Source organism: Micromonospora sp. Utrum1 (assembly GCF_057197805.1).
This window is the reverse complement of sequence record NZ_CM170071.1, coordinates 55,601-943,930: the sequence shown is the minus strand read 5'-3', so window position 1 is coordinate 943,930 and position 888,330 is coordinate 55,601. Positions and strand designations below refer to the sequence as shown.

878 protein-coding genes, 13 tRNA genes, 18 pseudogenes and 4 riboswitches (2 of these 913 only partly in view) are annotated in these 888,330 nt (G+C 73.1%); of the genes and pseudogenes, 389 read left to right on the top strand and 520 right to left on the bottom strand.

Annotated elements, in window-relative coordinates; genetic code table 11:
- A protein-coding gene (locus AC0OLQ_RS04805; protein WP_484530341.1) for a VOC family protein crosses the window boundary here: on the top strand, nucleotides 1–102 show its end. It extends 261 nt beyond the left edge of the window; 102 of the gene's 363 nt are visible here — the last part of the coding sequence; its start codon lies beyond the left edge, outside the window; its stop codon occupies nucleotides 100–102.
- 3 nt (nucleotides 103–105) lie between these two features.
- On the opposite strand, the gene AC0OLQ_RS04800 is transcribed toward AC0OLQ_RS04805, so the two are convergent.
- The 6 genes from AC0OLQ_RS04800 to AC0OLQ_RS04775 form a co-directional block, all read right to left on the bottom strand.
- The gene (locus tag AC0OLQ_RS04800) at nucleotides 106–543 is read right to left on the bottom strand and encodes a hypothetical protein (protein WP_357334960.1); all 438 of its coding nucleotides are present in this window, start codon (nucleotides 541–543) and stop codon (nucleotides 106–108) included.
- A gap of 74 nt (nucleotides 544–617) precedes the next feature.
- Entirely contained in the window at nucleotides 618–992 is a 375-nt protein-coding gene (locus AC0OLQ_RS04795; RefSeq protein WP_484530340.1) for a GntR family transcriptional regulator, read from the bottom strand.
- The gene (locus AC0OLQ_RS04790; RefSeq protein WP_484530339.1) at nucleotides 989–1,921 is read right to left on the bottom strand and encodes a YihY/virulence factor BrkB family protein; all 933 of its coding nucleotides are present in this window, start codon (nucleotides 1,919–1,921) and stop codon (nucleotides 989–991) included. The genes AC0OLQ_RS04795 and AC0OLQ_RS04790 overlap by 4 nt, the downstream gene beginning before the upstream one ends.
- A 57-nt stretch (nucleotides 1,922–1,978) precedes the next feature.
- On the bottom strand, nucleotides 1,979–2,560 hold the full coding sequence (locus AC0OLQ_RS04785; protein WP_357334951.1) for a 2'-5' RNA ligase family protein: 582 nt from the start codon (nucleotides 2,558–2,560) through the stop codon (nucleotides 1,979–1,981).
- Between the two features lie 23 nt (nucleotides 2,561–2,583).
- On the bottom strand, nucleotides 2,584–3,609 hold the full coding sequence (gene trpS / locus AC0OLQ_RS04780) for a tryptophan--tRNA ligase (RefSeq protein WP_484530338.1): 1,026 nt from the start codon (nucleotides 3,607–3,609) through the stop codon (nucleotides 2,584–2,586).
- Nucleotides 3,610–3,642: 33 nt separating this feature from the next.
- Nucleotides 3,643–4,668 carry a hemolysin family protein gene (locus AC0OLQ_RS04775; protein WP_484530337.1) on the bottom strand — a complete coding sequence of 342 codons (1,026 nt, stop codon included), beginning with the start codon at nucleotides 4,666–4,668 and terminating at the stop codon, nucleotides 3,643–3,645.
- Nucleotides 4,669–4,898: 230 nt separating this feature from the next.
- On the opposite strand from AC0OLQ_RS04775, the gene galE reads away from it, so the two are divergent.
- Together galE and galK are read left to right on the top strand one after the other, a co-directional pair.
- The gene (gene galE / locus AC0OLQ_RS04770; protein ID WP_484532271.1) at nucleotides 4,899–5,828 is read left to right on the top strand and encodes a UDP-glucose 4-epimerase GalE; all 930 of its coding nucleotides are present in this window, start codon (nucleotides 4,899–4,901) and stop codon (nucleotides 5,826–5,828) included.
- A gap of 55 nt (nucleotides 5,829–5,883) precedes the next feature.
- Nucleotides 5,884–7,041, top strand: coding sequence for a galactokinase (galK, locus tag AC0OLQ_RS04765; RefSeq protein ID WP_484530336.1), 1,158 nt, complete (start codon nucleotides 5,884–5,886; stop codon nucleotides 7,039–7,041).
- Nucleotides 7,042–7,099: 58 nt separating this feature from the next.
- Here the strand turns inward: galK and cysN are convergent, their stop codons facing one another.
- From cysN to AC0OLQ_RS04720, 9 genes and pseudogenes are all read right to left on the bottom strand, one after another.
- Nucleotides 7,100–8,404 (bottom strand): sulfate adenylyltransferase subunit CysN, encoded by a 1,305-nt coding sequence (gene cysN / locus AC0OLQ_RS04760; RefSeq protein WP_357334938.1) that lies wholly within the window; start codon nucleotides 8,402–8,404, stop codon nucleotides 7,100–7,102.
- Complete coding sequence (gene cysD, locus AC0OLQ_RS04755; RefSeq protein ID WP_357334936.1) at nucleotides 8,404–9,315, bottom strand: sulfate adenylyltransferase subunit CysD; 912 nt, start codon at nucleotides 9,313–9,315, stop codon at nucleotides 8,404–8,406. Before cysD ends, cysN begins: the two co-directional genes overlap by 1 nt.
- Before the next feature lie 80 nt (nucleotides 9,316–9,395).
- A complete protein-coding gene (locus tag AC0OLQ_RS04750; RefSeq protein WP_484530335.1) occupies nucleotides 9,396–10,229 on the bottom strand; it encodes an inositol monophosphatase family protein in 834 nt (277 codons plus the stop codon).
- Between the two features lie 94 nt (nucleotides 10,230–10,323).
- The gene (gene pth, locus AC0OLQ_RS04745; protein ID WP_484530334.1) at nucleotides 10,324–10,914 is read right to left on the bottom strand and encodes an aminoacyl-tRNA hydrolase; all 591 of its coding nucleotides are present in this window, start codon (nucleotides 10,912–10,914) and stop codon (nucleotides 10,324–10,326) included.
- Nucleotides 10,915–11,010: 96 nt separating this feature from the next.
- Nucleotides 11,011–11,703 (bottom strand): 50S ribosomal protein L25/general stress protein Ctc, encoded by a 693-nt coding sequence (locus tag AC0OLQ_RS04740; protein WP_357334925.1) that lies wholly within the window; start codon nucleotides 11,701–11,703, stop codon nucleotides 11,011–11,013.
- Between the two features lie 295 nt (nucleotides 11,704–11,998).
- Nucleotides 11,999–12,979 (bottom strand): ribose-phosphate diphosphokinase, encoded by a 981-nt coding sequence (locus tag AC0OLQ_RS04735; RefSeq protein WP_357334922.1) that lies wholly within the window; start codon nucleotides 12,977–12,979, stop codon nucleotides 11,999–12,001.
- A 52-nt stretch (nucleotides 12,980–13,031) separates the two neighbouring features.
- A pseudogene (gene glmU / locus AC0OLQ_RS04730) lies at nucleotides 13,032–14,558 on the bottom strand (bifunctional UDP-N-acetylglucosamine diphosphorylase/glucosamine-1-phosphate N-acetyltransferase GlmU).
- A gap of 114 nt (nucleotides 14,559–14,672) precedes the next feature.
- Nucleotides 14,673–14,744, bottom strand: a tRNA-Gln gene (locus tag AC0OLQ_RS04725).
- Between the two features lie 15 nt (nucleotides 14,745–14,759).
- Nucleotides 14,760–15,620, bottom strand: a complete 861-nt coding sequence (locus tag AC0OLQ_RS04720; protein ID WP_484530333.1) for a helix-turn-helix domain-containing protein — start codon at nucleotides 15,618–15,620, stop codon at nucleotides 14,760–14,762.
- 120 nt (nucleotides 15,621–15,740) lie between these two features.
- On the opposite strand from AC0OLQ_RS04720, the gene AC0OLQ_RS04715 reads away from it, so the two are divergent.
- Both AC0OLQ_RS04715 and AC0OLQ_RS04710 read left to right on the top strand, forming a co-directional pair.
- Nucleotides 15,741–16,712 (top strand): acyl-CoA desaturase, encoded by a 972-nt coding sequence (locus AC0OLQ_RS04715; protein WP_484530332.1) that lies wholly within the window; start codon nucleotides 15,741–15,743, stop codon nucleotides 16,710–16,712.
- Between the two features lie 41 nt (nucleotides 16,713–16,753).
- Entirely contained in the window at nucleotides 16,754–17,437 is a 684-nt protein-coding gene (locus AC0OLQ_RS04710) for a TetR family transcriptional regulator (RefSeq protein WP_484530331.1), read from the top strand.
- A 3-nt stretch (nucleotides 17,438–17,440) separates the two neighbouring features.
- On the opposite strand, the gene AC0OLQ_RS04705 is transcribed toward AC0OLQ_RS04710, so the two are convergent.
- From AC0OLQ_RS04705 to AC0OLQ_RS04680, 6 genes are all read right to left on the bottom strand, one after another.
- Nucleotides 17,441–17,914 carry a DUF4383 domain-containing protein gene (locus AC0OLQ_RS04705; RefSeq protein WP_484530330.1) on the bottom strand — a complete coding sequence of 158 codons (474 nt, stop codon included), beginning with the start codon at nucleotides 17,912–17,914 and terminating at the stop codon, nucleotides 17,441–17,443.
- A gap of 115 nt (nucleotides 17,915–18,029) precedes the next feature.
- The gene (locus tag AC0OLQ_RS04700) at nucleotides 18,030–18,485 is read right to left on the bottom strand and encodes a DUF4383 domain-containing protein (RefSeq protein ID WP_357334911.1); all 456 of its coding nucleotides are present in this window, start codon (nucleotides 18,483–18,485) and stop codon (nucleotides 18,030–18,032) included.
- 93 nt (nucleotides 18,486–18,578) lie between these two features.
- Nucleotides 18,579–20,378: an ABC-F family ATP-binding cassette domain-containing protein gene (locus AC0OLQ_RS04695; protein WP_484530329.1), complete on the bottom strand. Its 1,800-nt coding sequence runs from the start codon at nucleotides 20,376–20,378 to the stop codon at nucleotides 18,579–18,581.
- Between the two features lie 119 nt (nucleotides 20,379–20,497).
- Nucleotides 20,498–21,451: a 4-(cytidine 5'-diphospho)-2-C-methyl-D-erythritol kinase gene (locus AC0OLQ_RS04690; protein WP_484530328.1), complete on the bottom strand. Its 954-nt coding sequence runs from the start codon at nucleotides 21,449–21,451 to the stop codon at nucleotides 20,498–20,500.
- Between the two features lie 83 nt (nucleotides 21,452–21,534).
- Entirely contained in the window at nucleotides 21,535–22,404 is an 870-nt protein-coding gene (gene rsmA / locus AC0OLQ_RS04685) for a 16S rRNA (adenine(1518)-N(6)/adenine(1519)-N(6))-dimethyltransferase RsmA (RefSeq protein WP_484530327.1), read from the bottom strand.
- A 13-nt stretch (nucleotides 22,405–22,417) separates the two neighbouring features.
- Nucleotides 22,418–23,314, bottom strand: coding sequence for a TatD family hydrolase (locus tag AC0OLQ_RS04680; protein WP_484530326.1), 897 nt, complete (start codon nucleotides 23,312–23,314; stop codon nucleotides 22,418–22,420).
- Between the two features lie 82 nt (nucleotides 23,315–23,396).
- On the opposite strand from AC0OLQ_RS04680, the gene AC0OLQ_RS04675 reads away from it, so the two are divergent.
- Both AC0OLQ_RS04675 and AC0OLQ_RS04670 read left to right on the top strand, forming a co-directional pair.
- Nucleotides 23,397–24,635, top strand: coding sequence for a hypothetical protein (locus AC0OLQ_RS04675; RefSeq protein WP_484530325.1), 1,239 nt, complete (start codon nucleotides 23,397–23,399; stop codon nucleotides 24,633–24,635).
- A gap of 56 nt (nucleotides 24,636–24,691) precedes the next feature.
- Nucleotides 24,692–25,543, top strand: coding sequence for an alpha/beta fold hydrolase (locus AC0OLQ_RS04670; protein WP_484530324.1), 852 nt, complete (start codon nucleotides 24,692–24,694; stop codon nucleotides 25,541–25,543).
- A 60-nt stretch (nucleotides 25,544–25,603) separates the two neighbouring features.
- On the opposite strand, the gene metG is transcribed toward AC0OLQ_RS04670, so the two are convergent.
- Nucleotides 25,604–27,406, bottom strand: a complete 1,803-nt coding sequence (gene metG, locus AC0OLQ_RS04665; RefSeq protein WP_484530323.1) for a methionine--tRNA ligase — start codon at nucleotides 27,404–27,406, stop codon at nucleotides 25,604–25,606.
- A 147-nt stretch (nucleotides 27,407–27,553) separates the two neighbouring features.
- On the opposite strand from metG, the gene AC0OLQ_RS04660 reads away from it, so the two are divergent.
- Nucleotides 27,554–28,408, top strand: a complete 855-nt coding sequence (locus AC0OLQ_RS04660) for a hypothetical protein (RefSeq protein WP_484530322.1) — start codon at nucleotides 27,554–27,556, stop codon at nucleotides 28,406–28,408.
- A 6-nt stretch (nucleotides 28,409–28,414) separates the two neighbouring features.
- On the opposite strand, the gene rsmI is transcribed toward AC0OLQ_RS04660, so the two are convergent.
- Complete coding sequence (gene rsmI, locus AC0OLQ_RS04655; RefSeq protein ID WP_484532270.1) at nucleotides 28,415–29,254, bottom strand: 16S rRNA (cytidine(1402)-2'-O)-methyltransferase; 840 nt, start codon at nucleotides 29,252–29,254, stop codon at nucleotides 28,415–28,417.
- 92 nt (nucleotides 29,255–29,346) lie between these two features.
- Between rsmI and AC0OLQ_RS04650 the strand changes: the two genes are divergently transcribed.
- From AC0OLQ_RS04650 to AC0OLQ_RS04640, 3 genes are all read left to right on the top strand, one after another.
- A complete protein-coding gene (locus AC0OLQ_RS04650) occupies nucleotides 29,347–31,044 on the top strand; it encodes a dolichyl-phosphate-mannose--protein mannosyltransferase (RefSeq protein WP_484530321.1) in 1,698 nt (565 codons plus the stop codon).
- A gap of 390 nt (nucleotides 31,045–31,434) precedes the next feature.
- Complete coding sequence (locus AC0OLQ_RS04645) at nucleotides 31,435–32,715, top strand: VWA domain-containing protein (protein ID WP_484530320.1); 1,281 nt, start codon at nucleotides 31,435–31,437, stop codon at nucleotides 32,713–32,715.
- A gap of 2 nt (nucleotides 32,716–32,717) precedes the next feature.
- Nucleotides 32,718–33,491 (top strand): peptidase, encoded by a 774-nt coding sequence (locus AC0OLQ_RS04640; protein ID WP_484530319.1) that lies wholly within the window; start codon nucleotides 32,718–32,720, stop codon nucleotides 33,489–33,491.
- A gap of 55 nt (nucleotides 33,492–33,546) precedes the next feature.
- Here AC0OLQ_RS04640 and AC0OLQ_RS04635 read toward each other — a convergent pair whose 3' ends face one another.
- On the bottom strand, nucleotides 33,547–33,765 hold the full coding sequence (locus AC0OLQ_RS04635; RefSeq protein WP_357334882.1) for a hypothetical protein: 219 nt from the start codon (nucleotides 33,763–33,765) through the stop codon (nucleotides 33,547–33,549).
- A gap of 211 nt (nucleotides 33,766–33,976) precedes the next feature.
- Between AC0OLQ_RS04635 and AC0OLQ_RS04630 the strand changes: the two are divergent.
- The 3 genes and pseudogenes from AC0OLQ_RS04630 to AC0OLQ_RS04620 all read left to right on the top strand — a co-directional run.
- Nucleotides 33,977–34,356, top strand: a pseudogene (locus AC0OLQ_RS04630) (4'-phosphopantetheinyl transferase superfamily protein); the annotation flags it as partial.
- A gap of 67 nt (nucleotides 34,357–34,423) precedes the next feature.
- Nucleotides 34,424–35,434, top strand: a complete 1,011-nt coding sequence (locus AC0OLQ_RS04625) for a DUF4352 domain-containing protein (RefSeq protein ID WP_484530318.1) — start codon at nucleotides 34,424–34,426, stop codon at nucleotides 35,432–35,434.
- A 151-nt stretch (nucleotides 35,435–35,585) separates the two neighbouring features.
- Nucleotides 35,586–35,777, top strand: coding sequence for a general stress protein CsbD (locus AC0OLQ_RS04620; protein WP_484530317.1), 192 nt, complete (start codon nucleotides 35,586–35,588; stop codon nucleotides 35,775–35,777).
- 125 nt (nucleotides 35,778–35,902) lie between these two features.
- Here the strand turns inward: AC0OLQ_RS04620 and AC0OLQ_RS04615 are convergent, their stop codons facing one another.
- Nucleotides 35,903–37,081, bottom strand: coding sequence for a low temperature requirement protein A (locus AC0OLQ_RS04615; protein ID WP_484530316.1), 1,179 nt, complete (start codon nucleotides 37,079–37,081; stop codon nucleotides 35,903–35,905).
- 363 nt (nucleotides 37,082–37,444) lie between these two features.
- Between AC0OLQ_RS04615 and AC0OLQ_RS04610 the strand changes: the two genes are divergently transcribed.
- Complete coding sequence (locus AC0OLQ_RS04610; RefSeq protein WP_484530315.1) at nucleotides 37,445–38,380, top strand: phosphotransferase enzyme family protein; 936 nt, start codon at nucleotides 37,445–37,447, stop codon at nucleotides 38,378–38,380.
- 74 nt (nucleotides 38,381–38,454) lie between these two features.
- Here the strand turns inward: AC0OLQ_RS04610 and AC0OLQ_RS04605 are convergent, their stop codons facing one another.
- On the bottom strand, nucleotides 38,455–39,369 hold the full coding sequence (locus tag AC0OLQ_RS04605) for an IS982 family transposase (RefSeq protein WP_484530314.1): 915 nt from the start codon (nucleotides 39,367–39,369) through the stop codon (nucleotides 38,455–38,457).
- Between the two features lie 123 nt (nucleotides 39,370–39,492).
- Here AC0OLQ_RS04605 and AC0OLQ_RS04600 point away from each other — a divergent pair, with 123 nt between their 5' ends.
- The 4 genes and pseudogenes from AC0OLQ_RS04600 to AC0OLQ_RS04585 all read left to right on the top strand — a co-directional run bounded on the left by AC0OLQ_RS04600 (nucleotide 39,493) and on the right by AC0OLQ_RS04585 (nucleotide 43,218).
- Entirely contained in the window at nucleotides 39,493–40,500 is a 1,008-nt protein-coding gene (locus tag AC0OLQ_RS04600) for a hypothetical protein (RefSeq protein WP_484530313.1), read from the top strand.
- Nucleotides 40,501–40,584: 84 nt separating this feature from the next.
- Nucleotides 40,585–40,776, top strand: a pseudogene (locus tag AC0OLQ_RS04595) (site-specific integrase); the annotation flags it as partial.
- A 46-nt stretch (nucleotides 40,777–40,822) separates the two neighbouring features.
- Complete coding sequence (locus AC0OLQ_RS04590; RefSeq protein ID WP_484530312.1) at nucleotides 40,823–41,266, top strand: hypothetical protein; 444 nt, start codon at nucleotides 40,823–40,825, stop codon at nucleotides 41,264–41,266.
- Between the two features lie 1,601 nt (nucleotides 41,267–42,867).
- On the top strand, nucleotides 42,868–43,218 hold the full coding sequence (locus AC0OLQ_RS04585; protein WP_484530311.1) for a hypothetical protein: 351 nt from the start codon (nucleotides 42,868–42,870) through the stop codon (nucleotides 43,216–43,218).
- Between the two features lie 608 nt (nucleotides 43,219–43,826).
- On the opposite strand, the gene AC0OLQ_RS04580 is transcribed toward AC0OLQ_RS04585, so the two are convergent.
- The 8 genes from AC0OLQ_RS04580 to AC0OLQ_RS04545 all read right to left on the bottom strand — a co-directional run bounded on the left by AC0OLQ_RS04580 (nucleotide 43,827) and on the right by AC0OLQ_RS04545 (nucleotide 51,624).
- Nucleotides 43,827–44,282 (bottom strand): Rv0361 family membrane protein, encoded by a 456-nt coding sequence (locus tag AC0OLQ_RS04580; RefSeq protein ID WP_484530310.1) that lies wholly within the window; start codon nucleotides 44,280–44,282, stop codon nucleotides 43,827–43,829.
- 293 nt (nucleotides 44,283–44,575) lie between these two features.
- Nucleotides 44,576–44,652: transfer RNA gene (locus AC0OLQ_RS04575), tRNA-Ala, on the bottom strand.
- Between the two features lie 167 nt (nucleotides 44,653–44,819).
- Nucleotides 44,820–45,371, bottom strand: coding sequence for a dihydrofolate reductase family protein (locus AC0OLQ_RS04570; protein WP_484530309.1), 552 nt, complete (start codon nucleotides 45,369–45,371; stop codon nucleotides 44,820–44,822).
- A gap of 92 nt (nucleotides 45,372–45,463) precedes the next feature.
- Entirely contained in the window at nucleotides 45,464–46,249 is a 786-nt protein-coding gene (gene sepX / locus AC0OLQ_RS04565) for a divisome protein SepX/GlpR (protein ID WP_484530308.1), read from the bottom strand.
- Between the two features lie 179 nt (nucleotides 46,250–46,428).
- A complete protein-coding gene (locus tag AC0OLQ_RS04560; RefSeq protein WP_357335363.1) occupies nucleotides 46,429–47,031 on the bottom strand; it encodes a GNAT family N-acetyltransferase in 603 nt (200 codons plus the stop codon).
- Between the two features lie 94 nt (nucleotides 47,032–47,125).
- On the bottom strand, nucleotides 47,126–48,439 hold the full coding sequence (locus tag AC0OLQ_RS04555; RefSeq protein WP_484530307.1) for a molybdopterin molybdotransferase MoeA: 1,314 nt from the start codon (nucleotides 48,437–48,439) through the stop codon (nucleotides 47,126–47,128).
- Nucleotides 48,436–49,431 carry a UTP--glucose-1-phosphate uridylyltransferase gene (locus AC0OLQ_RS04550; RefSeq protein ID WP_484530306.1) on the bottom strand — a complete coding sequence of 332 codons (996 nt, stop codon included), beginning with the start codon at nucleotides 49,429–49,431 and terminating at the stop codon, nucleotides 48,436–48,438. Before AC0OLQ_RS04550 ends, AC0OLQ_RS04555 begins: the two co-directional genes overlap by 4 nt.
- A gap of 9 nt (nucleotides 49,432–49,440) precedes the next feature.
- A complete protein-coding gene (locus AC0OLQ_RS04545) occupies nucleotides 49,441–51,624 on the bottom strand; it encodes a GGDEF domain-containing protein (RefSeq protein ID WP_484530305.1) in 2,184 nt (727 codons plus the stop codon).
- Between the two features lie 83 nt (nucleotides 51,625–51,707).
- On the opposite strand from AC0OLQ_RS04545, the gene AC0OLQ_RS04540 reads away from it, so the two are divergent.
- From AC0OLQ_RS04540 to AC0OLQ_RS04530, 3 genes are all read left to right on the top strand, one after another.
- A complete protein-coding gene (locus AC0OLQ_RS04540) occupies nucleotides 51,708–52,355 on the top strand; it encodes a 5-formyltetrahydrofolate cyclo-ligase (protein ID WP_484530304.1) in 648 nt (215 codons plus the stop codon).
- Nucleotides 52,356–52,416: 61 nt separating this feature from the next.
- Nucleotides 52,417–52,770 carry an FmdB family zinc ribbon protein gene (locus AC0OLQ_RS04535; protein WP_484530303.1) on the top strand — a complete coding sequence of 118 codons (354 nt, stop codon included), beginning with the start codon at nucleotides 52,417–52,419 and terminating at the stop codon, nucleotides 52,768–52,770.
- A gap of 191 nt (nucleotides 52,771–52,961) precedes the next feature.
- The gene (locus AC0OLQ_RS04530) at nucleotides 52,962–53,450 is read left to right on the top strand and encodes a flagellar biosynthesis protein FlgA (protein ID WP_484530302.1); all 489 of its coding nucleotides are present in this window, start codon (nucleotides 52,962–52,964) and stop codon (nucleotides 53,448–53,450) included.
- 13 nt (nucleotides 53,451–53,463) lie between these two features.
- Here AC0OLQ_RS04530 and AC0OLQ_RS04525 read toward each other — a convergent pair whose 3' ends face one another.
- Nucleotides 53,464–53,649: a hypothetical protein gene (locus AC0OLQ_RS04525; protein WP_151465544.1), complete on the bottom strand. Its 186-nt coding sequence runs from the start codon at nucleotides 53,647–53,649 to the stop codon at nucleotides 53,464–53,466.
- Nucleotides 53,650–53,752: 103 nt separating this feature from the next.
- On the opposite strand from AC0OLQ_RS04525, the gene AC0OLQ_RS04520 reads away from it, so the two are divergent.
- Nucleotides 53,753–54,436 carry a hypothetical protein gene (locus AC0OLQ_RS04520; RefSeq protein WP_484530301.1) on the top strand — a complete coding sequence of 228 codons (684 nt, stop codon included), beginning with the start codon at nucleotides 53,753–53,755 and terminating at the stop codon, nucleotides 54,434–54,436.
- A 24-nt stretch (nucleotides 54,437–54,460) separates the two neighbouring features.
- Here the strand turns inward: AC0OLQ_RS04520 and AC0OLQ_RS04515 are convergent, their stop codons facing one another.
- Nucleotides 54,461–54,943, bottom strand: coding sequence for a DUF2231 domain-containing protein (locus AC0OLQ_RS04515; protein ID WP_357343070.1), 483 nt, complete (start codon nucleotides 54,941–54,943; stop codon nucleotides 54,461–54,463).
- A gap of 174 nt (nucleotides 54,944–55,117) precedes the next feature.
- Here AC0OLQ_RS04515 and AC0OLQ_RS04510 point away from each other — a divergent pair, with 174 nt between their 5' ends.
- Together AC0OLQ_RS04510 and AC0OLQ_RS04505 are read left to right on the top strand one after the other, a co-directional pair.
- On the top strand, nucleotides 55,118–55,546 hold the full coding sequence (locus tag AC0OLQ_RS04510; RefSeq protein ID WP_484530300.1) for a Fur family transcriptional regulator: 429 nt from the start codon (nucleotides 55,118–55,120) through the stop codon (nucleotides 55,544–55,546).
- Nucleotides 55,547–55,610: 64 nt separating this feature from the next.
- Complete coding sequence (locus tag AC0OLQ_RS04505) at nucleotides 55,611–56,462, top strand: oxygenase MpaB family protein (protein WP_484530299.1); 852 nt, start codon at nucleotides 55,611–55,613, stop codon at nucleotides 56,460–56,462.
- A 7-nt stretch (nucleotides 56,463–56,469) separates the two neighbouring features.
- Here AC0OLQ_RS04505 and AC0OLQ_RS04500 read toward each other — a convergent pair whose 3' ends face one another.
- The 11 genes from AC0OLQ_RS04500 to AC0OLQ_RS04450 all read right to left on the bottom strand — a co-directional run bounded on the left by AC0OLQ_RS04500 (nucleotide 56,470) and on the right by AC0OLQ_RS04450 (nucleotide 64,732).
- Entirely contained in the window at nucleotides 56,470–57,318 is an 849-nt protein-coding gene (locus tag AC0OLQ_RS04500) for a RecB family exonuclease (protein WP_484532269.1), read from the bottom strand.
- Nucleotides 57,319–57,450: 132 nt separating this feature from the next.
- Complete coding sequence (locus tag AC0OLQ_RS04495) at nucleotides 57,451–58,065, bottom strand: MarC family protein (RefSeq protein WP_357343076.1); 615 nt, start codon at nucleotides 58,063–58,065, stop codon at nucleotides 57,451–57,453.
- Between the two features lie 31 nt (nucleotides 58,066–58,096).
- Nucleotides 58,097–58,963, bottom strand: a complete 867-nt coding sequence (locus AC0OLQ_RS04490; protein ID WP_484530298.1) for a PHP domain-containing protein — start codon at nucleotides 58,961–58,963, stop codon at nucleotides 58,097–58,099.
- A gap of 30 nt (nucleotides 58,964–58,993) precedes the next feature.
- Nucleotides 58,994–60,259 (bottom strand): TolB-like translocation protein, encoded by a 1,266-nt coding sequence (locus AC0OLQ_RS04485; protein WP_484530297.1) that lies wholly within the window; start codon nucleotides 60,257–60,259, stop codon nucleotides 58,994–58,996.
- Nucleotides 60,256–60,942 (bottom strand): SigE family RNA polymerase sigma factor, encoded by a 687-nt coding sequence (locus AC0OLQ_RS04480; RefSeq protein WP_484530296.1) that lies wholly within the window; start codon nucleotides 60,940–60,942, stop codon nucleotides 60,256–60,258. The genes AC0OLQ_RS04485 and AC0OLQ_RS04480 overlap by 4 nt, the downstream gene beginning before the upstream one ends.
- 102 nt (nucleotides 60,943–61,044) lie before the next feature.
- Nucleotides 61,045–61,920 carry a PH domain-containing protein gene (locus AC0OLQ_RS04475; RefSeq protein ID WP_484530295.1) on the bottom strand — a complete coding sequence of 292 codons (876 nt, stop codon included), beginning with the start codon at nucleotides 61,918–61,920 and terminating at the stop codon, nucleotides 61,045–61,047.
- Between the two features lie 6 nt (nucleotides 61,921–61,926).
- Entirely contained in the window at nucleotides 61,927–62,085 is a 159-nt protein-coding gene (locus AC0OLQ_RS04470) for a hypothetical protein (protein ID WP_167544553.1), read from the bottom strand.
- Between the two features lie 118 nt (nucleotides 62,086–62,203).
- Nucleotides 62,204–62,890 (bottom strand): DUF6758 family protein, encoded by a 687-nt coding sequence (locus AC0OLQ_RS04465; protein WP_484532268.1) that lies wholly within the window; start codon nucleotides 62,888–62,890, stop codon nucleotides 62,204–62,206.
- A 65-nt stretch (nucleotides 62,891–62,955) separates the two neighbouring features.
- On the bottom strand, nucleotides 62,956–63,579 hold the full coding sequence (locus AC0OLQ_RS04460; RefSeq protein WP_357343087.1) for a TrmH family RNA methyltransferase: 624 nt from the start codon (nucleotides 63,577–63,579) through the stop codon (nucleotides 62,956–62,958).
- A 53-nt stretch (nucleotides 63,580–63,632) separates the two neighbouring features.
- Nucleotides 63,633–64,124 carry a hypothetical protein gene (locus AC0OLQ_RS04455; RefSeq protein WP_484530294.1) on the bottom strand — a complete coding sequence of 164 codons (492 nt, stop codon included), beginning with the start codon at nucleotides 64,122–64,124 and terminating at the stop codon, nucleotides 63,633–63,635.
- Nucleotides 64,125–64,216: 92 nt separating this feature from the next.
- Nucleotides 64,217–64,732, bottom strand: coding sequence for a MaoC family dehydratase (locus tag AC0OLQ_RS04450; protein WP_484530293.1), 516 nt, complete (start codon nucleotides 64,730–64,732; stop codon nucleotides 64,217–64,219).
- A 546-nt stretch (nucleotides 64,733–65,278) separates the two neighbouring features.
- On the opposite strand from AC0OLQ_RS04450, the gene trxA (AC0OLQ_RS04445) reads away from it, so the two are divergent.
- The 3 genes from trxA (AC0OLQ_RS04445) to AC0OLQ_RS04435 all read left to right on the top strand — a co-directional run bounded on the left by trxA (AC0OLQ_RS04445) (nucleotide 65,279) and on the right by AC0OLQ_RS04435 (nucleotide 67,166).
- The gene (gene trxA, locus AC0OLQ_RS04445) at nucleotides 65,279–65,647 is read left to right on the top strand and encodes a thioredoxin (RefSeq protein ID WP_262286952.1); all 369 of its coding nucleotides are present in this window, start codon (nucleotides 65,279–65,281) and stop codon (nucleotides 65,645–65,647) included.
- A 179-nt stretch (nucleotides 65,648–65,826) separates the two neighbouring features.
- A complete protein-coding gene (locus AC0OLQ_RS04440; RefSeq protein ID WP_484530292.1) occupies nucleotides 65,827–66,267 on the top strand; it encodes a hypothetical protein in 441 nt (146 codons plus the stop codon).
- Nucleotides 66,264–67,166: an MFS transporter permease gene (locus AC0OLQ_RS04435; protein ID WP_484530291.1), complete on the top strand. Its 903-nt coding sequence runs from the start codon at nucleotides 66,264–66,266 to the stop codon at nucleotides 67,164–67,166. The genes AC0OLQ_RS04440 and AC0OLQ_RS04435 overlap by 4 nt, the downstream gene beginning before the upstream one ends.
- Here the strand turns inward: AC0OLQ_RS04435 and AC0OLQ_RS04430 are convergent.
- The 3 genes from AC0OLQ_RS04430 to AC0OLQ_RS04420 form a co-directional block, all read right to left on the bottom strand.
- Nucleotides 67,080–68,546, bottom strand: a complete 1,467-nt coding sequence (locus AC0OLQ_RS04430) for a dynamin family protein (protein WP_484530290.1) — start codon at nucleotides 68,544–68,546, stop codon at nucleotides 67,080–67,082. The two genes, AC0OLQ_RS04435 and AC0OLQ_RS04430, sit on opposite strands and share 87 nt — an antisense overlap.
- A complete protein-coding gene (locus tag AC0OLQ_RS04425) occupies nucleotides 68,543–70,399 on the bottom strand; it encodes a dynamin family protein (RefSeq protein ID WP_484530289.1) in 1,857 nt (618 codons plus the stop codon). Before AC0OLQ_RS04425 ends, AC0OLQ_RS04430 begins: the two co-directional genes overlap by 4 nt.
- A gap of 101 nt (nucleotides 70,400–70,500) precedes the next feature.
- On the bottom strand, nucleotides 70,501–71,427 hold the full coding sequence (locus AC0OLQ_RS04420) for an IniB N-terminal domain-containing protein (protein WP_357343102.1): 927 nt from the start codon (nucleotides 71,425–71,427) through the stop codon (nucleotides 70,501–70,503).
- 289 nt (nucleotides 71,428–71,716) lie between these two features.
- Here AC0OLQ_RS04420 and AC0OLQ_RS04415 point away from each other — a divergent pair, with 289 nt between their 5' ends.
- The 6 genes from AC0OLQ_RS04415 to AC0OLQ_RS04390 all read left to right on the top strand — a co-directional run bounded on the left by AC0OLQ_RS04415 (nucleotide 71,717) and on the right by AC0OLQ_RS04390 (nucleotide 79,037).
- Nucleotides 71,717–72,976, top strand: coding sequence for an Hsp70 family protein (locus AC0OLQ_RS04415; protein ID WP_484530288.1), 1,260 nt, complete (start codon nucleotides 71,717–71,719; stop codon nucleotides 72,974–72,976).
- A 5-nt stretch (nucleotides 72,977–72,981) separates the two neighbouring features.
- Complete coding sequence (locus AC0OLQ_RS04410) at nucleotides 72,982–75,555, top strand: helix-turn-helix transcriptional regulator (protein WP_484530287.1); 2,574 nt, start codon at nucleotides 72,982–72,984, stop codon at nucleotides 75,553–75,555.
- Nucleotides 75,552–77,414, top strand: a complete 1,863-nt coding sequence (locus tag AC0OLQ_RS04405; RefSeq protein ID WP_484530286.1) for a sensor histidine kinase — start codon at nucleotides 75,552–75,554, stop codon at nucleotides 77,412–77,414. Before AC0OLQ_RS04410 ends, AC0OLQ_RS04405 begins: the two co-directional genes overlap by 4 nt.
- Entirely contained in the window at nucleotides 77,415–77,861 is a 447-nt protein-coding gene (locus tag AC0OLQ_RS04400; protein ID WP_484530285.1) for a roadblock/LC7 domain-containing protein, read from the top strand.
- Nucleotides 77,839–78,219, top strand: a complete 381-nt coding sequence (locus AC0OLQ_RS04395) for a DUF742 domain-containing protein (protein WP_484530284.1) — start codon at nucleotides 77,839–77,841, stop codon at nucleotides 78,217–78,219. The genes AC0OLQ_RS04400 and AC0OLQ_RS04395 overlap by 23 nt, the downstream gene beginning before the upstream one ends.
- Nucleotides 78,220–78,290: 71 nt before the next feature.
- The gene (locus AC0OLQ_RS04390) at nucleotides 78,291–79,037 is read left to right on the top strand and encodes a cellulose binding domain-containing protein (protein ID WP_484530283.1); all 747 of its coding nucleotides are present in this window, start codon (nucleotides 78,291–78,293) and stop codon (nucleotides 79,035–79,037) included.
- 21 nt (nucleotides 79,038–79,058) lie between these two features.
- On the opposite strand, the gene AC0OLQ_RS04385 is transcribed toward AC0OLQ_RS04390, so the two are convergent.
- Complete coding sequence (locus AC0OLQ_RS04385; RefSeq protein WP_484530282.1) at nucleotides 79,059–79,439, bottom strand: thiol-disulfide oxidoreductase DCC family protein; 381 nt, start codon at nucleotides 79,437–79,439, stop codon at nucleotides 79,059–79,061.
- Between the two features lie 83 nt (nucleotides 79,440–79,522).
- Between AC0OLQ_RS04385 and AC0OLQ_RS04380 the strand changes: the two genes are divergently transcribed.
- Nucleotides 79,523–81,568: an intein-containing Rv2578c family radical SAM protein gene (locus AC0OLQ_RS04380; protein WP_484530281.1), complete on the top strand. Its 2,046-nt coding sequence runs from the start codon at nucleotides 79,523–79,525 to the stop codon at nucleotides 81,566–81,568.
- Between the two features lie 13 nt (nucleotides 81,569–81,581).
- Here AC0OLQ_RS04380 and AC0OLQ_RS04375 read toward each other — a convergent pair whose 3' ends face one another.
- On the bottom strand, nucleotides 81,582–82,445 hold the full coding sequence (locus tag AC0OLQ_RS04375; RefSeq protein WP_484532267.1) for an IS5 family transposase: 864 nt from the start codon (nucleotides 82,443–82,445) through the stop codon (nucleotides 81,582–81,584).
- 136 nt (nucleotides 82,446–82,581) lie between these two features.
- On the opposite strand from AC0OLQ_RS04375, the pseudogene AC0OLQ_RS04370 reads away from it, so the two are divergent.
- Nucleotides 82,582–82,989: pseudogene (locus tag AC0OLQ_RS04370) on the top strand (CoA-binding protein).
- A gap of 13 nt (nucleotides 82,990–83,002) precedes the next feature.
- Here AC0OLQ_RS04370 and AC0OLQ_RS04365 read toward each other — a convergent pair.
- Nucleotides 83,003–83,611, bottom strand: a complete 609-nt coding sequence (locus tag AC0OLQ_RS04365; protein ID WP_484530280.1) for a TetR/AcrR family transcriptional regulator — start codon at nucleotides 83,609–83,611, stop codon at nucleotides 83,003–83,005.
- 89 nt (nucleotides 83,612–83,700) lie between these two features.
- Between AC0OLQ_RS04365 and AC0OLQ_RS04360 the strand changes: the two genes are divergently transcribed.
- Nucleotides 83,701–84,351 carry a PH domain-containing protein gene (locus AC0OLQ_RS04360; RefSeq protein WP_484530279.1) on the top strand — a complete coding sequence of 217 codons (651 nt, stop codon included), beginning with the start codon at nucleotides 83,701–83,703 and terminating at the stop codon, nucleotides 84,349–84,351.
- Between the two features lie 40 nt (nucleotides 84,352–84,391).
- On the opposite strand, the gene AC0OLQ_RS04355 is transcribed toward AC0OLQ_RS04360, so the two are convergent.
- Nucleotides 84,392–85,588, bottom strand: a complete 1,197-nt coding sequence (locus AC0OLQ_RS04355; protein ID WP_154229816.1) for an acyl-CoA dehydrogenase family protein — start codon at nucleotides 85,586–85,588, stop codon at nucleotides 84,392–84,394.
- Between the two features lie 180 nt (nucleotides 85,589–85,768).
- Between AC0OLQ_RS04355 and AC0OLQ_RS04350 the strand changes: the two genes are divergently transcribed.
- The gene (locus AC0OLQ_RS04350; protein WP_484530278.1) at nucleotides 85,769–86,203 is read left to right on the top strand and encodes a DUF4190 domain-containing protein; all 435 of its coding nucleotides are present in this window, start codon (nucleotides 85,769–85,771) and stop codon (nucleotides 86,201–86,203) included.
- Between the two features lie 3 nt (nucleotides 86,204–86,206).
- Here the strand turns inward: AC0OLQ_RS04350 and AC0OLQ_RS04345 are convergent, their stop codons facing one another.
- On the bottom strand, nucleotides 86,207–87,097 hold the full coding sequence (locus AC0OLQ_RS04345; RefSeq protein ID WP_484530277.1) for an SDR family NAD(P)-dependent oxidoreductase: 891 nt from the start codon (nucleotides 87,095–87,097) through the stop codon (nucleotides 86,207–86,209).
- A 114-nt stretch (nucleotides 87,098–87,211) separates the two neighbouring features.
- Here AC0OLQ_RS04345 and AC0OLQ_RS04340 point away from each other — a divergent pair, with 114 nt between their 5' ends.
- Nucleotides 87,212–87,811: a DUF4190 domain-containing protein gene (locus tag AC0OLQ_RS04340; protein WP_484530276.1), complete on the top strand. Its 600-nt coding sequence runs from the start codon at nucleotides 87,212–87,214 to the stop codon at nucleotides 87,809–87,811.
- A gap of 56 nt (nucleotides 87,812–87,867) precedes the next feature.
- Here the strand turns inward: AC0OLQ_RS04340 and AC0OLQ_RS04335 are convergent, their stop codons facing one another.
- Nucleotides 87,868–88,824, bottom strand: coding sequence for an HpcH/HpaI aldolase/citrate lyase family protein (locus tag AC0OLQ_RS04335; protein WP_357343133.1), 957 nt, complete (start codon nucleotides 88,822–88,824; stop codon nucleotides 87,868–87,870).
- A gap of 126 nt (nucleotides 88,825–88,950) precedes the next feature.
- On the opposite strand from AC0OLQ_RS04335, the gene AC0OLQ_RS04330 reads away from it, so the two are divergent.
- Both AC0OLQ_RS04330 and AC0OLQ_RS04325 read left to right on the top strand, forming a co-directional pair.
- Nucleotides 88,951–89,775, top strand: a complete 825-nt coding sequence (locus AC0OLQ_RS04330) for an SDR family NAD(P)-dependent oxidoreductase (RefSeq protein WP_484530275.1) — start codon at nucleotides 88,951–88,953, stop codon at nucleotides 89,773–89,775.
- Nucleotides 89,776–89,824: 49 nt separating this feature from the next.
- Entirely contained in the window at nucleotides 89,825–90,445 is a 621-nt protein-coding gene (locus AC0OLQ_RS04325) for a GNAT family N-acetyltransferase (RefSeq protein ID WP_484530274.1), read from the top strand.
- 99 nt (nucleotides 90,446–90,544) lie between these two features.
- Here the strand turns inward: AC0OLQ_RS04325 and AC0OLQ_RS04320 are convergent, their stop codons facing one another.
- Nucleotides 90,545–92,698 (bottom strand): APC family permease, encoded by a 2,154-nt coding sequence (locus AC0OLQ_RS04320; RefSeq protein WP_484530273.1) that lies wholly within the window; start codon nucleotides 92,696–92,698, stop codon nucleotides 90,545–90,547.
- A gap of 72 nt (nucleotides 92,699–92,770) precedes the next feature.
- Nucleotides 92,771–93,727: a DMT family transporter gene (locus AC0OLQ_RS04315; RefSeq protein WP_484530272.1), complete on the bottom strand. Its 957-nt coding sequence runs from the start codon at nucleotides 93,725–93,727 to the stop codon at nucleotides 92,771–92,773.
- 104 nt (nucleotides 93,728–93,831) lie between these two features.
- Between AC0OLQ_RS04315 and AC0OLQ_RS04310 the strand changes: the two genes are divergently transcribed.
- Nucleotides 93,832–94,527: an HAD family hydrolase gene (locus AC0OLQ_RS04310; RefSeq protein ID WP_484530271.1), complete on the top strand. Its 696-nt coding sequence runs from the start codon at nucleotides 93,832–93,834 to the stop codon at nucleotides 94,525–94,527.
- Nucleotides 94,528–94,554: 27 nt separating this feature from the next.
- Here AC0OLQ_RS04310 and AC0OLQ_RS04305 read toward each other — a convergent pair whose 3' ends face one another.
- Nucleotides 94,555–95,070, bottom strand: a complete 516-nt coding sequence (locus tag AC0OLQ_RS04305) for a hypothetical protein (protein WP_484530270.1) — start codon at nucleotides 95,068–95,070, stop codon at nucleotides 94,555–94,557.
- Nucleotides 95,071–95,139: 69 nt separating this feature from the next.
- Nucleotides 95,140–96,009: a PhzF family phenazine biosynthesis protein gene (locus AC0OLQ_RS04300; RefSeq protein WP_357343147.1), complete on the bottom strand. Its 870-nt coding sequence runs from the start codon at nucleotides 96,007–96,009 to the stop codon at nucleotides 95,140–95,142.
- Nucleotides 96,010–96,042: 33 nt separating this feature from the next.
- Here AC0OLQ_RS04300 and AC0OLQ_RS04295 point away from each other — a divergent pair, with 33 nt between their 5' ends.
- From AC0OLQ_RS04295 to AC0OLQ_RS04285, 3 genes are all read left to right on the top strand, one after another.
- Nucleotides 96,043–97,329: a magnesium transporter MgtE N-terminal domain-containing protein gene (locus AC0OLQ_RS04295; RefSeq protein ID WP_484530269.1), complete on the top strand. Its 1,287-nt coding sequence runs from the start codon at nucleotides 96,043–96,045 to the stop codon at nucleotides 97,327–97,329.
- Nucleotides 97,322–97,930, top strand: coding sequence for a DUF1003 domain-containing protein (locus AC0OLQ_RS04290; protein ID WP_484530268.1), 609 nt, complete (start codon nucleotides 97,322–97,324; stop codon nucleotides 97,928–97,930). The genes AC0OLQ_RS04295 and AC0OLQ_RS04290 overlap by 8 nt, the downstream gene beginning before the upstream one ends.
- 175 nt (nucleotides 97,931–98,105) lie before the next feature.
- On the top strand, nucleotides 98,106–99,254 hold the full coding sequence (locus AC0OLQ_RS04285) for an Mrp/NBP35 family ATP-binding protein (protein WP_484530267.1): 1,149 nt from the start codon (nucleotides 98,106–98,108) through the stop codon (nucleotides 99,252–99,254).
- Between the two features lie 68 nt (nucleotides 99,255–99,322).
- Here the strand turns inward: AC0OLQ_RS04285 and AC0OLQ_RS04280 are convergent, their stop codons facing one another.
- The gene (locus AC0OLQ_RS04280) at nucleotides 99,323–99,745 is read right to left on the bottom strand and encodes a twin-arginine translocase TatA/TatE family subunit (protein ID WP_357343155.1); all 423 of its coding nucleotides are present in this window, start codon (nucleotides 99,743–99,745) and stop codon (nucleotides 99,323–99,325) included.
- Between the two features lie 70 nt (nucleotides 99,746–99,815).
- Entirely contained in the window at nucleotides 99,816–101,126 is a 1,311-nt protein-coding gene (locus tag AC0OLQ_RS04275; RefSeq protein WP_484532266.1) for a S1C family serine protease, read from the bottom strand.
- A gap of 167 nt (nucleotides 101,127–101,293) precedes the next feature.
- Between AC0OLQ_RS04275 and AC0OLQ_RS04270 the strand changes: the two genes are divergently transcribed.
- Nucleotides 101,294–101,986, top strand: coding sequence for an O-methyltransferase (locus tag AC0OLQ_RS04270; RefSeq protein ID WP_484530266.1), 693 nt, complete (start codon nucleotides 101,294–101,296; stop codon nucleotides 101,984–101,986).
- A 9-nt stretch (nucleotides 101,987–101,995) separates the two neighbouring features.
- Here the strand turns inward: AC0OLQ_RS04270 and AC0OLQ_RS04265 are convergent, their stop codons facing one another.
- Nucleotides 101,996–103,453 (bottom strand): leucyl aminopeptidase family protein, encoded by a 1,458-nt coding sequence (locus AC0OLQ_RS04265; protein WP_484530265.1) that lies wholly within the window; start codon nucleotides 103,451–103,453, stop codon nucleotides 101,996–101,998.
- A 144-nt stretch (nucleotides 103,454–103,597) separates the two neighbouring features.
- Nucleotides 103,598–103,765 (bottom strand): DUF3117 domain-containing protein, encoded by a 168-nt coding sequence (locus tag AC0OLQ_RS04260; protein WP_013283866.1) that lies wholly within the window; start codon nucleotides 103,763–103,765, stop codon nucleotides 103,598–103,600.
- Nucleotides 103,766–103,955: 190 nt separating this feature from the next.
- Between AC0OLQ_RS04260 and AC0OLQ_RS04255 the strand changes: the two genes are divergently transcribed.
- Both AC0OLQ_RS04255 and AC0OLQ_RS04250 read left to right on the top strand, forming a co-directional pair.
- Nucleotides 103,956–104,774 (top strand): PaaX family transcriptional regulator, encoded by an 819-nt coding sequence (locus AC0OLQ_RS04255; protein ID WP_484530264.1) that lies wholly within the window; start codon nucleotides 103,956–103,958, stop codon nucleotides 104,772–104,774.
- A 4-nt stretch (nucleotides 104,775–104,778) separates the two neighbouring features.
- The gene (locus AC0OLQ_RS04250; protein ID WP_484530263.1) at nucleotides 104,779–105,570 is read left to right on the top strand and encodes an enoyl-CoA hydratase-related protein; all 792 of its coding nucleotides are present in this window, start codon (nucleotides 104,779–104,781) and stop codon (nucleotides 105,568–105,570) included.
- Between the two features lie 11 nt (nucleotides 105,571–105,581).
- On the opposite strand, the gene AC0OLQ_RS04245 is transcribed toward AC0OLQ_RS04250, so the two are convergent.
- The 4 genes from AC0OLQ_RS04245 to AC0OLQ_RS04230 are packed head-to-tail and all read right to left on the bottom strand — an operon-like array spanning nucleotide 105,582 to nucleotide 108,081.
- On the bottom strand, nucleotides 105,582–106,205 hold the full coding sequence (locus tag AC0OLQ_RS04245) for a hypothetical protein (protein WP_484530262.1): 624 nt from the start codon (nucleotides 106,203–106,205) through the stop codon (nucleotides 105,582–105,584).
- A 12-nt stretch (nucleotides 106,206–106,217) separates the two neighbouring features.
- A complete protein-coding gene (locus tag AC0OLQ_RS04240; protein WP_484530261.1) occupies nucleotides 106,218–106,844 on the bottom strand; it encodes a DNA-3-methyladenine glycosylase I in 627 nt (208 codons plus the stop codon).
- A 47-nt stretch (nucleotides 106,845–106,891) separates the two neighbouring features.
- Nucleotides 106,892–107,386 (bottom strand): SRPBCC family protein, encoded by a 495-nt coding sequence (locus AC0OLQ_RS04235; RefSeq protein WP_357343167.1) that lies wholly within the window; start codon nucleotides 107,384–107,386, stop codon nucleotides 106,892–106,894.
- Nucleotides 107,383–108,081, bottom strand: coding sequence for a DivIVA domain-containing protein (locus AC0OLQ_RS04230; RefSeq protein WP_484530260.1), 699 nt, complete (start codon nucleotides 108,079–108,081; stop codon nucleotides 107,383–107,385). Before AC0OLQ_RS04230 ends, AC0OLQ_RS04235 begins: the two co-directional genes overlap by 4 nt.
- 118 nt (nucleotides 108,082–108,199) lie before the next feature.
- Here AC0OLQ_RS04230 and folP point away from each other — a divergent pair, with 118 nt between their 5' ends.
- Nucleotides 108,200–109,069: a dihydropteroate synthase gene (folP, locus tag AC0OLQ_RS04225; protein WP_357343170.1), complete on the top strand. Its 870-nt coding sequence runs from the start codon at nucleotides 108,200–108,202 to the stop codon at nucleotides 109,067–109,069.
- A gap of 5 nt (nucleotides 109,070–109,074) precedes the next feature.
- Here the strand turns inward: folP and ndhC are convergent, their stop codons facing one another.
- Complete coding sequence (gene ndhC / locus AC0OLQ_RS04220) at nucleotides 109,075–109,452, bottom strand: NADH-quinone oxidoreductase subunit A (RefSeq protein WP_357343172.1); 378 nt, start codon at nucleotides 109,450–109,452, stop codon at nucleotides 109,075–109,077.
- Nucleotides 109,453–109,581: 129 nt separating this feature from the next.
- Between ndhC and AC0OLQ_RS04215 the strand changes: the two genes are divergently transcribed.
- The 3 genes from AC0OLQ_RS04215 (at nucleotide 109,582) to AC0OLQ_RS04205 (ending at nucleotide 114,188) form a co-directional block, all read left to right on the top strand.
- Entirely contained in the window at nucleotides 109,582–111,027 is a 1,446-nt protein-coding gene (locus AC0OLQ_RS04215; RefSeq protein ID WP_484530259.1) for a hypothetical protein, read from the top strand.
- 286 nt (nucleotides 111,028–111,313) lie between these two features.
- Nucleotides 111,314–113,161: a 2-oxoacid:acceptor oxidoreductase subunit alpha gene (locus tag AC0OLQ_RS04210; RefSeq protein ID WP_484530258.1), complete on the top strand. Its 1,848-nt coding sequence runs from the start codon at nucleotides 111,314–111,316 to the stop codon at nucleotides 113,159–113,161.
- Entirely contained in the window at nucleotides 113,154–114,188 is a 1,035-nt protein-coding gene (locus AC0OLQ_RS04205; protein ID WP_357343178.1) for a 2-oxoacid:ferredoxin oxidoreductase subunit beta, read from the top strand. Before AC0OLQ_RS04210 ends, AC0OLQ_RS04205 begins: the two co-directional genes overlap by 8 nt.
- A 66-nt stretch (nucleotides 114,189–114,254) precedes the next feature.
- Here AC0OLQ_RS04205 and AC0OLQ_RS04200 read toward each other — a convergent pair whose 3' ends face one another.
- Nucleotides 114,255–114,902 (bottom strand): FMN-dependent NADH-azoreductase, encoded by a 648-nt coding sequence (locus AC0OLQ_RS04200; RefSeq protein ID WP_484530257.1) that lies wholly within the window; start codon nucleotides 114,900–114,902, stop codon nucleotides 114,255–114,257.
- An 84-nt stretch (nucleotides 114,903–114,986) separates the two neighbouring features.
- Between AC0OLQ_RS04200 and AC0OLQ_RS04195 the strand changes: the two genes are divergently transcribed.
- From AC0OLQ_RS04195 to AC0OLQ_RS04185, 3 genes are all read left to right on the top strand, one after another.
- Complete coding sequence (locus AC0OLQ_RS04195) at nucleotides 114,987–115,472, top strand: MarR family winged helix-turn-helix transcriptional regulator (RefSeq protein WP_357343181.1); 486 nt, start codon at nucleotides 114,987–114,989, stop codon at nucleotides 115,470–115,472.
- Between the two features lie 109 nt (nucleotides 115,473–115,581).
- The gene (locus AC0OLQ_RS04190; RefSeq protein WP_357343183.1) at nucleotides 115,582–115,989 is read left to right on the top strand and encodes a YciI family protein; all 408 of its coding nucleotides are present in this window, start codon (nucleotides 115,582–115,584) and stop codon (nucleotides 115,987–115,989) included.
- Nucleotides 115,990–115,997: 8 nt separating this feature from the next.
- Entirely contained in the window at nucleotides 115,998–117,143 is a 1,146-nt protein-coding gene (locus AC0OLQ_RS04185) for an RNA polymerase sigma factor (RefSeq protein WP_484532265.1), read from the top strand.
- A 63-nt stretch (nucleotides 117,144–117,206) separates the two neighbouring features.
- On the opposite strand, the gene AC0OLQ_RS04180 is transcribed toward AC0OLQ_RS04185, so the two are convergent.
- Nucleotides 117,207–118,220 (bottom strand): potassium channel family protein, encoded by a 1,014-nt coding sequence (locus tag AC0OLQ_RS04180; RefSeq protein ID WP_357343185.1) that lies wholly within the window; start codon nucleotides 118,218–118,220, stop codon nucleotides 117,207–117,209.
- Between the two features lie 163 nt (nucleotides 118,221–118,383).
- Here AC0OLQ_RS04180 and AC0OLQ_RS04175 point away from each other — a divergent pair, with 163 nt between their 5' ends.
- Nucleotides 118,384–118,956 (top strand): helix-turn-helix domain-containing protein, encoded by a 573-nt coding sequence (locus tag AC0OLQ_RS04175; protein WP_484530256.1) that lies wholly within the window; start codon nucleotides 118,384–118,386, stop codon nucleotides 118,954–118,956.
- Nucleotides 118,957–118,975: 19 nt separating this feature from the next.
- Here the strand turns inward: AC0OLQ_RS04175 and AC0OLQ_RS04170 are convergent, their stop codons facing one another.
- Nucleotides 118,976–119,872 carry an IS982 family transposase gene (locus tag AC0OLQ_RS04170; protein ID WP_484532264.1) on the bottom strand — a complete coding sequence of 299 codons (897 nt, stop codon included), beginning with the start codon at nucleotides 119,870–119,872 and terminating at the stop codon, nucleotides 118,976–118,978.
- A 217-nt stretch (nucleotides 119,873–120,089) separates the two neighbouring features.
- Between AC0OLQ_RS04170 and AC0OLQ_RS04165 the strand changes: the two genes are divergently transcribed.
- Nucleotides 120,090–120,683 (top strand): ClpP family protease, encoded by a 594-nt coding sequence (locus AC0OLQ_RS04165; RefSeq protein ID WP_357343189.1) that lies wholly within the window; start codon nucleotides 120,090–120,092, stop codon nucleotides 120,681–120,683.
- A gap of 65 nt (nucleotides 120,684–120,748) precedes the next feature.
- Here AC0OLQ_RS04165 and AC0OLQ_RS04160 read toward each other — a convergent pair whose 3' ends face one another.
- From AC0OLQ_RS04160 to AC0OLQ_RS04150, 3 genes are all read right to left on the bottom strand, one after another.
- The gene (locus AC0OLQ_RS04160; RefSeq protein ID WP_357343191.1) at nucleotides 120,749–121,627 is read right to left on the bottom strand and encodes a trypsin-like serine protease; all 879 of its coding nucleotides are present in this window, start codon (nucleotides 121,625–121,627) and stop codon (nucleotides 120,749–120,751) included.
- A gap of 254 nt (nucleotides 121,628–121,881) precedes the next feature.
- The gene (locus AC0OLQ_RS04155; RefSeq protein WP_484530255.1) at nucleotides 121,882–123,675 is read right to left on the bottom strand and encodes an adenylyl cyclase; all 1,794 of its coding nucleotides are present in this window, start codon (nucleotides 123,673–123,675) and stop codon (nucleotides 121,882–121,884) included.
- A gap of 93 nt (nucleotides 123,676–123,768) precedes the next feature.
- A complete protein-coding gene (locus AC0OLQ_RS04150; RefSeq protein ID WP_484530254.1) occupies nucleotides 123,769–124,125 on the bottom strand; it encodes a winged helix-turn-helix transcriptional regulator in 357 nt (118 codons plus the stop codon).
- A 122-nt stretch (nucleotides 124,126–124,247) separates the two neighbouring features.
- Here AC0OLQ_RS04150 and AC0OLQ_RS04145 point away from each other — a divergent pair, with 122 nt between their 5' ends.
- Nucleotides 124,248–125,093 (top strand): NmrA family NAD(P)-binding protein, encoded by an 846-nt coding sequence (locus tag AC0OLQ_RS04145; protein ID WP_484530253.1) that lies wholly within the window; start codon nucleotides 124,248–124,250, stop codon nucleotides 125,091–125,093.
- A 43-nt stretch (nucleotides 125,094–125,136) separates the two neighbouring features.
- Here AC0OLQ_RS04145 and AC0OLQ_RS04140 read toward each other — a convergent pair whose 3' ends face one another.
- Nucleotides 125,137–125,913, bottom strand: coding sequence for an HAD-IIB family hydrolase (locus AC0OLQ_RS04140; RefSeq protein ID WP_357343198.1), 777 nt, complete (start codon nucleotides 125,911–125,913; stop codon nucleotides 125,137–125,139).
- A gap of 220 nt (nucleotides 125,914–126,133) precedes the next feature.
- Between AC0OLQ_RS04140 and AC0OLQ_RS04135 the strand changes: the two genes are divergently transcribed.
- Nucleotides 126,134–126,871, top strand: coding sequence for a class I SAM-dependent methyltransferase (locus AC0OLQ_RS04135; RefSeq protein ID WP_484530252.1), 738 nt, complete (start codon nucleotides 126,134–126,136; stop codon nucleotides 126,869–126,871).
- Here the strand turns inward: AC0OLQ_RS04135 and AC0OLQ_RS04130 are convergent.
- Nucleotides 126,822–127,322, bottom strand: a complete 501-nt coding sequence (locus AC0OLQ_RS04130; RefSeq protein WP_484530251.1) for an SRPBCC family protein — start codon at nucleotides 127,320–127,322, stop codon at nucleotides 126,822–126,824. The two genes, AC0OLQ_RS04135 and AC0OLQ_RS04130, sit on opposite strands and share 50 nt — an antisense overlap.
- A 283-nt stretch (nucleotides 127,323–127,605) precedes the next feature.
- On the opposite strand from AC0OLQ_RS04130, the pseudogene AC0OLQ_RS04125 reads away from it, so the two are divergent.
- Nucleotides 127,606–127,776 (top strand): annotated as a pseudogene (locus AC0OLQ_RS04125) (cell division protein DivIVA); the annotation flags it as partial.
- 123 nt (nucleotides 127,777–127,899) lie between these two features.
- Here AC0OLQ_RS04125 and AC0OLQ_RS04120 read toward each other — a convergent pair.
- Together AC0OLQ_RS04120 and AC0OLQ_RS04115 are read right to left on the bottom strand one after the other, a co-directional pair.
- The gene (locus AC0OLQ_RS04120; protein ID WP_357343206.1) at nucleotides 127,900–128,199 is read right to left on the bottom strand and encodes a hypothetical protein; all 300 of its coding nucleotides are present in this window, start codon (nucleotides 128,197–128,199) and stop codon (nucleotides 127,900–127,902) included.
- A gap of 232 nt (nucleotides 128,200–128,431) precedes the next feature.
- Nucleotides 128,432–128,740 (bottom strand): hypothetical protein, encoded by a 309-nt coding sequence (locus tag AC0OLQ_RS04115; RefSeq protein WP_484530250.1) that lies wholly within the window; start codon nucleotides 128,738–128,740, stop codon nucleotides 128,432–128,434.
- A gap of 205 nt (nucleotides 128,741–128,945) precedes the next feature.
- On the opposite strand from AC0OLQ_RS04115, the gene AC0OLQ_RS04110 reads away from it, so the two are divergent.
- The 3 genes from AC0OLQ_RS04110 to AC0OLQ_RS04100 all read left to right on the top strand — a co-directional run bounded on the left by AC0OLQ_RS04110 (nucleotide 128,946) and on the right by AC0OLQ_RS04100 (nucleotide 131,291).
- Nucleotides 128,946–129,275: a YciI family protein gene (locus tag AC0OLQ_RS04110; RefSeq protein WP_357343210.1), complete on the top strand. Its 330-nt coding sequence runs from the start codon at nucleotides 128,946–128,948 to the stop codon at nucleotides 129,273–129,275.
- Complete coding sequence (locus AC0OLQ_RS04105; protein WP_484530249.1) at nucleotides 129,275–130,495, top strand: RNA polymerase sigma factor; 1,221 nt, start codon at nucleotides 129,275–129,277, stop codon at nucleotides 130,493–130,495. The genes AC0OLQ_RS04110 and AC0OLQ_RS04105 overlap by 1 nt, the downstream gene beginning before the upstream one ends.
- Before the next feature lie 184 nt (nucleotides 130,496–130,679).
- Nucleotides 130,680–131,291, top strand: coding sequence for a class I SAM-dependent methyltransferase (locus AC0OLQ_RS04100; protein ID WP_484530248.1), 612 nt, complete (start codon nucleotides 130,680–130,682; stop codon nucleotides 131,289–131,291).
- A gap of 93 nt (nucleotides 131,292–131,384) precedes the next feature.
- Here AC0OLQ_RS04100 and AC0OLQ_RS04095 read toward each other — a convergent pair.
- The 4 genes from AC0OLQ_RS04095 to AC0OLQ_RS04080 all read right to left on the bottom strand — a co-directional run bounded on the left by AC0OLQ_RS04095 (nucleotide 131,385) and on the right by AC0OLQ_RS04080 (nucleotide 133,440).
- Nucleotides 131,385–131,460, bottom strand: a tRNA-Arg gene (locus tag AC0OLQ_RS04095).
- Nucleotides 131,461–131,589: 129 nt separating this feature from the next.
- Entirely contained in the window at nucleotides 131,590–131,760 is a 171-nt protein-coding gene (locus AC0OLQ_RS04090; protein WP_484530247.1) for a hypothetical protein, read from the bottom strand.
- Between the two features lie 64 nt (nucleotides 131,761–131,824).
- The gene (locus AC0OLQ_RS04085; RefSeq protein WP_484530246.1) at nucleotides 131,825–132,697 is read right to left on the bottom strand and encodes an alpha/beta fold hydrolase; all 873 of its coding nucleotides are present in this window, start codon (nucleotides 132,695–132,697) and stop codon (nucleotides 131,825–131,827) included.
- A 422-nt stretch (nucleotides 132,698–133,119) separates the two neighbouring features.
- Complete coding sequence (locus AC0OLQ_RS04080; RefSeq protein ID WP_357332843.1) at nucleotides 133,120–133,440, bottom strand: helix-turn-helix domain-containing protein; 321 nt, start codon at nucleotides 133,438–133,440, stop codon at nucleotides 133,120–133,122.
- Nucleotides 133,441–134,516: 1,076 nt separating this feature from the next.
- Here AC0OLQ_RS04080 and AC0OLQ_RS04075 point away from each other — a divergent pair.
- The 4 genes and pseudogenes from AC0OLQ_RS04075 to AC0OLQ_RS04060 all read left to right on the top strand — a co-directional run bounded on the left by AC0OLQ_RS04075 (nucleotide 134,517) and on the right by AC0OLQ_RS04060 (nucleotide 137,551).
- Nucleotides 134,517–135,437 carry a hypothetical protein gene (locus tag AC0OLQ_RS04075; RefSeq protein WP_484530245.1) on the top strand — a complete coding sequence of 307 codons (921 nt, stop codon included), beginning with the start codon at nucleotides 134,517–134,519 and terminating at the stop codon, nucleotides 135,435–135,437.
- 199 nt (nucleotides 135,438–135,636) lie between these two features.
- Entirely contained in the window at nucleotides 135,637–136,287 is a 651-nt protein-coding gene (locus AC0OLQ_RS04070) for a hypothetical protein (RefSeq protein WP_484530244.1), read from the top strand.
- Between the two features lie 154 nt (nucleotides 136,288–136,441).
- A complete protein-coding gene (locus AC0OLQ_RS04065) occupies nucleotides 136,442–136,615 on the top strand; it encodes a hypothetical protein (protein ID WP_484530243.1) in 174 nt (57 codons plus the stop codon).
- Between the two features lie 37 nt (nucleotides 136,616–136,652).
- A pseudogene (locus AC0OLQ_RS04060) lies at nucleotides 136,653–137,551 on the top strand (SDR family oxidoreductase).
- Between the two features lie 59 nt (nucleotides 137,552–137,610).
- Here the strand turns inward: AC0OLQ_RS04060 and AC0OLQ_RS04055 are convergent.
- From AC0OLQ_RS04055 to AC0OLQ_RS04035, 5 genes are all read right to left on the bottom strand, one after another.
- Nucleotides 137,611–138,225 carry a hypothetical protein gene (locus AC0OLQ_RS04055; protein ID WP_484530242.1) on the bottom strand — a complete coding sequence of 205 codons (615 nt, stop codon included), beginning with the start codon at nucleotides 138,223–138,225 and terminating at the stop codon, nucleotides 137,611–137,613.
- Nucleotides 138,226–138,411: 186 nt separating this feature from the next.
- Nucleotides 138,412–139,278: a MauE/DoxX family redox-associated membrane protein gene (locus AC0OLQ_RS04050; protein ID WP_484530241.1), complete on the bottom strand. Its 867-nt coding sequence runs from the start codon at nucleotides 139,276–139,278 to the stop codon at nucleotides 138,412–138,414.
- Nucleotides 139,279–139,353: 75 nt separating this feature from the next.
- Nucleotides 139,354–139,950 carry a cell wall protein gene (locus tag AC0OLQ_RS04045; RefSeq protein WP_484530240.1) on the bottom strand — a complete coding sequence of 199 codons (597 nt, stop codon included), beginning with the start codon at nucleotides 139,948–139,950 and terminating at the stop codon, nucleotides 139,354–139,356.
- A 16-nt stretch (nucleotides 139,951–139,966) separates the two neighbouring features.
- Nucleotides 139,967–140,377, bottom strand: a complete 411-nt coding sequence (locus AC0OLQ_RS04040; protein WP_357332837.1) for an RlpA-like double-psi beta-barrel domain-containing protein — start codon at nucleotides 140,375–140,377, stop codon at nucleotides 139,967–139,969.
- 128 nt (nucleotides 140,378–140,505) lie between these two features.
- The gene (locus AC0OLQ_RS04035; protein ID WP_484530239.1) at nucleotides 140,506–141,534 is read right to left on the bottom strand and encodes a DUF4331 family protein; all 1,029 of its coding nucleotides are present in this window, start codon (nucleotides 141,532–141,534) and stop codon (nucleotides 140,506–140,508) included.
- A gap of 277 nt (nucleotides 141,535–141,811) precedes the next feature.
- Between AC0OLQ_RS04035 and AC0OLQ_RS04030 the strand changes: the two genes are divergently transcribed.
- The 3 genes from AC0OLQ_RS04030 to AC0OLQ_RS04020 all read left to right on the top strand — a co-directional run bounded on the left by AC0OLQ_RS04030 (nucleotide 141,812) and on the right by AC0OLQ_RS04020 (nucleotide 144,859).
- Complete coding sequence (locus AC0OLQ_RS04030) at nucleotides 141,812–143,029, top strand: MFS transporter (RefSeq protein ID WP_484530238.1); 1,218 nt, start codon at nucleotides 141,812–141,814, stop codon at nucleotides 143,027–143,029.
- Nucleotides 143,026–144,177 (top strand): low temperature requirement protein A, encoded by a 1,152-nt coding sequence (locus AC0OLQ_RS04025; protein ID WP_484530237.1) that lies wholly within the window; start codon nucleotides 143,026–143,028, stop codon nucleotides 144,175–144,177. Before AC0OLQ_RS04030 ends, AC0OLQ_RS04025 begins: the two co-directional genes overlap by 4 nt.
- Before the next feature lie 178 nt (nucleotides 144,178–144,355).
- Entirely contained in the window at nucleotides 144,356–144,859 is a 504-nt protein-coding gene (locus tag AC0OLQ_RS04020; protein ID WP_484530236.1) for an STAS domain-containing protein, read from the top strand.
- Here AC0OLQ_RS04020 and AC0OLQ_RS04015 read toward each other — a convergent pair.
- Nucleotides 144,787–145,218, bottom strand: a complete 432-nt coding sequence (locus AC0OLQ_RS04015; RefSeq protein ID WP_357332832.1) for an ATP-binding protein — start codon at nucleotides 145,216–145,218, stop codon at nucleotides 144,787–144,789. The two genes, AC0OLQ_RS04020 and AC0OLQ_RS04015, sit on opposite strands and share 73 nt — an antisense overlap.
- Before the next feature lie 137 nt (nucleotides 145,219–145,355).
- Between AC0OLQ_RS04015 and AC0OLQ_RS04010 the strand changes: the two genes are divergently transcribed.
- On the top strand, nucleotides 145,356–145,493 hold the full coding sequence (locus AC0OLQ_RS04010; RefSeq protein WP_484530235.1) for an ANTAR domain-containing protein: 138 nt from the start codon (nucleotides 145,356–145,358) through the stop codon (nucleotides 145,491–145,493).
- 14 nt (nucleotides 145,494–145,507) lie between these two features.
- Here AC0OLQ_RS04010 and AC0OLQ_RS04005 read toward each other — a convergent pair whose 3' ends face one another.
- Nucleotides 145,508–145,723 carry a hypothetical protein gene (locus AC0OLQ_RS04005; RefSeq protein ID WP_357332895.1) on the bottom strand — a complete coding sequence of 72 codons (216 nt, stop codon included), beginning with the start codon at nucleotides 145,721–145,723 and terminating at the stop codon, nucleotides 145,508–145,510.
- A gap of 65 nt (nucleotides 145,724–145,788) precedes the next feature.
- A complete protein-coding gene (locus AC0OLQ_RS04000) occupies nucleotides 145,789–146,823 on the bottom strand; it encodes an extracellular catalytic domain type 2 short-chain-length polyhydroxyalkanoate depolymerase (protein WP_484530234.1) in 1,035 nt (344 codons plus the stop codon).
- Between the two features lie 161 nt (nucleotides 146,824–146,984).
- Here AC0OLQ_RS04000 and AC0OLQ_RS03995 point away from each other — a divergent pair, with 161 nt between their 5' ends.
- From AC0OLQ_RS03995 to AC0OLQ_RS03975, 5 genes are all read left to right on the top strand, one after another.
- Nucleotides 146,985–147,734, top strand: a complete 750-nt coding sequence (locus AC0OLQ_RS03995; protein ID WP_484530233.1) for a DNA-formamidopyrimidine glycosylase family protein — start codon at nucleotides 146,985–146,987, stop codon at nucleotides 147,732–147,734.
- A gap of 130 nt (nucleotides 147,735–147,864) precedes the next feature.
- The gene (locus tag AC0OLQ_RS03990; RefSeq protein WP_357332829.1) at nucleotides 147,865–148,620 is read left to right on the top strand and encodes an SAM-dependent methyltransferase; all 756 of its coding nucleotides are present in this window, start codon (nucleotides 147,865–147,867) and stop codon (nucleotides 148,618–148,620) included.
- 82 nt (nucleotides 148,621–148,702) lie between these two features.
- A complete protein-coding gene (locus tag AC0OLQ_RS03985) occupies nucleotides 148,703–149,128 on the top strand; it encodes an ATP-binding protein (RefSeq protein WP_484530232.1) in 426 nt (141 codons plus the stop codon).
- Nucleotides 149,129–149,301: 173 nt separating this feature from the next.
- Nucleotides 149,302–149,703, top strand: a complete 402-nt coding sequence (locus AC0OLQ_RS03980; protein ID WP_484530231.1) for a hypothetical protein — start codon at nucleotides 149,302–149,304, stop codon at nucleotides 149,701–149,703.
- A gap of 142 nt (nucleotides 149,704–149,845) precedes the next feature.
- Nucleotides 149,846–150,283: a hypothetical protein gene (locus AC0OLQ_RS03975; protein ID WP_484530230.1), complete on the top strand. Its 438-nt coding sequence runs from the start codon at nucleotides 149,846–149,848 to the stop codon at nucleotides 150,281–150,283.
- A gap of 73 nt (nucleotides 150,284–150,356) precedes the next feature.
- Here the strand turns inward: AC0OLQ_RS03975 and AC0OLQ_RS03970 are convergent, their stop codons facing one another.
- Both AC0OLQ_RS03970 and AC0OLQ_RS03965 read right to left on the bottom strand, forming a co-directional pair.
- Entirely contained in the window at nucleotides 150,357–150,629 is a 273-nt protein-coding gene (locus tag AC0OLQ_RS03970; protein WP_484530229.1) for a hypothetical protein, read from the bottom strand.
- A gap of 557 nt (nucleotides 150,630–151,186) precedes the next feature.
- The gene (locus tag AC0OLQ_RS03965) at nucleotides 151,187–152,017 is read right to left on the bottom strand and encodes a DUF3152 domain-containing protein (RefSeq protein ID WP_484530228.1); all 831 of its coding nucleotides are present in this window, start codon (nucleotides 152,015–152,017) and stop codon (nucleotides 151,187–151,189) included.
- 164 nt (nucleotides 152,018–152,181) lie between these two features.
- Here AC0OLQ_RS03965 and AC0OLQ_RS03960 point away from each other — a divergent pair, with 164 nt between their 5' ends.
- The 4 genes from AC0OLQ_RS03960 (at nucleotide 152,182) to AC0OLQ_RS03945 (ending at nucleotide 155,745) form a co-directional block, all read left to right on the top strand.
- Nucleotides 152,182–153,375 (top strand): DUF2786 domain-containing protein, encoded by a 1,194-nt coding sequence (locus AC0OLQ_RS03960; RefSeq protein ID WP_484530227.1) that lies wholly within the window; start codon nucleotides 152,182–152,184, stop codon nucleotides 153,373–153,375.
- 104 nt (nucleotides 153,376–153,479) lie between these two features.
- The gene (locus AC0OLQ_RS03955) at nucleotides 153,480–153,839 is read left to right on the top strand and encodes a YciI family protein (protein ID WP_357332894.1); all 360 of its coding nucleotides are present in this window, start codon (nucleotides 153,480–153,482) and stop codon (nucleotides 153,837–153,839) included.
- On the top strand, nucleotides 153,836–155,080 hold the full coding sequence (locus AC0OLQ_RS03950; RefSeq protein WP_484530226.1) for an RNA polymerase sigma factor: 1,245 nt from the start codon (nucleotides 153,836–153,838) through the stop codon (nucleotides 155,078–155,080). The genes AC0OLQ_RS03955 and AC0OLQ_RS03950 overlap by 4 nt, the downstream gene beginning before the upstream one ends.
- Nucleotides 155,081–155,109: 29 nt before the next feature.
- The gene (locus AC0OLQ_RS03945) at nucleotides 155,110–155,745 is read left to right on the top strand and encodes a dihydrofolate reductase family protein (protein ID WP_484530225.1); all 636 of its coding nucleotides are present in this window, start codon (nucleotides 155,110–155,112) and stop codon (nucleotides 155,743–155,745) included.
- A gap of 48 nt (nucleotides 155,746–155,793) precedes the next feature.
- On the opposite strand, the gene AC0OLQ_RS03940 is transcribed toward AC0OLQ_RS03945, so the two are convergent.
- The 10 genes from AC0OLQ_RS03940 to AC0OLQ_RS03895 all read right to left on the bottom strand — a co-directional run bounded on the left by AC0OLQ_RS03940 (nucleotide 155,794) and on the right by AC0OLQ_RS03895 (nucleotide 162,558).
- Nucleotides 155,794–156,234, bottom strand: coding sequence for a hypothetical protein (locus tag AC0OLQ_RS03940; protein ID WP_357332819.1), 441 nt, complete (start codon nucleotides 156,232–156,234; stop codon nucleotides 155,794–155,796).
- Between the two features lie 17 nt (nucleotides 156,235–156,251).
- The gene (locus AC0OLQ_RS03935; protein WP_484530224.1) at nucleotides 156,252–156,722 is read right to left on the bottom strand and encodes an EndoU domain-containing protein; all 471 of its coding nucleotides are present in this window, start codon (nucleotides 156,720–156,722) and stop codon (nucleotides 156,252–156,254) included.
- A 43-nt stretch (nucleotides 156,723–156,765) separates the two neighbouring features.
- A complete protein-coding gene (locus AC0OLQ_RS03930; RefSeq protein WP_357332817.1) occupies nucleotides 156,766–157,260 on the bottom strand; it encodes a WXG100-like domain-containing protein in 495 nt (164 codons plus the stop codon).
- 2 nt (nucleotides 157,261–157,262) lie between these two features.
- Complete coding sequence (locus AC0OLQ_RS03925) at nucleotides 157,263–157,586, bottom strand: hypothetical protein (protein ID WP_484530223.1); 324 nt, start codon at nucleotides 157,584–157,586, stop codon at nucleotides 157,263–157,265.
- Entirely contained in the window at nucleotides 157,586–158,011 is a 426-nt protein-coding gene (locus AC0OLQ_RS03920) for a YbaB/EbfC family nucleoid-associated protein (protein WP_484530222.1), read from the bottom strand. The genes AC0OLQ_RS03925 and AC0OLQ_RS03920 overlap by 1 nt, the downstream gene beginning before the upstream one ends.
- A gap of 109 nt (nucleotides 158,012–158,120) precedes the next feature.
- Nucleotides 158,121–158,624, bottom strand: coding sequence for a hypothetical protein (locus AC0OLQ_RS03915; protein ID WP_484530221.1), 504 nt, complete (start codon nucleotides 158,622–158,624; stop codon nucleotides 158,121–158,123).
- A 134-nt stretch (nucleotides 158,625–158,758) separates the two neighbouring features.
- Nucleotides 158,759–158,932, bottom strand: coding sequence for a CsbD family protein (locus AC0OLQ_RS03910; protein ID WP_357332813.1), 174 nt, complete (start codon nucleotides 158,930–158,932; stop codon nucleotides 158,759–158,761).
- A 130-nt stretch (nucleotides 158,933–159,062) separates the two neighbouring features.
- The gene (locus tag AC0OLQ_RS03905; protein ID WP_484530220.1) at nucleotides 159,063–161,318 is read right to left on the bottom strand and encodes a heavy metal translocating P-type ATPase; all 2,256 of its coding nucleotides are present in this window, start codon (nucleotides 161,316–161,318) and stop codon (nucleotides 159,063–159,065) included.
- Nucleotides 161,319–161,332: 14 nt separating this feature from the next.
- A complete protein-coding gene (locus tag AC0OLQ_RS03900; RefSeq protein ID WP_484530219.1) occupies nucleotides 161,333–162,313 on the bottom strand; it encodes a hypothetical protein in 981 nt (326 codons plus the stop codon).
- Between the two features lie 35 nt (nucleotides 162,314–162,348).
- A complete protein-coding gene (locus AC0OLQ_RS03895; RefSeq protein ID WP_484530218.1) occupies nucleotides 162,349–162,558 on the bottom strand; it encodes a heavy-metal-associated domain-containing protein in 210 nt (69 codons plus the stop codon).
- A gap of 154 nt (nucleotides 162,559–162,712) precedes the next feature.
- Here AC0OLQ_RS03895 and AC0OLQ_RS03890 point away from each other — a divergent pair, with 154 nt between their 5' ends.
- From AC0OLQ_RS03890 to AC0OLQ_RS03880, 3 genes are all read left to right on the top strand, one after another.
- A complete protein-coding gene (locus AC0OLQ_RS03890) occupies nucleotides 162,713–163,012 on the top strand; it encodes a metal-sensitive transcriptional regulator (protein WP_030504325.1) in 300 nt (99 codons plus the stop codon).
- Between the two features lie 66 nt (nucleotides 163,013–163,078).
- A complete protein-coding gene (locus tag AC0OLQ_RS03885; protein ID WP_484530217.1) occupies nucleotides 163,079–164,401 on the top strand; it encodes a YibE/F family protein in 1,323 nt (440 codons plus the stop codon).
- A gap of 154 nt (nucleotides 164,402–164,555) precedes the next feature.
- Nucleotides 164,556–164,686: riboswitch (cyclic di-AMP (ydaO/yuaA leader) on the top strand.
- A 4-nt stretch (nucleotides 164,687–164,690) separates the two neighbouring features.
- Entirely contained in the window at nucleotides 164,691–165,710 is a 1,020-nt protein-coding gene (locus AC0OLQ_RS03880) for a coiled-coil domain-containing protein (RefSeq protein WP_484530216.1), read from the top strand.
- Nucleotides 165,711–165,775: 65 nt separating this feature from the next.
- Here AC0OLQ_RS03880 and AC0OLQ_RS03875 read toward each other — a convergent pair whose 3' ends face one another.
- Nucleotides 165,776–166,444 carry a carbonic anhydrase gene (locus AC0OLQ_RS03875; RefSeq protein WP_357332807.1) on the bottom strand — a complete coding sequence of 223 codons (669 nt, stop codon included), beginning with the start codon at nucleotides 166,442–166,444 and terminating at the stop codon, nucleotides 165,776–165,778.
- A 229-nt stretch (nucleotides 166,445–166,673) separates the two neighbouring features.
- Between AC0OLQ_RS03875 and AC0OLQ_RS03870 the strand changes: the two genes are divergently transcribed.
- Both AC0OLQ_RS03870 and mycP (AC0OLQ_RS03865) read left to right on the top strand, forming a co-directional pair.
- Entirely contained in the window at nucleotides 166,674–167,015 is a 342-nt protein-coding gene (locus AC0OLQ_RS03870) for a helix-turn-helix transcriptional regulator (protein WP_357332806.1), read from the top strand.
- Between the two features lie 58 nt (nucleotides 167,016–167,073).
- Nucleotides 167,074–168,315: a type VII secretion-associated serine protease mycosin gene (gene mycP, locus AC0OLQ_RS03865; protein ID WP_484530215.1), complete on the top strand. Its 1,242-nt coding sequence runs from the start codon at nucleotides 167,074–167,076 to the stop codon at nucleotides 168,313–168,315.
- Nucleotides 168,316–168,390: 75 nt separating this feature from the next.
- Here mycP (AC0OLQ_RS03865) and AC0OLQ_RS03860 read toward each other — a convergent pair whose 3' ends face one another.
- From AC0OLQ_RS03860 to eccCa, 7 genes are all read right to left on the bottom strand, one after another.
- Nucleotides 168,391–168,669 (bottom strand): WXG100 family type VII secretion target, encoded by a 279-nt coding sequence (locus AC0OLQ_RS03860; protein ID WP_046568947.1) that lies wholly within the window; start codon nucleotides 168,667–168,669, stop codon nucleotides 168,391–168,393.
- A gap of 28 nt (nucleotides 168,670–168,697) precedes the next feature.
- Nucleotides 168,698–169,006, bottom strand: coding sequence for a WXG100 family type VII secretion target (locus AC0OLQ_RS03855; RefSeq protein WP_151462501.1), 309 nt, complete (start codon nucleotides 169,004–169,006; stop codon nucleotides 168,698–168,700).
- Between the two features lie 204 nt (nucleotides 169,007–169,210).
- Nucleotides 169,211–169,471, bottom strand: coding sequence for a hypothetical protein (locus AC0OLQ_RS03850; RefSeq protein ID WP_484530214.1), 261 nt, complete (start codon nucleotides 169,469–169,471; stop codon nucleotides 169,211–169,213).
- Between the two features lie 16 nt (nucleotides 169,472–169,487).
- Nucleotides 169,488–170,213 (bottom strand): hypothetical protein, encoded by a 726-nt coding sequence (locus AC0OLQ_RS03845; RefSeq protein WP_484530213.1) that lies wholly within the window; start codon nucleotides 170,211–170,213, stop codon nucleotides 169,488–169,490.
- Nucleotides 170,214–170,241: 28 nt separating this feature from the next.
- Entirely contained in the window at nucleotides 170,242–170,535 is a 294-nt protein-coding gene (locus AC0OLQ_RS03840; protein WP_357332801.1) for a hypothetical protein, read from the bottom strand.
- 16 nt (nucleotides 170,536–170,551) lie between these two features.
- Nucleotides 170,552–170,971 carry a YbaB/EbfC family nucleoid-associated protein gene (locus AC0OLQ_RS03835; RefSeq protein WP_357332800.1) on the bottom strand — a complete coding sequence of 140 codons (420 nt, stop codon included), beginning with the start codon at nucleotides 170,969–170,971 and terminating at the stop codon, nucleotides 170,552–170,554.
- 68 nt (nucleotides 170,972–171,039) lie between these two features.
- Nucleotides 171,040–175,002 (bottom strand): type VII secretion protein EccCa, encoded by a 3,963-nt coding sequence (gene eccCa, locus AC0OLQ_RS03830; RefSeq protein ID WP_484530212.1) that lies wholly within the window; start codon nucleotides 175,000–175,002, stop codon nucleotides 171,040–171,042.
- Between the two features lie 355 nt (nucleotides 175,003–175,357).
- On the opposite strand from eccCa, the gene AC0OLQ_RS03825 reads away from it, so the two are divergent.
- Together AC0OLQ_RS03825 and eccD are read left to right on the top strand one after the other, a co-directional pair.
- Nucleotides 175,358–176,767, top strand: coding sequence for an RNA-guided endonuclease TnpB family protein (locus AC0OLQ_RS03825; protein WP_484532263.1), 1,410 nt, complete (start codon nucleotides 175,358–175,360; stop codon nucleotides 176,765–176,767).
- A 16-nt stretch (nucleotides 176,768–176,783) separates the two neighbouring features.
- Complete coding sequence (eccD, locus tag AC0OLQ_RS03820) at nucleotides 176,784–178,181, top strand: type VII secretion integral membrane protein EccD (RefSeq protein WP_484530211.1); 1,398 nt, start codon at nucleotides 176,784–176,786, stop codon at nucleotides 178,179–178,181.
- On the opposite strand, the gene AC0OLQ_RS03815 is transcribed toward eccD, so the two are convergent.
- On the bottom strand, nucleotides 178,165–179,337 hold the full coding sequence (locus tag AC0OLQ_RS03815; RefSeq protein WP_484530210.1) for a type VII secretion protein EccE: 1,173 nt from the start codon (nucleotides 179,335–179,337) through the stop codon (nucleotides 178,165–178,167). The genes eccD and AC0OLQ_RS03815 overlap by 17 nt on opposite strands.
- Before the next feature lie 161 nt (nucleotides 179,338–179,498).
- Here AC0OLQ_RS03815 and eccB point away from each other — a divergent pair, with 161 nt between their 5' ends.
- The 9 genes from eccB (at nucleotide 179,499) to AC0OLQ_RS03770 (ending at nucleotide 186,817) form a co-directional block, all read left to right on the top strand.
- On the top strand, nucleotides 179,499–180,959 hold the full coding sequence (gene eccB, locus AC0OLQ_RS03810; protein ID WP_357332796.1) for a type VII secretion protein EccB: 1,461 nt from the start codon (nucleotides 179,499–179,501) through the stop codon (nucleotides 180,957–180,959).
- Between the two features lie 117 nt (nucleotides 180,960–181,076).
- The gene (locus AC0OLQ_RS03805; protein WP_484530209.1) at nucleotides 181,077–181,448 is read left to right on the top strand and encodes a hypothetical protein; all 372 of its coding nucleotides are present in this window, start codon (nucleotides 181,077–181,079) and stop codon (nucleotides 181,446–181,448) included.
- Nucleotides 181,441–182,697 (top strand): WXG100 family type VII secretion target, encoded by a 1,257-nt coding sequence (locus AC0OLQ_RS03800; RefSeq protein WP_484530208.1) that lies wholly within the window; start codon nucleotides 181,441–181,443, stop codon nucleotides 182,695–182,697. The genes AC0OLQ_RS03805 and AC0OLQ_RS03800 overlap by 8 nt, the downstream gene beginning before the upstream one ends.
- Before the next feature lie 197 nt (nucleotides 182,698–182,894).
- On the top strand, nucleotides 182,895–183,320 hold the full coding sequence (locus AC0OLQ_RS03795; protein ID WP_484530207.1) for a hypothetical protein: 426 nt from the start codon (nucleotides 182,895–182,897) through the stop codon (nucleotides 183,318–183,320).
- A gap of 130 nt (nucleotides 183,321–183,450) precedes the next feature.
- Nucleotides 183,451–184,290 carry a hypothetical protein gene (locus AC0OLQ_RS03790; protein ID WP_484530206.1) on the top strand — a complete coding sequence of 280 codons (840 nt, stop codon included), beginning with the start codon at nucleotides 183,451–183,453 and terminating at the stop codon, nucleotides 184,288–184,290.
- A 41-nt stretch (nucleotides 184,291–184,331) separates the two neighbouring features.
- Nucleotides 184,332–184,673 carry a YkvA family protein gene (locus AC0OLQ_RS03785; RefSeq protein ID WP_484530205.1) on the top strand — a complete coding sequence of 114 codons (342 nt, stop codon included), beginning with the start codon at nucleotides 184,332–184,334 and terminating at the stop codon, nucleotides 184,671–184,673.
- Nucleotides 184,674–184,722: 49 nt separating this feature from the next.
- Nucleotides 184,723–185,142 (top strand): pyridoxamine 5'-phosphate oxidase family protein, encoded by a 420-nt coding sequence (locus AC0OLQ_RS03780; protein ID WP_484530204.1) that lies wholly within the window; start codon nucleotides 184,723–184,725, stop codon nucleotides 185,140–185,142.
- 265 nt (nucleotides 185,143–185,407) lie between these two features.
- Complete coding sequence (locus AC0OLQ_RS03775) at nucleotides 185,408–186,058, top strand: C39 family peptidase (protein ID WP_484530203.1); 651 nt, start codon at nucleotides 185,408–185,410, stop codon at nucleotides 186,056–186,058.
- Nucleotides 186,059–186,145: 87 nt separating this feature from the next.
- A complete protein-coding gene (locus AC0OLQ_RS03770) occupies nucleotides 186,146–186,817 on the top strand; it encodes an HAD family hydrolase (protein WP_484530202.1) in 672 nt (223 codons plus the stop codon).
- Between the two features lie 50 nt (nucleotides 186,818–186,867).
- Here AC0OLQ_RS03770 and AC0OLQ_RS03765 read toward each other — a convergent pair whose 3' ends face one another.
- On the bottom strand, nucleotides 186,868–188,130 hold the full coding sequence (locus AC0OLQ_RS03765) for an alkaline phosphatase (protein WP_484530201.1): 1,263 nt from the start codon (nucleotides 188,128–188,130) through the stop codon (nucleotides 186,868–186,870).
- A gap of 207 nt (nucleotides 188,131–188,337) precedes the next feature.
- Between AC0OLQ_RS03765 and AC0OLQ_RS03760 the strand changes: the two genes are divergently transcribed.
- A complete protein-coding gene (locus AC0OLQ_RS03760; protein WP_484530200.1) occupies nucleotides 188,338–188,931 on the top strand; it encodes a hemerythrin domain-containing protein in 594 nt (197 codons plus the stop codon).
- Between the two features lie 55 nt (nucleotides 188,932–188,986).
- Here AC0OLQ_RS03760 and AC0OLQ_RS03755 read toward each other — a convergent pair whose 3' ends face one another.
- Nucleotides 188,987–189,442, bottom strand: coding sequence for an Lrp/AsnC family transcriptional regulator (locus AC0OLQ_RS03755; RefSeq protein WP_484530199.1), 456 nt, complete (start codon nucleotides 189,440–189,442; stop codon nucleotides 188,987–188,989).
- Between the two features lie 96 nt (nucleotides 189,443–189,538).
- Here AC0OLQ_RS03755 and AC0OLQ_RS03750 point away from each other — a divergent pair, with 96 nt between their 5' ends.
- Nucleotides 189,539–190,441 (top strand): SMP-30/gluconolactonase/LRE family protein, encoded by a 903-nt coding sequence (locus AC0OLQ_RS03750; protein ID WP_484530198.1) that lies wholly within the window; start codon nucleotides 189,539–189,541, stop codon nucleotides 190,439–190,441.
- Here AC0OLQ_RS03750 and AC0OLQ_RS03745 read toward each other — a convergent pair whose 3' ends face one another.
- The 3 genes from AC0OLQ_RS03745 to AC0OLQ_RS03735 form a co-directional block, all read right to left on the bottom strand.
- Nucleotides 190,442–190,675 (bottom strand): ferredoxin, encoded by a 234-nt coding sequence (locus AC0OLQ_RS03745; protein WP_484530197.1) that lies wholly within the window; start codon nucleotides 190,673–190,675, stop codon nucleotides 190,442–190,444.
- Nucleotides 190,676–190,700: 25 nt separating this feature from the next.
- Complete coding sequence (locus AC0OLQ_RS03740; RefSeq protein ID WP_484530196.1) at nucleotides 190,701–191,906, bottom strand: cytochrome P450; 1,206 nt, start codon at nucleotides 191,904–191,906, stop codon at nucleotides 190,701–190,703.
- Between the two features lie 184 nt (nucleotides 191,907–192,090).
- Entirely contained in the window at nucleotides 192,091–192,273 is a 183-nt protein-coding gene (locus AC0OLQ_RS03735; RefSeq protein ID WP_484530195.1) for an antitoxin, read from the bottom strand.
- 129 nt (nucleotides 192,274–192,402) lie between these two features.
- Between AC0OLQ_RS03735 and AC0OLQ_RS03730 the strand changes: the two genes are divergently transcribed.
- Nucleotides 192,403–193,506: an AI-2E family transporter gene (locus AC0OLQ_RS03730; protein WP_484530194.1), complete on the top strand. Its 1,104-nt coding sequence runs from the start codon at nucleotides 192,403–192,405 to the stop codon at nucleotides 193,504–193,506.
- Between the two features lie 12 nt (nucleotides 193,507–193,518).
- On the opposite strand, the gene AC0OLQ_RS03725 is transcribed toward AC0OLQ_RS03730, so the two are convergent.
- The gene (locus AC0OLQ_RS03725; protein ID WP_484530193.1) at nucleotides 193,519–194,181 is read right to left on the bottom strand and encodes a dienelactone hydrolase family protein; all 663 of its coding nucleotides are present in this window, start codon (nucleotides 194,179–194,181) and stop codon (nucleotides 193,519–193,521) included.
- A 179-nt stretch (nucleotides 194,182–194,360) separates the two neighbouring features.
- Here AC0OLQ_RS03725 and AC0OLQ_RS03720 point away from each other — a divergent pair, with 179 nt between their 5' ends.
- From AC0OLQ_RS03720 to AC0OLQ_RS03710, 3 genes are all read left to right on the top strand, one after another.
- Entirely contained in the window at nucleotides 194,361–194,753 is a 393-nt protein-coding gene (locus tag AC0OLQ_RS03720) for a MerR family transcriptional regulator (RefSeq protein ID WP_091260961.1), read from the top strand.
- Nucleotides 194,723–195,070: a thioredoxin gene (trxA, locus tag AC0OLQ_RS03715; RefSeq protein WP_357332769.1), complete on the top strand. Its 348-nt coding sequence runs from the start codon at nucleotides 194,723–194,725 to the stop codon at nucleotides 195,068–195,070. The genes AC0OLQ_RS03720 and trxA (AC0OLQ_RS03715) overlap by 31 nt, the downstream gene beginning before the upstream one ends.
- 61 nt (nucleotides 195,071–195,131) lie before the next feature.
- Nucleotides 195,132–195,311 (top strand): hypothetical protein, encoded by a 180-nt coding sequence (locus AC0OLQ_RS03710; protein WP_357332767.1) that lies wholly within the window; start codon nucleotides 195,132–195,134, stop codon nucleotides 195,309–195,311.
- Between the two features lie 48 nt (nucleotides 195,312–195,359).
- Here AC0OLQ_RS03710 and AC0OLQ_RS03705 read toward each other — a convergent pair whose 3' ends face one another.
- The 11 genes and pseudogenes from AC0OLQ_RS03705 to AC0OLQ_RS03655 form a co-directional block, all read right to left on the bottom strand.
- A complete protein-coding gene (locus AC0OLQ_RS03705) occupies nucleotides 195,360–197,732 on the bottom strand; it encodes a glycoside hydrolase family 65 protein (RefSeq protein ID WP_484530192.1) in 2,373 nt (790 codons plus the stop codon).
- Nucleotides 197,729–198,478 (bottom strand): beta-phosphoglucomutase family hydrolase, encoded by a 750-nt coding sequence (locus AC0OLQ_RS03700; RefSeq protein WP_484530191.1) that lies wholly within the window; start codon nucleotides 198,476–198,478, stop codon nucleotides 197,729–197,731. The genes AC0OLQ_RS03705 and AC0OLQ_RS03700 overlap by 4 nt, the downstream gene beginning before the upstream one ends.
- A 47-nt stretch (nucleotides 198,479–198,525) precedes the next feature.
- Nucleotides 198,526–198,993 carry a DUF4442 domain-containing protein gene (locus AC0OLQ_RS03695; protein WP_484530190.1) on the bottom strand — a complete coding sequence of 156 codons (468 nt, stop codon included), beginning with the start codon at nucleotides 198,991–198,993 and terminating at the stop codon, nucleotides 198,526–198,528.
- A gap of 9 nt (nucleotides 198,994–199,002) precedes the next feature.
- Nucleotides 199,003–199,434: a VOC family protein gene (locus tag AC0OLQ_RS03690; protein ID WP_484530189.1), complete on the bottom strand. Its 432-nt coding sequence runs from the start codon at nucleotides 199,432–199,434 to the stop codon at nucleotides 199,003–199,005.
- Nucleotides 199,435–199,477: 43 nt separating this feature from the next.
- A pseudogene (locus tag AC0OLQ_RS03685) lies at nucleotides 199,478–199,534 on the bottom strand (DUF397 domain-containing protein); the annotation flags it as partial.
- Between the two features lie 134 nt (nucleotides 199,535–199,668).
- Nucleotides 199,669–200,976 (bottom strand): ABC transporter ATP-binding protein, encoded by a 1,308-nt coding sequence (locus tag AC0OLQ_RS03680; RefSeq protein WP_357332757.1) that lies wholly within the window; start codon nucleotides 200,974–200,976, stop codon nucleotides 199,669–199,671.
- A gap of 104 nt (nucleotides 200,977–201,080) precedes the next feature.
- Nucleotides 201,081–203,318, bottom strand: a complete 2,238-nt coding sequence (locus tag AC0OLQ_RS03675) for a bifunctional glycosyltransferase/CDP-glycerol:glycerophosphate glycerophosphotransferase (protein ID WP_484530188.1) — start codon at nucleotides 203,316–203,318, stop codon at nucleotides 201,081–201,083.
- Nucleotides 203,319–203,334: 16 nt separating this feature from the next.
- The gene (locus AC0OLQ_RS03670; RefSeq protein ID WP_484530187.1) at nucleotides 203,335–205,269 is read right to left on the bottom strand and encodes a DUF5941 domain-containing protein; all 1,935 of its coding nucleotides are present in this window, start codon (nucleotides 205,267–205,269) and stop codon (nucleotides 203,335–203,337) included.
- Nucleotides 205,266–206,009: an ABC transporter ATP-binding protein gene (locus AC0OLQ_RS03665; RefSeq protein WP_357332753.1), complete on the bottom strand. Its 744-nt coding sequence runs from the start codon at nucleotides 206,007–206,009 to the stop codon at nucleotides 205,266–205,268. The genes AC0OLQ_RS03670 and AC0OLQ_RS03665 overlap by 4 nt, the downstream gene beginning before the upstream one ends.
- Complete coding sequence (locus AC0OLQ_RS03660) at nucleotides 206,010–206,837, bottom strand: ABC transporter permease (protein WP_484530186.1); 828 nt, start codon at nucleotides 206,835–206,837, stop codon at nucleotides 206,010–206,012.
- A gap of 66 nt (nucleotides 206,838–206,903) precedes the next feature.
- A complete protein-coding gene (locus AC0OLQ_RS03655) occupies nucleotides 206,904–208,274 on the bottom strand; it encodes an L-serine ammonia-lyase (RefSeq protein WP_357332749.1) in 1,371 nt (456 codons plus the stop codon).
- A gap of 345 nt (nucleotides 208,275–208,619) precedes the next feature.
- Here AC0OLQ_RS03655 and AC0OLQ_RS03650 point away from each other — a divergent pair, with 345 nt between their 5' ends.
- On the top strand, nucleotides 208,620–208,829 hold the full coding sequence (locus tag AC0OLQ_RS03650; RefSeq protein ID WP_484530185.1) for a PspC domain-containing protein: 210 nt from the start codon (nucleotides 208,620–208,622) through the stop codon (nucleotides 208,827–208,829).
- A 45-nt stretch (nucleotides 208,830–208,874) separates the two neighbouring features.
- Here AC0OLQ_RS03650 and AC0OLQ_RS03645 read toward each other — a convergent pair whose 3' ends face one another.
- The 7 genes from AC0OLQ_RS03645 to pdxH all read right to left on the bottom strand — a co-directional run bounded on the left by AC0OLQ_RS03645 (nucleotide 208,875) and on the right by pdxH (nucleotide 214,927).
- Nucleotides 208,875–209,639, bottom strand: coding sequence for a DUF4230 domain-containing protein (locus AC0OLQ_RS03645; protein ID WP_484530184.1), 765 nt, complete (start codon nucleotides 209,637–209,639; stop codon nucleotides 208,875–208,877).
- A gap of 100 nt (nucleotides 209,640–209,739) precedes the next feature.
- The gene (locus AC0OLQ_RS03640) at nucleotides 209,740–210,900 is read right to left on the bottom strand and encodes an acyl-CoA dehydrogenase family protein (protein ID WP_484530183.1); all 1,161 of its coding nucleotides are present in this window, start codon (nucleotides 210,898–210,900) and stop codon (nucleotides 209,740–209,742) included.
- A 31-nt stretch (nucleotides 210,901–210,931) separates the two neighbouring features.
- On the bottom strand, nucleotides 210,932–211,237 hold the full coding sequence (locus tag AC0OLQ_RS03635; RefSeq protein ID WP_073839113.1) for a type II toxin-antitoxin system VapB family antitoxin: 306 nt from the start codon (nucleotides 211,235–211,237) through the stop codon (nucleotides 210,932–210,934).
- A gap of 130 nt (nucleotides 211,238–211,367) precedes the next feature.
- The gene (locus AC0OLQ_RS03630; protein ID WP_484530182.1) at nucleotides 211,368–211,970 is read right to left on the bottom strand and encodes a nitroreductase family protein; all 603 of its coding nucleotides are present in this window, start codon (nucleotides 211,968–211,970) and stop codon (nucleotides 211,368–211,370) included.
- 2 nt (nucleotides 211,971–211,972) lie between these two features.
- Nucleotides 211,973–212,902: an aldose 1-epimerase family protein gene (locus tag AC0OLQ_RS03625; RefSeq protein WP_484530181.1), complete on the bottom strand. Its 930-nt coding sequence runs from the start codon at nucleotides 212,900–212,902 to the stop codon at nucleotides 211,973–211,975.
- A 106-nt stretch (nucleotides 212,903–213,008) separates the two neighbouring features.
- A complete protein-coding gene (locus tag AC0OLQ_RS03620; protein ID WP_484530180.1) occupies nucleotides 213,009–214,304 on the bottom strand; it encodes an MFS transporter in 1,296 nt (431 codons plus the stop codon).
- On the bottom strand, nucleotides 214,301–214,927 hold the full coding sequence (gene pdxH / locus AC0OLQ_RS03615; RefSeq protein ID WP_484532262.1) for a pyridoxamine 5'-phosphate oxidase: 627 nt from the start codon (nucleotides 214,925–214,927) through the stop codon (nucleotides 214,301–214,303). Before pdxH ends, AC0OLQ_RS03620 begins: the two co-directional genes overlap by 4 nt.
- Nucleotides 214,928–215,200: 273 nt before the next feature.
- On the opposite strand from pdxH, the gene AC0OLQ_RS03610 reads away from it, so the two are divergent.
- From AC0OLQ_RS03610 to AC0OLQ_RS03595, 4 genes are all read left to right on the top strand, one after another.
- Nucleotides 215,201–216,307 carry a citrate synthase 2 gene (locus AC0OLQ_RS03610; RefSeq protein WP_357332734.1) on the top strand — a complete coding sequence of 369 codons (1,107 nt, stop codon included), beginning with the start codon at nucleotides 215,201–215,203 and terminating at the stop codon, nucleotides 216,305–216,307.
- Between the two features lie 240 nt (nucleotides 216,308–216,547).
- The gene (gene serC, locus AC0OLQ_RS03605; protein ID WP_484530179.1) at nucleotides 216,548–217,675 is read left to right on the top strand and encodes a phosphoserine transaminase; all 1,128 of its coding nucleotides are present in this window, start codon (nucleotides 216,548–216,550) and stop codon (nucleotides 217,673–217,675) included.
- A gap of 189 nt (nucleotides 217,676–217,864) precedes the next feature.
- Nucleotides 217,865–218,953, top strand: coding sequence for a septation protein SepH (gene sepH / locus AC0OLQ_RS03600; protein WP_484530178.1), 1,089 nt, complete (start codon nucleotides 217,865–217,867; stop codon nucleotides 218,951–218,953).
- A 61-nt stretch (nucleotides 218,954–219,014) separates the two neighbouring features.
- Nucleotides 219,015–220,001, top strand: a complete 987-nt coding sequence (locus AC0OLQ_RS03595; protein ID WP_484530177.1) for an aldo/keto reductase — start codon at nucleotides 219,015–219,017, stop codon at nucleotides 219,999–220,001.
- A 128-nt stretch (nucleotides 220,002–220,129) separates the two neighbouring features.
- On the opposite strand, the gene thpR is transcribed toward AC0OLQ_RS03595, so the two are convergent.
- The 5 genes from thpR to AC0OLQ_RS03570 form a co-directional block, all read right to left on the bottom strand.
- Complete coding sequence (gene thpR / locus AC0OLQ_RS03590; RefSeq protein WP_484530176.1) at nucleotides 220,130–220,708, bottom strand: RNA 2',3'-cyclic phosphodiesterase; 579 nt, start codon at nucleotides 220,706–220,708, stop codon at nucleotides 220,130–220,132.
- Nucleotides 220,709–220,711: 3 nt separating this feature from the next.
- Nucleotides 220,712–221,221 carry a hypothetical protein gene (locus tag AC0OLQ_RS03585; RefSeq protein ID WP_357332724.1) on the bottom strand — a complete coding sequence of 170 codons (510 nt, stop codon included), beginning with the start codon at nucleotides 221,219–221,221 and terminating at the stop codon, nucleotides 220,712–220,714.
- Between the two features lie 119 nt (nucleotides 221,222–221,340).
- A complete protein-coding gene (locus tag AC0OLQ_RS03580; RefSeq protein ID WP_484530175.1) occupies nucleotides 221,341–222,627 on the bottom strand; it encodes an MFS transporter in 1,287 nt (428 codons plus the stop codon).
- A 76-nt stretch (nucleotides 222,628–222,703) separates the two neighbouring features.
- A complete protein-coding gene (locus AC0OLQ_RS03575) occupies nucleotides 222,704–223,153 on the bottom strand; it encodes a MarR family winged helix-turn-helix transcriptional regulator (protein ID WP_357332720.1) in 450 nt (149 codons plus the stop codon).
- 64 nt (nucleotides 223,154–223,217) lie between these two features.
- The gene (locus AC0OLQ_RS03570) at nucleotides 223,218–224,699 is read right to left on the bottom strand and encodes an NCS2 family permease (protein ID WP_484530174.1); all 1,482 of its coding nucleotides are present in this window, start codon (nucleotides 224,697–224,699) and stop codon (nucleotides 223,218–223,220) included.
- An 89-nt stretch (nucleotides 224,700–224,788) separates the two neighbouring features.
- On the opposite strand from AC0OLQ_RS03570, the gene AC0OLQ_RS03565 reads away from it, so the two are divergent.
- A complete protein-coding gene (locus AC0OLQ_RS03565; protein WP_357332716.1) occupies nucleotides 224,789–225,049 on the top strand; it encodes a DUF2530 domain-containing protein in 261 nt (86 codons plus the stop codon).
- Between the two features lie 4 nt (nucleotides 225,050–225,053).
- Here the strand turns inward: AC0OLQ_RS03565 and AC0OLQ_RS03560 are convergent, their stop codons facing one another.
- Nucleotides 225,054–225,893 (bottom strand): DUF3027 domain-containing protein, encoded by an 840-nt coding sequence (locus tag AC0OLQ_RS03560; protein ID WP_357332714.1) that lies wholly within the window; start codon nucleotides 225,891–225,893, stop codon nucleotides 225,054–225,056.
- 87 nt (nucleotides 225,894–225,980) lie between these two features.
- On the opposite strand from AC0OLQ_RS03560, the gene AC0OLQ_RS03555 reads away from it, so the two are divergent.
- The gene (locus tag AC0OLQ_RS03555; RefSeq protein WP_484530173.1) at nucleotides 225,981–227,579 is read left to right on the top strand and encodes an MFS transporter; all 1,599 of its coding nucleotides are present in this window, start codon (nucleotides 225,981–225,983) and stop codon (nucleotides 227,577–227,579) included.
- Nucleotides 227,576–228,226, top strand: coding sequence for a futalosine hydrolase (locus AC0OLQ_RS03550; RefSeq protein ID WP_484530172.1), 651 nt, complete (start codon nucleotides 227,576–227,578; stop codon nucleotides 228,224–228,226). The genes AC0OLQ_RS03555 and AC0OLQ_RS03550 overlap by 4 nt, the downstream gene beginning before the upstream one ends.
- A 2-nt stretch (nucleotides 228,227–228,228) precedes the next feature.
- Here AC0OLQ_RS03550 and AC0OLQ_RS03545 read toward each other — a convergent pair whose 3' ends face one another.
- On the bottom strand, nucleotides 228,229–228,897 hold the full coding sequence (locus tag AC0OLQ_RS03545) for a response regulator (protein WP_484530171.1): 669 nt from the start codon (nucleotides 228,895–228,897) through the stop codon (nucleotides 228,229–228,231).
- The gene (locus AC0OLQ_RS03540; protein ID WP_484530170.1) at nucleotides 228,894–230,069 is read right to left on the bottom strand and encodes a sensor histidine kinase; all 1,176 of its coding nucleotides are present in this window, start codon (nucleotides 230,067–230,069) and stop codon (nucleotides 228,894–228,896) included. The genes AC0OLQ_RS03545 and AC0OLQ_RS03540 overlap by 4 nt, the downstream gene beginning before the upstream one ends.
- 202 nt (nucleotides 230,070–230,271) lie before the next feature.
- Here AC0OLQ_RS03540 and AC0OLQ_RS03535 point away from each other — a divergent pair, with 202 nt between their 5' ends.
- The gene (locus AC0OLQ_RS03535) at nucleotides 230,272–230,829 is read left to right on the top strand and encodes a hypothetical protein (protein WP_484530169.1); all 558 of its coding nucleotides are present in this window, start codon (nucleotides 230,272–230,274) and stop codon (nucleotides 230,827–230,829) included.
- Between the two features lie 9 nt (nucleotides 230,830–230,838).
- Here the strand turns inward: AC0OLQ_RS03535 and AC0OLQ_RS03530 are convergent, their stop codons facing one another.
- The 3 genes and pseudogenes from AC0OLQ_RS03530 to AC0OLQ_RS03520 all read right to left on the bottom strand — a co-directional run bounded on the left by AC0OLQ_RS03530 (nucleotide 230,839) and on the right by AC0OLQ_RS03520 (nucleotide 231,917).
- Entirely contained in the window at nucleotides 230,839–231,075 is a 237-nt protein-coding gene (locus AC0OLQ_RS03530; RefSeq protein ID WP_484532537.1) for a hypothetical protein, read from the bottom strand.
- 79 nt (nucleotides 231,076–231,154) lie between these two features.
- Nucleotides 231,155–231,289 (bottom strand): annotated as a pseudogene (locus AC0OLQ_RS03525) (class I SAM-dependent methyltransferase); the annotation flags it as partial.
- On the bottom strand, nucleotides 231,279–231,917 hold the full coding sequence (locus AC0OLQ_RS03520; protein WP_484530168.1) for a GNAT family N-acetyltransferase: 639 nt from the start codon (nucleotides 231,915–231,917) through the stop codon (nucleotides 231,279–231,281). The pseudogene AC0OLQ_RS03525 and the gene AC0OLQ_RS03520, both read right to left, overlap by 11 nt.
- A gap of 110 nt (nucleotides 231,918–232,027) precedes the next feature.
- On the opposite strand from AC0OLQ_RS03520, the gene AC0OLQ_RS03515 reads away from it, so the two are divergent.
- Entirely contained in the window at nucleotides 232,028–232,858 is an 831-nt protein-coding gene (locus AC0OLQ_RS03515) for a 1,4-dihydroxy-6-naphtoate synthase (RefSeq protein ID WP_484530167.1), read from the top strand.
- Here AC0OLQ_RS03515 and AC0OLQ_RS03510 read toward each other — a convergent pair.
- Nucleotides 232,819–233,205 (bottom strand): cold-shock protein, encoded by a 387-nt coding sequence (locus AC0OLQ_RS03510; protein ID WP_357332703.1) that lies wholly within the window; start codon nucleotides 233,203–233,205, stop codon nucleotides 232,819–232,821. The two genes, AC0OLQ_RS03515 and AC0OLQ_RS03510, sit on opposite strands and share 40 nt — an antisense overlap.
- A gap of 28 nt (nucleotides 233,206–233,233) precedes the next feature.
- Complete coding sequence (locus AC0OLQ_RS03505) at nucleotides 233,234–233,857, bottom strand: HAD family hydrolase (RefSeq protein ID WP_484530166.1); 624 nt, start codon at nucleotides 233,855–233,857, stop codon at nucleotides 233,234–233,236.
- Nucleotides 233,858–233,941: 84 nt separating this feature from the next.
- On the opposite strand from AC0OLQ_RS03505, the gene AC0OLQ_RS03500 reads away from it, so the two are divergent.
- Nucleotides 233,942–236,413, top strand: a complete 2,472-nt coding sequence (locus tag AC0OLQ_RS03500) for a helicase-associated domain-containing protein (protein WP_484530165.1) — start codon at nucleotides 233,942–233,944, stop codon at nucleotides 236,411–236,413.
- A 7-nt stretch (nucleotides 236,414–236,420) separates the two neighbouring features.
- Here the strand turns inward: AC0OLQ_RS03500 and AC0OLQ_RS03495 are convergent, their stop codons facing one another.
- Nucleotides 236,421–236,657, bottom strand: coding sequence for a hypothetical protein (locus tag AC0OLQ_RS03495; RefSeq protein ID WP_357332890.1), 237 nt, complete (start codon nucleotides 236,655–236,657; stop codon nucleotides 236,421–236,423).
- 124 nt (nucleotides 236,658–236,781) lie between these two features.
- Complete coding sequence (locus AC0OLQ_RS03490) at nucleotides 236,782–237,648, bottom strand: L,D-transpeptidase family protein (RefSeq protein WP_484530164.1); 867 nt, start codon at nucleotides 237,646–237,648, stop codon at nucleotides 236,782–236,784.
- Nucleotides 237,649–237,823: 175 nt separating this feature from the next.
- Here AC0OLQ_RS03490 and AC0OLQ_RS03485 point away from each other — a divergent pair, with 175 nt between their 5' ends.
- Nucleotides 237,824–239,503, top strand: coding sequence for a DNA repair helicase XPB (locus tag AC0OLQ_RS03485; RefSeq protein WP_484530163.1), 1,680 nt, complete (start codon nucleotides 237,824–237,826; stop codon nucleotides 239,501–239,503).
- A gap of 703 nt (nucleotides 239,504–240,206) precedes the next feature.
- Here AC0OLQ_RS03485 and AC0OLQ_RS03480 read toward each other — a convergent pair.
- Nucleotides 240,207–240,434 (bottom strand): winged helix-turn-helix domain-containing protein, encoded by a 228-nt coding sequence (locus tag AC0OLQ_RS03480; RefSeq protein ID WP_357824211.1) that lies wholly within the window; start codon nucleotides 240,432–240,434, stop codon nucleotides 240,207–240,209.
- A 357-nt stretch (nucleotides 240,435–240,791) separates the two neighbouring features.
- Here AC0OLQ_RS03480 and AC0OLQ_RS03475 point away from each other — a divergent pair, with 357 nt between their 5' ends.
- Together AC0OLQ_RS03475 and AC0OLQ_RS03470 are read left to right on the top strand one after the other, a co-directional pair.
- Nucleotides 240,792–241,079, top strand: a complete 288-nt coding sequence (locus AC0OLQ_RS03475; protein ID WP_484530162.1) for a DivIVA domain-containing protein — start codon at nucleotides 240,792–240,794, stop codon at nucleotides 241,077–241,079.
- On the top strand, nucleotides 241,076–241,342 hold the full coding sequence (locus tag AC0OLQ_RS03470; RefSeq protein WP_484530161.1) for a hypothetical protein: 267 nt from the start codon (nucleotides 241,076–241,078) through the stop codon (nucleotides 241,340–241,342). Before AC0OLQ_RS03475 ends, AC0OLQ_RS03470 begins: the two co-directional genes overlap by 4 nt.
- Before the next feature lie 363 nt (nucleotides 241,343–241,705).
- On the opposite strand, the gene AC0OLQ_RS03465 is transcribed toward AC0OLQ_RS03470, so the two are convergent.
- The 5 genes from AC0OLQ_RS03465 to AC0OLQ_RS03445 all read right to left on the bottom strand — a co-directional run bounded on the left by AC0OLQ_RS03465 (nucleotide 241,706) and on the right by AC0OLQ_RS03445 (nucleotide 246,008).
- A complete protein-coding gene (locus tag AC0OLQ_RS03465) occupies nucleotides 241,706–242,560 on the bottom strand; it encodes a GNAT family N-acetyltransferase (RefSeq protein ID WP_484530160.1) in 855 nt (284 codons plus the stop codon).
- Nucleotides 242,561–242,685: 125 nt separating this feature from the next.
- The gene (locus AC0OLQ_RS03460) at nucleotides 242,686–243,531 is read right to left on the bottom strand and encodes a patatin-like phospholipase family protein (protein ID WP_484530159.1); all 846 of its coding nucleotides are present in this window, start codon (nucleotides 243,529–243,531) and stop codon (nucleotides 242,686–242,688) included.
- Between the two features lie 74 nt (nucleotides 243,532–243,605).
- A complete protein-coding gene (locus AC0OLQ_RS03455; protein WP_484530158.1) occupies nucleotides 243,606–244,523 on the bottom strand; it encodes an alpha/beta fold hydrolase in 918 nt (305 codons plus the stop codon).
- A 141-nt stretch (nucleotides 244,524–244,664) separates the two neighbouring features.
- Nucleotides 244,665–245,402 carry a TIGR03089 family protein gene (locus AC0OLQ_RS03450; RefSeq protein WP_484530157.1) on the bottom strand — a complete coding sequence of 246 codons (738 nt, stop codon included), beginning with the start codon at nucleotides 245,400–245,402 and terminating at the stop codon, nucleotides 244,665–244,667.
- Nucleotides 245,403–245,429: 27 nt separating this feature from the next.
- The gene (locus AC0OLQ_RS03445; RefSeq protein ID WP_484530156.1) at nucleotides 245,430–246,008 is read right to left on the bottom strand and encodes a TetR/AcrR family transcriptional regulator; all 579 of its coding nucleotides are present in this window, start codon (nucleotides 246,006–246,008) and stop codon (nucleotides 245,430–245,432) included.
- 88 nt (nucleotides 246,009–246,096) lie between these two features.
- Between AC0OLQ_RS03445 and AC0OLQ_RS03440 the strand changes: the two genes are divergently transcribed.
- Nucleotides 246,097–246,465 carry a DUF4267 domain-containing protein gene (locus AC0OLQ_RS03440; RefSeq protein WP_393200665.1) on the top strand — a complete coding sequence of 123 codons (369 nt, stop codon included), beginning with the start codon at nucleotides 246,097–246,099 and terminating at the stop codon, nucleotides 246,463–246,465.
- Between the two features lie 28 nt (nucleotides 246,466–246,493).
- Nucleotides 246,494–246,988, top strand: coding sequence for a cupin domain-containing protein (locus AC0OLQ_RS03435; RefSeq protein ID WP_484530155.1), 495 nt, complete (start codon nucleotides 246,494–246,496; stop codon nucleotides 246,986–246,988).
- Between the two features lie 138 nt (nucleotides 246,989–247,126).
- Here the strand turns inward: AC0OLQ_RS03435 and AC0OLQ_RS03430 are convergent, their stop codons facing one another.
- Nucleotides 247,127–248,014, bottom strand: a complete 888-nt coding sequence (locus tag AC0OLQ_RS03430; RefSeq protein WP_484530154.1) for a hypothetical protein — start codon at nucleotides 248,012–248,014, stop codon at nucleotides 247,127–247,129.
- Between the two features lie 6 nt (nucleotides 248,015–248,020).
- The gene (locus AC0OLQ_RS03425) at nucleotides 248,021–248,539 is read right to left on the bottom strand and encodes a SigE family RNA polymerase sigma factor (RefSeq protein WP_484530153.1); all 519 of its coding nucleotides are present in this window, start codon (nucleotides 248,537–248,539) and stop codon (nucleotides 248,021–248,023) included.
- Nucleotides 248,540–248,697: 158 nt separating this feature from the next.
- On the opposite strand from AC0OLQ_RS03425, the gene AC0OLQ_RS03420 reads away from it, so the two are divergent.
- Nucleotides 248,698–250,989: an esterase-like activity of phytase family protein gene (locus tag AC0OLQ_RS03420; RefSeq protein WP_484530152.1), complete on the top strand. Its 2,292-nt coding sequence runs from the start codon at nucleotides 248,698–248,700 to the stop codon at nucleotides 250,987–250,989.
- A 47-nt stretch (nucleotides 250,990–251,036) separates the two neighbouring features.
- Here the strand turns inward: AC0OLQ_RS03420 and ligD (AC0OLQ_RS03415) are convergent, their stop codons facing one another.
- Nucleotides 251,037–251,951, bottom strand: a complete 915-nt coding sequence (ligD, locus tag AC0OLQ_RS03415; protein WP_357332668.1) for a non-homologous end-joining DNA ligase — start codon at nucleotides 251,949–251,951, stop codon at nucleotides 251,037–251,039.
- Nucleotides 251,941–252,879 carry a non-homologous end-joining DNA ligase gene (ligD, locus tag AC0OLQ_RS03410; protein WP_484530151.1) on the bottom strand — a complete coding sequence of 313 codons (939 nt, stop codon included), beginning with the start codon at nucleotides 252,877–252,879 and terminating at the stop codon, nucleotides 251,941–251,943. Before ligD (AC0OLQ_RS03410) ends, ligD (AC0OLQ_RS03415) begins: the two co-directional genes overlap by 11 nt.
- Nucleotides 252,880–252,964: 85 nt before the next feature.
- On the opposite strand from ligD (AC0OLQ_RS03410), the gene ku reads away from it, so the two are divergent.
- Nucleotides 252,965–253,993: a non-homologous end joining protein Ku gene (gene ku, locus AC0OLQ_RS03405; RefSeq protein ID WP_484530150.1), complete on the top strand. Its 1,029-nt coding sequence runs from the start codon at nucleotides 252,965–252,967 to the stop codon at nucleotides 253,991–253,993.
- A 95-nt stretch (nucleotides 253,994–254,088) separates the two neighbouring features.
- On the opposite strand, the gene AC0OLQ_RS03400 is transcribed toward ku, so the two are convergent.
- Entirely contained in the window at nucleotides 254,089–254,481 is a 393-nt protein-coding gene (locus tag AC0OLQ_RS03400) for a PPOX class F420-dependent oxidoreductase (protein WP_484530149.1), read from the bottom strand.
- A gap of 181 nt (nucleotides 254,482–254,662) precedes the next feature.
- On the opposite strand from AC0OLQ_RS03400, the gene AC0OLQ_RS03395 reads away from it, so the two are divergent.
- The 6 genes from AC0OLQ_RS03395 (at nucleotide 254,663) to AC0OLQ_RS03370 (ending at nucleotide 259,310) form a co-directional block, all read left to right on the top strand.
- Nucleotides 254,663–255,322: an FKBP-type peptidyl-prolyl cis-trans isomerase gene (locus AC0OLQ_RS03395; RefSeq protein WP_484530148.1), complete on the top strand. Its 660-nt coding sequence runs from the start codon at nucleotides 254,663–254,665 to the stop codon at nucleotides 255,320–255,322.
- A 139-nt stretch (nucleotides 255,323–255,461) separates the two neighbouring features.
- On the top strand, nucleotides 255,462–256,319 hold the full coding sequence (locus AC0OLQ_RS03390) for an SCO6745 family protein (RefSeq protein ID WP_484532261.1): 858 nt from the start codon (nucleotides 255,462–255,464) through the stop codon (nucleotides 256,317–256,319).
- 26 nt (nucleotides 256,320–256,345) lie between these two features.
- Nucleotides 256,346–256,606, top strand: coding sequence for a YciI family protein (locus AC0OLQ_RS03385; protein ID WP_357332658.1), 261 nt, complete (start codon nucleotides 256,346–256,348; stop codon nucleotides 256,604–256,606).
- 41 nt (nucleotides 256,607–256,647) lie between these two features.
- Complete coding sequence (locus tag AC0OLQ_RS03380) at nucleotides 256,648–257,307, top strand: HAD family hydrolase (RefSeq protein WP_484532260.1); 660 nt, start codon at nucleotides 256,648–256,650, stop codon at nucleotides 257,305–257,307.
- A gap of 66 nt (nucleotides 257,308–257,373) precedes the next feature.
- On the top strand, nucleotides 257,374–258,123 hold the full coding sequence (locus AC0OLQ_RS03375) for a MerR family transcriptional regulator (RefSeq protein ID WP_484530147.1): 750 nt from the start codon (nucleotides 257,374–257,376) through the stop codon (nucleotides 258,121–258,123).
- A gap of 173 nt (nucleotides 258,124–258,296) precedes the next feature.
- On the top strand, nucleotides 258,297–259,310 hold the full coding sequence (locus tag AC0OLQ_RS03370) for an NADPH:quinone reductase (protein ID WP_484530146.1): 1,014 nt from the start codon (nucleotides 258,297–258,299) through the stop codon (nucleotides 259,308–259,310).
- A 184-nt stretch (nucleotides 259,311–259,494) separates the two neighbouring features.
- Here the strand turns inward: AC0OLQ_RS03370 and AC0OLQ_RS03365 are convergent, their stop codons facing one another.
- Nucleotides 259,495–261,144, bottom strand: coding sequence for a fatty acid--CoA ligase (locus AC0OLQ_RS03365; protein WP_484530145.1), 1,650 nt, complete (start codon nucleotides 261,142–261,144; stop codon nucleotides 259,495–259,497).
- Between the two features lie 86 nt (nucleotides 261,145–261,230).
- On the opposite strand from AC0OLQ_RS03365, the gene AC0OLQ_RS03360 reads away from it, so the two are divergent.
- Nucleotides 261,231–261,722 (top strand): NUDIX domain-containing protein, encoded by a 492-nt coding sequence (locus tag AC0OLQ_RS03360; RefSeq protein WP_357332648.1) that lies wholly within the window; start codon nucleotides 261,231–261,233, stop codon nucleotides 261,720–261,722.
- Here AC0OLQ_RS03360 and AC0OLQ_RS03355 read toward each other — a convergent pair.
- On the bottom strand, nucleotides 261,715–262,608 hold the full coding sequence (locus tag AC0OLQ_RS03355) for an EamA family transporter (RefSeq protein WP_484530144.1): 894 nt from the start codon (nucleotides 262,606–262,608) through the stop codon (nucleotides 261,715–261,717). The two genes, AC0OLQ_RS03360 and AC0OLQ_RS03355, sit on opposite strands and share 8 nt — an antisense overlap.
- 84 nt (nucleotides 262,609–262,692) lie before the next feature.
- On the opposite strand from AC0OLQ_RS03355, the gene AC0OLQ_RS03350 reads away from it, so the two are divergent.
- Nucleotides 262,693–263,577, top strand: a complete 885-nt coding sequence (locus tag AC0OLQ_RS03350; RefSeq protein WP_484530143.1) for a LysR family transcriptional regulator — start codon at nucleotides 262,693–262,695, stop codon at nucleotides 263,575–263,577.
- A 33-nt stretch (nucleotides 263,578–263,610) separates the two neighbouring features.
- On the opposite strand, the gene AC0OLQ_RS03345 is transcribed toward AC0OLQ_RS03350, so the two are convergent.
- Nucleotides 263,611–265,284: an MDR family MFS transporter gene (locus AC0OLQ_RS03345; protein WP_484530142.1), complete on the bottom strand. Its 1,674-nt coding sequence runs from the start codon at nucleotides 265,282–265,284 to the stop codon at nucleotides 263,611–263,613.
- A 51-nt stretch (nucleotides 265,285–265,335) separates the two neighbouring features.
- On the bottom strand, nucleotides 265,336–265,884 hold the full coding sequence (locus tag AC0OLQ_RS03340; protein WP_484530141.1) for a type 1 glutamine amidotransferase domain-containing protein: 549 nt from the start codon (nucleotides 265,882–265,884) through the stop codon (nucleotides 265,336–265,338).
- 121 nt (nucleotides 265,885–266,005) lie between these two features.
- On the opposite strand from AC0OLQ_RS03340, the gene rfaE2 reads away from it, so the two are divergent.
- Both rfaE2 and AC0OLQ_RS03330 read left to right on the top strand, forming a co-directional pair.
- Nucleotides 266,006–267,853: a D-glycero-beta-D-manno-heptose 1-phosphate adenylyltransferase gene (gene rfaE2 / locus AC0OLQ_RS03335; RefSeq protein WP_484530140.1), complete on the top strand. Its 1,848-nt coding sequence runs from the start codon at nucleotides 266,006–266,008 to the stop codon at nucleotides 267,851–267,853.
- Nucleotides 267,850–268,728 carry a glycosyltransferase family A protein gene (locus AC0OLQ_RS03330; RefSeq protein WP_357332635.1) on the top strand — a complete coding sequence of 293 codons (879 nt, stop codon included), beginning with the start codon at nucleotides 267,850–267,852 and terminating at the stop codon, nucleotides 268,726–268,728. The genes rfaE2 and AC0OLQ_RS03330 overlap by 4 nt, the downstream gene beginning before the upstream one ends.
- 3 nt (nucleotides 268,729–268,731) lie before the next feature.
- On the opposite strand, the gene AC0OLQ_RS03325 is transcribed toward AC0OLQ_RS03330, so the two are convergent.
- From AC0OLQ_RS03325 to AC0OLQ_RS03315, 3 genes are all read right to left on the bottom strand, one after another.
- On the bottom strand, nucleotides 268,732–269,835 hold the full coding sequence (locus AC0OLQ_RS03325) for a glycosyltransferase family 9 protein (RefSeq protein WP_484532259.1): 1,104 nt from the start codon (nucleotides 269,833–269,835) through the stop codon (nucleotides 268,732–268,734).
- A gap of 61 nt (nucleotides 269,836–269,896) precedes the next feature.
- The gene (locus tag AC0OLQ_RS03320; RefSeq protein WP_484530139.1) at nucleotides 269,897–270,433 is read right to left on the bottom strand and encodes an Hsp20/alpha crystallin family protein; all 537 of its coding nucleotides are present in this window, start codon (nucleotides 270,431–270,433) and stop codon (nucleotides 269,897–269,899) included.
- On the bottom strand, nucleotides 270,430–270,936 hold the full coding sequence (locus tag AC0OLQ_RS03315; protein ID WP_484530138.1) for a DUF2231 domain-containing protein: 507 nt from the start codon (nucleotides 270,934–270,936) through the stop codon (nucleotides 270,430–270,432). Before AC0OLQ_RS03315 ends, AC0OLQ_RS03320 begins: the two co-directional genes overlap by 4 nt.
- Before the next feature lie 165 nt (nucleotides 270,937–271,101).
- On the opposite strand from AC0OLQ_RS03315, the gene AC0OLQ_RS03310 reads away from it, so the two are divergent.
- Entirely contained in the window at nucleotides 271,102–271,722 is a 621-nt protein-coding gene (locus tag AC0OLQ_RS03310) for a pyridoxamine 5'-phosphate oxidase family protein (RefSeq protein WP_484530137.1), read from the top strand.
- Between the two features lie 27 nt (nucleotides 271,723–271,749).
- Here AC0OLQ_RS03310 and AC0OLQ_RS03305 read toward each other — a convergent pair whose 3' ends face one another.
- Nucleotides 271,750–273,960 (bottom strand): acyltransferase family protein, encoded by a 2,211-nt coding sequence (locus tag AC0OLQ_RS03305; protein WP_484530136.1) that lies wholly within the window; start codon nucleotides 273,958–273,960, stop codon nucleotides 271,750–271,752.
- 524 nt (nucleotides 273,961–274,484) lie between these two features.
- On the opposite strand from AC0OLQ_RS03305, the gene AC0OLQ_RS03300 reads away from it, so the two are divergent.
- The 4 genes and pseudogenes from AC0OLQ_RS03300 (at nucleotide 274,485) to AC0OLQ_RS03285 (ending at nucleotide 277,412) form a co-directional block, all read left to right on the top strand.
- Nucleotides 274,485–275,162, top strand: coding sequence for an SAP domain-containing protein (locus AC0OLQ_RS03300; RefSeq protein WP_484532258.1), 678 nt, complete (start codon nucleotides 274,485–274,487; stop codon nucleotides 275,160–275,162).
- A 141-nt stretch (nucleotides 275,163–275,303) separates the two neighbouring features.
- Nucleotides 275,304–275,753 (top strand): annotated as a pseudogene (locus AC0OLQ_RS03295) (SRPBCC family protein); the annotation flags it as partial.
- Between the two features lie 367 nt (nucleotides 275,754–276,120).
- Nucleotides 276,121–276,708, top strand: a complete 588-nt coding sequence (locus AC0OLQ_RS03290) for a GNAT family N-acetyltransferase (RefSeq protein WP_484530135.1) — start codon at nucleotides 276,121–276,123, stop codon at nucleotides 276,706–276,708.
- Nucleotides 276,709–276,785: 77 nt separating this feature from the next.
- Nucleotides 276,786–277,412: a hypothetical protein gene (locus AC0OLQ_RS03285; RefSeq protein ID WP_484532257.1), complete on the top strand. Its 627-nt coding sequence runs from the start codon at nucleotides 276,786–276,788 to the stop codon at nucleotides 277,410–277,412.
- On the opposite strand, the gene AC0OLQ_RS03280 is transcribed toward AC0OLQ_RS03285, so the two are convergent.
- Nucleotides 277,384–278,328, bottom strand: coding sequence for an inositol-3-phosphate synthase (locus tag AC0OLQ_RS03280; RefSeq protein WP_484530134.1), 945 nt, complete (start codon nucleotides 278,326–278,328; stop codon nucleotides 277,384–277,386). The two genes, AC0OLQ_RS03285 and AC0OLQ_RS03280, sit on opposite strands and share 29 nt — an antisense overlap.
- A gap of 137 nt (nucleotides 278,329–278,465) precedes the next feature.
- Nucleotides 278,466–278,732: a helix-turn-helix domain-containing protein gene (locus tag AC0OLQ_RS03275; RefSeq protein WP_357332619.1), complete on the bottom strand. Its 267-nt coding sequence runs from the start codon at nucleotides 278,730–278,732 to the stop codon at nucleotides 278,466–278,468.
- Nucleotides 278,733–278,821: 89 nt separating this feature from the next.
- On the opposite strand from AC0OLQ_RS03275, the gene map reads away from it, so the two are divergent.
- Nucleotides 278,822–279,640 carry a type I methionyl aminopeptidase gene (map, locus tag AC0OLQ_RS03270; protein ID WP_484530133.1) on the top strand — a complete coding sequence of 273 codons (819 nt, stop codon included), beginning with the start codon at nucleotides 278,822–278,824 and terminating at the stop codon, nucleotides 279,638–279,640.
- 616 nt (nucleotides 279,641–280,256) lie between these two features.
- On the top strand, nucleotides 280,257–280,643 hold the full coding sequence (locus AC0OLQ_RS03265; protein WP_484530132.1) for a hypothetical protein: 387 nt from the start codon (nucleotides 280,257–280,259) through the stop codon (nucleotides 280,641–280,643).
- Between the two features lie 64 nt (nucleotides 280,644–280,707).
- On the opposite strand, the gene AC0OLQ_RS03260 is transcribed toward AC0OLQ_RS03265, so the two are convergent.
- The 3 genes from AC0OLQ_RS03260 to AC0OLQ_RS03250 all read right to left on the bottom strand — a co-directional run bounded on the left by AC0OLQ_RS03260 (nucleotide 280,708) and on the right by AC0OLQ_RS03250 (nucleotide 282,205).
- Nucleotides 280,708–280,947: a hypothetical protein gene (locus tag AC0OLQ_RS03260; RefSeq protein ID WP_484530131.1), complete on the bottom strand. Its 240-nt coding sequence runs from the start codon at nucleotides 280,945–280,947 to the stop codon at nucleotides 280,708–280,710.
- Nucleotides 280,948–281,498: 551 nt separating this feature from the next.
- The gene (locus AC0OLQ_RS03255; RefSeq protein ID WP_484530130.1) at nucleotides 281,499–281,981 is read right to left on the bottom strand and encodes a hypothetical protein; all 483 of its coding nucleotides are present in this window, start codon (nucleotides 281,979–281,981) and stop codon (nucleotides 281,499–281,501) included.
- Nucleotides 281,978–282,205, bottom strand: a complete 228-nt coding sequence (locus AC0OLQ_RS03250; protein WP_484530129.1) for a hypothetical protein — start codon at nucleotides 282,203–282,205, stop codon at nucleotides 281,978–281,980. Before AC0OLQ_RS03250 ends, AC0OLQ_RS03255 begins: the two co-directional genes overlap by 4 nt.
- Nucleotides 282,206–282,256: 51 nt before the next feature.
- On the opposite strand from AC0OLQ_RS03250, the gene AC0OLQ_RS03245 reads away from it, so the two are divergent.
- Nucleotides 282,257–282,877, top strand: coding sequence for a DUF4240 domain-containing protein (locus AC0OLQ_RS03245; protein WP_484530128.1), 621 nt, complete (start codon nucleotides 282,257–282,259; stop codon nucleotides 282,875–282,877).
- Nucleotides 282,878–283,208: 331 nt separating this feature from the next.
- Here AC0OLQ_RS03245 and AC0OLQ_RS03240 read toward each other — a convergent pair whose 3' ends face one another.
- On the bottom strand, nucleotides 283,209–283,604 hold the full coding sequence (locus tag AC0OLQ_RS03240) for a hypothetical protein (RefSeq protein ID WP_484530127.1): 396 nt from the start codon (nucleotides 283,602–283,604) through the stop codon (nucleotides 283,209–283,211).
- Between the two features lie 171 nt (nucleotides 283,605–283,775).
- Nucleotides 283,776–283,849: transfer RNA gene (locus AC0OLQ_RS03235), tRNA-Thr, on the bottom strand.
- Between the two features lie 133 nt (nucleotides 283,850–283,982).
- On the opposite strand from AC0OLQ_RS03235, the gene AC0OLQ_RS03230 reads away from it, so the two are divergent.
- Nucleotides 283,983–285,719, top strand: a complete 1,737-nt coding sequence (locus AC0OLQ_RS03230; protein ID WP_484530126.1) for a metallophosphoesterase family protein — start codon at nucleotides 283,983–283,985, stop codon at nucleotides 285,717–285,719.
- A gap of 79 nt (nucleotides 285,720–285,798) precedes the next feature.
- Here the strand turns inward: AC0OLQ_RS03230 and AC0OLQ_RS03225 are convergent, their stop codons facing one another.
- The 6 genes from AC0OLQ_RS03225 to tmk all read right to left on the bottom strand — a co-directional run bounded on the left by AC0OLQ_RS03225 (nucleotide 285,799) and on the right by tmk (nucleotide 291,797).
- The gene (locus tag AC0OLQ_RS03225) at nucleotides 285,799–286,635 is read right to left on the bottom strand and encodes a PSP1 domain-containing protein (RefSeq protein ID WP_357332597.1); all 837 of its coding nucleotides are present in this window, start codon (nucleotides 286,633–286,635) and stop codon (nucleotides 285,799–285,801) included.
- 290 nt (nucleotides 286,636–286,925) lie between these two features.
- A complete protein-coding gene (locus AC0OLQ_RS03220; protein ID WP_484530125.1) occupies nucleotides 286,926–287,594 on the bottom strand; it encodes a hypothetical protein in 669 nt (222 codons plus the stop codon).
- A complete protein-coding gene (locus tag AC0OLQ_RS03215) occupies nucleotides 287,594–287,899 on the bottom strand; it encodes a hypothetical protein (protein ID WP_484530124.1) in 306 nt (101 codons plus the stop codon). The genes AC0OLQ_RS03220 and AC0OLQ_RS03215 overlap by 1 nt, the downstream gene beginning before the upstream one ends.
- 1 nt (nucleotide 287,900) lies before the next feature.
- Complete coding sequence (locus AC0OLQ_RS03210) at nucleotides 287,901–288,230, bottom strand: YbaB/EbfC family nucleoid-associated protein (RefSeq protein WP_484530123.1); 330 nt, start codon at nucleotides 288,228–288,230, stop codon at nucleotides 287,901–287,903.
- A 121-nt stretch (nucleotides 288,231–288,351) separates the two neighbouring features.
- A complete protein-coding gene (locus tag AC0OLQ_RS03205; RefSeq protein WP_484530122.1) occupies nucleotides 288,352–289,644 on the bottom strand; it encodes a DNA polymerase III subunit delta' in 1,293 nt (430 codons plus the stop codon).
- Nucleotides 289,641–291,797, bottom strand: coding sequence for a dTMP kinase (gene tmk / locus AC0OLQ_RS03200; RefSeq protein ID WP_357332588.1), 2,157 nt, complete (start codon nucleotides 291,795–291,797; stop codon nucleotides 289,641–289,643). The genes AC0OLQ_RS03205 and tmk overlap by 4 nt, the downstream gene beginning before the upstream one ends.
- Before the next feature lie 218 nt (nucleotides 291,798–292,015).
- Between tmk and AC0OLQ_RS03195 the strand changes: the two genes are divergently transcribed.
- Nucleotides 292,016–293,224, top strand: a complete 1,209-nt coding sequence (locus tag AC0OLQ_RS03195) for an amino acid deaminase/aldolase (RefSeq protein WP_357332586.1) — start codon at nucleotides 292,016–292,018, stop codon at nucleotides 293,222–293,224.
- A gap of 116 nt (nucleotides 293,225–293,340) precedes the next feature.
- Here AC0OLQ_RS03195 and AC0OLQ_RS03190 read toward each other — a convergent pair whose 3' ends face one another.
- Nucleotides 293,341–293,916 (bottom strand): TetR/AcrR family transcriptional regulator, encoded by a 576-nt coding sequence (locus AC0OLQ_RS03190; protein ID WP_357332884.1) that lies wholly within the window; start codon nucleotides 293,914–293,916, stop codon nucleotides 293,341–293,343.
- 225 nt (nucleotides 293,917–294,141) lie between these two features.
- Between AC0OLQ_RS03190 and AC0OLQ_RS03185 the strand changes: the two genes are divergently transcribed.
- On the top strand, nucleotides 294,142–295,449 hold the full coding sequence (locus AC0OLQ_RS03185; RefSeq protein ID WP_484530121.1) for a D-arabinono-1,4-lactone oxidase: 1,308 nt from the start codon (nucleotides 294,142–294,144) through the stop codon (nucleotides 295,447–295,449).
- Nucleotides 295,450–295,467: 18 nt separating this feature from the next.
- Here the strand turns inward: AC0OLQ_RS03185 and topA are convergent, their stop codons facing one another.
- The 6 genes from topA to AC0OLQ_RS03155 all read right to left on the bottom strand — a co-directional run bounded on the left by topA (nucleotide 295,468) and on the right by AC0OLQ_RS03155 (nucleotide 303,316).
- Nucleotides 295,468–298,293 carry a type I DNA topoisomerase gene (gene topA / locus AC0OLQ_RS03180; RefSeq protein ID WP_484530120.1) on the bottom strand — a complete coding sequence of 942 codons (2,826 nt, stop codon included), beginning with the start codon at nucleotides 298,291–298,293 and terminating at the stop codon, nucleotides 295,468–295,470.
- Nucleotides 298,294–298,596: 303 nt separating this feature from the next.
- Nucleotides 298,597–299,208 (bottom strand): hypothetical protein, encoded by a 612-nt coding sequence (locus AC0OLQ_RS03175; RefSeq protein ID WP_484530119.1) that lies wholly within the window; start codon nucleotides 299,206–299,208, stop codon nucleotides 298,597–298,599.
- Nucleotides 299,199–299,738, bottom strand: a complete 540-nt coding sequence (locus AC0OLQ_RS03170) for a hypothetical protein (protein WP_484530118.1) — start codon at nucleotides 299,736–299,738, stop codon at nucleotides 299,199–299,201. The genes AC0OLQ_RS03175 and AC0OLQ_RS03170 overlap by 10 nt, the downstream gene beginning before the upstream one ends.
- 119 nt (nucleotides 299,739–299,857) lie before the next feature.
- On the bottom strand, nucleotides 299,858–302,206 hold the full coding sequence (locus tag AC0OLQ_RS03165; RefSeq protein ID WP_484530117.1) for a sodium-translocating pyrophosphatase: 2,349 nt from the start codon (nucleotides 302,204–302,206) through the stop codon (nucleotides 299,858–299,860).
- A 316-nt stretch (nucleotides 302,207–302,522) separates the two neighbouring features.
- Complete coding sequence (locus AC0OLQ_RS03160; protein WP_357332570.1) at nucleotides 302,523–302,960, bottom strand: ATP-binding protein; 438 nt, start codon at nucleotides 302,958–302,960, stop codon at nucleotides 302,523–302,525.
- Nucleotides 302,960–303,316 carry an STAS domain-containing protein gene (locus tag AC0OLQ_RS03155; protein WP_357271804.1) on the bottom strand — a complete coding sequence of 119 codons (357 nt, stop codon included), beginning with the start codon at nucleotides 303,314–303,316 and terminating at the stop codon, nucleotides 302,960–302,962. The genes AC0OLQ_RS03160 and AC0OLQ_RS03155 overlap by 1 nt, the downstream gene beginning before the upstream one ends.
- A gap of 125 nt (nucleotides 303,317–303,441) precedes the next feature.
- Here AC0OLQ_RS03155 and AC0OLQ_RS03150 point away from each other — a divergent pair, with 125 nt between their 5' ends.
- From AC0OLQ_RS03150 to AC0OLQ_RS03140, 3 genes are all read left to right on the top strand, one after another.
- Nucleotides 303,442–305,916 carry a DEAD/DEAH box helicase gene (locus AC0OLQ_RS03150; protein ID WP_484530116.1) on the top strand — a complete coding sequence of 825 codons (2,475 nt, stop codon included), beginning with the start codon at nucleotides 303,442–303,444 and terminating at the stop codon, nucleotides 305,914–305,916.
- Nucleotides 305,917–306,047: 131 nt separating this feature from the next.
- A complete protein-coding gene (locus tag AC0OLQ_RS03145; protein ID WP_484530115.1) occupies nucleotides 306,048–306,254 on the top strand; it encodes a hypothetical protein in 207 nt (68 codons plus the stop codon).
- Between the two features lie 111 nt (nucleotides 306,255–306,365).
- Nucleotides 306,366–306,944, top strand: a complete 579-nt coding sequence (locus AC0OLQ_RS03140) for an LURP-one-related family protein (protein WP_357332565.1) — start codon at nucleotides 306,366–306,368, stop codon at nucleotides 306,942–306,944.
- A gap of 188 nt (nucleotides 306,945–307,132) precedes the next feature.
- On the opposite strand, the gene AC0OLQ_RS03135 is transcribed toward AC0OLQ_RS03140, so the two are convergent.
- The 13 genes and pseudogenes from AC0OLQ_RS03135 to AC0OLQ_RS03075 all read right to left on the bottom strand — a co-directional run bounded on the left by AC0OLQ_RS03135 (nucleotide 307,133) and on the right by AC0OLQ_RS03075 (nucleotide 317,072).
- Nucleotides 307,133–307,522: a YybH family protein gene (locus AC0OLQ_RS03135; protein WP_484530114.1), complete on the bottom strand. Its 390-nt coding sequence runs from the start codon at nucleotides 307,520–307,522 to the stop codon at nucleotides 307,133–307,135.
- Between the two features lie 101 nt (nucleotides 307,523–307,623).
- Nucleotides 307,624–307,992: an Rv3654c family TadE-like protein gene (locus AC0OLQ_RS03130; RefSeq protein ID WP_484530113.1), complete on the bottom strand. Its 369-nt coding sequence runs from the start codon at nucleotides 307,990–307,992 to the stop codon at nucleotides 307,624–307,626.
- A gap of 23 nt (nucleotides 307,993–308,015) precedes the next feature.
- Complete coding sequence (locus AC0OLQ_RS03125) at nucleotides 308,016–308,333, bottom strand: TadE family type IV pilus minor pilin (RefSeq protein WP_357332882.1); 318 nt, start codon at nucleotides 308,331–308,333, stop codon at nucleotides 308,016–308,018.
- A gap of 203 nt (nucleotides 308,334–308,536) precedes the next feature.
- On the bottom strand, nucleotides 308,537–308,704 hold the full coding sequence (locus AC0OLQ_RS03120; RefSeq protein ID WP_013283643.1) for a DUF4244 domain-containing protein: 168 nt from the start codon (nucleotides 308,702–308,704) through the stop codon (nucleotides 308,537–308,539).
- Nucleotides 308,705–308,727: 23 nt separating this feature from the next.
- The gene (locus tag AC0OLQ_RS03115; protein ID WP_484532256.1) at nucleotides 308,728–309,354 is read right to left on the bottom strand and encodes a type II secretion system F family protein; all 627 of its coding nucleotides are present in this window, start codon (nucleotides 309,352–309,354) and stop codon (nucleotides 308,728–308,730) included.
- A 139-nt stretch (nucleotides 309,355–309,493) separates the two neighbouring features.
- Entirely contained in the window at nucleotides 309,494–310,396 is a 903-nt protein-coding gene (locus AC0OLQ_RS03110) for a type II secretion system F family protein (protein ID WP_484532255.1), read from the bottom strand.
- A 368-nt stretch (nucleotides 310,397–310,764) separates the two neighbouring features.
- Nucleotides 310,765–311,974, bottom strand: a pseudogene (locus AC0OLQ_RS03105) (TadA family conjugal transfer-associated ATPase).
- A complete protein-coding gene (gene ssd / locus AC0OLQ_RS03100; protein WP_484530112.1) occupies nucleotides 311,971–313,074 on the bottom strand; it encodes a septum site-determining protein Ssd in 1,104 nt (367 codons plus the stop codon). Before ssd ends, AC0OLQ_RS03105 begins: the two are co-directional and overlap by 4 nt.
- A 176-nt stretch (nucleotides 313,075–313,250) precedes the next feature.
- Nucleotides 313,251–313,412, bottom strand: coding sequence for a hypothetical protein (locus AC0OLQ_RS03095; protein WP_484530111.1), 162 nt, complete (start codon nucleotides 313,410–313,412; stop codon nucleotides 313,251–313,253).
- Between the two features lie 11 nt (nucleotides 313,413–313,423).
- A complete protein-coding gene (locus AC0OLQ_RS03090) occupies nucleotides 313,424–314,398 on the bottom strand; it encodes a CU044_5270 family protein (RefSeq protein ID WP_484530110.1) in 975 nt (324 codons plus the stop codon).
- Nucleotides 314,395–315,000, bottom strand: coding sequence for an RNA polymerase sigma factor (locus AC0OLQ_RS03085; RefSeq protein ID WP_484530109.1), 606 nt, complete (start codon nucleotides 314,998–315,000; stop codon nucleotides 314,395–314,397). Before AC0OLQ_RS03085 ends, AC0OLQ_RS03090 begins: the two co-directional genes overlap by 4 nt.
- Before the next feature lie 152 nt (nucleotides 315,001–315,152).
- A complete protein-coding gene (locus AC0OLQ_RS03080; RefSeq protein WP_484530108.1) occupies nucleotides 315,153–315,563 on the bottom strand; it encodes a hypothetical protein in 411 nt (136 codons plus the stop codon).
- A 369-nt stretch (nucleotides 315,564–315,932) separates the two neighbouring features.
- Nucleotides 315,933–317,072: a low temperature requirement protein A gene (locus tag AC0OLQ_RS03075; protein WP_484530107.1), complete on the bottom strand. Its 1,140-nt coding sequence runs from the start codon at nucleotides 317,070–317,072 to the stop codon at nucleotides 315,933–315,935.
- 816 nt (nucleotides 317,073–317,888) lie between these two features.
- Here AC0OLQ_RS03075 and AC0OLQ_RS03070 point away from each other — a divergent pair.
- Nucleotides 317,889–318,698 (top strand): HAD family hydrolase, encoded by an 810-nt coding sequence (locus AC0OLQ_RS03070; RefSeq protein ID WP_484530106.1) that lies wholly within the window; start codon nucleotides 317,889–317,891, stop codon nucleotides 318,696–318,698.
- Between the two features lie 58 nt (nucleotides 318,699–318,756).
- Here AC0OLQ_RS03070 and AC0OLQ_RS03065 read toward each other — a convergent pair whose 3' ends face one another.
- A complete protein-coding gene (locus AC0OLQ_RS03065; RefSeq protein ID WP_484530105.1) occupies nucleotides 318,757–319,503 on the bottom strand; it encodes a Fic family protein in 747 nt (248 codons plus the stop codon).
- A gap of 200 nt (nucleotides 319,504–319,703) precedes the next feature.
- Between AC0OLQ_RS03065 and acs the strand changes: the two genes are divergently transcribed.
- The 4 genes from acs (at nucleotide 319,704) to AC0OLQ_RS03045 (ending at nucleotide 328,471) form a co-directional block, all read left to right on the top strand.
- The gene (gene acs / locus AC0OLQ_RS03060; protein WP_484530104.1) at nucleotides 319,704–321,692 is read left to right on the top strand and encodes an acetate--CoA ligase; all 1,989 of its coding nucleotides are present in this window, start codon (nucleotides 319,704–319,706) and stop codon (nucleotides 321,690–321,692) included.
- A gap of 625 nt (nucleotides 321,693–322,317) precedes the next feature.
- Nucleotides 322,318–324,645: an immune inhibitor A domain-containing protein gene (locus AC0OLQ_RS03055; protein WP_484530103.1), complete on the top strand. Its 2,328-nt coding sequence runs from the start codon at nucleotides 322,318–322,320 to the stop codon at nucleotides 324,643–324,645.
- 289 nt (nucleotides 324,646–324,934) lie between these two features.
- Nucleotides 324,935–327,370 carry an immune inhibitor A domain-containing protein gene (locus AC0OLQ_RS03050; protein WP_484532254.1) on the top strand — a complete coding sequence of 812 codons (2,436 nt, stop codon included), beginning with the start codon at nucleotides 324,935–324,937 and terminating at the stop codon, nucleotides 327,368–327,370.
- A 168-nt stretch (nucleotides 327,371–327,538) separates the two neighbouring features.
- Complete coding sequence (locus AC0OLQ_RS03045; RefSeq protein WP_357332544.1) at nucleotides 327,539–328,471, top strand: alpha/beta fold hydrolase; 933 nt, start codon at nucleotides 327,539–327,541, stop codon at nucleotides 328,469–328,471.
- Here the strand turns inward: AC0OLQ_RS03045 and AC0OLQ_RS03040 are convergent, their stop codons facing one another.
- Nucleotides 328,472–328,837, bottom strand: coding sequence for a hypothetical protein (locus AC0OLQ_RS03040; RefSeq protein WP_484530102.1), 366 nt, complete (start codon nucleotides 328,835–328,837; stop codon nucleotides 328,472–328,474). It lies immediately after the preceding gene.
- A complete protein-coding gene (locus tag AC0OLQ_RS03035; protein ID WP_484530101.1) occupies nucleotides 328,834–331,848 on the bottom strand; it encodes an SseB family protein in 3,015 nt (1,004 codons plus the stop codon). Before AC0OLQ_RS03035 ends, AC0OLQ_RS03040 begins: the two co-directional genes overlap by 4 nt.
- 152 nt (nucleotides 331,849–332,000) lie before the next feature.
- Between AC0OLQ_RS03035 and mycP (AC0OLQ_RS03030) the strand changes: the two genes are divergently transcribed.
- Entirely contained in the window at nucleotides 332,001–333,206 is a 1,206-nt protein-coding gene (gene mycP, locus AC0OLQ_RS03030) for a type VII secretion-associated serine protease mycosin (protein ID WP_484530100.1), read from the top strand.
- Nucleotides 333,207–333,288: 82 nt separating this feature from the next.
- Here mycP (AC0OLQ_RS03030) and AC0OLQ_RS03025 read toward each other — a convergent pair whose 3' ends face one another.
- Nucleotides 333,289–333,582, bottom strand: a complete 294-nt coding sequence (locus tag AC0OLQ_RS03025) for a WXG100 family type VII secretion target (RefSeq protein ID WP_154229589.1) — start codon at nucleotides 333,580–333,582, stop codon at nucleotides 333,289–333,291.
- 20 nt (nucleotides 333,583–333,602) lie between these two features.
- Nucleotides 333,603–333,920 carry a WXG100 family type VII secretion target gene (locus tag AC0OLQ_RS03020; RefSeq protein WP_357332536.1) on the bottom strand — a complete coding sequence of 106 codons (318 nt, stop codon included), beginning with the start codon at nucleotides 333,918–333,920 and terminating at the stop codon, nucleotides 333,603–333,605.
- Nucleotides 333,921–334,254: 334 nt separating this feature from the next.
- Between AC0OLQ_RS03020 and eccE the strand changes: the two genes are divergently transcribed.
- From eccE to rarD, 4 genes are all read left to right on the top strand, one after another.
- Nucleotides 334,255–335,970, top strand: coding sequence for a type VII secretion protein EccE (gene eccE / locus AC0OLQ_RS03015; protein WP_484530099.1), 1,716 nt, complete (start codon nucleotides 334,255–334,257; stop codon nucleotides 335,968–335,970).
- A 47-nt stretch (nucleotides 335,971–336,017) separates the two neighbouring features.
- Nucleotides 336,018–336,404, top strand: a complete 387-nt coding sequence (locus tag AC0OLQ_RS03010; RefSeq protein WP_484530098.1) for a phage holin family protein — start codon at nucleotides 336,018–336,020, stop codon at nucleotides 336,402–336,404.
- 94 nt (nucleotides 336,405–336,498) lie between these two features.
- The gene (locus AC0OLQ_RS03005) at nucleotides 336,499–336,987 is read left to right on the top strand and encodes a GNAT family N-acetyltransferase (protein WP_484530097.1); all 489 of its coding nucleotides are present in this window, start codon (nucleotides 336,499–336,501) and stop codon (nucleotides 336,985–336,987) included.
- Entirely contained in the window at nucleotides 336,984–337,904 is a 921-nt protein-coding gene (gene rarD, locus AC0OLQ_RS03000; RefSeq protein ID WP_484530096.1) for an EamA family transporter RarD, read from the top strand. The genes AC0OLQ_RS03005 and rarD overlap by 4 nt, the downstream gene beginning before the upstream one ends.
- Nucleotides 337,905–337,911: 7 nt before the next feature.
- Here rarD and AC0OLQ_RS02995 read toward each other — a convergent pair whose 3' ends face one another.
- The 3 genes from AC0OLQ_RS02995 to AC0OLQ_RS02985 all read right to left on the bottom strand — a co-directional run bounded on the left by AC0OLQ_RS02995 (nucleotide 337,912) and on the right by AC0OLQ_RS02985 (nucleotide 340,195).
- Nucleotides 337,912–338,637, bottom strand: coding sequence for an anti-sigma factor family protein (locus tag AC0OLQ_RS02995; RefSeq protein ID WP_484530095.1), 726 nt, complete (start codon nucleotides 338,635–338,637; stop codon nucleotides 337,912–337,914).
- Nucleotides 338,634–339,203, bottom strand: coding sequence for a sigma-70 family RNA polymerase sigma factor (locus tag AC0OLQ_RS02990; RefSeq protein ID WP_484530094.1), 570 nt, complete (start codon nucleotides 339,201–339,203; stop codon nucleotides 338,634–338,636). The genes AC0OLQ_RS02995 and AC0OLQ_RS02990 overlap by 4 nt, the downstream gene beginning before the upstream one ends.
- A gap of 209 nt (nucleotides 339,204–339,412) precedes the next feature.
- Complete coding sequence (locus AC0OLQ_RS02985) at nucleotides 339,413–340,195, bottom strand: IclR family transcriptional regulator (RefSeq protein WP_357332522.1); 783 nt, start codon at nucleotides 340,193–340,195, stop codon at nucleotides 339,413–339,415.
- Between the two features lie 154 nt (nucleotides 340,196–340,349).
- On the opposite strand from AC0OLQ_RS02985, the gene AC0OLQ_RS02980 reads away from it, so the two are divergent.
- Complete coding sequence (locus AC0OLQ_RS02980; protein WP_484530093.1) at nucleotides 340,350–341,561, top strand: MFS transporter; 1,212 nt, start codon at nucleotides 340,350–340,352, stop codon at nucleotides 341,559–341,561.
- Here the strand turns inward: AC0OLQ_RS02980 and AC0OLQ_RS02975 are convergent.
- The 20 genes and pseudogenes from AC0OLQ_RS02975 to mqnC form a co-directional block, all read right to left on the bottom strand.
- Nucleotides 341,537–342,616, bottom strand: a complete 1,080-nt coding sequence (locus tag AC0OLQ_RS02975; RefSeq protein ID WP_484530092.1) for a polyprenyl synthetase family protein — start codon at nucleotides 342,614–342,616, stop codon at nucleotides 341,537–341,539. The genes AC0OLQ_RS02980 and AC0OLQ_RS02975 overlap by 25 nt on opposite strands.
- 87 nt (nucleotides 342,617–342,703) lie before the next feature.
- Nucleotides 342,704–344,257 carry an NADH-quinone oxidoreductase subunit NuoN gene (gene nuoN / locus AC0OLQ_RS02970; protein WP_484530091.1) on the bottom strand — a complete coding sequence of 518 codons (1,554 nt, stop codon included), beginning with the start codon at nucleotides 344,255–344,257 and terminating at the stop codon, nucleotides 342,704–342,706.
- Complete coding sequence (locus AC0OLQ_RS02965) at nucleotides 344,254–345,786, bottom strand: NADH-quinone oxidoreductase subunit M (protein WP_484530090.1); 1,533 nt, start codon at nucleotides 345,784–345,786, stop codon at nucleotides 344,254–344,256. The genes nuoN and AC0OLQ_RS02965 overlap by 4 nt, the downstream gene beginning before the upstream one ends.
- Before the next feature lie 64 nt (nucleotides 345,787–345,850).
- Nucleotides 345,851–347,776, bottom strand: a complete 1,926-nt coding sequence (gene nuoL, locus AC0OLQ_RS02960; protein WP_357332512.1) for an NADH-quinone oxidoreductase subunit L — start codon at nucleotides 347,774–347,776, stop codon at nucleotides 345,851–345,853.
- A gap of 10 nt (nucleotides 347,777–347,786) precedes the next feature.
- Nucleotides 347,787–348,086: an NADH-quinone oxidoreductase subunit NuoK gene (gene nuoK / locus AC0OLQ_RS02955; protein WP_073834091.1), complete on the bottom strand. Its 300-nt coding sequence runs from the start codon at nucleotides 348,084–348,086 to the stop codon at nucleotides 347,787–347,789.
- A 58-nt stretch (nucleotides 348,087–348,144) separates the two neighbouring features.
- Entirely contained in the window at nucleotides 348,145–348,915 is a 771-nt protein-coding gene (locus tag AC0OLQ_RS02950) for an NADH-quinone oxidoreductase subunit J (protein ID WP_484530089.1), read from the bottom strand.
- Nucleotides 348,912–349,553, bottom strand: coding sequence for an NADH-quinone oxidoreductase subunit NuoI (nuoI, locus tag AC0OLQ_RS02945; RefSeq protein ID WP_466068319.1), 642 nt, complete (start codon nucleotides 349,551–349,553; stop codon nucleotides 348,912–348,914). The genes AC0OLQ_RS02950 and nuoI overlap by 4 nt, the downstream gene beginning before the upstream one ends.
- Before the next feature lies 1 nt (nucleotide 349,554).
- The gene (nuoH, locus tag AC0OLQ_RS02940) at nucleotides 349,555–350,910 is read right to left on the bottom strand and encodes an NADH-quinone oxidoreductase subunit NuoH (protein ID WP_484530088.1); all 1,356 of its coding nucleotides are present in this window, start codon (nucleotides 350,908–350,910) and stop codon (nucleotides 349,555–349,557) included.
- Complete coding sequence (locus AC0OLQ_RS02935) at nucleotides 350,907–353,387, bottom strand: NADH-quinone oxidoreductase subunit G (RefSeq protein ID WP_484530087.1); 2,481 nt, start codon at nucleotides 353,385–353,387, stop codon at nucleotides 350,907–350,909. The genes nuoH and AC0OLQ_RS02935 overlap by 4 nt, the downstream gene beginning before the upstream one ends.
- Complete coding sequence (gene nuoF, locus AC0OLQ_RS02930; RefSeq protein WP_357332503.1) at nucleotides 353,387–354,703, bottom strand: NADH-quinone oxidoreductase subunit NuoF; 1,317 nt, start codon at nucleotides 354,701–354,703, stop codon at nucleotides 353,387–353,389. Before nuoF ends, AC0OLQ_RS02935 begins: the two co-directional genes overlap by 1 nt.
- On the bottom strand, nucleotides 354,700–355,857 hold the full coding sequence (gene nuoE, locus AC0OLQ_RS02925; protein WP_484530086.1) for an NADH-quinone oxidoreductase subunit NuoE: 1,158 nt from the start codon (nucleotides 355,855–355,857) through the stop codon (nucleotides 354,700–354,702). Before nuoE ends, nuoF begins: the two co-directional genes overlap by 4 nt.
- Nucleotides 355,854–357,179: an NADH-quinone oxidoreductase subunit D gene (locus AC0OLQ_RS02920; protein ID WP_091261235.1), complete on the bottom strand. Its 1,326-nt coding sequence runs from the start codon at nucleotides 357,177–357,179 to the stop codon at nucleotides 355,854–355,856. Before AC0OLQ_RS02920 ends, nuoE begins: the two co-directional genes overlap by 4 nt.
- On the bottom strand, nucleotides 357,176–357,913 hold the full coding sequence (locus AC0OLQ_RS02915) for an NADH-quinone oxidoreductase subunit C (RefSeq protein WP_357332499.1): 738 nt from the start codon (nucleotides 357,911–357,913) through the stop codon (nucleotides 357,176–357,178). The genes AC0OLQ_RS02920 and AC0OLQ_RS02915 overlap by 4 nt, the downstream gene beginning before the upstream one ends.
- A 55-nt stretch (nucleotides 357,914–357,968) precedes the next feature.
- Entirely contained in the window at nucleotides 357,969–358,646 is a 678-nt protein-coding gene (locus AC0OLQ_RS02910; RefSeq protein WP_357332497.1) for a NuoB/complex I 20 kDa subunit family protein, read from the bottom strand.
- A gap of 14 nt (nucleotides 358,647–358,660) precedes the next feature.
- Nucleotides 358,661–359,026 (bottom strand): NADH-quinone oxidoreductase subunit A, encoded by a 366-nt coding sequence (locus AC0OLQ_RS02905; protein ID WP_355638086.1) that lies wholly within the window; start codon nucleotides 359,024–359,026, stop codon nucleotides 358,661–358,663.
- Nucleotides 359,027–359,158: 132 nt separating this feature from the next.
- On the bottom strand, nucleotides 359,159–360,433 hold the full coding sequence (locus tag AC0OLQ_RS02900; protein ID WP_484530085.1) for a geranylgeranyl reductase family protein: 1,275 nt from the start codon (nucleotides 360,431–360,433) through the stop codon (nucleotides 359,159–359,161).
- 125 nt (nucleotides 360,434–360,558) lie between these two features.
- A complete protein-coding gene (locus AC0OLQ_RS02895; RefSeq protein ID WP_357332492.1) occupies nucleotides 360,559–360,777 on the bottom strand; it encodes a hypothetical protein in 219 nt (72 codons plus the stop codon).
- A 73-nt stretch (nucleotides 360,778–360,850) separates the two neighbouring features.
- Nucleotides 360,851–361,561 carry a demethylmenaquinone methyltransferase gene (locus tag AC0OLQ_RS02890; protein WP_357332490.1) on the bottom strand — a complete coding sequence of 237 codons (711 nt, stop codon included), beginning with the start codon at nucleotides 361,559–361,561 and terminating at the stop codon, nucleotides 360,851–360,853.
- 94 nt (nucleotides 361,562–361,655) lie between these two features.
- A pseudogene (locus AC0OLQ_RS02885) lies at nucleotides 361,656–361,805 on the bottom strand (LPXTG cell wall anchor domain-containing protein); the annotation flags it as partial.
- A 265-nt stretch (nucleotides 361,806–362,070) separates the two neighbouring features.
- Entirely contained in the window at nucleotides 362,071–363,261 is a 1,191-nt protein-coding gene (gene mqnC, locus AC0OLQ_RS02880) for a cyclic dehypoxanthinyl futalosine synthase (protein WP_484530084.1), read from the bottom strand.
- A gap of 191 nt (nucleotides 363,262–363,452) precedes the next feature.
- Between mqnC and AC0OLQ_RS02875 the strand changes: the two genes are divergently transcribed.
- Nucleotides 363,453–364,130 carry an LppU/SCO3897 family protein gene (locus AC0OLQ_RS02875; RefSeq protein WP_484530083.1) on the top strand — a complete coding sequence of 226 codons (678 nt, stop codon included), beginning with the start codon at nucleotides 363,453–363,455 and terminating at the stop codon, nucleotides 364,128–364,130.
- A 63-nt stretch (nucleotides 364,131–364,193) separates the two neighbouring features.
- On the opposite strand, the gene paaE is transcribed toward AC0OLQ_RS02875, so the two are convergent.
- Genes paaE through paaA form a run of 5 tightly spaced genes read right to left on the bottom strand, consistent with a single transcriptional unit; the run spans nucleotide 364,194 to nucleotide 367,840 of the window.
- Nucleotides 364,194–365,303 carry a 1,2-phenylacetyl-CoA epoxidase subunit PaaE gene (gene paaE / locus AC0OLQ_RS02870; protein WP_484530082.1) on the bottom strand — a complete coding sequence of 370 codons (1,110 nt, stop codon included), beginning with the start codon at nucleotides 365,301–365,303 and terminating at the stop codon, nucleotides 364,194–364,196.
- Nucleotides 365,300–365,773 (bottom strand): 1,2-phenylacetyl-CoA epoxidase subunit PaaD, encoded by a 474-nt coding sequence (gene paaD, locus AC0OLQ_RS02865; RefSeq protein WP_484530081.1) that lies wholly within the window; start codon nucleotides 365,771–365,773, stop codon nucleotides 365,300–365,302. The genes paaE and paaD overlap by 4 nt, the downstream gene beginning before the upstream one ends.
- A complete protein-coding gene (paaC, locus tag AC0OLQ_RS02860; protein WP_484530080.1) occupies nucleotides 365,773–366,498 on the bottom strand; it encodes a 1,2-phenylacetyl-CoA epoxidase subunit PaaC in 726 nt (241 codons plus the stop codon). The genes paaD and paaC overlap by 1 nt, the downstream gene beginning before the upstream one ends.
- A complete protein-coding gene (gene paaB, locus AC0OLQ_RS02855) occupies nucleotides 366,495–366,779 on the bottom strand; it encodes a 1,2-phenylacetyl-CoA epoxidase subunit PaaB (protein WP_357332478.1) in 285 nt (94 codons plus the stop codon). The genes paaC and paaB overlap by 4 nt, the downstream gene beginning before the upstream one ends.
- Nucleotides 366,776–367,840 (bottom strand): 1,2-phenylacetyl-CoA epoxidase subunit PaaA, encoded by a 1,065-nt coding sequence (paaA, locus tag AC0OLQ_RS02850; RefSeq protein ID WP_484530079.1) that lies wholly within the window; start codon nucleotides 367,838–367,840, stop codon nucleotides 366,776–366,778. The genes paaB and paaA overlap by 4 nt, the downstream gene beginning before the upstream one ends.
- A 372-nt stretch (nucleotides 367,841–368,212) precedes the next feature.
- Here paaA and AC0OLQ_RS02845 point away from each other — a divergent pair, with 372 nt between their 5' ends.
- Together AC0OLQ_RS02845 and AC0OLQ_RS02840 are read left to right on the top strand one after the other, a co-directional pair.
- Nucleotides 368,213–369,178, top strand: a complete 966-nt coding sequence (locus AC0OLQ_RS02845) for a hypothetical protein (RefSeq protein WP_357332474.1) — start codon at nucleotides 368,213–368,215, stop codon at nucleotides 369,176–369,178.
- Nucleotides 369,178–370,113: a serine hydrolase gene (locus AC0OLQ_RS02840; RefSeq protein WP_357332472.1), complete on the top strand. Its 936-nt coding sequence runs from the start codon at nucleotides 369,178–369,180 to the stop codon at nucleotides 370,111–370,113. The genes AC0OLQ_RS02845 and AC0OLQ_RS02840 overlap by 1 nt, the downstream gene beginning before the upstream one ends.
- A gap of 73 nt (nucleotides 370,114–370,186) precedes the next feature.
- Here AC0OLQ_RS02840 and AC0OLQ_RS02835 read toward each other — a convergent pair whose 3' ends face one another.
- The 3 genes from AC0OLQ_RS02835 to AC0OLQ_RS02825 are packed head-to-tail and all read right to left on the bottom strand — an operon-like array spanning nucleotide 370,187 to nucleotide 372,975.
- Nucleotides 370,187–371,038 (bottom strand): menaquinone biosynthetic enzyme MqnA/MqnD family protein, encoded by an 852-nt coding sequence (locus tag AC0OLQ_RS02835; protein ID WP_484530078.1) that lies wholly within the window; start codon nucleotides 371,036–371,038, stop codon nucleotides 370,187–370,189.
- Nucleotides 371,039–371,071: 33 nt separating this feature from the next.
- Nucleotides 371,072–372,349 (bottom strand): MFS transporter, encoded by a 1,278-nt coding sequence (locus tag AC0OLQ_RS02830; RefSeq protein WP_484530077.1) that lies wholly within the window; start codon nucleotides 372,347–372,349, stop codon nucleotides 371,072–371,074.
- Nucleotides 372,350–372,393: 44 nt separating this feature from the next.
- Complete coding sequence (locus AC0OLQ_RS02825) at nucleotides 372,394–372,975, bottom strand: ArsR/SmtB family transcription factor (RefSeq protein WP_484530076.1); 582 nt, start codon at nucleotides 372,973–372,975, stop codon at nucleotides 372,394–372,396.
- Between the two features lie 225 nt (nucleotides 372,976–373,200).
- Between AC0OLQ_RS02825 and AC0OLQ_RS02820 the strand changes: the two genes are divergently transcribed.
- Nucleotides 373,201–375,240 carry a HelD family protein gene (locus tag AC0OLQ_RS02820; RefSeq protein WP_484530075.1) on the top strand — a complete coding sequence of 680 codons (2,040 nt, stop codon included), beginning with the start codon at nucleotides 373,201–373,203 and terminating at the stop codon, nucleotides 375,238–375,240.
- A gap of 1 nt (nucleotide 375,241) precedes the next feature.
- On the opposite strand, the gene AC0OLQ_RS02815 is transcribed toward AC0OLQ_RS02820, so the two are convergent.
- The 4 genes from AC0OLQ_RS02815 to AC0OLQ_RS02800 are packed head-to-tail and all read right to left on the bottom strand — an operon-like array spanning nucleotide 375,242 to nucleotide 377,469.
- On the bottom strand, nucleotides 375,242–375,844 hold the full coding sequence (locus AC0OLQ_RS02815) for a hypothetical protein (protein WP_484530074.1): 603 nt from the start codon (nucleotides 375,842–375,844) through the stop codon (nucleotides 375,242–375,244).
- A 4-nt stretch (nucleotides 375,845–375,848) separates the two neighbouring features.
- Complete coding sequence (locus AC0OLQ_RS02810) at nucleotides 375,849–376,202, bottom strand: YbaB/EbfC family nucleoid-associated protein (RefSeq protein WP_484530073.1); 354 nt, start codon at nucleotides 376,200–376,202, stop codon at nucleotides 375,849–375,851.
- Nucleotides 376,203–376,211: 9 nt separating this feature from the next.
- Entirely contained in the window at nucleotides 376,212–377,138 is a 927-nt protein-coding gene (locus AC0OLQ_RS02805; RefSeq protein WP_357332458.1) for a WXG100 family type VII secretion target, read from the bottom strand.
- A 10-nt stretch (nucleotides 377,139–377,148) separates the two neighbouring features.
- Nucleotides 377,149–377,469 (bottom strand): type VII secretion target, encoded by a 321-nt coding sequence (locus tag AC0OLQ_RS02800; RefSeq protein ID WP_357332456.1) that lies wholly within the window; start codon nucleotides 377,467–377,469, stop codon nucleotides 377,149–377,151.
- Between the two features lie 171 nt (nucleotides 377,470–377,640).
- On the opposite strand from AC0OLQ_RS02800, the gene AC0OLQ_RS02795 reads away from it, so the two are divergent.
- The 3 genes from AC0OLQ_RS02795 to AC0OLQ_RS02785 all read left to right on the top strand — a co-directional run bounded on the left by AC0OLQ_RS02795 (nucleotide 377,641) and on the right by AC0OLQ_RS02785 (nucleotide 380,128).
- Entirely contained in the window at nucleotides 377,641–378,528 is an 888-nt protein-coding gene (locus AC0OLQ_RS02795; protein WP_484530072.1) for an ABC transporter ATP-binding protein, read from the top strand.
- Nucleotides 378,529–378,537: 9 nt separating this feature from the next.
- Entirely contained in the window at nucleotides 378,538–379,275 is a 738-nt protein-coding gene (locus AC0OLQ_RS02790) for an ABC transporter permease (protein WP_484530071.1), read from the top strand.
- Between the two features lie 94 nt (nucleotides 379,276–379,369).
- Nucleotides 379,370–380,128, top strand: coding sequence for a VOC family protein (locus AC0OLQ_RS02785; protein ID WP_484530070.1), 759 nt, complete (start codon nucleotides 379,370–379,372; stop codon nucleotides 380,126–380,128).
- 122 nt (nucleotides 380,129–380,250) lie between these two features.
- Here AC0OLQ_RS02785 and AC0OLQ_RS02780 read toward each other — a convergent pair whose 3' ends face one another.
- The 4 genes and pseudogenes from AC0OLQ_RS02780 to AC0OLQ_RS02765 form a co-directional block, all read right to left on the bottom strand.
- Nucleotides 380,251–381,030 carry an ABC transporter ATP-binding protein gene (locus AC0OLQ_RS02780; RefSeq protein WP_484530069.1) on the bottom strand — a complete coding sequence of 260 codons (780 nt, stop codon included), beginning with the start codon at nucleotides 381,028–381,030 and terminating at the stop codon, nucleotides 380,251–380,253.
- The gene (locus tag AC0OLQ_RS02775) at nucleotides 381,027–382,112 is read right to left on the bottom strand and encodes a FecCD family ABC transporter permease (protein ID WP_357332879.1); all 1,086 of its coding nucleotides are present in this window, start codon (nucleotides 382,110–382,112) and stop codon (nucleotides 381,027–381,029) included. The genes AC0OLQ_RS02780 and AC0OLQ_RS02775 overlap by 4 nt, the downstream gene beginning before the upstream one ends.
- A gap of 95 nt (nucleotides 382,113–382,207) precedes the next feature.
- On the bottom strand, nucleotides 382,208–383,146 hold the full coding sequence (locus AC0OLQ_RS02770; protein WP_484530068.1) for an ABC transporter substrate-binding protein: 939 nt from the start codon (nucleotides 383,144–383,146) through the stop codon (nucleotides 382,208–382,210).
- Between the two features lie 112 nt (nucleotides 383,147–383,258).
- Nucleotides 383,259–383,350: riboswitch (cobalamin riboswitch) on the bottom strand.
- Between the two features lie 107 nt (nucleotides 383,351–383,457).
- Nucleotides 383,458–384,762 (bottom strand): annotated as a pseudogene (locus AC0OLQ_RS02765) (M14 family metallopeptidase); the annotation flags it as partial.
- A gap of 206 nt (nucleotides 384,763–384,968) precedes the next feature.
- On the opposite strand from AC0OLQ_RS02765, the gene AC0OLQ_RS02760 reads away from it, so the two are divergent.
- Entirely contained in the window at nucleotides 384,969–386,288 is a 1,320-nt protein-coding gene (locus AC0OLQ_RS02760) for a C39 family peptidase (protein WP_484530067.1), read from the top strand.
- Nucleotides 386,289–386,317: 29 nt separating this feature from the next.
- Nucleotides 386,318–387,658, top strand: a complete 1,341-nt coding sequence (locus AC0OLQ_RS02755) for a C39 family peptidase (protein WP_484530066.1) — start codon at nucleotides 386,318–386,320, stop codon at nucleotides 387,656–387,658.
- Nucleotides 387,659–387,729: 71 nt separating this feature from the next.
- Here the strand turns inward: AC0OLQ_RS02755 and AC0OLQ_RS02750 are convergent, their stop codons facing one another.
- Genes AC0OLQ_RS02750 through mqnE form a run of 4 tightly spaced genes read right to left on the bottom strand, consistent with a single transcriptional unit; the run spans nucleotide 387,730 to nucleotide 390,180 of the window.
- Nucleotides 387,730–388,215 carry a hypothetical protein gene (locus tag AC0OLQ_RS02750; RefSeq protein ID WP_484530065.1) on the bottom strand — a complete coding sequence of 162 codons (486 nt, stop codon included), beginning with the start codon at nucleotides 388,213–388,215 and terminating at the stop codon, nucleotides 387,730–387,732.
- 53 nt (nucleotides 388,216–388,268) lie between these two features.
- Entirely contained in the window at nucleotides 388,269–388,547 is a 279-nt protein-coding gene (locus AC0OLQ_RS02745) for a DUF4229 domain-containing protein (RefSeq protein WP_357332438.1), read from the bottom strand.
- A gap of 24 nt (nucleotides 388,548–388,571) precedes the next feature.
- A complete protein-coding gene (locus AC0OLQ_RS02740) occupies nucleotides 388,572–389,000 on the bottom strand; it encodes a hypothetical protein (RefSeq protein ID WP_484530064.1) in 429 nt (142 codons plus the stop codon).
- Nucleotides 389,001–389,010: 10 nt separating this feature from the next.
- Nucleotides 389,011–390,180, bottom strand: coding sequence for an aminofutalosine synthase MqnE (gene mqnE / locus AC0OLQ_RS02735; protein ID WP_357821200.1), 1,170 nt, complete (start codon nucleotides 390,178–390,180; stop codon nucleotides 389,011–389,013).
- Nucleotides 390,181–390,421: 241 nt separating this feature from the next.
- On the opposite strand from mqnE, the gene AC0OLQ_RS02730 reads away from it, so the two are divergent.
- From AC0OLQ_RS02730 to AC0OLQ_RS02715, 4 genes are all read left to right on the top strand, one after another.
- Nucleotides 390,422–392,023 carry a C40 family peptidase gene (locus AC0OLQ_RS02730; RefSeq protein WP_484530063.1) on the top strand — a complete coding sequence of 534 codons (1,602 nt, stop codon included), beginning with the start codon at nucleotides 390,422–390,424 and terminating at the stop codon, nucleotides 392,021–392,023.
- A gap of 109 nt (nucleotides 392,024–392,132) precedes the next feature.
- Nucleotides 392,133–393,629, top strand: coding sequence for a hypothetical protein (locus AC0OLQ_RS02725; protein ID WP_484530062.1), 1,497 nt, complete (start codon nucleotides 392,133–392,135; stop codon nucleotides 393,627–393,629).
- A gap of 187 nt (nucleotides 393,630–393,816) precedes the next feature.
- Nucleotides 393,817–395,754 (top strand): DEAD/DEAH box helicase, encoded by a 1,938-nt coding sequence (locus AC0OLQ_RS02720; RefSeq protein ID WP_484530061.1) that lies wholly within the window; start codon nucleotides 393,817–393,819, stop codon nucleotides 395,752–395,754.
- Nucleotides 395,755–395,873: 119 nt separating this feature from the next.
- Entirely contained in the window at nucleotides 395,874–396,494 is a 621-nt protein-coding gene (locus tag AC0OLQ_RS02715) for a putative glycolipid-binding domain-containing protein (RefSeq protein WP_357332878.1), read from the top strand.
- A gap of 4 nt (nucleotides 396,495–396,498) precedes the next feature.
- On the opposite strand, the gene cds1 is transcribed toward AC0OLQ_RS02715, so the two are convergent.
- Genes cds1 through AC0OLQ_RS02700 form a run of 3 tightly spaced genes read right to left on the bottom strand, consistent with a single transcriptional unit; the run spans nucleotide 396,499 to nucleotide 398,949 of the window.
- Entirely contained in the window at nucleotides 396,499–397,590 is a 1,092-nt protein-coding gene (cds1, locus tag AC0OLQ_RS02710; protein WP_484530060.1) for an L-cysteine desulfhydrase Cds1, read from the bottom strand.
- A 10-nt stretch (nucleotides 397,591–397,600) separates the two neighbouring features.
- Entirely contained in the window at nucleotides 397,601–398,443 is an 843-nt protein-coding gene (locus tag AC0OLQ_RS02705; protein ID WP_484530059.1) for an SDR family NAD(P)-dependent oxidoreductase, read from the bottom strand.
- A gap of 47 nt (nucleotides 398,444–398,490) precedes the next feature.
- Nucleotides 398,491–398,949: an Lrp/AsnC family transcriptional regulator gene (locus tag AC0OLQ_RS02700; protein WP_357332421.1), complete on the bottom strand. Its 459-nt coding sequence runs from the start codon at nucleotides 398,947–398,949 to the stop codon at nucleotides 398,491–398,493.
- Nucleotides 398,950–399,217: 268 nt separating this feature from the next.
- Between AC0OLQ_RS02700 and AC0OLQ_RS02695 the strand changes: the two genes are divergently transcribed.
- The gene (locus AC0OLQ_RS02695) at nucleotides 399,218–399,484 is read left to right on the top strand and encodes a BldC family transcriptional regulator (protein WP_357332419.1); all 267 of its coding nucleotides are present in this window, start codon (nucleotides 399,218–399,220) and stop codon (nucleotides 399,482–399,484) included.
- Nucleotides 399,485–399,514: 30 nt separating this feature from the next.
- Here AC0OLQ_RS02695 and AC0OLQ_RS02690 read toward each other — a convergent pair whose 3' ends face one another.
- The gene (locus AC0OLQ_RS02690; RefSeq protein WP_484530058.1) at nucleotides 399,515–400,159 is read right to left on the bottom strand and encodes a UbiX family flavin prenyltransferase; all 645 of its coding nucleotides are present in this window, start codon (nucleotides 400,157–400,159) and stop codon (nucleotides 399,515–399,517) included.
- Nucleotides 400,160–400,318: 159 nt separating this feature from the next.
- Here AC0OLQ_RS02690 and AC0OLQ_RS02685 point away from each other — a divergent pair, with 159 nt between their 5' ends.
- Complete coding sequence (locus AC0OLQ_RS02685) at nucleotides 400,319–401,284, top strand: terpene synthase family protein (protein ID WP_484530057.1); 966 nt, start codon at nucleotides 400,319–400,321, stop codon at nucleotides 401,282–401,284.
- Nucleotides 401,285–401,293: 9 nt separating this feature from the next.
- Here the strand turns inward: AC0OLQ_RS02685 and mqnP are convergent, their stop codons facing one another.
- From mqnP to AC0OLQ_RS02670, 3 genes are all read right to left on the bottom strand, one after another.
- Entirely contained in the window at nucleotides 401,294–402,205 is a 912-nt protein-coding gene (gene mqnP / locus AC0OLQ_RS02680) for a menaquinone biosynthesis prenyltransferase MqnP (RefSeq protein WP_484530056.1), read from the bottom strand.
- Nucleotides 402,205–403,665, bottom strand: coding sequence for a menaquinone biosynthesis decarboxylase (locus tag AC0OLQ_RS02675; RefSeq protein WP_484530055.1), 1,461 nt, complete (start codon nucleotides 403,663–403,665; stop codon nucleotides 402,205–402,207). The genes mqnP and AC0OLQ_RS02675 overlap by 1 nt, the downstream gene beginning before the upstream one ends.
- Before the next feature lie 182 nt (nucleotides 403,666–403,847).
- Nucleotides 403,848–404,408, bottom strand: a complete 561-nt coding sequence (locus tag AC0OLQ_RS02670; RefSeq protein ID WP_484530054.1) for a carboxymuconolactone decarboxylase family protein — start codon at nucleotides 404,406–404,408, stop codon at nucleotides 403,848–403,850.
- A 64-nt stretch (nucleotides 404,409–404,472) separates the two neighbouring features.
- On the opposite strand from AC0OLQ_RS02670, the gene AC0OLQ_RS02665 reads away from it, so the two are divergent.
- Nucleotides 404,473–404,943, top strand: coding sequence for a MarR family winged helix-turn-helix transcriptional regulator (locus AC0OLQ_RS02665; protein WP_357332409.1), 471 nt, complete (start codon nucleotides 404,473–404,475; stop codon nucleotides 404,941–404,943).
- Nucleotides 404,944–405,046: 103 nt separating this feature from the next.
- On the opposite strand, the gene AC0OLQ_RS02660 is transcribed toward AC0OLQ_RS02665, so the two are convergent.
- From AC0OLQ_RS02660 to hemL, 7 genes are read right to left on the bottom strand one after another with little or no spacing between them, the layout of a single operon-like run.
- Nucleotides 405,047–405,247: a hypothetical protein gene (locus AC0OLQ_RS02660; RefSeq protein WP_484530053.1), complete on the bottom strand. Its 201-nt coding sequence runs from the start codon at nucleotides 405,245–405,247 to the stop codon at nucleotides 405,047–405,049.
- 39 nt (nucleotides 405,248–405,286) lie between these two features.
- Complete coding sequence (gene ccsB, locus AC0OLQ_RS02655) at nucleotides 405,287–406,261, bottom strand: c-type cytochrome biogenesis protein CcsB (protein ID WP_484530052.1); 975 nt, start codon at nucleotides 406,259–406,261, stop codon at nucleotides 405,287–405,289.
- Nucleotides 406,261–407,883, bottom strand: coding sequence for a cytochrome c biogenesis protein ResB (locus tag AC0OLQ_RS02650; RefSeq protein WP_357332403.1), 1,623 nt, complete (start codon nucleotides 407,881–407,883; stop codon nucleotides 406,261–406,263). The genes ccsB and AC0OLQ_RS02650 overlap by 1 nt, the downstream gene beginning before the upstream one ends.
- Nucleotides 407,883–408,722 carry a cytochrome c biogenesis CcdA family protein gene (locus AC0OLQ_RS02645; RefSeq protein ID WP_357332401.1) on the bottom strand — a complete coding sequence of 280 codons (840 nt, stop codon included), beginning with the start codon at nucleotides 408,720–408,722 and terminating at the stop codon, nucleotides 407,883–407,885. Before AC0OLQ_RS02645 ends, AC0OLQ_RS02650 begins: the two co-directional genes overlap by 1 nt.
- A complete protein-coding gene (locus AC0OLQ_RS02640) occupies nucleotides 408,722–409,288 on the bottom strand; it encodes a TlpA family protein disulfide reductase (protein ID WP_484530051.1) in 567 nt (188 codons plus the stop codon). Before AC0OLQ_RS02640 ends, AC0OLQ_RS02645 begins: the two co-directional genes overlap by 1 nt.
- The gene (locus tag AC0OLQ_RS02635; RefSeq protein ID WP_484530050.1) at nucleotides 409,288–409,935 is read right to left on the bottom strand and encodes a histidine phosphatase family protein; all 648 of its coding nucleotides are present in this window, start codon (nucleotides 409,933–409,935) and stop codon (nucleotides 409,288–409,290) included. Before AC0OLQ_RS02635 ends, AC0OLQ_RS02640 begins: the two co-directional genes overlap by 1 nt.
- 4 nt (nucleotides 409,936–409,939) lie before the next feature.
- Nucleotides 409,940–411,277 carry a glutamate-1-semialdehyde 2,1-aminomutase gene (gene hemL / locus AC0OLQ_RS02630; protein WP_357332395.1) on the bottom strand — a complete coding sequence of 446 codons (1,338 nt, stop codon included), beginning with the start codon at nucleotides 411,275–411,277 and terminating at the stop codon, nucleotides 409,940–409,942.
- Nucleotides 411,278–411,427: 150 nt separating this feature from the next.
- Here hemL and AC0OLQ_RS02625 point away from each other — a divergent pair, with 150 nt between their 5' ends.
- The gene (locus AC0OLQ_RS02625; protein WP_091261368.1) at nucleotides 411,428–411,760 is read left to right on the top strand and encodes an STAS domain-containing protein; all 333 of its coding nucleotides are present in this window, start codon (nucleotides 411,428–411,430) and stop codon (nucleotides 411,758–411,760) included.
- Nucleotides 411,761–411,848: 88 nt separating this feature from the next.
- Here the strand turns inward: AC0OLQ_RS02625 and AC0OLQ_RS02620 are convergent, their stop codons facing one another.
- Entirely contained in the window at nucleotides 411,849–413,441 is a 1,593-nt protein-coding gene (locus AC0OLQ_RS02620; RefSeq protein ID WP_484530049.1) for an ABC transporter permease, read from the bottom strand.
- Nucleotides 413,438–414,340: an ABC transporter ATP-binding protein gene (locus AC0OLQ_RS02615; protein WP_484530048.1), complete on the bottom strand. Its 903-nt coding sequence runs from the start codon at nucleotides 414,338–414,340 to the stop codon at nucleotides 413,438–413,440. The genes AC0OLQ_RS02620 and AC0OLQ_RS02615 overlap by 4 nt, the downstream gene beginning before the upstream one ends.
- A 67-nt stretch (nucleotides 414,341–414,407) precedes the next feature.
- Between AC0OLQ_RS02615 and AC0OLQ_RS02610 the strand changes: the two genes are divergently transcribed.
- Nucleotides 414,408–414,935: a GbsR/MarR family transcriptional regulator gene (locus AC0OLQ_RS02610; RefSeq protein WP_484530047.1), complete on the top strand. Its 528-nt coding sequence runs from the start codon at nucleotides 414,408–414,410 to the stop codon at nucleotides 414,933–414,935.
- A gap of 4 nt (nucleotides 414,936–414,939) precedes the next feature.
- Here the strand turns inward: AC0OLQ_RS02610 and AC0OLQ_RS02605 are convergent, their stop codons facing one another.
- Together AC0OLQ_RS02605 and AC0OLQ_RS02600 are read right to left on the bottom strand one after the other, a co-directional pair.
- Nucleotides 414,940–415,497: a response regulator gene (locus tag AC0OLQ_RS02605; RefSeq protein ID WP_357332386.1), complete on the bottom strand. Its 558-nt coding sequence runs from the start codon at nucleotides 415,495–415,497 to the stop codon at nucleotides 414,940–414,942.
- On the bottom strand, nucleotides 415,494–419,858 hold the full coding sequence (locus tag AC0OLQ_RS02600; RefSeq protein WP_484532253.1) for a hybrid sensor histidine kinase/response regulator: 4,365 nt from the start codon (nucleotides 419,856–419,858) through the stop codon (nucleotides 415,494–415,496). Before AC0OLQ_RS02600 ends, AC0OLQ_RS02605 begins: the two co-directional genes overlap by 4 nt.
- A 180-nt stretch (nucleotides 419,859–420,038) precedes the next feature.
- Between AC0OLQ_RS02600 and AC0OLQ_RS02595 the strand changes: the two genes are divergently transcribed.
- A complete protein-coding gene (locus AC0OLQ_RS02595) occupies nucleotides 420,039–422,111 on the top strand; it encodes a SpoIIE family protein phosphatase (RefSeq protein WP_484530046.1) in 2,073 nt (690 codons plus the stop codon).
- Nucleotides 422,112–422,252: 141 nt separating this feature from the next.
- Here AC0OLQ_RS02595 and AC0OLQ_RS02590 read toward each other — a convergent pair whose 3' ends face one another.
- Entirely contained in the window at nucleotides 422,253–423,728 is a 1,476-nt protein-coding gene (locus tag AC0OLQ_RS02590; protein ID WP_484530045.1) for an FAD-binding oxidoreductase, read from the bottom strand.
- A 101-nt stretch (nucleotides 423,729–423,829) separates the two neighbouring features.
- On the opposite strand from AC0OLQ_RS02590, the gene AC0OLQ_RS02585 reads away from it, so the two are divergent.
- A complete protein-coding gene (locus tag AC0OLQ_RS02585; protein WP_484530044.1) occupies nucleotides 423,830–425,926 on the top strand; it encodes a S9 family peptidase in 2,097 nt (698 codons plus the stop codon).
- A 34-nt stretch (nucleotides 425,927–425,960) separates the two neighbouring features.
- Here the strand turns inward: AC0OLQ_RS02585 and AC0OLQ_RS02580 are convergent, their stop codons facing one another.
- Nucleotides 425,961–426,902, bottom strand: a complete 942-nt coding sequence (locus AC0OLQ_RS02580; RefSeq protein WP_484530043.1) for a threonine ammonia-lyase — start codon at nucleotides 426,900–426,902, stop codon at nucleotides 425,961–425,963.
- A gap of 62 nt (nucleotides 426,903–426,964) precedes the next feature.
- On the opposite strand from AC0OLQ_RS02580, the gene AC0OLQ_RS02575 reads away from it, so the two are divergent.
- Nucleotides 426,965–427,129, top strand: a complete 165-nt coding sequence (locus AC0OLQ_RS02575; RefSeq protein WP_484530042.1) for a hypothetical protein — start codon at nucleotides 426,965–426,967, stop codon at nucleotides 427,127–427,129.
- A gap of 22 nt (nucleotides 427,130–427,151) precedes the next feature.
- On the opposite strand, the gene AC0OLQ_RS02570 is transcribed toward AC0OLQ_RS02575, so the two are convergent.
- The 6 genes from AC0OLQ_RS02570 to AC0OLQ_RS02545 all read right to left on the bottom strand — a co-directional run bounded on the left by AC0OLQ_RS02570 (nucleotide 427,152) and on the right by AC0OLQ_RS02545 (nucleotide 433,193).
- Entirely contained in the window at nucleotides 427,152–429,269 is a 2,118-nt protein-coding gene (locus AC0OLQ_RS02570; RefSeq protein WP_484530041.1) for a bifunctional polysaccharide deacetylase/glycosyltransferase family 2 protein, read from the bottom strand.
- A 2-nt stretch (nucleotides 429,270–429,271) separates the two neighbouring features.
- Entirely contained in the window at nucleotides 429,272–429,688 is a 417-nt protein-coding gene (locus tag AC0OLQ_RS02565; protein WP_484530040.1) for a hypothetical protein, read from the bottom strand.
- A gap of 107 nt (nucleotides 429,689–429,795) precedes the next feature.
- Nucleotides 429,796–431,319: an FtsX-like permease family protein gene (locus AC0OLQ_RS02560; protein ID WP_484530039.1), complete on the bottom strand. Its 1,524-nt coding sequence runs from the start codon at nucleotides 431,317–431,319 to the stop codon at nucleotides 429,796–429,798.
- A complete protein-coding gene (locus AC0OLQ_RS02555; RefSeq protein WP_484530038.1) occupies nucleotides 431,316–432,017 on the bottom strand; it encodes an ABC transporter ATP-binding protein in 702 nt (233 codons plus the stop codon). Before AC0OLQ_RS02555 ends, AC0OLQ_RS02560 begins: the two co-directional genes overlap by 4 nt.
- Complete coding sequence (locus tag AC0OLQ_RS02550; protein ID WP_357332364.1) at nucleotides 432,014–432,550, bottom strand: PadR family transcriptional regulator; 537 nt, start codon at nucleotides 432,548–432,550, stop codon at nucleotides 432,014–432,016. Before AC0OLQ_RS02550 ends, AC0OLQ_RS02555 begins: the two co-directional genes overlap by 4 nt.
- 76 nt (nucleotides 432,551–432,626) lie before the next feature.
- A complete protein-coding gene (locus AC0OLQ_RS02545; RefSeq protein ID WP_484530037.1) occupies nucleotides 432,627–433,193 on the bottom strand; it encodes a TIGR03086 family metal-binding protein in 567 nt (188 codons plus the stop codon).
- Between the two features lie 32 nt (nucleotides 433,194–433,225).
- Between AC0OLQ_RS02545 and AC0OLQ_RS02540 the strand changes: the two genes are divergently transcribed.
- Nucleotides 433,226–434,059, top strand: a complete 834-nt coding sequence (locus AC0OLQ_RS02540) for a DUF6597 domain-containing transcriptional factor (RefSeq protein WP_484530036.1) — start codon at nucleotides 433,226–433,228, stop codon at nucleotides 434,057–434,059.
- Between the two features lie 11 nt (nucleotides 434,060–434,070).
- Here the strand turns inward: AC0OLQ_RS02540 and AC0OLQ_RS02535 are convergent, their stop codons facing one another.
- The 6 genes from AC0OLQ_RS02535 to AC0OLQ_RS02510 are packed head-to-tail and all read right to left on the bottom strand — an operon-like array spanning nucleotide 434,071 to nucleotide 439,666.
- Nucleotides 434,071–435,609, bottom strand: a complete 1,539-nt coding sequence (locus AC0OLQ_RS02535) for a SpoIIE family protein phosphatase (protein ID WP_484530035.1) — start codon at nucleotides 435,607–435,609, stop codon at nucleotides 434,071–434,073.
- Between the two features lie 2 nt (nucleotides 435,610–435,611).
- Complete coding sequence (locus AC0OLQ_RS02530) at nucleotides 435,612–436,940, bottom strand: ATP-binding protein (protein ID WP_484532252.1); 1,329 nt, start codon at nucleotides 436,938–436,940, stop codon at nucleotides 435,612–435,614.
- A 32-nt stretch (nucleotides 436,941–436,972) separates the two neighbouring features.
- Nucleotides 436,973–437,986 carry an ATP-binding SpoIIE family protein phosphatase gene (locus tag AC0OLQ_RS02525; RefSeq protein ID WP_484532251.1) on the bottom strand — a complete coding sequence of 338 codons (1,014 nt, stop codon included), beginning with the start codon at nucleotides 437,984–437,986 and terminating at the stop codon, nucleotides 436,973–436,975.
- The gene (locus AC0OLQ_RS02520) at nucleotides 437,983–438,402 is read right to left on the bottom strand and encodes an ATP-binding protein (RefSeq protein ID WP_484530034.1); all 420 of its coding nucleotides are present in this window, start codon (nucleotides 438,400–438,402) and stop codon (nucleotides 437,983–437,985) included. The genes AC0OLQ_RS02525 and AC0OLQ_RS02520 overlap by 4 nt, the downstream gene beginning before the upstream one ends.
- Nucleotides 438,399–438,809 (bottom strand): STAS domain-containing protein, encoded by a 411-nt coding sequence (locus AC0OLQ_RS02515; protein ID WP_357332354.1) that lies wholly within the window; start codon nucleotides 438,807–438,809, stop codon nucleotides 438,399–438,401. The genes AC0OLQ_RS02520 and AC0OLQ_RS02515 overlap by 4 nt, the downstream gene beginning before the upstream one ends.
- Nucleotides 438,809–439,666, bottom strand: a complete 858-nt coding sequence (locus tag AC0OLQ_RS02510) for an STAS domain-containing protein (protein ID WP_484530033.1) — start codon at nucleotides 439,664–439,666, stop codon at nucleotides 438,809–438,811. The genes AC0OLQ_RS02515 and AC0OLQ_RS02510 overlap by 1 nt, the downstream gene beginning before the upstream one ends.
- A 161-nt stretch (nucleotides 439,667–439,827) precedes the next feature.
- On the opposite strand from AC0OLQ_RS02510, the gene AC0OLQ_RS02505 reads away from it, so the two are divergent.
- Complete coding sequence (locus AC0OLQ_RS02505) at nucleotides 439,828–440,184, top strand: STAS domain-containing protein (RefSeq protein ID WP_091315546.1); 357 nt, start codon at nucleotides 439,828–439,830, stop codon at nucleotides 440,182–440,184.
- 10 nt (nucleotides 440,185–440,194) lie between these two features.
- Here AC0OLQ_RS02505 and AC0OLQ_RS02500 read toward each other — a convergent pair whose 3' ends face one another.
- Nucleotides 440,195–441,487, bottom strand: coding sequence for an MFS transporter (locus AC0OLQ_RS02500; RefSeq protein WP_484530032.1), 1,293 nt, complete (start codon nucleotides 441,485–441,487; stop codon nucleotides 440,195–440,197).
- 49 nt (nucleotides 441,488–441,536) lie between these two features.
- On the opposite strand from AC0OLQ_RS02500, the gene AC0OLQ_RS02495 reads away from it, so the two are divergent.
- The 5 genes from AC0OLQ_RS02495 to AC0OLQ_RS02475 all read left to right on the top strand — a co-directional run bounded on the left by AC0OLQ_RS02495 (nucleotide 441,537) and on the right by AC0OLQ_RS02475 (nucleotide 443,749).
- On the top strand, nucleotides 441,537–442,220 hold the full coding sequence (locus AC0OLQ_RS02495) for a FadR/GntR family transcriptional regulator (protein ID WP_484530031.1): 684 nt from the start codon (nucleotides 441,537–441,539) through the stop codon (nucleotides 442,218–442,220).
- A 39-nt stretch (nucleotides 442,221–442,259) separates the two neighbouring features.
- Complete coding sequence (gene mscL, locus AC0OLQ_RS02490) at nucleotides 442,260–442,730, top strand: large conductance mechanosensitive channel protein MscL (RefSeq protein ID WP_484530030.1); 471 nt, start codon at nucleotides 442,260–442,262, stop codon at nucleotides 442,728–442,730.
- A 77-nt stretch (nucleotides 442,731–442,807) separates the two neighbouring features.
- Entirely contained in the window at nucleotides 442,808–443,056 is a 249-nt protein-coding gene (locus tag AC0OLQ_RS02485; RefSeq protein ID WP_357332344.1) for a hypothetical protein, read from the top strand.
- Nucleotides 443,057–443,085: 29 nt separating this feature from the next.
- Entirely contained in the window at nucleotides 443,086–443,451 is a 366-nt protein-coding gene (locus AC0OLQ_RS02480; protein ID WP_357203170.1) for a hypothetical protein, read from the top strand.
- Nucleotides 443,452–443,473: 22 nt separating this feature from the next.
- A complete protein-coding gene (locus AC0OLQ_RS02475; protein WP_484530029.1) occupies nucleotides 443,474–443,749 on the top strand; it encodes a hypothetical protein in 276 nt (91 codons plus the stop codon).
- Here AC0OLQ_RS02475 and AC0OLQ_RS02470 read toward each other — a convergent pair whose 3' ends face one another.
- Nucleotides 443,750–444,958: a benzoate/H(+) symporter BenE family transporter gene (locus AC0OLQ_RS02470; protein WP_484530028.1), complete on the bottom strand. Its 1,209-nt coding sequence runs from the start codon at nucleotides 444,956–444,958 to the stop codon at nucleotides 443,750–443,752. It abuts the gene before it with no gap.
- A 58-nt stretch (nucleotides 444,959–445,016) separates the two neighbouring features.
- Here AC0OLQ_RS02470 and AC0OLQ_RS02465 point away from each other — a divergent pair, with 58 nt between their 5' ends.
- The 5 genes from AC0OLQ_RS02465 to AC0OLQ_RS02445 all read left to right on the top strand — a co-directional run bounded on the left by AC0OLQ_RS02465 (nucleotide 445,017) and on the right by AC0OLQ_RS02445 (nucleotide 449,732).
- Nucleotides 445,017–445,580, top strand: coding sequence for a helix-turn-helix domain-containing protein (locus AC0OLQ_RS02465; protein WP_484530027.1), 564 nt, complete (start codon nucleotides 445,017–445,019; stop codon nucleotides 445,578–445,580).
- Between the two features lie 93 nt (nucleotides 445,581–445,673).
- A complete protein-coding gene (locus AC0OLQ_RS02460; protein ID WP_484530026.1) occupies nucleotides 445,674–446,393 on the top strand; it encodes a PP2C family protein-serine/threonine phosphatase in 720 nt (239 codons plus the stop codon).
- 50 nt (nucleotides 446,394–446,443) lie between these two features.
- Nucleotides 446,444–447,643 (top strand): GNAT family N-acetyltransferase, encoded by a 1,200-nt coding sequence (locus AC0OLQ_RS02455; RefSeq protein ID WP_484530025.1) that lies wholly within the window; start codon nucleotides 446,444–446,446, stop codon nucleotides 447,641–447,643.
- 39 nt (nucleotides 447,644–447,682) lie between these two features.
- The gene (locus AC0OLQ_RS02450; protein WP_484530024.1) at nucleotides 447,683–448,432 is read left to right on the top strand and encodes a ZIP family metal transporter; all 750 of its coding nucleotides are present in this window, start codon (nucleotides 447,683–447,685) and stop codon (nucleotides 448,430–448,432) included.
- 112 nt (nucleotides 448,433–448,544) lie between these two features.
- Nucleotides 448,545–449,732, top strand: coding sequence for a hypothetical protein (locus AC0OLQ_RS02445; RefSeq protein WP_484530023.1), 1,188 nt, complete (start codon nucleotides 448,545–448,547; stop codon nucleotides 449,730–449,732).
- A 62-nt stretch (nucleotides 449,733–449,794) separates the two neighbouring features.
- On the opposite strand, the gene AC0OLQ_RS02440 is transcribed toward AC0OLQ_RS02445, so the two are convergent.
- A complete protein-coding gene (locus tag AC0OLQ_RS02440; RefSeq protein ID WP_484530022.1) occupies nucleotides 449,795–450,877 on the bottom strand; it encodes an NAD-dependent epimerase/dehydratase family protein in 1,083 nt (360 codons plus the stop codon).
- A gap of 36 nt (nucleotides 450,878–450,913) precedes the next feature.
- The gene (locus tag AC0OLQ_RS02435; protein WP_484530021.1) at nucleotides 450,914–451,213 is read right to left on the bottom strand and encodes a hypothetical protein; all 300 of its coding nucleotides are present in this window, start codon (nucleotides 451,211–451,213) and stop codon (nucleotides 450,914–450,916) included.
- A gap of 181 nt (nucleotides 451,214–451,394) precedes the next feature.
- Here AC0OLQ_RS02435 and AC0OLQ_RS02430 point away from each other — a divergent pair.
- Nucleotides 451,395–451,466 (top strand) — tRNA-Lys (locus AC0OLQ_RS02430).
- Nucleotides 451,467–451,538: 72 nt separating this feature from the next.
- Here the strand turns inward: AC0OLQ_RS02430 and AC0OLQ_RS02425 are convergent.
- Together AC0OLQ_RS02425 and AC0OLQ_RS02420 are read right to left on the bottom strand one after the other, a co-directional pair.
- On the bottom strand, nucleotides 451,539–451,667 hold the full coding sequence (locus AC0OLQ_RS02425) for a hypothetical protein (RefSeq protein WP_484530020.1): 129 nt from the start codon (nucleotides 451,665–451,667) through the stop codon (nucleotides 451,539–451,541).
- Nucleotides 451,668–451,988: 321 nt separating this feature from the next.
- A pseudogene (locus AC0OLQ_RS02420) lies at nucleotides 451,989–452,114 on the bottom strand (DUF4396 domain-containing protein); the annotation flags it as partial.
- 65 nt (nucleotides 452,115–452,179) lie between these two features.
- On the opposite strand from AC0OLQ_RS02420, the gene AC0OLQ_RS02415 reads away from it, so the two are divergent.
- Nucleotides 452,180–452,959: a transposase family protein gene (locus AC0OLQ_RS02415; protein WP_484532250.1), complete on the top strand. Its 780-nt coding sequence runs from the start codon at nucleotides 452,180–452,182 to the stop codon at nucleotides 452,957–452,959.
- A gap of 27 nt (nucleotides 452,960–452,986) precedes the next feature.
- Here AC0OLQ_RS02415 and AC0OLQ_RS02410 read toward each other — a convergent pair whose 3' ends face one another.
- Nucleotides 452,987–453,544, bottom strand: coding sequence for a DUF4396 domain-containing protein (locus tag AC0OLQ_RS02410; RefSeq protein WP_484532249.1), 558 nt, complete (start codon nucleotides 453,542–453,544; stop codon nucleotides 452,987–452,989).
- A 501-nt stretch (nucleotides 453,545–454,045) separates the two neighbouring features.
- On the bottom strand, nucleotides 454,046–454,510 hold the full coding sequence (locus AC0OLQ_RS02405; protein WP_484530019.1) for a hypothetical protein: 465 nt from the start codon (nucleotides 454,508–454,510) through the stop codon (nucleotides 454,046–454,048).
- Nucleotides 454,511–454,553: 43 nt separating this feature from the next.
- Here AC0OLQ_RS02405 and AC0OLQ_RS02400 point away from each other — a divergent pair, with 43 nt between their 5' ends.
- From AC0OLQ_RS02400 to AC0OLQ_RS02375, 6 genes and pseudogenes are all read left to right on the top strand, one after another.
- Nucleotides 454,554–454,907 (top strand): hypothetical protein, encoded by a 354-nt coding sequence (locus tag AC0OLQ_RS02400; RefSeq protein ID WP_484530018.1) that lies wholly within the window; start codon nucleotides 454,554–454,556, stop codon nucleotides 454,905–454,907.
- Nucleotides 454,908–455,139: 232 nt separating this feature from the next.
- On the top strand, nucleotides 455,140–455,568 hold the full coding sequence (locus tag AC0OLQ_RS02395; protein ID WP_357332318.1) for a hypothetical protein: 429 nt from the start codon (nucleotides 455,140–455,142) through the stop codon (nucleotides 455,566–455,568).
- A 229-nt stretch (nucleotides 455,569–455,797) separates the two neighbouring features.
- Nucleotides 455,798–456,262, top strand: a pseudogene (locus AC0OLQ_RS02390) (protein kinase domain-containing protein); the annotation flags it as partial.
- Nucleotides 456,263–456,350: 88 nt separating this feature from the next.
- On the top strand, nucleotides 456,351–457,613 hold the full coding sequence (locus AC0OLQ_RS02385; RefSeq protein ID WP_484530017.1) for a serine/threonine-protein kinase: 1,263 nt from the start codon (nucleotides 456,351–456,353) through the stop codon (nucleotides 457,611–457,613).
- A complete protein-coding gene (locus AC0OLQ_RS02380; protein WP_484532248.1) occupies nucleotides 457,598–458,194 on the top strand; it encodes an FHA domain-containing protein in 597 nt (198 codons plus the stop codon). The genes AC0OLQ_RS02385 and AC0OLQ_RS02380 overlap by 16 nt, the downstream gene beginning before the upstream one ends.
- Before the next feature lie 131 nt (nucleotides 458,195–458,325).
- Nucleotides 458,326–458,808 (top strand): hypothetical protein, encoded by a 483-nt coding sequence (locus tag AC0OLQ_RS02375; protein WP_357332312.1) that lies wholly within the window; start codon nucleotides 458,326–458,328, stop codon nucleotides 458,806–458,808.
- Here the strand turns inward: AC0OLQ_RS02375 and AC0OLQ_RS02370 are convergent.
- Complete coding sequence (locus AC0OLQ_RS02370) at nucleotides 458,781–461,165, bottom strand: glycoside hydrolase family 65 protein (protein ID WP_484530016.1); 2,385 nt, start codon at nucleotides 461,163–461,165, stop codon at nucleotides 458,781–458,783. The two genes, AC0OLQ_RS02375 and AC0OLQ_RS02370, sit on opposite strands and share 28 nt — an antisense overlap.
- Before the next feature lie 136 nt (nucleotides 461,166–461,301).
- Between AC0OLQ_RS02370 and AC0OLQ_RS02365 the strand changes: the two genes are divergently transcribed.
- Nucleotides 461,302–461,931 (top strand): phosphatase PAP2 family protein, encoded by a 630-nt coding sequence (locus tag AC0OLQ_RS02365; protein WP_484530015.1) that lies wholly within the window; start codon nucleotides 461,302–461,304, stop codon nucleotides 461,929–461,931.
- Nucleotides 461,932–461,952: 21 nt separating this feature from the next.
- On the opposite strand, the gene AC0OLQ_RS02360 is transcribed toward AC0OLQ_RS02365, so the two are convergent.
- The gene (locus AC0OLQ_RS02360; protein WP_484532247.1) at nucleotides 461,953–462,627 is read right to left on the bottom strand and encodes a prepilin peptidase; all 675 of its coding nucleotides are present in this window, start codon (nucleotides 462,625–462,627) and stop codon (nucleotides 461,953–461,955) included.
- Between the two features lie 690 nt (nucleotides 462,628–463,317).
- Here AC0OLQ_RS02360 and AC0OLQ_RS02355 point away from each other — a divergent pair.
- From AC0OLQ_RS02355 to AC0OLQ_RS02300, 12 genes are all read left to right on the top strand, one after another.
- A complete protein-coding gene (locus AC0OLQ_RS02355; protein WP_484532246.1) occupies nucleotides 463,318–463,884 on the top strand; it encodes a hypothetical protein in 567 nt (188 codons plus the stop codon).
- On the top strand, nucleotides 463,878–464,846 hold the full coding sequence (locus AC0OLQ_RS02350; RefSeq protein ID WP_484530014.1) for a hypothetical protein: 969 nt from the start codon (nucleotides 463,878–463,880) through the stop codon (nucleotides 464,844–464,846). Before AC0OLQ_RS02355 ends, AC0OLQ_RS02350 begins: the two co-directional genes overlap by 7 nt.
- 55 nt (nucleotides 464,847–464,901) lie before the next feature.
- Nucleotides 464,902–465,564: an SAF domain-containing protein gene (locus AC0OLQ_RS02345; protein WP_484530013.1), complete on the top strand. Its 663-nt coding sequence runs from the start codon at nucleotides 464,902–464,904 to the stop codon at nucleotides 465,562–465,564.
- Complete coding sequence (locus tag AC0OLQ_RS02340; RefSeq protein ID WP_484530012.1) at nucleotides 465,564–466,397, top strand: CpaE/TadZ family protein; 834 nt, start codon at nucleotides 465,564–465,566, stop codon at nucleotides 466,395–466,397. Before AC0OLQ_RS02345 ends, AC0OLQ_RS02340 begins: the two co-directional genes overlap by 1 nt.
- A complete protein-coding gene (locus AC0OLQ_RS02335) occupies nucleotides 466,387–467,916 on the top strand; it encodes a TadA family conjugal transfer-associated ATPase (RefSeq protein ID WP_484530011.1) in 1,530 nt (509 codons plus the stop codon). The genes AC0OLQ_RS02340 and AC0OLQ_RS02335 overlap by 11 nt, the downstream gene beginning before the upstream one ends.
- Before the next feature lie 61 nt (nucleotides 467,917–467,977).
- Nucleotides 467,978–468,877 (top strand): type II secretion system F family protein, encoded by a 900-nt coding sequence (locus tag AC0OLQ_RS02330; RefSeq protein WP_484530010.1) that lies wholly within the window; start codon nucleotides 467,978–467,980, stop codon nucleotides 468,875–468,877.
- Between the two features lie 55 nt (nucleotides 468,878–468,932).
- On the top strand, nucleotides 468,933–469,793 hold the full coding sequence (locus tag AC0OLQ_RS02325) for a type II secretion system F family protein (RefSeq protein WP_484532245.1): 861 nt from the start codon (nucleotides 468,933–468,935) through the stop codon (nucleotides 469,791–469,793).
- A 24-nt stretch (nucleotides 469,794–469,817) separates the two neighbouring features.
- Nucleotides 469,818–470,027 carry a hypothetical protein gene (locus tag AC0OLQ_RS02320; RefSeq protein WP_484530009.1) on the top strand — a complete coding sequence of 70 codons (210 nt, stop codon included), beginning with the start codon at nucleotides 469,818–469,820 and terminating at the stop codon, nucleotides 470,025–470,027.
- Nucleotides 470,027–470,515: a TadE family protein gene (locus AC0OLQ_RS02315; protein ID WP_484530008.1), complete on the top strand. Its 489-nt coding sequence runs from the start codon at nucleotides 470,027–470,029 to the stop codon at nucleotides 470,513–470,515. The genes AC0OLQ_RS02320 and AC0OLQ_RS02315 overlap by 1 nt, the downstream gene beginning before the upstream one ends.
- 5 nt (nucleotides 470,516–470,520) lie before the next feature.
- The gene (locus AC0OLQ_RS02310; RefSeq protein ID WP_484530007.1) at nucleotides 470,521–470,988 is read left to right on the top strand and encodes a TadE/TadG family type IV pilus assembly protein; all 468 of its coding nucleotides are present in this window, start codon (nucleotides 470,521–470,523) and stop codon (nucleotides 470,986–470,988) included.
- A 53-nt stretch (nucleotides 470,989–471,041) separates the two neighbouring features.
- The gene (locus AC0OLQ_RS02305) at nucleotides 471,042–471,416 is read left to right on the top strand and encodes a hypothetical protein (RefSeq protein ID WP_484532244.1); all 375 of its coding nucleotides are present in this window, start codon (nucleotides 471,042–471,044) and stop codon (nucleotides 471,414–471,416) included.
- A 15-nt stretch (nucleotides 471,417–471,431) separates the two neighbouring features.
- Nucleotides 471,432–472,475: a LysM peptidoglycan-binding domain-containing protein gene (locus AC0OLQ_RS02300; protein WP_484530006.1), complete on the top strand. Its 1,044-nt coding sequence runs from the start codon at nucleotides 471,432–471,434 to the stop codon at nucleotides 472,473–472,475.
- A 71-nt stretch (nucleotides 472,476–472,546) separates the two neighbouring features.
- Here the strand turns inward: AC0OLQ_RS02300 and AC0OLQ_RS02295 are convergent, their stop codons facing one another.
- Complete coding sequence (locus tag AC0OLQ_RS02295) at nucleotides 472,547–473,398, bottom strand: Rieske (2Fe-2S) protein (protein WP_484530005.1); 852 nt, start codon at nucleotides 473,396–473,398, stop codon at nucleotides 472,547–472,549.
- Nucleotides 473,399–473,481: 83 nt separating this feature from the next.
- Nucleotides 473,482–474,093 (bottom strand): annotated as a pseudogene (gene bluB, locus AC0OLQ_RS02290) (5,6-dimethylbenzimidazole synthase); the annotation flags it as partial.
- Between the two features lie 35 nt (nucleotides 474,094–474,128).
- Nucleotides 474,129–474,322: riboswitch (cobalamin riboswitch) on the bottom strand.
- A gap of 98 nt (nucleotides 474,323–474,420) precedes the next feature.
- On the opposite strand from bluB, the gene AC0OLQ_RS02285 reads away from it, so the two are divergent.
- Complete coding sequence (locus tag AC0OLQ_RS02285) at nucleotides 474,421–475,185, top strand: crotonase/enoyl-CoA hydratase family protein (RefSeq protein WP_484530004.1); 765 nt, start codon at nucleotides 474,421–474,423, stop codon at nucleotides 475,183–475,185.
- Nucleotides 475,186–475,188: 3 nt separating this feature from the next.
- Here the strand turns inward: AC0OLQ_RS02285 and AC0OLQ_RS02280 are convergent, their stop codons facing one another.
- Nucleotides 475,189–476,670, bottom strand: coding sequence for a dihydrolipoyl dehydrogenase family protein (locus AC0OLQ_RS02280; protein ID WP_484530003.1), 1,482 nt, complete (start codon nucleotides 476,668–476,670; stop codon nucleotides 475,189–475,191).
- Between the two features lie 93 nt (nucleotides 476,671–476,763).
- Here AC0OLQ_RS02280 and AC0OLQ_RS02275 point away from each other — a divergent pair, with 93 nt between their 5' ends.
- Together AC0OLQ_RS02275 and AC0OLQ_RS02270 are read left to right on the top strand one after the other, a co-directional pair.
- Nucleotides 476,764–477,864 (top strand): serine hydrolase domain-containing protein, encoded by a 1,101-nt coding sequence (locus AC0OLQ_RS02275; protein WP_484530002.1) that lies wholly within the window; start codon nucleotides 476,764–476,766, stop codon nucleotides 477,862–477,864.
- On the top strand, nucleotides 477,861–478,031 hold the full coding sequence (locus tag AC0OLQ_RS02270) for a hypothetical protein (protein WP_484530001.1): 171 nt from the start codon (nucleotides 477,861–477,863) through the stop codon (nucleotides 478,029–478,031). The genes AC0OLQ_RS02275 and AC0OLQ_RS02270 overlap by 4 nt, the downstream gene beginning before the upstream one ends.
- Before the next feature lie 51 nt (nucleotides 478,032–478,082).
- On the opposite strand, the gene AC0OLQ_RS02265 is transcribed toward AC0OLQ_RS02270, so the two are convergent.
- Nucleotides 478,083–479,009, bottom strand: a complete 927-nt coding sequence (locus AC0OLQ_RS02265) for a phytoene/squalene synthase family protein (protein WP_484530000.1) — start codon at nucleotides 479,007–479,009, stop codon at nucleotides 478,083–478,085.
- Between the two features lie 63 nt (nucleotides 479,010–479,072).
- Here AC0OLQ_RS02265 and AC0OLQ_RS02260 point away from each other — a divergent pair, with 63 nt between their 5' ends.
- The 8 genes from AC0OLQ_RS02260 to AC0OLQ_RS02225 all read left to right on the top strand — a co-directional run bounded on the left by AC0OLQ_RS02260 (nucleotide 479,073) and on the right by AC0OLQ_RS02225 (nucleotide 484,692).
- Nucleotides 479,073–480,230 (top strand): polyprenyl synthetase family protein, encoded by a 1,158-nt coding sequence (locus tag AC0OLQ_RS02260; protein WP_484529999.1) that lies wholly within the window; start codon nucleotides 479,073–479,075, stop codon nucleotides 480,228–480,230.
- Nucleotides 480,231–480,259: 29 nt separating this feature from the next.
- The gene (crtI, locus tag AC0OLQ_RS02255) at nucleotides 480,260–481,798 is read left to right on the top strand and encodes a phytoene desaturase family protein (RefSeq protein ID WP_484529998.1); all 1,539 of its coding nucleotides are present in this window, start codon (nucleotides 480,260–480,262) and stop codon (nucleotides 481,796–481,798) included.
- Entirely contained in the window at nucleotides 481,795–482,400 is a 606-nt protein-coding gene (gene idi / locus AC0OLQ_RS02250; RefSeq protein ID WP_484529997.1) for an isopentenyl-diphosphate Delta-isomerase, read from the top strand. The genes crtI and idi overlap by 4 nt, the downstream gene beginning before the upstream one ends.
- Nucleotides 482,390–483,337, top strand: a complete 948-nt coding sequence (locus tag AC0OLQ_RS02245) for a MerR family transcriptional regulator (protein ID WP_484529996.1) — start codon at nucleotides 482,390–482,392, stop codon at nucleotides 483,335–483,337. Before idi ends, AC0OLQ_RS02245 begins: the two co-directional genes overlap by 11 nt.
- 76 nt (nucleotides 483,338–483,413) lie before the next feature.
- Nucleotides 483,414–484,208: a polysaccharide deacetylase family protein gene (locus AC0OLQ_RS02240; protein WP_484529995.1), complete on the top strand. Its 795-nt coding sequence runs from the start codon at nucleotides 483,414–483,416 to the stop codon at nucleotides 484,206–484,208.
- A gap of 155 nt (nucleotides 484,209–484,363) precedes the next feature.
- Nucleotides 484,364–484,436: transfer RNA gene (locus tag AC0OLQ_RS02235), tRNA-Glu, on the top strand.
- Between the two features lie 33 nt (nucleotides 484,437–484,469).
- A tRNA-Asp gene (locus tag AC0OLQ_RS02230) sits at nucleotides 484,470–484,543 on the top strand.
- Nucleotides 484,544–484,618: 75 nt separating this feature from the next.
- Nucleotides 484,619–484,692 (top strand) — tRNA-Phe (locus tag AC0OLQ_RS02225).
- Nucleotides 484,693–485,033: 341 nt separating this feature from the next.
- Here the strand turns inward: AC0OLQ_RS02225 and AC0OLQ_RS02220 are convergent.
- Nucleotides 485,034–485,249: a hypothetical protein gene (locus tag AC0OLQ_RS02220; RefSeq protein ID WP_484529994.1), complete on the bottom strand. Its 216-nt coding sequence runs from the start codon at nucleotides 485,247–485,249 to the stop codon at nucleotides 485,034–485,036.
- A gap of 362 nt (nucleotides 485,250–485,611) precedes the next feature.
- Here AC0OLQ_RS02220 and AC0OLQ_RS02215 point away from each other — a divergent pair, with 362 nt between their 5' ends.
- The 3 genes from AC0OLQ_RS02215 (at nucleotide 485,612) to AC0OLQ_RS02205 (ending at nucleotide 488,154) form a co-directional block, all read left to right on the top strand.
- Nucleotides 485,612–486,139, top strand: coding sequence for a TetR/AcrR family transcriptional regulator (locus tag AC0OLQ_RS02215; RefSeq protein ID WP_484529993.1), 528 nt, complete (start codon nucleotides 485,612–485,614; stop codon nucleotides 486,137–486,139).
- Nucleotides 486,140–486,183: 44 nt separating this feature from the next.
- Complete coding sequence (locus AC0OLQ_RS02210; protein ID WP_484529992.1) at nucleotides 486,184–486,978, top strand: SDR family NAD(P)-dependent oxidoreductase; 795 nt, start codon at nucleotides 486,184–486,186, stop codon at nucleotides 486,976–486,978.
- A gap of 276 nt (nucleotides 486,979–487,254) precedes the next feature.
- Entirely contained in the window at nucleotides 487,255–488,154 is a 900-nt protein-coding gene (locus AC0OLQ_RS02205; RefSeq protein ID WP_484529991.1) for a hypothetical protein, read from the top strand.
- 9 nt (nucleotides 488,155–488,163) lie between these two features.
- Here the strand turns inward: AC0OLQ_RS02205 and AC0OLQ_RS02200 are convergent, their stop codons facing one another.
- A complete protein-coding gene (locus AC0OLQ_RS02200; protein WP_484529990.1) occupies nucleotides 488,164–489,366 on the bottom strand; it encodes a hypothetical protein in 1,203 nt (400 codons plus the stop codon).
- Nucleotides 489,367–489,596: 230 nt separating this feature from the next.
- Between AC0OLQ_RS02200 and AC0OLQ_RS02195 the strand changes: the two genes are divergently transcribed.
- Nucleotides 489,597–490,112: an SRPBCC family protein gene (locus AC0OLQ_RS02195; RefSeq protein WP_484529989.1), complete on the top strand. Its 516-nt coding sequence runs from the start codon at nucleotides 489,597–489,599 to the stop codon at nucleotides 490,110–490,112.
- A 10-nt stretch (nucleotides 490,113–490,122) separates the two neighbouring features.
- On the opposite strand, the gene AC0OLQ_RS02190 is transcribed toward AC0OLQ_RS02195, so the two are convergent.
- Together AC0OLQ_RS02190 and AC0OLQ_RS02185 are read right to left on the bottom strand one after the other, a co-directional pair.
- Nucleotides 490,123–490,830 (bottom strand): DUF2786 domain-containing protein, encoded by a 708-nt coding sequence (locus AC0OLQ_RS02190; protein ID WP_484529988.1) that lies wholly within the window; start codon nucleotides 490,828–490,830, stop codon nucleotides 490,123–490,125.
- A 55-nt stretch (nucleotides 490,831–490,885) separates the two neighbouring features.
- Entirely contained in the window at nucleotides 490,886–491,275 is a 390-nt protein-coding gene (locus tag AC0OLQ_RS02185) for a hypothetical protein (protein ID WP_357332238.1), read from the bottom strand.
- A 166-nt stretch (nucleotides 491,276–491,441) separates the two neighbouring features.
- Here AC0OLQ_RS02185 and AC0OLQ_RS02180 point away from each other — a divergent pair, with 166 nt between their 5' ends.
- Entirely contained in the window at nucleotides 491,442–492,791 is a 1,350-nt protein-coding gene (locus AC0OLQ_RS02180) for an ABC transporter substrate-binding protein (RefSeq protein ID WP_484529987.1), read from the top strand.
- Between the two features lie 56 nt (nucleotides 492,792–492,847).
- Here AC0OLQ_RS02180 and AC0OLQ_RS02175 read toward each other — a convergent pair whose 3' ends face one another.
- Both AC0OLQ_RS02175 and AC0OLQ_RS02170 read right to left on the bottom strand, forming a co-directional pair.
- On the bottom strand, nucleotides 492,848–493,591 hold the full coding sequence (locus AC0OLQ_RS02175; protein WP_484529986.1) for an enoyl-CoA hydratase/isomerase family protein: 744 nt from the start codon (nucleotides 493,589–493,591) through the stop codon (nucleotides 492,848–492,850).
- Nucleotides 493,592–493,643: 52 nt separating this feature from the next.
- Nucleotides 493,644–494,501: a 3-hydroxyacyl-CoA dehydrogenase family protein gene (locus tag AC0OLQ_RS02170; protein ID WP_484529985.1), complete on the bottom strand. Its 858-nt coding sequence runs from the start codon at nucleotides 494,499–494,501 to the stop codon at nucleotides 493,644–493,646.
- Between the two features lie 165 nt (nucleotides 494,502–494,666).
- On the opposite strand from AC0OLQ_RS02170, the gene AC0OLQ_RS02165 reads away from it, so the two are divergent.
- Nucleotides 494,667–494,954, top strand: coding sequence for a hypothetical protein (locus AC0OLQ_RS02165; RefSeq protein WP_357332231.1), 288 nt, complete (start codon nucleotides 494,667–494,669; stop codon nucleotides 494,952–494,954).
- Nucleotides 494,955–494,999: 45 nt separating this feature from the next.
- Here the strand turns inward: AC0OLQ_RS02165 and AC0OLQ_RS02160 are convergent, their stop codons facing one another.
- Nucleotides 495,000–495,776 carry a class I SAM-dependent methyltransferase gene (locus tag AC0OLQ_RS02160; RefSeq protein ID WP_484529984.1) on the bottom strand — a complete coding sequence of 259 codons (777 nt, stop codon included), beginning with the start codon at nucleotides 495,774–495,776 and terminating at the stop codon, nucleotides 495,000–495,002.
- Between the two features lie 113 nt (nucleotides 495,777–495,889).
- On the opposite strand from AC0OLQ_RS02160, the gene AC0OLQ_RS02155 reads away from it, so the two are divergent.
- Nucleotides 495,890–496,267: a PPOX class F420-dependent oxidoreductase gene (locus AC0OLQ_RS02155; RefSeq protein WP_357332227.1), complete on the top strand. Its 378-nt coding sequence runs from the start codon at nucleotides 495,890–495,892 to the stop codon at nucleotides 496,265–496,267.
- A 96-nt stretch (nucleotides 496,268–496,363) separates the two neighbouring features.
- Here AC0OLQ_RS02155 and AC0OLQ_RS02150 read toward each other — a convergent pair whose 3' ends face one another.
- Nucleotides 496,364–496,573: a BldC family transcriptional regulator gene (locus tag AC0OLQ_RS02150; RefSeq protein WP_007073996.1), complete on the bottom strand. Its 210-nt coding sequence runs from the start codon at nucleotides 496,571–496,573 to the stop codon at nucleotides 496,364–496,366.
- A 255-nt stretch (nucleotides 496,574–496,828) separates the two neighbouring features.
- The gene (locus tag AC0OLQ_RS02145; protein WP_357332225.1) at nucleotides 496,829–497,668 is read right to left on the bottom strand and encodes a DUF8083 family protein; all 840 of its coding nucleotides are present in this window, start codon (nucleotides 497,666–497,668) and stop codon (nucleotides 496,829–496,831) included.
- A gap of 175 nt (nucleotides 497,669–497,843) precedes the next feature.
- On the opposite strand from AC0OLQ_RS02145, the gene AC0OLQ_RS02140 reads away from it, so the two are divergent.
- Nucleotides 497,844–498,926 (top strand): Glu/Leu/Phe/Val family dehydrogenase, encoded by a 1,083-nt coding sequence (locus AC0OLQ_RS02140; RefSeq protein ID WP_484529983.1) that lies wholly within the window; start codon nucleotides 497,844–497,846, stop codon nucleotides 498,924–498,926.
- Between the two features lie 301 nt (nucleotides 498,927–499,227).
- Nucleotides 499,228–499,446: a DUF3073 domain-containing protein gene (locus tag AC0OLQ_RS02135; RefSeq protein WP_091315761.1), complete on the top strand. Its 219-nt coding sequence runs from the start codon at nucleotides 499,228–499,230 to the stop codon at nucleotides 499,444–499,446.
- Between the two features lie 141 nt (nucleotides 499,447–499,587).
- Here the strand turns inward: AC0OLQ_RS02135 and amcA are convergent, their stop codons facing one another.
- From amcA to AC0OLQ_RS02110, 5 genes are all read right to left on the bottom strand, one after another.
- Entirely contained in the window at nucleotides 499,588–499,824 is a 237-nt protein-coding gene (gene amcA / locus AC0OLQ_RS02130) for a multiple cyclophane-containing RiPP AmcA (protein ID WP_484529982.1), read from the bottom strand.
- Nucleotides 499,793–500,896: a cyclophane-forming radical SAM peptide maturase AmcB gene (gene amcB / locus AC0OLQ_RS02125; RefSeq protein WP_484532243.1), complete on the bottom strand. Its 1,104-nt coding sequence runs from the start codon at nucleotides 500,894–500,896 to the stop codon at nucleotides 499,793–499,795. Before amcB ends, amcA begins: the two co-directional genes overlap by 32 nt.
- 125 nt (nucleotides 500,897–501,021) lie before the next feature.
- Complete coding sequence (purM, locus tag AC0OLQ_RS02120) at nucleotides 501,022–502,176, bottom strand: phosphoribosylformylglycinamidine cyclo-ligase (RefSeq protein WP_484529981.1); 1,155 nt, start codon at nucleotides 502,174–502,176, stop codon at nucleotides 501,022–501,024.
- A 59-nt stretch (nucleotides 502,177–502,235) separates the two neighbouring features.
- Nucleotides 502,236–503,765 (bottom strand): amidophosphoribosyltransferase, encoded by a 1,530-nt coding sequence (purF, locus tag AC0OLQ_RS02115; RefSeq protein ID WP_484529980.1) that lies wholly within the window; start codon nucleotides 503,763–503,765, stop codon nucleotides 502,236–502,238.
- A gap of 169 nt (nucleotides 503,766–503,934) precedes the next feature.
- The gene (locus AC0OLQ_RS02110) at nucleotides 503,935–504,258 is read right to left on the bottom strand and encodes a sterol carrier family protein (RefSeq protein ID WP_357332869.1); all 324 of its coding nucleotides are present in this window, start codon (nucleotides 504,256–504,258) and stop codon (nucleotides 503,935–503,937) included.
- A 187-nt stretch (nucleotides 504,259–504,445) separates the two neighbouring features.
- On the opposite strand from AC0OLQ_RS02110, the gene AC0OLQ_RS02105 reads away from it, so the two are divergent.
- On the top strand, nucleotides 504,446–506,485 hold the full coding sequence (locus AC0OLQ_RS02105) for a carboxypeptidase regulatory-like domain-containing protein (protein WP_484529979.1): 2,040 nt from the start codon (nucleotides 504,446–504,448) through the stop codon (nucleotides 506,483–506,485).
- Nucleotides 506,486–506,611: 126 nt separating this feature from the next.
- Here AC0OLQ_RS02105 and AC0OLQ_RS02100 read toward each other — a convergent pair whose 3' ends face one another.
- From AC0OLQ_RS02100 to purS, 4 genes are all read right to left on the bottom strand, one after another.
- Nucleotides 506,612–507,361: a 2-phosphosulfolactate phosphatase gene (locus AC0OLQ_RS02100; RefSeq protein ID WP_357332868.1), complete on the bottom strand. Its 750-nt coding sequence runs from the start codon at nucleotides 507,359–507,361 to the stop codon at nucleotides 506,612–506,614.
- Nucleotides 507,362–507,371: 10 nt separating this feature from the next.
- Complete coding sequence (purL, locus tag AC0OLQ_RS02095) at nucleotides 507,372–510,077, bottom strand: phosphoribosylformylglycinamidine synthase subunit PurL (protein WP_484529978.1); 2,706 nt, start codon at nucleotides 510,075–510,077, stop codon at nucleotides 507,372–507,374.
- A gap of 67 nt (nucleotides 510,078–510,144) precedes the next feature.
- On the bottom strand, nucleotides 510,145–510,828 hold the full coding sequence (gene purQ / locus AC0OLQ_RS02090; RefSeq protein WP_484529977.1) for a phosphoribosylformylglycinamidine synthase subunit PurQ: 684 nt from the start codon (nucleotides 510,826–510,828) through the stop codon (nucleotides 510,145–510,147).
- Nucleotides 510,825–511,088: a phosphoribosylformylglycinamidine synthase subunit PurS gene (gene purS, locus AC0OLQ_RS02085; RefSeq protein ID WP_484529976.1), complete on the bottom strand. Its 264-nt coding sequence runs from the start codon at nucleotides 511,086–511,088 to the stop codon at nucleotides 510,825–510,827. The genes purQ and purS overlap by 4 nt, the downstream gene beginning before the upstream one ends.
- Nucleotides 511,089–511,558: 470 nt before the next feature.
- On the opposite strand from purS, the gene AC0OLQ_RS02080 reads away from it, so the two are divergent.
- Together AC0OLQ_RS02080 and AC0OLQ_RS02075 are read left to right on the top strand one after the other, a co-directional pair.
- Nucleotides 511,559–512,242: a S1 family peptidase gene (locus AC0OLQ_RS02080; protein ID WP_357332209.1), complete on the top strand. Its 684-nt coding sequence runs from the start codon at nucleotides 511,559–511,561 to the stop codon at nucleotides 512,240–512,242.
- 129 nt (nucleotides 512,243–512,371) lie between these two features.
- The gene (locus AC0OLQ_RS02075) at nucleotides 512,372–512,833 is read left to right on the top strand and encodes a YbjQ family protein (RefSeq protein WP_357332207.1); all 462 of its coding nucleotides are present in this window, start codon (nucleotides 512,372–512,374) and stop codon (nucleotides 512,831–512,833) included.
- A 10-nt stretch (nucleotides 512,834–512,843) separates the two neighbouring features.
- Here the strand turns inward: AC0OLQ_RS02075 and purB are convergent, their stop codons facing one another.
- The 4 genes from purB to AC0OLQ_RS02055 form a co-directional block, all read right to left on the bottom strand.
- Nucleotides 512,844–514,265: an adenylosuccinate lyase gene (purB, locus tag AC0OLQ_RS02070; protein ID WP_484529975.1), complete on the bottom strand. Its 1,422-nt coding sequence runs from the start codon at nucleotides 514,263–514,265 to the stop codon at nucleotides 512,844–512,846.
- A 59-nt stretch (nucleotides 514,266–514,324) separates the two neighbouring features.
- The gene (locus AC0OLQ_RS02065; protein WP_484529974.1) at nucleotides 514,325–515,089 is read right to left on the bottom strand and encodes a hypothetical protein; all 765 of its coding nucleotides are present in this window, start codon (nucleotides 515,087–515,089) and stop codon (nucleotides 514,325–514,327) included.
- Nucleotides 515,086–515,604, bottom strand: coding sequence for a SigE family RNA polymerase sigma factor (locus tag AC0OLQ_RS02060; RefSeq protein WP_355664689.1), 519 nt, complete (start codon nucleotides 515,602–515,604; stop codon nucleotides 515,086–515,088). Before AC0OLQ_RS02060 ends, AC0OLQ_RS02065 begins: the two co-directional genes overlap by 4 nt.
- Nucleotides 515,605–515,665: 61 nt before the next feature.
- Nucleotides 515,666–515,914, bottom strand: coding sequence for a hypothetical protein (locus tag AC0OLQ_RS02055; RefSeq protein WP_484529973.1), 249 nt, complete (start codon nucleotides 515,912–515,914; stop codon nucleotides 515,666–515,668).
- Nucleotides 515,915–516,069: 155 nt separating this feature from the next.
- Here AC0OLQ_RS02055 and AC0OLQ_RS02050 point away from each other — a divergent pair, with 155 nt between their 5' ends.
- Complete coding sequence (locus AC0OLQ_RS02050; protein ID WP_484529972.1) at nucleotides 516,070–518,388, top strand: PKD domain-containing protein; 2,319 nt, start codon at nucleotides 516,070–516,072, stop codon at nucleotides 518,386–518,388.
- Nucleotides 518,389–518,449: 61 nt separating this feature from the next.
- On the opposite strand, the gene AC0OLQ_RS02045 is transcribed toward AC0OLQ_RS02050, so the two are convergent.
- Nucleotides 518,450–519,742, bottom strand: coding sequence for an acetyl-CoA C-acetyltransferase (locus AC0OLQ_RS02045; protein ID WP_484529971.1), 1,293 nt, complete (start codon nucleotides 519,740–519,742; stop codon nucleotides 518,450–518,452).
- A gap of 53 nt (nucleotides 519,743–519,795) precedes the next feature.
- On the opposite strand from AC0OLQ_RS02045, the gene AC0OLQ_RS02040 reads away from it, so the two are divergent.
- The 7 genes from AC0OLQ_RS02040 (at nucleotide 519,796) to AC0OLQ_RS02010 (ending at nucleotide 527,046) form a co-directional block, all read left to right on the top strand.
- Nucleotides 519,796–521,154: a 3-oxoacyl-ACP reductase gene (locus AC0OLQ_RS02040; protein WP_484529970.1), complete on the top strand. Its 1,359-nt coding sequence runs from the start codon at nucleotides 519,796–519,798 to the stop codon at nucleotides 521,152–521,154.
- A gap of 326 nt (nucleotides 521,155–521,480) precedes the next feature.
- Nucleotides 521,481–522,371, top strand: coding sequence for a MaoC/PaaZ C-terminal domain-containing protein (locus AC0OLQ_RS02035; RefSeq protein ID WP_484532242.1), 891 nt, complete (start codon nucleotides 521,481–521,483; stop codon nucleotides 522,369–522,371).
- An 86-nt stretch (nucleotides 522,372–522,457) separates the two neighbouring features.
- Complete coding sequence (locus AC0OLQ_RS02030) at nucleotides 522,458–523,210, top strand: NUDIX hydrolase (protein ID WP_484529969.1); 753 nt, start codon at nucleotides 522,458–522,460, stop codon at nucleotides 523,208–523,210.
- Nucleotides 523,207–524,190: a BUD32 family EKC/KEOPS complex subunit gene (locus tag AC0OLQ_RS02025; RefSeq protein ID WP_484529968.1), complete on the top strand. Its 984-nt coding sequence runs from the start codon at nucleotides 523,207–523,209 to the stop codon at nucleotides 524,188–524,190. Before AC0OLQ_RS02030 ends, AC0OLQ_RS02025 begins: the two co-directional genes overlap by 4 nt.
- Before the next feature lie 10 nt (nucleotides 524,191–524,200).
- Complete coding sequence (locus AC0OLQ_RS02020) at nucleotides 524,201–525,157, top strand: hypothetical protein (RefSeq protein WP_484529967.1); 957 nt, start codon at nucleotides 524,201–524,203, stop codon at nucleotides 525,155–525,157.
- The gene (locus tag AC0OLQ_RS02015) at nucleotides 525,154–526,404 is read left to right on the top strand and encodes an adenylosuccinate synthetase (protein ID WP_484529966.1); all 1,251 of its coding nucleotides are present in this window, start codon (nucleotides 525,154–525,156) and stop codon (nucleotides 526,402–526,404) included. The genes AC0OLQ_RS02020 and AC0OLQ_RS02015 overlap by 4 nt, the downstream gene beginning before the upstream one ends.
- A 24-nt stretch (nucleotides 526,405–526,428) precedes the next feature.
- On the top strand, nucleotides 526,429–527,046 hold the full coding sequence (locus AC0OLQ_RS02010) for a DedA family protein (RefSeq protein WP_484529965.1): 618 nt from the start codon (nucleotides 526,429–526,431) through the stop codon (nucleotides 527,044–527,046).
- A gap of 9 nt (nucleotides 527,047–527,055) precedes the next feature.
- On the opposite strand, the gene AC0OLQ_RS02005 is transcribed toward AC0OLQ_RS02010, so the two are convergent.
- Nucleotides 527,056–527,703, bottom strand: coding sequence for a response regulator (locus AC0OLQ_RS02005; RefSeq protein ID WP_484529964.1), 648 nt, complete (start codon nucleotides 527,701–527,703; stop codon nucleotides 527,056–527,058).
- Nucleotides 527,700–528,854 carry a sensor histidine kinase gene (locus AC0OLQ_RS02000; protein ID WP_484529963.1) on the bottom strand — a complete coding sequence of 385 codons (1,155 nt, stop codon included), beginning with the start codon at nucleotides 528,852–528,854 and terminating at the stop codon, nucleotides 527,700–527,702. Before AC0OLQ_RS02000 ends, AC0OLQ_RS02005 begins: the two co-directional genes overlap by 4 nt.
- Before the next feature lie 159 nt (nucleotides 528,855–529,013).
- On the opposite strand from AC0OLQ_RS02000, the gene AC0OLQ_RS01995 reads away from it, so the two are divergent.
- Complete coding sequence (locus tag AC0OLQ_RS01995; protein WP_484529962.1) at nucleotides 529,014–529,679, top strand: DedA family protein; 666 nt, start codon at nucleotides 529,014–529,016, stop codon at nucleotides 529,677–529,679.
- On the opposite strand, the gene AC0OLQ_RS01990 is transcribed toward AC0OLQ_RS01995, so the two are convergent.
- Nucleotides 529,654–530,292: a TetR/AcrR family transcriptional regulator gene (locus AC0OLQ_RS01990; protein WP_484529961.1), complete on the bottom strand. Its 639-nt coding sequence runs from the start codon at nucleotides 530,290–530,292 to the stop codon at nucleotides 529,654–529,656. The two genes, AC0OLQ_RS01995 and AC0OLQ_RS01990, sit on opposite strands and share 26 nt — an antisense overlap.
- A gap of 77 nt (nucleotides 530,293–530,369) precedes the next feature.
- On the opposite strand from AC0OLQ_RS01990, the gene AC0OLQ_RS01985 reads away from it, so the two are divergent.
- The 4 genes from AC0OLQ_RS01985 (at nucleotide 530,370) to AC0OLQ_RS01970 (ending at nucleotide 535,446) form a co-directional block, all read left to right on the top strand.
- Nucleotides 530,370–530,822, top strand: coding sequence for an SCP2 sterol-binding domain-containing protein (locus AC0OLQ_RS01985; protein ID WP_357332174.1), 453 nt, complete (start codon nucleotides 530,370–530,372; stop codon nucleotides 530,820–530,822).
- A gap of 1 nt (nucleotide 530,823) precedes the next feature.
- Complete coding sequence (locus AC0OLQ_RS01980) at nucleotides 530,824–532,038, top strand: acyl-CoA dehydrogenase family protein (protein WP_357332172.1); 1,215 nt, start codon at nucleotides 530,824–530,826, stop codon at nucleotides 532,036–532,038.
- 183 nt (nucleotides 532,039–532,221) lie between these two features.
- Nucleotides 532,222–533,787: an AMP-binding protein gene (locus tag AC0OLQ_RS01975; RefSeq protein WP_484529960.1), complete on the top strand. Its 1,566-nt coding sequence runs from the start codon at nucleotides 532,222–532,224 to the stop codon at nucleotides 533,785–533,787.
- Nucleotides 533,788–533,883: 96 nt separating this feature from the next.
- The gene (locus AC0OLQ_RS01970) at nucleotides 533,884–535,446 is read left to right on the top strand and encodes a N,N-dimethylformamidase beta subunit family domain-containing protein (protein ID WP_484529959.1); all 1,563 of its coding nucleotides are present in this window, start codon (nucleotides 533,884–533,886) and stop codon (nucleotides 535,444–535,446) included.
- 113 nt (nucleotides 535,447–535,559) lie between these two features.
- On the opposite strand, the gene purD is transcribed toward AC0OLQ_RS01970, so the two are convergent.
- The 4 genes and pseudogenes from purD to AC0OLQ_RS01950 all read right to left on the bottom strand — a co-directional run bounded on the left by purD (nucleotide 535,560) and on the right by AC0OLQ_RS01950 (nucleotide 539,292).
- On the bottom strand, nucleotides 535,560–536,807 hold the full coding sequence (purD, locus tag AC0OLQ_RS01965; RefSeq protein WP_484529958.1) for a phosphoribosylamine--glycine ligase: 1,248 nt from the start codon (nucleotides 536,805–536,807) through the stop codon (nucleotides 535,560–535,562).
- A gap of 38 nt (nucleotides 536,808–536,845) precedes the next feature.
- A complete protein-coding gene (locus AC0OLQ_RS01960) occupies nucleotides 536,846–537,442 on the bottom strand; it encodes a hypothetical protein (protein WP_484532241.1) in 597 nt (198 codons plus the stop codon).
- Nucleotides 537,443–537,676: 234 nt separating this feature from the next.
- A pseudogene (locus tag AC0OLQ_RS01955) lies at nucleotides 537,677–537,793 on the bottom strand (type IV toxin-antitoxin system AbiEi family antitoxin domain-containing protein); the annotation flags it as partial.
- Between the two features lie 209 nt (nucleotides 537,794–538,002).
- Nucleotides 538,003–539,292, bottom strand: coding sequence for an adenylosuccinate synthase (locus tag AC0OLQ_RS01950; RefSeq protein WP_484529957.1), 1,290 nt, complete (start codon nucleotides 539,290–539,292; stop codon nucleotides 538,003–538,005).
- A gap of 122 nt (nucleotides 539,293–539,414) precedes the next feature.
- Between AC0OLQ_RS01950 and AC0OLQ_RS01945 the strand changes: the two genes are divergently transcribed.
- Both AC0OLQ_RS01945 and AC0OLQ_RS01940 read left to right on the top strand, forming a co-directional pair.
- Complete coding sequence (locus AC0OLQ_RS01945) at nucleotides 539,415–540,413, top strand: diacylglycerol kinase family protein (RefSeq protein WP_484529956.1); 999 nt, start codon at nucleotides 539,415–539,417, stop codon at nucleotides 540,411–540,413.
- Between the two features lie 74 nt (nucleotides 540,414–540,487).
- Nucleotides 540,488–542,473: a MinD/ParA family ATP-binding protein gene (locus AC0OLQ_RS01940; protein ID WP_484529955.1), complete on the top strand. Its 1,986-nt coding sequence runs from the start codon at nucleotides 540,488–540,490 to the stop codon at nucleotides 542,471–542,473.
- 48 nt (nucleotides 542,474–542,521) lie between these two features.
- Here the strand turns inward: AC0OLQ_RS01940 and AC0OLQ_RS01935 are convergent, their stop codons facing one another.
- Nucleotides 542,522–542,950: a DUF3151 domain-containing protein gene (locus tag AC0OLQ_RS01935; protein ID WP_484529954.1), complete on the bottom strand. Its 429-nt coding sequence runs from the start codon at nucleotides 542,948–542,950 to the stop codon at nucleotides 542,522–542,524.
- 262 nt (nucleotides 542,951–543,212) lie between these two features.
- Between AC0OLQ_RS01935 and AC0OLQ_RS01930 the strand changes: the two genes are divergently transcribed.
- Entirely contained in the window at nucleotides 543,213–544,427 is a 1,215-nt protein-coding gene (locus tag AC0OLQ_RS01930; RefSeq protein ID WP_484529953.1) for an LOG family protein, read from the top strand.
- A 53-nt stretch (nucleotides 544,428–544,480) separates the two neighbouring features.
- On the opposite strand, the gene fbaA is transcribed toward AC0OLQ_RS01930, so the two are convergent.
- A complete protein-coding gene (gene fbaA, locus AC0OLQ_RS01925; RefSeq protein ID WP_484529952.1) occupies nucleotides 544,481–545,503 on the bottom strand; it encodes a class II fructose-bisphosphate aldolase in 1,023 nt (340 codons plus the stop codon).
- 131 nt (nucleotides 545,504–545,634) lie between these two features.
- Nucleotides 545,635–546,018 (bottom strand): phage holin family protein, encoded by a 384-nt coding sequence (locus tag AC0OLQ_RS01920; protein ID WP_262283517.1) that lies wholly within the window; start codon nucleotides 546,016–546,018, stop codon nucleotides 545,635–545,637.
- A gap of 139 nt (nucleotides 546,019–546,157) precedes the next feature.
- On the opposite strand from AC0OLQ_RS01920, the gene AC0OLQ_RS01915 reads away from it, so the two are divergent.
- Complete coding sequence (locus AC0OLQ_RS01915; protein WP_262283518.1) at nucleotides 546,158–546,370, top strand: hypothetical protein; 213 nt, start codon at nucleotides 546,158–546,160, stop codon at nucleotides 546,368–546,370.
- A 34-nt stretch (nucleotides 546,371–546,404) separates the two neighbouring features.
- Here the strand turns inward: AC0OLQ_RS01915 and AC0OLQ_RS01910 are convergent, their stop codons facing one another.
- Both AC0OLQ_RS01910 and AC0OLQ_RS01905 read right to left on the bottom strand, forming a co-directional pair.
- On the bottom strand, nucleotides 546,405–547,454 hold the full coding sequence (locus AC0OLQ_RS01910) for an LCP family protein (protein WP_484529951.1): 1,050 nt from the start codon (nucleotides 547,452–547,454) through the stop codon (nucleotides 546,405–546,407).
- On the bottom strand, nucleotides 547,454–547,936 hold the full coding sequence (locus tag AC0OLQ_RS01905) for a SigE family RNA polymerase sigma factor (RefSeq protein WP_357332151.1): 483 nt from the start codon (nucleotides 547,934–547,936) through the stop codon (nucleotides 547,454–547,456). Before AC0OLQ_RS01905 ends, AC0OLQ_RS01910 begins: the two co-directional genes overlap by 1 nt.
- 178 nt (nucleotides 547,937–548,114) lie before the next feature.
- Here AC0OLQ_RS01905 and AC0OLQ_RS01900 point away from each other — a divergent pair, with 178 nt between their 5' ends.
- From AC0OLQ_RS01900 to AC0OLQ_RS01885, 4 genes are all read left to right on the top strand, one after another.
- Complete coding sequence (locus AC0OLQ_RS01900; RefSeq protein WP_484529950.1) at nucleotides 548,115–549,704, top strand: LPXTG cell wall anchor domain-containing protein; 1,590 nt, start codon at nucleotides 548,115–548,117, stop codon at nucleotides 549,702–549,704.
- 116 nt (nucleotides 549,705–549,820) lie between these two features.
- Entirely contained in the window at nucleotides 549,821–551,266 is a 1,446-nt protein-coding gene (locus tag AC0OLQ_RS01895) for a 3' terminal RNA ribose 2'-O-methyltransferase Hen1 (RefSeq protein WP_484529949.1), read from the top strand.
- Entirely contained in the window at nucleotides 551,263–553,779 is a 2,517-nt protein-coding gene (locus tag AC0OLQ_RS01890) for a polynucleotide kinase-phosphatase (RefSeq protein WP_484529948.1), read from the top strand. Before AC0OLQ_RS01895 ends, AC0OLQ_RS01890 begins: the two co-directional genes overlap by 4 nt.
- Before the next feature lie 49 nt (nucleotides 553,780–553,828).
- Nucleotides 553,829–554,641 carry a DedA family protein gene (locus AC0OLQ_RS01885; protein ID WP_484529947.1) on the top strand — a complete coding sequence of 271 codons (813 nt, stop codon included), beginning with the start codon at nucleotides 553,829–553,831 and terminating at the stop codon, nucleotides 554,639–554,641.
- 180 nt (nucleotides 554,642–554,821) lie between these two features.
- Here AC0OLQ_RS01885 and AC0OLQ_RS01880 read toward each other — a convergent pair whose 3' ends face one another.
- From AC0OLQ_RS01880 to AC0OLQ_RS01810, 15 genes are all read right to left on the bottom strand, one after another.
- Nucleotides 554,822–555,199, bottom strand: coding sequence for an ArsR/SmtB family transcription factor (locus AC0OLQ_RS01880; protein WP_007073957.1), 378 nt, complete (start codon nucleotides 555,197–555,199; stop codon nucleotides 554,822–554,824).
- A gap of 57 nt (nucleotides 555,200–555,256) precedes the next feature.
- On the bottom strand, nucleotides 555,257–555,796 hold the full coding sequence (gene pyrE / locus AC0OLQ_RS01875; RefSeq protein ID WP_355634566.1) for an orotate phosphoribosyltransferase: 540 nt from the start codon (nucleotides 555,794–555,796) through the stop codon (nucleotides 555,257–555,259).
- A 167-nt stretch (nucleotides 555,797–555,963) separates the two neighbouring features.
- Complete coding sequence (locus AC0OLQ_RS01870) at nucleotides 555,964–556,773, bottom strand: SDR family NAD(P)-dependent oxidoreductase (protein WP_484529946.1); 810 nt, start codon at nucleotides 556,771–556,773, stop codon at nucleotides 555,964–555,966.
- Nucleotides 556,770–557,543 carry a hypothetical protein gene (locus tag AC0OLQ_RS01865; RefSeq protein WP_484529945.1) on the bottom strand — a complete coding sequence of 258 codons (774 nt, stop codon included), beginning with the start codon at nucleotides 557,541–557,543 and terminating at the stop codon, nucleotides 556,770–556,772. The genes AC0OLQ_RS01870 and AC0OLQ_RS01865 overlap by 4 nt, the downstream gene beginning before the upstream one ends.
- Nucleotides 557,544–557,615: 72 nt before the next feature.
- Nucleotides 557,616–558,389: a hypothetical protein gene (locus tag AC0OLQ_RS01860; protein WP_484529944.1), complete on the bottom strand. Its 774-nt coding sequence runs from the start codon at nucleotides 558,387–558,389 to the stop codon at nucleotides 557,616–557,618.
- A gap of 111 nt (nucleotides 558,390–558,500) precedes the next feature.
- Complete coding sequence (locus tag AC0OLQ_RS01855) at nucleotides 558,501–559,514, bottom strand: hypothetical protein (protein WP_484532240.1); 1,014 nt, start codon at nucleotides 559,512–559,514, stop codon at nucleotides 558,501–558,503.
- 69 nt (nucleotides 559,515–559,583) lie between these two features.
- On the bottom strand, nucleotides 559,584–561,152 hold the full coding sequence (locus tag AC0OLQ_RS01850) for a polyamine aminopropyltransferase (protein ID WP_484529943.1): 1,569 nt from the start codon (nucleotides 561,150–561,152) through the stop codon (nucleotides 559,584–559,586).
- Entirely contained in the window at nucleotides 561,149–561,976 is an 828-nt protein-coding gene (locus tag AC0OLQ_RS01845; protein WP_484529942.1) for a hypothetical protein, read from the bottom strand. Before AC0OLQ_RS01845 ends, AC0OLQ_RS01850 begins: the two co-directional genes overlap by 4 nt.
- Entirely contained in the window at nucleotides 561,976–562,398 is a 423-nt protein-coding gene (locus AC0OLQ_RS01840; protein ID WP_484529941.1) for a DUF350 domain-containing protein, read from the bottom strand. Before AC0OLQ_RS01840 ends, AC0OLQ_RS01845 begins: the two co-directional genes overlap by 1 nt.
- A gap of 33 nt (nucleotides 562,399–562,431) precedes the next feature.
- Complete coding sequence (locus AC0OLQ_RS01835; RefSeq protein WP_484529940.1) at nucleotides 562,432–562,857, bottom strand: DUF4247 domain-containing protein; 426 nt, start codon at nucleotides 562,855–562,857, stop codon at nucleotides 562,432–562,434.
- Nucleotides 562,858–562,912: 55 nt separating this feature from the next.
- Nucleotides 562,913–563,404, bottom strand: coding sequence for a DUF2617 family protein (locus tag AC0OLQ_RS01830; RefSeq protein WP_484529939.1), 492 nt, complete (start codon nucleotides 563,402–563,404; stop codon nucleotides 562,913–562,915).
- Nucleotide 563,405: 1 nt separating this feature from the next.
- Nucleotides 563,406–564,023, bottom strand: a complete 618-nt coding sequence (locus AC0OLQ_RS01825; RefSeq protein WP_484529938.1) for a DUF4178 domain-containing protein — start codon at nucleotides 564,021–564,023, stop codon at nucleotides 563,406–563,408.
- 83 nt (nucleotides 564,024–564,106) lie between these two features.
- Nucleotides 564,107–564,493: a hypothetical protein gene (locus AC0OLQ_RS01820; RefSeq protein ID WP_484529937.1), complete on the bottom strand. Its 387-nt coding sequence runs from the start codon at nucleotides 564,491–564,493 to the stop codon at nucleotides 564,107–564,109.
- A gap of 100 nt (nucleotides 564,494–564,593) precedes the next feature.
- A complete protein-coding gene (gene clpB, locus AC0OLQ_RS01815; RefSeq protein WP_484529936.1) occupies nucleotides 564,594–567,185 on the bottom strand; it encodes an ATP-dependent chaperone ClpB in 2,592 nt (863 codons plus the stop codon).
- Nucleotides 567,186–567,294: 109 nt separating this feature from the next.
- The gene (locus AC0OLQ_RS01810) at nucleotides 567,295–568,398 is read right to left on the bottom strand and encodes a beta propeller repeat protein (protein ID WP_484529935.1); all 1,104 of its coding nucleotides are present in this window, start codon (nucleotides 568,396–568,398) and stop codon (nucleotides 567,295–567,297) included.
- A gap of 32 nt (nucleotides 568,399–568,430) precedes the next feature.
- On the opposite strand from AC0OLQ_RS01810, the gene AC0OLQ_RS01805 reads away from it, so the two are divergent.
- From AC0OLQ_RS01805 to AC0OLQ_RS01795, 3 genes are all read left to right on the top strand, one after another.
- Nucleotides 568,431–568,931 (top strand): cation:proton antiporter regulatory subunit, encoded by a 501-nt coding sequence (locus tag AC0OLQ_RS01805; RefSeq protein ID WP_357332118.1) that lies wholly within the window; start codon nucleotides 568,431–568,433, stop codon nucleotides 568,929–568,931.
- A 7-nt stretch (nucleotides 568,932–568,938) separates the two neighbouring features.
- Nucleotides 568,939–570,147, top strand: coding sequence for a cation:proton antiporter (locus AC0OLQ_RS01800; protein WP_484529934.1), 1,209 nt, complete (start codon nucleotides 568,939–568,941; stop codon nucleotides 570,145–570,147).
- A gap of 170 nt (nucleotides 570,148–570,317) precedes the next feature.
- A complete protein-coding gene (locus tag AC0OLQ_RS01795) occupies nucleotides 570,318–570,746 on the top strand; it encodes a hypothetical protein (RefSeq protein WP_151465805.1) in 429 nt (142 codons plus the stop codon).
- A gap of 61 nt (nucleotides 570,747–570,807) precedes the next feature.
- Here AC0OLQ_RS01795 and AC0OLQ_RS01790 read toward each other — a convergent pair whose 3' ends face one another.
- The 5 genes from AC0OLQ_RS01790 to dnaK form a co-directional block, all read right to left on the bottom strand.
- Nucleotides 570,808–571,017, bottom strand: a complete 210-nt coding sequence (locus AC0OLQ_RS01790; RefSeq protein WP_484529933.1) for a hypothetical protein — start codon at nucleotides 571,015–571,017, stop codon at nucleotides 570,808–570,810.
- 180 nt (nucleotides 571,018–571,197) lie between these two features.
- Nucleotides 571,198–571,638, bottom strand: a complete 441-nt coding sequence (locus AC0OLQ_RS01785) for a heat shock protein transcriptional repressor HspR (RefSeq protein ID WP_357332112.1) — start codon at nucleotides 571,636–571,638, stop codon at nucleotides 571,198–571,200.
- A gap of 31 nt (nucleotides 571,639–571,669) precedes the next feature.
- A complete protein-coding gene (dnaJ, locus tag AC0OLQ_RS01780; protein ID WP_357332110.1) occupies nucleotides 571,670–572,851 on the bottom strand; it encodes a molecular chaperone DnaJ in 1,182 nt (393 codons plus the stop codon).
- A gap of 79 nt (nucleotides 572,852–572,930) precedes the next feature.
- Complete coding sequence (gene grpE / locus AC0OLQ_RS01775) at nucleotides 572,931–573,680, bottom strand: nucleotide exchange factor GrpE (protein WP_484529932.1); 750 nt, start codon at nucleotides 573,678–573,680, stop codon at nucleotides 572,931–572,933.
- A 48-nt stretch (nucleotides 573,681–573,728) separates the two neighbouring features.
- Nucleotides 573,729–575,585 carry a molecular chaperone DnaK gene (gene dnaK, locus AC0OLQ_RS01770; RefSeq protein ID WP_484529931.1) on the bottom strand — a complete coding sequence of 619 codons (1,857 nt, stop codon included), beginning with the start codon at nucleotides 575,583–575,585 and terminating at the stop codon, nucleotides 573,729–573,731.
- A 208-nt stretch (nucleotides 575,586–575,793) separates the two neighbouring features.
- On the opposite strand from dnaK, the gene AC0OLQ_RS01765 reads away from it, so the two are divergent.
- The 9 genes from AC0OLQ_RS01765 (at nucleotide 575,794) to AC0OLQ_RS01725 (ending at nucleotide 588,977) form a co-directional block, all read left to right on the top strand.
- Nucleotides 575,794–577,632: an ABC transporter gene (locus AC0OLQ_RS01765; protein ID WP_484529930.1), complete on the top strand. Its 1,839-nt coding sequence runs from the start codon at nucleotides 575,794–575,796 to the stop codon at nucleotides 577,630–577,632.
- A gap of 17 nt (nucleotides 577,633–577,649) precedes the next feature.
- A complete protein-coding gene (locus tag AC0OLQ_RS01760; RefSeq protein ID WP_484532239.1) occupies nucleotides 577,650–579,308 on the top strand; it encodes a GTPase in 1,659 nt (552 codons plus the stop codon).
- A 67-nt stretch (nucleotides 579,309–579,375) separates the two neighbouring features.
- A complete protein-coding gene (locus AC0OLQ_RS01755; RefSeq protein ID WP_484529929.1) occupies nucleotides 579,376–580,596 on the top strand; it encodes a hypothetical protein in 1,221 nt (406 codons plus the stop codon).
- Nucleotides 580,597–580,628: 32 nt separating this feature from the next.
- Nucleotides 580,629–581,270 carry a hypothetical protein gene (locus tag AC0OLQ_RS01750; RefSeq protein WP_484529928.1) on the top strand — a complete coding sequence of 214 codons (642 nt, stop codon included), beginning with the start codon at nucleotides 580,629–580,631 and terminating at the stop codon, nucleotides 581,268–581,270.
- Nucleotides 581,271–581,885: 615 nt separating this feature from the next.
- Nucleotides 581,886–583,064, top strand: coding sequence for a pyruvate dehydrogenase (acetyl-transferring) E1 component subunit alpha (gene pdhA / locus AC0OLQ_RS01745; RefSeq protein WP_484529927.1), 1,179 nt, complete (start codon nucleotides 581,886–581,888; stop codon nucleotides 583,062–583,064).
- Nucleotides 583,064–584,053 carry an alpha-ketoacid dehydrogenase subunit beta gene (locus AC0OLQ_RS01740; protein ID WP_484529926.1) on the top strand — a complete coding sequence of 330 codons (990 nt, stop codon included), beginning with the start codon at nucleotides 583,064–583,066 and terminating at the stop codon, nucleotides 584,051–584,053. The genes pdhA and AC0OLQ_RS01740 overlap by 1 nt, the downstream gene beginning before the upstream one ends.
- A 5-nt stretch (nucleotides 584,054–584,058) precedes the next feature.
- Nucleotides 584,059–585,516, top strand: a complete 1,458-nt coding sequence (locus AC0OLQ_RS01735; protein WP_484532238.1) for a dihydrolipoamide acetyltransferase family protein — start codon at nucleotides 584,059–584,061, stop codon at nucleotides 585,514–585,516.
- 222 nt (nucleotides 585,517–585,738) lie between these two features.
- Entirely contained in the window at nucleotides 585,739–585,876 is a 138-nt protein-coding gene (locus AC0OLQ_RS01730; RefSeq protein ID WP_165823299.1) for a hypothetical protein, read from the top strand.
- Between the two features lie 350 nt (nucleotides 585,877–586,226).
- A complete protein-coding gene (locus AC0OLQ_RS01725; protein WP_484529925.1) occupies nucleotides 586,227–588,977 on the top strand; it encodes an LppU/SCO3897 family protein in 2,751 nt (916 codons plus the stop codon).
- A gap of 50 nt (nucleotides 588,978–589,027) precedes the next feature.
- On the opposite strand, the gene AC0OLQ_RS01720 is transcribed toward AC0OLQ_RS01725, so the two are convergent.
- Nucleotides 589,028–589,603 (bottom strand): TIGR03086 family metal-binding protein, encoded by a 576-nt coding sequence (locus AC0OLQ_RS01720; RefSeq protein ID WP_484529924.1) that lies wholly within the window; start codon nucleotides 589,601–589,603, stop codon nucleotides 589,028–589,030.
- A gap of 87 nt (nucleotides 589,604–589,690) precedes the next feature.
- Here AC0OLQ_RS01720 and AC0OLQ_RS01715 point away from each other — a divergent pair, with 87 nt between their 5' ends.
- Both AC0OLQ_RS01715 and AC0OLQ_RS01710 read left to right on the top strand, forming a co-directional pair.
- Complete coding sequence (locus tag AC0OLQ_RS01715; RefSeq protein WP_484529923.1) at nucleotides 589,691–590,341, top strand: TetR/AcrR family transcriptional regulator; 651 nt, start codon at nucleotides 589,691–589,693, stop codon at nucleotides 590,339–590,341.
- A gap of 71 nt (nucleotides 590,342–590,412) precedes the next feature.
- On the top strand, nucleotides 590,413–592,245 hold the full coding sequence (locus AC0OLQ_RS01710; RefSeq protein ID WP_484529922.1) for an NHL domain-containing thioredoxin family protein: 1,833 nt from the start codon (nucleotides 590,413–590,415) through the stop codon (nucleotides 592,243–592,245).
- Nucleotides 592,246–592,260: 15 nt separating this feature from the next.
- On the opposite strand, the gene AC0OLQ_RS01705 is transcribed toward AC0OLQ_RS01710, so the two are convergent.
- Genes AC0OLQ_RS01705 through AC0OLQ_RS01695 form a run of 3 tightly spaced genes read right to left on the bottom strand, consistent with a single transcriptional unit; the run spans nucleotide 592,261 to nucleotide 594,528 of the window.
- The gene (locus tag AC0OLQ_RS01705) at nucleotides 592,261–593,010 is read right to left on the bottom strand and encodes a LamB/YcsF family protein (RefSeq protein WP_484529921.1); all 750 of its coding nucleotides are present in this window, start codon (nucleotides 593,008–593,010) and stop codon (nucleotides 592,261–592,263) included.
- Nucleotides 592,994–593,920, bottom strand: a complete 927-nt coding sequence (locus tag AC0OLQ_RS01700; protein WP_484529920.1) for a 5-oxoprolinase subunit C family protein — start codon at nucleotides 593,918–593,920, stop codon at nucleotides 592,994–592,996. The genes AC0OLQ_RS01705 and AC0OLQ_RS01700 overlap by 17 nt, the downstream gene beginning before the upstream one ends.
- Complete coding sequence (locus AC0OLQ_RS01695) at nucleotides 593,917–594,528, bottom strand: 5-oxoprolinase subunit B family protein (protein WP_484529919.1); 612 nt, start codon at nucleotides 594,526–594,528, stop codon at nucleotides 593,917–593,919. Before AC0OLQ_RS01695 ends, AC0OLQ_RS01700 begins: the two co-directional genes overlap by 4 nt.
- Nucleotides 594,529–594,604: 76 nt before the next feature.
- On the opposite strand from AC0OLQ_RS01695, the gene trhA reads away from it, so the two are divergent.
- Nucleotides 594,605–595,282: a PAQR family membrane homeostasis protein TrhA gene (gene trhA / locus AC0OLQ_RS01690; protein ID WP_484529918.1), complete on the top strand. Its 678-nt coding sequence runs from the start codon at nucleotides 594,605–594,607 to the stop codon at nucleotides 595,280–595,282.
- 71 nt (nucleotides 595,283–595,353) lie between these two features.
- On the opposite strand, the gene AC0OLQ_RS01685 is transcribed toward trhA, so the two are convergent.
- Nucleotides 595,354–595,644 (bottom strand): DUF6458 family protein, encoded by a 291-nt coding sequence (locus AC0OLQ_RS01685; protein ID WP_357332072.1) that lies wholly within the window; start codon nucleotides 595,642–595,644, stop codon nucleotides 595,354–595,356.
- A gap of 116 nt (nucleotides 595,645–595,760) precedes the next feature.
- Between AC0OLQ_RS01685 and AC0OLQ_RS01680 the strand changes: the two genes are divergently transcribed.
- A complete protein-coding gene (locus AC0OLQ_RS01680) occupies nucleotides 595,761–596,297 on the top strand; it encodes a SixA phosphatase family protein (RefSeq protein WP_484529917.1) in 537 nt (178 codons plus the stop codon).
- Nucleotides 596,298–596,323: 26 nt separating this feature from the next.
- Here the strand turns inward: AC0OLQ_RS01680 and AC0OLQ_RS01675 are convergent, their stop codons facing one another.
- From AC0OLQ_RS01675 to AC0OLQ_RS01660, 4 genes are all read right to left on the bottom strand, one after another.
- Nucleotides 596,324–596,593 (bottom strand): DUF6458 family protein, encoded by a 270-nt coding sequence (locus AC0OLQ_RS01675; RefSeq protein WP_013283345.1) that lies wholly within the window; start codon nucleotides 596,591–596,593, stop codon nucleotides 596,324–596,326.
- Between the two features lie 174 nt (nucleotides 596,594–596,767).
- Entirely contained in the window at nucleotides 596,768–598,624 is a 1,857-nt protein-coding gene (locus AC0OLQ_RS01670; RefSeq protein WP_484529916.1) for an acyl-CoA dehydrogenase, read from the bottom strand.
- A 140-nt stretch (nucleotides 598,625–598,764) separates the two neighbouring features.
- A complete protein-coding gene (locus AC0OLQ_RS01665; RefSeq protein WP_357332066.1) occupies nucleotides 598,765–599,892 on the bottom strand; it encodes a PP2C family protein-serine/threonine phosphatase in 1,128 nt (375 codons plus the stop codon).
- 100 nt (nucleotides 599,893–599,992) lie between these two features.
- Nucleotides 599,993–600,622: a septal ring lytic transglycosylase RlpA family protein gene (locus AC0OLQ_RS01660; RefSeq protein WP_484529915.1), complete on the bottom strand. Its 630-nt coding sequence runs from the start codon at nucleotides 600,620–600,622 to the stop codon at nucleotides 599,993–599,995.
- A gap of 197 nt (nucleotides 600,623–600,819) precedes the next feature.
- Between AC0OLQ_RS01660 and AC0OLQ_RS01655 the strand changes: the two genes are divergently transcribed.
- The 3 genes from AC0OLQ_RS01655 to AC0OLQ_RS01645 all read left to right on the top strand — a co-directional run bounded on the left by AC0OLQ_RS01655 (nucleotide 600,820) and on the right by AC0OLQ_RS01645 (nucleotide 603,019).
- Entirely contained in the window at nucleotides 600,820–601,368 is a 549-nt protein-coding gene (locus AC0OLQ_RS01655) for a phosphoribosyltransferase (protein WP_484529914.1), read from the top strand.
- Nucleotides 601,369–601,408: 40 nt separating this feature from the next.
- A complete protein-coding gene (locus AC0OLQ_RS01650) occupies nucleotides 601,409–602,428 on the top strand; it encodes a questin oxidase family protein (RefSeq protein WP_484529913.1) in 1,020 nt (339 codons plus the stop codon).
- A gap of 156 nt (nucleotides 602,429–602,584) precedes the next feature.
- Nucleotides 602,585–603,019: an ASCH domain-containing protein gene (locus AC0OLQ_RS01645; RefSeq protein ID WP_357332058.1), complete on the top strand. Its 435-nt coding sequence runs from the start codon at nucleotides 602,585–602,587 to the stop codon at nucleotides 603,017–603,019.
- A 4-nt stretch (nucleotides 603,020–603,023) separates the two neighbouring features.
- Here the strand turns inward: AC0OLQ_RS01645 and AC0OLQ_RS01640 are convergent, their stop codons facing one another.
- Nucleotides 603,024–603,902, bottom strand: a complete 879-nt coding sequence (locus AC0OLQ_RS01640) for an LLM class flavin-dependent oxidoreductase (protein ID WP_357332056.1) — start codon at nucleotides 603,900–603,902, stop codon at nucleotides 603,024–603,026.
- A 49-nt stretch (nucleotides 603,903–603,951) separates the two neighbouring features.
- Nucleotides 603,952–605,007 (bottom strand): MerR family transcriptional regulator, encoded by a 1,056-nt coding sequence (locus AC0OLQ_RS01635; RefSeq protein WP_484529912.1) that lies wholly within the window; start codon nucleotides 605,005–605,007, stop codon nucleotides 603,952–603,954.
- A gap of 141 nt (nucleotides 605,008–605,148) precedes the next feature.
- On the opposite strand from AC0OLQ_RS01635, the gene AC0OLQ_RS01630 reads away from it, so the two are divergent.
- Nucleotides 605,149–605,469: a PadR family transcriptional regulator gene (locus tag AC0OLQ_RS01630; RefSeq protein ID WP_484529911.1), complete on the top strand. Its 321-nt coding sequence runs from the start codon at nucleotides 605,149–605,151 to the stop codon at nucleotides 605,467–605,469.
- A gap of 50 nt (nucleotides 605,470–605,519) precedes the next feature.
- Nucleotides 605,520–606,608: a hypothetical protein gene (locus AC0OLQ_RS01625; RefSeq protein WP_484529910.1), complete on the top strand. Its 1,089-nt coding sequence runs from the start codon at nucleotides 605,520–605,522 to the stop codon at nucleotides 606,606–606,608.
- Here AC0OLQ_RS01625 and AC0OLQ_RS01620 read toward each other — a convergent pair.
- Together AC0OLQ_RS01620 and AC0OLQ_RS01615 are read right to left on the bottom strand one after the other, a co-directional pair.
- Nucleotides 606,595–607,155: an NUDIX hydrolase gene (locus tag AC0OLQ_RS01620; protein WP_484529909.1), complete on the bottom strand. Its 561-nt coding sequence runs from the start codon at nucleotides 607,153–607,155 to the stop codon at nucleotides 606,595–606,597. The genes AC0OLQ_RS01625 and AC0OLQ_RS01620 overlap by 14 nt on opposite strands.
- A gap of 31 nt (nucleotides 607,156–607,186) precedes the next feature.
- Nucleotides 607,187–608,077, bottom strand: coding sequence for a LysR family transcriptional regulator (locus tag AC0OLQ_RS01615; RefSeq protein WP_484529908.1), 891 nt, complete (start codon nucleotides 608,075–608,077; stop codon nucleotides 607,187–607,189).
- A gap of 116 nt (nucleotides 608,078–608,193) precedes the next feature.
- Here AC0OLQ_RS01615 and AC0OLQ_RS01610 point away from each other — a divergent pair, with 116 nt between their 5' ends.
- From AC0OLQ_RS01610 to AC0OLQ_RS01570, 9 genes are all read left to right on the top strand, one after another.
- Nucleotides 608,194–608,550 carry a DUF1801 domain-containing protein gene (locus AC0OLQ_RS01610; protein WP_484529907.1) on the top strand — a complete coding sequence of 119 codons (357 nt, stop codon included), beginning with the start codon at nucleotides 608,194–608,196 and terminating at the stop codon, nucleotides 608,548–608,550.
- Complete coding sequence (locus tag AC0OLQ_RS01605; protein ID WP_484529906.1) at nucleotides 608,547–608,933, top strand: VOC family protein; 387 nt, start codon at nucleotides 608,547–608,549, stop codon at nucleotides 608,931–608,933. Before AC0OLQ_RS01610 ends, AC0OLQ_RS01605 begins: the two co-directional genes overlap by 4 nt.
- 78 nt (nucleotides 608,934–609,011) lie before the next feature.
- Nucleotides 609,012–610,010, top strand: a complete 999-nt coding sequence (locus AC0OLQ_RS01600) for an aldo/keto reductase (protein ID WP_484529905.1) — start codon at nucleotides 609,012–609,014, stop codon at nucleotides 610,008–610,010.
- Entirely contained in the window at nucleotides 610,010–610,489 is a 480-nt protein-coding gene (locus AC0OLQ_RS01595) for a GNAT family N-acetyltransferase (RefSeq protein WP_484529904.1), read from the top strand. Before AC0OLQ_RS01600 ends, AC0OLQ_RS01595 begins: the two co-directional genes overlap by 1 nt.
- Before the next feature lie 82 nt (nucleotides 610,490–610,571).
- Nucleotides 610,572–611,297: a DUF899 family protein gene (locus tag AC0OLQ_RS01590; RefSeq protein ID WP_484532237.1), complete on the top strand. Its 726-nt coding sequence runs from the start codon at nucleotides 610,572–610,574 to the stop codon at nucleotides 611,295–611,297.
- Nucleotides 611,298–611,328: 31 nt separating this feature from the next.
- Nucleotides 611,329–612,105 (top strand): nucleotidyltransferase domain-containing protein, encoded by a 777-nt coding sequence (locus AC0OLQ_RS01585; protein ID WP_484529903.1) that lies wholly within the window; start codon nucleotides 611,329–611,331, stop codon nucleotides 612,103–612,105.
- 98 nt (nucleotides 612,106–612,203) lie between these two features.
- The gene (locus AC0OLQ_RS01580; RefSeq protein ID WP_484529902.1) at nucleotides 612,204–612,620 is read left to right on the top strand and encodes a hypothetical protein; all 417 of its coding nucleotides are present in this window, start codon (nucleotides 612,204–612,206) and stop codon (nucleotides 612,618–612,620) included.
- Nucleotides 612,620–613,207 carry a hypothetical protein gene (locus tag AC0OLQ_RS01575; RefSeq protein WP_484529901.1) on the top strand — a complete coding sequence of 196 codons (588 nt, stop codon included), beginning with the start codon at nucleotides 612,620–612,622 and terminating at the stop codon, nucleotides 613,205–613,207. The genes AC0OLQ_RS01580 and AC0OLQ_RS01575 overlap by 1 nt, the downstream gene beginning before the upstream one ends.
- 384 nt (nucleotides 613,208–613,591) lie before the next feature.
- On the top strand, nucleotides 613,592–614,188 hold the full coding sequence (locus AC0OLQ_RS01570) for a Clp protease N-terminal domain-containing protein (protein WP_484529900.1): 597 nt from the start codon (nucleotides 613,592–613,594) through the stop codon (nucleotides 614,186–614,188).
- Between the two features lie 315 nt (nucleotides 614,189–614,503).
- Here AC0OLQ_RS01570 and AC0OLQ_RS01565 read toward each other — a convergent pair whose 3' ends face one another.
- Complete coding sequence (locus AC0OLQ_RS01565) at nucleotides 614,504–615,796, bottom strand: IS110 family RNA-guided transposase (protein ID WP_484529899.1); 1,293 nt, start codon at nucleotides 615,794–615,796, stop codon at nucleotides 614,504–614,506.
- 447 nt (nucleotides 615,797–616,243) lie between these two features.
- Here AC0OLQ_RS01565 and AC0OLQ_RS01560 point away from each other — a divergent pair, with 447 nt between their 5' ends.
- A complete protein-coding gene (locus tag AC0OLQ_RS01560) occupies nucleotides 616,244–617,218 on the top strand; it encodes a hypothetical protein (protein ID WP_484529898.1) in 975 nt (324 codons plus the stop codon).
- Nucleotides 617,219–617,239: 21 nt separating this feature from the next.
- On the top strand, nucleotides 617,240–617,494 hold the full coding sequence (locus AC0OLQ_RS01555; protein WP_484532236.1) for a GNAT family N-acetyltransferase: 255 nt from the start codon (nucleotides 617,240–617,242) through the stop codon (nucleotides 617,492–617,494).
- A 10-nt stretch (nucleotides 617,495–617,504) separates the two neighbouring features.
- Here the strand turns inward: AC0OLQ_RS01555 and AC0OLQ_RS01550 are convergent, their stop codons facing one another.
- Nucleotides 617,505–618,110 carry a hypothetical protein gene (locus AC0OLQ_RS01550; RefSeq protein WP_484529897.1) on the bottom strand — a complete coding sequence of 202 codons (606 nt, stop codon included), beginning with the start codon at nucleotides 618,108–618,110 and terminating at the stop codon, nucleotides 617,505–617,507.
- A gap of 175 nt (nucleotides 618,111–618,285) precedes the next feature.
- Between AC0OLQ_RS01550 and AC0OLQ_RS01545 the strand changes: the two genes are divergently transcribed.
- Together AC0OLQ_RS01545 and AC0OLQ_RS01540 are read left to right on the top strand one after the other, a co-directional pair.
- Nucleotides 618,286–618,801, top strand: a complete 516-nt coding sequence (locus tag AC0OLQ_RS01545) for a hypothetical protein (RefSeq protein ID WP_484529896.1) — start codon at nucleotides 618,286–618,288, stop codon at nucleotides 618,799–618,801.
- Nucleotides 618,802–619,008: 207 nt separating this feature from the next.
- Nucleotides 619,009–619,341, top strand: coding sequence for a tyrosine-type recombinase/integrase (locus tag AC0OLQ_RS01540; RefSeq protein WP_484532235.1), 333 nt, complete (start codon nucleotides 619,009–619,011; stop codon nucleotides 619,339–619,341).
- A gap of 305 nt (nucleotides 619,342–619,646) precedes the next feature.
- Here AC0OLQ_RS01540 and AC0OLQ_RS01535 read toward each other — a convergent pair whose 3' ends face one another.
- The 3 genes from AC0OLQ_RS01535 to AC0OLQ_RS01525 form a co-directional block, all read right to left on the bottom strand.
- Nucleotides 619,647–620,579: a GNAT family N-acetyltransferase gene (locus AC0OLQ_RS01535; protein ID WP_484529895.1), complete on the bottom strand. Its 933-nt coding sequence runs from the start codon at nucleotides 620,577–620,579 to the stop codon at nucleotides 619,647–619,649.
- 166 nt (nucleotides 620,580–620,745) lie between these two features.
- Nucleotides 620,746–621,201 carry a DUF3592 domain-containing protein gene (locus tag AC0OLQ_RS01530; protein WP_484529894.1) on the bottom strand — a complete coding sequence of 152 codons (456 nt, stop codon included), beginning with the start codon at nucleotides 621,199–621,201 and terminating at the stop codon, nucleotides 620,746–620,748.
- Between the two features lie 254 nt (nucleotides 621,202–621,455).
- Nucleotides 621,456–621,529, bottom strand: a tRNA-Gly gene (locus AC0OLQ_RS01525).
- A 243-nt stretch (nucleotides 621,530–621,772) separates the two neighbouring features.
- Here AC0OLQ_RS01525 and AC0OLQ_RS01520 point away from each other — a divergent pair.
- Nucleotides 621,773–622,756, top strand: a complete 984-nt coding sequence (locus AC0OLQ_RS01520; RefSeq protein ID WP_484529893.1) for a zinc metalloprotease — start codon at nucleotides 621,773–621,775, stop codon at nucleotides 622,754–622,756.
- A 70-nt stretch (nucleotides 622,757–622,826) separates the two neighbouring features.
- Here AC0OLQ_RS01520 and AC0OLQ_RS01515 read toward each other — a convergent pair whose 3' ends face one another.
- Entirely contained in the window at nucleotides 622,827–623,372 is a 546-nt protein-coding gene (locus tag AC0OLQ_RS01515) for a pyridoxamine 5'-phosphate oxidase family protein (RefSeq protein WP_484529892.1), read from the bottom strand.
- Between the two features lie 78 nt (nucleotides 623,373–623,450).
- Between AC0OLQ_RS01515 and dcd the strand changes: the two genes are divergently transcribed.
- A complete protein-coding gene (gene dcd, locus AC0OLQ_RS01510) occupies nucleotides 623,451–624,029 on the top strand; it encodes a dCTP deaminase (protein ID WP_355666607.1) in 579 nt (192 codons plus the stop codon).
- Between the two features lie 60 nt (nucleotides 624,030–624,089).
- Here dcd and AC0OLQ_RS01505 read toward each other — a convergent pair whose 3' ends face one another.
- Nucleotides 624,090–625,070: a C40 family peptidase gene (locus tag AC0OLQ_RS01505; protein ID WP_484529891.1), complete on the bottom strand. Its 981-nt coding sequence runs from the start codon at nucleotides 625,068–625,070 to the stop codon at nucleotides 624,090–624,092.
- A 68-nt stretch (nucleotides 625,071–625,138) separates the two neighbouring features.
- Nucleotides 625,139–625,276, bottom strand: a riboswitch (cyclic di-AMP (ydaO/yuaA leader).
- Nucleotides 625,277–625,500: 224 nt separating this feature from the next.
- Between AC0OLQ_RS01505 and AC0OLQ_RS01500 the strand changes: the two genes are divergently transcribed.
- The 3 genes from AC0OLQ_RS01500 (at nucleotide 625,501) to AC0OLQ_RS01490 (ending at nucleotide 632,887) form a co-directional block, all read left to right on the top strand.
- Nucleotides 625,501–627,537, top strand: coding sequence for an N-acetylmuramoyl-L-alanine amidase (locus AC0OLQ_RS01500; RefSeq protein WP_484529890.1), 2,037 nt, complete (start codon nucleotides 625,501–625,503; stop codon nucleotides 627,535–627,537).
- Between the two features lie 286 nt (nucleotides 627,538–627,823).
- Nucleotides 627,824–632,275 carry a hypothetical protein gene (locus AC0OLQ_RS01495; RefSeq protein WP_484529889.1) on the top strand — a complete coding sequence of 1,484 codons (4,452 nt, stop codon included), beginning with the start codon at nucleotides 627,824–627,826 and terminating at the stop codon, nucleotides 632,273–632,275.
- 174 nt (nucleotides 632,276–632,449) lie between these two features.
- Nucleotides 632,450–632,887 (top strand): hypothetical protein, encoded by a 438-nt coding sequence (locus AC0OLQ_RS01490; protein ID WP_484529888.1) that lies wholly within the window; start codon nucleotides 632,450–632,452, stop codon nucleotides 632,885–632,887.
- 69 nt (nucleotides 632,888–632,956) lie between these two features.
- Here the strand turns inward: AC0OLQ_RS01490 and AC0OLQ_RS01485 are convergent, their stop codons facing one another.
- The 5 genes from AC0OLQ_RS01485 to AC0OLQ_RS01465 all read right to left on the bottom strand — a co-directional run bounded on the left by AC0OLQ_RS01485 (nucleotide 632,957) and on the right by AC0OLQ_RS01465 (nucleotide 639,238).
- Nucleotides 632,957–633,958, bottom strand: coding sequence for a C40 family peptidase (locus AC0OLQ_RS01485; protein ID WP_484532525.1), 1,002 nt, complete (start codon nucleotides 633,956–633,958; stop codon nucleotides 632,957–632,959).
- 179 nt (nucleotides 633,959–634,137) lie between these two features.
- Nucleotides 634,138–635,142 carry a hemolysin family protein gene (locus AC0OLQ_RS01480; protein ID WP_484529887.1) on the bottom strand — a complete coding sequence of 335 codons (1,005 nt, stop codon included), beginning with the start codon at nucleotides 635,140–635,142 and terminating at the stop codon, nucleotides 634,138–634,140.
- Nucleotides 635,135–636,442, bottom strand: coding sequence for a hemolysin family protein (locus AC0OLQ_RS01475; protein ID WP_484529886.1), 1,308 nt, complete (start codon nucleotides 636,440–636,442; stop codon nucleotides 635,135–635,137). The genes AC0OLQ_RS01480 and AC0OLQ_RS01475 overlap by 8 nt, the downstream gene beginning before the upstream one ends.
- Before the next feature lie 128 nt (nucleotides 636,443–636,570).
- Complete coding sequence (locus AC0OLQ_RS01470; RefSeq protein WP_484529885.1) at nucleotides 636,571–638,769, bottom strand: (Fe-S)-binding protein; 2,199 nt, start codon at nucleotides 638,767–638,769, stop codon at nucleotides 636,571–636,573.
- A gap of 205 nt (nucleotides 638,770–638,974) precedes the next feature.
- Nucleotides 638,975–639,238 (bottom strand): cell division protein CrgA, encoded by a 264-nt coding sequence (locus tag AC0OLQ_RS01465; RefSeq protein WP_091264673.1) that lies wholly within the window; start codon nucleotides 639,236–639,238, stop codon nucleotides 638,975–638,977.
- Nucleotides 639,239–639,468: 230 nt separating this feature from the next.
- Between AC0OLQ_RS01465 and AC0OLQ_RS01460 the strand changes: the two genes are divergently transcribed.
- From AC0OLQ_RS01460 to AC0OLQ_RS01445, 4 genes are read left to right on the top strand one after another with little or no spacing between them, the layout of a single operon-like run.
- Nucleotides 639,469–640,275: a DUF881 domain-containing protein gene (locus tag AC0OLQ_RS01460; protein WP_357331997.1), complete on the top strand. Its 807-nt coding sequence runs from the start codon at nucleotides 639,469–639,471 to the stop codon at nucleotides 640,273–640,275.
- Entirely contained in the window at nucleotides 640,272–641,915 is a 1,644-nt protein-coding gene (locus AC0OLQ_RS01455; protein WP_484529884.1) for a class E sortase, read from the top strand. Before AC0OLQ_RS01460 ends, AC0OLQ_RS01455 begins: the two co-directional genes overlap by 4 nt.
- Nucleotides 641,916–641,918: 3 nt before the next feature.
- Entirely contained in the window at nucleotides 641,919–642,194 is a 276-nt protein-coding gene (locus tag AC0OLQ_RS01450) for a hypothetical protein (RefSeq protein ID WP_357331993.1), read from the top strand.
- A 5-nt stretch (nucleotides 642,195–642,199) separates the two neighbouring features.
- A complete protein-coding gene (locus AC0OLQ_RS01445; protein ID WP_484529883.1) occupies nucleotides 642,200–642,850 on the top strand; it encodes an aminodeoxychorismate/anthranilate synthase component II in 651 nt (216 codons plus the stop codon).
- A gap of 80 nt (nucleotides 642,851–642,930) precedes the next feature.
- On the opposite strand, the gene pknB is transcribed toward AC0OLQ_RS01445, so the two are convergent.
- The 7 genes from pknB to AC0OLQ_RS01410 form a co-directional block, all read right to left on the bottom strand.
- Nucleotides 642,931–644,748 (bottom strand): Stk1 family PASTA domain-containing Ser/Thr kinase, encoded by a 1,818-nt coding sequence (gene pknB / locus AC0OLQ_RS01440; protein WP_484529882.1) that lies wholly within the window; start codon nucleotides 644,746–644,748, stop codon nucleotides 642,931–642,933.
- Entirely contained in the window at nucleotides 644,745–646,091 is a 1,347-nt protein-coding gene (locus AC0OLQ_RS01435) for a serine/threonine-protein kinase (RefSeq protein WP_484529881.1), read from the bottom strand. Before AC0OLQ_RS01435 ends, pknB begins: the two co-directional genes overlap by 4 nt.
- A 1-nt stretch (nucleotide 646,092) precedes the next feature.
- A complete protein-coding gene (locus tag AC0OLQ_RS01430) occupies nucleotides 646,093–647,595 on the bottom strand; it encodes a peptidoglycan D,D-transpeptidase FtsI family protein (RefSeq protein ID WP_484529880.1) in 1,503 nt (500 codons plus the stop codon).
- The gene (locus AC0OLQ_RS01425) at nucleotides 647,592–649,028 is read right to left on the bottom strand and encodes an FtsW/RodA/SpoVE family cell cycle protein (RefSeq protein WP_484532524.1); all 1,437 of its coding nucleotides are present in this window, start codon (nucleotides 649,026–649,028) and stop codon (nucleotides 647,592–647,594) included. The genes AC0OLQ_RS01430 and AC0OLQ_RS01425 overlap by 4 nt, the downstream gene beginning before the upstream one ends.
- Before the next feature lie 85 nt (nucleotides 649,029–649,113).
- A complete protein-coding gene (locus AC0OLQ_RS01420) occupies nucleotides 649,114–650,559 on the bottom strand; it encodes a PP2C family protein-serine/threonine phosphatase (protein WP_484529879.1) in 1,446 nt (481 codons plus the stop codon).
- Nucleotides 650,556–651,041, bottom strand: coding sequence for an FHA domain-containing protein FhaB/FipA (locus AC0OLQ_RS01415; protein WP_357331981.1), 486 nt, complete (start codon nucleotides 651,039–651,041; stop codon nucleotides 650,556–650,558). The genes AC0OLQ_RS01420 and AC0OLQ_RS01415 overlap by 4 nt, the downstream gene beginning before the upstream one ends.
- 6 nt (nucleotides 651,042–651,047) lie before the next feature.
- Nucleotides 651,048–651,833: an FHA domain-containing protein gene (locus tag AC0OLQ_RS01410; protein ID WP_357332861.1), complete on the bottom strand. Its 786-nt coding sequence runs from the start codon at nucleotides 651,831–651,833 to the stop codon at nucleotides 651,048–651,050.
- A gap of 209 nt (nucleotides 651,834–652,042) precedes the next feature.
- Here AC0OLQ_RS01410 and AC0OLQ_RS01405 point away from each other — a divergent pair.
- The 3 genes from AC0OLQ_RS01405 (at nucleotide 652,043) to AC0OLQ_RS01395 (ending at nucleotide 654,110) form a co-directional block, all read left to right on the top strand.
- A tRNA-Leu gene (locus AC0OLQ_RS01405) sits at nucleotides 652,043–652,128 on the top strand.
- Nucleotides 652,129–652,191: 63 nt separating this feature from the next.
- Complete coding sequence (locus tag AC0OLQ_RS01400; protein ID WP_484529878.1) at nucleotides 652,192–653,307, top strand: NAD-dependent epimerase/dehydratase family protein; 1,116 nt, start codon at nucleotides 652,192–652,194, stop codon at nucleotides 653,305–653,307.
- Nucleotides 653,304–654,110, top strand: a complete 807-nt coding sequence (locus tag AC0OLQ_RS01395; protein ID WP_357331978.1) for a WecB/TagA/CpsF family glycosyltransferase — start codon at nucleotides 653,304–653,306, stop codon at nucleotides 654,108–654,110. The genes AC0OLQ_RS01400 and AC0OLQ_RS01395 overlap by 4 nt, the downstream gene beginning before the upstream one ends.
- A gap of 64 nt (nucleotides 654,111–654,174) precedes the next feature.
- On the opposite strand, the gene AC0OLQ_RS01390 is transcribed toward AC0OLQ_RS01395, so the two are convergent.
- Nucleotides 654,175–656,184 (bottom strand): S8 family peptidase, encoded by a 2,010-nt coding sequence (locus tag AC0OLQ_RS01390; RefSeq protein WP_484529877.1) that lies wholly within the window; start codon nucleotides 656,182–656,184, stop codon nucleotides 654,175–654,177.
- Between the two features lie 220 nt (nucleotides 656,185–656,404).
- Between AC0OLQ_RS01390 and AC0OLQ_RS01385 the strand changes: the two genes are divergently transcribed.
- The gene (locus AC0OLQ_RS01385; RefSeq protein WP_484529876.1) at nucleotides 656,405–657,007 is read left to right on the top strand and encodes a hypothetical protein; all 603 of its coding nucleotides are present in this window, start codon (nucleotides 656,405–656,407) and stop codon (nucleotides 657,005–657,007) included.
- On the opposite strand, the gene AC0OLQ_RS01380 is transcribed toward AC0OLQ_RS01385, so the two are convergent.
- The 3 genes from AC0OLQ_RS01380 to AC0OLQ_RS01370 all read right to left on the bottom strand — a co-directional run bounded on the left by AC0OLQ_RS01380 (nucleotide 656,975) and on the right by AC0OLQ_RS01370 (nucleotide 658,603).
- Nucleotides 656,975–657,376, bottom strand: coding sequence for a hypothetical protein (locus AC0OLQ_RS01380; RefSeq protein WP_484529875.1), 402 nt, complete (start codon nucleotides 657,374–657,376; stop codon nucleotides 656,975–656,977). The two genes, AC0OLQ_RS01385 and AC0OLQ_RS01380, sit on opposite strands and share 33 nt — an antisense overlap.
- Before the next feature lie 154 nt (nucleotides 657,377–657,530).
- Nucleotides 657,531–657,752 carry a DUF397 domain-containing protein gene (locus AC0OLQ_RS01375; protein WP_357331970.1) on the bottom strand — a complete coding sequence of 74 codons (222 nt, stop codon included), beginning with the start codon at nucleotides 657,750–657,752 and terminating at the stop codon, nucleotides 657,531–657,533.
- On the bottom strand, nucleotides 657,722–658,603 hold the full coding sequence (locus AC0OLQ_RS01370; RefSeq protein WP_484529874.1) for a helix-turn-helix domain-containing protein: 882 nt from the start codon (nucleotides 658,601–658,603) through the stop codon (nucleotides 657,722–657,724). Before AC0OLQ_RS01370 ends, AC0OLQ_RS01375 begins: the two co-directional genes overlap by 31 nt.
- Before the next feature lie 629 nt (nucleotides 658,604–659,232).
- Here AC0OLQ_RS01370 and AC0OLQ_RS01365 point away from each other — a divergent pair.
- A complete protein-coding gene (locus AC0OLQ_RS01365; protein ID WP_357331966.1) occupies nucleotides 659,233–659,520 on the top strand; it encodes a hypothetical protein in 288 nt (95 codons plus the stop codon).
- 99 nt (nucleotides 659,521–659,619) lie between these two features.
- Nucleotides 659,620–660,063 carry a hypothetical protein gene (locus tag AC0OLQ_RS01360; RefSeq protein WP_484529873.1) on the top strand — a complete coding sequence of 148 codons (444 nt, stop codon included), beginning with the start codon at nucleotides 659,620–659,622 and terminating at the stop codon, nucleotides 660,061–660,063.
- A gap of 3 nt (nucleotides 660,064–660,066) precedes the next feature.
- Here the strand turns inward: AC0OLQ_RS01360 and AC0OLQ_RS01355 are convergent, their stop codons facing one another.
- Together AC0OLQ_RS01355 and AC0OLQ_RS01350 are read right to left on the bottom strand one after the other, a co-directional pair.
- Entirely contained in the window at nucleotides 660,067–660,879 is an 813-nt protein-coding gene (locus tag AC0OLQ_RS01355; RefSeq protein ID WP_484529872.1) for a PASTA domain-containing protein, read from the bottom strand.
- 101 nt (nucleotides 660,880–660,980) lie between these two features.
- Complete coding sequence (locus AC0OLQ_RS01350) at nucleotides 660,981–661,670, bottom strand: PASTA domain-containing protein (protein ID WP_484529871.1); 690 nt, start codon at nucleotides 661,668–661,670, stop codon at nucleotides 660,981–660,983.
- Between the two features lie 115 nt (nucleotides 661,671–661,785).
- Between AC0OLQ_RS01350 and AC0OLQ_RS01345 the strand changes: the two genes are divergently transcribed.
- Complete coding sequence (locus AC0OLQ_RS01345; RefSeq protein ID WP_484529870.1) at nucleotides 661,786–663,357, top strand: hypothetical protein; 1,572 nt, start codon at nucleotides 661,786–661,788, stop codon at nucleotides 663,355–663,357.
- A gap of 57 nt (nucleotides 663,358–663,414) precedes the next feature.
- Here the strand turns inward: AC0OLQ_RS01345 and AC0OLQ_RS01340 are convergent, their stop codons facing one another.
- A complete protein-coding gene (locus AC0OLQ_RS01340) occupies nucleotides 663,415–664,893 on the bottom strand; it encodes a glutamate-cysteine ligase family protein (protein WP_484529869.1) in 1,479 nt (492 codons plus the stop codon).
- A gap of 253 nt (nucleotides 664,894–665,146) precedes the next feature.
- Complete coding sequence (locus tag AC0OLQ_RS01335) at nucleotides 665,147–665,728, bottom strand: YceI family protein (protein ID WP_357331956.1); 582 nt, start codon at nucleotides 665,726–665,728, stop codon at nucleotides 665,147–665,149.
- A gap of 101 nt (nucleotides 665,729–665,829) precedes the next feature.
- On the opposite strand from AC0OLQ_RS01335, the gene AC0OLQ_RS01330 reads away from it, so the two are divergent.
- Complete coding sequence (locus AC0OLQ_RS01330) at nucleotides 665,830–666,333, top strand: MarR family winged helix-turn-helix transcriptional regulator (protein WP_484529868.1); 504 nt, start codon at nucleotides 665,830–665,832, stop codon at nucleotides 666,331–666,333.
- 226 nt (nucleotides 666,334–666,559) lie between these two features.
- Here AC0OLQ_RS01330 and AC0OLQ_RS01325 read toward each other — a convergent pair whose 3' ends face one another.
- The 6 genes from AC0OLQ_RS01325 to AC0OLQ_RS01300 all read right to left on the bottom strand — a co-directional run bounded on the left by AC0OLQ_RS01325 (nucleotide 666,560) and on the right by AC0OLQ_RS01300 (nucleotide 675,538).
- On the bottom strand, nucleotides 666,560–669,343 hold the full coding sequence (locus AC0OLQ_RS01325) for an ATP-binding protein (protein WP_484529867.1): 2,784 nt from the start codon (nucleotides 669,341–669,343) through the stop codon (nucleotides 666,560–666,562).
- A 124-nt stretch (nucleotides 669,344–669,467) separates the two neighbouring features.
- The gene (locus AC0OLQ_RS01320; RefSeq protein ID WP_484529866.1) at nucleotides 669,468–670,622 is read right to left on the bottom strand and encodes an acyl-CoA dehydrogenase family protein; all 1,155 of its coding nucleotides are present in this window, start codon (nucleotides 670,620–670,622) and stop codon (nucleotides 669,468–669,470) included.
- 82 nt (nucleotides 670,623–670,704) lie between these two features.
- On the bottom strand, nucleotides 670,705–672,237 hold the full coding sequence (locus tag AC0OLQ_RS01315; RefSeq protein WP_484529865.1) for an acyl-CoA carboxylase subunit beta: 1,533 nt from the start codon (nucleotides 672,235–672,237) through the stop codon (nucleotides 670,705–670,707).
- Nucleotides 672,238–672,385: 148 nt separating this feature from the next.
- Nucleotides 672,386–673,306, bottom strand: a complete 921-nt coding sequence (locus AC0OLQ_RS01310; RefSeq protein WP_484529864.1) for a hydroxymethylglutaryl-CoA lyase — start codon at nucleotides 673,304–673,306, stop codon at nucleotides 672,386–672,388.
- Nucleotides 673,307–673,454: 148 nt separating this feature from the next.
- Nucleotides 673,455–674,822: an acetyl-CoA carboxylase biotin carboxylase subunit gene (locus AC0OLQ_RS01305; RefSeq protein WP_484529863.1), complete on the bottom strand. Its 1,368-nt coding sequence runs from the start codon at nucleotides 674,820–674,822 to the stop codon at nucleotides 673,455–673,457.
- Between the two features lie 89 nt (nucleotides 674,823–674,911).
- Nucleotides 674,912–675,538, bottom strand: a complete 627-nt coding sequence (locus tag AC0OLQ_RS01300; protein ID WP_484529862.1) for a TetR/AcrR family transcriptional regulator — start codon at nucleotides 675,536–675,538, stop codon at nucleotides 674,912–674,914.
- 113 nt (nucleotides 675,539–675,651) lie between these two features.
- On the opposite strand from AC0OLQ_RS01300, the pseudogene AC0OLQ_RS01295 reads away from it, so the two are divergent.
- Nucleotides 675,652–676,794: pseudogene (locus tag AC0OLQ_RS01295) on the top strand (MFS transporter); the annotation flags it as partial.
- Between the two features lie 76 nt (nucleotides 676,795–676,870).
- Here the strand turns inward: AC0OLQ_RS01295 and AC0OLQ_RS01290 are convergent.
- The gene (locus AC0OLQ_RS01290) at nucleotides 676,871–678,025 is read right to left on the bottom strand and encodes an FAD-dependent monooxygenase (protein ID WP_484529861.1); all 1,155 of its coding nucleotides are present in this window, start codon (nucleotides 678,023–678,025) and stop codon (nucleotides 676,871–676,873) included.
- Between the two features lie 105 nt (nucleotides 678,026–678,130).
- On the opposite strand from AC0OLQ_RS01290, the gene AC0OLQ_RS01285 reads away from it, so the two are divergent.
- A complete protein-coding gene (locus AC0OLQ_RS01285; protein WP_484529860.1) occupies nucleotides 678,131–678,706 on the top strand; it encodes a TetR/AcrR family transcriptional regulator in 576 nt (191 codons plus the stop codon).
- 75 nt (nucleotides 678,707–678,781) lie between these two features.
- Here the strand turns inward: AC0OLQ_RS01285 and AC0OLQ_RS01280 are convergent, their stop codons facing one another.
- The 3 genes from AC0OLQ_RS01280 to AC0OLQ_RS01270 all read right to left on the bottom strand — a co-directional run bounded on the left by AC0OLQ_RS01280 (nucleotide 678,782) and on the right by AC0OLQ_RS01270 (nucleotide 681,034).
- Entirely contained in the window at nucleotides 678,782–679,684 is a 903-nt protein-coding gene (locus AC0OLQ_RS01280) for a sulfurtransferase (RefSeq protein ID WP_357331934.1), read from the bottom strand.
- 128 nt (nucleotides 679,685–679,812) lie between these two features.
- Nucleotides 679,813–680,259 (bottom strand): hypothetical protein, encoded by a 447-nt coding sequence (locus tag AC0OLQ_RS01275; RefSeq protein ID WP_484529859.1) that lies wholly within the window; start codon nucleotides 680,257–680,259, stop codon nucleotides 679,813–679,815.
- Nucleotides 680,260–680,263: 4 nt separating this feature from the next.
- The gene (locus AC0OLQ_RS01270; protein WP_484529858.1) at nucleotides 680,264–681,034 is read right to left on the bottom strand and encodes an SGNH/GDSL hydrolase family protein; all 771 of its coding nucleotides are present in this window, start codon (nucleotides 681,032–681,034) and stop codon (nucleotides 680,264–680,266) included.
- 262 nt (nucleotides 681,035–681,296) lie between these two features.
- On the opposite strand from AC0OLQ_RS01270, the gene AC0OLQ_RS01265 reads away from it, so the two are divergent.
- Nucleotides 681,297–682,841 carry a hypothetical protein gene (locus AC0OLQ_RS01265; protein WP_484529857.1) on the top strand — a complete coding sequence of 515 codons (1,545 nt, stop codon included), beginning with the start codon at nucleotides 681,297–681,299 and terminating at the stop codon, nucleotides 682,839–682,841.
- A 22-nt stretch (nucleotides 682,842–682,863) separates the two neighbouring features.
- Entirely contained in the window at nucleotides 682,864–684,444 is a 1,581-nt protein-coding gene (locus tag AC0OLQ_RS01260; RefSeq protein ID WP_484529856.1) for a PQQ-binding-like beta-propeller repeat protein, read from the top strand.
- 81 nt (nucleotides 684,445–684,525) lie between these two features.
- Here AC0OLQ_RS01260 and AC0OLQ_RS01255 read toward each other — a convergent pair whose 3' ends face one another.
- Complete coding sequence (locus AC0OLQ_RS01255) at nucleotides 684,526–684,852, bottom strand: hypothetical protein (RefSeq protein WP_484529855.1); 327 nt, start codon at nucleotides 684,850–684,852, stop codon at nucleotides 684,526–684,528.
- A gap of 223 nt (nucleotides 684,853–685,075) precedes the next feature.
- Between AC0OLQ_RS01255 and AC0OLQ_RS01250 the strand changes: the two genes are divergently transcribed.
- Both AC0OLQ_RS01250 and AC0OLQ_RS01245 read left to right on the top strand, forming a co-directional pair.
- On the top strand, nucleotides 685,076–685,879 hold the full coding sequence (locus tag AC0OLQ_RS01250; protein WP_484529854.1) for a helix-turn-helix domain-containing protein: 804 nt from the start codon (nucleotides 685,076–685,078) through the stop codon (nucleotides 685,877–685,879).
- Nucleotides 685,870–686,052, top strand: a complete 183-nt coding sequence (locus AC0OLQ_RS01245) for a DUF397 domain-containing protein (RefSeq protein ID WP_484529853.1) — start codon at nucleotides 685,870–685,872, stop codon at nucleotides 686,050–686,052. Before AC0OLQ_RS01250 ends, AC0OLQ_RS01245 begins: the two co-directional genes overlap by 10 nt.
- Before the next feature lie 22 nt (nucleotides 686,053–686,074).
- Here the strand turns inward: AC0OLQ_RS01245 and AC0OLQ_RS01240 are convergent, their stop codons facing one another.
- Together AC0OLQ_RS01240 and AC0OLQ_RS01235 are read right to left on the bottom strand one after the other, a co-directional pair.
- The gene (locus AC0OLQ_RS01240; protein WP_484529852.1) at nucleotides 686,075–686,842 is read right to left on the bottom strand and encodes a class I SAM-dependent methyltransferase; all 768 of its coding nucleotides are present in this window, start codon (nucleotides 686,840–686,842) and stop codon (nucleotides 686,075–686,077) included.
- Between the two features lie 28 nt (nucleotides 686,843–686,870).
- Nucleotides 686,871–687,245, bottom strand: coding sequence for a VOC family protein (locus tag AC0OLQ_RS01235; RefSeq protein WP_484529851.1), 375 nt, complete (start codon nucleotides 687,243–687,245; stop codon nucleotides 686,871–686,873).
- Nucleotides 687,246–687,372: 127 nt separating this feature from the next.
- On the opposite strand from AC0OLQ_RS01235, the gene AC0OLQ_RS01230 reads away from it, so the two are divergent.
- From AC0OLQ_RS01230 to AC0OLQ_RS01215, 4 genes are all read left to right on the top strand, one after another.
- The gene (locus AC0OLQ_RS01230) at nucleotides 687,373–689,139 is read left to right on the top strand and encodes a proline--tRNA ligase (RefSeq protein ID WP_484529850.1); all 1,767 of its coding nucleotides are present in this window, start codon (nucleotides 687,373–687,375) and stop codon (nucleotides 689,137–689,139) included.
- 56 nt (nucleotides 689,140–689,195) lie between these two features.
- Entirely contained in the window at nucleotides 689,196–689,615 is a 420-nt protein-coding gene (locus AC0OLQ_RS01225) for a CBS domain-containing protein (protein WP_357331915.1), read from the top strand.
- A gap of 69 nt (nucleotides 689,616–689,684) precedes the next feature.
- Complete coding sequence (locus AC0OLQ_RS01220) at nucleotides 689,685–690,110, top strand: SufE family protein (protein ID WP_357331913.1); 426 nt, start codon at nucleotides 689,685–689,687, stop codon at nucleotides 690,108–690,110.
- Between the two features lie 20 nt (nucleotides 690,111–690,130).
- Entirely contained in the window at nucleotides 690,131–690,763 is a 633-nt protein-coding gene (locus AC0OLQ_RS01215; protein WP_484529849.1) for a DsbA family oxidoreductase, read from the top strand.
- A 36-nt stretch (nucleotides 690,764–690,799) separates the two neighbouring features.
- On the opposite strand, the gene AC0OLQ_RS01210 is transcribed toward AC0OLQ_RS01215, so the two are convergent.
- The 5 genes from AC0OLQ_RS01210 to AC0OLQ_RS01190 form a co-directional block, all read right to left on the bottom strand.
- A complete protein-coding gene (locus AC0OLQ_RS01210) occupies nucleotides 690,800–691,348 on the bottom strand; it encodes a YbaK/EbsC family protein (protein ID WP_357332859.1) in 549 nt (182 codons plus the stop codon).
- A gap of 81 nt (nucleotides 691,349–691,429) precedes the next feature.
- The gene (locus AC0OLQ_RS01205) at nucleotides 691,430–691,624 is read right to left on the bottom strand and encodes a hypothetical protein (RefSeq protein WP_357331909.1); all 195 of its coding nucleotides are present in this window, start codon (nucleotides 691,622–691,624) and stop codon (nucleotides 691,430–691,432) included.
- Nucleotides 691,625–691,661: 37 nt separating this feature from the next.
- Nucleotides 691,662–692,441: an SDR family oxidoreductase gene (locus AC0OLQ_RS01200; RefSeq protein ID WP_484529848.1), complete on the bottom strand. Its 780-nt coding sequence runs from the start codon at nucleotides 692,439–692,441 to the stop codon at nucleotides 691,662–691,664.
- Between the two features lie 118 nt (nucleotides 692,442–692,559).
- The gene (locus AC0OLQ_RS01195) at nucleotides 692,560–693,942 is read right to left on the bottom strand and encodes an MFS transporter (RefSeq protein ID WP_357331904.1); all 1,383 of its coding nucleotides are present in this window, start codon (nucleotides 693,940–693,942) and stop codon (nucleotides 692,560–692,562) included.
- 55 nt (nucleotides 693,943–693,997) lie between these two features.
- Nucleotides 693,998–694,258, bottom strand: a complete 261-nt coding sequence (locus tag AC0OLQ_RS01190) for a hypothetical protein (protein WP_357331902.1) — start codon at nucleotides 694,256–694,258, stop codon at nucleotides 693,998–694,000.
- 225 nt (nucleotides 694,259–694,483) lie between these two features.
- Between AC0OLQ_RS01190 and AC0OLQ_RS01185 the strand changes: the two genes are divergently transcribed.
- Together AC0OLQ_RS01185 and AC0OLQ_RS01180 are read left to right on the top strand one after the other, a co-directional pair.
- A complete protein-coding gene (locus tag AC0OLQ_RS01185) occupies nucleotides 694,484–699,046 on the top strand; it encodes a cation-translocating P-type ATPase (RefSeq protein ID WP_484529847.1) in 4,563 nt (1,520 codons plus the stop codon).
- Nucleotides 699,036–699,824 carry an MBL fold metallo-hydrolase gene (locus tag AC0OLQ_RS01180; protein ID WP_484529846.1) on the top strand — a complete coding sequence of 263 codons (789 nt, stop codon included), beginning with the start codon at nucleotides 699,036–699,038 and terminating at the stop codon, nucleotides 699,822–699,824. Before AC0OLQ_RS01185 ends, AC0OLQ_RS01180 begins: the two co-directional genes overlap by 11 nt.
- A 61-nt stretch (nucleotides 699,825–699,885) precedes the next feature.
- Here the strand turns inward: AC0OLQ_RS01180 and AC0OLQ_RS01175 are convergent, their stop codons facing one another.
- Entirely contained in the window at nucleotides 699,886–700,305 is a 420-nt protein-coding gene (locus AC0OLQ_RS01175; RefSeq protein WP_357331895.1) for a CBS domain-containing protein, read from the bottom strand.
- A gap of 119 nt (nucleotides 700,306–700,424) precedes the next feature.
- On the opposite strand from AC0OLQ_RS01175, the gene AC0OLQ_RS01170 reads away from it, so the two are divergent.
- Entirely contained in the window at nucleotides 700,425–700,883 is a 459-nt protein-coding gene (locus tag AC0OLQ_RS01170) for a GNAT family N-acetyltransferase (protein ID WP_484529845.1), read from the top strand.
- A 3-nt stretch (nucleotides 700,884–700,886) separates the two neighbouring features.
- Here AC0OLQ_RS01170 and AC0OLQ_RS01165 read toward each other — a convergent pair whose 3' ends face one another.
- On the bottom strand, nucleotides 700,887–701,834 hold the full coding sequence (locus AC0OLQ_RS01165) for an L-threonylcarbamoyladenylate synthase (protein WP_484532523.1): 948 nt from the start codon (nucleotides 701,832–701,834) through the stop codon (nucleotides 700,887–700,889).
- A 74-nt stretch (nucleotides 701,835–701,908) separates the two neighbouring features.
- Here AC0OLQ_RS01165 and AC0OLQ_RS01160 point away from each other — a divergent pair, with 74 nt between their 5' ends.
- The 3 genes from AC0OLQ_RS01160 (at nucleotide 701,909) to AC0OLQ_RS01150 (ending at nucleotide 703,726) form a co-directional block, all read left to right on the top strand.
- The gene (locus AC0OLQ_RS01160) at nucleotides 701,909–702,457 is read left to right on the top strand and encodes a hypothetical protein (protein WP_484529844.1); all 549 of its coding nucleotides are present in this window, start codon (nucleotides 701,909–701,911) and stop codon (nucleotides 702,455–702,457) included.
- Nucleotides 702,458–702,509: 52 nt separating this feature from the next.
- A complete protein-coding gene (locus tag AC0OLQ_RS01155; protein WP_484532522.1) occupies nucleotides 702,510–703,400 on the top strand; it encodes an aminoglycoside phosphotransferase family protein in 891 nt (296 codons plus the stop codon).
- Nucleotides 703,401–703,468: 68 nt separating this feature from the next.
- Nucleotides 703,469–703,726 carry a DUF7660 family protein gene (locus AC0OLQ_RS01150; RefSeq protein ID WP_484529843.1) on the top strand — a complete coding sequence of 86 codons (258 nt, stop codon included), beginning with the start codon at nucleotides 703,469–703,471 and terminating at the stop codon, nucleotides 703,724–703,726.
- Here AC0OLQ_RS01150 and AC0OLQ_RS01145 read toward each other — a convergent pair.
- Nucleotides 703,720–704,319, bottom strand: a complete 600-nt coding sequence (locus tag AC0OLQ_RS01145) for an ArsR/SmtB family transcription factor (RefSeq protein ID WP_484529842.1) — start codon at nucleotides 704,317–704,319, stop codon at nucleotides 703,720–703,722. The genes AC0OLQ_RS01150 and AC0OLQ_RS01145 overlap by 7 nt on opposite strands.
- Nucleotides 704,320–704,382: 63 nt before the next feature.
- Here AC0OLQ_RS01145 and AC0OLQ_RS01140 point away from each other — a divergent pair, with 63 nt between their 5' ends.
- A complete protein-coding gene (locus AC0OLQ_RS01140; RefSeq protein ID WP_484529841.1) occupies nucleotides 704,383–704,973 on the top strand; it encodes a dienelactone hydrolase family protein in 591 nt (196 codons plus the stop codon).
- A 51-nt stretch (nucleotides 704,974–705,024) separates the two neighbouring features.
- On the opposite strand, the gene AC0OLQ_RS01135 is transcribed toward AC0OLQ_RS01140, so the two are convergent.
- Both AC0OLQ_RS01135 and AC0OLQ_RS01130 read right to left on the bottom strand, forming a co-directional pair.
- Complete coding sequence (locus AC0OLQ_RS01135) at nucleotides 705,025–705,525, bottom strand: DinB family protein (RefSeq protein WP_484529840.1); 501 nt, start codon at nucleotides 705,523–705,525, stop codon at nucleotides 705,025–705,027.
- Nucleotides 705,526–705,586: 61 nt separating this feature from the next.
- Nucleotides 705,587–706,108, bottom strand: a complete 522-nt coding sequence (locus AC0OLQ_RS01130) for a hypothetical protein (RefSeq protein ID WP_484529839.1) — start codon at nucleotides 706,106–706,108, stop codon at nucleotides 705,587–705,589.
- 202 nt (nucleotides 706,109–706,310) lie between these two features.
- On the opposite strand from AC0OLQ_RS01130, the gene AC0OLQ_RS01125 reads away from it, so the two are divergent.
- Together AC0OLQ_RS01125 and AC0OLQ_RS01120 are read left to right on the top strand one after the other, a co-directional pair.
- Nucleotides 706,311–707,492: a low temperature requirement protein A gene (locus AC0OLQ_RS01125; protein ID WP_484529838.1), complete on the top strand. Its 1,182-nt coding sequence runs from the start codon at nucleotides 706,311–706,313 to the stop codon at nucleotides 707,490–707,492.
- Nucleotides 707,493–707,755: 263 nt separating this feature from the next.
- Complete coding sequence (locus tag AC0OLQ_RS01120; protein WP_484529837.1) at nucleotides 707,756–708,931, top strand: low temperature requirement protein A; 1,176 nt, start codon at nucleotides 707,756–707,758, stop codon at nucleotides 708,929–708,931.
- Between the two features lie 325 nt (nucleotides 708,932–709,256).
- On the opposite strand, the gene AC0OLQ_RS01115 is transcribed toward AC0OLQ_RS01120, so the two are convergent.
- From AC0OLQ_RS01115 to gyrB, 6 genes are all read right to left on the bottom strand, one after another.
- Nucleotides 709,257–709,329: transfer RNA gene (locus AC0OLQ_RS01115), tRNA-Ala, on the bottom strand.
- A gap of 45 nt (nucleotides 709,330–709,374) precedes the next feature.
- Nucleotides 709,375–709,503: a DLW-39 family protein gene (locus AC0OLQ_RS01110; RefSeq protein ID WP_357331877.1), complete on the bottom strand. Its 129-nt coding sequence runs from the start codon at nucleotides 709,501–709,503 to the stop codon at nucleotides 709,375–709,377.
- A 43-nt stretch (nucleotides 709,504–709,546) separates the two neighbouring features.
- Nucleotides 709,547–709,620: transfer RNA gene (locus AC0OLQ_RS01105), tRNA-Ile, on the bottom strand.
- 150 nt (nucleotides 709,621–709,770) lie between these two features.
- Nucleotides 709,771–710,679, bottom strand: a complete 909-nt coding sequence (locus AC0OLQ_RS01100; protein ID WP_357331875.1) for a DUF3566 domain-containing protein — start codon at nucleotides 710,677–710,679, stop codon at nucleotides 709,771–709,773.
- Between the two features lie 3 nt (nucleotides 710,680–710,682).
- Nucleotides 710,683–713,208, bottom strand: coding sequence for a DNA gyrase subunit A (gene gyrA, locus AC0OLQ_RS01095; protein ID WP_357331873.1), 2,526 nt, complete (start codon nucleotides 713,206–713,208; stop codon nucleotides 710,683–710,685).
- A gap of 130 nt (nucleotides 713,209–713,338) precedes the next feature.
- Nucleotides 713,339–715,285: a DNA topoisomerase (ATP-hydrolyzing) subunit B gene (gene gyrB / locus AC0OLQ_RS01090; RefSeq protein WP_357331871.1), complete on the bottom strand. Its 1,947-nt coding sequence runs from the start codon at nucleotides 715,283–715,285 to the stop codon at nucleotides 713,339–713,341.
- A 527-nt stretch (nucleotides 715,286–715,812) separates the two neighbouring features.
- On the opposite strand from gyrB, the gene AC0OLQ_RS01085 reads away from it, so the two are divergent.
- A complete protein-coding gene (locus AC0OLQ_RS01085; RefSeq protein WP_484529836.1) occupies nucleotides 715,813–716,367 on the top strand; it encodes a hypothetical protein in 555 nt (184 codons plus the stop codon).
- Here AC0OLQ_RS01085 and AC0OLQ_RS01080 read toward each other — a convergent pair.
- Nucleotides 716,352–716,843: a MarR family winged helix-turn-helix transcriptional regulator gene (locus tag AC0OLQ_RS01080; protein ID WP_484529835.1), complete on the bottom strand. Its 492-nt coding sequence runs from the start codon at nucleotides 716,841–716,843 to the stop codon at nucleotides 716,352–716,354. The two genes, AC0OLQ_RS01085 and AC0OLQ_RS01080, sit on opposite strands and share 16 nt — an antisense overlap.
- 98 nt (nucleotides 716,844–716,941) lie before the next feature.
- Between AC0OLQ_RS01080 and AC0OLQ_RS01075 the strand changes: the two genes are divergently transcribed.
- Nucleotides 716,942–717,169 (top strand): hypothetical protein, encoded by a 228-nt coding sequence (locus tag AC0OLQ_RS01075; protein ID WP_357331865.1) that lies wholly within the window; start codon nucleotides 716,942–716,944, stop codon nucleotides 717,167–717,169.
- Nucleotides 717,170–717,172: 3 nt separating this feature from the next.
- Here the strand turns inward: AC0OLQ_RS01075 and AC0OLQ_RS01070 are convergent, their stop codons facing one another.
- From AC0OLQ_RS01070 to dnaA, 6 genes are all read right to left on the bottom strand, one after another.
- Nucleotides 717,173–717,784 (bottom strand): DciA family protein, encoded by a 612-nt coding sequence (locus tag AC0OLQ_RS01070; protein WP_357331863.1) that lies wholly within the window; start codon nucleotides 717,782–717,784, stop codon nucleotides 717,173–717,175.
- Nucleotides 717,774–718,907: a DNA replication/repair protein RecF gene (gene recF, locus AC0OLQ_RS01065; protein ID WP_484529834.1), complete on the bottom strand. Its 1,134-nt coding sequence runs from the start codon at nucleotides 718,905–718,907 to the stop codon at nucleotides 717,774–717,776. Before recF ends, AC0OLQ_RS01070 begins: the two co-directional genes overlap by 11 nt.
- A 16-nt stretch (nucleotides 718,908–718,923) precedes the next feature.
- Entirely contained in the window at nucleotides 718,924–719,796 is an 873-nt protein-coding gene (gene gnd / locus AC0OLQ_RS01060; RefSeq protein ID WP_357331859.1) for a phosphogluconate dehydrogenase (NAD(+)-dependent, decarboxylating), read from the bottom strand.
- A gap of 40 nt (nucleotides 719,797–719,836) precedes the next feature.
- Nucleotides 719,837–720,970: a DNA polymerase III subunit beta gene (gene dnaN / locus AC0OLQ_RS01055; RefSeq protein ID WP_484529833.1), complete on the bottom strand. Its 1,134-nt coding sequence runs from the start codon at nucleotides 720,968–720,970 to the stop codon at nucleotides 719,837–719,839.
- 211 nt (nucleotides 720,971–721,181) lie between these two features.
- Nucleotides 721,182–721,454, bottom strand: a complete 273-nt coding sequence (locus AC0OLQ_RS01050; RefSeq protein WP_484529832.1) for a hypothetical protein — start codon at nucleotides 721,452–721,454, stop codon at nucleotides 721,182–721,184.
- Between the two features lie 276 nt (nucleotides 721,455–721,730).
- Nucleotides 721,731–723,566, bottom strand: a complete 1,836-nt coding sequence (gene dnaA, locus AC0OLQ_RS01045; RefSeq protein ID WP_484529831.1) for a chromosomal replication initiator protein DnaA — start codon at nucleotides 723,564–723,566, stop codon at nucleotides 721,731–721,733.
- Between the two features lie 573 nt (nucleotides 723,567–724,139).
- Between dnaA and rpmH the strand changes: the two genes are divergently transcribed.
- From rpmH to AC0OLQ_RS01000, 9 genes are all read left to right on the top strand, one after another.
- Nucleotides 724,140–724,277 (top strand): 50S ribosomal protein L34, encoded by a 138-nt coding sequence (rpmH, locus tag AC0OLQ_RS01040; RefSeq protein ID WP_117668129.1) that lies wholly within the window; start codon nucleotides 724,140–724,142, stop codon nucleotides 724,275–724,277.
- 34 nt (nucleotides 724,278–724,311) lie between these two features.
- Nucleotides 724,312–724,725: a ribonuclease P protein component gene (gene rnpA, locus AC0OLQ_RS01035; RefSeq protein ID WP_484529830.1), complete on the top strand. Its 414-nt coding sequence runs from the start codon at nucleotides 724,312–724,314 to the stop codon at nucleotides 724,723–724,725.
- Nucleotides 724,726–724,766: 41 nt separating this feature from the next.
- Nucleotides 724,767–725,006 carry a membrane protein insertion efficiency factor YidD gene (gene yidD, locus AC0OLQ_RS01030; protein ID WP_357332855.1) on the top strand — a complete coding sequence of 80 codons (240 nt, stop codon included), beginning with the start codon at nucleotides 724,767–724,769 and terminating at the stop codon, nucleotides 725,004–725,006.
- Nucleotides 725,007–726,008 carry a membrane protein insertase YidC gene (yidC, locus tag AC0OLQ_RS01025; protein WP_357331849.1) on the top strand — a complete coding sequence of 334 codons (1,002 nt, stop codon included), beginning with the start codon at nucleotides 725,007–725,009 and terminating at the stop codon, nucleotides 726,006–726,008.
- Between the two features lie 216 nt (nucleotides 726,009–726,224).
- Complete coding sequence (locus tag AC0OLQ_RS01020; protein ID WP_357331847.1) at nucleotides 726,225–726,806, top strand: Jag family protein; 582 nt, start codon at nucleotides 726,225–726,227, stop codon at nucleotides 726,804–726,806.
- Between the two features lie 356 nt (nucleotides 726,807–727,162).
- Nucleotides 727,163–727,942, top strand: a complete 780-nt coding sequence (gene rsmG / locus AC0OLQ_RS01015; protein WP_484532521.1) for a 16S rRNA (guanine(527)-N(7))-methyltransferase RsmG — start codon at nucleotides 727,163–727,165, stop codon at nucleotides 727,940–727,942.
- 247 nt (nucleotides 727,943–728,189) lie between these two features.
- Nucleotides 728,190–729,557, top strand: a complete 1,368-nt coding sequence (locus AC0OLQ_RS01010; protein ID WP_484529829.1) for a ParA family protein — start codon at nucleotides 728,190–728,192, stop codon at nucleotides 729,555–729,557.
- A gap of 27 nt (nucleotides 729,558–729,584) precedes the next feature.
- Nucleotides 729,585–730,640 carry a ParB/RepB/Spo0J family partition protein gene (locus AC0OLQ_RS01005; protein ID WP_484529828.1) on the top strand — a complete coding sequence of 352 codons (1,056 nt, stop codon included), beginning with the start codon at nucleotides 729,585–729,587 and terminating at the stop codon, nucleotides 730,638–730,640.
- Nucleotides 730,641–733,321: 2,681 nt separating this feature from the next.
- Complete coding sequence (locus tag AC0OLQ_RS01000) at nucleotides 733,322–734,089, top strand: hypothetical protein (RefSeq protein WP_484529827.1); 768 nt, start codon at nucleotides 733,322–733,324, stop codon at nucleotides 734,087–734,089.
- Nucleotides 734,090–734,091: 2 nt separating this feature from the next.
- On the opposite strand, the gene AC0OLQ_RS00995 is transcribed toward AC0OLQ_RS01000, so the two are convergent.
- Together AC0OLQ_RS00995 and AC0OLQ_RS00990 are read right to left on the bottom strand one after the other, a co-directional pair.
- Nucleotides 734,092–735,090, bottom strand: a complete 999-nt coding sequence (locus AC0OLQ_RS00995) for a D-alanine--D-alanine ligase family protein (protein WP_484529826.1) — start codon at nucleotides 735,088–735,090, stop codon at nucleotides 734,092–734,094.
- A gap of 7 nt (nucleotides 735,091–735,097) precedes the next feature.
- Entirely contained in the window at nucleotides 735,098–736,411 is a 1,314-nt protein-coding gene (locus AC0OLQ_RS00990) for an aminotransferase-like domain-containing protein (protein WP_357331837.1), read from the bottom strand.
- Between the two features lie 290 nt (nucleotides 736,412–736,701).
- On the opposite strand from AC0OLQ_RS00990, the gene AC0OLQ_RS00985 reads away from it, so the two are divergent.
- Nucleotides 736,702–737,367: a GNAT family N-acetyltransferase gene (locus AC0OLQ_RS00985; RefSeq protein ID WP_091265574.1), complete on the top strand. Its 666-nt coding sequence runs from the start codon at nucleotides 736,702–736,704 to the stop codon at nucleotides 737,365–737,367.
- 12 nt (nucleotides 737,368–737,379) lie between these two features.
- Here AC0OLQ_RS00985 and AC0OLQ_RS00980 read toward each other — a convergent pair whose 3' ends face one another.
- The 7 genes from AC0OLQ_RS00980 to murJ form a co-directional block, all read right to left on the bottom strand.
- Nucleotides 737,380–738,540, bottom strand: coding sequence for an N-acetylmuramoyl-L-alanine amidase (locus tag AC0OLQ_RS00980; protein WP_484529825.1), 1,161 nt, complete (start codon nucleotides 738,538–738,540; stop codon nucleotides 737,380–737,382).
- A gap of 182 nt (nucleotides 738,541–738,722) precedes the next feature.
- Nucleotides 738,723–739,046: a thioredoxin gene (trxA, locus tag AC0OLQ_RS00975; protein ID WP_154229253.1), complete on the bottom strand. Its 324-nt coding sequence runs from the start codon at nucleotides 739,044–739,046 to the stop codon at nucleotides 738,723–738,725.
- Between the two features lie 38 nt (nucleotides 739,047–739,084).
- Nucleotides 739,085–740,038: a thioredoxin-disulfide reductase gene (gene trxB, locus AC0OLQ_RS00970; protein WP_484529824.1), complete on the bottom strand. Its 954-nt coding sequence runs from the start codon at nucleotides 740,036–740,038 to the stop codon at nucleotides 739,085–739,087.
- 178 nt (nucleotides 740,039–740,216) lie between these two features.
- Nucleotides 740,217–741,188, bottom strand: a complete 972-nt coding sequence (locus tag AC0OLQ_RS00965; protein WP_484529823.1) for a hypothetical protein — start codon at nucleotides 741,186–741,188, stop codon at nucleotides 740,217–740,219.
- Entirely contained in the window at nucleotides 741,185–741,916 is a 732-nt protein-coding gene (gene sigM, locus AC0OLQ_RS00960; protein ID WP_484529822.1) for an RNA polymerase sigma factor SigM, read from the bottom strand. Before sigM ends, AC0OLQ_RS00965 begins: the two co-directional genes overlap by 4 nt.
- Before the next feature lie 43 nt (nucleotides 741,917–741,959).
- On the bottom strand, nucleotides 741,960–743,573 hold the full coding sequence (locus AC0OLQ_RS00955) for a protein kinase family protein (RefSeq protein WP_484529821.1): 1,614 nt from the start codon (nucleotides 743,571–743,573) through the stop codon (nucleotides 741,960–741,962).
- A 429-nt stretch (nucleotides 743,574–744,002) separates the two neighbouring features.
- Complete coding sequence (murJ, locus tag AC0OLQ_RS00950; RefSeq protein WP_484529820.1) at nucleotides 744,003–745,742, bottom strand: murein biosynthesis integral membrane protein MurJ; 1,740 nt, start codon at nucleotides 745,740–745,742, stop codon at nucleotides 744,003–744,005.
- A gap of 130 nt (nucleotides 745,743–745,872) precedes the next feature.
- On the opposite strand from murJ, the gene AC0OLQ_RS00945 reads away from it, so the two are divergent.
- Together AC0OLQ_RS00945 and AC0OLQ_RS00940 are read left to right on the top strand one after the other, a co-directional pair.
- A complete protein-coding gene (locus tag AC0OLQ_RS00945) occupies nucleotides 745,873–747,333 on the top strand; it encodes a CCA tRNA nucleotidyltransferase (protein ID WP_484529819.1) in 1,461 nt (486 codons plus the stop codon).
- Nucleotides 747,334–747,510: 177 nt separating this feature from the next.
- Nucleotides 747,511–749,553: a S8 family serine peptidase gene (locus tag AC0OLQ_RS00940; protein WP_484529818.1), complete on the top strand. Its 2,043-nt coding sequence runs from the start codon at nucleotides 747,511–747,513 to the stop codon at nucleotides 749,551–749,553.
- A 60-nt stretch (nucleotides 749,554–749,613) separates the two neighbouring features.
- Here AC0OLQ_RS00940 and AC0OLQ_RS00935 read toward each other — a convergent pair whose 3' ends face one another.
- The 4 genes from AC0OLQ_RS00935 to AC0OLQ_RS00920 are packed head-to-tail and all read right to left on the bottom strand — an operon-like array spanning nucleotide 749,614 to nucleotide 753,293.
- Nucleotides 749,614–751,119 (bottom strand): flotillin family protein, encoded by a 1,506-nt coding sequence (locus AC0OLQ_RS00935; protein WP_357331816.1) that lies wholly within the window; start codon nucleotides 751,117–751,119, stop codon nucleotides 749,614–749,616.
- Nucleotides 751,120–751,146: 27 nt separating this feature from the next.
- Complete coding sequence (locus AC0OLQ_RS00930) at nucleotides 751,147–751,689, bottom strand: hypothetical protein (protein WP_484529817.1); 543 nt, start codon at nucleotides 751,687–751,689, stop codon at nucleotides 751,147–751,149.
- An 18-nt stretch (nucleotides 751,690–751,707) separates the two neighbouring features.
- Complete coding sequence (locus AC0OLQ_RS00925) at nucleotides 751,708–752,787, bottom strand: TolB-like translocation protein (protein ID WP_484529816.1); 1,080 nt, start codon at nucleotides 752,785–752,787, stop codon at nucleotides 751,708–751,710.
- Nucleotides 752,784–753,293, bottom strand: a complete 510-nt coding sequence (locus AC0OLQ_RS00920) for a SigE family RNA polymerase sigma factor (protein ID WP_484529815.1) — start codon at nucleotides 753,291–753,293, stop codon at nucleotides 752,784–752,786. Before AC0OLQ_RS00920 ends, AC0OLQ_RS00925 begins: the two co-directional genes overlap by 4 nt.
- A 70-nt stretch (nucleotides 753,294–753,363) precedes the next feature.
- Here AC0OLQ_RS00920 and AC0OLQ_RS00915 point away from each other — a divergent pair, with 70 nt between their 5' ends.
- Nucleotides 753,364–753,843 carry a methylated-DNA--[protein]-cysteine S-methyltransferase gene (locus AC0OLQ_RS00915; protein WP_484529814.1) on the top strand — a complete coding sequence of 160 codons (480 nt, stop codon included), beginning with the start codon at nucleotides 753,364–753,366 and terminating at the stop codon, nucleotides 753,841–753,843.
- 64 nt (nucleotides 753,844–753,907) lie between these two features.
- Here the strand turns inward: AC0OLQ_RS00915 and AC0OLQ_RS00910 are convergent, their stop codons facing one another.
- Nucleotides 753,908–754,987, bottom strand: coding sequence for an inositol-3-phosphate synthase (locus tag AC0OLQ_RS00910; protein WP_357331808.1), 1,080 nt, complete (start codon nucleotides 754,985–754,987; stop codon nucleotides 753,908–753,910).
- 24 nt (nucleotides 754,988–755,011) lie between these two features.
- Nucleotides 755,012–755,650 carry a PadR family transcriptional regulator gene (locus AC0OLQ_RS00905; protein ID WP_357331805.1) on the bottom strand — a complete coding sequence of 213 codons (639 nt, stop codon included), beginning with the start codon at nucleotides 755,648–755,650 and terminating at the stop codon, nucleotides 755,012–755,014.
- 174 nt (nucleotides 755,651–755,824) lie between these two features.
- Between AC0OLQ_RS00905 and AC0OLQ_RS00900 the strand changes: the two genes are divergently transcribed.
- The 3 genes from AC0OLQ_RS00900 (at nucleotide 755,825) to AC0OLQ_RS00890 (ending at nucleotide 760,943) form a co-directional block, all read left to right on the top strand.
- Nucleotides 755,825–756,271 carry a DUF5318 domain-containing protein gene (locus AC0OLQ_RS00900; RefSeq protein WP_357331803.1) on the top strand — a complete coding sequence of 149 codons (447 nt, stop codon included), beginning with the start codon at nucleotides 755,825–755,827 and terminating at the stop codon, nucleotides 756,269–756,271.
- A 194-nt stretch (nucleotides 756,272–756,465) separates the two neighbouring features.
- Nucleotides 756,466–759,291, top strand: coding sequence for a transglycosylase domain-containing protein (locus tag AC0OLQ_RS00895; protein WP_484529813.1), 2,826 nt, complete (start codon nucleotides 756,466–756,468; stop codon nucleotides 759,289–759,291).
- A gap of 119 nt (nucleotides 759,292–759,410) precedes the next feature.
- On the top strand, nucleotides 759,411–760,943 hold the full coding sequence (locus AC0OLQ_RS00890; RefSeq protein ID WP_484529812.1) for a glycosyltransferase family 87 protein: 1,533 nt from the start codon (nucleotides 759,411–759,413) through the stop codon (nucleotides 760,941–760,943).
- Between the two features lie 13 nt (nucleotides 760,944–760,956).
- On the opposite strand, the gene AC0OLQ_RS00885 is transcribed toward AC0OLQ_RS00890, so the two are convergent.
- Nucleotides 760,957–763,107 carry a hypothetical protein gene (locus AC0OLQ_RS00885; protein ID WP_484529811.1) on the bottom strand — a complete coding sequence of 717 codons (2,151 nt, stop codon included), beginning with the start codon at nucleotides 763,105–763,107 and terminating at the stop codon, nucleotides 760,957–760,959.
- A complete protein-coding gene (locus AC0OLQ_RS00880) occupies nucleotides 763,104–763,886 on the bottom strand; it encodes a deoxyribonuclease IV (protein ID WP_484529810.1) in 783 nt (260 codons plus the stop codon). The genes AC0OLQ_RS00885 and AC0OLQ_RS00880 overlap by 4 nt, the downstream gene beginning before the upstream one ends.
- A gap of 645 nt (nucleotides 763,887–764,531) precedes the next feature.
- On the opposite strand from AC0OLQ_RS00880, the gene rpsF reads away from it, so the two are divergent.
- From rpsF to rplI, 4 genes are all read left to right on the top strand, one after another.
- A complete protein-coding gene (rpsF, locus tag AC0OLQ_RS00875) occupies nucleotides 764,532–764,822 on the top strand; it encodes a 30S ribosomal protein S6 (RefSeq protein ID WP_484529809.1) in 291 nt (96 codons plus the stop codon).
- An 80-nt stretch (nucleotides 764,823–764,902) separates the two neighbouring features.
- The gene (locus tag AC0OLQ_RS00870; protein WP_357331792.1) at nucleotides 764,903–765,436 is read left to right on the top strand and encodes a single-stranded DNA-binding protein; all 534 of its coding nucleotides are present in this window, start codon (nucleotides 764,903–764,905) and stop codon (nucleotides 765,434–765,436) included.
- Between the two features lie 41 nt (nucleotides 765,437–765,477).
- Nucleotides 765,478–765,717 (top strand): 30S ribosomal protein S18, encoded by a 240-nt coding sequence (gene rpsR, locus AC0OLQ_RS00865; RefSeq protein ID WP_013289355.1) that lies wholly within the window; start codon nucleotides 765,478–765,480, stop codon nucleotides 765,715–765,717.
- A gap of 14 nt (nucleotides 765,718–765,731) precedes the next feature.
- On the top strand, nucleotides 765,732–766,178 hold the full coding sequence (gene rplI, locus AC0OLQ_RS00860; protein ID WP_357331790.1) for a 50S ribosomal protein L9: 447 nt from the start codon (nucleotides 765,732–765,734) through the stop codon (nucleotides 766,176–766,178).
- 85 nt (nucleotides 766,179–766,263) lie between these two features.
- On the opposite strand, the gene AC0OLQ_RS00855 is transcribed toward rplI, so the two are convergent.
- Nucleotides 766,264–767,808 carry a hypothetical protein gene (locus AC0OLQ_RS00855; protein ID WP_484529808.1) on the bottom strand — a complete coding sequence of 515 codons (1,545 nt, stop codon included), beginning with the start codon at nucleotides 767,806–767,808 and terminating at the stop codon, nucleotides 766,264–766,266.
- A 393-nt stretch (nucleotides 767,809–768,201) separates the two neighbouring features.
- Between AC0OLQ_RS00855 and dnaB the strand changes: the two genes are divergently transcribed.
- Together dnaB and AC0OLQ_RS00845 are read left to right on the top strand one after the other, a co-directional pair.
- Nucleotides 768,202–769,605, top strand: a complete 1,404-nt coding sequence (gene dnaB, locus AC0OLQ_RS00850) for a replicative DNA helicase (protein WP_357331786.1) — start codon at nucleotides 768,202–768,204, stop codon at nucleotides 769,603–769,605.
- On the top strand, nucleotides 769,602–770,540 hold the full coding sequence (locus tag AC0OLQ_RS00845; RefSeq protein ID WP_484529807.1) for a hypothetical protein: 939 nt from the start codon (nucleotides 769,602–769,604) through the stop codon (nucleotides 770,538–770,540). Before dnaB ends, AC0OLQ_RS00845 begins: the two co-directional genes overlap by 4 nt.
- A 17-nt stretch (nucleotides 770,541–770,557) precedes the next feature.
- On the opposite strand, the gene AC0OLQ_RS00840 is transcribed toward AC0OLQ_RS00845, so the two are convergent.
- From AC0OLQ_RS00840 to AC0OLQ_RS00820, 5 genes are all read right to left on the bottom strand, one after another.
- Nucleotides 770,558–771,241 carry a maleylpyruvate isomerase N-terminal domain-containing protein gene (locus tag AC0OLQ_RS00840; RefSeq protein ID WP_484529806.1) on the bottom strand — a complete coding sequence of 228 codons (684 nt, stop codon included), beginning with the start codon at nucleotides 771,239–771,241 and terminating at the stop codon, nucleotides 770,558–770,560.
- An 81-nt stretch (nucleotides 771,242–771,322) separates the two neighbouring features.
- Nucleotides 771,323–771,697, bottom strand: coding sequence for a TFIIB-type zinc ribbon-containing protein (locus AC0OLQ_RS00835; protein WP_357331780.1), 375 nt, complete (start codon nucleotides 771,695–771,697; stop codon nucleotides 771,323–771,325).
- Between the two features lie 23 nt (nucleotides 771,698–771,720).
- Nucleotides 771,721–772,353 (bottom strand): phosphoribosyltransferase, encoded by a 633-nt coding sequence (locus AC0OLQ_RS00830; RefSeq protein ID WP_484529805.1) that lies wholly within the window; start codon nucleotides 772,351–772,353, stop codon nucleotides 771,721–771,723.
- A 55-nt stretch (nucleotides 772,354–772,408) separates the two neighbouring features.
- Nucleotides 772,409–773,704 carry a glycosyltransferase 87 family protein gene (locus AC0OLQ_RS00825; RefSeq protein WP_484529804.1) on the bottom strand — a complete coding sequence of 432 codons (1,296 nt, stop codon included), beginning with the start codon at nucleotides 773,702–773,704 and terminating at the stop codon, nucleotides 772,409–772,411.
- A gap of 62 nt (nucleotides 773,705–773,766) precedes the next feature.
- Nucleotides 773,767–776,289 (bottom strand): putative bifunctional diguanylate cyclase/phosphodiesterase, encoded by a 2,523-nt coding sequence (locus tag AC0OLQ_RS00820; RefSeq protein WP_484529803.1) that lies wholly within the window; start codon nucleotides 776,287–776,289, stop codon nucleotides 773,767–773,769.
- Between the two features lie 566 nt (nucleotides 776,290–776,855).
- Between AC0OLQ_RS00820 and AC0OLQ_RS00815 the strand changes: the two genes are divergently transcribed.
- The 6 genes from AC0OLQ_RS00815 to AC0OLQ_RS00790 all read left to right on the top strand — a co-directional run bounded on the left by AC0OLQ_RS00815 (nucleotide 776,856) and on the right by AC0OLQ_RS00790 (nucleotide 782,835).
- Nucleotides 776,856–777,686, top strand: a complete 831-nt coding sequence (locus AC0OLQ_RS00815; protein WP_484529802.1) for an AfsR/SARP family transcriptional regulator — start codon at nucleotides 776,856–776,858, stop codon at nucleotides 777,684–777,686.
- Nucleotides 777,638–779,842 carry an ATP-binding protein gene (locus AC0OLQ_RS00810; RefSeq protein WP_484529801.1) on the top strand — a complete coding sequence of 735 codons (2,205 nt, stop codon included), beginning with the start codon at nucleotides 777,638–777,640 and terminating at the stop codon, nucleotides 779,840–779,842. The genes AC0OLQ_RS00815 and AC0OLQ_RS00810 overlap by 49 nt, the downstream gene beginning before the upstream one ends.
- A gap of 246 nt (nucleotides 779,843–780,088) precedes the next feature.
- Nucleotides 780,089–780,580 (top strand): cyclic pyranopterin monophosphate synthase MoaC, encoded by a 492-nt coding sequence (moaC, locus tag AC0OLQ_RS00805; protein WP_484529800.1) that lies wholly within the window; start codon nucleotides 780,089–780,091, stop codon nucleotides 780,578–780,580.
- Nucleotides 780,577–781,047 (top strand): MogA/MoaB family molybdenum cofactor biosynthesis protein, encoded by a 471-nt coding sequence (locus AC0OLQ_RS00800; RefSeq protein ID WP_357331770.1) that lies wholly within the window; start codon nucleotides 780,577–780,579, stop codon nucleotides 781,045–781,047. The genes moaC and AC0OLQ_RS00800 overlap by 4 nt, the downstream gene beginning before the upstream one ends.
- A 49-nt stretch (nucleotides 781,048–781,096) precedes the next feature.
- Complete coding sequence (locus tag AC0OLQ_RS00795; protein WP_484529799.1) at nucleotides 781,097–782,359, top strand: molybdopterin molybdotransferase MoeA; 1,263 nt, start codon at nucleotides 781,097–781,099, stop codon at nucleotides 782,357–782,359.
- A gap of 53 nt (nucleotides 782,360–782,412) precedes the next feature.
- Entirely contained in the window at nucleotides 782,413–782,835 is a 423-nt protein-coding gene (locus tag AC0OLQ_RS00790; protein ID WP_484532520.1) for a molybdenum cofactor biosynthesis protein MoaE, read from the top strand.
- A 3-nt stretch (nucleotides 782,836–782,838) separates the two neighbouring features.
- Here AC0OLQ_RS00790 and AC0OLQ_RS00785 read toward each other — a convergent pair whose 3' ends face one another.
- Nucleotides 782,839–784,275 (bottom strand): glycosyltransferase 87 family protein, encoded by a 1,437-nt coding sequence (locus tag AC0OLQ_RS00785; protein WP_484529798.1) that lies wholly within the window; start codon nucleotides 784,273–784,275, stop codon nucleotides 782,839–782,841.
- 204 nt (nucleotides 784,276–784,479) lie between these two features.
- Nucleotides 784,480–785,025 carry a DoxX family protein gene (locus tag AC0OLQ_RS00780; RefSeq protein ID WP_357331762.1) on the bottom strand — a complete coding sequence of 182 codons (546 nt, stop codon included), beginning with the start codon at nucleotides 785,023–785,025 and terminating at the stop codon, nucleotides 784,480–784,482.
- Nucleotides 785,026–785,160: 135 nt separating this feature from the next.
- Between AC0OLQ_RS00780 and AC0OLQ_RS00775 the strand changes: the two genes are divergently transcribed.
- The gene (locus tag AC0OLQ_RS00775) at nucleotides 785,161–785,706 is read left to right on the top strand and encodes a GNAT family N-acetyltransferase (protein ID WP_357331760.1); all 546 of its coding nucleotides are present in this window, start codon (nucleotides 785,161–785,163) and stop codon (nucleotides 785,704–785,706) included.
- A 6-nt stretch (nucleotides 785,707–785,712) separates the two neighbouring features.
- Here the strand turns inward: AC0OLQ_RS00775 and AC0OLQ_RS00770 are convergent, their stop codons facing one another.
- Together AC0OLQ_RS00770 and AC0OLQ_RS00765 are read right to left on the bottom strand one after the other, a co-directional pair.
- The gene (locus AC0OLQ_RS00770; protein ID WP_357331758.1) at nucleotides 785,713–786,948 is read right to left on the bottom strand and encodes an AAA family ATPase; all 1,236 of its coding nucleotides are present in this window, start codon (nucleotides 786,946–786,948) and stop codon (nucleotides 785,713–785,715) included.
- Nucleotides 786,949–787,082: 134 nt separating this feature from the next.
- Nucleotides 787,083–787,907, bottom strand: coding sequence for an LppU/SCO3897 family protein (locus tag AC0OLQ_RS00765; RefSeq protein WP_484529797.1), 825 nt, complete (start codon nucleotides 787,905–787,907; stop codon nucleotides 787,083–787,085).
- 86 nt (nucleotides 787,908–787,993) lie between these two features.
- On the opposite strand from AC0OLQ_RS00765, the gene AC0OLQ_RS00760 reads away from it, so the two are divergent.
- The gene (locus tag AC0OLQ_RS00760; protein WP_484529796.1) at nucleotides 787,994–789,001 is read left to right on the top strand and encodes an EamA family transporter; all 1,008 of its coding nucleotides are present in this window, start codon (nucleotides 787,994–787,996) and stop codon (nucleotides 788,999–789,001) included.
- Nucleotides 788,998–789,720 carry a prepilin peptidase gene (locus tag AC0OLQ_RS00755; protein WP_484529795.1) on the top strand — a complete coding sequence of 241 codons (723 nt, stop codon included), beginning with the start codon at nucleotides 788,998–789,000 and terminating at the stop codon, nucleotides 789,718–789,720. The genes AC0OLQ_RS00760 and AC0OLQ_RS00755 overlap by 4 nt, the downstream gene beginning before the upstream one ends.
- A 35-nt stretch (nucleotides 789,721–789,755) precedes the next feature.
- Here the strand turns inward: AC0OLQ_RS00755 and AC0OLQ_RS00750 are convergent, their stop codons facing one another.
- The 5 genes from AC0OLQ_RS00750 to AC0OLQ_RS00730 form a co-directional block, all read right to left on the bottom strand.
- On the bottom strand, nucleotides 789,756–792,947 hold the full coding sequence (locus AC0OLQ_RS00750) for a UvrD-helicase domain-containing protein (protein WP_484529794.1): 3,192 nt from the start codon (nucleotides 792,945–792,947) through the stop codon (nucleotides 789,756–789,758).
- Nucleotides 792,948–793,041: 94 nt separating this feature from the next.
- A complete protein-coding gene (locus tag AC0OLQ_RS00745; RefSeq protein ID WP_484529793.1) occupies nucleotides 793,042–794,436 on the bottom strand; it encodes a metallophosphoesterase in 1,395 nt (464 codons plus the stop codon).
- Nucleotides 794,437–794,447: 11 nt separating this feature from the next.
- A complete protein-coding gene (locus tag AC0OLQ_RS00740) occupies nucleotides 794,448–794,693 on the bottom strand; it encodes a MoaD/ThiS family protein (RefSeq protein WP_357331746.1) in 246 nt (81 codons plus the stop codon).
- Between the two features lie 3 nt (nucleotides 794,694–794,696).
- Nucleotides 794,697–795,713: a GTP 3',8-cyclase MoaA gene (gene moaA / locus AC0OLQ_RS00735; RefSeq protein WP_484529792.1), complete on the bottom strand. Its 1,017-nt coding sequence runs from the start codon at nucleotides 795,711–795,713 to the stop codon at nucleotides 794,697–794,699.
- The gene (locus tag AC0OLQ_RS00730; protein WP_484529791.1) at nucleotides 795,710–796,624 is read right to left on the bottom strand and encodes a fructosamine kinase family protein; all 915 of its coding nucleotides are present in this window, start codon (nucleotides 796,622–796,624) and stop codon (nucleotides 795,710–795,712) included. The genes moaA and AC0OLQ_RS00730 overlap by 4 nt, the downstream gene beginning before the upstream one ends.
- A 162-nt stretch (nucleotides 796,625–796,786) precedes the next feature.
- On the opposite strand from AC0OLQ_RS00730, the gene AC0OLQ_RS00725 reads away from it, so the two are divergent.
- On the top strand, nucleotides 796,787–797,914 hold the full coding sequence (locus tag AC0OLQ_RS00725) for a DUF4192 domain-containing protein (protein ID WP_484529790.1): 1,128 nt from the start codon (nucleotides 796,787–796,789) through the stop codon (nucleotides 797,912–797,914).
- A gap of 5 nt (nucleotides 797,915–797,919) precedes the next feature.
- On the opposite strand, the gene fdhD is transcribed toward AC0OLQ_RS00725, so the two are convergent.
- Entirely contained in the window at nucleotides 797,920–798,774 is an 855-nt protein-coding gene (fdhD, locus tag AC0OLQ_RS00720) for a formate dehydrogenase accessory sulfurtransferase FdhD (RefSeq protein WP_484529789.1), read from the bottom strand.
- A gap of 65 nt (nucleotides 798,775–798,839) precedes the next feature.
- On the opposite strand from fdhD, the gene mobA reads away from it, so the two are divergent.
- From mobA to AC0OLQ_RS00705, 3 genes are all read left to right on the top strand, one after another.
- Entirely contained in the window at nucleotides 798,840–799,439 is a 600-nt protein-coding gene (gene mobA, locus AC0OLQ_RS00715) for a molybdenum cofactor guanylyltransferase (protein ID WP_484529788.1), read from the top strand.
- Nucleotides 799,436–799,693: a DUF6457 domain-containing protein gene (locus tag AC0OLQ_RS00710; RefSeq protein WP_357331734.1), complete on the top strand. Its 258-nt coding sequence runs from the start codon at nucleotides 799,436–799,438 to the stop codon at nucleotides 799,691–799,693. The genes mobA and AC0OLQ_RS00710 overlap by 4 nt, the downstream gene beginning before the upstream one ends.
- A gap of 88 nt (nucleotides 799,694–799,781) precedes the next feature.
- Nucleotides 799,782–800,882 carry a T3SS (YopN, CesT) and YbjN peptide-binding chaperone 1 gene (locus AC0OLQ_RS00705; RefSeq protein ID WP_484529787.1) on the top strand — a complete coding sequence of 367 codons (1,101 nt, stop codon included), beginning with the start codon at nucleotides 799,782–799,784 and terminating at the stop codon, nucleotides 800,880–800,882.
- Nucleotides 800,883–800,888: 6 nt separating this feature from the next.
- Here AC0OLQ_RS00705 and AC0OLQ_RS00700 read toward each other — a convergent pair whose 3' ends face one another.
- Nucleotides 800,889–801,845 carry a zinc-binding dehydrogenase gene (locus tag AC0OLQ_RS00700; RefSeq protein WP_484529786.1) on the bottom strand — a complete coding sequence of 319 codons (957 nt, stop codon included), beginning with the start codon at nucleotides 801,843–801,845 and terminating at the stop codon, nucleotides 800,889–800,891.
- A gap of 63 nt (nucleotides 801,846–801,908) precedes the next feature.
- Nucleotides 801,909–802,367 carry an Lrp/AsnC family transcriptional regulator gene (locus tag AC0OLQ_RS00695; RefSeq protein WP_357331728.1) on the bottom strand — a complete coding sequence of 153 codons (459 nt, stop codon included), beginning with the start codon at nucleotides 802,365–802,367 and terminating at the stop codon, nucleotides 801,909–801,911.
- Between the two features lie 59 nt (nucleotides 802,368–802,426).
- Here AC0OLQ_RS00695 and ddaH point away from each other — a divergent pair, with 59 nt between their 5' ends.
- On the top strand, nucleotides 802,427–803,260 hold the full coding sequence (gene ddaH, locus AC0OLQ_RS00690; protein WP_357331726.1) for a dimethylargininase: 834 nt from the start codon (nucleotides 802,427–802,429) through the stop codon (nucleotides 803,258–803,260).
- A gap of 60 nt (nucleotides 803,261–803,320) precedes the next feature.
- Here the strand turns inward: ddaH and AC0OLQ_RS00685 are convergent, their stop codons facing one another.
- Together AC0OLQ_RS00685 and AC0OLQ_RS00680 are read right to left on the bottom strand one after the other, a co-directional pair.
- Nucleotides 803,321–804,550, bottom strand: a complete 1,230-nt coding sequence (locus AC0OLQ_RS00685) for an ABC transporter substrate-binding protein (protein WP_484529785.1) — start codon at nucleotides 804,548–804,550, stop codon at nucleotides 803,321–803,323.
- Nucleotides 804,551–804,599: 49 nt separating this feature from the next.
- Complete coding sequence (locus tag AC0OLQ_RS00680) at nucleotides 804,600–805,427, bottom strand: alpha/beta hydrolase family protein (RefSeq protein WP_484529784.1); 828 nt, start codon at nucleotides 805,425–805,427, stop codon at nucleotides 804,600–804,602.
- Nucleotides 805,428–805,511: 84 nt separating this feature from the next.
- On the opposite strand from AC0OLQ_RS00680, the gene AC0OLQ_RS00675 reads away from it, so the two are divergent.
- Nucleotides 805,512–806,114, top strand: a complete 603-nt coding sequence (locus AC0OLQ_RS00675; protein ID WP_357331720.1) for a bacterial proteasome activator family protein — start codon at nucleotides 805,512–805,514, stop codon at nucleotides 806,112–806,114.
- A 52-nt stretch (nucleotides 806,115–806,166) separates the two neighbouring features.
- On the opposite strand, the gene AC0OLQ_RS00670 is transcribed toward AC0OLQ_RS00675, so the two are convergent.
- The 3 genes from AC0OLQ_RS00670 to AC0OLQ_RS00660 form a co-directional block, all read right to left on the bottom strand.
- On the bottom strand, nucleotides 806,167–806,979 hold the full coding sequence (locus tag AC0OLQ_RS00670) for an HAD family hydrolase (protein ID WP_484529783.1): 813 nt from the start codon (nucleotides 806,977–806,979) through the stop codon (nucleotides 806,167–806,169).
- The gene (locus tag AC0OLQ_RS00665; RefSeq protein WP_484529782.1) at nucleotides 806,979–807,800 is read right to left on the bottom strand and encodes an HAD family hydrolase; all 822 of its coding nucleotides are present in this window, start codon (nucleotides 807,798–807,800) and stop codon (nucleotides 806,979–806,981) included. Before AC0OLQ_RS00665 ends, AC0OLQ_RS00670 begins: the two co-directional genes overlap by 1 nt.
- A 234-nt stretch (nucleotides 807,801–808,034) precedes the next feature.
- Entirely contained in the window at nucleotides 808,035–808,778 is a 744-nt protein-coding gene (locus tag AC0OLQ_RS00660) for a hypothetical protein (protein WP_357331712.1), read from the bottom strand.
- Nucleotides 808,779–808,897: 119 nt separating this feature from the next.
- Here AC0OLQ_RS00660 and AC0OLQ_RS00655 point away from each other — a divergent pair, with 119 nt between their 5' ends.
- From AC0OLQ_RS00655 to AC0OLQ_RS00645, 3 genes are all read left to right on the top strand, one after another.
- On the top strand, nucleotides 808,898–809,326 hold the full coding sequence (locus AC0OLQ_RS00655; protein ID WP_484529781.1) for an OsmC family protein: 429 nt from the start codon (nucleotides 808,898–808,900) through the stop codon (nucleotides 809,324–809,326).
- A gap of 88 nt (nucleotides 809,327–809,414) precedes the next feature.
- Nucleotides 809,415–809,759 (top strand): metallopeptidase family protein, encoded by a 345-nt coding sequence (locus AC0OLQ_RS00650; RefSeq protein ID WP_357332852.1) that lies wholly within the window; start codon nucleotides 809,415–809,417, stop codon nucleotides 809,757–809,759.
- A 94-nt stretch (nucleotides 809,760–809,853) separates the two neighbouring features.
- The gene (locus AC0OLQ_RS00645) at nucleotides 809,854–810,573 is read left to right on the top strand and encodes an AIM24 family protein (RefSeq protein WP_484529780.1); all 720 of its coding nucleotides are present in this window, start codon (nucleotides 809,854–809,856) and stop codon (nucleotides 810,571–810,573) included.
- A 43-nt stretch (nucleotides 810,574–810,616) separates the two neighbouring features.
- Here AC0OLQ_RS00645 and pheA read toward each other — a convergent pair whose 3' ends face one another.
- From pheA to AC0OLQ_RS00620, 5 genes are all read right to left on the bottom strand, one after another.
- Complete coding sequence (gene pheA, locus AC0OLQ_RS00640; RefSeq protein WP_484529779.1) at nucleotides 810,617–811,573, bottom strand: prephenate dehydratase; 957 nt, start codon at nucleotides 811,571–811,573, stop codon at nucleotides 810,617–810,619.
- 10 nt (nucleotides 811,574–811,583) lie between these two features.
- Nucleotides 811,584–812,105, bottom strand: coding sequence for a hypothetical protein (locus AC0OLQ_RS00635; RefSeq protein ID WP_484529778.1), 522 nt, complete (start codon nucleotides 812,103–812,105; stop codon nucleotides 811,584–811,586).
- An 82-nt stretch (nucleotides 812,106–812,187) separates the two neighbouring features.
- Nucleotides 812,188–812,577, bottom strand: a complete 390-nt coding sequence (locus tag AC0OLQ_RS00630) for an ACT domain-containing protein (protein WP_484529777.1) — start codon at nucleotides 812,575–812,577, stop codon at nucleotides 812,188–812,190.
- 75 nt (nucleotides 812,578–812,652) lie between these two features.
- Nucleotides 812,653–813,108: a hypothetical protein gene (locus AC0OLQ_RS00625; protein ID WP_484529776.1), complete on the bottom strand. Its 456-nt coding sequence runs from the start codon at nucleotides 813,106–813,108 to the stop codon at nucleotides 812,653–812,655.
- Nucleotides 813,109–813,335: 227 nt separating this feature from the next.
- Entirely contained in the window at nucleotides 813,336–814,073 is a 738-nt protein-coding gene (locus AC0OLQ_RS00620) for a hypothetical protein (RefSeq protein WP_357331692.1), read from the bottom strand.
- A 163-nt stretch (nucleotides 814,074–814,236) separates the two neighbouring features.
- Between AC0OLQ_RS00620 and AC0OLQ_RS00615 the strand changes: the two genes are divergently transcribed.
- Nucleotides 814,237–815,448: an arginine deiminase gene (locus AC0OLQ_RS00615; protein ID WP_484529775.1), complete on the top strand. Its 1,212-nt coding sequence runs from the start codon at nucleotides 814,237–814,239 to the stop codon at nucleotides 815,446–815,448.
- Nucleotides 815,449–815,496: 48 nt separating this feature from the next.
- On the opposite strand, the gene AC0OLQ_RS00610 is transcribed toward AC0OLQ_RS00615, so the two are convergent.
- The 12 genes from AC0OLQ_RS00610 to AC0OLQ_RS00555 form a co-directional block, all read right to left on the bottom strand.
- Nucleotides 815,497–816,381 (bottom strand): DUF5926 family protein, encoded by an 885-nt coding sequence (locus tag AC0OLQ_RS00610; protein ID WP_484529774.1) that lies wholly within the window; start codon nucleotides 816,379–816,381, stop codon nucleotides 815,497–815,499.
- Between the two features lie 141 nt (nucleotides 816,382–816,522).
- Complete coding sequence (locus AC0OLQ_RS00605; protein WP_484532519.1) at nucleotides 816,523–816,939, bottom strand: ATP-binding protein; 417 nt, start codon at nucleotides 816,937–816,939, stop codon at nucleotides 816,523–816,525.
- A 65-nt stretch (nucleotides 816,940–817,004) separates the two neighbouring features.
- The gene (locus tag AC0OLQ_RS00600; protein WP_484529773.1) at nucleotides 817,005–818,459 is read right to left on the bottom strand and encodes a sensor histidine kinase; all 1,455 of its coding nucleotides are present in this window, start codon (nucleotides 818,457–818,459) and stop codon (nucleotides 817,005–817,007) included.
- A gap of 76 nt (nucleotides 818,460–818,535) precedes the next feature.
- Nucleotides 818,536–819,327, bottom strand: coding sequence for a glycerophosphodiester phosphodiesterase (locus tag AC0OLQ_RS00595; protein WP_484529772.1), 792 nt, complete (start codon nucleotides 819,325–819,327; stop codon nucleotides 818,536–818,538).
- A 14-nt stretch (nucleotides 819,328–819,341) separates the two neighbouring features.
- Nucleotides 819,342–819,677: a rhodanese-like domain-containing protein gene (locus AC0OLQ_RS00590; protein ID WP_357331682.1), complete on the bottom strand. Its 336-nt coding sequence runs from the start codon at nucleotides 819,675–819,677 to the stop codon at nucleotides 819,342–819,344.
- 29 nt (nucleotides 819,678–819,706) lie between these two features.
- Nucleotides 819,707–820,624 carry an LCP family protein gene (locus AC0OLQ_RS00585; RefSeq protein ID WP_484529771.1) on the bottom strand — a complete coding sequence of 306 codons (918 nt, stop codon included), beginning with the start codon at nucleotides 820,622–820,624 and terminating at the stop codon, nucleotides 819,707–819,709.
- A 208-nt stretch (nucleotides 820,625–820,832) separates the two neighbouring features.
- The gene (locus AC0OLQ_RS00580; protein ID WP_484529770.1) at nucleotides 820,833–822,041 is read right to left on the bottom strand and encodes an LCP family protein; all 1,209 of its coding nucleotides are present in this window, start codon (nucleotides 822,039–822,041) and stop codon (nucleotides 820,833–820,835) included.
- Between the two features lie 208 nt (nucleotides 822,042–822,249).
- The gene (locus AC0OLQ_RS00575; RefSeq protein ID WP_484529769.1) at nucleotides 822,250–823,485 is read right to left on the bottom strand and encodes an LCP family protein; all 1,236 of its coding nucleotides are present in this window, start codon (nucleotides 823,483–823,485) and stop codon (nucleotides 822,250–822,252) included.
- Between the two features lie 74 nt (nucleotides 823,486–823,559).
- Nucleotides 823,560–824,540: an NAD-dependent epimerase/dehydratase family protein gene (locus AC0OLQ_RS00570; RefSeq protein ID WP_484529768.1), complete on the bottom strand. Its 981-nt coding sequence runs from the start codon at nucleotides 824,538–824,540 to the stop codon at nucleotides 823,560–823,562.
- 72 nt (nucleotides 824,541–824,612) lie between these two features.
- Nucleotides 824,613–826,286 carry a solute symporter family protein gene (locus AC0OLQ_RS00565; protein WP_484529767.1) on the bottom strand — a complete coding sequence of 558 codons (1,674 nt, stop codon included), beginning with the start codon at nucleotides 826,284–826,286 and terminating at the stop codon, nucleotides 824,613–824,615.
- Nucleotides 826,264–826,632 (bottom strand): DUF485 domain-containing protein, encoded by a 369-nt coding sequence (locus AC0OLQ_RS00560; protein ID WP_484529766.1) that lies wholly within the window; start codon nucleotides 826,630–826,632, stop codon nucleotides 826,264–826,266. The genes AC0OLQ_RS00565 and AC0OLQ_RS00560 overlap by 23 nt, the downstream gene beginning before the upstream one ends.
- Nucleotides 826,633–826,791: 159 nt before the next feature.
- Nucleotides 826,792–827,460 (bottom strand): flavin reductase family protein, encoded by a 669-nt coding sequence (locus AC0OLQ_RS00555; RefSeq protein ID WP_484532518.1) that lies wholly within the window; start codon nucleotides 827,458–827,460, stop codon nucleotides 826,792–826,794.
- Between the two features lie 363 nt (nucleotides 827,461–827,823).
- Between AC0OLQ_RS00555 and AC0OLQ_RS00550 the strand changes: the two genes are divergently transcribed.
- Nucleotides 827,824–828,609, top strand: coding sequence for a helix-turn-helix domain-containing protein (locus AC0OLQ_RS00550; RefSeq protein WP_484529765.1), 786 nt, complete (start codon nucleotides 827,824–827,826; stop codon nucleotides 828,607–828,609).
- Nucleotides 828,606–828,812 (top strand): annotated as a pseudogene (locus tag AC0OLQ_RS00545) (DUF397 domain-containing protein). Before AC0OLQ_RS00550 ends, AC0OLQ_RS00545 begins: the two are co-directional and overlap by 4 nt.
- Nucleotides 828,813–828,830: 18 nt before the next feature.
- Here AC0OLQ_RS00545 and AC0OLQ_RS00540 read toward each other — a convergent pair.
- From AC0OLQ_RS00540 to AC0OLQ_RS00495, 10 genes are all read right to left on the bottom strand, one after another.
- The gene (locus tag AC0OLQ_RS00540; protein ID WP_484529764.1) at nucleotides 828,831–829,331 is read right to left on the bottom strand and encodes an SRPBCC family protein; all 501 of its coding nucleotides are present in this window, start codon (nucleotides 829,329–829,331) and stop codon (nucleotides 828,831–828,833) included.
- Entirely contained in the window at nucleotides 829,331–831,028 is a 1,698-nt protein-coding gene (locus AC0OLQ_RS00535) for an ABC transporter permease (RefSeq protein ID WP_484529763.1), read from the bottom strand. The genes AC0OLQ_RS00540 and AC0OLQ_RS00535 overlap by 1 nt, the downstream gene beginning before the upstream one ends.
- Nucleotides 831,013–831,777 (bottom strand): ABC transporter ATP-binding protein, encoded by a 765-nt coding sequence (locus tag AC0OLQ_RS00530; protein WP_484529762.1) that lies wholly within the window; start codon nucleotides 831,775–831,777, stop codon nucleotides 831,013–831,015. Before AC0OLQ_RS00530 ends, AC0OLQ_RS00535 begins: the two co-directional genes overlap by 16 nt.
- 85 nt (nucleotides 831,778–831,862) lie before the next feature.
- Nucleotides 831,863–833,503, bottom strand: a complete 1,641-nt coding sequence (locus AC0OLQ_RS00525; RefSeq protein WP_484529761.1) for a sodium/solute symporter — start codon at nucleotides 833,501–833,503, stop codon at nucleotides 831,863–831,865.
- On the bottom strand, nucleotides 833,503–833,949 hold the full coding sequence (locus AC0OLQ_RS00520; protein ID WP_357331657.1) for a hypothetical protein: 447 nt from the start codon (nucleotides 833,947–833,949) through the stop codon (nucleotides 833,503–833,505). The genes AC0OLQ_RS00525 and AC0OLQ_RS00520 overlap by 1 nt, the downstream gene beginning before the upstream one ends.
- A gap of 225 nt (nucleotides 833,950–834,174) precedes the next feature.
- The gene (locus AC0OLQ_RS00515; RefSeq protein ID WP_484529760.1) at nucleotides 834,175–834,837 is read right to left on the bottom strand and encodes a DUF5701 family protein; all 663 of its coding nucleotides are present in this window, start codon (nucleotides 834,835–834,837) and stop codon (nucleotides 834,175–834,177) included.
- Between the two features lie 81 nt (nucleotides 834,838–834,918).
- Entirely contained in the window at nucleotides 834,919–835,680 is a 762-nt protein-coding gene (locus tag AC0OLQ_RS00510) for a LytR/AlgR family response regulator transcription factor (RefSeq protein ID WP_357331652.1), read from the bottom strand.
- Complete coding sequence (locus AC0OLQ_RS00505) at nucleotides 835,677–836,900, bottom strand: sensor histidine kinase (protein ID WP_484529759.1); 1,224 nt, start codon at nucleotides 836,898–836,900, stop codon at nucleotides 835,677–835,679. Before AC0OLQ_RS00505 ends, AC0OLQ_RS00510 begins: the two co-directional genes overlap by 4 nt.
- Nucleotides 836,901–836,933: 33 nt before the next feature.
- Complete coding sequence (locus AC0OLQ_RS00500) at nucleotides 836,934–838,445, bottom strand: sugar transferase (RefSeq protein WP_357331648.1); 1,512 nt, start codon at nucleotides 838,443–838,445, stop codon at nucleotides 836,934–836,936.
- Nucleotides 838,446–838,770: 325 nt separating this feature from the next.
- A complete protein-coding gene (locus AC0OLQ_RS00495; RefSeq protein WP_484529758.1) occupies nucleotides 838,771–839,631 on the bottom strand; it encodes an Fpg/Nei family DNA glycosylase in 861 nt (286 codons plus the stop codon).
- A gap of 80 nt (nucleotides 839,632–839,711) precedes the next feature.
- Between AC0OLQ_RS00495 and AC0OLQ_RS00490 the strand changes: the two genes are divergently transcribed.
- Nucleotides 839,712–840,977 (top strand): glycosyltransferase, encoded by a 1,266-nt coding sequence (locus AC0OLQ_RS00490; protein WP_484529757.1) that lies wholly within the window; start codon nucleotides 839,712–839,714, stop codon nucleotides 840,975–840,977.
- A 16-nt stretch (nucleotides 840,978–840,993) separates the two neighbouring features.
- On the opposite strand, the gene AC0OLQ_RS00485 is transcribed toward AC0OLQ_RS00490, so the two are convergent.
- The 5 genes from AC0OLQ_RS00485 to AC0OLQ_RS00465 form a co-directional block, all read right to left on the bottom strand.
- The gene (locus AC0OLQ_RS00485) at nucleotides 840,994–841,719 is read right to left on the bottom strand and encodes a CDP-alcohol phosphatidyltransferase family protein (RefSeq protein WP_357331641.1); all 726 of its coding nucleotides are present in this window, start codon (nucleotides 841,717–841,719) and stop codon (nucleotides 840,994–840,996) included.
- Nucleotides 841,694–842,761 (bottom strand): iron-containing alcohol dehydrogenase family protein, encoded by a 1,068-nt coding sequence (locus AC0OLQ_RS00480; RefSeq protein WP_357331639.1) that lies wholly within the window; start codon nucleotides 842,759–842,761, stop codon nucleotides 841,694–841,696. The genes AC0OLQ_RS00485 and AC0OLQ_RS00480 overlap by 26 nt, the downstream gene beginning before the upstream one ends.
- Nucleotides 842,749–843,480: a phosphocholine cytidylyltransferase family protein gene (locus AC0OLQ_RS00475; protein ID WP_357331637.1), complete on the bottom strand. Its 732-nt coding sequence runs from the start codon at nucleotides 843,478–843,480 to the stop codon at nucleotides 842,749–842,751. Before AC0OLQ_RS00475 ends, AC0OLQ_RS00480 begins: the two co-directional genes overlap by 13 nt.
- A gap of 71 nt (nucleotides 843,481–843,551) precedes the next feature.
- The gene (locus AC0OLQ_RS00470) at nucleotides 843,552–844,304 is read right to left on the bottom strand and encodes a hypothetical protein (RefSeq protein ID WP_484529756.1); all 753 of its coding nucleotides are present in this window, start codon (nucleotides 844,302–844,304) and stop codon (nucleotides 843,552–843,554) included.
- Nucleotides 844,301–844,750, bottom strand: coding sequence for an NUDIX domain-containing protein (locus AC0OLQ_RS00465; RefSeq protein ID WP_484529755.1), 450 nt, complete (start codon nucleotides 844,748–844,750; stop codon nucleotides 844,301–844,303). The genes AC0OLQ_RS00470 and AC0OLQ_RS00465 overlap by 4 nt, the downstream gene beginning before the upstream one ends.
- A gap of 114 nt (nucleotides 844,751–844,864) precedes the next feature.
- Here AC0OLQ_RS00465 and AC0OLQ_RS00460 point away from each other — a divergent pair, with 114 nt between their 5' ends.
- Nucleotides 844,865–845,257 carry a CBS domain-containing protein gene (locus AC0OLQ_RS00460; protein WP_148429006.1) on the top strand — a complete coding sequence of 131 codons (393 nt, stop codon included), beginning with the start codon at nucleotides 844,865–844,867 and terminating at the stop codon, nucleotides 845,255–845,257.
- A 66-nt stretch (nucleotides 845,258–845,323) separates the two neighbouring features.
- On the opposite strand, the gene AC0OLQ_RS00455 is transcribed toward AC0OLQ_RS00460, so the two are convergent.
- The 9 genes from AC0OLQ_RS00455 to AC0OLQ_RS00415 form a co-directional block, all read right to left on the bottom strand.
- Nucleotides 845,324–848,398: a malectin domain-containing carbohydrate-binding protein gene (locus AC0OLQ_RS00455; RefSeq protein WP_484529754.1), complete on the bottom strand. Its 3,075-nt coding sequence runs from the start codon at nucleotides 848,396–848,398 to the stop codon at nucleotides 845,324–845,326.
- Between the two features lie 187 nt (nucleotides 848,399–848,585).
- On the bottom strand, nucleotides 848,586–849,638 hold the full coding sequence (locus tag AC0OLQ_RS00450) for a glycoside hydrolase family 26 protein (RefSeq protein WP_484529753.1): 1,053 nt from the start codon (nucleotides 849,636–849,638) through the stop codon (nucleotides 848,586–848,588).
- A 146-nt stretch (nucleotides 849,639–849,784) separates the two neighbouring features.
- Nucleotides 849,785–850,717: a sulfotransferase family protein gene (locus AC0OLQ_RS00445; protein ID WP_484529752.1), complete on the bottom strand. Its 933-nt coding sequence runs from the start codon at nucleotides 850,715–850,717 to the stop codon at nucleotides 849,785–849,787.
- Nucleotides 850,718–850,745: 28 nt separating this feature from the next.
- Complete coding sequence (locus AC0OLQ_RS00440; protein ID WP_484529751.1) at nucleotides 850,746–852,335, bottom strand: oligosaccharide flippase family protein; 1,590 nt, start codon at nucleotides 852,333–852,335, stop codon at nucleotides 850,746–850,748.
- Entirely contained in the window at nucleotides 852,332–853,195 is an 864-nt protein-coding gene (locus AC0OLQ_RS00435) for a sulfotransferase domain-containing protein (RefSeq protein ID WP_484529750.1), read from the bottom strand. The genes AC0OLQ_RS00440 and AC0OLQ_RS00435 overlap by 4 nt, the downstream gene beginning before the upstream one ends.
- A gap of 17 nt (nucleotides 853,196–853,212) precedes the next feature.
- Nucleotides 853,213–854,418, bottom strand: coding sequence for a hypothetical protein (locus AC0OLQ_RS00430; RefSeq protein ID WP_484529749.1), 1,206 nt, complete (start codon nucleotides 854,416–854,418; stop codon nucleotides 853,213–853,215).
- Entirely contained in the window at nucleotides 854,418–855,905 is a 1,488-nt protein-coding gene (locus tag AC0OLQ_RS00425) for an O-antigen ligase family protein (RefSeq protein WP_484529748.1), read from the bottom strand. The genes AC0OLQ_RS00430 and AC0OLQ_RS00425 overlap by 1 nt, the downstream gene beginning before the upstream one ends.
- The gene (locus AC0OLQ_RS00420; protein WP_484529747.1) at nucleotides 855,902–856,903 is read right to left on the bottom strand and encodes a DUF3048 domain-containing protein; all 1,002 of its coding nucleotides are present in this window, start codon (nucleotides 856,901–856,903) and stop codon (nucleotides 855,902–855,904) included. The genes AC0OLQ_RS00425 and AC0OLQ_RS00420 overlap by 4 nt, the downstream gene beginning before the upstream one ends.
- Nucleotides 856,900–858,675, bottom strand: a complete 1,776-nt coding sequence (locus AC0OLQ_RS00415) for a Wzz/FepE/Etk N-terminal domain-containing protein (protein ID WP_484529746.1) — start codon at nucleotides 858,673–858,675, stop codon at nucleotides 856,900–856,902. Before AC0OLQ_RS00415 ends, AC0OLQ_RS00420 begins: the two co-directional genes overlap by 4 nt.
- 497 nt (nucleotides 858,676–859,172) lie before the next feature.
- On the opposite strand from AC0OLQ_RS00415, the gene AC0OLQ_RS00410 reads away from it, so the two are divergent.
- Genes AC0OLQ_RS00410 through AC0OLQ_RS00395 form a run of 4 tightly spaced genes read left to right on the top strand, consistent with a single transcriptional unit; the run spans nucleotide 859,173 to nucleotide 862,171 of the window.
- Complete coding sequence (locus AC0OLQ_RS00410) at nucleotides 859,173–859,649, top strand: glycosyltransferase family protein (protein WP_091265599.1); 477 nt, start codon at nucleotides 859,173–859,175, stop codon at nucleotides 859,647–859,649.
- Between the two features lie 55 nt (nucleotides 859,650–859,704).
- On the top strand, nucleotides 859,705–860,286 hold the full coding sequence (locus AC0OLQ_RS00405) for a glycosyltransferase (RefSeq protein WP_484529745.1): 582 nt from the start codon (nucleotides 859,705–859,707) through the stop codon (nucleotides 860,284–860,286).
- On the top strand, nucleotides 860,283–861,260 hold the full coding sequence (locus AC0OLQ_RS00400; RefSeq protein ID WP_484529744.1) for a sulfotransferase family protein: 978 nt from the start codon (nucleotides 860,283–860,285) through the stop codon (nucleotides 861,258–861,260). The genes AC0OLQ_RS00405 and AC0OLQ_RS00400 overlap by 4 nt, the downstream gene beginning before the upstream one ends.
- Nucleotides 861,257–862,171, top strand: coding sequence for a glycosyltransferase family 2 protein (locus AC0OLQ_RS00395; protein WP_484529743.1), 915 nt, complete (start codon nucleotides 861,257–861,259; stop codon nucleotides 862,169–862,171). Before AC0OLQ_RS00400 ends, AC0OLQ_RS00395 begins: the two co-directional genes overlap by 4 nt.
- 58 nt (nucleotides 862,172–862,229) lie before the next feature.
- Here the strand turns inward: AC0OLQ_RS00395 and AC0OLQ_RS00390 are convergent, their stop codons facing one another.
- On the bottom strand, nucleotides 862,230–863,810 hold the full coding sequence (locus AC0OLQ_RS00390) for a glycoside hydrolase family 26 protein (protein ID WP_484529742.1): 1,581 nt from the start codon (nucleotides 863,808–863,810) through the stop codon (nucleotides 862,230–862,232).
- Nucleotides 863,811–863,913: 103 nt separating this feature from the next.
- A complete protein-coding gene (locus AC0OLQ_RS00385; RefSeq protein WP_484529741.1) occupies nucleotides 863,914–864,792 on the bottom strand; it encodes a 3'(2'),5'-bisphosphate nucleotidase CysQ in 879 nt (292 codons plus the stop codon).
- Nucleotides 864,793–864,991: 199 nt separating this feature from the next.
- Between AC0OLQ_RS00385 and AC0OLQ_RS00380 the strand changes: the two genes are divergently transcribed.
- Together AC0OLQ_RS00380 and corA are read left to right on the top strand one after the other, a co-directional pair.
- Nucleotides 864,992–866,086, top strand: coding sequence for an aminotransferase-like domain-containing protein (locus tag AC0OLQ_RS00380; RefSeq protein ID WP_484529740.1), 1,095 nt, complete (start codon nucleotides 864,992–864,994; stop codon nucleotides 866,084–866,086).
- Nucleotides 866,087–866,458: 372 nt separating this feature from the next.
- Nucleotides 866,459–867,607: a magnesium/cobalt transporter CorA gene (corA, locus tag AC0OLQ_RS00375; RefSeq protein WP_357331596.1), complete on the top strand. Its 1,149-nt coding sequence runs from the start codon at nucleotides 866,459–866,461 to the stop codon at nucleotides 867,605–867,607.
- Nucleotides 867,608–867,676: 69 nt separating this feature from the next.
- On the opposite strand, the gene AC0OLQ_RS00370 is transcribed toward corA, so the two are convergent.
- The gene (locus AC0OLQ_RS00370) at nucleotides 867,677–868,480 is read right to left on the bottom strand and encodes a hypothetical protein (protein WP_484529739.1); all 804 of its coding nucleotides are present in this window, start codon (nucleotides 868,478–868,480) and stop codon (nucleotides 867,677–867,679) included.
- Nucleotides 868,481–868,564: 84 nt separating this feature from the next.
- Between AC0OLQ_RS00370 and AC0OLQ_RS00365 the strand changes: the two genes are divergently transcribed.
- Nucleotides 868,565–869,095: a peptidylprolyl isomerase gene (locus tag AC0OLQ_RS00365; RefSeq protein ID WP_484529738.1), complete on the top strand. Its 531-nt coding sequence runs from the start codon at nucleotides 868,565–868,567 to the stop codon at nucleotides 869,093–869,095.
- Between the two features lie 25 nt (nucleotides 869,096–869,120).
- Entirely contained in the window at nucleotides 869,121–870,068 is a 948-nt protein-coding gene (locus tag AC0OLQ_RS00360) for a rhomboid family intramembrane serine protease (protein ID WP_357331591.1), read from the top strand.
- Between the two features lie 15 nt (nucleotides 870,069–870,083).
- Here AC0OLQ_RS00360 and AC0OLQ_RS00355 read toward each other — a convergent pair whose 3' ends face one another.
- Nucleotides 870,084–870,518, bottom strand: coding sequence for a PH domain-containing protein (locus tag AC0OLQ_RS00355; RefSeq protein WP_484529737.1), 435 nt, complete (start codon nucleotides 870,516–870,518; stop codon nucleotides 870,084–870,086).
- Between the two features lie 100 nt (nucleotides 870,519–870,618).
- Between AC0OLQ_RS00355 and AC0OLQ_RS00350 the strand changes: the two genes are divergently transcribed.
- The 6 genes from AC0OLQ_RS00350 (at nucleotide 870,619) to AC0OLQ_RS00325 (ending at nucleotide 877,270) form a co-directional block, all read left to right on the top strand.
- A complete protein-coding gene (locus AC0OLQ_RS00350; protein WP_484529736.1) occupies nucleotides 870,619–871,791 on the top strand; it encodes a thiolase family protein in 1,173 nt (390 codons plus the stop codon).
- A gap of 221 nt (nucleotides 871,792–872,012) precedes the next feature.
- Nucleotides 872,013–873,752, top strand: a complete 1,740-nt coding sequence (locus AC0OLQ_RS00345; protein ID WP_484529735.1) for a hypothetical protein — start codon at nucleotides 872,013–872,015, stop codon at nucleotides 873,750–873,752.
- Between the two features lie 140 nt (nucleotides 873,753–873,892).
- On the top strand, nucleotides 873,893–874,405 hold the full coding sequence (locus tag AC0OLQ_RS00340) for a hypothetical protein (RefSeq protein WP_484532517.1): 513 nt from the start codon (nucleotides 873,893–873,895) through the stop codon (nucleotides 874,403–874,405).
- A gap of 69 nt (nucleotides 874,406–874,474) precedes the next feature.
- Nucleotides 874,475–875,167 carry a response regulator gene (locus AC0OLQ_RS00335; RefSeq protein WP_357331581.1) on the top strand — a complete coding sequence of 231 codons (693 nt, stop codon included), beginning with the start codon at nucleotides 874,475–874,477 and terminating at the stop codon, nucleotides 875,165–875,167.
- Nucleotides 875,160–876,605, top strand: coding sequence for a sensor histidine kinase (locus tag AC0OLQ_RS00330; protein ID WP_484529734.1), 1,446 nt, complete (start codon nucleotides 875,160–875,162; stop codon nucleotides 876,603–876,605). Before AC0OLQ_RS00335 ends, AC0OLQ_RS00330 begins: the two co-directional genes overlap by 8 nt.
- 56 nt (nucleotides 876,606–876,661) lie before the next feature.
- Nucleotides 876,662–877,270 (top strand): hypothetical protein, encoded by a 609-nt coding sequence (locus tag AC0OLQ_RS00325; protein ID WP_484529733.1) that lies wholly within the window; start codon nucleotides 876,662–876,664, stop codon nucleotides 877,268–877,270.
- Nucleotides 877,271–877,317: 47 nt separating this feature from the next.
- On the opposite strand, the gene AC0OLQ_RS00320 is transcribed toward AC0OLQ_RS00325, so the two are convergent.
- Nucleotides 877,318–878,916: a ricin-type beta-trefoil lectin domain protein gene (locus tag AC0OLQ_RS00320; RefSeq protein WP_484529732.1), complete on the bottom strand. Its 1,599-nt coding sequence runs from the start codon at nucleotides 878,914–878,916 to the stop codon at nucleotides 877,318–877,320.
- A 241-nt stretch (nucleotides 878,917–879,157) separates the two neighbouring features.
- Between AC0OLQ_RS00320 and AC0OLQ_RS00315 the strand changes: the two genes are divergently transcribed.
- A complete protein-coding gene (locus tag AC0OLQ_RS00315; protein WP_357331573.1) occupies nucleotides 879,158–879,865 on the top strand; it encodes a glycosyltransferase family 2 protein in 708 nt (235 codons plus the stop codon).
- Nucleotides 879,866–879,935: 70 nt separating this feature from the next.
- On the opposite strand, the gene AC0OLQ_RS00310 is transcribed toward AC0OLQ_RS00315, so the two are convergent.
- Nucleotides 879,936–880,829 (bottom strand): transketolase family protein, encoded by an 894-nt coding sequence (locus tag AC0OLQ_RS00310; RefSeq protein WP_484532516.1) that lies wholly within the window; start codon nucleotides 880,827–880,829, stop codon nucleotides 879,936–879,938.
- A 14-nt stretch (nucleotides 880,830–880,843) separates the two neighbouring features.
- Nucleotides 880,844–881,536: a transketolase gene (locus AC0OLQ_RS00305; protein ID WP_484529731.1), complete on the bottom strand. Its 693-nt coding sequence runs from the start codon at nucleotides 881,534–881,536 to the stop codon at nucleotides 880,844–880,846.
- 46 nt (nucleotides 881,537–881,582) lie between these two features.
- On the opposite strand from AC0OLQ_RS00305, the gene soxR reads away from it, so the two are divergent.
- Nucleotides 881,583–882,041, top strand: coding sequence for a redox-sensitive transcriptional activator SoxR (gene soxR, locus AC0OLQ_RS00300; protein WP_484529730.1), 459 nt, complete (start codon nucleotides 881,583–881,585; stop codon nucleotides 882,039–882,041).
- 4 nt (nucleotides 882,042–882,045) lie between these two features.
- Here the strand turns inward: soxR and AC0OLQ_RS00295 are convergent, their stop codons facing one another.
- The gene (locus tag AC0OLQ_RS00295; RefSeq protein ID WP_484529729.1) at nucleotides 882,046–883,020 is read right to left on the bottom strand and encodes an NAD(P)H-quinone oxidoreductase; all 975 of its coding nucleotides are present in this window, start codon (nucleotides 883,018–883,020) and stop codon (nucleotides 882,046–882,048) included.
- A gap of 9 nt (nucleotides 883,021–883,029) precedes the next feature.
- Nucleotides 883,030–883,569 (bottom strand): AAA family ATPase, encoded by a 540-nt coding sequence (locus AC0OLQ_RS00290; RefSeq protein ID WP_484529728.1) that lies wholly within the window; start codon nucleotides 883,567–883,569, stop codon nucleotides 883,030–883,032.
- Between the two features lie 96 nt (nucleotides 883,570–883,665).
- Between AC0OLQ_RS00290 and AC0OLQ_RS00285 the strand changes: the two genes are divergently transcribed.
- Nucleotides 883,666–883,754: transfer RNA gene (locus tag AC0OLQ_RS00285), tRNA-Ser, on the top strand.
- Between the two features lie 103 nt (nucleotides 883,755–883,857).
- Here the strand turns inward: AC0OLQ_RS00285 and AC0OLQ_RS00280 are convergent.
- Nucleotides 883,858–884,946, bottom strand: a complete 1,089-nt coding sequence (locus AC0OLQ_RS00280; protein WP_484529727.1) for a glycoside hydrolase family 11 protein — start codon at nucleotides 884,944–884,946, stop codon at nucleotides 883,858–883,860.
- Nucleotides 884,947–885,407: 461 nt separating this feature from the next.
- Between AC0OLQ_RS00280 and AC0OLQ_RS00275 the strand changes: the two genes are divergently transcribed.
- Nucleotides 885,408–885,941, top strand: a complete 534-nt coding sequence (locus AC0OLQ_RS00275) for a YbhB/YbcL family Raf kinase inhibitor-like protein (RefSeq protein ID WP_484529726.1) — start codon at nucleotides 885,408–885,410, stop codon at nucleotides 885,939–885,941.
- A 39-nt stretch (nucleotides 885,942–885,980) separates the two neighbouring features.
- Here the strand turns inward: AC0OLQ_RS00275 and AC0OLQ_RS00270 are convergent, their stop codons facing one another.
- On the bottom strand, nucleotides 885,981–886,691 hold the full coding sequence (locus AC0OLQ_RS00270) for a class I SAM-dependent methyltransferase (RefSeq protein WP_484529725.1): 711 nt from the start codon (nucleotides 886,689–886,691) through the stop codon (nucleotides 885,981–885,983).
- 210 nt (nucleotides 886,692–886,901) lie between these two features.
- Between AC0OLQ_RS00270 and AC0OLQ_RS00265 the strand changes: the two genes are divergently transcribed.
- On the top strand, nucleotides 886,902–888,330 hold the 5' portion of the coding sequence (locus AC0OLQ_RS00265) for a hypothetical protein (protein WP_484529724.1). 383 nt of this gene lie beyond the right edge of the window; only the first 1,429 of its 1,812 coding nucleotides appear in the window; the start codon lies at nucleotides 886,902–886,904; its stop codon lies beyond the right edge, outside the window.

Genomic DNA, 888,330 nt, shown 5'->3' with positions numbered 1-888,330 from the left:
GCCCGGCACGCCGACGTCGGGCAGACCGGCACGGAGGGCTTCGTGGTGCTGGCCGACCCGGAGGACAACGAGTTCTGCGTGCTCGAGAGGCCGCCGAACTGAGCCTCAGGCGCCCCTGGCGGTGAGCAGCTGGGCGATCCGGGCGAGCCCGGCCCGGACCTCGTCCCGGCTGGGCGGCGCCACCGGCTCGGGCTCCCGCTCGGCGGCCAGCTCCAGCTCCTCGTCGATGACGTCCTCGAAGTCGCCGTAGAGGTCCGCCTGGTCGATCCGGGCCGCCTCGTCGTCGGCGGCGATCTGCGCGGCGGCGATCTCGCTGCGGATCTCCTCGGGCGTGAGCGCCGGCAGCAGCGGCTCCACCACCGCCATCAGCTGCTCCTCGGCCACCACCGCCTCGGCCAGGGCGAGCGCGTGGGGCCGCTCGTACGGGCCGCAGACCACCGGCTCCCACTCGTCGTCGTCGCCGAGCGGGCCGAAGGTGATGATCCACGGCAGGCCCAACATCGGCGAGTCGTCCGGCAGGTCCAGTGTCACGAGTGCGCCCACCGGCCCATCATGGTCGGTCGCGGCGCGGACGTGGGCCTCATTCACGCCAACTCCCCCCTCTCCGGCGGTCGCTCTCACCCGTGCGTACCGGCGTCCAGAGCCGCACGGACCAGGGCGACGGCGCGGTCCGGCGGGACGCCCAGGCGGAGCGCCTCGGCGGCGTACTCCGTGGCGGCGCGGTGCAGGCGGTCGGTGGCGTCGTCGCGCCCCGGGGCCACCACGGTGCCGTGCCGGCCGCGGGTCTCCACCAGCCCGGCGGATTCCAGCTCCCGGTACGCCCGGGCCACGGTGTTCACCGCCAGGCCCAGGTCGGCGGCGAGCTGCCGGACCGCGGGCAGCCGGGTGCCGACCGCCAGCCGACCGTCGCCGATCATGCCGGCGAGCTGTCCGCGCACCTGCTCGTACGGGGGCACCGCCGAGTCCTGGTCGATCCGGATCCTGGTGCTCATCCCGCCCCTCCCGGCGTACCCGGGTCGGTCTCCTCGTCAATCTCCACGTCCACGTCCCGTCCGCCGCCGTCGGCCAGGTCCACCACCCGGCCGTAGCGGCTGGTGGCGGCCAGGGCGGCGCCGAAGAGCACCATCTGGTTGAGCAGGTAGAGGTAGAGCAGCAGCCCCACCGCCGTGGCCACCACCGTGTAGGCCGGGTTCCGCTCGGTGCGCACCACGTAGTAGCGCCCGACGGTGTTGAGCAGCGTGATGCCGATGGCGACCGTCAGCACGGCGGGGCGCAGCCGGCGGCGGCTCATCCGCAGCCGCGGCACCGCCACCAGCATCGCGGTGGCCAGCACCGCGTTGACCAGCACGCTGAGCACCGCGCTGACCGTGGTCAGCCCGACCGATCCGGTGCTGCGCAGCAGGAAGCGCAGCAGCGATTCCAGCGCGTCCACGGCGGCCACCGAGACGCCGAGCAGCACGAAGACCGCGACCAGCACCCCCAGGTCGACCAGGCGGCGGACCACCAGGTTGCCGGGCTGCTGGTTGAAGCCGTACATCAGCCGCTGCGAGGAACGGATCGCCTCGACCCAGCCGATGCCGGTGAAGACCAGGATGACCAAGCCGACCACGCCGACGGTGTTGCTGCTCTCGGCGATCTGCTGGGGGTCGAGGAACGGCAGGTTCACCTCCAGGAAGTCGGCCGCCGCCCGGCTGACCTCACGGTTGTCCTGGAGGATCGTGCCGAAGATCCAGTAGCCGACCAGGGCCAGCGCGAACACCGCGAAGAAGCCGTAGTAGGCGATCGCGGCGGCCAGCCGGCCGGCGAGCAGGTCGGCGTAGAGCGTGCCGGCGCGCCACACGTGGTCGAAGGCCGACGACCGGACGCGGACCGCGTCGATGCGGCGGCCCAGCGCGGCCTCGATCCGGCCGATGACGTTCACCCCGCCATCCTCGCCGATCTCCGGGCCCGGCGGTGGCCGGCAGGTCGCCTGCTCAGCTCAGCCGCCGAGGCGGAAGTCGCGGCGGGGCTGCCAGCGGGTCGCCCCGCTGTGCGAGAAGAGGGTGAACGCCTCCACCTCGAAGAGCGCGGAGAAGTCGGCCAGGTCCTCGTACGCCTTGTCGAGCACCTCGGGCGGCACGTCCTGGGCCACCGTGACGTGCGGGTGGTAGGGGAAGCGCGCCTCGCGGTGCAGCTCGGGGGCCGCGTTGATGGCGGCGGCGAGCAGTTCGCACTCGCTGATCCCGGCGGCCACCGCCACGAACACCACCTGGGTCACCGGCCGGAACGTGCCGGTGCCCCGCAGATGCAGGGTGAACGGCAGGTGGGTGGCGGCCACCCGGGCCAGGTGCTCCTCGACGGCGGGCAGCGCGCGCACCGGGATCTCGGTGGGCCCGAGCAGGGTGACGTGCGCCGGAACGGCCTGCGGGTCGCCGGCCTCGATCCGCCGGCGGGTGAGCATCCCGCCCCAGGGCTCAGGGATGTCGACCGCGATCCCGATCTGGATGGTGTCACCGGCGTCCGGCGCCCCGTCCCTGCCATCCACGCTGCGCGCCACCCCTCCGGCCACCGACTGCGTCACCCGTTCCCGCCGTGCCCGGGCCGCTACTCGAACCGAACCGGCGGGAAGAAGCCGATCCGCTCGTACGCGGTGCGCAGCGTCGCGTCGGCGACCGCGCGGGCCTTCTCCGCGCCGTGCGCGAGCAGCTTGTCGAGCTGCGCCGGGTCGTCCAGGTAGGCGCGGGTGCGCTCCTGGATCGGGGTGACGAACTCCCGGACCACCTCGGCGAGGTCCTTCTTCAGGTCGCCGTAGCCCTTGCCGTCGTACGCGGCGACGAGGTCGTCGATGCTCCGGCCGGAGAGCGCCGAGTAGATGGTGAGCAGGTTCGAGATGCCCGGCTTGCCCTCGGCGTCGAAGACGATCTCGCGGCCGGTGTCGGTGACCGCCGAGCGGATCTTCTTGGCCGAGCGGGCCGGCTCCTCCAGCAGGTCGATGATGCCGGCCGGGGAGGAGGACGACTTCGACATCTTGGCCGTCGGGTCCTGCAGGTCGGTGATCTTCGCGGTGTCCTTGACGATGTGCGGGGCGGGCACCGTGAAGGTCGGGCCGAACAGCGAGTTGAACCGCTGGGCCAGGTCGCGGGAGAGCTCCAGGTGCTGCCGCTGGTCCTCGCCGACCGGCACCGCGTGGGCCTGGTAGAGCAGGATGTCGGCGGCCTGGAGGATCGGGTAGGTGAACAGGCCGACGCTGGCCCGCTCGCTGCCCTGCTTCTGCGACTTGTCCTTGAACTGGGTCATCCGGCTGGCCTCGCCGAAGCCGGTGATGCAGCCGAGGACCCAGGCCAGCTGCGGGTGCTCGGGCACCTGCGACTGGACGAAGAGGGTGCTGCGCTCCGGGTCGAGACCGACCGCGAAGAGCTGCGCGGCGGCGATCCGGGTGCGCTGCTTGAGCACCTTCGGGTCGTGCCCGGCCGTGATCGCGTGCAGGTCGACCACGCAGTAGAAGGCGTCGTGGCTCTCCTGCAGGGCCACCCAGTGCCGTACCGCGCCCAGGTAGTTGCCGAGGTGGAACGAGTCGGCCGTCGGCTGGATGCCGGAGAAGACGCGCGGGCGGGCGGGTACGTCGGACATGCCGGCAATTCTGTCAGCAAGCCCCGGCGTCCGTCATGACGGGCCGGTGGGTCGGGTGGGCACGGGCGGGAGCGGGGCGGTGACCTCGCGCCGCGGCTCGGGCAGGCGCGCCGGGGAGACCGCGAGGCGGGACACCCGCCGCCCGTCGAGCGCCACCACCCGCAGCAGCCAGCCGCCGGGCGGGTCGTCCGGGTCGGGTCCGCCGGCGTCCTCCGGGTCGACGGCCACCGGCACCTCGTCGCCGGCGACCGGCAGCCGGCCGAGGGCGGCCATCACGAAGCCGCCGACCGTCTCGTACGGCCCGGCGGGCAGCGGCACCCCGGTGCGCTCGGCGAAGTCGGCCAGGTTGAGCCGGCCGTCGACCACGGCGGGCAGGCCGGCGTGACCCGGGTCGGGCGGGGCGTCGTCCTCGTCGTGGATCTCCCCGACCAGCTCCTCGACCAGGTCCTCGCAGGTGACGATGCCGGCGGTGCCGCCGTACTCGTCGACCACCACGGCCAGGTGGTGGCCCTCCCGGCGCATCTCGGTGAGCGCGGCTAGCACCCGCTTGCTGCCGGGGAGCCGCTTCACCTCGCGGGTCAGCTCGCCGACCGTGGCGCGCGGGTCCCGTTCCGGGCGCAGCAGCACGTCGCGCAGGTGGACGAAGCCGGCCACGTCGTCGTGGGTGCCGTCGACCACCGGGTAGCGGGTGTGCGGCTCGGCCCAGACCAGCCGCTCGGCCTCCGCCAGGGTGAGCCCGGTGGCCAGGAAGACCACCTCGGTACGCGGCACCATCACCTCGCGGACCAGCCGCGCGCCGGCCACCAGCACCTCGTCGATGATCCGCCGTTCGTCCGGGTCGAGCAGCGTGTTGGCCGCGACCAGGTCGCGCAGCTCGGCCTCGCTGATCCGTTCCCGGCCGGCGGTCGGGCTGGCCCCGAGCAGGTCGGTGACCAGGCGGGTGGCGCCGTCGGCGGCCCGTACGACGAGCCGGGCCACGGTCCGGGCCACGGGTCCCGGTTCGCGTCTGGGCCGCCCCGACGAGCGTCGCCGGGGCCCGGGACCACCTCCCTCCCGCATGAGAAGGATGGTAGACAGCGGACGCCGCACGCCTCGGGCGATGTTCGGATCTGTTCAATCATGAAGGATTGTGATGGAATGGCAGGCGGCCCCACTCGCAGCCGCGGCACAGCGCGCGGCCGTAGGGTGATCACGGACGGCCGCCGCGACACGCGGCCAGGCAGAGGAGGACCGACGTGAAACTGCTCGTCACCGGCGGCGCCGGCTACATCGGCAGCGTGGTGACCCGGATGCTGCTGGACCACGGTCACCAGGTGACGGTCCTGGACGACCTGCGCACCGGCCACCGGGAGGCGCTGGCCCCCGAGGCGACCCACGTCGACCTGCCGATCCACGAGGCCGCCCGGGTGCTCACTCCGGACGCCGGCTTCGACGGCGTGCTGCATTTCGCCGCCCTGATCGCCGCCGGCGAGTCGATGGTCAAGCCGGAGCTCTACTGGCAGACCAACACCGTCGGCTCGCTCGCCCTGATCGACGCGGTCCGCGCCGCGCGGGTGCCCCGACTGGTGTTCTCCTCCACCGCCGCCGTCTACGGCAACCCCACCGAGCTGCCCATTCCGGAGAACGCCGTCAAGGCCCCCACCAACACCTACGGGGCCACCAAGCTGGCCGTCGACATGGCGCTGACCTCCGAGGCGGTCGCACACGACCTGGCCGCCGTCTCGCTGCGCTACTTCAACGTGGCCGGGGCCTACCGGCACGACGGACGGGCACTCGGCGAACGGCACGACCCCGAGACCCATCTCATCCCGCTGGCCCTCGAGGTGGCCGCCGGCCGGCGCGACAAGCTCCAGCTCTTCGGCGACGACTACCCCACCGTCGACGGCACCTGCGTCCGCGACTACATCCACGTCGCGGACCTGGCCCGCGCCCACCTGCTGGCCCTCGACGCCGCCACGGCCGGCCGGCACCGGATCTACAACCTGGGCAACGGCAACGGCTTCACCAACCGGCAGGTGATCGAGGTGGTCCGCGAGATCACCGGGCACCCGGTGCCGGTCGAGGTGGCCCCGCGCCGCGAGGGCGACCCGGCCGAGCTGGTCGCCTCCTCGGCGCTGGCCCGCGCCGAGCTGGGCTGGGTGCCGGAGAAGCCCACCCTCCAGGACATGGTCGGCGACGCCTGGGAGTTCTACCGCACGCACATCCTGGGGCAGCAGTGAGCGCGAGGAGTGAGCCGGTTTTGCGAGCCCCGCAGTCGCGAACGAAGGAGGACCGGTGAGCGACGTCGCGGCCCGGGCCACCGCCGGGTTCCGGCAGCGGTACGGCGCGGAGCCCGCGGGCCGCTGGGCGGCGCCCGGCCGGGTCAACCTGATCGGCGAGCACACCGACTACAACGACGGCTTCGTGCTGCCCTTCGCGCTGCCGCTGCGTACCGTCGTCGCCGCGGCGGTCCGGGACGACGGGCGCTGGAGCGTCTGGTCGGAGCTGGACGACGAGCCGGTGGAGTTCGGGCCGGCCGAGGCCGACGAGCCCGGCCGGGTCGACGGCTGGGCCGCCTACGTGGCCGGGGTGGTCTGGGCGCTGCGCGTCGCCGGTCACGCCGTCCCGGGCGCCCGGCTGGCCATCGCCTCCGACGTGCCGGTCGGCTCCGGGCTCTCCTCGTCGGCGGCCATCGAGGCGGCGGTGCTCGCCGCCCTGGTCGACCTGGGCGGGCTGGACCTGCCGGCCGACCGCTGGCCGCGGCTGGCCCAGCGGGCCGAGAACGACTACGTCGGCGCGCCCACCGGGATCATGGACCAGTCCGCGGTGATCCGCGGCCGGTCCGGGCACGCGCTCTTCCTGGACTGCCGCACCGAGGCGGTCGAGCAGATCCCGTTCGACCTGGACGCCGCCGGGCTGGCCGTGCTGGTGATCGACAGCCGCGCACCGCACCGGCACGCCGACGGCGAGTACGCCGCGCGCCGCAAGTCCTGCGAGCGGGCCGCGAAGGCGCTCGGGGTGGCCGCGCTGCGCGACGTCGCCGCCGCCGACCTCGACGCCGCGCTGGCCCGCCTCGACGACTCCGAGACCCGCCGCCGGGTCCGGCACGTGGTCACCGAGGACCAGCGGGTGCTCGACACCGTCGAACTGCTGCGCGCCGGCCGGGTCCGCGACATCGGCGCGCTGCTGACCGCCTCGCACGCCTCGATGCGGGACGACTTCGAGATCACCGTGCCGGAGATCGACACCGCGGTCGAGGCGGCGCTGGCCGCCGGGGCGTACGGGGCACGGATGACCGGCGGCGGGTTCGGCGGCTGCGTGCTCGCCCTGGTCGACGCGGACGCCGCCGACGCCGTGGCGGCCGCCGTGGCCGCCGCCTACGCCGACCGCGGTTTCACCGCGCCCGGCACCGTGACCGTCCGCCCGGCCGACGGCGTGACCCGCCTCGACTGAGTGTGACGAAGGGCCCCTCGTCCAGGGACGAGGGGCCCTTCGCGACGTGCGGACCGGGTCAGCCGGCCTCGACGATCATGCCGGCGCCGACCGTGCGGTTGGTGGTCTCGTCGATGATGACGAAACCGCCCGTGGTGCGGTTGCGGCGGTACTCGTCGGCCAGCAGCGGGACCGTGGTGCGCAGCCGCACCCGGCCGATCTCGTTGAGCTTCAGCTCGCCGGCCGTCTCGTCGCGGTGCAGCGAGTTGATGTCCAGCCGGTAGTGCAGGCCGCGCACGATCGCCCGGGCCGAGCGGGTGGTGTGCTTGATGGCGTACTTGCCGCCGACCTGCAGCGGGCGGGTCTCGTCCATCCAGCAGATCATCGCCTCGATGTCCTGCGCGACGGTCGGGGCGTTGTTCGGCCGGCAGATCATGTCGCCCCGCGAGATGTCGATCTCGTCGGCCAGCCGGACGGTCACCGCCATCGGCGGGAACGCCTCGTCCACCGGGCCGTCAGCGGTCTCCACCGCGGCGATCCGGCTGGTGAAGCCCGACGGCAGCACCATCACCTCGTCGCCGGCCTTGAGCACGCCCGAGGCCACCTGGCCCGCGTAGCCCCGGTAGTCGGTGACGGTGGTGGACTGCGGCCGGATCACGTACTGCACCGGGAAGCGGACGTCGACCAGGTTGCGGTCCGAGGCGATGTGCACCCGCTCCAGGTGGTGCAGCAGCGACGGGCCCTCGTACCAGGGCATGTTCTCCGAGCGGGTGACGATGTTGTCGCCCTGGAGCGCGGAGATCGGCACCACGGTCAGGTCCGGCGCGTCGAGCTTCGCGGCGAACGCGGTGAACTCGTCGGCGATCTGCTCGAACACCTCCTGCGACCAGTCGACCAGGTCCATCTTGTTGACGCAGAGGACCAGGTGCGGCACCCGCAGCAGCGAGCAGAGGAACGCGTGCCGGCGGGACTGCTCCACCAGGCCCTTTCGCGCGTCCACCAGGATCAGCGCCAGGTCGGCGGTGGAGGCCCCGGTGACCATGTTCCGGGTGTACTGGATGTGCCCGGGGGTGTCGGCGATGATGAACTTCCGCCGCGGCGTGGCGAAGTAGCGGTACGCCACGTCGATGGTGATGCCCTGCTCCCGCTCGGCGCGCAGGCCGTCGGTGAGCAGCGCCAGGTTGGTGTACTCGTCGCCCCGGGCCGCGCTGACCGCCTCGACGGCGGCGAGCTGGTCGGTGAAGAGCGACTTCGTGTCGTACAGCAGCCGGCCGATCAGGGTCGACTTGCCGTCGTCGACGCTGCCCGCGGTGGCGAACCGCAGCAGGTCCATCGGCCGGGCCGACGCGTCGGCCTCGGCCGGCGCAACAGTCTCGACGCTCATCAGAAGTAGCCCTCCCGCTTGCGGTCCTCCATGGCGGCCTCGCTGACCCGGTCGTCGCCGCGGGTCGCGCCGCGCTCGGTGATCCGCGTGGCGGCCACCTCCTCGATCACCTTCTCCACCGTGTCGGCGTCCGAGCGGACCGCCGCGGTGCAGGAGGCGTCGCCCACGGTGCGGTACCGCACCTGGGCCTTGAACGGCTGCTCACCGGCGCGGCCCCGGAAGAACTCGTTGACCGCGTAGAGCATGCCGTCGCGCTCGATCACCTCGCGCTCGTGCGCGTAGTAGATCGACGGCAGCGGGATCCGCTCCCGGGCGATGTAGTGCCAGACGTCCAGCTCGGTCCAGTTGGAGAGCGGGAACACCCGGATCGACTCGCCCGGGTGGTGCCGGCCGTTGTAGAGCGCCCACAGCTCGGGGCGCTGGTTCTTCGGGTCCCACTGGCCGAACTCGTCGCGGAAGCTGAACACCCGCTCCTTGGCCCGGGCCTTTTCCTCGTCCCGGCGGGCGCCGCCGAACAACGCGTCGAAGCGGTGCTTCTCCACCGCGTCGAGCAGCACCGGGGTCTGGATCCGGTTGCGCATGCCGTCGGCCGACTCGCGCACCATCCCCTTGGCCAGGGCCTCCGGCACGCTGGCCACGATGAGCTGCAGACCCAGCTCGGCGACGCGCTGGTCCCGGTATTCGAGAACCTCGGGGAAGTTGTGCCCGGTGTCGACGTGCATCACCGGGAAGGGGATGTTGGCCGGGGCGAACGCCTTCTGGGCCAACCGGAGCATCACGATCGAGTCCTTGCCGCCGGAGAAGAGCAGCACGGGGCGCTCCATCTCGGCGACGACCTCGCGCATCACGAAGATGCTCTCCGCTTCGAGCGCGTCCAGGTGGGACACCTGGTACGCCGCGGGGGCCGTCATGACACGAACTCGATTCGCTCGGATCCGCACATCGGGATTCCAGACCTTTCCGGTCGGACTCGTGAAGAAGAACGCTCAGGCTACCCGGAATGCCTCTGCAGCGCTGCAAGCAACCGGCTGGCGAGATCCTTGCGGCAGACCAGCAGATCGGGCAGGCGTGGGTCGGCCTCGTTGTATTTCAGCGCAGATCCGTCGATCCGGGAAGCGTGCAGTCCGGTGGCCGTCGCCACAGCGACCGGAGCGGCCGAATCCCACTCGTACTGACCGCCCGCATGGATGTACGCGTCGACCTCGCCGGTGACCACAGCGGCGATCTTCGCGCCGGCCGAGCCCATCGGAACCAGATGCGCGCCGACGTCCTCTGCCAGATCGGTCAGGAAAACCGGCGGACGGCTACGACTGGCCGCCAACCGGATGGTCCTGGCGCCGCCCGCCGTGGCGGCCTCGAGGGTCATCGGCGGGTACGCCGGCGGGTAGTCCGTGCCCAGCACCCGGTGCTGCGCCGGCAGGCCCACCGCGCCCGCGACCAGACCGTGCGGCGTCGGCGCGCTGCGCGCCCAGAGCGCCACGTGCACCGCCCAGTCCGAGCGGCCCTCCTCGGCGAACTCGCGGGTGCCGTCCAGCGGGTCGACGATCCACACCCGGTCCGCGTTCAGCCGGGACACCGCGTCGCTGCTCACCTCGGCCGTCCAGGCCAGACGGGAACCCTCGTCCTCCTCCGACAGCACCACGTCCGCCGGCCGCCACTTCGCCAGCTCGGTACGGATCAGGTCGTGCGAGACCTTGTCCCCGGCCGATTTCAGCGCCCCCGCGTCGGCGAAGCCCAGCTCCGCGCGCAGGCCCATCAGCGCCTGCCCGGCCCGCGCCGCCAGCCACCGGGCGAACGCGCCGTCGATCATCGGAGGACTGCCCATGGTGTTCCCGCTCCCGTCGCCCGCCTTCGCACCCTCGGAAAGGCGCAGACTACCGGCCCGGACCTGCCCGGACCGGCATGCCCCGCCCGGCGCCTCAGGCCCCGTGGTAGAGGTTCTGCGTCGGCTCCACGCCCTTGACCACCACCGACTCCACCACGTCCGCCGCCCGGTCCACCAGGAACTCCAGCTCCTTGCGCTCGGCGGCGGAGAAGTCCGACAGCACGTAGTCCGCCGGGTCCTGCCGCCCCGGCGGCCGGCCGATGCCGAACCGCACCCGCACGTAGTCCTTGGTGCCCAGGGACTTCGACATCGACCGCAGCCCGTTGTGGCCGCCCTCGCCGCCGCCGCACTTCACCCGCAGCTGGCCGTACGGAATGTCCAGCTCGTCGTGCACCGCGATCACCCGCGCCGGCGGAATCTTGTGGAACTGGGCCAGCGCGACCACCGGGCCGCCGGAGAGGTTCATGTAGGTCAGCGGCTTCACCAGCACCAGCTTCGGCCCGCCGAAACCCAGCCGGCCCTCGGCCACCTCGGCCACCGCCCGCTTGTGCCGGCCGAACCTACCGCCCACCCGACCGGCCAGCAGCTCGGCCACCATGAAGCCGACGTTGTGCCGGTTGCCCGCGTACTCCCGACCGGGGTTGCCCAGGCCGACCACCAGCCACGGCCCCGCCTCGTCCGTCACGCCACGTCCCTTCCGCTCTGCCCCACGACCCGTCCCCCATACGCCGACAGGCGCCCCCGGGAACCGGGGACGCCTGTCGCACAGCCTGCGGGCCGATCAGGCCTCGGTCTTCGGCTCCTCGGCAGCCGGCTCGCCCTCGGCCGGAGCGCCCTCCGGAGCCTCGGCGGTCTCCTCGCCGACCTCGGCCTCGGCCTCCTCCTCGGCAACCTCGACCTCGGGGAGGGTGGCCTCGAGCTGCTCGGCGGTCGGGGCGGCGGTCACCGAGGCGACCGGCATCTCGCCGTCCGCGGCCAGCTCGACGCCGGCCGGCAGCGTCACGTCGGCGGCGGTGATCTGGGTGCCGGCCTCGGCGCCCTCGATCGACGCCTCCAGGTGGTCCGGCACCTTGGTGGCGTCGGCGGTCACCGAGAGGGTGTCGTGGTCGTGCACGATCAGGGTGTCCTTCGCGGCCTCACCGGTCAGCTGGATCGGGACCTCGACGGTGACCTTCTCGCCCCGGCGGACCAGCAGCAGGTCCACGTGCTCGAAGGTGTCCTTGATCGGGTCACGCTGGATCGCCTTCGGCAGCGCCAGCACCTGGGTGCCGTCGCTGACCTCGATCGCGAAGAGCTGGTTCGCACCGCCCTTACGGATCGCTGCGGCGAACTCACGCGCCGGAAGCGCGATGTGCTTGGGCTTCTCGCCGTGGCCGTACAGCACGGCGGGCACCTTGCCGGCCCGGCGGGTACGACGGGCACCACCCTTGCCGAACTCGGTACGGGGCTCGGCGCTGATCTTTACCTCGGACACGGGGAAACTCCTGATGCTTCGCTGCGGCGGCTTGTCGTCTGGCGGTGCTGGGCGAGGGGCTCGCTGGGGCTCAAGGTCATGAACGACCGCCCGGAGCACCGCGTCGATGACGGCGCCTCCGTGCGGTGCTTTTCAGCAGCCCGCCGGGCACCCTCGCCGTGGCAACCGCACCAGTCTACCCGAGCGATTTCGAAGCCAACCGGCAGTCCCCATATCACCGCCGGCCACACCTCGGGGCCGACTTTCCCACCGGCGGCAACCGTCTCTGACGGCCGCCGCCGGCGGGCGGCGGAACTCAGCTCAGGCCACCGAAGAGGGTGGTCACCGAGCCGTCGTCGAAGACCTCCCGGATCGCCCGGGCCAGCAGCGGGGCGATCGACAGCACGGTGAGCTTGTCGAGCTGCTTCTCCGGCGGCAACGGCAGCGTGTTGGTCACCACGACCTCGCTGATCGGGCTGTTCTTCAGCCGCTCGGTCGCCGGGTCGGACAGCAGCGCGTGAGTGGAGGCCACCACAATCTCCGCCGCACCCGACTCCTTCAGGATGTCGGCCGCCTTGGTGATCGTGCCACCGGTGTCGATCATGTCGTCGACGATCAGGCAGACCCGGTCCTCGACCTCGCCGACCACCCGGTTCGCCACCACCTGGTTCGGCTTCAGCGGATCCCGCGTCTTGTGGATGAAGGCCAGCGGGCAGCCACCCAGCCGGTCCGTCCACCGCTCGGCCACCCGCACCCGGCCCGAGTCCGGCGCCACCACCGTCATCGGCCGGCCCGCGTACCGGCGCTCCACGTACTCGGCCAGCACGTCCATGGCGAACAGGTGGTCCACCGGGCCGTCGAAGAAGCCCTGGATCTGCGCGGTGTGCAGGTCCACGGTCAGGATCCGGTTCGCGCCCGCGGTCTTCAGCAGGTCGGCCACCAGCCGGGCCGAGATCGGCTCCCGGCCGCGGTGCTTCTTGTCCTGGCGGGAGTAGGGGTAGAACGGCAGGACCACGGTGATCCGCTTGGCCGAACCGCGCTTCAGCGCGTCGACCATGATCAGGGTCTCCATGACCCAGGTGTTGACCCCGTGCGTCACGGACTGCACCACGAAGGCGTCCGAACCGCGTACCGAGTCCTTGAAGCGTACGAAGATCTCACCGTTGGCGAAGTCGTACGAGTCGGAGGGCGTCGGCGCGACGCCGAGCACCTCACCGATCTCCTTGGCCAGCTCCGGAAAACCCCGTCCGGAGAAGAGCATCAGGCTCTTGCGGTTTTCGGCGACGATGCTGCCCATGGGCCCGTCTGCTCCCGTATGTCGGTGGTTCCCGGCGGCGGTGAGCCGGGGACTATTCGGTTGCAGTATCCCCCGCGTTCACCGGTCCCCCCACCGTCTCCGGCCCCTCGTGGATTCAGTCACCTTCGCTTGCGGCGCCCGCCGGGTCCGACGCACCCTCGCGGGCTCGCTGCGCCGCCTCCGCGGCCGCCGTGCCGGACCGCTTGCGCAGCACCCAGCCCTCGACGTTGCGCTGCTGACCCCGGGCCACCGCCATGGCGCCCGGCGGCACATCCGCGACGATCACCGAGCCGGCCGCGGTGTACGCCCCGTCGCCCACCCGCACCGGCGCCACGAACATGTTGTCCGCCCCGGTACGCGCGTGACTGCCGATCGTGGTGTGGTGCTTCTTCACCCCGTCGTAGTTGACGAACACCGTCGCCGCGCCGATGTTGCTGTGCTCGCCGATCGTCGCGTCCCCCACGTACGACAGGTGCGGCACCTTCGAGCCCTCGCCGATCGCGGCCTTCTTCGTCTCCACGAACGTGCCGACCTTCGCCTTGCGGCCCAGCCGCGACTCCGGCCGCAGGTACGCGTACGGCCCCACGCTGGCCTCCGGGCCCACCTCGGCACCCACCGCGTGACTGCGAACCACGCTGGCGCCCGCGCCGACCGTGGTGTCCACCAGCGTGGTGTCCGGGCCGACCAGCGCGCCCGCGCCAACCACCGTCGCGCCCTGGAGCTGGGTGTTCTGGTCGATCACCGCGTCCCGCTCGACCGTCACCGTCACGTCGATCCAGGTAGTGTGCGGGTCCAGGATGCTCACCCCGGTGCGCATCCAGCCCTCGTTCACCCGGTCCCGCAGCAGCCGGCGCAGCGCGGCCAGCTCGACCCGGTCGTTGCACCCCAGCGTCTCCACGTGGTCGGCGGCGCAGTGCACCGCCACCGGCTCCCCCGCGTCCCGGAGCAGACCGAAGACGTCGGTCAGGTACTCCTCGCCCTGGTCGTTGTTCGTCGAGAGCTTGCCCAGCGCGTCGCGCAGCCGGGCCACGTCGAACGCGTAGATGCCCGCGTTGATCTCCCGCAGCGCGCGCTGCTCGGAGGTGGCGTCACGCTCCTCAACGATCTGCGCCAGCCGCCCCTCGGCGTCCCGCACGATCCGGCCCAGGCCCGTCGGGTCGGGCACCTCGGCGGCCAGCACGGTCGCCGCCGCGCCCGCGCCCTCGTGCGCCTCGACCAGCGCCGCCACCGTCTCCGGCCGCAGCAGCGGCACGTCCCCGTTGATCACCACGACGGTGCCGGCGGCCTCCGGAACCGCGTCCAGCGCGATCCGGACCGCGTGCCCAGTGCCGAGCTGCCGCTCCTGGAGCACCGGGGCGGCCGCCGGGGCGATCTCGGCGAGGTGCGCGCCCACCTGGTCGGCGCCGTGGCCGACCACGACCACCGTGCGGTCCGCGCCGAGCGGCGCGGCCGCGGCCAGCACGTGACCGAGCAGGGTACGACCGAGCAGCGGGTGCAGCACCTTGGGCAGGGCCGACTTCATCCGCTTGCCCTCACCGGCGGCGAGCACGACAACGGTGCGGAGGTGGGGCTGGGGCACGACGTGGCTCCCGTCGGGACGGCGACAGTCTCGCGGCCATGCTAACCACGCGACCGGCTGCAATTCGCATCCGCCCACACAAATGCCGTCATCACGCGCGATCGGACGGGCGAGCTGGGGTGCCTGGATTCGAACCAGGAGCTCAAGGCTCCAAAGGCCTGCGGGTTGCCATTACCCCACACCCCATTGCCGTGTCAAGACCTACGGCCCGTCATTTCGGGTCCGCGTATCGTCCGCGATCCGGAACAGCTCGGCGATCATACCCTCGATCCGCCAGTAGAGCGCACGGCTGCGGGGCACCGTGATCACCAGACAGCCGTGGTAGTCGTCGCCGGTGTTCCGGCGCACCGTGGTCGGGTTGTGCCGCTTGAGCACCGACCGCCGGAACCGGTCCGGGGGCAGCCGGAGCCGTTCCGCCCACCATTGGACCGCGGCCTCCGCGTCGGCCGACTCGTGGATGCTCACCCGATAGGTCGGCACCGTCGGGCCGATGCCGCACACCTCGAGGAAGCGGAGGAACAGCGCCAGCAGGCCCGGGTCGCTGTTGACGAACTGGACCGTCACCGGCCGGCGCCACGGCTTCGACTTCGCACCCTCGCACCAGTAGATCGCCGCGCCCAGCAACAGAAGGTCGCGTTCGTCGAGCGCGCCGACCGCACCGGCGGCCCGTTCGTGTTCGGCCGCCTGGGCCGCGTCCCGCGCCTCCCGGTAGGCACCCCACCGGGCGTCCGTCATCGCCTTCGAATGCGCTCGCCGCCGCTGGGCCGTCGCCTCGTCCGGGTTCAACGGCAGGTGCCGCACCCACTGGTAAGCGGTCGACTTCGCGACGCCGAGCTGCTCTGCGATCTCGTTGACCGACCGCCCGGCCGCCCTCAGCCGCTCAGCCTCGGCGCGCGCCCCGTCGCGGGCCCGGGGCCGCCGGGTCCACTCGGGTGGTGGGATGCCGCGCAGCAGCGCGTACGCCCGGTCTCGGCCGATGCCCAGGCGGGCCCGGATCTGCTGGACGGAGAGCTGTTCCTCGACGCGCAGGCGGCGCGCCTCGGCGGCGAGCGGGTCGGTCACAGGGGCAGGTTAGGACGGGTGTACGACAGGTCGGCCATCGACGAAGCGACGTGTCCGCTGCGATTTAGCCCGCTCCTGGTTACGGTGACGTAGGCGTAGCCCGTACCACTGGGAGGTGCCATGTCGACCACCCTTACCGGCCCGGACAGCGGGCCGAAGCCGCTGACCCAGGGCCACCAGTCCCCGGGCATCCTGATCGCCCTGTGGGCCTTCGTCGTCATTCCGTTCCTCGCCCTGTTGGCCGCCGTGCCGGTGGCCTGGGGCGGCTGGCTGGGCTGGACAGACCTGCTCGTAGCCGCGTTCTGGTACGTGCTGTCCGGCCTGGGTATCACCGTCGGCTACCACCGCTACTTCACCCACGGCTCGTTCAAGGCGAAACCCTGGTTGCGGGCCGCCCTGGCGGTGGCGGGTTCGTTCGCCGTGCAGGGCGAGATCATCCAGTGGGTGGCCGATCACCGGCGGCACCACGCCTTCTCGGACCAGGAGGGCGACCCGCACTCGCCGTGGCGGTTCGGGGAGAGCATCGGCGGGCTGACCAAGGGGCTGTTCCACGCGCACGTCGGCTGGCTGTTCAACCGGGAGTTGTCGAACCGGAAGCGGTTCGCCCCGGACCTGCTGGCCGATCCGATCACCCGCCGCGTCGACCGGCTCTTCCCGCTGCTGGTGGTGGTCTCGGTGCTCGGGCCGGCGGCGATGGGCGGGCTGCTGACGGGGTCGTGGCAGGGCGCGCTGACCGCGTTCTTCTGGGGCGGGCTGGTCCGGATCGCACTGCTGCACCACGTCACCTGGTCGATCAACTCGGTCTGCCACGTCTACGGCGAGCGCCCGTTCGCGGTGCGGCAGGGCGACCGGGCGTCGAACTTCTGGCCGTTGGCGTTGCTGTCGTTCGGGGAGAGCTGGCACAACCTGCACCACGCCGAGCCGACCAGCGCGCGGCACGGGGTGCTGCGCGGGCAGGTCGATCCGTCGGCGCGGGTGATCTGGCTGCTGGAGAAGGCGGGCGCGGCCTGGTCGGTGCGGTGGCCGAAACCGGAGCGGATCACGGCGAAGCTGGTGGACCCGGGGCGGGTGCGCGGCCGGCCGGCGCAGTAACCGGTCGATGGGCGGGGGTCGGGTTTGGCAGGATGGGCCGGGTGACCGACGTTCCCGGCAGCGACGCCAGCCCCGCCCATCGGCGGGCCGTCCCGGCGGCGAAGCCTTCCCGGGTACGGATGTCCGCGACCCAACGACGCGAGCAGTTGATCTCGATCGCCCGGCAGATCTTCGCCGAGCGCGGCTTCGACGCCACCTCGATCGAGGAGGTGGCGGCCCGGGCGAAGGTCTCCAAGCCGGTGGTCTACGAGCACTTCGGCGGCAAGGAGGGGCTCTACGCGGTGGTGGTGGACCGGGAGGTCCGCTCGCTGCTGGACCGGATCACCACGGCGTTGACGGCGGGGCATCCGCGGGAGTTGCTGGAGCAGGCGGCGTTGACCCTGCTGACGTACATCGAGGAGGAGACCAGCGGGTTCCGGGTGCTGGTCCGGGAGTCGCCGCTGATGTCGGCGACGGGCAACTTCAGCAGCGTGATGAACGACGTGGCGCACCAGGTGGAGCACATCCTGGGCGCGGAGTTCTCCAGCCGGGGCTACGACCCGAAGCTGGCGGAGCTCTACTCGCAGGCGTTGGTGGGCATGGTGGCGTTGACCGGGCGCTGGTGGTTGGAGGTGCGCAGGCCGCGGAAGGAGACGGTGGCGGCGCACCTGGTGAACCTGGCCTGGAACGGCCTGTCGCACCTGGAGGCGAAGCCGGGTCTGATCACCGTCCGCAAGCGGGGCTGAGTCTCACCGGTTGGCCTCGGCGACGGGGTGCTTGCGGCGGCGCCGTTCCTCGGCGGCGTGCTCGTCCGTGCCGACCTTGTCGTAGAGGCCGGTGGCGAGCAGGACCAGACCGAAGACCAGCGAGATCAGCACGGTGGACATCGAGAAGTTGAGGAAGTTCGCCGAGGTCTGCAGCACGGCCATCATGAGGATGCCGGTGACCAGGAAGACCGCCCCGGCGGTCAGGTTCATGTAGTGGCCGAGGTTGCCGCGGCGGGACGCGCCGATGATGAGGAAGGCGCCGAAGATCACGGAGACCAGGGCGAACGCCAGGTTGGTGCGGAGGCCGAGAGCCGTGGTGTCTTCCCGGCTGAACAGCCCGTCGCCCCAGGTCTCGAAGACCCCGTAGACGCCGAAGACCAGGATGTAGAGGCCGATGAGGCCGGACAGCACCCGGTAGAGCGGCCGTGCGGGGTGGTTCACCGGGAAGTGCGCCATGGGAGCCTCCGGTCAGCTGACTGGTTTGGCGCAATTGTCCCCCGAGCCGCCCGCTCCCGTCCCCGGAAAACGCCGAAGGCCCGGCGGGCGCCGGGCCTTCGAGGATGACTGCGGGTCAGAGCACCAGCCGGGCCTTCTGCCAGGCCTCGTGCTCCTCGTCGCTGCCGACCTTGCCGTACATGCCGACCATCAGGAGCACCAGCGAGAGGGTGAGCACCACGATGTCGGTCATGATCGAGAAGTTGAAGATGTTGGCGTCGGTCTGGAGGAACGCCAGCTCCGCCAGGCCGAGGGCCATCAGGATGTAGGCCAGCCACTGGTTGATCGCCACGTCGAGGTTGCGGCCGATCACGGTGCCGACCAGGATCACGGCGCCGAGCAGGATGGCGAGCATCGAGAAGCCGAGGTTGGTGCCCTGGCCGAGGATCTTGGTGTCGTCCTGGGCGAGGACGTCGTTGCCGGCGCTGGCGATGAGGCCGAGCACGCCGAAGACGACGAAGTACAGACCAACGAGCCCGCCGATCGCCCGGTAGACAGGCCGCGCGGGGTGGTTGACGGGGGTGTGCGCCATCTGTGCGTCTCCAAGACCGAACGGAAGAGGGGTCGCCTGCGATTGTCCCGTACGCCCGTCAGTGACGCCGCACACCCCCCACCCCGGGCGAGGTCAGCCGGCCGGCAGCTCCTCGGCGAGGGCCAGCCAGGCCTCCTCGGTGCGGTCCCGCTCGGCCCGGACCTCCTTGAGCTGGCCGTCCAGCTCGGCGACCTTGGCGTAGTCGGTGGCGTTCGCGGCGAGCTGCTCGTGCAGCGTCGCCTCCTTCTGCTCGAGCTTGGCGATCTGCCGCTCCAGCCGGCTGAGTTCCTTCTTCGCGGTGCGTACCTCGGCGGCGGACAGGCCCTCGCGGGCCGGGGCGGCCGTGGCCGGGGTGAGGTCGGCGGGCGCCGGGCCGCCTCGCGCGGCGGCGCGGGCCAGGTATTCGTCGACTCCGCCGGGCAGGTGCATCAGCCGGCCGTCGCCGAACATCCCGTACGCGACGTCGGTGACCCGCTCGATCAGGTAGCGGTCGTGGCTGGCCACCACGATCGTGCCGGGCCAGGAGTCGAGCAGGTCCTCCAGTGCGGCGAGGGTGTCGGTGTCCAGGTCGTTGGTGGGCTCGTCGAGGAGGAGCACGTTGGGCTCGCCGGCGAGCAGTCGCAGCATCTGGAGCCGGCGGCGCTCGCCGCCGGAGAGGTCGCTGACCGGGGTCCAGAGCCGCCGGTCGTCGAAGCCGAAGATCTCGGCGAGCTGGGCGGCGCTGATCTCCCGGTCGCCGAACTGCACCCGCCGGGCCACCTCCTCGACGGCTTCGAGGACGCGCAGGTGGCCGGGGAGTTCGGCGAGTTCCTGGGAGAGGAAGGCGGGGCGGACGGTCTGCCCGGCGGCGAAGCGCCCGCCGTCGGGGCGGGTCACCCCGGCGAGCATCCGCAGCAGGGTGGTCTTGCCGGCGCCGTTGCGGCCCAGGATGGCGACCCGGTCGCCGGGGCCGACCTGCCAGGTGACGTCGTGCAGGATCTCCTTCGGGCCGGCGTGCAGGGTGACCTGGTCGAGGTCGTACACCTGCTTGCCGAGCCGGGCGGTGGCGAGCCGTTGCAGCGACGTGGTGTCGCGCGGCTCCGGCACGTCGGCGATGAGCGCGTTGGCGGCGTCGATCCGGAACTTCGGCTTGGAGGTACGGGCCGGGGCGCCCCGGCGCAGCCAGGCGATCTCCTTGCGGAGCAGGTTCTGCCGGCGGGCCTCGGTGGCGGCGGCGACCCGCTGCCGCTCGACCCGGGCCAGGGTCCAGGCGGCGAAGCCACCCTCGTAGGCCCGGACGGTCTGGTCGGCGACCTCCCAGGTGGTGGTGCAGACGGCGTCGAGGAACCAGCGGTCGTGGGTGACCACGACGAGCGCGCCCTTGCGGGTGACGAGGTGCCGGGCCAGCCAGTCGACGCCGCCGACGTCGAGGTGGTTGGTGGGCTCGTCGAGGATGAGCAGGTCGGCTTCGCGGACGAGCAGCGCGGCGAGCGCGACGCGGCGGCGTTCGCCGCCGGACATCGTGCCGACCGGCGCGTCGAGGCCGAGGTGGGGCATGCCGAGGCCGTCGAGGATGGCGCGGACGCCGGCGTCGCCGGCCCACTCGTGCTCGGCGCCCATGCTCTCGCGGAGCCAGGCGGTGCCGAGCACCACGTCCCGGACGGTGGCCTCGGGGGCGAGGTCCAGGGTCTGCGGCAGCGAGGAGACCCGCAGGTCGCGGCGGTGGGTGACCCGGCCGTCGTCGGGCTCCTCCTGCTTGGTGAGCAGGCGGAGCAGGGTGGACTTGCCGGCGCCGTTGAGGCCGACCACACCGACCCGGTCGGTGTCGTCGAGGCCGAGCGAGACGTCGGTGAGCAGCTGCCCGGCGGCGCCGTACCCCTTGGACACCCGGTCCAGGTTGACGATGTTGGCCACTTACCCACCTTTCATGATCAAGGCGCCCCGGTGCCCGGGACGCCCGCCGTCAAGGGTACGCGGCCCGCCCGGCCCGCCACCCGCCCAGCATGATCGACATGTCTGCGGGCCGGCCGGGCTCAGACGATGCGGGCGCCGGCGACCGGGCCGTGCGCGACCCGGGCCTCCCGGCAGACGCCGGCGGCCTCCAGGTCGGCGGCGATCCGCCCGGCGTGCGCCTCGTCGGTGGCGAGGAAGACGCAGGTCGGGCCGGAGCCGGAGACGAGGCCGGCGAGCGCCCCGGCCGCCTCCCCGGCCTTGAGCGTCTCGGCCAGCGACGGGCGCATGGTCAGCGCGGCGTCCTGGAGGTCGTTGCCGAGCGCTGCGGCGAGCACCCGCGGGTCGCGCTGGCGCAGCGCGCCCAGCAGCCCGTCGGTGCTGCCCAGCGGTTCCCCCGCGGTGCCGGCGTCACGGAGCCGGTCCAGCTCCCGGTAGGCGGCCGGGGTGGAGAGGCCGCCGTCGGCGATAGCCACCACCCAGTGCCAGGAGGTGGGGCGGGCCAGCACCGGGCTGACCGCCTCGCCCCGCCCGGTGCCGAGCGCGGTGCCGCCGTGGATCAGGAACGGCACGTCGGAGCCGAGGTCGGCGGCGATCCCGGCCAGCTCGTCGCGGGACAGCCCGGTGCCCCAGAGCGCGTCGCAGGCCCCTAGCGCGGCGGCCGCGTCGGCGCTGCCGCCGGCCAGCCCGCCGGCGAGCGGGATCTGCTTGCGCAGGTGCAGCCGGGCGTGCGGCAGGACGCCCGCGTAGCCGGCGAGGGCGTGGGCGGCCCGGATCACCAGGTTGGAGTCGTCCAGGGCCAGCTCGCCGGCGCCCTCGCCCTCCATGGTGAGGGTCAGCGTGTCGCCCCGGCGGGCGGTCAGCTCGTCGTAGATGGAGATCGCATGGTAGACGGTGTTCAGCTCGTGGTAGCCGTCCCGGCGCAGCGGCCCCACCCCGAGGTGCAGGTTGACCTTGGCCGGCACCCGCACCTTCACCGGGCCGCTGGCCCCGCGCCGCTGCCCGTCCTCGTCGTCCGGTCGCCACGCCTCGGTCACGGGACGATGTCCCGCGGGCGCAGGCGGATGTCGAACGGCTTCTGCACGGTCAGCTCCTCGGCAGGGTCGGCAACGGCGCCAGCCTACTGGGCGGCGGCGGGGGCGGCCGGGGCCGACGCGGCGATGGCGGCGAACTGCTCCACGGTGAGTGCCTCGCCGCGCGCGCCGGGGTCCACGCCGGCGGCGGTGAGCGCTGCGGCGGCCCGGTCCGCGCCGCCGGCCCAGCCCGCGAGGGCGGCGCGCAGCGTCTTGCGGCGCTGCGCGAACGCCGCGTCGACGACCGCGAAGACGGCTTCCCGGGGTACGTCGGCGCGGGGTGGCTCGCGCCGGGTGAAGGCGACCAGGCCGGAGTCGACGTTCGGCACCGGCCAGAACACGTTCGGCGGGACCTTGCCGGCGGCCCGGGACCGGGCGTACCAGGCGAGCTTGACCGACGGGATGCCGTACACCTTGGAGCCGGGACCGGCGACCAGCCGGTCGGCGACCTCCTTCTGCACCATCACCAGGCCGTGGCGCAGGGTGGGCAGCTCGGCGAGCAGGTGCAGCACCACGGGCACGGCCACGTTGTAGGGCAGGTTCGCCACCAGCGCGGTCGGCGCCGGGTCGGCCAGCTCGGCGGCGGTGATCCGCAGCGCGTCGGCGGGGTGCACGGTGAGCCGGGCGGCGTCCGGGCCGGCGAACCGCGTGGCGGTCTCCGGCAGGGCGGCGGCCAGGGCCGGGTCGAGCTCCACGGCGTGCACGTGCGCGGCCACCGGGAGCAGGGCCAGGGTGAGCGAGCCGAGCCCGGGGCCGACCTCCAGCGCCACGTCGTCCGGGGCGAGCCCGGCGGTGGTGACGATCCGGCGCACCGTGTTCGGGTCGTGCACGAAGTTCTGGCCGAGCTTCTTGGTCGGCGTCACGCCGAGCCGCGCGGCGAGCTCCCGGATCTCCGCCGGGCCGAGGAGACCGGTCACGCCGGGCATCCTTTCACCACGGCCCGAAGGCGCGTTCGCCGGTCGCGGAGATCGCCGCGCAGAGCTCGTCGAGGTCGGCTCCGGTGGTCTCGGCCAGGAACCGCACGGTCAGCGGGATCAGGTACGAGGCGTTGGGCCGCCCCCGGTGCGGCATCGGAGTTAGGTACGGCGCGTCGGTCTCCACCAGCATCTGCTCGGGCGGGGTGACCGCGGCGGCCTCCCGGAGCGCCGTCGCGCTGCCGAAGGTGACCGTGCCGGCGAAGCTGAGCAGGTAGCCGCGGCGGACGCACTCGCGGGCGAAGTCGGCGTCGCCGGAGAAGCAGTGCAGCACCACGGTGTCCGGGGCGCCCTCGTCGTCGAGGACGCGCAGCACGTCGGCGTGCGCGTCCCGGTCGTGGATGACCAGCGCCTTGCCGTGCCGCTTGGCGATGGCGATGTGCGCCCGGAAGCTCTCCTCCTGCGCGGCCCGCCCCTCGTCGCCGGTGCGGAAGAAGTCCATCCCGGTCTCGCCGATGCCGCGGACCCGGTTCCGGCCGGCGAGCGCCTCGATCTCGCGCAGCGCCTCGTCCAGGTCGGCCAGGCGGGGGGCCTCGTTGGGGTGCAGCGCCACGGTGGCCAGCACGGCGCCGTAGCGCTCGGCGACGTCGGCGCCCCACCGGGACGAGTCGACGTCGACGCCGACCTGCACCAGCCGGTCCACGCCGACGCCGGCGGCCACCGCAACGGCCGCCGCCACCGGGTCGTCGGCGGGCCCGCCCGGCACCCCGGCCTCGCTGACGGTGATGTCCAGGTGGGTGTGGCTGTCCAGCACGGGCACCGCCAGCGCCTCCGGGGCGGGCGGGAACTCACCGGCCCGGCGGGCGGCACGCTGCTTGCGGGTTTCGGTCTGCTCGCTCATCGCGGCCAGCATCACACACCCCCACCGGCCGGTGTTTCCGGACCGCCATCGACTGTTCACTCGCGCAACATCTGCCGCGCCTACGGTCCGGGGCGTGACCGTCACTCCCCAGGCCAGCGGAGCCGCCCCCGGGCGGACCGGGCTGCGCGTGACGTACGACGGCCGCGTCCACCCGGCGGAGGAGATCGCCCGGGGCGCGGCGTACGAGCTGTTCAGCGCCGAGGAGGCGCCCGGCTTCGAGTGGACGCCGCGGCCCGGGGTGGCCCACCCGTGGCGGAGGTTCGTGCACGTCACCGAGGTGAGCGCGGTGCACGGGGCGGCCGAGCCGAACGAGGACCTGGACCCGCCGCTGCTGATGCCGCTGCACCGGGAGCACGGCTGGGCGTACCTGCACCAGCTCAGCCAGCAGCCGGGGGCGGCCGGGGACCCGACCCTCGCGGCGGTGCGCGGTTCGGCGCTGATCCGGCCGGGCACCCGGATGGTGAAGGTGCTCTCCGCCCGCCAGCTCGCCGGCTACGTGCGGGGCCGGCTGCCGCACGGCTTCTGCCACCGGGAGCACGACGTGGCGCACCTGCGTACCCCGGCGGGGATGGCGGTGCTGCGCGGCGACTCCGAGGGCGGCGACGTGGCGTACGCGCTGCGCTGGCGCGCCACCGACCCGGCCGACTACGACGTTCCGGTCGGCCCGGCGCACCGGGGGCTGACCGCGCTGCCGCCGCGGGACCGGCTCGGGCCGCCGGTGCTGGGCACCGGTTTCGTGCCGAGCAACACCCAGCTGATCCCGGAGTTCGTCACCCGCGACTTCGCCGACCTGCCGATGCCGGCGAACGCCACCCTGCTCGCCTACCCGGCGGAGGGGGTGGAGGTGGTGCTCTACACCTACCAGGCGGAACAGCGGGGCTGGCTGCGCATGGTCGGCCCGCAGTGGCGCCACCTGCTCGCCGCGGTGCCCGGCCTCTCCCCCGACCAGGAGTACGTGCCGACCGGCGACGCGCCCCGCTCCACCCAGCTCGTCGGCGGCTACGGCGGCGCCGAGTACGAGGCGGTGGCCGAGCCGCCCGGCGGGTTCCGGCTGCTGGCGATGACCCGCGCGGCCCGCTACCCGGTGGAGTCGGCGGCCCGCCGGCTGCGCTACGCCGCCTGGCGCGGGGTGCCCTGCCTGGTGCTCCGGGAGGAGGCGGGCTGGCTGCGGCTGCGGCTGTGCCGGCCGGATTCGGACGCGGTGGCCACGACCGGGGCGCAGTGCCACGAGCGGGGCGTCTACGAGACCTGGGCGCCGGGCGCCGAGCTGACCGACGACCGGGTGGTGGACCTGCCGTACCGGACCGCATAACCGGGGCCGGATCGGGAAAGCGCGGGCGTCCACACGCAGGCGAGGAGAGACCCGACATGCCTTTCGTCACCGTCGGTACGGAGAATTCCGCACCCATCGACCTCTACTACGAGGATCACGGCTCCGGCCAGCCGATCGTCCTGATCCACGGCTTCCCGTTCAACGGGGCGACCTGGGAGAAGATGGCCAACCCGCTGCTGGCGGCCGGCTACCGGGTGATCACCTACGACCGGCGGGGATTCGGCAACTCCGCCCAGCCGGCGTTCGGCTACGACTACAACACCTTCGCGGCCGACCTCGACGTGCTGATGACGGAGCTGGACCTGCGCAACGCGATCCTGATCGGGCACTCGATGGGCACCGGCGAGGTGACCCGCTATCTCGGCGCGTACGGGTCGGACCGGGTGGACCGGGCGGTGCTGATGGCCCCGTTGGCGCCGTTCCTGCTGAAGACGGCCGACAATCCGGAAGGGGTCGACAAGAGCCTGTTCGACGGGTTCCAGGCGGCGATCATCCAGGACCGGTTCGCCTACCTGACCCAGTTCTGCGACGCGTTCTTCAACTACAGCGAGAACAAGGGCAAGTGGGTGAGCGAGGAGGCGTACCGGGCGCACTGGCAGATCGGCGCGCACGCGTCGGCGAAGGCGACCCACGACAGCGTCGACGCGTGGCTGACGGACTTCCGGGGCGACCTGCCGAACATCACCGTGCCGGTGCTGATCATCCAGGGCGACAAGGACAACGTGCTGCCGTTCCCGGCGACGGGCCAGCGGTTGCAGAACATGCTGTCCGACTGCCGGCTGATCACGCTGAAGGGAGCGCCGCACGGCACGCCGTGGACGCACCCCACCGAGGTCAACCAGGCGATCATGGAGTTCATCGGCGCGCCGAAGATGGCCCGCGCCTGACCGCCGACGGCGGCGGCCCCGGGGACGACATCCCCGGGGCCGCGTCGCGCGTAGGTCGGCTCAGCCGGCCAGCCGGGCCAGCTCCTCGTCGACGATGGACGGGTCGAGCTTGCGGAACACCGGCTTCGGCGCCGCGAGCGGCCGGCCCGCCTCCAGGGGTACGGACTCCCAGCGCGCCCCGACCGTGTAGTCGCCGGTCAGCACCGGGTACGCCGGACCGCCGTCGAGGTCCTCGACCTCCTCGATCACCGGCATCGGCGCGTGCACCCCGGTGCCGCCGAGCAGCTCGTGGATCTTCTGCGCGGCGTGCGGCAGGAACGGGGTGAGCAGCGTGTTGGCGTCGCTGACCACCTGGAGGGCGACGTGCAGGATGGTGCCCATCCGGGGCTTGTCGTCCTCGCCCTTGAGCTTCCAGGGCGCCTGGTCGGACAGGTACTTGTTGGCCTCGGCGACGACCTTCATGGCCTCGCCGATGGCCTGCTTCTGGCGGTGCCGGGCGATCAGGTCGCCGACGGTGGCGAAGCCCGCCTTCGCGGTGTGCAGCAGGGCCCGGTCGGCCTCGGTGAGCCCGGCCGGGTCGACCGGCGGGATCGCGCCGAAGTTCTTCGCCGCCATCGAGATGGACCGGTTGACCAGGTTGCCCCAGCCGGCGACCAGCTCGTCGTTGTTGCGGCGGAGGAACTCGGCCCAGGTGAAGTCGGTGTCGTTGCTCTCCGGGCCGGCCACCGCGATGAAGTAGCGCAGCGCGTCGGCGTCGTACCGCTCCAGGAAGTCCCGCACGTAGATGACGACCTTGCGGGAGGAGGAGAACTTGCGCCCCTCCATGGTCAGGTACTCGCTGGAGACCACCTCGGTGGGGAGGTTGAGCCGGCCGAGCCGGCCCGGCTCGCCGTCGCGGGAGCCCTCGCCGGAGTAGCCGCCGAGCAGCGCCGGCCAGATCACCGAGTGGAAGACGATGTTGTCCTTGCCCATGAAGTAGTAGCCGCGGGCGTCCTTGCCCTCGCCGTCGGCGGACCACCACTTGCGCCAGGCGTCCGGGTCGCCGGTGCGGCGGGCCCACTCGATGGAGGCGGACAGGTAGCCGATGACCGCGTCGAACCAGACGTAGATCCGCTTGTCGGGGCGGTCGCGCCAGCCGTCGAGCGGGATCGGCACGCCCCACTCCAGGTCCCGGGTGATGGCCCGGGGCTGGAGGTCGTCGAGCAGGTTGCGCGAGAACCGGAGCACGTTGGGGCGCCAGCCCTCCCGGCTGTCCAGCCACTGCCGCAGCGCGTCGGCCAGGGCGGGTAGGTCGAGGAAGAAGTGCTCGGTCTCCACGAACTCCGGCGTCTCGCCGTTGATCTTCGACTTGGGGTTGATCAGGTCGATCGGGTCGAGCTGGTTGCCGCAGTTGTCGCACTGGTCGCCGCGGGCGCTGTCGTAGCCGCAGATCGGGCAGGTGCCCTCGATGTAGCGGTCGGGCAGGGTGCGGCCGGTGGACGGGGAGATCGCCCCGGTGGTGATCTTGGGGACGATGTAGCCGTTGCGGTACAACCCCTCGAACAGTTCCTGCACCACCGCGTAGTGGTTGCGGGTGGTGGTCCGGGTGAACAGGTCGTACGACAGGCCCAGCGCCCGCAGGTCCTCGGCGATCACCCGGTTGTACCGGTCGGCCAGCTCGCGCGGGGTGACCCCCTCGGCGTCGGCCTGCACCTGGATCGGGGTGCCGTGCTCGTCGGTGCCGGAGACCATGAGCACGTCGTGACCGGCCATCCGCATGTACCGGGCGAAGACGTCGGAGGGAACGCCGAATCCGGATACGTGGCCGATGTGGCGCGGGCCGTTGGCGTAGGGCCAGGCGACCGCGGCGAGAACGTGACTCATGAGCGCCAAGCCTAGTGATTGCCGTCGGTCACCCGCGAACCAATAGGGCGGGTCCCACGAACCGGCCCCGGCCGTGCGCCCGATTTGTCGCCGACACGCGGCCTGAGCTGCCCGGCAAGCCCGTCCTGCCGGGGTGAAATGTACGGCGTGACCAGCAGACCAGCGGCGCCCGGGCAGGGCGGACCCTCCTCCGCGCCGGCGGCCGAGGAGCCCACGCGGCGGATCCCGGCGCGGGCGTCGGTCGCTCCCCAGCCCCGGCTGGACCCGGCGGACCCGCCGGTCGAGGTGGAACCGACCACCGGGGCGCCGGTGGACGCCGTCCCGCGCCGGGTGCCGGTCCGGCAGCCGCGCTGGCACCGGCGGTCCGCCCCGGCGGAGGGCGCCGCCTGGGCGCCGATCGAGGAGGTGCACTGGGACGGCACCCCGCTGCGGGAGGAGCCGCCCCGCCGGGTGGCCAGCTGGCCGGGTCGCCGATCGGCGTCCCGGCGCGACCGGGCCCGCCCGGTCCACCCCCCGGACCCGGTCACCGGCCTGTCCGTGCTGCTGTCGTTGAGCCTGCTGGCGGCGTTCTTCGCCTGGGTGAGCGCCGGGCCGTTGTGGCTGGCCGTGGGGCATTCCACGAGCGGCACGGCGGTGATCACCGACTGCACCGGCGGCGGGCTGACCCAGCGCTGTCGGGGGATCTTCCTGGCCGACGGCGAGCGCTTCCTGGTCCACGGGGTCCGGGTCAGCGGGGTGCCGGCCGAGCGCAGCGCCACCGGCTCGGCGCTGCCCGCCCGGATGACCGGGCCGACCGGTCGCACCGCCTACGCGGACGCCGGCGCCGGCCGGCACCTGCGCTGGCTGCTCGGGCTGCTGCTGGTGGCGGGCTGCGCCGCCGGCATCGCCCGCTTTACCGGCGCGACCCGGCTGCCGGACCCCCGGCACCGCCGCTGGGCGGTGGGCGTGGCGCTGGCCGGCCCGCTGCTGATCACCGCCGGGTTCCTGGCCTCGGCCTGGTAGCCGCGGTCAGCTGTGCACGACCGTGTAGACCTCGCGGCGGCGCAGCCCGTACTCGGTGGCGACCTCGGTGATGGCGTCGCGCCGGGACAGCCCGGCCGCCTCCCGCGCGGCCACCGCGGCGCGCAGCGTGTCGTCGTCGGGGCGGACGCCCGCGGCCGGCGGCGCCCCGGCCACGACCAGGGTGATCTCGCCGCGCGGCTCGCCCGCCGCCGCCCACTCGGCCAACTCGCCGAGCGGCCGGCGGACCACCTCCTCGTACGTCTTGGTCAGCTCGCGGCAGACCGCGGCGGGCCGGTCCGGGCCGAACGCCTCGGCCAGGTCGGCCAGCGCCGCGGCGATCCGGTGCGGCGCCTCGAAGAGCACCAGGGTGCGTTCCTCGCCGGCCAGCGCGCGCAGCCGGGAGCGGCGGGCGCCGGGCGTGCGGGGCAGGAAGCCCTCGAAGCAGAACCGGTCGCAGGGCAGGCCGGACAGCGCCAGCGCGGTGGTCACCGCGCTGGGCCCGGGGGCCGCGGTGACCGGGACCCCGGCGTCGAGGGCGGCCCGGACCAGCCGGTAGCCGGGGTCGGAGACGCTGGGCATGCCGCCGTCGGTGACCAGCGCGACGGTGTAGCCGGCGGCGAGCACGTCCACCAGTTCCGGGGTGCGCCGCTCCTCGTTGCCCTCGAAGTAGGAGACGATCCGGCCGGGCACGGTGACCGCCAGGTCGCGGGCCAACCGGGTGAGCCGGCGGGTGTCCTCGGCGGCGACCACGTCGGCGGTGGCGAGCACCTCGCGGAACCGGGCGGACGCGTCGGCCGGGTTGCCCAGCGGCGCGCCGAGCAGCACCAGGCGGCCAACCTCGGACATTTCACCCACGACGTGCGCTCCTTCATCGACGGCCGTACCAATCTCGGAGACGACGGGCGCCACCGGGCACCTTCGCAGCCTACGATCGCCGGGTGACGAGTGCGTCGACAGCACAGAGCGCGAACGCGGGCGGGTCCGCCGTCGAGCCGACCCCCGCCGACCGGGATGCCGAGTCCGCGACGAGCGGCGGCGCCGGGCGGATCCCAGCGATCGTCCGGCGACGGCTCGACACCGTCGACGCCCGCCTCGATCGGGGGCGGGCCTGGCTGGCCACCGCGGTCGTCGTGGCGATCGCGGCCATCCTGCGCTTCGTCGGGCTGAGCGGCCCCAACGGGAAGATCTTCGACGAGATCTACTACGCCCGCGACGCGTACGGGCTGATCGACCGCGGCGTCGAGTGGAACTACAAGGACAACGGTCCGTCGTACGTGGTGCACCCGCCGCTGGGCAAGTGGCTCATCGGCCTCGGCGAGTGGGCCTTCGGCTACCAGGACGCGGAGACCAAGATCTCCGTGCCGGGGCACCTCATGACCACCGCCCCCGAGTTCGGCTGGCGGTTCGCCGCGGCGATCGCCGGCACCCTGTCGGTGCTGCTGCTGGTGCGGATCGGCCGGCGGATGTTCCGCTCCACCACGCTGGGCTGCGCGGCCGGTCTGCTGCTCGCCCTGGACGGCTTCCACTTCGTGCTCTCCCGCACCGCGCTGCTCGACATCTTCCTGCTGCTGTTCGTGCTGGCCGCGTTCGGCGCGCTGGTGCTCGACCGGGACGCGCGGCGGCGGCGCTGGGCCCGGGCGCTGGCGGCGGGGCTCGACCCGACGCAGCCGGGGCGGGCGGGCCGGCCGCCGTCGACCTGGCGGGACTGGCCGTGGTGGCGGCTGGCCGCCGGGGTGCTGCTCGGCTGTGCGTGCGCGGTGAAGTGGAGCGGCCTCTACTTCGTTCCGGCCTTCGCGCTGCTGGTGCTCCTCTGGGAGGTCGGGGTCCGGCGCTCGGCCGGGGTCCGCCGCCCGTGGCGGGACGCCCTGCTCGACGAGCTGCCCTGGCTGCTGGCGGCCGGCGTGCTGATGGTCGTCACCTACGTGGTCACCTGGTCCGGCTGGCTGCTCAGCGACGACGGCTACTACCGTCTGGCCAGCCGCTACCCGAACACCCCGGGGTTGAGCGACACCCCGGCCATCGGGCCGCTGATCAACCTGTGGGAATACCACAAGGCCGCGTACGGCTTCCACACCCAGCTCGACGACCCGCACAAGTACCAGTCCTGGCCGTGGCAGTGGCTGCTGCTCGGCCGGCCGGTCGCCTTCTACTGGTCCGGCGACGGCAACTGCGGCGCGCCGAGCTGCGCCTCGGAGATCCTGCTGCTGGGCACCCCGCTGCTCTGGTGGTCGTTCCTGCCGGCGCTGGCGGCGACGGTCTGGCTCGGTCTGGCCCGCCGGGACTGGCGGGCCGGGGCGATCCTGCTCAGCGTGGCCGCCGGCCTGCTGCCCTGGTTCTGGTTCGCCCTCGAAGGCCGGACGATGTTCTCCTTCTACGCCGCGCCGGCGGTGCCGTTCCTGGTGCTGGCGGTGGTCTACGTGCTGGGCGCGATCGTCACGCCCGCACCGGCCGCCGGCTCGGCGCCACCGAGCGCCGAGGCCGCCTCCGACCGCCGCCTGGTCGGCGGGATCATCGCGGGTGCGTACGTGCTGCTGGTCGCCCTCTGCTTCGGCTACTTCTACCCGATCTTCGTGGGCCGGCTGATGGCCTACGCGGACTGGTCCGCCCGCATGTGGCTGGACGGTCGCTGGATCTGACCGGCACGGCCCGGCGCGGGCGGAAAACCGGTTGCGATCACGGGCCGGTCGCTGCCCGGCGGCTCGGGGCACAAAAAAGCGCGCCCCGATCGCCTGCCACGGGGGAAGCGGGCGATTGGGGCGCGCAAGACAGAGCTTAACCACAGTGCGGCAGTGGCACAACGGGTCGACCCCGGTCAGATTTCCGACGAATGCGCCACCCCACAAAAGGTTTACATCGGGCACCTATACGGTGGGTCACCCTGCGGAAACATCAAGAATTCCTTACCATTCGCCGACGCGGCCGCAGGCCGCCACGCAACTCCTGATCATGCCGCCGATCGCATCGATCGCTCTTGATCGGTCGACCCCGATGATCTTCCTAAGTGGATGTCACTACACTTTCGCCCCGTGATCAACAAGAGACGGTCGACAGTCGTCCTTCTCGGACTGCTGGCAACGACCGCGCTGATCGGTCCGCCGCCCGCCGCGGCCGGCGGCGAGACCGCCGAACCCCCCGCCGAGCCGCCCAAGGTCGAGCTGGTCCTGGACGTCAGCGGCTCGATGCGGGCCCGGGACATCGACGGGCGCAGCCGGATCTCCGTCGCTCAGCAGGCGTTCAACGAGGTGGTCGACGCGCTGCCAGACGAGACCCAGCTCGGCATCCGGGTGCTCGGCGCCACCTACCGGGGCAAGGACAAGAAGCAGGGCTGCCTGGACACCCAGCAGATCGTGCCGGTCGGCCCGGTGGACCGTACGCAGGCCAAAGCCGCCGTCGCCACACTGCGCCCAACCGGTTTCACCCCGGTGGGGCTGGCGCTGCGCTCCGCCGCGCAGGACCTGGGCACCGGCAGCACCGCCCGCCGGATCGTGCTGATCACCGACGGCGAGGACACCTGCGCCCCGCCGGACCCGTGCGAGGTAGCCCGTGAGCTGGCCGCCCAGGGCACCCGGCTGGTCGTCGACACGCTCGGCCTGGCCCCGGACGAGAAGGTCCGCCGGCAGTTGCTCTGCATCGCCGGGGCGACCGGCGGCACCTACACGGCGGCGCAGAGCGCCGACGAGCTGACCGGGCGGATCAAGCAGTTGGTGGACCGGGCCCGGGACACGTACACCGCCACGCCGACAGTGGTGGGCGGGTCCGCCGGGTGCGACGACGCGCCGCTGCTCGCCCCCGGCGTCTACACCGACCGGGAGGCGTTCGCCGAGCACCGCTGGTACCGGGTGCCGGTCCGCCCCGGGCAGGAGCTGCGCGCCTCGGTGAGCGTCGCGCTGGACCGGCCGGTGAACCCGGACTACGGCGTGCTGCTGCGGGCCACCGCACCGGACGGGCGGGAACTCGTCCGGGGCGTCGACGCCGGCAGCGGGCGTACCGACGTGGTGTCGGCCGGGCTGCGCTGGTCGGCCGCCGAGGAGGCGAGCCCGGCGCCGAGCCCCAGCGGGGTGCAGCCGGCCCGGACCGTGTGCCTGGTGGTCAGCAACTCGTTCGCGCCGCGCCCCGGCACCCAGGTCACCCCGGGCATGCCGGTGGAGCTGACCGTGGACGTGGTCGCGGCGTCCCCCGCGCCGGACGGGCCGGACCTGGGCCGCGGCTGGGCGCTGCTGCTCCTGCTCACCCTGGCCGGGCTGGTCACCGGGCTGGTCGCCGGGCTGCTCACCCGCTGGTGGGTGGCCACCTGGAGGGAGAACTGAGGATGCGTACGCTGATCCGCTCCGCGGCGGCGCTGGCCGCCGTCGGACTGACCCTCACCCCGGCGGCCGCCGCCGCGGCGCCGACCCCGTCCCCCGGGGCGACCACCGTCACCAAGGCCGGCACGTCGTTCCTGACCGCCACCACCATCACCTCCGGCCAGCCGGTCCGGGTGGGCGCCTCGACCGGCGACCACCTCTACTGGTCGTTCCGCGCCGAGGCCGGCCAGGTCCACGAGGTCACCGCCACGGTCTCCTTTGCCAAGCCGCGCACCGGCGCGTCCACCTGGACCGTCGACGTCTTCGACGGGCTGCGCCGCCGCCAGGCGTGCACGGCCGGCGCGCAGACCCCGACCGTGGCGGCGGCCGCGACCAGTGTCGCCCTCGGCTGCACGCTGCGCCGGGTCCGGCCCTGGGCGGAGCCGTGGTCCGGCGACCCGCTGCCCGGCACCTACTACCTCCGGCTCTCGGTGACCGACCTGCCCGAGGCCGACCTGGGCCTGCCGGTCGAGGTGGACCTGCTGGTCGGCGCGGACGCCGAGGGCAGCGCATCCGGCGACGACGGAGAGCTGAAGGCGCCGCTCGTGCCGAACACCACGGCCGGCACCGTGCTCACCGCCGAGCCGGCACCCGAGCCGGTCGCCGAGGAGGAGGCCAGCCTCACCGCGTGGCTCCCGGAACCCGGCTCGCGCTGGGTGTGGACCAGCGTGGGCGGCGTGCTCGCCGCCGTGGCGGGCGTGGTGGGCTTCGCGCTCACCCGACGGCCCCGCCGCCCCTGAGCCCGCGACCGGTGGCCGCCCGCGAACCCGACGCGGCGGCCACCGGGCGCGCGGGTCAGAAGGTACGCGGGCCGCGCGGCACCCAGCCGATGAACCGGTCCTGGAGCGAGGAGACCGGGGCGGCGTGCAGGTCCTGGCTGGCGGCGGCCAGGCAGGAGCCGAGATAGACGCTCAACGAGGCACGGTCCACCTGGTACTCGTCCAGCAGTTGCCGACGTTTGGTGGCGCAGGGCCAGTCGTCACCGCAGGAACCACAGGTCCAGTCGGGGGTCACGGGGGCGTGTTCGCCCGATCGTGATTCCGACGCCTTCGCACCAGGCGTCATCGGCCGTTCCTCTCATCGGTGGACTTGTGCTTGTGGACAGTGCCGCCCCCGCAACGACCCAACAGCGTTCGTGAACGCTCCGGCGTTACATGACTGCGGTACGTTTCCCCGTCATGCGTGAGCTTCTGCCGCCCGAGGTCGCCGTGGCGGTGGCCGGCGCCGCGCCGTCGAGATCCGCTCGGTGGGCATGGACGCCGAGCGCCACCGGGAACTGACCCCAGGGGTACGCCGGAAGGTCTGCCTGCCCGAGGAGGAGGCGGACCTGGCCCGGCTGCCCGGCGGGGTGGCCTGGCCGATCGTGCTGTTCAGCGCCAAGGAGACCGTCTACAAGGTCTGGCGCCCGCTCGTCGGGGGCTGGACTTCTCCGACGCCCGGGTCGCGCTCGACCCCGACACGGGCACGTTCACCGCCCGGATCGCGCCGTCCCGGCTCGCCGCCGCCCCGGTGCCCGATCCGCCGCCGTCGATAGCCGGTCGGTTCGCTGTGGACGTCGGTCTGGTGCGCACCGCCGCCGTTCTGGCAGCCACGATGAGGGCCTGACGGCCGCGTTGCCACCGGCTTGTACCGTCGTGCCGACCGACGATCCCGAAGGTGCCCAAGGAGTACGGTGAGCCACCCTCAGCCTCCGTTCGGACCGCAGGACCCGAACCAGCAGCCGCCGGAACCGCCGACCCAGGCGTTCCCCACCGCGCCGATGCCGCCGGTGTCCGGCAGCCCGTACGCGCCGCAGCCGCCGGTCTCGGGGGCGCCGCAGCCGCCGACCTCGGGTGCCCCGTACCCGCCGCCGCCGGTCCCGGGTGGCGGATACCCGCCGGCCCCGGAGTCGCCGTACGCGCCGCCGCCCGCCTCGGGAGCCACGTACCCGCCGCAGCCGCAGTACCCGCCGACGGGGGCGGCGTTCCCTCCGCCGGCCGGGCAGTACCCGCCGCCGCCGGGTGGGGCGTACCCGCAGACCGGGCCGTACCCGCCCGCGCCCGGGCAGTTCGGGCCGCCGGCCAGGAAGTCCAACAAGAACGTCTGGATCACCGTCGGCATCGTGGTGGCGGTGATGCTGCTGCTCTGCTGCGGCGGCGGCATCTTCGCCATCTACCGCGGGGCGGAGAAGACCAAGGACGCGATCGACAACCTGCCCACCCCGGGGGTCACCTACAGCAACCCGGCCGACGACACCCCGACCGGCGGCACCTCGGCGACGCCGGAGCCGGGCCGCACCGACGGCGAGACCTTCAACATGCCGTCCGGCGACAAGCTCATCGTCAACGACGACGACGGCACCGTCGAGATCACGGTCGGCAACTTCCGGACGAAGGACAAGGCCTGCCAGGAGTTCATGCCGGATCCGAAGAACGGTACGTACCTGATCGCCGACGTGACCGCCGAGGTCACCAAGGGCACCGGCTCGATCAACCCGTTCTTCTTCAAGTGGGTGGGCTCCGACGGCAGCGAGGAGAGCGGCGTCGGCGGCGCCTTCTCCGGCTGCGGCAAGCTGATGGGCTCGGGCAACAACCTGCCCAACGGCAGCAAGCGCAGCGGCCAGCTCATCTTCGACGTGAAGAACAAGAACGGCACGCTGGAGTACCAGCACCAGCTGCGTACCGCGGGCTCCTGGAAGCCCTGACCCGCGACGCCCTCGCACGGGGGCCGGTCCCGGTCGGGACCGGCCCCCGTCTACTTCCGCCGGCCGTGGACCAGCTCGGGTTTCAGTCCTCGAGGGCCGGGGACGCCCTGCCGGAGGGGCGCGACGGCGCCACGACGACACGGGAGGCGGCATGAGCGTCGAACGGGCGAAGGACGACCTCGAGGACCTGGCCGGCCCGGCCCGGGCGCGGCTGGGCAACATGAACCGGGACGAACGGTCCGAGGCGGATGAGGTGCGACGCCAGGACGAGATCCGGGGCAAGCGGCCCGGTGAGCACGTCCAGCAGGACGCCCGGGACGCGCGGGACGACTTCACCGGCTGAGGTGCCCCGGTCCCGGCCGGTGCCGGTGGCGGAATCGCATCGAGCCACCACCTTCGAGATCTTCTTCGACCTCGTCCTGGTCTTCGCGCTGACCCGGATCGGTCGCCGGTCGGGCCGGAACCGGGCTAGGGCGGTGGCGAGGGCGCCTCGTCGGGGTTCTGCCGCTCGCGCATCCCGTCCCACACCGCCACCCCGCCCAGGATGACGGTGGCGGCAGCGGCCGCGAGCACCGGCGCGCGGTGCAGCAGCGCCGGCGTCACGGCCGCGAGCGCGACCAGCCCGATCACCCGGGACGGGGAGATCCGGGAGAACACCTCGTACTCCATGCGGGAGCGACCGGCGAGGAAGAGTGCGGGCCCGCCGAGGATGACGGCGAGCCAGAGCGGATCCTGGTGCCCGCGCGGTTCTCGGATGACGAGCGCGTAGCCGACGCCGGCGGCCAGAACGCCCGTGACGATGACCAACTGGGTGTAGTAGCCGGACTTGCCGAGCCGGTCCGGCCGGGGAGCGACCTCGATGGCGGCGGCGAACACCGCCCCCGCCCGGTGAAAGTAGATCCGCCACATCAGCACCGCGGTGGCGAAGGACAACACGGCCGGGGCCACCCGGTCGGGCGTGAACTGGTCGGCGAACGTCGCTCCGGTGAGCAGGATCGTCTCGCCGATCGTGATGACGATGAGCTGCTGGTAGCGCTCCGCGAGGTGCTCGCCTGCCACTCGCCAGTCCTCCGCTCCGGTCCGACCGAGCCCGGGTACGGGCCAGCCGGACACGAGTGCCGTGTAGTCCAGAGCGATCGCCAGGGTCCAGAGCGCACCGCGCGCCGGGCTCTGCGGGAACAGCGCCGCTCCGGCGATCCACGGCACGGCGGACAGGGAGGCCCAGCACAGGTGTCGCAGCGGGCTGTGCCGCCCGACGTCCCGGCGCGCCATCAGGAGGATGATCGGCTTGCCGGTCTGGATGGCGACGTACGTGACCGCGAAGAGCAGCCCTCGCGCGCCGAACGCGTGCGGCAGCGTGACCGCGATGATCATGCTGCCGAACATGGTCCAGACGATCAACAGCTGGGTCACCGGTTGTTGAAGTTCGACCCGGCTGGTGACCCACGCCGCGTGCACCCAGACCATCCACAGCGCCAACAGCAGGAGCACCGTCTGACCGACCTCGGGCAGGACGACCTGACGGTCCGTGGTGAAGTCCTCGATCAGGCGCTGTGAGAACCGGGTCAGCACGAAGACGAAGACCAGGTCGAGGAGCAGTTCTCCCTCCCGGCCCTGCAACAGCCCGCGCCAGCCACCGATTGTCATCTATCGCCCGGGCCCCTGTCCGCTTCGCACCGGTTTCAGGCAGTCGTACCACGGGGGTCGGGGCCTCTGACGCGGATAGGCCAAAGCGCGGCTTCCGGCCGCTGACTATCAGCGCCGACCGGCCCGCGCCGGCTCCCACGAGTTGTCCGCCGAAAGAGGAGGGCGCCGGGCCGCATCCCTGCATCCGAACCCTGGCCGTCGCTAATTCGACGTCGACGCGGGCACCGGAGCCAGCGCCGGTCGCCTCCGGGATGAGCTGGGCGCGTCGCGTACGAGGCTCGGTGCTGGCGAAATCGCCTTGCCGGGCGGGCTGCCGGCTGCCACGCTGCGGCCGTGATCGACAGGCCCGGCGTCGACGAGCGGTTGCTGGCGGCTGAGGTGGCCGCCGCCTGGGCCGTGGACGTCGCCGATCTCGTGTTCATGCCGGTCGGGCTCGACGGGCACGCGTGGGCGTACCGGGTGGATACCTCCGACGGCGAGCGCTACTTCCTGAAGATGCGCCGCGGCGAGTTCACCCGGGCGGCCGTCCTGCTACCCGGCTTTCTCCGAGCGCAAGGCGTCGGGCAGGTCGTAGCGCCGATCGACCTGCCGGACGGCGGAGCCAGTCGCGGGTTCGGGGACTACCAGCTGCTGCTCTACCCGTTTCACGACGGCGGCAGCTTGTGGGGCCGCGGCCTCACCGACCGCCAGTGGATCGAGTACGGCGAGTTCCTGGGTCGGCTGCATGCGGTCACGCCGAGCGCCGACATCGCCGCGGTCCTGCCGGTCGAGACCTGTCGATCGAGCGCGGGCGAGCGGCTACGAGCCCTTGGCGGGCAGGCCGCGGCGAGCGAGGTGCTCGGCGCCTTCTGGGACCGGTACGGCGCTGCGCTGCACCGGCTGTCGGAAACGGTCGACGAACTCGCCTCCCGCGTGACGCAGGGTCGACACGTCATCTGTCACGCCGACATCCATCCCGGCAACCTGATCGCTGACGGCGACGGTCCACTGCACGTGGTGGACTGGGACGCGCCGATCCTCGCGCCGCGCGAGCGGGACCTGATGTTCGTCCACAGCCAGGACTTCGGCGACCACCCCATCGACGCGCACCGCGCCGAACTCTTCCGTCGAGGTTATGGGCCGCTCGAACCGGATCGGACCATGCTGAGCTACTACCGCAGCGAACGGCACCTCGACGACTCAGCCGTGTTTCTCCGTAGCATCCTCGACTCCGGGGCCAGTCCGGAATCTCGAGCCAACGACCTGCACTGGCTGACCCGCATCGCCGAGACCGTCGCCGACCCCGGCTACGCGGCCTGATCCGCACCATCCGGCCGACCGCCGTGGGGTTGGTGCCGAGCGTCGTGGCGTACTAGACGATCTATTCCAAGGGGTCAGTGGTCGTACGCGGTGAGCGAGCGCATGACGGGTTGGCTGGTGGTCCAGTTGTGCCAGATCGTGGCGGTCATCGCGAGGATGCGTTGTAGGACGCGTACGAGTACGCCAGTGCCGGTGCGCCCGCCGTGGCGTTCGAGGTCGAGTTGACCTTTGAGGGTCTGGTTGACGGACTCGATGTTCTGCCGCAGAGCGCGTAGCAGCGTCCGTCCGGGGCGTGGCTTCTCGGTCCGGTAGGCGGGGCGGATCATGGTGACGCCGCGATCGGTCAGCTGTCGCTCGGTGGCGGCGTCGCGGTAGCCCTTGTCCACGATCAGGATCAGCCCGTCGGGGTGGGTCAACAGGCCGGTGTCCAGGTCGAACAGGTCCATGAGTGTTTCACGTTCGTCGGTCTTGGCGGTGGCCAGGGCGAATGCCACCGGCAGTCCGTGCACGGTGGTGATCAGGTGTAGATGCAGTCCCCAGAAGCGGCGCGAATGCGAGGCGCAGTAGCCGTAACTGGCCCAGCCGGCCAGGTCGGAGCGGGTGACGGTGTCGCGGGAGCGTCCGCATTCCACCGGGGTGGAATCGGCGATGCGGACCGGGTGCTGCCACAGGTCGGTGTCCAGGGCCAGGACCCGGATGAGGTGGGTGATCTGCGCGCCGAGTGTCCGTAGCCGCTTGTTGTACCCGGGCTGCTTCGGGATGTAGGGGAACAGGTGGGTCAGGCTCGCGCGAGCGTGACGGATCCAGCGCGCTTCCTTGTGGTAGCCGAGCAGGGCTTGCAGCACCGCGAGGGTGATCAGTTCGGCGTCGGTGATCTTCGGGGCGATCCCGACCGCGGGTCTCCATCGGTTGAGCTGGGGTGACGACTTCAACTCGTCGTCGATCTTCACGTACAGTGCGGTGGCGAGGGTGTCCCGATCGACGTGCACGTGGCCTCCATGGTCATCGTTGCTCAGCAACGTCGATCATGGACGCCCTCGTCTGTGTGCGCTGTCCCCGTATCCCTTGGAATAGATCGTCTAGGGCGAGCAGATTGCGATCTCCGAGAATTTGTGGCCGGCAGCGGCCCCGGCGCGCGGCTCGCGCGGACGGATCTGATCGACCAGAACCTGCGCTTCGTGGTGATCCACATGATCGAGGAGACGGCCCAGGTGATGCACAGTGAGGGCCGGCGGCGAGCTTCAGCTTCGTGGCAGGCTGCTGTGGTGATCATTCGCGCGCGCGAGGTTGCGCGCATCACCGCGGCCGTGCTCGTCTCGATGCTGTGTGGTGCCTGCGGAACAGGTCAGCGAGACGCCGCAGCCGAGCCTCCGCAAGAGGCGACATCGGCCGCGTCGGCGGCACCGCAGCAGGTAAGCCGAAGCCCGATGCCGGATGGACCCGTCGTGCTGCCATGGGTCTCAGCGATCGTTGCTCGCGACGACACCTCGATCACCGTGGCCACCTGCATAGCCAGTGTGGTGCGCGGAGAGCCCACGCGACCAAAGGCCACGATCACCTATCAGGACGACACCCAGGTGGTCATCTCGGTGACTTCGAGCATTTCGCGAGCAGAAGAAGAATCATGCGCCACCAGCAGTTACGCCGCGCCGGCTTTCGTGTCGCTGCAGAAACCCCTTGGTGACAGAGTCCTGCGCGACGCCGCCACCACCCGGCTGCATCCGACCTACTTTGAGCGGGATGTGCCGGACGTCCTCGCGGACAAGCGGTGGAAGCCTGGGGGAAGGGACCTGAGCCCCGGCGAACGGCGGGTCAGCCCGGCGGGGGTGGCGACCGGGCCACCGCCGGGCGGTTGGTTCCAAAACTTCCGCGACCCGGACGGCGCAATGCTGGACCTCGGCGCGCAGCCGATAGCCAGGGTGCACCGGCCCGCCACTGTCGCCACGGTCCCGATCGGCTCACGGCAAGGCATCATCACTACCTACGGCGCACCAGGCTCTTGGACGGTCTGGTGGGAGGCCGGGCAGGTCACCTATTCCCTGTCGCTTATACCGCCCGAGAGCCACGGCTTCACCCTGAAACAGTTCAAGCAGCTACTTGCCGGGTTCAAGTGGAATTGATCGTGCCATGCTGACAGCACCAGGCCTGCTCCTTCGGGGTCGTTCGAGCTTCCTCGACCTCGTGAGCATCGAGGCAAGGCGGGCGTCCGGGAGATCTCCGTGCACAGCACCCGGCGCACCTGCGCCACCCTGCTGGTGGTTCTCGACGTCCACCCCCGGGTCATGATGCGGATCCTCCGGCACAGCCAGATCGCCGTGACCATGAACATCTACGCCCAGATCGCCTCCGAGGCGACCGAGACGGCCCTCACCCGGCTCGGCGACCAGTTCCTGTGAGCTGCTGTACTGTCGCCCGATCTCGATCAACTCAAGGAGTGTCAGGGTGGAGCCGTTGGGGATCCCGCATGACGCCTTCGGTCGGCTTCGCCTCGCCCACTTCGTAGCGGCGGAGCACCTTGAGCAGCTTCGCAGCTGGGAGTACCTGGAGCGTTGTTGGGTCGGGGAGGCGTCGGGCTTCACGGAGTGGCTTCGTCTTGAGTCGGCTCCCGAGGTAACGCGTTCGGTAGCGATCGACCTCGTCGCCCTGCCCGAGCCAACGACTCAGAGCATGATCGACGCACTCCGGCTCCCCCTACGGGCAGGACTGGACCAGCAAGAGATCACCGGCATCTTCGGCGAGCCCACCGGCTCAGAGAGATTCGTGCAGGATCGAGTCACCCTCCTCTTCCGCATCGGCGCTGCCGAGCCCTACGAACTGAGCTGCACAGTTCACGAGGAGCAGGGGCTGATCTACCTCACGATGCACCCCACACCGCTGCCGGATTAGCTCGCGGCAGCCCCATCGCCCCTGCGGTCGACGACCGCTGTACTCCACTGCAGTACAAGATCGCAAAAAGGCCGTCTCCCACACGGGGGAAACGGCCTTGAACTGGGTGGAGCTGAGGGGATTTGAACCCCTTACACCCACGGTAGCGAGAGAACATCATCAATCAGACCGACCGACGCTGCCACCAGGACGGAGCCTGCCGAAGCTTGCCAACGTCTGTCGTCGCTGGTTGCTCTCAGTTGTAGTGGATCTGTACCGGATGATCTTCGACGCCCGCCTCGCCTGGACGGCGGGTACGTGTCACCATCCATACCGTGAATGACGGTATGGGCCTACCCGCATCGAGGGCTCGGGGTGAACGGCATGTCGTCAAGCGTCTTCGTCTACCGCTCCTGACATCTGCCGTGGTCATGATGTTGCTGATAGCTGCCGCTGGTGGCCTGTGGTGGAGCCACCGCGATGCCGCGGTAGCTCCGAACGCTCAGCAGGACGGCAAGATCGGATGTCCGATCTTTGGGGCGGACGCGCACCGCGGCGCGTTCTGCGGCAACCTCGCCCAAGACAGTAGCCGTCGAGCCCTCATCTCCGACGAACAACGCCAGCGGGCCGAGGACGTAGCCGGGTCCGTACGTACCGCCGCTTCTCATGCTGGCTGGTGCACCTCGTCCAACGACCTTACGTGCGCGCGCCGGCCGCCATCGCATCCGCCTACTGAACAGGACGTCAGCACGGCGCGGCTCTGGCTGGGGCGAACCGGGGCGTCGGCGGTCGCCGCGCGATTGGCCCGGGAAGTTGACCCCGCTCCGGTCGGCTCTCTGTTGTACGCGGCACAGTTCGGCACGGCGTGCGTGGTCGGCTACGTGGAGTCGGTGCCCGGAGGTGCCGGCGCCCAGCGGACGGTTGGCCTTCTTTCGAACGGCAACTGTCTATAGCTGCGCGGTTCTCCGGGGCCAGGCGCTACTCGATCAAGGGCTGACTCCTACTTCCAGCGGTATTGATCTAGGGCAAGGGCTTAGTCGATCAAATCGGACGACTGCTCCCTTGAGCTGCTGCTACACCTGGCATGGATGGTCAACGATGGTCGCTGCCGGCTCTCGTTCGACGGCCTGGAACGGCATGATCTTGCTCGTCGCAGCCTCGCGACCGACTCCCGCGACCCACCGGCCTTCCATGCCGTCTGGTCAGACTTCACGTACTAATCTCTCTTCCGGCATGAGGATCATCTGCTTTGGGGTGGATCGGCGGCCCGACCTGGGTGAACTCTTCCGCTGCCTGACAGCGGTTGACAGCCCTTGTCGGTGCCAGTTGTGCCCTGGCTGTGCCCGATGATCTTGACAGCCCATCGCTTGCCGTCCATTTGCCCCGCAGCTCGGAGCCAGTCCCATCGGCCTTCGTCCACACACCGCAGCTACATGGGCCTCTCGGACGAGGCCGGCGGGTGGCAAGCGACTTGGAGCCGCCGGCCGGGTCTTCCCAAGGTACGGATATGACGGGATAGGCAGTAATCGGCTGGAGCGGGCGACAGTGATAAAGTCTGATCCCCAATGCGCCCTGTCCTGAGATCAGGCCGCCCGGACGCGGGTGTGGTATGGGAGGAAGCCGTGGGTTACAAGGAACGACGGGTCAAGCTGATCGCCACGCGGGCGGCGCCGCATTTGGAGCCCGGCGAGCAGATCCAGACGGGCTTCATCACGGTGACCGGTTCGGGGATCTTCACGGTGCCGGCCGAGACGTTCGTCGTCACCGACCGCGCGATCCTCGTCGTGGGCCGCAGCGAGGTGCAGCGTCTCCCGCGCGACTTCTGGTTCGGCAAGCCGACCGGGCTCTACCACAAGTTTGAGCTCGACCGCACGTATAAGGTGCACCGACAGTGGTACCAGGAAGTCATCGCCGCCGACGAGGCGCTGCGCGAAATGCAGACCCACGACGATCCGACTGTCGGCGAGCACTAACAGTAAACCCGGCAGGGCTTCGTGCACCGGCCTCCCCTATCTCGCCGGCCCGGTTACCCCATCTCAGCCTCTCAGCCATCCCGTCGGCCTTCGTCCGCACCCTGTGGAGTGGGTGGAGCCTGCTCGGTCAAGGTGGAGCACACCACCGTCTGAACGACCTTGACCGGGCAGGCCCCATCCGCTCGGCTCTGCCCGGACGGAGGTTGTCGGGATGGCGCCAACCATCCCGGAGTGCCCGAGGACCCCGCCGGAGGCACTGCCTGTGTCTCGACCAAACTGAAGCCCCGGAACTGCCATCGATCATGGCGGCCCGGGGCTTCTTCGTATGCCCGCGCCGCCGGCGGGCTATCACCGACGCGCTGGCGGCCGAAGGCCAGAGGCGCGGCGGCGGGCCATCGGCCCGGCCCAGGTTCGGCGGCGCGAGCGGCCTGCGAAGCGGGCCGCCTTGATCTCGTACAGAAACTTCTCACAGACAGGCCATCCTCACGATGTCCGGTCTCGGGACCTGCGTGACAACTCGGTATCAGGACCTGGGTGACGCGCCGCCGCGCGTTGATGGAGTTGAGTGTGATGGAGCAGCGGTTTCAGGCTGCCCGGTGCATGCGGGCTCAGTACGGCTGGCCGCACACCTTCCAGGCGCCATCCTCCTTCATCAGCGCGAATATGTGCTGGTCGGTAGAGCCGCTGTCCAGCGTCAGGGTCATGTACACCATCGCCACCCCGCGGTCGTTGAAGCTCCTCGCGTTGACAGCGTTGACCTTATGGCCGCGGATCTTCGGCTGCTTGGCGACGCCCTGGACGAACGCGTCCCTCGTGTATGTGCCGCGCGTGTCGCTGCACAACTGCCCGTACGCTGCGTCCGCATCGCCGGCCTCCAGGTGGCTCACGAACGACTCGGCGGCCTGCCGCGCCGGAGCCGCCGCGCCCTTGGCCCCCTTGTACAGGAAGAAGCCGCCGATGCCGGCGCCACCGCAGCACAGCACGACGACCACGCCGACGACGATCAACACGGTTCGCAGCGTCCGCCGCTTCGGCGGTTGGGGCACCTGGTACGGGTGGGTCATAGGAAGGAACGGTAGGGGATGCGAGAAGTCCTCGATGCCCCGTCGAAGTGACCGCGTGCCGACCCCACCGACGTGTAGAATGCGCTGCGGCACTCCAGCCTGCGAATCACCCTGGAGACCTACGTCCACTGGTGGCCGAAGAAGGACCGCCGCCGCAACATCATCAGCAGCGCGCTGCGGGACGCGAGCAGCAAGCGCCAATGCTCCCGGAAGACTCCGGAGCAGCGCTGATGTGTACCGAATCTGTACTACCTGATCTTGCTAGCAGCGTTTCTGCTGCCCAACGATGTTACTGGTGGAGCTGAGGGGATTTGAACCCCTGACCCCCTCGATGCGAACGAGGTGCGCTACCGGTCTGCGCCACAGCCCCTCCGCTGGCGTACCAGCGTCGGTCCCACCCGGCTTGCACCGGGCGGGCCGGCGCCAAGGCTAACAGGTTCGGCACCGCCGACGCGAACCACCCCGCCGCCGGAGCAGATCTTGGAGGGGAAAGGCCCCCAGAGGGGCCCAAACCCTCCAAGATCGCAAAGGGGACCCTCAGGCGGGGGCGTACGTCAGGTTCAGGACGCCGCTCTTGAGGGTCGAGCTGTTCAGCAGGCGCAGGGGGTAGGTCGGCGTGTCCTCGAAGAGCCGCTGGCCGTGTCCCACGGCGATCGGGTGGACCAGCAGCCGCAGCTCGTCCAGCAGCCCGTTGGCCAGCAGCCACCGGACGGTGGTGGCGCCACCCGACATGCTGATCTCCCCGTCGGCCTGCTCCTTGATCTCCCGCAGCCGCGTCGCGACCCGGTCGGAGTCCCCGGAGATCAGGTGCGAGTTCTGCCAGGTCGTCTCGGTGAGGGTGTTGGAGAGCACGTACTTCGGCACCGAGTTGATGAACGACGCGAACTCGATGTCGTCCCCGGTCTGGTCCGGCCAGAACTCCGACCACTCCTGGTACTGCGTGCGCCCCATCAGGAACGCCGTGGTCGCCTCCACCCCGCGGCCGACCACGGCGCCCATCTCGTCGTCGAAGTAGGGGAAGTGCCACTGGTCGGGCCGCTCCACGACACCGTCCAGCGAGATGAAGAAATTCGACACGATCTTGGCCATCGGAAGCTCCCCTGTCGGCGGCCGGCTCCGCACCGGCCTTCACCAACCCGTCGAACGACCCTGGCCGGATTCGACATCACCGGCCAGAATTTTCAGGCGCCCCGCCCGCTCTGGTACGGCCGGCCACGCAGGCCGCCCGCCCGGCGGTAGGAGACCGAACCGCCGCTCGCCGCGGGCGGCAGGTCCGCGGGCCGGTCCAGCCCCATCGCGGTACGCCGGACCGCCTCCCGCTGGGCGGCCAGCCGGCGCTGCGCCTCCCGCCGGGCCGCGGCGCGCCTCGCCTGCTCGCGGCGCACCTCGGCCTGGCGGGCGGCCAGCCACGCCGCCTCCCGGGCCTCCGCGCGCCGCCGCCGGCGCTCCGCCAGCGCCCGCTGCCGCAGGTGTACGACGTACGCCACGAGCAGGGCGCCGGTGACCGAGACGCTGATCCAGAACCCGGGGCTGACCAGCACCACGCCGATCAGTTCGACGAAGTTGAGCAGCAGCAGCGCGGCGAGCACCCGGCGCCGGCGGTAGATCGCCGGGGTGTGCTGCCGCCGCTTCGGCGGGTGCCGTCGGCGGGACTTGGCCGGGGCGGGTGGCACCGACCGAAGCCGACCCGAGCGGCGCCGGGTCGGCGGCGCCGACACCGGCCGGGCGAGACTGCCCGTATCGGCGTCTTCGCTGAGAGTGATGACGAGGGAGCGCGGCGGGTGCACCGGCCGCCGTCCGGGCACGGTGCGACGCCGACGGCGACGCTGGAGCACCCGCGCCGTCGACTGCGCCCGCTCCGCCACCAGCCGCTCGGTGGCGTCGTACCGGCGGACCAGCGCCGGCGCGAAGGCGAGCAGACCGGCGGCGGCGAGGACGGCGAGGAGCACCGAGGTCGGCACCCTCACCCCTCCCGTCACCAAAGTTCGGGGCGAGCGCCACACGACCGCAACTTCTTCCGTCGCCCGTCGTTTACGGCGCAGATCGTGCGGGCAGGCAGCGCTTGCCACAGCTTGCAGTTACTTGAGGTTACGGGCCACCGACCGACTTCACCGTGCGCCGCGCCGGGCGTGGCAGGTGGGAGGCTTCACCCGCGGTTGTCACGTACGCGGTGCCACCGGGCCAGCAGCCCGCCCTCGGCGGCCACTTCCTCACTGGTCATCGCGTATCCGATGTGGTCCCGCCAGGCGCCGTCGATGTGCATGTAGCGCACGTGGTAGGCCTCCTCACGGAAGCCGAGCTTCTCCACCACCCGGCGGGACGGCTGGTTCTCGGGCCGGATGTTGACCTCGATCCGGTGCAGGCCGCCGGGGCCGAACGCGTGGTCCACGGCCAGGGCCACCGCGGTGGGGATGACGCCGCGACCGGCCACTCGGGAGTCCACCCAGTAGCCCACGTATCCGGAGCAGAACGCCCGCCGCACGATGCTGCCCACGTTGATGTGGCCGACCAGCCGCTCCGCGCCGTTCTCGCGCAGGCAGACCGCGAACGGCAGGCCGTCGCCGGTCCGCGCGGACTTCCGCTGGTCGGCGTGGACGAAGCGGAACGCGGACGGCGAGTTCATCTCGTCCCAGCTGCCCGGCAGGTGAGACTCCCAGGGAGCCAGCCAGGCCCGGTTGGCCCGCCGGATCTCCGACCAGGCCATCGCGTCGGAACGCCGGTAGGGCCGCAGCACCACCGGACCGTCCATCAGCACCGCCGGCCAACCTGGCGGCCGTCGGAACCAACTCACCGAGTCAGCCTTCCGTTCGCGACTGCGGGGCTCGCAAGCTCACTCCTCGCGCTCACCGACGCCGGTCCAGCAGCAACACGTCCACCGTGGAACCCGCCGCCGCGGTGGTGACCCGCTCGCCAAGGACGAGCAGACCGTTCGCCTCGGCCAGGCCGGAGAGGGTGAACGGCCCACCGACAAGTGGCTGCACGGTGTAGCCGCCGCCGCGCCGCTCAGCGACGTGGGCCGGGCGGAACTCGCGCAGCCCCACCGGCGACGAGACCGTCTCCAGCAGGTGCGCCCGGACGCTGGGCCGGAACACCGGCTCGGCGCCGGCCAGCAGCTGGATGGCCGGACGGGCCAGCACCTCGAAGCCGATCAGCGCCGCACCGGGCTCACCGGGTAGACACACCACCGGCACCTCCTCGGCGCCGACCGTACCGAATCCGAGGGCCGTTCCGGGATAGAGAGCGACCTCGGTGAAGGTGACCGGCCCGGCCCGGCCACCCTCCCGGCGGGACAGGATCCGGCGGACCATGTCGCCGGGGCCGGTGCCGGTGCCGCCGGTGGTGATGATCAGGTCGGCCCGCAGGGTCTGGTCCTCCAGCAGGCCGCGCAGCGCCTCGGGGTCGTCGTCGCAGATCCCGACCCGGTACGCCAGCGCGCCCGCCTCGGCCGCGGCGGCGGTCAGCGCGTGCGAGTTGGTGTCCACCACCTGCCCGGGCTGGCTGCCCCGGCCGACGTCGACCAGTTCGTCGCCGGTGGCCACGATGACCACCCGCGGGCTGGGCCGCACCACCACGTGCCCGATGCCGGTGGCGGCGAAGACCGCGACCAGGGCGGGCGAGACGTAGGTGCCGGCGCGGGCGAGCAGGGTGCCGGCGGGCAGCTCCTCCCCGGCGCGGCGGACGCCGTAGCCCCGTTTGGGGGCGCGGAAGATCTCCACGGCGGCCATGCCCTGGTCGGTCCACTCCACCGGGACCACCACGTCGGCGCCGATGGGCAGCGGCGCGCCGGCGGCCACCGAGAAGCAGGAGCCGGGGGTCAGCCGGACCGGCCGCCAGCTCGCCGCACCGAGGTCACCGACCACGTTCAGCCGGATGCTGCGGCCACCGGGAATACCGGAGGGGGCCGGGACGTAGCCCGGCCCCCGGCTCCCTCCGGAGATGTCCTCCCAGCGCGCGGCGTACCCGTCCACCGCCGCCTGGTCGAAGGCGGGGTACGAGTGCGGCGCGACCACGTCCTCGGCGAGGACGTTGCCGTACGCCTGGGTGAGGTCGAGGTCGAGCGGAGGCAGCGCGCGTAACCTGCGCAGCACGCTGCCCAGGTAGTCGGCGAGCGGCGTCAACTCGTTCGCGGCCGCCTCGGCGTCGGCCGTCGCGGTCATGTACCGGCACCGCCGGACGCGTCGCGCATCCCGTTCATAATCGCGGCGGTAACCGTCTCGTCGCCGTTGTTGACGAACTCGGTGAGCCACTTGCGGAACTCGGCGCCGAGGTCCTCCCGCTCGACGGCGATCTGCACCACGGTCTGGAGGTAGCCGAGCGGCATGCCGGTGTCGTAGCGGGTGCCCCGGTAGACGATGGCGTGCACCGGCACCCCCTCGTTACGCAGGAGCTCCATGGCGTCGGTCAGCTGGATCTCCCCGCCGCTGCCCGGCTCGGTGCGCCGGATCGCGTCGAAGATCTTCCCCGGGAGCACGTAGCGGCCGAGGACGGCGAGGTTGCTCGGGGCGTCCTCCGGCTTCGGCTTCTCGACCATGCCGGTGACCTTGACGACCTCGGCGAGGTCGCTGAACTCCGACCCGGCCGGCTCGACGGAGGCGATCCCGTAGCGCGAGGTGTCGGCCGGGTCGACCTCGAAGAAGGCCAGCACGACGCCGCCGGTGCGGGCCTGGAGGTCCAGCATGGCCGGCAGCAGCGGCTCGTCCATCTTGACGAACTCGTCGCCGAGCAGCACCGCGAAGGGCGCGTCGCCGACATGGGACTCGGCGTAGCCGACGGCGTGGCCGAGGCCGAGCTGCTCGGGCTGGCGGCAGGTGTAGATCTCGGCCAGCTCCTCGGGGCGGCGTACGGCCTCCAGCACGTCGGGCTTGCTCTCCAGCCGCGCCTCCAGGTCGGGCCGGCGGTCGAAGTGGTCCACCATCGACGTCTTGCCGCGTCCGGTGATCAGCAGCACGTCGGTCAGGCCGGCCTGGGCGGCCTCCTCGACGATGTACTGAAGCACCGGCCGGTCGACGACCGGCAGCAGCTCCTTGGGCACCGCCTTGGTGGCCGGCAGGAACCGGGTGGCCAGGCCGGCGGCCGGGATGACGGCCTTGACCGCGCGGGAGCGACCGGTCGCGGCGGTCGCTGAGGGGTTCGCTGAGTGCTCCGACATGTCGCGAGACTATCGGCCACGGCTCTGCCGCGGCGGGTGAGGACCGGAAGACGCGCCGCCCTGTGCCACCGTCGCGGCGTCCCCGGCGCCGGCCCGGGCCAGTCCGTCGGGCGGGCTGACCGTGGTGACGACCACGGGGATCTCCTGGGTGGGGACCGGGTCGGGGGCCTGGGCCAGCCGGTAGCCGTCCCGGCCGGCCGCCTTCGCCGCGTAGAGCGCGTCGTCGGCGGCGTCGAGCACCTGCTGGCCACCGGCCGCGTGGTCCGGGTAGACGGCGATGCCGATGGAGACGGTCACCCGTACCCGGATCGCCTCCCCGGCGTGCCCGTCCACGGGCACCGCGTGGTCCCGCACCACCGCGCCGAGCCGCTCGGCGACGATCGTGGCGCCCCGGGCGTCGGTCTCCGGCAGCAGCACCACGAACTCCTCGCCGCCCTGCCGGAACGCCAGGTCGACCTCGCGGATCTCGCCGCGTACCCGGCGGGCGAACTCGACCAGCACCGCGTCCCCGGCGGCGTGCCCCCAGGTGTCGTTGACGTCCTTGAACCGGTCCAGGTCGAGGGCGAGCACGCTGAGCATCCGGCCGAAGCGGTTGGCCCGCTCCACCTCGCGCCGGATCGACTCGCGCAGGTAGCGGTAGTTCCACAGCCCGGTGAGCGGGTCGGTCAGGGAGAGCCGCTGCGCCTCCTCGTGCACCCGGACGTTCTCCACCGCCACCGCCGCGTGCCCGGCGAAGGTCCGCAGGGTGACGAGGTCGTCGTCGTCGAACTCGTCCGCGCCGAGCCGGTCGTACAGGGCCAGCACGCCGAGCGCCGCGGAGTCGGACGCCTCGGCCGGGGGATGGCCGGGCCGGTCCGGGTCGCCGCGCGGTTCCGCGCCGCGGGGGGCCGCGAAGGGCACCGCCACGTACGTCTCGCAGGACGGCTCGCCGGTCGGCGCGTCCGCCGGCTCCCACCGGCCGCGCAGCGGCTCCCCGGTGGCGGCCACCGTGCCGACCACCCCGGCGCCGACCGGCACCCGCAGCGTCGCCGGATCGGCCCGGTCCTCGGTCGGCCAGCGCCCGTCCAGCCCCTCGACGCACTGGCCGACCAGCACGTCCTCGCCGTCCAGCAGCAGCACCGCGCCGGCCCGGGCCCCGGTGGCGGCGATCGCGCTGTGCAGGATCACCCGCAGGATGCGTTGCAGGTCGTGGGTGCTGGCCAGGGTGTCGCCAAGCACGGTCAGGTGGCCGCGGAGCTGGTCCCGGCTGCTGGTCAGCGCCGCCACGTAGCTGCCGGTCTCCCGGGTCATCCGGTTGAACGCGCCGGCCAGCCGCCCGATCTCGTCCCGGCTGCGGACCGGCACCCGCGCGGTCAGGTCGCCGTGCGCCACCCGGTCCACCGCGCCGGCCAGCTCGACCAGGGGCCGCGTGGTGACCCGGGCCAGCCGCCAGGCGGCCAGCACGGCCAGCAGGGCGGCCAGCACCACCGCGCCGACCAGGGCGGCGTAGAGGCCGGGCGGCCGCTCCCCCGGCACCGAGAGCACCAGCGGCAGCGGCTGCCCGGGGGACGGGCCGACCCGGCGCACGTACCGGCCGTCGGCGGTCCCGGTCACCCGCTCCCCGTCCGCCTCGCGGGCAGCGGCCAGCACCGCTGCGCGTACCTCCCGGTCCTCGGTCGTGTGGGTGATCCGGCCCGGGTCGTCGAGGAGGGTGACCCCGACGCCGGTCACCGCGGCGAGCCGCGCCACGAAGGCCGGGTCGACGGGCTGCGCGGCGGCAACGGTGCCCAGGTCGGCGCCGGCCGGGTCGCGGAGCCGGACCCGGGCGGCGAGCGCGCGGACCGGGCCGGCGGGCGCGTCGGCGGCGCAGTCCTGCCAGGGGCCGGCCGGGCCGCCGAGGGTGGCGTAGCTGGTCCGGCCGGCGGCGTCGGCGATCTGCACGCCGGCGGCCACGCCCCGGCCGACCACCTGGTCGGCCGCGCGGGACCGGGCGGCCGGGTCGGCGACCAGCGCGACCGCGTCGGCCGCCGCGCGGAGCTGTTGACAGAGGGCGTCGACGGAGGTGCGCACCCCGGCCGCCGCCACGCCCAGCCGCTCGACGGCGCGACCGCGGTCGACGGCGCTCAGGGTGGACCCGACGAAGACCGCGCCGAGCAGGACGGGGCCGAGCACCACCGTGAGGAACGCCGCCGTCAACCGCCCCCGTAGCGTCAAGCTTCCCCCCGGAAGTTCTGCGCCCCTCCCTGCGATGCTGACACAGAGCGACCGTGAGGCAAGCGTTGCGTCAGGAGTGTTGCGTGCCGGAATTTTCTGATGGAGCGGATGTGGCCAAGCGAGACCAGCGGATCGCCCTGCTCGCCCACCGCCGGTCGCTGCCCGCGCCACGCCGGGCGGAGGCGGCGGCGTCCGTCCAGGCCGAGCTGGTCGCTCTGGTACGCCGGCTGCGCCCGGCCCGGATGACCGCGTACGTGCCGGTCGGCTCGGAGCCGGGCGGCAGCGACCTGCCCGCGGCGCTCCGGGCGGCGCTGCCCCCGGAGGCCGAGCTGCTGCTGCCGATGCTCCTCGACGACCTCGACCTGGACTGGGCCGCCTACACCGGCCCGGAGTCGCTGCGGGCCGCCGGCCGGGGCCTGCGCGAGCCGACCGGCCCGCCGCTGGGGAGCGCGGCGGTGGCCGGGGCCGACCTGGTGGTGGTGCCGGCGCTGGCGGTGGACCGGCGCGGTTTCCGGCTCGGCCGGGGCGGCGGCTCCTACGACCGGGCGCTGGCCCGGGTGCCCGCCACGGTCCCCACGGTGGCGCTGCTGCACGACGGGGAGCTGATCGAGGCGGTTCCGGCCCAGCCGCACGACCGGCCGGTACGCTTCGTGATCACGCCGGGAGGCGGGCTGGTGGCGGTGCCGGATGTGGCCCGGGGCGCTTCCGCTGGACGAACCCGGGTTCCATGACGCACCATTGGCACTCGAATCCGTCGAGTGCCAACCGGCCGTGCCAGATCCGGAGGAGAACGTGCCCACGTACCAGTACGCCTGCACCGCGTGCGGCCACCAGCTCGAGGCGGTGCAGTCCTTCTCTGACGCGCCGCTGACCGAGTGCCCGGCGTGTGAGGGGCGGCTGCGCAAGGTCTTCAACTCGGTCGGCGTCGTGTTCAAGGGCTCCGGCTTCTACCGCACGGACTCCCGTTCGTCCGGTTCCGAGAGCGCCACGAGCACCGCGAGCAAGCCGGCGAAGTCCGAGTCGTCGACCAGCAGCTCGTCCGGCGGCTCCTCGACCGGGTCGAGCAACGGCTCGTCCGCCGCGTCGTCCGGCTCGTCCTCGAGTTCGTCGGCCGGCAAGTCGCCGGCCGCCAGCAGTTCCTCCTGACCTCGTCAGGCTCCCGGAAAGTGGTCATCCCGCTAGGATGGCCACTTTTCGCGTTTCCCGGTCGTTTTCCCCGCCGCTTGTCCACAGGCCGGCGGGTTTTCCACAGGTGAGCCGGCTGGGGCGGCGGCGGGGGTCGCGCGCGGCCTAGCCTGCCCGCGTACGGGGTCGGATCCGTGGGCGGGAGGGCACTGGTGGCGGGTGGGGAGGCATCGCTGCGGCCGGTGCGCTGGCGCGGGCTGCCGCGGGGCCGGACGCTGCTCCGGATGGCGCTGGTCGCGGTGCTGCTCGGGCTGGCCGCGGCCGTCCTGCGGACCCCGGCAGGCTGCCCGCCAGGTGCGACCCGCGCCGTGGCATCCACCCCGGGCAGTCCCACCCCGGCCGGCGGTGATCACTCCGCCGCCCTGCCGCTGCCCGCCGGGGCGGTCGGGGTGCCGATCCGGCTCGCCGAGCCGGCCGCGCTGGCGGTGCTCCACCCGGGCGCCCGGGTGGACCTGCTGGTCGTGCCCGTCGGCGGCGCGCCGACCCTGCTCGCCCCGCGGGCGCTGGTGCTCGAGGTGGTGGGGGCGGCCGGGGCGGTCGACGGCTCCTCGGCCCTCTACCTGGCGCTCCGCCCGGAGCAGGCCCACCGCGCGGTCGGCCTGCCCGACGGCAGCCGCTTCGCCGTGGTCGTGCGCGAATGACCGCGGCGGAAGATCAGTCCCAGTGCGGCGGGCGCTCGGCGAGCAGCCAGTCGTCGTTGCCGGACGACCGCTCGCCCCAGCCACGGTCGGTGTCGTCGGTGGTCTGCTCGGGCAGCACCACGAAGTCTTCGCTGAGGTCGACCACGCGGTCGTCGTCGCCGCGCGGGACACGGATGCCGGGATCGCTCACGAGCGGCAAGGATACCGCCGGAAGGGAAACCGCTCGACCTTCCCGGCGTGAACGCCGGTGGCCCGTCGCGTCGGGCGGCCGACCGGCCGGGGCGTTGGTAGCGTCGGACGGCGTGACGACGCCGAGCGGTGGCAGCCCCGAGGACGAGACCTGGCGACGCCCGGACCAGCCGGCCGGCGAGACCCCGGCGGCCGGCCCGGACCAGCCCGGCTCGCCGGACCGGCCGGTCAGCGGGCCGCCCGACCAACGCGACAGCTCGGCGGCCGGAAGCAACCAGCCCGAGGGCTCGGCAACCAGCGGGAACGCGCCCATCGCCGGCGCGGGGACCCGGCCGGACGATGTGGCGCACGGCACCGCGCCGACCGGCGACGCTCCGCCCTCGGAGCCCAGTCCCTGGTCGCGCGACGGCCACGCGGACAGCCCGTGGGCGAGGCCCGGCCAGGGCGCCACCCCGGCCGGCGGCGGGTCCGGTCAGGTCCTGCCGACCGGCGGCTTTTCCGGCCAGGCCGCCCCGGCGGGTGGCTGGCCTCAGCCGGCCGCCTCGGCCTCTGGTTGGGCCCCGGGCGGCGCGCCGGCCGGGTACGCCGGTCCGCCGCCGACCATCCCGCCGCCGCCCGGCTGGCGGCCGCCGGTGCACGTGCAGCCGGCGCCACCGCGGCGACTCCCGCCACAGGACATGGCCGCCATGGACCGGGCCGAGGGGCAGGCCCAGCGGCTCACCTACGGCATCGGCGCCGTCGCCGGCGTCGTGCTGGTGCTGCTCACCTGCCTGCTCTGCTCGCGCGTGCTCTTCTGAGCCGGCCGGCTCGGCACCACCGGGTCAGACGATGCCGCTCCACACCATCTTGGCGCCGCTGTCACCGGTCAGGTAGACGTACAGCAGCGCGAACACGGCGAGCACGACCACCACCCCGGTGAGCACCAGGGGCAGCCAGCGGGGCAGGTTGCGGGTCCGAGCGAAGCCGCTGGTCACCAGCAGCAGCAGGAGCGCCGCCACGGCCAACCCGACGGTGAACCAGAACAGCTTGTCGCCGTACTCGGAGTGCTCGTGGATCTTCTGCAGGCCCTCGGGCGGGTAGCCCCGCTTGCGCAGCACCTCTTCCAGCGCCTCGCCGGACTCCGTCGCCACCCAGGTGACGATCGGGGTGAGCACGGCGAGGATCGCCACCGCCCAGTCCAGCCGGGGCCGCCAACGGGGCAGCACCCCGTACGCGACGGAGAGCAACGCCAGCAGCGGCACCAGCACCACGGCGGCGTGTACGACCAGGACGTGGCCCGGTAGACCGTTGACTTCCCTGAACACCAACACCTCCGGCGAGTGGACGGGATCGCGCGGCCAGCCTACGACGGGATGATCAGCCGTCGCGCTTCCGTACATCGACACACGCACGGGTCGCCAGCGCGGTTCACCTGTGGCCCGGGCCACCCGCGGTCACGCTCGCTTGTCGGCCCGGGGACCCCGTGCTGTCATGGACACATGTCAACCGGTGAGGAGCTGCTCCGGTCAAGGGGCCTGCGGGTCACCCGACCGCGCCTCGCCGTGCTGGACGTGCTCTCCGGCGGCGGTCACCTGGAGGTCGACGAGATCACCCGCCGGGTCCGCGAGCGCCTCGACTCGGTCTCCACCCAGGCCGTCTACGACGTGCTCGGCGCGCTCTCCCGGGCCGGGCTGTCCCGCCGGATCGAGCCGGCCGGCAGTCCCGCCCGCTACGAGGCCCGCGTCGGGGACAACCACCACCACGTGGTGTGCCGGGGTTGCGGCGAGATCGCCGACGTCGACTGCGCCACCGGCGACGCCCCCTGCCTCGACCCGAACGTCGCGCACGGCTTCGAGGTGGACGAGGCGGAAGTGACCTTCTGGGGGGTGTGTCCGGCCTGCCAGGCCCGCCGCTCCGCCGACGACTGAGCGTCCGCGCCGGCTTCGGGCCGGGGAAAGGCCCGGTCCGCCCGGCGCGTGGCACTCTTGGGCGGTGGACTCCGATGACCTCGGCCTGTTCGGTCCGGGATCGGTCACGTGGAAGGTGCACGAGGAGCCGATCCTGATCGTCGCCGGCCTGCGTTCGCTCTACCTCCAGGCGCTGCACCCCCGCGCGATGGCCGGCGTGGCGCAGAACAGCAACTACAAGACGGACGCCTGGGGCCGGCTGGTCCGCACGGCCACCTACGTGGCGACGACGATCTACGGCACCACCGCCGAGGCGGAGGCGGCCGGCCGGCGGCTGCGGACGCTGCACGCCCGGATGCGGGCCACCGACCCGTTCACCGGCGAGCGGTTCCGGATCGACGACCCCGACCTGCTGCGCTGGGTGCACGTTACCGAGGTGGAGTCGTTCGTGAGCACCGCCCGGCGGGCCGGGCTCGCGCTGACCGACGACGAGGTGGACGGCTACTACGCCGAGCAGCGGCGAGCGGCGGCCCTGGTCGGGCTGGACCCGGCCGACGTGCCGGGCAGCGCCGCCGAGGTGGCCGACTACTACCGCCGGATCCGCCCCGAGCTGCGGATGACCAGGGAGGCGGCCGAGACCGCCCTCTTCCTGACCGCTCCGCCGATCCCGTGGAAGCTCAGCCTGCCGGTGAAGCTGGGCCTGCACCTCGGCCCGCCGCGCTGGGCCTACCTGGGGATCGCCGGCACCGCGCTGGCGCTGCTGCCGGCCTGGGCACACCGGCTGTACGGCGGCCTCGGCCTGCCCACCACCGCGCTCTCGGCCGACCTGAGCGTCCGCGCGTTGCGCCTGGCCCTGGCGGCGGTGCCGCGTCGCTATCGGGAGGGCCCGTTGCAGCAGGCCGCCAAGGAGCGCGCCGCCCGCCTGGCCGCGGCCTGACCACCCCTCAGAGCGAGGCGGCTCCGTCCGGGCGGGCAGGGCGCTCCACGGCCGTCCACGGATCCTTGGCCGGGACCTGGGCGCCCGCCGGGCAGGTGCGCCGGTAGTCGCACCAGCCGCAGCGGGGCCCGGGCTCGGTGGGAAACGCCGCGTCGGGGTCGGCGCCGTCGGCGACGGCCCGCTCGGCGGCCATGATGTCCCGCGCGGTGTCCTCGGCCCGGGTGAGCTGCCGCTGCAACGACTCCGGGCTGTGCTCGTGCGCGGCGACCGCGCCGGTGGGCAGGTGGTGCAGCTCGACCCGGCGGCACGGGCGGCGGAACACCCGCTCGGCCGCGTAGGCGTAGAGCGCGAGGGCCTGCGAGCCGCGCGCGTCGTCGCCGTCCAGCCCGGTGCGGCCGGTCTTGTAGTCGACGATGACCAGCTCGGGCCGGCCGTCCGGGCCGGGGCGCGAGTCGATCCGGTCGGTGCGGCCGTTGAAGGCGAGCACCGCGGTCTTCACGGCGACCACCCGCTCGACCCCGATCGGCTCGTCGGCCGGGTCGAGCCCCGCCACGTAGGACTCCAGCCAGGCCAGCGCCCGCCGGAAGGCGTCCCGCTCCTGCTCGTCGTCGCGGTAGCCCTCGCGGACCCAGGTGCCCTTGAGCAGAGTGCCCAGCACCTCGGGGCGGCGGCGGTCGGGGGCCAGCGCGTACCAGTTCTTCAGGGCGGTGTGGACGCTGGCGCCGAGCGAGTTGTGCGCCCACGGCGGACCCTTGGGCGGTGCCGGGCGGTCCACGTACGAGTAGCGGTAGCGGCGGGGGCAGTCGGCGTAGGCGCCGAGCTTGCTGGGGGTGCAGACGAAGAGCCGTTCGGGCATGCCCTCGAAGCCGAGCTGCTCGGCCTGCTCGGCGCGGGGCCGGGGTGGCCGGCCGCCGGTGGGTCGCCCGGTCGGGGAGGGTCGTCGCACGCCTGAGATCCTGCCACCCCGGTACGACAGCGCCGCGCCGGCTCAGGCCATGGTGAGGTACCGCGTGACGAACGCGGCGATCGCGTCGGCGATGAGCTGCACGGCGATGGCGGCCAGCAGCAGGCCGGCGATCCGGGTCAGCACCTCGATGCCGCCCGGCCGGAGGACCTTGACGATGCCGCCGGAGAAGCGCAGCACCACCCAGACCGCCACCATGACCGCGACGATCGCGGCGGCGATGGCGAGGTAGTCGGTGAAGCCACCGGCCCGCTGCACGAAGAGCATGGTGGCGACGATGGCGCCGGGGCCGGCTAGCAGCGGGGTGCCCAGCGGCACCAGCGCGATGTTGGAGGTGGCCTGCTGGTTCGGGTCGTCGGACTTGCCGGTCAGCAGCTCCAGCGCGACGAGGATCAGCAGCAGCCCGCCGGCGGCCTGCAACGCGGGCAGGTCGACGTGCAGGTAGGCCAGGATCGTCTGGCCGGCCACGGCGAACACCACGATCACGCCGAGCGCCAGCGCGACGGCCTGCCAGGCGGCCCGGTTCCGGTCGCGGGCGGCCAGCGGGCCGGTCAGCGCGAGGAAGATGGGCATCATGCCGGGCGGGTCGACGATCACCAGCAGGGTCACGAAGACCTCGCCGAAGAGCTTGAGATCCACCCGGACACGGTAGCCGCGCCGCCGGAACGCTTCAGCCTGAAGCGACCGGGGTCACCCCCCGGGCCAGCTCGACGATCCGCTCGTACGCCTCGACCCCCGTGGTGTACGCGCCGAGCCGGACGGTCTTGTGCGTGCCGTGGAAGTCCGACGCTCCGGTGACCAGCAGCCCCAGCTCGGCGGCGAGCGCGCGGACGTGCTCCCGCTCGGCCGGGCTGTGGTCCTCGTGGTCGGCCTCCAGGCCAGCCAGCCCCGCCGCCGCCAGGTCCACGATCAGCTCGTCGGGCACGATCCGGCCGCGCCGGCTGGCCCGGGGATGGGCGAAGATGGGCACTCCGCCGGCCGCCCGGACGAGCGCCACCGCCCGGAACACGTCGATGTCCTCCTTGGGCAGCCGGTACCGCTCCCCCAGCCACCGTGGCCCGAACGCCTCGTTCGTGGTGGCGACCAGCCCGGCTCGGATCAGCGCCTGGGCGATGTGCGGCCGGCCGACCGTCCCGCCGGCCGCGCCGGCCAGGATCTCGGACCAGCTCACCCGGATCCCGTCGGCCTGGAGCAGCCGCACGATGCGCTCGCCGCGCTCCTCCCGGGCGCGCCGGACCCGGGCCAGCTCGGCGACCAGCTCCGGCTCGGTCGGGTCGAAGAGGTACGCGAGCAGGTGCAGCGGGATCGCCGGCTCGACGCCGAACCAGCGGCAGGAGAGCTCGGCGCCTCGGACCAGGGTGAGCCCGGGCGGCAGGGCCGCGACCGCCGGCTCCCAGCCGGCCGTGGTGTCGTGGTCGGTGAGCGCCACCACGTCGAGACCGGCCGCGGCGGCGGCCCGGACCAGCTCGGCGGGGCCGAGGGTGCCGTCGCTGGCGGTGGAGTGGGTGTGCAGGTCGATCCGGGCGGCCGCGCTCATCCCATCGACGCTACGCCCACCCCGCCCGGGTCAGGAGCGGGTGTCGGCCACCACGACGGGCCGGTCGCCCGGGGCCACTCCGTCCAGCGTCGAGACGGTGGGGCGCTCGCCGGCCAGCACCCGGTCCGGACGCACCCGGACCAGGCCGCCGGTGGCGTCCACGTGCAACGCGGCCCCGCTCCGGGTCCAGGCCACCGCCCCGGCGACGGCCGGGCCGGCCGCGTGGGTCGCGGGGCCGGCGCCGAGGCCGGCCAGGTCGACCAGCAGGGCGTCCCTGCCCGCGGCGTTGAGCAGCAGCCACCGGCCGTCCGCGGAGACCCCGCCGAGGCCGTCGGTGGCCAGCGCCGGGCCGCAGCCGGTGCGGATCGGGGTGAGGCCGCGGGCCGGGTCGAGCAGGGCCACGCAGGGCCGCCGGGGCGTGCCGGCGGAGACCAGGCCGACCACCCGGCCGTCGGGCAGCGTGCCGTAGACGGTGAGCACGTCCCGGTTCGCCCCGCCGGGCACTCCGCCCGCCGCCCGCCGCCACATACTGACCCCGCCCCGGTCGGGCCGGCGGATCAGCACGGCGTCGCCGGCGAAGCCGATCGGCGCCGTGCCCTCCGGCACCGCCGTCCGGCTGCTGGCCAGGAGCTGGCCGCCGACCACGCCGGCGGCGAACAGGTAGGGGCCGTCGCGCCAGGCGACCTGCCGGCCGTCGGTGGCCACCACCACGGCGTCCGCCCCGGCGAGCAGCACCTGCGGCGCGCTGCCGTTGGGCGGCACCCACCAGAGGGTACGGCCGGCCGGGGTGGCCGCCGAGGTGATCAGCCAGCCGCCGTAGTCGGGGACCCGCTGCGCCCGTTCGACGCCGCTCACCCCGGTCAGTTCCCGGCGCTCGCCACCGCTGGTGTCCAGCCACGAGTCGACGATCAGGTCCAGCTCAGCGCGGACGGGACCCTTCGCGGGCGCCGGGCCGGCGGCGGTGGGCAGCGGCGAGGCCGAGAACCCACGCGGGTCACCGAGCACCACGGTCGGCGTGCCGCCGTCCCCGGTCGGCCCGCCGAGCTGCGCCATGCCGGTGGTGACCAGCACGGTCGCCACCCCGGCCAGGGCGAGCCCGGTCAGCGTGCGACGCCGTCCGGTGCGCCGGGCCCGCCGGAGCGCCGCGCCGGCCGGGTCGGCGGCGAGTGGCCGGGGCGTGGCGACGCGCGCGGCCAGCGTCTGCCGCAGCGCCCGCTCCAGCTCGTCCTCGGTCACGGGGAATGGACGCTCCGGGCCGCCCGTCCGGTTGTCGTAGGAGTTCGACGTGCGGCTCATCGGGACTCCACCGGGACGGACGCGGCGGGTCGGGCGGGAGCCGCGCCGCCGGGGATCGCGCTCGGCCGGACCGCCGGCGGCACCGGGGCGGGCGGTGGCGGCGCGGCGGGCTCCCGGAGCACCCGTGGCGGGGTACGCGGCGCGGGCGGCGCGACCTGCTCCGCCGGCTCGGCCGGCAGGCCGAGCGCGGCCTCGGAGCCGAGCCGGCGGCGCAGCGTGTTCAGCGCCCGGGAGGTCTGGCTCTTCACGGTGCCCGGGGAGATCTCCAGCAGGGCGGCGGTCTGCGCCTCGGACATGTCCTCGTAGAAGCGGAGCACCAGCACGGCCCGCTGCCGGGCCGGGAGCGCCTGGAGGTGCCGCCACAGCGCGTCCCGGTCGAGCTGCTGCTCGATCTCGTCGACCCCGGCCCGCTCGGGCAGCACCTCGGTCGGGCGTTCCCCGTGCCACCGGCGGCGCCACCAGCTGGTCGAGGTGTTGATCAGGACCCGGCGGGCGTACGGCTCGATGGCGTCGATCCCGCCGAGCCGCTTCCAGGCCAGGTAGGTCTTGGTCAGCGCGGTCTGGAGCAGGTCCTCGGCTGTCGCCCAGTCACCGGCCAGCAGGTACGCGGTGCGCAGCAGGGCGCCGGAGCGGGCCGCGACGAAGTCGCGGAACTCCTCCTCCAGCGGGTCCCTGCTCGCCACGCTCACCTCCGCGCCCGGTCCTGCCTGGCAGATTGCCACGTCAGAGGGGGACGGGTCGACGGCGAATGGTGCGCAGTTCCTCCGATGTTCGGACGAAAACTTTCAGGCGCCGTCGTCGGCCTTCGCCTCGTCGGCCTCCTTGCCCAACCGCGCCTCGACGGCCTGCGGCTCGTACATCTCTTCCACGACGCGCAGGTAGAGCTCGTTCGGGTTGGGCAGGTTCTTGATCTCGCGGAGCGCCTGCTCCTGGCCGGCCGACTCGAGCACGAAGGTGCCGTAGTTGAGCGCGCGGCCGGTCGGGGTCTGCTCGTATTTCATGTCGGTGACCCGGACCAGCGGCATCATCGCGACCCGGCGGGTGATGATCCCGTTGACCACCATGACCCGCTTGTTGGTGAGGATGAAGCGGTCGTACCACCAGTCGGCGACCCGCCAGGCGACCCAGCCCATCACGGCGAACCAGAGCAGCACCGCGACGGTGGTCAGCGCTCCGACGTCGCGCCCGGCGAGGAAGCCGGAGAGGTAGCCGAGCACGAAGGTCGCCGCGATGCCGACGATGATCGGGGTGGAGAGGTGGATCCAGTGCCGCTTCCACTCGCCGCGGTAACGCTCGGTGGGGAAGAGGTAACGCGCGACCAGCGAGCTGGGCTCGTCCTCCAGCGGCAGCACCCGGCGGGGGGCCATGCCGGCGGCATCGGCGCGCAGGCCGGCCAGCTCGTCCTCGGAGATCTGCGGGTTCTGGTAGGCGGCCTCCGGGTCGCGGATCCAGGCGCGGCCGGACCGCCCCTCCCCGGCGTATCCCGGTCCGTCGCCGAAGGCGGCGTCGTCCGAAAGGGAGGGACCCGCGCCGTAGCCGGAACCGGCGCCGAAGCCGGGGCCGTCGTCGGGGTCGATGCGGGGGATCGGCTCGGTGTCGCGCTCCCGGCGCTCCCGGTCGGGATCGTCGGGGTCGAAGGGTGGACCGGAGGGGCTTCCCATTGGCGGCTAGGCGACCAGGTTGGTGAAGAAGTCGCCGAAGCCCTGCGCGATGTCCATGATGCCGCCACCGAGAGACTTGAACACGTCGGCGGCGGAGTTCGGCCGGTAGGCGATGAAGAAGATCAAGAATGCGAGGCCGGCCCAGGTGAGGACCTTCTTGACCATAGCGGGCCATCCTCTCGCGCGGAGCCGGGTCCGTTTACCGCAGCGGCACCCAGAGTATCAGTATGATGTCGTAGAGTGAATATCTGCGTCTGTTCTCCGACTCGCCGGTGCCGGCCGGTCAGGCCCGCCCGTGCAGGTACGGAGATGGTGCGCCGTACACGAGTTCGGGCGGTGTCCACTCGGTGAGGTCGTGCAGCACGACTTCTTCCGCGAGGAGGTGACCCGCACTCGCCGGCCAGGCTATCGCATGTAGCCACATTCCCCGAGCCTCGCCGGCGTACGCGCTTCGATCGGTCGGCGAATTCACGAGCCACAGTGGAGTGGGGTGGCCGTCCACGCGGATCTTGGCGTGCGGCACCCGCTCGGGGTGACCAGGGCCGGGGTCGGACAGCGCCTCCGCCACCTCGGGGCCCGGATCGGGGCCGGGCAGGCCGGCGAGGCGGGAGCCCAGCCCGACGCCCGGCTCCTCGGCGACGAAGAGCAGGTCGGCCGGTCCACCGTCGAGCGGAGCCGGGCCGGCGCAGGCCACCGCCGTGGCGCGCACGCCGGACCGGTCGTCCCCGGCCCACGCCACCCCGGTCAGCGTCCAGCCGGCGGGCAGCGGCCACGGGCACCAGAGCGGCATCCCCGGCCGTGCGGACGGGTCGGCGTCGGCGGCCACCCGCTCCACCACGCTCGCCATGATCTCGGCGCCGATGTGCTCCGGCACGTGCAGTGGCGGCACCGGGCCGCAGCGCAGGCACCGGTATTCGCCGTGCATCAGGTCCGGCTCCCGGACCGGGCCCGTGCACCTGGGGCAACTCACCGCGACACTCACGTGTTCACCGTCACCCGGGACCGGCGGGGCGTCAAGCGGAGCGGCCGGATCGGTCACTCCGGGGGCGGTCCGGCGTACGCCCGGATCCAGGCGTGCATGGCGATCCCGCTGGCCACGCCCGCGTTGATCGAGCGGGTGGAGCCGTACTGGGCGATCGAGAAGAGCTGGTCGCAGGCGGCCCGGGCGACCTCGGAGAGCCCGGGCCCCTCCTGACCGAAGAGCAGCGCGCAGCGCCGGGGCAGGGTGGCGGTCTCCAGCGGCTTCGAGCCGGGCAGGTTGTCGATGCCGACCACCGTCAGCCGCTCCCCCGCCGCCCAGGCCACGAACTCCTCGATCGTCGGGTGATGGCGGACGTGCTGGTAGCGGTCGGTCACCATGGCGCCCCGCCGGTTCCACCGTCGCCGGCCGACGATGTGCACCTCGGCGGCGAGGAAGGCGTTGGCGTTGCGGACCACCGTGCCGATGTTGAAGTCGTGCTGCCAGTTCTCGACGGCGACGTGGAAGTCGTGCCGGCGCCGGTCCAGGTCGGCCACCACGGCCTCGCGCCGCCAGTAGCGGTAGCGGTCCACCACGTTGCGCCGGTCGCCCTGGGCGAGCAGCTCCGGGTCGTAGCGCGGGTCGTCCGGCGGGTCGCCGGGCCAGGGCCCCACGCCCACGTCGAGCTGGTCGTCGGTCACGGTCTGAAGAGGGTACGGCCAGCCCGGCGGCCCGGCCGCCACGGGCCCGGCGGTCAGCGGAGGTCCAGCGCGCCGGCGAGCCGGTCGAGGAAGCGTCGGTCGGCGGGGCTCGGCGCGGCGTCACCGGCCCGGCAGACCCGGGCGGCCACCGATTCCACCCACTGCCGGTACGCCGCCGAGTCGGCGGGGTCGGCGCGCCGCCGCAGCACCCGTACCGCCGCGCGGGCGGCGGCGAGCAGGTCGACCAGGTCGGTGAGGCGCTCGTCCCGCTCGGCGGCGCCGTCGTGGCGGGCGTAGATGGCGGCGACCACGGCCCGGATCAGGTCGCTGTCGAAGGCCCGGCCGGCCGCCACCGCGTCCAGCCCGGCGAGCCCGGCGGCCACGCCGCGCGGCGGGCGGCCCGGAGCGGGCGAGGCGGCGGCGACGAGGACCCGCCCCGGCAGGTCGGTCAACAGGTCCCACTCCGCCGCGGAGTAGACGGCGGTGGTCAGCGGTGCGGCACGACGGCCGGCAGAGGGCGGCTCTCCGGCGACGGAGTGGCTCATGGGGACCTCCGGCGTCAGCATATGCCCCGGAACGGGAAAAGGGCCCCATCCCCGCAGATCGGGAAAGGGGCCCTTCCGGGCGTACGCGAAGGTCAGCGCGGCTCGGGGAAGCTGGGCCGCTCGGGGTCGACGCCCTGGGGCACGGCGGCGGCCGCGTACTCCTTCTTGGGGACCATGACCTTGCGGCGGAACACGCAGACCAGCGTGCCGTCCTGGTTGTAGCCGCGGGTCTCCACGGCGACGACGCCGCGGTCCGGCTTCGAGGAGGACTCCCGCTTGTCCAGCACCGTCGTCTCGCCGTAGATGGTGTCGCCGTGGAAGGTCGGGGCGACGTGCCGCAGCGACTCGATCTCCAGGTTGGCGATCGCCTTGCCGCTGACGTCCGGCACCGACATGCCGAGCAGCAGCGAGTAGATGTAGTTGCCGACCACCACGTTGCGCTTGAACTGACTCGCCGACTCGGCGAAGTGGGCGTCCATGTGGAGCGGGTGGTGGTTCATGGTGAGCAGGCAGAAGAGGTGGTCGTCGTACTCGGTGACCGTCTTGCCCGGCCAGTGCCGGTAGACCGCGCCGACCTCGAACTCCTCGTAGTAGCGGCCGAACTGCATCCTTGTCCCCTTCGACGGGCGGCGATGGAGTTCGGCACAGCATGCCTTACCGCTTGTTAAGGCGGTGGGCGGGGCGCTGCCGGTGCGGAAAAGTCACACCCGGACCGACCCGGGTGGAGACGCAATGAGCGGCGGGGCCCTCCCCGGCACCCGCCGCCCACGCTCTGATGCGAGAGATTCTGCCGTACGCCGGTACTGTATCGACAGAGACGGGCGTCACATTTATCTTTTCGTAACACTACTCGGCGTGACTCGCGATCACTCCACAAGCGATCTCCGCGGGCCGGATCGCCGCTTGTCAAGCATCAAGTTACCGCTTCGTAGCGCGCACGCTCCGTGATCTCTTTGGAAGCGCTCCCATCACGTCCCGTCACGCAAATGCGGCATGCACTTGCGATCCGCACCACGGGGAAAACAGACTGCGCTCGATACGTCGGAGCGTCACCACCGCGTCGCGCAGCGTTTCGTCGCGCACGTCACGGGAATGCGGAGGCATTCACCCTGGTTCCAAGGGACGTAGGAAACACGCGCTGATCGGAGAGTGCAATGGCAACGGTTGAGCTGACCACGGCCAACTTCGACGAGGTGACCGAACGCGACGGCATCGTCCTGCTCGACTTCTGGGCCGACTGGTGCGGCCCGTGCAAGCGCTTCGCCCCCGTCTACGAGCGCTCGTCCGAGAAGCACTCGGACATCGTCTTCGGCAAGGTCGACACCGAGGCGCAGCAGGAGCTGGGTGCCAAGTTCAACATCAGCTCCATCCCGACGGTGATGGCGATCCGCGACGGCGTGATCGTCTACGCCCAGCCGGGCGCGCTGCCGGAGTCGGCGCTGGAGAACCTGATCGAGCAGGTCCAGCAGCTCGACATGGACGACGTACGCAAGAAGCTCGCCGAGCACGGACACAAGCACTGACCGGCGACGAGCACTGAGCCGGCGACCGGCTCCGACACACCGGCCGGGCCCCCTCGCGGGGGCCCGGCCGGTGTCGTCCGGGCGGCGTCGGACGGCCCGGAAAGAGCGACACGGACAGTCAGGAATGGCCGACAGACCGACGCCTTCCGGACATGTTTCTCCCGTATCGTCACCAGCCGATGGAGACCTTGACCACCCGCGGGCGTGCCGTCCGGCTGGGCGCCACGCTGCTCGGGCTGGCGCTGCTCCTCCTCGGCACCGTGCGCGGCACCGACGACGACTTCCCGTTCGGGCCGTTCCGGATGTACTCCACCTCCGACCCGCCGGACGCGCCCGCCCCCGACACCCGGGTGGAGGGCGTCGACCGCACCGGGGCGGTGGTGCCGCTCGGCCAGGACGCCACCGGCATCCGGCGCGCCGAGATCGAGGGCCAGCAGGACCGGTACGCCGCCGATCCCGGCCTGCTGCGCCGGGTCGCCGAGGCGTACGCCGAGCGCCACCCGGCCGCCCCCGCGCTGGTCGAGGTCCGCATCGTGGTCCGCTGGCACGACATCCAGGGCGGTCGCCCGACCGGTCGCTGGACCGACCGCACCGCCGTACGCTGGGAGACCATCCCGTGACCGGCTGGCTGACCGAGGCGGTTCCGCGCGGCCGGGTGGCCGCCTTCCGCACCCTCGTCTACCTCTTCGTCGCCGCCGACCTGGTGGTCTTCACCCCCTGGGTACGCACCCGGGTCGACGTGCCCGGCGACCTCTACCAGCCGCTGCTGATCGGCCGGCTGCTCCCGCTGCCCACCCCCACCCCGGCCCTGGTCGGCGTGATCTTCTGGGTGCTGGTGGCGGTCTCCCTGCTCGCCGCCACCGGCCGGGCGCCGCGGCTGCTCGGCTGGACGGTCTTCGCGCTCTACTTCCAGTGGATGATCGTCGCGATGAGCTACGGCAAGGTCGACCACGACCGCGTCGGGCTGCTCGTGGCGCTGGCCGTCCTGCCCACCGCCGGGCGGGCCCGGCACGGCGACCCGACCCGCACCGAGGCGGGCGGCTGGGCGCTGCGGGTCACCCAGATCGCGGTCATCTGCACCTACTTCCTGGCCGCCTGGGCCAAGTTCCGCTTCGGCGGCCTGGACTGGGCCACCGGCTCGGTGCTGGCCCGGGCGATCATCCGGCGCGGCACCGACCTGGCCGACGTGATCGCCCAGGTGCCGCACCTGCTGATCGTCGCCCAGTTCGGCATCCTCGCCTTCGAGCTGCTCAGCCCGCTGGTCTTCCTGCTGCCGGAGCGGTGGCGGCTGGCCATGGTCGGCTTCTTCTACTCGTTCCACCTGGTGACCATCGCGACGATCACCATCTCGTTCGCGCCGCACCTGGTGGCGATGACCAGTTTCCTGCCCCTGGAGAAGGTCCGCCCGATCGCGCTGCTCCGCCGGCGCCGCTCACCGGCCCCCCTCGGCCAGCTCGGCGAGCATCCCCTCGCAGCTGCGGACGACGACCTGGGCGCCGCGCCGCTGGGCCAGGCGTAGCAGCGGATCCTCCGCCCGGTTCCGCCACCGCCACTGCGCCTCGGCGGCGACCTCCCAGAGCCGGTGCACCGTCGCGTCGTGCTCCACGCCGAGCCGGGCCGCCAGGCCGACCCCGTCGCCGCCGACCAGCCGGGCAGCCTCCTCGGCCAGCTCGGCGTCGAACCCCAGCCGGCTGGTCCGCAGCGCGGCGAGCAGGCGCAGCTCGCGGAACTCGTGCGCCCCGACGAGGATCTGCTCGACCCGGCCCAGCAGCTCGTCCGCACCCCGGCCGGGCTCGGCCCGCAGCAGCGCCTCGACGGCCGCCAGCGCCGACCGGGCCTTGAGCGTGTCCCGCCGGTCGACCAGGAAGCGGGCCATCGACTCGCGCAGCTCGGTCAGGCCGCTGCGCCGGATCAGCTCGGCGGAGAGCTTCGCCCGGCTGTCGCAGCCGGTACGGATCAGCGTGGTCGCCAGCCGGATCCCGAACAGCCCGAGCCGGGCCAGCAGCCCGGCGCGGACCCCGGCGTCGAGCCGGACGGGCAGGTCGCCGCGGACGAAACGATCGGCCGAGAGCAGGTGCGGCTCCAGCTCCGGGCGGGGCACCCGGGCCAGCGCGGCGAGCACGGCGTAGTCGGACTCGCTGAGGATCCGGCCGGCCAGGCCGAGCAGGCCGCTGCACGGGACGACGTGCACGCTGAGCTCGTTCACCCGGGGGTCCCGGTGCTGCCGCCGGGCGAGCTGGCGGGCGGCGAGCAGGCCGTCGATCCGACCGCCGCCGGTCTCGTCCACCCGTGACAGCACCATGATCACGTGCACCGCGGCGGCCTGCCCGACCGCGCTCTCCCGGCTGGTCTCCAGCACCCGCAGGTCGCTGTCCCGGCCGTCACGGGTCAGGTACAGCACCGCGTCCGCGTCCCGCAGCACCCGCTCCATCACCGGCGCCCGGCCCTGCTCGTCGAGGCCGGTGGCCGGCGTGTCGATCAGCGTCACCTGGCGCAGCGTCCGGGTCGGCCACTGCACCGCGATGTCCCGCAGCTCGCCCGCCCGCCAGCCGACGAGATCCACCCGCATCCCGGTCGCCGACTTGGCGATCGCCAGCTCCTGCGGCGGTTGGCCGGTCGCGTACGCGGTCGCGCGCGGCTGCGGCCCGTCCTCGTACCAGGTGAAGACGCTGCTGCCGTCCACCCCATCGACCGGCGCGACCTCCTCGCCCATGATCGCGTTCAGCAGGGTCGACTTGCCGGACCGCCACGGGCCGGCGATCGCGACCCGCAGCGGTTGCTCCAGCCGGGCCAACTGGTGCCGCAGGTGGTCCGTCGCCCTCGGGTCGTTCCGGTAGTGCTGGAGCGCCTGGTGCAGCAACCCCCACACCGCCTCGTCCAGCCGCAGCCCGACGGTCATGGCCGGGGTTCCAGCGGCGCCGGGCGGGCCGGGCCGGTCAACTGCTGGGCCTGCTCGAAGAGCCCGGCCAGTCGGGTCATCTTCAGCCGGATCTCGCGCTGCCGCTGGTCGCGGACGGCCGCGTCGGTGTCGGCGGCCTGCTTGGCGCTGCGGAACGACCGGATGATGGCCTCCTGGAGTTCCTCGGTCAGCCCGGTGAAGTGGTCCCGCAGCATCCGCTGCACCTGCCGGGCGGCGTCCCGGCGGTCCTTGGTGACCCGGACGAAGAAGTCGTCGACGTGCCGCTGGATCGCCGTCTTGACCACCGCCTGGCGGCGCCGGAGCAGCTGCTTGCTCTCGTCGCGGATGCTCTTGCCGCCGAACAGCGCGCCGACCCCGACCGAGAGCGGGTTGATCATGGGCATCCCGGCCAGCGTCGTCGCCAGCCCGACCATCAACAGGCCGCCGTACGAACCGCGCATGCCGCTGATCAGCTTCTGGCTGGTGGTGAACCGGTCGACGGGAGGCCGTTCCAGCTCCGGCAGGCCGTCACCGAGCTCCGCCGGTGTCGTCATCGACCAGGGTGGCAGCACGTCCCCGCCGTACCGGGAGAAGTTGTCGGCCACCCGGCGAGCGGCCCAGTCGCAGCGCCGGACCAGCCACTCGTGGTTGGCCTCCGCCGCCTCCAGCAGGCTGCGCTCCAGCCACTCCTGGAAGCTGTCCCAGCTGACCAGCGGGTCGGCGCTGTCGAACGCCTCGTCGACCTCGCGCAGGATCCGCCGGGTCCGGTCGCGCAGGTCGTACTCGATGTCGGAGAGCAGGTCGGCCATCTCGTCGGCGAGCGTGTTCTGCCACCTCGTGGAGCAGCGACGCAACTCGTCGACCTCACGTTGCGCCGCGTGCAGCCGCGAGATCGGGCCGGACTGCTCCTCGGCCTGCTGGCTCTCCAGCTCGGCGCGCAGCGGCGCGGCCAGCTGCTCGACCACCGTCCGGGCGGTCACGGCGACCGCGGCCCGGGCCAGGCGGTCGGACTTGCCGGCGAGGTCCCGCTGCAACCGGGCGATCAGCACGGGGAAGCCGGACTCGGCGTTCAGCTCCCGGTCGTCGCCGACCGCCGCGCGCAGCCGCAGGGCCGCCGAGACCGGGATGACCGGCGCCGGCACCCCGGCTTCGGCCAGGTGCTGCCGGTTGCGCTCGGCGACCGCCCGCCAGTCCGGTACGAGATCGGTCTTGGTCTGCACCAGCACCACGTTCGGGTGCGACCGGGCGACGTGCAGCAGCATGGTCAGCTCGCCGGCCGAGAGCTCCCGGGTGGAGTCGGACACCAGCAGCACGGTGTCCGCCCACGCCGGCGACGCGGTCGGGCCGGCGGCGCTCAGGGTGGCCACCTCCTCGGTGCCCGGGGTGTCCACCAGCACCAGCCCGGAGCCGAGCAGCGCGCGCGGCAGTCCGATCTCGACGTACGCCGGGCCGCCGCCGGGCCGACGACCGAACGTGCCGGCCACCCCCGCGGCGACCTGGTCCAGCGGCACCGGAGTCCGCTCGCCGGTCACCGGGAGCACCGGCCCGGCGGGCCGGCCCGGGGCGGGTGGCGGCGCCTGGACCACGGCGACCGACGGCACCTCGGCGTGCTGCACCACGGTCGGCAGCACGGTGGTGCGGCCGTCGCCGACCGGGCAGGCGGGCGCGTTGACGATGGCGTTGATCAGCTGACTCTTGCCCTGCTGCGACTCGCCGATGACCAGCACGCGCAGCCTCGGGTCCAGGAGTTGCACCCGCTTCTGCCGCACCGTCTGGAGCAGATCGCCCCGCCCGTGTGCGCCACACGTACGGGCGATCTCATCGAGCACATCCAGCCAGATCCCCGCGATCACGCACCAAGTGTGCGGATTTCGGCTCAATTATCAAGAGGGCCGCGAACGGGAACAGGAGCGGGAGGCCGGATCGGGCCTCCCGCTCCTGGCTGAGCCCTCGCTCAGAACAGGCCGCCCAGCAGACCGCCGTCGGTCGAGCCGTGCACGTCGCCGTGGACCCCCGCGCCGTCCACCCCGGCGTCGCCGGACACCCCGTCGGTGATCCCGCCGGTCAGGCCGCCGACCGTGCCCGTCACGCCGCTGACCGTGCCGGTGACGCCGGACAGGGTGCTGTCCACCTGGTGCGTCACACCGTCCACGGTGGCCGGCACGTGCACCGGCGGCACCACACCGGAGCCGTCACCCAGGCCGAGCCCGCCCAGGGTCTGGTCGACGCCGAGCGAACCGACGACGCCGTCGACCTGGCCCTGCGTACCGGAGAGGACGCCGAGGTCGCCGCCGAGCACCCCACCGTCGTGCAGCAGGTCGAGGCCGGCCGTGGTGCCGAGCGGGTCGCCGACCGTCCCGGCGACATCCCCGACGACCGGGTCGGCGACCGTGTCCACCGCGCCCACCACGTCCGAGTCGAGGGTGTCCGCCACGTCGTGCACCCCGGTCAGGTCGGTGCCGAGGCCGCCCGGCCCGACGCCGAGGCCGATGCCCGGGACCAGGGCCGCCCCGGCGTACAGGCCGGCCGGGTCGACCGCGATGGCGCCCAGCGCGCCGGCCGACACGTCCACACCGCTGTGGGAGCTGCTGACGCCGACCTGGTACGGCACCGCCTGGAGCTGGCCGACCACGTCGGTGGCGTCGCTGGTCAGCGGGTCGAGCCCGAGCTGCCCGACCACCGGGGCCACCGGCGCGAGCCCCGCCGCGCCGGGGGCGTAGTCGACCACCAGCGGCACGACGTCCTGCACGTCGGCGGCGGTGACGTCGGTGAGCCCCGCGGCCTGCAGCGCACCCTCCGGGTCGAGGTCGAAGGCCGACCGCGCGTCGGGGTCGGTGAGCAGGTTGAGCACGAAGTCGTGCAGGGTCTGGTGCGAATCCATGGGGACTTCTCCTCGAACGTAGCGTCAGCACCGTCGTGCCGCGACAGTGACGCTATGGCCGGGGGCCCGGGGTCGTCATCGGGGCGCGACCCGCAACCCGCCCCGGCCGATTAGGGGGTCGTCGCCCCTCGGGTGTTAGGGGGACAGGGGAGGCCGGGCCGGCCCGAGTTAGGGTACCGGGTCGGAGGCGATCTCTGGTACGAACGTAGGAGCCCACGGGGTTCGCCGGGGGTGGGTCGCCACGGTGCCGACACCGTCGCCAGGGCCACTCGCGGTGGAGGAAAAACGAATGCCGTACGTCCTGGGACTGGACATCGGGAACACCGGCACGGCCGCCACCGTCGCACGGCGACGGGGCGACACCTGGGCCCGCCCCGAGGCGGTGGCGCTGGGCGCCGGCTCGGCCGTCGTCCCGTCCGTGCTGCACCTGGCGCCGGACGGGTCGCTCATGGTCGGCCAGCCGGCCGCCGACGACCACAGCCGCACCACCCGGGACTTCGTCCGCCGGGTCGGCGACGACGTGCCCCTCCTGCTCGGCGGCGAGCCGTGCCCGCCGGAGACGCTGGTCGCCGAACTCGCGACGTGGGTGGTGCACCGTGTCTCCGCCCACGAGGGCGGGTTCGCCGAGGCCGTCGTGCTCAGCCACCCCGCCGGGTGGGGCCCGCACCGGCGCGACCTGCTGCACCGGGCACTGTGGGGCCTCGACCTGCGCAACGTGACGCTGCTCCCCCGCACGGTCACGGTGGCCGAGAGCCACGCGGCGCGCGGGTTCCCGGGCACCACGGCCGCGGTCTACGCCCTGGGCGGCAACACCTTCGAGGCGGCGCTGGTCCGCCGCAACGCGCGGGGCCGGTACGAGACGTTCGGCCTGCCGCAGGGCCTGGAGACGCTCGGCGGCACCGACTTCGACGAGGCGCTCGCCGAACACGTCCGGGCCGCGCTCGGCCGTGAGTTCGCCGGCGCGGAGGCGTACCCGACCCTGCGCGGGCTGCTGGCCGAGTGCGGCCGGGCCAAGCACGAGCTCACCGTCGGCCCGGAGACCGACGTCATGCTGACCCTGCCGAGCGGGCCGGTCCGGGTGCCGGTGACCCGGGCGCAGTTCGAGGACATGATCCGACCCGCGGTACGGGCCACCGTGGACCTGCTGGTGCAGACCGTGCACTCCGCCGGCCTGACGCCGGCGCAGCTCGACGGCGTCCTCCTGGCCGGCGGCTCGGCCCGGATCCCGCTGGTCACCGAACTGCTCGCCGCGGCCCTGCCGGTCCCGGTCGAGGTCGAGCCGGATCCCCAGCTGACCGCCGCCACCGGGGCGGCGCTGGCCGCCTGCCAGGTGGTGTCACCGCGGCCCCGCCGCCCGGCGCCGGCACCCGCCTCCGCGCCGGTCAGTGACGCCGGGCCGGCCCTTCCGGCGTGGCGGCCCGCCGAGCCCGACCGGACCGTCCACGGCGAGCCGCCGGCCCGGCCGCCCGTCCGGATCACCCCGCTGAACCTGCCGAAGGCGTCCCGTCTGGCACTGGCCCGCGGCCGGAGCCGGGACCGCGAAGGATGACCGTCATGATCATGAGCGCCGCCACCGACGCCCGGCTCGTGCTGGGCACGGGACCGACCACCCTGCTCGGGGTGGTCGCGGCGGATCCCCGGCGTCCCCTCGCCGTCGGCGTGACGGGTCCCGGCGGCCACGGAAAGAGCGCCCTGCTCAGGGAGCTGGCGCGGGCCCACCGGGACGCGGGCAACACCGTGCGGGAAGGCGCGCCCAGCGGGTCCGGCCCGGTCGATCCGGAGGCCGTCCTGCTGGTCGACGACGCGCACCTGCTGGACGACGCACGGCTCGAGACCCTGCGCCGGCTGGTGGTCGGCCGCCGGCACCGGCTGCTGGTCGGCTACCGCCCGTGGCCCCGGCGGGCGGCGCTGGCCGCGCTGGCCGACGCGCTGAAACGGGACGGGCAGCAGGTCGTGCTCAGCCCGTTCACCGCCGAGCAGACCCGCGACTACCTCGCCGGCGTACCGGAGCTCGGCCCGAAGAGCGAACTGGTGGCGTTCGTGCACGCGCAGACCGGCGGTGTCCCGCGGGACGTCGACCGGCTGGTCCGGGGCCTGTGCGGGCAGGAGAGCCGGCCCGGTGTTCCGACCGAGCCACCCCGGCCGGCCGTGCTCCAGTTCGGGCCGGACCTGGAGGAGCTGCCACCGGACGTCCGGCGGCTGCTGCTGGCCGTCGCCGCGGGCGTGCCGCTGCCGGTGGACCTGCTCGGGCCGCTGCTCGACCGGGAGCCGGAGGCGGTGGACGAGTTGGTGGCGTACACCAGGGCGGCCGGCCTGCTCGGCGCCGACGGCCGGCTCGCGCCGATCGTGCGGCGCGCGGTCATCACGCTCAGCCCGGCCACCGAACGCACCGCGATCTGGCGCCGCCTCATCGAGGTGCAGCTCGGTCGCGGCGCGGCGGTGCTCCCGCTGGTCCGGGCGCTGCGCGCGGCCGGCGCGCTCGACGACTGCCCGGCCGCGGCGCTGGCGGCCGCGGCCGAGGAGGCGCTCGGCGCCGAGCCGGCGCTCTCGGTGGAACTGTTCGCCGCGGCCGCCGCGAGAGGGCTGCCGGCCGCCGCCCGTCAGGCGGTCGCCGCGGCGCTCGCCGGCGACCTGGAGGCCGCGCTGCGGCTGGCGAACCGGCTGCTCGCGACGGCCCCTTCGGCCGTGCGGGCGGAGGCGGCCACGGTGGCCGGGACGGCGCTGGCGCACCGCGGCCAGGTGGAGCGCAGCGTCGAGCTGTTCCGGTGGTCGGGCCACGCCGCGTCCACCGCGTTCGCCACCGTCGGGGCGCTCGCCCTCGGCCGCCCGGCCACGGGCACGGACCAGCCCGACGACCCGGCCGGCGGGCCGCCGAGCCTGCACACCAGTGCCGCCCGGCTGATGGCCGAGGGGGTACGGGAGAGCATCACCGGCCCGCCGACCAGCGCGCTCTCCCGGCTGGTGCAGGCGACCGCACTGCTGGAGCCGGACGGGCGGCGCGCGCTCCTGCCGGACAGCCCGGCCGCACTCGCCGCGTTGACCGCGATCCACTGTGCCGAGTTGGACATCGCCGAGGGGGTGCTCGACCGGGCCGTGACGACCGGCATCGGTGGGCCGTTGATGGCCCGGCGGCACCGGCTGTTGCAGGCCTGGATCCGGATGGTCCGCGGCCAGACGGCCGGCGCGGCCGACCACCTCGCCGCGCTGACCGCCGACGAGCGACCGCTGGAGTCGCGCGACCTGCTGCTGACCAGCGCGCTCCAACTCGGCATCGCCCGGCGCAACAGCGACCTCGGAGGGCTGCAACGCGGTTGGGGGCCGGCGTTGGAGGCGGTGGTCCGGCACCCGGTGGACCTGTTCACGCTGCTGCCGCTGGGCGAACTCGCGGTGGCCGGCGCCCGGTTGGGCGACCTGGCCCGACTGGAGCCCTACCTGCGGGAGGCCTGGCTCCTGCTGGACCGGCTCGGCAACCCGGCGCTGTGGAGCGCGCCGCTGCACTGGACCGGGCTGCACGCCGCGATCCTCACCGAGCAGCCGGCCGTCGCCGACGCACACGTCGCCGCCCTGCTCGCCGCGGCCGACCACAGCCGGTACGCCGCCGTGGTCGCCGCGGCCGCCACGAGCTGGGTCGAGGTGCTGCGTGGGGTCGTGGACCCGGTCCGGGTGGAGGCCGCCGCCCGCGGGTTGCACGACGCCGGGCTGTGCTGGGACGCCGCCCGCCTCGCCGGACAGGCCGCGATCCGGACCTCGGACCGGCGGGCGATGACCACCCTGCTGGAGTGCGCCCGGGTGCTCCAGGCCCGCCCGCCCGCCCGCACGGGCGGGGCGCCCGCCGGGGCGGACGACGGCTCGGCACCGGCCGCCGACGCCGTCACCGGTCCCACCCGGTACCGGCTCAGCGACCGCGAGCACGAGGTGGCCGAGCTGGTGCTGGCCGGGCTGACCTACCGGGAGATCGGCGACCGGCTCTTCATCTCGGCGAAGACCGTGGAGCACCACGTGGCGCGGATGCGGTCCCGGCTGAACTGCGCCAACCGGGCGGAGCTGCTGGCCCTGCTGCGCACCATCGTCGCCGACCGGTCGAGCGCGGCGGGCCGGCAGCCGTGGCCGGAACGGGACCCGCGGTGAGCCAGGGGGAAGGGCTACGGCTGAAGCTGGGTGCGCTGGCGGCCCTCCTGCTGACCCTGTGGGCGTACTCGGCGGTGCTCACCGGCCGGGACGCCGCGGACCTGGTCCGGGTCCGGGTCCTGGCCGACACCCTGGGCCAGCCCACCGACCTGCTGATCCTCCAACTGCAGCGGGAACGCCGGTTGACCGCCGAGACGATCGCCGGAGCCGGACGGACACGGGCCGCGCTGGCCGAGGCGCGGGACCGGACGGACGGCACGGTCGCCCCGGTGCGCGCGTTCACCGAAGGCCACGACCCGCGGCTGCTCACCGCGGGCGCGGTGCGGGACCGGGCCGATGAGCTGGTCCGCCAGTTGACCGGGCTGGCCACCCTCCGGTCCGAGGTGGACGGCGGGCGACTCGACCGGCCCAGCGCGGTCGCCGGATACGACCGGCTGATCGACGCCGCCTTCGCGGTGTACGGCCCGGAGTGGGGCGGACGCGAGGACGACCTGGCCGGCGAGACCCGTGCGGTCGTCGCGCTGGCCCGGGCCCGCGAGCTGCTCGCCCGGGAGGACACCCTGGTGACCGCGGCCCTGGCCGGCGGCGAGATCGACGACGACGACCGGCGCCGCCTGGCCGAGCTGGTGGCCACCCAGCGGTACGCCCGGGCGACGGCGGCCGTGGGGCTGCCGGCCACCGGACGCGACCAGCACCGGCGGCTGGTGGAGAGCCCCGGATTCGCCGAGCTGCTCCGGCTGGAGGACCGACTGCTCCGCGCGCCGGGTGCCGACGTCCCGACCGGGATCAGCGCGCAGCGCTGGCGGGCGACGGTCGACCCGGCCCTGACCGGACTGCGGGAGCTGGTGATCGTCGCGGCACGCGACAGCGTCGAGCGGGCCGCGCCGGCCGCCGCGCTGGTGGTCACCCGGACCGGCGTGGTGGTGGGGCTGGGGCTCATCGCGGTGCTCGTCGTGCTGGTCGGCTGGTCCCGCACCGTCCGCCGGCTGGCCGACGGAGGGGCCGGTTCCCCGCCGGAGGCGACCTCCACCGGCGAGCTGTTCCTCCGGCTGACCCGACGCAACCAGGCCCTGCTGCGCGACCAGCTCACGCTGCTGGACGCGATGGAGCGACGGGAGCGGGCGGCGGAGGAGACCGCCGACCTGTTCCGGCTCGACCATCTCGCCACCCGTGTCCGGCGCAACGTCGAGAAGCTGGTCATCCTCGCCGGCGGGAGGCCGGCCCGCCGCTGGCGGAGACCGGTGCCGCTGCTCGACGTGGTCCGCGGGGCGGTCGCCGAGGTGCCGGACTACCACCGGGTCCTGGTCGCACCGCACTGGCCGTGGTCGCTCGCCGGGTCCGGCGTCACGGACGTCGTCCACCTGCTGGCCGAGCTGATCGAGAACGCGGTGGCCTGCTCGCCGGAGCACACCACCGTTCGGGTCGCCGGTGAGCCGGGGCCGCAGGGCTGCACCGTGGTGATCCTCGACGACGGGCCCGGCCTGAGCGCCGCCGCGCTGGCCGAGGCGAACGACCTGCTGGACCGGCCGCCCCCGGACGGCCCGCCCGCCGGCGGGACCGGGCTGTACGTCGCCGCCCTGCTCGCCGCCCGCTGCGGCGCCCGGGTCTCGCTGCGGCCCGGCCCGCGCGGCGGAACCGCCGCCGTCGTACTGCTCCCGCCCGGCCTGGTGACCGCGACCGCACCCCACGGCGGCCCGGTCGCCGGCGGCGAGGCCGTGCCGGCCCGGGCCACGCACCCGCCGGCCGGCGGCGGGCTGCCCACGCGGATCCGCCAGTCCGGGGCTGTCCGGCCCGCACCCGGCGCCACCGACCCCGACATCGTCGAGACAACGCTCCGCAACAGCGGCGAGAGGACCTAGATGACTCCTTCAGCGGTCACCACCGACAGCCTGACGGCCGCCCTGGACGGCCTGGTCGACCGGGTCCCCGGGGCCGAGGTCGCCGTGGTCCTCTCCCCCGACGGGCTGCTGCTCGGCCGGTCCCGGAACCTGCCGGACCGCCTCGCGGAGCAGCTCTCCAGCCTGGTCAGCGGCCTGTACGCGCTGGGACAGGCGACCGCCCGGGTGTGCGCCACCGGCGCCCTGCGGCAGGTCATCGTGCAGATGTCACGCGCGTTCGTGTTCATCGCCACCACCCGGGGCGGAGCGATCCTCACCGTCCGGATGGGCGACGACGCCGACGTCGGCGACATGGCGTACGAGGTGGCGCTCTTCGCGGCACAGGCCGAGCGGGCCCTGCCCGTGTACCTCGAGCCGGCCCGCACGGGGACAGGCGGGGACAGCGGTGCGCACCACTGGAGACCATGACGAGGCGTGGTACGACGAGGACGCCGGACCGGTGGCCCGGCCGTACACGCTGACGCGGGGCCGTCTCACCTCCGACCACGGTCGGCTCGACCTGATCTCCCTCGTCGTGGCCCGGCGGGCGGCCCCGGCCTCCGCCCAGCTGTTTCCCGAGCAGGCCCGCATAATCGAGCGGTGCCACCGTCCACTGTCGGTGGCGGAGGTCGCTGCCGAACTGGGGTTGCCGTTGGGTAGCGTCCGGGTACTACTCGGGGACCTGTTGGCGGCGGGGCTGATCGAGACGCACGAGCCGCCGACGCTGTCCGAGGTGCCGTCCAGGGCACTGCTCGAGGCGCTGCTCGACGGGCTCCGCACGCTCTGACCGGCGGGGACCACGGGGACCGGAGGACCGCGGACTCCGGTCCGACGGACGACCTGAAGGGGGAAGGGCCAGTGCCGGCACCACCGTCGCCGCCACGGCGGACCCTGCCGATCGTCCTGTTGGACGGTGTCGTCGCCGTGGCCGCGTCCGCGCGTCGCGCCCTCCTCGGCCGAGGTGACGGCTCGCGGCTCGCGCACGTCGCCATCGTGGCCGCGCTGGGCGTGCTGCTGGCCACCGCCTACTCGATCGTCACGGTGCTGCGCACGCCGGAACGGCTGACCCCGGTGGCCGTCGGGCCGGGCGCGGGCGTGCCGGCGACCGAGCCGGCCGAGACCGGCACGCCGGACGAGCGGCCGGGTGCGATCGTCGCCACCCCCCGGAGCTCCACACCCCCCATGACCCGGGCGGCGCCACCGGCCCCCGGCCCGCCGGCCGCCCCGCGGTCGGCCGGGACGCCGTCGGCGACCACCGCGGCGCCACCCGCACCCGTCGCGCTGCGCGCCGACTTCGCCGTCGAGGAGAGCGCCCTGCTGAGCTACGGCGCCGCGGTGACGATCAACAACCCGGGTACGGCGCCGGCGCCGGACTGGCACCTCGTCATCGTGCTGCCCCGCGAGTCGCTCCAGGTCACCTCGGTGACCGGGGCCCGGACCAGCCGGGACGGCGCGACGTGGACCTTCGTGCCGGAGGGGGACACCGGACGGGTGCCCGGCGGCGGCATGGTGCGGGTGACGTTCCGGGTGAGCGGCGCGGCGATCAGTGCCACCCCCACGGCCTGCACCATCGACGGCACCGCCTGCACCGGCCTGCCCGACTGACCGGCCGGGCCGGGCCGGGGGTCAGTCGCGGCCGGCGGAGGGCACGGCGCAGGCCGCGGTGCCGCCGGGCAGCCGGTGGCGGTTGCGGGCCACCCAGCGGTACGCCGGCCAGGCGGCCGCGCGTACCGGAGGCAGCCGCAGGCCGGCCCCGGCGATCCGCCAGAACGGGTTGCTGTCGCCGAGCAGCCGGGCGATGGCGTCCGGTCCCGCGGCGCGTACGCCGTCCCCGCCGACCCACTGCACCGCCTCCTCGCACTCGGCGGCGGTCAGGCCCAGCGCGTCGAGGTCGGCGAACTGCCAGGGCAGCACCCGGGCCCCGGTCGGGATCCGACGCTCGATGATCTGTGCGCAGCGGGTGCAGAACGCGCAGTCGCCGTCGTAGACGAAGGTCGACGTCTCCATACCCCCATCCTGCACCCCGCCCGCCCCACTCCGGTGACCGGTGTTCGGCGGGTCACTTGCACTTCGTTCGTACGCGTGTTCGAATGAACCACATGCGCTGGGACAACCTCTCCGCTCCCCCGGACGAGGGGACTCCCGACGGGGCAGCGCCAGCGACTCCACCCCTGCCGCTGGCGCTCCCCGGCGCGATCGCCCGCACGTTCGACACCCCCGGCTTCGCCGGCATGACCTTCTACGAGGTGCGGGCCAAGTCGATCATCAATCGGGTGCCGGGCCAGTCCCGCGTCCCGTTCGAGTGGACGATCAACCCCTACCGTGGCTGCAGCCACGCGTGTGTGTACTGCTTGGCGGGTGACACGCCGATCCTGATGGCCGACGGTCGCACCAAGGCGATCAGCGAGCTGGAGGTCGGCGACCGGATCTACGGCACCGAGCGGCGCGGGGCCTACCGGCACTACGTGGTGACCACGGTGCTCGACAAGTGGTCGACGGTGAAGCGGGCCCACCGGGTCACCCTGGAGGACGGCACCACCCTGGTGGCCAGCGGCGACCACCGGTTCCTCACCGAACGCGGCTGGAAGCACGTGACCGGCAGCATGGGGGGTGGCGGCCGCCGGCCCTACCTGACCACCCGCAACCGGCTGCTCGGCACCGGCCGGTTCGCCACCGCCCCGAAGCGCTCCGCCGACTACCGGCGGGGCTACCTCTGCGCCGTGGTGCGCGACGCGGACCATCCGGGCAGCCGCTTCCGGCTGGCCACCGCCGACGAGGAGGCGCTGGAGCGCGCGGAACGGTTCCTCGCCGACGCGGGGATCGGCACGGAGCGGATGTCGGGCCCGCCGGTCCGGGCCGGTCGCCGGTCGACGACCGCGATCCGCACCGCCCGGCCCGGTGACGCCGAGGCGGTCGCCGAGCTGATCCGGCCGGCGGACGAGCCGACGGACGACTGGTGGCTGGGTCTCCTCGCCGGCATCTTCGACGCCGCCGGCAGTTGCCGGCGCGGCGTCTTCCGGATCAGCGTGGGTGACGACGGGAGCCTGGGCCGGGTGGGCGCCGCCCTGGACCGGTTCGGCTTCCGGTGGGTGCTCGACGACCCGGGCAACCTCAACCGGGTGCGCCAGCTCCGGCTGACCGGCGGCCTGCCGGAGCGGCTGCGCTTCTTCCACCTGGCCGACCCGGCGATCACCGGCAAGCGCTCGATCGAGGGCATGGCGCTCAAGTGCCGGGCCCGGCTGCGGGTGACCGGCATCGAGGACCTCGGGCTGGAGCTGCCGCTGTGGGACATCACCACCGGCACCGGCGACTTCATCGCCAACGGGGTGGTCAGCCACAACTGCTTCGCCCGCAACACGCACACCTACCTCGACCTCGATGCCGGGGCGGACTTCGACCGCAAGGTGATCGTCAAGGTCAACGCCGGCGAGCTGGTGCGCCGGGAGCTGGCCGCCCCGAAGTGGCGCGGCGCGCACATCGCCATGGGCACCAACGTGGACTGCTACCAGCGGGCCGAGGGGCGTTACCGGCTGATGCCGCAGATCATCGAGGCGCTGCGCGACTTCGCCAACCCGTTCTCGATCCTGACCAAGGGCACCCTGCTGCTGCGCGACCTGCCGCTGCTGCGGCAGGCCGCCGAGGTGACCCGCGTCGGGCTGTCCTACTCGGTGGGGTTCGTGGACGAGGCGCTGTGGCGGGCGGTCGAGCCGGGCACGCCGAGCCCGCGCCGCCGCCTCGACGCGGTACGCCAGCTCACCGACGCCGGCTTCGCCGTCGGGGTGCTGATGGCGCCGATCCTGCCGGGGCTCAGCGACGACGACGAGTCGATCGACGCCACGGTGGCCGCGATCGCCGCGGCCGGGGCCACCGGCGTCACCCCGCTGCCGCTGCACCTGCGCCCCGGCGCACGCGAGTGGTACGCGCACTGGCTGGCCCGCGAGTTCCCGCACCTGGTCCCCCGCTACCGCCAGCTCTACCAGGCCGGGGCGTACGCGCCGCAGGCGTACCAGCGGGAGGTGACCGCGCGGGTGCGGATGGCGGCCCGCCGGCACGGGCTGCACCGGGGCGAGGTCGGCGAGAACCGCCAACTACCGGCCGCGCCCGCCCCGGCGCCCGAACAGCTGACCCTGCTGTAAGAGGGCATCCCGTTTAGATGTGTAGCGGTGTGTCCGTCTCGGGGTGGTCGTCGCGCCAGGATGGAGTCGTCTCGTGGGTCAATCGCCGGCTCATGTTGTCGATCATGGCCCAGTGGATGTGGGCTCGGGAGTGCTCTGGTGACGTCTCGTAATCGCGGACGAGTCGTCGGTGGAGCATGATCCAGCCGTTGGTGCGTTCGATGGCCCACCGCTTGGGCAAGGGCTGGAAGCCCTTCTGGCCTGGTGTTTTCGGCACGACTTGCACGTCGATGCCGTGGGCGGCGCCGCGGGCGATGGCAGTGGCGCGGTAGCCGGCGTCAACCCACACTGTGCTGATGTGACGGTGGGTCGCGGCGAGGCGGTCGATGACGTCACGGCCGGCGGCGGTGTCGGAGACGCTGGCGGCGGTGACGATCACCACCAGCAGCAGACCGAGGACGTCGGTGGCCAGGTGCCGCTTGCGGCCCTTGATCCTCTTGCCGGCATCGATGCCCTGGCTGGCTTCGGGCACGTTGCTGCTGGTCTTGACGCTCTGCGAGTCGATGATCGCCGCGCTGGGCTCCGGGTCACGGCCGGCTGCCTGCCGGACCTTGCCGCGCAGCAGGTTGTGGATCGTCTCGGTGGTGCCGTCAGCGGCCCAGCGAGTGAAGTACGAGTGCACGGTCTTGTACGGCGGGAAGTCGTGGGGCAAGTACTCCCACGCAATGCCGGTCCGGTTGACGTACAGGATCGCATTCACGATCTCCCGCAGGTCATGCACCGGTTTCTTCAGGCCCAGGCCGCCTTGAGCCGCCCGCCAGCCGGTCATGGTCGGTTCGATCAACGCCCACCTGGCATCAGACAGATCGGTGCGATACGGACGGCGAGGGGTCGTCATCCATCGATCATCACGGCGCAAGATCCTCGACTCCAGCAAGGCAGCAACCAGCGTGTATCAGATCAGATCCACACGAGATGCCCTCTAAGAAAGAGCCAGGCCGGCTGTCGGGCACCGGCGGGGATAGGCTCGGGGAATGCGTTCCGCCCAGCAGATCCTCGCCGACTCCGCCGTGATCGCCGTCGTGGGTGCGTCCCGGGACCCGGGCAAGGCCGCGCACCGCGTGCCGCTGGAGATGCAGGGGCACGGCTGGCGGATCATCCCGGTGAACCCGACGGTGGACGAGCTGTTCGGCGAGAAGGCGTACCCGTCGCTGGCGGACATCCCGCACCCGGTCGACCTGGTCGACGTGTTCCGTCCGGCCCGGGACGCCGTCGAGGTGGTCCGGGAGGCGGTGGCGATCGGCGCGCCGGCGGTCTAGTTGCAGCTCGGGATCGTCTCGGCCGAGGCGCGGCGGATCGCCGAGGAGGCGGGGATCGACTACGTCGAGGACCGCTGCCTCATCATCGAGCGGGCCGCCGGAGGCCTGAGCCGCCGGCGCTGACCTCGGGAGCGGGTCAGGCAGCCGGTTCGGGGCCGAGAAGCAGGTCGAGCTGGGTGTCGAGGGCGGCCAGCGCGGTCTCCGGCGAGTAGTGCCCGCCGAGCAGGTAGATGCCGAGCCCTTCCATGACGGCCAGCAGCCCGACTGCGGCCCGTTCCGCGTCCACTCGGCCCTCTGCGCCGGCCGGTTGCCCGGCACGAATCAGGCCGGCGATGAAGCCCAGCAGGGCGGCCGTCTCGTCGTGCAGCGCGGCGGCGACGGCCGGGCGTACGGCGGTGTAGGCCAGGAACGCCAGCGCCACGCGGCCGTCGGCCCGGCGCTCCTCGTCTAGGGGCAGCAACTCGGCCAGCATGGTCCGCAGCAGCGCGCGCGGCGTCGGCGTCGCGCCGAGCGCCGCGACCGCCCGGGTCACCCGGGCCTCGTTGCGTTCCCGGACCACGGCGAGCGCGAAGGTCATCATCTCGTCCCGGGTGCGGAAGTAGTGCTGCACCATCCCGGAACTGACCCCGGCCGCGGCGGCCACGTGCCGGAGGCTGACCGCCTCCAGTCCCTGCTCGGCCGCGACCCGCATGAGCGCGTCCGCGATGAGCGCCCGGCGCTCCCGGTGATCGACCCGCTTCGGCATCCCCCCATGCTTTCACAATACGACTGCATTGACATAGCCCTGCCGAGCGTTTACGTTGCAACTGCAATGCAAAGGGAGGGTGGGCGGGGATGGGGAAGATCGACGTGGTCAGGCTCGCACGTCGCGCGGTGGAGTACGAGTGGGGCATGTGGCGCAGCCTGGCCCGGTGGTTCCTGCGGCGGCCCTATCGGCTGGCGCCGGGCGCGGAGACGTTCGGCTACGCCGGCGTGGTGCAGCCGATCCTCGGCGTGTTCATCGCGCTGTCGACGATCGAGATCCCGGTCCTCGACCTGATCCTCCGGCACACCGTCGACTGGCCGACGGTCCGGCAGGTGGCCATCGGGCTCGGCGTCTGGGGCGTGCTGTGGATGGTCGGGCTGCTCGCCAGCCTCCGGATCCACCCGCACGTCGTCGACGACACCGGCCTGCGGATCCGCAACGGCGTCTCGCTCGACGTGCTGATCCTGTGGAGCGCCGTCGCCCGGGTGGAGGCCCACTACCGGTCGCTACCGTCCAGCCGGGCCGTGCAGTACGACCCCGAGGACCCGGCGGTGCTGAACCTCGGCGTCGGCAGCCAGACCGCGGTGGACGTCGTGCTGCGGGAGCCGCTGTCGGTGCGCCTGCCGAAGGGGCCGAGCGAGCCGGTGCGGGAGATCCGGCTGTATGCCGACGACCCGAAGGCCCTGGTGACCCGGGCCCGTCGGCACGTACCGGCCGGAGCGTCCCGGGCCGACGGCTGAGGTGTCGCCCCGCCGGAGCGTCCGGCGGGGCGAACGGCCGTCAGAGCTTGTACTCCTTGAGCAGGCCCCGGGAGATGATGGTCTTCTGGATCTCCGAGGTGCCCTCGCCGATGAGCAGGAACGGGGCCTCCCGCATCAGCCGCTCGATCTCGTACTCCTTGGAGTAGCCGTAGCCGCCGTGGATGCGGAACGCCTCCTGGACGACCTCGGCGCAGTATTCGGAGGCGAGCAGCTTGGCCATCCCGGCCTCGACGTCGTTGCGCTGGCCGGCGTCCTTGAGCCGCGCCGCGTTGACCATGAGGGCGTGGGCGGCCTCGATCTTCGTACCCATCTCGGCGAGCTTGAACGCGACGGCCTGGTGCTTGGCGAGGGGCTGACCGAAGGTGCGGCGCTGCTGGGCGTACGCGACGGCCAGTTCAAAGGCGCGGATGGAGATGCCGCAGGCGCGGGCGGCCACGTTGACCCGGCCGACCTCGATGCCGTCCATCATCTGGTAGAAGCCGCGACCGACCTTCTCCTCGCCGCCGAGCACGGCCGAGGCGGGCACCGTGACGCCGTCGAGCACCATCTCGGTGGTCTCGACGCCCTTGTAGCCCATCTTGTCGATCTTGCCGGGAATGGTCAGGCCGGGCGCGGTCTCGCCGAAGCCGGGCTCCTTCTCCAGCAGGAAGGTGCTCATGTTGCCGTAGACCGAGTCGGCCCCGGTGTCGGTCTTGACCAGGGTGGCGACCACCGAGGAGTAGGCGCCGTTGGTCAGCCACATCTTCTGGCCGTTGAGCACGTAGTTGTCGCCGTCGCGGACCGCCTTCGACTTGATCGCCGAGACGTCGGAGCCGCACTCGGGCTCCGACATCGAGAAGGCGCCGCGCACCTCCCCGGTGGCCATCCGGGGCAGCAGCCGGGCCTTCTGGTCGGCCGAGCCGTGCTGGGAGATCAGGTACGCCACGATGAAGTGGGTGTTGACGATGCCGGAGATCGACATCCAGCCCCGGGACAGCTCCTCCACCACGAGGGCGTAGGTCAGCAGGGACTCGCCGAGACCGCCGTACTCCTCGTCGATGGTGAGGCCGAACAGCCCCATCTCGCGCATCCCGTCGAGGATGTCGGTGGGGTACTCGTCGGCGTGCTCCAGCCGCTGGGCGTGCGGAATGATCTCCTTGTCGGCGAACTCCCGGACGGTTTCCAGGATCGACCGCTGCACGTCGGTCAGGCCGGGCGTCTGGGCGAGTCGGGCCATCTCAGCCTCCGGGGGATCGGCGCATTACTCGTGGGTAACTGAACGCTCGGTCAGTATCGGCCCCGGGACCGGCGGAGCCAAGGTGACCAGTCCACACAACCGCTGTGAAAAGGTTCACCGCTGCGGGTAGCGTCCGCAAGGGAGAGGGCCGTCGACCTGCAGCGAGGGGGCGAGGAGGGCGTGAGCCAACCACCCGGTGAGCCGGATCAGCCGCCGTCGCCGTACGAGCCGCCGGCCTACGGCCAGCCGTACGGGGAGCCGCAGCAGCAGCCGCACTGGGGGCACCAGCCGCCCGGGGCCGCCCAGCCGCCCTACGCCCCGCAGCCCCCGTACGGCCAGTACGGGCCGCCCGGCCCGGGTCCGCAGCCACGCGGCGGCGGGCCGAACGTGCTCGCCATCCTGTCACTGGTCTTCGCGTTCGTCTTCGCCCCGGCCGGCATCGTCTGCGGTCACCTGGCCAAGCGGCAGATTCGGCGGACCGGCGAGGAGGGCGACCAGCTCGCCACCTGGGGGCTGATCCTCAGCTACGTCTTCACCGCGATCGGCCTGCTGGTCTGCTGCGGCTGGATCGGCCTGGCCATCTGGGCCAACTCGGACAACGGCGGCAACTACTGACCGTCAGCGGAACTCCGCCTCCCGGACGCTGTTCCCGCCGTCGACCACCAGCATCTGCCCGGTGACGTAGGACGCGGCCGGCGAGCAGAGGAAGGCGATGGCCGCCGCCACCTCGTCCGGCGTGCCGGGGCGGCCGACCGGGGTGCCGAGACCCTGCTTGATCTCGACCATCGTGGACGCCGCGGTGTGGATGATGCCCGGCGCCACCGCGTTCACGGTCACCCCGTCGGCGATCATCTCCATGGCCAGCGCGCGGGTCAGCCCGACCACGCCGGCCTTCGCCGCCGCGTATCCGGCCTCGGTGGGCAGGGCGTTGACCGGCCCGGCGGTGGCCGCCAGGTTGACGATCCGCCCCCAGCCCCGCTCGGCCATCCCGCTGATGAACGCGCGGCTGCACAGGAACGCGGTGGTCAGGTTCCGGTCGATCTCGCCGCGCCACTCGTCGTAGGTCAGCTGGGCCACCGGCCGGAGCACCTCCGGGCTGGCCCGGCTGGCCAGGCCGGCGTTGTTGACCAGCACCTCGACATCGCCGAGCTGCTCGGCCACCGCGTCGGCGAGCGCGCCCACCTCGGACTCGTCGGTGAGGTCGGCGACGAAGCCGGTGACGCCCAGCTCGCCGGCCCGGTCGTGGATCCGCCGGGTGGTGGAGACGATCGCCACCCGGGCGCCCAGGTCGGCCAGGCGGCGCGCGGTCGCGTACCCGATGCCGTCCGGACTGCCCGCGCCGGTGACCAGGGCGACCCGGCCGTCCAGGCGCATGGTGGTCGGCTCTTCGAGCGGTGCCGGCTGGTCCTGGTCGGCCGTGCCGGCCGGGCCGCCGGCACGGGGCCGGCGCACCAGCCCGGGCCGGCTGACGTCCCGTCGTGACCGACCACCGCGCGCGTCAAGTGCCATGCCGCGATCCTGCCCGCTGTGGACGATCCGGGCAACGCGGCACCCGGAAAGGGGGTCCTGCGACTTGCCCGCCGGTGGCTACCCTGACCGCACCACGTCCATGGAGATGATCGAATGAGCTATCCCCCACCGCCCGGTGGTTGGCACGACCCATCGGCGGCCGGGTCGCAGTCGAGCCCGCCGGCCGACCCGACGCTGCCGATGGCCGGCAACCCCATCCCGGCCCAGCCGACCTCGGCGGACCCGTACGCGCCCGCCGACCCGTACGCCGGCATGAAGTCCGGCGACCCGTACGCCGCCCCCGGCTATCCGCCGGCCGGCAACCCGTACGCCGCCCCCGGCTACCCGCCGCCCGGCAACCCGTACGCCGCCCCCGGCTACCCGCCGCCCGGCGACCCGTACGCGGCGGCCGGCTACCCGCCGCCGGGCTACCCCGCGTACGCGCCGCCGTCCAGCAAGACGAACACCCTGGCCATCGTGGCGCTGGTGCTCTCGCTGGTCGGCTTCACCTCCTGCATCACCGCCCCGATCGGCGCGATCATGGGCCACGTCGCCCGGAAGCAGATCCGGGAGACCGGCGAGCAGGGCGAGGGGATGGCCAAGGCGGCCATCATCGTCGGCTGGATCCTCACCGCCCTGCTGGTGCTGCTGATCATCTTCTACATCGTGATGATCGTGATCGCCGTCAACTCGGACAGCTCCAGCAGCTACTGACGCGGACGGGCCGCCCCGGTCGGCCGGGGCGGCCCGTCGCGGTCAGCGGCCCGGCGTCACTCCGACGGCGGGGTGAACGACGAGGTACGGCTCATCCCGGCGGCCCGGCCCTTGGCCGCGATCACCAGCGCCATCTTGCGGGACGCCTCGTCGATCATCTCGTCGCCGAGCATCACCGCGCCGAGCTTCCCGCCCGCCTCGGAGGTGTACCAGTCGTACGCGTCGAGGATCAGCTCGGCGTGGTCGTAGTCGGCCTGGGCCGGCGAGTAGACCTCGTTGGCCGCGTCGATCTGGCCCGGGTGCAGCACCCACTTGCCGTCGAAGCCCAGCGCCGCCGAGCGCTTCGCCACCTCGCGGAACGCGTCGGTGTCCCGGATCTGCAGGAACGGGCCGTCGATGGCCTGCTTGTCGTGCATCCGGGCGGCCATCAGGATCCGCATCAGGATGTAGTGGTAGGGGTCCCCCGGGTAGTCCGGGATGAGCGCGCCGACCACCAGCGACTTCATGTTGATCGAGGCCATGAAGTCGGCCGGGCCGAAGATGATCGTCTCGACCCGGGGCGAGGCGGCCGCGATCGCGTCGACGTTGACCAGGCCGGCGGCGTTCTCGATCTGCGCCTCGATGCCGATCCGGCCGACCTCCAGGCCGAGGGTCTTCTCGATCTGGGTGAGCAGCAGGTCCAGCCAGTGCACCTGCTCGGCGTTCTGCACCTTCGGCAGCATGATGCAGTCCAGGTTGGCCCCCGCGCCCTCGACCACCTCGATGACGTCGCGGTAGGTCCACGGCGTGGTCAGGTCGTTCACCCGGACCACCCGGGTCTTGCCGGCCCAGTCGCCCTCGTTCAGCGCGGCCACGATGTTCTTCCGGGCGTCCGGCTTGGCCAGCGGCGCGACCGCGTCCTCCAGGTCGAGGAAGACCTGGTCGGCGGGGAGGCCCTGGGCCTTGCCGAGCATCTTGACGCTGGAGCCGGGTACCGCGAGGCAGGACCGGCGGGGGCGACCGACTGCGGCCATGGATGCGCTCCTTCCAGCGTCCGGCGGGCACGCCGACGCCACCAGGTGAAAGACGAGAACTTAACGATCCCAAAGGGCGTTGTGACGCCACGGTAACCTCGTGCCGTGACCGGGGTGAATGGACCTGTGGAAGATCTCACTGAGCGTCGGACCGTGGTGGTGACCGGCGCCAGCTCGGGCATCGGCCTGGCCGCCGCGGTCGACCTGGCGCGCCGCGGCGACCGGGTGGTACTGGTCGGCCGGGACCCGGCCCGGCTGCGCGCCGCCGGGGAACGGGTCCGCGAGTGCTGCGGCGACCAGCCCGAGCTGTTCCGCGCCGACTTCGCCGTGCTGGACGACGTGCGCGGCCTCGCCGAGCGGCTGCGCGCCACGTACGACCGGATCGACGTGCTGGCCAACAACGCCGGGGCGATCGTGCTCCAGCCGGTCACCACGGTCGACGGCTTCGAGCTGAGCATGCAGGCCAACCATCTCGCGCCGTTCCTGCTCACCAACCTGTTGCGGAACCGGATCGGCCGGATGGTGGTGACCGCCTCGGGCGCGCACCGCAGCGGGGTGCTCGACCCGGACGACCTCAACGCCACGCTGCGCCGCTACCGGCCGATGCACGCGTACGGCACCAGCAAGCAGGCGAATATCCTGTTCACCGCCGAGGCGGCCCGGCGCTGGCCGGAGGTGCCGGCGTACTCGTTCCACCCCGGCGTGGTGCGGACCCGGTTCGGCAACGAGAGCCGTCTGGTCGCCCTCGGCATGCGGCTGCTGCCGTTCCGCAGCCCCGAGCGGGGCGCGGAGACCCTGGTCTGGCTGGCCAACCAGGACCCGTCCCGGCTGGTCCACGGCGGCTACTACGCCGACCGGCGGCTCCGCCGGCCGCTGCCCAAGGCGGCCCACCCGGCCCTCGCCGCCCGGCTCTGGAGCGCCAGCGCCAAGGCCGTCGGGATCGACGCCTGAGCCGTTTCCCGGGCGACCGGGCGGGCCGACCGCTGCCATACTCCGCCGCATGACCGAGCACGAGGGAGCGGCCCTGCACGTCGGGGGCGCGGACGCCGAGCTGGCCGCCCGGATCGACCGGGAGCTGACCGCCTTCAACAACGCCGCCACCGGCGCCACCGACGAGGCCGACCTGACGGTGCGCGTGGTCGACCCCGACGGCGAGCTGGTGGCCGGGCTGACCGGGTGGACCTGGGGCGGCCGGGCCGGGATCAACACGGTCTGGGTGCGGGCGGACCGCCGCCGCGACGGCTGGGGCGGCCGGCTGCTGCGGGCCGCCGAGGAGGCGGCCCGGCGGCGCGGCTGCACCGAGATCTCGGTGGCCTCGTTCTCCTTCCAGGCGCCCGACTTCTACCGCCGGCACGGCTACACCGACACGGGCATCCGGGACGGCATCCCGGGCGGCCACGTCGACCACCAGTTCTGGAAGCCGCTCGTCGGCGACCCGGCCGGGGTGCTCCGGGTGGCCGCCCTGGTCGATCTGAGCAACGACCCGGAGGCCGGCCGGCGGTACGAGGACGCGGTGCTCGCCCTGCTGGGGCGGCACGGCGGGCGGCTGGAGCGGCGGCTGCGCACCGGGGACGGCCGGACCGAGGTGCACGTGATCCGGTTCGCCGCGCGGGCCGGCTAGGACGCGTTCCTGGTCGACCCGGAACGGGTGGCGCTGCGCGCCGCGGTGGGCGACGCCGCCCCCACCACCCAGGTCCTCGACGTCCACGACGTCTGACGTTCACTCGGCGAGGTGGACCGGGACGCTGGTGACCACCACGCCGGGCAGTGCCCGCAGGGCGGCGCGGAGCCGCTGCTCGGCGCGGCTGTGCAGTGGGCGGTGCCAGCGTCGGCGGAGCACCACCTCCGGCACGATCACGGTGAGGGTCAGCTCCGGCCGGGTGGCGTGCAGCGCCTCCAGGTAGTGCGCGAGCGGCCCGATCACGGCCCGGTACGGCGACACGATCGTCTCCAGCCGCAGGTGGTCGCCCCAGGCCCGCCACTGCTCGCGGAACCGGTCCGCCTCCGCCTCCTCCGGCGCGATGTGCACGGCCAGCGTCGGCTGGCCCAGCGACGCCGCGTACGCCAGGGCCCGCAGCGACGCCCGGTTCAGCCGGGCCACCGGCACGACCACCAGGTGGCGTACCTCCTGGGGCAGTTCCTCGCCCTCGGCGGACCCGGCGGCGTCGGACGGCGCGGGTGGGTGCAGCGCCAAGGCGTGGTGCAGCGTGGTGTAGTGCCGGTGGATCCGCCGGAACAGCAGCACCAGCAGCGGCACGGCGATCACCACCACCCAGGCGCCCTCGGTGAACTTCGACACCGCGGCGGTGAGCAGCACCAGCCCGGACAGGGTGGCGCCGACGGCGTTGACCGCCAGGCGGCGGCGCCAGCCCGACCCGCGGCGGCGCCGCCAGTGCACCACCATGCCGGCCTGGGAGAGGGTGAAGGCGAGGAAGACGCCGACGGCGTAGAGCGGGATCAACGACTGGGTGTGCCCGCCGAAGGCGACGAAGACCACCGCGGCCGCGACCGCCAGCGCCGCCATGCCGTTGCTGAACGCCAGCCGGTCCCCCATGTGCAGGAAACGGCGGGGCGCGTGGCCGGCCCGCGCCATGAAGAAGAGCAACCGGGGGAAACCGTTGAACGCGGTGTTCGCCGCCAGCAACAGGATCAGCGTGGTCGCCACCTGGAGCAGCGGATACCAGGGGCCGGTCGGGAAGGTGAGCCGGCCCAGTTGGGAGAGCATCGTCTCGCCGGGCACCGGGACCAGACCCTCCAGCCGGATCAGCACGGTCAGCCCGGCGAAGAGCAGCACCAGCAGGAACACCATCCAGCCGAGCGTGGTCCGGGCGTTGCGCCACTCCGACGGCTTGAACGCGGGCACCGCGTTCGACACCGCCTCGATGCCGGTCATCGACACCGCGCCGGAGGAGAACGCGCGCAGCACCAGCAGCAGGCCCAGCCCCTCGGCAGCCGGCAGCGACGGGGGCGGCACCGGCGCGAAACCCCGGCCCGCCGCCCGCGCATAGCCGACCACCAGCAGCGCCAGGACGGCCACCACGAAGGCGTACGTGGGCAGCACGAAGATGTTGCCGGCGGTGCGTACGCCGCGCAGGTTGCCCGCGAGCAGGACGGCGATCACCAGCACCCCGAGCGGCGCCGTCGCCGGGGCCAGCCCGGGCAGCGCCGAGGTCACCGCGTTCACCCCGGCCGCCACCGACACCGACACGGTGAGCACGTAGTCGACCATCAGGCCGGCCGCCGCCGAGAGGCCCGCGAGGCTGCCGAGGTTGTCGCCCGCCACCACGTACGAGCCGGCGCCGTGCGGGTAGGCCTGGATCGTCTGCCGGTACGACGCGCCGACCGCGACCATCAGCACCACCAGCACGGCGGCCAGGGGCAGCGAGAGGCCCAGCGCCCCGGTGCCGGCCAGCACCAGCACGGCGAGCATCGCCTCCGGCCCGTACGCCACCGAGCTGAGCAGGTCGGAGGAGAGGACGGGCAGCGCGACCAGCTTGCGCATCCGCTCGTAGAGCACCGCGGCGCTGGACAGCGGCGGCCCGAACAGGGCCCGGCGCAGCCGGGTCAGCGCCCGCCCGAACCGCGAGCCCGGCACGTTGGCCCGCTCGGTGGCGACCAGCTCGTCCGGTTTCTCCACGGTGAACATCTCGAAGGGCGCCAGCCGGCCGAACCGGGTCGGGACCGGCCGGCGGTCGGTGCGGAGCAGGGCCGGGTCGACGGGCAGGTCACCGTCGGCGCGCGGGGCGCGCCACCGCTCCCCGATCCGGCCGAGCGCGGCCCGCTCCGCCGGGTCGAGCGGCGGGAACTCGGCGGAGGGCGTGACCACGGTCCCGTGCTCGGCCTCGTCGTCGTGCCGTTCGCGTCCCGCCTCCACGCTCCGCACTCTGCTGGAAAAGCCGGCCGCGCCGAGGCGGAATGGCCACACTCGGCGGACGGGACGACCGGCTCAGTCGACGAGCGGCGCGGGGTCGGCGGGCATCGCGACCGGCTCGGTGCGGCGGCCGGCCCGGGCCCCGCCGAGGATGACGACGGCGACGCCGGCCAGCAGCAGGGCCAGCCCGGGCAGGGCGAGCGGGCGGGGCAGCTGGCCCAGCCAGACCCAGGCGATCAGCGCCGCGCCGGGCGCCTCCAGCAGGATCAGCACGCTGACCGTCGTGGCGGAGACCCGGTGCAGGGCGTAGTTGAACATCGAGTGACCGAGCAGCTGGGCGCCGGCCACCAGGCCGAGGATGGCCAGCCAGGTGCCGCCGTCGTAGCCGTGCAGGCGTACCCCGCCGACGAGGCAGACCACCAGCAGGATCGCCGCGCAGACGCCGTAGCAGATGGTGGTGTAGCCGGTGGTGCTGATGCTGGCCCGGGCCCGCTCGCCGAAGGCGGTGTAGACCGCCGCGAACATGCCGCCCGCGACGGCCAGCAGGTCACCGGTGAAGGCCCGGCCGGAGACGCTGAAGTCGGCGCCGGTGGCCAGCACCGCGCCGAGCACGGCGATCGCGATGCCGGCCCAGACCGCCGCGGGCAGCCGCCGCCCCTGCCAGCGGGCGATCAACCCCTGCCAGACCGGCTGGGTGGCGCCCAGCGCGGTGGCCGCGGCCACCGACGTGAGCTGCGCGCTCGGCATCCAGGTGGCGAAGTGGGCGGCCAGCGCCACCCCGGAGAGTACGCAGTACAGCCCCTCCCGCCGGCCCGCGCCGACGGTCAGCGCCCGGAACTCCGCCCGCCGCCGGGTCAGCGAGACCGGGCCGAGCACGGCCAGCGAGAGCACGTTGCGCCAGAAGGCGATGGCGAGCGCCGGCGCGGCGGCGAACGCGACCAGCGGCGCGGAGGACGAGACGGCCGTCACGGCCAGCGCGAGCGCGCCGACGGTCAGCGCGTCGAGCGGCGGGCGGTGCGGAGGGTGGGGCACGGGGAGCAATAATCACATGCCTTCCGACACCACTTACCGTCAGCACTCCGTTACGATCATGCGCGTCCCGGCGATCCCCCCTCGACGTCCGGAGGCGTTTTCCCTTGCCCAGATACCAGGCGGTGTTGTTCGACTTCTTCGGCACGCTGACCCGCTGCGTCCAGCGCGGGTCCGCCCACCGGACCATCGCCGAGCTGCTCGGCTGCTCGGCCGACACCCTGATCGAGGTGCTCGACCGCAGCTACTACCAGCGCGCCAGCGGACGGTTCGGCAACGCCGAGGCGACCCTGCGCTGGGTCTGCGGGCAGGCCGGCGTGCACCCGTCCGACGAGGCGGTACGCGCCGCCGTCGCCTCCCGGCACCGGGCGGTGCGCGCCGACACCCGGCTGCGGGCCGAGGCGGTGCCGGTGCTCGCGGCGCTGCGCGGGCAGGGCGTCCGCACCGGCCTGATCAGCGACTGCACGCACGAGCTGCCGGCGTTCCTGCCCCAGCTCGCGGTCGCGCCGCTGCTCGACGTCCGGGTCTTCTCGGTGCAGCTCGGGCGCTGCAAGCCCGATTCGGCGCTCTACCTGGCCGCCTGCCACCGGCTCCACCTCACGCCGGCCGACTGCCTCTACGTCGGCGACGGCGGCAGCCAGGAGCTCACCGGCGCCGAACGGGCCGGCATGACCGCCGTCCGGCTGGCCGCACCGGACCTGGCCGGTCACATGGTGTTCAACGCCGACCACGGCTGGGACGGCCGGGTGCTGACCTCGCTCACCGAGGTGCTCGACCTGCTCGACGTGGTCGCCGTCGGCTGACCGGCCGACCGGCGCGGGCGAGCCGGCTCAGCGCCGGCGGACCTTGTGCAGCCGGAACGGCTTGCGGGTGGCGCGGACCACCGGGGTCTCCCGCGGCTGCTCGGCCAGCGCGTCGGCCGGCAGGTCGGCGCCGGCGACCGCGCTGCCCGCCGGACTCAGCCGGTTCACCGCACAGCCCTCGGACGCCCAGCGGGCCACCAGGTCGGCGGTGGGGCCGGAGGCGTTCAGCCGCTTCGCGGCGACCAGCGGCGCCGCTGTCTCCCACTCCTCGGTGCCCGGCTGCAGCCGGGTGACCCGGGCCGGCCAGGTGACGATCCGGCCGCCGTGATCGCCCCGCAGGGTCACCTCGGCCGCGTCCGCGTCGGCCAGCCCGGGGGCGGACTGCTCGCCCGGGCCGGTCACCACCAGCAGCACGCCGTCGAGCGGCAGGCACCACAACGCGTACGCCGGCCCGCCGGCCACCGACACCCAGGCGACCGCGGCCTTCTTCACCGCCTCGTCCACCAGGGGCGGGGTCAACCGCTCGTCCACCTCGTCGCTCACTCCGGCATCCTCCCACTCCCGCTCGCCGAGCTGGAGTCGATCAAACCCGGCGGCCCGCCCGCCGGGCGCTCAGCCGACGAAGGGCGGGACGGCGATCTCACCTCGGGCCACCGGCATCACGTGGCCGGCGACCGTGGCGCCCACCGCCACCCCGCCGGCCGCGGTCACCGTGCAGGCCAGCGCGGACGGCCGGTTGATCTCGATGCCCTGGCGGACCGCGTACTCGGAGCGGCCCTCCCCGGGCAGCAGGCCGCTGGCCACCAGCCAGACACCGAGGCCCAGGGCGGCCGAGCCGGTCGCCGGGTCCTCCGGCACGCCGAGGCCCGGCACGAAGACGCGGGCGTGCGCGGTTTGCGAGTAGGCGTCCCAGGAGAAGACGCTGACGTGCTCCACGCCGTACCGCTCCGCCGCCGCCGCGTTCACCTTGGCCCGGGCCACCGCGTCGGGGCGTACCGGAAGGTAGGGGAACTCCAGGCCACAGCCGGCGACCCGGGGCGCCGGGCCGGCGTGGTCGGCGGCGCTGAGGCCGGCCATCTCCAGCAGCGGCTCCGGGTCGAGCTCGGGCCCGAGGGTGGGGGTGCCCCCGGTGAGGGTCGCGCCGGTGGGGGTGACCTCGATCGGCAGCACCCCGGCGCCGCACTCCTGGGTGACCCTGCCCACATCGAACATGCCGCGCCGGCTCGCGGTCACCGCGGCGCCCACACTGGGATGCCCGGCGAACGGCAGTTCCTCGGCCGGGGTGAAGATGCGTGCCCGGTAGGTCGCGCCGACCTGCGTCGGCGGCAGCACGAACACCGTCTCCGACAGATTGAACTCCAGCGCGAGCGCCTGCATCTGCTCGGTGGCGAGCCCTTCCGCGCCGAACACCACGGCCAGCGGGTTGCCGGCGAACGGGCGGTCGGTGAAGACGTCCACGATCTCGTAGGCCAAGGTCGACATGTTGATAAACACTAGGCCCTTAGGCTGGTGCCCGTGAGCACGCCGAACCGGGTCTACATCGCTCGACTCGCCGGAGTCGCCGTCTTCGACCCGAACGGCGACCAGGTGGGTCGGATCCGCGACGCCGTCGCGCGGATGCGGCCGACCCAGCGCCCGCCCGAGGTGGTGGGGCTGGTCGCCGAGATGCCGATGCGGCGGCGCATCTTCCTCTCCATCAACCGGATCACCTCCATCGACCCGGACGCCGTGGTGCTCGGCAGCGGCACCCTCAACCTGCGCCGGTTCGAGAAGCGCCCGAACGAGCTGCTGGTGCTCCAGGAGCTGCTGGACCGGCGGGTCCAGCTGGACACCGGGCAGGCCGGCTCGGTGGTCGACGTGGCGATGGAGAGCAGCCGCGGCGGCGAGTGGGCGCTCACCCGGGTCGCCGTCCGCGAGCAGACCGGCCGGCTCGCCCGCCGCGGCCACCTGCACCAGGTGGAGTGGGACCGGGTGCGCGGCCTCGGCAGCCTCGGCGACAACCGGGGTACGGCCAACCTGCTCGCCGTGCTGGAGGACATGCGCCCGGCCGACCTGGCCAACGCCCTCCAGGACCTGCCCGACGCCCGGCGCAACGAGGTGGCCGCCGCCCTGGACGACGAGCGCCTCGCCGACGTGCTCGGCGAACTGCCCGAGCACGACCAGGTGGAGATCCTGGCCGCGCTGGACCGGGAACGCGCCGCGGACGTGCTGGAGGAGATGGACCCGGACGACGCCGCCGACCTGCTCAACGAGCTGCCCCCGCCGGAGCAGGACGTGCTGCTCGACCTGATGGAGCCGGACGAGGCCACCCCGGTCCGCCAGTTGCTGCGCTACGCCTCCGGCACCGCCGGCAGCGTGATGACCTCGGAGCCGGTGATCCTGCCGCCGGACGCCACGGTCGCCGAGGCGCTGGCCCGGATCCGCGAGCCGCAGCTCTCCCCCGCCGTGGCCGCGCAGGTCTTCGTGACCCGCGCCCCGCTCACCACGCCGACCGGGCGCTACCTGGGCATTGTCCACTTCCAGGCGCTGCTCCGCGAGCCCCCGGCCGACCTGCTCGGCGGGGTCGTCGTGAACGACATAGACCCACTGCGGCCGACCACCCCGCTGCCCGAGATCACCCGCCGGATGGCCACCTACGACCTGGTCGCCATGCCGGTGGTGGACCGGGGCATGCGGCTGGTCGGCGCGGTGACCGTGGACGACGTGCTGGACCACTCGCTGCCGCGCGACTGGCGGGACCGGGACGCCATGTCGACCGGGCCCGCCACCGACGACGGGACCCTGGACGGCGGCAATGGCTGACCAGCGACGAGCCGAGCGGCTGGACCAGCCACGGGCGCCCCGGGGCCTCCGGCTGCCCCGGATCGACGCGGAGACCTTCGGCCGCTGGTCCGAGGGGATCGCCCGCGGGATGGGCACCGCGAACTTCATCGTCTACATGACGCTGGTGATCGCGGCCTGGTTCGCCTGGAACACCCTGGCCCCGGCGAACCTGCGCTTCGACCCGTACACCTTCACCTTCCTGACGCTGGTGCTCTCCCTCCAGGCCTCGTACGCGGCCCCGCTGATCCTGCTCGCGCAGAACCGGCAGGCCGACCGGGACCGGATCGCGCTGGAGGAGGACCGGCGGCGGGCCACCATGCAGAAGGCCGACACGGAATACCTGGCCCGGGAGATCGCCGCGCTGCGCATCGCGATGGGCGAGGTGGCGACCCGGGACTTCCTCCGCTCCGAGCTGGCCCGGCTGGCCGAGGAGCTGGACGAGGCGGCGGAGCGGCGGCGGAAGCTGGAGCGCCGCCAGCACAGGCGGGAGGCCCGGCGGCAGTCCGGCGGGGAGCCGCTCGACGAGCCCCGCGACGACCTCGACGGCGACTTCGCCCACGACGGGCGGCTCGAGAGCTGAATCCGCCCGCAACGTATTGAACGCCGCGCGCCTCAAGGGGCCAGGCGAGCGGCGTTCGGCCCGATCGTCCCACTTCCCGGCACGACCCGTCCACCCCTCGGGCGGCCATCGATTCGCTCACACGGGCCCCCCGCCACCGGCGGGCGCCGATGAGCACCGACGTAGCATTGCGGGCATGTCAGCACCCGTCAGCACCGTCTCCGACGCGATCCAGGCCGCGCTGGCCACCGTCAACGACCCGGAGATCCGTCGGCCGATCACCGAGCTCGGCATGGTCCGTTCCGCCGTGATCGGCGACGACGGCGTGGTCCGGGTCGAGCTGCTGCTCACCGTGGCCGGCTGCCCGCTGAAGGACAAGCTGCGTACCGACATCACCACCGCCGTCGCGGCGGTGCCCGGCGTCACCGGCGTCGAGATCGAATTCGGCGTGATGAGCCCCGAGCAGCGTCAGGAGCTCCAGTCGAAGCTGCGCGGCGGCGGGGCCACGGCCGAGCCGGTGATCCCGTTCGCCCAGCCCGGCTCCCGCACCCGGGTCTACGCGGTCGCCAGCGGCAAGGGCGGCGTCGGCAAGTCCAGCGTCACGGTCAACCTGGCCGCCGCGCTGGCCGCCCGCGGCCTCTCGGTCGGCGTGGTGGACGCCGACATCTACGGCCACTCGGTGCCTCGGATGCTCGGCGCCGACGGCGCGCCTACCCGGGTCGAGGACATGATCATGCCCCCGCAGTCGCACGGCGTGAAGGTCATCTCGATCGGCATGTTCACCCCGGGCAACGCGGCCGTCGTCTGGCGCGGCCCGATGCTGCACCGGGCGTTGCAGCAGTTCCTCGCCGACGTCTACTGGGGCGATCTGGACGTCCTCCTGCTGGACCTGCCCCCGGGCACCGGCGACATCGCCATCTCGGTGGCCCAGTTGCTGCCGAACGCGGAGATCCTGGTCGTCACCACCCCGCAGGCGGCCGCCGCCGAGGTGGCCGAGCGGGCCGGCGCCATCGCGCTGCAGACCCACCAGCGGGTGGTCGGCGTGATCGAGAACATGTCCTGGCTGGAGCTGCCCGACGGCTCCCGGATGGAGGTCTTCGGGGCCGGCGGCGGCGAGGCGGTCGCCGAGTCGCTGACCCGGACCATCGGCGCGCAGGTGCCGGTGCTGGGGCAGATCCCGATGGACACCCGGGTCCGCGAGGGCGGCGACGCCGGCAACCCGATCGTGCTGGCCCAGCCGGACGCCCCCGCCGCCCGGGCGCTGGTCCAGGTCGCCGACCGCCTCGCGGTGCGCCGCGAGTCGCTGCTCGGCAAGCCCCTGGGTCTCAAGCCCGCCGGTCGCTGACCTTCCGGACAGCTTCCCCACCGACCCTCTTCGGCCCGCGGCCGAGGGGGGTCGGCGCCGTTACGGGGTCAGGTGGCGTCGTCGTAGGAGGGGCGGGGAGCCGGGGCCGGGGCGCCGCCGGTGGCGGTGGCCGGGCGGGTGCCGGTGGAGCGCACATCGGCCGCCTTGGCCACGTCCTTCAGCTGGTCGTGCACGCCGGTCACGTCCGAGCGCAGGTCGTCGTACATGCTCTGCAGCGGCTTCCGGAGGGCCTGCTCGTCCTCCTCGCTGAGCAGGTGCTTCCGAATGAACGCCTTGGGGTGCAGATCCTCCAGCTGGATGTCCGTGCCCAGCTCGCGGCTCAGGTCACCGGTGGCGTTCCGCGCCATGTTGCGCAGGTTGCGGACCATCCGGAGGCCGTCGTTGATCACCGTGGGCAGCCGGTCCCCGAAGATCAACAGCGCCAGGAGCAGCAGGGCGCCGATCTCCCACCAGTTCAGGTTCTCGAACACTCGGTCTCCTCGTCCGTGTCAGGGCAAGACTACGCACGTCAGGTGGCCGACCGGGAGGGGGTGAGGGTCCTCACTTGGCGTCTGCGGCGAGCGTCACCGAGGCGTTCTGCCGATTCGACCCGCGCCGGTACTCCACCGTGACCACCGAACCCGGGGCGTACTTGCGGACCAGCGCCACCAGGTCGGTCGGGTCGTTCATCGGGTGCCCGTCCAGCCGGAGCACCACGTCCCCGGTACGCAGCCCGGCCGCCGCGGCCGGCCCGGCCGGCTCGACGCCGTTGAGGCGTACGCCGCCGCCGCTCACGCCGGTGCCGCCCACCTGGGCGCCGATCACCGTACGCCGGGCCTTGCCGGTGCCGATGATGTCCTCGGTGACCCGCTTCGCCTGGTTGATCGGGATGGCGAAGGCGAGCCCGATGTTGCCGGCCTCCTGCCCGTCCGCGACCAGCGACTTGATTGTCGAGTTCACCCCGACCACCCGGCCGGCGCCGTCGACCAGCGGGCCGCCGGAGTTGCCGTGGTTGACCGCCGCGTCGGTCTGGATCGCCGCGTAGTAGCGGGTCGGTCCGCCCGGCTCGCCGGCCATCATGGTGCGGTCCAGCGCGCTGACGATGCCGGCCGTGACCGTGTTGGCCAGGGAGAGCGGCGAGCCGATGGCGAGCACCGGGTCGCCGACGGCGAGCGCGTCGGAGTCGCCGAACTCCACCGGCTTCAGCCCCGAGCGGGTCACCTTGATGACCGCGATGTCCGACTCCGGGTCCTGCCCGACCACGGTGCCCGCCGCGGTGCTGCCGTCGTTGAAGACCACCGTGGCCTTGCCGGGACCCCCGGCGACCACGTGGTCGTTGGTGACGATGTGCCCGTCGGCGCTCACCACGAAGCCGGAGCCCTCGCTGGTGCCGCCGAGGCTGGCCACCCGGACGGTGACCACGCTGGGCAGCACCTTCTCGGCGACCCCGGCCAGTGACTCGGGCTTGCGCTGGGCCAGCGCCGGGGCCTGCCCGGCCTGCGCGCCGAGCGTCGGCACGCCCCCGCCGCCGCGCAGGAAGGCGTAGGTCAGGGCGCTGCCGAGCGAGCCGGCGAGCACGGCGGTGATCAGCGAGATCAGCACCACCTGGCGCAGTCCCGGCCGGGTCGGCGCGTCCGGGTCGGTCACCGGCTCCGGCTCGCCGCTGCCGGCGACCGGGGCGGCCGGGACCACCACGGCGGCCGGCGCGTACGGGTCGCGCCAGGGGTCGGCGAGCGCGTCGGACCACCAGGGTGAGGTCGCGCCGCCCTCGGCACCCGGCGGCGGCTGCCCGGGCGCCGGCCCTCCCGCCGGTGCCGGGCTCCCGCCGGGCTGGCGCCAGTCCCAGCCGTCGGTCACGTCGGTGCCTCCCAGTCCGTCCCCCAGGGTCCCGCGCCGGGGGGTCGGCGGAGCCGACCGTGCCGTACGGGACTCCGTCCAGGATTGCACGGATGCCCCGAGTGGAGTCAGGGGTTGCCGCGCGTGATCGTCTGAGGGCCGACTCGCGGCTGCGCCCGTTGAGGCACGCCTCTAGGCTCTCAGTGCCAACCGACCCCTCGCACCACTCCGCCCGGAGGTGTCCCATCGCCACGGTCGCCGGCTCCGGCAACTCGACCGCCCAGGCGCTCCAGTTCGCCGAGTCGTACGTCACCGAGGATCTCGTGCTGCGGACGGCCCGCGCCCTCGCCCATGAGGTGGGCGTGGACGCCGTGACGCCGGGCGCGGGGGCCGCGCTGCGCCTGCTCGCCGCCGCCGGGAACGCGCGCGCGGTGGTGGAGATCGGCACCGGCACCGGGGTCAGCGGCGTCTGGCTGCTGCGCGGCATGCGCCCCGACGGCGTGCTCACCACCATCGACGTGGAGGTCGAGCACCAGCGCATCGCCCGGCGGCTGTTCCAGGAGGCGGGCTTCGCGTCGGGGCGTACCCGGATCATCACCGGCCGCGCCCTGGACGTGCTGCCGCGGCTCGCGGACGGCGCCTACGACCTGGTCTTCGTCGACGCCGAGGCGACCGGCTTCGCCGCCTGCGTGGACGCCGCGCTGCGGCTGCTGCGCCCCGGCGGCGTGCTCGCGCTCAACGGGGCCCTGGCCGGCGGCCGGATCGGCGACCCGGCCGCCCGCGACATGGAGACGGTGACCGTGCGGGAGACCATCAAGGCGATCCGCGAGTCGGAGCACTGGGTGCCGGCGCTGCTGCCCGTCGGGCACGGCCTGCTCGCCGCCGTGAAGGGCTGACCGCCCGGGTCAGCCCAGCGTGGCCAGCCAGCGCAGCAGCCCGCGGACGCCCCAGCCGGTGGCGCCCTTGACCAGTTCGCCGTGCACGTCGTCCGACCAGGAGGGGGCGGACATGTCCAGGTGCGCCCAGCGGTCGCGCAGGTCGCCGGTGAACTCGCGAAGGAAGAGCGCGGCCACCACCGAGCCGGCGCCCCGGTTCGGGGAGCTGTGCAGGTCGGCGATCTCGCTGCCCAGGTACTCGACGTAGTCGTCGGCCAGCGGCATCCGCCAGGCCCGCTCGCCGGCCGCCGCGATCGCGCCCAGCAGGTCGGCGGCGAGGCCGTCGTTCTCGCTGTAGAGGGCGGCATGCCGCTTGCCCAGCGCCACCGCGTTCGCCCCGGTCAGGGTGGCCAGGTCGACCAGCAGGTCGGGCTTGAGCTCCCGGACGGCGTACGCCATGGCGTCGGCGAGCACCAGCCGGCCCTCCGCGTCGGAATTGGTGCTCTCGCTGGTCAGCCCGCCGTAGTGGCGGACGATGTCGCCGGGGCGGAACGCCGAGCCGCTGACCATGTTCTCGGCGAGCGGGGCCAGCGTGGTGACCCGCACCGGCAGGCCCAGCGCGGCGGCGCCCAGGGTGGCGGCGACCACGGCGGCCGCCCCGGCCATGTCCTTGCGCATCAGCTTCATGGCCGGCACCGGCTTGATCGAGATGCCGCCGCTGTCGAAGGTGATCCCCTTGCCGACCAGCACCACGTGGGTACGCGCGCCGGCCGGCCGCCAGTCCAGCTCGACCAGGCGGGGGCCGCTGGCCGAGCCGCCGCCGACGGCCAGGATGCCGCCGAAGCCCTCGGCGACCAGCTCCTCCGGCCCGCGCACCCGCAGGTGCAGGTCGGCGCGGCCGGACGCGGCGGAGGCCACCTGGGCGGCGAACCACTCCGGGTTCTTGGTGGACGAGGGGGTGTTGGTCAGGTCCCGGGCCAGCCGGGTCATCTCGGCCGTGGTCCGGGCGGTGGCCAGGATCGGTGCGAGCGCCTCCGGGTCGCCGACCACGACGTCCACCTCGGCCAGTGCGGGCCTGCCGCCGGCCTCGGTCAGGCGGTAGCGGTAGGAGCCAAGCAGCAGCCCCTCGGCCAGGCCGCGCAGTGCGTCCGGGGCCTCCGGAAGCGAAACCGTGATGTACGTCTCATCCTTGGCGGCCCGGGCCAGCGCCGCGCCGGCCGCCCGCCAGTCGTGCTCGTCGCCTGCGCCGACGCCGAGCAGCCAGAGCCGGGCGGGGGTGCCGCCGGGGCGCAGGTGCTCGCGTACCTCACCGGCGGCGCCGGTGAGCCGGGCAACGGGCAGCAGTGCGACCGCCTCGGCCCGAACGTCGTCGCCGGGCGGGGCGGCGGTGGGGACCAGCGCGGCCGGGGCGTCCGGCCCTTCCGGACGAATGGGCAGGACGAGGGTGTCGGGCCGCGCGGGCCCGCTCACCAGACGAATGGCCAGCACGCTGGACCGTACCTCCGAAACTGCTCGAAGCGGGACACTTTACCGCTCACCGACCGATGAAGGCCCTGAGCCACCGGCCAGGCCGGTGGCTCAGGGCAGGAGGAACCGTTCGCACGACGGACGTCGCGTGAACCTTTCCTCGAATCAGCCGGCGGCCGCCTTCAGCGCGTCACCCAGCGCGGTGGCCTCGTCGGGAGTCATCTCGACGACGAGCCGGCCACCACCCTCCAGCGGGACCCGCATGACGATGCCCCGGCCCTCCTTGGTGACCTCCAGCGGACCGTCGCCCGTCCGCGGCTTCATCGCCGCCATGTTGTCTCCCCTCAGACCTACACCAGGGTCGGTGGGTTGCCCCACAGCCACTTCGTCATGACCACCCGCAACCGTCGCGGGGGCGTCGACCAACGATTTTCCCTGATGAACACCGCCGGACCCAAACCGAAGCAGCATTGATGTAACAGCATCTAGCTTATCTTGGATAGGCCTGTCACAATGTGCGGTCATGCAGGCACGGTCGGCACTCTTCGACCTGTACGGCGACCATCTCCGGGCGAGGGGTGGCCGCGCACCGGTCGCCGCCCTGGTCAAGCTGCTGGCGCCGCTCGGGATCGCCCCACCGGCGGTCCGCACCGCGGTCTCCCGGATGGTCCGCCAGGGCTGGCTCGAACCCCTCCGGCTCGCCTCCGGGCCCGGATATTCGATCACACCAAAGGCGGCCCGTCGGCTGGACGAAGCGGGCGCCCGGATCTACCGCACCGGGCGGCACGCCTGGGACGGCCGGTTCGACCTGCTGGTGCTGGAGGCGCCCGGGTCCCGCCGGGACCGGCAGCGGCTCGCCGCCAACCTGACCTTCCTCGGCTACGGCACGCTGGACGACTGCACCTGGGTCGCGACCCGGCCGGGCGAGGACGTCGACGTCCTGCTCGCCGAGGCCGGGGTGCGCTACGAGCGGTTCACGGCGGCCCACACCGCGGGCACCCCCGGTGCCATGGGCGTGGTCCGCCGCGCCTGGGACCTGGCCGAGATCGGCCGTGCGTACGAGCGGTTCGTCGCCGAGCAGAAGCCGTTGCTCACGGGCGTCACGGTGCGCAGCAGCGACGAGGAGGCGTACGCGGCCCGGTTCCGGCTCGTGCACGCGTGGCGTACGTTCCTGTTCCGGGACCCGCAACTGCCGCCGGCACTGCTCCCCGAGCGCTGGCCGGGCAGCAGCGCGGCCAGCTTCTTCGACCGGCACGCGGCCCGGCTCCGGCCGGCCGCCGACCGGTACGTCGAGCAGTGCCTCGACGCCAGCAACCGCCTCGCCCGACAGAAGGGTCGTTAGAAACGTGACCGAGCCGCTGCTCGTCGACCGCACCGACGCCGTCGTCACCCTGACGCTGAACCGCCCGACGGCGCTGAACTCGCTCGACGTGGCGCTCAAGGAGGCGCTCCGGGACACCCTGGCCGAGCTGGAGGCCGACCGGTCCTGCCGGGCGGTCGTGCTGGCCGGCGCGGGCGGCGCGTTCAGCGCCGGGCAGGACCTGCGGGAGCACGTGCAGACCCTGGAGTCCGCCGACGCCGACCCGCTGGGCACCGTGCGGGCGCACTACAACCCGATCGCCGCGCGGCTGGCCAACCTGCCCAAGCCGGTGATCGCCGCGGTCCGGGGCATGGCCGCCGGGGCGGGTGCCTCGCTGGCGTTCCTCGCCGACTTCCGGATCGGCGGCCCGAAGACCCGGTTCCTGATGGCCTTCGCCGGGGTGGGGCTGGCCGCCGACACCGGCGCCTCCTGGACGCTGCCCCGGCTGGTCGGCCACGCCAAGGCCGTCGAGCTGCTGATGCTCGCCGAGCCGGTGGGCGCCGAGGAAGCCTGCCGGCTGGGCCTGCTCACCCGGCTGGTCGACGACGACGAGCAGGTGCTCCCGGCCGCGCAGGAGCTGGCCGCCCGGCTCGCCGCCGGCCCGACCGTGGCGTACGGGGCGATCAAGCGCCAGCTCTCCATCGCCGACGCCGGCACCCTGGCCGACGCGCTGGCCGCCGAGGCCCAGGCCCAGGCGATCTGCGGCGCCACCGCCGACCACCGGGCCGCGACGATGGCCTTCGTGAACAAGCACAAGCCGGTGTTCGAGGGCCACTGACCCGTCGCGGGTCAGTCGTCCTCTTCGGGATCCTGGTTGGCCTCGGCGCCGAGCACGAACGCCTGCATGGCCAGCTCGTCGCCGGCCGGCGAGACGAAGGCGGGCAGCTCGCGCGGGCCCAGCTCCTGCACGTAGGACCAGAAGAGCCGGACCGCCTCGGCGGGCGAGGCCGCCTCGATCGGCAGGTCGAGGCTGACCAGCCAGGAGCGGCGGGCCGGCGGCGGGCCGATCCGGTCGGCCAGCTCCCGGAAGCGGGCCGGGTCGAGCCCGGTGACCGGCCCGTCGAGGGCCAGGCCGGCGACCGGCACCGGCTCGTCGAGCACCCGCCGGGTGTACGTCACCACGAGCACGCCCGGACCGGCCTCGGACTGCGGGTCGTCCGGGTCTTCCCGGACCTCGCCGGTGGCCGGCGCGACCCGGCCGAGGGCCACCAGCCGCAGCGGCTCGTCGACCAGCACGGCAACCGGGTCACCGGGGCGGGGCCGGACGACCGCGTCCAGCCCGGTCAGCTCCAGCGTGTCGTGGTGCACCAGCCGCTCGGCCTCGTAGCGCTCGGCGGGCAACAGCACCGCCCAGGCGCCCGGCGCGGTGCCGCCCTCGATCGTCCCGCTCGCCCGCGACTCGGTGTCGGTCATGTCCCAATCCCATCACGCCGGACCGTGGTCGCTCCCGGCGCGTCCGCCGTCCGGGTCACGCCCCGGCGGGGTCGCGGGCACGTGACAGTCGGCGAGGTGGTCGTCGACCATGCCGGTGGCCTGCATGAGCGCGTAGGCCGTGGTCGGCCCGACGAAGCGGAAGCCGCTCTTCTTGAGCGCCTTGGCCATCGCGGTGGATTCCGGGGTGAGCGCCGGCACCTCCGCGAACGACCGCGGCCGGGCCGCCCGGGGCGGCGGCGCGTAGGACCAGAGCAGCGCGGAGAGGCCGTCGGGCAGCGCCAGGGCGGCCCGGGCGTTGGCGATGGCCGCCTCGACCTTGGCCCGGTTGCGGACGATCCCCGCGTCGGCCAGCAGCCGGGCCACGTCGGCCTCGCCGTAGCCGGCGACCTTCTCGATCCGGAACTCGTCGAAGGCGAGCCGGAACGCGGGCCGCTTGCGCAGGATGGTCAGCCAGGACAGGCCGGACTGGAACGCCTCCAGGGTCAGCCGCTCGTAGAGCGCGTCGTCGCCGCGCAGCGGCCGGCCCCACTCCTCGTCGTGGTAGACGGCGTAGTCCGGGGTGCTCGCTCCCCAGGCGCAGCGGGGCAGCCCGTCGGCGCCGGTCACCAGGTCAGTCACGTCGTACACGGTAGGTCAGCCCACCGACAACGGCGGCGAGCGGCTGGTCAGGGCAGCCGGCCCTGCTCCACCAGCCGGGCGAACTTCTTCAACGCCTGGGTCAGGCTGAACTTCGAGCCGGGCCAGAGCACCGGCCAGGCCACCCGGCCGGCCGTCCCACCGGGCAGGTGGAACCACTCGTGCCAGACCACCTGGGTCCGGTTCCGCTCCATGGGGGTGCAGCGCAGCACACCGGGGCCGCGCAGCAGCTTGCCGCAGTGCACCACCCCGACCTCGTACGGCGCGTCCACCCGGACCACCCGCATCTCGTCGCGGAGCACGGCCGGGCCGATCGTGGTGACCGCCTCGACCAGGCTCCCCTCGCCGCCGTCCCCCTCGACCACCCGGACGGTGGTGAGCGGGATCCAGTCGGACTGCCGCTCCCAGGCGGTCAGCGCGGCGAAGACCCGCTCGGCGGGCGCTTCGACGATCACCGTCGCGGTGACCTCGGCGGCCCCGGGCTGCGCCGCCTCGGCGAAGCCGGCGCCGCCCGCGCCGGTCACGCGGACTCCGAGCGGACCACCGGTCCGCGCTCCCGATCGGTGTCGTCCTCGGCGGCGGAGTCGTGGTCGGCCGGGGTGGCGGTCGCGTCGGTGGGCGGCCGGAGGCCGACCGCGGGCGGGGTCTGGTCGACCGGGGCCGCCACCGGGGTGATCGGGGCCGGCCGGCCGGTGGCCGCCGCCGGGGTGCCGGCGGCGGACGGCAGCGTGGCCACGTCCTCGACGGCGGCGGCGGCCGGGGCCTCCGCCACGCCGGCCTCGGCGGTGAGCGGCTCGGCGTCGGCGGCGGGCGGGTCGGTGGCCGGCGGCGCGGCGGGGGCCTCCGCCTCCGAACCGGTCGCGGCGGCCTCCGCGCGGGCCCGGCGCAGCGCCTCGGCCTCCTCCGTCCGGCCCTCGCGGAGCGCGGCGTTCTCAGCCTCCAGCACGCCGATCAGCTCGGACTTGTAGCCGATGTCGTACGCGGCCCGGCGCATCGCCGCGTCGACCTGGGCCATCCGGTAGCCGCGCAGCGCGGTGTCGAAGCGCACCTCGGCGACGTCCGACTCGTCCAGCGGGCGGCTGCCCGGCAGGGGCACGGCCCGCCCGTCCGGCTCGGCCGGCGCGAGGCCCGGATCCCGCCCGGAGACCAGCACCGTCACCCCGAACACCACGGCCGCGACGGTCAGCGCGACGACCAAGAGGAGCAGAACCTCACCCATGGGGAGATCGTGGCATGCGGGCGGGGATCGGGCGAGCCCTCCGCCGCCTCCGATCCGAATCGCCGGACCGGATAGCGTCGGGGGCGACCGGCGGGAGATCGGCGATGAGGAGGCGGGCATGACCGGGGCGCTGCGGCTCGGCGGACGGACCTTCTCCCCGGGCGAGCTGGTGGTGATGGCGATCGTCAACCGCACACCGGACTCGTTCTTCGACAAGGGCGCCACCTTCGCGCAGGACAGCGCGCTGCGCGCGGTCGAGCGGGCGGTGACCGAGGGCGCCGAGATCATCGACATCGGCGGGGTGAAGGCCGGCCCGGGCGACGAGGTCGACGTGACCGAGGAGATCCGGCGCACGGTGGACACCATCGCCGCGGTCCGGGCCGCCTTCCCGGACGTGGTCATCTCGATCGACACCTGGCGCGCCGAGGTGGCGGTGGAGGCGGTAGCGGCCGGCGCCGACCTGCTCAACGACACCTGGTCGGGAGCGGATCCCGCACTGGCCCGGGTCGCCGCGGCGACCGGCGCCGGACTGGTCTGCTCGCACGCCGGCGGGCTCCCCCCGCGGACCCGGCCGCACCGGGCCGCGTTCGACGACGTGGTGGCCGACGTGGTCGCCACGGTCACCGGCCTCGCCGAGCGCGCGGTCGGCCTCGGCGTACGCCGGGACGGGATCCTGATCGACCCGGCGCACGACTTCGGCAAGAACACCCGGCACTCGTTGGAGATCACCCGGCGGCTGGGCGAGCTGACCGACACCGGCTGGCCACTGCTGGTGGCCCTGTCGAACAAGGACTTCATCGGCGAGACGCTGGACCTGCCGGTGCCCGACCGGTTGGAGGGCACCCTGGCGGCCACCGCCGTCTCGGCCTGGCTCGGCGCCCGGGTGTTCCGCGCCCACCAGGTCCGCGAGACCCGTCGGGTGCTGGACATGGTGGCCTCGATCCGGGGGGACCGGCCGCCGGCTTTGACCCGCCGCGGGCTGGCCTGAGCCGGTCAGGTCCAGCGCAGGATGTTCCGGCGCCAGGCGTAGAGGATGCCGAGCGCCACCACGGCGACGAAGACGCCCATCTCCACCACGGTGGTCACGCCGTACCCGGGCCGGTCGAAGATCAGCGCCCAGGGGAAGAGGAAGACTGCCTCCACGGCGAAGAGCACGTACAGGTAGGCGTAGACGTAGTAGCGGATCTGCATCTGCGCCCAGTCGCCGCCGACCGGGTCGAGACCGCACTCATAGCTGGCCCGCTTGCCCCAGGGATCGGCCGGACGGCCAGGACGTAACACCCGATTGGCTGAGAACGCCGTAACGAAGAAGAGCACGGCGGCGAGCAGCAGGAGACCGAGCGTGGCGTACGAGCCGAGGTAACCGGTCACGGTCGGGAGCCTACCGGGCCGGCCGTCCCGACACACGAAACACGTTACGTATTTGTTTCCTCTGGGGACTAGTGCCCGAAGGCAACTGTTGCCAAATAATGAAACCTCACTGAGCGTCACGGAGGACCCATGGCCCGCCCCCGCGTACGGCCCGCTCGGCGCGGCCCGCTTCGAGGTGTCCCCAGACTGCTCGTACCCGCGTTGGTCGCCGTGATCGCGGCGGCCGCCGCGGTGTCGCCCGCCTGGGCGACGCCCTCGCCGACCGTGAGCGGGGTGGTCCGGGTGGCCGAGCCGGGCGACCCGGAGGAGCCGGGCGGCGAGCCCGGCGCCGACCCGACCGAGGCCACGCCCACGGTGGACCCCACGGCGACGGAGCCGGCGCCGACCAGTCCGCCGCCGACCGAGGCCCCATCGCCCACGTCGCCGGCGCCGACCACCACCGTGCCGGAGACGCCGACCACCGCGCCCGGTGAACCGGCGCCCACCACCACCGCGCCGACCGCCACCACGCCGCCTCCCCCGCCGGTCGGGCCGCCGCCCGCCGGGCCGCCGCCGGGCCAGCCGGGCCAGCCGGCCGGCACCCCGCTCGGCGTGCGGGTCACCACCGAGGACGTCGTGCTGACCTCGGCCTACTGGAACGCGGACAGCACGGTGACCACGCTGCGGGTGACGGTGACCAACACCGGTGGCCGGACGGAGTCGATCCGCCTCGGCTACACCCTGCCGGCCGGCCTGACCGACGCCGGCACTCCCGGCTGCGCGTCCGCCGGCGGCGGCAGCCACCGCTGCGGCGAGTGGACCGCCGCCCCGGGCGCCCGGTTCCGCACCTCGATCCGGGTCCGGGTCGCCGGCGACGCCTGGCGGTCCATGCCGCTGAGCGGGTCGGTCCAGGTCACCGCCACAGCGCCCGGGGTGGCCGGCGCGGCCGGCGACGACGAGGGCTTCGCGGTCCTCTTCCCGCCCGGGCCGCCGGTGCCCGGCATCTCGCTCCGCGCCGACGAGGTGCTCTTCGACATCAGCGGCGCACCCAGCACCCTGACGGTCCGCCTCGGCAACACCGGCAAGGTCGACGCCGCCGGCCGGGTCGACGTGGTCCTCCCCGCCGGGGTGACCGTCACCGGCCCGCCGGGCGGCTGCGCCCCGGCGGCCCCGGACCGGACCCGGTGCGAGCTGGGCACCGTCGCGGCCGGCCGGACCATCACCCTGAGCCTGCCGGTGACCGCCTCGGCGGAGGCCCAGCGCCGCGCCCCGCTGGCCGGCGCGGTGGTCGGGCGGCTGGACCCGCGCAGCGGTCGGGACCGGCAGGTGCAGATGAGCTTCCGGATCACCGCCGCGGCCGCGCTGGCCACCCCGACGGTCGGGGCACCCGCCCCGACCGGCTCGCAGGGCGTGGTGGCCGCCGCCGCCGCCGGGCAGACCGCCGACGAAGGCAACTCGGTGCACCTGACGGCGGTCACCCTGATCGGGGTCTCCGGGCTGCTGGTGGTGCTCGCGCTGGCCCTGGCCACCACGTCGCTGCGCCGCCGCACAGGAGCCGCGACGACGGACCCGGTCGCCCGCCCCGCGGAGGAATGAGTCGCGGAGGCGCCGGGCCGGTGCGGTGATCTGAATTACGGGCCGCGGTACTAAACGCCGCAAAGCCGGGCATACAGCGGCCCGATCAGGTCCCATACGTCGGACCTCCACCAAGGTTGCCCTAAGGGACCGACGTAGGCTCTGACGTGAGAAATGTAGCGGGCCGGACCAGCGACGGACGGCCGGCGACAGCAGCGCGTCTAGGAGGGCACGTGGCCGGGCAAGGCGGGGTCACCATCACGTTCAGCCGCCCGTGCGACGGCGCTCAGCGAAGCGAGGTACGGGCGTGACCAAGCAGATCCGTCAACTGGACCGGGTGGTCATCCGGTTCGCCGGCGACTCCGGCGACGGCATGCAGCTCACCGGTGACCGGTTCACCTCTGAGACGGCGCAACTGGGCAACGACATCTCCACGTTGCCCAACTTCCCGGCGGAGATCCGCGCCCCCGCCGGCACCCTGCCGGGCGTGTCGAGCTTCCAGGTGCACTTCGCCGACTACGACATCCTGACCCCCGGCGACGCGCCGAACGTGCTGGTGGCGATGAACCCCGCCGCGCTCAAGGCCAACCTGGCCGATCTGCCGCGCGGCGCGGACATCATCGTCAACACCGACGAGTTCACCCGGCGCAACCTGGCCAAGGTGGGCTACGCGACCAGCCCGCTCGAGGACGACTCGCTCGCCGGCTACGTGGTGCACCCGGTCGCGCTGACCTCGATGACGATCGGCGCGCTCGCCGAGCAGGAGGTGTCCAAGAAGGACGCCGAACGGGCCAAGAACATGTTCGCCCTCGGCCTGCTGAGCTGGATGTACTCCCGCCCGTACGAGTCGACGCTGCGCTTCCTGGAGCGCAAGTTCGCGGCCCGCCCCGAGCTGGTCGCGGCGAACGTGGCGGCCTTCCGGGCCGGCTGGAACTTCGGCGAGACCACCGAGGACTTCTCCGTCCGCTACGAGGTCAAGCCGGCGAAGATGCTGCCCGGCACCTACCGGAACATCACCGGCAACGCGGCGCTGTCGCTGGGCCTGGTGGCCGCCGGGGTCCGCTCCGGGCTGCCGGTCTTCCTCGGCGCCTACCCGATCACCCCGGCCTCGGACATCCTGCACGAGCTGAGCAAGCACAAGAAGTTCGGCGTGGTCACCATGCAGGCCGAGGACGAGATCGCCGCGGTCGGCGCGGCGCTGGGCGCCTCGTACGGCGGCTCGCTCGGCATCACCACCACCAGCGGCCCGGGCGTCGCGCTGAAGAGCGAGACCATCTCCCTGGCCGTGGCACTGGAGCTGCCGCTGGTCATCGTCGACGTGCAGCGGGCCGGGCCGTCCACCGGCATGCCCACCAAGACCGAGCAGGCCGACCTCAACCTGGCCCTGTACGGCCGGCACGGCGAGGCCCCGGTCGCGGTGATCGCGCCGAAGTCGCCGTCCGACTGCTTCCACGCGGCCCTGGAGGCGGCCCGGATCGCCCTCACCTACCGCACCCCGGTGCTCCTGCTGTCGGACAACTACGTGGCCAACGGCTCCGAGCCGTGGCTGCTGCCGGACGTGGAGAGCCTGCCCGACCTGCGGGTCGAGTTCGCCAGCCGGCCCAACGGCGAGGACGGCACCACCTTCCTGCCCTACCTGCGGGATCCGGAGACGCTGGCCCGCCCGTGGGCCATCCCGGGCACCCCGGGCCTGGAGCACCGGATCGGCGGCCTGGAGAAGGCCGACAAGACCGGCGACATCTCGTACGACCCGGCGAACCACGACTTCATGGTGCGCACCCGGGCAGCCCGGATCGAGACCATCCCGGTGCCGGACGTCGAGGTGGAGGACCCGGACGGCGACGCCCGGGTGCTGGTGCTCGGCTGGGGCTCGACGTACGGCCCGATCGGCGCCGCCTGCCGGAGCCTGCGGCAGCGCGGGCTCTCGGTCGCCCAGGCGCACCTGCGCCACCTGGCCCCGATGCCGGCCAACCTCGGCGAGGTGCTGCGCGCGTACGACCGGGTGGTCATCCCCGAGATGAACCTCGGCCAGCTCGCCCACGTGATCCGGGCGAAGTACCTGGTCGACGCGATCGGCTACAACCAGGTCCGCGGCCTGCCCTTCACCGCCGCCGAGCTGGAGACGATGCTGGAAGAGGTCCTGAAGAATGTCTGAGCCCGTCGCCCTCAAGCTCACCGCCAAGGACTTCAAGTCCGACCAGGAGGTGCGCTGGTGCCCCGGCTGCGGCGACTACGCCATCCTGGCGGCCGTCCAGGGCTTCATGCCGGAGTTGAACATCCCCCGGGAGAACATCGTCTTCATCTCGGGCATCGGCTGCTCGTCCCGCTTCCCGTACTACATGAACACCTACGGGATGCACTCGATCCACGGCCGCGCCCCGGCGATCGCCACCGGCCTGTCGGTGACCCGGCCGGACCTGTCGGTCTGGGTCGTCACCGGTGACGGCGACGCCCTCTCCATCGGCGGCAACCACCTCATCCACTCGCTGCGCCGCAACGTCAACCTCAAGATCCTGCTGTTCAACAACCGGATCTACGGCCTGACCAAGGGGCAGTACTCGCCGACCTCCGAGATCGGCAAGGTGACCAAGTCGACGCCGGTCGGCTCGGCGGACGCCCCGTTCAACCCGCTGTCGCTGGCGCTCGGCGCGGAGGCCACCTTCGTGGCCCGGACCATCGACTCCGACCGCAAGCACCTTCAGTCGGTGCTGCGGGCCGCCGCCGAGCACCAGGGCTCCGCGTTCGTGGAGATCTACCAGAACTGCAACATCTTCAACGACGGCGCGTTCGACCCGCTCAAGGAGCCGGCCACCCGGGACGACTTCCTGATCCGGCTGGAGCACGGTCAGCCGATCACCTTCGGCAAGGACGGCCAGTTCTGCGTGGTGCACCCGCCGGGCGGCTTCGGGCTGGAGGTCCGGGAGACGGCGGGCACCCCGGCGGAGGAGATCGTGGTGCACGACGCCACGGTCGCCGACCCGGCGTACGCGTTCGCGCTGTCCCGGCTGCCCGGGCTCGACCTGCGGAACACCCCGATCGGCGTGTTCCGCTCGGTCACCCGCTCGTCGTACGACAGCGTGGTGCAGGAGCAGGTCGCCGCGGCGAAGGCCGCCGTCGACCAGACCCCCGAGCAGCAGCTCGCCGGCCTGCTCTCCACCGGCGACACCTGGACGATCCTCTGACGCGTCCCTGACGACAACCGGAAGGGCGGTCCGTTCCCCAGGGAACGGCCCGCCCTCGTCGTCCGGTCAGGCCACGGCCGAGGCCGGCACCCACAGCTCGTCGATGGCCCGCTCGGCCGACGCGAGGCTCTGCTCGTGCAGCGGGATCAGCTCGGCCATGGCCGGGGTGACCGGCGCCAGGGTCAGCTCGGCCGAGATGAAGCGCGGCTCCAGGCCGGTCATCGACAGGCCGTGCGGGAGCCAGGGCTCGGCGTGGTCCCAGCCCTCGCGCGGGGTGCCCGGGCCGTAGCCGCCACCCCGGGTGCCCAGCACGATGAACTCGCGACCGCCGAGCAGGCCGCCCCCGGTGGCCGGGTCGTACGCGATGCCGGGCGCGATGAGGTGGTCGACCCACGTCTTCACGCTGCTCGGCGCGCCGTAGTTGTAGAGCGGAAGGCCGAGCAGGATCGTGTCGGCCCGCTTCACCTCGTCCACCAGCCGCTCGCTCAGCTGCCAGGAGGCGCGCTGCGCCGGGGTGTGCTGCTCCGCCGGCACCATCCGGGCCAGGCCACCGGCCTCGTCCAGGTGCGGCAGCGGCTCCCGGCCGAGATCGCGGTAGGTGACCGTGCCGCCCGGGTGGGCGGCGCGCCACGCGGCGGCGGCGCGGGCGGTGAGCCGCCGGCTGATTGAGTGCTCGCCCCGGATGCTGGAGTCGATGTACAACAGGTGTGCCACTTGGTTAACCCTCCACAGATCGTTTGTGTAGCGCCAACCATTTATAGCAGGCCTATGTTCCGTGCCCTGCGTAAACTGGGTCACATGCCAGCCCTACCGGTCGAGGAGTCGGAGCAGCACCGCTCCGGGCCGCTGCTCGACCACCTGGCCCGGCGGATGCGGCTGCGGTCCGAGTCGGTGCTGGCGCCCCTCGGCCTGCGCCCCCGGCACCTCGTCGCGCTCACCGTGCTGCGCGACTCGGACGGCATCAGCCAGCAGGGGCTGGCCAGCACGCTGCAGATCGACGGCACGAACGTGGTCGGGCTGCTCAACGACCTGGAGGCGGAGGGCCTGGTCGAGCGGCGACGGTCACCCGAGGACCGGCGCCGGCACGTGGTCAGCCTCACCGCGGCGGGCGCGAAGCGGCTCCGCGAGGCGGAGTGCGCCCTGGCCGTGGCCGAGGACGAGGTGCTCGGCGCGTTGGGGCCGGGCGAGCGCGACACGCTCTACGAACTGCTCCGCCGGGCGACCAGCGGCCGCCCCATGAGCTGCGTCGAGGCCTCCGGGGACGAGCCGGACCCCATCTGCTGACCGCCGGGCCGGAAAAAAATCCGGCGGCGATGTCGAGAACCCGTGGCCGGCTCCGTCCCTGGGGTGAACGTGACCAGAACGGGTCGCGTCAGCACCGAGGAGAAACACGATGGCCAAGTACCTGCTGCTGAAGCACTACCGCGGCGCTCCGGCCGCAGTCAACGACGTGCCCATGGACCGGTGGACGCCGGAGGAGATCTCGGCGCATGTCCAGTACATGAACGACTTCGCGGCCCGGCTGGAGACCACCGGCGAGTTCGTCGATGGTCAGGCCCTCGCCCCCGAGGGGACGTTCGTCCGGTACGACGGCGAGGGGCGCCCGCCGGTCACCGACGGCCCGTTTGCGGAGACGAAGGACCTCATCGCCGGCTGGATGGTGATCGACGTCGACAGCTACGAGCGCGCCATCGAGCTGGCCGGGGAGCTGTCGGCCGCCCCCGGGGCGGGCGGGAAGCCGATCCATGAGTGGCTCGAGGTGCGCCCGTTCCTGACCGAGCCGCCCACCATCACGGAGTGACCACCCCGGTGAACGAGGTCCTGCTCCGGAGCCTCACGCCGAGCGTGCTCGGGGTCCTCGTCCGTCGCGGAGCCGACTTCGCGACGGCCGAGGACGCCGTGCAGGACGCGCTGGTCGAGGCGATCCGGGTCTGGCCGGCCGACCCGCCGCGGGACCCGAAGGGCTGGCTGGTCACCGTGGCCTGGCGCCGGTTCCTCGACGCGGCCCGCGCCGACGCCGCCCGCCGCCGGCGTGAGGACCTCGTCGACGAGGAGCCGTCGCCCGGGCCCGTGCCCGCGGTGGACGACACGCTCCAGCTCTACTTCCTGTGCGCCCACCCGTCACTGACACCGTCGTCCGCGGTCGCTCTCACGCTGCGCGCCGTCGGCGGGCTGACCACCCGTCAGATCGCCCAGGCCTACCTGGTGCCCGAGGCGACCATGGCGCAGCGCATCAGCCGGGCCAAGCGCACCGTCTCCGGCGTGCGGTTCGACCAGCCCGGCGACGTGGCCACCGTGCTGCGCGTCCTTTACCTGGTCTTCAACGAGGGCTACTCCGGCGACGTCGACCTCGCCGCCGAGGCCATCCGGCTCACCCGGCAGCTCGCGGCCGCGATCGACCACCCCGAGGTGGCGGGGCTGCTCGCCCTCATGCTGCTCCACCACGCCCGGCGCGCCACCCGGACCGCACCCGACGGCAGTCTGGTTCCGCTGGCCGAGCAGGACCGCCGTCGGTGGGACACCACCTCGATCGCCGAGGGCGTCGAGATCCTCCAGGCGGCCCTCGCCCGGGACCGGCTGGGTGAGTTCCAGGCCCAGGCCGCCATCGCGGCACTCCACGCCGACGCGCCCACCGCCGGGGAGACCGACTGGGTGCAGATCGTCGAGTGGTACGACGAGCTCGCGTGCCTGACCGACAGCCCGGTCGTCCGGCTCAACCGCGCGGTGGCCGTCGGCGAGGCCGACGGACCGCGCGCCGGGCTGGCGGCGCTCGCCGCGCTGGACGACTCACTGCCCCGTTACGCGGCGGTGGCGGCGTACCTGCACGAACGCGACGGCGACCTGACGACGGCGGCACGGCTGTACGTCGAGGCGGCACTGAAGGCCCCCAACCTCGCCGAGCGCGACCACCTGACGCGCCAGGCGGCCCGGCTCAACGCCCGCCGGTCGCGCTGACGGGTCGCGCTCCGCTCTCCCCGCAGCATCTCGCGCGGCTCATCGGGCAAGAGCCGGGAAAGGTCAGACCGTCGCCGCGGACTGGGGACGGTCGTCCCGGACGTGGACCAGCATGTCGCCGGTCTCGATCACCGCGCCGGCCTTGTCGTTCAGCGCCACCACCTTGCCCCGGCGGACCAGGGCGATGACCAGCGCCTCCAACTCCCGGGGCGACCGGCCCACCTCGCTGCGTTCGGCAGAGCGCATGGCCAGCGCCATGCCCTGGCCGGGGGTGAGCAGGTCCTCGACCACGTCGATCAGCGGCGGGGCGGAGGTGGAGAGGCCGAGCAGCCGGCCGGCCGTCGCCGAGGAGACGATCACGTGGTGCGCCCCGCTCTGCTTGAGCAGCGGCGCGTTCTCCGCCTCGCGGACCGCCGCGATGATCCGTACCTGGCCGGCGGTGAGCTGCCGGACGGTCAGCGCCACCAGCACCGACGCGTCGTCGCTGTCGGTCGCGATGATGACCGCCTTGGCGGTGCGGACGTGCGCCTCCTCCAGCACCGAGGAGCGGGTCGCCGAGCCCTCGATGGCGACCAGCCCGGCCGAGGTGGCCTGCCGCAGCGCGGCGCCGGTCCGCTCGACCACCACGATCTTGGCCTTGTCCAGACCGTTCTCCAGCAGCGCGGAGACGGCGCTGCGGCCCTTCGTGCCGTAGCCGCAGATGATGACGTGGTCCTTCACGATTCTCCTCCACCGCGCCAGGCGACGGCCCGTCCGGTACTGCTCGGTCAGGACTTCCAAGGTGGTGCCGACCAGGATGATCAGGAAGAGCACCCGGGCCGGCGTGACGAACAGGACGTTGACCAGGCGCGCCGAGGAGGCGGCCGGGGTGATGTCGCCGTAGCCCGTGGTGGAGAGCGAGACCACCGCGTAGTAGAAGCAGTCGAGGAGGGTGAGGCCGTCCTCGTTGACGTCGCGGTAGCCGTCGCGGTCGATCCAGACCGCCGTCACCACGGCGAGCACCAGGCCCAGGGCGGCGAGTAGGCGCAGACTCAGCGCGCTCAGCGGCCCCCGCCGTTGCGCGGGAAAATGGATCACCGTCGGCCCTGCTCCGCCACCGTCGCCTGCACGCCCACAACATAGCGGGTACGTCCGGTTCCGGCCTGCCGGGGCGAGGTGCGGGCCGAGCCGGGCCGGTCTCCGTCGCCGGGAGGGGGCATGATGGGGACGTCCGGGAGACGACGACCGCGAGGAGGCCCGCATGTCGTTGCTGCGACGGGTGATCGGCGGGGTGCTCCGCCGGGTCCGCCTGCGTCAGGGCCGCACCCTGCGCGAGGTGGCGCTGGCGGCCGGCGTCTCCCTGCCCTACCTCTCCGAGGTGGAACGCGGCCGCAAGGAGGCCTCCTCCGAGGTGCTGGCGGCGATCTGCCGGGCCCTCGGGATCCACCTCTCCGACCTGCTCGAGGAGGCCCGCGACGAGCTGCGCCGGGTCGAGCGGCGGGCGCCGGTCTCCTCCGGGGTGACGCTGGCCCGGCTGGACCGGGTGCCGGCCACCCGGACCGGGCCGCAACTGCGGGTCGGCGGGCCGCGGCTGCACGCGACCCGACGGCCGGTCGCCCCGACCCCGCTGCTCGGCGGGGCGCTGCGGCTGCCGGGCACCGCGCCCGCGCCGATCGGCCCGGACCTCGGGTACGCCTCCCCGACGGCGTTCGGCACCGGCACCCGGATCTGGCTGATCCCCTCCGCGCCGGCCGCCCGCCACCGTCCGCGTACCTCGGTGACGCTGGCCCGGCGACGGGCCCGGGCCGGCCGGCGGCGACTGGCCGCCGCCTAGACGAGTGATTCCGAATTGATCAGTGGTCGTACGCGATCAAGGAACGCTTGACGGGTGCGTTGGTCCGCCAGTTGTGCCAGATCGCTGCGGCCATCGCGAGGAGCCGCTGCGCGACGCGCGCGAACACTCCGGCCGGGGTGCGCCCACCGTGTCCTTCCAGGTTGAGCTGGCCTTTCAGGGTGTCGTTGACCGACTCGATCCACTGCCGGACACCGGCGAGGTTGCCGAAGCGGCGTTGCTCGTCCTTGCGGTCCGGGCGGGCCAGCAGCACCCCGACCTGCTCGGCGGCGTACCGATCGATCTGCTTGCCGGACAGGCCCTTGTCCGCCAACACCACCATGCCGCTGCACAGCGAGCCCAGTTCGCGGGCGTGAGCCAGCAACTCCTCGGCCACCTCCCGCTCTCCGATCTTGGGGTTGGCCAGGCACCACGCCACCGGCATTCCCTCGGCGGTGGTCATCAGGTACAGCTTCAACCCCCAGTACCAGCGCGAATGGGAGGCGCAGTAGCCGTACCCGGCGATCTCTGCCAACGCCGAACGCTGCACGGTGGGCCGAGACGTGCCGCACGGGACCGGGGTGGCATCCAGCAACCGCAGGTCGTCGCGCCACGACGGGCACAGCGTGGCCAGGTACAGCGTGGCCCGGCAGATCAGCGGCGCGGCGGCCTTGACCCGCTTGTGGTATCCGGGTTGTTTGGGCAGGTACGGGAACAGATGCCCGAGCCGGCCGTAGCACAGGCGCAGCCAATGGTGCTCCGAGCGGGCACCCAGCAGCACCTGGGCCACAGCCAGGCATACCAGCTCGGAGTCGGACAGCCGCTTGGGTCGGCCCGGCCCACGTCGGTGCGGCGGGATGACGTGGTCGTCGATCAGGACGTACAGTGCGGTCAAGAGGGTGTCGAGGTCTGTCTTCACAAACAACCATCGATGCCCTCTCTTCTTGTGCTGGTCAACCCGCCACGCCGCCCAACCCAGAGTTGGGAATCACTCGTCTAGAGTGGCCGGTTCTGCCCAGGGCGGATCTGCCCCGGGCAGAAACCCTGGGCTGCGGGGCGCCGCCCGCCGGAGGCTGGAGACCGCCGGTTGCCGGGCGGCCCCTCGCCCACCGGCGCCCACGGAGGGTGGTCAGGTCATGGGATACGGCATCTGGATGCTGGACGAGGGACAGCCGACCCTCGGCGACCGGGTCTTCGAGCGGCTGCTCAAGGAGCGCATCATCTTCCTCGGCACCGAGGTCACCGACGCCTCGGCCAACCAGATCTGCGCGCAGATCCTGCTGCTGGCCGCCGAGGACCCGGAGCGGGACATCTTCCTCTACATCAACTCGCCCGGCGGCTCGGTGAGCGCCGGCATGGCCGTCTACGACACCATGCGGTACGTCAAGAACGACGTGGCGACGCTGGCCCTCGGGATGGCCGGCTCGATGGGGCAGTTCCTGCTCTGCGCCGGCGCGGCCGGGAAGCGGTTCGCGCTGCCGCACTCGCGGGTGATGATGCATCAGCCGTCCGGCGGGATGGGCGGCACGGCCGCCGACATCACCATCCAGGCGGAGAACATGCTGCACGTGAAGCGGACCATGCAGGAGCTGATCGCCCGGCACAGCGGGCACACCCTGGACGAGATCCAGCGCGACTGGGACCGGGACCGCTGGTTCACCGCCGAGCAGGCCCGTGACTACGGCCTGATCGACCAGGTGGTCACCCGCGCCGAGCAGCTTCCCGCCTGAGCGGGACGGCCGACAACGGGGGCGGCCGGCGGGGTGCTCCCGCCGGCCGCCGGTCGTGCGTCGGGTCAGGGCAGGTCGACGAACTCGTCGAGGAAGTCCCGCGCGGTCGGGGCGTCCAGCCGGTACGACACGTTGGTCGCGTAGCAGGGGCCGTCGCCGGTGATGGTGGTGGCGGCGAGCACCCGCTCGCCGTCGAGGGTGACGAAGTTCGGGCCGCCGGAGTCGCCGTAGCAGGCGCCGCCGTAGTCCCGGCTCTCGTTCATCGCCAGCCGCACCCAGGTCTTGTTCAAGGCGTCGAAGCCGACCTCGGCCTTGTTGCGGACGCCGCCACCGGGGTGGGTCTGCCCACCCGGCCCGTTCTGGGCCTCCTGGGTGCCGTAACCGGCGACCACCCAGGTCGCGGCGTCCAGCGCCCGGGAGCCCAGCGCGTCGAGCTGACCGGCGGCGGGCAGCGTCGCCGGGGTGAACGGCCACCGCTTCGCCAGCTCGGCCGCCTGGCCGTCGGAGAACTCGATGACCGCGATGTCGTGCGCGTCGGCGGAGTTGCCGGGGTAGCCCGGGTTGGTGTGCTCGGTGCCCTCGACCCCGACCTTGGCGGCGGTCTGCGCCGGGGTCAGTCCCTCGGCCTTGGCCGCGTCGAGCGCGCCCTGCACGTCCTGGGCCAGCGAGACGTAGAAGCGCACGCCGGGCGACCAGTCGGTCGTGCAGTGCGCGGCGGTGAGGAAGGTGTTCCGGTCGACCATCGTGCCGGAGCAGTACCAGTCGATGGTCTCCGAGACACCGTCGCCGTCGCGGTCCCAGAGGGCCAGCATGGCGCCGACCTCGGTGCGCTCCGGCGCGGGCTGGGCGTTGTAGGTGTTGATGGCCGACGCGGGTGCGGCGCCGGCCAGGACCGCCGCGACCGTCGCGGTGGTCAGGGAGGCGAAGAGTGCGGAACGACGCAAAGAGTCCTCCGGTGCAGGATCTGGTGGCGGGACGGCGACGGCGGCCGGCGTCGGACGCGCCCCCTCGATCGCGTCCGTCACCCCCCTCACGGGTGGCCGCGATGTCGCCGGTCCTCGATGTACGCGAGCCTATGACCGGGGTTCCCGCCGCGCACGGGGTGACGGGTGCAGCGTGTTCCGGCGAATTCTTGTTACATCACCAGGGCCACCCCGGCCGGTCGCGGGCGCGGCCGGCCGGGGTCCCGATCGGCGGATCAGGGGTAGCTGACCACCGGGCTGGTGCCGTACGAGCCGACCACCGGGGTGCCGGCCTCGTTGACGGTGCGCTCGATGCCGCCGCTGCCGTCCAGGAAGACGGTGATCGCGTCGTGGAACCGCACGCCGGCCCGGCGGGGCGCCTCGATGGCCCGGTCGCAGCGGATGTCCACCTTCTGGTTGAAGTACGAGTAGACGCCCAGCCCCCACGCCTCGTGCTCGCGCACGTGGTCGGCGACCTTGTAGGAGGCCCAGCCGTCGCCGGTCGGGCTGCGCCAGGCCGCCTGGCTCGGCGGGTCGTAGGGCAGCTCGCTCTGGTAGAAGACGGTCCGGCCGCGCTCGCCGTTCCAGATGGTCTGCCAACGCTGGTAGTGCTCGACGAAAAGCCCGTACGCGGTCACGTCGTCGCCGTTGACCACCACCCCGGTGGCGGCGGTGTTGACGGTCCAGCCGATGGTGCCCGGCTTGCCGTGGTCGCCGCGCCACGCCCAGATGTTGTCGACCAGGGTGTGCCGGCTGTTCACCACCAGGCTGGTCACCGCCCGGCCCGCGTACGGGCCGCCGATGCGGAAGAAGACGTCCTGGAGCGAGATCGGGTTGCTGTCGTGCGACCGGTGGCTGTGCCGCTTGCCGACCTCGACGAGCACCTCCGACTCGACCGGCCCGGCGTCGACCAGCACCCCGGCGATCCGGACGCCGTCCACGTCCTCGATCCGCAGGGCGGCGTCGCCGGTGGTCGGGGCGAGGCTGGGCATGCCGAGGCCGAGCACGACGGTGTCCGGGTGCTTGACCCGCAGCGCCCGCTCCAGGTGGTAGACGCCCGGGGTGAGCAGCAGGTGCCGGCCCCGGGAGAGTTCCTGGTTGATCCGCTTGGCCGAGTCGGTCGGCTTGGCGATGAAGAAGTCGGACAGCGGCAGCGAGGGCACCGGCGGGGCGCCGGCGCCCCAGGTGGTGCCGGCGGTGTCGCGGCGCAGCCGGGGCACGGCCACCCGCCAGCCGCCCGCGCCGTCCACGAAGAGGTACGGCTTCTCGCGGGTCACCGGGCTGGTCGGCAGGCTGGTGTACGGCGGGTTCGGGAAGCCCTGCGCGGGCGCGCCGACGACGCCGGAGAAGACCTGGTTCCAGACCCCGTTGGTCCAGTCCCCGCCGAGTTCGCTGTCCCGGGTCAGCCACTGCTGCTGGGAGCCGTTGATGGTGATGCCGTCCACCTTGGAGTCGGCGATGTAGCCGCCGCTGGAGTAGCCGCCGTTGCCGGGCTCCAGCCAGAGGATGCCCTTGATGTGCACCCGGCGCATCGGCGACGCCTGGGAGACCGCCCACTGGTTCGACCAGTCGGTCGGGCTGACCGCGAGGTTCTCCACCGAACGCCAGAAGTTGGTCAGCGCGGAGATGCCGGCCTGCGAGTTCGGGTCGGGCTGGCCGATCACCCGCACCGCGCCGTGGATCTCCACGTCGTCGGGGTGCGCGCCGAGGCCGGCCACCGTCGTGTAGTAGCCGAGCCGGGCGTTCACCTCGTACCGGCCGGGCTTGAACAGCACGGCGTACCGGTCGAAGCCCATCTCGTTGTGCTCCTGGGCGGCGAAGATCCGGTCCAGGTTGGACTGGATCTCCTCCACCGGGGTGGCCGGGTCGTACACGAAGACGTTGGGACCGAAGTCGGGCTCGGCGCCGGCGTCCTCGCCGGCCGGGGACGCGGCGGCGGGCACGGCCGGGAGCCCGAGGGCGGTGACCGACGCCGCCGAGGCGGCGGTGAGGGCGAGGAAGCGGCGGCGGGAGGGGTCGAGTGGTCTCATCTGCCTGCCTGTTCGGTGATGGGTACGGAGAGCGCTCTCTGGGCGTTCCTACCGCATCGACACCGATCCCGCCAGCCTTGACCGGTTCCGGAACTAGCCCCGCGCGTCGTAGCGGGCGCGAGCGGCCTCGACCTCGACGAGGTGGGTGGTGGCCCAGGCCTCCAGGCCGGCGACCAGGTCCAGCAGGCTGCGGCCGAGTTCGGTAAGCGCGTAGTCCACCCGGGGCGGCACGCTGGCGTGCACGGTGCGCGTGACGATGCCGTCCCGCTCCAGGCCGCGCAGGGTCTGGGTGAGCATCTTCTGGCTGATTCCGTCGATCCGCTCGGCCAGCTCGCCGTAGCGCTTGTCGCCGTCGGCCAGGGTCAGCACCACCAGCACGCTCCAGCGGTCGCCGATCCGGTCGAGGACCTTCCGGCTGCCGCAGTTCCGGTTGAACGGATCCGCCTGCACGTTGCCACTCTCCTTCAGTGCGTACCGAACTTGAAGGTGCCTACTCTCCAACGGGAAGTAACAGGAAGTTGTTCCCGTTGGCGTGGGAAGACAGTCGATGTCGCAACCAACAGGGAGGGCTCATGTCCATCGTCGTCACCGGCGCCACCGGCCACCTCGGCCGCCTGATCGTCGAAGAGCTGCTCGACCGGGGCGTGCCCGCCGACCAGATCATGGCGCTCGGCCGGGACGTCGACCGGCTCGCCGGCCTCGCCGTGCGGGGCGTGGTCACCCAGCGGGCCGACTACGACGACCCCGGGTCGCTCCAGGCGGCCTTCGCGGGCGCCGAGAAGCTGATGTTCGTCTCCGGCAGCGAGGCCGGCAAGCGGCTGGTGCAGCACGGCAACGTGGTCACCGCCGCCAAGGAGGCCGACGTCGGGCTGGTCGTCTACACCAGCATCGCCAACGCGGACACCTCGAGCCTGGTGCTCGCCGCCGAGCACAAGGCGACCGAGCAGCTGATCAAGGACTCCCGGCTGCCGTACGTCTTCCTGCGCAACAGCTGGTACCTGGAGAACTACACCGGCCAGCTCCCCACGTACCTCCAGCACGGGGTGGCGGGCGCGGCGGGTGACGGGCGGGTCAGCGCCGCCACCCGCGCGGACTACGCCGCGGCCGCCGTCGCGGTGCTCACCGCCGCCGACCGGCCCAGGACGGTGTACGAGCTGGGCGGCTCGCCGTTCACCCTGACCGAACTGGCCGCCGAGATCTCCCGGCAGACCGGCGCCACGGTCAGCTACCTCGACCTGCCCGTGGACAAGTACACCGAGCTGCTGATCGCGGCCGGCCTGCCCGAGGGGTACGCGGCCGTGCTCGCCGACGGCGACCGGGGCCTCGCCCAGGGCGAGCTGGAGGTCGGCGACGACCTGGCCAGGCTGCTCGGGCGCACCCCGACCACGCTCGCCGAGGCGATCCGCGCCGCCCTCTGAGGCCCACCCCTGGCCGCCGCCCCTCGCTCCGGGGCGGCGGCGGTCAGGCCGGCTCGGCCCGCAGCTTCACCAGGTCGTCGACGAGGGCCTCCACGTAGTCGGCAGTCTCCTCCCAGCGGGTGACGGCGACGCAGCGGATGCCCATGTCCTTCACCGGGTAGTCGTTGCCGCCCACGTCGAGCCGGTCACCGACGAAGAGCACGTTGTCGATCTTCAGGTCCAGGCACTCCAGCAGCTTCCGCATGCCGTACGCCTTGTCCACGCCCTTGCGGGTGACGTCGATCGAGGTCGAGCCGCCGCTGCGGACCTCCAGGTCGGGCAGCTTCGCGGCGACCGCCTCGCGGAGCCGCTTCTTCTTGCTGCCGTCCGGGTCCCAGCCGTACTTCTCGGCCGGCGGGGCGGACTGGCCCAGCGCCGAGAAGGTGATCTGGCTGCCCCGGTCCTCGATGATGTCACCCCAGGTCTTCGACTCCCAGAGGTCGAGCGCCTGCGCCGACTCAGTGAGCGCGGCGACGACCCGGGCCTTGTCGGCCTCGCTCAGGTCCTCGGCGTAGACCAGCCGCCAGTCGCCGTCCATCCAGCGGTAGTAGCGGGTGCCGCAGGTCGGCATCAGGTGCAGCCGCCGGCACTGCTCCTCGGTCAGGTCGAGGTGCGCCAGCACCTGCGCCTGGAACTGCTCGAACCGGCCACCGGAGATGATCAGCACATCCACCTCGGTGAGCAGGTGGCCGAGGAGTTCCGCCATCCGACGATCGATCTGGGACTTGGAAACCGCCAGGGTGTCGTCCAGGTCGAACGCCACCACTCGAAGATCGTTCACGAAGTACCACCATGTCGTCGCGGGCAGGCCAGGACTAGCAGGGTACCGACGGTGACCATCCGGCACCCGCGAGCCCCGATCGTCACGCCACGCAGCACTCCGATCGCAGGCTATCGCCTTCTTTCCCGCAGGCCTTCCGGAACGCGCAGGAGGCTCACGGGTCGCGGAACCCGGACGGAAACCGGTGGACAGCGCCGGCATCGACGACGATCGTGGCGCCATGCGCCAGGAGGAGATCTGGGACGCCGAGACGGCCCAACGCTACGACACACCGGGCACGGAGATGTTCGCGCCGGAGGTCCTCGGGCCCACCGTGGACCGCCTCGCCGCGCTCGCCGGCGCCGGACGCGCCCTCGAGTTCGCCGTCGGCACCGGCCGGGTGGCCATCCCGCTCGCCGAACGCGGCGTGCCGGTCACCGGGATCGAGCTGTCCGTACCGATGGTCGAGCAGCTCCGGACGAAGGCCGACGAGACGACGATCCCGGCGGTGGTCGGAGACATGGCGAACGCCACCGCACCCGGCGAATACACCCTCGTCTACCTGGTCTACAACACCATCTCCAACCTGCTCGACCAGGCGGAGCAGGTCGCCTGCTTCCGCAACGCGGCCCGGCACCTCGGGCCAGGCGGACGGTTCGTGATCGAGCTGTGGGTGCCCGAGCTGCGCAAGCTGACGCCGGGCGACCGGGCGACGGTGTGGCGTGCCGATCCCGGCTACATCGGCCTGGACACCTACGACGTGTTGCGCCAGCAGGTCGTGTCCCACCACTTCCACTTCGGCGAGAGCCAGGAGGCCCGGGTGTTCCGCAGCCCGCACCGCTACATCTGGCCGGCCGAGCTGGACCTGATGGGTCAGCTGGCCGGATTCGAGCTGGAGGCCAGGCACGCGGACTGGTCCGGGGCGGAGTTCACGGCGGAGTCCCGTTCCCACGTCTCCGTGTACCGCCTGCCCGGCTGACCAGCGACTCAGCCAGGAAGGCGTTGCGGCGGCTGATCAGCCGGCGCAGGTAGGGCCGCAGGATGACGCCGGCGACCAGGGCGCCGGCCGGTCCCACCGGGGCGTCGAACTCGATGACGTCGCGCATGATCGTGGCCGACGGGTCGGCGGGGTCCGGCGCGAAGAGATGCTCGTGCCGCCAGCGGGCGAACGGCCCGCTGGTCTGCTCGTCCACGAAACGGTGCGGCCGTTCGTGGTCGGTGATCCGGACGGTCATGCGCCACGGCAGGCCGAAGTGCCGCGCCCGCCAGGTGACGACATCGCCGGCCGCGAGGTGGCCGGTCGTGACACCGCCGGTCGCGCGTTCGCCGCTGCTGCCCATCGACGCGGTGTGCAGGTCGACGTCCAGGCAGGCGTCGAAGACGGCCTGCGGGGCGGCACTGACCCTCGTGGTCAGGTCGATGCGCGGCACGCGGGTCACCCTAGGCCAGGCACAGCCGGGGCCGTGCGCGGCTTGACCTGGAGTGCGAAGGTGTTGACGTGTCACCCCCGGGAGTGAGCGGATGAAGAGGCCTGCCAGGTCGCTGTCGACCCTGTTGATCGGCCTCGGTGTCGGTGCGGTGGCGGGTGCCGGTTTCGGCGCGGCCGCCACCTGGCCCGGCGTCGGGCTCGGCGTGCTGGGCGCCGGGCTGGCCCTGTTCGGGTCACGGTCGGCGACGAGCGAAGAGGCGGCGGTCGCGCCCCCGAAAAGGGGCCCCGCGCTCGCGCAGCTGGGTACACGGGTCGAACAGATCCTTCGCCTCGCCGAGGAGCAGGCCGAGAACCACCGCGCGGAGGCCGCGCGCGACGCGGAGCGGACGCTGTCGGAGGCGCGGTCGGCGGCTCAACTCATCGTGGACACGGCACGAGCCGAGGGGGCCGGGTTGACCGAGATGCGGAGGCCCGACCTGGACCGGCGGTCTCCCTGATCTCCTCCCCGGATCACCGTTGGTTGCGGCCCAAGCACGTGGTCCACCCGGTCCAGGGACCTGACGGGGAACTGCCCCGGGTCAGAGGCAGGTGGGCCGGAGGTCCCGCGGGGTGTAGATGATCTGCACGTGGTAGGTCCCCTCGGCCGTGCTGAGTACCTGAAGTCTCCACGTGCAGTTGGTTCCATCCGGCTTCGAGGCGTCGTAGACATGGCCGCCCTGGCCGAGCGCGTGCCAGCCGCTGGAACGGGCGAGCTTTGCGTAGAAGCGGGATACCTCGTCGGCGGCACCGGCGCCGGTGACCTCGCCGTCGAGCATTCCGAGATCAGGAGGCTTGGAATCCTCCCAACCGCAGCTGACGGTCTCCTTGGCCGTCGCCAAGGTTGCACCGGACGGCGCCTGGCTCAACACCGGCTCTTGGCGCAGAGCGGCGACCGTCTTCGGATCCGGGTGGCAATCGCGGGCGGAGCTGTCCCCCGCTATGGCGTCGCCCAACCGACCACAGCCCCCAACGCCCATGCACAATGCGGTTGCCACCGCCGCGCACGTGACAACGCCGACCCGATTCACCGCACACCCCGCACTTCTCGATCTTCGCCTGGCGCGCACAGGTTCACAGCTTCCTGAAGTTCGGCCCCGGATCGTCGCCGGAGATGGACACGAAGCCGTCGGTCCACTCGTCCTGGTCGACGGTGTGGCGACCGATGTAGAAGCAGTCGGGCTCGTCCCGGAAACCAGGCAGGCTCGTGGCTCGCTGCATCCGCGCCTTCGCTTGCCCCTCCGACGAGTACACCCCCAGCATCTTGAGGTCGTCACCGTCCGCCTCGTCCCACACCAGCTCGCCGGCCTCGTCGCGATGCTCTGTCGGCCGCCCATCGAGCCACCGGGCGTGGCGAACATGCCAGAGCAGGAAGACCTCCATGCGCTCGGAGGCTACTCGTTGCATGCTGCCTCAACGGTGGCCGCCGGACGGGATCGAGCCGTCGACCTATCCACCAGGAGATCGCCGGCGTACGAAAATCGTCGAAGAAGTCTCAGCGGAGCGTGTCGGATCGAGGCAGCGGCGTTCGTAGCAGCGGTGAGAGGCGGCCCGAGGGGCGGCCAACCGACGACAGGAGATGATCCCGATGGCGCAGTACCTGATGTCCGTGCTCAACGACACGGACGACCTCGCCACTGCGGAGGAGATGGCCGCGATCGACGCCTTCAACGAACAGCTCCAGGCCGAGGGCCACTGGGTCTTCGCCGGCGGCCTCGCGTCACCCAGCACGGCCACCGTCGTCGACGGCCGGGACGGGGAGCCGGTGTTCACCGACGGGCCCTACGTGGAGTCGAAGGAGCACATCGTCGGCTTCTGGATCATCGAGGCCCCCCACCTCGACGTGGCGCTCCGGCTCGCCGCCCTCGGGTCGAAGCACTGCAACCGGAGGGTCGAACTCCGGCCGTTCCTGGGTTGATGACCGACGTCGGCAAGGTGATCACCCGGGTCCACCGCGAGGAGTGGGCCCGGGTGGTCGCGACCCTGGCCAGGCGCCTCGGGGACCTCGACATCGCCGAGGAGATGGCCGCCGACGCGTTCGCGACCGCCGTCGAGCGCTGGCCGGTCGACGGCGTCCCTCCGAGTCCCGGCGCGTGGCTCACCACCACCGCCCACCGCAAGGCCATCGACCGCATCCGGCGCGAGGCCCGGCGCGAGGAAAAGCAGAGGGAGGCGCTGATGCTGGCCGACACCCCCGAGCCGCTCGGCGCCATCGACGACGACCGGCTCCGTCTCATCTTCACATGCTGCCACCCCGCTCTCGCCATGGAGGCGCGGGTTGCGCTGACCCTGCGGATGGTCGGCGGGCTCACCGTGCCCGAGATCGCCCGCGCGTTCCTGGTCAAGGAGGCCGCCATGGGCCGGCGGATCACCCGCGCGAAGGTGAAGATCAAGGCGGCGAAGATCCCCTACGGCGTGCCGTTCCGTGAGGACCTCCCGGCCCGGGTCACCGGGGTGCTCGCCGTCCTCTACCTGATCTTCAACGAGGGCTACCTGGCCTCGGACCCCGAGAAGGAGGCGGTCCGCAGCGACCTGACGGCCGAGGCGATCCGGCTGGCGCGGCTGGTCCGTGCCCTGATGCCGGCCGACGGCGAGGTCGCCGGGCTCCTGGCGCTGATGCTCCTGACGGAGGCGCGCCGGGCCGCGCGGGTGTCGTTGAGCGGTGAGCTCGTCGCCCTCAACGAGCAGGACCGCGGCGCCTGGGACCGCAAGCTGATCGCCGAGGGCCACGCCCTGGTTCGTGCGCGCCTCGCCTCCGGTCAGGCGCCGGGGCGGTACCAGATCCTCGCCGCGATCAACGCCGTCCACACCGACGCCCGCGACGTCCGCGACACCGCCTGGTCGCAGGTCGTCGCGCTCTACGACCAACTGGTCCGCCTCGACCCCTCGCCGATCGTACGGCTCAACCGGGCGATCGCGGTCGCCGAGCTCGACGGCCCGCAGGTCGCACTGGCGGAGGTGGACGGTCTGCCGCTGGAGGGCTACCACGCCTTCCACGCCACCCGTGCCGATCTGCTGCGCAGGCTGGGCCGGAGCGACGAGTCGCGGGCGGCGTACGACCGGGCCATCGGGCTGGCCGGCAACACCGCCGAGACGGCGTACCTCATCCGTCGCCGCGACCAGCTGGCCGGCCCGTGAGCCGCACCACCCCGAGGCCTTCGTCGTCTCCTACTGGTGATGAGCGCTGCTGCCCTTGGTCATCCGTCTGATCGGGCGAGTATCGGGCACGCACGGAGGCTAGGGTGGGCGCCCAACACGGTGAGGCCCTTCGCGCCGGCTCGAAGCCACGGGTCCAGGGCTTCCCGGAGGCGAGGAGGCGTCCGTGCACGACAACGATCCGGCCGGCTGGTTCGAACAGCTCTACGCCGACGCCGAGCGGGGTGAGGCGGTCGTCCCGTGGGACCTCGACCGGGCGCATTCCCTGCTCAGCGAGTGGACCGACCGGACCCGGCCGGACGGATCCGGTCGGCGCGCCGTGGTCGTCGGGTGCGGCTTCGGCCGCGACGCCGAACATCTGGCCCGCCTCGGCTTCGCCACCGTCGCCTTCGACATCTCTCCCACGGCGGTACGGGCGGCCCGCCGCCGCCACCCGGACTCCCCGGTCCGGTACGAGACCGCGGACCTGTTCGACCCGCCGCACGACTGGCTGGGCGGGTTCGATTTCGTGCTGGAGAGCATGAACGTGCAGGCACTGCCGGCCGAGCTGCGGCAACGGGCGATCCCGACGGTCGGCCGGCTGGTCGCGCCGGACGGAACGCTGCTGGTGATCGCGGCCGGCCGGCGGGACGACGAGGTCGTCGAGGGCCCGCCCTGGCCGCTGACCCGGGCCGAGGTCGACGCCTTCGCGGCCGGCCCGTTGACCCCGGCCCGGGTCGAGGAGATCGTCGTCCCCGACGGCGGAATCCGCTGGCGCGCGGAGTTCCGCCGCGCCTGAGGTTGGTCTTGACAGTCGCTCGCCGGCTCGGGCACACAGCACGCGCGGAAGCCCCGGAAGACGGAACAACGATCAGTGATCAAGGTAGTGATCTGGTGCCCCCGGCAGGATTCGAACCTGCGACACACGGTTTAGGAAACCGATGCTCTATCCCCTGAGCTACGAGGGCGCGACGCCCCAGGGTACCTGCCGGCGGTTAGCCACGAGTGCCCAGGACTGCCCAGCCGCGCCCACCGCCGCGACGCCGCCTCGCCGACAGGCCAGGCGGCGTGCCTCGCGAACGTTCGTGCTCACGGCACTAGAGGGTTTTGACCTGGCCGCCGTCGAGGGTGAATTCGGCGCCGGTGGTGTTCGCGGACCGGGCCGAGGCGAGGAACAGTACGAGGTCGGCGACCTGCGCCGCTTCGCTGATCCGGCCGCTGCTGATTCCCATGCTCTGCGGTACGACCTCGTCGAGCGCCTGCTCCACAACTGTGGCCCGCGCCTCAGCCGCAGTGCATACCGTCCCGCCGCAGTGGGCGACGCCAGCCGGCTCAGCCTCGAAGGAAGCCCTGCAACAGGGCGATGAGCTCGCTCGGCCGCTCCTCGAACAGCCAGTGGCCGCAGTCCTCCACCACCTTGCCGGTGACCGTGTCGGCGTACCCGCGGACTTGGTTGGCCACCTGCTCGCCAAGGCTCGCCCGGGCACCTACGGCCAGAACCGGCATCGACAGCTTCGTCGACCGGTACGCCGCGTTGTCCGCCACATCCTGCCCCAGCGACCGGAAGTAGGCGAAACTGGCCCGTAGGTGATCGGGGTCGCGCAGATGCCGGGCGAATTCCTCGATGTCGTCCGGGCCGATGCTGCCCTTGTTGACCATCTGCGAGTCGGTGAAGCGCTCCACCCAGAGCGCCTCCCGGCCACTGACCAACTGCTCCGGCAGGCCGTTCGTGAGGCTGAAGAAGCCGAAATTCCACACACCCGGCCCAGCGGCCGTCAGGGCCGGAATCGTGTAGATGCTCTCGTCCGGGATCGGCGCCTCGGTGAGGACCAGCCGAGATACCGCCTCGGGGTAGGCGGCGGCGTAGGCGTAGGCGACCATCGTCCCCAGGTCGTGCCCGACCAGCCGGATGTCGTCGGCCACGCCGAGGCCGGTGAGCAAGCCGTGCAGGTCCGCAGCGAGGGTCTTCTTGTCGTACCCGCCCGGCGGGGCGTCGCTGTCGCCGAAGCCGCGCAGGTCCGGCGCGAACACCTCAAAGGAACGGCCCAACTCGGGCAGGACATGCCGCCACATCCGCCAACACTGCGGATAGCCGTGCAGCAACACCAGCACCGGCCCGCTACCACCCCGTACATAATTGAGGCTGACGTCGCCGACGCGCGCCCGCCGCTCGGTGAACCCAACCGAAACCACACCCTCGCCCATCGCCGCTCCCTCCGCCGTGAGACGCCTCGACTACCCGGCGGCGGCAGGGCTACCCGTCAACCGTCGCCGATGACCCGCGCCCGCCATGCACTCACCACCCTGCTGAGCCTCACCGACGCAGCCGAGGAATCCCGTGGCCACCTCGCCGTGCTGATCACCGAGGCGTGCGCCAAGGCGGTGATGCACGACGATCCCGAAGGCACCGTCGACATCACCATCGTCATCGACGGCGATGCCTGCCTGCTCGAGGTCGGCAACCGCGGCAGTACCCCCAACGGCGCGGGACTCGACGCCGAGCTCTCCGGGCGGCCGGGGTGGAAAGGGTCCGACGAGCAGGAGTACGGCTGGCAGGGCCGAGGTGGTTCGCGTTGGCGGGCCAGCGGCTCACCGCCCGCCGGCGACCTCACCCGTCAGTGGTCCGGTCAGTCGCGTTGCCGGGTCCCATCCTGCTGCTTCTGGTTCTGTCGCAGGGCTTCCTCGAGTTGGTCTTCGAGGATGATGATCCGGCAGGCGGCCTCCAGGGCCGTGCCCTGGTCGACCATCTCCCGGGCCCGGGCGGCCAGGCGCAGCTGGTAGCGGGAGTAGCGGCGGTGCCCGCCGGCAGAGCGGTGCGGGTTGATCAATTTCGCCTCGTCCAGGCGGCGCAGGAAGTCCTGCGTGGTGCCGAGCATCTCCGCGGCCTGGCCGATGGTGTAGGCCGGGTAGTTCTCGTCGCCGAACATGTCATCGGGGTTCTGCCCCATGCCACCTCCACGTCGAGGGCCCCGGCGCGTATGCGCCGGGGCCCAGGGTTACGGGTCAGAACACCATCTACCGACAGGAACGTCGGCTTGTCGTATCCGCACCAGCCGCAACCAGCGGCTTCGGGTGCGAGGATCGCATATGCGTGACCGGAGACCACCTCTCGTTCGATGGAAACTGCGGTGTCCGCCCGGCCCGACATGACGGCCGACGGCGGGCGATCCAACGGTGAACGGCCCTCCCTTTCCTCTGCCACTTCTTTCCCTTGCTGACGTACGGTCCGCCGGTGCCGGAGCCCACGCGACTTCATGGCCCCCACACGTACGGCGAACAACAGCTGGAGCCCCACAAGAGCATTGGCCCCACCTGCATCCCGGCTCGTATCACGCCGAGTGACGTGCTCCCACTACTTCTCGGGAGGGAACGATGAAGACTGTTCCTCTCCTCGCCGCCTGTCGTGACCTCACGGCCGGACGGCCCCGTCTGCGTCTTGACGGATCTTTCCTCTCGACTCGAAGAAGAGTATGCCACACCGCAGAGGATGTCTAGCCGTGACTGCCCAGATTTACTGGTCGCCGGCCGTCAGGATGGCTGACCCGTCGCATGGCCGTGACGGGTCTTCCGCCCGCCGGGAATCTGCGTGGAGCCCGAAGCGGCATGGGTGGCGATCAGAGCAGGCCCGCAGGTCCACCTGCTGATCTCTGGCAAGCGGCCACAGCAGTTGGCCGGTGCGATCAACACCAGAACACGGACATCGAGTGGTCGCAGGTAATCGCGCTGCGACGGCACGCATTTGCAGAGAGCGAGCCAGTGGCCCGGGACGCTCCAGCCGTCTCCTGTGGTCAGGTCCTCGGTGTGTTGACGGTGCCGGACCGGTCACGCCAGGCACAATCAAGAACCTTGATGTGAGCAAGAGGTGCTCATTCGGAGGTGCCCGTTGTCGCGGTGTCCAGGCCGACTGGCTCGGTGGGCGCTGCGCGGCGCGCTCCTGTGCGGCGGCTTCGTCGGCGCATGGGGCCTGTGCAGCGCCGTTGCGCCTGACGCCGCTCAGGCTGCCGAACCGACTCGGCCCCGCGTGTTGGACAACCTGCTCGACGATGCCAGGACGATCGTCGGGGAAACCCTGATCCGTCCGCTCCATCTGTCGACGACTTCGACCGCCGGGAGCGATGGCGCACCCGGCATCGGTGGCGGCACGCCAGCGGCGGATACCGACCGGCCGGCTGCGGGCGGGCAACCGGTACGCCGGGCGGTGCCCCCGTCGGACGGGACGGGGATCGCCGAGGCGATCACCCCGGTGACCCGTTCGGTCGGGGACCTGGCGTCTCCGGTCCTGGCGAAGGTCGCCTCGGCACCGCTCGTGGAGCCGGTCGTCGAGGCCGTCCGGCCCGTGGCCGAGCCCATCATCGACCTGCTGCCTCCCGTGCTGGCCCCGGTGCTCGACCTGACCGAGCCGGTCTTCGGCGAGCCCGAGGCGCCTTCCGCTCCTCCCGCCGGGCCGGTCGTCGGCACGCCCGCGCCGGCCGGTGACGCGCCGGCGACCGGCGGCACGTCCCCGGTGACCGCCCGCCCTGCCCCGCCGATCGTCGGGGTCCCCCCGCAGGCCACGTCACCTCGGCTGACGCACCGTGCGGCAGGTCGCGATGTGGTGCCACCAGGGGCCGCCGCATGGCGGAGTCCGTGGCCGGGCGAGCCCGACCACACCTCCGGCGTGACGCCCGCCGCACCTGCCACCACGGCGGGTGCTGGTGCCAGTGCCGGCGCACCCGGCGGCCCCGCCGAGGGTTCTACCGGTTCCTGGGAGCCGGAGCTGCGGGTTCTCGGCTGCCACCGGCTCGCAGCGACGAGCTGGTGGACCGTTCGAGCCGGCCGGACCCCAGACCCGCCTGACACCGCTCGGTCTGATGGGCGAACGGGCGGAACCCCACCGGGAACGGCGAAGACTTCGCCTGCGCCCCCGGCCGATGACCGCGGCGAGGGCCGTCACCCGGCCGGCTGACCCGCCATCGCCGCTGGCTCCCTGACCCGCCACCACGACGCCCACCCTCGGCCTGCGTCCCTTCCCGCGCACCCGGGCATCGCCCAGGGCCGCGGGAGGTCCCGCCGCTGGCGCGATGACGCCACTGCGGGGCCGACCCTGCCAACCCTCGGCACCAGCCGTCCACGAACCAACCGCATCCGTCACCCAGGAGCACTCCGTGAACCACGCCCTGCCTGTCTGCCGTGCGAGATGGCACGACATCGCCGACATCGTCGATCTCGTCGTCGGTCCCTTCGCCGGCAGCGCCACCGGCGCATGGCTCGTGCCCGACGTACGCCGCCGCCGGGACGTCCTCACCGCCGTCATCCGCGTGTGGATCGAGCACGCCCTGCTCTCCGGCGAGGCCTATCTCCTGCAGGATCACTCCGCCGCCGCCGTCTGGCTGCACCAGTACGGCCCCACGCACGCGCCCACCAACTACGGCGAACGCCTCGCGGTCGCCTGCGCCGACTACCTGGAGCGCTTCCTGCACCTCGACGACGTCCTGGCGGCACACCGACCCACCACCCCGCACAACCACCTGGCATTCTTCGCGGTCACCCCGAAGCCCCACCGGATCAGACGCGCCAGTTCCCTGCTCGCCGCCAGCAACGCCCGCATGGGCCAGGCCCTGCTCCCCACCTACACGGAGGTGACCAACACGGCGGATCGAGACCTGTACGCCCGCCACGGCTACGTCACGCATGAGCCCTTCGATCTCCCCGACGGCACCACGACCTACCCGATGTGGCGAAGCCCGGAGCTGCGCCAACCCGGCCGCGTCCCGGCCAGGCCAGCGATCTGCCCGTACGCGGCGATGTCGGCATAGGTGGACGTCTCGCCGGGACGCAGCGCAACGCGCGGGGCGGCGGGCCGCGGTGGAACCGGCGGCGGGGGGAGGTGTACGGCCGGCTCACGGAGGTAGGAATTTCCGCGGGTCAAAAAAGCTGCCGCGCTACGAGTTCCCCCAGCTACGCCAGCACGTGCCGGCCGAGCGGCTGTGGAACGCCGCCGGCGCCGTACGCGCCGCGGAGGCCACCGCGCCGACCCGGCCGCACCCGAGCGCCCAGTCGGCCAAGGGCAACCTGGCGGCCGGTCCCGCGCTCGCGGTCGCCGACCGGGTCCGCGACGCGCTCCGCAAGCCGTCCGCCGGTTGACCGGACCACGCGCTCAGGAACCAGGAAGGACAGGACGTTGAGCGGCGACCAGTACGAGCAGCAGGATCCCCGGGAGCAGTACCGGGGACCGGACGAGCAGGCCGGCGGCCAGCAGTCGGCGCCTGGCAGGACCCGCGAGATGCCCGACGAGCCGGACCACGGCGAGGAGAGCTACCAGGGCAGCGGCCGGCTGACCGGGAAGCGGGCGGTGATCACCGGGGGTGACTCCGGCATCGGCCGGGCGGTGGCGATCGCCTTCGCGCGGGAGGGCGCCGACGTGCTCATCGCGTACCTGCCGGAGGAGGAGGACGACGCGCGGCAGACCGCGCAGCTGGTCGAGAAGGCCGGCCGCAGGGCGGTGACCGTCCCGGGCGACATCCGCGACGAGGCGCACTGCGGCGAAATCATCTCCCGCGTGGTCAGCGAGCTGGGTGGCCTGGACATCCTGGTCAACAACGCGGCGTACCAGATGTCGCAGCCGGGCGGCATCACCGACATCACCACCGAGCAGTTCGACCGGGTCCTCAAGACCAACCTGTACGCGATGTTCTGGCTCTCCCGGGCCGCCGTGCCGCACATGCGGCCCGGCTCCACGATCATCAACACCGCGTCGATCCAGGGCTACCAGCCCTCCCCGACCTGCTCGACGACGCCACCACCAAGGCCGGCATCGTGGCCTTCACGAAGGGCCTCGGCGAGGGCCTGGCCGAGAAGGGCATCCGGGTCAACGCCGTCGCGCCCGGACCGGTCTGGACCCCGCTGATCCCGGCCACCATGCCGGAGGAGAAGGTCGAGTCGTTCGGCAAGGACGTCCCGCTGGGTCGGGCCGGCCAGCCGGCCGAACTCGCCCCGGCCTACGTCTTCTTCGCCTCGCAGGAATCCAGCTACATCACCGGCGAGGTGCTCGGCGTCACCGGCGGCAAGCCGCTGGCCTGACGCTCGCGCCACGATCGGGCCGTCCACGCCTCGGCGTGGGCGGCCCGATCGGTTGCCGGTCAGGAGAGACGGCCGCTCCTGCCCCGACCGCGCAGCCTCCGTGCGACATCCAGAGCCAGGGCGCGGGCCCCGGACACCGTCCGGGCGAGGTGGGTCCGGTTCTGGTGGACGTACGCGGAGATCAACGCGACGAGGAAGCCCAGCCCGGTGAGCCAGGCCAGCCACTCCCCGACCGAGGAGAGGAGCGGAAGGGTCACGAACAGGCAGACGAACCCCGACAGTGGGAAGACCAGTTGCAGCCCGAATTCGTACAGCATGGACCGGGAGCCCTTCTGCTGCGCGTAGAAGTCGTCCCACCGGAAGACCCGATCGTCGCCGGCGCACTCCACGGCGACCGGCCGGAGCACGTCGCGGATGTAGCTGTTCGCCGCATCCCGGTCCCGCCGGCGCCGGAGGATGGTGATCCCGGAGATCGCCGCCAGCACCGGCACCGCGAGCAGCAGGCGGGGGTCGGCCCGGTTTGCGACCACGAACCCCAGGATCACCCCCACCACGGTCAGGTAGGCGCCGACGAGAGCGTGCGACGCCGAGGATTTCTGCGCCATGACGCCTCGAATCGCGTTGTACTCCGCGACGAGCAGGTTCGTGCGGTTGTCGGCGTGAGCGGCCGCCACGGGATGGGTCGGATGCGCCGCTTCGCCGCCCGGTGGAGCACCTCGCTGACGAATCACATCATTCCACGTCACGCATCGATGATGTCAATCCTCCACAACCATCCGCCCGACCCGCCGAGGAGACCTTCGTGCGCGGCGCGGCGTGGCGGGACCACCGGAGCCGGAGCCTGGTGGTCCCGCCGGTCCCTACGCGGGCACCACGTCGAGCCGTGGGCCGGCGGGTTGCCCGGCCCCGGCCAGGGCCAGCAGGGTCTGCCCGGTGGCGTCGTCGACGACGGCGACCCGTACCGCTTCGGGTTCGGCGTCGACCAGCGGAACCGCGAAGACCGCGGTGGCGGGCCGGCCCTGGTAGCGGGCGGCATGGCCGACGAAGCGCCACTCGCCGTCGTCCCAGTGCTCGCGGACGTCGGAGCGGAGCAGCGGCGCCACCCGCCGGTAGGAGTCGCTGAGCTGGACCTGCTGCACGGTGGCGAGCAGCGGCAGCCCGGTCCCGCCGCGCAGCGGGTTGGTCAGCCGGGCACGCAGCCGGCGCAGCGGGAGCAGCCAGGCGGCGTCCAGTTCGGGCGAGAGCACCACCAGGGCCGCCGCCTCGGCCAGCAGCGCGGCGCCGCCGGCGAGCGGGTCGTCGGCGAGCGCGGTGGGCCAGGCGCCGGGCACCAGGGTGGCCAGCCCGGCCGCCGCCACCAGCAGCCCGGCCCGGCCGAGGCTGCGACCGGAGACCGGGGTCGGGCGGCTGCTCAGGCAGCCGCACGAGGAGGTGGGTACGGCCCGGCGGGCGTACGCTAGGTAGCCGAGGAAGCCGACGGCCAGGGCGGTCGCGGCGGCGGTCTCCAGCCGCAGGGCGGGCGGCAGCACGAGGAGCGCGCCGAGGGCCAGCTCGACGCCCCCGAGCAGCCGGTACGCGGGCAGCGCGCGGTGTTCCCCGAGCAGGGGGACGAGCCCGGAGCGCCGGGCGGCCGCCGCGGCGTGCCGATGGAGAAGTTTGACGCGGGCGGACCAGATCAGCACCGCGCCGACGACCAGCGGTTGCAGCGCCGCGATCAGGTCGATCATGGGTTCTCCCCTCGGGTGGGGCCGACGGGTGACGCCCGGGCGGCACGGGTGGCGCGCCGCCCGGGCGTGACCCGGTCAGGCGGCGGCGTAGACGATGGCGATGTCGATCTCGTTGGTGTCGGGGTGCCAGGCGCCGAGCACCTGGACGTGCCGGCCGACCCGGAGCAGGGACAGGTCGCTGATGGCCGGGGTGCCGTTGTAGACCGCGGCGGACCGGCCGGGCACGACGTGGGCGACGATGCGCTGGCCCTTGTGGTCGAGGTGCAGCAGGTTGCGGCCGACGGCGGCGATGTGCGCGTGCAGGTTGACGATGTTGACCCAGACCGAGTCGGCGGCGAGCGTGCCGTCGGGCAGGCGGACGCCGCGGGCGTAGAGCCCGTCGCCGATGGCGACCTGGTCGAAGGTGGTCGGGTGCAGTTTCCAGATGCTCGTGCCGTCGGTGATCCGGATCGAGTGCAGCACGGTGTCGGAGCCGGTGACCAGCAGCAGGTGGCCGGAGATCTTGCTGATCCGGCCCTCGACGAAGTTCGGGTCGGGGGCGCCGGGTTCGACGGTCGCCGGCTCGGCGGCGAAGGCCGCATCGGGGGCGAGCGAGCCGAGTCCGGTGGCGCCCACCACGCCGCCGAGCGCGGCGGTGGCGAGGAGGCGGCGGCGGTCCAGGGTCTGGGGCATGGCGGAACCCTCCCGTTCAGACGGTGTCGACCGAGCAGGGCCGCAGCCCCACGGAGAGACTGCCGATCGCACTGAACGCCGCGGGCGTCAGGTCGATGATCCGGTTGCTGCCGCAGGCCGAGCCGCAGCAGGTGCGCTCGCCGCAGAACAGGTCCGTCTGCGGGCCGCAGTCGGCGATGGTGGTGCCGACCCGGGCGCCGTTGCAGAGGTTGGTGGTGTAGTGCCGGAAGCCGCAGCCCCGCCGGCTCATGCTGAGGCCGCAGGTGTCCGGATGGGTGATGGCCCAGCACGCGTCCGAGGTGTTCGGCCAGGCGTGCTGGTAGTTGCCCGACCTGCAGGTGCCGCAGGCGCCGCCCCCGGCGGTGCCGCACGGTCCCCAGGCGGTGCCGCAGCAGAACCACGACACTTCGCCTCGTATGGCCGCCATGGATACCTCCTTCCCGATCGTTGATCTACAACGATGGACGTCGATATAGATGGCGATTGTTGTGATGAAAACCATCCACGTCAACAGTCGGGCCGAAGATTTCCTACAGACGGAATTCCCTCACCGGGTCAGCGTCCGGCGGGGACCACGTACGGGAAGGAGGTGGCGCGGGCGTCCTTGGTGACGTCGGCGGTGAGGCCGGAGGTCATCCCGGTGTTGAGCACCAGGGAGAACATCACCTCGGGCACGTTGTCGGCCATGGTGCGCCCGTTGCGGGCGGCGAAGCCGTAGTTCGCCGGGGTGCCGACCTGGTAGGACAGCAGGTCCGGGTAGACCTCGCGGGCCACGCTCCAGCCGTACGCCCCCGGGTCCGGCGCGGTGCCGTTGGCCGCCACCACCCGGGCGACCGTCGAGGCGATCTCCTCGCCGTCGGCCCGCAGGTCCTCACAGGGGTGACGGGTGTTGGCGGGGTTGGAGAAGTCGGTGTCGGTGGGCCAGAAGATCGGCCACATCATCGGGTGGCCGGCGCGGTTGATCTGCCGCCATCCCCCGGCGTCGGTGGCCAGTTTGGTGGCCGCCCAGACGCCGATCCGGGCGCCGTCGCCGAACATCGGCTCGTCCCGGGATACCTCGAGCACGATCGAGTCGACGGTGGTGCCGGCGAAGCTGTTCTTCGCGTTCTCGGGCCGCCAGGCGGAGCGGTCCAGCCGGGCGCCGTTCTTGAAGGCGTCGTTGACGGTGGCGAGCTGATCCAGGTCGATGTAGAAGGGGTCGGTGATCCGCCCGGCCCAGACCCGGAGGCTGCCGCCGGCCACCTCCTCACCCGTGCGCCCCTGGGCGACCATCGTCCCGGTGGCGCCGTCGTCGCGGGCCTCGGCGCCGGTGAGGGCGTGCACGGTGAGCTCCTGCCGGCCCTGACCGTCGAGTTCGCCGAAGGCCACCCGGTAGGTCAGCTCCTCCATCTCGCTGCCGTTGACGTGGACCTTGAACTCGTACCGCGCCTCGTGGTGGAAGCCGGGCTTGATGTCGGCCCGGGTCACCGAGCTGTTGACGTCCATCACCAGCACGGTCCCGCGCTCGCCGTCGAAGACGAAGAGGTCGTTGAGGTAGAGCTGGCCGCTCTGGGCGGCGAGCGGGGTGTCAAGGTGGTGCGACATGGCTGTCTCCCGGATCAGCGGCTCGGCACGGCAGGCCCGAGCCTATCCGGGGCAGAACAGCACAAAAGCTCCAATCCGAACTTTCTGTCCGGACCGTCGATGGGTTACCGTCGGCGGGTGACCCCGGTGGAGGCCGCGGCGGCCGCGTACGCCCAGTGGCTCACCCCTGCCCTGCCGCTCTACGGCAACGACCACGAGCGGGCCGACTTCGCTCCCTGAGGCGCCCCGGCACCGGACGCCTCCTTTCCCCGTCACGTCGCACCGGGAGCGATGCCTCATGTCCGTCCACGGTTCCGGGATCCGGGCGGTGCTGCGCGCACCCCAGGTCCTCCGGGTCCTCCTCAGCAGCCAGGTCGGCCGGCTGCCCACCGCTAGCGGGCCGCTGGCCCTGCTCCTCTTCGCCCGCCAGTCGCTGAGCCTGGCCGCCGCCGGGCTGCTGGTCGCCGCGTACACCGCCGGGATGGCGGTGGGCACGCCGCTGCTCGCCCGGGCCGTTGACCGCTGGCGGCAGCCGCCCGTGCTGTGGGGCGCCGCGATCCTCTCCGGCCTCGGGTTCGGAGCGGTGGCGCTGACCGGCGGGCACCTCACCGGCGCCGTGGTCGGCGCGGCCGTGGCCGGACTGGGCACGCCGCCGCTGGAGGCGTGCCTGCGTACCCTCTGGCCCGCCCTGCTCCCGCCCACCACCGTGCCCACGGCCTACACGCTGGACATCGCCGTGCAGGAGGTGATCTTCGTGGTGGGCCCACTGGTCACTCTTCTCGCGGTGACCCTGGCCGGCCCGCCCGCCGGCCTGGTCGCCGCCGGGGTGTTGCAGCTCGCCGGCACCGCGGCGTACGCGCTCAGCCCCGCCGTCCGCGCCTGGCGCGGCGTGCCGGCGGCCCGGCACTGGGCGGGCCCGCTGCGCGTGCCCCGGTTCACCGTGTTGATGGCCGGCGTGGTCGGCGTCGGCGCGGCGGTCGGCAGCATCGCGGTGGCGGTGACCGGCTACGCCGAGACGGCCGGCGACCGGCGGCTCAGCGGGTGGCTGCTCGCGGCGCAGGCGGCCGGCGCGCTGGCCGGGGGCCTGCTCTACACCCGGGCCCGGCCGGGCGGGCCCGGGCGGCTGCCGCTGCTGGCCGCCGGGCTCACGGTCGGCTACCTGCCGTTGCTGCTCGCCCCCGGTCCGGCCCCGATGGCCGGCCTGCTCGTGGTCAGCGGGTTGGCGCTGCCGCCGGTGCTGACCGCCATCTTCCTCACCGCCGAGCGGCTCGCCGAGCCCGGCACGGTGGCCGAGGCGTTCGCCTGGGTGAGCACGGCGTTCGTGGTGGGCAGCGCCGCCGGCTCCGCGCTCGCCGGCCCGCTGGTGTCGACCGACCTCAGGTACGGACTGGCGATCGCCCCGGCCGCCGCGCTGCTCGGCACGGTGGTGCTCTGGGCGGTGTCGCGCGCCGACGAGTCGCGACGGCCGGAGAACGGTCCCGAGCCCGGAGCCGAGGTCTACGCTCGGTCCTCATGAGACCCGCGCGTCCGGGGACCGGCAATCCGGCGCCGGCCGATCGGGTGACCGCCGTCGAGGTCTTCTTCGACCTCGTGTTCGTCTTCACGTTGACCCAGCTCACCCGGGTGCTGGAGGAGGATCTGTCGCCGGACGGGCTGGGCCGCGTGCTGCTGCTCTTCGGCATTCTGTGGTGGATGTTCGACGGCTACGTGTGGCTGGCCAACCACGTGCCGCCCCGGGTGCCCGCGCAGAAGTTGCTGCTTTTCGTGGGGATGGTCGGCTTCCTGCTCGCCGCGGTCGCGGTGCCGGACGCCTTCGACGGCACCGGGCTGCTCTTCGGCGTCGGTTACCTCCTGGTGATCACCGTCCACCTGCTGCTGTTCACCCGGGCCGGCATCGGTCCGGCACTGGCCCGGCTCGCCGGGTACAACCTGGGGTCGGCCCTGCTGGTGGTCGTGGGCGGCTCCGTCGACGGCGTCGCCCGGTACGCGTGCTGGCTCGCCGCGCTCGCGCTCCAGTCGGTCGTCCCGTACCTGGTGCCCCGGTTCTCCTGGGTGCGCGTGCTGCCCGCGTTCCGGCTCCAGCCGGGACACTTCGTCGAGCGGCACGGGCTCCTGGTGATCATCGCGCTGGGCGAATCCGTGGTGGCCATCGGGATGGGCGTGGACACCGACCACCTCGCGGTCGGCTTGGTGGCCGTCATCGCCCTGGCGCTGGCGCTGCCGGCCGCCCTGTGGTGGACGTACTTCACCGACACGCCGGCGGAGGAGGTGCGGTTGACGGCGACCGGCACGGAGCGCGCCCGGCTGGCCCTCCGGCTGGGCTTCGCCCACGTTCCGCTGCTGCTGGGCATCGTGGTGGCCGCGGCCGGCATCCACGCCGCGGTGGCCCACCCGGGGCAGCCGGCCGACCGGGGCTCGGCGCTGGCGCTGGCCGGCGGCGTGGCGCTGTACCTGGCCGGGATCGTGGCCCTGCGCCGCTCGCTGCACGCCGCTGCGGTGCTCAGCCGGCTGGTCACCGGCGCGGCCGTGCTCGCCACCATCCCGGTCGGTACGCGCCTGAACGCCGGCGTGCAGCTCAGCGCAGTGGTGCTGGTGCTGGTCGTGATGCTGGCGGTCGACCGGCGGCGGCACGCCCTGGCGACCGGGGCTCCGCCCGGTCGGTGAAGTGCGGCAGGTCAGGTCGCCGCGCGGCTGATCGCCGGGTCCCCAGCCTCCGCTCCGGCAGGGCTGTGCGTTGTCCGGCTGGTCGGCGTAGTGTCGCTGCCGGGTCAAGACATGCGCCCTCCGCCCGCTCGCGGCACACCCGCCAGGAGCGAACACTGAGTGTCACCACCGGAGCGCCATGTCAGAGAACCTCCCACCATGCGGTCACCACCGCGTCCCCATCGCGGCCGGATCTTCGTGCCCGGACGAGGCCGTCCTGTGGCTGGCCTGCACCGCGTCGGGAGCCGTCACCCGGATCAGCGTCGCCGGTGAGATCGACATGAGCAACGCCCATCTGCTCGTCGAACTCGTGGAGTCCCTCGTCCGCCCGCCGCCGGTCGCGGTGGAGGTGGACCTGTCGGAGGTCACCTTCTTCTGCGCCCACGGCATCAGCGCCCTGCTACGGGCCCGGCGACTGCTGGCCGACCGGGGTGGGCGGTTGACGGTGCGGAACCCGTCGGCGATCGTCCGCCGCGTCCTCGGCATCACCGATGCACTGAGGGAGTTGGAGGTCGTCCCGGCCGTCGTCCGGCCACGGGCGGACGGCCACGCGAGGGCACCCGGCGCGGGTCACGCCATCGGCAGCAGCGGCTCGGCGACCGGCACCTCGCACCACACCACCTTGCCGGGCGGTTCCGGGTAGGAACCCCATTCGACGCTCAGCGTGTCGACCAGCCACAGGCCCCGACCACCGATCGCGGTCAGGCGCGGCCGGGTTAGCAACGGCGGGCGCGGACTCGAGTCGGTCACCTCGAGGCGTACCCGTTCGCGGTGCAGCCGGAGTGCCAGGCGCAGCGGCGGCCGGCCGTGCCGCACCGCGTTCGCGATCAGTTCGCTGGCCACCAACTCCGTGGTGTCCGCGACCTGGAGCCCCACCTCCCACCGCCACAGCTGTTCGCCGACGAAGCGGCGCCCCTCGGCGCAGGCCGTACCGGCGTTGGGCAGGTCGGCGAGGACGGCGACGCGCAGGGCCGGTCCGGACGGCGGCGGGTCTGACGGCAACGTCGGTCCAGAGGCGGAACGTGGCGGTGGGCGGCCTGCCTCGACGGCGCTCAGCGCATTGCCACCAAATGGTGGCCCACCCGGCAAGTGTGGCACGTCGCGGCCGGGCCCGCCGTCGGCCGCCGCTCCGGCGGTCGATGGGTACACCCCGGCACAGGTGCTCGGCGGAGGAGGCGTTCGCCATCCTGGCGCGGGTGTCGCAGGACTCCAACCGGAAGCTACGGGAGGTCGCCGAGTCGCTGGTCGACCGCGCGGTGAACGGGCCGCGGGACTGACCGCGGCACCAGGGTCAGCGCCGCACCTCGCGCCAGCCCGTGCCGCTGCCGCGCCACGCACCGGCCAGGATGCTCGCCGAGCCCCGGCTCGGGCACTCCTGGATCTTCGACCGGCCGGCGGCGCCGCCGATCTGAGCCTGCACTTCCCACCGGTGCCCGTCCGTGCGGATGTAGACGTCACGGCGCCCACGCGGGGCGCTGACCCCGTTCCACCAGTGCTCCTCGACCATCACGTGGTGACGGTATCTCAGCAGCCGACCGGCCCGCATCTGCCGGTACGGGCCGGATTGCCGGCTCAGCCGTCGAGGCGGCGGACCATGTTCATGATCGTCTCGACCTGGGCGCCACCTTTGATCGGATAGTTCGAAGCGCCGAGGTAGCCCCACCAGTCCCAGCAGCCGTTCGGGTTCACCCCGCTGGCGACCGCCTGCGGATAGAGCACGATGAGTCGATTGGTGTCGGCGTACTGGTTGAGGTTGGCCCGGTCGACGAAGGCCGTGCCGACCTTCGCGTACCCCTGAGCGCAGCCGTGCAGGGCGACCAGCAGCCGGCAGGTGGTGCCGGCGGCGCAAGAGCTCGGCACGTACGCGAAGCCGTTGGCGTCCATGCTGAGCCCGTTGGCCCAGCCGTTGGTGGCGAAGGTGTCCTGACCGAACCGGATCAGGGTGCCGCCCAGCGGGCCGGTGTTCGGCGGAGAGACCGAGCCGAACAGCTTGCCGAGGAGGGCGCCCTGCGGGTCCGTGCCGCAGTCGGCGAGGAACGGCGAGGCGGTGGCCGTGCAGCCAACCGTGCCGTACGGGGTGACCCACGAGTGGCCGGCCGCGCCGCCGGAGTCGTAGCGGACGCTCGCCCCGAAGTCCTGGTAGTAGCGGACCAGGTCGTCGGTGACCGACTTCTTCACGGTGCTGTCGTTGTTGCCGTGGTAGACGTACACCGGTTGGCCGGCGAGGTTGCCGGTGCCGTCCACCCAGCCGTAGGACGCCCAGGTGCGGGTGTAGCTCTCCAGCGTGGCCACGTGGGTGGGGTAGAGGTTGTCGCCGCAGCCGTAGAGGGCCTGGGAGACGTTGTTCTGGGCGCAGTAGTAGGGCCCGGCCGCGAAGATCGCGGCGCCCCGGATCCGCGCCGAGTACGCGACCTGGAGCTGGGTGGCCAGGTAACCCCCGGAGGAGACCCCGGCGACGTACACGGCGGAGATCGGGTAGGTGCGCAGCGAGCCGGCGACCGGGGTCCTGGTGTAGGGCGTGCCGGCGGCCCGGGCGGCGACGCCGCCGGGCAGGACCAGGAGGAGGGCCGCGGCGAGGATGGTGGCGGCTTTCCACGGTGTCTTCATGGCGTTCTCCCGTCGGAGCGCCGGCGGGACGGCCGGCATGCCGGCACGTTAACGTGACATAGACCACAGCAGATATCCGGGCGCCCGACACCTCGCGGACGGCGGCGGTGTGGCCGGCCCACGGTCGTTTCCGCCCCCGCTACGTCGGGTACGCGCCGACCATGCCCGAGGGCCACCTCATCCACCGGTACGCGCGGGAGCAGCACGACGCGCTCGCCGGAGCCGACATCACGCTCTCCAGCCCGCAGGGCCGCTTCGACCCGGCCCCCTACGCGGGCCGCCCACTGCGGGCCGTCGAGGCGGACGGCAAGCACCTGCTCTACCACTTCCCCGACGCGCCCGTCCTGCACGTGCACCTCGGCCTGCGCGGACTGTTCCTGCGCTACGACGACCCGACGGTGCCGCCGCGCCCCGGCACCCGGCTGCGGCTGGCCGGCCCGACGGTGGCGTACGACCTCATCGCGCCGATCCGCTGCGAGCCGCTGCCGACGGACGCGGAGCGCGCGCTGCGGGCGTCGCTCGGACCGGACCCACTGCGCGCCGACGCCGACCCGGCCGAGGCGGTCCGCCGGCTGATCGCGACCGGGGCGCCGATGGGCGCCGCGCTGCTCGACCAGGCGGTCTGGGCCGGCATCGGCAACGCCTGGCGGGCCGAACTGCTCTTCCTGGCCGGGCTGGACCCGGACACCCGGTCGATCGGCGCACCGGCGGCGGAGCGGCTGTGGCGGCTCGCCGTCGTTCACCTCGCGCTCGGGCGGGACCTGGGCCGGGTGGTCAGCGACCCGGCCGCGCCGGACGAGCGGTGGGTGTACAAGCGGGAGCGCTGCCGCCGCTGCGGCAGCCCGGTACGGAGCTGGCAACTGGCTGGCCGGACCGCGTACGCCTGCCCGGTTGACCAACCCGCCGGGTAATTCGGTTGGCGGCCGGCGGGCCGGTGGCTAGCCTCGCCGCCAATGTCACTCCGACTGCCTGAAGAGGGTGTTCTGGTGCCCGTGCCGAGCCTCCACCGTCTCGTTCCGACATCCGCACCCTTGTTCTGGAATGACCGCATTGGATCTGCCACGTAGCTTCACCATCCGCGAGGGCGACCTCCGGATCCTCAACCCGTTCGACGACGCCAAGCTCGCCACCCTGGGCCGGGCGATCAAGCTCCGACCCGGCGCGTCGATCCTCGACCTGTGCAGCGGCAAGGGCGAGCTGCTCTGCACCTGGGCCCGGGACCACGGCGTGACCGGCACCGGGGTCGACCTGAGCAGCGCCTTCACCGCCGCCGCCCGGGCGCGCGCCGCCGAACTGGGCGTCGCCGACCGGGTCCGGTTCGTGCACGGCGACGCCGCGACCCACGTACCGGAGCAGCGCTACGACCTGGCCGCCTGCGTCGGGGCAACCTGGATCGGCGGGGGCGTCCCCGGCACCCTGGACATCCTGGAGCGCGGCCTGCGCCCCGGGGGGATGGTCCTGGTCGGTGAGCCGTACTGGCGGCTCGACCCGCCCGACGAGGAGACCGTGGCCGGCTGCCACGCCCGCTCGCGGGAGGAGTTCCAGGACCTGCCGGGCCTGGTCGGGCTCTTCGGTGAGTGCGGCTGGGACCTGGTCGAGATGGTCCTCGCCGACCAGGACAGCTGGGACCGGTACGCCGCCGCGCACTGGCTCAACCTGCGCCGCTGGCTGGACGCGAACCCCGACGACGAGCTGGCCGGGGAGCTGCGCCGGGAACTGACCGAGGACCCGCTGCGGCACGTCCGCTACCAGCGGGAGTATCTGGGCTGGGGCGTCTTCGCCCTGCTCCGCCGCTGACCGGCCGGACCGGCTCCCGCCCCGGGGGCGGGAGCCGGTCCGGATCGGCATAGCGGACGGCTACGCAGGGTAGAGGCAGATCATGGGACAGCTGCGCACGTCGCCGCCACCGCCGCGGGCCGCCGAGCTGGAGCAGTGGGTGCTCGCCACGGCCGAGGAACTGCGCGAGCTGCGGGCCCTGCTGCGCGACGCGCTGACCCGGCACGGCCTGGTCCAGGGCGAGGACCTCGACGAGGTGCCCCACCTGGTGGTGCTCGTCGCCACCGAACTGGCGACAAACGCGCTGCGGCACGGCCAGCCGCCGACCATCGTCACCCTGCTCGCGGCCGACGACTACTTCCTGCTCGGCGTGGCGGACCACGACCTGAGCACGGTCCCCGGGCTGGACGACATCCACCCGCTCGACTCGGGCGGGCGCGGGCTGATGCTGGCCCAGTCGGTCTCGCTCGCGGTCGGCTGGTACGCCACCGAGGAGACCAAGAACATCTGGGCCTCGTTCCCCCGTTGACCGTTCACGAATTGCTTAACAAATTGTTCTCCACCTAATGTGAGCTGCTTTACACCGTCCGCAGTGGACGGGCCGTAGGGTCCTTTTCGAACCGCCCGGGAGAAGACCCTCCCGCCGGTTGTCCCGAAAGACCGCGGGAGATCCCCGCGACTATTCGCAAAGGACCTGAACAGATGCGTAAGCTCACCCGATCCGTCCTGCTGGCCGGCATCGCCGGGGCCGTCCTGGCCCCGTCCACCGCCCACGCCGCGACCCCGGAGCCCACCACCGCGCTGCTGGGCACGTACGGCTTCGGCCGCGCCGCGGTCATCGGCGAGGCTGGCCGGACCGCCGGCACTTGGGAGGCGTTCTCCGTGCGGTCGGGCTTCGCGGGCGACGACCTGATCGTCACCTACCGGCCCCGCACCACGGCATACCCGACGGAGAAGCAGGTCTACACCGCCGCCTTCGACCAGGCGCCCGACGCCCAGGCCGAGTGCCGGCAGGTCGGCGCCGAGGGCGTCGCGCGCCGGGTCTGGGTGTCGTTCCGCTGCCGGACCGGCTTCGCCCCCAGCTACACCCTCTTCGTGCGCTGACGCCGCTGCGTCATTTCCTTCCGTAATTTCGCCTGCCCCCGGCGAATTGCGCCGGGAAATCGTTCCGACAGCCGCCGGCACACCCACCGGCGATGCTTTTCCACCGCCACCACAAAGCCGGTGGCACCATCAGGAGTAGTTGATGAAGCGCATTTTCTCCCGGACCCTCGGTGCCCTGGCGGGCACCGGCATCGCCCTGGTCGTGGCGGCCCCGCCCGCCGCCGCCGCGGACGACACGTTCCGACTGGCCGCCGGCAGCGCCACCGCCTACGGCAGCTACCGGCTCATGATGAGCATCCCCGAACGCCCGGTCCCGCCCGTCGCGGTCGACGGGACCCTCGCGGTCAACCACCGCGGCCGGTGCGCCGTCGTCCAGATCGCCTACAACGGTCCGGCGGACGGCATCGAGTGGCGCACCGTCAATAGCCTCTGCGGCCGCGGCAGGACCACCTTCCAGGGCCGTGCCGACTACCTGCGGGGTGGCTTCCTGCCGAGCCTGCGGCTCTGCGCCGGCCGCACGGTGGCGCGGGCCGAGCGGGGTGACCGCTGCGACGTCCACGCTCCGGCGTCGCAGAGCTGACATCTCAGCCCTCGGGCCGTTCCGCACCGCCGCCACAGGTGCGGAACGGCCCTTGCCGGGAGTGGTTCTCGCCTCAGGCTCGCGCGGAGCCCGACGACGGGCAGTCGAGCCGGCTGCGCAGATCGCTCATCTGGTGGGCGAGCTGACGGCCCGTGGGGGTCTGCGGCGGCGTGGCGCGGTAGGTGTCGTCGAGCGTCACCACCAGATCACACAGGTTCTGCACCGAGTGCCGGGCGACCGCGTTCGCGTACACCATGGACGAGATGGTCGCGACCAAGGCGAAGAGGAACGACACGATCATGACCCGCGTGGTACGGGATCCCAGGTGCCACTGCTGGGCCGTCATGTCACTCCCCCCTTCCGCAGGGCGGCGGCGATGGCGATGGTGGCGGCCGTGAGTCCGGCCAGTGAGATGGTGACGGCGAATCGGTCGTATCGCTGACGCCATTGCGCCGCAGCGACAGGAGCCCAACCCCCGCGGGAATCCCGAGGATGGTCACGTACGTCCCCAGGAGAACGGCGTTGGCCTGACCGGGCGGCACGATCGTCGTCTGATGGACGATTCCGCCGAGCCCCACGAGGATGCAGCCGCCATCGAGGAACATCCTCATGGCTCGCTCTGCTTTCATCTTCCACAGCCCTTAACCCTTCCGTCGCCACCGCTGCCGTACACCCGTCGGCACGAGACGGGACGAACGGCAGCCGGCTCACCGGAGCTGGTACGCCTGGCGCTGTCCCGCTGCCGCTGAGGCCAGCCGGCGACGGTGGACTGTCCCAGGCGACGCACTGCGTCGGGCGCTCCTCAACCGTAGCCACGGCGGCGGGTAAAACCCCAGGTCAGAGGCACTATCTGCAATTTGCGGCCGATGGTGCGGGGACCGTCTGACCGCGATCTCCCCCGGGTCAGTTCTCCGCCGGGATCGGGTCGTCGTACTGGCCGGACGGGCCACTGTGCAGCGTGCCGTCCACCCGGGGCCACGCGTTCGGGGCGCAGCCGTGCAGGCCGAGCGTCTGCTGCTCCATCACCGGCGCCGGGCCGCCGGCCCGGGGGCAGAGTTCGTGGCCCCGGCCGAGCCGGTGCCCCACCTCGTGGTTGAGCAGGTACTGCCGGTAGAGGCCGAGGTCGGGGAAGTCCGGCACGCCGTGCACCCAGCGGGCCACATTGATCACCACCTGGTCGCCGTTGCGGCAGGAGGTGTAGTGGTCGGTCGTGTCGGCGCAGAGCCGGCCCCGGGTCACCGGCGTGGTCAGCAGCACGGTGAAGTCGGCCGGATCGTCGCGCCCCACCCGTTGCAGCCGCCACCGGCCGTCGCCGGTCCAGCCGCGCGGGTCGGCCAGGGTCGCCGCCACCTCCCGGGCGAAGCGTTCCACGTCGACGTTGCCGATGCCCTCCTCGACGGCGACCCGGTAGCGGAGCAGCTCACCACCCCGGCCGGCCACCGCGCCGACCCCGGTGGCGGTGCGGAAGCCGCCCGTACCCCGGGCCGGGTAGCTGATGCCGGGCGACACCCGGCCGGCGGCCGGGACCGGCGGCGCGACGGGCGTGGCCACCGCCGGGCGGGCGGGCCCGGCGGCCGGTGCGCCCGCCCGCACGCCGGCCGCGACCAGCAGGTCCGGATGGCGCCGGGCCGCGTACCCGGCGAGGGCGGCCGCGACCAGCAGCACCACCACGAACAGGGTGCCGGCGCGGGACGCCCGCCGCCGACGGTGCAGACCCGGGTCCCGCCCGCCCACGCCGATCTCCGTCCGTCGCGCCGCCCCGCTCGGTCAGGAGTACGGACGCCGGGCCCAGACGGATGAACGGTGAGCGCGCTCACCGGTCGCGGCAGGGCCCGCGCCGGTACCGTTCGTTCCCGGGTGCGCGACCCGCCACCTGCCGCCAGAGAGGGAGCTCACCCGTGCCCGATGCCGAGCAGGTGCTCGCCGACGCCCTCGCGGCGGCGCGCGGCACCGACGTACGCGCGGCCGAGCGGGCCCTGGACCGACTCGTGGTCGGCGACCCGCCGGCGGTGGACGCGGCGCTGCTCGCCCAGCTGACCCGCGGCGTGGCGCGGCTCTGGTCACGCGGCTGGCAACCCGTCGACCTGGAGCGGATCGCCACCCGCCGGCTGACCCTCCGGGGTGCCCGGCTGCTCCGGGACGTGCTGGCCGCGCAGCGGCGTGCGATGCCCGAGCCGGTCCCGTCCTGGTTCGACGACCAGCTCGCCGAGCTGGGCGCGCGGTGGGACGGCGACCCGGGCTGGCTGGACCGGCGCGCCGAGGGCGACCGGATCAGCGCGCTGCGGGACGCCGTCGACGCGCTCGCCCTGGTGGCGGGGCTCCCGCCCATCGCGGTGCTCCGCCCGCCGCCCGGCGGACCGGCCGCCGCCCCGCGCGCCGCCACCCCGGCCACCGGGTCACGGATGCTCGACCGGGTACGCGCGCTGCTGGCCAAGGCCGAGTCGACCACCTTCCCCGCCGAGGCGGAGGCGCTCACCGGCAAGGCTCAGGAGCTGATGGCCCGGCACAGCATCGACGCCGCCCTGCTCGACGCCGCCGCCGAGCGACCCGACCGGCCCAGCGGCGTGCGGCTCGGCACCGACGCCCCGTACGCGGCGGCGAAGGCGCTGCTCATCCAGGAGGTGGCGGCGGCCAACCGCTGCGAGTCGATCTGGTCCGACGACCTGGGCTTCGCCACCGTGCTCGGCTTCCCGGCCGACCTGGTCGCCGTCGAACTGCTGCACACCTCGTTGCTGGTGCAGGCCACCGCCGCGATGCTGCGCGGCCGGGGCGAGCGCCGCGCGGGCAGCGGCCGACGGACCAAGAGCTTCGACGAGTCCTTCCTCAACGCGTTCGCGCTGCGGATCGGGCAGCGGCTCCGGGCGGCCACCGCGGCGGCGGCCGAGGAACGGGCCGACGACCGGCTGCTCCCGGTGCTCGCCGCCCGCTCCGACGCCGTCCGCGAACGGATCGACGAGCTCTTCCCCGGCGTCACCCGGCACCGGCTCCAGGTCCGCGACGCGGAGGGCTGGACCTCGGGCACCACGGCCGCCGACCGCGCCTCGCTCGACGCCGGCGCGCCGACGCGCCGCCCGCTGCGCGGCGGCCGCTGACATTTTCCTCGGGAAAGATGTCGGATCAGACGAGCCGGCTCCGACCCGTCTGCGAGAGGCGCCACCGCCGGTGGCCCCGACCCGAGGAGTTGACCGTGAAGTACATGCTGCTGATCTGGAACCGGCCCGGCTTCGTGGAGGAGCTGTCCGAGGAGGAGCGGAACGCGATCTTCGGCGAGGTCGACGTGATCATGAAGGAGCTGACCGAGTCGGGCGAGCTGGTCGGCGGGGAGGCGCTGGCCCACCCGTCGCAGACCCGCACCGCCCGGCCCGCCGCCGGGGGCGTCGAGATCACCGACGGGCCGTTCGTGGAGAGCAAGGAGCAGTTCGCCGGCTACCTGACGGTCGACTGCGAGACCCCGGAACGGGCCGCCGAGATCGCCGCGAGCTGGCCGGACGTGCGGCACGGCTTCGGCGTGCTGGAGGTGCGGCCGGTGATGGAGCAGGCCGGGACGGAGATGTGACCGAGCGGGCGGTCGAGGACCTGCTGCGGACGCTCGCGCCGCAGGTCCTCGGCGTGCTCGTGCGCCGGCACGGCCAGTTCTACGCCTGCGAGGACGCCGTCCAGGAGGCACTGCTCGCCGCCGCCACCCAGTGGCCGGCGCAGGGCGTGCCGGACCATCCCCGCGCGTGGCTGGTCACCGTGGCGACCCGCCGCCTCACCGACGAGTGGCGCAGCGAGCGGGCCCGCCGGGACCGCGAGGTCGCGGTGGCGGTCCGGGAACCGGCGTACGCGGCGGTCGCCCCGGCCGCCGACGAGGAGCCGCCGAGCGGGGACGACACGCTGAAGCTGCTCTTCCTCTGCTGCCACCCGGCGCTCACGGTCAGCGCCCAGGTGGCGCTGACCCTGCGGGCGGTGGGCGGGCTGAGCACCGCCGAGATCGCCCGGGCCTACCTGGTGCCGGAGGCCACGATGAGCCAGCGGATCCGCCGGGCCAAGCAGCGGATCGAGGCCGCCGGAGCCCGGTTCGCCATGCCCTCGTCGGCCGACCGCGACGCGCGGCTGCACGCCGTGCTGCACGTCCTCTACCTGGTCTTCAACGAGGGCTACACCGCCTCCAGCGGGGCGGAACTGCACCGCGCCGAGCTGACCCGGGAGGCGATCCGGCTGGCCCGGGAGCTGCGCCGGCTGCTCCCCGACGACGGCGAGGTGGCCGGGCTGCTGGCCCTGATGCTGCTCACCGACGCGCACCGGGCGACGCGCACCGGCCCGGGCGGTGAGCTGATGCCGCTGACCGAGCAGGACCGCACCCGCTGGGACCGGGCCGAGATCGAGGAGGGCGTCGCCCTGGTGACCGAGGCGCTGACCTGGTCGGCGCCCGGGCCCTACCAGGTGCAGGCCGCCATCGCGGCGGTGCACGCCGAGGCGCCCACCGCGGCCGACACCGACTGGCGGCAGATCGTCGCGCTCTACCGGGTGCTGGCCCGGCTCGCCCCGAACCCGATGGTCACGCTCAACCAGGCCGCCGCGGTGGCCATGGTGGACGGCCCCCGGGCCGGGCTCGCGCTGCTGGGGCCGCTGGACGCCGACGAACGCACCGCCGGGCATCACCGGCTCGCCGCGGTCCGCGCCCACCTCCTCGAACTGGCCGGCGACCGCGACGACGCCCGGACCGCCTACCTGGCCGCCGCCCGGGCCACCACCAGCCTGCCCGAACGGCACTACCTGGAGGTACGCGCCGCGCGGCTGGCCACCGACCGATGAGTTACGCCGACCGGAAGGGTCCACCGGACATGGGACAGGTCACCAGTCAACTGTCGGTGTCGCTCGACGGATACGTCGCGGCGCCGGGGCAGAGCCGGCAGGATCCGCTCGGTCGGGGCGGCCTGCGCCTGCACGAGTGGTTCTTCGCCACCGAGAGCTGGCGCGAGCAGCACGGGCTGGCCGGCGGGGAGCGGAACATCGACGCCGAGGTGGTCGACGAGATGACCGCGGGCATCGGGGCGTACGTGATGGGGCGCCGGATGTTCGGCGGCGGCGAGGGCCGCTGGGATCCGGACTGGACCGGCTGGTGGGGCGAGGACCCGCCGTTCCGGGTGCCGGTCTTCGTGCTGACCCACCACCCACGCGAGCCGCTGGTCATGCGGGGCGGTACGGAGTTCCACTTCGTCACCGACGGCATCGAGGCCGCGCTGGCGCGAGCCCGGGCGGCGGCGGGCGACCTCGACGTGGCCGTCGCGGGCGGGGCCGGCGCGGTGCGGCAGTATCTCGCCGCCGGGCTGCTCGACTCGCTCTGGCTGCACGTGGTGCCGATCGTCCTGGGCGGCGGCACGCCACTCTTCGACGGTCCCCTCGACGTGCCCCTGGAACCGGCGAAGGTGGTGGCCGCCCCCACGGTCACCCACATCCGCTACCAGGTCACGCGCTGACCCCTCTCGCTGCTCCGCTCCTCGGCCGGCTGCCGACCGTCCGAGAGCTCAGAACAGCCGCCCGCGATAAGGGTGGGCCCTGCCCCACTTCTCCTCCCAGCGCAGCAGCGCCGCCTGCCACTCCGGCAGGTCCGGCCGGTACTCGCGGACCAGCGGACGCTCGGGAAGAGTCACCAGGAATGACCAGTAGTCCTCCAACGCCTGCTTCACCTCGTCGACCGGGTACTCACCGTGCTCGTGCTCCAGCCAGGAGTTCTGAATCACGATGCCGGATGAGGCGAAGGAGACCTCGTAGTTCTCACTGCTCCACTCCTCGAACGGCGGGCGGCCGTTCGACACGTCGTCAATCATCGCCAAGCCGTCGAGACAGACGAGGAAGTGCCGCGAGACATCCGCGATCAGCCAGGCCCCCAGCGTCTCGTGGCGCTTGTCGTCCACGCGGAACACCGGGAGGTTGAACTGATCGAGCGAGAACGTGATGAAGCTCAAGGTATTCCTTCCGCAGATCAGACGACGGGCCACCCGTGGGTGAACCCACCGGCGCCATCGTAGAAGCCTTCGATGGTCAGGCCGCGGTACGTGCCACGCCACATGTTCCCGCCCGCGGGAACCGCGTTGTTGAAGGCTCCGGGGACCGCTGCGTCCACCTCCGCCGGAGTCCAGTGGTCGGGATAGAAGGAGCTGACACCGTTGTTGCCCGCCTTGGGCTTCCACTCTCCGTGTGGTGGGTTCCGCGTCGGGTCGAAGAACTCGGGTTCCGCCTCGTACGCCCCGGTTCGCGGATCCCGGTTGACGGTGCCGGGCTTGAGCCGGCGGCCCGGGAAGTCCTGGCCGCCCGGCCGGTAGTGATAACCCGAGCCCTTCGGGTGCCCGGGCTTCACGTGCCCGCCGAAGACGTGGTCCCGGAAGTGGGCGTTCATCCGCCCCGGGCGATTGCGCTTGTTGGCGCGCTTCAGGTATTTCAGCGCCGCGCGCATCAGGCGGCCGCTGGCCTTCCCCGATCCCTTGGCCATCAGCCCGTCACCCGTCGAGGAGTTTCCAGATGACCTCTTGGACGAGGTTGCCGACGATGGTCCGGGCCAACTGCTGGAAGATCGGGATCTCCAGGAGCGAGGCGCCGAAGGTGACCGCCGCCGTGGCGATCGCCTGGGCGATCTCGATGGCCAGGATGACCAGTTGCACGATCACGGCGATCTTCAGGGCGAGCACGATCGCGCCGCAGATGATCAGCCCGGTGCCGGTGAGCACCGCGGCGGTCACCCCGTCGCGCAGGCTGTCGGCGGGGCTGTCCTCCCGGTTCCACCAGGACTGGAAGGCGGTGATGTCCTGGCCCGTGTGACTGGACCAGACGGTGGCGGCCCCGGTGTTCGCCTCGGCCACCACACCGGACAGGGTGCCGGAGAAGCGAATCCAGGCGTTGCCCATCTCGAAGAGCTTGACCTCGTCGGCCTCCGGCCAGGTGTAGCCGAGGATGCCGAGCAGCGAGCGCAGCTCGCCGGGTAGTTCGAGCCCCACCGTCAGCCTCCCAGCGCCTGCCGCAGCCCGTCGAAGCCCTGTTTGATGGCGGCCTCGATCTCGGCGTACCGGGCGGCCATGTCGGTGAGGTCGGTGCCGGCGGCGGCGATCTCCTCCAGCGCGCTGTCGAAGCACTCGAAGGCGAACGCGGAGACCTCGTCGTGAGCGGCGCCGATCAGCGAACCGATGTCGTCGGAGCCCCAGGGCCGGCCGAAGGCGGCCAGCTCGGCCTGGAACGCCGTCATGGCCTGGCTGAACCGGGTGGCCACGTCGCCCAGCGCGCGCCCGGAGCCGCCCAGCCCGTCCGGGTCGACCTCGATGGCCATCACCGGCCGCCCTGACGGGACAGCCGGTCCTGGGCCCCGACCAGCGCGTCGGTGAAGGCGGTGAGCTGCCGGCCGGCGTCCTCCTGGATCCGGCGCAGCTGCTCGCCGAGCGAGCCCAGGTCGACCTCGCCGGACACCGCGGCGGTCGCCTTCTCCTGGAGGTCGGCCAGCGCCGCGTTGACCGCCCCGCTGATCTCCTCGGCCAGGGATTCACTCGGCAGCCGCATCACCCGAGGATCGAGGATCAGCCCAGTGATCCGCCCGGGCGGACCGGCGGTCACCCGGACCAGGCCGTCGGCCGCCTCGCCGACCCCCTCAGGGGGCGGCGGCGCCTCGCCGTCGGCGCCGGCCGTGAATCGCCCCAGCGCGGACATGGTCTCGGACAGCACGCGGCCGAGACCGGACGGATCGACGGGGTGGGCCATGCCGAGCTCCTCCGGGGTCGAGGTCGTCTCGCATGCTACGCACTCCGCGCCAACCACGGTGACCCGTAGTGCGCGACTGTGGACAGTGTGATGTGGACGACCCCGGCCGTCAGGCGCGGCACTCCCGGGTGAGCCGCTGCGGGATCTCGACGAACGTGGAGCTGAGCCACTTCACCGGGGTCGACGACTTCGCCCCGGCCTCGATCCGCCGGGCGGCGTCGCCGACCAGCGCCTTGATCTCCGGGTCCTCGGCCCGGGTGGCCTGCCGGCGTACGTCGTCGGCCAGGTCCGCGAGGTCGGCCTTGACCTCGTCGTTGATCTGCTCGGGGGTGAGCTGCCGGCGGGTCGCCGCCGCGGAGTCGGCGGCGATCTCCTTGCTCTTGGCGATGATCAGCTTGTCGATCTCGGCGCAGACGGCGGCGGTGTTCGCCGCGGTGACCGGCGAGGGCGCGGCGGTGGCCGTGGGCGCGGGCGTGGGCACGGCGGTGACGCTGGGCGCGGCGGTCGGCTCGCCGGCCGGCGCCGCGCTCTCCTCCCCGGTGGGCTGGCAGGCCGCGGCGAGCGCGGTCATCGCCACCAGGGCGGCGGTGCGAATCGCGGTGGTACCGGACATCGTTCTCCCGTGCGTTCGGCGGCCGTTGTCCCGGCCTGCTCCGGCGGTGACGGCGCGCGGCGGGGGATCACCGCCACGCGCAGCACGCCGGGCCGGCAGGGCTCTGCCGGCCCGGCGACACGTACGACAGTAGGTCAGCTCTTGAACGCGTCCTTGATCTTTTCGCCGGCCTGCTTGATGTTGGCGGCGGCCTGGTCGTTGCGGCCCTCGGCCTCGAGGCGCTCGTCGTCGGTGGCGCGGCCGACGCCCTCCTTGACCTTGCCGGCGGTGTTCTCGGTCGCGTTGTCGATCTTGTCGTCGATACCCATGGGAACCTCCACTCAGCAGTTTCCTGACCAGGTGGAGGTACCCGGGCCGCCACCCGCTCAACCACACCGCCCGGGTGAACGAACGGCGCCGCCGGCCCCGGGGAGACCGGGACCGGCGGCACGCGACCGGTCAGCCGACCGGACGGAAGCCGCGCAGCCGGAGGCTGTTCGCCACCACGAAGACCGACGAGAAGGCCATCGCGGCACCGGCGATCATCGGGTTGAGCAGGCCGGCGGCGGCCAACGGCAGGGCGGCCACGTTGTAGGCGAAGGCCCAGAACAGGTTGCCCTTGATGATCGCGAGGGTCCGCCGGGAGAGCCGGATGGCGTCCACGGCGGCCATCAGGTCGCCCCGGACCAGGGTCAGGTCGGACGCCTCGATGGCCACGTCGGTGCCGGTGCCCATGGCCAGCCCCAGGTCGGCCCGGGCCAGCGCGGCGGCGTCGTTGATCCCGTCGCCCACCATGGCGACGGTCCGCCCCTCGCCCTGGAGCCGCTCGACCACGGCCACCTTGTCGGCCGGCAGCACCTCGGCGATTACCTCGTCGATGCCGACCTCGGCGGCCACCGCCTTCGCCACCGTGGCGTTGTCGCCGGTGAGCAGCACCGGGGTCAGCCCCAGCTCGCTCAGCCGGGCGACGGCCGCCCCGCTGGTCGGCTTCACCGCGTCGGCCACCGCGAGGACGCCGCGGGCCCGGCCGTCCCAGCCGGCCAGGACCGCCGTCCGGCCGGCGGCCTCCGCGCCGGTCGCCGCCCGCACGACCTCCTCGGGTACGTCGAGACCGCGCTCGCGCAGCAGCCGGAGCCGTCCGACCATCACCTCGCGGCCGTCGACCGTGCCGGTCACGCCGAGGCCCTCGGCGTTGGCGAAGCCGGTGACCGCGGGCAGCGGTCCCGCCTCGGCGGCGCCGTCGGCGACGGCGCGGGCGATCGGGTGCTCGGAGGCGCCCTCCAGCGCGCCGGCCAGCCGGAGCAGCTCGGCGGCGTCCGTACCCTCGGCGGGCAGCACGTCGACCAGGGTCATCTTGCCGGTGGTGACGGTGCCGGTCTTGTCCAGCACCACGGTGTCGACCTGGCGGGTGGACTCCAGCACCTCCGGCCCCTTGATCAGGATGCCGAGCTGGGCGCCCCGCCCGGTGCCGACCAGCAGCGCGGTCGGGGTGGCGAGGCCCAGGGCGCACGGGCAGGCGATGATCAGCACCGCCACCGCGGCGGTGAACGCGGCCGTCGTCCCGGCGCCGCTGCCGAGCCACCAGCCCAACGTGCCGGCGGCCAGGGCGATCACGATCGGCACGAAGACCCCGGAGATCCGGTCGGCGAGCCGCTGCACGGCCGCCTTGCCGGTCTGCGCCTGCTCCACCAGCCTCGCCATCTGGGCGAGCTGGGTGTCCCCGCCCACGCGGGTGGCCCGGACGACGAGCCGGCCGCCGGCGTTGACGGTGGCGCCGACCACGGTGTCGCCCGGCCCCACCTCGACCGGCACGGACTCGCCGGTGAGCATGCTGGCGTCGACCGCCGAGGTGCCCTCCTCGACCAGGCCGTCGGTGGCGACCTTCTCCCCCGGGCGGACCACGAACCGGTCCCCGACGACCAGCTGGTCCACCGGAATCCGGGTCTCCTGCCCGCCGCGCAGCACCGCCACGTCCTTGGCGCCCAGCTCCAGCAGGGCGCGGAGGGCGGCGCCGGCGGTCCGCTTCGACCGGGCCTCGAAGTAGCGGCCGGCGAGGATGAACACCGTCACCCCGGCCGCGGCCTCCAGGTAGATGTTGCCGGCCCCGTCGGTGCGGGTGATGTCGAAGCGGAACGGGTGGGTCATCCCGGGCATCCCGGCGTCGCCGAGGAAGAGCGCCCAGAGCGACCAGCCGAACGCGGCCAGCGTGCCGAGCGAGACCAGGGTGTCCATGGTCGCCGCGCCGTGCCGCAGGTTGATCCAGGCGGCCCGGTGGAACGGCAGCCCGCCGTACGCCACCACCGGGGCGGCCAGGGTCAGCGACAGCCACTGCCAGTAGTCGAACTGCCAGGCCGGCACCATGGCCAGCACGATCACCGGCACGGTCAGCACGACCGACACCCACAGCCGGGTACGCAGCCCGCGCAGCTCGTCCACCGGCTCCGTGGTCGCCTCGGTCGCCGCCTGGCTCGGCGGCGGCGGGACGACGGCCGTGTAGCCGGTCTTCTCCACGGTGGCGATCAGGTCGGCCGGGGCCACCTCGTCGGCGTAGCGGACGGTGGCCTTCTCGGTGGCGTAGTTGACCGTGGCCTCGACGCCGTCCATCCGGTTGAGCTTCTTCTCGATCCGGGCGGCGCAGGAGGCGCAGGTCATGCCGCCGATCGCGAGCTCGATCAGGTTCGGCGCGACCGGCAGGGACTTCGCGGTCGATGTCATCGCGGCACCTCCGGTCAATTGTGCCCGTGCCCCGGGGTGCCGTGGCCGGCGTCCGGGGTCGGGGCGGTCGTGGGAGCCGGCGCGGTGGGAGCCGGCGCGGTCTGGTCCCCGGCCACCACGGTGAACTCCGCGGTGTGCACCGCGTCGCCGTGCCGGAAGTCCAGGTAGAGACGGTACGTGCCGACCGAGGGCACCTCGGCGGCGAAGGTGACCGCCGGCCCGGCCGGGGTCCGCCCGTCGCCGGGCGTGCCCTCCGGGTGCACGTGCAGGTACGCCAGGTCGCCCTGGCGCAGCGCCACCAGGTGCCCGTACGCCCCCAGGTAGGGCTGGAGGTCGGTGACCGGTCGGCCGTTGCGGCTGACGGTCAGGGTGAGCCGGCTGGTCCGGCCGGGCTGGGGCGCGCCGGTGAGGGTGACCGTATAGCCGTCGACCGTGGTGCTGGTCGCCGGCGCGGGCAGCGGCCGGGAGTCCAGCGCGCCGGGGACGGTGACGTCGACCCCGAGGGTGAGCGGCTCGCCGCCGGTCGGGGTGAAGTCGGCGAACGCCCGCCAGACGCCGGGCCCGGCGAGCGGCGAGGCGACCCGCCAGGTGCCGTCGGCGGCCAGCTCCGGGTGGACGTGCCGGAAGCCGGAGAGGTCGCGGCGGGCGACGATCAGGTGCATGCGCTTGTCGTGCGCCACGTCGTAGGAGGTGACGGGCCGGCCGTCCGGGCCGGTGATCCGGAAGGCGAACTCGCCCGCCGGTGCGGTCACCGGCTGGAGCGTGTAGCCGCGCTCGGAGACGAGCAGCCCGCCGGGCAGATGGGGGGTGGCGGTGGCCGCGTGGCCCCCGTCGCCGTGGTCGGATCCGGCGGAGTCGTGGCCGGCGTCGGTGGCGTCGTGGCGGGTCTCGGCGGCCGGGGTGACGGGGCCGGCCAGGTGACCGACCCCGTACGCCGTGCCGAACACCGCCGCGAGCCCGAGGGCGAAGCCGCTCAGCTTCGTCGCCGTGTTCATCGTGGTACCTCGGTTTCTTCGGGTCCGCGGACCCGTCACGCCCCGACGAGGTCGTAACCGGCCTCGTCCACGGCGGCGCGGACGGTGTCCGTGTCCAACGGGCTCTCACTGGTGACGGTGACCCGGCCGGAAGCCAGGTCGAACTGGACGTCGGTGACGCCCGGCAGCGCGCTCACCTCGGTGCTGACCGAGTTGACGCAGTGCCCGCAGGTCATGCCCTGCACCTGGTACGTGGTGGTGACCATCGCGCATCTCCCTTCCCGCACCTCCCATCCTATACCCCCAGGGGGTAGTCGGAGGAGAGACGGCTCCCACTCTGGCGCTACCGTTACCCGGTGGGGGTATCGGCCACAGCGAGGACCGTACCATACCCCCGAGGGGTACGCTATCCTTGGCGTCATGACCGCACCGACGACCCCGACCCGGGGCTACACCGCCAGCAAGGACCAGCTGCTCGCGCGGCTCCGCCGCATCGAGGGCCAGGTCCGCGGCATCGAGAAGATGGTCGAGGACGACCGCTACTGCATCGACGTGCTGACCCAGATCTCCGCCATCCAGGCCGCGCTCGACAAGGTCGGCCTGGGCCTGCTGGACGGGCACGCCCGGCACTGCATGCACGAGGGCGCCGCCGAGGGCCGCGCCGACGAGATGGCCAGCGAGATGATGGCCGCCGTCGGCCGCCTCATGAAGCGCGGCTGACCCGCACCCGCTGAACCGGCCGGCCCGGTGACACGTATCCCGTCGCGAATCGTTGGGAGAGACGCCATGGGCGCCGACCACACCCGTCCCGCTCCGTCCGCCCCGCCGGGGGTACGACGGATTTTGGTCGCGACGGTGGTGCCGCTCTTCGTGATCACCGTGGTCGCCGCGCTGGTGCTCTGGCCCCGGCAGGACCGGGACCCCGCGGACGCGCCCGCCCTGCCCCGCTACCACGGCACCGTGACCCGGGTGGTGACCGAGCCCTGCCCTCCGACCCCGGAGGCGCCGGAGGGCGGTCCGGGTGGCTCCGCCGGGCCGTGCGGGACGGTGACCGTCGCGGCCGAGCAGGGTCCGGACGCCGGCCGGCAGGTCGAGACGCCGCTACCGGCCGGCCCGGGCGCGCCCAGGGTCGAGGTCGGCGACAAGGTGGTCCTGGTCGAGCTGACCGACCCGGCCGACCCGGCGGTCAAGAGCTACAACATCGCCGAGCACCAGCGCGGCACACCGCTGGTCTGGCTGGCGGTGCTCTTCGCCGTGGCGATCGTGGCGTTCGGCCGCTGGCGCGGCCTGGCCGCGCTGGGCGGGCTGGTGGCGAGCTTCGCCATCCTGCTCGGCTTCGTGCTGCCCGGGATCGGCGCCGGCCAGTCGCCGCTGCTGATGGCGATCGTGGGCGCCGCGCTGATCATGTTCGTGGTGCTCTACCTGACCCATGGCGTCACCACGCAGACCTCGGTGGCCGTGCTGGGCACGCTCGGCAGCCTGGTGCTGACCGGGGTGCTCGGCACCCTGGCCACGGCCGCCACCCACCTGACCGGCTTCGGCAGCGAGGACGCCACCACCCTGTCGATGTTCCAGCACGACGTGGACCTGCACGGCCTGCTGCTGGCCGGCATCGTCATCGGCTCGTTGGGCGTGCTGGACGACGTGACGGTCACCCAGGCGGCCACGGTCACCGAGTTGGCCCACGCCAACCCCGCGTTGTCCCGTCGGCAGCTCTACCGGGCGGCCACCCGGGTGGGCCGGGCGCACATCGCCTCCACGGTCAACACCATCGTGCTGGCGTACGCCGGCGCCTCGCTGCCGCTGCTGCTCCTGCTCGTCGCCGACTCCCGACCGGTGAGCGAGATCCTCACCAGCGAGTTCATGGCCCAGGAGATCGTCCGCAGCGCGGTGGCCACGCTCGGCCTGATCGCCGCCGTACCGCTGACCACCGGACTGGCCGCGGTGGTCACCGCCGCCGGGCGGCGCGGGACCACCGCGCGGCCGGCGGATCCGCCCGCGCCGCGGCCGCCGGCCGGGCGGGACGAGGCGCTGGAGGCACTCGGCGGGGCCGGGCCGCGCGACGGACGGTGGCCGGGCGGCGACAGGAGCACGGAGGCCGCATGGTGACACTCCGCAGCGTGACGACGGATCCCAAACGCGATCCTGGTCACGCTGGGCGAGGACGAATTCTCGCTATTGGTCGGCTTCCGGACGTAGAACACCGGGAGGACTCTCGGGTAACCTCGCTGCCGGTCACCGCTGAAGGCGCGCACCGGCGCCAGCGGTGCCGCCGCCCAATCGCCCGCGGGCGAGCCGGGGAACCAGGTACATGGGGTGAATCCGCGCGAGCGGTAGGGGCCACTTCCGTCCCGAACCCGGCAGCTAACCCGGTCGGCGGCCGACGGAAGGGAACACTGTGACGGCACCCCTGCGCCGCTGGCTGACTCCCGTGGTGGCCGTGCTCGCCGCGCTCACCGTGCTGGCCGGGCCGACCCCGGCGACGGCGGCTCCGACCACCCCCACCCCCTCGGGCCATTCCGAGGACGACGACGACCCCCTCATCACCGAGGCCATCGACACCGCCAACCGGGCCTACCTTCAGGCCAAGGCGAAGCTGGACAAGTCGCGCAAGCGCCAGCTCCAGCTCGCCCTCGAGGTGAAGGCGGCGCAGAACGACCTCGACACGCTGAGCCCGCAGGTGACCCAGATCGCGGCGCAGTCCTACCGGACCGGCCGGATGGGCGCCATGGCCATGCTGCTGGAGAGCAACTCGCCGGACTCGTTCGTGCAGCGGGCGTCCGCGCTGGACGAGCTGAACCTGTTCAACGCGCAGCGGCTCGCCGCCATCAACGCCGCGAAGACCCGCGCCGAGCAGGCCAAGATCGCGCTCGACGCCGAGGTGCGCGAGCAGGAGAAGCAGAAGAACGCCATGGCCCGCGAGAAGGCCGAGACCGAGAAGGCGCTGAAGCTGGTCGGTGGGCTCGGCTTCACCGGCGGTCTGGTCGCGGCCACCTCACCGGTCGCCCGGGTCGGCCCCGGCCGGACCGCTGACGGCGACTGGAAGCCGGAGTCGTGCAGCGAGGACGACCCGACCACGTCGGGCTGCATCACTCCGCGCACGCTGCACGCGTACAAGGAGGTGAAGCGGGCCGGCTTCAACCGCTTCGTGGGCTGCTACCGGCCGGGCGGGCCGTGGGAGCATCCCAAGGGCCGGGCCTGCGACTGGTCGCTGCAGAAGAGCGGCTTCTCCTCCTGGCGCACCAAGGACCAGCGGATGTACGGCAACAACGTCGCCGCCTTCCTCATCCGCAACGCCGACCGGCTGGGCATCTACTACGTGATCTGGAACCGGCAGATCTGGTTCCCGGCCACCGGTTGGAAGTCCTACAGCGGACCCTCCGACCACACCGACCACGTGCACATGTCGCTGCTCTGACGACGTGCGCCGAAGAGGGCCGGCCCGCGACGCGCGGGCCGGCCCTCGACGTTTTTCCGAACCGGTCAGCCGGCGAGCGCCGGGTCGGCGGGCGCGGCCGGGGCGGGCACCGGCGCGGCCGACGTGCCGGCCGGGGCCTGCGCCACCGTGCGCACCTCACCGGCACTGAGCCGGTACGACAGGCCGACCACCGTGCACCGCCCGGCGGACACCTCCTCGGCGAGCACGGCGGACCGGGCCAGCAGCGCCTCCACGGTCTGCGCGATGTGGATGTCGACGATGGCGTCGAGGTCCTCGACACCCTCCCGGGTGGCCCGGAGCAGGCTGGGCGCGACGGCGTCCACCACCGCGCCGAGGTGCCCGGGCGGCGAGTTGCCGGTGCGGACCGCCTCGCGAGCGGCCTGGACCGCGCCGCACGAGTCGTGGCCGAGCACCACCACGAGCGGGGTGCCCAGCACGGTCACCGCGTACTCGACGCTGCCGAGCACCTCGGGGCCGGCGGTGTGGCCGGCGGTGCGGACCACGAAGAGGTCACCGAGGCCGCGGTCGAAGATGATCTCGGCGGCGAGCCGGGAGTCGGAGCAGCCGACGATCACCGCGAAGGGATGCTGCCCGTCGGCGACCGCCGCCCGGTGGTCGGCGTCCTGGTTGGGATGACGCGGGACGCCGGTGACGAACCGGCGGTTACCGGCGTAGAGCTCGGCGAGCGCCTGCTCGGGAGTGGTCAGCGGCACTGAGCCTCACCTCGTCCTCGCGCGAAAACGACCTGGTCAGCCGGCCGGCGACGGAGGCGGCCTCGCCACCCACGGTCACACGCAGCCCAACCCACGTCAAGATTTACGTGATACGCATTTCATACGTCACACCACCCTTGACGGCGGCTCCTGCCCCGGCCCCGCGGCGGACGCCCGGCCCTGCGGCGGACGCCCGGCCCCGGGCGGCACCGGGAGGCGGGGCCATACCATGACCACCATGGCGACGACACCGGGCCAGAACGGGAGCGGCCGGAACTGGACGTTCCTCACCAACCACGGGCACGTGCTGCTGGCCATCGCCCGCAACCCCACCGCGCGGTTGCGGGACGTGGCCGACGAGGTGGGGGTGACCGAGCGGGCCGCCCAGGCGATCGTCGCCGACCTGGAGGCCGGTGGCTACCTCCGTCGTACCCGGGTGGGCCGGCGCAACGAGTACACGATCAACCCCAACGGGCACTTCCGGCACCCGGCCGAGGCCGATCAACAGGTGGGTGCCCTCCTCGCCCTCTTCACCGCCGACCAGGTCGCGGAGCCCGCGGCCGAGAGCTGACCGCTCCCCGCGTACGCCCGTCACCGCACGGACGGCGCGGCGACGGTAATCTCACCGCGTGCGCGACAGCTTGCGGCCGGACGGGACGACTGAGCACGTCCGTACCGGGCACCGGATCCGATCCGTCCTCTTCGGAGCGGCGGTGGCCACCCTGCTCGGCGGCACGCTGGCGGTGCCCGCACCCGCCGTGGCGGCCCCGAAGTGCGGCGGCCCGTCCGGCGGCCCCGCTCCGACGGCGGCGCCGTGGGCGCTCAACCGGCTCGACCCGGCCGCGGCCTGGCGGGTCACCAAGGGGCAGGGCGTCACCGTCGCGGTCATCGACTCCGGCGTCTCGCCCGACCACCCGCTGCTGCGCGGCCGGGTGCTCTCCGGCGAGGACTTCAACCAGCTCGCCAAGCGCGACGGGCAGTGCGACCTGGTCGGCCACGGCACCATGATCGCCGGCATCATCGCCGGGCGGGAGGGCACCGGCGCGCCGTACACCGGGATCGCACCGGAGGCCCGGATCCTGCCGGTCCGGGTGCTGGCCGACAACCAGCGGGCCTTCGACGAGTCCATTCCGGCGGAGATCGGCCACGCCATCCGGTGGTCGGTCGACCACGACGCCGACGTGATCAACCTGTCCCTCGTGACGCTCGACGACCCGGCGCTGAAGGAGGCCGTCGACTACGCCCTCGACAAGGGCGTGATCCTGGTGGCCGCCGCCGGCAACCGGCAGGAGAACCAGCAGGACCAGCCGGCCTATCCGGCCGCGTACCCGGGGGTCATCGCGGTCGCCGGAGTGGACGAGAACGGCGGGCACGTCGGCAGTTCGGTCACCGGCGACTACGTGGACATCGCCGCGCCCGGCCTGAACATCGTCGGCCCCGCCCCGCAGGGCGCCGGCTACCGGGCCGAGCCGCAGGGCGGGACCAGCTTCGCCACCGCGTACGTCTCCGGGGTCGCCGCGCTGGTGCGGGCCGCGCACCCGGACATCACCCCGAAGGACGTCGCGTTCCGGCTCACCCGCACCGCCGACAACCCGCCCGACGGGCACAACCCGCTGGTCGGATACGGGGTGGTCAACCCCTATCGGGCGGTGACCAGCCTGCTGGGCACCCGCACCGACCCGCCGCTGGGTGCGATGCCGGCACCGGCACCGCCCGCCGACCCGCTGGCCTGGCAGCGCACCGTGGCGATCTGGGCGGCCGTGGTCGGCGCGTTGCTGGCCGGTGTCCTGCTGGCGCTGCGGCCGATCCTGGTCCGGGGTCGCCGGCGGGGCTGGCGCCCGGGCCGCCGGACCGCGCCGCAGGACGCCTGACCCAGCCGGCCCGGAAAAGCACCACGGCCCCGACCCCGGCGTGAGCCGGAGCGGAGCCGCAGCGGGTCGGTCGGGTCAGCCCCAGACCTTGGAGTTGCTCATCTCGGTGGTCATGTAGTTCTCGCGGGCGATGCCCACGGCCCCACCGATCTCGTTCAGGACCTTGTTGATGTCCCGCACGGCGGCGTCCCACTGAGCCTGGTGCTGCTCGTAGGCGACGCGGTCCTGGCCCTCCCACTCGAGCTTGGTCAGCATCGAGCGCAGCGTGTCAAGCTTCTCGTCGATGGTCCGCGAGATGGCCTGCATCTGCTGGTTGCTGCTTTCGAGGACAGCGTAGTCAACCTTGATGCTCATCGATTCCTCCTCTGCCTGTCTTCGCGGATCACGGGTTGAGAGCAGAGTGGAACTTGTCCAGCATCTGCTGCTGCTCTTCGTCGTTGACCTGGTGCGTCGTGCCCGACTTGTCAAGCAGGTCGGCGATGTTGTCCATCGCCGTCAGCAGCTTGTTCGTGTCCTCGTTCCAACGCAGCATCAGGTTCTGGAAACCCGTGGACGCCCCGCCCTTCCAGGCCATGGCCAGGTCGTCGACGACGTTCCACAGCTTCTTCAGCTCACCGTCGACGTCGCTGCGCGTGGACCGCACGTCACTCGCGGCGGTGTGCAGGCTCGCTGCACTGACCTCGAACGCCATGCTTCACACCCTTCCGTCATCTCTGTGGCGGCGGATCCGCCGCGCCCCTCCCCCGCGGCAAGGCGTCACACCCCACCGACGGACACTTCAACCGAACCGTAGCGGACGACGTCCAATCCGCGCAGCCCTGCTTCCCCATGGCGCACAACGCCGTCCGGCGCACCGGACCGTACGACGTGGACGGTCGCCCGCGCCAGCGGCGGCTCAGGACGGCCGTCGATACGACCTGACGTGCATCACCGCGCCAAAGACCAGGATCACCGCCAGCAGCGCCACGAACAGCCAGAGCACCGGCTTGTCGAGCGCCCGGTCGAGCACCACCGGAATCAGCGCGGCGACGCCGGTGAGCAACACCACTTCGCTGGCCCGCTTCGCCCACGCGGCGCGGGACAACTGGGCGACCAGCGCCAGCCCGATGAAGACCGGCACGGCCACCAGGAAGTACACGAAGAGCACCAGGGTCATCTCGGGCCCCTTCCCGTCACTGGTAGAACTTGGAGTCCTGCACCCAGTCGATTTTGATGTCCTTGATGTCCGGGTCCTGGCCGGTGGCCGCCCAGCCGGGTCGGGAGTCCGACACGAAGGCGAACCGGTCGTTGCCCTGGAAGCCGGCCATGACGGCGGAGAACACCGCGCTGATGTCGCCGAAGACCAGCGCCAGGATCGCCGCGCTCGCCACCATCCCGGCCACGCCGATCGCCTCGGCGATGGGCGCGGTCGGCGGGAACGCCTGGAGGGCGACCGACACGATCACCGCGATCAGGATCGGGATGAGCGCGTCGACCAGCGCGTTCACCGCGTCGTTGAAGGCGTCCCGGGCCGAGGTCAGGGTGTCCTTGTTGGCGTTGAACGCCTCGGCCAGCGAGTTGATCTCCGCACTGAGCTTGCGCAGGAAGAGGTCGAACCCGTCCCGGTCGTCGAAGTCCCACTCGCTGTCCGACGGCGGCACCTGCTCCAGCGCCGCGCCGAACTGGTCGCCGCCGAGCAGCCGCGCCGCGTCGCCCCACTCCTTGATGGACTTGTTGACCTCGTCGTTGTCGAAGGTCTCCAGGTAGGCGATGGCGGCGCCCAGCGCGCCGGCGAAGACCAGCCACATCCAGTTGGCCCGGGCCGCGGGCAGCAGGCCGCGCACCGGCGCCGTCGCGGCGGCGACCGTGTGCGTGCCGGTCACCGTGCCGGCCGCGTTGGCGATCAGGATCTCCGACATCAGCTGCCCTCCCCGTCCACCCGGCCGGTCACTTGACCACCCACGGCTGGTCCGACTTCTCCCAGTTCTTCGCGGTCTGCTCCAGCTGCTCGGCTGCCCTGTGCAGGTGCTCGATGCCGGTCCTGACGTTCTTGAGGTGACCGTCCACCGAGGCGTTGTGCGCCTGCACGGTCGCGCCGCCGAAGAGGGTCAGCGCGCCGTCCGGCAGCTTCACGCTCTCCAGCAGCGTCTGCACGTTGCGCAGGTACTGGATCGGGCCGTCCGGGGCGTCGAGCTTCTTGCTCGCCTTGCGGATCGCGTCGACGTCGACCTTGTTCGCCACCGCGTCTCCTCCCTGGTCAGCGGCGCAGGCCGCGGGTCGGGTCGGTCAGGTCCACACCGAACTGGCGGAACCAGTCCTCCGGCGTGAGGGTGCCCTCCTGCGCCCGGCGGACCAGGTCCGAGCCGCCGAGCATCTCGGCCGTCAACTCCTGCTGCCGCTCGGCGAAGGTCGCGTACGCCGCGTCGATCGCGGCCTGGAGCGACTCGGCCAGGGTGAAGCTGTCCAGCCGCATCGCCCGGGCGTTGATCTCGATGCCACCGACCTTCATGTCACCGTCAACCGTCACCCGGACCAGGCCGTCCGGGCTCTCGCCGGTGACCCGCAGCTCGGCGCGCTGCTGCTGGAACTCCGCCAGCCGGCGCTGCTGCTCCTGCGCCTGGCGCAGCAGGTTCTCCATCGCGCCGCCGGCGCCGCCGTAACCCCACGAGGTGCTCACGACTGTCCTTCCCTCAGCTTGACGGTCGGGCCGACGCTACCGGACCCGATCATCCGACGTCCGCCCCGTCAGGCCGGCTCCGTCCAAGCGGTCTGGATGAGCTGCTGGCCGTCCCGGCGGCGGACCAGGGTGCCCCGGCCCGGCGGTTGCGGGCTCGGCCGCAGGTTGCCGAAGACGGCGCCCTCCTCGCGGCTGCCGGACATCAGCAGGCCCGGCGAGTCCAGCTCGCGCAGGCGTTGCAGCACCGGCTCGTAGAGGGCCCGGGCCACGCCGCCGACCCGGCGGGTGATGATCAGGTGCAGGCCGATGTCCCGCGCCTGCGGCAGCAACTCGTGCAGGGCGCTGAGCGGGTTGTTGCCGCCGGAGGCGACCAGGTCGTAGTCGTCCACCAGGATGTAGAGCTCCGGCCCCTTCCACCAGCTCCGGTCGCGCAGCTGGGCGGTGGTCACGTCCGGCCCGGGCAGCCGGTTCTGCAACGCGCTGCGGATCGAGCCGAGGCCCTGGCTGAAGACCTGGTTGGACGGCGCGTAGTCGAGCAGGTGGTCACCCTCCACCGCGCCCAGCAGGCCGCGCCGGTAGTCGGCGATGACCAGCCGGGCCTGGGCCGGGGTGTACCGCTCGGCGATGCCCCGGGCGATCAGCCGCAGCAGGTTGGTCTTGCCGCACTCGGCGTCGCCGAACACGGTCAGGTGCGGCTCGGTCGTCAGGTCCAGGTAGACCGGGGCGAGCGCCGACTCGTTGACGCCGATCGGGATGCCCGGGACCGACCGGTCCACCACCTTGGCCAGCTCGCTGACCGCCAGCTTGCGCGGCAGCAGCCGCACCTTCGGCGCCGGGCGGCCCGGCCAGTTGGCCGCCACGTGTCCGGCCAGGGCGACCGACGCCTCGGTGAGGTCCTCGATGTCGCGCTTGCCGTCGATCCGCGAGATCCCGGTGAGGAAGTGCAGCTTGTCGCGGGTAAGGCCGCGACCCGGCGTGCCGCCCGGCACGTTCTGCGCGGCCCGGCGATCGATCTCCGACTCGGCCGGGTCGCCGAGCCGCAGCTCCAGCTTGGTGCCGAGCAGGTCCCGCATGTTGATCCGGATCTCCGCCCACCGCACGGCGGTGACCACCACGTGTACGCCGAAACCGAGCCCGCGGTTGGCCAGGTTGGTGATGGTCTGTTCCAGCTCCTCGTATTCCTGGCGCAGCGTGTTCCAGCCGTCGACCACGAGGAAGACGTCACCGAACGGGTCGTCGGCGAACTCGCCCGCCGCCCGGCGCCGGCGGTAGCTGGCCACCGAGTCGATGCCGTGCTGGGTGAACCGGTTCTCCCGCTCGTCGATGACGGCGACCACCTCGGCCACCGTCCGGCGGACCGCCTCGATATCCCGCCGCCCGGCCACCCCCGAGGTGTGCGGCAGCCCGTCCAGGCTGCGCAGCGCGCCACCGCCGAAGTCGAGGCAGAAGAACTGCACCTCGCGCGGGGTGTGGGTGAGCGCCAGCGAGGCCAGCATCGTGCGCAGCATGGTGCTCTTGCCGCTCAGCGAGGCGCCGACGATCACCACGTTGCCGCCGGCCCCGGAGAGGTCCACCATCATCGGGTCGCGGCGCTGCTCGTACGGGCGGTCGACGATGCCGACCGGCACGGTGAGCCGGCCGCGCCCCGGCCAGTTGGCGGTGGTCAGGCCGAACGTCGGGTGCACGGCCAGCGGGGGCAGCAGCTCGGCCAGGGCCGGCGGCTCGGCCAGCGGCGGCAGCCAGACCTGGTGCGCCGGGCGGCCCCGACCCTGGAGCCGGTCGATCAGCACGTCCAGCATGGCCACGGCCTTGCCGTCGCCGGTCTGCTCCGGCTCGGGCGCGGTCTCGGCCGGGCTCGGCAGGGCCGGCGCCGGCACGTAGTCGATGCCGTACGGGACGATCCGGCGCTGCACCTGCGCCCGGGTGGACCGCTGCACCTGCCCCGGCGCCCGGTACGGGCCGGAGACGTAGGCGGCCCGGAACCGCAGCATCGTGGCGGTGTCGGTCTTCAGGTAGCCGTGGCCCGGCGCGTTCGGCAGCTCGTACGCGTCCGGCACGCCGAGCACGATCCGGCTCTCCACCGCCGAGAAGGTCCGCAGACCGATCCGGTACGACAGGTGGGTGTCCAGGCCCCGGAGCTTCCCCTCCTCCAGCCGCTGGGAGGCCAGCAACAGGTGGACGCCGAGCGACCGGCCCAGCCGGCCGATCATCACGAAGAGGTCGATGAAGTCCGGCTTCGCGGCGAGCAGCTCGGAGAACTCGTCGCAGATGATGAGCAGGCTGGGCATCGGCTCCAGCGGCTCGCCCGCGGCCCGGGCCTTCTCGTAGTCGTAGCGCGAGACGTAGTTGCCGGCCGCCCGCAGCACCTCCTGGCGGCGGTTCATCTCACCGGCCAGCGCGTCCCGCATCCGGTCGACCAGCGGCAGCTCGTCGGAGAGGTTGGTGATCACCGCGCTGGTGTGCGGCAGCGCGTCCAGCGAGGCGAAGGTGGCGCCACCCTTGAAGTCGACCAGGACGAAGTTGAGCTCCTCCGACGAGTGGGTCACGGCCAGCGCCGCCACCACCGTGCGCAGGAGCTCGCTCTTGCCGGAACCGGTCGCGCCGATGACCAGGCCGTGCGGGCCCATGCCCTCGTGCGCCGACTCCTTGAAGTCCAGCTCCACCACGTTGCCGTCCGGCCCGAGGCCGAGCGGGATGCGCAGCCGGTCCCGGTGGCTGCGCGGCCGCCAGGTCTGCTGGATGTCCACCGTGGCCGCGTCACCGACGCCGAGCAGGTCCGGCAGCTCCATGCTGCGGGCCAGCGGCTCCTCGGTGCTGGCACCCTGCTGCTGGGAGAGCCGGTAGGGGGCGATCTGCCGGGCCAGCCCCTCGGCGGCCGCCATGCTGAACCGGTCCGGCCGGCCCAGCCGGGAGGTGGCCGTGCCGCGGACCAGGTCCAGCCCGCTGCCGTCGCCGGCGTCCAGGCAGAGCAGCCAGCGGCCGGCGTCGCGGGGCACCGCGCCGGACAGGTCGATCACCGTGGCGCCGAGCAGGCCCGGCCCCATCAGCGCGCAGGTCGACGAGACCTCGCCGCCGTCGAGCACCACCACCAGGTGCGGCGCGGTGGTGAGCGGCTTCGCCTCCGGGGCGAACCGGGGCCGGCCGCCCAGCTCGTTGGCGAGCGCCGCCTCCGCCTCGGCGAGGCTGGCGAAGACCATCCGGCGCGCGCCCGCCGCGTCCGTACGCCCCGGGTGCTGGGCGTGCGGCAGCCACTTCACCCAGTCCCACACCGGCTGCCGGTCGGGCGCGGCCACCACGGCCACGAGGAGGTCGTCCGGGGCGTGGAAGGTGACCAGCTGGCCCAGCGCGGCCCGGGCCAGATCGAGCACCGGCTCCCGGTCGCCGCGCAGCGCGACCCGGCTGAACGCGCGCAGCGACAGCGCGGTGGGCAGGTCCGGCACGCTCGAGTGGGCCCGGACGAACCGGCGCAGCGCGATCGCGCTCATCGGCTCCAGGTCCTCCACCGGCTTGGTCTCCGGCGGCACGATCTCCACGGCCAGCCGCTGCGGGCCGAGCGCGATCCGGGCCTCGCCGAAGTCGTCCTCGGTGATCCGCCGCTCCCACAGCCGGCGGGAGGCGGCGACCGACCAGAGCGCGTCCGGCTCCGGGTGCCGCCAGGTCATGGCAGCGCGCTGCTGCTCGGCGGCCCGCCGGGTGCGCTTGCGCATCTGGGCCAGGTAACGCATGTAGTCGCGCCGCTGGGCGTTCAGCTCGGCCTTGTCGTTGCCGCCGCCGAGGGTGCCGACGGCCATGCCCAGCATGGACACGCCGAACAGGCCACCGGCCACGTACGTCATCATGCCGCCGCCGCGACCGGCGTAGAGGAAGGCCATCGCGCCGACGCCGCAGAGCATCGGCAGGATCATCAGCACCTGACCCATGCCCTTGGCCTGCGGCTCCGGCAGCTCGGGCGGGGACTCCAGCAGCACCTCCCCGCGCGGCAGCGCGGGCCCCGGTTGACGCGGAAGCCGGCGGAACACCACCGTGCTCACGGGTGTCTCCTCCCCAGAAGCGGCCCTGCTCGTCATCGGCCGACGCACCCGAGTCGTCGGGTGGGCAACCTGTGCGACCGCCATCGTAGGTAATCTCCCGGAGGCGCCGTGGACCCACGGGGGCGGCGCGGGCGGCCCGGGTGGATCGTAGGCGAGCACGAGGAGGCGACTTGTTGTCGGTTTTCGCCGCAGACCCTCCTGCGTCTGTCTGTCGCGCCAAAGGGCTTGTCGGGGCGGGCTTGACGACGCCGACGTCCATAGGATGCTGCAGCCGGGCATTGAAGTGGAGCGGTGAAGGCGACGTTTTGAGACGGACTCACTTGATGGGCCTGATCCTGGAGGGCGACCGTTGCAGGTGACCCGGATCGCTTACTCCACCGGCCTCAACCCTGGTAAGTACGCAGCCTTGCTGGAGCAGGCCCGGCGGCTGGGTCGGGTACGCAGCGAGGTGTGGCAGCTGTATGGCTCGGTCGCCGGTGTCGGTTCGGGTTTGAGGGATCGGCAGGTACGCGACCAATGGTTGGCCGACGGTTCGCATCTGCAGTTCGGTGTGTTGGCAAATGCTTGGAAGGAAACTGTTCGCGACGCGATGGGCGACATCGCGGCGAACCTGGAGGCGGCCAAGGTCGATGTGCGCCGGGCAGTCTTTCGCAGCAGGAGTGATCCAAGCGAGCGCAGACGGCTACTGGCCGCGTTAAGGGCTAACCGTTGGGCTGCTGACCCCTTTCTGAATCGCCAGCTGCGCAAGCATTGGAGGCGTGGGAAGAACCGCACGCACGATCAGATTGTGGTGCGCGCCGACCAGCACAACAGTTGCTTGGACGGATACGGCCGGATGTGGTTGGCAGTTCCCGGCCTCAAGCGTCGGCAGATGGTCAGGATCCCCTTGTCCACGAGCGTCGCCCCGACCGGCACACTGCGACTGATCCTGCGCGGCGGCTGGGTCGAGGTGCACTACCAGATGGACGCTTCACAGATGAGGTCGTCACAACGGCCTTGCGGCGACCAGACGATCGGCGTGGACAAGGGCTACACCGAGGCCTTGACCGACTCCGAAGGCGCTCACCACGGTGATCGGCTGGGCGAACTCCTGAGCAGCGAGTCCGACCGGTTGAAGGAGCGGAAGCGGCGTCGGGCAAAGCTGCGCTCGATAGCGAACACCGCTGCAATGCGTGGCGACCATGCGAAAGTGTGCCGAATCAAGGCCAACAACCTCGGCACCGTGAAGCGGAATCGGCAGGCCGCCCAACACCGGGCGCGGGTACGCACGGAGATCTTCACCGCGGCGCACCGGGTCGTGGACAAGGCCGCCACCGTCGTCGCCGAAGATCTCACCAAACGCTTCGCCGGGCGCAAGACGCTCGGCAAGAACATGAACCGGCGCCTTGCCGAGTGGACCCGAGGGGTCACCGCCGAGGCCCTGGCAAGCGTGTCGGAGCGCAGAGGTTCTGCGCTCGTCCACGTCAACGCCGCCTACACCTCACAAGCCTGTCACCGCTGCGGCCGGCTCGGCCGACGCAGCGGCGACCGGCTTCACTGCACCTCGTGCGGGGTGGTGTGGCAGGCCGATGTGAACGCCGCGATCAACATCCTGCAGCGAGCTGGCGACCCCGACATCGCCCTGCATACCCCGTACCAGAAGGTGAAGCAGATCCTGAAGGATAGGACCGATCGCCACCGGACCAGACTGCCGGTCCAGGACTCCAGCTCGGTGACGGCCAAGCGGAGAGCGAATTATCCGAACCGCTCAGCAAAGAGCGACTAGTAGGAAGCAGGCCACAGTGGCGACGAAGACCGCGACCGGCGGACTGAGCCGGATCACCATCGTGGCGCCGCGGACCAGGATGGATCTGGCGTTGCCGTCCGACGTGCCGCTGGCCGACCTGCTGCCCACGTTGCTGCGCTACGCCGGCGAGGACCTCGCCGACGAGGGCGTACGGCACGGCGGGTGGAGCCTGTCCCGGCTCGGGGGGCAGCCGCTCGACGGCGGCCGGACCGCCGCGCAGCTCGGCGTCCGCGACGGTGAGGTGCTCTATTTCAACCCGCGGGCCGCCGCCGCGCCCGAGATCGTCTTCGACGACGTGGTGGACGCGGTCGCGACGGCGACGAACCAGCGGGCCGGCGCCTGGCAGGTCGGCACCACCCGGGCATTCTCGATCCTCTTCGCCGGTGCAGCGCTGGCGGCCGGCGCGGCGGCCACGCTGTTCGCCGGGCCGCCGCAGCTGCCCGGCGCGCTCGCCGCGCTGGTGGTCGCGGTCGCGCTGCTGGTCAGCGCCGCGGTGCTCTCCCGGGCGGCCGGCGACAGCCGGACCGGCGCGGTGCTGGCCATGGGCGGCCTCGGCTACGCCGCGATCGGCGGCCTGCTGGTGCTCGCCGGGGACCGGAGGCTCACCGAGCTGGCCAGCCCGCACGTGCTGCTCGCGGCGACCGCGGTGGTGCTCTTCGGCGCGGTCGCGGCGCTGGCCGTCGGGGACCGGCTGCCGCTCTTCCTCGGCGCGGTCGGGGTGGGCGTGGCGGTCGGCTTCGGCGCGGCGCTCTGCCTGGCCTTCGGCATCGGCGCGGCGGCCGCCGCGGCGGTGGTGGCGACCGTGGCGTTCGGTGCCCTGCCTGCGCTGCCGATGATCTCCTACCGGCTGGCCCGGCTGCCGGTGCCGTCGATCCCGACCGGCCCGGACGACCTCAAGAGCGACACCGAGTCGGTGGACGGCCCGCAGGTGCTGCGCAACAGCGAGCGGGCCGACGCGTTCCTCACCGGCCTGCTCTGGACGGTCTCGGTGCTGGTGCTCGGCGGCGAGCTGGTGCTCGCCGACAACGGCCGGCTGCCGGCGGTGCTGCTCTGCCTGGTGCTGGCCCTGCTGGCGCTGCTGCGGGCCCGCCCGTTCCTCGGCCGCGGCCAGCGCACCCCGGTGCTCCTCGCCGGCACCCTCGGTCTCGGGCTGGCCGCCGCGGCCACCTTCGGCGCCGGCTCGCTCCCGGTCCGGCTCGGGCTGATCCTGGGCGGCCTGCTGGTGGTGACCGTGATCAGCCTGATCTACGGGCTCAGCGTCGCGGGCAAGCGGATCTCGCCGGTCTGGGGACGCACCCTGGACATCGTCGAGATCCTGCTGATCGTCGCCCTGGTGCCGCTGGCCGTCTGGGTCTGCGGCCTCTACGGCTGGATCGTCAACCTTCGGCCGTGACCGTGCCCATCGCGGTGCCCACCGGCGCGGTGGCGTAGACGCCCGGGCCGTGCTGGCCGTCCAGCGGGCGGGCCGGCACGCCGGAGCGGCGGGCGACGTCCCGGACCACCTTCACCAGTGCCTCGGCGTGGCCGTCCATGGCCGCCACCCGCAGCAACGGCGGGACCTGCCGGCCGCCGGGGAGCACCACGGCGGCGACCGTGTGCGACGGGGCGGAGGTGGCGGTCACCGCGTCCACCAGCGCGCCCAGCGAGCCGTTGGGGCGGACCCGCAGGGCCAGGCAGCGCTGCGTCCAGCCGCCGCCGCGCAGGCTGGTCCAGCTCTCCACCTGGGACTCCGGGGCCAGGTCGAGCCCGGCGCCGGAGACCACCGCGGCGTGCAGCTCGTCGCGGCTGAGCACCCGGTGGCTGAGCCCGGCGGCGTTGAGCGCATTGCCGAGCCGGCCGATGCCGGCCGCGACCGTGCGGTGCACGCCGTGCATGCCGCCACCCCGGCTGACCGTCTCGGCGCGGCCGTCGGCGATCGACAGGCGCAGCGCCACCCAGACCGTGCGGTGGGCTGCTGGCGGCGCGCCGGGCGCCGGGTACCAGACCAGGGTGTGCGAGACGACCTGGGTCTGGGTGACCGGCCCGGTGAAGTCGGCGAGCACCGCGAGCGCCCGGTCCACCGTCGCCGCCTCGATCGACCCGGCCGGCGCACCGGGCGGGCCGGTCAGCGCGACCGCGGCGAACCAGCCCCGGTCGTCCTGGCCGATGCCGAGCCGGGTGCCGCGTTCGGTCAGCTCGACGACGGACAGCTCCGGGGCCAGCGCGGCCAGCCGCGGGTCGCCGGCCGGCGCCGCGCCCCGGGCCCGGTCCCGGCGGCGGCGCAGCCGGCGGCGGAGCATGAGGTCCTCGTACCACCAGCGACCGCCCCGGCGGGCGAAGGCGGCCACCACGGCCAGCAGCGCCACCACTCCGACGACGGGGAGCAGCCAGGACGGGCCGCCGGTGGCGAACCAGACGGCGAGCGCGGCGCACTCCAGCACGACGAGCTGGCCGACGACCACCGGGCCGAGCCGACCGTGCCGGCGCATGTCGGCCGGGGTGACCGGTCGGTCCGCCGGCACGATAGGGGCGGTGGCCGTACGACCGGGTGGCGCCTGGACCTGGGTCATCGCGAGCGTCCCTTCTGGACATCCTGGGCATCCGCCGGTGCGGTGCGTCGCCGGGGGGCGGGCGGGGTCCCGGTGAACCGTCGACGGCCCCTTATCGTAGGGAAGCCCGCGGCGGAGTTCGGACCTGATCGTCGCGGACCCACCCCTGCCGGAGGTTAGTCATGCGGACCCGCCGCGATCAGGTGCAGGCGTACCGCTTCGTCACCCGCCGGATCGTCTCGGCGCTGCTCTCCGGCGACCCGGAGACCAACGACCTGCCGATGCGGCGCCTCGGCATGGCGGTGTTCGGCAGCGTCATCGCCGCCGCCGTCGTGCTCGGCGGCGCGGGCGCGTACGGGCAGTTCACCAGCAACTCCGCCCCGCTGGAGCCGAACACCCTGGTGATCGAGCGGGAGACCGGCGCGACCTACGTGTTCGCCGACGACAAGCTGCTGCACCCGACGCTCAACTACGCCTCGGCCCGGCTCATCCTCAACGACGCCGCCGCGCCGGTGCGCACCATGTCCCAGGCCTCGATCAGGGACCGGCCCCGGGGTGGGGCGGTCGGCATCGTGGGCGCACCGGACGACGTGCCGGACAGGAAGTCCCTGGTGGGCCTCCCCTGGTCGGTGTGCGACGTGCCCGACCCGAACGACCCGGAGCGCTCCACCACTCGCCTGGTGATCGACCGGCCGCTGCCCGGAGGCACCCCGCTCACCGACCGGGCGGTCCTGGTCAAGGTGAACGACGCGCGCTACCTGCTCACCGGCGGCGCCCGGCTCCAGGTCGGCGACGAGCAGGCGCTGGTGGCGTTGAAGATGGCCGGCGCGGCCACCCTCACGGTCGGGCAGCAACTGCTCAACGCGCTGCCGGTCGGTCCGGCGCTGCGCAAGGCGACCATCGACGGGGAGGGCGGCCCGAGCGGGCTGACCGTGGGCGACCGCCCGGCCCGGGTCGGCCAGGTCTACCGGGCCGCCGGTCAGTACTACGTGCTGGCCAAGCAGGGCCTGGTGGCGATCGGAGAGGTGACCGCGCTGCTGATGCTCGGCCGCGGCGGCCAGGTCACCGACATCACGCCGGACCAGGCCGGCCAGCTCCTCACCGACCAGCGGCTGGAGGCCGAGGGCCTGCCGGACCGGCTGCCCACCCTGCACGAGGTCCGCGCCGGGCGGACGGTGCTCTGCGCCACGTACCGCTCCGGGCCGGCCGGCCAGCCGACCACCACGCTGGAGGTCTTCGACCAGCCGCCGGCCGAGCTGACCGCGGCGACCGGGGTGCCGGCGCGGCAGAGCAGCCGGGACGCGGTCCGCACCGCGGAGAGCGTGCTGCTGCCCGGCGGCAAGGGCGTGCTAGTGCAGGCCACCGCCGGGGAGAGCGGCAAGCCCGCGGCCGGCTCGACGGTCTACCTCATCACCGCGCAGGGCGTCCGCTACCCGCTCGGCACCGCCTCCGGCGACGCGAAGAGCGCCCTCGGCTACGGGGAGGTGACCCCGCTCGCGGTGCCGGCGTCCCTGCTGGCGCTGGTGCCGACCGGGCCGACCCTGGAGCGCGCGGAGGCGATGAACCACTTCGATCCGGGTGCGGCGGCCGGCGGTGGCGCGACGCCCGGCCCGGGCGATGCCGCCCCGGCGCAGGGCGGATGAGCGGCGCGGGCACGGTCCGAAGTGGACCGGACCGAATGACGGGTCGCCCCGGTTGGCCCGGGTCGACTAACCTGAACGTGGCCAACGGTTCTCGACGATGACTACGGGGATGCAGCCATGACCGGGCGCACGACAGTGGACGTACTGTCCTTGGAGGACTTCCACCAGCGGCTCGAGCGCAGGCTGAGCGAGGCCGAGTCGGTGTTGAAGAAGCTCAACACCGAGATGCAGTGCCGGCCGCCGGCACTCGGCACGTTCACCGACGCCAACGACAACGCGCGTCGCTACTCCGAGACGCACCAGAGCTACGTCAACCACGTCGAGCGGTTGCGGCGGGCGATCGTGGCCGCCCAGAAGGCCACCAAGACGATCATGACGAACTACAAGACCGCCGAGGCACGCAACGCCGCCGCCGCGGCCGACATCGTCGCCGCCCTCTCCGGGCTGACCGAGGCGATGAAGCCGAAGGGAGAGGATCCGCGTGTCTGAATACACCCAGCGCTACGAGCACGTCAGCCACAAGGAGCTCTACCAGGGTGTCAACGCCGGCGACCCGAAGCAGATCGAGGGGCTCAGCGCCCAGTGGACCTCGCTGAAGGGCACCCTCGACGACCTCGGCCGCGACCTGACCGCCGACCTGGACGCGCTGCTGAAGACCTGGTCGGGTGACGCCGCCCGGGAGTTCCACCGCCGGCTCAACCTCGTCGCCGACTACTCCGGCAACCTGGCCGAGGGCATGACGGGCATTCGGCAGGCGCTCGACATGATGGCCAGCGAGCTGCGCACCGCCAAGGCGAAGGCGGAGAGCCCCGAGGAGACCGACGACAACGACAAGCTGCTCTCCGGCGCCGGGAAGGGCTTCCTGGTCGGCGGCCTGCCGGGCGCGCTGGTCGGCGGCATCGTCGGCCACGAGCAGGACAAGGCCGAACAGGAGAAGGCGCACCAGCGGATGGTGCAGGTCGTCGCCAAGCTGGCCGAGGGCTACGACTTCTCGGCGTACGGCCGGATCGTCGTGCCGGAGCCGCCGGACTCGGGGCTTCCGGGCCACGGCGACCCGACGGACCCGACGCTGCGGAGCGGCCCGTCGGTGAGCACGCCGTCGGCCGGGCCGGGTGTCGGCAGCTTCGGTCCCGCGGCGAACGGCACCGCGACCACCTCGGGCGTGCACCACACCGCCCCGGGCAGCGGCATGGTGGGCGGCGACACGACGGGCGGCGGCACGGCCGGCCAGCCCGGCGCGGGCACCCCGGGCACCATCGGCTCGGGCAGCACCGTCGAGCCCACCGGCACCTCGCTCGCCGGGGCCGGCCCGCTGACCGTCCCCGGCCCGACGACCGGCCTGGCGGGCGGCCCCGGGCTCGGCAGCACCAGCCCGACCCTGCCGGGTGGCGGCGGCAACTCCCTCTACGGCATGCCGGGTGTGCTCGGCACCGGGTCGCTGGCCGGCGGCGGCTCGGCGGGCTCCGGCCGGGTGGGCGGGCTCGGCGCCGAGGGCCGGTCGGCCGCCGGCACCGGCCGCCTCGCCTCCGGGCGGGGCGTGACCGTCGAGACGGAGGGCCGCTCCACCGGAAAGAGCGGCACCACCGGGCGGCCCGCCATGGCCGGCCGCAACGGGGTGCTCGGCGCGCGCGGCGGCGAGGACGACGAGTCCGACGGTCGGCTGACCTGGCTGACCGAGGACGAGATGGTCTGGTCCGACGGCGAGACGGCCCCGCCGCCGGTGCTCGGCGGCAACTGACCGCAGACTGACGACGGCGCGGCGTCCCCACCGGGGGCGCCGCGCCGTTTCGCGTCGGGCGGGGGTCGACCCGCACTCCCGGCAGGTGGAGGGTGCCGGTGCGGACGAGTCCGTCCACAGCGAATCGTGGGACGGGTCACGTCGACCGGGGAGATCGTCGAGCTGCACGATGCCGAACTGACCGATAGGTTGAAACGGTGCCGCCCGTAGCGTTCGCCCCGTCCCTCTGGACGGCCACGCTGCGCAGGATCGCCCGCACGGCGGTGACCGCTCTCGCGCTCATCGCCGGATTCACCGGCCCGGCCGCGATCCCGGGCGCCGACCACCTGCATTCGGCCGCGACTGCCCGCACGGCCGTCGACCTCCGGGTCGACGCCCCGACCGCCACCTCCGTCGACGTCGGGCCGGCCGGCCGGCGGGTCGCCGAAGGTTTCCGCGTCGGGCCCGCCGCCGCGCCGGCCGCGGACTCGCCCCTCCGGCACCCGCTCACCGCGCCGGCCCCCGCCGGGCCGTCGCACCGGGCCACGGCCGACGCCGCCGCACCGGTCGCGAGCCGGGACGTCGTGGTCGCCGCCGACCCCGGCGGGGCCGCCATCGCCCGCCGCGGTCCGCCGCGCGCCTGACCGCGCCGCCCCCCGGGTACGCCCCGCTCGACCGCGCCCTGCCGCACACCCGTCGAGTGCCGCCGCGACCCACCGCCCTCCGCCGGGCCCCGACCGTTGACTCCGACCGTTCCACCACGAGGTGCTGGTGATGCAGACCGTCTTCTCCACCGTCCTGCCCGACGTTCCCCGGGCCGCCGTGATCTGGCTGGCCCTGCTCGCCGTGGCGGCCGTCGTGGTCGCCGCCCTGATCGTCCGCCCGAACCGGTTCCGGTCGGTGTTCGGCGGCCGGATCAGCGAGGCCGCCCGGCCGAGCAGCATCGAACTGGCCGAGCAGGCCCGCGAGCAGGCCCGGGAGCAGGCCCGGTACGCGCAGGAGGTGGCGGTGGCCGCGTCCCGGGCGGCGACGACCGCCGAGCGGCGCCGGGCCGAGTGGCTGGCCGCCCAGGAGGAGGTCGAGGAGGCGTGGCGGGCGTACGAGGCGGCCGAGGAGGACGTCCGCCGGCTGGCCGCCGCCGCGGCGCTGCCCCTGCCCCGGACCGCCCGGACCCCCGCCGAGTACGTGGACCGGGAGCGCTGGCTGCACCGGGCGGCGCTGGACGCCCAGTGGCGCAAGGAGATCACCGTGGAGCAGCTCAGCGACATCCTCGGCCACCGGGGCTGGGATCCGAGCCGGCACCCGGTGGAGCAGGAACTGCTGCTGCGCCGGCTGGTCCGGGACAACCTCCGGGCCCGGCAGCAGGCCGCCCGGGAGCGGGAGCAGGCCGCCTGGAGGGCCGCCGAGCTGGCCGCCGCCGCCGCGCGCAGCCTGCGTGACGAGGCGTACGTGGCGACCCGCCCGGCCACCGCGCCGCAGTCGTCGCTGTCCCTCGTGGACCTGACCGGACCGGAGATCACCCGGGAGCTGTCGGCCCCGGCCCGGGCCGCCGAGACGACCCGCGACCTGACCCCGGCGGCGGCCCGGGCCCGGGCGGCGGTCCCGGCGTACTGACGCCTCCGGCGGAGCTGGCCGGGTTCGGTTAGCGTGAACACGTGTCCCGTGAAGCCTGGATACTCGTCGTGCTCGCCGCCGTCGCCGCGCTGGCGACGCTGGTCGGGGCGGTGGTCCTCGCCGTCCGGGTGGTCCGCACCCGCCGCATGCTCGGCGCGCTCGGGGTCGGCGGCAAGGTCGCCTTCTACGGCGCGCTGATCTACACGATCCTGCCGGTGGACGTGCTTCCCGACCCGATCTACCTGGACGACATGGGCGTGCTGGCCGGTGCGCTGATCTACCTGGGCCGGCTGGCCGCGAAGCACCGGGCCGCGCAGCGCAGGCTGCCCGACGGGTCGGACTCCCCGCCGGGGCCGGACCGGCTGCGCCGCCCCGTGTCATGATCGGCGCGGGGCCGGCGGTCGGCCCGGCTCAGGGCAGCGAGGACGGGACATGGCGGGCGACCACCGGCTGGACCCACACGACGAGCGCGTCGCCCGGTTCTTCCGGGAGCGGCACCTCGCCACGCTGACCACCCTGCGTCCCGACGGGACCCCGCACGTCGTACCGGTGGGGGTCACCTTCGACGCCGAGACCGGCCTGGCCCGCGTGATCACCTCCGGCGCCTCGGCCAAGGCCCGGCACGTCGCCGCGGCCGGCCCGGCCGGCACGCCCGTGGCGGTCTGCCAGCTCGACGGCCGCTGGTGGCTGACCGTGGAGGGCCGGGCGGTGCTGCGCCGCGACCCGGAGGCGGTGGCCGAGGCCGAGCGGCGGTACGCCGAGCGCTACCGCACCCCGCGTCCCAACCCGCAGCGGGTGGTCATCGAGATCGCCGTGACCCGCCTCCTCGGCAGCCTCCCGGTCACCATCTGACCCAGGCGTCACATCGGCGGTCACCGGCTGCGCGGGATGTCCGGTTTCCCGGTGACGGGGGCCACCTGCGGAAATCGGGGCGGGAAACGGGCCGTTGCACCTCCCGTACGAGCGATACGAGCGTGCGGGCGGCAGGCCCGCCGCCCCGGTGAGCGAGCGGGGCCTGCGCCCTGGAGCGCACCAGAAACCCCGAGAGCACGCCGAGCGCCACTCCCGGTGCCGCGTCTCCCACCCGGAGACGTCAACCCCCGAATGGAGCTTCGACATGAACTCGATCTTCCGTAAGAGCATGCTGTCCGTCGCCGGCCTGTGCATGTCCGGTGGCATCGTCGCCGGCCCGGCCGTGGCGGCACACGCCGCACCGGCGCAGGCCGGTCCGAAGGCGCCGCCGGCCGCCGCCAAGGGCAAGGGCAAGGGCGAGCGCAGCGCCGGCTACCAGTACGAGGCGCAGCCGAACTTCTTCTACTGCGGCCCGGCCTCGACCCGGATCGCCCTGTCGGCGGAGGGCAAGGAGGTCAGCCAGGACGAGCTGGCCGCCAAGCTGGGCACCACCGAGAACGGCACCGACTCGGCCATCGACATCACCCGGGTGCTCAACGAGTACACCGGTGGCAAGTACAAGACGACCGAGATCCGGGACGACGCGGCCACCAAGGAGCAGGTCGAGCGCCTGCGGGCGGACGTCAAGGCCGCCGTGGACCAGGGTCGGCCGGTCGTCGCCAACATCCTGGGCGGCGCGCTGGACATCGACGGTGTCGAGCACAGCTACCCCGGCCACTACGTGACCGTGGTGCAGTACAAGGACGACGGCAACACGGTGCTGATCGCCGACCCGGCCAGCCCGAACGAGCCGACGTACTGGATGGACGTGACCGAGCTGGCCAACTGGATCGCCGGCCGCGGTTACAGCTCCTGACCGAGCGCGCAGGGCCGGTCTCCCCCGAGCGGGGAGGCCGGCCCTTTCGGCGTCCGTCCGGTCCCCGGCCCCGCTAGAGTCTGGACCGTGCGTCCGGTGATCTTCGACCTGTTCCACACCCTGGTGCCCGGCGGCGACCCCGAACGGGACCGCGTGGTCGGCGAGATGGCGCTGATGGTGGGGGTGGAGCCGGCCGCACTGGTCGAGGCGTACCACGCCACCTGGCGGGACCGGATGACCCGCTGGGACGCCGCGGAGACGGTGCGCATCCTGGCCGGGCGGCTCGGCGGCGCGCCCACCGAGGAGCAGGTGCTCCGGGCGGCGGCGCACCGCCGGGAGCTGGCCGGTCGGCTGCTGGACGGGGTCCCGCCGGCGACCCTCGCGGTGCTGGACGCGCTGCGCGCCGACGGTCACCCGATCGGCCTGGTCAGCAACGCCACCGCGGAGACCGCCGAGGCGTGGCCGTCGACCGACCTGGCCCGCCGGTTCGACGTGGCGGTCTTCTCCAGCGACGTGGGCCTCGCCAAACCCGACCCGGCGATCTACCGGCTGGCGGCCGAGCGCCTCGGCGTCGCACCGAGCGAGTGCGTCTTCGTGGGCGACGGCGCGGACGGCGAGTTGGCCGGCGCGGCGGCGGTCGGCATGACGGTGGTCCGCACCACCGAGCACAACGACAGCGACCCGGCCTGGGTCGGCCGTGAGCTGACCGCCCTGGGCGAACTGCCCGGCCTGCTCCGCGAGCCGGCCCGCGGGCGCTGACCCGGCGACGCCCTCCCGCCACGGGGACGGGAGGGAGTCGGGCGCCGGGATCAGCGGGTGAGGATCTGCGACAGCACGTCGTGCACGTGGGTGTTCGGGTGCTTGCCGGTGAACTGCTCGGCCAGCGGGCCGTACGCGGTCACCGGGACGTCGGCGCCGGTGTGGCCGCTGGTGGTCCAGTCGAGGTTGAAGGTCTGGGCGCTGCCCTTGATCGGGAACGGCCCGTCCTCGGCCGAGATGCCGTCACCGGACTCGTCGGTGGTGGCGGTGTCCTCGACGGTCAAGCCGCCGCACTCGTGGTCGCCGGTCACCACGACCAGGGTGTCCGGGTGGCCGGCCGCGTAGTTGCGGGCCACCGCCACGGCCTTCTCCAGCTCGCCGAGCGCCTGGAGCATCCGGGTGCCGTTGTTGTCGTGGGCGAACTCGTCGATGCCCTCCTCCTCGACCAGGAGGAAGAAGCCCTTCTTGTTCGTCGACAGCGTCGACAGCGCCTTCTCCGTCATCATGGCCAGGCTGGCCGGCGGGGCGTAGACGTCGCCCTGGCCCTCGGGCCGCTGCTGGAACAGCTCCTCGTTGCCGAAGAGGCCGAGCAGCTTGCCGCCCTTGGCGGCCTGGAGCTGGGCGGCGGTGGAGACGTACTGGTAGCCCTTGGCCTTCGCCTCGGCGACCAGGTCGCCCTTGGTGCCCTTGCTGGCCTCGGACGGGTCCTCGGCCGGCTGGTCCGGGTACGCGCCGGCGTTGCCGGCCGGCAGCCACCAGTCCTCGCCGCCGCCCAGGATCACGTCCGGCCGGGTGACCTCCAGGTACTGCCGGGCGATCTCGTCCTGGACCGAGCGGTCGGCGGTGTTGGCGAAGAAGGCCGCCGGGCTGGCGTCGGTGACCTGGGCCGTGGTGACCAGGCCGGTGGCCTTGCCGGCCGCCTTGGCCTGGGCGCCGAGGGTGGGCAGCGGGTTGCCGTCCACGTCGACGCTGATCGCGCCGTTGTAGGTCTTCTCGCCGGTGGCCCAGGCGGTCGCCGCCGCGGCCGAGTCGGTGATCGGCGTCTTCGGGTCGTGCGGGCTGGTGGTGAGCTGGCCCGAGTACGGCAGCTTGTCCATGGCGAGCTGGCCGTCGAGACCGGCCAGGTAGAGGCGAGCCGCCTCGCGCTGGGCGGCGGCCATGCCGTCGCCGTTGATGAAGATGACGTTGCGGGCCTTGCCCTTCGCCGCGCCGGCGTCGGCGGCGGTGATCGGGTTGGCCAGGCTCAGTCCGGCGGCGGCCACCGCCCCGGCGACGACGGGGGCGAGCAGCCAGCGGCGGGAACGGAATGTCACGGGTGTCCTCCTGGCGGATGGAACGCTTGGCGGCCATCACGCAACCGCAGCCACAGGCCGAACAGCTGACCGGCAGATTAACGGAGGACGGCCGTTGCCGGGACTCTTGTCGCCCTGGGCAACGGCATTTCGGCTGGTTGGGTCGACCGCACCGGGGTAGTGGGCCAGACAAGCCGTTCCGCAACCCACCGGTAAGGGGCCACCGAGATGACCGACGTACAGACGGAACGGGACGTCGTCGACGTCCTGATGACCGACCACCACGAGGTCGAGGCGATCTTCGTCGAGCTGGAGAGCCGGCAGGGCACGCCGGAGCACCGGCGGCAGCTCGCCGACGTGGTGATCGCCGAGCTGGTCCGGCACGCCGTGGCCGAGGAGGCCTACGTCTACCCGGCCGCCCGCAGGTCCCTCCCGGACGGCGACCAGCTCGCCGAGCACGAGATCGCCGAGCACGCCGACGCCGAGCGGACCATGAAGGAACTGGAGTCGCTCGACCCCTCCGACCCGCGCTTCGACGAGCTGCTGGGCAAGCTGACCGCGACCATCCGGCACCACGTGCAGGACGAGGAGAACGACCTCTTCCCCCGGCTCCGCGCGGCCTGTGCCCGCGAGGAGCTGGTCGAGCTGGCCGGCAAGGTGGAGGCGGCGAAGAAGTCGGCGCCGACCCGGCCGCACCCGGCCGCCCCGGACCACCCGCCGGCGAACAGGCTGCTCGCCCCGGGCACCGGCCTGGTCGACCGGATGCGCGACGCGCTCAGCGGCCGGCCCACCTCGATGAAGGAGCTGCGCGAGAAGTCCTGAGCACCGACCGCGGCGGCAACGCTCCCGGCACGGGGGGCGTGGCCGCCGTCGGGTGTCAGGGTGTTTGCGGGTACGGGTCGAGCGGGCGCTCGAAGAAGCTCTCCAGCACCACCACGGTCTGCGTGCCGGTCACGCCCTCCACCTGGAACAACCTGCGCAGGCTGGCCTGGAGTTGCTCGGGCGTGCCGACCCGGATCTTCACGAGCAGCGAGGCGGGGCCGGCGATCACGTGCGCCTCCTCCACCTCGGGCAGCGCGGCGAGCGCGTTCCGGGTGGACCGGTCGCCCATCCAGGCGTTCGCCTCCACCAGCACGAACGCCAGCACGCCCCGGCCGACCGCGGCCGGGTCGACGTCCACCGTGGTCCGCCGGACCACCCCCTGCTCGCGCAGCTTGCGCACCCGTTCGTGTACCGCCCCGGTGGAAAGCCCGACCGCCCCGGCCAGCGCCGCGTACGACTGGGTGGCGTCGTGTTGCAGCGCCGCGATCAGCTTCCGGTCCACGTCGTCCACGTCCGCGCCTCCGTCAGGTGTTCTACCTCATCGCCGAATGTCGTTCGGCCATGTTAGCGTCTTGCCGAATCTCAGTCACAGGTGGAGGCGGTCAGCGTGGATCGGTTCAGGACGCGTTTCGAGGTGCGGGACGAGCGGTTCCGCCGGGTCAACGGCGACGAGTGGACGGAGTGCCTCTGGACCGGGGGCCGCTGGCTGGAGGGGCCGGCCTGGTTCTCCGCCGGGCGCTACCTGGTGTTCAGCGACATCCCCAACGACCGGCTGCTGCGCTGGGACGAGACCACCGGGGCGGTCGGGGTGTTCCGCCAGCCGGCCGGCTACGCCAACGGGCACACCGTCGACCGACGGGGGCGACTGGTGAGCTGCGAGCAGGGGCGGCGGCGGGTCACCCGGACCGAGGCCGACGGCACCGACACGGTGCTCGCCGAGCGCTGGCGCGGCAAGCGGCTGAACAGCCCGAACGACGTGGTCGAACACTCCGACGGCTCGATCTGGTTCACCGACCCGAGCTACGGCATCGACAGCGACTACGAGGGTCACCGGGCCGAGAGCGAGATCGGCGGCAACCACGTCTACCGGATCGACCCGCACGACGGCGAGGTGCACCGGGTCGCCGACGACTTCGGGCAGCCGAACGGGCTGGCGTTCAGCCCCGAGGAGTCCCTGCTCTACGTGGTCGACACCCGGGCCAGGCACCTGCGCCGGTTCGCGGTGACCGAGGGCGGCGCACTGCGCGGCGGCGAGGTCTTCGCCACCTGCGACGCCGGCTCCTTCGACGGGGTACGCCTCGACGACGCCGGCCGGGTCTGGGTGGCCGCGCACGACGGGCTGCACTGCTTCGACCCGGACGGCACGCTGCTCGGCAAGCTGCACCTGCCGGAGGTGGTCGCCAACTTCACCTTCGGCGGCCCGAAGCGCAACCAGCTCTTCATCTGCGCCTCCAGTTCGCTGTTCAGCCTGCGGGTCAACGTCAACGGGGCGCGCTACCCGGGCTGGTGATCACTCCTCCGGGGCGATCCGCCGGAGGCTGTCCACGTCGGACACCACGATTGCCTCCAGCGGGCAGGACTCGGCCGCGTCCAGCACCGACTCGTCGGCGGTGATCCGCTCGGCCACCGGCCTCGACAGCCCGTCGACCAGCACGAAGTGCTGCGGCGCCACGCCGGCGCAGATCCCGGACCCGATGCACCGGGTGGGGTCGACGTGCAGCCGCCACTCCATCTCCCCGCTCACGTTTCCGCCCCCGTCCCGGCCCGGCTCACCAGGCCACCGGCATCGCCACCAGGCCCCGCACCAGCAGGCCGCTCTTCCAGGTCAGGTCCTCCACCGGCACGGCGAGCCGGAGCCCGGGCGCCCGGTCGAGCAGGGTCTCCAGCACCACCCGCAGCTCCATTCGGGCCAACTGCGCGCCGACGCAGTGGTGCACGCCGTGGCCGAAGCCGAGGTGCGGGTTGACCGCCCGGGTCAGGTCCAGCCGGTCGGCGTCGGCGAAGACCGTGCCGTCCCGGTTGGCCGCCGGGATGGAGACCACCACCGGCTCGCCCGCCCGGACCAGCACCCCGCCCAGCTCGACGTCCTCGGTGGCGTAGCGGGGGAAGGCGGCCGTCGCGCCCAGCGGGATGAACCGCATCAGCTCCTCGACGGCGCCCGGCACCAGCTCCGGCCGGTCCCGCAGGGTGTCCCAGGCGCCGGGGGTGGTGAGCAGGACGTACACCATGTTGGGGATCTGGGTCACGGTGGTCTCGTGGCCGGCGGCGAGCAGCCCGGCGGCGAGGGTGACGATCTCCTGCTCGGTGAGCCGGTCGGCGTTCTCGTCGCGGGCCCGGACCATGGCGCTGAGCAGGTCGTCGGTGGGTTCGACCCGGCGCCGGGCGATCAGCCCGCCCATGTAGGCGAGCAGGCTGTCGAGGTAGTGCTGGGCCAGCCCGGAATCCAGCGAAGTGGTCGAGACGATCGCCTCGGACCAGTAGTGGAACCTGTCCTGATCGGACACCGGCACGCCGAGCAGGTCGCAGATCACCCGGATCGGCAGCGGGGTGGCGAGGTGCGCCACCAGGTCGGCGGGCGGCCCGGCGGCCAGCAGCCCGTCGACCAGCTCGTCGGCCACCGCCCGGGTACGCGGGCGCAGCTCCTCCACCCGGCGCGCGGTGAACGCCTTCGCCACCAGCCGGCGCAGCCGGGTGTGCTCCGGCGGGTCCATCGAGAGGATGCCGGTCTCCTGCTGGCGCGGCGTGTTGCGGGGTTCGTCGCGACTGACCGACGCGGCCCGGCTGAACCGGGGGTCGCCGAGCACCGTCTTCACGTCGGCGTGCCGGGTGGCCAGCCAGGCGGGCTCGCCGTAGGGCAGTTGGACCCGGACCAGCGGCTGCTCGCGCAGCTCGGCGTAGCGGGCGTCCAGGTCGAGCCGGACAGGGGCGTTGAACGGGTAGCGCTGCGGGATGGTCGCCTCGGAAGTGTCGGTCACCGGCTGGCTCGCTCTCGTCCACGGCACCGCGGGCGGTGCGGGTCGACTCCGCACAACTCGACGCCGAGTCATGCCCCGACTGCGGATGGTAGCGAGATCGGTCGATGGAAACCAGAGGACTGTTCCGGTCCCGACACGACGATCCCGGGCCACCCACGCGGGACGGCCCGGGATCGCGGCGCGGTCAGCGGCCGATGTCGCCCTCGCCGGTCCGCTGCTGCGCCATGTCGACGCCCTTGTCGATCTTCTCGTCGTACTTGCCCTCGGTTCGTTTGTCGGCCATGTCGCCGCCCTTTTCGATCCCCTGGTCGACCTGCTTGTCGTGCTTGTCGGCCACGTCCTTGGCCTTGTCCATGAAGTCGCTCATGCCGGTTCTCCCTTCGATACCGTGAGTGCCTTCCCTGGCGCCGGAGGCACAAACGCGCCACGTCTGAAGGCCGCCCGGGTGTCGGATTCGCGTGCGTCGGGTACCAACGGCCACGATCGAGGAGGCGACGTGGACGAGGACGCTGGAACGCCGGAATCGGCGGAGCGGAACCGGGCGGCGGGACCGCGGCAGACCTGGGCGGGCCTGCCCTGGCCGGTGCGGACCGCCGTCACCTGGAGCGCCTGCCTCGTGGTGGTCATCGCCGCGCTCTGGCTGCTCGGGAAGATCGCGGTGCTGCTGGCGCCGCTGGCCGTGGCGCTGGCCGGCACGCTCTTCCTCGCCGCGCTGCTCGACCCGGTGCTGCTCCGGCTGCGCCGGCTCCGGGTGCCACGGGCGCTCGCCGCCCTGCTCAGCGTCCTGCTGCTGCTCGGCGTCCTGGTCGGCGTCGGGGTGCTGGTGTGGAACCTGACGGCGAGCCAGTTCAGCGAGCTGAGCCAGCAGCTCGAACAGGGCCTGGAGCGCAGCCGCGACTTCGTCACCTCCAGCCTGCCGGTCACCGACGAACAGCTCGACCGCCAGATCGAGCAGATCCGGAGCGGGCTGAGCGGCAGCGCCCCCGACCCGGTCGCCGGGGCGCGGACGGCCGCCGAGGTCGCCGGCTCGATCCTGCTCGCCCTGGTGCTGCTCTTCTTCCTGCTCAAGGACGGCCGGTCGATGTGGCACTGGGTGCTGGGCCGGATGACCGGACCGCGCCGCGACCTGGCCGCCGAGGCAGGCCGGGCCGGCTGGCGGACGCTCGGCGCGTACAGCCGGGGCACCATGATCATCGCGGCGATCGACGCCCTCGGCATCGGGTTGGCGCTGGTGGTGCTCCGCGTACCGCTGGCCCTGCCGCTCGCGCTGATCACCTTCCTCGGCGGGTTCGTGCCGATCATCGGCGCCACCGTGGCCGGCGCGATCGCCGTGCTCGTCGCCCTGGCCGCCAACGGCCCCACGACCGCCCTGCTCACCCTCGCCGCGGTGATCGCCGTGCAGCAGATCGAGGGCAACCTGCTGGAGCCGCTGGTGATGAAGCGGCAGGTGCAGCTGCACCCGGCGATCATCCTGGTGGTGGTCACCGCCGGCACGCTGATCGCCGGCATCGCCGGCGCGTTCGTCTCGGTGCCGATCGCCGCGGTCACCTGGCGCGTGCTGGACACCGTGCAACGCCACCGCGCCACCCTGCCCGGCTGACGCGGCTCGCGGTCAGGCCGGATGGGGCTGGCGCAGGTGGGTGATGAACCAGCTCCCGGCCTGGTCGGCCACCTGCTCCAGGGTGCCCGGCTCCTCGAAGAGGTGGGTGGCGCCGGGCACGATCCGCAGCTCGGCGATGTCGCCCAGCTCCGCCCGGGCCTGCTCGTTGAGCACGATCACCTGCTCGTCCAGCCCGCCGACGAGCATCAGCGTCGGGGCGCGTACCGCCGAGAGCGAGCTGCCCGCCAGGTCCGGGCGGCCGCCGCGGGACACCACGGCGCCGACCTGCTCCGGCCGGGCCGCCGCGGCGACCAGGGCGGCGGCCGCGCCGGTGCTGGCGCCGAAGAGCCCGATCGGCAGCCGGCCCAGGGTCGGCTCGGCGGCCATCCAGTCGACGATGGCGGCCAGCCGCTCGGCGAGCATCCCGATGTCGAAGCGCAGCTCGGCGGTGACCGCGTCCCGCTCGTCCTCCTCGGGGGTGAGCAGGTCGACCAGCACCGTGCCCAGCGCCCGCCCGTTGAACTCGTGCGCCACCGCGACGTTGCGCGGGCTGTGCCGCGAACTGCCGCTCCCGTGCGCGAACAACACCACCCCCACCGCCCCCGACGGCACGATCACATCCGCCGGCAAACCCCCGTCCGCGACGGGCACCCAGACCTCACGCGTCTCCCCCATACCCCACACCTCCGCCCCGCTCATACCCACCGACGCGGTGATCATGAGAACCGTTCTCCCCCACCGCCAACCTCATGAACACCGGGGTGGGGGCCGGGCGCGTGAGGGTTGCCTTGACGTCGGCGGCAAGGTTTAGCGTTTGGGCGGTCAGGGGCGAGCAACCTGGTGGGGCGGGTGGGATGCGAATCGGGGAGTTGGCGGAGCGGGCCGGGACGAGCACCCGGACCCTGCGGTACTACGAGTCCCAGGGGCTGGTGTGCCCGCGCCGGTCGGCGAACGGCTACCGGGTCTACGACGAGGCGGAGCTGCGCGTCGTGCACGAGATCCGGGCGCTGCTGGCGGTCGGCTTCGGGCTGGACGACATCCGGCCGTTCGTGGCCTGCCTGCGGGCCGGCAACAGCTCCGGCGACGTCTGCCCCGACTCGGTGGCGGTGCTGCGGCGCAAGCTCGCCGAGGTGGACGACTACCTCGACCGGCTCGGCGCGGTCCGCCACCAGCTGCACGACCAGCTCGCCCGCGCGATCGCCCATCGGGAGGAAACATGCCTCAGGACACGCAGCAGGGCCGACTGACCCCGGTCACCGACGAGACCTTCGCGGAAACCGTGTTGGCCGCCGACCGGCCGGTGGTGGTCGACTTCTGGGCGGAGTGGTGCCCGCCCTGCCGCCCGGTCTCCAGGCACCTGGCGGAGCTGGCCGAGGAGTTCGGCGACGCCCTGCGCTTCGTCACCGTGAATTCGGACGAGAACCCCCAGAGCACGCGGGCGTACCAGGTGATGTCGATGCCGACGATGCTGGTGTTCCGCGACGGCCAGGTGGTCGGCTCGATCGTCGGCGCCCGGCCGAAGAACCACCTGCGGCTGAGCTTCGCCCGGCACCTCGACGGTTGAGCCGGCCGGGATCGGGAAGGCGCGGGGTGACCACGGACCCCGACCGATCGCGAGGATCGTCATGGCGAAACAGGACAGGTCCCAGGAGCAGGAGCTCACCGACCAGGAACGCCGCAAACAGGAGCTGAAGGGCTCGTCGGACTGGGCGGACCGCGCCTCCGTGGCCCGCACCGCCGACGACGCGCGGGCGACGGCGCCACGCGACGCCGGCGGCCGGCCGTCCAACGGCCGCCAGTTCTGACGTACGTCCGCAAGCCCCGGCCCGCGCACTCGCGGGCCGGGGCTTCGGTCAGGTCATGTTCTCCGGCAGGTGCATCAGGGGCGCCCGCCCCGGCGGCTGCTCCGGCTGCGGCCCGGCCGGGTGCGCCGGCGGCACCGGCACGGTGACCGGCTGGGCGGCGGTGACGCGAATCGTCTCGGCGTGGTGACGCAGCTCCACCACGGTGTCCGGTCCCCCGTTGCGCAGCGAGTACGTGGTCTGGTGCGGCCGGACGTCGACCCGCAGCCGCATCGAACGCCACTGCAGGGAGAACTCCAGCCGGCTGAGCCGGCTCGGGAGCCGGGGCGAGAAGGAGAGCGTTCCGTCGTGGTCGCGCAGGCCACCGAAGCCGGCGACCAGGGCGATCCAGGCCCCGGCGAGCGAGGCCATGTGCACCCCGTCCCGGGTGTTCTCGTTCAAATCGTGCAGGTCCATCAGCGCGGCCTCGCGCAGGTAGCGGTGGGCCAGCTCGGGGTGCCCCACCTCGGCCGCCATCACCGCCTGGGTGCAGGCGCTCAGCGAGGAATCCCGTACGGTGCGCCGCTCGTAGTAGTTGAAGTTGCGCATCTTCTCCGGGCCGCTGAACGCGTCGCCCCGCCAGTGCATGGCGAGCACCAGGTCCGCCTGCTTGACGACCTGCTTCCGATAGAGGTCGAAGTACGGGTAGTGCAGCAGCAGCGGGTACTTCTCCGGCGGGGTGTGCTCGAAGTCCCACTCCTGCAACCGGGTGAAGCCCTCCACCTGCCCGTTCACCTCGATCTCCCGGTCGTACGGGAGGTGCATGGCGTGGGCCGCGTCCCGCCAGGCGGCCGCCTCCTCCTCGGTGACACCCAGGTCGAGAGCCTGATCCCGGTGGCGCATCGCGCACTCGGCGGCGGTCAGCAGGTTCCGCTGCGCCATCAGGTTGGTGTAGACGTTGTCGTTCTTGACCGCGGTGTACTCGTCCGGGCCGGTCACCCCGTCGATGTGGAACCGGCCGGTGCGGTCGTGGTGACCGAGCGACCGCCACAGCCGGGCCGTCTCGACCAGCAGCTCCAGCCCGATCTCCTGTTCCACCGTGCGGTCGCCGGTGACGAGCACGTAGCGGCGCAGCGCGTCGGCGATGTCGGCGGCGATGTGGAACGCGGCCGTCCCGGCGGGCCAGTACGCCGACGACTCCGGCCCCTCGATGGTCCGCCACGGGAAGGCGGCCCCCGCCAGGTTCAACGTCCGGGCCCGCTCCTGCGCCTGCGGGAGGGTGGAGTGGCGCCAGTAGAGCGCGTCCCGTACCGCCCCCGGCTGGGTGTAGGTGAGCACCGGCAGCACGAACATCTCGGTGTCCCAGAACGCGTGCCCGTCGTACCCCGGGCCGGTGAGGCCTTTGGCGGCGATCGGCCGGCGTTCCGCGCGGGCACCGGCTTGGAGCACGTGGAAGAGGCCGAACCGGACGGCCTGCTGCACCTCCGGGTCGCCCTCCACCCGCACGTCGGCGGCGTCCCAGAACTCGTCGAGGTATTCCCGCTGCTCCCGGCGCAGCCCGTCCCAGCCGTCCAGCCGGGCCGCGGCCAGCGCCGCACCGACCTGGTCGCGCAGCGCCGGCAGCGACCGCCGGCTGGACCAGCCGTACGTCAGGTACTTGACCACCCGCAGCTTCTGGCCGGGCTTGAGCACGCACCCGATGGTGGTACGGACCCAGTCCTCGTAGCCCTCGGATTCGATGCTGATGCGCTCCGGGGCGTCCACGTCGTGCGCCATCTGGGCGGCGACCCGCAGCCCGCTGACCTTGGTGCGGTGGATGAGCAGCCCGCCGTCGTCGGTGGTCAGCTCCTCCTCGGCCTGCAACGGCGACTCGAGCACGGCGGCCACCCGGGGGTCCCGGCTCTGCGGCGGCAGCGTCTCGTTGGCCACCAGCTCGGACTGGAGGATCAGCCGCAGCGGCCCTTCCAGCGCCTCGACCTCGTAGTGGATCGCGGCGACCGCCCGCTGGGTGAACGACACCAGCCGGGTGCTGCGGACCTTCACGTCCCGGCCGGCCGGCGAGCGCCAGTGCAGCTCGCGGTGGAGGGTGCCGGCGCGCAGGTCGAGGACCCGCTCGTGGGAGAGCAGTTCGCCGTAGCGGACGTCGAGCGGCTCGTCGTCGACCAGCAGCCGGAGCAGCTTGCCGTTGCTGACGTTGACGATGGTCTGCCCGGACTCGGGGAAACCGAAGCCGGCTTCCGCGTACGGCAGGGGGCGCAGCTCGTAGAAGGAGTTCAGGTAGGTGCCGGGCAGGCCGTGCGGCTCGCCCTCGTCGAGGTTGCCGCGCAGCCCGACGTGGCCGTTGGAGAGGGCGAAGACCGACTCGGACTGGGCCAGCACGTCCATGTCGAGGCGCACCTCACGGACGTGCCACGGCTCGACCGGATACGCCCGTTCCCGGATCACGCGGCCACCCCGGTGAGCAGCTCGGCCAGGTCGGTGACCACCACGTCGGCGCCGTGCGCGCGCAGGTCGTCGGCCTGGCCGACGCGGTCGACGCCGACCACGTACCCGAAGCCGCCGGCCTTCCCGGCGGCGACGCCGGCCAGCGCGTCCTCGAAGACGGCCGCGTTCGCCGGCTCCACCCCGAGCAACTGCGCGCCGGCGAGGAAGGTGTCCGGGTGCGGCTTGCCGCGCAGCCCGCGCTCGCGGGCGACGAGCCCGTCCACCCGGGCCTCCAGCAGCGGGTCCAGCCCGGCGGCGGCGACCACGTCCCGGCAGTTGGCGCTGGCTGAGACCACGGCCCGGCGCAGCCCGGCGCGGGCGGCCGCCTCCAGGTAGCGCACCGAGCCCTCGTAGACCTCGACGCCGTCGGTGTGGATCCGCTTGAGCAGGATGACGTTCTTCCGGTTGCCCACCCCGTTGACGGTTTCCGCCTCGGGCGGGTCGTCCGGCGAGCCCTCGGGCAGGGTGATCCCGCGCGAGGCCAGGAAGGAGCGCACCCCGTCGGCCCGCGGTTTTCCGTCCACGTACCGGTTGTAGTCCGGGCCGGGGTCGAACGGGCGGAACGGCTCGCCGGTGACCGCCGCGCGTGCCTGCAGGAACGCGTTGAAGGTCTCGGTCCAGGCGGCGTTGTGCACCTTGGCGGTCTGCGTGAGCACACCGTCGAGGTCGAAGAGACAGGCGGTCACGTGAGCGGGTAGGCCCAGCATTGTCTGAATCTATCCATGGCACCGGCCGGGCAAACCCGATTCGGACCTCAGCGGTTCGGGCGAAGTGTCCAGACCACGGTGAGCACCGAGGTCACGGTGCCGTCCTCGGTGCCGATCTCCACCTCGACCGGGAACTCCGGCCGTTGCCCGGCGTCCAGCTCGGCGATCACCTCGGCCGGGGTACGCCCCAGCCGGGCGGTGGCCAGGACCGGCCCCAGGGCGACCTTCTGGTAGCGGATGCTGGCGGTCACGGCCAGCGGCACGGCCCGGTCGAGCACCGGCCCGAACGCGGCGAGCACCACGGCCCCGGAGGCGGTCTCCCCGAGGGTGAACATGGCCCCGGCGTGCGGGCCGCCGACGTGGTTGTGGTGCTCCGGGGCGTCGGGGAGCCGGACCACGGCCCGGACGCCGCCCTCGGCCTCGGGGGCGACCTCGACGAATTCGATACCGAGCGTGCGGGCGAACGGCACGGCCTCCAGCAGACCGGCCGCCACCTGGCGAGAGTCGATGGACATGCCCAGACGCTACTTGTCAGTAACTTCCCCGGCAAGGGCGCCCGGGTCAGCGGGCACGGCCTGGCCGGCGGTGTTTCTTTCGGCATCGCTGCGCAGCACGCAGAACTCGTTGCCTTCGGGGTCGGCCAGCACGACCCAGCCGCTGCCGTCAGGCTCACGTCGGTCGGCGACGACGGTGGCACCCAGGGCCAGGACCCGCTCGACCTCCCGGTCGCGCGGCACGTCCGGTTGCAGGCAGATGTGCACGCGGTTCTTCACGGTCTTCGGCTCCGGCACACGCTGGAAATAGAGCCTTGCGCCGTCGGGCGGCTCGATGACGAGCTCCTCGTCATCGGGCTCGAACTCCGGGTCGACCGGGCAGTCGAAGACCCTGCTCCAGAAATGCGCCAGCTCGTACGGGTCGGCGCAGTCGAACGAGACGTTGCGGATCAAGGTCCCCATCGCGCCACCCTCCGGCCGGGCGGAGAAGGGGTCAACTCAATTCTCAGCGACGCTTGGCGTACGAGACGAAGGACGCCCAGCCCGTCGGGGTGAAGGTGAGCGCCGGCCCCTGCCGGTCCTTGCTGGCACGAACGCACCGTTCAGCCCCGGGTAGGCGCCGGTGCCTCGCGGCACCAGATGCAGGTGGACGCGCGGCCGGCGGCCCACCTCGACCAGGTGCCGCAACTGTTCCCGTCAGCGCCAGCCGACGTCGATCCGGTCGCCGCGCTCGTCGAAGAAGTGCAGCGCGTCCATCCGCACCTGCACGGCGAGCGGGTGCCCCGCCGACACCGCCGGATACGGTGCCAGCCGCACGGCCAGCTCCGCCGGGCGGCGGTGGTGCCGGCCCGGGTCGGGCAGCACGCTGGTCCGGCTCCCGCTGCCGCTCGGCGCGGCGGAGACCGGGGCGTCCGCGGCCCGACCGGCGAACCGCTGCATCACCTGGCCGAACCGGCGCAGGCCGCGCTGGCCGGGGGCGGCGTTCTCCGCCGGGGAGCCCATCTCGTCCACCACGATGGCCGTGGCGCCGATGTCGAGGAAGGCCAGCGACTCGTGGCCGTGGTGCTCCAGGTAGCGGATCCGGCCGTGGAGCACGTCGCCGGCGGTGTCCGGGGCGACCGGGGTGAGCGCCTCGGCCCGCATGCCGACCACGATCCGCTCGCCGTGGTAGTGCGCCACGGCCCGGCTGCGGATGTCGTCCCAGGGCAGGTAGAGCGCCTGCTCGCCGAGGTTCAGCGTGACGTACCGGTCGAGGTGGACGTAGACGGACGCCTCCAGCAGGTTCATCCGCGGGCTGCCGAGGAACGCGGCGACGTAGAGGGTGGCCGGGCGGCCGTACACCTGGGTGGGGGTGCCCACGTCCTGGAGCACGCCCTTGCGCATGATGGCGACCCGGTCGGCCATGGTCAGCGCCTCGGCCTGGTCGTGCGTGACGTAGATGGTGGTGACGCCCAGCTCGCGGGTCAGCCCGGAGATCTCGGCGCGCAACTCGGCGCGGAGGCCGCTGTCCAGGTTGGAGAGCGGCTCGTCCATGAGGAACAGGCCGGGCCGACGCACTATCGCCCGACCCATCGCCACCCGCTGCCGCTGGCCGCCGGAGAGCTGGCTGGGCTTCCGCGCGAGCACGTCGCCGATGCCCAGCGCGCTCGCCACGTCCTGGATCCGCTCGCCGCGCCGCTCGGGCTCGACGCCGGAGAGCCGGAGCGGGAAGCCGATGTTGTCGCCGACGGTCATGTGTGGATAGAGCGCGAAGTCCTGGAAGACCATGGCGATCTTCCGGTCCCGCGGCGGCAGTTCGTTGGCCACCTCGCCGCCGAGCATCACCGCGCCCGAGGAGGGGTCCTCCAGGCCGGCGACCATCCGCAGGACGGTGGACTTGCCGCAGCCCGAGGGGCCGAGCAGCACCATGAACTCGCCGTCGTTGACGTCCAGATTGATGGTGTCGACCGCGACTGTCCCGTCCTGGAACACCTTGGTGACATCCTTGAGCGCGACGGTGGTCACCGTCACCTCCCCAGCTCTCGGCCCGAACCCGGGATTGACTGTGACCAGGATCATGGGGTCCGCACATCGGGTAAACGTGCGATGTTCACATCGTGAAAGACCTATTACGTGGTATTGGCGGTCTTCCATCGGTAAGGTGACCGACGAGTAACCTCAACCGGCTCGTCCAGGAAGACCCGGCGGACCACCCGCTCGGCGGCGTGTCCGTCGTCCAGCGCACAGAACCGGGCCCGGAACCGCTGCCGGGCCTGCTCGGCGTCCGCCCCGCGCACCGCACCGCTCCGGAAGACGTCGAGCAGCCCGGGGAAGTTGACGGCGACCGCGCCCGGCGGCTCGGCGAGCAGGTCGAAGTAGACACCCCGGGCCACCCGGTAGGCGTCCCAGTCCGGCGCGTAGACCACGATCGGCCGGTCCAGCACCCCGTAGTCGAACATCGCCGAGGAATAGTCGGTGACCAGCACGTCCGCGGCCAGGTACAGGTCCTCGACCCGGTCGTGCGTGCTCACGTCCAGCACCGCGCCGTCGGAGGCGCCCCGGAGCCGCCGGTCCCGGTCGTGGAAGTAGTGGCTGCGCATCAGCAGCCGCCCGGACGGGCCGAGCACGTCGCGCATCCGGTCCGGGTCGAACGGCGGTCGCCAGCCGGGCAGGTGCTCCCGGTGGGTCGGCGCGTAGAGCACCACGTACTCGTCGGGGCCGATGCCCAGCGCCGCGCGGGCCTGGCGGCACTCCTCGGCGGTGGCGAGCGCCAGCCGGTCGTTGCGCGGATAGCCGACCTCCAGTGTGGTGTAGTCGGCCGGGTAGGCCCGCTCCCACATCTGCGTGGAGAAGCTGTTCGAGCTGACGCTGTAGTCCCAGCGGTCCACCCGGTGCAGCAGCTTCGCGAAGTTCATTCCCATCGCGCCGACCGGATAGCGCTGCTGGTCCAGCCCCATCACCTTCACCGGGGTCCCGTGGTGGGTCTGGACGTGCACCGAGCCGGGTCGCTTGCGGACGAAGTCCGGGAAGTTGACGTTGTTGACCAGCCAGCGGGCCCGGGCCAGCACCCGGTAGTACTCCCGGGTGCCGGCGACGACATACTCCACGCCCGGCGGCAGCACGTTCACCCGGTCCCGGCGGACGATCCAGACGCCGCGTACCTGGGGGGCGAGGCGGCGGGCGGCGGTGTAGATCGCGGCCGGGTTGCAGGAGTAGCCCCGGTACCAGTACGCCGCGTAGACGGCGAGCGTCGGGTCGAGCGGGCGGCGCAACTCGGCCCGGTAGTACTCGCGCAGCGCCGCGTTCCGGGCCCGGCGGGCGTTCCGCCGGGCCACCGGCAGCACCCGCCGCTTGACCCGCCGGGCCGAGCGCCGGGCCCGCTCCTCGACCTGGTGGGCGGCCCGGAGCGCGCTGAACGTCCGCCACCGCCCGGCCGCCACCAACCGGTGCTTCACCCCCTCCAGACCGGGCGGGACCGGGTAGCCCTCGGGCGGCAGGAAGCGGACGTAGTCGCTGTGGATCTGGGCGAAGAACGGCGGCCGCAACTCGGGGGCGATCCGCTCGCCGTTGCCGAGCACGGTCAGGTAGTGCCAGATCATCCGCTCGAACACGGCCGGGCGCAGCCCGGCCACCGCCGGCCCCCAGCGGTCCATCAGCCGGAACACCCGGTGCCACTGGGCGAAGACCTCGAAGTGCCGGTCCCCCCGGGTCCGGGTGATCGCCCCGGTCCGGCGCTGCCGGTAGTTGAGGCAGACCCGGTCCAGCACGCCGACCCGCTCGGCGGCCATCAGCACGGGATAGCTGAACGAGACGTCCTCGTACCAGCCGGGTTCGAAGCGCAGCCCCTGCTCGACCAGGAACTCCCGGCGGACGAGCCGGTTCCAGGCGGTGTGCAGCAGCCGCAGGGTCTCCGGCCGGTTCCGCAGCCGGAAGGTCGCCTCGGGCGGCGGCTCGGGGAACACGTCCCGCATGGCGCTACGGGTGCCGACGTTGTTCCAGTGCGCCCGGACGTGGTCGACGATCAGCACGTCCGGGCGGGTGGCGCGGAGCCGGTCGGCCACGTGCGGCAGGCAGCCGGGGACCAGCCAGTCGTCGCCGTCGACGAACCAGACGTACTCGCCGGTGGCCCGGTCCAGCCCGATGTTGCGGGCCGGACCGAGCCCGACGTTCTCGACGAGCCGGACCGGGTGGACCCGGGGATCGCGGGCCGCGTACTCGGCCAGGATCTCGCCGCTGTCGTCCGGGGAGGCGTCGTCGATCCCGATCACCTCGAGGTCGTCGAACGGCTGCTCGAGGATCGAGTCGAGACACTCCCGCAGGTAACCCTGCACCTTGAAGGCCGGTACGACGAAGCTGATCAGGGTCATCCCGGCCGGCCCTCCGTCAGCCCGGCGAGCGGCCACCCCCGCCCACCGGCACCGGCGCCCGTCGGGCGCGGGCGGGCAGGACCACCCAGGCAAGGACCACGCTCGCGACAAAAACCACGAGAAGGTACGTACCGAGTGTAGCCAGAGCGATGCTCGCAATTCCGGCTATTGACCCGATGGTCAGCAGCACCGAACGCCCCTCCCAGCCGAGCGTGGCGGCGTGCAGCGGCGGGGCCGCCTGCCGCTTCTCCAGCCGGGCGGTCAGGTCGTAGTGGTGCAGGGTCAGCACGAAGACGTACCCGAAGATCAGCCACGGGGACACCCGCCCGGCCACCCCGACGGCGATGGCGAAGAGGTACTCCCCGGCCCGCAGCGCCGCCGGGACCAGCCAGTCCAGCGGCCCGTCGTGCGCCGCCCGCGCGCCCTGCGCCCCGCCCAGCAGGACCACCAGCCCGAACGTCACCGCCCAGGCGGGCAACCCGTGACCGGCGTGGACCGCCAGCAGCGCCCACAGCAGGAGCCCCGCCGCGCCGAGCGCGCCGGCCACCGCCAGCGCCAGCGGTGCGCGCACCACCGGCATGGTCCGGGTCAGCGGCCCGTCGTCGCGGTGCAGGCCGGTGTCGACCGTGGTCAGCACCGGCACCCGCATCCACCGCGCCCGCAGGGTGCGCAGCGCCCCGGTGTAGGCGAACGCCAGCACTCCCCACACCAGCACCGCGCAGAGCGCCACCAGCGGCCCGAACAGCGCGGCGGCCACCGCCATGAGTGCCCACCGCTCGCCGATCGGGAACACCACGGTCCGCTTCAGCCAGTACGACACCGAGCCGGTGTCCGCCTGCACCTTGGTCGAGGCGGCGTTCAGCTTCCCGCCGAGGCCGCCCGCGTCTCCGGTCGCCGCGCGGGGGCGCCGGGCCGCCTCGTCGTGCAGCACGCCGTACCAGGTGTCGGTCATGTGGCGCACGGTCTGCAGGGTCATCGCGGCGATCGCCAGCGCCCAGCCGTAGCGGAAGCCGGCGTGCGTGGCGCCGTAGCCGAGACCGGCGTAGACCAGGTATTCCTTGGCCCGGTCGGCCATCGTGTCCAGCCAGCCGCCCCAGGCGCTGAAGTGCCGGGTGTAGCGAGCCAACTGGCCGTCCACGCAGTCCAGCACGAAGCCCAGGTAGAGCAGGATCCCGCCGGCCACCAGCGCGGGCCGCCCGCCGACGCCGAAGAGCACCGCCGCGGCCACCGCGAAGGCCACCGAGATCATGGTGACCCCGCTCGGGCCCAGGCCGATCCGGGCGGCGGCCTTCGCCACGTGCGGGGACCAGGTGCTGACGAAGAACGTGGTGAAGAAGTCGTCCCGCTCCTTCACCGACAGCCTCAGCTCGGCCCTGTCCTCGTCGACCGCGGCCACGGCAGCCTGCGCCGCGGCCAGTTCCGCCGGGTCGCCGACCCGGTGCGCCACGAGCAGGCGTACCCGGTGGGCGAAGGTCAGCGTGCCGCAACCGGCCAGGTCGGCGAAGAGCCGGTCGATCCCGCCCCCGGCCGCGGTCCGGGCGGCGGCGGCCAGCGCCGGCAGGTCGGCCACGCCGACCCGCAGCGCGCCGCCGAACACCCCGGTCGCGCCCGCCGGGTCGTCCACGGCGACCACCTGTCCGCGCTCCTCGCGAACCGTCACCTGCCCGGCGGCCGGCGGATCGGTGAGCACCAGGGCCGCCGTCGGCCCCACCGGGCTGGTCGCCAGGTGCTTGAGTACGGCGGTGTGCGCCACCAGGTCGGCCCCGCTGACCAGCACCGGCCCGGTGGCGGCGGCCACCAGGTCGGCCAGCTCGGACGGGTCGGCGACCACCCGCACCTCGTCCGCCCCGGCCCGCCGCCACTGCCCGGCGAGCCGGTCGGCCAGCCGCTCCCCGGCCTCGGTGGTCAGGCCCGCCGCCGGCCCGGCGGCGAGCACGATCGCGAGCGTCACCGCTGCGTCGCGCTGGTGTAGGCGTGCAGCGCCTCGTCGATCGTGCCGTCGACGGTCAGCCGCCCCGCGTCGAGGTAGAGCCCCCGACGACAGAACCGGGTGAGGTCCTTTTCGTTGTGTGACACCAGCACCAGCGTGCGCCCTTCCGCGAGGAGTCGCTCGATGGTCGCATAGCACTTCGCGCGGAACTCGGCGTCCCCGACCGCGGTCACCTCGTCCACCAGCAGCACGGGGTGCGGCAGGTGCGCGATCACCGCGAAACCCAGCCGGACCTTCATCCCCGACGAGTAGTGCCGGACCGAGGTGTCGATGGCCCGTTCCACCTGCTCACCCGCGAACGAGACGATCTCGTCGAAGTGCCGCCGCAGGTACGCCGTCGACAGCCCGTGCAGCCCACCCACCAGGTAGAGGTTCTCCCGGCCGGTCAGGTCGCCGGAGAACCCGGCCGAGAGTTCCAGCAGCGGGGCCACCCGGCCGTGGACCCGGATCGAACCCTCGTCGGGGATCAGCACCCCGGCGATCAGCCGCAGCAGAGTGCTCTTGCCGGTGCCGTTGCGCCCGACCACACCGACCGTCTCGCCCGGCTCGATCCGGAACGACACGTCCCGCAGCGGCCAGAACCGGCCGGCGTCCGGGTCCCGGGCGCCCCGGTGGATGAGCAGTTCCCGCAGCCGGAGCTGGCGGCGGCGGTTGCGGACGAACCGGATGCCGAGCCCGTCCGCCTCGATGATCGCCGCCATTTACAGTTCCTTGAGCACGGCGGGTTCGAGGCGGCGGAACGACCACCAGCCGACCGCGAACACGAGCAGGCTGCCCGCCACGGTGACGGTGAGCAGCCGGGCGTCGGGGAACTCGTCCGGATACCAGATCGCGTGGTGCAACTGGAAGATCCCGACCAGCGGATTCAGCTCGTACGCGATCTTGAGCCAGCCCGGCATGCCCGAGTCGCGGACCAGGTTCAGCGGATAGATGATCGGGGTGGCGTAGAAGAGCAGCCGGATGATCAGCCGCATGATGCGCTCGATGTCGCGCATCAGCACGTTGCCCGCCGACAGCAGCAGCGCCAGCCCCACCAGCAGGACGAACTGCACCGCCACGGCCAGCGGCAGCGCGAGCAGGGTCCAGCCGGGGTGGATCCGGCCGTGGCCGGCGTAGAGGGCCGCGATGGCGACCAGGATGGGCAGGCCGGCGGCGTACTCGGCGAACCGGCCGGTGACCCGGCCGATCGGGAAGACCTGCCGGGGCAGGTTCATCGTGGTGATCAGCCGGGACTGCCCGGTCAGGGCGTTGGTCGCCTCGGTCAGCGCCGAACTGGCCCACATCCAGGCGAAGATCCCGGTGATCAGGAAGAGCGGGTACGACCCGGCCGCCTCGCCGAGGTGCCGTCGGGTGGCGCCGGAGTAGAGCACGCCGAAGACGAACCAGTAGATCAGGCCCATGCCGAGCGGCTCGATGAGCGACCAGAAATAGCCCAGCACGGACTGCTGGTACTTCACCGCGAGATCGCGCCGGACCAGGATGCGCAGCGAGGTGCGGGCGGACCAGAGCGCGGCGACGCCGGACGTCACCGTCCCATCCTCGCCCCGACCGCCCCGGCCGGGCGCGTACGGACGCGCCGCCTCACCCCTTCGGGTTCAGCACTCGATGACGTTGACGGCGAGGCCGCCCCGCGCGGTCTCCTTGTACTTGATCTTCATGTCGGCGCCGGTCTCGCGCATGGTCTTGATGACCTTGTCCAGGGAGACGGCGTGCACCCCGTCGCCGCGCAGCGCCAGCCGGGCCGCGGTGATCGCCTTGATGCTGGCCACCGCGTTCCGCTCGATGCACGGGATCTGCACCAGGCCGCCGACCGGGTCGCAGGTGAGCCCGAGGTTGTGCTCCATGCCGATCTCGGCCGCGTTCTCCACCTGCTCGGGCGTGCCGCCCAGCGCCTCGGCCAGCCCGGCCGCCGCCATCGAGCAGGCCGAGCCGACCTCACCCTGGCAGCCCACCTCGGCCCCGGAGATCGAGGCGTTCTCCTTGAACAGCACCCCGATCGCGCCGGCCGTGAGGAGGAACCGGATCACGCCCTCCTCGGAGGCGCCCGGCACGAACCGGGTGTAGTAGTGCAGCACGGCCGGGATGATCCCGGCGGCGCCGTTGGTCGGCGCGGTGACCACCCGGCCGCCGGCCGCATTCTCCTCGTTGACCGCGAGCGCGAAGAGGGTGACCCAGTCCATGGCGTGCAGCGGGTCGGAGGCGCCGGCCTCCGCCTCCAGGCTGCGGCGCAGCTCGGCGGCCCGGCGGCGTACCTTCAGCCCGCCCGGCAGCACGCCGTCGTGGGCGCAGCCGTTCTCGACGCACTCCCGCATGACGCGCCAGATCTCCAGCAGCCCGGCCCGTACGTCCGCCTCGCTGCGCCAGGACAGCTCGTTGGCGAGCATCACCTCGCTGATCGACAGCCCGGTGTCGGTGGTGACCTTGAGCAGCTCCGCCCCGGTGAGGAACGGGTGGCGGACCCGCGTGCTGTCCGGCTTGATCCGGTCCGCCCCGGCGGCCGCCTCGTCGACCACGAACCCGCCGCCGACCGAGTAGTAGGTGCGCGCCCGGACCTGCTCCCCGGCCGCGTCGAAGGCCGCGAAGGTCATCCCGTTCGGGTGGTACGGCAGGGAGCGGCGGCGGTGCAGCACCAGGTCCCGGTCCGGGTCGAAGTCGATCTCCTGGCTGCCGAGCAGGCTGAGCCGCCGCTCCGCGCGGATCCGCTCCACCCGCGGCCCGACCGAGTCGGTGTCGACCGTCTCCGGGGCCTCCCCCTCCAGCCCGAGCAGCACGGCCCGGTCGCTGCCGTGCCCGTGGCCGGTGGCGCCCAGCGAGCCGAACAGCTCGGCCTGCACCCGCACGACGTCGGCCAGCTGCCCGTCGGCCTTGAGCCCCGCCACGAACGTACGGGCGGCCCGCATCGGTCCCACGGTGTGCGAGCTGGACGGCCCGATGCCGACGCTGAAGAGGTCGAAAACACTGATCATGGCTGCACTTCCTCGCCGTCGTCCCCGTTGTGCGGGTCCGGCCCGGTGTGTGCCGCTCCTCGGTCCGGGGGGCGGCGGGCGGCACCCGGGGTGTGGGCGCCCGACCGGCGAGCCTACCCGCCCCCGTCGCCCCCTGCCTGCGAGCCGGCCACCCCCAGCCTCGCCCGCCCCGCGTCTCCCCGCCGTCACCACCCGGCCCACGGGCTGCGTCGGGGCGGGTCCGCCGGGGTAAGCACCTACGGGTGCCCGGGTCGCCGATCCTCCTCGGGGCCGAGGGCGGGGTGGGCAGCCGTTCCTACCGTGGAACTCAGCGCGGCGGATCGCCGCAGAAGTGGGAGTACGACGATGAGTCGCAAACTGGTCCGGCCCCGCCAGGGGCGCATGCTCGCCGGCGTCTGCGCCGGCCTGGCCCAGCGGTTCGGCATGTCGGCCGGAATGGTCCGGCTGCTGTTCCTGCTGTCGCTGCTGCTGCCCGGCACCCAGGTGATCGTCTACCTGATCCTCTGGGTCCTGATTCCGAACGAGGACCGCTACCTCGCCTCCAACCGCCACTGACCCGCGCCGCCCGCCCCGGGACCACCGGGGCGGGCGCCGGCGGCGTCAGGACGCCGTGTAGGTGACGGTCACCTTCTCGTAGCCGAGGGAGCGGAGCAGCCCCTCCAGCATCTTGCGGGTGTTCTCCTCGGCCCGGGCGGTGAGGCCGCTGTCCCGGGCCGCCGCGGTGATCCGGTCCTCGGCGAGCTGGTAGACCTGCTGCTGCCGGTTGGGGTCGCCGCCGACCAGGTCGTTCAGCCGGTTGATCAGGCCGCGCTGCTCGGCGAAGACGTAGCTCTTGTCCATGTCCAGGTCGGTCTCGCCGAGCTGCGGCGCGGGCAGCTTGATCTCGACGGACTTGCCGTCGTCGGACACCACCACCGCCCCGTCGGCGATCTTGGCGAAGTCGACGTACGCCTCGATCCGGCCCGCCCCGACGAAGAGGGTGCGCTCGTTGAGCAGGAAGTCCGGCACGTTGCGCCGGTCCTTCTGCACGTCGACGACCACCTGGAAGTTGCCCTCGGCGGCCACGTAGCGGCTCAGATCGCGGATCGACTTGAGCAGCGGCGGCTGGCTCCGGTCGGTCTGCTCCTTGGCGAACGGATTGCGGAAGTCCGGCAGCAGGCCGGTCGCCTGCACGCCGAGCAGCACCACCACGGCCAGCGCGGCCGCGCCGAGCACCCAGAGCAGGCCGCGGGCCGGGGCACCGGGCGACGCCGGGCCACCGCGCCCGGGCTCCGCCGGGACGTCCGCGCGGGCCCGGAGAGACTCGCCGGTCGGGTATTCCGGGAACTCCCTGGTGGGCTGGTTGATGTCACCGTCGCGGGCCATCGCCCCTCACCGTCCTCGTCAGACACATCGACTGAGAATGACGGTACGGCCACCGTGCGACAGTCGCTCGCCGAGCGACCCGATCGGGTGAATCCGCAGCTCAGGCGAAGGCGGAGAGCCCGGTCAGCCGCTGCCCGATGACCAGCTGGTGGATCTCCGAGGTGCCCTCGTAGGTGAGCACGCTCTCCAGGTTGTTGGCGTGCCGCATCACCGGGTACTCGCCGGAGACGCCGTTCGCGCCGAGGATGGTCCGGCACTCGCGGGCGATGGCGATGGCCTCCCGGACGTTGTTCAGCTTGCCCACGCTGACCTGATCCGGGCGCAGCTTCCCGGCGTCGGCGAGCCGGCCCAGGTGCAGGGCCAGCAGCAGCCCCTTGTTCCACTCGACCGCCATGTCGGCGAGCTTGGCCTGGGTGAGCTGGAAGCCAGCCAGCGGCCGACCGAACTGGGTCCGCGTGGTCGCGTAGTCCAGCGCGGTCTCCAGGCAGTCCCGGGCCGCGCCGAGCGCGCCCCAGACGATGCCGTACCGGGCCTCGGTGAGGCAGCTCAGCGGCGCCTTGAGCCCGATCGCCTCGGGCAGCCGGGCGTCCGCCGGCAGCCGCACGTCGTCGAGGGCGATCTCACCGGTCAGCGACGCGCGCAGCGACATCTTGTGCCGGATCTCCCGCGCCGTCACCCCGGCCGTGTCCATGGGTACGGCGAAGCCGCGCACCCCCTCGTCGGTGCGCGCCCAGATCACCCCGACGTCGGCGATCGGCGCATTGGTGATCCACAGCTTGCTGCCGCTGAGGATCCAGTCGTCGCCGTCGCGGCGGGCGCGGGTGGCCATCGAGGCCGGGTCGGAGCCGTGGTCCGGCTCGGTCAGCCCGAAGCAGCCGATCGCCTCGCCGGCCGCCATGGCGGGCAGCCAGCGCTGCTTCTGCTCCTCGCTGCCGTAGCGCCAGATGGCGTACATGGCCAGCGAGCCCTGCACCGAGACCAGCGAGCGGATGCCGGAGTCGCCGGCCTCCAGCTCCAGGCAGGCCAGCCCGTACGCGACGGCCGACGCGCCGGCGCAGCCGTAGCCGGTGAGGTGCATGCCGAGCAGACCGAGCTTGCCGAACTCGCGGGCCAGCTCGCGCGCCGGGACGTGGCCGTCCTCGTACCAGCCGGCGACGTGGGGGCGTACCCGGTCGTCGATGAGCTGGCGCACGACGGCGCGGATCTGCCGCTCCTCCTCGCCCAGCGACGCGTCGATGTCCAGCAGGTCGAGAGGGGTCATGGCGTCACCTTAACGAAGACTCAGGGGCGCGTCACTCGGGCTGACCGCTGAGCACCAGCACCCGGGCGTGGATCTGGTTGCGCTGCTGGAGCGCCGCGCGCAGCGCCCGGTGGAGGCCGTCCTCGAGATAGAGGCCGCCGTTCCACTGCACCACGTGCGGGAAGAGGTCTCCGTAGAAGGTGGAGTCCTCGGCGAGGAGCTTGTCGAGCGCCAGCTCCCGCTTGGTGGTGATGAGCTGGTCCAGCCGCAGCGGACGCGGCGGGATCTCGGCCCACTGCTTGAGCGTGAGGTTGTGCTCCGGGTAGGGACGCCCGTCCCGGACCGCCCTGAAGATCACGGCACGCTCCCCTCCCCCCGGCCGGGCTGATGATGTCGGTGCCAGCCTAGCCGCACCCGCCACACTGCGTTTTACTCCCTCATGTCGGTTTCGCTACCGCCGATACCCAGGCCGGACGCGCTGAACGCCCCTAATTCCAGCGGCCGCGCCGGACCACCTCGTCCACCGGCCGGCGGCCGCGCCGCAGCGACGGCGACCGGTGGTCGGGTGCCCGGTAACCTACCGTGATCGCACCGATCGGGTGGTACTCCGCCGGCACGCCGAACGCCTCCCGGTACGCCCCGATCCGCTGCGGCGGGATGCCGAAGAAGCAGGCGCCCAGCCCCTCGTCCACCGCCGTGAGCAGCATCAGCAGGGCGGCGAAGCCGGTGTCGACGTACCAGTAGGGCACCGGCCAGCGGTCCTCGGAGCGGTCCGCCCAGCCCTTGTCCGGCTCGGCGTAACGGTCCAGGTAGGCGGCGCGGTTGGCGTGCGGCACCACGATCAGCGGGGCCTTCCGCATCCCGGCCAGCCAGCGGTCCCGGCCGCCGCCGCCCGGGGTGGCCGCCGCCCAGAACCGCTCCCGGTCGGCCGGCTCCTCCAGCACCAGGAAGCCCCAGCCCTGGGCGAACCCGGCCGACGGGGCCCGGACGGCGTGGTCGAGCAGCCGGTCCACCACGTCGGGCGGGACCGGGCGGTCCGGGTCGTAGTTGCGGACCATCCGGCGACGGCGGACGACCTCGACGAACTCCATGCTCACGCCCCGGGCCGGATGCCCCAGGCGCCCCGCCAGGTCTCCCCGGGGGCCAGCGTGATCAGGTCCCGGCCGGAGCGGAACGCGTCCGCCGGACAGGTCATCGGCTCGATCGCCACCGAGCGGCGGTGCCGCTCCCCGGTGAGGGTGTCGCCGGTGAAGACCTGCCACCAGCCGAACTCGCCGTCGGCCCAGACGTGCACCGCGGCCGAGCCGTCCGGGGCGGCCAGGGTCACCGACGAGCCGCCGTCGGCGTCCCGGACCACGTCGCCGAAGGCCAGGTCGAGCACCGCGTCACCGATCGGGCGGGGCTCGGTGTAGTCGTACTCGGTGCCGGCCACCTCGGTCGCGGCCACCGGCAGCAGCCGGCTGTCCAGCAGCACCCGGGTGCGCCCCGGCACCCGCAGCGACAACTCGTCGACGCCGACCTTGGGCAGTTGCAGGTAGGGGTGCACGGAGAAGCCGAACGGCGCCGGCTCGCCGGACAGGTTGGTCACCTCGTGCTCGGCGCGCAGCCCGTCGGCCCCGACGCTCCACCGGCTCCGCAGCCGCAGCGCCCACGGGTAGCCCGGGCTGGGCGGCAGCTCGTAGCCGAGCGTCACGCTCTCCGGCGACTGCTCGACCAGTTGCCACCGCACCCAGTTGACCAGGCCGTGGATGGCGTTGTGCCGGGCCGGCTCGGTCAGGTCGAGCTGCAACGAGCGGTCACCGAACGTGTACGCGCCGTCCCGGATCCGATTCGGCCAGGGGGCCAGCACGTGACCGGCCGAACCGGGCGCCAGCTCCTCCGCCTCGTACCCGTCGAGGTAGTCGACCCCGTCGTGCCGGTAGGTCCGCAGGCCACCGCCGACCTCGACCACGACGGCCTCGTGGCCGCCGGCGGCAATGGTCCACTGTGTCCCGGACGGTGACGGGCGCGCGTCGGTCTCCATGCCGGCGACCTTAGTCCGTCGCCCCCACCCGGCGCGGAGCCCGCCCGGCGGCGTCCCAGCGTGCGGCCGGTCCGGCCCGGGGCGGCGCTCCGCCGCGGGCCGTCGCTCAGTCCCGCTCTCCGGCCCCGGCGGCCCGGTAGCGGAGCAGGGCCGGGAAGACCGCCACCAGCAGCACCGCGAGCACGGCCGAGGCGAGACCGCCGCCCACCATGGCGATGGTCGTGCCGGACGCGGCGGCCATCGCGCCCGCCCGCAGGTCACCCAGGCGCGGGCCGCCGGCGACCACCACCGTGTTGACGCCCTGGAGCCGACCGCGCATCCGGTCCGGCGCGTAGATCAGCAGCATCGACTGGCGCAGGGTCGCGCTCACCAGGTCGGCGGCGCCGGCCAGGCCGAGCAGCGCCACCACCAGCCAGAGCTGGCGGGCCAGCCCGGCCGCGGCGATCGCCACGCCCCAGCCGACCACGGCCACCACCAGCACGACCCCCTGCCGGCGCACCCGGCCGATCCAGCCGGAGGTGAGGCCGCCCAGCATCGCGCCGATGGCGATGGCGCTGTAGAGCCAGCCGACCGCCGCCCCGCCACCGAACCGCTCGTGCGCCAGCTCGGGGAAGAGCGCCCGGGGCATGGCCAGGATCATCGCGATCAGGTCGATGGCGAAGGAGAGCAGCAGCACCGGCGTGGTGGCCAGGTAGCGGAGCCCGTCGACGATGCTGGCCAGCCCCGCCCGGCGCGGCGTGCCGTCGCTGTCCGGGTCCGCCTCGGGCGGCATGGCCGGCAGCCGCAGGGTGGCCCAGAGCGACACGGTGAACAGCAGCGCGTCCACCCCGTACGCGATCGGCAGCCCCACGTCGACGCGCCAGCTGGCGAAGATCAGGCCGGCGGCCAGCGGGCCGAAGACCGAGGTCGCGGTGAACGTGGTGAAGTTCAGCGTGCTGGCCGCCGGGACCAGCTCGGCCGGCACCAGCCGGGGCAGGATCGCGCTGCGGGTCGGCGAGGTGATCGCGAACGCGATCGCCTGCACCGCGACGAGGGCCAATAGCAGCACCGGGCTGCCCACCCGCAGCACCGACTGGACCAGCAGCGCCAGGGTCGACGCCCAGAGCAGAGCACCGCCGGCCAGCAGCACCCGCCGCCGGTCCCGGGCGTCGGCGACCGCACCGCCCCAGAGCCCGAAGACCAGCAGCGGCAGGAAGCCGGCGATGCCGAGCAGGCCGACCCAGAACGAGCCGCCGGTCAGGTCGAACATCTCCACCGGCACCGCCACGGCGGTGAACTGGAAGCCGAACATCGCCACGGCGTTGCCCAGCCACACCCGGCGGTACGCGGGCACGCCCAGCGGGCGCAGGTCGATCGCCCAGCGGCGGGCTCCCCGCGGCCGGGCCTCCTTCACCCCCGTCACGGCGCCAGCCGCTCGATCACCCAGGCGCCCCCGGTACGCCGGAACCGCAGCCGGTCGTGCAGCCGGCTGGCCCGGCCCTGCCAGAACTCCACCGTCTCCGGCCGCACCCGGAACCCGCCCCAGTGCGGTGGCGCGGGGATCTCGTCCACGTCGGCGAAGCGCTCCGCCGCCGCCCGGTACGCCGCGTCCAGCGCCGCCCGGTCCGCGACCACCCGGGACTGGCTGCTGGCCCAGGCGCCGAGCTGGGAGCCGCGCGGCCGGGCCGCGAAGTACGCCTCGGTCTCGGCCCGGTCGACCCGCGCCACCCGTCCGGTGACCGTCACCTGCCGCTGCATCGGGAACCAGGGGAAGACCAGGCTGGCCCACGGGTTGGCGGTCGCCTCGCCGCCCTTGCGGGAGTCGTAGTTGGTGTAGAACACGAAGCCGTCCGGGTCGTACCCCTTGAGCAGCACCGTGCGGCCGCTCGGCCGGCCCTCGGCGTCGGCGGTGCCGACCACCATGGCGTTCGGTTCGGGTAGCGGATGCGCCACCGCGTCGGCGAACCAGCGGGCGAACTGGGTGTGCCAGTCCGGCGCGAGATCCGATTCGGAAAGGCCCAGGTCGGCGGCGTACTCGTTACGCATCCCGGCCGGGGCAGGTGTGTCGCCCGTCACTCTCGTCGTCCCTCTCCCGGGGATGCCGGCGTCCCCCGACGCTGGCCAGGCCCCACCACCCAGTCTTCTCCAGCCCGTGAGCTTGTCCACCGGCGGGGATGTCATGTGGCGCACAGTCGCCGCGGGTCGCGAATCCGGTTACCGACCAGGCAAGATGTTCCGAACACATCCCTGAGGGTCGCCTAAGCCGCGGGCCCGATGAGCCCGCGCGGCCACCACCACCGCCGGAAGCCAGGAGACGACATGGCCGACTTCAAACCGGGCCTGGAGGGCGTCGTAGCCTTCGAGACCGAGATCGCCGAACCGGACCGCGAGGGTGGTGCGCTGCGCTACCGCGGCGTCGACATCGAGGATCTGATCGGTCAGGTCTCCTTCGGCAACGTCTGGGCGCTGCTGGTCGACGGGCGCTTCGGCCCGGGCCTGCCCCCGGCCGAGCCGTTCCCGGTGCCGGTGCACTCCGGCGACATCCGCGTCGACGTGCAGTCGGCGGTCGCCATGCTCGCCCCGTACTGGGGGCTCAGCCAGCTGCTCGACATCTCCGACGAGCAGGCCCGCGAGGACCTGGCCCGGGTGTCGGTCACCGCGCTCTCCTTCGTCGCCCAGTCCGCCCGCGGCCTCGGCCTGCCGGCGGTGCCGCAGAAGGAGATCGACAAGGCGGAGACCATCGTCGAGCGGTTCATGAAGCGCTGGCGGGGTGAGCCCGACCCGCGGCACGTCAAGGCCGTCGACGCCTACTTCATCTCGGCCGCCGAGCACGGCCTGAACGCCTCCACCTTCACCGCCCGGATCGTCGCCTCCACCGGCGCCGACGCCGCCGCCTGCATCTCCTCCGGCATCGGCGCGCTCTCCGGCCCGCTGCACGGCGGCGCCCCGTCCCGGGTGCTCAGCATGCTGGAGGCCGTCGAGCGCAGCGGCGACGCCGAGGGCTACGTCAAGGGCGTCCTCGACCGGGGCGAGCGGCTGATGGGCTTCGGCCACCGGGTCTACCGGGCCGAGGACCCGCGCGCCCGGGTGCTCCGCCGCACCGCCAAGGAGCTGGGCGCGCCGCGCTTCGAGATCGCCGAGGCGCTGGAGAAGGCCGCCCTGGCCGAGCTCCAGGCCCGCCGCCCGGACCGGGTGCTCGCCACCAACGTCGAGTTCTGGTCGGCCGTGGTGCTGGACTTCGCCGAGGTGCCGGCGCACATGTTCACCTCGATGTTCACCTGTGCCCGGATGGGCGGTTGGTCCGCGCATATCCTGGAGCAGAAGAGGCTCCAGCGGCTGGTCCGCCCGTCGGCCCGCTACGTCGGCCACGCCCCGCGCAAGCCGCAGCAGGTCGAGGGCTGGGACGCCATCCCGCACGGCGTCTGATCCTCCCCGTACCCCTCACCAGGGCCCGGTCCGCGACGGACCGGGCCCTGGTGCGTTGTGGCGCATCCCTCACCCCCGGGAGTGGGACCAGCCATCGGGGCGGCCGGCGCGGGTGCGAGGATGAAGGCCGGCAGTGCCGCCGGACCGGGCTCGGACCCGGCCCCGCCGCGCCCGCGCGTGGCCGCCGTCGCTCCGCGCCCGCTGAAGGGCCCTCCCCCATGCGGAAGGATCGAGAGAACCGTGGCTGACGCACCGACCATCCGGATTCCCGACGACATCAGGCCCGCCGACGGTCGCTTCGGCTGCGGCCCGTCCAAGGTCCGTCCCGCGGCGGTCTCCGCACTCGCCGACGTCGCCACCAGCTACCTGGGCACCTCGCACCGGCAGAAGACGGTCCGCGACCAGGTCGCCCGGCTGCGCCGGGGCATCGCCGAGTTCTTCTCCCTCCCCGAGGGCTACGAGGTGGTGCTCGGCAACGGCGGCACCACCGCCTTCTGGGAGGTCGCCACCTTCGGCCTGGTTCGCGACCGGGCCCAGTTCGCCAGCTTCGGCGAGTTCGGCGCCAAGTTCGCCAAGTCGGTCAAGGACGCGCCGTTCCTCGGCGAGCCGACCGTGCGCAAGTCCGAGGCCGGCAGCGCGCCGACCCTGGTCGCCGAGGCGGGCGTGGACGTCTACGCCACCCCGCACAACGAGACCTCCACCGGCGTGGCCGTGCCGATCAGCCGGGTGCCGGGCGCCGACGAGGGCTCGCTGCTGCTGGTCGACGCCACCTCCGGCGCCGGCGGCCTGGAGGTCAACGTCGGCGAGACCGACGTCTACTACTTCGCCCCGCAGAAGTGCTTCGGCTCCGACGGCGGCCTCTGGCTGGCCCTCATGTCGCCGGCCGCGCTCGCCCGGGCCACCGAGATCAAGGAGTCGGGCCGCTACATCCCGGCCTTCCTCGACCTGGTCACCGCGATCGACAACTCGCGGCTGGAGCAGACCTACAACACGCCCGCGCTGGCCACCATCTTCCTGGCCGCCGAGCAGACCGACTGGATGAACTCGCAGGGTGGGCTGGCCTGGGCGGCCAAGCGCACCGCCGAGAGCGCCGGCATCGTCTACGGCTGGGCCGAGCGCTCGGCGTTCGCCACCCCGTACGTGACCGACCCGGCGCTGCGCTCCAACGTGGTCGCCACCATCGACTTCGCCGACGGGGTGGACGCCTCGGCGATCGCCAAGGCGCTGCGCGCCAACGGCATCGTGGACACCGAGCCCTACCGGAAGCTGGGCCGCAACCAGCTCCGCGTCGCGCTCTTCCCGGCGGTCGAGCCGGCCGACGTGGAGGCGCTCACGGCGTCCATCGACTACGTGGTCGAGCGACTCTGATCGACTGGTGACGGTGGGTGGTCGTCGGCGCTCCGGCGACCACCCACCGTGATCATCGCCGCAGCTCAGTCACGACATGCCGGGTGTCGCTTCCCCCACCTACGGGTAGATGAGCGTACGGTGGTCCGAGGACGCCCGGGTGGCCGGCTCGTGGCGTGACGGCCAGCGAAGCGGGACGGAGGCAAGCCCATGCGCCCAGTACGCTTCGTCGCCCTCTCAGAGGACGGCCAGGCTCTGGTGCTCGCCGACGAGGTCGGGCGCCTGCTCGCCCTGCCCATCGACGAGCGCATCGCCTCGGCGCTGCACGCCGAGCCGGGCGCGACTCCGCTCGCGGTGGTGCCGAGCGCCGCCGATCCCACGCCGTCGCTCTCCCCGCGCGACATCCAGGCCCGGATCCGCTCCGGCGAGTCCGCCGAGGACGTCGCCCGGATCGCCGGCGTCCCGGTCGACCGCGTGCTGCGCTACGCCGGCCCGGTGCTCCAGGAGCGGGCCATGCTCGCCCAGCACGCCCGGCGCACCCGCCTCAAGGGCGCCGAGAAGCCGACCCCGCTGGCCGAGGTGGTCAACGGCCGGCTCGCCCAGCACGGGATCGACACCGAGAAGATCTCCTGGGACGCCTACCGCCGCGACGACGGCACCTGGCGGATCATCGCCACCTGGCCGTCCGGCAAGGCCACCGCGCAGGCGGTCTGGGATCTCGACAAGCTTCGGCAGAACGTCACCCCGCACGACGACATGGCGCAATACCTCTGCGCCGAGCGGCCCACGCCGATCCTCGGCCAGGAGCCGGCGCCGGAGCGGGGCGGCCACGCGCTGCCCGGCCCGTCGCGCGGTGAGCCCAGCCGGGGTGGGCACGGCCTGCCGTCGCCCGCCGAGCACGCCCGTCCGGGTCGGGACCCGATCCGCGCCGGCCGGGACGCGCTGCTCGCCTCGCTGGACCGGCCGCTCGGCGGCACGTCCGGTCGCGGTCTCGACACCCGCTCCCCGGCCGCCCTGGCCGGGCCCGACGCGCCTCGCCAGCGGGCGGTCGCCGGGGGCGCGGCCGCGCTGCTCGGCGGCGGCCAGGGCTCCGCGTTCGACGACGACTCGGACGCGCCGAAGGAGATCCCGGCCGTGCCGTCGCTGGCCGTGCTCCGGCCGCGGCGCACCGGTGCCGCGGGGGCTACCGGCGGCACCGGCAACGAGTCCACCGAGGCCGGTGGCAAGCCGCGCAAGCGCCTGCCGAGCTGGGACGACGTCCTCTTCGGCACCGGCCCGGCGGCCCGCGAGTCCTCCTGACCCCACGGCCACCCTGGCATGCGACGAGGCACTCTAAGTGCCCGCGTGCCAGGGTGGACCCATGGAGTACACGAACCTGGGACGCACCGGTCTATCGGTGAGCCGGCTCTGCCTCGGCACCATGAACTTCGGCCCGCAGACCGACGAGCCGGACAGCTTCGCCATCATGGACCGGGCTCTGGAACACGGGATCAACTTCTTCGACACCGCGAACGTCTACGGCTGGAAGACCGGCGAGGGCGTCACCGAGCAGATCATCGGCCGCTGGTTCGCCCAGGGCGGCGGGCGGCGGGACAAGGTCGTCCTGGCCACCAAGGTCTACGGCAAGATGGGCGAGTGGCCCAACGAGCAGGGCCTGAGCGCCCGGCACATCATCCGGGCCTGCGAGGACTCGCTGCGCCGGCTGCAGACCGACACCATCGACCTCTACCAGATGCACCACATCTCCCGGACCACGCCGTGGGAGGAGATCTGGCAGGCCATGGAGACCCTGGTCGCCCAGGGCAAGGTCCTCTACGTCGGCTCGTCCAACTTCGCCGGCTGGCACATCGCCCAGGCGCAGGCCGCGGCGGGCCGCCGCAACTTCCTCGGCCTCGTCTCCGAGCAGTGCATCTACAACCTGATGACCCGGCACGTCGAGCTGGAGGTGGTCCCGGCCGCGCAGCACTACGGGCTGGGCATCATCCCCTGGTCACCGCTGCACGGCGGGCTGCTCTCCGGGGTCATCCGCAAGATGGCCGAGGGCGGCGCGGCCCGCGGCGCCACCGGCCGGTCGGCCGACGCGCTGGCCGAGCACCGGCAGACCATCGAGGCGTACGAGAAGCTCTGCGCCGACCTCGGCCACGACCCGGCCGACGTGGCGCTGGCCTGGCTGCTCTCCCGCCCGGGCGTGACCGCCCCGATCGTCGGCCCCCGCACCATGGACCAGCTCGACCGCAACCTGGGCGCCCTGACCGTCCACCTGGACGAGCAGACCCTGGAAAAGCTGGACGAGCTCTTCCCGCCCGTCGGCAACGGCGGCCCCGGCCCGGAAGCCTGGGCCTGGTAACCCGCCCCCACCCCCGCCCCTCCTCCCCGCGCGTCGATCTTGCAGTTCGTGCCCCTTGATCCGGGCTGATTGAGCCTTTTGCCCGGGCAGGAAGTGCAAGATCGCGCGGGGAGGGGCGGGGATCCCGGTCAGACGGGCCAGGCGGCCAGGCGGTCGTAGGTGGGGCGGGGGCCGGGGTGGCTGCGGACCAGGACCAACTCGTCGGCGCTCCACTCCGGGCCCAGGTAGTCGTGCAGGGTCTCCCGGTCGGCGAGCACGTCGGCGCGGTCGATCCGGTCGCCGGGGCGGGCGATGGTCAGGTGCGCCCGGAACGGCTTCTCGTCGTGCGGCAGCCGGGCCCGGCGCAGCCCGGACCGGATCAGCCGGGAGAGCACGACCAGCGCGTCGACCTCGCCCTGTACGTCCACCCAGAGAACGGTGAACCGGCCGCGCCCGAAGCTGCCCCCGCCGCCGAGCCGCAGCCGCGGCGAGCTGCCCCGGGCGTCGCGGAAGGTCTGCGCGGCCAGGCCGAGCGCGCTCTCCACGTCGACCAGCCGGTCATCCGGAGTGTCGCCGAGGAAGGCCAGGGTGAGGTGGGCGTTGGCCGGGTCGGCCAGCCGGACGTTGGTGCCGGCGGCGGAGGCGGCCGCGGTCCGCAGCCGCGCCACCTGGGCGCCCAGGTCGTCGACCGCCGGCTTCGGCGGGTAGACCGCGACGAAGAGCCGCACCGGTCAGCGGTGCCGCTGGTGGTGGCCGGGGCGGGCGGCGGGCAGGGTGAGCCCGGCGGCGTGCAGGAGGCCCTCGACGCGTACCCGTTCGATCTCCCGGTCGACGCCCTCCAGCTCGGTCAGATGCTCGGCGATGCCCAGCGCCCGGCAGGCGGCCCGCAGCCGCTCGTCGTACGCGTCGATGACCGCGCCGTGCCACACCACCGAGCGGTCGGCGGCGGCGAGCCGGTGGCCGCCGAGGCGGCGCAGGTCGATGGCGAGCTGTTCGAGTGGGCGGCGGCCTTCCCGGTCGAGCTCGGTGAGGTCGATGTCCCGGGTGAGCGACTCGGCCTCGATGGCCCGGTCGAGCCGGGCGATGGTGCGGCGCTCCCGGCGCTGCTCGCGCCACTCGGCCCACCCGCAGGCCACCCGGTCGAGGATCTCGTCGGCACAGAAGACCAGCGCGAAGAGGGCCGGCAGGCAGCAGACGGCGAGGATCGCCAGCATCAGCAGTAGTCCCCGCCCCACTCCCACATATCGACGCTAAGCCCCGTCGTCCCCGCCCGCCACCCGTTTGGCGACATCCGGACGCGAATGAATGAGGAAGGACCGGTCCCCTCGGTCGGGAACCGGTCCTTCGGGCGGTCGACGGATCACTCCGCCCCGGGCGACACCACGTAGAAGCGCGGCATGGGCAGCACCCGCATCCGCAGCCGGGCGCCGGAGCGGCGCAGCTGCCAGGTGAGCGCCAGCAGCGCGGCGGCCAGGGAGATCAGGCCGCCGGTCCAGATGCTCGCGCCGGCCCCGAAGGTCTCGGCCACCCAGCCGATGATCGGCGCGCCGACCGGGTTGGTGCCGAGGAAGACGAGCACCCACAGGGCCATCACCCGGCCCCGGAAGGCCGCGTCGACGCCGAGCTGGACCCGCTGGTTGGCGGCCTGGGCGAAGAAGACCATGAAGAACCCGGTGGGCAGCAGCAGCGCCACCACCAGCCAGTACGACCCGGCGAGCCCGACCAGCGTGCCGAAGCTGGCGCAGCCGACCGCCGCGCCGAGCACCAGCCACACGGAGGGGCGGCTGCGCCGCCCGGTGCCGGACAGGGCGCCGGCCAGCGCGCCGACCGCCAGCGCGGTGGTGAACAGGCCGAACGAGGCGGCGCCGGTGTTGAACACCGTCTTGGCCAGGGCGGCGAGGGTGAGCTGGAAGTTGAACAGGCTCATCCCGATCACCGACATCAGCGCCATCGGCAGCAGGATGTCGGGGCGGCGCGCGACGTACCGGAGGCCGTCGACCACCTTGGCCTGGTCGCGCTGGCCGGCCGGCGGCAGGTCCTTGCGGTACAGCTCGGCGGTGCGCATCCGGACCACGTTGACCAGCGGGGCGATCGAGCTGAACGCGGTGATCAGGAAGACCGGGCCGACGTCGAAGGCGGCGATGGCCAGTCCGGCGACGGCCGGGCCGAGGATCCGGGCCGAGTTGAAGGTGGCCGCGTTGAGCGAGAGCGCGTTCGGCAGCAGCGGCATGCCGACCAGCTCGGAGACGAACGCCTGCCGCACCGGTGTCTCCACCGCGTTGAACACCCCGAGCAGGAGGGCGAACGCGAAGACGTGCCAGAGCTGCACCAGCCCGGTGACCACCAGCAGGCTCATCGCCAGCGCCAGCACGGTCCAGAAGATGTTGGCGATGAAGAGCAGCATCCGCTTGTCGTAGCGGTCGGCGAGGCGGCCGGAGATCAGGGTCAGCAGCAGGACGGGGGTGAACTGGAGCGCGGTGACCACGCCGAGCGCGGTCGCGGAGTTGCCGGTGAGGTCGAGGACGAGCCAGTCCTGGGCGATGTACATCATCCAGACGCCGATCAATTTGATCAGCTGCCCGGTGGCGAAGAGCCGGTAGTTGCGGACTCGTAGGGACTGGAACATCGTGCTCAACTTGGCCTGCACTCTAGGTGCGCCTCCTCGCGATCATGTACGCCTCATCCACAACGGACGAAGCGGACCGCGGGACGCGGGGACCGGCTCAGGCGCGAGCGATGCCCTGGAGGATCTCGGCGGCACGCTGCAGCGTGTCGCGTTCCTCCTCGGTGAGCGCGGCCAGTCGGCTGGCCAGCCACTCGTTGCGGGCCCGCTCGAACTGGTCGAGCACGGCCCGTCCCCCCTCGGTAGCCGCCAGGATGACCTGCCGTCCGTCGGTCGGGTGGGGGGTGCGCTGCACGAGGCCGCGCTCCTCCAACTTCGCGACGATCTTCGTCATCGTTGGCGGCTGTACCCGCTCGGTGTCGGCCAGCTCCCGGGGTGTCAGGGCGCCCGCCAGCTTGAGGCTGGTGAGCGCCGAGAGCTGGGTGACCGTGAGGTCGCCGACCGGGCGGGCCTGTCGGACCCGCCGGTTGAGTCGGGTGATCGCATCACGCAGCTGAGGGGCCAGCTGCGCCGGTGGCACGCGTTTCGCCGTCACCGTCCGCTCCGTCACAGTAGTTAGCTTAACTAATGAGCCTGGCTAACGACATGCGATATGACCAGGCTCACCAGCGAATTCACAGCAGCACGGACTCGATCGGCCCGCGCAGGAAGTAAAGGGTGAACAGGGCGGCCACCCCGTACAGCAGGGGGTGCACCTCGCGGGCCCTGCCCTTCGCCAGCTTGAGCAGCACGTAGCTGATCACGCCGGCGCCGATGCCGTTCGAGATCGAGTAGGTGAAGGGCATCAGCACGATGGTGAGGAACGCCGGGATGGCGATCTCGTAGTCGGTCCAGTCGATGGTGCGGACCGCGGTCATCATCAGGAAGCCGACCACCACGAGCGCCGTCGACGCTGCCTCGAAGGGCACCACCACCGCCAGCGGCGCCAGGAACATGGCCAGTAGGAACAGGCCGCCGGTGACCAGGTTGGCCACGCCGGTCCGGGCGCCCTCCGCGACCCCGGCCGCGCTTTCGATGTACGACGTGTTGCTCGACACCGAGGCCGCGCCACCCGCGGCGGCGGCGATCGAGTCGACCAGCAGGATCTCCCGCGCCCGCGGCGGGGTGCCCCGCTCGTCGAGCATGTCGCCCTCCTGGCCGATGGCGACCATCGTGCCCATGGTGTCGAAGAAGTCCGTGATGAGCAGGGTGAACACGAACATCAGCGGAACCAGCCAGCCGACCCGGGTCCACGAGTCCAGGACGTTGAAGTTGCCGAGCAGGGAGAGGTCGGGAACGTCCACCACCTTCTCCGGCAGTTCCGGCACGTTCAGCGCCCAGCCCTTGGGGTTCGGCTTCCCGTTGACGAAGGACGGCCCGATGTTGCCGACCGCCTCCACCACGATCGCCAGCACGGTGGACGTCAGGATGCCGATCAGGATGGCGCCGCGCACCCGGCGTACCACCAGCACCAGGGTGAGCAGCAGGCCCACCACGAAGACCAGCAGGGGCCAGCTCACGATCTTGCCGCTGATGCCCAGCCCGACCGGCACGGTGGTGTTCGCCACGTCCGGCACCCGCCGGACGAAGCCGGCGTCGACCAGGCCGATGATCGTCAGGAAGAGGCCGATGCCCACGCCGATCGCCGTCTTGAGCTGGGTCGGGACCGAGCGGAACACCGCGGTACGCAGCCCGGTGAGCACGAGGATGCCGATCAGCACACCCTCGATCACCACCAGGCCCATGGCGTCCGCCCAGCTCATCTGCGGCGCGATCTCGAACGCGACCAGCGCGTTCACGCCCAGCCCGGCAGCCAGCGCGATGGGGAACCGGGCCACCACGCCCATCAGGATGGTCATCAGGCCGGCGACCAGCGCGGTGGCCGCCGCCAGCGCCGGGATGGCGAGCTTTCGCCCGTCGCCGTCGACCGCGCTGCCCAGGATCAGCGGGTTCAACACCACGATGTACGCCATCGTGAAGAACGTGGCCAGCCCGCCCCGGACCTCCCGGCCCGGCGTGGAACGGCGGGCGGAGATCTCGAAGAAGCGGTCGAAGCCGTTGCGCGGGTGCGCGGGATCGGGTGGGGTGCCGTGGTCCGGCGGCGGCGCTATGGCCATCGGGTCCTCACATATTGATCGACCGGTTGTCGCGCGCATCGTCCCAGATCACTCACGGGCAGGGAAGAACGATCGCGTACGCTGGGCGCGTGCCACAGGAGCAACCGCCGCGGCCCGAGCCGCTCGACCCGCCGATGGTGCCGATCGCCGTCGCCGGACTGATCGCCTGGGCGGTGGCCGGGCTGGTGCTGCTGCTCTTCTTCCGCGACTGGCTCACCACGCACGGGCACGAGAACTGGCTCTGGACCTGCCTCGCCGGTTTCCTGTGGGGCTTTCCCGGCCTGGCCGTGATGATGCGGCACGACGCCAACCGGCGGCGCCGCCGGGCGGCCACCGCCCGTCAGAGCTGACCCGTCAGGGGTGGCCGTACGGCTCCGCCGGCTCGGCCGCCTCCACCGAGCCCGGGGCCCGGCTCACCGACACGGCCTCGACCGCACTGTCGTCGTAGACCGTGGGCAGCTCGTCGACCGGGCTCTCGGCCGCCTCGATCAGCGTCTCCGAGTGGGCGCCGCAGCCGTGGTCGGCGCTGACCACCCGGCCGTCGTCGGGGGCGTAGAAGTTGCCGCAGGCGCCGAAGGACTGCCGTAGCGCGCCGGCGAGCGGCAGGTAGAAGCCGCAGGTGCCGCAGCGGGCGGCGGCCGGCGCGGCCACCGAGATCGCGGCGTCGGGCCCGTGGTCGCCGTCGTACCAGCGCTGGGCGGCGTCGGTCCGGCCCTCCCGGGACAGCACCCGGGCCCGGCCGAGGCCCAGCTCCCAGGCGGTCTCCTCCACGGCCGGGTCGTCGGAGAGCAGGTAGCCGGGTGCGAGCCGCTCGTCGTCCGGCGGGGTGGGAAGCAGGTCACCGGGGCCCAGGTCACCCGGCTTGAGCCGCTCCTGCCAGGGCAGCCAGCCCGGCGCCAGCAGCGCGTCGGAGCCCGGCAGCAGCACCGTCTCGCAGATGGTGACCGTGCGGCTGCGCGGCACCCGGGTCACCGTGACGGCCCAGCGCCAGCCCCGGTAGCCGGCGAGGCGGCACTCGAAGTAGTGGGTGACGAGCCGGTCGCCCTCGGCGACGGCCTGGAGGTGATCACCGACGTCGGCGGGGTCCACCTCGGTGATGGCGTTGCGGGCCACCTCGACGGCGGCGGCACACACCTGGTCGAGCCGGGGAGCGCGGGCGGAGGCGGGCCTGGTCACCCGACCATTGTTCCCCATGCCGGCGGTCGAGTGACAGCCACTCCCCAGAGTCGTTCTCTCCGGGTGATGCGGCACGCGTGGATCAGATGGGCGAGGATGGGACACATGCCGCTGTCCTCCCGCTCCGGCCGGTCCGTCCTCGGGCGGACCGTCGGCACCGGCATCCGCGCCACCCGCCTGCTGCTCCGGGGCTCGCTGCACGGCGGGCGATGGATGACCCGGCGGGCCGGGACGGCCCGGGCCCGCAGCGCCGGCAACGAGGTCGGCATGGTCCGCCTCTTCGACCTGCACGCCCTCTCCTGCGCCGGGGACACGCTGATCGCCATCGGCCTGGCCGGGACGATCTTCTTCGACGTCCCGCTGGGCGAGGCGCGCAACAAGGTCGCGCTCTACCTGCTGGTGACCATGGTTCCGTTCGCCATGCTCGCCCCTGTGGTCGGTCCGCTGCTCGACCACTTCCGGCACGGCCGCCGGTACGCGCTCGCCGCCACCATGCTCGGCAGGGCCTTCCTCGCCTGGCTGATCTCCGACTACATCGGCGGCTTCGGGCTCTATCCCGCCGCGTTCGGGGTGCTCGCCCTCTCCCGGGCGTACGGGGTGGCCCGCTCGGCGGCGGTGCCCCGGCTGCTGCCGGACGGGCTCGGGCTGTCCCAGGTGGGTGCCCGGGCGAGCGTCTACGGCACGGTGGCCGGCGCGCTGGTCGCCCCGATCGGGCTGGCCGCCTTCTGGTTCGGGGCGCAGTGGCCGCTCCGGGTCGCCTCGCTGATCTTCGTGATCGGCATGGTGATCTCGCTCCGGCTGCCGCCACGGGCGGACTCGGAGCCGCCGGAGCGGGTGCCGCGTCCGCTGCGGGCGCTGCGCCGCCGGGACCGGGAACGCCCGCTGGGCCGGGGTCGACCGGCCGGCCGGCTGGTGATCGCCACCCTGATCGGCGCGGCGGCGCTGCGCGGGCTCTACGGGTTCCTGCTGCTATTCCTGGCCTTCGCGATCAAGGGCGGGGACCTGACCACCGACTTCTTCGACCGGGACCTGGGCGCCCAGGGCGCGCTGGGCCTGGTCGGCGGCGCGCTGGCGGTGGGCACCTTCCTGGCCACCGCCATCGGCACCCGGCTGCACATCCACCGCCCGACGGCGATCCAGTCCAGCGGCACGATCATCGTGGCCGGGGTGGCGGTGCTCGCCGCGCTGAAGTTCTCGCTGCCCATGGTGGCGCTGCTCTGCGTGGTCACCTCGCTGTTCAGCGGGATCGCCAAGCTCGCGGTCGACGCCTCGATCCAGGAGCGCATCCCGGAGCGGCTGCGGGCCAGTTCCTTCGCCCACTCGGAGACCGCGCTGATGCTCGCCTTCGTGGCCGGCGGCGGGCTCGGGCTGGTGCCGTTCACCGGCCCGGTCGGCGTGGCGGTCGCCGCCGGCGTGGCCGCGCTGGTGGCCGTCCGCGGGGTGCTGGTGGCCACCCGGCTGCGCGGCGAGCACCTGGTCGGCCGCCCGCTCGGCGACGACGAACTGGCCACCGAGGCGGGTACGGAGTTCGACGACCCCGCCCCCACCTCGCCGGCCCCGCCCCGGGCCGACCCGCCGCCCCCGGCCGACGACGATGACCTGGCGCCGCCCGGGTTCCACATCTACCGCCCCTCCTCCTCCGTCGGTGGGCCGGGCGGGAGCGAGGACGAGAACCGGCGGGAGCCCCGGGGACCGGTGGCGTGAGCGGTCTGCTGGTGGTGACCGCGGTACCCGCCGAGGCGGACGCGGTCCGGGCGGGCCTCACCGACCCCACGGTCACCGTCGTGCCGGTCGGGGTCGGCCCCGCCGTGGCCGGGGCCGCCACCGCACGGTTGCTGGCGCTCGCCGAGGCGGCCGGACGGCCGTACCGGGCGGTGGTCAGCGCGGGCATCGCGGGCGGTTTCGTCAACCGGGTGCCGGTCGGCGGCACCGTGCTGGCCAACCGCAGCGTCGCCGCCGACCTGGGCGCCGAGTCCCCCACCGGCTTCCTCCCGGTGGAGGAGCTGGGCATGCCGGCGGAGCTGCTGGGCGGCGGCAGCGTCGTACCCGCCGACCCCGGCCTGCTCGCCGCCCTGCGGACCGCCCTGCCGGCGGCCGCCGTCGGCGCGGTGCTCACGGTCAGCACGGTGACCGGCACCGCCGCGAGCACCGCGGCCCTCGCCGACCGGCACCCCGACGCGGTGGCCGAGGCCATGGAGGGGTACGGCGTGGCCGTGGCCGCCACCCAGGCCGGCCTGCCCTTCGCCGAGCTGCGCACGGTGTCCAACCCGATCGGTCCCCGCGACCGCGGGTCCTGGCGGATGCGCGAGGCGTTCGCCGCGCTCACCGAGGCGGCGGCCGCCCTCAGCTGACGTCATTCGCCCGGGACGACGAGCCCGGACTCGTACGCGTAGACGACGGCCTGGACCCGGTCGCGCCGGTCGAGCTTGGTGAGGATCCGGCTCACATGGGTCTTGACGGTCTGTTCGGCGATCACGAGGTCGGCCGCGATCTCCTGGTTGGACAGGCCGCGCGCCATGCGGACGAGCACCTCCACCTCGCGCGGGGTCAGCGTGTCGAGGGCGGCCGGCCGGTGGCGGGGGCCGGGCGACTGCCGGGCGAACTGGGCGATCAGCCGGCGGGTGACCGACGGGGCGAGCAGCGCGTCGCCGGCCGCCACCACCCGTACCGCCTGCACCAGCTCGCTGGCCGGGGCGTCCTTGAGCAGGAAGCCGGAGGCCCCGGCGCGTAGCGCCTCGTAGACGTAGTCGTCGAGGTCGAACGTGGTGAGCATGAGCACCTTGGGCCGGTGCGCCGGCGGCGGGGCGTCGAGCAGCAGCCGGGTGGCGGCGAGCCCGTCCAGCCTGGGCATGCGCACGTCCATGAGGACGACGTCGGGCCGGAGCCGGCGGGCCAGCGTGACCCCCTCCAGCCCGTCGGCGGCGCCGCCGACCAGGGTGAGGTCCGGCTGGGCGGCCAGCAGGGCGCCGAACCCCTCCCGCACCATCGCCTGATCGTCGACGATCAGCACGGTTGTCGTCACGACACGTCCTCGGGTTCGTCGGCGTAAGGAAAGGTGGCCACGACGGCGAAGCCACCCGCGCCGTCGAGGCCGGCCGACAGGGTGCCACCCAGGAGAGTGACCCGCTCGCGCATGCCGGCCAGGCCGTGCCCCGGGGCCCGCGGCTGCGGCGGTACGTCCGGCGCGGGGTTGACGACGCTGACCCGCAGGAGGTCGGTGTCGCGGCGCACGGCGACGGCCACCGGGGCGCGGGCGGCGTGCCGGGCGGCGTTGGACAGCGACTCCTGCACGACGCGGTATGCGCACAGCCCGACGGTGGCGGGCACCCCGGCGGCGCCGGTGCTGTCCAGGGTGACCGGCACGCCGGCCCGGCGCGCGCCCTCGACCAGGGCGGGCAGGTCGTCCAGGGTGGGCTGCGGCGCGCGCTCCGGCGGGTCGGCGCCGCGCAGCGTGCCCAGCAGGCGGCGCATGTCGGCCAGCGCCTCCCGGGCGCCGGCGCTGATCGAGGCGAACTCGGCGCGCACCGGCTCGGGCACCGCCGGGTGCCGGTACGGCGCGGTCTCGGCCTGCACGGCGATGAGCGACATGTGGTGGGCGACCACGTCGTGCAGCTCTCGGGCGATGCGGGCGCGCTCTTCCAGGGCGGCGCGGCGGGCGTACTCGGCGCGGGTCAGCTCGGCCTGCCGGTGCAGGGCGCGGCGGGCCCCGGCGCGGCCGGCGAGCGCGTCGACCAGGACCGCGTACGCGGCCAGCGCCAGGCTACCGCCGACGCTGTCCGGGCCGGGGATCCACAGCCACAGCACGGCCACCATGAGCACCCACATCGTCCACAGTGCCGGCCGGCCGTACCGCAGCGCGGCCACGGTGAACGCCAGCACGAACACCGGGATCTGCGGCGGGTCCCAGGCCCAGCTGCCCCACGGGTCCCCGGGGGCGAGCGGGGTGAGCAGGGCGGCCAGCCAGCCGACCCGCCAGGCCAGCAGCGGGTGCTGGACGAGCAGCGCGAGCGGCGCCACCTCGGCCAGGCCGACGAGGGTGGCCCAGCCGTCCGCGCCGGGATGTGCCCGGGCGGCGAGCGCGGCGCACAGCGGGAACCCGACGACGGTGGCGGTGGCGAGCAGCACGACCACCGTCCGGCGTACCGGAGCGGGTCGCCCCGCCAGCCAGGACGGCGCCGGGTCGGTGGCGGTCACGACCGTCCGTAACCCTCGCCACGCGTGCCGGACGATCCGACGGCCGTTGGTCTGCATCACCGGCGAGCCTAACGACCGCGAGCCGGCGGACGCGTGGCGCTGACGGGGGATCTCGCGGCCGGCGGCGTCATACCCGGGAGCCACCCGAGGTTGGCTCTGCACGGCGATGTGCCGGGACCACTCCGCTCCGTAGCGTCGCCCCATGACGATCATTCAGGTACGCAGAGACTGGTCCGGCCACGCTCGTGGCGTCCTCCTCGACGCCGTGTACTGCGGCGGGCTGGCGGTGGTGAGCCTGGCCGGGCTGGGCCTGGTCCTGGTCGGCCGGCCCGCGGCGGCGGCCCGGCTGTCCGGCCGGTGGCAGCGGCTGCGCGGGGAACCGGCGACCCAGCCGGTCCGGTGCCTGCCGGTCGCCGGCAACGCGTTCATGGGGCTGGTGCTCGGGGTGCTGGCGGTCATCCCGCTCGGGATCGAGGCGCTGTTCGTGGCCCGGGGCGTGCTCTACGGCGTGGTGGACGGCGGCCCGTACGACACCTCGTGGGGCGGTCCCACCAGGGGCGGGGCCTGGCTGGCGCACTTCCTGGTGGCGATTCCGTTCGCGCTCGCCGGGCTGGCGGCGCTGTCCGGCCTCGCCCTGTTGCACCGGCGCTGGACGGCTCACCTGGCCGGCGAGCGGCGTGGCGCGTGGGTGGCGCCGGTGGCGCTGCTGGCGTGCGGGGCCGCGGCGGTGCTCTTCGTCGCCTGGCTGCATCAGATCTGAGCCGCGGTGCTAGGGCAGCTTGGCGATGGTGATCATCCGGTTGTGGTCACCGGTCAGCGGTGTGCCGTCCTCGCCGTATGCCGTGACCTGGGTGAATCCCGAAGCCGTGCACCAGTCGCGCAGCTCCGGGAAGGCGAACATTCGTTTCACGAAGGTCAGCGTGCGTGCGCGGCCATCGCGGACGACCGTGCGTTCCACTTCGAAGCGCCCGGTCAGCGGATCCAGGTGATGACGGTCGACGAGCATGTCCCCGTCGTCCCGTGTCGCCGTGACACGCGAAGGCGTGTACGACCACCCGATCGAACCGGCCCGTCCATGGCGGGAGCTCCCGCATGTCGCCGGAGACGTACTCGACGTCCACACCCATCGCCGACGCATCGGCCCGAGCCCGATCCAGGAAGACCGCCGACGAATCGAGGCCGGTAACCCGGCATCCGCGATCGAAGAGGTCATTCGTCACGGTTCACCACCTGTGACCGGGCAGGACCGGCCTTCCACGTCTCACGGGTCATCTCGTACTCGACCTCACCCAGATCCGACCCCGGCAGCGGGTCGTCAAGGGGCGGGAGGAAGGTGCGCACGTGCCGCATGCCGATGGCCTCCATCACGCGTCGCGACCCGGTGTTAACGGCCATGGTCTGCGCGATCACCCGGTTCTGCCCGATGGTGTCGAAAGCATGCCGCAGCAGTGCGCGGGACGCCTCGCTGGCCAGGCCCTTGCGCCAGTGCCGATAGAGGAGGCGGTAACCGAGTTCGGCGACGGTGGGGTCGTCGGGTTGGTCGGGGCCGTGCGCCGGCGGAAGCATCATGAGCCCGACGAACTCGCCGTCGTCCTCGCCTGCCGGCGGCGTCGAGCCGCGCGCGCCACCCTCAGTGCCGAACGCCATCCAGTAGCCCAGGCCGTCCACCGTGCCGGCCAGCGCCATCCGTTGCCCGTGCGAGGCGATCACCTCGTCCCTGGATCGCGCCCGGCCGACGAGGTAGCGGAGCACCTCCGGGTCGGAGTCGAGCTGGACCTCCAACTCGAGGTGCCGGTCGGCGAGAGGCACCAGCAGCAGACGGTCGGTCCGCAGGAGCGGCTGAGGCATGCGGCAACGATCACACGAAAGCCCCCGATGACGCGATCCGATTCCCACCGCAAATCACACGCACTCGCCCGACTGGCAGGGCGGCAACCCCGCGGGGTTACCGTGGGGGCGTGGCGCTCTCCCTGGCGATCTCGCCCTGCCCCAACGACACGTTCGTCTTCGACGCCCTGGTGCACGGCCGGGTGCCCGGCGCGCCGCCGGTGGAGGTGACCTACGCCGACGTGGACGTGACCAACACGGCCGCCGAGCGCGGGGCGTTCGACCTGGTGAAGGTGAGCTACGCGGCGCTGCCGTGGCTGCTCGACGACTACCACCTGCTGCCCTGCGGGGGCGCGCTGGGCCGGGGCTGCGGCCCGCTGGTGCTGACCAGGGGCGACCGCACCGACCTCTCCGGCGCGACGGTGGCGGTGCCGGGCGAGCGGACGACGGCGTACCTGCTGTTCCGGCTCTGGGCGGCGGACCAGGCACCGGCGCGCATCGAGGTGGTGCCGTTCCACGAGATCATGCCGGGGGTGGCCGCCGGGCGGTACGACGCCGGGCTGGTGATCCACGAGGCCCGCTTCACCTACCCGCGGCACGGGCTGACCGCCCTGGTCGACCTGGGCGAGTGGTGGGAGGGCGACACCGGGCTCCCGATCCCGCTCGGCGCGATCCTGGCCCGCAAGGGCGCGGTCGACCCGGTCGAGGCGGCCGCCTGGATCCGGGAGTCGGTCCGGCAGGCCTGGGCCGACCCGGAGGCCAGCCGGGAGTACGTCCTCGCGCACGCGCAGGAGATGGAGCCCGACGTGGTGGACCGGCACATCGGCCTCTACGTCAACGAGTTCACCGCCGACCTCGGAGAGGCCGGCTTCGCCGCCGTGGACGCGCTGCTGGGCCGGGCCGCCGACGCCGGGCTCGTCCCTCAGACCTCCAGCTCGCGCGCCACCGCGTGGACCAGCTGAGCGATCTTCTGCGCGGCCTTCCGGTCGGGGAAGCGGCCCCGGCGCAGGTCCGGCTGGACCTTCGCCTCCAGCACCTTGATCATGTCTTCGACCAGGCCGTGCAGCTCCTCGGCCGGCCGGCGGCGCAGCTCCGCCACCGAGGGCGGCGCCTCCAGCAGCTTGACCCCCATTGCCTGAGCGCCCCGCCGGCTGTCCACCACGCTGAAATCGACCCGCTGGCCGCCCTTCAGGTCGGTGACACCCGTCGGCAGCGCGCCCTTCGGCAGGAATACGTCGCCACCCTCGTCACTGGTGACGAACCCGTATCCCTTGGCCGCGTCATACCACTTCACTCGACCCGTCGGCACCTGAAAACCCCTGCTTCGCTCGGAACCTCTACCCCTCCAAGGCTAGCCCGATGATCCGGTCCAGCGCCGCCGGGAATCCGGTGAGATCGTCCAGCACGACGTGCGCTCCGGCGGCGCTCAGCTCGTCCCTCGGGCAGGGGCCGGTCGCCACTCCCACGCCCGGGATTCCCGCAGCTTGCGCGGCGGCCATGTCGGCCACGTGGTCGCCGACGTAGAGGGTGGCGCCGTGCTCGCGCAGCGCCGTCGCCTTCTCCTCGGCGAACAGGTCGCCGGCCAGCTCGTCGACGGCCAGGCCGAGGTGGTCCAGGTGCAGCTTCGCCAGCCGGCCGATCTTGGAGGTCACCACCATGACCCGGCCGCCGCGCGCGTGCACCGCCGCGATGGCGGCCTCCGCGCCGGGCATCGGCAGGGTCGGGGTGATCGCGTACGCCGGGTAGAGCTCGCGGTACGCGGTCACCGCCTCCTCGACCTGCTCGGGCGGGAACCAGTGCGCGATCTCGGTACGCAGGGGCGGCCCGAGGCGGGACACCGCCAGCTCGGCGTCGACGGGTACGCCGGTCCGCGCGGTCAGCGCCCGGTAGGCGGCCGCGATGCCGGGGCGCGAGTCGACCAGGGTCATGTCGAGGTCGAATCCGACCATCAGTGCGGGCATGCCGAGAACGTACCCGCCCAACCCGGACCGAGGCGGACGTCCGAGGGGCGCGACGGCCCCCGGCCGGGCTAGCGTGGAACGACGATGACCACCTCACTCGCCGACCACCTGCGGACCCTTCCCGACGAGTCCCTGGCCGCCCTCCTCCAACTGCGGCCGGACCTCGTCGTGCCGGTGCCGGCCGACGTCTCCGCCCTCGCCATCCGCGCCCAGTCGCGGGTCTCGGTGGCCCGGGCGCTCGACGGGCTGGACCAGTTCACCCTCCAGATCCTGGACGCCGCCCGGCTCACCCGGGACCCGGAGGGCGGCGGCACCGCCACCGAAGCGATCCTGGCCCTGGCCACCGCCGGCCCGCACCCGCCCGCCCCGACCGCGGTCCGCGGCGCGGTGAACCGGCTCCGCGCGCTCTTCCTGCTGTACGGGCCGGAGCACGACCTGCACGTGGTGGGCGGCGTCGACGAGGTGTCCCCGTACCCGGCGGGTCTGGGCCGACCGGCGGCTGAGCTGGACCCGCGGGCGGCGGCCGTCTGCACGGACCCGGCGAAGCTGCGGCGGACGCTGCTGGCCGCGCCGCCCTCGGCCCGGGCGATCCTGGACCGGCTGGCCGCCGGCCCGCCGGTCGGCACCGTGCCCCCGGGCGCGCTGGACGCCCCCGCCACCGGCGCCGAGGACATCCTTCCGCCGGACCTGGTCAACGGCGGCGCGGCCACCGGCTCGCCGATCCGCTGGCTGGTCGAGCACCGGCTGCTCGTCCGGATGTCGGCCGTCAAGGGCGGCGGCACCGTCGAGCTGCCCCGCGAGGTGGCGCTGCTGCTGCGCCGGGACACCGGCCCGCTCGGCCCGGTACGCACCAGCCCGCCCGTCGTGTCGAGCCCGCCCCGCGAGGCCAAGGCCGTCGACTCGGCCGGGGCCGGGCAGACCATGGAGGTGGTCCGGCACACCGAGGCGCTGCTGGAGGCCCTCGCCGCCGAGCCGGCCCCGGTGTTGCGCTCCGGCGGCGTGGGCGTCCGCGACCTGCGCCGGCTGGCCCGCGGCCTCGGCCTGGAGGACGCGACCACCGCCCTGCTGTTCGAGGTGGCGTACGCGGCCGGGCTGCTGGGCGAGCTGGAGCTGACCGGGGCGGTCACCACCCGGCACGGCGGGGACCAGCAGATCCTGCCCACCGGCGGGTACGAGGTGTGGCGGGCCGCCTCGCTGGCCCAGCGCTGGGAGCAGCTGGCCAGGGCCTGGCTGACCATGACCCGCCAGGTGGGCCTGGTCGGCCAGCGGGACGACCGGGACCGGCCGATCTCGGTGCTCTCCGCCGAGGCGGAACGGGCCGGCGCGCCGGCCGCTCGGCGCTCGGTGCTCGCCGTGCTGGCCGACCTGCCCTCGGCGACCGCCCCCACCCCGGACGAGGTGCTGGAGCTGCTGGACTGGCGGGCGCCCCGCCGGGCGCGGGGCCGGGAGGCCGCGCACCGCGAGGTGCTGGCCGAGGCCGCCCAGCTCGGGGTGACCGGGCTCGGCGCGCTCACCTCGTACGGGCGGCTGCTGCTGGCCGAGCTGACCGACGCCGACGAGCGGGCCGAGGACCCGCTCGGGCTCTACTCCGAGGCCGAGTCGGGCGAGCCGTCGACCGCCGTCCGCGCGCTAGACGCGCTGCTCCCCGCCCCGGTCGATCACTTCCTCGTGCAGGCCGACCTGACCGTGGTGGTGCCCGGCCCGCCCGACCCGGCGCTCGCCGCCGAGCTGGACGTGGTGGCCGAGCACGAGTCGGCCGGCGGGGCGAGCGTGCACCGGGTCACCACGGCCAGCGTCCGAAGGGCCCTGGACGCCGGCTACTCGGCCGACGACCTGCACGCGCTGTTCCGGCGCCGGTCGCGTACCCCGGTGCCGCAGGGGCTGAGCTACCTGGTGGACGACGTGGCGCGCAAGCACGGCGGGCTGCGGGTCGGCTCGGCCGGCGGCTACGTGCGCAGCGACGACGAGGCGCTGCTCACCGAGGTCCAGGCCGACCGAAGGCTGGAGTCGCTGGCCTTCCGGCGGCTGGCCCCGACGGTGCTGGTCACCCCGTACCAGGTGAACCGGATGCTGACCGCGCTGCGCGACGCCGGTTACGCGCCGGTGCCCGAGGACGCCGGCGGCGCGGCCGTGCTCGCCCGGCCGAAGGTCCGGCGGGCGCCGGCCCGAGTGCCGGTGACCAGCCGCAGCCTGGACCCGCTCGCGGCACCGCGGCTGCCGATGCCCCGGCTGCTCGGGGTGGTCGAGCAGATCCGCCGGGGCGAGGCGGCGGCCCGGGCGGCGCGGCGGGCCCCGGCGGTGGTACGCGGCGGAACAGCGGCCACCGGCCCGGCGCCGGCGCACACCCACAGCGACGCGCTGGCCGTGCTCCAGCAGGCGGTGCGGGACAAGGCGCTGGTCTGGGTCGGCTACGTCGACGCGCACGGGGCGACCGCGTCCCGGTTGGTCCGGCCGGTCTCGATGGGGGCCGGCTACCTGCGCGCCGAGGACGAGCGCACCGAGATGCTGCACACCTTCGCGCTGCACCGAATCACCGCGGCGGTACGCGAGGACTGAGCCGTCGTCAGTCGCCGTTGCGGCGGAGCGTGCCGACCACCGACACGGCGAGCAGCAGCCCGAACGCGGCCCCGGCCGACTCGCCGACCGAGTCGACGAAGCCCTGCCGCTGCACCAGCAGCCCGAACAGGAACCAGCCGAAGATGCCGGCGGCGGCGGCCGCGTAGCCGACCAGGGCCGCCGGCGAGACCTCGTGCTGGCGCGTCCGGTCGTCCTCGGGAAGCACGTCGTGATCGACGGTCATCTGCAGCCCCTCCCGCCCCGTGGTGGACCCGGCCTCCAGCGTGGCACCGGAGGGGGTCACCCGGACAGGGGATAAAACCCTGATCCGGTCGGGGACGGTCACGGGCGGTGGTACCGGCCCGGGCTCAGGTGCCGGGGCGGTGGCCGAAGACGACCACCCGGGTGCCGACCGAGCCCAGCTCCCAGAGCCGTACCGCGTCGCGGTGCAGCAGGTTCACGCAGCCGTGCGAGCCGATCCAGGGGTTGTGCAGGTAGGTCGTAGTCTCGTGGAAGCCGATCCCGCCGTTGAACCGCTGCCAGTAGGGCAGCCACACCTCGTACGGGTTGGACCACTCCCGCAGGGTCTTCCCACCCACCGAGTAGGTGCCGGTCGGGGTGGCGTAGCCGGCCATGCCGGTGCGGGTCACCGTCGGGCCCATCACGACCTTGCCGCCGCGCATCGCCCAGACGGTCTGCCGGGTCAGATCGACGCAGAAGGTGGTGCCGGAGCCGGCGCGGCAGCGCCCGGTGTCGGTGCCGGCCAGCCGCTTCGCCACGTCGTAGGTGGTGGCGCCGGCGCGACCGGCGGCCGGGCTGATCCCGTACCGGCTCTGAAACTTCTTGATCGCGGTGCAGTCGGCGGCCGACTGCTTGCCGTCCACGGTCAGCGTCCCGAAGCCGCCCAGCCGGGTCAGGTACGTCTCCACGGCCTTCTGGTGCTCCCCCTGCGGGCACCCGGCGGACCTGGACGGCTTGGGCGAAGCCGGCTTCGGCGTGGTGCTGCGGGAGGGTTTCGGCGTGGCCGTCCGGCTCGGCTGCGCCGACGGGGACGTGGTCGGCTGCTCCGGCGTGGGCGACGCGCTCGCCCCCGATGCCTGTCCCGTCATGCCGACGGGGGCCGGGGCGGCAGCCCCGGATCCGTCGCCCTGTGGATCGAGCGCGCACGCACCGACGCCGACCAGCACGACCGCTGCCAGGCTGACGGCCCGGACGACGAACCGGACACGCTTCATGGGCCCTCCCCCTGGACAGTTGTCCCGCTTGCTAGACGTACGGGACGAGTGTGACGTTGCCTGTCCAGCGAGGTTTTTTCCGATCACCTTTTCCCGTGCAACACTGGATGGTCCGCCTTCGGCAGGTCAGCCGCCGTGCGGGCGAGAATTTCCGGCATAGGGAGAGGACGCTGGCGTGAGCGGTGGACCACTGATCGTGCAGTCGGACAAGACCCTGCTGCTGGAGATCGACCACCCCGACGCCCAGGCGTGCCGGATGGCGATCGCGCCCTTCGCCGAGCTGGAGCGCTCCCCCGAGCACGTGCACACCTACCGGCTCACCCCGCTGGGGCTGTGGAACGCCCGGGCCGCCGGCCACGACGCCGAGGGCGTGGTGGACACCCTGATCAAGTACTCCCGCTACCCGGTGCCGCACGCGCTGCTGGTCGACGTGGCCGAGACGATGGACCGCTACGGCCGGCTCCAGCTCGCCAACGACCCGGCGCACGGCCTGGTGCTCCGCGCGCTCGACCGGGTGGTGCTGATCGAGGTCGCCAAGAGCAAGAAGCTCGCCGGGATGCTCGGCCCGAAGCTCGACGACGACACCATCCAGGTGCACCCCTCCGAGCGCGGCCGGCTCAAGCAGGCGCTGCTCAAGCTCGGCTGGCCCGCCGAGGACCTGGCCGGCTACGTCGACGGCGAGGCCCACCCGATCGAGCTGGCCGAGTCCGGCAAGGACGGCGGAAAGCCGTGGACGCTGCGGTCCTACCAGCGGGAGTCCGTCGAGGCGTTCTGGGCCGGCGGCTCCGGCGTGGTGGTGCTCCCCTGCGGCGCCGGCAAGACCCTCGTCGGGGCGGCAGCCATGGCCGAGGCGAAGGCGACCACGCTGATCCTGGTGACCAACACGGTCGCCGGCCGGCAGTGGAAGCGCGAGCTGATCGCCCGCACCTCGCTCACCGAGGAGGAGATCGGCGAATACTCGGGCGAGCGCAAGGAGATCCGTCCGGTCACCATCGCCACGTACCAGGTGCTCACCTCGCGGCGCGGCGGCGCGTTCACCCACCTCGACCTGTTCGGGGCCCGCGACTGGGGCCTGGTCATCTACGACGAGGTGCACCTGCTGCCCGCGCCGATCTTCCGGTTCACCGCGGACCTTCAGGCCCGCCGCCGGCTCGGCCTCACGGCGACCCTGGTACGCGAGGACGGTCGCGAGGGCGACGTGTTCAGCCTGATCGGCCCGAAGCGGTACGACGCGCCGTGGAAGGACATCGAGTCGCAGGGCTGGATCGCGCCGGCTGAATGCGTCGAGGTCCGAGTCACGCTGACCGACGCGGAGCGGATGGCGTACGCGACGGCCGAGGCCGAGGAGCGGTACCGGATGGCGGCTACGGCGCGGACGAAGTTGCCGGTGGTACGGGCGCTGGTTCAGCGGCACCCGGATGAGCAGGTGCTCGTCATTGGTGGTTACATCGACCAGTTGCACCAGCTTGGGGAGTATCTGGACGCGCCGATCGTGCAGGGGTCGACTACCAACAAGGAGCGGGAGCGGCTGTTTGACGCGTTCCGATCCGGTGAGGTTAAGACTCTGGTGATCTCCAAGGTCGGAAACTTCTCGATCGACCTGCCGGAGGCTGCTGTCGCCATCCAGGTGTCGGGGACCTTTGGGTCTCGGCAGGAGGAGGCGCAGCGGTTGGGGCGGGTGCTGCGGCCCAAGGCGGACGGGCGGCAGGCGCACTTCTACACGGTGGTGTCCCGGGACACGATCGATACCGAGTACGCGGCGCATCGGCAGCGGTTCCTCGCCGAGCAGGGGTACGCGTACACGATTGTGGACGCAGACGACGTCCTCGGGCCGAAGCTGCCGACGATCGACTAATTCCACTCAACGATTCCGCTCCGCCTCCGGGACGACATTCCCGCCGCCTCCGGCCGACCTGACCCCCGTCGGGGGGATGCGGTTTCAAGCTGTCGGCGGCTGTCAGCTGGTGCCCGTCCGCGTCAACAAGCAGGCGGCAGATGTCGTCGGTCGGCGTTCGGTACCGCCCCGCATCGACGCTGGCGCTGCCTTCTTGCTGCCTCGCTTCCTGACGAGTCCCGCTACAGCAGCCGATGTAGCCGATACTGCATTGAAGTTCCTCACGGAGGCAGGCGCAGATGGATCTCGCCCAGCTCAAGACCGCGCTGGACCGGAGAGGCGTGTCGGCGCGGCGGTACAGCCTGAGCGGCGGGTTACCGAACGGCGGGTTCGGCGTCGATCACGACGTCAGTGGGTGGACTGTGTATTACAGCGAGCGCGGCCAGCGGTGCTACGTCATAGAGAGCTACCGCTCCGAGAACGATGCTTGCCGCCGGCTGTGGAACTTGATCACAGACGGGGAGCCTCTCCCCGAAGATCCCCGGCAAGCGCCCTAACGACCGCCCCGGCCTGAACCTGCGGCAGTCGATGCCTGCTGACGCCTCGCTTACAAGCTCTGTGCATCGCGTCCGCCGGCGTCCGGCAACGGCTCGTTCCCCTCAAAGCGCCTTGTCGAGCATTCTGCTTCCGTTCAGCCATCAAGCGGTGCGGCCAGGATGCCAGGTCAGCGCCGGGTTGACTCCGCGACGAAGACCCCGCGCCCCGGGCGCCCGACCAACACCCCCTGCTCCCGCAGCGTCGCCACGGCTCGATGGATCGTCGACACCGACACGTCGTAGTGATCGGACAGCTGCTGGGTGGACGGAATCTGTGACCCGGGCTGGAACTCGCCCTCCTTGATCCGCCTCAGCAGATCCTCGATCAACTCGTTCATGGTCGGCGGAATCGGCACGTGGAGGCCCCTTGCAGTCGGTTGGCCCTCCCAGTATCGAGCAACAGGTGAAACAGCGGCAATAACTGACGTAGGAGAAGCAGGTAGGAGCCTCAGCTAGATTCGACAGGTAAGAGAGCGTTGACAGAGGTGAGAGGTATCGGTAGCGTCGCTCTCGGTGATGCGGTGCTGCTGCGGTCGGTTGGCGCCTCTCGTACCGGTCTCGCATCGCCGTCGAGACCAAACCCTCCGCGCTCCCCCAGCGCGGCCCTGCCGCCGTACCCGATACAAGGCCGCAGGGCAGGCGGCCTCCGCCGACCGCAACCGGCGGAGGCCGCCCCACCACACTTCGACGCACCCCCACGAAGGGCGGTCCCCATGCGCAACCTGATCCGTCGGCTGGCAGGCCGACGCGACGAGGAACAACCAACCGCAGAAAGCAAGAGAAGACAGCCACTCCGCCCCTGGCAGATCCGCGAGCGCTGCTTCAACGTCCGCCGGCGCGGCCTCGATCCGGTCGAGATCCGCACCTTCCTCCACCAGGTCGCCGACGAACTCACCGTCGCCCAGACCGCCCTACGAGCGGTCCAGGAGGAGAACGTCCGCGTCAAGAACGCTCTGCGCTCCTGGCAGAGCGCCCAATCGGCGAACCACCGCTACCGATGACCGACCGCTGGGTGATCCACCTCCCCGTCACCGCCCCCGACCTGCACCGCGCCCGCATCTTCGCCCGCACCGCCGCCCGCCTACTGGCCCAACTCAGCGCCCGCGTAGAGCCCGGCGGGGTGACCGTCTCGGAAGAGGACCAGCAGTGCGAACGCCATTGGGTCTTCTGCGACCGCCCACTGCCTGGCGGCGGCCGCTGTGCCCTGCCGGTCGACCACACCTCACCCTGCGCGCGACGCGCACCCTGGCTCACCCGCCGCTGAGCACCACCGGTGCCGCGACCGGTCGTGGCGGAATGGCGGCTGGCCCAGCGGGTACGCGGAGTGGAGGCAGGGCGAGGAGACGCCATGCTGCGGAAGCGCCATCTCCGATCTGACGCACGAGAGAAGAGAGGCACGCAATGAAGGACAGAATTCTCACCCCGATCAAGAGGGCGACAAAGACCATCCAGGTGCGCCGTAAACGGGGAGACGCCCTGATCACCAAGGCGAAAGCCACCCGGCCCGGCCGGCTCTTCCAGTAAGCCCGACACCGGACCACCCGGACGATCGACCCGTCCGGTGAAGACAAGCAATGCCAGCGCGCTCGGCCTCCACGAGGGCCGAGCGCGTCGGCTTTTCCGCAGGCTACGAACGGCGGCGCAGGTAGCGAGCCCGCCGGCCGGCGTCCTGGAACCCGAGCCGCCGGTAAAGCCCAACAGCCGGGTTGTTGTCGTTGACGCAGAGCCACGCCTCCCGCGCCCCGTCCGCCGCCAGCCCTCGCAGCGCACAAGCCACCAGATACGCCCCGACCCGCCGCCCCCGCCACCCGGGGACGACGCCCACCTGGTCGACCCAGTTGTCGATGACGTTGACGAACCCCACGGCGTTGCCGTCGGGACCGCGCGCGATGAGCGACAGGTCCGGCCGGTACTCGTCGTCCTCCCCCAACTCACCCAGCCACTCCTCGGCCGCAGGCGAGCCGAAGCCGGGCCGGTCAGCGAACGACGCCCGGTAGGTCGAGAACAGCTCAAGGCCAAGCGTCACAGGCTCGGTTGTCACGCCATCGGCAGGGCTGACCGAGGGGATGCCGGTGAGGTCGTGCCGCTGCACCCACTCTGTAAACGTCCGCTCGAAGCCGCGCCCCGTGAACAGGGCGTCCGCGCCCGGGCTCCACGACTCGGTCGTCACCAGCAGGTCGGCGTCCCCCGCCTGCTCGCCAACCCAGCTCAACAGCCGCTCGCCGAGACCCCGCTCCCGCCACTCCGGATGCACCAGGCCGGTGCTGGTGGCCGGCTGCCCGCCGGTGCCGACGCCCGCGGCCGCGACCAGGCCGCCGTCGTGCCAGGCGCCGAGGGTACGGGTCTGGAGCAGCCGCGCCCGCAACAGCGGGGTACGGGCGAACAGCGGCAGCCCACCGTCGACGGCCAGGCACGCCTCGGCCAGTCGGGTCAGCTCCGCGAGGTGTTCCTCGCCGAACTCCTTCCAGATGAGCCCGTCCACTACCCGCCCCTGTCGCCTGCCGCTGATCGTGGGACCGCCCGCCCGGGTACGACAGTGTCCGCTGCGCAGTAGGCCTCGCGCCCGGGACCGGTGTCAACCAGATTCGGGCCGGCCGGCGGTTGGCGCTATTTCCAGACGGCCGCGACGGCGGGGGCGTGCGCCGCGCCGACGGCCCGTCCGGCGCGGGCGGACACCGCGCGGGTCGCGGGTGACAGCGCGTTGGTGCCGAACGCGTCGACGGACGCCTGGTCGGCGCTGATCACGTGGACGGTGGCCGGGGCGAGCGCGGCGACTTCGGCGTCGAGGTCGCCCCACGGCTGCGGCGTGTCCGCGAGGGTGGGCTGGATGATCAGCACGCGGTCGGCCCCGGCGGCCAGGTCGGCGTTGGTCATGGAGCGCACTCCACCGTCGACGTAGCGGCGGTCGCCGATCACGACGGGCGGCCAGATGCCGGGCACGGCGCAGCTGGCGGCGACGGCGTCGCGCAGGGTCACGCCGGACTCGCGGGTGAAGATGGCCTCGTCGCCGGTCTCGGCGTCGACCGCGGGCAGCAGCAGGCGCCGGTCGGGCCACTGCTTCACGGGGAGCCGGGCGTCGATCGCGGCGAGCCGGACGGCCGGGTCGACGGTCTGCGCGGCGAGGGCGATCCCGCCGATGCGGCGGCGGGCTTCCTCCGGCCCGGACACGCCGGCCAGCACGGCGGCGTAGTCGGCGAAGAGCTTCTCCGTGTCGACGTCGACCTCGATCTCGGCGGTCTCGGGGCGGAGTTGGGCCGCGTACAGGTCGTCGAGCGGGACGCCGCTGGTGATCTGCGCGGCGACCGCGGAGCCGGCGGAGGTGCCCACGATCAGGTCGGCGGCGAGGATCCGGTCGGCGAGGGTGGGATCGGCGTCGGCGAGGCCGCGCAGGACGCCCAACTCCCAGGCAATCCCGGCCACGCCGCCACCGGCGAGTACGAGTGCATTCGTCATGATCAGCAGCCTTGCACAGCGGGCGGGGGCGGTGGATCCCCGCGATCCGTGACGGACGCCTCACGGGGCGAGGGTCAGGTCGCGACCTGCAGCACCGCGTCGGCGAACGCCTGCGGCGCCTCCTGCGGCAGGTTGTGCCCGACGCCGCCACTCACGGTCCGGTGTTCGTACCGGCCGGAGAAGCGCCCGGCATACACGGACGGGTCGAGGTGGGGTGCGCCGTTGGCATCGCCTTCGAGGGTGATGGTGGGCACCGCGATGCTCGGGTTCGCGGCCAGCTTCTCCTCCACCTCGTCGTACTGCGGCTCCCCGGCGGCGAGGCCGAGGCGCCAGCGGTAGTTGTGGATGACGACGTCGACGTGGTCGGGGTTGTGCAGCGAGGCGGCGCTCCGGTTGAACGTCGCGTCGTCGAAGGCCCACTTCGGGGACGCCGTCCGCCAGATCAGCTTGGCGAAGCTGTCGAGGTTCTTCTCGTACCCGTCCCGGCCGCGGTCGGTGGCGAAGTAGAACTGGTACCACCAGGAGAGTTCGGCCTGCGGCGGGAGCGGTGCGCGCCCCGACTCCTGGCCGGCGATCAGGTAGCCGCTCACCGAGACGAGGCCCTGGCAACGTTCCGGCCACAGCGCGGCGATGATGTCGGCCGTGCGGGCGCCCCAGTCGAACCCGGCGAGGGTGGCCTTCGGCACCCCGAGGGCGTCCATGAAGGCCACGGTGTCGAGGGCCAGGGCTGCCGGCTGGCCGTTCCGCATGGTGTCGGCCGACCGGAACCGTGTCGTGCCGTACCCCCGCAGGTGCGGCACGAGCACCCGGTGGCCGGCCGCCGTCAACCGGGGGACGACCTCGGCGAAGCTGTTGATGTCGTACGGCCAACCGTGCAGCAGGAGCACGACCGGACCGTCCGGGGGGCCGGCGTCGACGTACCCGACGTTCAGCACACCAGCGTCGACCTGCCGCAGGTCGGTGAACAACGTTGACGATCCGCTGGCGTTCATACCGGCCGCTCCTCGTGCTCGCCCCGCCGACGTCTGCACGGTAGAGCCCGGCGCGGGGCGCCGGAGCCGATCCCGGAGAAGGCGGCCCCCGGTGACCCGGGATGGCTAGGATCGCCGCACGGGCGATCCACCACCCCGAGGTCACAGCACCCGGGTGACCCGCTCCGCAGCCGCGCGAGCATCCCGGTCGGCCGGGTCGAGGTTGGCGCAGAGCACCACCGACGCTCCGGCGGCGAGGGGGGCGAGCAGCCACTTCAGCGGCTGGTCGTGCTCGGCCACGTCGACCAGCAGCCGGTCGCCGGCGCGCAGGTCGAGCTGCTCGGCGTACGCCCGGGCCACCGCGCCCCACTCGCCGTAGCTGGTGCCGTCCGGGCTGGCCGGGTCGCTCGGGCGGAGGGCGGCCAGGTCGGGCCCGATCTCGGGGTGCCGGAGCACCTCCGTGGACCAGTCCAACCAGCCCGGCGGCACGTCGTCCAGCGGGCCGGGGCCGGTGCCGACGAGGTAGCGGTGCGTCCCCTCGGGCACGTCCTCCAGCCAGTCGTCCAGCCGTTCCGGGGTCACGAACACCGCGTCGTACGGCAGGTCGGCGCCCGGTTCGAGGACCGGCAGCCCGGCCAGGGCCCGGGGCCGGAACGAGACCGCCAGCCCGACCGACCAGGCCCCGATGAGCACGGCCGCGGTACGCCAGTGCGGCGGCAGCAGCACGGCCACCCGGTCGCTGGGGCGCAGCCCGCAGCCGTCCCGGAGCAGCCCGGCGCTGCGGGCCGCCCACGCGCCCAACTGCTGGGCGGTCAGGTCGGTGCGCTCGCCGGTGGCGTCGTCGAGGTAGCTCAGCAGCGGCTCGTGGGTCGCGACGGCGACGGGTGCGTGGTCGGCCATCGAGTGCACTCCTCCCTGGCGGTCAGCTCACCCTAGCCGGGCGAACCGGTCGACCAGGAGGGCCAGCCGCCGCTCGTGTTCCTCCCGCCGGAGCCGGCCGTTACGCATCAGCGAGACCAGGCCGTGCAGCCCGCTCCAGAAGGTCTCGGTGAACGTCTCCAGGTTGTCGTCACCGGCGAAGGGGCGCAGGGTCTCGGCCAGCTCGGCGAAGGCACGGGCCAGCTCTACCGGCACGTCCTGGCTGGCGAAGGGCAGTTCGGTGGGGAGGTTGAAGATCGCGTCGTAGAGGGCGGGCCGCCGTTCGGCGAACGCCGCGTACGCCGTGGCGATGCCGGCCACCGCCTGCCGTGCGTCGGTCGCGGCGGCCCGGGCGGCGGCGAGTTCGGCGGCCAGATCACCGCAGCCCTCCACGGCGACCGCCGCCATGATGGCGCCCTTGCCCTTGAAGTGGCTGTAGAGGACGGGCTGGCTGTACTCGATCTCGGCGGCGAGCCGGCGGGTGGTGACCGCGTCCCAGCCTTCCGACTCGGCCAGTTCCCGGGCCGCGGCGACGATCGCCCGCTCCCGTTCCGCCCGCTCGCGCTCCCGCCGCTCCCGAATCGCCATGACCGGAACTCTAGCACCGCTAGCCAAGCTGCCGCCGCTCTGCTAGCTTCGCTCTCAGACCTAGCAGCGCTAGCAAACGGAGTCGGACATGCTCAGCACCATCGCCTACGGGCTCGCCGTCGTCCTCAGCCTCTTCTGCGTCTTCATCGGCGCCCGGTTCCTCCTGGCGCCTCAGGCCTCGGCCGCCGGCTACGGCGTCCCGGTCAAGCCGGACGAGGACCCCGCCTACCTCACGATCAAGGGCCTGCGCGACCTCAGCTACGGCCTGCTCGGCCTCGCGCTCATCGCCTTCACCAGCGCCGAGGCGGTCGCCTGGTACATGCTGATCGTCGCGATCAACCCGCTGGGAGACACCCTCATCGTGCTGCGCCACGGCAGGAAGGCCGTCGCCTTCGGCGTCCACTTCGCCACCGCCGTGGTTGTCCTGCTCAACGCCGTCCTGCTGTTCGCCCTCTGACCCACACCGCCACGACAGGAGTAGCGCGATGTCCCTGATCACGCCCGACTTCGACCGGTCCGTCATCGTCCGTGACGCGGACGCCGAGGTGGTAGGCCGCGCTCCCACCAAGATTCGACTGCTCGCCGACAGCAGCGCCACCGGCGGGGCGCTCTCCACCCAGCGGGTCACCCTGACCGACGGCGCGGACGGCGCCCGGCCGCACCACCACGGCAACTCCGCCGAGCTGTTCTACCTGCTCGACGGCACCGCCCAGCTGCTCTCCGGCGAGCAGGTCGTCACCGCCGAGCGCGGCGACCTGGTGATCGTGCCGCCCGGCGTGGCGCACGCGTTCGCCGCCGCGCCCGGCGAGAACGCCGACATCCTCATCGTCATCACCCCCGGCGTCGAACGGTTCGAGTACTTCCGCCACCTGGAGCGCATCGCCTACGGGAAGGTGCCACCGGAGAGCCTGCTGGAGGTGCAGGAGCTGTACGACACGTACTTCCGGAGCAGCGCCGCCTGGGACGCCGCCCGCCGCTGACACCGACGACCGGACCCGCGACCGTCGACTCTGGTCGCGGGTCCGTCGGCCGTTGGCGCCCGCAGGCTGACGCGGACCACGGCAGAGCTGCCCGCGACCGCCGGGTCGCGGGCAGCTCGTCGCCGGCGGGGAGACCGGCTACTTCTTGACCTTGACGACGTCGGTCGGGCGCTTCACCGTCACCGTGACGCCGTAGTCGAAGAGTTCGAGCGTCGAGCTGAACGTGCCCTTGTCGAGCCGGCCCTTCGCCGTCGTCTGCCAGCTGCCGGTGAGTGCCACCTTCGCGATCCGGCCGTCACCGTCGAGCGTGACGTCACCGGAGGTGGTGGTCGACCCGACCTTGTCCGACGTCGTGTAACCGAAGTGCAGCGTCCCGTCGGGGTTCTCCGAGACGGTCGCGTTCGCGCTCTTGAGCGCCGTGAACAGGGCCGCCGGGTCGGGTGCCGCGGCGCCCAGGACGGTGTTCCCGTCGCCGTAGAGGGACAGCCGGTCATACCTGCCGGGGTACTGGCCGTAGCGGCCGTACGTCTCGCCCGGGCCGTCCTTGTCGGCCGGCAGCTTGCCCCGCGGTGGTTCCGCGCCCTCGTACCGGGTGCCGTTGATCAGCAGCTCGGTCATGACGGAGTCGTCCTGCGCCACGCGCACGTAGCCGGTGGCCGTCCTCGGGTCGAACGCGCCCTCGTACGTCAGTCCCTGCGGTCCCGAGTTGATCAGCCGCATCCGGTAGCTGATGTTCTCGCTGGCGGTGAGGGCCGATACCAGCCGGATCGCCGGCGAGGCCGGCTCCGGCGGTGACGCCTCGGCGGTGACGCCGGGACGGCCCGGCGCCGGCGCCGTCGCCACCGTCGCCGCGGTGGCGACGCCCAGCGCCAGCAGCGCGCACGTCGCACCGACCAGCGTGGTCGTCCGGCGGCGGCGTGCCCGCCGGCCGCGTTCCAGCAGCGCACCCACCGGGGGTACGGAGCCCGGCTCACCGTCGACGATGTCGTGCAGCCGGTTGGCGAGCCGCTCATCGAGCGTGTTCATGACTGATCACCTGCTTACCGTTTGGGAGGGTTGGTCGAGGAAGTGGCGAAGCTTGTCGAGCGCCCGGGCGTTCTGGCTCTTGACCGTGCCCACCGAGCAACCCAGCAGCCGGGCGACCTCGCGCTCGGTCAGGTCCTCGTAGTGGCGGAGCACCACCACGGCACGCTGCTTCGCGGGTAGCGACATGAGCGCCCGACGCAGCACGACGGCGTCGGGGCCGACGTCGCCGGCCGGGGCGGCCCGCTCGGGGACGTCCGCGACGAGGCTCTCCCGGCGGCGCCGGCGCCAACCGGACGTGTGGTTGTTGACCAGGGCGCGGCGCAGGTAGGCGTGCGGGTCGTCGAGCTGGGACAGCCGCCGCCACCGCTCGTACACCTTGACCAGGCTGTCCTGGAGCAGCTCCTCGGCCCGCCATCGGTCGCCGGCCAGCAGCATGGCCAGCCGGATATGTCGCTGCCAGGCCACCTCGACGAAGGCGACGTACGACCGGTCCGCCGCGGACAGGGGTTGCGTTTGGTCGGTCACGCCCCTAACACGTGACGGTGGCACGGAAGGTTGTCACGGGCCGCGGACATTTCAGCCGGCCCGCGCGCTTCGTCAGCTGTTCACGTCCGCGCAAGCTGCTGCTCCTCCGCGGGTGCCAGCCTCCGTCGGGGCACGACCTACGGAGGAAGTCCTTGACAGTGAGAAGAGCACTCATCGCCGCTGGTGTGGTGGTCGCCGGCCTGGCCGCCGTCACTCCGGCGTCGGCCGGCGGGCACCACCCGGGCGGGCCGCTCGCCTTCGACCGGGTCGCCACCTACCCGGTCTTCCAGAACCGGCCGGCCGGTGAGGACCCGGCGACCCCGACCGTCGCCGAGATCTCGGCGGTCAGCCCGGACGGGCGAACCCTCGTCTACACCGACGCGCTGGCGCGCCGGATCGGCTTCCTCGACATCGGGCGGGCCGACCAGCCCCGCGGCCTCGGCACCCTCTCGCTGGCTCAGCTCGGCGACGCCGAGGACGAGCCCACGTCGGTGGCCGTCATCGACGGGTACGTGCTGGTGGTGGTGAACACCAGCCGCAGCTACATCGAGCCGTCCGGGCGCCTGGACATCATCGACCTGGCCACCCGTACCCGGGTCCGCAGCCTCGACCTCGGCGGCCAGCCCGACTCGATCGCGATCAGCAAGGACCGCCGCTACGCCGCGATCGCCATCGAGAACGAGCGCGACGAGGAGGCCACCCCGCCCGGCGGCGAGGAGGGCGACCTGCCCCAGCTTCCCGGCGGCTTCATGCAGATCGTCGACCTGACGGGTGCCGCGCCGACCGGCTGGCGGTTACGGCCCGTACCCCTGACCAACCCGGACGGCACGGCGCTGCCCGCCCTGGCCGGGGCCGGGCTCGCCGCGCCGACCGATCCCGAGCCGGAGTACGTCTCGATCAACGGTCGCAACGAGCTGGCGGTGACCCTCCAGGAGAACAACGGCGTCGCCCTGATCGACCTGCCGACCGGCCGGATCACCGGGGTCTTCTCGGCGGGCACCGCGACGGTGCGCGGCATCGACACCGTCAAGGACGGCACCATCGACCTGACCGGCGGCATCACCGACGTGCCGCGCGAGTCGGACGCGGTGGCCTGGATCGACGACCGCTACCTGGCGACGGCCAACGAGGGCGACTGGCGGGGCGGCACCCGCGGCTGGTCGGTCTTCGACAGCCGCACCGGCACGGTCGCCTGGGACGCCGGCAACACCTTCGAGCGGCTCGCCGTCACCTACGGCCTGCACAACGAGGACCGGGCCGGCAAGAAGGGCACCGAGCCGGAGGGCGTGGCCGTCGCCGAGTACGCCGGCGTCCGGTACGCCTTCGTCGGGTCGGAGCGGAGCAACTTCGTCGCCGTCTACGACCTGAGCAACCCCACGAAGCCGGTGTTCCGGCAGGTGCTGCCCACCACCAACGGGCCGGAGGGGCTGCTGCCCATCCCGTCCCGCGGGCTGCTCGCGGTCTCCAGCGAGGAGGACGACGCCTCGGTGGGCGTCCGGGCCTCGGTCTCGCTCTATCGGCTGGGCCGCGGCACCCCCGGCTTCCCGAGCCTCGTCTCCGGCACCGGGGTGGACGGCACGCCGATCGGCTGGGGTGCGCTCGGCGCGCTGAGCGCGGTGCCCGGCAAGCCGCACGAGCTCTACAGCGTCACCGACGCCGCGTACGCGCAGACCCGGATCCTGACCGTCGACGCGGGGCGTACGCCGGCCGTGGTCACCGCCGCGCTGCCGGTTCGGGACGCCGCCGGCCAGCCGGTCGGCTACGACGCCGAGGGCATCTTCGCCCGCCCGCAGGGCGGCTTCTGGCTCGCCGTCGAGGGCGCCAAGGGCTCGGAGAACAAGCTGGTCCGGCTGGACGACGCCGGAGTGACCCGGCAGGTGGTCCCGCTGCCGGCCGAGGTCGCCGCCGGCCTGGGGAAGCAGGGCCTGGAGGGCGTCACGGCCGGCACCGACCGCAACGGCCGGGAGATCGTCTGGGTGGCCGTGCAGCGCGAGCTGTCCACCGACCCGGCCGGGATCGTCCGGCTGGGCCGGTTCGATGTCGCGGCGGGCACCTGGAGCTGGTTCGGCTACCGGCTGAACGGCACCACCGTGCCGGGCGACTGGATCGGGCTCTCCGAGATCACCGTGGTCGGTGACCGCCTCGCCGTGATCGAGCGGGACAAGCTGAACGGCCCGGCCGCCGCCCTGAAGCGGGTCTACACCGTGCCGCTGCCCGACGCGGCCGCCGCGCCCGGCACGCTGCCCGTGCTGCCGAAGACCCTCGCGGTCGACGTGCTGCCGGCGCTGCGCGCCACGCACGGCTGGACCCAGGAGAAGCTGGAGGGCGTGACCGTGGCCGGTGACGGCCAGGTGTACGCGATCACCGACAACGACGCGCTCCAGGACGCCACCGGTGAGACGGTCCTCCTGCGGCTCGGCACCAGCCGGCAGGTCTTCGGCCGGCGCTGAATCCCGACGCGGCCCGGCGTCCACCTTCCCGGGGGTTGGGCGCCGGGTCAGCGCAGTGGCAGCTCGGGGCCGCCGTCGAGCAGCGGGGCCAGCAGGTCGCCCTGCTTCTCCACCCGCTTGAGCACCTCCGTGGCCGTGTACGGCTTCGTCGACGGTCGCTTGCCGGCCGCGCCCGCCTCGACCTCGTCCCAGGTCAGCGGGGTCGACACCGAGGGCACGTCCTGGGCCCGCAGCGAGTACGGCGCCACCGTCGTCTTCGCCGCGTTGTTCTGGCTCCAGTCAATGAACACCTTGCCGGGGCGCAGGTTCTTCGCCATCTTCGACACGATCTGCTTCGGCTGGTCCTTCTCCAACTCCTGCGCGATCCGCTTCGCATAGGCGGAGACGTCGTCGGCGTCCTGGGTGCCGGCGATCGGGCAGCAGAGCTGCATGCCCTTCTTCCCCGAGGTCTTCGGGTACGAGTCGATGCCGTCCTCGGCCAGCCGGTCCCGCATGAGCAACGCCACCTGGCAGCACTGCTTCAGCGCGGCCGGCGCGCCCGGGTCCAGGTCGACCACCATCATGTCCGGGTGCTCGCCAACCTTCCACTGCGGAGTGTGCAGCTCCAGCGCGGCGAGGTTGGCCAGCCAGACCAGGGTGGGCAGGTCGTCGGCGACCACGTAGTCGATGGTCTCCCGCCCCTTGCTCGACCCGGGGGCGGGCAGGTTCTCGGTGCGTACCCAGGCGGGGGTGGCGGCGGGGGCGTTCTTCTCGAAGAACGAGCCGCCGTCGACGCCGTTGGGGTAGCGGATCCGGGTCAGCGCCCGGTCCTGGAGGTGCGGCAGCAGCACCGGGGCGATCCGGGTGTAGTAGTCGATCACCTCGCCCTTGGTGAAGCCGGCCTTCGGGTAGAGGACCTTGTCCAGGTTGGACACCTCCAGCGAGCGGCCCTCCACGTCCACCTTGAGACGATCAGCTGACATCGTCGACCTCCTCGACCGGCTTGTCGGGGCGCAGGCGCAGGATCCGGGGGAAGCGCAGCCGGCCGTCCGGGGTGCGCTGGCCGTACTTGACCTCCACCACGACCTGGGGAGTTACCCAGTTCGCGCCGCGGGCATCCTCGCGCGGCACATCCCCGGCGAACGGCGACCCGGCGGTACGCAGCGGCTCCAGCTCGCGCAGCAGTTCGCGTTCGAGCGCCGCGCCGATCCCGCCGCCGACCCGGCCCCGGTAGGTGAGCCGCCCGTCCGGCCGAGGCACCCCGACCAGCAGGCCGCCGATCTTCCGCGCGCCGGGCCGCCAGCCACCGACCACGAAGTCGCCGGTCACCTCCAGCTTGACCTTCACCCAGTCCGGCGAGCGCACCCCGGGCCGGTAGACGGCGTCGACCCGCTTGGCCATCACCCCCTCCAGGCCGTGCTCGCCGGCCGCCGCGTAGGTGGCCGGGCCGTCGGGGAAGACCGGGGGCACCGCCCACCGGGCGGCGCCGAGCCCGAGGGACTCCAGCGCGGCGCGCCGCTCCCGGTAGGGCCGGCCGGTCAGGTCCGCGCCGCGCAGCCGCAGCACGTCGAAGATCATGTACGTCACGGGCACGGTCGCCGCGAGCCGGGCGGCCTTGGCCGCGTTGCGGACGTGCATCCGCTCGGCCAGGGCGGTGAACGAGGGCTGGCCGTCGGTGAAGAGCACCACCTCGCCGTCCAGCAGGGCGTCGTCGACCTGCTCGGCCAGGGGGATCAGCTCGGGGTACGCGGTGGTGATCTCGACGCCGGAGCGGGCGTACAGGTGCTGGTGGCCGCGGCTGATGTCGGCGAGCGCGCGGACCCCGTCCCACTTGAACTCGTACGCCCAGCCGTCACCGGCCGGGAGCTGCCCGGTCATCGCGAGCATCGGCTTCAACGGCGCGCCGGGCACCTCATGACTGTAGTTGCACGCGGAAGAGCGTGCGCCCCGTTCGATCATTTGCGATTCTGGTCAGAACCGGGGAGAGGAGCGCGGGATGCGGGCGATCTGGAAAGGAGCGGTGTCGTTCGGCCTGGTGTCGATCGGGGTGAAGGTCTACTCGGCCACCGAGGAGAAGGACATCCGCTTCCATCAGGTGCACCGCGAGGACGGCGGCCGCATCCGGTACAAGCGCACCTGCTCGGTCTGCGGCGAGGAGGTGACCTACGACGACATCGCCAAGGGCTACGACATCGGCGGCGGCGAGATGGTCATCCTCACCGACGAGGACTTCGCCGAACTGCCGCTGACCACCTCGCACGCCATCGACGTGCTGGAGTTCGTCCCGGCCGAGCAGGTCGACCCGATCCTCTACAACAAGGCGTACTTCCTGGAGCCGGAGGGCTCGGCCACCAAGCCGTACGTGCTGCTGCGCGACGCGCTCGCCGACTCCGAGCGGGTGGCGATCGTCAAGGTGGCGCTGCGCCAGCGGGAGCAGCTCGCCACCCTGCGGGTCCGCGAGGGCGTGCTGCTGCTCAACACCATGCTCTGGCCCGACGAGGTGCGCCAGCCCGACTTCGGCTTCCTGGACGAGGACCTCAAGGTGCGGCCCCCGGAGCTGGCGATGGCCAGCTCGCTCATCGACTCGATGGCCGGCGAGTTCGAGCCGGACGCCTTCACCGACGACTACCGGGCGGCGTTGCAGGAGGTCATCGACGCCAAGGTCGAGGGCCGCGAGGTCGTCCAGCCGGAGGAGGAAGAGGCCGCGCCGGCCGCCGCCGTGGACCTGATGGCCGCCCTCAAGGCGTCGGTCGAGCGTGCCCGGGCGGCCCGGGGCGAGGCGCCGGAAGGCGGGGCGGGCGAGCCGACGCCGATCTCGGCGGCGCGTTCAGCGCAGAAGGCGGCCAAGGCGCCCGCCAAGAAGGCGGCCGAGAAGAAGGCGGCCGAGAAGAAGGCCGCGGCGAAGAAGGCGCCCGCCAAGAAGGCGGCGGAGAAGAAGGCCGAGCCGGCCAAGAAGACCGCCGCCAAGAAGACCGCGGCGAAGAAGACGCCCGCCAAGAAGGCGGCCCCCCGAAAGACCGCCTGAGGGTCCGCACCGGTTGATCGACTCCAGTCCGCCGAGGTGGCGGTGTCAGCGGACGCGGGATGCCGCCACCTCGGCAAGCTGGTGTTGAAGGTGACTCAGCCGCGGCCGAGCTTCTCGGTCGGAGTGATCCGGACGATCACCCGCTCCGCGCCGGGCCGGCGGAACGGGTACGTCTCCTGACCCAGGTACTTCTGCGCCATCCGGTCGATGTGCGCGTCCGCCCCCTCGGTGACCAGCTCGGCGGTGCCCTTGACCCAGAGAGTGCGGAAGTCGTCCGCCTTGTCCACCACGGAGACCGCGACCATCGGGTTGCGGGCGATGTTGACGTACTTCTGGCGGCCCTTGGCGGTGTTGAAGACGATGTGCTCGCCGTCGGTGTCCACCCAGACCGGGGTGACGTGCGGAGTGCCGTCGACCTCGATGGTCGCCACGTGGGCGAGCTGCGGCTCGGCGAGCAGGGCCAGGTCTTCTTCGGTGAGGATCGCCATGCTCGAGAAACTGCCCCGGCCTCCCCGGCCGTCACCGGTGTTCGCCGCCGTCCGTTGAGGGCGAGCTGTCCGAATTCGGGCGGCCGCGGGAGCACCGCGGGCGTCCGGGCGGGTACCGTGTGCGCTGGCCTCGGCGGCGGCCCGCCGGGGGCGCACCCACCCCACCCAGCAGGGAGTCGACGTGAGCGAGCGCGTGCAGAACCGGTCGGCGGGCCAGAGCCCGGGCACCAAGGCGGAGCGGCGGCTGGCCGCCCAGCTGGCGGCGAAGAAGGCCGCCGAGGCGAGGCGCCGCCGGCAGTCGATTCTGGGCGCCGGCGTCGCTGTGCTCGCCGTGGCGCTCCTGGTCGGCGGCATCGTCTGGAAGAGCAGGGGCGACGACGCCAAGCCGGCCAGCCCTGCCGCCTCGGCCAGCGCGACCGCCCCGGCCGAGCCCACCGCGCCGCCCGCGCCGCAGCTCCCGGCCGACAGCGACCCGGCGCTGAAGACCAAGCCGGCCGTCGAGGCGGGCAAGGGTGAGCTGAAGAAGCTCACCGTGACCACCCTGGTCAAGGGCAAGGGCCCGGCGGTCAAGGCCGGCCAGCAGATCACCACGAACTACGTGGGCGTGTTCTACAAGGACGCCAAGGAGTTCGACTCGTCCTGGAACAGCGGCCAGCCGGCCACCTTCCCGATCGGTGTCGGCCAGGTCATCCCCGGCTGGGACCAGGGCCTGGTGGGCGTGCCGGTCGGCAGCCGGGTGCAGCTGGACATCCCGGCCGAGCTGGCGTACGGCAACGACGCGTCGGGCGGGCGCCCGGCCGGTCCGCTGCGCTTCGTCGTCGACGTGCTCGCCGCGCAGTAGGTCACAGCAGGCTTCCGCCCGGTCACCCAGCGGCAGTAGGTTCATGGTCACCGCGGGCGGTCCGTCCGCCCGCGGCGACCTGCCCACCGACGCGGAGGTGCACGTGGCGGCGCTGGACGACACCGGGCTCGCCCGGCTGATGTGGACGCACTTCGAGCCGGTCCACGCGGTGACCTACTTCCACCCCCGGGCTCGCACCGCGTACGAGGCGGTCGGGCTGCGCGGCTACTGGCGGGGCTACTTCGCCGGCCGGGCCGCCCCGCTCGGGCCGGTCGGCGCGCCGACCGTGGTGGCCGCCTTCTTCAGCTTCGCGCCGTCGATGGTGGCCCGGGCGCTGCCCTCGGTGTGGCGGCTGGCCACCCCGCAGGAGGCGCTGCGCGCCCGGCTCACCGGCGCCGTGCAGGCGCTCGCCGAGTTCACCTACGAGCTGCCCGAGTCGCACCTGGTCGAGGCGGCCGACCTGCTGGAGGAGGCGGCCGGGCGGGTGGAGCCGGCCGGCCGGGTGCTCGGTGCGGTCAACGCCGCCCTGCCCCGGGGCGAGTATCCGCTGGCCCGGCTCTGGCAGGCCGCCACCACGCTGCGCGAGCACCGGGGCGACGGGCACGTGGCGGCGCTGGTCGGCACGGGGCTGGCGCCGGTCGAGGTGGTGGCCTGGCGGTGCCGGGTCGACCAGTCCCGCGAGTTCCACCAGGCGGCCCGCGGTTGGACCGACGAGGAGTGGGCCGCGGCCGAGGAGCGGCTGGTCGAGCTGGGCTGGCTGACCGCCGACCGGGCGCCGACCGAGCACGCCACCGCGGTCTTCCGGGCCGTCGAGGAGGCCACCGACCGGGCCGCCCTCGGCCCGTGGCGGGCGCTGGGCGCGGAGCGGACCGCCCGGCTGCGCGAGCTGCTCGAACCGATCGCCACCCGGTGCCGCACGATCATCCCGCCGAAGGCCCCGATCGGCCTGCCGGCGCAGCGCGGCAGCGCCACGGACGCGCCGTCCCCGGCCCGCTGACCGGCGAACGGCGTAGCCTGCCTGGCATGTGGATCGTGGAACTTGCGTTCACCGAGGCGCCGGAGCGGCTCGCCGCCCGCCCCGCCCACCGCGCGCTCCTCACCGAGCTGCACGAGAAGGGCGTCGTCCGGATGTCCGGCCCGCTGGCCGACGACTCCGGCGCCGTGCTCGTGTTCGACGTGCCGGACCGGCCGGAGCTGGACCGCCTGCTCGCGGCCGACCCGTACTTCACCACGCCCGGCGTGGAGGTCACCCGGATCCGGGAGTGGGCGCCGTTCCTGACCTGACCCCGGCCGCACACCCCCGGGCCGTCCGGCAGGATGGGTACGTGGTGGATGCGGTGCTCTTCGACCTGGACGGCGTGATCGTGGACTCCGAGCCCGTCTGGGAGGAGGTCCGGCGAGCGTACGTGGCCGAGCACGGGGGCACCTGGCAGCCGGACACCCAGCGCCGGCTGATGGGGATGAGCACGGGCGAGTGGGCCGCGTACCTCAGCGGCGAGCTGGGCGTCGACCGCACCGCCGAGCAGGTCGCCACCGAGGTGGTGGCCGAGATGACCCGGCGGTACGCGCAGCGCGTACCCCTGATCGACGACGCCGACGCGGTGGTGCGCCGCACGGCCGAGCGGTGGCGGCTGGGGCTGGCCAGTTCCTCCCCGACCCGGCTGATCGCGGCGGCGCTGGACGCGACGGGCCTGGCCGGCGCGTTCGGCGCGACTCTGTCGACCGAGGAGACCGCCCGGGGCAAGCCGGCGCCGGACGTGTGGCTGGAGGTGGCGGCGCGGCTCGGGGTCGATCCGGCCCGGTGCGTGGCGGTGGAGGATTCCTCGAACGGGGTCCGCTCGGCGGCCGCCGCCGGGTGCCGGGTGGTGGCCGTGCCGCACGGCTCCTACCCGCTGGACCCGGACGCGGAGAAGCTGGCGGCGGTGGTGCTGCCCTCGATCGACGCGCTCACCCCCGACGTGGTGGAACGCGCGGCTTGCACCTGACGCGACGTCAGGTCATAGCGTCGCCCGCGTCGCCGCAGGGCGCGGTGACGCGAGAGGGAGTGGGACGTGGCGTCCACCTGGCGGATCGGTGAGCTGTGCCGGCGTACCGGGCTGACGGTCCGGACCCTGCACCACTGGGACCACGTGGGGCTGCTGCGGCCGTCCGCGCGCACGTCGTCGGGGCACCGGCTCTACGGCGAGCGGGACGTGGACCGGCTGTACCGGATCGTCGCGCTGCGCGAGCTGGGCCTGCCGCTGGAGACCATCGGCGCGCTGCTGGACGGCGGCGGGAGCGGTGGCCCGGAGCTGGCCGAGCTGCTCGGCGAGCACCTGGCCCACGTGGAGCGGCAGCTCGCCGCGCTGGGCGGGCTGCGGGACCGGTTGGCCGTGCTGGTGCCGGCGGTCCGCGCCGCCGGGGGCGCCCCGTCCGTCGACCTGCTCGCCCTGATCGAGGAGGTGACCACGGTGGACGAGACCATCCGGAACTACTTCAGCGAGGAGCAGCTGGCCGCGTTGGCGCAGCGGCGGGAGCGGCTCGGCGAGGACGCGATCCGCGGCGTGGAGGCGGAGTGGCCGGAGCTGATCGGCCGGGTCCAGGCCGAGCTGGACGCCGGCACCGACCCGGCGGACCCGCGGGTGCGGGCACTGGCGGCGCGCTGGATGGAGCTGCTGGAGGCCTTCCACGGCGGGGACCCGGGGTTGCGCGACTCGCTCTACCGGATGCAGGCGGAGAACAGCGCGGAGATCGCCCAGCAGTACGGCGGCCCGTCCCCCGAGCTGATCGACTACGTCAGGCGCTCGGTGGCGGCCGGCTGACGCCATCTCCCGCAAACCGGTGGAACGCCATGGGTGTCACGCACCCATGGCGTTCCACTCATGCCGCCGATGTCCACCGAACGCCCGGTTGTACGGTTTCGGAGGTGCGCCGGATCGGAATGATCGCGGGGCGTCCGGGTAGCGCAGCCGGCACGACGGCGGAGGGGACGGCGATGAGGGCGATCGTGTACGAGACCAACGGGGACGCCTCGGTGCTCCAGCTCGTGGACCGGCCGGTGCCGGAGCCCGGCCGCGGTGAGGTGCTGGTGCGGATGGCCGTGGCCGGGGTGAACCCGACCGACTGGAAGGCGCGCCGCGCCTGGCCGCTGCCGCAGGGTTGGCAGATCCCCGGGCAGGACGGCGCCGGGGTGGTCGAGGCGGTCGGCGAGGGCGTCGACCAGATCCTGATCGGTTCACGCGTGTGGATCTGGGAGGCGGCCTGGCAGCGGCCCTGGGGTACCGCCGCCGAGTACACCGTGGTTCCGGTGCGGCACACCGTGCGCCTCGGCTCGGCCTCGTTCGACCTGGGCGCGGCGCTGGGCATCCCGTTCATGACCGCGCACCGCTGCCTGACCGCCGGCGAGTTCATGCCGGACAAGCTGCACGCCGGCGCGTTGAGCGACCACGTGGTGCTGGTGCAGGGCGGGGCGGGTGCGGTGGGTAACGCGGCGATCCAGCTGGCCCGCTGGGCCGACGCGTGCGTGATCGCCACGGTGAGCAGCCCCGAGAAGGCGCAGCTGGCCGCGGCGGCCGGGGCCAGCTTCGTGGTCAACTACCGCGAGCAGGACGTGGTCCAGGAGGTCCGCAAGATCGCACCCGACGGGGTGCACACGATCGTCGAGGTCTCCGCCGCCCGCAACGCCGCCACCGACGTGCAGTTGCTGCGCAGCGGGGGTGCGGTCTGCGTCTACGCGGACGACGGCGGCGAGCAGGTGACCCTGCCGATCCGGCAGCTGATGATGCCGAACGCCCGCTGGCAGTTCGTGCTGATCTACACGGCGCCGAAGGCGGCCAAGGCGCAGGCGGTGACGGACATCGCGGCGGCGGTGACCCAGGGCGCGATCCGGGTGGGCGCGGAGGCCGGCCTGCCGCTGCACCACCACTCGCTGAACGCGGCCCGGGCGGCGCACGAGGCGGTGGAGAACTCGGTGGTCGGCAAGGTGCTGATCACGACCAGCGAGACGTGAGAACGCGAAACGGATTTCGCCATCATCGGGACAGAGACGAACAAGTTTCGCGAGAATGACATTGCGGGTCGCCCCGCATGGACGGGCGGCCCCGGCGCGGTGCGAACGCCGGGGCCGCCCTCTGGGGAGGAATGTTCGTGAGGAACACGTCCTACCCGTGCTGGCGACGCTACGCCGGAAAATGTTACGGCGCGGTCAGTTCTCGCACCTCCAGGCCACCGTCCGCGTAGCGCGAACGCACCACTTTTTTGTCGAATTTGCCGACGCTGGTCTTGGGCACCGCATCGATGAACGCCCAGCGTTCCGGCAACTGCCAGCGCGCCACCGACTTCGCCAGGAAGTCCCGCAGCTCCTCGGCCGTGACCGAGGCGCCCTCCCGGACCACCACGGTGGCGAGCGGCCGCTCGTCCCAGCGCTCGTCCGGCACGCCCACCACGCACGCCTCGAGCACCGCCGGGTGCGCCATCAGCGCGTTCTCCAGCTCGACCGAGGAGATCCACTCCCCGCCCGACTTGATCACGTCCTTGGCCCGGTCGGTGAGGGTGATGAAGCCGTCCGGTGAGAGCGTGCCGACGTCCCCGGTCCGCAGCCAGCCGTCGCGGAACTTCTCCTCGTCCGGGACGTCGTCGCCGACGTACCGGGCGGTCACCCACGGCCCACGGACCTCGAGCTCGCCCACGGACGTCCCGTCGGCGGGCAGCGGCTCGCCCAGCGGGCCGACGATCCGCGCGGCCACCCCGGCCGGCACCCGGCCCTGCGTGTAGCGGTAGCGCCAGGCCGTCTCGCCGGTCGCGCCCGCCGGCGGCCGGGAGACCGAGCCCAGCGGTGACATCTCGGTCATGCCCCAGGCGTGGATGACCTCGATTCCGTGCCGCTCGTGGAAGGCGTGCATGAGCGACGGCGGGCAGGCCGAGCCGCCGACGATCACCTCCTGGAGCGAGGAGGTGTCCACCTCGTGACTGTCCAGGTAGGACAGCAGGTCGGTCCAGATGGTCGGCACCGCCCCGGCCAGGGTGGGGCGTTCGCCGGCGATCATCGCGGCGATCGGCTCGGCCTGGAGGAACCGGTCCGGCATGATCAGCGACGCGCCGGAGAGGAACGCCGCGTAGGGCAGGCCCCAGGACATCGCGTGGAACATCGGGACGATGGCCAGCTCGCGGTCCTTCGGGCCGAGCCCGAAGCCCTCCGGCATGCAGACCTGCAGCGAGTGCAGGTAGATCGAGCGGTGGGAGTAGGCGACCCCCTTGGGGTTGCCGGTGGTCCCCGAGGTGTAGCAGAGGGCGGCGGCGTCGCGCTCGTCCACCTCGGGCCAGTCGTAGACCTCCGGCCGGTCGGCCAGCAGGGCGTCCCAGTGGTGTACGGCGATCCGGTCGCCGGCCGCGGCCAGCAGCGGGGCCGGGTCGCCGCCGCCGACCACCACCACGTGCCGCACCGTGGTCATCTCGCCGATCACCCGGGCCAGCAGCGGGATCAGTGTGCTGTCGACCAGCACCACCCGGTCCTCTGCGTGGTTGGCGATGTAGGCGACCTGGTCCGGGAAGAGCCGGATGTTGAGGGTGTGCAGCACCGCGCCCATACTCGGCACGGCGAAGTAGGCCACCAGGTGCTCGTTGTTGTTCCACATGAAGGTGGCGACCCGCTCGTCGCCGGTCACCCCGCACTCGTCGCGCAGCGCGTGGGCCAACCGGGCGGCGGTCCGCCCGACCTCCGCGTACGTCATCCGACGGGGCTCGGCGCCGGTCCAGGTGACGACCTCCGCCGTGCCGTGCACGGTGGAGCCGTGTTCGAGGATCCGGGCGACCTGGAGGCGGGCGTCCATCATCGTGCTACGCATGGGTAACAACGTAGTGTCGCCGGTCACACGAACGGAAGCCCCGGAACGGCCGACCCGCGATCGCGGAAGCTGCGTAGATTGTCCGGGTGAGTATCTCGTGGGCCGACTCGTACGTGGGGCAGCTCAGGGCCCTGGCCGGTGATCGCACCCTGATGTTCGTCGGCGCCCGCGCCGTGGTCCGGGACAACGCGGCCCGGGTGCTGCTGATCCAGCGCTCGGACAACGGCCAGTGGGCGCTGCCGGCCGGCGCCATGGAGCTGGGCGAGTCGATCGCCGACTGCGCCGTGCGGGAGGTCCGCGAGGAGACCGGCCTGCGCGCCCTGCGGGTCAACGCCTTCGCCCTCTACACCGGGCCCAACTTCACCAACACCAACATGTACGGGCACACCTACCAGGTCTTCACCACGGCGTTCCGCGTCGAGGAGTGGGACGGCGAGCTGGCCCGGGTCACCGACGAGACCACCGACGCCGGCTTCTTCCACCGGGACGAGCTGCCCAGACCGCTCTCCGCCAGCGTGCTGGAGACCCTCGCCGACCTGGACGTCTTCGAGCAGACCAACCGCCTCATCCTCAAGTGACCGCGCCTGCCGCCACGGGGCGCTCGCCGGGCGCCGGGTGGTCAGCCGGCCGGGCGCCGGACCGTTCCGCGCCGATCCCGGCCACCACCACGAAGGCGATCCCGGCCACGGCGCCGACGCCGGGCACCTGACCCAGCGCGACCACGCCGACGACCAGGGCGATGGCGGGCTCCAGGCTCATCAGCGTGCCGAACGCGGCGGTGGTGAGCCGGCGCAGCGCCAGCAGTTCCAGCACGAACGGGACGACGGGCAGCAGCACGGCCAGCCCGAGGCCGGCCAGGAGCACCTGCCACGTCAGGTCGCCGAACACCGACGGACCGACCACCAGCGTCGCCACCACGGCGGCCACCGGCATGGAGACCGCAAGGCCGCGCACCCCGGAGACCTCGTCGCCCACCCGCTGGGTGAGCAGGATGTACGCGGCCCAGCAGGCTCCCGCGCCCAGCGCGTACGCCACTCCCACCGGGTCGGCGCCGCCGTGCCACGGCTCGGTGAGCAGCAGCACCCCGACCGCGGCGAGCGCCGGCCAGAGCTTGGTGCCGCCCCGGCCGCGGGCCACGGCCACGCCCAGCGGCCCGAGGAACTCTAGTGCGCTGGCCGTACCCAGGGGCAGCCGGGCCACCGCCGCCATGAACAGGATGGTGACGCCGGCCGTCACCACGCCGAGCGCCAGGCAGGCCCGCAGGGCCGAGCGGGTGAACGCCGACGGGCGGGGCCGAACCACGACCGCCAGCAGCACCCCGGCCCAGGCCAGGCGCAGCCAGGCGGCGCCCTCCGGGCCGACCCGGTCGAAGAGGCCCACCGAGACGGCCAGCCCGAGCTGGACGCAGGTCATCGAGGCGACGGCCATGGCGGTGCCGGCCCGGGCCGGAGTCAGGGTGGTCATGGGGACAGTAGAGCCGGTCCGGACCGCTCGCGTCCACGTGCCACTTCTGGACGCATCGTTCGGGAATCGTGAACAATCGCTCCCGTGGACCTCCGTCGCCTCCGCCTGCTGCGGGAACTGGCCCGGCTCGGCTCGATGCGCCAGGTCGCCGACGAGCTGCACGTCACCACGTCGACGGTCTCGCAGCAGCTCGCGGTGCTGGCCCGGGAGGTCGGCACCGAACTGGTCGAGCCGCACGGCCGCCGCGTCCGGCTCACCCCGGCCGGGCGCCGGCTGGCCGAACACGCCGTGACGATCCTCGCCGCGGTCGACGCGGCCCGGCTCGACCTGGACCCGCGGGCCGAGCCGGCCGGCACGGTACGTGTCGCCGGCTTCGCCACCGCCGTCCGGCGCTCGCTGCTGCCGCTCACCGCCCGGCTGGCGGCGGACCACCCGCGGGTGCGCCTCCGCATCGACGAGCACGAGCCGGCCGAGGCGTACGCGCTGCTCGCGGCCGACGACGTCGACCTCGCGCTCATCTACGACTACAACCTGGCCCCGCTCTCGGCCGACCCCGCGCTGGAGGCCACGCCGCTCTGGTCGGCGGCCTGGCACCTCGGGGTGCCGGCCGACGGGACGCCCGGCCCGGCGGCGGACGCCCCGGCGGTCTTCGACCGGTTCCGCGACGCGGACTGGATCGTCAACTCGCGCAACACGGCCGACGAGGTGGTGGTCCGGACCATCGCCTCGATGGCGGGCTTCGAGCCCAGGATCGTGCACCGCGCCGACAGCCTCGACCTGGTCCAGGACCTCATCGTCGCGGGGCTGGGCGTCGGCCTGCTCCCCGGCGACCAGCCCACCGTGCCGGGCGTCCGCCTGCTGCCGCTCACCGGACCGCGGGCCCTGCTGCGCGCGTACGCCGTGACCCGCCGCGGCCGGGCGGCCTGGCCGCCGCTGGCGCTGATCCTCGACCTGCTCACGGCCCGGTGAGCCGCGGCCGCGCCCGCCGGCAGCGGCGGTCGGTCAGAGCATGGTCTGGGACTTGGACTCCATGTCGGCGGCGGCCTCGTCCTTGGACTCCTTGGTGATGGGCTTGCCGCCGGCGGCGGCCGCCGGACCGCCGAGCGGGTCCGCGCCGCCGGTCGAGCCGTGCGGGCCGGCGCCGCGCAGCTGCTCGTTCGGCATGGCCAGGGTGACCAGCACGGCCACGATGGCGACCAGCCCGGTGGTCAGGAAGACCAGGTGCAGCGACTCGACGAACGAGGCCTGGATGGCGGCCCGCACCGGGCCGGGCAGGGCCATGATCGTCGCCGGGTCGTTGATCGAGATGTTGGCGCCGCCGCCGGCCGCCACCGCCGCCCGCTGGTCCGGCGGGAGCTGGGCGATCGCCCCCGGCAGCCGGCCGGCCAGCTCGCCGGTGAGCCGGGACGACAGCACCGCGCCCAGGATGGCCACGCCGAACGAGCCGCCCAGCGAGCGGAAGAAGGTGGCCGAGGAGGTGCCGGCGCCCAGGTCGCGCGGGTCGACCGCGTTCTGCACGGCCAGGATCAGCGACTGCATGCACAGGCCCAATCCGACGCCGATCACCACCATGTAGCCGAAGGCCGCCCAGAGCGAGGTGGCCACCTGGAGCTGCCGGAACAGCAGCATGCCGGCGACCAGCACGGCCGCGCCGGCCACCGGGAACCACTTGTAGCGGCCGATCCGGCTCATCGCCCGCCCGGTGATGATCGAGGTGAAGATGATGCCGGCCATCATCGGCAGCATCAGCAGGCCGCTGCGGGTCGGCGAGGCGCCCTTGACGATCTGCAGGTAGAGCGGGATGAAGATGATCGACCCGAACATCACCAGACCGAGCACGAAGCCCGCCGAGTTGGCCAGCGCGAAGGTGGCGCTGCGGAACAGCCGCAGCGGCAGGATCGGCTCGCGTACCCGGGCCTCCTGGAGCACGAAGAGCACGCCCAGCACCGTCCCGGCCACGAACAGCCCGATGATCACCCCGGAGCCCCAGGCGTACTCGTTGCCGCCCCAGCTCAGCGCGAGCAGCAGGCTGCTCACCCCGGCGACCAGCAGCCCCGCGCCGACCCAGTCGACGGTGTGCTCCCGGCGCTGGAACGGCACCAGCCGCATGACGTGGTAGCAGACCACGATGGCGAGGATGGCCAGCGGCACGTTGATGTAGAAGATCCATCGCCAGTTGGTCTCCGCGAAGTAGCCGCCGACCAGCGGGCCGGCCACCGAGGAGATGCCGAAGACGGCACCGAACAGGCCCTGGTAGCGGCCGCGTTCCCGGGGTGAGACCACGTCCGAGATGATGGTGAAGGCCAGCGTCAGCAGGCCACCCGCGCCGAGGCCCTGCACGCCCCGGGTGACGATCAGCTGGGTCATGTTCTGCGACAGGCCGGCCAGCAGCGAGCCGAGCAGGAACGTGCCGATCGAGAAGAGGAAGACGGGGCGGCGCCCGTACAGGTCGGCCATCTTGCCGTAGAGCGGTGTCGACGCCGTGGAGGCGAGCAGGTAGGCGGTGACCACCCACGAGTAGTGGTTGATTCCGCCCAGCTCGCCGACGATCGTGGGCAGCGCGGTGCCGACGATGGTCTGGTCGAGTGCCGCCAGCAGCATGCCGGTCATCAGGCCGAGCATCAGCAGGCGGATCTGGCGGGCGTGCAGCACGGGACGAGCGGCCTGGGCTGTCATCCCGCTTCCTTTCCCACCGGGAGCGGATCATGCCCCCGGTGGGAGAAGAAGTCAGTGCTTCCCCTCCGCGAACTCCTCGACGATCTTGTCGCAGAAGGCCGGCAGGTCGTCCGGCTTGCGGCTGCTGACCAGGCCCTTGTCGGTGACCACCTGCTGGTCCACCCAGTTCGCGCCGGCGTTGGTGAGGTCGGTGCGCAGGCTCGGCCAGGAGGTGATCGTCCGGCCCCGCAGCACGTCGGCCTCGACCAGCGTCCACGGGCCGTGGCAGATCACCCCGACCGGCTTGCCGGCCGCGAAGAACGACTTCACGAACCGGACCGCGTCGGGGTCGGTCCGCAGGAAGTCCGGGTTCGCCACGCCGCCGGGCAGCACCAGCGCGTCGTACGCCCCCGCGTCCGCCTCCTTGGTCGTCACGTCGACCGGGTACTGCCCGCCGTGGTCCAGGTGGTTGAAGGCCTGGATCGAACCGGGCCTGATGGAGACCAGCTCGACCCGGGCGCCGGCGTTCTCCACCGCCTCGCGGGGCTTGGTGTACTCGACCTCCTCGACGCCGTCGGCGGCCAGGAAGGCGATCCGCTTGCCCTGCAACGTCGCTGCCATGGTGGTTCTCCTCTCCGGGGTCTGTCTGCACCCGTTCCCGGGCCGGACCCGCCGAAACCGGGCACCACGGGTGGCCCGCAGCGCAGGTTTGGCCGGTCCCGCTCGGGGGACCCGAAGGGACATGGCAGGAGCAGCAGCGGAAGAGCGCCGGCTCGCCACCGTCGTGGCGGGTTGGCAGGGGCGTCCCGTGCTGGTCGTCGGCGACGCCATGCTGGACGAGTGGCGGTTCGCCGAGTCGGAACGGCTCTGCCGGGAGGCGCCCGCGCCGGTCCTGACCCTGCGCAGGCGGATCTCCGCCGCCGGCGGCGCGGCGAACACCGCGGTCAACGTGGCCGCCCTCGGCGGCCGGGCCGCCCTGGTCGCCCCGGTGGGCGCCGACGTGGCGGGCGACGAGCTGCACGACTGCCTCGACCGGGCGGCCGTCTGGGACCGCACGGTCAACCAGCCCGGCCGCCCCACGCCGGTGAAGCGGCGGATGCTCGCCGACAACCAGATCCTGCTCCGCGAGGACTCCGGCGACCCGGACGACGCGCTCGACGACGACGGGGTGGCCCGCCTGCTGACCGCGCTGCACTGCGCCACCGAGGAGCTGCGCGCGGCGGCCGCTGGGCGGCCGCTCACCCTGGTGGTGTGCGACTACGGCCTGGGCGCGCTGCCCTCCGCGGTGCGCGCCTGGCTGGTCGCCAACCGGGACCGGTACGCCACCGTGGCGCTCGACGCGCACGACCTGGCCGACTGGCGCGGCCTCAACCCGACCGTGGTGACCCCGAGCTTCGCCGAGGCGACCCGGCTGCTGGCCCGGGCCGCCGCCGGCTTCAACGGCGGGCATCGGACCGGAGCCCGCGGCGCGACCGCCGGCGACCTGCACCTCGACCACCTGGCCGACCCGGCCGACGGCCCCTCCGAGCTGGTCGTCGGCGCGGCCCCGGGCGGTGCCGGCGAACGGGCCCCGGGTAGCCCGCACCCGACGTCCGGCGCGCCCGCGACCGAGCACGGTGACGGGGCCGCCGGGCCGACCGGCGAGCCGACGCCCGCCGAGGAACGGGTCGCGCTGACCGGGGACGGGCTCAGCGTCACCGGCACCGGCGTGACCGTCAACGCGGCGGCCGGCGCCGGCGTGGACCGGGCCGTGCTGGCCGAGTCCCGCCTGGACGAGCTGCGCGAGCACACCGGCGCGGACGTGGTGGCGGTGACCCTGGACACCGAGGGCGCGGTGGTCGGCGGGGCCGACGGCGAACCCCGGCGCAGCCACAGCACCCCGGTCCCGGCCAGCCACGCCGTGGGGGCCGGGGACGCGTACCTGGCGGCGATGACCCTGGCGCTGGCGGCGGAGGCGAGCCTGCCGACCGCCGCGCAGCTCGCCCAGCTCGCCGCGACCATCACCGTCTCCGACACCGGCACCTGCGTGTGCCGGCGGGAGGACCTGCTCGACGCGCTGGGCAGCGGGCCGGAGGACGCCGGGCGGCCGACCCAGGTGGGCGCCGAGGAGCTGACCGCGATCGTCGCCGAGCATCGCCGGGCCGGCCGGTCGATCGTCTTCACCAACGGCTGCTTCGACGTGCTGCACCCCGGGCACGTCCGCTACCTGACCCAGGCCCGCGCGCTCGGCGACCTGCTGGTCGTGGCCGTCAACTCGGACGGCAGCGTACGCCGGCTCAAGGGCCCGGACCGGCCGGTCAACCCGGTCGAGGACCGCACCGCCCTGCTCGCCGCGCTGGAGTGCGTCGACCACGTGGTGGTGTTCGAGGAGGACTCCCCGGCGAAGCTGATCGAGGCGGTCCGCCCGGACGTCTACGTCAAGGGCGGCGACTACCCGCCCGAGATGGTCCCGGAGGCCCCGCTGGTCCGCCGGCTGGGCGGCCAGGTGCGCACCCTCGGGTACGTGCCGGACCGCTCCACCTCGGCGATCATCGACCGGATCCGGGCCCACCCGGTCGTCCCGCCGGTGGGCGAGGGCAGGCCGGCGTGAACCGTCCGCTCGACCTCGGCGCACCCGAGGAGTTCCGCCGCCCCCGGCAGCTCGACGTGCTGATCCCCACCCGCAACCGGCCCGCCGAACTGGCGGTCACCCTCTCCGGGCTGGCCGCGCAGGAGGGCGTACCGGACTTCGGAGTCGTGGTGAGCGATCAGTCCGACGGCGACCCGGCGTACGCGCACCCCGCCGCGGCCACCATGGTCCGGGCGTTGCGCCACCGGGGGCACCCGGTGCTGCTGACCCGGCGGCTGCCCCGACGTGGGCTGGCCGAGCACCGGGCCTCCCTGCTGGACCGGTCGGCCGCCCGGTACGTGCTCTGCCTCGACGACGACGTCTGGCTGGAGCCCGGCACGGTGTCCCGGCTGGTCACCGCCATCCGGGAGCTGGGCTGCGGGTTCGTCGGCAACGCCGTGCACGGCCTCTCCTACGCCGACGACGTGCGCCCGGAGACGCACGGGCACTACGAGGAGTGGCCGGGCCGGCCGGTGCCCGAGCGGATCCGGCCCGGCACGCCGGAGTGGCAGCGGGCGTCCATCCACCCGGCGGCGAACCTGCTGCACGTCACCGAGAAGCTGCGGCTGCCGGCCGGGGCGTGGCGGGCGTACAAGGTCTCCTGGATCGGCGGCTGCGTGCTCTACGACCGGGCCAAGCTGATCGACTCCGGCGGCTTCGACTTCTGGCGCCGGCTCCAGGAACGGCACCAGGGCGAGGACGTCGCCGCGCAGCTCGCCGTGCTGGAGCGGCACGGCGGCGCCGGCGTGCTGCCCAGCGGGGCCTACCACCTGGAGTCGCCGACCACGGTCACCGAGCGGGACGTGGAGGCGTGGGAGGTCGTGGTGACCGAGTCGGACACCCCGCAGCCGGCCTGACCCTCACCCCAGCAGCTCGCGGGCGGCCTCGACCACCTCGGCTGCCGGGACGTCGGCGACGAACGAGTCGCGGTGCGGGCACTCCCCGTCGCCCGGGCGGTGCGGATAGATGTCCCGTGTGCAGTCGACGCCGCAGACCGGGCAGTTGGTGGTCCACGAGGCGATCGGGCGGTGCCGGACGCGCAGCGGCGTGGCCCCGTTGATGAGGTTGCCGATCCAGTAGATGCCGACCGTCGGGGCGCCGACCGCGGCGGCCAGGTGCAGCGGGCCGGTGTCGTTGGAGACCACCAGCGCACAGCCCGCGTACGCGGCGGCCAGCCCACCCAGGCTGAGCGTGCCGACCTGCGGGCGGACCGGCACGCCGGCCGCGGCGACCACCTCGTCCACCGTCTCCCGCTCGGCGGGAGTGCCGGTGACCAGCACCTCGTAGCCGTCGCCGGCCAGCGCCCGGGCGACCTCGCCGAAGCGTTCCGGCGGCCAGCGCCGCCGGCTGTCGGTGGCCCCCGGGTGCAGCGCCACCCGGGGCCCGGTCGGCTCGCCGAGCACATCGCGGGCCTCGGCCCGGTCGGCGTCGGTCACCGCCAGCGCCGGGGTGATCGTCACCGCCTCCGCCCCGACCAGGGCCACCGCCTCCAGGTAGCGGATCACCTCGTGCTGGTAGTAGACGTACCGGATCCAGCGGTCCAGCGGCGGCGCGTCCTCGGCCCGCAGGCCGGCGGTGACCCGGGCGCCCAGCCCGGCGATCATCGGGTTGGAGTTGGCGCCCCCGCCGTGCAGTTGCAAGGCTAGGTCGAACTGCTCCTTCCGGCCCGCCGCGAGGAAGTCCGCCAGCGCGGACGGCGGCTCGTCCGGCCCGGGTTCGCGGATGCCGGGCGCCGGCGGGACCACCAGCACCCGGTCCACCGGGCCGGGGCGGTCGCGCCAGAGCTTCGCGTGCCACGGCGCGCCGAGCAGCACGATCTCCGCCGACGGGTACGCGGCCCGCAGCGCCTCCAGCGCCGGCAGCACGAAGATGAAGTCGCCGAGCGCGTTGGCCCGCAGCACGGCGATCCGCTCGACGTCGGGGACGCGCTCGCCGACCGGGCCGAGCACCGACGACGGCTCCAGGTCGCGGCGCGGCGACAGACGCGCCGAGCTGGAGTCGTCGGACAGGGTGGCCACGCGACCCCTACGGCCGGTCGATCTCTTCGACCGCGGTGTCCGGGTGGTGCAGCTCCCGGTCCGCGGCCGGGTCGGCCACGGTCCGCGTACCCCCGGAGGTCGCGTGCGGGCCGGTGCGGCCGACGGTGATGGTGCGCGGCGCGGGCCGTGCCGCCCGGGGCAGCCGCACCCGGAGCAGGCCGTGGTCCATCACGGCGTCGATCCGGTCCGGGTCCACCCGGGACGGCAGGTCCACCCGGTATTCGAAGCCCCGCGTGGTGAACCCGCCCGGGATGCCCTGGTCGGCGTTGACCTCGGCCTCCGAGCGGGCCCGTACGCACAGCTCCCGGTCGTCCAGCTCGACGGCCACCTCCTCGGGAGCCACGCCGGGCAGCCGGACGACCACCTCCCAGCCGTCGGCGATCTCGGTCAGCTCGACGTCCGGGCTGCCGCCTCGGCCACCGACCAGGCGGCTCAGCTCGGCGCGCAGCGACTGCAGCTCGCCCATCGGGTCCCAGCCCTGCTGTCGACCTCGCCAGCCCCGACCGCCGCTCTGTTCCGTCATCGCACGTCTCCGATCCGCTGGGTCGCCGAGGGGGGTCGCAGCGAGCTCGGCGCGTTCAGGTCGTGCTCCGGGTCGACACCCACGCCCAGCCGGTCCACCAGCTCGCCGCCGAGCCACGCGCTGACGCCGAGGATGGCCACGGCGACCACCTCGATGGCGATCAGGGCGCCCCCGGCGGCCCGGGAGTCGGCGTTGAGCCGGACCACCCAGACCGCGGCGAAGAGCAGGATCACCGCGACGTTGGCGGCGGCGTGGGTGAGCCCGACCCGCTTGGCCCGGGTGCCGGTGGGCAGGGCGAGCAGGTCGAAGGCGCCGGCCGCCGCGGCCAGCAGGCCGCCGATCAGGCCGACCGTGATGTTCCAGTAGGCGGCCTCGCCGAGGAAGTCCGGCCCGCCCACGGTGTCGATCACGTCGAAGATCACCGCGGTCACCAGGAGAGCCACCGGGAACATCACCAGCATCGGGTGCACGGGATGGCCGAGCACCTTCAGTCGGCTCTCCATCTCCGCCTCCATCGATCGCGTCCGGGCGCGCTGCGGCTCAGTCCGTACCCGCCCGTTCCGGGGGCAAACCTCGCGGTCGACCCGCTCTCCTAGGCTGACCATGGCGGAAACCAGCCGTTCGCGGGCCGGAACCGCCGTCAAGGTCAACGGACGGGGGAGGAAGTCGTGACGGCACGGGAGATCACCAGCCCGGGGGAGTTGGCGGAACTGCTGGGCGCACCGACGCAGCGGGCGCGGGACAAGGAGCGCACGGTGCTGCACCAGCGCGACCGGGAGTGGCTGGCTGCCTCGCCGTTCTGCCTGGTCGCCACGGCCGGCGCGGACGGCGATTGCGACGTCTCCCCGAAGGGTGACCCGGCCGGCTTCACCCTGGTGCTGGACGAGACCACGATCGCCATCCCCGAGCGGCCCGGCAACCGGCGGGCCGACGGCTACCGCAACATCCTGGCCAATCCCCACGTCGGGCTGATCTTCCTGATCCCCGGGCGCACCGACACGCTGCGGATCAACGGCCGGGCCCGGCTGGTCCGCGACGCGCCGTACTTCGCCGACATGGTGGTCAAGGGACACCGACCGGTGCTCGCCGTCGAGGTGGCGATCGAGCAGATCTTCTACCACTGCGCGAAGGCGTTCCTCCGCTCGGAGCTGTGGCGGCCGGAGACCTGGCGGCCCGACGCGCTGCCGACCCGCGCCCGGCTGGTGAAGGAGGTCGAGGCCCCGACGGAGAACCTCGCCGACCTGGAACGCCACTACGGCCCGGACTACGTCAAGACCATCTACGCCTGATCGCGCCCGCCGCCGGTGCGGCGGCGGTCACTTCGACGGGGAAAAGCTCACCGGCACGCCGATGTCCGACAGTGCCCGAGCGAGGTGCGGGGCCGTGGTCTTGACGTAGGCCGCGCCGATGTGCGAACCCCCGCGGTAGATGAGGACGTTGCCGAACACCACCGGGCACTTCTCGGTCGGGCAGATGGCGTCGAACAGGTCGATCATCTTGACCTCCGGCATCCCGGCCACCGCCTTCCGCTGCGTCAGGAAGGCCGGCTCCACGTCGTGGCGCTTACGGTCGAACGCGCAGGCCGACAGGTGCTTCCGGTTCTTGTCGGCGCAGGTCACGGCGGGGCCGGGAGCAGGGTTGTTGGCGAGGACGATGACCTTCGTGCCCACCGAGGCGAGCGCCTTCCAATTGGAGCGCAGCCCCGCGACCATCGCGTCGACCGACCCCTTGCCCGCGGCGTCGAAGGCGCGCGCCGCCGCCTGCGAGGTGACGACGTAGTCGGGACGCTCCTCGACCAGTCTGCGCAGCAGCGTCCGGTTCCACTCGACGCAGTCGGTGTAGAGCTTGCTGGGGTCGTCGGCCCGGATCGCAGGAGCGCTGGTGAACGCGCACGATGCCTTGGCGGCGATCACCAACTTCCAGTCGTTCTGCGCGGCCAGCACCTGGAACGCCGGCAGCCACTGGTCCATCTTGGAGTCGCCCACCAGGGCGACGGTGGTGGCCCCGTCAGGGTTGCCGTAGGTGCACGACAGGACCTCGGACCCCACGACCTGCTGGAAGCACTTGTCCCGGTTGGTGTCCGGAACGTCCATGAATCCCTGCTGGATCTGAAGGGGGTCCGGCGTGATGAAGTCGAACCGCTCCGGAACCGGGCCGATCGGGGCGGTGCCGGGGGTGGTCGACAGCAGCGCCGCGCCCGGCGCGTACCGGCCGCCCCGACTCGGCGTGGCGGCGGCCGCCCACGCCGCCATCAGGACCAGGGCGAGGCCGGCGCAGATCCCGGCCATCGTGAAGTTGCCACCGAGGCTCAACGCGAGACGCGGCGACTTCGAGATCGCCCGCGAGTACCGCAGTGGGTTCTCCACGAGCCGGAAGGTGATCCAGGCCGGGACCACCGAGGCGAGCGCCACCGCCAGGCCGCGGGCCAACGACAGACCGTCCCAGTACGCGCCGGCCACGATGAGCATCGGCCAGTGCCACAGGTACAGGGAGTACGACAGGTCACCGACCCATCGGAACGGGCCGGTGCCGAGGAGCACGACCGGGCCGCGCGAGCCCGCCGCGACCCCGGCCGCGATCACCGCGGCGGCGCCGAGCGTGGGCAGCGCGGCTGCGTACCCGGGCCACGCCGTGCCCGCGGTCACCAGCAGCGCCGCTGTCACGATCGCGGCGAGACCGAGCCACCCGAGGACGACGGCCAGCGACCGTGGCATGCGCGCGGCGCTGGTCGCGACCAGGGCGATGCCCGCCCCGACCGCGAGCTCCCACAACCGGGTCGTGGAGACGAAGAACGCCCGCTCCGGAGAGGTCGCCGTCTGCACGACCGACCAGGCGAACGACGGCACCGCCAGGATCGCGAGACCGACCCAGAGGACCGGCCGCACGTTCGACCGCCGGAGCCTCCTCGCCGCGAGGATCGCGAGGATGATCAGCAGAGGCCAGACCAGGTAGAACTGTTCCTCGACGGCGAGCGACCAGAAGTGCTGAACCGGCGAGGGCGGAGCGTCCGCGGCCAGGTAGTCGACCGAGCGGTCGGCGAACCGCCAGTTCACCACGTAGATCGCCGCGGAGGCGATGTCGCCGCCGATGTCGTGCCACTGGCTCCTGGGGACGAACAGCCGGACCGCCACGGCGGTGGCCGCCAGCACCACCGTCGCGGCGGGCAGGATCCGCTTGGCCCGCCGCGCGTAGAACCCCAGCAACGAGACGCGGCCGGTGCGCTCGATCTCGATCATGAGCTGCCCGGTGATGAGGAAACCGGAGATCACGAAGAAGACGTCGACCCCGACGAAGCCACCCGGAATGAACGGCAGCCCGGCGTGGTACAGCAGCACCAGCCCGACGGCCACGGCGCGGAGCCCGGCGACGTCGGCCCGGAATCGACTCGACGAGGCCTCCCTGCGCGGCTCGCGCCCGGTTCCCGCGTCCGGCGGGGTGCCGGGGCCCGCCGGGGAGACCGGGACGTCCGACTTCTCGATGTGGGTGCTTCCCCGGGCGGCAACGGTCGTCAACTCCGGGGAAGTCATCGCGATCCTCATGCTTCGGGGGGTTCCGGCCTCGGGAACGATAGCGGCTCGTCAGGCGGGTGGACAATCGCGGACGGCCCGGTCGGGGCGCTGCTCGGCGGCCTGATGTGGCTGCTCTTCTCCCCGGTTCGCGGGCCGCCCTGGCGGGCATGTGACCGAGGGCCACCCTCCCGCTCCGCCCCGGCGTGGGCCACCCCGCACCCGGTCGACGGACGTTTGGGCCGCCGGCTGGGGGTACAGATTTCCAGGACGGCCCACCGCGTCACGCGCGCTGCAACCCCCATTGGACACGGGTCGAGGAAGGATGATGTTCGATGCCCACGAAGAGCAGCTCGGGGCGCGGCAGCGGCTCGACCGCGACCGCAAACCCGCCGGGCAATCAGACCCCGAACACCCCCGACATCAACGAGAGCGAGATCGCCCGGCTGAAGGTCGACCAACTCCGCGACCGGCTGCGCCGGCGCGGCGTGACCGGCACCGCCGACCTGCGCAAGGACGACCTGGTCAAGGCCCTGGTGAAGGCCATGCGGGACGGCGCCAAGAAGAGCACGTCCGCCCGGGCCGGCTCGTCCTCCCGCCGCGGCTCCTCCTCCGCCAAGAAGAGCACCTCGTCGACGGCGAACCCGCCCGGCAACCAGACGCCGAACACCCCCGACGTCAACGAGAGCGAGATCGCCCGGCTGAAGGTCGACGAGCTGCGCAGCCGGCTGCGCAGCCGGGGAGTCACCGGCACCTCCGCCATGCAGAAGGCCGACCTGGTGCGGGCGCTGGTCAAGAGCCTGCGCGACGACTCCGACGGCTCGACCCGCTCCTCCTCCGGCGGCGGCGGCGGTGTTCGCAAGGGACCGCAGAACTCGAAGTCGATCAAGTACGCCCAGGAGGTCACCTCGGTCGACGACGAGCCGGAGCGGCCCGGCCGCAGCCTGGTCACCACCGACCACGAGGTGATCCGGCGGTGGGCGGAGGCCCGCAAGGGCGTACCGACCACGGTGGACGGCACCGAGCACGACGGGCACGCCGGGGTGCTGCGCTTCGACTTCCCGAGCAACGGGCGCGAGCAGCGGCTGCGGGAGATCAGCTGGGAGGACTGGTTCCGCACCTTCGACGAGCGCCGGCTGAACTTCATCTACCAGGAGGAACGCTCCGACGGGAAGCAGAGCAACTTCTTCCGGCTGGAGAGCCCGGACCGCGAGGACGGTTGATCCCCCACGGAACTCCGGAGGCCCGGGTCGGCGCGTCGACCCGGGCCTCCGGCATTTCGGCCGAATCGGCACCGGTCTGGTTAGCCCGGATCTGCCGGGGTACCGATTTCAGTACCGACGACTGAACGACAAGGAGTGCTCATGACCACGAAGGTCGAGAAGTCCATCGAAGTCGACGTACCGGTCAGCACCGCGTACAACCAGTGGACGCAGTTCGAGGAGTTCCCTCGATTCATGGGCGGCGTGCAGGAGGTGCGCCAGCTCGACGACCGGCGGATCCACTGGGTCGCCGAGATCGCGGGCGTGAAGCGCGAGTGGGACGCCAAGGTCCTGGAGCAGGTGCCGGACCGCAAGGTCGCCTGGGCCGCCACCAGCGGCGCCACCAACGCCGGCGCCGTCTACTTCCAGCCGATCGGCACCGGCCACACCCAGGTCCGGCTCTCCCTCGAGTACGAGCCGGAGGGGCTGGTCGAGAAGGCCGGCGACAAGCTGCACATCGTCGAGAAGCGGGCCGAGGCCGACCTGGAGGAGTTCAAGAACTACATCGAGAACCGGGGCGCGGAGACCGGCGCCTGGCGCGGCACCATCGACGAGGGCCGTACCCTCGGCACCCCCGGCGTGGAGCACGCCGCGTCCTCGCTCGGCGACGACGGCAAGGCCGGCGTCTCGGCCAAGGCGGTCGCGGCGGGTGCCGTGGCTGCGGGCGCGGCCGCGGCCGGGGCCGCCGCGGCGGCCAAGCACCGCACGGACACCGACGAGAACCCCATCCCGGAGATGGAGACCGAGTACGTGGTCACCGAGGTCCCCGTGCAGCGGAGCGACGCCTTCCCGCCCGACCCGGCGGACCCGCGCCGCACCCTGTAGGCCTTTCACCTCCCTGCCGGAGCGAGCCCGGTGGGCCGGCCCCCGCGCCGTGCCCGCCGGGCTCGCTTCGCGTCGGCGCGTATCCTTGCCGCCCGTGACCGACCTCGGACGACGCACACCGGAGATCACCGTCGCCACCCCGGCGGACCGCGGGCGGGTCGTCGACTCGCTGGTCGCCGCCTTCGCGGCCGACCCCGTCCTGACACACCTCTTCCCCGACCCGGCCAGCTACCCCCGGTACGCCGCCGCCTTCTTCGGGCACCTCTTCGACAAACGGGTCCACCTGGGCAGCATCTGGACGATCGACCGGGGAGCCTCGGTGGCGATCTGGGAACCGCCTGCCGGCGGAGAGGCCGGGCCGGCCGACCCGCTCGCCGCCCGGCTGCCCGCCGACGCGCTGGCCCGGGTCCGCGCCTACGACGAGGCCGTGCACGCCGCGCTGCCGACCGGTCCGTTCTGGTACCTGGGTGTGCTCGGCACCCACCCGGACAGCGCCGGGCGGCGCTGGGGTCACGCGGTCATGCGGGCCGGGCTGCGCCGGGCGGCGGCGGACGGGCTGCCGGCGGTGCTGGAGACCAGCAACCCGGCCAACGTCGAGGTCTACCGCCGGGCGGGCTGGCAGCTGGTACGCCAGGTCGCCGAACCGCTGCCGACCTGGATCATGCAGCAGCCGCCGCGGTGAATCCCCACCGAGCGACTCCCCGGATCCTGCCGGAAGAGGATCTTGCTGGCTACACCGTCGGCCAGTTCCTGGAGGTCATGAAGGCCCTCACGGTGATCCTGACCCTGCCCCAGTCGGCCGCGGATCACGTCGACGCACTCGTCGTCGCCACCGGCCAGGGCGAGGAATGGCGCCTCACCCATGCGATCCGGAGCTGGGAGGCGAATCCGCGGCTCCGCCACCTTCTTGTGGCGAACGGGAACCCGGCTGAAGCGACCTACGTCGAGGTCACGCTCGACTACCTGCGGAGCCTGGGCCTTCGTCGCGTCGAGGGGGTCCACCTCCAGGCCGAGCCGGCCCCGAACACCGGCCGGCAGGCCGACTGGATCGTCGGCCAGGTCCATGCCCGCGGCATCACCAGCCTCGCGCTCACCGTCTCCCCCTACCACCTGGCCCGCGTCTATCTCACGGTCCTCAAGGCACTCGGCAGGAGCGGCCTTCGCCTCCCCGTCATCCCGCTCCCCGTGGCCGTTTCTCCGGGAACACCCGTCCCGGAGACCGGAGCGACCGCCTACGACCTCGTACCCGGGGAAGTCAAACGCATCCTCGACTACCGGCGCGAAGGATGGGTCGCCACACCGGCGGAACTACAGGAGTACCTGGAGTGGCTGTGGAGCCGGCATGAGGCTCTCCTCGTCAGATCGCCGTCCCGGGGGGAGACTTGAGGAGCGCCGCCGCCTCGGCCAGGTAGCCGCCACGACCCGAACGCAGAGCGGCAGCCGCCATGCGGACCAGATCGATGTTGACGCCGGCTGCGCCGCTCGGGTCATGCACCTTCAGCTTCACGTCCAGGCTCACCGCTGTCTCACCCCAGCCCTGCGCCTCGATGTTGAGGTGGGCGATCTTCTGGGACTGCAAGTGCGGAAGGTATCCGAGGGGAGCCATCTGAACCTTGTCGTGGGACCCCAGGGCGTTCAACTTGGACTGCTTCTTCGTGTTGGAGTTCTCGACCAGGTTGCGGAAGTCTTCGGTGCCCCCCAGGTTGACCTGGTAGGAGCTGACCAGGGTGAGACCGCGCTCCTCAAGCAGCCGCAGCAGTGCGTGATGCACCACCGAGGTGCCGAACTGGCTGGCCAGGTCATCGCCGAGCAACGGCAGGCCCGCGGCCTCGAATCGCTCGAGCCACAACGGTTCCCGCGCGATCGCGTCCGACGTCGTGTTGACGAACGCCAGCCCCGACAGGAGCGCCGCCTCGGCGTAGGCTCGAGCCGTTTCGGGCCGGCCGCTCGGCGCGGAGTAGAGCAGCACCTCGGCGCCCTTCAGCGCGTCCGCCACCCGCGCGATCTCCGTCGAGTCCACGAGACCACGCTGCACCGTCACGCCCGATGGCGGCAGCTCCGCGTCGAGTCGGGGAAAGTTGTTCGGCGGCGCGAAAATCGCCTCGTGCAGGTCCTTGCCCACCTTGCCGCCACTGAGGGCGAAGGCCGCCACGACGTCGACGTCGCCGACGCCCAGCCCCGCGATCTCCGGCCGGTGGACGCCCACCAGGCTGCCGGTACTGCGATGGAGGGCGATCCCCTGCACCAACGCTGAGGTGTTGTTGCCCACGCCGACGACCGCGACCTTCACCCTGTCGATCATGGTGCGAGGGTACCGGCGAACGCCGCTCGTCCTGATCTGGCGGCATCGGCTGATGGTCTCTTTTCCGCTACAAGACCAGCCATCACGCCGGCAATCCTGAAACGGATCTCCTACTGCGGTACTTGGGCGGCTGGTCTCTAGGACGCCTGGCGGATGGACATGTCGGCCAGCCAGACGTCTGCCAGGTCGCCGAGGGGGACGTCGAGGGCCTGGCTGAGGCACACCACGGTGCCGAACGCCGGTGCGGGAAGACGACCCGCCTCGATCTTGCGCAGCGTCTCGGGGGAGATGCCGGCCGCCAGGGCCACCTCGACGAGGCTGCGGCCGGCGCGCGCGGCCCGGAGGGCGGCTCCGAGGCGCTGGCCCGCTGCGATCTGTTCGGCGGTGAGCGGTTGGCGAACCATGCCAGCAGGATATCCCTCCGGAGCGTCCCGGCCAGGCGTGGTATAAAAATCCCGGTATAAAAATACCGCATCCAGAGGGGGAGGCTGTCGTGATCGAGCTCAAGTCCGCCGAGGAGATCGGCCGGATGGCGGTGGCCGGCCGGTTCGTCGGCGACCTGCTCGCCGAGCTGAGCGGTGTGGCCGCAGTCGGCGTCAACCTGATGGACCTCGAACACCTTGCCCGCCGCCGGATCAAGGAACGCGGCGCCGAATCCTGCTACTGGGACTACGCCCCTTCGTTCGGCCGCGGCCCGTTCCACAACGTGCTGTGCCTGTCGGTCAACGACGCGGTGCTGCACGGCCTGCCGCACGACTACGTTCTGCGGGACGGTGACCTGCTCAGCATCGACATGGCGGCCGGCATCGACGGCTGGGTCGCCGACTCCGCGCTCTCGGTCATCGTCGGCACCCCCGACCCGGCCGACCTGAAGCTGATCGAGGCCACCGAGGCCGCGCTGAAGGCCGGCATCACCGCCGCCCAGCCCGGCGGCCGCCTCGGCGACATCTCCGCCGCGATCGGCGAAGTCGCCCACTCCTACGGCTACGGCGTCAACGGCGAGTTCGGCGGCCACGGCATCGGCCGCACCATGCACGAGGACCCGCACGTCCCGAACAACGGCCGCGCACGACGCGGTCTGAAACTCGAGCCCGGCCTCACCATCGCCATCGAGCCCTGGTTCTGCCGCTCCACCGACAAAATCAAGTTCGACGACGACGGCTGGACCATCCGCTCCGCCGACGGCTCCCGCACCGCCCACTCCGAACACACAGTCGCGATCACGGCTACCGGCCCCCAGGTTTTGACCCGCCGCCCCACCGACGGCGCCACCTCGGCCGATCCCACCAGAAAGCCCGCCACAGCCTCCTGATTCACTCCCCGTTGGGGGGTGGCTCAGGGCGTTCCAGGATGGGACCTGCCGCAGGCTTCCGTGGGCCCGGGGGGTGTCGCCGCGGAAACGGCCTCTCACCACTTCCCTGCCATTCGCCGGTCGCTGGAGCGCGTCAAGATCGTGGAAGGTCTCGATGACTTCTGCGAGTCGCGCCACAGCCGCATGCCCAACCGGCATTGGCAGGACCCGCTTCCCCGTGCTCGCGACTACGTGAGCCGATACACCCCACCTTGGGCCTGGCGTCGGCGGAGACCTGCTGGCCAGCCTGCACCACGTCGGCAGGGTCGCGGAAGTACTCCCAGGTCAGCTCCGGAATCCGAATGAACCCAGTGCCGGGCGAGCCGGCCCGGTCCCCTTCGAGACGCACGAAGACGCGGATCTCTGAGATGATCCCACCCAGCACCGCGCCGCGCTTCGGCTGGCCTCCAGACATGGCAGATCTGTATAGCCGACGGAGCGACTTGCGGCTCCTGAACAGGCGCACGCTGGGGCCCCACGTGCACGCCGGGTCGCCGTAGTCTCCGTGCATGCTCCGAGTCTCTCCGCAGGATGGCACAGCGTGGCTTGCGAGGTGCGGTCGTGGAGGCCACTGGCGATGACTGCTTCACCTCCCTCGCCGCCCGATCACGAGTGGGCAGGACCGAAGCAGCGGCCGCCGGCGCCGGCTGAACTGCCGGCACCCCTGGGGTTGGTCAGACCTGGGCGCATCGCCGCCGGCATCGGCATAGCCCTCGCCGGCCACCTGCCCGCGAGCGGCCTTTGGCTTTCCTCGTACTACACGTTCGTCCACGACGCCAGCCCGGACTCGCTGTTCATGGTGGATTGCCTGGTCGTACTCCTCCAGCTAGCAATGTTCGCCAGCTGCGCGGTGCCGGGCAGTGTGCTGGTCTTACGCGGCGACCGCGGCCTCGGCCTGGGCCTGCTCTTCGGTTGGGTCACAGGCATCATCGCGCTCGTGGTGGGAACCGCCCTCATCCAGTGATGAATTGCCTCGGGGATCTCAGGGGGCGGTCCAGTAGGAGGCGAACCGCCGGCCTACCGACCAGCTAGTCGAGCGTGTAGAAGACGGTCACGCAGGGCCACTCACCGTATTCGTTGACCTCGTCGTTGCTGTACATCAGACCCGCTACGTCGACCGTGCCGTGCTCGGCGAGGTCTTCGATTGATTTCGCCACGTGCCGCAGCAGGGCAGGAACGTCATCCTGCCCCTCACCCAGTGGCAGACCGATCGAATAGTAGAAGCAGGACGAATCCCTCGGCGGACCCCCGCCGTCATCGACGCTCACGCCGTCCTCCTCGTCATACATCTGCAAGATCCGGGTTGGAGAAGCAGACGACGATACACAGGATGAACAGCTTCGACCGTGGCCACTTGGCACCGCCCCACGGCAGACACTTCGCTTGACGTGGATTCCATGCAACGGCGACAGCTGTCGGCACCCACGAACCGCCGGCGTCCCGCCGAGTCTCTAAGCGCGATGGCAAGCAAAAGGCCCCGGTCATGATCGGCGATCAAGCCGGTGACCTGGGCCTCTCTATGAAGCCGCCTGACGGAACCGAACCGTCGACCTACGCATTACGAGATCAAATGACCCACCCCGGTCTGCCTGCTTGGACCCCGCCTGGCCTGCGCAAACCCCTCTCGTCATCACTCAGCGCCAGCGGTCGAAGGTCGACCTGTTGAGGACTGGATGAGGACTGAGGCAGGCGAGTGTGCAGGGAAGCGGACTATCGACGCACCGTCGAGCGCAGGGTGCAGGACGGTCACCGGAGCGAGGGTGACCACGCGCGTGCGGCGCATCGTCTCGTCACTTTCCCCCGGCCGCTGGTGGGCCTGCTACAGCACCACCGGGAGGGGTTCGATCCAGCAGCTCGCGACGTGGGGCTCGACCAGTCGCTTCGCCTCCTCGGCGTCCGTCTGAGTGAGGAAGACGCCCAGGTTGTGCCGGCTCCGGCGGTTGTTCTCCTCGGTCACCGCCGTGAGCAAGTGGACGTAGCGGTGCCGCTCCCGGCGTACGCCCTCCGGCAGGCCGGTGAGGAACGCCTCCGCTACCTCCTGCGGCGAGGCGATGTCGAACTCACCGCCGACTCCGGTGAGCGGCTTGACCGGCCACATCGGGTCGTACGCGCTGAACCTGTTGAAGAACGACGGTTGCAGGTCCGACAGCACACCTTCGCACCACCCGACGGCACCGGTGATGACGTAACCGGTCACCCCCTCGCTCTCCAGCATGAGTACGCGGGCCTCCTCCGAGCGGCACCAGTCCGAGATGTCCCGGTCGATCTGCGCGGCCTCCTCCTCGGTCGCGCACCGGATCACCAGGCCGCGGTACGCCCCCGCATCTGAACCGCGTCGACCGGCTTGAACAGCACCTCCGTCGTCGTCGGAAGGCGGTGGTCAGCGCCAGGCATTGCGTCCGCCCGCAACAGCAGCTGGCCGTGGGTCGCCGAGTACGACCACAATGCGAAGTGCCGCTCGCTGCGGAAGAGTTCGGCGCCCGGGCGGAAGTCCTCATCCTTGTAAAGCCACACGCTCGACGTCATCTCGTCACCATCAGACACCCGGACGGCAGAGGTCAAGATCAGAAGCGCTAGATGCGCGACGGCCAGACCGTTACCGTCCTCGAGGTGAACATGGCGGAATTCTGGAAGTTCCTGGAGCGATCAGCCGAGGAGACGACCGACCCGGCCCAAAGGCTCGACTGGTTGGCGTGCCGGCTCAGCCGCGTCTCTCTTGACCACATCGCGGACTTCCAGCTCCACCTGGAGGCTGCACGTCGCCCGATCGATACCTACGCCATGTGGGGCGCAGCCAACCAGATCATGGACGGCCTCTGCAACGGCGATGCGTTCTGGTACTTCCAGCCATGGCTCATCGGCCAGGGGCAGCGCTGGTGGCATCACGCCGCCCAAAACCCCGACAACCTCGCCGACCTGCCCGCCGTTCGGGCGCTCGCCGGCCGCAGCCCCCGGGAATGGGCCGACGCGGATTGGCCGCACTGGGAAGAACTCGCCTACGTGGCACCCCGCGCCTACGACCACGTCACCGGGCGTGAAGACAGCCTCGATGAAGCGCTGGACGCCCGGGGCCACCGCACGTACTCCGACCCGGAACCAACCGATCAACCCTGGGACAGCGACAGTCTCGCCCAGATCGAACAACGTCTGCCGCGCCTCGCGCGCTTGTTCCCGCGCCAGCAATACGTGAAGCCCTGACCGGCTTGTGCTGGGCTGGGTAGAAGGGCGAGAGCGGATCTCCTCGTCGGGCAGTCGCCAGACCGTCCAGCCTCCCCCGGACGGGGACAAGGTGGAGCGCTCTACGTCCGAACGACTTTGGCCCCGTCCGGGGATGCTGGTAGCCCTTGTGGTGCCCGACGAGGTGATCCGCGGCGGCATCTCTGAGGAGGGTCGGGGTTCGGGGCGGACCCCGACCTCTTCATGGTCCCGGTCGTCCGTCAGATGGCCGGCCGGTCCGGCCGATGCCGGCCGGAGGTCGCTAGCAGGCCGGGGCCGGCCGGCGCGGCCCGCTTGCGGGCCGCCTTGATCCTTAAGAGGTCAATTCGGCAGTGCTGGCGTCTGGATGGCTAGCCGACCGCAGGTGAGGCCGGGTGACCTCATCGCCCTGCGGGTCGTAGATCGTCAGCCCATACCGAACTGCAAGATCCACGACCAGCTGGAGAGCGGGAGTGCTGCGCTGCCCGAAGCTCATGCTCATGCTGACGTGATCGATACCGACGTCGAGCGGCATCGAAGTCCAGGGCGAGTCATCGCGGTACGGCGGGAAGTCGGGGTAGCGGCCGCGCAGACTCTCGTAGAAGCCGACGATGCGTTCGTCCAACTCGCCCTCGGGGTGCTGACCGCTCCAGCAGCGCTTCGCCATGGCGCGCACCGCGTCGTCACTCGCCGCCGTGTCGATGGCCAGCACGTCAAGGTCGAAACTCACTGGCACATACTGCCGTCTGTTCGGTGACGACCTGGACGCGGTCGCCAACCGGCTGGACGAGGCGGTCGCTGCACGGGATACGGACTATTTGCGGACTGGCACCGCCGGCGGCGAGATTGTCGACCTTGGGAAACGGCGAAGCCCAGGCCGATGACCTGGGCTTCTGTACCGAGCCGCCTGACGGAATCGAACCGTCGACCTACGCATTACGAGTGCGTCGCTCTAGCCGACTGAGCTAAGGCGGCAACGATCGTCAAGTGTACGGCACAGCCCGCCGGACGCCGAACGGGATCCCCCTCACCTCCGATCCGGACAACCGGGAGTTTCGGTACGTCTGCGGGAGAGACTTCGCGGTCGCTCCGGACTACCCTGCGGCGGGTGAGCGACGATCACGTACCGCCGCAGCAGCCGATCCCGGAGGCACAGCCCGGCGAGCGGGCCACCCGACGGCCGCACAGCCTTGACCCGCTGGAGCTGGGCTTCACCCCGCGCAAGCCGGTCCCCTGGCTCGCGCCGCTACTGCTGATCAGCACCGGCCTGCGGACCCTGCTGGCGATCCTGTTCGGGGCGTACCTGGACAAGCGCGAGCTGCAGAACGCGTTCGGCGACGACACGTTCCGGCAGGTGGGGCCGGACGGTGGGCTGTGGCTGGATTACGTGGCCGACCTGGGCGACGGCTTCGACGCCACGTACTCGGTGGCGTACCTGCTCGCCCAGCCGGAGCTGGAGGTGGACGGGCACCGGTTGCCCCGGGCGCAGACCCTGGTGATGGGCGGTGACCAGGTCTACCCGTCGGCGGCCTACGAGGCGTACGAGGACCGGTGCAAGGGGCCGTACCAGGCGGCGCTGCCGATCGCGCCGCCGCAGCGGCCGACGCTCTTCGCGGTGCCGGGCAACCACGACTGGTACGACGGGTTGACCGCGTTTCTGCGGCTGTTCGTCCGGTCCCGGGACCGGCACTTCGCGGGCTGGGGCACCGGCCAGTCCCGCTCGTACTTCGCGGTGGAGTTGCCGGCCGACTGGTGGCTGCTCGGCCTCGACGACCAGTCCGGTTCGTACCTGGACGACCCACAGCTCACCTACTTCGACGAGGTCGCCCGGAAGCTCACCCCGCGGTCGAAGGTGATCCTGGCGGTGCCGGCCCCGACGTGGGTCAAGGCCCACGACCATCCCACGGCCTACGACTCGATCGACTACTTCATCCGTACGATCGTCGCGCCCACCGGAGCGCACGTGCGGCTGCTGGTCTCCGGCGATCTGCACCACTACGCCCGCTACACCGGTCCCGAGCGGCAGCTGATCACCTGCGGGGGCGGCGGCGCCTACCTCTACCCGACGCACCAGCTGCCCGAGCGGCTCGAGGTGCCGCCGCGGGACACCCTGGCCCGCCGGGCCAGCCGCACCCGCGAGTACGAGTTGGCCGCCCGCTATCCGGACAAGGCCCGCTCGCGGCGCTACGGCTGGGGGATCTTCGCCCGGCTGCCGTTCCGCAACCCGGGTTTCACCACCCTGCTGGGCACCCTGCACACGCTGCTGATGCTGGCCATGGCCGGGGTGGCGGCGAATCAGGTGGGCACCACCGAGCAGCGGCTGCTCAGCGTCCCGCTGGTGATCATGCTGGTGGTGACCCTGCTGGGCGCGGCGTTCTTCGCCAAGCCGCCCAGCTCCGGGGGGAAGCGGCACGCCCGGCACTGGATCCTCGGCGTGACGCACGGGCTGGCCCACGTGGCGCTGGCCGCCGGCGGCACCTGGCTCTGGCTGCAACTGCCGTTCTACGACTGGCCCTGGCCGCTGCCGGCGGTCGCCGCGGCGGTCCTGTACGGGCCGGTGAGCGGGCTGATCTCCAGCCAGCTGGTGGCGCTCTATCTGCTGGTGGCGGGGTCGTTCGGGGTGAACGTCAACGAGCTCTTCGCCGGCCAGGGCATCGAGGACTCGAAGTCGTTCCTCCGGCTCCGCATCGACCCGGACGGCACGCTGACCATCTACCCGATCGCCGTCGACAAGGTCCGCCACGCCTGGGAGCTCAACCCGGACCAGTCCCCCACGTCGAGCTGGCTCCTCCCCAAAACCCCGCTGACCCCCCGCTTGGCCGAGCCCCCCATCGTCCTCCGCTGACCCCACAGTTGATCAAGAGGTTTGCGTAGGAGACAGACGATTCCTGACGCAAACCTCTTGATCAACAGCGCGAAAGGGGTCAGGAGTAGTGCTGGTCGTGGGCCTGGCGGGGGGCGCAGACCGAGGCGCGGCTGCACGAGCAGCGGGAGCCGTCGGCGTCGAGGCGGACGGTGACCGAGTCGCGGGGGACGCTGTGGCCGACCACCTTGCCCTCGCCCTCCGGCGTGGAGACACGGCTGCCGATCGCCGGGGCGGACTCCTGGAACCGCTGGTAGAGAGGGTGCTCGTACTTCAGGCAGCACATCAGCCGGCCGCACGCGCCGGAGATACGCAGCGGGTTGAGCGGCAGGTCCTGGTCCTTGGCCATCCGGATGGTCACCGGCTCGAAGTCGGTGAGGAAGGTGGCGCAGCACAGGTCCCGCCCGCAGGAGCCGATCCCGCCCTGCACCCGCGCCGAGTCCCGCGCGGAGAGCTGCCGCAGCTCGACCCGGCAGTGCAGGGTCGCCCCCAGGTCGCGGACGAGGGAGCGGAAGTCGACCCGGTGCGGCGCGGTGAAGTAGACGGTGGTCCGGTCGCTGCCGGTCTCCGGGGTGGCGAAGACGTGGTCGATGGCCACCACCTTCATCGGCAGGCCGTGCTCGCGGATCAGCCGCTTGGCGGCCACCTTGGCGTCGGCCTTGCGCCGGCGCAGCAACTCGTCGCGGCGCAGGTCGTCCTCCCCGGCCAGGCCGGCGAGCCGGGGGAAGCCGCTGGTCTCCTCGCTGACCCACTGCGCCGCCCAGACGCACTCGGCCACCTCGGGTCCCTCGTCGGTGGGCACCAGCACCTTGTCGCCCACCTGGGGGCGGAGCTCACCGGGGTCGAGGTAGTAGAGGCGCCCGTACCGGTTGAAACTGACCGCGCAGAGCATGCCCATGCCCACCACCCTACGACCTTCGGACGGCTCCGGGTCCGCCGCCCGTCGCCGTCCGGTCACCGGGCGCAGCGATCCATGTTTGTCGACTCGACCGAATCGATCTCGACCCCTCGTGTCGTTGATCCTCGCCCGGACGGCTGAAACATGAGTCAGCTGCGGGACAAACGGCGGTCGACCGCGTTGAGTGAAGTCATACCTGCGGGGGGTGCAGGGAAAGGCCACGGCGTCGCCGCCGGAGCCCGGCCACGGCCGGTTCGGCGTGCGACGCCGTGGACCTGCAGGCGCCGGGGTCAGTGCCCGATCCGGGTGGCGCCGCCGTAGCGGGGCCCGGTCGAGGTGCGGTCCCGCCAGGCCGTCTCGGTCAGGCTCGGCGCCCACTGGCGCAGCAGCGTCTCCGCGCCGTCGTAGGCCGCACCGAGCACGCCCAGCACCCGGATGGCGATCTCGGCGGCCGCGAGGGCCCCGGACCGGCCGGCGTCCGCGCCCGGGCGGGTGGCGGCGTGCACGGTGACCGCCTCGGCCGAGCGCAGCACGTCGGCCAGCGCCCGGGCCAGCGCGGCCCGGCTCCGCTCCACCCAGTCGGCCAGCGCGTCGGCGTAGCCGGCGGTCGACTCCAGCCGCCCGACCAGGCTCTCCGGCCCCTCGTCGAGGTGCCGGAGCAGGGCGCTGCGCGCCTCGTCGTAGGCCGCGGCGGCCGGCCCGGACCAGGCGACCGGGTCGGCGAGCATGGCGCAGGTGTCGTCGTACCCGCGGACGAGCCGGCGCACGGCGTGGCCGGCGCCGGTCAGCGGCGCGGGGTGCAGGTCGAGGAACTCGCGCACGGCCGCACCGGGGAGCACCTGCATCCGGCGCAGCAGCGGCCAGAGCCGGTGCCCCTCGGGAGCGCCGGCGGCGAGCAGCGCGTCGACCCGGGCCAGCAGGTCGAGACCCGGCTCGGCGAGCCGGTCGAGCGCGTCCATCAGTCCTCCCGGGCCAGCCGCCGCCCGACGGACTCGTCGGTGGCGGAGTAGCGGTCGGCGGCGCTGCGCAGGGCGGCCGCGGCGGCGGCCAGCCGGTTGGCGGCGGCCTGCGCCTCGCGCGCCCGGTCGCCGGTGGCCGCGGTCCACTGCCGGTGCAGGGCCCGGCCGACCTCGCCGGGCCGGCCGGCGGCGTGGGCACCGAACGCGGGGTGGGGCGGGTCGCTGGCGGTCACCGTGCGGGCCAGCGTGGCGAGGGTGGCGCCGGCCTCGTCGAGGCGGGCGGCCAGCGCGCGCAACGTCTCCATGTCAGGCTCCCGCCAGCGGCCGGTAGGCCGCGAAGGTCTCGTTGTGCAGCTTCTCCCGGGCCCACTGCGCCGCGTCGGCGGCGGCGGTGACGGCGGCCTGCACCGACCCGGCGACGTCGCGGGCTCTGCTCTGGTGCAGCGGGCCGAGGAAGCGCACGTCGGTGATCCGGCCGCCGGCGGTCACCACCACCTCGACGAGGCCGTCCGGCGAGCGGACGGTGACCTCGACCGTCGCCACCGCCTGGTCGAACTCGGCCTGGAGGGTCTCGATGCGGCGATAGCGCCGCACCGCCTCCTCGATCCAGGCCTCGTCGATCTCCCCCCGTGGCATCGGCGGACTCCTCCCGGCTGACCCCGTCACTGAGCGTGCCGCCATCGTCACGCGGCCACACCGGACCGTACCGCAGTGAACAAAGCCTGTCGATGCCCTGTGGACAGCGGGGAAGGGGTGCTCAGCCCCGCCACAGGGCGAGCATCATCGCCTCCACCGCGATCCGCGGCTTGACGTTCGCCTCGATCGCCGCCCGGCACTCCAGCACGGCCTCCAGGCGGCGCAGCGCCCCCTCGGCGTCCCATTTCTGCGCGCCGGCCCCGGCCAGCGCCGCGGTGTCGGTGTGCACCGGGGCGACCGGCGCCCGCAGCGCCATGGTCAGCGCGTCCCGGTAGAAGCCGGCCAGGTCGACCAGGGCCCGGTCGAGCGCGTCCCGCTGGGCCCGGGTGGCCCGCGACTTCTGCCGCTTCTCCAAGTCCTTGAGCTGACCGGCGGCGCCCCGCATGGCCCCGGCCGCGCCCCGGCCGGTGCCGCCCGCGCCGAGCGCGGTCTGGAGCGCGGTCTTCTCCGACTCGTCCATCTCGGCCACCGACGCGGCGGCCTCGGCCTCGGCCGCCTCGATCAGGGCGGAGGCGGCGTCGAACGCGGCGCCAACGCCGGTCAGCCGGCGCGGCACGGCGAGCACGGCGTCGCGGCGCTGCCGGGCCTCCGGGTCGCGGGCCAGTCGCCGGGCCCGGCCCACGTGTCCCTGCGCGGCCGCGGCGGCCCACTCGGCCACGTCGGGGGCGATGCCGTCCCGGCGTACGAGCACCTCGGCCACCGCGCCGGCCGGCGGCTGCCGCAGCGGCACGACCCGGCACCGCGACCGGATGGTCACCGAGATGTCGTCCGGGTGGGTGGAGGGGGCGCAGAGCAGGAAGACGGTACGCGGGGGCGGCTCCTCGATCGCCTTGAGCAGCGCGTTGCCGGCGGCCTCGGTGAGCCGGTCGGCGTCCTCGATGACGACGACCTGCCAACGGCCGCCGGACGGCGTGCTGGCCGCCCGCAGCACCAGCGCCCGCATCTCGCCCACGCCGATGGAGAGCCCCTCGGGCACCACCAGCCGGACGTCGGCGTGGGTGCCGGCCAGCGTGGTGTGGCAGCCGGGGCAGCGGCCGCAGCCGGTGCCGTGCACGCACTGCAACGCGGCGGCGAAGGCGCGCGCCGCCACCGACCGGCCCGAGCCGGGAGGCCCCGTGAAGATCCAGGCGTGGGTCATCCCGGCGCCCGGATCGACGCCCTCCCGACCGGCGGGCGCGGGCCCGTCGGTTTCCTCGGCGAGCGCGTCGAGCGCGTCGTCGCCGCCGGTCCGGCCCGCTCCGCCGGCCGCCACGGGAGCGGCGGCACGCAGCAGGGCGGCGGCCGAGGCGGCCGCCCGGCGCAGCGTGACCACCGCCTCGTCCTGCCCGACCAGGTCGGCGAAGACGTCCGTCATCGTGGTGGGCGCTCCATCGTCACCAGCTCCGCGTCGGATAACTCGGGCTGGACCGTGGTGTCGGGGCCCTGGGCCGGGCGCGGGTGCACGATGCCGGCCGGGTCGACGAGCAACTCGTCCACCCGCCGGGCCACCGCCGCGGCGATCTCCTCGACCGGGCGGGACGCGTCGAGCACCAGGTAGCGCTTGGGGTCGGCGGTGGCCAGGTCGAGGAAGGCGTACCGGACCCGCTCGTGGAACGGGAGCGACTCGGCCTCCAGCCGGTCGGCGCCCCGGTTGCGGGAGTCGACCCGGGACCGGCCGGTGCGCGGGTCGACGTCGAGGAGCACCACCAGGTCGGGCTTGAGCCCGCCGGTGGCCCACGAGGAGAGCCAGGAGACCTCCTGCACCGGCAGGGTCCGCCCGGCCCCCTGGTACGCCAGCGACGAGTCGACGTACCGGTCGCTGATCACCACGGCGCCCCGGACCAGTGCCGGCCGGACCACGGTGGCCACGTGGTGGGCCCGGTCGGCGGCATAGAGCAGCGCCTCGGCGCGCGGCGACGGGGCCTCGTCGCCCGAGGTCTCCAGCACCAGCGCGCGGATCCGCTCGCCGATGCCGGTGGCCCCCGGCTCCCGGGTGACCACGACGTCCCGGCCCTGCCCGCGCAGCCGGTCGGCGAGCGCGGCGAGCTGGGTGGACTTGCCGGCGCCCTCGCCACCCTCGAAGACCACGAAGAGGCCGTTGGAGACGAAGGGCTCCGCCGGCATCAGCGGGCGGCCCCGGATCGAGCCCCAGAGGTCGGCCAGGACCGGCACGCCCTTCTTGTCGTCCATCTGGCCGAAGGCGCTGATCCCGGCGAAGATGCCGGCGGCGCCCGCGGCGAGCAGCAGCAGGCGGGTCGAGGAGACCGAGATGCCCAGGTCGGCGATGGTCAGCTGGCGGGAGCCGCCGACGCCGACCAGGAGGCTGCTCAGCGCGATGGCGAGGATCAGCACCAGCCGGGTGCCGATCTGCACCACCGCGAAGACCCGGCCGCGCACCTCGTCGGCCACCTCGCCGCCGAGCAGCGTGGTGCCGGCCAGGAAGGCCATGCCGGCGCCCGCGCCGACCAGGATCGCGCCGAGCATCGCCATGGACAGGTGGATGGCGAAGGCGAGCACCAGCACGGAGGCGCTGGCCAGCACGATGCTCATGCCGAACCAGCGGCGCCGGGACATGTCCCGGACGATCATCGGGCCGGCCCCGATGCCGATCGCCAGGCCGATGAAGATCGCGCCGAAGAGCAGGTAGAACGCGGCGTCACCGGCGCCGAGCGAGGCGGCGAAGAACTTCGCCGTGCCGATCACGATGCCGCCACCGGCGAAGGCACCGAAGATGCCCAGCACGAGGCCGCGGACCAGCGGCGTCTGGCCGATGAACCGCCAGCCCTCGGTGAACTGGCGCGTCATGCTCTGCTCGGTGCGCTCCCGCTCGGCGGCCTGCGCCTGGCTGATCTCCTTGATCCCGACGGCCACCACGATCGCGGTGGCCAGCCGGGAGAACGCGTTGAACCAGAGGGCGAGCTGTGCCGGCTCCGCCCAGGACGGCATCTCGCCGCCGGTGATCCCGCGGATGCTCCGGTCGAGCACCGCCAGGCCGATGGCCGCGGCGATCGGGGTGAGGCCGTACGTGGTGATCAGGGTGAGCTGGTTGGCGGTCTCCAGCCGGGCGCGCGGGATGAGGTTGGGGACCGCGGCCTCCTTGGCCGGGATCCACATCAGGGTGACCGTCTCGATCAGGAAGGTGGCCACCAGCGCCCAGCTGACCACCACCCCGCTGCCGGCCCCGGTGAGCGCGACCAGCGGGATGGAGGCGAAGAGCAGGAAGCGCAGCACGTCGCAGATGACCATCGTCCAGCGCCGGTCGAACCGGTCGGCGAACACGCCCGCCACCGGCCCGAGCAGCAGCGCCGGGAGCAGCCGGATGGCGATGGTCGTGCCGAAGGCGGCACCTTTGGCGGTGCTGCCGGAGACCTGGGCGGCGGCGAAGACCGAGGTGGCGAGCAGGCCGAGCCAGTCGCCGAAGGAGGCCGCGCCGAGCACGATCCAGAGCCGGCGGAACGGCCGGATGCGCAGCACCGAGCGGATGGCGGCGGCTCCGGAGCGGTCGGCCTGCGCCGCGGGCGACGACACGCCGGGCGACTCGCCGTTGTTCTGGCTTTCGATGGCCGTACCTCCACGTGCCGGCCCAGAGCTGGGCATCCCCGGTGGAACACTCTAGTCGGGGCGAGATGCGTCCCCCTCCGCGACATTCGCCTGCTCGCCGAGCCTAGGCCGCCGGGACCACCGCCCGCAGCCCGGACAGACGCGAGGGTATTTCGCATTGTCGTCCAGACAGTTAGCGTGCACACGTGGCCACCGACCGAGACAAACTTCGCGATCGCCTCGATCGGGCGACCGCCCACCTCGACCCGCCGTACGCCGTGGTCGATCTCTCCGCTTTCGATGCCAACGCCGAGGCGCTGGTCGACCGGGCCGCGGGCAAGCCGGTCCGGATCGCCAGCAAGTCGGTCCGGGTCCGCGAGCTGCTGACCCGGGCGCTGGGCCGGCCCGGGTGGCGCGGCGTGATGGCGTTCACTCTCCCCGAGGCGCTCTGGCTCGCCCGCAGCGGCGTCAGCGACGACGTGCTGGTCGCCTATCCGACCGCCGACCGGCGGGCGCTCGCCGAACTGGCCGCCGACCCGGCGCTCGCCGACGCGGTGACCCTGATGATCGACGACGCCGGGCAGCTCGACCTGGTCGACCAGGTCTGCCCGCCCGGACGCCGGCCGGCGCTGCGGGTCTGCCTCGAACTGGACGCCTCCTGGCGACCCCTCGGCGGCCGGGTGCACGTCGGCGTGCGGCGGTCCCCGGTGCACAGCGCCGGGGCGGCCGGCACGCTCGCCGCCACCGTCGCCGGCCGGCCGGGCTTCCGGCTGGTCGGCCTGATGTCGTACGAGGCGCAGATCGCCGGCCTCGGCGACGCCCCGCCCGGGCAGGCGCTGCTGGGCACGGCCATCCGGGTCACCCAGCGCGGGTCGTACCGGGAACTGCTGGCCCGCCGGGCGGCCGCGGTCGCCGCCGTACGCGAGCATGCCGACCTGGAGTTCGTCAACGGCGGCGGCACCGGCAGCGTGGCCGCCACCAGCGCCGACCCCGCGGTCACCGAGGTCACGGCGGGCTCCGGCCTCTACGGGCCGACGCTCTTCGACGCGTACCGTGCCTGGCGGCCGACCCCGGCGGCGTTCTTCGCCTGCGCGGTGGTCCGCCGCCCGGGGCCCGGGCTGGCCACCGTGCTCGGCGGCGGCTGGATCGCCTCGGGCGCGGCCGGGGACAGCCGGCTCCCCCGGCCGTGGCTGCCGGCCGGGTTGAAGCTGCTGGGCGCGGAGGGCGCGGGCGAGGTGCAGACCCCACTCGCCGGCGATGTCGCGACCGCCCTGCGGATCGGCGACCGGGTGTGGTTCCGCCACGCGAAGGCCGGCGAGCTGTGCGAGCACGTCAACGAGGTGCATCTGGTCGACGGCGACAGCGTGGTGGCCACCGTGCCGACCTACCGCGGCGAGGGCCACGCGTTCCTCTAAATGGTGACGGCGGGCCCCGGCACACCTCGGGAACCCGCCGCTCGTCGTCTGCCCCGGTCGCACCCCGGGCAATCGCACCTTGCCGTCACCGCCGGCACCAGGCGGCGACGTCCTGCTCAACCCTGCTGGACGGCCTCCGTCCGGGCGTCGACCTGCCGGTGCAGGTACTCCCGGATGAGCGCCTTCGCCTCGACCAGCACCCGCTCGTCGCCCTCGGTCCGCCGGCGGAACGCCAGCTTGATGAGGGAGTCGGCCGCCTCCACCGCGACCTCCAGGTGGAACCGGAGGTCGGGCACGCCGGCCAGACCGAAACGCTCCGTGAGCACCCGGGCGAGCTGATCGGCGATCACCCCGTTGTTGTCCCGCTGCTCGTCGAGCAGGTGCAGGTCGACCACGTCGCCGAAGTGCAGGGTACGAAATCCCGGGACCGTGCGGTGCATCGAGATGTACTCGTCGATCGCCGCGTCGACACCGTCCCACCAGTGGGTCAGGTCGGGCGAAGAGAACCGCTCGTCGAGCCGCTGGAGATAGGACTCCATCGTGCGCAGCGTCAGCGCCTGCACGATCGCCCGCTTGTCCGGAAAGAACTGGTAGACCGACCCGATCGCCACCTCGGCACGCTCGGCGAGCAGGGTCGTGGTCAAACCCTCGTACCCCACCTCGTCGACGAGCTCGGCGCAGGCGTCCAGCATTCGCTGGACCCGCGCGACACTTCGACCCTGCACCGGTACCCGACGCAGCGGCCCGGTCGTGGCGGCTGGTGTGGACACTCGGCGCCACCCCCCTTCGACGGATGAACATATCTGCACGTCACGACTCTGTGACTACCGGTACAACGAGCCGGGCTCGATTGCGGTATTTACCAGGTACAACGTTCCTGATATGAAGTCAGTTCATATTCACGTCGAGGAGCGTCCATGGTCGGCACGCCAGCCGCCTGGTCCAACTGGGCCGGCAACCAGCGCAGCACCGCCGCCCTCACGGTGCGCCCGCGCACCGTCGAGGAGGTCGCCGAGGCGGTCCGCCACGCCGCCGACACCGGCCGGACGATCCGGGCGGTGGGCAGCGGACACTCCTTCACCGCGACCGCCGTCGCCGACGGGCACCGGCTCGACCTCGCCGACCTGGACACCGGGGTCAGCGTCGACCCCGCTCGCCGTCTGGTCACCGTACCGGCCGGAATGACGCTGCACACCCTCAACGATCTGCTCGCCGGCCACGGCCTGGCGCTGCCCAACCTCGGCGACATCGACGCGCAGACGGTCGCCGGGGCGCTCTCCACCGGCACCCACGGCACCGGGGGAAAGCTCGGCTGCCTGTCCACCTTCGTCACCGCGCTGACCCTGGTGACCGGCACCGGCGAGGTGCTGCGCTGCTCCGCCGACGAGCACCGGGACGTGTTCGCCGCCGCCCGGGTCGGGCTCGGCGCGGTCGGGGTGCTGGTGGAGGTCACGCTGCGTTGCGTCGACGCCTTCGTGCTCCGCGCGCACGAGCGGCCGGCGGCGCTCGCCGCGGTGCTCGACGACCTGCCCGGCCTCGTCGAGCAGCACGACCACGCCGAGTTCTACTGGTTCCCCTACACCGACCGGGTGCAGGTCAAGACCAATGACCGGGTACCCGCCGACGACCGGCCGCTGCCCCGCTGGCGCGGCTGGCTCGACGACGAGTTCCTCTCCAACACCGTCTTCGCCGGGGCCTGCCGGCTGGGCCGGGCCGTGCCGGCGCTCGCCCCCGGGATCAGCGCGGTCTCCGCCCGGGCGCTCACCGAACGCGCCTACACCGGCCGCTCCGACCGGGTCTTCTGCACCCCGCGCCGGGTCCGCTTCGTGGAGATGGAGTACGCGCTCCCGCGCGCCGCCCTGCCCGCCGCGCTGGCGGAGCTGCGGCGGATCGTGGACCGGCTGCCGTTCAAGGTGCTCTTCCCGGTCGAGGTGCGGTTCACCGCCGCCGACGACATCTGGCTCTCCCACGGATACGGGCGGGACTCCGCGTACGTCGCCATCCACCAGTACGTGGGGACGCCCTACGAGCCGTACTTCCGCGCGTTCGAGGAGGTCACCACGGAGCTGGGCGGCCGCCCCCATTGGGGCAAGCTGCACTGGCGAACCGCGGAGTCCCTGGCCACGGCCTACCCGAAGTTCACCGACTTCCTGGCAGTCCGCGACCGCCTAGACCCCCACCGCCGCTTCACCAACCCCTACCTGAACCAGGTGCTGGGCGCCTGACTCCCGAAGAGGAGCGAGTTACTCCGGAGAGGTGGTGGCCTTCCTCGGGGCTGCCTTTTTGGCCGGGGTCTTCTTCGCCGTGGTGGTCTTTGCCGTCGTGGTCTTCTTGGCGACCGTGGACTTGGCGGCGGCGGTCTTCTTGGCCGCCGTCGTCTTCTTGGCCGGGGCGGCCTTCTTCGCCGCCTTCTTCTTCGGCGCCGGACCCTTCGCCCGCTTCTCGGCGAGCATCTCGGAGGCCTCCTCGAGGGTCAGCGCCTCCGGGGTCTGCCCGCGCCGCAGCGAGGCGTTGGTCTCCCCGTCCGTGACGTACGGCCCGAACCGCCCGTCCTTGATGACCAGCGGCTTCTCGGTCGCCGGGTCGTTGCCCATCTCCCGCAGCGGCGGCGCGGCGGCCCGGCGCTGCCGGGTCTTCGGAGCGGCCAGCAGGGCGAGCGCCTCGTCCAGCGTGACGGTGAACATTTTGTCTTCCGAGTCCAGCGAGCGGAACTCGTCACCGCGCTTGACGTACGGGCCGTAGCGGCCGTTGTTGGCGACGACCTCGTTGCCCTCGGGGTCGGTGCCGATCAGCCGGGGCAGGCTGAGCAGCTGCAGCGCCTGGTCGAAGGTGAGGCTGTCCGGCGACTGCGAGCGCAGCAGCGAGGACTTTCGCTCGCCGCTGGCCACGTACGGGCCGAACCGGCCGGACTTGAGCAGGATCGGCTCGCCGGTGGCCGGGTCGTCGCCGAGCTTGCGCTCGCCCCCGCCGCCGAGGAACAGCTCGTGCACCTTCTCCGGGGTCAGCTCGTCGGGGGCCAGCCCCTCGGGGATCGGCGCCCGGTCGCCCTGGCCGCCGCCCTCCTCGCCCTCCGCGGCGGGCGCGGGCTGCTCGCCCGGCAGCGCCCGCTGGAGGTACGGCCCGTAGCGGCCGACCCGGACGACGACCTCGCGCCCGTCGTCCTCGGTGAAGAGCGGGATCGAGTTGACGCTGCGCGCGTCGATGTCGCTGAGGTTCTCGGTGACCAGCTTCTTCAGCCCGCCCGCGTGGGCGATGGCCTGGTCGCCGGTGCCGTTGGCGCTGCCGAAGTAGAACGAGGTGAGGAAGTCGACCGCGGCGTGGTCACCGCCGGCGATCTCGTCCAGCTCGTTCTCCATGCTGGCGGTGAAGTCGTAGTCGATGAGGCGCGGGTAGTGCCGCTCCAGCAGCCCGATCACCGCGAACGCCAGGAACGACGGGATCATCGCCTGGCCGCGCTTGAAGACGTACCCGCGGTCCTGGATGGTCTGCATGATCGACGCGTAGGTCGACGGGCGGCCGATGCCCAGCTCCTCGAGGGCCTTGACCAGTGACGCCTCGGTGTAGCGGGCGGGCGGCTGGGTGTGGTGGCCCTGGGCGGCCAGCTCGTCGGCGGTCAGCGGCTGGTCCTTGGTCAGGGTGGGCAGCCGCCGCTCGGCGTCCTCGGCCTCGGCGTTCTCGTCGTCGCTGGACTCGACGTAGGCGCGCAGGAAGCCGGGGTCGGTGATGGTCTTGCCGCTCGCGCCGAAGTCGACCTCCTCGCCGGCGGAGGAGATCGCCCGGATGCGCACCGAGACGCTGGAGCCGACCGCGTCGGTCATCTGCGAGGCGATGGTGCGCCGCCAGATCAGCTCGTAGAGCTTGAACTCCTCGGCGGACAGCTCCTTGGCCACCTCGCCCGGGGTGCGGAAGTTGTCCCCCGCCGGGCGGATCGCCTCGTGCGCCTCCTGCGCGTTCTTCACCTTGCCGGTGTAGCGGCGCGGCTCCGGCGGCACGCTGCGCTCGCCGTAGAGCTCGGCGATTTGCCGGCGGGCCGCCGCGATGGCGGTCTCCGACAGGTTCACCGAGTCGGTACGCATGTAGGTGATGTAGCCGTTCTCGTAGAGCCGCTGCGCGGTGCGCATCGTCTGCTGCGACGAGAGCCGCAGCTTGCGGGCCGCCTCCTGCTGCAGGGTCGAGGTGATGAACGGCGCGTACGGGCGGCGGCGGTAGGGCTTCTCCTCGACCCGGGTGACCGTGAACGGCCGCCCCTCCAGTCGCGCGGCCAGCCCCCGGGCGCCGCTCTCGTCGAGGTGGACCACCCCGGCGCCGGGCTTGACCCGGCCGGTGGTCGGCTCGAAGTCCTTGCCGGTGGCGATCCGGTCGCCGCCCAGCGCGATCAGGGTGGCGTTGAAGGTGCGCGGCCCCTCGCCGGGGTTCGCCACCGCCAGGGTGGCCAGGATGTCCCAGTACTCGGCGGTGCGGAACGCCATCCGCTGCCGCTCCCGCTCGACCACGATCCGGGTCGCCACGGACTGCACCCGGCCGGCGGAGAGGCCGCTGCGGACCTTGCGCCAGAGCACCGGGGAGACCTCGTAGCCGTAGAGCCGGTCGAGGATGCGCCGGGCCTCCTGGGCGTCGACCAGGTCCCGGTCGATCTCCCGGGGGTTGGCCACCGCGGCCTGGATGGCCGGCTTGGTGATCTCGTGGAAGACCATCCGCTTGACCGGCACCTTGGGCTTCAGCGTCTCCACCAGGTGCCAGGCGATGGCCTCGCCCTCGCGGTCCTCGTCGGTGGCGAGGAAGATCTCGTCCACCTCCTTGGCCAGCGACTTCAGCTTGGTGATCTGCTTCTTCCGGTCGGCGGAGACCACGTAGAGCGCGGCGAAGCCGTTGTCCACGTCCACGCCGAGCCGGGCCCAGGGCTTGTCCTCGTAGCCGGCCGGGATCTCGGCGGCGTTGCGGGGCAGGTCCCGGACGTGGCCGAAGCTGGCCTCCACGACGTACCCCGGGCCGAGATAGCCCGAGATCGTCTTGGCCTTCGCCGGTGACTCGACGATGACCAGACGGGTGGTTCCAGCGTTGCTCGGCACGTCTCTCTCCGACCTCACTCCTACGCAATGCCCGCTTCGGGCCGTGTCGCACCACCGGCGGTCCGGATGTCCAACGTAACGCGCCGTCCGCGTTCCGGGTTTCGTGGGCGGCAAATGATCAGGTTCCGTCGACCATCGGCCGGCACCCCGCCGGACGGCGCCACCGTACACCGTGGGTAGGGCGCCCAGCGGGTCACTGTGACGATCGCGCACCCATGGCGGAGGGGACACCCGTCGTTTTCCTGGGCAAACCTCCGCACGGTGTGTCCGGGATCGGACAGCCGGTGGGCTTGCGCCGGAGGATCAGCCGTGCGTCCCCGGCCACTCGGCCGCCGGCACGGCCCGCGGCCGGTCCCCCACCAGCTCCGCCAGCCGGGCCACCCGCCGTCGACCGGTGATCCGGTACGCCGGCCCGCCCTCGTCCGCCTCCACGAACGCGGCCGGGAGCCCCACCGCGGCCAGCGCGGCGCGCACCGGCCGCCAGCACTCCTCGTCGGCCGGGCCGAGCCGGAGCTGGAACCCGGCCGGGTCGGCCGCACCGGCGGCGGCGAGCCAGAGCCGCAGCCGCCGCCCGTTGAGGTGGAACCGCGCCGGGGGCCGCTTCACCGTGCCGCGCAGCCAGGCCAGGCCCAGCGGGGCCAGCGTGGTGGCGTACGCGGTGCGCACCAGGTGCTGCCCGTCCTCCGTCGGCTCCCAGCCCGCCGGGATCCCCCGGGCGCCCAGCTCGGCCACCAGCACGTGCACCCGCCAGGCGGCGTCCACCACCACGGAGATCCGGGCCGTCCCGCCCATCCGGACCACCTCACCCGGCCCGGCGAGCAGGCCGGCGAGATCCGCCAGCGACGGATCGGCCGCCTCGGTGGAGAACAGCGAGGGCTGGCGGGCCGGGTTCTGGGAGGGAGGGGTCAGCGACACTCCGGGACCTCGTCGAAGGCCTCTTTGAGCTCGGGTGAGTTGAGCCTGCTGGTGTCCAGCGCGCTCGCGTCGTACTCCTTGTTGAGCGTGTCCACGGCGGCCCGCACCCCGTCGTAGAAGGGGCCGGCCTGGGCGATGTCCAGCCCGTCGATGGTGTCCCGGGCCCGCCCGTACGCGTCCCGGACCTTGCTGAGCGAGGCGCGGAACCCGGCGGAGATCTCCGCGCCGTGGTCGGTGTCCGGCACGCCCGCCTCCTCGACCTTGCGCCGGGCGGTCTCGCTGGCCTCCTCGGCCCCGGCGAAGAGCCGGACCAGGTTCTCCTTGGCCTGCGCCGGGGTGGTCTGCGCGGTCATCTGCTGCTGGGTGCTGCTGGTCAGCTTGTTGATCTCGGCGCGCCAGGGGCTGAGCGCCTGGCAGACCGACGCCGCCCAGGCCTGCGGGCTGGGGCCGCCGCAGCCGGCGACGACGAGGACCAGCGTGGCCAGGACCACCGTGAGCTTTCCGGCGGTTGCCGCCCGGCGCGTACGCATGCGAAGCAGCGTACGACCTCCCGGTGGAAGTGCCACCGGTCAGGTTTCGTGCACGGGACCACCGGACGGCACGGTTCCCGGCCGGCCGAGGCCGACCGGGAACCGTCGCATCGCCCGGGTCAGGCGTTGACCGCCTCCGGGTGCTGGTCGGGGGTGCCGGCGTCGCTGCCGGAGTCCGCCATGGCCACGCCCTTGCGCTTGCTGAACACCACCGCCGCCACGATGACCAGCGCGGCCACCACGGCGATCGCGATCCGCAGCGGGGTGTTCCGGTCGTCGCCCACGCTCCAGGCCACCACGGCCGGGGCGATCAGCAGCGAGACCAGGTTCATCACCTTGATCAGCGGGTTGATCGCCGGGCCGGCAGTGTCCTTGAACGGGTCGCCGACGGTGTCGCCGATGACGGTCGCGGCGTGCGACTCGGAGCCCTTGCCGCCGTACGCGCCGTCCTCCACCAGCTTCTTGGCGTTGTCCCAGGCGCCACCGGAGTTGGCCAGGAAGACCGCCATCAGGGTGCCCGCGCCGATCGCACCGGCCAGGTACGCGGCCAGCGCGCCCGGGCCGAGGCCGAAGCCGACCGCGATCGGGGCCAGGATGGCCAGCAGGCCGGGGGTCATCAGCTCGCGCTGCGCGTCCCGGGTGCAGATGTCGACGACCTTGCCGTACTCGGGACGCTGGGTGCGGTCCATGATGCCGGGCAGCTCACGGAACTGCCGGCGGACCTCCATGACCACGGCGCCGGCCGAGCGGGACACCGCGTTGATGGCCAGGCCGGAGAAGAGGAAGACCACCGCCGCGCCGATGATGAGGCCGACCAGGTTGCGCGGGTTGGCCACGTTCAGCGAGTTGAGGATCTCGCTGCCGACGTCGCCCACACCCGCGTCCTCGTACGAGGAGCGCAGCGTGTCGGTGTACGAGCCGAACAGCGCGGTCGCGGCGAGCACCGCGGTGGCGATCGCGATGCCCTTGGTGATCGCCTTGGTGGTGTTGCCGACGGCGTCCAGCTCGGTCAGCGTCCGTGCACCGTGCTCGTCGATGTCGCCGGACATCTCGGCCACGCCCTGGGCGTTGTCGGAGATCGGGCCGAAGGTGTCCATGGCGACGATGACGCCGACGGTGGTGAGCAGGCCGGTGCCGGCCAGCGCCACCGCGAACAGCGACAGCGTGATGGAGCTGCCGCCGAGCAGGAACGCGCCGAAGACGCCGGCGCCGATCAGCAGCGCCGAGTAGACCGCCGACTCCAGGCCGACGCTGATGCCGGCGAGGATGACGGTGGCCGCACCGGTCTGCGAGCTCTTGCCGATGTCCTGCACCGGGCGCCGGTTGGTCTCGGTGAAGTAGCCGGTGAGCGCCTGGATCGCGGCGGCGAGCACGATGCCGATGACCACCGCGCCGATCGCCACCAGCCGCGGGTTGCGGTCGACGTCGGTGAGACCGCCCTCCAGCTCGCCGAAGGTCGACGGCAGGTAGGCGAACGCGGCGATCGCCACCAGCACCGCGGCGATCACCGCGGAGAGGTAGAAGGCCCGGTTGATCGCGGTCAGACCGTTGCGGTCGGAGGTGCGCAGCCGGGTGATGAAGACGCCGACGATCGCGACGAGCACGCCGATGGTGGAGATGATCAGCGGGAAGACCAGGCCGGTCTCGCCGAACGCGGCACGGCCCAGGATCAGCGCGGCGACCAGGGTGACCGCGTACGACTCGAAGAGGTCGGCCGCCATGCCGGCGCAGTCGCCCACGTTGTCGCCGACGTTGTCGGCGATGGTGGCGGCGTTGCGCGGGTCGTCCTCCGGGATGCCCTGCTCGACCTTGCCGACCAGGTCGGCGCCCACGTCGGCGGCCTTGGTGAAGATGCCGCCGCCGACCCGCATGAACATGGCGAGCAGCGCGGCGCCGAAGCCGAAGCCCTCCAGCACCGTCGGGGCGTCACCCCGGAAGATCAGCACGACCAGCGCCGCGCCGAACAGGCCGAGGCCGACGGTGAGGAAGCCGACCACGCCACCGGTGCGGAAGGCGATCTTCATGGCGCCCTCGCGCCCGCCTTCCCGCTCCCGGGCGGCCGCGGCGACCCGCAGGTTGGCGCGGGTGGCCAGCCACATACCGGCGCCCCCGATGAACGCGCTGAACAGCGCGCCCACCACGAAGAACGCCGACCGGCCGATCTTCACGAGGGTCTCGCTGCCGTCGGTGTCGTGCACCGGCAGCAGGAACAGCAGCACGACGGCGATCACCACGAAGATCGCCAGGGTGCGGAACTGCCGCAGCAGGTACGCGGACGCGCCCTCCTGCACCGCCCCGGAGATCTCCTGCATGTTGGTGGTTCCCGTACCGGCCGCCAGGACCGCCCTGGTGAGGGCGGCCGCGAAGACGAGCGCCACCAGCGCGATGACCGCGGCGATGACGACGTACGTCACGTTGGCTCCGGTAAGGGACAGTGCGCCGCCGTCGGCGGCCAAGGTCCCGGACATCTATGTCCTCCTGTACCGAACACTCGCGCCGGCCAGTGGAGACGCACGGACCGACGCCTGGATGCGGACTCGCAAGCGCGCGCCGACCCACCCCCGCGGACCAGCGATGTACACCCATTCCCGCTGGCTGCGGGACGGGACACTTGCTGACAACCCGCGTACTGTAGCCCTCCGACGTGTTGAGGGTCACAGGGAGGGGGCACCCGGTCTCGATGATCTTCGTAACTGTGCTATGTGAAGAAATCTGATATAAGGCCCGGAAAGTACGACGAGACCGCGCTCCCCGAGGGGAACGCGGCCTGCTGGAAGGACAGGGTCAGGCGCGGCCGGCCGGCCAGACCATCCGGACCTCGGTGCCGACACCCTCGTCGACCGGGCGGACCTGGAGGTCCTCGACGAAGCCGGCGAGCAGGGCGAAGCCCACCCCGGTGGTCAGCGCGTCCTCGCTGAGCGACTCCTTGGCCAGCTCGTCCGGCGGCAACGCGGCCAGGCCGATGCTCGCCTCGATCGGGGCGCGGTCCACCACCCGCACCGTGTACGCCCCGCTGTCGGACATCTCCACGTACACCGGGTCGGGGAGCCCGTACTGCCGGTGCAGCGCGACCGCCCGGGTGCACGCCTCACCGATGGCCAGGCGCACCTCGTCGAGCAGGTCCTCGCGCACCCCGGCCCGGCGGGCCACCGCGACCCCGACCAGGCGTGCGGTGCGGACGTGCACCGGGGCCGGCGAGAAGGAGAGCTTGACGGTCGCCATCACGCGCCGGCGCCGGTCGGGTCGGCGTCGATCGCCGCGTCGACCGTGGGATGCAACGGGAAGACCTGGTCCAGGGCGGTGATCCGGAAGATCTTGAGCAGCGGCTCCTTGTCGCAGACCAGCGCGAAGGAACCGCCGGCCGAGCGGAGCCGCTTGAGCGCGCCGACCAGCACGCCGAGGCCGGTCGAGTCGAGGAAGTCCACCCGGCCCAGGTCGACCACGACCCGGCGGGCACCACCGTCGATCAGCTCCAGGAGCCGTTCCCGCAGGCGCGGCGCGGTGTAGACGTCCACCTCACCGCCGACCTCGAGCACCGTGTGCTCCCCCACGGTGCGGGTCGCCAGCGACAGCTCCATCGGTCCCTCCTCGGTAAGCTCTCCTGGGCATCTAACCATCCCCGCGCGTGACCCTCTCCGGGTCATCGGCGAAGCCTCCCCCATACCCCCGCCCCCGGTTTCCAATTCCGAACACCAGTGCGAGAGTGCAGGACGTGACCTTCGACAGCTTCAGCTCGGCGCGTCCGTCGCCGCGCCACGACCTGAAGCCGTCGGCCGCCACCGTACCGGCGCCCAGCGGCCCGGGCCGATCGCCGGGTGAGCTGCTCCGTCGGCTGCGCCTGCGGCACGCCGCCGACCCGGTCACCCACGTCGAGCGGGTGCCGGCCCGGGCCGGTGAGCCGGCGCCGTGGCCGGACTGGGCCCCCGACGAGCTGCGGGCGGCGTTCGCCCGGCGCGGCGTGGTCGCCCCGTGGCGGCACCAGGCCGAGGCCGCCGAGCTGGCGTACGCGGGGAAGCACGTGGTGGTGGCCACCGGCACGGCGTCCGGCAAGTCGCTGGCGTACCAACTGCCGGCGCTGGGCACCCTGCTCGCCGACCCGCGCGCCACGGTGCTCTACCTGGCCCCGACCAAGGCGCTCGCCGCCGACCAGCTCCGCGCCGTCGCCGGCCTGGAGCTGGAGGGGGTACGCCCCGCCACCTACGACGGCGACACCCCGCGCACCGAGCGGGAGTGGATCCGCCGGCACTCCCGGTTCGTGCTGACCAACCCTGACATGCTGCACCACGGCATCCTGCCCGGGCACGCGCACTGGTCCGGGTTCCTGCGCCGGCTCGCGTACGTGGTGGTCGACGAGTGCCACACCTACCGGGGCGTGTTCGGCTCGCACGTGGCGCACGTGCTGCGGCGGCTGCGCCGGCAGTGCGCCCGCTACGGGCGTACCCCCGTCTTCGTGCTGGCCTCGGCCACGTCGGGCGACCCGGCGACGGCGGCCGGGCGGCTCACCGGCCTGCCCGTCGCGGCCGTCACCGAGGACACCTCGCCGCGCGGCGGGGTGACCTTCGCGCTCTGGGAGCCGCCGCTGCTGCCCTCCGCTTCCGCTGACGAGGAGGTCGCCGACCTGGTGACCGTCCGCCGCTCGGCGCTGCGAGAGACCGCCGACCTGCTCACCGACAGCGTGATCGAGGGGGTACGCACCCTCGCCTTCGTCCGGTCCCGGCGTGGCGCCGAGGTGGTCGCCGCGAACGCCCGGCGGGCGCTCGACGAGGCGGTGCCCGGGCTCGGCGACCGGGTGGCCGCCTACCGGGCCGGCTACCTCCGCGAGGAGCGCCGCGAGCTGGAACGCGCGCTGCTCACCGGCGACCTGCTCGGGCTCGCCTCCACCAACGCCCTGGAACTCGGCGTCGACCTGGTCGGGCTGGACGCCGTGCTGATCTGCGGCTGGCCGGGCACCCGGGCGTCGCTGTGGCAGCAGGCCGGCCGGGCCGGCCGCTCCGGCGACGAGGCCCTCGCGGTGCTGGTGGCCCGGGACGACCCGCTCGACACCTATCTGGTGCACCACCCGGAGGCGCTGTTCGGGCGGCCCGTCGAGGCGACCGTGCTAGACCCGGCCAACCCGTACGTGCTCGCGCCGCAGCTCGCCTGCGCCGCGCACGAGGCCCCGCTCACCCCGGCCGACCTGGAACTCTTCGGCGAGGGCGCGAAGGAGGCGGTCGACTCGCTGGTCGGGGCGGGCGCGCTGCGGCAGCGGCCCACCGGCTGGTACTGGCGACACCGGGAGCGCCCCGAGGTCGACCTGCGCGGCGAGGGCGGGGCGCCGGTCTGCGTGGTGGAGGAGTCCACCGGCCGGCTGCTCGGCACCATCGACGGCGGCTCCTCGCACTTCCTGCTCCACACCGGCGCGGTCTACCTGCACCAGGGCGTCTCGTACGTGGTCGACTCGCTCGACCTGGCCGACGGGTGCGCGCTGGTGCACGCCGAGGAGCCGGACTGGTCCACCCACGCCCGGGACGTCACCTCGCTGTCCGTGGTGTCCGTCCGCTCCTACGTGGACGCCGGGCCGGTCGGGCTCTTCCTCGGCGAGGTCGACGTGACCAGCCAGGTGGTGTCGTACCAGCGGCGGCGGATCGCCACCGGCGAGGTGATCGACACCCGGCCGCTGGACCTGCCGGCGCGGGAACTGCGCACCGTCGCGGTCTGGTTCACCCTGTCGCCGGAATCGCTGGCTCTTGCCGGCGTCGAGGCCGCGGACATCCCGGGCGCGCTGCACGCCGCCGAGCACGCCGCGATCGGCCTGCTGCCGCTGATGGCGACCTGCGACCGGTGGGACATCGGCGGGCTCTCCACCGCCCTGCACCCGGACACCGAGGCGCCCACCGTCTTCGTCTACGACGGCCACCCGGGCGGGGCGGGCTTCGCCGAGCGGGCCTACGGGACGGCCGCCGCCTGGCTGCGCGCCACCCGGGAAGCGATCGCCGAGTGCGGGTGCGAGTCGGGCTGCCCGTCCTGCGTCCAGTCCCCGAAGTGCGGCAACGGCAACAACCCGCTCTCCAAGCCGGACGCGATCAAGGTCCTCGACGTGGTCCTCGCCAACCTGGCGGAGGTCGAGGGTGGGCGCGGGGCGGTGCTGCCGCGGCAGGAGGAGCGGACTGCCGAGCGGGCCGGCGCCGGAGGCGACTGACCGGCGGCCGTCGAAGTCTGGGACGGGTGCATGACTGGGGCGACGACCGGGCATTGATACATGGGAGCGCTTCCATCGGTGTGGTGGAAGCCCGAGGTGACCCGAGATTCTTCGCGCCGGGAGGTACAGCCGTGGCCGACACGATCGCCGAGACCGTCGACCTGCTCTACACGATCGACCAGGAGAACCTCACCCCTGACCAGCAGATCGCGCTGGGCACCGCGCTGGCCGGCCTGGCCCAGGCGGAGCGCCTGGAGCAGATCAACGAACGCCTGCGCGGCATCCATCAGGTGCTCAACGCCTGGGCCATGAAGGCGACCGTCGATGGCGGACGCTGACCGCTGACCGGCCGTCGCGCCCGGATCACGACCGGAACGCGCCGGTCACGGGCACGCGGGTGACGGCCAGGCTGTGCGAGACTCCGGCGTCCGCCTCTTCAAGGAGATCTGATGCAGCTCGACAGCTTGCAGGCCCAGCAGCGGTTCATCGTCCGCCAGCGGATCCGGATGATGGTCAACCAGTACGAGGTCCACTCGGTGGCGCCGGACGGCTCGGAGGGTGGGCTGCTCGCGTTCGCGCAGCAGAAGCGGCTCGCGTTCAAGGAGCAGGTGACCATCTACACCGACGACTCCAAGCAGTACCCCCTGCTCGGCTTCAAGGCCCGGCAGCGCCTCGACCTCGGCGCCACCTACGACGTGACCGACCACGCCGGCACCCCGATCGGCCTGTTCCGCAAGGACTTCGCCCAGTCGCTGCTCCGCTCCACCTGGCACGTCGAGCAGGCCGGCCTGCCGCAGATCACCGGGCAGGAGCGCAGCCTGCCGGTGGCCCTGCTGCGCCGCTTCGTCGACTCGCTCTCCTGGCTGCCCTACCACTTCGACTTCGTGGCGAACGGTCAGCCGGTGTTCTCGGTCGACAAGAAGTGGGGCCTGCGCGACCGGTACGTCGTCGACATCCACCAGCCGCAGATCGACCGGCGCCTGGTGATCGCCATGGCGGTCGGCCTGGACGCCCTCCAGGCCCGCTGACGCCGACAACTTCACCGACCGAGCCGCCCTTCTCGCGGTGGTGTCGGGCCTTCTCGCGGTGGTGTCGGGGCGGTACGCGCTTCCGCCCCGACACCACGGCCGGTCCTCGCTGTCGGCTCCGGTGGAGGATCTCCGTTGGCGAGCGGGAATGACCTGGGGTGACGGCTGCTGGCGCCCGGCGTCCAGGGTCAGGGTGTGTGGTGCGGCGCGGAAGGCCCAGGGCTGAACGGCCACTCTTCGAAGGCCCGGCACCGGCCGTCCGGGGCGAACGTGAGGACCCACAGATCGCGGAACAACTGGGGCCGAGGACCGCCGTATCGCACTTCCAGCCGTACGACCGCCTGCGGGTCGTCGACGGCGACGATGTGGAAGTCCATCTCGAATTCCTCGTGCGGCCCGGCGCGTTCGGCGTCCCACAGCACGCGGATGGCGTCGAGGCCCCGGTGCGGCTCCTGGAACGGCGACATCTGATAGGTGGCGTCGGTGGTGAAGAGCCGGTCGAGCTGGTCGGTTCCCGCCGTACGCCAGGCGGATTCATAGGCCCGGATCCAGGCTTCTACGCCAGACCTGTCGGTCATAGCGGGCTCCCCTTCTGTTCGGCACCGCCGGGGTGGATCGCTGCAGGTCCAGTTTCCAGCGTCTGGACACGAGACGTGGGCAAAGGCCGGGGACCCGGCACTCAGCCTCGGGTCAGGCCGGCCCGGGAGGTGGCGGTCGCCACCCGGGTGAGCCCGGGTAGCGGAGCGACCTTCACCTCCGTCGTCACCACGACGTCGAGGCCGTCGAGCCGGCACGCCGTCAGCCGGCCGCCGTTGGCCGCGGCCAGGTCGGCGGCCCGGCCACACGCCGCGTCGGCACCCTCCAGCGCCCGGCCGGCGCCCGCGAGAGCCCCGAAGTCGGCGGCGTCCCGGGCCTGGTGGCGTGCGCACCGGGCCGCGCCGAGCCCGGCACCGAGGAGCCCGACCAGCACGAGCACCAACCCCACGGCAAGCAGGCACACGGTCGCCCCACCGTGCTCGGCGCCCTGGTTCCCCCACCCGTTGATCACCCGACGGGCCCCGTAGCACCCGATCACGGCTGCGGTCCGGGGGCGCCGGGCTCGACGGCGGCCACCGCGGTACCCGACACGGTGAGCCGGGGCAGCCGGGCGCCGAAGCTCCGGACCGGCGCCCGGACGGTCACGGTGACCCGGTCGCCGGCCACGGTCACCGAGACGTCGGCCCCGGGCGGGGCGTATCGGGCGCCGGTCGCCGACCCGGGTTCGCCGCGGGCGGCGGCGAGCGCCGCCTCCCGCGCCGCGTCCAGGCAGCCGGCCCGCGTGGTGACCGCGTCGACCGCGGTGAGACCGGCGAAGAGGAGAAGCATCAGCGCCGGCAGGCCGGCCGCCAGCTCGGCCGTGAACGAGCCGCGTTCCCGGGCACCCCACGGTCGCTGCCCGTCGACCCGTCCCGGCTGCCCCGGGCCGGTGCCGCCGGAGGAGGAAGCCGGGACCGGACCAGTGCCGCTGAACGAGGACCCCGGGACCGGACCGGTGCCGCTGAACGAGGAATTCGCGTCCGGGCCGGGCCGGCGGCCAGCCCACCGGCGACCGGTCACTTCAAGGCCCGGTCGATCACGGCGGTGAGCGCGGACTGCACGTTGCCGGAGGTGAGCACCTTCAGCAGGATCCCGGCGAAGGCGACCGCGGCGAGGGTGCCGACGGCGTACTCGGCCGTGTTCATCCCGGCGTCGCCGCGCAGGCGGGTGAGAAGTTTGCGCATGTTGTACTCCCTTTCTCGGGGATTCAGAGCACGTCGCCGAGGACGGCGACGATCACCGGCACCAGACCGGCGAGAATGAAGGCGGGCAGGAAACAGAGCCCAAGCGGCAGCACGATGAGCACCCCGGCCCGGCGGGCGGCCGCCTCGGCCGCCGTCGACCGGTCGGAGCGCAGGTCGTCGGCGAGCCGGCCGAGCGCGCCGGCCAGCGCCGCGCCGCTGCTCGACGAGCGGATCGCGGCGGTCGCCAGGCGCTCCGCCCCGGACACGGGTCGCAGGTGGTCCCACGCCTCGGCCGCCGTGCCACCGAGTTCCAGCGTCCGCCCCACCCGGGCGAGCCGGTCGGCGAGCGGTCCACCGAGCGCCTCGGCGACCGCGAGCACCGAGCGGTCCACCGGCGCACCGGCCCGGAGCGCGGAGGCCAGCAGGTCGGCGGCGAGGGGCAGGTCGGCGGTCTCCCGGAGCCGGCGGTCGCGGACGGCCCGCGGCTCGATCCGGCGCAGCAGGCGGTCGGCGGCCGGCGCGGCCAGCGCCCCGACGAGCACACCGGGCCAGCCGCCCACCACGACCAGTGCGGCCACCCCCGCCAGGCCCGCCCCGAGCCGGATCCGGTCCGGCCACCAGGCCGGGCGGTTCCGTTCCGCCGGCCGGATGGGTGCGAGGAGGCGTAGCCGCCGCGCCGGATGGGTGCGAGGAGGCGTAGCCGCCGCGCCGGACGGACGGCGGGCCCGGACATGACCAGGAGCAACGCCGCTCCACCGAGGCAGGCCGCCGCCACCGCCTGCCGCGACATCAGACGGTCCGCCCGGGTGCCGCGCCGAGCCGCTCCGCCCAGAGCAGCCCGCCGATCTGCAACGCGACGGCAGCGACGGCGCTGCCGCCACCGGCCGGGGTGTGCAGGAGCACGGCCACCGGGTCGACGCCGATGGCGTACCCCAGCCCGATCCCGCCGAGCGGTAGCGCGGCGAGCAGCCAGGCCGTCGCCCGGGCGCCGGCCGCCTGCGCGGCTGCCGCGGCCAGGCCCCGGTCCGCCGCCCGGGCATCGGCCTCGACCCGTTCGAGCAGCTCGGCCAGGGGTGCCCCGGTGCGGTCGGCCAGCCGCACGGCGGCTCGCGCCAACCGGGCGACGCGCTGCGGGCCGGCACCGATCGCCCCGCCGGCCGGCAGCCCGGCCCGCAGGTCGGCGGCGAGCGCGCCCAGCTGGTCCAGGTCGCGGCGGTGGGCCCGGTCGGCCGCCTGGCGGGTCCGCCGGCGCAGCACCGCCCGGGCTGCCAGCGTGCCGTAGGCGGCCAGCACCACCGCGGCCACCGGGCCGCCGAGCAGCGCTCCGGCTCCGGCGCCCACCACGGCCGCCGCAGGCAGGGCAGCTCGGCCGGACAACGGCGAACGAGCGACCGGGCCGGACGGCTGGTCTGGCAGGGCTGGCGGGAGCACCGGGGGCTGTGACGCCGGATCGGAGCCGTGCCGGGCGCCGATGACGGGCTGGGCACAGGGCGACGGATCGAAGCCGTGCCGGGTGCCGATGACGGGCTGGGCACAGGGCGACGGATCGAAGCCGTGCCGGGCGCCGATGACGGGCTGGGCATACAGCTCGGAGCCGGAGGCCGGCGATACGGCACCCGATCGCCAGGATCGGAGCGCGGCGGCCAGCCAGATCCGGGGCACCCGATCCAGGAGGACAAGGGCGGCGGCCAGCCGGGACCGGGGCGCGCCCGTTGGAAAGTGAGCCGCTCGCACTGATCGTTCACTGCGGACGGAACCAGTGGGGATGAGCCCGGCGGCCGGGCGGGTCGGGTCACGCCGCCCCGGCGGCCGGCCCGGTGGAGGACGGTCGGCGGGAGACCCGAGGTTGGTGGTGGGCCGGTGGGAATGGCTGGGGTGCGTTCGCACCGCCGACTCGCCCCTGGCGCCGGGACGGGCGCAGGCGAGCCGGGCTCCGCCAGGGCCAGGGCGGTTCCCCAGGTCGAGGACCGCGTGCCGCCGGGCCCGGCCGGCGCGTACCGGCCAGGCGACCGTCGCGGCGGCGCCGGCCAGGAGCACGGCCACCAGCCACACCTGGCCGGTCACGACGGACCCGCCGAGCCGGGCCACGCCGCGCAGAGGATCGGCGGCACCGCCGCACCCCGCTCGCGGAGCAGGGCGCCGAGCGGCCGGGCGGCGAGGCCGAGGCCGTCCCCGTACCCAGGCGGGGACCACGGTGACGACCCGGTCGGGTCCCTCGGGGAGGAGCAGGCTGACCGACTCCAGCACCCGACCCTCGGTGGTCCGCCGGACCTGCAGGAGGACCTGGAGCGCGGCGACGACCTGGGCGTGCAGGGCGGCCCGGGGCAGGCCGCCGAGCATCCCGAGCGCCTCCAACCGGGCCGGCACGTCCGTCGGGGCGTTGGCGTGCAGCGTCCCGGCCCCGCCGTCGTGGCCGGTGTTCAACGCGGCGAGCAGGTCGACCACCTCGGCGCCCCGGCACTCGCCCACCACCAGCCGATCCGGCCGCATCCGCAGCGCCTGCCGGACCAGGTCGCTCAACCCGACCGCGCCGACGCCCTCCACGTTCGACGTCCGGGCCTGGAGGCCGATCACGTGCGGGTGCACGGGCCGCAGCTCCGCCGCGTCCTCCACCAGCACGATCCGCTCGGTCCCCGGCACCAGCCCGAGCAGCGTGTTGAGCAGGGTGGTCTTGCCGGAACCGGTCCCGCCGGTCACCAGGTACGCCAACCGGGCGGCCACCACGGCGGCGAGCAGCGGGGCCACCGGCCGGGGCACGGTGCCCTGCCGGACCAGTTCGTCGAGGGTGAACGGCCGTTGCCGGAAGGTGCGCAGCGACAGGTAGGGCCCGTCGGTCGCCACCGGTGGCAGCACGGCGTGCAGCCGGGTGCCGTCGGGCAGCCGGGCGTCGGCGTACGGGGAGGCGTCGTCGAGCCGGCGTCCGGCGGCCGCGGTGAGGCGCTGGGCCAGCCGGCGTACGTCGTCGACCGTGCCGAGCGGCACCGCCACCTGGTGCAGGCCCCGACCCCGGTCGACCCAGACCCGCGTGCCGTTCACCAGCACGTCGGTGACCTGCGGATCGGCGAGCAACGGCGCGAGCGGACCGGCGCCGACGAGGTCGTCGTGGACCCGGTCGGCGATCCGCAGCAGGGCGGTGTCGCCGAGCACGGCGGCGTCCGACTCGGCTCGTACGGCGGAGACGATCGCCGCGGGAGTGACCGGGGTGGCCTCGGCGGCGAACCGGTGCCGGACGCGGACGGCCAGTTCCCCGGAGTCGGCGGGCCCGGTCACGCCGCACCCGCCGCGGGCACGTCGGTCAGGTCGGCGAGAAGCCGCTGGCAGAGCAGGGCGAGCGGGCCCTTCCCGGTGGCGGCCGGCGCCTCGCCGCGTTCCAGCCCCCGGCAGAGCCCCGGCTCGGGCCGGAGCGTGCCGGCGAGCGGCAACCCGAGGGCGCGGGCCACCTCGCCCGCCTTGAGCCGGCCCGGGGCGGGACCCCGCACGATCACCGCCAGGTCGGCGCAGTGCGGAGCGGCCACGGCGACCACCCGCGCGGCCGCGGCAGTGGCCCGAAGCTCCGCCGGTACGACAATCAGCGCTCGGTCGGCCGCCTGGAGGGCGACCACGGCCGCGTCGTCCAGGTGCCGGGGCAGGTCGAGGACGACCATGTCCCGGCCCCGGCGGGCGGCGTCGACGGTGGCGGCCATCGCCTCGGCCGGCAGGTGCCGCAGCGCGCCCCGGTCCCAGGAGAGGACGACCATGTCGCCACGGCTGGGCAGGGCCCGGACCAGCGACGGCGGATCGACCCGGCCGTCGGTGCCGGTGAGCCCGGGCCAGCGCAACCCTTCGAGCTGCTCCCAGCCGAGCACGAGGTCGAGGCCACCACCGAGCGGGTCGGCGTCCACCAGGAGGGTGCGCAGCCGGGCCCGGGCCGCGGTGACGGCCAGGCCGCCGGCCAGCACGCTGGCCCCGGCGCCGCCCCGCCCGCCGAGCACCGCCACGACCCGGGCTGGGCCGGCACCGGGCGGCTCACCCGCACACTCGGCGAACCGGTCGACCAGCCAGGGTTCGGCCGCGGGCAGGGTCGCCACGTGCTCGGCGCCGATCAGCTCGGCGATCTCCGTACCCGGGTCGAGTTGGCCGGAGCGACCGACCAGCACCGTCCGGGGCCGGCGCGGCAGGCGGGCCCGCAGGCAGGCCTGCGCCTGGTCGGCGCCGACCAGCACCAGCGGCGCCGGCGCCCAGCGGGCTCGGGCGGCGGCGGGATCGGCGGCCAGCTCGACCTCGGTGCCGACCGCCGCGGCGAGCCGCAGCAACTCGTCGAGGAGGTCGCCGTCGGCGGTGACGAGCAGGGGCAGCCGGCGGTACGGCGGCAGCGGGGTACGGGGCGGCATGGCGGCCTCCAGCGGTCGGACTCGGACGTGCCGCGGAGCAGCCTGCCGGCGGATCCGGCGCAGCGGCGCCCGCCCGGACGCCGCTGTGGATGACGGAGGCGGTTGTGGACAGCCGCCGGCCGGTGAGTCGATCTGCTATGGCCGGCCGGATCCGGACCCGTCGCCCCGACCGTCCTTTAGGCACTGATCCGTCGCCGCGATGCAACGACACCGCTCGCCACCGACGGCACGGCCAGCACGATCAGCGGCAAGGCGAACGTGCACGGCACGGTGACCTGCAACCAGCCGACCCGGGCGGCCGGACCCGCCATGGTCCGGCCGCCCGCGCGCCGTCGCACGTACCCGATGGTCAGTTGGTCCGGCCCGGCGCGTCGACGATCCTGCCGGCGATACGGATCAGCTCGACCTCGACGTCGCCCTTCTTCAGCCTGACCCCCTCCGGCGTCGTGTGGTCCTCGACCACGACGGTCCGGCCGCCGAGGAACTCGTGGGTGGTCGGGTCGAGCAGGATGTCCTCGCGCCGCCAGCCGTCCAAAACCAGGCCCACGGCGATCGCCGGGCGTCCGTCGAAGTCGACCGGCTCGCTGGAGCGGGTGACGCCGGGGATCAGGGCCAGTGCCCGCAGCAGGGTCGCCTTCACGCCGGGCGGCAGGACGTTGTCCCGCAGCATCGAGTCGATCAGCACGTACGGGAAGGCCTCGTCACCCTTGCCGGACGGGTCCTGGGCGCGCAGCCAGTCGAGCAGCGCCCGCGGATCGGTGGGCAGCCCGGCCAGCGTCGGGTAGTCCTGCGGCGGCATGACCCGCGGCAGGTCCGAGCTCTCCGTGCTCACTTCGAGCTTGCCGTCAACCAGCATGGCGCTCTGCCGGCCGTCGGCGCGCTGCCACGACCGCGTCGTCTCGCGGGTGGCCTGCTCCTTGTCCTGAGCGAGCTTGCCGCGGACGATTCGCATCTCGACGTAGGTCCACTGATCCGGGCGGGGTGGCGTGAACGGCTCGGTCTCGGCGTGCACGGCGGCCAGCTCGAAGGTCTGCGCGACCGCCCCGTTCGCCACGAAGGGCGCCGGCCGGGCCGGCGGAGTCGCCGGGCCGAGGCCACCGACCGCGACGACCCCGGCCACCAGGGCGGCGGCACCGAGGGCGGCGACGCCGGACCGCCACGCCCAGCCCGGCACCCGCCGGGCGGGCCTGCGCCCCTGCGGCACGGTGGCCCGACGTTCGGTGATCCGGGCCAGCAGCGCCGACCGGGCCCGGTCCTGAGCCTCCGGCGAGGGCGGCTCGACCTCGCTCCAACTCTCCCGCAGCGCGGTGATGTCGTCGATCACTCGGAATCCCCTCCGGTTGCCGTCGGATCGGCGCCACCCAGCGCCGCCCGTAATCTTTTGCGCGCCCGGTGCAGCCGGGACCGGACGGTGCCGGCGGGAATCTCCAGCGCGCGGGCCACCTCTTCGCAGGTCAAATCCGCCCAGGCGACCAGCAGCACCACCTCCCGGTCAGCCGGTGCGATCTCCTCCAGCGCCGCCGCGAGTCGCCCACGCACGGCCTGCGCGTCGAGGCGTACGGCGATCCGATCGGCCGGACCGTCGAGGCCGTCCCGGTCGGCGGCGGTGACCTGCTCCGCCCGGGCCAGTGCCCGGTAGCGCCGCGCCTCGGTCCGCTGGTGCCCGGCGATGAGGTTGGACGCGATGCCGAACAGCCAGGGCCGGGCGCTCTGCTGCGTGGTGTCGTACCGCCGCCAGTGGTCGAACGCGACCAGGAAGGTCTCCGCCGCCACGTCGTCGGCCAGGTCGCGACCCAGCCGACGGCTCGCGTAGCCGTGGATCGCCGGGTAGTAGCGGTCGAAGATGGTGTCGAACAACGCCGGATCCCCGTGCATCCGGCTGATGATCTCGGCGTCGGTGCACACGTCTCGTGTCACCACACCCATGAGTTCTCCTTCTGTCCCGGCATCCCTCCCGTACGGCCGAGGGCTCACCCCTACTTCGCCGACGGCGGTGGAAGTGTTCGGGCAGGAGATTCCGTCACCTTCGACGGGAGCGCCGCCCCACGAAACGGACGGCCCTCGTCGGCGCGGCCAACTCAGCTTCCGGGTGGCCCCGGGTACCCCAGGTGGCTGCCGGCCCAACCGATGCTTCCGGGCGGTTGCTTCCACTCGCCGGCGCGCCTCTTCGAGATCGGGAGGTTCGGCCAACGCTTACGGGCCGCTTGCCGGCTGGCCCCCACCGCTGCACCGAGCTCGGGATAGCCGGCCCCGTACCGCACCGCTTCCTCCGCACTCACGGACACGAACTCGGCGAGCAGGCGGCGCATCTGCTCCGCCGCCGCCATTCGGGCCAGGTGCGTCCGCATCCGCTCCGTGGAGCTCGGCTCGTGGTCTGCTCCGCTCAGGGCATCCACGTCGGCGGCATCCAGCCGCCCCGCCCAGTCGGCGGCAACGGCACGCAGTTTCCGCCCCAGTTCCTGCCGCTCTTCCGGCGTCAGATCGCGCATGACGGGACTCCTCCCGGTGACCTCGCACCTCAGAGTCCGCTCGACAACCAAGGTTGTCAACCGCCTCGCGTGTTGCCTTCACGCTGCCCCGCCGGCGGCAGAAAGGGACGACCCCGTCGGGGGGATGCGGACCCGAGTTGGCGGATGGTGTCAACCCGTAGCGGCTCGCACCGGCGAGCAGTACTGGCCGTCGCCGCGTGGTGTTCGGAACCGACCCTGATTGAGCTTCGCGCTGCTTTCCCGCTGCCTCGGTGCCGCCTGACGGTTCGTTCGTGAGCCGTTGCTGCCCGACCTGGTTCTCTCGTTCGCAGAGAGTCACTGCTGCGGGATTCTGCGTGGATCGGACCGGGGGTAGCTGCCCGCGGCCTGTCAGGACGGTGCGCCTGGTGGCGACGGTGCTTCGGTTGGATGTGCGCGAGCGCGAGTGGCGTCGGAGATGGCGACCCCGGCGAGGACTGCGGTGGCGGCAAGGGCGACCAGCAGCGGCGGCAGGAGGAGCATCGCCGGCGTCAGGGCGGCCAGCACGACCAGGCCGATCGGCCGATCCCGGGATACGCGGGCGAAGACCGCGTACTCGAAGCCGGCACGCCCGGCGAGGAAGAGCGCGGGTCCGCCGAGGATGACGGCGATCCAGGCCGGTTGCGTATGCCCGAACGGGTGGGTGATGACGAGTTCGTCGCCGACGGCGGTGACGACGATGCCGGCCACCATGACCAGGTGGGCGTATGACGTCGATCCGGCAAGGCGGGCGGGCTCGGGGGCCGCTTTGATGGCTGCGGCCGCTAGTTCCCCGGCGCGGTGGATGTAGATCCGCCACAGCAGCACGGTGGTGGTGATCGCCACGAGGAACGCAGCGGTCCGGTCGGGCGTGAAGGCGGTGCCGCGAAGCGCCAGTCCGGTGACCAGGATCAACTCGCCGAGCGCGATGATGTAGAACTGTCGGTAGCGCTCGGACAGGTGTTCGGCCACCGTCGGCAGATCCGACGTGGGCGTGCGGCCGATCCCCGGCGTGGGGTAGTAGAGCGCGTATCCGGCGTAGTCCAGGGCCACCGCGAGTGTCCACAGCGCCACACGCGCCGTCCCATGCGAGAGCGCCCCGGCGATCCACGGCACCGCGGAAACGCCGTACCAGAACAGTATCCGCCCGGAGGTGCGCCGCGGTGCGTGGCCCCGCAGGGCGATCACAAGGACGATGTTGGTGCCGATGAACAGGGCGACGAATACCCCTGCGAAGACCAGGCCTTGCCTGCCGAACGCGTCGGGCAGCGCGATCGCGATCACCATGCTGCCCACCAAAGTCGCGATGACCAGCAGCTGTATCGCCGGTTGTTGCGGGTCGAACCTGTCGGTTATCCACGCCGTGTTGAACCAGACCCGCCACACTGTCAGCAGCAGCAATAGCGTCTGGAAGGCACCGCTCCAGGTGAGATCCTGGATCAGCGCGTTCGAGAGTTGGGTGAGCGCGAAGACGAACGCCAGGTCGAAGAACAGTTCCAGGTACGTTGCCATCTGCGGATCCCCAGGCATGCGCAACAACTCGCCCGCCCTGCTCGTCCTCATCGGCTCGCCCGTTCTGTCGGTTTCGTCGCAACCTTGAGGCAGTCGTACCATGCTGCCGCGCCTCCCGGTGCCGACAAGACGATGCGCCAGATGCCGAGAGCATCGCTATGGCCGTCAGCGACGCGGCCACCTTCATGGCCACAAACACCATGCTGGCCTTCGGGATTGACCACCAATCAATGTCGATGGCCCGTGTGATCGTTCAGAGCCGGTACGAGGGTTTGTGACGAAGGCTGAAGCGGCAGCCGCCAGCGGTGATCGGGGTCACGATCAGCCGGGAAGACGGAGTTCACCACCGAGCGGGAGGCGGTCGGGTGCGTGGCGGCCAGAGCGGCTGGCGGGATGAGGTTCCACGACCTGCGGCACGCCTACGCCACCTGGCTGGTCACGGACGGGGTACCGAGGACGAGGAGGGCCTGTGGCCTGCTTCGGAGCATCGCTCTCAAATAGGGACGACCCCCGTCGGGGGGAGACGGGGGTCGTCGTGAGGTTCGGCTCCGGGGGGGTCGAGCCGAACCCACTCAGCGGTCACGGGGGGTGCAACCGCCGAGGGCCTTCATGGACGGGACGTGAAGTCTCATCGCGAGGACAAGCATGCCGCAATGGACCCTTATACGTCGAGTGGTGTTCACTCCACGCAACGCTAATTTCCGGCCCACAGGTGTGACAGCAGTCACTCTCGCGAGTGCACATGGCCGGTCGGCCTGCTCCCGTAGGCCCCGGGGGACCAGCCGGCAGTGACCCTTCGGGCTAGACTTTCGCGCCGTGGGCCGGAGTGCCGCTTTCTTCGATCTCGACAAGACCGTCATCGCCAAGTCGAGCGCACTGGCGTTCGGTCGGCCGTTCTACCGGGACGGGCTGATCACTCGCCGTGACGTGGTCAAGTCGGCGTACGCGCAGCTGATGTTCCGGCTGGGCGGCACCGACGAGCAGACCATGGCCCGCACCCGGGACTACCTGGCCACGCTCTGCAAGGGCTGGCCGGTGGAACAGGTCCGCCAGATCGTCGCGGAGACGCTGCACGACCTGATCAACCCCTACGTGTACGCCGAGGCCGCCGCCCTGATCGAGGAGCACCAGGCCGCCGGGCGGGACGTGGTGCTGGTCTCCGCCTCCGGCGAGGAGATGGTCCGCCCCATCGGCGAGCTGCTCGGGGTGACCGACGTGATCGCCACCCGGATGGCGGTGGCGGACGGCCGCTACAGCGGCGAGGTCGAGTTCTACGCGGCCGGCCCGCGCAAGGTCGACGCCGTCGCCGAACTCGCCCTCGCCCGCGGCTACGACCTCGCCGACTCGTACGCCTACTCCGACTCGTACAGCGACCGCCCGCTGCTGGAGTGCGTGGGGCACCCGACCGCGGTCAATCCGGACCGGGCGCTGCGCAGGCTGGCCGTGGAGAACTCGTGGCCGGTGCTGGAGTTCCGGCACCCGGTGCCGCTGGGTCGGCGGCTGCGGGAGCGCCCGGCCGTGCCGGTCGCCGCGGCGGCCCTCGGCGTGGGCGTCGGCGTCGCCATCGGCATCGCCTGGTACGGCCGGCACCGCCGCACCCGCGACGCCGCCGCCCCGACCGCCTGACCGCGGGCGATCGCCGGCGGCCGGCACGGAGAGCACCGGAGCCGGGCCGCGCACCGGATCAGGAGGCGGCGAGGACCTCGTCGCCGATGAGCGTGATCTGCTCCGCGCCGACCTCCACGGCGGCCATGTAGTGGCGCAGCCAGGAGCGCAGTCCGTCGGGGGTGCCGGTGGCGAAGGCGCCGGCCGCGCCGACGTACTCGGGCTCCCGCTCCCGGTGGCCGACGTCGACGGCGACCAGTCCACGCGGGTCGAAGCCGGTGGAGATCAGCACCAGTCGGGCGGCGGCCCGCGCCACCACGCCGGACGGGCCGGCGAACGGACGCAGGTTCAGCAGTTCGCCGTGCACCACGGCGGCCAGCACCAGCGGCGATACCTTCGTGCCCCCGGCCACCAGCCCGGCCAGCCCGTCCAGGCGGGCCGCCACCACCGGGTCGGCCACCGGACGGCCCAGCTCCGCCTCGGCCACGACGTCACGGGCCGCGAGCACGTGCAGCCGGGCGAGGGCCTGGCGCGGCGCCTTCGGCCAGAGTTCGCTCAGCCCGGGCAGCGCCCCGGCCACCCGCAGCGCGCCGTGGAGCACCGGATCGGTGACGGTGCCCGCGCGTACCTCCTCGCGGTCGTGCACCCGGCCCTCCAGCGCGGCGCTGGCCACGGCCGAGCGGAGGCTGACCTCGGCGGCGACCTGGCCGCCCTGGCGGCGCAGCGCGCGGTGCCGGTGGGCCTGGTCGACCCGGTCGCGGGCCTGCTCGACGGCGGGCGCGATGTCGGCGAGCGCGAGCAGCGGGGCGAGCGGGTCGTTGGTCACCCCGCCACGCTAGCGATCCCCGCACCCCGCCGGAGCGCCAGCCGCCGGGAAGCGACGCGAACCACTCTCCACTTACTGCTCGGCGCGTCCGAAAGGCCACTGGGCGCGTGACGGCGGACCCGGCGGTCGCGGCGGGGGGCGCGCCGGGACTAACCTCTCCCGGGTAGGAGACGCAGGTCACGCGATGAAGGAGTCACCGCATGAGCGAGGCATTGGCCAACTTGCTGAACGAGACGCGCCAGTTCCCGCCGCCGGCCGAGCTCGCCGCGAACGCCAACGTGACCGCGGACGCGTACGGCGAGGCGGCCGAGGACCGGCTCGCCTTCTGGGAGCGCCAGGCCGGGCGGCTGCACTGGGACCGGCAGTGGGACCAGGTGCTCGACTGGTCGAACGCCCCGTTCGCGAAGTGGTTCGTGGGCGGTCAGCTCAACGTGGCGTACAACTGCCTGGACCGGCACGTGGAGGCCGGTCGCGGCGACAAGGTGGCGATCCACTGGGAGGGCGAGCCGGGTGACACCCGGACCGTCACCTACGCGGACCTGCACAAGCTCACCTGCCAGGCGGCGAACGCGCTGACCGAGTTGGGCGTCACGGCCGGCGACCGGGTGGCGATCTACCTGCCGATGATCCCCGAGGCCGCGGTGGCGATGCTCGCCTGCGCCCGGATCGGCGCCACGCACAGCGTGGTGTTCGGCGGCTTCTCGGCCGACGCGTTGACCAACCGGATCCAGGACGCCAGCGCCAAGGTGGTGATCACCGCGGACGGCGGCTTCCGCCGGGGCAAGCCGTCCGCGCTCAAGCCGACCGTCGACGAGGCGGTGGCGAAGTGCCCGTCAGTAGAGCACGTGCTGGTCGTCCGCCGCACCGGCGAGGAGGTCGCCTGGTCGGCGAAGGACCACTGGTGGCACGAGACGGTGGAGACCGCCTCGCCGGAGCACGCCGCGCAGCCGTTCGACGCCGAGCACCCGCTGTACATCCTCTACACCAGCGGCACCACGGCCCGGCCCAAGGGCATCCTGCACACCACCGGCGGCTACCTCACCCAGACGTCGTACACGACGCACGCGGTCTTCGACCTCAAGCCGGAGACCGACGTCTACTGGTGCACCGCCGACATCGGCTGGGTCACCGGGCACTCCTACATCGTCTACGGCCCGCTCTCCAACGGCGCCACCCAGGTCATGTACGAGGGCACCCCGGACACCCCGCACAAGGGCCGGTTCTGGGAGATCGTCGACAAGTACAAGGTCACCATCCTGTACACCGCGCCGACCCTGATCCGCACCATGATGAAGTGGGGCGAGGACATCCCCGCCGGCTACGACCTCTCCTCGCTGCGCCTGCTCGGCAGCGTCGGTGAGCCGATCAACCCGGAGGCGTGGATCTGGTACCGGCAGCACGTCGGCCGGGGTGAGCTGCCCATCGTCGACACCTGGTGGCAGACCGAGACCGGCGCGATCATGATCTCTCCGCTGCCGGGCGTCACCGAGGCCAAGCCCGGCTCGGCGATGACCGCGCTGCCCGGCATCGTCGCCGACGTGGCGGACGACCAGGGCCAGTCGGTGCCCAACGGCGGGGGCGGCTACCTGGTGCTCCGCGAGCCGTGGCCGTCGATGCTGCGCACCATCTGGGGCGACGACAACCGCTTCATCGAGACCTACTGGTCGCGCTTCGGGGCCGGCGCCAACCACGGGGACGACTGGGTCTACTTCGCCGGCGACGGGGCGAAGAAGGACGACGACGGGCACATCTGGCTGCTCGGCCGGGTCGATGACGTGATGCTGGTGTCCGGCCACAACATCTCCACCACCGAGGTGGAGTCGGCGCTGGTCAGCCACCCGTCGGTGGCCGAGGCGGCGGTGGTCGGTGCGACCGACCCGACCACCGGCCAGGCGATCGTGGCGTTCGCCATCCCGCGCGGCAGCACGGACATCTCCGGCGAGGCCGGCGAGCGGCTCATCGCCGACCTGCGCAACCACGTGGCGAAGACGCTCGGCCCGATCGCCAAGCCCCGGCAGATCATGCTGGTGCCGGAGCTGCCGAAGACCCGTTCCGGCAAGATCATGCGCCGGCTGCTGCGGGACGTGGCGGAGAACCGGTCGCTCGGCGACGTCACCACGCTGCAGGACTCCTCGGTCATGGAGCTGATCTCCTCGGGCATGGGAGGCGGCAAGTCCGACGAGGACTGAGCGCAGACGTACCCATGACGGTGGGTGGTGGTCCGGACGGGCCGCCACCCGCCGTCGTTCTGTTGAGACACCTGTCGGAATTTCGATGGAGGCCCGGCAGGCTGATCGGCCAGAGGCTATGTCGTCATCGTGCTGGGCACCGGCGACCCGGGTGACGCGGGCGTCGCGTACGGCGTCTCGATCGCGATCAAGGGAGCCGCCAAGGACAACTCGTACGCGACGGCGTACGTGACCCCGGCGACCCCGTGACCTGACACGCCGAAGGGCGCGTCGGAACCACACGACGGGGCCCGTCCGGAGCAGACTGCTCCGGACGGGCCCCGTCCCTTGTTACGCGCCAACAATTTCTTTCCGCCGCCGTGTGACATTTTTGCGAGCTTCTGCGCTCCCCTTTGGGGACCTCATAATCGCCGTCACGCTCAGTGATCGTGGCCGAAACGTGATGTGAGCCCGGGCCCAGGCGCTGAGCCTTTTCGCCCAGAATTGCCCGACAAAAGAGCGTGTTCCTCGGGTGATTGACCGGTGACAACGATGCAAACACCTGTCATTGTGAGTGACGCATGACATGACAGTGATGGCTTTGCCTGTCTCTGTCATGTAACAGTTCCACAAAGGAGGAGGACCTTTGAGGAGACGAGTCACAGCAGGCCTGGCCTCGGCCGCGGCCGCGCTGCTGGCAGCCGGTGTCGTCACGACGCCGGCGTCCGCTGCCCCGGCGGCGGAGCCCACCCCCGGCGTCGAGAAGGCGAAGCACGGCAAGGACAACCTCCCGGATCCGAAGGCGGATCAGCAGCGGGAGCTCAAGAAGCAGGCGATCTCCGACCTGCTGACGGGCAAGGCCAAGCTTCAGACGCGCAACGGCTCGAAGGTCATCCAGGTCAAGGACGACCTCTTCGTCGAGTACCAGCAGGCCCCGAAGACCGACCCGATCTTCACCATGCTGGTCAACTTCGGCGACAAGACCGACCCCCGTGCCGGCGGAGCTGCCGGCCCGGTGGTCAACCAGATCCCCGAGCCGGACCGCAACTGGGACGGCAGCTCCACCGACGACAACAGCACCCTGTGGCGCCCGGACTTCCACCGCGAGCACTACATGGACATGTTCTACGGTGAGGGCGAGTCGTTCCGGGACTTCTACCTGAAGCAGTCCGGTGGTCGTTACACGGTCAACGGTGACGTCAGCGACTGGATCACGGTGCCCTACAACGAGGCCCGTTACGGTCACAACGACGACCCGAACAACCCGAACGACAACATCTCCGAGGCCGAGGGCTACTGGAACTTCGTCCGGGACAGCGCCACGTCCTGGCACCAGGCCCAGGTCGCGGCCGGGAAGACGCCGCAGCAGATCAAGGACTACCTCAAGCAGTTCGACATCTGGGACCGGTACGACTTCGACGGCGACGGCAACTTCAACGAGCCCGACGGCTACATCGACCACTTCCAGGCGGTGCACGCCGGTGAGGGCGAGGAGGCCGGCGGCGGCGCAGAGGGCGAGGACGCCATCTGGTCGCACCGTTGGGCGGCGTTCACCAACCTCGAGGGCAAGGCCGGCCCGGCCGGCAACCTCGCGGGCGGTGTGCAGATCGGCGACACCGGGATGTGGATCCGTGACTACACCACGGAGCCGGAGAACGGCGGCCTCGGCGTCTTCGCCCACGAGTACGGTCACGACCTCGGTCTGCCGGACCTGTACGACACCGCGGGTGGCGACAACGGCGTCGGCTTCTGGAGCCTGATGTCCTCGGGTTCGTGGCTCGGCCACGGCACCGACGACATCGGTTCGACCCCGGGCTACATGGACCCGTGGTCGAAGCTCTTCCTGGGCTGGCTGAACCACACGACGGTCGACTACGGCAAGGGCAGCACCCAGGTGACCCTGGGCCCGGCCGGTGACAGCGACGGGCCGAAGGCCCAGGCGGTCGTCGTCAACCTGCCCTCGCAGACGCAGACCACGAGCTACAACACGCCGTTCGGCGGGTCGTACGAGTGGTGGGGCGGCAGCGCGGACGACCTGAACACCACGCTGGCCCGCACCCTGGACCTGACCGGCGCCACGACCGCGTCGCTCACCTCCAAGCTGCAGTACGACATCGAAGAGGACTACGACTACCTCTACGCCGAGGTGTCGACCAACGGCGGCGCCACCTGGAGCGACCTGAAGAACAACCTGGTCGACGCGGGTGACAGCGGCATCGACGGTTCCAGCAACGGCGCGTGGGTCGACTCGACCTACGACCTGTCGGCGTACGCCGGCCAGTCGGTGCTGTTCCGCTACCGCTACGCGACCGACGGCGGCGTGCACTTCGCCGGTCCGTTCCTGGACAACGTCTCGCTGACCAAGAACGGCTCGGTCGCGTGGACCGACGACGCGGAGACCCTCGCCGCGGAGTGGACCGCCAAGGGCTGGACCCGCATGGGCGGCTCGGTGACCGACACGTACCCCCGCTTCTACATCGCCGAGAACCGGACCTACTTCGGTTACGACGACACGCTGCGGACCGGTCCGTACAACTACGGGTTCGCCAGCCGCCCGAACTGGGTGGAGCACCTCTCCAACCACCAGGGCATGCTGGTCTGGTACGTGAACTACGCGTACGGCGACAACAACACGTCGGCGCACCCGGGCTACGGCCTGAACCTGCCGGTGGACGTTCGCCCCGACAAGATCAACGTCGGCGGTCAGGGCACCATCACCAACCGGCGCAACGGCTACGACGCGACGTTCAGCCTGTACGCCAAGCCGGCGCAGACCTTCCACCTGAACGACGTGGCGGTCACCGTTCCGGCGCTCGACCCGCAGCCGATCTTCAGCGACAAGGGCATCGGCAAGTACTGGAACTCGGGCAACCCGTGGAACTCGGTGAAGGTGGCCGGCACCGGCACCACCATCGAGATCCTCAAGCAGGGCACCACCCCGACCAGCGACATGGTCGTCAAGGTCACCAACTGATCGGGTAGCACGGCAGGTCCGGAAGGGGCCGGTGGCGGCGACGCCACCGGCCCCTTTCGCGTACCCCGAAACCTTTCGCCCCAGCTCAACCCACCCGATCGACTGACCCCGATGTGACGCTGAGGAGCGTTCCCAACAAAAAGTTGCTACAAATCGATGCGTCTGTCTTCCCACGTGTCACGGGAATGTTTATCTTCACCAGTGGTCCCACTAGTGGGGCCTTCCACCGGCCCGTACCCCCGTTGGGCCGGTTCCCTCACACCGGAGGTACCACGTGCGCAAAGTCGCAGTGGGTCTGCTCGGGCTTTCGCTGACGGCGACGGGACTGGTGGCCGGCACAGCCGCCAGCGCGGCGCCGACCCCGAAGCTGCCGGCTGCCGCTCCGGCGGCGGCCGAGCCGCAGGCCCCTCACGATCTGCCGGACAAGCTCGAGGACAAGCGGCGGGCGCTCCGCCAGGAGGGCCTCAGCGAGGTCCTGTCCGGCCGGGCCAAGGCCCAGAAGATCAACGGCAGCACCGTCGTCAAGGTCGGCGAGACCGCCGGCGGCGCGGCGGCGGCGGCCGGCGCCCGGACCGCCAGCAACAAGGCGGGCAAGAAGGACCAGTACGTCGAGCTGGCCCGGGAACGGACCGACAAGATCTTCGTGATCCTCGCCGAGTTCGGCGACGAGCGCGACCCGGCCTACCCGGACAAGGACATCAACCCGGACATCGCGGGCCCGACCGTGTACGACGGTCCGCAGCACAACGAGATCCCGGCGCCCAACCGGGCCGTGGACAACTCCACCGTCTGGCAGCCCGACTACAGCCCGGAGCACTTCCGTCAGCTGTACTTCGGGACCAAGCCGGGCGACGAGTCGCTCAAGCAGTACTACGAGGCCCAGTCGTCCGGCCGCTACACGGTCGACGGCACGGTCACCGACTGGGTGAAGGTCAGGTACAACGCCGCCCGCTACGGCCGCTCGGACGACCCGGTGGCGGACGACGACGTGAAGAACCCGGCCAACGACCCGGCCGTCTGCGACAGCAACGTCTGCCAGAACACCTGGGACCTGATCCGCGACGCCGCCAACCAGTGGGTCGCCGACCAGAAGGCCAAGGGCCGCACCGACGCCCAGATCAAGGCCGACATGCAGTCGTTCGACCAGTGGGACCGGTTCGACTACGACGGCGACGGCAACTTCAACGAGCCGGACGGCTACATCGACCACTTCCAGATCGTCCACTCCGGAGGCGACCAGGCCGACGGCGACCCGCACCAGGGTGAGGACGCCATCTGGAGCCACCGCTGGTCGGCGTACAACACCTCCCGCGTGGGTCCGCCGAACTTCCCGATCGGCGGCACCGAGATCGGCAGCACCGGCATCTGGATCCGCGACTACACCATCCAGCCGGAGAACGGTGGCCGCAGCGTCTTCTACCACGAGTACGGCCACGACCTCGGTCTGCCGGACGACTACAACGTCATCAATGGTGGGGACAACAACAACGAGCACTGGACCCTCATGGCCCAGAGCCGGCTCAGCGGCAAGAACGACGTCGGCATCGGCGAGCGCGGTGGCGACCTCGGCGCCTGGAACAAGCTCCAGCTCGGCTGGCTCGACTACGAGGTGGTCAAGGCCGGGCAGAAGCGCGACCTGAACCTGGGCCCACAGGAGTACAACTCCAAGAAGGCGCAGGCCGCGGTCGTGGTGCTGCCGCAGCGGGAGTACACCTTCCAGTACGGCGCTCCGTTCGAGGGCACCAAGCAGTACTTCTCCGGTAACGACGACGACCTGGACAACACCATGACCAGGACGATCGACCTCACCGGGAAGACCTCGGCGGCGCTGTCCATGAAGGGCCGCTTCAACATCGAGTCCGGCTTCGACTACCTCTTCTTCGAGGCGTCGCTGGACGGCGGCAAGACCTGGGCCGCGCTGCCCGGCACGGTCGACGGCGAGCCGATCCCGCCGGTGTCCCGGACCGACCCGACGCCGGGTCTGACCGGCAGCAGCGCGGGCAAGTGGGTGGACATCAACATCCCGCTGAACATGGCGGCCGGCAAGGTCGCGCAGTTCCGGTTCCACTACATCACCGACGGTGGCCTCTCTGCGGGCGGCTTCTTCGGTGACGCGATCACCGTGACCGCCGACGGCCAGACCCTGCTCAGCGACGGCGCCGAGAACGGTGCCGGGGACTGGGCGCTCGACGGCTGGAGCATCACCGGCGAGAGCTACACCCGGCTCTTCGACAACTACTACATCGCCGGCAACCGGTCGTACGTCTCGTACGACAAGTACCTGAAGACCGGCCCGTACTACTTCGGCTACGCGAACACCCGCCCGGACTGGGTGGACCACTACGCGTACCAGCAGGGTCTGCTGATCTCGTACTGGAACCTCCGGTACGCGGACAACGACACGTTCGAGCACCCGGGCGAAGGTCGCAACCTGATCATCGACGCGCACCCGCGGCCGATCTACAACCTGACCGGCGCCCCGTGGCGGGCCCGGGTCCAGGTCTACGACGCGCCGTTCAGCCTGAAGAAGGCGGACTCGTTCACGCTGCACATCAACAGCCAGCCGCAGTACATCCGTGGCCAGGCCGCGCAGCCGCTGTTCGACGACACCAAGCAGTACTGGTACCCGGAGCTGCCGAACCACGGCGTCAAGCTCCCGGCCACCGGCGTCAAGATCAAGGTTCTTCAGCAGGACGGCACCTCGATGAAGGTCCGCTTTTCCTGAGCCGCTGATCGCCGCTACACCCCGCGATGCCCGGGCAGGTCACCTGCCCGGGCATCGCCCTTTCCGCGCCCGGGTCGGCGGCGGGCCGTCCGGCGATGTCCCGGAGAATCCCCTGATCCTGCGCACCTGCGGGGCCGCCCGCGCGCTGCCCGCCCTAGGCTGTGCCCCATGACCGACCAGCGCGGCGGACCCGTCGACGAGTCCTGCGTCCTCCCCGAGGGGCCGTGGACGCACCGGTTCGTCGGCGCCAACGGCAGCCGGTTCCACGTCGTCGAGGCCGGCACCGGCCCCATGGTGCTCTTCCTGCACGGCTTCCCCGAATACTGGTACGCCTGGCACGAGATGCTGCCGGCGGTCGCCGACGCCGGATTCCGCGCGGTCGCCGTCGACCTGCGCGGTTACGGTGCGAGCGACAAGCCACCCCGGGGGTACGACGGCTACACCCTCGCCGCCGACGTGGCCGGGCTGATCCGAGCCCTCGGCGAGCGGTCGGCCACCCTGGTCGGCAGCGGCGCCGGCGGCCTCATCGCCTGGACCGCCGCCTCGTTCCACCCCACCCTGGTCCGGCGGCTCGTGGTGCTCGGCGCGCCGCACCCGCTCCGGCTCCGGGCCGCCCTCTTCGCCGACCCGCGCGGCCAGTTCAGCGCGTCCACCCCCACGCTGAAGTTCCAGCTCCCCCGCTACGAGCACGTGCTGACCCGCGACGACGCCGCCGAGGTGGAGGAGATGCTGCGCCGCTGGGGCGGGCCGCGGTGGGTGAACAGCCCCGACTTCGACGCGTACGCCCGGTGCTGCCGGGTGGCCATGCAGATCCCGCAGGCCGCGTTCTGCGCCATGGAGGGCTACCGCTGGGCGTTCCGGTCGGTGCTGCGACTGCACGGCTACCGGTTCGTCCGGCTGATGCAGAAGCCGCTGGTCACCCCGACCCTCCAGCTGCACGGCGCGCTCGATCGGGCGTCGCTGCCCCGCACCGCCCAGGGCTCCGGCCGCTACGTCACCGCCCCCTACGAGTGGCGGCTGCTCGACGGGGTCGGCCACTTCCCGCACGTGGAGGCCCGGGACCTGGTGCTCGGCGAGATCCTGCGCTGGACGAAGTCCTGATTAGACCCGCTTCTCGCGCAGGCCGGTCACCTCGTTCGCGGGTGCCCAGCCCTGGTAGACGCCGAAGTCGAAGGCCTCCAGCCCCATCCCCTGAGCCACCGGCCAGCGGCCCCCGGTGTACTCCACCCGCAGCCAGCCGTCGTGCTCGGCCAGCACGATGAACGGCTGCCCCTGCCAGGTGCAGGTGGTCCGCACGTACGTCAGGTCCTCGATCTCGGTTGCCGGCACCACCCGGACGTGCCGGCCGGGGCGTACCTCGGTGAAGCCCTCGCCCGGTTCCGGCTGGTAGAGGCGGACGTCGCCGCCGTCCGGGCTGGCCTGGTACTCCCGGCCTCGCCAGCGGGCCACGTAGCCGTCGCGGGTCACGCGTCACCCGCCCTGCGCCACACCAGCGCGTCGGTGTCCAGCACCGCGACCACCCGCTCGCTGCGGTCCGCGCCGATCCGCCGCAGCTCGGCCCCGTGCGGCAGCCGGGCGCTGTCCACCTTGAACTCGGCGACCACGTCGCTGCTCTCGCCCGGCGCGAAGCCGTTGCCGCGGAACGGGGGCCGCTCGATCACCCAGCCCTCCATGGCCCGCATGGCGCCCTCGTTCTGGCCGCCGTACGGGATCCGGTAGAGGCTCGGCCGGTAGGCCGGCCAGCGCAGCACGTAGATCTCCTCGGCGTCCCGGGAGAACGGCGAGCCGGGGTGGCCGAGCCCGAGCGCGTCGTACAGCTCGGCCGGCGTGCCGAGGTGGGCCAGCTCGCTGGCGCGGTGCACGAAGCCGGAGACCCGGTCGTAGCCGCGCTCCAGGTAGTAGGCGAGCTGGCTCGGGGCGATCGCCTTCTGCATGGTCACCGGGCGGGTCGGGTCCACCGGCGGCGGGGCGGGCCGGGGCTCGGGCGCCGGTGCGGGTGCGGTGGCGGGCGGCTCCGGGGTCTCCGGGTCGTCGCCCAACCCCACCTCGGCGGCCCAGTTGGCCAGCGCGAGGACCTGCTCCCCCGGGTACGTCGCCCCGACCGGGGTGCCCGGGTTCACCGCGAACGACCAGTTCACGTCCGGCCAGCGGCGGATGAGCTGGACGAACTTGACTCGTACCGTCTCGATCGGGCCGCCGGCCCGGTCCGCCAGCCGCTCGGGCGAGGTGTAGACCACCACGTACGTGCCGCCGTCGATCTGCTCGGTGCACCAGACGAAGCCGGGATCACCCGGCCGGCTGCCCACCGCCGAGTCGCCCGCGACCGGCAGCAGCACCCGGGCGAGGAGCAGGGTGGTGAGGAAGCCGTCGGTGCTGCCGCTGCCCGCCGCGGCCAGCAGTTCCTCCTCCACCTCGTTCGCCGGCACGAAGTCGGCCTCCCCGGTCGCGGCGGCGCTGCCACCGCCGTCCCCAGGGGACGGAACGCCGGTGGAGCCGGCGGCGGTGGGCTGCTCCGACGGCACGGGCCCGGGCGCGAACAGCGACGTGGTCGGCTCGTCCGCCGTGGCGGTCGGCGCGAACAGCGGCACATCCGGCTGCGCGGGCGGCTCGTACAACGGCGCGGGCGGCTGCGCGGACGGCGCGAACAGCGGCGCGGTCGACTCGGGTGCCGGGGAGGTCGGCGCGAACAACGACGTGGTCGCCTCGTCCGCCGACGCACCCCGGTCGGACGACGACACCACCGGGGCGATCGGGGGCGCCACCAGGGGCGCGGTCGTCTCCTCCGACGGTCCGTCGAGGTCCTCGCCCGGGGCGGCCGGGGTGAACAGCGATGCGCGCGGGTCGTCCGCCGTCTCAGACGGGCCGAACAGCGGCACAGTCGGCTCGGCCGGGGTGTCGTAGCGGCGTTCTCCCCGGGCAGCGGCCGGGAACTCGGCAGCCGCGGCGCGATCGGGGCCCGGCGACGTGGGTGGGTCGACCGACAGCGCCAGGGTGGGGTCGGTGGGGCCGGCCCAGGGCGCCGCCGAGCCGTCCTCGGTCCGGGACGCGGCCGGCACCGTGGCCGACGCCATCGCGGAGGCGGCGGCGGGCACCGTGGGCACCGCGTACGGCTCGGGCGGCGCGGTCAGGTCGCGGGACTCGATGACGGTGCCCTCGATGACGATCGGGGTGAAGCCCCTACGCGGCGCGGGCGGGCCGGACACCGGCTCGGCGATCGACGGCGGAAGCTCCTCGGCCTCGGCGGGGTCGCCCGGGCCGGGGGTCGGCCGGGGCGGCTCGTCCGGGCCCGGTTCGTCACCGGCGCCGGCGCGTCGTCGGGGCAGCGCCTGGGTGGTCTCCCCGGACGGCGCGGCGGGGCGGAATGGCCGAGCCGGCTCCTCCCGCCCACCCGTCGGGGCCGGTCCGGCGGAGTCCACCCGGAACGCCTGGGTCGGCTCCTCCGGCACCGGCTCGGTCAGCGGCCGGCGGCGCGGGAACGGCTGGCCGCCACCGGCGAACCGTGAGGCCGGCCGGTCCCCGGTCCGGTTCGGCGCGTCCAGCGGCGAGGACCGCCGGGTCGGGCGGCCCGGGGCGGGCTCGAAGAAGGACCGGGCGGGCGGTGGCGCCGGTTCGGCCGGCCGGCCGTTGGCCGACCCGGAGCGGCCGGGCTCGGGGAACGGATCCGACTCGTCGGGACGCCGGCGCAGGTCGGTGAGCCAGCCGGCGAGGTTGTCCTGATCGGCGCCGCCGGGTCCGACCGGTCGCGCGTCGTCGGGCGTACGGCGGCCGAGCGGACGGGCCGGACGACCGTTCGCCGGGTCGGGGCGGCGGGCCGGCGGCGGGGTGGACGGATCGGCCGTGCCGGCGACGGTGGCCCGGGCGCTCGGAACGGGAACGGTCGGGATCGGAACGGTCGAGGGCTCACCGTCGGCGGGCCCGCGTCCACTCCGGGCCGGCGGGACCGGACCGGGCGGGACGCGCCCTCCCGCTGCCGGGGGCACCGGCGACGGCGGGGAATCCCGGCCGGGCGCGGACGGGCCACCCCGGCCGGCGGCCCGAACGGCGCTCTCCACCCGCTCCAGGCGGGCCCGGGCACCCATCGTCCGGCCCGGCAGCCGGACGTCGCCCCGGGCGAGCTGCGCCACGAACCAGGCGGGCAGGTAGCCCTCGATGGGCAGCCCCGGGTTGACCGCCAGCCACCACTCGTGGTTGGGCCAGTCCGCGGCCAGGTCGGCGTACGCGACGCGACGGGTGGCGCCCGCGTTCTCCCCCAGGCAGGCGCGCAGCGCGGAGGCGGAGGTGAAGGCCAGGATGTGCGTCCGGCCCCCGGTGGTCCAGGTGCCCCAGCCCGTCGGGCTCTGCCCGGTGAGCGTCTCCGCGGCGACCGGCAGGAGCAGCTCGACGCGGGTCAGGATGCGAAAGTAGAGCTGCTGGTCCTGCGCGCGCAGCGCGTCCCGCATCGCCACCTCGGCCTCGGCGGCCGGTTCCCATCCGGTCACGGCCACCTCTCCTTCCGCGCACAGGCCACAGGCATCGCCTACAACCTACAAGGTGGTAACAAGATCACAATGCCTGGCCATCGACGGTCGGCCCGGTCGTCGGCGAGGCGCTAACATCCCGTTCCGGAGTCGACACGATACGGAGGCCGTCGATGTTCCGGCCCACCGCGCGCCCGGCCCTGGCCGTCCTGGCGGCCCTTCTCGTCGCCGGGTTGCCGGCCGCCCCGGCAGCGGCCCGAGCGCCGTCGGCCTGCGCCGCGCCGCCCGCGCCGGCCCGTCCCGTCGAGGACCAGCCCTGGCCGCAGCAACGGTACGCGCCCGACCGGCTGACCCCGCTCGCGACCGGCGCCGGCGTGGTCGTGGCGGTGGTCGACTCCGGGGTGGACCGGTCCCACCCCCAGCTCATCGGCCAGGTCCTCGACGGGGCCGACTTCCTCGACCCCGGCGGTGACGGCACCCGGGACTGCGCCGGGCACGGCACCGGCGTGGCGAGCATCATCGCCGCCGCACCCCGGCCGGGTGTGGCCTTCCGCGGCCTGGCGCCGGGCGCCCGCATCCTGCCCGTACGCGTCAGCGAACAGCAGGTGGTCGACGGGCGGGAGTCGGGGCGCACGGTCGACGCCGCCGACTTCGCCCGGGCCGTCCGCTGGGCGGTGGACCACGACGCCGACGTGGTCAACCTCTCCGTCGTGCTGTACGCGGACCACCCCGCCGTGCGCGCCGCGATCGCCTACGCGGTGCGGCGGGACGTCGTGGTGGTGGCCGCCGCCGGCAACCTGCACGACACCGGCGATCCCCGGCCGTACCCGGCCGCGTACGACGGGGTGCTCGGGGTGGGTGCGGTCGGGGCGGACGGCACCCGCGCCGCCTTCTCCCAGACCGGCCCGTACGTCGACCTGGTCGCCCCCGGCACCGACGTGCTGATGGCGGCGCCCGGGCAGGGCCACCACCGGGCGGAGGGGACGAGCTACGCGGCGCCCTTCGTGGCCGGCACCGCGGCGCTGCTCCGGCAGTACCGCCCCGAACTGGGTGCGGCCGAGGTCGCCCGGCGGATCGCGGCGAGCGCCGACCCGGCCCCGGGAGGGCACGACGGCTACGGCGCCGGGGTGCTGAACCCGTACCGCGCGGTGACCGAGTCGAGCGGCGGGACGGCCGCCCGCACCGGGGCCGGGGCGGCGCTGCCGGTCGACCGGCCGGACGCGGCGGAACTGGCCCGCCGGGCGCGCCGAGCGACGGCCCGGGACCGGGCGCTGCTGGTGGCCGGCGCGACCGGGGCGGCGGCCACGGTGGTGGTGCTGCTCGCCGTGGTGCTGCCCCGCGGGGCACGCCGCCGGTGGCACCCGGCTGACCCGACCTGACCCGCACCGCCGCGGGCGTGATCCCGTGCGGCAAAGCGACGGGCGGCACGGGCGGGAGCCACCCGTGCCGCCCGTCGGCGGATCACTGGAACAGGTTGACGTTCCGCTTCTCCGTGTCGAGATAGTCGGCCGCGGAGTCCTCCACGGCCAGCTTGATGTCGCGCAGCATGGCCTGGAGATCCTGCGAGGCGGCCCGCCAGCGGGCCTGGCGCTGCTCGTACGCCTCGCGGGCCTCGCCGGACCAGCTCGCCACCAGCGGGGCAGCGTCGCGTTCGAGCTGCCCGAGCTGGCTCTCGAGGGTGGTCAGCGCCCTCTGGATGTCCGCGCCCGCCTGGTGCAGGGCGGCGAAATTGACGACCAGCACACCGTGGTCCATCGGTCGGTCCTTCCCGTGCGTCAGAGGGGCAGCTGGATGCCGCGGTTGGTGCCCGACACCCGCCCGGCGGCCTCGGTGTCGGACACGTCGTACTGCTGGCCGGCGGTGCGGATCGCGGTCGCGGTCTCCCGCAGCGCCCGCTGCAGGGCCGCCTGATCCTGCGCCCACTGCTGCTTGACCTGCCCGAAGGAGCGCCCGCCGGCGCCCCGCCAGGCCTGCTGCAGCACCTCCAGCTCGGCCATCAGGCCGCTGAGCATGGTCTGCAACGACTGGTCAACCTGCTCGAACTTCGCGGCGGTCTGCTGCATCACCGCGGCTTCTGCCTGGGTCTGGGACACCCGGAGGTCACCTCGTCTCCTCGGTCGTGGCTGGTCGCCGGGAGCGACCACCGTGGACTCGCCGGAGCGCGCCCGCCGGAGAAGGGGGGAAGGGGACGGCGGGCGCACTCGACGGAACTCGTCGCTGACGGTAGCGGTCCGACTCCGGTTCTGCTACCCCTCGGACTCCCCTGTGGACAAACGAAGCTCTACGATGAGCCACGGCGGCGTCACCCGGCGAACGGGCGGGGGAGGTGTGGTGAGCGCGACCACCACCGACCGGCCGACGCCCACCGCCGTTTGCGCACCACAGTGGACGGCCCGACCGGCACCGTTGGTCCGGGCGGGGCAGGTGGTGACGGCACAGGTAGCGGTCGCCGCGCTGGTCGCGACCGTGGGCCGGGGCGTCCTGGTGACCGCGGCCGCCCTGCTGCTGGCGGCGGTGCTGCTGCCCGCCGCCTGGGCCCGGTTCCGGGGCCGATGGCTCTTCGAGTGGCTCGCCGTCGGCGCGGCCTACCTGGCGCGCCACCGTGCCCTCCCGGCGGCCGCCGGGCCGGCGGCCCTGTTGGAGCTGTCCTGCCCCGGGGCGGCGGTGCGCGCCGCGGAGCTGGCCGGCGGCCCGGCGGCGGTGCTGGAGGACGCCGCCGGGATGACCGCGCTGCTGGAGATCGGCGACCCGGACGACCTGCTCGGCGACGGCCCGCGGGAGCTGCCGCAACCGATCGCCCTGCTGCCCCCGGCGGGACCGGATAGCCCACCGGTCCGGATCCAGCTGTTGTTCTCCGCGTCGCCCGCGCCGTCGCCCGCAGCCGGGGCGGGCACGGCCGGCACGTCGTACCGTCAGCTCACCGACGGGCGGCTGGCGGGTCGGGCCCGGGCCGTGCTGGCCGTCCGGACGCTCCGGACCGACGGTTGGTCGGACGAGGAGCTGCGCCGGGCGCTGTCCGGCACGGTCCGGCGGATCGTTCGCCGGCTCGGTCCGCTCACCGGCCGCCCGCTCGGCGGTCCCGCGGCGCTGCGCGTGGTGGCCGAACTGGCTCACCACGACGCCGGGGCTCCGGTCCGGGAGAGCTGGGCGGCGGTGACCCTGGGCGGGCTGCCGCAGACCACCTGGCGGCTGCGCCGTTGGCCCGATCCGCGCACCGACGCCGCGCGGCGGCTGGTGCCCCGGCTGCTGGCGCTGCCGGCCACCGCCACCACCGTGTCGCTCTGCGTCGGTCCGCGCGCCGGCGCGAACTCCGCGCCCGTGCCGGCCGAGCTGACCGTACGCCTGGCCGCCCGCACCGCGGCGGAGCTGTCGGTGGCCGAGCGGGCGCTGCACCGCCTCGCCGGGGATCTCGGCGCGGAGCTGCGCCGACTGGACGGCGAGCACCTGGCCGGGCTGGCCGCCACCCTGCCGCTGGCGGTCGCCCGGGCGGCCGCGCCCCCGGCGGGGCCCGAGCTGACCGCCCTGGAGTTCGCCCTCGGCGAGTCCGGCTTGATGGTGGGCGCCAACCGGCACGGTGGCGCGCTGACCGTACGCCTGTTCCGCCCCACGACGACCCGGCTGCTGCTGGTCGGCGGGGTACGCGCGGCCCAGCTGCTGACCCTGCGGGCACTGGCGCTCGGCGCGCGGGTGGCGGTGCAGACCACCCGGCCCCGGGTCTGGGAGCCGTTCGTCCGCGGGGTCGGCGCGCCGGGCGGCGCGGTGCCGCTGGTGCCGCCGGGGCGACCGGTCGGCGGTGCGCCCGGGTCCCCGCTGCACCCCCTGATGCTGGTGGTCGACGCCGGCCCGGTGCCGCCCGAGGTCGGCCCGGCGGCGGCCTGGCAGTCCGTCCTGGTGGTCCGCGACGAGCTGACCCCGGCCGACACGGCCGCGCTGGCCCGCGCCGACCTGGCGATCCTGCAACCGCTCGACCCCGGCGAGGCGGCGCTGGCCGGCGCCGCGCTCGGCCTCGGCGGCTCGGCGGACTGGCTGACCCGGATTCGGGACGACATGGTGGCCGTGGTGAACCGGCGGGCGCTGCGCTGGGCGCTGCTCTCGCCGACGCCGATCGAGTCGCAACTGGTCGGTCGCCCGGCCCGCCACTGAGCCGGCACGGGTTCCGCGAGTCGACGCGGCATGGCACGATCCCGGCCATGGATTTTCTGAAGGGTCTTCTGATCCGGCTGGGCTCGACGGCCGTGGCCTTCTGGTTGGCCACGCTGCTCATCCCGGGCATCACCCTGGACTCGGATTCGGCCACCGAGACGGTGACCACGCTGGTGCTCGTCGCGGTGATCTTCGGAGTGGTCAACGCGGTGCTCCAGCCGATCATCAAGACCGTCGGCTGTGGCTTCTACCTGTTGACCCTCGGCCTGATCGCCCTGGTGGTCAATGGCCTGCTCTTCCTGCTCACCAGCTGGATCGCCGGTGAGGCGGGGCTGCCGTTCCACGTGGACGGCTTCTGGCCGGCCGGTGTGCTGGGCGCGCTCTTCGTCGGCGTCGTCACCTGGATCCTCGGCGCCGTCCTCGACCGCGACTGAGCCGCACCACCCGCCGATTCCCGCCCGCCGGTCCAGGCCAGTGGGCGGGAATTGGCTGGCGAGGCGGGGTCGGGCCGAAACTAGGGTCGGAGGGGTGTTCACCCTGACCCGCCCCGACGGCTACCTGCTCAGCACCGATCCGGACCGGCTCGACCTGGACCGGGTGCACCACTGGCTTTCCACGGACGCGTACTGGGCGCTCGGGCGGGACCGGGACACGGTGGGGCGGGCCTTCGCCGGATCGATCGGCTTCGGCGTCTACCGGCCCGGGGACGGGCGGCAGGTCGCGGTGGCCCGCGTGGTCACCGACCGGGCCACCTTCGCCTGGCTCTGCGACGTCTACGTCGACCCGGCCGAGCGGGGCCGGGGGCTGGGCACGTGGCTGGCCGGCGCGGCCCGGGACCACCTGGCCGAGTGGGGTGTACGCCGGCTGCTGCTGGCCACGGCCGACGCGCACGGGGTCTACGCGAAGGTCGGCTTCGCGCCGGTCGAGCCGGGCCGCTGGATGGAGTACGACCAGCGGGTGACCCAGCTCACCGGAAAGGAGCAAAGCGCCGGATCACCACTTACGGTGGAGGCGTGAACCAGACCCGTCTCGGCTACCTCTACGGCTTCGGCGCCTACCTGCTCTGGGGCTTCTTTCCGATCTACCTGAAGCTGCTCCGCCCGGCCGGGCCGGTGGAGATCCTCGCGCACCGGATCGTCTGGTCGGTGCTCTTCGTGGCGCTGCTGCTGGCCGCGATGCGCAACATCGGCTTCCTGCGGGCGCTGGCCCGGCGGCCCCGGGCGCTGGCCGCCATCACGGCCGCCGCCGCGCTCATCGCGGTCAACTGGGGCACCTACATCTACGGGGTGAACTCCGACCGGGTGGTGGAGACCGCCCTCGGCTACTTCATCAACCCGCTGGTCGTGGTGCTGATCGGGGTCTTCGTGCTGCGCGAGCGGCTGCGCCCGGCGCAGTGGGCGGCGCTCGGCGTGGGTGGTCTCGCGGTGGCGGTGCTGACCGTCGACTACGGCCGGCTGCCCTGGCTGGCCCTCGTGCTGGCCTTCAGCTTCGCCGGCTACGGGCTGGTCAAGAAGCGGCTCGGGCTGCCTGCCGCGGAGGGCCTCTTCGTCGAGTCAGCCGTGCTGGCCCTGCCCGCGCTGGCCTACCTCGGCTGGCTGGGCCGGCAGGGTGACGCGACCTTCGGGCACGGCTCCGGGCACACCGTGCTGCTGGTGCTGGCCGGCGCGGCCACCGCGATCCCGCTGCTGCTCTTCGCCGGGGCCGCCAACCGCCTGCCGTTGACCGGGTTGGGCATGTTGCAGTACCTCGCGCCGATCCTCCAGCTCGGCTGCGGCGTGCTGGTCTTCCACGAGCCGATGCCGCCGGCCCGGCTGGCCGGGTTCGCCCTGGTCTGGCTCGCCCTCGTGGTGTTCACCGTGGACGCCCTCCGGCACACCCGCCGGACCCGCGCCGCGGCGCGGGCCGCCACCCCGGTGCCCGCCGGGGCCCGCTGACCGCGCCTCAGCGGGCGTCGTAGGCGAGGACCGGAGTGCCGTCGGCGCGAACCAGTTCGAGGCGCACCAGCTCTCCGTGGGTGAAGTGGGTGGCGCCGACGACGCGGACGTTGTCGCCGGGGGCCGCCAGCCAGGTGCCGACCTGTTCCGTCGCACCGTCCGGGCCGTGCGCCACCAGCCGGAAGGTGTACGCCTCACGGTGACCGGCGCGCTGGTCGTACCCGCAGCGGATCGTGACCTCGGTGCCCCACCTCTTGTCGGTCAGGGCGACCTCGGCGTGCAGCGGCACCGGGCCGGCGACCGGCCGCATGGCCGTCATGTCCACCTGCGCCGTCGCGGTCGGCGTCGCCGTCGCGGTCGTCGCCGTCGGCGGCGGGGCGGCCGGCGGGCGGACCAGGGACACCCCGACGCCGGCCAGCACGGCGAGCACGGCCGCGGCGAGCGCGGTCAGCGCGTACCGTCGCCGGGACCGGGACCGCTCGCGGCGCCGGCGGTCCCGCGCGGCGTCGAGCAGCGCGGGCACCCGGGAGGTCTCCGTGGCGGACGGCAGGAACTGCTCCAGCCCGGCCGGGTCGAGCCGGCCCAGCAGGCCGGGCAGCACGGCGATCTCGGCCACCGCCTCCCGGCAGGACGCGCAGCCGGCCAGGTGCCGCTCGTAGGCGGCCCGCTCGGCGGGGGCGAGGGCGCCCAGCACGTACGCGCCGTCGTCGTGCGCGAACTCGCAGCGGGTCATCCGGTCACCCCCATTTCGGCCAGCACCAACCGTAGTGAGCGCAGCGCGTAGTGGGTGCGGGACTTCACCGTGCCCGGCGGCACCCCGAGCCGGCTGGCCGCCTCGGCCACCGACCGCCCCTGATAGAAGCACTCGACCAGCACCTCGCGGTGGGTGGGGCTGAGCCGGTTCAGCGCTTCGGCCACGGTCCACGCCTCCACCGCGCGCTCCGTCTCGTCGACCGTCTCGGCAGGCTCGGGCAGCTCGTCGGTGTAGACCTCGCCGACCCGGGTGGACCGCCGGCGCCAGGCGTCGATGGCCAGGTTCCGCGCCGTGGTGAAGAGCCAAGCGCGGACCGAGCCGCGCCGCGGGTCCAGCGACTCGGGATGCCGCCAGGCCCGGAGGAGCGTCTCCTGCACCAGGTCCTCGGCGCGCGACCGGTCGCCGTTGACCAGCCGGAGGGCGTGCGCGAAGAGCGCGTCGGCATGCTCGTCGTGCAGCGCGCGCAGCAGTTGGGCGTCGTGGTCGCTGATGGCGGTACCTCGCTTCCGGCGGCGGGGAGACCGGCGATGCGTTCGCCCGTTCATACGGGCCGGGACGCCGAACGGTTCAGCCGCAGGTCACGTCGCAGCTGTTCACGTCCGGTTCAGGTTCCCGCCGGTGCCCGCTCACCGCGCCCTGGCAGCGTCCGGCCGGTATGCGTACCCGGGTGATCCACCCCGGGTCGCTCCGGCCTTGGGCCCGTCCTCGAAGGGCCTCTTCCCCCCGCCGGGAAGGGGTCCTTCGACCGCCCCGGTCAGGTCTCCGCGGCGATGCCGTCGGCGACCGCGCGGGCGACGGTGAGCAGCTTGGCCCGGACCACCCGGGCGGAGGTCATCATCTCGCTGGCCGGCAGCGCGCAGGCCAGCACCACCCGGCGCTCGATGTCCTTGTCCGGAGTGACCAGCACCGCCGCGCACGCCACTCCCTGCCGGAACTGCCCCAGCTCCAACTGCATGCCGCGCCGGTCGCCGGCGGCCAGGTCGGCCTCGAACGCCTCGATGCTGGTGAGGGTGGCGCCGGTGAACGGGCGCATGCCGTATTCCCGCAGGTAGCGAAAGCGCTGCTCGGCGGTGAGGGTGGCGAGCAGGCTCTTGCCGAGCGCGGTGGCGTGCGCCCCCTCGTCGAAGCCCGGCACCAGGTCCTCCAGGTAGGGCGAGCGCGGCCCCTCGGCGACCGCCGTGACCGCGACCTGGCCGCCCACGAAGCGGCCCAGGTAGTGGCTCCAGCCGGTGTCCGTCGCGGCCCGCCGCAGCGCCTCCCCGACCGACGGCGGCCCGCGGAACGCGGTGACCAGCTCGCGATAGCGGTCGGCGACCTCCAGCCCGACGATGTACGTGCCGTCCTCCCGGCGGATCACGTAGCCCTCGTAGGCCAGCGTGCGCACCAGGTGGTAGGTGGTGGCGACGGTCAGCTCGCAGCGGCGGGCGATCTGCTTGACGGTGAGCCCCTTCGGCGCACGGCCGACCGACTCGAGCACTCGTAGCGCGCGGGAGACACTTCGGATCAGGTCCGAAGGTTCCGCCAAGGGGTCACGCACAACCACCTCCGCCGCCGGGGACTTACACCATATGAAAAACAGGCCGAGTGCGAAATGCCTGTTCGGATCGAGGATGCCAGATCACCGGGCACGGACCGTGCACCGACAGACACCGTCAGCTGCCGAAACGTGGTCGGCGTAGGTTGGTCGGGCCATGACTGAAACCGTGCTGCACCCCGCCGCGTCCGCGCCCCGGCGTACCGTCCGGATCAACGCGGGCGCGATCGCCACCACGATCGCCTGCGTCCTGCCCGTCTTCCTGGTCGGCGGCCTCGCCGTGCAGATGGGCGACGACCTCCACTTCACCCCCGCCGGGCTCGGCCTGGCCGTCTCGGTCTACTTCGGCGTCAGCGCCCTCGCCTCGGTGCCCTCCGGTGCCCTGGTCGAGCGGTACGGGCCGGCCGTGGTGGCCCGCGCCGGCATCCTGCTCTCCGCCGGCTCCCTGCTGGCCGTGGCGGGGCTGGCCCGGTCGTACCCGTTGCTGGTGGCGCTGCTCGCGCTCAGCGCCGCCGCGAACGCCCTCGGCCAGCTCGCCAGCAACGCGGCGCTGGCCCGGCACGTGCCGGCCCACCGGCAGGGGCTCTCCTTCGGGGTGAAGCAGGCCGCCATCCCGGTCTCCACCCTGCTCGCCGGCGCGGCGGTGCCGACCGTCGCGCTGACCGCCGGCTGGCGCTGGGCGTTCGTGGTGGCCGCCCTCGCGGCGCTGGCCGCGCTGCCGGCCGTACCCCCGGCGGAGCGGGGCCGGGTCCGGCGTGCCGCCGCCGGCCGGGCGGGCCGGGCCACGACGGCGCTGGTGGTGGTCGGCGTGGCGGCGACCCTGGCGGCAGCCGCGGCCAACGCGTTGGGCACCTTCGTGGTCGACTCTGCGGCCGGCCGGGGGCTGTCCCCGGCGCTGGCCGGGCTCACCCTCACCCTGGGCAGCGCGGTCTGCGTGGCGGCCCGGGTGGGCGCCGGCTGGCTGGCGGACCGCCGGGAGACCGGGCACGTCGCGTTGATCGCCGGGATGCTGGTGGTCGGCGCGGTGGGGCTGGTGCTGCTGGCGGTGGCCGGTCCGGTGCCGCTGGTCGCCGGCGTGGTGCTCGGCTTCGGCCTCGGCTGGGCCTGGCCCGGGCTGATGAACTTCGCGGTGGTCCGGCTCCACCCGCAGGCCCCGGCCGCCGCCACCTCGATCACCCAGACCGGGGTGTACGCGGGCGGCTGCCTCGGACCGCTCGGCCTCGGCACGATCGCCGACACGGCCGGCTACCCGGCGATGTGGGCCACCGCGGCGGGGGCCATGCTCCTCGCCGCCCTGTTCATGCTCACCGGCAGCCGGCTGCTGGCACGCTCCGGGCCAGGAGGTCAGCTGGTGCGGTCGGCGATGTAGTCGCAGAGGGATTCGAGGGCGCGGCGGGCCGGGCCCTCGGGGAGCGGGGCGAGGCGGGATCGGGCGTCCTCGGCGTAACTGCGGACCGTTTCCCGGGCGCGCTTGAGCGCGGGGGACTCGCGGAGCAGGCCGAGGGCCTCGGCGTGCAGCGCGTCGTCGACCAGCGGGCCGGTGGCCAGGATCTCCCGGAGCCGGACGCTGGCCGCGTCGGAGTCGTCGGCGGCGAGCGCGTAGAGCACCGGCAGGGTGGGCACGCCCTCGCGCAGGTCGGTGCCGGGCGTCTTGCCCGACTGCACCGACTCGCTGGCGATGTCCAGCAGGTCGTCGGAGAGCTGGAAGGCCACGCCGATGATCTCGCCGTAGCCGGCCAGGGCTTCGATGTGTTCGGCGGACGCCCCGCCGAACATGCCGCCGAAGCGGGCCGAGGTGGCGATGAGCGAACCGGTCTTCTCGGCGATGACGTGCAGGTAGTGCGCGACCGGATCGGTGCCGCGCGGGCCGACCGTCTCGGCGATCTGCCCGTGCACCAGCCGGGCGAAGGTGCGCGCCTGCAGGCGTACGGCCTCCGGGCCGAGGTCGGCCGCGATGTCGGCGGCCCGGGCGAAGAGGTAGTCGCCGACGAGGATGGCCACCGAGTTGGTCCAGCGGGAGTTGGCGCTCGGGGCGCCCCGGCGCACGGCCGCCTCGTCCATGACGTCGTCGTGGTAGAGCGTCGCCAGGTGGGTCAGCTCCATGATCACGGCGGCGGGCACGACCTGCGCGCCGTCCGGGTCGCCGAACTGGGCGCCGAGCGCCACCAGCAGCGGGCGGAACCGCTTCCCGCCGGCTTCGACCAGGTGCCGGGCCGCCTCGGTGACGAGCGGGTCGGCGCTGGCCACGCTGGCCCGCAGGTCGGTCTCGACCCGCTCCAGGAGGCCCAGCACGGACGCCTCGACGCGCGGATCGGCGAGGTGCAGGCCGAGCGCGCCGAACTGACCCGTGCCCGGGCCCGGACGACCGCCCGGGCCGGTGGCACCTGAACGCTCGCCAGCCGGAATCACCACGCCATCAACCATGCCACACCCGTTCGACCTGCCCGGCGAGGGGGATACGACCGGGGGCCGGCACGCTGCGGCGTACCGGCCCCCGGGGTGGAACGTGGGTCATCGCACGAATTCGGCGGCACCGTTGGCCAGGTCGAGCAGGGGCGCCGGGGCGACCCCCAGAACCAGCGTGGCGAGCACACCGATGACCAGGGCGGCCGAGGTGAGCGCGCCCGGCACGGTGACCGTCGGGGTGGCGTCGCCGGGCTCGGAGAGCCACATCATCACCACGACCCGCAGGTAGGGGAAGGCCAGCACCATGCTGGTCAGCACGCCGGCGATCACCAGCCAGGCCTGGTCCGCGTCCAGCGCCGGGGCGAAGACGGCGAACTTGCTGGTGAACCCGCTGGTGAGCGGGATACCGGCGAAGGCCAGCAGGATGAACGTGAAGATCGCCGCGAAGAACGGCGACCGGCGGCCCAGCCCGGCCCAGCGGGACAGGTGGGTGGCCTCCCCGTCGGCGTCCCGCACCAGGGTCACCACGGCGAACGCGGCGAGCACCGAGAAGCCGTACGCGACCAGGTAGAACATCGTGCCGGAGAGCCCCTCCTTGCTGGGCGCCAGCACGCCCACCAGCAGGTAGCCCGCGTTCGCGATCGACGAGTACGCCAGCAGCCGCTTGATGTCCGTCTGGGTGACCGCCAGCACCGCGCCGACCAGCATGGTCAGCACCGCCACCGCGCCGAGCACCGGGGTGAAGTCCCAGGAGGCACCGGCGAAGGCGACGTGGAAGACCCGCAGCAGGGCGCCGAACGCGGCGACCTTGGTGCAGGCGGCCATGAAGCCGGTCACCGGGGTCGGCGCGCCCTGGTAGACGTCCGGGGTCCAGACGTGGAACGGGGCGGCGGCGGCCTTGAAGAGCAGGCCGATGGCGAGCAGCGCCATGCCGGCGAAGAGCAGCACCGGGCTGGACGAGGACTCGGCCACCGCGGCGTGCACCGTGGCGAAGTCGACGCCCGCGCCCCGGCCGGGGATCCCGGAGGTGAAGCCGTAGATCAGGGCCACGCCGAAGAGGAAGAACGCCGAGGCGTACGCGCCGAGCATGAAGTACTTCAGCGCGGCCTCCTGGCTCAGCAGCCGCCGGCGGCGAGCCAGCGCGCAGAGCAGGTAGAGCGGCAGCGAGAAGACCTCGAGGGCGATGAACATGGTCAGCAGGTCGTTCGCCGCCACGAAGATCAGCATGCCGCCGATGGCGAAGGTGACCAGCGGGTAGACCTCGGTGGTGCCGCCCATCCCGTCCGCCTGCCGGCGGTCGTCGGCCGACTCGGCGGTGACCGCGGCGTGGGCCACGAAGGCCCCGCCCCGCTCCACCGTGCGCTCGCCGATCAGCAGCAGCGCCATGGCGGCCAGGATCAGGATGGCGCCCTGGAGGAAGAGCGTCGGCCCGTCCACCGCGATGGCCTGGCCGGCGGTGATCAGCCGGTCGTCGGCGTTGAAGATGACCATGGCCAGCGCGGCGCACACCGCCAGCAGGCCCAGGCCGAGCTGCACCGCGTTGCGCAGGCGGCGCGGCACGAACGCCTCGACCAGGACGCCGACCAGGGCGGCGCCCAGCATGATCAGGATGGGAGCGAGCGCCGCGTAGTCGATCGACGGCAACTTGAGCTCGGTCACTTCGCGGCCTCCTGGACGCTGCCGACCTCAGGGGCGGGATCGGTCTTGCCGACGTCCTGCATGGTCGCCCGGACGGCGGGGTTGATGACATCGGTGACCGGCTTGGGATAGAAGCCGAGCAGCACGATCAGCGCGATCAGCGGGGCGACCACGATCTTCTCGCGCAGGCTGAGGTCGCGGCGCATGCCGTCGACCTCGGTCAGGGCCGGGTTGAGGGTGCCCTGGGTGGTGCGCTGCACCATCCACAGCACGTAGGCCGCGGCCAGGATGATGCCGAGCGTGGCGATCACCGCGACCGGCTTGTTCGTGGTGAACGTGCCGATCAGCACCAGGAACTCGGAGACGAACGGCGCGGTGCCGGGCAGCGCCAGCGAGGCGAGACCGGCGAAGAAGAGCACCCCGGCGAGCACCGGCACGAGCTTGCCCGCGCCGCCGAAGTCGCTGATCAGCGCCGAGCCCCGGCGGGCGATCAGCATGCCCACCACCAGGAAGAGCAGGCCGGTGGCCAGGCCGTGGTTGAGCATGTAGAGCACCGCGCCGGTGCCGGCCTGGGTGGTGAAGGCGAAGATGCCGACCCCGATGAACCCGAAGTGCGCGATCGAGGTGTACGACACCAGCCGCTTGAGGTCGTTCTGCCCGACTGCCAGCAGCGCGGCGTAGATGATGCCGATCACGCCGAGCGCCAGCGCCCACGGGGCGAACCACCTCGACGCCTCGGGGAAGAGCGGCAGGCAGTACCGCAGGATCCCGAAGGTGCCGACCTTGTCCAGCACGCCGACCAGCAGCGCCGCCGCGCCGGCCGGGGCCGCGCCACCGGCGTCCGGCAGCCAGGTGTGGAACGGGAAGAACGGCGCCTTGATGGCGAACGCGAGGAAGAAGCCGAGGAAGAGCCAGCGGGCCGTGTCGGTGGCGAACTCGGCCTGGCTGAGCGCCTGCCAGTCGAAGGTCTTGCCGCCGACCACCCAGAGGCCGATCACCGCGGCGAGCATGAACAGGCCGCCGACCAGGGAGTAGAGGAAGAACTTCACCGCGGCGTACTGCCGCTGGTGGCCGCCGTAGCTGCCGATGAGGAAGTACATCGGCACCAGCATGACCTCGAAGAACACGTAGAACAGGAAGACGTCGGCGGCGGCGAAGACGCCGATCATCGTGCACTCGAGGACGAGCAGCAGCGCGAAGTAGACCGGCACCGAGCGCTTGGACGACTCGGCGTCGTGCCACGACGCCAGGATCACCAGCGGCACCAGGATCGCGATCAGCATCAGCATGACCAGCGCGATGCCGTCCACCTCGAAGGTGAAGTTGACGCCCCAGTTCGGGATCCACGCGTACGACTCGCGGAACTGGAACCGGTCACCGTCGGCCTGGAAGGTGATCCACATGGCCACCGAGAGCACCAGCACCAGCAGCGACCAGCCGAACGCCACCAGCTTGGCCAGGTCCGGGTTGCGCCGCGGCAGCAGCGCCACGACCAGGGCGCCGAGCAGCGGCGCCACGGTCAGCACCGAGAGGAACGGGAAGTTGGACATTATTCGGCCTTACCTCCGTCGTGACTGCGTGGCCCGCCGGCGGGGGCGGCCCCGTTGAGGTCGATCACGCCAGCCACCCCGCCTGCACCGCCAGGAACGCCGCCACCACGAGCAGCGCGCCGGTCAGGATCGAGGTCGCGTACGACCGCACGAAACCGGTCTGCAGCCGCCGGAGCCGGCCCGAGCCCCCGCCCACCGCGGCGGCGAGGCCGTTGACCAGCCCGTCGACGCCCCGGTTGTCGAGGAAGACCAGCGCCCGGGTGAGGAAGATGCCCGGCTTCTCGAAGACCGCCTCGTTGACGGCGTCCGTGTAGAGGTTCCGGCGGGCGGCGGTGACCAGCACGCCGGCCGGCTGCGGCTCGGTGGCCGTGCCGTTGCGGAACAGGAACCAGGCCAGCCCGGCGCCGAGGACGGTCACCAGCAGCGAGAGCGTGGTGATCAGCCAGTGGGCGAGGACGGCCTCGTGGCCCTCCTCCTGGCCGCCCAGGCCGGCGGTCGCCTCCAGCCAGTCGGGCACCGACGTGGCGAGCAGGAAGCCCGCCGCGACCGAGCCGATCGCCAGCAGGATCAGCGGGATGGTCATCAGCTTCGGCGACTCGTGCGGGTGCTCGATGTCCTCGGTCCAGCGGGCCGGGCCGTGGAAGGTGAGCACGAAGAGCCGGGTCATGTAGAACGCGGTGAGCCCGGCGCCGAGCAGCGCCGCCATGCCGAAGAGCCATGCCGTCCAGCCCTCCCGCTCGAACGCGGCCACGATGATCGGCTCCTTCGAGAAGAAGCCGGAGAACGGGAACATGCCGATGATGGCCAGCCAGCCCATCATGAAGGTCAGCCAGGTGACCTTCATGTACTTCGACAGGTTGCCGAAGCGGCGGATGTCCACCTGGTCGTTCATGCCGTGCATGACCGAACCGGCGCCGAGGAACATGTTGGCCTTGAAGAAGCCGTGCGCCAGCAGGTGCACGATGGCCAGCGCGTACGCCGCGCCGCCCAGGCCGACGCCGAGGAACATGTAGCCGATCTGGCTCACCGTCGACCAGGCCAGCACCCGCTTGATGTCGTCCTTGGCGGCGCCGATGAGGCAGCCCATCAGCAGGGTGACCGCGCCGACGCTGACCACCACGAGCTGGAGGGTGTGGTCGGCCGAGAAGATCGGGTTGGAGCGGGCGATCAGGTAGACGCCCGCGGTGACCATGGTCGCCGCGTGGATGAGCGCGGAGACCGGCGTCGGGCCCTCCATCGCGTCCGGCAGCCACGCCTGGAGCGGGAACTGGCCGGACTTGCCGGTGGCGCCGAGCAGCAGCAGCAGGCCGAGCACCAGCACGGTGGTGCCGCTCAGCGCGCCGACGCCGTTGAAGACCTCGTCGTACTGGGTGGTGCCGAGCATGGCGAACATGACGAAGATGCCGATGGCCAGGCCGGCGTCGCCGACCCGGTTCATCAGGAACGCCTTCTTGCCGGCGGTGGCCGCGCTCGGCCGGCCGTACCAGAAGGAGATCAGCAGGTACGACGCCAGGCCGACGCCCTCCCAGCCGAAGTAGAGCATCACGTAGTTGTTGCCGAGCACCAGCAGCAGCATCGCGGCGACGAACAGGTTGAAGTACCCGAAGAACCGCCGCCGGCCCTCGTCGTGCGCCATGTACTCGACCGCGTAGAGGTGGATCAGGAAACCCACCCCGGTGATCAGCAGCACGAAGACCGCGGCCAGCGGGTCGAAGAGCAGACCGAAGTCCACCTTCAGGTCGCCGACCGTGATGAACTGCCAGAGGCTCTGCTCGACCTGCTTGTTCTCCAGGCCACGCAGCTGGAAGAAGTAGGTCAGGCCGAGCACGAAGGCGGCGCCGATGGCCGCCACGCCCAGCCAGTGACCCCAGCGGTCCGCCCGCTTGCCGAGCAGCAGCAGGATCGCCGCGCTCACCAGCGGGATGGCCACCAGCAGCCAGACACTGCCCAACAGCCCGCTGGCCTGGGCGAATTCCACAGTTTCTTCCACCGGAGGCCCCTCAGTACTTCAGCAGGTTGGCGTCGTCGACGCTCGCCGAGCGTCGGGTCCGGAAGATCGACATGATGATCGCGAGCCCGACCACGACCTCGGCCGCGGCCACCACCATCACGAAGAACGCCATGATCTGACCGTTCAGGTCACCGTTGATGCGGCTGAACGTGACCAGCGTCAGGTTGGCCGCGTTGAGCATCAGCTCGACGCACATGAACAGCACGATGGCGTTGCGCCGGATCAGCACGCCGACGGCGCCGATGGTGAACAGCACCGCCGCGAGGATCAGGTAGTAGTCCGGGGTCATCGCTGAGCCAGCCTTTCGTTCGCGACTGCGGGGCTCCGCTCCGCTGCACTCCTCGCGCTCACCGCTCTGTCCCCTTCAGCGTGTTCTCCTCGGCGGTCAGCTCGCGGACCGGCAGGATCTCCGGGATGCTGCGGTCGGTCAGCCGGCCGTCGGGCAGGCGGGCCGGGGTGGCCACCGAGGACGACGTGGCGAAGACGCCCGGTCCGGGCTTCGGGCCGGGGTAGTTGCCGGGGCGGAACCGGGCCTTCATGGTGGCGACCTGGTCCATCCGGTCCTCCTTGCGCCGCTCCACGTGCGCCAGCACCATCGCGCCCACCGCGGCCGTGATGAGCAGCGCGGAGGTCAGCTCGAAGGCGAAGACGTACTTGGTGAAGAGCAGCCGGGCGATGCCCTGCACGTTGCCCTCGGCGTTCGGCCGGTCCAGACCGACCGCCTGTACGCCCTCCAGCGCCCGGTAGAGCCCGGAGCCGATCAGGCCGGCGAAGCCGAGCCCGAGCACCACCGCGGCGACCCGCTGGCCGCGCAGCGTCTCGATCAGCGAGTCGGAGGCGTCCCGGCCGACCAGCATCAGCACGAACAGGAACAGCATCATGATCGCGCCGGTGTAGACGATGATCTGCACCATGCCGATGAACGGCCCGGCCTGGAGCACGTAGAACACGCCCAGGCAGAGCATGGTCAGCACCAGCCAGAGCGCCGAGTGGACCGCGTTGCGCGCCCAGACCATGCCGATCGCCCCGATCAGGGCCAGCGGGGCGAGGATCCAGAAGGTGACCTCCTCACCCCCGGACACCTGGCCCGCCGCGGCGAGCACCGTCTGACTGGTCATGCTCCTGCTCCCTTGCCCGCCTCGGCCCGCTGAGCGGCCTGCTCGGCGCCGGGGAAGGTCACGCCGGGGTGCTCCTCCACCTGGTACCGGCCCGGGCCCATCGGCGAGTGCTCGGCGCCGGCCGAGGTGCCCGGGTTGGTCAGCGCGCCGACGTAGTAGTCCTTCTCGCTGTCGCCCAGCCGCATCGGGTGCGGCGGCTGCTCCATGCCCGGCAGCAGCGGCGCGAGCAGCTGCTCCTTCGTGAAGATCAGGTCCTGCCGGTTGTCCCGGGCCAGCTCGTACTCGTTGCTCATGGTGAGCGAACGGGTCGGGCAGGCCTCGATGCAGAGCCCGCAGAAGATGCACCGGGCGTAGTTGATCTGGTAGACGCTGGCGTACCGCTCACCCGGGGAGAAGCGCTGCTCCTCGGTGTTGTCGCCACCCTCCACGTAGATCGCGTCCGCCGGGCAGGCCCAGGCGCACAGCTCGCAGCCGATGCACTTCTCCAGCCCGTCCGGGTGCCGGTTGAGGATGTGCCGCCCGTGGTAGCGCGGCGCCGAGACCGGCGGCTTGAACGGGTAGTCGGTGGTGACGACCTTCTTGAACATGTGCGAGAAGGTGACCCCGAAGCCCTTGAACGTTCCGGTGATCGCGCCCACGTCACACCTCCCCTGACTCGGAGCCGGCGACGACGTTGGCCGGCTCCCGCTCGGCGACCACGCGCTTGGTGCGCGGGCTCGGCGGAACCTGAAGATCCATCGGCGGCAGCGGGAAGCTGCCGTGCGGACGGCTGTTCACCTGCTCCTGGAGCGGTGCCCTCGGCGCCTTCTTCCGGGTCGGCCAGAAGAGCGTGGCCAGCAGCAGGAGGCCCGCGGCGATGCCGGTGGCGAGCAGCCGGTCCTTGGTCTGCCAGTCCTCGATCGAGCGGAGCCCGCTCAGCACCAGGATCCAGACCAGGTTGATCGGCAGCAGGACCTTCCAGCCGAAGCGCATGAACTGGTCGTAGCGGAGCCGGGGCAGGGTGCCCCGCAGCCAGACGAAGACGAAGACCAGGATGATGACCTTGCCGAAGAACCAGAGCATCGGCCACCAACCCGAGTTGGCGCCCGACCATAGGGTGATCGGCCAGGGTGCCCGCCAGCCGCCGAGGAAGAGCGTGGTGGTGACCGCGGACATGGTCACCATCGAGACGTACTCGGAGAGCATGAAGAGCGCGAACTTGAGCGAGCTGTACTCGGTCATGAAGCCCGCGACCAGCTCCGACTCCGCCTCGGGCAGGTCGAACGGCGCTCGGTTGGTCTCACCGACCATGGCGATGAAGAAGATGACGAAGCTGGGCAGCAGCAGGATCGCGTACCAGCCGGGGGCCGGGATCTGCTGGCCGGCGATGGTGAGCTGGGTGGCGTCGCCCTGTGCGGCGACGATCCCGCTGGTCGACATCGTGCCGGCGGTCATGAACACCGCCACGATGCTCAGCCCCATGGCGACCTCGTAGGAGATCATCTGTGCGCTGGACCGGAGACCGCCGAGCAGCGGGTACGTCGAGCCGGAGGCCCAGCCGCCGAGCACGATGCCGTAGATGCCCATCGAGGAGCAGGCGAGGATCACCAGCACCGCCACCGACACGTCGGTGACCTGCAGCGGCGTCCAGTGGCCGAAGATGCTCACCTTCGGGCCGAACGGCACCACCGACAGCGCGGTGACCGCGGAGATCACCGAGATGGTCGGCGCGAAGAAGAAGACCACCTTGTCGGCGGTGCGCGGGAGGATGTCCTCCTTGAACGCCATCTTCAGGCCGTCCGCGAGGGTCTGCAGCAGGCCGAACGGGCCGACCTGGTTCGGGCCGGGCCGCACCGCCATGCGGCCGACCACCCGGCGCTCGAACCAGACGCCGAGCAGCGTGGCCAGCAGGCCGAAGACGAACGCGAAGACGATCTTCCCGAGGACCAGCCACCACGGGTCCTTGCCGAAGTCGGCGAGTGTGGGGTCCTGCGCCGCGAGGATGACGGTGTTCACTGGGCACTCCCGGTGTTGAGGAGCGGACCCGGACGGCCGGCCGCGTCCGCGGCGACCGCCGCGGCCGAGACCTGCACGACCTCGCCGGACGTCGCGCCGAGGCTGCGCCGGACGGTCGAGCCGGGTGAGTTGGTCGGCAGCCAGACGACGCCGTCCGGCATCTCGGTGATCGCCGCCGGCAGGGTGACCGCGCCGCGGTCGGTGCCGACGGTCACCGGGTCGCCGTCCGCGACACCGAGCGCCTCGGCGGTGCCCTTGCCCAGCCGGACCACCGGCGGGCGGGCGGTGCCGGCGAGGTGCTCGTCGCCGTCGGTGAGGCTGCCCAGGTCGATGAGCTGGTGCCAGGTCGCCAGCACGGCCTCGCCGGCGCCGGGCTGCGGCACGGTGGCCGGCTCGACCGACGGAGCGGACGGCCGGTCCACCCGGGTCGGCGGCAGCGCGCCCAGCTCCCGGCGGACGCTCTGCACGTCGCCGGTGCCCAGCCGCACGTCGAGCTGCGCGGCGATCGCGTCGAGCGCCCGGCCGTCGGTCATCGCCTCGGTCTCCAGCACCTTCTCGAAGGTGCGCAGCCGGCCCTCCCAGTCCAGGAAGCTGCCGGCCTTCTCGACCACCGGGGCGACCGGGAGGACCACGTCGGCCCGGCGGGCCACCGCGCTCATCCGCAGCTCCAGGCTGACCAGGAACGGCACCGCGTCCAGGGCCTGCTCGGCCAGGCGCGGGTCGGCCAGGTCGGCCGGGTCGACGCCGGCCACCACGAGGGCGCCGACCTGACCGTTCGCCGCGGCGGTGAGGATCCCGTCGGTGTCCCGGCCGGCCTGGCTCGGGATCACCCCGGCCGGGATGTCCCACGCCTCGCCCAGCTCGGCGCGGGCGGCCGGCTCGGTGACCACGCGGCCACCGGGGAGCAGGTTGGGCAGGCAGCCCGCGTCGACCGCGCCCCGGTCACCCGCGCGCCGCGGCACCCAGGCCAGCTTGGCCCCGGTACGCCGGGCCACGTCCGCCGCGGCGGAGAGGCCGCCGGGCACCGCGCCCAGCCGCTCGCCGACGATCAGGATGGCGCCCGGCTGGCTCAGCGCCTCGGCCACCGTGGTGTGCTCGGCCAGCACGCTGGCCTCCTCGCCCGGCACCACCCGGGCCAGCTTGGCCCCGAGCTTCTCCAGGCCACTGGTCGCGAACGGCGCGAGCGCGTAAACGGTGAGCTTCTTCTTCAGGTACGCCTTGCGCAGCCGCAGGAAGAGGATGGGGCACTCCTCCTCCGGCTCCAGGCCGACCAGCACCACGGCGGGCGCGTTCTCCACGTCCGCGTAGGTCACGTCGGTGACTCCGGCGACGCTGCTGGCCAGGAAGTCGGCCTCCTCGCGGGAGACCGGGCGGGCCCGGAAGTCGATGTCGTTGGTGTGCAGCGCGACCCGGGCGAACTTCGCGTACGCGTAGGCGTCCTCGACGGTGAGCCGGCCGCCGGTCAGCACCGCCGTGCCGTGCCCGCCGTCCCGGGCGGCGCGCAGCCCCTCGGCGGCCCGGGTCAGCGCCTCGCTCCACGACGCCTCGCGCAGCTCACCGGTCTTGCCGTCCCGCACGAGCGGGGTGGTGAGCCGGTCGAACGCGCGGGTGTACTGGAAGCCCCAGCGACCCTTGTCGCAGTTCCACTCCTCGTTCACCGCCGGGTCGTCGCCGGCCAGCCGGCGCAGCACCTTGCCGCGGCGCCAGTCGGTGCGCTGGGCGCAGCCGGCCGCGCAGTGCTCGCAGGCGCTGGGGGTGGAGACCAGGTCGAACGGGCGGGCCCGGAACCGGTACTGCGCGCCGGTCAGCGCGCCCACCGGGCAGATCTGCACGGTGTTCCCGGAGAAGTAGGAGTTGAACGGGACGTCCCCGGCATCGCCCTCCTCGCCGTACGCGTCGTCCCGGTAGATGTTGATCTCCTCGGCGGACGACCGGCCCATCAGGTCGATGAACTTGTCGCCGGCGATCTCCTCGGAGAACCGGGTGCAGCGTTGGCAGAGCACGCAGCGCTCGCGGTCGAGCAGCACCTGGGTGCTGATCGGCAGCGGCTTGGGGTACTCCCGCTTGTGCTCGTGGAACCGGGAGTCCGTGCGGCCGGTGGACATGGCCTGGTTCTGCAGCGGGCACTCGCCGCCCTTGTCGCACATCGGGCAGTCCAGGGGGTGGTTGAGGAGCAGCAGCTCCATCACCCCCTCCTGGGCCTTCTTGGCGACCGGGGAGGTGAGCTGGGTCCGCACCACCATGCCGTCGGCCACCGTCTGGGTGCAGGAGGCGACCGGCTTGCGCTGGCCCTCCACCTCCACCAGGCACTGCCGGCAGGCGCCGGCCGGGGCCAGCAGCGGGTGGTCGCAGAACCGCGGGATCTCGGTGCCCAACTGCTCGGCGACCCGGATCAGCAGCGCCCCCTTGGGGGCGGTGACCTGGACGCCGTCGATGGTCAGGGTGACGGTCTCGGTCTGCTTTGCTACGTCGGTCATCAGTGGGCTCCCACCAGCTGCTTCTCGGAGAGCTTCGGCGCGGTACGTCCCTCGATGTAGTCGAGGTAGTCCTGCTTGAAGTACTTCAGCGACGAGGTCACCGGGCTGGTCGCACCGTCACCCAGGCCGCAGAACGAGCGGCCGAGGATGTTGTCGCAGGTGTCGAGCAGGGTGTCCAGGTCCTCGTGGGTGCCCTGACCGGAGAGGATCCGCCGGTAGACCCGGACCATCCAGTAGTTGCCCTCGCGGCACGGGGTGCACTTGCCGCACGACTCGTGGTGGTAGAACTCCAGCCACCGGTAGGTCGCGTACACCGGGCAGTCCTGGTCGGAGAAGATCTGCGTGGCCGTGGTGCCCAGGATCGAGCCGGCCGCCGCCACCCCCTCGAAGTCCAGCGGCACGTCCAGGTGCTCGGCGGTGAGCAGCGGCGTCGACGAGCCGCCCGGGGTCCAGAACTTCAGGTTGTGCCCGGGCTGCATGCCGCCGGCCAGCTCGATCAGCTCGCGCAGCGTGATCCCCATCGAGCACTCGAACTGGCCCGGGTTGGCGATCCGGCCGGAGAGCGAGTAGATCATCGGGCCGGACGACTTCTCCGTCCCCATGGTCTTCCACCAGTCGGCGCCGCCCAGCACGATGTACGGCACGCTGGCGATGGTGCCGACGTTGTTCACCACGGTCGGGCTGGCGTACAGGCCGTGGGTCGCCGGGAACGGCGGGCGCAGCCGGGGCTGGCCCCGGAAGCCCTCCAGCGAGTCCAGCAGCGCGGTCTCCTCACCGCAGATGTACGCCCCGGCGCCGGAGTGCACCACCAGGTCCAGGTCGAAGCCGGTGCCCTGGATGTTCCGGCCGAGGTAGCCCTTGGCGTACGCCTCCCGCACGGCGTTGCGCAGCCGGCGGGCGGCGTGCACGGCCTCACCGCGGATGTAGATGTACGCCCGGTTGGCCCGGATCGCGTATGAGGCGATGATGACGCCCTCAACCAGCGAGTGCGGGTCGTGGGTCATCAGCGGCAGGTCCTTGCAGGTGCCCGGCTCGCCCTCGTCCGCGTTCACCACGAGGTAGTGCGGCTTGCCGTCGCCCTGCGGGATGAACCCCCACTTGAGGCCGGTCGGGAAGCCCGCGCCGCCGCGGCCACGCAGCCCGGAGTCCTTGATCAGCTGGATCAGGTCGTCCGGGTGCGCCTTGAGCGCCTTGCGCAGGGCGGCGTAGCCGTCCAGCTTCTCGTAGGTGCCGATCCGCCAGGCGTCCGGCGACAGCCAGCGCTTGGTGAGCACCGGCGTCAGCTTGGCCAGCGTCTCCGGCCGAGGAGCGGTCACTTCTGGACCCCCGTTCCGCTCGCGTCCGCCGGGGTCGTGCCATTGCGGCCCGACGACGCTTCGTTGAGGTTGCGCTGCTGCGCCCCGGCCTCGTCGCCGGCGGGCTTGCCGTCACCGGCCGGCGGGTTGGCCGCCGCGCCGGCGGCCTCGGCCGCCTGGGCGTCGCGGGGCGCCGGCGCCGTGGCGTCCGTCGGGACCTTGGTGCCGGGGGCGTCCGGCACGGCGGTGCCCGCGTCCGGCTGCCGGGTCTCGGCGGTACGCACCTGCGGCGACTTGTCGTCCGGCGCCTTGACGTCCGGCGCGGTGCTGCCGGCGGCTGCCTCCGGCTTCGCCGGCTCGGCGACGCCGGCCGCCCTGGTCGGGGCGGACGCTCCGTCGCCACCCTTGACCGGAGCGGCGGCGGCCTCGGCCGGGGCCGGCTTGGCGGCCTCCGCCTTCGCCTTCGCCTCGGCGGCGGCCTTGTCGGCCTCGGCCTTGCTGCGGATCGGGGTGTTCGGGTCGAAGCCCGGCACCGAGATGCCGTGCTGCTCGGCCAGGCGCAGGCCGCGCAGGGTCGGCTCGCCGGGCCCGCCGTCGGCCACCGCGCCGTCCCGCTCGTCGGCGAAGCCGGCGAGCTGGACGGCCATCTCCTTGAGGGTGCAGAGCCGGGCGCCCCGGGTCGGCATCGGCCGGCCGCCGGCCCGCAGCTCCTCCACCACGCCGAGCGCGCCCTGCGGGTCGACGTTGTCGAAGAAGTCGTAGTTGACCGTCATGACCGGGCCGTAGTCGCACGCCGCCAGGCACTCGGCGTGCTCCAGGGTGATCTTCCCGTCCGCGGTGGTCTCGTCGTGCCCGACGCCCAGGTGCTCGGCGAGGGTGTCGTAGACCTCCTGGCCGCCGAGCACGTTGCACATCGTGTTGGTGCAGACGCTGACCAGGTAGTCGCCGGTCGGCTTGCGCTTGTACATGGTGTAGAAGGTGGCGACCGCGCCGACCTGGGCCTTGTTCAGGCCGAGCACCTCGGCGCAGAACTCGACCCCGGCCGGGGAGACGTACCCCTCCTCGGACTGGACCAGGTGCAGCAGCGGCAGCAGCGCCGAGCGGGACCGGTCCGCCGGGTACCGGGCGATGATCTCCCGCGCCCGCTCCCGGGTCTGTTCAGTGAAAACGGTCATCGGTCACAACCACCCATCACGGGGTCCAGCGAGGCGCCACCGGCGATCACGTCGGCGATCAGGCCACCCTCGGCCATCGCCGGGAGGGCCTGGAGGTTGACGAAGCTCGGCTCCCGGTAGTGCACCCGGTAGGGCCGGGTACCGCCGTCGGAGACCGCGTGCACGCCCAGTTCGCCGCGGGGCGACTCGACGGCGACGTACACCTGGCCCGGCGGGACCCGGAAGCCCTCGGTGACGAGCTTGAAGTGGTGGATCAGCGACTCCATCGACTGACCCATGATCTTGGCGACGTGCTCCAGCGAGTTGCCCATGCCGTCGACGCCGATGGCGAGCTGCGCCGGCCAGGCGATCTTGCGGTCGGCCACCATCACCGGGCCCGGCTTGAGCCGGTCGAGGGCCTGCTCGACCAGCTTCAGCGACTCGCGGATCTCGGCCAGCCGGACCAGGTAGCGGCCCCAGACATCGCCGTCGGTGTGCGTCGGCACGTCGAACTCGTACGTCTCGTAGCCGCAGTACGGCATGGTCTTGCGCAGGTCCCAGGCGAGGCCGGCGGAGCGCAGCACCGGACCGGTCACGCCGAGCGCGAGGCAGGCGGTCACGTCGAGGACCGCCACGTTCTTCGTCCGCTCGATCCAGATCGGCTGGCCGGAGAGGAGGTCCTCGTACTCCTTGAGCTTCTTCGGCATCAGCTTGAGGAAGTCGCGGATCTTGACGATCGCGTCGTCCGGCACGTCCTGCGCGACGCCGCCCGGCCGCACGTACGCGTGGTTCATGCGCAGGCCAGTGATGGTCTCGAAGATGTCGAGGATGTACTCCCGCTCGCGGAAGCCGTACAACATCATGTTGATCGCGCCCAGCTCCATGCCGGTGGTGGCCAGCCAGACCAGGTGCGACGAGATCCGGTTGAGCTCCATCATCAGCACCCGGATGGTGGTGGCCCGCTCGGTCACCTCGTCGGTGATGCCGAGCAGCTTCTCCACCGCGAGCGCGTACGCCGTCTCGTTGAACAGCGGGGAGAGGTAGTCCATCCGGGTCACGAAGGTCGAGCCCTGGACCCAGTTGCGGTATTCGAGGTTCTTCTCGATGCCGGTGTGCAGGTAGCCGATGACCGAGCGGGCCTCGCGGACCGTCTCGCCCTCCAGCTCCAGGATCAGCCGGAGCACGCCGTGCGTGGACGGGTGCTGCGGACCCATGTTGACGACGATCCGCTCGTCGTTGATCGGGTCCGTGCCGGAGACGACCTGGTCCCAGTCCCCACCGGTGACGGTGAAGACCTTGCCCTCGGTCGTCTCGCGCTCGGTCGCGTAGTTCGACGTGGTCACTGGTAGGACCTCCTACGGTCCGGCGGCGGGATTTCCGCACCCTTGTACTCGACGGGGATGCCGCCGAGCGGGTAGTCCTTGCGCTGCGGGTGCCCCTCCCAGTCGTCCGGCATGAGGATCCGGGTCAGGTTGGGGTGGCCGTCGAAGACGATGCCGAACATGTCGTACGTCTCCCGCTCCTGCCAGTCGGCGGTCGGGTAGACGGCGGTGACGCTCGGCAGGTGCGGGTCCTCGGCGGAGACCGCGGCCTCCAGCCGGACCCGGCGCCGGTAGGTCATCGAGGTGAGCTGGTAGACCACGTGCAGCCGGCGCCCCTCCGCGCCCAGGTAGTCCACTCCGGACACCGACGAGCAGAGCTCGAAGCGGAGCGCCAGGTCGTCGCGCATCACCTGGCAGACCTCGGCGATCCGCTCCGGGCGGACGTGCAGGGTCAGCTCGCCCCGATCGACCACGACCTTCTCGATCGCGTCGCCGAACTGGGGGTACGCCTCCTCCAGCGCGTCGCGGACCTCGTCGAAGTAGCCCCCGTACGGCCGGGCGGCCTCCTCGATCGGCTTGCGCTGGCGGACCAGGCCGCCGTAGCCGGAAACGTCGCCGGTGCCCTGGTTGCCGAACATGCCGCGCCCGGCCGGGCTGGCCGGCGGGTACTCCGCCGGGGCGGTGCTGCTGGCGCCGGCCGGGGTGGTCGGGACCGGCACGCCGCCGTCGTTGTTCTTGTCGTTCGGTGCCGTCACTGCGCCTGCCCTCCGTTCGCGACTGCGGGGCTCCGCTCCGCTGCACTCCTCGCGCTCACTTAGGGCCCCCCTGCGACTGGAGGTGGTTCTGCGCCTTCATCCAGTTCTCGATCCGCAGCTGCTCCTCGCGCCCCTCGCGGACCGCCTTCGTCCACTCGGCGCGCCGGGCCTTGTCGTTGCGGTACGACGACGGCATCGAGCCGTAGGGCACGACGGGCACGTCACCGCGCTCCTTGCGGGCCTCCAGCATCTTGCGGCCGTTCGGGCCCAGCGGCTCGTACATGATCTTCTCGCGGAGCTTGAGCACCGCGTCGATGAGCATCTCGGGCCGGGGCGGGCAGCCCGGGAGGTACATGTCGACCGGCACGATGTGGTCGACGCCCTGCACGATGGCGTAGTTGTTGAACATGCCGCCGCTGCTGGCGCAGACGCCCATCGAGATGACCCAGCGGGGCTCGGCCATCTGGTCGTAGATCTGGCGCAGCACCGGGGCCATCTTCTGGCTCACCCGGCCGGCCACGATCATCAGGTCCGCCTGCCGCGGCGAGGCCCGGAAGACCTCCATGCCCCAGCGGCCCATGTCGTAGTGCGGACCACCGGCGGCCATCATCTCGATGGCACAGCAGGCCAGGCCGAAGGTGGCGCCCCAGACGGACGACTTCCGCGACCAGTTGACCAGCTTCTCCACGGAGGTGAGCAGGACGCCGGCCGGGAGCTTCTCCTCGATGCCCATCTGACCTACCTCCCTCAGTCCCAGTCCAGGCCGCCGCGCCGCCAGACGTAGGCGTAGGCGACGAAGACCGCGACGATGAACAGGACCATCTCCACGAAGCCGAAGATCGGCAGGGCGTCGAAGGAGACCGCCCAGGGGTAGAGGAAGATGATCTCGATGTCGAAGACGATGAAGAGCATCGCCGTCAGGTAGAACTTGACCGGGAACCGGCCGCCGCCGACCGGCTGCGGGCTCGGTTCGATGCCGCACTCGTACGCCTCGAGCTTGGCCTTGTTAAGACGCCGGGGGCCGGCGAATCGGGCGGCGGCCACGGAGAACAGCGCGAACCCCGCGGCGAGGGCGAACAGCCCGATGATCGGTGCGTAAGGAGAGAGCGTCATCGTTGTCTCCTGCTCGTCCTTCCCTGACCTCGGTGGTTAGCGAAAATCACACTATTCACGTCCCTCACGACCTCGTCGGCGGGGGTCGATCCTTGTCGGCCCCGGGGCGATGGCGCCCCGGTGGACGGTGGTCTACACGGCGGGGGCCACCCTCGTCATCGCGTTGATGACCCGGTCCATGGCGTCGCCGCCCCGGGTGTCGGTGAGGTTGGCCAGCAGCTTGAGCACGAAGCGCATCAGCATCGGGTGCGGCATGCCGTGCTTGGTGGCCATCCGCATCACCTCGGGCCGTCCGATGAGCTTCACGAAGATCCCGCCGAGCCGGTAGTAGCCCCCGAAGCGGGCCTTCAGCTCCTGCGGGTACGCCAGCAGCGCCCGCTCCCGCTCCGTGCCGGCCGGCCGGGCGAGCGCCTGCACCGCCACCTCGGCGGCCAGCTCGCCGGACTCCATCGCGTACGCGATGCCCTCGCCGTTGAACGGGTTGACCATGCCACCGGAGTCGCCCACCAGCAGGACCCCGCGGGTGTAGTGCGGGACCCGGTTGAAGCCCATCGGCAGCGCGGCGCCGAGGATCGGCCCCTCCGCGTTGGCCTCGTCGGTCATCCCCCAGTCCTCGGGGGTGTTGGCCAGCCAGTCGGTGAGCAGCCGCCGGTAGTTCGTCTTGCCGAACGCCGAGGAGGAGTTGAGCACGCCCAGGCCGACGTTCACCCGGCCGTCGCCGAGACCGAAGATCCAGCCGTAGCCGGGCAGCAGCGCGTCGTTGCCCTTGGCCCGCAGCTCCAGCCAGGACTCCAGGTAGTCGTCGTCGTGCTTGGCGGGCGAGCGGTAGTAGCGGCGGACGGCCACGCCGATCGGCCGGTCCTCGCGCTTGGCCAGCCCGAGGGCGAGCGGGAAGCGGCCGGAGACGCCGTCCGCGGCGACCACCAGCGGCGCGTGGAAGCTGGCCGGCTCCTTGTCCGGGCCGACCTCGGCCTGCACGCCGATCACCCGGTCGTCGGCGTCGAGCACCGGACCCAGCACGTTGACGCTGGTCCGCAGCTTCGCGCCGGCGGCGACCGCCCGCTGGGCGAGCAGGTCGTCGAAGTCGAGCCGGGTGCGGACCAGGCCGTAGTTCGGGAAGCTGGCCAGGTCGGGCCAGTCCAGTTCCAGGCGTACCCCGCCGCCGATCACCCGGAGGCCCTTGTTGTGCAGCCAGCCGGCCTCGGGCGAGGTGTCCACGCCCATCCGGATGAGCTGCCGCACGGCCCGGGGGGTGAGCCCGTCGCCGCAGACCTTCTCCCGGGGAAACTCGGTCTTCTCCAGCAGCAGCACGCGCACGCCGTGCCGCGCCAGGTGGTACGCAGTCGCCGATCCGCCGGGACCGGCGCCCACGACGATGACGTCGGCGTCGTTCTCCACCGCGGTCATCCGCGCCTCCTCCCGCATGCTCGTGAAATGCTTCACAAGCCGATCCGGTTGGAGTCTATGACCGGCGTTACACCTGTATGCGCTGAGGGGGGCCTAACTCGCGCAAGCGGGCCGGTGAGAGTCGGTCAGGAGCGTGCCGGGGTGGCCGGTCCCAGGCCGGCGTCGAGCCGGATCGCCTCGGGCAGGTGCTCGCGCAGCGCGCCGCCGGCCGCGCGGTCGAGCGCGGCCAGCACCTCGGCGACCACCTGACGGACATCCGCGGGATCCGCGCCGGCCAGTTCCCGGAGCTGCGCGATGAGCTCGGCGGCGTCGTCGTCGGTGGCCGTCTGGTCTCGTGCCGTCATGGGGGCGAGCCTACGGGACAAAGTAGACCTGAAACGGATATTCGCGAAAAGGCCGGTTTATACCGGCTCGGCCTCAGTTCCGGATCGCGCGGTGCAGCGCCACGACCCCGCCGGTCAGGTTGCGCCAGCCCACCCGGCCCCAGCCGGCCGCGCCGACCCGCGCCGCCAGCGCCGCCTGGTCCGGCCAGGCCCGGATCGACTCCGCCAGGTAGACGTAGGCGTCGGGGTTGCTCGACACCGCGCGGGCCACCGCCGGCAGGGACCGCATCAGGTACGACAGGTAGACCGTGCGGAACGCCGGGTTGACCGGGGTGCTGAACTCGCAGACCACCAGCCGGCCGCCCGGCCGGGTGACCCGGGCCAGCTCGCGCAGCGCCGCGTCGGTGTCGTTGACGTTGCGCAGCGCGAAGGAGATGGTCACCGCGTCGAAGCTGGCGTCGGCGAACGGCAGCCGCAGCGCGTCACCGGCCAGCAGCGGCACCCCCGGCCGGGTGCGCTTGCCGGCGTGCAGCATGCCGAGCGACAGGTCGGCGCCCACCGCGTACGCCCCGGAATGGGCCAGTTCCTCGGTCGAGACGCCGGTGCCGGCGCCCACGTCCAGCACCCGCTCGCCGGGGCGCAGCCCGAGCGCCTCCCGGGTGGCCCGCCGCCAGAACCGGTCCTGCCCGAAGGAGAGCACGGTGTTGGTCAGGTCGTAGCGGGCGGCCACGCCGTCGAACATCGCGGCGACCTCGTGCGGCTGCTTGTCCAGGCTGGCGCGCTGGCCCTGCGGGGTACGGCTCACCCCTCCACTCTGCCAGCCGACCCGCGCCCGACTCCTCCCGGGTACGCGAAGGGCGGGGTGGTCACCCACCCCGCCCCGGCACTGTCCATGTCGGTCAGTCCTCGGTCCGCTCGTCGGTCGGCGTGACGAGAACCACCTTCCGGCGGCGGGGGAGCACCAGCAGCGCCCCGCCGGCCAGCAGGATGGCCGCGCCGACCCCGGCGATCAGCCCCACCTGCACACCGGTCACCGGCAGTCCGCCGCCGGAGCGACGTCGGGGCGCGTCAGAACTTCGTCGATGAATTCCTCCGTCCGCAAGGGAACGCAGACAGCAGGGGCGGGATGGTGGACCCATCCCGCCCCTGCTGCTGTGCGTTATGTGAACGGCCCTCGCAGGCCGATGGAGGACGACCGCCAAGCGGACGTCGACAGACTAGCCGCCGGCGTCGCCGCGCGGGTCAAGGTCGCGCTGGTCGCCGCCGTCCTGTTATCTCGCCGGCCGGTGGACCCCTCGATCGGGGGAAACGGGGTCAGTTGACCTCGACCAGCGGGAGCGACTTCCCGGCCCCGCCGCCCGGCAAGGCGATCGAGGAGAAGTGCGAGACCACCCGGTCGTCGCTCGGGTCGTCGGCCGGGGTCCGGTGCACCGCGAGCCGGTTGTAGAGCGTGTCCCGCTGGGCCGGGATCCGGTCGGCGGTGCGGATCATCGAGATCAGCTCGTGCAGGTTCGAGCGGTGCCGGGCGCCGGCCGAGGAGATGACGTTCTCCTCGAGCATGATCGAGCCGAGGTCGTCCACCCCCATGTGCAGGGCGAGCTGACCGACGTCCTTGCCGGTGGTCAGCCAGGACGCCTGCAGGTGCGGCACCGTCTCGAAGAAGAGCCGGGCCACCGCGATCAGCCGCAGGTATTCCAGCGCGGTCGCCTGGGTGCGGCCCTTCAGGTGGTTGTTCTCCGGCTGGTACGTCCACGGGATGAACGCGCGGAAGCCGCCGGTGCGGTCCTGCACGTCGCGGATCATCCGCAGGTGCTCGATCCGCTCGGCGTGGGTCTCGCCGGTGCCCATCATCATCGTCGCGGTCGACTCCAGGCCCTGCCGGTGCGCCAGTTCCATGACCTCCAGCCAGCGCGCGCCCGACTCCTTGAGCGGCGCGATCGCCTGGCGGGGCCGGTCCGGCAGCATCTCGGCGCCGGCGCCGGCGATCGAGTCCAGCCCGGCGGCCTTGATCCGGGCGATCGCCTCGTCCAGGCTCACCCCGGAGACCTTGGCCATGTGCAGGATCTCGCTCGGGCCGATCGAGTGGATGGCGAGCTGCGGATACGCCTGCTTGACCGCGGAGAACAGCTCCTCGTAGTACTCCACGCCGTAGTCCGGGTGGTGGCCGCCCTGGAGCATGACCTGGGTGGCGCCCAGCTCGACCGCCTCGCCGCAGCGGCGCAGGATCTCCTCGGTCGGGTGGGTCCAGCCCTCCTTGTGCTTGGGGGCACGGTAGAAGGCGCAGAACTTGCACGCCGTCACGCAGACGTTCGTGTAGTTGATGTTGCGGTCGATCAGGTACGTGACGATGTTGTCCGGGTAGCGCCGCCGACGCACCGCGTCCGCCGCCTCGCCCAGCGCGTGGAAGGGCGCCTCGGTGTAGAGCAGCAGGGCCTCCTCGGGCGTGATCCGCCCGCCGTCCGCGCCGCGCTGCAGGATGTCGTCGATCTCCCGGCTCACCGTCACGTCCCCGAGGGTACGCCGGTGTGACGCCGAGGCCGTGAGGGGTGCTCCGCGATGTGACGCCTCGGCTCGGTTCATCCCCGGGCCGGCCGGCGCTCCGGCGGTCGTTGAGCCAGGCGATCAGTGGGACAGCGAAATGCGCTGATGCCGGCCTATCGTGCGGTGTTCTTCCAGACTTCGATCAAGGACAAGTCGTGACCGCACCCTTCGCACACCCACCGCAGGTCCCGCCCGCGCCGCAGCCAGCGGCCTGGCCCGGCACCGTCCTCACCTGCCGCTGCTGCGGCTCGATCCCCGCGATCAAGGCGACGCTGCACGGACATCAGGGCTTCCTCATCTTCATGCGGCTCCTCACCCAGCACGGTCCGTACTGCAGGTCGTGCGGCATCGCCGTCTGCCGGGAGATGAGCGCCAAGACACTCTGGCAGGGCTGGTGGGGCTTCCTCTCCATGATCATCACCCCGACGGTCCTGATCGGGAACCTCGTCACCCGCGTGCGGCTCAGCCGTCTCGCCGAGCCGGTGCCGGGCGCTCCCGGCACCCCCGCGACGCCGGGCAAGCCGGTGTTCCGGCGGACGGCGGCGTTCGGTCTCCTCATCCCCGTGGCGATCGCCTCCGTGATCGGCTGGTCGATCTCCAGTGACCCGTCCTACGCCGACGTCGGCGCGTGCGTCAGCGCCACCGGCACGGACTCGGACCCGGACGTCAACGTCGTGGACTGCGGCGACCCGGCGGCCACCTACGTCATCGTCGGCAAGGTCGAGGACACCACCGACGACGCGCAGTGCGATCGGTTCTCCGGCGCGGTCGCGGCCTACACGGAGCAGCGGGACTCGCAGAAGCTCCTGCTCTGCCTCGGCGCGAATCGCTGACGGCCACCCGGTCCGCTGCGTGCCGGTCCCGCTCCAGGCAGCGAGCGGCACGCAGCGGGCCGGTCAGGCGTCGTAGTCGACCGTGAGCTTGTCGGTGACCGGGCTGGACTGGCAGGTGAGCACGTATCCGGCGGCCACCTCGTCCGGCTCCAGGGCGTAGTTGCGGGCCATGGTCACCTCGCCGGAGACCACCTTGGCCCGGCAGGTCGAGCAGACCCCGCCCTTGCAGGCGTACGGCAGCTCGCCGCGGACCTTGAGCGCGGCGTCCAGCACCCGCTCGTCGCGGCCCATGGTGAAGCTCGACGAGCGCCCATCCAGCACGATCGTCACCTCGGCGCCGGTGCCGGGCTGGTCGGTCGGGCGGCGGACCGGCTCCGGCGGGGCGTCGACGTGGAACAGCTCGGTGTGCACCGCCGGCTCGGGCACGCTCCGGCCGGCCAGCACCGCCTTGGCGTCCACCACCATCCCGTACGGGCCGCAGAGGAACCACTCCTCGATCGCCTCGCCGGGGACGACGGTGTCGAGCAGCCGGGCCAGCCGGTCGGCGTCGATCCGCCCGGAGAGCAGCGCCGACTCGCCCATCTCCCGGGAGAGCACGTGCACCAGATGCAGCCGGGTCGGCCACCGGTCCTTCAGGTCGGCCAGCTCCTCGGCGAACATCACGGTGTTCGCGGTGCGGTTGCCGTACACCAGGGTGAAGGTGCTGGCCGGCTCGACGGCCAGCGCGGTCGCGACCAGCGAGAGCACCGGGGTGATGCCGGAGCCGGCGACCACCGCGCCGTAGCGGCGCACCCGGTCGGGGGCGAACGCGGAGGTGAAGTGCCCGAGCGGGGGCAGCACCTCCACGGTGTCGCCGCCGCGCAGCGCCCCGCAGGCGTACGCGGAGAAGGCGCCGCCGGGGACCTCCCGCACGCCGACCCGAAGCCGGCCGTGCCGGGCCAGCTCGTCCGGGGTGGAGCAGATCGAGTACGACCGTCGCACCTCCGCGCCGTCCGCCCCGACCCGCCGGACCGTGAGGTGCTGCCCGGCGGAGAACGCGAACGTCTCCCGCAGCTCCTCCGGTACGGCGAAGGTGATCGCCACGGCGTCGTCGGTGAGCCGGTCGACGGCGGCGACATTCAGCGGGTGGAAGACCGGCCGGCGACGGACCGGTCGGGTGATCGTGACAGTCACAGCGCCTTCAGGTGGTCGAAGGGTTCGGAGCAGGCGCGGCAGCGCCACAGGGCCTTGCACGCGGTGGAGCCGAACCGGCTGACCTGCTCGGTCTCCGGGGAGCCGCAGCGCGGGCAGCGGACGGCCAGGGTCAGCGGGACGACGCCGCCGCGCGCGGCGGGCGCGGGTGGGGCGATGCCGGCGGCGGCCAGCTTGGCGCGGCCGCGCTCCGAGATCCAGTCGGTGCTCCACGCCGGGGCGTACACCGTGCGGACCTCGGCGTCCGGGTGGCCGGCGGCGGCGAGCGCCCGGCGGATGTCCGCCCGGATCACGTCCATCGCCGGGCAGCCGGTGTAGGTGGGGGTGATGGTGACGACGACCCGGCCGGTGGCCGGGTCCTCGTCGACGGCCCGCAGGATGCCCAACTCGTCGATGGTGACCACCCGGATCTCCGGGTCCACCACCGCCGCCACGGCCGCCCTGGGGTCCATTACCACTTCGCTCCGGGATGGGCGCGGTGCAACACCTGCATCTCGGCCAGCAGGTAGGAGAGGTGCTCGGTGTGGACGCCGGCCCGGCCGCCGCCCGGGGCCCAGCCGTCGGCCGGCCGGGTCAGCGTCGCCTCGTCGAGCACCGCCGACACGACGGCGTCGAAGTCGGCCCGCAGGGTGGCCGGGTCGACCGGCGCCGCCGGGTCCGCGGTGAACAGCTCATGGGTGTACGGCCACACCTGGTCGACCGCGTCCTGCATGCGCCGGTGCGACTCGTCCGTGCCGTCGCCGAGCCGCTTCACCCAGAGCGAGGCGTGGTCCAGGTGGTACGCGGACTCCTTGCGCGCCTTCGCCCCGATCGCGGCCAGCCGCTCGTCGGCGCACCCGCTCAGCGCGGTGTAGAGCGGGAGCTGGTAGGCGGCCAGCAGGAACAGCTTCGCCATGGTCACGCCGAAGTCGCCGTTGGGCAGCTCGACCAGGAGGCAGTTGCGGAACTCCCGGTCGCCGCGTAGGTAGGCCAGCGCGTCCTCGTCCCGGCCGGCGCCCTCCAGCTCGACCGCGTACGTGAGCAGCAGGCGGGCCGCGCCGAGCTGGTCGAGGGCGATGTTGGCCAGCGCGACGTCCTCCTCCATCTCCGGCGCACGGGAGGTCCACTCGCCGAGCCGCTGCGCGGCGATCAGCGCGTCGTCGCCGAGGGCGAGGGCGAAATCGAACGGGCTGATCACAGGTGGGCCACCCCGTCCGGCACCTCGTAGAAGGTGGGGTGGCGGTAGACCTTGTCGGCGGCCGGGTCGAAGAAGGCGTCCTTCTCGTCCGGGCTGGACGCGGTGATCGCGCTCGCCGGCACCACCCAGATCGAGACACCCTCCTGGCGCCGGGTGTAGAGGTCCCGGGCGTTGCGCAGGGCCAGCTCGGCGTCGGGGGCGTGCAGGCTGCCGACGTGGGTGTGCGACAAACCGCGCCGCGCCCGCACGAAGACCTCCCAGAGCGGGGACTGCTCGCTCACGCTGCCACCTTCTCCCTGCTGTTCCGCTTCGCCGCGTACGCCGCGGCGGCCTCCCGCACCCAGGCGCCCTCGGCGTGCGCCCGGCGCCGGTGCTCCATCCGCTGCCGGTTGCACGGCCCGTCGCCCTTGATCACCCGCATCAGCTCGTCGTAGTCGGGCTGGGTGTAGTCGTAGGCCTGCCGCTGCTCGTTCCAGCGCAGGTCCGGATCGGGGATGGTGAGACCGAGGATCTCCGCCTGCTGCACGCACATGTCGACGAAGCGCTGGCGCAGCTCGTCGTTGGAGAAGCGCTTGATCTTCCAGGCCATCGACTGCGCGCTGTGCGTCGAGTCTCCGTCCGGCGGCCCGAACATGGCCAGTGACGGGTACCACCAGCGGTCCACCGCGTCCTGGGCCATGGCCTTCTGCTCCGGGGTGCCGTGGGCCAGCGTGTGCAGGATCTCGTACCCCTGGCGCTGGTGGAACGACTCCTCCTTGCAGACCCGGATCATGGCGCGGGCGTAGGGGCCGTAGGAGCAGCGGCAGAGCGGCACCTGGTTGACGATCGCCGCGCCGTCCACCAGCCAGCCGATCGCGCCCACGTCCGCCCAGGTCAGGGTCGGGTAGTTGAAGATCGAGCTGTACTTCTGCCGGCCCTCGATCAGCAGCTCGACCAGCTCGTCGCGGCTGACCCCGAGCGTCTCCGCCGCGGCGTAGAGGTAGAGGCCGTGGCCGGCCTCGTCCTGCACCTTGGCCAGCAGGATCGCCTTGCGCTTGAGCGAGGGGGCCCGGCTGATCCAGTTCCCCTCCGGCTGCATGCCGATGATCTCGGAGTGCGCGTGCTGGGCGATCTGCCGGATCAGCGTCTTCCGGTACGCCTCCGGCATCCAGTCCCGCGGCTCGATCTTCTGGTCGGCGTCGATCACGTCCGCGAAGTACGCCGAGAGGTCCTCGTCGGGCGCCGGTCCGCCGCGCCGGGCGCGTGCCGCCGCCTCGCGCAGGGCCGCCTCCGCCGCCTCCACCTCGCCGAGCAGGCCGCCGCCCGGGCCGTCCTCGGGCGGGGCGAAGTCGTTGCCATACATGAGGCCAGTGTTACAGCTCGCGCCCGATGACACCAGAGGGTGTAACAGGTTTCCGAACCCACCTTCTGTCACCGCACGACCGCTTCCAGTGACAAGGCCCGGACTGCGCCAACCATGTGACCTCGGCCACCCGACAAAGATGAATCCCCCCAAGCTCTGCATATCGGCCTAATATCCCGCCTTCACGGCGAGTTGCCGGGCGCCGGGATCTGGCATCTGCCCTGTCCGGAAGTAGACTTCGCCCGGCACACCGATCGGCTGCCGACGATCGCCACCCGCTCCAGGCCATCTCCCCCGGCCTCGGCGATCAGGCCGAAACACATTCGGAAAGCGCCGGTCCCCCCGGCCAGACAATCTGGAGTTCACCCACTCATGCGACCTCGCGTGACCATGGTGCTCGCCATCGTGGCGGTCCTCCTCGGCGGCGGAATGCTGGTCCCCGCCGCGTACGCCAAGCTCTCCGGCGGCGACGGCGCCGGCGGTCTCGGCGGCATCGGCGGCGGTGTGGCGCAGGTCCCCGCGCCCGCACCCACCGCACCCCCCGAGCCCACGCTGGCCGCCGGCCCGGTCACGGTGAACTTCCAGGGCAAGTTCTTCTCCTGGGCGCTCATGGACCGGAAGACCGGGAAGATCAGCGGCGCGCCGAACATGAAGTCGACCAACTCGACCGAGTCGATGATCAAGGCGTGGATCGTCTCCGACTACCTACGCGAGCTCGACGGCAAGCCGCTCAGCGCGGCGCGGAAGAAGCAGGCCGTCACCGCCATCCGGGACAGCAACGACATCTCGGCCGAGGCGCTCTACAACGCCGGCGGACGCAAGGCGGTGCTGGACCGGCTGATCAAGATGTGCAAGCTGACCGACACCAGGATTGAACCCACCCGGGCCAAGTGGGCGTACACCCAGATGTCACCCCGCGACGCGGTGCGCATGGGCGACTGCATCGGCGACGGCACCGCCGCCGGGCCGAAGTGGACGAAGTGGGTGCTCAACGAGATGGCCAACGTGCGCGGCAGCGTCAACGACCAGAAGTCCGAGGCCGTCCAGGGCGGCCACTGGGGCATCGTCGACGGGCTGCCCGCCTCGATCAAGTCCCAGGGCCCGGTCAGCATCAAGAACGGCTTCACCATGCTCTGGGCCGACGGCCAGTGGCACGTCAACTGCCTCGCGGTGACCGACGACTGGACCCTGGCCGTGATGATGCGTTATCCCGGCGCCGGCAACACGAAGATCCCCTCGTACGGCGCGAAGGTCTGCGCCAGCGTGGCCACTCAGCTGGTCACCCCGCAGCCGGGCGCCGCCCTGAAGGTGCCGCAGCAGCCGGTCGGGAAGCTCTGATGGCGGGCAACCGCCGCCGGCCGGGCAGCGACCGAAGCCCGCTGCTCTACAGCGCCGTCGCCGTGATCCTGGTCGGCCTGGTGCTCGTCTCACTCCGATTCGTGCCCGGCTCGCCGCTGCGCCCGACGGCCGGCTCGCACCCGGTCGACACCGCCGCCGGCCGCTCCACGGGCACGCCCACCAACCGCGACGCGCGGCCCGAGCCGTCCCCGTCGCCCTCGCTGACGCCGCTGCCGTTCGAGGCGACGGACCTCGACGACCTGAACATCAAGGGCTGGTACGCCTGGAGCGTGCTGGACAAGCGGACCGGCAAGATCATCGGCTCGAAGAACATGGCCGAGACCAGCACCACCGCCTCGATGATCAAGTCCTGGATCGTCGCCGACTACCTGCGCCGCACGGCCGACGCCGGACAGACGCCGAGCGACTCGAAGCTGGACGACGCCACGCAGATCATCCGGGACAGCGACAACACCCGGGCCGAGCAGTTCTACAACAGCGTCGGCCGATCCGCCTCGATCAAGCGGCTGATCCAGATGTGCGACCTGACCGACAGCAAGGTCGCCAGCGACGGCGGCTGGAGCCGGACCGCCCTGTCCCCCCGGGACACCGCCCGGCTCGGGCTCTGCATCGACGACGGCCGCGCGGCCGGCCCGAAGTGGACCAAGTGGCTGCTGAACGAGATGCGGCTGGTCCGCGGCGCCGGTGACTTCGGCATCCGCAAGGCGTTCCCGGCCAACGTGCAGAAGACCATCGCCATCAAGAACGGCTGGATCGACCGGACCAGGGAGCAGGAGATGCACATCAACTGCCTGGCGATCGGCGACACCTGGACGATGGGTGTGATGGTCCGCTACCCGATCGGCATGGGTTACGACTACGGCATGAAGAACTGCGAGAAGATCACCGAGGCGCTGCTCCGCCCGGCGACCTGACCGCCGTTCCCAGCTCGCCGATGTGGCGGTGTCCCGACCCCGGGACGCCGCCACATCGCCGTTGTGGGACGCCTCAGCCCTGGAAGAACGCCGGACCGCCCGCGGGCAGCGGCGGGGCCTCGCCGATCGCCGCGGCGCGGCGGGCGAACTCCCGCAGGCCGGCCACCTGCCGCTCGCCGAGGGAGAAGTCGAGGGTACGGAAGTAGGTCGCCAGGGTCGCCGCGTCGAACGGTTCCCAGCGGGCCCCGGCCTCGGCCACCTGGTCCAGCTCGGCCAGGCACAGGTCACGCGAGCGCAGGAACGCCTCGTGCACCTCCTTGACCAGGCCGGGGTGGGCGGCGGCGAAGTCACGACGGACCGCCCAGACCGCGAAGACCATCGGCAGCCCGGTCCACTCGCGCCAGGCCTGCCCGAGGTCGGTCACGGCCAGACCCTTGCGGGGCGCCTCGTAGAGCGCGCGCAGCGCCACGTCGCCGATCACCACCCCGGCGTCGGCCTCCAGCAGCATCTGGGTCAGGTCCGGCGGGCAGCGGAAGTACTCCGGGCGGACCCCGTACCGCTCCGCGAGCAGGAGCTGGGCCAGCAGCACCCCGGTACGCGAGGTGGAGCCGAGCGCCACCCGGGCGCCGTCCAGCTCGTCCAGGGGCCGGGTGGACACCACGTTGACCGAGAGCACCGGGCCGTCGCTGCCGACCGCGAGGTCGGGCAGGAGCAGCAGCTCGTCGGCGTGGCGCAGGTACTCCACCTGGGAGATCGGGCCGATGTCCAGGTCACCGGCGACCAGCGCGGCGTTCAGCCGGTCCGGCGAGTCCTTGTGCAGGTCGACGTCGATCAGCGCGCCGGACCGCATCAGGCCCCAGTAGATCGGCAGGCAGTTGAGGAACTCGATGTGCCCCACGCGGGGGCGGGCGATGCGGTCGGCCATGACCCGACCGTATCGCCGCCGGACCGGGCCGGCTCAGCGGGAGGGGGTCGGAGTGGCGAACTCCGCACGCCGCTCCGGCTCGAACCCGGGGGCGGGCCGGGCGGTGCGCTCGCCGCGGACCGCCCGGCGCACCGGCCAGGCCGCCGCGACGACCACCAGCACGCCGGCCACCCCGCTGCCGGCGACCAGCGGCCGGGGCGCGGCCACCTCCAGCAGCAGGCCGCCGATCAGGTAGCCGGCCATCCCGGCGCCCTGCACCGCCGCGCCGAAGACCGCGTACGCCCGGCCCCGCGCCGCCTCGGGGACGCGCCGGGCCAGCAGCAGGTTGTTGAAGACGTTGTCGCCGCCGTTGCCCACCCCGCCGGCCAGCCAGATCGGCACGAGCAGCCAGGCGGTCGGCACCGCCGCCGAGGCCAGCACCGCCAGGCAGCAGCCACCGAGCAGGACCAGCCCCGCGCCGAGCAGCGCGCCGTCGTCGGTGAGCCGGCGGGCGAGCCGCGCGAACAGCCAGCCGCCGAGCACGATGCCGAGCGTCCAGGCACCGGTGACCAGTCCGTAGACCGTGGTGGTGCTGTGCAGGGTCTCCCGGATGAAGAAGACCTCGATGACGTTGATGGCGCCGACCGCGGCGACCACCGCGGCGAGGCTGCCCACCATCACCATCAGCAGCGGGTCGCGGCGCAGCAGCCAGGCGGGCGGCGGGGTGGCCGCGCCGGCGGCGGGCGCGGCCGACCGACGGCCGCCCCGGCGGGTACGGATGAGCAGCCCGGCCCCGACGAGCGCGAGGTAGCTGACGGCATCGACGAGCAGTGGCACCCGGGTGCCGAACTGGCCGACGAGCAGCCCGGCCAGCGCCGGCCCGGCGAGCGCGCCCAGGGTGCCGGCGGTCTGGTTCAGCGCGCCCGCCCGGGGCAGGTCGTCGGCCCGCACCATGGCCGGCACCAGCGCCGCGAGCACCGGCTGGGTGACCGCGAGCCCGGCCGCGAGCAGCGCGACCAGCACGATGACCCGGGCCGGATGCCCGGCGTACGCGAGCGCCAGGCAGATCGCGGCCTGACCGAGCCCGGCGGCGACCAGCAGCACCCGGCTGTCCACCCGGTCGGCGAGCCGGCCGGTCAGCGGGGCGAGCGCGACGAGCGGCAGCGTGGCGGCAAGCAGCAGCCCGGAGACGGCGAGCCCACCGGCCCCGGCCGACTGGAGCGCCAGGGTCAGCGCGCTCGCGGCGAGGAAGTCCCCGCAGCTGGAGACGCCGCGTGCGGCGGTGGCGAGCCAGACGTCGGACCAGCGCGACGAGTCGGATGCGAAGGACATATTTCGAAAATAATCCTTCACACCTGTTCGTTCAACCCCCCGGCTCAATCCAGGGGCAGAGCCCGGTACTGCACGGCGACGGCCCGTGCCCCCTCCGGCGGGTCGGCCCGCAGCCGCCGCCGGTACGGATCGAGCAGCCGCTGGATGGACTGGTTCAGCTCGGTCAACTCCTCCGCGCTGAGCAGCAGCAGGGTATCGCTGAACCAGGCCGCCGCGTACCACTCGGGCGGCTCGTCCGGAGCGCGGCGGATCCAGTCCCGGGCCCGCTGGCTGTCCCGGGCCAGGTGCGCGTCGACCAGGGCCAGCTCGGCGGCGCGGGCCTCGGAGTCCGCGTCCTGCCCGGACTCGATGTAGTAGGACGGGCTGAACGCCCGCCAGACCCGCTCCCGGGCGTCCCCCCGGCTCGGGGCCTCCTCGATCAGGCCGAACTTCGCCAGCTCCCGCAGGTGGTAGCTGGTCGCGCTCGGCGAGAGCCCGGCGATCTCGGCGCACTCGGTGGCGGTCGCACCGCCCTCCACCGTGCTGAGATGCTCCATGATCGCCATACGGGCCGGGTGGGCCAGGGCCCGCATCACCTGCGGGTCGCTGATCGTCACCCGGCGCTGCTCCGGCCGCGCCTCCGTCATGCCACCCATGATTCCGACCCGGCCGGGTCCCGCACCAGCACCCCCGGCACTCCGCTGGGCACATCGCGCCGGCCGGAAAACCGGTTGCCCGGCGACGGCGCCGGAGTAGGCTGTTCTGTCCCGCCTGACGGCCGTGGTGAGTAGCACCGCACAGGACGTCCCCGCGCCGACCCGAGGTCGGAAACGCGAGCGGCAGCGTTGTTCCCCGTGACGAGGAGTACGTGGATGACCCTGCACGCCCAAGAACAGACCCTGGACGCCGAACTCGTCGCCGAGCGCGCCCACCTGGACACCTCCCGGGCGGCGCTGCGCCGGATGCGGGAGCGCGCCGAGTCCCTCTTCGCCACCGGCGACACGGTGGCCGGCGACGCGTACACCGCCGAGCAGCTCGGCCGGCACATGGCCCGGCGGGTCAAGGAGCTGGCCGACGACCCGACCACCCCGCTCTTCTTCGGCCGGCTGGATTTCGGGCCCGGCGATCCCGAGCATGCCGGCCGCGACTACCACGTGGGGCGCCGGCACGTCACCGACGAGTTGGGCGAGCCGCTCGTGCTCGACTGGCGGGCCCCGGTCTCCCGGTCGTTCTACCGGGCCAGCGCCCGCGAGCCGCAGGGCGTCGCGGTCCGACGCCGGTTCGGGTTCAGCACCGGGGTGCTGACCAGCTTCGAGGACGAACGGCTGGACCGGGGCGAGGAGCTGGGCACGGCCAGCCGCATCCTCACCGCCGAGATCGAACGCCCCCGCGTCGGCCCGATGCGGGACATCGTCGCCACCATCCAGCCCGAGCAGGACGAGCTGGTCCGGGCCGACCTGGCCGACTCGATCTGCGTCCAGGGCGCGCCGGGCACCGGTAAGACGGCAGTCGGGCTGCACCGCGCCGCGTACCTGCTCTACCTGCACCGCGAGCGGCTGCGCCGGTCGGGCGTGCTGATCGTCGGGCCGAACCGGGCGTTCCTGTCGTACATCGCGGCGGTGCTGCCGGCGCTCGGCGAGGTCGAGGTCGAGCAGGCCACGGTGGAGGACCTGGTCGCCGGGGTGCCGGTCCGCGCGGTCGACGACCCCGCCGTGGCCGTCCTCAAGCACGACATCCGGCTGGCCGAGGTGCTGCGCCGCGCGGTCGACGCGCACATCGGCACGCCCACCGAGCCGATCATGGTCTCGGACGGCTCGTTCCGCTGGCGGATCGGCCTCGACCCGCTGCACCGGTTGGTCGAGGAGACCCGCCGCGAGGGCCTGCCGTACGCGACCGGCCGGGACCGGGTCCGGGCCCGCGTGGTGGGGCTGCTGCAACGCCAGGCGGAGGCCCGCCGGGCCGAGTCGCCCGGCGACGCCTGGCTGCGCCGGATGGCCAAGGCGAAGCCGGTCACCGAGTTCCTCGACGCGGTCTGGCCGGCGCTCACCCCCGACGGGCTGCTGCACCGGCTGCTGACCGACCCCGCGGCGCTCGCCGCCGCCGCCGACGGCCTGCTCACCGCCGAGGAGCAGGAGCTGTTCCGGTCCGGCAAGGTCGGGCGTACCCCGAAGGCGACCCGGTGGACCGCCGCGGACGCGGTGCTGATCGACGAGGCCGCCGGGCTGCTGGAACGGCCCGCCGGCTTCGGGCACGTGGTGGTCGACGAGGCGCAGGACCTGTCCCCGATGCAGTGCCGGGCCATCGCCCGGCGCAGCGAGCACGGCTCGATCACCCTCCTCGGCGACCTGGCCCAGGGCACCGCGCCCTGGGCGGCCACCGACTGGCGGGAGTCCCTGGCCCACCTGGGCAAGCCGGGCGCGGCGGTGGTGCCGCTGAGCGTCGGCTTCCGGGTGCCGGCCGCGGTGGTCGCGTTCGCCAACCGGCTGCTACCGGCACTCGCCGTCGACGTGCCCCCGGCGCAGTCGCTGCGCCGCGACGGGGCGCTCGACGTGCGTACCGTCGAGGACCTGACGGCGGCGGCGGTGGTCGAGGTGCGGGCGGCGCTGGCGCACGACGGCTCGGTCGGCGTGATCGCCGCGGACGACGCGGTGGACGGGCTCCGCGCGGCGCTCGCCGACGCGGGTGTCCAGACCGCGACCGCCGACGACGTGGAGACCGCGGCGCGGGTCACCGTGGTCCCGGCGACGCTGGTCAAGGGCCTGGAGTACGACCACGTGGTGGTCGTCGAGCCGGCCGCGATCGTGGCCGCCGAACCGCGCGGCCTGCACCGCCTCTACGTGGTGCTGACCCGGGCGGTGTCCCGGCTGGCCGTGCTGCACCGGGAGCCGCTGCCCGCGCCGCTCGCCGGCTGACTCAGGCGGCGAGCGCGGCGGCGACGTCCCGCAGCGGCCGGCCCGACTCGGCGATCGGCACGGTGAAGGCGAGCCAGGAACCGTCGGTGAAGTCGAGCCGCAGCCGCTTCGGGTTGAGCCGGTGCCAGCCCACCCGGGCCGACGCCACCTCCGCCCGCGACGCGGACCAGGCGATCCCGGTCTCCGCCACGGACCGCTCGTCGTCCTTCCGGCTGGACAGCAGCTTCATCGGCCCGCTCACACAGACCAGCAGCCGCCGGTCGGTGGCCACCAGCAGGATGTCCCGTGCCGCCAGGTCCGGCTTGGGCGGGTGCAGCGCGTGGCGCAGCCGGGAGGCGGCGGAGCCCGCGGCGCCGCGCCCGGCGATTCCCCACGCCACCCGGTCGACCAGCCGGTCGCCCCGCTCCCAGCTGATCAGCGGGGAGATCAGGTTGAGCAGCACCGCCCCGGCGCTCACCCCGCCGGTGGGCGCCTCGGGCTTCGCCGCATCGGGCGGCGGAGGTGGCGCCGCCCCCTGGGCCGCGTCGGCCTTCGCGTACGCCAGCACCTGCTCGCCCGGCTCGACCAGTTGGCCGATCCGATCGCGGTATCCGGTGGGGTCCATCGGCTCAGTATCGATCGTGGCCGTAGCCGTCGTCGCCGGCCCGCTCCGCCGCCGGCGCGTTGCCCATGACCTCGCCGACGATCTCCCGGACCCGGGCGGCGGCGGCCTCCTGCGCGCGGTTCGCCGCCGCGGTGAACTCCTCGGCCAGTGTGTAGGAGTCGAGCCGCATGGCCCGCGCGTTGATCTCGGTGGAGAGGATCCGGCCGTCGGCGGCCGCCGTGACCGTCACCAGGCCGGAGTCACTCACGCCCTCGGCGCTGCTCTGCTCCAGCTCGGCCATCCGCGCGCCGAGCTCGCGCTGCCACCCGTCCAGGTTGCGGGCCAGCGCCTCGATCCGGTCCAGGGCCGGGAAGGTCATGGCTGCCTCTCAGTTCACGATCGAGTCGAAGACGTTCTGCACGCCCTTGGTGTACGGCCCCAGGTCTTCCGAGTAAGTGCCGTCCACCAGGTAGTTGCGGTCCTTGTGGCCGTCGGAGACGTCGTGCAGGCCGACCCCGGTGTCGAGCAGGGCGCCGCCGATGCCGGGGATGTTCACCGGGGACGCCTGGTTGATGGCGAACTTGCCGGGGAACAGGATGGCGGCGCGTTGGATCTTGAACGCGAACGCCTCCTTGGTGTAGCCGGACTTGTTCCACGCCCGGTACGCCTTCTTGGCCTTGCGCAGCTCCATCACGACCTTGCGGTAGCGGGTGAGCAGCTCGGCGACCTTCTCCAGCTTGGTGACCAGCTTGGTGAGGATCTCCGCGAACCGGGCCACGATCTTGACCATGCGGCCGACCGTGGTGGCCAGCCGGGCCAGCACCCGCACCACCGTGGCGGCCAGGGTCACTCCGGCGCTGAGCACGGCGGCCACCGCCGCGATGATGACCTCGGTCAGGAACCAGAGCAGGAACTCCAGGATCAGCTCGACCAGCAGGTTGAACGCGTCGACCGCCGCGTTCGCCGCGTCGACCAGCACCTCCTTGGTGCCGTCCAGCCCCTTGGCCAGCTCCTCGATCGCCTCCTCGACGGACTCCATCGAGGCGTGGAACTTCTCCGCCGCGTCGCCGTCCCAGGCGCCGCGCAGCCGGGCCCGGTCGGCGACCTGGTCGCCGGCGATCTGCCGGACCGCCTCGCCGGTGTCGAGGGCGAGCTGGGCCGCCCGCATGAGGTCGTCGGGCTCGCCGGCGACCAGCTCCAGCAGCTGCTCGAACGGCCAGAGCACCGCGTTGGAGAGCGGCTTGAACGGGTCGGGCGTGCCCGACACGATCTGCTCGAAGTAGGTCTTGTTGCGCTGCAACGCCTCGGTGCTCATTAGGTCTCCCTCAGGCGCCCGGCGCGAACATGTCGGTGTTCGCCACGTCGGTCCCGGTGTAGGCGTCGGCGGTGTCGCTGATCCCCTCGGCGATGTCGGCCATCACCTCGGCGGCATCCTCCAGCCCCTGCAGGCAGGCCTCGAACTGCTCGGCGTACGCGGCGGCGAGGCTGAACGACGCCGGCATGATGCCGAAGGAGTGCCGGGGCACGTGCCCGTCGTGGAAGACCCGGCGCAGCTCGCGGAAGCGGCCGGCCCGGTCCCGGGACGCGGCGGCGAAGGCGGTCAGCGCCTCCGGCTGGACGTCCAGGTTCCTGCTCGGACTCGTCACGCGGACCCTCCCCAGTGTCCAGTCGACAATCACCCGTCGCCGGGCGTGGCCGGACAACGGGATTACCACAGTAGGCGATCGGCACCCGTTCGCGCGGGGCGGTGAGACTGGCGCCGGCACGGTAGACAGGGGCATATCCGTCCGGGACCGCGACCCCTGAGGAGCCTGACGATGATCCTGGCCCGCGCCGACCAGGTCAGCCGCCGCTACGGCGACGTGCTGGCCCTGGACCGGGTCGACCTGACCGTCCGTGCCGGGGAGCTGGTGGGCCTGCTCGGCCCGAACGGCGCCGGCAAGAGCACCCTGCTCAACCTGCTGGTCGGGCTGCGCCGCCCCACCGCCGGCCGGGTCGAGCTGCTCGGCGGCGACCCGCGCGACCCGGCGAGCCGGCGGCAGCTCGGGGTGACCCCGCAGGAGACCGGCCTGCCCGGCACGCTGCGGGTCGGCGAGGTGGTCGACTTCGTCGCCGCGCACTTCCCCGACCCGGTACCCCGGGGCGAGCTGCTCGACCGGTTCGGCCTCACCGACCAGGTGCGCCGGCAGACCGGCGGCCTCTCCGGCGGGCAGCGCCGCCGGCTGGCGGTGGCGCTCGCCTTCGTCGGCCGGCCCCGCCTGGTGGTCCTCGACGAGCCCACCACCGGGCTGGACGTGGAGGCCCGGCGGACTTTGTGGGAGGCCGTCCGGGGCTTCCACGCCGAGGGCGGCACGGTCCTGCTGAGCAGCCACTACCTGGAGGAGGTGGAGGCGCTGGCCCAGCGGGTGGTGGTGATCGGGCACGGGCGGGTGCTCGCCGACGACTCGGTGACGGCGATCCGCGGCATCGTCGGCGTACGCCGGGTCAGCCTGATGGCCGACGACCTGCCGCCGCTGCCCGGCGTGGTGGCCACCGAGCACACCGAGGGGCGCACCCACCTGCTCACCACGGACGCCGACCAGCTCGTCCGCGACCTGGTCGGCGCCGGCGTGGCGTTCCGCGACCTGGAGGTCCGGCCCACCTCGCTGGAGGAGGCGTTCCTCGCCCTCACCGCCGACGACCGGCCCGCACCCACCCCCGCCTAGGAGACCGCCGTGCCGCTCGCCCTGGTCCACGCCCGCTACCAGCTCCTGGAGATCGTCCGGATCCCGGTCGCGGTGGTCGGCAGCGCATTCTTCCCCGCCGCCGCCATGCTCTTCTTCGTGGTGCCGTTCGCCGGTGACGACGCCACCGGCGCCACCTACGCCACCGCCGCCATGGTCACCTTCGCGGTGATGAGCGCCAACATCTTCCAGTACGGCGTGGGCGTCGCCGAGGACCGCGACCAGCCCTGGAACCCGTACACCCGGACCCTGCCGGCCGGGCCGGCGCCGCGCCTGGCCGGGCGGATCCTGGCCGGGCTGGTGCTGACCTACCTGTCGATGATCCCGGTGGTGGTGATCGCCGCGGTCGCCACCGCGGCCCGGGTGACCCCGGCGCAGTTCCTGCTCGGCCTCGCCGGCGTCGCGGTGATCTCCGTGCCGTTCACCCTGCTCGGCATGACGATCGGCTACTCGCTGCCGAGCAAGGCGGCCATCGTGGTGGCCCAGGTGGTGTTCTTCCCGCTGGCCTTCGGCGGCGGCCTGCTCTCCGGCCCGGACGACGCGCCCGGCTTCATCCAGGCGATCGCCCCCTACCTGCCCACCCGGGGCGCGGTCGAGCTGATGTGGGCCGCCGTCACCGACTGGCGGCCCGACCCCCGGGCCATGGTGATGCTGGTCGTCTGGGTGGTGGCGGTCGCGGCGGTCGCCGGATGGGCGTACCGGCGGGACGAGGGACGCCGGTTCACCTGACCTTTTGTCCGAATCCGGCCCGGCGGCCGTTGCGGCGGTGCCACGATGCCGGCAGGGCGTGCCAGTGGGGCCGCCCCCGGCGAGAGGGGTCAGCGTGGACGGCGTGGAGCCCGGCACGCCCTGCTGGACCGACCTGGCCACCCCCGGTCTGGACGACGCGAAGCGGTTCTACCCGGAGCTGTTCGGCTGGACCGGCCGGGTGTCCGCCGAGCCGACCGCCGGCGGCTACACCACCTTCCTGAAGGACGGCCGGGCCGTGGCCGGGGCCGGCCCGCCGGCCGCCCCGGAGCAGGTGCCGGTCTGGTCGATGTACGTGGCGACCGACGACGCGGACCTGGTCGCCACCCGGGTGCACGCGGCTGGCGGACAGGTGGTGGTCTCCCCGTTCGACGTCTTCGAGCAGGGCCGGATGGCGGTCCTGTCCGATCCGGCGGGCGCGGTCTTCAGCGTCTGGCAGCCGATGGCGATGCGCGGGGCGGAGTTGTTCAACGCCCCCGGCTCGATGTGCTGGAACGAGCTGGTCACCCCCGACCCCGAGGGGGCGAAGGACTTCTACGCGCTGGTCTTCGGCTGGCACCCCGAGGAGCAGGCGACCGGCCCGGTCCCCTACACGGGGTGGCGATGCGGCGCCCGGATCGTCGCGGGCATGATGCCGCAGCTGGAGCCGCTGCCCGAGGACCTGCCGGCGTACTGGACGGTCTACTTCGCGGTCGAGGACGCCGACGCCACCGCGGCCCGGGCCGCCGAGTTGGGCGGCACCATCCTCGTCCCGCCCCGGGACAATCCGGCCGGCCGCAGCGCCGCGCTCCGCGACCCCCAGGGCGCCCTCTTCTCCATAACCGCCCTCCGCTGACCCCCCTTTCGCCGCGATCTTGCAGTTGCGGCCCTCGTGAAGCGGCATACGCCTATTTCGTCGGGGCAGGAAGTGCAAGATCGCCGGGGGGGCAGGGGCGGCGGGTGGGGGCGGGGATCCGGTCAGCGGGGGCGGACGGGGACGACCAGGGGGCCGTGGTCGCCCTCGATCACGCGGACGTGGGCGCGGTAGTGCGTCGCCAGGAGGTCCTCGGTGAGCACCTGCCGGGGTGGACCGGCGGCGGCGACCCGGCCCTCGGCGAGCAGGACCAGGCGGTCGGCGTACTCGCCGGCGATGGAGAGGTCGTGCATGGTGGCGAGCACGGTGAGGTCGTGTTCGCGGCGGAGCTGGTCGACCAGCTCCAGCACCTCCTGCTGGTGGCCGATGTCCAGGGCGCTGGTCGGCTCGTCGAGCAGCAGCAGGGTGGCACCCTGGGCCAGTGCCCGGGCCAGGAAGACCCGCTGCCGCTCGCCGCCGGAGAGGGTGGCCAGTTCGCGGTGCCCGAAGGCGCCGAGGTCGAGCCGGTCCAGCACCTCGTGCACGGCGGCCAGGTCGGCGGCCGACTCCCGGCCCAGCGCCGGGATGTACGGGGTGCGCCCCAGCAGCACGTAGTCGAAGACCGACATGCCGGCCGGCACCACCGGGGACTGCGCCACGGTGGCCACGACCCGGGCCCGGTCGCGGCGGCGGAGGGAGCTGATCGGCGTACCGAAGAGGGAGACCGCGCCCGGCGCGGGCAGCAGGCCGCCGACGGCGCGCAACAGGGTCGACTTGCCGGCGCCGTTCGGGCCGATCACGGTGACCCACTCGCCCACCGCGACCGCCAGGTCCACGCCGGCCAGGATCGGCGTGCCGCCGAGCTCGACCCGGAGGCCGCGCAGCTCCACGGCGGGCGCGCTCATGTCAGCACCCGGCGGGCGGTGCGCAGGACCAGCACGAAGAACGGGCCGCCGAGCAGCGCGGTGACCACGCCGATCGGGATCTCGGCGGGAGCGGCGGCGGTCCGGGCGACCACGTCGGTGAGCGCCAGGAACGCCCCGCCGAAGAGCATCGACAGCGGCAGGATCACCCGGTAGCTCGACCCGGCGAGCAGCCGTACGGTGTGCGGCACGATGATGCCGACGAAGCCGATCAGGCCGGAGGCGGAGACCGCGGCGGCGGTGCCCAGCGAGGCGGCGGCGATCAGCAGGTAGCGGGAGCGCTGCGGGTGCAGGCCGAGGCTGGTGGCCTCGTCGTCGCCGACGGAGAGCACGTCCAGCTCGCGCCGGTGCAGCAGCACCACCACGGCGGTGAGCGCGAAGTAGGGCAGGACCAGCCGGACGTCGTGCCAGCCGGCGGTGGCCAGCCGCCCGAGCAGCCAGGAGTAGACCTGCTGGATGCTGTCGGAGTTGCGTTGCAGCAGGTAGGTCTGCCCGGCGGCGAGGAAGGCCGAGACCGCCACCCCGGCCAGGATCAGGGTGGCCGGTGACCGGTCCCGCCCGCCGGCCGCGCCGAGCAGGTACGTCATGACGACCGCGCCGAGCGAGCCGACGAACGCGGCGAGGGGGATGGTGAGCGGCATCCCGCTCAGCGCCCCGCCGGCCCCGGCGCCGAGCGCGATCACCGCGGTCACCGCCAGCCCGGCCCCGGCCGCCACCCCCAGCAGGTACGGGTCGGCCAGCGGGTTGCGGAAGACGCCCTGGTAGCAGCCACCGGCCAGGGCGAGCAGGGCGCCGACGAGCAGGCCGAGCACGACCCGGGGCAGCCGCAGCTCGGTGACGATGGCGACCTCCCGCTCGGTGAGCCCGCTGTCGAGGTGCACCCCGGGCAGCAGGTTGAGCAGCTCGGCGGCGACGCTGCCCGGGGGCAGGCTGACCGGGCCGAGCGAGACGCCGGCCACCAGAGCCACGAGCACCGCGCCGATACCGGCGAGCAACCAGCGGGTACGCAGCCCGGCCGGCCGGACCGTCGCACCCGGTCCGGCCGGCGACCGCTTCTCGACCATCCTGGGCCCGGGCGCGCGGGGCACGCCGACCGGCCGGGACGCGTCGGGCGTCCCGGCCGGCCGGTGAGCGTTGTCCACTGGTCCCACGGTCAGGGTCAGGCCGGGACCTTGGCGGTGGCGTCCACGATCGCCTTGAGCAGGTCGACCACGCGGGGGCCCCAACGCGAGGCGATGTCGTCGTCCAGGGCGACGATCTGGTTGTTCTTCACGGCGGTGACGCCGGCCCAGCCGCTGCGCGCCTTGACGGTCTCCGCGGTCTGCTTGCAGCACTTGGTGTCGGCCAGGAAGACGAAGTCGGGGTTCGCCTTGATGATGACCTCCTGGGAGAGCTGCGGGTAGCCGCCGTTCTTCCCGTCGGCGTCCGCCGGGTCGGCGATGTTCTCCAGGCCGGCGAGCGCGTAGATCGAGCCGATGAAGGTCTTGCTGGTCGCGCTGTACAGCTCCGGGCCGAGCTCGTGGTAGTAGGTGAGCTTCTTCGCCCGCTGCGGCAGGTCCTTGGTGAGCGCCGCGATGTCGTCCTTCATCTTCCTGGTGACGGTGTCCGCCTCGGCCGGGTGGCCGGTGAGCCTGCCGAGGTCGGTGATCTGCTGGTACGTGTCGTCGAGGGTGGTCGCCGCGGGGGTGAGCAGCACCGGGATCTTCAGCGTGGTGAGCTGGTCGACGATCTTGTTGGTGTCGTTGGAGAGCACCACCAGGTCGGGGCTCTTGCCGGCGATCGCCTCGGCGTTCGGCTGGAAGCCGGAGAGGTCGCTCTTCGGCGCCTCCGGCGGGTAGTTCGAGTTGTCGTCGACGGCGGTGACCTGCTTACCGGCGCCGATGGCGAAAAGCATCTCGGTCGCCGACGGCGACAGCGAGACGATCTTCTCGGGGCGCTTGTCCAGGGTCAGCTTGCCGACGGTGACCGGGAAGGCGGCGGCCGCCGAGCTGCCACCGGCCGCGGGGGTGTCGTTCGAGGTCTTCTCGGCACAGCCGCCGAGGAGCAGCGCGCCGACCGCGAGGGCGGCGGCGAAGAGCCGGGGGGTACGTCTGGACATCGGTCCTCCTGTCGGTCGAGGCGTGGTGCTTCGCCGACAGGGACCGCCTGGGCGGACCGTCCGCGAGGCGCCCTTCCTCGAGAGCGCTGTATCGCGACCGTGCCGCAGGCGACCTGGCTCGTCCCCACAGTTGTCGCGCCGGCCGAGGGCCGACGCCGCGTGCGGGGCATCACAGTTGCGGGACAGCGCCGGTTTCGCACCGGCTTCGCTGCGGGGTGGTCGGTGCCACCGTAGCGCATGACCAGCGGAGATCGTCCGGACGGGAGGGGCGGGTCTGGGCCCGAACCGGGCCCCCACCGCGCGTCAGGTCAGCAGTAGGTGCTCTGCTTGCCGATCGCCCGGTACGGGCAGTCGGCGTACTCGGAGAGCAGCAGCACGGCCTCCCGGTTGCGGGAGGTCTGCGTGGGGATGACCTCGTCGGGCGGGTAGAACCCGCCGCCGGAGGCCGAGCCGGGGTACATCTCGAAGGTATACGTCCAGATCTTGTGGGCGCCCCACATCCAGTCGATGCTCGTTCCGTCCGCGATGTAGAGGTCGCTGGACTGCTCCGGGGTGTAGCCGTTGCTGGACGCCATCTGCCGGCCGATGGTGGCGAAGGTGTTGTACTGGTCGGCGTTCATCCCGGTGGCGGTGTTGCTGTACGTGTAGCCGTACGGCCAGAGCACCAGCTGCGAGTAGGTGTGGAAGTCGATGTTCGCTTTGATCTGCTGCACCCCGCCGACCACCCGGCCGTTGACGAAGTTGCGCAGCGCCGCGGTCTCCGGGGCGGAGAAGGCGGACGGGCCGCGGTAGGTCTCCGACGAGGTCGAGCCGGACGAGCCGCCGCAGCAGCCCCACTGGTACGCCCAGTTCCGGTTCAGGTCGGTGCCGACGTACGAGGAGCCGCTGTTCGGCTGCCGGTTCTTCCGCCAGGAGCGGTAGGAGCCGGTGGCGATGTCGTACTCGCTGCCGTCCGGGTTGACCGTGGGGACGATCCAGATCTCCCGGGAGTTGACGATGCTGGTGATCCGGGAGTCGCTGCCGTAGTTGTCGGTGAAGAGGTTGAGCAGGTAGATCGCCATCTCCACGGTGAGGTGCTCGCGGGCGTGCTGCTGGGCGTTGAAGAGGATCTCCGGCTCGTTCTCGTCCGTGCCGACGTTGTCGGAGATCTTCACGGCCATCAGGTCCCGGCCCTGGTAGGACCGGCCGATGCTGAGCGTGCGGGCGATGGCCGGGTGGTCGGCCACCACCGTGTTCACCACCGCGGTCAGCTCGGCGTAGTCGTGGTAGTTCGAGTCGGCGGGCGGGAAGGCGTATGCGACGGCGCCCGCGGCCGGGGCCGGGGCGACGTCCTTCTCCAGCCGGAAGCCGAGTCGGGCGATGGCGGCGGCCTCGGCGGTGGTCGCCGTGACCTGCAGCACGCCGTGTTCGGAGTGGTCGATAGCCGCGCCGGTGCGGGCGACGGCGCTGCGGTCGGCGAGCGTGCGCGGGCCGAGCACCCGGTAGGCGACGGCGGCGGGCGCACCGTCCGGGGCGGGCCGGGCGGCGGCCGGGCCGGTGAGCGCGGCGGCGAGGGTCAGGCCGACGACGGCGGCGAGGGCCAGCCGGCGGCGGAGCGCGGACGTGCGGAAGGCCATGGACAACCTCCTCGGGGTACGGGACGTCCCGTTGTCCGCACACTTCACCAGGAGTCACATGGTCATATCAACATTCATAACTATGGGCTTCCATCCCGACCTGATCCTCACGCCGGCAATCATTTTCCATGCGTGAACCTCTGGCGAAACTTCCCTCCAGGAGCGACAGTGAACGGCAACGATGCCGTTCTCCTGGAGGAGCTGCCATGGACCGGACATCCCTGCGGTCGGTCGCCGTCGCCGGCGCCACCGCGCTCGCCCTCCTCGGCACCACCGCGCCGGTCGGCGCGACCACCACCGTCACGCACGACGAGCAGATCACCTGGCAGGGCTGGTCCGGCACGGCCTGGTCGGCCGGCACCGCCGCCGGCACCACCGGCACCGCGGCCGGCCTGACCCTGACCACCCCGGTCGGCACCATCCTCTACAAGGACCCGCACAGCAGCACCCGGCGCACCTGGGCCTACGGGACCTGGACCTCGCCGCTCACCCAGGTCAGCTTCGACGCCAGCGAGCTGGTCACCTCGTGGAACGCCGACACTCCGGCCGGCACCTGGCTCCAGGTCGAACTCCAGGGCACCTACACCACCGGCACCCGCACCCCCTGGTACGTCATGGGCCGCTGGGCCTCCGGCGACGGCGACATCCGGCGGACCAGCGTCGATCGGCAGGGCGACAAGACCTCCAGCGTCTTCACCGACACGTTCGCCATCACCAACACGGCCTCCGGCGTGCTGCTGCGGGCGTACCAGCTCCGGGTCACCCTCTACCGGGACCCGGCGTCGACCGCCACGCCGGTGCTCCGGTCCGTCGGCGCGATGAGCTCGAACGTGCCGGACCGGTTCACCGTCACCGCGAGCGCCGGGCACATCGCCTGGGGCACCGAGCTGGCCGTGCCGCGCTACTCCCAGAACATCCACGCCGGCCAGTACCCGGAGTACGGCGGCGGCGGTGAGGCGTGGTGCTCGCCCACCTCCACCGAGATGGTGGTCGAGTACTGGGGCCGGAAGCCCGCCCCGGCCGACACGTCCTGGGTGGACCCGGGCTACGCCGATCCGACGGTCGACCACGCCGCCCGGATGGCCTACGACTGGCAGTACGGCGGCACCGGCAACTGGCCGTTCAACACCGCGTACGCGGCGAGCTTCCCCGGCCTGGAGGCCAAGGTGACCCGGCTGCACTCGCTGGACGAGCTGGAGCAGTTCATCGCCGCCGGCATCCCCGTGGTGACCAGCCAGTCGTTCCTCGCCAGCGAGCTGGACGGGGCGGGCTACGGCACGGCGGGGCACCTCATGGTGGTGGTCGGCTTCACCGCCACCGGCGACGTGATCGCCAACGACCCGGCCTCGCCCAGCGACGCCGCGGTCCGGCACGTCTACCGGCGCGACCAGTTCGAGCAGATCTGGCTGCGTACCCGGCGGACCACCGCGAGCGGTGGCACCGGCAGCGGCTCCGGCGGCGTCGTCTACCTGATCAAGCCGACCGAGGTGGCCTGGCCCTCCGTGGCCGGTTCCACCAACTGGTGATCCATCCCTTCCCACCCAACGGAGTGCACATGGTAAGACCAGCCCTGCGCGCGGTCGCCCTCGTCGGCGCCGCCGCGCTCGCCCTCGTCGGTGTGACGGCGCCCGCCCACGCCGACAACAACCTGCCGGTCGTCGCGCACGACGAGCAGATCACCTTCCAGGATTGGTCCAACTACCCCGACTGGGCCGGCGGCACCCACGAGGGCACGTACGCCATCCCGGGGCACCGCACCGGGATCACCATCGGCCAGCCGGCCGGCACCACCGAGTTCACCGACGAGCACACCGGCGCCACCCGGACCTGGGAGTACGCCACCTGGACCTCGCCGGAGCGGACGGTCGGCTTCGACGCCAGCGAACTGGTCGCCTCCTGGAACGCGGCGACCCCGGCCGGCACCTGGATCCAGGTCGAGCTGCACGGCACGTACAACACCGGGAAGCAGACCCCCTGGTACGTGATGGGCCGCTGGGCCTCCGGCGACCAGGACATCAAGCGGTCCACGCTGGACGGCCAGGGTGACCCCTGGTCGACCATCTGGACCGACACCTTCTCGATCGACGACGCCAAGGCCGGTGTGCTGCTGCGGTCGTACCAGCTCCGGCTGACCCTCTACCGCGCGCCGGGGCAGACCGCCTCGCCGCGGGTCTGGATGCTCGGCGCGATGAGCTCGAACGTGCCGGACCGGTTCACCGTCGCCCCGAGCAAGGGCGGCATCGCCTGGGGCACCGAACTGGCGGTCCCGCGCTACTCGCAGAACATCCACGTCGGCGAGTACCCGGAGTACGACGGCGGTGGGGAAGCCTGGTGCTCCCCCACCTCCACCGAGATGGTGGTCGAGTACTGGGGCCGCAAGCCCTCGGCCGAGGACACCGCCTGGGTCGACCCGAGCTACGCCGACCCGACCGTCGACCACGCCGCCCGGATGACCTACGACCACGAGTACGAGGGCGCCGGCAACTGGCCGTTCAACACCGCGTACGCGGCCAGCTTCCCCGGCCTGGACGCCCGGGTCACCCGGATGCACTCGCTGGACGAGGTGGAACGCTTCATCAAGGCCGGCATCCCGGTGGTCACGTCGCAGTCCTTCCTGGCCAGCGAGCTGGACGGGGCGAACTACGGCACCTCCGGGCACCTGTTCGTGATCGTCGGCTTCACCGCCGACGGTGACGTGATCGTGAACGACCCCGCCTCGTCGTCCGACGACGTGGTGCGCAACGTTTACAAGCGGGAACAGTTCGAGCAGATCTGGCTGCGCACCAAGCGCTACCGGGCGAACGGCACGGTGGCCTCCGGCTCCGGCGGCATCGCCTACCTGATCAAGCCGACCAACGTGGCCTGGCCGGTTGTGCCGGGTTCCACCAACTGGTGACGGGACGGGCCCGGCACCGTCCCCCTCGGGACGGTGCCGGGCCCGTCGTTACGGTCGTGGACCGGCCCGGGTCAGGCCGACGGGGCGAACGAGGCGGGCGGGGCCGTGGGCTCGGCCCGCCGGCTGCGCCTACGGATCGCCCGCACGATGATCACCACCCAGGCGACCAGGGCGGCCACACCGGCCAGGGCGAGCCCGGTGACCAGCAGGTAGGTGGAGCCGCCGGCGGTCGAGAAGACGCCCTTCCGGGCACCGGTGTCGAGCGCCGGGGCGGTGGCGCCCGCGGCCAACCCGTCCGGCGCGTCGTAGAGGATCACGTCGGCGCGCTGGGCGCCGCCCTCGGTGGCGACGAAGGTGCCGTGCCACTCGCAGTTACGCCGGCCGCATTCCTCGTTCACCGCGGTGAACGTGCCCGGCGTGCCGCCACCGTTCTTCGCCTCCCAGGCCGGGGCGAGGTCGGTGACACTCAGCATCAGTCCGATGGCGGCGATGACCGGCAGGCCGATCCAGACGAAGACCTTCGACCGCCACCCGTTGATCGTGTTCAGGAAACTCACGGCGGCAGACCCTAGCGGTCCGGGTCCGATCCCGCTGCCCCGTGTGCGGCGGATCAGCCCTCGCGACGCTCGTCGGTGCGCTCGGCCTGGTCGTCCCCGGCCAGCGCGGAGCGCAGCCGGTCCTTCTCGGCGCGGCGCCGCTCGGCCGCCTCGGACATCTCGCCGGCCATCTCGTCGCGCCAGCCGCGGAGCAGGAAGAACGACAGCGCGGCGGAGAAGACCAGCGCCAGCATCAGCCGCAGGAACATGTTCATGTCGACGAACCAGAGGGCCGCCAGCACGCCGACGAACAGCCCGATCCGGCCCAGCGTGTACTTGACCGCCGCGCTCACGCCAGCTCTCCCTCTCTCAACGCCTCAGCCCGTTCGCCGGGCCAGCCAGTGCACGCCATGAAACCAGACCACCGCGTAGACCACGGTGAACACCGTCGCGGCCAGCGCGCCGCTGGCCAGCGGCGGCAGCCCGGCCGCGAGGCCGGCCGCCACCAGCCCGGCGAAGACGCCGAGCGCGATCCCGGCCAGCGCCGCGAGCACCCGGGCCGCGCCGAACTCCCAGGCCCGGAAGTCGTCCCAGAACAGCCACAGCGGAAGGATCACCGCCAGCCAGCCGTTGGTCCGCCCGAACCGGCCCGCGCCCATGGTGGCGAAGGCCCACTCGAAGAGCACCAGCGCCAGCACCCCGATCACCAGCCCGGCGAGGCTCACCCCGAGCAGGTCGCCCAGGGTGAGGATGCGCCCCTCGGCGTCCCGCCGGGGAAAGGTGCGCTGCTGCTCCTCGGTGCTCATCGGCGTGCGGTCAGGCCCAGACCTGCTGCGGCTCGGCGCGGCGCTCGGCCAGCGACGGGGCCGCGTCGTACTCGCGGACGATCTCGTAGCGGGTGTTCCGCTCGACCGGGCGGAAGCCCGCGTCCCAGATCAGGTTCAGCAGGTCCTCGCGGTGCATGGTGTTCGGCGTCCCGTACGAGTCGGCGTCGTGGGTGATCTTGTATTCCACGACGGAGCCGTCCAGGTCGTCGACACCGAAGTTCAGCGACAGCTGCGCCACAGAGAGGCCGTGCATCACCCAGAAGTTCTTCACGTGCGGCACGTTGTCGAAGAGCAGCCGGGAGACGGCGAACGTCTTCAGCGACTCGGCCGGCGAGGCCATCGTGGTGCGTGCCTGGATCTTGTTACGGATCTTGCCGTCCGCCGAGTCCACGAAGTCGTGCTGGTAGCGCAGCGGGATGAAGACCGCGAAGCCGCCGGTCTCGTCCTGCAGCTCGCGCAGCCGCAGCACGTGGTCGACCCGGTGCCGGGGCTCCTCGATGTGGCCGTACAGCATCGTCGCCGGGGTCTGCATGCCCTTGCTGTGCGCCAGGGCGTGGATCCGCGACCAGTCCTCCCAGTGGCAGGCGTGGTCGACGATGTGCTGCCGGACCTCCCAGTCGAAGATCTCCGCGCCACCACCGGTCAGCGACTCCAGGCCGGCGTCCATCAGCTCGTCGAGGATCTCGTCGGCGCTCAGGCCGCTGATCTTCTCGAACCACTGCACCTCGGTCGCGGTGAAGCACTTGAGCTTGACGTTCGGCAGCGCCGCCTTGAGCTCGCGCAGCACCTTCGGGTAGTAGCGCCAGGGCAGGGTCGGGTGCAGGCCGTTGACGATGTGCAGCTCGGTGAGCTGCTCGTCCTCCATCTCCTTGGCCTTGCGGACCGCCTCATCGATGCGCATCGTGTACGCGTCCTTCTCGCCCGGCTTGCGCTGGAACGAGCAGTACGCGCACGAGGCGGAGCAGACGTTGGTCAGGTTGAGGTGCCGGTTGACGTTGAACATCACCCGGTCGCCGTTCATCTCGGTGCGCTTGTGGTGGGCCAGCCGCCCCAGCCACGCGAGGTCGTCGCTCTCGTAGAGGGCGACCCCGTCCTCGCGGGTCAGCCGCTCCCCCGCGTAGACCTTCGCTTCGAGCTCGCGCTTGAGTCCGGCGTCCATCGAAAGCCACGTCCCTTCCACCTGCGGTCCCGGTCGAGCGTACGTCGCGCGTCGGACGAAGCGGCGACCCGGTCGACCGCAGCGGCCTGTTCACCGGACTCCCGGGCGGTCGTCACCCTCCGCGCATCGACATAGCTGCGCTGGTGAGGTAAGACAGGATGGGGCGGAACACACACCGGTACCGTCCTGGCTCACCGCGCCCACCTCGCGCGGAACGCACCAGAACCGGACGGGGAGCGGAATGGTCGACAGCACCCAGAGCCGACGCCGACGAGGCCGGCATCCGGTCATCTCGCCGGTACTGCGTCCGGCGCTCTGGTCCGCCCTGCTCGGGGCGGTCGCGGCGGCGGCGCTGGCCACCCCGGCCTGGGCCGATCCGCTGCCCGACACCGTTCCCGACACCGGCTCGCGCCCCCGGGTCGTCGGCTCGCTCCAGCTCCCCACCGTGCCCGGCGCCGTCCCGGGCCTGCCCGGCACGGTCAGCGGCGCCCCGGGCCGCACCCCGGGCCTCCCCGGCGCCACGACCGGTGCCACAACCGGCGTCACCAACCCGGCCGACGGCCCGCTGATCGCCCAGATCAACCAGGTCGACGCGCTGGTCGCCCAGCTCGGCGACCAACTGCTCAGCGTCAAGGGCGAGCGGGACACCGCCCGGGCGGACCTGACCCTCGCCGCCACCCGGTTGAAGGAGGCCCAGGACGCGCTCCTCCGGGCCCAGGAGGACGCGAAGACCGCCGCCGCCGACGCCGTCAAGGCCGACGCCGCGCTGCCGCCCGGCGAGTTCGGGGCCAACCTGCGCGAGCTGGCCAACCTCCAGCGGATCACCCGGGGCGACAAGGCCGAGGGGGCCACCACCGCGGTGACCGGCGAACTCGCCCGGGCCACCGCCGCCGAACAGGTCGCCCGCGAGGCGCACGCCTCGGCCCAGCGGCGGGCCGCCGAGAAGACCGCGGAGTACACCCGGGTCGAGACCGACCTGCACAAGCAGGAAGCCACGCTGCTCAAGCTCCGCAGGGACAACGCCGCCAAGCTGCTCGAGATCGAGCGCCGCGCGGACGCCGCCGAGCAGCAGCTCGGCAGCTCGTTCGTGGTCAACCAGAGCGTCAGCGGGCGGGTCGCCGACCCGAGGGCCCTGGTCGCGGTGCGGTACGCCCTCGCCCAGCTCGGCGACCCCTACCTCTGGGCGGCCGAGGGGCCGGACCGGTTCGACTGCTCCGGCCTGGTGCTCGCCTCCTACCAGGCGGCCGGCTACCAGGGGCTGCCCCGGGTCTCCCGGGACCAGTACTACGCGACCCGCTCCCGCACCGTCGATCCGAACGCGCTCCTCCCCGGCGACCTGCTCTTCTTCGCGTCGGGCAGCAGCTGGGCGAGCATCCACCACGTCGCCATGTACATCGGCAACGGCAAGATGGTCGAGGCGCCGCGGACCGGCGACGTCGTCAAGATCTCGGTGGTCCGGTGGTCCCGGCTCTATGCGGCCACCCGGGTGATCGGCGCGGTCCCCGCCCCGGCCACCCCGGCGCCGGCCCCGACGCAGGCGACCATCCCGCCGAAGCCCAGCCCGACGCCGAAGCCCACCAAGACGGCCACGCCCAAGCCGACCAGAACGGCCACGCCGAAGCCGACGTCGAGCACGCCCAAGCCGACGCCGAGCACGTCGAGCCCGACGCCCAGCCCGTCGACCCCGTCGACCTCGCCGAGCACCTCGCCGTCGCCGTCGCCGAGCCCGTCCGACTCGCCGAGCCCGTCGCCGACCGAGACCGCCAGCACCGCGCCGACCGCCGCCGACCCGTCGGGCAGCACGGCCGAGAGCACCAGCGCCAGCCCGAGCACCACCGACTGACCAACCGTCCACTCCGACTGTGCTCCCGGGCCGGAATGTGGCACGGTGAGATCCAGGCACGCCCGACCGGCGCCACGGTCGGGGGCGAGCGTGGGCGCGGAGGGGCGAGATGGGCGAGCAGGACGTTCCGGCGGAGACGGTCCACCCCGGATCCGCGCCCGACGCCGCTGACCGGCCGGCCGGCGCCGCCGACGAGCCGGACCAGGCGGCCCCGGTGTCCGTCGCCCGCGCTCGGGTGAGCGTCGCCGGCACCGCCGTGCCGCCCCCGGCCGAGGAGCGGCCGAGCGGGCCGGCCGCCGGCACCACCTACCGGGCGGGTGGCCCGACGGACGCCGTCCCGGCGCTGGACCGGCGCCGGCCGGGTGCCTCCATCCCCCCGCCCTCGACCTGGTCCGCCTTCGCCGCCGCCGAACGCTCTTCCGACCCCGCCGACAGCGCTGCCTCGACGGGCGAGGCCGGCCTGGAAGCCGCGCCGGGCGTGAACGACGCCGTCGACGCCGGGCCCGAGTCCTCGGACCTCGGAGCGGGTCCGGTGGGCACCCCGTCGGCGCCTCGGGTCGCCGGGTCCGCGCGGGTCCCCGCGCCGGCCGCTGAGGCGGCTGCGGCGCCCGTGCTGCCCGCGCCGCGCGCGGAGGCGCCGGGTTCGGACGCCGGCCAGCCGCAGGTCATGAAGGCCCCGGTGCCCGAACAGGGACACGCCCGGGCCAGCGCCTCCGTGCCCGGGCTGAGCCGCGTCTCGGCCGACGAGGTCGCCGCCGCGGTCGCCGGCACGTCCGGCAGCGCCAAGGTCTACCGGGCGGGCCCGGTCAACCCCGAGCCCCCCGAGCCGGCCCAGCCGCCGGAGCCGGCCCAGCCCCCGACGCCGCCCGTGCCGGAGCCCGAGCCGGCGCCGACCCCCGTACCGGGTCCGACGCCGCCCTCCCCGGCACCGCCCGTGCCGGCCCCGGAGCCCCCGTTCCGGCCGACGCCGCCGGTGCCCGCACCGCCGCCGGGCCCCACCCCGCCGGGGCCCGTGCCCCCGCTGCCGGGGCCGCCGGCGCCACCGCCCGGACCGCCGGTGCCCCCGCCTCCGCCGCCACCCGGCCCCGCGCCGGCGCCGCCGTTCCCGCCGCCGCCCGCCATGGCCGGCGCACCCGGTTCGACGCCGTTCACGGGCGCGGTTCAGCGGGGCCCGGCCGCCGCGCCGCCGCTCCCCACCGCGCCGTCGATGGTTCCGGCGCCGGCCCTGCCCACCTGGCCGCCGTCGGCCAACCCCACCGACTACCGGCCCGGGCCGCCCGGCCACGGCCCCGCGCCGAGCCACCCGGTGGGCCGCCAGCCGGGCGGTCCCGGCCCGGCCGGCAGCGGGTACGGCGGCACCGACGGGCCGGGCTTCGCCACCGTCTCCTTCCCGCAGGGCAACCCGCTGGAGAACTCCGGCTCGCTGACCGGGCACATCCTGGCCCAGGGCTGGGCCGAGGACCCACCGGCCACCCGCTCCAGCAACACCAAGGTGGTGATCGTGCTGGCCGTCGCACTAGCGCTGCTGGTCTCGATCAGCCTCCTGGTGGTCTTCCTGGCCGACGACGCGCTGAGCGGCATCACCGGCACCGTCCTGACCAGGTGACGGGGGTGAGCCCGCCCACTACACCCTCGCGCTGCGGTGGCAGGTTCGCCGCATCGCCGTACACTTGTGGAGATCACTGACCCGGCGCGCCCGTTGCGCGCCCATGGGCGATCTTGCGGGCGAATCGGCGGCGTGACCAAGCCGCGGCGGGCCATCGCGAAGATGCGCCCCGCTTGAAAGGCATTTCTTGACCACGTTCGCTGCCTCCGGCACGTCCCCGTCCGCCGACCCGACCATCGACACCCCTGACTTCGCCGCGCTCGGCCTGCCCCGGCAGCTGGTCGAGGCGCTCGCCCGGCAGGGCATCACCACCCCGTTCGAGATCCAGCGGGCCACCGTGCCCGACGCCCTCGCCGGCCGCGACGTGCTCGGCCGGGGTCAGACCGGCTCGGGCAAGACCCTCGCCTTCGGCCTGCCGGTGATCGCCCGGCTCGCCGACCGGAACCGCGCCCGGCCGCTGCACCCGCGCGCCCTGGTCCTGGTGCCGACCCGTGAGCTGGCCATGCAGGTCAACGACGCGCTGATGCCGCTCGGCAAGGCGGTCGGCATCTTCCTGAAGACCGCCGTCGGCGGCGTCCCGTACGACCGGCAGGTCGACGCGCTGCGCCGCGGCGTGGAGATCGTCGTGGCCACCCCGGGGCGGCTCGGCGACCTGATCGAGCGGGGCGTCTGCAAGCTCGACGACGTCGAGATCACCGTGCTGGACGAGGCCGACCAGATGGCCGACATGGGCTTCCTGCCCGAGGTCACCGAGCTGCTGGCGAAGACGCCGGCGGACGCCCAGCGGCTGCTCTTCTCGGCCACTCTGGACAACGACGTCGACTCGCTGGTCAAGCGGTTCATGACCGACCCGGTCACCCACTCGACCTCGCCGGCGACCGCCGCCGTGTCCACCATGGACCACCACCTGCTGCTGATCCCGCCGCACGACAAGTTCGCCGTCGCGGCGTCCATCGCGGCCCGCGAGGGTCGCACCATGCTCTTCGCGCGTACCCAGCTCGGCGTCGACCGGCTGGTCGAGCAGCTCGCCGCCGTGGGCGTGCGGGCCGGCGGCCTGCACGGCGGCAAGACCCAGCGGATGCGTACCCGGACCCTGGCCGAGTTCCGCGAGGGCCGGACGAACGTGCTGGTCGCCACCGACGTGGCGGCCCGGGGCATCCACGTCGACGGCGTGACGCTGGTGCTGCACGTGGACCCGCCGAAGGACCCGAAGGACTACCTGCACCGGGCGGGTCGCACCGCGCGGGCCGGGGAGTCCGGCGCGGTGGCGACCCTGGTGCTGCCGAAGCAGCGCCGGACCACGCTGGCCATGCTGGAGAAGGCGGGCGTCGAGCCGGCCGAGACCCGGGTCCGCGTCGGCGACGCGGAGCTGGCCGAGCTGACGGGCGCCCGCGAGCCCAGCGGCGTGCCGGTCCGCAACGAGCCGGAGCCGCGCCGGGGCGACCGCGACGGGCGCGGCGAGCGCCGCTTCGGCGACCGCCCGACCGGCCGGAGCTACGACCGGGGCGACCGGCGCGACGGCGACCGCCCGACCGGCGGCCGCGGCCACGACCGGCCCTTCGGCGAGCGGCGCTTCGACCGCGAGGACCGGGGCTTCGGCGAGCGGCGTCAGGCCGACCGGGGCGGGTTCGACCGGGACAGGCGCGGTGAGCGGCGCTTCGGCGACCGTGACGAGCGCGGCTCCGGCCGGCCCTCGGGCGACCGCCCCTTCGCCGAGCGGGCCGGGCGGGACCAGCACCGACCGACCGGCGCGGGTCGCGGCTACGACCGGGACGCGCGCGGCGACCGGCGGCACGACGACCGGCCCACCGGCGGGCGCGCCTACGGCGACCGGCCCACGGAGGGCCGCGGCTACGGCGACCGGCCCACCGGGGGCGGCTACGGCGACCGGGACGGCTCCCGCCGCTACGGTGACCGGCCCACCGGCGGCCGCGGCTACGGCGACCGGGACGGTGCCCGCCGTTACGAGGACCGCCCGCAGGGCGAGCGGCGCTTCGGCGAGCGGGGCGAGTTCCGTCCGGCCGAGCGCCGGGGCGGTTTCCGTCCGGAGGCGCGGGGCCGCGAGGACCGGCCGCGCGACGACCGGCGCGGCTTCGGCGGCCGGCCGCCGGCCCGCACCCACTGACCGGGCCGGGTCCAGCCACGCGAACACCGACGCCGCCGCCGAGCCACCGCTCGGCGGCGGCGTTCGCGCATCCTCTGCCGGTGTCCGCCCGGTGGCGTAACGTCCGCTTCATGCCGACCATGCCGAAGTCGCTCTTCTGGACCCGGACCGACACCGCCGGCTCGGAGCACGTGCTGCTCGACGACCGGCAGGGGCTCACCGCGCAGGGCGTGGCGATGGCCGTCGACCCGATCCCCTACACCTGCCGCTACCAGCTGACCGTGGGCGCGGACTGGTCGACCAGCCGGCTGGAGGTCGCCGCCGAGGGCGCGGGCTGGGCGCGGAGCGTACGCCTGGAACGGGCCGGGGACGGGTGGCGGGTGCGCACCGGCGAGGAGGGCGACCTGGACGCGGCGTTGCGCGCGGCCGGGCATCCGCCCGCCGGGCTGCCGGGCACCGACGACCCCGGCCGGCTGGCCGAGGCGCTCGACGTCGACCTGGGCGGCTCGCCGCTGACCAACACCCTGCCGGTACGCCGGCTCAATCTGGCCAAGGCCCCCGCCGACCAGGGGCGGACCATCACCGCGGCCTGGGTGCTGCTGCCCGGCCTGGCGGTGCTCCCCGCCGAGCAGGTCTACACCTCGCTGGGCCCGGGCCGGGTCCGCTACGCCAGCGACTCCTTCACGGCCGACCTCGACGTGGACCCGGAGGGCTTCGTGGTGCGCTACCCGGGGCTGGCCGAGCGGGTCGGCCCGCGCTGACTCCTCAGGCCGGCCAGGCGCCGGTGGCCAGGAAGCGGTCGATGGTGGCCAGGTGCGGGGCGAGGTCGAGGCCCTGGCCGGCCACCCACTCGTCGGCGTAGTAGGTGTCCACGTAGCGGTCGCCCCGGTCGCAGATCAGGGTGACCACCGAGCCGGTCCGGCCGGCGGCGAGCAGCTCCGCGATCAGCGCGAACGCGCCCCAGAGATTGGTGCCGGTGGAGCCACCCACCCGGCGGCCGAGCACCGCCGAACCGGCCCGCATGGCGGCCAGCGACGCGGCGTCCGGCACCTGCATCATCCGGTCCACCACGCTGGGCAGGAAGGACGCCTCGACGCAGGGCCGGCCGATCCCCTCGATCCGGGAGCCCTTGTCGGTGCGCACCGACCAGTCGCCGGCCTGCCAGGCCGGGTAGAACGCGGAGTTCTCCGGGTCGACCACGCAGAGCTTGGTGGGCAGGCGGCGGTAGCGGGCGTACCGGCCGATGGTGGCACTGGTGCCGCCGGTGCCGGCGCCCACCACGATCCAGGCCGGCACGGGGTGCCGCTCCAGGGCGAGCTGCGCGTAGATCGACTCGGCGATGTTGTTGTTGCCCCGCCAGTCGGTGGCCCGCTCGGCGTAGGTGAACTGGTCCATGTAGTGCCCGCCGGTGTCCTCGGCGAGCCAGCGCGCCTCGATGACGACCTTGGCCGGGTCCTGCACCAGGTGGCAGCGGCCGCCCTGGAACTCGATCTGGGCGATCTTCTCGGGCGAGGTCGAGGCGGGCATGACCGCGATGAAGGGCAGCCCGAGCATCCGCGCGAAGTACGCCTCGGAGACGGCGGTCGAGCCGGACGACGCCTCGACGATCGTGGTCCGCGGGCCGATCCAGCCGTTGCAGAGCCCGTACAGGAACAGCGAGCGGGCCAGCCGGTGCTTGAGCGAGCCGGTGGGGTGCACCGACTCGTCCTTGAGGTAGAGGTCGATGCCCCACTCCCGGGGCAGCGGGAAGGGCAGGAGGTGGGTGTCGGCGGAGCGGTTGGCGTCCGCCTCGACCGTGGCGATCGCCTCGGTCACCCAGCTCCGGCTGGCCTCGTCACACCGGTCGAGATGAGTCACGACGGCAACGTTACAAGCGAGGCCGGCTCGCGTCGGGACGGACCCGGCGCGCCTGCCGGCGCTGGCCGGCCCGGCCGGCGGCCCGGACCACCGGGGTGAGGGCCAGGGCGAGCCGGGGGAAGGCGTCCAGGAATCGCACCTGGGCGCCGCGCCAGCGCGGCAGGCTGACCACCGGCCGGGGCCGCCGGGCCAGCCGCACGGCCCGCGCGGCGACCCGCTCGGGGGTCAGCAGCGACCCGGTGAAGGAGGCCAGGGCACCCGGGTCGTCGAGCTTGTCGTGCAGCATGGGCGTCCAGATCCCGTCCGGGCAGAGGCACGACACGTGTACGCCCCGGACGCCCGCCATCCGCAGGTCGGCCAGGGTGCCGAGGCTGAACGCCAGCAGGGCGTGCTTGCTGGCCGCGTAGACGGTCTCGCCGGGGGCGGCGATCAGCCCGGCCAGCGAGACGACGTTGAGCACGTGGCCGTGGGCCTGCGCCCGCATCACGGTCAGGGCGGCGTGCGTGCCGTTCATGGCGCCGAGCGCGTTCACCTCGACCAGCCGGCGCCGGGTCGCCGCGTCGTGCGTCCACGACGCCCCGGTGGCCAGGATGCCGGCGTTGTTGACCCAGAGGCCGAGCCCGCCCGGCGACCCGGCCGCCTCGGCGGCCACCTCCGCGCAGGCCGCCTCGTCGCGGACGTCGAGCGCGCGGGACCAGCCGCCCAGCGGCGCGGCCGCGGTGGCCACGGCTTCGGCGTTCACATCGGTGAGCAGCACCCGCCAGCCGTCGGCGTGCAGCGCGGCGGCGATCGCCCGGCCCAGTCCGCCGGCCGCCCCGGTCACCACGGCCGCGCCCCGCCCTGAGGTCGTCATCGGCGCACCGTAACGCTCGGCGCCGGGCGGGGGCCAGAGCGCGGCGTTCAGGAGGCGGCGGGCACGAGCGGCTGGGGGCGGTTCTCCCACTTGGTCGACAGGGCGATGCCGGTGCGGGTGGAGGCCACCCCGGGGGTCCGGTTCAGCCGGACGATCAGCTGCTCCAACTCGGCGATCGTGCCCACCCGGGCCTTCAGCAGGAAGGACTCGACGCCCGCCATGAAGTAGCAGGACTCGATCTCGGGCATCTGCCGGAACGCCGCCAGCACGTCGTCGGTGTCCGCGGTCGAATCCTCCACGATGCCGATCAGTGCGGTGACCCCGAGCCCGACCGCCTCGGGCTCCACCTCGGCCCGGTACGCCCGGATGACGCCGCCCGACTCCAGCTTGCCGACCCGCTCGTGCACGGCGGGAGCGGAGAGCCCGACCTGGCGGGCCAGCTCGGCGTACGACAGGCGGGCGTTGCCCCGCAGCAGCTCCACGAGGCTCAGGTCGATCGCGTCCACGGAGAGTGACCCTATCCTTTCGCGCGTAACGCCGGACGGTCGGCATCAGTTGAACATGACGTCGCGTTGCCATTCACAAACGTGCCGTCACGGGGGTTCTGCGCCGGTAGCATTTACTAACTTCTCACTGTGTGCGTTTTTCGCGTTTGGCGGACACGCCAGGTCGCTGGTGCTGTAATTGCCATACGTCCCTCATGACGGCTCTGGGCTCGCACCGGCCGGGGGCAGTGTGTTCAGCCGGGGGCTTCGTCGACGCGAGGAGGGGGCTGTGGACACTGGAGATCGCCTGCTGACACCGGGTGAGGTCGCCGCGCTGTTTCGGGTTGACCCGAAGACCGTGACCAGGTGGGCAGCGGCCGGCCGGATCGGCAGCATCCGGACTCCAGGCGGGCATCGCCGGTTTCGGGAATCCGAGGTGCGGGCCCTGCTTGAAGGGGAGGGCATGCTGGACGAGGCGGAGGACATGGGCAGGCCGCGCAACATGGGCCCGACCGCCTCGACCGGCCCGGGGCCGGCGAACGCCGGAATGTACTGAGGCGCCACCGATCGGGACGCGGGCCGGCCCTCAGATCCGGTCCGCGTCCCGACGGGCCGTGGCCAGCTCACCGGACCAGCGCCGGAACAGGGTGTGCGGCACGCCGAGCGCGTCCAGCACCTTGCCGGCCACGAAGTCGACCAACTGCTGGGCGGAGGCCGCCGCCCCGGCCCCGTAGAAGCCGGGGCTGGCCGGCAGCACCACGGCGCCGGCGTCGTGCAGCGCGATGAGGTGCTCCAGGTGACTGCGGGTAACCGGGGTCTCCCGCGGCACCACCACCACCGGCCGCCGTTCCTTGAGGTTCACCTCGGCGGCGCGCTGCAGCAGATCCTTGGAGAGCCCGATCGCGATGCCGGCGCAGGCGGCCGTGCTGGCCGGGACGACGGCCATGCCGCGTACCCGGTAGGAGCCGCTGCTCGGGCCGGCGGCCAGGTCACCGGCGGGCCAGTGCCGCAGGTCCGCGTCGGACAGGTCGCGGCCCAGCCAGGCGGCCAGGTCCTCGGCCCAGTGCCCGTCCCGGAAGGCCCTTCCGGTCTCGTCGAGGATGGTCAGCCGGGCGGCCCGGGAGACGATCAGGTCCACCGCCTGGCCGGCATCGAGCAGGCCCCGGACGACCGCGGCCGCGTACGGCGTGCCGGAGGCGCCGGAGACGCCGACCACCCATGGTTCGCGCATACCGTCCAGCCTGCCTGGTCGACCCGGGCGCCGGGCGGCCACCCCCGGCAGAGTGTCCCGCTTGTCCCGCGACCAGCGGCGTTGTCCGCCGGGTAGGCGGCCGTCCCGGGAACGTGCGATTCTTCCGTCGGCGATCCATGTCCATGGAAGGGACCGGTGATGACGGCGGCGGTGCTGCGGGCGTTGCGCTCCGAGTGCCCGATCCCGCCCCGGCTCTCCCCGCACGCCGACGCCGTGCAGGAGTGGCTGATCGACCAGCTCGACCGGCTCGGCCTGCCGCTGGACCCGGCCACGCGGGAACGGCTGGCCCGGGCCGGCTTCGCCCGCTACGCCGGCCGCCTCTACCCGGACGCCTCCGAGCCCGACCTGCGCGCACTGGCCGCCCTGTTCACCTGGTTCTTCCTGGTGGACGACGCATGCGAGGGGCCGGACCGGCTGGCCCCGGCGCAGATCCGGGCGCTGCGCGACGGGGCGCTGGCCCTGCTCCGGGAGGGTCCCCGGGCCCGCCATCCCGGCTTCTCCGGTCCGCTGCGCCGGCTGCTCGTCCAGGCGTGGCGGGAACCCCGGCGCCGGATGCCGGCCCGCTGGCGGCTGCGCTTCGCCGACGCCGTCGCCGACCACCTCGACGGCGCCTGGCGGGAGGCGGTCGCCACCTTCGCCGGCCGGCCACCGGGCGTCGCCGAGTACGTGGAGCTGCGCCGGGCCACCTCGGCGGCGTACGTGTCGTACCCCCTGATCGAGTTCGCCGCCGGGCGGCCGCTGCCCGACGCGTTCTACCACCATCCCGCGCTGCGCCGGCTCGCCGACCTCGCCAACGACCTGCTCTCCTGGTACAACGACCTGGCCTCGCTGGAGCGCGACCGGGCCGCCGCCGGGGGGCACAACCTGGTGCTGGCGGTGGCCGCCGAGCGGGACGTGCCGGTGCCGGCCGCGGTGGACCTGGTCGCCGCGCGCTGGCGCGCGGAGATGGCCCGCTTCATGGCGCTGCACGGCGCGGTGCCGTCGTTCGGGCCGGCGCTGGACGAGTCGGTCACCGCCCACCTCGACGGCCTGGCCAACGCGGTCCGGGGCACGGTCGACTGGACGCTGGAGAGCGCCCGCTATCCGACCGCCACGACCGGCTGACCGGGCCGCTCAGGGGCGCAGGTCGAGGCGGACCACCAGATCCAGCAGGGCGAAGACGAACAGCGCGATGCCGACGAAACCGTTGGCGGTGAAGAAGGCCCGGTTGACCTTGCTCAGGTCGGTCGGGCTGACCACCAGGTGCTGGTAGCCGAAGGCGACCGCGGTGAACGCCAGCCCGATCCACCAGAGCCAGCCGAAGTCGACCAGCGCGCCGAACCAGATGAACAGCGCGAAGGTCACCACGTGCGCGACGGTGGAGGCGTGCAGCGCGAAGCGCCGGCCGTAGCGGGCCGGGACGCTGTGCACCCCGATCTCCCGGTCGATCTCCGAGTCCTGGCAGGCGTAGATCAGGTCGAAGCCGCCGATCCAGAGGCCGACGGCCGCGCCGAGCAGCCAGGCCGGCCCGGAGCCGGCGAGGGTGCCGGTGACCGCCAGCCAGGCGCCGACCGGGCCGACCGCCTGGGCGAGCGCCAGGATGGCGTGCGGCCAGTTGGTGAACCGCTTGCCGTAGGGGTAGACGACCAGCGGCACCACGGCGAGCGGGGCGAGCGCCAGGCAGAGCGGGTTGAGCAGGGCGGCGGCGGCCAGGAAGACCACCAGGGCGACGGCCGCGCCGGTCCAGGCCGTCCGCACGCTCACCGCCCCGGTCACCAGTTCCCGGTTGGCGGTACGCGGGTTCCGCGCGTCGATCCGCCGGTCGAGGATCCGGTTGGCGGCCATGGCGAACGTCCGCGCCCCGACCATCGCCACCGTGATCAGCAGCAGGTCGAGCCAGCGCACCCGCCCGCCGTCGACCTGCATGGCGGTCAGCGCCGACAGGTACGCGAACGGCAGCGCGAAGACCGAGTGCTCGATCGTGACCAGCTTGAGGAAGGACTTGACCCGTCCCGGGCGTTCCGCCGGGGCCTCCGTGACGGCCATCAGATCCCGTACTCCTTCCAGCGCTTGTCGACCAGCGAGACCACCTCGGGCGACATGGTCATCTCCTCGGGCCAACCCCGGGTGTAGCCCTCGGTGGGCAGCTTGCGGGTCGCGTCGAGGCCCGCCTTGCCGCCCCAGAACTGCTGGTACGAGGCGTGGTCCAGGTGGTCCACCGGCCCCTCGGTGATCAGCAGGTCGCGGGCGTAGTCGACGTTGCCGAAGGCGCGGAACGCGACCTCGTTGTAGTCGTGCACGTCGCAGTCCTCGTCGACGATCACGATCAGCTTGGTCAGCGACATGAGGTGCGCGCCCCAGATCGCGTTCATCACCTTCTGCGCGTGCTTCGGGTAGCGCTTGCGGATGGAGACGATCGCGCAGTTGTGGAAGACGCCGGCGGCCGGCAGGTCGTAGTCGACGATGTCCGGGATCATCAGCTTGAGCAGCGGCAGGAAGATCCGCTCGGTGGCCTTGCCGAGGCCGTGGTCCTCCTGCGGCGGCTTGGAGGTGATGATCGAGTGGTAGACCGGGTCGCGCTGCATGGTCATCGTCTCGACGTGCAGCACCGGGAACGGCTCGACCGGGGTGTAGAAGCCGGTGTGGTCGCCGAACGGCCCCTCGGGCAGCCGTTCGCCGGGCTCCAGGTAGCCCTCCAGCACCACCTGGGCGTGCGCCGGCACCTGCAACGGCACGGTCAGGCAGTCGACCATCTCCACCCGCTCGCCGCGCAGGAAGCCGGCGAACAGGTATTCGTCGATGTCGCCGGGGAGCGGCGCGGTCGCCGCGTACGAGACGACCGGGTCGCAGCCGATGGCGATGGCGACCGGGAGCCGCTGGCCGAGTCGCTCGGCGACGGCGTGGTGCGCCGTGGAGTCCTTGTGGATCTGCCAGTGCATGCCGAGGGTGTTCCGGCTGTGCTGCTGGAGCCGGTAGAGGCCGAGGTTGCGCTTGCCGGTCTCCGGGTGCTTGGTGTGGGTCAGCCCGAAGTTGTGGAAGATCCCGCCGTCGCCGGGCCAGACCTGGAGGCCGGGCAGCCGGTTGAGGTCGACGTCGTCACCGGAGTAGACCACCTGCTGGCAGGGCGCGGTCTTGACCTTGCGCGGCGGCACCGACTTGAGCTGCATGACCTTGCCCAGGCCATCGCGGATGCCGGACCAGCCGACCGGCAGCTCCGGCTTGATCAGCCCGCCGATCCGCTCGCCGATCTCGTCCAGCGTCCCGACGCCGAGCGCCATGGCCATCCGCTTCTCGGTGCCGAACAGGTTGATGGCCACCGGCATCTCGCCCCGGGTGGGCCGCTCGAAGAGCAGCGCCGGGCCGCCGTCGCGGACGGTCCGGGTGACCACCTCGCTGATCTCCAGCGTGGGGTCGACCGGGACGCTCACCCGCCGCAGCTCGCCCGCGGCCTCCAGGGCCGCGAGGAAGTCCTTGAGATCGGTGTACGGGAAGCCACGAGCCGCCATGCCCGCCAGTCTCCCGCACGGCTTCCCGCGCTGCCCACGCCGGGTCGGCGTGACGGCTGTGGGCCTGCCCACCCGTCCCTCCCCGTGGCGGCGCACTCGCCGGCCGGTCGCCGACGGGCCGGCGAGGGCGCGCGCGTCGCGGCCGTCCGGGGCGGGACGGCCGGCGAGTGCCGCCGGGCCGCTCAGGCGGCCGGCGCCCAGGCGTAGCGCGCCAGCGGTGGGTCGAGCGGGGCGTCGGTGAGGCGGTTGGCGAAGGTCGAGATCGTGTAGGTGCCGACGCCGAGCACCACGTCCAGCGCGTGCCGCGGCTGCCAGCCGGCGGCGAGGAAGCCGTCCAGCTCGTCGTCTGGGACGGCGCCCCGGTGGTCGAGCACGGCGACGGTGAACCGGCGCAGCGCCTCCAGGCGCGGGTCGGGCAGGGCGGCGCCGGCCCGGAGCGCCTCGATCAGCACGGGCGCCGCGTCGTGCCGGGTGAGCGTCGCGGTGTGCATGGCCACGCAGAGGTGGCACTCGTTGCGGGTGGCCACCGTCAGCACGACCACCTCCCGGGCGATCGGGTCGAGGTCGGTCGACTCGAAGACGGCGTTGGCGGTGAGGAAACCCTTGAGCAGTTCGGGCGACTCGGCCATCAGGGCCACCGCCCCGGGCAGGTGGCCGAGCTTGCGGTGAACGGTGGCCATGGTGGGACGGGCGGCGGCGGGTGCGGTGTCGAGGGTGTGGGCGGTGAAGAACGAGCGGGACATGACGGGTACCCCTCAGGTAAGATAGTCAACGTGGTTGACGAGATAGTAAACGGGGTTGTCGAACATGGCAACGCCTGACCGCCCGGGCTTCGCGCTCCCGCTGCTCCTGCTCGCCGGCTTCCGCACGCTCATCGACGACCTGCACGCCGAGCTGGCCCGGCAGGGGCACCCCGAGCTGCGCCCGGCCCACGGCTTCGTGCTCCAGGCCGTCGGCCCCGCCGGCACCACCGCCTCCGACCTCGGGCAGCGCCTCGGCGTCTCCAAGCAGGCGGCCGGCAAGACCGTCGACCGCCTGGTCGCGCTCGGCTACCTGGAACGCGCCGACGACCCCGCCGACGCCCGGCGCAAGCTGGTCCGCATGACGGCGAAGGGCCACGACGGGCTGCGCCGGTCGGCGGTCGTCTTCGACGAACTGCGCGACCGCTGGGCGGCCACCCTGGGCGCGGACCGGGTCGCCGCGATCGAGGACGACCTGCGCCGGATGGTCCCGGCCGACGTCTTCCGCCTCGACGTCCCCGGCTGGTTCGGCGGCTGACGCCCGAGATCGGGCGGTGCCTCTGCCGGCGTCGCCAGTCAGCTCGCGGATCTTGGACAGTTACCGTTCGCACCGAACGGCAAGTGTCCAAGATCTCGACCAGTCAGCGGCTAGGTCGCCGGGTCGTCAGCACTTCGTCGACGCGCAGAGTGATCTGGTACGCCACCTCGGGCAGGTCGGCCAGATCGAGGCGGTCGGCCCGCAGCGCGAACTGGGCGTGCAGCTCACGGGCCACGGCGTCCCGGATCTCGGCCTGCAGAGGGCTGAGCCCGTCCGGATCACCCACCACGTACGCATCGTCCATGCGGACATCGTCCTCCGGCAGGCGGTCCTGTTTGAGGCGTCAGTTGACGCCGGCGTACGAGTGCAGGCCGGTGAAGAAGAAGTTGACCCCGAACAGGTTCATCAGCATGGTCAGGAAGCCCACGACGGCGATCCAGGTGGCCACGTTCCGCTTGACGCTCGGGGTGGCCCGGGCGTGCAGGTAGCCCGCGTAGACCACCCAGGAGATGAACGCCCAGGTCTCCTTCGGGTCCCAGCCCCACGCTCGGCCCCAGGCCGCCTCGGCCCAGATCGCCCCGGCGATCACCGCGAAGGTGAAGACGGGGAAGGCGAAGGCGTGCAGCGTGAAGGTCAGCCGCTCCAGGCCGGCCGCCGCCGGCAGCCGCCGGGCCAGGGTGTACGGGAAGCTCCGCTTCCCCCGCTCCCAGCCGGCCCGCATCAGGTACGCCACGGCCGGCACCACGCCGAACAGGAAGATGCCGGAGGCGAAGATGATCGTCGACACGTGGATGACGAACCAGTAGGACTGCAGCGCCGGCATCAGCGGCACGACCTGGACATAGAGCTTCAGCTCGGCGAACGCCAGCAGCAGCACCATGACCAGGGTCAGGAACAGCCCGAGCCGGCGCAGCGACGGCTGCTTCCAGAGCACCGCGAGCCAGGCGGCCGCCCCGATCCAGGTGACCGTCAGCACGAACTCGTACATGTTGCCCCAGGGCATCCGCTCGGCGGCGAGACCCCGGGTGACCACCGCGCCGAGGTGCAGCGCGGCGGCGAGCGTGGTGATCCAGGCGGCGATCCGCCCGGCCAGCACGGCTCGGGCGGCGGAGCGGCCGGGCCGGGTCGCGGCCGGGGTGACCGGCTCCTCGACCGTCCCGCCGGGGCCACCGACGCCGGCGCCAACCAGTTCCCGGGCCGGGGCGGCCGCCGGCACCTTCCGGGCGTTGCCCAGGGCGTACTCGACGGCGTGGCTGATCATCGCGACCAGGTACGCCAGGATCGCGAACGTGACCAGCTGGTCGGAGAGTGCGGACATCACTCGTCTCCTTCTCGCGCCTGCCGGTCGTCCCGCCCGTCGTCGCTGACCGCGGCGACGAGCTGCGCGAACTCGTCGGCGAACCCCGGATGCTCGGTGCGCGGCAGCCCACCGGCCTCCACCAAGCTACTACCGCTCGTCGGAGATCCACCGTCCGGGGGCGTCACCCGGAACCAGACCCGGCGCCGCCGGGCGAAGAGCGAGCCCATCAGGCCCAGCAGCAGCGTCCCGCAGGCGAACAGCATCATCGTCTGGCCGGGGGCGTGCCGGACCGAGATGGTGATGTACGGCTGGGTGCCCACGAACTCCAGCGTGCTGCCGTCGTCCAGGGTCCACTTCTCGCCGAGGCCCAGCTTCTTGTCGCCGATCTGCTTCAGCTTGCCGCTGGTGATCTGCCGCTGGTCGAGCTGGTAGACCGAGCCGGGGATGCCGGCGTCCAGCCCCAGGTTGCCCCGGTACGCGGCCAGCACCACCGCCGGGTTCCGCTCGGCGGGGAACCGGGACGAGACGAACGGCGCGCTGTCCGGGGCGGTCGGCAGGTAGAGCCCGTCGAAGGCGACCTGCTGGTCCGGGGCGCGCTTCCCGGTCTTCGGGTCGACGTTCGCGTCCGGGAAGGCGGCGACCCCCTCCTCGGTGGCGTTCGCGTCGCCGGTCCGCAGGAAGGGCACAGTGCTGGTCTGGGTACGGCCGTACCTGTCGGTGTACCTCAGGATCGGCGCGTACCCGTTGCCGAGCAGGTAGACGTTGGCCGGGCCGAGCCGCAGCGGCGAGTTGACCGAGAAGCCGGCGGTCCGCGTCGACCCGTCGTCCAGGTGGTCCACGGTCACCGTGGCCCAGTAGCGGGACGCCTGCCCGGACGCCAGGTAGTCCGCCTCGAACCGGTCCAGGGTGAGGCAGAACGGCGGCAGGTCGGCGCTGTCCACCCGCGGGCCGAGCGACGCCTCGGCGTACTGCTGCCGGGTGTTGCAGAAGGCGTTGTCCGCGCCCGACACCAGCAGCCGGTTGCCGTGCCAGCCGTACCAGGAGCCGACCGCGACCCCGAGCAGGACGGCGACCAGCGAGACGTGGAAGAGCAGGTTGCCGGTCTCCTTGAGGTAGCCCTTCTCGGCGGAGACCTCGTTGCCGCGGACGGTGACCCGCCAGCGACGCCGGCGCAGCACCGCCGCGATCGCCTCGGGGTCGGCGGCGGCCGGGGCCTCCAGCACCGCGTGCTGGGGCAACCGCTCCAGGCGCTTCGGGGCGGCGGGCGGCCGCATCCGCAGCGCGCGGACGTGGTCGCGGGCCCGGGGCAGGACGCAGCCGACCAGCGAGGTGAAGAGCAGCAGGTAGATCGCGGAGAACCAGACCGAGCCGAAGACCGCGAACATGCCGAGCTGGTCGAGCCGGGGCGCCAGGTCGGGGTGGTCGACGAAGTATTCGTTGACCTTCTCGGGGTTGACCCCGCGCTGCGGCAGCACCGAGCCGGGGATGGCGGCGATCGCGAGCAGGAAGAGCAGGATCAGCGCGGTACGCATGCTGGTGAGCTGCCGCCACGAGTTGCGTACCAGAGCCAGCACCGGGTTGACCCGTCGCCGGGGCGCTCCGGCGGGCGGCGCGGCCGGCCGGTCGTCCACGGTCGTCATCAGATGCTCACCTCGCCCACGCCCACGTGCGTCTGCAGCCAGATCACGAAGTCCTGCCAGCCGCCGGTGACCAGCGCCACGCCGATCAGGATCAGCAGAGCGCCGCCGATCCGGGTGACCCAGCGGCTGTTGCGCCGGACGGCGCGGAACACCCCGAGCAGGCGGTGGAAGCCCAGCCCGAAGACGACGAACGGTACCCCCAGCCCGAGGCAGTACGCCACGGCGAGCAGCACCGCCCGGTCGGTCCGCCCGTCGACGGTGGCCATGCCGAGCACCGCGCCGAGGGTCGGGCCGGTGCACGGCATCCAGCTCAGCGCGAAGACCGCGCCGAGCACCGGGGCGCCGAGCAGCCCGGCGGCGGGGAGCCGGTGGATGCGGAACTCGCGCTGCATCCCGGGGACCACGCCCAGGTAGCCGAGCCCGAGCACCACGATCAGCGCGCCGATGACGATCTCCAGCGTGCGCTCGTGCGCGAAGAAGAGCTTGCCGACGCCGGAGAAGAGGATCGCGGTGGCGGTGAAGACGGCGGTGAAGCCGGCGATGAAGAGCATGGTGCCGGCCAGCACCCGCCCCTTCACGGCGGCCGCCGGCCGGACCACCGGGGGTGCCGCGACCGCCACGCCGCCGCCGTTCGGCTCGTCCGCGACGGGCGCGGGGGCCTCCGTGCGGGCCCGACCCTCCAGGTCCGCCCCGGCCAGCCCGGTGACGTACGACAGGTAGCCGGGCATCAGCGGCAGGACGCACGGGGAGAGGAAGCTGACCAGCCCGGCGAGCGCCGCGGCCCCGACGGCCAGCAGCAGCGGACCGGACTCGGCGAGCTGGCGGAACGTCTCGCCCATCAGCGGGATCCGGGCTGCTCGGCCGCGACCCGCTCGACGACGGGCTGCAACTCGTCCCGGGTGATCGCCCGGCGGATCACCACGGCGACCCGGCCGTCCCGGTCCAGCACGACAGTTGCCGGGGTGGTGTTGGGTGGGATGTCGAAGTTGAGCGCCTGCCGGCTGGCCGGATCGAAGAGGCTCGGGTAGGTGACCCGGCCCTCCTCGAAGGCGATCGCCTTGTCCTTGCTGTCCTGCACGTTGATGCCGAGGAAGGTCACCCCGGAGGCCTTGGTGGCCTGGTAGGTGGCCTCCAGGTCGTCGACCTCGGCCCGGCAGGGCGCGCACCAGGAGCCCCAGAAGTTGACCACGACCACCTGGCCGCGGGCCTGGGAGACGTCGTAGCTGTCGCCGGTGAGCAGCTCACCGCTCACCTTCGGCGTCTTCGACCGCTGGTCGGGCGCGCAGGTGATGGTGACGCCGTCGCTCGCGCAACGGCTCTCCTCGCTGCCGGAGGAGCAGCCGACCAGCGCCGTACCGGCGGTGACGGCGGCGAGCAGGGCGGCGGCGAGCCTCCGGGTGCGCATCAGGCTCCCTTGGCCGTCCGAGCGGTCGGCGAGATCGCGATCAGGTGGGCCGCGGGCTCGGAGTAGCCGATGCCGACGATCTTGGCGCCGTCGAAGTGGAACGAGGTGAGGCTGGCCAGGCCGCACTGCCGCCTGCGCGGGTCGTGCCAGAGCCGCTTGCGCTCGACGTAGCGGCGCAGGGTCCAGATCGGGAGCTGGTGGGAGACGAGCACGGCCTCGCGCCCCTCGGCGGCGATCCGGGCGGCGTGCAGCGCCCCGAACATCCGCTCGGCGATCTGCCGGTAGGCCTCGCCCCAGGACGGGGTGACCGGGTCGCGGAGCACCCACCAGTTGCGCGGGTCGCGGAACGAGCCGTCGCCCGGGGAGACCTTCTTGCCCTCGAACCAGTTCGCGCTCTCGATCAGCCGCTCGTCCACCCCGACCGGAAGGCCGAACTGGGCGGCGATCGGCTCGGCGGTCTGCTGGGCGCGCTCGAGGGGGCTGGCCACCACGTGCACCACGGTCCGCTCGGCGAGCGCCTGGGCGGCCGCCTTGGCCATCTGGACGCCCAGCTCCGAGAGGCGGAAACCGGGCAGCCGGCCGTAGAGGACGCCGTTCGGGTTGTACACCTCGCCGTGCCGCAGCACGTGGACCACCGTCTCGCTCACGTTGTTACCCCCCGTGTCCTGCCGCTGCCGCCGCCGTCGCCGCCCCGCGCAGCGCCTCGGCGATCTGCTCCAGGGCGGCGTCGTCGATCGCCGCCGACACGAACCACGACTCGAAGGCGCTCGGCGGCAGGTAGACGCCGGCGGCGAGCATGGCGTGGAAGAACGCCTTGAACGCGGGCACCTGCTGGGTGCGGGCGCTGTCGTAGTCCGTTACGTCGGCGTCGGTGAAGAAGATCGAGAACATGTTGCCCGCGTACGACAGTCGGTGCGGGACCCCGGCGGCGGCCAGCGCCTCGGTGGCGAGCTTGCCCACCGTGGCGGCCGTCTCGTCGAGCCGGCGGTAGAGCGCGTCGTCGGCCAGCCGCAGCGTGGCCAGGCCGGCGGCGCAGGCGAGGGGGTTACCGGAGAGCGTGCCGGCCTGGTAGACCGGACCGACCGGGGCCAGCTTCGCCATGATCTCCGTGCGCCCGCCGAACGCCGCGGCGGGCAGGCCACCGCCCATGACCTTCCCGTACGTCCACAGGTCGGCGTCGGACGGGTCGAGGCCGTGCCAACCGGCGCGGGAGACCCGGAACCCGGTCATCACCTCGTCGACGATCAGCAGCGCGCCGTGCGCGTGGGCGATCCGGGCGAGCTGCTGGTTGAAGTCGTCGCGCGGGGCGATCACGCCCATGTTGCCGGCGGCCGCCTCGGTGATGACCGCCGCGATGTGCGGACCCTCGGCGGCGAAGGCCTCCTCGACCGCGCGCAGGTCGTTGTACGGCAGCACGATGGTGTCGCCGGCGGCCGCGCCGGTGACGCCCGGCGAGTCGGGCAGCCCGAAGGTGGCCACGCCGGAGCCGGCGGCGGCCAGCAGCGCGTCGGAGTGGCCGTGGTAGCAGCCGGAGAACTTGATGATCTTGGCGCGGCCGGTGAACCCGCGGGCCAGCCGGATCGCCGACATGGTCGCCTCGGTGCCCGAGTTGACCAGGCGGACCTGCTCGACCGGGGTGCGCGCGACGATCTCCGCGGCCAGGTCGACCTCGCCCGGGGTCGGCGTGCCGAAGCTGGTGCCGAGCGCGGCGGCCTCGCGCAGCGCCTCGACCACCGCCGGGTGGGCGTGACCGAGGATCAGCGGGCCCCAGGAGCAGACCAGGTCGACGTAGCGACGACCGTCGGCGTCGAAGAGCCAGGGACCCTCCCCCCGGACCATGAAGCGCGGGGTGCCGCCGACGGCACGGAACGCGCGCACAGGGGAGTTGACCCCGCCGGGCACGATGGCCTTGGCGCGGTCGAACAGGGCCTCGGAGGCCGGTGCGTCGGCCGGGTAGCGGCCGGATCCGGCGGAAAAGGTGTCGGTCACGATGCCGCCATTGTGTCAGCGCCGGGCGGCTGATCGGCAGGCACCCCGCAGCGGGGGTTACCCGGCTCACGCCTCGTCCGTTCGGCGCGGCGCACCGACCGGCGGGTTGCTCGACGGGCCCGTTGGTCGAGATCGCGATAGGCTGACCGGGTGGATCGTGCCGAACTGTCCATCACGCTACATCGGACCGGAGACGAAGCGGTGCTTCGCCTCGCCGGTGAGATCGACATGCTCACGGCCGCCCAGCTGTCGACAGTCGTCAACGAGGTGCTGGCCGATCCCCCGCCACGCATCGTGCTCGACCTGGGCGGGGTCACCTTCTGCGACTCGCAGGGCCTCGGCACCCTCGTGGTGCTCAGCCGCAAGGCCAGCCACGCCCAGAGCCTGCTGGTCCTGAGCAACGTCGGCGACTTCCTCCTCCGCGTCCTGGACATCACCGGCCTCCGCTCAGCCCTGATGATCCGCAACGAAACCGCCCCCTGACCCCACCGCTCCGGCGATCATGAAGTTGACGGCGATGTGGATCTCCTCGGTGCCGTCAACCTCATGATCGACCAGGGCTGGTGCGGGGTCAGGTGATCGGGACGTCGCGGCGGCGGAAGGCCGTCAGTCCGGCCGCCGCCAGGGCCAGGGCCAGGGCGGCGAGGGTCCAGAGCGGGGTGGCGCTCCAGGTGTCGCGGAGGACCTGGGGGGTGTGCGTGAACGGGGAGAGGTCCAGCAGCCACTGGTCGAGTTCGAGCACCGCGCCGAGCTGACCGAGCAGCACGCAGACCGCCAGCAGCGCCCAGGCGACCGGGGCGAGCCGGGGCAGCAGGCCGTAGAGCAGCACGGCAAGACCGGCCAGCACCCAGGCGGCGGGCGCCTGGGCCAGCCCCGCGCCGAGCATCCGGGGCAGCTCCCGGGGCACGTCCTGCACGCTCAGCCCGTAGGTCAGGCCGGTGGCCAGGCCGGTCACGGCGAGCACCACGACCGGGCCGAGCAGCGCGAACACCACGTGCGACAGCAGCCAGGTCGAGCGGTGTATGCCGGTGGCGAGCACCGGTTCGGCGTGCCCGGCGGACTCCTCGGCGCGCATCCGCAACGCGGCCTGGATGCCGTAGCCGGCCGCGGCCAGGCCGGCCAGGCTGAGCGTGGCGCCCAGGTAGGCGTCGGCCAGTCCGGAGGCCCCGCCGATCCGGGACATGATCTGCTCCAGCTGCGGGTTCCCCTCGACCGAGCGGCCGGCCGCCTCCGCGGCGCCGCCGAGGATCAGCCCGAGCAGGCCGAAGCCGACCGACCACCAGAGGATCTGTCCCCGGTGCAGCCGCCAGGCCAGCCCGAACGGGCCGGCCAGCGCCCGGCCGGCGGTGGCCGGCCCGAGCCGGGGCGGCAGCACCCCCGCGCCCAGGTCGCGGCGCACCGAGACCGGGTACGCGACCGCGGCGAGCAGCGCCGACGCGAGCAGCGGCAGCGCCGGCACCCACCAGCGCTCCCCCTCGTAGGGCCGGATCCGCGGGGCCCAGCCCAGCGGGGAGAGCCAGCTCGGCCAGTCGTTGCTTGCCGTGTCCCCGACCATCCGCAGCGCGAACGAGGCGCCGAGGACGGCGATCCCGATGCCCCGGGCCCCGCCGGCCGTCTCGGTGAGCTGGGCGGACAGCCCGCCGAGGGTGGCGAAGACCACGCCGGTCAGCGCGGCGCCGAGGCCGTACGCGTACGAGCCGGCGGCCGACAGCCCGGTGGACGCCAGCCCGGCCGCGGTGAGCAGGCCGAGCAGCAGGTCGGCCGCGTACGTGACGAGCAGCGCGGCGGTCAGCCCGGCGTGCCGGCCGAGCACCCCGCCGCCGAGCAGTTCCCGCCGGCCGGCCTCCTCCTCGACCCGGGTGTGCCGGATGACCGTGAGCAGGCTGGCCAGCGCCACGATGACCAGCAGGAAGCCGCCGCGCTGGGCGGTCAGCGCGCCGACGCTCTCGCCGTAGACCGGGCCGAGCAGCGCGACGATCGAGGGGTTGCGGGCGGTGCCGGCAGCGTACGCGGCGCGCTCGGCATCGGTGGGGAACAGCTCGAAGAAGCTGGTCGCGTACGTCATCGGCAGCACGGCGAGGATCAGCACCCAGAGCGGGAGCAGGACCCGGTCCCGGCGCAGGATGAGCCGGGCCAGGTGGCGGGTTCCGGTGAGCGTGCTCATCGGGTCAGCTCCTCGGGGACCGCCTCGTAGTGGCGCAGGAACAGCTCCTCCAGCGTCGGCGGCGTGCTGACCAGGCTGCGTACGCCCAGTTCGGTGAGGCAATGCAGGGCGGCGTCCAGCGCGGCGGAGTCCACGTCGAAGCGCACCCGGTTGCCGTCCACCCGCAGGTCGTGCACGCCGGTCAGGTCGGCCAGCCCGTTCAGCGGGGCGGCGACCTCGGCGTCGATCGAGGTGCGGTGCAGGTGGCGCAGTTCGGTGAGGGTGCCGGACTCGACGGCCCGGCCGTTCCGGATGATCGTCACCCGGTCGCAGAGCGCCTCGACCTCGGCCAGGATGTGGCTGGAGAGCAGCACGGTCCGGCCGTCCTGCTTGGCCCGGCGTACCCAGTGCTGGAAGACCTCCTCCATGAGCGGGTCGAGCCCGGAGGTCGGCTCGTCGAGGATGAGCAGCTCGACGTCGGAGGCGAGCGCGGCCACCAGGCCGACCTTCTGCCGGTTGCCCTTGGAGTAGGCCCGGCCCTTCTTGCGCGGGTCCAGCTCGAAGGACTCCAGCAGCTCGGCCCGGCGCTTCGGGTCGAGCCCACCGCGCAGCCGGCCGAGCAGGTCGATCACCTCGCCGCCGCTCAGGTTGGGCCAGAGGGTGACGTCGCCCGGCACGTACGCGAGCCGGCGGTGCAGGGCCACGGCGTCCCGCCACGGGTCGCCGCCGAGCAGCCGGACGGCCCCCGCGTCCGCCCGCAGCAGACCGAGCAGCACCCGGATGGTGGTCGACTTGCCGGCGCCGTTGGGGCCCAGGAAGCCGTGCACCTCGCCGGCGCGGACGGTCAGGTCGAGTCCGTCGAGCGCTCGGGTCCGGCCGAAGGTCTTCACCAGGCCGGACACCTCAATGGGAGTTTCCATACTTCGGAAGCTACGCTCGTTTCACAAACTTGTGAAGACAGTGAGATCTGAGAGACGATCGGACGCGATGAGCACCGAGGAGATGACGCCGATGACCCCGCCACCCCGCCCCGACGAGGAGGAGGTCCACCTCTTCGTCGAACGGATGGCGATGGCCTTCGCCGACGTCGGCTTCCCCCGGATGGCCGGCCGGGTGCTGTTCACCGTGATGAGCGCGGACGAGCCGCTGACCGCCGCCGAGATCGGCGAGCGGCTCGGGGTCAGCGCGGCGGCCGTGTCCGGCGCGGTGCGCTACCTGACCCAGTTCGGCATGCTGGTCCGCGAGCCGGTCAAGGGCTCCCGCCGGGACCGCTACCGGATGCCGGCCAACCCCTGGTACGAGGCCACCATCACCAAGACCGGCCTCTACAAGAACTTCATCGACATCGCCAACGGCGGGGTGGACGCGCTACAAGGGCGGAACACCCCGGCGGGCGAGCGGGTGGCCGAGATGCGGGACTTCTTCCTCTTCGTACAGGAGGAGATCGACGCCCTCGGCGAACGGTGGCGGGCCCGGCGCGCCGCGACGGGACACGGCGACCAGGCCGGCGCCTGAGCGCTCAGGCGGTGTTGCCCCAGCGGGCCTGCTCCAGCAGGTCCACCGCCCGCTCCCGGGACTCCTGGTCGTCGTCGGCGCGCAGCAGCGCGGTCGCCTCGTCCACCGCGTCGGTGAGCACCCGCCACTGGGCGTCGCGCTCCCGCACCAGGTCCGACTGGGCGGCGAGCTGCCGGGTCTTCACCCACAGCTCGACGAAGACCGACACCTTGGCCCGCAGCACCCAGGGGTCGAAGGGCTTGGTCAGGTAGTCGACCGCGCCGACCGCGTAGCCCCGCAGGGCGAGCTGGGCGTCCTTGTCCGCCGCGGTCAGGAAGATGATCGGCACGTGCCGGGTCCGCTCCCGCCGCTTGATGTGGGTGGCCGTCTCGAAGCCGTCCATGTCCGGCATCTGGGCGTCCAGCAGGATCACCGCGAAGTCGTCCACCAGGAGTTGCTTGAGCGCCGCCTCGCCGCTCTCCACGGCGACCGACTGCACCGGAAGCCCCTGGAGGATCGCCTCCAGAGCCATCAGGTTCTCCCGCCGGTCGTCGACCAGCAGCGCCTTGGCCATCTGGGTCACGGATTCTCCTCGCCTCGGCTCCGGCCGATCCAGGACGCCATCATCTCGATAAGCTCGTCCAGGTCCACCGGCTTGGTGATGTAGTCGCTGCCCCCGGCCGCGATCGCCGACTCCCGGTCACCGGGCATCGCCTTCGCGGTCAGGAACACGATCGGCAGGTCCGCGAAGCGGTGGTTGCGCCGAATCTGCGCGGTCGTCTCGTAGCCGTCCTGGTCCGGCATCATCGCGTCCATCAACACGATGTCCACCTCCGGATGCTCGGCCAGTTGGCGGACGCCGTCCGCCCCGTTGTCCGAGTACAACACGGTCATCCCGTGAAGTTCCAACGCAGAGGTCAGCGCGAACACGTTCCGGACGTCGTCGTCGATGATCAGAACGGTCACGCCCTCCAGCCGGCGGGTGGCCGGCGTCTCCTGCGGCTGCGGCAACTCCATGGGCATGAGCAGGGACGACGGCAGGCCCGCGCGCTGCGGCGAGGGCGGCGCCGGCGCCACCACCGCGTCCGGCGCCAGCACGTCGGGTACGAAGAGGGTGAACGTCGACCCCTGCCCCGGCGCGGAGGCCACCGTGATCGTGCCGCCGAGCAGGCGGGCCAGGTCCCGGCTGATGGACAGGCCCAGGCCGGTGCCGCCGTAGCGCCGGCTGGTGGTGCCGTCGGCCTGCTGGAACGCCTCGAAGATCAGCGAGAGCTTGTCGTCCGAGATGCCGATGCCGGTGTCGATCACCGTGAACGCGATGACCTGCCGGGCGTTGGTCAGCGCCGGCACGTCGAAGACCGCGTTCTCGGCGGCCGGTGCGATGCGCAGGGTCACCGCCCCGTTGTCGGTGAACTTCACCGCGTTGGAGAGCAGGTTGCGCAGGATCTGCTGCAACCGCTGGGCGTCGGTGACCAGCGCCGGCGACAGGTCCTTGCTGATCCGGACCTGGAAGTCGAGCCCCTTCTCCTCGGCCTGCGGCGCGAACGCCTGCTCGACGTAACCGCGGATCTCGGAGAAGTGGATCTCGGTGGGCTCCACGTCCATCCGGCCCGCCTCGATCTTCGACAGGTCGAGGATGTCGTCGATCAGGGAGAGCAGGTCCGACCCGGCGCTGTGGATGGTCCGGGCGAACTCGATCTGCTTCGGGCTCAGGTTCTGCTCCGGGTTCTCCGCGAGCAGCCGGGCCAGCAGGAGCAGCGAGTTCAGCGGCGTACGCAGCTCGTGGCTCATGTTGGCCAGGAACTCCGACTTGTACGCCGACGCCCGGGTGAGCTGCTGCGCCTTCTCCTCCAGGCCGAGCCGGGCCAGTTCGATCTCCCGGTTCTGCGTCTCGATGTTCGTCTTCTGCTCGGACAGCAGCTTCGCCTTGTCCTCCAGCTCGGCGTTGGTGCGCTGGAGTTCCGCCGACTGCTCCTGGAGCTCGTGCGCCAGCCGCTGCGACTGCGCCAGCAGCTCCTCCGTACGCCGGTTGGCCTGGATGGTGTTGACCGCGACGCCGATGGTGAGTACCAGCCGCTCCAGGAACGCCAGGTGCAGCTCGGAGAAGGTGGTCACACCGGCGAACTCGATCACGCCGAGCAGCTCGCCCTCGAAGAGGATCGGCAGCACCACCAGGTCGGCCGGGGGCGTCTCGGCCAGGCCGGAACGGAGCACCAGGCGCCCGTCGGGCTGGGCGTTGACCCGGATGGTCCGCCGGGACAGGGCGGCCTGCCCGACCAGCCCTTCGCCGGGCCCGAAGGTCACATCGTGCCCCCGGGCGACGTAGCCGTAGGAGGCGGTGAGCCGCAGCCGCACGCTCCCCTCGGAGCTGTCCGCCAGGAAGAACGCGCCGAGCTGCGCGTCGACCAGCGGGGTCACCTCCATCATGATCATGCGGCAGACCTCGCCGAGATCACGCTGGCCCTGGAGCAGGCCGCCGATCCGGGCCAGGTTCGAGTCGAGCCAGCCCTGCTCGGCGTTCTTCTTGGTCGTCTCCCGGAGGGTGACGATCATCTGGTTGATGTTGTCCTTCAGCTCGGCGACCTCGCCCTGCGCCTTCACGCTGATCCGCTGGGTCAGGTCGCCCCGGGTCACCGAGGTGGAGACCTGGGAGATCGCCCGGAGCTGGGTGGTCAGGGTGGAGGCGAGCTGGTTGACGTTCTCGGTGAGGTCGCGCCAGGTGCCGCTGACCCCCTTCACCTGGGCCTGACCGCCCAGCTTGCCCTCGATGCCGACCTCGCGGGCCACCCGGGTCACCTCGTCGGCGAACGACGAGAGCTGGTCGACCATCGTGTTGACCGTCGACTTCAGCTCCAGGATCTCGCCCTGCGCGTCCACCGTGATCTTCTGCGACAGGTCACCCTTCGCGACGGCGGTGGTGACCGAGGCGATGTTCCGCACCTGACTGGTGAGGTTCGACGCCATCGAGTTCACGTTGTCGGTCAGGTCACGCCAGGTGCCGCTCACGCCCTTCACCTGGGCCTGACCGCCGAGCTTCCCCTCGGTGCCCACCTCGCGGGCCACCCGGGTCACCTCGTCGGCGAACGACGACAGCTGGTCGACCATCGTGTTGACCGTCGACTTCAGCTCCAGGATCTCGCCCTGCGCGTCCACCGTGATCTTCTGCGACAGGTCACCCTTGGCCACCGCCGTGGACACCTGCGCGATGTTGCGCACCTGGGCGGTCAGGTTCGACGCCATCGAGTTCACGTTGTCGGTCAGGTCACGCCAGGTGCCGGCGACGCCGCGTACCTGGGCCTGGCCGCCCAGCTTGCCCTCGGTGCCCACCTCGCGGGCCACCCGGGTCACCTCGTCGGCGAACGAGGAGAGCTGGTCGACCATCGTGTTGACCGTCGACTTCAGCTCCAGGATCTCGCCCCGGGCGTCCACCGTGATCTTCTGGCCCAGGTCGCCCTTGGCGACCGCGGTGGTGACGGAGGCGATGTTCCGCACCTGGCTGGTCAGGTTCGACGCCATCGAGTTCACGTTGTCGGTCAGGTCACGCCAGGTGCCGCTGACCCCCTTGACCTGGGCCTGCCCGCCGAGCTTGCCCTCGGTGCCCACCTCGCGGGCCACCCGGGTCACCTCGTCGGCGAACGACGAGAGCTGGTCCACCATCGTGTTCACGGTGTTCTTCAGCTCCAGGATCTCGCCCTGGGCGTCCACCGTGATCTTCTGCGACAGGTCGCCCTTGGCCACCGCCGTGGACACCTGCGAGATGTTCCGGACCTGGCTGGTCAGGTTGCCGGCGAGCTGGTTCACGTTCTCCGTGAGGTCGCGCCAGGTGCCGGAGACCCCGCGCACCTGGGCCTGACCGCCCAGCTTGCCCTCGATGCCCACCTCGCGGGCCACCCGGGTCACCTCGTCCGCGAACGACGAGAGCTGGTCCACCATCGTGTTGACGGTGTCCTTCAGCTCCAGTATCTCGCCCTGCGCGGCCACGGTGATCTTCTGGGAGAGGTCGCCGCGGGCCACCGCGGTCGAGACCTGGGCGATGTTGCGGACCTGGCTGGTCAGGTTCGACGCCATCGAGTTGACGCTGTCGGTCAGGTCCTTCCAGGTGCCGGCCACGTTCGGCACCTCGGCCTGGCCGCCGAGCTTCCCGTCGGTGCCCACCTCGCGGGCCACCCGGGTCACCTGCTCGGCGAAGAGCCGCAGCGTGTCGGTGAGCGAGTTCATCGTGTCGGCCAGCTCGGCCACCTCGCCGCGCGCGCCGACCGTGATCTTCTGCGACAGGTCGCCCTTCGCCACCGCCGTCGCCACCTGGGAGATCGACCGCACCTGGCCGGTGAGGTTCGACGCCATGGTGTTCACCGAGTCGGTGAGGTCCTTCCAGGTGCCGGCGACGCCCCGGACGTCGGCCTGGCCGCCCAGCTTGCCCTCGGTGCCCACCTCCCGGGCCACCCGGGTCACCTCGTCGGCGAACGACGAGAGCTGGTCGACCATGGTGTTCACGGTCCGCCCGATGCGCAGGTACTCACCGCGCAGCGGCCGGCCATCGATCTCCAGCGCCATGTGCTGGGACAGGTCGCCGTCGGCCACCGCCACGATCACCCGGGCGATCTCCGTGGTCGGGCGGCCCAGGTCGTCGATCAGCGAGTTGACCGCCCGCTGCCCCTCCGCCCAGGAGCCGTCCAGGCCCTCGTCGTCGAGGCGCTCGGTCAGCCGGCCGTCACGGCCGACGACCCGGCTGATCCGGCGCAGGTCGAGGTGCTGCCGCTCCTGGAGCGACACCACGTCGTTGAAGGTGTCCGCCACCTCGCCGGCCAGGCCGGCCCGTCTGGGGAGCCGGACCCGGAGGTCGCCGCGACGTACCCGCCCCAGCGCCTCGACCAGCTCGCCGAGGAGCGCCTCGTGGTCGGAAGCGGACGGGTCCGCGGCTACCGACTGTTTCGCCGTGGTCATCATTCCTCGCTCAGCTCGGGGGCCATCCGGCTCGTTGCCGACACGCGGCCATCCCACCATTCTGCCGCGTGTCCCGTCGAGGCCCCGGACGTCGAGCCCCGCCGCGCCCGATCTGTCCCGCGCCGACCGGATCGGCGGAGCGGGTTGGCACCCGGGGTGGCGGCGGTGGAGGATACGAAGGTGTCAGCGGAGGCGGGGCCGGCCCTGAACGGCGGCTCGGACGAGCACGTCCGGCGGGTACGCCTCCCCGCCGACCGGCGTACGCCCGCGGCGGCCCGGGCGCTGGTGCGGTCCGTACTCGCCGAGGCGGACCTGCACGAACTGCTCAACGAGGCGCTGCTGCTCACCACCGAACTCACCACCAACGCGGTCGAGCACGCGCGCACCGAACTGGACATCGAGGTCGAAGCCGACCCGGAGGGGCTCACCGTCACGGTGACCGACTTCGCCTCCGGCCCCGTCGACGAACTGCTCGTCGGCGTCCGGAACACCACCTCCGACATCGCCGAGGTGGCCGAGCGAGGGCGCGGGCTGCTGCTGGTCGACCACTTCTCCAGCCGGTGGGGCACCACCTACCTGCCCACCGGGAAGGGCGTCTGGTTCCGGCTCGACCGGGCCGGCCGGGAGGCGGCCACCCCGGCGGCCGGCGCGGCCGAGACCCGCGCGGCGCTGGCCACCCCGGGCGGCACGGACGCGGGCACCCCGAGCGCCGCCGCGATGAGCGAGCTGATGCAGACCACCCCCGACCCGTACGCGGAGGACCCGCTGCCCGAGTTCGCCGCCGGGCTGCTGACCCGGGTCGCCGAGATGGTCGGCGCGGCTGGAGGCGTGGTGCGCCTGGACCGCGGGGACGGGCAGGGCAGCCAGGTGCTCGCCCGCTACGGCCGGCAGCCCCGGGAGGGCAACGAACTGCTCCGGGTCCCGCTCGCCGTGCACCGCCCGTACGCCGGTGAGCTGGAGCTGGACGCGGCACCCTCGGCGTACGCCCGGCCGCTCGCGGTGCTGGCCGCCGAGCGGCTCTCCCTGCACCTGGAGAACGACCGGCTGCGCCGGGCCGACGTACGCCGGTCGGCCTGGCTGACCTTCCTCGCCGAGGCGAGCGAACTGCTCGCCCAGTCGCTGGACGTCGAACTGACCATGGCGCTCATCCCGCAGCTCGTGGTGCCCCGGCTGGGCCAGTGGTGCGCGGTGCACACCACGGACGAGTGGGGCCGGCTGCGGCTCGCCGCGGCCAGCCACGCCGACGAGGCGGTGCTGCCGCAGCTGCACCGGGTGCTCCAGGAGACCGGGCCGGACTCGATCCAGGCCCGGCTGCGGGAGGCGTCCCGGAGCGCGGCGCAGGTGCCGCTGAGCGGGCCGATGGAGGGCTTCGCCGTACCCCTGATCGCCCGCGGGCAGCGGCTCGGCACCCTGGCCGTCGGCCGCCACCAGCGGCACCGGCACGACCCCGACGAGGTCTCGGTGCTGGAGGACGTGGCCCGGCGGGCCGCGCTCGCCATCGAGAACGCCCGGATCCACGCCGAGCGCCGGCGGGTCGCGCAGACCCTCCAGCAGTCGCTGCTGCCGCCGGTGCTCCCGGTGGTCGAAGGCATCGGCTTCGCCGCCGAGTACGTCCCGACCGGCGACGACGCCGACGTCGGCGGCGACTTCTACGACGTGGTGCCGCTGCCGGACGGCCGGTGGCTGGTCGTGGTCGGCGACGTCTCCGGCAAGGGCGTCCAGGCGGCGGCGGTGACCGGCCTGGTCCGGGATGTGATCCGGGTGCTGGTCGGCGACGGCAAGCCGCTGCCGGAGGTGCTCGGTCGACTCAACGAGACGCTGGTCGAGCGGGGCGGCGGCCGCTACTGCACGCTGGCGCTGGCAGCGGTCAGGCCGGGCGACGGCGACCAGCTGGAGGTCTCCCTGCACCTGGCCGGGCACGATCGGCCGGTGCTGCTGCACGGCGGCGGCGGGGCGGGCTTCGTCGGCACCGGCGGCACCGCGCTCGGCCTGCTCGACTCGATCGCCACCCCGACCGCCGAGATCGCGCTCAAGCCGGGCGACGCGCTGGTCTTCTACACCGACGGGGTCACCGAACGGCGGCGCGGCCGCGAACTGTTCGGCACCGACCGCCTGCGCGAGGCCGCGGCGCCCCTGGCCGGCTACTCGGCCGACGTGATCGCCGCCCGCCTCCGCGCCACCGCCATCGCCTTCTCGGTGGAACCGCCCCGGGACGACATAGCCGTCCTGGTCCTCCGCAACGACGCCCTCTAACCCACCACCGGGCCCGCCTCCGCCCGGCGCAGCTCCACCCCGCGCCCCCGCGCCGTGCGCCTGCCCGCGCCTCCGCTTGCGCTTTCCCGACCCAAACTTCTTGATCAAAAACGGAGAGCGGCGGAGGGCGGCGGGGTGGGGTTAAAGGCCGCCGGGGAGGCGGCCGGGGGCCAGGCGGTGGTGGGGATCGAGGTGGGCCTTGGCGGTGCGGAGGCGGGGCAGGGTGGGCAGCTCGCCCCAGAGGTCGACGGCGCGGCGGACCGCCGCGGGCGCGGACACCACCACGCAGCGGCCCTGCCGGGCCAGGAGCACGCCCCGGACGGCGGCGAGGATCGAGGCCACCCGCTCCGGCGGCAGCGAGCCGGGCAGCGCGGCGTGCACGGCGCCGATCCCGGCGGAGCCGCGTACCGGCACCGGGGTGCCGGCCGCGTCGCGCAGCGCGTAGACGGCGGCGTGCAGGTCGTTGATGGGCACCTCGATCCGCAGCGCGGTGTCGCCGGGGGCGAACGGGTAGCGGCCCCACCACTCGGGGGCGGCGTGGTTGACCACGGCCTCGGGGCCGAGCAGCGCGGTGAGGCGGCCGGCCCGCTCGGCCACGTCGGCGGGGCCACCCTCCAGCAGCACCACGAGGCTGCCCGCGGCGGCGGGTCGGGCCGGCCGCCCGGTCACCGCCGGGTGGTCGGGTCGACCGGCCACGGACGGGTGGGACGCGGGGATCCGCCGGCGCGGCAGCGCCACCGGGACGGGCAGGTCCAGCTCGACGGCCGCCGGGTCGAGCCGGGCGGCGAGCACCGCCCGGACCAGGTCGTGCACCTCCAGCGGGGTCCACACCGGACGGGACACCCAGACCCGGCCGGCCGGCACGGACTGCACGCGCATGGTGGCCGAGACGAGCACGCCGAGGCCGCCCTGCGACCCGCAGAGCAGCCGGGCCACGTCGAGCCCGGGCACCTCGGCCCCGCCGAGGACGGCCGAGGCACCACCGGGCGTCGCACCGCCACCAGGCCCGGCCGCCGGACTTCCGCCCCGACGCGCGGACGGGGCGGCCTGTCCGAACTGGGCCGTGCCGGGCACCCCCACGCTGACCAGTTCGCCGTCGGCGTCGAGGTAGCGCACCCCGACGAGCTGGGCGCACGGGCCGCCGTGCCGGTGCCGCAGCGGGCCGGCCTCGTCGGCGGCCAGCACCCCGCCGAGGGTCGCCCCCGGTGAGGGCGCGTCGACCGGGAGGCGCCGGCCGGTGCGCTCCAGGGTGGCCTGCACCGCCCGCAGCGGGGTGCCGGCGCCGATCTCGGCCACCGCGGAGCCCTGCGGCTCGTGCCAGACCCCGGCCAGGCGGCCGGTGTCGAGCATGATGTCGACCTGCGCCGGGGCGGCGCCCCAGTCGATCTTCGTGCCGGCGCCGCGCGGCACCACGGTCAGGTCGTGCGCCGCGGCCAGCCGGAGCACCTCGGCCGCCGCGTGCGGGCCGCCGGGCACGGCCACCCAGCGGGCCGCCCGGCCGGCCACCTCGTCGGCCGGGCCGGCGAAGCGGGCGAAGGGCCGGCCGCAGATCTCCGCCAGCTTCCGGGTTATCTCGAGGGCTCCTGGTCGATCGGTCGAACGCGCTGCAGCCGCCATGGCGGTTATCGTACACATGTTCGAAAGACCTGGCGGCGAGTCGCCGGATTCCGGTGGCGCACGCCCGCGGCGGCGCCCCACCGGCCGGTAACGTGACGGCCGTGACCACCGAGACCCCTGTCCCCGTCGCCAAGCGCGTTCCGGCTGACCGGACCCACCACGGCGACACGGTCGTCGACGAGTACGCCTGGCTCGCCGCCAAGGACGACCCGGAGACGATCGCCTACCTGACCGCGGAGAACGCGTACACCGAGGCGCGCACCGCGCACCTGGCGGGGCTGCGCGCCGAGCTGTTCGAGGAGACCCGCCGGCGCACCCAGGAGACCGACCTGTCGGTGCCGACCCGCAAGGACGGCTACTGGTACTACACCCGCACGGTCGAGGGCCAGCAGTACGGCGTGCACTGCCGCCGGGTCGTCCGCGACGGCGAGACCGTGCCGCCGGTCAGCGCGGACGGCGCCCCGCTCGACGGCGAGGAGGTGCTGCTCGACGGCAACCGGCTCGCCGAGGGGCACGACTTCTTCGCCCTCGGCGCGTTCGACGTCAGCCCGGACGGGCGCTGGCTGGCCTATTCCACCGACTTCTCCGGCGACGAGCGCTTCACGCTGCGGATCAAGGACCTGCAGACCGGCGAGGTGCTCCCCGACGAGATCCCGGACACCTTCTACGGCACCGCCTGGTCCAGCGACGCCTCGACGCTGTTCTACGTCACCGTCGACGAGGCCTGGCGGCCCAACCGGGTCTGGCGGCACACCGTGGGCACCCCGTCGAGCGCGGACGTGGTGGTGCACCAGGAGGACGACGAGCGGTTCTGGGTGGGCGTCGAGCTGACCCGCTCCGAGCGGTTCGTGGTCATCGACATCCACAGCAAGATCACCAGCGAGGTACGGGTCATCCCGGCCGCCAACCCGACCGGCGAGCCGGCGATCGTCGCGCCGCGCCGGCAGGGCATCGAGTACGCGGTGGAGCACCACGGGCACCGCTTCCTGATCCTGCACAACGACGGCGCGGAGGACTTCGCGCTGGCGTACACCTCGGCGGACGCGCCGGGCGACTGGACGCCGCTGATCCCGCACACCCCCGGCACCCGGCTGGAGGCCGTGGACGCGTTCGAGAACCACCTGGTCGTCTCGCTGCGCAGCAACGGGCTGACCGGGCTGCGGGTGCTGCCGGTCGGCGGCGGGGACAGCTTCGACATCGACTTCCCCGAGCCGATCTACAGCGTCGGGCTCGACGCCAACCCGGAATACCGCACCGCGGAGGTGCGGCTGCGCTACACCTCGCTGGTCACCCCGGATTCGGTCTACGACTACGACCTGGTCACCCGGCAGATGGTGCTGCGGCGGCGGAAGCCGGTACGGCCCGGCCCGGACGGGCGGGCGTACGACCCGGCCGACTACGAGCAGCACCGGGACTGGGCGCTCGCCGACGACGGTACCCGGGTGCCGATCTCGCTGGTCTGCCGCACGGGCACCCCGCGCGACGGCTCGGCCCCCGCCGTCATCTACGGCTACGGGTCCTACGAGGCGAGCATGGACCCCTGGTTCTCCATCGCCCGGCTCAGCCTGCTCGACCGGGGCGTGATCTTTGCGGTGGCGCACATCCGCGGCGGCGGCGAGTTGGGCCGGCGCTGGTACGACGAGGGCAAGCTGCTGGCCAAGAAGAACACCTTCACCGACTTCGTGGCCTGCGCCCGGCACCTGGTCAAGGCCGGCTGGACGGCGAGCGACCGGCTGGTCGCCCGGGGCGCCTCGGCCGGCGGCCTGCTGATGGGGGCGGTGGCCAACCTGGCCCCGGACGCCTTCGCGGGGATCGTCGCGCAGGTGCCGTTCGTCGACGCGCTCACCTCGATCCTCGACCCGTCGCTACCGCTGACGGTGACCGAGTGGGAGGAGTGGGGCAACCCGCTCGACGACCCCGAGGTCTACGCGTACATGAAGTCGTACACGCCGTACGAGAACGTGACCGCGGTGGACTACCCGGCGATCCTCGCGGTGACCAGCCTCAACGACACCCGGGTGCTCTATCACGAGCCGGCCAAGTGGATCGCCCGGCTGCGGGCGGTCGCTCCGCAGGGCGACTATCTGCTCAAGACCGAGATGGGCGCCGGCCACGGCGGCCCCAGCGGCCGGTACGACGCCTGGCGCGAGGAGGCGTTCGTCAACGCCTGGACCCTGGACCGGCTGGGCCTCGCCTGACCGGCGGGCGGAGGGGCCGCGCCGGCCCCTCCGCTCAGCCGAGCAGCGGCGCCAGCACGTGCGGGTCGGCGTTGCCCCCGGTGACCACCGCGACGGTACGCCCGGACGGCAGCTCGTCCCGGTGGAACAGCCGGGCGGCCAGCGCGACCGCGCCGCTCGGCTCGGCCACCAGCCGGGCCTCGCGGAGCAGCCGCCCCGTCGCCGCCAGGATCTCGTCCTCGGTGACCGTGACGATGCCGTCGAGCCGGTCCCGCAGGTGGGCCAGGGTCAGCTCGGACAGGCTGGTGCGCAGCCCGTCCGCGCAGGTCCGGTAGGTCCGTTCGACCTCCCAGACCACCACCTCCCCGGCAGCGAGGGAGTCCCGGGCGTCGGCGGCGAGCAGCGGCTCCACCCCGACCACGGCGGCGGACGGGCGCAGCGCCTTGACCGCGGTGGCCACGCCCGAGGAGAGCCCGCCGCCGCCCACCGGCACCAGCACCACGTCCACGTCGGGCAGGTCGGCGACGATCTCCAGCCCGACGGTGCCCTGCCCGGCGATGATCCACGGATGGTCGAAGGGCGGCACCAGCGCGGCCCCGGTGTCCACCACGACCTGTTCCGCCTCGGCGAGCCGGCGGGCCGGCGGGACGAGCCGCACGTCGGCGCCGAGCGCCCGCATCCCCGCCACCTTGACCTGCGGCGCGCCCTCCGGCACGACCACGGTGCACGGAACGCCGAACGCCCGGGCCGCGTACGCCAGGGCCTGGCCGTGGTTGCCCGAGGAGTGCGTCACCACGCCCCGGGACCGGGCGGCCGGGTCCAGCCGGGCCACCGCGTGGGTCGCCCCGCGCAGCTTGAACGACCCCACCGGCTGCAGGTTCTCCGGCTTGAGCCACAGCTCGTCGTCCCAGAGCGCCGGCAGCAGCGGGGTACGCACCACGGTGCCCGCGACGTCCTCGGCGGCGGCCCGGACGTCGGCGATCGAGACCAGCTCCATCGCCCCATCCTGCCGCGCCGCGGGACCGGCCGCCGCCCCGCGCCGGCGCCTAGACTGCCCGGGTGGGCGAAGACGAGCAGCGGCCCGAGGCCGCACCGGGTGCGGCCCGGCGCGCGCCCGCCTGGCTGATCCTCGGGGTGGTCGCCTCCGCCCTGGTGGTCTGCTGCTGCTCCGCGCTGATCGGTGTGGCCGTCTCCTGGTCCGCCGGGCTGCTCGGCTCGCACTGACCGCCGGGCCGGAGCGGCCGGATCAGCGGGCCGGCGCCCCACCGACCAGGGCCGCCGCCTCACCGGTGCGGACCATCCGCTGCCAGCGCAGCCGGTTGCCGACCACCGCGGTCACCACCGACTGCACCACCACCAGGTACATCACCTGCCGGTAGACGAGCTGCTGGAGCGGCAGCGTCCAGAGCGGGCTGAAACGTTCCCGGTCCAGGCGCAGCGCGTACGCGGCGGTGCCGGCCTGGAGCAGGAGCAGGCCCAGCCAGGCCAGCGCCAGCTCGGACCAGGGCAGGAAGAGCAGCCCGTAGAGGGCGAAGATGTCGACGGCCGGCGCGGCCAGCGGCAGCACGATCTGGAACACGGCCAGGTAGGGCAGCCCGCGCCGGCCCAGCTTCCCGCCGGCACCCGGCTCGCGCAGCGCGTGCCGGTGCTTCCACATCGCCTGCATGGTGCCGTAGCACCAGCGGTAGCGCTGCCGCCAGAGCTGGCGCAGCGACGAGGGCGCCTCGGTCCAGGCGATCGCGGCCTCCTCGTACACCACCCGCCAGCCGGCCCGGAGCACCTTCATGGTCAGGTCGGTGTCCTCGGCCAGGGTGTCGGCGGGCACGCCGCCGACCGCGAACAGCACCTGGCGGCGGAACGCGCCGATCGCGCCGGGAATGGTCGGCATGCACTCCAGCACGTCGTACATCCGGCGGTCGAGGTTGAAGCCGATCACGTACTCCAGGTGCTGCCAGCGGCCGAGCAGCCGGCGCCGGTTGGCCACCTTGGTGTTGCCGCTGATCGCTCCCACGGCCGGGTCGGCGAAGCCCTGGACCAGCCGGTACACGGTGTCCGGCTGGAAGACGGTGTCGCCGTCGACCAGCACCAGCAGGTCGGCGCGGGCGGCCCGGATCCCGGTGTTCAGCGCGGCCGGCTTGCCGGCGTTGGCCTGCCGGATGACGCGCACCCCGCGCAGCCCCATCCGTTCGACGATGTCGGCCGTGCCGTCGCTGGACCCGTCGTCCACCACGATCACCTCCAGCGCCGGGTAGGCGCTGGCGACCAGGGACCGCACGGTGGCGGCGATATTGGCGGCCTCGTTGTACGCCGGCACGATCACCGACACGGGCGCGACCACCTCGGGCAGCCGGCGCCGCGGCCGGCGTACCCGGCGGACGTGCCGCTGGGCGCAGACCACCTGCACCGCGAGGCGGACCACGCCGAGCACCAGGGCCAGCCCGAGCAGCAGGTTCATCGCCGAGGCCAGCCCGTCGGCCCCGGTCTGCGCCCAGCGCAGCGCGGTGCCGCTCCACCGGGCGCCGGTGGTGGCCGGGACCATCGACTCGGGCGCGCCGATCCCGGCCGAGACGGTCGTGAACCGGTAGCCCTGGCCGGCCAGCCGGGGCAGCAGCTGGTCCAGGGCGGCCACGGTCTGGCTGCGGTCCCCGCCCCCGTCGTGCATCAGCACCACCGCGCCGGCGCCGCCTTGCGGGGTGGCCGCCCCGACGATGGCCGGCACGCCGGGACGCTGCCAGTCCTTGGCGTCCCGATCGGCGAGCACCGCCACGTGACCGCTGCCGGCGGCGTCCCGCAGCGCCCGGTACTGGGCGTCCGTCGTGGCCGCGGTCGTCGACGAGAAGGGCGGCCGGAACAGCGTCACCTCGCGGCCGGTCACCCCGGCGATCGCGTTGCGGGTCCAGGAGAGCTCGGCCCCGGCGCGCCAGCCCGGCGCGGTGGTCAGGTCGGCGTGGGTGAAGGTGTGCGACCCGATCTCGTGCCCCTCGGCGAGGATCCGCCGGACCAGTTCGGGGTGCTCGTCCACCCGTGCGCCGACCACGAAGAAGGTGGCGTGGGCGTGGTGCCGGCGCAGCACGTCGAGGATCTGCGGCGTCCAGCGTGGGTCGGGGCCGTCGTCGAAGGTGAGCGCCAGGGTGCGCGCCGGCAGCCGCCGGCTGACCGGCGTGGGGCCGTCCAGCCGCAGCACCGGCCCGCCGGTGGCGACCGCGCGCGGCGCGGGCGAGGCGGGTGCCCGGTCCGGGCCGGAGCCGCCGCCGACGGCGCTGACCAGGCCGTGGAAGCTCAGCGCGGCGAGCAGGGCGACGAGGCCCAGCAGGAGCAGCACCCAGTGCGCCCGGGGGTCGGGGCGGGCGACGTGTCTCGCCATGGTCAGGGCTTGCCCGGCGTCCTGCTCGGCTTGCCGGTGTTGCGCCGGTCGTCGCCCTGCCCCGGCACGCTGCCGGTCGGGCGGGGCGCCGCCGAGGTGGTGGCCCGGGCCGGGGCGGTCGTGCGGGCGGCGGCCGGCGCGGCCGACGGGCTGGTGCTGGTCACGGACGGGGGCCGAGGGCTCGGGCTGGTCCACTCGTCCCGGTGCGGGGAGTCGACCCCGGCCTCGATCGGCGGCACCTTCGTGTCCGACCAGCCGGGGAGCGGCACCGTGGAGTCGAAGAACAGCCCGGCCAGGATCAGACCGAGGCTGGTGAGCAGGCCGAGGCCCATCGCCGTGCCGGCGATCACGGTCAGCCGGCGACGCCGGCCCGTCCGGTCGACGAACACCGGCGGCGCGCCGCCCGGCTGGTTCTGCATGGTGCTGGTCTCCTGTTGTCGCGCTCGCGCCGGCCGGTCCGCCGGCTCGGGAGACCCGCCCCACGCCTCCCGAGGCAAACAGCGCCGGTGGCGCCCCCCGCGTCACGTCAGGTCGTGCGCAGCTCCTCGACCGTCGTGCTGGCCCGCAGGAAGAGCAGGCCGAGGCCGACGGTCAGCAGCACCGCGGCCAGCCCACCGGCCGCGAACCAGGCCAGCTGCTCCCACGGTACGTCCGGCGGGACGATCACCTCGGGCACCCACTCCGTGCGGGTGTAGCGGGCACTGGTGGCCGGATCGCCGCAGAGCCGCTCGCCCGCGTCGCAGACCTCCTCTGCGTAGCCCCCGCCCCTCGGTGCCGGAAACAGGCCCCGGACGAGCAGGTAGCCGACGGTCAGCGCGAGGCCGATCGCGGGTACCGCCGGGGCGAGCGACAGCCAGAGCAGCGAACGGCCGATGGTGGCGCGGGGCACCCCGGTCGCCACCAGCGCCGCGTACGCCCGGCGCCGGGCGGTGATCCCCTCGACGACCGCCACCAGCAGCCCGCCGCCCGCGATCGCCACGGACACCGCGACCGCCAGGTCGACCAGGTCCATCGCGCCCAGGTAGAAGGAGTCCGTGCCGGCCATCCCGGCACCGGTGCGGCGGTTCAGCTCGATGGTGGCCAGGAAGTCGGCGCGGATGCCGGCGGCGCCCGCGCCGAAGATCAGCGCGGCCAGCAGCGCCGCGAAGGTGCGGCTGCCGGCCCACGGGTCGGCGGTCAGCCGGCGCGCGGCGAGCAGCGCGGCCGGGTGGCGGCCGTACCGGTGCAGCAGGCGGCCGGTGGCGTGGGAGAGCCAGCCGGTGCCGGCGACCACGCCGATCATGGCGGCCAGGGCGCCGAGGATCAGCAGCGTCGGCAGCAGCCAGGGCGGCGGCACGGCGTGCCGCCGCTCGTACCAGAGGCCCACCGGCCGGAACGCGGCGAACAGGCCCAGCCCCACCAGGATCAGCAGGCCCGGCCACGGCCAGGGTGCCCGGGTCCGGACCCGGCGGACCACGCCGAACGGGGTGGTGGTGACCCGGCGCAGCAGCACCGCGCCGATCAGGGCGGCGAGCAGCGGCAGGCCGAGCACCACGGCCAGCACGGCCGCCGGGGCCGGGTGGACGTCGGTGGGCAGCGACAGCCGCCCGTCGGGGCCGGGCCGATGCAGCAGCCGGTGGCCGGCCAGGAAGACGGCGAGGCCGCCGACGGTGCCGAGCAGGCTGGCCAGCCCGGTCTCCGCGGCCGCGATGCGGGTGACCTGACGCGGGGTGGCCCCGGCCAACCGGAGCGCGGCCAGCCGGCGGTCCCGGGCCGGCGCGCCGAGCCGCGCGCACTGCCCGGCCAGCCCGAGCACCGGCACGACGAGCAGCAGCAGGGCGAACGCCACGCCGCCACGCAGGCCCGGCTCACGCAGCAGCCCGTTGGTGTACTGGGGGGACCAGCGGACGGAGTTGTCGTCGGTGGCCGGCGGGGTGGATATGGCCAGCACGGTCAGCGCGGCCAGCACGGTCAGCGTGGCCAGGGCGGCGCTCAGCGCGGTCAGCGCGACCCGGGCGGTGTCGGTGCGGGTGCCGGCCCGGGCGAGGCGGAACAGCGCGCCGGGCCTCACCGGGGGCCGCCGAGCACCGGCGCGTCCAGACCGAGGCCGGACTGGTCGACCGCCCCGTCGCGCAGGGTGACCTCACGGTCGGCGTACGCGGCGATCCGCGGCTCGTGGGTGACCAGCACGACGGTGGTGCGCTGCTCCCGGGCCAGCCGGACGAGCTGGGTGAGCACCTGCTCGCCGGTGAGCGTGTCCAGCGCGCCGGTGGGCTCGTCGGCGAAGAGCACCCGCGGCTCGGTGACCAGGGCCCGGGCCAGGGCGGAGCGCTGCTGTTGCCCGCCGGACATCTCGCCGGGTGGGACGTCGGCGACCTCGGCCACGCCCAGCCGTTCCAGCCAGGTGAGCGCCGCCGTCCGCGCCTCTCGCCGCCCCGTGCCGGCGAGAAGCAGCGGAAGGGCGACGTTCTCCGCCGCGGTCAGCTCGGCGACGAGCTGGCCGAACTGGAAGAGCACCCCGAACTCGGTGCGCCGCAGCCGGGACCGGGCCGACTCCGACCACTCGTCGATGCGCTCCCCCCGCCAGGTGACCTGCCCGGCGTCGGGGCGCAGGATGCCGGCGAGGCAGTGCAGCAGGGTGGACTTGCCGCAGCCGCTCGGGCCGGTGACGGCGAGGATCTCGCCCTCGGCCACGTCGAGCGTCACGCCGCGCAGGGCCGGTGTCCTCCCGTACGCCCGGACCACGCCGCGCGCCTGAAGAAAGCTCACGAGTGCACCTCCCGGTGCCAGTCGGCGACCCGCTCGAGGGTGGTGTGCAGCCACCGCAGGTCGGCGTCGAGATGGGCGATGGCGAAGTCGGCCGCGACGACCTCGTCGAGGCCGGCCGCGGGGGCGGTCTTCACCGCGGTCAGCTCGCGCAGCCGCTCGGTGTGCGCCCGGCGCTGGGCGATCAGGTAGGCGCGCGCCCGTTCGGCGTCGGCGACCATGAGCGCGACCACCACCTTGGCGAAGAGGGTGCTCGCCACGTACGGCATGGGCGGCTCGACGGTGGCCAGCCACCGGTCGAGCGTGGCCCGTCCGTCCGCGGTCAGCGCGTAGGCCGTGCGGTCCGGGCCGCCCTCACGGGCTTGGCCGGCCGGGGCCACCAGGCCGTCCCGCTGGAGCCGGGCCAGGGTGGCGTAGACCTGCCCGAAGGCGAGCGGCCGGGCCCGGGGCAGCCGCTCGTCGTGGGCGCGCTTCAGCTCGTAGCCGTGCCGGGGACCGCCCGCGAGCAGCCCGAGCAGAACGTGCTGAGTGGACACCCGCCTCACTATTCATTGAGTGAATAGTGGTGTCAAGAGCGGCCCGTACGGCGCGTCGCCGCACGGGCCGGTCGGGTCAGGGGGTCCAGGCGGGGTCGCGGCCGGTCCGGCCGAGCAGGGCGTCCAGTGTGGTCGGCTCGGCGCTGGTCGGGACGGGCTCGCCGAAGGCACCCATCTTCTGCCCGGTGTCGCCCATCCGGTCCATGAAGCCGTGCCCCGCCGCCAGCACCGCCGGGTCGGCCTCCAGCCGCTGGCCGGTCGCCCGGGCCAGGTCCCAGCCGTGCACGACGAGGTCGATCAGGGCCATCCGGCCGACGGTCTCCTGGGGCAGCCCCATGCCGGGCGATACACCCTCCAGCGCCGCCGGGTCCGACCACGCCTTCGTCAGGCGGACGGTCTCGGTCACGAACCGGTCCCGCCAGCCCTCGGTCAGGTGGTCGGTCTTGGTCGACCAGTCGACCTCCCGCCGGTGGGCCAGGTCCTGGAAGTTCACCACCACGTCGAAGAGGTGGTTGAGCAGGTCGCGCACCGCGTAGTCGGGGCAAGGGGTGGGCAGGCCGAGCTGGTCGTCGGCGATGCCCTGGACCACCGCCGCCGTCCGGGGCGCGGCGACGGCCAGCAACTCACTAGTCTTCGTGGTCATAGGGCCCAGCGTATGAGGGCGGTCTTGAAGAAATGCGACACGAGCCGCGGCGGGACAACCGGGGGATCCTCGACCCCGGCCGGCTCCGGCGGCGGGTCGACTTCCGGCGCCGGCTGCCCACCCCGGCGCTGCGCCCCTGGGTCGAGCACTATTGGCTGATCGACTGGGCGCTGACCGAGCCGTTCGACCAGCGGATCGTCCCGCACCCGGCGGTCAACGTGGTGTTCCAGGTCCAGGTCGGCGAGGGTGAGCACGGCGAGATCGCCGGCGTGGACACCGGCCTGTTCACGGTCACCCTGCGCGGCACCGGCCGGGTCACCGGCGTGCAGTTCCGCCCGGGCGGCTTCCGTCCCTTCTGGAAACGCCCGGTCTCCGAGCTGACCGGCCGGCGGCTCCCGCTGCCCGCCGGGCCGCCACCGTCCGGCGCGGCCCCCACCGGACCGTTCGCCGCCGGGCCGGTCTGCCCGGGCACCGACGGGCAGCGGTGCCGCCGGCTGGACGACCTGCTCACCGCCTGGGAGCCGGTGGCGGACTCGCTCACCGCCGAGGCCAGCGCCCTGGTCGAGGAGATCCGCACCGACCGGAGCGTCCTGCGCGTCGACGACTTCGCCCGGCGGCACGGGGTGTCCGCCCGGCGGCTCCAGCGGCTCTTCCTGGACCACGTCGGCGTCGGTCCGAAGTGGGTGATCCGCCGCTACCGGCTCCAGGAGGCGATCGAGCAGGCCGCCGCCGGGCCGCTGGACTGGTCCCGGGTCGCCGCCGACCTGGGGTACGCCGACCAGGCCCACCTGGTCCGCGAGTTCACCGCGGTGGCCGGGGTGTCGCCGGCCGCGTACGCCCGCTCGCTGGCGTCGCGCGGCGGGTGACCCCCGGGGCTTCAGCGGCGGCGGACGGCGACCACCGCGACGTCGTCATGGATCTCCGGCGGCGCCAGCTCGACCAGCAGCCGCTGGCAGAAGTCGTCGAGGTTGTCGTCGACCCGGGCGGCGACCGCTCCGAGCGCGGCCATGCCCTCGTCGATGGTGGCGTCCCGCCGCTCGATCAGCCCGTCGGTGTAGAGCACCAGCGTGGCCCCGGCCGGCAGCACGAACTCCAGGTCCGGCGGGCGGGGCGCACGCACCCCGAGCAGCGGGGCGGGCTGCTGCACGAACTGGATACGCCCGTCGCTGCTGATCAGGGCCGGCAGGTGCCCGGCGCTGGCCAGCCGGATCAGCCCGCTGCCCGGGTCGAGCAGCAGTACGCAGATGGTGGCCAGCTCGGCCGGCAGCAGGGTGCGCATCAGCTCGTTGACCCGGTCCAGGATCACCCCCGGCGGATGCCCCTCGACCGCGTACGCGCGCACCGCGTGCCGCAGCTCGGCCATCACCGTGGCGGCGTGCAACGAGTGCCCGGCCACGTCGCCGATCGCCACCAGCAGGTGACCGTCGAGCATCACCAGCTCGTAGAAGTCGCCGCCCACCTCGGTCTGGGCGCTCGCCGGCTCGTAGCGGACGGCCAGGTCGAGGCCGGCTACCTCGGGCAGCCGGCGGGGCAGCAGGCTGCGCTGGAGGGTCACCGCGATGCGGTGCTCCTGGTCGAAGGAGCGCTGGGCCTCGACCGCCGAGGCGACGGCCTGGGCGAGCTGCACCAGCACCGGGGTCCGTACGGTCTGGGTGGCGGTCGGCACCACCACGTAGAGCGGGGCCCGGTCCTCCCGCAGCCGGGCGGCGGCCACGGTCACCGTGTCGCCCGCGGGCCAGGCGGTCAGGTCCCAGGCGCCCGGTTCGTCGATCCGGACCCGGGTGCCGATCGGCAGCCCGGTGTCGTCCACCGACCACGGCACGATCACCGGCGGCGCCTCCGGGCCGGCGGTCACCCCGGCCAGGCAGTCGCCGTCGAACGTCTCCGCGACCACTGCGGCCGGGCTCTTGAAGATCCGCGCCGCGCCGGCCGCCGCCGCCTCCAGCAGCCGGACGAAGTTCGGCGCCGCGTGCATCTGCACGGTGGCGTCGGCCAGCGCGGCCAGCCGCTCGGCGAGCAGTTCGGCCCGCTGCCGGGCCTGGTAGTAGCGGAGCACCGCGTTGGCGGTGGCGACCAGTTCCTCGGGCTCGATCGGCTCAGCGAGGTACGCGTCGGCGCCCCGGGTCAGCCCCTGCGCCCGGTCCACCACGTCCACCGCGTGCGCCGAGACGTGGATGACCGGGGTCGACGGGCGGGATTCCTTGATCAGCTCGCAGACCTCGAAGCCGCTCATGTCCGGCAGCCGCACGTCGAGCACCACCAGGTCGACCCGGTCCTTGCGCACCCGGTCCAGCGCCTCGGCGCCGTTCTCGGCCTCGATCGTCGCGAACCCGGCCCGGGTCAGCCAGCTCACCAGCAGGTACCGCTTCGGCCTGCTGTCGTCGACCACCAGCACGGTCGCCGGGACGCCCTCCACCGTCAGGCTCCGCCCACGGGAAGGACAACGGTGAAGGTGCTGCCCCGGCCGGGTTCGCTGGTCAGCTCCAACGTCCCGCCGAGCAGCGTGACCAGCCGGCGCGCGTACGGCAGGCCGAGGCCGGTGCCGCCGACCCGGGTCGTGCCGGGCACCTGGTAGAACTCCTCGAAGATCCGCTCGTGCAGCTCCGGCGGGATGCCCGCGCCGGTGTCGGTGACCGAGAGCGACCAGAGGTCGCCCCGGCGTTCGGCCCGCAGCCGCACCTCACCCCGCTCGGTGAACTTCAGGCCGTTGTGCAGCAGGTTGCGCAGCACCTGGGCGAGCAGCACCTCGTCCGAGCGGAGCGTCGCCGGGGCCGGCGGCTCCTCCACGACCAGCTCCACCTCCGGCCGGGTGGCCAACGCGCGCAGCGTGCCGCGGAGCTGCCCGAAGAGCCCGCGCAGGTCCACCTCGACCCAGTTCGGCTCGAGCCGGCCCGACTCGGCCTTGGCCAGGTCGAGCAGCTCGTTGACCAGGCCGAGCAGGTCGGCCGCGGACGACCGGATCAGCCCCACCTGCCGGGCCTGCTCGGCGGTGAGCGGGTCGGAGGCGGAGTCGCCGAGCAGGCGGCCCAGCCCGATGATCGCGGTGACCGGTGCGCGCAGCTCGTGGCTCACGTTGGCCAGGAACCGGCTCTTCGACTCGCTGGCCGCGCGGAGCTGGGCGGACTTCTCGTCCAGCTCGGCGTAGAGCGCCACCACACCGCGGTTGGTCTCCTCCAGCTCCTCGGTGAGCTGGTTGTAGAGCGCCATCACGCCCCGGTTGGTCTCCTGGAGCTCGGAGTTGAGCACCTCCAGCTCGTCGCGATGGGTGCGCACCTCGTCGAGGGCGGCGATGAGCTGGGCGTTCTGCGCGGCCAACTCGTCCAGGGCGGTGCCCGGAGCGCTGCTCGCCAGCTCGGTCCGGAGCCGGTCGAGACGCTCCGGCGTCAGCGGCGGCGCGTGGGCCGGGACTCGTCGGGACATCCTCACGACCGTATCTTCCCCGTCGGTCACCACACCGAGCATGTCCACCAGACGCGCCACCGCACCGGACTGCGGCTCGTACCGGCCGTCGGGCAGGGGGCGGGCCGGGGCCAGGTCGACCCGGAGCACCGGCCAGCCGGTGGTGACCTCCCGATCCAGCACGAAGGCGACGTCCGCGCCGCCGACGATGCGCAGCAGGTCCCGGGCCACCTCGCTGAGCGCGGTGGCGAGGCGTACCTGGTCCTGGTGCTCCAGTCCGACGGCGCCGGCCACCTCCCGGCCGCGCTGCCGGACCAGGAAGATGTCGTGCTCCACCCGGAGCGCCATCTGCAGCAGCGGGTCGGTGGCGGACGAACCGGTCAAGGTTCCGCCCGGGCGACCAGGACGCAGGCGTCGTCGCGGCGGACCCCGGCGTCGCGGAGCAGGGTGGCGGCGACCAGCAGCGGCGGGCGGCCGGTCAGGCCGGGATAGTCGGCCAGGTCCCAGCGGTCCACCACGCCGTCGCTGTGCATCACCAGGGTCGCCCCGGACGGGAACGGGTAGTCGTACTCCCGCACCGAGGGGCGCTGGTGTCCGGCGATGCCGGGCAGCGAGACGAGGCCCCGCCGCCGCTCACCCGCGACCACGATCATGGCTGCGATGTTGCCCAGCCCGGCGTAGCGCAGCAAGCCCGACACGACGTCCGGTTCGGCCACCGCCAGCGCGGCGCCGCGGGTGTGCGAGATGGCCCGGTGCAGGTGCTGCACCACGGTGCCCGGCGGGCCGGCCGGCGCGGCCCGGAACGCGGCCAGCGCGGCCCCGGTGGCGGCGGCGGCCAGCGGGCCGTGTCCCAGGCCGTCGCAGACCAGCACCTGCCGCCGGCCGTCGGCCACCCGCACCGCGTAGCCGTCGCCGCTGACCTGCTCGCCGGTGATCGGCCGGGCCAGCGCGCCGGCCCAGTCGGGCTCGGGGGCCGGACCGTCCCAGACCTGGACGGCCAGCACGGTGCCGCGGCCGGGCAGGGAGTAGCCGTCGAACCGGCTCGCCTGCCGGGCGATCGCGCCCAGGCCGATGCCCAGCGTGCCGGTGGTGGAGTGCCCGTCCGCCGAAGAGAGCGCGAGGTCGGCCATGCCGGGGCCGGAGTCGATGGCCACCAGCTCCACCCCGGCCCGTCCGCCCCGGCGTACCGGACGGAGCAGCAGGGTGCCCTCGCGGGCGTGCTTGACGAGGTTGCTGGTGATCTCGGCGGCGACGATGGCCAGGTCGGCGACCCGCTGCTCGCCGAGTCCCAGCTGCCGGCCGAGCCGCTCGGCGGCCCGGCGCATGCCGCTCTCCGTGGCGCCGTTCTCCAGCCGGAACCAGAGCCCGTGGTCGGTGACCACGTCGGCGTTCATCGGGACCACTTGGTGACGGTGATCCGGGTGCCCTCACCCACGGTGGTCCAGATGTCGAAGTCGTCGACCAGCCGCCGGGCGCCGCTGAGCCCCAGGCCGAGCCCGCCGCCGGTGGTGAAGCCGTCGGTGAAGGCCTGGTCGAGGTCGGGGATGCCGGGCCCCTCGTCGGCGAAGACGATGCGGACCCCGCGCCGGCGGCCGTCCTCGACGGTGGTCACCTCGGCGCTGCCCCCGCCGCCGTAGATCAGCGTGTTGCGGGCCAGCTCGCTGGCGGCGGTGACCAGCTTGGTCTGGTCGACCAGCGAGAGCTTGGCCGCGACGGCGGTGGTACGCACGAGCTGCCGCACCCGGACCACGTCCTCGTCGCTGCGGATCGCCTGGGTCGCCGGCACCCCCAGGTCGACGCCGGTGGTCATGACGTGGCCGTCGTCTCGGCGTCCTCGTCGACGTCCCCGTGGTCCCACTCGTCGCCGCGGGTCGCCGCGATCAGCTCCATGCCGCGCTCGACGTTCAGCGCGGTGCGGATGCCGTTGAGCGACAGCCCCAGCTCGACCAGGGTGATGGCGACGGCGGGACGCATCCCGACCACCACCGTCTCGGCGTCCAGCACCTTGGAGATGGACGCGATGGTGGAGAGCATCCGGCCGACGAAGGAGTCGACGATGTCCAACGCCGTGATGTCGATGATCACACCGTGCGAGCCGGTGGCGACGATCCGCTCGGCCAGGTCCTCCTGGAGCTGGACCGCCGTCTGGTCGGACATGTCGACCTGGATGGAGACCAGCAGGATGTCACCGATCTTGAGGATCGGCACCCGCTCCATCAGGGCTCCCGGCGGGCGCGACGGGAGGTCTCGACGCCGGTCAGGCGCAGGACGTGGCGCAGCGCGTCGGCCAGGCTCGCCTTGGTGGCGATGTCGCCGAACTCGATGCCGAGGGCGACGATCGTCTGGGCGATCTGCGGCCGGATGCCGGAGATGATGCAGTCGGCGCCCATCAGTCGGGCGGCCACCACGGTCTTGAGGATGTGCTGGGCGACCTGGGTGTCCACCGCCGGCACGCCGGTGATGTCGATGATCGCGTACGGCGAGCCGGTGTCGACCAGGGTCTGGAGCAGCCGCTCCATCACCACCTGTGCGCGGGCCGAGTCGAGGGTGCCGACCAGCGGGACGGCGACCACGCCCTCCCAGAGCTTCACCACCGGCGTGGAGAGCTCCAGCAGCTGCTCCGCCTGGTCGGCGATGAGGCCCTCGCGGGTGCGCACGAAACTCTCGAAGGTGAACAGCCCCATCTGGTCGATCAGGGCGGAGAAGGCGACGAAGTCGCGGAGGGTGTCCGCGTCCTGGTTCTCCTCCATCAGCTCCAGCAGCGCGTCCTTCAGCGCGAACACGCTGATCGCGGTCTCGGTGGCGCTGAAGCCCTGCCGGGCCCGGCCCGTCGACAGCTCGGCCAGCACCGCGCGCAGCTCGCCGCCGTGCTCGTCGGCCAGGTCGCCGAGGCCGTTCCCGGCCGCGTCGGCCATGCTCCGGTGCAGCTCCCGCACCTGCCGGCTCAGCTCGGCCTGGCTGAGGCGGCCGCGCAGCGAGGCGACGATGATCTCCGTCCAGCGCTCGGTCAGCCGGTCGGCGTGCTCCCTCAGCAGGCGGGCGAACCGACCACTCTGTTCGGCGCTCAACGCCATGTTGACCTCCCTGAACTCCGGACGGGCGGACTCTATCACCGGGGCCGGCCGCACTAGTTGCCACGTAGCAACGGAATGAGCGGCGCCACCCTTCTCGGCTCCCGTTCTGCACGCTGCCAGCTTTGTGGGATACCGTTCCACCGAACACAGGAGGTCGGCGAATGTCCCTGACGGTGCACACGGAACAGCGCGGCGACGTGGTCGTCGTGTCGGTCGCGGGCGAGCTGGACATGGCGACGGCACCGCAGCTCCAGGACCAGATCACGGACCTGCTGGACAAGGGGCGCAACCGCCTCGTGTTCGACCTGGCGGAGGTGTCGTTCTGCGACTCCACCGGGCTGTCGGTGTTCGTGCGCGCCAAGAACAGCTGCGACGAGGCCGGCGGCGTGGTCCGGCTGGCCGCCCCGCAGCGCGGGGTGCTCCGCATCCTCGAGGTCAGCGGCCTGGTCGAGGTGCTGCACACCTACCCGACGGTCGAGCAGGCCGTGGCGGGCGATCCCACGCCGGCCTCCTCCTGACCGTTCCCGCTCAGCGCTCGTCCTCGATGTGGCGGGGACGGGCGATCACCATGCCCGCCGTCGTCTGCACGGCGAGGGCCACCAGCAGGAAGCCGATCGGCGCGGTCCAGCCCCCGGTCGCCTCGTAGAGGATGCCGACCAGCAGCGGGCCGAGGGCGGCGATCACGTAGCCGGTGCTCTGCGCGAAGGCGGAGAGCGCCACCGTGCCCTCGGCGGTCCGGGCGCGCAGCCCGATCGTGGTCAGGATCAGCGGGAAGGCGCCCTGGCCGAGGGCCAGCAGCAGCACCCAGAGCGGCGCGAGGCCGTGCGGGGCGAGCGCCAGGCCGAGGTACGCGGCCGTGGAGAAGGCGGTCAGCGACAGCACCAGCGGGCGCAGCGTGGGCAGCCGGCCGGCCAGGGTCGGCATCATCAGCGCCACCGGCACGCCGAGCGCGGTCACCCCGGCGAGCAGCAGGCCGGCCGCCTCCGGCGCGTAGCCGGCGTCCCGGAAGAGCTGGGCCAGCCAGCCCATGATCGCGTACCCGCTGAGCGACTGCGCCCCGAAGTACACCGCCATGGCCCAGCCGAGCCGGGTCCGCGCGGGCCGTACCCGCGCCGGCGCGGCGGCGGCCACCGCCGGGGCCGCCGTCCGTCGCGCGGCCCGGGTCCGCAGCGCCAGCGGCACCCACGGGAGTACGGCCACCGCGGCCAGCCCGGCCCAGACGCCGAGCCCGGCCCGCCAGGAGCCGAAGGCGTGGGCGATCGGCACCGCCGAGGCGGCGGCCACCGTCGTGCCGACGGTCAGGGTCATCGTGTACGCCCCGGTGACCAGCCCGGTGCGGTGCGGGAAGTGCTGCTTGACCAGCATCGGCAGCAGGATGTTGGCGACCGCGATGCCGGCCAGCGCGAGCGCGCTGGTGAGCACGAAGACCGCCGCCGAGTCGGTGACCACGCGGAGCACCTGGCCGACGGTGAGCGCGAGCATGGCCACCACCAGCAGCCGGGCGGCCGGCCAGCGGCGGACCAGCCACGGGGTGAGGGCACCCAGACCGGCGAAGGCGATGGTGGGCAGCGTGGTGACGACGCCGGCCATCGTGCCGGAGAGGCCCAGCCCGTCGCGGATCTCGTCCAGCAGGGCGCCCAGGCTGGTCACCGCGGCGCGCAGGTTGAGCGCGACGAGCAGCATGCCGACCAGGACCAGCAGCCCGCCGCGGGTCGCGGAAGCCGCGGGCGCCGGGGCGGCGGCCCGGGCCGGCCCGGGCGTCACGTCGGTGCTGGGCGCGTCGGTGACGGGGACCGCGGTGGACGTGGGTGGCGGGGTCATGACCTCGAACCTACAATCATGGGATGAATTTCGGCAGGAGGTGTAACCGGTGACACCCACCGTCGATTCCGTCGCCGTGCCGCCGCGCGGTCACCGGGTGCGCCAGACCATCGAGCAGCTCCGGGCCCGGATCCTCGGCGGCGAGTGGCCGGTGGGCGCGAAGATCCCGACCGAGCCGCAACTGGTCGCCGCGCTGGGGGTCGGGCGGAACACGGTCCGCGAGGCGGTCCGGGCGCTGGTGCACGCCGGGGTGCTGGAGTGCCGGCAGGGCTCCGGGACCTACGTGGTGTCGACCGACGAGCTGGCCCCAGTCGTGGCCCGCCGGCTCACCGACGACCGGATGGCCGAGGTCATCGAGGTCCGGCGCGCCTTCGAGGTGGAGGCGGCCCGGCTCGCCGCGCTGCGGCGTACGCCGGCCGACCTGGCGGCGCTCGACGGCGCGCTCGCCACCCGGGAGGCCGCCTGGCGCTCCGGCCTCGTCGGGGAGTTCGTCGAGGCGGACGCCGCGCTGCACACCGCGGTGGTGGCCGCCGCGCACAACGCCATGCTGGCCGAGCTCTACGCCTCGGTCGGCACCGCGCTGCGCAGCACCGTCGCCCACGCCTTGGGCGAGACCCTGGAGCCCGAGCGGTACGTGGACCACGGCCGGCTGGTCGAGGCCATCCGGGACGGCGACCCGGCGCGGGCGGCGATCGAGGCCGGTGCTTTCCTCGAGGCCCCCTCGGGGGCATAGGTTGTCCCGGACCGAGATTCGGACAGCACGGGAGTGTGGATGCTCAAGGGCTTCAAAGACTTCATCATGCGCGGAAACGTCGTCGACCTGGCGGTCGGCGTCGTCATCGGCGCCGCCTTCACCGGCGTGGTCACCCAGCTCACCAAGTCGTTCCTGGAACCACTGGTCCGGGTGTTCATCGCGCTGATCACCGGCAGCGAGAACGGCATCACCAGCTCGACGCCGACCTTCCGGAAGATCCCGTTCGACTGGGTGGCCTTCGTCAACGCCGCGATCACCTTCCTGCTCACCGCGGCGGCGCTGTACTTCCTGGTCGTCTACCCGATGAACAGGCTCGCCGAGCGGCGCAAGCGCGGCGAGGAGCCGCCGCCGAAGGCCCCGAGCGAGGAGGTGCGGCTGCTCACCGAGATCCGGGACGCGCTGCTCGCCGGCAACCACGCCACGCCGGGCCAGCGCGGCGCGCTGGACGACGTGCTCGGCCGCCGGCAGGAGCCGCCCGCCGGGCGCTGACGCCATAGCCGATCGGCCCCCGTGGGAATCCCGCGGGGGCCGACGTGCGTCGAACACATGTTCGATAGAGTCCCGGCATGGAGCAGCGCAGGCACTGGTGGAACGGGAAATGGGGGCGGCTGGCCCGGCGGGACGTCTTCCTCCGGGTCGACGGCGACCGCTGGCACGTCGAGCAGCGCGCCGGCGGCGCCGAGGGGGTCTCCCAGTTCTACGAGTACGCCAGCGTCGAGGAGGCCGAGGAGACGGTCCGGGCGCTGCTGGAGGGGACGGACACCTGGCGCGAGCTGTCCCCCCGCCCGCCGAGCGGCTGGGCCCCCTCCGTTTAGCGTCCGCGCGCCTCGGGAACCGCGCCTGTATGAGCCAGCAGCAGGACAGCGTCTCCCGGGTCACCACCGGAATGCGGGTGGTCGACTCCACCGGCGTCGAGGTGGGCACCGTGGATCTCGTCCAGCGCGGCGACCCGGCGGCCGTGACCGTGCAGGCGCCCGCCCCGGTGGACCCGGGCAGCAGCCTGGACGAGCTGATCGGGTCGGCGGCCGCCGAGGAGCCGGACGTCCCGGCCGACCTGGCCGCCCGGCTGCTCCGCGAGGGCTACCTCAAGGTCTCCACCGAGCTGGCCCGCACCGGCGCGGTCTACGTGCTGGCCGACCGGATCGCCGCGGTCACCGACGACGGCGTACGCCTCACCGTCCCCGCCGCCGAACTCCCTCCGGAGGAGTGACTCCCCGCCTACGGTAGGCGGCATGTGGATGGTGATCGGAGAGCAGGGCGGCACACCGGCCGGAGCGGCGGCCCGGGCCGCCCAGTTCGCGCACATGGCCGAGGTGACCCAACAGAGCCCGGGCTTCGTCCGGGGCTGGTGGGGCACGGACGAGGACGAGGCCGACCTGAGCCACGCGCTGGTCGTGCTCGACACGCTGGAGCACGCGCGGGAGCTCCGGCGGACGGTCGAGGAGAACGTCGCCGGCGTCCGCCTGCGGATCATGGAGATCGGCGTCGAGGCGGAGGGCGTCGCCTGATCAGCCCGTCCGGGCCGGGACGGCCGGTTCCGGCTCCGGCCCGGGCACCGGCGGCGTGGCGGCGCGACGGCGGCGGAACAGCAGCAGCATCAGCCAGCCGGCGACCAGCCCCCAGAACGCGCCGCCCACGCCGAGCAGGCTCACCCCGGAGGCGGTGACCACGAGGGTGACCACCGCCGCCTCCCGGGCGTCCGGCTCGGCGACCGCCGCCGCGACCGCGCCGGCCAGCGCGCCGAGCAGCGCGAGCCCGGCCACCGCCTCGACCAGGACCGGCGGGGAGAGCAGCACCAGGGCGGTCGCCACGCCGGCCCCCAGGCCGAGCAGCGCCAGGCCGATCCCGGCGGTGACCGAGGCGATCCAGCGCCGCTCGGGATCGGGGTGGGCGTCCGGGCCGGCGGCCAGCGCGGCGGTGATCGCGGCCAGGTTCACCGCGTGCCCGCCGGCCGGCGCGCCGAGCGCGGTGGCGAGCCCGGTCACCCGGAGCGCGGAGCCCAGCGGGGCACGGTAGCCGTAGCCGGCCAGCACGGCGGTGCCCGGCACGTTCTGCGCGGCCATGGTGACCAGGAACAGCGGCAGCGCCAGCCCGACCACCGCGGGCAGGGTCCAGGCCGGCGCGGTCAGCGCGACGGCCGGGGCGACGTCGATCCGGGCCGGCCCGGACGCGGTCAGCGCGATCGCCACCACCGCCACGGCGAGCGCGCCGGGCACCGCCCAGCGGCGGGCGAACCGGTGCAGCAGGAGCCAGGCGAGCACCACCGGCCCGGCCAGCCGGGGCACCTCGACCAGGGCCCGGACGGGCGCCATGCAGAGCGGCAGCAGCACCCCGGCGAGCATGGCGCTGGCGATCGGCGCGGGGATCGCGGCGACCGCCCGGCCCAGTGCGGGAACGAGCCCGGCCGCGACGATCAGCAGGCCGGTGAGCAGGAACGCGCCGACCGCCGCCGGCCAGCCGCCGGGCACCGGTCCGGTGGCGACGAGCAGCGCGGCGCCCGGGGTGGACCAGGCGATGGCCAGCGGCAGCCGGTGCCGCAGGCCGAGCCAGACCGCGCAGCAGCCGCTGGCCACGCAGAGGGCGAGCAGCCCGGAGGCGGCCTGCGCCCGGTCCGCGCCGACCGCGCGCAGCCCGGCGAGCACGACCGTGAACGAGCTGGCGAAGCCGACCAGGGCGGTCACCACGCCGGCCAGCACGGGTTGGAGTCGACCGGCCATGGGCTCCCCTCCTCACCGTTCCGTTTACGGAACGCGCTGATGTAGCACCATAGCCCCCATGGCAACTGCCTCACCAGCCGGTGACCGGACCGGCGAAGCCGTCGGCCGGCGGATCCGCGCCCTCCGCGAGGAGCGGGAGATGTCGCTGTCCACGCTCGCCCGGCTGGCCGGCGTCGGGAAGGCCACCCTCTCCGGGCTGGAGAACGGCACCCGCAACCCCACCCTGGAGACCCTCTACGCGATCACCGCCCAGCTCGGCGTGCCGCTCACCGCCGTGCTCTCCGGGCCGGCCGGGACGCCGACCGTACGCGGCGCCGCGGTGGGCGCCACCCTGCTGGAGGTGTTCAACGACACCGACGCGACCTACGAGCTGTACCGGATGCGGGTCAGCCCCGGCCCGGCGCAGCTCTCCCCCGCGCACCAGGCCGGCGTCACCGAACACGTCACCGTCTTCTCCGGCGTGCTCCGCGCCGGCCCGGTGGACGCCCCGCTGACCGCGGGCCCGGGCGAATACCTCCGCTGGACCTCCGACGTGCCGCACAGCTACGCCGCCGTCGGCGACGAAATGGTCCGGGCGAGCCTGCTGCTGCGCTATCCCCGAACGGCCACTGTGGATGGTTGATACATACTGCGTGTGCAAGCCCGCGACATTTCTTTCAGCAGACCCAGCAGTGCGTAGAGACGCGGAGCGGGTGTTCTTGGCAAGCTTGTCTCCATGACGCTCATCCTCCGCTCGGCCATCCTGAACGACGTCGGCCTCGTCCGGACCAACAACGAGGACTCCGCCCTCGCCGGTGACCGCCTGGTTGCGGTGGCCGACGGCATGGGTGGCCTCCCCGCCGGCGAGGTGGCCAGCGAGATCGTCATCCGCATCCTGGACGAGCTGACCCCGCCGACCGTGCCGGACGAGGCCGCCGACGCGCTGCGCGCCGTGGTGAGCACCGCGAACCAGCGCATCCGCGCGGCCATCACGGTCGACCCGACGCGCGACGGCATGGGCACCACGCTGACCGCCGGCCTGCTCGCCAGCGACACCCTGGTCCTCGCCCAGGTCGGCGACTCCCGCTGCTACCTGCTGCGGGACAACGAGCTGAGCCAGCTCACCCGGGACGACACCTTCGTGCAGGCGCTGGTCGACCAGGGCGCACTATCCCCCGACCAGGCCCGCCACCACCCGCAGCGCTCGCTGGTCACCCGGGCGGTGCAGGGCTCGGACGCGCCGCCGGCCGTCGGGGTGCTCACCGTGTTCGCCGGCGACCGGCTGCTGCTGTGCAGCGACGGCCTCTCCGACTACGTGGAGGACGCCGCCATCGCCTCGGCGCTGGCCACCTACGGCGACCGGCAGCAGTGCGGCGAGCAACTGGTGAAGCTCGCCCACCAGGCCGGCGCGCCCGACAACGTCACCGTGGTGGTCTCCGACGTCACCGAGGCCTGAGCCCGCCGATTCAGGTTGCGCCGCTCCGGGCGTCGGGTTGGGATGAACGGATGCGCATTCGCCGGTTGGCCGCCGAGGAACGCCTCACCACCAGCTTCCCGCTCCAGGCGTACGCCTTCGAGACATCGCCGATGGCGGCGTCGCGGACCGAGGAGTTCCGCGAGTACCTGCCGTACAACGCGGGCAACCGGACGCTGGTGGTCGAGGAGGACGGGGTCACCACGGCCGCCGTCTCCGCGGTCCCGATGCGGCAGAACCTGCGCGGCGCCGTGCTGCCCATGGCCGGCGTCGCCGGGGTGGCCACCCACCCGCTGGCCCGCCGGCGCGGGCACGTGCGGACGCTGCTGCACCGGCTCCTCGACGAGATGCGCGACGAGGGGCATCCGCTCACCGCGCTCTACCCCTTTCGCGCCTCGTTCTACGAGCGCTTCGGCTACGTCGGGCTGCCCCGCCGGCGTACCGCGGTCTTCGCCCCGGCGGACCTGGCCCCGCTGCTCCGCGCCGAACTGCCCGGCGTGGTGGTCTGGGAGCGGGTCGGCGCCGGCTACGACCGCTGGCGGGCGTACACCGAGCGTTGCCTGCGCGGGCGGCACGGGTTCGCGATCTTCCCCGACTTCCGGGCGGCCGGGCTGCGCGACCGGGACGACCGCTGGCTGCTCACCGCCGTGCGGGACGGCGAGACGGTCGGCGCGGTCACCTACCGGATCGACGACCACGGCGGCGCGCTGATCGCCGACGACCTGCTGGCCGACGACCCGTACGCTCGGGCGTCGCTGCTCCAGTTCTTCGCCCGCCACGTCGACCAGGTGGAGCGGATCAGCGTCGAGCTTCCCGCCGACGAGCTGCCCGAGCTGTGGCTCACCGACCTCGCCGTGCACGTCGAGGCGCGGGTGGCCCGGCCCGGCTCGCCCGCCCCGATGGCCCGGCTGCTCAGCCTGGACGCGCTCGCCGGCCGGCCCGCCGGGACCGGCCGGACCGCCGTCGAACTGGTCGGCGACCGCTGGCTCGCCGGCACCCACCTGCTCGACGGCGCCACCGGCACGCTGGAGGTCCTCCCCGGCGACACCGCCGCCGCGGGCACCGTGCCGACCGCGCGGCTCACTGCGGCCGGGCTCTCCGCCCTGGCGTACGGGGTGCTCGAACCGGCCGAGGTGGCCGTGCGCGGCCTCGGCGAGGTGCCGGTGGACGCGGCCGCCGAGCTGCGCCGGATCTTCCCGCGATCACTGCCCTACCTGTTCGCCGACTTCTGAGTCCGTTTTCCGTTCGCCCGCCGGGGGTAGGGTGCTGCGGTGCCAGGGTGGTGGGAAGCGGGATGGTGGGGTCTGCTGGCCGGGTCCGCTCTGCTGATCGGGGCGTTCGCCGGGTTCTCCGCGCAGGTGCCGCGCCGGATCACCGCCTCAGTCATGGCGTTCGGCGCGGGGGTGTTGCTCTCCGCCGTCTCCTTCGAGCTGATCGCCGACGCGCACGAGCGGGGCGGGCTGGCGCCGGTGGTGATCGGGGCGGCGATCGGGGCGCTCGCGTACACCGCGGCGAACGTCCTGCTGGCCCGGCGCGGGGCGCGGCACCGGAAGCGCTCCGGCGACGAGCAGCCCTCCGAGCAGGAGCAGCCCGGGTCGGGTGCGGCCATCGCGGTCGGCGCGGTGCTCGACGGCGTACCGGAGTCGGTGGTGATCGGGGCGAGCCTGCTGGCCGGCGGCCGGGTCAGCCTGGTCACGGTGCTCGCGGTCTTCCTCAGCAACGTGCCGGAGGGGCTGTCCAGCGCGGCCGGTATGCGCCAGGCCGGGCGGACCCGGCGCTACGTCTTCCTGCTCTGGACGGCGATCACCCTGGTCTCCGGCGCGTCGGCCCTGGCCGGGTACGCACTGCTCGGCGGCGCCCCGCCCGAGGTGCTGGCCGCCATCACCGCGCTCGCGGCCGGCGCGATCCTCGCGATGATCACCGACACGATGATCCCGGAGGCGTTCGAGGACGCCCACCTGCTGGTCGGCCTGATCACCGTGCTCGGCTTCCTGATCGGGTTCGCGCTGTCCCAGAGCTGACGCGGGTCGCCGGCAGGTGAGCCGACCACCGGCGCGGCCGGGTGGCTTAGCGGCGGGTTAAGGATCCCCTCCGGAGTCGTGCGGCGGCCCGCGGTCCTCCTAGCATCGGGCGGTGCGCGTGAAGTCCGCTGTCACCCTCCTCGTCCTCGGTCTCGCCACCGCGGCCCTGCCCGCCTGCGGAGGTGACCGACCGGCCGGCCCGCCCGCGCCGGTCGCCGCGACCGGCACCGCCGCCGGCCCGACGGCCGCCCCCGCCGGCAGCCCGAGCGCCCGGGCCGGTCTCGGCACCGCCAAGGCCAGCGCCGCTCCCTCGGCGGGCGCGTTCCGCGCCGGCAACCCGGACGGCCACGCCCCCGTGCCCGCCGAGGCGCGGGCGGTGGACACCTCGCGCCCGACCCGTACGGTCGGCACCGGCACCCCGGCGAGCTGCACCTCAGAGGCGGTGGTCAAGGCCGTGGCGGCCGGCGGAATCATCACCTTCGACTGCGGCCCGGCCCCGGTGACCATCCGGATGAAGGCGACCGCGAAGGTGGTCAACTCGCACGGCCCGCGGTTCGTGCTGGACGGCGGCGGCAAGGTCACCCTGAGCGGAGGTGGCGAGCGCCGCATCCTCTACCAGAACACCTGCGACCAGGCCCAGGGCTGGACCACCTCGCACTGCCAGAACCAGGACCAGCCGCAGCTCACGGTGCAGAACCTGACCTTCGCCGACGGCAACGCCACCGGCGACCGGACCGAGGGCGGCGGGGGCGGCGCGATCTTCGTACGCGGCGGCCGGTTCAAGGTGGTCAACACGCGCTTCGTGGACAACCGCTGCGACCGGACCGGCCAGGACCTGGGCGGCGCGGCGCTGCGCGTGCTCAGCCAGTACGAGAACCGGCCGGTCTACGTGGTGAACAGCAGCTTCACCGGCGGCGTCTGCGCGAACGGCGCGGCGACCAGCAGCATCGGCGTCTCCTGGACGGTGCTGAACAGCGTCTTCCGCGACAACCGGGCGGTCGGCAGCGGCGCGAACCCGGCCCGGGCCGGCACCCCCGGCGGCGGCAGCGGCGGCGCGATCTACTGCGACGGCAACGAGTTCACCGTCCGGATCGCCGGCACGATCATCGAGGGCAACACGGCGAACGAGGGCGGCGGCGCCGTCTTCTTCGTCAGCAACAACCGCACCGGCACCCTGAAGATCGAAAGCTCGACCCTCCGCCGCAACCCCAGCAAGGGCTTCGAGACGAAGGGCTACCCCGGCATCTTCTTCCTCGGCGCCCACCCGCCCACGGTCACCGGCTCCCGCCTGTCGCGTTGATCAAGAGGTTTGCGTCAAAGCCGATCTCCTCCGGGACGCGAACTCCTTGATCGGCTTGCTGGTCAGTAGGGGTTGGGGTGGCCGGGGAGGCGGGCCTTCAGGAGAGCGGTGGGACGGCCGGGGAGGGTCGGGTCCGCCGACATCGGCGGGGAACTGGTGCCCGTGCGGTGGGACATGCCCTCGAAGAGCTCCTTCAGGGCCGTGACGGCGTCGACCCGGGGCGTCCAACCCAGTTCCGTCTCGGCGCGCTCGCTCGACATGAGCGGGACGTTCAGCGCCAGGTCGACCCAGCCGGTGTCGACCGGTTGCAGCCGCGCCCGCCAGGTCAACGCGGCCGCCGCGCGCAGCACCGGGGTGGCGACCGGCACCGTCCAGCCGTGGAAGTGCCGGGCCACCAGCTCCGGGGTCAGCACCGGGTCCGCGGCCACGTTGAAGGCGCCGCGCGCATCACCCAGCACCGCCCTGGCGTACGCGTCGGCCACGTCGTCGGCGTGCACCGCCTGCATGCGCAGCCGCCGGTTCGTCGGGACCAGCGGGATCCGGCCGTAGCGCAGCAGCCGGACCGGCGCCAGCGGGCCCATGAAGTAACGCCGGATCTCCGTGCCGGCGTCCCGCTGGAAGGTCAGCCCCGGGCGCAGCCGGACCACCCGCAACTCCGGCCGCTCCCGCTGCACGTCGTCCAGCAGCGCCTCCACCTCGGCCTTGTCCCGGCTGTACGACGACGTCTCCACCCCGGTCGCCGGCCAGTTCTCGCTCACCGGGTGGTCCTTCGGGCCGGGCGCGTAGGTGCCGACCGACGAGGCGTACACCAGGGCGGAGACGCCGGCCCGGACGGTGGCCTCGAACACCGCGCGGCTGCCCCCGACGTTGGTCCGGTGCAGGACGCGCTGGTCGTGGCTGGGCTGGATCTGCCAGGCCAGGTGCACCACGGCCGTCGCCCCCGCGAAAGCCGCGGCCAGCTTCTCGGCCCCGTCGGGCGCCCCCACGTCGCAGGAGTGCCACTCCACCCCCTCGTACGGCTCACCGGCGTCCGGCCCGGGCAGCCGGCGGGCCACCCCGACCAGCTCCGCCCCGGACTCCCTTCGCAGCCGCCGCAGCAGCGCCGTCCCCACGTTGCCGCTGGCCCCCACGATCACGATGCGCATACCGGTGCGGTACCCGCTGAAGCGGACAGCAACCGCTCACGGACGGGGGTTCGTACGCTCCCAGGCCTTCTCCCCCTCGCGGCGGCCCTGGGTGGCGGCCAGGCAGCGCGGACAGACGTAGCCCTCCGGGTCCGCCTCAGTGAGCACGTCGGTGTCCGAGTAGTCGAAGGGCACGTGGGGGAAACGGCGCAGCCGGGTACGGCTGAGCTGGAGGCCGCAGACGGTCTGGTTCTGGCCCGGCAGCCAGGCGTGCACCTCGCCACCGGGGCGGCGCACGCCGTCGTCCCCGGCCACCTCGCTGGAGGCCGCCACGGCGGCCGTACTGCTCACCCTCATGCGTGTCCGATTCCCCACCGGGGCGTCGTCATGCGCGGCGGGTGCGGCGCCGGCTCGGCGAGGTGGCGGGGTCCGGACGGCTTTGACACCGCCAGGTCGGCGAGCTGGTGGCGAGTCTGAAGATCGACAGGTGGCGGAGGCGGAAGCCCGGCGCGAGCGGGTTCCGGTAGCCTGGGCGGACGGGCCGCTAGCTCAATGGCAGAGCTGTGGACTTTTAATCCATAGGTTCAGGGTTCGAGTCCCTGGCGGCCCACTCCTCCGCAGGTCAGCGGCCCTGATCAGGGTCGCTGCCGCCGTGATCGAGGCTGGTACAGCAGTAGGCGCTTCACCGGTCCAGCGCCTGGCCGAGCCGCTTGAGGGCGTCGCAGGTGGCCGCCGACGAGACCACCGTGTAGATCTCCATAGTGATGGCGAACTGCGCGGTCCGACGGCTGCCAGGCCGCGCCGCCGACATCCCGGGCGGCGGTCTGCCCGGCGCGGCGGCGGCCGAGGGCCACGGTGCAGATGTCCGGCAGCGGCATGGTGGCGTCCGAAGCGGCCGTCTTCGTCTCCCGGTGCAGCAGCTCGGCACCGACCCGCAACGGCGACAGCAACGGGTAGTACGGGGACGGCCGCCGACCGCCGATCGCGGACAGTCGCCTGAGGTCGCGGATGTGGACGGACCTCGCCGGACGAAGTGCCCAGAACTTACAAACGAGGGGTTGGGCAACGGCTTCAGGGGGCGGGCCTCATCCCACAAGAATCCAACCTGACCCACATGCCAGTTGCCGCTCGACTATCGCGTGCGGTCTGGTCCGCGCCGTGGCGCTACTTTGATTCCGCGACGGACCAGCCAGGCGGTGGCGGGCCATGCGGCGACGAAACCACAGGCCAGCCCGATTTGGATGAAGAACCAGAATACCGGGCTAAGGGATGTCTCGTAACCCTGGCGTCCGTCTCTTGAGGATGATCGGGCAGGATGCCCGGGTGCAGGTGATCACCGCAACCCACCCTGAGTGGATCTTCCCGTTCACCGGGCTGCAGCCCGCCCAGTTCCGCAAGCTGGTCCGGCTGGTCGCCGAGCGTGGCGGTGACGCCATCGCCGACGGCCGGCCGGGCCGGCAGTGGGCCCTGGACCTCGCCGACCGGGTGCTGCTGGTGGCCACCTACTGGCGCACGAACCTGACGATGCGCCAGATCGGCCCGCTGTTCGGGGTGTCGCACTCCGCAGCGCACCGGGTCATCGACACCCTTGCGCCGCTACTGGCCCTCGCGCCGGTGCGCAAACGGCCAGTCGAGCAAATCGCCATCGTCGACGGCACCCTGATCCCCACCCGCGATCACCGCCTGGCCGCCCGGAGCAAAAACTACCGCTACTCGGCGAACCTGCAGGTCGCCATCGACGCCAGCACCCGCCTGGTCATCGCCATCGGCGACCCACAACCCGGCAACCGCAACGACACCATCGTCTACCGCACCAGCGGCATCGACCAGAAACTGGACGGGCGCCCGGTGATGGCCGACGGCGGCTACCGCGGCAACCCCGAGGTGATCATGCCGTACCGCAAGCCCGCCGACGGCAGCGACCTCCCGGACTGGAAGGAAGCCCTGAACGTCGAACACCGCAGGGTCCGAGCAGGGGTCGAACACGCCCTGGCCAGGATGAAGTGCTTCACGATCCTGCGCGACTACCGCCGCGCCGCCCACACATTGGCCGACGCCACTTCCGGCATCGCCAACCTCCACAACATCATCCTCGCTGGCTGACCACCGGTCCGGCGTCGGGCAACGCCTTCACCCAGTTACGAGACGTCCCTTAGTTGGATCCATTGATGGCTCCGCGGCAGTGACATTCCGTGAGATCGCCAACCAGATAAACAGAGCTATCTCGAAGGCGGTCACAGCGAGTAGATCAGCCTTGGCGACGGTCACCAATGCGTCCAACATCCTTTGCCGGCCCCTGCGAACCGAGGCGAAGTATCGGAACGTCACACCTACGGTAACCGCCCCTGAATAGTCACTGATGTAGCCGGCCCACAGCGTGTCACCCCCTATTCTGATGCCACTGACAGATACCACCACCTCACCCAGGATGACGCCAAGAGCGCAGTGGGCGCCGCATACACAAAGGCCGGTCAGAATGGCTATCTGCCGTGGCCGTTTCGGCGGCCTGCCGTGTCGCTGCTGCCACCGGGGTGACTGTGGCCTAGCCCAACGCCGGTACGCCGCGATGGCGGCTGGGCCGAGATAGAGCCCGGTTACGGGCCAGACAAACTCCGTGATCTTGACCGGCTGGCGATACCCGAGGACGCGGGTGTCGACGACGATCAAGGCTGAACTAACTAACCCCACACCGAGCGCGATCCACGACAGCAACTCCAGCAACGTAAGTTGCACGGCTGCCCCCTTCTTGTGCACGACGTAACGACGTAGCGCTAGCGCGGGCGTGTGGAACAAGCATGAGATAACGAAGCCACGCGGGCTCAGGCTTTCCGGGTTTTACTCGGACCGCTGATGAGAGGCGCCGTTGCGTTGTGGGATCGGCGGATGTGTCGGACCGGTGTGGGGTCACCGCATCAGATCGCTTGGGGGAGTTCGGCGAACGCAGAGGCGGCCCGCAGAGCGGGCGGGGTGTCGATGGCGAGTTCGTAGTGTCCGCGGCGGAGGGCGCCACCGCGAAGCTGGAGCAGTCAGAAGGCAGCGGAAGCGCCAATAACCAATGGCGAGAGACGACACGGAAACGCGGCCGGGTGCTACGACGAGCACCAGTTGACACGAGCTGACATCTATTGATGACAGCGCGCGGCGTCGCACCGAAGAGGCCACTGGTTAGATCCCACGTTGAAGGGCGCGTCAGGAATGACGGAACCATGCTCGGGCGGAGGCGGGAACCAGCACGAGCAGCGCCACCGATGCGCCGTACACTATCGGTAGAAATCCGAAATTGCTGGACCCGAGCGAATTCAGCCCCGATAGCAGAACCAGCACGCCGAGCACCACGGCCACGATCCGGGACCCACGCCAACCGCGCCAAAGCCCGTACCCGATTGACGCGCAGACACCCACGCCGACCAAGGCGAGCAGTAGCACTGGCACCAGATTCCGGGCCTCGAACTCGGTCACCACCAGGACGAGCAACCCGAGTGGCACCAGCGCGCCAGCGGCAACGAGCAGTGCGGCGATGAGCACCGGCGCGGGTGGCCGGGACGAGACCCAGGCGCTCCCGTCCGGAGAGCTGCCAGTAGCAGCTCGACGGCGGTCATTATCAATGCCCACACCGGACAAGCTATCCGACAAACGCGCGAGCGGCAGGCCCACGCACGTCGCTGCATACGGCAGGTTGCCACCGTACGATGCGCCGGTGATCCAGCAGACGAAGGTCCGCCCGCCGCGCCCGGTGTTGGCTGCGCTGGCGGTCCTGACCGTGGGCTACGTCACGGTCGTCGCTTATGTACCTTGGACCGACGCCGTCAATATCACCGGCAGCCTGATCGTCACCGCCATTGGCGCCGCATTGATCTACGGCGTGTGGCGGGGTAACCCGTTGGCGCAGGGCGTCGTCGTCCTGGGGATGGCCGGCAACCTGATAGTCGGCTTTTTCGAGCCGGCCGGGATCGGACGGCTGCGGGGCCGGCAACATGGTGGCAGCCCTGGCCGTCGCCGTACTGCTGCTGGTGCCCGAGTCGTCACGGAAGTGGTTCGCTGGCCCCTCTGACGACTCCGCTCCAGACCCCGTTTCTGCGAGCGACCAGCCGTTTGACCTCGAGGCGCTGTGGGCGGAGACGGACGCTGGCGAGCGTCGGTAGTTCGAGGCGTGGGCCGGCGGGTACGTCGTCGACGCCGGCACGGCAGGGGAGCAAACCCTCCCCGCTTCGTCACCTGTCGGCCGCGCACCGACCCTGGTTGTCTCTCTGACGACGGGATCTTGAGAGAAAGCAGGGTTTCCCATGTCGATGCTCCGCCGTACCCTCGCCAGCGCGACCGTGGCCCTCGCCGCCAGCGCCGTGGCCGTGGTCGACGCGTCCCCGGCGCTGGCCAGCACCCCGGCGAGCTGCTCCAGCGTCCGCCAGATCGGCACGACCCGGGTGCTGACGGTCGGCGGTATGCAGGCCGCGTCGGTGAAGCAGTACTACGGCTGCGGTTACAACTACGCCTACATCTACGTCTGGGAGCAGTACCGGGCCAGCCACTCGAGCTGGGACCTGTACGTGCACGTCATCGACGAGTCGGACAGCGGCACCGACTACGGGGTGGGCGAGCTGAGCAACACCACCCGGGCGGAGCTGTGGGGCAGGCCGGCGAACACCGCCGCGCACTGCACCCACGTCACCGGCTACCTGAACTCGACGGGCGGGTCGACCAGCACGGTCTGCTGACCTTCGCCCGCCCGACGTCCCGGGCCGGGCCTGGGGGCGGCCCGGGACACCCCTGGTTCCACAACGACCACCGATCCGCCGAGGGGGGCGGGGCCGGCCGACCGGCCGGCCCCGGTGGCGACACTCGACGGTCCGTGCCCTGGCCGGGGCACGGACCGTCGGCGTCGGCGCCGAAGGGTGCACCCGACCGCCGGAGGCCGTCCCGACCCGTCGGTAGCATTCAGTGGCGATGGTCCACAGCGAACAGCCGGTGACGCACCGGCCCGATGCCGGCTCCGGCCCCGGCATCGACCTGGGGATCGCCGGGTGCACCGACGCCGTCGAGGTCGGGCGGGGCGGGTTCGGCGTGGTCTACCGGGCCTGGCAGGCCGACTACTCCCGCTGGGTGGCCGTGAAGGTGCTCGCCGCCGACTGGGCCGGGCCGTCGCGGGCCCGCTTCGAGCGGGAGCTGCGCACCCTGGGCCGGCTCTCCGACCATCCGCACATCGTCACGCTGCACCAGGCCGGCCGGACCGCCGCCGGCAATCCGTACCTGCTGATGGCGTACGAGGAGGGCGGCTCGCTGGGCGAGCGGCTGCGCCGCGCAGGGGCGGGTGACTGGCGGGCGGCCGTCGCTGGAGGCATCGCGGTGGCCGGCGCGCTGGAGACCGCGCACCGGGCCGGGGTCCTGCACCGCGACGTGAAGCCCGAGAACATCCTGGTCTCCGCGTACGGGGAGCCGAAGCTGGCCGACTTCGGCCAGGCCCGCCCCGGCACGGAGCGCCCCCGGCATCCGCGGGACGGTGACCGCGAGCGTGCTGCACGCCGCACCGGAGGTGCTGCGCGGCGAGCCGACCTCGGTGGCCGCCGACGTCTACGCGCTGGCCTCGACCGTGCTGCACTGGATCCGCGGCGCCCCGCCCTTCGCCCCCACCGAGGGGGAATCCACCGATGCCCTGCTGCGCCGGATCGCCGCCGACCCGGTGCCGGACCTGCGCCCGCTCGGCGTACCCGATGGGGTGTGTGCGGCGCTGGAGCGCGCGCTGGCCAAGGATCCGGCGCGGCGGCCGGCGTCGGTCGCGGAGTTCGCCGGGGAGTTGCGGGCGGCGCAGGCGGCGGCCGGGCTGCCGGTGACCCCGTTCGTCCCCGGCGACGTGGCGGCCGACGCCGGGGCACGGCCGACACCGCCGGCCGGCCCGGCCCCGTCGCTCTCGGCCCGCCGCCGCGCGGCCCTCGCCCTCTCCGCCACGGTGGCGCGGCCCTCCGGGGTACGCCGGCGCGCGCTGCGCCGGGCGGTCGGCCTGCTCGTGGCGGTGGCGGCGGTGCTGGCCACCGGGTACGCGCAGGCCCCGCCCCCACCCGCCCCGGTGACCCTGCCCGAGCGGGTCGAGCTGGGCGAGCTGACCCTGTACGCGGAGTCGGCGGAGCGACCGGTGCGGGTGCGCAACCGCACCGGCCACCCGGTGGTCCTGGGCGGGGTGACGGTGGGTGGCCCGGCCCGGGGCGAGCTGCGGGTCGTCGCGGACGGGTGCGGGTCGCGCCGGCTCGCCCCGGGGGCCGGCTGCGAGGTGCGGCTGGTCGCCGTGCCCCGGGTGGCCGGCCCGGTGCGGGCGGTGCTGGAGCTGACCGTGGCCGGCCGGCGGCTCACCACGCCGCTCGCCGGCACGGCCACGCCCCGCAAGGCCAGCCAGGACGACGCCCCGCCCGGCCGCTGCTACGCCGACGCCTACCAGATCGGCACCTCCGCCTACGGGTACGCGGGCGGGCTGCGTGCCATCTCGGTCAAGCAGTACTGGTCGCCGAGCTGCCGGGCCGCGATGGCCTACGTCTGGGTGTGGAAGCAGTACCGGGACAACGTGTCGGCCGGCGGCGGCACCTGGACCGTCGACCTGGCGGTGCGGGCGGGCGGGCCGCGGGCGCGGCAGCGCGCCACCGGCCAGCCGTACGAGCTGTGGACCGAGCCCTGGCCGTCGGCGGGGCGGTGCGTCACGGCCACGGCGACGGCGACCGTCACCCGCTCGGGCGCGGTGACCACGGCGACCACCGAGCCGTGGTGCGACCGGTGACCGGCGGCTGGTTCGAGGTGCACGGCAGCGGCCCGGTGCGCCTCGTCCCGCTCAGCGTGGACGCCCTGACCATCGGCCGGGCCCCCGGCAACGAGCTGCCCATCGACAGCCGGCTGGTCTCCCGGCTGCACGCGCTGGTCGAGCGCTTCCCGTCCGGCTGGATCATCCGCGACCTGGGCAGCACCAACGGCACCACGGTCAACGGGGCGCCGCTGCGCGAGGCCCGCACCCTGCACGACGGCGACCGGGTGGAGATCGGGCCGGCGCGGCTGGTGTTCCGGGCCCCCGGGCAGCTCACCGGCACCTGCACGGTGGGCGTCGAGCCGCCGCCCGCCCCGCCGGCGCTGACCCGCCGGGAACGGGAGCTGCTCGACGCGCTGTGCCGCCCGTATCTGGCCGGGGGCGACACCTTCCCGGAGCCGCCGGCGGTGCGGGCGCTGGCCGGCGCGCTGGGCGTCAGCGAGAGCGCGGTGAAGAAGCACCTGACCCGGCTCTACGACAAGTTCGGCTTGCTCAGCAACGACGACCGGCGCCGGTCCCGGCTGGCCGCCGAGGCCGTCCGCCGGGCCGCGGTGAGCTGACCGGGGCAGCGACCTCGCCCTGGTCTGTAGCGCTCTGGGCGACACACCGCTGACCCGTCGTGTCCATGATCCGGCTGCCGACGCCGTTCACCTGGTACGACGGTGGGACCAGCCGAGCCGAGGAGGTACCGATGACCAGTGGACGGGAGACCGTGGAGGTCGACCCGGTGGTGTTCCGCGCCGTCTACGACTCACCGGCCTCGCTGCCGGGCCGGCACCGCTGGACCACGCCGGAGTCGGACGTGCGCCGGCTGGAGAAGCTGCTCAACATGCCGGCGCGGAGCATCGGCGCCCCGTTGTGGGTCAGCGGCGACGAGCCGGACTGCCCGAAGTGCGGTCGCCGGGTGAACTGGTACGACATCGTCTCCTCGGCCCTGCACGGGGTGCACGACCGGGGAATGATCGCGCGGGTCATCCTCGGCGAGCGCAAGTACGTCAACACCGAGGTGCCGGCCGCGATCCCCGGCGTGCACTGCGCCGACTGCCGCACCCCGATCGAAGGGCTGCGCAGCTTCAAGTGCCACAACTGGGCGTACGCCTTCGAGGCGCTGGAGGAGATCGTCGAGCGGATGTCGGGCGTGCCGAGTCAGGCCGCGCCGCCCACGTCCGCCTGACCGCGCCGGGCCGGCCGACGACCGGGCGGTGACGGCGGCTCGGGACCGGGGTCCGGCACCGGTGGCATCGGCCGGCTGACCGGCGTCGCCCCGGTCACCCGGAGCCGTTCGCCGTGGTGCCACACCTCGACGGCGTCGGCCGGGCCGGCGTCCGGCAGCTCGTAACGGGCAGTGTCCGGGGTCAGCGTGACCCGCAGCCGGTGCCCGTGCCAGCGCAGGTGGAAGGCAAGCCGGGTGATCCGGCGGGGCAGCCGCGGGTCGAAGGAGAGCACGCCCCGGTCGTCGCGCAGCCCGCCGAAGCCCTGCGCCACCACCAGCCAGGCACCGGCCAGCGAGGCCAGGTGCAGCCCGTCGGCGGTCTTGTTGCCGAGGTCTTCAAGGTCCTGCAACGCCGTCTCGGCGAACAGGTCGTACGCCAGGTCGAGGTGGCCGACCTCGGCGGCGAGGATCGCCTGCGCGGAGGCCGACAGCGAGGAGTCGCGGACGGTCCGGGCCTCGTAGTAGGCGAAGTTGCGGGCCTTCTCGTCGGCGGTGAACTCGCCGGGGCAGCGCAGCATCGCGAGCACCAGATCGGCCTGCTTGACCACCTGCCGGCGGTACAGCTCCAGGTAGGGGAAGTGCAGCAGCAGGGGGTAGTCGTCCTCGCCGGTGTTCGCGAAGTCCCACTCGGGCTGCTCGGTGAAACCGGCCGACTGCTGGTGCACCCCGCGCTTGCCGTCGTACGGGACGTGCACCGCGTCGGCGGCGGCCCGCCAGCCGGCGACCTCGGCCGGGTCGACGCCGAGGCGGGCGGCCGCCTCCGGGAGGCGCTCGGCGGCGTCGGCCGCGCCGCGCAGGTTGCGCCGGGCCATCAGGTTGGTGAAGAGGTTGTCGTCGACCAGCGCGGAGTACTCGTCGGGTCCGGTGAGCCCGGTCAGGTGGAAGGCGCCGGTGTCGGACCAGTGGCCGTAGCGGTGCCACAGCCGGGCGGTCTCCACCAGCAGCTCGACGCCGCACTCGGCCAGGAACCCGTCGTCGCCGGTGGCCGCGACGTAGCGCAGCACCGCGTCGGCGATGTCGGCGTTGACGTGCAGCCCGGCGCTGCCCGCGGGCCAGTAGCCGGAGCACTCCCGGCCGCCGAGGGTCCGCCACGGGAAGGTCGCCCCGGCCAGGCGCAGCTCGGCGGCGCGGTCCCGGGCCTCGGGCAGGTGCGCGTGCCGCCAGCGCAGCGCCGAGCGGGCCAGCCCCGGCGCCAGGTACGTCAGCACCGGCAGCACGTAGCTCTCGGTGTCCCAGAGCACGTGCCCGTCGTAGCCGTTGCCGGTCAGCCCCTTGGCCGGGATGGTCCGGTCGCCGTCGGCCCGGCCGGATTGGATCAGGTGGAACACCGCGAACCGGACCGCCTGCTGGAGTTCCGGGTCGCCGTCCAGCTCGACGTCGGCGGTGGCCCAGGCGGCGTCGAGGGCGCTCCGCTGCGCGGCGAGCAGGGCGGCGAACCCCTCGGCCCGGGCCGCGTCCGCCTCCGCGACGACCAGGTCGGCCAGCTCGTCGGCCGGGGTGCCGTCGACGTGCGCGCACTCGTACGCGGCGAACCTGGTGATGTGGATCCGTTCCCCGGGGCGCAGCGAACCGCTGACCGCCAGCCGGAACCGGTCGGGGCTCAGTGCGGTGTCGGTGGCGACCGTCGCGGGCGCGTCGAGCTGGTGGGCGACCGCGACGGCGACCCGCTGGGCGCTGCGCTCGGTGCGGTGCAGGAGCACGCCGTCGGTGCCGTCGTGCCGGCCGGTCTCGGCCGTGAGCGGGTCGTGGATCACCTCGGCGGCGCGCGGGTCGTCGGCGCGTTCCGGCACCCGCTCGTTGGCGAGCAGGTCGGCGCCGATGCGTACCTCGACGGGGCCGTCCAGCGGCTCGACCTCCCAGTCGACCGCGGCGATCGGCCGGCGGGGCAGCGAGACCAGCCGGGTGCTGCGGACCCGGACACCCCGCCCGCCCGGCGAGATCCACTCGGTCTCCCGGCGGACCACGCCTGCGCGCAGGTCGAGCTCCCGCTCGTGCCGCCGGACCGTCCCGGTCCGCAGGTCCAACGGCTCACCGCCGACCCAGAGCCGGACCAGCGCGGCGTTGGGGGCGCTGACCACGCTGTCGCTCTGCTCGGGGAAGGCGTATCCGCCCTCGGGGTAGCTCACCTCGCGCTGCTCGTGGAACCCGTTGAGGTAGGTGCCCGGCATCTCGTACGGCTCGCCCTCGTCGAGGGTGCCGCGCCAACCCACCCAGCCGTTGCCCAGCGCGAAGATCGACTCGGTCTCGCCGAGCCGGTCCAGATCCGTCGCGGTGCGGCGGATCCGCCAGCTCTCGTCGCCCTGGGGGCTGTGCGGCACGGGTCCTCCCGAGGTCGGTACGTCGCGGCCACCGAATCAGACCCGGCTGAGAGGCGCCTGTGACTTCGGTGCCCTGACAGTCATTCCCCCACCACCCTCCGGGTGAACGGAGTATGAACAGTTGGTGAGGTGATTCATGACCGACACTGTGGTGACCGACGTCCCGGATGTCAGTACCGACTGGTACCACGACATCGTCGAGTTCGCCGACCGCACGCCGGAACCGGTCCACTGGTTCGCCCTGCACTTCACCGAGGGGGCGGTCGTCCTGCTCGGGGTCCTGCTGGTGCTGGCCGCGCTGACCCGGCTGGTCGGCGGCGACCTCCGGGGCCGGGCGCTCGCCCTGGCCGCCCCGGTCGCGGTGGTCTGCGCGTACGCCTCCAGCGAGGGGTTGAAGACCCTGATCGCCGAGGACCGGCCCTGCCGCAGCCCGGCCGACCTGGTCATCGTGGCCGGGCACTGCCCGCCGGCCGGCGACTGGTCGTTCCCGAGCAACCACGCCACCATCGCGGGCGCGCTGGCCGCCACCGCGCTGCTGCTGCACCGCCGGATCGGCCTGGTGGCCGTCCCGCTGGCCGTGCTGGCCGCGTTCTCCCGCACCTTCGTCGGCGTGCACTATCCGCACGACGTGGCCGTCGGCCTGCTGCTCGGCGCGCTGGTCGGCACCCTGCTCACGCCGGTGCTGGCCCGCCCGGTGGCCGACGTGCTGCGCCGGCGGGTCCGCCGCGCCGCCACCCGCCCGGACGTGCGACCCGCCCGGCGCTGACCCGCTCGCCGCCGGCGCCGCTCACGTCGTCAGGACGAGGGTGAGGGCGGTGCCGAGGATGAGGAACGGGCCGAAGGGCAGGTGGCTGGACCAGCGGACCCGCCGCGCCGCGAGCAGCGCGAGGCCGGCCACCGCGGAGAGGGTGACCGCGAGCACCAGACCCGCCACCAGCACCGGCCAGCCGTGCCAGCCGAGCAGCGCCCCGGCACCCAGCGCCAGCTTGGCGTCGCCGAGGCCGAACCCGCGCCGGCCGAGCAGCAGCGTGGTCGCCGCGAAGCCCGCGCCGAGCGCGAGCCCGGCCGCGGTGGCGCGCAGCCAGGGCGCGGGACCGGACCCGGCCAGCCCGGCCACCCCGAGCAGCGCCCACACCCCGGCGGCCGCCGGCCAGGTCAGCCGGTCGGGGAGCCGGTGCACCGCGGCGTCGACCAGGGCCAGCGGCACCGCCCAGGCGAGCCACCAGGCGACCGCCACCCGCGCGCCGGGCGGCCCGCCGGTGAGCGCCACCGCCGCCACCGCCGCGGCCAGCGCCACCTCGACCACCAGCGGCGCCGCGCCGACCCGCGCCCGGCAGGACGGGCAGCGGGCCGCCGGCCCGAGCGCCGGCAGCGGCCGGTCCAGGCCGATCGGCGCGCCGCAGCCGTCACACCCCGCCCGGTCCGGCAACCCCGGGGGTACGGCGTAGCGGGCGACCGCCATCCGGAGCAGCGGTATGACTGCAAGGCCGGCCAGCAGCCGGACGACCGGACGGCGCGCGGGGACCGTCGGTGCCGTGGGGCGGACCCGTTCGGCGGTCACGCCGCCTCCCTCGGACAGTCGCGCACGGTTCCACTCTGGAGCACGCAGAGTGAATTCCGCCCGACCGCCGTGTCGCGGATGGCGCGGAAAACGGCGGCCCACCCAGGGTGGGCCGGGCCGGGACCACCGGCCACCGGCGACGGAAGGCCGGGCCAGGGGTCGGGGGGACGGATCGGACCAGGGGGGCCGTTGCCGCCCAATCCGCCGCTCGACGATCCGCGCCCGGGACACCCGGGGTTACGTGCGGGTGAGCGCACTCCTGCCGTTGGCCGACCCGCCCGCGGGCCGTTCGTCATCGTCCCGACACCCACCGGCCGCCACCGCCTGTCATCACTGAGAGTGTTCGAATGAATTGCCTCTGTTGCATCGGCGGACGTCAGCCTATGCTCGCCCCTTGGGTACGACGCAACCCCCGGATCAATTGGCGTCGGAGGCCGACCGAAGACTTAACAATCCGCATTCTTTGAAGATCAGTACAGGTAAATGCAGCGGTAGCAGTTGTGGCCCGGCCGTACACATCCGGGCGTGCTTCCGCCTGCCCGGAGTGCGTTGACGGGACCACTCCGGGTCGCCACCGAGGAGGGCCCGGCGTTGCGCACACGGCAATCCCGCCGATGGGAAATCTGCCTGCTCAGCCTTGCTTTGTTGGCCGCATCCGTTGGCTGCGGCACCGAGCCGGAGGCGGCGGCCCGCCCGTTGACCGGGCGCGCCGCGGCGCCCGCCGCGCATTCCACCGCCGAGGAGGAGAAGGCCGGAAAAGCCGCGCTCGCCGCCTATTCCGGCTATCTCGACGCGTCCCGAGCAGCGAGCGCACGCAGCGATCCCGGACATCCCGCACTGGCCCGATTCGTGGCGGATCCGCTGCTGACCCGGGTGCGGATGGCAATTCGTGACGCGAAGGAGCACGGCGCGATGCGTACCGGACGACTTGTTTCCGATCCCACCGTGGTCTCGGTCAACCTGGCCGCCGATCCGCCCACCGTGGAGATCCAGGACTGCCTGGACGCCACCGGCTACCGCCTCGTCTACGCCAAGGACCGCCGGGTCGTCCCCGGCACCCGCGGCGGGCGCTACCTGGCCACCGCCACGGCGACCCGCTACCCCGACGGGCGGTGGCTGATCAGCGCCGGCGCCGGACACCAGGACCAGCCGTGTTGACCTGGGGAGGAAGGGGTGTCCCGGCCCGCCCGACCCGGGCCGGGACGCCCCGCCGGCTGCTGCTCACCGCCGCTCTGGCGCTCCTGCTGGCGCTGGCCGGCGCCCCCGCGCTGCTGCTGACCGGCGCGCCGGCCCGGGCCGGCAATCCCGGCGGCGAGTGCCCGCCCGGGCAGAACGACTGCAACGTGTGGGACGACGAGCCGGGCACCCCGGGCGGACCAGGCGGTGGCGGCGACCCCGGCGGCGGAGGTGGGGACGGCGGCGGCGCCGCGAAGTGCCAGTGGAACGGCCGGGTCATCCCCTGCTACGACAACGTGCTCGGCTGGTTCAACAACGGCGACGGCTGCTACTACAAGCTGGCCGAACCCCAGCCCGAGGCGCCCGAGGGCAAGCAGTGGTACGTGCAGACCTGCAACGGCGGTGACCTGGGCGCGCAGACCGTCGTGCTGCGCGACGGGCCGCCGCCCGGCTACGGCGCGCCGCCGGACCCGGAGGAACTGGCCCGCCGCGCGCTGGCCTCGATCTCGCTGCTGCCACCCCGGGTCGCGGTCGCGCCGAGGCGCAGCAAGGGCCCCGGCCTGGTCGGGCTGCCGGTCTGGATGTGGGCCAGCGACGGGGCGTCCTACTTCGGACCGCTGCACGCCTCCGCCTCGGACCGGGGGGTGACCGTCGAGATCACCGCCAGGGTGACCCGGATCGTCTGGACCATGGGCGACGGCACCAAGGTCACCTGCACGGGACCGGGCACGCCGTACAGCGCCGACGGCCCCCGGGCCGGCCTGACCTCGCCCGACTGCGGTTACGACGAGGGCTACGGCAGGGCCGGCACCTATCAGGTCAGCGCCACCACGTTCTGGACCGTCGAGTGGTCCGGCGGGGGCGAGAGCGGCGAGATCGCCCAGAGCCGGGTCAGCGGGACCGTCCCGGTCGAGATCAACGAACTTCAGGTGGTGACGCGGTGAGCGCGAGGAGTGAGCCGGTTTTGCGAGCCCCGCAGTCGCGAACGGAGGTGGCGCAGTGAGTGTGGCGACCCGGAACGGGACTCCGTTGGACGCGCCGGTGGCGCCGCCCAAGGTGGTCCGGCAGCGGCGGATCCGCCCCGGCCTGCTCGGCCTGGCCGTGCTGCTGATCGCCCTCGGCGGGCTGGGCTCGGCCTTCGCGGTCACCTCGGTCCGCTCCACCGGCAGCTACCTCGCGGTGGCCCGGCCGGTCGAGGTCGGCCGGCAGCTCACCGCTGACGACCTGGTCCCGGTGCGGGTCTCCGGCGGGCGGGAACTCCAGCCCGTGCCGGCCGACCGGATCAAGGAGGTGCTGGGCCTGCGGGCCGCCGTCCGACTCACCCCGGGCACGCTGCTGACCCCGGCCCAGCTCACCGACGCGTCGCTGCTCGGCCCCGGTCAGCAGCAGCTCGCGCTGGGACTGGAGCCGAGCCAGGTGCCCGCCCGCAAGCTGCACCCCGGCGACAAGGTGCTGCTGGTCAGCACCCCGGACACCAGCGCCGGCAGCGCCGGCGCGAGCCGCGGCGGCGGCACCCGGTTCGAGGCCACGGTGATCGACACCGCCGCGCCGGAGAACGACGACGTGGTGGTCTACCTGGCGCTGGCGGTCCGGGACGTGCCGGCCGTGGTGGCGCTGGCCGCGGACGACCGGATCGCGCTCGTGCTCACCGAGGCGGCCTGATGGCGATCATCGCCCTGGTCTCGGCGAAGGGCTCGCCGGGGGTCACCACGGCCGCGCTGGCCGCCGCGCTGAGCTGGCACCGGCGGCTGGTGCTGGCCGAGTGCGACCCGGCGGGCGGTTCGGTCCTCGCCGGCTACCTGGGCGGGGCGCTCGACGGCCCGCGCGGGCTCGGCGAGCTTGCCGTCGGGGAGCTGCGGGACGGCAACCTGGAGAACGCCTTCTGGTCGCAGCTCGTCGACCTGGACGCGCCGAAGCGGGAGCGGCTGCTGCTGCCGGGCGTGGTGGACCCGGCCCAGGCGGGCAGCGTCAGCCCGCTCTGGCAGCGCTTCGCCGACTTCTTCACCAGCCTGGAGAACGGCGTCCCCCCGTACGACGTGCTGGTCGACTGCGGCCGGTTGCAGGTCGGCGGTCCACCGTGGCCGGTGCTGCGGGCCGCAGCGGTGGTGCTGCTGGTCACCCGTGCGCACCTGCCCGACCTCTCCGCCACCCGCGCCACGGTCAAGGCCATCGAGCGCGACTTCGCCGAACACCGGATCCCCCCGGGCACCCTGCGCCTGCTGGTGGTCGGGGAGGGGCACGGGGGCAGCGAGATCAGCAAAGCGCTGCGGCTGCCGGTGATCGCCCGGCTGCCGCACGACCCGCGTACCGCCGGGGTGCTCGGCCACGGCGGCACCGTACGCGCCAACCGGCCGCTGATGCGCGCGGCCGGCGCGCTGGAGGTGCCGGTCCGGGCGCTGCTGGACCGGCGGCGGGCCCGGCTGGCCTGGCCGGGAGCGCCGGCCCCGCGCGCCGTGACCGCGCCGAGCACGCCGGGGGTGTCCGGTGCGGTTTGAACCGGTCTCCCACGACCCGCGCGGGCAGCAGCCCGGCGCCACCCCCACCGTGCCGCCGCTGGTCGCGCCGAACGGTCGGCACCACGTGCCCCCGCCGCCCGCCGTGCCGGTCGCCCCGCCACCCCCGCCGCCCCGTCCCCGGGTCGACTTCGCGGTGGTCCGCGAGCTGCGCCGGGAACTCAGCGAACGACTCACCCTCTGGCAGCGCGGCCGGGAGTTCGACGCTGACGCCGAGGACGTCGAGCGGGCCCGGCTGGCCGTCGCGGTGGTCTCCGCGTACGCGGACTCGGTGCGCCGGGCCGGCACGCCGATGGCCGCCGACGAGGAGCGGCTGCTGCTCGACCAGGTGACCGCCGAGCTGGTCGGCCTGGGCCGGCTCCAGACGCTGCTGGTCGACGACACCATCGAGGAGGTGCACATCCTCGGCTGCGACCAGGTGCGCATCACCCGGCACGGCGGCGGCGTCGACTGGGCCGAACCGATCGCCGACAGCGACGACGAGCTGGTGGAGATCCTCCAGGCGGCGGCCCGCCGGGCCGGGGCGACCGAGCGCTCGCTCTCCACCTCCAAGCCGACGCTCGACCTGCAACTGCCCGACGGCAGCCGGCTCGCCGCGGTCTTCCTGGTCAGCCACCGCCCGTACGCGGTGATCCGCAAGCACAACACGCTCGCGGTGAGCCTGGAGGACATCGCCGGTGGCCGGCCCGACCTGGACGAGATGATCGACCCGCTGCTGCGCGACTTCCTCCGCGCCGCCATGCGGGCCGGGTTGAACATCATGGTGGCCGGGCTGGCCGGGGCCGGGAAGACCACGGTCATCCGGGCACTGATGGACGAGATCCCGGCCGACGAGCCGTACGTGCTGCTGGAGGAGAGCCGGGAGCTCCTGCCGACCCGCCGCGGCCACAAGCACCGGGCGGTGATGAGCTTCGAGTCCCGCGAGGGGCACGGCGAGCGCGGGCTGGACGGCCGGCCCGCCGGTGAGGTCAGCATCGCCGACCTGATCCCGGTGTCGCTGCGGATGGGAGTGCTGCGGATCATCGTCGGCGAGGTGCGGTCCCGGGAGATCGTGCCGATGCTCCAGGCGATGACCACCAGCCGCGGGTCGATGTGCACCATCCACGCGCGTACCCCGGCCGGGGTGGGCGAGCGGATCATCGAGCTGGCGCTGGCCCACGGCCGGGAGATGACGGTCGACCAGGCCCGCCGGATGGCCGGCAACGCGCTGGACCTGATCGTCTACGTCACGGTCGAGGACGAGACCGCGATCGGCGGCCGCAAGCACCGCTTCGTCTCGCACGTCGAGGAGGTCATCGGCGTCGGTGAGGGCAACCGGATCACCACCACCAGTGTCTTCGGCCCGGGGCCGGACGGCCGGGCGGTGCCCCGCCACCTCCCCGAGCGGATCCGCGACCAACTGCTGCGGGTCGGCTACGACGCCCGGCTGCTGACCCGGTTCATCGAGGCCGGCACGGGCGCGTGGCGGCGGCCGAGGCACACCCGGCTGGGGCGGCGGTAGCTGTGGGCGCGAGGAGTGAGCCGGGTTTGCGGGCCCCGGAGTCGCGAACGGAGGCCAGCTCATGACGACCACCGAGCTGATCGCGCTGGTCTCCGGGGCGGCGTGCGTCGCCGGGCTGGTGCTGGCGGTGGTCGCGCTGGTCGGCACCCGCCGGCCCGCCGGAGCCACGCCGGGCGCCGGGCCGGGGCTGAGCCGCCTCTGGACCGGCTCGGGGGTCAGCCGGCAGGAGCAGCGCCGCTACCAGCTGCTGCTCGGCGCCGCGGTGGTGGTCGGCGCGCTGGCTTTCCTGCTCACCGGGCTGCCGGTGGTCGGTCTGCTGGTGGCGCTGGCGGTGCCCGGGGTGCCGTGGCTCTTCGCGGTGGGCCGGGCTGAGCAGCGGGCCATCGCCCGCATCGAGGCGGTCGGCGAGTGGACCCGGCGGCTCAAGGACATCTCCGGCACCGGACAGGGCCTCCAGCAGGCCATCATCGGCACCATCGCCACCGCGCCGGAGGAGATCCAGGAGGAGGTACGCACCTTGGCGGCCCGCCTCCAGGCCGGCTGGCTGGCGAGGTCCGCCCTGCTCGCCTTCGCCGACGAGATCGCCGACCCGGTCTGCGACCAGGTGGTGGCGGCGCTGATCCTGCACCTCACCGACCGGGGCGAACGCCTCGGCGACGTGCTCGGGTCGATCGCCACCGCCGCCTCGGCCGAGGTGGCCACCCGGCGGGAGGTCGAGGCGAAGCGGACGCAGCCCCGGTTCGCGGTCCGCTTCCTCACCGGGATGACGCTGGCCACGCTCGCGTACGGGCTGGTCAACAGCGACTACGTCCGGCCGTACGGGACGGTCTTCGGGCAGCTGGTCATGGCGGTGCTCGGGGCGGCCTTCGTCGGGCTGCTGGTCTGGGTGCGCTCGATGAGCCAGCCGCCCCGCCCGGCGCGCTTCCTGCCAGCGCCCGACCCGGAGGAGGCGATCGCGTGAGTGCGAGGAGTGAACTCGCGAGCTCCGCAGTCGCGAACGGAAGGCGGGCACGATGATGCTCAACTGGCAGTTGACGGTCGCCATGCTGGGCGGGGCGGCGGTCGGGCTCGGCCTGTTCCTGGTGGTCCGCGAGGCGCTGCCGGCCACCCCGGCGCTCGGCCCGGCGTTGCGCCGGCTGCACCAGCCGCCCGGCCGGGCCCCGGTGGCCGGGCGCGGGCCGGACTGGCTCGGCGGCGTCTCCCGCTGGCTGCGCCCGCCGCACCGGCAGCTCGCCCTGCTCGACCGGACCCCCGAGCAGTACGCCCTGTCGGTGCTGCTCTCGGCGCTGGTCGGGTTCGCCACCCCGGCGGTCGCGTCGGCCGTGCTCTTCCTGGGCGGGGTGGCGCTGCCGCTGGTCGTACCGGTGCTGGGGAGCCTGGGGCTGGCGCTGGTCGCCGGCCTGCTCGCGCACCGGGCGGTGCTGGCCAGAGCGGACGCCGCGCGGGACGAGTTCCGCCAGGCGGTCTGCACCTACCTGGACCTCGTGGCGTTGCAGCTCTCCGCGGCGCACGGCCCGGTGCAGTCGCTGGAACGGGCGGCGGCGGTCTGTGACGGCTGGGTGTTCGACCGCATCCGGGAGGCGCTGCGGATCGCCCAGCTCCAGATGCACTCGCCCTGGGACGAACTCCAGGAGCTGGCCGACCGGATCGGCATTCCGGAGCTGGGCGACGTGGGGGCCATCATGCGCTCCTCCGGCAGCGAGGGCGCCCAGGTGCACGAGACCCTGCGCAGTCGCGCCGACTCGCTGCGCGACCAGATCCGGACCGACAACCTGGCCCGGGCCGAGGGGGTGACCAGCCGACTGGACATCCCCGGCTCGCTGCTGGTCTTCGTCCTGCTCGGCTTCGCCGTCTATCCGTTACTCGCCCGTCTGTGAACCCACCCCGAGAAGGAGAAGACCGTGCACCTCTACACCTACCTGTACGCCGCTGTGAGCAGCCGCCTGGCCGAGCTGCGGCGGGACACCGAGCGGGGCGACAGCCCGGTGCCGACCGCCGTGATCATCTTCGGCCTGGTCGCGGTGGCCATGGCGGTCACCGGGCTCGCCCTGGCCAAGGCCAACAACTGGATGAACGCCATCCCGAACAACACGGCGCCGAAGGCCCCGTGATGCCCCGCCCCGCCCGCACCGACCGGAGCCGGCTGGCACCCGCCGGCCGGCCCACCGGCCGTGGCGGCCCGGGGCGGATCACCACCGTCCTCCGGGACCGGCTCGCCGCGGGCGGGCCCGAGCGGGGGGCCAACCCGGTCGAGCTGGCGGTGGTGATGCCGGCGATCCTGGTGCTGCTCTTCGCCTCGATCCAGCTCGCCGTCTGGTTCGTGGCCCGGTCCACCGCCCTCAACGCGGCACAGACCGGGGTGAACGCCCAGCGGGCGCTCGAGGCCCCGCCGGACGCGGGCCGGGATCGGGCCAGCACCTTTCTGCGCGCCGCCGGGGACTGGCTGGTCGACTGGCAGACCCCCGGCCCCACCTGCGCGGCGACCGCCACCGAGGTCACCTGCACGGTCAGCGGGCGCTCCCTGTCGGTGATTCCGGGCGTGCACTTCGCGGTCTCGCAGAGCGCGCACGGCCCGGTCGAACGCTGGACGACGGGGTGAGGCCGATGGCGCGGCAGCGGGACCGGGGTTCCGTCTCCATCGAGGTGGCGGTGCTCGCCCCCGCCTTCATCGGGTTGATGGTGCTGGCCGGGGTGGCCGGCCGGACGGCCGTCGCCGACGAGGCGGTGGAGTCGGCCGCGCACGACGCCGCCCGGGCCGCCTCGATCGCCCGGGACGCGGACACCGGCGAGACCGAGGCCACCGACGCGGCCCGGCGCCAGCTCGACTGGTCGGGGCTGCGCTGCACCGCCCCGCCGGCGCTGGGCTTCCACGGCTCGGTGGGCGGCAGGGCGACCAGCTTCGTGGCCGCGTACCGCAGCGCGCCCGGGGTGCCGTCGACGGTCACCGTCACGGTGACCTGCACCGTCTCCTTCGACGATCTGCGGGCACCCGGGCTGCCCGGGGTGCCGGGTGGCAAGACCGTCTCGGCGAGCTTCACCTCCCCGCTGGACATCTACCGGAGCCGCCGGTGACCGGGCGACGCGCGTCGGAGAGCGGCCGGGTGAGCCTCTTCCTGGCCGTGGCCATGACCGGCGTACTCGTGATCATCAGCCTGGCGTACGACGGCGCCGGGCAGCTCCGCTCGTTGCAGCGCGCCGACAACCTGGCCGCCGAGGCGGCCCGCAGCGGCGGCCAGATGATCGACCGGGCCCGCGCCATCGAGGGCGGCCCGAAGCAGATCGACGAGGTGGCCGCCCGCAAGGCCGTCGCCGACTACCTGAGCGCCGCCGGTGGGGTCCGCGACCACGACGTCGACTTCCCGGTGGTCGCCGGCGAGCGGCAGATCCAGGTACGCGTCCGCATCACCTACCGCCGGGACCTGCTCGGCCTCTTCGGCTTCCGGAACACCGCCACCGTCACCGGTGAGGCCACCGCGCGGGCGCTCACCGGAGCCCCGTAGGAAGGGAAGGCAGCCATGGGTGCATCGCAACGCTCGGCCGTCCGGCGGACCGGCCAGGTCCTCACCGGACTCGGCGCCCTCGCCGTGCTCTGCGCGGTGCTGTTCGGGGGGCCGATCGCCCTGCTGGCCTTCGCCGGCAACCCCCTCCCCGACCACCTGCCCACCCTGGCCGAGGTGGGTACGGCGTTGACCAGCCGCGACGACGGGCAGCTCTTCCTGCGCGCGCTCGCCGTGGTGGGCTGGTTCGGGTGGGCGACGTTCGCCTTCTCCGTACTGGTGGAACTCCTCGCGGCGACGCTGCGCCGGCCGGCGCCCCGGCTGCCCGGGATGCGCCGCCAGCAGCGGGCCGCCGCCGCGCTGGTCGGCTCGGTGGCGCTGATCCTGGCGGCCGGCCCGGCCGCGGCGAGCGCCGCCACCCTGGCCGCGCCGCAGCCGGTCGCCGCGGCACCGGCGGTGGTCGCCCCGCAGGCCGGCCCCGCGCTCGCCGCGCCGGTCCGGGCCGCCTCGGTGACCACCGACCCGGCGGTGTACCGGGTGGCGAAGGGCGACTACCTGGGCGGGGTGGCCGAGCGCTACCTGGACGACTTCGACCGCTACCGCGAGGTGGCCCGGCTCAACCGGCTCGCCGACCCGGACCGGATCCGCCCGGGGCAACTGCTCAAGCTGCCCGAGGGGGCGGTGGACGCCGGTGCCCGCCGGCACGCCACCGGCCGGCTCGTGGCCACCCCGGCCAGCCCGTCCCGCCCGGCTCCCGGCTCGGTGGCGAGGCCGGGCGGCGGCGCGTCCTCGACGCCGAAGGGCAGTCCTTCCCCGCACCCGTCCGCACGGGACACCACGCCCACGGTGGAGGCGCCGGCCGGGCAGGCGCCGGCCATGTCGGCGGGGGCCTCCCGGGCCACCGTCGACGACGGGATCAACCGCCCGCTGGCCATCTCTGCGGTGCTGGCGGTGGCGAGCATCGTGGGCGCCCAGATCGGTGCCGTCCTGGGCCTCCGCCGCCGCACCGTGCCCCGCACGACGGTCCGCGACCTGATGGTGGGCCGCCACCGCAAGGACTGACGCCAGCGACGACGATCTTGGACGGAAACGGCCCCCGGAGGGGCCGATTCCGTCCAAGATCCTGCCGTGGGTCAGGGAAGGCGGGCTTCGAGGCGGCCGTTGACGACGCGGGTGGGAAGGACGACCTGGTCGTTGCCGGAGGGGCCGTGGACGACCTCGCCGCCGTTGAGGCGGAAGGTGCTGCCGTGCCAGGGGCAGACCACGCAGGCGTGGCCGTCGATCTCCTGCACCTCGCCCTCGCCGAGCGGGCCGCTCTGGTGCGGGCAGCGCTCCAGCATCACCGTGACGTCCTCGCCGTGCCGGTAGAGGATCACCGAGACGTCGTCGATCTCCCGGGTGACGAGCTGCCGCTGCGGCAGGGTCGACATGTCGCCGAGCGGGTGCCAGCCCTCGCTGACCAGATGCAGCTCGGAGATGCTCTGGCTGACCTGCGCCCCCTGCTTGTAAGCGAGGTGCCCACCCAGGTACGCCCCGGTGCTCGCCGCCGACAGCCCCAGGTAGGCCAGCGCCCGACCCAGGTTGTGCCGCCCGTTGAGCCGGGCCGCCAGCGAGCTGGCGTAGAGGGTCACGCCGATGGTGTTCGCGGCGGCGTGCACGAGACCGATCCGGCGCTGGTCGCGGGAGAGGGCGGCCCAGTCGTTGAGCCCGGCTACCGCCGCCGGCAACGCGCTGGCCGTACCGACCCCGACCAGCGCGGTCGCCGCCCGGCGCTGGCCGGGCATCAGGTCCACGATGGCGGCCGAGATCCAGGCGCCGACCGGCACCTGCACCATCGCCGGGTGCAGCGGGTGCCCCAGCCAGACGCCGTGCAGCAGGTCCCGGACCCGCTGGGCGCGCAGGGTGCCCTGGACGACGCGCTGCAACCGGTCACCGACCCGGTCGAGCCGGGCGTTCTGTTCGATCTTCGTCAATAGTTCGCGCACGTGGTCCGACTTCCCGGCAGGAGAGGTCCCAAACCGGGCGGCGACAACGGATCACCCCATCGGGTGGTTCCCGTCCGCCCGCACCAGCGGTCGGCGTGCACGGCGGCGGCCAGCGGTCGGGGCGTACGCCAGCCGTGCCGGACCAGGTCGGGGACGGTCTGGAGGTGGCTGACCGGACCCACGCAGAGCCAGGCGACCGGCCGGATGCCGGGCGGGATGCCGAGCAGGTCGGCCAGGAACGGCTCGCGGTAGAAGGAGACCCAGCCGACGCCGAGCCCCTCCGCGGTGGCGGCCAGCCAGAGGTTCTGGATGGCCAGGCAGACCGAGTAGAGGCCGGCGTCGGCGATGGCGTGCCGGCCGAGCACCGCCGGCCCACCCCGCTGCGGGTCGTAGGTCACCACGACCGACAGGGTCGACTCCAGCACCCCGTCGATCTTGATGCGGGCGAACCGCTCGGCCGCCGCGCCGTCCAGCGTGGCGGCGAACGTGTCCCGCTCGACCTGGACGTGCGCGTGGAACCGGCGCCGGGTCTCCGGGTCGCGGACCAGGACGAAGTCCCAGGGCTGCGAGTTGCCGACGCTCGGTGCGGCGTGCGCGGCGGTGAGGATCCGCTCCAGGGCGTCGTCCGGCACCGGCTCCCCGGTGAACTCGGCGCGTACGTCGCGACGGCGGTGGATGACGTCGTACAGGTCCACAGGCAGGCTCCCGCTGCACTCGGCCCACACTCCGGTGGGCGACTGAACGCGAGGCCGGTCTTCGGACTCCCGGATCGACGCCTGACCGTCCGCCTTCCCGGCCGTACGGCCAGTGGCTGCGCGTGACGCGCGTGGACGGGGACTCCCCGGTCACCGCGGCGGGCCCGTGCCGGATTTCCACCGGCTTCCCGATTCTCCCCGCGCACGCGGGGCACCTCACATGATCGTTGCCGCCGCCGATGCTAGCGCCGCCGCCGCGCCGGCCGGCGGCCGGCACGCGAGCGGGGATCCTGGCGCGGCGGGCGCCGTCGAGGGCATGCTGAGCCGATGGGGGTACGCGTCGAGCACACCGGGCCGGTGACCACGGTGATCCTGGACCGGCCGGAGGCCCGTAACGCCGTCGACGGCCCGACCGCCCGGGCCCTGGCCGACGCCTTCCGGTTCTTCGAGGCGGATCCGGACGCGGCGGTCGCCGTGCTGTGGGGCGCGGGCGGCACCTTCTGCGCCGGCGCCGACCTCAAGGCCATCGGCACGCCGCGCGGCAACCGCGTCGAACCCGAGGGCGACGGCCCGATGGGCCCGACCCGGATGCGCCTGTCCAAGCCCGTGCTCGCCGCGATCTCCGGGTACGCCGTTGCCGGCGGCCTGGAGCTGGCGCTCTGGTGCGACCTGCGGATCGCCGAGTCGGACGCGGTGCTCGGAGTCTTCTGCCGGCGCTGGGGCGTGCCGCTGATCGACGGCGGGACGGTGCGGCTGCCCCGGCTGATCGGCGAGAGCCGGGCCATGGACCTGATCCTCACCGGCCGCCCGGTCCCGGCCGACGAGGCGTACGCGATGGGTCTGGTGAACCGGCTGGTCGCGCCGGGTGCGGCCCGGGCGGAGGCCGAGCGGCTGGCCGCGGAGATAGCCCGGCACCCGCAGACCTGCCTCCGCAACGACCGGGCCGCGCTGCTGACCAACGCCGGCCTCCCCGAGCCGGAGGCGATGGCCACCGAACTCGCCTTCGGGATGGAGTCCCTGGTCACCGACGCGATGAAGGGCGCGGCCCGGTTCACGGCCGGCGCCGGCCGGCACGGCGCGCCGGCCGGGTGAGGCTCACCTCAGGTTGCGCAGGGCGTCCTCGATGGCGCGGTGGAAGGTCGGGTACGCGTAGATCATGTGCCGGAGCTGGCTGAGCGGGACGGCCGCGTGCACCGCCACGACGAGCGCGGAAAGCACCTCGCCACCGGCCGGGCCGACCGAGGTGGCGCCGATCAGCACGCCCTGGTCGGCGTCGGCGACCAGCTTGATGAAGCCGGCGTTGCCGGCCTTGTGGATCCAGCCGCGGGTGGAGGAGGTCAGGTCGGTGTAGCCGATCTGGACGTTGATGCCGCGGTCGCGGGCCTGCCGCTCGGTGAGGCCGACCGCGCCCACCTCGGGATCGGTGAAGGTGACCCGGGGCAGCGCCCGGTAGTCGGCGACCGGCACGCTGCCCGGCGCGACGGTCGATCCCGTGCTCATCGCCCCGCCGACCGCGCTGACCGCGCCGGCCGCGCCGCCCATGACGCTGGCGGTGCCGCTGGGGTCCGGGCCGCCCTTGGTACGCCCCATGTGGTCGAGCAGGTCGGCGACGACGATGCCCGCCTGGTACATGGCGATGTGCGTGAACGCGCCCTCGCCGGTGAGGTCGCCGACCGCCCAGATCCCCTCGGTGACGTGCATCCGCTCGTCCACCGGCAGGTAGCGCTGCTTGGCGTCCACCTGCACGGTCTCCAGGCCCAACTCCTCCAGGTGCGCCCGGCGGCCGGTCGCCACGAGCAGCTTCTCGCTGCCGAACGTGCGGCCGCCGCCATGGACGGTGAAGCTCGCGCCGTCGTGCTCGACCCGCTCGGCCTTGACCCCGGTGTGGATCTCCACCCCGTCGGCGCGCAGCGCCGTGGCGGCGATCTCGGACGCCTCCGGTTCCTCGAGGGCGAGCACCCGGTCGGCCGCCTCGACCACGGTCACCCGGACACCGAACCGGGCGAACACCTGGGCCAGCTCCAGCCCGATCGCGCCGCCGCCCAGCACCAGCAGCGACTCCGGCAGCTCCTCGACCTCGATGGCCTGGTGGTTGGTCCAGTACGGGGTGTCGGCCAGCCCGTCGATCGGCGGGACCGAGGGGCGGGTGCCGGTGCCGAGGACCACTCCGTACCGGGCCTCGAACACCTGCTCGCCGACGCGTACCCGGTTCCGGCCGTCGAGCCGGCCGGTGCCCCGGACGAACCGGCCGCCCTTGCCGGTGAACCGGTCCACCGCGACCTTGTCGTCCCAGGTGTCGGTGGCCTCCTCGCGGATCCGCCGGGCGACCGGCGCCCAGTCGGGTCGTACCTCGGCGCTGCCGGCAAGTTCGTTGACCCGGTGCGCCTCCGCGAGGGAGTTGGCCGCCCGGATCATGATCTTGCTCGGGATACAGCCCCAGTAGGGGCACTCGCCGCCGACCAGGTCCCGCTCGATCCCGACGACGGTGAGGCCGGCCTCGGCGAGTCGCCCGGCCACCTCCTCGCCGCCGACCCCGAGCCCGACCACGACCACATCCACCAGTTCCGGCTCCGCCATCCCGCCAGCATTCCGCACCGCCGGGACGTTCGGCCACCGGGTCGGGCCGGAATTCCCGCGCCGGCAATCCTCCCGACCACCTACCGTGGCCGGATGCAGGCACGCTTCGCCCCGGTCCGGGACTGCTTCCACGACCTCTTCGCCGACGGCCGGGAGACCGGCGCGGCGCTGGCCGTCTGGTACGACGGCACACCCGTGGTCGACCTGGTCGGTGGCACCCGCGCCGCCGTCGCGCCCGGCACGGCCGTCCCACCCGTCGGGGCCGGGGAGCCGTGGCGGCCGGACACGCTGGTCAACGTCTACTCGGTGGGCAAGCCGGTGGCCGCGCTCTGCCTCCTGCTCCTGGTCGACCGGCGCCGGGTCGACCTCGACGCCCCGGTGTCGGCGTACTGGCCGGAGTTCCGCACCCCGGCCACCGTGCGGCAGGTGCTCGACCACACCGCCGGGCTACCCGCGTTCCCGGTGCCCCGGCCCGCCACGGCGGTCGCCGACTGGGGGCTGCTCTGCGCCGACCTGGCCGCCGCCGAGCCCGAATGGGCGCCGGGCACCGTCGCGGGCGAGCACGCCTGGACGTACGGGCACCTGGTCGGCGAACTGGTCCGCCGGGTGGACGGGCGGCCGGTGGGGCAGTTCCTGGCCGAGGAGATCGCCGGGCCGTGGCGCCTCGACCTGGCCTTCGGGCTGGACACGGCGGACCAGCGGCGCTGCGCCGACCTGTCGTACGCCGACCCGGACTGGCCGGTCCGGATGCTGGGCGAGCCGGGGTCGCTGCGCGCCCGGGCGATGGGGAACCCAACGGGCGGGCTGGACCTGGCGCTGGTGAACAGCCAGCTCTGGCGCGGCACGGAGTTCCCGGCGGTGAACCTGCACGCCACCGCGTCGGCCCTGGCCCGCCTCTACGCGGGCCTGCTCGCCGGCGGCACCCTCGACGGGGTACGCCGGTTCAGCCCCGAACTCGTCGCCGAGGCGACCCGCGTGCAGTACGAAGGACCGGACCTGGTGCTGGACCGGCCGGCGTGCTGGACGTTGGGCATGCAGTGGGAGCCGGACGGGACCTGGGGCATGGGCGGGATCGGCGGCAGCAGCGCCTGGGCCGATCCGGAGCGCGGCTACACCTTCGCGTACGCGACCGCCCGGCTGGCCGACCATGCCCGGGTGGACGAGCTGGTGGAGGCGCTGCACTCCTGCCTGTGACGGGGACACCTACGCCGGCCCGGCGGACGAGCGCCCCGCACCACTACGTCGGCAGCGGCCAGCAGTTCTGCTTCACCACCTCCGACGGCCACCCCGGGTGGTTGCAGGTGGTGAACCAGGCGGGCGACGGCGGTGCCGTGATCAAGGTGACCGTCTGGCGGACGTGAGCCGTCAGCGCAGCCAGACGCGGGTGACCTCCACAGAGACGGTGCGGCCGATCACGCAGCCAGGGCGGGCTGGAGGGCCGGACCCGGGATCCGCACCGGCGCGCCGGCCGGGGTGAGCAGGGCCCGCCCGGCCACCGCCACCCGCCGCCGCCCAGGTACGCGGGCCCGGCGGGTGAAGACGTCGAAGCCCTGGGCCGCCACCTCGTCGAGGATGCCGCCGTAGAGCGCGTACGCCGTGCGCATGCACGCCTGGGAGGCGGGGGCGAGCAGCGGGATGCCCGGCGCGGCGGCCGCGTAGTGGGCCTGCGCGCGGCTCACCTCGTACTCGATCAGCTCGCGGAGCCGCGGCGCGGTGCGGCCGGCGGCCCGGGCGGCGAGCAGGTCCTCCCGGGTGACGTCGAACCTGGCCAGGTCCTCGTCGGGCAGGTAGGTCCGCCCCCGGTCCAGGTCCTCGGCCACGTCCCGGATGAAGTTGGTGAGCTGGAAGGCGAAGCCGAGCTGGCGGGCGGGCTCCCGGGCGGCCGCCGGGTCGGAGCTGCCCAGGATCGGCAGCATCATGGTGCCGATGACCGCGGCCGAGCCCTCCATGTAGTCGAGCAGGTCGTCGTAGGTCGGGTACGACCGGACGGTCAGGTCCATCGCCATGCTGCGCAGAAACGACGCGAAGTCGTCGCGGTCCAGATCGAAGACCGCGATGGTGTGCAGCACGGCGGGCAGCAGCGGGTCGTCGACGGGCTCGCCGCGCAGGCCGGCGACGAAGCGTGCGGACCACTCCGCCAGCCGGGCCGCGCGCTCGGCCGACGGGAGTTCCTCGGTGCGGTCGACGATCTCGTCGGCGTAGCGCGTGAAGCCGTAGAGGGCGTGAACGTGCCGTCGTTTCCACGCGGGCAGCAGCCGGGTGGCGAGATAGTAGGTACGGCCGTGACGCCGGTGCAGCTCGCGGCAACGCTCATAGGCAGCGGTGAGATCGGTGTCCACCGGCCCTCCTTGGTTCGACGCAGCAATCGACGCAACTCGTAACCCTAGGGTACGCTCACCCGCATGGCCAACGACGCAGTTGCCGGTAGTGCGCTCCGCCTCGTCGCGCCGGCTCAGCCCGGGGCGAAGGACGATCCGGTCCGCGGCGTGCTGGCCGCCTTCACGAAAGACCTGGTGCAGGGCGTCGACGAGACCCTTGCGGGGTTCCTGGCCGCCGAGGTCGACGCGCTCGGCGGGATCGACGCGGCGATGGGCGGGTTCGCCGCGACTGCCCGCGACTGCGTGCTGGCCACCGGCAAGCGGGTCCGGCCGACCTTCGCGTACTGGGGCTGGCGCGGGCTGGCCGGTGGCGACGCGCCGCTGCACTCGGTGCTGCCGGCGCTCGCCGCGCTGGAACTGCTGCACACCTTCGCGCTGGTGCACGACGACGTGATGGACGGCTCCGACACCCGCCGCGGCCGGCCGACCGCCCACCGGGCCGCCGCCGCGCGGCACCGGGCGGCCGGGCACACCGGCGACCCGGAGCGGTACGGCGAGGCGGTCGCCGTGCTCATCGGCGACCTCTGCCTGGTCTGGGCCGACCGGCTGATGGCGCGCGCCACCGTGCCGCCGGCCCGGCTGCTCGACGTGCGCCGCTGCTACGACCAGATGCGGGTGGAGACCGTCGCCGGGCAGTTCCTCGACGTGCTCGGCGAGCACGACGCGGCGAACTGGTCGGTGGAGCGGGCGCTGCGGGTGGCCCGCTACAAGACGGCCGGCTACACCGTCCAGCGACCGCTGCTCTTCGGCGCCGCCCTGGCCGGGGCCGAGGCGGACGCCCCGCTGATCGCCGCGTACACCCGCTACGGGCTGGCCGTCGGCGAGGCGTTCCAGCTCCGCGACGACCTGCTCGGCGTCTACGGCGACCCGGCCACCACCGGCAAACCGGCCGGTGACGACCTGCGGACCGGCAAGCCGACCGTGCTGCTCATGCTGGCCCGGCAGCTCGGCGACCCAGCCCAGCGCCGCGCCCTGGAGCAGGCCGGCACGGTCACCGGGGCGCGCGAGGTGGCCCGGCTCGCCGACGTGGTCCGGGACACCGGGGCGGTGGCCCGGGTCGAGCGGATGATCGCCGACCGGGTGGCCGAGGCGCGGGCGGCGCTCGACGCCGCGCCGATCGACGGCACCGCGCGCAGCGCGCTGACCGGCCTCGCCACCGCTGCCACGCGGCGGCAGGCATGATGACCAACTTCGCGAGTAAGGAGGCCGGGATGCGCACCGTGAGCGGGCGTACCGACCGGGTGGTGATCGTCGGCGCCGGGCTGGGCGGGCTGGCCTGCGCGCTGCACCTGGCCGCCAGCGGCCGGCAGGTGACCGTGTTGGAACGCGAGCCGGTGCCGGGCGGGCGCGCCGGCCGGCTCGGCGTCGATGGGTACGAGTTCGACACCGGACCGACCGTGCTGACCATGCCCGACCTGATCGCCGAGGCGCTCGGCGCGGTCGGCGAGGAGCTAACCGACTGGCTCGACCTGACCCCGCTCGACCCGGCCTACCGGGCGTACTACCCGGACGGGTCGACGCTGGACGTCATCACCGACACCACCCGGATGGCGGCCGAGATCGCCCGGGTCTGCGGGCCCCGCGAGGCCGACGGCTACCTGCGCTTCGTCGACTACGCGCGCGACCTGTGGCGCTGGGAGCGGACCGACTTCATCGAGCGCAACCTGGACGCGCCGACCGACCTGCTCACCGGCAACCTGCTCAAGCTGCTCGCCAACGGCGCGTTCCGGCGCCTCCAGACGAAGATCAACCAGTTCTTCCGGGACCCGCGTACCCAGCGGATCTTCTCCTTCCAGGCCATGTACGCCGGCCTCGCGCCGCACGACGCGCTGGCCATCTACGCGGTCATCGCGTACCTCGACTCGGTGGCCGGGGTGTGCTTCCCGCGCGGCGGCATCCACGCGGTCTCCCGAGGGATGGCCGGCGCCGCGGAGAAGCACGGCGTGCAGATCCGGTACGGCACCACGGTGACCCGGGTGGAGACCGCGCACGGCCGGGCCACCGGCGTGGTCACCGCCGACGGCGAGTTCGTTCCCGCGGACGTCGTGGTGCTCAACCCCGACCTGCCGGTCGCCTACCGGGACCTGCTGCCGGCGAGCCGGCAGCGCAAGCTCACCTACTCGCCCTCCTGCGTGGTGCTGCACGTCGGTTCGACGCAGGGCTACGGCCGGATCGCCCACCACAACATCCACTTCGGGCGGTCCTGGAAGGGCACCTTCGACGAGGTGATCCGGCGGGGCGAGCTGATGACCGATCCGTCGCTGCTGGTGACGAACCCGAGCCGGACCGACCCGTCGGTGGCCCCGGCCGGGCGACACACCTACTACGTGCTCGCCCCCGTGCCCAACCTCGACCGGGCGCCCTTCGACTGGCCGGGCGACCTGACCCGCCGCTACACCGACCAGCTCGTGGCGACCGTGGAGGAGCGGGGCTACGTCGGCTTCGGCGACGGCATCGAGGTGCTGCACACGGTGACCCCGGCCGACTGGGCGGCGCAGGGCATGGCCGCCGGCACCCCGTTCGCCGCCGCGCACAGCCTCTTCCAGACCGGCCCGTTCCGCCCCCCGAACCTGCACCGCACGCTGGGCAACGTGGTCTTCGTCGGCTCCGGCACCCAACCCGGGGTGGGCGTGCCGATGGTCCTGATCAGCGGCAAGCTCGCCGCCTCGCGGATCACCGGAGGTCCGGTGAGCGCGAGGAGTGCAGCGAAGCGGAGCCCCGCAGTCGCGAAGGAAAGGCCGGCACGATGACGGCCCGGGAGAAGCACCTCGTCGAGCTGGTCGACGACGACGGGAACGTGCTCGGCGAGACCACGGTCGCCGCCGCCCACCAGCCACCCGGCCGGCTGCACCGGGCGTTCTCGGTGCAGCTCGTGGACCCGGAGGGGCGGATCCTGCTCCAGCAGCGGGCCGCCGTCAAGACCCGCTTCCCGCTGCGCTGGGCCAACGCGTGCTGTGGCCACCCGCTGCCCGGCCAGTCGCTGGTCGAGGCCGCCAACCGCCGGCTCGCCGAGGAGCTCGGCGTCGAGCCGGTCGACCTCACCGAGGTCGGGGTGTACGTCTACTACGCCGAGGACCCGGCGACCGGTCGGGTCGAGTTCGAGTACGACCACGTGCTGCGCGCCGACGTACCGGCCGACCTGCCCATCCGGCCCGACCCGGACGAGGTGGCCACCCTGCGCTGGGTCGACCCGCGCGAGCTGGAGGACGACCTGGACGCCGATCCCCGCGCGTACGCGCCCTGGCTCGGCGGGGTGGTGAACCGGCTGCTGCGGCCGGCCCGTCCCGCCGCCGACGCGGCGCGGGCGGGCGCGCCCGCCGACGAGGCACCGGAGCGGTCGGGTGGCGGATGAGGCGCTGAGCGCGGGGGCCGTCGCGCGCCGGCTGGGGGTCGCGGTCACCACGCTGCGCACCTGGCACCAGCGCTACGGCCTCGGTCCAAGTGAGCACGTGCCGGGGCACCACCGGCGCTACACGCCGGCCGACCTCGCGCGCCTGGAGATCATGCGGCGGCTCACCGCGGAGGGGGTCACCCCCGCCGAGGCGGCCCGCTGGGCCCGGCAGGCACCGGCCGTTCTCCCGCCCGAGCAGCTCAGGACGAAGGGGCGGGCCACCGCGGTCCGGGACGGCGGCGGGACGACCATCCCGGTCGGCCGGGCCGGACCGGTGGCCCGCGGCGTGGCCCGCGCCGCCATGCGAATGGACTCGGTGGCGATCGGCGACACCATCGCGCACGCTCTCGCCACCGACGGCGTGGTGCCGACCTGGGACGCGCTGCTCCGGCCGGTGCTCGCCGGCATCGGCGAGCGGCACGCCGCCACCGCCGGGTTGATCGAGGTGGAGCACCTGATGTCCCGGTGCGTATCCGAGGCGTTCGCCACGGTGGCCCGGGCGCACCCCGTCGCCGGGCCGGCTCGGATCCTGCTCTCCTGCGCCGACGAGGAACAGCACACGCTCCCGCTGGAGGCGCTGGGCGCCGCCCTGGCCGAGGCCGGGGTGGGCTATCGGATGCTGGGCGCCCGGGTGCCGGTGGCCGCCCTGGTCGAGGCGGTCAACAGGACCGGCCCGGCAGCCGTGGTGCTCTGGTCGCACACCCCGGTCACGGCCGATCCGGACCAGCTCACTGCGGTGCTCGCCGCCCCGCGCCGGCCGCTGCTTGTGCTCGCCGCCGGGCCGGGCTGGCGGGCCGACACGCTGCCGGCCGGGGTGGTCCGGCCGGTGAACCTGGCCGAGGCGCTCTCGCTGGCCGTGGCGGTGCGGGGCTCCCTGGACCAGTCGACGACGGGGTGAGGGGCCCTCCCTATTCGGCGCGACGTCCACTACGGTCGGAAAGTCCGCCCGACCCGACCCCCTCTCGGGAGCGACGATGCGTCCACGCGCCGTGCTGGCGTTCGCCCTCGGCCTGGTGCTCCTCGTGACCGGCTGCGGCGAGCCCGGCAAGACCCCGGCCCGGGCCGCCGCCCCGCCGGCCGCCTCGGCCGTCCCCACGCCGAGGTCGAAGCCCACCCCACGGCCCAGCCCGAGCCGCACCACCCCGCCGAAGCCGAAGCTGCGGCCGCTGCCGAAGACCCTGCCCGCCGGGCTGCACCGGGCCAGCGGCGACCGGGGCGTCGCGCTCACCTTCGACGACGGGCCGGACCCCCGGTTCACCCCGCAGATCCTCGACCAGCTCCGGGCGGCCCACGTCACGGCGACCTTCTGCCTGGTCGGCAAGCAGGCACAGCGCTATCCGCAGCTGGTGGCCCGGATCGCCCGCGAGGGGCACCAGCTCTGCAACCACAGCTGGCGGCACGACATCAACCTCGGCCGTCGGCCGATCGCCGAGATCCGGGCCGACCTGGTCCGGACCAACCAGGCCATCCGGGCGGCCGCGCCGCGCGCGCCGATCACCTGGTTCCGTCAGCCCGGCGGCCGGTGGACGGCGGAGGAGCTGACGGTGGCCCGCCAGCTCGGCCTGCGCCCCCTGCACTGGAGCGTCGACCCGCAGGACTGGGACCACCCGACGGCGAAGACGATCATCAAGCGGGTGGCGTCGGCGACTCACCACAGCTCGATCGTGCTGATGCACGACGCGGGCGGCGACCGGACCCAGACGGTGGCCGCCTGCCGGCACCTGATTCCCGAGCTCAAGCGGCGGTACGGGATCTCCCGACTCCGGTGACACCGCCCCTGAACTGCGGTTTCACCCGGTTCTTCGCCCGTGGCCATACCGGTTTGGCCGACTGCGGAGGCATGGCATATGCTTCTCATGCCTCCGGCGGGGCCGGATGGGAGCAAGTCCGCTTGAAGTTGCGAGTATGCAATGATGGCGGGGCCGCCCTCATCGTCTAGCGGCCCAGGACGCCGCCCTTTCAAGGCGGTAGCACGGGTTCGAATCCCGTTGGGGGCACGGTCCGGTTCCGGCCGGATGCAACACCAGCTAGGTCCTGTGGAGCAGTTGGAGTGCTCGCCGCCCTGTCAAGGCGGAGGTCGCGGGTTCAAGTCCCGTCAGGACCGCAAGCGCTGACGCCGCGCCCTTCACGCGCGGCGTTCTGCGTATCGGCCTGTGCGGTAGCATGAGCCGAGCGGCACGGCCAGGTAGCTCAGTTGGTACGAGCGTCCGACTGAAAATCGGAAGGTCGGCGGTTCGACCCCGCCCCTGGCCACATAGCCTTTCGCCGGGCTACAGAGATCCCCACCAGCGGAAACGCCGGTGGGGATCTTGCCGTTAGGGGTCCTGGCGCATCGATCGCCATCGCCCGTGGTTGACCGCTCTGCGCCCTTGATCGCCGCCGTTCCTTGCACGCTCGCTGCACGCCACTTCGCCAGTCCAGACCTTCGGATGGTCCTGGGGCAGTCCGGGGCGCTAGCGTGCCGTATGGCCGTTATTGACTTGGACGTGTCGCAGCGCACCTCGTCAACGCCACGACGCCTGCAGCCGTGGTTCGTCATCGCGGCCGGTGTGGCGCTGGGCCTTGGCAGCCTCACTGGCGAGCCGAGCTCGTCTTCACAGGTCGACGGCCCACAGGTTCACCACCCGCAGGTTTATCCCGCCCCGTTGTGCCCTTCCCGGGCGGCTCAGCCAGATCCACCGCCGGTTATGCCGGCCGGCATGTCGACCGTCGCGGTGGTCCTCGATGTTGAGACGGGTCGTGTTGTTTCGGTGTTCTGCCGGGTTGGATAGCTCGGTCGCTAACCGAATCTGCCGCCGCACGACGTTCACCCGCTGCTGCCATCCTGTCTGCCCCCGACCCACGCTCCGTGGAGCGGGCCTGGGTCGGTGGTAGACGGGATGACAGCTCCTCAACCACTCACCCACCGAACCGTTCGGGCGTTCCATCTCGGAGTCGTCTGGCCCCCCCGCCGGAGGCATGCCCTTATGGGCCGGCGCGCCGGCCGATGCCAGCGCTTGCGCCGCCAGCAGGCCGAGCGCGGGTCAGGTTCGCTGGGAGCCGCGTCGGCCGCCGGTCGTGAGCCCATCGGGTGACTGCTCCCACAGTTGTGGACTGATCGGTTCCTTACCTTTATGGTTGTCGCATGGGTAGGCCAAGGACGTTCGACATCGACGCGGCGGTGGACCGTGCGATGGAGTTGTTCTGGCGTCAAGGGTTCGAGGCGACCTCGACGGAGGATCTCGTGGAGGGCCTCGGAATCGCCCGAGGCAGCCTGTACAAGGCGTTCGGATCCAAGGAGCAGCTCTATGCGCTGGCGCTTCGCCGTTACTGCCAGCGCCACGCGGTAGGGCTGATCGAGGTGTTGGACCGGGCGGAGCAGGTGCGTCCGGCGATCCGGGCGGTGCTCCTCGAGTTAGTGGAGGCCGACCTGGCCGATCCGGAGCGGGGCTGCCTGCTGGTCAACGCGGCCACGGAGCGCTCGGCGCACCCGGACACGGTGCAGCAGGTCTCGCGCACGATGGGTCAGATCGAGTCGGCCCTGGCCGGGGCGTTGGAGCGAGCGCGGGTCCGCGGGGAGATCGCGTCGGACAAGAAACCGCAGGATCTGGCCCAGTTCCTGACCACGTTCCTGCAGGGTCTGCGGGTGATGGGCAAGGCCCGCGCGGATCGGCCGTTCCTCAACAATGCCGTGGAGGTCTCCCTGGGCGCCCTCGACTGACTTTTTGCTGGCCGAATTAGGAACCGATCAGTCAACAACTAGGAGTGATAGTGGATCTCGAATTGCAGGGCAAGGTCGCCATCGTCACCGGCGCGAGCAGGGGCATCGGTCTGACCACCGTGGCGGCGTTGCTCGACGAGGGTGCGCACGTGGTGGCGAGCAGCCGTACGAGCACGCCAGAGCTCGACGCCCAGGCCGCGCGCGGCGCCACCGTGGTGCTGGCCGACATCACCGACGCGGATACCCCGCAGCGGCTCGTCGACGCCGCGCTGTCGACGTACGGGCGCCTGGATGTGCTGGTCAACAACGTTGGCACCGGCAGCGGCCGGTCAGGATTCCTCGACGTCAACGACGCCGAGTGGGCCCGCATGTTCGACGTGACGTTCTTCAGCGCCGTACGCACCAGCAGGGCGGCCCTGCCCGCCCTGTTGGACAACGGCGGGACGATCGTCAACATCAGCAGCATCAATGCCCGGCTGCCGTTCCCGATGGTGGTCGACTACTCCGCGGCCAAGGCGGCGATGTCCAACCTGACCAAGACCCTGTCGGAGGAGTTCGCGCCGCGCGGTGTGCGGGTCAATGCCGTCTCGCCCGGTCCGGTGCGGACCCCGTTCTGGACCGGGCCTGACGGTTTCGCGCACGCTGTTGCCGCTGGCGCGGGTGTCACCGTCCAGCAGGTGCTCGACGAGGTCGTGCCGCAAAGCATGGCGATCAGCACCGGCCGGATCACCGAGGCCAGCGAGGTCGCCGACCTGGTGCTGTTCCTTGCCTCCGCCCGCTCCGCCAACACCACCGGTGCCGAGTTCATCCTCGATGGCGGCCAGGTCAAGACGCTCTGACCACACCTGCCCCTCAGGACTTGGACATGCCGCCAGGCAGCGGACGACAGGAGAAGCAGCCGCCCATCACACCATGACGGGCGGCTGTTCGTGCGCCGGCAACGCGGCTCACCCGCCCGCCCCCTTCAGTCGATCAAGAAGTTTGCGTCGGTGGGAGGCCGTTTCCCGACGCGAACCTCTTGGTCAACAACGCGGAGGGTCAGGGTTCCGGGATCGGGGGCGGGTCGGGGTTGGTCCCGATGGTGCGGGGGCGGGGGACGGCCAAGACTGAGCCGTATGACGAGAGAGCGGCCGAAGATCCTCGCACCCTGGCGGATCACCTACGGTGCCGAGAGCCGACGACGGCTCGCCTGGTCGGTGGTAGCCGTGCCGCAGGCGTTGGGCGCGCTGGGCCGGGCACCGAGTCGGCCCGGTCGGCTGCGGGCGCTGGGCGGGGCGCTGTTGGCCCTGCCGGTCGCGGTCGCCTCGTCCGCGCTCACCGCGGTGCTCGCCTTCCTGGTGCTGATCAACGTGCTGGCGTACCCGTTCCGCCCGTGGCTCGGGCTCGGCGACCACGCGGACACCGACTGGTACGCGAACGCCTGGGGCGGCCCCACCCTTGCCGGCGCCTGGGCCACCCACGCGGCCCTGATCCTGCTGCTGGTCGTGCCGCCGATGGTCTGGGCCGTCCGCGGGCTCACCGCCCTGCAGTGGCGGCTCACCGGCCACCGGGCGGGCACGCCCGGACCGGTCGCCGCGCCGTCCCGCACGGTGCGTGACCGGCGGGCCAGTGCCGCCGAGCCCGTGGTCGGTCGGCAGACCGGCGCCGTCGAGCCGGTGACCGTCCGGCGGGCCAGCGCCGTCGAGCCGTCGACCGTTGGAACTGCCGCCGTCGAGCCGGTGGTCGGTCGGCCGGCACCGCCGGTGTCCGTCGCGGCGGTCGCCCGGCCCGTCCGGCCGGACGCCAGGGCGGCTCGCGGTTGGCGTCGTCGTCGGGTCGGGGCGGTGCTCGCGGCCGTGGGGCTGCTGGTGGCCTGCTCGCTCACCGCGCACGCCAACGGAATCGGTGACAACCTGCTCTGGGCGCCGCGCGACCTGACCAGCGCCGTCGCCCTCGCCCTGACGCTCGCGCCGGTCGCGGGGTTGCTGCTGCTCCGTCGTACGGCCTGGTGGCGGTCGCCGGCCCAGCCCTGCTGATCCTCCGGGCTACCGCTTCGGGCGGTGCTGGCCCATGCCGCTTTGGATCGCCTCCCAGACGCTCCGGCCGGCGTGCAACAGCGTCTCCCCGGCCTGGCCGGCGAGCTGGGCCGGCCCGGGCGGGCCACCCGGCACCTTCTCCTCCCCCTCCGGCTTCCCGGCGGGCGGTTTCCCCGGCTCCGCCCCCTCCCCGGCCCCCGGGGCCTTTCCCGCACCAGGTGGCTTTCCGGGGCCGGTGGCCGGCCGGCCGACACCCTCGCCGGACGGACCACCCTCGCGCCCGGACTCCGCACTCTCGCGAGACGCGCCACCCGTGCGGCCGGGCTGCCAACCCTCGCGGGACAGGGCACCCTCGCGGGACGGGCCACGCTCGCGGGACGGGCCACGCTCGCGGCCGGGCTGCCCACCCCCGGCGGGCGGACCGCCACCCTGGCCGGTCGGGCCACCCTGGCCGGTCGGGCCACCCTGGCCGGTCGGGCCACCACCCTGACCTGCAGATGGGCCACCCTCGCGGGGCGCACCAGGCCTCTCGCCGCCGCCCGCAGGGCCGGACGGCGGCCGGCCACCACCACCCCCAACTGGCGGAGCACCCGCCGCGCCGGACGGCCGCCCCCCGGCGCCTGCCGATGGCTTCGGCTGCCCCTGCTCGCCGGTCGGCGGTTCGGGAGCACGCGCTCCGGCCGGGGTCGTCCGGGACGGCGGGGACGGCGGTCCGGGTTGGCCGACGCCCTCCCGCAGTGCCCGGTCGGCCACCGCGCCGACCGTCCCGATCCGCTGCCCGCTCTCGTCGAGGACGGGCGCGCTGGCGAGCTGCTGGGCCGCCCGGTTCACGTCGTCGATGCCGCCCCCGACCGAGCGGGCCAGCGTTTCGATCAGGTGCGGGTTCCGGTCGATTGTGGTCAGTGCCCGGTCCAGGATCTGCACCAGCTTCTCCAGGCGTACCTTGAGCAGCGCCTCGGCGCTGACGCCGGTGACATCCAGCTCCACGCCCTCCAGGTGCACCCGGACCCCGGCGTCGAGCTGGAGCAGGTTGGCGAGCCGGGCACGCAGCGACAGATCCGCGTCGAGCCCCTGGACGGACAGCCGGATCTGGTCGACCGTCACCTCCGGGATGTCGAGCAGGACGTCCGGCTCCGACTGCCCGGCGCCGCGATGGGCGCCCCGCTCGCTCGTCGGGTCCGGCTCCCGCCCGGTCGCTCCGCTCTGGCTCATGGTCCCCGCTCCCCGCTGGCCCCGTCCGCCGGGCCGGATCAGCCGCGGTTACCCGGTTTCCGGCCCGGCATCCCTGATGCTCCGGTACGCCGGCGGCGACGGCGGGCAACGCGCTTCGCCGCCCGCCGTTCCCCGGTCCGAGGCTGTCCGGGAGATCGCTCTCCCGCTGTCGGAAAGCGGGCGAACATGAAAGCTGCACAGCGGGGCATCAGCCGGTATGGTCCGGGCCTATGGGACAGGGGATGGCCGATCCGGATGAGGTCAGCCAGGAATTCGACCGTTTCTCCCTCCGCAGCACCCTCTTCGCCCCCGCCTCCGCCGACCGGGCGTACGCCGTGTTCACGGGGTCGCTGACCGACTGGTGGGTGCGCGAATACACCTGGTCGGGGCCGGAGGCGCTGGCCGAACTGGGCATCGAGCCCCGGGCCGGCGGCATGCTCTACGAGATCGGCCCGTACGGCTTCCGCGGCGACTGGGGCCGGGTGCTCACCTGGGATCCGCCGCGGCGGTTGGTCTTCACCTGGCAGTTGGGTCCGGACCGGGTGCCGGTGCCGGATCCGGCGCGGGCCAGCGAGGTCGAGGTCCTTTTCCAGCCCGAGGGGCCGGAGCTGACCCGGGTCGACGTGGAGCACCGCTACTTCGACCGGCACGGCGAGGCCGCCGAGGGCTACCGCAAGGCGCTCACCGCCGGTTGGCACGAGCTCCTCTGCCGCTACCTGGCCACGGTCGCCCGCACCACCGACTGAGCGCGGCGGGTCAGCCGCCGATACCCCGGGCCGGGGTCCCGGCGCCGGAGACCCCGGTGCCGCCGAGGTCGGCCCGGCGACCCGCGGCGGAGCCCGGACCGAAGCCGCTGCCGGCGAGCCGGCGGCGCGGGGCGGTACGCAGCCGCGGATACACCTCGGCGAGCCGACGCTGGACCCGGTCGGAACGGTCGGCGAGCACCAGCGCCATCGAGGGCGCTCCCGATTCGGCGACCGCGCCTGCCTCGGCCGTGCGCAGCCGCTCGGCGACCACGTGCGCGAAGCCGGCCAGCCAGGTGCGCCGGAACGCGGCCGGATGCTCCCCGGCCGGTACGGCGGCCCCGGCGAGCCCGTGCGCGGCCTGCACGAGCAGCGAGGTGAAGAGCAGGTCGACCCGTTCCAGGTCGCTGGCGAAGCCGAAGAGGTGCATATCGAAGCCGCTGCCCTGCCGGCGGCGTACGCAGCGGCAGTGCAGCGGGTCGGCGACCGCCGCGAGCAGGCCGGCCTTGTCGCGGGCGTACGGGGCGACCACCTCGACCACCCGGTCGCCCACCGGGTCGGTGGCCGGCTCGCGGGCGGCGAGCAGCGCCCGGTCGACGCCGTAGCGGGCGATCAGCTCGGTGGCCTTGGCCATGAAGGCGGCCGACTCGGCGGGCGTGCAGGCCGGGTCCTCGGCCTGGGCGAGCAGCTTGCGGACCTTGCTCAGCATCGCCTCGGACATGCACCAGAGCTACCACAGCCGTGGGACCGGGACGGGACGAGGCGGCGCCGGACGGTCAGTCCGCCCGGCTGCGCAGCGTGGCGACCGTCGAGCCGGCGAGGGTGAGCAGGCAGTCGGGGAGCAGCCCATCGGCCGCCGCGGCCCCGAACAGCGCCTCGCCGGTGTCGGCGTCGTCGTTGGCGTACGCGCTGACGAAGCGGGCCACCCAGCGGGTGTCGTAGTCGGCCTGGTCGATCCCGGGGAAGTCGAGCGCGGCGCCGCCACCGGGGGCGTCGCCGCCGACCATGGTGGCGGCCAGGCACCAGGCGACCCCGTAGGCGCCGGACAGCCCGGAGCGGTCGACCACGGCGTCGAAGGTGCCCACCACGCCGTCGCCGTCCCCGGCCAGCGCCGAGCGGAGCACGGCTGTCGCATCGTCCAGCGTCTGCTGTGCTTCGTCGGTCACCTGCCGAACAGTAGTTCCGGGGGTCAAGCGGTGACCCCGGAACGGCCCGGCCGTCACGCAGAGTGATACCGGCAGTCGGGGTGCCGACGGACCGACCTCCACGGTCCCGCGCGCCGCGCCGGCACGCTAGTGTGCGCAGCGGACCCTCGCCGGAGGAAGGACGACAATGCTCAGATCTCGCGCGTCGCGTGCGGCCCTGTCCACGGCCTGCGCGGCGCTCCTGCTCGCCACCAGCGCCTGCGGGAGCGACAAGCCCGAGGAGGCGGCCGCCACCCAGGTGCGCCTCTACGGCACCGACGGCAACATGCAGAACTCGTACGTCGACGCTCTGAAGGACCGCGCGGACCTTCTCAACGGCATGAAGGGCACCACCCCGCTCACGCCGCTGCCCGAGAGCTTCAAGGATCGACTACGCACCGTAGACCCGAAGCTCAAGGACTACCTCTACTCGGCGGAGACCTACGACGCGATCGTGATAAGCGTGCTGGCCGCCCAGCTCGCCGGCACGACCGAGCCGGCCGCGATCGCCAAGCAGATCGTCGGGGTGACCACCGGCGGCCAGCGCTGCGAGGAGGTCACGACCTGCCTCCAGCTGGCCCGCGCGGGCCAGGACCTCGAATACCGCGGGGTGTCGCTGAACCGGGGCGGGTTCACCGACGTCGGCGAGCCGGCCGCCGCCAGCTACGCCACCCTGCACTTCGACGACCAGCAGCTCGACGACGGCAAGACCGAGTTCGTCGGCGCCGGGAACGAGTCGGGGGCGAGCACCAAGACGCCGCCGCGGGGCAAGAAGTCGCGTCCGGCCAAGTCCTACAAGGAGGACGGCTCCCCGCTGGTGCTCGGCGGCCTGCTGCCGAAGACCGGTGACCTGGCCCTGGCGTACCCGCCGATCGCGGCCGGCGCGGCGCTGGCGATCCGCGAGATCAACGCGGCGGGCGGCGTGCTCGGCGAGCCGGTGGTCTGGATCGACGGCGACGACGGCACCGACCCGAAGGTGGCGAAGGCGATGGTGGCCTCGCACGTCCAGCACGGCGTGGACGTCATCATCGGTGCCGCGGCCTCGGGGATCTCCCGGGCCGTGCTGCCCGACGTGGTGGCCGCCGGCCTGATCCTCTTCTCCCCGTCGAACACCGACGCCGGGCTGAGCACGGTGGACGACAAGGGCCTCTACTTCCGCACGGCCCCGTCGGACATCCTCCAGGGTCGGGCGCTGGCCGACGTGATAATGCGCGACGGACCGCACAAGATCGCGATCGTCGCCCGTAAGGACTCCTACGGCGAGGGCCTCCAGGAGAACGTCCGCGCCGAGCTGGAGCGGGCCGGCATGGGCGCCGACAGGGTCAAGCTGCTCTCGTACGTGCCGCCGGACGGCGCGACGGCGCCGCCGGTGGACTTCTCCACCGGGGCCAAGGAAATCAAGGACTACGGGGCGGACGCCGTGCTGGTGATCGGCTTCGGCGAGTCGGCACGGGTGATCACCGCGCTGGCCGACGCCGGGGTGCAGATCCGGCACTGAGACGACGACGAGGGCCGCACCGGGCGAACCGGTGCGGCCCTCGTCGTTTCCGCGGCTCAGCGGGAGCGGCGTCGCTCCAGGAACTCGGTCATCCGCCGGCGCTTCTCCTCGTCCTCGAAGAGCACCGCCTGGCTGAGCAGGTCGAGCTGCGGGTGGGCGGCCGCCGGCGCGTCCACCGCGAGCTTGGTCAGCCGCAGCGCCAGCGCCGAGCCCTTGGCCATCTCGTCGAGCAGCCCGTGCGCGGTGGGCAGCAGCTCCGCCGGCTCGGCCACCACCCGGTTCACCAGCCCGATCCGCAGCGCCTCCTCGGCGTCGACCCGCCGGCCGGTGAAGAGCAGCTCCTTGGCCCGGGCCTCCCCGATCAGCGCGGGCAACCGGTAGGTCGCGCCGGCGCCGGCCAGGATGCCCAACCGCACCTCGGGCTGGCCGAACACCGCACGCGCCGTGCACACCCGCAGGTCACAGGCGTACGCCAGCTCGGCGCCGCCGCCCAGCGCCGGGCCGTCCACGGCGGCCACGGTGGGCATCGGCAGGGCCCGGATCCGGGCGAAGGCCGCCTGGTTGATCGCGGCCAGCGCGTCCAACCGGCCGCGCTCGCGGAGCTGGGCGATGTCCGCGCCGCCGGCGAAGATGCCCTCCGTCCCGCCGGTGAGCAGCAGCAGCCGGGGCCGCGCCTCCAGCTCGGCGCAGACGGCGTGCAGCTCGGCGATCAGGTCCGCGTCGATGGCGTTGCGCTTCTCCGGCCGGTCCAGGGTGACCACCAGCCGGTCCGGCAACTCCTCGATCCGCAGCCCGCTCACCGCGCCCGCCTTCCGTTCGCGACTGCGGGGCTCGCAAGCTCACTCCTCGCGCTCACTGCTTCACCCCGCCTTCCCAGGTGTAGAAGCCCTGGCCGGACTTCTTGCCCAGCCGGCCGGCGGCCACCATCTCCACCAGCAGCGGCGGCGGCGCGAACCGGTCCCCGTACGCGGCCTGGAGGGTGCGGGCGATGTCGAGCCGGACATCCAGCCCGACCAGGTCGGTCAGCTCCAGCGGGCCCACCGGGTGCCGGTAGCCGAGCACCATCGCCTTGTCGATGTCGGCCGGGCTGGCCACCCCGTCGGCGACCATCCGGATGGCCTCCAGGCCGAGGGTCACGCCGAGCCGCGAGGTGGCGAAGCCGGGCAGGTCGCGTACCACGACGGGGTCCTTGCCCAGCCGGCCGGCGAGCGCGACGGCCGCCTCGGTGGTCTCCGGCGCGGTGGCCGGGCCGACCACGACCTCGAGCAGCGCCATCGCCCAGACCGGGTTGAAGAAGTGCAGCCCGAGGAAGCCGGCCGGCCGCTCCAGCCCCTCGGCCAGCTCAGCGATCGGGATGCTGGACGTGTTGCTGCCGAGCAGGGCGGGCCGCCGGCCCTCGGCGTCGGAGAGCACGGCCCGCTTGAGGTCGAGCCGCTCGGGGACCGCCTCCACGATCACGTCGGGGCCCTCGGCCACCTCGGCGAGCCCGGCCCGCAGGGTGACCCGCTCGCGGTTCGCCGTCGCCGCCTCGGCGGTCAGCTTGCCGCGCTGGACGCCGCGCTCCCACAGCTCGCCGAGCCGCCGCACGGCGTCGGCGCCGCGCGCCGGGTCCACCTCGACCAGCTCGACCGCGTACCCGGCGCCGGCCGCCACGTACGCGATGCCGAGGCCCATGGTGCCGGCCCCGACGACCACAAAACGTCCACTCATCGATGTCCCTTCGCCGCGGCCGGTGACGGGCGGGGTCTCCGCCACGCCGGTGCGTCCGCTCGCTCGTTCCTGGGTGCGACCCTATGCAGGGCCGGCCCGCGGGGCATGCGTGGGGGCGCGCCGGATCGGGTACAGACGGCCGTCAACGCCGAGGGAAGGACCGAGATGAGCCAGGCACCGGAGAGCGCGGAGCGCAGCGAGACCGTGGAGACCCGCGGCGACGAGCGGGTGGACCTGCTCCGCGCGGACACCAACAACGACGGGAAGACCGACGTCTGGGTGGTGGACACCGACGGCGACGGGAAGGCCGACCTGTTCCAGTTCGACACCGACGGCGACGGCAAGGTGGACATCACCATGGTCGACATCGACGAGGACGGCACCCCGGACGAGGTGGTCGACGGCGACGGCGGCCTTCCGCCGGAGCAGACCACCCCCACCGTGCAGGTCTGACGGCTACGTCGGCGGGCTTCCGGGCAGTCCCGGGGGCCCGCCGGCTCAGGCCAGCTTCAGCGTGGCCAGGTAGTAGGGGTGGTCCCGGTCGTCCACGTCGACCAGTCGCCACGGCGAGCCGTCGACCAGGTCGGCGAACTCCTCGACCGAGCACACCAGATAGTCGAACCACTCGGTGCCGAGCATCCGGTAGCGCAGCCGCAGCCGGAGTTGGCCGCCGAGCCGCCCCCGCCGCCGGTTCAGCTCGTGGTAGCCGGTGTGCACCGGGTCGGTGGTGCCGTACGGGTCGGTGCCGTGCGCGATCACCTGGGCGCCGGGGCGGGCCAGCGCGGCGAGCGCGGCCAGCAGGGCGGGCGCCCGCTCCCGCCCCTCGAACAGCCCCAGGTTGTTGCCGAGCAGCAAAAAGGTGTCGTAGCGCCGGCCGTCGGCGACGTGCTCGTCGACAGTGCCGAGCACCAGGTCGCGTACGCCCCGGTGCCGGCTGACCCGCAGCGCCCCGATCGAGGTGTCCAGCCCGGTGACCGGCACGCCGCGCTCCTGGAGGTGCAGCGCGATCCGGCCGGCCCCGACCCCGATGTCCAGCACCTGCCCGTGCACCCGTTCCACGGCCCGGTGGTCGTACGGCTGCCACCGCTCCGGCGGGTCGAGGTAGTGCGCAGCGGGGGCGCCATTGATCAGCCCGTCGTCGCGCTCGATGATCTCGATGACCGGCCGGGGCAGCCGCCCGCCGACCAGCGGCCGGGGCCCGATCCCGGTGGCGGCCGCGTACGCGTCGCGGATCATCTCGCCGAACACGTCGCCGATCGTGGGTTCCCCGGTCACGGCCCTTCCAATGTTCGCGACTGCGGGGCTCGCAGACCCGGCTCACTCCTCGCGCTCACGGCGATCACGCTATCCGGGCTCGGCCGGCGCGTCACGGCCGTATCCTGAGCGGCGTGACCGACCTCGACCGCCTGGCGGCGGAGAAGTACGTGCTGCTCACCACGTTCCGCAAGGACGGGCGGGCGGTGCCGACTCCGGTGTGGGCGGTGCGCGACGGCGAGGCGCTGGCGGTGTGGACGGTGTCGGACTCCGGCAAGGTGAAGCGGATCCGGCGCGACGGCCGGGTCACGGTGGCCCCGTGCGACGTGCGCGGCCGGCCGCACGGCGAGGCGGTGCCGGGACACGCGACGATCAGCGGCCCGGAGAGCACCCGGCGGATCCGCAGCCTGCTCAAGCAGAAGTATCGGCTGATCGGCCGGCTGAGCCTGCTGGGCAGCCGGCTGCGCCGGGGCGAGGGCGGCACGGTGGGCCTGCGCATCGTGCTCGACTGAGCGAACCGGCCCCGGAAACGATTGAGGGCGGCGGATCGTCGCATGTCGCGACGTCCCACCGCCCGTGATCGGAACGCCTGAGAAACGTCCGGGTCGTCAGTCCCCCTGGCGCTGCTGGGGAATCTGCCCCTGCAGCAGGGCGCGAACCTCCGACTCGCGGTAACGGCGGTGGCCGCCCAGGGTCCGGATGGCGCTGAGCTTGCCAGCCTTGGCCCACCGGGTCACCGTCTTCGGGTCGACACGGAACATCGACGCCACCTCGGCCGGTGTGAGTAGCGGCTCTGGTTCGTGCGTTCGCGATGCCATCGGGGTCACTCCTCCACATGTATAGACATCGGCCGGGGTCCCGCCGGCCGACGCGTCTCCCATGGTCCGGCTAGTCCCCGATGTCCGACATGGGCCGAACGGCTGAAGGTCCCTAGACGGACGGATGAACCATGCCCGATTTTTACGACTTTTATGCCGCAGAAACTACCTTATTCGGACTCATGATCACGGTTCGTGATGCGTCAACTACGAGACACTCTCGCATCGAGGGGTCTCAACCCGGGCAAACCCGGCCTAGTTGCAACGCTCCAGCAGCTGCACGGCACGCCACCGGGCGACCAGCTTGTCGTATGCGGCCGAGGCCTCCTCCGCCTCGCCCCGGGACAGCCCGGCCAGCCCGGCCGCGACCAGCTCGGTCGAGTCGTCGGCGGAGAGCGTCCCGTCCGGCAGCAGTTGCACCAGGCCGCCGTAGTCGAGTTCCACCACGGAGCGCGGGTGGAACTCCTCCAGCCAGCGGGCGGCCTCCTCGACCGCCTCGGTGATCGGGGCCTCGCCGACCGACTTGCGCAGCACCGACAGCGCCCGGGAGGACCGGCGGCGCGCCTTGGAGATCTCCGTCCGGTAGCGCAGCGCCCGCCGCTCCGGCTCGGTGACCAGGTGCCGCTCCTGCGCGTCGAAGAGCACGAACCAGCGCAGCGGCACACCCCAGGTGGCGATCTGCTCGTGCACCCGGGGCACCCCGTGCTCCAGCACCCGCGCCCCGCTGCGCCAGTCCTCCACGACCGCCTTGGCCTGGCCGGCCAGGACCGGCGGCACGAACGCGTCGGCCAGCACCGAGGGCACCCCGTCGCGGGCGCTCAGCGCCGCCTCGGCGACCCGGATCCGCAGGTTCCACGGGCAGACCAGCAGGGTGTCGTCGGTCTCCAGGACGTACGCCTCGTCGGGCAGGTCGGGCAGCCGGGTCCAGCCGGCGCCCAGCGCCTCGATCACCGCGGTCCGCTGCCGGACCGGCCCGTCCAGCGGGGCGACCGCCCGCCCCTCCTTCACGTAGCGGCGCCAGAACGACTGGCGGTCGCGATCGAAGGCGGTCAGCGGCTCGTACACGCGCAGGTATGAAGCGAAGAGCGACGGCACGGCGCGATCCTCCCACGAGACGGGACTTGTCCGCCGCCGCCGTCACGAGCCGCCGTGACGTGCGCGACAGTACGGCTGGGCCCGATATTAGGCTCAGCAGCACCGGCACCATCCCGCCGGCGTGTCATCAGGTTTCCGCGCCCCACAAGGACGCACACCGAAACAGGAGTCAGCCATGGGCGTATTCGCCAGCACCGACGACCCGGGATCCACCGGTCACGAACAGGTCGTGTTCTGCCAGGACAAGCAGTCCGGCCTGAAGGCGATCATCGGGATCTACTCCACCGCGCTGGGCCCGGCCCTCGGCGGCACCCGGTTCTACCCGTACGCCAGCGAGGAGGAGGCCCTCGCCGACGTCCTCGACCTGTCCCGGGGCATGGCGTACAAGAACGCCCTGGCCGGCCTCGACCTCGGTGGCGGCAAGGCGGTCATCTGGGGCGACCCGGAGCAGATCAAGAGCGAGGCGCTGCTGCGCGCCTACGGCCGCTTCGTGGAGTCCCTGGCCGGTCGCTACTACACCGCCTGCGACGTCGGCACCTACGTGGCCGACATGGACGTGATCGCCCGGGAGACGAGCTACGTCACCGGCCGCAGCGTCGAGCACGGTGGCGCCGGCGACTCCTCGGTCCTCACCGCCTGGGGCGTCTTCCAGGGCATGCGGGCCGCCGCCGAGCACGTCTGGGGCGCTCCGACACTGGCCGGCAAGCGGGTCGGCGTGGCCGGCCTGGGCAAGGTGGGCAAGTACCTCACCGGCCACCTCCTGGAGGACGGGGCCGAGGTCGTGGCGACCGACGTCAACCCGCGGGCCCTGGAGTGGGTGCGTGCAACCCACCCGCAGGTCACTCTGGTCGACGACACCGCCGCGCTGGTCGCCTCCGACATCGACGTGTACGCCCCGTGCGCGCTGGGCGGCGCGCTGAACGACGACACGGTGCCGGTGCTGCGCGCGAAGGTGGTCGCCGGTGCGGCCAACAACCAGCTCGCCCACCCGGGCATCGAGAAGGTCCTCGCCGACCGGGGCATCCTCTACGCCCCGGACTACGTGGTGAACGCCGGTGGCGTGATCCAGGTCGCCGACGAGATCGAGGGCTTCAACTTCGAGCGCGCCAAGCTGCGGGCCACCCGGATCTACGACACCACACGGGAGATCCTGCGGCTCGCCGACGACGAGGGCGTCCCGCCGGCGGTGGCCGCGGACCGGCTCGCCGAGCGCCGGATGGCCGAGGTCGGCCGGCTGCGCACGATCCACCTGCGCTGAGCGTCACCCGGGGGCGGGCCGCCCGGTCCGCCCCCGGGCCGCAGCGCCTCGGGCGCCGGCGCTAAGCTGGGATTTGGGATGCTTTCTGCCGGTTTGACCGCTGTCACGGCCGCCCCGGTCTCCGCTCCTTACCGGGTACAATTTGTGACGGCCGGATCACTGCGACGCGCAGGGCCGGTTGACGGTAACCCGAGGTGCCGAACGGTGGCATCCCCATGTACCGTAAGAGCCACGAGAGATGCCTGACGTCATCGGGGCCCGCCTTCGGGCTGCCCCGCATTCTGTGCGAGGGGGTCGAGCCATGGGGCGCGGCCGTGCTAAGGCCAAGCAGACGAAGGTGGCCCGGGAGTTGAAGTACCACTCCCCGAACACCGACCTCACCGCCTTGCAGCGCGAGTTGGCGGGTGCTGGTGGGAAGTCTGAGCAGCACTTCGACGACGACTACAAAGAGTATGTCGACGACGATGATGAGGATCACGCGGACGACGACCCGGACACCTGGGTCCGTCCGACCCGCTGACCTCCGGTCGCATCTGAGCACGCGGTGACTCCCGCGTGCTCACGCATGTGCCATCCGACGCGGCGCACCGACGATCAGGGGACCCACCGTCCCGGAGCCACTCCGGCAGACCGGCAGGCCCCTGATCGCGGCCGTGCACCTTCAGCGGGGCCGGTTGTTCCAGTTGTAGAACGTCGGGATGTTCTCGAAGTGGTTCCACGCGCACACCGCGCTGGCCCCGTCGCCGCCCGGCACCTCCGCCCGCAGGATGCGCGCGGCCTCGGCCTCCTGGAGAAGTGCGGTCAACCCGACGGCGGCTTCCCGCACCCGGTCCGCGATCGGATCGGGGTCGGCTCCTCCGACGCGCTCAGGCTGCCGGTGACTCGTGGTCTCGGGCATGCTCCAACACTCCCTCCAGTAGGCGGATCTTGCTGTTGCGGCAGTGCTCGGTCTCCGTACCGTCGAAACGCCCCAGCTCGAAGTAGCGGTTGGCCGCGTGGCCCCCGCCGCAGAAGCCGAAGTAGGGGCAGGACGATCGGCACGCCTCCACGCCGGTGAGGAACTCGCCCACCCAGGGGGTGCGCCCAGCGCCGGCCAGGATCTCGGCCAGCGGGGTGGTCAGCACGTTACCGCTGCTGAAGTCGCCGTAGTGGGGGTCGGTGAAGCCGGCCAGCTCCGGGGAGAGCACCACCACCGAGCCGTCGTGGGCGACCGTGGGGATCGGGTCGAGCCGGCGCGGCAGCAGGTCGTCCGCCGAGCCGGCCAGCACGGCGCCGGCGTAGCGCAGCGACCACTCCACCTCCCGGAGGTGGATCCGGGGATCCCGGCGCCAGGCGCCGACCAGTTCCGCCCAGAACCCGGTCACCGCGGCCGCGTCCCGGGCGTTCGTGCGGGTGTTGACGCCCTCGGTCTCCTCGATGTTGATCCCCAGCACGTCGCAGCCGAGGTCGAGGAAGTAGTCGTAGAGCTCGGTGGCCAGCCCCGGCTCCGGCCGGGAGACCACGGCCAGCGCCGAGAACGGCAGCCCGTGCCGGCGCAGCGTCGCCACCCCGGCCACGATCCGGTCGTACGCCGGCCGGCCGCCCCGGGTGACCCGCTCGCCGTTGCGGTCCCGGGGGCCGTCCACGCTGACGCTGACCCGGATCCCGTGCTCGGCGAAGAACGCACACCAGGCGTCGTCGATCAACGTGGCGTTGGTCTGGACGTGGTGCTCGACCGCCGGCCCGAACGGGGCCAGCAGGGCGGCCAGATGCTCCCGGCCGGCCGCGAGCGGCTCCCCGCCGTGCCAGACCACCGAGAAGCGCCCGGAGGCCGCCCAGGGGTTCACCGAGGCCGCCACCGCCTCGGCGACCGGCACCGGCATCCGCCGGTCGGCCGCCCGCAGCGGCAGATAGCAGTAGACGCAGTCGAGGTTGCAGAGCGTGGTCGGCTGCATCACCACGTACGAGGGGACGGCGGCGATGCCCCGCATTCCGGTGTGCGTACGCGCAGCCATCAACCCTCCCCCCGCCTAGCCTGAACCGACCTTCAGGCTAGGCGGCGGTGGCTACTCGGGTGAACCCCCGATCAGGTGCCCGGATGATCACCGGAGAGTGATCACCCGCGGGTGTGCTGACCGATCATCTGCACGTTGCCGGAGCCCTCGATGATCTCGCCGGCCTGCCAGGCGTCGACACCGCGGCCGGTCAGGGTGGCCAGCGCGCGGTCCGCGTCCTCGGCGGAGACCACGGCGAACATGCCGACGCCCATGTTGAACGTCGCCTCCATCTCCGGGTCCTCGATCCGGCCCTTGGACTGGATCAGGTCGAAGATCGGCTGCGGCTTCCAGGTGGAGCGGTTGACCACCGCGTCGACGTGCTCCGGCAGGACCCGGACGAGGTTGCCCGGGATGCCGCCGCCGGTGACGTGGGCCAGCGTCCGCACCTCGGCCTCGGCGATCAGCTTGAGGCAGTCCTGCGCGTAGATCTTGGTCGGGGTGAGCAGCTCCTCGCCGAGGGTCCGCTGCCGGCCGAAGTCGTCGATCACCACGTCGAGCCGCATCCGGCCGGCGCCCAGCAGCACGTGGCGGACCAGCGAGTAGCCGTTGGAGTGCAGGCCGGAGGAGCGCATGGCGATCACGACGTCGCCCACCTCGACCCGCTCCGGGCTGAGGATGTCGCTCTCCTCCACCACGCCCACACCGGTGGCGGAGATGTCGTACTCGTCGGGGCGCAGCACGCCCGGGTGCTCGGCGGTCTCGCCGCCGAGCAGGGCGCAGCCGGCGTAACGGCAGCCGTCGGCGATGCCGGCGCCGATCTCGGCGACCTTGTCCGGGACGACCTCGCCGGTGGCGATGTAGTCGAGCAGGAACAGCGGCTCGGCGCCGCAGGCCACCAGGTCGTCGACCACCATGGCGACCAGGTCGATGCCGACCGTGTCGTGGATGTCGAGCTGCTGGGCGATCACCAGCTTGGTGCCCACGCCGTCGGTGGAGGAGGCCAGGATCGGGTTCTTGTATTTCTTGGTGTCCAGCCGGAACAGGCCGGCGAAGCCGCCCAGGTCACCCATGACCTCCGGGCGCCGGGTCTGCCGGACCTTGGACTTCAGCAGCTCGACCGCGCGGTCGCCCGCCTCGATCGACACCCCGGCGTCAGCGTACGAGACCGAGCGTTTGCGCTGCGTACGGCCGGTCCCCGCCGACCAGGGCTGGCGGTCGCCGCCGGCGCCCGTCGGGCTGGATCCTGCGCCGCTGCGCTCGGACACGTGCGTCACGGTTCTCCCCTTTGTGGTTCCCGCGGGACCGGTTTGCGACCGGCTCCGCGTCGGTGGTGCTACGGGTGGTTGCTCGGCGTGGCGACGAGCGCGGCGGTGGTTACGGCGGTGGGCTCGGACGCCTCGGCGGCGACCCGGCGGCCCACTCCTTCGAGCACGTGCTTGCCGATCAGGTTCTCGGCCGGCAGCTCGATCGGGTATTCCCCGTCGAAGCAGGCCCGGCAGAGGCGGGTCTTCGGCTGCTCGGTGGCGGCGATGAGACCGGGGAGTGACACGTAGCCGAGCGTGTCGGCCCCGATCGAGCGCCGGATGCCCTCGTTGTCCAGCCCGTTGGCCAGCAGCTCGGCCCGGGTGGCGAAGTCGATCCCGTAGAAGCAGGGCCACCTGACCGGCGGCGAGGAGATCCGGACGTGGACCTCCAGCGCCCCCGCCTCGCGCAGCATCCGCACGATGGCCCGCTGGGTGTTGCCCCGGACGATCGAGTCGTCCACCACCACCAGGCGCTTGCCGCGGACGTTCTCCCGCAGTGGGTTGAGCTTGAGCCTGATGCCGAGCTGGCGCAGGGTCTGCGAGGGCTGGATGAAGGTGCGCCCGACGTACGGGTTCTTCATCAGGCCCTGGCCGTAGGTGATGCCGGACTCCTCGGCGTAGCCGATCGCGGCCGGGGTGCCGGACTCCGGCACCGGGATGACCAGGTCGGCCTCGACCGGATGCTCCCTGGCGAGCTGGCGGCCGATCTGCACCCGGGCGGAGTGCACGTTCCGGCCGGCGATGGTGGCGTCCGGGCGGGCGATGTACACGTATTCGAAGAGGCAGCCCTTGGGCTCCGGGGCGGCGAACCGGCTGGACCGCAGCCCGTCCTCGTCGATGGCGATCAGCTCACCCGGCTCCACCTCGCGGACCACGCTCGCGCCGACGATGTCCAGCGCGGCGGTCTCGCTCGCCACCACCCACCCGCGCTCCAGCCGGCCGAGCACCAGCGGGCGGACCCCGTGCGGGTCGCGGGCCGCGTAGAGGGTCGACTCGTCCATGAAGACGAAGCTGAACGCGCCGCGCAGCTGGGGCAGCACCTCCAGGGCGGCCGCCTCGACGGAGAGGTCGGGGCGGCTGGCCAGCAGCATGGTGACCAGCGAGGTGTCGTTGGTCGAGCCGTCGGAGTCCACGCCCCGCTCGGCCACCTCGCGCTGGAGCTCGGCGGTGTTGACCAGGTTGCCGTTGTGGGCCAGCGCTATCGTCGTGCCGGCGCTGGTGGCCCGGATGGTCGGCTGGGCGTTCTCCCAGGTCGACCCGCCCGTGGTCGAGTAGCGCGCGTGCCCGATCGCCACGTGCCCACGCAGGCTGGCCAGGGTCGGCTCGTCGAAGACCTGGGCGACCAGGCCGAGGTCCTTGTAGACCACCACCCCGGACCCGTCGCTCACCGCGATGCCCGCGGCCTCCTGGCCGCGGTGCTGGAGGGCGTAGAGCCCGAAATAGGTCAGGTTGGCGACCTCTTCCCCCGGCGCCCAGACGCCGAAGACGCCGCAGGCGTCCTGGGGGCCGGGTCGCTGGGGGTCAAGGTCGTGGCTCAGCCGGCCATCGCCTCGGGGCACCTGCCGCTCCCTCTTGCTGGGGTCTGGACTGGCCTGGCGGAGGTCGGGGGGCAAGCTCCGCACGGTGGGCCGGGGACCGTCGTCGCCTCACAGTGTACGCGAACAGCAGTCGACACCGACAGTCACGATTCGCCCGCAGAGCGTGATCGTACGGGAGCCGTCGCCGCAGCTAGAGCGGAAGGTGGTCGGACAGGTCCGCCCGGATGCCGGACACGCGTACGCGACCCTGGGTGACGGCCTCCGCCCAGCCGAGACGGCCGGTGGCCAGCGCCAACCAGGTCGGCGGGTCCATTTCCACCACATTCGGAGGCGTTCCGCGGGTGTGTCGCGGCCCCGCCACGCACTGCACCGCGCCGTAGGGTGGAACCCGCACCTCCACCGATCGGCCGGGGGCGCGCTCCGCGAGGACGGCCAAGAGGGTACGGACCGCCTCCCGGAACACCGGCCGATCGGGCGTACGCCCCTCATCCAGCGCCGTCAACGTTGCCGCCACGGCGGCCGAATAAGTGTGCGGAGAGGACACGACGGGACGATACGACCCCGCTGCATCGCGCTCGACGCTGGCCCTGGGTAGAGATGATCCGGTCAGACAAGGCATAGTTGCCGACGGCGTATTCGTACCGTGAGTGATCACCCGGCCGGACCGGCCGGCGGGAGATCAGACCCGGAAGGCGGTGGACGTGTCAACACACCGACGTGCCTGGAAGCAGCGGGCCGGTGTGGTCGTAGCGCTGGTCTTCGGCGCGCTGCTCGCCGTCCCCGCCACACCCGCCCTGGCGGCTCCCAGCATCAGCAACGTGTCCGCCTCGCCGAACTCGGTGGAGGCGGGCGGCTCCGTCAAGGTGACCTACAACCTCAACTTCACCGACCCGCTGGCCAGTGCGGACGTGTCGGTCACCTCCAGCAACCCGAAGCTCAACTGCGTCGACGGCTGTTCGCGTGGCCGGGTCAACCAGAACGGCACCTTCGACGCCACCTTCCGGGCTGCCTCCGACGCGCCGAACAGCTCCGCCACGATCACGATCAAGGCGACGGATTCCAACGGGCCGAACAAGCAGGACGAGTCGGCCACGGTGATGGTGACCCTGGTCGCCAAGGCTCCTCCCACCCCGCAGACGGTCAAGTCGGTCTCCGGCAAGGTGGTCATCTCCGACAACGGCGAGCCCATCGCGGGTGCCCTCGTCATGCTTCGGGACAGCCAGAACAAGCAGCGCCAGACCAACACGGACGGCAGCGGCAACTTCAAGTTCACGGGCTCCGCCTCGGATCCCATCGCGCCGGGCCGGATCGACCTGGGCGCCTCCAAGGACGGCAGCACCCCCGGCACCAAGTCGATCAATGCCAGCGCCGGCCAGGCCCTGACCGGGCTCCGGATCAGCGTGCCGATCAAGGTCGAGGCCAGCCCGAGCCCCAGCCCGTCGGCCAGTGAGGAGCCCCTGCCCAGCGACGACGCAACCGACGAGGCGACGGACGAGCCGGCCACCGAGGCGCCCGCCGCCCAGCAGCCGGCCGCCAACGAGGACTCGGGTGGCTTCGGTTCCTGGCTGCTGATCCTCCTCGGCGGCCTCTTCGTCGCCGTCGGTGTGGGCACCATCGTGCTGCTCTACATGCGCCGCAAGAACGAGGACGGCGACGGGGACGACCCGAACGGGCCGGTCGGCCCCGGTGGCCCAGGTGGCCCGGTCGGGGCGGCCGGCGCGGTGCCGGGTGCCCGGGGCGCCTACCGGGGCGCCGACGACCAGACCCGGGTCGTGAACGGCATGGGTGCCGGGGCGGCGCCGACCATGATCGGCGGCACCTCGCTCAGCGACGCCCCGACGATGATGCACCGCCCGGTCGTGGACGACGTCCCGCCGGACCCGTACGGCGCGCCCCCCGGACCCGGGTACGGCGCCGCGGCCGGCCAGGCCGGCTGGGCCGGCAACGGCTACGGCGACGAGGCTCCCGGTCAGGGCGGCTACGGCGGCAACAACGGCTACGGCAATGCCCCCTCGTCGGGTGGCGGCTACGGCACGGCGCCGTCCTCGGGTGGCGGCTACGGCAGCCGGGACTACGGCGCCGGCGCCGCCGGCTACCCGCCCGCCCACCCCGGCGGCTACGGCAACGAGCGCTACGACGAGCCCACCGGCCGCTACACCGGTGACAGCACCCAGTACGCGCCGCCCGCCGACCCGTACCCGACCAGCACCTACCAGCCGGACCAGGGACGGGGCTACGACCAGCCCGGCCAGGCCCAGTACGGCCGCGGCCCGGAGCCGGCCGGCAACGGCTACGGCCCCGGTGGCGGCTACGGCGCTCCGGCCGGTGGCTACGACAACGCTCCCGCGGGCGGCTACGACGGCGGACCGAGCGGCGGCTACGACAGCGGACCGGCCGCTGGCTACGACAGCGGCCAGACCGGTGGCTACGACAGCCGCCCGGGCGGCTACGACGCCGGCCAGCAGGGTGGCTACGACGGCGGCCAGCGCGGCGGCTACGACGGTTACGACCAGCGCGGCGGCTACGGCGGCGACGGTTACGGCCAGCCCCAGCAGAGCGGCTACGGCCAGCAGGGCGGCTACGGCCAGGAGCAGCAGCCGCCCCAGCAGCGCGGCGGTGGCTATGACAAGCAGGGCCACGACCAGGGCGGCTACTACGCCGACCCGGCCGAGGCCGGCCGGGCCCGACCGGACGCCCCGCAGGAGCGCGGCGGTCGCCGCCTGGACTGGCTGGACGACTGACCGCCGGGGCGCGAGCGCCCCACCCGAGCACGACGAGAGTGGCCGCCCGGCTCAGCCGGGCGGCCACTTCGCGTAGGAGCGGGCATGGGGCTGCCCGGCGACATCGCGCGAGGGTTGTCAGCGGTTTCAGGCGGCGGCGAAGTAGCCGTGGCGCAGCACCGGCACCACGTCGGAGACGCCGACCTCGACGGCGACCTCCACGTCCTCGGCGAAGCCGCCCTCGACGAGTTCCCGGCCGGAGACGCACCCCCGGACCGCCGCCGGTACGTCGGGCGTGCTGGCCAGGGCGGCCAGGGCCATGGCCGCCTCCACGGAGAGCCCGCCCGGAACCCCGGAGAGGGCGTCCAGCACGCTGGCCGCCCCGAGCTGGTCCTCCACACCGGGGCGCAGCGACCCGTCCGGCCAGCGCTCACCGGCGGCCACCACACCCACGGGGGCGTCGTTCGAGCCGTACCCCTGGGCTCGGAGCCAGCGCCCGACGGCGGGCGCGTTCCGCAGGCACGCCGCGATCACCGGCACGCCGGTGGCGCTCGCGGCGGCGCTGATGGCCGAGCCGTTCGGCGACGGCAGCACCAGGTCGGCGACGACCGGCGCGGTCCGCAGCGCCGCCGGCGAGAGCGACCACGGGTGTTCCGGGGTCGTCTTCCGGCGGCCGACCGCGGCGACGGCGCCGACCCGGCGGGCGTAGTCGGCTGCCTGCTCGCCCCACGGGAACGGGTGCACGCGCATGCCGCGGCTGACCGCCACCTCCACGGCGGTGGTGAACGAGAGCACGTCCACCACCACCAGGGCGGCGCAGACCCGGCCGAGTTCCGCGGCCCCGCTCAGCCCCCAGTCGAACCGGGCGCCGGCGCCGGGCTGGGCGAAGACCGCCAAGGCCAGGGCCTCAGCGCGGATCCGGCGCCGGGCGCTGGTCCGGGTCACCGGTGGCCGTCGCGGAGCCGTCCGGGCCGGACCCGTCCTCGGAACCGTCGGTCGTGGTGGCTGCGGCCTCCGGAGCCTCGTCCGCCGGGGCGTCGTCGGTCACCGGAGTATCCGTCACCTCCGCGGGCGCGGTCGCCTCGGTCCCGGTCTCCGCTGCGGCGGAGCCGGCCCGCGCGATCGGCTCGGCGTCGACCTCGGCCGGGTCGACGTCGACCGGCTGCTCGGCGGTGGCCGGCAGGACGGTGGTGGTCCCGGTGCGGGTGGCCTCCACCTCCACCCGGGCCGCCTCCGCGCCGCCGAAGAGGCGCGGCAGGGTGGCGGTGTGCGCCTCGCGCAGCTCGTCGAGGCCGATCCGGAACTGGCCGTGCACCTCCAGGGCGCCGCCGGCCGGGTCGGTGACCCCGATGAACTCCCACGGCACCCCGCGCTCGGCGCAGAGGGCGGTGAACGCCTTCTCGCGCCCGCGCGGCACCGACACCAGCACGCGGCCGGCGGACTCGCTGAACAGGAAGACGAAAGGCATCGAGCCGTCGGCGAAGTGCTCCGGCAGCACGACCCGGGCGCCGACCCCGCGCCGCAGGCTCGACTCGACCAGGCTCTGGGCGAGACCACCGTCGGAGAGGTCGTGCGCGGAGCTGAGGTGCCCGACCCGGGCCGCGTCGGCGAGCAGCTCGGCGAGCTGCCGCTCGCGGGCCAGGTCGACCTGCGGCGGGATGCCGCCGAGGTGCTCGTGGGTCACCCAGGCCCACTCGGAGCCGGAGAGCTCGACGTGCGTCTCGCCCAGCAGGAAGAGCTGGTCGTGGTCGCCGGCCGGCCGCGGCACGAAGCCCATCGGCACCCGGTCCGCGACGTTGTCCAGCACGCCCAGCACGCCGACCACCGGGGTCGGGTGGATGGGCGCCGCGCCCGTCTGGTTGTAGAAGCTGACGTTGCCGCCGGTCACCGGGATGCCCAGCTCCAGGCAGCCGTCCGCCAGGCCGCGGACGGCCTCGGCGAACTGCCACATCACGCCCGGGTCCTCCGGCGAGCCGAAGTTGAGGCAGTTGGTGACGGCGATCGGCTTCGCGCCGGTCACCGCCACGTTCCGGTACGCCTCGGCCAGTGCCAGCTTCGTCCCGTGGTACGGGTCGAGGCGGGCGTACCGGCCGTTGCCGTCGACGGAGAGGGCGACGCCGAGGCCGGTCCGCTCGTCGATCCGGATCACGCCGGAGTCCTCCGGCTGGGCCAGCACGGTGTTGCCCAGCACGTACCGGTCGTACTGCTCGGTGACCCAGGTCTTGTCGGCCAGGTTCGGCGACGCGATCATGCGGAGCAGGGTCTCCCGGAGCGCCTCCGGGGTGCTCGGCCGGGGCAGCGTCTCGGCCCGGTCGGCCTGGAGCAGGATCAGGTCGGCCGGCTCGCGCATCGGGCGGGCGTAGACCGGGCCGTCGTCGACCAGCGAGCCCGGCGGCACGTCCACCACCAGCTGGTCGCGCCAGGTGATCAGCAGGCGGCCCGGCTGGCCGTCCAGCGACGGCGCGGTGACCTCACCGATCGCGGTGGCGAGCACGCCCCACTTCTCGGCGGTCTTGAGCACCGCCTCCAGCTTGTCCGGCGTGACCACCAGCAGCATCCGCTCCTGGGACTCGCTGGCCAGGATCTCGTGCGGCTCCATCGAGGGCTCGCGCAGCGGCACCCGCTCAAGCCAGACCCGCATGCCGGTGCCGGCCGCGGCGGCCGTCTCGGTCAGCGCGCAGGTCAGGCCGGCGCCGCCGAGGTCCTGGATGCCGACGACCAGCTCGGCGTCGTACAGCTCGAGGCACGCCTCGATGAGCAGCTTTTCGGTGAACGGGTCACCCACCTGAACGGCCGGGCGGCGCTGCTCGCTGCCCTCGTCGAAGGTGGCGCTCGCGAGCACCGACACGCCGCCGATGCCGTCCCGGCCGGTCTTGGCGCCCATCAGCACCACGACGTTGCCCGGCCCGGCTGCGGCCTTGTTCTGCAGCCGGGACACTGGCAGCACGCCGAGGCAGAGCGCGTTGAGCAGCGGGTTGCCCTGGTAGCTGGGATCGAAGACGAGCTCGCCGCCGATGTTGGGCAGGCCGAGGCAGTTGCCGTAGCCGCCGACGCCGGCCACCACGCCGGGCAGCACCCGGGCGGTGTCCGGGTGGTCGGCCGCGCCGAAGCGCAGCGGGTCCATCACGGCCACCGGGCGGGCGCCCATGGCGAGGATGTCCCGGACGATGCCGCCCACGCCGGTCGCCGCGCCCTGGTACGGCTCGACGAAGCTCGGGTGGTTGTGCGACTCGACCTTGAAGGTCACCGCCAGCTCGTCGGAGACCTGGACCACGCCGGCGTTCTCGCCGATGCCGGCCAGCAGCCGGTCGCTCGGCGGGGCCTTCTCGCCGAACTGGCGCAGGTGCACCTTGCTCGACTTGTAGGAGCAGTGCTCGCTCCACATGATCGAGTACATGGCCAGCTCGGCCTGGGTCGGCCGGCGGCCGAGGATGTGCCGGATCCGGTCGTACTCGTCGTCGCGGAGGCCCAGCTCGGCGTAGGGCTGGAGCTCCTCGGACGTGCCGGCGGCCCGGGGCACGGTGTCCACGCCGAGGGCCCACTCGTCGGCGGGGCCGGCCTGCGGCACCACGCCCGGCGTCTCCCGCAGGGCCGGGTCCGGATGGGTGGTCATGACCTCTCCTCGCTGCGCTCGCCGCCGTGGCGGCGGGTGAGCCGACCGATGATGCCGCCGCGTACGGTCACGCCGGGGCTCCCACCAGGTGCTTGAGCACCGAGGTGAAGAAGCCGAGACCGTCCAGGGAGGGGCCGGTGAGCTCCTCCACCGCGTGCTCGGGATGCGGCATGATGCCGACCACGTTGCCGGCCTCGTTGGTGATCGCGGCGATGTCGCGCTGCGATCCGTTGGGGTTGCCGCCGACGTAACGGGCGACGACGCGGCCCTCGGCCTCCAGCCGGTCCAGGGTCGCCGGGTCGGCGACGTAGCAGCCCTCGCCGTTCTTGACCGGGACGAGCACCTCCTGGCCCGGCTGGAACGTGTTGGTCCAGGCGGTGCCGACGGCCTCGATCCGGAGGACCTGGTCCCGGTTGCGGAAGTGCAGGTGCTGGTTGCGGGTGAGCGCGCCGGGCAGCAGGTGGGCCTCGCAGAGGATCTGGAAGCCGTTGCAGATGCCGAGCACCGGCAGGCCGCCGCGGGCGGCGTCGACGATCGTCTCCATCACCGGGGCGAACCGGGCGATCGCCCCGCAGCGCAGGTAGTCGCCGTAGGAGAAGCCGCCCGGCAGGACGACCGCGTCCACCCCGTGCAGGTCCGGGTCGCCGTGCCAGAGCCGGACCGGTTCGGCGCCGGCGATCCGGACGGCCCGGGCCGCGTCCCCGTCGTCGAGCGAGCCGGGGAACGTCACCACACCGACCCGGGCGGTCACGAGCGGGCGTCCGCGGTCTCGTCGGCCTCGACCAGGCGGACGGTGAAGTCCTCGATGACCGGGTTGGCGAGCAGCTTGTCGGCGATCTCCCGGGCCCGGTCCAGGTCCGGTTCACCAATGAACTCGATCTCGATCCGCCTGCCGATCCGGACCGAGGCGACGTCGCTGACGCCGAGCCGGGGCAGCGCGTTTGCGACGGCCTGGCCCTGAGGATCGAGGATCTCGGGCTTGAGCATGACGTCGACGACGACGCGAGGCACGGGGCACTCCTGACTGTGTACGCAGTTGGGTGCCGGCCCACAACGGGCGAGCGGAGCCAGCCTACCTGGCAGATACCGTCCCGCCCGAACCGGCCGGGGCCGGGTCAGGCAGTGATCGGCGTGACCGCCCGCCGGGACAAAGGGCTGATGCGCGTTCGTTGCGGCGTCGATACGAATTCGTTGCCCGGCGTGGCGGCCAGGTCGGGGCGGAAGGGCTCTCACCAGGCATTTCGCCGCACGGCGCCGGCGGTCGGACCGGTTTCCGACAGGCGGGGCGGCGGACCGGCCCCGACCGGTGCGCAACATCGCTTGATTTCGATTCAACTCTTGTGACGAACATCCGCCCACCCTTAGCATGCATCGTCAGACGTCGATGAATTCATCGGCTCCCGCCGCCGGGTCCACCCCGCCCGGCGGCACCACGATCTGCCCGGCGATCCCGGGCATCCCCCGCAGAAGGAGTCCCCGACATGCGTCTCCGTCCCCTGCTCGCCGTGCTGACCACCGCCCTCGCCGGCGTGCTGGCCACCGCCTCCGGCGCCGCCGCCGCACCGGCCGGCCCGCAGCCGATCATCGGCGGCAGCACCGTCTCGTCCGCCCCGTGGGCCGCCGCCGTGTTCAGCAACGGCTCCTTCACGTGTTCCGGCAGCGTGATCGCGTCCCAGTGGGTGCTCACCGCCCGGCACTGTGTCAGCGGCTCGATGTCGGTCCGGGTCGGCAGCGTCTACTACGCCTCGGGCGGGGTCACCCGCACCGTCTCCGCCTCCTACACCCGCTACGACCTGGCCCTGCTCCGGCTCTCCAGCGCGGTCAGCACCTCCGCCGTGACGCTGGCCAGCAGCAACCCGCCGGTCGGCTCCACCAACTCGATCTACGGCTGGGGCATGACCTGCTACAGCGGCTGCGGTGCATCTCCCCAGCTCAAGACCGCCACCGTGCAGGTGACCAGCACCAACGCCACCGACGCCTACGGTGGCCAGGCGATCCGCAGCACCCGGATCAACGGCAACGCCTGGCGGGGCGACTCGGGCGGCCCGCAGTTCTACAACGGCCGGCAGGTCGGCGTGGCCTCCACCGCCGACGGCTCCAGCATTCAGAACTACGGCAGTGTCGCGTACAACCGGGCCTGGATCACCTCGGTGGCCGGTGTCTGACGGTTAGCGCCGGTGCGGCGCGGATGGGTCGGTGGCATCCCGACCGTCCGCGCCGCGCCGTTTTGCAGCATCCGATCAGGTGAACACGGCTCACGAACCGGCCGCCCGGTGGCTGACAGCATCGGAAGCGTGCTGGTCGTGACGACGGATCAACTGCCCGGCTACGAGATCCGCCAGATCCTCGGGGAAGTGGTCTCCTCGATGGCGAGGACCCGCAACCCGTACCGCGAGGGGGTCAAGAACCTGCGCGGTGGCGCCTACGACCCGATGGCGCCGGACAACCTGACCCGCTGGCGTACGGACTCGGTGGCCCGGCTCGGCGAGGAGGCGCAGCGGCTCGGCGCGAACGCGGTGATCGGCATGCGCTTCGACAGCCGGGACTGCGGCGAGATGTGGATGGAGATCTGCGCATACGGGACGGCGGTGATCGTCGTACCCAAGATGCCCGACGTCATGCCGCCCGACCAGCCGATGGTCGCGGCCGAGACCGCCCACGACCCGGAGATCGCCTCCGCCCCCGGCGGCATCGCCGAACCGGCCAGCGCCCCCAACCTCCGGACCGCCGCCGAAACCCCGACCCCCGGCTCCTGACGGGCTGCCGTCAGAGGATGGGCGGCGGAGAGTAGGCGGCGGCCTCCGGGTGGGCCTGGACGATCTCGGAGATGCGGGCGGTCACCCGGTCGACCTGGGCGCCGGCGGCGCCCACGAAGGCGTTGCGATCGGCGACCAGGGCGTCGATCTCGGCCCGGGTCAGGCCCAGCCGGCCGTCGGCGGCGAGGCGGTCGAAGAGGTCGTTCTCGGGGGCGCCCTTCTCCCGCATGGCCAGCGCCACGGCGACCGCGTGCTCCTTGATCACCTCGTGCGCGACCTCCCGGCCGACGCCCCGGCGCACCGCCGCCACGAGGATCTTGGTGGTGGCCAGGAAGGGCAGGAAGCGCTCCAGCTCCCGGTTGATCACCGCCGGGTACGGGCCGAACTCGTCGAGCACGGTGAGGAACGTCTGGAACAGCCCGTCGGCGGCGAAGAAGGCGTCCGGCAGGGCCACCCGGCGGACGACCGAGCAGGAGACGTCCCCCTCGTTCCACTGGTCACCGGCCAGCTCGCCGACCATCGACAGGTAGCCCCGGATGATCACCGCGAAGCCGTTCACCCGCTCCGACGAGCGGGTGTTCATCTTGTGCGGCATGGCGCTGGAGCCCACCTGGCCCGGCTTGAAGCCCTCGGTGACCAGCTCCTGGCCGACCATCAACCGGATCGTGGTGGCCAGCGACGACGGCGCGGCGGCGACCTGGGCCAGCGACGAGAGCACGTCGAAGTCCAGCGAGCGCGGGTAGACCTGGCCGACGCTGTCCAGCACCCGGGCGAAGCCCAGGTGCTCGGCGACCCGGCGCTCCAGCTCGGCCACCCGGTCGGCGTCGCCGTCGAAGAGGTCCAACTGGTCGGCGGCGGTGCCCACCGGCCCCTTGATGCCGCGCAGCGGGTAGCGGTCGATCAGGTCGGTCAGCCGCTCGTACGCGATAAGCAGCTCCTCCGCGGCGGAGGCGAAGCGCTTGCCCAGCGTGGTGGCCTGCGCGGCGACGTTGTGCGACCGGCCCGTCATCACCAGGCCGGAGTATTCGTGGGCGTGCCAGGCCAGCCGGGCCAGGGTGGCGACGATCCGGTCCCGGATCAGCTCCAGCGAGGCCCGGATCTGGAGCTGCTCGACGTTCTCGGTGAGGTCCCGGGAGGTCATCCCCTTGTGCACGTGCTCGTGCCCGGCGAGCGCGCTGAACTCCTCGATCCGGGCCTTCACGTCGTGCCGGGTGACCCGCTCGCGCTCCGCGATCGAGGCCAGGTCCACGTCGTCGACCACCCGCTCGTACGCCTCGACCACCCCGTCCGGCACCGGCACGCCGAGGTCCCGCTGGGCCTTCAGCACGGCTAGCCAGAGCCGCCGCTCCATGCGTACCTTCTCCTCCGGCGACCAGAGGGCGACCAGCTCGGGCGAGGCGTAGCGGTTGGCGAGCACGTTCGGGATCGTCACTTCCCCATTCTCCCGTACGCGCCGACCAGCACTCCGGTCACCCCGAGCCGGCCGACCCGTCAGGGCAGGGAGAGCGCCGGGTCCAGGGCGATGGCGGTCATCTCCGCAGCGGTGAGCAGGAACTCCTCCGAACGGCTCATAGCGTCCACGCGCACCCGCGTCCCGTCCGGCCGGAAGACGTCGACCGTCCGGTCGCCGGGGCGGATGACCGGCTGGCCGGGAGGCCTGAACCGGGCGTCCAGCTCCATGACCCTGATTCGCTCACCGTTCGGCCCGAGTGACGTCCCGCAGGCCCGCTCGGGTCCCCGGCAGCCCACGGGCTCCGCCGGCTGGCCGGCCTTCGGCCTGCTGATCTCGATGGAGAGGCGGGCCCGGACGTCACCCCGGACCGCCACCCCGGCGCCGATCCACCCGGACGCGGACAGGTGCGAGAACCGGTTGACCGGCCAACTCGGCTCGGCCACGGCGGGTCCCGACCACTCCGCCATGTTGTTCTCCCGCTCGCCCCCGGGCAGCCACCGCAGCCCTGGCGCGGCGCGGTCGAGCGCGGCCAGCATCGCGGTCCTGACCCGCGCCTCGGGCGTCTGCTCGGCGACGCTCGTCCCAGGGGACCCGGCGATCACCGGGCCGGTGGCGGTCGGGCCGCCGGTGACGACCAGGCCGCCGCCCACCGTGACCGCGAGCACGGCCGCGGCGGACATCGCGTACGCCCCGGTGCGGCGGCGCCGGGCCCGCCGCGTCTCTCGCCCGATGATCTGATCGAGATCGATCGCCGGGGGCGGCGGTGCGCCGATCGCTTCGTCGAGGATCTGCTGGTAGGTCATGCTCGCCTCCCGTACTCCATGGCCATCTCGTTCCCGGCGAGCAGGCGCAGGTGCTCCAGCGCCCGGGCGGCCTGGCTCTTCACCGTCCCGGTGCTGACCCCGAGGATCTCCGCGGTCTGCTCGACCGACAGGTCGCAGTAGAAGCGCAGCACCACCACCGCCCGACGCCGTGGCGCGAGCCGGCCGAGCAGGTCCCAGAGCAGCTCGCGGTCGGCCAGCGTCGGCTCCCCGCTACCGGGGTCCGGCTGGTCGGGCAGGTCGTCGCTGCTGCGTTCCCGACGCCACGGCCGCCGGCGCTCGTCCAGCCAGGCGTGGGTCAGCACCCCGCGGACGTAGGCGTCGACGTTGTCCGCCGCCCGCACCCGCCGCCAGTGCCGGTAGAGCCGGCCGGCGGTGATCGACACCAGGTCGTCCGCCGTGTGCCAGTCCCGGCAGAGCAGGTACGCCGTCCGGCGCAGCGGATCCAGCCGGGCGGCCACGAACTCGCGGAACTCGTCCTCGTCGCGCCGGTTCACGCCGCGGAACCCGTTGCTCGCTTCATGGCCAAGGGACGTAAGCCGGCCCTCCTCGGGTTGCTCAGGGGGCGGGGCGGCCGGTGAGGGCGTGGTAGAGCCCCGCGCAGGCGTCCTCCTCGGTGTCGAAGTGCTCGCGAACGTCGCGCACCCCGCGCTCGTAGAGGCCGATCTCCCAGCCACCGCCCGCCGCGTGGCGGAGGAACCAGAAGTCAGCCGGGACCGGTACGTGCTCGTGCACGTCCTCCAGCTCGAAGGCGTCCGGTGACAGTCCCGCCGCCAACAGGGCTCCGCGTACCTGGTGCCGGTCCACTCTCGACCTCCCTGATCCGGTCGCCGCCCAGGTCCTCCTCGACGAGCCTGTCCGATATGTCGCAGGGGCGGGCCGGTGACCACCAGGTTGGGGGAGGATCTGGTCCAACTCTCGCCGACACCGTCGGCTCATTCTTCCCTCACTCGAGGACACGCATGCGCAAATCCTCCCTCGCCGGCCTCACCGCTCTCGCGATGACCGGCGGCACCCTGCTGGCCACCTCGGCGCCGGCGCACGCGGCAGAGGGGGAGACCCTCTACGTCAGGCAGCTCTCCAGCGCCTGTTCGGATCAGGGCCCCGGCACGCAGGCGCAGCCGTTCTGCACGATCGGGGCGGCCGCCGCCGCGGTCACCGACGGGCAGTGGGTCGACGTCGGCGCCGGCAACTACCGCGAGCGGGTCACCATCACCAGTTCCGGCACCGAGTCCATGCCGATCGTCTTCTTCGCCAGCGCCGGCGCGGTCCTCATCGGTCCGGACGCCGGCTTCGTCATCGACGGCCAGCACGACGTCACGCTCCAGAACCTTCGCGCCAACGGGGGCGGTGACCTGCCCGCTCTCGACATCCGCAACTCCTCGGGCATCCAGGTCCAGGGCGGGGGCTACGCGATGGCGGACGGCGCGACGGCACCCGCCGTACGGCTGGCCGGCGTCACCTCGTCGGCTCTGAAGCAGTTCACCGTCACCGTGCGGGGGCGCGCCAACGGGCTCGCCATGGACGCTGCCAGCACCGACGTGTACGTCTGGGACACGGACGTGACGAGCAGCGCCAGCAGCACCGAGGACCAGAGCGTGGGCATCCAGGTCGCCGGATCCCGCAACAGCGTCCTCGGCAACCGCGTCAGCGGCTTCACCGGCACCGCCGTCGCGGTCGAACCCGGCGCGTCCGGCGCGCTGGTGGTCAACAACCAGATCGACGGAGGACCCGGTCACGGCATCCACAACCGCGGCGCGACCGGCACGGCGATCACCAACAACACCGTCCGGGATCGCTGCCTCGACGGTATCCGGGTCGACGGGGCCTCCACCGGGGTCTCCGTACAGAACAACGTCCTGACCACGAACGGTGCCGTCGGCCCGGGAAGCTGCTCCAGCGGCACCGGGGTGGAGCTGGGCGTGTACGGCGACGCGGTCCGGGACGTCGTGGTCGACTACAACAACGCCGATCACTACGAGTCGGCTTCGCCGAGGATCTACGCCTGGAACGGCACGCGGATGAGCCTGCCCGGGTTCCGCACCGCCTCGGGTCAGGCCGCCCACGACCGGGAGACGGCGAACGTCAGGGACGCCTTCGACTCGGCGAACTCGACGGCCCCCGGCTACCAGCCGCTCGACCGGATCGGCAGGGAGCGGATCGACGACCCGGCGGTACCGAACACCGGCGCCGGCCCCGTGACGTACGCCGACCGGGGCGCCGTCGAGACGATCCGCAGCCCGGTCGCCCGCACCGACGTCCGCCTGGACCTCACCGCGAGCTCCGTGACGGTGGACGCGTCCGCGTCCGAGCCCGGCACCTACCCCCCGATCACGTCGTACCAGTTCAGCTTCGGCGACGGCGCGACCGTCACCCAGACCTCGCCGGTCGTCTCGCACCGCTACGCCAATCCGGGCGAGTACACGATCTCCACCAAGGTCATCGGCAGCGACGGCAGGTCGGGAACCCGGACGGATTTCGTCAGCGTCCTCCGCCGGACCGCCACGGTCGGCCTGCTCGCGGTCAGCAACCTCCGGTACGTCGCACCGTCCTCCGCCGGGCCGAGCCTCCAGGCGAACCAGTTGGGCCTGACCGCGGCCGGGCAGTTCGACCTGGCGGACGCCGGCTCCGGCGCCGTCGCCATCGTGTCCCGGGCCACTGGGCGGTACGTCGCCGCTGCAACCATCGGTGCGGGCGTGACCACGGCGAGCCTCAAGGTCGGCGATCCGGAGAAGTTCACCGTGGTCCGGAACACCGACGGCAGCGTCAGCATCAAGTCGCTGGGGACCTACCGCTACCTGGGCGCCGCTTCCACCTACTCGTTCCATCTGATGCCGCAGGCGACCACGATCGGCACCGCGGAGAAGTTCTACCGGGTGATCGCCACGGATGCCGGCCGGTCGCTCAAGGCCGGCGCGAACAGCCGCTTCGTCACCGCGGACAGCGCCGGCGCCACGCCGCTGATCGCGAACAGCACCAGCGTCGGGACGGGGCAGCGGTTCGACCTCGTCGACCTCGGCAACGGTCAGATCGGCATCTTCGCCCGGGCGAACAACCTCTTCGTCTGCGCGGACGGCACCGGCACCAAGCCGCTGATCGCCAACCGCACCTCGGTCGGCGCCTGGGAGAAGTTCACCCTGATCCGCAACACCGACGGCACGGTCAGCCTCAAGGCAGCGGTCAACAGCCGCTACGTCACTGCTGAGAGCGGCGGCGCGAAGCCGCTCATCGCCAACCGCACCGCGATCGGCCCGTGGGAGAAGTTCACCCTCGGCAGTTGACCCACCGCACGACCAGCGACGCCCGCCCGGCACGAACCGGGCGGACGTCGGTTGTTCGGGGTCAGCGCTCCAGGATCGCCGTCACGCCCTGCCCGCCCGCCGCGCAGATGGAGATGAGCCCTCGCCCGCTCCCCTTCTGGTCGAGGAGCTTGGCCAGGGTCGCCACGATCCGGCCGCCGGTGGCCGCGAACGGGTGCCCGGCGGCCAGCGAGGAGCCGTTGACGTTGAGCCGCTCGCGGTCGATCGAACCGAGCGGCGCGTCCAGGCCGAGCCGCTCCTTGCAGAACTCCGGCGACTCCCAGGCGGCCAGGGTGGCCAGCACCTGCGAGGCGAACGCCTCGTGGATCTCGTAGTAGTCGAAGTCCTGGAGGGTCAGCCCGGCGCGGGCCAGCATCCCGGGCACCGCGTACGCGGGGGCCATCAGCAGTCCCTCGTCGCCGTGCACGAAGTCGACCGCCGCCGTCTCGGACCAGGAGAACCAGGCCAGCACCGGCAGGTGGTGCTCGCGCGCCCACTCCTCCGACGCCAGCAGCACGGTCGACGCGCCGTCGGTGAGCGGCGAGGAGTTGCCGGCGGTCATGGTGGCCTGCGCGGCGTCCGGGCCCTTGGCGCCGAAGACCGGCTTGAGCGAGCCGAGCTTCTCCAGAGTGGTGTCCGGGCGGAGGTTCTGGTCGCGGGTGAGTCCCAGGTAGGGGGTCATCAGGTCGTCGAAGAACCCCTTCTCGTACGCGGCGGCGAGTCGCTGGTGCGAGCGGAGCGCCAACTCGTCCTGGGCCTGCCGGTCGACGTTCCAGCGCAGCGCGGTCTTCGCGGCGTGCTCGCCCATCGACAGCCCGGTCCGGGGTTCGGCGTTGCGCGGGATCTCCGGCTTGAACGGCTGGAGCGGGCGGAGCTTGGCGGCGAGCTTCAGCCGCTCGCCGAGGGTCCGGGCGGAGTTGAGCTGGATCAGGGTGCGGCGCAGGTCCTCGTTGACCGCCAACGGCGCGTCGGAGGTGGTGTCGACGCCGCCGGCGATGCCGACCTCGATCTGCCCGAGGGCGATCTTGTTGGCGACCAGGATGGCGGCCTCCAGCCCGGTGCCGCAGGCCTGCTGGATGTCGTACGCCGGGGTGTGCGGATCGAGCCGGGAGCCGAGCACCACCTCGCGGGTGAGGTTGAAGTCCCGGGAGTGCTTCAGCACGGCGCCGGCCACCACCTCGCCGACCCGCTGCCCGGCCAGCCCGAACCGGGCGACCAGCCCGTCCAGCGCCGCACCGAGCATGTCCGCGTTGGACGCGTGCGCGTAGCGGGAGTTGGACCGGGCGAAGGGGATGCGGTTGCCGCCGATCACCGCGACCCGCCGGACACTCTGCACGATCGGCCTCCTCAAGCTGTTGCCCGAACCCTACTGGCCAGTAGGCTACGCCTATGACCGACAGGTACGCGAGCTTCGTCCAGACGGGGGCCGGCCGGGCGCTGGTCAAGCGCCTCGGGCTGCCCGACCCGCCTCGCCTCCGCCGGCACACGCCGGGCGACCCGCTCGTTCCCGGGCCGGTCCTGCTCGGCTCGTCGACCGGCGGCCGGCTCGCCGAGCCGGTGGGCAAGGTGCTGACCGCCGCCGGGGTCGAGCTGGCCGACCCGGCCGCCACCACCGACGCCACCACCCGCTTCGCCGCCCTGGTGTACGACGCCAGCGGCATCACCGACTCCACCGGGCTGCGCCAGCTCTACGACTTCTTCCACCCGCAGGCCCGGGCGGTGCTGCCCAGCGGCCGGGTGATCGTGCTGGCCACCCCGCCGGCCGAGTGCGGCTCGCCCCGGGAGGCGACCGCCCAGCGCGCGCTGGAGGGGCTGACCCGCAGCATCGGCAAGGAGTTCGGCCGGGGCGTGACGGCCCAGCTCGTGTACGTCACGAGGGACGGCGACGCCGGCACCCCGGTCAGCCTCGAGTCCACCCTGCGCTTCCTGCTCAGCGGCCGGTCCGCCTACGTCTCCGGCCAGGTGATCCGGGTCGGCGGCGGGACCGCCGCCGCGCCGGCCGACTGGGACCGGCCGTTGGACGGTCAGGTCGTCCTGGTCACCGGGGCCGCCCGGGGCATCGGCGCGGCCCTGGCCCGGGTGCTCGCCCGGGACGGCGCCACGATCGTCGCGCTGGACATCCCGGCCGCCGGGGACGAACTGGCCACCGTCGCCAACGAGGTCGGCGGCAGCGCCCTGCAGCTCGACCTGACCGCGCCGGACGCCCCGACCCGGCTGGCCGAGCACCTGGCGAGCCGGCACGGCCGGGTCGACGTGGTGGTGCACAACGCGGGCATCACCCGGGACAAGACGCTCGGCCGGATGGACGCCGACCGCTGGGACTCGGTGATCGACGTGAACCTCTCCAGTCAGGAGCGGATCAACGACGTGCTGCTGGAGCGCGACCTCATCCCGGCCGGCGGCCGGATCGTCTCGGTCTCCTCGATCGCCGGCATCGCCGGCAACCGGGGCCAGACCAACTACGCGACCAGCAAGGCGGGGGTGATCGGCCTGGTCGACTCCCTCGCCCCGGTGCTGCGCGAGCGGGGCATCAGCCTCAACGCGGTCGCGCCCGGGTTCATCGAGACCCGGCTGACCGCCCGGATCCCGCTGATGATCCGCGAGGCGGGCCGGCGGATGAACAGCCTCGCCCAGGGCGGCCTGCCGGTGGACGTGGCCGAGACGATCGGCTGGCTGTCCTGGCCGGCGAGCGGCGCGGTCAGCGGCAACGTGGTCCGGGTCTGCGGCCAGAGCCTGCTGGGGGCGTGATGGCGCGGCGGAAGCAGCGGCCGGAGGAGCCGGCCGAGGAGCTGTCGGTGCACGAGCTGATCGACGGTCCGACCCAGGACCTCACCTCGGCCCGCGCGGCGCTCGCCGCGCGCGGCGCCCCGGAGCCGTCGGTCGAGGCGACCCAGGACCTGTCCGCGCTGGCGGACGACCACACCCAGGACCTGTCCGCGTTGGCCGGCGACCGCACCCAGGATCTGTCCGCGCTGGCGGACGACCGCACCCAGGACCTGTCCGCGTTGGCCGACGACCGGACCCGCGACCTGTCCCGCGCGGCTGCGGCGGCCACGTCGGGCGGCGCGGCCACCCTGACCGCTCCGGAGCCGACCGAACCGGCCGGGCGTGTCCGCCTCGACCTGCCGCGGCTGCCGGCGCCGGGGGCGCTCTACCGGCGGGCCCTGCTGGGGGCGCTGCCCGGCATGGGCGGCCGGCGCCAGCAGGACGTGCCCGCGGTGGAGCTGGGCGTCACCGGGGTGACGGTCGACCCGGCCCACCTGGCCGACTACGACCGGGTCTGCGGGTTCCGGCTGGCCGACCGGCTGCCGGCGACGTACCTGCACGTGCTGGGCTTTCCGCTGTCGCTGCGGCTGATGACCGCGCCGGAGTTCCCCATCCCGCTGACCGGCGTGGTGCACGTGGCGAACCGGATCACCGTGCACCGGCCGGTGGAGGCCGGCGAGACGGTGGACTTCCACACGTACGCCGAGAACCTGCGCCCGCATGAGCGGGGCCGGCAGGTCGACGTGGTGCTGATCGGCTCGGTCGGCGGCGCGGAGGTGTGGCGGGGCGTCTCGACGTACCTCGGGCGGGAGCGCACGGCGGGCGGCGGCCCGCGGCGCGACCCGGGTGACCGCCCGACCCCGCCGGCCGCTTCGGCGCACTGGCGGGTGACCCCACGGGTGGGGACCGACTACGCCCGGGTCTCCGGCGACCACAACCCGATCCACACCTCGAGGCTGGGCGCGCGGCTGTTCGGCTTCCGGCGCCCGATCGCCCACGGCATGTGGAGCAAGGCCCGCTGCCTGGCCGCGCTGGAGAGCCGGCTGCCGGAGTCGTACACGGTGGAGGTGGCGTTCAAACTGCCGGTACCGCTGCCGTCCACGGTGGCCTTCAGCGCCACCGCCTCCGACGCGACCTGGGATTTCGCGCTGCACGACGCGCGGCAGGGCCGGCCGCACCTGGTGGGCACCGTCCGCTGAGGAAAGAGGGGGCTTGGCGTCCCCTCTTTCATGGGCTAAGTTGTTCTCAGGTTGAGTTGTTCTCAGAACGAGAGAGACGGAACGCCGTGAACGAGCAGGACTTCCTCGCCGCGTACGACCCCCGGGACTACCCGGCGGTCGCCGTCACCGTCGACGTGGTCGCGCTGACCATCCGCGACGGCGCGCTGCACCTGCTGCTGATCCGCCGGGCCGCCCCGCCCCACGCGGGGCACTGGGCGCTCCCCGGCGGTTTCGTCCGTCCCGACGAGGACCTGGCCGCCGGCGCCCGGCGCGAGCTGGCCGAGGAGACCGGCCTCGGCGGCGAGCGGCTGCGCCGGGTCCACCTGGAGCAGCTCGCCACCTACGGCGGGCCCGACCGCGACCCCCGGATGCGGGTCGTCTCGGTCGCCCACCTGGCCTTCGCCCCCGACCTGCCCGACCCGGTGGCCGACACCGACGCCGAAGACGCGATCTGGCTGCCGGTGACCGCCCTGACCAGCCGGCAGCTCGCCTTCGACCACGGCCGGATCATCGACGACGGGCTGGAGCGGGCCCGCTCCAAGCTGGAATACACCCCGCTGGCCACCCGCTTCCTGGAACCCGAGTTCACCATCACCGAGCTGCGGGCCGTCTACGAGACGGTCTGGGGGCACCCGCTGCACGCCGGCAACTTCCACCGCAAGGTGCTCTCCGTGCCCGGCTTCGTGGAGAGCACCGGCGCCAGCACCGAACGCGGCGGCGCGCGCGGCGGGCCCCGGGCCAAGCTCTACCGTGCCGGCGACGCCCGGCTGCTCCACCCGGCGCTGCTGCGCCCCGCCCGGGAGGAGACGGTGCGGTGAGGACCGAGGAGGCCATCCGGCTGGTCACCGCCGCGCGCGGCGACGCCGACCTGTTCGGCACCGATGCGCCGGCCCGCCGCTACCGCGAGCTGGTCACGGCCCTGCACCCCGACCGGCTCGGCGCGGTCGACCCGGGGGTACGCGCCGCCGCGAGCGACGCGCTCAGCGAGGTCACCGCCCGCTGGCGGGCCGGCCGTGGTGGCCGCCTCGGCAACCTGCGGGGCTACCCGCTCGGCCGACTCGCCTACCGCGGGGACGTGGCCGACCTCCACGACGCCGGGGCGGACCGGTTGCTCAAGCTCCCCCGCGACCCGGCCGACAACGACCTGATGGCCCGCGAGGCACGCGCCCTGCGGCTGATCGCCGAGCGGGGCGACCCGCGCCACCTGCCCTACGTGCCCCGGCTCGTCGATCACCTGCCCGCCCGGGACCCGGCGACGGGCGCCAAACGGCTGGTCAACGTGGTGGCCACGGCACCGGGGCTGCACAGCCTGGACGAGGTGCGCCGGGCGTACCCGGACGGGTTGGACCCGCGCGACGCGGCCTGGATGTGGCGGCGGCTGCTGGTCGCCCTCGGCCTGGCCCACCGGGCTGGGGTGGTGCACGGCGCGGTGCTTCCCCGGCACGTGCTGATCGAGCCGGACGGGCACGGCGTGGTCCTGGTCGACTGGTGCTTCGCGGTGGTCGGCGAGGGCGCCGTCCCGGCGCTGGTGCCCGGCCACGAGGCCTGGTACCCGGCCGAGGTGACCGCCCGGCGGCCCGCCGGCCCGGGCACCGACCTGGCCATGGCCGCGGGCTGCATGACCTGGCTGATGGCCGACCGGGCCCCGCGCGAGCTGCGCGCCTTCGCGGCCGGCTGCCGGCGCCCGAAGCTGGCCGCGCGTCCCGACGACGCCTGGCGGCTGCTCGGCGAACTGGACGAGGTGCTGGACCGCCTCTTCGGCCCCCGCACCTTCCGACCCTTCACCCTCAATCCCTAGGGAGGCTGCCATGGGCAGCGGAATCTGGTCCACCGACGTGTACGACGCCGCCGACCGCTACCGGCGGGCCACCGGCGCGAGCGCATTCTCCTACAGCGACAGCGGGGCGCGGACTGTGCACCCCGCGCTCGATCCCCGCGGCGCGGCCCGGGAGAGCCGTGACTCCGACGAGCACCCGCAATCGACGCCCATCGCGGTGCTCTTCGACGTGACCGGCTCGATGGGGCACGTCCCCCGGGTGCTCCAGAGCAAGCTGCCGCAGCTGCTCGGCCTGCTGCTCCGCCAGGGTTACGCCCGCGACCCGCAGGTCATGTTCGGCGCGATCGGCGACGCCACCTGCGACCGGGTGCCGTTGCAGATCGGCCAGTTCGAGTCCGACAACCGGATGGACGACGACCTCGGGCGGATCGTGCTGGAGGGCGGCGGCGGTGGCCAGATGACCGAGTCCTACGAGCTGGCCATGTACTTCATGGCCCGGCACACGGTCACCGACAGCTGGTCGAAGCGGGGCCGGCGCGGCTACCTGTTCCTGATCGGCGACGAGCTGGCGTACCCCCGGGTGGACCGGCGGCAGGTGGCCCGGCTGATCGGCGACGACCTGCGCGAGGACGTGCCGCTGCGGCAGATCGTCGACGAGGTGACCCGCCGCTGGGACACCTACTACCTGCTCCCGGCCGGCAGCGCGTACGCGGGCAACCGCACGGTGCTCGACTTCTGGCGCGACCTGCTCGGGCAGCACGCGGTCGAGCTGGACGACCTGGACGCGGTTTGCGAGACCATCGCGCTCACCGTCGGCCTCGGCGAGCAGGCCATCGACCTGGACGCCGGGCTGCGCGACCTGGACCGGGCCGGCTCCACGGCCGGCCGGACCGTCTCCAGGGCGCTCGCCCCGCTGGGCGGCGGCCGGCGCGCGGTGGCCACGCTGCCGTTCGCCCCGACCGACGGCAGCGGGGTCACCCGGCTGTGAGGCACGTGATGGTGGTCGACCTCGGCTACGGCGACGCCGGCAAGGGCACCGTCGTCGACTGGCTCTGCGCGAGCCGGCCGGTGCACACGGTGGTCCGGTTCAACGGGGGCGCGCAGGCGGCGCACAACGTCGTGCTGCGCGACGGACGACACCACACGTTCGCGCAGTTCGGCGCCGGTACGTTCCGCCCCGGGGTCCGGACGCACCTGTCGCGGCACGTGGTGGTGGACCCGCTGGCGCTGGCCGCCGAGGCCGACCACCTCACGGCGGTCGGGGTGCCCGATGCGCTCGACCGGCTGACCGTGGACGGGGAGGCGCTGCTGGCCACCCCGTACCACCGGGCCGCCAACCGGGCGCGGGAGATCGCCCGGGGAGCCGACCGGCACGGCTCCTGCGGGCTGGGGGTGGGCGAGGCCGTCGCGTACGGCCTCGCCCACCCCGACGAGGCGCCCCGAGTGGCGGACTGCCACCACCCGGCGGTGCTGCGCCGCCGCCTCACCGCGCTGCGGGACCGGCTCACCGCCGAACTGGGCCCGCTGGACGCCCCGCCGGTCGAGGACTGCCTGCCCGCGTACGCCGGCTTCGCCGACCGGGTGGCGATCGTCGACCGGGCCTGGCTGTCCGGGGCGCTGCGGGCCGGGACCTGCGTCTTCGAGGGTGCGCAGGGGGTGCTGCTGGACGAGTGGCACGGCTTCCACCCGTACACCACGTGGAGCACAACCACCTTCGCCAACGCCGAGACGCTGCTCGCCGAGGCCGGGCTGGCCGGCACCGCGCAGCGGCTCGGCGTGCTGCGGGTGACCACCACCCGGCACGGCCCCGGGCCGCTGGTCACCGAGGACCCGGCGCTGCCGTTCGACGATCCGCGCAACCCGACCAACCCCTGGCAGGGCCGGTTCCGGTTCGGTCACTTCGACGCGGTCGCCCACCGCTACGCGCTGGCCGTGGCGGGCGGGGTGGACGGGCTGGCCCTCACCCACCTCGACCTGGCCGGGCCGGGCCTGCGGATCTGCCGCCGCTACGACACCGTCGACCGGCTCACCCCCGGCCCGGCCGGCGACCTGGACCGCCAGGCCGCGCTCACCGCGCGGCTGCTCCGGGCCCGCCCGGTCCTCGACGAGGCGCCCGCCGACTGGCCGGCCGCGGTGGCGGCCGAGCTGGGCGCGCCGGTGCTGCTCACCTCGCACGGCCCGACCGCCGAGGACAAGGTCCCCGTCCTCGCGGGCGCCGTTTCCGCTTCCCGCTGACACCGCAGCACCGAGCATGGGGGCATGGGGGACCTGCTCGACCTGCTGCGCCAGACGGCGACCTCGCCGTGGGTGTACCTGGTGATCATCGCGGTCACCGCGGTCGACGCGTTCTTCCCGGCGGTGCCGGGCGAGACCGTGGCGATCACCGCCGGGGTCTTCGCGGCCGGCGGGGAGCCGCACCTGGTCGGGGTGATCGTGGCCGCCGCGTTCGGCGCGCTCCTCGGCGACCACGTCTCGTACGCCATCGGGCGCGGCGGCGGCGCGCAGCGGCTGGCCCGGCTGCCCGCCGGCAGCCGGCGCCGGGCGGGTTCCGAGTGGGCCCACCGCGCACTCGACCGGCGGGGCGGGATCATCCTGACCACCGCCCGGTACGTCCCCGGCGGCCGGACCGCCGTCACCCTGACCATGGGCGCGGTCCGCTACCCGGCCCGCTCCTTCCTCATGTACGACGCGCTGGCCTGTGGCAGCTGGGGAATCTACTGCGGGCTGCTCGGCTACTTCGGCGGGCTGGCCTTCGCGCACAACCCGATCCAGGGCCTGCTCGCCGGCGTGGGCATCTCGGTGGCGGTCACCGGCCTGTTCGAGGCCGCGCGCTGGGCCCGCCGCCGCGCCCGCGCCCGGGCCACCGCGCGCCGCTGACCCGGGTTCTCACTCCTCCAGCAGGTCGGCGTCGTGGACCAGGATGGCGAGCTGGACCCGGTTGGCCACGCCGAGCTTGGCCAGCGCCCGGCTGACGTACGTCTTCACGGTCGCCTCGCTCGCGCCGAGCCGGCGGGCCACCTCGGCGTTCGCGTCGCCCCGGGCCACCTCCCGGACGATCGCCGCCTCCCGGTCGGTGAGCCGGGCCAGCCGCTGCCGGGCGGCTTCCCGCCGGGCCGGGCCGCGGTCGGCGAACGAGCTGATCAGCCGCCGGGTCACCGTCGGGGCGAGCATGGCGTTGCCGGCCGCGACGGTCCGCACGGCGGCCGCGAGTTCCCGGGGCGGGGTGTCCTTGAGCAGGAAGCCGACCGCGCCGGCGCGCAGCGCGGCGTGCACGTACTCGTCCCGGTCGAACGTGGTGAGCATGACGACCTTCGGCCCCTCGGCGACGATCCGGGGCGCGGCGGTCAGCCCGTCGGCGCCGGGCATGCGGACGTCCAGCAGCACCACGTCAGGCCGCAGCCGGACGGCGGCGGCCAGCGCCTCGGCCCCGTCGGCCGCCTCGCCGACCACCACGATGTCCGGCGCGGCCTCCAGGATCAGCCGCAGGCCGGCGCGGACCAGTTGCTCGTCGTCGGCGATCAGGGTACGGATCATGGCCGGTCCGCCACCGGTACCAGCGCCCGCAGCAGGAACCCGCCGTCGGAGGTCGGGCCGGCCGACAGCCGCCCGCCGACCAGCTCGACCCGCTCGCGCAGCCCGACCAGGCCGAGCCCGGCACCGGGCAGGGCGGGGCCGGGCCGGGTGGGCGGGCCGTTGCGGACGGCGACCTCGATCCCGTCGGGCAGGTGCCGCAGGCGGACGGTGACCTCCGCGTCCGAGGCGTGCTTGCGCACGTTGGTCAGCCCTTCCTGGACCACGCGGTGCACGGTGCGGGCCACCGCGCCGGGCACTGGCCGGGGCGGCCCCTCGTCCTGCCGGTTCACCCGCAGGCCGGCCGCCCGGGACTCCCGGACCAGTTCGTCGACCGCGTCCAGCCCCGTGGGCGGAAGCGGGCTGCCGTCGCCGGCCCGCTGGCGCAGCACGCCGAGCACCTCACGCAGGTCGGTCAGGGCCGCCCGGCCGGTGGAGCGGATCAGGGTTGCCGCCTCGACGGTGGCCGGGTCGGCGGCGGTCACCTCCAGCGCCCCGGCGTGCACCACCATGAGCGAGACCCGGTGCGCCACCACGTCGTGCATCTCCCGGGCGATCCGGGCCCGCTCCTCGGCGCGTACCCGGTCGGCGCGCGCCTCCTGCTCGCGTTCCAGGCGTTCGGCGCGGTCCCGCAGGGCGGCCAGCGTGTCCCGCCGGGCGCCGATCCACAGGCCGGCGACCAGCGGGAAGACCACCACCCAGGCGAAGAGCACCGCGGCGTTGGCGCCGGTGGCGGTGGTCAGCCGGCGCTCACCGCCGACCGCGACGCCGACGGCCACCCCGAGCAGGGCGACGACTCCCGCACCGAGCAGGTACGCGGCGAGGCGCCGGCCGCGCAGCGCGACCCCCGCCCGCCAGGAGGCCAGGACGGCGGCCGGGGAGGCGGCCAGGACGAGCCAGCCGACCGCCGCCGCGGCGACCAGCGGCCAGCGGCGGGCCGCGAGGGCGGCGGCGCCCGAGACCAGCGCCACGACCAGAACCAGCAGGCGGGGCAGCGGCGAGCGGACGCCCAGGGCGCCGGTGGCCGACGCCCAGGTGCTGGCGGCCACCAGCGCGGCGAGCAGGAGCGGCGTGTGCCGCTCGGCCCGCCGCAGCAGGGCGGCGCGGGTGGTCACCCGGCGAGCCTAGGCCGCGCGGGCGCGCGCCGGGACGTACCTCCGGGAGGGTTGGGGGCCGACCCCGACGGCCCTCGGGGTACGACGCGACGAAAGTAACCGTCGCCGGGCGACCGACGGCAGATGGCGGGGACGGGCGGCGCGACCAGCATCGGGGCCATGGATTCCGTGCTCGACCTGCTCCACCAGACCATGTCCTCGCCCTGGGTCTACCTGGCGCTGTTCGCCATCGCGGTGGTCGACGGCTTCTTCCCGGTGGTGCCGAGCGAGACCGCCGTGATCACGGCCGGGGTGTTCGCCGCCACCGGCCAGCCCGACCTGCCGCTGGTGGTCGCGGTGGCCGCGCTGGGCGCGTTCGCCGGCGACCACGTCTCGTACGCGATCGGCCGGCACGGCGGCGGCCGGCTGCTGGCCCGGCTCCCGGCGACCGTTGCGGATGGCGGCCCGGCGTCGGACGTGCCCGGTCGGAGCGGTCGTGGCAGCCGGCGGCGGGCCGCGGTGGAGTGGGCCGGGCGGGGCATCGCGGCGCGCGGCGGCCTGATCCTGGTCGTGGCCCGCTACGTTCCCGGTGGACGAACGGCCGTCACCCTGACCATGGGTGCGACCCGTTTTCCCCGGCGGCGGTTCCTCGCCTTCGACGCGCTGGCCGCGATCTCCTGGGGGGTCTACTCGGCGCTGGTCGGCTACCTGGGCGGGCTCGCCTTCGAGCGGGACCCGGTCCGCGGGCTGCTGGTGGGGCTCGGGCTGGCGCTGACCCTGACCGTGGTCGTGGAGGCGGTGCGCTGGGCCCGGGGCCGGGTCAGCCGGCCGTTGGGTGCCAGGTGATCCCGCGCAGCAGCTGGTCGGCGCCGAGCCAGGCCACGTTCATCATCCGGGTGGCGGTCTTCTCCGGGTCCGCCTCCGGGTGGTCGGCCAGCCAGTCGGCCAGCGACTCGGTCGCGCCGACCAGGGCGTACGCGACGACCTCCAGGTCCGTGGCGCCGACCTCGCGTCCCTCGGCGCGCAGCGCGTGGTCGAGCATCCCGGCGACCACCTCGACCAGCCGGCCGCGCATGGTGGCCAGCTCGGCGGCGAACGGCTGGGAGCCGCGGGCCTGCCGGTAGAGCACCGCCCAGCCGTCCCGGTGCGCGCCGACGAAACCGAAGAAGGCGCGCAGCCCGCGCCACAGCCGCTCGTCGGCCGGCAGGTCGGGAGCGGCCGCCCCGGCGATGGCCTCCATCATCCGGGTGCCCTCCCGGTGCAGGCAGGCGACGAAGAGCTCTTCCTTCGTGCCGAGGTAGGCGTAGACCATCGGCTTGGAGATGCCCGCGTCCTCGGCGATCTCGTCCATGCTGGCGGCGTGGAAGCCCCGGCGGGAGAAGACCTTGACCGCCGCGTCGAGCATCTGCTGCTCGCGCACGGCGCGAGGAAGGCGCTTGAAGGTCGGTGTGCTGGACACCCTTGCGAGCATACCTACTCGTGCGTAGGGTTACGCCAGAGTAACCAAAGTCGGCTCGCCCGAGAGGTGCATCCCCCATGAGTGACTTCGACCCGGCCAACTTCGCGAACGTCGGCCCGAAGGAGTTCGCGCAGCTGGTCAAGTCCACCCCCGACGACAAGATCGCCGAGGTGATGTCCGGCGACCTGCGCGGCAAGATCTTGAGCGAGGTCTTCAACCGGATGCCGACGCTGTTCCGGGCCGACCGGGCCGGCTCCACCAACGCGGTCATCCACTGGAACATCACCGGTCGCCCCGACGGTGGCACCGACACCTACGAGATCGTCATCGAGAACGGCACCTGCACCGCCTCGGAGACCCCGGCCCGGGACCCGAAGCTCAGCCTCACCATGGGCCCGGTCGAGTTCCTGAAGATCGTCTCCGGTGGCGGCAACCCGGTCATGATGTTCATGACCGGCAAGCTGAAGGCCAAGGGCGACCTGGGCCTCGCCGCCAACATCGCCAACCTGTTCGACATCCCCAAGGCTTGAGATGGCCGAGTTCTCGCTCGACCTGAACGAGGAACAGCGGGACCTTCGCGACTGGGTGCACGGCTTCGCCGCCGAGGTCGTGCGCCCGGCCGCGGCCGAGTGGGACGCCCGGGAGGAGACTCCCTGGCCGGTCATCCAGGAGGCCGCGAAGGTCGGCCTGTACGGCTTCGAGTTCCTCGCCACCTGCTGGGCCGACCCCACCGGACTCTCCCTCCCCATCGCCAGCGAGGAGCTGTTCTGGGGTGACGCCGGGATCGGCCTGAGCATCTTCGGCACCTCGCTGGCGGTCGCCGCCATCTACGGCGCCGGCACCCCCGACCAGCTCGTCGAATGGGTGCCGCAGTGCTTCGGCGACGTCGACCAGCCCGCCGTCGCCGCGTTCTGCACCACCGAGCCGGAGGCCGGCTCCGACGTCGGGTCGATGCGGACCCGCGCGGTCTACGACGAGGCCACCGACGAGTGGGTGCTCAACGGGCAGAAGGCGTACGCCACCAACGGCGGCATCGCCGGGGTGCACGTGGTGACGGCCTCGATCGAGCCGGAACTTGGCTCGCGGGGGCAGGCCGCGTTCGTCGTGCCGCCGGGCACGCCCGGGCTCACCGCCACCCGCAAGCTGCGCAAGCTCGGGCTGCGCGCCTCGCACACCGCCGACGTCTTCCTCGACGACGTACGGGTGCCGGGGCGCTGCCTGCTCGGCGGCAAGGAGGCGCTCGACGAGCGGCTCGCCCGGGCCCGCACCGGCCAGCGCGCCTCCAGCCAGGCGGCGATGCGCACGTTCGAACTGTCCCGCCCGACCGTCGGCGCGCAGGCGCTCGGCGTGGCCCGCGCCGCGTACGAGTACGCCCTCGACTACGCCAAGGAGCGGGTCCAGTTCGGACGCCCGATCATCGAGAACCAGGCGGTCGCGTTCGCGCTCGCCGACATGAAGATGGAGATCGACGCGGCCCGGCTGCTGGTCTGGCGGGCCTCCTGGATGGGACGCAACAACCGGCCGTTCAGCGCGGGCGAGGGCTCGATGTCCAAGCTCAAGGCCGGTGAGGTGGCCGTCTCGGTCACCGACAAGGCCGTCCAGCTCCTCGGCGGCGCCGGCTTCCTCCGCGACCATCCGGTCGAGCGGTGGTACCGGGACGCCAAGATCTACACCATCTTCGAAGGCACCTCCGAGATCCAGCGGTTGGTCATCTCCCGAGCCATCTCCGGTATGCAGATCCGCTGATCGCCGGCGGACCCCGACCCGACCCGCGACGGCACCGCCGTGCCGGGCGGTACCCCGTCGCGGGTCGGGCCGCCGGTCCACGTTCCGGGTGTCCGCAGACTGGGCGACTGATCACGTCGGCTGGGCCCCGCGCCGCCGCCGGTGCATGATCGGGAGACCACGAACGCGAAGGAGGGTTGCGACTTGGACCTGCCGTTCATCGTCGCCACGCTGACGCGACGCGGACTGCTCAACCCGGGCCGCCCGATCCGGGTGGCCTCCCAACTCAACGCGCTGCGCCGGTGGGGCTGGAGCCTCGCCGGGGAGCTGCGCCAGGCCGCCGCCCGCGACCCCGGGCGCACCGCCGTCGTCGACGAGCACGGTGCCGCGCTGACGTACCAGGAGCTGCTGGACCGGTCGGAACGGCTGGCCCGGTCGATGCGGGCCGGCCTCGGCGTGCAGGGCGGCGACCGGGTGGGTGTGCTCTGCCGCAACCACCACGGCCTGATCGAGGCGATTGTCGCCGCGATGCTGCTCGGCGCGGACGCCGTACTGGTCAACACCGGTCTGTCCGCGGCGCAGCTGGCCACCGTGACCGAGGAGCAGGGCCTGCGCGTGCTCGTGCACGACGCCGAGTTCGCCGAGCGGGTCCTCGGCCTCCCCGCCGAGCTGCACCGGGTCGACGAGCGCCGCCAGGAGGAGCTGATCGCCGGCGCGCTGCCCGGGGACCAGCTCCAGCCGCCGGAGCGGGACGGCCGGACCATCGTGCTCACCTCCGGCACCACCGGCGCGCCCAAGGGCGCCCGCCGGCCCACGCCGCACGGCTTCGGCCCGCTCGTGTCCATCATCGACCGGATTCCGCTGCACGTGCACGACACCGTGCTGATCGCCGCGCCGATCTTCCACACCTGGGGGTACGCCGCCCTGCAGGTGTGCTTCGCGCTGCGCGCCACGATCGTGCTGCACCGGCGGTTCGACCCGGCCGCCACGCTGGCCGCCCTGGCCGGGCGGTCCTGCGACGCGCTCTTCGCCGTACCGGTGATGCTGCAACGGCTGATGGAGGTGCCGCCGCCCGAGCCGCGGCCGCCGCTCAAGGTGGTCGCGGTCAGCGGCTCCGCCCTCCCCGGCGGCCTGGCCACCGCCTTCATGGACCGCTACGGCGACGTCGTCTACAACCTCTACGGCTCGACCGAGGTCTCCTGGGCCTCCATCGCCGGCCCGGCGGACCTGCGCGCCGCCCCCACCACGGCGGGCCGCCCGCCGCACGGCACCCGGCTCGAAATCGTGGACGACGCCGGCGAACCGATCCGGGACGGACGGGTCGGCCGGATCTTCGTGGGCAACGAGATGCTCTTCGAGGGCTACACCTCGGGGGCCGGCCGGGAGAGCCGCGACGGCCTGCTGGACACCGGCGACCTGGGCCGGATGAACGCCGACGGCCTGCTCTTCGTCGACGGGCGGGCCGACGACATGATCGTCTCCGGCGGGGAGAACGTATTCCCGTCCGAGGTGGAGGACCTCATCGCCCGGCTGCCGCAGGTCCGCGAGGTCGCGGTGATCGGCGTGCCGGACGCCGACTACGGCCAGCGGCTGGCCGCGTTCCTGGCCCTGCACCCCGGCGAGACACTCGACCCGGAGGCGGTCCGCGAGTACGTCCGGCACTACCTGGCCCGCTTCTCGGTGCCCCGGGACGTGGTGTTCGTGAAGTACCTGCCGCGCAACGCCACCGGCAAGGTGCTCAGCCGCGAACTGCGCCGCTACTACGGCTGATCCACAGGGGACGGACGGGCGGGCGCCGCCGGTGGTACCTTCCCCCTGCGCCGGCGCTACCGGCAGAGTCTCTCACCCCCACCGGGAGCCGCCCGCATGGTCCGGATCCGTCGGCGCTGGGCCCTCGGCCTTCTGCTGGGCGGCGTCTCCGCCACGGCGCTCGGCACCAGCGAGCCCGTGCTCAGCCGCCGCCGCGACGGCCCGCCGGTCCGCCGCCAGTCCCCGCCGGTCGAGGTGGAGAACCGCGCGGCCGGCGAGCCCTGGTGGCCGGACGACACCCGGGCCGCCGACGACCGGCGGCGGCAGATCCAGGGGTACGCCTCGACGACCAGCCTCGCCCCCGGCGAGTCCGTCGACTTCCACGTCGCGGTCAACCCGGCCGGCCGGTTCCGGATCACCGTGCACCGGCTCGGCTGGTACGACGGCGCCGGCGCCCGGACCATGCTGACCAGCCCGGAAATGGACGGCACGCCGCAGCCGGTGCCGGCCGCCGACCCCGCCACCGGGGCGATCGCCTGCCGCTGGCCGGTGTCCTGGACCCTCCGCATCCCCGAGGACTGGACCTCCGGCCTCTACCAGGCGGTCTTCACCTCCGCCGACGGCTGGCGCGCGTGCACCCCGTTCGTCGTGCGGGACGACCGGCGGGCCGCCGCGCTCTGCGTGGTGCTGCCGGTGACCACCTGGCAGGCGTACAACCAGTGGCCGCGGGACCGGCGGGCCGGCAAGAGCCTCTACAACGGCTACGCGGCCAGCGGGCGGCGCGATCCGGCGCCGCGGGCGCGCGAGGTCTCCTTCGACCGGCCGTACGCCGGCGCCGGCTTGCCGGCGCAGTTCAGCCGGGACCACGACGCCGTCCAGTGGCTGGAGCGCAACCGCTACGACGTCAGCTACGCGACCAGCTTCGACCTGCACTCCGGCCGGCTCGACCCGGCCCGGCACCAAGGGCTGGTGTTCTGCGGGCACGACGAGTACTGGTCGGCCGAGATGCGCCGGGCCGCCGAGGCCGGGCTGGCCGGCGGCACCAGCCTCGCCTTCCTCGGCGCCAACAGCGTCTACTGGCACATCCGGGTGCGTCCCGCCGCCGACGGCCGCCCCGAGCGGGTCGTCGCCTGCGCCAAGGCCATCCCCGACCCGGACGAGGACGCCACCGGGCCGACGGTGACCTGGCGCAACCTCGACCTCCCCGAGCAGGCGCTGCTCGGCGTCCAGTACAACGGCATCGTCGTCACCCCGCAGCCGCTGGTGGTCCGGTCAGCCGACCACTGGGTGTGGGCCGGGACCGGGGTGGCTGACGGGGACCGCATCCCCGGGATCGTCGGCGGCGAGGCGGACGGCGTCCACCCGACCACCGCCCGGCCCGTCGGGGTCGACGACACCCTGCTCAGCGCCTCGCCCTACCCCGCACAGCAGGGCGGGCGGCGGATACAGAACACCCACGTGTACGAGACGCCCGGGGGCGCGGTGGTCTTCGCCACCGGCACCCTCTGCTGGACCATGGCGCTGAACCGGCGCGGGAACCGCGACGAGCGAATCGAGCGGGCCACCGCCAACGTGCTCGACCGGATGATCGGCAGCGCGCCGGCCGACCGCCCGGAGCAGCCGGGCGGAACCGGCTCAAGCCTGGTGGATCGGCCCGGGGGCCCGACCGAGCACGACTAGCTGCGCCAACCCCTGCACGGTCACCGCCGGCCGCTGGTGGTCGGTGACCAGCGACGCGGCCATCGTCTCGCCGCACCACTCGGCCTGAGGCGAGGCCAGCCGGGGTCGCCCCGTCAGGCGGGCAGACCGACCCGGCGGTCCACGGCGGCTGCGGCGATGTCGGAGCGGTGGTGCGAGCCCGCCAGCTCGATGCCGCGGACCACCTCGTAGGCGGCGTCACGCGCGGCGGCCAGGTCGGGGCCGGTGGCCGTACCGCAGAGGACCCGGCCACCGGCGGAGCGCAGCGTGCCGTCGGCGTCCCGGCGGGTGCCGGCGTGGATGACCCCGGCCCGGTCCGCGCCGGTGATCACGTCACCGGTACGCGGCGCCGCCGGATAACCCTCGGCCGCCACCACGACGGTGACCGCCGCGCCGTCGCGCCAGCGCAGCGGCGGGTGCGCGGCCAGCGTGCCGGTGGCGGCGGCGTGCAGCAGCCCGCCCAGCGGCGTCTCCAGCAGGGCGAGCACCACCTGGGTCTCCGGGTCGCCGAAGCGGGCGTTGAACTCGATCACGCGCGGGCCGGCGGCGGTCATCGCCAGGCCCACGTAGAGCAGGCCCGCGAACGGGGTGCTCCGCCGGCGCAACTCCGCCAGCGTCGGGTGCACCACGTCGCGCATCACCTCGTCGACCAGGCCGGGCGGTGCCCAGGGCAGCGGCGCGTACGCCCCCATGCCACCGGTGTTCGGCCCGGTGTCGCCGTCGCCGACCCGCTTGAAGTCCTGGGCGGGCAGCAGCGGCACGGCGGCCTCGCCGTCGGTGACCACGAAGAGGGAGACCTCGGGACCGGCCAGATACTCCTCGATCACCACCCGGCCGCACTCCTCGGCGTGCCGCTCGGCGGTGGCGCGGTCATCGGTCACCACGACGCCCTTGCCGGCGGCCAGCCCGTCGTTCTTCACCACGTACGGCGCGCCGAACTCGTCCAGCGCCTTCCCGACGCTCGCCGCGTCGGTGCAGGTGTACGCCCGGGCGGTCGGCACACCGGCGGCGGTCATCACGTCCTTGGCGAACGTCTTCGAGCCCTCCAGCCGAGCCGCCTCGGCCGACGGGCCGAACGCCGCGATGCCCTTGGCGCGCACGGCGTCGGCGACCCCCGCCACCAGCGGCGCCTCCGGCCCGATCACCACCAGGTCGGCCGCCACCTCGACGGCGAGCGCCGCGACCCCCGCCGGATCGGTGGCGTTCACCTCCCGCAGCTCAGCCACCGCCGCGATCCCGGGATTCCCCGGAGCCGCCACCAGCGCCGAGACAGAGGGATCGCCGGCCAGCCCGAGCGCGAGCGCATGCTCCCGCCCCCCACCACCCACAAGAAGAACCCGCACGAGCGCATCCTACTGACCACCCCACCCCGCCCCGTCGATCATGAGGCGCCCCGCCCGGATGGTGGTCTCCGCGCGTTGACCGCCTGTCGGACCACCCAGGGGATGTAGTCGGGGCGGAGGGTGTCGGCCCAGGTGAAGCGCAGCACCGTCCAGCCGGCGTTGACCAGGCGATTCTGCCGGTGCCGATCGGCGTAGAGCGCGCTCGGCCCGCCATGCGCCCGCCGGCCGTCCGCCTCGGCGATGACCCGGGCGGCGCGCCAGCCCAGGTCACCGACGCCCAGCAGGTAGCCGTCGCCGTCGCGCACCTCCACCTGAAGGGCGTCCGGCGGGATCCGGCCGTCAACGCAGCGAAGCCGGGTACGCGTCTCCAGCGGCGACTGGGCCAGGCCGTTCGCCTCGGCGAGGTGGCCACGCGCGGCGACTGCGCCGCGTCGCCCGCGGAGCAGCGACGGGATCCGTTCGAGATCGCCCGGATCGAGCAGGCGTCGGTTCAGCGCGGAATCCAACAGCGAGACCGCCTGGTACCGGTCCTCCCGCAGCACGAGATCGGCCACCGTGCGTAGCGGACTGGTCGCCATGACCCCGGCCACACGCAGGACCTGCCCGGGCCCGATGACGAACTGACGCACCGCCACCTCGGGATGGGACGCACGGACCGGTCGCGCCGCAGGGCCAGGCACCGACAGGTGGATCACGTCGCTGCGCGGCAGTCCCTCGATGCGGTGCAACTCGGCGGCGGTGCCGAGCACTGCCGTGGCGCCCGGACCGAACGAGGCGACTGCCGCTCTGATCCGCGCACGTCGGGGGGATGTCGTCGTAGGCGTCCGCGTCGACCAGATAGCCGCCACGGGCCAGGGGACGCCACGGGCCAGGGGACGCCACCGGCCCGCCCGGCACATGCGCTGCACCTCGTGCCCGCTGAAGCCGGCGGCACGCGCCTGAGCCAGCGTCACCACACCGTCTCGAGCCGCGGCAACCCGCCGCACGATCGCCAGAGCATCCACAACCCGGCACGATCCACCGCCCCGCCCGAACTTACGACCCCTGTGGACAACCCTGTGGACACAGACGACAACCGGCAGGGTTGATCATGAAGTTATTGCGACCGAACTCGGCGTGTCCGAGCAATAACTTCATGATCACCGGGGCCGGCCGACGCGGGCCGACGCGAGAGGGCCCGGGAGGGCGGGGTTGGTTAGGGGAGGAGGGGGTGGCGGATTACGTTTTCCTCGCGGCCGGGGCCTACGCCCACGATGCTGACCTTGGTGCCGCAGAGTTCCTCGATGCGGGCGATGTAGCGTCGGGCGTTCTCCGGGAGGTCTTCCTCGGTTCTGGCCTTGGTGATGTCTTCCCACCAGCCGTCGAGCTCTTCGTAGACCGGGGTGGCGTGGTGGAAGTCGGTCTGCGTCATCGGCATGTCGTCGAAGCGCACGCCGTTGATCTCGTAGCCGACGCAGAGCGGCACCTTGGGCATGCCGGTCAGCACGTCCAGCTTGGTGATGACCAGGTCGGTGACGCCGTTGAGGCGGCAGGCGTACCGGGCCACGACGGCGTCGAACCAGCCGGTGCGGCGCTCGCGGCCGGTGGTGGTGCCGTACTCGTGGCCGACCTTGCGCAGGTGCTGGCCGTTGTCGTCGAACAGCTCGGTCGGGAACGGGCCGGAACCCACCCGGGTGGTGTACGCCTTGCTCACCGCGATGACCTTGGTGATGGCGGTCGGCGGGATGCCCGCGCCCACGCACGCCCCGCCCGCCGTTGGGTTCGACGAGGTGACGAAGGGGTAGGTGCCGTGGTCCATGTCGAGCATGGTGGCCTGGGCGCCCTCCAGCAGGACGGTCTCGCCGCGGTCCAGCGCGTCCCAGAGCATGACCCGGGTCTCCGCGATGTACGGCGTGAGCCGCTCCGCGTAGCCCAGGTACTCCTCGATCGTCGCGTCGAGGTCGATCGCCTTGCGGTTGTAGACCTTGAACAGCAGCTGGTTCTTCTCGCGGAGCGCCAGCTCCAGCTTCTTGCGCAGGATGCCGGGGTCCAGCAGATCCTGGAGCCGGATGCCCATCCGGGCGACCTTGTCGCCGTACGCGGGGCCGATGCCCCGGCCGGTGGTGCCGATCCGGGAGCTGCCCAGGTAGCGCTCGACCACCCGGTCCAGCGCCCGGTGGTGCGGCATGATGAGGTGCGCGTCACCCGAGATCCGCAGCCGGGAGACGTCCACGCCCCGCTCGGCGAGGCCGTCGATCTCCTCCAGCAGCACCTTCGGGTCGACCACCACGCCGTTGCCGATGACGATCATCGCGTTCGGCGACAGCGCGCCGGACGGCATCAGGTGCAGCGCGTACTTCTGGCCGTCCGGGGTGATCACCGTGTGGCCGGCGTTGTTGCCGCCGGAGTAGCGCACGACGTAGTCGACCCGCTCACCCAGCAGGTCGGTAACCTTGCCCTTGCCCTCGTCGCCCCACTGAGCGCCGATGAGCACGATCGCTGGCATCTTCTCCGCCTCCAGAAGGCTCGGGTGCCAGGTGGCGACCGGTCGGCGAGCCCGGGGTGTCAGGCTAACAAGTAGTGACGGCGGGACCGGCAGGGGTTCGTCGAGAAGCAGGAGGCTCCTTCGTGTACGACGTGGTGCTGCTCACCCTCGGCTCGGAGCGGGACGCTCCCGGCGGTGGCTGCGGCAGCGGTGGAGCCTGCTGCGGTGGTGCCTCGGAGGCGGCCGGCGAGCGGCCCGAGGAGCGCTGCGAGACGCCGCGCGTACCGGTGCTGGCCTGCGCGGACGCGCTGACCGCCCGGGGTGCCCGGGTGGAGACGGTGACCGCCCGCTCGGACGCGGAGATCGACGAGGTGCTGGCCCGCCTCGACGGCCCGCCCCGCGCCGACGGCCTCACCTGGCCCGACCCCGACTCCAAGACCCGGCTGGTCGTCGCCACGGCGAGTAACGGACAGTTGCGCGCCGTGCTACGCCGGCTGGTCCGGCGGTACGCTCCGCCGCCCAGCCGCCGCCCCGCCGACCTGGCCGACAACCGGACGGTGCCCGACCTGCCCCCGGTCGCCGTACTCCCGCTCGACCCGGCCCGGTCCGGGACGGCGCGTGATCTGGCCGCGCAGCTCGGCCTGCCCCGCGACCCGGCGGCGGTGGCCGCCGCGGTGCTGGACGGCACCGCCCGCAGGCTCGACCTGCTGCGCAACGACGGCGGCTCGGTGACGCTGGACGGCGCGCTGCTGGGCGCGGCCGACGACGCGGGCCGGCCGCTGCACTGGCGGGCCCGGGTCGAGGTCGACGGCACCCTGCTGAGCAATGGCGAGGAGCCGATCATGGCCTGCGCGATCGGCAACGCCGGCGGGTACGCGCGCCTGGACGACGTGACGTTGCTGGCCGATCCGGACCCGTCCGACGGCCGGGTCGAGGTGGCCGTGGCCGTGCCCGTGGTCACCCGGTCCGCGTTGGGCAGGAAGAGGGTACGGCTGGAGGTGCGCCGGGCCCGCGGCCGCGCGGCGGCGGTCGTACCCCGCGACGGGAAGGTGCCCTTCCTCGACGACGGCGTCGAGGGGGAGCTGGGCCGGAAGCGGTCCTGGTGGACCGAGCCGGGCGCCTGGGCGGTCTGGACGGTCTGACCTCCATCGATCCCGCTCGGGCCATCCGGCCGACCGGACGGCCTATCCTCGGGCGGGAGGAATGGGGAGGAACCGTGGTGCACGAGAATGCCGACCGGGCCCACGTGCCGGGTCAACCGCAGGTGCCGGAGCGGGACATCGAACCGCTCTGGCCGCCCGAGCAGACCGACCCGGTCGTCACCGCCCCGCCGTGGGCGGCCCCGGCCCAGCCGAACGCGCCGGCCTGGCCCGTTCCGCCCGCCGACGCGCCGCCGTCGACCCCGTGGCCGCGTCCGCCCGCTCCCGACGCGATGCGGACCGATGACGACGTGCCCGCGCCCCGCGCGGCGCAGCCCTCGGTCGACCTGAACCTGCCGTTCACCCTCGACCAACCGGACGGCATGCAGGGCACGGCCGGCCTGCACGGCGCGGCCGAGCCCGACGGCGCGGCCGGCGGCCCGGTGACGACCAACCGAGGACCGGCGGACGTGGTCCGGGCGGATGCCGCGACCGACGCCGGAACGCCCGGTGGAGCGGAGAGCCCCGGCGACGGCGGGGCCGGCCCGCCGAACGGCCGGCCGGAGTCCCCCTGGGCGCAGCCTCCGCAGCGTGCGACCCCCGACCCCGCCACGCCGGCACGACAGACCGGACCGGTTCCGCCATCGGACCAGGTCGGCAGCCCGGTCCAGCCGCCCACCACCGGACCAGCGACCCCACCCGGCACCGCCGGCCCGACGCAGCCCACCACCGGCCCCACCGTTCCCTGGCCGGTGGCGGCCGAGGCCGGAGCCGCCCCACCGGCGTCGGACGATTCCCACGGCGGCCCCGAGAGCACCGGTGGGTCGCCCGAGGCCGCGGCGCCGCGGCTCGGCCCGTTCCCGCCCTCACCGGGTGTGCCGCTCCAGCAGCCCTACGGCGACGGGACGGCGTACCCGCCGGGACCGGTCGGCTACGGGCAACCGGCGCCGCCGCAGGCCGGGACGGCCGGCTGGTATCCGCCCGCCTGGCCGCAGCAGGCCGGCCCGCCCCCGCAGCCGGGCACACCGCACCAACCACCGGCGCCACCGCAGCAGCCCGGGCCGTCCCCGCAGCCGGGGCCGCAGCAGCCGGGGCCGGGAGCGTACCCGGAGCAGGGCTGGACGGCGGCGAGCGGTGCCCCGCCGACGGCGGAGGACTTCGCCCGGCGGCGGCAGGTCCGACCGGCCGACCCGGTCGCCACCATGGGCGTCCGCGCGGTGGTCAACAAGATCGGGCTGGTCCGGCTCCCGCCGGGGCGGCAGGAGCAGGAGATGCGGCGCGACATCGAGATGGTGCGCCGCAACTTCGGCGGGCTGCGCCAGGTGACCGTGGTCAACCCGAAGGGCGGCGCCGGCAAGACGGTCGCCATCCTGCTGCTCGCCATGACCTTCGGCCAGAAGCGCGGCGGCTACGTGCTGGCCTGGGACAACAACGAGACCCAGGGCACCCTCGGGATGCGGGCCCAGCAGGACTTCCACTCCCGCACGGTCCGGGACATGCTGCGCGACCTGGCCCAGTTCCAGGGGCCGCACGGCCGGGTCGGCGACCTGTCGCAGTACGTCCGCTCGCAGGGCGAGGGGATGTTCGACGTGCTCGCCTCGGACGAGTCGGCGACCGGCGGCGAGATGTTGACGGCCGCCGCGTTCGCCGAGATCCGCGAGGTGGTCAGCCGCTTCTACAAGCTGATCTTCGTGGACACCGGGAACAACGTCCGCGCGCAGAACTGGCAGGCCGCCATGGACGCCACCGACCAGCTGGTGGTCACCATGTCGGCGCGGAACGACTCGGCCGAGACCGCCGCCCGGATGCTCGACCACCTGGAGCAGAGCGGCCGGCAGCGGCTGGTCCGGCAGGCGGTGACTGTGGTGTCGATGCCGCCGTCGCGCAAGGAGATCGACCTGCCGGCCATCCAGGAGCACTTCGCCGCGCGGACCCGGGCGGTGCTGCTGGCGCCGTACGAGCGGCTCATCGACACCGGCGAGCCGATCCGGTACGGCCAGCTCTCCTCGGCCACCCAAGACGCCTGGCTGAAGATCGCCGCATCGGTGGCGGAGGGGCTGTAGGACGGGCGCGACGGCCGGCTCCTCGCGGGGAACCGGCCGCCGGCCGGGTCAGTGGCTGGCCAGGGCGTCCCCGGCGGCCGGGTCGCAGTCGCGGAGGAACTGCGCGCAGCGCGCCGCCTCGTCCGCCTCGCCGATCTCGCCGGCCGCCCGGGAGAGCACGTAGAGGCAGCGGAGGAAGCCCCGGTTGGGCCGGTGCGACCAGGGCACCGGGCCGTGGCCCTTCCAGCCGCTGCGGCGGAGCTGGTCGAGACCCCGGTGGTAGCCGGTGCGGGCGTACGCGTACGCCGGGATGACCTGGCCCGCGGCGAGCGCCCGGGTGGCCAGCGCCGCCCAGCCCGCGCTGTAGGTGGGGAAGCGGGCCGCGACCTCGGCGAACGCCTCGTCGGTGTCCTGCTCGGCGGCGGCCGCCAGCGCGGCGTCGGCCTCCTCGTGCACGGGCAGGAGGGTGGCCGGTGGCTCAGGCAACAGGTTCTGCATCGCCCCATTCAACCCGCTTCGCCCTGGGCCACGCGAGGGGGTCCGGACAGTCGGTCGGCTGAACGGCTGAGGGTTTCGTCACGCCTGCGGCGTCCCGCCCACGTACCCGCGGCCCATGCCGCGGCGGAGCTTTTTCCACTACAACTACAGATCCGGAGCCTCCCCAGGACCGGGTAGTGCAGGAGCCCGGCGGCCTGGCCACCGGGCTCCTGTCCGTGCCGCCCGGGTTTGCCGGCTTGCCGCCCCGGGGCAGGATGACCTGGTGCCCACCCCACCGCCCGCGGACGTCATCGAGCCGCACGACACCAGCATCGACGAGATCGAGACCCGGACCGAGTTCGACCGGCGGCTGGCCGAGGGGAGCCTCGCCGGCCTGACCGTGCAGGGTCTCCGCCTCGACCTGGACCCGGTCCCCGACCTGCGCGGCGTCGAGGTCGCCGGCACCCTCTTCGTGGGCTGCCGGTTCGCCGACCGCGAGGTCGGCGCCGACCTGGTCCGGCGTGGCGCGAACGTCGTCCCGCCCTTCTCCGGGCTGCCCTACCCGACCCAGCCGGCCCACCTCTACACCGCCGACGACCTGGCCGCCGGCTTCGCCGAGGGCGGCTTCGCCGGGATGTACGACACCCGGGTCTACGCGCACTTCCGGGCGCACGGCGGCGCCCTGCCCGACGTGCGGGAGGCGCTCGGCCAGCGGCTGCACGACCACGGCGTGGACAACGCCCTGGCCGACGCCACCCGGGCCTGGCTGGCCGTGCACGGGCCGCAGTCCGTGGTGGGCGTGATGGGCGGGCACGCCGTGCCGCGCGGCAGCGCCGCGTACCGGATGGCGGCGGTGCTGGGCTGGGAGCTGGCGCGGGCCGACCGGCTCGTGGTGACCGGTGGCGGTCCCGGCGTGATGGAGGCGGCCAACCTGGGCGCGTTCCTCGCGGCCTGGCCGGCGGAGGAGCTGACCGCGGCGATCGACCTGCTGGCCGGCGCGCCCGACTTCACCGACCACGACCGCTACACGGACGCGGCGCTGCAGGTCCGGGCCCGGTACGCGGCCGGGCCGACCCTGCCCACGCCCCGCCCGGCGGCGGCCGGCACCGAATGGGCCCGCTCGGGCGGCCTGGCCATCCCCACCTGGCTGTACGGCCACGAGCCGGCGAACCTGTTCGCCGGGCGGATCGCCAAGTACTTCTCCAACGCCATCCGGGAGGACACCATCCTCCGGCTGGCCCGGGGCGGGATCGTCTTCGCGCCCGGCCGGGCCGGCACGGTGCAGGAGGTGTTCCAGGCGGCCACCAAGACCTACTACGGCACCGACGGGGCGAGCGGCGCGTACGTCTTCCTGGATCGGACCTACTGGACCACCGAGCTGCCGGTGGAGTCGCTGCTGCGGCCGCTCTTCGCGGCCTCCCCGTTCGGCGACCTGTCGGCCACGGTCCACCTGACCGACGACGTCCGCGAGGCGGTTCGGGTGCTCACCGCGAGCTGAGACGCGCGGAGGCCGGCACCCGATCGGGTGCCGGCCTCCGGCTCACGCGGTGGTCACTTCATCGTGGTGCCGGTGGAGCGCAGGTGCTCGCAGGCCTCCACGACGCGGGCGGCCATGCCGGCCTCGGCGGCCTTGCCCCAGACGCGCGGGTCGTACATCTTCTTGTTGCCGACCTCGCCGTCGACCTTGAGCACGCCGTCGTAGTTCCGGAACATGTGGTCCGCGACCGGCCGGGTGAAGGTGTACTGGGTGTCGGTGTCGATGTTCATCTTCACCACGCCGTAGTCCAGCGCCTCGCGGATCTCCGACAGCAGCGAGCCGGAACCGCCGTGGAAGACCAGGCTGAGCGGCTTCTCCTTGCCGTACTTGGCGCCGACCGCCACCTGGATGTGGTGGAGCACCTCCGGGCGGAGCTTGACGTTGCCCGGCTTGTAGACGCCGTGCACGTTGCCGAAGGTCAGCGCCGCCATGTAGCGGCCCTTCTCGCCGAGGCCGAGCGCGTCGACCATGGCCAGACCGTCCTCGACGGTGGTGTAGAGCTTCTCGTTGATGGCGTTCTCGACGCCGTCCTCCTCGCCGCCGACGACGCCGACCTCGATCTCGAGGACGATCTTGCCCTTGGCGGCCTCGGTGAGCAGCTTCTCGGCGATCTCCAGGTTCTCCGCCACCGGCACGGCCGAGCCGTCCCACATGTGCGACTGGAAGAGCGGCTCCTGGCCGTTCTTCACGCGCTCCTGCGAGATGGCCATCAGCGGCCGGACGAACTTGTCCAGCTTGTCCTTCGGGCAGTGGTCGGTGTGCAGCGCGATGTTCACCGGGTACTTCTTGGCCACCTCGTGCGCGTACGCCGCGAAGGCCACCGCGCCGGTCACCATGTCCTTCACGGACGGGCCGGACAGGTACTCCGCCCCGCCGGTGGAGACCTGGATGATGCCGTCGCTCTCCGCGTCGGCGAAGCCCTTGAGCGCCGCGTTCAGCGTCTGGGAGGAGGTCACGTTGATCGCGGGGTACGCGTACCGGCCGGCCTTGGCCCGGTCCAGCATCTCCGCGTAGGCCTCGGGGGAAGCGATGGGCATGTCGAACGCTCCTTACTTACCGCTCTCGGCCGTGCAGGCCGCTCTCTTCCTTGGGTGCGCCGGACCGCGCTGTCCACCGCGGGAAGTATCCCGTAGGAGCGCGCGGCGGACACAACCGACCCGGGAACCGCTCACCGCTTCCCCAGCCTGTCCGGCACCACGACGCTGATCAGCCAGCTCACCACCGCCATCACGATGGCGCCCCAGAAGGCCGCCCAGAAGCCGTCCACGTGGAACGGCAGATCCAGCCCGCGGGCGATCCAGTCGGTGAGCAGGAACAGCAGGGCGTTGACCACGAGCGCGAACAGACCGAGTGTGAGCAGGTAGAACACGCAGCCGAACACCTTGATGACCGGCTTCAGCACGGCGTTGACCACGCCGAAGATGAGCGCCACCACGACCAGGGTGAACGCCGTGTTCGCCCCGTTGCGGCCGGTCACCTCCACGCCGGGCACGATGAGCGTGGTGATCCACAGTGCGATCGCGGTGATCGCCAGCCGGATCAGGAACCCCACGCCATCATCCTGGCACCGGGTGCTCGCCCCGGAGGGGACAATCGCCGACTCCACCGTTCCACCCCGCTCCCGAGCGGGGACCCGGGTCAGCCCGTACGGTGTGGTGGGAACTGTCCGCACCGAGATCCAGGGAGGGAAGATGGGTCAGCCCGACGAGGACTTCGCCCCGAGCGACCACCTCGCTCCGGAGGAGCGGGACCTGGAGGCGGAGCCGGCCGACGCGGTCGAGCAGGCTGCGGCGGTCACCCCCGACGACGCCGACGGCGAGCCGCACCGGGGGCTGGAGGTCGGCGACTGGGACGCCATGGAGCAGGCCCGGGTGGTCACCGCCGACGAGGACGACTACCGCTGAGCCGCGCGGGCGGGGCCGGCTGGCCCCGCCCGCATCAGCGCAGGCTGGTGACCTGTTCCGGGTGGGCAGCGGTCCACGCACCGAGCTGGTCGCCGCGCAGCGCGTCGAGCAGGCCGGGGGCCAGCGCGGGGTCGAGCCGGAACCCGTACGGCTGCTTCTCCTGATACCGGACCGGCAGGCCCACGGCGACGGGCTCGGCGGTGGCCGCTTTCCCCGCCGCCGAGATCACGGCCGGCAGGGACAGCTCCCCGGTGTCGGTCACCGGGCCCGAACCGACCTTCGTGAGCAGCCGGCTGAGCAGCACCGGGTTGGTCAGCACGCCCTGCTCCTCGACCCGGCGGAGCAGTCCGGCCGCGTACCGGCCGGCGTTCCGGTCCCGGTCCAGGCCGCCGTCAGGCATGCCGTACCGCTGGCGGAGCACGTCCACCGCGGCGGTGCCGTCGAGCCGCTGGCAACCGGCGGGATAGGCCCGCCGGGTGTGGTGCGAGCGGATCGCCGTCGGCAGGCACACCGACACGCCGCCGACCGCGTCGGTGAGCTCGCGGGCCGCCCGGTAGGTGAGCACCGCGCCGGCGTCGATCCGTACGCCGGTGACCTGGGCGACCACCTCTCGGGTCGCCTGGTATCCGGCGGCCAGATCCTTCCCGGCCGGCCCGGCGCCGAAGGCGAAGGACGCGTTGAGCTTGTCGGTCCCCCGGCCCGGGATCGGCACCAGCAGGTCGCGCGGCAGGGAGACCAGGTAGAGCCGGCTGCGGTCCGCCGGGACGTGCACCAACAGCACGGAGTCGGCGCGCCGGCCCCCGCCGGCCTGGTCCAAGCCGAGGAGCAGCACGTTCAGCGCGCCGGTGGGCGTCGGCGAGGGCCCCGCCACCAGGTCCGCGGTCTCCGGCTGACCCGGCGCGATGGCGGTGAAGCCGGCCAGCGCGGCGGCCACCACCGCCAACGCCGTGCCCGCCAGCCGGAGCCGGAGCCGGCGGCGCCGGCGGCGGACCACGACCCGGTCGATGGCGGCCCGGACCGGGCCGGTGGGCGGGGTGAGCGCCTCGCGCCGGGCGAACGCGGCCCGCAGGTCGTCCTCGATCATCAGCAGACCTCCACGTACTCGGCTCGGAGGGTGGCCAGGGCCCGGGAGATGCAGGAGCGGACGGTGCCGACGGCGCAGCCGAGAATCTCGGCGATCTCCGCGTCGGGCAGGTCCTCGTAGTAGCGCAGCACCAGCGTGGCCCGCTGGCGCCGGGGCAGCCGGGACAACCAGGACCAGACCTGGTCCCGGTCCACCGCGGACTGCGCGTGGTCACTCGGCGCCGGCACCGCCTCGTCCGGCTCGCCGCGCAGCAGCACCCGGCGCGCCCACGAGCCGCGCCGCCAGTCGACGAACTGGTTGGTGAGCATCCGGCGCACGTACCGCTCCGGCGCGTCGCTGCGGGCGACCCGGCGCCAGTTGAGCTGGACCCGGACCATCGTCTCCTGCACCAGATCCTGGGCCTGGTGCGGATCCCCGGTCAGCATGACCGCGTACCGCAGCAGGGCGCCCAGCCGCGCGTCGGCGAACTCCTCGTACGTCACTGCACCTCCCGGTGTCCCGCCCTGTTGACGGGTACGGGCCGGCGGAACATTGCACCGACTCTGATCAGCCGTTCGGTCAATATCTGCCGGTGAGAGCTCCCCGGGGCAGCGGGGCGACTTAACGGTTCTTTAAGCTCCACGGGCTCCACCTGATCATTCACGGGAGGAACCCCCAACCATGCTCACCAACTCCACCCGGCGCTGGCTCGCCGGGTTGGGCGTCGCAGGCGCGTTCGTCGCCGCCTCCGCCACCCCCGCGGCGGCCGAGGAACCCGCTGTGGCGCTGAGTCTCTACTTCAACGACACCACCGTCGCCCTCGGCAGCGAGGGCAAGACCGACTCGCCGATCGTGTACGCGAGCGAGCCGACTGTGGTCAACAACCTCACCGTCCGCTACGACTACTCGGGGCTCGCCGGCAAGGCGAAGCTCACCCCCGAGATCGAGGGCGACTGCACCACGCCGGAGGAGAGCGTCCTGGTGTGCCAGGAGCACTTCGAGGTCGGTATCGACGACTGGGGCATCGCCGGCCTGCTCGCCGTCAACATCGCGCCGGCGGCCGGCGCGAAGGACGGCGACTCCGGCGACCTGAAGGTCACGATCAGCGCGGACGGCGTCAAGCCGGCCAGCCACACCGCCAAGGTGAAGATCGGCGAAGGCGTCGACCTCGCCGGTGGCCCCGAGGTGAGCCGCAGCGCCGCCCCGGGCGGCTCGTTCACCGCGCCGCTCGTGCTGAGCAACGTCGGTGAGACCTCCGCGAAGGGCGCCGTGGTCATCTTCGACCTGGACTACGGCATCCGCACGAGCAAGCACTACAGCAACTGCACCTATGCGGATGACTGGCTGCGTACCTGCCGCTTCACCGACACCACGGTGGCGGCCGGCGAGACCTTCGCCGCGTCGGTGCCGTACGTGCTCGCCAAGGACACCTACGCCCCCGGCGCCCAGTACGGCTACCACAACTGGATGACCGTCGACGAGTTCGACGACTTCACCGCCTACCTGGACAGCCGGGACATCTCCATCGGCGAGCCGGGCACGGACGAGGCTCTGGTGCTCACCAAGCAGCCGGCCGCGCAGGCGCGGTCCTTCCAGGCCGACCCCAACCCGGAGAACAACTGGTCGGGCATGCAGGTCAAGGTCACCGGCAAGAACGGTGTCGACCTGTCCGCGATCGGCGACGAACTGACCGGCAAGGCCGGTGACGTGGTCACCGCGACCGTCGGTGTCCGGAACAACGGCCCCGCGTCGCTCGACTTCGGTCGCGTCGGCTCGCCGGTGACCAAGATCGACGTGACGGTCCCGACCGGCACGACCGCCGTGCGGGTGCCGGACAACTGCTTCCCGATGAAGGGTGACAACGGCGACTGGGAGGAGCCCGGCAAGCCGGGGGCCAAGGCGTACCGGTGCTACCCGGACATCTTCATCGGTGTCGGCGAGGAGCAGACCGTCGAGATCGGCCTGCGGATCGACAAGGTCGTCCCGAACGCCACCGGCACGGTGACCATCAACGCCAAGTGCCAGTGTGAGGGCTTCCAGAACGACACCAACCCGGCCAACGACACGGCCAAGCTCGTCGTGAACGCCGCCCCCGGCGGCGGCACCCCGGGCACGCCGGGCGACGGTGGGCAGGGTGGCGGTGACGGCGGCACGCTGCCGATCACCGGCTCCTCCACCGCCCTGATCGCCGGCGTCGGCGCGCTCCTGCTCGCCGCCGGTGCGGCCGGCTACGTGGTCTCCCGCCGCCGCAAGACCCGCTTCGTCGCCTGACCGAAGCCCGACCAGAACCACGAGGTGCCCCACCGACCACTCCGGTCGGCGGGGCATCGCCGTGTCCGCCGGAAAACCGGACGACGCAAGATCGCCGGAGCTGACACCATCGACGGGTGCTGCTGACCCTGACCACGACCCACCGCCCCGCCACCGACCTCGGCCACCTCCTCGTCAAGCACCCGGACCGCGTGCAGAGCTTCGACCTGCCCGCCGGCACCGCGCACGTGCTCTACCCCGAGGCGGACGAGGCGCGGTGCACGGCGGCGCTGCTGGTCGAGGTCGACCCGCTCAAGCTGGGCGGCGGCCGGGGCCGCCGGCAGGCGGCCACCCCGGACAGCTTCACCCTCGGGCAGTACGTCAACGACCGCCCGTACGCGGCGTCCAGCCTGCTCTCCTCGGCACTGGCCAAGGTGTTCCGCTCGGCCCTGCGCGGCGAGTCCCGGGACCGCCCGGAGCTGGCCGCCACCGCCATTCCGCTGGAGGTGCGGGTGCCCGTGCTGCGCTGCCGGGGCGGCGCCGAGCTGGCCGCGCGGGTGTTCGCCCCGCTCGGCTGGGCCGTGACGGCCACCCCGATTCCGCTGGACGAGGCGTACCCGGAGTGGGGTGACAGCCGCTACGTCGACCTGACGCTCACCGGGACGCTGCGGCTCGCCGACGCGCTCAACCACCTCTACGTGCTGCTGCCGGTGCTGGACGACGCCAAGCACTACTGGGTGGCCCCGGACGAGGTGGACAAGCTGCTCCGGGCCGGCGCCGGCTGGCTGGCCGACCACCCGGAACGAGGTCTGATCACCCGCCGCTACCTGGCGCACCGGCGCGCCCTCGCCGGGGCGGCGCTGGCCCGCCTGGCCGAGCTGCGCCTCGCCGACGAGCCGGCCGCCGACGACAGCGTCGAGACCGAGCAGCCCGCCGAGGCGCCCCGGGCCTCGCTGGCGGTACGCCGGCGCGAGGCGGTGCTGGCCGCGCTGCGCGACAGCGGGGCGTCCCGGGTGCTGGACCTGGGCTGCGGGGCCGGCGCGCTGCTCACCGCGCTGGTCGCCGACCGGCGGTTCACCGAGGTCGTCGGCACCGACGTGTCCAACCACGCGCTCACCCTGGCCGCCCGGCGGCTGCGGCTGGACCGGCTGCCGGAGCGGCAGCGGGACCGGATCCGGCTCCGGCAGTCGGCGCTGACCTACCGGGACGACCGGCTGCGCGGCTACGACGCGGCGGTGCTCATGGAGGTGATCGAGCACCTCGACCCGCCGCGGCTGCCGGCCCTGGAGGACGCGGTGTTCGGTCACGCCCGGCCCGGCACGGTCGTGGTGACCACGCCGAACGTCGAGTACAACGTCCGCTACGAGGGGCTGGGGGCGGGCCGGTTCCGGCACGCCGACCACCGCTTCGAGTGGACCCGGGCCGAGTTCGCCGGCTGGGTCGACCGGGTGGCGACGACGTACGGCTACGCCGCCACGATCGGCGGGATCGGCGACGAGGACCCGGAGGTGGGCACCCCGACCCAGCTCGCCGTCCTGACCAGCACGGACACCAACACCCGGAAGGAGGAGACGACGCGATGACCGTCCTGGACATTCCCGAACTCGCCCTGGTGGCGCTGGTCGGCGTCTCCGGCTCCGGCAAGTCGACGTTCGCCCGCCGGCACTTCCGGCCCAGCCAGGTGCTCTCCTCGGACACCTTCCGCGGGATGGTGGCCGACGACGAGAACGACCAGTCCGCCTCCGGTGACGCGTTCGACGCGCTGCACCACGTGGCCGGGATCCGGCTGCGCCGGGGCCGGCTCACCGTGGTCGACGCGACCAACCTCCAGCCGCACGCCCGGGCCGCACTGGTCAAGGTGGCCCGGGAGCACGACGTGCTGCCGGTGGCGGTCGTGCTGGACGTGCCGGAGGCGGTGGCGTGGGAGCGTACGCAGGCCCGGGTCGACCGGACGCACGGCCGGCAGGTGCTCACCCGGATGCAGCGCGACCTGCGGCAGTCGTACGGGCAGCTGGCCCGGGAGGGCTTCCGCAAGGTGCACGTGCTGCGCGGTGTCGAGGAGATCGAGACCGCCGAGATCCGTTACGAGCGGCTGTTCAACGACCGGCGCGAGCTGACCGGTCCGTTCGACATCGTCGGCGATGTGCACGGCTGCCGCGAGGAGCTGGAGGCGCTGCTGCTCCGGCTGGGCTGGTCACTGCACCGCGACGACGCGGGTCGCCCGGTGGACGCGGTGCACCCGTCGGGGCGTACCGCGGTCTTCGTCGGTGACCTGGTCGACCGCGGCCCGGACTCCCCCGGGGTGCTGCGCCTGGTCATGGGCATGGTGGCGGCCGGCCACGCGATCTGCGTGCCGGGCAACCACGAGCAGAAGCTGCTGCGCAAGCTGCGCGGCCGGGACGTGCGGCTCACCCACGGCCTGGCCGAGACGATGGCGCAGCTGGAGGCGGAGCCGGCGGAGTTCGTCGCCGACACGGCGGCCTTCATCGACGGCCTGGTCAGCCACTACGTGCTGGACGGCGGCCGGCTGGTGGTGGCGCACGCCGGCCTCAAGGAGGCCTACCACGGACGGGCGTCCGGCCGGGTGCGGTCGTTCGCGCTCTACGGGGAGACCACCGGCGAGACCGACGAGTACGGCCTTCCGGTGCGCTACCCGTGGGCGCGCGACTACCGGGGCTCGGCCATGGTCGTCTACGGCCACACCCCGACCCCGGAGCCGGAGTGGGTGAACAACACCATCTGCCTGGACACCGGCTGCGTCTTCGGCGGGAAGCTCACCGCGCTGCGCTACCCCGAGAAGGAGCTGGTCGCCGTCCCGGCGGTCAAGGAGTGGTACGCACCGGCCCGCCCGCTGGTCGCGCCCGAGCCGGCGCGGCCGGACACCGTGCTCGACCTGGCCGATGTGACCGGTCGGCGGCATTTCGCGCACGCGTACGGGACGCTGACCGTGCCGGCCGAGAACGCGGCCGCCGCGCTGGAGGTGATGAGCCGCTACGCGCTCGACCCGGACCTGCTGGTCTGGCTGCCGCCGACCATGGCACCCTGCTCGACCTCGACGGTCGAGGGGTTCCTGGAGCACCCGGCTCAGGCCTTCGCCGACTACCGGGCGGCCGGCGTCGACCGGGTGGTCTGCGAGGAGAAGCACATGGGCTCGCGGGCCGTGGTGCTGGTGGAGCGGGAGCCGGGGCGGTTCGCCGGCGGGGCGGTGCACACCCGCACCGGCCGGCCGTTCTTCGGGCCGCCGCTGGACGGGGAGCTGCTGGCCCGGGTCCGCGCGGCGGTCACCGCGGCCGGCCTCTGGGCGGAGCTGGACACCGACTGGCTGCTCCTCGACTGCGAGCTGCTGCCTTGGTCGGCGAAGGCGGGCGGGCTGATCCGCGAGCAGTACGCCGGGGTCGGCGCGGCCGGCCGGGCGGCCCTGCCGGCGGTGCTCGGCATGCTGGACGCCGCCGCCGGGCGTGGCCTGCCGGTGGGTGAGCTGCGCGGCCGGATGGCCGACCGGGCGGACGAGGTCGAGGCATACTCGGCGGCCTACCGGGCGTACGTGGGGCCGACCGACGGGCTGCGCGGGGTGACGCTGGCGCCGTTCGCCGTGCTGGCCGGGGCCGGGGCGAGCTACGCCGACCGCGACCACGTCTGGCACCTGGCGCTGGCCGACCGGCTCTGCGCCGCCGACCCGGAGTTCTTCACGCCGACCCGACGGCAGGTGGTCGACCTGGCCGACGAGGCGGCGGTGGCCGCGGCGACCGAATGGTGGCTGTCGCTCACCGCGGCCGGCGGGGAGGGCATGGTGGTCAAGCCGTACGCCGGGCTGGCCGCCCGCTCGCCGAAGGGTTCGCTGCTCCAGCCGGGGATCAAGTGCCGGGGCCGGGAGTACCTGCGGATCATCTACGGTCCCGGGTACACCGGGCCGGGGCAGCTCACCGCGCTGCGTAAGCGGTCGCTGGGGCGCAAGCGCGGGCTGGCCCTGCACGAGCACGCGCTGGGCCTGGCCGCCCTGGACGCGCTGACCGACGACGCCCCGCTCTGGCGGCGCCACGAGCTGGTCTTCGCCATCCTCGCCTGCGAGTCCGAGCCGGTCGACCCACGGCTGTGACCCGTCCGCCCGGTCCGGCGCGGTGCCGGACCGGGCCCGGGTACCCTTTGTGGCCGTGGACACAGCAGAGAAGACCCGGGTGCTCTCCGAGAGCGTGGCCCTGAACCCGCTCGACCCGAAGGACCTCATCCACACCTTCGGGATGATCGGCGTCTGGGCGATCCTCTTCGCCGAGACCGGCCTGCTGGTCGGGTTCTTCTTCCCGGGCGACTCGCTGCTCTTCCTGGCCGGGGTGGCCGCCTCGCCGGTGGCCGACGCGATCTTCGGCAGCGGCACCCGGCTGTCGCTGGCCGGGCTGCTGATCGGCGGCCCGCTCTGCGCGATCGCCGGCGCCCAGCTCGGGCACTGGCTCGGCGCGCGCTACGGCAAACGGATGTTCGACCGCCCCAACTCCCGGCTGTTCAAGCGGGAGTACGTGGAGAAGGCCGAGTACTACTTCCAGAAGTTCGGCCCGGCGAAGGCCGTGGTGCTGGCCCGGTTCATCCCGATCGTGCGGACCTTCCTCAACCCGGTGGCCGGGGTGCTCGGCATGCCGGCCCGGCAGTTCCTCCTGTGGAACGTGGTCGGGGCGGTCCTCTGGGTGGACGGCATCCTGCTGATCGGCTACCTGCTGGCCGACCAGATCTACAACGCCATCGGCGACAAGATCGACCGGTACATCCTGCCGGTGGTCGCGCTGATCGTCCTGATCTCGGTGCTGCCGATCTTCTTCGAGTTCCTCCGCGACCGGCGGGCGCGCAAGCGTGGCGAGGCGGTCGCGGTGGTCGCCGCGGCCACCGCCGCCGGCGCCGCGGAGGCGGTCCGGGACGCGGTCGACGGTGACGACGACCAGCACCGGCGCGGCGGCCAGCACCGCCGCTGACCCCGGACACACCGAAGGCCGGCCCCCTCTCGGGGGCCGGCCTTCGACTACGACCTGTCGACCTGCGGGTGGTACGGATGACGGACAGCCGTCACCGTCCGATGGTGACGCCACCCCTGGCACGCCACCCGTCGCCGCACCCCGAGGAGGCGGCCACCCGACGCTCGGACACGTCCGGATTCAGCGGGCCTTCTTGGTGGCCCGCTTCCGCGGCGGGGTGAGCAGATCCGCGATCGTCGCGATCGCGGTCGGCACCAGCCGGTAGTACGCCCAGACACCGCGCTTCTCCCGCTCCAGCAAGCCGGCCTCGGTGAGGATGCGCAGGTGGTGGCTGACCGTCGGCTGCGAGAGGCCGAGCGGCGCGGTGAGGTCACACACGCACGCCTCCCCCTCGGGAGCCGACTGGATCAGGCTGAGCAGCCGCAGCCGGGCGGGGTCGGCGAGGGCCTTGAGGACCCCCGCGAGCCGCTCGGCATCGGCACGTTCGATCGGCTCGCCGGCAAGCGGCGAGATCTGAGGCATGGTCATTTCAGCCAACGCAGTTCCCACGTATTCCATCCTTCCACCAGCAGCATCGATCCGCCTGCATATCAGCAGATCCGAATCGGCAAACTTTTACGCCACAAGGCCGAGGTCAGCCAACGTATAGGCCGCCCGATAAGGCAGTCCGGCGGCTCGCACCGCGTCGCCGGCGCCTCGATCAACAATAACCGCCACACCCACCACCTCGGCCCCGGCCTCGCGCAATGCCTCGACAGCGGTCAACACGCTGCCGCCCGTGGTCGAGGTGTCCTCGACCGCCAGCACCCGGCGCCCGGCGACGTCCGGGCCCTCGATCCGTCGCTGGAGGCCGTGCGCCTTGCCCGCCTTGCGGACCACGAAGGCGTCCAGCGGGCGATCGGTTCCGGCCGAGGCGTGCAGCATCGCGGTGGCCACCGGGTCGGCCCCGAGGGTCAGGCCGCCCACCGCGTCGTACGCCCAGTCGGCGGTGAGGTCCCGCATCACCCGGCCGATCAACGGTGCCGCCCGGTGATGGAGCGTGACGCGACGCAGATCCACGTACCAGTCCGCCTCCCGACCTGACGAGAGCACCACCCGGCCATGGACCACGGCCAGGTCAGTGATGAATTTACGCAGGTCGTCGTGGTCCCCCATGGCGATAGAGGGTACTTCGCAAGTCTGGGAGGCGGGCGTGGGGTCCACCCGGGTCAGCCCTGCGGGCGACCGACGGGTGGCGATGCCCGACTACGCTGTGCGACCGTCCAACCCGGTCACCACGCGGGCGCCTCCGGCCACGGGACGCCCGCCGGGCCGGCCCGCGGTCAGTGGCCGGCCCGGCCGACCCGGCCTCGGGTGTCCCGGGAGACGCCGCGCAGCAGCCGCCGCGGCGCGTGCCGCAGCCCCGCCACGGCCAGCTTGTACTTCCAGCTCGGCACGCTGACCGGCTTGCCTTTCCGCAGGTCGCGCAGGCCCTCGTCGACCACGTCCTCAGTCCGCAGCCACATCCAAGCCGGGGTGCGCGACATGTCGATGCCGGCCCGCTCGTGGTAGCCGGTGCGGGTGTAGCCGGGGCAGAGCGCCATCACGCGGACGCCGAGGGGAGCCACCGACTGACCGATCGATTCACTGAAATTCGTCACCCAGGCCTTGCTGGCCGAGTAGGTCGATCCCGGCATGGGGACACCGAAACCCGCGACGGAAGAGACATTTATCACTGCCCCGTGGCCTCGGTCGATCATCGGACCAAGGGCCGCGTGGGTCAGCCGGAGCACGGCCAGCACGTTGAGCCGGACGAGCCGTGCCTCGTCCGCGACGGCCGACCGGACGAACGGGGTGTTGAGACTGATCCCCGCGTTGTTCACCAACAGCTCCACCGGCGGCTCGGCCGTCAGCCGGCCTTCGACCGCGGCGCAGCCGTCTTCCGTGGACAGATCCGCGGCGACGGTCTCGACGCGGTGGCCGTGCCGGTCGGTCAGCTCGGCCGCCAGGGCGTCGAGCCGGGCCGAGTCCCGGGCCACCAGGACGAGGTCCCAGCCGTCGGCGGCGAGCCGGCGGGCGAACGCCTCGCCGATGCCCAGGCTGGCGCCGGTGATCAGGGCCCGGCGCGGGGAGGGGGATGCTGCGTCGGTCACGGGCGGTCCTCGGGGGGTGGGGTCGGCCCGGGCGGAGCCGACGGCGGCGGGGTGGGGGGTGGGCCGGCCGGCGGCGGAGCCGACATCGGGCCGGCTGGCGGCGCCCAGGGCGAGGGGTGCCCGTAGGCCGGCGCGGCCGACGCGTAACCCGGACCGGTCGGGACCGGCCCGGCCGGTGGCCTCGGCCCGGCCGGCGGGCGCGGCGGGCGACGGTGGAAGAAGGCGCCGGCCGCGGGCAGGGTGAGCAGGGCGGCCACCACCAGGTAGCCGAGGATCTGCGCCACCGACAGCGCCGCGTTCACCGGAATCCACCAGCCCGGGTAGGCGTCTCCGACCCGGGCCAGCAGGTCGGCGGTGACCCGGTCGTCAGCGCCGAGCCGGAGCGGGGCGGCCCGCTGCCCGACCAGCACCGCCAGGCCGCAGCAGCCGCAGAACAGGCCCAGCCCGGTGACCACCCAGGTGGCCACCCGCGCGCCGGCGCGGCCGGAGAGCAGGCCGAGGCCGAGGCCGACCAGCAGCAGCGCGACCAGCACGCCGAGCACGGCGGAGAGCACCGTGGAGCCGCGCAGCAGGGCCGCCACCCCGTCGATCTCGCCGCCGCCCGCGCCGGTCGGCCGCGCCGCCGCCCGGAACCGGTCCACCGTGCCCGCCGTGACCAGCAGGTTGGCGACCGCGTACGCCACGGCGCCGACCGCCATCAGCAGCAGCAGCGCCGCCGCCGAGACCACCGCGCCGGGCCGGCGGGGCGGGGCCTGATGGGGGTACGACACGACAGATCCCTCCGGTAGGCGTCGGGTTGCAACCTACTCGGAGGGATCGTCGGCGTCGCTCTTATCCGGACGTCAACTTCCCGATGGCGGCTCGCCCTCCCGGCGCTCGCCGGACTCCGGCGGCTGGCCGGCCGGCCCCGGCTGCCCCGGCTGTCCGGGGGCCGGCTGTCCCGGCTGCCCCGGAGCGGGCTGGCCCGGGTAGCCGGGCGTGGTCGGGTAGGCCGGGTTCTGCGGGTAGCCCGGCTCCGCCGGGTAGGCGGCACCCGGGACCGGCGGCTCCCAGGCCTGCTTCGGCTTGCGGAAGAACTCGTTGGCCTTCGGCAACGCCAGCAGGATCAGGGCGGCCAGCAGCGAGACCAGCCCGACCACACCGAGCACCGTGTTCACCGGCCCGAACCAGGACGGCAGGGCCTCGTCGAGGCTGCGCCGGATCTCCTCACCCGAGGGGCCGTCGCCCCCGGCGTTGCCACCGACGGCTCCGGTGGCGCCGCTGATCAGGCTGCCGCCGAGGCAGCAGATGAGAATGCCGCCCAGCACCCAGGTGGTGATCCGGGTGCCGTTGTTGCCCCGGTTGTTGAACAGGGACAGGACGACCAGGCCCAGGGCGAGGACGAACAGCAGGGCGGCGGTGCCGATGGTGAACGCGACCACTAACTTGCCGACGTCCTGAGCACCCGTCGTCGTGCCCTCGTACGCCCGCTCGAAGCCCTCTCGCAGCCGGCTGCTGACGGCGATGGTCGCGATCAGAGCGATCAACTGGGTGAGCGCGAAGAGCAGCAACAGATAGGAGGACGCCGCCACCACGCCCGGACGCGCGCGGCCCGGCGCCGGGGAGGAATCGGTCATGACTCTCTCCTTCTCTAGATCGGGCCCACACAGTATCGGCCCCGACCCATCGATGCCGCCCATTGAAGTCGTCGTCGGCGGCGCGCCGCAGCCGGACGCGCACCGGCCGGATCAGCGCGGGAAACCCGGCGACGGAGCCGCCCGGCGCAACCGGCGGTGCTCGGCGGTCACCACGCCGAGCAGAGCGAGGTCGAGCGCGACCGCGAAGACCGCGCCGAACTGGTTGACCGTGAAGTTGAAGATCTGACCGAACAGCAGGTCGACCAGCAGGGCCAGCTTGAACAGGCCGAAGGCGTCGGTCCGGTTCCGGCGCAGCAGCCACGCCGCCCGGACGCTGAGCACGGCGGTGATCAGCGCGGCGACCGAGGTGCCGAGCACCGCGCCCCACTCCCGCTGCTGGTCCAGCTCGCCGGTGACCCCGTCGACGGCCACCGCGATCACGGTCCCCACCGGCTCGACCACCAGGTAGACGACCACCGGCCAGACCAGCCAGCGCCGGGCGGCCGCCCACGCGGCGAGGCGGCGGGCCCGGTCCGCCGCGCGTTGCCAGAACCGGACGGGGGGCGGCTCGCGCCGGGGCACGGCGTCGAGCAGTTGGACCATGGCCGCCTCGGTGGTCGGCCCGGTGCCCTGCACCAGGCGCAGCGCGGCGATCCGCCGCCGGTCGGTGAGCCCGCCGGGCAGCCCGCTGAGCACCAGGTCGAGGGCGTTCGCGGTGCGCTCCGCCGGGGTCAGCCGGGTCCGGCCGGTCCGGCCGCGGACCGCCTGGGTGAGCACCACGAGCAGGGCGAACGCGCCGTAGATGATGCCGGCGGCCGGGGCGTAGAAGTAGTCGGTGCGGGCCGTGACGAACTTGCCCACCTCGTCGATGAACAGCCCGAAGCCAATCCCGCCGATGATCGCCCCGGCGGTGCGCGGACCACCGCCGAGGAAGACCATCGCGACCCCCAGCCCGACCGCCAGCAGAAGGCCGCCCCAGAGCACGTGGGCGACGTGCAGCCCACCGCCGCCGAGCTGCGGGAACCCGGTGGCCTGGAGATACGCCCGCAGGGCCAGCACGGTGACCACGCCGGAGAGCACGAACGCCTGGAGGTACGCCGCCGCGTCGAGCGCCCTGGTCGGCACCCGGCGGCGCAACCAGTCGAGCCCCGGTCTCCACCGGCGGCGGGGCGATCCGGGCGGCATGTCCCGAAACTAGTAGCCGCGCCACTCCGCGCGGGCGTACTCGAGCACCCTGGGCTGCAACAGAGTGGAGGCGGGCACGTCCAGCCGGGCCCGGTCGGCGGGGAAGGTGGCCGCCGCCGCGAGCACCGACGGGGTGAGGAAGCGCAGCGGCGGCGCGTCGGCGGGCAGCCCCAGCGCGGGTGGCGTTCCGCCCGGCGCGGCGAGCACGAACCCCCAGTCGCCGAAGCTCGGCACGTCCACGTGGTACGGCACGGTGGCGAAGCCCGCCTCCCGGATCGACCGCTCGATCGACCAGTAGGACCGGGGCGCGAAGTACGGCGAGCCGGACTGCACTACGAGCCGCCCGCCGGGGGCGAGCACCGGCCGGATCAGCGCGTAGAACTCGACCGTGTAGAGCTTGGCGGTGGCCGTCTCGTCCGGGTCCGGCAGGTCGGCGACGACCACGTCGAAGCGTTCCGTGGCGGTCCGCAGCCAGCCGAACGCGTCGACGTTGAGCACCCGCACCCGGGGGTCGGCGAGCGAGTGGTGGTTGAGCTCCCGCAACTGCGGCTCGGATCGGGCCAGCCGCACCACGGCCGGGTCGAGGTCGACGAGGGTCACCCCGCGCACGTCCGGGTACTTGAGGATCTCCCGCAGCGCCAGCCCGTCCCCCGCGCCGAGGACCAGCACGTTGCCGTGCGGCCCGCGCATCGCCGGATGGACCAGCGACTCGTGGTAGCGGTACTCGTCGATCGAGCTGAACTGGAGGTCGCCGTTGAGGAACAGCCGCAGGTCGGTGTCGGCGTGGCCGACCTCGCGCACCGACCGGGTCAGCACGATCTCCTGGTAGCGGCTGCGCTCGGCGTGCACCACCGGGTCGCGGTAGAGCTGCTGCCGCGCGGTCACCTCGAAGTCGTGCGCGGTGACCCAGGCGTACCCCAGGCAGAGGGCGACCACGACGGAGCCGGCGGCGAGCCCGACCCGGGCCCGGCGGCCGAGGTCGGCGCGGAAGACCGTGCAGACCAGGGCGAGGCCGGCGACGGCGTTCACCGCGCCCACCACGAGGGCGCCCTTGAGCTGGCCGAAGACCGGCAGCAGCAGGAACGGGAAGGCCAGCCCGCCGAGCAGCGCGCCGACGTAGTCGGCCGCGAAGAGGTCGGCCACGGCGCTGCCCGCGGACTGCTCGCGGATCCGTTGCAGCAGCACCATGAGCAGCGGGATCTCGGCGCCGATCAGCAGGCCGAGCACGAACGCGGTGCCGACCAGCGCCGGCCCGTAGAGGTCCAGCCAGGCGAACGCGGCGTAGAGGCCGAGCACCGAGAGGCCGCCGAGCAGGGCCAGGGTCAGCTCGATCGCGGCGAACGCGGCCGCCGCCCGGGACTGCAACGGCTTCGCGACCAGCGCGCCGACGCCCATCGCGAAGACCATCACACCGAGCACGATCGACGCCTGACCGACCGTGTCGCCGATCAGGTAGCTGCCGAGCGCGACCAGGGCCAGCTCGTACACCAGGCCGCAGGCCGCGCAGACGAAGACCGCGAGCAGGACCGCCGCGCGGGCCGGGCGCCACCGCGGCCGTGCGGGTGCGTCGACGCTCACGACTTCTCCCGGGTACGCCCGGCCTCGCCCGCCCCGGCGCGCGGCGCGGGCGCGGCCGCCCGGCGCTCACGACCATTCCGGCTCGGCGCGTCCGGCGCCGCGCCGCGACCCGGCGCGATCGTCCGGCGGCGCTGCACCACGCCCACGGTGACGAAGAGCGCGGCGAGCAGGAGCAGCCCGAGAGTGGCGAGCAGCCAGCCCCACCGGTCCCGCAGGTAGTCGCTGCCGGCGTCGGGCAGCGGGGACGGGTTGGCCGCCACCGGGACCGGGGCGTCGGCCGGCTCGGCCAGCCCGGCCTCGACGGCGAGCAGCGGCAGCATGACCGCGGCCCGGGTGACCGCCCAGCCGGGGTCGTCGACGAAGACGTCCTCGGTGAGCCCAAGCCGCTCCAGCCCGCGCTCGACCTGGCGGAGGTCCGCGGCGTCGATGTCCGGTGAGCCGGTCACCTGGATCCGGGCGAAGTCGTTGCTCTCGCTGCTCTCCGAGACGTAGCCGATGTTGGCCGTCACCTGCACCCAGCGCGGACAGCTCGAGTTCTCCTCGACCGCCACCCCGTCGCCCAGGTTGGAGCCGACGTTCAGCGGGGCGCCGTAGTCGTAGTAGTCCACCAGCTCCCAGCCGTAGCAGAGGCCCTGTTCGGCGCTGGTGCGCTGGAGGATCGCCACGCTGTCGGCCCGCTCGTCGGCGGCCGGGGCCGGCACCGCAGTGTCCCCGTCGTTGCTGAGCACCCCGGCCGCGACGCAGCCGGCGACGACCAGGCCGATGGTCAGCCAGACGGCCCAGGCGGCGGTCTTCTTCCTGGCCGCCGGCTTGCCGGGCGCCATCAGCTGATCGCGGCGGCGATGATCGCCCCCGTCGCGAGATGCACGACGGCGGAGACCCACACCGCGGGGTGCGGCTCCGGGTCGACCAGGAGCTCTCCGAGCTTGCCCGGGGTGGCCATGTCCAGCAGCAGGAACGACGCGGCCATGATGACCAGCCCGAGGATGCCGTAGGCGGCCGCGCCGACCAGACCGAGCGCGAAGTCGTCCGCGCTGGCGGCGATCGCCGCGACCACGATGATGCCGACGCCGGCCAGGTTCGAGGCGAGCAGCAGCGCGGCGTTGCGGTTGCGCTCCGACCAGATCAGCTCGTGCAGCTTTCCGGGGGTGGTGACGTCGACCAGCACGTAGCCGACGGCCATCAGGGCCACGCCGACCACACCGTAGGCGAGCGTGACGAGCAGATCGGTGACCAGGGTCTGCACAGGGGACTCCAGAATTTGTCGGGAGGGGTCAGGTCACTTGCCGGAGCCGGGGCCGCCGCCACGGACCGTGCTGCCCCGCCCCCAACCCCAGTGGCTGCCCACCCGGGAGTGGTAGCGGGGGTAGGCGGTGGTCATCCGCTCCAGCAGGATCACCGAACCGGCGGCGAGCGGCAGGATCACCACCGAGTCGTCGTCGTAGCGCAGGTAGACCCCGCTGCCGTCGACGTACTGGTCGGCCGGCTGCCAGGCGTCGGTGATCTGCTTCGACACCTGGCTCGGCGTCCGGTTCGACGTGTACGCGATCGCGTCGGAGCCGAGGTCCCGGCTGGTGGCCCGGGTGTAGCGGTCCTCCACGTAGCCGCGGGGCGAGAAGTTGCCGTAGAAGATCGCGAAGGCGGCGACCACGGCGCCGATGACGGCGAACGCCACCCCCACCACGAACCAACGTCGGTACGTCACAGCGCCACCTCGGCTCGCGACTGCGGGGCTCGCAGACCCGGCTCACTCCTCGCGCTCACAGCAGCACCACCGTCTCGGTCAGGACCAGCTCGTTCGTCTGGGGATACGCGTGCCAGGTGCGCCAGGCCACCGAGCCGCCCGGCGGGTCGGGGCGGACGGCGAGCGCGGTGACCGCGTCCTCGTCGCCGGGAAAGACACCGACCAGCGCGTACGGGTCGTCGGCCAGGTCGGCGCGGAGCGCGGCGACCCGGGTGCGCAGGCCGTCGCCCACCGGATGGAGCACCGTGGCGGTGAACCGGTAGCCGGCGGTCTCGTCGTGCAGGGCGTCCGGCAGGTGCGGGGGGCGACCGGGCAGGCAGGCGACCGTCTCGGTGAGGTCGCCGCAGACCACCTGATGCGAGGCGCCGAGCAGGCGCATCCCCAGCCGCAGCCCGCCGGGCAGGGTCAGCTCGCGCACGTGCAGGGCGGGACGCTCGGGGCCGCCGAGGGCCAGGCTCAGGTCGGCGGCGCGGGTGTCGACATACGGGGCCTCCAGGGCGACGAGCACGTCAGCCGCCCTGCGGGTAGATCATCACCTCGGCGCGGTGCACCTGCTCGCCGAGGTTCACCTCCCAGCCGGCCTCCCCGTACGCCTCGAAGGAGAGCCGGGCCCCGCCGGGCGCCTGGTAGTCGTGGTAGCGCATGGTGCCGCGCGGGTCGAGGCCGGTGCCCTCGGTGGCCGTGTACTTCGCCTGCCCGGACTCGTCCCAGTTGTAGCGGCGCCCGGCGATCTCCAGGGTCGGCGCGCCCGGGGTGACGGTGGCCGACGGCTCGCTGGTCCAGAGCACCAGCTCCAGGTCGGGCTCCGACTCGACGGAGAGCCAGCGCTTGACCCCGCCGGCGTCGTCGAGCAGGTGCTCCGCCCAGCTCCAGCCGCCCTCGACCAGGTGCACGGAGCCGCGCACGGTGTAGGGCAACCCGCGGATCTCCACGATGTCGCCGGGCTTGAGCGCGCGCGGGTCGCCGCGCAGCGCGTCGGCGTCCCGGTCCCGGAACGGGTCGCCGGGGGCGGCCTTCGGACGTGGCGCGGACCGGGCCCTGCGCAGCGTGATCACGGCGATCACCACGCCGGCCACCCCGACCAGGCATCCCAGCGTGGTCACCACGTACGCCAGCGAACCGTTCACGGCCGTCTCCCCCCAAGGTGCATCGGCGGTGACGGTAACAACCCGCCGCACGCGCGCCGAAGTGGCGTTCGTTGAGTGACCGGTCAGCTACCGTCGGGCCCCGCGAGGCGTTCGGCGGCGTACTCGCGCAGGGTGGCACGGCCCATGATGCAGCCGCTGAACGTGGTGAACTCGCCGTCGTCGGCGCGCAGCCGCTCCCAGGCGGCCCGCCCCGCCGCCGGGTCGACCGTCTCCAGCAGCGTGGCCGCGTACGCCTTCCCGGCCGGCGACCCGTGCTTCAGCAGCCGGTCGACCTTCTTCCGGGCCGCCTCGGGTTGCTCCCGCAGAGCCCGCTCCACGTGCCGGTACGCGTCGGTGGCCGGCAGGATCTGCCCGGCGATCCCCACCCCGCCGAAGGCGAGCGTGTCCGCCCGGGCGAGTTCCTCGGCGGCCGCATCCAACTCCCGGTCCTTCTTCCCGATCCCCAACATGCCCTCACTATTGCCCTGGCCGGCCGCCGTCGACCCTTCCGATCAAGAAGAGGATCGGCCCGGCCGGCGCCGCGGGGGGCCGGCCGGGCCGGGGAGGTGGTCAGGCGGCGGTGACGGACAGGGCGTCCTTGGTGTCGGCCAGGTCGACCCGCACCGTGTCGCCGTCGCGGATCCGGCCGGCCAGCAGCGCCTTGGCGAGCTGGTCGCCGATCGCCGACTGCACCAGCCGGCGCAGCGGGCGGGCGCCGTAGATCGGGTCGTACCCGTGCTCGGCGAGCCAGGTGCGGGCCGCATCGGTGATGTCCAGGCCGAGCCGGCGGTCGGCGAGCCGCTTCCGCATCCGGTCGAGCTGGATGTCGACGATGGCCCGCAGGTCCTCGCCCTGGAGGGCGGCGAACACCACGATGTCGTCGAGGCGGTTGATGAACTCCGGCTTGAAGTGCGACCGGACCACCGCCAGGACGCCCTCCCGGCGCTGCTCCTCGGCCAGCGTCAGGTCGCTGATCACCGACGACCCCAGGTTCGAGGTGAGGATCAGGATCGCGTTGCGGAAGTCCACGGTGCGGCCCTGGCCGTCGGTGAGCCGGCCGTCGTCGAGCACCTGGAGCAGCACGTCGAAGACGTCGGGATGGGCCTTCTCCACCTCGTCCAGCAGGATCACCGAGTACGGCCGGCGGCGCACCGCCTCGGTGAGCTGGCCGCCCTCCTCGTAGCCGATGTAGCCGGGCGGGGCGCCGACCAGGCGGGCCACGGAGTGCTTTTCGCCGTACTCGCTCATGTCGATGCGGACCATGGCCCGCTCGTCGTCGAACAGGAACTCGGCGAGCGCCTTGGCCAGCTCGGTCTTGCCGACACCGGTCGGACCGAGGAAGAGGAAGCTGCCGGTCGGGCGGTCCGGGTCGGCGACGCCGGCCCGGGCGCGGCGGACCGCGTCGGACACCGCGGTGACAGCCTCGGGCTGGCCGACGACCCGGGAGCCCAGCGACTCCTCCATCCGGAGCAGCTTGGCGGTCTCGCCCTCCAGCAACCGGCCGGCCGGGATGCCGGTCCAGGAGGCGACGACGGCGGCGATGTCGTCCGCGCCGACCTCCTCCTTGAGCATCGCGCCGTCGGCCTGCAGCCGGGCCAGCTCCTCCTCGGCCTGCTTCAGCTCCGCCTGGAGCGCGGGGATCCGGCCGTAGCGCAGCTCGGCGGCGCGCTCCAGCTCGCCGTCGCGCTCGGCCCGCTCGGCCTCGCCACCGAGCCGCTCCAGCTCCTCCTTGGCGGTGGAGAGCTTGGTGATGTGGCTCTTCTCCAGCTGCCAGCGCTCGGAGAGCGCGGTGAGCTGCTCGCGCTTGTCGGCCAGTTCCTTGCGCAGCCGGGCCAGCCGCTCGGCGGAGGCGGCGTCGGGCTCCTTGGCCAGCGCCATCTCCTCGATCTCCAGCCGGCGTACCGCCCGCTCGATCTCGTCCACCTCGACCGGACGGGAGTCGATCTCCATCCGGAGCCGGGAGGCGGACTCGTCGACCAGGTCGATCGCCTTGTCCGGCAGGAACCGGTCGGTGATGTAGCGGTCGGAGAGGGCGGCGGCGGCGACCAGCGCGGCGTCGGTGATCCGGACGCCGTGGTGCACCTCGTAGCGCTCCTTGAGCCCGCGCAGGATGCCGATGGTGTCCTCGATGGTCGGCTCGCCGACCAGCACCGGCTGGAAGCGGCGCTCCAGCGCCGGGTCCTTCTCGATGTGCTCGCGGTACTCGTCCAGCGTGGTGGCGCCGACCATCCGCAGCTCGCCGCGGGCGAGCATCGGCTTGAGCATGTTGCCGGCGTCCATCGAGCCCTCGCCCTTGCCCGCGCCGACCACGGTGTGCAGCTCGTCGAGGAAGGTGATGACCTGGCCGTCGGAGTTCTTGATCTCCTCCAGCACCGACTTCAGCCGCTCCTCGAACTGGCCGCGGTACTGGGCGCCGGCCACCATCGCGCCGAGGTCGAGCGAGACGAGCTTCTTGTCCCGCAGCGACTCCGGCACGTCACCGGCGACGATGCGCTGGGCCAGGCCCTCGACGATGGCGGTCTTGCCGACGCCCGGCTCGCCGATCAGCACCGGGTTGTTCTTGGTCCGCCGCGACAGCACCTGGATCACCCGGCGGATCTCCGAGTCGCGGCCGATGACCGGGTCGATCTTCCCCTCGCGGGCGCTCGCGGTCAGGTCGACGCCGTACTTGGCCAGCGCCTGGTAGGTCTGCTCCGGGTCGGCCGTGGTGACCCGCCGGTCCCCGCCGCGCACGGTCGGGAAGGCCGCCACCAGGTTCTCCTCGGTGGCGCCCGCGTTGCGCAGCGCCACGGAGACCGCGCCACCCACCCGGGCCAGCCCGGCCAGCAGGTGCTCGGTGGAGGTGTACTCGTCGCCCAGCGGCCGGGCGATCTGCTCGGCGGCGCCGATGGCGTTGACGAACTCCCGGGCCAGGGTGGGCTCGGCGATGCTGGAGCCACGCGCCGCGGGCAGGGCGTCGACCGAACGCTCGGCGACCCGGCGCAGCTCGCCGGGGTCGGCCCCGGCGGCGCGCAGCAGGCCGGCGGCGGTCGAGCCCTCGGTGTCGAGCAGCGACAGCAGCAGGTGCCAGGGCTCCACGGTGGCGTGGCCGCGCTGGTTGGCGAGCGCGACGGCACCGGTGATGGTCTCGCGGCTCTTGGTAGTGAGTCGTTCCGTGTTCATGGGCTCCCCCGGATCGGCATGTCCACTGGAAAGGACACAACCAGAGTTGAGTCTATTCCGCTCAACTCCAACGGTGTGACGCCAGTCACCTCGATCGTCCGGCCGCCGGTCAACCGCCGTTCAGCACCACCCTGACCCAGCGCCGGTTGGCGGTCCAGCCCGTGCCGAGCACCACGTCGTCCGGCGCCCGGGCGGCGATCGTGCCGTCGCCGAGCACCGTGAGGTGGTGCTCCCCGCGCAGCGGCCAGTCGACCCGGTAGTAGCGGTCCCCGGCCACCACGCCCACCCCGTCCGGGCTGGTCACCGCTACCAGCTCGGCCCCGAGCGGCGCCACCGAGCGCGCCTGGGCGGGATGCCCGACGGCGCGGACCAGGGACCACTCCCGGCCACCCACCAGCCGCCAGAGCGCCGGGAAGCCCGTCCGGTCCAGGCGCTCCCCGACCAGCCACGCGCCACCGTCCGGTGCGATCACCACGCGCAGCACCCCCACCTCGTCGCCCCGCCAGGACAGCGGCGTCGACGTCCAGTGCCGGCCCGCGTCCCGGGACAGGGCGGCGTAGGGCCGGCCGTCGCGCGCGCCGGCGGCCACCACCAGGTCGCCGGAGTGCCCCACGGTGTTCAGCCCGGGTACGGCCGGCTGGGCGGGCAACGGGCGCAGGGCGTGGCCGTCCCACTCGGCCACCGCACCGAGCGCCTCGGCCACCTGGAAACGACCCCGGGCCGCCACCAGCGCGGCCGGCTCCGCGCCGGTGGTGTGGACGAAGGTGGCCCCGCCGTCGGTCGAGGTGTACCAGCCGTACGGCTCGGCGAGCAGCACCAGCGCCCCCGGCACCGCGTAGAGCTGCTGGTCCACCGCCACCGGACGGGGATGCCGCAGGGCCTGCCAGGTACGGCCACCGTCCACCGTGCCGTGCAGCAGGGCGGTGCAGCCGCGGCCGGGCGGCACGCCGTCGCAGGCGGCGAAGAGCGCATACCCGTGCTCGGCGTCGACGAACTCGACGAACGGGCGGTCGTACCGTCGGTCGACGGCGACCTTGACGTGGCGTACCTCGTCGAAGCCGACCGCCCGCGACGGCGCCGGCGCGGTCGGCGCCGGCCGCGGGGGCGCGGACGACCGGTCGGGTGGGGGCCGGCGGACGTCCCCGATCGAGCAGGCGGCGAGGGCCGGCACCAGCAGCAGACCGATGGCCGGGAGTGATTTCCGACCGATCATGGGCCCCTCCTCCGCACGGTAGCCTTGCGCGGGTGCGAGTACGTGTCGAACAGACTGCCCTACCGGGGATCGGCGTCCGTCACGATCTGATGACGGAATCCGGCCGCCGCCTCGGCGTGGTCTCCCACCGCAATGGCCGCCGCGACCTGGTCCTCTACGACCCGGAGGATCCCGACTCCTGCCAGCACGACATACCGCTGACCGACGACGAGGCGGAGGCGCTGGCGGACATCCTCGGCGCGTCGCTGATGCTCGGCCAGCTCGCCGGGCTGCGTGAGCAGGCCGCCGGGCTGCTCACCGAGCAGATCGTCATCCCGGCCGGCTCCGGGTACGTCAACAAGCGGCTCGGTGACACCAAGGCACGCACCCGCACCAGCGCCTCCATCGTGGCGGTGCTGCGCCACGGCGAGGTGATCGCCTCGCCCGATCCCACCTTCCGGTTCGCGGCCGGTGACGTGGTGGTCGTGGTCGGCACCCGGCAAGGCCTCGACGGGGTGACCGCGATCCTCGCCGAAGCCGACCCGGACGGCTGAGCCGCGGATGCACGAAACCACCACGCTGCTCGTCGAGGTCGGCGCGCTGCTGCTCCTGCTCGGCCTGCTCGGCCGGCTCAGCCGCCGCTTCGGTGTCTCACCCATCCCCCTCTACCTGCTCGCCGGACTCGCCTTCGGCCACGGCGGCCTGCTGCCGCTGAACGCCAGCGAGGAGTTCTTCGCCGTCGGCGCGGAGATCGGCGTCATCCTGCTGCTCGTCATGCTCGGCCTGGAATACAGCGCCAACGAACTGGTGGGCAACCTCCGCTCGGCCGCGCGGGCCGGTCTGATCGACGCGGTGCTCAACGCGCTGCCCGGCTTCGCCTTCGCCCTGCTGCTCGGCTGGGGCTGGGTGGCCGCCGTGGTGCTCGCCGGCGTCACCTGGGTCTCGTCGTCCGGCGTGATCGCGAAGGTGCTCGGCGATCTGGGCCGGATCGGTAACCGGGAGACCCCCGTGATCCTCTCCGTCCTGGTGATCGAGGACCTGGCGATGGCCCTCTACCTGCCGCTGGTCACCGCGCTGCTCGCCGGGGTCGGCCTGGTCAAGGGCGGCATCGCGCTCGCCGTCGCGGTGCTCACCGTGGTCCTCGTGCTGGCCGTCGCGATCCGGTACGGCCACATGATCTCCGCCGCGCTCTCCGCGAAGGACCCGGAGGCGCTCCTGCTCGGCGTCCTCGGCCTGACCCTGCTGGTCGCCGGGATCGCGGCCAAGCTCCAGGTCTCCGCCGCGGTCGGCGCGTTCCTGGTCGGCATCGCGCTGTCCGGGCCTGTGGCGCACCACGCCACCCAGCTGCTCTCGCCGCTTCGGGACCTCTTCGCCGCGGTCTTCTTCGTCTTCTTCGGCCTGGTCACCGACCCGCTGGACATGCCGCCGGTGCTGCTGCCGGCACTGCTGCTGGCCGTGGTCACCATGGGGACGAAGCTCGCCACCGGCTGGCTGGCCGCCCGCCGGGCCGGGATCGCCGAGCCCGGTCGCTGGCGGGCCGGCTTCGCGCTCACCCCGCGCGGCGAGTTCTCCATCGTCATCGCCGGCCTGGCCGTCGCCGCCACGTACCCGGTCGAGCCCCGGCTGGCGGCGCTCGCCACCGCGTACGTGCTGATCACCGTGGTGACCGGCCCGATGTTGGCCCGCCTGCCCGACCTGCCCTGGTTCAAGCGGTGGCTGCGCCGGCGCAGCGCCCCCCGCCCACCGGCGCCGGTGGGCGTCGCCGACTGACCTCGGCCGGGCCGGGTCGACCGTACGGTGGACCCGGCCCGGCCAACGGTTGCCGAATTGATCCCGGGAAGGTCTACCGCCACCCCGCGAAACCGCGTTAACGTGTCGCCCCAGCAGCCAGGGTCCGCGGGTGGTCGGTGCCCCCGCCAGCGCAAGCGGAAGGTCGGCCGGTGAGCGTGCAGGAAGAGACGTTTCACGGCTTCGCCAACCCCGTTGACCCCTCGCCCGCCGAGCTGCGGTCGTGGGCCTACCAGCCCGACTCGGTCCCGCTGACCTCGATGCCCCCGGACTGGGACCTGCTGGTCGCCGGGGACCACCTGGTGCAGACGCTCTTCGACCTGGCCATGGACCCGGCCTGCCCGGCCCGCCGGTTCGCCCTGCACTGCCTCTACATCTACGCCGCCGACGGCATCCGGACGAACTTCCGGGCCCACCCGAAGCGCCGCTTCCGCAAGCTCGTCGAGCAGGCCGAGCGGGCCGGCGACGAACTGATGCGCAACTGGGCGCACAACAGCCGGGTGCTGCTCGCCCGGCCGGACCTCTTCGTCTACCGGGACTGGTGCGAGGGGGGCCTGGTGCGGGAGAACCGGCGGCTCTAGCTCTTGGAAGGCGAACGGGCCGGGACCCCCCGTGGGTCCCGGCCCGCACGTCGCGGATCGTTCAGCCGGTCGATCCGCCCTGCTTCCTGCGTCGCTCGTCGTCCCTGGCCCGGTCGATGCCGTGGTCCACCTGATCGCCGAAGCGACCTTCCTTGACCGTGTCGGTGAAGCCGCCCTTGGTGATCCGGTCGAATCGCTCCCGGACATTCTGGGCCACTTCCTCCAGCCGTTCCTCCGCCCGCTCCGCCACACTCTTCACCGATTCCGCCATGGCTCCCCCTGCCAGTTCGGAGTCCGAATCGAGTCGATCGGCCGCATTCACAGGCTAGCGAACCCGACCCCTCTCGGGCTTCGCTTCTCCCGAACCGCCGCGGTGGGAGAGCCCCTGGGACGTGCGAAGGCCGGCGCGGCCCGGGGTGGGCGCGCCGGCCTTCGGGTCGGCGGGGAGGGGTCAGCGGTCGGGGGTGCGGCGGGGGCGCCAGACGACGAGCGCGGTGGAGGTGCGGTTGGTGGGAACGAGGTCGCCGCGGGAGAAGCCGCCCAGCGACTCCAGCTCGGCGATCCGGCGGTACGCGGCGTCCAGCTCCGCCTCCAGCCGGGCCACCCGCTGCTGTGCCTCCTCCAGCAACCGTTCCAGATGGATGATCCGCTTGACCCCGGCCAGGTTGATCCCGTCGTCCTGGCTGAGCCGCTGCACCTCACGGAGCAGCACCACGTCCCGGACGCTGTACCGGCGACCGCCGCCGGCCGCCCGGCCGGCCTGCACCAGGCCCAGCCGGTCGTACTGGCGCAGGGTCTGCGGGTGCATCCCCGCCATCCGCGCCGCCACCGAGATCATCAGGACCTTGGCCTCGTAGGCAGGGTCACCCGAGCCGACGAACTCCTGCGACATCCCCGCTCACCTCCGCTGCCTCCTCACCCGGTCAACTGAATCGACGCACCCGCGCGTCGAGATGTTCCCGCGCGGCCGGCGGGGTCTGCTCCGCGAACGTCTCCAGCGCCGCCCGTGCCTCGTCCGACAATGTCGCGGGGACCACCACGTCGAGGGTGACCAGCAGGTCACCGGCGCGGCCGTCCCTGCGTACGACGCCCTTGCCCCGGGCGCGCAGCACCCGACCGCTGGGCGTACCCGGCGGCACCCGCAGGGTCACCGTGCCGTCCAGCGTCGGCACCCGCAGGTCGGTGCCGAGCACCGCCTCCGCGAACGTGACCGGCACGGTCAGGGTCAGGTCGTCCCCGGTGCGCCCGAACAGCTCGTCCGGGCGGACCTTCACGTGCACGAACAGGTCGCCCGCCGGGCCGCCCCGCTCGCCGGGCTCGCCCCGGCCGGCCAGCCGGATGCGCTGGCCGTCGGCCACTCCCGCCGGGAAGCGCACGTTCAGCGTGCGGGTCTTGGTGACCCCGCCGGTGCCCTGGCACTCCGGGCACTTCTCCTCGACGACGGTGCCCACGCCCTGGCAGTTGCGGCACGGCTCGGAGAAGCTGAACGACCCCTGGTTGCGGGTCGTCACCCCGGCGCCGTGGCAGACCGGGCAGGTCACCGGCTGGGTGCCGGGCTTCGCCCCGTTGCCGTGGCACGTCTCGCACACCCCGGGGGCGCGCAGCGTCAACGGCACGGTGACGCCGCGGACGGCGTCGGAGAAGTCGAGCGCCACCTCGGTCTCGACGTTCCGGCCCCGGGCCGGGCCACGCGCCCGGGTCGCCCCACCGGCACCCCCGCCGGTGAAGATCGAGCTGAACAGGTCGCCCAGGCCACCGCCGCCGAACCGGGCCTCGCCGCCGGCCGCCCCGCCGAACAGGTCGGAGACGTCGAACGGCATCCCGCCCGGCTGGCCCGCGCCGCGGGCGTTGCGCCGGAAGGCACCGGAGCCGAAGAGGGACCGCATCTCGTCGTACTCGCGGCGCTTCTTCTCGTCGCCGAGCACGGCGTACGCCTCGGAGACGGCCTTGAACCGCTCCTCCGCCTTCGGGTCACCGGGGTTGTGGTCCGGGTGCGATTCCCGAGCCAGCTTCCGGTACGACTTCTTGATCTCGTCCGAGGAGGCGGACTTCTCCACGCCCAGCGCGGCGTAGTAGTCCTTCTCGATCCAGTCCTTGGAACTCACCGGTCCACCCCCTTCCACGGGACGTACCCCGGTCGTCCCGCCCGCCCGGTGTGGGCGGGCGGGACGTCACGGGTCGGCACTACTCCGGTTCGGCGACCGCGACCAGGGCGGGCCGCAGCAGCCGTTCGCCGAGCTGGTAACCCCGGCGCATGACCTGCACGCAGGTCGGCTCGGTCACGTCGGCGGAGGTCTGGTGCGCCACCGCCTCGTGCCGGGTCGGGTCGAACGGGTCACCCTGCTCGCCGAACGCGGTCAGGCCGAACTTGCCCAGCGCGGCGGTGAGCTGTTCGGCCACGCTGCCGAACGGGCCCACCAGGTCGCCGTGCTCACGGGCCCGGTCCAGGTCGTCGAGGATCGGCAGCAGCGCGGTCAGCACCGTGCCGGTCGCCTGCTCCTGGACCAGGCTGCGATCCCGGTCGACCCGCTTGCGGTAGTTGGCGTACTCCGCCGACACCCGCTTGAGGTCGCGGGTCCGCTCGTCCAGCTCGGCCCGGAGCGACTCCGCCTCGGCGCCGAGCGGCGCGGTCGCGGCGGCCTCCTCGCTCGGCTCGGCCGGGGCGTCCACCACCGGCGGGCCGGAGACCGCGGCCTCGGCCTCGATCTCGTCGACCACGACCTCGGCCTCCTCGACCAGCCCCTCGGCGGGCGCGTCGGCCGCGGCGTCGGCGGCCGACGTGTCGGTCACCGCCTGCTCGGTGGTCTTGCTGATCTTGCGCTTGTCACGGATGACGACCCGCGGCTCCTCGCCGCCGCCCTGACCGGCGGTCGCGGAGCCACCCGGCGCCGACCCGGTGGAGCCCGGGTCGGCGGCTCGTGGCTTCTCCGTCATGCGGCTACCTCATCCCTCTGCGGTGCGAAACGTGTCCGGAACCGAAGGTCACTTCTTGTCCTCGTCCACGATCTCCGCGTCGACCACGTCGTCGCCGCCGCCGGCCTGGGCACCACCGGTCGCACCCGCGCCCGGCCCGGCCGCGCCCGGAGCACCCTGCTCGCCCTGCTGCTGCTGCGAGTAGAGCAGCGAACCGGCCTGCTGGGAGACCTGCGCCAGCTTCTCGTGCGCGGCCTTGATCTTGTCGATGTCCTGGCCGCCGAGCGCACTGCGCAGCTCGCCGAGGGCCTCGTTGAGCTGGTCGCGGTTCTCAGCGGGCAGCTTGTCGCCGCTCTCGGCGAGGAACTTCTCGGTCTGCCACTGGAGCGCCTCGGCGAGGTTGCGGGTCTCCGCCTCGTCACGCCGGCGCTTGTCCTCCTCGGCGTGCTCCTCGGCGTCCCGGCGCATCCGCTCGATGTCGTCCTTCGGCAGCGAGGAGCCGCCGGTGATCGTCATCTTCTGTTCCTTGCCGGTGCCCAGGTCCTTGGCGTGCACGTTGACGATGCCGTTGGCGTCGATGTCGAAGGTGACCTCGATCTGCGGCACGCCGCGCGGCGCCGGCGGGAGGCCGGTCAGCTCGAAGGTGCCGAGCTTCTTGTTGTAGGCCGCGATCTCCCTCTCGCCCTGGAACACCTGGATCAGCACCGACGGCTGGTTGTCGTCCGCCGTGGTGAAGACCTCGGAGCGCTTGGTCGGGATGGTGGTGTTGCGCTCGATCAGCTTGGTGAAGATGCCGCCCTTGGTCTCGATGCCCAGGCTCAGCGGGGTCACGTCGAGCAGCAGGACGTCCTTGACCTCACCCTTGAGCACACCGGCCTGGAGGGCGGCGCCGACGGCGACGACCTCGTCCGGGTTGACGCCCTTGTTGGGCTCCTTGCCGGTGAGCTGCTTGACCAGGTCGGTCACGGCCGGCATCCGGGTCGAGCCGCCGACCAGGATGACGTGGTCGACGTCCGACACCTTGATCCCGGCGTCCTTGACGGCCTGCTCGAACGGGCCCTTGCAGCGGTCCAGCAGGTCCTGCGTCATCCGCTGGAACTCGGCGCGGCTCAGGGTCACGTCGAGGTGCAGCGGGCCGGCCGAGCCGGCGGTGATGTACGGCAGGTTGATGTTGGTGGTGGTGGCGGCGGACAGCTCGATCTTGGCCTTCTCGGCCGCCTCCTTGAGCCGCTGCATGGCCATCTTGTCCTGGGAGAGGTCGATGCCGTGCTCGCCGCGGAAGGTCTTCACCAGGTGATCGATGATCCGCTGGTCCCAGTCGTCACCACCGAGGTGGTTGTCACCGCTGGTCGACTTCACCTCGATGACGCCCTCGGCCAGCTCCAGCAGCGAGACGTCGAAGGTGCCGCCACCCAGGTCGAAGACCAGGACGGTCTGCTCCTTGGAGCCCTTGTCGAGGCCGTACGCCAGCGCGGCCGCGGTCGGCTCGTTCACGATCCGCAGCACGTTGAAGCCGGCGATCTCACCGGCCTCCTTGGTGGCCTGCCGCTGGCCGTCGTTGAAATAGGCCGGCACGGTGATCACCGCGTCGGTGATCTGCTCACCCAGGTACGCCTCGGCGTCCCGCTTGAGCTTCATCAGCGTGCGGGCCGAGATCTCCTGCGGGGTGTACTTCTTGCCGTCGATGTCGACGGTCCAGTTGGTGCCGATCTCCCGCTTGACCGAGCGGATGGTCCGGTCCGGGTTGGTCACCGCCTGGCGCTTCGCGACCTCACCGACGAGCACCTCGCCGTTGCGGGCGAACGCGACGATCGAGGGCGTCGTCCGGGAGCCCTCCGCGTTGGCGATGACGGTGGGCTCACCGCCCTCGAGAACGCTGACGCAGGAGTTCGTCGTGCCGAGGTCGATGCCGACCGCACGTGCCATGTTCGCTTCCTCGCTTCGTAACGGTGAGCAGGTCAACGGGCCTGCCCGGCGGGTCGCCCGCAGCGACCGCACCATAAGTTGAGTGAACTTGACTCAATAGTGCCACGCGACCGGCAATCCGCAAGTCGAGGTTGAGCCGACCCGACGCAACCTGACCGTTATTACCGTCCGGTTGTCTTACCTTGCGTCGGTCGGGCACGCTTTAGCGGTGACGACGCACGGCGATCCCGCCACCCATGCCGGCGCGCCCGCCGTCGCAGCCCGCACCGGACCCGACGCCGGTCAGGATCCGCCCGCCGAGGCCGCGGCGGGTCTGCCCGCCGCGCTCACCGGCCTGCGGGCCGCGATCGGGGCGGCCGGGTTCCCGTTGGCCCTGCCCTCGGCCGAGCCGGCCCGGCGCACCGCCGCCGGCCTCACCGACCAGCTCGACGACTACCTGCTGCCCCGGCTGGCCCGCCTCGACGCCCCGCTCCTGGTGGTGGTCGGCGGCTCGACCGGGGCCGGCAAGTCGACGCTGGTCAACAGCCTGGTCCAGGCGCGGGTCAGCGCCGCCGGAGTGCTCCGCCCGACCACCCGCTCGCCCGTGCTGGTCTGCAACCCGGCCGACGCCGCCTGGTTCCGCCAGGGCGAGCTGCTGCCCGGCCTGACCCGGACCACCGAGCCGAGCGAGAACCCGGGCACCCTCCAGCTGGTCACCGCCCCGGCGCTCCCGGCCGGGCTGGCCTTCCTCGACGCGCCCGACATCGACTCGGTGGTCGACGCCAACCGGGCCCTGGCCGGGCAGCTGCTGGCCGCCGCCGACCTCTGGCTCTTCGTCACCACGGCCGCCCGCTACGCCGACGCCGTCCCGTGGGAGCTGCTACGCAGCGCCCGGGCCCGGGGCACGGCCGTCGCCATGGTCCTCGACCGGGTGCCCCCGGAGGCGGCGGACGAGATCGCCGCCCACCTGTCGGAGATGCTCGCCGCGCAGGACCTGGGCGCCGCGCCGCTGTTCGTCCTGCCGGAGACCTGGGTGGACGGGCAGGGGCTGCTCCCCGACAAGGTCACCGCCCCGCTGGCCGCCTGGTTCGCCCGGCTCGCCGGCGACGCCGAGGCCCGCTCGGCCGTGGTCCGGCAGACCCTCGACGGCGCGCTGGCCGCGCTGCACCCCACCGTGGACGCGCTGGCCGACGCCGCCGACGAGCAGGTGGCCGCCGCCGACGCGCTGGACGAGCGGGTCCGGGCGGCCTACCGGGGCGCGGAACGGACCGTCGACCAGGGCCTCAAGGACGGCCGGCTGCTCCGCGGCGAGGTGCTCGCCCGCTGGCAGGAGTTCGTCGGCACCGGCGAGTTCTTCCGCACCCTGGAGGCGCGGATCGGCCGGCTGCGCGACCGGGTGGTCGCCGCGGTCACCGGCCGTCCGGCCCCGGCCGCCGAGCTGCGCAACGCCATCGAGTCCCAACTGGTCACGCTCTTGCGCGGGGTGGCCGCGGAGGCGGCGGAGAACGCGTACACCGGGTGGAAGGCGCACCCGGCCGGGGCGGCGCTGCTCGAACCGGAGCTGGCGCACGCCTCGGCCGACCTGCCCGAGCGCGCCGAGCGGCTGGTCCGCGACTGGCAGCGGGGCGTGCTGGAGCTGGTCCGGGAAGAGGGTGGCGACCGCCGCTTCGTGGCCCGCACCGCCGCGTACGCGGTCAACGCCACCGGGCTGGCCGTCATGATCGCGGTCTTCGCGGCCACCGCGTTCATCCCGACCGGGCTGGAGGTCGCCACCGGCGCCGGCACCACGGTCGCCGCGCAGGCGGTGCTCCAGGCCATCTTCGGCGACCAGGCGGTCCGCAACCTGGCCAGCAAGGCCCGGGTGGACCTGCTGAACCGAATCGGCGCGCTGCTGACGGAGGAGGCCGACCGGTTCCTCGCCCGCACCGCCGAGGCGCGCCCGGCCGCCGAGGCCGGCGCCGCCCTGCGCCGGGCGGCCGGCGAGGTGGAGAAGGCCCGGCACCGCGCCGGCCTCTCCGGTACGCCGGGCCCGGCGTTGCCCGCCGCCGACCAGGGCGGGCGCGCGTGAGCAACATCGTCGGCCGGATGCGGGAGGCTTTCCGCGGCGGGCAGCGGGTCGATCCCGACGTCCTGATCGCCCGCCTCCAGGCGGTCCAGCGCTTCCTCGGCGCGGTCGACGGCCAGGTGCCCGACGCCCAGCTGGTCGCCGCGCACACCGTGGTCGAACGGGCCGGCACCCGGCTCGCCCTCTCCGGCCACCACACCGTGGTCGCGCTGGCCGGGGCGACCGGCAGCGGCAAGTCGAGCCTGTTCAACGCCCTCGCCCGGCTGGACCTCTCCCCGGTCGGCGTCCGCCGACCGACCACCGGGGTGGCGCATGCCTGCGTCTGGGGGCAGCTGGACGGCGCGTCCCGACTGCTCGACTGGATCGGCGTGCTGCCCCGGCACCGGTTCGTCCGGGAAAGCCCGCTGGACGGCGACGACGAGTCCGCCCTGCACGGCCTGGTCCTGCTGGATCTGCCCGACTTCGACTCGGTGCAGCGGGGCCACCGGCTGGAGGTGGACCGGCTGCTCGGCCTGGTCGACCTGGTGGTCTGGGTGGTCGACCCGCAGAAGTACGCCGACCGGGTGATCCACACCAGCTACCTGCGCGAGTTCCACCGGCACAAGGACGTGACCGTGGTGGTGCTCAACCAGGCCGACCGGCTGCCCCCGGCCGAGCTGCCCCGGGTCCTCGGCGACCTGCGCCGGCTGCTCGACGCCGACGGGTTGGAGGGGGTGCCGCTGCTACCCACGGTGGCGGTGGACCCGGCCGGGCTGGACGGGCTCCGCGCCGAGCTGGAGCGTACGGTCGCCGAGCGGCAGGCCGCCCTGCGCCGGCTGTCCGGCGACGTCGACGCCGTGGTGGCCGGGCTCGAACCGCTGGTCGGGCCGGAGCCGCCGCGTACCGGGCCGGGTGACGCCTCGGCACGGGAGCTCACCACGGCGCTGGCCGGCGCGGCCGGGGTGCCGACGGTGGCCGAGGCGGTCGAGGGCGCGTACCGGCACCGGGCCGTCGGCAGCACCGGCTGGCCGCTGGTCCGGGGCTGGCGGAAGCTGCGGCCGGACCCGCTGCGCCGGCTGCACCTGCCGGGCGGGGGCGCCGACGCGCCGGCGGAGAGCCTGGTCGCGGCCACCTCCGTACCCGATCCCACCGCCGCGCAGCGCTCGGCGCTCAACCTGGCCATCCGCGCGGTGGCCGACCGCTCCGCCGCCGAGCTGCCGGCGCCCTGGCCGGCCGCGGTGACCGCCGCGGCCCGGTCCCGGCTGGCCGACCTGCCCGACGCGCTGGACCACGCGGTGGCCGCCACCGACCTGGGCATGGACCGGCGGCCGACCTGGTGGCGGGTGGTCGGCGCGCTCCAGTGGCTGGTCACCCTGGCGGCGCTGGCGGGGCTGGCGTGGCTGGTGCTGGGCTACGCGCTGCGCATCCTCGGTCTGCCCGCCCTGGATTACCCGGAGCTCGGCGAGGTGCCCTGGCCCACCGTGCTGCTGCTCGGCGGCCTGCTGGCCGGGCTGCTGATCGCGGCGCTGACCCGGCCGGTGATCCGGTGGGCGGCGCGGCGCGCCCGGCGCCGGGCCGAGCAGCGGCTGCTCACCTCGGTGGGCAGCGTCGGCGAGAAGTACGTGCTGAACCCGGTCTGGGCGGTGCTGGCCCGCTACGCCGAGGCCCGCGAGGCGCTGCGGGAGGCGGCCCGGGGCTGAGTCCCGGCGCGGAATGCCCGGCGTGCTGACCGGTGTCGGGGCGGGCCGGGCGGCGTAGGGTCGGTGCATGGCCACGCCACAGACCCCCTACGAGGCGGTGCTGCACGCCGCTCGCGACGTGACGAGGCTCGACTCCGCCCTGGACGCGGAGATGCTCGGCGCCGCGCTGCTGGGCAGCGTCTACGCCGTTGCCGAGACCGACCGGGAGAACGCCGTCCGCGAGTTCGTGGCCGGCTTCCTCACCGCCACCTCGCGCCGCCGCAGCGCGGCCGCCACCACCATCCGCGCCGTCTTCGCCGCCCTGGTGCCGGACGCGGCGGGCGCCACCCGGGTCCGCCCCGGCGCGTACGCCCCAGCCTGGGCCGGCCAGCTCGGCCGGGTGCACCTCACCGGCGCCTGGTCGTACGGCGACGTGTTCGGCGACCAGACCTCCTACCTGGCCACCTTCGCCTACGACGACGACGAGGGCGGGGCGGAGCACGCCCTGGTGGCCCTCGTCGACCACAACATCGGGATCACCAAGGACGTGTTCGTGGGCGGCCCGGCCGCCCGGATCGTCGAGCAGGCCCGGGAGATCTGCACCGAGGACGAGTTCACCTGGTTCCGCACCGAGGACCCGGCCCGGATGCGTGCCGAGGTGAGCCGCCACCTGGCGGTTACCGACGACCTGGGCGAGCTGCCCGCGCAGGGTTCACTGGCCACCGACCGGGCGCTGGTGGGCGCCCGGCTGGGCGTGCTGCCCGCGCCGGCCCCGGCGGCGACGGCCGACGTCCCGCCGCTCACCGACGAGGCGCGGACCCGGCTGATCCGGGCCTTCCTCGCCTCGCCCGAGGCGGTCCGGTTCGGCCTGGACCGGGTGGCCGACGGGGAGCTGGCCTCGCTGCACTTCTGCCTGGGGCTGCTGCTGGACCACGCGGCGAGCTTCCCGGACGCCGACCCGATGCGGTGGAGCCCGACCGTCGCCGAGCTGTTCCTGCTCGACTGGGTGCACCGCCGGGCCGTGCTGGACATGGACGACGCGGCCATGCTGCCCCGGGTGCTGCGCGGCTGGGCGGCGTACGCGGCCCGCCAGCGGGGTCTGCCGGCGGCGGCCGCCGCCCGCACCGACGGGGCGATCGAGGAGATGATCCCCGAGTTCGCCCGGCTCTACAGCACCGGCGAGCGGCGCAGCCCGGCCACGGCCGCGGTCGCCCAGCTCATGGCGGACGGCGTCGACCCCGACGATCCGGCCGCCCTGGACGCCTGGATCGAGGCGAACCGGCACCGCCTGAGCGACGAGCAGGCCTAACCCGCCCGCCGGTGAGGTCCTACCGGCGGGCGGTGGCCGACGCCGTAGCGCTCGGGTGCGGGTCGTGGCGCGGGCGCGGGCGCGGGCGCGGGCGCGGGCTGAGCGTCGGCGTGGGCGGCTCCGACGGCGTCCCGGTGGGTGACGGCGTGCCGCCCGGCGGCGCGGTCGTCGGGTCCGGTTCGTCGGTCGGCGACGGCTCGGTGGTCGGCCTCGGCCCGGTGGTGGGCTCGGACCAGGTGTCGGTGGGCTCTGCGGTCGGGCTCGGGGTCGGCTCCGGGGTGGCCGGGTCGGACGGGGACGGTGACGGCGAGGGCGGCGACGGACGCGGCGGACCGACCGGTCTGGTCCGGGTGGGCGCGGGTGCGGGCACCGGCCGGGGGGCGGCCGGGCGGGACCGGTGCCGGGAGCCGAGGTCGCTGTCGTCGGGCAGGGCCGGCGCCGCGGGCGGCATGGTGGTGGCCCCCGGGCCGGGAAGGGGCGTCCGGGTGGGCGGCACCGGGGACTGGGTCCCCTCGGGCAGCGGGATCACGACCGGGCCGACCGAGGGGGTCGGGATGAACGGGGTGCTGCTGTCCGGCAGGGCGCTGTTCCCCACGGTGGCCGACCCGGTGCTGATCGCGGCGAGGATCGGCATGGAGGCGGTGCCGGCCAGCAGCGCGACGGTGAACAGGTAGCCCCGGCTCGGGCCGCCGAGGCCGTGCGCGCGGTGCGCGCCGACCACCCGTCGGTAGGCCGATCGCGGCACCGCCCGGTGCTGGCCGAGGAACGGGGAACCCGGAGGACCCTCTGACGGCTCGGACACCGGCACACTCCTCGTACGCGTGGACAGGGCGGGATCCCGGTGGAAACTAAACGGACAAATGCCGCAGAGGAATCCTGCATCAGCTTGAACCAGTGACAGTCAGTTCACCAGCCGCCACAGCGTGTCGACACACACATTGTCCGTCCTCCGAGGACGACTCACCAGACAAATGCGTCTATCCGTCGTGAACGAGACGGAACGTCACCGGTGGAGGAGGCCATACTGTGGGCCCGCTCACCTCCTCTGCAATCATTCAGGCACGACGGCAACGCAGCCGCCACCTCCGCGCACCCCGCGGCTGGTGCGGTACGGCGCCGGCGCTCCCGGGTCGGGCTCCTCACGGGACCCGGCTCACGCCGCGCGGCAACCCTCACCGGGGCTAGGCGCGGCCGCCAGGGACCGACCCGGCACCAGCCGGATCGGGCGCACGATGTGCGCGGCACGGGTCACCCCCCGGCGCCGGCGCAGACCAGACAGGGAGAGACGGATGGCAAAGGGCGACCCCGGGGCCGCCACCCGCAGCAGGCGGGCGGCACCCCGTACCAAGCGCGCCGCCGCCACGGGCGAACCGGAGCTCGTGCAACTGCTCACGCCCGACGGCGAGCGGATCGAGAGCGCGCTCGGCCCCGACGGGACCGAGTACCGCGTCGACTTCACCGACGAGGAGTACCGCGGGCTCTACCGCGACCTCGTGCTGGTCCGGAAGCTCGACGCCGAGGCCACGGCGCTCCAGCGCCAGGGCGAGCTGGGCCTCTGGGCCAGCCTGCTGGGCCAGGAGGCGGCGCAGGTCGGCTCCGGCCGGGCGCTGCGCACGCAGGACATGGCCTTCCCGACCTACCGGGAGCACGGCGTCCTCTACTGCCGGGGCATCGACCCGATCATGCCGCTCGGCCTGTTCCGCGGCGTCGACCAGGGCGGCTGGGACCCGAACGAGTTCAAGTTCAACATGTACACGATCGTCATCGGGGCGCAGACCCTGCACGCGACCGGGTACGCCATGGGTGTCGCCATGGACGGCAAGACCGGCGGCGACGACGGCGAGGCGGTGATCGCCTACTTCGGTGACGGCGCCACCAGCCAGGGCGACGTCAACGAGGCGTTCGTCTGGGCCAGCGTCTTCAACGCCCCGCTGGTGTTCTTCTGCCAGAACAACCAGTACGCCATCTCGGAGCCGCTGGAGCGCCAGACCCGCGTCCCGCTCTACCAGCGGGCCGGCGGCTTCGGCTTCCCCGGCGTGCGGGTGGACGGCAACGACGTGCTGGCGTCGTACGCGGTGACCCGGCACGCGCTGGACAACGCGCGGCACGGCCAGGGCCCGAGCCTGATCGAGGCGTACACCTACCGGATGGGCGCCCACACCACCTCGGACGACCCGACCCGCTACCGGATCGCCAGTGAGGTCGAGGCCTGGCAGGCCAAGGACCCGATCGCCCGGATGAAGGCGTTCCTGACCAAGCAGCAGATCGTCGACGAGTCGTTCTTCGCCGAGGTCGACGAGCAGGCCCGCGCCGAGTCGGTGCACCTGCGGGAGCGCGTGCTCGCCATGCCCGACCCGGAGCCGGTGACCATGTTCGACCACGTCTACCCCAACGGGTCCCCGGAGCTCGACGAGCAGCGGGTTCAGTTCACGAAGTACATGGAGTCGTTCGAGGGGAGCGCCCACTGATGGCCACGGAGACGCTCACCCTCGGCAAGGCCCTCAACGCCGGCCTGCGCAAGGCGCTGGAGAACGACCCGAAGGTCGTCATCATGGGCGAGGACGTCGGCAAGCTCGGCGGCGTCTTCCGGATCACCGACGGCCTGCAGAAGGACTTCGGCGACCAGCGGGTGATCGACACCCCGCTCGCCGAGTCCGGCATCATCGGCACCGCGGTCGGCCTGGCCATCCGCGGCTTCCGGCCGGTCTGCGAGATCCAGTTCGACGGCTTCGTCTACCCGGCGTACGACCAGATCGTGTCGCAGGTGGCGAAGATGCACTACCGCTCGCAGGGCAAGGTGCGGATCCCGATGGTGATCCGGATCCCGTACGGCGGTGGCATCGGCGCGGTCGAGCACCACTCGGAGTCACCCGAGGCGTACTTCGCGCACACCGCCGGCCTGAAGGTCGTCAGCTGCGCGAACCCGCAGGACGGCTACTCGATGATCCAGCAGGCCATCGCCTCCGACGACCCGATCGTCTTCCTGGAGCCGAAGCGGCGCTACTGGGAGAAGGGCCCGGTCGAGCTGGACGCCCCGCTCGCCGAGGCGTACCCGCTGCACGCCGCCCGGGTCGCCCGGCCGGGCACCGACGCCACCGTGCTGGCGTACGGCCCGATGGTGCGCACCGCCCTGGACGCGGCCACCGCCGCCGCCGAGGACGGCCGGGAGCTGGAGGTCATCGACCTGCGCACGCTTTCCCCGCTCGACCTGACCGCCGCGTACGAGTCGGTGAAGCGCACCGGCCGCTGCGTGGTCGTCCACGAGGCCCCGGGCAACCTGGGCCTCGGGTCGGAGATCGCCGCCCGGGTCACCGAGGAGTGCTTCTACTCCCTGGAGTCCCCGGTGCTGCGGGTCACCGGCTTCGACACCCCCTACCCGGCCGCCCGGGTGGAGGAGGAGTACCTGCCCGACCTCGACCGGGTGCTCGACGCCGTCGACCGCACCTTCGGCTGGTGAGCGGCATGTCACGGATCAAGGAGTTCAACCTCCCCGACCTGGGCGAGGGCCTGACCGAGGGCGAGATCCTCGCCTGGCTGGTCAAGGTGGGCGACGACATCGAGCTGAACCAGCCGATCGTCGAGGTGGAGACGGCCAAGGCGGCGGTCGAGATCCCGGCGAAGTGGGCCGGCCGGGTGCAGGCGATCTTCCACCCGGAGGGCGCCACGGTCGAGGTCGGCAGCCCGATCATCGCGATCGACACCGACCCGAACGCCGGGCCGATCGAGCAGTCGACGACCGGTGCGCCGGCCGCCGACCTGCCCACCCCGTCGGCGGCCTCGCTGGCCGCCGTCGAGGTCGCACCCGAGGAGGGCATGGTCGAGCCGGGCCTGATCGGCGGCGTGGCGCCGGGCGGGCGTACCGCCGTGCTGGTCGGCTACGGCCCGCGGAACGCGCCGGCCAAGCGCCGCCCGCGCAAGGGCGGCGTCCCGGTCCAGGCCGCGGCGGCCCCGGCCGCTCCGGTCCAGCCCGCCCCGGCGCCGGCCCCGGCGCCGCCCGCGCCTTCGGTGAACGGCAGCGGCCGGGCGACCGGCCCGGTGCTGGCCAAGCCGCCGGTCCGCAAGCTCGCCAAGGACCTCGGCGTCGACCTCGCCGCGCTGACCGGCTCGGGCCCGCTGGGCTCGATCACCCGGGAGGACGTAGAGCGGGCGGCGGCGGCCCCGGCGGCGGCCGAGCCGCTGACGGTCGCGGCGCAGGCCCCGGCCGCCGCGAGCTTCGGCGCCGACCGCGAGCAGCGCATCCCGGTCAAGGGGGTACGCAAGCTCACCGCGGAGAACATGTCCCGCTCGGCGTTCACCGCCCCGCACGTCACGGAGTTCCTGACCGTCGACGTGACCCGGGCGATGAAGGCGCTGGACCGGCTCCGCGAGCGGCGCGAGTGGCGGGACGTGCGGGTCTCGCCGCTGCTGCTGGTCGCCAAGGCGGTGCTGCTGGCGGTCAGGCGCCACCCGATGGTCAACTCGACCTGGGCCGGCGAGGAGATCGTGGTCAAGGACTACGTGAACCTGGGCATCGCGGCGGCCACCGAGCGTGGCCTCATCGTGCCGAACATCAAGGACGCCGGCCGGCTCTCGCTGCGCGAGCTGGCGGACGCGATGACCGATCTCGTCCAGACGGCCAAGGCGGGGAAGACCTCGCCGGCCGACATGACCGGCGGCACGCTGACCATCACCAACGTCGGCGTCTTCGGCGTCGACACGGGCACCCCGATCCTGCCCCCGGGCGAGTCCGCGATCCTCGCCTTCGGCGCGGTCCGGGAGCAGCCGTGGGTGCACAAGGGCAAGGTCAAGCCGCGCCTGGTCACCACCCTGGGTCTCTCCTTCGACCACCGGATCATCGACGGTGAGCTCGGGTCGAAGTTCCTCCGCGACATCGGGGACTTCCTGGCCGATCCGGAGGCGGCGCTGCTCGCCTGGACCTGACGGTCCATCGCATCAGGCCACGGCCGGTGTGCCAGGGGTGAACGCCCGGCACACCGGCCGTTGCCGTTGGCGGATGAAACCTCGGCTCGGAACGGCCGTTGACCTACGATCCGTAGGTACGTGGTTCAGCTCACCTAATAATCGATGGAAGTTGGGGGCGTTCTGCGGTTGAATAGAGACATCAAGGGGCTGACAACCGAATAGCCAGGAGGAGAGACCCAGATGAGCATGATCGAGCGAATCCGCAACCGCCGCGACGCCAACCGCCGCGCCCGTGCCATCGAGCACGCGCTGCGTTCCGCCAACTCGCCCGCGGTCCGCGAGGAGCTTCTCGCCATCGCCCAGCGTCACATGAGCTGACGCTCCCCTACTTTCCTCACCTCCTCCAGTTCGAAGACCCGCCCGGGGCGTACCGGGCGGGTCTTCGGCGTTTCAGGTCGATTGACACCGGGATTCCACCTCGCCGCACCGCCCGGTACGGTGGGTCTCGGTCGCCAACCGGCCGCCCCCGGACCGATCGCCTCGAGAGCAACCGATCGATATCGTCCGGTGACGGCCAGTGACGGCCGGTGCTCCCCCGGGCGCCTCCGGGCGGCCACCGGATACGGTGCGGGGAGCCCGCACGGCCGGTACCCGCCGGCGACGCCGGCAGCCATGCCGACGGTCCCGATCGGCATCGGCGGCCGACATGTGATGGAGGAGGCGCACCCATGACGTCCGAGGCCCCGCACCGCCCTGGCCAGGAGCCGGGCGAGGTGCCGCCGGGCGCCGGCGGACCGGTGCCGTACGGCGACCGCCCGGCGCAGCAGGACAACGGGTACGGCGCGCCCGACCTCGGCTGGGCCCCGCCCCCGCCGGCCGGTCGGCCCGCCCAGCCGGCCCCCGCCTGGGCCGCGACGGACGACCAGCCCCCCGCCTGGACACCGCCGGGCGGCCAGCCCGCCGCCGGCCGGGCCACCGCCCAGGTGCCCCCGCCGGCCGAGCCGGGCGGCTGGGGCGCCGCCCCGCAGCCGACCTGGGCCGCTCCCGAGCAACCGGGTCCGGCCTGGGGCGCACCCGACCAGGGAGCACCCGCCTGGGGCGGGCCCGAGCAGGCCGGCACCCACCGCACCGCCGAGTCGGGGCCGCCCGCCTGGGCCGCCGCCGCGCCGGGCAACCCCACCGAGCCGAACCCGCCGGCCTGGCCGAACGAGCAGGGCGCACCCGCCTGGGGCGCCGCCCCGGCCCCGTCCGGCGAGCAGCCGGCCTGGGCGCAGGGCGGCGAGCCGGGCACCCGGGGCGCCGCGCACGTGCCCGCGCCCGCCACCGTGCCGAACGAGTCGTGGGCCACCCCGGCCGGGCAGGACGACCCGAACCGGTCCGGCGGGTGGAACCCGGCGACCGGGCAGCAGGACGACGATCCGGGCCGCTCCGGCGGCTGGCGCGCGGCGCAGGAGGACAACTCCGGCGGCTGGGCCGTCGGCGCCGCCGCCCAGCAGCAGGACGGCCAGCCCGCCTGGGGCCAGCAGGGCGAGCAGGCCGGCCCCGGCTGGTCGCCGGCCGAGCCGACCGCCCGCGCCGCCGCGAAGGTCTCCGTCCCGGGCGCCGTCCGGCCCGAGAGCGCCTGGCCCGCCCAGGAGGATCAGGGCCGCGCGGGCAACTGGGAGAACGGCCCGGCCACCGGCCGGGACGACGACCCGGACCGCTCCGGCGGCTGGGCCGCGGGGCGCTCCGCCGGCGCCGCCGAGGCGCCGCAGCCGTCCGCCTGGGGCGCCCCGGAAGAGCAGCGTCCGGCCGGCGCGTGGAACGGCGCCGCGGCGGTGCCGCAGCAGCGCGAGCCGGAGCGGCCGGCGGACGAGCCGGGGCAGCCCGGCTGGGGTTCCGCCGCCGCACCCGCGCCGGCCGAAGCGCCCGCGCGGGCCAGCGCATCCGTCCCGTCCCCCGACTCGCCGCCCGCCTGGGCCGGCAACCAGGACAGCCCGGGCCAGTGGACCCGCGAGCGTCCGGGCATCCCGGAGGCCGAGCCGTGGGCGCCGGGCCAGGCGTGGGGCCGGGCCGCGGAGGCCCAGCCCGAGCAGTCCGCCTCGCCGGGCTGGGAGCCGGCCCGCGCCGAGGCCGGGTCGAGCTACCAGCCGGCGCCGGGGCCGGGGATCTCCCCGGCCAACGCGGTGCCGCTGCCGCCCCAGGAGCAGCGGGTGCCGGGCGCCGCCCTGGCCGCCGCCCCGCCCGCCGACTACGCGTCGTTCGAGCCGGCCGACCGGAACCCGCAGGCGTACGAGCCGGAGCAGGCCGCCGACGCCGGCTGGGGCACGCCCGCCCCGGCGCACGAGGAACCGCAGTCGCCGGCCGGGCCGGTGGTCCCCGGGCCGCGTACCTCGCCGGAGGCCGGTGCCGTCTCGGCCAGCGCCTCGGTGCCGATGGCCAGCCGGGTCACGCCCCCCGACGACCAGCCGCTGCCCACGACCGGCGTACCGGCCCCGCAGCCGCGGGTCTACGGCCGGCCCGCCCGTCCGGAGCCGGAGGAGGCGCCCGGGCAGGACGGCCCGAACGGCTTCCCCGAGCCGGGCCCGCAGTTCCGGGCGAACGAGGCGGACCGCCCGCACGGGTACGCCGACGCGCCCCCGGTGCACTCGGCCCCGCCGTCCTCGCCCGCCGGTCCGCCGCCGTTCCCGCCCGGCATGCCGTCCTTCGTGGACCCGCCCGCCAACAACCGGCCGGCCAACGGGGTGCACCCGCACAACGGCGAGCGCCCGGGCGGGCCGCGCGACCCCTTCGGGGCCCCCGGCGGGCCGCACGACCCGTTCGGCGCTCCCGGCGGGCACCAGGACCAGTTCGGCGCTCCCGGCGGGCACCAGGACCAGTTCAGCGCTCCCGGGGGGCACCAGGACCAGTTCGGTCCGCCGAACGGCCACCACGACCCGTTCGGCGGCCCGGCGGGCGTGCCCGGCGACCCGTTCGGGGGGCCGGGCGGCGGCCGCGCCTCGGTCGGCGTACCCGGGCAGGGGCCGATGGGCGAGCCGGGCGGCTTCCCGCCCGCCTTCCCGCCGCCGCCCCAGCAGGCCCCTCCGGGCTGGCCGCAGGCGAGCCCGGGCGGCGACCCGAACCAGGGCCGCTTCGAGGCGTTCAAGCCGGACGCCGAGCCGAAGACCGAGGCGCCCACGCCGAAGGTGCGCAACGGCCGCGTGCTGGCCATGGTGCTGATCGCCGCGGTGCTCATCCTCGCCGTGCCGCTCGGCCTGCTCACCCTGCTCGGCAAGATCGGTGGGGACGACAAGCCGGCGGGCTTCGACCCGGCGGTGGGCTCCTGCGTCAAGCAGTCCGACGCGACCGCGGTGGCGGCCGACTGCGGCGAGCCGGGTGCGTTCACCGTGGTGTCGAGGGTCGACAGCAGAGACAAGTGCGCCGACCCGGCACAGCCCCAGGTGGTCCTTCCCGGCGACGGGACCAACCGGGTGCTCTGCCTCAAGCCGGCCGGCCAGTAGCAACTGCCACGACGGCGGGGCCACGGGGATCCGTGGCCCCGCCGTCGTCGTCACTTCTGCCAGTGCGGGTCGCGGCCGAGGTAGGCCAGGAGGGCGGCGACCGGGTCGCCGGGCTCGGCGGGCAGCGCGGCGGCGTACGCGAATCCGCGCAGCGGCTCGGCGGTCGCCCGCGCCGCCGGCATGAGCTGCTCGGCCAGTTCGGCGGTGAGCGGCGCCGGCTGCCCGGTGGCGACCGCGACGTCCCAGGCGTGGACCGCGGCGTCCAGCGCGCAGGTGGCGGCGGCGAGCTGCGGGTCCATGGTCGGCACGGGCGGCAGCGGCGTGCCGACCGGCTCGCCCGCCGGGTCGACCCGTGCCCACGTCGCGGCGGCCGCCTCGACCGCGCTCCGCACGACGCTCGGGACGCCCTCGTCGTGGCCCCGCGGCGGGTCGAACGGGTTGTACGCCGGGGGCGCGCCGGCTCCGACCGACGCCGCCCACGCGTGCTGGTCGCCGGCGGCGTGCATCAGCACCTGGCCGACGGTCCACCGGTCGCACGGAGTCGGGTCGTCGAGCCGGTCGGCCGGAACCCCCTCGGCGGCGCGGCGCAGGAGGTCGAGGGCGGTGGTGAGGACGGGGAAGCTCACGAGGCCGGTCCTTTCGGGGAACGGAATGTTTCGTTCCGTTCCAGGGTAGCAGAACGGAACGATCCGTTCCACTGCTATGGTCGGCTCATGTCCGAACCCGACAGCGGCCCGCTCAGCGGCCGCCGGGCCGAGGCGGCCCGCAACGACGCCCGCATCCTCGACGCCGCCCGCGAGGTCTTCCTGGCCGACCCCGACGCGCCCGTCTCGGCCGTGGCCGGCCGCGCCGGCGTGGGCATCAGCGCCCTCTACCGGCGCTATCCCAGCAAGCAGGAGCTGCTACGCGCCCTCGCGGCCGACGGCCTGGCCCGCTACATCGCCGACCTGGAGACCGCGCTCTCCGCCGAGGCGCCGCCCTGGGACGCCTACGTCGCCTGCCTGCACCGGGTCGTCGAGGGCGGCGGCCAGGCACTCGCGCAGCGGCTGGCCGGCACGTTCGCCCCCACCCCGGAGCTGAGCCGGATGGCCGAGCGGGCGACGCGGCTCGCCGACACGCTCCTCGACCGGGTACGTCGGTCGGGTGACCTGCGCGACGACGTCAGCGCGGCCGACATCGTGCTGCTGCTGGAGACCGTCATGCTGGTCGATTTGCCCGGCGCCGACCGGGGCGCCGCGCTGCGGCACCGCTACCTGACCCTGCTGCTCCAGGCGCTGCACAACCCCGTCGAGGCCCCGCTCCCCGGCGCCCCGGCGCAGCAGGCCGACCTGGTGGCCCGCTGGCGGGGCCGGTCCGCCGGGTAGCCCGCGGAAGCGTGTCGGTCTTCACCGCCCCATCCGCCCGGCCGCCGACGGCGGTGCGGCACGATGGGGGCATGAGCGCACGAGTACGGGCACCCGAGCTGCGCGGCCGGGGCTGGCTGAACACCGGCGGCAAGGACCTCACCCTGGCCGACCTGCGCGGCAAGATCGTCCTGTTGGACTTCTGGACCTTCTGCTGCATCAACTGCCTGCACGTGCTCGACGAGCTTCGCCCGCTCGAGGAGAAGTACGGCGACGTCCTGGTCGTGATCGGGGTGCACTCGCCGAAGTTCGAGCACGAGAAGGATCCGGTGGCCCTCGCCGCCGCCGTCGAGCGGTACGGCGTGCACCACCCGGTGCTCGACGACCACGAGATGGACATGTGGCAGCAGTACGCGGCGAAGGCCTGGCCGACCCTGTCGGTGGTCGACCCTGAGGGCTACGTGGTCGCCACCATGGCCGGCGAGGGGCACGCCGAGGGGCTGGCCCGGCTGATCGACGACCTGATCGCCACCCACGAGGCGAAGGGCACCCTGCACCGGGGCGAGGGCCCGTACGTGCCCCCGGCCGAGCCGGAGACCCCGCTGCGCTTCCCCGGCAAGGCCGTGGTGCTCGACGGCGGCAACCTGCTGGTCTCCGACTCGGCCCGGCACTCCCTGGTCGAGCTGGCCCCGGACGGGGAGACCCTGGTCCGCCGGATCGGCACCGGCAGCCGCGGCCACGCCGACGGTCCGGCCGACGGCGCCACCTTCTCCGAGCCGCAGGGGCTCTGCCTGCTGCCCCCGCACGTGGCCGAGGTGGCCGGCTACGACCTGGTCGTCGCGGACACCGTCAACCACCTGCTGCGCGGCGTGCAGCTGGAGAGCGGCGAGGTGGTCACGATCGCCGGCACCGGGCGGCAGTGGCGCTCGACGGTCGACGACCACGCGCACGACGCCCGCTCGGTCGACCTCTCCTCCCCCTGGGACGTCGCCTGGTACGACGACAAGGTCGTCATCGCCATGGCCGGCATCCACCAGCTCTGGTGGTTCGACCCGACGAAGCGGACCGCCGGCATGTACGCCGGGACCACGGTCGAGGCGCTGCGCGACGGCCCGCTGCCGGACGTCTGGATGGCTCAGCCCTCCGGCCTCTCCGTGTCCGCCGACGGCGCCCGGCTCTGGGTCGCCGACAGCGAGACCAGCGCGATCCGCTACGTGGAGAACGGTGTGATGGGCACCGCCGTCGGGCAGGGCCTGTTCGACTTCGGCCACGTCGACGGCCCGGCCGACCGGGCGCTGCTCCAGCACCCGCTGGGGGTGTGCGCGCTGCCGGACGGCTCGGTGCTGATCGCGGACACCTACAACGGCGCGGTGCGCCGCTTCGACCCGGAGACCGATCAGGTCGGCACGGTGGCCGACGGGCTGGCCGAGCCGAGCGACCTGGTGCTCACCGCCGAGGGCGAGGTGCTGGTGGTCGAGTCGGCCGCGCACCGGCTCACCCGGCTGGCCCCCGGCGCGCTGACCGCGGCGGGCGCGAACACCGTCGACGGCCCGCGGCACAAGCTGGAGCGCAAGCCCACCGACGTGGCGGCCGGCGAGCTGACCCTCGACGTGATCTTCACGCCCGCGCCCGGGCAGAAGCTGGACGAGACGTACGGGCCGTCGACCCGGGTGGTGGTCTCGGCGTCCCCGCCGGAGCTGCTGGTCGAGGGGGCCGGGACGAGCACGGACCTGTCCCGCCGGCTGGTGCTCAGCGGCGACGTGGCGCAGGGCGTGCTCCAGGTGACCGCCCAGGCGGCCACCTGCGACGCTGACGTCGAGCACGCCGCCTGCCACCTGACCCGGCAGGACTGGGGCGTGCCGGTCCGGGTGGTGGCCGGCGGCACGACCCGCCTGCCGCTGGTGCTGCGCGGCCTGGACGTCTAACGGACGGGCCGCCGGTCAGGCGAACGGGGTGACGACGACCCCGGCGTCGATGAGGGCGGCCCGGACCAGCTCGGCGCAGTGCACCGCGCCCGGGGTGTCGCCGTGCAGGCAGATCGACTCGACCGGGCAGGGCACCACGCTGCCGTCGACCGCGACCACGGTCCGCTCGGTGGCCATCCGGACCGCCCGGGTGGCCACCTGGTCGGGGTCCTCGACCAGCGCGTTCGCGGCGCTCCGGGGCACCAGCTGCCCGTTGGGCAGGTAGTTGCGGTCGGCGAAGCCCTCGGCGACCACCCGCAGGCCGGCACCGACGGCGAGCTGGGCGAGCACCGAGCCGGGCGGGCAGAGCACCGGCAGCTCGTGGTCGTAGCCGCTGACCGCGGCGACCAGCGCGGCGGCCTGGGCCTCCTCGCAGGCGGCCGCGTGGTAGAGCGCGCCGTGCGGCTTGAGGTAGCGCACCCGGGTGCCGGTCAGCCGGCAGAAGGCGTCCAGCGCCCCGAGCTGGTAGATCGTCTCGTCCCGCAGTGTGGCGAAGTCGTAGGCGATGTGCCGCCGGCCGAAGCCGGCGAGGTCCCGGTAGCCGACCTGGGCGCCGACGGCGACTCCGCGCCGCGCGGCGGCCACGCAGACCCGGTGCATGGTGGACGCGTCACCGCCGTGGAAGCCGCAGGCGACGTTGGCGGAGGTGACCAGCCCCAGCAGCGCCTCGTCGTCACCGAGCCGCCAGATGCCGAATCCCTCACCGAGGTCAGCGTTGAGGTCCATGAAACGTCACCGTAGTGCCTGGGCGGGCCTGCGCGAGCGGGGTCACGTCCTCCACCACCCCGATGACCGGGTATCCACCGGTGGTGGGGTGGTCGGCCAGGAAGATCAGCGGTTGGCCGTCCGGTGGCACCTGTACCGCGCCCAGGACGAGACCCTCGCTGGGCAGCTCGCCGGCCACCGCGCGGGGCAGGGCCGCGCCGACCAGTCGCGCGCCGACCCGGTTGCTGGCCGGACTGATCGCGTACGCGGTGCGGAACAGCAGGTCGAGCGCGGCGGGGGTGAACCAGTCCTGCCGGGGGCCGGGGCGCAGGGTCAGCCGCAGCCCGGCCGGCACCGCCGGAACGACGGTGAGGTCCACCGGGGCCGGCGGGCCGGTCGGGGCGCCCAGGGGCAGCCGGTCGCCGTCGCGCAGCGGGGGCGGGCCGAGGCCGGAGAGCGTGTCGGTGGCCCGGCTGCCGAGCACCGGCTCGACCGCGATCCCGCCGGAGACGGCGAGCCAGCTGCGCAGCCCGGCGCGGGCCGGACCGATCCACAGGGTCGCCCCGGCGGGCAGCGACAGCGGCCGGCCCATGTCCCCGGGCCGGTGCCCGGCGGGCCGGCCCGGGCCGGGCGGGTGCTTGGCTGGTCGGCCCGGGCCGGGCGGCGTGTCCGGGGCGGGCGGGCGCTCGATCCGCACGTCCGCCTCCGCGCCGGTGAGCGCCACGGTGACCGCCCGGGTGACGCGCAGGGTGCAGCCGGTCAGGGTGATCTCCAGGCCGGCGGCGTGCTCGGGGTTGCCGACGAGCCGGTTGGCCAGCCGCAGGGCGGCCGGGTCGAGGGCCCCGGAGCGGGGCACGCCGAGGTGGGCCCAGCCGGGGCGGCCCTGGTCCTGCACGGTGGTGAGGGCACCGGCCCGGAGCACCTCGATCACGGGCTCGCCAGCCGGACCCGGGTGCCGGGAGTGAGCCGGGCCGGTGGGTCGGCGTGCACGTCGAAGAGGACCAGGTCGGTCCGCCCGACCAGGAGCCAGCCGCCGGGCGAGGCGGTCGGGTAGATCCCCGCGTACCGACCGGCCAGCGCCACCGAGCCGGCCGGCACCCGGGTACGCGGGGTGGCGAGCCGGGGCACGGCCAGCTCCGCCGGCAACCCGGTGAGGTACGCGAACCCCGGCGCGAAGCCGCAGAACGCCACCCGGAACTCGGTCCGCCGCAGCCGGTCCACCACGGCGGGCACATCGACGCCCCAGTGCTCGGCGACGGCGGGCAGGTCCGCGCCGTCGTACACCGTGGGGACCCGCACCTCGGCGGCGCCGGTGGTGGCCGTGGCGCCCGCCGGGGTCCACCCGGCGATCCGCTCGGCGGCCGTCACCGGGTCCGGCACGCCGTCGACCAGGACGGTGGCGGCGGCCGGGACGATCTCGACGGCGCTCAGCTCACCGGCCGCCCGGCGCCGCCACAGCTCGCCCCGCCACGCCTCGACCTGCTCGGGGCCGTCGCAGTCGAGCAGCAGGGCGTGCGCGCCGACGGTCCGGATCCGCATCCCGTCATCCTCGCGTCGGCGACCGTGACGGTCCACACTACTTGCAAGTAACCTACGGTGTCGTAACCTGTTGAGCGTGACCACCTCCGCACCGCTCCGGCTCAAGCCGGTCGACATCGGGAAACCCCGGATGCGCGGCTGGCTGCACACCTACGCGTTCTTCGCCGCGCTGGTCTGCGGCATCGTGCTCTGCTCCATCGCCGCCGTCCGCCCCGGCTGGGCCCCGCTGGTGAGCTGCCTGATCTACAGCCTGACCGTGTGCGGTCTCTTCGGCACCAGCGCGCTCTACCACCGCCGGGTCTGGTCCGAGCGGGGCTACCAGATCATGCGCCGGATGGACCACTCGATGATCTTCGTGTTCATCGCCGGCACCTACACGCCGTTCTGCGCCCTGCTGCTGGACACCCGGCACGCCACGATCATGCTCGGCCTGGTCTGGGGCGGGGCGCTGGCCGGGGTGGCGGTCAAGCTGATCTGGCCGCACGCGCCGCGCTGGGTCTCCGCCCCGCTCTACCTGGCGCTCGGCTGGGTCGCGGTCGCGATGCTGCCGGAGATCCTGCATTCCGGCGGGGTCACCGCGCTGGTGCTGCTGGCCGTGGGCGGAGCGATCTACAGCGTCGGCGCCGTCTTCTACGCGCTGCGCCGGCCGAACCCGTGGCCCACCGTCTTCGGCCACCACGAGTTCTTCCACGCCTGCACCCTGGTCGCGGCGATCTGCCACCACGTGGCGATCTACTTCGCGCTGTTCGCCTGAGCGCCGGTCGGCCGCAGAGAAAAGGCGAGGGCCCCGCGCCGTCGCGGGGCCCCCGACGTTCGCGGTGCGGGTCAGACCGGGTAGCCCGAGCCCGGGCGGCGCACCTCGCGGTACTCCTCGCGCACGACCCGGTCGTCCTGCACCGGCACGACCGGCTCGGCCACGACGCGCTCGCGCACCGGGGCGGCCACCACCCGGCGGCGGCTGTTCCAGAAGTAGAGCGTGGTGATCAGGCCCGCCACTCCGGCGAGCATGAGCACCCAGCCCACCACGTTCAGGTTCAGCCACCCCAGGTTGGCGTCGATGGCGAACGCGAAGATCGCGCCGAGCGCGATGAGGAAGATGCTGGCACCGATGCCCATGACGTCGCCTCCTTGGCGTCCTGCTGGCGTTTCCTGCCCGCCGCGGCCATGGATGAGGTAGCGGCACACGTCGACATACCCAGGCGCGGAGATCGCCAATCAGGCAAGCTGGGCGCATGACGGACGGCAGGAACCAGCAGCGGACGTTGGTGCTGCTGCGACACGCCAAGGCGGAGCAGTCCCAGGAGACCCCTGACGAGGAGCGGCCGCTGACCGCACGGGGCCACGCCGACGCGGCGGCGGCCGGCGCGTGGCTGGCCCGGCACACGCTCCTCCCCGACGTGGTGCTCTGCTCGCCGGCCCGGCGGACCCGGCAGACCTGGCACGGGGTGGCGCTGGGCGCGACCGGATCCCCGCCGGAGGGGGGCCCGGCCGGGTCGGCACCCGCCGTGCGCTACGAGCCGGCGGCGTACGAGGCGCACCCGGACGGGCTTCTGGAGTTGGTCCGGGCGGTCGACCCGGACGCCCGGTACGTGCTGATGATCACCCATAATCCGGGCATCTCGCTGCTCTCCGCGCTGCTCGACCCGGAGCGGGCGGATCCGGACGGGCTGCGGACCACCGACCTGGTCGTGCACCGGCCGACCACCCGCTGGGCCGAGCTCGCACCGGGCGGGGCGCCCATCACCGCCCGGCACACCGCACGCGGCTGAGCCCACCACGCGGTGGGCTCAGCCGGTCAGGACGGTGGGGCGGTCGGCGGCGGCGGGTCCGGCGGCGGGGGCATCATCGCGGTCGGGTGGGAGAGCCGGTTCTCCTCCACGATGAGCGTGCGTGCCCGCTTGCGGCGGTCCTGCCAGAACCAGAGCGTGGTGAGCAACACGCCCAGCCCGGCCAGAATGAACACCCAGCCGACCGCACGCAGGTCGATCCACCAGACGTTGGCCCGGATGGCGAAGGTCATGATCGCGCCGAGCGCGATGAGAAAGATGGCGCTGCCAATGCCCATGTGCGCTGCACTCCCCTGTGCGGTGGCCCTTGGGCGTGCCCTGTCGTGGTCCGCGACGGTTACCCGCCAGGGGGCCCGCCTACCGGCCGGGGCGTGAAAACACGACGGCGGCCGGCGAGCTGTCCGCTCGCCGGCCGTCGGTCGGTCGTCAGGGTCGAAACACCCCGGCGGGGATCAGAACGCCTCCTCCGGGAGGTCCATGATCTCCAGGTCGGCGCCCTCGATGATCCGCCGGTCGGCGCCGATGCGCGGCAGCACCTCGCGGGCGAAGAACCGGGCGGCGGCCACCTTGCCGGTGTAGAACGCCTTGTCGGTGGCGGAGACCTCGCCGCCCAGCGCCTTCAGCGCCACGTCCGCCTGCTTCTGGAGCAGCCAGCCGACCACCAAGTCGCCGACCGCCAGCAGGAACCGGCGGCTGCTCAGGCCGACCTTGTAGAGGGCGCGGGCGTCGCCGCCCTGGGCCTCGGTCAGCCAGCCCATCATCACGCCGAGGATGTTCTGGATCTCACCGAGCGCCTTGCCGAGCGCCTGCCGCTCCTCCTTGAGCTGGCCGTTGCCGGCCTCGGAGGCGATGAACTCCTGGATCTCGCCGGCGACCGCCATGAGGGCCTTGCCGTTGTCCCGGACGATCTTCCGGAAGATCAGGTCCAGGCTCTGGATGGCCGTGGTGCCCTCGTAGAGGGTGTCGATCTTGGCGTCCCGGACGTACTGCTCCAGCGGGTAGTCCTGGAGGAAGCCCGAGCCGCCGAAGGTCTGCAGCGACTCGTGGCCGAGCAGCTCGTAGGCCCGCTCGGAGCCGACGCCCTTGACCAGCGGGAGGAGCAGGTCGTTGACCCGCTTGGCCAGCTTGGTGGCCTTCTCGTCGCCGGCCGCCTCGGCGACCGCGACCCTGTCCTGCCAGGTGGCCGTGTAGCAGACCAGCGCGCGCAGGCCCTCGGCGTACGACTTCTGCATGAGCAGCGAGCGGCGCACGTCCGGGTGGTGGGTGATGGTCACCCGCGGGGCGGACTTGTCGGTCTGCTGGACCAGGTCGGCGCCCTGCACCCGGTTCTTGGCGTACTCCAGGGCGTTCAGGTAGCCGGTGGAGAGGGTGGCGATCGCCTTGGTGCCGACCATCATCCGGGCGTACTCGATGATCATGAACATCTGCCGGATGCCGTCGTGCTTCTCGCCGAGCAGCCAGCCCTTGGCCGGCACGCCGTGCTCGCCGAAGGTCACCTCGCAGGTGTTGGAGACCTTCAGGCCCATCTTGTGCTCGACGTTGGTGGCGAAGACGCCGTTGCGCTCGCCCAGCTCGCCGGTCTCCTCGTCGAAGTGGAACTTCGGTACGACGAAGAGGGACAGGCCCTTGGTGCCCGGGCCGCCGACGCCCTCGACGCCGACCGGGCGGGCCAGCACGTAGTGGACGATGTTGTCGGTCAGGTCGTGCTCGCCCGAGGTGATGAAGCGCTTGACGCCCTCGATGTGCCAGGAGCCGTCGGGCTGCGGGACGGCCCGGGTGCGGCCGGCGCCGACGTCCGAGCCGGCGTCGGGCTCGGTCAGCACCATGGTCGAGCCCCACTGCTTCTCGATGAAGAGCCGGGCCCACTTCTTCTGCTGCTCGGTGCCCTCGACGTGCAGCACGTGCGCGAAGGACGGGCCGGAGGCGTACATCCAGATCGGGGCGTTCGCGCCGAGCACCAGCTCGGCGAGCGACCACCAGAGGGCGCGCGGCGCGTTGGTGCCGCCGAGGGCCTCCGGCAGGTCCAACCGCCAGAACTCCGAGTCCATGAACGCCTGGTACGACTTCTTGAACGACTCCGGCAGCGGCGCGGTGTGCGTCGCGGGGTCGAAGACCGGCGGGTTGCGGTCGCTGTCCGAGTAGCTGGCGGCCAGGTCCTCACGGGCCAGGCGGTCGACCTCGGAGAGGAAGCTACGGGCGGTGTCGACGTCCAGGTCCGTGTACGGCTCCTGGCCGAACGTCCGGTCCGCCCCGAAGACCTCGAAGAGGTTGAACTCGAGGTCCCGAAGGTTGCTCTTGTAGTGGGTCATGCTCGCTGGCCCCGCTTCCGGACAGGTGTTACCGATCAGTAACTCCAGACTGTATTACTCGCCGGTAGCCAACGACAAGCCGATCTCCAAAGTGACAGCGGTTACACACTTCCGGTTCACCTGACGGAGTGACCGGTGGCTCAGCTCTCGGCCGCGCCGACCTCCCAGCTCGGCACGGGCGCGGCGGCGGCGCTGCGCGGCCCGGTGTACTCCATCAGGACCAGCGCGATGTCGTCGTCGAGCCGGCCGTGCACCCACTCGACCAGGGCGGTCTCCAGCGAGGCCAGGCCGTCAGCGACGGTGCCGTGGCCGAGCAGTCGCCAGGCCCGGTCGGCGGTCGGGAAGAACTCGCCGTCCCGGCGCGCCTCGCCCAGCCCGTCGGTGAAGAGCAGCAGCCGGTCGCCCGGTTCCAGCCGCTCCACCCGGGGCCGGACCACCGGCATGAAGCCGAGCGGCGGCGCGGGCGCCGGCGGCTCCAGCGGGATCACCGCGCCCCGGCGCAGCAGCAGCGGCGGTGGGTGGCCGCAGTTGACGATGGTGAGGGTGCCGCCCCGCTCCTCGACCAGCGCGGCGGTGACGAAGTCCTCGTCGCCGACGTTGCGGGCCACCGCCCGGTCCAGGTCGGTCACCACCGCGCGCAGGTCCGCCCGCTCGTACGCCACGTGCCGGTAGGAGCCGAGCACGATGCTGGCCAGCCGGACCGCGTCCAGCCCCTTGCCGCGCACGTCACCGATGATCATGCGGACGCCGTACGGGGTGTCCATCGCCTCGTACAGGTCGCCGCCGATCTCCGCCGTGGCCGTGGAGGAGATGTAGCGGGCGGCCACCGCCAGGGTGCCGACCTGCGGGCCGAGCGACCGGAGCACCGCCTGCTGGGCGACCGAGGCGAGCCGGGACAGCTCCGCGATCCGCTCGGACTGGCGCTGGCGTACCGCGGCCACGGCGCCGGCGATCGCGGTGGCCAGCGCGATGCCGGCCACGTTGACCGCGGTGACCAGCGACATGGTCTGCTCGGCGAGGGCGAACGCCGCCCCGATCCCGGTGGCGAGCACGCCCACCCCGAGCACCACCCGCCAGGACGCGAGCGCGGCGGCGAGGAACGGGGCGGCCACCATCAGCGCGATGTAGTGCGCGGGGCGCCCGTCGGCCAGTTCCACGGCGGACACGATCGCGAGCAGCGCGAGGGCCGCGCCGAGGCCGGCGCGGGATCCGGGGCTCAGCGGGCCGGGGCCCGACTGGAAGGGTTGCGTGCGTACATCGGACAGCATGCCTGATGGACGTGAACGGGTGAATGAACCTGGCCCGTCGTCCGAGTAGGTTCTGCCCGGCCGGATCCCGTCACCGACCCGATCGCCGCCGGTCACCCGGTCAGCCGAGGACCTCGTACCTGACGGTCAGCTCGCCGAGGTCGGTCGAGGCGATCGCGGCGAAGGCGGCCCGGGACAGGTCGATGCACCGGCCGTCGATGTACGGGCCGCGGTCGTTGATCCGGACCACGACGGACTTGCCGTTGGCCGGGTTGGTCACCCGGACCTTCGTGTTGAACGGCAGGGTCTTGTGCGCGGCGGTCAGCGCGTCCGGGTTGAAGGTCTCGCCGTTCGCGGTCATCTGACCCTCGTCGTAGAAGGACGCGCCGCAGGAGCCGCTGTCCACGACCTTCGCGGCGGCGGTGGTCTTCTTCGCGGTCGGCTTCGGGCTGGCGGTGCGGGCCTTGCTCCGGGACGCCGCCTGGGTCCGGGTCGCCGTCGGGCTCGGGGTGGCCTTCGGCGAGGGGCTGAGGCTCGGCGCCGCGCTCGGCGAGGCGGAGGGGGAGGCCGAGCTGGGGGCGAGGGTGCTGGGCAGCGCCTCGACCGCGGCCGGCGTGGCGGCGGGCTCGGCCGAGGTGAGCTGGACCGCGCCGACGGTGCCGCCGATGGCGAGCACCACGCCGACGACCGCGGTGGCCGCGATGCCGGCGGGCGAGGAGAACTTGCGGGTACGAAGGTGCCTACCAGCCACCGCCCGGTCCTTTCGTCTGCTGAACAAATCGGCTCGGACCGTAACGAGAGAAGCACTTCGGAAGTCAACGTGATCATGGTGCTATGCCCGCATTTACCCTGGTACGTGTAGCCGATCAAGCCAGCGCCACTCCACCGAACGGAGGAATGAGCGCTGGCCGGGGCCGGTGCGGCCTCGCCTGGTGTCGGTGGCCCAGGATGGAGGGCGTGCTGAGCCGACGCCTGGTCGAGTTGTTCCGCTGGGTCGACCCCGGCCCGCGGAGCAGCCATCTGGTCAGTGACCTCTCCGGATGGTGGCGGGATCCCGAGGTGCTGGCCGGGATCGGGCCGGCCCTGGCCGGCCTCTTTCCCGCCGCCCGGCCGACCGTGGTGATCGCCCCCGAGGTGACCGGGCTGCTGCTCGGCCCGCTGGTCGCGGTGGCCGCCGGCGCCGGCTTCCTGCCTGCGTACAAGGACGGCGGGGAGCGGCGCCGGGTCGGGCCCATGCGCTGGGCCGAGACGCCCCCGGACTACCGGGACCGGCAGCTCCGGATCGGCGTGGACGCGCGCCGGCTCGGCCCCGGCGACCGGGTACTGCTGGCCGACGACTGGGTGGCCACCGGCGCGCAGCTCGACGCGCTGCACCGCCTGATCCGGGAGAGCGGGGCCGAGTTCGTCGGGACGGCCGCGCTCGTCGCCACCTGTCCGGCGCCGGTCGCCGAGCGGCTCCGGCTGCGCGCCCTGCTCACCGGGGGGCAGCTTCCCTGAGGCTTGACTTGAAGGAAGCTTCAACTCCGATGATCGACGCATGGACGACGGCATCCTGGACGAGGCGTACCAACGGCTGCACCGGACCGGCCCGGAGTTCGAGGGCTGGCTCTCCAACCACGGGCCCATGGCGGTCGAGGCGCTGGTCCGCCACGGCCACGGCGGCCGGGTGCACCGCTGGCTCGACGACTACCTGCGCCGGCTGGACGAACTGCCCCGCGGGCTGCGGCCGATCGACGACTGGCGGGCCGCGCTGGGCGACCCGAAACGGGCCGGCGACTGGCTCGCCCACTTCGACCGCGAGCTGCGCGACCGCCCCTGGCGCGAGGTACTCGGCGACTGGTGGCCGCGGCTGCTGCCGGGCATCGCGGCCGGGGCCACCCACGGGGTCATCCGGGTCGGCCACGCGGTGCGGGTGCTGCGGACCGACGGGGAGAACCCCCAACGGCTGGCCGAACTGGGCCAGGCGCTCGGCTACTGGGCCGCGCGCTGGCAACCGGTGCCCGGCGCCGGCCCGCTCACCGGGCGATCCGACGTGCCGGCCGCGCTCGCCGCGGTGCCCCGGATCCCGGCGCAGACCGGCGGGATCAGGGACCGGCTGGGCCGGCTGCCCGACCTGCCCGGATGGTCCGGCGCGGCGACGGGGCTGCGCCCGCCCGCCGACCCGGGTGAGGCCGAGCAGATTCTCACCGAACTGGTGCACCGGGCCGGCCTGGACTACCTGCGGTTCGGGCACGGCAACCCGGTGATGCTGGTGCACGCGGTGACCGCGCCGACCGCGGTGCTGCGTACCCTGCCGGCCCTGGACTCGGCGCTCTGGGCCCCGAGCGTCGCCGCGGCCTGGTCGGCCACGGCCGCCGTGACCTCGGTGTACGCCCCACCCACGCCGGCCGCCCCGCCGGCGGTCGCGGACGGCGGGCCGGCGGAGGTGTTCGCCCGGGCCGCCCGGCACGGCGACGAGCACGTGGTGAAGCTGGCCGACGCGGTGCTGGAGGCCCACGCGGCGACCGGGGACGCGCGGGTGCTGGCCGCCGCCGGCTACGCCGGCCAACTCATCTGACGAAGTCCCCGGCGGCGATGCAGACCCGGCCCAGCACCTCGGTGGAACGCACCGCCCGCCGATCCGTCATGCGGCCCACGCCAGTCCCGGCGGACGGTTCCGTGCAGCGGACGAAATCCCGCGACGGGCCGGCGGCCGGCGGTTAGCCTCGGCAGGATGTGGCCCCGCATCGGTGGACTCCGCACCCTCGCCCTCGGCACGCCCGGCGAGCTGCGCACCACCCTCAACACCCTCGTGCTCTCCGGCGTGAAGACCGCCACCGCCGGCCTGCTGACCGACGAGTACGCCACCGAGAACGAGGAGCTGGAACACGTCGGCGAGCGGCTCGTCCTGGTGGACGACGACGACAAGCTGATCGGCGTGGTCGAGGTGACCGGCGTGGAGGTGGTCCGCTTCGCCGACGTGTCCTGGGACTTCGCCCGCGCCGAGGGGGAGGGGGACCGGTCCATCGAGGAGTGGCGCGAGGGCCACAGCCGCTACTGGGCCCGGGTCGGCTTCCCGGTCGACGACGACAGCCAGGTGGTCTGCATCCGGTTCCGGCTGGTCTCCGCCGGCGACGGCGGGATCAGCACCGGCGACCTGGGCACCTGACCGGTCACGCCCGGCGCAGCTCCGGCAGCAGCTCCGCCGCCCGGACCAGCACCGCCTCGTCGCCCGCGTACCAACTGCTGGCCCGGGGCCAGTGGGTCACCACGTCGGTGAAGCCCAGCCGGGCGGCCCGATCGACCTGCTCGGTGAAGAAGTCCGCGTTGCTGAGCGAGAAGACCGGCGCCGAGTCCAGCGACAGGTAGCGGTCGAGGGTGGCCGGGTCGCGCCCGGCCTCCGCCAGCGTCCGGTCGAGCCGGGCGGACAGCTCCGCCACGCTCGACCACCAGCTCTCCAGGTCGTCGCCGTCCAGCCCGGTGGTCACCCAGCCCTGCCCGAAGCGGGCGACCAGCCGCATCGAGCGGGGCCCGTTGGCGGCGACCACGAACGGCACCCGGGGCTGCTGGACGCAGCCGGGATTGTTCCGCGCGTCGACCGCCGCGAACCACTCGCCGCGCCAGGTCGTGCGGTCCTCCCGCAGGATCAGGTCGAGCAGCTCGGTGAACTCGGCGAACCGGTCGACTCGCTGCCGGGGCGGCAGGGTCTCCCCGCCGAGCACCGCCGAGTCGAAGCCGATGCCGCCGGCCCCGAGGCCGAGCAGCACCCGTCCCGCGGAGACGTCGTCCAGCGCGGTCACCTGCCGCGCGAACGCCGCCGGGTGCCGGAAGTTCGGCGAGGCGACCAGGGTGCCGAGCCGGATCCGGGAGGTCACCGTCGCGGCGGCGGTGAGTGTGGTCATCGAATCGAACCAGGGGCCGTCGACCAGGTCGCGCCACCCGAGGTGGTCGTAGGTCCAGGCGTGGTCGAAGCCCCACTCGTCCGCCTGCTGCCAGCGTCGCCGGGAGTCCGACCAGCGCTGGTCGGGCAGGATCACGATGCCAATCCGCATGAGCGCCAGGGTACGACCCGGGTCGGACAGGCCGACCCGGGCCGGGGGACTACTCCGCCACCAGGTCGGCGACCACGCAGGCGATGTTGTCGGGCGCGCCCGCCGCGTACGCGAGGTCGACGAGGCGCCCGACGGCGGTCTCCGGGTCGTCGGCCCCGGCGAGCGCCGCGTGCAGCGCCTCGGGGTCGACCACCGCGGCGAGCCCGTCGGAGCAGAGCAGGTAGCGGTCGCCGGCCAGGGCTGTCCGTAGCGCCAGGTCCGCCTCGACCTCGCCGCCCGCCCCGAGCGCCCGAGCCAACAGGGCCCGCTGCGGATGCGCGCCGGCCTCGGCCGGGCTGAGCTTCCCCTGGTCGACCAGCGACTGCACGTAGGTGTGGTCCTGGGTGAGCCGGGACAGCTCGCCACCCCGCAGCAGGTACGCCCGGGTGTCCCCGACGTGCACCAGGGCCAGCCGGGTGCCGCGTCGCAGGATCGCGGTGAGCGTGGTGACCGGCTGGTGGGCGGCGGTGGCGTGCGCCCGTACCGCCCGGTCGGCGGCGGCCACCGCGTCGGCCAGCGCGCCGAGCAGTTCGGTGTCCGGCCCGTCGGCCGGCTCCAGCGGGCGCAGCGCGTCCACGGCGGCGGTGCTGGCGGCGACCCCGCCCGGGCCCCGCATACCGTCCGCCACGGCGAGCAGCGTCCCACTGGCGTACGCGGTGTCCTCGTTGGAGTCCCGGACCGTGCCGGTCTCACAGCGGACGGCGTACCGGAAGGTGGTGTCGGACATGGTGGTGCCCCTCTCGGTGAGCTGGTCGACGAGGAGCGCGACGGCGCGGGCGCGGGCCGCCGTGTCGGCGCTGACCCGCCGCCACCAGGCGTCCACGGCCTCGGCGGCGGCGTCCGGCGGAAGGCCGCAGACGGCCTGGATCTCGGCCAGCGGCATCCCGGCCCGGCGCAGCGCGGCGATCAACCGGGCCCGGTCGAGCTGGACCGGCGCGTAGTACCGGTAGCCCGAGTGCGGGTCGACGGCGGCCGGTGGCAGCAGCCCCAGCTCGTCGTAGAGCCGCAGCGCCTTCGGCGTCAGGTGCGCCGCGCGGGCGAACGCCCCGATGGTCAGCAGCTCCACGGACCCATCCTCCTCGCACCGATCGCGTTCCTCGTGCCGGTCACGACGACCGGCACGGACCACGCTGGGCCTTGCCGCAGGGGCAGGGTCAAGGCATTGACGATGTATCGATCACTTATATATGTTGCCGAGGTGACTCAGATGCGGGAGCCCACGTTCCTGATCCTCACCGCGCTCGCCGGCGGCCCCCGGCACGGCTACGGCATCATCCAGGAGGTCACCGCGCTCTCCGCCGCGCGCGTCAGCCTGCTGCCCGGCACCCTCTACACCGCGCTGGACCGGCTCACCGCGCAGGGCCTGGTCGAGCCCGACCGGGAAGAGGTGGTCGACGGCCGACTGCGCCGCTACTACCGGCTCACCCCCGGTGGCCTCGACGCGCTCCGGGCCGAGACCGTCCGGCTGCGCCAGCTCGCCACCGCCGCCGAGACCCGGCTGCGCGCCCTGCGCCCCCGCACCACCTGACCCGCGTCCCGCGCCCCGGCCCACCATCGAACGACCTGAAGGGGACGGCCATGCCACCGACGGGGGACCCCCTCGCCCGCCGCTACCGACGCCTCCTGCTCGCCTACCCCCGCCCCTACCGCCGGGCGCGCGGCGAGGAACTGCTCGGCCTGCTGCTGGACGGCGCGCCCGCCGGGCAGACCCGCCCCACCCTGCGGGAGACGGCCGACCTGATCCGGGGTGGCCTGCGCTGCCGCCTCGGCCGGCCGGCCAGCAGCACGGTCGGTGTCTGGGCCGTCCTCACCGCGCTGATCTGCGGGCTGTTCACCGCCGCGCTGGCCAGCCGGGTCGCCTGGGAGACCTCCCGGCCGCAGCCGGACCGGGCCGAGTTCACGGCGGCCTTCGCTGAGGCGTTCCCCCACCACCGGCTGGGCGACGACGTGTCGACCGCCCGCGCGCTCTTCGTCATCTACGGCCAGCCGCTGTCCCGGGCGTCCCTGCACAGCCTGCTGTTCGGCGACGGCGGCGAATATCAGGAGGGGGTGGCCGCCGGCTCGGCGGTCGGTCCCATGCCGACGGCCGAGGCGGAGACGCTGGCGACCGCGCGGCAACGCCTTCGGAACGCCGGCTGGCAGGTGTACGAACCGACCTCCGAGGTCCTCCAGACCTGCGCCGACCCGCGCTGCGACCCGGCGAGCCAGCCGGTCGAGACCGTCCTGGTGGCCCGTCGGGGCGACACCGTGCTCCGGGCCACCTTCGACGACCCCCGGACCTTCGGCTCGTACCTCGGCGTGGAGCTGCAGCGGGCGGCACCGCCGGCCGTGCTGCCGGCCGCCGTGCTGGCCGGGCTGGTCGGCGGCGCGCTGGCCTGGCTGGTCTTCGCTTGGGCGAGTCGGCGCACCGAGGACCGGCGGCGGGCGCCGGTGCTGCTGGGCCTCACCCTGTTCTTCTGGTGGGCGCCCGTGCTGCTCGCCACCGCGTCGCTGGCCGGGCACCACCTCGACGAGCCGCATCCCAGCTGGCACCCGCTCTGGGAGTGGCTCGGTCAGCCGACCCTCTCGCTGTTCTTCCTGGTCGGCCTGGCCGGCGCGCTGATCCTGCTGGTCACCGCGCTCACGCCCCGCCGGGACGCCGGCCCCCTGACCGTCAGCCTCGGTTGAGCTTCGCCAGCATCCGGCCGAGGTGCGGCTCGATCGTGCCCGGCCCGGCCTCGGCCACCTCCCGCGGCGTCCACCAGCGGACGCCCCGGAACTCCGCCGGGTCGGGGATCAGCTTCTGGTCGCGGCTGCCGGTCAGCACGTACCAGAGGCTGACGTCGGTGTGCCGCTCTTCCGGCGGGCCGACGGTCTCGGTCACCGTGAGGGAGGCCGGGCGCTCGCCGAGGGCCGGCGCGAAGACGGCGGGCACACCCAACTCCTCCACCATCTCCCGGCGTACGGTCTGTGCCGGGTGCTCGCCCGGCTCGACGTGACCGCCGCTGGGCAGCCACATCCCGGCGTTGCGGTGGTCGACCAGGAGCACGGCGCCGTCGGTCTCGTCGCGGATCAGGAAGTAGGCGACCAGGTGCGGCGAGGGGGTGCGCGGCTTCACCCGGCGGAAGATGTCCGCCGTGCCGGCCAGCCAGGCCAGCGCGGTCGCGCGGTGCCGCGCCTCCTGCTCGTCGCCCGGTGTGAGCGCCTCGACCAGCGCCCGGATCTCGTCCCGCACGCCGTCATGCTGCCAGCCGGGTCCGACAGCGTCAGTCCGGGGCGGGGTTCGCGTCGACCGCGGCGCGGACGAACTCGCGTACCCGGGTGGTGCTGTTGCTGGCAAGCCACACCGGACCACGCCGGATCGGCGGCGCGTCGCGGATCGGCACGTAGGCCAGGTCGGGGCGGGCGTGGTAGTGCCGGGTCTGCTCGCCCACCGGCAGAACCCCGCGCCCCATCGCGACCAGGGCCAGCATCTCCGAGAACGTGCTGCCGGCCGGGCCCTGCGACACCGGCCGCCCCGACGGCGTCCGGTCCGGGGTGCGGTCCCGCTTGAACGCGGCCGAGGTCACCGCCGGGTACTGGATCACCGGATGGTCGGCCAGCACCTCCAGCGACACCGACTCCGCGCCGGCCAGCGGATGATCCGCGGCCACCGCGAGCATCCGGCGCTCGTGCAGCAGCGCCGGGCCGTTCGCCATGCCGTCGAAGGGGTACGCGGCGATCAGCACGTCGATCGAGCCGTCCCGCAGGCTCGACCGGGTGGTGGCGAGCGGGGCCTCGTGGACGTGCATCACGCAGTCCGGGTGGCGTTCGGTGAACAGGCTGACGGCCCGGAGCAGCACCGGCGCGGTCGACTCACCCACGTACGCCACCCGCAGCTCGCCGGTGATCCCACGCCCGGCGTCGACGGCGCGCTGGACGGCGTCCTCGATGCCGGCCACCAGCGGGCGCAGGTCGTCGGCGAGCCGGGCGCCGATCGGGGTGAGCCGGACCACCCGGCTGGTCCGCTCGAACAGCGACGCGCCGATCCGGCGTTCCAGCTTGCGCACCACGTGGCTGATCCGCCCCGTGGTCACCCGCAGCCGCTCGGCGGTCCGTCCGAAGTGCAGCTCCTCGGCGAGGGTCAGGAACGTCTCGACCTCGTACCGCTCCAGCACCCGCCGACCCCCACCGTTGAATCCTGGTCACCGATCGTAGTCCGATCGCGTCTTGGTCCGGACGCCGCCGCGGACGAGGGTGAACGGTGTTCCCGTCGCACCCAGGAGGACCACCGATGGATCCCGTCACCACCTATCTGACCGGCCTCGACGCGCCGCTGCGCGAGACCGGCGAGAAGCTGCGTTCGGTCATCGAGGCCGCGCTGCCGGAGGCCACCGGCGCGATGTGGCACGGCCACCCGGTCTGGGGGCTCGGCGACCGGCCGGGGAAGACCCCGGTCTGCCTGGTCAAGGCCTACCCGGCGTACCTCACCTTCGGGCTGTGGCGCGGGCAGGACGTGGCGGACGACTCCGGGCGGCTCGTCCCCGGCGCGCGCCGGATGGCCTCGGTCAAGCTGCGCACGGTCGACGAGATCGACCCGGAGCTGTTCGCCGGCTGGCTGCGCGCGGCGTACGCGCTGGAGACCCGGTGAGCGCCGTGCGGGTGACCGGCTTCGACCACCTGGTCCTCGCCGTCACCGACGTCGAACGGTCCCTCGAGTTCTACTGCGGCACCCTCGGCCTGGCGCCGGTGCGCGTCGACCGCTGGCGCGCCGGCGAGGTGCCCTTCCCCTCGGTACGCGTCAACGCCGACACCATCATCGACCTGGTCCGCGGCGAGCCGGCCGGGTCGAACGTGGACCATTTCTGCCTGGTGGTCGAGCCGCTCGACTGGGCGGAGGTGATCGAGTCCGGGGTGTTCACCGTGCTGACCGGGCCGGTGCCGCGCTTCGGCGCGCGCGGCACAGCCACCTCGATCTACGTACGCGACCCGGACGGCAACACCGTCGAGTTGCGCTGGTACCCGACGTCGTGACGGGTGTTGACTTCGAGCCCGCTCGAAGCCGCAGAGTGTGACCCGGCAGGACGCACATCGCGGAAGCGGGGAGTGGTCATGAAGCGCACGTTGGGACGGAGCGGGATCGAGGTCAGCGCGCTGGGCATGGGCTGCTGGGCGATCGGCGGCCCGTACGCCGGTGGCGCCAACCAGTACGGGTGGGGCCGGGTCGACGACGCCGAGTCGACCCGGGCCGTCCGCCGGGCCCTCGAACTCGGCGTCACCTTCTTCGACACGGCGAGCAGCTACGGCGCCGGGCACAGCGAGGTGGTGCTCGGCCGGGCGCTCGGTGCCGACCGGGACCGGGTGGTGATCGCCACGAAGTGGGGGTTCACCTTCGACGAGCGGACCCGGGAGGCCGGCGGCACGGACAGCAGCGTCGCGTACCTGCGCAGCTGCCTGGACGGCTCCCTGCGGCGGCTGGGCACCGACCACGTCGACCTCTACCAGCTCCACCTCGGCGACCTGCCGGTCGCGGAGGCCCTCGACCTGATCGAGCCGCTCGAGGAACTGGTCGCCGCCGGCAAGATCCGGGCGTACGGCTGGAGCACCGACGACCCGGAGCGCGCCGCGGCCTTCGCCGCCGCCGGTCCGCACTGCACGGCCGTTCAGCACGACATGTCGGTGCTGGCCGACCGGCCGGCGATGATCGAGCTGTGCGAACGGGCCGGGCTGGCCAGCATCAACCGGGGACCGCTCGCCATGGGACTGCTCAGCGGCAAGTACGCCGACGGTCGCACGGTGGCCCGGGACGACGTGCGGTCGCAGAGCTACGACTGGATGACCTACTTCCGCGACGGCGCCGGGGCGCCCGAGTGGCTGGCCCGGGTGGAGGCCCTGCGGGAGGTGTTCGCCACCGGCGGCCGTACGCCCACCCAGGGCGCGCTGGCCTGGCTGTGGGCGCGCAGCGCGACCACCGTCCCGATCCCGGGGTTCCGGACCGTCGCCCAGGTCGAGCAGAACGCCGGCGCGCTCGCCCACGGCCCGCTGCGGCCCGACGAGTTCGCCGCCGTGGAGGACCTGCTGGCCGACCTCCGCGTTGCTACCGTCGCCTGATGCCTGAACTCAAACGGCTCGCCGCCCGCCATGCGCCGGCGTTGCTCCGCTTCGAGCGGGTGAACCGGGCGTACTTCGCCCGGTTCGTGCGGGACCGGGGCGACGACTACTTCGACGAGTTCGCCGACCGGCTGGCGGACCTGCTGATCGAGCAGGACACCGGTGGGTGCCACTTCCACGTCCTGGTGGACGAGCACGGCACGGTGCTGGGCCGGTTCAACCTCGTCGACGTCGCCGACGCCAGCGCCGAGCTGGGCTACCGGGTGGCCGAGCGGGCCACCGGGCGCGGCCTGGCCCAGGAGGGAGTCCGCCGGGTCTGCGCGCTGGCCCGCGAGGAGTACGGGCTGCGCCGGCTGGTCGCCTCGGCCGCGCTGGCGAACCCGGCCTCCCTGGCGGTGCTCCGGCGGACCGGGTTCGTGCCGGTCGAGGAGGTGCTGCTCGGCGGCGAGCCCTGCCTGCGGCACGTCCTCGACCTCTGATCCCGGGTCGACCGATGAGAATCGGGGGCGGGGCAGGTCCATACCGGTGACCGACTCGGACACCCCGAAGGAGACCACCCCGATGGCAACTCCCACCTTCCGCACCGCCCTGCCGCCGATCGTCGACCGGGAGACGTGGCTGCGCGAGCGCGACCACCTGCTGGCCCGGGAGAAGGCGCACACCCGCGAGGGCGACGCGATCGCGGCCGCTCGCCGCCGGCTGCCGATGACCCCGGTGCCGCCCGTCACCGTGCAGGGCCCCGGTGGGAAGACGCCCCTGCTCGACGTCTTCGAGGGCCGCCGGATGCTGATGGCCTACTTCCACATGTGGCACGACGGCAAGCCGTTCGAGGACCAGTGCGAGGGCTGCACCTTCTCGACCTGCCACATGGAGATGCTGGACTACCTGCACGCCCGGGATGTCACCTACGCCGTGTTCTGCCAGGGCTCGTACGCCGAGAGCGCCCCGTTCGCGGAGTTCATGGGCTACCCGTTCCCCTGGTACTCGGCCCGGGACTCCGACCCGGCGCTGGTGGCCGGCCGAGACTTCGGGCTCATCGTCTGCTACCTGCGCGACGACGACCAGGTCTACGAGACCTACTGGACCACCGGGCGCGGCGTGGAGGCGCTCATGACCAGCTACCACGCCCTCGACCTCACGATTTACGGTCGGCAGGAGCACTGGGAGGACTCACCGGAGGGATGGCCGAAGGTCAGCGGGCACCCGTGGCGTCTCGACGGCCGCCCGGTCGCCCAGTGGGGCCGCCCGGGCGTCGCGGCGACGGGGGAATCCTGCTGCGGGAAGTGATCGGGCCGTGGGCGCGGATACCGTCATCGGAATGATCGAGGAGCTGACCCGGCGATACCTGCACACCGTCGACGAGGCCCTGCCCGGCTACGTGCGGGGCCTCTACGTCGTCGGGTCCGCCGCGCTCGGCGCCTGGCAGCCCGGCGCCAGTGACGTCGACACGGTGATCCTGGCGTCGCGCCCGCCGACCGGTGACGACCTGGCCCAGCTCGCGCGGATCCATGCCGGAATGCCTCGGTCACCCCACTTCGACGGGGTCTACCTCGAACCCGCGCTGGCCCGGTCCTGGCCGACCGACGGCCGGGTCGTCCCGTACGTGGTCGATGGCGAGTTGCGGACCGACCAGCCGTGCGGCGAGCTGACCCCGGTTCTCTGGCTGACCCTGCAGCGCTACGGCATACCGGTGCGCGGGCCGGCCGTCGCCGAGCTGGGGGTACGGGTCGACCCGGAGCAGCTCCGCCGATACAACCTCGACAACCTGCGGGAGTACTGGCAGACCAGCGTGACCCTGTTCCGGGCGGAACTCGGCGGCGTGGCCCCCGCCACCGTCGTGGACGGCGGCATCGTGAGCTGGTTCGTGCTGGGACCCGCGCGGCTGCACTACACGCTGGCCCACGCCGACGTCATCTCGAAGGCCGCGGCGGGCGACCATCTCGCGGCCCTGTTTCCCGAGTACGCCCAGCTCGCGCGGCGGGCCGTCGGCTGGCGTGCGGGCGAGGCGGAGCTGTTCACCGCCGCCGATCTGGTCGTCGCGTGCGACAGCGTGAACGCGGTCGCCGAGGACGCCAGGCGTCGCTTCGGCGCGTGAGGCCGCCCGCAGCGGCCGGTGCGCCTCGGCCACCGGGCACACCCCGACCGCGACGACAGGGGTTGCGGTGATCGCCTCCTAGAAGATCGAATGCCGGTGTGAGCAGGTCCGCGGAAGTCGTCGTGCTGGCCGCCGACGCCCATGAGGTCATGGCCCCGCTGACCCGGGACAACGACGGCACCCGGCCGTGGAACAACATCTTCGTGCCGATAGAGAGCCAGTGGCCAGGTACGTTCGGCCGCGGCTGGGCCGCTGAATTCACCCACCGGCACCATTGGGCGGAGCTGCTGGACTACCTGCAGGCTCTTCCCTGGCGGCGCCCCGAGTCGCTGCAGGTACTGATTCACGACGAGGAGGACGACTGCTTCGGCCTCTGGATGCTGTACGACGGCAAGCTCACCGAGGTACCCCTGCCCCACACTGAACGACACACGAAGCCGAGACCGGGGCCGGGAAGCGATTCGCCGGAGATGAGCTACCTCCACCGGACAGACCTCACATCTTCGGAGGGTTGATGCGTGTCGTCGTTCGGCTGATTCAGGTCACCCTCGTCGCCCTGCTCGCGATCGCCGTCGTCGCTGGCTTCCGTGATGCCCGAGACCAAGCGTCACGAGCGCGCGGCGAGGACGTCCGCCCGCCCGAGCAGTTGGTACTCGGCCCGACTGGCATCGGCGAGCTGAAACTCGGCATGTCGAGCCAGGAAGCGACCGCCACCGGTGACCTTCGGTATCCCGTCGACTGGGCCGGCAACTCGACCTGCAGCATCCAGACCGCCGGCGGAGTGAGCATCCACTTCTCTCGACACCACGGCCTGGCTGTGCTCAGCGGGCCCGAACAGACGCGCACACCGGAAGGCATCCGAGCCGGCGCATCCGTGGCCGAGGTGTTCGCCGCGTATCCGAGGTTGACTCGCCCTGAAGCCGGATCCCCGCAGGAACAGGTGCAGCTGGTCGGATACCTCGCCGCACCGGTGCCGACCAACCGGGACGCCGTCTACATCTTCATCTTCGCCCTCGGCGGTACCTCACCGGACACCGCCCGGCTCCAGCTCATCCTGCTCAGCCTGCGTGAGCAGGGCGAGGAGTGCACCCACGCCGGTTGAGCAGTTCGTTCTAGCGGCCTCTGGTGACCGCTGGCCCCGTCGTTCGGGCCCCACCCCTGCCGGCGATTGTGGGTGGAGCTATGACGGTCGTGCGACGGGAGCATTCGACTCGGATGCCTGTTCGCAGTCATCCGAGCACTTCACGTGTCAGCTGGTCGTAGTGGGATGTACTGCGACTTGCCGGCACCTCGCTGCCGGGACGGTGCCGCCGTTCGCGGACGACGACGCGGCGTGCGCTTTGCCGGGTTCAAGCCTGCGTCAGCTGACCCCGCTATGCAGCACAGTTCGCCAACTACTGGTTGCGGTGGCGGCTCGGCGTGGCGGTACTGGGTCGATGGGGAGCCGCTTGCGGCTGACACCCTCGGGCACGCCTACAGTGCAGCCGTGGCTCCCCAATTCGACCACTGGACGGACCACATCGGCGCAGTGGTCACCTCCGCCTTCGGTTCGGTGAAGGAGACCGGGCAACTCGTAGGCCCGTTCGATCTCACGGTTGCGCTTCTCATGTACGACCATGGCAACGTCGCGCGGTGGCGACGTGAATACGGCTTCGATGCCGGCCGGGCGATCGCAACATTGGGCATCACGCCAGGGAACGGAACGTGGTCTTCCGAGGTGCGATTCGACGCCGATGCGCGCCGGGTCCTAGCTGCGGCAATCAGACTCGCCGCCCGTGGCGGTGCGGGACACGTCGGCACCGAACACCTCCTCGCCGCGCTGCTCGCGCACGGCCCCACCGCGGTGATCTCGGCGTTCGAGGAGCAAGGCGTAACGGCGGAAACCGCCGCGCGGTACGTCGCGAATTTGAATGGTGTGGCCGGCGCCGAAAGGCTCATGGCCGCGCCCGGCTGGGGTGCTCGGCGGGCGTGGAGGCGCCTGGGTCGTTCCACAACACCGGGGAATTCGTGGCGAGGGGCCCTGTTTGCGGCCAGCACCGTCGTCGCGCTCGCGGTGATCTTCGTCGGCTGGAGCATGTTCTAAGCCAGGGGTACGGGGCCCATCCTGCGGAGACGTCCTCGTCGGGCAGTCGTAGGCCGTCCAGCCCTTGTGGTGTCCGCGGGGTGATCTGCGGCATCTCTGAGGAGGGCCGGTGTTCGGGGCCCTTCCACGACCTGCGGCACATAGGGAACACTCTCGCCGCGCGGACCGGAGCGAGCACTCGCGAGCTGGTGCCGCGGATGGGGCACGACTGTGACGGGAACCGAACCCGCACTGTCAGACCCGAAAATCCAATGGTGAGTGGGCAGGCGGCAGCACCCGGCGCAGCGTAGCGGAGCCGGGTGTGGGTGGCTTGGGTCAGGCGGCTTCGGGTTCGGCGATGATGGCCTTGCCGTCGCGGATGGTGATCTTTTGACCGGTGACGGCCTGGAGTTGAGTGGCCAGGTTTCGGGCCCTGCGCTGTTTGTCGATACGGGTGTCGAAATAGTCGGCGCCGAGGTCACGGAACCGGACGGCAGGGTCGGACAGCAGGTGGTAGACGATTACCAGGACCGCGTTGCCGGTGGCCACGGTCGCCTTCTGTTTGCCGCGACGTTTGGCGATGCGTCGGTGCCGTGCGCCGAGGAAGCTGTCGGTGCGGCAGGCGCTGCCGGCGATGTTGCCCAGGGTGGCGGCCAGCCAAGGGCTGCCTTTTGCTCGGCCCTTGTTCTTCTTCTTCCCGGCGGACTCGTGGGTCTGCGGGCAGAACTTGGCCCAGGACACCAGGTGCGCGTCGGACGGGAAGCGGCTCATGTCCACGCCGACCTCGGCGATCAGTTCCTGTGCGGCGGTGGGGCCGACTGCGGTGATCTCACTCAGCTGAGCCACCTGATGGGCGAAAGGGGCGACCGCCTCGGCGATCGTGGTGTCCAGGGCGGTGATCTGCGCGCTGAGCCGGTCGATGTTGTCCAGCATCATCGCCAGGATGGCGGCGTGGTGATCGGTGAAGAACCCCCGCAGCGCCTCCTGCAGCTGTGCAATCTTGGGACGCAGCCGGCCCCTGGCCATCTGGGCGAGGACCGTCGGGTCGCGCTGTCCGTCGATGAGCGCTTGAAGTATCAGCCGCCCGGATACCCCGAACACATCGCTCACCACAGACGTGATCTTGATCTGGGCGTCTTCGAGCAGTTTCTCCACCCGCTGCATCTCGCGGGTGCGGTCGCGGATGAGCGAACGCCGGTAGCGGGTCAGGTTACGCAGCTCACGGATGGGTTTGGGGTGCACCAGCGACGGGCGGCACATGCCCCGCTCGGCGACCTTGGCCAACCACACCGCGTCGGCCTTATCGGTCTTGGCCCGCCCCGGTACGTTCTTGACCTCGCGGGCGTTGACCAGCCAGCACTCGAAGCCCTCGGCCTCGAGCAGATAGTAGACACCCTTCCAGTAGTCGCTGGTTGACTCCATGACGACCCGGGTGACGCCCCAACGGCGCAACCAGTCCGCCATCTGCAGCAGCGCCGAGGTGGTGGTGGCAAAGCCGCGCACCTCCTGCATACGCCGGCCCGGCCTGGACTCGTGTGGCACCCGCACGCACGCCTCCAACACCGCTTTACCCAGGTCGAGTGCGGCCACCCGCTCGACGTGTAACTCCTGCTCGTCGACCTCTTCCATGACGGTCTCCCGTGAGGGATTGGGACAGGGAAAGGCCGCCCGCGGGAGCCGGCGGAGAAGATGAAGAGTCGGACCCTCGTGCTCGTAGCAACAATGCGCAGCCCCTCAAAGCGGCTCCCAGCGTCAAACAGCTTGACGGCCTCACCTGCGCCATGAAGTCACCGACGTCGGCGGGCGACCATCTCGGATTTTCCCGCATGCGCGGCGCCCCGAAGGGACCCGAAAACAGCTTGGGAATCGCGCGAGATCGGCTGGGAGATTCGCCCCCGGCCTCTGCCTCAGGGTCGACGCCTGCCGCCGTCCCAGCCCGTCCTCGCCAGTGCGGCGGCGTTGCTGTCAACCGTTGCTGTCGGTCTGACCGGGCGGCCGAGGGAAGTTGCCAAACGGCCCATGTACCGGGTCCAGCACCGACGTGCAACGCTGGCAGCTCGCGGTCAGGAGTAGAGCATGACGGTGTGGCGACGATTCGAGCGGACGCAGGACGGCGCGACGGACTTCTTCGAGATCCGCCGTGAGGGCATTCGATGCTTTGTCCGCTGGGGTTCAACCAGTCGCCGTCGTGAGTCCACCACCGTCGTCCTGCTGGACGAGGACCACGCCCGGCGACACCTGGACAAGAAGATCAAAGAACGGCTTCGCAAGGGCTTCGCGGAGGTTGCGGCACCCGCTGAGGCAGAGGATGAACCTGACGCCCTGGTGGTGCCCACCATCCTCAAGATGCAGACCAAGCCGTGGTTCACCCCCGAGGACTACCTGCCGGTGGATGGCTTCATCGACGTGGTCTGCCAAGCCGTCCCTCCGAATGGCATAGGTGGTTTCTACCGCTACCTGGTGCTGCGGGAGGCAGGACGCAGCGCCATCAGCTTCAACGTCAAGCAGACCAGCCATGACCCAGCGAAGGTCGCGGTCTTCCTCGACCTCGTCACCGAGAACCGGGATCTGCCCTTCGAGGGGAAGTCGCACCACAAGATCCCCTTGCCGCATCCCGTTGGTCCGTTCAGCCACGCTCTCTTCTGCTCCGCCGCGCTCGGTCGGCCCATGTCTGCGTACCCCGCCATCGCCGCCAGTGTTGCCATCGCGGCACCGATCTACAACTCCGAGATCGGCGATGCTGATCCAGAAGTCGTGGTTGATGCCCGCATCCACGGCCACGGTTCATTGAATCGCGCTGACTGGGCCCGTTCACCTCAGCCAGCCTTTGATGCGCGCTTCGATATCTCATCCCGGCGCAGGGAGCGGACCTTCAAGGTCTACACCCTGGGAGATCTGCCAGGCATGCTGAGTGACCTGCAGAGCGCGGCGCCCGACAGCTGGCTGGAAATCAGACGCTTCCGCGGGGACCTCATACGCCTAGGTCCAGCCGACGTCACCCCCAGCACCGCACGAGAGGTCGAACAGTTCCTGCTCGCCCTGACCGGGTGACGGCCTTGGGTTTAGAAGAAGATCGCGGATGGCCGGGTCGCCGAGCTGGGCTACCGGGTGGCCGAGCGGGCCGGCGGACGCGGCCTGGCCCAGGAGGGTGTCCGCCGGGTCTGCGCGCTGGCCCGCGACGAGTACGGGCTGTGCCGCCTGGTCGCCTCGGCCGCGCTGGCGAACCCGGCCTCCCTGGCGGTGCTCCGGCGGACCGGGTTCGTGCCGGTCGAGGAGGTCCTGCTCCACGGCAAGCCCTCCCTCCGGCACGTCCTGGACCTCACCTGAGGCGCACAGTTCAAACCGCGCGCACGGGCATCCCGTAAATACCCCGGTCGACGACCTGCTCGCCGTCGATCAGCATGGGGTTGAGGCTCCACAGGGCCGCCAGCTTGAGCACGTCGTGTTCGTGGGGCGCCGACTCGTACCAGGTGTCCCAGTCCTCCTCCTGCCAGTTCCGCCAGTTGTCCCCCCAGCCGCGGAGGCCCTTGCCGACCTCGCGCTCGGCCGGCGTGACGTCACCGATGAACAGCGGAACGTTGCCGTCGAAGGTGGCGAACGCCCGCACGACGACCCCGTCGACCGCCCGGACCCATCCGTGGGAGAACCATCCCCGCTCGTTGACGAAGAACTGGACCTCACCCAGGCGCGCGCTCAGGGCTGCGAACCACTCCGGAAACCGGGGATCGGTGGCGCTGTAGTCGAACGTCGCGAGATCGCGTCGGCCGTGCGCCAGGGTCCACCCGTCCACGGGACCGGCCACGAACACGCCGGAGACGTACGCGCGGTCGACGCCCTCGTCCCAGGAGAGACGTTCGCGGTCGGCCAACCGCAGCGCGTCGGCGACCTCCTCCGGGCTCCGCTCCCGCACGGCGAGCCACGTGGTCTTGAAACCAAACCCCATGCGGCTCATCATCGCGTCGACAGACCACCGGCGACACTCCGCCATCCGGCCCTCTCCGACGCCAGGAACGCGGCCGGGAGGCGCAGCGGCACGACGGGAGAGACGTGACGCGGATTCTGATCGTGACAGCGGGTCCGCGAGGTGCGTCGCGCCGTTCACCGGCCTGGGGCAGCGGTTGCAGCAGGCGGACCACCTCGCGCTGGCCGCACACGACCGGTTCGCCGGTCTCGTGCGCGGATCCGGGCTGGAGCACCGGTCGCTTCCCGGCGATCCGGTCGAACTCGTACGCGCACGCACGGCCGCCCCGTCCCCGGAGGCCGCGCGGTCGGTCTTCGCCGCGTTCCTCGACGACCTGGGCGACGGCGTGACGGCCGCGGCGGCCGCCGGCGCCGACGTCCTGCTGACCGCGTTCGGCCCGGCCCCGTTGAGCCGGCTCGTCGCCGAGGGCTTCGGCATCCCGAGCCTCGGCGTCTATCTGGCGCCGGGGGTCCCCACCCGGGAGTTCCCACCGCCCGGCTGGCCCGTGACCGGGCCGCTCTCACCCGCCGACAACGTCGCCGCGGGTCGCGAGATGCTCGCCCGAACCGGCTCCCTCTACGCCGACGTGCTGCGGCGGCTGCGCGACCTACCGCCACCATGGCCCAGGTCTTCCAGCTCGCCGACATCGTGCCCGGCCGGTTTCGCGCCCTGATCCTGCTCGCCGCCTTCGCAAGCCTTCGCTACGGAGAGCTGGCCGCCCTTCGCCGCCGCGACTTCGCCCCCCGCTGTCGGACCCTCACGGTCCGCGCGACCCTGGTCGAGCCTTAGACGGCAGCCTCACTTTCGGACCGCCCAAAACCGATGCCGGCATCCGGACCGTCACCATTCCCGACGCGATCCGCCGCGACATCCGCGACACCTGGACGACTTCGTCGACGAGGACCAGGACCCGCTCGCCTTTACCGGCGCGAAGGGTGCCACCCTGCGCCGCTCCAACTTCCAGACCTCCTGCAAATGGCGCGAGTCAGTGGCTGCGGCCGGCGTGCCCAGCTTCCACTTCCACGACCTGCGGCACACCGGCAACACCCTGGCGTCCTGGACCGAGGCGACCCTGGCCGACCTGATGGCCCGGATGGGCCATGCCTCGACCCGGGCGGCGATGATCTACCAGCACACCGCCCGCGAGCGCGACGAGCACATCGCCGACGCGCTCAGCTCACAGATCAAGCTGAGCAGGGGATCGGGCACGTAGCGGGCACGGCCACCGCAAGAAGCGGTAGCAACGATCGAGGCCCCAGCCAGGAAACCTGTCCTGAGCTGAGGCCTCGCGGTGGAGCGGGTGACGGGAATCGAACCCGCACTGTCAGCTTGGGAATCGCACAAGATCGGCTGTAAAAGCAGCCGGACGCCTGCTCAACGCGGTCCCCCGCGGCCTGGTTTGACCCCCGATGACACCACCTTGCGGCACGTGGATGGCCCGGCCTGCCTTCCAATCCGCAGCTTCGGCGAGGCGGTCCGAGCTCGTGCGTTGCAATGTCGGCACCGGCCTTTCCTCGTTTAGGGCTGGACGTCGTTGGAAAGGTTGATCCGGATCCCCGTGTTGCGGTATCCGGCGCGACCGAAAGCGGCCGCCATAGGCGCGTTACCCATGTCGGTGGTGGCGGTGATGCGCGACTCCCCGTTGGTCGCGTGAAGGCGGGTGATCTCGGCGAGCAACTCGTCCACGTAGCCGCGCCCGCGGAACTCCGGCACCACCCCGAGATAGCCGACGTTCACGTTGTACGAGGTCGCGGAGGGAATCGCCATGCCCGCCACCTCACCCTCGCGCGTGTAGGCGATCCGCCACCACTCCCGCTTGCCCGGCGCCGCGAGATAGAAGTCCATCTCTTCGCGCGCGGTCGCGTCCACGCCCTTGGCGGCCAGGTTCGCACGGGTCTGGGCGTCCAGGCTGCCCTCGGCGATTCTCCTGAACACCGCAAGGAACTCCTCGTCGGAGGCCTCGGTGAACCGCAGCCTGCCGGCCACGGGGGGCATCCCGTCGGCGGGTGCCCACTCGAACTGCAGCCGCTCCACCTCCCGGGTGAGGCCCGCCGCATGCGCCGCCGCCCGCCGCCACGCCACGGCCGCCGACGTGGCCGGATCGTCGCGCCAGCCACTGGTGACCTTGATCCTGTACTGCACCGGCTCCGGGAACCCGGCCAGCGCGGCCCTGATTAGCTCGGCGGCGACGGCGGCACGGTCGCCCACGGCAGGATCCACGTCGAGGCAGTCGAGCGCGACCGGATGCGGGCTGCCCTTCGGCCCCCACCACAATGCCCGTCCCACGACCTCGCCGTCGTGCTCGGCGATCCATGTCCATTCCGGCCGGTACATGTCCTCGGCCAGTTCGGCCAGGTAACGGTCGGCGGGGATCCACCCAACGGGCTCGGTCACGATCCACGCGGTCACGCGGTCGAGGTCTGCGGGGGCGGTAGCGCGGTAGGAGATCACGTGCAGAGGCTACGTCGCGAAGCTCAGCACCATGATTCGCGCGGGCCGAGAGGGCTCCTCTCGCCCCACAGGTTGACGACCTCCTGCCGTCGACCACGAGTTGACGCCTCCCGTGCGGAACTGCCGCCCCGACCCAGGGCCGGGGCGGCAGTCCGGTCCCGCCCACCTACTCGCGCCGGGGACCCCTTCTGAGCAGCGCGAGCGAGACCATGATCACGACGAGGCCGAGGCCTTCCAGGAGGGTCGGCGCCTGCAGGAGCAGGTCCTCCGTCGCGTACCCGTCCGGCGTGGCAGCCCGGGTCGGATCCGCCCGGTCGACGCGTACCGCAAGTACGTCCCCGACGTGGAACTCACTCTCGTCGAGTTCGCTGGAGAACCGCTCCCGGTGCCGCACGCCGTCGAACGTGTAGTCCACGGTCAACCTCGTGGCGGCGAACGAACGGCTGATCTTGAACCGTTCGACGTGGACCACCCGGCCGGTCGTCTCGGCGCCGACGCGTACCCGCTCGTCGATCGCCGCGGTCAGCCGAGCGTCGAGCAGCATCCCGCCGCCGATCAGAAGGGTGCCCAGGACAACCGCCAGGACCAACCTCAGCTCCCGTCGGCCGAACGGGCTCGCCATTCCCGGCCCTCCCCGCGTCTCGGTTCGCATCCGTCAGTCGGTGGGTGGGACGAGTGCGTTGTAGAACGTCCCGACGCCGAGCGCAAGAGGGCCAAGAAGCCGGTGGCCGGCCCCTCGGACAAGGCCAAGGGCAAGGGCAAGAAGGCCGGTAAGAAGCGTGGCTAGTGGCCCGTGGATGGCCCATCGGGCGCAGGTGGCCCGTGGAACATCGAAGGCCCCGACCGGGACTGACGTCCTGACCAGGGCCTTTCGCGTGGAGCGGGTGACGGGAATCGAACCCGCACTGTCAGCTTGGGAAGCTGATGTTCTGCCATTGAACTACACCCGCAGGCGGCACCACTGTACCTGAGGTCACCGCCTCCCTGCACCCAGGTACCCCCGGAGACGGATCACGCGCCGCAACCCAGCCCGAAACGATCTAGCAACGGCCGGGGCGTCGACGAGCAGCAGAAAGTTTCACCACGGCAACATATGGTCGTTCTCAAATCCTTCGATGGGATGTAACGTCTCCCACACGTTTCCGACCCGGCGTGACACACCCCCTGGCACGCCGTTCGAAAGAGGTGGGCCCATGGGACTCCGTCCCAACCTGCTGACCCGGCGTACCGCCGGCGTCGCGTCGACGACCCTCGCGCTGCTGCTCAGCACCGCTGCGGTAGGCGTCGTCCCCGCAGCATCGGCCTTCTCGGCCGCCCCGTCCGGCTCCTGCGTCGAGCCGGCCGACGTCCACTCCGACGCCCGCGTGAAGAAGGGTGGACACGCCAAGCTGGACCCGAACGAGCTGACCGCCAAGCAGGTCCGCGAGCGCGACGCCGACCTGGCCGCGGCGCTGCGTGAGCGGGCCAACTTCCGCACCGGCGCCGGGGCCACCACGCTGGCGACGGTGACCATCCCCGTCGTCGTCCACGTCATCCAGCGGGACAGCACCCGGGCCGGCGGCAACATCCCGGACTCGATGGTCACCCAGCAGATCGACGTGCTGAACAAGGCGTACAGCGGTGCCACCGGTGGCGCCCCGACCGCCTTCAGCTTCCAGCTCACCAAGGTGCACCACGTCACCAACGCCGCCTGGTACCCGATCGTCCAGGGTTCCTCCGCCGAGCGCTCGATGAAGACCTCGCTGCGCGAGGGCGGCAAGAACACGCTCAACATCTACCTGGGCGAGCTGAGCGACGACCTGCTCGGCTGGGCCACCTTCCCGCAGCGCAAGCTGAACAGCATGGACGGCGTGGTCGCGCTGAGCGAGTCGCTGCCGGGCGGCACCGCGACCAACTACAACCAGGGCGACACCGGCACCCACGAGATCGGCCACTGGCTGAACCTCTACCACACCTTCCAGGGTGGCTGCTCCGGCTCGGGTGACAGCGTCTCCGACACCCCGGCCGAGGGCTCGCCGGCCTTCGAGTGCCCGACCGGTCGGGACACCTGCACCACGGCGGGCCTGGACCCGATCACCAACTTCATGGACTACACCTACGACTCGTGCATGTACCAGTTCACCCCTGGTCAGGCGAGCCGCATGCTGACCGCGTGGAACGCCTACCGCGCGGCCTGACCGTCGCGCACCACAAGCTGGTGCCGGTCCCGTCCTCGGACGGGGCCGGCACCAGCTTTCTGAGTAGGGCTCAGGCCGCGGGGCGGCGGGTGTCGAAGCCGTGCCGGCCACGCCGACCTTCCGAGGCCAGGGGGTCGCACCGGACCGGGGTGGTCGCCCGCGGGTCGAGCCAGACCCGCACCTCCGGCCGGCCGCCGCCGGGGCGAACCACCTGGTCGCGCCGCGTCAGCATCGCCACGTCGACGGTGAACTCGAACAGCCGCCAGTCGCCCTGGGGCGCGGCCCGGCCGATCCGGGCCAGCCGCGCCACGGTCGCCGGGTCGGTCACCGGGTGGGCCCGGCCGGCCAGGTAGGCCTCGTCGTCGCTCTCCTCCGGCGGGAAGGAGTGCAGCGCGTAGCGGCCGTCGCGTTCGAGGTCGCGACGCTTGGGCGAGTCGATGACGAAGCACCACAGCCCGTCGTCGGTGATGACCGGGGAGACCGGGTGCACTCGCGGGCCGCCGTCGGCGCGGACCGTGGCGAGGTAGCCGAAACCCGGCCCGTACTGCTGCAACAGGAGGCGGATCTCGTCGGCGAGTCGGGGCTCGTCGGCGGCGAATTCGGACCAGGAAGCCATGCGGACATTCTATCGAACAGGTGTACGAAGATGTAGTCCGACACGCAGGTCACCCGTACCGGTCGCTATGGTGTTCCGATGCTGCTCTCCGACCGCGACCTGGTCTCCGAGATCAAGGCGGGCACGCTCGCGCTGGAGCCCTTCGAGCCCACGCTGGTGCAACCGTCCAGCATCGACGTACGTCTGGACCGGCTGTTCCGGGTCTTCAACAACCATCTCTACACGCACATCGACCCGGCCGTGCAGCAGGACGACCTCACCTCGATGGTGGAGGTGCCCGAGGGCCAGCCGTTCGTGCTGCACCCCGGCGAGTTCGTGCTCGCCTCCACGCTCGAGGTGATCTCGCTGGGCGACCAGCTCGCCGGGCGCCTGGAGGGCAAGTCCAGCCTGGGCCGGCTCGGCCTGCTCACCCACTCCACGGCCGGCTTCATCGACCCGGGTTTCTCGGGTCACGTCACGCTGGAGCTGTCCAACGTGGCGAACCTGCCGATCACCCTCTGGCCGGGCATGAAGATCGGTCAGCTCTGCATCTTCCGGCTCTCCTCGCCGGCCGAGCACCCGTACGGCTCGGCGGTCTACGGGTCGCGCTACCAGGGGCAGCGCGGGCCGACCCCGAGCCGGTCCTGGCAGAACTGGCGCACCTGGCCGACTCGCTGACGGAGCCGGACGCCGTGACGGCGCAGGGGCCCCCGCGACGCGGGAGCCCCTGCGGACCGGTCAGCCCGGGCGGCCGTAGCTGTTGATCTGGCCGTCGTCGACGCGCTTCATCGTGATCGGCTTGCCGGACTGGGAGGCGTGCACCACCCAGCCGTCACCGACGTACATGCCGACGTGGTGCAGGTCGCTGTAGTAGAAGACGAGGTCACCTGCGCGCAGCTCGCTCCGGCTCACCCGCCTGGTCACGTCGTGCTGCTGCCGGGCGTTGTGCGGCAGCGAGACGCCGGCCTTGGCCCAGGCCGCCATGGTGAGCCCGGAGCAGTCGTAGTGGTCGGGGCCGGCGGCGCCCCAGACATAGATCTTGCCGATCTGGGCGCAGGCGAACTTGACCGCGACGCCGGCCGGACCACCGGGGTAGCCGGCGGGACAGGGCGCGGGGCGCAGCGGACCGCCGCCGCCGTTGCCGTAGACCTTGAGACGGAGCTTCTGGAGCTTGACGATCTCGGCGTCGATCTGCTTCTTCTTCGCCGCGAGCTGGGCCTCGGTACGGGCCAGGTCGCTGATCATCTCGTCCAGCGGCCGCTTCTTGGCGGCCAACTGGTCGCGCAGCTCGGCGACGGTCCGCACCTGCTCCTGCTGGCGGTTCGCGTAGCGGTCGAGCAGTGCGAGGCCGTCCACCAGCTCACTCGGCGACCGGCTGCCCAGCAGGGCGTTGACGGTGGAGAGGTTGTTGTCGCCCTTGTAGGCGTCGGCGGCGAGCCCGCCCACCTGACCGAGGGCGGCGTCCACCCGGGCCTGGAGCGGGGCGATCTGCTTGCCGAGCGCGGCGGCCTGCTTGCGCTTGACGGCGAGCTGCTCGCGGGTGGCGTTGACCTGTTCGATGATCGGTTCGAGCTTGTTCCAGTCCTGGTCGATCTGGCGCTCGATCTCGGTGACCGACGGTTCGGCATGGGCCGCCGTGGCGCCGCCGGTCAGGACGACGGCGGTGCCGGCCAGGGCGGCGAGGGCGGTGGTGAAGCGGGACCAGCGGGAACGCGGCACAGCCGTCGACCGGTCGACCGACCGGCTTGACGGTGGCCGCGGGGCATGGTGTGCCACCGGGCTTCCGTACTCCTTCTTCGTGCCCGCCTACCGAGTTAGCTGACGGGTTCGGGCGGGAAGGGAGCCGCCCTACCGCAGTGGCTGCGGATTCACCCCAGTTACCTGGGTCCCCGGCTCGCCCGAAGGCGACTCGGCGGTGTCGGACCGTCACCACCCGGGTTGGTCGGTGAAACAGTCGGCCGACGATTGACCAGAGTAGAGATGGCCGTTACCGATCCGCAACCCGAGACGCCGTGACACTCCGTATGTCGCCCCGATCGTGGATGAAGGTTTTCTTCACACAAGATTACCCGCTGGAAAGGTATTGACCCGGAGGGTGCGTGGGGCGAGGGTGAGGACGCAGTGACCCCCATCCCTGTCTGGAGGTTCGATGCACCTCTCACCCCCGCCGTCGGGCAGACGGATGCTGCTGGCAGCCGCCGTCGCGGCGGCCACGGCCCTGGTGGCGACCGGCCCGGTGGCCGCCGAACCGCTCACCGCCCAACCGACCACCGACCGCCAGGAGCAGTACGCCGCCGCCGCGGCGGAGTACGGCGTGCCGCAGAGCGTCCTGCTCGGCGTGTCGTACCTGGAGTCGCGCTGGGACACCCACCCGGGCCAGCCGAGCACCAGCGGCGGCTACGGCCCGATGCACCTCACCGACGCCCAGCAGGTCCTCGCGACCCCGGCCAGCGGCCACGTGGACGAGAACGAGGACCCGCGGGGCGACGACTCGCGCCCGCTCACCCTCGACCCGGCCATCGCGGCCGCACCGGCGGAGGACGTGCTGCCGCAGGCGTCCCTGCAGACGCTCGACGCCGCCGCGGCGCTCACCGGCCTCACCGAGGAGACGTTGCGGACCGACGCGGCCGCGAACATCCGGGGCGGGGCGGCACTGCTTGCCTCGTACCAGAAGGAGCTGGGTGCGCCGGTCGGCGCCGGCAGCGACCCGGCGGCCTGGTACGGCGCGGTGGCCCGCTACTCCGGCGCGGACACCGAGGACGCGGCGGCGGCCTTCGCCGACGAGGTCTACGACCAGCTCGGCCTCGGCGCGGCCCGGACCACCGACGACGGCCAGCGGGTGACCCTCGCCGCCACCGCGGTGACGCCGGACCAGTCCGGGCTGCACAAGCTGGGGCTGCGCCGCGCCGAGCGGCCGGACGGCCTGGAGTGCCCGGTCCGCCTCGCCTGCGAGTGGATCCCCGCACCGTACGCGGAGTACTACATCCCTAAGACCCAAACCTGGGACTACGGCAACCACGACATCGGCAACCGGCCGGCACAGCAGAAGCTCGAGTACATCATCATCCACGACACCGAGGGCTACTTCGGCCCCAGTGTGGGCCAGGTCCAGGATGTGACCTACCTGGGCTGGCACTACACGCTGCGTTCGGTGGACGGATACGTGGCCCAGCACATCAAGGCCAAGGACGTCGGTTGGCAGGCCGGCAACTGGTACGTCAACACGAAGTCCATCGGCATTGAGCACGAGGGCTTCGCCGGGCGCGGCACCTGGTACACCGAGGCGATGTACCGGGCCTCGGCCAAGCTGGTGCGCCACCTGGCTCTGCGCTTCCAGATCCCGCTGGACCGGCAGCACATCCTCGGTCACGACAACGTTCCGGGCATCACCGCCGGGAACGTCGCCGGCATGCACTGGGACCCGGGTCCGTACTGGGACTGGTCGCACTACTTCAACCTGCTGAAGGCGCCCTTCCAGGGCACCGGCACGCCGCACACCGGTCTGGTTACCATCGACCCGGACTTCGCGTCGAACCAGCCCGCCTTCTACGGCTGCAACCAGCAGCCCCCGTTGCCACCTGGTCCGGTACCCCCGACGGCCGAGCCCTGCCCGTTGCGCGGCTCCTCCTCGGTCATCCTGCGCACCGCCCCGAGCGCGACCGCCCCGCTGGTCAACGACCTGGGCCTGCGGCCGAACGGCACGCCGAACACCATGTACATCAAGGATCACGGCGCCCGTGCCTCGGCCGGCCAGACCTATGCCCTCGCGGGCGTCCAGGGCGACTGGACCGCTATCTGGTACCTCGGTCAGAAGGCCTGGTTCTACAACCCGGCCTCGGCGCCCACGGCCAAGTGGTCGGCGGGCTTCGTGGTGACGCCCAAGCCGGGCAAGGCCACCATCCCGGTGTACGGGCGGGCCTACCCCGAGAAGGCCGCCTACCCGGCCACCATCCCGTACCAGACCATCTCGCCGTTGCAGTACACCTTCCCGGCGGGCCAGCGGTACGCGGTCGGCGACGTCCTCCCGGGCGAGTACTACCAGGCGGTCTCGTTCGACGGTTCGGCACCGGGTGACCGGACCGTCGTCCGCGGCGAGAACCGGTACGTGCAGATCCAGTTCGGCCATCGGGTGATGTTCGTGAACCTGGACGACGTGCAGATCCTGCCGGCCGCGCAGACGTCCTGAGCACCCCACTGTCGGCGATCGAGCAAGGGTTCCCGGTTCTACCGGGAACCCTTGCCGCCGTTCTACGGCAAAAGGCTTCCCCTCGTCACCGTACGTCGCAGGTTCTTTACAGAGATGATTGAGAACGGTAGATTCCCATCTGTCGATAGATCACGGGGGATCATCTTCGACACCTGGCGAACCTGCTCGCCCGCGATCGACATGAACGACACCGTCGACGAGGGGAGACACGGTGCGTACAGGAATAGTGGAGGTGGTCCCACTCGCCCTGCTGGGCGTGGTGGCGATGACCGTGTTCATCCGGACGAAGAGCAGACGCCGCTGGACGTATGTGGCCGGAGGCCTGCTGGCCGGCGCATGGCTGGCGCTGACGGGTGGAGCGGTATGGGCGATGTCCAGCTCCATGGCTGCCGACCTGCCAGCAAAGGCTACCGAGCCGGGCAATCCGTGTTTATCAGGGGCGCCGGCACGCAGCTTCGACGTCTCACTGATCAACATTCCGATCTTCCTCAACCGCTTTGGCGACGTCGTCCCCGAGGGGCGCATGTATGTCCTCGACGAGAACATCGCCACCGTCCGGGCCAACTTCGCCAAGGCCGCCGACCCCAATGACCAGGCGGACCTAATCGAACCCCTGGTGCTACGGGCGCACCGGGGAGACTGCGTGACGATCCGGTTCACCAACCGGCTCCACGAAGAAGCGCCGCCGTTCGTCCGGAACGATTCCATCTTCCTGCTACCCGGCGAGCAGTTGGCGGCTCCCGGCACCGTGACGCCGGAGCCGCGGCGATTCGCCCCGGCCCGGACCCTGCCGCACAACGACTTCGACCCAGAGGCTGCGCCGCCGGCGTCCATCCACATGGAGGGTCTGGTTTTCGACCCCAAGGGCTCCGACGGCACGGCGGCGGGACTCAACCCCGATTCGACCGTAGCCCGCGGCGCCACCGCCACCTACCGGTACTCGGCGGCCGTCGAGGGGGAGTTCCACTTCAACGACGGCGCCGACCTCACCTCCGTCGAGACCGGCGCGGGCAACACCATCGGGTCGCACTCGTTCGGGGCCTTCGGCGCGATCGTGGTAGAGAAGCCCGGCACCAGTTGGGTGGATGCCCGCACCGGCGAGCCGCTCGCCTCCGGGACCCGCGCTGTCATCAAGGACCCGGAGCCCGGCGCACCGGACCACCGGGAGCACGTGATTTTCATGCACGACGAGGTGGAGGCAGCTTCCGGCATCCTCACCCGGTTCTGCCGGAACGGGCAGGACGGGGTGGCGGAGGACCGGGCCAACGGGGAGTGCGTCGACCCGACGGCCGCCGATCTCACCAAGCTGAAGCAGGGCACCCTGCCCGGCCTCTCCGGCGGGGACGCGGACGCCCTGGTGCAGGGCGAAGTACCGGTCAAGCTGGAGTGGTTCGCCTTCAACTACCGGGCGGAGCCCGCGTTCAACCGCGAAGAGGTCGGCTGCCCGGCGGCGACTCGCAATGCGCAGGGATTCGACGCCAAGGAGTGTCACGGCGAGGAGACCGCCCTGTCCTCCTGGGCGTACGGCGACCCGGGTGGCGGTGACCTGGTCTTCGCCAACTACCGCGGCGAGCCGATGCAGATCCGGCTGCTGCACGCGGCCGAGCGGGAGACGCACACCTTCCACTGGCACGTCAATCGGTGGCCGTTCGACCCGAAGGACGAAGGTGGGCTCGCCGCGGTGAGCAAGCCGACCCACCACATCGGCGTTACCAACATCCTGGACGTGCAGGCCGTCTCGCCGGGCGCGCACTACGCGCTCATTCCTGAGGGCGGCGCCGGTTCATCGCATGATAACAAGCCGGCGACGTTCGGTGACGTGATCTTCCACTGCCACCTCTACCCGCATTTCGCCAATGGTATGTGGGCGTTGAACCGTACCCACGACAAGCTGGAGGATGGCAAGCGGACGCTGCCGGACGGCACGAAGGTGCCGGCCCTGCTGCCACTGGAAGACTTCGACTACGAGCCGGCGATCCCCGGGGTGAACCCACCGCCCGCGCCCACCGAGGCGAAGCCGGGATACCCGCACTTCGTGCCCGGCAAGTTCGGTTTTAAGGCGCCGAAGCCGCCGCTCGGCGTGGCGAGCCGCCAGGCGGGCGGGGTATTCCCGCCCACGCAGAAGGAGAAGGACGCGGCTGACCCGGGCGGCCAGGTCCCCGGCGGCTTCTTCCAGAACCCGTGCCCAGCCACCCGGTCGGACGGCAAGCCGACTCCGATGAAAAACTTCGACGTCGCCGCCATCCAGGTCGCGCAGTTCTACAACGAAGAGTTGCGATGGAAGAACCCTCAGGCCAGGGTCTACGTCCGGCAGACGGATAAACAGGCGGTTCTCGGCGGGAAGAAACCGGAACCATTCGCGCCCTTGTTCAACGTCGGTGACTGCGTGGTCTACAACTTCACGAACGAACTACCGGAGAACTTCGGCGGCAACGTCTTCGACCGGGCCCAGGTCACCAACGAGGCGGGGATTCATCAGCACCTCGTCCAGTTCGACGTGCTGACCTCGGACGGCGCGGCCAACGGCTGGAACTACGACCAAGGTGCAGATCACGGCCAGACAATCACCTACCGGTCGTTCGTGCACGAGGACCTCGCGACCAGCAGCTTCCACGATCACTTCTTCCCCAATGTGCACCAGGACAACGGACTGCTGGGTGGAGCGACCGTGCACCCGGCAGGGTGCACATACCACAACCCAAAGACCGGAGAGGCCGTCCAGGTCGGGACGGCGGTCGACATCCACTGCTCGCCGGGCACGGACTACCACGGCAAGCCGATCGACGATCGCGACTACCGGAACTTCTCGGTGTTCGTCGAGGATCACGTGCCGATGTTCAAGCCGGCCGATCCGAGCGACCCGAACGACGACCAGTTCGTCACACCGGACGGCGTGCCGATTTACCCGCCGAAGTTTCCCTCCAGCCCCGACGACCAGGGTGTGGTCGGCCTGAGCTATCGACTTGAGCCGTTTGAGGGGCGGCGGAACGCGGACCCGTCCCGGGTGTACGACCGTAGCGTCCACGGCGATCCGTACACCCAGGTCTTCAAGGCACACGAAGGGGATCGTGTGAAGTGGCGGGTGTTCCAGCTTTCACAGGAGGAATCCCACGGGTTCAGCATTGATCGCTTCCCATGGAAGTCAGACGCGCGGGATCCGGAGTCGAACATCGTCCAGGCTCAACACCTCGGCGTGCTCGAGTACTTCGACATGACCCTGGACCTCGGCAACGAGCTGCCGTGGCGGGACTACGTCGACCGAAGACACTACGTGTACGGACTGACCGGCAGCGACGACCGCTTCCTGGGCGCATGGAGCCAACTGCAGGTGATGGACTGCGACGACCCGTCCGGCAAAGAGCTTTGGGAGGTGAAGAAACTGGAGGACAGTCCTAACCCCTGCACCGGCGTCGCCGGTGGCTGGCCGGAGGGCATCTGCGCCGACGACGGCACGGGCACCTACCAGCATTTCACCGTCGTCGCATTCAACCACGACATCGTTTACAACAGGGCTGGCGACCACGATCCGAACGGGGCGATGTTCGCTCTCGAAGAAGACGTCGACGCCATCAAATCCGGGCAGAAGCCGCCCGAACCACTCGTGCTTCGTGCACACGCCGGCGACTGCGTCAACGTGACTCTGAAGAACCGGATCGATCCGGCCAAAATGCAGCCGACCTGCTTCGAGGCCACCGAGCCCGGCCAACTCGGCTGGCGGCGGGATCAAGGCAGCACCCTGCCGGGCTGCCTCGACCAGCCGCCAAAGGACGAGCGAAACGTGCCCGGTTTCAAGCCGTACCCGGTCAGCTCCCGGGTGTCGATGACTCCCACCCTGCTCGAATACAACCTTGGCTCGCGGGGCACGAACACCGGCGATGACTCGTACGGACTCGGTGACTTGACGGTCGGCGTGGGCGAGGAGCGGACGTTCGGCTGGCCGGTGCCGGAGAACATCACCGGCCTTGCCCTGCTGCAGGACCAGGCCGACCCGCTGCACCACGGGCACCACGGGCTTTTCGGCGGCCTGGTCATCGAACCCAAGGGCACGAGCTGGCTCAACCCGAAGAACGGCACCAGCCTGAAATCCGGTACCCAGGCGGTCATCGTCGACCCCAACGGGAAGGACTACCGGGAGAACGTCGTCCTGCTCAACAGCGACCTGGCCCTGTTCCGGGCCAACGGCACGGACGTCCCCGACAACGTCGACCTGGCGGTCGCGCCGAGCCGGGAGACCGACGACCCCGAGGATTCCGGCGAGGTCGCGGTGAACTACCGCAACGAGCCATGGAACCACCGGTACGCGGCAAGCGATGACGTCGCCACGATATTCAGCAGCTACCCGCACGGCGACCCGAGCACGCCGCTGCTGGAGGCGTACGCGGGCGACAAGACGGTCCTGTGGGTCGGTCAGGCGGTGGGCAAACCAAGATCGACCGGGTTCACCCTGCACGGCCACACCTGGCGGGCGGCACCGAAGGATCCGCAGTCGCAGATCAAGGCATTCCAGGGCGAGTTCAATCCGGGCACCGTGTATCCGGTGGTGCTCGACCCGGACGTGACCGGTGGTGCCGGCGGCCCACGTGCCGTACCCGGGGACTACCTCTACCGGTCCAACAGCCTCTCCCCGCATCTGACGGGCGGGCAGTGGGGGATCTTCCGGGTGTACGGGACGCCCCGAACCGGACTGATCCAGCTTCCGGACCATCCCGTCGGCTGACCGAGCACGGGTGCGGGCGGCCGGGTGACCGCCCGCACCCCCGAGAGGAACCTCATGACAACTACCTCCAGATGGCGGCTCGTCGAGCCGGTGCCGAACGGACGGCGGCGGAACCGTCGGCCCCCTACGCCGCCGAAGCGCTGGCCCGGATTCCTGGCCGGAGTCGCCACCGGCATGACCATCGCGGTGGCGGTCAGCGGCGTCGCCTTCCTGACCACCAGGCCGGAGGGGCGAGCCGTGGCGGCGACATCGGCCACGGCACACCCCGACTCCAGCCGTCCGACCGGTTCGACTGCCGCAGTGCTGGACGTCAAGGCCCGACACGTGGGGAATCTGCAGGTACAGATCGAGGTGCAGGCGGTGAGCCCGGGGACGTACCAGCCGATCACCATGGCCCGGATGGTCGCCTGGACGGACATGATCGCCATGCCGACGTCCCACCGGCAGGGGCCGATCACGCTGATGGAGGTCCCCGGCAAACGGGGTACCTACAGTGCCCTCACCAACGTGCCGATGGTCGGGGAGTACGACGTCCGCATCGAGCTCCAGCAGCCGTTACCAGCGGAGGCCCACGAGCGGGTGGACGTGCAGACGGTGGGCCGGACGAGCTGACCCATCGATACGACGAAGGCCCCCGGTCCGCGTGGACCGGGGGCCTTCTCGTCGCTCGGGGGGACCGGGTCAGGTGACCCGGACGAAACCGGCGAGCGGCTGTGTGCTGATGCTCGACACCTGGACCGGTTTGCCGGTCCGTGGTGCGTGGACCATCACCCCGTTGCCGAGATAGAGCCCGACGTGGTGCAGGTCGCTGCCGAAGAAGACGAGGTCCCCTGGTCTGGCCTCGGAGCGGGAGACCTTGCGGCCCTCGTTCCACTGTGCGCCGGTGAAGTGTGTGAGCGAGATGCCCGCCGCCTTGTAGGCGTACTGGGTGAGGCCGGAGCAGTCGAACGAGTTCGGGCCGGTGGCGCCCCACACGTACGGGTCACCGACCTGTGCGCACGCCGTCTTGATGGCGGTGCGCGCGGCGCTGCTCACCACGCCGTCGATGGCCGGGCAGCCCGCCGGGCGGATCGAGGTCACCGGCAGCATCGCGGTCAGCCGCTTGATCTCGGAGTCGATCTGCTTCTTCTTCGCCGCCAGCTCGTCCTTCTGCTTGATCTCGGTGGCGATCAGCGCGTCCAGCTTCTGCTTCTGCCGGTTGTACTTGTCCCGGACGGCGAGCACGCCGGCGATCTGCCTGCGCTGGTCGTCGGCGAGCCGGTCGAGGATGACCAGCTGCTCGGCGAGCGTGCCGGGCTTGGTGTTCACCAGCAGGGCGCCGAGGTCCTGGGACGGGCCCTGGATGTAGTAGCGGGCGGCGATGTCGCCGACCTTGTTCATCGCGAGCGCCGACTCCAGCTCCAGCGGCACCATCTTCTTCTGCAGGTCCGCGGACTTCTTCTGGTTGACCTTGAGCTGGGAGCGGATCTTGTTGTACTGCTCGATCGTGGGTTCGAGCTTCTCCCACTGCTTGTCGATCTGGGCGTCGATCTCGTCCACCGACGGCGCCGCGTGCACCGGGGCCGCGAGCATCCCGGCGCCGACCGCGACGGCCGCGACCAGGGTGAGGAGACGGCGTACCACCCGGTGGAACCCGGCCGGTCGGTCGGGCGGCTGGCTCGGGGCGTGACGAGGAGGGGGCATGGTTGCCACCGGCACGGACTCCTTTGCAACCGACCGCCGGGCGCCTCGCGAGGGGGAAGATCGAGGCAGACGACCCACAGCGGTCGGTGCCCCACATTAGGGAAGGCACCGGGGTGGAATCAAGGCGACCTTTGGTTCGATCATGTCTGCGCAACCGCTTGCACACCAAGGGTATTCGTTTACTTGCCAACGATCGCGGTCAATACGTCGTCGAGGGTCACCACACCGAGCGGTCGACGCCCGTCGCTCACCAGCACCATGTGCCGGCGCTCCCGCCGCATCGAGAGCAGCAGGTCGGCCAGCGTACGGTCGGGCGGCACCACGGCCAGCGGCCGGTAGACGTCGGCGGGCACCGGCGCCCGGCGGCCGGCGCCCGCGTAGCCGAGCACGTCCTTGACGTGCACGAAGCCGAGCACCCGGCGGGTGGACCGCTGCACCACCGGGAAGCGGGACCGGCCGGTGCGGGTGGCCAGCACCTCCAGCGACGCCGGTGAGACGTCCTCGGCCACCGTGGTCACCGTCGACCAGGGTTGCAGGGCGTCGGCCGCAGTGCGGCTGTGCAGGGCCAGCGCGCCGGTGATCCGGGCGTGCTCCTCGGCGTCCAGCAACCCCTCGGTACGCGCCTGCGAGACCAGACCGGCCAACTCCTCTGCCGTGAACACGGTCTTCACGGCGTCGGTCGCCTCGACCCGCCACAACCGCAGCACCTGCCGGGCAGACCACTTCATGGCCAGCAGCAGCGGCTTGGTGGCCAGGCAGAAGGCGAGCATGGCCGGGCCCAGCCAGAGCGCCGACGGCTCCGGGCCGGCCAGGGTGATGTTCTTCGGCACCATCTCGCCGACCACGGTGTGCAGGAAGACCACCACGCCCAGGGCGATCACGAACGCCACCGGATGCACCGCCGAGGCCGGCAGGCCGACCGCCTCGAACGGGGTCTCCAGCAGGTGGGCCAGCGCCGGCTCGGCGATCGCGCCGAGACCGAGCGAGCAGACCGTGATGCCGAGCTGCGCCCCGGCGATCATCAACGGGATCTGGTTCATCGCGGACAGCGCCCACCGGGCCCGCTTCGAGGTCGCCGCCAGCGGTTCGAGCACCGTCCGGCGGGAGGCGATCAGGGCGAACTCGCTGCCCACGAAGAAGGCGTTGCCGAGCAGCAGAACCAGGGCGATCAGCAGCTCACTCACCGTCGTCGGGCTCCTCCGGGCGGACCACCCGGACCTGCTCGATCCGGTGCCGGTCGACCTCCACCACGGTGAACTCGTACCCGGCCTCCTCGACCGTCTCGCCCGGCACCGGGATGTGCCCGAGCCGGGCCATCAGGAAGCCGGCGAGGGTCTCGTACGGCCCCTCGGGCAGCCGGAAGCCGGTCTGCTCGACCAACTCGTCCTCGCGGAGCACGCCGTCCACCAGCACGGTCCGCTCGCCGCCCGGCACGGTCAGCTCGACCGGGCCGAGGTCGTCCACCGCGGCCGGGTCGAACTCGTCGGCGATCTCCCCGACCAGCTCCTCGACCAGGTCCTCCACGGTCACCACGCCGTCGGTGCCGCCGTACTCGTCGACCACGATGGCCAGGTCGGCGCCGGCGTCCTTGAGCGCGGCCAGCACGCCGTCGAGGTCGAGGCTCTCCGGGACGTACACCGGTTCGCGGGCGACCGCGGCGACCGTGGTGGCGGCCCGGCTGGCCAGCGGCACGCCGAGCGCGTCCGGCACCCCCGCCACGCCGGTGACCAGGTCCAGCGTCTCCTCGTAGACCGGGAACCGGGTCCGGCCGGTCTGCCGGGACAGGTCCAGCAGCTCGGCCACGGTCGCGGTGGCGCGCAACGCGATCACGTCGACCCGGGGGGTCATCGCCTCGGCGGCCCGCTTGTCGCCGAACCGGATGGTGCGGCGCAGCAGCATCGCGGTGTCCGGCGGCAGCGCCCCGGCCCGGGCCGAGATGGCCGCGAGCAGCCCCAGCTCCTCCGGGGACCGCGCGCTGGCCAGCTCCTCCTGCGGCTCCACGCCGAGCCACCGGACCAGCCGGTTGGCCGAGTCGTTGAGCAGCCGGATCAGCCAGCCGAAGGTCCGGGAGAAGGTCCGCATCGGCCCCGCCGTGCCGAGCGCGGTGGGCATCGGCCGGGCCAGCGCGAGGTTCTTCGGGACCAGCTCGCCGAAGAGCATCGAGATCAGGGTGGCCAGCGCCAGGGCGAGCAGCCCGCTGAACCGTTCCGCCCCGCCGACCGGGCGCAGCAGTGGGGCGAACAGCCGGGCCAGCGCCGGCTCGGCCAGGTAGCCGGTGAGCAGCGCGGTGATGGTGATGCCGAGCTGGGCGCCGGAGAGCTGGAAGGAGAGCTCGCGCAGCGCCCGACGTACGGTGACGGCCTGCCCGTCCCCCTCACCGGCCCGCCGGTCGATCTCCGCCCGGTCGACGGTGACCAGGGCGAACTCGGCCGCGACGAAGAACGCGTTGCCGGCGGTCAGCAGCACGAAGCCGACCAGGGGCAACAGCGCGGTAACCAGCAGGCCGTCGATGAGCGCGATTGTTCCACGGGGCGCCGGCCGGCACGAACCGGCGGCGGCACCCGGGTGGGTGCCGCCGCCGTCGTGGTTTCAGCTCTTGGCCGGGGTACGCCTCAGCCGGCGACCGACTCGGTCTCCTTATCGCCCGCCGGGGCCTCCGGCTTGACCGAGCGGAGCAGCACGCTGGCCACGTCGACGACCTCGACCTGTTCGCCCGCGCCCTTGCCGTTGACCCCGTCGTTGAGCATCGTCGAGCAGAACGGGCAGCCGACCGCGATGGTCTTCGCCCCGGTGGACATGGCCTCCTCGACCCGGTCCACGTTGATCCGCTTGCCGATCTTCTCCTCCATCCACATCCGGGCGCCGCCGGCGCCGCAGCAGAAGGAGCGCTCGCTGTTGCGCGGCATCTCGGTCAGCTCGCCCTGGATGGCGTCGCCGAGCACCTCGCGGGGGGCGGCGAAGACGCGGTTGTGCCGGCCCAGGTAGCAGGGGTCGTGGTAGGTCACGCCGCCGTCGACCGGCTGCACCGGGGTGAGCTTGCCGGCGGCCACCAGGTGGGCCAGCAGCTGGGTGTGGTGGACCACCTCGAACTCGCCGCCGAGCTGGCCGTACTCGTTGCCCAGGGTGTTGAAGCAGTGCGGGCAGGTGGCGACGATCTTCCGCTTGCTCTTCTCCCGGCCCTCGAAGGCCTCGTTCAGCGTCTCGACGTTCTGCTGGGCGAGCATCTGGAAGACGAACTCGTTGCCGATCCGCCGGGCCGGGTCGCCGGAGCAGGTCTCGCCCTCGCCGAGGATGGCGAAGGAGACGCCGGCCTCGTTGAGCAGCGTGGCCACCGCGCGGGTGGTCTTCTTGGCCCGGTCCTCGAACGCGCCGGCGCAGCCGACCCAGAACAGGTACTCGAAGTCGTCGACCTCGCCCACCCGCGGCACTTCGAAGCCGAGGCCCTTGGTCCAGTCCTCCCGGGTGTTCTGCGGGGCGCCCCACGGGTTGCCCTTGTTCTCCAGGTTGCGGAGCATGACGCCGGCCTCGGACGGGAAGCTCGACTCGATCAGCACCTGGTAGCGGCGCATGTCGACGATGTGGTCGACGTGCTCGATGTCCACCGGGCACTGCTCGACGCAGGCGCCGCAGGTGGTGCAGGACCAGAGCACGTCCGGGTCGATGACCCCGCCTTCCTCGGCGGTGCCGATCAGCGGCCGGTCGGCCTCGGCGAGGGCCAGCACGTCCATGTGGGCGAGCTGCGCGGCGGTGGCCTTCTCCTCGCCGGTCAGGTCCTTGCGGCCGCCGGCCAGCAGGTACGGCGCCTTGGCGTACGCGTGGTCGCGCAGGCTCAGCACGAGCAGCTTCGGCGACAACGGCTTGCCGGTGTTCCAGGCCGGGCACTGCGACTGGCAGCGGCCACACTCGGTGCAGGTGCTGAAGTCCAGCAGGCCCTTCCAGGTGAACTGCTCGACCTGGGCGACGCCGAACTGGTCCTTCTCCGGGTCGGCCTCCTCGAAGTCGAGCGGCTTGCCGTCGCTCATCATCGGCCGCAGCGCGCCCAGGCCGGAGCCGGCCGCCTTCTCAGGCTCACGCTTGAAGAAGATGTTGGGGAACGCCAGGAACCGGTGCCAGGCGACACCCATGGTGACGTTCAGCGAGATCACGATGAGCCAGGTCATCGAGATGACGATCTTGATGAGGGCGGCCACGCTGACGCCGGCCGTCCAGGCGGGGAGCGCGGCGCCGACCGCGTGGCTGAGCGGGGTGGCCCAGACCGGGTACTCGAAGTGGTCGGTGGCGACCTTGAAGCCCCGGATCACGAAGCCGAAGATCAGGACCAGCAGCACGACCCACTCGACGAAGTAGCCCTGCCACATGGTCGAGCCGGTGAACCGGGAGCGGTTGCCCGGCCGGCTGGGCCGGTTGCGCAGCCGGATCGCCATCAGCACCACGATGCCGGCCAGGCCCAGGATCCCGATCCACTCGGTGGCCAGGCCGAAGACCGTCCAGTGCCCGATGATCGGTAGCCCGCCGCCGGGGGTCACCACCTCGAAGTACGCCTCGAGCACCAGCAGCGACAGCACGATGAACCCGACCATCACGAACCAGTGCGCCGCGCCCACCACGCCCCACTTGAGCATGCGGGTGTGGCCGGCGATCTCCACCAGCATCTTCTTCGTGCGGGCGCCCTTGTCGCCGAACCGCTCCGGCGCGGGTTGCCCGAGCCGGATGACGGCCGTCATCTTCATGACCGCGCGCACCGCAAGCCACACCGCCACGGCGGTGATGGCGGCCGCGAGGATCGTGGTGACGATCTGGACGCTGCCCATCGAGTTGGCCTCCCGGTCTGCTGCTTGTCAGTGCAGCCTACGCGCAAGGTTACCCAGCAGTAACGTGAGTCATCTCGCATCCGGCCACGCCGCCCTGCCGACACCTTAGGGGCAGCGGACGCCGGGCGCCGGTCAGGGGCGTCCCGGCGTGACGTACGTCCATGGCCGGAGGGCGGCGGAACCGGTCAGCGCGAGGCGACCGGGGTCAACGCCAGCGGGAGAGCAGGATCAGCGAGGAGACCATCGCGCCGAAGCCGACCGCGAGGTTCCAGTAGCCCCACGTAGCGACGGGGTACGCCTGCTCGGAGAGGTAGTAGACGACCAGCCAGCCGATGCCCACCACGATCAGCGCGACAGCGGTGATCGGCAGCCAGACCGGGCTAGGCTTGCGCGTCGCCGCCGTCGCCGTCGGACGTACGTCCGTCGGCGGGGTGTACACCTTCTTCTTGCGGACCTGAGACTTGGGCACGACGCTCTCCAGAGGGGGGTACGACCTCGTCCGGCCTGACAACCGGGCGCGGGGGCGACGGTCCATGGCCAATAATGTTCGACAGCTAGCGTAGTCCCGACGGACCGTCCAGGCCACGAATGGGGTCAGGCCGGTGCGAGGAGTGACCGAAAAGGGCGGGACTTTTCGGGTCGAGCAGACCGGTCCGCGCCCTTGCGGCCGGAACGAGACGACGGGAAAGGGAACGCCCGGTGGAGTACACGTCCGGCGCCGCCTCCTGGCAGAAGGTCCTCCGGCGCGCGGTGGTCGGCCTGCTGCCCCGGCGGCCGCGCCAGCGCCGCCCGGGATGGTCGATCGGCGTCCCCCTGATCGCCGCCGCGGCCGGGCTCCTGTTCACCACGACCGCGACCACCGCCGGCGGCACCCCGCTGCGCGAGGACCGGCGCCCCCAGCTCACCCAGTTGATCGAGGACCGGCGGGAGCAGGTCGCGGCCAGCGAGGCGAAGGCCGCCCGGCTGCGCGCCGAGGTCGAGGAGCAGACCGGCGCCCTGGCCGGCGCCGACGGGCCGATCAAGGCGCAGCGGGACCGGGCCGCCGCCAGCCGGCAGGCCGCCGGGTTCACGGCGCTCACCGGCAGCGGCATCACCATCGAACTGAACGACGCGCCCCGGCGTGCCGACCAGAGCCTGCCCAAAGGTGCCAGCAACGACGACCTGGTCGTCCACCAGGGTGACGTCCAGGCGGTCGTGAATGCGCTCTGGGCGGGCGGCGCCGAGGCCATGTCAATCATGAATGTCCGCGTGCTCAGCACCAGCGCGGTACGCTGCGTCGGAAACACCCTGCTGCTGCACGGCCGGGTGTACTCCCCTCCTTTCAAGATCGTGGCAATCGGCGACCCTGCCGCCTTCCAGCGGGAGCTCGCCGCGTCTGAGGGAGTCCGGTTGTTCAGGGAAGCCGTCGACCACTACCAGCTCGGCTACTCCGAGACCGTCTCCACGGTCACGGTGCCGGCGTTCGAGGACTCGACCGCACTGCAGTCGGCGAAGGTGCCCAGGTGACACCGGACGTCCCCCGGGAGCGGGACGGGCGCCACCGCGACCAGGACGAGGACCCGACCGCCTTCCTCCCGAAGGTCGACCGACCGGCGCCCGCGCCGCCCCGCCCCCCGCTCGACCTGCCCTGGCCGGACCGGGAGGCGCCACCCTCGGCCACCGAACAACGGCCGGCCCCGTCGCGCCCGCCCGCGTCCCCGCCGCCGGCCTGGCCCGGCGACCGGAGCCGCCCGCCGGCGCCCGCCGCCCGGCCGGTGTCACCGCCCCCCACCGGCGGCCCCCCGGCGGGGTGGTCCGACACGGCACCGCCGGCGCGCGGCGCCACACCGGAACGGCCCGCTGACGCCCGGTCCGAAGGACGCCTGCCAGCCACGCCACAGCGGCCCGCCGACGGCCCTGGTGGGCGGCTCGACGGGCGGCAGCACGGTCCCGGCACGCGCGGGCCGCTGCCGACCTCCGACGGACGGGCGGACCCGTACCAGCGCGGTCGCGGCCACGACGGACCCGACAGGATCCCCGACGAGCCCGGACGCCGGCTCGACGCACCGACCGCCGAGGTACGGCCGCCCGCTCCCGCTGACGCGCCGACCGCGTTCATCCCCCCGCTGGGCGACCGGCCGGAGCGCCGGCCCGCCGGTGGGCCGCTGCGTCCCGGCGCGCCGGGAGCCGGCGTACCCCGGCCGGAAGGGCCGGCCGACGGCGGCGCGGCGCGTCCGGCGACCAGCCCGGCGGACCCGGGGGCGACCGCGGTGATCCCGGCCGTCAGCCGCCCGGCGGCCGCTCCGGCGCTGGACTCCACCGCGCTCATGGGTGCGGTGCCCCCGGTCCGGGACACCGGCGGCGGTGGCGGCGACGAGACCACCCCCGCGGCCGAGCCGCCGAGTCCCCGCCGCGGCGAGCGGGTGGTGCGGCTCCGGCCGGAGCAGACCGGCGAGGGCTACAAGAGCGTCTACTCCGAGCTGACCCGCCCCACCGTCGGTTCCCGGCTGCGGACGATCGTGCGGGGCACCGGCGAAGTGCTGATCACCTTCGGCCTGGTGGTGCTGCTGTTCGCCGGCTACGAGATCTGGGGCAAGGCGGTGATCGTCGACGCCCACCAGAACGACCTGAGCAGCCAGCTCGCCCAGGAGTGGGGTGCGGACCCGACGGTCGGCCCGACCACCGGGCCGAGCACCAAGCCGAAGCCGCCGGCCGAGGGCAAGCCGGTAGCCGGGCTCTACATCCCAAAGCTCGACAAGCACTGGGTGGTGGTCGAGGGGGTCACGCCGGACGACATCCGGTACGCCCCGGGTCACTACCCGAAGAGCGCCATGCCGGGCCAGGTGGGCAACTTCGCCGTGGCCGGGCACCGCATCCGGGCCACCTTCTGGCGGCTGGACGAGCTGCGCGCCGGCGACGCCATCGTGGTCGAGACCCAGGGCGAGTGGTTCGTCTACAGGGTTTACCAGCAGCGGATCGTCAAGCCCTATCAGGTCGAGGTCGTCGCGCCGGTGCCCGGCAAGCCGAGCGAGCAGCCGACCGAGAAGCTGCTCACCCTGACCACCTGCAACCCCAAGTTCGACAACTACCAGCGGCTGATCATCCACGCACGGCTGGACCACGTCCAGGCCAAGGCGGCGGGTCGCCCGGCCGAGCTGGAGGGCTGAGGCGTGTACGGCTGGATCTGGCGGAAGCTGCCGCTCGGGCTGCCCGGGAAGCTGATCGGCTCGGTGCTGCTGGCCGCCGCGACGGTCGCCCTGCTCTGGTTCGTGGTCTTCCCCTGGGCGGAACCCCTCCTCCCCTTCGACGACGTGCAGGTCACCCAGGACTCCGGCGTGCCGGGCGACGACGGCGGGCTCACCGAGCCGAGTGAGCGGCCGTCCGAGGAGGAGATCCCCTACAGCACCGAGACGAACAACGCCCCGCCCTCCACCCCGAGCAGGTGACCCCGATGCGCATCCTCGTGATCGACAACTACGACTCGTTCGTCTTCAACCTCGTGCAATATCTGGGCCAGCTCGGCGTGGGCTGCGAGGTGCGGCGCAACGACGAGATCGACGTCGCCGAGGTGGGCCGGGTGGGCGCCGCCGGAGTGCTGCTCTCGCCCGGGCCGGGCAGCCCGGACCGCGCCGGCATCTGCCTCGACGTGATCAAGGAGTACGCCGGCAAGCTTCCCCTCTTCGGGGTTTGCCTCGGTCACCAGGCCATCGGCGAGGCGTTCGGCGCGACGGTGACCCGGGCGCCGGAGCTGCTGCACGGCAAGACCTCCCTGGTGAGCCACCACGGGGTGGGGGTGCTGGCCGGCCTGCCCGACCCGTTCACCGCCACCCGGTACCACTCGCTGGCCGTCCTGCCCGAGACGCTTCCCGACGAGCTGGAGGTCACCGGCCGGACCGGCTCCGGCGTGGTGATGGCCATGCGGCACCGCACCCTGCCGATCGAGGGCGTCCAGTTCCACCCCGAGTCGGTGCTGACCGAGGGTGGCCACCTCATGCTGGCCAACTGGCTCGCCGTCTGCGGCTTCCCGCAGGCGCTGGAGCGGGCCCCGGAGCTGGCCGCCGAGGTCGACGCCCGCCGCCGCGCCGCCTTCGCTACGGCCTGAGGGGTCGCTACCCGGCTACGCGAAGTGGCGGCGTCCGGGTCGACCGGACACCGGCACTTCGCCTGTCTGAAGCTGTTCGGTCAGGGCTGGTCGAACCGGCCGGGCGGCGAGGTCGGGAACGGCAGGCCACCCCCGGTGCCGGGAGAGGTCGGCGTCGTGCTCGGCGTCGGGCTGCCCGGGCTGGCGCTGTCGGTCGGCTCCGGCAGGGGAATGTCGACGTAGATCGTCACCCGCTCATTACGAGCCAGCTTCGTGTTGCCCTTGGGAGTCTGCCGGCTCACCTTGCCGACCTTGTCGGGCGTCACCTCGTCGCCGTCCAGCGTCCGCACCTTGTAGCCGGAGTTCTCCAGCAGCCTTGTCGCCTCTTCCTTGGAGAGGCCGAGGACGTTCGGCACCTCGTTCACGTTGCCCCGGGACACCTCCACCTTGACCGTGGAGTTCTCGAGGACCTTGCTGCCTGACTTGGGGTCGACCTGGGTGACGGTGCCCTTCTGGGCGCTGCCGTCCACCTCCTTGACGTCGACCTTGAGGCCCAGGTTCTCCAGCTGTGCCTGGACGTTCTCGAGCGTGGAGTTGACCAGGCCGGGCGGGATGGTGACCTGCTTCGGGCCGCCACAGATCTGGACCGTGACCGCGCTGTTCTTCTCCACCCGCTGGCCGGACGGCGGGTTCTGGCCGACCACGGTGCCCTTGTCGCAGGTGCTGTTCTGCACGGGCTCGCCCGCCGTGAACCGCAGCCCGGCCTGGGTGAGCGCGGCCTGCGCGTCTGCCTGGGTCTGGCCCTGCAGCTGCGGCACGGAGACCTTCTCGACGCCGGTCTGGTTGAGCCAAAGGGCGGTGGCGAGGGCGATGACCGCGAGCACGCCGAGCGCGGCGAAGGTGGCGATCACCCAGGCCGAACTCTTCCGCTTGCGCGCGTCGCCGACCCGGGCCGGCGGCTGCTGGCGGGTCTGCGGGCCCATCACCTGGGTCTGCTGGTAGCCGCCGCCGGCCGCGGCCGGCCCCATCGGCATGGTCTCCTCGGCCGGCATGACCGGGGTGGCCAGCACCGGCCGACCGGCGGCGGCGCGGAGCAGGTCCGCCCGCATCTCGCCGGCGCTCTGGTAACGGTTCAGCGGGTTCTTCGACAGCGCCTTGAGGACGATGGCGTCGACGGCGGGGTTCACGTCCGGGTTGATGGTGCTCGGCGTGGGCGGCTGCTCCCGTACGTGCTGGTAGGCGACGCTGACCGGGCTGTCCCCGACGAACGGCGGGTGCCCGCAGAGCAGCTCGAACAGCACGCAGCCGGCCGCGTAGACGTCGGAGCGGGCGTCGACCGCCTCGCCGCGCGCCTGCTCCGGGGAGAGGTACTGCGCGGTGCCGATGACCGCGCTGGTCTGTGTCATCGTGGTGGCGCCGCTGGCCAGCGCCCGGGCGATACCGAAGTCCATCACCTTGACCTGGCCGGTCTGGGTGAGCATCACGTTGCCGGGCTTGATGTCCCGGTGGATGATCCCGTGCCGGTGACTGAACTCCAGCGCCGCGCACATGTCGGCGCAGATCTCCAGCGCCCGGCGCGGCTGGAGCCGGCCCTCGGCGCCGAGCACCTCCTTGAGGGTCCGCCCGTTGACGAACTCCATCACGATGAACGGCAACGTCTCGCCGGTCGGGGCGGTCTCCTCGCCGGTGTCGTAGACCGCGACGATGGCCGGGTGGTTCAGCGAGGCAGCGTTTTGCGCCTCACGGCGGAACCGCATCTGGAAGGTCGCGTCCCGGGCCAGGTCGGTCCGGAGCATCTTGATCGCGACATCCCGACCGAGCCGGAGATCGCGACCACGGTGCACCTCCGCCATGCCGCCGTAGCCGAGCAGCTCGCCGACCTGGTACCTGCCACCGAGCAGGCGGGCCTGCGCTGTCATCGCGTCTCTCGTCCTTCGCTCGTCGTCGTCTCGCCGCCAGCCGGCTGGAGCCGTACCCCACGACGGTACGACGTGGGAAGCGGATAGTCGCCCCCGTGGTCCCGCACCGCGCCGGAGGTCACGCTCACCGGAGCAAGCGCGCCGGGGTCACCGGCCGCTGCGTTGTTCCGGATCTGGTAGGAAATCACCCCGGAACAGACAAGGACCAGCACGGCCAACACGATGGCCAGCAGCCACCGCCCGGCGTGGGACCGGCGCGGGGTGGGCGCGACCGGCGGCCGGGCGTACCCGAGGGGGTTGTGCTGCCGGGGCGGCGGGACGGCCGCCGCGCCGCGCGGCGCCACCGGCGGGCGTGGCTGCGGGGCCGGCGCCACCGCGGTCGGGCGCGGCGCGACCGGCGGGCGGGCCGGCACCGCGGGTGGGCGGGGCTGCGGTCGCGTGGCCGTCGGGACCTGCGCCCGCGCGGCGGGCGCCGCCGGCGAGGCGGGTACGCCGGAGATCGGGTGGCCGCCCCGCGCCTGCTGCGACAGGGCGAGCTTGGCCTGCCGGGCGACGCTGGCCAGGGCGGCGGCGCTGGGCCACCGGGCCGCCGGGTCCTTCGCCAGGGCCCGCTCGACGATGGTCCGGACCTGCGGCGGGATGTCGGCCGGGAGCGGCCGGGGTGCCTCGCGCACGTGCTTCATGGCGATCTCGAGCGGGTTGTCCCCCTCGAACGGCCGCCGGCCGGCCAGGCACTGGTAAGCGACCACGCCGAGCGCGTAGACGTCCGAGGCGGGCGTGGCGACCGCGCCGGTGGCCTGCTCGGGCGAGATGTACGACGCGGTGCCGAGCACCGAGCCGGCGGCGGTGAGCTGGCCGACCAGGTCGGAGCGGGCGATGCCGAAGTCGGTGAGCACCAGCGTGCCGTTCGGCCGGACCAGCAGGTTGCCGGGCTTCACGTCGCGGTGCACGATGCCCTTCTCGTGCGCGGCGTGCAGCGCGTCGGCGGCCTGGGCGAGCAGGGCCATCGTCCGGGCCGGGGTGAGCCGGCCGACCCGGCTGAGCGTCGAGGAGAGCGCGTCGCCCTCCACGTACTCCATGATCAGGAAGGCGATCTGCTGGTCGCTGCCGAAGTCGTAGACGTCGACCACGCCCGGGTGGTTGATGGTGGCCATGGTGCGCGCCTCGCCGCGGAAACGCTCGGCGAAGCCCGGCTCGTCGAGCAGGGCGGGGAGCAGGCTCTTGACCGCGACCGTCCGGCCCAGCACCTGGTCGGTGCCACGCCACACGTCACCCATGCCGCCGCTGGCGATCCGCTCGTCGAGGCGGTAGCGGTTGCCGAGCTGCACCCCCGGGCTGAGCATCTCAGCGGCCTTCCGCGATGGCCGCCGCCATGATCCGGCCGCCGATCCGGGCCGCCTCGGCGCTGCCGCCGCTGCCCGCCTGCTCCAGTTCCACACACACCGCCGAGACCGGGGTGCCGTTCTTGTCCAGCGCGAAGCCGATGAACCAGCCGTGGTCGGGGGTGCCCGGGCCGGACTGGGCGGTGCCGGTCTTGCCCCCGACGGTGTAGCCGCTGATGGCGGCCTTCTTGCCGGTGCCGTCCTTCACCACGTTGACCATCATGTCCCGCAGGTCGCCGGCGACCTGGCCGCTGATCGGCCGGCGCAGCTCGCGCGGCTTGGCGGCGTCGTAGACGGTGGTGCGGTCCGGCCCGAGCAGCTGCTTGACCAGGTACGGCCGCATCTGGCTGCCGTCGTTGGCGACCGAGGCGGCGATCAGCGCGCCCTGGAGCGGGGTCATCCGCACGTTGTTCTGGCCGATCGAGGACTGGGCCAGCGCGGCCGGGTCGGTGCTGCCGTCCGGGTTCTGCATGTCCCCGGTGCGGCTGGCCGCCACCGGCAGGCCGCCCTTCTCGCCGGACTCGCCGACGGTGAGGTCCTCCTGCTCGAAGCCGAACTGACGGGCCTTCTCCTTGATCTTGTCCGCGCCGAGCCGGACGCCGAGCTGGGCGAAGCCGGTGTTGCAGGACTCGGTCACCGCCGTCCGCAGGGTGACCTGGGCCTGCGGGCAGATCGACGGCGCGGCGTTGCGGATCGGCGAGCCGGACGTGGGCGGGGTGTAGCTCGATCCGGCCGGGATCTCGGTCTGCTGGGTGACGCCGTTCTCCAGCGCCGCCGCGGCCACCACGATCTTGAAGGTGGAGCCGGGCGGCAGGGTCTCGGCGAGCGCCCGGTTGGCCAGCGGGCGGTCCTTGTCCTTGTCGAGCTTGTTGTATTCGGCGGTCGCCTCGGTGGTGTCGTGACTGGCCAGCGGGTTCGGGTTGAAGCTCGGCATGGAGACCAGCGCCTGCACCGCACCCGTGCGCGGGTCGATCGCGATGGCCGCGCCCCGGGTCGCCCCGACCTGGTTGTCGTTGAGCTGCTTGTACGCCGTCTCCTGGGCCCGCTTGGAGAGGGTCAGCAGCACGTTGCCGCCACCGGTCTGGTCACCGGTGAACATGTCCTTGATCCGGTTGGCGATAAGCTGATCGCTGGTGCCGGCGAGGAAGTCGTTCTCCAGCCGCTCGATGCCGGTGTCGCTCAGGTTGACCGGCTTGTAGCCGAGCACGTGCGCGTACATCGCCCCGCCGGGGTAGGTGCGCTGGAACTTCAGCTCGTCGTCGGTCTCCTTGCTGAGCGCGACCGCGGTGCCGCCGACCTCGATGTTGCCGCGCTTGCGCTCGTACTCGGCGACCTGGACCCGGCCGTTGTAGTCGCTGTTGCGGTATTCGTCCGCCTTGTAGGCCTGGATCCAGTTCAGGTTGGCGAAGAGCAGCCCGAACAGGATCATGACGACCACGCCGACGCGGCGCAGGGGTGCGTTCACGGCCGGATCACCTCCGTGGGGGCACCGTGCAACTGCTCGGGCGGCCCACCCGACGGCCGGGCCGCCGGGCCGCCACCTCCGGTCACCGGCCGGCGGGCGCCGTCGGAGACCCGGAGCAGCACCGCGATCAGCAGCCAGTTGGCCATCAGCGAGGAACCGCCGGCCGAGAGGAACGGGGTGGTCTGACCGGTCAGCGGGATGAGCTTGCTGATCCCGCCGACGATGACGAAGACCTGCAGGCCCAGGGTGAAGGCCAGGCCGCCGGCGAGCAGCTTGCCGAACGAGTCCCGGACCGCCAGCGCGGCGCGCAGCCCCCGCTCGACGATCAGCAGGTAGATCACCAGCAGCGCGGAGAGGCCGAAGAGGCCGATCTCCTCACCGATGCCGGCGAAGATGAAGTCGGTCTGCACCTCGGGCAGCAGGGTGGGCTGGCCGCCACCCGGGCCGGCCCCGAACAGGCCGCCCGTGCCGAGCGTGAGCAGGCCCTGGACGAGCTGGTAGCCCCGGTCGTACGGCTCGGCGAACGGGTCCAGCCAGATCTGCGCCCGGTCGTAGAAGTTGGCGAACGGGCCACCCACCGTGCTGCCCAGCACGTACGCCAGGTAGGCGCCGCCGAAGAACAGGATCAGGCCGATGAGCAGCCAGCTCACGCGCTCGGTGGCGATGTAGAGCGTCACCACGAACATGCCGAAGTAGAGCAGCGACGTGCCCAGGTCCTTCTCGAAGACCAGGACCAGGAGGCTGATCAGCCAGACCACGAGGACCGGGCCGAGGTCCCGGCCGCGCGGGAAGTCGACCCCGAGCACCCGGCGGCTGGCCAGCGAGAGCACCTCGCGCTTGCGGACCAGGTAGTAGGCGAAGAAGGCGAGCAGGGCGAGCTTGGCGAACTCACCCGGCTGGATCTGCCCCAGCCCGGGCACGATGATCCAGAGCTTCGCCCCGTTGATCTCGGAGAACCGCGCCGGCAGCACCGCCGGGATCATCACCAGCACGATGCCGGCCAACCCCAGGGTGTACGCGTAGCGCGACAGCGAGCGGTGGTCCCGCATGATCACCAGCAGCACGGCGGCGAGCACCACCGCGCCCAGCGTCCAGGCGAGCTGCTGCCCGCCGGTGCCGGCGAAGGTGGCCAGGGACTCCCGCTGCTCCGGGGCGGCCTTGGCCAGGTCGTAGCGGCGCAGGAAGCCCACGCCGATGCCGTTGAGCAGGGCGACCGCCGGCAGCAGCGCCGGGTCGGCGAACGGCGCCAGCCACCGGATCACGAGGTGCAAACCCAGGAAGACCAGCCCCAGCGCGGCGGCCGGGATCCAGAAGTCCGGGGTGACCTTGTCCAGCACGTTCGCCTCGACCGTCGCCGCGTACGCCGCCACCAGGACCATGGCGAGCAGGAGCAGGGACAGTTCGGCGTTGCGCCGGGACCGGGCCAGGCGCACGCCGGACTGCTCGCCCGTCGAGGCGGGCGAGGCTGCCGGTGCGGCGGCTGCGGTCACGGATGCGTCCTCGGGGTCGAGCCGGCGCTCACTCCGGCGACCGGCAGCCGGCCGGGTCGACCGGCGGAACGGTGTCGGAGGGGACGGCGTCGGGCGTGGTGGTCGGCGTCGGGGTCGGGGGCGACCCCGCGGCGGCCGTGGCCGTGGCCGTGCCCGGCGGGACGGCGCTGCCGCTGACCGGTGGGGCCAGCGGGCTGCCGGTCGCCGACGGGGTCGGGCTGGCCGGCCCGACCGTCGGACTGGGCGGGCAGAGCGGCTTCAGGTTCGGGTTGGCCGGGTCGTCGCTGGTCAGCTCGGCCAGCCGGCGCTCGGCGTCCGGCTCGCTCTTGGCCTGGATGCCCTGCTTGACCTGCTCCTGAGCGGCCAGGGTGAGGTCGTCGAGCTCGGCCTCGCTGGTCACGTGCACGCTGGACAGGTCGAGCCCGGCGACCTGACCCGGAACCCCGCGGAACACCGCGAGCTGCCCGTCGTCGGTGGCGCCGACGTAGTACTGCCGCTGGGTGTAGCTCCACCCGCCGAAGAGGCCGCCGCCGAGGATGACCAGCAGCGCCAGCAGCATCGCCGCGGTACGCAGCGGATGGCCGCCGCGCCGCTCGGACTCGTCGTCGCGGGTGTCCACCGGCTCCTCGGGCGCGGACGCACGGGGAGCGGCGAGCGCCGACGCGCGGGCCGCCGGCGTGGAGACGTCGGCCGAGGTGGCCATCCCGCGATCCCGGGCGGCAGCGCCGCCGACGATCGGGGACGCCTCGACGATGTCCTGGTCGGTGGCGTCGGCGATGATCACCGTGATGTTGTCCGGGCCGCCGCCGCGCAGGGCGAGCTGGACCAGGCGTTCCACGCACTGCTGCGGGTCGGTGTATTCGCGCATGGTGTCGGCGATGGTGTCCGCGCTGACCACGCCGGACAGACCGTCCGAGCAGATCAGGTAACGGTCACCGGGGAGCACCTGCCGGACGCTGTACTCCGGGTCGATGTCCCGGCCGTCGAGCGCGCGGGTGAGCAGCGAGCGCTGGGGGTGGCTGCTCGCCTCCTCCGCGCTGATGCGGCCCTCGTCGACGAGCATCTGGACGTACGTGTCGTCCTTGGTGATCTGGGCGAACTCACCGTTGCGCAGGAGATACGCCCGCGAGTCACCGATGTGGACCATGCCGAGCTTGCTGCCCGAGAAGAGGGTCGCGGTGAGCGTGGTGCCCATCCCCTCCAGCTGCGGGTTGGCGTCCACGGTGTCGCGGAGTTGTTGGTTGGCGGTGCCGACGGCGGAACGCAACGCGTCGACGAGGGCGTCCCCTGGGACGTCCTCGTCGAGCGGCGCCATGGCACCGATGACGATGTTGCTGGCGACGTCACCGGCGGCCATGCCGCCCATGCCGTCGGCAACGGCGAGCAGCCGCGGCCCGGCGTAGACGGAATCTTGATTACCGTCTCGGATCAGACCGCGGTCGCTGTGGGCCGCATAGCGCAGGGTCAGAGTCATGGCCGTAATTCGAGGGAAGTGCGGCCGATCCGGATCGGCACGCCGAGGGGGACGGGGGTTGGTCCGGTGACCTTAGCGCGATCCAGGTAGGTGCCGTTAGTCGATCCGAGGTCCTCGACGAACCACTGCCCGTCGCGCGGCACGAGCCGGGCGTGCCGCGCCGAGGCGTAGTCGTCGGTGATCACCAGCGTGGAGTCCTCGGCCCGACCGATGGTGATCTGGGCCTCGCCGAGGGTGATCCGGGTGCCGGCCAGTTGGCCGGCGGTGACCACCAGTTGGTGTGCCGCCCTGCCCCGCTTCACCTTCGCCGGCCTCGCCGCCTGCCCGGTCGAGGCCCCGACCGCGCGTGGCGCGGCCACCAGGCGACCCGACCGGGCTCCCGCGAAGAGGTCCCGGCGGATGACCCCGACCACCGTGAACACGAAGATCCACAGCAGGATGAGGAACCCGAACCGGGCGACGGTGATGACGAGTTCCGGCAACGCGGGTCAGCCGTCCACGCGGAAGGTCAGGGTGGTCGTGCCCAGCTGGATCATGTCGCCCGGGTTCAGGGCGACCGCGGAGACGCGCTGGCCGTTGACCATCGTGCCGTTGGTGGAGCCGAGGTCGGTCAGCACGACCTGGCCGCCGTCGAAGTCCAGCCGGGCGTGGCGCCGGGAGATGCCGACGTCGGGCAGGCGCAGGTTGGCCTGGTCGCCGCGGCCGATCACGGTCGAGCCCATCTGGAGCGGGTAGGTGCGGCCGTCGCCCGAGACCAGGCGGACGTTGCGGCCACCCTGCCCCGGCGGCGGGCCGTAGCCGCCGCCCTGGTCGTACGCGGGGTAGGCGGGACCGGCGTCGTAGCCACCGGGCGCGGAGACCGGGGCGACGTCGCCGCCGGTGTAGACCTCCGCGGTGACCCGGAACATGCCGGTGTCCAGCCCCTCACCACGCTCGACCTCGACGATCACGTCGCCGTAGACCGTCCACGCCTGCTCGCCGATGAACTCCGCCTGCGACTGGGCCAGTTCCTGGGCCAGCGCGGCGGCGTACGGCGCCAGCCGACTGTGGTCGTACGGCGAGAGATCGATCACGTAGCGGTTGGGCACCAACGTGCGCCCACCGGCCAGGATCGCCTTGTGCGCCTCGGCCTCCCGCTGCATGGCGTTGAGGATCTCCACGGGGTGGACCACCCCTTTGAAGACCTTGGCGAAGGCCCCCTCGACCAGGCCTTCCAGACGCTTCTCGAAGCGTTGCAGCACGCTCACCGGCTCCTCCTCGGGTCCCGAGGCAATGATGGTATCCGGACACCGCCTCCGCAGCTCACACGCCGCTCGGCCAGCTGCCGGCGGCCCGTTCGTGACCAGCCCAGCGGTCGTGCTAAAGTTTCGTCCGCCACGAACGGTGATCGCTCGTGGCGATGACCGGTCACAGCGTAATATGTCCCGGCACCCGCCGCAGGCGGCGGGAGCGGGATGAGATACGGTGTTGCAGGTCAAGCCACGGGGAAGTGGCGGAATGGCAGACGCGCACGGTTCAGGTCCGTGTGCCCGAAAGGGCGTGGGGGTTCAACTCCCCCCTTCCCCACCATCACGAGGGCTCCGCAATCCGCGGGGCCCTCGCGTCATATCGGGGCGTGCCGGACATCACGCTATGCTCCGATGGTTCCCTGCCCCGATGGACCAGGAGTGGCGTGTGAGTGTCGCGTTGGTGACCGGTTCGGGCGGTCTGATCGGCTCCGAGGCGGCCCGGCACTTCGCCGGCCTCGGTCTCGACGTGGTCGGCATCGACAACGACATGCGGCGGTACTTCTTCGGCGAGGACGGCTCGACCGCCTGGAGCCTGGACAGCCTCGCCGCCGAGCTGGGCCGCGCCTACACCCACCACGCCGTGGACATCCGGGACCGGGACGGCCTGGAGCAGGTCTTCAAGAAGTACGGCTCGGACATCGCCGTGGTGATCCACAGCGCGGCCCAGCCGAGCCACGACTGGGCCGCCAAGGAGCCGTACACCGACTTCGACGTCAACGCCGGCGGCACCCTCAACGTGCTGGAGAACACCCGCCGGCACGCCATCGACGCGGCCTTCATCCACTGCTCGACCAACAAGGTCTACGGCGACCGCCCGAACACCCTGCCGCTGATCGAGCTGGAGACCCGCTACGAGCTGCCCGAGGGCCACCACTGGTACGACGGCATCACCGAGGACATGTCGATCGACGAGTCGCTGCACTCGATCTTCGGCGCCTCGAAGGTGGCCTCCGACGTGATGGTCCAGGAGTACGGCCGGTACTTCGACATGAAGACCGCCTGCTTCCGGGGCGGCACGCTGACCGGTCCGGCGCACTCCGCCGCCGAGCTGCACGGCTTCCTGGCGTACCTGATGCGCTGCGTGATGGAGGGCCGCACCTACAACCTCTTCGGCTACAAGGGGAAGATGGTCCGGGACGCGATTCACTCGCGCGACGTGCTCACCGCGTTCGAGGCGTTCTTCCGCGAGCCGCGCTCCGCGCAGGTCTACAACCTCGGCGGGGGCCGGCACTCGAACACCTCGCACATCGAGGCGTTCCGGATCGCCGAGGACATCACCGGCCGGGTGGCGAAGATCAACTATGTCGAGCAGGCCCGCACCGGCGACCACCAGTGGTACGTCAGCAGCATGGCCCGGTTCGAGGAGCACTACCCGAACTGGAAGATCACCTACGACGTGCCCATGATCCTCCGCGAGATCTACGAGGCGAACGTCGACAAGTGGGTGCCGAAGGCATGACCACCGGCACCAAGCGGAACGTGCTCGGCGTACTCGTCGACGCGACCGACTACGCCCGGGCGACCGAGGCGGTGGTGGCGGCGGCGCACGACCGCCGCCCGCTGGCCCTCACGGCGCTGGCCGTGCACGGGGTGATGACCGGGGTGCTCGACCCGGCGCACAACGCCCGCCTCAACTCCTTCGACGTGGTCACCCCCGACGGGCAGCCGGTGCGCTGGGCGCTCAACCTGCTGCACGGCGCCGGCCTCACCGACCGGGTCTACGGGCCGGAGCTCACCCTCCGGGTGCTCGCCCGCTTCGCCGACGAGGGGCTGCCGGTCTATCTCTACGGCTCCACCGAGGAGACGCTGTCCCGCCTGGTCCCGGCCCTGGAGCGGAAGTTCCCGGCGCTGAAGATCGCCGGTGTCGAGCCGTCCAAGTTCCGGTCCCTCCAGCCGGGCGAGGACGCCGAGATCGCCGACCGGATCAAGGCCAGCGGTGCCCGGCTCGTGCTGGTCGGCCTGGGCTGCCCCCGGCAGGAGATCTTCACGTACGCCATGCGGCCGCTGCTGGACATGCCGCAGATGGCCGTCGGCGCGGCGTTCGACTACCACGCCGGGCTCCTGCGCAACCCGCCGCCGTGGATGCAGCGGGCCGGGCTGGAGTGGCTCTGGCGGCTCGGCCTGGAGCCGAAGCGGCTCTGGCGCCGCTACGTCATCCTCAACCCGGCCTACCTGGCCCGCCTAGCCGCACAGAAGACCGGCCTGTGGAAGGCCACCCCGCCGCCCCCGGCGACCGAGCGCCCCGCCACCTTCGACGTCTGACCCCGTCACGACGTCCGGCGGCCACCCCGAAGGGGACCGCCGGACGCCGGTGGGAGAGGTTGGCTCAGGAGACGTTCACCGCCGTGTCGTCGATGACGAACGACGTCTGGAGGCTGACGTCCTCCACGCCGGTGAACTTGATCTGCACGGTCTGGCCGGCGTACGCGCCCAGGTTGAACGAGCGCTGGGCGTAGCCGGTGTTCCGGTTCAGGTTCGAGTACGTGGCGAGCGTGGCCAGCACCGTCCCGGACGAGTTGAGCACCTGCACCCGCAGCGTGTCGTACGCCGTGCCGGTGGTGGTCTCGGCCGTGTCGATGTGCAGCCAGAAGCTCAGGCTGTACGAGGTGCAACCGGCCGGCAGGTTCACCGACTGGGCCAGCGTGTCGGTGTGCGAGCTGCCGTAGCCGTCGAGCCAGGCGTTCCAGGTGCCGGAGCGGGGCGGCTGGCCGGACGAGCCGTGCTGGCCGATCACCCCGGAGGTGGCGGTCCACCCGGCGCTGCCGGACTCGAAGCCCGGGTTGGCGAGCTTCTGGCCGGCCCCGGTGCAGCCGCCCGAGCCGGTGACGGTGAGCGAGTACGTCGCCGTCTTCGTGCCCGACGCCGCGGTGCCGCTGATCGTCACCGCGTAGGTGCCGGCCGGTGTGCCGGCCGACGTGGTGATGGTGAGGGTGGACGAGCCGCCGGAGGTCACCGTGGCCGGGTTGAACGAGGCGGTGGCGCCGCTCGGCAGGCCGCTCGCGGAGAGGCTGACGGACTGCGCGGAGCCGTTGGTGGTGGCGGTGGCCACGGTGGCGGTCACCGAGCCGCCCGGCGCGGTCGAGCCGGAGGTGGGCGACACCGAGACCGAGAAGTCGTTGGTCGGCGGCGGGGTGGTGCCGTTGACCACGTAGAGCAGCCGGTTCGGCGTGCCGGTGCCCACGTTGGTCACCACGTTCGGGGTGGCGTTGTTGACCAGGCTGTCCCGCACCTGCTGCGGGGTCCACGACGGGTTCGCCGACAGCACGAGCGCCGCGGCGCCCGCGACGTGCGGCGACGCCATCGAGGTGCCGCTGATCGTGTTGGTCGCGGTGTTGCCCGTGTACCAGGCCGAGGTGATGTTGACGCCCGGCGCCAGGATGTCGACGCAGGTGCCGTAGTTGGAGAAGCTCGCGGCGGCGTCGTTGTTCTGCGTCGCGCCGACGGTGATCGCCGACGCGACCCGGGCCGGCGAGTAGTTGCAGGCGTTCTGGCGGTTGCCCAGGATGTCGCCGTTGCCGGCCGCCACGGCGAACGTGATGCCGGAGTTGATGGAGTTGGTCACCGCGGTGTCGATCGAACTGTTGGCGGAGCCGCCGAGGCTCATGTTCGCCACCGCCGGCTTCACCGCGTTCGCGGTCACCCAGTCGATGCCGGACACCACCTGGGCGTTGGTGCCGCTGCCCTGGCAGTTGAGCACCCGGACGCCGACGATCTGGACGCCCTTGGCCACCCCGTACGAGGAGCCGCCCACCGTGCCCGCGACGTGCGTGCCGTGGCCGTTGCAGTCGTCGGCGGAGCCGCCGTCCACCGCGTCGAAGCCGGAGACGGCCCGGCCGCCGAAGTCGTTGTGCCCGAACAGCACGCCGGTGTCGATGATGTAGGCGCGCACGTTGCTCGCCGTTGTCGGGTAGGTGTAGGAGCTGTTCAGCGGCAGGTTCCGCTGGTCGATCCGGTCCAGGCCCCAGGACGGCGGGTTCGTCTGGGTGCCGGCGATGGAGACCGTGTGGTTCTGTTCCACGTACGCGACGGCGGGGTCGGCCGCGATCCGCGCGGCGGCCTTCGCGCCGACGGTGAGTTCGAAGCCGCGCAGCGCGGCGCGCCACGTGCGGGCGACCGTGCCGCCGTGCCGGGCGGTGAGCCGCTGCGCGGTCTCGGTGACCCGGCTGGGCGCGACGGCGTTGTCCTTCAACACCACGATGTAGCTGTCGGCCACCGCGGTGGGACCACCGGCGGCGCGGATCGCGCCGGTGGGTTCGGCGGCCGCGGCGGGTGACGCGACCGCGAGCATGGTCAGGGCGGCCACTCCGACGAGTACGGACCTGTGTGGGAGACCCATCTCCCTACCTCCCTCCGACCGGCACAGGACCGTCCGCCCGGTGAGGCACAGGCGAATCGACACTGACCGATCGTTAAGAGGCTAGGTCAACTGTCAGAACACTGTGAACATGTCGGATCCGCCATAACGTCGAAAGGATGACCCCTACGGGAGGGCGTACGGGAGGAACCGGGGTGCCCTCCCGGATTCGGGGAACGTCGATCCGGACCAGTCTGGGGTCATGGACGAGCATCTCACCGTGCTGCTCCCCGTCGCCGCCGTCTGGCTGGCCGCCGGTGTGGTGGCGGACAGCCTGCCCCGGTTGGACCGCGCCCGCGCGCTGCGCCGGCGTACCGGATGGTTGTCCGCGCTGGTGCTGACCGGCCTGGCGCTGACCGCGGCCGTCCTGGCGGTGGGCCTGCAGAGCGCCGGCACGACGGTGCTCGACCGGGCCGCCGCCGGGCTCACCCTCGCGGCGGCCCCGGCGCTGGTCGTGGCGGTCTGCACGGTACGCCGGGTCCGGTGGCTGCGGGCCGGCGCGGGTGCGTTCGCCACCGCGCCGGACACCCCGGCGCCGCCGGGGCTGCGGGCCGCCGCGGCGCACCCGCTGATCGGGCTGCCGCTCCAGGTGACCGCGCTGGCGGTGCTCGGCGGAGTGCTCCCGGCCGCGGGGGTCGATCTGTTCGCGCGACCGGCGGTCACCGGGCCCGCGATCACCGTCGCGGTGCTCGCCGTGATCGCGATCGGGGTACGCCATGCCCTGCGACACAACCGGCTCGCCGAGCGGGCGCTGCCACCGGCCGCCACGCTGTCAGCGCGTGCGGCCCGCCCCCTGCACGTATAGCAGTTCGAGGATCGCCCGGGTCGCCTCGAACCAGCGGTCCAGCCAGCCCGGCGGGGGCACGCTGCCCTTCGGCGGCAGCTCCATCAGCAGCCCGCGCAGCAGCGGATGGTCCACCAGGGACTCCTGCTGCTCCATCGGCCAGCCGGTCGGCGGGAAGGACGGCTCGGTGAGCGGGTTCGGGTCGAGCGACGGCAGGGAGAGCGGCGGGCCGGTCTGTTCCGGGGCGGGCGTGTCCCGGCCGCCGATCTCGCCCTCACCGGAGCCCACCTCGGTGAGGACGCTGTCCCGGCGCGCCCCGCGGTACTTGCCACCGAACCGCTCGGGCTTTCCCGGGCCGTTGGTCAGATTCTCTGAACCGATCGTCGTCATCCGTCTCGCCTGCCTCGCTCGGTTGCCGATCTGTGCGGTTCAACGACGCGGGACGGAACTGGCGACGGGTGGCCGGAGCCGGCCGGGGCGCGACGAAATGGTCCCGCCCGGCGACGCTGCCGGGCGGGACCACGCTCTGGGGGGCGTCGCCGGATCACTTCCCGGGGAACGCACCGTCCCTGGCGCCGGCGACGAAGGCGTGCCAGTCACCCGGGGCGAAGATCAGGGCCGGGCCCGTCTTGTCCTTCGAGTCCCGGACGCCGACCGCCCCGGTCACGTACGCGACCTCCACGCAGTTGTCACAGTTCGGCCCGCTCTTCGAGCTCTTGAACCATGTCGCCTGCGTCAGGTCCACGGGGAACTCCTTGGTCGCCATTTCCACAACGGCTCCTCTGCCAGTTTTGCGATGTGTGCGATGGATTCCTCCGGGCGAATGGCCGCTGCTCGAATGTGATCGAAGATGAAGCTGTACTTCTGTAGCTCGTCGCTCTTCTCGAGGAAGAGCCCACCCGTGGCGTTCTCCGCGTACACGACATCGGGATCACTCGGTTCGGGGAAGCTGAGGATCGTGAAGGTCCCGTCCATGCCGGCGTGCGCACCCACCTCGAAGGGCAGGACCTGCAACGTCACGTTCGGCAGTTCGGCCACCTCCACCAGCCGTTTGAGCTGGCCACGCATCACCGCGTCGCCGCCAACCGGCCGGCTCAGCACCGCCTCATCGAGCACCACCCACAGATCGACCGGATCGTCCTGGGTCAACAACGACTGACGGCCCAGTCGGACACGCACCCGCTGTTCGACCTGTTCAGAGGTGAAGTCCGGCCGAGCGGCCCGGATCATCGCCCCCGCGTACTCCTCGGTCTCCAACAGGCCCGGCACGACCTGTTGTTCGTACGCCCGGATCGAGCTGGCCGCCGCCTCCAGTCCCACGTACGCCCCGACCAGCACCGTGCTGTACGGATGCCACCAGCCCTTCTGCCGGGCCTCGCGGGCGATCTGCACCAGCTCGTCGCTCTCGGCGCCGACCACCCCGTAGATGCGGAGCATGTCCCGCACGTCCCGCGGCGTCGCGGTGGTGTGGCCGGTCTCGATCCGGGAGATCTTGGACGCCGAACACTCCAGGTGCTCGGCGACCGTCTCGATGGTGATGCCGGCAGCTTCCCGCTGCCGGCGGAGTTCCGCCCCCAGGCGTCGACGCCGGATGGTCGGGCTGCGCCGCTCGCTCACGAAGCCACCCCCGGGGTCGATGGACGGGCAATCCCACTCCTCGCACGCACCCGGCTACCTCCGGTCGGTCGCGCCCGGTTTCACACCCGCCGGGGGCGCGACCGGCGTACGGCGGGCGAGCGTTCGCGGCAACGGGTGGTGCCGGTCGTCGACCGGCCGCGACGGGCGAAACCGGCGTCCAGTGTGCCGCCCCGGGACCTGAGGCTTCAAGCGTCCCGTTCACGTGTCCTGCTCGCGTATCGGCAAAAGTCGACGTGCAACTTGCATGAAGCACGTCGCTGATGCACTCTGTCGGTATGGCACGGGTTACTCACCGTCTTCGCATGATCTCCGGGCGTGGTCGCACCACGGGCCGCGGGACGGCAGGAGGGGAGCCGTCCCGCGCCGCGCGACCTGCCCCGGGATGAAGACCCCGCCGCTGCACGCCAGCTTGGCTGTGGCGGCGGGAGCGGTAACCGGGAGCAGCCGGGTGATGGTCGGGTGGCGGTCCGCCACCGCGGGTACGGCCCGACCAGCACCGACCCACTGATCAGCCGGTCCACGAGGCAGATCCCCCGTCACCGGACCGAACCGTCCCCCCGAACAGCCCTCGCCGGCCCGCCCGCCGGCCGATCCTCCCAGGAGCCCATGTGCTTCCCCGCTCCGGTGACGTACTGCACGTGACACGCGCGGCGAGTGTCCAGTTCCTCCGACCGATCATGTTCCGGGTGATCCGGGTGCTCGACTGGCCGACCTACGACGGTTGGCTCTGGCTCGACGGCTACGAGTTGAACGCGGCGGGGGACGCGGTCAACCGGCGGTCGATCTTCGTACAGCAGGACGGGTTGCGGCAGCTCCAGGCCGCGCCGGCCCCGCGTCCGCACACCGTCCGGACGGCCCGCCGTCCGGTGACCCGGACCCCGGTCCGGGTCGGCTGACCTCACGAATCCCGGTCGGGGGGCGTGCCACCGCCATAGAATTGGTACGCCCACCCCGGCAAACGCTCCACCCCGCGCGCTCCAGACCCTGAACCTGGGATGGTCATGGTCAATCTGCCCGCCGCGCGGCGGCACCACCGCTCCCGTATCCGCTACGCCCTCGGGCTCCTCGCGTTCCTCGGCGCCGCGACCGCACTCGCGCTCATGGTCCGCCACCCCGCCTTCTCCGCGACCCAGGAGTTGACCGAGCCCGTCCCGGCTCCGGAGATCACCGTGGCCGGAGAGGGCAACCGGGCGGCCACCGACCCGGCGGAGGACGAGCCTGACTGGGTCGACCCACCGGTGGCCGATGCGCCGGGCGACGACCTCGGCACCCCGTCGATCCCGGCCCAGGCCGGCGCCGGGGCCGGGGACGCCGCCCTGGCCGAGCCCCCGTCGGCCGCCACCGACCTCAGCCGGTCGCTGTTCTACTCGGGACTGCTCGGCCTCGCCATCTCGCTGGCCGGGCTGGGCCTGGTCGGCACCCGACGCCGCCAGTGGTGACGGTCAGGGCGTGGCGGTGGCCGTGGGCGGAGGCGTCGTGGTGGCGGCGGCCGTCGTCGGCTCCTCCGCGGGCTCGGCCACCACGACGGTGACCCGGTCCCCCTCGGCGACCGGCTCGCCGGCTGCCGGGTTCGTGTCGATCACGGTACCGGGCGGTTGGTCCGACGCCCGGCGCCGCACCCGGTAGTCCACACCCAGCCGGTCGAGGGCCGCGCGGGCGGCGGACTCGGGCAGCCCCACCAGCGGCGGCATCGGCACCTCGGCGGCCGCCGTGGTGGTCGGCGGGCTGCTCGGCGGCGAACTGCTCGGCGCGGCGCTGGTCTGCGGGGCGGTGCTCGGCACGGCCGAGGGCGACAGGCCCGGCTCGGCGCCGCGATCCGCCGCGCGGAGAGCCAGCCAGACACCCAGGCCGATCAACGCGATCAGCAGCAGCGCGAGCAGGCCCAGCAGGATCGGCATCCACCAGCGGCGACTCGCCTGCTCCTCGGTGTACCACTCGGTGGCGGGCTCCGGGTAACCGGCCGGCCGCGGTGGCGGCACTCCCGCACGGCCGGACCAGGGGGGACCGACCGGCTCCTGGCGGGTGGTGGCGTCGACCGGCCGTCGCGCTCCGGCACCGTCCCCGCGGGGAAGCGGGCGCGTCGCGTCGCCGGCCGGTTCCCGCGGCATCGCCCTGGTCGCTTCGACGTCCTCGGCGCCGGCCGGTTCCGGCGGTATCGCGCGAGTGGCGTCCGGGTCGGCGCCGCTCCGGTCGGGGGGCAGCGCCCTGGTCGCGTCCGGGTCTCCGGCGGGTGGCTCCTGACGATCGTCGCTCATCGCACGTCCTCTCCCCACCGGGACCGGGCGGCCTGGCCCTCGATCGTCCACGGTAGTGGTCCGTCCGGCCACCGGCGGGCATCAGCGCGCCGGGCCGCCGGTCACTGGGCGGGGAGCAGGCTGGCGGTCGGTGCCGTGGTGGGCTCGTCGCCGCAGGTGAGAGCGACCGGGTCGTTCCACCGGACCGAACTGCCGGGGACCGGGTCCTGCGCGGTGACCGGACCCTGGCGACCGGTGCGGTAGCGGGGGTACAGGCCCGCCGCCACCAGGTCGTCCGCCGCGTCGGCGCAGCTCTGGGCGAGCAGGTCGGGCACGGAGACGGCGGGCGGCGGCCCGGCGACCCAGAGGGTGACCGTGACGCCGCGCTTCACCGGCGTACCGGGGGCGGGCGAGGTTCGCTCGACGGTACGGCCGGAGCCGCTGCCGAACACCAGCCGCCAGCCGAGCCGCCGGTCCCGCAGTTCCCGCCGGGCCTGCTCGAAGTCGGTGCCCACCAGCGGCGGCACGGTCAGACCGGCGGGAGTGGTGGTGCGCGTACCGGTCGGCCGGGCGGCGGCGGTGCTCGGCGGCGCGGCAGTGGGCGCGGTGGCGGCCACGGAGGGTGTGGTGGGGGCCGCGGCGGGCGGTGGGGTGGGCCCATCCGACTCCCCGGCCAGGACCCAGCCGCCGCTCGCCCCGATGACCGCCAGCAGGACCGCCGCCAGGCCGCCACCGAGGAGCAGCCTCGTCCGGTCCGGCGCCGGTTCGTCGCGTACCCCGGGCTGCCGGTCCGGGTAACCCTCGTCCGTCATCGCGTCCCCCGCCTCAATCACCGGCGACCGTATCCGGCGCCACCAAGCCGGCCGCGGCCGGTCCGGCCTTCGTCACCCCTCGCCGCGCCGACCCTGGGACGCTACGCTGCCCGGCATGGCCAGACGGGGCTGGGGAGGATCGACCGCCGCCGCACTCGGTGTCGCCGCGGGTACGGGCGCCGCGCAGCTCGGCTTCGGCTACGGGCTCGGCATCATCAACTGGGCGCCGGCCGGCGCCGCCCGGGTCGAGGCCGCCTGGGTGGCCAGCCTCGCCTGGGCCACCTGGATCTCCGCGACCTCGGTGATCGCCGGCGCGGTCTGCGCCCAACGACTGCGCCGCGCGAACGACGACGAGCCGGCGGGCAGCCTGCCCCGGCTCGGCCTCGCGCTCGCCGCCGGGGTCGGCGCGTTGATCACCGTGCTGCTGGTGGCCGTGCCGGCGCGGGCGGCCCGGGTGCCGGACACGTCCTCGCCGCAGGCCGTGGCCGCCGCGTACGCCGCCGCCGGGCTGGTGCTCGGCGGGCTGCTGGCGACCTGGGCACTGCACACCCGGGCCGCGGCCACCAACCTCATCGCCACCACCGGCTGGCTCTGGCTGCTCGCCGTGGTCTCGGTGATCGACGGGGTGCTCTCCGGCCGTGGCCTGACCACCGCCCAGCTCGGCATCTGGCAGATCAGCGCGGACAGCGGCCGGTTCTGGATCCGTGACTACTTCTACTGGCCCGGCGCGCTGCTCTCGCTCGGGTCCGCCCTGGTGATCGGGATCCTGGCCGCCCGGCGGGCGGTCCGCTCGCCCGAGCGACGGGTCGGGGCGGCGGCCTCCGGGGCGGCCGGTCCCCTGCTGGTCGCGCTGGCGTACCTGCTGGCCGTGCCGAGGCTGGCCGGGATCGCCGCCGAGCAGGTGTCGGCCCACCTGATCGCCCCGTACGCGGTGATCGCCGGGATCGGCGGCTCGGTCCTGGTCGCCGCGCTGGCCCAGCGGGCCGACCGCCGCGCCACCGAGCACGCCGACGTGCGGCTGCCCCGCCAGCGCACCGGGGAGCCGGACCAGCTCAACAGCGACGGGCCGGACCAGCCCACCGGCCCCGAGGTGAGCCTGCCCCGCCAGCGCACCGGGGAGCGGGGCCAGGTCCACAGCGACGGGCCGGACCCACTCACGGCGCCGACCGCCGGACCCGCGGACGTGGTCGGCCCGGTGCCGGCGACGGAGCGGCCGGGCCGCCGGTTCCTGGGCCGGCGGGCCTCGGGTGCCGCGCCGGGCGCCGAGCGCGCGACCGGCGAGGCCGGACCGGCCCCGGCCACGTCGGTCGACCCGCTCGGCGAGCAGGTGACGTCCGCGGGCACGGTCCGCGAGTCGGCGACGGCAGGGCGGACCGTTGGCAGCGCTGCGCCGCTCGGCGCGGCGGCCGATGCCACGAGCGTCGCGGTGGACCCGAGCACCGCACCGGAGGGCGCCGCCGCCGGCCGACGTGGCCGGGCTGTGCCACCGCAGCGGAGGCCGCAGTCGAGTTCGCCGGTCGGCGGTACGGCACGGACCGGCGGCGAACCGGTCCTGCCGGGCCCGGCCAGTGACGAGCCGGGATCGGCGGCGGTGGAGGGGGCGGTCGGGAGCGAGCCGGTCGCCGCACCGGAGAGCGGTGCGAACGCGCCGACCACCGGACCGAAGGCCCGCCGCCGCAACCGCTGAGGCCGACGGCTCGCGGCTCGCGGCCCGCGGCTCGCCGCTCGCCGCTCGCGGCGAGGGTCAGTCGACCGGCCAGGTGTGCACCGGCTCGTTGCCGCGTTGCAGCTCGGCGTAGCGCTGGACCAGGTGGTGCAGCGCGGCCTTCCGGTCCATGCCCCGGTGCCGCTCGGCCGCCCACACCGTCTCGGTCTGCCAGACGGCGCCGTTGCGGCCGGTGCGGCAGCGCTCCTCGATCACCCCGAGGAGGCGGTCCCGCTCGGCCGGGGCGACGCCGAACCGGTCCAGCCCTTCGGCGGCGGTGGGCAGCAGCGTGTCGAGGACGAGCGTGGTGACCGGCACGTCGCCGAGCCGGGGCCAGTGCAGCACGGCGTCGATGCCGCGTCGGGCGGCGGCGTGGAAGTTCTCCTCGGCCGAGCTGAAGGTGAGCTGGCTCCAGATGGGCCGGTCCGCCTCGGCGAGGCCGCGGGCGAGTCCGAAGTAGAAGGCGGCGTTGGCGAGCATGTCCACCACGGTGGGCCCCGCCGGCAGCACACGGTTCTCCACCCGCAGGTGCGGACGGCCGTCCATGATGTCGTAGACCGGGCGGTTCCAGCGGTAGACGGTCCCGTTGTGCAGCCGCAGCTCGCCGAGCTGGGGCACTCCGCCGGCGTGCAGGATCTCGACCGGGTCCTCGTCCTCGCAGATCGGCAGCAGCGGCGGGAAGTAGCGGACGTTCTCCTCGAACAGGTCGAAGATCGAGGTGATCCAGCGCTCGCCGAACCACACCCGGGGGCGTACGCCCTGTGCCTTCAGCTCGTCCGGGCGGGTGTCGGTGGCCTGCTCGAACAGGGCGATCCGGGTCTCCGCCCAGAGCTGCCGGCCGTAGAGGAACGGCGAGTTGGCGCCGATCGCCACCTGCACCCCGGCGATGGCCTGGGAGGCGTTCCAGTAGTCGGCGAAGCTGTCCGGCGCGACCTGGAGGTGGAACTGGAGGCTGGTGCAGGCGGCTTCCGGCGCGATCGAGTCGGTGTGCGTACGCAGCCGCTCGACGCCGCGGATGTCCAGCTCGATGTCCTCGCCCCGGGCCCCGACGATCTGGTCGTTGAGCACCCGGTAGCGCTCGTTGGTGGAGAGGTTGTCGGCGACCAGGTGCCGTTCGGTGAGGGTGGGCAGGATGCCGACCATCACGATCTTGGCGTCGGACTTGGCGGCCCGCTCGTCGGCGCGGCTCAGGCTGCTGCGCAGGTCCTGCGCGTAGTCGGCGAAGCCCTTCCCCTCGATCAGCCGGGGCGAGGCGTTCAGCTCCAGGTTGAACTGCCCCAGCTCGGTCTGGAAGAGCGGGTCGGCGATGTCGGCCAGGATCTGGTCGTTGCGCATGGCCGGCTCGGCGGCGGCGTCGACCAGGTTGAGTTCGATCTCCAGCCCGGTCATCGGCCGGTCGGCGTCGAAGCCGAAGTCGTCCAGCATCAGCGCGAAGACGTCCAGACACCGCCGGACCTTCTCCCGGTAGCGGACCCGGTCCTCGCGGGAGAAGGCGCCCTGCTCGACGTCTCTGCCCATCTGTCCTCCCGGCGCCGGCGCCACGGAACCGTACCGTTCCGCAACGCATTGTGAACCATTCACGTTGAGTGCGTAAGTGCGCCCGGGCCGCCGGATCGGAGGTCGGGCGCAGGTCTGCACTCCTACCCAGCCGCCGTCCGCCGCACCACGGTCAACCTGAGAACAAGACGTGACAATTCGCACCCATCGGCGTACGACGAACGGGCCCGCGCCGTCGGGTGACGGCGCGGGCCCGTGGGGTCGTACGCGGGGATCAGGCCTGGCGGACGGCCTCGCCCTCGATCTCGATCTTGATCTTCTTGCCGACCAGGACGCCACCGGTCTCCAGGGCGACGTTCCAGGTCAGGCCGAAGTCCTCCCGGTCGATCTCGGTCGACGCGTTGAAGCCGAAGATGTCCTGGCCGAAGGGGCTGCGGCCGACGCCCTCGAACTCGACATCCAGGTCGACCGGACGGGTCACGCCCTTGATGGTGAGCTCACCGGAGAGGACGAACTCGTTGCCGTCGCGGGACTTCACCCCGGTGCTGCGGAACTCCAGGGTGGGGAACTGCTCGGCGTCGAGGAACTCCGGGCTGCGCACGTGCGCGTCGCGGTCGGCCTGAGCGGTGTTGATGCTGGCCGCCTGGATGGTGGCGGTCACCGAGGACTGCGTCGGGTCCTCGGCCACGGTGATGGTGGCGGACGCCTCGGCGAACTCGCCGCGTACCTTGCTGACCATCATGTGCCGGGCGACGAACCCGACGCGCTTGTGAGCCGCGTCCAGCAGGTAGGTGCCGGCGGTCGGGATGGTGAGGCCGTCCCAGTCGCGGGTAACCGCTTCGGTGCTGCTGGTCATGGTGCTGTCCTCCAGGGGAGATTGTTTAGTAGCCCAACGACTGACTGAGCAACTATAGGCATAGCAATATTCCCTGTGTCAAGGACTGCTAGGATGGCAGCGTGGACCAGAACGTGTTCGACGATCCCCGGATCACCGCCATCGGCCTCCTCTTCGAGGCCAGCGCCGGGCTGTCGGCCCGGTTCGCCGCCCAGTTCGAGGAGCACGGCCTTTCCTCGGTCGAGTTCGAGGTGCTGATGCGGCTCAGCCGGTCGCCCGGTCACCAACTGCGGATGACCGACCTCGCGGCGCAGACCTCCCTGTCCACCAGCGGGGTCACCCGCGTGGTCGACCGGATGGAGCGGGACGGCCTGCTCCGCCGCCGAGCCTGCCCCTCCGACCGGCGCAGCTCCTACGCGGTGGTCACCGCCGCCGGCCTGAGCCGGCTGGACGCGACCCTGCCCGGGCACCTGCGGATCATCGAGGAGTGGTTCACCGGGCAGCTCGCCCCGGCCGAGCTGGAGGGGCTCCTGGACGGCCTGCGCCGGGTCCGCGACGCGGTGCACCCGGGGGCGACCGCCGGCAGCACCGAGCCCGCGCCGGCCGGGCAGTCCGCCGGCTGCTGACCCGCCGACGGGGTGCGGCGTACCCGCGGGTCACCGGCAGAAAGACCGGCAGAACCGCCCGAGCACCGGGATATTCGCCCGCAATAGCCCACAAATCACCCGTGCGGCCTGGATAGGCTTCCGGCAGCGGGGGGCACCGGGGGGTGCCGGCGCGAGCGATGAGCGAGGGGCAATACCAGGGGGCTTCTTCGCTCGCGCCACCCCCGCGCCTTCTTCTCCCGGCCGTTCAGTCGCGTGGGGCCGCACGTCCCCGGCGGGCCACCAGCGCGTAGAGCAGGGCCTCCTCCCGGGGCAGCAGCCTGATCCCGGTGGCCCGGCAGGCCTGCTCCAGCCGGTCCAGCACCGCCACGTCGGCGGTGCTCGCCGCCAGCCCGACCAGCGCCTCAACGAGCTCCCGCCGCTGCCCACCGACGGCACGATGGTCGGCCCCGGCCCGCTGTTCCCCGCCGGCGGCATGCTCGGCGGCCGCGGCTCGGTCCCGCTGTTCCCCGCCGGCGGCATGGTCGGCGGCTGCGGCGAACCACTCCGCCGCCAGCTCCCGGTCTCCCCGGTGCAGCGCGACGTGGCCCTCGATCAACGCGCAGATCGCATCCTCCGGCGGGACGTCCCGGCGCTCCCGGGGCGGGTCCAGGCTCTCCACAACCGGCGGCCGGCGCTGTCCCGGCACCGGGTGCGGCGGCCGCAGCTCGGCCACCGCCTCCAGCGTCTCCTCCACCCGCCCGTCGAGGGCGAGCGCCAGCCCGACCGTGCCGATCACTTGGCGCCGCCGCCCCGGCTCGCCCAGCTCGGCCAGCGCGGCCGCCACCCGCCGGCCCTGCTCCACCGCGTCGGCGTAGCGGCCCTCCAGCCGGGCCACCTCGGCCAGGTCGGCCCGGGCCAGCAGGCGGAGTCGCTGCTCCCCGCACTGGGTGGCCAGCCGGTCGACCGTGGCCAGCCGGCGCCGCGCGGCGGCCAGGTCGACCACCCGTACGTCGTGCCAGGTGAGGTGCTGGTGGGCGACGGCCATCTCGCGTGGCCGGCCGTGCCGGGTGGCCAGCTCCAGCGCTGCCTCGGCCTGCTCCCGGGCCTCGCCCTGGGCGCCGGCGGCGCGCAGCAGCACGCAGAGCACCGACCTGGAGGACAGCTCCCCGGTCACCTCCCCGGCCGCCTGAAAGAGGGCCAGCGCCTCCCGGGCCGCCGGCAGCTCCGCCCCGCCCGCGCCGTGCTCGGCGGCGAGCCGGGCCGCCCCGAGCAGCGCCCAGGCCCGCAGCACCGGCGACGCGTCGGTGGTACGCGGGTCGGCCAGCAGCCGGCGCAGCCACCGACGCCCGGAGACGTCCCGCCCGCGCAGCCGCCACCAGCGGGGCAGCGCCGCCGCCAGAAGCAGCGCGGTCACCGGATCGTCCTCGGCGGCGTGTGCCAGGGCGGCGGTGATGTCGCTGGTCACCTCGTCGAGCAGGTGCACGGCGGCGGGCAGTTTCGCGCCGATCAGGTTCGGCGCGGTACGCCGTACCAGGCCGGCGACGACCAGCGCGTGCTGGCGCCGGATCCCGGTCAGCTCCCCCTCGACGGCGGCCTGCTCGGCGGCGAAGTCGCGGACCGCGTCCAGCAGGCGGAACCGGAACGGGCCGGTGCCCCGGACGTTGAGCAGCCCGAGTTCCCGCAGCCGGTCCAGCAGCGGGACCGCGTCCCGCCGCTGGCTGCCGTCGGCGAGCAGGTCCTCGGCCAGCTCCACGGACCAGCGGTTGCGGAAGGCGGAGAGCCAACGCAGCGCCGCCCGTTCGGCGGGCGCGAGCAGGTGGTAGCTGGTCGCCACCGCCTCGCGCAGGGTCACCGTGCCGGCGGCCGGGTCGGCGGGCTCCCAGCCGGGGCGTACGCCCGCCAGGTCGAGGACCCGGTCGCCGTAGCGGTCGAGCAGTTCGGTGACGTCGAGGATCCGGCCCCGCGCGGCCATCAGCTCGATGGCCAGGGGCAGCCCGCCGAGGCGGCGCACCAGCGCGGCGAGCGCCGGCAGTTCGGCCGGGGTGGGCGGCTCGCGGCGCGCCTGGGCGAGCCGGGTGGTGAACAGGGCCGCCGCCGGCCAGCGGGCCAGCTCCGCCGGATCGGCCGGCTCCTCGCCGACCGGCGGCACGTCGAGCGGTGCGACCGGCCGGACCAACTCGCCGGGGAGGCCGACCGGGCGGCGGCCGGTGACCAGCACCCGCAGCGCCGGGGCCGCCGCCACCAGGGCGCGCAACGCCTCGGCCACCGGCCCGGGCGCGCGTTCGACGGCGTCCAACAGCAGCAGCGCGGGCCGGCCGCCGAGCTGGCAGGGGAGGTCGGCCAGCCGGTTCACTCCGAGCACGGCGACCGCGGCGGCGAGGATGTCGGCGGTGTCCGAGCCCTCGCCGACCAGCACACCGGCCACGCCGGCCGGATGCTCGGCGGCTGCGGCGTGGGCGACGGTGAGGGCGAGCGCGGTCTTGCCGACGCCGGCCAGCCCGACCAGGCTCACCACCGGATGCGCGGAGAGCAGGGCGGCCACCTCCGCGACGTCCCGGTCCCGGCCGAGCAGCGGGACGGGCTGGGGCAGCGTGATCGGCGTACCCGAATCGGTGGCGGTGGCGCCGGTGACCGGAAGGTGCCCAGCGGCGGGGCCCGGTGCGGTGGCGGCATCGGGACCGCTGACCGGCAGGTGACGCGCGGCCGGGCCGGGTACGGCGGTCTGAGCGGCATCGGGGCCGCCGACGGGCAGGTGGCTCGCCGCCTGCCCGGGCACGGCGGTCTGCGCCGGGGTGGGCCGGGCGGCCGCGAGGAACGCCTGCCGGGCCGGACCGGTCAGGCCCAGGGCGTCGGCGAGCAGGTCGACGGTGGTGCGCTGGGGTCGGGTGGCGCGGCCCCGCTCCAGGTCGCGGACGGTCCGCACGCCGACACCGGCCCGGCCGGCCAGCTCGGCCTGGGTGAGGCCGGCCGCGAGCCGGTGCCCGCGCAACAGGTCGGGCAGCTGGGTACGACCACCCGGGCTCCGCGAACGATCATGATCGGGAGTCATGGGCACGAAGAGTACGGATCGGGTCGGACGCTCCACAGCCCATCGTCGGGCAGCCGACCGTCCACCGCCGATATCCGACAGACGGCTGACCCGCCCGGGCCCGTCCGGCCCGGGCGGGCGTCGCTCACATGCCCAGGTCGCGGGCGATGACCATCCGCTGCACCTCGCTGGTGCCCTCGCCGATCTCCAGGATCTTGGAGTCGCGCCAGAACCGGGCCACCGGGTACTCGTTCATGAAGCCGTAGCCGCCGTGGATCTGGGTGGCCTCGCGGGCGTTGTCCACCGCGATGGTGCTGGCGTGCAGCTTGGCGATGGCCGCCTGCCGCTTGAACGGCTCGCCGGCGAGCATCCGGGCGGCCGCGTCGTAGTAGGCCAGCCGGGCGGTGTGCGCCTTCATCTCCATGTCGGCGATCTTGAACTGGATCGCCTGGTACGCGCCGATCGGCTGGCCGAACGCCTGGCGCTCCTTCGCATACTTGATCGACTCGTCGACGCAGCCCTGGGCGAGGCCGACCGCCAGGGCGGCGATGGCGATCCGCCCCTCGTCGAGGATGCGCAGGAACTGGGCGAAGCCACGGCCGCGCTCGCCGAGCAGGTTCTCCGCCGGCACCCGGCAGTCGTCGAAGGTCAGCTCGTGGGTGTCCGAGGCGGTCCAGCCGACCTTGGAGTAGCCGGGCGCGACGGTGAAGCCCGGCGTGCCGGACGGGACGATGATGGTGGACAGCTCCTTCGAGCCGTCCGGCTTCGTGCCGGTGACCGCGGTGACCGTGACCAGCGTGGTGATGTCGGTGCCGGAGTTGGTGATGAACGCCTTCGAGCCGTTGATCACCCACTCGTTGGTCGACTCGTCCAGGACCGCCCTCGTCTGGGTGCCGCCCGCGTCCGAGCCGGTGCCCGGCTCGGTGAGCCCGAAGCCCGCCAGGGCCTCGCCGCTGAGCAGCTTCGGCAGCCGCTGCGCCTTCTGCGCGTCGGTGCCGAACCGGTAGATCGGCATCGCGCCGAGGGAGATCGCCGCCTCGAGGGTGATGGCAACGCTGGAGTCGACCCGGGCCAGCTCCTCCAGGGCCAGGCAGAGGGCGAAGTAGTCGCCGCCCATGCCGCCGTGCTCCTCCGGGAAGGGGAGCCCGAACAGCCCCATCTTGCCCATCTGGCGGATGATCTCGTACGGGAAGGTGTGCTGCTCGTAGTGCTCGGCGATGGCCGGGGCGACCACCTCGCGGGCGAAGTCCCGCACGCTCTCCCGCAGCGCCTCTTGTTCCTCGCTGAGCCGGAAGTCCATCTGATCCTCCTGATGGGACGCCGTTGTGGACGGGCCGCCGGGCGCTCGTGACGCCGCGTCGGGTGGTGCGGGTCGGGGCCGGTCAGACCGGGGTGACGCCGTGCCGGCGCTTCGCGAAGTGCCGCTCCTTGCCCCGAACGGCGGCGAACCGGCGGACCAGGTCGGCGCGCAGTTCGTGCGGCTCGACGATGGCGTCCACCACCAGCTCACTGGCAAGCCGGACGATGTCGATGTCGCGCTCGTACTCCTCGCGCTTCGCGGCGACGAAGGCGGCCCGCTCGGCCTCGTCCTCGATCGCGGCGATCTTGTTGGCGTAGACGGCGTTGACCGCGGCCTCCGCGCCCATCACCGCGATCTTGGCGGTGGGCAGCGCGATGGTGGCGTCCGGCTCGAAGCCGGGGCCGGCCATCGCGTAGAGGCCGGCGCCGTACGCCTTGCGGACCACCACGCAGATCTTGGGTACGGTCGCCTCGGAGATCGCGGTGATCATCTTGGCGCCGTGCCGGATGATGCCCTGCTTCTCCACCGCGCTGCCGACCATGAACCCGGGTACGTCGCTGAGGAACAGCAGCGGCACGTTGAACGCGTCGCAGAGCTGCACGAACCGGGTCGCCTTGTCGGCCGAGTCGACGAAGAGCACGCCGCCCTTGAACATCGAGTTGTTGCCGACCACGCCGACGACCTCGCCGTTCAGCCGGCCGAAGCCGATGGTCAGCTCCTTGGCCCAGAGCGCCTGGATCTCGAAGAAGCTGCCCTCGTCGAGCAGGCCCTTGACGTAGCGGCGCATGTCGAACGCCTGCCGCTCGCTGGCCGGGACGAGCGCGGCCAGGTCGGCCTTCTCCGGCGCCGACGTCGCCTCGGCGGCCGGCGGGGCCTGGGTCCAGTTGGTCGGCAGGTAGGACAGGTAACGCTTGACCACGTCGAGCGCCTCGGCCTCGGTCTTGCAGAGGAAGTGCCCGACGCCGGACTCGGCGCAGTGCACCTTGGCCCCGCCCATCGCCTCCAGCGTGGTCTTCTCGCCGGTGACCATCTCGACCATCCGGTCGGAGCCGAGGTACATGCTGGCGTTGCCCTCGACCATGGCGACCACGTCGCAGAACGCCGGGATGTAGGCGCCGCCCGCCGCGCTCGGGCCGAACAGGGCGCAGACCTGCGGGATCGAGCCCGAGGCGCGCACCTGGTTCCAGAAGATCTTGCCGGCGCCGCGCCGGCCGGGGAAGAGGTCGACCTGGTCGGTGATCCGGGCCCCGGCCGAGTCGACCAGGTAGACCATCGGCACGCTGGTCGAGTAGGCCCGCTCGATGATCCGGATGATCTTCTCGACGGTCCGCGCGCCCCAACTGCCGGCCTTCACCGTCGAGTCGTTCGCCATCAGGCAGACCGGCCGGCCGTCGATGGTGGCGGTGCCGGTGACCACGCCGTCGGCGGGCAGCCCCTCGGCCATCGCGTTGGCGTAGAGCCCGTCCTCGACGAAGGAACCCTCGTCGACCAGGTACGCGACCCGCTCGCGGGCGAAGAGCTTGCCCTTGGCGGCGTTCGCCGCGTGGTACTTGTCCGCACCGCCGGCCTTGGCGCGCTTGCGCAGCTGCTCCAGAGCCTCACCGTCGAGCGTCACGCCGACTCCCGTTGCCACCGGCCACCCCACGGGCGCCCCAACCGACCTGAACGATCGTTAGGCTATCCCATCCCCACCCCCTCCGGCGACCCCACCGCCCCTGCCCACCCCCTCCCGCCCGCGGCCGGCCTGGCCGGGGGGTGCCGGGTCAGGAGGGGATCGGGGTCAGGCGGGTGCGGGGGCCGGCGCGAAGGACGCCGGAGGGGAGCTTCTTGCCGACCAGTTGCTCGGCCAGCTCGGCGGCCTCGATCAGGGCGTCCAGGTCGATCCCGGTGTCGATGCCCATGTCGTGCAGCATGTGCACGGCCTCCTCGGTGGCCAGGTTGCCGCTGGCGCCCGGGGCGTACGGGCAGCCGCCGAGGCCGCCGACGCTGGCGTCGAACTCGGTGATGCCGAGCTCCATGGCGGTGAGCATGTTGGCCAGCGCGGTGCCCCGGGTGTTGTGGAAGTGCAGCAGCACCGGCACGTGGGCGTTGCGGTCGCGGACCGCGGTGAGCAGCTCGCGGACCCGCCGGGGCGTACCCATGCCGGTGGTGTCGCCGAAGGCCACCCGGTCGGCGCCGTCCCGCACCACCCGGTCGACGATGCCGGCCACCCGCTTCGGGTCGACGTCGCCCTCGTACGGGCAGCCGAAGCTGGTCGCCACGATCACCTCGGCGGTCGCACCCGCGCTGTGCAGCAGATCGATCAGCTCGGCGATGTCGTCGAGCGACTCCTCGGTGGAGCGGTTGACGTTGCGCCGGTTGTGCGTGTCGCTGGCCGACACCACCACCTCGATCTCGGTGAAGCCGGCCGCCAGGGCGCGCTGGGCCCCCCGGCTGTTCGGCACCAGCGCCGAGTAGCGCACCCCGTCGGCCTTCACGGCCCGCTGCCACACCTCGTCGGCGTCGGCCATCTGCGGGATCGCCTTCGGGTGCACGAACGAGACGGCCTCGATCCGCCGCACACCCGTACGCGACAGCGCGTCGATCAGCCGCACCTTGGCGTCGGTCGGAATCGGCTCCTCGTTCTGGAGCCCGTCCCGCGGCCCGACCTCCCGGATGGAAACGACGTCCGGCAGTTCCGCCATAAGGGGTCACCTCACTGTGACGGTGTTACGTGATGGATGCTCCCAGCATCCCACCCCTCCCCTCCCGCCCCCGTGATCATGAAGTTGGCGGCAGATTCTGCCCGTTCTGTCGCCGCCAACTTCATGATCAACCCCGGAAGGGGCGGGGTCAGCGCATGCGGGAGACGATGCCGGTGTCGTAGTCGCCCGAGAGGAACTCGGGGTTCTCGAGCAGTTCAGCGAAGAAGGGGAGGTTGTTCTTGGGGCCGGCGATCTCGAACTGGGCCACTGCGGCCCGCGCCCGCTCGACCGCCTCGGTGCGGGTGGCGCCGCTGACGATCAGCTTGGCCATCAGGCTGTCGTAGAACGGGGTGACCGTGTTGCCGGCGACGTAGCCGGAGTCGACCCGTACGCCCTCGCCGGACGGCTCGTTCCAGGTGGTGATCGCGCCCGGGCCGGGCAGGAACCGCTTCGGGTCCTCGGCGTTGATCCGCAGCTCGATGGCGTGCCCGCGCGGCGCGAGCGCGTCCGGGTCGAAGGTCGGTGCCAGGCCGGCGGCCACCCGCAACTGCTCCTCGACCAGGTCGACGCCGTAGACGTACTCGGTGACCGGGTGCTCGACCTGGAGCCGGGTGTTCATCTCCAGGAAGAAGAATTCTTCGGAGCCGGAGTTGTTCCCCTGGACGTCCCGCTGACGCGGGACCAACAGGCACTCGACGGTGCCCGCGTTGCGGTAGCCCACCGCCTCGCCCGCGCGGACCGCCGCCGCCAGGAACCGCGCACGCAGCTCCGGGGAGACCGCCGGGGAGGGGGACTCCTCGACCAGCTTCTGGTTGCGGCGCTGCACCGAGCACTCGCGTTCGCCGAGGGCCACCACCCGCCCGTCCGCCAGGCCGAGGATCTGCACCTCGACGTGGCGTACCCGGGGGAAGTACCGCTCGATCAGCACCGAGCCGTCGCCGAACATCCGCTCGGCGAACGAGCGGACCTTGTCGTACTCGGTGCGCAGCGCGGCCTCGTCGGTGGCCACGCCCATGCCCATGCCGCCGCCACCGGCCGCGGCCTTGACCATCACCGGGTAGCCGATCTCCACGGCGGCGGTGACCGCCGCGGCCAGGTCGGCGGCCGGGTCGGTGGTGCCGGGCGCGACCGGCACCCCGGCCGCCGCCATCAGGTTCCGGGCATTGATCTTGTCGCCCATCGCGGTGATCGCGTCCGCGCCGGGCCCGACCCAGATCAGGCCACTGGCCTCGACGGTACGGGCGAAGTCCGCGTTCTCGGACAGGAAGCCGTAGCCGGGGTGGATCGCCTGGGCGCCGGTGTCCTTCGCGGCGGCGAGGATCGCCTCGACGTTGCGGTAGCTGAGCGCGGGATTGGCCGGGCCCACGCAGACCGCCTGGTCGGCCTCGGTCACGAACGGCAGGCCGGCGTCGGCCTCCGAGTGCACCGCGATCGCACGGATCCCGAGCTTCTTCGCGGTACGGATGATCCGGCGCGCGATCTCGCCACGGTTGGCGATCAGCAGCGACTCGATCATGGTTTCCTCCAGCGTCCGGGGGTGGGGACGCTGTCAGGTAACCACGGCACACCGGTCGCCCACGAGCCGACCCGGGTTTCCCGGTGCGGTCAGGCGGGGTCGGTGGGGGCGAGCAGCGCGGCCAGCGTGGCACCCCGCAGCAGCTCGGCCCGGCGTCGGCGGTCCACCTCGCCGCCGAGGAACGGGGTGGAGTTCATCAGGCCGAACGCGGCGTGTGCGAGCACCCGCGCCTCGCCGTCCGGCAGCCCGGGGTGCAGCGCGGTCAGCACGGTCACCCACTCCTCGACGTACATCCGCTGGAGCCGGCGGATCCGACGGCGCGGCTCGTCGGGGAGGCGGTCCAGCTCGTGCAGGTGCAGGGCGATCACCGCCGGGTTGGCCAGCGCGAAGTCGAGGTGGAAGTCGATCAGCGACTCCAGCGTGCCGCGCGGGTCGTCGGGGTGGTTGGCGGCCCGTTCCTTGCCGCCGGCGAGCAGCCCCTCGCTGACCGGGATCAGCGCGGCGGCCAGCATCGCCTCCTTGCCGGCGAAGTGGTGGTAGAGGGCCGGGCCGGTCACCCCGGCGGCGGCGCCGATGTCGTCCATCGACACGCCGTGGTAGCCGCGCGCCGCGAAGAGCCCGACCGCGATCTCCAGGATCTCGTCCCGGCGGGACCGGCGCCGGCCCGCACCCGTCGCACCGTTCGCCGCGCCCCGCGCCTGCTGTTCCACCGCCACCGGGCCAGCCTAGACCGCGTGCCCGGGCTGGTGGAGTCTCGGTTACCCGTCGGTCGCCTCACACTCCGCGCGGCTTGACCCTCGACCGGGTTCAGGCCGGAGGGTCCGTCGGCATGACCGCTTCCGCGCTCGGCCGCGACTACCGACTGCTCTGGTCCGCCGCCGTCTCGTCCCGGTTCGGCGACGCGCTGCGTACGCCGGCCCTGGCCCTGCTGGCCGCCACGCTCACCCGCGACCCCCGGGCGATCGCCGCGGTGACCGTGGCCGGGCAGCTCCCGCCGCTGCTGTTCGGGCTGCTCGGTGGCGCGTACGCCGACCGGTGGGACCGGCGCCGGACGATGGCGGCGGTGGACGGGGCGCGGGCCGCGGTGGTGGCCGCGCTCGCCGCGCTGGTGGCCACCGGCCGGGCCGGGGTCGCCGCGCTGGCCGCCGCCGCGTTCCTGCTCGCCACCCTGGGCACGCTCTTCGACGCGTCGGCCTTCGCGCTGCTGCCGTCGCTGGTGTCGCCGGCCGCGCTGCCCGCCGCCAACGGCCGGCTCCAGGCGGGTACGGCCGTGGCGGGCGGCCTCCTCGGCACCCCGCTGGCCGGCCTGCTCTTCGCCCTGGCCGCGTCGCTCCCGTTCGCGGTGGACGCGCTCACCTTCGCCCTCGCGGCCCTCCTCGTCCTCGCCCTACGTCCGCTCCCGTCGGTGCCGTCCCGGCCGACGGGGCATGGGGTGTGGCGGGAGGCGTGGGCCGGGGTGCGGTGGGTGCGCCGGGACCGGGTGCTGTGGGGGGTCGCCCTCGCCTCGGCGGGGTCGAACCTGGCGATCAGCGGACTGATGGCGGTGCTGGTGCTCTACGCGCTCGGGGTGCTGCGGGTGCCCGCCTCGGCCTACGGGGTGTTCGCGGCGGGGGTGGTGATCGGCGGACTGCTCGGGGCGCTGGTCGCCGGACGGGCGGCGGCCCGGTTCGGCACCCTGCCCGCGCTGCGCGCGGTGCTGCTCGGGCAGACCGTGGCGCTGGCCGGGTTCGCCCTGGCCCGCGGCCCGCTGACCGGGGGCCTGGCGCTGGCCGTGTTCGCCGCCGGCACGACCATCTGGAACAGCCTCTGGTCGGCGTACGGGCAGCGGCACGTGCCGGCGGATCTGCTCGGGCGGGTCGGCGCGGCGCAGCGGGTGGTCGGCCTGGCCGCCGCTCCGCTCGGGGCGGCGCTGGCCGGGTTCGCGGGCGAGGCGTACGGGGTGGGTCCGGTGGTGGCCGCGGCGGCAGGGGTGTTCGCCCTGGTCACCGTCGGCGCATGGGGGACGCTGCGTGGGGCGCCTGATCGGGGCGGCCCCGATCCGGGGCGGGTCACCGGCCGGTGGGTTCGAAGCCCGCGAGCCGCACGGCGAGCCGCCGCCGAACCGGGGGCAGCCCCGACGCGGCCCGGAGCAGCAGGTCGCGAAGCGGACGGGCAGCCGGCGGGACGGCGGTGAGCCGGGTGAGCCCGGCGGAGAAGCTGAGCACCTCCTCGGCGAGCGGGCGACGGGCGGCGGCGTACTCGTCGAGGAGCGTGTCGGAGCGCCCGGCGAGCACCGCGGCGAGGGTGTCGCCGAGGGCGACCGCGTCGCGGAGGCCGAGGTTCATCCCCTGCCCGCCCGCCGGGCTGTGCACGTGCGCCGCGTCCCCGGCGAGCAGCACCGGGCCCGACCGGTAGCTGCCGGCGATGCGGTGGTGGATCCGGAACCGGGAACTCCAGCGGATGTCGGTGACCCGGTCCGGCCGCCGGGCCGGCCCCCGCTCGTCCAGCAGCGCCTGGAAGTGCTGCGCCCGCGGTTCGCTCGGCGCGTCGGGCACCGAGGCGACCAGCCGGACGGTGCCGTCGGGGAGCGGCGCCCAGACCAGCGGCCCCTGCCGGGCCAGGAACAGGTTGACCTGGTCGCGGGGAAGCGCGCTGTCCACCCGGACGTCCGCGAGCAGGAACGACTCGCCGGGGTCGGCCGGCCCGCCGAACTCGATGCCGGCCAGCTCACGGACCGGGCTGCGCATGCCGTCGGCGCCGACCACCCAGCGGGCCCGGATCGTCTCCCCGCCGGCGAACTTCGCGGTGGCGCCGGCCGCGTCGAGGTCGAGGCCGCTCAGCTCGTACGGCCGGAGCACCCGCCCGCCGAGCGCGGTGAGCCGGTCGGCGAGCACCGCCTCGGTCTCCGCCTGGGAGACCAGCAGCGCGTACGGGTAGCGGGACGGCAACCCGTCGAAGGGGACGGTGAGCAGCACCCGGTCCCGGTCGCGGACGGTGAACCGGGTCGACGCCAGCCCGCGGGCGGCCAGCGGCGCGGCGACGCCGATCCGGTCCAGCACCTCCAGGGTGCCGGCGTGCACCACGGCCGCGCGCGAGGTGACCGGCGGGGTGGCCAGCCGGTCCACGACGGTCGCGGTCACCCCGTGCCCGGCCAGGGTCGCGGCCACGGCCAGGCCGGTCGGCCCGGCCCCCACCACGAGGACGTCGGTGCGCTCGGGAAGCATGGCCCCCACCTCCAGGGTTGTCAACAACTGTTTGCCAACACTTGTTGGCAACGGTAGACGCGCCCCGACTTCTATGTCAACGGTTGTTGGCCTACAGTTGTGGGCATGACCGACACGGCACCCCGCGCCCGCCGCTCGGACGCCACCCGGGCGGCCATCCTGCGCGCCGCCCGGGAGCGCTTCGCCGCCGACGGCTACGAACGGGCCACCATCCGGGCCATCGCCGCCGACGCCCGGATCGACCCGTCGATGGTGATGCGCTACTACGGCAGCAAGGAGGGGCTCTTCGCCGCGGCCGCCGAGTTCGACCTGCGCCTGCCCGACCTGAGCACCGTGCCACCGGACCGGCTCGGCGAGACGCTGGTGCGCCACTTCCTCGGCCGCTGGGAGGGCGACGAGACCCTCGCGGCCCTGCTCCGGGCCGCCAGCACCAACCCGGGAGCGGCCGAGCGGATGCGCCGCCTCTTCGCCGACCAGCTCGCCGCGGCGGTGGCCGGCTTCGGCACCGACCCGGCGACCACCGCCCGCCGGGCCGGCCTGGTCGCCAGCCAGACCCTCGGACTGGCCTTCACCCGGTACATCGTCCGGCTACCCCCGGTGGTGGAGATGGCGCCGGAGGACCTGGTCGCCTGGGTCGCCCCGACGCTCCAGCGCTACCTGACCGGCCGGCCCGGAAACTGACCCGCCCTGTTCCACCGCCCCCGGAACCGAAAGGTCCCCGCGGGCGGCACGCCACGCGGGGACCGGTCGGCCGGGTCAGCCGGCGAAGCTGCCCGGCTCCTCGCCCCGCACGACGGGAGCCCGGACCAGGTTGCCCCACTCGGTCCACGAGCCGTCGTAGTTGCGCACCCGCGGGAAGCCGAGCAGGTAGTGCAGCACGAACCAGGTGTGGCTGGACCGCTCGCCGATCCGGCAGTACGCCACCACGTCGTCGGACGGGCTCAGCCCGAGCTGGTCGACGTAGATGCCGCGCAGCTCGTCCACCGACTTGAAGGTGCCGTCGTCGTTCGCGGCGGCCTTCCACGGCTTGCTCACCGCACCCGGGATGTGCCCGCCGCGCAGCGCGCCCTCCTGCGGGTACGCCGCCATGTGCAGCATCTCGCCGGTGTACTCGCCCGGCGACCGCACGTCGACCAGCGGCCGGCCGGCGGTCACGTGCGCCATCACCTCGTCGCGGAACGCCCGGATCGGCGCGTCGTTCCGGTCCGGCACCGGGTAGTCGGCGCGCGGCCGGTTCACCGGGTCCTTGGACATCTCGCGTCCCTCGGCGGCCCACTTCATCCGGCCACCGTCGAGCAGCCGGACGTCGGCGTGGCCGAAGAGCTCGAACACCCAGAGGGCGTACGCGGCCCACCAGTTGAAGTTGTCGCCGTAGAAGACCACCGTGTCGCCACGGCCGATGCCCTTGGCGGCGCACAGCTCGGCGAAGCTCTTGGCGTCCAGGTAGTCCCGGGTCACCTGGTCGTTCAGCTCGGTGTGCCAGTCGACCTTCACGGCCCCGGGGATGTGGCCGGTGTCGTAGAGGAGGACGTCCTCGTCGGACTCGACCACCACGAGGCCCTCGTCGCCCAGGTGCTCGGCCAGCCACTCCGTGGTGACCAGGCGCTGCGGTTCGGCGTACGACTGGAGGTGGGGATTCGGATCACTCGGCACAGGCATGAGCCCCAAGGTACGCCGGATCACCGGGTCGCGACCGGCGATCCCGATTCCGGTGCGGCACCCCACATTGGACCGGAGCCACCGACCGGACGTGGACCTGGATCTCCTGACCGGCGCCGGGCCGCCGGTCAGGCGCGGCGGTGCACCAGCCGCCCCGCCACCACCGTGGCCAGGCAGGAGCCGTCGGCGGCGAACACGGCAAGGTCGGCCCGGCCACCGACCACCAGCCCCGGTGGCCGGGCGGCGGCCAGCACCGCCACCTCGTTGCGCGCCGCGGCGGCCCGCAGGCCCGGGTCGGCGACGTGGTCGGCGAGCACCGCGGCGGCCCCGAGCCGGAACAGGGCGTGCACCCGCTCGCGCGGGGTCGGCGCGGGCGGCAGCGGCCCGTCGTGCACCAGCGCCGGCCCCAGGGTGCCGGCCCACCGCCGCACCCGCACCCCCGGGTACGCCCCGGTCAGTTCGTCCAGCGGCGCCACGGCCCCGACCCGGTCGCCGGTCACCAGGACGGCGAGACCCGGCCGGGGCTCGTCGTCGAGGGTCAGCCGCAGCAGGGACGCGGCGTGCAGGGTCCGCACGCGGTCAGTCGAGGGTGATCGGCCCGAGTACCGGCCGCTTGGCGGTGACGAAGTCACCGGAGGAGCGGCCGGTCAGCCGCCGCTTGACCCACGGGGCCAGGTGCTGGCCGGCCCAGCGCAGGTCGGCGGCCCGGGCGGCCAGCCACGGGGTGGGGGCCGGGTGCGGTGGCACCATCAGCCAGTCCTCGTCGCAGCCCACGCCGAGCGCGGTGAGCACCTGCCCGGCCACCCGCCGGTGCCCGGCCGCCGACAGGTGCAGCCGATCGGTGCTCCAGAGCATCGGGTTGAGGTAGGTGGGGTCGGCGTACAGGTCGACCAGGATGGCGCCGTGCCGCTCGGCGACCTCGCCGACCACCCGGTTGAGCAGAGCCACCCGGGGGGCCACCAGCCGCTGCCCGGGCAGCCGGGCCATCACGTCGGCGAACCGGAACAGCACCACGTCGGCGCCGCCTGCGCGCAGCCGGCCGATCACCGCGTCGAAGCGCGGCACGAAGGCGTCCGGGTCGAAGGTGCGGCGCAGCACGTCGTTGCCGCCGGCCGCGAAGCTGATCAGGTCGGGCTTCATGGCCAGGGCGGCCGGCACCTGCTCGGCGACGATGTTGGGGAACAGCCGCCCCCGGATGGCCAGGTTGGCATAGCCGAAGTCGGGGCCGGCCTCGGCGGCCAGCCGGGTGGCGACCAGGTCGGCCCAGCCCCGGTAACTGCCGTCCGGATACGCGTCGTCCATGCCCTCGGTGAAGCTGTCGCCCACCGCCACGAAGCTGCGCCAGCGCACTGCGCCTCCCTCTGACTGACCCGGCAGAGCTGCGTCGGCCAGTCTCGCACCGACCGGGCTGCGGCCGCCGACCCCCCGCGCGGGACGTGGCGGAGGTCATCGACGGTCGACCGTGAGCAGAGTCATCGGGACAAATGTCCCGCTTGATGGATCCGGGGCAGAATCCGTCCACCGGATTATGGATGATGATGCCCGTCATCCGGTCCGGGGGCGGGAGGCGCCCGCCGCTGCGGCTGGTCACCTCCGCGCTGACGAGGAACGCATGACCCAGGGACACCCGGCCGCCTTCCCGGCCGACGGTCAGCCGCGCCCGCCGGGCCAGGCGTACCCGGGCCCGCCGCCGGGCTTTCCCGCCGCACCCGGCTACGGCCCGCCGGGGGCGTACCCGGGCGGGCCGGGGCAGCCGGGCTTCGGGCCCTACCCGCCGGCCCCGCCGCCGCGGCCGAAGTCCCGGGGCGGCCTCTGGATCGGGCTCGGCGCCGGGGCGCTGGTGCTGACCCTCTGCGCCGGCACGGCGATCGGCGTGGGTGTCGGGCTGAGCAACCGCGGTGGGGACGCGGCCCCGAAGGCCGCCGCCGCCGCGGCAAACGGGGTGACCGTCACCCAGCAGGAGCTGGACGACCTGCTGGCCCGGCACAGCAGGGCGCTGGCCGACAAGGACCTGAAGGGCTACCTGGCCCCCTTCGACCCGGCCCGCAAGGACCTGGTCGCCGGCCAGACCCGGCTCTTCAGCAACCTGGGCAAGCTGCCGCTGGCGGTCGGCCGGTACCGGACCGTCGCACAGCAGGGGCGGACCAGCGACAGCTTCGGTCGCGGCGTCACCTTCCAGCTCGACGTCTCCTTCGTGCACCAGTTCGAGGGCTACGACCTCGCCCCGGTCGCCGAGTGGTACCGCTGGACGGTCGTCCGGGAGAGCCAGGGCGCACCGCTCAAGGTCACCGGGGTCACCGGTGCGCCCGCCGCGCTCGGCAACTCGAAGACCGTCTACTACCCCGGCCCCTGGGACAAGTGGCGCGACATCCACGTCGAGCGCACCGCCCACACCCTGGTCATCACCGACGCGGCGCTGGCCGCCGAGGCGAAGCGGTACGCGCCGGTGGCCGAGGCGGCGGCGGCCGACGACCTCGCCGCCTGGCAGGCCGGCGGGGTCACCGCGAACGTCCCGAAGGGCTTCGTCATCAGCCTGGTCAAGGGCAAGCCGGACCTCGGCTCGCTCTACCGGATCAACAAGGAGAAGACCACCGAGGCCGGCGTCTCGATCGGCATGGTCTCCGCCGACCGGCAGGAGGGCGTCGACATCGGCGGCACTCGCATCGTGGTCGACGTGGCCGACCGGTCGTTTTTCGCCCCCGGCGACCGGCAGGGGCCGCAGGAGGTCTTCCGGCACGAGGTTGGTCACTCGCTGGTCGCCAGCCTTGAGGACGCCGACAAGCAGGACTTCTTCGACGGCATCGAGAACTGGATCGTGGAGGGCTTCGCGGAATACCTGGCCCACCGGGGCGAGCCGCTGCGGTCCAGCGACCGCACCCCGCAGGCCCGGTCGCTCGTCCGCTCCGGCGACTGGGACGGCACGCTGCCGAGCAACGTCGACTGGGACTCCCCGGGGCGGATCAGCTTCCACTACTGGCTCGGGCACGCGGCGATGACGTATCTGGCGGAGAAGTACGGCGAGCAGAAGCTGTTCCAGTTCGTCACCGCCCGCTACCAGGGCGCCACCGCCGACCAGGCCAGCCGGCAGGTGCTCGGCGTTCCGCTGGCCCAGTTCCAGACGGGCTGGGCGGCGTACGTGCGGGCGCAGGCGCGTTGAGCGGGAACCCGAGGAGCGAACGATGACGAACCCGCAGTCCCCCTGGCAGCCGCAGCCCGGAGTGCCGGGCGGCTGGCCGGGCGGTCAGCCGGCCTCCCCGGTGGCCGGTCCGCCCGCACATCCGCTGCCGGGGCAGCCCGCGTACCCGGGGCAGCCGGCGTACCCGGGGCAGCCGGCGTATCCGGGGCAGCCGGCGTATCCGGGGCAGCCGGCGTATCCAGGGCAGCAGGCCGCGTACCCGCCGCCGGGCTGGCCGGGCGCGGCCCCGACGCCGCCGGCGGCGCCCAGGCGGCGCGGGCGTCTGGCGCTGCTGCTCGCCGGCGGTCTGGTGGCCGTGCTGGCCGTCGGCGCCGGCACCGCCTGGGGTGTCTCCCGGCTGGTCGGCGGCGGCTCGGGCGGGGACGGTGAGCTGAAGACCGCCTGGGTGCTGGACTTCCCCGAGCGGCAGGACACCGGCCTGACCACCTACGACCAGCAGGACATGTTCGGCGCCTGGCTGGCCGCTGACACGGTGGTCCGCGCGCAGGGGGACGGGCTGCTCGCCTACCGGCTCTCCGACGGCGGGCAGGCGTGGGGCGCACCGGCGCCGAACGGCACCTCGCTCTGCGTCGCCGCGCAGGCGGTGACCGAGGGCCGGGGCGCGGTGGCGGTCGGCTCCGACCAGTCCTGCGACACGGTCGCCGGCTTCGACCTGACCAGCGGCAAGCTGACCTGGCAGGCCAGGTTCCCGGCGCCGGTCCGGGAGGACCGGGACGCGCTGGCCGCGCCGGACCTCTCGGTCGCCGGCCAGCAGGTGATCGTCCGCTCCGACGACACCATGATCGGGTTCTCCCTCGCCGACGGGAAGCAGTTGTGGCGCACCACCGGGGAGAAGTTGCTGCCCGGCCGGGACTGCGGCTTCAAGGACATGCGGGCCGCCGGCGAACTTGTCGTGGTGACCTACGGCTGCTCCATCGGTGGTGAGGTGGACGCCCTCGACCCGGCCACCGGCAAGGTGCGCTGGCGGCAGCGGCTGCCGGAGGAGAAGGTCACCGACGGCGTGCTGAGCGTGCAGCCGCTGATCAGCCAGCCCGGGCTGGGGCACGAGCGCTACACGGTGCGGGACCCGAAGACCGGCCGGGAGATTGGATCGTTCACCGACCCGGTCGACGGCACCGAACTGTGGGACGTGCCGCCCAACCGGTCCAACGCGATCGACGGTCCGGCCGTCTACCAGTTCCTCGCCGACGACGACACGCTCTACCACCCGACGTTCCCGAAGAACGTCCCGGACTCGGGTCGGTCGGCCAACCAGATCATCGCCATCGACCTGGCCACCGGCAAGCGGCGCTGGGTCTCGTCCGGGCACAGCGCCAGCAAGGTCGAGCTGATCCGCCGCGATGAGCAGGGGTTGCTGGCCTGGGAGACCGGCGACCGGCGGAAGCTGCCGCCGCGGCTCGTCCGCATCGATCCCGCCACCGGCAAGGTCAGCCCGGTGGCGGAGGGGCCGCTCTCGGCCGGCTTCGAGGGCGAGGAGGCCAAGATCATGGAGCGGGACGGCGTCGTGGTGATCGTGCCCTGGAAGCACGTCGTGGCGGACCGGGCGATCACCGTGCTGCGCTGACCCGAGCACGCGCCGCGAAGAGGGGCGGGCCACCGGTGGGTGGGCCGCCCCTTCCGCGTACGACGTGGTTGCCGGCCCGGGTCACCGATCCCCGACGATCCCCCTCCGGTACGGCCCCCAGGCCACGAACCGGTCGAACAGCTCACGCGGCGTCGGGCCGTCGTGCGGGTTCAACCGGAACAGGTCGTGGGTCGCCTCGTGGTACAGCCCGGACAGGTAGACGGCCAGGTCGACGGGGTGGTCGTCGTATTCGGCCTTGAGCAGCAGGCGCGCCTGGGCGCACCGCCACGGCAACCCGCAGGCCCGGCACACCCAGAGCGGCCGGATCGGCAGGTGCGCCGGCCGGTCCGGCGGATACGGGCGCGGCCGATCGGGGTACGGCCCGAGGCGCGGCACGGGGAGGCTCATGGCGAATTCCTTCTCAGGTACGAGGGTGGGGGCCGCCCCGGCGATCGGGGGATCCGGGGGACGGCCCCCGCAGCGAGCCGGACGGGAGGCGGCTCGCTGCGTGACAGTCTGCTGAGGACACCACTACGCTCGGAAGCCGTCGAGGCGCTCCGTGGCGGCCTCCCGTCGGCGGTTGCCGGCGGACGGCGACGCCGGGGTGACGGCGGGAAATCGGGGAGGAAGCGTGGAGAGCGAACCGACCGCGGAGCTGATCCGGGCGCAGCTCCGGCGGCTGCGGCTGAAGGCCGAGCTGAGCCAGGAGGAGTTCGGGAAACTCGTCCACTTCTCCGGGTCGCAGGTGTCGGCGGTCGAGCTGGGCCAGCGGCCGCTGGACCGGTTCTTCCTGAAACGCGCCGACGAGGTGCTGGGCACCGGCGGGTTGCTGACGTCGCTGCTCAAGCTCGCCGAACGCGACGGCCAGCCGAGTTGGTTCCGTCCCTGGCTGGAAGCGGAACGGCACGCGCAGCAGTTGCGCTGCTATCAGCCGAGCCTCGTCCCCGGTCTGCTCCAGACCGAGAACTTCGCCCGCGCGATGATCCGCACGGACGACATGCTCAGTGAAGACGAGGTGGAGAAGCGGCTGGCGATTCGGATGGATCGTCAGTCCGTGCTCGCGCAACCGACCCCGCCCATGTTCGTGGCGGTGATCGAGGAAGCCGTGCTGCGGCGAGCTGACGAAGGCTTCCGCGGGCTGATGATCCAGCAGGTCGCGCACCTGATCGAGTCAAGCGAGCGCTCGCACATCAGTGTGCACATCATTCCCACCGACGTCAGCCTGCACATCGGACTGACCGGGCCGTTCACCCTCGCCCGCGGCGGAGACGGCGGTTGGATCGGGTACCTGGAAAACCAGCTCGGCGGGACTGTGATCGACAACGATGACGACGTGGCTATCCTGCTGTCTAGATGGGAGAGCGTTCGGAGTGAGGCCCTGTCTCGCCGCCAGTCGGTCGAACTGATGAAGGAAGTGCTCACGTCATGGACCTGATCGGCGCTGCCTGGCGCAAGTCCACCCGCAGCGGTCAGAGCGAATGTGTCGAGGTGGCCGACAACCTGCCCGGCGTGGTCGGCGTCCGCGACAGCAAGGACCCGGCCGGCCCGGTCCTCGCCTTCACCCCCGAGACCTGGCGCGCCTTCATCGCCCACACCAAGCGTCCCTGACGGCTAAAGCTCCGCAGACCGGTCAGCGCGAAGCGGTGATGAGCACCGTTTGCTTGCTCACGCGGAAACTGCCTTCGGCATCGATCCGTGCCTGGACCAGATCACGCGCCGCTGACCGCTGCGCAGGCGTGAGCGGCTCGTCGGCCATGCTGGCCAGATAGGCGAGGACGGGCTCCACGGCGGGAACCGCCAGGTCGCACGGATAGGGCTCGACGGCGACCCCGGTGAAGCTGTCGGCCACGTACCCCGGTCCGGTCTCGGCCGTGAAGTCGTTCTGGCGGAAGCCGAGCACCAGATCGGGGCGGCCGATGGCGACCGCGAGGGCGTTGAGTTCCGCGAGGTGGTCGTTGCCGTTGACGGCGACGGCGAGGCGGCCGCCGGGACGGAGGACCCGGGCGAACTCGCGCAGCGCGGCGGCCGGATCGTCCAGGTGGTAGAGCATGTGGTTGGCGACGACGGTGTCGAAGCTGGCGTCGGCGAACGGCAGCCGGCTGGCGTCACACCGTTCGACCCGGGCGCCGCGGACTTCGCGCAGGCGTGCGCACATCGCCGCCGAGAAGTCGGTCAGGGTGAACCGCAGCCCTCGGCCGCGGTGGTCCACCTGGCTCCACAGCTTCCCGGTGCCGGCGCCCACTTCGAGGACGTCCCCGGCGAGCGGCAACCGCTCGTCGAGCCAGGCGAACCAGCCCTGCGGGTTCGTGCCGTGGTCGTGCAGCGCGATCCGGGCCGTGAGGTTGCCGGTCGTCGTCGCGTACTGGCTGACGGCACGGGCCGACGGGGCCGTGGTCATGACGGCAGCGTAGGCCGCTCGCCGCGCTTCAGAGGTACAGGCAGAACGGGTGGCCGGCCGGGTCGAGGTGCACCCGCACGTCGTCCTGGGGTTGGAAGTCCGCCACCGTGGCGCCCACGGACACCGCGTACGCGGACGCCGCGTCGAGGTCGTCGACCTTGATGTCGAGGTGCGCCATCATCTGCGGCTCGCCCGGGCCGGCGGGCCAGACCGGCCGCACGTACGCCGGCTCGGTCTGGAACGACAGGCCGGCGCCGCCCCCGGGTGCGACGAGGGTGACCCAGTGCGGCTCGTCCTCCCCCCGTGACCACCCGAGCAGCCGTTCGTAGAACCCGGCCAGTTCCCGCGCGTCGCGAGCGTCCAGCACGGTCGCCGTCATCGTCAGCCGAGGCCTCTCATCCATCCCGCTCTCCTACCCACAGACAGGCAGACTCCAACGGGGACACCGGCCCGCGTCGGTGGAACGTCATGGAGGTCAAACGGGAGCGAATATGATCGCCCGCCGGCGCTGCCCGCCGTACGCTGCGGCAATGCTGCTGCGCATGTCGACCCTGCTGCTCCGGACCCTGCGCGAGGACCCGGCCGACGCGGAGGTGCCGAGCCACCGGCTCCTCCTCCGCGCCGGCTACGTGCGCCGCGCCGCGCCGGGCGGCTACACCTGGCTGCCGCTGGGCAAGCTGGTGCTGGACCGGGTCACCGAGATCGTCCGCGCGGAGATGGCAGCGATCGGCGACCAGGAGGTGCAGTTCCCGGCGCTGCTGCCGGCCGAGCCGTACCGGACCAGCGGGCGGTGGACGGAGTACGGCGACGACATCTTCACCCTGGAGGACCGGAAGGGCGCCGAGCACCTGCTCGCCCCGACCCACGAGGAGATGGCCGCGCTGCTGGTGAAGGACCTGTTCAGCTCGTACCGGGACTTCCCGGTGACGCTGTTCCAGATCCAGACCAAGTTCCGGGACGAGGCCCGGCCCCGGGCCGGCCTGCTGCGCGGGCGGGAGTTCCTGATGAAGGACGCCTACTCGTTCGACCTGGACTCCGCGGGGCTCCAGGCCGCCTACGACCGGCACCGCGAGGCCTACCAACGGATCTTCACCCGGCTCGGGCTGGACTTCGCCGTGGTGCACGCGATGTCCGGGGCGATGGGCGGCTCGGCGTCGGAGGAGTTCCTGGCCGCCACGCCGGTCGGCGAGGACAGCTACGTCGGCTGCACCACCTGCGACTACGCGGCCAACACCGAAGCCGTGATGACCCGTGCGCCGGCCGCCGGCGACCCGGACGCGCACCCGGCGATCGAGGTGCACGACACCCCGGAGACACCCACCATCGCGTCGCTGGTCGAGCTGGCCAACGCCCGCGCGCTGGCCGGCCGGACCGACTGGACCGCCGCCGACACGTTGAAGAACGTGGTGCTCGCCGTGCGCCGGCCGGGCGCCGAACTGGCCGAGCTGCTGGTGATCGGCCTGCCCGGCGACCGCGAGGTGGACCTGAAGCGGGTCGAGGCGGCGCTGCACCCGGCCACCGTGGCGGTCTTCGAGGACTGGGCGGCGCACCCGGAGCTGGTCCGCGGCTACCTCGGGCCGCAGATCCTGGCCAAGCACGGCGTCCGCTACCTGGTCGACCCCCGGGTGGTCACCGGCACCGCCTGGCTGACCGGGGCGAACGAGCCCGGCCGGCACGCCACCGACGTGGTGGGCGGGCGGGACTTCGTGCCGGACGGCACCATCGAAGCGGCCGAGGTGCGGCCGGGAGACCCCTGCCCGGCCTGCGACGGCGAGCTGACCATGCGGCGGGGCATCGAGGTGGGGCACATCTTCCAGCTCGGCCGCCGGTTCACCGACGCCTTCGCGGTCGACGTGCTCGGCCGGGAGGGCAAGCCGGTCCGGCCCACCATGGGCTGCTACGGCATCGGCGTCTCGCGGGCCGTCGCGTCGGTGGCCGAGCAGCACCACGACGACCGGGGGCTGGTCTGGCCGGCCGAGGTCGCGCCGTGCGACGTACACCTGGTGGCGGCCGGGAAGGGGCCGCAGCTCGACGCGGCGCTGGAACTCGGCGGGCGGCTCTCCGCCGCCGGCCTGCGGGTGCTGGTCGACGACCGCACCCACGTCTCGGCCGGGGTGAAGTTCACCGACGCCGAGCTGATCGGCATCCCGCGGGCCGTCGTGGTCGGCCGCCGGCTGGTCGAGGGTTACGTCGAGCTGCGCGACCGGGCGTCCGGCGAGCGGATCGAGTTGCCCGTGGACGGTCTGGTCGAGCGTCTGCTCGACGAGGCGCGCGGGGCGCGCCGCGACGGGGTGTAGCGGACGTGCCACGGGGTACCGCAGACGGATAGACCGAGGCGTTTCGGAGGGCTCTCATGTACCGGGTCAGCGACGTGATGACCAAGCAGGTGGTCTACCTGCCCGCGGAGACTCCCCTGGACGAGGCGGCCAGGGTGATGAAGGAGTCGGACATCGGCGATGTGGTGGTCACCGACGGAGCGACCCTCGCCGGCATGCTGACCGACCGCGACATCGTGGTCCGGGCGGTGGCCGAGCGGGCCGACCCGACGAGCACCACGATCGGCTCGATCATCACCCGCGAAGTGGTGATGATCGAGCAGCACTGCACCGCGGCCGAGGCCGCCGCGCTGATGCGCGAGCGCAACATCCGCCGGGTGCTGGTCTGCGACAACGACCGCAAGCTGGTGGGCATCGTCTCCCTCGGCGACCTGGCCATGCAGCTCGACCCGAACTCCGCGCTGAGCGACATCAGCGAGGCCGCCCCGAACATGTGATCCGCCCGACCCGGTGTCCTCCCGGCCGACCCCGGAGGACGCCGGGTCACCGGCGGTAGCCTGGCGGTCATGTCCGAGATGCCGAGCAAGCTGGCCGAGATCGTCGACGAGTTCGCCGCCGCCCCGCGCGACGTGGTGCTGGAGATGCTGCTGGAGTTCTCCGACGTGATCCCGCCGCTGCCCGAGGGGGTGGAGCGGGACGACCTGGAGCAGGTCCCGGAGTGCCAGACCGCGTTCTTCCTCCGCGCCGAGGTCAACCCGGACAAGACGGTGAGCACCATCTTCGACTGCCCGCCGGAGGCACCGACCACCCGGGCGTTCGCCGGCATCCTCGCCGAAGGGCTGGCCGGGGCGAGCGCCGAGCAGGTGCTGGCCGTGCCGGACGACCTCTACCAGCGGATGGGCCTGGCCCAGGCGATCAGCCCGCTGCGGGTGCGCGGCGGCACCGCCATCCTGGCCCGGCTGAAGCGCCAGGTCCGGGAACAGATCTCCTGATCGAGGGGTTGTCGCTGGTCATGGAGATCGAGATCTACGCCGACGTCGTCTGCCCCTGGTGCTGGATCGGCAAGCGCCGGCTCGAGCAGGCCCTGGCGCGCTACGACGGCGAGGTGACGGTCCGGTTCCGGCCGTTCCAGCTCGACCCGACGCCGGTGGCCGAGCCGAAGCCGCTCATCGAGGCGCTGGGTGCCAAGTTCGGCGGCCGGGACAAGGCCGAGGGCATGGCCGCCCACGTCACCCAGGTCGCCGAGGGCGCGGGGATCGACATGCATTTCGACCGCGCGGTGGCTGCGAACACCTTCGAGGCACACCGGCTGGTCCGGTTCGCCACCGAGCGGGGCAGGGCCGCCGAGCTGGTCGAGCGGCTCTACCGGGCGCACTTCCAGGACGGGATCGACGTCGGGTCGCTCGACGCGCTGGCTAAGCTGGCCGGCGAGGTCGGCCTGGACGAGACCGAGGCCCGCGATTACCTGGCGTCGAACCTCGGTCGCCGGGAGGTGGCCGCCGACCTGAGCGCCGCCCACCAGCTCGGCGTCTCCAGCGTGCCGACCTTCGTGCTGGCCGGGAAGTACGCCGTGACCGGCGCCCAGGAGCCGGAGACGCTGCTCGCCGCCCTCCACGAGGTCGCGCAGCGCGAAGCGTCCGCGTGATGTTTCACGTGGAACAAGATCGATGCGAATGAGGGCCTAGGCGGGCCGGGCCAGGTCCTCCACCACCGTTGCCCCGGGCAGCGCGCCGAGCGCCGGCCCGGGCAACGCGATCTTGCTGTGCCGTACGCCGGATCCGATGATCACGTGCGGCGTGGCGATCACCCGCGAGTCGACCAGGATCGGCCAGTCCTCCGGGAGCCCGATCGGGGTGATCCCGCCGTACTCCATCCCGGTCAGCTCGACCGCGTCGGCCATCGGCGCGAAGCTCGCCTTGCGCACGTCGAGCAGCTTGCGGACCATGCCGTTCACGTCGGCCCGGGTGGTGGCGAGCACCATGCAGGCCGCGTATCGGGTCTCGCCGCCCCGCTTGCCGGCGACCACCACGCAGTTGGCCGACTCCTCGAGCCCCACCTCGTACGCCGCGCAGAACGCCGCCGTGTCGGCCAGCTCGGCGTCGATCGGGGCGACCAGCACGTCGTCCACGTCCACCGGCGCCTCGTCCGGCCACCGCTGGATCGCCGCGGCCACCGGCGCCGCCAGCAGGTCGAGTCGGGTACGGGCGGGCTCGGTCTTCAGCGTCCCCATCACGGGTGCGATCCTCGCACCCGCCACGCGGCTCCGCTCACCGACGTCCCGAGCGGCCCGGATCCCGGGAGACGCGAAGGGTCAGCTGCCGGTGAGGAAGGCGTTCTCGCGGGCGAACGTCCGGTCCTGGTGGACCGCCAACTCCTCGGCCCGCACCTGCTGGGCGCGGTGGGTCTCCACGTCCTCGATGCCGTGCCGGACCCCGAGCCGGATCACGCCGTAGAGGAAGACGAAGCCGAAGACGTACAGGATCACGGTGGTGAGGAAGACCAGCATGCGGCCACGGTAGGGCGGCCCGGAACCGCAAGAGGTTTCATCTCCGGCCGGTTCCCCCGTACGTGTCGGCCAGGTGGTCGGCCCAGGTGCGGGTGCCCGTCGGGGTGGCGGTCGTGGTGAGCCCGCCGGCGCGCAACTCGCGGCCGAGCCGCCCCGGAATCCGTACCGGCAGCAACGGACGCCGTGACCGCCGGGCCGCCCGCCAGGCGCGGACCGCCTCGTCGTAGCGGAGCACCTCCGGGCCGCCGAGCTCCTCGATCCGACCCGACGGGCCGGCGGCCAGCATCGCGGCGAGGCGGTCCGCCACCTCGCCGGGGTCCACCGGCTGGGCGAGTATCGCCCGGTCCCCGAGCACCGGGCCGAGCCGGCTCGCCGCACGCAGCAACTCGTCCAGGAACTCCGGGAACTGCGTCGCCCGCAGCACGCTCCACGACACCGGACCGGCCGCCACCACCTGCTCGGCCGCCAGCTTGTGCCGGTAGTAGCCGAGCGGCACCCGGTCGACGCCGACGATCGACACGTACACCAGGTGGCCCACCGCGGCGTGCCCGGCGGCCAGCACCAACCGGCGGGTGCCCAGCACGTCGATCTCGTGGGTGCGCCGGTTGGGTGAGGAGGCCAGGTGCAGCACCGCCTCGACCCCGTCGACCGCCGCGGCCAGCCCTTCACCGGTGGCCAGGTCGGCCGCCAACCACTCCACTCCGGCATCGCTCCGGGGCCGGCGACTCACCGCGCGCACGGTGTGCCCCTCGTCGCGCAGCCGGGGCAGCGCCACCCGCCCGAGCCGTCCACTCGCCCCGGTCACCAGCACCCGCATCGTCGCTCCTCTCCCGCGTCCGTCCACCGGACGGGCCGGCGGGCCGGATCGTGACGCCCCTGCCCCGGTACCCCCGATCCTGCGGTCCCGGGCCGGGCGACGCGGGTGGATCCGGTGGTCAGGCGGCCGCGGGCGCCCGCCGCACCACGCGGCCCGCGAGCAGCACGCCGAGCAGTCCGCAGCCGGCCGCCACGGCCAGGGTGGTCGCGTAGCTCCCGCGGCCGGGAGCCGAACCGGCGGCCAGCACGGCCCCGGTCAGCGCCAGCACGGTGGCGGCGGAGAGCGAGTCGCCCAGTTGCAGCGCCGAACTGTTCCGGCCCTGCTCGGCGGGGGCGGACAGGTCCAGGGTGAGCACCGACAGCGACGGGTAGAGCAACCCCATGCCGAGGCCGGCCACCGCCCAGGCCAGCACCGCGAGCGCCACCGGCAGGGCCGGCAGGAGGGCCAGCGCGACGCCGGCCGTGCCGACGGCGATGCAGGTCAGCCCGGCCCGGGGCAGGGTGGCGGCGGACCGCGGGGTGGCGATCCGGCCCTGGATCCAGGAGCCCGCCGACCAGGAGACCGCGCCGACGGTCAGCACGAGGCCGGCCGCGGTCGGCGAGAAGCCCCGCTCCCGGGACAGCATCAGCGGGATCACCACCTCCGCCGCGGCGAACGCCGCCGAGGCCAGGCCGCGCAGGCCGATCACGGTCGGCAGCCCCCGCGCGGCCCGCAGGAACCCGGCCGGCAGCAGCCGCGGTACGCAGACCAGCAGCCCGACCAGCGCCGCGCCGACCAGGCCGGCGGCGAGCACGCCGCGCTGCTGCCCCCCGTAGTGCAGCAGTGCGGCGCTCGCCCCCGCCCCACAGGCCCAGCCGATCCGGGCCGCCGCGCCGGCCGGCGGCCGGGTCGGCACGGTCGCGCCCAACGCCCGCAGCCCCGGCTGGATCAGCAGCACGGCCGGCACCGCGACCGCCGGCACCGCGAGGAACACCCAGCGCCACCCCAGGTGCTCGACGATCAGCCCGGCCAGCGCCGGACCGACCAGCGACGGGACCACCCAGGCCGCGGCGAACGCGGCGAACACCCGCCGCCGCAGCTCCTCCGGGTACGCCTGCCCGACGATCACGTAGAGCGCGACGGAGAGCAGCCCGGAACCGAAGCCCTGCACGACGCGCCCGACGACCAGTACCTCCATCGTGGGCGCGGCGCCCGCCACCGCCAGGCCCGCCACGAACCACGCCACCCCGTGCCACATGGCCTGCCGCGGCCCCCGGGCGTCGCACCAGATGCCGGAGGCGACCATGGCCACCACGCCGGAGGCGAACGGGCCACCGAAGGCGAGCGCGTAGAGGCCGAGCCCGTCCAGGGTGCGGGCGACCGTGGGCATCGCGGTGCCCACCGCGAGGGCCTCGAAGGCGAGCAGCGACACCAGGGCGACGCTGCCCACGGTCATCGCCCGCAGCCGCGGCGACCAGAGGTGTGCGGGCGGGGCCGGCGGTGCGGCCGTGGCGGTCGACATGGGCTCAAGCCTCCGACCTCAACCGCGATTGAGGTCAACGGTGAGCCCCGTCTCGTCAGGCCGACTCCAAGGCCTCGCCCACCCCTTTCACGAGTCCCGAGTAGTGCTGGTCGGCCAGGACGTGCCCGGCGGTGATGACCAGGGCCAGCGGCCACTCGATGACCTGGAGCGCGGCGAGCACGCCGAGCCCCGCGTAGTAGGTCAACTTGTCCGGCGGGGGCACCGCCACCTCGCCCAGCATCGGGACCTGCACCCGCCGGCAGTACGTCTTCACCATCTCCCGCGACCCGCTGAGGTTGCGTGTCAGCGTGCTCATCCGCGCCTCCCCGGTTCCGACGACGACATCGCTGTCCGAGCGGCATTCCACCGGCCTCCCCGTCCATGCGCCGGGCACTGCGGAAACTTCCCCCGCCCGAGGGGCATAACGGACGCCGGGCTGGGAAGTCGGGCCGCCGGGACGAGGCGCGGGAGGCGAGATGGCGTACGGCGAGCGCGGCGGGAGTACCGAGGAGCGGGGCCGGCAGCCCGGTCGTACGCCTCGATGACCTCGCTGGGCCGCGTCGCCGGGCTGCTGCTGTCGCCGGCCGCCCTGCCGGACGCGGTGGCCCGGGCCGCACGCACGGTCGCCACCGCGGTGCCGGACACCGCCCGTACCGTCGGATCGACCCTGCCGGAGACGGCCAGGAACGCCGTGCCGGACAGCGTCGCCGAGGCGGCGGGGAGTGTGGGCGCCGCGGCGACCCGGCTGGCCCGCCTCGCCGGGCTGACCCGGCGCCGGGTCTGGTCGCGCGCCGGCCGGCACCACATCGAGGTGCACGGCGTCTGCCAGGACGGCGGGGACCAACTGGCCCGGCAGGTCGAGGCGGCGCTGGAGGCGCTGCAGGGGGTGGCCTGGGCCCGGGTCAACGCGCCGTCGGGCCGGGTGGTCGTGGCGGTCGAGGAGCCGAAGCCGAAGCTGCGCGACCTGATCGCCACCGTGGCGCGGGCCGAGCAGGTGTGCCCGCACGAGCCGGACCCGGAGATCCCGCCGCCGCATCCACCCGAGGAGGGGCCGCGCACCCCCCGCACCCTGGGCGCGCTGGCCTCCGACGCGCTCGGCCTCACCCTCTCGGCGGCCACCCGGATCCTGCCGTTCACCCCGGTCCCCGGCGAGGTGGCCGGCTTCCTCGCCGCGGTCGACCTGCACCCGAAGCTGCACGCGCTCGCCGACCGGGGCCTGCGGGCCGACCCCCGCGCCGAACTGGTCTTCCCGCTCGTCGAGGCGGTGGCCCAGGGGCTCGCCGGCGGCTGGAGCGGCATCGTGCTCGACGGCGCGCAGCGGGTGGTGCAGTGGGGCGAGGCGCGGGCCCAGCTCGCCGCCTGGGCGAAGGCCGAGCCGAGGCTGACCGGCGAGCCGGACCGCGCGGTCGCCCGGGTGCCGGACGGCGAACGGCCCTGCCCGGTCCCGGACGGCCCGGCCGAGCACTACGTCAGCCGGATGCTGGTGGCCGGCGCGGCCGCCGGGGCGGCGGCGGTGCCGGTGGTCGGCGGGAAGCGGGCCGCCGCGCTGGCCCTGTCGTCGCTGCCCAAGGCTCCGGGCAGCGGCCGCGAGGGGTACGCCGCCCAGCTCGGCCGGATGCTCGCCCGGCGCGGTGTGATCGCCATGGACCGCAGCGTGCTGCGCGAGCTGGACCGGATCGACACGGTGCTGCTGGACGCGGCCGTGCTCGGCTCCGACCGGGGCGTGCTGGCCGACCTGGCGCCGCTGCCCGGCGCGGACACCGGCCAGGTGGCCGCCCGGGCGTTCGCGCTCTTCGACCCGGCCGCCCCGGACGCCGTACGGAACGCCGACGGCTGGCGGCTCGGCCCGCTGGACCGGATGGACGCCGAGGACCCCGGGAACACGCCGGACAGCACGCGGCTGCGCGCGGACGGCGGCCGGCTGCTCGGGCTGGCCCAGAGCGGCCGGCTCGCCGCCGTGCTGCGGGTCGAGCCGGAGGCCGTGCCCGGGGTGGACGCCCTGGCGACCGCCGCCCGCCACGCCGGCCTGCGGCTCCTGGTCGCCGGCGACGACGACGGCCGGTACGACTTCGCCGACGCCCTCGTGCCCGGCGGTCCCCGGCTCGCCGACTCGGTCCGCGACCTGCAACGCGAGGGCGCGGTGGTGCTGGTGGTCTCGGGCGACCGGGCCGCGCTCGGCGCCGCCGACTGCGGGCTGGGTGTCTCCGCCCCGGAGGACCTGCCGCCCTGGGGCGCGCACCTGCTCGTCGGGGACGACCTGCGGATCCCCGCGCTGCTCATCGACGCGACCGGGGTGGCCCGGCGGATGACCGGGCAGAACATCCGGATCGCGATGGCCGGCACCGGGCTGGCGGCGCTCGGCGCGTTCACCGCCGACCGGGAGCGGTTGCCCGGCCGGGCCCTCGCCGCCGTGAACGGGGCCGCCGCCCTCGCCTTCGCGCACGGCGTCTGGCGGGCCCAGCGACTGCCGGACCGGACCCGTACGCCGGCGCCCGCTCTCACCGCCTGGCACCTCATGCCGGTGGAGACCGTCCTCGACCAGGTCGGCACCCGCCCCGAGGGGTTGACCGGCGAGGAGGCGGCCCATCGCCGGCGCGCCGTGACCGGGGACGGGCACGGCCCGACCGGGCTGCTCCGCGCGTTCGTGGACGAGCTGTCGAACCCGCTCACCCCGGTGCTCGCCGCCGGGGCGGTGCTCTCCGCCACGTTCGGCTCGCTGGTCGACGCGGCCCTGGTCGGGGGCGTGGTGGGCGGCTCGGCGCTGATCGGCGCGGTGCACCAGCACAACACCGAGCGTTCCCTGGCCGAGCTGCTGTCCCGCTCGGCGGTGACCGCCCGGGTGCTGCGCGACGGCGCGGAGCGGGTGATGGCCGCGGAGGACCTGGTGGCCGGGGACGTGGTGGCGGTGGGCCCCGGCGACGCCGTCCCGGCCGACTGCCGGGTGCTGACCAGCGACGGGCTGGAGGCCGACGAGTCGTCGCTGACCGGTGAGTCGCTGCCGGTGGGCAAGACCGTCGAGCCGGTGGTGGCCGCGGCGGTGGCCGAGCGGCACTCGATGCTCTACGAGGGCACCACGGTCGCCGCCGGCCACGGCACCGCCGTGGTGGTGGCCACCGGCGAGGAGACCGAGGCGGGGCGGAGCCTCGCCCTGGCCCGGGAGGCGCCCCCGGCCAGCGGGGTGGAGAGCCGGCTCGGGAAGCTGACCAGCGCGGCCGTGCCGCTGGCGGCCGGTTCGGCGATCGCGGTGGCCGGGGCAGGGCTGCTCCGGGGCGTACCCCTGGCGGAGACGGCGGCGACCGCCGCGAACCTGGCCGTGGCCTCGGTGCCCGAGGGGCTGCCGTTCCTGGTCAGCGCCGCCCAGCTGGCGGCGGCGCGGCGGCTGGCCGAGCACGGCGCGCTGGTCCGCAACCCGCGGACCATCGAGGCGCTGGGCCGGGTCGACGTGCTCTGCTTCGACAAGACCGGCACCCTCACCGAGGGAAAGCTGCTGCTGGCCGGGGTGGGCAGCGGCGACGACCGGTACGCCCCACCCGACCGGCTGGACGAGCCGCTCCGGCTGACCCTGGCCACGGCGCTGCGGGCCACCCCCGCGGCGGCCGACCCGGACGAGCTGCCCCAGCAGACCGACCGGGCGGTGCGCCGCGGCGCGCGCACCGCCGGCGTGCTGGAGCTGACCGGCGCACCGGATTGGACGGCGGTGGGCGGGCTGCCGTTCGAGCCGTCCCGGGGTTACCACGCCACTGTCGGTCGCACCGCCGACGGGCTGCTGCTCAGCGTGAAGGGTGCGCCCGAGTCGGTGCTGCCGCGCTGCGCGGCCCGGCGGACCGCCGGGGGCGACACGCCGCTGGATCCGGCCGGCCGGGACGCGTTGCAGGCGATGCTCGCCGAGCGGGCCGGGGCCGGGAACCGCGTCCTGGCCGTCGCCGAGTGCCCGGTGGGCGCCGAGTCGGTGACCGACGAGCAGGTCGACGGGCTGGTCTTCGTCGGCTTCCTGGCCCTCGCCGACGGGGTGCGGGAGAGCGCGGCGCCCGCGGTGCGGCGGATCCGGCAGGCCGGTGTGCACACCATCATGATCACCGGGGACCACCCGGCCACCGCCGAGGCGATCGCCGCCACGATTAGCCCCGACCACGGGGAGCAGCGGGTGGTCACCGCCAGCGAGCTGGACCGGCTCGACGACGAGGCCCTCGCGGAGCGGCTCATGGGCACCGACGTGGTGGCCCGCTGCACCCCGGCGCACAAGGTGCGGATCATCCAGGCCCTGCAACACCGGGGCCGGACGGTGGCGATGACCGGCGACGGCGCCAACGACGCCCCGGCGATCCGCCTCGCCGACGTGGGCATCGCGCTCGGCCAGCGCGGCACCCCGGCGGCCCGCGCCGCCGCCGACCTGGTGGTCACCGACGACCGGCTGGAAACGATCATCGCCACCCTGGTGGAGGGGCGGGCCATGTGGTCGTCGGTCCGCCACGCGCTGAGCATCCTGGTCGGCGGCAACCTCGGCGAGATCGCGTTCAGCGTGCTGACCGCCGCCAGCACCGGCCGCTCGGCGCTCACCGGCCGGCAACTGCTCCTGGTCAACCTGCTCACCGACCTGGTGCCCGCGCTGGCCATCGCGGTCCGCCCGCCCGCCTCCCACGGGGCCGACCACCTGCTGCGGGAGGGACCGGACACCTCGCTCGGCGAGACGCTGACCCGGGAGATCGCACTCCGGGCCGGAGCCACCACGCTGGGCGCGACCGCCGGCTGGACGCTCGCCCGGTGGACCGGCCGGGAGCGCCGGGCGGGCACGGTGGCGCTCGCCTCGCTGGTCGGCACCCAGCTCGGCCAGACCGTGCTGGCCGGTGGCACCAGCCCCACCGTGCTGGCCTCCACCGCCGCCTCGGTCGGCGTCCTCATCGCCGTGGTGCAGACACCCGGGGTCAGCCAGTTCTTCGGCTGCACCCCGCTCGGCCCGGTGGGCTGGACCATCGCCGCCGGCTCCGCGCTCGGCGCCACCTTCGCCAACGGCGCGCTGACCCGGCTGGTCGACCGCCTCCCCCAGCGCGAGGCCCGTCGGCATGGCGGGACCGATCAGGGGTACGGCGAGGGGCATGACGCCTGAGGCGACCTTCATCGGTACGGCGACCACGGTGCTGCGGATCGGCGGGTTCACCCTGCTCACCGACCCGAACTTCCTGCACCGCGGGCAGCGCGCCTACCTCGGCAAGGGACTCTGGTCGAAGCGCAGCACCGACCCGGCGCTGACCATCCCCGAGCTGCCCACGCTGGACGCGGTGGTCCTGTCCCACCTGCACGGCGACCACTTCGACCGGGTGGCCCGCCGCGAGCTGGACCGGGCGCTGCCGATCGTCACCACGCCCGCGGCGGAACGGAAGCTGCGCCGGTGGGGGTTCCGGGCGGCGGAGGGCCTGCCCACCTGGCGCTCGTACGAGCTGCACCGCGGGGACGAGACGCTGCGGCTGACCGCCCTGCCCGGCCAGCACGGGCCCGGCGTGCTGGACCGGCTGATGCCCGACGTGATGGGCACCCTGGTCGACCTGGAACGCGCCGGCGAGCGCCAGTTCCGGCTCTACGTCACCGGCGACACCCTGCGCCGCCCGCAGCTCGCCCAGATCCCCGAACGGTTCCCGGACATCGACGCCATGCTGATCCAAATCGGCGGCACCAGAGTCGCCGGCATCCTGCTCACCATGGACGCGCGGCAGGGCACCGATGTGGTGGAGCTGATCCGGCCCCGGCTCACCTTGCCGATCCACTACGACGACTACCCGGTGTTCCGCTCCCCGCTGCGCCACTTCGTCGAGGAGGCCCGGCGGCGCGGCTTCATCCGGCACGTCCGCACCATCCACCGGGGCGAGACCGTGCCGCTGACCCCCTGACGCGGCTCGCCGCCCCACCCGGCACGGGCCGGAGGGGCGGCGAGGGGTGCGTCGGTGGCGGTCAGGCGCGCTCGGAGATCGCCTCGATCAGGTCGCCCACCGGGCGTTCCGGCAGCGAGCGGGCCACGTCGGCGACGGCCACGATGCCGACGAGCTCATGCCCGTCAATCACCGGCAGCCGGCGTACCTTGTGCTCGCCCATGGTGCGCAGGATCTCGGCCGCGTCGTCGTCCGCGCCGATGGTCACGGCCTCGCCCTGGGCCAGCTCACCGGCGGTCACGTCGCCGGGGTCCTTGCCCTGGGCCAGCACCTTCACCACGATGTCCCGGTCGGTCACCATGCCCTTGAGGCGGTTGTCGTCGCCGCAGATCGGCAGCGAGCCCACCCCGAGCTCAGCCATCCGCCGGGCGGCGGTCCGGAGGTCGTCCTGCTCCCGGACACAGCTCACGTCGTTGGTCATGATCTCGCGTGCGGTCGGCATTGGCATGACACCTCACTTTCGGGGGGTTGTTACCCGTACTCCTACCCCCGCCGGTCGCAGCCATGCGGCCCGCGTAAATGGGATCGATCGCGGGCCGGGTCGGCAGCTAGGGTGCCGCCGTGCCGTCACCTCGCCTTGAGCAGATCACCCCGGACAACGTCCTGGCCGCCTGCGCGATCGCCGTCCGTCCCGACCAGGAGGGGCTGGTCGCCCCGGTCGCCCGGTCGCTCGCCGAGGCGTACGCCCAGCCGACGGTCGCCTGGCCCCGGCTGATCGTCGACGACGACGGGCCGGTGGGCTTCCTGATGGGCTTCCTCGACATCCAGTGGCGTCGAGACCCGACCGACGTCCGCTCCGGCCTGTGGCGGCTGAACATCGCCGCGGACCAGCAGGGCCGGGGCTACGGGCGGTTCGCCGTGGCGGCGCTCGCCGACGAGTTGCGCCGCCGGGGCGCGGACCGGATGTTCGTCACCTGGGCGCCCGGCCCGCACGGCCCGGAACGCTTCTACCGCCGCCTCGGCTTCCGGCTCACCGGCGAGCTGAGCGGCGACCAGGTGGTCGGCGAACTGGCCCTCTGACGGTCAGCGCCAGGTGGCGGCGGCGCGCCGCAGCCGGTCGTTGATCGCCCGGCCGACGCCGACCTCCGGGACCGGCTCGGCGACGATCTCGGTCACCCCGGTCGCGTCGAGCCGGTGCAGGGCGTCGAAGAGCCGGGCGGCCGCCACGGTCAGGTCGCCCTCGGACGACAGCACCTCCACCGCGGCCCAGTCACCCTGCGCCGGCGGCTCCCGGAAGGCCAGGAACCCGCGCCGGCCGCCGTCCCCCTCGGCCGCCGCGCCCAACCGCAACGGGGTACGCGGGGCGTAGTGCGCGGCCAGCGTCCCCGGCGCGACCGGCTGGCCCGAGCTGCCCGGACGTACCTCGACCGGCCCGACCGCCTCGACCAGCGCCTCCACCGGCAGCGCGCCCAGCCGGAGCACCACCGGCCGCTCGCCCCGGGCGTCCACGATGGTCGACTCGATCCCGCACCGGGTCGGACCACCGTCGAGCACCACGTCCACGGCGGCGCCCAGCCCGGCCACCACGTGCTCCGCGCGGGTGGGGCTGAGCTGCCCGAACCGGTTGGCGCTGGGCGCGGCCACCGGCACCCCGGCGGCGGCGATCAACGCCCGCGCGGACGGCTCGTCCGGCACCCGGACCGCCATGGTGTCCAGCCCGGACGTGACGATCGGCGGGATCACCGCCGGCCGGTCCACGATCAGGGTGAGCGGGCCGGGCCAGAAACGCGCCACCAGCGCGGCCACCGCCGGCGGCACCGCGCCGACCAGCGCGGGCAGGTCGGCGGCGTCGGCCAGGTGGGTGATCAGCGGGTCGAAGCTGGGGCGGGCCTTCGCCTCGAAGATCCGGGCCGCCGCCCGGGCGTCCAGCGCGTTCGCGCCCAGCCCGTAGACGGTCTCGGTGGGGAAGGCGACCAGCCCGCCGGCACGCAGGACGGCGGCGGCCTCGCCGATGCCGCTCCCGGCCGGCAGGACGCGCGGGGATCCGGTGCTCACGGACCGACGCTAGCCTGCCGGGCACCCCGGCCCGGCACTACCCTGCCTCCATGGGCAGACGGCTGGCGCTGGCGGTGGCCGGCGTCCTCGTGCTGGTCGGCTGCCTCGGCCTGCTGACCGCCGTGCCGGCCGTCCAACGGGCCCTCTCACCGGACGCCGAGCCCACGCCCCTCCCGCTCCGGCTTTCCGGCCGGCGCTACGACAACCTCACCGTCGACGTCGACCCCGGCCGGTACGCCATCTGGGCCACCCGGCCGACGAGCGCCCCGGACCGTGACCGGTGCCGGGTGACCGGCCCGGACGGGCGGCCGGTGCCGGCGGGCGAGCCCGGGCACGTGGTCCGGTGGACCGAGGTGGCCACCGACGACACCCTCTGGACCTGGGTGTCGACCTTCGCCGCCCCGGCCGCCGGCCGCTACCGCCTCACCTGCCGGCTCGACCCCGACGTCGGCCAGCAGTACACGGTGACCCGGGAACCGGACCGCCGGCTCACCCTGCGCCTGCGGCTGGCGCTGTGGCGCGGACTGCTGGTGGCGGCGCTGCCGGCCGGCCTCGTGATCCTCGGCATGACGCTGACCTGGCGCCGCCGGGCGGACTGAACTCGGTTGCGTCCCGCACCGGGGCCGCTCCATGATCGTCGCCGTGAGCCGGATGAAGATGCACGCCGACGAGGTGCTGACCGACGTCGACCTGGTCCGCCGGCTGCTCGCCGGGCAGTTCCCGCACTGGGCCGACCGGCCGCTCCGCCTCGTTCCCTCGTACGGGACGGACCACGACGTCTACCGGCTCGGCGACGACCTGGCGGTACGGCTGCCCCGGATCGGCTGGGCCACCGAGCAGGCGGCTCGGGAGGCCGAGTGGCTGCCCCGGCTGGCCCCGCACCTGCCGCTCGCCGTGCCCGTGCCGCTGGCCATGGGCAATCCCGCCGAGGGTTACCCCTTCGACTGGTCCGTCTACCGGTGGTTGCCGGGCGAGAACGCCAGCGCCGCCCTGTACGACCTGGACCGGGCGGCGGTCGACCTGGCCGGCTTTGTCGCCGCGCTGCGGCGGATCGACACCACCGGCGCGTACCCCCGGCCGCCCCGCTCCCGCGGCGCCGACCTGGCCGAACTGGACGAGGGGGTGCGCGACGCGGTACGCCGGCTCGGCAACCGGGTCGACGGTGACGCGGTGCTGCGCGCCTGGCAGGAGTCGCTGGACGCACCGGCCTGGAACGGGCCGGGACTCTGGCTGCACGGTGACCTGCTCCCCGGCAACCTGCTGGTGGTCGACGGCCGGCTCTCCGCGGTCATCGACTTCGGCGGGCTCAACGTCGGCGACCCGGCCTGCGACCTGCAACCGGCGTGGAACGTCTTCACCGGCCGCAGTCGCGCCCGGTTCCGTGCCGAACTGGCCGTCGACGACGCCTCCTGGCTGCGCGGCCGGGGCTGGGCGCTGCTCCAGGCGGTGATCGCCCTGCCCTACTACTGGGACACCAACCCGGGGATCGTCCGGCAGACCTCCCACGCGCTGCGCGAGGTGCTCGCCGACGCCGCCCGCTGAACCGCGCGCCGGCGGGTAGACACGGTCATGGTGCTCCGCCGGCAACCGGCGGGCCCGAGGAGGGACGAATGACCGACGACGACCGCCCGCGCAAGCGCGTCGAGAGCGCCGACGACCTGGTCACCTGGCTGCAGTGGCTCGCCGATGACGTGGCCCGGGCGCCGGACGCCGTGGTGAACCTGGAACTCGACCAGTTCCTGGCGGCCTGCGCCACCCAGCTCCGCGACCGGGTACGCCTCCAGCGCCGGGCCGGCCGACCGGGACCGGCCCAGCCGTCCTGGCAGCTCGTCGCCGACGTGCTCCACGACGCCGTCCACCACTACTGACCGTCGGGCCGGTCGGCCGGGTCGTGCTCGGTGTCCGGGAGGGTGGGCGCGTCGGTGGGGTAGAGGCCGGCGACGAAGCCGTACACCTGGTCACCGGAGCGGGGGATCTGGGCGAAGCGGCGGGCGAGCTGCTGGACCTCCGCCCAGAACGCCCGCACCTCCTCGATCGGGATGCGCGCGTGGACGAGCGTGCACCGCAGGTCGTCGGCGGCGTGGGCCGCGGCGGCCTCGGCGGCCGCCTCGGCGAGGCCGTTGATGCGCGCCGCGACCTGCTTGTCCTCCGGCCGGTTGAGCACACCGACGTAGAAGGTGCGGGCGACCCGGCCGTAGAAACGCTCCTCGATAGCCCGGACCCGCCGGGTCCGCACCACCTGGAGCAGGCCGGCGTCGACCAGCAGGTTCACGTGGTAGGCCACGCTGCTCTTCGGACGGTCGACCGCCCGGGCCATCTCGTTGACCGTGGCGGCCCGCTCCAGGACCAGCTCCAGGAGGGTGGCGCGCAGCGGGTCGGCGAGGGCGCGCAGCTGCTCGGGCGTGGTGACCACGAGCATCTCGTCGAGGTCGTAATCCGGGATCTGCTGATTGACCGACATTTCTCGACCGTTCTACAATTCTGGATCATTCGATCGCTCTGGTTCGTTGACAGGAGTCTAGAGATGGCCGACATCGTTCTCTTCCATCACCTGCAGGGGCTCACCGACGGCGTACGCGCGTTCGCCGACCAACTGCGCGCCGGCGGGCACACCGTGCACACCCCCGACCTGTTCGACGGCGAGCGGCCGGCGACCCTCCAGGACGGCGCCGCCCTGACGAAGCGCATCGGCGGCGAGGTGCTCGACGACCGCGCCGACCGGATCGTGGCCGACCTGCCGAAGGATCTCGTCTACGCCGGCTTCTCCTGGGGTGCCGCCACCGCCCAGCGACTCGTCCAGACCCGGCCCAACGCCCGCGGCGCCCTGCTCTACGAGTCCTGCCTGCCGGTCACCGGCGAGTGGGCCGTCGGCCCGTGGCCGGACGGCGTCCCGGTGCAGATCCACGGCATGGACAAGGACCCGTTCTTCGCGCTGGAAGGCGACGTCGACTCCGCCCGAGAGCTGGTCGGCATCGTCGGACCCGAGCGGGGCGAGCTGTTCGTCTACCCGGGCGAGGCACACCTGTTCACCGACAGCTCGCTGCCGTCCTACGACGCGGACGCCACGGCGCTGGTGGTACGCCGCTCGCGGGAGTTCCTCGACCGCCTGGGCTGAACCGTCAGTGGCACGACCCGCGACGCCGGCGCGGCCGGCAAGGAGTTGGTGTTAGCGCGGGCCGAGGCCGGTGCGACCGTCGAGGAGCTCGCGCGCGACGTCGAGGTGGCCGAGATGCCGGGCGGTCTCCTCGATCATGTGGAGAACGATCCCCCGCAGGTCGGCGACCTCGTCGTCCAGGTCACCGCCGTGTCGACCGACCGGCTTCGCGTCCAGCGGCGTGGTGGCCAGCAGGGCGTCAGCTCGTTCGCACTGCTCCCGATAGAAGGCGAACACTTCCGCCACTGGATGCGCCGCGGTCATCAGCCCTTCGTCGTCATCGGGCCATGGCACATCGACCGCGGTTCCGCGGAACACCCTTTGGAACCAGTGGCGCTCGGCATAACCCAGATGCTTGATCAGCCCGAGCGGCGTCCACCCCGAGGGCAGGATCGAGGTCCGCAACTGCTCGTCGGTGAGCCCGTCGAGGATCGCCAGCGCACTGGCCCGCTGGGCGTCGAGGAAGTGTTGCAGGGCAACGGCTTCCGCGGTCATCGTGCAGGTGGAGGTCATGGTCATCCTCTCGGGCAACGCGGCCGTCGTCATACGCCGGGGGACCAGCCGGGGCATGTCGTCATCTGTGGCAGCCAAGGTTTTCCCCACGGGGTGGAAAGCTGATCTCAATCACAATCTCCCCGTAGGTGAGTGGACCTGGCATAGCCCTCCCGTACCCGAGGAGCAGACGGACCTGTTGCCCGTTGATCACGCGGTCCGCGCAGAACAGGTTCGTCTGTCCTGGCTCTGGCGAGATTCTCCAATGACCCGCTGTCAACAGGGTGCGGTAGTGGGTGAGAACCGGGTCCATCGTCGTGCCCGGCGGCAGGCCGATGTCCGCACTGACACGCCCCCATCGGTCACTCTCATCGCCGCAGGGGAACTGTTCGATGCGGTCGAGGGTGGTGCCGGGCGGAGGCGAGGTCAGCACAGGATCTCGGGTCAACTGCTCGGCCAAGCGGTGATCGCTTTCTGTGCACGGGATCTCCTCAAGCGGGCCGGAATTCTGCGTAAGTTCCTGCACTCTCCGAGCACACAGCGCCACAACACCGACCAGCACCAGCCCGGCTACTGCGGCGCGGGCCAGGACCTGTTGCGGCATGGGGCTGAGAGTAAGACGAATGCCCGCGCTGGGTGGTCCCGGCGGAAGCCCCGAGGCCTTCCGATCGCGGCCTCGACCATCGCCCGTCTGTGTAACGCGGGCCGCTCGATCCAGTCCACGGCAGCACGTCCGCGGTCACCGCCGCTACCGCATGTCAGAATGCCCCCAAACCCGGAGCAGAGCTGGCAGAACGGGCGAGCCGATGACGACGAGCAGCGCGGCCGAGCTGATGCGGAAAGCCGGGGATCCACAGCGGGCCACGTTCCTGGAACTCTTCTTCGACCTGGTGTTCGTCCTCGCGCTCTCTCAGCTCTCGCGCGGCCTGGCCGAGGATCTCGGGTGGAGCGGTGCCTTCCGGGCGCTGGTGCTGTTGGGGGCCATGTGGTGGGTCTGGTCCAGCACCGCGTGGCTGACCGACCGGACGGACCCGGAACGACCGGTAGTCCAGGCGCTGGTCATCGCGACCATGGTCGGCAGTCTGGTGATGGCGGCCGCGGTGCCCGAGGCATTCGGCGACACGGGCCTGTTCTTCGCAGGCGCCTACGTCGCCATCCAACTCGGCCGCGGGCTCGTCCTCGTGGCCGTTCTGCGTGGCCACGAACTGCAGCGCATCGGCATGCGCGGGCTGTTCTGGTACGGCATGTCGGCGCTGCCGTGGATCGCGGGGGCCCTCGTGCACAGTACGGCGCGTGGCGCGTTGTGGGCACTCGCGGTGGTCCTTGACCACACGGCAGGCAGAATCGGCTTCCCCACCCCCGGCGCGGACCGTACGCCCAAACAAGACCTTGTGATCTCGGGCGAGCATCTGTCCGAGCGCTACCGGCAGTTCTTCATCATCGCGCTCGGCGAGCTGATCCTCGTCACCGGACTGACGCTGAGCAGCGGCGGCTTCACGGCGGACAGGGTCGCCGCGTTCGCAGTGTCGGTCGCGACCACCGTGCTGCTGTGGCGGATCTACATCTACCGCGCCGGGCAGGTCCTGGCGGAAGCGATTGCCGTGTCTGCCGACCCGGTCCGCCTCGCCCGATGGGCGTCATACGCCCACCTGGTCATGGTGGCCGGCGTGGTCGCTGCAGCCGTCGGCGACGAACTCGTCATCGCCCACCCACTCGGGCACACCCCACCGGCCTGGATCGCCGTCATCCTCGGCGGACCCGCGCTGTACCTGGCCGGGCGCGCCCGCTTCGAGCACGCGGTATTCGGCCGCGTGTCCCGGTCCCGACCGATCGGCGTCCTTGCGCTGGCCGCCCTGACACCGGTGATGCTCCCCCTTCCGCCAGTCGTGGTCGCCACCGCTGCTGCCGTCGTCCTGACCGGGATCGCCATATCCGACGCAGCCCGCGCTCGCAGACGCCCGCCCGAGCCGCCGTCACCACCCGGCTAGCCGGAAGTGTCACCTGGTGCTGACGATCCGCCGACGACCAGAGACCGCCTGCAACCAGGACCAGATAGCAACCAAGGCCAGCTGTCGTGCATGTGCTTGAACCCGCCCGGATCGGTATCAGGACCTGGCTGACACTTCCCTGCCTGTAGCACGCCGCCGCTCGACACCAGGCCATGGCAGCACATCCGCATCCACCACAGCCGTCGCGTGGTACGACTGGTTCAAGAAGGACAATAACGGCAGAAGCGGGCGAGCCTTTGGCGATGAGTAGGGCGGACGGGCCGCTGCGGAGACCGGGGCAGCCTCAGCAGGCAACGTTCCTGGAACTGTTCTTCGACCTGGTGTTCGTCCTCGCGCTCTTCCGGGTCACGCAGGGGCTGCTCCAGAATCTGACGTGGATCGGCACCATCCAGACGCTGGTGTTGTTGCTGGCCCTGTGGTGGGTCTGGTCCCGCGTTGCGGGGGCAACCGACACGTTCGATCCGCAACGACCGCCGATACAGCTGCTGGTCATCGCGTCCATGCTTGGCGTCCTGGTGATGGCCGCCGCGGTGCCTGAGGCGTTCGGCGAGCGGGGCCCATTCTTCGCGGGCGCGTACGTTGCCGTTCAGATTGGCTCCAGCGTCGTCCTCGCGCTTCTGGTGCGTGGCCACGAGGCGCAGCGCATCTTCCTGCGGTTACTCTTCTGGTCCGGCGTGTCCGCCGTGCCGTGGATCGCGGGAGCCGTCGCGCACGATACGGCGCGTCTGGCGCTGTGGACGCTGGCGGTGGCCGTCGACTACACGGCGACCGCACTCCGCTTGCCCACACCGGGGTTGGGTCGCCTTGCGCGATCGGAGCTTGCGATCCTGGGCGAGCACGTGGCCGAGCGCTTCCGGCAGTTTTTCATCATTGCGCTCGGCGAGTTGATCCTGGTCACGGGTCTGGCGTTCGGCACCAGTGGCTTCGGGGCCGAGCACAGCGTTGCAGCCTTGGTGTCGTTCACCACCACCGTGCTGTTGTGGCGGATCTATATCTACCGCGCCGGGGAACTGTTGGCGGAAGCCATCGCAGCCGCCCCCGATCCGCTCCGAATCAGCATCTCGGCGACCTACTCCCACCCGATCATGGTGGCCGGCGTCGTCATCACCGCCAACTGCGTCGATCACATCCTCGACCACCCGTTCGGACACGCAGAGCCGGTCTGGATCGCCATGATCCTCGGCGGACCCGCGCTGTTCCTGGTCGGGCGCGGCATCTTCGAGTACGCGGTCTTCGCCCGCGTTTCCCGAAACCGGCTGATCGGTGTCCTGGTGCTCGCCGCCATCTCACCGGCGATGATCCGGGCGTCGCGGCTGGTGATCGCCATCGCCGCTGCTCTCGTCCTGGCCGCGATCGCCCTATCCGATACAGCCCGCGCCCGAGGACGCCCACCCGAACCGCCGTCACCGCCCCGCTAGCCAGAAAGTGTCACCCACGTTCCGAGACTCCCCTGTCACGGACGTCGCTACGAGGGAACCAACGGGGTGACCACGCTAATCACGAACCACGCGGAGCCACGGGAAGTGCAGCGGCTACTCCGGCACAAGACGCTGCGGACCACGCTGGAGACGTAGGTGCACTGGTGGCCGAAGCGGGAGCGCCAACGCGGCCTGGTGGGCTCGATCCTGCAAGCCGCTGCGAGGAAGCCGCGAGGCTGACAGGGCGCAAGATCAATGCTGGTTGTGCCGGATCTGTGCCGCTTGACCTTGCCTGGAGAAAGCGCCTGGTCAGAGGCGGTAAGAGTGGAGCCCAGGGGACTTGAACCCCTAACCCCTGCCTTGCAAAGGCAGTGCTCTGCCAGTTGAGCTAGGGCCCCGAGGCGGGCGGATTCGCCCGGTGCTGGCAGTCGGAGGAGGCGCGGTCAGCGCAGGTCGGGCGCGGTGGTCGCCTCGTGCCAGAGAGCGCGCTCGTCGTTAGAGGCCTTGATCTTCTTGGCCACGACGGCGGCCACGCCGACGACGCTGGCCAGGATCAGGAGCTTCTTGAACATGGGCTTGACCCCTCGCGCTCGACTACCGTCGGACGATGTGCGGTGGGGCTAGCTGGAATCGAACCAGCGACCTCAGAGTTATCAGCTCTGCGCTCTAACCGACTGAGCTATAGCCCCGCGTAGCGACGAGCAAGGTTAACCCATCGCCGCCGTGGCCCCCAAATCGGGGGGCCGTGGCGGCGCGCTCACCCGCGCCACCATGAACCTACCCGGACATGCGACGCCGGGGCGACCGCTTTACGCGGTGCCCCGGCGTCGTCGTCAGGCTCAGTCCCGCTCGGCGAGCGTCAGCTCGATCCCGCCGACCAGGTCGGCGCAGACGTTGTAGACGAACGCGCCCAGCGTGGCCAGCGCGGTGAAGAGCACGACGTTGACCAGGCCGATCAGCGCGGAGCTGAGGATCACGCCCTTGGCCGTGATCCGGAAGCCGCCGCCGCCCTGGCCGCCGCCGGCGTTCACCAGGTCGGTGAGGCTGTCGTTGACGCTCTTGAACACGCCCATCGCGTCCAGGGCCAGGTAGAGCACCGAGGTGGCGACGACCACCACGATGAAGAGCACCACCGAGACCGCGAACGCGAACTTCATCACGGACCACGGGTCGATCCGCTTGAGGTTCAGCCGGGCCCGGCGCGGCCCGCGCGACGCGGCCGAGGTCACCGAGGTACGCGCGGCGCGTACCGCCTCACCCACCCGGGCGGCCCCCACGGCGGCGGCGCCGCTGATGCCCGGCGGCAGGCCGCCCCCGTTGGCGGGGCGGCCTGTGGCGCCCGGACGACCGCCGTCCGGCGACGGCTTCGGCGCGGTGCCCAGGCCGCCTCCGACGCGCGGCTGCGTGCCGGTGGTGCCGGGGGACGGCGCTGCAGCCGCGGCCGGCTTGGGCGGCTGCGGGGTCGTGGCGGGCTTCGCCGCGGCCGGGGCGGCCAGGCCGTCGGCCGACGTCGGTGCGTCGACCTTGGTCTCGGCCTGGTCGGACGGCCGCGAGTCCTCGCCGGGCGTCTCCGGCGGCGGGACCATGCCGGGTGCCCGGGTGAACTTCGGGGCAGGCGCGTCGGCGGGGACGGTGGCCCGGCCCACGGCCGCGCGGCCGGTCGCTGGTGTGCCGCCCTGTGCGGCCTCCTCGTCGACCGGGTTGGCCGAGGTCCCCTTGTTCCCCGACTTCGCCTGTGTCTCCGTCATCAACTAGTCCTGTTCGTCAGGCTCGTCGGCATTGCGAGCAATCGCCACGATAGTCACGCCGTCCGGGAGGTCCATCAGCTTGACCCCCATTGTGTTCCGGTCCCGCGTACGGCGTACAGGCTTCACCGGAGTCCGGATGACGCCACCGTTGCTGGTGATGGCGAACAGCTCGTCGTCCGGGCTGATCACCACCGCGCCGACCAGACCACCGCGTCGCTCGGTGATCTTCGCAGTCAGCACGCCCTTACCTCCCCGGCCCTGGACCGGGTATTCCTCGATCGGAGTACGTTTCGCGTATCCGCCGTTCGTCGCGACCAGCACGTCCATTTCCATGCCCTCGCGGACGACCTCCATCGCCAGCAGGACATCCTCCTCGCTGAACCGCATGCCGATCACGCCCGAGGTGGCCCGGCCCATCGGGCGGAGCGCCTCGTCGCTGGCGTTGAAGCGGATGGCCTGAGCGTTCTTGGAGACCAGCAGCAGGTCGTCGGTGGGTGCGACGAGGGCAGCACCGACCAGCTCGTCCTCATCGCGCAGGTTGATCGCGATGACTCCGCCGGAACGGTTGGAGTCGAACTCCTCGAGCCGCGTCTTCTTCACCAGGCCGTTCTTCGTGGCCAGTACCAGGTAGGGGGCCACCTGGTAGTTCGGAATTTCGATGATCTGCGCGATCTGCTCGTCCGCTTGGAAGGCGAGCAGGTTGGCCACGTGCTGGCCCTTGGCCACCCTACTGGCTTCGGGAAGCTCGTACGCCTTGGCCCGGTAGACCCGGCCCTTGTTCGTGAAGAACAGAATCCAGTCGTGTGTGGAGCATACGAAGAAGTGGCTGACAATGTCGTCCTGCCGCAGCGTCGCCCCGCTGACGCCCTTGCCGCCGCGCCGCTGCGAGCGGTAGAGGTCGACCTTGGTGCGCTTGGCGTAGCCGGTGCGGGTGATCGTGACGACCACGTCCTCGCGGGCGATGAGGTCCTCCATCGAGACCTCGCCGTCGAACGGCACGATCTTGGTGCGCCGGTCGTCGCCCCACTTGGCGACGATCTCGCCCAGCTCCTCGGAGACGATCCGCCGCTGCCGCTCGGGCTTGGCCAGGATGTCCTTGAGGTCGGCGATCTCCACCTCGAGCTTGGTCAGGTCGTCCAGGATCCGCTGCCGCTCCAGGGCGGCCAGCCGGCGCAGCTGCATGTCCAGGATCGCGGTCGCCTGGACCTCGTCGATGTCCAGCAGCCGGATCAGGCCCTGGCGAGCGTCCTCGACCGTGGGCGAGCGCCGGATCAGGGCGATCACATCGTCGAGGGCGTCCAGCGCCTTGGCCAGACCGCGCAGAATGTGCGCCCGCTCCTCGGCCTTGCGCAGCCGGAACGCGGTCCGCCGGCGGATGACCTCGATCTGGTGCTCGACGTAGTAGCGGAGGAACTGGGCCAGGTTGAGCGTGCGCGGCACGCCGTCGACCAGCGCCAGCATGTTGGCGCCGAAGGTCTCCTGGAGCTGGGTGTGCTTGTAGAGGTTGTTCAGCACCACCTTGGCGACCGCGTCGCGCTTGAGCACGAGCACGATCCGCATGCCGGTACGGCCGGAGGACTCGTCGCGGATGTCGGCGATGCCGGCGAGCTTCCCCTCCTTGATCAGCTCGGCGATCCGCTCGGCCAGGTTGTCCGGGTTGACCTGGTAGGGCAGCTCGCTGACCACCAGCGCCGGCCGGCCGCGCTTGTCCTCCTCGACCTCGACCACGGCCCGCATCCGGATCGAGCCGCGCCCGGTCCGGTAGGCGTCCTGGATGCCGGCCTGGCCGACGATCAGGCCGTGGGTCGGGAAGTCCGGGCCCTTGACGATCTCCAGCAGCGCCTCGAGGGTGGTGGCCTCGTCGGCCTCCGGGTTCTCCAGGCACCACTGCACGGCCGCGCCGATCTCGCGCAGGTTGTGCGGCGGGATCTTGGTGGCCATGCCGACCGCGATGCCCTCGGAGCCGTTGATCAGCAGGTTGGGGATGCGGGACGGCAGGATGGTGGGTTCCTTGGCCCGGCCGTCGTAGTTGTCCTGGAGGTCGACGGTGTCCTCGTCGATGTCCCGGAGCATCTCCATGGCCAGCGGGTCGAGCTTGCACTCGGTGTACCGCATGGCGGCGGCCGGGTCGTTGCCCGGCGAGCCGAAGTTGCCGTTGCCGTCGACCAGCGGGTAGCGCAGCGACCAGGGCTGCGCCATCCGGACCAGCGCGTCGTAGATGGCCGAGTCGCCGTGCGGGTGGAACTGACCCATCACGTCACCGACGACACGGGAGCACTTCACGTAGCCGCGGTCCGGCCGGTAGCCGGAGTCGAACATGGCGTAGAGGATCTTGCGATGGACCGGCTTGAGCCCGTCCCGGACGTCCGGCAGGGCCCGCCCGACGATCACGCTCATCGCGTAGTCGAGGTACGAGCGCTGCATCTCGACCTCGAGGCCGACCGGCTCGATCCGGTCGTGCGCCACGACCGCGGCCAGTGTCTCCGGGGTCTCCGGCTCGTTCGGGGTGGACTCGGGAGTATCGGTCACTGTTAACCCTTATCAGACTCAGAGTCGTTTTCGTGCTGTGGATAACGGCTGTGGAAACCGGCCAGACTGTGGATAACTCTGTGGATCGCCGGGCCGGCCGGTGGATCACCGGCCGGCCCGGCCCGGTCCGTCAGATGTCCAGGAACCGCACGTCCTTGGCGTTGCGCTGGATGAACGACCGGCGCGCCTCGACGTCCTCGCCCATCAACACGCTGAACAGCTCGTCGGCGGTCGCGGCGTCATCGAGGGTCACCTGACGCAGGGTGCGGGTGGCCGGGTTCATCGTGGTCTCCCACAGCTCGGGGTAGTTCATCTCGCCGAGGCCCTTGAACCGCTGGATGTCGTCCGGCCGGGCGTTGGGCTTCTTCTGCTGGCGCAGCGCGATGAGCCCGTCCCGCTCCCGGTCCGAGTACGCGTACTGCGCGTCGTCGCCCTTCTTGTTCCACTTGATCTTGTAGAGCGGCGGGGCGGCCAGGTAGACGTGACCCAGCTCGACCAGCGGTCGCATGAAGCGGAACAGCAGGGTGAGCAGCAGCGTCTGGATGTGCTGGCCATCGACGTCGGCGTCGGCCATCAGCACGATCTTGTGGTAGCGCAGCTTCTCGATGTCGAAGTCGTCGTGGATGCCGGTGCCCAGCGCGGTGATGAGCGCCTGGACCTCGTTGTTCTTCAGCACCCGGTCGATCCGGGCCTTCTCCACGTTGAGGATCTTGCCGCGGATCGGCAGGATCGCCTGGGTACGCGGGTCGCGCCCCTGCTTGGCCGAGCCGCCGGCGGAGTCACCCTCGACGATGAACACCTCGGACTCGCGCGGGTCGGTGGACTGGCAGTCGGCCAGCTTGCCCGGCATCGAGCCGGACTCCAGCAGCGACTTGCGCCGGGCCAGCTTGCGCGCCTGCTGGGCGGCGATCCGGGCCCGGGCCGCCTGGGACGCCTTCTGGATGATGGTCTTGGCCTCGGCCGGGTTGCGGTCGAACCAGTCGACCAGCCACTCGTTGCAGACCCGCTGCACGAAGCTCTTCACCGGGGTGTTGCCGAGCTTGGTCTTGGTCTGGCCCTCGAACTGCGGGTTGGCCAGCTTGACCGAGATGATCGCGGCCAGGCCCTCGCGGATGTCCTCGCCGGAGAGCTTCTCGTCGCTCTTGAGCAGCTTCTTGTCCGCGCCGTAGCGGTTGACCACGCTGGTCAGCGCGGCCCGGAAGCCCTCCTCGTGGGTGCCGCCCTCGTGCGTGTTGATCGTGTTGGCGAAGGTGTAGACCGACTCGCCGTACGACTCGTTCCACTGCATGGCGATCTCGACCGACATGCCCTCCTCCTCGGCGCCGAACTCGACCACCGTCTTGTGGATCGGGTTCTTCGAGGCGTTGAGGTGCCGGACGAAGTCGGCGATGCCGCCCTTGTAGAGGAAGGTCACCTCGCGGGGCTTGCCCTCCTCGCCCTCCTCGACCCGCTCGTCGAGCAGGTGGATGGTGAGGCCCCGGTTGAGGAAGGCCATCTCCTGCAGGCGCCGGTAGATGGTCTGGAAGTCGAAGTCGACCGTCTCGAACACGTCGGCGTCGGGCCAGAAGGAGACCGCCGAGCCGGTGCGGTCGGTCGTCTCGCCCTTCTCCAGCGCGCTCGGCTTCGAGTTGTGGTACTGCTGCCGCCAGACGAAGCCGTCCTTGTGGATCTCCACGGCCATCCGGGTGGAGAGCGCGTTCACCACCGACACGCCGACGCCGTGCAGGCCGCCGGAGACCGCGTACGCCTTGCCGTCGAACTTGCCGCCCGCGTGCAGCACGGTCAGCGCGACCTCGACACCCGGCTTCTTCAGCTTCGGGTGGAGGTCGACCGGGAAGCCGCGCCCGTTGTCGGTGACCCGAACCCCGCCGTCGGCCAGCAGCACCACGTCGATGGTGTCGCAGTAGCCGGCCAGCGCCTCGTCCACCGCGTTGTCGACGACCTCCCACACGAGGTGGTGCAGGCCGCGTTCACCGGTGGACCCGATGTACATACCGGGCCGCTTCCGGACCGCCTCCAGGCCCTCGAGAACGGTGATCGACTCGGCGCCGTACTTCTTGTTGTCCTCCGCTGCCACCCTCGGCCACTTTCTCGCACCGACCGCGCCAGGGCGCGGGGCGCGGGTTCGGCGGACAGGACGCGACGTCGGCGCGCGCGGACCGGTCCGGAGGATCTCCAGGTCACGGAACGCGTACGCCGGTCGCCGCGGTTGCCCGCGGATCGCGATCGGCTCGACCCGATGCGGGACAATGATCAAGGGCCCTGGGGCCCCTGTCCGCCGCTCCGTGTCGGGTCTTTCGTCTCGCCGTCAATCTTACTCTGCGCAGCCGACCAAACCGCCACTCGGCACCCCCTGCGGGGCGGCTGAGATTGCCGTAGGGGGCCGAATCGCGCTGTCCGCGACTCCCCCTACACGCGAGGCCCTGATCGAGGGCGCGACCGGCACCGGATCGGCACCGGCAGGTGACCGACCGGGGGTCGCGGTGGGACCTGCCGTGCCGTACCTTTTGCGGCGCTGCCGCGGCGGTCTTGATCTTTCGTGGCCGGAACCGGGACGATCGACCCGATCGGTCGGACAACGTGCTTGCTGAGAGGTGACGCCAGATGGGGCTGGACAACGTCGCGGTGCACTGGCCGCGGACCGGCCGCTTCTACGATCCGGTCGCTCCGGCCGAGTTCGTCGACTTCGGCGAGATCGTGGACATGCCACGCATCTCGGCCCCGACCGCCGCGCTGGCCGAGTTGATCGCGAAGACCGGCACGGTGCGGGCGACCGCTTACACCGAGCTGGTCGACCTCATCCTCGGCCTGGAAAATGTGCTCTATGCCACGGAGAACTCGGCCGAGGACGAGGACCCGGTGATCGACCCGGACGGCTGCGCCTGGATCGCCGACGGCGTGGAGAAGTTCATCGCCCGGCACCGCCCGTTCGGTGAGGCGGTCACCTTCGAGTCGGTGAGCGAGGTACTGCGGTCGCTGCTCGGCGACGGGCGGCTGGCCGAGCAGCAGCTCCGCTGGCTGGAAAGCCGGCTGGACAAGCTGCGTGACGAGAGTGGCGAACCGCCGCAGTGGAACTTCACCTGTGCCGAGCTGAGCGTGCTCGCCGCCTTCTACCGGCGCTGCGCCGAGCGCGGCTTCGCGGTCTACGCCGACGCCTGACCAGGCTGCGCGGCGCCGGGCTCGGCCGTCGCGGCCCGGTTGGCCGCCGCGATCACCTCGGTCAGCACGGTGTGCAGGTGCCGCAGGTCCGCCAGCGGCAGGCCGAGCCGCTGCACGATCGCCGGCGGGATCCGCTCGGCCTGTGCCCGGAGGGCCTGACCGCTGGCGGTGAGCGTGACTGCCAGGCTGCGCTCGTCGGACGCGTCCCGCTCCCGCCGCACGTACCCGGCGGCCTCCAGGCGCTTCAGCAGCGGTGACAGCGTGCCCGGGTCGAGCTGGAGCAGCCGGCTCAACTCCCGCACGGACATCGGCGCGTGCTGCCAGAGCGCCAGCATGACCAGGTACTGCGGATGGGTGAGCCCCATCGGCTCCAGCAGCGGGCGGTAGACCGCGACGACGCCGCGCGCGGCGACGGAGAGCGCGAAGCACACCTGCTCCTCCAGCGCCAGGGGATCGCCCTCGATCCGTTCGGCCACCCTCGCCCTCCTCGTCCTCGTTGCGATCGTAGCAATGATTGGTGTACCAATTATTGGTACACCAATTGTGTGCGGTCGGCGAGGGAGAGGGCAGACGGATGAGCGACGACGAGCAGGTGGGCGACGCTTCCGGCAAGGGCGGTCGCCTGATGGGCTGGGTGTTCCAGAACCTCGCCGGCCCCTCCCAGGTACAGGGCGCGGTGCAGGGCGGCTCGCGGCTTGCCCGCGAGGCGTGGAAGCAGGACCTGGAGCGACGCAAGCAGTGGAGCCGCGAGCAGCGGGAGCTCAAGCGCGCCCAGCGGGAGGCGCGCCGCGCCGACCGGTGACGGTCAGCCGTAGGTGTCCCGGGGGCCGCGGCCGCGCACCCGGCGTGGGCCGCGCGACCAGGAGGGCGCGGCCGGGCCGTGGATGTGCAGCTTGCGCACCACGTTGTGGCCCACCTCGCTGGCGATCTGCTTGAGCAGCGAGCCGGCGAGCAGCCGCAACTGGGTGGCCCAGGCCGTCGAGCGGGCCTCCACGGTCAGCTCGCCGTTCTCCAGCTTCACCGGGCGGCTGTGCTGCGCCACCTCCGGCCCCACCACCCGCTCCCACGCGCCGAAGACCGTCGCCTCCGCCGCCGGCTGCTGCCAGCCGCGCGCCTTGACCAGCTTGTCCAGCACCGCGCCGAGCGGCTGCGGGTCGCGCGGGTCCGGCCCGGGGCCCGAGTAGCCGCGCAGCCGCTTCTCGCCGTCGCCGCGGACCGCGCTGCGCCGCCGGCCGCCCGCCGCCTGCCGGCGGGCCTTCGCCGCGTCCAGCACCGCCCGGGCCAACTCCGGCCCGGACGCCCCGTCGGGCAGGTCCGCGCCGGCCTCGCCGCCCGGCTTCGGTTCCGGTCCCTCAGGGGTACGCGCATCGCGTCCCGGCCCCAGCCGGGCGGGCGGGAGCTGCACCTCATCCGACACGACGCACCGTCCCCTCGCCCACCGCGTACCGGGTGCCCCGCAGGGTCGCCGGCACGTCGTCATCCACCGCGCAGGTCACCAGGAGCTGGCTCGCGCCGCCGACCAGCTCGGCCAGCCGCTCCCGCCGGCCGGCGTCCAACTCGGCGAAGACGTCGTCCAGCACCAGCACCGGCTCGATCCCGTCGGCGCGCAGCAGGTCGTACCCGGCCAGCCGCAGCGCCAGCGCGTACGACCAGGACTCGCCGTGGCTGGCGTACCCCTTCGCTGGCAGCGGGCCGAGGGTGAGCGCCAGGTCGTCCCGGTGCGGGCCCACCAGCGTGGTGCCCCGTTCGATCTCCGCCGACCGGTTCGCGGTCAGCGCCCCGGCGAGCGCCTCGACCAGCGCCGCCCGGTCGGTGGTCGACTCGGGCAGCTCCACCGACGGCCGGTACGCGATCCCCGCCGCGCCCCGGCCCGCCGCCACCGCGTCGTACGCCTTGGCCACGTGCGGGGTCAGCGCGGCGACCAGCTCCAGCCGGCCGGCGAGCAGCTCCGCGCCGTGGTGCGCCAGGTGGGTGTCCCAGACGGCGAGGGTGGACAGGTCCCCGCCCCGCGTACCGCCCGTCTTCCGGGCCAGGTACGCCGTCCGCAGCAGCGCGTTGCGCTGCTTGACCACCCGCTCGTAGTCGGCGCGCACCCCGGCGTACCGGGGCTGGCGGGTGACCAGCAGGTCGTCCAGGTAGCGCCGGCGCTCGGCCGGGTCGCCGCGGACCAGTTCCAGGTCCTCTGGAGCGAAGAGCACCAGCCGCAGCGCGCCGAGCACGTCCCGGGCGCGGCGGGCCGGGGAGCGGCCCAGCCGGGCCCGGTTGGCCTTGCCCGGGACGATCTCCAGCTCGATCAGGAGCTCCCGGCCCTCGTGCACCACCGCGCAGCGGATCACCGCCGAGGTGGCACCCATCCGGACCAGCGGGGCGTCCGTGGCGACCCGGTGCGAGTCCAGGGTCGCCACGTAGCCCAACGCCTCGACCAGGTTGGTCTTGCCGACGCCGTTCGCGCCGACCAGCACGTTCGGGCCCGGCTCCAGATCGACGCCGACCCGCTCGTACGAGCGGAAGTCGACCAGTTCGAGCCGGCGGACGTACACAGGCTGTGGATACCGCTCAGCGCTTGCGGACGGCGTGGCCGCCGAACTGCTGGCGCAGCGCGGCGACGGCCTTCATGGCGGGCGAGTCGTCCTGCCGGGAGGCGAACCGGGCGAACAGCGAGGCGGTGATGACGTTCAGCGGCACAGCGAGCCGGACCGCCTCGTCGACCGTCCACCGGCCCTCGCCGGTGTCCTCGGTGTAGCCGCTCAGCTCGGCCAGCTCCGGGTCCTCGTCCAGCGCCCGGTCCAGCAGGTCGAGCAGCCAGGACCGGACCACGGTGCCCTCGCGCCAGGACTTGAAGACGCCCGGCACGTTGGTCACCAGCTCGGAGGCGGCCAGCAGCTCGTAGCCCTCGGCGTAGGCGTGCATCAGGCCGTACTCGATGCCGTTGTGCACCATCTTGGCGTAGTGGCCGGCGCCGACCGGACCGGCGTGCACGAAGCCGAACTCGCCGGCGGGCTTGAGCGCCTCGAAGATCGGCATGAGCCGCCCGACGTGCTCCTGGGCGCCGCCGACCATCAGGGCGTAGCCGTTCTGCTTGCCCCAGACGCCGCCGGAGACGCCGACGTCGATGTAGCCGATGCCCTGCTCGTTCAGCCGCTCGGCGCGCGGGGCGTCGTCGCTGAACCGGGAGTTGCCGCCGTCGATGATGATGTCGCCCTCGCCGAGGACGCCGGCGAGCTCGTCGATGGTGGCGTCGGTGACGCCGGCCGGCACCATCACCCAGACCGCGCGGGGCGACTCCAGCTTCTCGGCCAGCTCCGCGAGGCTCGCGACGTCGCTCAGCTCCGCGTTGCGGTCGTAGCCGACCACCTCGTGACCGGCGGCGCGCAACCGCTCGCGCATGTTGCCGCCCATCCGGCCGAGTCCTACCAGGCCGAGCTGCATCTGCTCCTACCTCCGTACGTCTGGGTCGTGCTGCCGTCGATCAGCGGGACACGCGGATCGGCATGATGAGGTACCGGTACCCGGGGATGACCTCGCCATCCTCGCCGGCGGGGGAAATCACCGCGGGCTTGAAGGCGTCGACGAACGCCAGCTGGGCGTACTGCGCACCCAGGTTGTTCAGGCCGTCGATCAGGTACTGCGGGTTGAAGCCGATGGTCAGCGGGTCGCCGGTGAAGGTCGCCTCCATGGCCTCGCTGGCCCGGGCCTCCTCGGTGCCGCCGGCCTCGACCACCAGGCCGTCGGAGCTGAAGCTGAGCAGCACCGGGGTGGTCCGCTCGGCGACCAGCGCCACCCGCTTGACCACCTCGATGAGCGTGGCGACCGGGACCCGGGCCTCGGCGTTGTGGCTGGCCGGGAAGAGCGAGCGTACCGGCGGGTAGTTGGCCCCGTCGAGCAGCCGGCTGGTGGTCCGGCGGGTGCCGCCGGAGAAGCCGATCATGCCCTCGCCGGCGGCGCCCTGGGACAGCGCCATGGTGACGTGGCCGCCGAGCGGGCCGAGGGCCTTCGCGGTGTCGTGCAGCGTCCGGGCGGGCACCAGCGCGTTGAGGCTGATCTCCGGGTCGTCCGGATTCCACTCCATCTCGCGCAGGGCGAGGCGGTAGCGGTCGGTGGCGAGCATCGCCAGCGTGCTTCCGGAGAGTTCGATCCGGACGCCGGTCATCATCGGCAGCGTCTCGTCGCGGCCGGCGGCCACGGCCACCTGGGCCACGGCGGCGGCGAAGGCGGCCGCGTCGACGGTGCCGGCGCTCTCCGGCATCTCCGGCAGGGTCGGGTAGTCCTCGACCGGCATGGTCGGCAGCGTGAACCGGGCGCTGCCGCAGACCAGTTCCAGGTGCGCGCCGACGGCGGCGATGTCCACCGGCTTGGCCGGGAGCGCCTTGGTGATCTCGGCGAGCAGCCGGCCGGAGACCAGGGCGGCGCCGTCGGCGTCACCCTGCACCTCGACCGTGACCTGGCTGGAGACCTCGTAGTCGAAGCCGGAGACCTGGAGGTTGCCGTCGGTGACCCGGAGCATCACCCCGGCCAGCACCGGTACGGAAGGTCGGTTGGGCAGGCTCTTGGCGGTCCAGGCGACCGCCTCGGCGAGCGCGTCGCGCTCCACTCGGAACTTCATCAATGCCTCCGCGTCGACGTCAGCGACAACTCTCTCATGCCGACCGCTGCCACCCGTCCCGCCCGACCGTGCGGGTACCCATCGCACCTTAGGGCGCGTGGGCATCGGCTGTGCGTCCGACCCCGTGGATCCAGGTGCCCGGACGACTGCCGGCGGCAGTGCTCCGGCCCGATCCACAGGAAGTCCAACGGTGATGATTGGTTTTTGTTGTTTAGAAGAGATAACTCATCGTCTTCATCGCACCTGTGCAAACTGTGGAGAACCGGCGTCCGCCCAGGTCAGACAGGTTATCCACCGGTGGTTTCGCTGTGGAGAACCAGGGGTACAACCCGTGTTCCGGTCCACAGCCGTCGCCAGCCGCCGGGTTGTCCACGGTTGTCCACCGGTTGTCCACCGCTAATCCACCGGGTTTCTCCCCAGTGTTGTGGACAGCGCCGCCGGCCTCGACCGTCGTCATCCCCAGAACCTTCAACAGGTCGCCCACAGACCGACCGTCGTCGGTGGACAACCCGCTCGTTGTCCCCAGGCGTCCACAGCATCGTCCCCAGGGGTTGTCCACAGTCTGTGGGTAACCGGGCGGGAACCGAGCGTGGTTTTCCACTGCCTGTGTCACAGGGGATGTGGACAACCGGGTCGAGGTGTGGATGAACACAACCCCGATCGTGGGCCCTCCACCGGGTCGAGGGTCAAGCTCCGGGTCTCCACAGGCACGAAAAAACCCGGCCGGTGGGTCCGGCCGGGCGTCGCGTCGGCGTACGGATCAGGTGGTCTGCTTGATCCGGTTGGTCAGCTCGGCGATCTGGTTGTAGAGCGAGCGGCGCTCCGCCATCTGCTGGCGGATCTTCCGGTCGGCGTGCATGACGGTGGTGTGGTCCCGGCCGCCGAACGCCTGGCCGATCCGGGGCAGCGACAGGTCGGTGAGCTCCCGGCACAGGTACATGGCCACCTGGCGGGCGTTGACCAGCACCCGGGACCGGGAGTGACCGCGCAGGTCCTCCAGGCTCACCCCGAAGTAGTCCGCGGTGGAGGCCATGATCTGGTCGGCGTTGATCTCCGGTCCGGCGCCGTCCGGCATGAAGTCCCGCAGCACCTCCTCGGCCAGCGACAGCTCCACCGACGAGCGGGTGAGGCTGGCGAACGCGGTGACCCGGATCAGCGCGCCTTCGAGTTCCCGGATCGAGTTCGACACCCGGGAGGCGATGAACTCCAGCACGTCCGGCGGGGCGTACATCCGCTCCTGCGCTGCCTTCTTCTGCAGGATCGCGATCCGGGTCTCCAGGTCCGGCGGCTGGATGTCGGCGAGCAGCCCCCACTCGAACCGGGTCCGCATCCGGTCCTCCAGGGTGGCGAGCTGACGCGGCGACCGGTCGGAGGTGATCACGATCTGCTTGTTCGCGTTGTGCAGCGTGTTGAAAGTGTGGAAGAACTCCTCCTGGGTCCGCTCCCGGTTCTCCAGGAACTGGATGTCGTCGATCAGGAGGATGTCCACGTCCCGGTAGCGGCGCTGGAAAGCGCTGGTCTTGTCGTCCCGCAACGAGTTGATGAAGTCGTTGGTGAACTCCTCGGTCGAGACGTACCGGACCGAGCGGGCGTTGCCCAGCGTCGTGGCGTAGTGCCCGATGGCGTGCAGCAGGTGGGTCTTGCCCAACCCGGAGTGGCCGTAGATGAAGAGCGGGTTGTAGGCCTTCGCCGGCGACTCGGCCACCGCCACGCTCGCCGCGTGGGCGAAGCGGTTGGACGAGCCGATGACGAACGTCTCGAACATGTACTTCGGGTTGAGCCGGTTGCCGCCGCTCTCCGCCCCGCCGGCCAGCCGCCGGTCGGCCGGACCGCCGGGACGGTGGTCGGGGGCGCCGCGGCCGGGGCCACTGTCCGTGGCGCCGTCGCGGGGCAGGCCGCGCAGCGGCGGGGCGTCGGCCGGGCCGGGCGCCTCCCGGTAGCGGGGCTCGTAGCCGCCGGCGTCGCGGACGGGCGGCTCGACCCGGGACCGCTCGTCGAAGGCGCGGCGATCGGGGGCGGCGGGCAGCGGCTCGGCGAAGGCGGCGCTGAACAGCGTGTCCTGCCCGTCCCTGCTGGCCGGGATCAGCTGGGGTCGGGTGCCGTCGGCGCTGCGCTGCCGGGGGGCCGGCTCCTCGGCCGGCAGCTCGGAGCGGGGATCGGCGTACGCGGGGGCCTCCGGCCGGGCCGGCGGGAAGCCCCGCTCGGGGAAGCCGGGCGCGGTGTCGGCCGGGCCGGGCTGGTCGAAGCCGGCGAGCAGGTCCGCGGGGCCGCCGGTCGCGGCGAGGGGCTCCGGACCGCTGCGGTAGACGGTGCCGGCCGGGCGGGCGCCCGGGTCCTCGGCGACCCGCACGGTGACGGCGACCTGGATGGGCCGGCCGAGCCGGCGGCTCAACGCCTCGGTGATGGCCGGGCGGAGGCGGGACTCGATCACATCCCGGGTGAACGCGTCCGGAACGGAGAGCAGCGCGGTGTCCTCGACTATCGCCCGCAGCCGGGTCAGCCGGAGGTACGCCCGCTGCTGGGCGGAGATGATCTCGTCGGCGAGCTCGTCGGTCGTCGCCGTCCACACCGCGGCAAGGTCGATCGCTCCGGTCACCGTCGTGCCACCCCCTCGCCTCTCCTCACGCCCGCCCGGACGGCTGACCGGTCGTCATCCACAAGTTATCCACAGCCTGTGTGTACCGACCGATTGTGGCCGCCCACCGGACGCGGGTCGGACCTGCCCCCTGGTTCCCGGAGGCGCTGAAGCGGGTTCACCGTGCCGAACGATTCACTACCTTGTCCGGTCTTGCCGGTCAGCGACAAACCCGGACCCCCGACGCTGACCGCAATCGGGCACGCTAACAGCGCGGACCCCGCGCCATCAACCGTCGACACCGGGGCAGCCTTGTCAACATCAGTGAAAACCGCCCCTTCGGTCGCGGTTCCGGCGCTGGTCGGGGCCAGGGTGTGAGGTTTGACGGTCATTGCCCCCTGCGTAGGCTGGAGCGGCTGCTCTGCCGCCCTCTGCTAGGGTGATGGGTGCTTGCTGCCCGCGTCGCCTCCCCGCATCGCCGAGGTCACGTGCCGCCGGGCAGCACCGATCGGAGGCCACCGCCGAGGTGGCCTGGACCACCACACGACCCCGGGCGATCCCCCGCGCGGGGCGTACGACAACGGAGAGCCTGACGTGAGCAAGCGCACCTACCAGCCGAACAACCGCCGGCGCGCGAAGACCCACGGCTTCCGGCTGCGCATGCGCACCCGTGCCGGCCGCGCCATCATCTCGACCCGTCGCAGCAAGGGCCGCACCCGCCTGTCGGCCTGAGGCCGACCGGTCCGGTCCGGGGACGTGGGCAGTCGTGCTGGCCGCCGCGCAACGACTGCGGCGCAGTAGCGACTTCGCCGCAGCGGTCCGGGGTGGCCGACGCGTCGGCCGAGGCGCCGTCGTGGTGCACCTGACCCTCCCCGAGCAGACCGGACCCACCGCGACAACCTCGCCGGAGCCGGCGCGGAGCAGCGGTGCGGAGCCCTCCGCACCCCGCCGCGCCGGCTTCGTCGTGTCCAAGGCCGTCGGCAACGCCGTGGTCCGGAACAAGGTCCGCCGTCGCCTCCGCCACCTGGTCCGCGAGCGGCTGGCCGACCTGCCCGCCGGCAGCACCCTGGTGGTACGCGCCCTGCCGCCGGCCGCCGAGGCGTCGTACGCCCGGCTCGGGGGCGACCTGGACGCCGCCCTCGCCGCCGCGCGTTCCCCCCGGGGACGGCGGTCCCGGTGACCGAACACACCGCCGCTCCGCGGCCGACCGCCGGTGCCCGCATGCTGTTGGCGCCCATCATCGCGTACCGTCGGTGGATAAGTCCGGCACTGCCGGCCCGCTGCCGCTTCTACCCGTCGTGCAGTGCCTACGCCGTCGAGGCGGTGTCCCGGCACGGTGCGCTGCGAGGAGCCTGGCTGACGGTCCGGCGGCTGTCGCGCTGCCACCCCTTCCACCCTGGTGGACACGACCCGGTGCCGGAGCCGGGCGGCCGCCGCCGTGCCGACGTGACTGGAGCCTGAGTGTTTAGTCTCGACTGGATCTACTACGCGATCTCGTGGATCCTGCTGACCTGGCACTCGGCCTGGGACGCCATCGGGGTCTCGGTCGACGCCGTGATCGGCACGAACTGGGCCTGGATCCTGTCCATCATCTTCCTGGTGGTCACGGTCCGGGTCATCCTGTTCCCGGTCTTCGTCAAGCAGATCAAGTCGCAGCGGGCCATGCAGGCGCTCCAGCCCAAGGTCAAGGAGCTCCAGGAGAAGCACAAGGGTGACCGGGAGACGCTCCAGAAGGAGATGATGGAGCTCTACCGGAAGGAAAAGGCCAACCCGCTGATGGGCTGCCTTCCGATGTTCCTCCAGATCCCGGTCTTCCTGGGCCTGTTCCACACGCTCAAGCGGCTCAACCCGGACAACCAGGGCAAGACCCTCTACGGCTGGACCGTCGAGCAGTTCCACAGCGCCTCCAGCGCGAAGCTCTTCACCGCCCCGATCTCCGGCCGGTTCGGCTCCACCCCCGACGAGCTGGCCAACCTGGGGGCGAACAGCGCGACGGTCAAGCTCGTCGCCGGCATCCTGGTCCTGATCATGATCGCCACCACCTACCTGACCAGCCGGCAGATGATCCTCAAGACCGGTTGGGCCGAGGACCCGCAGCAGCGCATGGTCCAGCGGCTGATGCTCTACGGCATCCCGGTGTCGCTGCTGATCTCGGGCTCGATCTTCCCGATCGGTGTGATCATCTACTGGGTCACCAACAACCTCTTCACCCTCGGCCAGCAGCAGTGGGTGCTGCGGAAGTTCCCGCCGCTGGTGCCGCCGAAGAGCACCACCGCCGGCAAGACCACGGCGGGCAAGACCGCCGCCCAGCCGGCCAAGACCGGTGGCCTGCTCGGCCGCAAGACCGTGCAGCCGGCCGCCAAGGCCCCGGCCGCCGCCCCCAAGGTGGCCGGCCCGAAGCCCGGCGCCAAGCCGGTCAACCCGAAGAAGAGTGGCGGCCGGCCCGCCAAGCGACAGGGCTGACCCCACCGGGCCGCCGCCGGAGACCCGGTGGCGGTCCGTTCCGGCCCCCGAGCTGCCAGCTGAGAAGCCGGCGCCGGGCCGGAACCGCCGCGCAAAGCGCGGTCACGGGCGAAACTGGCCCGTACAGACGTGCCCGAGGGCACCGGCGAACCTCCCGCCGGCCTCGGGAGACCAGCGGACCCGACGGTCCGGCCGAGCGAGTACGGAGATGAGACCGTGACCGACACCAGCATCCCCAGCGCCGACCAGTCCCTGGACGAGGAGACGGCGCCGGCCGCCACCACCGAGTCGGACGAGGAGACCCAGGCCGAGGCGCGGGAGAAGAAGGCCCCCGCCGACAGCGAGCTGTTCCGGCAGAGCGAGATCGCCGCCGACTACGTCGAGGGCCTGCTCGACATCCTCGACTACGACGGCGACATCGACGAGCTGGTCTCGGGCGGCCGTCCGGTCGTCGAGGTGGTCGGCGGTCGGCTGCAGAACCTGGTCGGTCAGCGCGGCGCCACCCTGGAGGCGCTCCAGGAGCTGGCCCGGCTGGCGGTGTTCCGTCAGACCGGTGCGCCGAGCCGCCTGCTGCTCGACGTCGGCGGCTACCGCGGCGCCCGGCGCAAGGAGCTGGCCGCCGTCGCCAAGAACGCGGTGGAGAAGGTCAAGGAGTACGGCGAGCCGGTGCGCCTGGAGCCGATGTCCGCCTTCGAGCGCAAGTGCGTGCACGACGTGGTCAACGCGATGAGCGGCGTGGAGAGCGAATCCGAGGGCGTCGAGCCGAACCGCCGGATCATCGTCCGGCCGGCGGACTGACGTAGGTGACCTCCGACGAGACGACGGCGGGTGCCGTGGCCGGCCCGGGTGGTACGCCGCCCGGGCCGTCGCGTGTTCACCCGGACCCGACCGTCGACCCGGTCTTCTCCGGCGGCGACTCCCCGGTCGATCCCTCGGTGCCGGCCGGGCCCGCGATCCCGGCCGATCCGGCCTTCTCCGGCGAGCCGGCCGCGGAGCCGGTCGTCGCGGCGGACCCGGCCACCGAGGTGACGCCGGCTTTCGTCAGCGAGCCGTCGGTCGGTTCCACTATCCCGGAGGCACCCGCCCCGGCCGGCGCCGTCGACCCGGTGTTCGCGGAGCCGACCGCCGCCGTCACGCCGCCCTTACAGTCCTTGGTGGACGGTGCGGAGCGGTCCGGCGGTGAGCAGCCCTCCCCGGCGGGGGCGACGCTGCCGCCCGAGTTGGCGGAGGCTGCCCGTACCCTCTTCGGCGACCGGCTCGACCTGGCCGCCGCGTACGCCGAACTGCTGGCCACGGACGGCGTGGTGCGCGGGCTGATCGGCCCCCGCGAGACGCCGCGTCTCTGGGACCGTCACCTGCTCAACTGTGCGGCGATGGCCGAGCGGATCCGGGAGGGCGCCAGCCTGATCGACGTCGGCTCCGGGGCCGGCCTGCCCGGCCTGGTGCTGGCCATCGCCCGCCCCGACCTCACCGTGACCCTGGTCGAGCCGCTCGCCCGGCGGACCGCCTTCCTGATCGAGGCGGTGCAGCAGCTCGGGTTGACGAGGTCGGTCCGGGTGTTCCGCGGGCGCGCCGAGGAGGCCGCCGCCGGATCCCGCGACCGGGAGCCGCTGGTCGCCGACATCGTCACGGCCCGCGCCGTGGCGGCGCTGGACCGGCTCGCGGCCTGGTGCCTGCCGTTGGCGGCACGCGGCGGCCGCCTGATGGCGCTCAAGGGCGCCTCCGCCGCCGAGGAGATCGCCGAGCACGCAGCGGCGGTGGCCCGGCTCGGCGGTGGCGAGCCGGAGCTGCACCGGTGCGGGGTCGGCGTGATCGATCCGCCCGCCACGGTGATCGAGGTGGTCCGCGAGCGAGTGGTCGGCCCGGCCAGGAAGAAGGCGCCGAAGCGCTCGCGGGGCGGCCGCCGCCGGGGTGCCCCCGGCCGGGATCGCTGACGCGACAAGGCTTTCCGCACGCCCATCCGGTCGTTGGACCGGGTGGGCGTGCTGATCGATCAGAACCCGACGTGGACCCGCTGCGCCCGTCGGCCGTAGGCTGGCCGCGCGTCGATAGTGTGGAACGGCGGTGCCGGGCGGTATCCGAATCCGACCGTTCCCACCGGGCCGGTGACGCCGCGCGGTGAGCGTGGGGGCCTGAATGACGGGGTGCGGACCGACCATCCGGAGCGGGCAGGGATGACAGGTGCATGACGACGGCAGGTACGACGATCCACGGGTGACCGGGCCAGGAGGGCGAGCCTCCGCTACCGGCCCCGTTTCACGTGAAACCAACTCCCAGGGCTGGCCGGCGAGCGGCGAGCCCCACGACCCGTCCACCCTCCCCCCGGACTGCGATCCGTTGGTGCGCCGGGACGCGCCCTCGGCGGGTGACGTGCGGCCGACCTCGTCCGTACCGGTGAACGTGCCGCCGGCGCGGGACCCGCACGACCCGAACGGTGGCCCGGCCAACGCGCCCGCCTCTCGTCCGGCCCCGGTACGCGGAAATGTGGCGGTCCCCGCGCGCTACGAGCCGCAGCCGCCGGTGGTGGCCGTGCCGCAGCAGCCCACCCCAGAGGCCGCGCCGGACGCGGCCACGGCTGCGACGGCTCCGGCCGACACGCCACCGGCCGCGGGCTACGCTGCCGAACCCCCGGCGAGCACGTACGTTTCACGTGAAACCCCGACGCGCGAAGAGGATGACCCACCGTTGGCTATGGAGGCTATGCGCGCCGTGCAGATCCTGAATCCCAGTGGTGAGGTCACCATGCCTCGCCCCGCACGGACCCGGGTGATGTGCGTCGCCAACCAGAAGGGCGGCGTGGGCAAGACCACGACCACGGTCAACCTGGCGGTGGCGCTCGCCCTGCACGGCAACCGGGTGCTCGTGGTCGATCTCGACCCGCAGGGCAACGCCTCCACCGGACTCAACGTGCCGCACCACACCGGCGTGCCGGACGTCTACGACTGCCTGATCGACAGCGTGCCACTGGAGGAAGTGGCCCAGGCCGTCGAGGGCATCCCGAACCTGTGGTGCGTGCCGGCCACCATCGACCTGGCGGGTGCCGAGATCGAACTGGTCTCGGTGGTCGCCCGGGAGTCCCGGCTGGCCCGGGCCATCGCCGCCTATCCGGGGCACTTCGACTACGTCTTCATCGACTGCCCGCCCTCGCTCGGCCTGCTGACCGTCAACGCGCTGGTCGCCGCGCAGGAGGTGCTCATTCCGATCCAGTGCGAGTACTACGCGCTGGAGGGCCTCAACCAGCTGATCCAGAACATCAACCTGGTCCGGCAGCACCTCAACCCGAAGCTCGAGGTCTCCACCATCCTGCTCACCATGTACGACCGGCGGACCCGACTGGCCGACGCGGTGGAGCAGGACGTCCGGAACCACTTCGGGGACAAGGTGCTCGAGGCCGTGATCCCCCGGAACGTGCGGGTCTCCGAGGCGCCCAGCTACGGGCAGTCGGTGATGACCTACGATCCCGGTTCGCGGGGGGCCACGAGCTACTTCGAGGCCGCCCAGGAGATTGCCGAGCGAGGCGTCAAGGAGCCGGTGAGCCGGAATGCGTAGTGCGGAGAAGTCGCTGGGAGGCGTCGCATGAAGAACCGTCCTCGCGGCGGTCTGGGCCGGGGGCTCGGTGCCCTCATCCCCACCGGGCCCGTGCCGGGCAGCGCCCCGGCGCCCGCCGAACCCGAGAACGGTACGGCGGCAGCCGTCCCGGCCACCCCCCTGGGCGGTGCGGCGGCGGCCGCGGCCGGAGCGGGCGGCATCGGCGACGTGGCCGCCTCGGCCGCCCCGGCCGCGGAGCCGGAGCCGCAACTGAGCCCGGTCCCGGGGGCCCGCTTCGCCGAGATCCCCGTCGACAGCATCGTGCCGAACCCGAAGCAGCCCCGACACGTCTTTGACGAGGAGGCGCTGGAGGAGCTGAAGACCTCGATCCAGGAGGTCGGCTTCCTCCAGCCGATCGTCGTCCGCCAGCTCGACAGCGAGAAGTACGAACTCGTCATGGGCGAGCGACGCTGGCGCGCGGCCCAGGCGGTCGGCCGGGAGAGCATTCCCGCCATCGTCCGGGACACCAAGGACGACGCGATGCTCCGGGACGCGCTGCTGGAGAACATCCATCGGGCCAACCTCAACCCGCTGGAAGAGGCGGCCGCGTACCAGCAGCTGCTCGAGGAGTTCGGCGCGACCCACGAGGAGCTGGCCCGCCGGATCGGCCGCAGTCGGCCGCAGATCTCCAACACCATCCGGCTGATGAACCTGCCCGCCCACGTGCAGCGCCGGGTCGCCGCCGGGGTGCTCTCGGCGGGCCACGCCCGCGCGCTGCTCAGCCTCGACGACGCCGAGGCGCAGGAGCAGCTCGCCAGGCGCATCGTCGCCGAGGGCATCTCCGTACGCGCCACCGAGGAACTGGTGGCCCTGGCGCTCGCCGACGGCCCGGCGAAGGCCCCGGCCGCGAAGCGCCGGCCAAAGCCGCACGCGCCAGCGCTGACGGACCTCGCCGATCGGCTCTCCGACCGCTTCGACACCCGGGTGAAGGTTGACATCGGCCGGAGCAAGGGGAAGATCACGATCGAGTTCGCGACGGTCGACGACCTGGAGCGGATCGTCGGGATCATCGGAGTTGGGCAGGAGGAGCAGCCCGGGGAGTGACGCCCCTGTCGGCCTTCGGCCGCGTGGCCCCTGCGGGGGCGACGCGGCCGAGTTGTTTTCCGGGGTGGTTCGGTCGAGGTGTTTCGGGACCTGGTCGGAGTCGGTTGGTTCTGGTCGGTGGTGCGGGGCGCGTCTTTTTGACGCGGCGTGTCGGTCGCCTTGACGTTGCTCGGGGGAAGCTGGCTGCCGGCCTCGCTCCGCTGCGGGCGCCGCTGTGGGGTACCGCTGTGGGGCGCCGCATGGTGGCCCCGTCGGTGTCGCGGGGGCAGACGTGTTGGGCGGCCGGACCGAACACCGGGGGCGACCGCCGGGATGGTGTCACCGGCGTGGTCGTCACCGTCCGGGCCACCGTCCGGGCCACCGCCCGGGCCCCCGCCCGGGCCCCCGCCCGGGCCACCGCCCGGGCCACCGCCCGGGCCACCGCCCGGGCCACCGCCCGGGCCACCGTCCGCGCCTGCCGGCCTCAGAACGGGACGCCGGGCTCTCGGGACGCAGAGTTAGAGCTTTGGGTGTTGGCGTTCGGCTTTGGAGGCTCTTGATCGCCGTCTGCGTCGCCAAGGATCGGCCGGCTCCTTGCGCCGCGGCCGTGCCGGCACCGCTGGCGCTGTTGCGCCGCGCCTGACCGCTGCCGCCGCGCCCGACGCCGTCGTTGCCGGTCGCTGGCGTTGCCGCGTCTTGTAGTTGCCACCTCGCTGTGGTTGCCACGCTGACCCCGTCACGACCGGCCGTTCTCGTTTTAGCGCGCAGCGCGGTACAGATGGCGCTGTTGTTGTCGCCTTACCGTTGCCACGCCTTGCCCCTCTGCTGCCGCCCTCGCCCACCCCACCTCACCCTGCCCCGCATTGCCGTTGGCGCGCCCCCTCGCCGCCGCCGACGACTCAGGCGAGCCTTGATCCGGCTGGCTGCACTGGTAAGCCGATGACTGCTCGAGGGCGCTCCGGGCCGCGATGGGGTGCCGTTGAGCCAGATGCTGAAGGCAGGCGTGTTCACGTGAAACGGCGATGTGAGGCGCGGTGGGTGAGCCCTCGCAGCCACTTCTGCCGGTCGACCCCGTCCGCTCCTCCGCGGCTCCCCGGCGGCCGCCCCGGCCACCGCGCCCTGCCGCTCGGATGGCAACGGTCCAGCAGCCTTCCCGTGGCGGCTCACTGTGCAGGCCACCCTCCGCCGACGTTTGCCCGCTGCCCCTCGCCCCGGCCCATCAGCCGCCTGCCCGTCGGCGCTCATTGTCGTCCTGCCCGCCGGCGCTCATAAACCGTCCTGGCGCTGGCACCGATCTCGGCGGTCCTCAGCCGGCGCCGCCGCCCTGTGGGCGCTCGGCGGCATCCGTACCTCAAACCCTCTGCCCGCGCGGGGTGCCAGCTGCCCGTCGCGCATGTCGGATTCTCTGCGGTGTCTCTTTCTCGGTCCGGCCGTCATCCAGGCTTGCGGATGCTGCCCCCGGATTCGAAGCCGGACCCCAGGCCGTTCACCCGAAGGCTGTGTGCGCCTTGGAGCCGTCTGCCGTTCTTGCTGAGCCCCGAGCCGCCGTGGTGGGGTCGCAGTCCGGCTGTGGGGGGACTGAGCGGGCCGCTCGACACTTCCAACCGGCCTCCGTGCCCCGCACATCCCAGTGGCGGTCCGGGCGCTCGGACCGTGGGACCGAGAGCCGAGCCGTTGTCCGGGGGGCGGTCGGCCGGCGAGGTCCGTAACCAGGTCGACCGGTCCGGCAGCATCCTCGGCCTCGCGCCGCCGCGCGTAGCCCGATTCCCGACCTGTGCCGCCCGGCTGGCTTCGCGTCGCCACCGCAGCACCGACGTGCGCGGACGCCCCAGAGAAGGTCGCCCCCGCATCGCACCCCGAGTGCGCCGGCCCGCTGTTTCACGTGAAACAGCAATCCCCAGCCGTAGTCTGCCTGACGACCCAGGTCCGTCCTTCGCCGGCCTAATCGGGCCGGTCGCGTCGCCGCGCCGCCACCCTTGAATTTCCCGAGGCCGCCGCCGTGCGCCGCCAGCACGTTGCCACCGCGGGCCGCCGCGCTCGCCGGGTGACGTTCCCGAGCCCGGACCGGCGAGCCCGGACCAGCGAGCCCGGACCAGCGAGCCCGGACCAGCGAGCCCGGGCGGGGCGAGCCCGGGCGGGGCGAGCCCGGGCGGCCGGGCGGGGCGGGCCCAGCCGCCTCGACTTGCATCAGGCCGAGTGCGCCGGGAGAGACGCCGACGGCCCCGCCGCCGAGAAGCGCCGACGCACCCACCGCCGCCGCGAAGCGCCGACACAACCACCGCCGCCCAAGGACGCCGACACACCCGCACTCGGCGATCACCCGATCCGTCGCGGACGCTCGTTTCACGTGAAACACGAGTCCGCGCCAATCCACCGATCCACCGCCAGGCGCCCCCCTCGCAGCCGAGCCGAGACCGGTGCCGATCGCCGACTCGCTCGTTAGGAAGGAAGGATCCAGGCGCCCCCGTGACCCGTGTGCAAGCCACCCAGAGTTATCCACAGCGGTTTTCCACAGGCCCTCTCCGTTTCACGTGAAACAACACGCGGAAACCGTTGCTGAGCAGTGGATGACGCGGGGTGCTGGTGATGTCAGCGGCCTGTGGACAACCAGGTGGACAACCCGTTGTGGATCGACGGGGAACGCTCAGCCGCCCAGCCGCCAGGTAGGGACAGGCGTCGCCAACTCGGTTAGGGTCAGCGTCGTGCAGGACACCCCTCCCTCAGTCCCGGACTTCACCCAGTGGCCCTCCTTCCCCTTCGAGGGCGATCTCCACGTCAAGCAGCTCGACGAGCCGGTCCTCGTCGAACCTCCACGCCGCGGCGAGGGGAATCGGGAGTGCACGGCGTGCAACGCGCCGGACGAGGCGTACATCTGGGTGGGTGAGCGATGGCGGGTCCGGGCGATGGACCGGCCCACCGGCCTTCCGATGGTGCTGATCCTGGAGTCCCGGTCGCACCTCGACCTGGGCGACCTGCCGAACCTGCTCGCCGCCGAACTGGGCGTGATGACGGTACGGCTGGAGCGGGCCATCCGCTCACTGGACGGCGTAGCCCGGGTGCACGTCAACCGCTGGGGTGACGGCTCGGCGCACCTCCACATGTGGTTCCTGGCCCGGCCGTATGGGCGGCTGCAACTGCGGGGCACGTTCCTGTCCCTGTGGGACTCGATCCTGCCCCCGATCTCCGAGGCGCAGTGGCGGGAGAACCTGGCCATGGTGGCCGCGTGGCTGGCCGAGTTCGGTGGCCGTCCCCTGGCCGAGCCGCCCCGGATTCAGTGGCAGGCGCCGTCCAGCCTCACCGCCTCACCGGCCGGCGAGGTCGCCGAGGCGCCCGAGGAGGAGACCGCGTCGGTGATCGAGGCCGCGGACGAGATCCCGGAGAGCGAAGGATCGGCGGAGCCGGGCACGCCGGCGAAGGCCGAGGAGGCGCAGGAGAGCGAGTCGCCGACAAAGGCGGCCGAGTCAGCCTGACGTCACGGGCGGCGGGCGGCGGCGCGGCTCACGAGCGTGCCGAGCGCCCGCCCGAAGTCCAGCCCGGCCGCCTGGACGGCCAGCGGCAGCAGCGAGGTCTCGGTCATCCCCGGAGAGACGTTGACCTCCAGCACGTGCGGCTGTCCCTCCGCGTCGACGATCAGGTCGACCCGAGAGAGGTCGCGCAGGCCGAGCGCGGTGTGCGCGGCGAGCGCCACCTCGGCCACCCGCTCGGTCGTCGCCGGATCGAGCCGGGCCGGCGCGTGCCACGTGGTGCGGCCGGCGGTGTAGCGGGCGGCGTAGTCGTAGACGCCGTTGCGGGGCACGATCTCGACCGGGGGCAGGGCCTGCGGGCCCTCGCCGAGGTCGAGCACGGAGACCGCCACGTCCATCCCGGACACGTAGCGCTCCACCAGGGCCGTCTGGTCGTACGCGAAACAGCCGACCATGGCGGCCGGCAGCGACGCGGCGTCCCGGACCACGGCGGCGCCCAGTCCGGAGCCGCCCTGCGCGGGCTTGACCATCAGCGGCAGGCCGAGCCGGTCGGCGATCCGGTCCAGGACGGCAACAGCGCCCAGCTCGGAGAAGCGGTCGTGCGGCAGCGCCACCCAGTCGGGCGTCGGGATGCCCGCCTCGCGCAGCACCGCCTTGGCGGAGGGCTTGTCCCAGGCGAGCCGGGACGCGCGGGCGTCGCAGCCGACGTAGGGCACGTCGCAGAGGTCGAGCACGCCGCGCAGCGAGCCGTCCTCGCCGGTGGCGCCGTGCAGGGCGATCACTACGGCGTCCGGCGGGTCGGCCGCCAGGGCGGGCAGCAGCGCCACGTCGGCGTCCCGCAGCTCGGCCTCCACGCCGACCGCGCGCAGGGCGTCGAGCACCCGCCGGCCGGACCGGAGCGAGACGTCCCGCTCGTAGGAGAGTCCGCCGGCGAGCACCAGCACGTGCAGTTCGTCGGTGGCGGCGGGTCCGGTCACGGAAGTGTGTGGAGCAGGGCTGACGGCCATGCGGGAATCATGCCAAGTCGGGACCGGGCGCGTCCGAGCCGCCCTGCCGGCGCCGCGGACCCGCGCCGCCGACTGCCCCGAAGACCTTGCGCATGGCGATCTCCTGCTCCATCACCCCGGCCAGCCGGCGGACGCCCTCCCGGATCCGCTCCGGGGGCGGGAATGAGAAGTTGAGCCGCATGTTGCCGCTGCCGGTCCCGTCGGCGTAGAAGCCGGTGCCCGGCACGTACGCGACCCGGGCGGCGATCGCCCGCGGCATCATCGCCTTGGAGTCGAGGCCGTCCGGCAGGGTCGCCCAGACGAAGAGGCCACCGCCCGGGGTGGTCCAGCTGGTGCCCGCCGGCATCAGGTCCGCGAGCGCGTCCAGCAGCGCGTCCCGGCGCTCGCGGTAGACCTCCCGGTAGACCTTGAGCTGCTGCCGCCAGGGCATGGTGCCGAGGTACGTCGACACGGCGGCCTGCGCGTAGCCGCTGGGGCAGAGGATCTGCGCCTCGCTGGCGATGACCAGCTTGTCGCGGACCGCGTGGGGGGCGAGGATCCAGCCCACCCGCAGGCCGGGCGCGAACGTCTTGGAGAAGGTGCTCAGGTAGAACACCCCGTCGCGCCGCCGGGCCCGCAGCGGCGCGGGTGCCTCGCCCTCGAAGCCGAGCTGACCGTAGGGGTCGTCCTCCACCACCAGCAGCCCGGCGCGCTCGCAGATGTCGAGCACCCGCTCGCGCCGCTCCTCGCTCAGGGTCACGCCGGTCGGGTTCTGGTAGGTGGGGATGGTGTAGAGGAACTTCACCCGTCGGCCGGCCCGGGCCAGGTCGGCGATGGCCGTCTCCAGCGCCTCCGGGATCAGCCCCTCGGAGTCCATCGGCACGTGCGCCACCTGGGCCTGGGCGGCCTGGAACACCCCGAGTGCGCCGACGTACGTCGGGCCCTCGGCGAGCACCACGTCTCCCGGGTCCAGGAAGAGCCGAGCCACCAGGTCGAGTGCCTGCTGGCCGCCGACGGTGACCACCACGTCCTCCGGCGAGGCGCCGCACGACGCGTCGATCCCGGACAGCGCCATCACCTCGCAGATCCGCTCGCGCAGCTCCGGGGTGCCCTGGCCGATGCCGTACTGGAGGGTGGTGGCGCCGTGCTCGGCGCCGAGCCGGCCGAGCATCTCGCCGACTGCGTCGAGCGGCAGCGCCGCGATGTAGGGCGCGCCGCCGGCGAGCGAGACCACCTCCGGCCGGCTGGCCACCGCGAAGAGTGCCCGGATCTCGGAGGCCGTCATCCCCCGGACCCGCCGGGCGTACCGGTCGGTGTAGTCGTCGAGCGTCGTGCCGGTCATGACATCACCTCGATCGGGTGTCGGCGGGGCTGCCGCCCGGTGTGGTACCCGCGATGCCGGCAACCATGGCGGCGCGGGACGCCGGTTGGTCGATCGTAATCCGCGCGGGCCAGGACCGGGCCCGCCGTGTGGGTACGTCCACATCCCGGACCGGCCCTCCCCGGCTCGGGTGGGGGTTCGCGCGTCCACTCCCGTAGCGGCGGGCAGAAGCGTACGATCGCTCGTCGGGGGCCGAAAGTTGGCGGCGGACCGCGGTGGTCTTCGCCGGCGAGCCTATGGGTGGGGTGCTCATGTCGCGACGTCTGGTCAGTCTGACCCTGGACACGCTGGAGGACCTGCCCCGCTCCTGCCGGCAGTGCGTCTACTGGGAGCTGGACCCGGTCTCGGCCGAGCGCGCGTGCGCCGCCGGTGACCCGGGCCTGGAGAAGGAGGCCTGGGTCTCCCAGACGCTCCTGGAGTGGGGCTCCTGCGGCAAGCTTGCGTACGTCGACGGGATGCCCGCCGGTTTCGTCATGTACGCCCCGCCGGCCTACGTCCCGCGCTCGATGGCGTTCCCCACCTCGCCGGTCTCCGCGGACGCCGCGCTGCTGATGACCGCCCACGTGGTGCCCGCCTTCGCCGGCGGCGGCCTGGGCCGGATGCTGGTCCAGGGCGTGGCCCGGGATCTCACCAAGCGCGGCATCAAGGCGATCGAGGCGTTCGGCGACGCGAAGTTCGGCGACGACGGGGACGACCCCACCCGCGCCTGTCTCGCGCCGGCCGACTTCTTCCTCTCGGTCGGCTTCAAGACGGTCCGCCCGCACCCGCGCTACCCCCGGCTGCGCCTGGAGCTGCGCACCGCGTTGAGCTGGAAGTCCGACGTCGAGTACGCGCTGGAGAAGCTGCTCGGCTCGATGAGCCCGGAGACGCTGCTCCGCCCGGTCCGGCCGGCTCCGGCGACCCGCTCGATGAGCTGAGGGCCGGGAGGCTCAGTCCACCACCGTGCCGGCGGCCACCACGGCCCGCAGCTCGCTCACGTCGATCGAGCCGGTCGGCACGTCCCGCTCGATCGGGTAGTACATCCGCTGCACGGCGGCCACGATCGCCTCGACCACCCGGTCCCGGAACCTGGGGTCGACCAGCCGGCCCCGGTCGGCCGGCGAGGTCAGGTAGCCCACCTCGACCCGGACGGCCGGCATCCGGGTCAGCCGTAGCAGGTCCCACGTCTTGGCGTGGGTACGGCAGTCCCGCAGCCCGGTGCGGGCCACGATCTCCCGCTGCACCAGCCCGGCCAGCCGCTCCCCGGTGGCCGAGGTGACGCCGTTGTTCGTGCCGTAGTGGTAGGTGGCCACCCCGTCGGCCGCCGGGTTGGCGTGCCCGTCGGTGTGCAGCGAGATGAAGACGTCGGCGCCGAGGGAGTTGGCCAGCTGGGCCCGGTCCGCGTCCGGCAGGCAGGTCCGTGGGGACGGGCCCCGGGTGAGCTGCACGCGTACGCCGGCCGCGGCGAGCCGCCCCTCCAGCCGGCTGGCCAGGTCGTGCACGATGTCCGCCTCGGTCCAGCGCAGCGGGCCGTCGGGCACGACCATGCCCGGGTCGGTGCCGCCGTGCCCGGGGTCGATCACCACGGTCCGCCCGACCAGGGTCGGCCCGGCCTGCCGGATGGCGTCGGACTCGCGGAGCCACTGTGGCCGCCCACCGACCACCTTGCGGCCGAGGCGGCGCAGCGCGTTGATGGTGTGCGGGCCGCACGACCCGTCCGGTTTCAGCCCCATCTCCCGCTGGAACTGGGCGACCGCGCGGGAGGTGCGGATGCCGTAGATGGCGTCGGCGCGGCCCACGTCGTAGCCCATCTCCAGGAGTCGTTCCTGGAGTGACCGGACGTCCTCGCCGATCAGCGGCTCGGGGACCGCGTGGTAGAGGGTGCGCGCGCCGAACCGCCAGCGGGCCGCGTCGAGCGCCTGCCAGGTCTCCGCGCCCACCCGCCCGTCCACGCTCAGGCCGCGGGACTGCTGGAACGCGCGGACCGCGCGCTCGGTCTCCGCGTCGAAATCGTCGTCCCCGCCGCCGGTCGGAAGCAGCTCCAGGCCGGTGAGGACGGTACGGATCTCGGCCACCGCGGGTCCCCGGTCACCGGGTCGGATGGGACGCACGACGACCCCCTCTGCACGGACGCTGGCTGACCGGAGACTTCGAGGTGCTTCCCCGCCGGGGACGCTTACGGAGCGTACCGTGACCGGTCACCGACCGGCCCGGGTTCGCCGCAGGTGCGAACGGCGGAACCCCCGTCACCCGGGATCGGGTGACGGGGGTTCCGGCGGTGTCGGGCGTCGGCTCAGAGCGCCGACTCGATGAGCTTGACCAGCTCACCCTTCGGCTTGGCGCCGGCGATGGACTGCACCGGCTCGCCGTTCTTGAAGATGGTCAGGGTCGGCACGGACATCACCCGGTAGGTGCGTGCCGTCTCGGGGTTCTCGTCGATGTTGAGCTTGACGATGGTGACCTGGTCAGCCATCTCGCCCGCAATCTCCTCCAGCAGCGGCGAGACCTTGCGGCACGGACCGCACCACTCCGCCCAGAAGTCGACCAGAACCGGCTTGTCGGACTTCAGCACGTCGCTCGCGAAGCTCGCGTCCGTGACCGCCTTGGTTGCTCCCACTATGAACCCCTCCTCCGGGACCTTTTTGCGAAAATCTTTCAGCCTTGCAGGGTGGCGATGAAGCGCTCGGCGTCCAGGGCGGCGGCACAGCCCGTGCCGGCCGCCGTGATCGCCTGCCGGTAGGTGTGGTCGACCACGTCACCGGCGGCGAAGACACCCGGGATGCTGGTCCGGGTGCTCGGCGCCTGCACCTTCACGTATCCCTCGTCGTCGAGTTCGACCTGGTCCCGGAACAGCTCACTGCGCGGGTCGTGGCCGATCGCCACGAAGACGCCGGTGACGTCCAGCACCTTGCTCTCGCCGGTGTGCACGTTGCGCACCCGTACGCCGCTGACCTTGCCGTCCTCGCCGAGGATCTCCTCGATAACGCTGTTCCACTCGACCTTGATCTTCTCGTTGCCGAGGGCGCGGGCCGCCATGATCTTGCTGGCGCGGAACGAGTCGCGGCGGTGGATGATCGTCACCGACTCGGCGAACCGGGTGAGGAAGCTGGCCTCCTCCATCGCCGAGTCGCCGCCGCCGACCACCACGATGTGCTGGTTGCGGAAGAAGAAGCCGTCACAGGTGGCGCAGGACGACACGCCGTGACCCAGGTATTCCTGCTCGCCCGGCACACCCAGCGGCCGCCAGGCCGAGCCGGTGGAGAGGATGACCGCCTTGGCCCGGTAGGCGGTCTCGCCCACCCAGACGGTGCTGACCGCGTCCGAGCCGGTGTCACCGGTGTCCTTCAGCTCGACCCGGGTCACGTCGTCGGTGAGGAACTCGGCGCCGAACCGCTCGGCCTGCTTGCGCATGTTGTCCATCAGCTCGGGGCCGAGGATGCCGTCGGCGAAACCGGGGAAGTTCTCCACCTCGGTGGTGGTCATCAGCGCGCCGCCGGACTGCACGCCCTCGATGACCAGCGGCTTGAGGTTGGCGCGCGCGGCGTAGACCGCCGCCGTGTAACCGGCCGGCCCGGAGCCGATGATGATCAGGTTGCGGACCTCGTCCACTGCCGTCTCCCGATGTGTGTGTTCGTCACCGGCGCGCACCGATGTCGATCCCGAGTGCCGACGGCTCAGCGGCGCCGGCGCCTGACTTGCAGAACGTCATCGTACGAAGCGGGGATTCCCGAGCCGGTCATCCGGTGGGTCACGTCACGTGGCAGGACACGCCCGGGTGACCGCGACCTCACCCTACCCGCGCTGTGTAGCGGGTGTCCGCGCCGGACCCGGGGACCCCGCACTCGGGTCCGCTCACCCAGGCCCACCGGGCGCCGCCCGCGTCCGTGAAGCTGACCACCAGCGCCGGGCCACCCCGGAACCGGGCGTAGTCGACCAGGTCGACGGTGAGCGGGCCGGCCCCGTGTTCGGCGCCGATCTCGGACAGGCAGGAGGCCAGCGCCTCGGGGCGGGCGAGCCGGTCCAGCCCGGCGGCGGCCGTGACCCGGTGCTCGTCCTGCCCGGTCGCCGGGCTCGCCTTGTCGCTCTCCACCGCCGTGGAGGGCCCGGCGTACGTGGCCGGCATGCGGGAGAGCGCGTCGGGGGTGTAGTCGGTGCCGCTGTGCCGGGGCGGCGCGGTGGTTCGGAACGGCGCGGCGGCCAGCGGGGCGGCCTCGCCGTCGACCCGACTGCCCGCGCTGTCGGCCGCCCCGGTGACCCGGCCGCCTCCCGCGTCGACGAGGTGGCTGACCCCGAACCCGACGGCGGTCACCGAGGCGGCGGCCAGCGCGACCGGACCGGCGAGCCGGGTCCAGCGCCGGGCGCGGCGTCCCGGTCCGGTGTTCCGGCCCGGCCGGCCCGTGCCGGCGGCCGGATGGGTGCCCCGGCTGGGCTGCGCCGGCACCGCGGCCGGTGCCGAATCGGGGTCGGCGGGGTCGGACGCGAGGTCGCCGGTCGGGGCCGGGCCGGCGCCGGCGAGCGCCGCGGTGATCCGGTCCGCCACGGTGGGCGGCAGCTCCGGGGCGGGCTCGGCGGCCCAGTCGGCCAGGTCGGCGTGGACCAGCTCGACCGCCCGGGCCAGGGCGGCGTACGCCTCGCCCCAGGCCGGGTCGTGTTCGACCAGCCGGGCGACGGTGTCCTGCTCCGGGGTGCCGTCCAGCGCCCCGCCGAGGTAGTCGGCGAGCAGGTCGTGGTCGACCTCGCTGAACTCCCGGGAAGTCACGTCTCCTCCTGGCTGGCATCCCGCCGGGACCATCCCGACGTGGATCCGACGCCCTCGGGTGGCCGCGGGTTCCCGCCGGTGACCCGGGGCACGTCCGCGACGTCGTCGGAGCCGGTCCGCAGGTGCCCGAGGAGGACGGCAAGCCGGGCGCGGCCCCGGGCGCACCGGCTCTTCACCGTCCCCTCGGCGACCCCGAGCATCCGGGCCACCTCGGCCACCGGGTAGCCCTGCACGTCCACCAGGACCAGCGCGGCGCGCTGCTCGACGGGGAGCGCGGCGAGGGCCTGCCGGACCACCAGGGCGGTGTCGTGGTCCCGGGCCGGCGCGGCCGGCTCCACCCCGCCGGTGTGCCGGCCGGGCTCCCCGTCGGTGTGCACCCCGTCCGGCAGTGGGACCGTGGCGTGTGTCTGGCGCCGCCGCATCCGGTCCAGGCAGGCGTTGACCACGATCCGGTGCAGCCACGTGGTGACCGCCGAATCGCCGCGGAACCGCGCCGCAGCGCGGTGCGCCGACAGCAACGCGTCCTGGAGGGCGTCGGCCGCCTCCTCGCGGTCGCCGAGCGTACGCAGGGCCACCGCCCAGAGCCGGTCGCGGTGCCGGTGGAACAGCTCGGTGAAAGCGTCCCGGTCACCGGCGACGTGCGCCCGCAGCAGGTCCAGGTCGGACATCCCGCTCGGCGGGCCGTCGCCGGTCGCCGGCCCGGGGGTGGCCCCGCCGCGACCCGCCATCACCACGTCCGACGGAGGCGGCGCACCGGGCGGGGCGAACGGCTCACGAGCCCTGGACCGTGAGTTCCTGGACGCCGAGCTTCCAGCCACCGCCGCTGTCCTTCTCGGGCAGTTCGGTGATCCAGAAGAGGAGGTACTGGTACTTCTTCTCCGGGTCGAACCCGTCGAAGGTCATCGTGGTGCCGTCGTGCTCCTCGAACGGCTGCCCGATCCGCTCGGTGTAGGCGGCGACGAGCTGCTTGTCGCCCGAGGAGCTGGACGGGTACTCGCCCGTGCCCGCGCGCAGCTCCGCGGAGGCGCCGGTGGACGACAGGGTGGCCTGGATCGACTTGACCGTGTGCGGGGCGCCGAGGTCGATCCAGATCCCCATGCCCTTCTTCAGGCCGCCGAACTTGCCGTTGTTCCGGTAGCTGGCCGTCTCCCAGCCCTCGTTCGGGTCGCCGTCGATCACCTTCTCGGCGTCCCGCACCTCGGCGCGGTCCCGGCTCTCCGGGTCGATGATCCGGACGTCCTGGATGTTCAGCTTGCGAACTGGCGCGGCCGGCGCGCTGGTGCCGTTCCCGGCGGGCGCGCTGCTGGACGGCTGGGCCACCGGCTCCTGCCCCGGGTCCTTGTCGTCGCCGAGGGCGCTGATCCCGATGAGCAGCCCGACCAGGGCGACCGCCAGCAGGCCGGCGATGCCCAGGGCGACCTTGCGGCCGCCGGCCGCGGCCAGCGGCGAGGGCTCGTCCCCGGTGTCGGCGGTGAAGCTCAGCGGACCGGCCTGCTCCAGGAAGTGCTCGTCGGCGGGGATGTCGAGCCGGTTCAGCTCGGCCGACAGCACGTCCGACGAGGGCGGAGCGATCTCCGGGTCGAGCAGGTCCATGGTGAGGTCGTCGAGGTACGCCGGCACCCCGGCGCGCACCTGGCGGGGCGCGGCGATGGAGCCGCCGGCGTCCCGGACCGCGTCGGGGAGGGCGGCGCGGCCGTGACCGGCGGTGGCGCCGTGCAGCGGGGCCTCGCCGTGCGGCCAGTGGCCGGTCAGGGCGAAGTAGAGGACGCCGCCGACCGCCCGCAGGTCGTTCTCCTGGCTGTCCGCCCCGTCGGTGCGCGCGTCGGCCAGCACCACGCGGCCGTCGTCGCTGATCATCACGGTGCCGGGATGGACGTTGCCGTGCACCATGCCGGTGGCGTGCACGGCGGCGAGGGCGCTGGCGACGGAGCTGCCGATGGCCGTGGCCCGGGCCGGGTCCAGCGGACCGTCGGCGGTCACCAGCTCGCGCAGCGACTGCCCGTCCACCCATTCGCGGACCACGTAGGCCCGGTCGGCCTCGTCGATCGCGTCGTAGACGCCGACCAGGTTGGGGTGGATCACCCGGCTGGCCGCGACGGCCGCCTGGAGCATCTCGGTGGCGGAATCGCCACCCGGGTAGCGGAGGACCACCGCGACCGGACGGCGCAGCACGACGTCGACCCCGCGCCAGACCAGCCGGCCCGCGCTGTCGTTGTTGATGTGCTCGACCAGCTCATACCGCTCGGCCAGGACCTCACCGACCGCGGGAGCACCGAAGGTCACGACCGGCGGAGAGGTCTCCTCCGCCTCCTGACCCTCGCCGACCTGGGTCACCCGTCCTCCCTCGGTGATCGTGTCGATCGATGGACCCGTGCTGCTGGGCATGTGGCTTCCCGCTCTGCCTTGGCTGGAACCGGCAGACCGGTGTCGACGCCCGCGTCGGCACCCGCCGTGCCCGTCGAGAGTGACCTTACCCGGGATGCCCGGTTCTCCGACATGTCATCTTCCCGCCCGAGTCGGTGGGACGCCAGTGACCGTGGGGATCGGCCGGGTAACGGCCCGGTCGGGCCACGTCGCTGGGACACGCACGCCCAATCTAGATGTTGACGGCAAGTAGTCGGCGCAGGGGCGCACCGGTGTGGCGGCCTCCGTGACGCGGCTGGATTTCCCCTGCTCCGGCCGGTCAGCCTCAGCCGTACGGTTGGTTGTCCACAGGCCGAGAGGCCCATTGGGCGGGGGAACCCTGAGTTATCCACAGCCGTATCCCCAGGCTGGTGATCGTCGTTCACCGTCCGTCATGGGCGCTGGTCGAGGTCATCGCCCGAGCCGGCGGCGGACCATACCGACCACCTCGGTGATCTCGCCGATGCGCAGCACCATGGCCAGCCCGAGGTACGTCGCGCCGATCACCGCCCCGCCGATCACCAGCTGAACGGCGGCGGCGAGCCAGCTCAGGTGCGCCGGGTCGCCGGGGAGCAGCTTCACCACCAGCAGGCCGACCAGCGCCGCGCCCAGCGCGGCGATCACCACCCGGCCCATGGTCCGCATGATCCCGCCCAGCCCGATCCGGCCGACCCTCGGGCGCAGCAGCAGCGCCGAGATGACCGCCGCGGCCACGTACGAGATCGCGTTGCCGAGCATCATGCCGGCGGCCGCGAAGGTGGCCGAGAAGGCCAGGTAGAGGCCGACCTGGAGGAGCACCCGCAGGGCGACCACCGGGATGTTGACCAGCGCCGGCGTGCGGGTGTCCGGCAGCGCGTAGAAGGCGAAGGTGAAGAGCTGGCTGATCGCGAAGGGCACCAGGCCGATCGCCGCCACGAGCAGCACGGTCGAGGTGGCCACCGCGTTGTCGCCGGTGAAGGCGCCGTACCGGAAGACCACCACCGAGATCGGGCCGGCCAGCACCGCGTAGCAGACCGCGATCGGGGCGAGCACCGCGGTGACCATCCGGGTGCCCCGGGACAGGTCGGCGGTGACGTCCCGGAACCGGCCGTCGGCCGCGGCCGCGCTCATCCGGGGCATCAGCGCGGTGATGATCGAGACGGCGATGATGCCGTGGGCCATCATCAGCAGCAGGAAGACGTTGTTGTAGATCAGCAGACCGGCGCTGTCCTGGCCCGCCGCCCGGGTGAGCAGGTTGACCACCACGAAGAGGCCGAGCTGGTTGACCGCGACATAGCAGAACATCCAGACGCCGAGCTGGGCCAGCTCGCGCAGCCCCAGCTCGCGGAAGTCGAAGCGCAGCTTCCACCGGAAGCCGACCTTGCGCAGGGCCGGCAGCAGCCCGGCCGCCTGGACCGCCACGCCGAGCAGGGCGCCCCCGCCGACCAGCAGGATCTGCCCCCAGCCCATGTCCTCCGGCCGGATCGCCTCCGCGCCGTAGATCAGGATGTAGAGGCCGAAGGCGCCGATCACCACCAGGTTGTTGAGGATCGGCGCCCACATCGGTGCGGCGAAGTGCCCCCGGGTGTTCAGCACCGCGGCGATCAGCGCGCTCAGGCCGGTGAAGAACAGCATCGGGAGCATCAGGTACGACAGGTTGGTGACCAGGTCGGTGTAGTGCTCGTCCTTGCCACTGGCGTAGAGGGCGGTCAGCACCGGGGCGCCGGCCATCGCGATCAGCGCGGTGGCGGCCAGGGCGAGCACGGCCAGGGTCAGCAGCCGCTGGGCGTACGCCTCACCCCGGTCGGGGTCGGTCTTGCGGCGGCGGACCAGCACCGGGATCAGCACGCTGGTGAGCACGCCGCCGAGCAGGAACTCGTAGACCTGGTTCGGCAGGAACTGGGCGGTGGTGAACACGTTGCCGACCAGGTTGCCGAGCGCCGCGCCGACCATCAGGTTGCGGACGAAGCCGGTGCCCCGGCTGACCAGGCTGCCGATCGCCATCACCGCGCTGTTCGCCGCGGCGCTGGTCTCCGCGACCACCTCCTGGGGCGGCGCGGTGGCCTCGACCCCCGGCTGGTTCAGCGGCTCCGCCGAGATGAAGGTCGCGCCGTCGTCCGGCGGCAGACCGCCGCCGTGCGAGTTCGCGCTGCGGTAGAGCCCGCCGCCCATCTCCCAGCCTCCAAGGGGTATGCCAGAGCTGGGCCTCGCCGGCCCGCCCAACGAGACCTTAGTCAACCTCGGCCCGTTACCCGCGCCCGGCGCAGGAGATGCGGCCCCGGCCCGATAGGCTGGCGATCCCATGTCCGAAGCCTCCGCCTCCCACGCCGCCGACCGCCGCGACCTGACCGCCGCGCAGCGCAACGCCGTCGCCGAACTCCTCCGCGTCTCCCCGGTCGCCGACGAGCTGGGCCGGCGCTTCGCGCAGGCCGGTCACGAACTGCACCTCGTGGGCGGTTCGGTCCGGGACGCCCTGCTCGGCCGCCTCGGTGAGGACCTGGACTTCTGCACCGATGCGCACCCGGACGAGACGATCCGGATCATTCGCGGCTGGGCCGAGTCGATCTGGGAGACCGGCCGGGAGTTCGGCACCATCGGCTGCCAGCGCGACGGGCTCCGGCTGGAGATCACCACCTTCCGCGCCGAGGCGTACGACCAGGTCAGCCGGAACCCGATCGTCGAGTACGGGACCAACCTGGTCGACGACCTCAAGCGCCGGGACTTCACCGTCAACGCGATGGCGGTCAGCGTTCCCGAGCACCGGTTCACCGACCCGTACGGCGGCCTGGCCGACCTGGCCGCGAAGATCATCCGTACTCCCGGCACGCCGCAGGAGTCGTTCCGGGACGACCCGCTGCGGATGTTGCGCGCGGCCCGGTTCGCCGCCCAGCTGCGCTTCGCGGTCCACCCGGACGTCCGCGAGGCGATGACGCGGATGGCCGCCGACCTGGACCGGATCACCGCCGAGCGGATCCGGGACGAGTTCACCAAGCTGCTCTGCGGCGCCGACCCGATCACCGGGCTGCGGCTGCTGGTCGACACCGGGCTGGCCGAGCGCTTCCTGCCGGAGCTGACCGGCCTCAAGCTGGAGATCGACGAGCACGCCCAGCACAAGGACGTCTACGAGCACACGCTCACCGTGGTCGCCAACGCCATGTCGATGGAGGAGGGCGGCTGCGACTTCGTGCTGCGGATGGCCGCGCTCATGCACGACGTGGGCAAGCCGGCCACCAAGGCGGTCGGCCCGGACGGCCGGGTCAGCTTCCACCACCACGAGGTGGTCGGCGCCCGGCTGACCAAGGCCCGGATGAAGGCGCTGCGCTATCCCAAGGACGTGACGTCCCAGGTGGTCAAGCTGGTCGGCCTGCACCTGCGCTTCTACGGGTACGGCCGCGGCGAGTGGACCGACTCGGCGGTCCGGCGGTACGTCACCGACGCCGGTGACCTGCTGTCCCGCCTGCACAAGCTGACCCGCTCCGACTGCACCACCCGCAACCGGCGCAAGGCGTCCCAGCTCGCCGCCGACTACGACGCGCTGGAGGAACGGATCGCCCGGATCGCCGCCGAGGAGGACCTGGCCCGGGTCCGTCCCGACCTCGACGGCAACGCGATCATGGAGCTGCTCGGCGTACCGCCGGGTCCCCTCGTCGGGCGGGCGTGGCAGTACCTGAAGGAGCTGCGGCTGGAGCGCGGCCCGCTGGAGCGGGACGAGGCCGAGGCCGAGCTGCTGCGCTGGGCCCGGGAGCAGGGCGTCGTCGGCTGACGCCGGCGGGCCGGCAGACGACGATACGCCGGCGTGTCGACCGAACGGTTGACGCGCGAAGGTCGATGTCTCCCGCATGATGTTGGTCATCACCGACCTCCCGATTCGAGGGTGAGGCGGTTCTGATCGCATCCGCCCGTCCGGTTCGGACGGTTCTGGACACGGGGAGAATCCTCAGTGAGAAACCACGGTGCGTTGCGCCGCGCTGCCCTGGTGGGGCTCGCCCTCACCTCGGCAACCTCCATCATTTGCGCCGCCACGAGCGGCCCCGCGCTTGCCGATCCGGCCGGCCCGAAGCGTGCCCCGGTCCGGGGCGCCGACGCGGCCGAGGCGGTCCCCGGCCGCTACATCGTCGTCCTGAAGGACGGCAAGGCCAGTGCCGCGAAGGTGCGGTCCGCCGCGTCGGCCCTCGCCGGCGAGCACGGCGGCACCGTCCGCCGGGTGTTCGGCAAGGCGCTGCACGGCTACTCCGCCAGCATGGACCGCCGGCAGGCCGAGCGCCTCGCCGCGGACCCGGACGTCGCGTACGTCCAGCAGGTGCAGCGCTGGTCGGCCACCGGCAGCCAGAGCGGCACGCCGTCCTGGGGTCTGGACCGGATCGACCAGACCACCGCGAAGGCCAACGGCGTCTACACCTACCCGACGACCGGGGCCGGCGTGACCGCGTACGTCATCGACACCGGCATCGACATCGACCACCAGGACTTCGGCGGTCGGGCCAGTTACGGCTACGACGCGATCGAGCAGGACGACGTGGCACAGGACTGCGACGGCCACGGCACGCATGTGGCCGGCACCATCGGCGGCACGAAGTACGGCGTGGCCAAGGACGTCAACCTCGTCGCCGTGCGGGTGCTCGACTGCGAGGGCAGCGGCAACAGCGAGCAGGTCATCGCCGGCATCGAGTGGGTCACCACGCACGCCACCGGGCCGGCCGTGGCGAACATGAGCCTCGGCTTCCCCGGCACCGACCAGGCGGTCAATGAGGCGCTCATCAACTCCATCGCCTCCGGCATCACGTACGCCGTCGCGGCCGGCAACAGCTGGGAGGACGCCTGCGGTGTCTCCCCGGCGAACGTGGGGGCGGCCATCACGGTCGGCGCCACCGACCAGGTGGACTTCCGGGCCTGGTTCTCCAACTACGGCCGCTGCCTGGACACCTTCGCGCCGGGCACCGGCATCGTCTCCGCGAAGATGGGCACCACCGACGGCTCGGTGGCGATGAACGGCACCTCGATGGCCTCCCCGCACGTGGCGGGCGCCGCCGCGCTGCTGCTGGAGGCCCACCCGACCTGGACACCGCAGCAGGTGCGCGACTCCATCGTCACCACCGGTGTGGGCGGCGCGGTGCACGACACCATGGGCTCGATCGACCGGCTGCTGCACGTCGGCACGGTCCCGACCGCCCGCGCCTCGTACGGGCTGAAGGCCCGGGTCAACGGCCGCTACGTGACCGCGGAGAGCGGCGGCGCCAAGCCGCTGATCGCCCGGGGCACCGGCATCGGGGCGTGGGAGAAGTACGACGTGGTCGACGCCGGCAGCGGCCTGGTCGGGCTGCGCGCCCGGGCCAACAACAAGTTCGTGACCGCGGAGAGCGCGGGCGCCAAGCCGCTGATCGCCCGCTCCGCCTCGATCGGCGCCTGGGAGAAGTTCCAGATCGTCGACAACACCGACGGCACGATCAGTCTGAAGGCGACCATCAACGGCCGGTACGTCACCGCGCCGAGCACCACCTCCCCGCTGATCGCCAGCAAGACCGCGATCGGCACCGCCGAGAAGTTCGACTTCGACGCGTCGGCCCCGGTCGTCGGCATCAAGTCCCTGGCCAACGGGAAGTTCGTCACCGCGGAGAGCAGCGGCACGCTGCCGCTGATCGCCCGGTCCGCCAGCGTCGGGGCCTGGGAGAAGTTCGAGATCGTCAGCGTCGGCGACGGCTTCTTCGGCCTCAAGGCACTGGTCAACGGCAAGTTCGTGACCGCCGAGAGCGCGGGCGCGAAGCCGCTGATCGCCCGGTCCGCCTCGGTCGGTCTGTGGGAGACGTTCGACTTCCTCGACTACAACCCGGACGGCTCGATCTACCTGCGGGCGTACGTCGACGGGCAGGCGGTCACCGCCGGCAGCACCGGCGCCAGCCAGCTCATCTCCAGCCGCACCATCGACTGGGACAGCGAGACCCTGGGTCTCGGCATCGGCGAGAAGTTCGTCGTCGCGGTCATCTGACCGACCACATAACGGCGCCCGCCGGAATCCCCCCAAGGGGAACCGGCGGGCGCCGTCGTGTCACGGGTTGACGGCGGTGCCGTCCACGGTGTTCCTGCCGTTGGTGTGCGCGCCGCCCAGCTTGGCGAGCAGCCCGGCCAGGTCGATGCCGGTGAGGTCGCTGCCGAGCTGGAGGCCCTGCGCCACGTTGCCGGCGACCGACTTGGTCAGCGACGAGGCGCCGTCGGTGGAGATGACGGTCATCTTGTCGATCGCGCCGATCGGGGCGCTGGCCGCCTCGACCACCTGCGGCAGCACCTTGACCAGCAGGTCGAGCACCGCGGCCTCGCCGTACGCAGCGAACGCCTCGGCCTTGCGGGCCATCGCGTCGGCCTCGGCCTGCCCCTTGGCCAGGATGGCCGCGGCCTCGGCCTGACCCTCGCGCTCGACCGCCTCGGCGATCGCGGAACGCCGGCGCTGCTCGGCCTCACCCTCCTTGGCACCCTCGATCGCGTTCGCCTCGGCCAACGCGGCCCGCCGGGCCCGCTCGCCCTCACCGGTGAGGCGGGCCTGCTCGGCGGCGGCCTGGGCGGCGGCGATGGTGGCCTGCCGCTGCGCGTCCGCGTTGAGCACCGCCGCGTTCCGGGACGCCTCGGCCTCCTGCTCGACCTTGTAGCGGGCCGCGTCGGCCGGCTTGCGCACCTCGGTGTCGAGCTGACGCTGCTTCAGCTCGGCGTTGCGCTCGGCCACCTTCTGCTGCTCGGACAGGATCGCCTGGTCCCGCTCGGCCTGGGCGAGCGGGCCGGCCGCCGCCGACCTCGCCTTGGCCGCGTCGATCTCGGCCTGGATGGCGGCCTGCTTGAGCGACAGGTTCCGGTTCGCCTCGGCGATCGCCTCCTCGGCGAGCAGCCGCTCCTGCTCGGCCTGCTGCCGGGCCCGTGCCTCGGCGATGGCCGCGTCCTTGAGCACCCGGGCCGCCTCGGGCCGGCCCAGGTCGGACAGGTACGACCCCTCGGCCAGGATGTCCTGGAGCTGGAAGGTGTCCAGCACCAGGCCCTGGTTCGTCATCGAGTGCTCGGCCTCCTCGGCGACCGCGCTGGCGAACGCGGCCCGGTCCCGGATGACCTCCTCGACGGTGAGCCGGCCGACGATCGAGCGCAGCGCGCCGGCCAGCACCTCCCGGGTGAAGTCCTCGATCTCGTCCTGCTGGTGCAGGAACCGCTGGGCGGCCGCGCGGATGGCGTCCTCGGTACCGCCGACCTTGACGATCGCCACGCCGTGCAGGTCGGTGCGGATGCCCTGCTTGCTCACCGCGCCCTTGATGCCGACGTCGATCCGCCGGCTGGACAGGTCGAGGGACTGGAGCTTCTGCACCACGGGCAGCACGAAGACCGACGCGCCGAGCACGACCTTCTGCCCCGACATGTCGGTGGAGCGTCCGCCGTCGGCGGTCTGGGTGGTCCGGCCCTTGCGGCCGGTGACGATGAACGCCTCGTTCGGGCCGGCCACCTTGATCCGGGACAGCACGAAGAGGACGAGGACGACGGCGAGGAGGACCGCGCCGCCGATGGCGACGAGCAGGGGCATGGGAGTTCCCGTCTGTGCTGGGGCGAATCAGTAGGTCTCGACGTGCACGCTGGTCTCGCTGAGCGCTTCGACCACGAAGATCCGGGCGCCGACCGGGATCGGATGGTCGGCGCGGGCGTTGAGTTTGACCGGCTGGCCGGCGAGGCGTACCCGGACCTCGCCGTAGCCGTTGGCGGGGACCGGGGTCACCACCAGGCCGATCGCGCCGACCAGGTGGGCCCGGGTCGGCGTGGCGTCCGTGCGCATGTTCCGGGCCGCGCGGCTGAGCCGGGCCGCCAGCCAGCCGGTGGGCACGGCGGCGAACGCGCCGCCCGCCACCGCCGCCGCGATCATTCCGGGGGTACGCCCACCGAGCAGCTCGTTGACGATCGCGGCGCCGAAGCCGAACGCACCGGTGAACCCGGCGACCGCCTCCAGCGACACCGGCCCGTCGACGTCCGGATGGCCGAGGTGGAGCACGCCCGACCCGAGCAGGGCGAGCGTCAGCACGCCGACCCCGGCCCCACCGATGATCAGGAAGATGAGCGTCCCCGTGGCCACGACCTGCACGGTATCGATGGCGTGCAACATCGACTACTGAGCGAACGGTCAACGCGGCGCGACGGTCACCTCCAGATCGACCAGCTGTTTCGGCAGCGGCTGACGGACCAGTTCCCGGCCGGACGGATCGGCGAGCACGAAGTCCCGCGACCCGTGCGGCCGCCGGTAGAGCAGCCGGTCGTCGGCGACCCAGACGACGTCGGCGGTGGGCAGCGGATTCACCACCCGGCCGGTCGCCGTCTCGACCAGCAGCGGTTCCTGCTGGCCCTGCACGACCACGAGCCTGCCGTCCGGCGACCAGGCGTCCGGGCCGACCGGTCCGCCGGGCATGGTCACCAGCCGGGTGGGCCGGCCGGTGTCGACCGACAGGAGTTGTACGCCCTTGGCGAGATCCCGGGGCTGGCTCTCCGAGCGACGCTTGCTCAGCGTCAGCGCCACCTCCCGGCCGTCCGGCATCCAGGTGAATTCGCAGGAGTCTGCGCAGGGCCAGCCGAGGAGGCCCACCGGATGGACCTGTCTGGTGCCGTCCAGGTGCAGCACGATGAAGCCGAAGTGGTCCAGCTGGTGGGTGGTGAACAGCAGCCGCTGTCCGTCCGGCGACCAGCGCGGCGTGGAGAGTGCCCGGCCCACCTCGTACCAGTGGGTCTTTCCGCTGGCGAGGTCGAACAGGCCGATCTCCCGGGGTCGGTCGTCGTCGCGGACCGCGACGAGGGTGCCGGTCGGTGCCGGGAAGATGCCGTCGTAGCGGTCGGTGCTGAAGTAGCGACCCCGTTTCCGGTCGAGCAGGACTCCGGCGCCGGAGCCGCCGGTGGCCTGCGCCCGGGTCACCACCCGGTCGCCGGGCAGCACCAGCGGTTTCCCGGCCCAGTCCGCGCCCGGGGTGGGCCGCACCACCGGCGACGGGGCTGGCGTCGTCGGGGGCGGAGTGGGCCGGGGCCGGAACAGCACGAACGGCAGCGTCACGGCGACCACCGCGACGAGGGCCGCCGCGGTCGCGGCCACCCGCCGCCTGCGGCGCAGCCGGCGACCCCGGCCGAGCGCCCGGGCGGCCAGGTCCGGGGCGGGGCCGACGCCGTCCGCGAGTTCGCGTACGGCCGCCCGGAGGGTCTCGTCCAGCGACGTGCTCATCGGGTCACCTCCGCTCGGCTGGTCCGCTCGTCCAGCCCCGGCACCAGTTGCCGGAGCTTGGCCAGCGCCTTGGCGCTCTGGCTGGCCACCGTGCCGGTCCGGCAGCCGAGCAGCGCCGCGGTCTGTTCGACGCTGAGATCCTCCAAATAGCGCAGGGTCAGCACGGCCCGCTGCCGGGGCGGCAGCGCCCGCAGCGCGTCCCGCAGCAGCAGCCGCAGGTCGCTATCCTCGCCGGCCGCCGGCCGCTCCGGCAGCTCCGCCAGCGGCACCTCCGGGCGCCGCGCCCGGCGCCGCCAGCCGGAGACCTGGTCGTGGTAGAGGATCCGTTTCACGTACGGCTCCGCGTCGCCGCGGATCCGGGGCCACCGGGCGTACGCCTTGGCCAGCGCGTTCTGGAGCAGGTCCTCCGCCGCGTGCTGGTTCCCGGCCAGCGCGTACGCGACGCGCAGCAGGGCCGCTCCGCGTTCGTTGACGAACGCGGTGAGCTCCCCGTCGACCTCTGCCACCGCCCACCTCCGTAGCTCAGACGCCCGGGGCGGGAGGAACTTTGCCTCATCGCGCGGAACAATGGGGGACATGCGTTGGACCGTGCTCGACTCGCCGATCGGGCAGTTCTCCGTCGGCACCGATGGGGAGGCCGTCCGCGGGGCGCACTTCGGCCGGGTGGCGTCGGCGACCGACGAGCCCGGCGACGAGGTCGCCCGGCTGGCGGTGGCCGAGCTGCGGGCGTACTTCGCCGGTGAACTGACCGGGTTCACCGTGCCGGTGGTGGCGCCGCGCGGCTCGGAGTTCGAGCGCGCGGTGTGGCGGGAGATGACCCGCATTCCGTACGGGGAGACGAAGACCTACGGCGAGGTGGCGAAGACGGTCGGCGACCCGGGGGCGGCCCGGGCCGTCGGGGTGGCCTGCAACCGCAACCCGATCCCGGTGCTCGTGCCCTGCCACCGGATCGTCGGGGCGGGCGGCAAGCTGGTGGGGTTCGGTGGCGGGCTGCCGCGCAAGGTGACCCTGCTGGAGCTGGAAGCCGCCGTGGCGCTGAGGCGCGCCTGGTCCTGACGTACGCCGAAAAGGAAGGCCGGGTCCGTACGGACCCGGCCTTCCTTCGGTTTCGGTCAGCGCGTCAGCGCTCGATCTCGCCCTTAATGAACGCCTCGACGGCGGCGTGCGCGTCGTGGTCGGCGTACTGCTTCGGCGGGGACTTCATGAAGTACGAGGAGGCGGAGAGGATCGGGCCACCGATCTTCCGGTCCAGCGCGATCTTCGCGGCCCGGACGGCGTCGATGATGACGCCGGCCGAGTTCGGCGAGTCCCACACCTCGAGCTTGAGCTCGGCGTTGAGCGGGGTGTCACCGAAGGAGCGGCCCTCCAGGCGGATGTACGCCCACTTCCGGTCGTCCAGCCACGGCACGTGGTCGGACGGGCCGATGTGCACGTCGCTCTTCTGCATCTCGTGCGGGATCTGGGAGGTCACCGACTGGGTCTTCGAGATCTTCTTCGAGACCAGGCGGTTGCGCTCCAGCATGTTCATGAAGTCCATGTTGCCGCCGAAGTTGAGCTGGTACGTGCGCAGCAGCTCGACCCCGCGGTCCTCGAAGAGCTTCGCCAGGGCGCGGTGCACGATGGTGGCGCCGACCTGGCTCTTGATGTCGTCACCGACGATCGGCAGGCCCGCGTCCTCGAACTTCTTCGCCCACGCGGGGTCGGAGGCGATGAAGACCGGCAGGGCGTTCACGAACGCGCAGCCCGCGTCGATCGCGGCCTGGGCGTAGAACTTGTCGGCCTGCTCGGAGCCCACCGGCAGGTAGGAGACGACCACGTCGACCTGCGCGTCGCGCAGCGCCTGCGCCACGTCGACCGGCTCGACGTCCGACTCCTCGATGATCTCGCGGTAGTACTGGCCCAGACCGTCGAAGGTCGGGCCGCGCTGCACGGTGACGCCGGTCGGCGGCACGTCGCACAGCTTGATGGTGTTGTTTTCGCTGGCCACGATGGCCTCGGCGAGGTCCATGCCCACCTTCTTGGCGTCCACGTCGAACGCCGCGACGAACTTCACGTCGGAGACGTGGTAGTCGCCGAAGGTGACGTGCATGAGACCCGGGACGCGGTCGTTCGGGTCGGCGTTCCGGTAGTACTCCACGCCCTGCACGAGGGACGAGGCGCAGTTACCCACACCGACGATGGCGACGCGGACGGAGCCCATAACGTCTGCCTCCTTCTTCTTTCATCACGGCCGCTCTTTCCTGGACTCTCCAGGCGTGGGCGGGCTGTCGTTTTCTCCTCGGCCGCCGGCCGTCCCGGGTTGGGGGACCGTCGGGGCCCGGCCGGAGCGCTCGTTGGCGATGAGCTCCTCCAGCCAGCGGACCTCGCGCTCACAGGCGTCGAGCCCGTGGCGTTGCAGTTCCAGGGTGTACGCGTCGAGCCGCTCGGCTGCCCGGCCGAGCACGTCACGAAGGCCTTCGCGACGCTCCTCGATCTTCCGGCGACGACCTTCCAGGATCCGGAGCCGGGTGGCCTGGTCGGTCCGGGCGAAGAACGCGAAGTGCACGCCGAAGCCCGTGTCGTCGTACGTCTCGGGTCCAGCCTGCGCTATGAGCTGGGCGAAGCGTTCCTTGCCCTCCGCGGTAATGGTGTAGACCACCCGACCGCGTCGGCTGGTCAGCGCGGGAACCTCCTCGGCGGTCGCGGGTGTCTCGGCGGCTTCGGTGATCCATCCCGCCGCCTGCAGCCGGCGCAGGGTCGGGTAGAGCGAGCCGTAGCTGATCGCCGCCCGGATCGCGCCGAGCTTGGCGGTCAACTCCTTGCGCAGCTCGTAGCCGTGCATCGGAGCCTCCTGCAGGAGTCCCAGGATGGCGAGTTCGAGCACGGGCCATCCCTTCTTACCCCTGGCGCGGAGTGGTAACCGCCGCGATGTATCGGACCGATACATCGCACGTTAGCGGAGACACATGATCAGGGCAAACCCCCGATTCTGAGGTCCTGTGGTCACGGATCGTGACGATGGTCGCCTCGTCCCGCCGGACCGCGTACCCTTTCCCGCATGCGTACGCAGCGCCAGGTCGTCGACTACTCGCTCCAGAAGCGAGCGGTGCTGCGTGAACTCCTCGCCGGACGGATCGGCACGTACGACGTCTGCGACGCCTCGCCGTACCTGAAGAACGCCGCTCGCTTCCACGGCGAGCCCACCGACGAGCGCTGCCCGATCTGCCGCAGTGAGAACCTGATCCACGTCCACTACATTTACGGCGACGAACTCAAGCAGTCGGCCGGCCAGGCGCGTACCCGGGCCGAGTTGCCGGTCCTGGCCATGACGCTGCGTGAGTTCCAGGTGTTCGTGGTGGAGGTGTGCCCCGGCTGCGACTGGAACCATCTCGTCGAGCAGTTCCTGCTCGGCCGGGACGGGCTGGCCGGTGGCACGGACGACGCGGCGGAGCAGGAGACGGCGAACGGCTCCGCCCCTCGACGAAGGCGAGAGGCGCAACGGTGAACCCGGCTGTCCCGATCGATCCCGGCCCGAACCCAGGGCGGGACGACCGACAGCTACTAGGTCTGATTGGTCCGAATAAATCGGATTTGACGCCTGCGCCCCGGCACGCCCGGGGTGTAGCGTCTCGTGTTCCAGCTCACGGCAACCCGGTGGTGGCGCGTCCGCGCCCCACCGCGACCGGCAGGGTGTGAGGAATGAACTACGGCGATTCCAGTTCTTCGCGTGGGCGGGCCCAGATCCCGGGCCCGAACGGCGACCCCGGTTCTCCCGGGAGCCCGCACGGGAACGGCTGGTCCTCCGGGCCGGAGGGCGCTGCCTCGGCCCGGGCCTCCGTGACACCGCGCGGCTCCGCGTCCGGTGGCCGGGCCTCGGTCGGCGGCGCGGCCCCGGCACCCCGTGGCGCCGCGGGCTCGGCCTCCGTGGGCCGCGGCGGTGGGGGACGGGCTTCAGTGCCGGTCTCCCCGGCGCCCGGCGGCGCCTCGGGTCGGGCCGGCGCCGGGCGAGCCTCCGTGCCGGTGTCCCCGGCCGGTCCCGCCGGGCGTGCGTCGGTCGGCGCGGCGAGCGTCGGCACGGCCGGGCGGGCGAGCGTCGGCTCGGCGGCCGTGGGCGGCCGGGCCGCAGTGGCCCGGGCCGGCGTGCCCGGCATGGCCGGTGGCGGCCCCGGCGGGCCGGGCGGCCCGACCGGCCCCGGTCGCGGTGGCCGAGGCGGGGGCGGGGACGACCCGGCGTCGCGGGCCCGGGCGAAGAAGCGCCGGCGGATCAACATGATGATCGCCGGGTTCGCCGTCTTCGTCATGCTCGCCGGCATCGGCGTGGTCGGCTTCACCTGGTACTCGACCAAGGTGGTACTCCCCGAGGACACCATCCCGCCGCTGTCGACGACCATCTACGACCGCACCGGCAAGACCACCATCGCCAAGGTCGGTGACCAGAACCGCCAACTCGTCACCATCGACCAGATCCCGGAGTGGGTTCAGCACGCCGTGGCCGCGGCCGAGGATCGCAACTTCTACCGGCACTCCGGTGTGGACTACAAGGGCATCGCACGGGCCGCCTGGAACAACATCAGCGGCGGCGACAAGCAGGGCGCCTCGACGATCACCCAGCAGTACGCCCGCAACGCGTTCGACAACCTGAACCAGGACTCGTACGGCCGCAAGGTAAAGGAGGCGATCCTCGCCTCCAAGCTGAACGACAAGTACGACAAGCGCACGATCATGCAGCACTACCTGAACGTGATCTACTTCGGCCGCGGCGCGTACGGCATCCAGGCGGCCGCGCAGACGTACTTCAAGAAGGACGTGTCGAAGCTGACCGTGGCGGAGGCCGCCGTGCTGGCCGCGCTGATCAAGCAGCCCGAGCCGAGCACCACGCACAAGGGCTACGACCCGGCGATCAACCAGCCTGCCGCGCTGGACCGGTGGAACTACGTCATCAACGGCATGATCACCGAGAAGTGGCTCGATGCGCCGAACATGCCGGACCACCCCACCGAGTACCCGACCAAGACGCTCCAGAAGCCGTCGAAGAACAACGGCGGCGGCTTCGGCATCGACACCCCGTACGGCAACGTGGTCAACTACGTCTCGCAGGAGATGCGCGAGATGAACCTCTGCACCGACAACGAGGCCGAGGTCACGCTGAACAAGCCGCTCTGCTCGAAGGCGTTGAGCCGCGGTGGTTACAAGGTCACCACCACCATCGACACCAAGATCCAGACGGCGGCGCTCGAGGCGGCCCAGCGAGCCAAGAAGGGCTCCGAACTGGACGGGCAACCGCCAAACCTGATGGCGGCCCTGGTGTCGATCGACCCGAGCAACGGCGAGGTGCGCGCCTACTACGGCGGCGACAACGGCACCGGCACGGACTACGCCGGCAAGAACTACGACAACGGCGTCATCAGCGGCGGCCACTCGCCGGGGTCGAGCTTCAAGATCTACACCCTCGCGGCGGCCCTCAATGAGGGCATCTCCATCAAGTCGCGGTGGAAGGGCTCGGCATTCACCCCGAAGGACACGAAGTTCAAGGTCAGCAACGCCGGTGCCGACCGGGTCTCCTGCGGTGACTCCTGCACCCTTGAGGTGTCGACGCTGAAGTCGCTGAACGTGCCGTTCTACTACATCACCGAGCAGATCGGCCCGGACAAGGTGCTCGACATGGCCAAGCGGGCCGGGGTAACCACCATGTGGCGCACCGACACCAACCCGGCCAAGGCGTACGACCTCACCAAGGCGGACCCGAAAGACCTGGCTCCCGCGCCGTTCTTCCACGTCATCGGCTACGGCCAGTACCCGATCACGGTCCTCGACCACGCCAACGGTGTCGCCACCTTCGCCAACCAGGGCGTCTACAACAAGGCGCACTTCATCAAGAAGGTGGAGAAGCAGAACCCGAACACCGGCAAGTGGGACCTCGTCGGGTCCCCCAAGCTGAAGCCGCAGCAGCGCATCCCGAAGGACATCGTCGCCGACGTCACTTCGGTGCTGGAGCAGTACCCGGCCAAGTCGTCGCACCGTCCGCTCGACGACGGCCGAAAGGTCGCCGAGAAGACCGGTACCTGGGAACTCAACGAGAAGACCACTGATAACGGTGACGCCTGGATGATCGGCTACACGCCGCAGCTCGCCACCGCCGTCTGGGTCGGCAACAAGGGCGACCGCAAGGCGATCAAGGACGACGACGGTAACAAGATCAGCGGTGCCAAGATGCCCGGTGCCATCTTCCAGCGCTTCATGAACGAGGCCCTCAAGGGCAAGGACAAGCTGGACTTCCCGCCAGCCGCGCACGTCGGCAAGGACGACACCGGCAACGGCGAGGCGCCGCCGCCGGACCCGACGCTGCCGGGCCAGCAGCCGGGCTGTGACCCGCTGGGCCTGTTCTGCCCGGGCGGCAACAACGGCGGCAACAACGGCGGCAACACCGGAGGCGTCCCGACCGACCCGCGCGGGCCCGGCGGTGGCGGCAACGGCGGCGCTGGCGGTGGCCTGCTACCGACCACAGCACCACGCCAGACGTACTGACGGCAGCGCCCATCGACGGCGGTCGGGCTATCGGCCCGGCCGCCGTCGGCGTTCCGGGTACCGGAAATCTGCGCCCGGGACGGGACGCGAAGGCCCGACGTACGGCAGGATGCCTCTCCATGAGCACCCAGTCGACGGCCGGCATCGACGACGCCGGGCCCACCGACCACCCGTCCCGTTCGGACGGCTTCGTCCGCGGCACCTCAGAGCTGATCGGCGGCCCGCTGGGTGACCACGCCGTCGCCCTGGACCGGCCCGCCGGCCGGGAGGGCCGGTTCTGGACCGCGGCGCGGATCGTGCTGGCCCTGGTCTGCCTGACGCTGGCCCTGCACTGGGTGCAGAAGTCCCCCTGCCAGGACGGCGCCTGGCAGAACAACGTCCAGTACACCCGGATGTGCTACACGGACGTGCTGGCCCTCTACTACGCCGAAGGGCTCAACGAGGGCAAGGTCCCCTACGCCGACCACCCGGTCGAGTACCCGGTGCTGACCGGCTACTTCATGGGCGCGCTCGGCCTGCCGGTGCACGCCCTGGGCGCGGACAACCCCGGCATCAACCAGGGGCAGTGGTTCTACAACCTCAACGCGCTGGTGCTCAGCGCGCTCGCCGTCGCCACCGTCGCGGTCATCCTCCGCCTGCGCCGCCGACGACCGTGGGACGCGGCCCTCTTCGCGCTGTCGCCGGCCCTGGTGCTCACCGCCACCGTCAACTGGGACCTGCTCGCCGTCGGGCTGGCCGCATTCGGGCTGCTGGCCTGGGCGCGCTCCCGACCCGACCAGACGGGTGTCCTGCTGGCCGCTCTGGCAGGGGTGCTGCTCGGGCTCGGCGGCGCGGCGAAGCTGTGGCCGCTGTTCATTCTCGGGCCGATCGTGGTGCTCGCGGTCCGCTCCGGGCGCATCCTGCCCGCCCTCCTGTCCGTCATCACGGCCGCGCTGACGGTGGTGCTGGTGAACCTGCCGGCGGCGATTCCCTATCCGGAGAGCTGGGGCCGGTTCTTCGATCTGAACACCACCCGGCCGATCGACTGGGGCACGCTCTGGTACATCGGCCGCTACCTGGACGGCAGGATCAGCCCGGCCGCGCCCGGTGACCTCGGGCCCTTCGAGTGGCTGAACGCAAACATCGCGACCCTCAACTGGCTGTCGTACCTGCTCTTCGCGCTGGCCTGCCTCGGCGTGGCCGCGCTGGCGCTGCTCGCCCCGCGCCGGCCCCGGCTCGCCCAACTGGCGTTCCTGGTGGTCGCCGCCTTCCTGATCTTCAGCAAGGTCTGGTCCCAGCAGTTCGTGCTGTGGCTGCTCCCGCTCGCGGTGCTCGCCCGGCCGCGCTGGGGCGCCTTCCTGGCCTGGCAGTTCGCCGAGGTCTGCTACTTCGCCGCCTTCTACGGCGAGCTGCTCGGCGCGGCCACCACCCGGCCGGTCTTCCCCGAAGGGGTCTTCGTGCTGGCCGCCAGCCTGCGCCTGATCACCGTGGCGGTGCTCTGCGGCTTCGTGATCCGGGACATCCTGCGCCCCGAGCGGGACGCGGTCCGGGACACCTACGCGGACGACCCGGACGGCGGAGTGCTCGACGGCGCGGAGGACGCTCCCTGGTACCAGCGCTGGCGCCACGGCCGCCCGGCCCTCGACCGCCCCGCCGAGCCAGCCACCGCCTGACCGGGGACCTCGGTCAGAGGCGGTAGACCACCGCGTCGCCGACCTCTTCCCGGGTCACGCCCAGCCCGTCGACCGGCCGGTCGAGCATCCCCTCCCACGGGGTGCCGCCCAGCCGGTCGCGGAGCACCACCACGTTCTTCACACCGAGCCGACGCAGGTAGTCGACGCTGCCGAAGTCGGGAAAGCTGACCGTGGCCTCGCGCACCTGGGCCTGCGAGTGCGGGGTGAAGCCGCTGCCGCCGTTGACCATCGGCTGGAACCGGTCGGTCGACCAGAGCATCACCGGCTGGTCCAGGTTCTGGCTGCTCGGCAGCACCAGCATGGGGCCGTCCACGGTCCGCATCACCGCCGGCTGTCGCGGCACCACCGGGTGCGGGGTGACGTTCAAGCCCTCCACCACGACCAGCAGCAGGGGCACCAGGGTGGCCAGCCGCAGCCACGGACCCGGCCACGGCGGGACCCGCTCGGCGGCGAGTTCGCGTACCCGGGCGCAGAACGCGGTGACCGCGCCGGCCGCGAGCAGGCCGAGCAGGAGGGTGGCCCACAGCATCATCCGGCCCGGCGTCCGCAGCCCGTTCCAGCCCGGCAGGTGCTCGAAGAGCGGCACGTAGGTGAACCGGCCGTCGAAGAACCGGGTGCCCATGGCCAGCGCCATCGTCACCAGCACCCCGGCCAGCAGGAAGAGCCGGTGGCGAACCCGCCAGACCGAGAAGAAGAGCCCGCCGGCGGCCAGCGCGTAGAGCACGAAGCCCGGCAGCAACGTCATCTCCGGGTGCCAGGGCAGCACGGCCCGGGCGCCCTCGTGCAGCTCACCCCAGATCCGCGACTCGGCCGGGGCGGTGAAGAACCCGCTGGCCGGCGGCGAGTAGAGCTGGATCTCGCCCAGCGTCCGCGCCGCGTTCGGGTGCAGCTCCGCGACCTTGAAGTACGGCACGGCCAGCAGCGCGCCCACCGCGGCGAAGACCAGCCCGCCGAGCAGGTCGGCGAGGAACAGCCGCCGGCCGAACGGGCGCCTCACCCGGCGCCGCCGCGCGAACCAGACGACCGCCGAGACCAGCACGACAGCGGCCAGCAGGTACGCGAAGGGCAGCCCGATGCCGAAGCCGAGGCTGAGCTGCCAGGCCGCCACCAGCCAGCCGGCGAACGCCCAGCCGGCGTGCCGGCGCCGTGGCCGGTAGCCGTACCGCAGCGACCAGCCGTGACCGCGGGCAAGCATGGCCAGCGCCAGCGGGATGCCGCCGTTGGAGATGACGTGCAGGTGCCCGGCCTGGGCCAGCAGCCACGGGGCGTACGCGTAGCTCGCCCCGGCCACCGCGCCGGCGATCCGGCCCGCGCCGAGCTGCCGCGCCAGCGCGTACGCCCCGAACGTGGCGAGTGCGTGTGCCAGCACGAACATGATGTTGTAGCGCAGCAGGGCGTCCTCGGGGCCGGCCCCGATCATGCCGGCCGGGGCGTAGCCGAGCAGGGTGTCGGAGAAGGCGAAGCTCCACGGCTCCGGGAAGAACGTGTTCGAGGTCCACAGCTGCGCCGGGTCGGTCAGCAGGGTGTGCCCGGACCAGGCCATCTGCCACGACTGGAGGCTCGGGTCCCAGTAGTCCTGCGGCAGCGTGTAGCGCGGGTAGCGCAGCGTCGGCCAGGTCATCAGCACGGCCAGCGCCAGCGAGGCGACGGCCGCCAGGGTCCACTCGTGCACCAGGAACCGGCCCACCGCGCGGACCACCCGACGGGGCCGGGTGAGCACCGGGTCGGGGGCGGGACCGAACGCGGTCCAGGGGTCGCCGGGCTGCTCCCCGTCCTTGTCGCCGGTCTTGGCCTCGTCGCCGGTGTCGGCCTTGCCTGCCTCGACCTTGCCCGCCTCGGCTTTGTCGTCGGTGCCGGCCTTGTCGTCGGTCTCGGCCTTGTCGGGCTCGGCCTTGTCGGTCCCCGCCTTGCTGGCGGGCTCGGCGTTGTCGATGGTCGTGGCCTTGCCGACGGTGTCGGCCCTGCCGTTGGTTCGGGCCCTGTCGCCCCCTCCCGCGGCGTCGACGCCGTCCCGGCCGGACCGGGGGGCCGTGTCCCTGCTGCCCGCCGCGTTCGGCGTCGCGTCGGGCGGGGTGTCGCCGGTGGCCGGCTCCGGGTCGCTGTCGGCCCGGCCGTCGGTCACGTCGGACTGCTCGGTGGTCATGCCGCGGCGCCCAGCTGGCCGCGCAGGAAGGCGATGTCGGCCGCCTGGCCCTCGACGCCGCCCGGGGTCTCCACGATCACCGGCGCGCCCGCCGCCCGGATCACCGCGACCACCAGCTCCGGGTCGATGGTGCCGCCGGTGAGGTTGTCGTGCCGGTCCTGGCCGGAGTTGAACGTGCCCTTGGAGTTGTTCGCGTGGATCAGGTCGATCCGGCCGGTGATCACCTTCACCCGGTCGACCAGCCCCAGCAGCTCCTCGCCCCCGGCATAGGCGTGGCAGGTGTCGAGGCAGAAGCCCACCTCGTAGTCGCCGAGCGCGTCCCAGAGCCGGGCCAGCGCGTCCAGGTGCCGGGCGCAGGCGTTGTCGCCGCCGGCGGTGTTCTCGATCAGGATCGGGAGCGGGAAACCGCCGGAGTCCGCCGCGTACGCGAAGGTCTTCCGCCAGTTGTCGAAGCCGACGGCGAGGTCGTCACCCGCGTTGACGTGGCCGCCGTGCACGATCAGCCCCTTGGCCCCGACCGCCGCTGCGGCGGCGGCGTGGCCGAGCAGCAGCTTGCGGCTGGGGATGCGGATCCGGTTGTTCAGCGTGGCCACGTTGATCACGTACGGCGCGTGCACGTAGAGGTCGACGTCGGCGGCCCGCAGGCGCTCGGCGTCCTCCCGCGGCTTCGGGGCCTTCCAGCCCTGAGGATCGGCGAGGAAGAACTGCACCGCTTCGGCCTCCCGGGCGGCCGCCTCGGCCAGCGGGTCGGTCGGATCGACGTGGGCTCCGATTCGCATGCAGGGCAGCCTACGTCGCGCCTCCGACGCACGGGGTTCCCGCGCGCGGGGGTTCGTCGGAACGGATCGCGTCACCACCCGGCCCGGCGTTCGTTGTCCGAGATGGGATCGATGGTCGACGCTCCGCTCGGACACGGGTCCAAAGCGCGTACGGGCGAAGGGAAGACCCCCGGCAACGGGACGCCCCGCCGTGCGGCCCGGCACGACGGGGCGGGATCCGACTCGTCACATCCGACGGCTGGTCACAGAACCAGCCGGGCGAATTCCTCCATTTCCCCCAAGAGGTGACGAGAGCCGTTGTATGGTCAGACCAGGTGACAACACGATAAAGCTCCGCGGGGCGTCCTCGATCCAACCTCATCGGTGTGGTCGTTCCTCCCCAGGTCCCACCCAAGGAATGCGGACGGGACGCCCCGCGGCCCTGTGGACAGGGGTCCACCGCCGGCACGCGACGCCGGAGGTGGGCCCCTGTCGCCGCGCCCGGACGCCGTGGACCACCGGCCCGGGCATGATCGTCCGGACCGGGTATCCTGGTCCGGTTGTCCACGTCCGGCCGGGTTCCCCCGACACCGGCGTGGGCCACGACGCACGACCTCCTGCCACGGAAGGACCGTGGCCGCTTAGCCCACAGGAGGTGAGCACGTCTTGCGTCATTACGAAGTAATGGTGATCCTCGACCCCAGCCTCGAGGAGCGCACCGTCGCCCCGTCGCTCGACACGTACCTGAACGTGATCCGGACCGCGGGTGGCTCGGTGGAGAAGGCCGACGTGTGGGGCCGCCGGCGCCTCGCGTACGAGATCAACAAGAAGGCCGAGGGCATCTACGCCGTCATCGACCTCCAGGCGTCGCCGGAGGCCGTGGCTGAGCTGGACCGTCAGCTCCGACTCAACGAGTCGGTGCTGCGCACCAAGGTCATCCGCCCGGAGATGCGCTGAGCATCTAGACCCGGCACGTCCGGATCAAGCCTCATCGACGCTGTCGGAGGGCTCTGAGAGCCTGTAGGGCACAGAGATGAGTGCGCGAGGAGATGGTCATGGCAGGAGACACCACCATCACGGTCATCGGCAACCTGACCGATGACCCCGAGTTGCGGTTCACCCCCTCCGGGGCGGCGGTCGCCAAGTTCCGGGTCGCTTCGACGCCCCGCTTCATGGACAAGGCGTCCAACGAGTGGAAGGACGGCGAGCCGTTGTTCCTCTCGTGCACGGTCTGGCGACAGGCCGCCGAGAACGTCGCCGAGTCGCTGCAGCGTGGCGCTCGGGTGATCGTGTCCGGCCGGCTGCGTCAGCGGTCGTACGAGACGCGCGAGGGTGAGAAGCGCACCGTCATCGAGCTGGAGGTCGACGAGATCGGCCCGTCGCTGCGCTACGCCACGGCGAAGGTGCAGAAGATGTCCCGCTCGGGCGGCGGTGGCGGCGGCTTCGGTGGCGGTGGTGGTGGTGGCCAGGGTGGCGGCGGAGGCAACTTCGACGACCCCTGGGCCTCGGCTGCCCCGGCTCCCTCGCGCGGTGGTTCGGGCGGAAACTTCGACGAGGAGCCTCCGTTCTAATGGCGCCGAGCGCCCGCGATCGCAAACCAGGAGCAAGAGCAATGGCCAAGGCTGCGGCACTTCGCAAGCCGAAGAAGAAGGTGAACCCGCTCGACAAGGACGGGATCACCTACATCGACTACAAGGACACCGCGCTGCTGCGCAAGTTCATCTCCGACCGCGGCAAGATCCGCGCTCGGCGGGTGACCGGCGTTACCTCGCAGCAGCAGCGGCAGATCGCCCGCGCGGTCAAGAACGCCCGCGAAATGGCGCTCCTGCCGTACACGGCCACGACCCGCTGAGAGGAGGCACCGACATGAAGATCATCCTGACTCAGGAGGTGTCCGGCCTCGGTGCCCCGGGCGACATCGTCGAGGTGAAGGACGGCTACGGCCGTAACTACCTGCTGCCGCAGGGCTTCGCGATCGCCTGGACCAAGGGCGCGGAGAAGCAGGTCACGGTCATCCAGCGGGCCCGCGCGGCCCGGGAGATCCGCGACCTCGACCACGCCAACGAGGTCAAGGCCCAGGTCGAGGGTCTGAAGGTCAACCTGAAGGCCCGCGCCGGCGACGGCGGCCGGCTCTTCGGCTCGGTCACCCCGGCCGAGATCGTCGACGCCGTCAAGGCGGCCGGCGGTCCGATCCTGGACCGTCGTCGGCTCGAGCTGCCCAGCCACATCAAGTCGCTCGGCGCCTACCCGGTCAGCATCCGGCTGCACCCCGAGGTGACCGCGAAGTTCGACCTGAACGTGGTCAAGGGCTGACACCCGACAGCACGACGGAAGGGCCCGCACCGGCGCCGGTGCGGGCCCTTCCGCATGTTCCGGAGGTTGGCCGCCGGTGGTGGCGTCAACCGATCGGCTGGCCCGTCACCGCGCTGATGATCACGGTGGAGAGGCCGCCACCCACCACGGCCGCCGCCAGGGCCACCGTCGCCGACCGCCAGGTCGTGCCCACCCCACGCAGCACCATCGCCACCACGAGACTGCTCAGCAGCGCCAGCCCGAACCGCGGCGCCCCCGCCAGCAACGAGGCGACGGCGTGCGTCCGCGGCGAGTCACAACCGCCCCCGGTGATGTCGGTGACGCAACCCGCCGGGGGCTGCCCGTCGAGGAACAGAAGCCCGACGACGAGCAGCAACGCCGGCACCAGGTAGCACGCGGCCGTGTAGACCAGCGGTCGCAGCGGCCCGCCCGGATCCGGGTCGAGCAGGTCGTCCTCCAGCCGGCGGCTCCACGACCCGCCGCCGATCGTCTCCACCCGCCGCTGCAGCGTCGACGACGCGCCGGCCCGCGCCGCCCCCACCGGCTCCACCGTCCGGCGGCGCGGCGCCGGCCGCGGCGCCGCGTAGGCGACCATCGGCGACCGCGGGGCCGACGGCGGCGTCTCGGTCCAGCGCGGATCGTCACCGGCCAGCCGCGTCCCGGACCAGAAGCTCTCGGCCTGCTCCGGCGATGCCCAACCCTCCCGGGCCGGCGCCGGCGGAGCCGTCCGGTCCCACGGCTCGACCTCCGCGTACCGGTCCCAGGCGCCGGTCTCCCGGACCCGGTCCCACTGACCCGTGTCGGCGTGCCGGTCCCACTGGCCGGTGTCCGTGAACCGGTCCCACTCGCCGGTCTGCTCCGTCCGGTCCCAGCGGCTTTCCGCCTGCTCCCACCGGCCCGCGGTGTCGGAACGACCCCACGCGTGCACGCCCGACGCGTCCCACGGATCAACCGCCGGCTGCTGCGCCGGATCCGGCTCGGCCGTCCGGCTGCGCTCCCACGGGTCCACCGCCGACGACCAGGAATCCGCCGCCGGGCGCCGACTGCGCCGGGTCGGCCGGCCGACGTCCCAACGGTCACCGTCGTCGCCCGCCTCGGGCGCGTCCTCCAGCCCCGACCAGGTCACCTGCGGCCGCCGGGTCGCCGCCCGACGCGGCCGGCTCCGCGGGGCCACCCCGGAGACCGGCTCGCCCTCGATCCCGTCGGCCCGCCGGCTCCCCACGTACCCCTGCTCCTGCGGGGTGTCCAGGGTCCACTCGGCGGTGTGCTCCGACGCCGAGCCGGCGCCGATGGCCCGCAGGTCGCGGCGGTCGTCCTCCCAGCGCCGGCCGGTGTCCGCCCGCCGGCCCGCACCCGAGTAGGGCGGCTCGACGTCCTCGCCGTCGTCGGGAGCGGCGTGCCGACCCCCGCCGTCCGCCCGGCGGATCCCGGAATCCAGCGCCCACCGGGGAAGATAGGCGTCGACCGGCTCGCCCTGGCCGCGCTCGACCGCGCGGCGCCGGCTCGGCGTGCGGTAGCGCTCGGGAGCGGACGACTCGACCGGGAGCGGATCGGCGGAAGCGTCCCAGGAGGGGCTCGGCCGGCGCTCGCGCGGGCTGCCCTCCCCGCTTCCCCAGTCCCGGTTTCTCACGGCCGGAGCGTGACCTTTCTCAACCGAAAGTGCAATCCGCTGTCCAGGTGTAGCCGTTCGCAGAGATAGTACGGGACGAACGGCACCGAAGCTCGACCCGAAATCTTCCGTCCACAGGGTGGGGATTGCAAAACCGCAGGTCAGAGCCGAGTGAGCCGGAATTCCCCATCAGTTGTCCACACCCTGTGCACACCCTGCGCACATGCCTGTGCACCGGCGTCCACAGGTTGTCCCGAGGCTCGTCCACCGGTCCTGTTGAGCGGCTGACCTCGGTATCCGTATCGTGGCCTCCGACCGTCCGGGCGATGGCCCCCGATCGACCGGAGGGTCGTCGGAAGTTGTCACACCCCGGCGGTAGAGCTGGATCCGATCCGACGCAGCAAGGGGGGACCCGTGTCGGTCACCGACGAGACGCGCTCGGACCGGTCCGGGGGGCAACCGCCCGCACCGGCGCAGCGGGACGGCCAGTTCGAGAAGACCCCGCCCCAGGACGTGGCCGCCGAGCAGTGCGTCCTCGGCGGCATGCTGCTCTCCAAGGACGCCATCGCCGACGTCGTCGAGATCCTCAAGTCGAACGACTTCTACCGCCCGGTGCACGCCACCATCTTCGACGCGATCCTCGACATCTACGGCCGCGGTGAGCCCGCCGACCCGATCACCGTGGCCGCCGCGCTCGCCGACTCCGGCGACCTGGCCCGGATCGGCGGCGCGCCCTACCTGCACACGCTGATCGCCAGCGTCCCCACCGCCGCCAACGCGGCGTACTACGCCCGGATCGTGGGCGAGCGGGCGGTGCTCCGCCGGCTGGTCGAGGCCGGCACCAGGATCGTCCAGCTCGGCTACGGCACGGGCCAGGGCGGCAGCCGGGACGTCGACGACGTCGTCGACCTCGCCCAGCAGGCCGTCTACGAGGTGACCGAGAAGCGGGTCAGTGAGGACTTCGCCGTCCTTGCCGACATGCTCCAGCCGACGCTCGACGAGATCGAGGCGGTGGGCGCGCAGGGCGGGGTGATGACCGGTGTGCCGACCGGGTTCAGCGACCTCGACCGCCTCCTCAACGGCCTGCATCCCGGCCAGCTCGTGATTGTGGCTGGCCGGCCCGGTTTGGGAAAATCCACGGCATCTATGGACTTTGCTCGAAATGCTGCTATTCGCGCCAACCAGGCTGCGGCGATCTTCTCGCTGGAAATGAGCAAGGTCGAGATCGTCATGCGACTCCTCTCGGCCGAGGCCCGCGTACCGCTGCACGTGCTGCGCAGTGGCCAGCTCTCCGACGACGACTGGACCAAGCTGGCCCGCTGCATGGGCGAGATCAGCGAGGCGCCGCTCTTCGTCGACGACACGCCGAGCATGAACCTCATGGAGATCCGGGCCAAGGCGCGGCGGCTCAAGCAGAAGCACGACCTCAAGCTGATCGTGGTCGACTACCTCCAGCTGATGACCTCGCCGAAGCGCACCGAGAGCCGGCAGCAGGAGGTCGCGGACCTGTCCCGTGGCCTGAAACTGCTGGCCAAGGAGGTCCAGTGCCCGGTGATCGCGGTGAGCCAGCTGAACCGTGGCCCGGAGCAGCGCACCGACAAGCGACCGCAACTGTCCGACCTGCGTGAGTCCGGCTCGATCGAGCAGGACGCCGACGTGGTCATCCTGCTGCACCGCGACGACTACTACGACAAGGAGTCGCCGCGTGCCGGGGAGGCGGATTTCATAATCGCCAAGCACCGGAATGGCCCGACCGACACGGTGACCGTGGCGGCTCAACTCCACCTGTCGCGCTTCGTGGACATGGCCATCGTATGACCGGGGTTGGTCGCCGGCTGACTCCTGCCGAACGGGAGGAGATCCTCGCCCGTGCGACCAGCGGCGAGAGCATCACCGCCCTCGGCCTGCGCTACGGAGTGACCAGGCAGGCGATTCGGGGCATGCTCCGTCGCAACGGAGTACCGACCCGCCGTGTGGGGACCTTGACGGACGCCCAGAGATCCGAGGTCGTCAGCAGATTTTTAGGCGGAGCATCGCTCAACCAGATCGCTACGGACTTTGGCGTGACGGCCCCGTCCGTTCGTGGTCTCATCATCCGCCGAGGCATCCAGATCCGTTCGGTATCACAGGGTCTGCGGCACGACGCCTTCGACAGCTTCGAGCCGGACACCTGTTACTGGATCGGGTTCCTGTTCGCCGACGGGTGTGTCAGCTACCGCCGGGGCCACATTCCCCAGATCTCCGTTGGCCTGGCCGAGCGGGACCGGGACCACCTGGTTGCGCTCCGGAATTATCTGGGCTGCGACAACAGCATCTCGCGTACGAGTCCGACCCACGGGTCATGCCAGTTCTCTGTGCGCTCGCATCGGCTGGCGGACCGGCTCGTCGAGTTGGGTCGGTACAAGCAAGCGCTCGACGAACGGCTGGTAGTCTCGCGCGACTTCTGGCGCGGCATCGTCGACGGCGACGGATCGCTCGGCATCTACCGGCGGCCTGCCCCGAGCACTCGGTCCTTTGCCCAGTTCAGAGTGGTGGGCCGGCGCCACGTGCTGGATGCCTTCGTAGCCTTCCTCGGACGCGAAGGGATAACCGGCCTGTCGGTGCGGCCGCACCGGAGCATCTTCACCGTAGGGACCACGTGTGGGCCGGCTGAGCGGATTGCCGCGCTGCTCTATGCGGGTGCCGCAACAGCTCTTGCTCGTAAGGCCGAGACCGCCGCGCGAATGATTGCGCGGCAGCACGAGGGCGCATGAATCGATAGCGTACGGCCTCAGCCGAGCAGCGGGAACCAGCCGGCGGCCTCGCCCAGTTCGAGCCGGTCGCGGTCGCTGAGCGGCACCCGGCCGGTGGCCTTGAGCAGGTAGTCCCGGTCGTCCCAGCCGGTCGGCCGGACCGCCTCGTCGCTCAGCAGTCCGTCCACCGTGGCCACCGCCACCCGGGTGGGAGCCTCGGCGGGCAGCGGCGCGTGCGGCAGGTTCACCACCAGGTCCAGGTGGTGGATGACCGCCTCGGTGGTCAGGGTGGCCAGGAAATCGGGTACGCGCAGCACGTGCCCCTGCGTCGTCACGTACCCGTCGGGGTCGGCGTTGGCGGCCGCCCGGGCGGCGGCGGGCGCGGTGTCGGACCAGAGCCGCGCCACGCCACTCGGCCGGTCGAAGGCGGCGGCGGAGCGGCGGACCCACCAGGCGTGCTTCGCACTGACCTCGTCGGCGCCGCCAGGAGTGAACGCGCGCCAGTAGCTGACGTCGTCGACGTCGGCGGGGCCGGGTGCCGGGCTGGCGAGGGCGACCAGCGCCCGTTGCGCGTCGCAGAGCACGTGGAAGAGCAGGTCGGCGACGAGCCAGCCCCGGCAGCGGGTGGGTCGTTGCAGGCCGGCGTCGTCGAGTCGGGTGACGACGGCGGTGATGCCGTCGTACGCCTGCGCCAGCGCCTCGTGCTGCCGGATCGCGGTCATGCCGTGCAGCCTGCCACGGCGTGGCGAAGTCGGCACGCGGCGACGCCGGGCCGGTGGATCGCCGGCCCGGCGTGGCGACGGTCAGTCGAAGAGTTCGCCGAGGAACCCCTGGCGCTTCTTGCGGCGGTAGTGGCCGTGGTAGCCGTGGTGCTGGCCGCCGTACGCGGGCTGGGCGTAGCCGTGGCCGGGCGGCGGGGGCGGCGGGACGGCCCCGTAGCCGGGCTGGTGGGGAGCGGCGGCGGGCGGTGGCGGCGGGGGCGGGGTGTAGCCGCCGCCGGCCGGCGCCGCCTGCCGCGCGCCGTGCTGCTGGTTCCAGTTCGCCTCGGCCTCGAACAGCTTCTCGAGCTCGCCGCGGTCGAGGAAGATGCCGCGGCATTCGCTGCACTGGTCGATGACTACTCCGCTGCGCTCGTACTGGCGCATCTCTCCGTGGCATTTGGGACAAGTGAGCTGCATGACACCGAAGGTACCCGGTGGAATCACGCGGTGGCGGTGAGCGCCTGCGTCACCTCGTCGTCGGATACCTCGTGGAAGTCGTCGTAGTAGGTGCCGACCGCGGCGAAGTCGGGTGGGACCTGGGGGCAGATCACCTGGTCGGCCTCGGCGGCGAGCATGTCGTACGCCTGGTCGGAGCCGACGGGGACGGCCACCATCACGCGGGCGGCGCCGAGGTGCCGGGCCACCTGGACGGCGGCGCGAGCGGTGGCGCCGGTGGCCAGCCCGTCGTCGACGATGACGGCGGTGCGCCCGGTCAGGTCGAGCTGCGGGCGGCCACCACGGTAGAGCCGCTCGCGGCGGTCGAGTTCGGCCTGCTCGCGCCCGCGTACGTCGGCCTGCTCGTCCTCGCCGATGCGGCCGGCGACCATGTCGTTGAGCACCTGCACCCCGCCGGGGCCGAGCGCGCCGTACGCCACCTCGGGGGCCCATGGCACGCCGAGCTTGCGGACCACCAGCACGTCCAGCGGCGCGCCGAGCCGTTCGGCGATCACCCGGGCCACGGGTACGCCGCCGCGCACCAGCCCGAGCACGATGACGTCGGGTCGTCCGGCGAGCTCGCCGAGCTGGTCGGCGAGCATGCGTCCCGCCTCGGCCCGGTCGCGGTAGGTGGTCATGCCTCAGGTCTACGCCCTCCGGGCGGGCCGTGCCGGGCAGTTGCCGGAAAGCCGGTCAGGGGACGATCTCGCGGCGGTGCTCGGCGAGTGCCAGGGCGGGGGCGGGAACCAGGAGGGCGATCGGGTAGAGCAGGTAGCCGAAGCGGGTCGAGGGCATCAGGAGGATCGCGGCGAGCAGCCCGTACCCGCAGATCAGGGCGGTGGCGGCGGCGGTGCGCGGCGGGCGGCGCAGCAGCCGGACGGCGATCGCCACCCCGACGGCGGCCAGCAGCGCGGCGGCGACCACCCGGCCGGCGGGCAGCGCGGTGGCGATGAGGTGGCCGGGGAACGGGGACTGCGCGGGGCTGGTCACCAGCCCGTGCCCGAGCGGGAAGCGCAGCACGTTCTCGACCAGGGCGTCGCGGTCGACCAGCAGCACGGGGAGCAGCGCGAGGAGCGGCAGGCCGAGGGCGCCCAGGGCGGCGCGCAGGCCGGCCCGGCGGGTGGCGGCCCAGCAGACCAGCACGATCGCCACCGGCCAGGCGAAGAGCTTCAACGCGCCGGCCGCGCCGACCGCGAGGCCCGCGCGGCCGGGCCGGCCGGCGGCGGCCAGGGCGAGGGCGAGCAGGCAGAGCGCGAGTACGGGCAGGTCGTCGCCGCCGGTGGCGAGGGTGAGCGCGCAGATCGGCAGGACGGTGGCTGCCTGCACGGCGCGCAGCAGGGCGGCGTCCCGCCGGTGTGCGGCGGGGCCGGCGGTGGTTCGCAGGGTGAGCACGGCGGCGGCCAGCGCCAGCGCGGTGACCAGGGCGAACCAGACCCGCGCGTCGGTCCACCAGGCGTCGACGGCGGCCCGGGGCAGCCCGAACAGCGCCATCCCGGGCTGGTAGGGGGTGTAGCCGAGCAGTTGCTCGCCGGCGGGCAGGGCGGCGATGGCGTCGTGACCGAGGTAGGGGGTGCCGTGCTCGGCGAGCCGCGCGCCGGCGTGCTCGACCACGATCACCTCCTCCTGCGCCCGGTCGGCCCGCCCGCCGGCTCGCTGGACGCTCTGCGCGACGACGGGCAGCACTGCGGTGGCGGCCCAGGCGAAGCCGGTGACCGCCCAGCGGGCCGGGAGGCCGGCGAGGGGCGAGCCGGGATGCCTGCGTCGGCCCAGGAGTTGGACGGTCGCGGCGAGCGCCGCCAGCGCGTACCCGATGGTGGCTAGCGTGCCCCAGCCGCGATGTGGCAGCAGTGTGGAGGTGGCGGCGGTGACCGCGGCGAACACCGCGGAGACGGCGTAGAGGCCCAGGTCGAGGGCGAGGCCGCCGGCCGCGGTGTCGACCGCCTGCCAGCGGCGGAGGGCGGGGGAGGTCCGGTCGGCGTGGGCGGTCACGCCGGCCAGTCTGGCAGACGTGGAGCCAGTTCCCACCTGCGGATCTTGGTGATTGGCCGGGGTCAGGGAGCGGGGGTGGCGGTGCGGTTGCGGCCGCCGCCGGTGCGGCGGCCGGGCAGGCGGATCACCGCGCCCGCGTCGTGCAGGGCCGGCGCGAGGGCACCCGGGCGGCCGCCGGCTCCCCGTTTGAGGGCGGCGAGCAGCGTGCCGGCCGGCAGCGGCCGGGCGAACAGGTGGCCCTGCCCGGCGGCGCAGCCCAGCTCCCAGAGCGCCCGCCGCTGCGGCTCGCTCTCCACGCCCTCGGCCACCACGGTCAGGTTGAGGCTGCGGCCCAGGTCCAGGGTGGAGCGGATGACCGCGGCGGCCTCGGCGGTGCTCTCCATCGCGGTGACGAAGCTCCGGTCGATCTTCAGCTCGTGCACCGGGATCCGGGAGAGCAGCGACAGCGAGGAGTAGCCGGTGCCGAAGTCGTCCAGGGCCAGCCGTACGCCGGAGTCGCGCAGCCGGCTGAGCACCCGGTCGACCACGTCGAGCTGGCTGAGCGTCAGGGTTTCGGTCAGCTCCAGCACCAGCCGGTCCGGCGGCAGGTCGTGCGCGCGCAGCCGGGCCAGCACCGCCCCGGGGAACCGGGCGTCGAGGAGGCTGCGTGGCGACACGTTCACCGAGACGGGCAGGTCGAAGCCGGCGTCCCGCCAGGAGCCGGCGGCGATCAACGCCTGGTCGAGGATCGCCTCCGCGAAGGCGGGCAGCAGCCCGGAACGCTCGACCGCCTCCAGGAAGCGCAGCGGGTCGATCATGCCGTGCGTCGGGTGGTGCCAGCGGGCCAGCGCCTCCGCCCCGATCACCTCGCCGCTGCCCAGGTCGACGATCGGCTGGAAGTTGACGGTGAACTCGTGGTCGGCGACGGCCCGGGGCAGTTCGCCGCCGAGGGTGAGCCGGCCCAGGTCGGCCGTGTCGCGGGTCGGGGCGTAGGTGGCGATCCGCTGGCCGGCCCGCTTGGCCTGGTACATCGCCACGTCGGCGCGGCGCAGCAGCTCGGGCATCCCACCGCTCGCCGGGGCGACCGCGATGCCGCCGCTGGCCTCCACGCTGATCCGCATGCCGTCCAGGTCGAGCGGCTCGTGCAGCGCGGCCAGCAGCGCGTCGGCCCGGTGCGCGGCCACCGCCGGGGCGGGCAGGCCGCGCAGCAGGACGGCGAACTCGTCGCCGCCGAGCCGGGCCACCAGGTCGTCCGGGCGGGCCGCGTCGCGCAGCCGGTCGGCGACCTGCGTCAGCACCCGGTCACCGGCGCCGTGCCCGAGGGTGTCGTTGACCTCCTTGAAGTGGTTGAGGTCGATCAGCACCAGGGCCGTGACGCCGTCGGCGTGCCGGTTGGTGAGTTGCTCGGTGCCCTCGTCGAGGAGGTGCCGCCGGTTGGAGAGCCCGGTGAGCGCGTCGTGGGTGGCGGCATACGCGTGCTCGTCGGCGATGCGGGCCAGCTCGGCGTACGCCTGGGCGTTGCGGACCGCGGTGCAGAGCGCCGACGCGAAGGTACGCAGGGTGTACTGCTCCCGCTCGGACAGCTCGACCGGCCCGGCGAACCGCAGCCGCAGCACCCCGATGTCGGCGGTCTGGTCGTGCCCTTCGAGGCGGGTGGTGAGCACCGAGCCCTCGATTGCGCTGGGCGTGCCGGCCGATCCTCGGAGGGTGATGGCACCGCCGGCCCCGCGAACCAACCGCCGCTCCTCGCGAAGCTCGATGTCGACCTCGTCGGCGGAGAAGAGTTCGGTGGCCTGGGTGACCGCCGTGGTGAGCACCTGGTCGAGGTCGACCACGTTCAGCGCGTCGGTGGTGCGGGCCAGCCGCTGCCAGGCCTCCCGTTCGGCCCGGCTGCGCACCCGGCTGGAGTTGGCCAGGTGCAGGCTCAGCACGAGGGGCGGGACGACCACCAGGAAGGTCGGGTTGAGCCGGAGGATGAGCAGGGTGGACACGACCACCGAGAAGCGGGCGAGCACACTCGCCAGCCGGAGGTCGAGCTGCTGCCGGAAGCGGTTGAGGATCGGCGTCCCGGTGGCGAACGCGAGGACCGGGAACATGAGCAGCTCGTCCAGAACCACGACGGTCAGGTAGGCCAACACCAGGGCGGGCAGGGAGCGGCCGATCGATCCGGACCACGGCCAGGACCAGCCGGCGGCAACCAGGACCAGCCCGCCCGCGGCGGCGAGCGTCATCTCCTTGGCGATGCCGAAGGCCAGCTTGATGGGGGGCAGCCGGTTGATCGTGCGGGCGATCGCGACGCCCAGCCCGGTCGCGAGGATCACCCATGGCACCGGTGCGACCGCCAGCCCGACGACCGACGCCGCGTCCGTCCAGGAAATGCCGTGGGTGGTGGCCCGGATACGGATGCGGACATTGACGGTCGCGGCGACTGCGACGAGGAATGTCAGGGTGACGGCCCGCGTGATGTTGGCCTGGGTCACCAGGCCGTGGGTGCCGATCAGTCGGAGGCTGACCAGAGTCGAGACCCCGGCGGTAAACACGACGAGACCGACTAGCAGCAGCAGCCGCCGATCGGTCCCAGTGTCGCGTGCAGCGTCGCGAGTCACGTCATGGCCTCCACCGCGCTCATCCCGTAGCGGTGCGTGTACCAGTACTGTACGGCCCGCTCAGGCGGCCGGGAAGATCGCTCACATCCAGTCGTTGCCGCGCATCTGCTTAGCCCTTCGCTCGATCCTGCGGAGCCGTTGTCGTCGACCCCCACCGATGCAGGACAGCTTATGGCGTTTCGGCTGAGTTAGTAGCATTAGATGTCCATATGCGCATAATGCGCTAATGTCGCCGCCTCTTGTCACTCACTGTCTTTGCCTGAAGACTGAACGCGTATTCGGGGCGACGCTCTAATGGGATTATCGAGTCTCCTCCTGCGCGATGTCTCTAGTCGTTTGGGTACTGGGTCGCATCGCACGCCGCAGGTCCACGGACCGGAAAAATGTCGTCGCTCTCTGATATCTTTTGAAGCCGTGCGGTGGATCGCGCATTATCTTCCCTTAGGACGCCTTCCGGATATATTGGCAGGGAATGCAATGGTCATTTAAATTCGGTGGGGAAGGATTTGGCGGAGGTCCGGCTCCTGGGGGCACTCGAGGCGTGGCATGGAGCGACCCGGCTTCCGTTGGGCACACCGAAACAGCAGGTCGTGCTGGCGATGCTCGCCCTACACGGCGGGCGGGTCGTCACGATCGATTCGCTCGTCGACGAGTTGTGGCCGGAACTGCCGCCGCGTTCCGCCGTGGCGAACCTGCGAACCTACGCCGGCAATCTGCGGCGGGCGCTCGAAAGGCACGGCGGCCCGACCATCGTCCGGCTCTCCGGCGGTTACCGGTTCGACCTGACCGACGAGCAGGTGGACGTGTCCCGCTTCGAGCGGCTGGTCGACGCCGCCGCGACGGCCTGGTCACGCGGTGCCGTCGAGAGCGCCGACGCGCTGCTCGCGCAGGCCGAGCGGCTGTGGCGGGGGCCTCTGGTGGCCGGGCTGCCGGTGGGCCCGCTCCTCGCCGCACGCCGGGCGGCTCTCGACGAGCAACACCTCTCCGCGGTCGAGCTCCGGGCCAGGCTGGAGCTTCAGCTCGGCCGGACCAGGTCCGCGATCGCCGCCCTCACCGACCACGTGGTGACCCATCCCTACCGGGAGCAGGCGCACGCCCTGCTCGCCCGCGCCCGCTACGAGGACGGTGATCCCGCCGGCGCGCTCGCCGCGATCCGCCGGGCGGAAGCCGTGCTGGCCGACCAGCTCGGCATCGAGCCGAGCAGCGAGTTGCGCACGCTCCACCGGGCCCTGCTCGACGGCGAGCCGATCGCGTCGGTGACGCCCCGCCATGAGGGGAACTCGACGCGCCGGCCGGGCGGGTCGGACATGCGGCGGCGAACCGGACGGCCGGCAACCACCTGCCCCGGATGGCCGGCGACTTCGTGGGCCGGCGGGAACTCGCCGAGCGCCTGCTGACGGAGATCGCCGCCGCCGACGGGCGTACCTCACCGGTCCGGGTGATCGACGGGATGGCCGGCAGCGGCAAGACCGCCTTCGCCGTCCACCTGGCGTACCGGCTCGCCGGCCGGCACCCCGACGCGCAGCTCTTCATCGACCTGCGCGGGCACGCCGAAGGTGTCCCGGTGGATCCGGCGGACGCACTGACCGCGTTGCTGCGGCAGCTCGGGGTACCGGCCGGCCGGATCCCCACCGACCACGACTCGCGGGCCGAGTTGTGGCAGCGCGAGCTGCGGGGATGCCGCGCCGTCATCGTGCTGGACAACGCGGCGGGTGGAGAGCAGGTGCGACCGCTCCTGCCCGCCGCACCCGGATCGGTGGTGCTCGTGACCAGCCGGCGGCGGCTGTCGACCGGCGACCTCGGACCGCCGGTGCCGCTCCCCGTGCTAACCCCCGCCGAGGCGGTCCAGCTGCTGGCACGGACCACCGGGGAGGAGCGGGTCGGCAAGGAGCCGGAGGCGGCTGCCGAGGTGGTCCGGCGCTGCGGTCACCTGCCGCTGGCCATCCGGCTTGCCGGCGGGCGTCTCGCGCACCGACCCGCCTGGCGGGTCGCCGACCTGGCCGGCCGCCTGAGCGCCGGTGGCACGGTGCTCCGGCAACTCGCGGTCGAGCAGCAGACCGTCGCCAGCGCCTTCACCGCCTCGTACGAACCGTTGGCCGAGCCGGTCAAGCGACTGTTCCGGCTGGTCAGTGTCCACCCCGGCGACCGGTTCGACGCCCCGATGGCCGCCGCCCTCGCCGACCTGCCGCTGGACCGCACCGAGTGGATGCTGGACGACCTCCTCGACCAGCACCTGATCGAGGAGGTGGCCCCCGGTCGTTACCGGCTGCACGACCTGATGCGCCAGTACTCCGCCGAGCTGTCCCGCGAGCCGGCCGAGCGCCGCGACCGGGACGAGGCGGCCGGGCGACTTCTCGACCACGTGCTGCACGAGGTGGCCGAACGCACGCAGTCGCTGGACCCGCTGGCGCTGCGCCGGCACCTCCGCCTGGACCCGCCGCGCCGGCCCGACCTGCTGGGCCGCTGCGAGCCGCCGGACGTCGAGTGGCTGGAGCAGGAACGGTCCGACCTCGTGGCCCTGGTCCGCTTCGCCGAGCGGGCGGCGCTCGACGGGTACGGGTGGCGACTGGCCCGCGCCCTGTGGCGGTTCTACTACATCCGCGGCTACTTCGACGACATCCTGGTCTCCCATCGCGCCGGGCTGTCCGCCGCGGAGCGGAGCGGCGACCGGGCAGCGCAGGCGGTCATGCACAACTATCTGGCCTCCGCCTACACGCGCACCGGTAGCTACCTGGACTCACTGCGCCACCTCGAGGCGGCGGTGTCCATCTCCCGCGACCTCGGCGACCACGCCAACGAACACCGTTACCGGGCGAACCTGGGCGTCGTCCACTGGCTGACCGGCGACCCGGCGCGGTCGGTCAGCCTGAATCGGGAACTCCTCCGGCCGAGTGGCACGGCGGTCGATCCGATGCTGTCCCTGCCCAACCTCGGCTTCGCCCTGACGACGCTGGGCCGGTACGCCGAGGCGATCGAGGCGCATCGCCAGCACCTGTTCCTGGGGCGCTGCCGGGGCAGCGGATACGACATCTCGAACGCCCTCGGTCACATCGCCTCGGTGGAGAACCGACTCGGCCACCACGCCAAGGCGGTCCGGCTCATCACGGCGTCCCTCCGGCTCCGGGACCGCACCGGGCACCGGTTCGGTGAGGCGGAGGCGCGCAACGACCTGGGGATCGCGTACCGGCACCTGGGCCGGCTCGACGCCGCGCGGGAGCAGCACGAGCTGGCCCTCGACCTCGCGCGGGACTCGGGGGAGCGCCACGTGCAGGCCGCCATCCTGAACGATCTCGGCCACACGCTGGCCGGTTCGGGACGCACCGACGCGGCGGTCGCGAGCCATCGGCACGCTCTCGCGCTGGCCACCCGCATCGCCCACCCGTACGAGCAGGGTCGCGCCCTGGCCGCCCTGGCCGACCACCTCGGCGAGGACGAGCGGGAGGAGGCGCTCCGGTACCGGCTACGCGCCCTGGCGATCTTCCGTCGGATCGGTGCCCCCGAGCGGGTCGAGCTGGAACGACGCCTGACCGGAGGGGCGCCAGGCCCGGTCTGAACCGGCTTATCGATTTCTTATCGCCTCCGCCGCTAACGTCGCCCCATGTCGGCCAACGGGGGCGGTCCACATCACGGGGGACCCGGTCGACGAGGCCCCCGCCGTCGAATTCCCCCCCAGCGAATCGACGGCGGGCAGGTGCGGGAGGGGCGACCTGCCGGGCCGATCGGCACCAGCCACGGCGCCCCTCCCCGCCGACGGCCCGAAGCGCGCGCCCGGTCGTACCGGCCGGATAGGCTCGCGGCCGTGACCGAACCCGCGCAGCTCACCCACGTCGACCCGGCCGGCGCGGCCCGGATGGTCGACGTCTCCGCCAAGCCGATCTCCGGCCGGCTCGCGGTCGCCGCCGGCCGGCTCCGCACCACCGCCGAGGTGGTCGAGTTGCTGCGCCGCGACGGCCTGCCCAAAGGAGACGCGCTGGCGGTCGGCCGGCTCGCCGGGATCATGGGGGCCAAGCGCACCCCCGACCTGATCCCGCTCTGCCACCCGATCGCCCTGCACGGCGTCACCGTCGACCTGCGCCTCACCGACGACAGCGTCGAGATCACCGCCACGGCGCGGACCGCCGATCGGACGGGGGTCGAGATGGAGGCCCTCACCGCGGTGGCCGTCGCCGGGCTCGCCCTGGTCGACATGGTGAAGGCCGTCGACCCGGCCGCCTCGGTGGACGCGGTCCGGGTGCTGCGCAAGGAGGGCGGCAAGACCGGCGAGTGGGTCCGGCCGGAGGACCGGCCGTGATCCGGGCCCGGGTGATCGTCGCCTCCAACCGGGCCGCCGCCGGCGTCTACGCGGACACCAGCGGCCCGCTGCTCGTCGCCGGCTTGCGGGAGCTGGGCTGCGAGGCCGACGAGCCGGTGGTGGTGCCCGACGGCGAGCCGGTCGGCGCGGCGCTGCGGGCGGCCCGCGACGAGGGCGTCGATGTGGTGCTGACCAGCGGCGGCACGGGCGTCACCCCGACCGACCGCACCCCCGAGGTGACCCGCCCCCTGCTCGACTACGAGATCCCCGGCATCGCCGAGGCGATCCGCGCGCACAGCCGCGCCGCGGTGCCGACGGCCGCGCTGTCCCGCGGCTTGGCCGGGGTGGCCGGCCGGATGCTGGTGGTCAACCTGCCCGGGTCGCGGGGCGGTGCGAAGGACGGGCTGGCCGTGCTCGGCCCGATCCTGCGGCACACCGTCGACCAGCTCCGCGGCGGCGACCACTGACGACGCGCCCTGGGCCCGTCGACCGCCGGGCCGGGGATAGGCTCGGCCGATGAGCACGGAAACCGCAGCAGCCGCCGCGGCCGAGGTCGCCGCGCCGCCGCCGGCCGGGTGGGAGGAGGCCCGCTCCCGGGTCTACGCGGTGGGTCTCTCCGCCGCGCTCCCCGCGGTCAGCCGGCCGCTCGCCGACGCCGACGGGCACACCCTGGCCGAGCCGCTGACTCCGCGGACCGACCTGCCGGCCTTCCCGACCTCCAGCGTGGACGGCTGGGCGGTGCGCGGGGACGGCCCGTGGCAGGTGATCGGCCGGGTCCTCGCCGGGCACACCCCGCCCCCACTGGAGGCCGACGGCAGCACCGTGGAGATCGCCACGGGCGCCATGGTCCCGGCGGGCGCGACCGCGATCCTGCGGATCGAGGAGTCGACCCGGACCGCCGACGGCCGGGTGGCCGGCACGCCCCGATCGGCGCCGGAGTGGCGGGAGCCGGGCGAGGAGGCGTACGCCGGGGAGGAGCTGCTGCCGGCCGGCACGCCGGTCGACCCGGCGGTGATCGGCCTGGCCGCCTCCTGCGGGCACGACACGCTGCGGGTCCGCCGCCGGCCCCGGGCCGCGCTGCTGGTCTTCGGTGACGAACTCCTGACGTCGGGCCCGCCGGGATCCGGCCGGGTCCGGGACGCGCTCGGCCCGGCGGTGCCCGCCTGGCTGCGCCGGTACGGCTGCCAGGTGCGCCCCGCCGATGTGGTCGGCCCGGTGGCCGACACCCTCCCGGCCCACGTGGCCGCGCTGCGCGCCGCGCTCGCCGACGCCGACCTGGTCTGCACCACCGGCGGCACCATGCACGGCCCGGTCGACCACCTGCACCCGACGCTGGAGGCGCTCGGCGCCGACTACGTGGTGAACACGGTGGCGGTGCGGCCGGGCTTCCCGATGCTGCTGGCCCGGCTGGTCGACGGCGACGGCCGGGTGCGCTTCGTGGCCGGCCTGCCGGGCAACCCGCAGTCCGCCGTCGTCGCGCTGGTGTCGCTGGTCGCGCCGCTCCTCGCCGGCCTCCAGGGCCGGTCGATGCCGGTGCTTCCGCAGGTCACCCTGGCCGAGCCGGTTGCGGGGCGGGGCGACCACACCCACCTCGCCCTGGTGCGGTGGGACCGGGCGGCCGGCACCGCGCACCCGGTCCGCCACGTCGGCTCGGCGATGCTGCGTGGCCTGGCCGGCGCGGACGGCTTCGCGGTGATCCGGCCGGGCACGAGCGGCGCGGCCGGCGACCGGGTGCCGCTCGTACCGCTGCCGCTCACCCCCGGGGAGCGGTCCTGGTGAGCGCGAGGAGTGAGCCGGTGTCGCGAGGCCCCGCGGTCGGGAACGGGGAAGGCATGGTGAGCCTGGTTCTTGGCGCGGTGAGCGACCGGCCGCTGGACCTGGCCGCGCACGAGGCGGCGGTCGCCGACCGGCGGGCCGGCGCGGTGGTCTCGTTCCAGGGCGTGGTCCGCGACCACGACCACGGCCGCACCGTCACCCTGCTGGAGTACGAGGGCCACCCGACCGCCGAGGCCGTGCTGCGCGAGGTGGCGGCCGAGATCGCCGCCGACCCCGAGGTGTACGCGGTGGCCGTGTCGCACCGGATCGGCCCGCTGGAGATCGGCGACGTGGCCCTGGTGGCGGCGGTCAGCACCGCGCACCGGGCGGCGGCCTTCACGGCCTGCGCGCGGCTGGTCGACGAGGTGAAGGCGCGGCTGCCGATCTGGAAGCGGCAGGTGTTCGCGGACGGCACCGAGGAGTGGGTGAACTGCCCCTGACGGTCAGCGCCGGGCGGCGAGCCGGGCCGTCCGGGCGAGCCGGTCGTGATAGAACGCCGGCTCGGCGCCGGGGCGCCAGGGCAGCGCCGCGACCAGCACGATGAGGGCGATCGTCAGGGAGTTCTCCATCAGCGCGCCGAACAGGCCGTCCTGGTAGTGGGACACCTCGGGAAGTTGGTGCTCGTACGGCCAGATCGGCGAGATCAGGAAGAGCAGGTAGAGGCCCAGCGCGCCGACCCCGTGCCGGAGCCCGGTCAGGGTCGGGTACCAGATCGGCGGGCGTAGCGGCGGCACCCCGGTGGCCGGGGGCGCGCCGGTGACCCGGGCCGGCAGGCCGCGGCTCGCCTCGTGGCGGCGTACCGCGGCGTCGGCCAGCACGATGATCGCCGGGATGACCCAGACCAGGTGGTGCGACCAGGAGATCGGGCTGATCACGTTGGCGGTGAGCCCGACCAGGGTGAACGCGGTCAACTCGTCGCCGTCGGCGCGGGCACTGGCCGCCCGGGACAGCCCCAGCGCCAGCATCAGCACCGAGAAGGCCAGCCAGAGCAGGCCGGGCGTCTCGATCGAGTCGTAGAGCCGGGCCAGCAGGCCGGCGAGCGACTGGTTGGCGGTCATGTCCGCCGCGCCGACGCGCTCGGTCTGCCAGAGCACTGAGGTGAAGTAGGTCCGCGACTCGGTGCCGACCAGCCCGAACGTCGCGATGGTCACGCCGATGGTGGTGCCGACCGCGGTCAGCGCGGCCCGCCACTGCCGGGTGATCACCAGATATCCCACGAACAGCGCCGGGGTGAGCTTGACCGCGGTGGCCAGCCCGATGCCGACCCCCGCCCAGGTGCCGCTGTAGAAGAACCGGGCCATTGCCGAGTCGGCGGTCTCGTAGTGGGTGCCGCGCCTGGCCCGCCAGCGCAGGCCGACCAGGTCCGCCATGATCAGCACGAAGAGCAGCAGGTTGACCTGGCCGTAGCCGAGGGTCTCCCGGGATGGCTCGATGGCCACGGCCAGCGGGGTGGCGATGCCGACGGTGAACCAGAGCGACCAGCCCAGCCGGTCGACGATCGGGCGCAGCAGCGCGGCCAGCACGACGGCGAGCGCGGCGATGCTGGCCAGCGCGTTGAGCCAGCCGGCGGCGTCGACCGGCAGCCAGGACATCGGCAGCATGGCCAGAGCGGCGAAGGGTGGGTAGGTGAAGCCCAGGGTGGTCGAGGGAGCGATGAAGCTGTACAGCTCGTTGCCGCTCGCCCACCACACCACGGCACCGTGGTAGATCTTCATGTCGAAGAAGTTGTACGGCCGCCCGAAGGCGCCGATGGCGAGCCATGCGGCGTAGGCGACGGCGGCCACGATGCCGGTCCGTACGACTGTCCTGCGATCGATCCCACGCGTCACGCGGTGGATTGGCGCGAGGCGGTCCGTCCGTCTACCGACTGTCGTCGGCATGGCGTGGCCACCCCCGTACCAAGGTCGTCCTGCCCGTCCAGGTCCAGCACGGAGCCTAGAACGGCGCCTCACGTTGCTGCCTCCCGCGTTATGCGACCGTGTCCGATCCCACACGTGTTTTTGACATTTCCACCGCGTTAACGGGTGTCGGACGGTTCAGGTGATTGGTGGCCTTGCGGGGGGTGGTGGCCGTATTGATGCAGGTCAGCCGGGAATTCGGCGGGCGGTGGCCGCCGAGCGTACGGCGATCTTCGCCTCGCGGCGGGCGGTCCGGACCGCGCGCTTCACCGAGCGGCGCGAATGGTTGATCCGGTGACCGGTGCGCCAGCGCAACCCCGGCTTGCCCTCGGTGTCGGCGGCGGCGAGGAGGAGACCACCGAAGAGCCCGAGGTTCTTCAGGAAGTGGATCTGGTTGTTGTTTCGCGCCGCCGGGTCGTCGTTGCTCCAGAAGGGATGACCGGCGGCGGTGGTCGGCACCAGGGTGGCGGCGAGGACGAGCGCGGCCGGGCGGGTGAACTTGCCGGTCGCCAGCATCAGCCCGCCGATGAGCTGGGTGGCCGAGTTGGCCCGGACCAGCGTCGCGGTGTCGGTGGGGATGCGGGGGTTCAGGTTCTGGATCAGCGGCGTGACCTTGTCGGTGATCGGCTGCGCGGCCGGGACCAGTCGTCCCGGGTTCCGCAGGTTGCGGGCGCCACTGACCACGAAGATGCCGCTCAACATGACGCGGGCGAGGGAGCGCACGGGCTTCATGGCTCAGTCATACCCCGTCGCGGCCCCCGCCACCCCTGCAACACTCGAAAGGGATCGGCCGACGTGGACGTCCGCGCGGTACCGATTTCAGCGACCGTCGCTGATGGACGGGCTCGGGGCGGTAAGGTCGCGCTGGTGACGACCCTGCGACTCCGACCCGAGGACCCGGCGGACGAGGCGCCGGTCGCCCGGGTGCTGGCCGCCGCGTTCGCCCGCCCCGACGTGGCCGTCCCGCCCGAGGTGGGGCTGGTCGAGGACCTGCGGCGCAGCGACGCCTGGATCCCGGAGCTGGCCATGGTCGCCGAGTACGGCGGTGAGGTGGTGGGCTACGCGCTGCTCACCCGGGTGCAGGTGCGCACCGACGGCGGCACCTGGCCGGCCCTGGCGCTCGGCCCGGTGGCGGTCGCCCCGCACCGGCAGCGGATCGGGCACGGCGCGGCGGCGGTGCAGGCCGCCCTCGACGCCGCGACCGAGCTGGGCGAGCGTCTCGTGGTGGTGCTGGGCGACCCGGCGTACTACCGCCGGTTCGGGTTCGGCCGGGCCGACCGGCTGGGCCTGACCAGCCCGTGGTCCGGGTTGGGGGAGCCCTGGCAGGCGCTGGTGCTGCCGCCGTCCACCACGGACGAGCCGCCGCCCCCGGCCGGTGAGGTGGTCTTCCCGCCGCCCTGGTCGAAGGTCTGACCGCGGTCAGGCCGGCTGGGTGCGCAGGTAGCGGCCGAAGTGCGGGACGGTGAAGGCGACCGTCCCCCGCTCGCCGGAATAGATCAGGCCTTTCTTGATCAGGGCGTCCCGGGCCGGCGACAGGCTGGCCGGCTTGCGGCCGAGCGCCCGGGCGATCTCCGCGGTGGGCACCGCCGCGTCCATGTCGTCGCGGCCGCCCTCCTCCCCGTCCACCAGCGCGAGCGTCGCCATGGCGCGCATGTACTCGCGCTCGGCCGGGGTGGCCCGCTCGAACCGCGAGCCGAAGAAGCCCACCGCCAGCTCCGCCTCCGCCTCGGGTGCGGCGACCCGGACGTCCGCGGCGGTGATCGGCGAGCGGGGGGCGTGGTCCCAGGTGGCCTTCCCGTACGCCTGGACGAAGTACGGATAGCCGCCGGACTTCTCGTAGAGCAGGTCGAGGGCCTTCTGCTCGTACTCGACCTCCTCCCGCTCGGCCGGCGCGCAGAGCGCCTGGTCGGCGGCGATCCGGTCGAGCCGGTCGATCCGCTGGTAGCGGAAGAGCCGCTCGGAGTACGACTTCGCGGCGCTCAGCACGGCGGGCAGGTGCGGCAGCCCGGCGCCCACCACGATCAGCGGCGCGCCGAGCTGGGACAGCTCGTGGCAGGCGGCGCAGAGCGCCGAGACGTCCTCCGGGCCGAGGTCCTGCATCTCGTCGATGAAGACGGCGACGCCGGTGCCCACGTCGGTGGCCACGGCGGCGGCGTCGGTGAGCAGCTCGACCAGGTCGATCTCGATGTCGCCGGAGTCGGCCCGGCCGCTGCTGGCCGGCACGTCGATGCCGGGCTGCCAGCGGTCGCGCAGCTTCGGGGCGGCCCCGCCGCGCCCGGCCGGTGCGGCGCGCTGGGCGAACGCCTTGAGCACCCCGAGGAAGGCGTCGATCCGGTCGGGGGCGCGGTGCCGGGGGGCCAGCTCGCGGACCGCCATGTGCAGCGCGGCGGCGACCGGCCGGCGCAGCGACTGGTCCGGCCGGGCCTCGATCTTGCCGGTGCCCCAGAGGTGGTTGATGGCCTGCGAGCGCAGGGTGTTGAGCAGGACGGTCTTGCCGACGCCGCGCAGCCCGGTGAGCATCAGGCTGCGTTCCGGCCGGCCGCGGGCGATCCGCTCCAGCACCACGTCGAAGACGTCCAGCTCCCGCCCCCGCCCGGCGAGTTCGGGCGGGCGCTGACCGGCGCCCGGTGCGTACGGGTTGCGGACCGGATCCACGAATCGCACAGTATCGGGCCGTCTAGCGGCGAGGCTAGACATGCGTAGATGCGACTACCGCGTGTCGGAGCCGTCGAGACAAAACTAGGGCTGTCTAGCCTGGACGCTAGACAGCCCTAGTTTTGCCTACCGTGTCACCGTCGCTTGAGGCAGAGCACGAAGTCGAGGGTGTCGAGCTGGCTGTCGAAGAAGTACCAGTCGGTGTAGCCCTCGACCTTGGCGCACTTCGACTCGGCGTCCTTCTTGCCGCTAGTCGACCCGTCGACGCGGCGCAGCACCTGGTAGGTCTTCGCGGCGCACTCGGTGATCACCAGCTTCGGCTGGGCCGAACCGCCCTCGTTGGCGACGCACTGGCCGGCCTTCACGAAACGCGGGTCGGTCGAGGAGGCCGGGGCCGGCGGGGTGGTCGGTGCCTCGGCCGGCTCGCTCGCCGCCCCCGTCGGGTCGGCGGCCGGCGCGGAGGAGGACGCCGTCCCGCCCTTGTCGCCCTCGTCGTCCCGGCCCAGCACCCAGTACGCGCCGGCGCCGCCGAGCAGGAGCACGGCCAGCACGACCAGCACCACGAGCAGTGGGCCCTTGCCGCGCTTCGGCGGGGTCGGCTCGGCGTACGGCGGCTGCCCGCCGTAGCCGGGGTCGGCCGGGTAGCCCTGGTAGGGCGGGGCGGCGGGCGGCGGTCCGGCGTTCCAGGCGGGGCTGGGCTCGTAGCGCTGGGTCGACCGGTCGTAGCGCTGGGCGGGCGGCCCGTAGTGCTGGGTGGGTTGGTCGTAGTGCTGGGCGGGCTGGTCGTAGGGATGCGCGGGCTGGTCGTAGGGCTGCGCGGGTGGCTCGCCCCAGCCGCCCGGCTGCCCGCCGTAGCCCGGGTCGTAGCGCGGATCGGCCGACGGGGCGTAGCCGTCGTCGGGGCGCCGTCCACCCCACGGCTCGGGGGAGCCGCCGCCCGGTGGTCCGAAGTTCGACATGAACGCCCTCCTGCGTACGCCAGTGCTGAGAGGCCGGCCACCAATGGGGGACGCCGACGCCGTGGTCACCGTAGCGTGGTCCACCGATGAGCTCACGCCCCACGAGTGCGACGCCCGCCGTCGACCACACCGCCGCCCCGGTCCGTTCCGCCCTGATCTGGACCGCGCTGGTCCTTGTCTACGTGCTCTGGGGCTCGACCTACCTGGGCATCCGGGTCGCGGTCGAGTCCCTGCCGCCGCTCACCTCCGCCGCGATGCGGTTCGCCGCCGCCGCGGTGGTGCTCGCCGTGGTGCTGCGGCTGCGCCGCGGGCCGGGGGCGCTCCGCGTCGACCGCCGGCAGCTCGGCTCGGCCGCGCTGGTCGGGGTGCTGCTGCTGGCCGGTGGCAACGGCCTCGTGGTGCTCGCCGAGTCCGGCCCGGAGGGCACCGCCCTGCCCTCCGGCATCGCCGCGCTGCTGGTGGCCACCGTCCCGCTCCTGGTGGTGCTGCTGCGGACGGTCGGCGGCGACCGGCCCCGGCCGTGGACCTTCGCCGGGGTGGCACTCGGCTTCGTCGGTCTCGTGCTGCTCGTGCTGCCGCGCGGCGGGTCGGGAAGCGTGCCGCTGGCCGGGGCGCTGACGGTCGTCGCGGGGGCGGTCAGTTGGTCTGTCGGTTCCTACCTCTCCGGGCGGATCCGGATGCCGGACGACCCGTTCGTGGCCACCGTCTACGAGATGGTCGCCGGCGCGGCGGCGCTCGCCGTTATCGCCACCGTCCGGGGCGAGCTGCACGGCTTCTCCCCCGCCGAGGTGACCGGCCGCTCCTGGGCGGCGCTCGCCTACCTGATGGTGGCCGGCTCGCTGGTCGCCTTCACCGCGTACGTCTGGCTGCTGGCCCAGGCCCCGATCTCCCTGGTCTCGACCTACGCCTACGTGAACCCGGCGGTCGCCGTGGCGCTCGGCGCGCTGCTCGTCGCCGAGCCGGTGACCGCACAGGTGCTGCTCGGCGGCGCGGTGATCGTGGCCGGTGTGGCGGTGGTGGTGAGCACCGAGCGTCCGCGCCGGTCGGCGGCACGACCGGTCGACGGGGCGCTGCCGGAGCCGGCCCACCGGTGACGTTCCGGCCCGTGTCGGCCGGGCTGGTTGCGGGTGTCGCGCTCCTCGGCGCGCTGGCCGGCCGCGCCGCCGTCCCGCTCGCCCGTCGCTTCATCGGGCCGCCCGCACCGCCCCGGGCGCTGGACTCCTCGGGCGTGCTGCCGCCGCCGAGGCCCGGCGAGGTCGCGGCCGTGGCGGCGACCTGCGTCGATCGACCGGCCCTGCGGCACGGCGTGCCGCTGGTCGGTGCGGTGGTGTTCGCCGGGCTCGCCGCACGCGGCGCCGACTCGACACTTCCCGCCCTCCTGCTGGTCGCGGCGGTCGGGCTGGTTCTCGCGCTGGTGGACCTCATCTGCCTGCGGCTGCCCGACCCGCTGGTCGGCGCGGCGGCGCTCGGCGGCGGGCTCGGCCTGGTCGGGGCGGCGCTGGTCACCGGCACGCCGGGCCGGCTGCCGGCCGCCCTGGCCGGCGCGGCTGTCTCCTTCGCCGGCTACGTGCTGCTCGCCGTGCTCCCCCGCTCGCGGGTCGGCTTCGGCGACGTCAAGCTCGCCGCCGCGCTCGGCCTGCCGCTCGGCTGGCTCGGCTGGCCGGCCCTGGGCCTCGGGCTGCTCCTCCCGCACGTGCTGAACGGGGTCGTGGTCCTCGCGCTGCTCGCCGCCGGCCGGGTACGCCGGGACACCGCCGTCCCGTTCGGCCCGGCGATCCTGGCCGGCGCCTGGCTCGCCGTCCTGCTCGCCTGACCGTCCCGATCCGGGTGCCGCCGCCGGTGGCGCGCTCAGATGAGGCGTAGCTGGCGGTCCTTGGGGCGGCGGGGTTCGGCGTCGCCGAAGCGCTCGAACAGGCCCGGGTCGATCACGTCGAGGAACGGGGACGGCCGGCACTCGCGCTCCGAACCGTGCCGGGTACGCCGGGCGGCGTGGCTCACGTACAGCCGGTCCTGCGCCCGGGTCAGCCCGACGAAGAAGAGCCGCCGCTCCTCGGCCACCGCGTCGTCGTCCGGCTCCTGCCCGGGCCAGCGCAGCGGCAGCAGCCCGTCCTCGGCGCCGACCAGGAAGACCACCGGGAACTCCAGCCCCTTGGCCGCGTGCAGGGTGAGCAGGGTGACCGCCTCGGCGCGCGGGTCGAGGGCGTCCACCTCCGCCCCGGTGGCGAGCTGGGCGAGGAACAGCCCCAGGTCGTCGCCGCAGCGCCGGGCCAGCGGGGTGAGCAGGTCGACCGCCGTGCGGACGTCCTCGGGGCGTACCGCGCCGGAGCCGTCGAGCGTCGGCACGGCGAAGCGCTCCGCCAGGATCTGGCCGGCCAGCCGTACCCGGGCGGCCAGCGAACCGTCGAGCCCGGCGTGCCGCAGCTCGCGGGCGATGGCGGTCACGCCCGGGCGGTCGCGCAGCCGGTCGTGCGAGCGCTTCTGCACCGGGATGTTCGCCCGGGCCAGCGCGTCGACCAGGGGCGCGGCCTGGGAGTCGGTGCGGTAGAGCACCGCGATGTCGGAGAAGGACAGCGAGGTGGCCCGCCCGTCGATCCGGCCCGAGTCGAGCGAGCGGTGGGAGAGGCCGCCGACCAGGTCGTCGATGGTGCGTACCAGGAAATCGGCCTCGTCCGCGACGGAGGTCGCGGCGTAGCGACCGACCAGCGGGGCCTCCGGGTCGAGCCGGGCCGGGTCGAGGCGGCGGCCGCGGACCAGCGACGACGGCGCGATGGCCTGCACCGCGGCCGCGAGGATCGGCGCCGATGACCGGTAGTTGCGGTTCAGCCGGACCAGCCGGGCGTCGGTGAAGTCCTGGGAGAAGCGGAGGAAGTAGCCGACGTCCGCGCCTCGGAACGAGTAGATCGCCTGGTCGGGGTCGCCGATCGCGCAGAGGTTGCCGTCGGCCGGGCTGAGCAGCCGGAGCAGCTCGTACTGGACGGCGTCGACGTCCTGGTACTCGTCGACGAAGATCCACTTCCAGCGTTCGCGGTACTCCTTGACCAGCTTCCGGTCGGCCTTCAGCAGCGCCACCGGCAGGGTGAGCAGCTCGTCCAGGTCGACCAGGTCGCGCTTGCGCAGCAGCGCGGTGTACCGCTCGTCGTCGTCGCCGGCCTCCGCGCGGGCGGCCGCCCGGTCGGCGTCGTCGGCGATCCGGAAGTCCGCCGGCAGCCCGACCGCCTCGGCGTGCTCCCGGAGGATGGTGAGGCCCAGCGAGTGGAAGGTGCCGACGGTGACGTCCTCGGCCACCGGGCCGAGCAGCCCGTCCAGCCGGTGCCGCAGCTCCTCGGCGGCCCGCCGGGTGAAGGTGATCGCCAGGCACTGCTCCGGGAAGACGTTCAGCTCCGCGCAGAGGTAGGCGATCCGGTGGGTCAGCGTGCGGGTCTTGCCGGTGCCCGGTCCCGCCACGATGAGCAGCGGGCCGCCCGGCGCGGAGGCGGCCACCCGCTGCATCGCGTCGAGCCGGTCCAGCAGCCCGGTGCCGACCTCCTCCATGCCGGCGAGCATCGGTTCGAACGGCTCGTGCGGGGAGGGCGCCGGCGCGATCGGTGGCGGGGGTGGCGGGGCCGGCTTGCGCTTCGGCTCCGCCTTGGCCGCCGCCGGGCGCCGGACCTTGGGCTTCGGCGCCGGCTCCGCGGGCTTCCGCTGCGCGGGCACGGGTACGTCGAAGAGGGTGTCCTGGCCGGTGCCACCCCGCGACGAGCCCAGTTCGGCCGGGTCGAAGAGGGTGATCACGCCGTACTCGCCGTCGTAGCCGGGGATCCGGCGCACCTCACCGCGGCGCAGCCGGCCGATGCCCTCGGCGAGCAGCTCACCGCCGACCCGGCCGATCTCGTCCAGCGGGGTACGGGTCAGGATGTCCAGCTCCGGGCCGAGCGCGGCGATCAGGTCGTGGAGCTTCCCCTCGACCTTCTTCGAGCGGGCGCCCACCCGGTTCAGCTCGCCGAGGATCTCGGCCAACGGCACCAGGTGGGTCACCTCCCGGGCGTGCGCCGGTCGGTGCCCCTCGGGCCGGTCGGCCAGCTCCTCCACCCGGCTCAGCACGCCCACCGTCAGTGGCTTGCCGCACTCCGGGCAGCGCCCGCCGGCCTCCCGGGTGCGCTCCGGGGACCAGTTCACCCCGCAGAGCCGGTGCCCGTCGGCGTGGTACTTGCCCTCCTCAGGGAAGAACTCGATGGTGCCGGCCAGCCCGTTGCCGGTGCGCAGCGCCTCGCGGATGGCGAAGTAGTCGCGGGCCGAGTCGAGGACGGTGGCCTCCCGGGCCAGCGCCGGCGGCGAGTGCGCGTCCGAGTTCGACACCAGTTGGTAGCGGTCCAGGCTGCCGACCCGCCAGTTCATCCCGGGGTCGGAGGAGAGGCCGGTCTCCACGGCGAAGATGTGCTCGGCCAGGTCGGCGTAGCAGTCGGCGATCGCGTCGAAGCCGGACTTCGAGCCGAGCGCGGAGAACCAGGGCGTCCAGATGTGCGCCGGCACCAGGTAGCCGTCCGGGCTGGCCTCCAGGGTGATCTCCAGCAGGTCGCGGGAGTCCAGCCCGAGGATCGGCCGGCCGTCCGAGCCCAGGTTGCCGATCCGCCCCAGCGCGGCGTTGAACCGGGCCACCGAATCCAGGTCCGGAAGGTAGATGAGGTGGTGCACCTTCCGGGTCCGGTCGTCGCGCTTGTAGATCGTGGAGATCTCCACGCTGAGCATGAACCGGACCGGGTCCGCCTCCGCCTCGCTCGCCAGCCGGGGCGGCAGCCGCCGGGCGATGTCGCGCTCCGCCTCGGGGCTCAGCCGGTAGAGGCCGGGCTCCGCCGGGTGCAGGGTCTCGCGCAGGTGGTCGTACCAGGCGGGGTGGGTGAAGTCGCCGGTGCCGAGCACGCCGATGCCCTTGCGTCGGGCCCACCAGCCGAGGTTCGGCAGGGTCAGGTCACGGCTGCACGCGCGCGAGTATTTCGAGTGGATGTGCAGATCCGCGACGAACGGCGGGAGGCCACCGGGGGGTACGGCGCTGAACGGAGGCACGCCGCATCCTGTCACGCCCGGTCCCCCGGCCGCCCGCCGCCACGCGTACGGGTGACCTGAGCAATGCGGTGCTGGACCGGACGGCCGGGACGCGCTATGGGGCGCGCAGCTCGACCAGGGTCACCTGCGGCGGCGCCCCGACCCGGACCGGCGGGCCCCAGAAGCCGGCGCCGTTGGTCACGTAGACCTTGGTTCCGTCCACCTCGCCCAGGCCGGAGACCACCGGCTGCTGGAGCTTCACCAGCAGGTTGAACGGCGCCATCTGACCGCCGTGGGTGTGCCCGGAGAGCTGGAGGTCGACGCCGAACTTCGCCGCCTCGTGGGCGGCCACCGGCTGGTGGGCCAGCAGCACCACGGGTCGGCTCGGGTCGCGATCGCCGAGGGCGGCGGCGTAGTCGGCGGGGGCGGCCAGCCCGGTGCCGGAGGCGGTGACGTCGTTGACCCCGGCCAGGTCGAGCACGCCGCCCCGGGCCCGGATCTCCTGGCGCTCGTTCTGGAGCACCCGCAGGCCGAGCCGGTCCACCTCGCGCACCCACTCCTCCACACCGGAGTAGTACTCGTGGTTGCCGGTGACGAAGAAGCTGCCGTACCGGGAGCGAAGGTCGCGCAGCGGTTCCGCGGCCCGGCCCAGCTCGGCCACCGAGCCGTCGACCAGGTCGCCGACGACCGCCACCAGGTCGGCGTCGAGCCGGTTGATCATCGCGACGATCCGCTCGGTGTGCGCCCGGCCGCGCAGCGGCCCGAGGTGGATGTCGGAGACGGTGGCGATGCGCAGGCCGTCCATGCTGCGGGGGAGCTTGGCCAGGGCGATCTGCACCCGGTCCAGCCGGGGCGCTCCCATCGCGGTGCGTACGCCGTACCCGGTGATGCCGGCGGCGGTGAGCCCGGCGAAGATCGCGGCCCCCCGCGCGAGCAGCAACCGGCGGGACGGGTCGTGGTCGGGTGGGTCGCCGGCGGGCCGGCCGTCAGCCGCCTTGGGAGGGCCGGCCGGACCCGCGGCCGGCGGCTCCCCGGCGGACTCCGTCGACGGCTCGGCCAGCGCGACGGGCGACGCGGACGCCGGACCGGCCGGCGCCGGTTCCGCGACGCCGGCGGCCGGGATGCCCGCCCGGCCGGGGCCGGCACCGCCCGCCGGCACCGGCGACGGCACCGGCGACGGCACGGCAGCCGCGCCGGTCGCGGCCCGCTCGCGGCGGCGCAGGACCAGCTTCGCCACCGCCATGGGCACCTCGAGCACCAGCAGCAGCCCGAGCAGGTAGAACATCAGGGCCAGCCAGAGGTAGCCCGGCCAGGCCAGCCAGTCCGAGCCGCTGCGGGTGCCCACCATGGTGGCCGGCACCAGCAGCGCCAGGAGCAGCGCGACCACCCCACCGGCCTTCCGCCAGCGGCCCGGGCGGGTGGTGTCGCGGACCAGCCGCTTCCACAGGTAGAGGTGGATCAGGGCGGTGACGAGCACAGCGAAGCCCACAAACATCGCCATCGCCAACACGGGAGCCTCCCTCAGCCGCCCGCGAAGGGGGGCAGCACGTCGACCGTCGCCCCGGCCGGCAGCGGCGCCTGACGATCATGGCAGGCCATGCCGTCGACCAGGAAGCTCGCGGCCTTCAGCACCACGGCCAGGCGCTCGCCGTGCCGCTCGGTCAGCTCGTCGAGGAGTTCGTCGAGCGAGCGGCCGGCGGCCGCGGTCTCCTCGGCGCGGCCGGCCGCGGCACGCGCGCCGGCGAAGTAGCGGACGGTGAGCTGCACCGGTCAGCCTCCGATCGCCGACATCGGGCGGGCGGGTTGCAGGAAGGTGGGGTCGTCGATGCCGTGCCCGGCCCGCTTGCCCCACGTCGCGGCCCGCCAGCGCCGGGCCAGCTCCTCGTCGTCCGCCCCGGCGCGCAGCGCGGCTCGCAAGTCGGACTCCTCGGTGGCGAAGAGGCAGTTGCGCACCTGACCGTCGGCGGTGAGCCGGGTCCGGTCGCAGTCGCCGCAGAACGGCCGGGTCACGCTGGCGATCACCCCGACCCGCGCCGGGCCGCCGTCCACCAGCCAGGTCTCGGCCGGGGCCGCGCCCCGCTCGCCCGGGTCGGCGGTCAAGGCGAACTCGGCGCGCAGGGCGGCGAGGATCTCGTCGGCGGTGACCATGGTCGACCGGTCCCAGCCGTGCTGGGCGTCCAGCGGCATCTGCTCGATGAACCGCAGCTCGTAGCCGTGGGCCAGGGCGAACCGGAGCAGCGCGGGCGCCTCGTCGTCGTTGACCCCGCGCATCAGCACGGTGTTGATCTTCACTGGGGTCAGCCCCGCGGCCGCCGCGCCGGCCAGCCCGGCCAGCACGTCGGCGTGCCGGTCCCGCCGGGTCAGCGTGGCGAACCGCGCGCGGTCCAGCGTGTCCAGCGAGACGTTGACCCGGTCGAGCCCGGCGGCGCGCAGGGTGGGCGCGAGACGGTCCAGGCCGATGCCGTTGGTGGTCAGCGAGATGCGCGGGCGGGGCGCCAACGCGGCCACCGCGGACACGATGCGGGCCAGGCCCGGCCGGATCAGCGGCTCGCCGCCGGTGAAGCGGACCTCGGTGACGCCGAGCCGGTGCACCGCCACCCGGATCAGCCGGACGATCTCGTCGTCGTCGAGCAGCTGCGGCCCGGCCAGCCAGGGCAGCCCTTCAGCCGGCATGCAGTAGGTGCAGCGCAGGTTGCACTTGTCGGTCAGCGAGACCCGGAGGTCCCGGGCGACCCGGCCGTACCGGTCGACGAGGACCCCGTCGGTCGTTGTCGGGGCGGCGGTCACCCGTCGACCGTAGCGCGTCCGGCGCCGCGCAGCGCGGCGCGGGCGGCGGAGTCCACCGCCGCCCGGTACGCCGCCCCGAACAGCGCGGTGTGCACCAGCAGCAGGTGGAGCTGGTGCAGCGGCACCCGCTCCCGCCAGCCGTCGGCCAGCGGCCACGCCTCCCGGTAGGCGGCCGTGATCCGGTCGAGGTGCGCCGGGCCGCCGAAGAGGGCGAGCTGGGCCAGGTCGGTCTCCCGGTGACCGCCGTGCGCGGCCGGGTCGACCAGCCAGACCCGGTCGTCGACGCCCCAGAGCAGGTTGCCGGGCCAGAGGTCGCCGTGCACCCGGGCCGGCGGCTCGTCGCCGCCGAACTCGGCGATCCGGTCGAGCAGCTCCTCGACCGGGCCGGCCTCCGCGGCGGTGAGCGCGCCGTTGTCGACCGACATCCGCAGGTACGGCAGCAGCCGCCGCTGGGCGAACCACTCCGACCACGGGCCCGGGTCGGGGGTGTTGTCCTGCGGCAGGGTGCCGATGAACCCGGGCCACTCGGCGCCGAAGGCGGGGGCCCCGGCCCGGTGCAGCCCGGCCAGCTCGCGGCCGAACAGCTCGGCCGCCTCCGGCGTCGGCTCGCCGGTTTCGACCCAGTCGAGCGCCAGCAGCTCCGGCAGGGCCACGATCACCTCCGGTACGGCGACCGTGCCGGCCTCGCGCAACCAGCGCAGCCCGGCCGCCTCGGTGGCGAAGAAGCCCTCGGGCGGCGCCCCTTCGGCGCGCTCCGGCCAGGTCTTGGCGAAGACCGAGTGCCCGTCGTCGAGGGTGAGCCGGGACGCGGCGCAGCTGTCCCCGCCGGAGACCGGCGTCTCCCGGATCCGCTGGTGGGTCAGGAAGGTCGGCAGGTGCTCCGGGTGTGCCCGCAGGTACGCCAGGTCCATGAGCGCAAGGTAGCCGGTCCGCGGGACCGGCGCGGGCCATGCACGACTCCGGCGGGTGCCGTGCCTCGCCGACCTGGCCCGATACTCTCCGTATCTGTGGACAACCCGCGTGTCGTCCACAGGGCCTGTCGCACCGGCACCGGCCCGCCGCACGCTCCTGGCATGAACTCCACCGAGCGCCCCCGCCTCGCCGTCCGCTCGCCCGCCGACCTCGTCGCCGCCGTGCCGTACCTGCTCGGGTTCCATCCCGCCGACAGCGTCGTGGTGGTGGCGGTGCGCGGCCGGCGGGTCGTCTTCGCCGCCCGCGGTGACCTGCCCGGGCCGGGCACCGACCTGCGCCCGGCCGCCCGGCATCTGGCCGGGGTGGTGGCCCGGCAGGGCACCGACGCCGCCACCGTGATCGGCTACGGTCCGGCCACCCGGGTCACCGGCGCGGTGGACGCGGTCGGCGAGGCGCTGGACGAGGCCGGGCTGACCGTCCTCGACGCGCTCCGGGTGACCGAGGGGCGCTGGTGGTCCTACCTCTGCGCCGAGCCGGCCTGCTGCCCGCCCGAGGGCACCCCCTACGACGCGGCGGCCAGCGAGGTCAGCGCGGCGGCCGTCTTCGCCGGTCAGGTCGCCCTGCCCGACCGGGCCGCGCTGGCCGCGCAGGTGTCCCCGCTCGGCGGGCCGGTCCGGGTGGCCATGCGCCGGGCCACCGCCCGCGCCCGCCGCCGCCTGGCCGGGCTGGCCGGGGAGGCGACCGGCCTCGCCGCAGAGGCGAGCGGCCCGGTCGGGGAGGCAGCCGACCTGGCCGGGGAGGCGACCGCCGGGGAGAGGGCCGGACCGGCCGGGGAGGCGGCCGGGACGGGCCGTTCGGTCCGCTCGGCCGGGGCGGCGGCGGTGCGCACCGCGTTCCGCCGGCACCGGCGCGGTGAGCGGCTCGGCGACGACGAGGTGGCCTGGCTGACCGTGCTCCTCACCCACCTCCCGGTACGCGACCAGGCCTGGTCCCGCACCGACGGCAGGGACGCCGACATCAGCCTCTGGACCGACGTGCTGCGCCGGGCCGAGCCGGAGCTGATCGCCGCCCCGGGCAGCCTGCTGGCCTTCGCCGCCTGGCGGGCGGGCCACGGCGCGCTGGCCTCCGTGGCCCTGGAACGGGTGCTCGCCGCCCACCCCGGCTACTCACTCGCCGTGCTCCTCGACGACGCGCTCCGCCGCGGGCTGTCCCCGTCCGAGCTGGACGGCTGGCCGGCGACCGCCGGCCCGGCGGTGCTGCGTCGCCGCCGGCGCCGGCCCCGCCGGTGACCGGGTCAGCCGGGCACGCGCTGCGCGCCGGTGTAGACGTTCATGGTCCCGCCGCGCAGGAACCCGACCAGCGTCATCCCGGCCTCCTCGGCCAGGTCGGCGGCGAGTGTGCTGGGCGCGGAGACCGCGGCGAGCAGCGGCACGCCGGCCATCCACGCCTTCTGGGTCAGTTCGAAACTGGCCCGGCCGGAGACCAGCAGCACGTGCCCGGCCAGCGGCAGCCGGCGTTCCCGGACGGCCCAGCCGACCACCTTGTCCACCGCGTTGTGCCGGCCGACGTCCTCGCGCAGCACGACCAGCTCACCGGCGGCGGTGAAGAGCCCGGCCGCGTGCAGGCCGCCGGTGCGGTCGAAGGCGCGCTGTGCCGCCCGCAGCCGGTCGGGCAGCCCGGCGAGCAGTTCGGCGGTCACCGCCAGCGGGTCCTCGCGTACGGCGAACTGCGAGCGGGTCCGGACGGAATCGATGCTCGCCTTGCCGCAGACTCCGCACGAGCTGGTGGTGTAGAAGTTGCGGGCCGGGTCGGTGACGGGCTCCGGCACGCCGGGGGCCAGCACCACGTCCACCACGTTGTAGGTGTTCGGGGTCTCCGCCCCGGCGCAGAGCTGCGCGGTGTGCACGTCGTCGGCCGACCGGATCAGCCCCTCGGTGAGCAGGAAGCCGATCGCCAGGTCCAGGTCGTCACCGGGGGTGCGCATGGTCACCGCGAGCGGCCTGCGCCGGCCCGGCCCGGCCGGGCCGACCCGGATCTCCAGCGGCTCCTCCACCGCCAGGGTGTCCTGCCGGCGTATCCGCGCCCGCCCGTCGGCCGCCGCGTCGAGGTCGATCCGGAGCACGCCGCGCCGGTCAGTCGCCCGTCCCATGCCGCCATCCTGCCCCGCGCCCCCGGGCACCCGCACGGCGACGCCCCCGCGGTTACGGTGGCCCGGTGACGGCGTACGCGGCGGTGGTGCTCTCGGGCGGCGCGGCCCGCCGGATGGGCGGGGTGGACAAGCCGGCCCGCCCGGTCGGCGGCCGGCCGATGCTGCACCGGGTGCTGGCGGCGGTGGCCGATGCGGGCACGCGGATCGTGGTCGGGCCGACCGACCCGGTGCCCGCGGAGGTCCGGGTGACCCGCGAGGAACCTCCTGGCGGCGGCCCGGTGGCCGCGACCGCGGCGGGGCTGGCCCTGCTCGACCCCGGCACGACCACGGTCGCCCTGCTCGCGGCCGACCTGCCGCTGCTCACCCCGGCGGCGGTGGCCGAGCTGCGGGCCGCCCTCGACGGCTCGGCCGCCGGGATGGCCTGCTACGTCGACGGCGACGGCCGCCGGCAGCAGCTCTGCGCGGTGTGGCGGGTGAGCGCGCTGCGGGCCGCCCTCGACCGGCTCGCCGCCGAGCGCGGCGGCACGGTCGACGGGGCGCCGGTGCGCGCGCTGCTGGCCGGCACGACGGTGCGGGAGGTGTCGTGGTCCGGCTCCGGGCCGCCGCCCTGGTTCGACTGCGACACTGACGAGGACGTACGCCGGGCCGAGGAGTGGACGCGATGACGGTGATGGACGACTGGGTCACGGCCGCCTGCGCCGAGCTGGGGTTGGACCCGGCCGAGGTGTCGGTGCCGACCGTGCTCGACCTGGCCAAGGACGTGGCGCACCAGGTGCTGCGGCCGGGGGCGCCGGTCACCGCGTACCTCCTGGGGGTGGCCGTGGGGCGCGGCGCGGACCCGGCCGCGGCGGCCGCCCGGCTCAGCGCGCTGGCCGGCAGTTGGCCGGTGGAGCTGGACGGGACGGCCCCCGCCGACTAGCGCCTGCGGGCCCGCTGTCCGATCCCGGTCGGGGTGATTCGACCCCCACCGTCCGTGGGTAGGGTGGCGAGGACGGACGGAGGCGATCATGACGGCAGACCACCCCTCGGCACCGGCCGGTGAGCCCGCCGGCGCGACGCCGGAGCAGCACGAGTCGATCCTGCTGGACGAGCCGAGCACGGCCGACCTGCGGGCCAAGGTGACCGAGGCCTGGCGGGAGTTCGCCCGTGCGCTGGCCGAGCGGCTGTGCGGGCTGCCCGCCGGCGCGCACCTGGAGGTCACCCTCGACCCGACCGCCTCCGGCACCGGGGACGCCGTCTACTCGGTGAGCGTGGACGCCGGCGAGGAGGGCCGCCTCTCGGCCCGGGCGGTCGGCAACGCCACCCTGCCGCCGGGCTACCGGCTGGACCGGGCCGCGGTGGCCGATATGATCGCGCTCGGCTGGTCCCCGCCCGGTGTGGTGGCGGGCTCCGGCGAGCAGTTCGGCCTGGACTGCGGCACCGACGAGGCGACCCGGTTGTCGGCCGTGCTGTCCCGGACGCTGCGCGACGTCTACGGCGCTCCGCACCCCGCCTTCCTGGTCTACATGGTGCACGACGCCGAGGGAGAGCCGCTGCCGGAGGAGCCGCTCGGCACCGCCCGCAGCGAGTTCGGCGCGGACCGCGACGTCGAGGCCGACCTCGACGAGGCGCTGGCGGCCGCCGCCACCAAGCAGGCCGGCGAGAACGACGTGCTGGCCCTGGAGGAGCGGGTGCGCACCGTCGTCTCCACCATGCTGAAGTCGAAGTCCGACCAGGTGCAGGTCGACTCGGACGGCGACATCAACATCCGCGCCGGCTCGGCGATGGTCTTCGTCCGGGTCCGCGACAACCCGCCCCTGGTCGACGTCTTCTCCCCGGTGCTGACCGAGGTCGAGCCGACCGAGCGGCTCTACGTGAAGCTCTCCGAGCTGACCAACCGGATGCCGATCGGCCGGCTCTACTGCGCCGACGACACGGTGTGGGCCTCGATCCCGGTGTTCGGCCGCAACTTCCAGGCCACCCACCTCATGCTCGCCGTGCAGGTGATGACCGGGCTGGCCGACGAGCTGGACGATCGGCTGCACGGGGAGTTCGGCGGCAAGCGCTTCTTCGGCGAGGGGGACAAGCCGGCCCGCCCGCAGGAGCACCGCACCGGCATGTATCTCTGACCCGCGTCAGCGGACGTCGAGGAGGGTCTTGCCGACCGTGGCCCGGGACTCGATGGCGGCGTGCGCGTCGGCGGCCCGGTCCAGCGGGAAGCGCTGCCCGATGAGCGGCCGCAGCCGGCCGGCGGCCCCCTCGGCTAGGGCCTGTTCGGCGAGGGCGCGCAGCTCGTCGGGCGTGCCGCCGGCGCGGAGCAGGGTCACCCCGCGGGCCGTGGCCTCCTCCTCGGGCAGGTCCGCCCAGGCGCCGCTGGCCAGCCCGAAGCTGAGCATCCGCCCGCCGCGGTCGAGCAGGTCGAAGGCGGCCCGGGCGAGCTGCCCGCCGACCCCGTCGAAGACCACGTCCACCCCGCCGACGGCGGCCCGGACCCGGTCGGTCCAGTCCGGCTCCCGGTAGTCGACCACCGGGTCGAGGCCGCGCTCGCGGAGCAGGGCGACCTTGCGCGGACCGCCGGCCGCGGCGACCACCCGCGCGCCGGCCGCGGTGGCGAGCTGGGTGAGCAGGCCGCCCACCCCGCCGGCCGCCGCCTCGACCAGCACCCGCTCGCCGGGCCGCATCCCGGCCGCCCGGGCCAGCATCAGCGCGGTCCGGCCGTCCGCGAGCAGCGCCACGGCCGCGTCCAGCGGCAACCCGTCCGGTACGGGGATCGGCGCGCCCTGGTCCACCACCACGCGCTCGGCGTACCCGCCGGAGCCGCCGGTGGCGCTGACCACCCGCCGGCCGAGCAGCACCGGGTCCACCCCGGCGCCTACCCCGGTGATCGTCCCGCCGACGCCGTTGCCGGGGATCACCGGCAGGGACGCGGCGAACGGGCCGAACCCGGTCGCCCGGAACATCGTCTCGACGAAGGTGATGTTCGCGTGCGCCACCTCGACGAGCACCTGCCCCGGACCGGGCACCGGATCCGGCGCCGGCCCCGGCACCAGCACCTCCGGCCCGCCGAACTCCCGTAGCCACACCGCTCGCACGTCGCCTCCCCGCTGTCCCCGCCGAACTCCGGTCCCAGTTGACGACCTGAAGTGGGCTTCAGGTCAAGCCGAGGAGGGGCCGACGCCGGGGGACTCGACCAGCCGGGAGAGGACGATGGTGCTGCGGGACGAGGTGACGAACGACTCGGCCCGCAGCCGCTCCAGTGCATCCTCCAGGTGCGCGATGTCGGCCGCCCGCAGGTGCACCAGCGCGTCCGCCTCGCCGGAGACGGTGTACGCGCCGACCACCTCGGGATGCCGCCTCGCGGCGGCGCCGATCTGGGCGGGGGTGGTCCGGCCGGCGCAGAACAGCTCGACGAAGGCCTCCGTGGTCCACCCGACGGCGGCCGGATCGACGACCGCGGTGAAGCCCCGGATGACCCCCGCCGATCGGAGTCGGTCGACCCGGCGCTTGACCGCGGGGGCGGAGAGTGACACCCGCGTGCCGATGTCCGCGTACGAGGCGCGGGCATCCGCCACGAGCAACGCAATGATTCGCTGGTCGACCGCGTCTATCTGCAACGTTCCGCCTCTGGGAAGCAATGGTTGTGGCTGTTACCAAAGTTGTACCGTACCTACTCTTGGTGACCGTGAACCAGCAGCGAGTCCCGCGAAAGCGGACATATCTCATGTGCTCGCCCGAGCACTTCACGGTCGAGTACGCGATCAACCCGTGGATGGACGTGACCGCGCCGGTCGACACCGACCTGGCGGTCAAGCAGTGGGACCGCCTGCGGGAGACCCTGGTCGGCCTCGGCCACGAGGTGCACCTGCTCACCCCCGAGCGCGGGCTGCCGGACATGGTCTTCGCCGCGAACGGCGCGTTCGTGGTCGACGGCACGGTCTACGGCGCCCAGTTCAAGCACGAGCAGCGGGCCGCCGAGGCCGCCGTGCACCGGGCGTTCTACGAGCAGAACGGCTGGCGGTTCATCGCGCCGAGCGAGACCAACGAGGGCGAGGGCGACTTCGCCTACCTGCCGGAAGCGCACGGCGGGCTGGTCCTCGCCGGCCACGGTTTCCGCACCGAGCCGGCCGCGCACGCCGAGGCGCAGGAGGCGCTCGGCCGGCCGGTGGTCTCGCTGCGCCTGGTCGACCCGCGCTTCTACCACCTGGACGTGGCGCTCGCCTCGATCGACGACGAGAACATCGTCTACTACCCGGGCGCCTTCTCGACGGCCAGCCAGAAGGTGCTCGCCCAGCTCTTCCCGGACGCGGTGGTCGCGGACGACGAGGACGCCCTGGCCTTCGGCCTCAACCTGGTCAGCGACGGGCTCAACGTCGTGCTGAACAGCGAGGCGAGCCGGTTGGCCGGAAAGCTCAAGACGGCGGGCTACCACCCGGTCCCGGTCGAGCTGGCCGAGCTGAAGAAGGGCGGCGGCAGCGTGAAGTGCTGCATCGCCGAGCTGCGCCACTGACGTACGGGAACGGGCGGTCTCCCCGAGGGGAGGCCGCCCGTTTCGCGTACCCGGGGCGGATCAGCCGAGCGTGGCCAGCTCGCTGATCACGACGTTGGAGAGCATCCGGCCGTCGAGCTCGACCCGGCGCAGGTACCACTTCTGCTGCGGGGTGCGCGGCTGGTTGAACTGCCAGGCGCCGCGCGGACTGTCGATCTGGCCGATCTTGCCGAGCGCCAGGTTGACCTGCTGCGGGGTCGGGTTCTCGCCGACCAGCCGGATCGCCTTGTCGAGCACCTGCGCGGCGTCGTACGAGGCCATCGCGTAGGTGGTCGGGGAGACGTTGTGCGTCTTGCGGTACGCCGAGGCGAACACGCGGTTGGCGGTGTTGTTCAGGTCGGCGGAGTAGTTCAGCGCGGTCTGGATGCCGTACTTCTCGATCAGCGCCCGCTCCTCGCCCTTCTCCCCGTCGTCGAGCTGGCCGAGCACGGCGCCCTCGGTGAGGAAGCCCGGCGCGTAGATCGGGCCCTGGTAACCCTGGGCGTAGAGCTGCTTGATGAACTGCACCGCCTGCGCCCCGGAGTAGTGGCAGAAGACCGCGTCGGGGCCGGGCCGCCGGTCCAGGGCCTTGCGGATCGAGCCCGTGTAGACCCCCTTGCCGGGGTTGGCGAAGTCGGTGGTGAAGATCGGCTCCTCGGTGAGCCGGCGGCCGCCCTGCTCGTACCCGCGCCGGAGGCCGTCGATGACGTCGCGGCTGCTCTGGCCCTGGGTGGCGAAGATGGCGATCCGGCTGGAGGCGTCCAGGGTCTGCCGCAGGTACTGCCCCAGCGCCTCGCCCGGCTCGTCCAGCACGTACGAGGTACGCCAGATGTAGACGACGCTCTGCAGGCTGATGGGGGAGGCGTTGGAGCCGATCAGCGGGACCCGCGCCTGCTCCACGGCGTCCCGGATGCCGGTCATCACGGCGGAGCTGACCACGCCGGTGAGCGCCAGCACGCCCTCCTTGAGCAGCCCGTCGACGGCGGCCTGGCCGGTCTTGGCGGTGTCGCCCTCCTCGGCCGGCACCAGCGTCACCGGGTGGCCGCCGAGTTGCCCCTCGTTGAGGTTGAGGAAGAGCTGGAACCCGTTGGTGATCTCGTCCCCGATGAACTTGTTCGGGCCGCTGCCCGGAACGATCAGACCGATCTTGATCGGACTGCCGGGCTTCGCCTCGTCCGCGGAGTCGGTCCCGGAGCCACAGCCCGCCGCCAGCCCGGTGGTTCCCAGCGCGGCCAGCAGTTGTAGTGCCCGCCTGCGGTTCATCTGTGACACCAGTTTCCTTCCCGATGGAGCGTCCAGGGGTGCACGCCCCTCCGGCGTTCTACCTGCTCGACGACGCTGCGTCAATGCCCTGAAGATCATCGTGCAGGGACCGCAACCCGGCCACCACCTGCGGCCAGGCGGCCGAGTCCGGCGCGATCAGCCCGAAATGTTCGCATTCGGGCAGCTCAACCAGCGTGGCGGGGCTGCCGGCCGCCCGGGCGGCCGCCACCCAGGAGCGGCTGATGGCGACCGGGACCTGCCGGTCGAGCAGCCCATGCATGACTACTGTGCGTACTCGGACCGGCACCAACGACGATGGATCAGCCGCCGCGTAACGGTCGGGGAACTCGGCCGGGCCCCCGCCGAGCAGCGCGGCCACCGCGCCGGAGTCCAGGTCCAGCCGGTACGCCTCGGCGAGGTCCGCGACCGGCGCCAGCGCCAGCACGCCGCCGACCGTGGCCGGGGCGTGCGCGGCCACGTACAGCGCCAGGTGCCCGCCCGCCGAGTGACCGACCACGGTCGGCGGATCGGCCGTCACCAGCCCGGGCAGCGCGGCCGCGGCCAGCCCGGGCAGCGCCGCCACCCCCGCCAGCACGTCGGTGAGGGTATGCGGCCAACCACCGCCCGGCTGGCCGGTGCGCCGGTACTCGACCTGGGCGACCGGGTGGCCGAGCGCGGCCAGCGCCGCCGCCATCGGGCCGGTGTGGGTGCGGTCGTACTCGGCCCGCCAGAAGCCGCCGTGCACGACGATCACCAGCCGCCGGGGCGGTCCGTCGCCGGCCGGGCGGCGGAGGTCGGCGCACTGGTCCGGGTGGTCGCCGTAGGCGACGGTGGCGTCCGGCGGCGGGGCCGGCCGGGTCAGCACGGCGCGCGGGTCTGCGGGCATGACGGCGACGGTAGCGCGCCCCGGCCGGGTGGTTCCGGCCCGGCAGCCGGTCCGGCCGCGTGCACGTGGTGGGGGTGGGTAAAGATGGGTCCCATGACCGAAGCGCGCTTCGCCGGACAGGACGACGAACAGGGCAACGAACAGGGCAACGATGGCATCCCCGGCACCGTGGTGGTGGTCGGGCCGGACGGCCGGCCGGTCGGCACGGTGCAGACCGACGATGGCCAGGGTGAGGATCCGACCCGCCTGGTCGAGCAGCCCGCCAAGGTGATGCGGATCGGCAGCATGATCAAACAGCTGCTGGAGGAGGTCAAGGCGGCGCCCCTGGACGACGCCAGCCGGCACCGCATGCGCGAGATCCACGAGCGCTCGATCGTCGAGCTGAAGGAGGGCCTCGCCCCCGAGCTGCGCGAGGAGCTGGAGCGGATCTCGCTGCCCTTCACCGAGGACCAGGCGCCCAGCGAGAGCGAGCTGCGGATCGCCCACGCACAGCTGGTCGGCTGGCTGGAGGGGCTGTTCCACGGCATCCAGGCCGCGCTGGTCGCCCAGCAGATGGCCGCCCGCGTCCAGCTCGAGCAGATGCGCTCCGGCCGGCAGGCGCTGCCCAGCGGCCCGGGCGGGATGGTGCCGGGCATGCCGGGCATGCCGCAGACCAACGAGGGCCACGCACCCGGCCAGTACCTCTGACCGCCCCGGGGCGCGACACCACCGCTGACCGGCCGGGCGCCCGCCCGGCCGGTCAGGCCACCCCGAAGACCTGTTCCAGATACGCGGCCACGCCGTCCTCGCTGTTCGCCCCGGTCACCTCGTCGGCGATCGCCAGGACGGCCGGGTGCGCGTTGGCGACCGCCACCGCCCGGCCGGCCCAGGTGAGCATCGGCACGTCGTTCGGCATGTCGCCGAAGGCCAGCACGTCCCGCTCGTCGAAGCCGAGCCGCGCCGCGTACCAGGCCAGGCCGGCGGCCTTGGTCACCCCGGCGGCGGAGATCTCCACCAGCCCGCTGTACGAGGAGTGGGTCGCCTCGGCCAGCCCCTGCAGGGCGCCGGCCACCACCCGGACGAACACGTCCGGATCCTGCTCCCCGGCCCGCGCCAGCAGCTTCACCGCCGGGACGGCGAGCAGCTCCTCCGGCGACTCGATGGCCCGGATCGCGTCGGCGTCGGCGTCCCAGCGCAGCGGGTAGTGCGCCTCGTGCCGCATCTGCCGGCTGTCCACGATCTCCACCGCGAAGCTCACCTCGGGCACCTCGGCCCGCAGCCGCCGGGCCACCTCGGCCAGCAGCTCGGGGGCGAGCGGGTCGGCCCGGAGCACCTCGTCGGTGACCGGGTCGTACACCACCGCGCCGTTCGCGCAGATCGCCGGCAGCGGCTCGGCGAGCTGGTCGTACACGAGCTGGAGCCAGCGGATGGGACGGCCGGTGACCAGCACGACGGGCGTGCCCGCCGCGGAGATCCGGGCCAGCACCGCCGCGGTACGCGGGCTGAGTGTCCGGTCGTCCCGCAGCAGAGTGCCGTCGATGTCGGTCGCGACGAGTCGAGGTGCCTCTCCCATCACCGGGAGAGTAGTCGGTCCAGGTAGACCGCGACGCCGTCGTCGTCGTTGCGCAGGGTGATCTCGTCGGCCGCGGCCAGCACGTCCGGGTGCGCGTTGGCCACCGCCACCCGGCCCCAGCCGGCCCACTCGAACATCGGCAGGTCGTTCGGCTGGTCGCCGAAGACCAGCACCTCGGCCGGGTCGACGCCGAGCCGCTCGGCGACCACGCTGAGCCCGGTGGACTTGTCCACCCCGGGCGGGCAGATCTCGACGAAGCCGAGCCCCGCCTGGGTGAGCGTGGCCAGCTCCGCCGGGACGATCCGGCGGGCCGCCGCCAGCAGCTCGTCCACGTGATGGTCGGCGGTCCGCGCGAACGCCTTGAGCACGTCGCAGGAGAGGCACTCCGCGCGGCTGCGCGCCTCGAACCGGTCCTGGTAGGGCCAGCTCGGGTGGTAGTCACCCCAGAGCGGCGCGTCGGGCTCGTCGGACGCCTCCACCATCACGGTGAGCGGGCCGACGGCGGCCTCCAGATCGGCGAGGATCCGGGTCAGCACCGCGCCGGAGAGGCGCTCGTCGCGCAGCACCAGGGGCCCCGCGGGGTCGCTCTGGTCGACCACCCGGCCCCCGCCGGCCATCACCAGGAAGTCGGCGGCGCGGATGTCGTTGCGGGTCAGCTCGGTCAGCCGCGGCCCCCGGCCGGTGGCGCCGACCACCGGGATCCCCGCGGCCCGCACCCGGTCGAGCACCTCGTGGGTGTACGCGGAGACGGTCTCGTCGCTGCGGACGAGCGTGCCGTCGAGGTCGGTGGCGATCAGCTTGGGCAGGCCCGGGCGGGTCATGGTTCCTCCTTCGCCCGCCGCCGTCGCGTCGGCCGACCAGGTCCTCGGTGCCGCGGCCCCCGGACGGCGGGCAGCAACCGTATCTCGCGGAACGGGTCGCAACCATGGCTTTTCGGCGAATCGGACACCAACCCGCGGCGGCCGTCCGTGCCCCTCCGCGGCTCGGTCCGGCACGCCGGCACGCGGGCACGCCGGGGTGGTCCCGGGCGGGGCGACGGGGGCGGCCGCGCCCGGTCAGCGGGGCGGCTCGGGGTGGGCGAAGGGCGTCGTCGGCTGCACGCTCAGGTCGGCCGGGGCCGGGGGCAGCTCGTCCTCGACCGCCCGGCGCCGGCTCCGGCCGGACCAGCCGTCCGGCGCCCCGGCGGCCGGCTCGTCCCCGGGCTCGTCCGTCCGGTCGGCGGGCGCGCCGGCGGCCCGGCCGGACAGGTGCAGAGCGGCGGCCAGCAGCACGGTGGCGAGGAAGGCGGTGACCAGGCCGCGTCCGTGCTCCACCTGCAACCGCTGCTCGGCGGGGAAGAAGAGGGCGCGCGGGCCCAGCTCCGGCAATGAGAAGGCGGTCGCGGTCAGCACCGCGAGCAGGGCCACCGCGACGCCGAGGCCGGCGAGCCGGGCGTGCTGCCGCACCGCCGGGGCGCCGCGCAGGGCCAGGGCCACGGCGGCCGCCAGCCCGAGCAGGCCCACCAGGTACGCCACCCCGAAGCCGCCCACCTCCGCCACCCCGCTCGGCAGCCGGATCGGGCCGTTCGCCTCCGGGTCGCCGTTCGGCACGGTCATCACCAGCCACTCGCCGATCAGGGAGGCGACCGCGGCCACCGCGCCGAGCCCGGCGAGCACCGGCGGGAGGCGATGGTCCCGGCCCAGGCCGGCGAGGCTCCGGCCCATCCCGCCGGACGGGGCGGGTTCGGCGTCGCCCCACTCCACGACGGTCGTGCCGTCGGACCGGCTGTCCTGCCTGGGGATGGGACGATCCTGGGACATCGGCCACCCTTCCCGTACGCGGGCCTGCGTCGAATCATGACACAGGCGGCACCCGGTGACAGGGAGCGCAAGGCCACAGCTTGGTGCGGGGCGGACCGCTTTCGGTTAGCGTCGGTGCCATGCCTATCCGTACCGCTTCCGCTCGTTGGCAGGGCAACCTCACCGAGGGGTCCGGCACCGTCCGCACCGGCAAGGGCGGCTTTACCGGCAACTACTCCTTCAAGTCCCGCTTCGAGGAGGGCGAGGGCACCAACCCCGAGGAGCTGATCGGCGCCGCGCACGCCAGCTGCTTCTCGATGGCGCTCTCCAAGCAGCTCGCCGACGCCGGTGCCACCGACACCTCGGTGGACACCACCGCCACAGTGCACTTCGACAAGACCGACGCGGGCATGACCGTGACCCGGATCGACCTGGAGACCGTCGGCCAGGTCCCGGGCCGGGACGAGGCCCAGTTCACCAAGCTGGCCGAGGCGGCCAAGGAGAACTGCCCGATCTCCCGGCTGCTCTCCCCGGGCGCGCAGATCACGCTGACCGCCCGCCTGGCCTGACCACGCCCGACCCGGCAAGGGTGCCCCGCCCCGGGCACCCTTGCCGCGCCGCGTGCCGATCGTGAAGGGGTGACCGGGCGGCGTGGCCGTGCAGATGAGCCGGGAACGGTTCGAGGAGCTCGTCGGCGAGGCGCTCGACGAGGTGCCCGAGGAACTGCTCGGGCTGATGAGCAACGTGGTCATCCTGGTCGAGGACGACCCGCCGCCGGGCGAGGACCTGCTCGGGCTCTACGAGGGGCACTCGCTCACCTCGCGGGGCTGGGACTACGCCGGCGTGCTGCCCGACCGCATCCTCATCTACCGCAACCCGATCCTGGGGATCTGCGACACCGAGGAGGACGTCGTGGACGAGGTGGCGGTGACCGTGGTGCACGAGATCGCCCACCACTTCGGCATCGACGACGAGCGCCTGCACGCCCTCGGCTGGGGCTGACCGGGCCCGCGTCGCGCCCCGCTCGGCCGATCCCCGCTTTTGCGTCGGTCCCCTAACCTCCGGTGCAGGCACACCCCGAAGCAGGAGGAAACCCATGCGCAGCGCGCTGTTCTCCGCGGAGAACCTTGAGAAGGAGTCACAGCAGCCGGGCATGCGGCTGCAGAACTCCAAGATGCTGAAGATCGAGCTCAACGGCGAGGCGATGGCCCGGGTCGGGTCCATGGTCGCGTACCAGGGGCAGGTGCAGTTCCAGGCGCTCGGCTCCGGCGGCATCGGCAAGTTCATCAAGCAGCGGCTCACCGGAGAGGGCGTGCCGCTGATGAAGCTCTCCGGGCGTGGCGACGTCTTCCTGGCCGAGCTCGCCAAGGACGTGCACATCATCGACCTGGAGCCCGGCGACGCCCTGTCGATCAACGGTTCAAGCGTGCTGGCCTTCGACTCCACCCTCCAGTACGACATCAAGATGGTCGGCGGCGCCGGGATGGCGTCCTCGTCCGGCCTGTTCAACTGCGTCTTCACCGGCCACGGCCGGATCGCGATCACCACCAAGGGCACCCCGGTCGTGCTCAACGTCGACCAGCCCACCTACGTCGACCCGCAGGCCGCGGTCTGCTGGTCGGCCAACCTCCAGACCGGCTACCACCGGGCCGAGCAGCTCGGCCTGGGCACGCTGCTCGGCCGCAGCACCGGCGAGGCGTTCACGATGAGCTTCGCCGGCCAGGGCTTCGTCGTGGTCCAGCCGTCGGAGGAGCCGCCGGTCCAGGGCAGCGGCGCCCAGCAGCAGGGCGGCCTGCTCGGCGGCCTGCTCCAGTGACCGCCCGGTGCGCGGGGCGCCACCTCCGGGCGCCCCGGCACCGTCAGCTCAGCTCGCCGGCGCGCAGCCGGGAGAGCCAAGCCGCCGCGTCCGCGTAGTCGATGTCGGAGAGGCCCGCCGGAGCGGGGACCGGCCGGTCGCTCGCCGCCGGGCTCCAGCGGTGCCGGGGGTACGAGCCGAGGAAGCGCACGTCGGCGCAGACCCGGCGCAGCCCCTGCAACGCCTCGCCGAGGCGTGCGTCGGCGACGTGGCCGGTGCAGTCGAGGAAGAAGACGTACCGGCCGAGCGCCTCGCCGGTCGGGCGGGACTCGATCCGGGTCAGGTTCACCCCGCGGGTGGCCAGCTCCATCAGCACCGACAGCAGCGCGCCGACCCGGTCGTGCGCGATGTAGACCGCCAGCGAGGTGACGTCGTCGCCGGTCGGGGGCGGGGGCGGGCCGGGACGGGAGAGCAGCGCGAACCGGGTCACCGCGTCCGGATGGTCGGCGATCTTGTCGGCCAGCACGGTCAGCCGGTGCCGGGTGGCGCCGATCGGGGCGCAGATGGCGGCGTCGAACTCGCCGCTCGCCGCACCCGCCGCGGCGGCGCCGTTGGAGAGCACGTCGACCACGGTGGCGTCGGGCAGATGGTCGCGGAGCCAGCCCCGGCACTGGGTGGACGCCTGCGGGTGGGCCGCCACGCTGCGCACCTCGGCCAGCGCGACCCCGGCGCGGCCGGCGAGCACGAACTCGACCGGCAGGATCACCTCGCGGGTGATCACCAGCGGGTCCCCCTCGGCCAGCTCGTCCAGGGTCACCCCGACCGCGCCGCCGATGGAGTTCTCCAACGGCACCAGCGCCGCGTCCGCCTCCCCGGCCCGTACGGCGTCGAGCGCCTCGCCCACGCTGCGCGCCGGCGTCCGGTCCCCCCGCTCGGCGGCGGGGACGGTACGCAGCGCCTGCTCGGCGAAGGTGCCCTCGGGACCCAGGTAGACGAAGCGGGTCGGCGGTGTTCCCGGCATGTCGACCAGACTACGCACCGGGGGTGCCGTCGCAGGCCAGGGTCCGAATGCCGGACGGGCCGGCGGCGCGTACCTCCACCCCGCACACGTCCGTGCCGGCGGTGACCAGTTCCAGCGCGGCGGGCCGGCCGCGGGTGACCACCTGGAGCTCCTCGTGCCCGCTCACCGCCAGCACGGTGTACTGCCAGTCCTCCGCGCAGAGCGGCCCGGTCCGCACCGTGACCCGGACATCCCGGGGCAGCACCCGGGCCGAGCCGCGCAGCAGGGCGACCACCCGGTCGCCGGACGGGCCGGACCGGCAGGGCGTGGCGGTCGGGTCCGGGGCGGGCGCCGTGCGGGTCGGCCCGGTCGGGGTCACCGGCGCGGTGGGCGTCGCGCTCGGGGTGGGGGTGGCGGAGGCGGTCGGCGCGGTGGTCGCGGACGCGACCGGCTCGCCCAGTTCGGGCGGCGCGCCGCAGCCGGCGAGGGCGAGCAGGGCGGTCAGCGCCACCGGGAGGAGTCGGCGGGCGGGGTGGGACGGGGTGCAGGGCACGGTGCGATCCTCGGCATCGAGGGACGTCGTCGCGGCCGGTCGGCCGAGCCCATCGTAGGAGGATCAACCGGTCGGGTGAAGGTCAGCCGAGGACCCGGTGCCCGGCCCGCTCCAGCGCGGTCGTCGCCTCGGCCAGCCGCACGGCGGGCACCAGCACGTGGTCGGTGTCGTACGTGGAGAAGGCCACCACGTTGACCCGGGCCCGGGCGAGCGGGTCGACCAGCGCGGCGAGGGTGCCGGTGACCGCCGCGTCCAGCGGGCCGACCAGCCGCAGGCAGCGCCATTCGGTCTCCACGTCCGCCCCCGCGGGTGCTCGCTCGGTGGGGCAGATCACCGAGACGCCGTCGGCGGTCCAGCTCACCGTCACCACGTCGCAGCCGGCCAGCGCACCCCAGAGCCGTGGGGGCAGCACGGTGCCGGCCGGCAGGCGGCACACCGCGTACTCGCCCGGCAGCAGCGCGACATCGAGCATGAGGGCACCCTACGGCCTCGGCGCGGCACTGCCCCAGCATCGCCCGGTGCGGCGATCGCCACACGTCGTCGCAGGTCAGACGGCCGAGAAGAAGGTGAGTGAGCCGGCCACCTCGCCGTCGGTGAGCACCGGCGTGGAGATGGCGTCCACCGTCGTGACGGCGTCGGCGCCGGGCCCCTGGACCCGGAGCAGGCCCCGGGCCAGCCGGCCGGAGAGCAGCGCGAGCAGCGGCGGGATCTTGTCGGTCTCCTGCTCGGTCAGCTCGCTGGGGCTGGCGGTGAAGTCGACCAGGCGCAGGCCGCCCTCCAGCAGCGGCCGGCCGATGACGTCCTCGGGGGCACCGAGGGAGAGCAGGTCGCAGCCGGACGAGGAGATCGCCACCACGGTGGTGTCGGCGTCGATCAGCAGGCAGGGCTCGGCGGCTCGGGAGACCGTGCCGGACCACTGCCCGAAGTTGTCGGACTCCTGCTCGGTCGGTGTCCCCGCGTCGGGCACGAACACTTCCGAGAGCGAGAGTTCGACGTGGGCCACCGCGCCTCCTATGTACACCGACGGTCTGTCCACGCTAGCCGGTCGTCACGACGATCGCCCGACCGCGCTGCGTCCGGTCACCGGAGCCGCACGGGGATCCGAGGGCTCGGCGGGGATCGGGGACAGGGGTCGGTGCGACGGGTGCCCGGTGTCGCGCGGCCGGCGACGGCGCGGGCCGACGGAACCACCGGGGCGGAGCCGCGGACCGCGTGGCGTCGCCGGTGACGTTACCGGCGGGCGGCCCGCTTGTCAGCGGCCGTTCGGCCCTCGTCGTACCACCGGTAGTCGGCTGCTGGACGGTACGTGCCGTTGAGCCACGTCGACGGGGCCTGGGCGATCCGGGAGAGTTTCTCGGCGGTGGCCGGACTGATCCGGTTGCCGCCCGCCACGAGCAGGCGGTCCAGCTCCCGGTGGGTGGCCATGAGGCAGTCCTTGGGCAGGCCGTAGACGCTGATGACCCCGGAGCCGACGAAGGTCAGCACCGGGGTGACGGGGATCGGCAGGCCGACGGCGTCGGAGAGGGCCTTGCTGGCCCGCTTGGCGTCGCGGCGCGCCTCGGCCACATAGGGCGGACGCTTGCCGTTGATCTGCACGACGTCGCCCGCGACGAGCACCCGGGCCCGGCCGTGGTCGGCGATGGTGACCGCGAAGAGCCCGCTCGGGCCGATGGCGAGGAACCCGGCCCGCTCGTCCTGGGTGCGGTCGAGCAGGACGTCCGCGGCGTCCGTGCGGGGCCACTCGATGACGTGCCAGGCGGGACCGAGGTGGTCGAGTTGGCCGAGGGCCCGGGCCCCGGCCGCCTCCAACCGGCGGGCCCCCCGCTCGGCCCGCCGACGGCGGGCCCACTCCAGCGGAGTCGGTCGGGCCGGCTCGAGCACCGAGGTGGACTCGACCCGGGGGTGCGGCACCGAGACGGGCGGCAGTGCCCGGCTCGGTACGGCTCGGCGAGCGGGAAAGACAGTCATCGCGACCTCCGGCAAAAGGTCTCTCGAAGTTATGTCTCCACTACCCTACGTTGAACACCCCGGGGCTCGGCAAGTTGGAGCGCCGGAATGAGTGCGGATGAATGCCATATTCATTCACACTTCTTTTCCCGGATGGTGCGGGAGCCTGTCCTACGCTGCGAAGGTGACCCACTACGTGGACAGCGAGGTCGGCCGGCTCGGCACGGTGCTGTTGCACCGCCCGGGGCCGGAACTCGCTCGCCTCACCCCACGCAACAACGACTCCCTGCTCTTCGACGCTATCCCATGGGTGGGCAGGGCGCAGGAGGAGCACGACGGCTTCGCGGCGGCCCTGCGGTCCCGCGGGGTGGAGGTGCTCTACCTGGCCACGTTGCTGGCCGAGACCCTCGCCGTGCCGGACGCGCGGGCCGAGCTGACCGAGCTGGTGCTCCGCTCGCCCCGGCTGGGCGACACCCTGCGCCGCCGGGTCGCCGACCACCTCACGTACCTCGACCCGGCCGCCCTGGCTGACGTGTTCGTCGCCGGGCTCGCCCACGAGGAGCTGCGGATCGGCCCGGACCGCCCCGGCGGTCTGGTCTGGACGTTGATGGACCGGCACGACTTCGTCATCGACCCGCTGCCCAACCTGCTCTTCACCCGCGACTCGTCGGTCTGGATCGGGGACCGGGTCGGGGTGACCAGCCTGGCCATGCTGGCCCGTCGGCGGGAGACCACGCTGACCGACGCCATCTACCGCTACCACCCGCGTTTCGTCGGCACCGAGTTTGTCTACCACCCGGAGCTGGAGCACCTGGAGGGCGGCGACGTGCTGCTGCTCGCGCCGGGGGTGCTCGCCGTCGGGGTGGGCGAGCGGACCACCCCGGCCGGGGCCGAACGGCTGGCCCGGCAGGTCTTCGCCGCCGGGCTCGCGCACACCATCCTGGTGGTGCCGATCGCCCAGGAGCGGGCCACCATGCACCTGGACACGGTCTGCACGATGGTCGACGTCGACGCCGTGCTGATGTATCCGAACATCGCCAGCGAGCTCTCCGCGTACACGGTCATCGCCGGCGCGGACGGCGAGGACCCGCGGGTGGACGGCCCGGCGCCGTTCCTGCGGGCCGCCGCCGACGCCATGGACCTCGACCAGCTCCGGGTGATCGACACCGGCCTCGACCCGGTCACCGCCGAGCGGGAGCAGTGGGACGACGGCAACAACACCCTCGCCCTCGCCCCCCGGCTCTGCGTCGGCTACGAGCGGAACGTGGAGACCAACGCGCAGCTCGAACGGGCCGGCATCGAGGTGATCGCCATCGCCGGGTCGGAGCTGGGCTCCGGCCGGGGCGGCCCGCGCTGCATGTCCTGCCCGCTGGTGCGGGAACCGCTGCGGCGCTGAACGACGACGGGCCCCGGTCGGCGACCGGGGCCCGCGGCGAGGATCGGCTCAGCGCAGGGTGAGCTGGCGGCCGAGCAGTCCCTGGCGGGCGCGGCGCCCGGCGGCGTCCAGCGGCTCCCGCTCCTCCAGCGCCTCGGCGTACCGCTTGGCGAACCCGGTCACCGGCTCCTCCCAGTCGGCGGCCGGGACGTCCTCGGGCAGGTCCCAGACCGGCACCAGGCGGCCGTGCGCCCGGAACATGCCGGCGAACCGGGTGTCGTCGCCCAGTGTCAGCGTGCCGGCCGCGCCCAGTCGGGACAGGGCGTCCAGCGCCACGTCCTCGTCCTCCGGCAGCACCCAGCGCACGTGCGCCTTCTCCGGCACCTGGCACCAGTACGCGGCCCGCGCCGCGGCCAGCTTCACCGTCGGGTAGATCGCCGCGTTGGCCCGCTCCAGGGACGCCTGCACGGTCGGGTCGTCGGCGGCGCCCGGGTCGAGCCAGAACTCGAACCCGTCGTGCATGCTGATCTCGAGCGGGCCGTCCACCAGGATGTCCTGGAGGCGGGGGCCCGGCCCGGGCAGCGGCGGCACGCTCACCTGGCCGCTCGGCTCGGTCCGCAGCGCGCAGAGCAGCGCGTCGGCCAGGTCCCGGGAGACGTCGCCGGACTGCTGGTGCCGCTGGAGGCCGATGAAGACCCGCCCGTCCGGCTTGGTCATCGCCGGGGCGGCCATCGGCAGCACGGTGGCCAGGGTGACCGGCCGGTCGCCGTACTCCTCGACCAGCTCGGGGGTCAGCCGCAGCGGCGCGGAGGCGGCCGGCACCAGCTCGCGCAGGGCGATCCACTCCGGCTCGTCGACCAGCCCCTCGAACGGTCGGGGCACGAAGACGTCGCGCACCTTCTCCCGCTTCGGGGTGGCTTCGGCGGCCCGCTGGCTCTTTCGACGCTTGCTCATGCGCCCGCTCCGCTGCGCTCCGCAGCCGCATGAGGCTCCATGGCGCTGTGCCCGATGATTCGCTCGCTGCGCTCGCTCATGGCGAGACAGCCTAGATGCCGGACCGGACGGCCGTGGGCAGGACCCGCCTCCCCGGTCGGCTCAACCGGCCACGACCAGGTCCGGTCGGACCGAGCCGGTCGGGTCGAACTCCGCCCAGACGCTCTGGCCAAGGCCGTCCCGCTCGACCCCCCAGCGGCTCGCCAGCCCGGAGACGATGTGCAGGCCGCGCCCGTCGATGGCGTCGGGGGCGGCGACCCGCATCAGCGGGCCGGAGGCGGAGCCGCCGTCGGTCACCCGGACCTGGACGCACTGCCCGCCGGCCGCTGCCCGCAGCCGCCAGGCCACCCGGACCACGCCCCCGGGGAGCGGGTCGGCGTGCCGCACGGCGTTGCCGACCAGCTCGGCGAGGACCGCGACCAGGTCGGCCAGCAGGGCCGGGGGTACGACGTCGGCCAGCTCGTCGGCGAGCCGGTGCCGGGCCAGGCGCGCGCCGGTGGCGTGGTGGGGCACCACCACGCACCATGATCGTTCGGCCGAACCCGTCGACACCGTCGTTCCTTCCACCCCCGTGCGGGCCGGGTTCATCCCCGTGGCAGCCGCACCTCTGCGACCGTACCCCCACCGACTCTCGGTCGGAGGGATACCCATCCATTCTGCTGTTCAACGATCTGCCGGACCAGATAGAGGCCCAGTCCGGCCCCCGGATAGCGACGTCGGTCACCGGACTCCCCCTGCCAGAACCGGTCGAACGCCCGCTCCACGTGCTCCGGCCGGATGCCGATGCCCCGGTCGGCGACCCGGAACGAGACGGTCCGCTCGTTCGCCTCGACGGAGATCTCGATCGGGGTGTCCGGCAGCGAGTACTTGCCGGCGTTGGTGCCCAGCTCGGTGAGCACGGTGGCCAGGCTGTGCCGGTCGCCGAGCGCCTTGGGCAGGTCGGCCGGCAGATTCAGGACGATCCGGTGCCGGATGTCCGCCGGCAGGTCGGGGACCGCCGCCCGCAGCGCGTCGACCAGGTCGAACGGGGCGGCCGGCTCGCCGCCGGGGCGGTTCTCGGTGGCGGCCGTGAGCAGCCGGTCGACCAGCCGGGCCAGCTCGTTGGCCCGCTGCCCGATGATCCGGGCGGCCTGCCGCCGGTCGTCGTCGCTGAGCGACTCCCAGTGGTCGGTGAGGGTGTCCGCGTACCCCTTGATCACGGTGACCGGGGTGCGCAGCTCGTGGCTGGTCACCGCGACGAAGAGGTCCCGGTCGTGGTCGCGCCGCTGCTGGTCGGTGATGTCGCGGAAGGTGACCACACGCAGCGTGCCCGGCCCGGGCAGCTCGCCGGAGGTGATCCGCAGCCAGCGGCCGTCCGGCAGCCGGTGGTCGAGCACCTGGCCGGACGGGGGGAGCGGGAACGGGAGCGGCCGGTTCAGCGCCTCGCCGGCCGGACGGCCGGTCACCTGGGCGGCGGCCGGATTCCAGAGCCGCACGTGGTGCTCGCGGTCCACCACCGCCAGGCCGTCGGCGAGCGCCGCCACCACCGGGCCGTCGCCGTGCACCGGCAGGCCGGTCTGGTCGCCGTACATGTGGGCGATGCAGGCGGCCACGTAGCCGATCACGGCGTGCTGGGAGGCGTCCAGCGGCTCGTCCTCCTTGTAGAGGGCGTGCAGGCTGCCCACCGTCAGGCCGCCGATCTCGGCGCGGGCCAGGATCATCCGGCGCAGCCCGCGCGCGGCGAGCTCCTCGGCGGGCGCGCCGGGGATCGCGTCGACCCCGACCTCGCGCACCGGCGGGCCGGAGAGCAGGCAGACGGTGGCCGGGTCGGTGGCCGGCAGCGGGCAGCCGGTGGCGAACTCGGCGCTGCCGGTCGCCGCGATCACCCGGCCGCCGGCGGGGGCGAACTCCACGAACACCATGCCGGCTGCGCCGACGGCCGGCTCGACCTCGCGCAGCAGCCGGGTGAGCACGGGCAGGCCCGACTCACCCGAGTTGATCAATTTGATCACGCTGGTGTGCCCGGCGATCAGGGCGGTGAAGTCGGTTCGCTCCGGCATGTCCCGAGTGTGCCGCGCCGCCCGCCCCGGGGACACCCCCGGCCAGGCGACCGCCCACCGGTCGGACCGGCCGGCCTCACCGGCCCAACCGGGCCAGCGTCCGGGCGGGCCGGTCGGTGATCACCCCGTCCACCCCGGCGGCCAGCACCAACTCCAGGTCCGCCGGCTCGTTCACCGTCCAGACGTAGACCTGGTTGCCGGCGGCCCGCAGCGTGGGAACGAGCTGCGGGCGGGCCCGGACCAGGCCGATCCCCGGCCCGGCGATCCGGGTGCCGAACGGCAGCCGGCCCAGCCGCAGCCAGCGCGGCAGCACCTCCAGCAGAAGCACCGTGGGCAGCGCCGGGGCGAGGTCGCGGATCCGGCGTACGGCCAGCGGGGAGAAGGACATCACGGTGACCCGGACCGGGGCGTCCGGACCGGGCTCGGCCAGTCCGTACCGGCGCAGCATGGTGACCAGGCGGCGCTCCACGTCCCGGCCGTAGCGGGAGGGGTGCTTGGTCTCGATCAGCAGCCGGACCGGCCGGCCGGCGGCCAGCACCGCGTCGAGCAGCCGCTCCAGCGTGAGCAGCCGGAAGTGTGACTCGTCGAGCGGTTCGTCCCCGTCGGCGGCCGCCCCGCCGGGGTGCCACGACCCGAAGTCGAGCGCCTCCAGTTCGGCGAGGGTACGCGCGCTGACCAGCCCGTGACCGTTGCTGGTCCGGTCCAGCCGGCGGTCGTGGACGCAGACCAGGTGCCCGTCCCGGGTCAGCCGGACGTCGCACTCCAGCCCGTCCGCGCCCTCGTCGAGGGCGCGCAGATAGGCGGCGAGCGTGTGCTCCGGCAGGTCGTACGAGGCGCCCCGGTGCGCGAAGACCAGGGGGGTGGTCATGGCCGCGGCGCGCCTCAGGCGACCCGGCCCGGCTGCCCGTCGTCGGTGACCACCGGGCGGCCGGCGGCGGCCCACTCGCCCATCCCGCCTTCGACGTTGCGCACCTGGTCCCAGCCGTTGCGCATCAGGTACGCGACCACCTGCGCGGACCGTCCGCCCGAGCGGCAGATCACGGCCACCTCGCGGTCGTCGGGCACCTCTGCGATCCGGGCGGGCAGCTCGGTCATCGGGAGGTGGTGGGCGGCCGGCGCGTGGCCGGCGGCCCACTCGTCGTCCTCCCGGACGTCGAGCAGGTAGCTGTCGTCGGGCACGGCCGACGCGGGCACGCTGGGAACCTGGGGTCCGAACACGGCTACCAAGCCTAGCGGGCCGCTCCCGGTCACAGCCGGTTGACCCAGCGGGGATGGGCCCCGGCCCACTCCGGCATCCGGGTGCCCCGCAGCGCGTCGAAGAGCCCGCCGCCGCCGTTGTCCAGCACCACGTACGAGACCTGGTCGATGGTCTGCGGGTAGGAGGGGATCTGGACGCCGTGCAGGGCGTCCGCGGGCAGCCCGCGCAGCGCGAAGAGCAGGTCCTCCAGGGGTACGCCGTTGGTGTCCACGGTCAACGCGCCGCCGACCGCCCGGAGCACCCGGTCCAGCTGCACCGGGTCACTGCGCAGGTGGGTCTGGCCGGCCTTGTCGAGCACCGCCCGGAGCATCTGCTGCTGGTGCCGTTGCCGGTCGTAGTCGCCGCCGGGCAGGTCGTAGCGCTGCCGCACGTAGTCCAGCGTCCGGGCCCCGTTCATCTGCTGGCAGCCGGGCTCGAACCGGGTCTGCGTGTGGATCGACCGGACCGGGGTGTCGACGCACATCCGGATGCCGCCGAGCAGGTCGATGACCTGCTTGAAGCCGGAGAAGTCGACCAGCGCGGCGCCGTCGAAGCGGACCCCTGTGAGCCGGGTCAGCGTGGCGCTGAGCAGCCGCGCTCCGCCCTCGCCCCCGCCGCCGTGCTCGTACGCCGCGTTGACCTTGTCCTGGCCGCCGCCGTAGCCGGACGTCGCCGGGATGGCGACCAGCAGGTCCCGCGGGATGGAGATCAGGTACGCCTGCCGCAGCCCGGCCGGCAGGTGCACGATCAGGATGCTGTCCGAGCGCTGGTCCTCGGGGTTCGCGCCGGGCCGGTGGTCCGAGCCGATGAGCAGGTAGTTGAGCGGCCCGGCGAGGTCGGTACGGGACTGCCGCGCCGCAGGATCGAGCAGTTGTTCCTTGCTGACCGTGCGGTCGTACCGGTTGGTGAGCCAGTGCAGCCCGGCCACGCCGAGAGCGGCGAGCAGGAGCAGGGCGAGACCGGCGCCGAGCAGGAACCGGGACCAGCGGGCGGATCGGGCCCGCCCGCGTGCGTTCCGTGCTGGCCTGGACGTGACGTTCCCCCCGTAGCCGCGACATGAGACCCGCTCACGTCAGGCTACGGGGGGAACTGCCGGACGGTGCCGCTTTCGGCGCGGCGACCGGCCGGTCACCAGGTCATTTGCGGGTGGAGAGGACGTTCGGGTTCGCCACCACGAAGTCGGCGAGCTTGTCCTCCTTCACCGCCTTGAACATGTCCATGCTCAGCTCGTTGAGCGATTCCTTGCTGTGGTCCGCGTTCGGGCTGTAGGTGCCGCCGTTGGTGCGGAGGGTGACCAGGTCGTTCCCGCTGACGCCCTTGAGCGTGAAGATGAAGTCCGCGACCGGCACGCCGCCGGTGTCCAGGATGAAGGCCTTGCCGGCCGCCTTGATCAGCGAGTTCAGCTTGAGCGGGTTGGTCAGCATGCCCTTGTCGGTGGCCTTCTTCGCCATCGCCTTGATCAGCTGCTGCTGGTTCTGCTGGCGGTCGTAGTCGCTGTTCGGCAGTCCGTAGCGCTGGCGGGCGTAGTCGAGGGCCTCCCAGCCCTCCATCTCCCGGCAGCCCTTCTTGTGCACCACCGGGGTGTAGGACTTGCCGGTCTTCTTCGCGTCGGCGTTCCACATCGGCTTGCCGTCGACCATCGACATGTGGTGCGACTTGACCTCGTGGCTCACGCAGATACGCACGGTGCCGAGCGCGTCGATCACGTTCTTGAAGCCGCCGAAGTTGATGATCGCCGCGCCGTCGAAGCTGATCCCGGTCATCGACTTGATTGTCTTGGCCATCAGCTGGGCGCCACCCTCCCAGCCGCCACCGTTCTGCGCCCCGAAGAAGAACGCCGCATTGATCTTGTCGGTGCCGCCCTTGTAACCGCTCTTCTCGAAGGCCGGGATGCGGGCCTCGGTGTCCCGGGGGATCGAGATCAGGTAGGCCTGGTCGTGGGTGGCCGGGATGTGCAGGATGATGATCGTGTCCGAGCGGACGTCGTCGGCGGCCCAGCGCTGCCGGGCGTCGACGCCGAGCAGCAGCATGTCGATCGGGCCGTCCAGGCTGTTGCCGCCCTCGGCGTCGCTCTTGCCCGCCTCACCGAGCAGGTTGCCCTGGTCGATGCTGCTGGTCGCCTGGCCGATCACGGCCTTGCTGCCGACGATCGCGATGCCGCTGGTCATCATCAGGACGGCACCGAAGATTACGGTGAGCTTGGCCCAGAGCGGGTCCTTGCGCTTGGTGCGCTTCTTCCCGCCGCCGGGGCCGCCGGGGCCGGGCTGCGTCGGGATGATCGGGGGAACCCGCCCGGGTGCTCCGGGCTCCAGTGACTGAGGGCGACGGCTGGTCTGAACCGGCATGCGTGCTCCAGCTCGGGGATCGGGGGCGGGACCACTGTACGTATCTGTTCCCGTTCTCGCGACCTCGTGTGGTGGCTATTCCCGTCAATCTCGGCCATCGGCTGGGGGTTGTGCCCGAACGGACAATTGAAAAGATCCGGTCGGCGGTTGGCTCACTGTGGGATGAGCCTTGACCGCCGACCGGATGTGCTGCCTCGCGGGGGCGGCGTCAGCCGCCGCTCCCGTCGCTGTCCGTCTTCTGGTTGGCCTTCACCCAGTCGGCCATCGTGTCCGCGACGATCGCCTTGTACATGGCCAGCGCCTTCTCCCGGTCGGAGACCACCACCGACTGGCCGTCGATGGTCTGGCCACCCAGGTTCGGGCTGGTGATGAAGGTCAGGTTCTCCCCGCGCAGGCTCCGGAACTGCAACGCCATGTCGGTCAACGAGAATCCCTGGTCGACCGTGACGGCGGCGGTGACCGCCTTCAGGAAATCGTTGAGCTTCTTGGGGTTGGTCAATGTCCCGCTGCTGGCCGCCTTGTCCATCAGCGCCTTGAGGAACTCCTGCTGGTGGCGCATCCGGGCGAAGTCGCCGTCGGGGAACTGCTTGCGCTGCCGGACCCAGTCCAGGGCCTCGGCGCCGTTCATGTGGTTCACGCCCTTGGTGAAGGTCCGGTACGGCTTGTGGATCGAGGTGATGGTCCGCTCCACCTTCAGGTCCACCCCGCCGAGGGCGTCGGTGACATCCTTGAATCCGGCGAAGTCGATGGCCATGACGTGGTCCATCCGGACGTCGCTGAAGCACTCCACGGTCTTGACCGCGAGCGGCAGCCCGCCGAATGCGAAGGCCGCGTTGATCTTGTTGCGTGAGCCCGAGTCACAGGACGCGCCGGCGCTCTCCGGGATCGGCACGTACAGGTCACGCGGGATGGAGACCAGATAAGCCTGCTTGTGGTCGGCCGGGATGTGCATGACGATCAGCGTGTCCGCCCGCCACTTGCCGGCCGCGTCCACCTCGGCGTCCGGGTCCCGCGAGTCGCTGCCGACCAGCAGGATGTTCAACGCGCCCTCGACCTGCTTCGCCGGCCGTCCGCCGTTGATCTGGGAGAAGGGGTCGGTCCGGGCCAGGTCGTTGTTGAGGTTGCGGGCGTAGAGCCAGCCGCCGAGCAGCGCCAGCACCAGCACCGCGACGCCGGCCACCAGGCTGATCCGTCCCCAGCGCGGACGGGGACCGCGCCGGCCGGGGCCGCCGGAACCACCGCCCGGGCCCTCCGGGCCGGTCGGTCCCCCCGGACCGCCGGGCCCGCCCGAGCGCGGCTCGTCGTCGTACGAGGGGTACCAGCGGGCGTCGGTCGGGCGGGCACGCCCGGTGGTGCCCCGGCCGGAGCCGGGAACCTGGGCGCGGCCCGCGCTCCGACTCAGGCGTGCGGGGAGCGGGACGCCGGCTGACGAGGTCGCTGACATGTAACCGAGGGTAGGTCGGTCGAGCCACCATCGCTCTCAGGCGCAGCCGGGTGTCAGCCTCCTCCCAGCGGGAGTCAGTACCCTAGCCGGCCGCGGAAGTAGTCGATCGTGCGCCGGAGGCCGTCTTCGGGCGTCACGGTCGGCTCGTATCCCAGCAGCTCACGGGCGAGGGTGAGATCGGGGCGGCGCATCTCCGGATCGTCCGCGGCCCGGGTGATGTAGCTCACCTCGGAGCTGCTTCCGGTGAGTGACACGATCGTCTCGGCCAGTTGCCGCATCGACATCTCGTGCTCGGTGCCGCAGTTGATCGGGCCGGTCTCGGTCGAGTCGAGCAGCAGCAGGATGCCGCGCACCAGGTCGTCGACGTAGCAGATCGACCGGGTCTGGTTGCCGGTGCCGTGCACGGTGATCGGCTCGCCGCGCAGCGCCTGCGAGATGAAGGTGGGGATGGCCCGGCCGTCGTCCGGCCGCATCCGCGGTCCGTACGTGTTGAAGATCCGGACGATGGCGGTGTCGGTGCTCCGGCTGCGGTGGTAGGCCATGGTGGCCGCCTCCGCGAAGCGCTTCGCCTCGTCGTAGACGCTCCGGATGCCGATCGGGTTGACGTTGCCCCAGTACGTCTCGCGCTGCGGGTGCTCCTTCGGATCCCCGTAGGCCTCGGAGGTGGAGGCCATCAGGAACCGGGCGCCGTCGGCGGTGGCCCGCTCCAGCAGGTGCAGGGTGGCCACCGACCCGACCCGGAGGATCTCCACCGGCAGCTTCTCGAAGTCGGTGGGGCTGGCCGGGGAGGCCATGTGCAGGATCGCGTCGAACCGCTCGGCCATCGCCGGGTGGTCGGTCGGCAGCCCTTCGGAGATGTCCGCCTCGATCAGCGTGAAGGTCGGCTTCTCGAGCAGGTGGGCGATGTTGTCCTTGGAACCGGTGACGAAGTTGTCCAGCACCACGACGGTGCACTCGCGCTCGATGAGCCGGTCGACCAGGTGCGACGGCACGAAGCCGGCGCCGCCGGTGACGAGGATGCGATGTCCGGAGCCGAAGCGGGGAGCGACCTTCATGCCGGTCAGCCTACTCAAGCCGGTGGGCCGGAGCCGACAACGGCTCCGGCCCGCCGGGGGTGGGGGGTGTGGTCAGTGGGCGCCCGCGCCGGTGAGCGAGCGCACCTCCAGCTCGGCGTACTTCTCCTCGTCGTGCTCCTTGGACAGCAGGGTGCCGATCCAGCCGCAGAGGAAGCCGAACGGGATCGAGATGATGCCCGGGTTCGACAGCGGGAACCAGTGCCAGTCGTGGTCGGGGAACATGGCCGTCGGCGCCCCGGAGACCACCGGGGAGAAGAAGACCAGCACCACGGCGGCGAGCAGGCCGCCGTAGATCGCCCAGACCGCGCCGGAGGTGTTGAACCGCTTCCAGAACAGGCTGTAGAGGATCGCCGGCAGGTTGCCCGAGGCGGCGACCGCGAAGGCCAGCGCCACCAGGAACGCCACGTTCAGGCTCTGCGCGAAGATCGACAGCACGATGGAGACCAGGCCGATCACCAGGGCGGAGATCCGGGCGACGGTCACCTCCTGCCGCTCGGACGCCTGCCCGTTCTTCAGCACGTTGGCGTAGAAGTCGTGCGCCAGGCTGGACGACGACGCCAGGGTGAGCCCGGCGACGACCGCCAGGATCGTGGCGAAGGCGACCGCCGCGATGATCGCCAGCAGTGTCGCTCCGCCCAGGTCCCCGCCGAGGAAGTCGATGCCGAGCGCCTCGGCGAGCTGCGGGGCGGCCGTGTTGCCGGCCTTGTCCTGCGCGGTGATCGCCGGGCCGCCGACCAGCGCTGCCGCACCGAAGCCGAGCGCCAGGGTGAGCAGGTAGAAGGTGCCGATGATGCCGATCGCCCAGAGCACGCTCTTCCGGGCCGCTCTCGCGGTCGGCACGGTGTAGAAGCGGATCAGGATGTGCGGCAGGCCGGCGGTGCCGAGCACCAGCGCGATGCCCAGCGAGAGCAGATCCATCTTGCTGTAGAAGGTCTTCAACGCGTCGCCGGGTGTCTCCACGCCGTAGCGCAACCCGGGTTCGAGGAAGGCCGCTCCCTTGCCCGATGCGTCGGCCGCGTCGCCGAGGAGCGAGGACAGGTTGAACTTGTACTTCGCGAGCACCAGCAGGGTCATCACGATCGCGCCGGTCATCAGCAGGAACGCCTTGACGATCTGGACGTACGTGGTGCCCTTCATGCCGCCCACGGTGACGTAGATGATCATCAGGGCGCCGACCAGGAAGATCGTGGCGGCCTTCGCGGTGCCCGCGTCCATGCCCAGGAAGGTGGTGCCCGGCTTGATGCCGAGCAGCAGCGCGACCAGTGCGCCCGCGCCGACCATCTGGGCCAGCAGGTAGAAGATCGACACCGTGATGGTGGAGACCGCGGCCGCGGTCCGGACCGGGCGCTGGCGCATCCGGAACGCCAGCACGTCGGCCATCGTGTAGCGGCCGGAGTTGCGCAGCAGCTCGGCGACGAGCAGCAGCGCCACCAGCCAGGCGACCAGGAAGCCGATCGAGTAGAGGAAGCCGTCGTAGCCGTACAGGGCGATGAGGCCGGCGATGCCCAGGAAGGACGCCGCCGACATGTAGTCGCCGCCGATCGCCATGCCGTTCTGGAAGCCGGAGAAGGACCGGCCGCCGGCGTAGAAGTCGGTGGCGGTCTTGGTCTGCCGGCTGGCCCACACGGTGATCGCCAGCGTGATCGCCACGAAGACCAGGAACAGCGTGATGGTGAGGTTCCGGGCCGTGGTGCTGCCCGCCTCAGCCGCGAGAACCGTGTTCATGGGCCACCTCCCCCACCTCGGCGCGAAGCCGGTCGGCCACCGGGTCGATCTTCCGGTCGGCGAACCGCGAGTAGAGCCAGGCGATGACGAACGTGGAGACGAACTGGAGCAGGCCGAAGACCAGGGCGACGTTGATGTTGCCGACCAGCTTCGTGCCCATGAATCCCCGCGCGTACGCGGAGAGGATGACGTAGAGCGCGTACCACAGGAAGAACGCGACGGTCATCGGGAAGACGAAGCCGCGCAGCGCGCGCCGCAACCCGGCGAACTCGTCCGACCGCTGAACGGCGAGGTACCGTTCCGCCGCCGACTCGGCGGGTGCGGACGCGGGTGTGTCCGTGGACATCTGTGGATCACCACCTTCGCAGGCGTGGGGAGTTTTCGCGCACGGTAGAGAGCGAGCTCCCCGCCGGGGAAGGCTCGGATCGGCCACGGTCGACGGCTGCGCCGAACGGCGGTCCGGCTGCGCCGAGTGACTCAGCTCACTCCGGTCAGCGGTCGGTGATCAGTCGGTGAGTCCCCGGTAACGGCCGCGGTAGTGCAGCAGCGGCAGCGTCTCCTCGGCCAGGTCGACCGCCTCGATGGTGGCCTCGACCAGCAGGCCCCAGCCGCACTCCCGGGCGGTCTCGAGCCGGCACCCGGCCCAGCCGCCCGCGTCGGCGGGCACCGGACCGTACGGGGTGTCGGTCCAGGGGTCCAGCGCGAAGAGGCCGCCGGGGGAGGGAAAGAGGCCGGCGAACCGGTCGGCGAGCTGCCGGTGCTGCGGGCCGAGCGGCGCGACCGCGAAGCGGCCCGCCTCCTCGACCGCCGCCCACAGGTCCGACTCCGGGTCGACCAGACCGAGCAGCCGGTCCGGCTCCCCCTCGGCCACCAGGGTGGACGAGACGGTCAGCCCGGCCGGGCCGGGCGCGGTCCAGAGCGTCACCGAGGCGGCCAGCCGACCGCGGAGCCGGCGGACCGGCGAGCGCTGCCCGGCCGCCACGGCGAACGGGTCGGTGTGGTGGATCTCGGCACCCGGCTCATGATTCACGTGAAACATTGTGCCGCCCCGCCCCCGCGTCCACCCCAGGAAGCGCTCGTGCAGGTCGCGGACGCCCGGAAGCTGCTCGTCGGCCTCCGCCATGAGGCGACCCAGGTAGAGCAGCAGTGCGGTGCGATCGTGGCGGTACTCGATCAGCAGCGCGAGCCGAGCCGGCTGGCACGGCCAGTGCGCCCCGCACCCCCGGCACCGCCAGGCCGGCCGCATCGCCACGTGCGCCCGGCCGGGGCCCGGCTTCTTCCAGATCTTGGACGAATTTGGCCCCTCAGGGGGCCGTTTGCGTCCAAGATCTCGGCGGTCGTCGCTCATCAGTGCCTCCCCGGGAAGGGGTCGCCCCGGCCGGGGGATGGCCGGGGCGACCCGTCGCAGGACCGGCCGCCGGGTCATCGCCTCCACCAGCCGGGCCGCGTGTCTCCACCCTGGACTCGGCGGGGCCGGCGCGGGAGGATGCCAGGGCTTACTACACAGCGCGATCACGTACTTACCGGAGAGGTAAGGATGAACATCGAGGTGTGGATCCGGGCGCTCAAGGCCGCCCGGGCCGGGGCGGATGTCTCCCAGGAGGGGCTGGCCACGCTGATCAGGTGGAGCCCTTCCACGGTGGCCGCCATCGAGACGGGGCGCCGCCGCCCCACCTTGGAGTTCGCGGAAGCAGCCGACCAGGCCCTCGGCACCGGCGGCCTCCTCGCCAGCCTGATCAAGAAGGACGAGGAGAGCAGCCGGCCGACCTCGTTCGAGCCTTGGCCCCGCTACGAGCAACGCGCCAAGCGGCTGTGCAACTTCGAACCGTGCCTGATCCCCGGCCTCCTGCAGACCGAGGAGTATGCGAGAGCGGTCTTCTCGTCGGGCGGCCTGTACAACAGCGATCGGGTCGAGGAGCTTGTGAGCCTCCGGATGAGCCGGCAGAAGTTGTTCCACCGGGATGATCCACCCAAGTGTGTTTTTGTCATCGATGAGAGTGCGCTGCAGCGCCGGATCGGTGGGCCAGCCGTCATGGATCGCCAGCTCGGCCACCTGCTGCAAGCAGCCGACCTGCCGCAGGTGCGGGTGCACATCCTTCCGCTGGAGGTCGGCGCGCACCCCTCGCTGGGAGGCGGTTTCGTGCTAGCGCAGTTGCCCGGCGATGACCGTCTGCTCTGCCTCGACAACGCCGCGCGCGGCCAGATCGCGGACTATCCGGAGTGGATTGGCTGGGTGCAGCGGAAGTGGGAACGTCTCCTCGCTGAGGCGCTCGGCGCAAACGCCTCCATCGAACTGATCAATAAGTGGAGGGTGACCTCATGACGACTGCCCTGCCCCGCTGGCGCAAGTCGACCCGTTCCGACAATGACGGGCAACTGTGTCGAGGTGGCGGACAACTTGCCCGGGGTGGTGCTGGTTCGGGACAGCAAGGACCCGTCCGGGCCGACTCTCGCTTCACTCCCGACGCCTGGCGCGCCTTCAGGAGCGCCGGCCTCCCGATCTTGGAGACTTTCCGTTCGAGGTGAGCGGCAACTCGCCAAGATCTACCGGTAGCTCTCCGGCGGGAGGGAGCGGCGGGCGGCGGCCAGCACCTCCGGGTCGGCGCAGCCGGCGGCGTACCCGGCGATCCGGCGGCGGATGTCCCGGCCGAGCAGCCAGACCCCGATCCGCTCGGCCACCGGGCGCAGGAAGGCCGGCCGGCAGCGGAAGTTGTACCGCCAGGTGGCCAGGGCCGTGCCCGGCTCCGGGCCCGGCGCGAACCGCCAGCCGCCGCCGAACCGCTCGAAGAACCACGGCCCGCGGACCATCTTCATGCCCACGTTCGTCGGCGGCGCCCACGAGACGTACTCGCTGACCATGACGAGGCCGTGCCGGGACCGGGTGTAGGTGCGCACGCCCTTGCCGGGGCGGGTCGCCCCGTCGACGAAGTGCTGCTCCCGGACGAAGGGATCCCAGCGGTAGCGGACCGGCGCCACGGTCTGCGACACCGCGAAGGCCAGCTCCGGTGGGACCGGAACGGTGGTCACCGCCTCGACGACCGGCATCAGCGCCTCGGGGTGACGGCGGCCAGCAGTTCCGGCTGGCGGCGGTCCAGCGCGTCCCCGGCCAGGTACGCGCCGAGCAGCGCGGCGCCCAGCCCGTACGCGAGACCGACCGGCAGGGCCAGCCAGAGCCAGACGTCGCCGAGCAGCGCGGCGGCCACCACCAGCGGCACGGCAGCCGCCGCGGTGGCCAGCATGGACAGCAGGGTGTACAGGCTCTTCGCCATCCCGGCGCCGGTGTTCATGGCGAACGGGTTGCTCGTCTCCGGCAGCGAGTAGCCGCCGAGCACCGAGACGGACGCGTTGATCGCCAGCCCGCAGCCGTACGCGGCGAACAGCGCGCCGGCCATCACACCGACCCAGCCGGGCCGCCCGAGCACCACGGCCAGCACCACGGCGACCACACCGAGGATCGGCACCACGTAGAGCGAGAACGCGACCATCCGGGCCCGCAGCTCCACCCGCCCCGGCACGCCCGCCACCACGTTGGCCGCGTACGCGCTGCCGTCGAAACCGAACTGGTTGGCCACGGTCACCGCGGCGAGCACCCCGACGAAGAGCATCGAGAGGCTGACCAGCACGGGCGACGAGTTGGCGGTGGCCTCGCCGAACGCTGCCCCGCCTTCGGTGACCAGCTGGGAGCCGCCCAGGTTGACCATCACCGGCACGAAGATGCCGACCACCGCCACGGTGATCAGGTTGGCCCGCCGCCGGGCGTCGCGCCACCAGTAGCGGCACTCCCGGGCGACCAGCGCGCCGAACCGGTCCCGCCGGGCCCAGCCGACGGCTCGGGGGAAGAGCTGCGCGACCGCCGCGCCGGCCACCGTGCCGCGCCGGTTCCGGGCCGGCCCGGCGCTCGCCGCGCCCACCATCGCCGACTCCAGCGACCGCGACCACCACAGCAGGAGTACGCCGATCGCCGCCACGCCGATCAGCAGCTTCAGCACGGCCGCCCCGGCGTGCCCCTCGGCCACGTCGACGCCGGCCGTCCAGGGCGCACCGAACGGCGTCCAGCCGACCACCCGGGCCACGCCGGTGAGCCGGTCCCAGTCGGCCTGCTGGACCGCGCCGATCACCAGCAGTTGTAGCGGGCCCAGCAGGGCGGCGAGCACCGCGAGCAGCACGGCGGCCAGGTCGCGCACCCGTCGGGAGCGGAGCATGGTGGCGAAGGCGCTGGTCACCGCGCGGGCGGCGGCCACGCAGAGCAGCAGGCCCAGGACCACCCCGAGCATCCCGACCAGCGCGGCGAACCAGCCGCCCAGCGCGCCGGCCGTGACCACCAGCCCGGCGGCTGCGAGCAGGGTCGACAGCGCCGGGACGCTGACCAGGGCGGCCGCGAACAGGCCGGTGACCAGGGTGCGGCGGGACAGCGGGAGCAGCGCGAAGCGGGCCGGGTCCAGGGTCTCGTCCACGCCGAAGAAGACCAGCGGCAGCAGCAGCCAGCCGAGGGTCAGCAGGCCGCCGCCGAAGGCGGCGGTCATCAGCGCGTACCGGGACTCGCCGGCCAGGCCGGGCGCGGCGAGCAGGAAGAAGCCACCGGCGGCGAACCAGAGCCCGAACAGCAGGCCGCCCACGAACAGCGCGATCCGCCAACCCTGACCCCGGAAGTTGTTGCGCAGCACCCGCAGTTTGAGCCGCACGAAATGCCGGGGCGAGACGGCCCGGGTCGGCCGCTCGGCGGCGGTCACCGGGACAGCCACGACAGCTCCTCGCCCGTCGCGGTCCGCCCGCCGACCACCTCGACGAAGGCCTCCTCCAGCGACCGTTCGCCGCGGACCTCGGTGAGCGTGCCGACCCGCATGATCCGGCCGTCGGCCAGGATCGCCACGTGCGAGCAGAGCCGCTCGACGACCTCCATGACGTGGCTGGAGAAGATGACCGTGCCGCCGCCCACCACGTAGCGGTGCAGGATGTCCCGGATCAGCGCCGCGGAGACCGGGTCGACCGCCTCGAACGGCTCGTCCAGCACCAGCAGCCGGGGGCCGTGCAGCAGCGCGCAGGCCAGGCCGATCTTCTTCTTCATGCCGGCCGAGTAGTCGACCACCAGGGTGCGGCCGGCGTCGGTGAGGGCCAGCACGTCGAGCAGTTCCGCCGCCCGCTGGTCGACCACCGCCGGGTCCATGCCGCGCAACAGACCGTGGTAGGCCAGCAGCTCGGCCCCGGTGAGCCGGTCGAAGAGGCGGACGCCGTCGGGCATCACGCCGAGCAGCCCCTTGGCGCGTACCGGATCGGCCCAGACGTCGTACCCGAGCACCCGGGCCTGGCCGGCGTCGGGCCGCAGCAGGCCGACGGCCATGGAGAGGGTGGTGGTCTTGCCGGCCCCGTTCGGGCCCAGCAGCCCGTAGAACGAGCCGGTCGGCACGTCGAGGTCGACGCCGGCGACCGCGACCTTGGTGTCGAACCGCTTGGCCAGGCCACGGAGGGACATTGCCGGGTGCTGATCGGTCATGCCTCCGACCGTAGTCTGGCCGGGCCAGCGACAGCTCCCGCCGAAGGACGATCTTCGAGTCCTACCTGAGCCGTACGGCCGGTCGCTAGAGGCGCAGCGTCTCCGGGGTGTGCAGGCGGAGCATCGTGATGCCGACGTCGCGGGGCAGCCGCCGCCGGGTGGCCATGGAGACCGCCACCATCACGGTGAACGCCAGCGGCACCGTCCACGCGGCCGGCTGGGTGGTGAGCGTGGCCGGCCAGCCGGACAGCGGCGGGCCGAGCACGGTGAGCAACACCGCGCCGACCGCGGCGCCGCCGCCGACCAGCACCCCGGCGGCGGCGCCAAGGTCGGTCAGGCCGCGCCACCAGATGCCGAGCACCAGCAGCGGGCAGAAGCTCGACGCGGCCACCGCGAAGGCCAGCCCGACCACCTGGGAGACGTCCAGCCCGGAGACGTTCAGCGCGAGCACCGCGGGCACCCCGCCGGCGATCACCGTGGCCAGCCGGAAGCCGCGCACTGAGCCGCGGCCGAGGACGTCGGTGGAGATCACCCCGGCCACGCTGGTGAGCAGGCCGGACGAGGTGGAGAGGAAGGCCGCGAACGCCCCCGCGGCGACCAGCGCGGCGAGCAGCCGGCCGGTGGTGCCGTCGCCCAGCGCCGCCCCGGGCAGCAGCACCACGACCGCGTCGGTCTGCCCGGTGACCAGCAACTGCGGGGTGTAGATCCGGCCCAGCACGCCGTAGATCGTGGGCAGCAGGTAGAAGACGCCGACCAGGGCCAGCACCACCAGCGTGGTGCGCCGGGCGGCGGCACCGTCGGGGTTGGTGTAGAAGCGCACGAGCACGTGCGGCAGGCCCATGGTGCCGAGGAAGGTGGCCAGGATCAGCGAGTACGTCGCGAACAGCCCGCGGTCGTCGTCGCCGGCGGTGTCCGGCAGCAGCCAGTCGGTGGCGGCGGTGGCCGCGCCGGAGACCTCGGGCACCGGGTCGCCGGCGGCGAAGTCGAGACGGTCGCCGGGGCGTACCTCGCGGATGTCGCCGTCGGGCAGGGTGAGGGTCGCGCGGTGCTCGACCACCACGGTGGTCGCGGTCCGGAACGCCGGCCCGTCGGGCGGGGTCACCGCCGGGCGGGCGTCGGCCTGCCACTGCAACGCCAGGAAGATCGCGGGTACGGCGAGCGCGGTGAGCTTCAGCCAGTATTGGAAGGCCTGGACGAAGGTGATCGCCCGCATCCCGCCCAGCGCCACGTTCGCGGTCACCACCACGGCGACCAGCAGCGCACCCACCGGGTAGGGCGAGCCGGCCACCGTGGCCAGGGTCAGCCCGGCGCCCTGGAGCTGCGGCACCAGGTAGAGCCAGCCGATGAAGATCACGAAGATGGTGGCCAGCTTCCGCAGCCGCCGCGAGCCGAGGCGCACCTCGCAGAAGTCGGGCAGGGTGAACGCCCCGGAGCGGCGCAGCGGGGCCGCCACGAAGAGCAGCAGCGCCAGGTAGCCGGCGGCGAAACCGACCGGGTACCAGAGCACGTCGACGCCGTACTTGAGGATCAGCCCGGCCACGCCGAGGAAGCTGGCCGCCGACAGGTACTCCCCGCCGATCGCCGCGGCGTTCCAGGTCGGGCTGACCGCCCGGGAGGCGACCAGGAAGTCGGAGGTGGTGCGGGCCAGCCGCAGCCCGTAGAAGCCGATCCCGACGGTGACCAGGGTGACCGCCACGATCGCGGGAACCACGTAGCCGTTGCCCATCAGCGCTCCGGCCGCTGGACCAGGTCGGTGAAGTCCTGCTCGTTCCGTTCGGCCAGCCGCACGTACGCCCAGCCGACCCCGATCAGGAACGGGAAGGCGGCCACCCCGAGCAGCAGCCAGGGCAGGTTGACGCCGAGCAGGGTGACCCGGCCGACCGAGGGTGCGATGGCGAAGAGCCAGGGCAGGCCGCCCAGCCCGATCAGCACGAGCAGGCTGAGCCGCAGGGCCAGCGAGAGTTGCGCGCGCATGAGGCCCTGCACCAGCGTCTCGCCGACCCGGGTCTGCTGGGTCAGTTCGGAGCGGGTGCGCTCGGCGCGGCTGCGTGGCCGGGAGACCTCGGCCAGCACGACGCGGGTCCGCCGGGGCGGCTGCGGGGCGCGCGGGGCGGGGACCGGAGCCGCCTGGTCGGGCCGCCCGGGCACGTCCTGCTCCTCCGCTCCGGTCATCCCCGGCAGTCTCGCCTGATCAGCGGGAATGTCAAGAGCGCCGGGGATGGCCCTGTGCACAACTTGTGGATAACGCTTCACTCCTGTGGACAACCCGGTGGATGACGCCCCCCTCGTTGTGGACGACGGAGGATTCACCAGCTCGGCGTGGTGGCGGTGTCCGGGGCCAGCGGATACCGCCACCTCGGCGACCTGGAGTCGATCAAGTCCGCGCCGACCCCCGGTTCACGGCAGGCCGACCCGGACCGGGTGGGACGTGGCCGAGCCGAGCCAGGTGTGCGGGTTGCCGAACCAGCACCAGCCCAGCTTCGGCGCGCCCTGGCTGATCCAGAGCGCGGGCACCCGCTTGTCGCCGCAGCGGGAGCCGACCAGTGAGAAGCACCGGTTGCTGGCCAGCGCCGGCGGGTGCAGGGTGACGAAGGCCAGGCCCTCGTCGATGGTGATCGGCAGCCGACCTCCGGCGGTCATCTGCTCCAGCGCGGTGGACGGCGGCAGGTTCCGGTACTCCTCGCCCCGGTCCACGTCGAAGAGCAGGTACGCCGGCCCGGCCGGCACCTCCAGCTCCTTGATCGGGTCGAACCGCGGCAGGTCGTCGGCGGGGAAGTTCCGGTCGAGGATGCCGGTCTTCCGCTTGCCGGCGAGCGTGGTCAGCGCGATCCGCTCCTGGACGGGCACCAGCTCGCGGGTGGCCACCAGCAGGAAGGGCACCCGCCCGTCGGTGGGCGCGGCCAGGTCGGCCGCCCCGGCGACCGCGGCCTCGCGCAGCGGGGCGAGCAGGTCGCGGAAGGCGTCCTCGGTCAGCCCGGCCAGGGCGGGATAGCCGAGCCGCACCAGGCGGTCGAGTTGCCGGTCGAAGTCGGTCGCGGCGTCGTAGCGGCTGTCGGGCATGCGGCCTCCACTCTGTCGTACGGCGTGCCGTACAGCGTACGACGAGGGGCGGCTATTCCCGACGGGCGGAAGAATCTCGAATCAGCGGTTCCAGTCCTGCTTGGCCGCGCGGACCAGCTTGTCCTTCAGCTCCCGGGTGTGCCGGCGGCTCACCGGCAGCTCGGTCCCGTCGATCACCACGACGTAGCCGGAGTTGACCAGCCGCAGCTCGGCGATCAGCTTGAGCTGCACCAGGTAGGACCGGTGGATCCGGACGAACCCCGCGTCGGCCCAGCGCTCGGCCAGGGTGGCCAGCGAGACCCGGACCAGGTGCGAGCCGTCCGCGGTGTGCAGCCGGGCGTAGTCGCCCTGCGCCTCCACCCAGCGCACCGCCGAGCGGGGCAGCATCCGGGTGGTGCCGGCCAGCTCGATCGGGATGGTCGGGTCCTCCTCGGCCCGGGCCAGCGCGGCCGGGTGCGAGGGGACCACCCGCGAGCCGATCACCCGGCGCAGCGACTCGGCCAGGCGATCGGCGCGGACCGGCTTGCGCACGTAGTCCGTGGCGCCCAGGTCGAAGGCGTCCACCGCGCCGTCGTCGTAGGCGGTGACGAAGACGATCGCCGGTGGCCGGGCGAACCGGCGCAGCACCCGGGCCAGCTCCATGCCGTCCAGCCCCGGCATCCGGATGTCCAGGAAGACCACGTCGACGTCGCCGTCGCGGAGCACCCGCAGCGCCTCGGTCGCGTCGCCGGCCGTGTGCAGCCGGGCCACCCGGGGATCGGCCCGCAGGTGGTACGCCAGCTCGTCCAGGGCCGGCGGCTCGTCGTCGACCGCGAGCACGCGGAGGAAACCCGTGGCGTTCATGAGGTCGCCCGCACCCCGGGGTGGAACTTCGGCACCCGCATGCTGACCTTCGTACCCGAGCCCAGGCCGGTCTCGACGACCAGGCCGAACCGGTCCCCGAAGGCCGACCGGAGCCGCTCGTCGACGTTCGAGAGGCCGACGTGCTGGCCCGGGTCGTCGGCCGGGTCGCTGCCGGCGCCGGCGAGCTCGGCGATGCCGGCGGTCAGCGTCGTCGGATCCATCCCCACCCCGTCGTCCTCCACCGTGATGTGGCACTCGGCGCCCGCGTCCCGGGCCTCGATGCTCACCATGCCGGTGCCCGGCTTGCGGGACAACCCGTGCCGGACCGCGTTCTCCACCAACGGCTGGAGGCAGAGGAACGGCAGGGTCACCGGCAGCACCTCCGGGGCGATCTGGAGGCGCACCTGGAGCCGCTCGCCGAAGCGGGCCCGCTCGATGGTCAGGTAGCGGTCGATCGAGCGCAGCTCCTCGGCGAGCGTGGTGAACTCGCCGTGCGCCCGGAACGAGTAGCGGGTGAACTCCGCGAACTCCAGGATCAGCTCGCGGGCCCGCTCCGGGTCGGTCCGGACGAACGAGCCGATCGCGGTCAGCGCGTTGTAGATGAAGTGCGGGCTGATCTGGGCGCGCAGCGCGCGTACCTCGGCCCGGGCCAGGCGCTCCCGGGAGGAGTCCAACTCCGCCAGGGCGAGCTGGTCGCCGGCCCAGTGCGCGGTCTCCAGGGTCGCCTGCACCAGGCCCGGGGCCGGCCGCCCGTCGGCCACCGCCACCAGCGCCCCGACCGCCCGGCCGTCGGCGCTCAGCGGGGCCACCACCGCGCCGCGGACCGGGCAGTCCACCAGGTCGCAGTGCAGCTCCGACTCGCGCAGCACGGTCGAGCGCCCGCTGTCGACCGCCTTCCGGGCCGCCGCGAGCAACTGGTCGCCGTGGTGCGCGCCGTGCCCGTCGAGGGCGAGCAGGGCGTCCCGGTCCGTCAGGGCCAGCCCGGCCGAGCCCACCAGGGCCCGCAGATGGCGTACGGCCTTCGCCGCGCCCGCCGCGCTCAGCCCGCCCCGCAGCGGCTCGGTGGCGAGCCCGGCGGTGTGCAGCACCTCGTAGGTGGCCCGCTGGGTGGCCGTCGCGATGCCCCGCCGGGCGCGCAGCCGCAGCACCGCCCAGAGCGCCGCGGCCAGCGCGGTGACCAGCGAGACGACGCCGAAGACGGCCGAGAGGTTGCCACTCACGCCCGCGATCCTGACGGGTGGCGGCCCGGAGCGCTAGTACGCGCCCTTGCGGGCCAGCACCACCCCGACGGTCCGCCACAGGATGCTGAGGTCGTACGCCAGCGACCAGTTGTCGACGTAGTAGAGGTCGAGTCGGACCGCCTCGTCCCAGGAGAGGTCGGAGCGGCCGGAGACCTGCCAGAGCCCGGTCATGCCCGGACGGACCAGCAGCCGGCGCCGGACGTCGCCCAGGAAGTCACCGTCGTCGGCGGGGAGCGGACGCGGGCCGACCAGCGACATCTCGCCCCAGAGCACGTTGATCAGCTGGGGCAGCTCGTCCAGCGAGGAGGCGCGCAGGAAGCGGCCCACCGGGAAGACCCGCGGGTCCTGCTTCATCTTGAACAGCATGCCGTCGGTCTCGTTCTGATCGACCAGGCCGGCCAGCCGCTCCTCGGCGTCGACGTACATGGTGCGGAACTTCCAGACCCGGAAGGTCCGCCCCTCGTGCCCGACCCGGGGCTGCCGGAAAAAGACCGGCCCGGGGTCGGAGATCCGGATGGCGATCGCGATGGCGACGAAGAGCGGGACCAGCAGCAGCAGGCCCAGCCCGGCGGCGACCCGGTCCATCAGGTTCTTGGCCAGCAGCGCCGGCCCGGACAGGGTCGGCTCCTCGACGTGCAGCAGCGGCAGGCCCTCGATCGGGCGGATGTGCACCCGTGGGCCGGCGATGTCGGTGAGCTGGGGCGCGACCACCAGGTCGACGCCGGAGCCCTCCAGCTGCCAGGCCATCCGGCGCAGCTCGCCGGGCTCGGCGCTGGCCGAGCCGCAGACCGCGATGGTGTCGCCGCCGACCTCCCGGACCAGGGCGAGCACGTCCCGGCCGGCGTAGACCGGCACCGGGGTCTCGATGCCGCGGGCGGCGGCGTACCCGTCGGTGAGGTGGATGGCCACCGGGACCAGGCCGGCCCCGGGGTTGCGGGTGACCGCGGTGTAGACCTCCAGGCACTCCGGCAGGGTGCCGACCAGCACCATCCGGTGCCCGGCCTGGCCGATCCGGCGGCGGACGGCGTGCAGCGCGGCCCGGGCCACCATCCGGCCCAGCAGGATCAGCAGCAGCGCGCCGAGCAGGGCGAAGCCGACCGTCCACCGGGAGAGCATGGTCTTCGTGGCGAAGGCCAGGAACGAGACGGTGGCGGCCACCGCCACGCCGGCGCGGATCACCCGCTTGAACTCGTCGGGGCCGAGGCCCAGGTAGCGCCGGTCGTACGCCCGGTTGCCCCAGAGGATGAGCAGCCAGCCCAGCGGCAGCAGCCCGAAGGCGACCGTGTGGAACCAGGTCGGGTTCTCCTCGGCGCCGTAGAAGCCGGCGGACGCCTGCTCGAAGACGTTGATCGCGATGAGGCTGGCCAGGGCGGCGGCCCCGAAGTCCAGCACCAGCAGCACCAGGATGTAGGGACGGTGCCAGCGGGACACCCGGCGCCGGGCGCGGGCCCATGCCGACCGGGGTACGCCGTTGTGCGACGGCGGAGTCGGCGGCTGGATCTCGAAGCTGTCGACGTGCCGCACGCTCTTGCTCCGGCCTGTGTTGGTTACCGGGCGCTGGAGGCTTGTCGTCACCTCAACCAGTGTCCTCCCGCATGACACGCGCCCTCACTCGCCGTGAGGGCCCGGGTCGCCCACCGTCCCAGTCTCCCACGCGGGCCCGGCCCGGACCGCCCCCCGAAGGAGAAGCTGTCCGATGGTGCTCGTGGGGATCTGGCCGGCTTCGAGTCGGTTGTGAAGCCGGGGACCGAGCCACTATACCGATGGATGCCGGCCCCGGTAGAGGTGCCGAGTGGGACCTTCGGCGATCCCGGGACCATTCCGCTCCGTAATCGCGGAGTGCGATTACTCACCGTACGAGGCGGGACAACCGTCGGTCAGCCAGCGGCTTGCCGCCGGTCTGACAGGTGGGGCAGTACTGGAGACTCGAATCGGCGAACGAGACCTCCCGCACCAGGTCTCCGCAAACCGGGCAGGATAGCCCTTTCCGGGCGTGCACCTTGAGCCCGGAGCGCTTCTCGCCCTTCAGCTCCGCGGCCCGCTGCCCCATCGAGCGCCGGACCGCGTCGCCGAGCACCGCACGGGTCGCCGCGTGCAGCGCGGCGAGCTGGTCGTCGGTCAGCCGGTCGGTGATCGCGAACGGGGAGAGCTTCGCCGCGTGCAGGATCTCGTCCGAGTACGCGTTGCCGATGCCGGCCAGTACCGACTGGTCGGTCAGCACCCCCTTGACCTGCCCCCGGCGGCTGCGCAGCTGGGCACCGAAGGTGGTCAGGTCGGCCTCGAGGGCGTCCGGGCCCAACTTGCCCACCCCGGGCACCAGGGCCGGGTCGGTCACCAGGTAGGCGGCGAGCTTCTTCTGCGTGCCCGCCTCGGTCAGGTCGAAGCCGGAGCCGTCGTCGAGGCGTAGCCGCAGGGCGATCGGGCCCTTGCCGGGCCGCAGCGGGGCGGCCGACGGGAACGCCTCCCGGTAGTGCAGCCAGCCCGCCCGGGCCAGGTGGACCACCAGGTGCAGGCCCTCGTCGAACCGGACATCGAGGAACTTGCCGTACCGGCCCGCGCCGGTGACGGTCCGGCCGGCCACCGCGCTCGGCGGCGGATCGTACGTCTTCAGCGCGCTGATCGCGGCGACCTCGAGCCGCTCGACCCGCCGGCCGACCGCCCGCTCACGCAGGTAGCCGGCGAGCGCTTCCACCTCCGGTAGTTCAGGCACCGTACAAAGGTAGCCTTCTTTCCCGTGAGCGCGAGGAATGAGCTTGCGAGTCCCGCAATCGCGAACGAAAGGCGAGCTCTGTGAGAATCGTGGTGGCGCACAACCGGTATCGGGAAGCCCAGCCCTCCGGCGAGAACACCATCGTCGACGCGGAGATCGCCCAGCTCACCGCGGCCGGGGTGGAGGTGCTGCCGTTCCTGCGCAGCTCCGACGAGATCCCCTCGATGTCGAAGCCGGCCAAGGCGCTGCTGCCGATCTCGCCGATCTGGGCCCCGAAGGCCCAGCACGACCTGGACCGCCTGCTCGCCGAGCACCGCCCGGACGTGCTGCACCTGCACAACCCGTACCCGCTGCTCTCGCCCTGGGTGGTGCGGACCGCGCATCGGCGTGGCGTGCCGGTGGTGCAGACGGTGCACAACTACCGGCAGGTCTGCTCCTCCGGGCTCTACTTCCGGGACGGCGTGATCTGCCAGGACTGCCGGGGCCGGGTGCTGGGCGTGCCGGCGATCGTGCACCGCTGCTACCGCGGCTCCCGGGCGCAGAGCGCGCTGATGGCCACCACCCTCGCCGTGCACCGCCCCACCTGGAAGTCGGTGGACCGGTACATCGCGCTCACCACCGCGGTCGCCGACCACCTGCGCGACTACGGCATCCCGGACGAGCGGATCGTGGTCAAGCCCAACGCGGTGCCCGATCCGGGGACCCCGGCGCCGCCCGGGGACGGCTTCCTCTTCATGGGCCGGCTCAGCCCCGAGAAGGGGCTCGACCTGCTGCTGACGGCCTGGCGGCGACACCCCGTGGGGTCGCTGGGCCCGCTGCGCATCGCCGGCGACGGCGAGCTGCGCCCGCTGGCCGAGGCGGCCGCCGCCGACCGGCCCGACGTGGTCTACCTGGGCCAGCTCGACCGGACCGGGGTACGCGCCGCGCTGGCCGACAGCGCCGTGGTGCTGGCGACCTCCACCTGGCACGACGTGCTGCCCACCGTGATCATCGAGGCGCTGGCCAGCGGCCGGCCGGTGCTCGGCACCGCGCTGGGCGGCATCCCGTACCTGGTCGGCGCCGACGGCCCCCGGGAGCCGGCCGGCACCGGCCCGGCCGAGGTGGCCACGGCGGCGCCCGGCGACGGGCAGGTCTCGCTGCCGACGGGGGTGCAGCGCGGCGAGGCCGGCTGGGTGGTCGCGCCCGACCCGGAGGCGCTGGCCGCCGCCCTCCCGGTGGCCCGGGCCGGCGCGGCGACCCTCGCCCCGGCCGCCCGCAGCCGCTACGAGCGCACCTTCCACCCCGACGTGGTCACCAAGCGCCTCATCGACATCTACGCCGACGTCTGCACCACCGCCCGCCGGTGACCGGCTGAGGGGTTGGTCAGCGGAGGGAGGCGCGGGCCGAGAAGGCGATGCTGGCGAGGAGGAAGCCCCCGTTGACGATCGTGAAGGCGACGACCACCCAGACGGCCAGCGCGGGAGCGACAGTCAGCACCAGGCCGGCCAGGAAGATCACCGCGCCGTAGTCCCGGACCAGCTTCGCCAGGCGTACCGGGAGCGAGGTCGAGGTGACCATGCTGGCCGCGTTCGGGCCGGCCTGCATCACCGAGGTGACCAGGTTGACCATCCAGGTGCCGGCGAAGACCGCCACCAGCCACGTGGGCGTCGAGGGGCGCTGCGCCACGGCCGTCGCCCCGAGGGCGGTGACCAGGGCGATCTGAGCGGCCACGTCGCAGAGCACGTCGACCCGGGCGCCGGCCGGGCTGCTCTGCCCGGTCACCCGCGCGAGCTGCCCGTCCGCGCAGTCCAGCGCGTACGCGATCTGCCAGCCGACCAGGGCGACCAGCCCGACGGCCCAGGCCGGGACCGACCCCGCCGCGACGTCGTCGGCGAGCGCGACCACGGTGACCGAGGCGGCCAGGCCGAGCACCAGGTTGGTGATGGTCAGCGCGGTCGGGCGCAGCCCCAGCCGCTGGGCGACCAGCGCGAAGAAGGCTCCGATCCACTGGCTGATCGACTCGCTGAAAAGCCCGCCGCCCCGGTTGATCCGGTGGAAGTCGGCGACGGAGGGGCGGAACGGCTCAGCCAAGGTGGTCGTGGAGTGCACCGGCGTAGTCTGCCAGCCGCTCCCGCGTCTCGGTAGGCGACATCGCGAGGTGTTCGAGGATGGTGTAGCGGTCCGGCCGGGTGGCCGGCGCGAACTGCACCGCCTCGACGAACTGCTCGTCGGTCAGACCCACGTCGGCGGGGAGCCGGGGCAGGCCGTGCCGGGCCAGACAGGCCGACATCTCGGTGAGCCGGCGCTCGTCGCCGCGGAGGAAGGTGCAGAACAGCGCGCCCAGCCCGGCCAGCTCGCCGTGCGAGGCGGTGCCCGGGTAGAGCGCGTCGACCGCGTGCATGATCTCGTGGCAGCCGCCGCTGGACGGGCGGCTGGTGCCGGAGACCGCCATGGCCAGGCCGCTGGAGATCAGCGCCTCGGCGAGCACGGTGACGAAGGCGTCGTCGCTCATGTCGCCCGGGTGGTTGAGCACCGCTTCGGCGCCCGCCCGCGAGAGTGAGGCGGCCAGCCCGTCGACCGGCTCCCCGCGGACCTGCCGGGCCAGCTCCCAGTCGGCCAGCGCGCTGATGTTGCTCACCACATCGCCGATGCCGGCCCGGTTGTGCCGCTCCGGCCCCGCCTCGACGAAATCCAGATCGACGATCACGGCGATCGGGATGTGCACCCCGTAGGAGCCCTTGATCCCTTCGGTGACCAGGCTGGCCACCGGCGACGCGATGCCGTCGTTGGCCAGCGCGGTCGCCACGGTGACCATGGGCAGCCCGCGCCGGGTGGCCGCGTACTTCGCCACGTCGATGGTCTTGCCGCCGCCGATGCCCACCACCGCGTCGTACGACCGGTTGCGCAGCTTGGCGCCCAGGTCGTCCGCGGCGTCAAGGCTGCCGCCGGCCACGGTGAACAGGTCCGCCGACCGCAACGAGGGGCGGATCAGCTCGGCGATCTGCTCGCCCTGCCCGGGGCCGACCACCACCGCCACGTCGCCTCCGGCCGAGATCCGCCCGTCGGCCAGGATCGCGGCGAGGTCGGCCACCGCACCGCGCCGCACGTCGATGTGCAGCGGGGTGAGGATCGTCCGGGCTAGTAGCGGCACGCGATCTCCCGCGCCCGGGCCAGGTCGGCGTGGTTGTCGACCTCGACCCAGGAGACGTCGCCGATCGGCGCGGCCCGCACCTCGCCGCCCCGGTCGGCGAACTCCTGGTAGCCGTCCTCGTAGTAGAGGTTCGGGTCGCGCCGCCAGGTCGCCTCCAGGGCGTCGGCGAGCGCGCCCGCCACCTGCGGCTCGATCAGCGTCGCGCCGATGTACTCCCCGTACGCCGCGCCCGGGTCCATCACCTTGGTGATCCGGGTGAGCTGGCCGGCCGCGTCGAAGGTGGTCTTCATCTCCTCCTCGGCCAGCACCTTGATGTTGTCGATGGCCAGCAGGATGCCCGGGCCGCGCTCGGCCAGCAGGGTCTTCTCCACGCTCACCGGGTGCACGGTGTCGCCATTGACCAGCAGCACGCCCCGGGAGAAGTACTCCCGGGCCAGCCAGAGCGAGTACGCGTTGTTCCACTCCTCGGCCTTGTCGTTGTGCACGAGGGTGATCGTGACGCCGTACTTCTCCTCCAGCTCGGCCTGCCGCTGCCGGACCGCGTCCGCCGCGTAGCCGACCACGATCACGATCTCGGTCAGCCCGACCTCGGCGAGGTTGCGCAGCGCGATGTCGAGGATGGTGGTCTCCCCGTCGACCGGCACGAGGGCCTTGGGCAGGGTGTCGGTGTACGGGCGCAGCCGGCGCCCCGCACCGGCCGCGAGCACCATCCCGATCATGCCGGCACCATCCTCTTCTCGACTCCGCTCCACTCGGTGGAGGATAGCCTCGCGCCCCGGCCGGCCGTGGTTCAGCCCGGAAGGGCGGCCAGGTCGGCGAGCACCGACAGCCGTTCCTCGGCGGTGAGCGACGCCCACGGGCCGGCCGCCCGGCGGTCGGTCTCCTGCTCGATGGCGAGCCGTTCCGGCCCGGCGGGCAGCTCGGCGACGCTCGCCGCGGTGTGCCCCGCCGCGGTCCACGCCGCCGCGTGCGCGTCCGCGCGGTGGTAGCGCAGGGTGCCGAGCCGGTTGAGCAGCAGCACCCCGGGCGGGGTGCCGTCCGGCTCGTGCGGCGGGGCCATGGTCGCGAAGGCGCCCGGCCCGGCCGACCGGACCGCGTGTGCCAGCACCCGGCCCAGCGCCCGGACCAGCCGCTCCACCCGCTCGTCATGCCCCGCCCAGAGTTCCTCGGTCACCTCGGCGTGCACGCCGTAGAGCTCGGCCAGGAAGGCGAGCCCGCGCTCGGTGGCGCAGAAGCCGCCGTCCGGGAAGCGCTGGATCATCCCGTACGCGACCTGCTTGTCCAGCGCCCGCTGGCAGGCGGCCGGGTCCCGGTAGCGGGTCACCGCCGCGAAGCCCGGGGCGTCCACGGTGCCGCCCGGTACGGCCAGCCGGGTGCGGAACTCCACGAGGAAGCCGGTCGCGGCCGGGCCGCCGTACCGGGAACTGAGCTCCGCGCCGCCGCCGTCGCGGCCGGCGAGCATGCCGGCGACGAAGGCCCGGTCGACCGCCGGGGCGACCAGCCCCGCGAACCGATGTGGCGGCAGCTCGACGGTCGCGCTCACAGACCGATCGAACGCAGGGCGGCGAAGGCGTTCTCAGCGATCCGCCGGATGAGCCCGTCGTTGACGTCGCGGTGTTCGTCGAGCAGGCCGATGTCCTGTTCCGCCAGCCAGCGGAACTCCGTGTGCTTCCCCGCCTCCAGCCGGGGCCGGCTCAGGTCGCCGTCGACCCGGACCAGGAAATCGGTCTCCACCCGGGTGAGCCCGTCGTCGCCGGTGTACCGGTATTCGCCGACCTGGCCGAGCACGTGCGAGACGGCCCACCCGGTCTCCTCGGTGACCTCCCGGCGCAGCGCGTCCTGCACTTCCTCGCCCGGTTCGAGGTGGCCGCCGACGATGTCCCAGCAGTTGGGGAAGAGGCGCCGCTCGGGGGACCGGCGCTGGATGAAGATGCGGCCGTCGTCGTCCACGATCAGCGCGCCGGCGCAGCGGAGGGGCTCGGTGGGCACCTCACGACAGTAGCGATCCCGCGCCGTTCGTGGCGATGCCCGGTCTTGTCCCGTTCCGCATCGATGGCCCACCATGTCCGTACCGAGGCCGCCGTCCCACAGGGGTGATGCGTGATGCAGGTACGAGAAGCGATGTCCAGCGAGATTCTCGTGGTCGGCCCGGAGCACACGCTCCGCCAGGCGGCCAGGATGATGTCGGCCCGCCGGGTCGGGTCGGCGGTCGTGATCGACCCGGACTCCGAGGGGGTCGGGATCATGACCGAACGGGATGTGCTCAACGCGATCGGGGCCGGGCTGGACCCGGATGTCGAACGCACCGGAGCGCATCTGACCTGGGACGTGGTCTACGCGGGCCCGGACTGGACGGTGGAGGAGGCGGCCGCGGCGATGGCCCGGGGCGGTTTCCGGCACCTGGTGGTGCTCGACGGTCGGGAGGTGGCCGGGGTGATCTCGGTACGCGACCTGATGCGCGTCTGGGCGCGGGAGCACACGGCCCCCCGGGTCTGACCCGGCGGTGGAAAGGGCGATGGCCCGGCCGATACCGGCCGGGCCATCGTCGTGTCGTACCTAAGGTCAGGGGCCGACGAAGATGGCGGTGGCCCGCCAGTCCACGTTGTCGACGCCCGGGCCGCTGCGCACGGTGGCGGAGCCGGTCGGCTTGCCGTCCGACCACGCCATCGAGGAGAGGTTGCCGGTGGTCCGGGAGACGACGTAGAGGGTGTCGCCGTCCAGGAACAGGCCGTTCGCGTCGGCGAAGGCCGTGGTGCCGGTGACCGTGTTCCGCTCCGCGCCGACGACGCCGGTGTCCGGCGCGAACCCGCGCCAGAACAGGGTGCTCTGGCCGGCCAGCGTGTAGTAGAGACGGCCGCCGGTGTAGAACATGGCGGTCGCGTTCGGGAGTTCGGCGGAGAAGTTGACCGTCTTCCCGGCGTAGGTCTGGCCCTCCGGCGCGGAGCCGGTGAGGACCAGGTCCCACTTGGCGTCGTGGTACGGGTCGAGCTTCTTCGGCGTGCCGAAGGTCGTGCCGTCGAACGACCGCTTGTAGAGGTCGCCGTTGACGCCGTAGAAGAGGTCGCCGCCGACCCAGAAGGGCCCCTTGATCGTGGACCACCGGGTGTTGTCCGGGTTGGGCACCGAGCTGGCGTTGCCCACCGCGGTGGCGCCGTCGTACGACCGCTTGGTGACGCTGTCCACCGTGGTGGTCGGCGGCACCGGCGGAAGCTTGACGATCTCGATGCCCTGGACCAGCGGGTTCTCCAGGACCCGACCGAAGTCGATGTCGATGTTGCCGTCGCTGGTGACCGCGAAGGCCCGCATGGTGCCCTTGTTGGTCGCGCCGATCGAGGCGATCGGGTCGAAGTCGTTCAGCTTCAGCACGCCGTCGATGCTGACGTCGAACTTGCGCTTGCCGGCCGTGGCCGTGCCGGCGTACCGGTTGGCCAGGTAGAGCCGGACCTGGACCGGGGTGCCCGCTGGGACCGGGAAGTCCCACTGCATGTCCGGGGTGGTCGACATGTCCCAGCGCTCACTGTTGAAGAGCGTGGCAGGGGTGCCGGCCGGCACGGTGGCGTCGAACGTCGCGTTGGTCGTGTAGGTCGTGACGCTGCCACCGGTGTTGTGGTAGGTGCTCGGCGCCGTAACGCTGTCGGTGGCCCAGGCCGGGCCGGTCGGCGCGGCCAGCTGGTCGCCACCGGCGTTGACCCGGTAGAGCACGTCCGCCGCGTCCGGAGTCGGCGCGGTCTTCACGATCTCGATGCCCTGGACGAGCGGGTTCTCCAGCACGCGGCCGAAGTCGACGTCGACCACGCCGTCACTGACCAGCGAGAAGGACCGCATGGTGCCGCGGTCCGTGCCGCCGGCGGCGGCCACCGGGTCGAAGTCGTTCAGCTTGAGCACGCCGTCGATGCTGACGTCGAACTTGCGCTTGCCGACCACACCCGTCCGGGCGTAGCGGTTGGCCAAGTAGAGGCGCACGTCGATGCGGGTGCCGGCCGCGACCGGGATGTCCCACTGCATGTCCGGGGCGGTCGCCTCGTCCCAGCGCTCGGTGTTGAACAGCGTCGCGGGGGTGCTCGCCGGCACCGTGGCGTCGAACGTCGCGTTGGTCGTGTAGGTCGAGACGCTGCTGCCGGTGTTGTGGTTGAGGCTCGGCGCGGTGGCGCTGTCGCCGGCCCAGTCCGGGCCGCCGTCGGTCGCCGGGATGGCCGGGCCACCGGCGTTGACCCGGTAGAGGACCTCGCTCTGCGCCGCGCGGCCGGCCTGGTAGACGTCACCGGGCAGGCCCTTGGTGCTGGTGGAGTGCGGAGCGGCGCCGCCGCTCAGCGGGAAGAAGGCGAGGCGCTTCCGCTGGTAGTCGAAGTTGCCGATGTACTCCTGGTCGCTGCCCAGCCAGAGGCCCTCCGGGGTCACCAGCATCTCGGTGACGCCGTAGCCGCGGGGGTGCCGGCCCGGGTTCCAGGACAGCGGCAGGCCGCTGGCCGGGTCGAGGGCCGCGATGCTGGCCCGCGGCACCGCGCCGGGGCCCGCCTGGTCCCGGGCGAGCGGGTTGTTCGACCACCGGAAGTGACCGCCGACGTAGACGGCCTCCTCGCTGATGCCCGTGGAGAGGAAGGTGTCGCCGCCGCTGAAGTTGGTCCAGGTCGGCTGCTGGCCGCTTCCGCTGGCGGCGGTCTCCCAGCGGGCCGCCGAGTCGCAGAGCGTCCCCGGGTACGAGGCGCCGGTGGTGACCACGACGAAGTACTTGCCGCTCGGGGCGAACTGCACGTCGCGCACCCACGAGTCGAACGCGGTGTACTTGCAGGCCCCCGAGTAGCCGTCGGTGTTCCAGTCGGCCACGGTCGCTGCGGTGTCGCCCAGGTTGATCCGGACGATCTGGTCGTGGACGACTCCGTTGGCCTTCTTGAAGTTGCCGATGACCACGAGGTGCTTGCCGTCCGGGGAAACGGCCAGCTTCTCCACGCCAACGCCGGCCGAGGCCCCGCCGTTGGTGCTGGTCCAGTTGTGGTGCTCGGTCAGCGCCACGGTGAGGTAGTCGGTCACCGCGCCCGTGGTCGGGTTCAGCGAGGCGAGCCCGTTGCGGGTGGTGGTCGAGGTCACCGTGGAGAAGATGCCGCCCACCAGGAGCCGCCCGTCGACCAGGGCGATGTCGCTGACCGTGCCGTTGAACGCCGGGCCCTTGAAGCCGGCGACCGGCGTGCCGTCCGCCACGTTCAGCAGGGCGAGCTTCCGGAAGTTGCTGTCGCCGACCTTGTTGAAGGTGCCGGCCAGGTAGACCGTGCCGGGGGTCGGCCCGGCGATCACCGCGGTCACCTCGCCGTCGAGCACCGGGGCGAAGGATTCGTCCAGCTTGCCGGTGGCCTTGTCGAAGGCCAGCACGCCCTTCCGGGTGACCTCGGTGGTCGACGAGCCGCGGTTCTGCGCCTTGGTGAACGAGCCACCCACGATCACCTTGGTGCCGGCGTCGTAGATGGCCACGACGTTGCCGTCGTTGATGTTCGGCGTCTTGTCCGTCGGCACCTCGCTGACCATCGTGGTGTGGTCCGGGGCGGGCGCGGCGAGCGCGGGCACGGGAGTGAACAGGGTGGCGATGCCGAGTACGGCGGCACCGAAAGCGGACACCGAGCGGTGTCTCAGGAACGAGGAAGCCACAGGCTACTCCGGGGGAAACGTCGGAGGCGCTGCGGTCGTGGCCGGTGTCGGTGCGAGGTGGGGCGCCGCACGGCCGACCGCAGACGTGAGAGCAATACCTTCTCGCATCCGGCCGTCGCCCGTCCACCCGGGATCGGCCTTTTTGACCGAGCAAACGCCCCAGCTCACACGAAAAGACGAGGGAAGATCATCGACTCGGTACGGAGGGTGCCGCCGAGGAGACGCTGAGATCCGGCGGCGGTGGGTTGAAGTACGGGTCGGTGGACATCTCGCGGAACACCGCCGCGCTCTCCGGGTCGTCGCCGAAGGTGCTGTCGTACAGGGGTTTGGTGGTCTGCCGGGCGGCGAAATAGACGGCCGCCTTGATCTGCGGATGCTTCTTCAGGTAGGGCCCGACCTCACGCATCCAGTCGGCCCGCTGGCCGGGCCGGCCGTCCTGGGTGAGCCCGAACTCGCCGATCACCACCGGCCGCGGGTGCTTTTGCGCGAAGGCCATGAAGTGGTCCATCCGGTCGGTGAAGCTGTTCCACTCCGGGCCCGGGTAGACGTCGGCGCAGAGCCAGTCGACCTGGTCGTCACCGGGGTAGTAGGCGGCGGCGTCCCGGTCGGGCTCGGCGAAGCCGTCCGCGTGCGGGCACCACACCCAGGCCGCGTTGGTGACGCCGACCTCGGTGAAGATGGCGCGGACGTGCTTCCAGGCGGCGACGTAGTCCTCCGGGGAGTGCATGCTGGCGGCCAGGTTCGGCCGGTCCATCTCCCACCGGTAGCGCAGCAGCACCGGCACCCCGAACTCCTTGACGTCGGCGGCCCGCTGCCGGATGAGCGAGTCGTAGACGCCGGTGACCGTCGACCGGGTGTCGGTGCCCTGCCAGGAGATCATCTGGAGCTTCCCCTGGGACTGGAAGGCCCGCTCGGTGGCGCCCGGGAAGGCCTCGTTCCACTCGTGGAACATGTGCGCGATGGTCAGCTCGCCGCCGGCCGCACGGTTGAACTCGTCGAACGCGGCCGCCCGCCCGGTGGCGTTGTGGAACTGCGGCTTGACCCAGGCGCCCACCCAGGCGCCCTTCTCCGGCGGTTCCGGCCCGCGCCCGGTGGTCCGCACCGGGCCGGTCCGGGGGGTCACCGTGGGCGGGGGTGGTGCCGCCGCCGTCGTCGTCCCGCCCGCCGGCCGGTCGGTCGAGCCGAAATCGCAGGCCGCCACCGTCGGAACGAGACAGCCCAGGGCGAACAGGGCCGCCATCGTCCGTCGTAACCGTCGTAACACCGCAACCTCTCCCCAGGATGGTCGCCGGCCCGACGGTCGTCGAACCCGGCGCACCCCAGGTCAGCGGGGCGGAAAGCCGGGACGGGCGGGCGACCCCTGGCACTCTACCGGCGCGACGGTCCTCACGCGGTGTAGCCGAGTTCAATGAGCAGCGGCCCAGCCTCGGCGAGCACGTCGGCGAGGTCCTGTTCGGCCAGTCGCTGCCGCCAGCGACCAACCGAGTTCGGCCGGGCCTTGGCGAACCGGGCGTGCAGCGCCTGCCGGCCCGCCGGGTCGCCGACCTCCAGAAAGTCGGCGACCACCTCGGCCGCCTCGGCCGGGCGGCTGACGATGTCCTCGTAGCGCAGGTGCCGGACCCGCTCCGGCGGCAGGTCGGCGAGCTGGGCCAGCGCGCTGCTGGTGAAGCGGCGCCACATCCAGGCTGAGCGGCCCAGGTCGGAGACCCGGCTGAACTCCTCGCGCCGCTCCGGCTCCACCCAGAACCGGGGCGTGGCGCCCCACGGCGTGCCGCCCCGGCCGCTCCTGCCGGTGCCCGTCGAGGCCGCGTTCAGCCACGGCTGCTCGGCGTGCGACACCGCCACGTCCCGGCCGTCCCGGTAGACGTGCAGGAAGACGGCGTCCGGGAAGACCTCGGTCAGGAACGGCACGATGAAGCAGTTCTCCGGGTCCTTCTCGGCGAACCGCAGCCCGCCGTGGCCGGAGGCGGCGAGCAGCGCCCCGTAGTAGCCGCGGAAGTAGCGGGCCGCCCGCTGCGGGGTCCAGCTCCCCTCGTACACGCAGCGGGCCACCGCCTTGGTCAGCCGGGGCTCGAAGTGGTAGGACACGTCTGGCAGCGCGCCCACACAGCTGCCCAGGAAGGTGGTGCCGGAGCGGGGCGCGCCGAGGATGAAAATGGGCCGCTCGACCTTCAGGCTGAGCCTGCGGTTGGCGGCCTCCACCGGCCGCTCCAGATCCCGGCGTTCCTTCCGGTCCGCCAGCAGGCCGACGGCGGCGAGCTTCGCGGCCTTCACGGTCGACAGGCCGGAGTGCGGGGCGAGGGGCGTGCTGCTGGTCATCGGGGTCCCATCGGTACGCAGGAACGGGTCAGGACTGGGCGGCAAGGTTCGGGCCGGTGCGGTTCCGGCCCCGCCGCAGCGCGCGCAACGCGTCGAGGTGCAGGGTGGCCCGCCAGCGCCAGGCGCCGGCCAGGTACGCCGCCGCGCCGCCGGCCGCCACCAGGGCGAGCACCGGCGCCGGGGCGTCGAGCAGGCTGGCCGCCCCGAGCGGCAGGCCGAACGCGGCGACGGCCAGCGCCATCGCGGCCCGGGTGCCGGCCCCGAACGGCTGCAGCCGCATCGACCACCAGAGCTGGGCCAGCGGCACCAGGTTGGTGACCAGGATGGAGACGGTCCAGGCCAGGGCGGCGCCGAGGATGCCGTACCGCGGGATGAGCAGGAGGTTGGCGACCACGTTGAGCACGGTGCCGGCCATCGCGTTGTAGAAGGTCCAGGCCGTCCGGCCGGCCATGTTCAGCACCATGTCGACCATGCCGCAGCCGGTGGCCACCAGCATGGTCAGCGCGAGCAGCACCACCACCCGGTGACCGCCGTCGTAGCCGGAGCCGAACAGCGACAGCATCGGCGTCGCGAACGCCGCGAAGACCAGGTACGCCGGCCAGGAGAGCAGCACCAGCCACCCGGTGGCGGCCTGGTAGAGCTGCCGCGCCTCGGCCCGGTCGTCGCGGGCGAAGGCGGCGGCCAGCCGGTGCTGTACCGAGCTGGCGAGCGCGACGCTGGAGAGCTGGCCGAGCGCCAGGAACCGGGTCGCCGCCGTGTAGATCGCCGCGTCGGCCGGCCCGCGCAGGGCGCTGAGCAGCACGATGTCCAGCCGCTGCACCACGATCGCGGCCAGGCTGCTCACCGCGCGCGGCCCGGTGAACCGCCAGAACGGCCCGACCAGCTCGCCCGCGGGCACCGGCCGGCTCACGTGCCGGCCGGCACGGCGGACCAGCCGGCCCAGCCAGGCCAGGGCGACCACCGCGGCGAGCAGGTAGGGCACCACCCAGGCCACCGGCAGCGCGACGGTGGCGGAGAGCCCGAGCCAGGCGGTCACCGCCACGGCCAGGAACTGCACCAGCGTGCGGCCGACCCGCTCCACGGTGAGCAGCGGACGCATCTGGCCGAAGCCACGGCAGGCGGCGAGCGCGTAGTCGTTCAGCGCGGCCAACGGCACGAAGGCCAGCAGGATGCGCAGCGCCGTCACCCCGCCCGGGCCGGCCTCCGGCATGGTCGCCTCGGCCAGCGCCGGCGCGGCCAGCCAGCCGGCCAGGCCGAGCAGCACGCCGACCGCCAGCACCGGCAGCAGCCCGGCCAGGACCGTGCCCCGGATCCGATCCCGCTGGTCGAGGGTCCGCTGCCGGCTGACGAAGTAGACGGTCCCCACGTCGGTGCCGAGCCGGGCCGCCGACGCGGCGATCATGAACGCGCTGGTGGCCGCGAAGAACATGCCGGCCTCACGGACCGACCAGCCCCGGGCGATGACGATGTTCAGCCCGAAGCCGGCCACCGCGGCCAGGCCCACCCCGACCAGGTTGGCGAAACCCTGCCGGGCCGCGCCACCCAGGCCCGCGCCCGCGCCGGGTCCGCCGGCCGGTGCGGTGAGCGTCGGGGTGCCGCCGGCGTCCGCTCGGGTCACCGCCGCCACGACGGCACGCGTCCCCACCAGGTGGCCAGCCGCTCGTCGTACGGGGCGAAGTGGTCCTCCAGCCGGGCCCGCAGCTCCGCCGACATGGGCGAGCGGGACCGCGAGTTGTGCTTGCCGAAGGCGATGTCCGCCCAGCGGGGCAGGCGGAGGAAGTCGCAGACCGCGTCGAAGGACGGCCGCGGGTCGGCGAAGAAGTCGTCACTGTCGATCACGTGCAGCCGCTCCCGGCCGACCAGCGCCTCGAGTCGCTCCAACTGCTCAATGTACCGCCCCCGGGCCAGGTACGCGTTGTGCTGCAGGTGGTGGCTCTCGTACGTCGGGTCGGCGGTCATCCGCTCCCGCTCACCCGCCGTCCGCTCCTCCTCCAGTGCCAGCGCCCGCTCGAAGTCCGGCTCGGTCTCGTAGCCCCGGGCCAGCTCGTGCGAGTGCGCCGAGTAGGCCCGCTCCACCGGGTCGCGGAGCAGCACCAGCAGCTTCACCGAGGGCAGGTCCTTGGCGATCCGCTGCCCGGCCAGCGGATGGAACATGTAGTAAGGGCTCGACTCGCCGGTGATCCCGCGTACGCCGAGCTGCGCCTTCGCCGCCTCCGCCTTTGCGGTGGTGGGGAAGTGCCCCAGGTACCAGTTCATCCCCCGGCGGTAGTCCATGTCGAAGTAGTGCACGCCCTTGTGGTAGGCGGGCGGCAGCACTCCGGGGTGCTGGGAGAGCGTCTTGAACAGCGAGGTGGTGCCGCAGCGCTGCGCCCCCACGATCAGGAATCCCGGCACCATCCGCGACCCGGCGGTCAACCGACCGACCGTCCGGCTCACCGACTTCACCGCGCGGAGCGCCTGCTCCTTGGCCAGCGTCACGTCCCCACTCCTCACTCTCACCGGGCCCGACGGGCCAGGTGCTCCTCCACGGCGGGCAGCAGCCAGGTGTCGACGTGCCCCAGCCGTGCACCCGCCTCCGCCTGCCGGTCCCGCAGATAGCGTGCCGCCAGCTCCACCAGGTAGAGCACGGCGACCAGGTCGGCGCCCCGCCCGTCGGAGTCGAACGGCGCCAGCGTGCGGTCCGCCCCGGCGATCAGCGCCCGCGCGGCCTCGATCGGCTCCACCCCGTCGTTGCCGATCGCGGTCTGCACCGCCCGGTGCAGCGCGTCGTAGCCGACCGGCACGTCCGCCTCGAACCGCTCCCAGTCCCAGACCAGCACCCGGCCGTCGGCCAGCACCGCGCTGTTGCCGCCGTTCCAGTCGCCGTGCCAGGCGCCGAACGCCACCGTCGGGTCCAGGTCCGCGACCGTCTTGAGCACCGCGCGCAGCCGCCCGGCCTCAGGTCGCGCGCCGAGCGCGTCCACCGCGTCGGCCAGCCGGGCCGCGTGGTCACTCCCGGCCCAGGACCGCCGGCGTACGCCGAGACAGCCGGCGACCGTCACCATGGCCGCCCGCTCGGCCGCGTCGGCGGCGGCCGGGGTGGCCCGGGGCAGCCGCACCGGCAGCGCCTCCTGCACCAGCAGCGCGTGCCCGTGCCAGTCGCCGTGGTGGCGTACCCCGGCCACGGTGACCGGGCCGAGCGGGAGGTCGGCCAGCCGGCGCAGCGCGGCGGCCTCCTCGTGGACCAGGGCGCGGGTCAATGGGTCGACACCGAGCTTGGCGTAGCCGAGGGCCAGGCCGTCCGGGGCGAGCAGTTGCAGCACCGGTTTGCGGTTCGCCCGGGCCGGCCCGATGTGCAGGCTGACCAGCGCCCGCTCGCCCAGCACCTCGGCCAGGTACGCGTCCAGCCCACCGCCGGCCACCACGAGCCGGTCGCGGAACACCAGCGGCCCGAGCCCGAGCCGGAAGGCGATGGCCAGCCCCTGCCGGACCAGCTTGGCCTTGCGGCCGACCGCCTCGGTGGAGTGCCGGACCGCGCTCGCCGCGGCCCGGCCGGAGGCGGTGGGCACCAGCAGCCGGGGGCGGGCCGCCGAGGGCACCACCACCCAGCCGGCGCCACCCCTGCGCAGCGTGGGTTCGGCCGGCTCGGGCCAGATCAGCCCGGCCAGCTCACCGAGGTAGGCCGAGCGGCCGTCGCCGTCCAGGGGTACGCGGAACACCATCAGTGGTCACCGGCTGCTTCCAGTCGGGCCCGTAGCCCGGCCACGGTGCCCCGGGGCGGCGCCGGCGCGAGCGCCCGGCGGAGCCGGTCGTTGCGGGCGAGCAGGGCGACCGAGATCAGGCCGTAGGCGAGGGTGGCTTCCAGCGCCCCGTAGGTGAACTGGAAGAAGAGCATGAGGATGAGCACGAGACTGCCGGCGATTCCGATCGCGCTGTGGTCGCGCCGGTAGCGCCAGAGGCAGTAGAGGAAGAAGCCGTTGTAGCAGATCGCGCCCACGTAGCCCTGGCCGACCAGCAGCGCCCAGAGCTGGCCGTTGCTGCCCAGCTCCCGGTTGCCACACTGCTTGCAGTCGTCGGACTTGCCGATGGCGATCGACCGGTTGCTGCCGATCAGCGCCCGGTTGCCGCCGTAGCCGAGCACCGGCGAGTGGTTGGCCGCGGTGACCGCGCCCTCGGAGAGGGTGGTGCGGATGTCGTCGCTGTGCCCGTTCTGCAGCCGCTCGTCGAAGGTGCGACCCAGCGGTGTGGCGATGATCAGCACCCCGATCAGCCCGACCGCCAGGGCGAGCCCGCCGAGCACCGCCATCCGGCCGCGCAGGGCGAGCCGGATCGCCACGTACACCGCGGAGATGCCGAGGCCGATCCACAGGCCGCGGTTGAGCGAGTAGATGATCGGGAAGATCGCGGCCAGCGCGATCGCCACGCCGGCCACCCGGCGCAGCGGCCGGCCCAGCACCACCCAGCCGACGATCAGCCAGATCAGCAGGATCGCGGTGTTCTCACCCCACGAGTTCGTGTAGGTGAACGGCGCGGACGGCCGCGGCGAGCTGGCCTCACCCTCGAGCACCTGCTGGACCTGGGCGAACTTGACGTCCATCAGCGAGGCGACGAAGGGCTGGCTGGCGATCGAGTGGGGCAGGATGAACCGCAGCGGCGCGATGAACCCGAGGGTCGGGAAGAGCGAGCCGAGCCAGCCGCCGATCACCACGACCACGCCCATGAAGCCGAAGAGCCGGACCATCCGGCGCCGGGACAGCTCCCGCTCGCGCAGGTTGTAGACGTAGAGCATGGCCACGGTCATGGCGACGAAGTTGGCCAGCCGGATGGCCCAGCCGATGTACCGGCCGCCGCCGCCCGGCGGGAGCGTGTTCGGCGCGGTGAGGCCGAGCATCACGGCAGAGAGAACCAGCCAGAGCAGCAGCAGCAGCCAGATGCCGAAGCCGGGCGGCACCCGGACCGGCCCCCGGCGGCGCAGCTGCACCAGCATCGGCAGCGCGAAGATGACGAAGACGAAGCTGGACACCCCGAGCGCCCACCACAGCGGGTAGAGCACGAAGAGCGCGATCAGCGGCCACGCCGTGGGCAACCGCAGCGACCAGCCCTTCGGCCGCACCACGACCGGTGCGAGTCGGGTCCCGGGGGGCGGCGGGACCGCCGCGCCGACCGGGGCCGACCCGCGCGCCGGGCGGGGCGGGGTGACGGTGCTCATTTCACGGTGACCTTGGCGGTGGTCGGCGCGTAGATCACCCAGGCGTTGCCGGGTTGCGGGTGCATGAGGTCACCGCCGTTGTCGGCGAGGGTGCAGACCATCCCCAGGCCCGGCTTGCGCCACCGGCCCTTCGCGCCGGACGGCCCGGAGACGGCGACCACCGCGCCCTCACCGAAGACGTTCGCGGATGGGAGCGACCGCGGCGACGGGTTCCGGACGTCGAGCGTCCGGTATTCCATGGTCAGCACGATCACCGAGGCGGCGGTCACCGTCGCGGTGCCCACCTTGCCCACCCAGAGCGACTTCTGCTGGTCGTACCGCCAGACCATGGGCGGGCCGCCGGAGACGGTGACCGACAGTTCGGTGGCCGGGACGAGGTCCCGCCCGGCCAGCGCGGCACCGTCGGTGGCGTGGTCGAGGGCCGCCGTTGGCGGCTGGCCGCCCTTCGGCGCGGCCTTGAGTAGCGCGGTCGTCGAGGTGTAGCCGTCGTCGATGGCGTCGCCGTCGTCCGGGGTGACCCCGGCCAGCCCCGACTTCTCGAACTGGGTGAGGAAACCGGTGGGGCCGCCGGCGTAGCCGACGAACGGGCGCAGCACGGCGACCGACCGGATGTCGACCGGGCGGATCTCGGCGACCGGGCCGATCTTGGCGGCGTCGCGGGACTGGAACACCGCGGTCAGGTGCAGCGTGTCGGATTCGGCGAACTCGGCGTAGACCAGGTCGGCCGCCTCCAGCCCGGCCGGGGTGGTCGACGGGCGCACCCGCAGCGGCACGGCGACCGCCTGCCGGTTGGCCAGCGGCGCCGCGCTCACCGGCGCGCCGGTCAGCGGGCCGGCCGGCAGGCTCGGGGTCGGGCTCGGCGCGGGCGCCGCCGGGGCGCTGCCCGGGTCGACCACGTCGACGCTGCCCGCCTTGGGCTGGGGCTCGCTGCAGGCCGTGCCGAGGCCGACCACGAGGGCCGGGGCGAGGGCGGCGCGGAGCATCTGCCGGCGGTTCACCCCAGGTCCTCGCCGGAGTCGAGGGCGTAGCTGCGGCCCTCGCCGTCGCCCCGGGACCGGTAGGTGCCGCCGCTGCCGTTGACCGGCAGCGGCTTGACCGGGGCCGACGCCTTACCCGGGATGGGCGGCTTCGCCGAGCCGGCGGAGGCGCCCGAGGCGGACGGGTGCATCCGGGGCAGCACCATGGTGGACTCGGCGGAGGGGCCGGGGCTCGGCCGGGGCTTGGGCCGGTTGGCCGGGGCCGCCGGGCGGGTGGCGCCGGGGGTCGGTGCGGGCAGGCGCGGGGCCAGCACGGCGCCGATCACCGGGGCGTTGACCTGCTCGAACTGCTGGAGCGCGGCGGAGATCTCGCCGCTGCGGGTCCGCCCGGTCTCGGCCACCACGATCACCGCGTCGACGTGGCGACCCAGCGCCTGGGCCTCCACGGCGAGGGTCGGCTGGGCGGTCTCGATGAGCACGTGGTCGAAGCGCGCGGACAGCTCGCGCAGGATCTCCAGCAGGCCGGACACCGGCAGCTCGATCTCGGCGTCGAGGTCGCCCGGGACGAGCACCCGGAGCTGGCCGAGGCCCGGCACCGGGGCCAGCGCCTTGAGCGCCGGCACGTCCCGGCGGAGCACCGAGGCCAGGCTGTGCCGCCCCTCGGCCACCCCGGTGATGCCGCTCAGCGCCGAGTCCGGCTTGGTGGTGATCAGCGCGACCTGCTGGCCGGTGCGGGCGTACGCGGCGGCCAGGTTGGCCGCCACGAATCCGGCGGCGGTGCCGGCCGAGCCGTCGCAGAGCAGCAGTTGACGCCCGCGACCGGACTGCGCCGGCTCGGGCACCGCGGAGAGCAGCACGTTGCGCAGGCGGCCCAGCTCGCGGGAGATCTTGTGGGTGGCCGGCAGCACCGCCAGCGAGGTGGTACGCGCCGGCAGCTCCAGCAGCAGCGGCAGCCCGACGCGGTCGGAGATGTCCCGCCCGCGGCGGATCCGAGTGTCCAGCCGGTCCAGCACCAGGGCGAGCACGATGCCGAGCAGCAGGCCGGCGCCCATGCCGCTGGCCAGGTTCAGGGTCCGGTTCGGCGAGCTGGGGTGCTCCGGCAGCCGGGCGTCCGAGATGATCTCGCCCGGGTCGCTGTCGGCGGAGAGCAGCGGGCTGAGCCGGTTGTTCAGCGAGGTGAGCTGGTTGGTCAGCACGTTGCGGTCGGCCTCGGCGCGCTCCCGCTCCGGGCTGTTGGCCGGCGCCGCCGCGATCCGCCCGGCGACCGCGCTGAGCTGCTTGTTCACGTCGGTGATCTGCTGCTTGAGCGAGGTGATCTCGTTCTCGAGCGCCTTCTGCGCGGTGGCCTTGCGCAGGTCGAGGTAGGCCTGCGCGAAGGCGTGCGACCCGGCCTGCGCCTGGGCGGGGCTGTCCGCCTCGTAGGCCACCTGGAGGATCTGGCTGTTCGGCGGGACGGTGACCGTCACCGACTTCACCAGCTGGTCGGCCCCGGTGCCGACCTTCATCAGACCCTTCGCCCGCTCGGCCACGACCAGCGAGCGGACCACCTGCGCCTCGGTGTCGAGGTTGACCTTGGCGTTGGGGTTGTTCTCCGCGCCGGCGCTGAGCGGGCGCACCAGCAGCGACGTGCCCGACGTGTATCGGGCGTGCTGGAGCTGGCTCACCGCCAGGCCGCCGGCCAGGCCGAGGACCGCGGCGAGGAGCAGGATCCACCAACGGCGCCGCAGCCAGCCCAGGTAGGCCATCAGGGCAAGACCGTCGGAGTCGCTCTCGGCCAAATGGGGTGAGGGCATCAGAGTCTGTCGCTCCCTTTCGACCGAGCCGGGCAGTCCACGGCACAGCTGGACCTGACCGTGACCTTGAGTGTCCCCGATCCGAACGATGAGGGAAAGTCTGCTCACGTTCCGGTAAGCCTGCCCACGTGTAGGCAGCCCGCGTAGATATGGCCCATCGGCGCTGGCCATTCGGCGGGTTCCCCGGTGTCGGGCCCGACTGCCCCCGTGGTCGGCGTCTCCGCCGGCCCTCGTGCGGAGCGGTGACGGAATCCTGACACATGCCGGGCCGGCGCGGTTGGCCCGGCCCGTCATACCGGTTCGACCCCGGCTGACCTCGGCGGTCGCACGCCCGGCCGGATCCCGTTTACGGGATTCCCGGGGTGACCCGACCGGTCGGTGGGGATCCGTCCAACGGCCCCTTCAGTTGTCCACCCCCGCGCCAGTAGGTTGTCATGGCGCGTCCGACGGTCATTCACGAAAATCCGGGCGCGGTCGCAGCGTACGGGGAGGAATGTTTGGTGAGCGGGTCAATCGACGACTCGGGTCAGGTCCTGCTGGTCGGCTCCAGCGGCGGGCATCTCGCCCAACTCCTGGCGCTGGAGCCCTGGTACCGGGAGCGGCGCCGGGCGTGGGTCACCTTCGACACCCCCGACGCCCGCTCGCTGCTCGACGGCGAGGACGTGGTCTGGGCCCACCACCCCACCACCCGGAACGTCCGGAACCTGGTCCGTAACGCCTTCCTCGCGCTGAAGGTGATCCGCCGGCGCCGGGTCGACGCCGTGGTCACCACCGGCGCCGGGGTCGCCCTGCCGTTCGTGGTCGCGGCCCGGCTGCGTCGGATCCCGACGGTCTACATCGAGGTCTACGACCGGATCGACAGCGCGACGCTGACCGCCCGGCTCTGCCGTCCCTTCCTCTCCGCGATGCTCGTGCAGTGGGAGGAGCAGCGCCGGATGTACCCGGAGGCGACCGTCGTGGGGAACCTCCTGTGAGCGCGAGGAGTGAGCCGGTTTTGCGAGCCCCGCAGTCGCGAACGAAGGTGACGCTGTGAGCGTGCACGTGCCCCGGCAGCGTGACGGCGGGCCGGTGCCTATCGTGCTGGTCGTCGTCGGCACCGACGTGCACCGGTTCGACCGGCTGGTGGGCTGGCTGGAGCGGTGGCACGCCGACCGGCCCGGCGTCCGGCTGGTCCTCCAGTACGGCCACAGCCGCCCCCCGGCGCTGCCCGAGGCCACGCCGTTCCTCGGCCACGAGGAACTCCAGCGGGCGATGGCCGAGGCCACGCTCGTGGTGAGCCACGGCGGCCCGGCCACCATCACCGAGGCCCGGCGTACCGGCCACCTGCCGATCGTGGTGCCCCGCGACCCGACCCACGACGAGCACGTCGACAACCACCAGCAGCTCTTCTCCCGGCGGCTGGGCGCGGCCGGCATGGTGCAGCTCTGCGAGTCGGAGGCCGACCTGGTCGCCGCGCTCGACGAGGGGCTTGCCGACCCGGCCCGGTTCGTCCTGGCCGCCGACCCGGGCCGGCCCGACCCGCGCGCCGAGGCGGTGGCCCGGGTGGGCGCGGTGATCGACGGCCTGGTGGCCCGCCGGGTACACCAGCGCGCCGGCGGGTGGGGCCGGTGAGCGCCGCCGCGTCGGCCGAGCCCCGCGTCCTCTTCGTCGGGGGCCTCGGCCGCAGCGGCTCCACCCTGCTGGAGCTGCTGCTGGCGCAGAGTGCCGACGTGTGCGCGGTCGGTGAGGTGGTGCATCTCTGGGAGCGGGCGCTCGGCGCCGACGAGCGGTGCGGCTGCGGCGAACGCTTCACGGCCTGCTCGTTCTGGCGGCAGGTGGGCGAGCACGCCTTCGGCGGCTGGTCCGCCGTCGACCGGGACGACGTGCTGGCGCTCAAGGATCGGGTCGACCGGACCCGGCACATCCCGCGGCTGGCGAAGAACTCGCTCTCGCCGGAGCAACTCGCGGACGTACGCCGCTACGCCGACCTCTACACCCGCATCTACCGGGCCGCCCTCGCGGCGACCGGTGCCCGGGTGGTGGTCGACTCCAGCAAGCACGCCTCGCTCGCCTTCGCGCTGCGCTGGGCCGAGGGGCTCGACCTGCGCGTGCTGCACCTTATCCGGGACAGCCGGGCGGTGGCGTACTCCTGGGGCAAGCAGGTGCGCCGGCCCGAGGTGGTCGACGGCGAGGACTTCATGCCGACCTTCTCGCCGTTCGAGGTGAGCAAGCTGTGGACCGCGCAGAACGCCGCGTTCCACCTGCTCGCCGCCCGGGCGCAGGTGCTCCGGCTGCGCTACGAGGACTTCACCGCCGACCCGGCCGGCACGGTCCGCCGGCTGCGTGAGTTCGCCGGCCTGCCCGACGACCCCGAGGCGCTGCGCATCCTGACCGACCCGCCCGCTGCTCCCTTCCGGGCGCACAGCATCGCGGGCAACCCGCTGCGGTTCAGCGGCGGGCCGCTGACCGTGCGGCGGGACGAGGCGTGGCGGAGCCGCCTGCCGCGCCGCAGCCGGGCCGTGGTCAGCCTGGCCACGCTCCCCTTCCGAGTCCGCTACGGCTACCTGGGCCAGCGGGGATCCGACGAGTCCGTGGAGAAAGCATGAGTGGGCCGAGCATCTCGGTCGTCGTACCGACGCGGGACCGCCCCGAGCTGCTGCGCGCGGCGCTCGACGCGATCCTCAGCCAGGCCCACCCCGGTCTGATCGAGGCCGTCGTGGTCTACGACCAGTCCGAGCCGGACCGGTCGCTGGAGCTGGACCGGGGCGACCGGCGGGTCCGGGTCATCACCAACACCCGCAGCCCGGGGCTGGCCGGGGCGCGCAACACCGGCATCGAGGCGGCCAACGGCGACCTGGTGGCGTTCTGCGACGACGACGACGAGTGGCTGCCCGGCAAGCTGGCCGCCCAGCTCGGCGCGCTCGACATGCACCCGGACGGCGCGCTGGTCAGCTGCGGCATCCGGGTCAGCTACGACGACCGGACGGTGGACCGCTCGCTGGACCGGTCCCGGGTGTCGCTGGAGGCGCTGCTCCGCGACCGGCTCACCGAGCTGCACCCGTCCACCTTCCTGATCCGCCGGGCCGCCCTGCTCGACGCGATCGGTCTGGTCGACGAGCAGATCCCGGGCGGCTACGCGGAGGACTACGAGTTCCTGCTCCGGGCCGCCCGGTACGCCCCGCTGGTCAACGTGGAGAGCCCCTACGTGCTGGTCCGCTGGCACAAGCGGTCGTACTTCGCGCAGCGCTGGGAGACCATCTCGACCGCGTTGCAGTGGCTGCTGCGCCGCTACCCGGAGTTCGCCACGGTGCCGCACGGAGAGGCGCGGGTGGCCGGGCAGATCGCCTTCGCCCAGGCGGCCATGGGCAACCGGCGGGACGCCGTGCGCTGGGCTCGGCGCACCCTGGCCCGCAACCCGCGGGAGCCGCGCGCCTACCTGGCGCTGGCGGTGGCGAGCCGCGCCGTGCAGGCCGACCGGGTGCTGCGCACGCTGCACAAGCGCGGCCGGGGCATCTGAGCCGTACGCGCGACGGGCGGGCGACCAGTCGGTCGTCCGCCCGTCTCCGTGTGCGGGGTCAGGCCACGCAGAAGGACTTCCACGCCTGGATGCTCGCCTGGTCGAGCAGCCGGAAGTCACCCTGGCTGACCGCCTGGTTGTAGTACGCGACGAACTCCGGCCGCTGGCCGTTGAGGAAGCCGGTCATCGAGCGGATCCAGGTCGCCCGGCCGCTGCCCGAGTCACCCGGCACCAGGTCGCTGCCGGTCTCCGCGACGCCCCACGGCTTGCCCAGGGCCTTGGACTTGCTGATCATCTCGCCGTAGATCTCCTGCGGCGGGGCGTATCGCTTCCACTTGGCGCCCCAGTTGTAGCAGTCCCAGCCGAGCGTCTCGATCACGTCGCCGCCGGGGTAGAAGGCGTCGAAGCTGCGGCCGGACTTCGGGTCGAGCGTCCAGCACATCAGGATCAGCGTGTTGATCAGTCTGGGGTTGTTCGCCCGGTTCGCCAGCCCGGCGACCCGCTTCCAGGCCGTCCGGTACGCCGCCGTGGTGAACGCGCCGCGCTCGACGTCGTCCTCCGGCTCGTGGAAGTACGACCAGTACACGTTGTGCTCGCGCGGGATCGAGGCGAACCAGGAGGTGAGCCGGGAGTCGTACTTGCCGGAGTTGATCTCCTGCGGGGAGGCCTTGAAGGAGACCACCACGGTCCGGTCCACCACGTCGGCCCGGCTGCCGTTCCAGGCCGGCGGCAGGCCGGGGAAGAAGACCCGGGCCATCCGCAGCTTGCCGAAGGTCCGGTCGGAGCGGCTCAGCGCCTGCCCGAAGGTCTCCCCGTTCTGCACCCCGATCGACGCGCCGGGGAGGGTCAGCCGGGTACCCGCGAATCCCGGGGTCGGGCCGGCGGAGGTCGACGGCGACGTGGCCGGCTTGCCGCCGAGGCCCTGTTCGGCGCTCGGGGTGGCGGCGCCGGGCGTGGCCGCGCCGCTCGGGCCCGCCGACTGCGGCGCGCCGGTCCGCGGCGCCTCGCCGGCCTGCGGGGTCGGGTCGGGCCGGAGGGTCGCGAACGCGGCACCGCCGCCCGCGACGGCGAGCACGAGGGCCGTGGCGACGGCGACCCGCCAGCGCCGCCGGGATCCCCCGGGCGGCGTCGGGGTCGGCGTGAGCGGCGGTGGCGGCGGCTGGTCGCCGCCACCGGCACCGGTCCCGGTACGCGGCTCGGTCCAGACGCCCGCGGGCGGCGGCCCGGGCAGGGTGGCGGTGGCGGTGGGCACGCCCTCGGCCCAACCGGCCTCCGGGCCGGGACCGGCCGGCGGCCCCCAGTCACCCTGCCCGACCGGTCCGGCCTGCGGCGCCCAGTCGGCGTGGGCGGCGTGCGGCGCCGGGCCGGCGTCGGAGTGCCCGGCCGGGCCGGCCTGCCGAGCCGGCCAGGCGTACCCCCGGCCGGCGTCGGCCCACCGGGGGTCAGGGCCGGCGGGACCGGCCACGGCCGGCCCGGTCTCCGGCCAGGGCAGGCCGGACCGGGCCTCGGCCGGTGGTACCGGCGGCGCGGCCTCGGGCCAGGGCAGGACGGGCGCGCCCTGCTGGCGCGGAACGTCCTGCCCCGGCCAGAGGCCGGTCGGCTGTCCGAAGGCGTTGTGCTGGTCTCGCTCGGCCGGCATGACCCTCCCTGGCTGGCGGTGGCCCGTCTCTCGGGGCTCAGGTCGGACGTGCATTCCGACCGACGATATCTCCCGGTCACCTGGGCCGTGCGTACCGCAACACTCAGCCGAACGCCCCACGCGTGGTGCCGGTGACGGTCGAAGCGGGCATCTCGACCCCGGTGCGGGCGATCGCGTCGAGCAGCCGGTCGGCCAGCTCGGGGCGGCAGACCAGCAGGTCGGGCAGGCGCGGGTCGGCCCGGTTGTAGCGCAGCGGCGACCCGTCGATCCGGGACGAGTGCATCCCGGCGCCCAAAGCTACCGCCACCGGGGCGGCGCTGTCCCATTCGTACTGACCGCCCGCGTGGACGTACGCGTCGACCTCGCCGGTCACCACGGCGCACACCTTGACCCCGGCGGAGCCCATCGGGACGGCCTGCGCGCCGAGCAGCTCGACCAGCTCGCCGACGAAGGCCGGCGGACGGCTGCGGCTCACCGCGATCCGGATCGGCCCGTCGACGGCCTTCGGGGTCGGGCAGCCGGTGCCGAGGATGAGCTGGTCACCGTCCACGGTGGTCCGGGCCGGCATGCCGACCGCGCCGGCGACCAGGGCGCCGTCCGGCGCGGCCGAGCGCTGCCAGAGCGCCACGTGCACCGCCCAGTCGTCCCGCCCGGCCTCGGAGAACTCCCGGGTGCCGTCCAGCGGGTCGATGATCCAGACCCGGTCGGCGTCGTGCCGGGGCGCGCGCTCGCCGTCGGCCCAGGCCCGGCGCGAGTCGGCCTCCTCCTCGGAGAGCACCGCGTCCGCCGGCCGCCAGCGGGCCAGCGCCGCGGTCATCAGCTCGTGCGACGCGCGGTCACCGGCGTCCTTGAGCGCCTTCGGGTCGGCGAAGCCCTGCCGGTCCCGCAGCGCGGTGAGCGCCTCGCCCGCCCGCCCGGCCAGCCACTGCGCGAACTGCTGGTCGTCGAGCCGTCCGGCCTCGTCCTCGGTCACGAGCCTCACCACCTGTTTCCCGGGGTCTGCCGCGACCCGCAATCCTTCGGCGGCCGGTGGTCCCGGCGCCAGCTTCCGGTCGGATGGTAGACAGCCGTGAACTCGTTTCGGATCTCCGTCGGCCCTGGTGGACGGAGCGGCCGCCCGCATGTTGAACTTCGCGTGTATGACGGTCGGACCCGCCGGGCCAGGCCCTAGGCTCGTGCGCATGACCGCCGAGCAGCTGATCTCCTTCGCCCGTGGCGCTCCCTCGCTGGACATCGTCGATGTCGAGGGGCTCAAGGCCGCCGCCGTCCGTGCCTTCGACGCCGACCCCGCCGGGATCACGGCGTACGGCACCTCCGTCGGTTACCCGCCCCTGCGGAAGTGGATCGCGGAGAAGCACGGCGTCGAGGCCGACCAGGTGCTCATCACCAACGGTTCGCTTCAGGCCGACGCGTTCCTCTTCGACCACCTGGTCCGCCGGGGCGACGCGGTGGTGGTCGAGCGCCCGACGTACGACCGGACGCTGCTCAACCTCCAGCAGATGGGCAGTGAGATCCACGGCGTGACGATCCAGCCGGACGGTCTGGACACCGCCGAGCTGCGCAAGCTGCTGGAGTCGGGGGTGCGGCCGCGGCTGGCCCACGTCATCCCGAACTACCAGAACCCGGCCGGCGTGACCCTCTCCCTGGAGAAGCGTCGCGAACTGCTCGACCTGGCCGCCGAGTACGGCTTCACGATCTTCGAGGACGACCCGTACGCGGACATCCGGTTCCGGGGCGAGCCGCTGCCCTCGATGCTGTCGATGGACACCCGGGGCGTGGTGGTGCACGCCTCCAGCTTCACCAAGACGGTCTGCCCCGGCGTCCGGGTCGGCTACCTGGTCGGCCCGGCCGACGTGATCGCGACGATCGCGAAGCGGGCCACCAGCCTCTACATCTCGCCGGGCATGGTCTCCGAGGCGATCGTGCACCAGTTCTGCGTCTCCGGGGAGATCGAGCGGTCGATCCACACCGTGCGGACCGCGCTGGGCGAGCGTGCCGTGGTGCTGGCCGAGTCGCTGCGCCGGCACATCCCGGAGGCCCGGTTCGTGGAGCCGGACGGCGGCTACTTCCTCTGGGTGGAACTGCCCGAGGACGTGGACGTCGACCGGCTCGCCCCGGCCGCGGCCGAGCGCGGCGTCGCGGTGGTCAAGGGCAGCGACTTCATGATCGAGGGCGGACGGCACGCCCTCCGGCTGGCCTTCTCCGCGGTGACCGCGGACCGGATCGAGGAGGGCGTCCGGCGGCTGGCCGAGGCCATGGCGGCCGTCCGAGGCTAGATTTCTGTCGGGTTCCTGACAGAAGGGCGATACCGGCCGACCGGGCTCTCCCGCTCGGCCGGCCGGCGGCTCACAATGCTGCGAGCGCCGCTCACCTTCCCACGGTGACCGGTCCACCGACCGGGGAGCCGCGGGGCCGCCCCCGTCCGGACCGTCGGCGCGCACAGCACAACCCCCGCCCCCAATGGGTGCCGGGTGGGCCGTGTCGCCCCTCACCCCCCCTGACGCGGCCGGCCCGCCCGGCGCCGCCACCGTCTCCCGCCCCGGCGTGACGCGGGTCGCAGCCCGGCCGCCCGCCCCGCGCTCGCCCGCGCTGCGCCTCGTCCCGACCGGCGTAACCTGCAAGCCGCAGCTACGTGGAGAGGGGGCGAGATGACGGACCGGGTGACACGCGACCGCACCGCCGGGGACAACGGTGGCCGGGCGCCCCGACCACGGGCCTGGGCGGCACCGGTACGCGCCATGTCGCGCATCCTCAACGCCGACGGCTCCCCGCGGACGACCGAGCCGGCCGGCCCCGGCCGGAGCGGAATCGTCGACTGCGGCCTCTACGTCGACGGCGAGCGCCGGCCCGGCGAGTGGCACTACGCCGACGCCCTGGCTGCCGCCCGCCAGGAGGGGAACGGTTTCGTCTGGCTCGGCCTGCACGAGCCGGAGCTGGACGAGATGACCGCGATCGCGGCCACCTTCGGCCTGCACGAGCTGGCCGTCGAGGACGCGGTCAAGGCCCAGCAGCGCCCGAAGCTGGAGCGCTTCGGCGACGTCACCTTCCTGGTGCTGCGCACCGCCCGCTACTGCGAGCACACCGAGTTGACCGAGAACTCCGAGGTGGTGGAGACCGGCCAGGTGATGCTCTTCATCGGGCCGAACTTCCTGATCAGCGTCCGGCACGGGGACGCCTGCCGGCTCTCGCCGGTCCGGGCCGACCTGGAGGCGAAGCGGGACCTGCTGCTGCACGGCCCGTGGGCCGTCGCGTACGCGGTCACCGACCGGGTGGTGGACCTCTACCTGGAGGTGGCCGACCGGCTGGAGGACGACCTCGACGTGCTGGAGGCGGACGTCTTCGATCGGCAGGGCAGCGGGCGGATCCAGCGGATCTACCAGATGAAGCGGGAGCTGGTGGAGTTCAAGCGGGCGGTGGTGCCGTTGCAGCGCCCGCTGCTCACCCTCACCTCGCAGGTCAACCGGGAGGTGCCGCAGGAGGTGCGGCGCTACTTCCGGGACGTGCAGGACCACCTCAGCCGCACCGTCGAGCAGGTGAACTCCTACGACGACCTGCTCAACTCGATCCTCCAGGCGCGGCTGGCCCAGGTCACCGTCGACCAGAACAACGACATGCGCAAGATCGCGGCCTGGGCCGCGATCGCGGCGGTGTGGACCGCCATCGCGGGCATCTACGGCATGAACTTCGAGAACATGCCGGAGCTGAGGATGACGTACGGCTATCCGGTCGTGCTCGCGCTGATGCTCGGCATCTCCCTCGCCCTCTACCGCTGGTTCCGCCGCAACGGCTGGCTGTAGCCGGCAGACGGAAGCGCCGGCCGCGCGGGGCGTACCCCCGCGCGCCGGCGCTGCTCCGTGACCTCGCGGTCAGCGGCGACCGCTGGACTTGGCGGTGTTCCGGCCGTTCTGCACGGCCTTGCTGAGGTCGTCGGCCGGGCGGCCGGAGACGTCCTTGGCGCCCTCGGCCACCGAGGGGACCTTGTCGCTCGGCTGGATCACCGGCTGGCTGCTCGACGTGGCGGTCGAGGCGCTGCCGCCGCCGGCCACCGCCGAACTGCCGGCGCCGGTCGGCCCGGGCTGGGTCACCTTCGCGGTCGCGTCCGGGGTCTCCACCACGATGGTGTCCACGTCCTCCCGCATCGGCTCGAGCTTGCCGGTCGGGTCGTACTCGGCCCACTCCTGCTGCTCGCGTCGGCGCCGCATGGCCATCGCGCCGGCCAGGCCGGCGACCGTGCCGGCGACCAGCAGGCCGGTCGTCATGCCGCGCGACCTCTTCTGCTTCTTCTTCGCGGCCTTCATGTTCTTCGCCTTCACCTTCTTGTTCATCGCGGCCTGCTTGGCGGCGGCCGCCTTCCGGCCGGTCACGGCCCTGCCGGTGGTCTCGGCCTGCGCGTTACGCACCGCCAGGACCAGCGGCGCGAGTGCGGCGACCGTCGACGCGACGCCGCTCGACGCGCGGTCCCGGACGACGATCGCGGTGGGCGCGACCGCGCCCCGGGCTGCCTGGACCCGCGGGCCGACCGTGGCGCCGGCACCCTTCGCCGCGTGCGCGGCGGCCTGCCTCAGGTGACCGATGCCCTGGTTCAGCTCGGCCTTCGCGAGCTGCCCCCGGGTCTTACGCCGCCCGATTCCAAACACGGTCCCACCTCCTGGGAGTTGTTCCTCCGTCATCCTCCACCTTCGGATGCCTCCGCATGGCCAGATCGGGCACATGGGAGGATCCGCATGGAACTGACCAACGAGTGAGGAGTACCCGTGGCCGAGGCTGTCTACGCCACCTTGCACACCAACGCTGGCCCGATCCGGCTGGAGCTCTTCCCGAACCACGCGCCGAAGACCGTCCGCAACTTCGTCGAGCTGGCCGAGGGCACCCGCGAGTACATCGACCCGCGCACCGGCCAGCCGGGCAGCGGGCCGTACTACGACGGCACCATCTCGCACCGCGTGATCAGCGGCTTCATGGTCCAGATGGGTGACCCGACCGGCACCGGTCGCGGTGGCCCGGGCTACAAGTTCGCCGACGAGTTCCACCCGGATCTGCGCTTCGACCGGCCGTACCTGCTCGCCATGGCGAACGCCGGGCCGGGCACCAACGGTTCGCAGTTCTTCATCACGGTGGGCCCGACGCCGCACCTGAACAACCGGCACACCATCTTCGGTCAGGTCGCGGACGAGCAGTCGGCGAAGGTCGTGGACTCGATCGCGAACACCCCGACCGGCCCGAGCGACCGGCCGCTCCAGGACGTGGTCATCGAGCGCGTCGAAATCGAGCGCAAGCCGGCCTGAGCGTCGCGCGGGTACCTTTGCTCGCATGACTGAGCGCTCCGGGCAGGCAGGTGACGCCACAGAGGGTCCGGTGCCGACCACTCCGGTCTGCTACCGGCACCCCGACCGGGAGACGTACGTCCGGTGCACCCGCTGTGACCGGCCGATCTGCCCGGAGTGCATGCGGGACGCCTCCGTCGGCCACCAGTGCCCGGAGTGCGTCAGCGAGGGACGCCGTAGCGTGCGGCCGGCGCGTACCGCCTTCGGAGGCGGTGCGGCCGGCCGCCAGGGCTACGTCACGAAAACCCTGATCGCGCTGAACGTGCTGGTCATGGTCCTGTCCATCATCTCGGCCGGGAGCGGGACCGCGGTTGCCGGCGGCTCCGGCCTCGGTGGCCTGATGGGTGACTCGACGCCGCTGACCGACTGGGGCGCGGCGCTGGGCTACGCCCCGTACGTCCCCTTCGGCGAACTGCACGGCATCGCCGCCGGTGAGTGGTACCGGCTGGTGACCGCGATGTTCCTGCACTACGGCGTGCTGCACCTGCTGCTCAACATGTGGGCGCTCTGGGTGCTGGGCCGGACCCTGGAGGCGGTGCTCGGCCCGCTGCGGTTCCTGGCGCTCTATCTGATCGCCGGGCTCGGCGGCAACGTCGCCGTCTACCTGTTCAGCGCTCCCAACTCGCCCGCGGTCGGGGCGTCGACGGCCATCTTCGGCCTCTTCGCCGCCATCTTCGTGATCATGCGCCGGCTGGGCCGGGACACCTCGGCCATCGTGCCGATCCTGGTGATCAACCTGATCTTCACGTTCACCGTGCCGGGCATCTCCGTGGCCGGGCACCTCGGCGGGCTGGTGGTCGGCGCGCTGATGGCCCTGGTCCTGGCGTACGCCCCGCGGATGCGGCGGACCGCCTTCCAGGCGGCCGGCGGGGCCATCCTGCTGGTGGCGCTGCTCGGGCTGGTCCTCGTCCGCACCGCGGCGCTGACCGGCTGACGCCAGCGGCGGGGCTCAGCGCGCGTCAGCGCGGGCGGCCGTCAGTGCGGCCGCAACCTCCTCGGGCGGCGCGTCCAGGTCATAGCGGCCGAACAGATGCAGCGAATCGCCCGCGTCAATCTCCAGCGTCTCGGCGGTGAGCCCGCGGCGGGTACGCCGCTCCACCCGGATCGACTCCACGGCCGCCCAGGGCAGCCGCCGGCGGCCGGCGAAGCCCTGGATCACGGTGATCCCCTCCGGGTCGGCGGCCAGCCGGACCGGCGCGACCAGGTCGCGCAGCGCCCAGCCGAGCAGCGCGGCGGCGGCCAGCCCGGCGAGCACGAGCTGGATCCGGTCCGCGCCCGCGAAGAGCAGGCCCAGCGCGATCAGGACGAGCGCGGCGAGCGCCTTGACCGCCGGCAGCACCGGCGGCACCCGCCACTGCCCGGCCGGGGACGACTGTGGAGTCACCGTCCCAGCATGCCAGCCGGGAGGGCTGGCGACCGGGGGGAGGACGACCGGCCGGATCAGCACGTAGGATCGGGGCAAGCCAGGTTACCGGGGAGTAGACATGAGTGACGCGGTCATCGTCGGTGCGGTACGCACCCCGGTCGGGCGGCGCAAGGGCAGCCTCGCCGGCGTGCACCCGGTCGACCTTTCGGCGCACGTGCTGCGCGCCCTCGCCGAGCGCACCGGCATCGACCCCGAGCAGGTCGACGACGTGGTCTGGGGCTGCGTCTCGCAGGTCGGCGAGCAGTCGTGGAACGTGGCGCGAAACGCCGTCCTCGCCGCCGGCTGGCCCGAGTCGGTCCCCGGCACCACGGTCGACCGGCAGTGCGGGTCCAGCCAGCAGGCGCTGCACTTCGCCGCCGCCACCGTCCTCTCCGGCCAGGCCGACCTGGTGGTCGCCGGCGGCGTCGAGTCGATGACCCGGGTGCCGATGGGTGCCAGTGTGGCCGGCGGGATGCCGTTCAGCGCCGCGATCCTGGAGCGCTACCGCGGCGTCGAGGGCGTCGCCGAGGACAGCCCGCTCCCGTTCAACCAGGGCGTCGGGGCCGAGCTGATCGCCCAGCGGTGGCGCTTGTCGCGTAGCCAGCTCGACGAGTTCGCGCTGGCCAGCCACGAGAAGGCGGCCGCCGCGCAGGACGCCGGGGCGTTCGACCCGGAGCTGGCTCCGGTGGCGCTGGCCGACGGCGGCAAGTTCAGCGCCGACGAGGGCATCCGGCGGGACACCTCGCTGGCCAAGCTCGGCGAGCTGGCCACGCCGTTCAAGGCCGACGGCGTGGTCACCGCCGGCTCGGCGTCGCAGATCTCGGACGGCGCGGCGGCGCTCGCGGTCACCACGAGCGAGTGGGCCAGCCGGCACGGCCTGCGCCCGCTGGCCCGGGTGCACACCGCCGTGGTCGCCGCCGACGACCCGGTCACCATGCTCACCGCCCCCATCCCGGCCACCGCGAAGGCGCTGCGGCGCGCGGGGCTGGGCATCGAGGAGATCGGGGTGTACGAGGTGAACGAGGCGTTCGCCCCGGTGCCGCTGGCCTGGCTGGCGGAGACCGAGGCGGACCCTGAGCGGCTGAACCCGCGCGGCGGGGCGATCGCGCTCGGCCACCCGCTCGGCGGGTCCGGCGCCCGGATCATGACCACCATGCTCCAGCACATGCGGGACAACGGGATCCGCTACGGCCTGCAGACCATGTGCGAGGGCGGCGGCATGGCCAACGCCACCATCGTCGAGCTGCTCTGAATTCGCCGGCTCCCGTCAGGGGCAGCGCCTGGCCGGTGTCGTCCCGGTTGCCGGTCGGTGAACAGTGGAGGGCGCGGCGGTTGGGTGCGTAACGCCGGTCAGCCGGGCAGCGCCTGACTCGATGGATGCCGGCGGAGGCCGACCCCCGACGGGGTGACGTGACGGCCCCCCGGCACCCGGTGGCGCCGGTCGCGCTGCCGTTCCGCCGACGAAAGGCAGGCATGCCCGTCATCCGTTTCGTCCGCTCCATCCGTCCCGGCGGCCCGGCGCTGCGCGCCGGAGTCGTCGCCGTCGCCCTCTCCGCCGTCGCCACCGCCCTCGGTGCCGGTCCGGCCTCCGCCGCCCCGGCCCGGGCCGACCTGGGGGTCACCGTGACCCCCGACCCGGCGCGAGTGCTGGTGGCCGGTCAGGTCGCCGACATCGGGATCGATCTGGTCAACCACGGCCGGGCCGGCGCCGAGGGGATCAGCCTCACCTTCCGCCTCCCGCCGGGCGTCGCGCCCGCCGGCGAGGGCGGGATCCCGTCCGACAGCCCGTGGCACTGCGTCCTCGCGACCCCGGTCACCAGCTGCACGCACCCGGCGCTCGCCGCGGGGGCGGCCGCCGCCCCGCTGAAGCTCCAGGTGCGGCTGCCCGCCGGGCAGGACGGCGGCACCATCGCCGTGCCGGTCGGCGTGACCACGACCAGCCGGGAGAGCGCCACCTCCGACAACACCGGGACGGCCGTCTTCACCTACGACGCGAGCATCGTCGTCCCCGAGCCGGAGGTCGCCGACCTGGGGCTCACCGTCACCCCCGACCCGGAGCGCGTCGCCGTCGACGGTCAGGTCGCCGCTGTCGGCGTGGGCCTGGTCAACCGGGGCAACGCCGCCGCCGACGGGATCGACCTCCACCTCCGGCTGCCCGACGGCGTGACCGTCGCCGACGAGGGCGGCCTGCCCTCGGACAGCCGCTGGCGCTGTGACGTCTCCTCCCCGGTGGTCGCCTGCACGCACCCGGCGCTCGCGGCCGGCGAGGCCGCCGCCGCGCTGGCCCTGCGGGTGGAACTCCCGGCCGGCACCGACGGGTCGACCGTCATCGTGCCCGTCGACGTGAACACCACCAGCGCGGAGCTGAACACCGGCGACAACATCGGTGACGCCGTCTTCACGTACGACGCGAGCGTGGTGCCCGAGCCGCACGGCGCCGACCTCCGCTTCACCACCCTCGACGTCCGGCCCTACTGGGTGATCGAGGGGGACACGGTCCGTACGACCTGGGAGTTCGAGAACGTCGGCGACCTGGTCGCCGAGGACGTCACCATGCGGATCACCGTCGACCCGCGGCTGCGCCCGGTCCCGGCCGACGGTGCGACCTCGCCCTGGCGGTGCAGCACGCTCAGCGACGGCTGGGACTGCCGGCACGACCCGATGGCGACCGGCGAGCAGGCGACGATCGCGCTCGACCTCGCCGTGGTCGGCGGCGTCGCGGGCGACCTGCTGCCGTTCGAGGGCGTGCTCACCACCTCCACCCCGGAGCTGAACTCCGGCGCCAACGAGATCGGCCACTACGTCGAGTTCGCGGACACCAGCACCGTGCACGGTCAGCTCTGGCAGGACCTGGACGGCGACGGCCGGCGCGACGCCGAGGACGTGGCGGTCGAACCGGTCGCCGCGAGCGCCTCGGTCTGGATCGTGCCCACCTTCGCGGGCCAGCCGGACGGCGCCCCGGTCGCCGTTCCGGTGGCGGCCGACGGCAGCTGGACCGTGGAGGTCAAGCCGGACCAGTACCGCGTCGAGGTGCGGGTCGCCGCGGCGACGTACGACTTCACCGGACGGGACGCCACCGACGACGCCGTGGACTCGGACGTCTCCCGGTACGCCGTCGAGGGTGACGAGGTGATCGGCCACAGCGTCGACACGTACGTGCCGAACGGCAGCCAGTGGCAGGTCGACGCCGGGCTGATCCGCGTCGCTCCCTGACCCTCGGACGGGCCCCGGCCGCTGGACCGGCGGCCGGGGCCCGTCGTCCGTCGCACATCGGGTGCGATTTGCACGGGTGGAACTTCCAGAAATCGGGAGTGACCCATATCACCCCTGCTCACATGCTCGTTGCATCTTGCATGGACGTGTTCTCGCGAACGTTCCTTCCGGCCGCCGCCGAGACCGGCCTGGCGACCCAGACCGTCAGCCGGCACATGCCGGTCTTCCGCCGATGCGTCGGCTCCGGCGACGCCACCATCCTGGTCACCCGGTGCAGCCGCGCGGACCACCCGATCGGCGGCGACTACCTGATGCTGCTCACCCACCGCCGGCTGGTGATCACCCGGCAGACCCGGGTGCTGCACCGGCTGCGCCTGCACCTCAACACCGAACTGCGCGAGTTGAGCAACGTCACCTGGAGCCCCGATCCCCGGTCGCACAGCCTGGAGCTGGCGGCGACCGCGATCGACGGGGTCCGGGAGCGGTTCCTCATCCGCACCCACCACCCGAAGCAGGTGTGGCAGCTCGACGCCCTGCTCAACCACGCTTTCCGGACCCGGCTCCGGGCGCCCGCGGAGCGGCTGGTCGCCACCATCGGCGAGCCGCCGGCCGGTGCCCGCCCGGCCGTATTCCGGCCCGCGCCGGTCAGCTGACCGGCTCCTTACCGAACCCGAACGTTCCGCAGACCTCCCCGGCGGCCCCCGGTCGGTAATCATGGGCCGGTGACCGCCGACGCCGCGCCGCGCGGGCTCGTCCTCGTCGTGGAGGACGAGCCGGCCATCGCCGACCTGGTCCGGCTCTACCTGACCCGGGACGGGTTCGGCGTACACCTGGAACGGGACGGGGCGGCCGGGCTGGCCGCCGCGCGGCGGCTGCGCCCGGTGGCCTGCGTGCTCGACATCGCGCTGCCCGGCCTGGCGGGCACGGAGATCTGCCGGCGGCTGCGCGAGGCTGGCGACTGGACGCCGGTCATCTTCCTCACCGCCCGGGACGACGAGGTGGACCGGATCGTCGGCCTGGAACTGGGCGCGGACGACTACGTGACCAAGCCGTTCAGCCCGCGCGAACTGGTCGCCCGGGTCCGGGCGGTGCTGCGCCGCACCGCGGGCGCGCCCGCCACGGCCGAGCAGCCCCGGGTGGTCGGCCCCGTCACCCTCGACCCGGCCCGCCGCACGGTCACCGCCGCCGGCGCCCCGGTGCAGCTCACCTCCACCGAGTTCGACCTGCTCGCCCACCTGATGGCCCGGCCCGGCCGGGTCTTCACCCGGGAGGAACTGCTGGCCGGGGTCTGGGGGTACGCGGCCCACGCCGGCACTCGGACCGTCGACGTGCACGTGGCGCAGGTGCGGGCCAAGCTCGGCCCGGCCAGCGTGATCCGCACCCACCGCGGCGTCGGGTACGCGGCCGATGCCTGAGCAGCCCACCGTCGCGCTCCCGGTCATCGGGCCCGGCCCACCGGCCCCGCCCCGGCGGCGGTTCGCGCACACCCTGACCGCCCGCGCGGTGCTGGTCACCTGTGCGGTGGCGCTCGTGTCGGTGCTGGTCACCGCGGTGGTCGCGGTCCCCCTGGCGGTGCGCGGCGCGGAGCGGCGCGACCAGGCGGCGCTCGCCGCCCAGGCTCGGCTCGCCGCCGACGTGCTCCGGGTCCGGGCGGTACGCCAGCGGGACACCGCCGGGGACCGGCTCATCCGCCAACTCCGCGAGCAGCAGATCGAGGTGTATCTGATCCGGGCCGGCCAGGTGGACCGGGCCGGCCTGCCCCGGCCGGTGGTGAACCGGGTGGCGGCCGGCCGGGACGTCTCCGGCCGGCGGCTGGTCGGCGGCGAGCGGGCCCTGGTCGAGGGGCGGGCGCTGCCCGGCGGGGACGGGGTGGTGCTGACCCGGGCCACCACCGCCGGCCCCTGGCGGCAGGTGTTGCGCACCCTCTGGTTGCCGCTGCTCGCCGGGCTCGCCGCCGGGGTCGCCGCCGGCCTGCTGCTGGCCCGCCGGCTGGCCCGGCCGATCCGGACCGCGGCCACCGCCGCCGCCCGGCTGCGCGCCGGGGACCGGGCGGTCCGGGTGCCGGTCGAACCGCCCGACGAGGTCGCCGACCTGGCGTACGCGCTGAACGGGCTGGCCGCCGCCCTGGCCACCAGCGAGGGGCGGCAACGCGAGTTCCTGCTCTCGGTCTCGCACGAGCTGCGCACCCCGCTCACCGCCATCCGTGGCTACGCCGAGGCGCTGGCCGACGGGGTGATCGAGGCCGACGGGGTGCCGTCAACCGGCCGGACCGTGCTCGCCGAGGCCGAGCACCTGGACCGGCTGGTCAGCGACCTGCTGGCGCTGGCCCGGCTGGAGGCCGCCGACTTCCCGCTGGAACCCGGGCCGGTCGACCTGGCCCAGCTCGCCGCCGACGCGGCACGCACCTGGTCCGACCGGTGCGCGGCCGTCGGCGTGCCGTTCCGGTTGGAGGCGCCGGACGGGCCGGTGCCCGCGTACACCGATCCGGGGCGGATCCGGCAGGTGGTGGACGGGCTGATGGAGAACGCGCTGCGGGTCGTACCCCCGGGGGCGCCGGTGGTGCTCGCGGTCCGGCCGGCCGGCGCGGACCCGGCGCCGGGCGGCCTCATCGAGGTCCGGGACGGCGGACCCGGCTTCACCGACGACGACCTGGCGGTGGCCTTCGAGCGGGGGGCGCTGCACCAGCGGTACCGGGGGGTGCGCAAGGTGGGCAGCGGCCTGGGGCTGGCGCTCGCCGCCGGGCTGGTCCGGCGGCTCGGCGGCCAGATCACGGCCGGGCACGCGCCGGAAGGCGGTGCGGCCTTCACCGTCCGGCTGCCCGGCGATCCTTACCTGACCCGAACATCGGCCTGACGATCCGCTCGTGCGAGCGGGGGATGCTGAGGGCACCACGGACGAGAGGAACACTGATGGCACGTCAGGGAATCGTCACCGGCGTCACCGCGCTGCTCGCGGCGGCCGCGCTCGGCCTCGCCGGCTGCGGCCCGGCCCAGGTGGCCCAGGATTCGGCGAAGGAGACCGCCGTGGAGGTGGCCGCCGCCCTGGGCGCGGACGGTCAGGCGCTGGCCGCGCTCGGTGTCGACGCCGACGAGCTGGACGTGGACCCGGTCGCCGCGCCGGCTCCCTCGGCCTCCGGCGCGCCCGGTGAGCAGGCCGGCCCGCGGGACAAGCGGGGCGAGCGGGCGCAGGACTGGCGCAAGCGGCACCGCGCCCGGGTGCTGCTGCGCAGGAACACCCTGCACGGCGAGGTCGCGGTGCAGACGAAGGACGACGGGACGAAGACCGTCGCCGTGCAGCGCGGCCAGGTGACCGCGATCGACGCGAAGTCGATGACCGTGAAGTCCACCGACGGCTTCACCATGACCTGGACCTTCGACGAGAAGCTCCGGGTGGTCGAGCGGCGCACCACCGTGCAGTCGAGCGACATCAAGGTCGGCACGACGGTCGGCGTGGCCGGCGCGAAGGACGGCGACAACGGGGTGGCCCGGCTGATCGTGGTCCCGGTCAAGCAGCGGTGAGGCGGGCACCGGGGCCGGCGCGAGCGCCCCGGCCCCGGCGCCGTTCCTCAGTAGACGCGCGACCCGATGAAGTCGTCGTGGCCGTAGCCGACCGGGTTCGCGTAGGAGCGGGACTCGAAGGACCACTGCTGGCGGGTGCTCGTGGAGCAGGTCGCCAGCCGCAGCCGCGGGGTGGTGAGCCAGGGGTTGTCGAACGCGACGCAGAGGTTCTGCGCGCCGGCAGGCCGGAGCTGGTTGCCGACGAAGACGAACTTCTGGTTTGCCCCGCCGTGGCAGTCGTGGATGTTGACCGTGGTGCCGGCTGTAAGACTGCCGCCGCTCACGTCCAGGCAGCGGTCGTGGGAGAGCTCGGAGTGCAGCGACTGCCGGGCCGGGTCGTACCAGAAGCCCTGGTTGCGGCCGCCATGGCAGGCGTACGACTGCTGCATCGTGCCGTTGCGGGAGTCGTAGCCCCGGCCGTCGACACAGGTGCCCGTGGCCGCGTTGCGCAGCTGCTTGAACTCCAGCAGCCCGTCGACCAGCACGCCCTGCCCGGTGCTCGCCGGGTCGACGCAGGTGGCCCGCTGGGAGCCCGCGTTCCAGAACTGGGTGACGCACTGGGCGAACATGCCGTGCCCGCGGTAGTTGGGGTGGAACGACTGCCGGGCGGCGTTCTCGTCCCAGATCCCGACCTCGATGTAGAGGCCGCGGACCGAGGTGTTGTCGGTGCACACCTCGTGGCCGTGGAAGAGCCGGCTGGCGTCCAGGTAGCGGGTGCCGGTGTTGCCGGCGGCGGCGCGCAGCGCCGATTCGAACATCGGCACCGCCTTGTTCCGGGCGAACGCCATGTCGGCCAGGTAGAGCAGGCAGCCGCCGGCGTACCAGCCGGGGAAGTTCGGGTTGTCCTCCACGTCCGGGCTGCCCGGGCTCGGGTACGACATGAGCACCAGCTCGTAGTCGCTGCGCAGGTAACCGGCGGCGGTCATGGTCTGCCGGATCGAGTTCAGCGCCTCCTCGACAGCCCGGCGGCTGCCGTCGGTGCGGATCGTCCACTGGTCGGTGTAGGTCGGCCAGCATGCGCCCTGGAAGAACACCCGGCGCACCGCGCAGTCGGTGGCCACCGGCCCGAACTGGATGGTGCCGTCGCCGTTCGCGCCGACCACCACCCAGATCAGCCGGACGTGCGTGTTGCGCGCCTTGATCGCCAACTGGTCGCCCTGGTTCAGCTCGTTGTGCTGGGTCGGCCCGCCGGCGATCAGGTTCCACGGGGTCGCGCCCGAGCAGGCCAGGTTGTACTTCTGGTCCGCGGGGATGCCGGTGCGGAAGACCGCCTGGTCGTACGAGCGGTCGCACCAGTTGCCGTCGGTGTGGGTGCCGGGCACGTAGTTCCCGACGCCCTCCCCGGAGATCTCGCTGTCGCCCATGGTGACCAGGGCGGTACGCCGCTGCTCGAGCGGCCGGATGTCGGAGGAGCCGTAGAGGGCGGTGGCCTCGGCGACGCGGACGGTCTCCAGCGCGGCGGGGAGCGGCTGGATGGCGGGCCGGTCGGCGGCGGCCGCGGGGGCGACCGGTCCGACCAGGAGCGGTAGGGCGAGGGCGGCGGCGGACACGACGGCCAGGGTGCGGCGTCGGGTCGTCCGTGCGCGCCTGGCGGGGGTACCAGACATCGACGCACTCCTTTCGCCTCAATCGCGAGGGGTCGATTGAGTTACCAGACGGTAGCCGTCCGGTGGCAGGATGTGAATGCCTCTCGGAAACGTTGCGGCCCGATGCGGAAGGGCACTTCTCCGGCAGATCGGACGGACGGCGCCCCGGGTGTCCGGCCAGGCCAGGGGCGGGCTGTGGTGACCTCGACGACCAGTCGGGTTAGGCTAGGCCCCGACTTGCCGTCGCCACCGTGGAGAACCCGTGAAGCTCTCGATCCTCATGCCGGTCTACAACGAGGAAGAACGCATCGCGGATGCCCTCAAGCAGGCGTTGGCGGTCGACTACCCGTGCGAGATCGAACTCGTCGTCGTGGACGACGGCAGCCGGGACGGCACGGGCGAGGTGCTGGGCCGGATGGACGACGCCCGGCTCCGGGTGATCACCCACCAGCGCAACGCCGGCAAGGGCGCGGCGATCAAGACCGCCGTCGACAACGCCGAGGGTGAGTACATGGTCATCCTCGACGCCGACCTCGAGTACGACCCGCAGGACATCCCGCGGCTGCTCGAGCCCGTGCTCGACGGGCGGGCCACGGTGGTCTACGGCAACCGCACCTTCGGCAGCCACAGCTCCTACAGCTTCTGGTACGTGATGGGCAACAAGGGCGTGACCCTGGCCGCCAACGTGCTCTACAACTCGTACATCGGCGACCTGGAGACCTGCTTCAAGCTGATGCCGCTGGAGCTCTACCGCTCGCTCCAGGTCCGCTCGCGCGGCTTCGGCATGGAGGCCGAGGTCACCGGCAAGCTGCTCCGCCAGCGCATCCGCCCCTACGAGGTCCCGATCAGCTACCGCGCCCGGGGCCGCGAGGAGGGCAAGAAGATCACCTGGAAGGACGGCGTCGAGGCGATCTGGATCCTGGCCCGCGAGCGCGCCCGGCGCCGCCCGGTCGGCCCCGCCACCCGCTGACGCCCCACGCACGACACGGACCCCGCACCCCGGCGCAGGCCGGCGTCGCGGGGTCCCGTCGTTTCGTCGTTCAGGCGGCGGCCCGGGCCGGGGTGAGGAACGCGTCGACCGAGCGGCGCAGGCCGGCCGCGTCCAGGCCGTGCCAGCGGTCGTGGTCCTCGGCCGTGCCGTAACGGCGCAGGTCCGACCGGCCCACTCCGAGGGCGAGCAGCCGGTGCGCCCGGTCGGCCAGCGCCGCGCCCACCACCCGGGCCGAGGTGCCCGCCAGGTACGGCTCGACCAGGATCACCTCGGTGCCGGCGAGCGCCCGCAGCCCGGCCGTGTCGAACGGGCGCGGCCGGTGGGTCCAGGCCACCGTGACCGGCCGGTCGGCCACCGCCGCGAGGGCCGCGTCCAGCAGCGGTCCGACCGCCACGAGCAGTGGCGCACCCGGCCCGGCGTCCCGCATCACCCGCAGGTCACTCGCCTCGGGGTACGCCCGGGCGTTGGTCTGCGTGGACAGCCGCAGGTACGCCGAGCCCTGCCCGCACACGGCGTCCCGCAACAGCCCCGGCACCTCGTCCGGGTGGCCGGGCACGTGCACCGTCCAGTCGTTCAGCGTGTCGATCAGCGCCACGTCGGCCGGAGCGAGGTGGGTGCGCCCCGCCGCCGCCCGGTCGTAGGACGCGCCGACGCTGACCAGCACCGCGCCGACGCCCTGGTGGTCGAGGTCCAGCTTGAGCTGCTCGTACGCCCGCTCGACGAGGAACGGCGCGTAGCTGTGCACGATCGGCCGCTGCCCGGTCAGCGCCAGCCCACCGGCCACGCCCACCATCAACTGCTCCCGGATGCCGACGTTGACCACCCGGCCCGGGTGGCGCGCGGCGGCCGGGGCGAACGCGGCGGCCGAGATGTCGGCGAGCACGATCGTGGTCCGGGGATCCGCCAGCACCTCCTCGGCGGCGGTAACGAAGGCTTCGCGCATGGTCGTGGTCATGGTCACTCCCCGTCGGCGACGACCGCGACGACGACGTGCGGCCGGTGGTGGTCGTGCCCCGTCAGGGCGGTGTGCAGGGCGGCGTGGTCCCGGCCGTCGACGGTCGTGGCGGTCCACCCGTTCACGGTGAACCGGCTGGCCGCGCCGCCCGGCCAGCCGTGGCTCGCCGACCGGTTGTCCAGCACGATCGCGGTCAGGTTGCCGAGCCCGGTGGCGCCCGCGTAGGCGATCGCCTCGTGGTTCGAGCCCTCGTCCAACTCGGCGTCGCCGAGCAGCACGTACACCCGGGGGTCGGTGCGGCCCTGGGCCCGCAGCCCGAGCGCGGTGCCCACGCCCAGGCCCAGGCCGTGGCCGAGCGACCCGGAGCCGATCTCCACCCCGGGCACCAGCAGCCGGTCGGGGTGGTCGCCGAGCCGGCTCTCCGGGCCGCCCTGGTCGTCCAGCCACGCCACCGGGATGAAGCCCTTGGCGGCGAGCAGCGCGTAGTAGCCGGCGACCGCGTGCCCCTTGGAGAGCAGGAAGCGGTCCCGGTCCGGGTCGTCCACGGTCCCCGGGGTGATGCGCAGCACCCGGTCGTAGAGGACCTGGAGCACGTCCAGCGTCGAATACACGTTGGCGCCGAACTCGCGGCCGGCGCGTACCCGGTCGAGCAGCGTTCTCAGCACCGCGGGGTCGGTGGCGGTCGTCGTCGTCATGCGGATAGCCTCGGAGTTGAAGCTCACTTCAACTCAAGGCTCTGTGATGCACGAACCAACGCTCACCATCGGACAGCTCTCCACCCGCAGCGGGGTGGCTGCCTCCGCGCTGCGCTACTACGAGCGGCTCGGGCTCATCCGCGCCGAGCGGACCGGCGGCAACCAGCGCCGCTACGCCCGCACCGAACTGCGCCGGGTGGCCTTCATCCGGATCTCCCAGCAGGTCGGCGTCTCGCTCGAGGAGATCCGGGAGGCGCTGGACTCGCTGCCGTCGTCGCGGACGCCCACCCCCGACGACTGGGCCGCCCTCTCCCGATCCTGGCGGGACCGGCTGGACGAGAGGATCCGGCTGCTCGGCAAACTCCGCGACGACCTGGACGGCTGCATCGGCTGCGGCTGCCTGTCGCTGCAGCGCTGCACCCTCTACAACCCGGGCGACGCGCTCGCCGCCGAGGGCGCCGGCCCCCGGCTGATGCTCCCCCGCGAGGGCTCCGGCACCGCCTGACCGGTCAGCGGACCAGCAGCACCTTGCCCAGGTGGTCGCTGGTTTCCACCAGCCGGTGCGCGTCGGCGGCGTCGGCCATCTTCGCCCGGGCGTGGACGACCGGTCGGATCTTCCCCGACTCGACCAGCGGCCACACCTGCTCGCGGACGCCCCGGACGATCTCCGCCTTCTCGGCGAGCGGGCGGGAACGCAGCGCGGTCGCGTGCACCGAGGCGCGCTTCGCCAGCAGCATCCCCAGGTCCAGCTCGCCCTTGCGGCCGCCCTGCATGCCGATCACCACGAGCCGCCCGCCGGTGGCCAGCGCCGCCACGTTCCGCGGCAGGTACGCCGCGCCCATGATGTCCAGGATCACGTCCGCGCCCCGGCCGTCGGTGACCCGGCGGACCTCCTCGACGAAGTCCTGCTCCCGGTAGTCGATCGCGTGCGCGGCGCCCAGCTCGCGAAGCCGCTCGTGCTTCTCCGCGCGGGCGGTCACCACCACCATCGCGCCGAGCGCCACCCCGAGTTGGATGGCGAACGTGCCGATCCCGCTGCCGCCGCCGTGCACCAGCAGTGTCTCGCCCTCGGTGAGCCCGGCGAGCTGCACCACGTTCGACCAGACCGTGCAAGCCACCTCGGGCAGCGCCGCCGCGTCGGCCAAGTCCACCCCCGCCGGCACCGGCAGCAGCTGGCCGGCGGGCACGGCGACCCGCTCCGCGTACCCGCCGCCGGCCAGCAGCGCGCAGACCTCGTCGCCGACCGCCCAGCCGGTCACCCCCGGACCGAGCGCCGCCACCACCCCGGCACACTCCAACCCCGGGTACGCCGGCGCGCCCGGCGGCGGCGGGTACTGCCCCTGCCGTTGCAGCAGGTCGGCCCGGTTGACCGCGCTGGCCCGCACCTCGATCACCACCTCGCCCGGGCCGGGCTCCGGATCGGGCACCGCCGCCCAGACGAGGGCCTCGGGTCCACCGGGTTTCGGGATCGTGATCGCGTGCATGACCCAGTCTTACCCGATCCGGCCGGCCGTCCACGCCCGGGCCAGAATCTCGTCCACCGTCTCCTCGGGGATCTGCGCCGAGGTGTCCAGCCAGAGCCCGATCCGGGGCGTGTCGGCCCGGAACTCGGCGTCCAGGTCGGCGACCGGCCAGTCGCCGTACCCCTGCTTGGGCCGGTCCCGCTCGCGCGCGGCGACCACGTCGGCGCGGGGTGCGAGCACCACCACGGCGAGCGGCCGTTGCCGGATCCGGTCGACCAGGGCCGGCAGGTCCGGGCCGAGCACCACGTCCTGGAGCACCACGGTGAAGCCGGCGGTGGCGTAGCGGTCGGCGGCCGACGCGGCGAGGTCGTAGCGGACCCGGAGCTGCCGCCACGCCTCGTCGGTGAGCTGGGCGGTCATCGCGGCCCGCCCGCTGACGATCATGCGGCGGAACACGTCACCGCGCAGGTGCACCGAGCGGGGCAGCCGCCGGGCCAGCAGCTCGGCCACAGTGGACTTGCCGGCCGCCATGATGCCGCTGATCAGCACCACCGCCGGGGTCTCCCACACGGGAGCATCCTGACAGCAGGGGTGGGACGGCGGCTCGCCCGTTCCACCGCCCGTGGCAGACTAGGCACGGCCGCGTACCCGTCGGGGACGTGGCGGGGAGGGTTCGCCTAGTGGCCGATGGCGCTGGTCTTGAAAACCGGTAAGGGCAGCGATGTCCTTCGTGGGTTCGAATCCCACACCCTCCGCCTCCTGATCAACAAACCCCCTGACCAACGCAGACGCCGGTCAGGGGGCTGTTCTGTCTGTGCCGGGCCTGGAGGTGCCAGACCCGGCACAGCAGGGCTGCTGTCAGGTGCTGCAGGCGGCGCCGTTGAGGCTGAAGCCGCTCGGTGCGGCGGTGTTGCCGCTGTGGGTGGCCTGGAAGCCGATCGTGGTCGATCCGCCTGGTGGAATGATGGCGTTGTAGCTGACGTTGGTCGCGGTCACCTGGCCGCTGCTCGGGGAGTACGTGGCGTTCCAGCCAGAGGTGATGGTCTGCCCGGACGCGAGGGTGAACTTCAGCGACCAACCGTTGATGGCGGTCGTGCCGGTGTTGGTGATGGTGATGTTGTCGGTAAGGCCGTTGTTCCACGCGCTTACCGAATTGCTCGCTCGGCACGTTCCGCCGCCCGGGTTCGGCGGCGGGCTGCTCGTCGTCGGCGGCGGGCTCGTCGGCTGGGTGGGGCCGACGGGGCCCTCGCTCACCGTGATGTTGGAGCTGCCGCTGCTCTGGTAGCCCTCGGTGGCCATGATCTGGTAGTCGTGGGTGCCGAGGTTCAGGCCGAGGCTGGCCCAGGCGTTGAAGTGGTTGGCGGTGGTGATGGTGCCGCTGCTGCGGTGCGACTGCCGGACGCTCCAGTACTGGTAGAACGTCGCGGTGCCGTCGATGGAGGGCTGGTTGACCCGCTGGGTGCGGTAGATGTCGTAGGTGCTGCCGTCGGTGGTGACTGAGCCCAGCCGGGTGGCGCCCGAACTCGGGTTGTAGCTGCCGAAGTTCTCGACGACGTAGTACTCGATGAGTGGGTTCCTGGTCCAGCCGTAGAGCGCCAGGTAGCCGTTGCCGTTCGGGCTGAAGGTGCCCGAGTAGTTCACGGTGTGGCTGGAGCCGGGCTTCCAGCCCTTGCCCACCACCATGTTGTTCATGTTGCTCCACTGGACGCTGTAGTTCCCGCCGGGCCCCAGCGTCATGGTGACGTTGCCGTTGTCCTTCCAGTACGAGTAGAAGTAGCCGTTGTGGGTGCCGGTGGAGTTCGAGGTGACGGTCCGGTCGGCCTCGGCGTGGGCGATGCCGGCCAGGGTCGCCGAGGCTGCGGCCAGCACGACGGTGCTGACACCGGCGATGAGCAGCCTGATGCGGTTGCGCCCGCGGCGTTCCGGTAGGGCGGGGGAGTCGTTCACGGCGTGTATCCCTCTCGTGGTCGATGACGACCGAGGAACCAGGTCGCTGCCGTTGCCCGGACTGACAGCCGTTGAGGTTCGTCGATGCTCGCATCATCGAGCGGCGTCATCGCACTGTCAACAACTTCCGGAAGCCTTACGAAAGCTCATCTAGTCATCCGATAGCGGAAAGCCTGCCTGTACTGGGCAACTTCCCTGCCTGGCCCCGTGTGTTTGCACACCTCGTCAATCAACGCCTCGGCCGTTGATCGAGACTTATGCGAACAGGAGCGAAAGTTTCCGCGTCGGTTCGGCCGGCGGGCGGCTGGGCCCGTCTGTCGAGGTGCTCGCAGGTACGTCATGCCGCTGCGGAGTGGCCGCGGCGACCAAGCCGGACACTGGAGCCTTCCGGTTCGATTCGGGCGGCGGAGGGGGTATGAAGGGGCGCAGGACATTCGTGTGCACCCGGAAGGACCGTTTCGATGAGCCTGGAACGACCGATCGCCCCGGACCCGTACGAGCTGCTGCCGACGGTGCCGTCGTTCAACCTGACCAGTGACGACGTGCACAACGGCGAGCCGATGGACGCCCGGTACGCGCACGGCAGCACCGGGGGTGAGAACGTCTCCCCGCACCTGGCCTGGTCGGGCTTCCCGGACGAGACCAAGAGCTTCGTGGTCACCTGCTTCGACCCGGACGCGCCGACCGGCAGCGGCTTCTGGCACTGGGTGCTGGTGGACGTGCCCGCCTCGGTCACCGAGCTGCCCACCGGGGTCAAGGAGGGCGACCTCGGCGCCGCCTTCAGCATCCGCAACGACTACGGCGACACCGGCTACGGGGGCGCCGCCCCGCCGCCCGGCGACCGGCCGCACCGGTACGTCTTCGCCGTGCACGCGGTGGACGTGGAGCGGCTCGACGTCGGCAAGGGTGCCAGCCCGGCGTACGTCGGCTTCAACCTGGCCTTCCACACCCTGGCCCGGGCGGTGATCCGCCCGACGTACCAGGTCAAGGAGTGAGGCGGCGGGGCCTCCGCGGAAGCGGAGGCCCCGTTCCGGTCAGGCCGGGACGCGGGCGACCGCGAAGACGGACTGGCCGAAGGGCGGCCGGACGCGCTGCTCGGCGGCCTTGGTGGCCGGGAGGACCAGGGTGTCGTAGACCTTCACCATGGGGCCCTCCTTCGGCATGAGCCGGAAGACCTTGGTGGCCATGAAGTAGCCGATGAGGCCGAGCGCGTTCGCGTAGTGGATCTTCTCCACGGTGAGGCCCGCCTCGGTCATCGCGGCGGCCAGGGTCTTCTTCGTGTAGCGCCGGACGTGGCCGGTGGCGATGTCCGCCGGGCTCATCGCGAACTGGAACGCGGGCACGATGATGATCACCGCGCCGCCCGGGCGCACCAGGTCGCGCATGCTGCGCAGCGCGCCCACGTGGTCATCGATGTGCTCCAGCACGTTGTACGACACGGCCGCGCTGTAGTCGCCGCGCTCGGAGTGCGGCAGCAGCATCTGCCGGACCTCGATGCCCGGGTGCTCGGCCAGCCGCTCCTTGAGTCGGACCAGGCGGTCCGGGTCCGCCTCGGTGGCGGTGATCCGGGGCAGGTGCTCGGACCACTCCAGGGCGTAGTCACCCAGGCCACTGCCGATCTCGATGGGGTTGTCACCGAGGTAGGGCACGGCGAGCTCGACGAACCACCGGCGGTGGTTGACCGCCGTGGCGAGGCCCTCGAGCACCTCCGACTGGACGCGCTGGTCCCCAGTGATATCTGCCATGCGTCGATTCCTCACGATATGACTGACCCGCGCCTGGACCGACAGAGTCAACCATCCGGATGGATGGCGGGGGGATCGGGGCACCGGGGGTGGCCGAATTGCGGTCGGGGGTGGGCACGTGATCGGCGGTCGGCGAACCCGGCACATAGTACGCCAGTACCCAGAAACATGTCACGGCCCTGCCATACCCTGACTACGCTCTGAATTGTCATGACTACTCCTGAATCGGACGCCGCCCCGGGTGGTGCCGCCGAGGACGGGCCCGACGAGGGCGAACGGCCGGGGCGGGGTAGGTGGCTCGACCTCGTCGCCGTGCTCAGCTTCGTGCTGCTCGCCTTCTGGATCACCGCCCGGCTCTGGCTGGACCCGGCCAACGGGGTCCGGGACAACCGCACCGATCAGGCGCAGTTCGAGTGGATGATGGCGCACGGTGCGCGGGTGGTGACCGATTTTGCCTATCCGTTCACCTCGGACCGGATGAATGTGCCGGACGGCGTCAATCTGATGGCTAATACGTCCGTATTATCCATTTCGCTACCAATGACGCCGGTCACCGTTCTGTTCGGGCCCCGCTGGTCGTTTCTCATCTTTCTCACCCTGGGAATGGCCGCCACCGGCGTGGCCTGGTACTTCGTCCTCTCCCGGGTGCTGAGCCTGGCCCGCGGGCCGGCCTGGCTGGGGGCCGCCTTCTGCGCGTTCGCGCCGGCGATGGTCTCGCACGCCAACGCCCACCCCAACATCGTCAGCCAGTTCGTGGTGCCGCTGATCGTGTGGCGGACGCTGCGCCTGGTCGAGCCGGGCCGCTGGCTGCGCAACGGCCTGCTGCTCGGGTTGCTGATCGTCTGGCAGGCCTTCCTCAACCTGGAGATCCTGCTGATGACCGCCCTCGGGCTGGGCGTCGTGGTGCTGGCGCTCGCCCTCGGCCGGCCCGAACTGCGTCCGGCCACCCGGCCCTTCGTCGCCGGGCTCGTGGTGGCCGCCGGGTTCTCGGCGGCGCTGCTGGCCTACCCGCTCTCCGTGCAGTTCTTCGGCCCGGGCGCCTACCAGGGGCTCTCCACGCTGATCCGGGGCTACCGCACCGACCTCGCCTCCTACGTCGCCTGGTCCCGGGAGTCGCTCGCCGGCGACGCCCGGGGCAGCGCCTGGCTGGCCAGGAACGCCACCGAGGAGAACGCCTTCTTCGGCTGGCCGCTCGCGGTCCTGGTGGTCGCGCTCATCTGGTGGCTGCGCCGCAGCGTCGTGGTGCTCGGCCTGGCCGCCGTGGGTGCTGTCTTCGTGCTGTTCTCGCTCGGCCGGGAGATCCAGTTCGACGGGCGGGACACCGGCATCCCCGGCCCCTGGGCCGCGCTGGAGCACCTGCCGATCCTGCACTCGGTGGTGCCCACCCGGTGGTCGTTGGCGCTCACCCCGATCGTCGGCATCCTGCTCGCGCTCGGCGCCCAGCACGTCCGGCGGCTGGCCCGGCGACACCCGGCCGCCCGCCGGCAGATCCGGTTCGTCACCGCCACCGTGCTCACCATGGCGCTGCTGCCGCTCCTGCCCACCCCGCTGCCCGCGGTGCGACTCGACCCCACCCCGGCCTTCGTCACCTCCGGCGCCTGGCGGCCCTACGTGGCCGGCGGGCACAGCATCGTCACGC

Coding starts and splice junctions, on each gene's coding strand:
- AC0OLQ_RS03080 (WP_484530108.1), bottom strand. CDS start 315,563: ATGCGCGATCTGACGCCGGAAGAGCGGCAGGAACTGGGGCGGAAACTG.
- AC0OLQ_RS03045 (WP_357332544.1), top strand. CDS start 327,539: ATGACCGACCAGCGCGGCGGACCCGTCGACGAGTCCTGCGTCCTCCCC.
- AC0OLQ_RS04340 (WP_484530276.1), top strand. CDS start 87,212: ATGAGCTATCCCCCACCGCCCGGTGGTTGGCACGACCCATCGGCGGCC.
- AC0OLQ_RS00765 (WP_484529797.1), bottom strand. CDS start 787,907: ATGTCGAACTTCGGACCACCGGGCGGCGGCTCCCCCGAGCCGTGGGGT.
- AC0OLQ_RS01530 (WP_484529894.1), bottom strand. CDS start 621,201: ATGGCGAGCCCGTTCGGCCGACGGGAGCTGAGGTTGGTCCTGGCGGTT.
- AC0OLQ_RS03980 (WP_484530231.1), top strand. CDS start 149,302: ATGCGTAAGCTCACCCGATCCGTCCTGCTGGCCGGCATCGCCGGGGCC.
- AC0OLQ_RS04260 (WP_013283866.1), bottom strand. CDS start 103,765: ATGGCGGCGATGAAGCCGCGGACGGGCGACGGTCCGCTGGAGGTCACC.
- AC0OLQ_RS02740 (WP_484530064.1), bottom strand. CDS start 389,000: ATGAGCACCGAGGAGCAGCAGCGCACCTTTCCCCGGCGGGACGCCGAG.
- AC0OLQ_RS00680 (WP_484529784.1), bottom strand. CDS start 805,427: ATGCCCGCAGACCCGCGCGCCGTGCTGACCCGGCCGGCCCCGCCGCCG.
- AC0OLQ_RS00330 (WP_484529734.1), top strand. CDS start 875,160: ATGCCTGAGCAGCCCACCGTCGCGCTCCCGGTCATCGGGCCCGGCCCA.
- AC0OLQ_RS01420 (WP_484529879.1), bottom strand. CDS start 650,559: ATGACTCTGACCCTGCGCTATGCGGCCCACAGCGACCGCGGTCTGATC.
- AC0OLQ_RS04355 (WP_154229816.1), bottom strand. CDS start 85,588: ATGGCCCGACTCGCCCAGACGCCCGGCCTGACCGACGTGCAGCGGTCG.
- AC0OLQ_RS02050 (WP_484529972.1), top strand. CDS start 516,070: ATGCGCAAATCCTCCCTCGCCGGCCTCACCGCTCTCGCGATGACCGGC.
- AC0OLQ_RS01500 (WP_484529890.1), top strand. CDS start 625,501: ATGCACCTCTCACCCCCGCCGTCGGGCAGACGGATGCTGCTGGCAGCC.
- AC0OLQ_RS01485 (WP_484532525.1), bottom strand. CDS start 633,958: ATGCCCCCTCCTCGTCACGCCCCGAGCCAGCCGCCCGACCGACCGGCC.
- AC0OLQ_RS01120 (WP_484529837.1), top strand. CDS start 707,756: ATGAGTAGGGCGGACGGGCCGCTGCGGAGACCGGGGCAGCCTCAGCAG.
- AC0OLQ_RS03640 (WP_484530183.1), bottom strand. CDS start 210,900: ATGACCCCTCTCGACCTGCTGGACATCGACGCGTCGCTGGGCGAGGAG.
- AC0OLQ_RS00880 (WP_484529810.1), bottom strand. CDS start 763,886: ATGCGAATCGGAGCCCACGTCGATCCGACCGACCCGCTGGCCGAGGCG.
- AC0OLQ_RS02500 (WP_484530032.1), bottom strand. CDS start 441,487: ATGACCCCGCCACCCACGTCCACCGCGGTCCCCGTCACCGACGCGCCC.
- AC0OLQ_RS02980 (WP_484530093.1), top strand. CDS start 340,350: ATGACTGAAACCGTGCTGCACCCCGCCGCGTCCGCGCCCCGGCGTACC.
- AC0OLQ_RS02650 (WP_357332403.1), bottom strand. CDS start 407,883: ATGACGACCGTGGACGACCGGCCGGCCGCGCCGCCCGCCGGAGCGCCC.
- AC0OLQ_RS02285 (WP_484530004.1), top strand. CDS start 474,421: ATGGGGGTACGCGTCGAGCACACCGGGCCGGTGACCACGGTGATCCTG.
- AC0OLQ_RS01810 (WP_484529935.1), bottom strand. CDS start 568,398: ATGATCGGTCGGAAATCACTCCCGGCCATCGGTCTGCTGCTGGTGCCG.
- AC0OLQ_RS01145 (WP_484529842.1), bottom strand. CDS start 704,319: ATGTCGGTCAATCAGCAGATCCCGGATTACGACCTCGACGAGATGCTC.
- AC0OLQ_RS04195 (WP_357343181.1), top strand. CDS start 114,987: ATGCCAGCCCTACCGGTCGAGGAGTCGGAGCAGCACCGCTCCGGGCCG.
- AC0OLQ_RS03370 (WP_484530146.1), top strand. CDS start 258,297: ATGAGGGCGATCGTGTACGAGACCAACGGGGACGCCTCGGTGCTCCAG.
- AC0OLQ_RS03630 (WP_484530182.1), bottom strand. CDS start 211,970: ATGGAGTTCGTCGAGGTCGTCCGCCGTCGCCGGATGGTCCGCAACTAC.
- AC0OLQ_RS02325 (WP_484532245.1), top strand. CDS start 468,933: ATGCTCAACTGGCAGTTGACGGTCGCCATGCTGGGCGGGGCGGCGGTC.
- AC0OLQ_RS01550 (WP_484529897.1), bottom strand. CDS start 618,110: ATGGGGTTTGGTTTCAAGACCACGTGGCTCGCCGTGCGGGAGCGGAGC.
- AC0OLQ_RS01595 (WP_484529904.1), top strand. CDS start 610,010: ATGCCTGAACTCAAACGGCTCGCCGCCCGCCATGCGCCGGCGTTGCTC.
- pdhA (WP_484529927.1), top strand. CDS start 581,886: ATGGCAAAGGGCGACCCCGGGGCCGCCACCCGCAGCAGGCGGGCGGCA.
- AC0OLQ_RS04670 (WP_484530324.1), top strand. CDS start 24,692: ATGCCTTTCGTCACCGTCGGTACGGAGAATTCCGCACCCATCGACCTC.
- AC0OLQ_RS01735 (WP_484532238.1), top strand. CDS start 584,059: ATGTCACGGATCAAGGAGTTCAACCTCCCCGACCTGGGCGAGGGCCTG.
- AC0OLQ_RS03135 (WP_484530114.1), bottom strand. CDS start 307,522: ATGACCGACAGGTCTGGCGTAGAAGCCTGGATCCGGGCCTATGAATCC.
- AC0OLQ_RS04560 (WP_357335363.1), bottom strand. CDS start 47,031: ATGGACGGTCCGGTGGTGCTGCGGCCCTACCGGCGTTCCGACGCGATG.
- AC0OLQ_RS03935 (WP_484530224.1), bottom strand. CDS start 156,722: ATGCGCGCGGCGCTGAAATACCTGAAGCGCGCCAACAAGCGCAATCGC.
- AC0OLQ_RS03710 (WP_357332767.1), top strand. CDS start 195,132: ATGGCGAAACAGGACAGGTCCCAGGAGCAGGAGCTCACCGACCAGGAA.
- AC0OLQ_RS02330 (WP_484530010.1), top strand. CDS start 467,978: ATGACGACCACCGAGCTGATCGCGCTGGTCTCCGGGGCGGCGTGCGTC.
- AC0OLQ_RS04290 (WP_484530268.1), top strand. CDS start 97,322: ATGGCTGACCAGCGACGAGCCGAGCGGCTGGACCAGCCACGGGCGCCC.
- AC0OLQ_RS04415 (WP_484530288.1), top strand. CDS start 71,717: ATGCCGTACGTCCTGGGACTGGACATCGGGAACACCGGCACGGCCGCC.
- AC0OLQ_RS03735 (WP_484530195.1), bottom strand. CDS start 192,273: ATGAGCGACTTCATGGACAAGGCCAAGGACGTGGCCGACAAGCACGAC.
- rsmI (WP_484532270.1), bottom strand. CDS start 29,254: ATGTCCGAGGTTGGCCGCCTGGTGCTGCTCGGCGCGCCGCTGGGCAAC.
- AC0OLQ_RS00925 (WP_484529816.1), bottom strand. CDS start 752,787: ATGAGCACGTCGCTGGACGAGACCCTCCGGGCGGCCGTACGCGAACTC.
- AC0OLQ_RS01390 (WP_484529877.1), bottom strand. CDS start 656,184: ATGGGTCTCCCACACAGGTCCGTACTCGTCGGAGTGGCCGCCCTGACC.
- trpS (WP_484530338.1), bottom strand. CDS start 3,609: ATGTCCGACGTACCCGCCCGCCCGCGCGTCTTCTCCGGCATCCAGCCG.
- AC0OLQ_RS02995 (WP_484530095.1), bottom strand. CDS start 338,637: ATGACCCGCTGCGAGTTCGCGCACGACGACGGCGCGTACGTGCTGGGC.
- AC0OLQ_RS02610 (WP_484530047.1), top strand. CDS start 414,408: ATGAGCACCGAGGAGATGACGCCGATGACCCCGCCACCCCGCCCCGAC.
- AC0OLQ_RS04375 (WP_484532267.1), bottom strand. CDS start 82,445: ATGACGACCCCTCGCCGTCCGTATCGCACCGATCTGTCTGATGCCAGG.
- AC0OLQ_RS02310 (WP_484530007.1), top strand. CDS start 470,521: ATGGCGCGGCAGCGGGACCGGGGTTCCGTCTCCATCGAGGTGGCGGTG.
- AC0OLQ_RS00370 (WP_484529739.1), bottom strand. CDS start 868,480: ATGACGGAGGAACAACTCCCAGGAGGTGGGACCGTGTTTGGAATCGGG.
- AC0OLQ_RS00990 (WP_357331837.1), bottom strand. CDS start 736,411: ATGACCGGCACGACGCTCGACGACTACACCGACCGGTACGCCCGGCGG.
- AC0OLQ_RS03870 (WP_357332806.1), top strand. CDS start 166,674: ATGACCACCATGGCGACGACACCGGGCCAGAACGGGAGCGGCCGGAAC.
- AC0OLQ_RS04040 (WP_357332837.1), bottom strand. CDS start 140,377: ATGGCGGCCATACGAGGCGAAGTGTCGTGGTTCTGCTGCGGCACCGCC.
- AC0OLQ_RS01695 (WP_484529919.1), bottom strand. CDS start 594,528: ATGCGGATCCGGACCGTCGGCGCGCACGCCCTGCTGCTCGACTGCGAC.
- AC0OLQ_RS02580 (WP_484530043.1), bottom strand. CDS start 426,902: ATGGAGCTGGTCTCGATCGCCGACGTCCGGGCCGCCGCCGAGGACGTC.
- AC0OLQ_RS04430 (WP_484530290.1), bottom strand. CDS start 68,546: ATGACCGTCGGGCTGCGGCTGGACGAGGCGGTGTGGGGGTTGCTGCAC.
- AC0OLQ_RS01630 (WP_484529911.1), top strand. CDS start 605,149: ATGCGGGAGCCCACGTTCCTGATCCTCACCGCGCTCGCCGGCGGCCCC.
- AC0OLQ_RS03250 (WP_484530129.1), bottom strand. CDS start 282,205: ATGACGTCGAGCGTGTGGCTTTACAAGGATGAGGACTTCCGCCCGGGC.
- nuoE (WP_484530086.1), bottom strand. CDS start 355,857: ATGACCGTTTTCACTGAACAGACCCGGGAGCGGGCGCGGGAGATCATC.
- AC0OLQ_RS00310 (WP_484532516.1), bottom strand. CDS start 880,829: ATGCGCGAAGCCTTCGTTACCGCCGCCGAGGAGGTGCTGGCGGATCCC.
- AC0OLQ_RS02040 (WP_484529970.1), top strand. CDS start 519,796: ATGACCGACAGGTACGCGAGCTTCGTCCAGACGGGGGCCGGCCGGGCG.
- AC0OLQ_RS01935 (WP_484529954.1), bottom strand. CDS start 542,950: ATGCAGAACCTGTTGCCTGAGCCACCGGCCACCCTCCTGCCCGTGCAC.
- AC0OLQ_RS01260 (WP_484529856.1), top strand. CDS start 682,864: ATGACGAACCCGCAGTCCCCCTGGCAGCCGCAGCCCGGAGTGCCGGGC.
- galE (WP_484532271.1), top strand. CDS start 4,899: ATGCTGCTGGACCACGGTCACCAGGTGACGGTCCTGGACGACCTGCGC.
- AC0OLQ_RS03945 (WP_484530225.1), top strand. CDS start 155,110: ATGGGACAGGTCACCAGTCAACTGTCGGTGTCGCTCGACGGATACGTC.
- folP (WP_357343170.1), top strand. CDS start 108,200: ATGACCGGGGCGCTGCGGCTCGGCGGACGGACCTTCTCCCCGGGCGAG.
- AC0OLQ_RS01685 (WP_357332072.1), bottom strand. CDS start 595,644: ATGGGCATCGGTGCCAGCATCTTCCTCATCGCGCTCGGCGCGATCTTC.
- AC0OLQ_RS01085 (WP_484529836.1), top strand. CDS start 715,813: ATGGGGCTGGACAACGTCGCGGTGCACTGGCCGCGGACCGGCCGCTTC.
- AC0OLQ_RS00915 (WP_484529814.1), top strand. CDS start 753,364: ATGCGTTGGACCGTGCTCGACTCGCCGATCGGGCAGTTCTCCGTCGGC.
- dcd (WP_355666607.1), top strand. CDS start 623,451: ATGCTGCTCTCCGACCGCGACCTGGTCTCCGAGATCAAGGCGGGCACG.
- AC0OLQ_RS02515 (WP_357332354.1), bottom strand. CDS start 438,809: ATGGAGCGGGTGCCGATCCTCAAGATCGGTGACATCCTGCTGGTCTCC.
- AC0OLQ_RS04135 (WP_484530252.1), top strand. CDS start 126,134: ATGCGCCAGGAGGAGATCTGGGACGCCGAGACGGCCCAACGCTACGAC.
- AC0OLQ_RS04335 (WP_357343133.1), bottom strand. CDS start 88,824: ATGGCCGCAGTCGGTCGCCCCCGCCGGTCCTGCCTCGCGGTACCCGGC.
- AC0OLQ_RS01880 (WP_007073957.1), bottom strand. CDS start 555,199: ATGGAATACGTGGGAACTGCGTTGGCTGAAATGACCATGCCTCAGATC.
- AC0OLQ_RS01305 (WP_484529863.1), bottom strand. CDS start 674,822: ATGATCGAGTCGCTGCTGATCGCCAACCGTGGCGAGATCGCGCGCCGG.
- AC0OLQ_RS01760 (WP_484532239.1), top strand. CDS start 577,650: ATGCGGGAGGCTTTCCGCGGCGGGCAGCGGGTCGATCCCGACGTCCTG.
- AC0OLQ_RS01325 (WP_484529867.1), bottom strand. CDS start 669,343: ATGACTCCCGATCATGATCGTTCGCGGAGCCCGGGTGGTCGTACCCAG.
- AC0OLQ_RS03690 (WP_484530189.1), bottom strand. CDS start 199,434: ATGGGGACCTTGATCCGCAACGTCTCGTTCGACTGCGCCGACCCGTAC.
- rpsR (WP_013289355.1), top strand. CDS start 765,478: ATGGCCAAGGCTGCGGCACTTCGCAAGCCGAAGAAGAAGGTGAACCCG.
- AC0OLQ_RS04245 (WP_484530262.1), bottom strand. CDS start 106,205: ATGACCGACACCGAGTCGCGGGCGAGCGGGACGATCGAGGGCGGCACC.
- AC0OLQ_RS02830 (WP_484530077.1), bottom strand. CDS start 372,349: ATGTCCTTCGCATCCGACTCGTCGCGCTGGTCCGACGTCTGGCTCGCC.
- AC0OLQ_RS01950 (WP_484529957.1), bottom strand. CDS start 539,292: ATGCCAGCGATCGTGCTCATCGGCGCTCAGTGGGGCGACGAGGGCAAG.
- AC0OLQ_RS04490 (WP_484530298.1), bottom strand. CDS start 58,963: ATGAGCGCGGCCGCCCGGATCGACCTGCACACCCACTCCACCGCCAGC.
- AC0OLQ_RS02080 (WP_357332209.1), top strand. CDS start 511,559: ATGCGTCTCCGTCCCCTGCTCGCCGTGCTGACCACCGCCCTCGCCGGC.
- sepH (WP_484530178.1), top strand. CDS start 217,865: ATGCGCCCAGTACGCTTCGTCGCCCTCTCAGAGGACGGCCAGGCTCTG.
- AC0OLQ_RS03320 (WP_484530139.1), bottom strand. CDS start 270,433: ATGACGGAACAGAGCGGCGGTCGGGGCTGGCGAGGTCGACAGCAGGGC.
- AC0OLQ_RS03920 (WP_484530222.1), bottom strand. CDS start 158,011: ATGGCCCACCCCGTCGATCCGTCCGGTCTCGGCCGCGTGCTGTCCGAG.
- AC0OLQ_RS04215 (WP_484530259.1), top strand. CDS start 109,582: ATGGCCCGCCCCCGCGTACGGCCCGCTCGGCGCGGCCCGCTTCGAGGT.
- yidD (WP_357332855.1), top strand. CDS start 724,767: ATGCTGTTGGCGCCCATCATCGCGTACCGTCGGTGGATAAGTCCGGCA.
- AC0OLQ_RS02950 (WP_484530089.1), bottom strand. CDS start 348,915: ATGACCAGTCAGACGGTGCTCGCCGCGGCGGGCCAGGTGTCCGGGGGT.
- AC0OLQ_RS03490 (WP_484530164.1), bottom strand. CDS start 237,648: ATGAAGCGTGTCCGGTTCGTCGTCCGGGCCGTCAGCCTGGCAGCGGTC.
- AC0OLQ_RS00600 (WP_484529773.1), bottom strand. CDS start 818,459: ATGCCGGAGCGAACCGACTTCACCGCCCTGATCGCCGGGCACACCAGC.
- AC0OLQ_RS00945 (WP_484529819.1), top strand. CDS start 745,873: ATGTCCGAAGCCTCCGCCTCCCACGCCGCCGACCGCCGCGACCTGACC.
- AC0OLQ_RS04410 (WP_484530287.1), top strand. CDS start 72,982: ATGATCATGAGCGCCGCCACCGACGCCCGGCTCGTGCTGGGCACGGGA.
- AC0OLQ_RS03460 (WP_484530159.1), bottom strand. CDS start 243,531: ATGACGAATGCACTCGTACTCGCCGGTGGCGGCGTGGCCGGGATTGCC.
- AC0OLQ_RS02510 (WP_484530033.1), bottom strand. CDS start 439,666: ATGGCGTTGAGCGCCGAACAGAGTGGTCGGTTCGCCCGCCTGCTGAGG.
- AC0OLQ_RS04640 (WP_484530319.1), top strand. CDS start 32,718: ATGCGTACGCTGATCCGCTCCGCGGCGGCGCTGGCCGCCGTCGGACTG.
- AC0OLQ_RS00780 (WP_357331762.1), bottom strand. CDS start 785,025: ATGAAGCCCGTGCGCTCCCTCGCCCGCGTCATGTTGAGCGGCATCTTC.
- AC0OLQ_RS03305 (WP_484530136.1), bottom strand. CDS start 273,960: ATGACTTCCCCGGAGTTGACGACCGTTGCCGCCCGGGGAAGCACCCAC.
- AC0OLQ_RS01235 (WP_484529851.1), bottom strand. CDS start 687,245: ATGGATGAGAGGCCTCGGCTGACGATGACGGCGACCGTGCTGGACGCT.
- grpE (WP_484529932.1), bottom strand. CDS start 573,680: ATGACGGAGAAGCCACGAGCCGCCGACCCGGGCTCCACCGGGTCGGCG.
- amcA (WP_484529982.1), bottom strand. CDS start 499,824: ATGCCCGAGACCACGAGTCACCGGCAGCCTGAGCGCGTCGGAGGAGCC.
- AC0OLQ_RS01355 (WP_484529872.1), bottom strand. CDS start 660,879: ATGAGCGACGATCGTCAGGAGCCACCCGCCGGAGACCCGGACGCGACC.
- AC0OLQ_RS02170 (WP_484529985.1), bottom strand. CDS start 494,501: ATGAGTGGACGTTTTGTGGTCGTCGGGGCCGGCACCATGGGCCTCGGC.
- AC0OLQ_RS04570 (WP_484530309.1), bottom strand. CDS start 45,371: ATGGCCAAGATCGTGTCGAATTTCTTCATCTCGCTGGACGGTGTCGTG.
- AC0OLQ_RS00475 (WP_357331637.1), bottom strand. CDS start 843,480: ATGATCGGGATGGTGCTCGCGGCCGGTGCGGGGCGCCGGCTGCGCCCG.
- paaD (WP_484530081.1), bottom strand. CDS start 365,773: ATGGACCCCAGGGCGGCCGTGGCGGCGGTGGTGGACCCGGAGATCCGG.
- AC0OLQ_RS01285 (WP_484529860.1), top strand. CDS start 678,131: ATGACCGACACGGCACCCCGCGCCCGCCGCTCGGACGCCACCCGGGCG.
- AC0OLQ_RS01575 (WP_484529901.1), top strand. CDS start 612,620: ATGCGTGTCGTCGTTCGGCTGATTCAGGTCACCCTCGTCGCCCTGCTC.
- AC0OLQ_RS00510 (WP_357331652.1), bottom strand. CDS start 835,680: ATGAACGCCACGGGTTTCCTCCGCGTGCTCGCGGTCGACGACGAGCCG.
- AC0OLQ_RS01515 (WP_484529892.1), bottom strand. CDS start 623,372: ATGGCTTCCTGGTCCGAATTCGCCGCCGACGAGCCCCGACTCGCCGAC.
- AC0OLQ_RS04620 (WP_484530317.1), top strand. CDS start 35,586: ATGAGCGTCGAACGGGCGAAGGACGACCTCGAGGACCTGGCCGGCCCG.
- AC0OLQ_RS00665 (WP_484529782.1), bottom strand. CDS start 807,800: ATGACCCGCCCGGGCCTGCCCAAGCTGATCGCCACCGACCTCGACGGC.
- AC0OLQ_RS01140 (WP_484529841.1), top strand. CDS start 704,383: ATGGCCGACATCGTTCTCTTCCATCACCTGCAGGGGCTCACCGACGGC.
- AC0OLQ_RS03390 (WP_484532261.1), top strand. CDS start 255,462: ATGTGGACGCACTTCGAGCCGGTCCACGCGGTGACCTACTTCCACCCC.
- gnd (WP_357331859.1), bottom strand. CDS start 719,796: ATGCAGCTCGGCCTGGTAGGACTCGGCCGGATGGGCGGCAACATGCGC.
- AC0OLQ_RS03165 (WP_484530117.1), bottom strand. CDS start 302,206: ATGTCCGGGACCTTGGCCGCCGACGGCGGCGCACTGTCCCTTACCGGA.
- AC0OLQ_RS00835 (WP_357331780.1), bottom strand. CDS start 771,697: ATGCAGCTCACTTGTCCCAAATGCCACGGAGAGATGCGCCAGTACGAG.
- AC0OLQ_RS02760 (WP_484530067.1), top strand. CDS start 384,969: ATGGACCGGACATCCCTGCGGTCGGTCGCCGTCGCCGGCGCCACCGCG.
- paaA (WP_484530079.1), bottom strand. CDS start 367,840: ATGTATGGCAACGACTTCGCCCCGCCCGAGGACGGCCCGGGCGGCGGC.
- AC0OLQ_RS01600 (WP_484529905.1), top strand. CDS start 609,012: ATGAAGCGCACGTTGGGACGGAGCGGGATCGAGGTCAGCGCGCTGGGC.
- AC0OLQ_RS01585 (WP_484529903.1), top strand. CDS start 611,329: ATGATCGAGGAGCTGACCCGGCGATACCTGCACACCGTCGACGAGGCC.
- AC0OLQ_RS01680 (WP_484529917.1), top strand. CDS start 595,761: ATGACGGACGGCAGGAACCAGCAGCGGACGTTGGTGCTGCTGCGACAC.
- AC0OLQ_RS03430 (WP_484530154.1), bottom strand. CDS start 248,014: ATGAACACGCTCGATGAGCGGCTCGCCAACCGGCTGCACGACATCGTC.
- AC0OLQ_RS01650 (WP_484529913.1), top strand. CDS start 601,409: ATGGACGACGGCATCCTGGACGAGGCGTACCAACGGCTGCACCGGACC.
- AC0OLQ_RS00985 (WP_091265574.1), top strand. CDS start 736,702: ATGTCGCGACGTCTGGTCAGTCTGACCCTGGACACGCTGGAGGACCTG.
- AC0OLQ_RS04365 (WP_484530280.1), bottom strand. CDS start 83,611: ATGCCGAAGCGGGTCGATCACCGGGAGCGCCGGGCGCTCATCGCGGAC.
- AC0OLQ_RS00610 (WP_484529774.1), bottom strand. CDS start 816,381: ATGAGCAAGCGTCGAAAGAGCCAGCGGGCCGCCGAAGCCACCCCGAAG.
- AC0OLQ_RS00425 (WP_484529748.1), bottom strand. CDS start 855,905: ATGAGCACCGTCACCCCGCCCCGCCCGGCGCGCGGGTCGGCCCCGGTC.
- AC0OLQ_RS02770 (WP_484530068.1), bottom strand. CDS start 383,146: ATGTCCAGACGTACCCCCCGGCTCTTCGCCGCCGCCCTCGCGGTCGGC.
- AC0OLQ_RS01980 (WP_357332172.1), top strand. CDS start 530,824: ATGGCCGAGTTCTCGCTCGACCTGAACGAGGAACAGCGGGACCTTCGC.
- pheA (WP_484529779.1), bottom strand. CDS start 811,573: ATGCCGGGAACACCGCCGACCCGCTTCGTCTACCTGGGTCCCGAGGGC.
- AC0OLQ_RS02660 (WP_484530053.1), bottom strand. CDS start 405,247: ATGGACGATGCGTACGTGGTGGGTGATCCGGACGGGCTCAGCCCTCTG.
- AC0OLQ_RS01340 (WP_484529869.1), bottom strand. CDS start 664,893: ATGGGCAGAGACGTCGAGCAGGGCGCCTTCTCCCGCGAGGACCGGGTC.
- AC0OLQ_RS00295 (WP_484529729.1), bottom strand. CDS start 883,020: ATGCACGCGATCACGATCCCGAAACCCGGTGGACCCGAGGCCCTCGTC.
- AC0OLQ_RS02775 (WP_357332879.1), bottom strand. CDS start 382,112: ATGGTCGAGAAGCGGTCGCCGGCCGGACCGGGTGCGACGGTCCGGCCG.
- AC0OLQ_RS01445 (WP_484529883.1), top strand. CDS start 642,200: ATGCGCATCCTCGTGATCGACAACTACGACTCGTTCGTCTTCAACCTC.
- AC0OLQ_RS01215 (WP_484529849.1), top strand. CDS start 690,131: ATGGAGATCGAGATCTACGCCGACGTCGTCTGCCCCTGGTGCTGGATC.
- AC0OLQ_RS02485 (WP_357332344.1), top strand. CDS start 442,808: ATGGAGCAGCGCAGGCACTGGTGGAACGGGAAATGGGGGCGGCTGGCC.
- AC0OLQ_RS04000 (WP_484530234.1), bottom strand. CDS start 146,823: ATGAAGACACCGTGGAAAGCCGCCACCATCCTCGCCGCGGCCCTCCTC.
- AC0OLQ_RS04005 (WP_357332895.1), bottom strand. CDS start 145,723: ATGGTCGAGGAGCACTGGTGGAACGGGGTCAGCGCCCCGCGTGGGCGC.
- AC0OLQ_RS01360 (WP_484529873.1), top strand. CDS start 659,620: ATGGTCATGGTCAATCTGCCCGCCGCGCGGCGGCACCACCGCTCCCGT.
- AC0OLQ_RS00380 (WP_484529740.1), top strand. CDS start 864,992: ATGACCGCCGAGCAGCTGATCTCCTTCGCCCGTGGCGCTCCCTCGCTG.
- fbaA (WP_484529952.1), bottom strand. CDS start 545,503: ATGCCCATCGCTTCCCCCGAGGCCTACGCGGAGATGCTGGACCGGGCC.
- AC0OLQ_RS01900 (WP_484529950.1), top strand. CDS start 548,115: ATGCTCACCAACTCCACCCGGCGCTGGCTCGCCGGGTTGGGCGTCGCA.
- AC0OLQ_RS02440 (WP_484530022.1), bottom strand. CDS start 450,877: ATGCGCATCGTGATCGTGGGGGCCAGCGGCAACGTGGGGACGGCGCTG.
- AC0OLQ_RS02215 (WP_484529993.1), top strand. CDS start 485,612: ATGGAGTTGTTCTGGCGTCAAGGGTTCGAGGCGACCTCGACGGAGGAT.
- AC0OLQ_RS04580 (WP_484530310.1), bottom strand. CDS start 44,282: ATGACCCACCCGTACCAGGTGCCCCAACCGCCGAAGCGGCGGACGCTG.
- AC0OLQ_RS00645 (WP_484529780.1), top strand. CDS start 809,854: ATGCGCAGCGCGCTGTTCTCCGCGGAGAACCTTGAGAAGGAGTCACAG.
- AC0OLQ_RS02690 (WP_484530058.1), bottom strand. CDS start 400,159: ATGCGCGAACCATGGGTGGTCGGCGTCTCCGGCGCCTCCGGCACGCCG.
- AC0OLQ_RS01225 (WP_357331915.1), top strand. CDS start 689,196: ATGTACCGGGTCAGCGACGTGATGACCAAGCAGGTGGTCTACCTGCCC.
- AC0OLQ_RS02240 (WP_484529995.1), top strand. CDS start 483,414: ATGCGTCCACGCGCCGTGCTGGCGTTCGCCCTCGGCCTGGTGCTCCTC.
- AC0OLQ_RS01190 (WP_357331902.1), bottom strand. CDS start 694,258: ATGAGCACGCTGACACGCAACCTCAGCGGGTCGCGGGAGATGGTGAAG.
- AC0OLQ_RS03625 (WP_484530181.1), bottom strand. CDS start 212,902: ATGGAGACCGACGCGCGCCCGTCACCGTCCGGGACACAGTGGACCATT.
- AC0OLQ_RS02725 (WP_484530062.1), top strand. CDS start 392,133: ATGGGCGAGCAGGACGTTCCGGCGGAGACGGTCCACCCCGGATCCGCG.
- AC0OLQ_RS01995 (WP_484529962.1), top strand. CDS start 529,014: ATGGATTCCGTGCTCGACCTGCTCCACCAGACCATGTCCTCGCCCTGG.
- AC0OLQ_RS01110 (WP_357331877.1), bottom strand. CDS start 709,503: ATGTTCAAGAAGCTCCTGATCCTGGCCAGCGTCGTCGGCGTGGCCGCC.
- AC0OLQ_RS02570 (WP_484530041.1), bottom strand. CDS start 429,269: ATGGCGAGACACGTCGCCCGCCCCGACCCCCGGGCGCACTGGGTGCTG.
- AC0OLQ_RS01985 (WP_357332174.1), top strand. CDS start 530,370: ATGAGTGACTTCGACCCGGCCAACTTCGCGAACGTCGGCCCGAAGGAG.
- AC0OLQ_RS03225 (WP_357332597.1), bottom strand. CDS start 286,635: ATGGGCATGCTCTGCGCGGTCAGTTTCAACCGGTACGGGCGCCTCTAC.
- AC0OLQ_RS03535 (WP_484530169.1), top strand. CDS start 230,272: ATGACGATCATTCAGGTACGCAGAGACTGGTCCGGCCACGCTCGTGGC.
- AC0OLQ_RS04700 (WP_357334911.1), bottom strand. CDS start 18,485: ATGGCGCACACCCCCGTCAACCACCCCGCGCGGCCTGTCTACCGGGCG.
- AC0OLQ_RS01335 (WP_357331956.1), bottom strand. CDS start 665,728: ATGACCAGCAGCACCGAAGCGGTTACCCGCGACTGGGACGGCCTCACC.
- AC0OLQ_RS00620 (WP_357331692.1), bottom strand. CDS start 814,073: ATGACTGTCTTTCCCGCTCGCCGAGCCGTACCGAGCCGGGCACTGCCG.
- pdxH (WP_484532262.1), bottom strand. CDS start 214,927: ATGCGTAACGAGTACGCCGCCGACCTGGGCCTTTCCGAATCGGATCTC.
- AC0OLQ_RS03850 (WP_484530214.1), bottom strand. CDS start 169,471: ATGACCCTGGTGCTCTTCGTGTACTTCCTGGTGGCCGTGCCGGTCTTC.
- AC0OLQ_RS04145 (WP_484530253.1), top strand. CDS start 124,248: ATGTCCATCGTCGTCACCGGCGCCACCGGCCACCTCGGCCGCCTGATC.
- AC0OLQ_RS04500 (WP_484532269.1), bottom strand. CDS start 57,318: ATGCCCGAACGGCTCTTCGTCTGCACCCCCAGCAAGCTCGGCGCCTAC.
- AC0OLQ_RS01180 (WP_484529846.1), top strand. CDS start 699,036: ATGACGCCTGAGGCGACCTTCATCGGTACGGCGACCACGGTGCTGCGG.
- AC0OLQ_RS03845 (WP_484530213.1), bottom strand. CDS start 170,213: ATGTCGGAGATCCTGATCGCCAACGCGGCCGGCACGGTGACCGGCACG.
- AC0OLQ_RS01790 (WP_484529933.1), bottom strand. CDS start 571,017: ATGGCGGAATCGGTGAAGAGTGTGGCGGAGCGGGCGGAGGAACGGCTG.
- rfaE2 (WP_484530140.1), top strand. CDS start 266,006: ATGGCAGGAGCAGCAGCGGAAGAGCGCCGGCTCGCCACCGTCGTGGCG.
- AC0OLQ_RS00995 (WP_484529826.1), bottom strand. CDS start 735,090: ATGGCCGTCAGCCCTGCTCCACACACTTCCGTGACCGGACCCGCCGCC.
- AC0OLQ_RS00630 (WP_484529777.1), bottom strand. CDS start 812,577: ATGCTCGATGTCGCGCTGCTGCCGGGCGAGTACGCGGTGTGCCGCCTG.
- AC0OLQ_RS02010 (WP_484529965.1), top strand. CDS start 526,429: ATGGGGGACCTGCTCGACCTGCTGCGCCAGACGGCGACCTCGCCGTGG.
- AC0OLQ_RS00890 (WP_484529812.1), top strand. CDS start 759,411: ATGAGCACCCAGTCGACGGCCGGCATCGACGACGCCGGGCCCACCGAC.
- AC0OLQ_RS02840 (WP_357332472.1), top strand. CDS start 369,178: ATGGCGGGCAACCGCCGCCGGCCGGGCAGCGACCGAAGCCCGCTGCTC.
- AC0OLQ_RS02820 (WP_484530075.1), top strand. CDS start 373,201: ATGACCCTGCACGCCCAAGAACAGACCCTGGACGCCGAACTCGTCGCC.
- AC0OLQ_RS03340 (WP_484530141.1), bottom strand. CDS start 265,884: ATGGCAGCGACGTTGCAGGGCAAGCGGATCGCCTTCCTGGCCGCCGAC.
- AC0OLQ_RS00525 (WP_484529761.1), bottom strand. CDS start 833,503: ATGGGCAACGGCTACGTGGTTCCCGCGATCGTGGCGGTCACCCTGGTC.
- AC0OLQ_RS03925 (WP_484530223.1), bottom strand. CDS start 157,586: ATGGCCATCGAGGTCGACCCGGACGGGCTGGGCGGCTCCGGGCGCGCG.
- AC0OLQ_RS03790 (WP_484530206.1), top strand. CDS start 183,451: ATGCAGACCGTCTTCTCCACCGTCCTGCCCGACGTTCCCCGGGCCGCC.
- AC0OLQ_RS02975 (WP_484530092.1), bottom strand. CDS start 342,616: ATGGTTGATGGCGTGGTGATTCCGGCTGGCGAGCGTTCAGGTGCCACC.
- AC0OLQ_RS02935 (WP_484530087.1), bottom strand. CDS start 353,387: ATGACCGACGTAGCAAAGCAGACCGAGACCGTCACCCTGACCATCGAC.
- AC0OLQ_RS01645 (WP_357332058.1), top strand. CDS start 602,585: ATGTGGCCCCGCATCGGTGGACTCCGCACCCTCGCCCTCGGCACGCCC.
- ku (WP_484530150.1), top strand. CDS start 252,965: ATGCGGGCGATCTGGAAAGGAGCGGTGTCGTTCGGCCTGGTGTCGATC.
- cysD (WP_357334936.1), bottom strand. CDS start 9,315: ATGACGGCCCCCGCGGCGTACCAGGTGTCCCACCTGGACGCGCTCGAA.
- ssd (WP_484530112.1), bottom strand. CDS start 313,074: ATGCCGCCCCGTACCCCGCTGCCGCCGTACCGCCGGCTGCCCCTGCTC.
- AC0OLQ_RS00830 (WP_484529805.1), bottom strand. CDS start 772,353: ATGACCACCTACCGCGACCGGGCCGAGGCGGGACGCATGCTCGCCGAC.
- AC0OLQ_RS02455 (WP_484530025.1), top strand. CDS start 446,444: ATGCGCATTCGCCGGTTGGCCGCCGAGGAACGCCTCACCACCAGCTTC.
- AC0OLQ_RS00575 (WP_484529769.1), bottom strand. CDS start 823,485: ATGTCAGCGACCTCGTCAGCCGGCGTCCCGCTCCCCGCACGCCTGAGT.
- AC0OLQ_RS04555 (WP_484530307.1), bottom strand. CDS start 48,439: ATGACCGCGACGGCCGACGCCGAGGCGGCCGCGAACGAGTTGACGCCG.
- AC0OLQ_RS00660 (WP_357331712.1), bottom strand. CDS start 808,778: ATGTCCCAGGATCGTCCCATCCCCAGGCAGGACAGCCGGTCCGACGGC.
- AC0OLQ_RS02315 (WP_484530008.1), top strand. CDS start 470,027: ATGCCCCGCCCCGCCCGCACCGACCGGAGCCGGCTGGCACCCGCCGGC.
- AC0OLQ_RS02065 (WP_484529974.1), bottom strand. CDS start 515,089: ATGACCTACCAGCAGATCCTCGACGAAGCGATCGGCGCACCGCCGCCC.
- AC0OLQ_RS00955 (WP_484529821.1), bottom strand. CDS start 743,573: ATGCCCAGCAGCACGGGTCCATCGATCGACACGATCACCGAGGGAGGA.
- AC0OLQ_RS03205 (WP_484530122.1), bottom strand. CDS start 289,644: ATGACGGACGTCTTCGCCGACCTGGTCGGGCAGGACGAGGCGGTGGTC.
- AC0OLQ_RS03720 (WP_091260961.1), top strand. CDS start 194,361: ATGCGAATCGGGGAGTTGGCGGAGCGGGCCGGGACGAGCACCCGGACC.
- AC0OLQ_RS02360 (WP_484532247.1), bottom strand. CDS start 462,627: ATGGCGGTCGCCCGCTACGCCGTACCCCCGGGGTTGCCGGACCGGGCG.
- AC0OLQ_RS03560 (WP_357332714.1), bottom strand. CDS start 225,893: ATGGGGAACAATGGTCGGGTGACCAGGCCCGCCTCCGCCCGCGCTCCC.
- AC0OLQ_RS02705 (WP_484530059.1), bottom strand. CDS start 398,443: ATGACGACCTCAGGGCGGGGCGCGGCCGTGGTGACCGGGGCGGCCGGC.
- AC0OLQ_RS01740 (WP_484529926.1), top strand. CDS start 583,064: ATGGCCACGGAGACGCTCACCCTCGGCAAGGCCCTCAACGCCGGCCTG.
- AC0OLQ_RS02480 (WP_357203170.1), top strand. CDS start 443,086: ATGAGCCAGCAGCAGGACAGCGTCTCCCGGGTCACCACCGGAATGCGG.
- mqnP (WP_484530056.1), bottom strand. CDS start 402,205: ATGGCCGTCACGGAGGCCCCGGCGGAACGCCCGGGACGGGTCAAGTCC.
- AC0OLQ_RS03160 (WP_357332570.1), bottom strand. CDS start 302,960: ATGGCGACCGTCAAGCTCTCCTTCTCGCCGGCCCCGGTGCACGTCCGC.
- AC0OLQ_RS03695 (WP_484530190.1), bottom strand. CDS start 198,993: ATGTCCATCGACTCTCGCCAGGTGGCGGCCGGTCTGCTGGAGGCCGTG.
- AC0OLQ_RS01820 (WP_484529937.1), bottom strand. CDS start 564,493: ATGTTGGGGATCGGGAAGAAGGACCGGGAGTTGGATGCGGCCGCCGAG.
- AC0OLQ_RS00515 (WP_484529760.1), bottom strand. CDS start 834,837: ATGCCCGACAGCCGCTACGACGCCGCGACCGACTTCGACCGGCAACTC.
- AC0OLQ_RS00845 (WP_484529807.1), top strand. CDS start 769,602: ATGACCGGGGTTGGTCGCCGGCTGACTCCTGCCGAACGGGAGGAGATC.
- AC0OLQ_RS04345 (WP_484530277.1), bottom strand. CDS start 87,097: ATGGCACTTGACGCGCGCGGTGGTCGGTCACGACGGGACGTCAGCCGG.
- AC0OLQ_RS00670 (WP_484529783.1), bottom strand. CDS start 806,979: ATGGGAGAGGCACCTCGACTCGTCGCGACCGACATCGACGGCACTCTG.
- AC0OLQ_RS03860 (WP_046568947.1), bottom strand. CDS start 168,669: ATGAGCATCAAGGTTGACTACGCTGTCCTCGAAAGCAGCAACCAGCAG.
- AC0OLQ_RS00710 (WP_357331734.1), top strand. CDS start 799,436: ATGACGGTGATGGACGACTGGGTCACGGCCGCCTGCGCCGAGCTGGGG.
- soxR (WP_484529730.1), top strand. CDS start 881,583: ATGCACGAACCAACGCTCACCATCGGACAGCTCTCCACCCGCAGCGGG.
- AC0OLQ_RS04385 (WP_484530282.1), bottom strand. CDS start 79,439: ATGGAGACGTCGACCTTCGTCTACGACGGCGACTGCGCGTTCTGCACC.
- AC0OLQ_RS04255 (WP_484530264.1), top strand. CDS start 103,956: ATGCAGGCACGGTCGGCACTCTTCGACCTGTACGGCGACCATCTCCGG.
- AC0OLQ_RS00760 (WP_484529796.1), top strand. CDS start 787,994: ATGAGCTCACGCCCCACGAGTGCGACGCCCGCCGTCGACCACACCGCC.
- AC0OLQ_RS00595 (WP_484529772.1), bottom strand. CDS start 819,327: ATGACCACCCCCCTGGTCTTCGCGCACCGGGGCGCCTCGTACGACCTG.
- AC0OLQ_RS01395 (WP_357331978.1), top strand. CDS start 653,304: ATGACCACCGGCACCAAGCGGAACGTGCTCGGCGTACTCGTCGACGCG.
- AC0OLQ_RS03010 (WP_484530098.1), top strand. CDS start 336,018: ATGGATTTTCTGAAGGGTCTTCTGATCCGGCTGGGCTCGACGGCCGTG.
- AC0OLQ_RS04380 (WP_484530281.1), top strand. CDS start 79,523: ATGAACCACATGCGCTGGGACAACCTCTCCGCTCCCCCGGACGAGGGG.
- AC0OLQ_RS03890 (WP_030504325.1), top strand. CDS start 162,713: ATGACCGCACCGACGACCCCGACCCGGGGCTACACCGCCAGCAAGGAC.
- AC0OLQ_RS01255 (WP_484529855.1), bottom strand. CDS start 684,852: ATGAGCCTCCCCGTGCCGCGCCTCGGGCCGTACCCCGATCGGCCGCGC.
- AC0OLQ_RS02205 (WP_484529991.1), top strand. CDS start 487,255: ATGACGAGAGAGCGGCCGAAGATCCTCGCACCCTGGCGGATCACCTAC.
- AC0OLQ_RS02530 (WP_484532252.1), bottom strand. CDS start 436,940: ATGGCGCTCCGGGTGGAGCACGACATCTTCCTGGTCCGGCAGCGCGGC.
- AC0OLQ_RS00730 (WP_484529791.1), bottom strand. CDS start 796,624: ATGGACCTGGCGTACCTGCGGGCACACCCGGAGCACCTGCCGACCTTC.
- AC0OLQ_RS03075 (WP_484530107.1), bottom strand. CDS start 317,072: ATGGCAACGTACCTGGAACTGTTCTTCGACCTGGCGTTCGTCTTCGCG.
- AC0OLQ_RS04400 (WP_484530285.1), top strand. CDS start 77,415: ATGACTCCTTCAGCGGTCACCACCGACAGCCTGACGGCCGCCCTGGAC.
- AC0OLQ_RS01560 (WP_484529898.1), top strand. CDS start 616,244: ATGACGGTGTGGCGACGATTCGAGCGGACGCAGGACGGCGCGACGGAC.
- AC0OLQ_RS01670 (WP_484529916.1), bottom strand. CDS start 598,624: ATGACCCACTACAAGAGCAACCTTCGGGACCTCGAGTTCAACCTCTTC.
- AC0OLQ_RS03520 (WP_484530168.1), bottom strand. CDS start 231,917: ATGCCTCAGCCGCTCCTGCGGACCGACCGTCTGCTGCTGGTGCCTCTC.
- AC0OLQ_RS03445 (WP_484530156.1), bottom strand. CDS start 246,008: ATGGCGATTCGGGAGCGGCGGGAGCGCGAGCGGGCGGAACGGGAGCGG.
- AC0OLQ_RS03885 (WP_484530217.1), top strand. CDS start 163,079: ATGGGCGCCGACCACACCCGTCCCGCTCCGTCCGCCCCGCCGGGGGTA.
- AC0OLQ_RS04735 (WP_357334922.1), bottom strand. CDS start 12,979: ATGGGCAGCATCGTCGCCGAAAACCGCAAGAGCCTGATGCTCTTCTCC.
- trxA (WP_357332769.1), top strand. CDS start 194,723: ATGCCTCAGGACACGCAGCAGGGCCGACTGACCCCGGTCACCGACGAG.
- AC0OLQ_RS01205 (WP_357331909.1), bottom strand. CDS start 691,624: ATGCTGGTCTTCCTCACCACCGTGATCCTGTACGTCTTCGGCTTCGTC.
- AC0OLQ_RS03220 (WP_484530125.1), bottom strand. CDS start 287,594: ATGGACGCGCTCGACCGGCTCGCCGAGCCGGGTCTCGACCTGCTGGCC.
- AC0OLQ_RS03300 (WP_484532258.1), top strand. CDS start 274,485: ATGCGGGACGGCGCCAAGAAGAGCACGTCCGCCCGGGCCGGCTCGTCC.
- AC0OLQ_RS03140 (WP_357332565.1), top strand. CDS start 306,366: ATGCAGCTCGACAGCTTGCAGGCCCAGCAGCGGTTCATCGTCCGCCAG.
- AC0OLQ_RS03190 (WP_357332884.1), bottom strand. CDS start 293,916: ATGCTGGACGCCTGCGCCGAGCTCGTCGACGAGGTGGGGTACGAGGGT.
- AC0OLQ_RS04190 (WP_357343183.1), top strand. CDS start 115,582: ATGGCCAAGTACCTGCTGCTGAAGCACTACCGCGGCGCTCCGGCCGCA.
- AC0OLQ_RS02810 (WP_484530073.1), bottom strand. CDS start 376,202: ATGACCTTCCCGGCCCTGGACCGGATCGAGGCGCTGGCCCGCAACCTG.
- AC0OLQ_RS02825 (WP_484530076.1), bottom strand. CDS start 372,975: ATGACGGAGGCGCGGCCGGAGCAGCGCCGGGTGACGATCAGCGACCCG.
- AC0OLQ_RS00810 (WP_484529801.1), top strand. CDS start 777,638: ATGGCCGGCGACTTCGTGGGCCGGCGGGAACTCGCCGAGCGCCTGCTG.
- AC0OLQ_RS01520 (WP_484529893.1), top strand. CDS start 621,773: ATGGGACTCCGTCCCAACCTGCTGACCCGGCGTACCGCCGGCGTCGCG.
- amcB (WP_484532243.1), bottom strand. CDS start 500,896: ATGCGGGGCATCGCCGCCGTCCCCTCGTACGTGGTGATGCAGCCGACC.
- mycP (WP_484530100.1), top strand. CDS start 332,001: ATGTTCCGGCCCACCGCGCGCCCGGCCCTGGCCGTCCTGGCGGCCCTT.
- AC0OLQ_RS00460 (WP_148429006.1), top strand. CDS start 844,865: ATGCAGGTACGAGAAGCGATGTCCAGCGAGATTCTCGTGGTCGGCCCG.
- AC0OLQ_RS02520 (WP_484530034.1), bottom strand. CDS start 438,402: ATGACCACCGGCGTCGACCTGGGGGTGCCGGCGACCCAGGCGATCCGC.
- AC0OLQ_RS00705 (WP_484529787.1), top strand. CDS start 799,782: ATGACGGCAGACCACCCCTCGGCACCGGCCGGTGAGCCCGCCGGCGCG.
- AC0OLQ_RS02600 (WP_484532253.1), bottom strand. CDS start 419,858: ATGACCACGGCGAAACAGTCGGTAGCCGCGGACCCGTCCGCTTCCGAC.
- AC0OLQ_RS04035 (WP_484530239.1), bottom strand. CDS start 141,534: ATGTCGCACCACCTTGACACCCCGCTCGCCGCCCAGAGCGGCCAGCTC.
- AC0OLQ_RS03700 (WP_484530191.1), bottom strand. CDS start 198,478: ATGCTGGGCCTACCCGCTCACGTGACCGCCTGTCTCTTCGACCTCGAC.
- AC0OLQ_RS01265 (WP_484529857.1), top strand. CDS start 681,297: ATGACCCAGGGACACCCGGCCGCCTTCCCGGCCGACGGTCAGCCGCGC.
- pknB (WP_484529882.1), bottom strand. CDS start 644,748: ATGACAGCGCAGGCCCGCCTGCTCGGTGGCAGGTACCAGGTCGGCGAG.
- AC0OLQ_RS02475 (WP_484530029.1), top strand. CDS start 443,474: ATGTGGATGGTGATCGGAGAGCAGGGCGGCACACCGGCCGGAGCGGCG.
- AC0OLQ_RS01860 (WP_484529944.1), bottom strand. CDS start 558,389: ATGACCGATTCCTCCCCGGCGCCGGGCCGCGCGCGTCCGGGCGTGGTG.
- AC0OLQ_RS01710 (WP_484529922.1), top strand. CDS start 590,413: ATGAGCGCACGAGTACGGGCACCCGAGCTGCGCGGCCGGGGCTGGCTG.
- AC0OLQ_RS00395 (WP_484529743.1), top strand. CDS start 861,257: ATGAGTGGGCCGAGCATCTCGGTCGTCGTACCGACGCGGGACCGCCCC.
- AC0OLQ_RS01915 (WP_262283518.1), top strand. CDS start 546,158: ATGGGTCAGCCCGACGAGGACTTCGCCCCGAGCGACCACCTCGCTCCG.
- AC0OLQ_RS03345 (WP_484530142.1), bottom strand. CDS start 265,284: ATGACAGCCCAGGCCGCTCGTCCCGTGCTGCACGCCCGCCAGATCCGC.
- AC0OLQ_RS04475 (WP_484530295.1), bottom strand. CDS start 61,920: ATGGGAAGCCCCTCCGGTCCACCCTTCGACCCCGACGATCCCGACCGG.
- AC0OLQ_RS01665 (WP_357332066.1), bottom strand. CDS start 599,892: ATGCTGTCCGATGTACGCACGCAACCCTTCCAGTCGGGCCCCGGCCCG.
- AC0OLQ_RS03245 (WP_484530128.1), top strand. CDS start 282,257: ATGCGCGACGGCCAGACCGTTACCGTCCTCGAGGTGAACATGGCGGAA.
- AC0OLQ_RS03435 (WP_484530155.1), top strand. CDS start 246,494: ATGTCCCTGATCACGCCCGACTTCGACCGGTCCGTCATCGTCCGTGAC.
- AC0OLQ_RS01125 (WP_484529838.1), top strand. CDS start 706,311: ATGACGACGAGCAGCGCGGCCGAGCTGATGCGGAAAGCCGGGGATCCA.
- AC0OLQ_RS04175 (WP_484530256.1), top strand. CDS start 118,384: ATGTCGTTGCTGCGACGGGTGATCGGCGGGGTGCTCCGCCGGGTCCGC.
- AC0OLQ_RS04010 (WP_484530235.1), top strand. CDS start 145,356: ATGGGTACACCCCGGCACAGGTGCTCGGCGGAGGAGGCGTTCGCCATC.
- AC0OLQ_RS04285 (WP_484530267.1), top strand. CDS start 98,106: ATGTCAGCACCCGTCAGCACCGTCTCCGACGCGATCCAGGCCGCGCTG.
- AC0OLQ_RS02780 (WP_484530069.1), bottom strand. CDS start 381,030: ATGAGCGCGCCCGCCGTGGAGCTGCGCGGCCTCCGGGTCGAGCTCGGC.
- AC0OLQ_RS03120 (WP_013283643.1), bottom strand. CDS start 308,704: ATGCGCAAACTTCTCACCCGCCTGCGCGGCGACGCCGGGATGAACACG.
- AC0OLQ_RS02795 (WP_484530072.1), top strand. CDS start 377,641: ATGATCCTGGCCCGCGCCGACCAGGTCAGCCGCCGCTACGGCGACGTG.
- AC0OLQ_RS00840 (WP_484529806.1), bottom strand. CDS start 771,241: ATGACCGCGATCCGGCAGCACGAGGCGCTGGCGCAGGCGTACGACGGC.
- AC0OLQ_RS01155 (WP_484532522.1), top strand. CDS start 702,510: ATGAAGATGCACGCCGACGAGGTGCTGACCGACGTCGACCTGGTCCGC.
- AC0OLQ_RS02180 (WP_484529987.1), top strand. CDS start 491,442: ATGCTCAGATCTCGCGCGTCGCGTGCGGCCCTGTCCACGGCCTGCGCG.
- purL (WP_484529978.1), bottom strand. CDS start 510,077: ATGACCACCCATCCGGACCCGGCCCTGCGGGAGACGCCGGGCGTGGTG.
- AC0OLQ_RS04020 (WP_484530236.1), top strand. CDS start 144,356: ATGTCAGAGAACCTCCCACCATGCGGTCACCACCGCGTCCCCATCGCG.
- AC0OLQ_RS03805 (WP_484530209.1), top strand. CDS start 181,077: ATGACCGGGCGCACGACAGTGGACGTACTGTCCTTGGAGGACTTCCAC.
- AC0OLQ_RS02545 (WP_484530037.1), bottom strand. CDS start 433,193: ATGACCACGAAGACTAGTGAGTTGCTGGCCGTCGCCGCGCCCCGGACG.
- AC0OLQ_RS00935 (WP_357331816.1), bottom strand. CDS start 751,119: ATGCCCCTGCTCGTCGCCATCGGCGGCGCGGTCCTCCTCGCCGTCGTC.
- AC0OLQ_RS01240 (WP_484529852.1), bottom strand. CDS start 686,842: ATGACCACGGCCCCGTCGGCCCGTGCCGTCAGCCAGTACGCGACGACG.
- AC0OLQ_RS02020 (WP_484529967.1), top strand. CDS start 524,201: ATGGGCAGCGGAATCTGGTCCACCGACGTGTACGACGCCGCCGACCGC.
- AC0OLQ_RS04450 (WP_484530293.1), bottom strand. CDS start 64,732: ATGCAGTTCGGCCGCTACTACGAGGAGTTCGAGGTCGGCGCGGTCTAC.
- AC0OLQ_RS02460 (WP_484530026.1), top strand. CDS start 445,674: ATGACGCTCATCCTCCGCTCGGCCATCCTGAACGACGTCGGCCTCGTC.
- AC0OLQ_RS01675 (WP_013283345.1), bottom strand. CDS start 596,593: ATGGGCATTGGCAGCGCCATCTTTCTCATCGCGCTCGGCGCGATCATG.
- AC0OLQ_RS01435 (WP_484529881.1), bottom strand. CDS start 646,091: ATGCTCAGCCCGGGGGTGCAGCTCGGCAACCGCTACCGCCTCGACGAG.
- AC0OLQ_RS00415 (WP_484529746.1), bottom strand. CDS start 858,675: ATGCCCTCACCCCATTTGGCCGAGAGCGACTCCGACGGTCTTGCCCTG.
- AC0OLQ_RS02340 (WP_484530012.1), top strand. CDS start 465,564: ATGGCGATCATCGCCCTGGTCTCGGCGAAGGGCTCGCCGGGGGTCACC.
- AC0OLQ_RS02435 (WP_484530021.1), bottom strand. CDS start 451,213: ATGAGGGTGAGCAGTACGGCCGCCGTGGCGGCCTCCAGCGAGGTGGCC.
- AC0OLQ_RS03970 (WP_484530229.1), bottom strand. CDS start 150,629: ATGACGGCCCAGCAGTGGCACCTGGGATCCCGTACCACGCGGGTCATG.
- nuoK (WP_073834091.1), bottom strand. CDS start 348,086: ATGACCCCGGACTACTACCTGATCCTCGCGGCGGTGCTGTTCACCATC.
- AC0OLQ_RS01640 (WP_357332056.1), bottom strand. CDS start 603,902: ATGCGGATTGGCATCGTGATCCTGCCCGACCAGCGCTGGTCGGACTCC.
- AC0OLQ_RS02140 (WP_484529983.1), top strand. CDS start 497,844: ATGGGCGTATTCGCCAGCACCGACGACCCGGGATCCACCGGTCACGAA.
- AC0OLQ_RS02135 (WP_091315761.1), top strand. CDS start 499,228: ATGGGGCGCGGCCGTGCTAAGGCCAAGCAGACGAAGGTGGCCCGGGAG.
- AC0OLQ_RS03500 (WP_484530165.1), top strand. CDS start 233,942: ATGACCACCTCACTCGCCGACCACCTGCGGACCCTTCCCGACGAGTCC.
- eccB (WP_357332796.1), top strand. CDS start 179,499: ATGCGGACCCGCCGCGATCAGGTGCAGGCGTACCGCTTCGTCACCCGC.
- AC0OLQ_RS00445 (WP_484529752.1), bottom strand. CDS start 850,717: ATGACCAGCAGCACGCCCCTCGCCCCGCACTCCGGCCTGTCGACCGTG.
- AC0OLQ_RS00655 (WP_484529781.1), top strand. CDS start 808,898: ATGCCTATCCGTACCGCTTCCGCTCGTTGGCAGGGCAACCTCACCGAG.
- AC0OLQ_RS01195 (WP_357331904.1), bottom strand. CDS start 693,942: ATGTCGACCGCCACGGCCGCACCGCCGGCCCCGCCCGCACACCTCTGG.
- AC0OLQ_RS02895 (WP_357332492.1), bottom strand. CDS start 360,777: ATGACGGCACGAGACCAGACGGCCACCGACGACGACGCCGCCGAGCTC.
- AC0OLQ_RS00350 (WP_484529736.1), top strand. CDS start 870,619: ATGAGTGACGCGGTCATCGTCGGTGCGGTACGCACCCCGGTCGGGCGG.
- AC0OLQ_RS01005 (WP_484529828.1), top strand. CDS start 729,585: ATGAAGAACCGTCCTCGCGGCGGTCTGGGCCGGGGGCTCGGTGCCCTC.
- AC0OLQ_RS01845 (WP_484529942.1), bottom strand. CDS start 561,976: ATGGCGCCCGGCAAGCCGGCGGCCAGGAAGAAGACCGCCGCCTGGGCC.
- AC0OLQ_RS02620 (WP_484530049.1), bottom strand. CDS start 413,441: ATGAGCACGCTCACCGGAACCCGCCACCTGGCCCGGCTCATCCTGCGC.
- AC0OLQ_RS03990 (WP_357332829.1), top strand. CDS start 147,865: ATGACCGCATTGGATCTGCCACGTAGCTTCACCATCCGCGAGGGCGAC.
- AC0OLQ_RS02540 (WP_484530036.1), top strand. CDS start 433,226: ATGCGACACGAGCCGCGGCGGGACAACCGGGGGATCCTCGACCCCGGC.
- AC0OLQ_RS03645 (WP_484530184.1), bottom strand. CDS start 209,639: ATGGCCCGCGACGGTGACATCAACCAGCCCACCAGGGAGTTCCCGGAA.
- pyrE (WP_355634566.1), bottom strand. CDS start 555,796: ATGGGGGACCACGACGACCTGCGTAAATTCATCACTGACCTGGCCGTG.
- AC0OLQ_RS01910 (WP_484529951.1), bottom strand. CDS start 547,454: ATGATCGAGGACGACCTGCGGGCCGCGTTCGCCCGGCGCGAGGCGCTC.
- AC0OLQ_RS01890 (WP_484529948.1), top strand. CDS start 551,263: ATGACCGTCCTGGACATTCCCGAACTCGCCCTGGTGGCGCTGGTCGGC.
- fdhD (WP_484529789.1), bottom strand. CDS start 798,774: ATGGGACGGGCGACTGACCGGCGCGGCGTGCTCCGGATCGACCTCGAC.
- AC0OLQ_RS04115 (WP_484530250.1), bottom strand. CDS start 128,740: ATGGAGGTCTTCCTGCTCTGGCATGTTCGCCACGCCCGGTGGCTCGAT.
- AC0OLQ_RS04750 (WP_484530335.1), bottom strand. CDS start 10,229: ATGGGCAGTCCTCCGATGATCGACGGCGCGTTCGCCCGGTGGCTGGCG.
- AC0OLQ_RS02425 (WP_484530020.1), bottom strand. CDS start 451,667: ATGTCGGCGGCGCGGCCTGGCAGCCGTCGGACCGCGCAGTTCGCCATC.
- AC0OLQ_RS02965 (WP_484530090.1), bottom strand. CDS start 345,786: ATGTCCAACTTCCCGTTCCTCTCGGTGCTGACCGTGGCGCCGCTGCTC.
- AC0OLQ_RS04470 (WP_167544553.1), bottom strand. CDS start 62,085: ATGGTCAAGAAGGTCCTCACCTGGGCCGGCCTCGCATTCTTGATCTTC.
- AC0OLQ_RS02280 (WP_484530003.1), bottom strand. CDS start 476,670: ATGGCGGAGCCGGAACTGGTGGATGTGGTCGTGGTCGGGCTCGGGGTC.
- AC0OLQ_RS02670 (WP_484530054.1), bottom strand. CDS start 404,408: ATGTCCCGCTCGTTCTTCACCGCCCACACCCTCGACACCGCACCCGCC.
- AC0OLQ_RS03975 (WP_484530230.1), top strand. CDS start 149,846: ATGAAGCGCATTTTCTCCCGGACCCTCGGTGCCCTGGCGGGCACCGGC.
- AC0OLQ_RS01230 (WP_484529850.1), top strand. CDS start 687,373: ATGCTGCTGCGCATGTCGACCCTGCTGCTCCGGACCCTGCGCGAGGAC.
- AC0OLQ_RS01200 (WP_484529848.1), bottom strand. CDS start 692,441: ATGCGGGTGCTGGTGACCGGGGCGAGTGGACGGCTCGGGCGGGTGGCG.
- AC0OLQ_RS03555 (WP_484530173.1), top strand. CDS start 225,981: ATGCCGCTGTCCTCCCGCTCCGGCCGGTCCGTCCTCGGGCGGACCGTC.
- AC0OLQ_RS03155 (WP_357271804.1), bottom strand. CDS start 303,316: ATGGAGCTGTCGCTGGCGACCCGCACCGTGGGGGAGCACACGGTGCTC.
- AC0OLQ_RS04300 (WP_357343147.1), bottom strand. CDS start 96,009: ATGTCGACCTTGGCCTACGAGATCGTGGACGTCTTCACCGACCGCCCG.
- AC0OLQ_RS01785 (WP_357332112.1), bottom strand. CDS start 571,638: ATGTCGCAGGAGTTCGTCGGCTCGGGTGACCCTGCCTACGAGGCCAAG.
- AC0OLQ_RS02755 (WP_484530066.1), top strand. CDS start 386,318: ATGGTAAGACCAGCCCTGCGCGCGGTCGCCCTCGTCGGCGCCGCCGCG.
- AC0OLQ_RS01490 (WP_484529888.1), top strand. CDS start 632,450: ATGACCATCGCGGTGGCGGTCAGCGGCGTCGCCTTCCTGACCACCAGG.
- AC0OLQ_RS04360 (WP_484530279.1), top strand. CDS start 83,701: ATGGGGAAGATCGACGTGGTCAGGCTCGCACGTCGCGCGGTGGAGTAC.
- AC0OLQ_RS03025 (WP_154229589.1), bottom strand. CDS start 333,582: ATGGACCACGGTGTGCTGGTCGTCAATTTCGCCGCCCTGCACCAGGCG.
- AC0OLQ_RS04025 (WP_484530237.1), top strand. CDS start 143,026: ATGAGACCCGCGCGTCCGGGGACCGGCAATCCGGCGCCGGCCGATCGG.
- AC0OLQ_RS01130 (WP_484529839.1), bottom strand. CDS start 706,108: ATGCCGCAACAGGTCCTGGCCCGCGCCGCAGTAGCCGGGCTGGTGCTG.
- ligD (WP_357332668.1), bottom strand. CDS start 251,951: ATGTCAGCTGATCGTCTCAAGGTGGACGTGGAGGGCCGCTCGCTGGAG.
- AC0OLQ_RS02465 (WP_484530027.1), top strand. CDS start 445,017: ATGGCAACTGCCTCACCAGCCGGTGACCGGACCGGCGAAGCCGTCGGC.
- AC0OLQ_RS00570 (WP_484529768.1), bottom strand. CDS start 824,540: ATGAAGGTCGCTCCCCGCTTCGGCTCCGGACATCGCATCCTCGTCACC.
- AC0OLQ_RS02200 (WP_484529990.1), bottom strand. CDS start 489,366: ATGAGCCAGAGCGGAGCGACCGGGCGGGAGCCGGACCCGACGAGCGAG.
- AC0OLQ_RS03275 (WP_357332619.1), bottom strand. CDS start 278,732: ATGGTTCGCCAACCGCTCACCGCCGAACAGATCGCAGCGGGCCAGCGC.
- AC0OLQ_RS01320 (WP_484529866.1), bottom strand. CDS start 670,622: ATGGACTTCCGGCTCAGCGAGGAACAAGAGGCGCTGCGGGAGAGCGTG.
- AC0OLQ_RS01350 (WP_484529871.1), bottom strand. CDS start 661,670: ATGACGGACGAGGGTTACCCGGACCGGCAGCCCGGGGTACGCGACGAA.
- AC0OLQ_RS03385 (WP_357332658.1), top strand. CDS start 256,346: ATGTGGATCGTGGAACTTGCGTTCACCGAGGCGCCGGAGCGGCTCGCC.
- AC0OLQ_RS03495 (WP_357332890.1), bottom strand. CDS start 236,657: ATGACCGTCGATCACGACGTGCTTCCCGAGGACGACCGGACGCGCCAG.
- cysN (WP_357334938.1), bottom strand. CDS start 8,404: ATGAGCGTCGAGACTGTTGCGCCGGCCGAGGCCGACGCGTCGGCCCGG.
- AC0OLQ_RS01470 (WP_484529885.1), bottom strand. CDS start 638,769: ATGGGCAGCGTCCAGATCGTCACCACGATCCTCGCGGCCGCCATCACC.
- AC0OLQ_RS01755 (WP_484529929.1), top strand. CDS start 579,376: ATGGCCACGCCACAGACCCCCTACGAGGCGGTGCTGCACGCCGCTCGC.
- AC0OLQ_RS03995 (WP_484530233.1), top strand. CDS start 146,985: ATGCCCGAGGGCCACCTCATCCACCGGTACGCGCGGGAGCAGCACGAC.
- AC0OLQ_RS01310 (WP_484529864.1), bottom strand. CDS start 673,306: ATGGCGGAACTGCCGGACGTCGTTTCCATCCGGGAGGTCGGGCCGCGG.
- AC0OLQ_RS02715 (WP_357332878.1), top strand. CDS start 395,874: ATGCCGAAGTCGCTCTTCTGGACCCGGACCGACACCGCCGGCTCGGAG.
- AC0OLQ_RS01725 (WP_484529925.1), top strand. CDS start 586,227: ATGACGTCCGAGGCCCCGCACCGCCCTGGCCAGGAGCCGGGCGAGGTG.
- AC0OLQ_RS02005 (WP_484529964.1), bottom strand. CDS start 527,703: ATGATCCGTACCCTGATCGCCGACGACGAGCAACTGGTCCGCGCCGGC.
- AC0OLQ_RS03280 (WP_484530134.1), bottom strand. CDS start 278,328: ATGATCGACAGGGTGAAGGTCGCGGTCGTCGGCGTGGGCAACAACACC.
- AC0OLQ_RS01800 (WP_484529934.1), top strand. CDS start 568,939: ATGCACGAAACCACCACGCTGCTCGTCGAGGTCGGCGCGCTGCTGCTC.
- AC0OLQ_RS01135 (WP_484529840.1), bottom strand. CDS start 705,525: ATGACCTCCACCTGCACGATGACCGCGGAAGCCGTTGCCCTGCAACAC.
- AC0OLQ_RS02815 (WP_484530074.1), bottom strand. CDS start 375,844: ATGGACCCCACCGGATACCGCGATCGGATCGGCCAACTGGTCGAGCCG.
- AC0OLQ_RS02615 (WP_484530048.1), bottom strand. CDS start 414,340: ATGGAAACTCCCATTGAGGTGTCCGGCCTGGTGAAGACCTTCGGCCGG.
- AC0OLQ_RS01175 (WP_357331895.1), bottom strand. CDS start 700,305: ATGCCGACCGCACGCGAGATCATGACCAACGACGTGAGCTGTGTCCGG.
- AC0OLQ_RS01185 (WP_484529847.1), top strand. CDS start 694,484: ATGACCTCGCTGGGCCGCGTCGCCGGGCTGCTGCTGTCGCCGGCCGCC.
- AC0OLQ_RS02675 (WP_484530055.1), bottom strand. CDS start 403,665: ATGGCGGCTCGTGGCTTCCCGTACACCGATCTCAAGGACTTCCTCGCG.
- AC0OLQ_RS00320 (WP_484529732.1), bottom strand. CDS start 878,916: ATGTCTGGTACCCCCGCCAGGCGCGCACGGACGACCCGACGCCGCACC.
- AC0OLQ_RS01655 (WP_484529914.1), top strand. CDS start 600,820: ATGGAGGGCGTGCTGAGCCGACGCCTGGTCGAGTTGTTCCGCTGGGTC.
- ccsB (WP_484530052.1), bottom strand. CDS start 406,261: ATGTCCGCACTCTCCGACCAGCTGGTCACGTTCGCGATCCTGGCGTAC.
- AC0OLQ_RS04105 (WP_484530249.1), top strand. CDS start 129,275: ATGACCGACGTCGGCAAGGTGATCACCCGGGTCCACCGCGAGGAGTGG.
- AC0OLQ_RS04775 (WP_484530337.1), bottom strand. CDS start 4,668: ATGCGGGAGGGAGGTGGTCCCGGGCCCCGGCGACGCTCGTCGGGGCGG.
- AC0OLQ_RS03215 (WP_484530124.1), bottom strand. CDS start 287,899: ATGGAGACGTTGCGCGCGCTGGCCGCCCGCCTCGACGAGGCCGGCGCC.
- AC0OLQ_RS04045 (WP_484530240.1), bottom strand. CDS start 139,950: ATGCCCCAGACCCTGGACCGCCGCCGCCTCCTCGCCACCGCCGCGCTC.
- AC0OLQ_RS03285 (WP_484532257.1), top strand. CDS start 276,786: ATGAAGGCCCTCACGGTGATCCTGACCCTGCCCCAGTCGGCCGCGGAT.
- AC0OLQ_RS04205 (WP_357343178.1), top strand. CDS start 113,154: ATGTCTGAGCCCGTCGCCCTCAAGCTCACCGCCAAGGACTTCAAGTCC.
- AC0OLQ_RS04110 (WP_357343210.1), top strand. CDS start 128,946: ATGGCGCAGTACCTGATGTCCGTGCTCAACGACACGGACGACCTCGCC.
- AC0OLQ_RS04680 (WP_484530326.1), bottom strand. CDS start 23,314: ATGCTGGCCGCGATGAGCGAGCAGACCGAAACCCGCAAGCAGCGTGCC.
- AC0OLQ_RS03400 (WP_484530149.1), bottom strand. CDS start 254,481: ATGGCGATCCTCACCGAAGAAGACCTGGCCCTGCTCGCCGAGCCGCAG.
- AC0OLQ_RS03530 (WP_484532537.1), bottom strand. CDS start 231,075: ATGCTCGTCGACCGTCATCACCTGGATCCGCTGACCGGGCGCTTCGAA.
- AC0OLQ_RS00785 (WP_484529798.1), bottom strand. CDS start 784,275: ATGCCGACGACAGTCGGTAGACGGACGGACCGCCTCGCGCCAATCCAC.
- AC0OLQ_RS01715 (WP_484529923.1), top strand. CDS start 589,691: ATGTCCGAACCCGACAGCGGCCCGCTCAGCGGCCGCCGGGCCGAGGCG.
- AC0OLQ_RS00790 (WP_484532520.1), top strand. CDS start 782,413: ATGGTGAGCCTGGTTCTTGGCGCGGTGAGCGACCGGCCGCTGGACCTG.
- AC0OLQ_RS02395 (WP_357332318.1), top strand. CDS start 455,140: ATGTCGATGCTCCGCCGTACCCTCGCCAGCGCGACCGTGGCCCTCGCC.
- AC0OLQ_RS00530 (WP_484529762.1), bottom strand. CDS start 831,777: ATGACCGATCAGCACCCGGCAATGTCCCTCCGTGGCCTGGCCAAGCGG.
- AC0OLQ_RS03985 (WP_484530232.1), top strand. CDS start 148,703: ATGGGACAGCTGCGCACGTCGCCGCCACCGCCGCGGGCCGCCGAGCTG.
- AC0OLQ_RS01380 (WP_484529875.1), bottom strand. CDS start 657,376: ATGACGACGATCGGTTCAGAGAATCTGACCAACGGCCCGGGAAAGCCC.
- mscL (WP_484530030.1), top strand. CDS start 442,260: ATGCTCAAGGGCTTCAAAGACTTCATCATGCGCGGAAACGTCGTCGAC.
- AC0OLQ_RS02905 (WP_355638086.1), bottom strand. CDS start 359,026: ATGACGCTCTCTCCTTACGCACCGATCATCGGGCTGTTCGCCCTCGCC.
- AC0OLQ_RS04050 (WP_484530241.1), bottom strand. CDS start 139,278: ATGATCGACCTGATCGCGGCGCTGCAACCGCTGGTCGTCGGCGCGGTG.
- AC0OLQ_RS00910 (WP_357331808.1), bottom strand. CDS start 754,987: ATGGGCTCCGTCCGCGTCGCCATCGTCGGTGTGGGTAACTGCGCCTCG.
- AC0OLQ_RS01150 (WP_484529843.1), top strand. CDS start 703,469: ATGACCGACGACGACCGCCCGCGCAAGCGCGTCGAGAGCGCCGACGAC.
- AC0OLQ_RS00340 (WP_484532517.1), top strand. CDS start 873,893: ATGGACGTGTTCTCGCGAACGTTCCTTCCGGCCGCCGCCGAGACCGGC.
- AC0OLQ_RS02375 (WP_357332312.1), top strand. CDS start 458,326: ATGACCAGTGGACGGGAGACCGTGGAGGTCGACCCGGTGGTGTTCCGC.
- AC0OLQ_RS03655 (WP_357332749.1), bottom strand. CDS start 208,274: ATGATCAGTGTTTTCGACCTCTTCAGCGTCGGCATCGGGCCGTCCAGC.
- AC0OLQ_RS03665 (WP_357332753.1), bottom strand. CDS start 206,009: ATGGCGGCGATCATCGAGGCGGACGGGCTCGGCATCCGGTTCGTCCGC.
- AC0OLQ_RS00360 (WP_357331591.1), top strand. CDS start 869,121: ATGACTGAGCGCTCCGGGCAGGCAGGTGACGCCACAGAGGGTCCGGTG.
- AC0OLQ_RS01730 (WP_165823299.1), top strand. CDS start 585,739: ATGAGCATGATCGAGCGAATCCGCAACCGCCGCGACGCCAACCGCCGC.
- AC0OLQ_RS00550 (WP_484529765.1), top strand. CDS start 827,824: ATGAACATCGAGGTGTGGATCCGGGCGCTCAAGGCCGCCCGGGCCGGG.
- AC0OLQ_RS02525 (WP_484532251.1), bottom strand. CDS start 437,986: ATGAACGCCGACGTGGTCACCGACCACGGGCTCTGGTTCCGGCTGGAG.
- AC0OLQ_RS02910 (WP_357332497.1), bottom strand. CDS start 358,646: ATGGGCATCGAGGAGAAGCTCCCGGCCGGCGTCCTGCTCACCTCCGTG.
- AC0OLQ_RS02165 (WP_357332231.1), top strand. CDS start 494,667: ATGAGCCAGGCACCGGAGAGCGCGGAGCGCAGCGAGACCGTGGAGACC.
- AC0OLQ_RS03440 (WP_393200665.1), top strand. CDS start 246,097: ATGCTCAGCACCATCGCCTACGGGCTCGCCGTCGTCCTCAGCCTCTTC.
- AC0OLQ_RS03895 (WP_484530218.1), bottom strand. CDS start 162,558: ATGGTCACCACCACGTACCAGGTGCAGGGCATGACCTGCGGGCACTGC.
- AC0OLQ_RS01970 (WP_484529959.1), top strand. CDS start 533,884: ATGGTCCGGATCCGTCGGCGCTGGGCCCTCGGCCTTCTGCTGGGCGGC.
- AC0OLQ_RS00390 (WP_484529742.1), bottom strand. CDS start 863,810: ATGCCGGCCGAGCGAGACCAGCACAACGCCTTCGGACAGCCGACCGGC.
- AC0OLQ_RS01565 (WP_484529899.1), bottom strand. CDS start 615,796: ATGGAAGAGGTCGACGAGCAGGAGTTACACGTCGAGCGGGTGGCCGCA.
- murJ (WP_484529820.1), bottom strand. CDS start 745,742: ATGGGCGGCGGGCTCTACCGCAGCGCGAACTCGCACGGCGGCGGTCTG.
- crtI (WP_484529998.1), top strand. CDS start 480,260: ATGCGCACCGTGAGCGGGCGTACCGACCGGGTGGTGATCGTCGGCGCC.
- rplI (WP_357331790.1), top strand. CDS start 765,732: ATGAAGATCATCCTGACTCAGGAGGTGTCCGGCCTCGGTGCCCCGGGC.
- AC0OLQ_RS03610 (WP_357332734.1), top strand. CDS start 215,201: ATGGCCGACTTCAAACCGGGCCTGGAGGGCGTCGTAGCCTTCGAGACC.
- AC0OLQ_RS02565 (WP_484530040.1), bottom strand. CDS start 429,688: ATGCAGAACCAGCCGGGCGGCGCGCCGCCGGTGTTCGTCGACCGGACG.
- AC0OLQ_RS00895 (WP_484529813.1), top strand. CDS start 756,466: ATGAACTACGGCGATTCCAGTTCTTCGCGTGGGCGGGCCCAGATCCCG.
- AC0OLQ_RS04550 (WP_484530306.1), bottom strand. CDS start 49,431: ATGTCGGAGCACTCAGCGAACCCCTCAGCGACCGCCGCGACCGGTCGC.
- dnaK (WP_484529931.1), bottom strand. CDS start 575,585: ATGGCACGTGCGGTCGGCATCGACCTCGGCACGACGAACTCCTGCGTC.
- AC0OLQ_RS04030 (WP_484530238.1), top strand. CDS start 141,812: ATGTCCGTCCACGGTTCCGGGATCCGGGCGGTGCTGCGCGCACCCCAG.
- AC0OLQ_RS01495 (WP_484529889.1), top strand. CDS start 627,824: ATGACCGTGTTCATCCGGACGAAGAGCAGACGCCGCTGGACGTATGTG.
- AC0OLQ_RS00345 (WP_484529735.1), top strand. CDS start 872,013: ATGCCCGTCATCCGTTTCGTCCGCTCCATCCGTCCCGGCGGCCCGGCG.
- AC0OLQ_RS04795 (WP_484530340.1), bottom strand. CDS start 992: ATGAGCACCAGGATCCGGATCGACCAGGACTCGGCGGTGCCCCCGTAC.
- AC0OLQ_RS02260 (WP_484529999.1), top strand. CDS start 479,073: ATGGCCAACGACGCAGTTGCCGGTAGTGCGCTCCGCCTCGTCGCGCCG.
- AC0OLQ_RS00885 (WP_484529811.1), bottom strand. CDS start 763,107: ATGACCACCGAGCAGTCCGACGTGACCGACGGCCGGGCCGACAGCGAC.
- AC0OLQ_RS00325 (WP_484529733.1), top strand. CDS start 876,662: ATGGCACGTCAGGGAATCGTCACCGGCGTCACCGCGCTGCTCGCGGCG.
- AC0OLQ_RS01610 (WP_484529907.1), top strand. CDS start 608,194: ATGGATCCCGTCACCACCTATCTGACCGGCCTCGACGCGCCGCTGCGC.
- AC0OLQ_RS03855 (WP_151462501.1), bottom strand. CDS start 169,006: ATGGCGTTCGAGGTCAGTGCAGCGAGCCTGCACACCGCCGCGAGTGAC.
- AC0OLQ_RS03760 (WP_484530200.1), top strand. CDS start 188,338: ATGACCGACGTACAGACGGAACGGGACGTCGTCGACGTCCTGATGACC.
- AC0OLQ_RS01245 (WP_484529853.1), top strand. CDS start 685,870: ATGGACCTGATCGGCGCTGCCTGGCGCAAGTCCACCCGCAGCGGTCAG.
- AC0OLQ_RS03315 (WP_484530138.1), bottom strand. CDS start 270,936: ATGGAGAGCCGACTGAAGGTGCTCGGCCATCCCGTGCACCCGATGCTG.
- AC0OLQ_RS03170 (WP_484530118.1), bottom strand. CDS start 299,738: ATGCGTACGCGCCGGGCGGCAACCGCCGGAAAGCTCACGGTGGTCCTG.
- AC0OLQ_RS02665 (WP_357332409.1), top strand. CDS start 404,473: ATGGCAACGCCTGACCGCCCGGGCTTCGCGCTCCCGCTGCTCCTGCTC.
- AC0OLQ_RS01160 (WP_484529844.1), top strand. CDS start 701,909: ATGGGCAGACGGCTGGCGCTGGCGGTGGCCGGCGTCCTCGTGCTGGTC.
- AC0OLQ_RS02835 (WP_484530078.1), bottom strand. CDS start 371,038: ATGGCCGACCGCATCGCCCGCCCCCGCGTGGGGCACATCGAGTTCCTC.
- AC0OLQ_RS01375 (WP_357331970.1), bottom strand. CDS start 657,752: ATGGCGACCAAGGAGTTCCCCGTGGACCTGACGCAGGCGACATGGTTC.
- AC0OLQ_RS02590 (WP_484530045.1), bottom strand. CDS start 423,728: ATGGCGGCTGCAGCGCGTTCGACCGATCGACCAGGAGCCCTCGAGATA.
- AC0OLQ_RS02730 (WP_484530063.1), top strand. CDS start 390,422: ATGGTCGACAGCACCCAGAGCCGACGCCGACGAGGCCGGCATCCGGTC.
- AC0OLQ_RS01220 (WP_357331913.1), top strand. CDS start 689,685: ATGTCCGAGATGCCGAGCAAGCTGGCCGAGATCGTCGACGAGTTCGCC.
- AC0OLQ_RS00580 (WP_484529770.1), bottom strand. CDS start 822,041: ATGCCGGTTCAGACCAGCCGTCGCCCTCAGTCACTGGAGCCCGGAGCA.
- AC0OLQ_RS03265 (WP_484530132.1), top strand. CDS start 280,257: ATGACTGCTTCACCTCCCTCGCCGCCCGATCACGAGTGGGCAGGACCG.
- AC0OLQ_RS03910 (WP_357332813.1), bottom strand. CDS start 158,932: ATGGGTATCGACGACAAGATCGACAACGCGACCGAGAACACCGCCGGC.
- AC0OLQ_RS04155 (WP_484530255.1), bottom strand. CDS start 123,675: ATGAGACCACTCGACCCCTCCCGCCGCCGCTTCCTCGCCCTCACCGCC.
- AC0OLQ_RS00795 (WP_484529799.1), top strand. CDS start 781,097: ATGAGCACGGAAACCGCAGCAGCCGCCGCGGCCGAGGTCGCCGCGCCG.
- AC0OLQ_RS03780 (WP_484530204.1), top strand. CDS start 184,723: ATGGCGGGCGACCACCGGCTGGACCCACACGACGAGCGCGTCGCCCGG.
- AC0OLQ_RS01400 (WP_484529878.1), top strand. CDS start 652,192: ATGCTCCGATGGTTCCCTGCCCCGATGGACCAGGAGTGGCGTGTGAGT.
- AC0OLQ_RS03470 (WP_484530161.1), top strand. CDS start 241,076: ATGACCGACCGCTGGGTGATCCACCTCCCCGTCACCGCCCCCGACCTG.
- AC0OLQ_RS04485 (WP_484530297.1), bottom strand. CDS start 60,259: ATGAGCCGCACGTCGAACTCCTACGACAACCGGACGGGCGGCCCGGAG.
- AC0OLQ_RS02275 (WP_484530002.1), top strand. CDS start 476,764: ATGCAGGCACGCTTCGCCCCGGTCCGGGACTGCTTCCACGACCTCTTC.
- AC0OLQ_RS02470 (WP_484530028.1), bottom strand. CDS start 444,958: ATGGCCGGTCGACTCCAACCCGTGCTGGCCGGCGTGGTGACCGCCCTG.
- AC0OLQ_RS01075 (WP_357331865.1), top strand. CDS start 716,942: ATGAGCGACGACGAGCAGGTGGGCGACGCTTCCGGCAAGGGCGGTCGC.
- AC0OLQ_RS00270 (WP_484529725.1), bottom strand. CDS start 886,691: ATGGCAGATATCACTGGGGACCAGCGCGTCCAGTCGGAGGTGCTCGAG.
- AC0OLQ_RS03450 (WP_484530157.1), bottom strand. CDS start 245,402: ATGGCCGACCACGCACCCGTCGCCGTCGCGACCCACGAGCCGCTGCTG.
- sigM (WP_484529822.1), bottom strand. CDS start 741,916: ATGGCGGGTCGCGGCGGGGCCACCCCCGGGCCGGCGACCGGCGACGGC.
- AC0OLQ_RS01625 (WP_484529910.1), top strand. CDS start 605,520: ATGCCACCGACGGGGGACCCCCTCGCCCGCCGCTACCGACGCCTCCTG.
- AC0OLQ_RS02685 (WP_484530057.1), top strand. CDS start 400,319: ATGACGGCGGCGGTGCTGCGGGCGTTGCGCTCCGAGTGCCCGATCCCG.
- clpB (WP_484529936.1), bottom strand. CDS start 567,185: ATGAACACGGAACGACTCACTACCAAGAGCCGCGAGACCATCACCGGT.
- AC0OLQ_RS03185 (WP_484530121.1), top strand. CDS start 294,142: ATGGTCGGCACGCCAGCCGCCTGGTCCAACTGGGCCGGCAACCAGCGC.
- AC0OLQ_RS01100 (WP_357331875.1), bottom strand. CDS start 710,679: ATGACGGAGACACAGGCGAAGTCGGGGAACAAGGGGACCTCGGCCAAC.
- AC0OLQ_RS01290 (WP_484529861.1), bottom strand. CDS start 678,025: ATGCTTCCCGAGCGCACCGACGTCCTCGTGGTGGGGGCCGGGCCGACC.
- AC0OLQ_RS02505 (WP_091315546.1), top strand. CDS start 439,828: ATGTCCCTGACGGTGCACACGGAACAGCGCGGCGACGTGGTCGTCGTG.
- AC0OLQ_RS03675 (WP_484530188.1), bottom strand. CDS start 203,318: ATGACCCTGATCAGCTTCGTCGTACCGGCCTTCAAGGTGCAGGGTTAC.
- AC0OLQ_RS03815 (WP_484530210.1), bottom strand. CDS start 179,337: ATGACCCAGGTCCAGGCGCCACCCGGTCGTACGGCCACCGCCCCTATC.
- AC0OLQ_RS04715 (WP_484530332.1), top strand. CDS start 15,741: ATGTCGACCACCCTTACCGGCCCGGACAGCGGGCCGAAGCCGCTGACC.
- AC0OLQ_RS00930 (WP_484529817.1), bottom strand. CDS start 751,689: ATGTTGCACGCCATCGATACCGTGCAGGTCGTGGCCACGGGGACGCTC.
- AC0OLQ_RS04705 (WP_484530330.1), bottom strand. CDS start 17,914: ATGGCGCACTTCCCGGTGAACCACCCCGCACGGCCGCTCTACCGGGTG.
- AC0OLQ_RS00675 (WP_357331720.1), top strand. CDS start 805,512: ATGGGTCCCATGACCGAAGCGCGCTTCGCCGGACAGGACGACGAACAG.
- AC0OLQ_RS03475 (WP_484530162.1), top strand. CDS start 240,792: ATGCGCAACCTGATCCGTCGGCTGGCAGGCCGACGCGACGAGGAACAA.
- AC0OLQ_RS00275 (WP_484529726.1), top strand. CDS start 885,408: ATGAGCCTGGAACGACCGATCGCCCCGGACCCGTACGAGCTGCTGCCG.
- AC0OLQ_RS03570 (WP_484530174.1), bottom strand. CDS start 224,699: ATGGCCATAGCGCCGCCGCCGGACCACGGCACCCCACCCGATCCCGCG.
- AC0OLQ_RS02645 (WP_357332401.1), bottom strand. CDS start 408,722: ATGGGCGAGACGTTCCGCCAGCTCGCCGAGTCCGGTCCGCTGCTGCTG.
- mqnE (WP_357821200.1), bottom strand. CDS start 390,180: ATGGACGCCGGACTCAAGCGCGAGCTCGAAGCGAAGGTCTACGCGGGG.
- AC0OLQ_RS01385 (WP_484529876.1), top strand. CDS start 656,405: ATGGACGAGCATCTCACCGTGCTGCTCCCCGTCGCCGCCGTCTGGCTG.
- AC0OLQ_RS03505 (WP_484530166.1), bottom strand. CDS start 233,857: ATGCCCGCACTGATGGTCGGATTCGACCTCGACATGACCCTGGTCGAC.
- AC0OLQ_RS04510 (WP_484530300.1), top strand. CDS start 55,118: ATGTCAACCGGTGAGGAGCTGCTCCGGTCAAGGGGCCTGCGGGTCACC.
- AC0OLQ_RS04420 (WP_357343102.1), bottom strand. CDS start 71,427: ATGGATTCGCACCAGACCCTGCACGACTTCGTGCTCAACCTGCTCACC.
- AC0OLQ_RS02305 (WP_484532244.1), top strand. CDS start 471,042: ATGACCGGCGTACTCGTGATCATCAGCCTGGCGTACGACGGCGCCGGG.
- AC0OLQ_RS04230 (WP_484530260.1), bottom strand. CDS start 108,081: ATGGGTGAGGTTCTGCTCCTCTTGGTCGTCGCGCTGACCGTCGCGGCC.
- corA (WP_357331596.1), top strand. CDS start 866,459: ATGACGGACCGGGTGACACGCGACCGCACCGCCGGGGACAACGGTGGC.
- AC0OLQ_RS04615 (WP_484530316.1), bottom strand. CDS start 37,081: ATGACAATCGGTGGCTGGCGCGGGCTGTTGCAGGGCCGGGAGGGAGAA.
- AC0OLQ_RS03595 (WP_484530177.1), top strand. CDS start 219,015: ATGGAGTACACGAACCTGGGACGCACCGGTCTATCGGTGAGCCGGCTC.
- AC0OLQ_RS04325 (WP_484530274.1), top strand. CDS start 89,825: ATGACCGAGCACGAGGGAGCGGCCCTGCACGTCGGGGGCGCGGACGCC.
- AC0OLQ_RS01590 (WP_484532237.1), top strand. CDS start 610,572: ATGGCAACTCCCACCTTCCGCACCGCCCTGCCGCCGATCGTCGACCGG.
- idi (WP_484529997.1), top strand. CDS start 481,795: ATGACGGCCCGGGAGAAGCACCTCGTCGAGCTGGTCGACGACGACGGG.
- AC0OLQ_RS03905 (WP_484530220.1), bottom strand. CDS start 161,318: ATGACATCGACCGCGAAGTCCCTGCCGGTCGCGCCGAACCTGATCGAG.
- AC0OLQ_RS02805 (WP_357332458.1), bottom strand. CDS start 377,138: ATGAGCACCGAGGCGTTGCAGCGCAACAAGACCTACTTCGAGCAGATC.
- AC0OLQ_RS03650 (WP_484530185.1), top strand. CDS start 208,620: ATGAGTCGCAAACTGGTCCGGCCCCGCCAGGGGCGCATGCTCGCCGGC.
- AC0OLQ_RS04080 (WP_357332843.1), bottom strand. CDS start 133,440: ATGGGGCAGAACCCCGATGACATGTTCGGCGACGAGAACTACCCGGCC.
- AC0OLQ_RS02640 (WP_484530051.1), bottom strand. CDS start 409,288: ATGCGCACCCGGAGGCTCGCCGCCGCCCTGCTCGCCGCCGTCACCGCC.
- AC0OLQ_RS02900 (WP_484530085.1), bottom strand. CDS start 360,433: ATGACCGCGGTGGAGAACGACGCCGACGTCATCGTCGTGGGCGCCGGT.
- AC0OLQ_RS00900 (WP_357331803.1), top strand. CDS start 755,825: ATGCGTACGCAGCGCCAGGTCGTCGACTACTCGCTCCAGAAGCGAGCG.
- acs (WP_484530104.1), top strand. CDS start 319,704: ATGAGCGAGGCATTGGCCAACTTGCTGAACGAGACGCGCCAGTTCCCG.
- AC0OLQ_RS01705 (WP_484529921.1), bottom strand. CDS start 593,010: ATGGACCTCAACGCTGACCTCGGTGAGGGATTCGGCATCTGGCGGCTC.
- AC0OLQ_RS00430 (WP_484529749.1), bottom strand. CDS start 854,418: ATGGTGTTCCGCGTACCCCTGGACGGCGACGGCCGCTCGGCCTACCTC.
- AC0OLQ_RS03915 (WP_484530221.1), bottom strand. CDS start 158,624: ATGTCCGGTACCACCGCGATTCGCACCGCCGCCCTGGTGGCGATGACC.
- AC0OLQ_RS02190 (WP_484529988.1), bottom strand. CDS start 490,830: ATGTCCGAGGCGATGCTGAGCAAGGTCCGCAAGCTGCTCGCCCAGGCC.
- AC0OLQ_RS00565 (WP_484529767.1), bottom strand. CDS start 826,286: ATGAACACGGTTCTCGCGGCTGAGGCGGGCAGCACCACGGCCCGGAAC.
- AC0OLQ_RS01280 (WP_357331934.1), bottom strand. CDS start 679,684: ATGCCTGTGCCGAGTGATCCGAATCCCCACCTCCAGTCGTACGCCGAA.
- AC0OLQ_RS01345 (WP_484529870.1), top strand. CDS start 661,786: ATGGCCAGACGGGGCTGGGGAGGATCGACCGCCGCCGCACTCGGTGTC.
- AC0OLQ_RS04165 (WP_357343189.1), top strand. CDS start 120,090: ATGGGATACGGCATCTGGATGCTGGACGAGGGACAGCCGACCCTCGGC.
- AC0OLQ_RS03775 (WP_484530203.1), top strand. CDS start 185,408: ATGAACTCGATCTTCCGTAAGAGCATGCTGTCCGTCGCCGGCCTGTGC.
- AC0OLQ_RS04455 (WP_484530294.1), bottom strand. CDS start 64,124: ATGAGCCACTCCGTCGCCGGAGAGCCGCCCTCTGCCGGCCGTCGTGCC.
- AC0OLQ_RS00520 (WP_357331657.1), bottom strand. CDS start 833,949: ATGACCGGAGCGGAGGAGCAGGACGTGCCCGGGCGGCCCGACCAGGCG.
- AC0OLQ_RS03365 (WP_484530145.1), bottom strand. CDS start 261,144: ATGCGTAGCACGATGATGGACGCCCGCCTCCAGGTCGCCCGGATCCTC.
- AC0OLQ_RS00560 (WP_484529766.1), bottom strand. CDS start 826,632: ATGTCCACGGACACACCCGCGTCCGCACCCGCCGAGTCGGCGGCGGAA.
- AC0OLQ_RS03355 (WP_484530144.1), bottom strand. CDS start 262,608: ATGACCACCCTGACTCCGGCCCGGGCCGGCACCGCCATGGCCGTCGCC.
- AC0OLQ_RS03455 (WP_484530158.1), bottom strand. CDS start 244,523: ATGAACGCCAGCGGATCGTCAACGTTGTTCACCGACCTGCGGCAGGTC.
- AC0OLQ_RS00725 (WP_484529790.1), top strand. CDS start 796,787: ATGAACTCCACCGAGCGCCCCCGCCTCGCCGTCCGCTCGCCCGCCGAC.
- AC0OLQ_RS04440 (WP_484530292.1), top strand. CDS start 65,827: ATGGAGACCTTGACCACCCGCGGGCGTGCCGTCCGGCTGGGCGCCACG.
- trxA (WP_262286952.1), top strand. CDS start 65,279: ATGGCAACGGTTGAGCTGACCACGGCCAACTTCGACGAGGTGACCGAA.
- AC0OLQ_RS02365 (WP_484530015.1), top strand. CDS start 461,302: ATGACCGACACTGTGGTGACCGACGTCCCGGATGTCAGTACCGACTGG.
- AC0OLQ_RS02195 (WP_484529989.1), top strand. CDS start 489,597: ATGGGACAGGGGATGGCCGATCCGGATGAGGTCAGCCAGGAATTCGAC.
- AC0OLQ_RS03210 (WP_484530123.1), bottom strand. CDS start 288,230: ATGCCACGGGGGGAGATCGACGAGGCCTGGATCGAGGAGGCGGTGCGG.
- AC0OLQ_RS02150 (WP_007073996.1), bottom strand. CDS start 496,573: ATGGCATCGCGAACGCACGAACCAGAGCCGCTACTCACACCGGCCGAG.
- AC0OLQ_RS02990 (WP_484530094.1), bottom strand. CDS start 339,203: ATGAACGGGCGAACGCATCGCCGGTCTCCCCGCCGCCGGAAGCGAGGT.
- AC0OLQ_RS00540 (WP_484529764.1), bottom strand. CDS start 829,331: ATGCCGGTCGTCGAGGCGGTGACCACCGTTCCGGTCCCACCGGAGCTG.
- dnaN (WP_484529833.1), bottom strand. CDS start 720,970: ATGAAGTTCCGAGTGGAGCGCGACGCGCTCGCCGAGGCGGTCGCCTGG.
- AC0OLQ_RS03955 (WP_357332894.1), top strand. CDS start 153,480: ATGCTGCTGATCTGGAACCGGCCCGGCTTCGTGGAGGAGCTGTCCGAG.
- AC0OLQ_RS04085 (WP_484530246.1), bottom strand. CDS start 132,697: ATGGGCGAGGGTGTGGTTTCGGTTGGGTTCACCGAGCGGCGGGCGCGC.
- AC0OLQ_RS03900 (WP_484530219.1), bottom strand. CDS start 162,313: ATGAACACGGCGACGAAGCTGAGCGGCTTCGCCCTCGGGCTCGCGGCG.
- metG (WP_484530323.1), bottom strand. CDS start 27,406: ATGAGTCACGTTCTCGCCGCGGTCGCCTGGCCCTACGCCAACGGCCCG.
- AC0OLQ_RS03085 (WP_484530109.1), bottom strand. CDS start 315,000: ATGGGTGTGGTGACACGAGACGTGTGCACCGACGCCGAGATCATCAGC.
- AC0OLQ_RS00305 (WP_484529731.1), bottom strand. CDS start 881,536: ATGACGACGACGACCGCCACCGACCCCGCGGTGCTGAGAACGCTGCTC.
- AC0OLQ_RS01210 (WP_357332859.1), bottom strand. CDS start 691,348: ATGGGGACGCTGAAGACCGAGCCCGCCCGTACCCGACTCGACCTGCTG.
- AC0OLQ_RS02845 (WP_357332474.1), top strand. CDS start 368,213: ATGCGACCTCGCGTGACCATGGTGCTCGCCATCGTGGCGGTCCTCCTC.
- AC0OLQ_RS02300 (WP_484530006.1), top strand. CDS start 471,432: ATGGGTGCATCGCAACGCTCGGCCGTCCGGCGGACCGGCCAGGTCCTC.
- AC0OLQ_RS03725 (WP_484530193.1), bottom strand. CDS start 194,181: ATGGGGGAGACGCGTGAGGTCTGGGTGCCCGTCGCGGACGGGGGTTTG.
- AC0OLQ_RS00450 (WP_484529753.1), bottom strand. CDS start 849,638: ATGGCGGCCCTGTTCGCCCTGGGCTGTCTCGTTCCGACGGTGGCGGCC.